The organism is Nonomuraea sp. LP-02 (assembly GCF_036289125.1).
Classification (GTDB): Bacteria; Actinomycetota; Actinomycetes; order Streptosporangiales; family Streptosporangiaceae; genus Nonomuraea; species Nonomuraea bangladeshensis.
Genome location: NZ_JAXCLK010000001.1, coordinates 6,258,102 through 7,159,621, shown reverse-complemented (window position 1 = coordinate 7,159,621; position 901,520 = coordinate 6,258,102). Strand labels below are relative to the sequence as shown.

Annotated in this window: 832 protein-coding genes, 11 tRNA genes, 1 other RNA gene, 8 pseudogenes and 3 riboswitches (2 of these 855 cut by a window edge); of the genes and pseudogenes, 370 read left to right on the top strand and 482 right to left on the bottom strand. The window is 70.8% G+C overall.

All coding sequences use genetic code 11. The annotated features are described in order from the left end of the window. On the bottom strand, positions 1-68 hold the start of the coding sequence (locus tag SMD20_RS33655) for a PspC domain-containing protein (protein WP_329589059.1). Its footprint begins 295 nt before the window's first position; the window shows 68 of its 363 coding nt (coding positions 1-68); it begins with the start codon at positions 66-68; the stop codon falls past the left edge of the window. A 110-nt stretch (positions 69-178) separates the two neighbouring features. On the opposite strand from SMD20_RS33655, the gene SMD20_RS33650 reads away from it, so the two are divergent. The 9 genes and pseudogenes from SMD20_RS33650 (at position 179) to SMD20_RS33610 (ending at position 6,398) form a co-directional block, all read left to right on the top strand. Further along, positions 179-1,333, top strand: coding sequence for an acyl-CoA dehydrogenase family protein (locus tag SMD20_RS33650; RefSeq protein ID WP_329592757.1), 1,155 nt, complete (start codon positions 179-181; stop codon positions 1,331-1,333). A gap of 64 nt (positions 1,334-1,397) precedes the next feature. Next, positions 1,398-1,473 (top strand) — tRNA-Lys (locus SMD20_RS33645). A 607-nt stretch (positions 1,474-2,080) separates the two neighbouring features. Further along, the gene (locus SMD20_RS33640) at positions 2,081-2,284 is read left to right on the top strand and encodes a hypothetical protein (protein WP_329589058.1); all 204 of its coding nucleotides are present in this window, start codon (positions 2,081-2,083) and stop codon (positions 2,282-2,284) included. Between the two features lie 503 nt (positions 2,285-2,787). After that, positions 2,788-3,213: a hypothetical protein gene (locus SMD20_RS33635; RefSeq protein WP_329589056.1), complete on the top strand. Its 426-nt coding sequence runs from the start codon at positions 2,788-2,790 to the stop codon at positions 3,211-3,213. A gap of 226 nt (positions 3,214-3,439) precedes the next feature. Further along, complete coding sequence (locus tag SMD20_RS33630) at positions 3,440-4,390, top strand: saccharopine dehydrogenase (RefSeq protein ID WP_329589055.1); 951 nt, start codon at positions 3,440-3,442, stop codon at positions 4,388-4,390. Positions 4,391-4,415: 25 nt separating this feature from the next. Then, the gene (locus SMD20_RS33625; RefSeq protein WP_329589052.1) at positions 4,416-4,706 is read left to right on the top strand and encodes an antibiotic biosynthesis monooxygenase; all 291 of its coding nucleotides are present in this window, start codon (positions 4,416-4,418) and stop codon (positions 4,704-4,706) included. 290 nt (positions 4,707-4,996) lie between these two features. Beyond that, positions 4,997-5,263 (top strand): annotated as a pseudogene (locus tag SMD20_RS33620) (class I SAM-dependent methyltransferase); the annotation flags it as partial. 70 nt (positions 5,264-5,333) lie between these two features. After that, positions 5,334-5,636 carry a hypothetical protein gene (locus SMD20_RS33615; RefSeq protein ID WP_329592859.1) on the top strand — a complete coding sequence of 101 codons (303 nt, stop codon included), beginning with the start codon at positions 5,334-5,336 and terminating at the stop codon, positions 5,634-5,636. Between the two features lie 210 nt (positions 5,637-5,846). After that, positions 5,847-6,398, top strand: a complete 552-nt coding sequence (locus SMD20_RS33610; protein WP_329589050.1) for a TetR/AcrR family transcriptional regulator — start codon at positions 5,847-5,849, stop codon at positions 6,396-6,398. A gap of 104 nt (positions 6,399-6,502) precedes the next feature. Here SMD20_RS33610 and SMD20_RS33605 read toward each other — a convergent pair whose 3' ends face one another. Next, complete coding sequence (locus SMD20_RS33605) at positions 6,503-6,712, bottom strand: CGNR zinc finger domain-containing protein (RefSeq protein WP_329589048.1); 210 nt, start codon at positions 6,710-6,712, stop codon at positions 6,503-6,505. Positions 6,713-6,967: 255 nt separating this feature from the next. On the opposite strand from SMD20_RS33605, the gene SMD20_RS33600 reads away from it, so the two are divergent. Then, positions 6,968-7,951, top strand: coding sequence for a histidine kinase (locus SMD20_RS33600; protein ID WP_329589046.1), 984 nt, complete (start codon positions 6,968-6,970; stop codon positions 7,949-7,951). A gap of 158 nt (positions 7,952-8,109) precedes the next feature. Here SMD20_RS33600 and SMD20_RS33595 read toward each other — a convergent pair whose 3' ends face one another. From SMD20_RS33595 to SMD20_RS33585, 3 genes are all read right to left on the bottom strand, one after another. Further along, positions 8,110-8,511 (bottom strand): hypothetical protein, encoded by a 402-nt coding sequence (locus tag SMD20_RS33595; protein WP_329589044.1) that lies wholly within the window; start codon positions 8,509-8,511, stop codon positions 8,110-8,112. A gap of 158 nt (positions 8,512-8,669) precedes the next feature. Then, the gene (locus tag SMD20_RS33590; protein ID WP_329589042.1) at positions 8,670-9,896 is read right to left on the bottom strand and encodes a GDSL-type esterase/lipase family protein; all 1,227 of its coding nucleotides are present in this window, start codon (positions 9,894-9,896) and stop codon (positions 8,670-8,672) included. A 537-nt stretch (positions 9,897-10,433) separates the two neighbouring features. Further along, complete coding sequence (locus SMD20_RS33585; protein WP_329589040.1) at positions 10,434-10,778, bottom strand: hypothetical protein; 345 nt, start codon at positions 10,776-10,778, stop codon at positions 10,434-10,436. A 365-nt stretch (positions 10,779-11,143) separates the two neighbouring features. Between SMD20_RS33585 and SMD20_RS33580 the strand changes: the two genes are divergently transcribed. After that, positions 11,144-12,286 (top strand): hypothetical protein, encoded by a 1,143-nt coding sequence (locus SMD20_RS33580; RefSeq protein ID WP_329589039.1) that lies wholly within the window; start codon positions 11,144-11,146, stop codon positions 12,284-12,286. 215 nt (positions 12,287-12,501) lie between these two features. Here SMD20_RS33580 and cutA (SMD20_RS33575) read toward each other — a convergent pair whose 3' ends face one another. Next, positions 12,502-12,669 (bottom strand): divalent cation tolerance protein CutA, encoded by a 168-nt coding sequence (gene cutA / locus SMD20_RS33575; protein ID WP_329589038.1) that lies wholly within the window; start codon positions 12,667-12,669, stop codon positions 12,502-12,504. Between the two features lie 64 nt (positions 12,670-12,733). Next, positions 12,734-13,573 carry a S1 RNA-binding domain-containing protein gene (locus SMD20_RS33570; protein ID WP_329589037.1) on the bottom strand — a complete coding sequence of 280 codons (840 nt, stop codon included), beginning with the start codon at positions 13,571-13,573 and terminating at the stop codon, positions 12,734-12,736. 472 nt (positions 13,574-14,045) lie between these two features. Here SMD20_RS33570 and SMD20_RS33565 point away from each other — a divergent pair. Beyond that, positions 14,046-14,185 (top strand): annotated as a pseudogene (locus tag SMD20_RS33565) (IS5/IS1182 family transposase); the annotation flags it as partial. Between the two features lie 37 nt (positions 14,186-14,222). Here the strand turns inward: SMD20_RS33565 and SMD20_RS33560 are convergent. Further along, positions 14,223-14,558 (bottom strand): hydroxyisourate hydrolase, encoded by a 336-nt coding sequence (locus tag SMD20_RS33560; RefSeq protein ID WP_329589035.1) that lies wholly within the window; start codon positions 14,556-14,558, stop codon positions 14,223-14,225. Between the two features lie 294 nt (positions 14,559-14,852). Between SMD20_RS33560 and SMD20_RS33555 the strand changes: the two genes are divergently transcribed. The 3 genes from SMD20_RS33555 (at position 14,853) to SMD20_RS33545 (ending at position 18,974) form a co-directional block, all read left to right on the top strand. Continuing rightward, positions 14,853-15,038: a hypothetical protein gene (locus SMD20_RS33555; RefSeq protein WP_329589033.1), complete on the top strand. Its 186-nt coding sequence runs from the start codon at positions 14,853-14,855 to the stop codon at positions 15,036-15,038. A 352-nt stretch (positions 15,039-15,390) separates the two neighbouring features. Continuing rightward, positions 15,391-18,504, top strand: a complete 3,114-nt coding sequence (locus SMD20_RS33550; RefSeq protein ID WP_329589031.1) for an AfsR/SARP family transcriptional regulator — start codon at positions 15,391-15,393, stop codon at positions 18,502-18,504. A gap of 134 nt (positions 18,505-18,638) precedes the next feature. Next, positions 18,639-18,974, top strand: coding sequence for a hypothetical protein (locus SMD20_RS33545; protein WP_329589030.1), 336 nt, complete (start codon positions 18,639-18,641; stop codon positions 18,972-18,974). Positions 18,975-19,029: 55 nt separating this feature from the next. Here the strand turns inward: SMD20_RS33545 and SMD20_RS33540 are convergent, their stop codons facing one another. Then, a complete protein-coding gene (locus SMD20_RS33540) occupies positions 19,030-19,269 on the bottom strand; it encodes a mersacidin/lichenicidin family type 2 lantibiotic (protein WP_329589028.1) in 240 nt (79 codons plus the stop codon). 352 nt (positions 19,270-19,621) lie between these two features. On the opposite strand from SMD20_RS33540, the gene SMD20_RS33535 reads away from it, so the two are divergent. The 4 genes from SMD20_RS33535 (at position 19,622) to SMD20_RS33520 (ending at position 24,867) form a co-directional block, all read left to right on the top strand. Further along, complete coding sequence (locus SMD20_RS33535) at positions 19,622-20,677, top strand: methyltransferase (RefSeq protein ID WP_329589026.1); 1,056 nt, start codon at positions 19,622-19,624, stop codon at positions 20,675-20,677. Between the two features lie 473 nt (positions 20,678-21,150). Next, positions 21,151-23,031 carry an ABC transporter ATP-binding protein gene (locus SMD20_RS33530; RefSeq protein WP_329589024.1) on the top strand — a complete coding sequence of 627 codons (1,881 nt, stop codon included), beginning with the start codon at positions 21,151-21,153 and terminating at the stop codon, positions 23,029-23,031. Beyond that, a complete protein-coding gene (locus SMD20_RS33525) occupies positions 23,018-23,833 on the top strand; it encodes an AfsR/SARP family transcriptional regulator (protein WP_329589022.1) in 816 nt (271 codons plus the stop codon). Before SMD20_RS33530 ends, SMD20_RS33525 begins: the two co-directional genes overlap by 14 nt. Beyond that, a complete protein-coding gene (locus SMD20_RS33520; RefSeq protein ID WP_329589020.1) occupies positions 23,830-24,867 on the top strand; it encodes an LLM class flavin-dependent oxidoreductase in 1,038 nt (345 codons plus the stop codon). The genes SMD20_RS33525 and SMD20_RS33520 overlap by 4 nt, the downstream gene beginning before the upstream one ends. A 140-nt stretch (positions 24,868-25,007) precedes the next feature. Here the strand turns inward: SMD20_RS33520 and SMD20_RS33515 are convergent, their stop codons facing one another. Next, complete coding sequence (locus SMD20_RS33515) at positions 25,008-25,220, bottom strand: mersacidin/lichenicidin family type 2 lantibiotic (RefSeq protein ID WP_329589018.1); 213 nt, start codon at positions 25,218-25,220, stop codon at positions 25,008-25,010. Positions 25,221-25,285: 65 nt separating this feature from the next. Further along, positions 25,286-28,573: a type 2 lanthipeptide synthetase LanM family protein gene (locus SMD20_RS33510; RefSeq protein WP_329589016.1), complete on the bottom strand. Its 3,288-nt coding sequence runs from the start codon at positions 28,571-28,573 to the stop codon at positions 25,286-25,288. Between the two features lie 281 nt (positions 28,574-28,854). Here SMD20_RS33510 and SMD20_RS33505 point away from each other — a divergent pair, with 281 nt between their 5' ends. From SMD20_RS33505 to SMD20_RS33490, 4 genes are all read left to right on the top strand, one after another. Beyond that, on the top strand, positions 28,855-29,835 hold the full coding sequence (locus SMD20_RS33505) for an ABC transporter ATP-binding protein (RefSeq protein WP_329589014.1): 981 nt from the start codon (positions 28,855-28,857) through the stop codon (positions 29,833-29,835). A gap of 4 nt (positions 29,836-29,839) precedes the next feature. After that, on the top strand, positions 29,840-30,679 hold the full coding sequence (locus SMD20_RS33500) for an ABC transporter permease (RefSeq protein WP_329589012.1): 840 nt from the start codon (positions 29,840-29,842) through the stop codon (positions 30,677-30,679). 107 nt (positions 30,680-30,786) lie between these two features. Continuing rightward, the gene (locus SMD20_RS33495) at positions 30,787-32,943 is read left to right on the top strand and encodes a peptidase domain-containing ABC transporter (protein WP_329589010.1); all 2,157 of its coding nucleotides are present in this window, start codon (positions 30,787-30,789) and stop codon (positions 32,941-32,943) included. Between the two features lie 38 nt (positions 32,944-32,981). After that, the gene (locus tag SMD20_RS33490; RefSeq protein ID WP_329589009.1) at positions 32,982-36,224 is read left to right on the top strand and encodes a type 2 lanthipeptide synthetase LanM family protein; all 3,243 of its coding nucleotides are present in this window, start codon (positions 32,982-32,984) and stop codon (positions 36,222-36,224) included. A 538-nt stretch (positions 36,225-36,762) separates the two neighbouring features. Here the strand turns inward: SMD20_RS33490 and SMD20_RS33485 are convergent. Together SMD20_RS33485 and SMD20_RS33480 are read right to left on the bottom strand one after the other, a co-directional pair. Next, complete coding sequence (locus SMD20_RS33485; RefSeq protein WP_329589007.1) at positions 36,763-38,190, bottom strand: DEAD/DEAH box helicase; 1,428 nt, start codon at positions 38,188-38,190, stop codon at positions 36,763-36,765. A gap of 354 nt (positions 38,191-38,544) precedes the next feature. Continuing rightward, positions 38,545-38,751 (bottom strand): cold-shock protein, encoded by a 207-nt coding sequence (locus tag SMD20_RS33480; protein WP_020545593.1) that lies wholly within the window; start codon positions 38,749-38,751, stop codon positions 38,545-38,547. Between the two features lie 695 nt (positions 38,752-39,446). On the opposite strand from SMD20_RS33480, the gene SMD20_RS33475 reads away from it, so the two are divergent. Beyond that, entirely contained in the window at positions 39,447-39,860 is a 414-nt protein-coding gene (locus tag SMD20_RS33475; RefSeq protein WP_329589002.1) for a VOC family protein, read from the top strand. 33 nt (positions 39,861-39,893) lie between these two features. Further along, entirely contained in the window at positions 39,894-40,268 is a 375-nt protein-coding gene (locus SMD20_RS33470) for an Imm51 family immunity protein (RefSeq protein ID WP_329589000.1), read from the top strand. A gap of 151 nt (positions 40,269-40,419) precedes the next feature. On the opposite strand, the gene SMD20_RS33465 is transcribed toward SMD20_RS33470, so the two are convergent. The 3 genes from SMD20_RS33465 to cutA (SMD20_RS33455) form a co-directional block, all read right to left on the bottom strand. Next, the gene (locus SMD20_RS33465; RefSeq protein ID WP_329588998.1) at positions 40,420-40,794 is read right to left on the bottom strand and encodes a non-reducing end alpha-L-arabinofuranosidase family hydrolase; all 375 of its coding nucleotides are present in this window, start codon (positions 40,792-40,794) and stop codon (positions 40,420-40,422) included. A gap of 70 nt (positions 40,795-40,864) precedes the next feature. Beyond that, positions 40,865-41,824 carry a hypothetical protein gene (locus SMD20_RS33460; RefSeq protein WP_329588996.1) on the bottom strand — a complete coding sequence of 320 codons (960 nt, stop codon included), beginning with the start codon at positions 41,822-41,824 and terminating at the stop codon, positions 40,865-40,867. Positions 41,825-42,311: 487 nt separating this feature from the next. Further along, complete coding sequence (gene cutA, locus SMD20_RS33455) at positions 42,312-42,446, bottom strand: divalent cation tolerance protein CutA (RefSeq protein ID WP_329592755.1); 135 nt, start codon at positions 42,444-42,446, stop codon at positions 42,312-42,314. Positions 42,447-42,651: 205 nt separating this feature from the next. Here cutA (SMD20_RS33455) and SMD20_RS33450 point away from each other — a divergent pair, with 205 nt between their 5' ends. Next, complete coding sequence (locus SMD20_RS33450) at positions 42,652-43,245, top strand: class I SAM-dependent methyltransferase (protein ID WP_329588993.1); 594 nt, start codon at positions 42,652-42,654, stop codon at positions 43,243-43,245. A 1,155-nt stretch (positions 43,246-44,400) separates the two neighbouring features. Here SMD20_RS33450 and SMD20_RS33445 read toward each other — a convergent pair. The 6 genes from SMD20_RS33445 to SMD20_RS33420 all read right to left on the bottom strand — a co-directional run bounded on the left by SMD20_RS33445 (position 44,401) and on the right by SMD20_RS33420 (position 53,927). After that, complete coding sequence (locus SMD20_RS33445; RefSeq protein ID WP_329588991.1) at positions 44,401-45,414, bottom strand: hydroxyacid dehydrogenase; 1,014 nt, start codon at positions 45,412-45,414, stop codon at positions 44,401-44,403. A 164-nt stretch (positions 45,415-45,578) separates the two neighbouring features. After that, positions 45,579-49,007, bottom strand: coding sequence for an alginate lyase family protein (locus tag SMD20_RS33440; protein WP_329588989.1), 3,429 nt, complete (start codon positions 49,005-49,007; stop codon positions 45,579-45,581). A gap of 102 nt (positions 49,008-49,109) precedes the next feature. Then, a complete protein-coding gene (locus tag SMD20_RS33435; protein WP_329588987.1) occupies positions 49,110-50,732 on the bottom strand; it encodes an extracellular solute-binding protein in 1,623 nt (540 codons plus the stop codon). 33 nt (positions 50,733-50,765) lie between these two features. After that, the gene (locus SMD20_RS33430) at positions 50,766-51,737 is read right to left on the bottom strand and encodes a carbohydrate ABC transporter permease (protein ID WP_329588985.1); all 972 of its coding nucleotides are present in this window, start codon (positions 51,735-51,737) and stop codon (positions 50,766-50,768) included. Continuing rightward, complete coding sequence (locus tag SMD20_RS33425; protein ID WP_329588983.1) at positions 51,734-52,645, bottom strand: ABC transporter permease; 912 nt, start codon at positions 52,643-52,645, stop codon at positions 51,734-51,736. The genes SMD20_RS33430 and SMD20_RS33425 overlap by 4 nt, the downstream gene beginning before the upstream one ends. Beyond that, the gene (locus SMD20_RS33420; protein ID WP_329588982.1) at positions 52,638-53,927 is read right to left on the bottom strand and encodes a polysaccharide pyruvyl transferase family protein; all 1,290 of its coding nucleotides are present in this window, start codon (positions 53,925-53,927) and stop codon (positions 52,638-52,640) included. The genes SMD20_RS33425 and SMD20_RS33420 overlap by 8 nt, the downstream gene beginning before the upstream one ends. Before the next feature lie 79 nt (positions 53,928-54,006). Between SMD20_RS33420 and SMD20_RS33415 the strand changes: the two genes are divergently transcribed. Next, positions 54,007-55,011 carry a LacI family DNA-binding transcriptional regulator gene (locus SMD20_RS33415; protein WP_329588979.1) on the top strand — a complete coding sequence of 335 codons (1,005 nt, stop codon included), beginning with the start codon at positions 54,007-54,009 and terminating at the stop codon, positions 55,009-55,011. A gap of 248 nt (positions 55,012-55,259) precedes the next feature. Here SMD20_RS33415 and SMD20_RS33410 read toward each other — a convergent pair whose 3' ends face one another. Together SMD20_RS33410 and SMD20_RS33405 are read right to left on the bottom strand one after the other, a co-directional pair. Next, positions 55,260-56,348 carry a M20 family metallopeptidase gene (locus tag SMD20_RS33410; protein ID WP_329588977.1) on the bottom strand — a complete coding sequence of 363 codons (1,089 nt, stop codon included), beginning with the start codon at positions 56,346-56,348 and terminating at the stop codon, positions 55,260-55,262. 18 nt (positions 56,349-56,366) lie between these two features. After that, positions 56,367-57,383 carry a LacI family DNA-binding transcriptional regulator gene (locus SMD20_RS33405; RefSeq protein WP_329588975.1) on the bottom strand — a complete coding sequence of 339 codons (1,017 nt, stop codon included), beginning with the start codon at positions 57,381-57,383 and terminating at the stop codon, positions 56,367-56,369. Positions 57,384-57,587: 204 nt separating this feature from the next. Between SMD20_RS33405 and SMD20_RS33400 the strand changes: the two genes are divergently transcribed. The 7 genes from SMD20_RS33400 (at position 57,588) to SMD20_RS33370 (ending at position 64,247) form a co-directional block, all read left to right on the top strand. Next, a complete protein-coding gene (locus SMD20_RS33400; RefSeq protein WP_329588974.1) occupies positions 57,588-58,568 on the top strand; it encodes a substrate-binding domain-containing protein in 981 nt (326 codons plus the stop codon). Positions 58,569-58,585: 17 nt separating this feature from the next. Continuing rightward, positions 58,586-59,365 carry an ATP-binding cassette domain-containing protein gene (locus tag SMD20_RS33395; RefSeq protein WP_329588972.1) on the top strand — a complete coding sequence of 260 codons (780 nt, stop codon included), beginning with the start codon at positions 58,586-58,588 and terminating at the stop codon, positions 59,363-59,365. After that, complete coding sequence (locus tag SMD20_RS33390) at positions 59,362-60,375, top strand: ABC transporter permease (protein ID WP_329588970.1); 1,014 nt, start codon at positions 59,362-59,364, stop codon at positions 60,373-60,375. Before SMD20_RS33395 ends, SMD20_RS33390 begins: the two co-directional genes overlap by 4 nt. A gap of 23 nt (positions 60,376-60,398) precedes the next feature. After that, on the top strand, positions 60,399-61,442 hold the full coding sequence (locus tag SMD20_RS33385) for a phosphotriesterase family protein (protein ID WP_329588968.1): 1,044 nt from the start codon (positions 60,399-60,401) through the stop codon (positions 61,440-61,442). Positions 61,443-61,473: 31 nt separating this feature from the next. Next, the gene (locus SMD20_RS33380) at positions 61,474-62,223 is read left to right on the top strand and encodes a glutamine amidotransferase (RefSeq protein WP_329588966.1); all 750 of its coding nucleotides are present in this window, start codon (positions 61,474-61,476) and stop codon (positions 62,221-62,223) included. 1 nt (position 62,224) lies between these two features. Next, the gene (locus SMD20_RS33375; RefSeq protein WP_329588964.1) at positions 62,225-63,166 is read left to right on the top strand and encodes a nucleoside hydrolase; all 942 of its coding nucleotides are present in this window, start codon (positions 62,225-62,227) and stop codon (positions 63,164-63,166) included. 142 nt (positions 63,167-63,308) lie between these two features. Continuing rightward, positions 63,309-64,247, top strand: a complete 939-nt coding sequence (locus SMD20_RS33370) for a ribokinase (RefSeq protein ID WP_329588962.1) — start codon at positions 63,309-63,311, stop codon at positions 64,245-64,247. 227 nt (positions 64,248-64,474) lie between these two features. Here SMD20_RS33370 and SMD20_RS33365 read toward each other — a convergent pair whose 3' ends face one another. Then, positions 64,475-65,179 carry a TetR/AcrR family transcriptional regulator gene (locus SMD20_RS33365; protein WP_329588960.1) on the bottom strand — a complete coding sequence of 235 codons (705 nt, stop codon included), beginning with the start codon at positions 65,177-65,179 and terminating at the stop codon, positions 64,475-64,477. 109 nt (positions 65,180-65,288) lie between these two features. Here SMD20_RS33365 and SMD20_RS33360 point away from each other — a divergent pair, with 109 nt between their 5' ends. Then, on the top strand, positions 65,289-66,023 hold the full coding sequence (locus SMD20_RS33360; protein ID WP_329588958.1) for an SDR family oxidoreductase: 735 nt from the start codon (positions 65,289-65,291) through the stop codon (positions 66,021-66,023). Between the two features lie 54 nt (positions 66,024-66,077). Then, positions 66,078-66,404, top strand: coding sequence for a 4-oxalocrotonate tautomerase family protein (locus SMD20_RS33355; RefSeq protein ID WP_329588956.1), 327 nt, complete (start codon positions 66,078-66,080; stop codon positions 66,402-66,404). A gap of 68 nt (positions 66,405-66,472) precedes the next feature. On the opposite strand, the gene SMD20_RS33350 is transcribed toward SMD20_RS33355, so the two are convergent. Next, positions 66,473-67,075 carry a TetR/AcrR family transcriptional regulator gene (locus SMD20_RS33350; protein ID WP_329588954.1) on the bottom strand — a complete coding sequence of 201 codons (603 nt, stop codon included), beginning with the start codon at positions 67,073-67,075 and terminating at the stop codon, positions 66,473-66,475. A gap of 126 nt (positions 67,076-67,201) precedes the next feature. Here SMD20_RS33350 and SMD20_RS33345 point away from each other — a divergent pair, with 126 nt between their 5' ends. Both SMD20_RS33345 and SMD20_RS33340 read left to right on the top strand, forming a co-directional pair. Next, positions 67,202-67,942 (top strand): SDR family NAD(P)-dependent oxidoreductase, encoded by a 741-nt coding sequence (locus SMD20_RS33345; RefSeq protein ID WP_329588952.1) that lies wholly within the window; start codon positions 67,202-67,204, stop codon positions 67,940-67,942. Between the two features lie 78 nt (positions 67,943-68,020). Next, positions 68,021-68,773: an SDR family oxidoreductase gene (locus SMD20_RS33340; RefSeq protein WP_329588950.1), complete on the top strand. Its 753-nt coding sequence runs from the start codon at positions 68,021-68,023 to the stop codon at positions 68,771-68,773. 207 nt (positions 68,774-68,980) lie between these two features. Here SMD20_RS33340 and SMD20_RS33335 read toward each other — a convergent pair whose 3' ends face one another. After that, on the bottom strand, positions 68,981-69,811 hold the full coding sequence (locus tag SMD20_RS33335; RefSeq protein ID WP_329588948.1) for a hypothetical protein: 831 nt from the start codon (positions 69,809-69,811) through the stop codon (positions 68,981-68,983). 505 nt (positions 69,812-70,316) lie between these two features. After that, on the bottom strand, positions 70,317-71,810 hold the full coding sequence (gene arfA / locus SMD20_RS33330; RefSeq protein ID WP_329588946.1) for an arabinosylfuranosidase ArfA: 1,494 nt from the start codon (positions 71,808-71,810) through the stop codon (positions 70,317-70,319). A gap of 231 nt (positions 71,811-72,041) precedes the next feature. On the opposite strand from arfA, the gene SMD20_RS33325 reads away from it, so the two are divergent. Further along, a complete protein-coding gene (locus SMD20_RS33325) occupies positions 72,042-73,097 on the top strand; it encodes a LacI family DNA-binding transcriptional regulator (protein ID WP_329588944.1) in 1,056 nt (351 codons plus the stop codon). 6 nt (positions 73,098-73,103) lie between these two features. Here SMD20_RS33325 and SMD20_RS33320 read toward each other — a convergent pair whose 3' ends face one another. From SMD20_RS33320 to SMD20_RS33300, 5 genes are read right to left on the bottom strand one after another with little or no spacing between them, the layout of a single operon-like run. Next, positions 73,104-75,128: an RICIN domain-containing protein gene (locus SMD20_RS33320; RefSeq protein ID WP_329588942.1), complete on the bottom strand. Its 2,025-nt coding sequence runs from the start codon at positions 75,126-75,128 to the stop codon at positions 73,104-73,106. Positions 75,129-75,134: 6 nt separating this feature from the next. Next, on the bottom strand, positions 75,135-76,607 hold the full coding sequence (locus SMD20_RS33315) for an alpha-N-arabinofuranosidase (RefSeq protein WP_329588940.1): 1,473 nt from the start codon (positions 76,605-76,607) through the stop codon (positions 75,135-75,137). Between the two features lie 12 nt (positions 76,608-76,619). Then, a complete protein-coding gene (locus SMD20_RS33310) occupies positions 76,620-77,453 on the bottom strand; it encodes a carbohydrate ABC transporter permease (protein WP_329588938.1) in 834 nt (277 codons plus the stop codon). After that, on the bottom strand, positions 77,450-78,367 hold the full coding sequence (locus tag SMD20_RS33305) for a carbohydrate ABC transporter permease (protein ID WP_329588936.1): 918 nt from the start codon (positions 78,365-78,367) through the stop codon (positions 77,450-77,452). Before SMD20_RS33305 ends, SMD20_RS33310 begins: the two co-directional genes overlap by 4 nt. Before the next feature lie 6 nt (positions 78,368-78,373). Further along, positions 78,374-79,750: an ABC transporter substrate-binding protein gene (locus SMD20_RS33300; protein ID WP_329588934.1), complete on the bottom strand. Its 1,377-nt coding sequence runs from the start codon at positions 79,748-79,750 to the stop codon at positions 78,374-78,376. A 436-nt stretch (positions 79,751-80,186) separates the two neighbouring features. Here SMD20_RS33300 and SMD20_RS33295 point away from each other — a divergent pair, with 436 nt between their 5' ends. Continuing rightward, positions 80,187-81,494 (top strand): ferredoxin reductase family protein, encoded by a 1,308-nt coding sequence (locus SMD20_RS33295; protein WP_329588933.1) that lies wholly within the window; start codon positions 80,187-80,189, stop codon positions 81,492-81,494. 147 nt (positions 81,495-81,641) lie between these two features. Further along, on the top strand, positions 81,642-81,959 hold the full coding sequence (locus SMD20_RS33290; RefSeq protein WP_329588930.1) for a hypothetical protein: 318 nt from the start codon (positions 81,642-81,644) through the stop codon (positions 81,957-81,959). An 88-nt stretch (positions 81,960-82,047) separates the two neighbouring features. Here the strand turns inward: SMD20_RS33290 and SMD20_RS33285 are convergent, their stop codons facing one another. Beyond that, positions 82,048-82,407, bottom strand: a complete 360-nt coding sequence (locus SMD20_RS33285) for a copper chaperone PCu(A)C (RefSeq protein ID WP_329588928.1) — start codon at positions 82,405-82,407, stop codon at positions 82,048-82,050. Positions 82,408-83,015: 608 nt separating this feature from the next. Between SMD20_RS33285 and SMD20_RS33280 the strand changes: the two genes are divergently transcribed. After that, on the top strand, positions 83,016-84,113 hold the full coding sequence (locus SMD20_RS33280; protein WP_329588926.1) for a VLRF1 family aeRF1-type release factor: 1,098 nt from the start codon (positions 83,016-83,018) through the stop codon (positions 84,111-84,113). A gap of 76 nt (positions 84,114-84,189) precedes the next feature. Here the strand turns inward: SMD20_RS33280 and SMD20_RS33275 are convergent, their stop codons facing one another. Together SMD20_RS33275 and SMD20_RS33270 are read right to left on the bottom strand one after the other, a co-directional pair. Next, entirely contained in the window at positions 84,190-84,831 is a 642-nt protein-coding gene (locus SMD20_RS33275) for a response regulator transcription factor (protein WP_329588925.1), read from the bottom strand. Further along, positions 84,828-85,925 carry a sensor histidine kinase gene (locus SMD20_RS33270; protein WP_329588923.1) on the bottom strand — a complete coding sequence of 366 codons (1,098 nt, stop codon included), beginning with the start codon at positions 85,923-85,925 and terminating at the stop codon, positions 84,828-84,830. The genes SMD20_RS33275 and SMD20_RS33270 overlap by 4 nt, the downstream gene beginning before the upstream one ends. 114 nt (positions 85,926-86,039) lie before the next feature. Here SMD20_RS33270 and SMD20_RS33265 point away from each other — a divergent pair, with 114 nt between their 5' ends. From SMD20_RS33265 to SMD20_RS33255, 3 genes are read left to right on the top strand one after another with little or no spacing between them, the layout of a single operon-like run. Next, a complete protein-coding gene (locus SMD20_RS33265; RefSeq protein ID WP_329588921.1) occupies positions 86,040-86,729 on the top strand; it encodes an ABC transporter ATP-binding protein in 690 nt (229 codons plus the stop codon). Further along, a complete protein-coding gene (locus SMD20_RS33260) occupies positions 86,726-87,469 on the top strand; it encodes an ABC transporter permease (protein ID WP_329588919.1) in 744 nt (247 codons plus the stop codon). The genes SMD20_RS33265 and SMD20_RS33260 overlap by 4 nt, the downstream gene beginning before the upstream one ends. A gap of 59 nt (positions 87,470-87,528) precedes the next feature. Further along, complete coding sequence (locus tag SMD20_RS33255) at positions 87,529-88,104, top strand: DUF6461 domain-containing protein (protein WP_329588917.1); 576 nt, start codon at positions 87,529-87,531, stop codon at positions 88,102-88,104. A gap of 108 nt (positions 88,105-88,212) precedes the next feature. Here the strand turns inward: SMD20_RS33255 and SMD20_RS33250 are convergent, their stop codons facing one another. From SMD20_RS33250 to SMD20_RS33240, 3 genes are all read right to left on the bottom strand, one after another. Then, positions 88,213-88,743 carry a hypothetical protein gene (locus SMD20_RS33250; protein WP_329588915.1) on the bottom strand — a complete coding sequence of 177 codons (531 nt, stop codon included), beginning with the start codon at positions 88,741-88,743 and terminating at the stop codon, positions 88,213-88,215. A gap of 107 nt (positions 88,744-88,850) precedes the next feature. Then, on the bottom strand, positions 88,851-90,026 hold the full coding sequence (locus tag SMD20_RS33245) for an MFS transporter (RefSeq protein ID WP_329588913.1): 1,176 nt from the start codon (positions 90,024-90,026) through the stop codon (positions 88,851-88,853). 169 nt (positions 90,027-90,195) lie between these two features. Beyond that, complete coding sequence (locus tag SMD20_RS33240) at positions 90,196-92,628, bottom strand: phosphoketolase family protein (protein WP_329588911.1); 2,433 nt, start codon at positions 92,626-92,628, stop codon at positions 90,196-90,198. Between the two features lie 192 nt (positions 92,629-92,820). On the opposite strand from SMD20_RS33240, the gene SMD20_RS33235 reads away from it, so the two are divergent. Then, entirely contained in the window at positions 92,821-93,084 is a 264-nt protein-coding gene (locus SMD20_RS33235) for a hypothetical protein (RefSeq protein ID WP_329588909.1), read from the top strand. On the opposite strand, the gene SMD20_RS33230 is transcribed toward SMD20_RS33235, so the two are convergent. Genes SMD20_RS33230 through SMD20_RS33220 form a run of 3 tightly spaced genes read right to left on the bottom strand, consistent with a single transcriptional unit; the run spans position 93,050 to position 95,695 of the window. Further along, positions 93,050-93,415 carry a metalloregulator ArsR/SmtB family transcription factor gene (locus SMD20_RS33230; protein ID WP_329588907.1) on the bottom strand — a complete coding sequence of 122 codons (366 nt, stop codon included), beginning with the start codon at positions 93,413-93,415 and terminating at the stop codon, positions 93,050-93,052. The genes SMD20_RS33235 and SMD20_RS33230 overlap by 35 nt on opposite strands. Before the next feature lie 51 nt (positions 93,416-93,466). Continuing rightward, positions 93,467-94,564 carry a hypothetical protein gene (locus SMD20_RS33225; protein WP_329588905.1) on the bottom strand — a complete coding sequence of 366 codons (1,098 nt, stop codon included), beginning with the start codon at positions 94,562-94,564 and terminating at the stop codon, positions 93,467-93,469. A 60-nt stretch (positions 94,565-94,624) separates the two neighbouring features. After that, positions 94,625-95,695, bottom strand: coding sequence for a hypothetical protein (locus tag SMD20_RS33220; RefSeq protein WP_329588904.1), 1,071 nt, complete (start codon positions 95,693-95,695; stop codon positions 94,625-94,627). Positions 95,696-96,271: 576 nt separating this feature from the next. Here SMD20_RS33220 and SMD20_RS33215 point away from each other — a divergent pair. Next, positions 96,272-96,751, top strand: coding sequence for a GNAT family N-acetyltransferase (locus SMD20_RS33215; RefSeq protein WP_329588902.1), 480 nt, complete (start codon positions 96,272-96,274; stop codon positions 96,749-96,751). Between the two features lie 75 nt (positions 96,752-96,826). Continuing rightward, positions 96,827-97,507, top strand: coding sequence for a hypothetical protein (locus tag SMD20_RS33210; protein WP_329588901.1), 681 nt, complete (start codon positions 96,827-96,829; stop codon positions 97,505-97,507). 129 nt (positions 97,508-97,636) lie between these two features. Here the strand turns inward: SMD20_RS33210 and SMD20_RS33205 are convergent, their stop codons facing one another. The 6 genes from SMD20_RS33205 to SMD20_RS33180 all read right to left on the bottom strand — a co-directional run bounded on the left by SMD20_RS33205 (position 97,637) and on the right by SMD20_RS33180 (position 102,951). Continuing rightward, positions 97,637-99,772, bottom strand: a complete 2,136-nt coding sequence (locus SMD20_RS33205) for a peptidase domain-containing ABC transporter (protein ID WP_329588899.1) — start codon at positions 99,770-99,772, stop codon at positions 97,637-97,639. After that, positions 99,769-99,957 carry a hypothetical protein gene (locus SMD20_RS33200; protein ID WP_329588897.1) on the bottom strand — a complete coding sequence of 63 codons (189 nt, stop codon included), beginning with the start codon at positions 99,955-99,957 and terminating at the stop codon, positions 99,769-99,771. Before SMD20_RS33200 ends, SMD20_RS33205 begins: the two co-directional genes overlap by 4 nt. Further along, entirely contained in the window at positions 99,954-100,955 is a 1,002-nt protein-coding gene (locus SMD20_RS33195) for a TIGR04500 family putative peptide maturation system protein (protein ID WP_329588895.1), read from the bottom strand. Before SMD20_RS33195 ends, SMD20_RS33200 begins: the two co-directional genes overlap by 4 nt. Then, positions 100,952-101,911, bottom strand: coding sequence for an MvdC/MvdD family ATP grasp protein (locus SMD20_RS33190; protein ID WP_329588893.1), 960 nt, complete (start codon positions 101,909-101,911; stop codon positions 100,952-100,954). Before SMD20_RS33190 ends, SMD20_RS33195 begins: the two co-directional genes overlap by 4 nt. A 50-nt stretch (positions 101,912-101,961) precedes the next feature. Beyond that, entirely contained in the window at positions 101,962-102,117 is a 156-nt protein-coding gene (locus SMD20_RS33185; protein ID WP_329588891.1) for a hypothetical protein, read from the bottom strand. Between the two features lie 138 nt (positions 102,118-102,255). Beyond that, complete coding sequence (locus SMD20_RS33180; protein WP_329588889.1) at positions 102,256-102,951, bottom strand: trimeric intracellular cation channel family protein; 696 nt, start codon at positions 102,949-102,951, stop codon at positions 102,256-102,258. Between the two features lie 200 nt (positions 102,952-103,151). Here SMD20_RS33180 and SMD20_RS33175 point away from each other — a divergent pair. Further along, positions 103,152-104,063, top strand: a pseudogene (locus SMD20_RS33175) (amidohydrolase); the annotation flags it as partial. 107 nt (positions 104,064-104,170) lie between these two features. Then, the gene (locus tag SMD20_RS33170) at positions 104,171-105,295 is read left to right on the top strand and encodes an AI-2E family transporter (protein WP_329588887.1); all 1,125 of its coding nucleotides are present in this window, start codon (positions 104,171-104,173) and stop codon (positions 105,293-105,295) included. 25 nt (positions 105,296-105,320) lie between these two features. On the opposite strand, the gene SMD20_RS33165 is transcribed toward SMD20_RS33170, so the two are convergent. Then, positions 105,321-105,842, bottom strand: a complete 522-nt coding sequence (locus tag SMD20_RS33165; protein ID WP_329588885.1) for a DUF7144 family membrane protein — start codon at positions 105,840-105,842, stop codon at positions 105,321-105,323. Positions 105,843-106,014: 172 nt separating this feature from the next. Further along, complete coding sequence (locus SMD20_RS33160; protein ID WP_329588882.1) at positions 106,015-107,070, bottom strand: PP2C family protein-serine/threonine phosphatase; 1,056 nt, start codon at positions 107,068-107,070, stop codon at positions 106,015-106,017. A gap of 192 nt (positions 107,071-107,262) precedes the next feature. On the opposite strand from SMD20_RS33160, the gene SMD20_RS33155 reads away from it, so the two are divergent. Continuing rightward, complete coding sequence (locus SMD20_RS33155) at positions 107,263-107,406, top strand: hypothetical protein (RefSeq protein ID WP_329588880.1); 144 nt, start codon at positions 107,263-107,265, stop codon at positions 107,404-107,406. 15 nt (positions 107,407-107,421) lie between these two features. Here the strand turns inward: SMD20_RS33155 and SMD20_RS33150 are convergent, their stop codons facing one another. The 5 genes from SMD20_RS33150 to SMD20_RS33130 are packed head-to-tail and all read right to left on the bottom strand — an operon-like array spanning position 107,422 to position 120,610. Next, complete coding sequence (locus SMD20_RS33150) at positions 107,422-109,527, bottom strand: NACHT domain-containing protein (protein WP_329588878.1); 2,106 nt, start codon at positions 109,525-109,527, stop codon at positions 107,422-107,424. A 46-nt stretch (positions 109,528-109,573) separates the two neighbouring features. Further along, entirely contained in the window at positions 109,574-109,834 is a 261-nt protein-coding gene (locus tag SMD20_RS33145) for a hypothetical protein (RefSeq protein WP_329588877.1), read from the bottom strand. Positions 109,835-109,841: 7 nt separating this feature from the next. Continuing rightward, positions 109,842-110,102, bottom strand: a complete 261-nt coding sequence (locus SMD20_RS33140; protein ID WP_329588875.1) for a hypothetical protein — start codon at positions 110,100-110,102, stop codon at positions 109,842-109,844. After that, a complete protein-coding gene (locus SMD20_RS33135; RefSeq protein WP_329588873.1) occupies positions 110,102-117,103 on the bottom strand; it encodes an RHS repeat-associated core domain-containing protein in 7,002 nt (2,333 codons plus the stop codon). Before SMD20_RS33135 ends, SMD20_RS33140 begins: the two co-directional genes overlap by 1 nt. Before the next feature lie 48 nt (positions 117,104-117,151). Then, positions 117,152-120,610: a LamG-like jellyroll fold domain-containing protein gene (locus SMD20_RS33130; RefSeq protein ID WP_329588871.1), complete on the bottom strand. Its 3,459-nt coding sequence runs from the start codon at positions 120,608-120,610 to the stop codon at positions 117,152-117,154. A gap of 146 nt (positions 120,611-120,756) precedes the next feature. Between SMD20_RS33130 and SMD20_RS33125 the strand changes: the two genes are divergently transcribed. Then, entirely contained in the window at positions 120,757-123,540 is a 2,784-nt protein-coding gene (locus tag SMD20_RS33125; protein ID WP_329588868.1) for an AfsR/SARP family transcriptional regulator, read from the top strand. Here SMD20_RS33125 and SMD20_RS33120 read toward each other — a convergent pair. Beyond that, positions 123,524-124,081, bottom strand: coding sequence for a hypothetical protein (locus SMD20_RS33120; protein ID WP_329588866.1), 558 nt, complete (start codon positions 124,079-124,081; stop codon positions 123,524-123,526). The genes SMD20_RS33125 and SMD20_RS33120 overlap by 17 nt on opposite strands. A 109-nt stretch (positions 124,082-124,190) precedes the next feature. Between SMD20_RS33120 and SMD20_RS33115 the strand changes: the two genes are divergently transcribed. Further along, positions 124,191-124,775: a TetR/AcrR family transcriptional regulator gene (locus SMD20_RS33115; RefSeq protein WP_329588864.1), complete on the top strand. Its 585-nt coding sequence runs from the start codon at positions 124,191-124,193 to the stop codon at positions 124,773-124,775. Here SMD20_RS33115 and SMD20_RS33110 read toward each other — a convergent pair. The 6 genes from SMD20_RS33110 to kdpF all read right to left on the bottom strand — a co-directional run bounded on the left by SMD20_RS33110 (position 124,763) and on the right by kdpF (position 132,658). Then, entirely contained in the window at positions 124,763-125,431 is a 669-nt protein-coding gene (locus SMD20_RS33110; protein WP_329588862.1) for a response regulator, read from the bottom strand. The two genes, SMD20_RS33115 and SMD20_RS33110, sit on opposite strands and share 13 nt — an antisense overlap. Next, the gene (locus SMD20_RS33105; RefSeq protein ID WP_442942617.1) at positions 125,428-127,905 is read right to left on the bottom strand and encodes a DUF4118 domain-containing protein; all 2,478 of its coding nucleotides are present in this window, start codon (positions 127,903-127,905) and stop codon (positions 125,428-125,430) included. Before SMD20_RS33105 ends, SMD20_RS33110 begins: the two co-directional genes overlap by 4 nt. 61 nt (positions 127,906-127,966) lie before the next feature. Further along, the gene (locus SMD20_RS33100; protein ID WP_329588858.1) at positions 127,967-128,794 is read right to left on the bottom strand and encodes a potassium-transporting ATPase subunit C; all 828 of its coding nucleotides are present in this window, start codon (positions 128,792-128,794) and stop codon (positions 127,967-127,969) included. Further along, positions 128,795-130,906, bottom strand: a complete 2,112-nt coding sequence (gene kdpB, locus SMD20_RS33095; protein WP_329588856.1) for a potassium-transporting ATPase subunit KdpB — start codon at positions 130,904-130,906, stop codon at positions 128,795-128,797. It lies immediately after the preceding gene. 1 nt (position 130,907) lies between these two features. Continuing rightward, the gene (gene kdpA / locus SMD20_RS33090; RefSeq protein ID WP_329588853.1) at positions 130,908-132,569 is read right to left on the bottom strand and encodes a potassium-transporting ATPase subunit KdpA; all 1,662 of its coding nucleotides are present in this window, start codon (positions 132,567-132,569) and stop codon (positions 130,908-130,910) included. Beyond that, positions 132,569-132,658: a K(+)-transporting ATPase subunit F gene (gene kdpF / locus SMD20_RS33085; protein ID WP_329588851.1), complete on the bottom strand. Its 90-nt coding sequence runs from the start codon at positions 132,656-132,658 to the stop codon at positions 132,569-132,571. The genes kdpA and kdpF overlap by 1 nt, the downstream gene beginning before the upstream one ends. A gap of 288 nt (positions 132,659-132,946) precedes the next feature. On the opposite strand from kdpF, the gene SMD20_RS33080 reads away from it, so the two are divergent. Continuing rightward, positions 132,947-133,594, top strand: coding sequence for a response regulator transcription factor (locus SMD20_RS33080; protein ID WP_329588849.1), 648 nt, complete (start codon positions 132,947-132,949; stop codon positions 133,592-133,594). A gap of 3 nt (positions 133,595-133,597) precedes the next feature. Here SMD20_RS33080 and SMD20_RS33075 read toward each other — a convergent pair whose 3' ends face one another. From SMD20_RS33075 to lgt, 3 genes are all read right to left on the bottom strand, one after another. Continuing rightward, positions 133,598-134,851, bottom strand: a complete 1,254-nt coding sequence (locus tag SMD20_RS33075) for a sensor histidine kinase (RefSeq protein ID WP_329588847.1) — start codon at positions 134,849-134,851, stop codon at positions 133,598-133,600. Between the two features lie 40 nt (positions 134,852-134,891). Beyond that, positions 134,892-135,785, bottom strand: a complete 894-nt coding sequence (locus tag SMD20_RS33070) for a CPBP family intramembrane glutamic endopeptidase (protein ID WP_329588845.1) — start codon at positions 135,783-135,785, stop codon at positions 134,892-134,894. Positions 135,786-135,861: 76 nt separating this feature from the next. Next, on the bottom strand, positions 135,862-136,683 hold the full coding sequence (lgt, locus tag SMD20_RS33065; protein WP_329588843.1) for a prolipoprotein diacylglyceryl transferase: 822 nt from the start codon (positions 136,681-136,683) through the stop codon (positions 135,862-135,864). Positions 136,684-136,795: 112 nt separating this feature from the next. Between lgt and SMD20_RS33060 the strand changes: the two genes are divergently transcribed. The 5 genes from SMD20_RS33060 (at position 136,796) to SMD20_RS33040 (ending at position 141,492) form a co-directional block, all read left to right on the top strand. Further along, a complete protein-coding gene (locus SMD20_RS33060; RefSeq protein WP_329588841.1) occupies positions 136,796-137,923 on the top strand; it encodes a sensor histidine kinase in 1,128 nt (375 codons plus the stop codon). Then, positions 137,920-138,555: a response regulator transcription factor gene (locus SMD20_RS33055; RefSeq protein ID WP_329588839.1), complete on the top strand. Its 636-nt coding sequence runs from the start codon at positions 137,920-137,922 to the stop codon at positions 138,553-138,555. Before SMD20_RS33060 ends, SMD20_RS33055 begins: the two co-directional genes overlap by 4 nt. Before the next feature lie 159 nt (positions 138,556-138,714). After that, positions 138,715-139,560 carry a peptidoglycan-binding domain-containing protein gene (locus SMD20_RS33050; protein WP_329588837.1) on the top strand — a complete coding sequence of 282 codons (846 nt, stop codon included), beginning with the start codon at positions 138,715-138,717 and terminating at the stop codon, positions 139,558-139,560. Positions 139,561-139,613: 53 nt separating this feature from the next. Then, entirely contained in the window at positions 139,614-140,507 is an 894-nt protein-coding gene (locus SMD20_RS33045) for a peptidase inhibitor family I36 protein (protein ID WP_329588835.1), read from the top strand. A 34-nt stretch (positions 140,508-140,541) separates the two neighbouring features. Beyond that, positions 140,542-141,492, top strand: a complete 951-nt coding sequence (locus tag SMD20_RS33040) for a SpoIID/LytB domain-containing protein (protein WP_329588833.1) — start codon at positions 140,542-140,544, stop codon at positions 141,490-141,492. Positions 141,493-141,537: 45 nt separating this feature from the next. Here the strand turns inward: SMD20_RS33040 and SMD20_RS33035 are convergent, their stop codons facing one another. After that, complete coding sequence (locus SMD20_RS33035) at positions 141,538-142,629, bottom strand: NBR1-Ig-like domain-containing protein (RefSeq protein ID WP_329588831.1); 1,092 nt, start codon at positions 142,627-142,629, stop codon at positions 141,538-141,540. Between the two features lie 118 nt (positions 142,630-142,747). Continuing rightward, positions 142,748-143,392, bottom strand: coding sequence for a hypothetical protein (locus tag SMD20_RS33030; protein WP_329588829.1), 645 nt, complete (start codon positions 143,390-143,392; stop codon positions 142,748-142,750). Positions 143,393-143,653: 261 nt separating this feature from the next. On the opposite strand from SMD20_RS33030, the gene SMD20_RS33025 reads away from it, so the two are divergent. From SMD20_RS33025 to SMD20_RS33010, 4 genes are all read left to right on the top strand, one after another. Beyond that, the gene (locus tag SMD20_RS33025; protein ID WP_329588827.1) at positions 143,654-144,517 is read left to right on the top strand and encodes a dioxygenase family protein; all 864 of its coding nucleotides are present in this window, start codon (positions 143,654-143,656) and stop codon (positions 144,515-144,517) included. 324 nt (positions 144,518-144,841) lie between these two features. Continuing rightward, entirely contained in the window at positions 144,842-145,651 is an 810-nt protein-coding gene (locus SMD20_RS33020) for a hypothetical protein (RefSeq protein ID WP_329588825.1), read from the top strand. Positions 145,652-145,670: 19 nt separating this feature from the next. After that, positions 145,671-146,099 carry a WapI family immunity protein gene (locus tag SMD20_RS33015; protein ID WP_329588822.1) on the top strand — a complete coding sequence of 143 codons (429 nt, stop codon included), beginning with the start codon at positions 145,671-145,673 and terminating at the stop codon, positions 146,097-146,099. Positions 146,100-146,132: 33 nt separating this feature from the next. Then, positions 146,133-146,786 carry a helix-turn-helix domain-containing protein gene (locus SMD20_RS33010; RefSeq protein WP_329588820.1) on the top strand — a complete coding sequence of 218 codons (654 nt, stop codon included), beginning with the start codon at positions 146,133-146,135 and terminating at the stop codon, positions 146,784-146,786. Here SMD20_RS33010 and kynU read toward each other — a convergent pair. Together kynU and SMD20_RS33000 are read right to left on the bottom strand one after the other, a co-directional pair. Continuing rightward, entirely contained in the window at positions 146,783-148,036 is a 1,254-nt protein-coding gene (kynU, locus tag SMD20_RS33005; RefSeq protein ID WP_329588819.1) for a kynureninase, read from the bottom strand. The two genes, SMD20_RS33010 and kynU, sit on opposite strands and share 4 nt — an antisense overlap. A 31-nt stretch (positions 148,037-148,067) precedes the next feature. After that, complete coding sequence (locus SMD20_RS33000) at positions 148,068-148,880, bottom strand: tryptophan 2,3-dioxygenase (protein WP_329588817.1); 813 nt, start codon at positions 148,878-148,880, stop codon at positions 148,068-148,070. 145 nt (positions 148,881-149,025) lie between these two features. On the opposite strand from SMD20_RS33000, the gene SMD20_RS32995 reads away from it, so the two are divergent. After that, entirely contained in the window at positions 149,026-149,463 is a 438-nt protein-coding gene (locus SMD20_RS32995) for an Lrp/AsnC family transcriptional regulator (protein WP_329588815.1), read from the top strand. Here the strand turns inward: SMD20_RS32995 and SMD20_RS32990 are convergent. From SMD20_RS32990 to SMD20_RS32930, 13 genes are all read right to left on the bottom strand, one after another. Continuing rightward, positions 149,447-150,574: an alpha/beta hydrolase gene (locus SMD20_RS32990; RefSeq protein ID WP_329588813.1), complete on the bottom strand. Its 1,128-nt coding sequence runs from the start codon at positions 150,572-150,574 to the stop codon at positions 149,447-149,449. The genes SMD20_RS32995 and SMD20_RS32990 overlap by 17 nt on opposite strands. Next, on the bottom strand, positions 150,571-151,590 hold the full coding sequence (locus tag SMD20_RS32985; RefSeq protein ID WP_329588811.1) for an LLM class flavin-dependent oxidoreductase: 1,020 nt from the start codon (positions 151,588-151,590) through the stop codon (positions 150,571-150,573). The genes SMD20_RS32990 and SMD20_RS32985 overlap by 4 nt, the downstream gene beginning before the upstream one ends. After that, positions 151,587-151,919 carry a TIGR04076 family protein gene (locus tag SMD20_RS32980; RefSeq protein WP_329588809.1) on the bottom strand — a complete coding sequence of 111 codons (333 nt, stop codon included), beginning with the start codon at positions 151,917-151,919 and terminating at the stop codon, positions 151,587-151,589. Before SMD20_RS32980 ends, SMD20_RS32985 begins: the two co-directional genes overlap by 4 nt. After that, a complete protein-coding gene (locus tag SMD20_RS32975; protein ID WP_329588807.1) occupies positions 151,916-152,314 on the bottom strand; it encodes a nuclear transport factor 2 family protein in 399 nt (132 codons plus the stop codon). Before SMD20_RS32975 ends, SMD20_RS32980 begins: the two co-directional genes overlap by 4 nt. Then, positions 152,311-153,546: an amidohydrolase family protein gene (locus SMD20_RS32970; RefSeq protein ID WP_329588805.1), complete on the bottom strand. Its 1,236-nt coding sequence runs from the start codon at positions 153,544-153,546 to the stop codon at positions 152,311-152,313. The genes SMD20_RS32975 and SMD20_RS32970 overlap by 4 nt, the downstream gene beginning before the upstream one ends. After that, positions 153,543-155,231, bottom strand: coding sequence for a hydantoinase B/oxoprolinase family protein (locus tag SMD20_RS32965; RefSeq protein WP_329588804.1), 1,689 nt, complete (start codon positions 155,229-155,231; stop codon positions 153,543-153,545). Before SMD20_RS32965 ends, SMD20_RS32970 begins: the two co-directional genes overlap by 4 nt. Further along, positions 155,224-156,921 carry a hydantoinase B/oxoprolinase family protein gene (locus SMD20_RS32960; RefSeq protein ID WP_329588802.1) on the bottom strand — a complete coding sequence of 566 codons (1,698 nt, stop codon included), beginning with the start codon at positions 156,919-156,921 and terminating at the stop codon, positions 155,224-155,226. Before SMD20_RS32960 ends, SMD20_RS32965 begins: the two co-directional genes overlap by 8 nt. After that, a complete protein-coding gene (locus SMD20_RS32955) occupies positions 156,918-158,981 on the bottom strand; it encodes a hydantoinase/oxoprolinase family protein (RefSeq protein WP_329588801.1) in 2,064 nt (687 codons plus the stop codon). Before SMD20_RS32955 ends, SMD20_RS32960 begins: the two co-directional genes overlap by 4 nt. Then, positions 158,978-160,756, bottom strand: coding sequence for an ABC transporter ATP-binding protein (locus SMD20_RS32950; protein ID WP_329588798.1), 1,779 nt, complete (start codon positions 160,754-160,756; stop codon positions 158,978-158,980). Before SMD20_RS32950 ends, SMD20_RS32955 begins: the two co-directional genes overlap by 4 nt. Next, positions 160,753-161,616: an ABC transporter permease gene (locus SMD20_RS32945; RefSeq protein WP_329588796.1), complete on the bottom strand. Its 864-nt coding sequence runs from the start codon at positions 161,614-161,616 to the stop codon at positions 160,753-160,755. The genes SMD20_RS32950 and SMD20_RS32945 overlap by 4 nt, the downstream gene beginning before the upstream one ends. Continuing rightward, on the bottom strand, positions 161,616-162,626 hold the full coding sequence (locus tag SMD20_RS32940) for an ABC transporter permease (RefSeq protein WP_329588794.1): 1,011 nt from the start codon (positions 162,624-162,626) through the stop codon (positions 161,616-161,618). Before SMD20_RS32940 ends, SMD20_RS32945 begins: the two co-directional genes overlap by 1 nt. Before the next feature lie 3 nt (positions 162,627-162,629). Then, positions 162,630-164,297, bottom strand: coding sequence for an ABC transporter substrate-binding protein (locus SMD20_RS32935; RefSeq protein WP_329588793.1), 1,668 nt, complete (start codon positions 164,295-164,297; stop codon positions 162,630-162,632). 180 nt (positions 164,298-164,477) lie between these two features. Next, on the bottom strand, positions 164,478-165,917 hold the full coding sequence (locus SMD20_RS32930) for a phosphatidylinositol-specific phospholipase C domain-containing protein (protein WP_329588790.1): 1,440 nt from the start codon (positions 165,915-165,917) through the stop codon (positions 164,478-164,480). A 198-nt stretch (positions 165,918-166,115) separates the two neighbouring features. Between SMD20_RS32930 and SMD20_RS32925 the strand changes: the two genes are divergently transcribed. Beyond that, positions 166,116-167,984, top strand: coding sequence for an adenylyl cyclase (locus tag SMD20_RS32925; protein ID WP_329588789.1), 1,869 nt, complete (start codon positions 166,116-166,118; stop codon positions 167,982-167,984). A 44-nt stretch (positions 167,985-168,028) separates the two neighbouring features. Here SMD20_RS32925 and SMD20_RS32920 read toward each other — a convergent pair whose 3' ends face one another. Beyond that, positions 168,029-168,202, bottom strand: coding sequence for a hypothetical protein (locus SMD20_RS32920; RefSeq protein WP_329588787.1), 174 nt, complete (start codon positions 168,200-168,202; stop codon positions 168,029-168,031). Positions 168,203-168,254: 52 nt separating this feature from the next. Between SMD20_RS32920 and SMD20_RS32915 the strand changes: the two genes are divergently transcribed. After that, positions 168,255-169,385, top strand: a complete 1,131-nt coding sequence (locus SMD20_RS32915; protein ID WP_329588785.1) for a hypothetical protein — start codon at positions 168,255-168,257, stop codon at positions 169,383-169,385. Between the two features lie 8 nt (positions 169,386-169,393). Here the strand turns inward: SMD20_RS32915 and SMD20_RS32910 are convergent, their stop codons facing one another. The 3 genes from SMD20_RS32910 to SMD20_RS32900 form a co-directional block, all read right to left on the bottom strand. Next, positions 169,394-169,933: a DinB family protein gene (locus tag SMD20_RS32910; protein ID WP_329588783.1), complete on the bottom strand. Its 540-nt coding sequence runs from the start codon at positions 169,931-169,933 to the stop codon at positions 169,394-169,396. Between the two features lie 10 nt (positions 169,934-169,943). After that, entirely contained in the window at positions 169,944-171,188 is a 1,245-nt protein-coding gene (locus SMD20_RS32905) for an alpha/beta hydrolase (protein WP_329588781.1), read from the bottom strand. Between the two features lie 138 nt (positions 171,189-171,326). Then, positions 171,327-172,124 (bottom strand): lytic polysaccharide monooxygenase auxiliary activity family 9 protein, encoded by a 798-nt coding sequence (locus SMD20_RS32900; protein WP_329588779.1) that lies wholly within the window; start codon positions 172,122-172,124, stop codon positions 171,327-171,329. A gap of 119 nt (positions 172,125-172,243) precedes the next feature. Here SMD20_RS32900 and SMD20_RS32895 point away from each other — a divergent pair, with 119 nt between their 5' ends. Next, entirely contained in the window at positions 172,244-173,419 is a 1,176-nt protein-coding gene (locus SMD20_RS32895; protein WP_329588777.1) for a sensor histidine kinase, read from the top strand. Positions 173,420-173,428: 9 nt separating this feature from the next. On the opposite strand, the gene SMD20_RS32890 is transcribed toward SMD20_RS32895, so the two are convergent. Genes SMD20_RS32890 through SMD20_RS32875 form a run of 4 tightly spaced genes read right to left on the bottom strand, consistent with a single transcriptional unit; the run spans position 173,429 to position 176,255 of the window. Beyond that, positions 173,429-174,655, bottom strand: coding sequence for a site-2 protease family protein (locus SMD20_RS32890; RefSeq protein WP_329588775.1), 1,227 nt, complete (start codon positions 174,653-174,655; stop codon positions 173,429-173,431). Between the two features lie 57 nt (positions 174,656-174,712). After that, the gene (locus tag SMD20_RS32885; RefSeq protein WP_329588773.1) at positions 174,713-175,222 is read right to left on the bottom strand and encodes a GNAT family N-acetyltransferase; all 510 of its coding nucleotides are present in this window, start codon (positions 175,220-175,222) and stop codon (positions 174,713-174,715) included. Between the two features lie 14 nt (positions 175,223-175,236). Then, positions 175,237-175,686: a protein-tyrosine phosphatase family protein gene (locus SMD20_RS32880; RefSeq protein WP_329588771.1), complete on the bottom strand. Its 450-nt coding sequence runs from the start codon at positions 175,684-175,686 to the stop codon at positions 175,237-175,239. Continuing rightward, complete coding sequence (locus SMD20_RS32875) at positions 175,686-176,255, bottom strand: CGNR zinc finger domain-containing protein (RefSeq protein WP_329588769.1); 570 nt, start codon at positions 176,253-176,255, stop codon at positions 175,686-175,688. The genes SMD20_RS32880 and SMD20_RS32875 overlap by 1 nt, the downstream gene beginning before the upstream one ends. A 198-nt stretch (positions 176,256-176,453) precedes the next feature. On the opposite strand from SMD20_RS32875, the gene SMD20_RS32870 reads away from it, so the two are divergent. The 3 genes from SMD20_RS32870 to SMD20_RS32860 all read left to right on the top strand — a co-directional run bounded on the left by SMD20_RS32870 (position 176,454) and on the right by SMD20_RS32860 (position 178,986). Then, positions 176,454-176,837, top strand: a complete 384-nt coding sequence (locus tag SMD20_RS32870; protein ID WP_329588768.1) for an STAS domain-containing protein — start codon at positions 176,454-176,456, stop codon at positions 176,835-176,837. A gap of 33 nt (positions 176,838-176,870) precedes the next feature. Next, positions 176,871-177,593 carry a class I SAM-dependent methyltransferase gene (locus SMD20_RS32865; RefSeq protein ID WP_329588767.1) on the top strand — a complete coding sequence of 241 codons (723 nt, stop codon included), beginning with the start codon at positions 176,871-176,873 and terminating at the stop codon, positions 177,591-177,593. A gap of 166 nt (positions 177,594-177,759) precedes the next feature. Next, positions 177,760-178,986 (top strand): S1C family serine protease, encoded by a 1,227-nt coding sequence (locus SMD20_RS32860; protein WP_329588765.1) that lies wholly within the window; start codon positions 177,760-177,762, stop codon positions 178,984-178,986. A gap of 47 nt (positions 178,987-179,033) precedes the next feature. Here the strand turns inward: SMD20_RS32860 and SMD20_RS32855 are convergent, their stop codons facing one another. The 8 genes from SMD20_RS32855 to SMD20_RS32820 all read right to left on the bottom strand — a co-directional run bounded on the left by SMD20_RS32855 (position 179,034) and on the right by SMD20_RS32820 (position 184,763). Continuing rightward, the gene (locus SMD20_RS32855; RefSeq protein WP_329588763.1) at positions 179,034-179,921 is read right to left on the bottom strand and encodes a geranyl diphosphate 2-C-methyltransferase; all 888 of its coding nucleotides are present in this window, start codon (positions 179,919-179,921) and stop codon (positions 179,034-179,036) included. Beyond that, positions 179,918-181,060: a family 2 encapsulin nanocompartment cargo protein terpene cyclase gene (locus tag SMD20_RS32850; protein ID WP_329588761.1), complete on the bottom strand. Its 1,143-nt coding sequence runs from the start codon at positions 181,058-181,060 to the stop codon at positions 179,918-179,920. Before SMD20_RS32850 ends, SMD20_RS32855 begins: the two co-directional genes overlap by 4 nt. A gap of 47 nt (positions 181,061-181,107) precedes the next feature. Beyond that, on the bottom strand, positions 181,108-182,502 hold the full coding sequence (locus SMD20_RS32845) for a family 2B encapsulin nanocompartment shell protein (protein ID WP_329588759.1): 1,395 nt from the start codon (positions 182,500-182,502) through the stop codon (positions 181,108-181,110). 150 nt (positions 182,503-182,652) lie between these two features. Beyond that, entirely contained in the window at positions 182,653-182,955 is a 303-nt protein-coding gene (locus SMD20_RS32840; protein WP_329588757.1) for an EthD family reductase, read from the bottom strand. A gap of 62 nt (positions 182,956-183,017) precedes the next feature. Beyond that, entirely contained in the window at positions 183,018-183,299 is a 282-nt protein-coding gene (locus SMD20_RS32835) for a hypothetical protein (RefSeq protein ID WP_329588756.1), read from the bottom strand. 51 nt (positions 183,300-183,350) lie between these two features. Further along, positions 183,351-183,713, bottom strand: coding sequence for a hypothetical protein (locus tag SMD20_RS32830; protein ID WP_329588755.1), 363 nt, complete (start codon positions 183,711-183,713; stop codon positions 183,351-183,353). Between the two features lie 6 nt (positions 183,714-183,719). Beyond that, positions 183,720-184,286: a hypothetical protein gene (locus SMD20_RS32825; protein ID WP_329588753.1), complete on the bottom strand. Its 567-nt coding sequence runs from the start codon at positions 184,284-184,286 to the stop codon at positions 183,720-183,722. 15 nt (positions 184,287-184,301) lie between these two features. After that, entirely contained in the window at positions 184,302-184,763 is a 462-nt protein-coding gene (locus tag SMD20_RS32820) for an Hsp20/alpha crystallin family protein (RefSeq protein ID WP_329588751.1), read from the bottom strand. A 204-nt stretch (positions 184,764-184,967) separates the two neighbouring features. On the opposite strand from SMD20_RS32820, the gene SMD20_RS32815 reads away from it, so the two are divergent. Next, positions 184,968-186,302, top strand: coding sequence for a hypothetical protein (locus tag SMD20_RS32815; RefSeq protein WP_329588749.1), 1,335 nt, complete (start codon positions 184,968-184,970; stop codon positions 186,300-186,302). Between the two features lie 40 nt (positions 186,303-186,342). On the opposite strand, the gene SMD20_RS32810 is transcribed toward SMD20_RS32815, so the two are convergent. The 3 genes from SMD20_RS32810 to SMD20_RS32800 form a co-directional block, all read right to left on the bottom strand. After that, positions 186,343-187,743 carry a hypothetical protein gene (locus tag SMD20_RS32810; RefSeq protein ID WP_329588747.1) on the bottom strand — a complete coding sequence of 467 codons (1,401 nt, stop codon included), beginning with the start codon at positions 187,741-187,743 and terminating at the stop codon, positions 186,343-186,345. 280 nt (positions 187,744-188,023) lie between these two features. Then, a complete protein-coding gene (locus SMD20_RS32805; protein ID WP_329588745.1) occupies positions 188,024-188,479 on the bottom strand; it encodes a Clp protease N-terminal domain-containing protein in 456 nt (151 codons plus the stop codon). A gap of 10 nt (positions 188,480-188,489) precedes the next feature. Further along, positions 188,490-188,693 carry a helix-turn-helix domain-containing protein gene (locus SMD20_RS32800; RefSeq protein ID WP_170223733.1) on the bottom strand — a complete coding sequence of 68 codons (204 nt, stop codon included), beginning with the start codon at positions 188,691-188,693 and terminating at the stop codon, positions 188,490-188,492. Between the two features lie 52 nt (positions 188,694-188,745). Between SMD20_RS32800 and SMD20_RS32795 the strand changes: the two genes are divergently transcribed. After that, on the top strand, positions 188,746-190,176 hold the full coding sequence (locus tag SMD20_RS32795) for an FAD-dependent monooxygenase (protein ID WP_329588743.1): 1,431 nt from the start codon (positions 188,746-188,748) through the stop codon (positions 190,174-190,176). A gap of 3 nt (positions 190,177-190,179) precedes the next feature. On the opposite strand, the gene SMD20_RS32790 is transcribed toward SMD20_RS32795, so the two are convergent. Beyond that, positions 190,180-191,694, bottom strand: coding sequence for an FAD-dependent monooxygenase (locus tag SMD20_RS32790; protein ID WP_329592749.1), 1,515 nt, complete (start codon positions 191,692-191,694; stop codon positions 190,180-190,182). A gap of 206 nt (positions 191,695-191,900) precedes the next feature. Here SMD20_RS32790 and SMD20_RS32785 point away from each other — a divergent pair, with 206 nt between their 5' ends. Beyond that, positions 191,901-193,100, top strand: a complete 1,200-nt coding sequence (locus SMD20_RS32785) for a cytochrome P450 (protein ID WP_329588741.1) — start codon at positions 191,901-191,903, stop codon at positions 193,098-193,100. A gap of 31 nt (positions 193,101-193,131) precedes the next feature. Continuing rightward, entirely contained in the window at positions 193,132-194,085 is a 954-nt protein-coding gene (locus SMD20_RS32780) for an NAD-dependent epimerase/dehydratase family protein (protein WP_329588739.1), read from the top strand. Between the two features lie 4 nt (positions 194,086-194,089). On the opposite strand, the gene SMD20_RS32775 is transcribed toward SMD20_RS32780, so the two are convergent. From SMD20_RS32775 to SMD20_RS32755, 5 genes are read right to left on the bottom strand one after another with little or no spacing between them, the layout of a single operon-like run. Next, positions 194,090-195,358, bottom strand: a complete 1,269-nt coding sequence (locus SMD20_RS32775) for an ABC transporter substrate-binding protein (RefSeq protein ID WP_329588737.1) — start codon at positions 195,356-195,358, stop codon at positions 194,090-194,092. Between the two features lie 5 nt (positions 195,359-195,363). Next, the gene (locus tag SMD20_RS32770) at positions 195,364-196,368 is read right to left on the bottom strand and encodes a branched-chain amino acid ABC transporter permease (RefSeq protein ID WP_329588735.1); all 1,005 of its coding nucleotides are present in this window, start codon (positions 196,366-196,368) and stop codon (positions 195,364-195,366) included. Further along, the gene (locus tag SMD20_RS32765; RefSeq protein WP_329588733.1) at positions 196,365-197,246 is read right to left on the bottom strand and encodes a branched-chain amino acid ABC transporter permease; all 882 of its coding nucleotides are present in this window, start codon (positions 197,244-197,246) and stop codon (positions 196,365-196,367) included. Before SMD20_RS32765 ends, SMD20_RS32770 begins: the two co-directional genes overlap by 4 nt. A 2-nt stretch (positions 197,247-197,248) precedes the next feature. Further along, the gene (locus SMD20_RS32760) at positions 197,249-198,010 is read right to left on the bottom strand and encodes an ABC transporter ATP-binding protein (RefSeq protein ID WP_329588731.1); all 762 of its coding nucleotides are present in this window, start codon (positions 198,008-198,010) and stop codon (positions 197,249-197,251) included. Continuing rightward, on the bottom strand, positions 198,007-198,765 hold the full coding sequence (locus SMD20_RS32755) for an ABC transporter ATP-binding protein (RefSeq protein WP_329588729.1): 759 nt from the start codon (positions 198,763-198,765) through the stop codon (positions 198,007-198,009). The genes SMD20_RS32760 and SMD20_RS32755 overlap by 4 nt, the downstream gene beginning before the upstream one ends. 179 nt (positions 198,766-198,944) lie before the next feature. On the opposite strand from SMD20_RS32755, the gene SMD20_RS32750 reads away from it, so the two are divergent. The 4 genes from SMD20_RS32750 to SMD20_RS32735 all read left to right on the top strand — a co-directional run bounded on the left by SMD20_RS32750 (position 198,945) and on the right by SMD20_RS32735 (position 202,998). Then, positions 198,945-200,321, top strand: coding sequence for a PucR family transcriptional regulator (locus SMD20_RS32750; RefSeq protein ID WP_329588727.1), 1,377 nt, complete (start codon positions 198,945-198,947; stop codon positions 200,319-200,321). Further along, positions 200,308-201,810, top strand: coding sequence for a long-chain-fatty-acid--CoA ligase (locus SMD20_RS32745; protein ID WP_329588725.1), 1,503 nt, complete (start codon positions 200,308-200,310; stop codon positions 201,808-201,810). The genes SMD20_RS32750 and SMD20_RS32745 overlap by 14 nt, the downstream gene beginning before the upstream one ends. A gap of 41 nt (positions 201,811-201,851) precedes the next feature. Beyond that, entirely contained in the window at positions 201,852-202,493 is a 642-nt protein-coding gene (locus SMD20_RS32740) for a response regulator transcription factor (RefSeq protein WP_329588723.1), read from the top strand. An 85-nt stretch (positions 202,494-202,578) separates the two neighbouring features. Continuing rightward, positions 202,579-202,998 carry a pyridoxamine 5'-phosphate oxidase family protein gene (locus SMD20_RS32735; protein WP_329588722.1) on the top strand — a complete coding sequence of 140 codons (420 nt, stop codon included), beginning with the start codon at positions 202,579-202,581 and terminating at the stop codon, positions 202,996-202,998. On the opposite strand, the gene SMD20_RS32730 is transcribed toward SMD20_RS32735, so the two are convergent. Beyond that, complete coding sequence (locus tag SMD20_RS32730) at positions 202,976-204,664, bottom strand: GAF domain-containing sensor histidine kinase (RefSeq protein ID WP_329588720.1); 1,689 nt, start codon at positions 204,662-204,664, stop codon at positions 202,976-202,978. The two genes, SMD20_RS32735 and SMD20_RS32730, sit on opposite strands and share 23 nt — an antisense overlap. Before the next feature lie 198 nt (positions 204,665-204,862). Between SMD20_RS32730 and SMD20_RS32725 the strand changes: the two genes are divergently transcribed. After that, entirely contained in the window at positions 204,863-206,440 is a 1,578-nt protein-coding gene (locus tag SMD20_RS32725) for a cellulase family glycosylhydrolase (protein WP_329588718.1), read from the top strand. Between the two features lie 14 nt (positions 206,441-206,454). Here the strand turns inward: SMD20_RS32725 and SMD20_RS32720 are convergent, their stop codons facing one another. Further along, on the bottom strand, positions 206,455-208,824 hold the full coding sequence (locus tag SMD20_RS32720; RefSeq protein WP_329588716.1) for a M28 family peptidase: 2,370 nt from the start codon (positions 208,822-208,824) through the stop codon (positions 206,455-206,457). Between the two features lie 118 nt (positions 208,825-208,942). Between SMD20_RS32720 and SMD20_RS32715 the strand changes: the two genes are divergently transcribed. From SMD20_RS32715 to SMD20_RS32705, 3 genes are all read left to right on the top strand, one after another. Beyond that, complete coding sequence (locus SMD20_RS32715; RefSeq protein ID WP_329588714.1) at positions 208,943-212,119, top strand: BTAD domain-containing putative transcriptional regulator; 3,177 nt, start codon at positions 208,943-208,945, stop codon at positions 212,117-212,119. Positions 212,120-212,186: 67 nt separating this feature from the next. Next, the gene (locus tag SMD20_RS32710) at positions 212,187-213,329 is read left to right on the top strand and encodes an FAD-dependent monooxygenase (protein WP_329588712.1); all 1,143 of its coding nucleotides are present in this window, start codon (positions 212,187-212,189) and stop codon (positions 213,327-213,329) included. Positions 213,330-213,362: 33 nt separating this feature from the next. Continuing rightward, a complete protein-coding gene (locus SMD20_RS32705) occupies positions 213,363-213,950 on the top strand; it encodes a hypothetical protein (RefSeq protein WP_329588710.1) in 588 nt (195 codons plus the stop codon). Between the two features lie 19 nt (positions 213,951-213,969). Here SMD20_RS32705 and SMD20_RS32700 read toward each other — a convergent pair whose 3' ends face one another. The 3 genes from SMD20_RS32700 to SMD20_RS32690 all read right to left on the bottom strand — a co-directional run bounded on the left by SMD20_RS32700 (position 213,970) and on the right by SMD20_RS32690 (position 215,955). After that, positions 213,970-214,578 (bottom strand): hypothetical protein, encoded by a 609-nt coding sequence (locus tag SMD20_RS32700; protein WP_329588708.1) that lies wholly within the window; start codon positions 214,576-214,578, stop codon positions 213,970-213,972. Further along, positions 214,571-215,032 carry a hypothetical protein gene (locus tag SMD20_RS32695; RefSeq protein ID WP_329588706.1) on the bottom strand — a complete coding sequence of 154 codons (462 nt, stop codon included), beginning with the start codon at positions 215,030-215,032 and terminating at the stop codon, positions 214,571-214,573. The genes SMD20_RS32700 and SMD20_RS32695 overlap by 8 nt, the downstream gene beginning before the upstream one ends. 104 nt (positions 215,033-215,136) lie before the next feature. Further along, positions 215,137-215,955 carry an SAM-dependent methyltransferase gene (locus SMD20_RS32690; RefSeq protein WP_329588704.1) on the bottom strand — a complete coding sequence of 273 codons (819 nt, stop codon included), beginning with the start codon at positions 215,953-215,955 and terminating at the stop codon, positions 215,137-215,139. Between the two features lie 204 nt (positions 215,956-216,159). On the opposite strand from SMD20_RS32690, the gene SMD20_RS32685 reads away from it, so the two are divergent. Further along, complete coding sequence (locus SMD20_RS32685; RefSeq protein WP_329588702.1) at positions 216,160-216,345, top strand: hypothetical protein; 186 nt, start codon at positions 216,160-216,162, stop codon at positions 216,343-216,345. 8 nt (positions 216,346-216,353) lie between these two features. Here the strand turns inward: SMD20_RS32685 and SMD20_RS32680 are convergent, their stop codons facing one another. Continuing rightward, entirely contained in the window at positions 216,354-217,139 is a 786-nt protein-coding gene (locus SMD20_RS32680) for an N-acetylmuramoyl-L-alanine amidase (RefSeq protein ID WP_329588700.1), read from the bottom strand. 89 nt (positions 217,140-217,228) lie between these two features. Here SMD20_RS32680 and SMD20_RS32675 point away from each other — a divergent pair, with 89 nt between their 5' ends. After that, positions 217,229-218,572 carry a N,N-dimethylformamidase beta subunit family domain-containing protein gene (locus SMD20_RS32675; RefSeq protein WP_329588698.1) on the top strand — a complete coding sequence of 448 codons (1,344 nt, stop codon included), beginning with the start codon at positions 217,229-217,231 and terminating at the stop codon, positions 218,570-218,572. Here SMD20_RS32675 and SMD20_RS32670 read toward each other — a convergent pair. Next, positions 218,556-220,214 carry a carbamoyltransferase family protein gene (locus SMD20_RS32670; protein ID WP_329588696.1) on the bottom strand — a complete coding sequence of 553 codons (1,659 nt, stop codon included), beginning with the start codon at positions 220,212-220,214 and terminating at the stop codon, positions 218,556-218,558. The two genes, SMD20_RS32675 and SMD20_RS32670, sit on opposite strands and share 17 nt — an antisense overlap. 179 nt (positions 220,215-220,393) lie before the next feature. Between SMD20_RS32670 and SMD20_RS32665 the strand changes: the two genes are divergently transcribed. Next, positions 220,394-221,539 carry an alkaline phosphatase PhoX gene (locus SMD20_RS32665; RefSeq protein ID WP_329592747.1) on the top strand — a complete coding sequence of 382 codons (1,146 nt, stop codon included), beginning with the start codon at positions 220,394-220,396 and terminating at the stop codon, positions 221,537-221,539. A 63-nt stretch (positions 221,540-221,602) separates the two neighbouring features. Here the strand turns inward: SMD20_RS32665 and SMD20_RS32660 are convergent, their stop codons facing one another. Next, complete coding sequence (locus SMD20_RS32660; RefSeq protein ID WP_329588694.1) at positions 221,603-222,082, bottom strand: hypothetical protein; 480 nt, start codon at positions 222,080-222,082, stop codon at positions 221,603-221,605. Between the two features lie 153 nt (positions 222,083-222,235). Here SMD20_RS32660 and SMD20_RS32655 point away from each other — a divergent pair, with 153 nt between their 5' ends. The 6 genes from SMD20_RS32655 to SMD20_RS32630 all read left to right on the top strand — a co-directional run bounded on the left by SMD20_RS32655 (position 222,236) and on the right by SMD20_RS32630 (position 232,141). Next, positions 222,236-225,517, top strand: a complete 3,282-nt coding sequence (locus SMD20_RS32655) for an ATP-binding protein (RefSeq protein ID WP_329588693.1) — start codon at positions 222,236-222,238, stop codon at positions 225,515-225,517. 102 nt (positions 225,518-225,619) lie between these two features. Beyond that, positions 225,620-228,148 (top strand): glycoside hydrolase family 9 protein, encoded by a 2,529-nt coding sequence (locus SMD20_RS32650; protein WP_329588691.1) that lies wholly within the window; start codon positions 225,620-225,622, stop codon positions 228,146-228,148. Positions 228,149-228,286: 138 nt separating this feature from the next. Beyond that, complete coding sequence (locus tag SMD20_RS32645) at positions 228,287-228,706, top strand: hypothetical protein (RefSeq protein WP_329588689.1); 420 nt, start codon at positions 228,287-228,289, stop codon at positions 228,704-228,706. A 56-nt stretch (positions 228,707-228,762) separates the two neighbouring features. Next, the gene (locus SMD20_RS32640; RefSeq protein ID WP_329588688.1) at positions 228,763-229,392 is read left to right on the top strand and encodes a TetR/AcrR family transcriptional regulator; all 630 of its coding nucleotides are present in this window, start codon (positions 228,763-228,765) and stop codon (positions 229,390-229,392) included. Then, positions 229,389-230,720 (top strand): MFS transporter, encoded by a 1,332-nt coding sequence (locus SMD20_RS32635; protein ID WP_329588686.1) that lies wholly within the window; start codon positions 229,389-229,391, stop codon positions 230,718-230,720. Before SMD20_RS32640 ends, SMD20_RS32635 begins: the two co-directional genes overlap by 4 nt. Continuing rightward, positions 230,717-232,141, top strand: a complete 1,425-nt coding sequence (locus SMD20_RS32630; RefSeq protein WP_329588684.1) for a pyridoxal phosphate-dependent decarboxylase family protein — start codon at positions 230,717-230,719, stop codon at positions 232,139-232,141. The genes SMD20_RS32635 and SMD20_RS32630 overlap by 4 nt, the downstream gene beginning before the upstream one ends. A gap of 3 nt (positions 232,142-232,144) precedes the next feature. Here SMD20_RS32630 and SMD20_RS32625 read toward each other — a convergent pair whose 3' ends face one another. From SMD20_RS32625 to SMD20_RS32615, 3 genes are read right to left on the bottom strand one after another with little or no spacing between them, the layout of a single operon-like run. Then, positions 232,145-232,813, bottom strand: a complete 669-nt coding sequence (locus tag SMD20_RS32625) for a hypothetical protein (protein WP_329588682.1) — start codon at positions 232,811-232,813, stop codon at positions 232,145-232,147. A gap of 9 nt (positions 232,814-232,822) precedes the next feature. Next, positions 232,823-233,764, bottom strand: a complete 942-nt coding sequence (locus SMD20_RS32620; RefSeq protein WP_329588680.1) for a hypothetical protein — start codon at positions 233,762-233,764, stop codon at positions 232,823-232,825. Continuing rightward, entirely contained in the window at positions 233,755-234,075 is a 321-nt protein-coding gene (locus tag SMD20_RS32615; RefSeq protein ID WP_329588679.1) for a hypothetical protein, read from the bottom strand. Before SMD20_RS32615 ends, SMD20_RS32620 begins: the two co-directional genes overlap by 10 nt. A 143-nt stretch (positions 234,076-234,218) precedes the next feature. On the opposite strand from SMD20_RS32615, the gene SMD20_RS32610 reads away from it, so the two are divergent. Together SMD20_RS32610 and SMD20_RS32605 are read left to right on the top strand one after the other, a co-directional pair. Continuing rightward, positions 234,219-234,605, top strand: coding sequence for a YbaB/EbfC family nucleoid-associated protein (locus tag SMD20_RS32610; protein ID WP_329588677.1), 387 nt, complete (start codon positions 234,219-234,221; stop codon positions 234,603-234,605). A gap of 10 nt (positions 234,606-234,615) precedes the next feature. Continuing rightward, complete coding sequence (locus SMD20_RS32605; RefSeq protein WP_329588675.1) at positions 234,616-234,993, top strand: YbaB/EbfC family nucleoid-associated protein; 378 nt, start codon at positions 234,616-234,618, stop codon at positions 234,991-234,993. Positions 234,994-234,997: 4 nt separating this feature from the next. Here the strand turns inward: SMD20_RS32605 and SMD20_RS32600 are convergent, their stop codons facing one another. Both SMD20_RS32600 and SMD20_RS32595 read right to left on the bottom strand, forming a co-directional pair. Continuing rightward, the gene (locus SMD20_RS32600) at positions 234,998-236,086 is read right to left on the bottom strand and encodes a sensor histidine kinase (protein ID WP_329588673.1); all 1,089 of its coding nucleotides are present in this window, start codon (positions 236,084-236,086) and stop codon (positions 234,998-235,000) included. A gap of 42 nt (positions 236,087-236,128) precedes the next feature. Next, positions 236,129-238,075 carry a family 10 glycosylhydrolase gene (locus SMD20_RS32595; protein ID WP_329588672.1) on the bottom strand — a complete coding sequence of 649 codons (1,947 nt, stop codon included), beginning with the start codon at positions 238,073-238,075 and terminating at the stop codon, positions 236,129-236,131. A 189-nt stretch (positions 238,076-238,264) separates the two neighbouring features. Here SMD20_RS32595 and SMD20_RS32590 point away from each other — a divergent pair, with 189 nt between their 5' ends. Beyond that, positions 238,265-239,794, top strand: coding sequence for a golvesin C-terminal-like domain-containing protein (locus tag SMD20_RS32590; protein ID WP_329588670.1), 1,530 nt, complete (start codon positions 238,265-238,267; stop codon positions 239,792-239,794). 55 nt (positions 239,795-239,849) lie between these two features. Here the strand turns inward: SMD20_RS32590 and SMD20_RS32585 are convergent, their stop codons facing one another. From SMD20_RS32585 to SMD20_RS32575, 3 genes are read right to left on the bottom strand one after another with little or no spacing between them, the layout of a single operon-like run. After that, complete coding sequence (locus SMD20_RS32585; RefSeq protein WP_329588668.1) at positions 239,850-240,062, bottom strand: DUF397 domain-containing protein; 213 nt, start codon at positions 240,060-240,062, stop codon at positions 239,850-239,852. 50 nt (positions 240,063-240,112) lie between these two features. Further along, complete coding sequence (locus SMD20_RS32580; RefSeq protein WP_329588666.1) at positions 240,113-240,337, bottom strand: DUF397 domain-containing protein; 225 nt, start codon at positions 240,335-240,337, stop codon at positions 240,113-240,115. Continuing rightward, complete coding sequence (locus tag SMD20_RS32575) at positions 240,324-241,118, bottom strand: helix-turn-helix domain-containing protein (protein ID WP_329588664.1); 795 nt, start codon at positions 241,116-241,118, stop codon at positions 240,324-240,326. Before SMD20_RS32575 ends, SMD20_RS32580 begins: the two co-directional genes overlap by 14 nt. A 136-nt stretch (positions 241,119-241,254) precedes the next feature. Between SMD20_RS32575 and SMD20_RS32570 the strand changes: the two genes are divergently transcribed. Then, positions 241,255-241,671 (top strand): ATP-binding protein, encoded by a 417-nt coding sequence (locus tag SMD20_RS32570; protein ID WP_329588662.1) that lies wholly within the window; start codon positions 241,255-241,257, stop codon positions 241,669-241,671. 172 nt (positions 241,672-241,843) lie between these two features. Here SMD20_RS32570 and SMD20_RS32565 read toward each other — a convergent pair whose 3' ends face one another. The 6 genes from SMD20_RS32565 to SMD20_RS32540 are packed head-to-tail and all read right to left on the bottom strand — an operon-like array spanning position 241,844 to position 246,923. Next, positions 241,844-242,605, bottom strand: coding sequence for an SDR family NAD(P)-dependent oxidoreductase (locus SMD20_RS32565; protein ID WP_329588659.1), 762 nt, complete (start codon positions 242,603-242,605; stop codon positions 241,844-241,846). Positions 242,606-242,624: 19 nt separating this feature from the next. After that, positions 242,625-243,203: a TetR/AcrR family transcriptional regulator gene (locus SMD20_RS32560; protein WP_329588658.1), complete on the bottom strand. Its 579-nt coding sequence runs from the start codon at positions 243,201-243,203 to the stop codon at positions 242,625-242,627. A 40-nt stretch (positions 243,204-243,243) separates the two neighbouring features. Next, complete coding sequence (locus SMD20_RS32555; RefSeq protein ID WP_329588657.1) at positions 243,244-244,455, bottom strand: hypothetical protein; 1,212 nt, start codon at positions 244,453-244,455, stop codon at positions 243,244-243,246. Next, positions 244,452-244,967, bottom strand: a complete 516-nt coding sequence (locus SMD20_RS32550) for a SigE family RNA polymerase sigma factor (RefSeq protein ID WP_329588655.1) — start codon at positions 244,965-244,967, stop codon at positions 244,452-244,454. The genes SMD20_RS32555 and SMD20_RS32550 overlap by 4 nt, the downstream gene beginning before the upstream one ends. Positions 244,968-245,016: 49 nt before the next feature. After that, positions 245,017-246,096, bottom strand: coding sequence for a glycosyltransferase family 9 protein (locus SMD20_RS32545; protein WP_329588653.1), 1,080 nt, complete (start codon positions 246,094-246,096; stop codon positions 245,017-245,019). After that, positions 246,096-246,923, bottom strand: coding sequence for a glycosyltransferase family 2 protein (locus SMD20_RS32540; RefSeq protein WP_329588651.1), 828 nt, complete (start codon positions 246,921-246,923; stop codon positions 246,096-246,098). Before SMD20_RS32540 ends, SMD20_RS32545 begins: the two co-directional genes overlap by 1 nt. Before the next feature lie 94 nt (positions 246,924-247,017). On the opposite strand from SMD20_RS32540, the gene rfaE2 reads away from it, so the two are divergent. Beyond that, positions 247,018-248,448 (top strand): D-glycero-beta-D-manno-heptose 1-phosphate adenylyltransferase, encoded by a 1,431-nt coding sequence (rfaE2, locus tag SMD20_RS32535; RefSeq protein ID WP_329588650.1) that lies wholly within the window; start codon positions 247,018-247,020, stop codon positions 248,446-248,448. Positions 248,449-248,456: 8 nt separating this feature from the next. On the opposite strand, the gene SMD20_RS32530 is transcribed toward rfaE2, so the two are convergent. Both SMD20_RS32530 and SMD20_RS32525 read right to left on the bottom strand, forming a co-directional pair. Continuing rightward, complete coding sequence (locus SMD20_RS32530; RefSeq protein WP_329588648.1) at positions 248,457-249,287, bottom strand: alpha/beta fold hydrolase; 831 nt, start codon at positions 249,285-249,287, stop codon at positions 248,457-248,459. A gap of 53 nt (positions 249,288-249,340) precedes the next feature. After that, complete coding sequence (locus SMD20_RS32525; protein ID WP_329588646.1) at positions 249,341-250,918, bottom strand: IucA/IucC family protein; 1,578 nt, start codon at positions 250,916-250,918, stop codon at positions 249,341-249,343. Positions 250,919-251,038: 120 nt separating this feature from the next. On the opposite strand from SMD20_RS32525, the gene SMD20_RS32520 reads away from it, so the two are divergent. The 5 genes from SMD20_RS32520 to SMD20_RS32500 all read left to right on the top strand — a co-directional run bounded on the left by SMD20_RS32520 (position 251,039) and on the right by SMD20_RS32500 (position 257,081). After that, positions 251,039-252,607 carry an IucA/IucC family protein gene (locus SMD20_RS32520; RefSeq protein ID WP_329588644.1) on the top strand — a complete coding sequence of 523 codons (1,569 nt, stop codon included), beginning with the start codon at positions 251,039-251,041 and terminating at the stop codon, positions 252,605-252,607. A gap of 103 nt (positions 252,608-252,710) precedes the next feature. Then, positions 252,711-253,460, top strand: a complete 750-nt coding sequence (locus SMD20_RS32515) for an STAS domain-containing protein (RefSeq protein ID WP_329592745.1) — start codon at positions 252,711-252,713, stop codon at positions 253,458-253,460. A gap of 53 nt (positions 253,461-253,513) precedes the next feature. Then, complete coding sequence (locus SMD20_RS32510) at positions 253,514-253,726, top strand: hypothetical protein (protein ID WP_329588643.1); 213 nt, start codon at positions 253,514-253,516, stop codon at positions 253,724-253,726. A gap of 28 nt (positions 253,727-253,754) precedes the next feature. Further along, positions 253,755-255,587: a CheR family methyltransferase gene (locus SMD20_RS32505; protein WP_329588641.1), complete on the top strand. Its 1,833-nt coding sequence runs from the start codon at positions 253,755-253,757 to the stop codon at positions 255,585-255,587. 87 nt (positions 255,588-255,674) lie between these two features. After that, on the top strand, positions 255,675-257,081 hold the full coding sequence (locus tag SMD20_RS32500) for a dihydrolipoyl dehydrogenase family protein (protein ID WP_329588639.1): 1,407 nt from the start codon (positions 255,675-255,677) through the stop codon (positions 257,079-257,081). On the opposite strand, the gene SMD20_RS32495 is transcribed toward SMD20_RS32500, so the two are convergent. From SMD20_RS32495 to SMD20_RS32485, 3 genes are read right to left on the bottom strand one after another with little or no spacing between them, the layout of a single operon-like run. Next, positions 257,038-257,436 (bottom strand): STAS domain-containing protein, encoded by a 399-nt coding sequence (locus tag SMD20_RS32495; protein ID WP_329588637.1) that lies wholly within the window; start codon positions 257,434-257,436, stop codon positions 257,038-257,040. The genes SMD20_RS32500 and SMD20_RS32495 overlap by 44 nt on opposite strands. A 55-nt stretch (positions 257,437-257,491) precedes the next feature. Continuing rightward, positions 257,492-258,514, bottom strand: a complete 1,023-nt coding sequence (locus SMD20_RS32490) for a hypothetical protein (protein ID WP_329588635.1) — start codon at positions 258,512-258,514, stop codon at positions 257,492-257,494. Next, the gene (locus SMD20_RS32485) at positions 258,511-259,719 is read right to left on the bottom strand and encodes a hypothetical protein (RefSeq protein ID WP_329588634.1); all 1,209 of its coding nucleotides are present in this window, start codon (positions 259,717-259,719) and stop codon (positions 258,511-258,513) included. The genes SMD20_RS32490 and SMD20_RS32485 overlap by 4 nt, the downstream gene beginning before the upstream one ends. Positions 259,720-259,977: 258 nt before the next feature. Here SMD20_RS32485 and SMD20_RS32480 point away from each other — a divergent pair, with 258 nt between their 5' ends. The 3 genes from SMD20_RS32480 to SMD20_RS32470 all read left to right on the top strand — a co-directional run bounded on the left by SMD20_RS32480 (position 259,978) and on the right by SMD20_RS32470 (position 264,599). After that, the gene (locus tag SMD20_RS32480) at positions 259,978-262,122 is read left to right on the top strand and encodes a transglycosylase domain-containing protein (RefSeq protein WP_329588632.1); all 2,145 of its coding nucleotides are present in this window, start codon (positions 259,978-259,980) and stop codon (positions 262,120-262,122) included. A 226-nt stretch (positions 262,123-262,348) separates the two neighbouring features. Continuing rightward, entirely contained in the window at positions 262,349-263,320 is a 972-nt protein-coding gene (locus SMD20_RS32475; RefSeq protein ID WP_329588631.1) for a LacI family DNA-binding transcriptional regulator, read from the top strand. Then, positions 263,307-264,599 carry a serine/threonine-protein kinase gene (locus SMD20_RS32470; RefSeq protein WP_329588630.1) on the top strand — a complete coding sequence of 431 codons (1,293 nt, stop codon included), beginning with the start codon at positions 263,307-263,309 and terminating at the stop codon, positions 264,597-264,599. Before SMD20_RS32475 ends, SMD20_RS32470 begins: the two co-directional genes overlap by 14 nt. 103 nt (positions 264,600-264,702) lie before the next feature. Here SMD20_RS32470 and SMD20_RS32465 read toward each other — a convergent pair whose 3' ends face one another. Next, positions 264,703-265,779: a GH12 family glycosyl hydrolase domain-containing protein gene (locus SMD20_RS32465; protein WP_329588629.1), complete on the bottom strand. Its 1,077-nt coding sequence runs from the start codon at positions 265,777-265,779 to the stop codon at positions 264,703-264,705. A 264-nt stretch (positions 265,780-266,043) separates the two neighbouring features. Here SMD20_RS32465 and SMD20_RS32460 point away from each other — a divergent pair, with 264 nt between their 5' ends. Continuing rightward, positions 266,044-267,108 carry a lytic polysaccharide monooxygenase gene (locus SMD20_RS32460; RefSeq protein ID WP_329588628.1) on the top strand — a complete coding sequence of 355 codons (1,065 nt, stop codon included), beginning with the start codon at positions 266,044-266,046 and terminating at the stop codon, positions 267,106-267,108. Beyond that, the gene (locus tag SMD20_RS32455; RefSeq protein ID WP_329588626.1) at positions 267,105-267,638 is read left to right on the top strand and encodes a hypothetical protein; all 534 of its coding nucleotides are present in this window, start codon (positions 267,105-267,107) and stop codon (positions 267,636-267,638) included. The genes SMD20_RS32460 and SMD20_RS32455 overlap by 4 nt, the downstream gene beginning before the upstream one ends. A 134-nt stretch (positions 267,639-267,772) precedes the next feature. On the opposite strand, the gene SMD20_RS32450 is transcribed toward SMD20_RS32455, so the two are convergent. Both SMD20_RS32450 and SMD20_RS32445 read right to left on the bottom strand, forming a co-directional pair. Further along, positions 267,773-270,355 carry a glycoside hydrolase family 9 protein gene (locus tag SMD20_RS32450; protein ID WP_442942616.1) on the bottom strand — a complete coding sequence of 861 codons (2,583 nt, stop codon included), beginning with the start codon at positions 270,353-270,355 and terminating at the stop codon, positions 267,773-267,775. Next, positions 270,298-273,198, bottom strand: a complete 2,901-nt coding sequence (locus SMD20_RS32445; RefSeq protein WP_329588623.1) for a glycoside hydrolase family 48 protein — start codon at positions 273,196-273,198, stop codon at positions 270,298-270,300. Before SMD20_RS32445 ends, SMD20_RS32450 begins: the two co-directional genes overlap by 58 nt. Positions 273,199-273,548: 350 nt before the next feature. On the opposite strand from SMD20_RS32445, the gene SMD20_RS32440 reads away from it, so the two are divergent. Further along, positions 273,549-275,867, top strand: a complete 2,319-nt coding sequence (locus SMD20_RS32440; RefSeq protein ID WP_329588621.1) for a glycoside hydrolase family 6 protein — start codon at positions 273,549-273,551, stop codon at positions 275,865-275,867. Between the two features lie 137 nt (positions 275,868-276,004). Here the strand turns inward: SMD20_RS32440 and SMD20_RS32435 are convergent, their stop codons facing one another. The 5 genes from SMD20_RS32435 to SMD20_RS32415 all read right to left on the bottom strand — a co-directional run bounded on the left by SMD20_RS32435 (position 276,005) and on the right by SMD20_RS32415 (position 280,419). Then, the gene (locus SMD20_RS32435; RefSeq protein WP_329588619.1) at positions 276,005-276,406 is read right to left on the bottom strand and encodes a J-domain-containing protein; all 402 of its coding nucleotides are present in this window, start codon (positions 276,404-276,406) and stop codon (positions 276,005-276,007) included. A gap of 10 nt (positions 276,407-276,416) precedes the next feature. Next, positions 276,417-277,316, bottom strand: a complete 900-nt coding sequence (gene folP / locus SMD20_RS32430) for a dihydropteroate synthase (RefSeq protein WP_329588617.1) — start codon at positions 277,314-277,316, stop codon at positions 276,417-276,419. Between the two features lie 112 nt (positions 277,317-277,428). Next, positions 277,429-277,899, bottom strand: a complete 471-nt coding sequence (locus SMD20_RS32425) for an ATP-binding protein (protein WP_329588615.1) — start codon at positions 277,897-277,899, stop codon at positions 277,429-277,431. 248 nt (positions 277,900-278,147) lie between these two features. Continuing rightward, positions 278,148-279,197, bottom strand: coding sequence for an NAD-dependent epimerase/dehydratase family protein (locus SMD20_RS32420; RefSeq protein ID WP_329588613.1), 1,050 nt, complete (start codon positions 279,195-279,197; stop codon positions 278,148-278,150). 40 nt (positions 279,198-279,237) lie between these two features. Next, the gene (locus tag SMD20_RS32415; RefSeq protein ID WP_329588611.1) at positions 279,238-280,419 is read right to left on the bottom strand and encodes a zinc-dependent alcohol dehydrogenase; all 1,182 of its coding nucleotides are present in this window, start codon (positions 280,417-280,419) and stop codon (positions 279,238-279,240) included. Positions 280,420-280,573: 154 nt separating this feature from the next. Between SMD20_RS32415 and SMD20_RS32410 the strand changes: the two genes are divergently transcribed. From SMD20_RS32410 to SMD20_RS32390, 5 genes are read left to right on the top strand one after another with little or no spacing between them, the layout of a single operon-like run. Continuing rightward, positions 280,574-281,623 (top strand): polyprenyl synthetase family protein, encoded by a 1,050-nt coding sequence (locus SMD20_RS32410; protein ID WP_329588609.1) that lies wholly within the window; start codon positions 280,574-280,576, stop codon positions 281,621-281,623. 13 nt (positions 281,624-281,636) lie between these two features. Continuing rightward, positions 281,637-282,578, top strand: coding sequence for a 4-hydroxy-3-methylbut-2-enyl diphosphate reductase (locus SMD20_RS32405; protein ID WP_329588606.1), 942 nt, complete (start codon positions 281,637-281,639; stop codon positions 282,576-282,578). Between the two features lie 26 nt (positions 282,579-282,604). Beyond that, complete coding sequence (locus SMD20_RS32400) at positions 282,605-284,014, top strand: family 2B encapsulin nanocompartment shell protein (RefSeq protein ID WP_329588604.1); 1,410 nt, start codon at positions 282,605-282,607, stop codon at positions 284,012-284,014. 38 nt (positions 284,015-284,052) lie between these two features. Next, on the top strand, positions 284,053-285,420 hold the full coding sequence (locus SMD20_RS32395; protein WP_329588602.1) for a family 2B encapsulin nanocompartment shell protein: 1,368 nt from the start codon (positions 284,053-284,055) through the stop codon (positions 285,418-285,420). Between the two features lie 19 nt (positions 285,421-285,439). Continuing rightward, the gene (locus SMD20_RS32390) at positions 285,440-287,671 is read left to right on the top strand and encodes a terpene synthase family protein (RefSeq protein ID WP_329588600.1); all 2,232 of its coding nucleotides are present in this window, start codon (positions 285,440-285,442) and stop codon (positions 287,669-287,671) included. Between the two features lie 9 nt (positions 287,672-287,680). Here the strand turns inward: SMD20_RS32390 and SMD20_RS32385 are convergent, their stop codons facing one another. Further along, complete coding sequence (locus SMD20_RS32385; protein WP_329588597.1) at positions 287,681-288,025, bottom strand: STAS domain-containing protein; 345 nt, start codon at positions 288,023-288,025, stop codon at positions 287,681-287,683. 370 nt (positions 288,026-288,395) lie between these two features. Here SMD20_RS32385 and SMD20_RS32380 point away from each other — a divergent pair, with 370 nt between their 5' ends. After that, entirely contained in the window at positions 288,396-288,926 is a 531-nt protein-coding gene (locus tag SMD20_RS32380) for a C40 family peptidase (protein ID WP_329588595.1), read from the top strand. Between the two features lie 218 nt (positions 288,927-289,144). Here SMD20_RS32380 and SMD20_RS32375 read toward each other — a convergent pair whose 3' ends face one another. Next, positions 289,145-289,447: a hypothetical protein gene (locus tag SMD20_RS32375; protein ID WP_329588593.1), complete on the bottom strand. Its 303-nt coding sequence runs from the start codon at positions 289,445-289,447 to the stop codon at positions 289,145-289,147. A 333-nt stretch (positions 289,448-289,780) separates the two neighbouring features. Between SMD20_RS32375 and SMD20_RS32370 the strand changes: the two genes are divergently transcribed. Beyond that, on the top strand, positions 289,781-290,359 hold the full coding sequence (locus tag SMD20_RS32370; RefSeq protein WP_329588591.1) for an O-methyltransferase: 579 nt from the start codon (positions 289,781-289,783) through the stop codon (positions 290,357-290,359). Between the two features lie 158 nt (positions 290,360-290,517). Next, a complete protein-coding gene (locus SMD20_RS32365; RefSeq protein WP_329588589.1) occupies positions 290,518-291,396 on the top strand; it encodes a helix-turn-helix domain-containing protein in 879 nt (292 codons plus the stop codon). An 11-nt stretch (positions 291,397-291,407) separates the two neighbouring features. On the opposite strand, the gene SMD20_RS32360 is transcribed toward SMD20_RS32365, so the two are convergent. From SMD20_RS32360 to SMD20_RS32350, 3 genes are all read right to left on the bottom strand, one after another. Then, positions 291,408-292,229, bottom strand: coding sequence for an SAM-dependent methyltransferase (locus tag SMD20_RS32360; RefSeq protein WP_329588587.1), 822 nt, complete (start codon positions 292,227-292,229; stop codon positions 291,408-291,410). An 81-nt stretch (positions 292,230-292,310) separates the two neighbouring features. After that, complete coding sequence (locus SMD20_RS32355; protein WP_329588585.1) at positions 292,311-292,760, bottom strand: MarR family winged helix-turn-helix transcriptional regulator; 450 nt, start codon at positions 292,758-292,760, stop codon at positions 292,311-292,313. Then, a complete protein-coding gene (locus SMD20_RS32350; RefSeq protein WP_329588583.1) occupies positions 292,757-293,374 on the bottom strand; it encodes a DJ-1/PfpI family protein in 618 nt (205 codons plus the stop codon). Before SMD20_RS32350 ends, SMD20_RS32355 begins: the two co-directional genes overlap by 4 nt. A gap of 60 nt (positions 293,375-293,434) precedes the next feature. Here SMD20_RS32350 and mads6 point away from each other — a divergent pair, with 60 nt between their 5' ends. Continuing rightward, positions 293,435-294,784 (top strand): methylation-associated defense system protein kinase MAD6, encoded by a 1,350-nt coding sequence (gene mads6, locus SMD20_RS32345; protein ID WP_329588581.1) that lies wholly within the window; start codon positions 293,435-293,437, stop codon positions 294,782-294,784. Positions 294,785-294,787: 3 nt separating this feature from the next. Here mads6 and SMD20_RS32340 read toward each other — a convergent pair whose 3' ends face one another. Then, positions 294,788-295,609, bottom strand: a complete 822-nt coding sequence (locus SMD20_RS32340) for an FKBP-type peptidyl-prolyl cis-trans isomerase (protein ID WP_329588579.1) — start codon at positions 295,607-295,609, stop codon at positions 294,788-294,790. Positions 295,610-295,709: 100 nt separating this feature from the next. Between SMD20_RS32340 and SMD20_RS32335 the strand changes: the two genes are divergently transcribed. Next, a complete protein-coding gene (locus SMD20_RS32335; RefSeq protein ID WP_329588578.1) occupies positions 295,710-296,756 on the top strand; it encodes a DUF2293 domain-containing protein in 1,047 nt (348 codons plus the stop codon). On the opposite strand, the gene SMD20_RS32330 is transcribed toward SMD20_RS32335, so the two are convergent. Beyond that, positions 296,753-298,375, bottom strand: a complete 1,623-nt coding sequence (locus SMD20_RS32330) for an amidohydrolase (protein WP_329588577.1) — start codon at positions 298,373-298,375, stop codon at positions 296,753-296,755. The genes SMD20_RS32335 and SMD20_RS32330 overlap by 4 nt on opposite strands. Before the next feature lie 57 nt (positions 298,376-298,432). Then, positions 298,433-299,698 carry an MFS transporter gene (locus SMD20_RS32325; protein WP_329588576.1) on the bottom strand — a complete coding sequence of 422 codons (1,266 nt, stop codon included), beginning with the start codon at positions 299,696-299,698 and terminating at the stop codon, positions 298,433-298,435. A 124-nt stretch (positions 299,699-299,822) separates the two neighbouring features. Here SMD20_RS32325 and SMD20_RS32320 point away from each other — a divergent pair, with 124 nt between their 5' ends. Continuing rightward, on the top strand, positions 299,823-301,403 hold the full coding sequence (locus tag SMD20_RS32320; RefSeq protein ID WP_329588575.1) for a PucR family transcriptional regulator: 1,581 nt from the start codon (positions 299,823-299,825) through the stop codon (positions 301,401-301,403). A 22-nt stretch (positions 301,404-301,425) separates the two neighbouring features. Continuing rightward, positions 301,426-301,611 (top strand): hypothetical protein, encoded by a 186-nt coding sequence (locus SMD20_RS32315; protein WP_329588574.1) that lies wholly within the window; start codon positions 301,426-301,428, stop codon positions 301,609-301,611. Positions 301,612-301,615: 4 nt separating this feature from the next. On the opposite strand, the gene SMD20_RS32310 is transcribed toward SMD20_RS32315, so the two are convergent. Genes SMD20_RS32310 through SMD20_RS32290 form a run of 5 tightly spaced genes read right to left on the bottom strand, consistent with a single transcriptional unit; the run spans position 301,616 to position 305,736 of the window. After that, complete coding sequence (locus SMD20_RS32310; RefSeq protein ID WP_329588573.1) at positions 301,616-302,587, bottom strand: amidohydrolase family protein; 972 nt, start codon at positions 302,585-302,587, stop codon at positions 301,616-301,618. Between the two features lies 1 nt (position 302,588). Beyond that, positions 302,589-303,104, bottom strand: a complete 516-nt coding sequence (locus SMD20_RS32305; RefSeq protein WP_329588572.1) for a 3-hydroxyanthranilate 3,4-dioxygenase — start codon at positions 303,102-303,104, stop codon at positions 302,589-302,591. After that, positions 303,101-303,523: a RidA family protein gene (locus SMD20_RS32300; RefSeq protein WP_020540786.1), complete on the bottom strand. Its 423-nt coding sequence runs from the start codon at positions 303,521-303,523 to the stop codon at positions 303,101-303,103. The genes SMD20_RS32305 and SMD20_RS32300 overlap by 4 nt, the downstream gene beginning before the upstream one ends. A 13-nt stretch (positions 303,524-303,536) precedes the next feature. Continuing rightward, positions 303,537-304,334, bottom strand: coding sequence for a 2-keto-4-pentenoate hydratase (locus SMD20_RS32295; RefSeq protein WP_329588570.1), 798 nt, complete (start codon positions 304,332-304,334; stop codon positions 303,537-303,539). After that, positions 304,327-305,736: an aldehyde dehydrogenase family protein gene (locus SMD20_RS32290; RefSeq protein WP_329588569.1), complete on the bottom strand. Its 1,410-nt coding sequence runs from the start codon at positions 305,734-305,736 to the stop codon at positions 304,327-304,329. The genes SMD20_RS32295 and SMD20_RS32290 overlap by 8 nt, the downstream gene beginning before the upstream one ends. Before the next feature lie 165 nt (positions 305,737-305,901). On the opposite strand from SMD20_RS32290, the gene SMD20_RS32285 reads away from it, so the two are divergent. The 3 genes from SMD20_RS32285 (at position 305,902) to SMD20_RS32275 (ending at position 307,858) form a co-directional block, all read left to right on the top strand. After that, positions 305,902-306,444 (top strand): VanZ family protein, encoded by a 543-nt coding sequence (locus tag SMD20_RS32285; RefSeq protein WP_329588568.1) that lies wholly within the window; start codon positions 305,902-305,904, stop codon positions 306,442-306,444. 152 nt (positions 306,445-306,596) lie between these two features. After that, entirely contained in the window at positions 306,597-307,349 is a 753-nt protein-coding gene (locus tag SMD20_RS32280; protein WP_329588567.1) for a GntR family transcriptional regulator, read from the top strand. A 113-nt stretch (positions 307,350-307,462) separates the two neighbouring features. Then, positions 307,463-307,858, top strand: a complete 396-nt coding sequence (locus tag SMD20_RS32275) for a hypothetical protein (RefSeq protein ID WP_329588565.1) — start codon at positions 307,463-307,465, stop codon at positions 307,856-307,858. Positions 307,859-307,921: 63 nt separating this feature from the next. Here the strand turns inward: SMD20_RS32275 and SMD20_RS32270 are convergent, their stop codons facing one another. Continuing rightward, positions 307,922-308,992, bottom strand: coding sequence for a hypothetical protein (locus SMD20_RS32270; protein WP_329588563.1), 1,071 nt, complete (start codon positions 308,990-308,992; stop codon positions 307,922-307,924). Between the two features lie 149 nt (positions 308,993-309,141). On the opposite strand from SMD20_RS32270, the gene SMD20_RS32265 reads away from it, so the two are divergent. Then, entirely contained in the window at positions 309,142-309,663 is a 522-nt protein-coding gene (locus tag SMD20_RS32265; protein ID WP_329588562.1) for a gamma carbonic anhydrase family protein, read from the top strand. On the opposite strand, the gene SMD20_RS32260 is transcribed toward SMD20_RS32265, so the two are convergent. Next, positions 309,635-310,537, bottom strand: a complete 903-nt coding sequence (locus SMD20_RS32260; protein ID WP_329588561.1) for a hypothetical protein — start codon at positions 310,535-310,537, stop codon at positions 309,635-309,637. The genes SMD20_RS32265 and SMD20_RS32260 overlap by 29 nt on opposite strands. Positions 310,538-310,590: 53 nt before the next feature. Between SMD20_RS32260 and SMD20_RS32255 the strand changes: the two genes are divergently transcribed. Both SMD20_RS32255 and SMD20_RS32250 read left to right on the top strand, forming a co-directional pair. Next, positions 310,591-311,931, top strand: coding sequence for a hypothetical protein (locus SMD20_RS32255; protein WP_329588560.1), 1,341 nt, complete (start codon positions 310,591-310,593; stop codon positions 311,929-311,931). A 215-nt stretch (positions 311,932-312,146) separates the two neighbouring features. Next, entirely contained in the window at positions 312,147-312,308 is a 162-nt protein-coding gene (locus tag SMD20_RS32250) for a hypothetical protein (RefSeq protein WP_020540796.1), read from the top strand. Between the two features lie 115 nt (positions 312,309-312,423). Here the strand turns inward: SMD20_RS32250 and SMD20_RS32245 are convergent, their stop codons facing one another. The 7 genes from SMD20_RS32245 to SMD20_RS32215 form a co-directional block, all read right to left on the bottom strand. Then, positions 312,424-312,705, bottom strand: coding sequence for a metal-sensitive transcriptional regulator (locus tag SMD20_RS32245; protein WP_329588558.1), 282 nt, complete (start codon positions 312,703-312,705; stop codon positions 312,424-312,426). Between the two features lie 38 nt (positions 312,706-312,743). Beyond that, a complete protein-coding gene (locus tag SMD20_RS32240; protein WP_329588556.1) occupies positions 312,744-313,811 on the bottom strand; it encodes a glycosyltransferase in 1,068 nt (355 codons plus the stop codon). Then, entirely contained in the window at positions 313,808-314,602 is a 795-nt protein-coding gene (locus SMD20_RS32235; protein WP_329588554.1) for a hypothetical protein, read from the bottom strand. The genes SMD20_RS32240 and SMD20_RS32235 overlap by 4 nt, the downstream gene beginning before the upstream one ends. A 148-nt stretch (positions 314,603-314,750) precedes the next feature. Next, positions 314,751-316,856 carry a (Fe-S)-binding protein gene (locus tag SMD20_RS32230; protein WP_329588553.1) on the bottom strand — a complete coding sequence of 702 codons (2,106 nt, stop codon included), beginning with the start codon at positions 316,854-316,856 and terminating at the stop codon, positions 314,751-314,753. Between the two features lie 149 nt (positions 316,857-317,005). Then, positions 317,006-317,584 (bottom strand): TetR/AcrR family transcriptional regulator, encoded by a 579-nt coding sequence (locus SMD20_RS32225; RefSeq protein WP_329588552.1) that lies wholly within the window; start codon positions 317,582-317,584, stop codon positions 317,006-317,008. Positions 317,585-317,627: 43 nt separating this feature from the next. Continuing rightward, positions 317,628-318,398, bottom strand: a complete 771-nt coding sequence (locus SMD20_RS32220) for a class I SAM-dependent methyltransferase (protein WP_329588550.1) — start codon at positions 318,396-318,398, stop codon at positions 317,628-317,630. Next, complete coding sequence (locus tag SMD20_RS32215; protein WP_329588549.1) at positions 318,395-319,204, bottom strand: sugar phosphate isomerase/epimerase family protein; 810 nt, start codon at positions 319,202-319,204, stop codon at positions 318,395-318,397. Before SMD20_RS32215 ends, SMD20_RS32220 begins: the two co-directional genes overlap by 4 nt. A 57-nt stretch (positions 319,205-319,261) precedes the next feature. On the opposite strand from SMD20_RS32215, the gene SMD20_RS32210 reads away from it, so the two are divergent. Beyond that, positions 319,262-319,957: a class I SAM-dependent methyltransferase gene (locus tag SMD20_RS32210; RefSeq protein ID WP_329588548.1), complete on the top strand. Its 696-nt coding sequence runs from the start codon at positions 319,262-319,264 to the stop codon at positions 319,955-319,957. 70 nt (positions 319,958-320,027) lie between these two features. On the opposite strand, the gene SMD20_RS32205 is transcribed toward SMD20_RS32210, so the two are convergent. Continuing rightward, positions 320,028-320,801: a hypothetical protein gene (locus SMD20_RS32205; protein WP_329588546.1), complete on the bottom strand. Its 774-nt coding sequence runs from the start codon at positions 320,799-320,801 to the stop codon at positions 320,028-320,030. Positions 320,802-321,145: 344 nt separating this feature from the next. Between SMD20_RS32205 and SMD20_RS32200 the strand changes: the two genes are divergently transcribed. Genes SMD20_RS32200 through disA form a run of 4 tightly spaced genes read left to right on the top strand, consistent with a single transcriptional unit; the run spans position 321,146 to position 324,384 of the window. After that, a complete protein-coding gene (locus SMD20_RS32200) occupies positions 321,146-321,514 on the top strand; it encodes a MerR family transcriptional regulator (protein ID WP_329588545.1) in 369 nt (122 codons plus the stop codon). Positions 321,515-321,518: 4 nt separating this feature from the next. Beyond that, positions 321,519-321,824, top strand: coding sequence for a thioredoxin (trxA, locus tag SMD20_RS32195; RefSeq protein ID WP_329588544.1), 306 nt, complete (start codon positions 321,519-321,521; stop codon positions 321,822-321,824). Positions 321,825-321,860: 36 nt separating this feature from the next. Continuing rightward, positions 321,861-323,270, top strand: coding sequence for a DNA repair protein RadA (gene radA, locus SMD20_RS32190; protein ID WP_329588542.1), 1,410 nt, complete (start codon positions 321,861-321,863; stop codon positions 323,268-323,270). A gap of 40 nt (positions 323,271-323,310) precedes the next feature. Beyond that, the gene (gene disA / locus SMD20_RS32185; protein WP_329588540.1) at positions 323,311-324,384 is read left to right on the top strand and encodes a DNA integrity scanning diadenylate cyclase DisA; all 1,074 of its coding nucleotides are present in this window, start codon (positions 323,311-323,313) and stop codon (positions 324,382-324,384) included. A gap of 20 nt (positions 324,385-324,404) precedes the next feature. On the opposite strand, the gene SMD20_RS32180 is transcribed toward disA, so the two are convergent. Continuing rightward, positions 324,405-325,088, bottom strand: coding sequence for a hypothetical protein (locus SMD20_RS32180; RefSeq protein WP_329588538.1), 684 nt, complete (start codon positions 325,086-325,088; stop codon positions 324,405-324,407). 196 nt (positions 325,089-325,284) lie between these two features. Here SMD20_RS32180 and SMD20_RS32175 point away from each other — a divergent pair, with 196 nt between their 5' ends. Further along, positions 325,285-326,043 carry an A/G-specific adenine glycosylase gene (locus tag SMD20_RS32175; RefSeq protein WP_442942615.1) on the top strand — a complete coding sequence of 253 codons (759 nt, stop codon included), beginning with the start codon at positions 325,285-325,287 and terminating at the stop codon, positions 326,041-326,043. A gap of 95 nt (positions 326,044-326,138) precedes the next feature. Here the strand turns inward: SMD20_RS32175 and SMD20_RS32170 are convergent, their stop codons facing one another. Continuing rightward, complete coding sequence (locus tag SMD20_RS32170; RefSeq protein WP_329588535.1) at positions 326,139-326,555, bottom strand: cupin domain-containing protein; 417 nt, start codon at positions 326,553-326,555, stop codon at positions 326,139-326,141. Between the two features lie 14 nt (positions 326,556-326,569). Continuing rightward, positions 326,570-326,947, bottom strand: a complete 378-nt coding sequence (locus tag SMD20_RS32165; RefSeq protein ID WP_091081346.1) for a cupin domain-containing protein — start codon at positions 326,945-326,947, stop codon at positions 326,570-326,572. Between the two features lie 64 nt (positions 326,948-327,011). On the opposite strand from SMD20_RS32165, the gene SMD20_RS32160 reads away from it, so the two are divergent. Continuing rightward, on the top strand, positions 327,012-327,482 hold the full coding sequence (locus tag SMD20_RS32160) for a MarR family winged helix-turn-helix transcriptional regulator (RefSeq protein WP_329588533.1): 471 nt from the start codon (positions 327,012-327,014) through the stop codon (positions 327,480-327,482). Between the two features lie 6 nt (positions 327,483-327,488). On the opposite strand, the gene SMD20_RS32155 is transcribed toward SMD20_RS32160, so the two are convergent. The 6 genes from SMD20_RS32155 to SMD20_RS32130 form a co-directional block, all read right to left on the bottom strand. After that, a complete protein-coding gene (locus SMD20_RS32155) occupies positions 327,489-328,427 on the bottom strand; it encodes a sugar phosphate isomerase/epimerase family protein (RefSeq protein ID WP_329588531.1) in 939 nt (312 codons plus the stop codon). Positions 328,428-328,900: 473 nt separating this feature from the next. Then, positions 328,901-331,402 (bottom strand): ATP-dependent Clp protease ATP-binding subunit, encoded by a 2,502-nt coding sequence (locus SMD20_RS32150; RefSeq protein WP_329588530.1) that lies wholly within the window; start codon positions 331,400-331,402, stop codon positions 328,901-328,903. A gap of 913 nt (positions 331,403-332,315) precedes the next feature. Further along, positions 332,316-332,648 carry a histone-like nucleoid-structuring protein Lsr2 gene (locus SMD20_RS32145; protein ID WP_329588529.1) on the bottom strand — a complete coding sequence of 111 codons (333 nt, stop codon included), beginning with the start codon at positions 332,646-332,648 and terminating at the stop codon, positions 332,316-332,318. Positions 332,649-333,159: 511 nt separating this feature from the next. Beyond that, the gene (locus SMD20_RS32140) at positions 333,160-333,648 is read right to left on the bottom strand and encodes an RDD family protein (RefSeq protein ID WP_329588527.1); all 489 of its coding nucleotides are present in this window, start codon (positions 333,646-333,648) and stop codon (positions 333,160-333,162) included. Positions 333,649-333,775: 127 nt separating this feature from the next. Continuing rightward, on the bottom strand, positions 333,776-335,122 hold the full coding sequence (locus tag SMD20_RS32135; protein WP_329588526.1) for an RDD family protein: 1,347 nt from the start codon (positions 335,120-335,122) through the stop codon (positions 333,776-333,778). A gap of 85 nt (positions 335,123-335,207) precedes the next feature. Next, complete coding sequence (locus SMD20_RS32130; protein WP_329588524.1) at positions 335,208-335,777, bottom strand: amino-acid N-acetyltransferase; 570 nt, start codon at positions 335,775-335,777, stop codon at positions 335,208-335,210. Positions 335,778-336,053: 276 nt separating this feature from the next. After that, a riboswitch (cyclic di-AMP (ydaO/yuaA leader) is annotated at positions 336,054-336,204 on the top strand. Between the two features lie 107 nt (positions 336,205-336,311). Between SMD20_RS32130 and SMD20_RS32125 the strand changes: the two genes are divergently transcribed. Beyond that, positions 336,312-337,253, top strand: a complete 942-nt coding sequence (locus SMD20_RS32125; protein ID WP_329588522.1) for a C40 family peptidase — start codon at positions 336,312-336,314, stop codon at positions 337,251-337,253. Positions 337,254-337,290: 37 nt separating this feature from the next. On the opposite strand, the gene SMD20_RS32120 is transcribed toward SMD20_RS32125, so the two are convergent. After that, positions 337,291-337,503 carry a LuxR C-terminal-related transcriptional regulator gene (locus tag SMD20_RS32120; protein WP_329588520.1) on the bottom strand — a complete coding sequence of 71 codons (213 nt, stop codon included), beginning with the start codon at positions 337,501-337,503 and terminating at the stop codon, positions 337,291-337,293. A gap of 469 nt (positions 337,504-337,972) precedes the next feature. Here SMD20_RS32120 and SMD20_RS32115 point away from each other — a divergent pair, with 469 nt between their 5' ends. After that, entirely contained in the window at positions 337,973-338,977 is a 1,005-nt protein-coding gene (locus SMD20_RS32115; RefSeq protein WP_329588518.1) for a cytochrome P450, read from the top strand. A 21-nt stretch (positions 338,978-338,998) separates the two neighbouring features. Here SMD20_RS32115 and lysX read toward each other — a convergent pair whose 3' ends face one another. Further along, positions 338,999-340,480 carry a bifunctional lysylphosphatidylglycerol synthetase/lysine--tRNA ligase LysX gene (gene lysX, locus SMD20_RS32110; protein WP_329588516.1) on the bottom strand — a complete coding sequence of 494 codons (1,482 nt, stop codon included), beginning with the start codon at positions 340,478-340,480 and terminating at the stop codon, positions 338,999-339,001. A 146-nt stretch (positions 340,481-340,626) separates the two neighbouring features. On the opposite strand from lysX, the gene SMD20_RS32105 reads away from it, so the two are divergent. After that, positions 340,627-341,106: a hypothetical protein gene (locus SMD20_RS32105; RefSeq protein WP_329588514.1), complete on the top strand. Its 480-nt coding sequence runs from the start codon at positions 340,627-340,629 to the stop codon at positions 341,104-341,106. A 102-nt stretch (positions 341,107-341,208) separates the two neighbouring features. Here SMD20_RS32105 and SMD20_RS32100 read toward each other — a convergent pair whose 3' ends face one another. The 5 genes from SMD20_RS32100 to SMD20_RS32080 form a co-directional block, all read right to left on the bottom strand. Then, on the bottom strand, positions 341,209-341,991 hold the full coding sequence (locus tag SMD20_RS32100) for a type III pantothenate kinase (RefSeq protein WP_329588513.1): 783 nt from the start codon (positions 341,989-341,991) through the stop codon (positions 341,209-341,211). Positions 341,992-341,994: 3 nt separating this feature from the next. Then, on the bottom strand, positions 341,995-344,523 hold the full coding sequence (locus SMD20_RS32095; protein ID WP_329588511.1) for an L-aspartate oxidase: 2,529 nt from the start codon (positions 344,521-344,523) through the stop codon (positions 341,995-341,997). A 79-nt stretch (positions 344,524-344,602) separates the two neighbouring features. Further along, entirely contained in the window at positions 344,603-345,439 is an 837-nt protein-coding gene (gene panC, locus SMD20_RS32090; protein ID WP_329588510.1) for a pantoate--beta-alanine ligase, read from the bottom strand. Between the two features lie 55 nt (positions 345,440-345,494). After that, positions 345,495-346,385 (bottom strand): Rossmann-like and DUF2520 domain-containing protein, encoded by an 891-nt coding sequence (locus SMD20_RS32085; protein ID WP_329588509.1) that lies wholly within the window; start codon positions 346,383-346,385, stop codon positions 345,495-345,497. 312 nt (positions 346,386-346,697) lie between these two features. Next, positions 346,698-346,925: a chaplin gene (locus tag SMD20_RS32080; RefSeq protein WP_329588507.1), complete on the bottom strand. Its 228-nt coding sequence runs from the start codon at positions 346,923-346,925 to the stop codon at positions 346,698-346,700. 200 nt (positions 346,926-347,125) lie between these two features. Between SMD20_RS32080 and SMD20_RS32075 the strand changes: the two genes are divergently transcribed. Then, a complete protein-coding gene (locus tag SMD20_RS32075; RefSeq protein WP_329588505.1) occupies positions 347,126-348,088 on the top strand; it encodes an SAM-dependent methyltransferase in 963 nt (320 codons plus the stop codon). Between the two features lie 6 nt (positions 348,089-348,094). Here SMD20_RS32075 and SMD20_RS32070 read toward each other — a convergent pair whose 3' ends face one another. Both SMD20_RS32070 and SMD20_RS32065 read right to left on the bottom strand, forming a co-directional pair. Then, a complete protein-coding gene (locus SMD20_RS32070) occupies positions 348,095-349,291 on the bottom strand; it encodes a cytochrome P450 (RefSeq protein WP_329588503.1) in 1,197 nt (398 codons plus the stop codon). Then, complete coding sequence (locus tag SMD20_RS32065) at positions 349,291-350,058, bottom strand: TerC family protein (RefSeq protein WP_329588501.1); 768 nt, start codon at positions 350,056-350,058, stop codon at positions 349,291-349,293. The genes SMD20_RS32070 and SMD20_RS32065 overlap by 1 nt, the downstream gene beginning before the upstream one ends. A gap of 113 nt (positions 350,059-350,171) precedes the next feature. Next, positions 350,172-350,287: riboswitch (SAM riboswitch) on the top strand. Between the two features lie 43 nt (positions 350,288-350,330). Here SMD20_RS32065 and SMD20_RS32060 point away from each other — a divergent pair. Next, entirely contained in the window at positions 350,331-351,620 is a 1,290-nt protein-coding gene (locus tag SMD20_RS32060; RefSeq protein ID WP_442942535.1) for an aminotransferase class V-fold PLP-dependent enzyme, read from the top strand. A 21-nt stretch (positions 351,621-351,641) separates the two neighbouring features. On the opposite strand, the gene SMD20_RS32055 is transcribed toward SMD20_RS32060, so the two are convergent. Next, complete coding sequence (locus SMD20_RS32055; RefSeq protein ID WP_329588500.1) at positions 351,642-352,367, bottom strand: DoxX family protein; 726 nt, start codon at positions 352,365-352,367, stop codon at positions 351,642-351,644. Between the two features lie 148 nt (positions 352,368-352,515). Between SMD20_RS32055 and SMD20_RS32050 the strand changes: the two genes are divergently transcribed. Then, positions 352,516-353,661 (top strand): NADH-quinone oxidoreductase subunit D, encoded by a 1,146-nt coding sequence (locus tag SMD20_RS32050; protein ID WP_329588499.1) that lies wholly within the window; start codon positions 352,516-352,518, stop codon positions 353,659-353,661. A 24-nt stretch (positions 353,662-353,685) separates the two neighbouring features. Here SMD20_RS32050 and SMD20_RS32045 read toward each other — a convergent pair whose 3' ends face one another. From SMD20_RS32045 to dacB, 11 genes are all read right to left on the bottom strand, one after another. Beyond that, positions 353,686-354,144, bottom strand: coding sequence for a DUF3180 domain-containing protein (locus SMD20_RS32045; RefSeq protein WP_329588498.1), 459 nt, complete (start codon positions 354,142-354,144; stop codon positions 353,686-353,688). Beyond that, entirely contained in the window at positions 354,141-354,644 is a 504-nt protein-coding gene (gene folK, locus SMD20_RS32040; protein ID WP_329588496.1) for a 2-amino-4-hydroxy-6-hydroxymethyldihydropteridine diphosphokinase, read from the bottom strand. Before folK ends, SMD20_RS32045 begins: the two co-directional genes overlap by 4 nt. Next, the gene (folB, locus tag SMD20_RS32035) at positions 354,641-355,006 is read right to left on the bottom strand and encodes a dihydroneopterin aldolase (RefSeq protein ID WP_329588494.1); all 366 of its coding nucleotides are present in this window, start codon (positions 355,004-355,006) and stop codon (positions 354,641-354,643) included. Before folB ends, folK begins: the two co-directional genes overlap by 4 nt. Further along, positions 354,996-355,442, bottom strand: coding sequence for a nuclear transport factor 2 family protein (locus SMD20_RS32030; protein ID WP_020540842.1), 447 nt, complete (start codon positions 355,440-355,442; stop codon positions 354,996-354,998). The genes folB and SMD20_RS32030 overlap by 11 nt, the downstream gene beginning before the upstream one ends. After that, positions 355,439-356,296 carry a dihydropteroate synthase gene (gene folP / locus SMD20_RS32025; RefSeq protein WP_442942534.1) on the bottom strand — a complete coding sequence of 286 codons (858 nt, stop codon included), beginning with the start codon at positions 356,294-356,296 and terminating at the stop codon, positions 355,439-355,441. Before folP (SMD20_RS32025) ends, SMD20_RS32030 begins: the two co-directional genes overlap by 4 nt. Positions 356,297-356,363: 67 nt before the next feature. Further along, the gene (gene folE, locus SMD20_RS32020; protein WP_051112430.1) at positions 356,364-356,969 is read right to left on the bottom strand and encodes a GTP cyclohydrolase I FolE; all 606 of its coding nucleotides are present in this window, start codon (positions 356,967-356,969) and stop codon (positions 356,364-356,366) included. Further along, positions 356,966-358,966 (bottom strand): ATP-dependent zinc metalloprotease FtsH, encoded by a 2,001-nt coding sequence (gene ftsH / locus SMD20_RS32015; protein WP_329588491.1) that lies wholly within the window; start codon positions 358,964-358,966, stop codon positions 356,966-356,968. The genes folE and ftsH overlap by 4 nt, the downstream gene beginning before the upstream one ends. A gap of 249 nt (positions 358,967-359,215) precedes the next feature. Then, the gene (hpt, locus tag SMD20_RS32010) at positions 359,216-359,767 is read right to left on the bottom strand and encodes a hypoxanthine phosphoribosyltransferase (protein ID WP_329588489.1); all 552 of its coding nucleotides are present in this window, start codon (positions 359,765-359,767) and stop codon (positions 359,216-359,218) included. Between the two features lie 10 nt (positions 359,768-359,777). Continuing rightward, positions 359,778-360,779: a tRNA lysidine(34) synthetase TilS gene (gene tilS, locus SMD20_RS32005; protein WP_329588487.1), complete on the bottom strand. Its 1,002-nt coding sequence runs from the start codon at positions 360,777-360,779 to the stop codon at positions 359,778-359,780. Positions 360,780-360,805: 26 nt separating this feature from the next. After that, positions 360,806-361,882: a zinc-dependent metalloprotease gene (locus SMD20_RS32000; protein ID WP_329588484.1), complete on the bottom strand. Its 1,077-nt coding sequence runs from the start codon at positions 361,880-361,882 to the stop codon at positions 360,806-360,808. A 24-nt stretch (positions 361,883-361,906) separates the two neighbouring features. Continuing rightward, the gene (gene dacB / locus SMD20_RS31995) at positions 361,907-363,334 is read right to left on the bottom strand and encodes a D-alanyl-D-alanine carboxypeptidase/D-alanyl-D-alanine endopeptidase (RefSeq protein ID WP_329588482.1); all 1,428 of its coding nucleotides are present in this window, start codon (positions 363,332-363,334) and stop codon (positions 361,907-361,909) included. A gap of 80 nt (positions 363,335-363,414) precedes the next feature. Here dacB and SMD20_RS31990 point away from each other — a divergent pair, with 80 nt between their 5' ends. Next, entirely contained in the window at positions 363,415-363,909 is a 495-nt protein-coding gene (locus SMD20_RS31990) for an inorganic diphosphatase (RefSeq protein ID WP_091081296.1), read from the top strand. Positions 363,910-363,953: 44 nt separating this feature from the next. On the opposite strand, the gene SMD20_RS31985 is transcribed toward SMD20_RS31990, so the two are convergent. The 6 genes from SMD20_RS31985 to SMD20_RS31960 all read right to left on the bottom strand — a co-directional run bounded on the left by SMD20_RS31985 (position 363,954) and on the right by SMD20_RS31960 (position 371,372). Next, a complete protein-coding gene (locus SMD20_RS31985) occupies positions 363,954-365,063 on the bottom strand; it encodes a C40 family peptidase (RefSeq protein ID WP_329588479.1) in 1,110 nt (369 codons plus the stop codon). An 83-nt stretch (positions 365,064-365,146) separates the two neighbouring features. Then, on the bottom strand, positions 365,147-366,724 hold the full coding sequence (locus tag SMD20_RS31980) for a hypothetical protein (RefSeq protein ID WP_329588477.1): 1,578 nt from the start codon (positions 366,722-366,724) through the stop codon (positions 365,147-365,149). Between the two features lie 104 nt (positions 366,725-366,828). Continuing rightward, complete coding sequence (locus tag SMD20_RS31975; RefSeq protein ID WP_329588476.1) at positions 366,829-367,548, bottom strand: hypothetical protein; 720 nt, start codon at positions 367,546-367,548, stop codon at positions 366,829-366,831. Positions 367,549-367,705: 157 nt separating this feature from the next. Next, the gene (locus tag SMD20_RS31970) at positions 367,706-369,316 is read right to left on the bottom strand and encodes an ABC-F family ATP-binding cassette domain-containing protein (RefSeq protein WP_329588475.1); all 1,611 of its coding nucleotides are present in this window, start codon (positions 369,314-369,316) and stop codon (positions 367,706-367,708) included. Between the two features lie 44 nt (positions 369,317-369,360). After that, positions 369,361-370,296: a phage baseplate protein gene (locus SMD20_RS31965; protein ID WP_329588474.1), complete on the bottom strand. Its 936-nt coding sequence runs from the start codon at positions 370,294-370,296 to the stop codon at positions 369,361-369,363. A gap of 71 nt (positions 370,297-370,367) precedes the next feature. Then, positions 370,368-371,372, bottom strand: a complete 1,005-nt coding sequence (locus tag SMD20_RS31960; protein ID WP_329588472.1) for a hypothetical protein — start codon at positions 371,370-371,372, stop codon at positions 370,368-370,370. A 160-nt stretch (positions 371,373-371,532) separates the two neighbouring features. Here SMD20_RS31960 and SMD20_RS31955 point away from each other — a divergent pair, with 160 nt between their 5' ends. From SMD20_RS31955 to SMD20_RS31935, 5 genes are all read left to right on the top strand, one after another. Further along, entirely contained in the window at positions 371,533-372,648 is a 1,116-nt protein-coding gene (locus tag SMD20_RS31955; RefSeq protein WP_329588470.1) for a DUF4185 domain-containing protein, read from the top strand. 109 nt (positions 372,649-372,757) lie between these two features. Further along, complete coding sequence (locus tag SMD20_RS31950) at positions 372,758-373,774, top strand: DUF4432 family protein (RefSeq protein ID WP_329588468.1); 1,017 nt, start codon at positions 372,758-372,760, stop codon at positions 373,772-373,774. After that, on the top strand, positions 373,771-374,541 hold the full coding sequence (locus SMD20_RS31945) for an SDR family NAD(P)-dependent oxidoreductase (RefSeq protein ID WP_329588466.1): 771 nt from the start codon (positions 373,771-373,773) through the stop codon (positions 374,539-374,541). The genes SMD20_RS31950 and SMD20_RS31945 overlap by 4 nt, the downstream gene beginning before the upstream one ends. Before the next feature lie 106 nt (positions 374,542-374,647). Then, the gene (locus SMD20_RS31940) at positions 374,648-375,070 is read left to right on the top strand and encodes a peptidase inhibitor family I36 protein (RefSeq protein WP_329588464.1); all 423 of its coding nucleotides are present in this window, start codon (positions 374,648-374,650) and stop codon (positions 375,068-375,070) included. Between the two features lie 68 nt (positions 375,071-375,138). Then, positions 375,139-375,957, top strand: coding sequence for a hypothetical protein (locus SMD20_RS31935; RefSeq protein WP_329588462.1), 819 nt, complete (start codon positions 375,139-375,141; stop codon positions 375,955-375,957). Here SMD20_RS31935 and SMD20_RS31930 read toward each other — a convergent pair. The 8 genes from SMD20_RS31930 to SMD20_RS31895 form a co-directional block, all read right to left on the bottom strand. After that, positions 375,916-377,352, bottom strand: a complete 1,437-nt coding sequence (locus SMD20_RS31930) for a S10 family peptidase (RefSeq protein WP_329588460.1) — start codon at positions 377,350-377,352, stop codon at positions 375,916-375,918. The two genes, SMD20_RS31935 and SMD20_RS31930, sit on opposite strands and share 42 nt — an antisense overlap. A 9-nt stretch (positions 377,353-377,361) precedes the next feature. After that, the gene (locus tag SMD20_RS31925) at positions 377,362-378,585 is read right to left on the bottom strand and encodes an enolase C-terminal domain-like protein (protein ID WP_329588458.1); all 1,224 of its coding nucleotides are present in this window, start codon (positions 378,583-378,585) and stop codon (positions 377,362-377,364) included. Continuing rightward, positions 378,582-381,488, bottom strand: coding sequence for a hypothetical protein (locus SMD20_RS31920; RefSeq protein ID WP_329588456.1), 2,907 nt, complete (start codon positions 381,486-381,488; stop codon positions 378,582-378,584). Before SMD20_RS31920 ends, SMD20_RS31925 begins: the two co-directional genes overlap by 4 nt. Further along, the gene (locus SMD20_RS31915; RefSeq protein WP_329588454.1) at positions 381,485-382,297 is read right to left on the bottom strand and encodes a carbohydrate ABC transporter permease; all 813 of its coding nucleotides are present in this window, start codon (positions 382,295-382,297) and stop codon (positions 381,485-381,487) included. The genes SMD20_RS31920 and SMD20_RS31915 overlap by 4 nt, the downstream gene beginning before the upstream one ends. Further along, positions 382,294-383,136, bottom strand: coding sequence for a carbohydrate ABC transporter permease (locus SMD20_RS31910; protein WP_329588451.1), 843 nt, complete (start codon positions 383,134-383,136; stop codon positions 382,294-382,296). The genes SMD20_RS31915 and SMD20_RS31910 overlap by 4 nt, the downstream gene beginning before the upstream one ends. Continuing rightward, positions 383,133-384,383: an ABC transporter substrate-binding protein gene (locus SMD20_RS31905; protein WP_329588449.1), complete on the bottom strand. Its 1,251-nt coding sequence runs from the start codon at positions 384,381-384,383 to the stop codon at positions 383,133-383,135. The genes SMD20_RS31910 and SMD20_RS31905 overlap by 4 nt, the downstream gene beginning before the upstream one ends. Before the next feature lie 29 nt (positions 384,384-384,412). Further along, positions 384,413-385,129, bottom strand: coding sequence for a FadR/GntR family transcriptional regulator (locus tag SMD20_RS31900; RefSeq protein ID WP_329588447.1), 717 nt, complete (start codon positions 385,127-385,129; stop codon positions 384,413-384,415). Positions 385,130-385,212: 83 nt separating this feature from the next. Next, a complete protein-coding gene (locus SMD20_RS31895; protein ID WP_329588445.1) occupies positions 385,213-385,782 on the bottom strand; it encodes a DUF305 domain-containing protein in 570 nt (189 codons plus the stop codon). A gap of 111 nt (positions 385,783-385,893) precedes the next feature. Between SMD20_RS31895 and SMD20_RS31890 the strand changes: the two genes are divergently transcribed. Continuing rightward, the gene (locus SMD20_RS31890) at positions 385,894-386,784 is read left to right on the top strand and encodes an LLM class flavin-dependent oxidoreductase (protein WP_329588443.1); all 891 of its coding nucleotides are present in this window, start codon (positions 385,894-385,896) and stop codon (positions 386,782-386,784) included. On the opposite strand, the gene SMD20_RS31885 is transcribed toward SMD20_RS31890, so the two are convergent. From SMD20_RS31885 to SMD20_RS31875, 3 genes are all read right to left on the bottom strand, one after another. After that, complete coding sequence (locus SMD20_RS31885) at positions 386,781-387,140, bottom strand: hypothetical protein (RefSeq protein WP_329588441.1); 360 nt, start codon at positions 387,138-387,140, stop codon at positions 386,781-386,783. The two genes, SMD20_RS31890 and SMD20_RS31885, sit on opposite strands and share 4 nt — an antisense overlap. An 86-nt stretch (positions 387,141-387,226) precedes the next feature. Continuing rightward, entirely contained in the window at positions 387,227-387,664 is a 438-nt protein-coding gene (locus SMD20_RS31880) for a VOC family protein (RefSeq protein WP_329588439.1), read from the bottom strand. Continuing rightward, on the bottom strand, positions 387,654-388,247 hold the full coding sequence (locus tag SMD20_RS31875) for a DinB family protein (RefSeq protein ID WP_329588437.1): 594 nt from the start codon (positions 388,245-388,247) through the stop codon (positions 387,654-387,656). The genes SMD20_RS31880 and SMD20_RS31875 overlap by 11 nt, the downstream gene beginning before the upstream one ends. A 63-nt stretch (positions 388,248-388,310) precedes the next feature. On the opposite strand from SMD20_RS31875, the gene SMD20_RS31870 reads away from it, so the two are divergent. Next, positions 388,311-389,327: a helix-turn-helix transcriptional regulator gene (locus tag SMD20_RS31870; protein WP_329588435.1), complete on the top strand. Its 1,017-nt coding sequence runs from the start codon at positions 388,311-388,313 to the stop codon at positions 389,325-389,327. Positions 389,328-389,437: 110 nt separating this feature from the next. Here SMD20_RS31870 and SMD20_RS31865 read toward each other — a convergent pair whose 3' ends face one another. Continuing rightward, a complete protein-coding gene (locus tag SMD20_RS31865) occupies positions 389,438-389,884 on the bottom strand; it encodes a PepSY domain-containing protein (RefSeq protein ID WP_329588433.1) in 447 nt (148 codons plus the stop codon). Between the two features lie 223 nt (positions 389,885-390,107). Here SMD20_RS31865 and SMD20_RS31860 point away from each other — a divergent pair, with 223 nt between their 5' ends. Then, entirely contained in the window at positions 390,108-390,809 is a 702-nt protein-coding gene (locus SMD20_RS31860; protein WP_329588430.1) for a hypothetical protein, read from the top strand. Positions 390,810-390,811: 2 nt separating this feature from the next. Beyond that, entirely contained in the window at positions 390,812-392,368 is a 1,557-nt protein-coding gene (locus tag SMD20_RS31855; RefSeq protein WP_329588428.1) for a tetratricopeptide repeat protein, read from the top strand. A gap of 308 nt (positions 392,369-392,676) precedes the next feature. On the opposite strand, the gene SMD20_RS31850 is transcribed toward SMD20_RS31855, so the two are convergent. Then, positions 392,677-393,144, bottom strand: a complete 468-nt coding sequence (locus tag SMD20_RS31850; protein WP_329588426.1) for a hypothetical protein — start codon at positions 393,142-393,144, stop codon at positions 392,677-392,679. Positions 393,145-393,394: 250 nt separating this feature from the next. Between SMD20_RS31850 and SMD20_RS31845 the strand changes: the two genes are divergently transcribed. Further along, positions 393,395-395,458, top strand: a complete 2,064-nt coding sequence (locus tag SMD20_RS31845) for a hypothetical protein (RefSeq protein WP_329592857.1) — start codon at positions 393,395-393,397, stop codon at positions 395,456-395,458. A gap of 51 nt (positions 395,459-395,509) precedes the next feature. Here the strand turns inward: SMD20_RS31845 and SMD20_RS31840 are convergent. Next, positions 395,510-395,689 (bottom strand): annotated as a pseudogene (locus SMD20_RS31840) (DoxX family protein); the annotation flags it as partial. 229 nt (positions 395,690-395,918) lie between these two features. On the opposite strand from SMD20_RS31840, the gene SMD20_RS31835 reads away from it, so the two are divergent. After that, entirely contained in the window at positions 395,919-398,696 is a 2,778-nt protein-coding gene (locus tag SMD20_RS31835) for an ATP-binding protein (RefSeq protein WP_329588425.1), read from the top strand. A gap of 53 nt (positions 398,697-398,749) precedes the next feature. Here the strand turns inward: SMD20_RS31835 and SMD20_RS31830 are convergent, their stop codons facing one another. Next, positions 398,750-399,463, bottom strand: a complete 714-nt coding sequence (locus tag SMD20_RS31830; protein WP_329588423.1) for a TetR/AcrR family transcriptional regulator — start codon at positions 399,461-399,463, stop codon at positions 398,750-398,752. Between the two features lie 102 nt (positions 399,464-399,565). Here SMD20_RS31830 and SMD20_RS31825 point away from each other — a divergent pair, with 102 nt between their 5' ends. From SMD20_RS31825 to SMD20_RS31815, 3 genes are read left to right on the top strand one after another with little or no spacing between them, the layout of a single operon-like run. Further along, a complete protein-coding gene (locus SMD20_RS31825; protein WP_329588421.1) occupies positions 399,566-400,504 on the top strand; it encodes an NADP-dependent oxidoreductase in 939 nt (312 codons plus the stop codon). 42 nt (positions 400,505-400,546) lie between these two features. Next, positions 400,547-401,227, top strand: coding sequence for an SDR family NAD(P)-dependent oxidoreductase (locus tag SMD20_RS31820; RefSeq protein ID WP_329588419.1), 681 nt, complete (start codon positions 400,547-400,549; stop codon positions 401,225-401,227). A 48-nt stretch (positions 401,228-401,275) separates the two neighbouring features. Beyond that, positions 401,276-401,647, top strand: a complete 372-nt coding sequence (locus tag SMD20_RS31815) for a DoxX family protein (protein ID WP_329588417.1) — start codon at positions 401,276-401,278, stop codon at positions 401,645-401,647. Between the two features lie 102 nt (positions 401,648-401,749). Here SMD20_RS31815 and SMD20_RS31810 read toward each other — a convergent pair. From SMD20_RS31810 to topA, 10 genes are all read right to left on the bottom strand, one after another. After that, positions 401,750-401,823: transfer RNA gene (locus SMD20_RS31810), tRNA-Thr, on the bottom strand. An 88-nt stretch (positions 401,824-401,911) separates the two neighbouring features. Beyond that, positions 401,912-402,751 carry a PSP1 domain-containing protein gene (locus SMD20_RS31805; protein WP_442942532.1) on the bottom strand — a complete coding sequence of 280 codons (840 nt, stop codon included), beginning with the start codon at positions 402,749-402,751 and terminating at the stop codon, positions 401,912-401,914. Between the two features lie 93 nt (positions 402,752-402,844). After that, complete coding sequence (locus SMD20_RS31800) at positions 402,845-403,897, bottom strand: permease-like cell division protein FtsX (protein ID WP_329588415.1); 1,053 nt, start codon at positions 403,895-403,897, stop codon at positions 402,845-402,847. Then, positions 403,894-404,421, bottom strand: a complete 528-nt coding sequence (locus tag SMD20_RS31795) for a sigma-70 family RNA polymerase sigma factor (protein WP_329588413.1) — start codon at positions 404,419-404,421, stop codon at positions 403,894-403,896. The genes SMD20_RS31800 and SMD20_RS31795 overlap by 4 nt, the downstream gene beginning before the upstream one ends. 41 nt (positions 404,422-404,462) lie before the next feature. Then, positions 404,463-405,365 (bottom strand): permease-like cell division protein FtsX, encoded by a 903-nt coding sequence (locus SMD20_RS31790; protein WP_329588411.1) that lies wholly within the window; start codon positions 405,363-405,365, stop codon positions 404,463-404,465. A 32-nt stretch (positions 405,366-405,397) separates the two neighbouring features. Then, complete coding sequence (locus SMD20_RS31785) at positions 405,398-406,567, bottom strand: DNA polymerase III subunit delta' (protein ID WP_329588409.1); 1,170 nt, start codon at positions 406,565-406,567, stop codon at positions 405,398-405,400. Between the two features lie 9 nt (positions 406,568-406,576). Next, on the bottom strand, positions 406,577-408,613 hold the full coding sequence (gene tmk / locus SMD20_RS31780) for a dTMP kinase (RefSeq protein WP_329588407.1): 2,037 nt from the start codon (positions 408,611-408,613) through the stop codon (positions 406,577-406,579). 138 nt (positions 408,614-408,751) lie between these two features. After that, complete coding sequence (locus SMD20_RS31775; RefSeq protein WP_329592738.1) at positions 408,752-409,309, bottom strand: helix-turn-helix transcriptional regulator; 558 nt, start codon at positions 409,307-409,309, stop codon at positions 408,752-408,754. Between the two features lie 73 nt (positions 409,310-409,382). Further along, positions 409,383-410,627, bottom strand: coding sequence for a metallophosphoesterase (locus SMD20_RS31770; RefSeq protein ID WP_329588405.1), 1,245 nt, complete (start codon positions 410,625-410,627; stop codon positions 409,383-409,385). A 14-nt stretch (positions 410,628-410,641) separates the two neighbouring features. After that, the gene (topA, locus tag SMD20_RS31765) at positions 410,642-413,407 is read right to left on the bottom strand and encodes a type I DNA topoisomerase (RefSeq protein ID WP_329588404.1); all 2,766 of its coding nucleotides are present in this window, start codon (positions 413,405-413,407) and stop codon (positions 410,642-410,644) included. A 189-nt stretch (positions 413,408-413,596) separates the two neighbouring features. Between topA and SMD20_RS31760 the strand changes: the two genes are divergently transcribed. Beyond that, entirely contained in the window at positions 413,597-413,782 is a 186-nt protein-coding gene (locus SMD20_RS31760) for a DUF5703 family protein (RefSeq protein WP_020540893.1), read from the top strand. A 155-nt stretch (positions 413,783-413,937) separates the two neighbouring features. Here the strand turns inward: SMD20_RS31760 and SMD20_RS31755 are convergent, their stop codons facing one another. Both SMD20_RS31755 and SMD20_RS31750 read right to left on the bottom strand, forming a co-directional pair. Then, positions 413,938-416,280, bottom strand: a complete 2,343-nt coding sequence (locus SMD20_RS31755) for a chaplin family protein (RefSeq protein ID WP_329588400.1) — start codon at positions 416,278-416,280, stop codon at positions 413,938-413,940. Positions 416,281-416,518: 238 nt separating this feature from the next. Beyond that, the gene (locus tag SMD20_RS31750; protein ID WP_329588398.1) at positions 416,519-417,037 is read right to left on the bottom strand and encodes a hypothetical protein; all 519 of its coding nucleotides are present in this window, start codon (positions 417,035-417,037) and stop codon (positions 416,519-416,521) included. Between the two features lie 452 nt (positions 417,038-417,489). Between SMD20_RS31750 and SMD20_RS31745 the strand changes: the two genes are divergently transcribed. Continuing rightward, positions 417,490-417,575 (top strand) — tRNA-Leu (locus SMD20_RS31745). On the opposite strand, the gene SMD20_RS31740 is transcribed toward SMD20_RS31745, so the two are convergent. The 5 genes from SMD20_RS31740 to SMD20_RS31720 all read right to left on the bottom strand — a co-directional run bounded on the left by SMD20_RS31740 (position 417,557) and on the right by SMD20_RS31720 (position 421,925). Further along, on the bottom strand, positions 417,557-419,215 hold the full coding sequence (locus tag SMD20_RS31740; protein WP_329588396.1) for a recombinase family protein: 1,659 nt from the start codon (positions 419,213-419,215) through the stop codon (positions 417,557-417,559). The genes SMD20_RS31745 and SMD20_RS31740 overlap by 19 nt on opposite strands. Next, positions 419,212-419,364 carry a hypothetical protein gene (locus tag SMD20_RS31735; RefSeq protein ID WP_329588395.1) on the bottom strand — a complete coding sequence of 51 codons (153 nt, stop codon included), beginning with the start codon at positions 419,362-419,364 and terminating at the stop codon, positions 419,212-419,214. The genes SMD20_RS31740 and SMD20_RS31735 overlap by 4 nt, the downstream gene beginning before the upstream one ends. 241 nt (positions 419,365-419,605) lie before the next feature. Continuing rightward, positions 419,606-420,460 carry a TRM11 family SAM-dependent methyltransferase gene (locus SMD20_RS31730; protein WP_329588393.1) on the bottom strand — a complete coding sequence of 285 codons (855 nt, stop codon included), beginning with the start codon at positions 420,458-420,460 and terminating at the stop codon, positions 419,606-419,608. After that, the gene (locus SMD20_RS31725; RefSeq protein ID WP_329588392.1) at positions 420,457-421,326 is read right to left on the bottom strand and encodes a DNA methyltransferase; all 870 of its coding nucleotides are present in this window, start codon (positions 421,324-421,326) and stop codon (positions 420,457-420,459) included. Before SMD20_RS31725 ends, SMD20_RS31730 begins: the two co-directional genes overlap by 4 nt. Before the next feature lie 80 nt (positions 421,327-421,406). Further along, positions 421,407-421,925 (bottom strand): hypothetical protein, encoded by a 519-nt coding sequence (locus SMD20_RS31720; protein WP_329588390.1) that lies wholly within the window; start codon positions 421,923-421,925, stop codon positions 421,407-421,409. A 216-nt stretch (positions 421,926-422,141) separates the two neighbouring features. Here SMD20_RS31720 and SMD20_RS31715 point away from each other — a divergent pair, with 216 nt between their 5' ends. The 10 genes from SMD20_RS31715 (at position 422,142) to SMD20_RS31670 (ending at position 436,794) form a co-directional block, all read left to right on the top strand. Next, positions 422,142-424,811, top strand: coding sequence for a DUF6185 family protein (locus SMD20_RS31715; protein WP_329592737.1), 2,670 nt, complete (start codon positions 422,142-422,144; stop codon positions 424,809-424,811). Positions 424,812-425,145: 334 nt separating this feature from the next. Further along, positions 425,146-425,928, top strand: a complete 783-nt coding sequence (locus SMD20_RS31710) for a hypothetical protein (RefSeq protein WP_329588388.1) — start codon at positions 425,146-425,148, stop codon at positions 425,926-425,928. A gap of 326 nt (positions 425,929-426,254) precedes the next feature. After that, positions 426,255-426,503 carry a pilin gene (locus SMD20_RS31705; RefSeq protein WP_329588386.1) on the top strand — a complete coding sequence of 83 codons (249 nt, stop codon included), beginning with the start codon at positions 426,255-426,257 and terminating at the stop codon, positions 426,501-426,503. 1 nt (position 426,504) lies between these two features. Then, positions 426,505-428,094 carry a hypothetical protein gene (locus SMD20_RS31700; RefSeq protein WP_329588385.1) on the top strand — a complete coding sequence of 530 codons (1,590 nt, stop codon included), beginning with the start codon at positions 426,505-426,507 and terminating at the stop codon, positions 428,092-428,094. Beyond that, positions 428,078-429,055, top strand: a complete 978-nt coding sequence (locus SMD20_RS31695; RefSeq protein ID WP_329588383.1) for a PrgI family mobile element protein — start codon at positions 428,078-428,080, stop codon at positions 429,053-429,055. Before SMD20_RS31700 ends, SMD20_RS31695 begins: the two co-directional genes overlap by 17 nt. Beyond that, positions 429,052-430,773 (top strand): VirB4 family type IV secretion system protein, encoded by a 1,722-nt coding sequence (locus SMD20_RS31690; RefSeq protein WP_329588381.1) that lies wholly within the window; start codon positions 429,052-429,054, stop codon positions 430,771-430,773. Before SMD20_RS31695 ends, SMD20_RS31690 begins: the two co-directional genes overlap by 4 nt. Positions 430,774-431,459: 686 nt before the next feature. Continuing rightward, the gene (locus SMD20_RS31685; protein ID WP_329588379.1) at positions 431,460-433,124 is read left to right on the top strand and encodes a type IV secretory system conjugative DNA transfer family protein; all 1,665 of its coding nucleotides are present in this window, start codon (positions 431,460-431,462) and stop codon (positions 433,122-433,124) included. Further along, positions 433,121-434,038, top strand: coding sequence for a replication-relaxation family protein (locus SMD20_RS31680; RefSeq protein ID WP_329588376.1), 918 nt, complete (start codon positions 433,121-433,123; stop codon positions 434,036-434,038). The genes SMD20_RS31685 and SMD20_RS31680 overlap by 4 nt, the downstream gene beginning before the upstream one ends. Further along, positions 434,038-434,982, top strand: coding sequence for a C40 family peptidase (locus SMD20_RS31675; RefSeq protein WP_329588374.1), 945 nt, complete (start codon positions 434,038-434,040; stop codon positions 434,980-434,982). The genes SMD20_RS31680 and SMD20_RS31675 overlap by 1 nt, the downstream gene beginning before the upstream one ends. Positions 434,983-435,267: 285 nt before the next feature. Next, positions 435,268-436,794, top strand: coding sequence for an FtsX-like permease family protein (locus SMD20_RS31670; RefSeq protein ID WP_329588372.1), 1,527 nt, complete (start codon positions 435,268-435,270; stop codon positions 436,792-436,794). 49 nt (positions 436,795-436,843) lie between these two features. On the opposite strand, the gene SMD20_RS31665 is transcribed toward SMD20_RS31670, so the two are convergent. The 3 genes from SMD20_RS31665 to SMD20_RS31655 form a co-directional block, all read right to left on the bottom strand. Beyond that, complete coding sequence (locus SMD20_RS31665; RefSeq protein ID WP_329588370.1) at positions 436,844-437,182, bottom strand: hypothetical protein; 339 nt, start codon at positions 437,180-437,182, stop codon at positions 436,844-436,846. A gap of 37 nt (positions 437,183-437,219) precedes the next feature. Beyond that, complete coding sequence (locus tag SMD20_RS31660; protein ID WP_329588368.1) at positions 437,220-438,170, bottom strand: hypothetical protein; 951 nt, start codon at positions 438,168-438,170, stop codon at positions 437,220-437,222. 902 nt (positions 438,171-439,072) lie between these two features. Next, on the bottom strand, positions 439,073-440,029 hold the full coding sequence (locus SMD20_RS31655) for an AfsR/SARP family transcriptional regulator (protein WP_329588366.1): 957 nt from the start codon (positions 440,027-440,029) through the stop codon (positions 439,073-439,075). A gap of 321 nt (positions 440,030-440,350) precedes the next feature. Between SMD20_RS31655 and SMD20_RS31650 the strand changes: the two genes are divergently transcribed. Beyond that, the gene (locus SMD20_RS31650; protein WP_329588364.1) at positions 440,351-441,349 is read left to right on the top strand and encodes a helix-turn-helix transcriptional regulator; all 999 of its coding nucleotides are present in this window, start codon (positions 440,351-440,353) and stop codon (positions 441,347-441,349) included. A 16-nt stretch (positions 441,350-441,365) separates the two neighbouring features. Then, on the top strand, positions 441,366-443,198 hold the full coding sequence (locus SMD20_RS31645; RefSeq protein ID WP_329588363.1) for a S9 family peptidase: 1,833 nt from the start codon (positions 441,366-441,368) through the stop codon (positions 443,196-443,198). 65 nt (positions 443,199-443,263) lie between these two features. Here SMD20_RS31645 and SMD20_RS31640 read toward each other — a convergent pair whose 3' ends face one another. The 9 genes from SMD20_RS31640 to SMD20_RS31600 all read right to left on the bottom strand — a co-directional run bounded on the left by SMD20_RS31640 (position 443,264) and on the right by SMD20_RS31600 (position 452,549). Further along, the gene (locus SMD20_RS31640; protein WP_329588360.1) at positions 443,264-443,533 is read right to left on the bottom strand and encodes a hypothetical protein; all 270 of its coding nucleotides are present in this window, start codon (positions 443,531-443,533) and stop codon (positions 443,264-443,266) included. 77 nt (positions 443,534-443,610) lie between these two features. Beyond that, positions 443,611-444,096, bottom strand: coding sequence for an ATP-binding protein (locus tag SMD20_RS31635; protein ID WP_329588358.1), 486 nt, complete (start codon positions 444,094-444,096; stop codon positions 443,611-443,613). 89 nt (positions 444,097-444,185) lie between these two features. After that, complete coding sequence (locus tag SMD20_RS31630; protein WP_329588356.1) at positions 444,186-445,349, bottom strand: hypothetical protein; 1,164 nt, start codon at positions 445,347-445,349, stop codon at positions 444,186-444,188. 2 nt (positions 445,350-445,351) lie between these two features. Then, positions 445,352-446,314 carry a thiopeptide-type bacteriocin biosynthesis protein gene (locus SMD20_RS31625; RefSeq protein ID WP_329588354.1) on the bottom strand — a complete coding sequence of 321 codons (963 nt, stop codon included), beginning with the start codon at positions 446,312-446,314 and terminating at the stop codon, positions 445,352-445,354. Beyond that, a complete protein-coding gene (locus SMD20_RS31620; protein ID WP_329588352.1) occupies positions 446,296-447,453 on the bottom strand; it encodes a lanthionine synthetase C family protein in 1,158 nt (385 codons plus the stop codon). The genes SMD20_RS31625 and SMD20_RS31620 overlap by 19 nt, the downstream gene beginning before the upstream one ends. Beyond that, positions 447,450-450,515: a lantibiotic dehydratase gene (locus tag SMD20_RS31615; protein ID WP_329588350.1), complete on the bottom strand. Its 3,066-nt coding sequence runs from the start codon at positions 450,513-450,515 to the stop codon at positions 447,450-447,452. Before SMD20_RS31615 ends, SMD20_RS31620 begins: the two co-directional genes overlap by 4 nt. 81 nt (positions 450,516-450,596) lie before the next feature. Further along, positions 450,597-450,794 carry an FxLD family lanthipeptide gene (locus SMD20_RS31610; protein WP_329588348.1) on the bottom strand — a complete coding sequence of 66 codons (198 nt, stop codon included), beginning with the start codon at positions 450,792-450,794 and terminating at the stop codon, positions 450,597-450,599. A 62-nt stretch (positions 450,795-450,856) separates the two neighbouring features. Beyond that, positions 450,857-452,089 carry a methyltransferase, FxLD system gene (gene fxlM, locus SMD20_RS31605; protein ID WP_329588346.1) on the bottom strand — a complete coding sequence of 411 codons (1,233 nt, stop codon included), beginning with the start codon at positions 452,087-452,089 and terminating at the stop codon, positions 450,857-450,859. Positions 452,090-452,219: 130 nt separating this feature from the next. Further along, entirely contained in the window at positions 452,220-452,549 is a 330-nt protein-coding gene (locus tag SMD20_RS31600) for a hypothetical protein (RefSeq protein WP_329588344.1), read from the bottom strand. A gap of 296 nt (positions 452,550-452,845) precedes the next feature. On the opposite strand from SMD20_RS31600, the gene SMD20_RS31595 reads away from it, so the two are divergent. Together SMD20_RS31595 and SMD20_RS31590 are read left to right on the top strand one after the other, a co-directional pair. Next, positions 452,846-454,030 (top strand): helix-turn-helix transcriptional regulator, encoded by a 1,185-nt coding sequence (locus SMD20_RS31595; RefSeq protein WP_329588342.1) that lies wholly within the window; start codon positions 452,846-452,848, stop codon positions 454,028-454,030. Positions 454,031-454,047: 17 nt separating this feature from the next. After that, positions 454,048-454,509 carry a GNAT family N-acetyltransferase gene (locus SMD20_RS31590; protein ID WP_329588340.1) on the top strand — a complete coding sequence of 154 codons (462 nt, stop codon included), beginning with the start codon at positions 454,048-454,050 and terminating at the stop codon, positions 454,507-454,509. Between the two features lie 81 nt (positions 454,510-454,590). On the opposite strand, the gene SMD20_RS31585 is transcribed toward SMD20_RS31590, so the two are convergent. The 6 genes from SMD20_RS31585 to SMD20_RS31560 all read right to left on the bottom strand — a co-directional run bounded on the left by SMD20_RS31585 (position 454,591) and on the right by SMD20_RS31560 (position 473,523). Continuing rightward, positions 454,591-456,744, bottom strand: a complete 2,154-nt coding sequence (locus tag SMD20_RS31585) for a UvrD-helicase domain-containing protein (protein ID WP_329588338.1) — start codon at positions 456,742-456,744, stop codon at positions 454,591-454,593. Further along, positions 456,741-463,205 (bottom strand): DEAD/DEAH box helicase, encoded by a 6,465-nt coding sequence (locus SMD20_RS31580; protein ID WP_329588336.1) that lies wholly within the window; start codon positions 463,203-463,205, stop codon positions 456,741-456,743. Before SMD20_RS31580 ends, SMD20_RS31585 begins: the two co-directional genes overlap by 4 nt. Further along, a complete protein-coding gene (locus tag SMD20_RS31575; RefSeq protein ID WP_329588334.1) occupies positions 463,202-468,373 on the bottom strand; it encodes a class I SAM-dependent DNA methyltransferase in 5,172 nt (1,723 codons plus the stop codon). The genes SMD20_RS31580 and SMD20_RS31575 overlap by 4 nt, the downstream gene beginning before the upstream one ends. Further along, the gene (locus SMD20_RS31570; RefSeq protein ID WP_329588332.1) at positions 468,370-471,243 is read right to left on the bottom strand and encodes a DEAD/DEAH box helicase; all 2,874 of its coding nucleotides are present in this window, start codon (positions 471,241-471,243) and stop codon (positions 468,370-468,372) included. The genes SMD20_RS31575 and SMD20_RS31570 overlap by 4 nt, the downstream gene beginning before the upstream one ends. 8 nt (positions 471,244-471,251) lie before the next feature. Beyond that, entirely contained in the window at positions 471,252-472,271 is a 1,020-nt protein-coding gene (locus tag SMD20_RS31565) for a serine/threonine-protein kinase (protein ID WP_329588330.1), read from the bottom strand. A gap of 865 nt (positions 472,272-473,136) precedes the next feature. Then, the gene (locus tag SMD20_RS31560; RefSeq protein WP_329588328.1) at positions 473,137-473,523 is read right to left on the bottom strand and encodes a hypothetical protein; all 387 of its coding nucleotides are present in this window, start codon (positions 473,521-473,523) and stop codon (positions 473,137-473,139) included. A gap of 799 nt (positions 473,524-474,322) precedes the next feature. On the opposite strand from SMD20_RS31560, the pseudogene SMD20_RS31550 reads away from it, so the two are divergent. The 4 genes and pseudogenes from SMD20_RS31550 to SMD20_RS31540 form a co-directional block, all read left to right on the top strand. Beyond that, positions 474,323-475,461: pseudogene (locus tag SMD20_RS31550) on the top strand (IS256 family transposase); the annotation flags it as partial. Between the two features lie 248 nt (positions 475,462-475,709). Continuing rightward, a complete protein-coding gene (locus SMD20_RS48445; RefSeq protein WP_442942614.1) occupies positions 475,710-476,474 on the top strand; it encodes a dual OB domain-containing protein in 765 nt (254 codons plus the stop codon). Then, the gene (locus SMD20_RS48440; protein ID WP_442942529.1) at positions 476,471-477,076 is read left to right on the top strand and encodes a DUF488 domain-containing protein; all 606 of its coding nucleotides are present in this window, start codon (positions 476,471-476,473) and stop codon (positions 477,074-477,076) included. Before SMD20_RS48445 ends, SMD20_RS48440 begins: the two co-directional genes overlap by 4 nt. Positions 477,077-477,080: 4 nt before the next feature. Beyond that, entirely contained in the window at positions 477,081-477,518 is a 438-nt protein-coding gene (locus tag SMD20_RS31540) for a DUF488 domain-containing protein (protein ID WP_329588324.1), read from the top strand. An 817-nt stretch (positions 477,519-478,335) separates the two neighbouring features. On the opposite strand, the gene SMD20_RS31535 is transcribed toward SMD20_RS31540, so the two are convergent. The 5 genes from SMD20_RS31535 to SMD20_RS31515 form a co-directional block, all read right to left on the bottom strand. Next, positions 478,336-479,043 (bottom strand): recombinase family protein, encoded by a 708-nt coding sequence (locus tag SMD20_RS31535; protein WP_329588322.1) that lies wholly within the window; start codon positions 479,041-479,043, stop codon positions 478,336-478,338. Positions 479,044-479,111: 68 nt separating this feature from the next. Next, positions 479,112-480,110: an IS3 family transposase gene (locus SMD20_RS31530; RefSeq protein WP_329588321.1), complete on the bottom strand. Its 999-nt coding sequence runs from the start codon at positions 480,108-480,110 to the stop codon at positions 479,112-479,114. Continuing rightward, on the bottom strand, positions 480,107-480,523 hold the full coding sequence (locus SMD20_RS31525; protein WP_329588319.1) for a transposase: 417 nt from the start codon (positions 480,521-480,523) through the stop codon (positions 480,107-480,109). Before SMD20_RS31525 ends, SMD20_RS31530 begins: the two co-directional genes overlap by 4 nt. A 240-nt stretch (positions 480,524-480,763) precedes the next feature. Continuing rightward, positions 480,764-482,728, bottom strand: coding sequence for an ATP-dependent helicase (locus tag SMD20_RS31520; RefSeq protein ID WP_329588318.1), 1,965 nt, complete (start codon positions 482,726-482,728; stop codon positions 480,764-480,766). After that, positions 482,725-484,671 (bottom strand): ATP-dependent nuclease, encoded by a 1,947-nt coding sequence (locus SMD20_RS31515; protein WP_329588316.1) that lies wholly within the window; start codon positions 484,669-484,671, stop codon positions 482,725-482,727. Before SMD20_RS31515 ends, SMD20_RS31520 begins: the two co-directional genes overlap by 4 nt. Before the next feature lie 300 nt (positions 484,672-484,971). Here SMD20_RS31515 and SMD20_RS31510 point away from each other — a divergent pair, with 300 nt between their 5' ends. Continuing rightward, positions 484,972-487,281 carry a 2OG-Fe(II) oxygenase gene (locus SMD20_RS31510; protein ID WP_329592732.1) on the top strand — a complete coding sequence of 770 codons (2,310 nt, stop codon included), beginning with the start codon at positions 484,972-484,974 and terminating at the stop codon, positions 487,279-487,281. A 435-nt stretch (positions 487,282-487,716) separates the two neighbouring features. Here SMD20_RS31510 and SMD20_RS31505 read toward each other — a convergent pair whose 3' ends face one another. From SMD20_RS31505 to SMD20_RS31450, 12 genes are all read right to left on the bottom strand, one after another. Next, positions 487,717-489,276 carry an acyl-CoA synthetase gene (locus SMD20_RS31505; protein ID WP_329588314.1) on the bottom strand — a complete coding sequence of 520 codons (1,560 nt, stop codon included), beginning with the start codon at positions 489,274-489,276 and terminating at the stop codon, positions 487,717-487,719. Positions 489,277-489,353: 77 nt separating this feature from the next. After that, positions 489,354-489,812, bottom strand: coding sequence for a MaoC family dehydratase (locus SMD20_RS31500; protein ID WP_329588312.1), 459 nt, complete (start codon positions 489,810-489,812; stop codon positions 489,354-489,356). Beyond that, entirely contained in the window at positions 489,809-490,699 is an 891-nt protein-coding gene (locus SMD20_RS31495; protein ID WP_442942613.1) for an amidohydrolase family protein, read from the bottom strand. Before SMD20_RS31495 ends, SMD20_RS31500 begins: the two co-directional genes overlap by 4 nt. Positions 490,700-490,718: 19 nt before the next feature. Further along, entirely contained in the window at positions 490,719-491,633 is a 915-nt protein-coding gene (locus tag SMD20_RS31490) for an SDR family oxidoreductase (protein ID WP_329588308.1), read from the bottom strand. Positions 491,634-491,759: 126 nt separating this feature from the next. After that, positions 491,760-493,007 (bottom strand): 2-hydroxyacyl-CoA dehydratase family protein, encoded by a 1,248-nt coding sequence (locus SMD20_RS31485; protein ID WP_329588306.1) that lies wholly within the window; start codon positions 493,005-493,007, stop codon positions 491,760-491,762. Then, positions 492,995-494,092, bottom strand: a complete 1,098-nt coding sequence (locus SMD20_RS31480) for a 2-hydroxyacyl-CoA dehydratase family protein (protein ID WP_329588305.1) — start codon at positions 494,090-494,092, stop codon at positions 492,995-492,997. Before SMD20_RS31480 ends, SMD20_RS31485 begins: the two co-directional genes overlap by 13 nt. Before the next feature lies 1 nt (position 494,093). Beyond that, positions 494,094-495,332, bottom strand: coding sequence for a CaiB/BaiF CoA transferase family protein (locus SMD20_RS31475; protein ID WP_329588304.1), 1,239 nt, complete (start codon positions 495,330-495,332; stop codon positions 494,094-494,096). Then, complete coding sequence (locus tag SMD20_RS31470; protein ID WP_329588303.1) at positions 495,325-496,446, bottom strand: CapA family protein; 1,122 nt, start codon at positions 496,444-496,446, stop codon at positions 495,325-495,327. The genes SMD20_RS31475 and SMD20_RS31470 overlap by 8 nt, the downstream gene beginning before the upstream one ends. Beyond that, on the bottom strand, positions 496,443-497,261 hold the full coding sequence (locus tag SMD20_RS31465) for an amino acid ABC transporter ATP-binding protein (RefSeq protein ID WP_329588300.1): 819 nt from the start codon (positions 497,259-497,261) through the stop codon (positions 496,443-496,445). The genes SMD20_RS31470 and SMD20_RS31465 overlap by 4 nt, the downstream gene beginning before the upstream one ends. After that, positions 497,258-498,103, bottom strand: coding sequence for an amino acid ABC transporter permease (locus SMD20_RS31460; RefSeq protein ID WP_329588299.1), 846 nt, complete (start codon positions 498,101-498,103; stop codon positions 497,258-497,260). Before SMD20_RS31460 ends, SMD20_RS31465 begins: the two co-directional genes overlap by 4 nt. Then, positions 498,100-498,993: a transporter substrate-binding domain-containing protein gene (locus tag SMD20_RS31455; protein ID WP_329588297.1), complete on the bottom strand. Its 894-nt coding sequence runs from the start codon at positions 498,991-498,993 to the stop codon at positions 498,100-498,102. The genes SMD20_RS31460 and SMD20_RS31455 overlap by 4 nt, the downstream gene beginning before the upstream one ends. 152 nt (positions 498,994-499,145) lie before the next feature. After that, positions 499,146-500,069, bottom strand: coding sequence for a PaaX family transcriptional regulator (locus tag SMD20_RS31450; protein ID WP_329588295.1), 924 nt, complete (start codon positions 500,067-500,069; stop codon positions 499,146-499,148). Between the two features lie 446 nt (positions 500,070-500,515). Between SMD20_RS31450 and SMD20_RS31445 the strand changes: the two genes are divergently transcribed. From SMD20_RS31445 to SMD20_RS31435, 3 genes are all read left to right on the top strand, one after another. Beyond that, on the top strand, positions 500,516-501,415 hold the full coding sequence (locus tag SMD20_RS31445) for a poly(ethylene terephthalate) hydrolase family protein (protein ID WP_329588293.1): 900 nt from the start codon (positions 500,516-500,518) through the stop codon (positions 501,413-501,415). Then, complete coding sequence (locus tag SMD20_RS31440) at positions 501,412-502,794, top strand: alpha/beta hydrolase family protein (protein ID WP_329588292.1); 1,383 nt, start codon at positions 501,412-501,414, stop codon at positions 502,792-502,794. The genes SMD20_RS31445 and SMD20_RS31440 overlap by 4 nt, the downstream gene beginning before the upstream one ends. Before the next feature lie 103 nt (positions 502,795-502,897). Beyond that, positions 502,898-503,851 carry an alpha/beta hydrolase gene (locus SMD20_RS31435; RefSeq protein WP_329588291.1) on the top strand — a complete coding sequence of 318 codons (954 nt, stop codon included), beginning with the start codon at positions 502,898-502,900 and terminating at the stop codon, positions 503,849-503,851. Here SMD20_RS31435 and SMD20_RS31430 read toward each other — a convergent pair. Next, complete coding sequence (locus SMD20_RS31430; RefSeq protein ID WP_329588289.1) at positions 503,846-504,319, bottom strand: MarR family winged helix-turn-helix transcriptional regulator; 474 nt, start codon at positions 504,317-504,319, stop codon at positions 503,846-503,848. The two genes, SMD20_RS31435 and SMD20_RS31430, sit on opposite strands and share 6 nt — an antisense overlap. Positions 504,320-504,566: 247 nt before the next feature. Here SMD20_RS31430 and SMD20_RS31425 point away from each other — a divergent pair, with 247 nt between their 5' ends. The 5 genes from SMD20_RS31425 (at position 504,567) to hypF (ending at position 510,652) form a co-directional block, all read left to right on the top strand. Then, the gene (locus SMD20_RS31425; RefSeq protein WP_329588288.1) at positions 504,567-506,420 is read left to right on the top strand and encodes an extracellular catalytic domain type 1 short-chain-length polyhydroxyalkanoate depolymerase; all 1,854 of its coding nucleotides are present in this window, start codon (positions 504,567-504,569) and stop codon (positions 506,418-506,420) included. Positions 506,421-506,561: 141 nt separating this feature from the next. Further along, on the top strand, positions 506,562-506,954 hold the full coding sequence (locus SMD20_RS31420) for a PadR family transcriptional regulator (protein WP_329588286.1): 393 nt from the start codon (positions 506,562-506,564) through the stop codon (positions 506,952-506,954). Then, entirely contained in the window at positions 506,933-507,517 is a 585-nt protein-coding gene (locus tag SMD20_RS31415; protein WP_329588284.1) for a D-sedoheptulose-7-phosphate isomerase, read from the top strand. Before SMD20_RS31420 ends, SMD20_RS31415 begins: the two co-directional genes overlap by 22 nt. Then, positions 507,514-508,374, top strand: coding sequence for an SIS domain-containing protein (locus SMD20_RS31410; protein ID WP_329588282.1), 861 nt, complete (start codon positions 507,514-507,516; stop codon positions 508,372-508,374). The genes SMD20_RS31415 and SMD20_RS31410 overlap by 4 nt, the downstream gene beginning before the upstream one ends. Position 508,375: 1 nt before the next feature. Next, positions 508,376-510,652, top strand: coding sequence for a carbamoyltransferase HypF (hypF, locus tag SMD20_RS31405; protein ID WP_329588280.1), 2,277 nt, complete (start codon positions 508,376-508,378; stop codon positions 510,650-510,652). A 14-nt stretch (positions 510,653-510,666) separates the two neighbouring features. Here hypF and hypE read toward each other — a convergent pair whose 3' ends face one another. From hypE to SMD20_RS31350, 12 genes are read right to left on the bottom strand one after another with little or no spacing between them, the layout of a single operon-like run. After that, the gene (gene hypE, locus SMD20_RS31400) at positions 510,667-511,797 is read right to left on the bottom strand and encodes a hydrogenase expression/formation protein HypE (protein ID WP_329588278.1); all 1,131 of its coding nucleotides are present in this window, start codon (positions 511,795-511,797) and stop codon (positions 510,667-510,669) included. Next, positions 511,794-512,933, bottom strand: coding sequence for a hydrogenase formation protein HypD (hypD, locus tag SMD20_RS31395; protein ID WP_329588276.1), 1,140 nt, complete (start codon positions 512,931-512,933; stop codon positions 511,794-511,796). The genes hypE and hypD overlap by 4 nt, the downstream gene beginning before the upstream one ends. A gap of 11 nt (positions 512,934-512,944) precedes the next feature. Continuing rightward, positions 512,945-513,217 carry a HypC/HybG/HupF family hydrogenase formation chaperone gene (locus tag SMD20_RS31390; protein WP_091081148.1) on the bottom strand — a complete coding sequence of 91 codons (273 nt, stop codon included), beginning with the start codon at positions 513,215-513,217 and terminating at the stop codon, positions 512,945-512,947. Positions 513,218-513,234: 17 nt separating this feature from the next. Next, on the bottom strand, positions 513,235-513,345 hold the full coding sequence (locus SMD20_RS48435) for a DUF6893 family small protein (RefSeq protein WP_442942528.1): 111 nt from the start codon (positions 513,343-513,345) through the stop codon (positions 513,235-513,237). 23 nt (positions 513,346-513,368) lie between these two features. Further along, positions 513,369-513,578, bottom strand: coding sequence for a hypothetical protein (locus tag SMD20_RS31385; protein ID WP_329588272.1), 210 nt, complete (start codon positions 513,576-513,578; stop codon positions 513,369-513,371). Positions 513,579-513,591: 13 nt separating this feature from the next. Beyond that, the gene (locus SMD20_RS31380; protein ID WP_329588270.1) at positions 513,592-514,176 is read right to left on the bottom strand and encodes a DUF5947 family protein; all 585 of its coding nucleotides are present in this window, start codon (positions 514,174-514,176) and stop codon (positions 513,592-513,594) included. Then, positions 514,173-514,523 (bottom strand): hypothetical protein, encoded by a 351-nt coding sequence (locus tag SMD20_RS31375; RefSeq protein ID WP_329588268.1) that lies wholly within the window; start codon positions 514,521-514,523, stop codon positions 514,173-514,175. The genes SMD20_RS31380 and SMD20_RS31375 overlap by 4 nt, the downstream gene beginning before the upstream one ends. A 7-nt stretch (positions 514,524-514,530) precedes the next feature. Next, entirely contained in the window at positions 514,531-516,324 is a 1,794-nt protein-coding gene (locus SMD20_RS31370) for a nickel-dependent hydrogenase large subunit (protein ID WP_329588267.1), read from the bottom strand. A 36-nt stretch (positions 516,325-516,360) separates the two neighbouring features. Next, positions 516,361-517,419: a hydrogenase expression protein HypE gene (locus SMD20_RS31365; RefSeq protein ID WP_329588265.1), complete on the bottom strand. Its 1,059-nt coding sequence runs from the start codon at positions 517,417-517,419 to the stop codon at positions 516,361-516,363. Beyond that, complete coding sequence (locus SMD20_RS31360) at positions 517,416-517,787, bottom strand: hydrogenase maturation nickel metallochaperone HypA (RefSeq protein WP_329588263.1); 372 nt, start codon at positions 517,785-517,787, stop codon at positions 517,416-517,418. The genes SMD20_RS31365 and SMD20_RS31360 overlap by 4 nt, the downstream gene beginning before the upstream one ends. After that, on the bottom strand, positions 517,780-518,283 hold the full coding sequence (locus tag SMD20_RS31355; RefSeq protein WP_329588261.1) for a hydrogenase maturation protease: 504 nt from the start codon (positions 518,281-518,283) through the stop codon (positions 517,780-517,782). Before SMD20_RS31355 ends, SMD20_RS31360 begins: the two co-directional genes overlap by 8 nt. Beyond that, a complete protein-coding gene (locus tag SMD20_RS31350; protein WP_329588259.1) occupies positions 518,280-519,683 on the bottom strand; it encodes a hypothetical protein in 1,404 nt (467 codons plus the stop codon). Before SMD20_RS31350 ends, SMD20_RS31355 begins: the two co-directional genes overlap by 4 nt. 286 nt (positions 519,684-519,969) lie before the next feature. On the opposite strand from SMD20_RS31350, the gene SMD20_RS31345 reads away from it, so the two are divergent. Together SMD20_RS31345 and SMD20_RS31340 are read left to right on the top strand one after the other, a co-directional pair. After that, positions 519,970-520,407, top strand: coding sequence for a DoxX family protein (locus SMD20_RS31345; RefSeq protein WP_329588257.1), 438 nt, complete (start codon positions 519,970-519,972; stop codon positions 520,405-520,407). Positions 520,408-520,963: 556 nt separating this feature from the next. After that, positions 520,964-521,491 (top strand): RICIN domain-containing protein, encoded by a 528-nt coding sequence (locus tag SMD20_RS31340; protein ID WP_329588255.1) that lies wholly within the window; start codon positions 520,964-520,966, stop codon positions 521,489-521,491. Positions 521,492-522,031: 540 nt separating this feature from the next. Here the strand turns inward: SMD20_RS31340 and SMD20_RS31335 are convergent. The 3 genes from SMD20_RS31335 to SMD20_RS31325 form a co-directional block, all read right to left on the bottom strand. Beyond that, the gene (locus tag SMD20_RS31335) at positions 522,032-522,592 is read right to left on the bottom strand and encodes a hypothetical protein (protein ID WP_329588253.1); all 561 of its coding nucleotides are present in this window, start codon (positions 522,590-522,592) and stop codon (positions 522,032-522,034) included. Further along, on the bottom strand, positions 522,589-523,140 hold the full coding sequence (locus SMD20_RS31330; protein WP_329588251.1) for an RNA polymerase sigma factor: 552 nt from the start codon (positions 523,138-523,140) through the stop codon (positions 522,589-522,591). The genes SMD20_RS31335 and SMD20_RS31330 overlap by 4 nt, the downstream gene beginning before the upstream one ends. A 166-nt stretch (positions 523,141-523,306) precedes the next feature. Beyond that, positions 523,307-523,675, bottom strand: a complete 369-nt coding sequence (locus SMD20_RS31325; protein ID WP_329588249.1) for an Imm8 family immunity protein — start codon at positions 523,673-523,675, stop codon at positions 523,307-523,309. Between the two features lie 100 nt (positions 523,676-523,775). On the opposite strand from SMD20_RS31325, the gene SMD20_RS31320 reads away from it, so the two are divergent. Next, complete coding sequence (locus SMD20_RS31320) at positions 523,776-524,285, top strand: hypothetical protein (protein ID WP_329588247.1); 510 nt, start codon at positions 523,776-523,778, stop codon at positions 524,283-524,285. 73 nt (positions 524,286-524,358) lie between these two features. Here the strand turns inward: SMD20_RS31320 and SMD20_RS31315 are convergent. After that, positions 524,359-524,448 (bottom strand) — tRNA-Ser (locus SMD20_RS31315). A gap of 175 nt (positions 524,449-524,623) precedes the next feature. After that, a complete protein-coding gene (locus SMD20_RS31310) occupies positions 524,624-525,187 on the bottom strand; it encodes a YceI family protein (protein WP_329588246.1) in 564 nt (187 codons plus the stop codon). Positions 525,188-525,290: 103 nt separating this feature from the next. Here SMD20_RS31310 and SMD20_RS31305 point away from each other — a divergent pair, with 103 nt between their 5' ends. Continuing rightward, the gene (locus tag SMD20_RS31305) at positions 525,291-525,803 is read left to right on the top strand and encodes a MarR family winged helix-turn-helix transcriptional regulator (RefSeq protein WP_329588245.1); all 513 of its coding nucleotides are present in this window, start codon (positions 525,291-525,293) and stop codon (positions 525,801-525,803) included. A gap of 22 nt (positions 525,804-525,825) precedes the next feature. Here SMD20_RS31305 and SMD20_RS31300 read toward each other — a convergent pair whose 3' ends face one another. Further along, the gene (locus SMD20_RS31300) at positions 525,826-526,329 is read right to left on the bottom strand and encodes a SigE family RNA polymerase sigma factor (protein WP_329588244.1); all 504 of its coding nucleotides are present in this window, start codon (positions 526,327-526,329) and stop codon (positions 525,826-525,828) included. Positions 526,330-526,545: 216 nt separating this feature from the next. On the opposite strand from SMD20_RS31300, the gene SMD20_RS31295 reads away from it, so the two are divergent. After that, a complete protein-coding gene (locus tag SMD20_RS31295; RefSeq protein ID WP_329588242.1) occupies positions 526,546-527,529 on the top strand; it encodes a hypothetical protein in 984 nt (327 codons plus the stop codon). Positions 527,530-527,534: 5 nt separating this feature from the next. Then, on the top strand, positions 527,535-528,329 hold the full coding sequence (locus tag SMD20_RS31290) for a MauE/DoxX family redox-associated membrane protein (RefSeq protein WP_329588240.1): 795 nt from the start codon (positions 527,535-527,537) through the stop codon (positions 528,327-528,329). Positions 528,330-528,436: 107 nt separating this feature from the next. On the opposite strand, the gene SMD20_RS31285 is transcribed toward SMD20_RS31290, so the two are convergent. Next, complete coding sequence (locus tag SMD20_RS31285) at positions 528,437-529,618, bottom strand: ATP-binding protein (protein ID WP_091081101.1); 1,182 nt, start codon at positions 529,616-529,618, stop codon at positions 528,437-528,439. 275 nt (positions 529,619-529,893) lie between these two features. Between SMD20_RS31285 and SMD20_RS31280 the strand changes: the two genes are divergently transcribed. The 3 genes from SMD20_RS31280 (at position 529,894) to SMD20_RS31270 (ending at position 532,117) form a co-directional block, all read left to right on the top strand. Continuing rightward, complete coding sequence (locus SMD20_RS31280) at positions 529,894-530,352, top strand: MaoC family dehydratase (protein WP_242374063.1); 459 nt, start codon at positions 529,894-529,896, stop codon at positions 530,350-530,352. A gap of 62 nt (positions 530,353-530,414) precedes the next feature. Beyond that, positions 530,415-530,882: a SigE family RNA polymerase sigma factor gene (locus SMD20_RS31275; RefSeq protein WP_329588235.1), complete on the top strand. Its 468-nt coding sequence runs from the start codon at positions 530,415-530,417 to the stop codon at positions 530,880-530,882. Beyond that, entirely contained in the window at positions 530,879-532,117 is a 1,239-nt protein-coding gene (locus SMD20_RS31270; RefSeq protein WP_329588233.1) for a hypothetical protein, read from the top strand. Before SMD20_RS31275 ends, SMD20_RS31270 begins: the two co-directional genes overlap by 4 nt. Here SMD20_RS31270 and SMD20_RS31265 read toward each other — a convergent pair. Genes SMD20_RS31265 through SMD20_RS31240 form a run of 6 tightly spaced genes read right to left on the bottom strand, consistent with a single transcriptional unit; the run spans position 532,107 to position 536,874 of the window. Continuing rightward, positions 532,107-532,358, bottom strand: coding sequence for a hypothetical protein (locus SMD20_RS31265; protein ID WP_329588231.1), 252 nt, complete (start codon positions 532,356-532,358; stop codon positions 532,107-532,109). The genes SMD20_RS31270 and SMD20_RS31265 overlap by 11 nt on opposite strands. Then, positions 532,355-533,875, bottom strand: a complete 1,521-nt coding sequence (locus SMD20_RS31260) for a radical SAM protein (protein ID WP_329588229.1) — start codon at positions 533,873-533,875, stop codon at positions 532,355-532,357. Before SMD20_RS31260 ends, SMD20_RS31265 begins: the two co-directional genes overlap by 4 nt. Then, the gene (locus SMD20_RS31255) at positions 533,872-534,606 is read right to left on the bottom strand and encodes a prolipoprotein diacylglyceryl transferase (protein ID WP_329588227.1); all 735 of its coding nucleotides are present in this window, start codon (positions 534,604-534,606) and stop codon (positions 533,872-533,874) included. Before SMD20_RS31255 ends, SMD20_RS31260 begins: the two co-directional genes overlap by 4 nt. A 10-nt stretch (positions 534,607-534,616) precedes the next feature. Then, positions 534,617-534,979 (bottom strand): hypothetical protein, encoded by a 363-nt coding sequence (locus tag SMD20_RS31250; protein WP_329588225.1) that lies wholly within the window; start codon positions 534,977-534,979, stop codon positions 534,617-534,619. A gap of 18 nt (positions 534,980-534,997) precedes the next feature. Then, complete coding sequence (locus SMD20_RS31245) at positions 534,998-535,636, bottom strand: response regulator transcription factor (RefSeq protein WP_329588224.1); 639 nt, start codon at positions 535,634-535,636, stop codon at positions 534,998-535,000. Further along, positions 535,633-536,874: a sensor histidine kinase gene (locus SMD20_RS31240; protein WP_329588222.1), complete on the bottom strand. Its 1,242-nt coding sequence runs from the start codon at positions 536,872-536,874 to the stop codon at positions 535,633-535,635. The genes SMD20_RS31245 and SMD20_RS31240 overlap by 4 nt, the downstream gene beginning before the upstream one ends. A 145-nt stretch (positions 536,875-537,019) precedes the next feature. On the opposite strand from SMD20_RS31240, the gene SMD20_RS31235 reads away from it, so the two are divergent. Beyond that, positions 537,020-537,092: transfer RNA gene (locus SMD20_RS31235), tRNA-Arg, on the top strand. Between the two features lie 104 nt (positions 537,093-537,196). Here the strand turns inward: SMD20_RS31235 and SMD20_RS31230 are convergent. Further along, positions 537,197-538,099 carry an RDD family protein gene (locus tag SMD20_RS31230; RefSeq protein WP_329588220.1) on the bottom strand — a complete coding sequence of 301 codons (903 nt, stop codon included), beginning with the start codon at positions 538,097-538,099 and terminating at the stop codon, positions 537,197-537,199. A gap of 154 nt (positions 538,100-538,253) precedes the next feature. Between SMD20_RS31230 and SMD20_RS31225 the strand changes: the two genes are divergently transcribed. Next, on the top strand, positions 538,254-538,526 hold the full coding sequence (locus tag SMD20_RS31225) for a hypothetical protein (protein WP_329588218.1): 273 nt from the start codon (positions 538,254-538,256) through the stop codon (positions 538,524-538,526). A 59-nt stretch (positions 538,527-538,585) separates the two neighbouring features. On the opposite strand, the gene SMD20_RS31220 is transcribed toward SMD20_RS31225, so the two are convergent. Together SMD20_RS31220 and SMD20_RS31215 are read right to left on the bottom strand one after the other, a co-directional pair. After that, positions 538,586-538,948 (bottom strand): DoxX family protein, encoded by a 363-nt coding sequence (locus tag SMD20_RS31220; protein ID WP_329588217.1) that lies wholly within the window; start codon positions 538,946-538,948, stop codon positions 538,586-538,588. Further along, positions 538,945-539,421 carry a cupin domain-containing protein gene (locus SMD20_RS31215; RefSeq protein ID WP_329588214.1) on the bottom strand — a complete coding sequence of 159 codons (477 nt, stop codon included), beginning with the start codon at positions 539,419-539,421 and terminating at the stop codon, positions 538,945-538,947. The genes SMD20_RS31220 and SMD20_RS31215 overlap by 4 nt, the downstream gene beginning before the upstream one ends. Before the next feature lie 80 nt (positions 539,422-539,501). Between SMD20_RS31215 and SMD20_RS31210 the strand changes: the two genes are divergently transcribed. From SMD20_RS31210 to SMD20_RS31170, 9 genes are all read left to right on the top strand, one after another. Then, complete coding sequence (locus tag SMD20_RS31210) at positions 539,502-540,386, top strand: LysR family transcriptional regulator (protein WP_329588212.1); 885 nt, start codon at positions 539,502-539,504, stop codon at positions 540,384-540,386. A gap of 182 nt (positions 540,387-540,568) precedes the next feature. Next, positions 540,569-540,862 (top strand): hypothetical protein, encoded by a 294-nt coding sequence (locus SMD20_RS31205; protein WP_329588210.1) that lies wholly within the window; start codon positions 540,569-540,571, stop codon positions 540,860-540,862. Positions 540,863-541,204: 342 nt separating this feature from the next. Further along, entirely contained in the window at positions 541,205-541,612 is a 408-nt protein-coding gene (locus SMD20_RS31200; RefSeq protein WP_329588208.1) for a hypothetical protein, read from the top strand. A gap of 641 nt (positions 541,613-542,253) precedes the next feature. Next, positions 542,254-543,555 carry a hypothetical protein gene (locus tag SMD20_RS31195; protein ID WP_329588207.1) on the top strand — a complete coding sequence of 434 codons (1,302 nt, stop codon included), beginning with the start codon at positions 542,254-542,256 and terminating at the stop codon, positions 543,553-543,555. 55 nt (positions 543,556-543,610) lie between these two features. Beyond that, positions 543,611-544,804, top strand: a complete 1,194-nt coding sequence (locus SMD20_RS31190) for an AAA family ATPase (protein WP_329588205.1) — start codon at positions 543,611-543,613, stop codon at positions 544,802-544,804. Next, complete coding sequence (locus tag SMD20_RS31185) at positions 544,801-546,039, top strand: vWA domain-containing protein (protein ID WP_329588203.1); 1,239 nt, start codon at positions 544,801-544,803, stop codon at positions 546,037-546,039. The genes SMD20_RS31190 and SMD20_RS31185 overlap by 4 nt, the downstream gene beginning before the upstream one ends. Before the next feature lie 89 nt (positions 546,040-546,128). After that, entirely contained in the window at positions 546,129-546,488 is a 360-nt protein-coding gene (locus SMD20_RS31180; RefSeq protein ID WP_329588201.1) for a hypothetical protein, read from the top strand. Between the two features lie 70 nt (positions 546,489-546,558). Further along, entirely contained in the window at positions 546,559-547,311 is a 753-nt protein-coding gene (locus SMD20_RS31175; protein WP_329588199.1) for a PAS domain S-box protein, read from the top strand. Next, positions 547,311-547,775, top strand: coding sequence for a hypothetical protein (locus SMD20_RS31170; RefSeq protein ID WP_329588198.1), 465 nt, complete (start codon positions 547,311-547,313; stop codon positions 547,773-547,775). The genes SMD20_RS31175 and SMD20_RS31170 overlap by 1 nt, the downstream gene beginning before the upstream one ends. Positions 547,776-547,784: 9 nt before the next feature. Here the strand turns inward: SMD20_RS31170 and SMD20_RS31165 are convergent, their stop codons facing one another. The 3 genes from SMD20_RS31165 to SMD20_RS31155 all read right to left on the bottom strand — a co-directional run bounded on the left by SMD20_RS31165 (position 547,785) and on the right by SMD20_RS31155 (position 550,927). Then, positions 547,785-548,765 carry an LLM class flavin-dependent oxidoreductase gene (locus tag SMD20_RS31165; RefSeq protein WP_329588196.1) on the bottom strand — a complete coding sequence of 327 codons (981 nt, stop codon included), beginning with the start codon at positions 548,763-548,765 and terminating at the stop codon, positions 547,785-547,787. A 107-nt stretch (positions 548,766-548,872) separates the two neighbouring features. Continuing rightward, positions 548,873-550,210: a glycoside hydrolase family 6 protein gene (locus SMD20_RS31160; protein WP_329588195.1), complete on the bottom strand. Its 1,338-nt coding sequence runs from the start codon at positions 550,208-550,210 to the stop codon at positions 548,873-548,875. 138 nt (positions 550,211-550,348) lie between these two features. After that, positions 550,349-550,927, bottom strand: coding sequence for a TetR/AcrR family transcriptional regulator (locus SMD20_RS31155; RefSeq protein WP_329588193.1), 579 nt, complete (start codon positions 550,925-550,927; stop codon positions 550,349-550,351). Positions 550,928-551,069: 142 nt separating this feature from the next. Between SMD20_RS31155 and SMD20_RS31150 the strand changes: the two genes are divergently transcribed. The 6 genes from SMD20_RS31150 to SMD20_RS31125 are packed head-to-tail and all read left to right on the top strand — an operon-like array spanning position 551,070 to position 555,653. Continuing rightward, the gene (locus SMD20_RS31150; protein WP_329588191.1) at positions 551,070-552,845 is read left to right on the top strand and encodes an MDR family MFS transporter; all 1,776 of its coding nucleotides are present in this window, start codon (positions 551,070-551,072) and stop codon (positions 552,843-552,845) included. Further along, entirely contained in the window at positions 552,842-553,270 is a 429-nt protein-coding gene (locus SMD20_RS31145) for a hypothetical protein (RefSeq protein WP_329588189.1), read from the top strand. The genes SMD20_RS31150 and SMD20_RS31145 overlap by 4 nt, the downstream gene beginning before the upstream one ends. Then, positions 553,267-553,503 (top strand): hypothetical protein, encoded by a 237-nt coding sequence (locus tag SMD20_RS31140; protein ID WP_329588187.1) that lies wholly within the window; start codon positions 553,267-553,269, stop codon positions 553,501-553,503. Before SMD20_RS31145 ends, SMD20_RS31140 begins: the two co-directional genes overlap by 4 nt. Positions 553,504-553,515: 12 nt before the next feature. Further along, the gene (locus SMD20_RS31135; protein WP_329588185.1) at positions 553,516-553,992 is read left to right on the top strand and encodes a universal stress protein; all 477 of its coding nucleotides are present in this window, start codon (positions 553,516-553,518) and stop codon (positions 553,990-553,992) included. A gap of 29 nt (positions 553,993-554,021) precedes the next feature. Beyond that, entirely contained in the window at positions 554,022-554,756 is a 735-nt protein-coding gene (locus SMD20_RS31130; RefSeq protein ID WP_329588183.1) for a M15 family metallopeptidase, read from the top strand. Between the two features lie 12 nt (positions 554,757-554,768). Beyond that, positions 554,769-555,653: an NUDIX hydrolase gene (locus tag SMD20_RS31125; protein ID WP_329588181.1), complete on the top strand. Its 885-nt coding sequence runs from the start codon at positions 554,769-554,771 to the stop codon at positions 555,651-555,653. Here SMD20_RS31125 and SMD20_RS31120 read toward each other — a convergent pair. Then, positions 555,603-555,947: an STAS domain-containing protein gene (locus tag SMD20_RS31120; protein WP_329592730.1), complete on the bottom strand. Its 345-nt coding sequence runs from the start codon at positions 555,945-555,947 to the stop codon at positions 555,603-555,605. The genes SMD20_RS31125 and SMD20_RS31120 overlap by 51 nt on opposite strands. A gap of 27 nt (positions 555,948-555,974) precedes the next feature. Between SMD20_RS31120 and SMD20_RS31115 the strand changes: the two genes are divergently transcribed. Continuing rightward, a tRNA-Ser gene (locus SMD20_RS31115) sits at positions 555,975-556,061 on the top strand. A 1-nt stretch (position 556,062) separates the two neighbouring features. Here the strand turns inward: SMD20_RS31115 and SMD20_RS31110 are convergent. Further along, positions 556,063-558,195, bottom strand: a complete 2,133-nt coding sequence (locus SMD20_RS31110) for a MinD/ParA family ATP-binding protein (RefSeq protein WP_329588178.1) — start codon at positions 558,193-558,195, stop codon at positions 556,063-556,065. 114 nt (positions 558,196-558,309) lie between these two features. On the opposite strand from SMD20_RS31110, the gene SMD20_RS31105 reads away from it, so the two are divergent. Further along, complete coding sequence (locus SMD20_RS31105) at positions 558,310-559,266, top strand: NAD(P)H-quinone oxidoreductase (protein WP_329588177.1); 957 nt, start codon at positions 558,310-558,312, stop codon at positions 559,264-559,266. Between the two features lie 5 nt (positions 559,267-559,271). Further along, on the top strand, positions 559,272-559,793 hold the full coding sequence (locus SMD20_RS31100; protein WP_329588175.1) for a bacterial proteasome activator family protein: 522 nt from the start codon (positions 559,272-559,274) through the stop codon (positions 559,791-559,793). Positions 559,794-559,818: 25 nt separating this feature from the next. On the opposite strand, the gene SMD20_RS31095 is transcribed toward SMD20_RS31100, so the two are convergent. Continuing rightward, a complete protein-coding gene (locus SMD20_RS31095; RefSeq protein ID WP_329588173.1) occupies positions 559,819-560,577 on the bottom strand; it encodes a Cof-type HAD-IIB family hydrolase in 759 nt (252 codons plus the stop codon). Between the two features lie 249 nt (positions 560,578-560,826). Between SMD20_RS31095 and SMD20_RS31090 the strand changes: the two genes are divergently transcribed. Both SMD20_RS31090 and SMD20_RS31085 read left to right on the top strand, forming a co-directional pair. Further along, complete coding sequence (locus tag SMD20_RS31090; protein WP_091081014.1) at positions 560,827-561,030, top strand: cold-shock protein; 204 nt, start codon at positions 560,827-560,829, stop codon at positions 561,028-561,030. Between the two features lie 151 nt (positions 561,031-561,181). Further along, on the top strand, positions 561,182-562,513 hold the full coding sequence (locus SMD20_RS31085) for a hypothetical protein (protein WP_329588171.1): 1,332 nt from the start codon (positions 561,182-561,184) through the stop codon (positions 562,511-562,513). An 18-nt stretch (positions 562,514-562,531) separates the two neighbouring features. Here SMD20_RS31085 and serS read toward each other — a convergent pair whose 3' ends face one another. The 4 genes from serS to SMD20_RS31065 form a co-directional block, all read right to left on the bottom strand. Then, positions 562,532-563,797 (bottom strand): serine--tRNA ligase, encoded by a 1,266-nt coding sequence (gene serS, locus SMD20_RS31080; RefSeq protein WP_329588170.1) that lies wholly within the window; start codon positions 563,795-563,797, stop codon positions 562,532-562,534. 64 nt (positions 563,798-563,861) lie between these two features. Continuing rightward, a complete protein-coding gene (gene pheA, locus SMD20_RS31075; RefSeq protein WP_329588168.1) occupies positions 563,862-564,785 on the bottom strand; it encodes a prephenate dehydratase in 924 nt (307 codons plus the stop codon). 71 nt (positions 564,786-564,856) lie between these two features. Next, entirely contained in the window at positions 564,857-565,276 is a 420-nt protein-coding gene (locus tag SMD20_RS31070) for a DUF4446 family protein (RefSeq protein ID WP_329588166.1), read from the bottom strand. A 22-nt stretch (positions 565,277-565,298) separates the two neighbouring features. Then, positions 565,299-566,504, bottom strand: coding sequence for a glycosyltransferase 87 family protein (locus SMD20_RS31065; protein WP_329588164.1), 1,206 nt, complete (start codon positions 566,502-566,504; stop codon positions 565,299-565,301). A gap of 59 nt (positions 566,505-566,563) precedes the next feature. Between SMD20_RS31065 and SMD20_RS31060 the strand changes: the two genes are divergently transcribed. Then, positions 566,564-569,176, top strand: a complete 2,613-nt coding sequence (locus tag SMD20_RS31060; protein WP_329588162.1) for a hypothetical protein — start codon at positions 566,564-566,566, stop codon at positions 569,174-569,176. A 268-nt stretch (positions 569,177-569,444) separates the two neighbouring features. On the opposite strand, the pseudogene mptB reads toward SMD20_RS31060, so the two are convergent. The 3 genes and pseudogenes from mptB to SMD20_RS31045 form a co-directional block, all read right to left on the bottom strand. After that, positions 569,445-570,536, bottom strand: a pseudogene (gene mptB / locus SMD20_RS31055) (polyprenol phosphomannose-dependent alpha 1,6 mannosyltransferase MptB); the annotation flags it as partial. Positions 570,537-570,725: 189 nt separating this feature from the next. Then, a complete protein-coding gene (locus SMD20_RS31050) occupies positions 570,726-571,487 on the bottom strand; it encodes a glycosyltransferase (protein WP_329588160.1) in 762 nt (253 codons plus the stop codon). Then, on the bottom strand, positions 571,484-571,831 hold the full coding sequence (locus tag SMD20_RS31045; RefSeq protein ID WP_091081001.1) for an STAS domain-containing protein: 348 nt from the start codon (positions 571,829-571,831) through the stop codon (positions 571,484-571,486). The genes SMD20_RS31050 and SMD20_RS31045 overlap by 4 nt, the downstream gene beginning before the upstream one ends. Before the next feature lie 187 nt (positions 571,832-572,018). Between SMD20_RS31045 and SMD20_RS31040 the strand changes: the two genes are divergently transcribed. Beyond that, the gene (locus SMD20_RS31040; protein WP_329588158.1) at positions 572,019-572,597 is read left to right on the top strand and encodes a hypothetical protein; all 579 of its coding nucleotides are present in this window, start codon (positions 572,019-572,021) and stop codon (positions 572,595-572,597) included. On the opposite strand, the gene SMD20_RS31035 is transcribed toward SMD20_RS31040, so the two are convergent. Both SMD20_RS31035 and SMD20_RS31030 read right to left on the bottom strand, forming a co-directional pair. Further along, positions 572,548-573,672, bottom strand: coding sequence for a sensor histidine kinase (locus tag SMD20_RS31035; RefSeq protein WP_329588157.1), 1,125 nt, complete (start codon positions 573,670-573,672; stop codon positions 572,548-572,550). The genes SMD20_RS31040 and SMD20_RS31035 overlap by 50 nt on opposite strands. Beyond that, positions 573,672-574,364 carry a response regulator transcription factor gene (locus SMD20_RS31030; RefSeq protein WP_329588155.1) on the bottom strand — a complete coding sequence of 231 codons (693 nt, stop codon included), beginning with the start codon at positions 574,362-574,364 and terminating at the stop codon, positions 573,672-573,674. The genes SMD20_RS31035 and SMD20_RS31030 overlap by 1 nt, the downstream gene beginning before the upstream one ends. A gap of 94 nt (positions 574,365-574,458) precedes the next feature. Between SMD20_RS31030 and SMD20_RS31025 the strand changes: the two genes are divergently transcribed. The 3 genes from SMD20_RS31025 to SMD20_RS31015 all read left to right on the top strand — a co-directional run bounded on the left by SMD20_RS31025 (position 574,459) and on the right by SMD20_RS31015 (position 575,570). Then, complete coding sequence (locus SMD20_RS31025) at positions 574,459-574,632, top strand: hypothetical protein (protein WP_329588153.1); 174 nt, start codon at positions 574,459-574,461, stop codon at positions 574,630-574,632. Continuing rightward, a complete protein-coding gene (locus SMD20_RS31020) occupies positions 574,629-574,829 on the top strand; it encodes a DUF6412 domain-containing protein (protein ID WP_329588151.1) in 201 nt (66 codons plus the stop codon). Before SMD20_RS31025 ends, SMD20_RS31020 begins: the two co-directional genes overlap by 4 nt. An 87-nt stretch (positions 574,830-574,916) precedes the next feature. Continuing rightward, on the top strand, positions 574,917-575,570 hold the full coding sequence (locus tag SMD20_RS31015) for a YidC/Oxa1 family membrane protein insertase (RefSeq protein ID WP_329588149.1): 654 nt from the start codon (positions 574,917-574,919) through the stop codon (positions 575,568-575,570). A 16-nt stretch (positions 575,571-575,586) separates the two neighbouring features. Here the strand turns inward: SMD20_RS31015 and SMD20_RS31010 are convergent, their stop codons facing one another. Both SMD20_RS31010 and SMD20_RS31005 read right to left on the bottom strand, forming a co-directional pair. Next, a complete protein-coding gene (locus tag SMD20_RS31010) occupies positions 575,587-576,021 on the bottom strand; it encodes an ATP-binding protein (RefSeq protein WP_329588147.1) in 435 nt (144 codons plus the stop codon). A 142-nt stretch (positions 576,022-576,163) separates the two neighbouring features. Further along, complete coding sequence (locus tag SMD20_RS31005) at positions 576,164-578,032, bottom strand: PAS domain-containing sensor histidine kinase (protein WP_329588145.1); 1,869 nt, start codon at positions 578,030-578,032, stop codon at positions 576,164-576,166. An 85-nt stretch (positions 578,033-578,117) separates the two neighbouring features. On the opposite strand from SMD20_RS31005, the gene SMD20_RS31000 reads away from it, so the two are divergent. Beyond that, positions 578,118-578,687, top strand: a complete 570-nt coding sequence (locus tag SMD20_RS31000) for a methylated-DNA--[protein]-cysteine S-methyltransferase (protein WP_329588143.1) — start codon at positions 578,118-578,120, stop codon at positions 578,685-578,687. Here SMD20_RS31000 and SMD20_RS30995 read toward each other — a convergent pair. From SMD20_RS30995 to SMD20_RS30985, 3 genes are all read right to left on the bottom strand, one after another. After that, positions 578,653-579,996, bottom strand: coding sequence for a purine-cytosine permease family protein (locus tag SMD20_RS30995; protein ID WP_329588141.1), 1,344 nt, complete (start codon positions 579,994-579,996; stop codon positions 578,653-578,655). The two genes, SMD20_RS31000 and SMD20_RS30995, sit on opposite strands and share 35 nt — an antisense overlap. Then, a riboswitch (TPP riboswitch) is annotated at positions 579,987-580,102 on the bottom strand. Its footprint overlaps the gene before it by 10 nt. 64 nt (positions 580,103-580,166) lie before the next feature. Further along, positions 580,167-580,490 carry a rhodanese-like domain-containing protein gene (locus SMD20_RS30990; RefSeq protein WP_329588139.1) on the bottom strand — a complete coding sequence of 108 codons (324 nt, stop codon included), beginning with the start codon at positions 580,488-580,490 and terminating at the stop codon, positions 580,167-580,169. Between the two features lie 26 nt (positions 580,491-580,516). Further along, positions 580,517-581,395 (bottom strand): Fpg/Nei family DNA glycosylase, encoded by an 879-nt coding sequence (locus SMD20_RS30985; protein WP_329588137.1) that lies wholly within the window; start codon positions 581,393-581,395, stop codon positions 580,517-580,519. A gap of 70 nt (positions 581,396-581,465) precedes the next feature. Here SMD20_RS30985 and SMD20_RS30980 point away from each other — a divergent pair, with 70 nt between their 5' ends. After that, positions 581,466-582,116 (top strand): GOLPH3/VPS74 family protein, encoded by a 651-nt coding sequence (locus tag SMD20_RS30980; protein WP_329588135.1) that lies wholly within the window; start codon positions 581,466-581,468, stop codon positions 582,114-582,116. A gap of 20 nt (positions 582,117-582,136) precedes the next feature. Here SMD20_RS30980 and SMD20_RS30975 read toward each other — a convergent pair whose 3' ends face one another. After that, entirely contained in the window at positions 582,137-583,441 is a 1,305-nt protein-coding gene (locus tag SMD20_RS30975) for an LCP family protein (RefSeq protein ID WP_329588133.1), read from the bottom strand. 293 nt (positions 583,442-583,734) lie between these two features. Here SMD20_RS30975 and SMD20_RS30970 point away from each other — a divergent pair, with 293 nt between their 5' ends. Both SMD20_RS30970 and SMD20_RS30965 read left to right on the top strand, forming a co-directional pair. Further along, positions 583,735-585,120, top strand: a complete 1,386-nt coding sequence (locus SMD20_RS30970) for a hemolysin family protein (RefSeq protein WP_329588130.1) — start codon at positions 583,735-583,737, stop codon at positions 585,118-585,120. Next, positions 585,117-586,142: a hemolysin family protein gene (locus tag SMD20_RS30965; RefSeq protein WP_329588128.1), complete on the top strand. Its 1,026-nt coding sequence runs from the start codon at positions 585,117-585,119 to the stop codon at positions 586,140-586,142. The genes SMD20_RS30970 and SMD20_RS30965 overlap by 4 nt, the downstream gene beginning before the upstream one ends. A 230-nt stretch (positions 586,143-586,372) precedes the next feature. On the opposite strand, the gene SMD20_RS30960 is transcribed toward SMD20_RS30965, so the two are convergent. After that, a tRNA-Leu gene (locus tag SMD20_RS30960) sits at positions 586,373-586,455 on the bottom strand. 199 nt (positions 586,456-586,654) lie between these two features. On the opposite strand from SMD20_RS30960, the gene SMD20_RS30955 reads away from it, so the two are divergent. The 7 genes from SMD20_RS30955 to pknB all read left to right on the top strand — a co-directional run bounded on the left by SMD20_RS30955 (position 586,655) and on the right by pknB (position 595,358). Continuing rightward, positions 586,655-587,395, top strand: coding sequence for an FhaA domain-containing protein (locus SMD20_RS30955; protein WP_091081864.1), 741 nt, complete (start codon positions 586,655-586,657; stop codon positions 587,393-587,395). A gap of 17 nt (positions 587,396-587,412) precedes the next feature. Continuing rightward, on the top strand, positions 587,413-587,883 hold the full coding sequence (locus SMD20_RS30950) for an FHA domain-containing protein FhaB/FipA (protein ID WP_329588124.1): 471 nt from the start codon (positions 587,413-587,415) through the stop codon (positions 587,881-587,883). Then, the gene (locus SMD20_RS30945; RefSeq protein ID WP_329588121.1) at positions 587,880-589,175 is read left to right on the top strand and encodes a Stp1/IreP family PP2C-type Ser/Thr phosphatase; all 1,296 of its coding nucleotides are present in this window, start codon (positions 587,880-587,882) and stop codon (positions 589,173-589,175) included. Before SMD20_RS30950 ends, SMD20_RS30945 begins: the two co-directional genes overlap by 4 nt. Then, positions 589,176-590,558, top strand: a complete 1,383-nt coding sequence (locus SMD20_RS30940; protein WP_329588119.1) for an FtsW/RodA/SpoVE family cell cycle protein — start codon at positions 589,176-589,178, stop codon at positions 590,556-590,558. After that, positions 590,555-592,015 carry a peptidoglycan D,D-transpeptidase FtsI family protein gene (locus SMD20_RS30935; protein ID WP_329588117.1) on the top strand — a complete coding sequence of 487 codons (1,461 nt, stop codon included), beginning with the start codon at positions 590,555-590,557 and terminating at the stop codon, positions 592,013-592,015. Before SMD20_RS30940 ends, SMD20_RS30935 begins: the two co-directional genes overlap by 4 nt. Before the next feature lie 21 nt (positions 592,016-592,036). Next, complete coding sequence (locus SMD20_RS30930) at positions 592,037-593,410, top strand: serine/threonine-protein kinase (protein WP_329588114.1); 1,374 nt, start codon at positions 592,037-592,039, stop codon at positions 593,408-593,410. 82 nt (positions 593,411-593,492) lie between these two features. Continuing rightward, complete coding sequence (pknB, locus tag SMD20_RS30925) at positions 593,493-595,358, top strand: Stk1 family PASTA domain-containing Ser/Thr kinase (RefSeq protein ID WP_329588112.1); 1,866 nt, start codon at positions 593,493-593,495, stop codon at positions 595,356-595,358. A 144-nt stretch (positions 595,359-595,502) separates the two neighbouring features. On the opposite strand, the gene SMD20_RS30920 is transcribed toward pknB, so the two are convergent. From SMD20_RS30920 to SMD20_RS30910, 3 genes are read right to left on the bottom strand one after another with little or no spacing between them, the layout of a single operon-like run. Next, the gene (locus tag SMD20_RS30920) at positions 595,503-596,075 is read right to left on the bottom strand and encodes an anthranilate synthase component II (RefSeq protein WP_329588111.1); all 573 of its coding nucleotides are present in this window, start codon (positions 596,073-596,075) and stop codon (positions 595,503-595,505) included. Then, positions 596,072-596,230 (bottom strand): hypothetical protein, encoded by a 159-nt coding sequence (locus tag SMD20_RS30915; protein ID WP_329588109.1) that lies wholly within the window; start codon positions 596,228-596,230, stop codon positions 596,072-596,074. The genes SMD20_RS30920 and SMD20_RS30915 overlap by 4 nt, the downstream gene beginning before the upstream one ends. Before the next feature lie 7 nt (positions 596,231-596,237). Continuing rightward, positions 596,238-596,861: a class E sortase gene (locus tag SMD20_RS30910; RefSeq protein ID WP_329588107.1), complete on the bottom strand. Its 624-nt coding sequence runs from the start codon at positions 596,859-596,861 to the stop codon at positions 596,238-596,240. A 144-nt stretch (positions 596,862-597,005) separates the two neighbouring features. Here SMD20_RS30910 and SMD20_RS30905 point away from each other — a divergent pair, with 144 nt between their 5' ends. Further along, entirely contained in the window at positions 597,006-597,251 is a 246-nt protein-coding gene (locus SMD20_RS30905; RefSeq protein ID WP_329588105.1) for a cell division protein CrgA, read from the top strand. A gap of 51 nt (positions 597,252-597,302) precedes the next feature. Here SMD20_RS30905 and SMD20_RS30900 read toward each other — a convergent pair whose 3' ends face one another. Then, entirely contained in the window at positions 597,303-598,178 is an 876-nt protein-coding gene (locus SMD20_RS30900) for a rhomboid family intramembrane serine protease (protein WP_329588103.1), read from the bottom strand. Between the two features lie 62 nt (positions 598,179-598,240). Then, a complete protein-coding gene (locus tag SMD20_RS30895; protein ID WP_329588101.1) occupies positions 598,241-598,777 on the bottom strand; it encodes a peptidylprolyl isomerase in 537 nt (178 codons plus the stop codon). A 157-nt stretch (positions 598,778-598,934) separates the two neighbouring features. On the opposite strand from SMD20_RS30895, the gene SMD20_RS30890 reads away from it, so the two are divergent. Beyond that, a complete protein-coding gene (locus tag SMD20_RS30890; protein WP_329588099.1) occupies positions 598,935-599,435 on the top strand; it encodes a hypothetical protein in 501 nt (166 codons plus the stop codon). Between the two features lie 98 nt (positions 599,436-599,533). Then, positions 599,534-600,613, top strand: a complete 1,080-nt coding sequence (locus SMD20_RS30885; RefSeq protein WP_329588097.1) for a hypothetical protein — start codon at positions 599,534-599,536, stop codon at positions 600,611-600,613. A 101-nt stretch (positions 600,614-600,714) separates the two neighbouring features. On the opposite strand, the gene SMD20_RS30880 is transcribed toward SMD20_RS30885, so the two are convergent. Then, positions 600,715-601,281 (bottom strand): DUF6461 domain-containing protein, encoded by a 567-nt coding sequence (locus SMD20_RS30880; protein ID WP_329588095.1) that lies wholly within the window; start codon positions 601,279-601,281, stop codon positions 600,715-600,717. 175 nt (positions 601,282-601,456) lie between these two features. Between SMD20_RS30880 and SMD20_RS30875 the strand changes: the two genes are divergently transcribed. Further along, positions 601,457-601,567: an RICIN domain-containing protein gene (locus tag SMD20_RS30875; RefSeq protein ID WP_329588093.1), complete on the top strand. Its 111-nt coding sequence runs from the start codon at positions 601,457-601,459 to the stop codon at positions 601,565-601,567. 121 nt (positions 601,568-601,688) lie between these two features. Here SMD20_RS30875 and SMD20_RS30870 read toward each other — a convergent pair whose 3' ends face one another. Then, a complete protein-coding gene (locus tag SMD20_RS30870; RefSeq protein ID WP_329588090.1) occupies positions 601,689-602,579 on the bottom strand; it encodes a LysR family transcriptional regulator in 891 nt (296 codons plus the stop codon). Positions 602,580-602,873: 294 nt separating this feature from the next. Here SMD20_RS30870 and SMD20_RS30865 point away from each other — a divergent pair, with 294 nt between their 5' ends. From SMD20_RS30865 to SMD20_RS30855, 3 genes are all read left to right on the top strand, one after another. Beyond that, positions 602,874-603,737, top strand: a complete 864-nt coding sequence (locus SMD20_RS30865; RefSeq protein WP_329588088.1) for an SDR family NAD(P)-dependent oxidoreductase — start codon at positions 602,874-602,876, stop codon at positions 603,735-603,737. A 683-nt stretch (positions 603,738-604,420) separates the two neighbouring features. After that, positions 604,421-604,633, top strand: a complete 213-nt coding sequence (locus SMD20_RS30860; RefSeq protein WP_329588087.1) for a DUF397 domain-containing protein — start codon at positions 604,421-604,423, stop codon at positions 604,631-604,633. Positions 604,634-604,718: 85 nt separating this feature from the next. Further along, complete coding sequence (locus tag SMD20_RS30855) at positions 604,719-605,108, top strand: hypothetical protein (RefSeq protein ID WP_329588085.1); 390 nt, start codon at positions 604,719-604,721, stop codon at positions 605,106-605,108. A gap of 9 nt (positions 605,109-605,117) precedes the next feature. On the opposite strand, the gene SMD20_RS30850 is transcribed toward SMD20_RS30855, so the two are convergent. The 6 genes from SMD20_RS30850 to SMD20_RS30825 form a co-directional block, all read right to left on the bottom strand. Continuing rightward, positions 605,118-606,059, bottom strand: a complete 942-nt coding sequence (locus tag SMD20_RS30850; RefSeq protein ID WP_329588083.1) for a GNAT family N-acetyltransferase — start codon at positions 606,057-606,059, stop codon at positions 605,118-605,120. An 11-nt stretch (positions 606,060-606,070) separates the two neighbouring features. Further along, the gene (locus SMD20_RS30845; RefSeq protein ID WP_329588081.1) at positions 606,071-606,406 is read right to left on the bottom strand and encodes a hypothetical protein; all 336 of its coding nucleotides are present in this window, start codon (positions 606,404-606,406) and stop codon (positions 606,071-606,073) included. Continuing rightward, positions 606,403-606,795 carry an SgcJ/EcaC family oxidoreductase gene (locus SMD20_RS30840; protein WP_329588079.1) on the bottom strand — a complete coding sequence of 131 codons (393 nt, stop codon included), beginning with the start codon at positions 606,793-606,795 and terminating at the stop codon, positions 606,403-606,405. The genes SMD20_RS30845 and SMD20_RS30840 overlap by 4 nt, the downstream gene beginning before the upstream one ends. 116 nt (positions 606,796-606,911) lie before the next feature. Beyond that, positions 606,912-607,478, bottom strand: coding sequence for a PadR family transcriptional regulator (locus tag SMD20_RS30835; RefSeq protein WP_329588077.1), 567 nt, complete (start codon positions 607,476-607,478; stop codon positions 606,912-606,914). A 71-nt stretch (positions 607,479-607,549) separates the two neighbouring features. Further along, positions 607,550-608,335 carry an MBL fold metallo-hydrolase gene (locus SMD20_RS30830; RefSeq protein ID WP_329588075.1) on the bottom strand — a complete coding sequence of 262 codons (786 nt, stop codon included), beginning with the start codon at positions 608,333-608,335 and terminating at the stop codon, positions 607,550-607,552. 28 nt (positions 608,336-608,363) lie between these two features. After that, a complete protein-coding gene (locus SMD20_RS30825; protein ID WP_329588074.1) occupies positions 608,364-610,151 on the bottom strand; it encodes a flavin-containing monooxygenase in 1,788 nt (595 codons plus the stop codon). A gap of 153 nt (positions 610,152-610,304) precedes the next feature. Between SMD20_RS30825 and SMD20_RS30820 the strand changes: the two genes are divergently transcribed. Continuing rightward, positions 610,305-611,639, top strand: coding sequence for a hypothetical protein (locus SMD20_RS30820; protein WP_329588072.1), 1,335 nt, complete (start codon positions 610,305-610,307; stop codon positions 611,637-611,639). On the opposite strand, the gene SMD20_RS30815 is transcribed toward SMD20_RS30820, so the two are convergent. Then, the gene (locus SMD20_RS30815; RefSeq protein ID WP_329588070.1) at positions 611,623-612,225 is read right to left on the bottom strand and encodes a cadmium resistance transporter; all 603 of its coding nucleotides are present in this window, start codon (positions 612,223-612,225) and stop codon (positions 611,623-611,625) included. The two genes, SMD20_RS30820 and SMD20_RS30815, sit on opposite strands and share 17 nt — an antisense overlap. Positions 612,226-612,284: 59 nt before the next feature. On the opposite strand from SMD20_RS30815, the gene SMD20_RS30810 reads away from it, so the two are divergent. Together SMD20_RS30810 and SMD20_RS30805 are read left to right on the top strand one after the other, a co-directional pair. Then, on the top strand, positions 612,285-613,001 hold the full coding sequence (locus SMD20_RS30810; protein ID WP_329588068.1) for a hypothetical protein: 717 nt from the start codon (positions 612,285-612,287) through the stop codon (positions 612,999-613,001). Positions 613,002-613,099: 98 nt separating this feature from the next. Further along, entirely contained in the window at positions 613,100-613,618 is a 519-nt protein-coding gene (locus tag SMD20_RS30805; RefSeq protein WP_329588066.1) for a universal stress protein, read from the top strand. On the opposite strand, the gene pdxR is transcribed toward SMD20_RS30805, so the two are convergent. Further along, positions 613,574-614,980 (bottom strand): MocR-like pyridoxine biosynthesis transcription factor PdxR, encoded by a 1,407-nt coding sequence (gene pdxR, locus SMD20_RS30800; RefSeq protein ID WP_329588064.1) that lies wholly within the window; start codon positions 614,978-614,980, stop codon positions 613,574-613,576. The two genes, SMD20_RS30805 and pdxR, sit on opposite strands and share 45 nt — an antisense overlap. A 67-nt stretch (positions 614,981-615,047) precedes the next feature. Here pdxR and SMD20_RS30795 point away from each other — a divergent pair, with 67 nt between their 5' ends. Beyond that, complete coding sequence (locus SMD20_RS30795) at positions 615,048-615,497, top strand: carboxymuconolactone decarboxylase family protein (protein ID WP_329588062.1); 450 nt, start codon at positions 615,048-615,050, stop codon at positions 615,495-615,497. Then, on the top strand, positions 615,494-616,711 hold the full coding sequence (locus SMD20_RS30790; RefSeq protein ID WP_329588060.1) for an MFS transporter: 1,218 nt from the start codon (positions 615,494-615,496) through the stop codon (positions 616,709-616,711). The genes SMD20_RS30795 and SMD20_RS30790 overlap by 4 nt, the downstream gene beginning before the upstream one ends. A gap of 19 nt (positions 616,712-616,730) precedes the next feature. Here SMD20_RS30790 and SMD20_RS30785 read toward each other — a convergent pair whose 3' ends face one another. Genes SMD20_RS30785 through SMD20_RS30775 form a run of 3 tightly spaced genes read right to left on the bottom strand, consistent with a single transcriptional unit; the run spans position 616,731 to position 620,125 of the window. Beyond that, positions 616,731-618,938 carry a heavy metal translocating P-type ATPase gene (locus tag SMD20_RS30785; protein ID WP_329588058.1) on the bottom strand — a complete coding sequence of 736 codons (2,208 nt, stop codon included), beginning with the start codon at positions 618,936-618,938 and terminating at the stop codon, positions 616,731-616,733. Positions 618,939-618,971: 33 nt separating this feature from the next. Continuing rightward, complete coding sequence (locus SMD20_RS30780; protein WP_329588056.1) at positions 618,972-619,913, bottom strand: hypothetical protein; 942 nt, start codon at positions 619,911-619,913, stop codon at positions 618,972-618,974. Then, on the bottom strand, positions 619,910-620,125 hold the full coding sequence (locus tag SMD20_RS30775) for a heavy-metal-associated domain-containing protein (RefSeq protein WP_329588053.1): 216 nt from the start codon (positions 620,123-620,125) through the stop codon (positions 619,910-619,912). The genes SMD20_RS30780 and SMD20_RS30775 overlap by 4 nt, the downstream gene beginning before the upstream one ends. Positions 620,126-620,607: 482 nt before the next feature. Here SMD20_RS30775 and SMD20_RS30770 point away from each other — a divergent pair, with 482 nt between their 5' ends. From SMD20_RS30770 to SMD20_RS30760, 3 genes are all read left to right on the top strand, one after another. Beyond that, positions 620,608-620,727: a DLW-39 family protein gene (locus SMD20_RS30770; protein ID WP_020542320.1), complete on the top strand. Its 120-nt coding sequence runs from the start codon at positions 620,608-620,610 to the stop codon at positions 620,725-620,727. A gap of 15 nt (positions 620,728-620,742) precedes the next feature. Next, positions 620,743-621,471: an HAD-IA family hydrolase gene (locus tag SMD20_RS30765; RefSeq protein ID WP_329588051.1), complete on the top strand. Its 729-nt coding sequence runs from the start codon at positions 620,743-620,745 to the stop codon at positions 621,469-621,471. Positions 621,472-621,488: 17 nt separating this feature from the next. After that, positions 621,489-621,561 (top strand) — tRNA-Ala (locus tag SMD20_RS30760). Positions 621,562-621,851: 290 nt separating this feature from the next. Here SMD20_RS30760 and SMD20_RS30755 read toward each other — a convergent pair. From SMD20_RS30755 to SMD20_RS30745, 3 genes are all read right to left on the bottom strand, one after another. Then, the gene (locus SMD20_RS30755; RefSeq protein WP_329588047.1) at positions 621,852-622,754 is read right to left on the bottom strand and encodes a hypothetical protein; all 903 of its coding nucleotides are present in this window, start codon (positions 622,752-622,754) and stop codon (positions 621,852-621,854) included. Positions 622,755-622,987: 233 nt separating this feature from the next. Next, a complete protein-coding gene (locus SMD20_RS30750; RefSeq protein ID WP_329588045.1) occupies positions 622,988-623,932 on the bottom strand; it encodes an ADP-ribosylglycohydrolase family protein in 945 nt (314 codons plus the stop codon). Between the two features lie 381 nt (positions 623,933-624,313). Beyond that, complete coding sequence (locus tag SMD20_RS30745; protein WP_329588042.1) at positions 624,314-624,760, bottom strand: NUDIX domain-containing protein; 447 nt, start codon at positions 624,758-624,760, stop codon at positions 624,314-624,316. Between the two features lie 297 nt (positions 624,761-625,057). On the opposite strand from SMD20_RS30745, the gene SMD20_RS30740 reads away from it, so the two are divergent. Further along, positions 625,058-625,363, top strand: coding sequence for a hypothetical protein (locus SMD20_RS30740; RefSeq protein WP_329588041.1), 306 nt, complete (start codon positions 625,058-625,060; stop codon positions 625,361-625,363). A 135-nt stretch (positions 625,364-625,498) separates the two neighbouring features. Here SMD20_RS30740 and SMD20_RS30735 read toward each other — a convergent pair whose 3' ends face one another. After that, on the bottom strand, positions 625,499-625,933 hold the full coding sequence (locus tag SMD20_RS30735) for a MarR family winged helix-turn-helix transcriptional regulator (protein ID WP_329588039.1): 435 nt from the start codon (positions 625,931-625,933) through the stop codon (positions 625,499-625,501). Positions 625,934-625,954: 21 nt separating this feature from the next. Here SMD20_RS30735 and SMD20_RS30730 point away from each other — a divergent pair, with 21 nt between their 5' ends. After that, the gene (locus SMD20_RS30730) at positions 625,955-626,122 is read left to right on the top strand and encodes a hypothetical protein (RefSeq protein WP_329588037.1); all 168 of its coding nucleotides are present in this window, start codon (positions 625,955-625,957) and stop codon (positions 626,120-626,122) included. Positions 626,123-626,126: 4 nt separating this feature from the next. Here the strand turns inward: SMD20_RS30730 and SMD20_RS30725 are convergent, their stop codons facing one another. The 6 genes from SMD20_RS30725 to SMD20_RS30700 form a co-directional block, all read right to left on the bottom strand. Further along, a complete protein-coding gene (locus SMD20_RS30725; RefSeq protein WP_329588034.1) occupies positions 626,127-626,627 on the bottom strand; it encodes an HIT family protein in 501 nt (166 codons plus the stop codon). A 120-nt stretch (positions 626,628-626,747) separates the two neighbouring features. Further along, a complete protein-coding gene (locus tag SMD20_RS30720; protein ID WP_329588032.1) occupies positions 626,748-627,176 on the bottom strand; it encodes a hypothetical protein in 429 nt (142 codons plus the stop codon). A 130-nt stretch (positions 627,177-627,306) separates the two neighbouring features. After that, positions 627,307-628,473 (bottom strand): hypothetical protein, encoded by a 1,167-nt coding sequence (locus SMD20_RS30715; RefSeq protein WP_329588030.1) that lies wholly within the window; start codon positions 628,471-628,473, stop codon positions 627,307-627,309. Then, the gene (locus SMD20_RS30710; RefSeq protein ID WP_329588029.1) at positions 628,470-629,054 is read right to left on the bottom strand and encodes a DUF6879 family protein; all 585 of its coding nucleotides are present in this window, start codon (positions 629,052-629,054) and stop codon (positions 628,470-628,472) included. Before SMD20_RS30710 ends, SMD20_RS30715 begins: the two co-directional genes overlap by 4 nt. Positions 629,055-629,104: 50 nt before the next feature. Continuing rightward, positions 629,105-629,227: a hypothetical protein gene (locus tag SMD20_RS30705; protein ID WP_329588027.1), complete on the bottom strand. Its 123-nt coding sequence runs from the start codon at positions 629,225-629,227 to the stop codon at positions 629,105-629,107. A 63-nt stretch (positions 629,228-629,290) separates the two neighbouring features. Then, positions 629,291-630,352, bottom strand: a complete 1,062-nt coding sequence (locus tag SMD20_RS30700; RefSeq protein ID WP_329588025.1) for a HesA/MoeB/ThiF family protein — start codon at positions 630,350-630,352, stop codon at positions 629,291-629,293. A 288-nt stretch (positions 630,353-630,640) separates the two neighbouring features. Here SMD20_RS30700 and SMD20_RS30695 point away from each other — a divergent pair, with 288 nt between their 5' ends. Together SMD20_RS30695 and SMD20_RS30690 are read left to right on the top strand one after the other, a co-directional pair. Next, a complete protein-coding gene (locus tag SMD20_RS30695) occupies positions 630,641-632,140 on the top strand; it encodes an Ig-like domain-containing protein (protein WP_329588024.1) in 1,500 nt (499 codons plus the stop codon). A 208-nt stretch (positions 632,141-632,348) separates the two neighbouring features. After that, positions 632,349-633,782: a DUF7507 domain-containing protein gene (locus SMD20_RS30690; protein WP_329588023.1), complete on the top strand. Its 1,434-nt coding sequence runs from the start codon at positions 632,349-632,351 to the stop codon at positions 633,780-633,782. A 57-nt stretch (positions 633,783-633,839) separates the two neighbouring features. Here the strand turns inward: SMD20_RS30690 and SMD20_RS30685 are convergent, their stop codons facing one another. Further along, the gene (locus tag SMD20_RS30685; protein ID WP_329588021.1) at positions 633,840-634,382 is read right to left on the bottom strand and encodes a helix-turn-helix domain-containing protein; all 543 of its coding nucleotides are present in this window, start codon (positions 634,380-634,382) and stop codon (positions 633,840-633,842) included. A 110-nt stretch (positions 634,383-634,492) separates the two neighbouring features. Here SMD20_RS30685 and SMD20_RS30680 point away from each other — a divergent pair, with 110 nt between their 5' ends. Beyond that, positions 634,493-635,710, top strand: a complete 1,218-nt coding sequence (locus SMD20_RS30680) for a benzoate/H(+) symporter BenE family transporter (RefSeq protein ID WP_329588019.1) — start codon at positions 634,493-634,495, stop codon at positions 635,708-635,710. A gap of 379 nt (positions 635,711-636,089) precedes the next feature. On the opposite strand, the gene SMD20_RS30675 is transcribed toward SMD20_RS30680, so the two are convergent. Beyond that, positions 636,090-636,779, bottom strand: coding sequence for a hypothetical protein (locus SMD20_RS30675; RefSeq protein WP_329588017.1), 690 nt, complete (start codon positions 636,777-636,779; stop codon positions 636,090-636,092). Positions 636,780-636,872: 93 nt separating this feature from the next. On the opposite strand from SMD20_RS30675, the gene SMD20_RS30670 reads away from it, so the two are divergent. Continuing rightward, a complete protein-coding gene (locus tag SMD20_RS30670) occupies positions 636,873-637,718 on the top strand; it encodes a DUF3626 domain-containing protein (RefSeq protein ID WP_329588015.1) in 846 nt (281 codons plus the stop codon). Positions 637,719-637,731: 13 nt separating this feature from the next. On the opposite strand, the gene SMD20_RS30665 is transcribed toward SMD20_RS30670, so the two are convergent. Further along, positions 637,732-638,265 (bottom strand): SMI1/KNR4 family protein, encoded by a 534-nt coding sequence (locus tag SMD20_RS30665; protein WP_329588013.1) that lies wholly within the window; start codon positions 638,263-638,265, stop codon positions 637,732-637,734. A gap of 303 nt (positions 638,266-638,568) precedes the next feature. Beyond that, entirely contained in the window at positions 638,569-639,036 is a 468-nt protein-coding gene (locus tag SMD20_RS30660) for a DUF1772 domain-containing protein (RefSeq protein WP_329588011.1), read from the bottom strand. Between the two features lie 82 nt (positions 639,037-639,118). Here SMD20_RS30660 and SMD20_RS30655 point away from each other — a divergent pair, with 82 nt between their 5' ends. Further along, positions 639,119-639,778: a TetR/AcrR family transcriptional regulator gene (locus SMD20_RS30655; RefSeq protein WP_329588010.1), complete on the top strand. Its 660-nt coding sequence runs from the start codon at positions 639,119-639,121 to the stop codon at positions 639,776-639,778. A 197-nt stretch (positions 639,779-639,975) separates the two neighbouring features. Here the strand turns inward: SMD20_RS30655 and SMD20_RS30650 are convergent, their stop codons facing one another. The 4 genes from SMD20_RS30650 to SMD20_RS30635 all read right to left on the bottom strand — a co-directional run bounded on the left by SMD20_RS30650 (position 639,976) and on the right by SMD20_RS30635 (position 642,022). Continuing rightward, a complete protein-coding gene (locus tag SMD20_RS30650) occupies positions 639,976-640,182 on the bottom strand; it encodes a hypothetical protein (RefSeq protein WP_329588008.1) in 207 nt (68 codons plus the stop codon). 69 nt (positions 640,183-640,251) lie between these two features. Beyond that, positions 640,252-640,662, bottom strand: coding sequence for a type II toxin-antitoxin system VapC family toxin (locus SMD20_RS30645; RefSeq protein WP_329588006.1), 411 nt, complete (start codon positions 640,660-640,662; stop codon positions 640,252-640,254). Next, on the bottom strand, positions 640,659-640,979 hold the full coding sequence (locus tag SMD20_RS30640) for a type II toxin-antitoxin system Phd/YefM family antitoxin (protein WP_329588005.1): 321 nt from the start codon (positions 640,977-640,979) through the stop codon (positions 640,659-640,661). Before SMD20_RS30640 ends, SMD20_RS30645 begins: the two co-directional genes overlap by 4 nt. A 32-nt stretch (positions 640,980-641,011) precedes the next feature. Continuing rightward, positions 641,012-642,022, bottom strand: coding sequence for a GlxA family transcriptional regulator (locus SMD20_RS30635; RefSeq protein ID WP_329588003.1), 1,011 nt, complete (start codon positions 642,020-642,022; stop codon positions 641,012-641,014). A 52-nt stretch (positions 642,023-642,074) separates the two neighbouring features. Between SMD20_RS30635 and SMD20_RS30630 the strand changes: the two genes are divergently transcribed. Continuing rightward, the gene (locus tag SMD20_RS30630; RefSeq protein ID WP_329588001.1) at positions 642,075-642,470 is read left to right on the top strand and encodes a cupin domain-containing protein; all 396 of its coding nucleotides are present in this window, start codon (positions 642,075-642,077) and stop codon (positions 642,468-642,470) included. Here SMD20_RS30630 and SMD20_RS30625 read toward each other — a convergent pair. The 3 genes from SMD20_RS30625 to SMD20_RS30615 form a co-directional block, all read right to left on the bottom strand. After that, on the bottom strand, positions 642,467-642,805 hold the full coding sequence (locus SMD20_RS30625) for a VOC family protein (RefSeq protein ID WP_329588000.1): 339 nt from the start codon (positions 642,803-642,805) through the stop codon (positions 642,467-642,469). The genes SMD20_RS30630 and SMD20_RS30625 overlap by 4 nt on opposite strands. Before the next feature lie 148 nt (positions 642,806-642,953). Continuing rightward, positions 642,954-643,238, bottom strand: coding sequence for a hypothetical protein (locus SMD20_RS30620; RefSeq protein WP_329587998.1), 285 nt, complete (start codon positions 643,236-643,238; stop codon positions 642,954-642,956). 60 nt (positions 643,239-643,298) lie between these two features. Further along, a complete protein-coding gene (locus SMD20_RS30615; protein WP_329587996.1) occupies positions 643,299-646,181 on the bottom strand; it encodes an AfsR/SARP family transcriptional regulator in 2,883 nt (960 codons plus the stop codon). A gap of 249 nt (positions 646,182-646,430) precedes the next feature. Between SMD20_RS30615 and SMD20_RS30610 the strand changes: the two genes are divergently transcribed. Beyond that, entirely contained in the window at positions 646,431-647,519 is a 1,089-nt protein-coding gene (locus SMD20_RS30610) for a ThiF family adenylyltransferase (protein ID WP_329587994.1), read from the top strand. Positions 647,520-647,524: 5 nt separating this feature from the next. Continuing rightward, complete coding sequence (locus SMD20_RS30605; RefSeq protein ID WP_329587992.1) at positions 647,525-648,718, top strand: hypothetical protein; 1,194 nt, start codon at positions 647,525-647,527, stop codon at positions 648,716-648,718. Here SMD20_RS30605 and SMD20_RS30600 read toward each other — a convergent pair. After that, entirely contained in the window at positions 648,715-649,605 is an 891-nt protein-coding gene (locus SMD20_RS30600) for an NAD(P)-dependent oxidoreductase (RefSeq protein WP_329587991.1), read from the bottom strand. The two genes, SMD20_RS30605 and SMD20_RS30600, sit on opposite strands and share 4 nt — an antisense overlap. 48 nt (positions 649,606-649,653) lie before the next feature. Here SMD20_RS30600 and SMD20_RS30595 point away from each other — a divergent pair, with 48 nt between their 5' ends. Continuing rightward, complete coding sequence (locus SMD20_RS30595) at positions 649,654-650,004, top strand: winged helix-turn-helix transcriptional regulator (protein ID WP_329587989.1); 351 nt, start codon at positions 649,654-649,656, stop codon at positions 650,002-650,004. Positions 650,005-650,110: 106 nt separating this feature from the next. Here the strand turns inward: SMD20_RS30595 and SMD20_RS30590 are convergent, their stop codons facing one another. The 4 genes from SMD20_RS30590 to SMD20_RS30575 all read right to left on the bottom strand — a co-directional run bounded on the left by SMD20_RS30590 (position 650,111) and on the right by SMD20_RS30575 (position 654,086). Then, complete coding sequence (locus SMD20_RS30590) at positions 650,111-650,446, bottom strand: hypothetical protein (RefSeq protein ID WP_329587987.1); 336 nt, start codon at positions 650,444-650,446, stop codon at positions 650,111-650,113. Positions 650,447-650,452: 6 nt separating this feature from the next. After that, positions 650,453-651,211, bottom strand: coding sequence for a class I SAM-dependent methyltransferase (locus SMD20_RS30585; protein WP_329587985.1), 759 nt, complete (start codon positions 651,209-651,211; stop codon positions 650,453-650,455). Between the two features lie 62 nt (positions 651,212-651,273). Next, complete coding sequence (locus tag SMD20_RS30580; RefSeq protein WP_329587983.1) at positions 651,274-652,878, bottom strand: N-acyl-D-amino-acid deacylase family protein; 1,605 nt, start codon at positions 652,876-652,878, stop codon at positions 651,274-651,276. Positions 652,879-653,021: 143 nt separating this feature from the next. Next, positions 653,022-654,086, bottom strand: a complete 1,065-nt coding sequence (locus tag SMD20_RS30575; protein WP_329587981.1) for a TetR/AcrR family transcriptional regulator — start codon at positions 654,084-654,086, stop codon at positions 653,022-653,024. 110 nt (positions 654,087-654,196) lie between these two features. On the opposite strand from SMD20_RS30575, the gene SMD20_RS30570 reads away from it, so the two are divergent. The 4 genes from SMD20_RS30570 to SMD20_RS30550 are packed head-to-tail and all read left to right on the top strand — an operon-like array spanning position 654,197 to position 659,570. Further along, on the top strand, positions 654,197-655,633 hold the full coding sequence (locus SMD20_RS30570; RefSeq protein ID WP_329587979.1) for an MmgE/PrpD family protein: 1,437 nt from the start codon (positions 654,197-654,199) through the stop codon (positions 655,631-655,633). Continuing rightward, positions 655,633-656,595, top strand: a complete 963-nt coding sequence (locus tag SMD20_RS30565) for an ABC transporter substrate-binding protein (protein ID WP_329587977.1) — start codon at positions 655,633-655,635, stop codon at positions 656,593-656,595. The genes SMD20_RS30570 and SMD20_RS30565 overlap by 1 nt, the downstream gene beginning before the upstream one ends. A 24-nt stretch (positions 656,596-656,619) precedes the next feature. Further along, on the top strand, positions 656,620-658,374 hold the full coding sequence (locus SMD20_RS48430) for an amino acid ABC transporter permease/ATP-binding protein (RefSeq protein WP_442942526.1): 1,755 nt from the start codon (positions 656,620-656,622) through the stop codon (positions 658,372-658,374). A 38-nt stretch (positions 658,375-658,412) separates the two neighbouring features. Further along, complete coding sequence (locus tag SMD20_RS30550; protein ID WP_329587975.1) at positions 658,413-659,570, top strand: NAD(P)/FAD-dependent oxidoreductase; 1,158 nt, start codon at positions 658,413-658,415, stop codon at positions 659,568-659,570. Positions 659,571-659,578: 8 nt separating this feature from the next. Here SMD20_RS30550 and SMD20_RS30545 read toward each other — a convergent pair whose 3' ends face one another. Together SMD20_RS30545 and SMD20_RS30540 are read right to left on the bottom strand one after the other, a co-directional pair. Beyond that, positions 659,579-660,796, bottom strand: coding sequence for an MATE family efflux transporter (locus tag SMD20_RS30545; RefSeq protein ID WP_329587973.1), 1,218 nt, complete (start codon positions 660,794-660,796; stop codon positions 659,579-659,581). Positions 660,797-660,897: 101 nt separating this feature from the next. After that, the gene (locus SMD20_RS30540; RefSeq protein WP_329587971.1) at positions 660,898-662,955 is read right to left on the bottom strand and encodes a P-loop NTPase fold protein; all 2,058 of its coding nucleotides are present in this window, start codon (positions 662,953-662,955) and stop codon (positions 660,898-660,900) included. 248 nt (positions 662,956-663,203) lie between these two features. Here SMD20_RS30540 and SMD20_RS30535 point away from each other — a divergent pair, with 248 nt between their 5' ends. Further along, positions 663,204-665,156, top strand: coding sequence for a tetratricopeptide repeat protein (locus tag SMD20_RS30535; RefSeq protein WP_329587969.1), 1,953 nt, complete (start codon positions 663,204-663,206; stop codon positions 665,154-665,156). A 40-nt stretch (positions 665,157-665,196) separates the two neighbouring features. Here SMD20_RS30535 and fxsA read toward each other — a convergent pair whose 3' ends face one another. Further along, on the bottom strand, positions 665,197-665,376 hold the full coding sequence (fxsA, locus tag SMD20_RS30530) for an FxSxx-COOH cyclophane-containing RiPP peptide (protein WP_329587967.1): 180 nt from the start codon (positions 665,374-665,376) through the stop codon (positions 665,197-665,199). 194 nt (positions 665,377-665,570) lie between these two features. Here fxsA and fxsT point away from each other — a divergent pair, with 194 nt between their 5' ends. Next, positions 665,571-668,117 carry an FxSxx-COOH system tetratricopeptide repeat protein gene (fxsT, locus tag SMD20_RS30525; protein ID WP_329587965.1) on the top strand — a complete coding sequence of 849 codons (2,547 nt, stop codon included), beginning with the start codon at positions 665,571-665,573 and terminating at the stop codon, positions 668,115-668,117. A gap of 64 nt (positions 668,118-668,181) precedes the next feature. Here fxsT and SMD20_RS30520 read toward each other — a convergent pair whose 3' ends face one another. Together SMD20_RS30520 and SMD20_RS30515 are read right to left on the bottom strand one after the other, a co-directional pair. Beyond that, on the bottom strand, positions 668,182-669,513 hold the full coding sequence (locus tag SMD20_RS30520; protein ID WP_329587962.1) for an HEXXH motif domain-containing protein: 1,332 nt from the start codon (positions 669,511-669,513) through the stop codon (positions 668,182-668,184). Then, positions 669,510-670,793, bottom strand: a complete 1,284-nt coding sequence (locus SMD20_RS30515; protein WP_329587958.1) for an FxsB family cyclophane-forming radical SAM/SPASM peptide maturase — start codon at positions 670,791-670,793, stop codon at positions 669,510-669,512. Before SMD20_RS30515 ends, SMD20_RS30520 begins: the two co-directional genes overlap by 4 nt. 179 nt (positions 670,794-670,972) lie before the next feature. On the opposite strand from SMD20_RS30515, the gene SMD20_RS30510 reads away from it, so the two are divergent. From SMD20_RS30510 to SMD20_RS30495, 4 genes are read left to right on the top strand one after another with little or no spacing between them, the layout of a single operon-like run. Continuing rightward, complete coding sequence (locus SMD20_RS30510) at positions 670,973-673,396, top strand: nitrate- and nitrite sensing domain-containing protein (RefSeq protein ID WP_329587955.1); 2,424 nt, start codon at positions 670,973-670,975, stop codon at positions 673,394-673,396. Continuing rightward, positions 673,393-673,827, top strand: coding sequence for a roadblock/LC7 domain-containing protein (locus SMD20_RS30505; protein ID WP_442942525.1), 435 nt, complete (start codon positions 673,393-673,395; stop codon positions 673,825-673,827). The genes SMD20_RS30510 and SMD20_RS30505 overlap by 4 nt, the downstream gene beginning before the upstream one ends. After that, positions 673,824-674,222: a DUF742 domain-containing protein gene (locus SMD20_RS30500; RefSeq protein WP_329587952.1), complete on the top strand. Its 399-nt coding sequence runs from the start codon at positions 673,824-673,826 to the stop codon at positions 674,220-674,222. The genes SMD20_RS30505 and SMD20_RS30500 overlap by 4 nt, the downstream gene beginning before the upstream one ends. Beyond that, the gene (locus SMD20_RS30495) at positions 674,203-674,799 is read left to right on the top strand and encodes a GTP-binding protein (protein WP_329587951.1); all 597 of its coding nucleotides are present in this window, start codon (positions 674,203-674,205) and stop codon (positions 674,797-674,799) included. Before SMD20_RS30500 ends, SMD20_RS30495 begins: the two co-directional genes overlap by 20 nt. A gap of 9 nt (positions 674,800-674,808) precedes the next feature. Here SMD20_RS30495 and SMD20_RS30490 read toward each other — a convergent pair whose 3' ends face one another. Beyond that, a complete protein-coding gene (locus tag SMD20_RS30490) occupies positions 674,809-676,146 on the bottom strand; it encodes an aminotransferase class I/II-fold pyridoxal phosphate-dependent enzyme (RefSeq protein ID WP_329587948.1) in 1,338 nt (445 codons plus the stop codon). A 25-nt stretch (positions 676,147-676,171) separates the two neighbouring features. Here SMD20_RS30490 and SMD20_RS30485 point away from each other — a divergent pair, with 25 nt between their 5' ends. Then, positions 676,172-676,810, top strand: coding sequence for an FMN-binding negative transcriptional regulator (locus SMD20_RS30485; protein ID WP_329587945.1), 639 nt, complete (start codon positions 676,172-676,174; stop codon positions 676,808-676,810). A 246-nt stretch (positions 676,811-677,056) separates the two neighbouring features. On the opposite strand, the gene SMD20_RS30480 is transcribed toward SMD20_RS30485, so the two are convergent. Continuing rightward, on the bottom strand, positions 677,057-677,620 hold the full coding sequence (locus tag SMD20_RS30480; RefSeq protein ID WP_329587942.1) for a hypothetical protein: 564 nt from the start codon (positions 677,618-677,620) through the stop codon (positions 677,057-677,059). Positions 677,621-677,920: 300 nt separating this feature from the next. Here SMD20_RS30480 and rpoB point away from each other — a divergent pair, with 300 nt between their 5' ends. Further along, entirely contained in the window at positions 677,921-681,388 is a 3,468-nt protein-coding gene (gene rpoB, locus SMD20_RS30475; protein WP_329587939.1) for a DNA-directed RNA polymerase subunit beta, read from the top strand. A gap of 6 nt (positions 681,389-681,394) precedes the next feature. Here the strand turns inward: rpoB and SMD20_RS30470 are convergent, their stop codons facing one another. Beyond that, entirely contained in the window at positions 681,395-681,802 is a 408-nt protein-coding gene (locus SMD20_RS30470; protein ID WP_329587936.1) for a winged helix-turn-helix transcriptional regulator, read from the bottom strand. An 81-nt stretch (positions 681,803-681,883) separates the two neighbouring features. On the opposite strand from SMD20_RS30470, the gene SMD20_RS30465 reads away from it, so the two are divergent. Further along, complete coding sequence (locus tag SMD20_RS30465; protein WP_329587934.1) at positions 681,884-682,774, top strand: NAD(P)H-binding protein; 891 nt, start codon at positions 681,884-681,886, stop codon at positions 682,772-682,774. A 106-nt stretch (positions 682,775-682,880) separates the two neighbouring features. Here the strand turns inward: SMD20_RS30465 and SMD20_RS30460 are convergent, their stop codons facing one another. The 11 genes from SMD20_RS30460 to dnaA form a co-directional block, all read right to left on the bottom strand. Beyond that, positions 682,881-684,011, bottom strand: a complete 1,131-nt coding sequence (locus SMD20_RS30460) for a WD40 repeat domain-containing protein (protein ID WP_329587931.1) — start codon at positions 684,009-684,011, stop codon at positions 682,881-682,883. Positions 684,012-684,119: 108 nt separating this feature from the next. After that, positions 684,120-685,394, bottom strand: a complete 1,275-nt coding sequence (locus SMD20_RS30455; protein WP_329587928.1) for an alpha/beta fold hydrolase — start codon at positions 685,392-685,394, stop codon at positions 684,120-684,122. Positions 685,395-685,613: 219 nt separating this feature from the next. Continuing rightward, a tRNA-Ile gene (locus SMD20_RS30450) sits at positions 685,614-685,687 on the bottom strand. Positions 685,688-685,837: 150 nt separating this feature from the next. Then, positions 685,838-686,533 carry a DUF3566 domain-containing protein gene (locus SMD20_RS30445; protein WP_329587925.1) on the bottom strand — a complete coding sequence of 232 codons (696 nt, stop codon included), beginning with the start codon at positions 686,531-686,533 and terminating at the stop codon, positions 685,838-685,840. 3 nt (positions 686,534-686,536) lie between these two features. Further along, a complete protein-coding gene (gene gyrA / locus SMD20_RS30440) occupies positions 686,537-689,035 on the bottom strand; it encodes a DNA gyrase subunit A (RefSeq protein WP_329587922.1) in 2,499 nt (832 codons plus the stop codon). Positions 689,036-689,047: 12 nt separating this feature from the next. Further along, complete coding sequence (gyrB, locus tag SMD20_RS30435) at positions 689,048-690,973, bottom strand: DNA topoisomerase (ATP-hydrolyzing) subunit B (RefSeq protein WP_442942612.1); 1,926 nt, start codon at positions 690,971-690,973, stop codon at positions 689,048-689,050. 325 nt (positions 690,974-691,298) lie between these two features. Further along, complete coding sequence (locus tag SMD20_RS30430; RefSeq protein ID WP_329587917.1) at positions 691,299-691,808, bottom strand: DUF721 domain-containing protein; 510 nt, start codon at positions 691,806-691,808, stop codon at positions 691,299-691,301. After that, positions 691,798-693,042 (bottom strand): DNA replication/repair protein RecF, encoded by a 1,245-nt coding sequence (gene recF / locus SMD20_RS30425; RefSeq protein WP_329587914.1) that lies wholly within the window; start codon positions 693,040-693,042, stop codon positions 691,798-691,800. Before recF ends, SMD20_RS30430 begins: the two co-directional genes overlap by 11 nt. Positions 693,043-693,177: 135 nt before the next feature. Further along, positions 693,178-694,122, bottom strand: coding sequence for a phosphogluconate dehydrogenase (NAD(+)-dependent, decarboxylating) (gnd, locus tag SMD20_RS30420; RefSeq protein WP_329587912.1), 945 nt, complete (start codon positions 694,120-694,122; stop codon positions 693,178-693,180). Positions 694,123-694,172: 50 nt separating this feature from the next. Next, positions 694,173-695,312 carry a DNA polymerase III subunit beta gene (gene dnaN / locus SMD20_RS30415; RefSeq protein ID WP_329587909.1) on the bottom strand — a complete coding sequence of 380 codons (1,140 nt, stop codon included), beginning with the start codon at positions 695,310-695,312 and terminating at the stop codon, positions 694,173-694,175. Positions 695,313-695,848: 536 nt separating this feature from the next. Continuing rightward, on the bottom strand, positions 695,849-697,441 hold the full coding sequence (dnaA, locus tag SMD20_RS30410) for a chromosomal replication initiator protein DnaA (RefSeq protein ID WP_329587907.1): 1,593 nt from the start codon (positions 697,439-697,441) through the stop codon (positions 695,849-695,851). A gap of 456 nt (positions 697,442-697,897) precedes the next feature. On the opposite strand from dnaA, the gene rpmH reads away from it, so the two are divergent. The 8 genes from rpmH to SMD20_RS30370 all read left to right on the top strand — a co-directional run bounded on the left by rpmH (position 697,898) and on the right by SMD20_RS30370 (position 704,216). Further along, positions 697,898-698,035, top strand: a complete 138-nt coding sequence (gene rpmH / locus SMD20_RS30405; RefSeq protein WP_020547366.1) for a 50S ribosomal protein L34 — start codon at positions 697,898-697,900, stop codon at positions 698,033-698,035. A 62-nt stretch (positions 698,036-698,097) separates the two neighbouring features. Beyond that, positions 698,098-698,460, top strand: a complete 363-nt coding sequence (gene rnpA / locus SMD20_RS30400; RefSeq protein ID WP_091088344.1) for a ribonuclease P protein component — start codon at positions 698,098-698,100, stop codon at positions 698,458-698,460. Then, on the top strand, positions 698,457-698,735 hold the full coding sequence (gene yidD, locus SMD20_RS30395) for a membrane protein insertion efficiency factor YidD (RefSeq protein ID WP_084685948.1): 279 nt from the start codon (positions 698,457-698,459) through the stop codon (positions 698,733-698,735). The genes rnpA and yidD overlap by 4 nt, the downstream gene beginning before the upstream one ends. Before the next feature lie 4 nt (positions 698,736-698,739). Then, positions 698,740-699,663, top strand: a complete 924-nt coding sequence (yidC, locus tag SMD20_RS30390; protein ID WP_329587899.1) for a membrane protein insertase YidC — start codon at positions 698,740-698,742, stop codon at positions 699,661-699,663. A gap of 20 nt (positions 699,664-699,683) precedes the next feature. Further along, a complete protein-coding gene (locus SMD20_RS30385; protein ID WP_329592724.1) occupies positions 699,684-700,172 on the top strand; it encodes a Jag family protein in 489 nt (162 codons plus the stop codon). A 286-nt stretch (positions 700,173-700,458) separates the two neighbouring features. After that, complete coding sequence (rsmG, locus tag SMD20_RS30380) at positions 700,459-701,130, top strand: 16S rRNA (guanine(527)-N(7))-methyltransferase RsmG (RefSeq protein WP_329587896.1); 672 nt, start codon at positions 700,459-700,461, stop codon at positions 701,128-701,130. Between the two features lie 137 nt (positions 701,131-701,267). Then, on the top strand, positions 701,268-702,203 hold the full coding sequence (locus SMD20_RS30375; protein WP_329587893.1) for a ParA family protein: 936 nt from the start codon (positions 701,268-701,270) through the stop codon (positions 702,201-702,203). Between the two features lie 1,032 nt (positions 702,204-703,235). After that, the gene (locus tag SMD20_RS30370) at positions 703,236-704,216 is read left to right on the top strand and encodes a ParB/RepB/Spo0J family partition protein (RefSeq protein WP_329587891.1); all 981 of its coding nucleotides are present in this window, start codon (positions 703,236-703,238) and stop codon (positions 704,214-704,216) included. Positions 704,217-704,380: 164 nt separating this feature from the next. Here SMD20_RS30370 and SMD20_RS30365 read toward each other — a convergent pair whose 3' ends face one another. The 4 genes from SMD20_RS30365 to SMD20_RS30350 all read right to left on the bottom strand — a co-directional run bounded on the left by SMD20_RS30365 (position 704,381) and on the right by SMD20_RS30350 (position 709,348). Beyond that, positions 704,381-705,250 carry a DUF4573 domain-containing protein gene (locus SMD20_RS30365; RefSeq protein ID WP_329587888.1) on the bottom strand — a complete coding sequence of 290 codons (870 nt, stop codon included), beginning with the start codon at positions 705,248-705,250 and terminating at the stop codon, positions 704,381-704,383. A gap of 593 nt (positions 705,251-705,843) precedes the next feature. Then, on the bottom strand, positions 705,844-706,896 hold the full coding sequence (locus SMD20_RS30360; RefSeq protein WP_329587886.1) for a threonine aldolase family protein: 1,053 nt from the start codon (positions 706,894-706,896) through the stop codon (positions 705,844-705,846). 21 nt (positions 706,897-706,917) lie between these two features. Continuing rightward, positions 706,918-707,874, bottom strand: coding sequence for a D-alanine--D-alanine ligase family protein (locus SMD20_RS30355; protein ID WP_329587883.1), 957 nt, complete (start codon positions 707,872-707,874; stop codon positions 706,918-706,920). Between the two features lie 124 nt (positions 707,875-707,998). Then, positions 707,999-709,348, bottom strand: coding sequence for an aminotransferase-like domain-containing protein (locus SMD20_RS30350; protein WP_442942522.1), 1,350 nt, complete (start codon positions 709,346-709,348; stop codon positions 707,999-708,001). 224 nt (positions 709,349-709,572) lie between these two features. Here SMD20_RS30350 and SMD20_RS30345 point away from each other — a divergent pair, with 224 nt between their 5' ends. After that, positions 709,573-710,121: a GNAT family N-acetyltransferase gene (locus tag SMD20_RS30345; protein ID WP_442942521.1), complete on the top strand. Its 549-nt coding sequence runs from the start codon at positions 709,573-709,575 to the stop codon at positions 710,119-710,121. Positions 710,122-710,296: 175 nt separating this feature from the next. On the opposite strand, the gene trxA (SMD20_RS30340) is transcribed toward SMD20_RS30345, so the two are convergent. From trxA (SMD20_RS30340) to SMD20_RS30305, 8 genes are all read right to left on the bottom strand, one after another. Further along, a complete protein-coding gene (gene trxA, locus SMD20_RS30340) occupies positions 710,297-710,611 on the bottom strand; it encodes a thioredoxin (protein ID WP_020543069.1) in 315 nt (104 codons plus the stop codon). A 10-nt stretch (positions 710,612-710,621) separates the two neighbouring features. Beyond that, complete coding sequence (trxB, locus tag SMD20_RS30335; protein ID WP_329587878.1) at positions 710,622-711,554, bottom strand: thioredoxin-disulfide reductase; 933 nt, start codon at positions 711,552-711,554, stop codon at positions 710,622-710,624. 214 nt (positions 711,555-711,768) lie between these two features. Further along, entirely contained in the window at positions 711,769-712,686 is a 918-nt protein-coding gene (locus SMD20_RS30330; protein WP_329587875.1) for an anti-sigma factor family protein, read from the bottom strand. Beyond that, positions 712,676-713,311: an RNA polymerase sigma factor SigM gene (sigM, locus tag SMD20_RS30325; RefSeq protein WP_091088316.1), complete on the bottom strand. Its 636-nt coding sequence runs from the start codon at positions 713,309-713,311 to the stop codon at positions 712,676-712,678. The genes SMD20_RS30330 and sigM overlap by 11 nt, the downstream gene beginning before the upstream one ends. Before the next feature lie 15 nt (positions 713,312-713,326). Further along, a complete protein-coding gene (locus SMD20_RS30320; RefSeq protein ID WP_329587869.1) occupies positions 713,327-714,832 on the bottom strand; it encodes a protein kinase family protein in 1,506 nt (501 codons plus the stop codon). Positions 714,833-714,978: 146 nt separating this feature from the next. Continuing rightward, positions 714,979-716,586: a murein biosynthesis integral membrane protein MurJ gene (gene murJ, locus SMD20_RS30315; protein WP_329587866.1), complete on the bottom strand. Its 1,608-nt coding sequence runs from the start codon at positions 716,584-716,586 to the stop codon at positions 714,979-714,981. A 6-nt stretch (positions 716,587-716,592) separates the two neighbouring features. Next, positions 716,593-718,698, bottom strand: coding sequence for a DUF6049 family protein (locus tag SMD20_RS30310; RefSeq protein ID WP_329587863.1), 2,106 nt, complete (start codon positions 718,696-718,698; stop codon positions 716,593-716,595). 50 nt (positions 718,699-718,748) lie between these two features. Then, positions 718,749-719,273 carry an aminoacyl-tRNA deacylase gene (locus tag SMD20_RS30305; protein WP_329587860.1) on the bottom strand — a complete coding sequence of 175 codons (525 nt, stop codon included), beginning with the start codon at positions 719,271-719,273 and terminating at the stop codon, positions 718,749-718,751. A 151-nt stretch (positions 719,274-719,424) separates the two neighbouring features. Between SMD20_RS30305 and SMD20_RS30300 the strand changes: the two genes are divergently transcribed. Then, positions 719,425-720,840, top strand: coding sequence for a CCA tRNA nucleotidyltransferase (locus SMD20_RS30300; protein WP_329592720.1), 1,416 nt, complete (start codon positions 719,425-719,427; stop codon positions 720,838-720,840). On the opposite strand, the gene SMD20_RS30295 is transcribed toward SMD20_RS30300, so the two are convergent. Next, the gene (locus SMD20_RS30295; protein ID WP_329587857.1) at positions 720,820-722,106 is read right to left on the bottom strand and encodes an MFS transporter; all 1,287 of its coding nucleotides are present in this window, start codon (positions 722,104-722,106) and stop codon (positions 720,820-720,822) included. The two genes, SMD20_RS30300 and SMD20_RS30295, sit on opposite strands and share 21 nt — an antisense overlap. Before the next feature lie 107 nt (positions 722,107-722,213). Here SMD20_RS30295 and idi point away from each other — a divergent pair, with 107 nt between their 5' ends. Beyond that, a complete protein-coding gene (gene idi / locus SMD20_RS30290) occupies positions 722,214-722,798 on the top strand; it encodes an isopentenyl-diphosphate Delta-isomerase (RefSeq protein WP_329587855.1) in 585 nt (194 codons plus the stop codon). 77 nt (positions 722,799-722,875) lie between these two features. On the opposite strand, the gene SMD20_RS30285 is transcribed toward idi, so the two are convergent. Then, positions 722,876-723,955: an inositol-3-phosphate synthase gene (locus SMD20_RS30285; protein WP_329587852.1), complete on the bottom strand. Its 1,080-nt coding sequence runs from the start codon at positions 723,953-723,955 to the stop codon at positions 722,876-722,878. Between the two features lie 13 nt (positions 723,956-723,968). Next, positions 723,969-724,553 carry a PadR family transcriptional regulator gene (locus SMD20_RS30280; RefSeq protein WP_091088297.1) on the bottom strand — a complete coding sequence of 195 codons (585 nt, stop codon included), beginning with the start codon at positions 724,551-724,553 and terminating at the stop codon, positions 723,969-723,971. Between the two features lie 134 nt (positions 724,554-724,687). On the opposite strand from SMD20_RS30280, the gene SMD20_RS30275 reads away from it, so the two are divergent. From SMD20_RS30275 to SMD20_RS30260, 4 genes are all read left to right on the top strand, one after another. Continuing rightward, positions 724,688-725,074, top strand: coding sequence for a DUF5318 family protein (locus tag SMD20_RS30275; RefSeq protein ID WP_329587847.1), 387 nt, complete (start codon positions 724,688-724,690; stop codon positions 725,072-725,074). A 237-nt stretch (positions 725,075-725,311) separates the two neighbouring features. After that, positions 725,312-727,894 (top strand): transglycosylase domain-containing protein, encoded by a 2,583-nt coding sequence (locus SMD20_RS30270; RefSeq protein ID WP_329587844.1) that lies wholly within the window; start codon positions 725,312-725,314, stop codon positions 727,892-727,894. Continuing rightward, the gene (locus SMD20_RS30265; protein WP_329587842.1) at positions 727,891-729,213 is read left to right on the top strand and encodes a glycosyltransferase family 87 protein; all 1,323 of its coding nucleotides are present in this window, start codon (positions 727,891-727,893) and stop codon (positions 729,211-729,213) included. Before SMD20_RS30270 ends, SMD20_RS30265 begins: the two co-directional genes overlap by 4 nt. Further along, positions 729,210-730,274 carry a mannosyltransferase family protein gene (locus tag SMD20_RS30260; protein WP_329587839.1) on the top strand — a complete coding sequence of 355 codons (1,065 nt, stop codon included), beginning with the start codon at positions 729,210-729,212 and terminating at the stop codon, positions 730,272-730,274. The genes SMD20_RS30265 and SMD20_RS30260 overlap by 4 nt, the downstream gene beginning before the upstream one ends. A gap of 63 nt (positions 730,275-730,337) precedes the next feature. Here SMD20_RS30260 and SMD20_RS30255 read toward each other — a convergent pair whose 3' ends face one another. Beyond that, positions 730,338-731,081 (bottom strand): deoxyribonuclease IV, encoded by a 744-nt coding sequence (locus tag SMD20_RS30255; RefSeq protein ID WP_329587836.1) that lies wholly within the window; start codon positions 731,079-731,081, stop codon positions 730,338-730,340. A gap of 74 nt (positions 731,082-731,155) precedes the next feature. Between SMD20_RS30255 and SMD20_RS30250 the strand changes: the two genes are divergently transcribed. Then, complete coding sequence (locus SMD20_RS30250; RefSeq protein WP_329587833.1) at positions 731,156-731,332, top strand: hypothetical protein; 177 nt, start codon at positions 731,156-731,158, stop codon at positions 731,330-731,332. A gap of 69 nt (positions 731,333-731,401) precedes the next feature. On the opposite strand, the gene SMD20_RS30245 is transcribed toward SMD20_RS30250, so the two are convergent. After that, entirely contained in the window at positions 731,402-731,713 is a 312-nt protein-coding gene (locus SMD20_RS30245) for a hypothetical protein (RefSeq protein ID WP_329587829.1), read from the bottom strand. A gap of 191 nt (positions 731,714-731,904) precedes the next feature. On the opposite strand from SMD20_RS30245, the gene rpsF reads away from it, so the two are divergent. The 7 genes from rpsF to SMD20_RS30210 all read left to right on the top strand — a co-directional run bounded on the left by rpsF (position 731,905) and on the right by SMD20_RS30210 (position 736,169). Beyond that, positions 731,905-732,195 (top strand): 30S ribosomal protein S6, encoded by a 291-nt coding sequence (gene rpsF, locus SMD20_RS30240; RefSeq protein WP_055504125.1) that lies wholly within the window; start codon positions 731,905-731,907, stop codon positions 732,193-732,195. A 79-nt stretch (positions 732,196-732,274) separates the two neighbouring features. Further along, positions 732,275-732,832 (top strand): single-stranded DNA-binding protein, encoded by a 558-nt coding sequence (locus tag SMD20_RS30235; RefSeq protein WP_329587825.1) that lies wholly within the window; start codon positions 732,275-732,277, stop codon positions 732,830-732,832. Positions 732,833-732,895: 63 nt separating this feature from the next. Then, on the top strand, positions 732,896-733,132 hold the full coding sequence (gene rpsR, locus SMD20_RS30230) for a 30S ribosomal protein S18 (protein WP_020543048.1): 237 nt from the start codon (positions 732,896-732,898) through the stop codon (positions 733,130-733,132). Positions 733,133-733,147: 15 nt separating this feature from the next. Continuing rightward, positions 733,148-733,594: a 50S ribosomal protein L9 gene (gene rplI / locus SMD20_RS30225; RefSeq protein ID WP_329587821.1), complete on the top strand. Its 447-nt coding sequence runs from the start codon at positions 733,148-733,150 to the stop codon at positions 733,592-733,594. A gap of 102 nt (positions 733,595-733,696) precedes the next feature. Next, positions 733,697-734,563, top strand: a complete 867-nt coding sequence (locus SMD20_RS30220) for an ABC transporter substrate-binding protein (RefSeq protein ID WP_329587819.1) — start codon at positions 733,697-733,699, stop codon at positions 734,561-734,563. Next, positions 734,560-735,429, top strand: a complete 870-nt coding sequence (locus tag SMD20_RS30215; protein ID WP_329587816.1) for an amino acid ABC transporter permease — start codon at positions 734,560-734,562, stop codon at positions 735,427-735,429. Before SMD20_RS30220 ends, SMD20_RS30215 begins: the two co-directional genes overlap by 4 nt. After that, entirely contained in the window at positions 735,426-736,169 is a 744-nt protein-coding gene (locus SMD20_RS30210; protein ID WP_329587814.1) for an amino acid ABC transporter ATP-binding protein, read from the top strand. The genes SMD20_RS30215 and SMD20_RS30210 overlap by 4 nt, the downstream gene beginning before the upstream one ends. Here the strand turns inward: SMD20_RS30210 and SMD20_RS30205 are convergent. Together SMD20_RS30205 and SMD20_RS30200 are read right to left on the bottom strand one after the other, a co-directional pair. Beyond that, positions 736,166-737,641 carry an APC family permease gene (locus SMD20_RS30205; RefSeq protein ID WP_329587811.1) on the bottom strand — a complete coding sequence of 492 codons (1,476 nt, stop codon included), beginning with the start codon at positions 737,639-737,641 and terminating at the stop codon, positions 736,166-736,168. The genes SMD20_RS30210 and SMD20_RS30205 overlap by 4 nt on opposite strands. Positions 737,642-737,708: 67 nt before the next feature. Beyond that, a complete protein-coding gene (locus SMD20_RS30200; protein ID WP_329587808.1) occupies positions 737,709-739,010 on the bottom strand; it encodes an MATE family efflux transporter in 1,302 nt (433 codons plus the stop codon). Between the two features lie 286 nt (positions 739,011-739,296). Between SMD20_RS30200 and dnaB the strand changes: the two genes are divergently transcribed. Together dnaB and SMD20_RS30190 are read left to right on the top strand one after the other, a co-directional pair. Then, complete coding sequence (gene dnaB / locus SMD20_RS30195; RefSeq protein WP_442942519.1) at positions 739,297-742,869, top strand: replicative DNA helicase; 3,573 nt, start codon at positions 739,297-739,299, stop codon at positions 742,867-742,869. 88 nt (positions 742,870-742,957) lie between these two features. Continuing rightward, positions 742,958-743,413: a universal stress protein gene (locus SMD20_RS30190; RefSeq protein ID WP_329587803.1), complete on the top strand. Its 456-nt coding sequence runs from the start codon at positions 742,958-742,960 to the stop codon at positions 743,411-743,413. Here SMD20_RS30190 and soxR read toward each other — a convergent pair. The 3 genes from soxR to SMD20_RS30175 are packed head-to-tail and all read right to left on the bottom strand — an operon-like array spanning position 743,410 to position 745,590. Continuing rightward, positions 743,410-743,907, bottom strand: coding sequence for a redox-sensitive transcriptional activator SoxR (gene soxR, locus SMD20_RS30185; protein WP_329587800.1), 498 nt, complete (start codon positions 743,905-743,907; stop codon positions 743,410-743,412). The two genes, SMD20_RS30190 and soxR, sit on opposite strands and share 4 nt — an antisense overlap. Before the next feature lie 49 nt (positions 743,908-743,956). Beyond that, a complete protein-coding gene (locus SMD20_RS30180) occupies positions 743,957-744,688 on the bottom strand; it encodes an ABC transporter permease (protein ID WP_329587797.1) in 732 nt (243 codons plus the stop codon). After that, positions 744,685-745,590, bottom strand: a complete 906-nt coding sequence (locus SMD20_RS30175) for an ABC transporter ATP-binding protein (RefSeq protein ID WP_329587794.1) — start codon at positions 745,588-745,590, stop codon at positions 744,685-744,687. The genes SMD20_RS30180 and SMD20_RS30175 overlap by 4 nt, the downstream gene beginning before the upstream one ends. A gap of 109 nt (positions 745,591-745,699) precedes the next feature. On the opposite strand from SMD20_RS30175, the gene SMD20_RS30170 reads away from it, so the two are divergent. The 3 genes from SMD20_RS30170 (at position 745,700) to dnaN (SMD20_RS30160) (ending at position 748,967) form a co-directional block, all read left to right on the top strand. Next, the gene (locus SMD20_RS30170; RefSeq protein ID WP_329587791.1) at positions 745,700-747,130 is read left to right on the top strand and encodes a sensor histidine kinase; all 1,431 of its coding nucleotides are present in this window, start codon (positions 745,700-745,702) and stop codon (positions 747,128-747,130) included. Continuing rightward, complete coding sequence (locus SMD20_RS30165; RefSeq protein ID WP_329587788.1) at positions 747,127-747,777, top strand: response regulator transcription factor; 651 nt, start codon at positions 747,127-747,129, stop codon at positions 747,775-747,777. Before SMD20_RS30170 ends, SMD20_RS30165 begins: the two co-directional genes overlap by 4 nt. Before the next feature lie 92 nt (positions 747,778-747,869). After that, positions 747,870-748,967, top strand: a complete 1,098-nt coding sequence (dnaN, locus tag SMD20_RS30160; protein WP_329587785.1) for a DNA polymerase III subunit beta — start codon at positions 747,870-747,872, stop codon at positions 748,965-748,967. Positions 748,968-748,979: 12 nt separating this feature from the next. Here dnaN (SMD20_RS30160) and SMD20_RS30155 read toward each other — a convergent pair whose 3' ends face one another. The 7 genes from SMD20_RS30155 to upp form a co-directional block, all read right to left on the bottom strand. Further along, positions 748,980-749,474 (bottom strand): MarR family winged helix-turn-helix transcriptional regulator, encoded by a 495-nt coding sequence (locus tag SMD20_RS30155; protein WP_329587782.1) that lies wholly within the window; start codon positions 749,472-749,474, stop codon positions 748,980-748,982. A 20-nt stretch (positions 749,475-749,494) separates the two neighbouring features. Then, positions 749,495-750,178 carry a FadR/GntR family transcriptional regulator gene (locus SMD20_RS30150; protein ID WP_329587779.1) on the bottom strand — a complete coding sequence of 228 codons (684 nt, stop codon included), beginning with the start codon at positions 750,176-750,178 and terminating at the stop codon, positions 749,495-749,497. Positions 750,179-750,280: 102 nt separating this feature from the next. After that, a complete protein-coding gene (locus tag SMD20_RS30145) occupies positions 750,281-751,624 on the bottom strand; it encodes a helix-turn-helix transcriptional regulator (RefSeq protein WP_329587776.1) in 1,344 nt (447 codons plus the stop codon). Between the two features lie 96 nt (positions 751,625-751,720). Next, positions 751,721-752,254 (bottom strand): PH domain-containing protein, encoded by a 534-nt coding sequence (locus SMD20_RS30140; RefSeq protein WP_091088235.1) that lies wholly within the window; start codon positions 752,252-752,254, stop codon positions 751,721-751,723. Then, a complete protein-coding gene (locus tag SMD20_RS30135) occupies positions 752,251-752,409 on the bottom strand; it encodes a hypothetical protein (RefSeq protein WP_177240954.1) in 159 nt (52 codons plus the stop codon). The genes SMD20_RS30140 and SMD20_RS30135 overlap by 4 nt, the downstream gene beginning before the upstream one ends. Before the next feature lie 99 nt (positions 752,410-752,508). After that, entirely contained in the window at positions 752,509-752,733 is a 225-nt protein-coding gene (locus tag SMD20_RS30130) for a hypothetical protein (RefSeq protein WP_091088233.1), read from the bottom strand. 179 nt (positions 752,734-752,912) lie between these two features. After that, on the bottom strand, positions 752,913-753,551 hold the full coding sequence (gene upp, locus SMD20_RS30125) for a uracil phosphoribosyltransferase (RefSeq protein ID WP_329587769.1): 639 nt from the start codon (positions 753,549-753,551) through the stop codon (positions 752,913-752,915). Between the two features lie 147 nt (positions 753,552-753,698). On the opposite strand from upp, the gene SMD20_RS30120 reads away from it, so the two are divergent. The 4 genes from SMD20_RS30120 to SMD20_RS30105 all read left to right on the top strand — a co-directional run bounded on the left by SMD20_RS30120 (position 753,699) and on the right by SMD20_RS30105 (position 755,289). Beyond that, entirely contained in the window at positions 753,699-754,214 is a 516-nt protein-coding gene (locus SMD20_RS30120; protein WP_020543023.1) for a tRNA adenosine deaminase-associated protein, read from the top strand. Positions 754,215-754,233: 19 nt separating this feature from the next. Further along, complete coding sequence (locus SMD20_RS30115; RefSeq protein ID WP_329587765.1) at positions 754,234-754,710, top strand: tRNA adenosine deaminase-associated protein; 477 nt, start codon at positions 754,234-754,236, stop codon at positions 754,708-754,710. A gap of 44 nt (positions 754,711-754,754) precedes the next feature. Further along, the gene (gene tadA, locus SMD20_RS30110; protein ID WP_329592718.1) at positions 754,755-755,192 is read left to right on the top strand and encodes a tRNA adenosine(34) deaminase TadA; all 438 of its coding nucleotides are present in this window, start codon (positions 754,755-754,757) and stop codon (positions 755,190-755,192) included. Positions 755,193-755,202: 10 nt separating this feature from the next. Continuing rightward, positions 755,203-755,289, top strand: a tRNA-Ser gene (locus SMD20_RS30105). Between the two features lie 56 nt (positions 755,290-755,345). On the opposite strand, the gene SMD20_RS30100 is transcribed toward SMD20_RS30105, so the two are convergent. From SMD20_RS30100 to SMD20_RS30085, 4 genes are all read right to left on the bottom strand, one after another. Beyond that, positions 755,346-756,098 carry a DUF4352 domain-containing protein gene (locus SMD20_RS30100; RefSeq protein WP_329587763.1) on the bottom strand — a complete coding sequence of 251 codons (753 nt, stop codon included), beginning with the start codon at positions 756,096-756,098 and terminating at the stop codon, positions 755,346-755,348. A 116-nt stretch (positions 756,099-756,214) separates the two neighbouring features. Beyond that, positions 756,215-756,511 carry a type II toxin-antitoxin system VapB family antitoxin gene (locus SMD20_RS30095; protein WP_329587759.1) on the bottom strand — a complete coding sequence of 99 codons (297 nt, stop codon included), beginning with the start codon at positions 756,509-756,511 and terminating at the stop codon, positions 756,215-756,217. Positions 756,512-756,559: 48 nt separating this feature from the next. Then, positions 756,560-757,411 (bottom strand): KPN_02809 family neutral zinc metallopeptidase, encoded by an 852-nt coding sequence (ypfJ, locus tag SMD20_RS30090; RefSeq protein WP_329587756.1) that lies wholly within the window; start codon positions 757,409-757,411, stop codon positions 756,560-756,562. 85 nt (positions 757,412-757,496) lie between these two features. Then, positions 757,497-757,889 (bottom strand): hypothetical protein, encoded by a 393-nt coding sequence (locus SMD20_RS30085; protein ID WP_329587754.1) that lies wholly within the window; start codon positions 757,887-757,889, stop codon positions 757,497-757,499. Between the two features lie 200 nt (positions 757,890-758,089). Between SMD20_RS30085 and SMD20_RS30080 the strand changes: the two genes are divergently transcribed. Both SMD20_RS30080 and SMD20_RS30075 read left to right on the top strand, forming a co-directional pair. After that, the gene (locus SMD20_RS30080) at positions 758,090-759,319 is read left to right on the top strand and encodes a serine hydrolase domain-containing protein (RefSeq protein ID WP_329587751.1); all 1,230 of its coding nucleotides are present in this window, start codon (positions 758,090-758,092) and stop codon (positions 759,317-759,319) included. 42 nt (positions 759,320-759,361) lie between these two features. Further along, entirely contained in the window at positions 759,362-759,796 is a 435-nt protein-coding gene (locus SMD20_RS30075; RefSeq protein WP_329587749.1) for a hypothetical protein, read from the top strand. Here the strand turns inward: SMD20_RS30075 and SMD20_RS30070 are convergent. The 4 genes and pseudogenes from SMD20_RS30070 to SMD20_RS30060 form a co-directional block, all read right to left on the bottom strand. Further along, positions 759,774-760,253 (bottom strand): GNAT family N-acetyltransferase, encoded by a 480-nt coding sequence (locus SMD20_RS30070; RefSeq protein ID WP_329587746.1) that lies wholly within the window; start codon positions 760,251-760,253, stop codon positions 759,774-759,776. The genes SMD20_RS30075 and SMD20_RS30070 overlap by 23 nt on opposite strands. A 69-nt stretch (positions 760,254-760,322) precedes the next feature. Continuing rightward, positions 760,323-760,445: a hypothetical protein gene (locus tag SMD20_RS30065; protein ID WP_329587743.1), complete on the bottom strand. Its 123-nt coding sequence runs from the start codon at positions 760,443-760,445 to the stop codon at positions 760,323-760,325. A gap of 28 nt (positions 760,446-760,473) precedes the next feature. Continuing rightward, a pseudogene (locus SMD20_RS48425) lies at positions 760,474-760,791 on the bottom strand (NUDIX domain-containing protein); the annotation flags it as partial. After that, positions 760,683-761,747 carry a threonine aldolase family protein gene (locus tag SMD20_RS30060; protein ID WP_329587740.1) on the bottom strand — a complete coding sequence of 355 codons (1,065 nt, stop codon included), beginning with the start codon at positions 761,745-761,747 and terminating at the stop codon, positions 760,683-760,685. The gene SMD20_RS30060 and the pseudogene SMD20_RS48425, both read right to left, overlap by 109 nt. A gap of 134 nt (positions 761,748-761,881) precedes the next feature. On the opposite strand from SMD20_RS30060, the gene SMD20_RS30055 reads away from it, so the two are divergent. After that, complete coding sequence (locus SMD20_RS30055) at positions 761,882-762,856, top strand: NADPH:quinone oxidoreductase family protein (protein WP_329587736.1); 975 nt, start codon at positions 761,882-761,884, stop codon at positions 762,854-762,856. Positions 762,857-762,865: 9 nt separating this feature from the next. Here the strand turns inward: SMD20_RS30055 and SMD20_RS30050 are convergent, their stop codons facing one another. Further along, positions 762,866-763,651: an ArsR/SmtB family transcription factor gene (locus tag SMD20_RS30050; RefSeq protein ID WP_329587734.1), complete on the bottom strand. Its 786-nt coding sequence runs from the start codon at positions 763,649-763,651 to the stop codon at positions 762,866-762,868. 195 nt (positions 763,652-763,846) lie between these two features. On the opposite strand from SMD20_RS30050, the gene SMD20_RS30045 reads away from it, so the two are divergent. Further along, positions 763,847-764,113, top strand: coding sequence for a hypothetical protein (locus SMD20_RS30045; RefSeq protein WP_329587732.1), 267 nt, complete (start codon positions 763,847-763,849; stop codon positions 764,111-764,113). A 14-nt stretch (positions 764,114-764,127) separates the two neighbouring features. On the opposite strand, the gene SMD20_RS30040 is transcribed toward SMD20_RS30045, so the two are convergent. Beyond that, positions 764,128-764,763, bottom strand: a complete 636-nt coding sequence (locus tag SMD20_RS30040) for a DUF6461 domain-containing protein (protein WP_329587730.1) — start codon at positions 764,761-764,763, stop codon at positions 764,128-764,130. Positions 764,764-764,925: 162 nt separating this feature from the next. Next, a tRNA-Ser gene (locus SMD20_RS30035) sits at positions 764,926-765,010 on the bottom strand. A 119-nt stretch (positions 765,011-765,129) separates the two neighbouring features. Here SMD20_RS30035 and ffs point away from each other — a divergent pair. Then, an RNA gene (gene ffs / locus SMD20_RS30030) (signal recognition particle sRNA small type) lies at positions 765,130-765,225 on the top strand. 31 nt (positions 765,226-765,256) lie between these two features. After that, complete coding sequence (locus SMD20_RS30025; RefSeq protein WP_329587729.1) at positions 765,257-767,599, top strand: DNA polymerase III subunit gamma and tau; 2,343 nt, start codon at positions 765,257-765,259, stop codon at positions 767,597-767,599. 113 nt (positions 767,600-767,712) lie between these two features. Here SMD20_RS30025 and SMD20_RS30020 read toward each other — a convergent pair whose 3' ends face one another. Then, positions 767,713-769,224: a helix-turn-helix domain-containing protein gene (locus tag SMD20_RS30020; RefSeq protein ID WP_329587727.1), complete on the bottom strand. Its 1,512-nt coding sequence runs from the start codon at positions 769,222-769,224 to the stop codon at positions 767,713-767,715. A 351-nt stretch (positions 769,225-769,575) separates the two neighbouring features. On the opposite strand from SMD20_RS30020, the gene SMD20_RS30015 reads away from it, so the two are divergent. From SMD20_RS30015 to SMD20_RS29995, 5 genes are all read left to right on the top strand, one after another. Further along, on the top strand, positions 769,576-769,926 hold the full coding sequence (locus SMD20_RS30015; RefSeq protein WP_020543009.1) for a YbaB/EbfC family nucleoid-associated protein: 351 nt from the start codon (positions 769,576-769,578) through the stop codon (positions 769,924-769,926). Between the two features lie 2 nt (positions 769,927-769,928). Beyond that, a complete protein-coding gene (gene recR / locus SMD20_RS30010; RefSeq protein ID WP_091088194.1) occupies positions 769,929-770,528 on the top strand; it encodes a recombination mediator RecR in 600 nt (199 codons plus the stop codon). After that, entirely contained in the window at positions 770,521-771,075 is a 555-nt protein-coding gene (locus tag SMD20_RS30005; protein WP_329587718.1) for a DUF5063 domain-containing protein, read from the top strand. Before recR ends, SMD20_RS30005 begins: the two co-directional genes overlap by 8 nt. Before the next feature lie 108 nt (positions 771,076-771,183). Next, positions 771,184-772,458 carry an aspartate kinase gene (locus SMD20_RS30000; protein WP_329587715.1) on the top strand — a complete coding sequence of 425 codons (1,275 nt, stop codon included), beginning with the start codon at positions 771,184-771,186 and terminating at the stop codon, positions 772,456-772,458. Next, positions 772,455-773,513, top strand: coding sequence for an aspartate-semialdehyde dehydrogenase (locus tag SMD20_RS29995; protein WP_329587714.1), 1,059 nt, complete (start codon positions 772,455-772,457; stop codon positions 773,511-773,513). Before SMD20_RS30000 ends, SMD20_RS29995 begins: the two co-directional genes overlap by 4 nt. Positions 773,514-773,595: 82 nt before the next feature. On the opposite strand, the gene SMD20_RS29990 is transcribed toward SMD20_RS29995, so the two are convergent. Further along, the gene (locus SMD20_RS29990; protein ID WP_329587712.1) at positions 773,596-774,633 is read right to left on the bottom strand and encodes a hypothetical protein; all 1,038 of its coding nucleotides are present in this window, start codon (positions 774,631-774,633) and stop codon (positions 773,596-773,598) included. 157 nt (positions 774,634-774,790) lie between these two features. On the opposite strand from SMD20_RS29990, the gene SMD20_RS29985 reads away from it, so the two are divergent. The 4 genes from SMD20_RS29985 to SMD20_RS29970 all read left to right on the top strand — a co-directional run bounded on the left by SMD20_RS29985 (position 774,791) and on the right by SMD20_RS29970 (position 778,343). Then, the gene (locus SMD20_RS29985) at positions 774,791-775,459 is read left to right on the top strand and encodes a TetR/AcrR family transcriptional regulator (RefSeq protein WP_329587709.1); all 669 of its coding nucleotides are present in this window, start codon (positions 774,791-774,793) and stop codon (positions 775,457-775,459) included. Between the two features lie 79 nt (positions 775,460-775,538). Then, positions 775,539-776,516, top strand: coding sequence for an LLM class F420-dependent oxidoreductase (locus SMD20_RS29980; RefSeq protein WP_329587706.1), 978 nt, complete (start codon positions 775,539-775,541; stop codon positions 776,514-776,516). Further along, complete coding sequence (locus tag SMD20_RS29975) at positions 776,509-777,927, top strand: amidase (protein ID WP_329587704.1); 1,419 nt, start codon at positions 776,509-776,511, stop codon at positions 777,925-777,927. Before SMD20_RS29980 ends, SMD20_RS29975 begins: the two co-directional genes overlap by 8 nt. Before the next feature lie 65 nt (positions 777,928-777,992). Continuing rightward, positions 777,993-778,343, top strand: coding sequence for a YkvA family protein (locus SMD20_RS29970; RefSeq protein WP_329587701.1), 351 nt, complete (start codon positions 777,993-777,995; stop codon positions 778,341-778,343). Here SMD20_RS29970 and SMD20_RS29965 read toward each other — a convergent pair. The 4 genes from SMD20_RS29965 to SMD20_RS29950 all read right to left on the bottom strand — a co-directional run bounded on the left by SMD20_RS29965 (position 778,340) and on the right by SMD20_RS29950 (position 781,783). Further along, on the bottom strand, positions 778,340-779,536 hold the full coding sequence (locus tag SMD20_RS29965; protein WP_329587698.1) for an amidohydrolase family protein: 1,197 nt from the start codon (positions 779,534-779,536) through the stop codon (positions 778,340-778,342). The genes SMD20_RS29970 and SMD20_RS29965 overlap by 4 nt on opposite strands. Before the next feature lie 176 nt (positions 779,537-779,712). Then, complete coding sequence (locus tag SMD20_RS29960; protein WP_329587695.1) at positions 779,713-780,450, bottom strand: tyrosine-protein phosphatase; 738 nt, start codon at positions 780,448-780,450, stop codon at positions 779,713-779,715. A 9-nt stretch (positions 780,451-780,459) separates the two neighbouring features. Beyond that, the gene (locus SMD20_RS29955) at positions 780,460-781,263 is read right to left on the bottom strand and encodes an SURF1 family cytochrome oxidase biogenesis protein (RefSeq protein ID WP_329587693.1); all 804 of its coding nucleotides are present in this window, start codon (positions 781,261-781,263) and stop codon (positions 780,460-780,462) included. 52 nt (positions 781,264-781,315) lie between these two features. Continuing rightward, positions 781,316-781,783 (bottom strand): winged helix-turn-helix transcriptional regulator, encoded by a 468-nt coding sequence (locus SMD20_RS29950; protein WP_329587689.1) that lies wholly within the window; start codon positions 781,781-781,783, stop codon positions 781,316-781,318. A gap of 59 nt (positions 781,784-781,842) precedes the next feature. Between SMD20_RS29950 and SMD20_RS29945 the strand changes: the two genes are divergently transcribed. The 3 genes from SMD20_RS29945 (at position 781,843) to SMD20_RS29935 (ending at position 783,979) form a co-directional block, all read left to right on the top strand. Continuing rightward, positions 781,843-782,358 carry a GNAT family N-acetyltransferase gene (locus SMD20_RS29945; protein WP_329587686.1) on the top strand — a complete coding sequence of 172 codons (516 nt, stop codon included), beginning with the start codon at positions 781,843-781,845 and terminating at the stop codon, positions 782,356-782,358. Further along, on the top strand, positions 782,355-782,951 hold the full coding sequence (locus SMD20_RS29940; RefSeq protein ID WP_329587683.1) for a TetR/AcrR family transcriptional regulator: 597 nt from the start codon (positions 782,355-782,357) through the stop codon (positions 782,949-782,951). Before SMD20_RS29945 ends, SMD20_RS29940 begins: the two co-directional genes overlap by 4 nt. 68 nt (positions 782,952-783,019) lie before the next feature. Next, positions 783,020-783,979 carry a 2-hydroxyacid dehydrogenase gene (locus tag SMD20_RS29935; RefSeq protein ID WP_329587680.1) on the top strand — a complete coding sequence of 320 codons (960 nt, stop codon included), beginning with the start codon at positions 783,020-783,022 and terminating at the stop codon, positions 783,977-783,979. Positions 783,980-783,985: 6 nt separating this feature from the next. On the opposite strand, the gene SMD20_RS29930 is transcribed toward SMD20_RS29935, so the two are convergent. After that, a complete protein-coding gene (locus tag SMD20_RS29930; RefSeq protein WP_329587677.1) occupies positions 783,986-784,288 on the bottom strand; it encodes a hypothetical protein in 303 nt (100 codons plus the stop codon). A gap of 151 nt (positions 784,289-784,439) precedes the next feature. Between SMD20_RS29930 and SMD20_RS29925 the strand changes: the two genes are divergently transcribed. Beyond that, positions 784,440-785,846: a class I SAM-dependent methyltransferase gene (locus SMD20_RS29925; protein WP_329587674.1), complete on the top strand. Its 1,407-nt coding sequence runs from the start codon at positions 784,440-784,442 to the stop codon at positions 785,844-785,846. A gap of 277 nt (positions 785,847-786,123) precedes the next feature. Here SMD20_RS29925 and SMD20_RS29920 read toward each other — a convergent pair whose 3' ends face one another. From SMD20_RS29920 to SMD20_RS29910, 3 genes are all read right to left on the bottom strand, one after another. Further along, a complete protein-coding gene (locus tag SMD20_RS29920; protein WP_329587672.1) occupies positions 786,124-789,147 on the bottom strand; it encodes an AfsR/SARP family transcriptional regulator in 3,024 nt (1,007 codons plus the stop codon). A 158-nt stretch (positions 789,148-789,305) separates the two neighbouring features. Continuing rightward, positions 789,306-789,950, bottom strand: coding sequence for a GNAT family N-acetyltransferase (locus SMD20_RS29915; RefSeq protein ID WP_329587668.1), 645 nt, complete (start codon positions 789,948-789,950; stop codon positions 789,306-789,308). Positions 789,951-790,131: 181 nt separating this feature from the next. Continuing rightward, positions 790,132-791,367, bottom strand: a complete 1,236-nt coding sequence (locus SMD20_RS29910) for a pyridoxal phosphate-dependent aminotransferase (RefSeq protein WP_329587665.1) — start codon at positions 791,365-791,367, stop codon at positions 790,132-790,134. A gap of 79 nt (positions 791,368-791,446) precedes the next feature. Here SMD20_RS29910 and SMD20_RS29905 point away from each other — a divergent pair, with 79 nt between their 5' ends. The 3 genes from SMD20_RS29905 to SMD20_RS29895 are packed head-to-tail and all read left to right on the top strand — an operon-like array spanning position 791,447 to position 794,228. Further along, positions 791,447-792,448 (top strand): LysR family transcriptional regulator, encoded by a 1,002-nt coding sequence (locus SMD20_RS29905; RefSeq protein ID WP_329587663.1) that lies wholly within the window; start codon positions 791,447-791,449, stop codon positions 792,446-792,448. 18 nt (positions 792,449-792,466) lie between these two features. Continuing rightward, positions 792,467-793,138, top strand: a complete 672-nt coding sequence (locus tag SMD20_RS29900) for a ribonuclease HII (RefSeq protein WP_329587660.1) — start codon at positions 792,467-792,469, stop codon at positions 793,136-793,138. A gap of 43 nt (positions 793,139-793,181) precedes the next feature. Then, positions 793,182-794,228 (top strand): LLM class flavin-dependent oxidoreductase, encoded by a 1,047-nt coding sequence (locus SMD20_RS29895; protein WP_329587658.1) that lies wholly within the window; start codon positions 793,182-793,184, stop codon positions 794,226-794,228. Here the strand turns inward: SMD20_RS29895 and SMD20_RS29890 are convergent. From SMD20_RS29890 to SMD20_RS29860, 7 genes are all read right to left on the bottom strand, one after another. Continuing rightward, positions 794,197-794,583, bottom strand: coding sequence for an SCO5389 family protein (locus tag SMD20_RS29890; protein ID WP_329587656.1), 387 nt, complete (start codon positions 794,581-794,583; stop codon positions 794,197-794,199). The genes SMD20_RS29895 and SMD20_RS29890 overlap by 32 nt on opposite strands. 90 nt (positions 794,584-794,673) lie before the next feature. Further along, complete coding sequence (locus tag SMD20_RS29885) at positions 794,674-795,603, bottom strand: ATP-binding protein (RefSeq protein WP_329587653.1); 930 nt, start codon at positions 795,601-795,603, stop codon at positions 794,674-794,676. Between the two features lie 94 nt (positions 795,604-795,697). Continuing rightward, a complete protein-coding gene (locus SMD20_RS29880) occupies positions 795,698-796,084 on the bottom strand; it encodes an RrF2 family transcriptional regulator (RefSeq protein WP_329587651.1) in 387 nt (128 codons plus the stop codon). Continuing rightward, positions 796,084-796,941, bottom strand: a complete 858-nt coding sequence (locus tag SMD20_RS29875) for an ABC transporter permease (RefSeq protein WP_329587649.1) — start codon at positions 796,939-796,941, stop codon at positions 796,084-796,086. The genes SMD20_RS29880 and SMD20_RS29875 overlap by 1 nt, the downstream gene beginning before the upstream one ends. Then, positions 796,931-797,728, bottom strand: a complete 798-nt coding sequence (locus tag SMD20_RS29870; RefSeq protein WP_329587647.1) for an ABC transporter ATP-binding protein — start codon at positions 797,726-797,728, stop codon at positions 796,931-796,933. The genes SMD20_RS29875 and SMD20_RS29870 overlap by 11 nt, the downstream gene beginning before the upstream one ends. 6 nt (positions 797,729-797,734) lie before the next feature. Then, positions 797,735-798,787 carry an ABC transporter substrate-binding protein gene (locus SMD20_RS29865; protein WP_329587644.1) on the bottom strand — a complete coding sequence of 351 codons (1,053 nt, stop codon included), beginning with the start codon at positions 798,785-798,787 and terminating at the stop codon, positions 797,735-797,737. Between the two features lie 86 nt (positions 798,788-798,873). Next, positions 798,874-800,238, bottom strand: coding sequence for an LCP family glycopolymer transferase (locus SMD20_RS29860; protein WP_329587642.1), 1,365 nt, complete (start codon positions 800,236-800,238; stop codon positions 798,874-798,876). A 100-nt stretch (positions 800,239-800,338) separates the two neighbouring features. Between SMD20_RS29860 and SMD20_RS29855 the strand changes: the two genes are divergently transcribed. The 4 genes from SMD20_RS29855 to SMD20_RS29840 all read left to right on the top strand — a co-directional run bounded on the left by SMD20_RS29855 (position 800,339) and on the right by SMD20_RS29840 (position 804,085). Continuing rightward, on the top strand, positions 800,339-801,064 hold the full coding sequence (locus SMD20_RS29855; RefSeq protein WP_329587639.1) for a class I SAM-dependent methyltransferase: 726 nt from the start codon (positions 800,339-800,341) through the stop codon (positions 801,062-801,064). 31 nt (positions 801,065-801,095) lie between these two features. Next, on the top strand, positions 801,096-802,532 hold the full coding sequence (locus tag SMD20_RS29850; protein ID WP_329587636.1) for an MFS transporter: 1,437 nt from the start codon (positions 801,096-801,098) through the stop codon (positions 802,530-802,532). Positions 802,533-802,560: 28 nt separating this feature from the next. Further along, on the top strand, positions 802,561-803,067 hold the full coding sequence (locus tag SMD20_RS29845) for a flavoprotein (protein ID WP_329587633.1): 507 nt from the start codon (positions 802,561-802,563) through the stop codon (positions 803,065-803,067). Positions 803,068-803,140: 73 nt separating this feature from the next. After that, positions 803,141-804,085 carry a serine hydrolase domain-containing protein gene (locus SMD20_RS29840; protein ID WP_329592716.1) on the top strand — a complete coding sequence of 315 codons (945 nt, stop codon included), beginning with the start codon at positions 803,141-803,143 and terminating at the stop codon, positions 804,083-804,085. A 155-nt stretch (positions 804,086-804,240) separates the two neighbouring features. Here the strand turns inward: SMD20_RS29840 and SMD20_RS29835 are convergent, their stop codons facing one another. Beyond that, entirely contained in the window at positions 804,241-805,116 is an 876-nt protein-coding gene (locus SMD20_RS29835) for a LysR family transcriptional regulator (RefSeq protein WP_329587630.1), read from the bottom strand. Between the two features lie 72 nt (positions 805,117-805,188). Between SMD20_RS29835 and SMD20_RS29830 the strand changes: the two genes are divergently transcribed. Beyond that, complete coding sequence (locus SMD20_RS29830) at positions 805,189-806,043, top strand: dihydrodipicolinate synthase family protein (RefSeq protein ID WP_329587628.1); 855 nt, start codon at positions 805,189-805,191, stop codon at positions 806,041-806,043. Here the strand turns inward: SMD20_RS29830 and SMD20_RS29825 are convergent. The 3 genes from SMD20_RS29825 to SMD20_RS29815 are packed head-to-tail and all read right to left on the bottom strand — an operon-like array spanning position 806,038 to position 813,352. Next, positions 806,038-810,855, bottom strand: a complete 4,818-nt coding sequence (locus SMD20_RS29825; RefSeq protein ID WP_329587626.1) for a DNA repair ATPase — start codon at positions 810,853-810,855, stop codon at positions 806,038-806,040. The genes SMD20_RS29830 and SMD20_RS29825 overlap by 6 nt on opposite strands. Then, positions 810,852-812,858: a flotillin family protein gene (locus SMD20_RS29820; protein WP_329587623.1), complete on the bottom strand. Its 2,007-nt coding sequence runs from the start codon at positions 812,856-812,858 to the stop codon at positions 810,852-810,854. The genes SMD20_RS29825 and SMD20_RS29820 overlap by 4 nt, the downstream gene beginning before the upstream one ends. Then, positions 812,858-813,352: a hypothetical protein gene (locus SMD20_RS29815; RefSeq protein WP_329587620.1), complete on the bottom strand. Its 495-nt coding sequence runs from the start codon at positions 813,350-813,352 to the stop codon at positions 812,858-812,860. The genes SMD20_RS29820 and SMD20_RS29815 overlap by 1 nt, the downstream gene beginning before the upstream one ends. 216 nt (positions 813,353-813,568) lie before the next feature. Between SMD20_RS29815 and SMD20_RS29810 the strand changes: the two genes are divergently transcribed. Then, a complete protein-coding gene (locus SMD20_RS29810) occupies positions 813,569-814,480 on the top strand; it encodes an NADP-dependent oxidoreductase (RefSeq protein ID WP_329592714.1) in 912 nt (303 codons plus the stop codon). Here the strand turns inward: SMD20_RS29810 and SMD20_RS29805 are convergent. Next, positions 814,477-815,391: an aminoglycoside phosphotransferase family protein gene (locus tag SMD20_RS29805; RefSeq protein WP_329587618.1), complete on the bottom strand. Its 915-nt coding sequence runs from the start codon at positions 815,389-815,391 to the stop codon at positions 814,477-814,479. The two genes, SMD20_RS29810 and SMD20_RS29805, sit on opposite strands and share 4 nt — an antisense overlap. After that, positions 815,388-815,972 (bottom strand): TetR/AcrR family transcriptional regulator, encoded by a 585-nt coding sequence (locus tag SMD20_RS29800; protein WP_329587615.1) that lies wholly within the window; start codon positions 815,970-815,972, stop codon positions 815,388-815,390. The genes SMD20_RS29805 and SMD20_RS29800 overlap by 4 nt, the downstream gene beginning before the upstream one ends. A gap of 84 nt (positions 815,973-816,056) precedes the next feature. Between SMD20_RS29800 and SMD20_RS29795 the strand changes: the two genes are divergently transcribed. Continuing rightward, the gene (locus SMD20_RS29795; protein WP_329587613.1) at positions 816,057-817,022 is read left to right on the top strand and encodes an NADP-dependent oxidoreductase; all 966 of its coding nucleotides are present in this window, start codon (positions 816,057-816,059) and stop codon (positions 817,020-817,022) included. Positions 817,023-817,031: 9 nt separating this feature from the next. On the opposite strand, the gene SMD20_RS29790 is transcribed toward SMD20_RS29795, so the two are convergent. Together SMD20_RS29790 and SMD20_RS29785 are read right to left on the bottom strand one after the other, a co-directional pair. Beyond that, the gene (locus SMD20_RS29790; protein WP_329587611.1) at positions 817,032-817,910 is read right to left on the bottom strand and encodes a 1,4-dihydroxy-2-naphthoyl-CoA synthase; all 879 of its coding nucleotides are present in this window, start codon (positions 817,908-817,910) and stop codon (positions 817,032-817,034) included. Between the two features lie 54 nt (positions 817,911-817,964). Further along, a complete protein-coding gene (locus tag SMD20_RS29785; protein WP_020542962.1) occupies positions 817,965-818,297 on the bottom strand; it encodes an ArsR/SmtB family transcription factor in 333 nt (110 codons plus the stop codon). 87 nt (positions 818,298-818,384) lie between these two features. Here SMD20_RS29785 and SMD20_RS29780 point away from each other — a divergent pair, with 87 nt between their 5' ends. Further along, a complete protein-coding gene (locus SMD20_RS29780; RefSeq protein WP_329587607.1) occupies positions 818,385-818,555 on the top strand; it encodes a DUF3073 domain-containing protein in 171 nt (56 codons plus the stop codon). Between the two features lie 118 nt (positions 818,556-818,673). Here SMD20_RS29780 and SMD20_RS29775 read toward each other — a convergent pair whose 3' ends face one another. The 8 genes from SMD20_RS29775 to SMD20_RS29740 all read right to left on the bottom strand — a co-directional run bounded on the left by SMD20_RS29775 (position 818,674) and on the right by SMD20_RS29740 (position 827,293). After that, the gene (locus SMD20_RS29775) at positions 818,674-819,561 is read right to left on the bottom strand and encodes an alpha/beta fold hydrolase (protein ID WP_329587604.1); all 888 of its coding nucleotides are present in this window, start codon (positions 819,559-819,561) and stop codon (positions 818,674-818,676) included. Between the two features lie 16 nt (positions 819,562-819,577). Next, positions 819,578-822,238, bottom strand: coding sequence for a helix-turn-helix transcriptional regulator (locus tag SMD20_RS29770; RefSeq protein ID WP_329587602.1), 2,661 nt, complete (start codon positions 822,236-822,238; stop codon positions 819,578-819,580). Between the two features lie 31 nt (positions 822,239-822,269). Next, a complete protein-coding gene (locus tag SMD20_RS29765) occupies positions 822,270-823,676 on the bottom strand; it encodes an LCP family protein (RefSeq protein WP_329587598.1) in 1,407 nt (468 codons plus the stop codon). Positions 823,677-823,847: 171 nt separating this feature from the next. Further along, positions 823,848-824,114, bottom strand: coding sequence for a DUF6510 family protein (locus SMD20_RS29760; RefSeq protein ID WP_329587597.1), 267 nt, complete (start codon positions 824,112-824,114; stop codon positions 823,848-823,850). Between the two features lies 1 nt (position 824,115). Then, complete coding sequence (locus SMD20_RS29755; protein WP_329587595.1) at positions 824,116-824,844, bottom strand: ferredoxin reductase; 729 nt, start codon at positions 824,842-824,844, stop codon at positions 824,116-824,118. 1 nt (position 824,845) lies between these two features. Then, positions 824,846-825,442 (bottom strand): sulfite oxidase-like oxidoreductase, encoded by a 597-nt coding sequence (locus SMD20_RS29750; protein ID WP_329587593.1) that lies wholly within the window; start codon positions 825,440-825,442, stop codon positions 824,846-824,848. A 13-nt stretch (positions 825,443-825,455) separates the two neighbouring features. Next, on the bottom strand, positions 825,456-826,133 hold the full coding sequence (locus tag SMD20_RS29745) for a response regulator transcription factor (protein WP_329587591.1): 678 nt from the start codon (positions 826,131-826,133) through the stop codon (positions 825,456-825,458). After that, positions 826,130-827,293: a sensor histidine kinase gene (locus SMD20_RS29740; RefSeq protein ID WP_329587588.1), complete on the bottom strand. Its 1,164-nt coding sequence runs from the start codon at positions 827,291-827,293 to the stop codon at positions 826,130-826,132. The genes SMD20_RS29745 and SMD20_RS29740 overlap by 4 nt, the downstream gene beginning before the upstream one ends. Positions 827,294-827,458: 165 nt before the next feature. Between SMD20_RS29740 and SMD20_RS29735 the strand changes: the two genes are divergently transcribed. Further along, entirely contained in the window at positions 827,459-828,496 is a 1,038-nt protein-coding gene (locus SMD20_RS29735; protein ID WP_329587587.1) for a carboxymuconolactone decarboxylase family protein, read from the top strand. Next, on the top strand, positions 828,493-828,927 hold the full coding sequence (locus tag SMD20_RS29730) for a hypothetical protein (RefSeq protein ID WP_329587584.1): 435 nt from the start codon (positions 828,493-828,495) through the stop codon (positions 828,925-828,927). The genes SMD20_RS29735 and SMD20_RS29730 overlap by 4 nt, the downstream gene beginning before the upstream one ends. Here the strand turns inward: SMD20_RS29730 and SMD20_RS29725 are convergent. Next, positions 828,843-829,322, bottom strand: a complete 480-nt coding sequence (locus SMD20_RS29725; RefSeq protein ID WP_329587581.1) for an MSMEG_6728 family protein — start codon at positions 829,320-829,322, stop codon at positions 828,843-828,845. The genes SMD20_RS29730 and SMD20_RS29725 overlap by 85 nt on opposite strands. Positions 829,323-829,396: 74 nt before the next feature. Between SMD20_RS29725 and SMD20_RS29720 the strand changes: the two genes are divergently transcribed. From SMD20_RS29720 to SMD20_RS29705, 4 genes are all read left to right on the top strand, one after another. Continuing rightward, positions 829,397-831,676 (top strand): xanthine dehydrogenase family protein molybdopterin-binding subunit, encoded by a 2,280-nt coding sequence (locus tag SMD20_RS29720; RefSeq protein WP_329587578.1) that lies wholly within the window; start codon positions 829,397-829,399, stop codon positions 831,674-831,676. A gap of 121 nt (positions 831,677-831,797) precedes the next feature. Further along, positions 831,798-832,268 carry an ATP-binding protein gene (locus SMD20_RS29715; RefSeq protein WP_329587576.1) on the top strand — a complete coding sequence of 157 codons (471 nt, stop codon included), beginning with the start codon at positions 831,798-831,800 and terminating at the stop codon, positions 832,266-832,268. Positions 832,269-832,360: 92 nt separating this feature from the next. Further along, positions 832,361-833,704, top strand: a complete 1,344-nt coding sequence (locus tag SMD20_RS29710; RefSeq protein ID WP_329587574.1) for a hypothetical protein — start codon at positions 832,361-832,363, stop codon at positions 833,702-833,704. Positions 833,705-833,753: 49 nt separating this feature from the next. Continuing rightward, positions 833,754-835,952, top strand: a complete 2,199-nt coding sequence (locus tag SMD20_RS29705) for a polysaccharide lyase 8 family protein (RefSeq protein WP_329587572.1) — start codon at positions 833,754-833,756, stop codon at positions 835,950-835,952. On the opposite strand, the gene SMD20_RS29700 is transcribed toward SMD20_RS29705, so the two are convergent. From SMD20_RS29700 to SMD20_RS29690, 3 genes are read right to left on the bottom strand one after another with little or no spacing between them, the layout of a single operon-like run. Further along, complete coding sequence (locus tag SMD20_RS29700) at positions 835,933-836,331, bottom strand: VOC family protein (protein WP_329587569.1); 399 nt, start codon at positions 836,329-836,331, stop codon at positions 835,933-835,935. The two genes, SMD20_RS29705 and SMD20_RS29700, sit on opposite strands and share 20 nt — an antisense overlap. Before the next feature lie 53 nt (positions 836,332-836,384). Then, the gene (locus SMD20_RS29695) at positions 836,385-837,170 is read right to left on the bottom strand and encodes a helix-turn-helix domain-containing protein (RefSeq protein ID WP_329587567.1); all 786 of its coding nucleotides are present in this window, start codon (positions 837,168-837,170) and stop codon (positions 836,385-836,387) included. A gap of 43 nt (positions 837,171-837,213) precedes the next feature. After that, positions 837,214-838,389, bottom strand: coding sequence for a cytochrome P450 (locus tag SMD20_RS29690; RefSeq protein ID WP_329587564.1), 1,176 nt, complete (start codon positions 838,387-838,389; stop codon positions 837,214-837,216). A 112-nt stretch (positions 838,390-838,501) separates the two neighbouring features. On the opposite strand from SMD20_RS29690, the gene SMD20_RS29685 reads away from it, so the two are divergent. Continuing rightward, entirely contained in the window at positions 838,502-838,711 is a 210-nt protein-coding gene (locus SMD20_RS29685; protein WP_329587561.1) for a hypothetical protein, read from the top strand. Here SMD20_RS29685 and SMD20_RS29680 read toward each other — a convergent pair. After that, complete coding sequence (locus tag SMD20_RS29680; protein ID WP_329587559.1) at positions 838,660-839,478, bottom strand: patatin-like phospholipase family protein; 819 nt, start codon at positions 839,476-839,478, stop codon at positions 838,660-838,662. The two genes, SMD20_RS29685 and SMD20_RS29680, sit on opposite strands and share 52 nt — an antisense overlap. A gap of 108 nt (positions 839,479-839,586) precedes the next feature. On the opposite strand from SMD20_RS29680, the gene SMD20_RS29675 reads away from it, so the two are divergent. Continuing rightward, a complete protein-coding gene (locus SMD20_RS29675) occupies positions 839,587-840,051 on the top strand; it encodes a VOC family protein (protein ID WP_329587556.1) in 465 nt (154 codons plus the stop codon). Between the two features lie 15 nt (positions 840,052-840,066). On the opposite strand, the gene eno is transcribed toward SMD20_RS29675, so the two are convergent. Continuing rightward, complete coding sequence (eno, locus tag SMD20_RS29670; RefSeq protein WP_329587553.1) at positions 840,067-841,341, bottom strand: phosphopyruvate hydratase; 1,275 nt, start codon at positions 841,339-841,341, stop codon at positions 840,067-840,069. 179 nt (positions 841,342-841,520) lie between these two features. Between eno and SMD20_RS29665 the strand changes: the two genes are divergently transcribed. After that, positions 841,521-842,864: an FAD-binding oxidoreductase gene (locus tag SMD20_RS29665; RefSeq protein WP_329587550.1), complete on the top strand. Its 1,344-nt coding sequence runs from the start codon at positions 841,521-841,523 to the stop codon at positions 842,862-842,864. Positions 842,865-843,048: 184 nt separating this feature from the next. On the opposite strand, the gene SMD20_RS29655 is transcribed toward SMD20_RS29665, so the two are convergent. Beyond that, the gene (locus SMD20_RS29655) at positions 843,049-843,876 is read right to left on the bottom strand and encodes a WbqC family protein (protein ID WP_329587548.1); all 828 of its coding nucleotides are present in this window, start codon (positions 843,874-843,876) and stop codon (positions 843,049-843,051) included. Continuing rightward, complete coding sequence (locus tag SMD20_RS29650) at positions 843,818-845,602, bottom strand: YdcF family protein (protein ID WP_329587545.1); 1,785 nt, start codon at positions 845,600-845,602, stop codon at positions 843,818-843,820. Before SMD20_RS29650 ends, SMD20_RS29655 begins: the two co-directional genes overlap by 59 nt. Before the next feature lie 435 nt (positions 845,603-846,037). On the opposite strand from SMD20_RS29650, the gene SMD20_RS29645 reads away from it, so the two are divergent. Then, complete coding sequence (locus SMD20_RS29645) at positions 846,038-846,514, top strand: glycine-rich domain-containing protein (RefSeq protein ID WP_329587542.1); 477 nt, start codon at positions 846,038-846,040, stop codon at positions 846,512-846,514. Between the two features lie 32 nt (positions 846,515-846,546). After that, complete coding sequence (locus tag SMD20_RS29640) at positions 846,547-847,428, top strand: hypothetical protein (protein ID WP_329587540.1); 882 nt, start codon at positions 846,547-846,549, stop codon at positions 847,426-847,428. Positions 847,429-847,459: 31 nt separating this feature from the next. Here the strand turns inward: SMD20_RS29640 and SMD20_RS29635 are convergent, their stop codons facing one another. Both SMD20_RS29635 and SMD20_RS48420 read right to left on the bottom strand, forming a co-directional pair. Next, positions 847,460-848,551 carry an IS630 family transposase gene (locus tag SMD20_RS29635; protein ID WP_329587538.1) on the bottom strand — a complete coding sequence of 364 codons (1,092 nt, stop codon included), beginning with the start codon at positions 848,549-848,551 and terminating at the stop codon, positions 847,460-847,462. A gap of 43 nt (positions 848,552-848,594) precedes the next feature. Further along, positions 848,595-849,071 (bottom strand): GNAT family N-acetyltransferase, encoded by a 477-nt coding sequence (locus SMD20_RS48420; protein ID WP_352356362.1) that lies wholly within the window; start codon positions 849,069-849,071, stop codon positions 848,595-848,597. A 160-nt stretch (positions 849,072-849,231) separates the two neighbouring features. On the opposite strand from SMD20_RS48420, the gene SMD20_RS29630 reads away from it, so the two are divergent. Beyond that, positions 849,232-849,969, top strand: coding sequence for an IS5 family transposase (locus tag SMD20_RS29630; RefSeq protein WP_329587535.1), 738 nt, complete (start codon positions 849,232-849,234; stop codon positions 849,967-849,969). Between the two features lie 42 nt (positions 849,970-850,011). Here SMD20_RS29630 and SMD20_RS29625 read toward each other — a convergent pair. Both SMD20_RS29625 and SMD20_RS29620 read right to left on the bottom strand, forming a co-directional pair. Continuing rightward, positions 850,012-850,185, bottom strand: a pseudogene (locus tag SMD20_RS29625) (response regulator transcription factor); the annotation flags it as partial. A gap of 83 nt (positions 850,186-850,268) precedes the next feature. After that, positions 850,269-851,045, bottom strand: a complete 777-nt coding sequence (locus SMD20_RS29620) for a hypothetical protein (protein WP_329587532.1) — start codon at positions 851,043-851,045, stop codon at positions 850,269-850,271. A gap of 112 nt (positions 851,046-851,157) precedes the next feature. Between SMD20_RS29620 and SMD20_RS29615 the strand changes: the two genes are divergently transcribed. The 3 genes from SMD20_RS29615 to SMD20_RS29605 are packed head-to-tail and all read left to right on the top strand — an operon-like array spanning position 851,158 to position 851,881. Continuing rightward, entirely contained in the window at positions 851,158-851,373 is a 216-nt protein-coding gene (locus SMD20_RS29615) for a hypothetical protein (RefSeq protein WP_329587528.1), read from the top strand. Continuing rightward, positions 851,370-851,633, top strand: a complete 264-nt coding sequence (locus SMD20_RS29610) for a hypothetical protein (RefSeq protein WP_329587526.1) — start codon at positions 851,370-851,372, stop codon at positions 851,631-851,633. The genes SMD20_RS29615 and SMD20_RS29610 overlap by 4 nt, the downstream gene beginning before the upstream one ends. Before the next feature lie 47 nt (positions 851,634-851,680). Further along, positions 851,681-851,881, top strand: coding sequence for a hypothetical protein (locus SMD20_RS29605; RefSeq protein WP_329587524.1), 201 nt, complete (start codon positions 851,681-851,683; stop codon positions 851,879-851,881). Positions 851,882-851,893: 12 nt separating this feature from the next. Here SMD20_RS29605 and SMD20_RS29600 read toward each other — a convergent pair whose 3' ends face one another. The 3 genes from SMD20_RS29600 to SMD20_RS29590 are packed head-to-tail and all read right to left on the bottom strand — an operon-like array spanning position 851,894 to position 854,342. Continuing rightward, the gene (locus tag SMD20_RS29600; protein ID WP_329587522.1) at positions 851,894-852,562 is read right to left on the bottom strand and encodes a response regulator transcription factor; all 669 of its coding nucleotides are present in this window, start codon (positions 852,560-852,562) and stop codon (positions 851,894-851,896) included. Then, a complete protein-coding gene (locus SMD20_RS29595) occupies positions 852,559-853,731 on the bottom strand; it encodes a sensor histidine kinase (protein WP_329587520.1) in 1,173 nt (390 codons plus the stop codon). The genes SMD20_RS29600 and SMD20_RS29595 overlap by 4 nt, the downstream gene beginning before the upstream one ends. 23 nt (positions 853,732-853,754) lie before the next feature. After that, positions 853,755-854,342: a hypothetical protein gene (locus SMD20_RS29590; RefSeq protein WP_329587517.1), complete on the bottom strand. Its 588-nt coding sequence runs from the start codon at positions 854,340-854,342 to the stop codon at positions 853,755-853,757. Positions 854,343-854,529: 187 nt separating this feature from the next. Here SMD20_RS29590 and SMD20_RS29585 point away from each other — a divergent pair, with 187 nt between their 5' ends. Both SMD20_RS29585 and SMD20_RS29580 read left to right on the top strand, forming a co-directional pair. Next, the gene (locus SMD20_RS29585) at positions 854,530-855,780 is read left to right on the top strand and encodes a sensor histidine kinase (protein WP_329587515.1); all 1,251 of its coding nucleotides are present in this window, start codon (positions 854,530-854,532) and stop codon (positions 855,778-855,780) included. Further along, the gene (locus tag SMD20_RS29580; protein WP_329587512.1) at positions 855,777-857,765 is read left to right on the top strand and encodes a sensor histidine kinase; all 1,989 of its coding nucleotides are present in this window, start codon (positions 855,777-855,779) and stop codon (positions 857,763-857,765) included. Before SMD20_RS29585 ends, SMD20_RS29580 begins: the two co-directional genes overlap by 4 nt. Here SMD20_RS29580 and SMD20_RS29575 read toward each other — a convergent pair. Further along, complete coding sequence (locus SMD20_RS29575; protein WP_329587510.1) at positions 857,760-858,644, bottom strand: sulfotransferase family protein; 885 nt, start codon at positions 858,642-858,644, stop codon at positions 857,760-857,762. The two genes, SMD20_RS29580 and SMD20_RS29575, sit on opposite strands and share 6 nt — an antisense overlap. A gap of 211 nt (positions 858,645-858,855) precedes the next feature. On the opposite strand from SMD20_RS29575, the gene SMD20_RS29570 reads away from it, so the two are divergent. Next, the gene (locus tag SMD20_RS29570) at positions 858,856-859,716 is read left to right on the top strand and encodes a universal stress protein (RefSeq protein WP_329587507.1); all 861 of its coding nucleotides are present in this window, start codon (positions 858,856-858,858) and stop codon (positions 859,714-859,716) included. A 162-nt stretch (positions 859,717-859,878) separates the two neighbouring features. Then, positions 859,879-860,295 (top strand): DoxX family protein, encoded by a 417-nt coding sequence (locus SMD20_RS29565; RefSeq protein WP_329587504.1) that lies wholly within the window; start codon positions 859,879-859,881, stop codon positions 860,293-860,295. A gap of 48 nt (positions 860,296-860,343) precedes the next feature. On the opposite strand, the gene SMD20_RS29560 is transcribed toward SMD20_RS29565, so the two are convergent. Further along, complete coding sequence (locus SMD20_RS29560) at positions 860,344-861,219, bottom strand: LysR family transcriptional regulator (RefSeq protein ID WP_329587501.1); 876 nt, start codon at positions 861,217-861,219, stop codon at positions 860,344-860,346. Between the two features lie 118 nt (positions 861,220-861,337). Here SMD20_RS29560 and SMD20_RS29555 point away from each other — a divergent pair, with 118 nt between their 5' ends. The 8 genes from SMD20_RS29555 to SMD20_RS29520 all read left to right on the top strand — a co-directional run bounded on the left by SMD20_RS29555 (position 861,338) and on the right by SMD20_RS29520 (position 871,928). After that, positions 861,338-862,909, top strand: coding sequence for an amidohydrolase (locus SMD20_RS29555; RefSeq protein ID WP_329587498.1), 1,572 nt, complete (start codon positions 861,338-861,340; stop codon positions 862,907-862,909). 15 nt (positions 862,910-862,924) lie between these two features. Continuing rightward, positions 862,925-863,884, top strand: coding sequence for an ABC transporter substrate-binding protein (locus SMD20_RS29550; RefSeq protein ID WP_329587497.1), 960 nt, complete (start codon positions 862,925-862,927; stop codon positions 863,882-863,884). A gap of 2 nt (positions 863,885-863,886) precedes the next feature. Then, the gene (locus SMD20_RS29545; RefSeq protein WP_329587495.1) at positions 863,887-864,792 is read left to right on the top strand and encodes an amino acid ABC transporter permease; all 906 of its coding nucleotides are present in this window, start codon (positions 863,887-863,889) and stop codon (positions 864,790-864,792) included. Between the two features lie 29 nt (positions 864,793-864,821). After that, on the top strand, positions 864,822-865,571 hold the full coding sequence (locus tag SMD20_RS29540) for an amino acid ABC transporter ATP-binding protein (protein ID WP_329592712.1): 750 nt from the start codon (positions 864,822-864,824) through the stop codon (positions 865,569-865,571). A gap of 147 nt (positions 865,572-865,718) precedes the next feature. Then, positions 865,719-866,639: an alpha/beta fold hydrolase gene (locus SMD20_RS29535; protein ID WP_329587492.1), complete on the top strand. Its 921-nt coding sequence runs from the start codon at positions 865,719-865,721 to the stop codon at positions 866,637-866,639. Between the two features lie 54 nt (positions 866,640-866,693). Further along, positions 866,694-867,155 (top strand): DUF3592 domain-containing protein, encoded by a 462-nt coding sequence (locus tag SMD20_RS29530; protein ID WP_329587490.1) that lies wholly within the window; start codon positions 866,694-866,696, stop codon positions 867,153-867,155. Between the two features lie 100 nt (positions 867,156-867,255). Further along, positions 867,256-867,603, top strand: a complete 348-nt coding sequence (locus SMD20_RS29525; RefSeq protein ID WP_329587487.1) for a CU044_2847 family protein — start codon at positions 867,256-867,258, stop codon at positions 867,601-867,603. Further along, positions 867,570-871,928, top strand: coding sequence for an nSTAND1 domain-containing NTPase (locus tag SMD20_RS29520; RefSeq protein ID WP_329587484.1), 4,359 nt, complete (start codon positions 867,570-867,572; stop codon positions 871,926-871,928). Before SMD20_RS29525 ends, SMD20_RS29520 begins: the two co-directional genes overlap by 34 nt. Positions 871,929-871,953: 25 nt before the next feature. Here SMD20_RS29520 and SMD20_RS29515 read toward each other — a convergent pair whose 3' ends face one another. Then, positions 871,954-873,135, bottom strand: a complete 1,182-nt coding sequence (locus SMD20_RS29515; protein WP_329587482.1) for a hypothetical protein — start codon at positions 873,133-873,135, stop codon at positions 871,954-871,956. 195 nt (positions 873,136-873,330) lie between these two features. Here SMD20_RS29515 and SMD20_RS29510 point away from each other — a divergent pair, with 195 nt between their 5' ends. The 8 genes from SMD20_RS29510 to SMD20_RS29475 all read left to right on the top strand — a co-directional run bounded on the left by SMD20_RS29510 (position 873,331) and on the right by SMD20_RS29475 (position 887,221). Further along, the gene (locus SMD20_RS29510) at positions 873,331-875,856 is read left to right on the top strand and encodes an ATP-binding protein (RefSeq protein ID WP_329587481.1); all 2,526 of its coding nucleotides are present in this window, start codon (positions 873,331-873,333) and stop codon (positions 875,854-875,856) included. A gap of 115 nt (positions 875,857-875,971) precedes the next feature. Beyond that, positions 875,972-877,348: a VCBS repeat domain-containing M23 family metallopeptidase gene (locus SMD20_RS29505; RefSeq protein ID WP_329587478.1), complete on the top strand. Its 1,377-nt coding sequence runs from the start codon at positions 875,972-875,974 to the stop codon at positions 877,346-877,348. Between the two features lie 60 nt (positions 877,349-877,408). Further along, the gene (locus tag SMD20_RS29500; protein ID WP_329587477.1) at positions 877,409-878,785 is read left to right on the top strand and encodes an FG-GAP repeat domain-containing protein; all 1,377 of its coding nucleotides are present in this window, start codon (positions 877,409-877,411) and stop codon (positions 878,783-878,785) included. A 39-nt stretch (positions 878,786-878,824) separates the two neighbouring features. Further along, positions 878,825-879,922: an enolase C-terminal domain-like protein gene (locus SMD20_RS29495; protein ID WP_329587475.1), complete on the top strand. Its 1,098-nt coding sequence runs from the start codon at positions 878,825-878,827 to the stop codon at positions 879,920-879,922. A 19-nt stretch (positions 879,923-879,941) separates the two neighbouring features. Then, the gene (locus tag SMD20_RS29490; RefSeq protein ID WP_329587472.1) at positions 879,942-881,708 is read left to right on the top strand and encodes a glycoside hydrolase family 15 protein; all 1,767 of its coding nucleotides are present in this window, start codon (positions 879,942-879,944) and stop codon (positions 881,706-881,708) included. A 58-nt stretch (positions 881,709-881,766) separates the two neighbouring features. Then, entirely contained in the window at positions 881,767-883,533 is a 1,767-nt protein-coding gene (locus tag SMD20_RS29485) for a thiamine pyrophosphate-dependent enzyme (protein WP_329587469.1), read from the top strand. Between the two features lie 5 nt (positions 883,534-883,538). Further along, a complete protein-coding gene (locus SMD20_RS29480; RefSeq protein WP_329587467.1) occupies positions 883,539-886,487 on the top strand; it encodes an FAD-binding and (Fe-S)-binding domain-containing protein in 2,949 nt (982 codons plus the stop codon). Beyond that, positions 886,484-887,221, top strand: a complete 738-nt coding sequence (locus SMD20_RS29475) for an SDR family NAD(P)-dependent oxidoreductase (protein ID WP_329587464.1) — start codon at positions 886,484-886,486, stop codon at positions 887,219-887,221. Before SMD20_RS29480 ends, SMD20_RS29475 begins: the two co-directional genes overlap by 4 nt. Positions 887,222-887,228: 7 nt before the next feature. Here SMD20_RS29475 and hpnH read toward each other — a convergent pair whose 3' ends face one another. The 7 genes from hpnH to SMD20_RS29440 form a co-directional block, all read right to left on the bottom strand. Next, positions 887,229-888,233: an adenosyl-hopene transferase HpnH gene (gene hpnH, locus SMD20_RS29470; RefSeq protein WP_329587462.1), complete on the bottom strand. Its 1,005-nt coding sequence runs from the start codon at positions 888,231-888,233 to the stop codon at positions 887,229-887,231. After that, positions 888,230-888,868: a phosphorylase family protein gene (locus SMD20_RS29465; RefSeq protein WP_329587459.1), complete on the bottom strand. Its 639-nt coding sequence runs from the start codon at positions 888,866-888,868 to the stop codon at positions 888,230-888,232. Before SMD20_RS29465 ends, hpnH begins: the two co-directional genes overlap by 4 nt. Continuing rightward, positions 888,865-890,745 carry a squalene--hopene cyclase gene (gene shc / locus SMD20_RS29460; RefSeq protein WP_329587456.1) on the bottom strand — a complete coding sequence of 627 codons (1,881 nt, stop codon included), beginning with the start codon at positions 890,743-890,745 and terminating at the stop codon, positions 888,865-888,867. Before shc ends, SMD20_RS29465 begins: the two co-directional genes overlap by 4 nt. A 1-nt stretch (position 890,746) precedes the next feature. Continuing rightward, positions 890,747-891,889 (bottom strand): polyprenyl synthetase family protein, encoded by a 1,143-nt coding sequence (locus tag SMD20_RS29455; protein ID WP_329587454.1) that lies wholly within the window; start codon positions 891,887-891,889, stop codon positions 890,747-890,749. Next, positions 891,886-893,217, bottom strand: coding sequence for a hydroxysqualene dehydroxylase HpnE (gene hpnE / locus SMD20_RS29450; protein ID WP_329587451.1), 1,332 nt, complete (start codon positions 893,215-893,217; stop codon positions 891,886-891,888). Before hpnE ends, SMD20_RS29455 begins: the two co-directional genes overlap by 4 nt. Before the next feature lie 10 nt (positions 893,218-893,227). Further along, complete coding sequence (gene hpnC / locus SMD20_RS29445) at positions 893,228-894,106, bottom strand: squalene synthase HpnC (RefSeq protein ID WP_329587448.1); 879 nt, start codon at positions 894,104-894,106, stop codon at positions 893,228-893,230. A gap of 157 nt (positions 894,107-894,263) precedes the next feature. Beyond that, positions 894,264-894,986 (bottom strand): polysaccharide deacetylase family protein, encoded by a 723-nt coding sequence (locus SMD20_RS29440; RefSeq protein WP_329587446.1) that lies wholly within the window; start codon positions 894,984-894,986, stop codon positions 894,264-894,266. Between the two features lie 42 nt (positions 894,987-895,028). Here SMD20_RS29440 and SMD20_RS29435 point away from each other — a divergent pair, with 42 nt between their 5' ends. Then, positions 895,029-896,186, top strand: coding sequence for an MGDG synthase family glycosyltransferase (locus tag SMD20_RS29435; protein WP_329587443.1), 1,158 nt, complete (start codon positions 895,029-895,031; stop codon positions 896,184-896,186). Here the strand turns inward: SMD20_RS29435 and SMD20_RS29430 are convergent. Together SMD20_RS29430 and SMD20_RS29425 are read right to left on the bottom strand one after the other, a co-directional pair. Continuing rightward, positions 896,082-896,942 (bottom strand): DMT family transporter, encoded by an 861-nt coding sequence (locus SMD20_RS29430; protein WP_329587441.1) that lies wholly within the window; start codon positions 896,940-896,942, stop codon positions 896,082-896,084. The two genes, SMD20_RS29435 and SMD20_RS29430, sit on opposite strands and share 105 nt — an antisense overlap. Next, the gene (locus SMD20_RS29425; RefSeq protein ID WP_329587438.1) at positions 896,939-897,841 is read right to left on the bottom strand and encodes a phytoene/squalene synthase family protein; all 903 of its coding nucleotides are present in this window, start codon (positions 897,839-897,841) and stop codon (positions 896,939-896,941) included. The genes SMD20_RS29430 and SMD20_RS29425 overlap by 4 nt, the downstream gene beginning before the upstream one ends. 331 nt (positions 897,842-898,172) lie before the next feature. Between SMD20_RS29425 and SMD20_RS29420 the strand changes: the two genes are divergently transcribed. The 4 genes from SMD20_RS29420 to SMD20_RS29405 all read left to right on the top strand — a co-directional run. Next, complete coding sequence (locus tag SMD20_RS29420) at positions 898,173-898,832, top strand: DUF998 domain-containing protein (RefSeq protein ID WP_329587436.1); 660 nt, start codon at positions 898,173-898,175, stop codon at positions 898,830-898,832. Between the two features lie 41 nt (positions 898,833-898,873). Then, entirely contained in the window at positions 898,874-899,248 is a 375-nt protein-coding gene (locus SMD20_RS29415; RefSeq protein WP_329587433.1) for a YciI family protein, read from the top strand. A 56-nt stretch (positions 899,249-899,304) separates the two neighbouring features. Continuing rightward, the gene (locus tag SMD20_RS29410; RefSeq protein ID WP_329587430.1) at positions 899,305-900,567 is read left to right on the top strand and encodes an RNA polymerase sigma factor; all 1,263 of its coding nucleotides are present in this window, start codon (positions 899,305-899,307) and stop codon (positions 900,565-900,567) included. Positions 900,568-900,807: 240 nt separating this feature from the next. Then, positions 900,808-901,520, top strand: partial view of an arabinofuranosidase catalytic domain-containing protein gene (locus SMD20_RS29405; RefSeq protein WP_329587427.1) — the 5' end (the start) only. 784 nt of this gene lie beyond the right edge of the window; only the first 713 of its 1,497 coding nucleotides appear in the window; the start codon lies at positions 900,808-900,810; its stop codon lies beyond the right edge, outside the window.

Sequence of the window (901,520 nt, the reverse complement as noted above, 5' to 3'; positions counted from 1 at the left end):
TGGGTCTGGTTCTGGGTCTGGGTCTGGTCCTGGGGCGATTCGCTGCCGTACCCGTGGTATTCGCTCATGTCTCAAGACTGCCCGTGGGGGTGGTGTTAGCACATCAGGTTTGTCCCTGGTAGAACCCTGGTAGCCCCCTATGCCCGTATGAGACCCACCGATGGAAGGGACGACCGCCATGGACGACCTGCTCCGACTCGACGAGCGGCTCGACGCCGACCAGCGGCTCATCCGCGACACGGTCAGGTCGTTCGTCGCCGACCGGGTGCTGCCGCACGTGGGCGACTGGTTCGAGGAGGCCACCTTCCCCGCGCGCGAGCTCGCGCCGGAGCTCGGCGCGCTCGGGCTGCTCGGCATGCACCTGCAGGGCTACGGCTGCGCCGGCACCGACGCCGTCTCCTACGGCGTGGCCTGCCGGGAGCTGGAGGCGGGCGACTCGGGGCTGCGTTCGTTCGTGTCCGTCCAGGGATCGCTGGCGATGTTCCCCATCTGGCGGTACGGCTCCGACGAGCAGAAAGAGGAGTGGCTGCCCCGGATGTCCGCCGGTGAGGCGATCGGCTGCTTCGGGCTCACCGAGCCGGACCACGGGTCCGATCCGGCCAACATGCGGACGTACGCGAAGAAGGACGGCTCGGACTGGATACTCAACGGCTCCAAGATGTGGATCACCAACGGGTCCATCGCCGACGTCGCGGTCGTCTGGGCGCAGACGGACGAGGGCGTACGCGGATTCGTCGTCCCGACCTCCACGCCCGGCTTCTCCGCCCCTGAGATCCACAGGAAGATGTCCCTGAGGGCGTCCGTCACCTCGTCCCTGTACTTCGACGACGTGCGCCTGCCCGCCTCCGCCGCCCTGCCGGGCGTCACCGGGCTCAAGGGGCCGCTGTCGTGCCTGTCCGAGGCCCGCTTCGGCATCCTGTGGGGCGTCGTCGGCGCCGCCCGCGCCTGCCTGGAGTCCGCCGTCGAGTACGCCAAGACGCGCGTCCAGTTCGACAAGCCGATCGGGGCGTTCCAGCTCACCCAGGAGAAACTCGCCTGGATGTACGTCGGCCTCGCCCAGGCCCAGCTCACCGCCCTCCACCTCGGCGAACTCAAGGACGCCGGCGCCCTGCAGCCCCGGCAGATCAGCTTCGGCAAGCTGGCGAACGTACGGGCCGCCCTCGACATCGCCCGCCAGGCCCGCTCGATCCTGGGCGGCAACGGGATCACGCTGGAGTACCCTGTGATCAGGCACATGAACAACCTGGAGAGTGTGCTGACGTACGAGGGTACGCAGGAGATCCACACGCTGGTGCTGGGTGAGGCGCTCACCGGCCTGGCCGCCTACCGGTGACGGTTTGACCGGTGCTGTGGGCGTCGCGCGCGGGGCGGTAGTCTCTGTACCCTTGCTGTTGCTAGGGGCGTTAGCTCAATTGGCAGAGCTGCGGACTTTTAATCCGTAGGTTCCGGGTTCGAGCCCCGGGCGCCCTACCACAATGACCTGGGCGGACTCCCGATCTCCATGATTTGGAAGCCCGCCCAGTCGCATTTCCAGTTGCAGTCAGCCCCAGAGAGCCCGGTCCATGCGGGCGAGTGGCCGAGGATCTTCTGAACGACGCTGATGTCCACGCCTTGCCCTATGAGGGGGCAAGGCTCGTGCTTGTTGCAGTCTCGTCAAGCTGCGACCACCTTGTGTGACCCCGAAGGCGCTCACAGCCATCTCATCTTGTATGGCCTGTCGCATGCACCTGGGGAGGTCTCATGCCCGAGTATCGGTTCAACTCGCCTCCTGGCTGGCCGGTTCCGCCTCGCGGATGGAAGCCGCCGCAGGGGTGGGTAGCCGGATCCGTCCTGGCCACCGGCTCCCGCCGGCTGGGAGTTCTGGGTCCCCTAAGAGATGCCGACGGGAGTTCCAAGCACACCGCAGCTCCCCGAACGTAAGGGAGGTGGCCTGTTCGGCCGCCGTACCCCCGGCCCTCCGCCCGCCGGCCCCGCCGTACAGACCGAACCCTCAGAACGGGTTGCCGCGCCACCGCCCATGGCTCACGCTCAACCGGAAAACGGTTTGCCGGAGTAGTGGTCCCATCTCAAGGATCACCGCATGAGCAATGAACTGGCCGGATTAGACGACCTCGTCATCCAGGGACAAACGATCAGAGGCATCAAGCTCATCAAGGACACCTTTGACTGCACTCTTCACGAAGCCCTCGACTTCTACGTAGACCGGTATCGCAAGCTGCGCCAGACGCGTCCCGACGACTTCACCGAGAGTCACGAGGAGTACTGGGAGGGCTTCTACTCCTAATCAACCCAGGCCTCCGGCGGGGGCGCTCCGAATCCGGGATGATCGCCATACGGTGAGCCAGGACCGTAGGTGGCTGGCGTGGAAGCCCTCCCCCTCGTCCAGAGCCCGAAGTGGACACGAGTCGGGAGGGGCGGGGCAAGCTGAGTGACCTCTGCGGGTTCCCCTCACGGGCACCGATATCGGGGTCGAGCATCGCGCGCGGCCGTGCCTGAAGAGGACCTGGAGGGCGCCGAGGCGTAAGCGCTATTGTTGTGAACGCATGTTCATGATACTGTCGTGGACAGTTGTTCACGATGGCGTGAACGCTTCAAGCAACCGCCTCAATGCCTAGGCGGGCCATGCGGATCCGCAACAGCCGACGCACCTCGTCGCGGCATGCCCTCGCGTCCTAAGTGATCTGCCAGGCCCACCGGCCGAGGATGCCGCGTCCAGCACCCGATTCCGTTGGAGGCCACATGACTACTGATCGCAAAAGCCCCACCGTCTCTACGTCCAGGACGAACGTGCAGGTGCTGGCGTGGTGCAGCGCCAACGCGCTGATCACCACCGTTCATCACGTGTACGGCGCCGTCATCTACGGCACCCCTGGCCGTTATCACGCCGTCCTCGCCGCCGCGCTGCTGCTGGCTCTGGACGTGGCCGCATACGCTTGGGCCCGGCGCCCGGCCGGTGATGATGCTGTCGCCCGGGTGGCTTGGTGGATCCACTGGTCGGTGTCGCTGGTCGGTTTCGTTCTTTCGTTCGGGCTCTTCGAGGGCCTGTACACCCACGTGCTCTCCCCGCTCCTCCAAGGGGGCTACGTGACGCCTGGGCAGCCGTTCGACCTGTTCTTCCAGGCCACCGGTGTGCTGCACGTCCTCCCCGCCGCCGTGACGGCGCTGCTGCTCGTGCGCCTGTTGCGCGAACGTGGCCAGGCGGTGACCTCGTGAGCAACAGCACCAGAGCATGGCGGCATGCGCACCGGATCGCGGGCAGGCCGTTGATCGGCAGCGCCCAGCCCGCCCGCCACGACGGGCGCCGCCTGCGCGCAGCGGAATTTGACCAGTGGCGGGAGTACCGCCGCGCTGCGGGCGCTGTCCACGACGGGAGGCGTCAAGGCCACGTCGGGAGCCTGTGGTCCCGGACCTTTCACGAACGAGTCAGGACGAGACCCGCATGAAGGTCATAGTCCTGGGCGGCTACGGTGCCATCGGCTCCCAAGCGGTCGCTTATCTCCGGGAGATGGCTGCGCACGTCCTGGCCGCAGGACGTGATCCAAAGCGCGCCGATCTGCTGATTGACGCCGGTCATCCTCACGGCCTCGATCGCGTGTTGAAGGACGTGGACGTGGTGCTCAACTGCGCCGGCACAGAAGATGCCGCCCTGGCGGACCAGGTCACCCGCCACGGCGCGGCTTTCGTGGACATCACGGCGAGCGCGGAATACACATCCGCCGTCGAACGCCTCAAGCCGTCCGCCCCCATCCTGCTCAGCGTGGGCTTGGCCCCAGGTTTGACCAACCTGCTCGCCGCCGCTGTCCAGCACGAAGCGCCGGCCCAGCCCATCGACATCGCTTTGTTGCTCGGCGCCGGTGAGCGCTACGGCAAGGCTTCCACCGCCTGGGCGTACCAGTTGCTCGGTCAGGACTTCGCCGATCCGGCGACGGGCGAAAGGATCCGCAACTACAGCCGTCCCCGGCGCTTCCACCTGCCCGGGTACGGGGTACGCCGTCTGCTTCGGGTCGACTACAGCGACCAGCACGTCCTCCACCGCGACCTCGGCGTGCCCGTCCGTACGTACTTCGGGCTCACGTCCCGTCTGGCGACCGCCGCCCTGGCCGCCCTGACGCGTCTTCCCGCGGCCGCTCACGCGACGCCTTCCTGGCACCTCCCAGGCGATCAACGATGGTTGGCCCTGGCGCGCAGCGCCGACGGCCGCACCCATACGCTCGGCGGCCGGATCCAGGCGCATGCCACCGCCGCGATAGCGGCCATCGCCGCTCTGAAGGCCGCCCACCTACCGCGCGGGGTCCACCACCTCCACCACGTACTGGATCTATCGGACCTCGCAGCTCTGCCGATCAGGCTCCATCCCTGGTACCCGCCAACCCCCGAGCCCAACCACTGAAGCCCACTCGAGAACAGGTACGGTCATGCCTCTTATCACGGTCACCCGGTTCCAGATCGATCCCGCCGACGCCGAACAGCTGCGGGCCCGGCACGCCGCCCTCGTCGCCGCGACCAGAGCCGCAGTGCCAGGGCTGGAGGAGGCGTGGCTGGGCAGAGTCGACGATGAGCACTGGGCCGGCATCTGGCGCTGGGACTCGGCCGCCAGCCTGGCGACGGCCCGGCAGGCAGTGGCCGGCAGCCCTGAAGCCGCCGCCGCCTTCGCGCTGACCCGGGAGGCCGGCGCAGAAGACTTCGAGATCCTCGACGAGCACTGACGATCCGCAGCCGACGCCGACCGTCTCACCTCAGAAGACCCCATAGTCCCAATGGGACGCGGCAGGCGACAGCGGCCACCCAGAGCATCCGGTGACGCTGCGGGAAGCGCGGAAGGGAATCCAGCAGGTCTGCAAGTCCGCGGGCGCGTGAATCGGGCGTCACCGAGAACGGCTCGCTGAGGGTACCGCCTTCGCGGTGGAGAAGCTTTCGCTCTCATCGAACCCGATCCTCGCCCCCAGATCGCGAACAGCAATTCACAACCCCAGGTTCACAAGGAGTCATCACTGCCATGGACGTCGTCAACCACGATCGATTCCAGGCCTGGAACGGCGCCGAGGGCGCCGCGCGGGCCAAATCCCGGAAGCAGGGCGAGAATCGGGGCTTCACGGAGACCTGCCAGCGGCTGATCGCCATCGCCGGCATCGGCCCGGAGGACCGGGTGCTCGACATAGGGTGCGGAACAGGCGAGACCACCCTGCTGGCCGCGCGGCAGGCCACCGCCGGGGGCGCCGTCGGCGTGGACCTGTCGGCGCCGATGCCGCGTCAGGCCCGCCGCGCCGCCGCGGCGGGCGGGCGGGCGCCTGGCCGCCGTGTGCCCGCAGCAACCCGAGGAGTGCGAGTGGTACGTGATCCCCGTCGCGGCCCTGCTCGGCATCCCGCCGGCGCCTCGGGAGGTGGTCGCCCGGTATCCAGGGGATCGCCCTGCCACGTTCTCCCTGTCGGATCCCGCTCGTCTGCGCGACGTCCTGGTCAGGGCCGGCTTCGCGGACGCGTCGGTCGAACCGGCACGGGTGCCGCAGGACTTCGGCCGAACGGCGGACGAGGCCGCCGAGGCCCTTCTCGCCAGCGGTCCCGCTCGTTACCTCGTCGAGCAGGACGAGTTGCTCTCCCGGGGGGGGAGGCGCGGGCCAGGCTGGAGGCCGCGCTGAAGCCGTACGAGAGCTCTGCGGGCGTGCTGCTGCCGGGTGCCCAGTGGCTGGTCACCGCGCACGCGCCGGGCTCGCTTGGGAAACGCCGCCAGCTATCATGAACAACTGTTCATGGTAGGCTTCGGGGTCACGATGCAGTCGCAACACTGTGGAGGGGTCATAGCACCGGCCCGACGTGGAGCCGCCGCGACGGCGGCGCTGCACGCTTCGATGATCGACCACGCCGCCCGGCTCGTCCGTCGTGACGGGGCCGACGCGCTTACCATGCGGGCGCTGGCCCAGGAGGCGGGATGTTCCCTCGGCATGCTGTACAAGATCTTCGACAGCCGGGAAGCGCTCGTTCTCGCGGTCGTGGACCGGCAGTTCCGGGACCTCACGGCAAGCCTGGAGGAGATCGTGGCGCGGGCCGGCACGGGCACCGTGGCGGAAAACCTGGGACGGTTCGCCGAGGTGCTGCTTGGCCCGGCCGCCGAAGTGATCAAGCTGGCCGCCGGGGTGCCCGTACAGGAACGGGGCTTCCACGACTCGGCCATGGGCAGCGGGTTCGTCGACGCCCTGCCGACCACCGTCACCCGCTACATCGCCGCCGAGAAGCGCCTGGACAGGATCGGGGCTCGGGTGGACGAGCACGCGATCGGGTTCCTGGTGACCGGAGCGGTGCACAACCTGCTCGTCTCCGGCGAGGCGTATCCCCGGCCGTCGCTGTCCGAGGTGCGGGAGTTGCTGGGCGCGCTCGCCGAGCTCCTGGTGGACGGGTCCTGAGCCCGGCGAGGCCATGGCCCATCCCGCGGGACCCGCAGGGGCTTTCCGAGCAGACCGGCCATCAGATCGGCCATAGATCGGCCATAGATCGGCCATGGCCGGACTCAGGCATGTCGGCGGCTTCGGTAGGCGGCGGTCTTGGCGCGTGCCGTGCACGCGCTACTGCAGTAGCGCCGCGATCCGTTGCGGGTGAGGTCGATATAGACGGCGTCACACCGGTGAGCTTCGCCTTGCCCGAACCGGTCCGGACCGTAGCCGTCCACGATCAGGGCCAGCGCGGTGGCGAACTCGCCTCCCAAGGTCAAGCTGAGCACGCCGGTGCTCAGTCTCGCGCTGCTCCTGGCCGCGCTCGTGGCCGGCCTCGCCTATCGCCCTACGACTCGCCCTACGACGGCCGCTTCGACGCCACCTGACGACCACGACGACCCGGATCGTGCCCGGGCGAACCGGTCTGCATGACGACGTCAAGTGCTCCCGCGCCCACGTGCTCGATGTCGGTGCCGGGACGGTGCTAGTAAGTCTCGCCGTTCATGACACGCGTCCATCCAGAGATTTGAAATGTAGGTCCCGTGCATACCGTAATCCGTACCAGTCACCTTCCAGAGGCGGACCGATTCGAGTACTGGACCGAATCGGTCTCCCGGGTTCTCATGCCGGTGAACCTGTACACCCGCGATCCCGCGAGGTTCCGGGGCTCCATGCATCTGCTCGACCTCGGTCCTGTGCAGATCAGCCGCATGACTTGTTCATCCGTCCACACGCGAAGAACGGACAAGCACATCCGCCGGTCGGATCCGGAGGTAATCCTGAACCTGACCCGTCTGAGGCGGGGGTGGCAGTTCGCCGGGGAGTGCCTGCTTCCCGTTGCGGTGGCCGTTCCGCTGGTGGCCGACCTGTTCTGTGCGCCCGGTTGGGACGCTCTCGACCTCGCCGCCGTCATGGTCGGGTCGCTCGCGCTCGTGGCCTGGCGCCGGGCTCCCCTGGTGCCGCTACTCGTCACCACCGCCTGCATGCTGGTGCACGTGCTCCACGCCCCAGCCGGCCTGTCGGCCGCTCTCCCGGTTCTGGTGTCAGTGTTCGCCGCGGCACGGGCCGGACATCAGCTGCTCGCCGCGCTGGCCGGCGTCGTCTTCCTCGGCGCCGGCCCGGCGATGAGCCCGGCCGCCGTCTCCAGCCACCCCGGCCACGAGTTCGTCGAAAGCACGGGCCTGCTGCTCGGCTGGTTCATCGCCGCCGGGCTGATCGGCGTGGTGATTCGGCTCCGGCAACCGTGCCTGCGGAAGGCGGAACAAGACTCGATCGACGCCGAGCGCGCACGCGAGGAGGGCGCCAGGTGGCGGGCGGATCACGAGCGGCTGCGTATCGCCCGGGAACTGCACCACTCTCTTACCCAGAACATTTCGGTCATCAAGGTCCAGGCTGGGGTGGCGGTCCATCTGGCCCGCAAGCGTGGCGAAGAGGTCCCGGCGGCCCTCCTGGCCATTCAGGAGGCCAGCGGTGACGCCATGCGCGAACTGGGCGCCACCCAGCACGTACTGCACGACCCTCGTTGAAAGGCGGAGGCAAGCCCGTACGGCCGGCGCGGCCGTACGAAGCCGTCGACGCCCATCCTCGACATACCCTGGCGACGTGCCCGTCCCGCCCGAGACGACCGTCACCGGGTCCGCCGTCGGACGGTGCCGCACACAGCAGGAATGCCCTCCGTGCCGTCCTATGACTGGTCCGACCGGGAGCTCGTCGCCTCATGGCGACGCCAGGACGCGGCCTGTGGCAGAGCGGCGACCGTTCCGGCGAGCCTGTACACGGCGATCGCGACCGGCGGGCCGAGCAGGTCAGCCAGCGGGCCGGTGAACAGTACACCGATCCCCTGAGCCGCGACGAGTGCCGCGCCGGCGAAACCGACCCCTTGGCCGCGCCGCTCCGGCGGCACGGCCCGCACGAACGCCGCGTTGGCGATCATCTGGTACGCGGACAGAACGCCGGCGAGTGCCCAGGCGATCGCGGTGACGGCCACCCCCGGCGCGAACGCGCTCACCACCAACGGCAGACAAGCCGGCGCTGCCAGCGTCGCCAGCCTGGCCGTTCCCGCCGACAGCCGGTTGACCAGGTACATTCCCAGCAGGCTGCCCGCAGGGATGGAACACAGCAGCACCCCCTGTGGCCGCCCCCGGCAAGGCACACGTCCCCTGGGACGGAAGCGCGTGCAACGCCGGCCGTCGGGCGAGTTCGCTGAGGGTGCCGTCGAGGACTATGTGCAGGCTGTGGAATGGATCAGGTTTGACTCCTGGGCGTGCCCGCGTCGCAGGGCTGGGTGCCGGGATCGCGGTAGAGGGACAGCAGGCAGCGGCCAAGCGCCTGCTGGCCGAACGCGTTGGGGTGCATGGCCTCCTGCTGGTGTCCTTGGCTGATCCCCGCGCCGGCGGTGCCGTACCGTACCCACTCCATCGTGTCGCCCAGTTCGGCGGCGTCGTCCAGCGGACCGGCCTGGCGTGTGCCCTGCTCGCACAACGCGTGGCCCTCCACGGCGCCCAGCATGCTCAAGAACTCCACACCGGTCGCGGTGGCGACGCGGCGCAGCATGGCGTCGATCGCCGGTGCCAGGGTGTCGTGCATCAGGTCGAAGTCGGCGTCCCACAGCGGGCAACCGCCCACGAGCGTGCGCGTGGCGGTCTTGCCGCCACCGCCCTCGCCGTAGCGCACCCGGGCCGAGGAGGGCACCGGAGAGGGATAGGACTGAAGGATCAGCCGGTAGTCGGCAGAACGGGCCGACGCCTGGCTCATCACCTGGCGGATCTTCTGCACCGCCAAGGTCACCTGTTGCTCCACCGCCGGCAGCGCGGCGACAAACCGATCGCCCTCGCCGGTGGAGTCGCAGGAGCGCTTGTCGCCCGCCATGTACAGCGCGGCGCAGCGGCGCAGCATCCCGGACAGGTTCAGGTCGTTGCCGCCGATCGACAGCACGACCACCTCGACCTGCTGGGTGGCGGCAACCTGCGCAAGCAGTTCGGCTTGGGAGGCGGTGTTCTCCTTGAACGCCTCGTTGATGACGTGCCGGGTCTCCGCCCCTGAACAGGCCAGGTTGACCGGGGTGAGCCCGGCCCGGCTCAGCCCGGTGATCTCGGCCGCATCGGAACGGTGACACCCGGTGCCCTCTCCCTGCACGGCCGTGCCGTCATACACCCGCTGGGGGTCGTAGTGGCAGATCAAACGCCTGCGATAAGCGGCCCGGTCGGTTCCGCCGCGGGTGCAGCCCGCAGCGGCGGACACCGTGCTGTTACCCCACCACCGGCCTGCCTCTCCGGAGATGAAGCTGTCTCCCAAGGACACCGCCACCTGCTCGGTTGCCTGGGCCTGGGCGGGTGCGGGAACGGCCAGGGCCGTGGCGCTGAGCGCCAGGATCGCCAGAACCCGACCGGCATGCCCGGCACGGCGCAAGTGACGGGGGCGGTGGGGGACGGCGGGAACGCTGCGGAGATGCTGCGGGAGGGTAGCGCTCACTGCTGTTCCTTTCACGGCGCGCGGGAGACGCCTTTTGAGTCGGCCTTCGGGGTGTGGAAGAACGGGAACGTACGCCTGACCTCGGTGTTCGGGGCTGCTGGAGATCCACTGGCTTTCTTGTCAGATGAGTGGTGTGTTGCGAAGGCGTCCAGTCCTGCCGGGCTGTCTGTGGTCCGGGTCGGGGCCTTCGGCGATGGCGATGTCGCCCCTCAGCGCGTGGAAGCACACAAACACGCGCTTAAGCCCGTTTCCCCAGCTCACGAGGGATGCATGAGACGAGGCCGCCCGGGGAGCAGGTGGACTACGGCGGCGGGCAAGTATTGTTCAGCTCCGCCTGCTCTGCCGTCATGTGCGATGTCCTTTCTGGTGGGCGCCTGCGAAGTGTCTCCGAGCCGATCCTTGTCCGGTCACGAAGATCCACAGCGGCAAGGCGCCCCTGGATTGCCTCCTGGCCGCCCGGTCGAGAGCTCTCGCGCGGCGGATGCGACGATCGGTGCCCTGCTGCCGGCCGCAGGGCACCGCGCCCGGATCCGCGCTTCAGGAGAAGACGACGGAGCGCACCAGCAGGCGATCGGAAGCACCCGCACCTGGGCGCAGGCTGTAGAAGACATCCCCCGTACAGCCGGCCTCCAGGAAGACCGTGGCGGTTGCGTCGGTCAGGTTCTTCGGCGCGTAGGCGGCCGACGTGCCGTCAGAGCCGGCTCCCTGAATGTCGATGCATCTCCTGCTCGGGGGGTCGTTGATGAAGCCGACGGCGTCGTACCCGTCGGCGGTCTGGTAGGAGTAACGGAACTGGCCTGTGGCGGCCGATGCGGGGCCGGGAACGGCCAGAACCAGCATGAGGGCGCCGCCGGCGGCAGCCAGGGCAGAGTGCCGACGCATGGATCTTCCTTTCGCGAGGACGACGAAAACACGCTCTGTGTTTATGAAGTCACAGTGAGTGTTTGTTGTCGAGTCCGCAAGGGCTTGCCGGGACACATCCAGGCGTAGTCACCGGCAGCGGCGCTCGGCACGAACGAGCAGCGAGCCGCCCAGCTATGTGTGGAGTGCCAGCCACGCTGACTTGGTCGCCTTCGCGAAGACCTCTGCCGCACGAGCTTCCGCCGTACGACCATGTGCGCGCAGACCTGTAGCGTGATCGTCCCAGTTCACCTTCCGCGGGAGGCCGGGCAGCCGTGTGAAACGAGAACGGGCGATCGGGCAGGGTGGCAGGAGGACAGCAGGAGCGGCAGGACGGAGACGAGCGCGTGGCCGGTTGGAGCGCGATGGCGGGGATGCATGACTTCGTCGTGCCCGACGAGGTGGCCGCGCGCGCGTTGGCCGAGCAGCTCGCGGAGTACGGGTTCTCCTGCGTTTTCGCACGTCCGCACCCCCATGGCGGCTGGCTGGTGATGGCGCTCGACGAGGGTCCCTACCCGGTCGACACCGTGGGTCACCGGCAGTTCGATGCGGTGAACCGGGAAGCCGCGGCGATCGCGCGGACGTACGGCGGCCGGCCCCGTAGCGGCAGCCGGTTCGACATCAGCCGGATAGCCGAGCATCGCAGCTGGACCGCCCCGATCGAGGCGAGGGGGACAAAGGCGCGACCGCCGGTCCCGGAGGTCACCATCGCCCCGGCACCACCTCTGGAACCACTGGCGCTCGCACCGGACTTCGCCACCCCGGGGATTGTGGAGCTGACCGGTCTCGACGACGTGTCATGGGGCGATTTGGAGCACGCGCACGGGCCCGCCGACGACATCCCCGGCCTGCTGCGCGAGCTGGCGGACGGCACGGAGGAGTGGGACGAGGTCCTCGACGAGCTGTTCGGCGACGACCTGCTGCACCAGGGCGACTGCTACGAGGCCACAGCCCCCGCGCTGCCGTTCCTCACCCAGCTGATCGTCGCCGACGTGGTGCCGGCCCGGCAGCGCCGGGACCTCTACGTGTGGCTGATGATGGCTGGTGGCCGCCGCAACGACAACCTGGTCGCGTTCGCCGATCTCGCGCTGGACGAAGGGGAGCCGCTTCAGCCGGGTGCGTGGACCGAGGAGGTGTACCGGACCGTCGGCGATCAGGTTCCGGTGCTGCTGGAACGGTGGGAAGCCGAGCCGCCGGGGATCCGATTCGTACTCGCCGTCCTTGCCGCGCAGCATCCCGGGCACGGCGTGAGGGTCGCCGACCGGATCGCTGCGTTGGCGGCCGGGCTCGACGGGACGCAGCAGGGTGCGTACCTGCGGCTCGCCGTGGAACTTGTGCAGGGCCGCGACGCGGATGCGCTGGCCCTCGCCTCCGAGATCATCGATTGGGCGGACCGCCTGGAGCCGAAGTGGCTGGAGGCTCAGGGCGTGCCCGACGGCATCAAGGCGGCGCACGTGCTGGCCGAAGGCGCGCTCTACACGATCACATAGCTGCACCATGCGGCCGCCGGACCACGAGCCTGATCACCAGCTCGTGCGGCTCGGCATTGTCTGAGGTCGAGCTTCGGCAGGTCTCGCGCATGATCGTCACTGAGGTGCTGATCTCTTTGAAACCGTCGGCACGGCTACGTTCCAGCAACTCGCCGGAGCGGAAAAGGCACTGAGCGGCAAGCGAGACCCCTCAGCCCGGGAACCCCTGGCTGCCATCAGCTCGGCGCATCGGAGCCTGAATCAGTCTCCTGCGTAATCCACGCCAGGTAGTCGGCGCTTCCTTCCAGCACCGGTACAGCGATGATCTCCGGCACGTCGTAGGAGTGCACCTCCCGCACGCCCGCGGCCATCTCGTCGAAGAGGTCAGCGGTGGTCTTGAGCACCTCACGGGTGAAGTCGGCGCGCTCGCATCGGTCCCGGAGCGTGCTGCCGCCCGTCCAGATGCCATCAAGGCGACAGCGGATAAGAGCCAGCCTTCTTGCGGGAGAGGAGCAATCGGCGGGCGTCGCGATCCAGGCTGATGATGGTCACCTTGACGCGCTCGCCGACCTGAACGACCTGTTCGGGAGTCTCGACAGGCACGGAGACGAGCTCATCCAAGGGCACCAGGCCCTCGATGCCTTCTACGACTCTGACGAAGACTCCGAACGGGACGAGCTTGGTTACGGTTCCGCAGAACTCTTGTCCCTCGCGAGCCGCGTCGGCGAACTCCTGGAAAGGATCAGGCTGAAGTGCGCGAAGGGAGAGCCTGGCTTCGCCCTGGCTGGTATCGAAGCCGAGAACGGAACAGGTGACCCTCTGCCCTACCTCGACGACCTCAGAGACCTCATCGAAATGTCGCCAGGACAAGTCGGGGATCGAGATGAAACCTACTCCTGGATAGACGGGATGCGGCGGCCCATCATCCAGCGCCACGAACACACCGAACCGCTGCACGTCTGCCACTTCGCCGCTGAGTACCTCGCCAGGGCGGAGTCCTTTCAGGAATGCCCAGAGTTCGGGATTCTCGGTCGCGGCCAGCGACAGGCCGATCCGTTCCTCTTCCTCATCGACATCGATCACTTCGGCGGTGACGCACCGGCCGACCTGTATGACCTCATCCCATGGGTGACCCCAGGAGGCGTGCAAAGGCCCGATGTCCGCCGATGCCAGACCCAGCTGCCCGTCAAGCCTCACCGCGGCCCCGTGAGGAGGTCCGACCTGCGTGATCGTCCCCGAGACGATGTCGCCGACCCGAACCGCCCTCAAGACCTCCACTATGTCTTGATCGTTCGTCGGTCTGTCCACACTGCCCACTTTGTCATAACCACGGTGATGTCACCCGCTGCAAGTACCGGGCCATCAGCGGGCCATCAACAGGGGTGACGAGGGGTCAACCACCGTCACTCAAGACCGGTCCGTTGCCCAGCTCAGCGCCTTATCATGCCGTGATCGATGCAGTTCCCAAGCTGACAGCGCCGCTTCCGCCTCCTGCACCATCAGCCCGGGAGCACGGAGTTCGCTAAGGTAGCAATCTTCGGATGACGCAAGTTTCCGGAGTCTTTGAAAGCGAACGTTCGTGACGAACCCTGACCAGACGTCCGCGCAACTCCGTCTCGACGCCGCCGACTGGAAGCCCTCCTCGTCGAAGAAGAACTGGGGGGCCCGAAGAATCCCGTCTCACCCCGAAGCGCGGGCTTCGCCCGCATTTGATCGACGGCCGGACGGCCGTCTGGCCAGCCGCTTCACCCTGCAGTACCCCGAAAGCACCTTCGGCCGGCTGATGCTCCACCGCCGCCTCACCCGCGACTACGAAGCACGCCCCGACCACTCCGAAGCCATGATCCACATCGCCATGATCGACCTCATGGCTCGCCGCCTCTTACCGGCGAGAACACCCCCACATGGCGCGGCACCTGAACCTGGACCAGACAGGATCAACGCCCACAAACGCCCACTAACCGTCTACGCCGAAACAGGTGGAGTACGAATACGGCGCGATGGCCACCTGAATTTGGCAGTCGATCTCGCCGATGGCGCGGAAGATCACGGTGATGTCGGGATAGGCGGCCTGCAGCCCGAGAGCGACGAAATAACGGTCGCTGTCGAACACGATGCGATAGAGCCCGCGGTGGAATTCGCCGCACTCCCAATCCAGCAGGTGCCCGGAGCTGTCGGCCTCGACGGTGGTGACGACGCGCCATCCCTCGCGCGTCTCCAGATCGAGCCGGGCGGCGATACCGGCGGCGCCCCGACCATACACCATGTCTCGTGCCTGCGCCGTGATCCTCATCTTCCCGATACCCTTTCGTCACAGCCCATGGCGCAGGAATTCATCTCCGCGCTTGAGAAATGCTGTACGGCACCAATGCCGCCGACCGGATCGTAGTGTTCCAGCCCGCGTTATCGGCACGGCTTCGTCCCGCTATCGGCCCCCAGGGATAGCCGGTGATTGCGGTCGGGAAGCATTCTGATAACGCGCGGATGGCGGCTCTTCCTACGGTGAGAGCACGCCGGAAAGCCGCTCCAACAAACGGGGCGCGACTCGACCGGCATCGGCTATCTCGACCGGATGGAAGGGCTCATCATGAGGAACAACACCGCCGACCACCCCGCCCGCGGCTTTCTCACCCGCTTCTTCGTGCGCGCCATGCTCGTCCTCGGCGCCACCACCGCGGGCACGGCCATCGCGTTCGGAGGTGTTCCGGCGATCGCCGACGAGGTGCCCATTCCCGTCATGATCAGCCAGCCCGGCAACACCCCCTGGGACTAACCCGGCTCCGCCACTTCGAACAGCGGAACATTGTGAGCCACCACTCCGTTCCCCAGTGGGCGCCGGCGCGGGCCTCGCCCGCCGGGGAACGAATCGCCCTGTAGGCGAAATCTATGCAATTAGGGTGGATTTCAATCCCTCAAAACCGTTATTCTCTACAAAGCTACGCGAACCGGGTCAGCGGCTTCGCGCATTGCGTCATCCATGGCAGGACTCCATGTTGGGCTCGGGCGCTCGCGCCGGAGCCCTTCAAGCGTTCCTGGAGTCCTCGGATGTTGAGCGGCAACCGGCACGGGCTCTGCGTGTTGAGGGCTCAACTTGGGGAGGCCGCTCGTCAGTGAGGGAGTGACGGGTGGAGTTTCGAGTTCTTGGGCCACTGGAGGTCGCCGTCTCCGACGACCGGCTGGATCTGGGAGGAAGCAGACAACAGACGCTACTCGCCGTCCTGGTGCTCGAGCCCAACCGCGTGGTGACGATGGGGCGCCTGATCGAAGCGATCTACGACGACAACCCGCCGACCACCTCACGCTCCCAGGTGCAGATCTGCATCTCCTCCCTGCGCCGTCTCTTCTCCCGGCACGGCGCGCCGGCCCTGATCGCCACCCATTCGCACGGTTACATGCTCCAGGCCGACGACGACTACATCGATTTCCAGCGCTTCATCCGGCTGACCGGCCAGGCCCGGCAATCCCGCGAGGCGGGCCGGCCCGAGGAGGCGGTACGACACCTCCGCCAGGCCCTGGCGTTGTGGCGGGGCACCGCGCTTGAGGGCATTGACAGCCGGCTCGTGCAAATGGCCGCCAGCCGGCTGCACGAGACCCGTATCGCGGTCAACGAGGAGCGCCTCCAGCTGGAACTGGACCTCGGCAACCATCACGAGCTGGTCCCCGAGCTGACCGAGCTGGTGAAGACCTATCCCCTCCGGGAGCGAATACGCGGGCAGCTCATGCTGGCCCTCTACCGGTCGGGACGGCAGGCCGAGGCACTGCAGGCGTACCGGGACGCCCGGCGCACGGCGATCGAGGAGCTCGGCATCGAGCCGAACGAGCAGCTCCAGCGGCTCGAGCACGGCATCCTCACCTCCGACGAGAAGCTGGCCGCGCCCGCCCCGCCCAAGAGCACCGTCACGATCAGGCAGGACGCCGCGGTCGAGGCGGAGCTCGACCCGGACCGCTCCATCCACGCTCTCCAGGTTGCGGTGCCGCGGATGCTCCCCACCGACATCGGGGATTTCACCGGCAGGGACCAGCAGGTGGAGGACATCCGCCAGTACCTGATCCAAGCCGCCGAGGACCCGGCCCGCTTCGCGGTGCCGATCGTGACGATCTCCGGCAAGGCGGGCGTGGGCAAGAGCACGATCGCCGTGCACGTCTCGCACAGCCTGAGCGAGCGTTTCCCCGGAGGGCAGCTCTACGCCAACCTGCACGGCGCCGCCGCCCGGCCGCTCTCCGCAGGGCACGTGCTCGAGCGTTTCATCCGGGCGATGGGCGTGCCCGCGAGCATCATCCCCAAGAGCCTCGATGAGCGTGCCGAGATGTACCGGGCCCTGCTGGCCGACCGCAAGGTGCTGGTCGTGCTGGACGACGCCCAGAGCGAGAGCCAGCTCCTGCCGCTGCTGCCGGGCGAGCCGACCAGCGCGGTCGTGGTCACCGGACGGCAACGGCTGGCGGGGCTGGCCGGTGCGCTGCACATCGAGGTGGAGGTGTTCGAGATGCGCCAGTCTATCGACCTGCTCTCGCGCATCGCCGGCGACGACCGGGTAAGGGCCGAGCAGCAGTCCTCGGCCAAGCTGGCCCGTCTGTGCGGGCACCTGCCGTTCGCCCTGCGCATCGCGGGGGCGCGGTTGTCGGCCCGGCCGCACTGGAGCATCGAGCAGCTCGCGGGGCGGCTAGAGGACGAGACCCGCCGGCTGGACGAGCTCAAGCACGGCGGGATGGAGATCCGGGCCAGTATCCTCCTGACCTACGAGAGCATCAGCGAGGAGGCCAGGAGGCTGTTCCGGCTGCTGGCGATCCTCGACTTCGCCACGATCTCGCCCTGGGTGGGCGCCGCGCTGCTGGGCCGGCCGGTGTCCGAACCGCAGGACCTGCTCGACGACCTCGCCGACGCCCAGCTCATCGAGGCCACCGGCCTCGGGCGGCAGGGCGGCTACCGGTTCCACGACCTGATCAAGGTGTTCGCCCGCGAACAGCTCGCCACGGTGGAGTCTCCAGCCGAGCGCAAGGCCGCCCTGGCACGGGTGTTGGGCGCGCTGCTGTACCTGGCCGAGGCGGCCCACCGAAAGGAGTACGGCGGCGACTACGCGCAGATTCACAGCCGGGCGGCCCGCTGGCCGCTGCCCGACGACCTGGTCGGCCAGCTCGTCCAGGACCCGCTGCAGTGGTACGAGCAGGAGCGGATGACCCTGGTCAGCGGCATCCGCCAGGCGGCTCAGGCCGGGTTCGCCGAGCTGGCATGGGATCTGGCCATCAGCACGGTCACGCTGTTCGAGTCGCGGGTGTACTTCGAGGACTGGCGCGACACCCACGAGATCGCCCTGGCCGCCGCGAAGCTGGCGGGCGACGTGCGCGGCCAGGCCGCCATGCTCTACTCGCTCGGCTCGCTCCACCTGGCCGAGCAGCGTTTCTCCGAGGCCCGCACCCATTTCGACGCCGCGCTCACCCTGTTCCAGGAGACCGGCGAGAGCCAGGGCATCGGCCTGGTCATCCGCAACCTCGCCCTGCTCGACCGGATGATCGGGCGTTACGAGGAGGCGGCCGCCCTCTACGAGGAGGCGCTGCACATCTTCCAGCGGACCGGTGACCACGCGGCCGCCGCGCACGTCATCAACAGCCTCGCGCAGCTTCGCCTGGACTCCGACGACGTCGACGGCTCCAAGGAATTGCTGACCAGGGCGCTGCGGCTGAGCAGGGAAAGCGGCAGCCGCCGGGTGGAGGCGCAGGTGCTGCACCGCATGGGGCACACGCATCTGCACGCCGGAGAGCCGGCGGAGGCGGTGCAGGTCTTCGAGCAGGCCCGGCAGATCGTCCGTAGGACCGGCGACCGCGCCGGGGAGGCCTATGCCCTGCATGGGCTGGGCCTGGCCCACCTGTGCATCGACGACCACCACGCCGCCGAGACCGCTCTGAAGGAGGCGCTGGAGCTCACAGGAGTCGTCGGCCACCGCCTGGCCGAGGCCCGGATCAGGCTGGCCATGGGCGAGGTGGCCCTGTCCCGGCGCCGGCCGCAGGAGGCCGTGCCGCACCTGCGCGACGCGCTCACCCTGTTCAAGGTCATCAAAGCCCCGATGTACACGGTCAACGCGCTGATCCTGCTCAGCGACGCGCACATGGCGGTGGGCCACCCGGAGACGGCCCGGCAGGTGCTGCTCGAGGCGCGCACGCTGTGCGAAGCGCTCGACTCGCCCCCGGCCAAACAACTTTCGGTGACCTTCTCGGAACGACTGCTGGAGCACGGCATATCCTGAAGCCAACAAACACGGACAGTACACACAATGATCGGCGGACACCCCCACGCCATCGAAGCGGCCTCCCCCGTGCCCACCACCGGGTACGCTGCCGGCCCTCACCGGAGCAGCTGTCGAGGTGGGCCGCCGCGCAGTTGCTGGAGGCCGAGTGCAACGCCGACGGACGGCAGCGCGGCGACATCGTGCTGATCACCGACGGCGAGTGTGGCGTGAGCGAGGAATGGATGCGCGCCTGTAACCAGGCCAAGCACACGCTGGACTTCCGGGTCTTCGGCGTGGCCATCGCCCCCTCCCCTGGCCCCGTCTTGGAGGCGCTGTCGGACAACGTGCGCGCCATCACCGACCTGGCCGACTTCGGCGCTGCCCGCTCACGTGGTCTCCAACACCCCGTGCCCGAAGGAGACCTGCCACGCGTTCTCCCCACACAGCAAAGGGGTGCCCCGCCACCAGGCGGGACACCCCTCGTGTGACACCACGGAACGCAACCGCGGGGCACTTCACCTGCCGTGGGACGCGGCCAGATGATCAGCAGCAGCCGACCGACCAGGAACCGCAGGAGCCGTTGCAGTACGTCGCCGCCACGGTGTTGCAGATGGCGGCGGTGACGGCCACGCTGCAGGGGATGGTGGTACCGCCGTTGATGCCGTCCAGCTCGTCGTCGGGGATGACGACGCCGCCCGCGGGGTGCGTGGGCAGGGAATTGCGCTGCTTCTCGGAGAGGGAAGCCCGGTACAGAGGGTTCTTCCACGCCTTGGCGATGTTCACATCGTTTCCCTTCATTGTTGCGGGTGTTTTACAGCAGATTGCGCCTTGACTGAGGAGAACGCTATTCGCCGCCAATTGCCCTCACGTGGAATGACGATGAAATTTCCATGGAGAAGTGATGGGCCGGAACCGTTCCATGTTCGCCGCACCGATGCCGGCACTCTGGCCGTCAGGGCCGGCAGGTGTCGCCACCCATTCTGAACAGGGATATTGCGGCTCTGTGCCCGTCCGCATCGGTGCTGTCGATGATGGCGGAACGCTCGGATAAAGGCGATCAAACAGCCTTGCCTACCATTCGCGAATCAGCCACAATGCAGTCTGATCGCACTGGGAACCACGAAAGGAGGAGCGAATGACGTCCAATGGCGAAAATCGATCCGAGTCGATGGCGGCTCTGTTCGCCCTGGCCGATCTCGTATCGCCGATGGCTCTTCGGGTGGCCGCGAGTCTGCGCATTTTCGATCGCGTCGCCGACGGTATGGACACCATCGACGCGCTGGTTACCGCGACCGGCGCCGATCCCCGAGGGATCGCGGCGTTGACGGGCCATCTCGTGGATCGCGAGCTTCTCACCTCAGAGGACGGCGATCGCTTCGGCCTGACACCGCTGGGTGCGGCACTGCGCGACTCGGCGGGGCCGGCGCGCGCCGCGCTCGACCTGGACGGCCCGGTCGGACGGTACGACCTGGCGGTGTTCGGCCTGCTGGACACCGTACGATCGGGCGAACCGGCTTTCGAGAAACTTCATGGCACGACCTACTGGCAGTCGATCTCGGCCGCTCCCGCGTCGGCCGCCGCGCTGGGAGAGCTCCAGTCGCCCGTCCCGCTGTTCGATGCCGAGCTGCTCCTGGGGAAGGTCGACTGGAGCCAGGCGCGGCGGATCATCGACCTCGGTGGCTCCAACGGCGCGTTACTGGTCGCCATTCTCGAGCGTCACCCTCATCTCACCGGCGCGATCCTGGATCTGCCCGGCCTGGCCGAGAACGCGAAACGAGCCGTGCGGGAGTCGAGCGTCCGCGAGCGCGCCACCGTGATTCCCGGCGACTTCTTCGCCGGGGTTCCTTCGGGCTTCGACCACTACCTGCTCAGCGCCGTACTGGCCGATTTCGACGATGAGCGTGCCGTCACGCTGCTGCGGAACGTCGCGGCGGCTGAGCCGGCAGCGCGGATCGTGGTCAGCGAGGTGTCGATGTGGGTTCCCGGCGCCCCGAGAGACTTCCGGCTGGACCTGCTGATGATGTGCGGGGCGGCCGGATTCGAGCGAGACGTCGACGAGGTCATCGCACTCGCGCTGCGGGCGGGACTCACGCCCGCCGCCACGCCCGTCCAGTTCGGCCAGCGCTTCGTCGTCGAGTTCGTCGCCGGAAGCGCCGAAAGCGCCGGAAGCGTCGTACCCGCCGCCCGCTGACGGCGGGCTGGTGCGGCGAACCGCCGGCCGCCTCGCGCACCCGCCGTCGCGGCCCGGAGCGGCCGAGGGCGACGTCATGACAGGTGACCTCGGGCTCGCGGGAGCGTGCCCGAGGTCTTCGCGCATCTTCGTGCCGCCGATGCGGCCACCCGCCAGGAGAACACGGCTGCTGCCGTAGCGATGCCCCCCCATCAACGCAAGACGGTGCGGGGGCTTTCGTGCGTCCACGCCACGCGGATAGCAGGAGGAAAGCAGACCGATAGAGCTCCCATGGACTCTGACAACGGACGAGCGGCGAAACGAGCGAGACGACATTCAAGAGCCAGCCCACTGATGCCTGGTACGCGGGCCAGGCTCGCCAGCACACGCCGGCACCCTTCGAGCCTCCTATCGGGCACCCGGAAGAAAGGCGCAGATCTTGAATGAACGACAACGCCAACACGGTTCCCTCACTGTCAGGCAGGTGATTGTCGATGACGCAAACACATGAATCGTTACTCGAGGCCTCGCCGGAGGAGTCCGGGAAAGCGGGTCTCCCGGCGCTGGGCGCCCTTCCTTATCTGCGGGCCCACCTCGGCGTTCTTTCCGTCGCCGCGCTGCTCTCCCTGCTCGCCACAGGTCTGTCCCTGTCCCAGCCGCTGCTGGTCTCCGAGATCATCGACGCGATCTCCGCATCGGAACCGCTGATGTTCGCCGCCGTCGCGCTGATCGGTGTCCTCCTGGCCGGCTCGCTGGTGTCCGGCGTCCGGGATTTCCTGTTGCAGCGCGCGGGCGAGGGGCTGGTCCGCAGGCTGCGGGACGTGCTCGTCGACCGGTTGATGCGCCTGCCGATCGTCGAGTACGACCGGCGCAGGGCGGGGGACCTGCTGTCCCGCGTCAGTTCGGACACCACCCTGCTGCGTGCGCTGGTCACCTCCGGCGCCTTCGATCTCGTCGCCGGGGGCCTCATGGTGATGGGTTCCGTGGTGGCCATGGTGATCGTCGATCCCGTCCTGTTCGGCGCCACCTGCGCGGGCCTGCTGGGAGGGCTCGTGTCCTCCTTCCTCGCGGCCCGGCGGATGCGCCCGCTGTCGGAGCAGGCGCAGGCGCGGGTCGGCGAGGTGACCGCGGCAGTGGAGCGCGCGCTGTCCGCCGTGCGGACGATCCGCGCCGCGGGCTCCGAGGCCCGGGAGACCTCCGTGATCGCCGCCTACAACGGGCGCGCCTGCGAGGCGGGGGTCAAGCTGGCCGGCTGGCGGGCCCTGGTCTCGCCCCTGGTCTCGCTCGGGACCCAGGGCGCGTTCCTGCTGGTGCTCACGGTGGGAGGCGTGCGCGTCTCCTCCGGCGCGATCTCGGTCGGTGAGCTGATCTCGTTCGTGCTCTACCTGTCCTTGCTGGTCAATCCTCTGCTCCAGGCGATCGGCGCGTACACCCAGATCATGTCCGGGCTTGGCGCGTGGAACCGGGTCCGCGAGATCCTGCGGATCCGGCCCGAGGGCGCGGATGCGGCGGCGCGGGGGGAGGCTGTGGATCCGGACGTCCCGGACTCCGGCGTTGAGCTCGAGTTCGACAATGTCGACTTCGACTACGGAGAGGGGCCGGTACTGCGCGGGGTGAGTTTCACGGTGGAGTCCGGAACCAGGACGGCGCTCGTCGGGCCCTCGGGAGCGGGCAAGTCCACCGTCCTCGCTCTCATGGAGCGCTTCTACGAGCCGGTTTCCGGTGTGATCCGCGTCGGTGCGACCGACACCGCAGACCTCACCCACGCTCAGGTGCGGCGCAGGCTCGCCTACGTCGAGCAGGAGGCGCCGGTCCTGTCCGGGACCATCAGGGAGAACCTCCTCCTCGCCGCTCCCGACGCCTCCGATGACAGACTCCTCGAAGTGCTGCAGGAGGTGAACCTGACGGAGATCCTCAGCCGGTCCTCCCTCGGCCTGGACGCCGAGGTGGGAGATGGTGGCGTGCGTCTGTCGGGGGGCCAGCGCCAGCGGCTCGCCATCGCCCGAGCACTGCTCACCGACGCCTCGGTGCTGCTCCTGGACGAGCCTACGAGCCAGCTGGACTCGATCAACGAGGAGGCGCTGCGCGAGGCCATCTCCGCCGCGGCGCGCAGTCGCACCCTCGTCATCGTCGCGCACCGCCTCTCGACGGTGATAGACGCGGACCAGATCCTCCTCATGGAGGAGGGGCGCGTGATCGGGCGCGGGACCCACGACGAGCTGGTCGCGTCCAACGGCAGGTACCGGGACCTCGTCAGCGGGCAGCTCCTGGGCGGGTTGATACCCGATCGCCTGGAAGCGGCCGGCTGGGAAGGCGCGGAGCAGCGGGAACTGATCGCGTCACAGAAGGACGGTGCTCTCCATGCGGGCGAATGAGAAGGTCTATTTCTCGCTTCTCGGTCCGTTCCGGGTGTGGGTATACGGCCAGGAGCTCGTCCTCGGCCCCATCCGGCAGCAGGCGGTCCTGCTCTCCCTGGTGCGCAGCCACAACCAGGTCGTATCGGTCTCGCGTCTGTTGCGGGACGTGTGGGGAGAGGCGCCGCCGCGCAGCGGTCACCGCACCATCCCGCCCTACATCTACCGCTTGCGCAAGCTCGTACCGGAAGGACGGAAGTGCTGGGAGGGGCTGCCCATCGAGCGCAGCAGGGAAGGCTACGTGTTGCGCGCCGCCCCGGAACAACTCGATTGCACGGAGTTCGACCGGCTGGTGCGGGACGGGCAGGCGGCCCAGCGGAAGGGCGACCTCGAAACGGCCTACTCCCTGGTCAGCCAGGCGTTGAACATGTGGGGCGAGGAGCCTCTCGTGGGGCTGGCCGGCCCCTTGGCGCAGTCGACCCGGATGCGCCTCGTGGAGCAGCGCCTGATGGTGATCGAGCAGCGCATCCAGCTCGCCTTCCTCATGGGCCGCCACCGGCTCGTGATCCCCGAGCTTCTCCAGCACGTCGAGATGGATCCCCTCTACGAGCCCATGAGCCGGCTGCTGATGGTCGCCTTGTACACGTGCGACCGCCACGCGGAGGCGCTCAACGTCTTCCACGAAACGAGAAAACGGCTGGTCGAGGAGACCGGCATGGAACCGGGCAGGAAACTGCAGCGGACCTACGAGGCCATCCTCCGTGCGGACCTGAACCCTCCCGACGACATTCAGGGACTCGTGGCGCAGGGGAGGGTGGGATGAGCGCGGGCCGGAACGGTCTCGGGCTCATCTGCCCGGCGGGGGTGGAGTCGGCGGGGCAGGCGCTCGCCTTCGGCCGCTGCGCCGACCGCCTGGGCCTGGGCCGCTTGTGGCTGGGGCAGTACTTCACGCTGGATCCTCATCAGGTCCATGTGCACCTGGCGGCGTCCGGGGTGCGGACGTCTCGGGGGACGTCGGTGACCCTGACCCCGCTGCGCCATCCCCTGGAGGCCGCGCTCCAGGCCCGCGGGGCGGCGGTGCTGACCGGGCGGCCCTTCGTCGCCGGGTTCGGCCCCGGTACGCCCGACTTCGTCGCGTCGATGCTCGGGCGGCCCTATCCCAGCCCTCTGGACGCGATGCGCCGGTACCTGACGGCGGTACGCGGGCTGCTCGACGGTGAGGCGGTGCGCTGGGGGGAGCACGACCAGGGGGCGGTCGCCCTGCCCGAGCTGGAGCACCCCGCCGTCGAGGTGGGCGCCGGCGTGCTCCGGCCGGGGATGGCCAGGGTGGCCGGCGAGGTGGCCGACTGCGTCATCACCTGGATGACGCCCCCCGACTACCTCCGCGACATCATCGTCCCCGCTCTGGAGGAGGGGGCGGCCAAGGCGGGGCGCCCCGGCCGGCCACGGGTGATCACGGTGGTTCACGTGGCCACGAGGCGGGAGGGCCGCAATCCGCACGCCCTGGCCTTCCACGCGGCGCGGGCGCACCTCTCCCAGCCGAACTACGCCGCGATGCTCAGGTCCGCGGGACTCCCCATCGACCCGGCCGACCCCGTCTCCGGAGCCCGGGCCCTGGTGAACTTCGACGTCTTCGTCTCGGGAACGCCCGCGGACGTCGCCGGCGAGCTGGGGCGCTACCGGGAGGCGGGTGTGGACGAGGTCGTGCTCAACCCCTGCGGTGTGCTGCTGGCCGAAGGGGCGGAGGCGGCGCTGCGCGATGTGGAGGAGATCGTCGCGGCGTTCGCACCCCGGCGGGAGGCCGACCGCGCGGGGGCGGGTCTGAGCCGCGGGTTGCCGGCGGACGTCCCTCCGTGAGGCTGATGGCGCGGGTGCCCGGGAAACCCCCGGGCACCCGACGGGAGGGCGCACCCTTGCGGGTACACCCTCCCGGAGTCAAGGCGCACGATGCACGGGTGCCGACACCGATCGGTGCGGTGAGGGCCCTGCGGCCGGGGTCAGCAGTACCAGACGCAGGCCCCGCTGACGGGGTCCATGGTGACGGAGTCGCAGCAGCCGAACGACCACAGGGTCTCGCTCTCGATGCCGCCGGACTGCATCAACATGTCGTCGGGCAGTTCGATGATGCCGGACGGGTGCAGCGGCGCGTCGGTGAGCGTCGCACGGTAGTTCGGGTCCTTCCAGGCGCGGATGATGTTGGTGTTCGTCATTTCCTCTACTTCCTTTCATGGGTGACAGCGGGACGGGAGCCCGTCCCACATGGTGGGGCCCGGGGTCAGCCGGCCGGCCGGTGCTCGGCCGCCGTCGGCGGGGCGAGCGTGAGCACGGATGGCACGAGGTCGGGTTCGACCAGCCGCAGGAGGCCGTGGCAGATGCCCGCGAGCCCGGTCATGAGGCCCGGCGTCTCCACGGCGCCGGGTGAGCCGCACTTCCATCCGCGCCCGGCCGCTTCGCCGAGCAGGCCCGAGGCGAGGTCGAGGACCTGTTCTCGCAGTTCGGCGCGGTCGAGGACGGAGGCGGCGGTGCTGAGAAAGTCGAGATTGCCGAGGGAGCCATGGCAGAGGGAGTCGTCGCGCACCAGTTTCTGGCCCAGGGTGGTCCGCACCGCGATCTCCAGCTCGTCGCGTGCGGTCTCCTCGAACAGGTGCGCGCGCAGCGCCGTCGCCCGGGCGAGCCCCACTCCGGGGGCTCCGTGGCACCAGGCGGTCATGTACGGCAGCTCCCCACGCTGGGTCACGGCCTGCGGCTGCTGTTGTTCGCGCAGGTCGGGCCAGTTGCCGACGGCGGGCGAGAAGAGGCTGCGCTCGTAGGCCATGGCCTGCTCCGCCGCGCGGGCATAGGCCGCGACCCCGGTGATCGAGTAGAGGCGGATCAGGGCGTGGGCCACTCCGCCGGCGCCGTGCGAGAAGCCGGCCAGCGGGGTGCTGCCGAACCGGGGCGTGAACCAGGCGAGACCCCGCTCCATCGGCGTGGCATGCTTGAGCAGATGGTCGCCGCAGTCGAGGGCGTACCTCAGGACGTTCTCGTCCTTCGTCCGCTCGTACAGCCCGAGAAGCACGCAAAGGAGGCCAGCGGTTCCGCTGAGGATGTCATAGCGGGTGTCGGCGCCGATACCGCGGGCCAGGATCCCCGCCGTCTCCAGGGCCCGGTCGGTCAGCGATGGATCGTCCCACAGCGCCCCGAGATGGGTGAGCGTGTAGACCGCGCCGGGACCGCTGTGGAAGGCGCCGAGGTTCTCCTGCAGCGTCGAACCGTGACCGTGGTGGTCGTGGCCGGTTTCCCCGGTGAGGTGACGCAGGACGTGCTCCACCACGCGCCGCGCCAGCGCGGTATGGCCTGGTTCTCCGGTCACGGCTCCCAGGTATCCCAGGGCGAGGGCGATGCCCCACTGGCCGAAGTACAAGTCGTTCCCGGCGGGGCCGAGTGCCCAGGACCGCTGGTTGACGAGGTTGAGGCTGACCCAGTCCACCGCGTCCTGCGTCCTCAGGGAGAGTTCCGCCAGCCGGTCACCGACGGCAACGGCGGCGGAGAGCAGCTCCTGCCTGGTGGCGGGGCGCCCGGCCGGGCTCAGCCGCCTGTGCGGCGAGGTCGGCTCAGGTTCGGCGGACAGGGCCGTGAACGAGGCGCGGATGAACCAGACCTGGCGGGCCAGATCGTCCTCGCCCATCGCGCGGACGCGGTCGTGCACGGAGGCCATCACCGGGCGGTCCAGGAGATCGCGGAAGATGATGCCGTCCGAGTCCCAGACGTGCCTGGTGGAAGGGGACATGGTGAACAGGGGGATGTCGTCGCGCGTCAGGTCGCGGTGCTCGGCGGAGCACACCGCGGCACGAACGGAGTTGCGCTGTCTCGGGGTCCACAGGTGGTCGAAGAGCCGGTCGCGGTCCAGAGCGTCGCGCAGCACGTCCGGGTGGTAGCTCTCGACCAGGCTCAGGGCGTAGGTCGCCGTGGGTCGCAGGATGAGGCGGACCCTGTCGTTCTTGAACCGCTCGATCGGTCCTCCCGGCGCCAGGAGCTCCTCCCGCGCCGCGGCGAGGAGCCGGTAGGCCGCAGTGAACCCTTCGATGACCTCCTCCATGTGGGCGGCGGCGTCCACCTCCGCGCCGCGGAGTGTGGGCCGGTTCGCGCCGACGTCGATGATGGTCTGCCGGCCCCGCTCCAGGCGCATCTCGTCGGAACCCTGCCGCACCCAGTACGGCACGGCGTACGGGGTCCGCTGGCCCATGGGCCCGCCCAGCCCGCTGGTCTCGGTCCCGGCGTCCTCGTCGTCACCGGCGAAGTACTTGCGCCGAGGGAGGAGGCCGGTCTCCATGACCGATTCACCGATCGCCGTGTTCGCCGGCGCGGCCCCCTGGGTGCCGATCGTCCAGTGGTTGGGGTGGAAGAGCGTCTCCAGATCCACCAGAACCGGATGGGGCCCGGCGGCGATGATGTTCTCGAAGTGGACGTCCACCGCGTGCAGAACGTGGAGCAGGCACAGGAGCGTGCCCTGGCGCCGGTAGAAGTCCCGTACTTCGTCCGCCGACTCACAAGGCCGGCTCTCGACGAACTCCATCCACCCGTGGTCGCCCGCGTCCACCATGCTCAGCGTCCGGAGGCCGGGCACCTCATCGTGCCGGCCGACCCACTCCAGCAGGTGCTGGAAGTTGGCGTCCACGGACAGGGACCGGGGTTTGTAGACGAGCCGGAATCCGGAGTCGAAACGCAGCAGGCTGACGCTGCGCCCGCCTCCGTGCCGGTCGCCCAGCCCTGGCAGGACCTCGGTCAGAGCGGAGGTGCCCGCCGGCACCGGCATGCGCCGGCGGATGTCGGCCCAGTCCTGGACCAGGTCCGTCAGCAGGGACAGGCTGTGCCCGGCCCACTGGTCCACCCGCTCGGTGATGAGGCGGGCGAGCACCGGATACTCGGTCAGCAGGCGGCACGCGCGTTCGAGATCACCGAGGGATCGGGCGAACTCCTCGAAACGGGCTTGCGCGGTCTCGGCGGTGAGCGTCCCCTCCAGTCGGGCGACGTTCAGCTCGAGTACGGCGGTGCGCCCGACGAGCTGGTTCAGCTCCCTGTACAGCGGGATCTTCAGGCTCTTCTCGACGGATTCCGCGTCGATCCCGAGCGGGAACTCCGCGGCCAGGTTCGCAATCTCCCGCCGGAGGCGCGCGGCGCCCCGCTCCACAAGGGGGTGGACCAGCGCGAGGAAGCCTTCCGCCGGGCCGTCCCAGGAGGAGTGCGGAGCGTACGCCGCGTCCAGCTCCACCTGCCAGGCCGGTGCCCGTCCGATCCTGGCGGCCAGTTCCCGCGGGCTCTCCTCGAGGAGCCCGGGCAGGTCGTCGGCGGTCAGGCCGAGCGCGTCCAGGCGCTCGTCGAGCAACTCCCTGTCGTCATTGAAGGGCGGCTGGGCGCACCACTTCTTGTACGCGATCAGCGCGCGCTCGGACAGTCCGTCCGTGCCGGCCGAAGACCTCGCCGCGGGGGTCGCGCGGGCCCTCTCCCGGAGAGTCAGGGCGGACCACCAGCCGGTCTCCCCAGGAGAGGGCTCGGACCGGGCTTCCAGCTCCTGATGGCTCATGTTCGACCTGACCTTCCTTCGCCGCACATCGTCCGGTTCACCGGCGGGCGATGAACACTTGCCGGAACCGTAGGCCGGTGCGTTGGAATCCCCGTCATTGCCCGAATGGAATTTCGATGGAATCGGTCGTTAAGGCGGCGACAGGGCCGCGAATTCCATTCTTCGCGGACTCCCGATGCCGAGAGGTAGTACGTCAGCAGCGGCTTGGGTATGATCGAGATGTCGCTTTATGATTACATCTGTATTCCTCGGGTCACGATTTATCCTGGAGGTATGGCTAGGTGGACGAATTCAAATCCAATGCTATTGAGGTAGCGAACCTCGTCTGTCTGTACGGAGCTTTTCAAGCAGTTTCCGGTCTTTCTTTCCAGGTGCGGGCCGGCGAACTGTTCTCCCTGCTCGGCACCAACGGGGCGGGCAAGACCACGACCATCGAGACCCTCGAAGGGTTCATCCGGCCCGCCCGCGGAACCGTCTCGGTGCTCGGCGTCGATCCCTACGGCCGCCCCCCGCGCCTGCGCGCGCAGACCAACGCCGTACTCCAGCACAGCGGCACCTTCCCCGAACTCAAGGTCGGCGAGACCTTGAACCTGGCCCGCGGTCTGTGCGCCCGCCCGCGGGACCGGGACGAGGTGCTGAAGAAGGTCGGCCTGTCCCACCGCACGGACGTGCAGGTACGTGCCCTGTCCGGCGGCGAGAAACGGCGGCTGGACCTGGCGCTGGCCCTGGTGACCCGGCCCCGGGTGCTGTTCCTGGACGAGCCGACCACGGGCATGGACGCCGAGGGCAGGCAGCACGTGTGGCAGGTGCTCTCCGACGTCAGGAAGGAGGGCACGACCATCCTGCTCACCACCCACTACCTGGAGGAGGCCGAGCGGCTCTCCGACCGTCTGGCGATCATGCACGCCGGCCGGACCCGGGTCGAGGGGACCGTGGAAGAGGTCCTGTCCCAATGGGGCGACCACATCGAGTTCATCCTGCCCGAAGGCGTCGAGCCGGCCGCGCTCCCCCAGGTGAAGGGCACCTCATGGGAGGTCACCCGGTACCGGGGGGACACCAGGGTGGTCTACACGGTCCGTGGCGGCGGGGACGAGGGAGAGATCGCCGCACCGCGCCGGGAATGGGCCCACGTGGTGTGCGGGCAACTGATGAACTGGGCGGAGGAGAGGGACGCGCGTCTGCTGAACCTTCGTGTGCGCAGCGCGTCCCTGGAGGACGTGTTCCTGGAGATCGCGAACGAAGGGCAGAGCAGTGGCCGGTGAGCGCGTGTCCGCCGTCAAAGAGCGGGACGACCGTGAGCAGAAGTGGTGGAAGCAGGTCCTGCATCTGTCCAGGGCCGAGTTCACCCAGCTCAGGCGGGCCCGGATCACCCTGTTCTACTTAACCGGCCTGCCCGTCATCCTGTTCTTCATGTCCATCAGCTCCCAGGGTATTTACACGAATTCGGGTGCGCACGTGGACCCCGGGGCGGCGAGCCTGTTCACCATGATGCCCGTCCTCGCGGCGGCCATCGGACTCATGCACGTCTCCGCCGTCTTCACGGTCCGCCGTGAACAGCACATCCTCAAGCGCCTGCGCGTCGCCGGGGGCCGCGTCTCCACCATGATCACGGCCGTCTGCGCCCCCACGCTGGCGTTCGTCCTCGTGGTGACGGCCGCCCTGTGCACCTTCGGGATCGTGGCGGCCGGTCAGTTCCCGGCCGCACCGGTGCTGCTCCTGTGCGCGGTCGTCCTGTCGGCGGTGTCCATGTCCCTGTTCGGGATCTGGATCAGCCGCTTTGCGCGGACGGCCGAGACGGTTCAGGTGATCAGCCTCATTCCCCTGATCCTCCTGATCCTCGGGAGCGGAGCCTCGGTGCCGCTGGAGTACATGTCGGACCGGTGGTCCCAGCTGGTCTGGTTCAGCCCTCTCGCGCCTCTCGTGGACCTGTTCCGCTCCGCCTACTTCGGAGCCGACTTCTTCGGCGGCCGGATCACGGGGGTGGCCCCGCTGGAGCGCGCGGAACTCTGGACGTCCGCCCTGCCTGCCCTGGGCGTGTCCCTGGCCTGGGTGGGTGTCTTCATCTACCTGATCCGGTCCGTCCCCTGGACGGCACACCGGACGTGACGTCCAGGTCTGCCATCGGCAGTCCACCTTCGTGCCATTCCATGCCTATGACCCCTGCGTAAGGTCCGGAGGTGTCCACCCGGGCACCTGACGGAATGAGGCAGGACATGGCACCACGGACGAGGCCGGCGAGGGTGCGGACCGTACGGCAGGCCGGCATGGCGGAATGCGGTGCCGCCTGCCTGGCTATGGTCCTGACCGCGCACGGCAGGCACACGTCGCTCACCGAGTGCCGTGAGCTCCTGGGCGTCGGGCGGGACGGCTCGAACCTGCGGGCCATCGGCGTTGCCGCACGCGGACTGGGGATGCGCGTGCGGGGCCTGCGGGTGAAGGTGGAGCACCTCCGCGAGGTGGCGCTGCCCGCCGTCGGGCACTGGGGCGACGCCCATTACATGGTGATCGAGCAGGTGACCCGCGACCGGGTGCACGTGGTCGATCCGGGTGCCGGGCGCCGGCGCCTCACCTGGGAGGAAGCCGACCGCGGGCTGTCCGGCGTCGTCCTGGAGATGGTGCCGGGCCCCGGGTTCCGGACCCGCAGACCCCACGTGGGCGACCGGCTCCGGGTCATCCGCACCGCCTTGACCGGCGGCACTCTTTCCCTGGCCGTAGCCGTCCTGCTCACCCTCCTCCTGCACGGCGCGCTCGTCGGCGTGGTGCTGGCGGTGAGCGCCTTCGTCCGGCAGCGCGTGGCCAGTGCGGCGGATCCGGCCCTCGCGCTCCAGGCCGCGGCGTGGGCGATCGTCGCCCTGCTCTGCGCCCTCGCCCGCCGGCGCGGCCTGACCTTGATGACGCTGAGGATGCAGTCACGGCTGTCGGAGCGGCTGTTCGAGCACCTCCTGCACCTGCCCTTCCGCTACTTCGAAGCCAATTCCGCCGCGGAGCTCTCGGGTCGCGTGTCGGCTGGGGTGGCGCTGCGGCAGATCCTGGCGCACCCCTTGCCGGCCCTGGTCCTGGACGGCGCGATCGCCTCCTGCTACCTGGTGGCGCTCACCGTCGCCGCACCGGCCTTCGCCGCCCCCGTCCTGGTGGCGGTCTCGCTCGGCGCGGTCCTGCTGGCGTACGCCGCCCGGCCGGTCCGCGAGGCGTCACAGTGGGCGACGGCGGGACAGGCGGAAACCTACTCCGCCATTCTGCACGCCTTCCGGGGGATCGAGACCGTCAAGGGCATGGGGCGGGAGAGGGACCTGCTGAACGCGCTGACCGCCCCCGTGACCAGGCAGGAGTCGAGCGCCCGCCGCCATCTTCTCCTTGAGACGCATGTCGATGCCTGCGTGGGGTTCCTGCGGGCGGGCGGCCTCGCGGCCCTCGCCCTTGTCGTCCTGGAGGCGGTGATCGCTCCAGGAGGGAACCCGGAGACGGCGGTCCTGTTCGGGGCCGCGGCCCTGTTCTCGCTGGAGACGGCCGCGCGGATCGCCGCCCAGGCGCGCAAGCTTCCCGTGGCCTCTCACTACCTCGGCCAGGCCGAGGCCGTGCTCCGTGAACCCACCGAGCGGCCGTCCGGGTCGCTCGCGGCGGTCACTCCCGTAGCGGGGGGCGCGCAGCTGCAAGGGGTCTCCTTCCGCTACTCGGACAACAGCGACTGGAGCCTGCGCGACGTCGACCTCCGTCTCCGCCCGGGGAGCAAGATCGGCCTCGTCGGCGCCACGGGCTCGGGAAAGAGCACCCTCGCCAAATTGATCCTCGGCCTGCACGCGCCGACGGTGGGCAGCGTCCTCATCGACGGCCATCGCCTGGACTCCGTCGACCCGGCCGTGTTCCGCGGCGGGTTCGGCTTCGTCCCGCAGGAGCCGAGGCTCTTCACCGGCACCGTGCGCAGCAACATCGCCATGGGGCGTCCCGGTGTCCCTCAGGACGAGATCGAGCGCGCCGCCCGCCGCGCCCAGCTCCACGACGAGATCGCCGCCATGCCCCTCGGATACGACACCCCGCTGTCGGAGGAGGGCGCGTGGTTCTCCGGCGGCCAGCTGCAGCGGCTGACGATCGCCCGGGCGCTGCTGGGCGAGCCGCCCCTGGTCGTCCTCGACGAGGCCACCAGCCATCTCGACACCATGACCGAGGCGCGGCTGGACCGGGCACTCGCGGAGATGCAGTGCACCCGCGTGGTCATCGCCCACCGCATGAGCGCGGTGCGGGACGCGGACCTCATCGTCGTCCTCGACCGAGGCCGTGTCGTCGAGCACGGGACCCATGAGGAACTGATGGCGCTCGGCGGAACCTACCGCGCGCTCACGGGGGCGGCTCCGATGACCACCACCACGATCTGACGCAAATCCCTTTCGCAACACCGAGCGGAGAAAAGCCTGTGACTGACTTCGTGTTCGACGCGACCCACCCCCAGTGGTTCCTGGCTCACTCCCTGGCCGACAGGCTGAGGGCGGAAGAAGGCCCTCAGGAGACGGACCTGTCGATCGGCAGGGCCCGCCTGGACCTCTGGCGCCAGGAGAGGCTGAGTTTCCTGCGCGACGAGGGACACCTCGCCGACTACATCGAGCGCAAGGGCACCGACAGGGCGGGCCTGGTGGCCGTCCTGGGTGAGACGGCGGAGGGCGTGCGCCGGCGACTGCCCACCGTCCCCGGCTACGTGGAGTACCTCCGGGACGCCCTGGAGCGACCGGTCGATCCGGAGCAGAAGGACAACGCGGGCCTTCGATTCAGTTCGGTGCTCAGGCCGCTGTTCCACAAGGCCGCCGCGGAGCTGCGCGCCGCGATCACGGCACTGGACCCGGCGGACTCCGGGATCGACACCGGCCCGCTGGCCGACCGCCTGGCGGAACCGCCGCTGGAAACCCTGGACATGCTGGCCGGCCGCGCGGTGGCGCTGGAGATCAACATCGCCCGCCTCGAGGGCCGCCTGAAGCGCGACACTCCCCACGAGCGCTATCACGAGTTCATGGAATCCCTGTCGGCCCCCCGGAACCTGGCCGCCTTCCTAGCGGACTACCCGGTCCTCGCCGATGACGTCGTCTTCCTGCTCCGCAACTGGACCCGGGCCAGGCTGGAGCTGGCCGAACGCCTGATAAGCGATCTCCCCGCGCTGCGGGAGAAGCTCGGCTCCGCCGAAGAGACGGGCCAGCCGGCCGAGATCAGCCTCGGTGCGGGCGATCTGCACGCGGGAGGCCGCTCGGTCGCCCGGCTGACCTTCGAAGGGGGGCAGCACGTCGTGTACAAGCCCCGGTCGCTGGGCACGGAACGGCATTTCCAGGACGTCCTGCGCTGGTTCAACGACCGGGGGTTGGAGCCGGCCCTGCGCACGCTGTGGGTGCTGGACAGAGGCGAGTACGGCTGGGTGGAGTTCGTCCCCACGCAAAAGTGCGCGGACGACGCCGCGCTCGGCCGCTTCTACACCAGGCTGGGAGCCTTCCTGCTGGTCCTGCACACGCTCGGGGCCTCGGACATGCACTTCGAGAACATCATCGCGTCGGGGGAGCACCCGGTGATGGTCGATCTGGAAGCGCTCTTCCACGTGCTGGTCAAGGACGCCCCCCTGGATCTCGGAGGCCGTTCCCAGGGCGCGGCCGAGCTCATGCAGTCCTCCGTGCTCGGTGTCGGCCTGCTGCCCTCTCCGAGCTTCAGGGTGGAGGACGACGAGATCGTGTGGAACGACTTCGGCGGGGTCACCGACATCGCGACCCAGCTGACGTCGAGAAAGGTGATGGGCTGGGATCGCGGCGGCACCGACGAGATCAGCCTGACCAGGGTCCGGATCCCGCAGGGCGAGGCCCAGAACATGCCGCAGGTGGGCGACAAGAAGGCCAACGCGTACGAGTACCGCGATGACATCCTGACCGGCTACCGGACCGCGTACCGGATCCTCCAGGACCACCGCGCCGACTTCCTGCGCCAGGACGGGCCGCTGGCCGCCTTCGCCGACGACGAGATCCGGATGATCCTGCGGCCGACCCAGCTCTACTACACGCTGCTGACCGAGAGCTGGCACCCGGACTACCAGCAGGACGCCCTGGACAGGGACAACTTCCTCGACGCGCTGTGGTCCGGATACCCGGACCTGCCCCAGCGAGACGCGGTGATCGCCTCGGAAGTGACGCAGATCAGAGCGGGCGACATCCCCATCTTCCACTCCAGGCCGGGCACGCGGGACCTGTACGCCCACGGACGCCTGCTCGTCGCCGGCATGTTCGACCGCAGCGGCCTCGACCGTTCCCGCGAGCGGATCGAGGGCATGTCCCACGCCCACCGCGAGCAGCAGAGCTGGTTCATCGACGCGGCACTCGCCGCGCACGCCATGAGCGGATCCCACGGCTCCTCGGCCGGGCAGGACCACGCCCACGCCCTTCCCCCCGCCACCGGGCCCGCCGCCGGGGACGTGCTGCTGGCCGAGGCCGCCGGCGTCGGCGACCGCCTCGTGAGCACCGCGATCCAGCAGGGCGAGCGCATCGCGTGGCTGGGGCTGAACCTGGTCGATGAGCAGGTGTGGCAGGTGAACCCGGCCCAGATCGGCCTCTTCGACGGCTTGAGCGGGATCGCCCTCTTCCTCGGGTACCTCGGGCACGTCACCGGTGACGACGGTTACCGCGACGTGGCGGCGAAGGCGGCGGCGATGATCGTCGACGAGCTCGACGACCTCGGCAAGTCCGCCGACATGCACGTGACCATGAGCGGCATCGGCGCCTACGGCGCTCTCGGCGGATCGGTCTACGCTCTCAGCCACCTGGGGCACCTGTGGAACGACGGCCTCCTGCTGGAGCGGGCCGCCTCCGTCGTCCCGTACCTGGCCGAGCGCGTGGATGACGACCTGGCGCTGGATGTCATCGGCGGGTGCGCGGGCGGGATCCTGGCCCTGCTCTCCCTGCACGCGGTCGCGCCCGGTTCCGGGGCGCTGGCCATCGCCGAGAAGATGGGGCGCCGGCTGGCGGAGCGCGCCGTGGAATGCGGGGGCGGCACTGGATGGGTGAGCTCCGTCAGCGCGGAGCCGCTGGCCGGGTTCTCCCACGGAGCCTCGGGCATCGCGGTGGCCCTGGCCCGGCTCGATCGGGCCAGGGGGACCGACGAGTACCGTTCCCTGGTGCTGTCGGCTCTCCGGTTCGAGTCGGGGCTTTTCGACGACGGCGCCGGCAACTGGGCGGACCTGCGTGACGACACCGCCCAGGGCGACTTCATGGTGGCTTGGTGCCACGGGGCCACCGGGGTGGGCCTGGCCCGCGAGGACCTGCGCGGCTACTGCGCCGACGAGATCCTGCGGGAGGACATCGAGCGCGCGGCCCGCGCCGTCGAGGCGACCTGGAACGGCGTGGGAACCGGCCGCGGCGTCGGCAACCACAGCATCTGCCACGGCGACCTGGGGAACCTGGAACTCCTGTTCCGGGCGGCCAGGACGGAACAGGAGCGGGAACACGTGCGGGCCCTCATGGCCGAGGTGCTCGTCGCCAAGGAGCACCTGGGCTGGCGGTGCGGGGTGCCTCTGGGCGTGGAGACCCCCGGGCTGATGCCAGGGCTCGCCGGGATCGGCCATGCGCTCGTCAGGTCCGCCGCCCCCGACCTCGTGCCCTCGGTCCTCCTCCTGGAGCCTCCGCGGACCTCCAGGTGACCCCACGGGGGAAGTAGCCGGCGGTGAAGAACCGCTCCGGGCCGGTCCCGTCGCCGACAGGGCCGACCCGGCTCCCTTGGGTTTCCGGCAAATTCGTCCGGCCGCAAGCCATGAGCGCCCCGGCGTCCGGCGGGTACGTCGACGAGCACCATGGACGTCACGCATGCTCGGTTGGGCCGTGTTTCATAAGATCACGGCGTGATGGGGGGCCGGCGTAGCGGTGGCGAGGCGGCACGACCTCACTGACGCGCAGTGGGCGGCGCTGGAGCCGCACCTTCCTGCGCGGTCGGGCAGAGGCAACAGGTCCTGGCCCTGCTCCACCAAGACCCCAGCCGCCCCTGACCAGCCCGGGACATCGCCCGCCACCTCCGCGATGTCACCCTCGACACCATGTACCGGCAACTGTCTCGCTGGGCCGGCAGCCAACTCATCCGCAAGATCGGGCCGGGTATCTGCACCGCCCGGCCGACCTCTTCAGCACTCTTGCCAACAGCCCAAAGCCTTGACTACCTGGCCTTGGGCGAGCCCCCATCCGCTGCTACCGGAATCGTCTGCCGTTCCGTCCCGACCGTCGGCTGGCAACCGGTGCGGTGATGGTCACGGGGATGCCTGAGGGAGCCTGGGCGCCCGTGATACGCCTCAGCTCGGCCTCGCCCGAACGGACCTCGCTGGTCTGCGGGACGATACCGGCGTCGGCCATCAAGCGGGTCATGTCACGGCGCTGATTGGGCAGCACCAGGGTGACGACGCTGCCGGACTCGCCGGCGCGGGCGGTGCGGCCGCCGCGGTGCAGGTAGTCCTTGTGGTCGCTCGGCGGGTCGACGTTGACGACGAGGTCCAGGTTGTCGACGTGGATGCCGCGGGCCGCGACGTTGGTCGCCACCAGCGCCGTGACATGGCCGCTCTTGAACTGGGCGAGGGTGCGGGTGCGCTGGGGCTGGGACTTGCCTCCGTGCAGCGCGGCGGCGCGCACTCCGCTGTTCAGCAGCTGTTCGGTGAGCCGGTCCACAGCGTGCTTGGTGTCCAGGAACATGATCACCCGACCGTCGCGAGCAGCGATCTCCACAGTGGTGGCCTGCTTGTCGGCACCCTGGATGTGCAGCACGTGGTGCTCCATCGTGGTGACCGCGCCCGCCGAGGGGTCGACCGAATGGACCACCGGGTCGCTCAGATAGCGGCGGACCAGCAGATCGACGTTGCGGTCCAAAGTGGCGGAGAACAGCATCCGCTGGCCATCTGGGCGCACCTGGTCGAGCAGGTGGGTGATCTGCGGCATGAAGCCCATGTCGGCCATCTGGTCGGCCTCATCCAGCACGGTGATGCCGACCTGGTCCAGGCGGCAGTCGCCGCGCTCGATGAGATCCCTGAGCCGTCCCGGGGTCGCGATGACGACCTCGGCAGCGTTGCGCAGCGCATGGGCCTGACGGCTGATCGACATGCCGCCGACGACCGTGGCCAGCCGCAGCTTCAGTGCTTGGGCGTACGGCGTGAGCGCATCGGTGACCTGCTGGGCCAGTTCCCTGGTGGGGACGAGGATCAGGGCAAGCGGTCGCCGCGATTGTGCCCGCTGTCCGGAGGTGCGGACGAGCAGGGCCAGGCCGAAGGCGAGTGTCTTGCCCGACCCGGTGCGCCCCCGCCCCATGACGTCCCGGCCGGCCAGGGAGTTCGGCAGCGTGGCCGCCTGGATCGGGAACGGTTCGTTCAAGCCCAGGCCGGTGAGCACCTTCAGCAGTGCGGGCGGCATGCTCAGCTCCGCGAACGTCGCGGCTGCCGGCAGGGCCGGGGTTACGGTGACCGGCAGCGCGAACTCTCTCTGGAGCGCGGCGGGACGCCGCCCGTTGCCGGACCGGCTGGAGGCGCCTGAACGGCCCTGAGCCGGAGAGCTGAATCGGCCGCCCCTGCTTCGGGCGGAGCCGCCCGTACGGGGCGAAGAGTTGCGATCGTGCGCGCGAGTTGCGTGGTTCATGCAGAACCTTCCTCGATGCGGCACGTGTCAGGCGATCCTCGGCGCGATGAGCGACACAAGAACGGCTGGCACGAGCCGAAGAAAGACGAGTCGAACCGGCGGAAACAGCCTGGGCTCGTACGTCGAAATGGTCGGCTTTCGCCGGGAAGAACGCGGCTGTGATGCCGCGCCGTAGAACTGGAGCGGGCCTATGCCCGAACCGGAGCCATCGGTGGTGCATCCGGTGTGCGGCGGAAGAACAGACACGCTGTGCTTCTCGGGTTGTGAGGTCATCACGGCACGATGGATGCCACAAAAGCAACGCGCCGGGGACCGCGCCCTGCGGCGCGGGCCCCGGCTACGTGGTGCGCAGTCTCAGGCGGGAACGATGTTCTCGGCCTGCGGGCCCTTCTGGCCCTGCGTGACGTCGAAGGCCACCTTCTGGCCCTCGCGCAGCTCGCGGTAGCCGCCGTTGGCGACGATGTTGGAGTAGTGCGCAAAGACGTCGGCGCCGCCGCCGTCCTGCTCGATGAAGCCGAAGCCCTTTTCCGCGTTGAACCACTTCACGGTGCCAGAAGCCATGTTGATCTCCTTCGATGGGTGCAAAGCCGAAATCCGCATCGAACGGATTCCGCGTCGCCGCGATAGGACCACACACCCGGAGATGACCGGAGAACAAAAAATGCACCTGAGGCTACATACCGTCAGGTGCACACAAGTCTTTATGGGTACCACAACTGCAACTGACCCCAACCTAGCACATGTGCCGTCGTGCTGCGCATCCCCCCGCCAACGCCGACATCATCCGCGCGCCATTGCTGCCTTGACCTGCAAATCCCAGGTTCAACTGCGCTGTTGCCCGCACCGCGCCACCCCGATCGGCCAGGCAATCTCCTCGTCCTGCAGCTCATCAAAGAGGCCGCCATTCAGGCTGAGAAAGGCTTACGGTTCCGGGCCCCGCAGGTGTCCCGGCCGGCGCGGCCTTCCTGACGACCGAACAGACCAGCAGGTCGGCGAGGTACTCGGCAGCAGCGGGCCGCTCGCCGGTCGAGGATCGGCTAAGCGCGTAGCGCCTGCACCTGCGTTACCGGGCGGCACCGGCCAGGACGGACGAACCTTCCAGCCGGCGCCGGTGGCTGAGCGGCACCCGCCGGGCGGCACCGGTGGGCCGCCGATACCCGGCTGACACCGGTCACGAATCGAGAAGCGCCGGGCCCGGAACCCCTCGTAGCGTGGGCTTCATGAGCACGACCTCTGAAGCACAAGGGAGCCAAGGCATGAAAGCGCACGTCAGCTCGATTCTCCTCGCTGTCCGTGACATGGACAGGGCCAAGCGGTTCTACACCGAAGGGCTCGGCTGGAAGATCAAGAACGACTTCGGCGTCTCGGTGTTCTTCGAGTCGGACGGAGCCTCACCCGTCGGCTTCTACGGCCGTGACGGCCTGGCCGACATGGTAGGAACGAGCCGGGACGGCAGCGGCTTCGGCGGGCTTGTCCTCACCTACGTCGTCCGGAGCGAGGCGCGGGTCGACGAGATCATGGCAGAGGCCGAGAAGGCCGGTGCCACGATCCTCAAGCCTGCCGGCGCGCTGCCGTGGGGCGGGTACGGCGGCACCTTCGCCGACCCGGACGGCTACATCTGGAGCCTCGGTCACAGCGCCCAGGGACAGGACCAGCCGTACGCCGAGTGACTCCGGCGGCGGCCCCAGCGGGCCTGGAGCCCCTTGCGGCGGGGGATCGACCAGTGGCAGCATGCGCCGGTGCATCCATTGAGGCTGATCGAGCCGACCCCGGGAGAGTACTCACTGTTGCTGGAGGCGGGAACCACGCGGGTCGACGACGTGATCGAAGATCTCGGCCATGAGCCGAACGGATACTTCTGGGAGGGCGTCGCGAAGGTGCTCGTCGGCACCGAGGCTCCCGCCCTGGAAGGCCGATTCTCGTACGATCCCGAAGGCGACATGTTCTGCGCGTACGGAAAGGACCGCGGCGCGCTGGAGGAACTCGGCATCCTGATGGCGACCATCGCGACGGATGCCGACCGCGTGCGGCGGCTCGTGGCGGCCGCCGAGGCGAACGGTTTCGAGCTCGACGACTGACTCGCCTGCCGCTGAAAGCCGCTGAAAGGCAGGCGCTCTGAGCTGCGGAAAACTGAGGCCGGCTCGCCGCGAAGCCGAGCCGGCCCGTTTCGGATCCGTCCGGTCCCGGCGTTGAGACGTCAGGACGTACGGGCGGGACCTGTGTCACGCCTTAGCGCTGCAGGGTCGGCAGGCCCGGGCGGTAGGGCAGGAGACCGTAGTCGCCGCCGGAGCTGGGGCTGCGGCCCTGGTAGAGGAGCTGCAGGTTGCAGGGGTCGACAGTCTTGGTCTGGTCGGGGTTGTTGCGGACCAGGTCACCGTGGCTGATGTCGTTGATCCAGGTGGCGCCGCTGTTGGCCTTGCCGGCGAACGGGTTGCTCTCGGTCGCGGCGTTCGGCGTCCACGAGCCGTCCAGGCGCAGCGACTTGCCTGTCTTACCGCTTGTCGCCGTCTGGCCCGCGACTACGAACGAGACCCGAAGGTCTCCGAGGCCGTCATCCGCTGGGTCGCACGACAGATCATCATGCCGCGGCGGCGTAGACCTCACGCCCCAAGACTCAAGGCCCGTGATCACCACGGAGGATTTTCGGCACCCACAGGCTGGGCGGATGCCGTGGTTACGAGGCCGGTGCGCAGGCCCGGCGTACGGCGGGCAGATGGGTGGTCAGGGTCTGCGCGTAGGCGATGAGCACGGCCGGAATCTCGTCGCCGATCTTCATCCAGGCGATTCCCTGGGCTTCAGTCTGTGCGGCTTGCTGTTCCTGACCGGCGCCATCCATCTCGATGGCGGCCTCCATCAGCAGGTGGCTGTGGATCGAGGCGGCCAACGCTAGGTCTACCGCGTGAGTGGCCTGAAGGATCGCCGTCGCGCTGGGTTCGGGCACGCTCGCGGTGGCCATCGCCTGGGCCGTGAAACACCAGGACGGAAGGAGCGGTGTGTTGTGGCTCAGCCAGGCCTCACCCCACATACGGCGCCGCCGTGCCTCTGGCCAGTCACCGTCGTGCAGGACCACCTCACCGTTGTCGAGATGGCGAGGCTCCAGCCCCAGCCGCTGGGCGAACTCCTGCCCGCCCACAGCAGGAATCCCGGGGTGCCTGTCCATGTCCATGAACAGGGCCAGTTCGGCCAGCTGGCGCTCTGATTCGGGCACCACGGCGATGCCGTCCAGCGCACCGGCAGGTATCTCCTGGCGCGGGCTCACAGCCGCGACTCTGGCCAGCGTCAATGGGGTGCCAGTCAGGGTGGTCATCACGGCGCAGGCTGCGACATCGGACCACCAGGCGGCGAACTCCAGCATCGTCCTTGCCAGTTGCTGCTCGACCTCTTCGGTCAGCAACCGGCGGACTCCGCACAGCGACAGACTCGGATCCAGGGCAATCATGACGGGATCGCGCCGGCGCTCCAGTCGCTCGAACTCTTCGGCCAGATCCCTGTCCGTCCGCAGGGCCTGGGCGTGCTGGGCGGCCACTGCGTCGGTGGCCTGGCCGATACGGCTCAGCACCTCGTCGATGACCGCCGGGCTCAGAACGTGATCGGGCGGGGCACAGATGACGGCGGTGTCGGTGTAGGGGTCCACGACTGCCTCCTAGGTGGCGTCCATGATGACACCGGCCCGTCTCGAGCGCACAGCAATCACCGCGATCGCCACCGGCGGCGCTTACTCGCGAGGTCGGGGCTACGGTGGGACATCACGACGTCCGCCCTGGATTCCTTGCCCGACATGCCGGCAAACCGACCGTCACATCACCCGATCATCCGTCTGATCAACTTGAGCCTCAGCCCAGCGGACTACCCCTCAGTCGTAAGCTCGAGCGCCGACAGCAACAATTGGTTGTCGGTCGGAGATAGCGCGGTGGCGTTGATCTGGCAGTGGCTCGGGGACGTCAGTTGGCAAATCGAATGTGAATTAGGAACGGTCAAAGGATACTATCCGCCCCGCGGTTGCTCGTTGGATGCTCATCAGCACCTGATACGACATGGCATCGGGCGGCATTCTTGGATATTTTCGATAGCGGCGCGGGCCAGCATCGTATCTGTCGACTTTTAGTTCGTAGGTTCCGGGGTCAGCGGTACGTCGATGTGATCGGCCCGACCACCTGAGCACAAGCAGCCAACCGCCGCTCCCCCACGACCCGGCAGATCCTGCCGGCCTCGCCTCGATCACCAGCGGTTACATGAACCTCGATGTAGTCGGCCACGCCTCGCGCGGCGCGCCGCGCGGGGCATCGCCGTAGCGCCACCGCGCCGTACCTGCCGAACTCGCCGACCGAGCGCCGCGCCGCCGCATAAGGCAGCGTCACCGCCGGTCCGCGCAGAGGAACTCACGCCAGAACCCGGGACACCATCCACCGTCTCAGCTGGAAATCAATGGCGACGGATTTGTGGCCGCGCCATGATGTCCCGATGCACAAGGCGACCGCTTACCACGACGCACTCGGCGATCACTTCGCCAAACATGCAGAGACGAGCCCCTACAACGCCTACACCGACAGACCCGCAATGCTTGAACTCGCGGGCGATGTTGCCGGGGCCAGAATCCTGGATGTCGGCTGTGGGGCAGGCCACTATGCGGCTGAACTCTCGGCCCGCGGTGCTCAGGTGGTCGGAATCGAGGGCAGCGCCACATTGTTGCGCCACGCACGAGCACGCGTGAACGGCCAGGCAGAACTGCTTCTCCATGATCTCGAAGAGCCGCTTGATTTCGCCGCTGACACATCGTTCGACGGGGTGGTCTGCGCCCTCGTGTACGAGCACGTCAGGAACCGTGCGCAACTGCTGGGTGAACTGCGCCGCGTCCTGCTACCAGGTGGATGGCTCCTGGTATCGACCACCCATCCCACAGCCGACTGGCGTCACTTCGGAGGTTCGTACTTCAGCCACGACTGGAGAGACCTGCCCCTGGGAGACACCAAGCTCTCGATCCACTACCAGCGCCTGCCATTGGAGACCTTCCTGGGCAAGAGCTACTGGCCGCAGGGTTCGTGCTGGAGCAGCTGATCGAACCGCGCCCCACGGACGGCCTACGGGAGATCGACGAAGCCGCCTACAACAAGCTTCACCAAGCCCCATCCTTCCTCGCGGTAAAGCTGAAGTGTCCTTGATCCCAATCTGAAAACTCCATCGCACCTCACAGGAACAAAGACCCCGGCGGGGCACTTCGGCTCTGGGGCATCGCAATGACCGAGTGCTCTGGCCGGGGTTGCCACGCCGCCGCACAGACGCAGCCCTTACGATCGCCACGGCGTGCCGGCCACCGTAGGTGCTTGAGGGCGATCGACGATCCAGAGTTCGTTCCTCACCCTGGCTGCAGGGTGACGAACTATGGGCAGGAGGCGCTACGTCGCCAGAGGCGTTCCCGGCGGCTATCGGATCTGGGACAACAAGACGCGTCGCTGGTGGGGCGACCTCTACGAGTTATGTCCTGACGATCTACTGGACGAGCTGAACGGCGCGCGTGACTACGACAGCATTACAGCGCTCCTCAAGCGGTACAGAGCGATGAGACGATAGGCACGGGTTTCTGGGACGCCGCCGCCGATGACCTGTCCAAGTGCGTTCAGGATGGACCGCGCGGGCCCTCAGACCTCCATTGAACTGTCTGGAACCGTGATCGGCCGAGCCTTGATCCGTAGGTTCCGGGTTCGAGCCCTGGGCGCCCTACCAGCTTCCCACCTAGGAAAACTCCGTCACGGAGATCGCCTGCGGGCGACGCGTGACAGCACAAGATGACAGCGCGGAGCTTCTGCGGAACCTTGCGAGGATACGCGGAAGCGGGCGGAACCAGCGGTTCTTCTGGTCGCAGTCGACCCGTACGGCCTTCCGATCCGCCGGCAGGATCTCCGGCTCCTGGCCGTCGCGCGGGAGCACGAACTCCGCCGGCTGCACATCCGGCAGAAGAACAGCCGCCCCCACCGCTCGCTAGCCCACCGCGCCACCCCCGGCGTACGTCACGACCGCATCGACCAAGCCGGGGTCGTCACCCTCCGCCTGGCCGGACGCCTGCACCACATCGGCATCGGCCGAACCTACACCCGAACCTGCGTCAGGCTCCTCATCGAAGACCTCGACGTCCGCATGATCAACGCCGTCACCGGCGCACTCCTCCGCGAGCTGGCCATCGACCCCACCCCCGGAGGCAGCGATGGCATACGGTCATGCGCGAAGTGCCGCATCGGCGGCGCGGACCTCATGCAGCAGTGGCCGGCCCGCGACGAAGCGACCGACCTCGTCGACCACCAGCCGACCGACGCGTCGCCGCTCGAGTCCGATACTGCCGGCGATGTGCGGGGTGAGCACCACGTTGGGCAGCGAATAGAGGGGCGAGCTCGGCTCGGGTGGCTCGGGATGGGTCACGTCGAGGATCGCGAACACATCCTGGCGCCGGCGGAGGACCCGGATCAGCGCGGGCTCGTCGAGCACCGCACCGCGTGCGGTGTTGATGATCGTGGCACCCTCGCGCATCGAGGCGAGCAGCTCCTCGGTGATCAGTCCCCAGGTCTCTGGCAGAGACGGCGTGTGCACAGAAATCACGTCGGCGCGGCGAAACAGCTCCTCGATTCCCACGAGCTCGACACCGAGAACGGCCGCGCTCGCGGCATCTATGTACGGGTCGACGGCAAGCACTTGAACGTCGAGTGTGGACAGTCGTTGGGCCACCAGGCGGCCGATCAGGCCGAGTGACAGTATGCCGACCGTCGAGCCGAACGCGCCTGGCGCCGCCGGCTCGGACGGGAACCGGGCGAGCCGGCGTACCGCGCGTTCGGAGCGGTGGGCGTGCTTGAGCGCCAGCGTCACCTGCGCGAACGTGAACTCGGCGACTGGGACCGCATTGGCGGCGGCGGCCGACACGATCCGGATGCCGGCCGTCCAGAACTCGTCGGTGACGATCGGCCGCACCGATCCACCGCCGTAGAAGACCGCACGGAGCCTGGTCGCGTGGGAAAGCAGAGTGCGGTCGAGGCGGGGGCCGCCCCAACCGGTGATGAGCAGCTCGACGTCGGCCAGTAGCGCCGGTCGCCTGCTGAGCTGCTCGGCCGTCGCGTCCGGGCCGGCCCAGCGGACCAGGCGGTCCAGGCGGGCGCGTTCATCCGGTCCGTATACGTGATCGGCCAGGTCGCACGGCATGACCAGCAGGGCCGACGGACGGTGCGTCGCGTCGGTGACCACCGGTGATGAGGCTCCGGATGGTGGGAACAACGCACAGCTCCTTCGTGATCGGGCTGAGTGGGCAAGGCCTTGCCGTGCCGGCGATGGGGTTGGTGGGCCGCCCATACGGCCGCCCGTACAGCCGCCCATGCATGCGGCAGCCCACCAACCCTCATGCTTTGCCGCTATGCGCCAGTACCGTCGTTGTGGTTCAGGCGGTGGCCGGCGCCAGGAGCAATCGGCCGGAGGCGCTCCCGCCCGCAGGACTGTGCGACAGTGACGTTCTCGAACGAACTCGCCGTAGATGCGTAAAGCCCGACGCCGCCGCTGCGGACCACGGTGTCGCGACCCTTCAGGACCTGAACGCCGTTCAACGTCACGGTGATGCGGTCGCCCTGAATCGCCGCTCCCAGTCGCACGGGACCTGTCAACGGGTTGCTGATGGATGCCGTGGCCACTGTGACGGGACCCGACGCGTGAGCCTCGCGGATGATGCTCGCGTACTGGGTTCCGTTGCTCGTCTTGCCGACGTGGATCCGATACCCGTACGCGTCCGTGGTGTCTCGCAGCGAGATTCCTGCGTTACCGACGGATCCGTCGATCGTGACCGTGGTCTCCACGACATGGTCGCACGCCTCGGAGAAGCGCGTCGGCAGTGTCGAGTCGGCCAGTACGTGCGCCCGGCCACCGGCAGGCGGCGTGAGGTGCAACTTGCCCGAGGCGACGGACACGGACCCTGTCATTCCTCGCCAATTGGCCTGATCGAGCCCTTCCCTGATCACGATGTTGTCGAAGGTCGCGGCCCGCCGATGCGTGAAGGCGGCGGCACCACCCGTCGGCAGCTGTCCGTCGTCCGCGGAGATCGAGGTGTCGCCGACCTTGGCGCTCAGATGCCTCCCGATCGCGGATACGACCAGCTTGTGCGGCGCGTTGGCGCCGCTCGGCAGTGCGGTCTCCGCGAGAACCGTGGTCGTCGAGTCGTAGATCTTCACGAGCTTCAGCGTCGCTCCCGACGTGGAGTTGAGCACTTCGGCCCGGTAGTAGTTGCGGGAATCGTGGTAGCGGAACGCGAGACCGGTACGGGCGGTCGTCTGGCCGCGTGCCCCGGGAACGATGTCCGCGGCCATGACCACGTCATCGGGTACGTTCTGCAGCGCCGCGAACGACACCATGTCCGCGGTCGAGGTCTGTGCCAGCTGCGTGTCCGGCTGTGCGCCGGTGAGCGCCCAGGTGCCCTGCACCGGCGTCCAGCCGCCGAAGGATCCGTTGAAGTCATGGACGGTGCGGTCCAGGCCGGCATCGTCGAACTCGTCGTTGAGCACGGGTGTCGGGGCGAAGTGTTCCTCGAGTGACACCGTGATGAGGTTGCCCGCGCGGGTGAACGCGATCGGGGTGTCGTTCACCTTCACCGCGTTCGCGTTCGGCGCGTTGATGGAGAGCGTGCCGGTGAACGGGTCCCCGAGCGAGATCCGGGCGGTCGCGCCGCGCAGTTCCACACTGACATCGGACACCGGTGCGGATGCGCTGATGACGGTGTTGCCTTGGTCGATCAGCGACGACCCTCTGGTCAGCGCGTACCTGGTGAGCCCGCCGCCGGAAGCACGCTCGAGGTAGGCGGTCTCGGCGTTGGTGGTGGCGGCCCCGAACGTCCTCGACGAGGGAGTCGCCTCGCGCGAAAGGTAGAAGAGTCCGGTCGCGTCCGGCAGGGCGATCTCCATCGCGGTCGCCACGGAGTGACTCACCCCGGGCATGGCGATGCGCTTCGCCGTCACCGAGGGCGCCGGGCCGGCCTCGCCGGGAACCACGAGCGTGTCCAGTCCCGTCGGCCCGGTGGAGGACCAGTCGTACGACAGGTAGTCGACGTTGGTGAGTACCTGCTCGCCGACGCGTACGGCGCCGTTCTTGTGGACCCTGGGGGTTACCGCGGCGCCGGCCGTCGCCACCGGGATGAGCCGCACGCCGGCAACGGGCGCGGCTCCCGGCACGGTGTCGAACCCGACCGTGGCGACCTTCGTCGTGGGATTGACGGTCACCGGATCACCGGGGAAGTGCCAGAGCTGCCGGTAGTCGTGCGCGGCGGTGTCACCGGTGAGGTCGTCGGAGACCACCCAGAAGCCGGGCTTGACGAAGTAGACCGCGCGATCGTGCGCTACCGGCCGGTAGCCCATCGCCGCACCGCGGTAGATGTCGAGGCCCGCGTTCGAGCGCCACAGCGACGTCGTGCGGGGGACGCCGGCGGTCTGCGGGACTCCGTCGACCTCGATGGTGTTGTGCGCCTCGGTTTCACGGCGCATCCAGTTGTTCGTCTGAGTCGCGCTGTAGTCCCCCACCCCGGAGTCGACGATCAGCGGACGCCCGTACGCCGCCATCACCAGGCTGAGGTCGTCCGGATGCCGATGCGAGGCGGTGTAACTGGAATTCTGGTTGTTGATCAGCATGTACCGGGCATCGGCGTCCCACCCGGAACGCTGCACCGCGAAGCTGATCGGAAACACCGTGGACGACAGCGTCGGGGCGGTCCCTTCCGTTCGGCCGGAGGCGACCCAGGTGAAATCGGGCCAGGAGTTGCGTACGCCGCTCCTGCGAATGGCCGACGTACCCGCGTCGTCGTTCGGCGTGTCGCCGATCGCCGCGGGTTCGAGATTCGGCTGACGGGTCGCGAACAGCGAATCCGCGATCCAGTCCGCCGCCTGGACGAGCGAATCAGGAACGGTTCGCCCGTTGGCATTCGCCACTGCTATGACGGAGTTGAGCATGTCCGCCACGTATGCCTGATAGTTGAACGCCGGCTCGCGGTACACACCGTCGCCCTTCAAGTACGCGCGCAGGAACCGCTCGGCCGAGCGCACCGCGAACCACTCCCAGCTGGACGATGACGAGAACTCGGGCAGGAACACGGCTGCCGCGTGGACGGAGCGGGCCATCGACACGTACCAGTTGTTTCCGACATGTATCTGCATCACGCCGGCGAGGAAGTCCGTCGTGGCGTGCACGCCGGACAGGTACGCCACGAGATCGCTCGGGTCGAGGCCAGGATCGGTCCGGAACACGGAGAACGCGCTGACCAGCTGGGCGAGCCGCTTGGCCGCCGACAGGTTGCGGCCCTGCGGCCAGCTCTGATTGTCGGCGAAGAAGTCCAGCGAGATGTCCATCCACGCCGCCGCGTACGCCGCACGCTTCGCCGGGTCACTCTCGGACACGTAGGCGAATGTCAGTTTGGGCATGAACGTGAAGTCGCTCATCAGAGTCTGCGCGCCGCCCGGGGTGGTCTGCGTCCCACCCCAAAGGTCCTGCCAGTCGATGTCGATCCGCTGCTCGGCGCTGTTGTAGAAGGTGCGGGTCTCGGCGCCGAACCGGAAGATCCCCGCCGCGAGCTCGTCGGGGCCCGAGTCGCCACCGCCCAGGCCCTCGGCCGGAGCCGGGTAATGGACGTCGGCGCGGCCCGCGTAGTAGGCCTTGAGCTCGCTCGCGGCGCCCGCCTCATCACCGGCGGCCAGCTCAGCCGCCACCGGGCCGAGCCCCGGGCGCGTCAGGTCGAGCAGCTTACCGAGGTCCGAGATGTCGGCGACGGCGGCACTGCCCGGCGACAGAACCGCCGCCACCAGAGCCAGCACGACCGCCGCACGGGCCCGGCCACGCGTGTACCAACGTAACGTGCTCCGTCTCACCACTGCCTTCTTCCTGAGCCCGTGAGAGTGTCAGCTGAGTCCGGCGCGTCAACCACCCGCCTGCTCCTCGTACTCGGCCTTGATCTTGTCGCCCACCCGGTCCATGAACTTCTTGATGGCCGGCTGCCACGCCGAGACGGGCTTGTTCCCCAGCTGGATCTCCAGCAGCACCGCGTCCAGTTGCTGCTGCTCGCTGGCAGCCTTGCTGGCGGCGGTCTCCGAGTACAGCCCGAGGGTCGGGTCCGCGACGGCGAGCGGGACCCCGGCGACCTGGTGGTCGTGCTGGTCCTGTACGGCCTGTCGGTTGCCCGGCTCGTAGATGACGGGCGATGCTTCGGCGAGGTACCGCACCGGCAGGAACACCTGGCTGCGCCCGCCCTCGGTGAGGGTCGGGTCGGAGCCGTCGCGGGTGAACGTCTGGCCCTCGACGCCGTACCGGAGGGCCAGGTACTCGCTGCTGCCGAAGGGTGAGCACAACCAGTCGAGGACCTTGAGGATCTGCCTGATCCGGTCAGCGTTGTCGGTCCTGGTCATAGCGGTGAAGCTGGACAGGGTCGGGCCGGGCGTGCGTACCCGCGTCCCGGTGCCGTCGCGGGTGGGCGAGAGCATGCCGGTCAGGCGGAAGCCGGGCACGTCTTTCGCCTGGCCGTAGAACTTGCCCCACCCGGCGTACCCGCCGACGGTGAACGCGGTCGTGCCGGCCAGCATCCACGCGTTGCGCTTCGTGTTGGGCGCGCCCGCGTGGTCGGGATGTATCACCCCCGACTTCACCAGCTCGACGGTGTCCGCGAGGGCCTGCGTGAACTGCGGTGTCGTCCCGGAGTGGGTGAAGACGCCGCCTTCGGCCTGCCAGACGCCGGTGCCGCCGGGCCAGTTGCCGGTGATCCCGTTCATCTCAAGGATCGTGGTGAACGGGATCTGTCCGAACGCCCACCGACCGGCCCGCTCGTCGGTCAGCGCGGCCGCCATCTCCTTGAACTCGGCCCACGAATCGGGCTGGAGGCTGAGTCCTGCCTTGGCCAGCAGGTCGGCCCGGGTGTACAGCACGGTGCCGATCCGTGCCCGCGGCACGGGGATACCCCAGATCCGCTGGTCGTAGACGGTGCTGCGCCAGGCATCGGTGGGCAGGGCGGCCAGGTTCGGGTAGGCGAGGACCGCGTCCCCGGACAGGTACTCGGTGAGGTCGGTGAATGTCGCCTTCAGCATGGCGGGCATCTGCTGGACAACGCCCTGGATGGCCACCATGTCGGGCAGATCGCCACCGGCGATGGTCGTGGCGACCTTGCTCTTGTAGTCGGTCGAGGGGACGTACGTGATCTTCAGTTCGGTGCCGAGTTGCCTGTTGAGGTTCTGCCAGTAGGGGTTCGAGCCGAGCGCGGGGGCGATCGGGTCGTAGGTGTACGTCAGTGCCGTGACGGCTTCGCCCTTCACCGGTTGTGATGCGGCGCTGGAGGAGGCCGGGTAGGTGAAGTATCCCGGCGACACCCCGGCCGGCTCGGCGGCCAGGTCGGGCGTGGCCGCGGTGACGGGTTTGTAGGTGGGCAGCTTGACCGACCCGGTCGAGCTGTTCGGCGAACTCGGGCTGCCGTCACCGCAGGCCCCGAGGAGCGGGGCCAGCCCCGCTGCCGCGCCGAGTGCCAGGACGTCGCGGCGGCTGAAGGTGGGTGCCATGACGTCTCCTTTCCGCATTGCGTGGACGACCGGTCAGCCCTTGACGGCGCCGACCATGAGTCCCTTGGCGAAGTGCTTTTGGAGGAAGGGGTAGATGAACAGGATGGGCAGGACGGAGATGACGAGAATCGCCATCTGGACGGAGATTTGTGGTGGCAGGTTCTCCAGGTTCGAGCTGAGCTGGTCGGACCCGATCGGGGTGTTGTTGACGACGTAGGTGCGCAGCACCAGTTGCAGCGGCCACTTCTCCGACGACTGGAGGTACAACATCGCGGAGAAGAAGGCGTTCCAGTACGCCACCGCGTAGAACAGCCCGATCACGGAGACGACCGCCTTCGACAGTGGCAGGACGATCCGCAGCAGGATGCGCATCTCCCCGGCACCGTCCATGTGGGCGCTCTCCCGCAGCTCGCCGGGGATTTCCTGGAAGAAGGCGCGCATGACGATGACGTTGAACGCGTTGACCAGCACCGGCAGGATCAATGCCAGGTAGCTGTCCAGCAGGCCGAGCTGTTTGACCGTCAGGTACATCGGGATGATGCCCGGGTTGAACAGCAGGGTGAACACCGTCATCAGCAGGATCGGCTTTTGCAGCAACGAACCCGGCCGCGACAGCGCGTACGCCAGAGCGATCGTGGCGACGAGGCTGAGTGCCGTGCCGACCACGGTGATGCCGGCGCTCACCAGCAGCGCACGGGTGACGATTCCGCCGGACAGGACGGCCCGGTAGGAGTCCAGCGTCGGTTCGTTCGTCCACAGCACGAAGCCGCCGGCCCTGTTGACCTCCTCCGGGGAGGCGATGCTGGTCATGAGCACCGCCCAGAACGGCACCAGGACCGCCAGGCAGCCCAGGCCGAGCACGAGTCCCCGCGCACCGACCCCCAGCTTGCTGGGCTCGCCCATCCAGACCGGACGCTTGCTGCGGCCCGAGCGTGGCCGCCGCGGCGCTGTGCCCGCGGCGGGGCGCGCCACGGACACCGCGGTCGGCACAGATCGGCTCGTCACTTGGCGTACACCCCCTGCTCGCCCAGGGCGTGGGCCAACCGGTTGGCGCCGAGCACGAGCGCGACACCGACCATGCCTTTGATCAGCCCCACCGCGGCCGCGGTGCCCCAGTCGCCGCCGACGATCCCGTGGTTGTAGACGTAGGTGTCGAGCACTTCGCCGGCACCGGCACCGACCTGTGCCTGCTGCAGGATGATCTGCTCGAACCCGACGGACAGCGAGTCACCGAGCCGCAGAATCAGCAGCAGGACGATCACCGGGCGGATGGCGGGCAGGGTCACGTGCCACAGGCGGCGAACCGCCGAGGCGCCGTCCACCACCGCGGCCTCCATCTGCGCCGGATCCACTCGGGACAGTGCGGCGAGGAAGATGATCGTCGACCAGCCAGTGTCCTTCCAGATCACCTGCGATGTGATCATGAGTTTGAACAACTCGGGTACGCCGACGATGTGGAACGTGGACAGGTCGGCCGAGCGCAGCCAGGCGTTGAGCATCCCACCGTTGCCGAACATCTGCTGGAACAGGGCGACCACGATGACCCAGGACAGGAAGTGCGGCATGTAGAGGATCGACTGGGCGAGGCGTTTGAGCCGTTCGCTGATGGTCGCGTTCAGGATCAACGCGAGGCAGATCGGCAGCGGGAACACGAAGACCACCTGGATCAGCGTGATGATCAGCGTGTTGACGAGTGCGTTGAGGAACACCGGGTCGCCGGTGAGCACCGGCTCGAAGTTGTCCAGCCCGACGTACGGGCTGTGCCAGATTCCGAGGAACGGCTGGAAGTCCTGGAACGCGATGAGGTTCCCGCCGAGCGGCAGATAGTGGAACAGCAGCAGCACCGTGACCCCGGGAAGCGCCAGCAGCAGCAGGACCCGGTCGCGCCGCCAGCGGTCGCGCAGGCTACGCATCGCCGGTCTCCACCGGTGCGGGCAGGCCGATGGGCCGGCCCGCGACGCAGGCTCGCACCGCCGCCCGCAGCCGGTCGTCGGCATTGGCCGCGACCCTCCTGCTCCGGGCGACCGCGGGCGCCGGGTCGGTGGCGATGTCGGTGACCGCCGCGACGATCGTCGCCGCGGCACGATGGTCGAGCTCGATCACCAGGTCTGGGGCGCCGAGGTCGGCGAACATCTGAGACTTCGTGGTCTCGGTCGGCTGCCGAAGGTAGACGGTCGGGGTCGCATGTCGTGCGGCCAGGATCGGCGAATGACACTCCATGCTGACCACCAGCGACGAGACGGCGTAGACCCCGGTCGCCTCCTCCAGCGGCCAGTACCGGTCCAGGAGTCGGACCTGGTCGAGCGTCTGTGGACTGAGCAGGCCGGGAAGCTGCTCGTGAGCGAGCTCGACGGCATAGCTCATCTCGGGCACCACGACGGCCGGCAGGCCGGTGACGCGTACCCAGGTCTCGATCGCCGCCGCCAGCACCGCCAGGTCGTGCGTCACGGTGGCCCGGTTGACCGCGTCGCGCCGCATCTGCTCGCGGGTCGGTTCCGTGCCGTAGATCTTCGCGTAGGGGGCGTAGCGCAGCCGCGGAACGAAGCAGGCGAACCGACCGGGCTGCAGGCCGAGATTCTCCAGCAGGCGAGCGGCGGCGACGGCGTCAGTGTGGTCGAACGCGAACGTGCCATCCGGCCCGAAGGCGAGGTCGGGCCCCGTTATCTTCTGGCCGCGCAGGGTGGCCAGGGTCAGCGTTTCGCGGCAGTACACGAAGTCGGCGCTGTCGAAACGGTCTTTGACGTCGTCCTCAAGATAGGACGGTGGGAGCAGATCGACCATCTGTGCCAGCTCCGGCAGCGTCGCCATGGTCGGTGGGCACAGCGGATCCACGGTGATCCCGAAGTACCCGTACGGGCGGCCCACGTGCTCGCGCCACCAATCGATCTCGGTGCTCTGGAAGGCGTCGGCGCCCGATCCGTGCATCAGGACGTCCGCGCCGTCGATGGCGGCGGCCAACTCCGGGGTGCTCGGCCCGTCCCCGCCGAGAGTGCCGTCGACGACGCGCAGCTCGGGAAACGTGTGCCGCAGCATGGATCGTTCGCGCTCCTCCAGCCGCACCGGCCAGAGGATGACCTCGACCTCGGGGGCGAACCGCTGAAACGCCCGCACCACGCCAGGGGAGTGAGCCACGTCGCCGATGTTCACCGTCGCCCAGGAGGACCGCAGGAGGACGGTGCGACGTGTCGATGTCATATGTACTCCTTGTTGACGTAACGTTAAATCAAAATAGGGATGGTGAGACGTTACGTCAAGAACGGAGTAGGCTTCCTACATGGCAACGCAACGTGACGTCGCACGGGCGGCTGGGGTGTCACTCGCCGTGGTGTCGGCGGTGGTCAACGGCACGAGCCACACCCGGATGAGGGAATCCACCCGCACCCGGGTGCTCCGGGCGATGCAGGAATTGGGTTACCAGCCGAACCAAACGGCGCGCTCGCTGCGGCTCAACCAAACCGACATGATCGCGATGATCCTCAACAAGATCGACAACCCGGTCTACGGACCGCTGCGGTACGGGGTCTACGAGGCGGCTGCGGAGCACGGCGCGACGGTCCTGCTGGGCGATGCCGAGACGATGCGCTCCGGCAGCCAGTTCCTGACCCGGCTGCTCAGCCAGGGCACGGTCGACGGCATTCTGATCCGCGGCGAAGGGCTGCTGGACGACGACGTGATGGCCGAGCTCAGGTCCCACCCCAAGCCGATCCTCATCCTGGAACATGCACAGGACCATCCCTGGATCGACATAGACGATCGCCGCGCAGGCGAGATCGCCACCCGATTCCTGGTCAACCTCCACCACCGCCACATCGTCTTCGTCGGGGGTTCTGGATACATCTCCCAGCAGCGCTACCTGGGCTACCAGCAGGCGATGGACGCCGCCGGGCTGACACCGGCCCCACACCTGGCCACCGGGTTCGGTGAGCAGGCCGGCGCCGACGGGCTCCGGCAGGCCATGCAGGCGCCAACCGCGCCAACCGCCATCGTCGTCAACAACATCATGAGCGCGGTCGGGGTCCTGGCCGCCGCACACGACCTCGGCATCACCATCCCCGACCAGCTGTCGGTGGTCGGCATCCACGACGTCGACCTGATGCAACACCTGCGCCCGGCCGTCACCGCGGTCCGGATGCCCATGTACCAACTCGGCCGGGCCGGCGTCGAGGCGCTGTACGACCTGATCGCGGGGCGGCCGAGCGCAGGCGGTGTCATCACCGACCCCGAACCCGAACTGGTGATCCGTGACTCAGCGACTGCTCTGACCCGGATCCGCGATTAGCGTTCGCATGATCGCCCGCGGCTGAGGTGCCCAGCAGTTCCGGACAGTCGGCTACATAAGCCGACGGAAGCCTGTTTCGCCGACGAAGCAGGCCAGTCGGCGAGGCGCCCCAAGACCCTCGCAGCATGGACCGGCATCGCGACGCGGTGCTGTGGAAGGTCGAGGGCCTGGGCGATGAGGCGACCAGCCGGTGAGCCTGCAGCACCGTCGGCAGCCGCCCGGCCGGTCGCCGGAGAGTCGTCACACGATCAGGCGAACCGCGCAAGGGCGGCGGTGTAGATCTCGACGGCTTCCTCGATGCGGTGGACCGTGCAGTACTCGTCGGTGACGTGCGCCTGCTCGGGCTCACCCGGGCCGCACACGACCGTCGGCACCCCGCCACAGGTGGCGGTGAGGATCGAGGCGTCGGTGAAGTAGCTGGCGGCCGGGTGGTCGCCGGGCGCACCCGCTCCCGCCTCGACCAGGGCCCGGACGAAGGGATCGTCCGGGTCCGTCCAGATCGCGGGCAGGTCCACGAGCACGCCGAGGGTCGCCTCGCCGCCGAGCGCGGCCTGCAACCGCTCGCGAAGTCGTCCGTGGTCCTGACCGGCGACGGTGCGGAGGTCGATGGTCACGGCGGCCAGGTCGGGCACGGAGTTCACGTTGATCCCGCCGCGCACGGTTCCCACGTTCACCGTGGACGGACCGAGCCAGGGGTGTTCCGGCACCCCGGGGTCGAACTTCTCGATGACGCCGATCAGGCGGGCGAGTTTGTAGATCGCGTTGTCACCCAGGTGCGGCATCGAGCCGTGCGCCGTCGTGCCTCGCGTGGTCGCCTCCAGCCAGAGCGCGCCCTTGTGCCCGAGCAGCACCCGGTTGGCTGTCGGCTCGGCAACGAGCAGGGCACGCGACCTGCCCACCAGACCCTCGGCCACCATGCCGGCCGCACCCTCGCAGCCGGTCTCCTCGCCCACGGTGAAGACCAGCTCCAGGGCGACCTTCGGCCCGGTGCGGCGCACGTGCCGCTCGGCGGCTATCACCAGCGCGGCGACGCCGGCCTTCATATCGCTCGAACCGCGCCCGTACAGGCGATCGCCGTCGATCTCCGCGCCGTGCGGCGCGTGCCGCCACGCCTGCCCGCCCAGCGGCACCGTGTCGAGGTGCCCGGTCAGCGTCACCGGCTCGCCCGTCCCCCAGCGGGCGACCAGTCCGGTGCGGCCGGGCGCGTGCTCGTGCGTACGCACCGCGAAACCGGCCTCCGACAGCCGTTTCGCGAGCGGGCCGGCCACCGCGGCCTCGCCCCCGCCCACCGAGTCGATCCTGATCAGCTCGCGCGTCAGCTCAACCGCCTCGTTCACGCGGCCTCCTTTCGTCTGTTACTCCGCGACGCCGGCCGTCACCGGCCGGCTGGTCTGCCGTACGACGAGCCTGGGAGCGATGGCGATGCGCTGTGCGGGCCTGGGGTCGCCCGCCTTGACCTGGCCGAGCAGACGTACGGCCTCCGCCGCCATCTCCTCCACCGGCTGGCGCACGGTGCTGAGCGGCGGGTCGCACATCGTCGCGTGTCCCACGTCGTCGAACCCCACCACGGCCACGTCCTCGGGGACGCGCACCCCGCCGAGCCGCAGCGACCGCACCAGGCCCACGGCGATCTCGTCGTTCGCGCAGACGACCGCGTCCGGCAGCCGGCCGGTGTCGAGCAGCCTTCGCCCGGCCTCGACGCCCCATTCGAGGGTGAACTCACCCAGCAGCGCCGGCAGGACCTCCACGCCGGCCCGCGCCGCGGTACGTTCGAACCCGCTGAGCCGCAAGCGGGCGGAGGAGCTCACCAGCCGGCTGCCCGCGAAGGACACCGAGCGGGCCCCGCCCGCGATCACGTGCTCGGCCGCCAGGGTGACCCCGGCCTCGTCGTCCACGCCCACCCAGTCGGCCCCGCCGCCCTCGATGTAGCGGTCGACCTGCACCAGCGGCACCCGGCGGGCCGCGTCCAGGACCGCGGGGACGCTGGCCTCGATGTCGCACGGGCTGATGATCAGTCCGTCCACGCGCCGGGCCAGCAGGGTCTCCAGCCTCCGGGCCTCGACCTGCGGACTGTACTGGGACGCGCACAGCAGCAGGTCGGTGCCGGAGTTCTGCAGCTCGCGCTCCACGGCCTCGACGATCGTGGTGAAGAACGGGTTGCCGATGCCCGGGACGACCATGCCGATGGTGCCGGTGGTCTGGTCGCGCAGCGCCTTGGCGATCGCGTTCGGCTGGTAACCGAGTTCGGCGACGGCGCGCGCCACCCGCTCGGCGACCTCGGGCGTGACCCTGCGCCGCCCCGAGAGGGCGCGGGAGGCCGAGGCCACGGAGACGCCGGCCGCTCGCGCCACGTCGTGAATCGTCACGCCCATTGTGTAATCGATTTCCCTTGATCTTTGCCAACAATCGACCTTGCCGAGCGTGTTGCGGCCAGGATCACAGGTAACGATAGAGGTTCTGTGAGGAAAACGCACCCTTGACGTGCCTTTTTTAGGCGCACTAGCATGCCCGAAAACCGGGTAATCGATTACCCAATCGATCTCACTCCTTCTCGCCCCCCGAAAGGCTCAACTCTCATGGCGCGATCCACGAGGCTCATCCGCCTGACAGCGGCGACGACGATCCTGGCCACCGGGCTGCTGTCGGCGGCCTGTGGCGGTACAGACGACTCCGGCTCTTCCGGGGACTCCGGCGGGGACCGGCCGCGGGTCGGGCTCGTCCAGATCAACCAGCAGGCGATCTTCTTCAACGAGATGAACGCCGGCGCCCAGCAGGCGGCGAAGGAGGCGAACGTCGATCTCACGATCTTCAACGCCAACGACGACGCGGCCAAGCAGAACGAGGCCATCGACAACTTCGTCCAGCAGCAGTTCGACGCGGTCATCGTGGTCGCCATCGACGTCGAGGGCATCAAGCCCGCCGTGAAGATCGCCAAGGACGCCGGGCTGAAGGTCGTCGCCGTGGACGCGATCGTCGACTCGCCCGCTGTGGACACCCAGGTGGGCGTGGACAACGCCGCGGCGGCCCAGCAGGCGGGCGACTTCGTCAACAAGTGGGCACAGGCGCAGGGCCTGACCGCACCGAAGATCGGCGTAGTGGGCGCGCTGAACTCCTTCATCCAGAACATCCGCAAGGACGACTTCAACAAGACCGTCGAGGGCGCCGGCGCCAAGATCGTGCAGACCGTCGACGGGCAGAACAAGCAGGAGTCCGCGATGACGGCCGCGGAGAACCTGCTCACCTCCCGCTCCGACATGAACATCGTGTACGCCACGGGCGAGCCGGCCCTGCTCGGCACGGTCGCCGCGGTGAAGTCGCAGAACGCGGCCGACCGGGTCAAGGTCTTCGGCTGGGACCTGACCAAGGAGGCCATCAACGGCATCGACGAGGGGTTCGTCGCCGGGGTGGTCCAGCAGGACCCGAAGACCGAGGGCTACGAGGCCGTCAAGGAGGCCAAGGCCCTGGTCGGCGGCGCCCAGGCGAAGAAGAAGATCGACGTGCCCGTGACGATCGTGACCAAGGACAACGTCGACCCGTACCGCGCCACCTTCAAGTGAGCGGCGAAGGAACTCATATGACGGACCAAGAGCCGGGTCGCGTTGATCGAGTGGTCATGCGCGACATCCGCAAGCGCTACGGAATGGTCGACGCGCTGCGCGGCGTGACGCTGCGCGTCGGCCCTGGAGAGGTGGTGGGGCTCGTCGGCGACAACGCGGCCGGCAAGTCCACCCTCATGAAGGTGCTGGCCGGCGCCGTCGTGCCGGACTCCGGCGAGATCGTCTTCGACGGCCGGCCGGTCGCCTTCGCCAGCCCGAAAGACGCCCGCGAGCTGGGCATCGAGATGGTCTACCAGGACCTCGCGCTCTGCGACGACATCGACGTGGCCGGGAACCTGTTCCTCGGCAGGGAGCCGCGCAAGGCCGGCGGGATGATGCTCGACATCCGCAAGATGCACGCGGACGCCCGGCGCCACCTGGACGCCCTGAACATCCGGATCCCGCTGACCGACATCCCCGTCGGCGGGCTGTCCGGCGGTCAGCGGCAGGCGGTCGCCATCGCCCGGGCGGTGACCTTCGGGCCCAAGTTGCTCATCCTCGACGAGCCGACGGCGGCGCTCGCCGTCGCCGAGGTCGAGACCGTCCTCGAACTGATCAAGACCGTCTCGGCCCAGGGTGTCTCGGTGATCCTCATCACGCACCGCCTGCAGGACCTCTTCCGGGTCTGCGACCGGCTGTGCGTCATGTACGAGGGCACGCTCAGGGCCGACCTGGACGCCCGGAACACCAGCCTCGAACGGCTCGTGTCCGAGATCGTCGCCCACGACGAGGGAGAGAAGGAGGGGAGCCGACCGTGACCGCCACCGGGACCGGAACCAGCCAGCGGGTCGTCACCACCAGGTCGGCCCGGGCCAACGCCCACATAGGCCGGCACGCGCAGACGATCGCGATCGCGGTCGTGCTGGTGGCCCTACTGATCTTCTTCGCGTTCTCCGCCGACCGGTTCGCGACGACGGGCAACCTGCTCAACCTGTTGCGGCAGATCGCCCCCACGCTGATCGTCGCGACCGCGATGACGTTCGTGATCAGCACCGCCGGCATCGACCTGTCGGTCGGCTCCACGGTCGCGCTGTCCGGGTCGCTGCTCGCGATCGTGCTGCAACACGGGTGGGACCCCACCCTCGCCCTGATCGCGATCGTCGCGCTCGGCGCGCTGATCGGGTTCGTGAACGGGTGGTTCTCCTCCTACCAGAACATCCCGCCGTTCATCGTCACACTCGCGATGTTGTCGATCATGCGGGGTACGGCGCTGCGCGCCACCGAGGGATACTCGACCCCCATCAACGGAGACCTCTGGATCGTCCAGATCGGCCAGGGCCGCATCGCCGGGGTGCCCGTCCCGGCCATCCTCGCCGTGGTCGTCGCGCTCGTCGGCTGGCTCGTCTTGACCCGGACGCCGTTCGGCCGCTACGTCATCGGCCTCGGCTCCAACGGCGAGTCGCTGCGCCGCACCGGCGTGAACACGCGGAAGGTCGGGCTGACGGTCTACGTGCTGACCGGCGTGGCGGCGGCGGTCGCGGGCGTGCTGATCGCCACCCGCCTCAGCTCCGGCTCGTCCAACGCCGGGTCCGGCTTCGAGCTGGAGGTCATCACGGCCGTCGTGCTCGGCGGCACCAGCCTCTTCGGCGGCCGGGCGAGCATGCTCGGCACGATCCTCGGCGCGCTCACGCTCGGCGTGATCGCCAACGGCCTGGTGCTGCTGCACGTCTCGCCGTTCTACGTGCAGATCGTCCAGGGCGGCATCCTGCTGCTGGCCATCTTCGCCAACAGCAAGGTGTGGGCGAAGTTCGGAGCGATCCGAAAATGACGTCCTCAGCCCGGACTCCGGCCGTGACGACCGTGCTCGGCCCGGTGTCCCCCGACGACCTCGGGATCACGCTCTGCCACGAGCACCTGCGCAACGACGGCGCTCGCGCCTGGCACCCCGCGCCCGAGGGCGACGCCGAGGGCGAGCTGATCGCCCGCGAGCCCGTACGGACGGAGTTCCTCGGCAGGCTTCGCCACGACCCGTACCTCTCCCGCGACAACGTGTCGCTGGACGACACGGGGACCGCGATCGAGGAGGTACGCAGGTTCGCCGGGCGCGGCGGGCGCACGCTGCTCGAGGTGACCCCCGAGGGGATCGGGCGGGCGCCCGCCGAGCTGGTCGCGATCGCCCGCGCCACCGGGCTGAACATCGTCATGGGCTGCGGTTTCTACCTGGAGAAGACCCATCCCGCCCGGGTCCGCTCGATGACCGAGGCGGACGTCGCCGAGGAGATCGAGCGCGACCTGACCGAAGGCGTCGGCGGGGGCGTGGACGGCGTCCGCGCGGGTGTGATCGGCGAGATCGGCGTCTCGCCGGACTTCACCGCCGAGGAGGAGAAGGTGCTGCGCGGCGCGGCCCGGGCGCAGGCCCGAACCGGCGTGCCGCTCTCGGTCCACCTCCCCGGCTGGGTGCGGCACGGCCACCGCGTGCTCGACGTCATAGCCGAGGAGGGCGGCCTGCTCGCCGGCACCGTGCTCTCGCACCTCAACCCCAGCGGGGCGGACCGCGACTACCAGGTGTCCCTCGCCCTGCGCGGCGCCTACCTCGGCTACGACATGTGCGGCATGGACTACCTCTATCCGGGCGAGGGCCAGTCCCCGTGCGACGAGGAGAACGCCGCCGCGGTGGCCTGGCTGGTCCGCGCCGGGCTCGGGCACCGGGTCCTGCTCTCCCAGGACGTGTTCATGAAGACCATGCTCGTCCGCTACGGCGGCACCGGCTACGCCCACATCCTCACCCACTTCGTCCCGCGCCTGCACCGGCACGGGCTGACCGCCGACGACACCACCCGGCTGCTCGCGGGCAACCCGCGCGAGCTCTTCCTCGCCGCCGCGCGCGGCCACTGATCACACACAGAGAGAGAAGGAGACGATTTTCATGACCCGCGTGCTGGTCGCCGGTGAATCATGGGTGAGCGTGTCGACCCACTACAAGGGCTTCGACGCGTTCACCTCGACCACCTACCACACCGGAATCGATCCGCTGCGGGACGTCCTGGTCGCCGACGGCATCGAGGTCGACCACCTGCCCGCGCACGACGTGCCCGCGTTGTTCCCCGGCACGCCCGAGGCGCTGGCCGCCTACGACGTGGTCGTGCTCTCCGACATCGGGGCCAACAGCATCCTGCTGCACCCGGCCACCTGGCTGTCCAGCGAGAAGACCGTCAACCGGATCGACCTGCTGGCCGACTGGGTGGAGCAGGGCGGCGGCCTCGCCATGGCCGGCGGCTACCTGAGCTTCCAGGGCTTCGAGGCCAAGGCGGCCTTCGCCGGCACGGCGGTCGAACGGGTGCTCCCCGCCCGGATCTCCCGCTACGACGACCGCGTCGAGACCCCGCAGGGCGTGCCCGGCCTGCTCGCCGACGACGCCCACCCCATCGTGGCCGGACTCCCCGCCCAGTGGCCCGACCTGCTCGGTTACAACCGGTTCGCGCTGCCCGGGGACGCGACGCTGCTTGCGACCGTCGGCGGCGACCCCCTGCTCGCCGTACGGCAGGCCGGGGCCGGGCGCACGCTCGCCTGGGCCTCCGACATCGCGCCGCACTGGTGCCCGGACGAGTTCGTCTCCTGGGACGGCTACCGCACCCTGTTCACGCGGGCGGTCCGCTGGCTCGCGAAGGAGATCTGACATGCCGATCCCGGTGATCCTCGACTGCGACCCCGGGCACGACGACGCCATGGCCATCCTGCTCGCTGTGGCCCACCCGGCGATCGACCTGCGCGCGGTCGCGACGGTCGCGGGGAACCAGACGGTGGAGAAGACCGCGCTCAACGCCCGGCGGATGCTGAGCCTGGCCGGCGTCACCGGCGTTCCGGTCGCCGCCGGCTGCGACCGCCCCCTCGCGGCGCCGCTGGAGATCGGCGACTACGTGCACGGGGAGAGCGGCCTGGACGGCCCGGCGTTCGGGGAGCCGGGCGTCCCGCTCGACCCCCGCCACGGCGTGGACCTCATCCACGACACGCTGGCGGCCGCCGCAGAGCCGGTGACCGTGGTGGCCATCGGCCCGCTGACGAACATCGCCACGCTGCTCCGCCGTCACCCCGAGGACCGCGAGCGGATCAGGGAAGTCGTGATCATGGGTGGCTCCACGGATCGCGGCAACCACACGCCGTACGCGGAGTTCAACGTGTACGCCGATCCGGAGGCGGCGGCGGAGGTGCTCGGCAGCGGCGTGCCGACGACGTGGGTCGGGCTCAACGTCAGCCACCAGGCGCTGGTGACCGCCGACGTGCTCGCCAGGATCGAGGCGCTCGGCACCCCGCTCGCCCGCGTCTGCGTGGAACTGCTCACGTTCTTCGGGTCCACCTACCACGAGACGTGGGGATTCCCGGCGCCGCCGCTGCACGACCCGATCACGGTGGCGTACCTGATCGACCCCACGGTCCTGACGTACGAGCGGGTGGGCCTGCGGATCGAACTGGACGGCCCGCACACCCGGGGAGCGACCGTGGCCGACCTCCACCGGCGGATGGACTGGGAGCCCAACGCGAACGTCGGGATCGGGCTGGACCGCGACCGGTTCTGGGATCTCATGATCGGCGCGATCGAGGCGCTCGGTCGGGCCTCCTGAGGGCCGGAGAGCCGGCCACCCGGCGGGGGCGCTCGGCCGGACGGGACCGGTGGCACGTGCCTGTCGCTCACCGCTCGCAGCCGCCCCCGCGGCGCCCGAACGCCGCGACTCAGCATTGACAGCTCGAAACAGGAGAAACGTCATGGAACCGCACGGTGTCGTCGTCGTCGGGAGCATCTCCGCGGATGTCACCGCCTTCGCTCGCCGCCTCCCGCGCCGGGGAGAGACCGTCCTCGGCGACGACGTCGCCGTGGTCCTCGGCGGGAAGGGCGCGAACCAGGCGGTCGCCGCCGCCCGTGCGGGAGCGCCCACCTGGCTGGTCGGGTGCGTCGGCACGGACCCGTTCGGCGAGATCGTCTCGTCGGCGCTGCGCTCCCACGGCGTGGCGTTGTCGGAGGTCCGCTCCGTCGGCAACCGTACGGGCGTCGCGCACATCAGGGTGGACGCGTCGGGTGAGAACGACATCGTCATGACCCCTCTCGCCAACGCGGACCTCAGTGCCGAGATGGTGGACGAGAGCATCCGGGCCGTACGCGGCAAGGCGAGCGTGCTTCTCCTCCAGCTCGAAATCCCTGCGGAGATCGCCTGTCACGCGGCCGAGACGGGTGCGCGGGCCGGCCTGACCGTGGTGCTCGATCCCGCGCCCGCGCGGCCGCTGCCCGACCGCGTCTGGCCGCACGTCGCCATCGTCACCCCCAACGAGAGCGAGGCCGGGGCGCTGACCGGCGTGGAAGTCGTCGACGTCGAGTCGGCCGAGCGGGCCGCCGCCTGGTTCCTCGATCGCGGCGTGCGGCACGCGCTCATCACGCTCGGATCAGCGGGCGCCGTGTCGGTCACCACGGAACGCACCCGGCACTTCCCCGCCTACGCGGTCGCTCCCGTGGACACCACCGCCGCGGGCGACGCCTTCACCGGCTTCCTGGGTGCGGCCCTCGCGGCGGGCCTCGACACCGCCACTGCCGTCCGCCGGGGAATGGCCGCAGGAGCCCTGGCGACCACGCTGCCCGGCGCCAGCCCCTCACTGCCCGACCGGAAGTCGGTGGACGAGCTGCTCGCCGTGGCTGAGGCAGCCGCTCGCTGAGGCACGCCGACACCGGTGGGGCGAGTGTTGCCTGCACCCCAGCTGCCGGCCGTTCTTGCGCTCGACCGGGACGAGCACCTCAGTCCAGACCGGCCGAGCGCCGAGTTGTCCCGTGCCTTGACATTCACCGGAAGATGCCGCAGCGCCACGCAGCCCATCCCACGAAGGCCGCAGCGTCCCCCGGGCCGTGGATGCGCGCGGCCGGGGAGGGCTGGGCCGGGTGGCCGTCAGCTTCGGGTGGGGTGCGTGATGCGTTCGAGCCATCGCCGCAGAAGGGCGGCCTCGACCGGTTCCAGGGCCTCCGTCCCGGTGAGATCGAGCTGCGCGTGCAGGCGCAGCGCCGCGGTGTGCAGCGGGTCGGCGTCGTTCGCGGCGGCCGGTTCAGCCAGTACGTGTGAGAACACGGCGTCCCGCATGCGGTGGGACAGCGCGGGGTCGCCGGACGGGGCGGGCCTGGCGATGTGGTCGAGGGCGGTCCCGACGTTCGCCGACAGGATGAGCCGGGCGGCGGTGTGCGGCTCGACCTTGAGCGCGCCCACCGCCGCGCACCGCGTGAGAGCCGCCACCAGCAGGTCCATCACGCGCTCTCGAGCCGTCGAGCGCGACCACGGCCTCGGGGTGAACATCAGCTGGTAGAGGGCCGGGTTCGCCTGCGCGAAGGCCATGTGGCCGTCCCAGCCGGCGTGCAGGTCGGCCACCGGGTCGCCGGTCTGCTCCTGGGCGGCCTTGAGCGCGGCGTAGCGCTCGTAGCCGTGGTCGGCGACGGCGTCCAGCAGGCCGCGCTTGTCGCCGAACAGCCGGTAGAGCACGGGCTGGCTCACGCCGACGGCCTCGCAGACCGCCCGGGTGGCGACCTCGTGGTCGGAGGACGACGCGAGCTGCCGCTCCGCCGCCTCGATCATCGCCGCGCGAAGCGAGTCGTCCTCTGGCATGCAATCAATGATAGCGGCAAAAGCTAGCGAGGTTACGGAGCTGTGCTACCGTCAGAACGTAACGCCGATATGGCGTATTCATATCGACGATAAGCTCAAGGGGTCTTCCATGAATGATCAGCGTGTGGCCGTCGTCAGCGGCGGCTCCCGTGGAATAGGCAAGGCGATCGCGGTGGCGCTGGGGGCACGGGGCTACGCGGTCGCGGTGGGTTTCCACGGATCGGACTTCGCCGCGGCCCAGGTGGTCGAGGAGATCACGGCATCCGGCGGCCGGGCGATCGCGGTCCAGGCCGACGTGGCCGACGAGGACGCCGTCGCGCAGATGTTCGACGTGGCGGACAAATCCTTCGGCGGGATCGACGTGGTCGTCAATTCGGCGGGGCGGCTGTCGCTGTCCCCGATCGCGGACCTCGACCTCGACGAGCTGGACGCCCTGCACCGCACCAACATCCGCGGCACCTTCGTCATGGCCAGGGAGGCCGCACGCCGCGTACGCGCCGGGGGCGCGATCGTCAACCTGTCCACCTCCGTGGTCGGCCTGCAGTTTCCCGGCTACGGCGCGTACGCCGCCAGCAAAGGCGCCGTCGAGGCGATGACACTGGTGCTCGCCCGAGAGCTGCGCGGACGGGACATCACGGTCAACGCCGTCGCGCCCGGCCCGACCGCCACCGACCTGTTCCTCGACGGCAAGGACGAGGCGACGATCGAACGGCTCGCCAAGCAGCCACCGCTGGAGCGCCTCGGCACCCCGCAGGACATCGCCGAGGTCGTCGCCTTCCTGGCAAGCCCGGCCGGGCACTGGATCAACGGCCAGGTCGTGCGCGCCAACGGCGGAATCATCTGACGACCGCCGTGCGAGCGGTCGGCTCACGGGCGGGGCTCTGGCACGGGGCACGCCGTGGCCGGCCGCCGCGTCGCCGACCGCATCCGCACCGAGTTCTACCGACGTGCAGGCATCGAGGACCTGCTGTCCTCGACCGCCTCGCTCTGCATCACCACTACAGGAAAGGTCATCACCATGCCATTCGCCAACCTCAAGGTGCCCGCCGACACCCTGACCCCCGAGTCCAAGAAGAAGCTCATCGACGCCGTCACCGACGCCTACGCCACGGTCTACGGAGAACGGGCCCGCGCCACCACCCTGGTCCTCCTGGAGGAGGTCCCGGACGGCGGCTGGGGCGTGGGCGGCAACGTCCTGACCGCCGAGATGCTCGGCCGTAGCTGACCCGTCCGGCGGTAGGGCCGCACCCGCCGGACCTACCGCCGGGCCTCGCCCGCCCGTTCTCTCACCTGTCAAGAAGCGCGGAGGGCGTCGATCAGGGCGTCGACGGCGGCGAGTGCGGCGGAGGCGTCAAGTTCTGCGCGGGAGACCAGGGAAAGGCCCTGGACGGTGAACAGCAGGAGCTGGGCTTGGGCCTCCGGGGTGGCGGCCCGGGTGACTTCGCCGTCGGCCTGCGCGCGCCGCAGGGCGTCGGCGACGATCCGGGTGAAGCGGGCGTGCGACCGGGCCACGATCTCGCGGGCCTCGTCATCCTGCGGCACCAGTTCGGCGGTGGTGTTGCCGATCATGCACCCTTGCGGAACGCCGACGTCGGAGGCGTACTCCTGCGCCCGGGCCGGAGTGGCGAGCACCTCGCGCAGCGCCGGCAGCACCGGCCCGGACTCCAGCGCCGCGACCAGCTCGCGCTCATAGGTGTCCCAGTACAACTGGACCGCCGCCAGGTAGAACTGCCGCTTGTCGCCGAAGGCGCCGTACAGGCTGCCCCGCTCCAGGGCCAGCGCGTCGACGAGGTCCTGGACGGAGGTCTCTCCGTAGCCCCGGGACCAGAACAGCAGAAGAGCGCGCTGCAGGGCCTGGTCCTTGTCGAATGCGCGGGGGCGTCCTGTTCGTGCCATACCCCCAGGGTACGACTTTTTGACCGCTTGCATGAAATACCGTACGGTGACGACTGAGCGACTTATTGAACGATCGCATGGAAGTCGGCTCGCGTGAACGCGCGAACCGACGAGAGGCAGGACCCCATGGACTTCAACGGAAAGACGGCACTGATCACCGGATCGGGCGCCATCGGCGGGCTCGGGCACGCGACAGCAAGGATCCTCGCCGCCGGCGGGGCCAACGTGATCATCACCGGCACCGACCCGGACCGCGGCGCCCAGGTCGTGGACGACGTACGGGCCGACGCCGCCGGGACCGTGCGCTTCATCCCCGCCGACCTGGCCGACCCGCAGGCCGTGCGGCGGCTGGCCGAGGACGCCGGGACGGTGGACATCCTCGTCAACAACGCGGGCGTCGTTCCGTTCAGCGCGACCGCCGACCAGGACCTCGACGCCTACGACGCCGCCTTCTCGGTCAACGTGCGCGCGCCGTTCATCCTGGTCGCCCGGCTCGCGCCGCAGATGGCCGCCGGCGGGGGCGGCAGCATCGTCAACGTCAGCTCCACCGCGGCCGCCCTGGGCATGCCGGCGATGGCGGTCTACGGCGCCACCAAGGCGGCGCTCGAGTCGTTGACCCGTACCTGGGCGGCCGAGTTCGCCGCCTCCAACGTGCGCGTCAACGCCGTGGCGCCTGGCCCGATGACCACCTCCAAGGTGGTGGCCGCCATGGGACCGGACCTCGGCGGCATGGGACTGACGACCGCGCTGAAGCGCACCGCCGACCCGGCCGAGGTCGCCCAGGTCATCGCCTTCATCGCCAGTGACCACGCCAGCTACGTCACCGGCGCCGTCGTGGCCGCCGACGGCGGCCGCACCGCCGTCTGACCCGCGCGCTCCGGTCCCTGTGCACGACCACCGTTACCAGAACCACGCGCTCGGGCGCGAGTGAGGAGATTGAGGTCAATGCGTCGCCTTGAGGGCAAGTACGCCCTGATCACGGGAGGGACGAGCGGCATCGGGTTCGCGACCGCCCGCGAGTTTCTCGCCGAGGGAGCGGCCGTCGCGATCACCGGCCGCTCCCCCAAACGTCTGGAGGAGGCCGCCCGGCGGCTGGACGGCGGCCGGGTGTTGCCCGTGCTGTCCGATGCCGGCGACGTGCCCGGCCAGGCGGCGCTCGCGGCGCGGCTGCGGCAGGAGTGGCCGCGGCTCGACATCGTGATGAGCAACGCCGCCGACATCACCCACCTACCGATCGAGCAATGGACCGAGGAGGCGTTCGACCGGCTCGTCGCCACCAATCTCAAGGGGCCGTTCTTCCTGATCAAGGCCCTGCTGCCGCTGTTGTCCCGGCAGGCGTCCGTCATCCTCGTCGGCTCCGTCTCCGCCTTCATCGGGCACGAGAACGCGGCGGTCTACGGCGCGGCCAAGGCGGGCCTGCTGTCCCTGTCGCGCGGGCTGACCTACGAGCTGAAGGAGCGGGGCGTCCGGGTCAACGGGCTGAGCCCGGGGCCGACCCTCACGGACACGTTCGCCGCACTCGGCCCCGAGCGGCAGGCCGCCCTGTATGACGAACTGCGGCGGACCGTGCCGCTGCATCGCATAGGCACCGCCGCCGAGCTGGCGAAGGCGGCCGTCTACCTGGCCTCTGACGAGTCCGCCTACACCGCCGGCACCGTCCTGCGCGTCGATGGCGGCATAGGAGAGCTCGCCTACTGACCTCGATTCCTGACCGGCGCCATCCATCTCGATGGCGGCCTCCATCAGCAGGTGGCTGTGGATCGAGGCGGCCAACGCTAGGTCTACCGCGTGAGTGGCCTGAAGGATCGCCGTCGCGCTGGGTTCGGCCGCCTGGCGGCAACGGCGCACGGATGTCGATGTGCGGGCGCTGAGCGCTCTCTTCCAGGTGTTCGGGAGTGGCCGGGGTCAGGGACAGGTGGCCAGCACGATGGAGATGACGGTGCAGCTTGCGCCGGCGCTGTCGTTGCCCGGGGTGGTGTCGGCGGGGGTGGAGGCGGTGCGGGTGGCGGTGACGGTGACGTCGCCGAGGCTGAGGATGTTCAGCGGCAGGTTGAAGGTGGAGCTCGCGCTGGATCCGGTGGCGATGGCACCGTAGGTGCAGGTGACCGAGCCCGGAGTGCTGCTGCAGCCCGCCGGCAGGCCGGTGGCGGTCTTGCCGGCCGGCAGGGTCGCGGTGAGGGTGACCGAGGTGGTGGCGGCGGGCCCGTTGTTGGTGATGGTGGCGGTGTAGCGCAGGTAGGGCACCAGGATGCCCAGATGAGGCTGGGCGGTCAGGCCGACGGCCAGGTCGGTGCCCGGCGGGTCGATGGTGGTGGATTGCGAGCCGTAGTAGTCGACGCAGCAGTTGGCCAGCCGGGCGGTGGCGGTGACGGTGCCGGCGGCGGAGGGCGTCACGGTCAGGGTGATCGTTCCGGGGGTGTTGATGACCGGTGAGGCGGTGCACGGTACGTAGGTGGCGGTGGCCACCGTACAGCTCAGGGCGGGGTTGGAGGTGGTGACGGCGGTGACGGAGGCGGCGGCGCCGGACAGGGTGATGGCGCCGTCCCACAGCTGGAAGCCGTCGTAGGCGACGGTGTAGGTGTAGCTGGTGCCGGCGGTGACCGGATCGGCCGAGTCGCTCACCGTGACCGAGGCGGCGTACGCGGGCCCGGCCAGGGTCTGAAGACCGGTCACCGCCAGGAGCACGGCGGCCGCCAGCACCGCTAAGCACCGGCGAGTGGAGGTGATCGCGTTCATGATGGTGTCCTCCTTGTCGAGGTCCAGCAGGTCCGCACGGCCGCCTGGAGAGCAGGCGGGGGCCGTACGGCTGCGTAGGTGTGATCCCAACCCCGGACATCGGCCAGGTGTTTCACCGCGGCACCGGAAGATGATCAGCGTGAACACGTGGCGAGCGCAACGAGAGTGGTTCTCCTTCGCAGCCGACCAGCACCGAAGCGGAGAGGGGTCGAGGTGCCGCCGAACGCCTTAGTGTCCGCCCGTCCATGGGCCCTGGCAACCACCCTCGAACAGGTTCTAAGTTGCGGCGGCGTCCACTTCCGGACAGCGGCTGCGACACCAATCCGGCTGCCAGGTCGATGTGCTCGGCCTGCAGCAGACGGGTGAGCCCGGCTCCGGTGTATCCGGCCGGCGTTGCGGGGAACTGCTCGGTGCCCAGCACCCGGCCGACCGGGTCGGCCGGGGGCAGGGCGGCACGCACCAGCCGGGCAACCCTGACGGGAAGCGCTCATCTCCATCGTCGCTGTCAGGCCAGCTGGATCACGTTCCAGGAGACCGGGGGCAGCAGGACGGTGAGGGGGTCGTGCTGGATGTCGGGGTTGAGGCGGGGGGCGATCCGGTCGGGGGCGTCGGCGGTGTTGCGAGCGTAGACGTCCGGATCGGTGAGCGTGGTGCACTGGACGATGCGGGCGCCGCCGAGTGCGCGGGCGTCGATCCGCAGGGACAGCGGGGCGTCGGTGGCGCGGTTGATCGCGAACAGGGTGGTGGCCTCGCCCTCGGTGTGGGTTGCGACGGCGTGCAGGAGGGGGACGTCGCCGTAGTCGGCGGTCTCGTAGGTCGGAGAGACGGGCTCGATGCGCAGGACGTCGCCTGCGGCCAGTCGTGAGGTTTGGGCGAAGGGGTGGAAGGTGGTCTGGCGCCAGGCGGGGCCGCCGGGTTCGGTCATGATCGGGGCGATGACGTTGACGAGCTGGGCCAGGCTGGCGGCGGTGACGCGGTCGCTGTGGCGTAGCAGGGTGATGAGCAGGCCGCCGAAGGCGACGGCGTCGGCCAGGTGGTAGTGGTCTTCCAGCAGGCGGGGGGCGGTCGGCCAGTCTCGCGGCGGGGTGGCGTTCTGGTGGCGGGACAGGTACCAGATGTTCCATTCGTCGAAGGAGATGTTGATCTTCTTGCGGGATTTGAGTGTGGCGCCGATGTGGTCGGCGGTGGCGGTCACGGAGGAGATGAAGTACTCCATGTCGGTGGCGCAGGCCAGGAAGCCGGCCAGGTCGCCGTCCTTTTCCTCGTAGTAGGCGTGGCAGGAGATGTAGTCGACCAGGTCGTAGGTCTCCTGCAGGACGGTGGCCTCCCAGCTGCCGAAGGTGGGCATGGCGGAGCTGGAGCTGCCGCAGGCGATGAGTTCCAGGCCGGGGTCCAGGGCGCGCATGGCGCGGGCGGTCTCGGCGGCCAGCCGGCCGTATTCGCGGGCGGTCTTGTGGCCGGTCTGCCAGGGACCGTCCATCTCGTTGCCCAGGCACCACATGCGGATGTCGTAGGGCTGCTTGGCACCGTTGGCGACGCGCCGGTCGGACAGGGTGGTGCCGGAGGGGTGGTTGCAGTATTCCAGCAGGTCCAAGGCGGCTTCGATGCCGCGGGTGCCGAGGTTGACGGCCATCATGGGCTCGACTTCGGCCTTGGTGCACCAGCGCAGGAATTCGTCCACGCCGACCTCGTTGGTCTCCGTGCTGTGCCAGGCCAGGTCCAGGCGGCGGGGGCGCTGTTCGCGCGGGCCGATGCCGTCTTCCCAGCGGTAGCCGGAGACGAAGTTCCCGCCTGGGTAGCGCACGGTGGAGATGCCCAGCTCGCGGGCCAGGTGTAGCACGTCGCGGCGGAAGCCGTCCTCGTCGGCGGTGGGGTGGCCGGGCTCGTAGATGCCGGTGTAGACGCACCGGCCCAGGTGCTCGACGAACGTGCCGAAGGTGCGCCTGCTGACCGGAGCGACCTTGAAGGCGGGATCGATCGTGAGGTGTGCCGTGTGCACGGGTGAACTCCAAGTATTCGGGGTGCTGGTCCGACAATTGTTAACGTTGCCATTTGAGCGGTCAAGCCTGTAATCGGGGATTCAGTGGTTCTTTGGCGGTGGCGTTGTCGCTACATAGCAGATTTAGCGACAAGACGTACGCATGGGAGGCGACCTGGTGCTGGTCAGGAGAAGGCTTCGGCGCGCTGATATCGTTCTCAGTGACGGTCGGTCACGGGGAAGAGGGGTCAGGTGGCAGGTGTCCGGCGGGGCGGGCGTCCCGCGGTGATCGGTGATGTCGCGCGGCTGGCGGGGGTGTCCCCGCAGACGGTCTCGCGCGTACTCAACGAACGCCCCAACGTACGCGAGGAGACGCGCAGCCGGGTGCTGGAGGCGATCCGGCAGCTCGACTACCGGCCCAACCTGATGGCCCGCGGGTTGGTCCGCAGGCAGGCGCACACGATCGGCGTGATCAGCTTCGACTCGGTGCTGTTCGGCCCGGCCTCCACGTTGCTGGGCATCGGCCGGGCGGCCCGCGCCGCGGGTTACGGGGTCACGATCGCCACCCCGGAAAGCTTCGACCGCGGCAGCATCGTCGAGGCGATGGCCGATCTGACCAGCCATACGGTGGCAGGGGTGATCACCGTGTTCGCCTCGCAGACCGCGGCCACCAGCGCGCTGCTCAGCCTGCCCAAGGGGCTGCCCGCCGTCGCGGTCGAGGCCGCGCCCGACGACTCGGTGCCGACCGTACGCATCGACCAGGCCGAAGGCGTGCGCATGGCGGTCGAGCACCTGCTGCGGCTGGGGCATTCGACGGTGTGGCACGTCTCCGGGCCGCGCGAGCGCATGGACGCCCAGACGCGCATCGAGGCGTGGCGGGCGACGCTGGAGCGGGCGGGCCATCCGGCGCCCCAGGTCGTGCCGGGAGACTGGAGTGCGGAGTCCGGCTATCAGGCGGGACTGGAGCTGGCCGAGGGCCAGGGCGTGACGGCGGTGTTCGCCGCCAACGACCACATGGCGCTCGGGCTGCTGCGGGCCTTCAACGAACGCGGGATCAGGGTGCCGGAGGACGTGAGCGTCGTAGGGTTCGACGACATTCCCGAGGCGGGATACCTGATCCCGCCGCTGACCACGGTCAGGCCGGATCACGAGGAGGTGGGCCGGCGCTCGGTGGAGACGCTGCTGCGGCTGATCGACGGGCAGGACGATGACGCGGGCGACAGCCAGGATGCGGCCGTGGCGGACGTGGCGGTGCCGTTCGTGGTCCCGACGCTGGTACGGCGCGCGAGCACCGCACCAGCGCCGTGACGACGGCTACTGGATGCCCTCCTTGACGAGCCTCCACTGCTGGCAGGCGCAGCCGGTGTCGCCCCACTGGTCGGCGACGGCGCCGTCGGCCGCGGAGTTCTGGTAGATCTCCAGGAGCTTGCCGCTGTTGGCGTTCGGCACCTTGGAGTAGCCGGAGTCGGTCGGGTTGAGCTGCCAGGTCTGGGTGGCATGGCCGGTGGGTCCCCGCTGGACGGCCTGGGTGCCGTCAGCGGTCGAGGCCGAGGGGATCTCCAGCAGCTTGCCGCTGTTCTTGTTGGTGAAGGTGTAGGGGCCGCTCCCGGCGACGCGCCAGATCTGGGTGGGATGGTCGGTGTCGCCCCACTGCCCGGCGCCCGCGCCGTCGGCGGTCAGCGCCGAAAGGATCTCCAGGTACTTGCCGCTGCTCCGGTTCACCAGCTTGAACTCCCCGCCCACGGCCACGCCCGGCCGATAGACGTCGATCGCGTCCAGTTCGGCGTACGTGCCGCTGTAGGTGAACCTGATCGTGTTCGCGCCCGCGTTCAGCGACCTGCTGAACTGCACCCAGCGGAACCGCCCCCAGTCCACGGTCGGCGGATAGGAGAGGGTGAAGGCGCTGCCGCCGTTGACGCTGACCGCGTGGCCGCTGGTCGCGCCGGTGCCGTTGTCGTAGCGGACGTTGATCGTGTACGTCCCCGCGGCGGGCACCTTGACGTCGAACTGCACGTAGCTGTCGGAGTAGTTGATGTTGCCGACCTTCGACCCGTTGGAGGCGTCGGCGTGGGTGACGAGCGAGGTGTTGTTACGGGTGGCGCGTTCGGCCTCGTAATGGTCGGCGTTGAGCGGGATGGTCCCGACGCGGATGTCGTTGTAGTGGGTCGTGGTGTTCTCGACGTTGGTCGCCTGGTACAGGGTCAGGCCGTCGGGGCTGGTGTCGAAGCCCTGCGCGAAGCCCGAGAAGAAGCCGCCCTGGGTGTCGGAGGCGTCGTAGGTGACCGCGTACGGCAGCCGCTCCCAAGGCCCCTGGCCGAGGTTGTGGTTGACGAAGAAGTCCTGGCCGCCGTTGATGTTCCCGGCGCTGTCCAGGCCCCACTTGGAGGAGACGACGACCATGCCGTTCGGGCCTCCGGCGGGCACCCAGCGTACGAACGGCGAGGAGCCCATGCCCCGCCCGTCGGCCAGCTTGATGGGGGTGCCGAGGCCGCTCGGCCAGGTCAGTCCGTCGTCGGAGATCTTGAAGTAGTTGACGGCGGTGTTGAGGCTCTGGCTGGGCCGGTTCACGACCTCGTAGGCGGCCAGGTACTTGCCGTTCGGGAGCCTGGTGACGGTGATCATGCCGGGGCGGTCGCTGCTGTTGCCGACGGCGGCCACGTTGGTGACGGGCCCCCAGGTCGCGCCGCCGTCGGTGGAGCGGCGGTAGACGACGGCCTGCAGGATGCCCGCCGACTTCTGGCGTTCGTCGGAGTAGTAGCAGACGAGGTTGCCGGAGGGGTCGAGGTTGAGCGAGGGCTCCCAGACGGTGCTGGTGGTGGAGGTGGGGCTCGGGTCGTAGACGGCGGGGCCGCCGGTGTCCACGGTGCTGTGGTAGGTCCAGGTGGCGCCCTTGTTCGTGCTCTTGTACAGAACGATCCTGCTGCTGGAACGGTCGGCGGGCATGATCATGCCGGCGAGGACGACGGTGCCGGCGGCCAGGGAGCCGACCTGGCGCGGCAGCTCGTACAGGAAGGGCTGGGAGGTCAGGGTGAGCGAGGGGAAGGTCTGGCTGGGCACCACGTCCGACAGGTGCGTCCAGGTGGCGCCGCCGTCGGTGCTGCGGTAGATCGGGTAGACCTGCACGCCGTTCACGTAGACGAGCTGGTCGTAGGTGACGAGCAGGGTACCGTCGCTCTTCAGAGAGATGATCTTCGCGTACGTGGTGCCCGCCGGGTCGAAGGAGCTTCCTGCGGGCGGTGAGTAGACCAGGGAACCGTTGCCGGTCGTCACCGCCTGGGCCGGGACGGCGGGGAGCAGCAGGGCGAGTAAGAGGAGGGCGAGCAGGGGTAAGCGCCTCATGGGGGGTCAGTCCTTTCGACGGCTCTTGAGGGCAGTCCAGGATTCGGCGGGCAGGTGCAGGACGATCCCGCCGTCGTCGTCGTTGACGTGCTGGGTGAAGGGGAGGGGCAGGCCGCTGCTGCCCGCGGCGAGCGTCCAGGCGTCCTGGACGGCCAGCGTGCCGGGCCCGATGTGGCGCAACCGCACCCGCGCGGGCACGTCGCCGCGGTTGGTGATGAACAGGGCGAGTTCGCCGGAATTCTCGTCGTACGTGGCGGCGGCGGCCACGGCGGGCACGTCGCCGTGGCGCACGGTCGCGATCTCTGGGGCGGACACCCGGGTGTGCAGGCTCACCCCGCGGGCGAGCTGGGCGGTGAGCGCGGCCGGGTAGAAGATCGTCTGCCTGCGGGCCGCGCCCCCGGGCTCGGTCAGGATCGGCGCGCTCACGTTGACCAGCAGCGACAGGCAGCCGATGCGGACGCGGTCGGAGTGGTTGAGCAGCGCCACCAGCAGGTCGCCGGTCACGACGGCGTCCAGCGGGGTGTAGACGTGCTCGGTGATCGGCGCCGCCACGTCCGGTTCGCGGGCGGTCAGGTCCACGTAGGGGTCGCGGGTCCACACGTTCCACTCGTCGCAGGACAGGTTGATGCGCTTCCTGCTGCCCAGCCGGGCGCCGACCGCGTCGGCCGTGGCCACGACGTCGCCGATGAACGCCTCCAGCGCCGCGCCCGAGCCCAGGTACCCGGCCCGCTCACCGTCGTTGAGGTAGTAGGCGTGCAGGGACAGATAGTCGGCCACGTCGTAGGCCTGCTCCAGGACCTCGGCCTCCCAGTAGCCGAACGTCGGCATCTCCCGGTTGCTGCTCCCGCAGACCACCAGCTCGATTCCGGGATCGACGAGTTTCATGGCCTTTCCGGCCTCGCGGGCGAGCGCGCCGTACCGGGTGGCGCTGGTGTGGCCGATCTGCCACGGGCCGTCCATCTCGTTGCCGAGGCACCACAGCGGCACCCCGTACGGCTCGGCCCTGCCGTTGGCACGGCGCAGGTCGGACCAGCGGGTACCGACCGGCCTGTTGCAGTATTCGACCAGGTCGGCGGCCTCCTGGATGCCGCGCGTGCCCAGGTTCACCGCCATCATCGGGCTCAGCCCGGTACGCGCGGCCCAGCCCAGGAACTCGTCGGTGCCGACCTCGTTCGGCTCGATCCCGCGCCAGGCGGGCTCGAACGTCCGCGGCCGCGAGGCCACCGGGCCGATGCCGTCCTCCCAGCGGTAGCCGGAGACGAAGTTGCCGCCGGGGTAGCGCACCAGCGTGACGCCGAGCTCGCGTACCAGGTCGGCGACGTCGGTTCGGAAGCCGTGCTCGTCGGCCTTGGGATGGCCTGGCTCGTAGATGCCGGTGTAGACGCATCGGCCCATGTGCTCGACGAACGACCCGAACAGGCGGCGGTCCAGAGGCCCGCGATGAAAGGAGGTGCTGAGCGTGATGTCAGCGGTGAGCAAGACGACTCCTGTCTATTTGCTGCTGCCGGCCAGCAGGCCCTTGATGAAATGGCGCTGGACCAGCAGGAAGACGACGACGGTGGGGACGGTGGCGATCGTGCAGGCGGCCATGAGCTGGCCCCACAGCTCGAAGCCGCTGGCGGTCTGGGCGCCGGTGACGTTCGTGGCGAGGTTGGCCAGCAGCACCGAGACGGTCTGCCTGCTCTCGTCGTTGACCGCCACGATCGGCCAGACGAGGTCGTTGTAGATGTTGAAGAAGGTCAGCACGGCCAGCGCCGCGAGCCCGGGCCGGATCACCGGCACCACCACCGACCAGAACGTCCGCAGCACCTTCGCGCCGTCGATGGCAGCGGCGTCCAGCAGCTCGTCCGGCACCTGGCTGATCACCTGACGCATGTAGAAGACGCTGAAGGCGTCCACCGCGCCCGGCAGCACCAGAGCCTGGTAGGTGTTGATCCACCCGAGCTGCTTCATCTCCAGCAGCAGCGGGATGACCAGCGACAGCACGGGCAGCATCAGCGTCAGCAGCACCAGCCCGAACAGCGCCTCCTTGAAGCGGAAGCTGTACTTGGCGAAGCCGTACCCGGCCAGCGGGCACAGGATCATCGTCAGCGCGCTCTTGGCCGCCACGACCAGGGCCGTGTTGCCCAGCGCCTGGCCGATCGGCACCACCTCGAACATGGCCGTGAAGTTGTCCAGGGTGAACGGCCCCGCGCCCAGCGGATCGTTCAGGATGCTCGCCCCCGGCTTGAACGCCGAGACGACCATCCACCAGATCGGATAGAGGAAGACCACGACGGCCGCCGCCAGCAGCAGGTACCCGCCGCCGCGGCGCGCGAGCCTCACTTCGACTCCCTGAACAGGCGCACCGCCGCGACCGACAGCGCCAGCACCATGACGACCAGCAGGAACGTGTTGGCCGCCCCGGTGCCGAGGTCGGAGGCCCCGATGTGCTGGAACAGGTACAGCCCGCTGGTGGTGCTGCTGTTGTACGGCCCTCCGTCCGTCATCACGTACGGCTCCAGGAACATCTGAGAGATGCCCAGCGTCGAGATGACCACGAAGAACGCGATGGCGTGACGCATCAGCGGCACGGTGATCCTCCAGAAGGTGGTCAGCGGCCCGGCCCCGTCCAGCGCGGTGGCCTCGTAGACCTCGCCGGGGATGCCCTGGATGGCGGCCAGCATGACGATCAGCGCGAACCCGCTGGACTTCCAGAGCACCAGCAGCGCGATCGTCACCTTGGACCACTCCGTCGAGGTCAGCCACTCGACCGGCGGCAGCCCGGCCAGCCCGAGCAGGTGGTTGACCACGCCGTAGTCCCGGTCGAAGATCAGGATGAACGCCTGGGCCATGGCCGCGAGCGGGGTCACGTACGGGATGATCACCGCCGTGCGCAGCAGCCCCTTGAAACGGAGCCCGGCCCGTGACAGCGCTCCCGCCGCGGCGATCGCGCCGATGGTCTGCAGCGGCACGATCAGCAGCCAGATGAGTGCCGTATTGCCCAACGCCGCCCAGAAGTCGGCGTTCGTCAGCAGGTAGGAGTAGTTGCCGAGGCCCGCCCACCGGAACGTCGCGCCGCCGTGCCAGTCCAGGAAGCTGAGCTGGAAGGCGTAGTAGAGCGGGTAGGCGGTGAAGGCCGCGAAGAACACCAGGAATGGGGAGACCAGCAGCAGGCCCCGCCATCCCGTACGCGGCCCGCGCCGGGTCCGGTGGGTGCGGACGGCGGATGCCCGCCGCTCGGCCGTCAGTGTGGACACGGCCGCTCAGTTCCTGTCGATCAGGTTCTTCTTGATGTCGGCCGTGGACTGCGCGATCACGTCGTCCACCGACATCTTGCCGTCCATCAGGCGCTGGATGTTGGCGCCCAGGTATTTGGCGGCCTGGCCGTACCAGGTGGGGGCGGTGTAGCCGGGCGGGATGTCCAGCGCCGCCTTGGTGCTGATCGCCCAGTTGTCCACGCCGCCGAGCTGCGGCAGCCTGTCCACCAGGGGCTTGGCCGGGTCGAGCGCCGACTTCACCGAGGGGACCACCGTGTTGAGCCCGGTCGGGTAGACCGCGTTCTTGGAGAACACCGTCCGGTAGCCCTCGGGCCGGTAGACGGCGAACTCGTAGAACAGCCAGGCCAGCTCGGGGTTCTTGGCCTTGTCGGGGATGACGAAGGAGCTGCCGCCCATCAGCCCGCTGTGCGCGCCACCGGCCGACCAGGCGGGCAGGTTGGTCACGCGCCACTTGCCGGTCGTCTTCTTCAGCCCCGACTGCGGGATGAAGATGAACCATTGCGCCCATGGGACCAGCGAGATGACGCCCTCGTCGAGCATGGTGATCTGGGCGGTGCTCGCGAACTTCTGCCGCGCTCCCAGCCCTTCGTCCACGACCGTCTTGATCCAGGTCAGCGCGCGGCGCGAGGCCTCGCCGTCCAGCGTCAGGTTGCCGGAGGAGTCCACCAGGCCGTGTCCCTGCTGCTGGTTCAGGAACATCGTGTACCACATCATGCCCAGCGTGTTGTCCTGCTCCAGCGGGATCGGCCGGGCCTTGGGATTCTTGTCCTTGATCGTACGGGCGGCGGCCAGCAGCTCGTCGTAGCCGGTCAGCGAGGCGGGATCGACGCCGGCTGCGGTCAGTATCTCCTCGTTGTAGTAGAGCAGGCCCGGGTCGGTGTCCCAGGGGACGCCGACCAGCCGGTTGTCGTGGGTGAGCACGTCGAGCTTGAACTGCACCGTGTCGGAGCGGTACTTGCTCATCAGCGCGGTCAGGTCGTACAGGTGGTCGGCGTGCTGGCCGAGCTGGTCGTCCTCCCAGAACGAGCCGTCCGGCAGGCCCGTGCCGCTGACCAGGGCCGGGGGGAGCTTGGTGGCGATGTCCACGCCTTTGAGGTTGACCTTGACGTCCGGGTACTCCTTGTTGAAGGCCGGGACCACCGTACGGAAGACCTTCAGCAGGTCGTCGTCGCGCATCCACAGGGTGACCTCGCCGCGGGCCTTCCCGGCCGACGGGCCGGCCGAGGATCCGAGTGCGGCGGGTTTGTCCGACTCCACGGGCACGCCGCAAGCGGCCAGCGTGCCGGCCGCGGCCAGCCCTCCCAGCCCGCGCAGGACGTCACGGCGCGATGTTAGCGCTACCAGTTGAGACGAGCGGACCATGATCTCTCCTTGGGTCCGGGAAGGTGCCGACGATACGAGGGCGGCCGGTCGCTCCGATTGTTAACGATGCCATTCTGGCGCGTCAAGCATGTGTTTCCATGGAAGAACATCGATTGTTATCGTTGCCATCCACGGCACGGCTTCGGCGCGCGGGCACGGTCCTGGGCAAGCGACGTTGACGCACTGACGCCGGCCTGGATCGTGGGAAGGCTGACGCCCTCGACGGATCGGCCGGGCACATGGCCGATGCGCGCCGTCGTTTCGGTGAGGTGCGGGCGGGTACGCACCGTGACATTGCAGCTCATCGCGGGGGTGTGAGCGGTGTCGACAACAAGACGGTGTTTCATGTGGTCCGCGGAGCGGAACCGGGGTGATGGCCCGTGTCGGCGGCTCCGCTGAACGCTGCGTACGGGCCAGGACCGCGTCGGGGTCCGGCATGAGAGCCACTGCACAGGGCATCGTGTGGATCGGCGTGTTCCTGGGAGTCTGCGTGGCGCCGCTGGCGTTCGCCTTGATAGGTGGGAGCCGGCCGGGGCAGGGCTTCTGGACAGACTTCTCCGTCGCCCTCGGGTTCGTCGGCCTGGCCCTGATGGGGGTCGAGTTCGCTCTCGTCGCGCGGATCCGTACCCTGGCGGAACCGTTCGGCACCGATGCCGTGATCCAATTCCACCGGCAGATCGGTTACGTCGGACTGGCGTTCGTCTTGACGCACATGGCGCTGTCGGGTCCCGGCGTGATCGCCGCCTCCTCCCTGACCGAGCTGCCATGGCGAGCCCGCTTCGCCGTGCTGTCGGTGCTGGCGCTGCTGATCCTCATGGTGACCTCGGTGCTGCGACAACGGCTGCGGTTGGCCTACGAGGTATGGCAGGTCCTGCACGCGGTCATGGCGACGATCGCGGTCACAGCCGCGCTCATTCACGTGCTGCTGGTCAACCACTACATCGACAGCCTGTGGAAACAGGTGCTGTGGACGATCATGTCGGCGGCGTTCGTGGGGCTCCTGCTCTGGATACGGATCCTGCGGCCCCTGTGGCTGAGACGACGTCCATGGGTGATCGAACGGGTGATCCCCGAGCGTGGCCGCACCACGGTTCTCGTGCTACGCCCGCACGGGCACGACGGACTGCGTTTCCAGCCCGGCCAATTCGCCTGGATCACGGTCGGCAGGTCGCCGTTCTCGGTCACCTCGCATCCCTTCTCGTTCTCCTCCAGCGCCGAGACGAACGGCACGGTCGCCGTCGCCATCAAGGCGCTGGGAGACTTCACCTCCAGCGTCAGCACCGTGCAGCCCGGCACCAACGTCTACGTCGACGGCCCGCACGGGGTGTTCTCGATCGACCAGTACGAGGGCGCCGGCTTCTGCCTCATCGCCGGCGGGATCGGCATCGTACCCGCACTGAGCATGTTGCGGACGCTCGCCGACCGCGGCGATGTGCGGCCGGTCGTGTTGTTGTCCGCACACCGTGACTGGGACAGCATCCCGTTCCGCGAGGAGATCGACGAGCTCGCCGGCCGGCTGAACGTCCGGGTCGTGCACGTGCTCGAACAACCGCCGCCCGGCTGGACGGGCGAGAGCGGCTACATCGACGCGGGCACGCTCCGCCGGCATCTACCGTCGGTCAATCCGCGTTTCCAGTTCTTCATCTGCGGCCCCAACCCGATGCTCGACGCCATGGAGGCCGCGACCCTGGCCATCGGCGTGCCCGCCGACCGCATCCACACCGAGCGCTTCGCATGGGTCTGAGCCGCCTGATCCGGAGGAAACCGTGCGCCACCTCTACATGACCCGGATGACGGTCGTCTCTGCGCTGCTTCTGGTCCTTGCCTGCCTGGCCTTCGCAGCCATCCAGAACTGACCGGCCTCCGCGCCGACCGAGTCAAGGAGCACCGCATGGGAGAACCGCCGAACCTGCAGATCGAAATCCTGGACCGGCCGGCCGTCGAGGACCTGATCGGGAAGATGCGGAACGTCGCCGACCAGCCCGGCGCGGCCGACCGGGTCAGTCGGTGGCGTGCCGAGCACGGCACCGAGCATGCCACGCCGATGGCCCGATCGTTCGTCGTCGTCGGTCCGACCCTGATGTTCCTGCACCCGTGTCCGGACGGCGTCGTCCTTCCGTTCGCGGCATACCCCGACGGAACGGTGAAGGTCTACACCGACCCCGAACATGCCGGCTTGAGCTTCTACCGGGACGACGAGACCTCGTAACGGCTGTATTCTCCGGTCGCTTTCCGATGCGCCGCCGGCGCTGCACAAGGCCGGACGGCGGACGCGGGCCTCGATGACGGGCGCCGGCTCAGCTGGGGCTGGCGGTGGGGGTGGATGACCCGGCTCCGCGTGACAGCGGCAGGACCGGGATGCGCAAGGTGATCGTGCCGGTGGACAAGCGGAAGGTGACGTCGATCGGGGTGGCGCCGAGCGGGCGGTGGATGTCGAGGAGTTCCAGGTGCGGACGGTTCTGTCCTTCTTGCAGTGAGAGAGTGGTACGGGCAGGGATCGTCACGTTGACGGCCTGCTGGGGAGCGCCCGGGCTCGCGCGGTAGACGACGCGTTCGGCGTGCACGGTGCTGACACCGTCGAGTTTCTGGGGTGTGTCGCTGTCGTTGACCAGGGTCAGGTAAAGGCCCAGGTCGTCACCGGCTTTCTGCTCGTCCATGGGCGGAGCCAGGATGTGGACGTGTACCAGTCGCATCGGGCCGACCTGCCCGTCTACCAGGCCCTCCCTGTTCCGGGTGGATTGAGGGAGCGGTGACTGGCGCTGGCCGGGGTTGCAGGCCGGGAGCAGCGGCAGCAGACAGGCCGCCACCAGGAAGGTGAGCGTTGCTCGCCATCCCTTGGCCGGCATGTTCCTGGGTGATGTCCTCATATCGCGCTTTCCCTGTGATGTGCGGCTGTTCTGGTCAGCTCGTTCGCCGCGCCGAGTGCCGTCGTGGGACGGGCACGGCGCCGCACAGGACGAACCGTGAGCCGCGGAGGCCGGTTCGGTGGGCCGCACTTGGGGCCGCTGTCGCGAACGCCGCCTGCAGAGGGTTGACCGCAAGCACGATGTACCCACATCCAGGGGGATGTCTCACTGCGCTGCTGCCCGGTACGCCGCGCCATGTGCGACCTGCCCCTTTCCGGGGTCGGGGGCGGCCGACCGGCTGCCGTCGGCGGTCGGCCGGCCTCGCCCAGGGCGGGACGATGGGCAGCCTCGGTAAAATGGGAGAGCCCCCAACGCTGGGGCCCGCGCAACGGGCTCCTGCCTACGGAGGTGAGCGAGGCATGGTGTTCGACCAGGCAGATCTACGCGAGCTGGCGGCCTTCGGCGACGAGGTCGGTGTGCTGTCGCTCTACACCACGATGGAGCCGGGCACGCAGGCCGGGCGGACCCGGCTGCGCAACGAGATCGCCGCGCTGCGCCAGGAGCTGGCCGCGGGCCCCGACCAGGAGCGGGCCAGGCTCGTGGGCCTCCGCCTCGACCTGCTGGAGCCGCGGATCACCGAGCTGCTCGACCCGGCCGGTCCCGGTATCGGGCGTGCCCTGTTCGCCCAGGTGGCCGGTGACGAGGTGCGTACCGAGTGGGTTCAGCTCCCCGTGGGGGACCTCGCCGTCCTCAAGGAGCACGCCTACCTGCTGCCGCTCGTCACCGCCGTGCAGGCCGACAAGCCCGCCGGGGTGGCCAGGGTGGGGCGTGACGGCGTGCGGCTGTTCGACAGCCGGTACGGCCTGGCCGAGGAACTGAAGCCGGTCATCTTCAACAAGGCGACCGCGGAATGGTCCAGAGGGGGGTCGCCGACGCTGCCCGGGCTCTCCCGGGGCGGCATCCACCCCGACCGTTTCGACCAGCGCCTCGAGGAGCACCTGACCAAGTTCCTGCGCGATTCGGCCCCGCACGTGGCCGGGCAGGCCCGGCGGCTGGGCTGGGAGACGCTGCTGCTGGTGGGCGACCCCCGCGACACCTCTGTGCTGGCCGAGGCGCTGCCTGCCGGACCGGAGATCGTCGAGGTGGACGCCGTGCTCGATCACGCCCTGTCGCCGTCGGAGGTGCTGGAGTTCGTCCGCCCCACTCTCGACGAGGTGCGGGCCAGGAATGACACCGCCTTGGCCGTACGCGCCCGGGACCTGGCCCTGTCGGGCGGCAACGGCGCGGTCCGCCTCGACGACATCCTCTCCCTGCTGCGGCAGGGCCGAGTCGAGCACCTGCTGCTCGACGAGGCGGGCCGGTGGAACGCCGAGCTCATGGGCGTCACACCCGAGGAGCTGAAGGAGGAGATGATCGAGCTCACCTTCGAGTACGGAGGCGACGTCACGATGCTGGAGACCGGAGCGGCGGAGGAGCTCGCCGAGGCGGGCGGAGTGGCTGCGATGCTGCGCTGGTGAGGCCACCCATGCACCAGGAACAGCGCGGTTGTCGGCCGGAGCACCTGCAGGAGACATCTCACCGACGATGCCGAGCTCACTCTCCCAGGCCGTGACGGTAGGCGTAGGTGACGGCCTGGGCGCGGTCTCGCAGGCCCGCCTTGGCGAACAGGTTGTTGATGTGGGTCTTGACGGTGCCCGCCGAGATGAACAGCTCACCGGCGATCTCCGCGTTCGACCTGCCCGCCGCGATCAGCCGGAGCACCTCGCCCTCGCGCGCGGTCAGGCCGTCGGGGAGGTCGGTGGATCGGTGGGGCCGCCGGGCGACCTCCTCGGCCAGCCGCCGCTGCACCTCGGGATCGAAGTGCGCCTGACCGGCGGACACGGTGGCGATGGCCTTGGCGAGGGTCTCGGGGTCGGTGTCCTTGGTCAGGTAGCCGCGGGCGCCGGCGCGCAGGGCCGCGAACACCGATTCGTCGTCGGAGTACGTCGTCAGCACCACCACCTGGATGCCGGGATGGGAGGCGCGGATCCTGCGGGTCGCCTCGACCCCGTCCATCCTGGGCATCCGCAGGTCCATCAGGACCACGTCGGGGAGCTCCGCGGCGGCCAGCCGTACCGCCTGCTCGCCGTCGGCCGCGGTGCCCGCGACCTCCACGCCGGGCAGCAGACCGAGCAGCAGCACCAGGCCTTCCCTGACCACGGTCTGGTCGTCGGCCACCAGCACCCGTACGGTCACGACGCCGCCTCCGCGGGCAGCCGCAGCAGGACGCGGAAGCCCTCGCCCTCGGGGCCGGTGGTGAGTGACCCGCCGAGCAGTTCGGCGCGTTCCCTCATGCCGACCAGGCCGTAACCTCCGCCGTCCGGCGCCGGCGGCGCCGCGCCGCCGTCGTCGCGGACCTCCAGCTCGCACCAGCCGCGGACATTGCGCAAGGTGACCGTGACCGCCGCGCCGGGCGCGTGTCTGCGTACGTTGGTCAGCGCCTCCTGCGCCGTACGGGCCACCGCCAGGCGGGCGCCGGCGGGCAGGGCGGAGACGTCGCCGTTGACCTCCACCTCGCACAGCGCGCCGCCGGCCGAACGGTGCTCCACAGTGAGGCGCTCCAGGAGCTCCAGCAGCCGTATGTCCTGGCCGCGCAGCGCGTCCACGGCCCGTTTGGTCTCCTCCAGGCCGCTGCGGGCCAGCCGTACGGCACGGTTGACCCGATCCAGCGCGGTGGGCACGTCGCCGCGCTCCAGCAACAGCCGTGCCCCCTCCAGGTGGACGATCTGCGCGGACTGGGCGTGGGCCAGGATGTCGTGGATCTCCCTGGCCAGGTGGGCGCGCTCGGCCTGGGCGGACTCGCGGGCCCGCGACTCGGCCAGCTCCCTGGTCAGCGTGAGCTGGCGCAGCAGGAAGGCCAGGATCACGCTGTAGCAGAGGCCCATCGTGTTCCCGAACGTCTCCGCGACCGGCAGACGGAGCAGAAGGGACACCAGGGCGGTCCCGCCGATGTCAGCGGCCACGAACGCCGCCGCCCACCTCAGCAGCAGCCGGTACGGCGCGGCGAAGACGACCACGTACAGCACCGCGAGGCCGCTGTAGGGGGACACGGCGTGCATCGCCAGGCCGCCGGCGAGGGCCGGCAGCAGCAGCCGGCCGGCGCCGGGGAACACCGCACCGCGCACGCCCGCGGCGAAGGTCATCGCGGAGAGCAGCAGCACCCCGGCGCCGGCCGCCCAGCCGAGCCTCGCCCATGCGTCCACCACGGCGTACACCGACCCGAACAGCAGGTACGACACCACCAAGGCGCGGAACACCACGCGGACGAGGGGACGACGCAGGAAGGACACACCGGCAACCGTAACCACCGCCCGCGGACGGGACCATCCACCCCACGGTGGAGATCGTCATATCCACCCACGCGGCCATGAATCTCCCGCCCGGCACCGACCATGCTGCGTCCTATGACAGCGATCACCGTCACCGACCTGAGCAAGTCGTTCGGCGCGGTCCGCGCGGTCGACAAGGTGTCGTTCACCGTCGAACCGGGCGCGGTCACCGCCTTCCTCGGACCCAACGGCGCGGGGAAGACGACCACCCTGCGCATGATCCTCGGGCTGGTCGCCCCCACCTCGGGCACGGCGTTGATCGGGGACACGCCGTACGACCGGCTGGCCAACCCGATCACCAAGGTCGGCGCGGTGCTGGAAGCGACCGCCTTCCACCCCGGCCTGTCCGCCCGCGCTCACCTGGAGGTGCTGCGCACGGCCGCCGACCTGGCCCCGGCCCGCGTGGACCTGGTCCTGGAACAGGTCGATCTGACCCATGCGGCCGATCGCAGGATCGGCGGCTTCTCCCTCGGCATGCGCCAGCGCCTGGCGATCGCCGGCGCGCTGCTCGGCGACCCGGAGGTTCTCATCCTCGACGAACCCACCAACGGGCTGGACCCCCAGGGGATCTCATGGCTGCGTGGGTTCCTGCGCGCCCACGCGCACGAAGGGCGGGCCGTCCTGGTGTCCACGCACGTGCTGGCCGAGATCGAGCGCATCGCCAACCGTGCTCTGATCATCTCGGCCGGCCGGCTGGTACGGCAGGCGGACCTCACCCCCGACTCCACAGACCTGGAACACCTCTACCTGGAGGCGACCCGATGATCCACAGCCCGCTGGTCCGTGCCGAGCTGGTCAAGGCGCGCGCAGGCCGTACCGGCCCGGTCCTCGCTGTGATCGCGCCCGTCACCTGCGTCCTGTGGGCAGCGCTGCAGGCCCTGGTCTTCGACGGCCTCACCGAACTGCCCGCGGCTTCGCGGGTGGAGAACGTCTACGCCATGGCCCAGCAGGCATACGTGTTCACGCTGATCCTCGGGGTGCTCGCGATGACCGGCGAATACCGGCATCAGACCATCACCTGGACCTTCCTCGTCACTCCGGTCAGAAGCCGCGTGGTGACCGCCAAGCTGGTGGCCTGGGGGCTCGTCGGGCTGGCCATCGCGTGCGTGTCGGCCCTGGCCACGCTGGCGTCAGGGGCGGCGCTGCTCGCCGTGCGCGGGCTGCCGATGCTGACCCCCGGCGTCCCGCTCGTCCTGCTCGGCGCGGTGCTGAGCACGACAGCGTACGCGCTGCTGGGCGTGGGGCTCGGCGCGCTCATCCGCAACCAGGTGGTGGCGCTGGCCGTGGCTCTGCTGTGGTTCATGTACGGGGACTACCTGCTCACATCGGTGGCGCCCGACGTCGGGCGCTGGCTGCCCACGGGCGCGGCCCGCGCGCTGAGCGGCATGCACCTGCAGGCCGGAGCGCTCCTGCCGGCCTGGGCCGGGGGACTGCTGTTCGCCGCCTACGTCGCCGCGGCCGTCCTCGCGGCCCGGCTGGTGACTCTGCGCCGCGACGTCACCTGAGCTTGTCGGACTCCCCTGGAAAGATCGCCTCGTTCGTCCATCTTCTTGAGAGGCGCACGATGGTCATGGTCAAGGCGACCGCAGCCACTTATGAGTGGCTCCACCAGGAGTTCACGGACGACGTGGGCGACACCTGGCTCTGTGTCTGCTTCGTACAGGACGTGCCTCCTGACGAGGCTCTGCGACGGATCGACGTGGTCCCGGGCAGCCCTCTGGGAGGGGAGGGGTTCGGCGTCGCGGCGTACCGCGCCAAAGGCGGAACAGTCCTGGTCGAGTACGGGTGGGGCGCCATCGTTCACGACAGTGCCGGGCTCCTCTCCGAGGGCTCGGCGGCCGCCGCGGTCTGTGCGACGATCAAGGGGGCCGACTTCGCCTTTCACCAGAACGGCGACTTGATCACGACCTTCAGCCTCTACAGCTATCGCTATCGGGAGGGCGCCGAGCCCGATCGTCTTGAAGCTGACGTCACCGACCTCGGGCTGCACGTCGGCGGAGGCGAACCGGGGTTCGTCGACGATCCCACCGCCGCGGCACTGGCCCTCGCGGAGCGAGCCACCGGCGTCCGCTTCTCCCCTGCGGCCTACGCGCGCACCGCGCTGGTCGGCTCGACGGAACATCTCCATCCCTACGTGTAGGGAGGCGAGCGCCGCCCAACCGGCGGCCTCCAGCCCGGCCCGCGAACCGTCCCTGATGAACGAGAACCCGCCCGCCCAGGGGGCAGGGCGGGCGGGTGACCGGGGCGGCTACTGGAGCCACGGCGTGCGGCGGACGACGGGCAGGTTGCCGAGTCCGAGCGTGGTTCCGGCGCCGGCGAGGGCCAGGCCGATGATGACGATCGCGTAGATGATGTGCTCGTCCATGAAGGGGTTGGTGGTCAGGGGCAGCTCGGCCGCCCACATCAGCAGCAGCATCGCCGTGCCCGCGCCCGCCGCGATGCGGGTGCCGATCCCGAGCACGAGCGCCAGGCCGACGCCGGCCAGGCCGGCCATGAACAGCCAGTCCACCCAGACCTGTCCGGCCAGGGCCGAGAAGAAGCCACCCAGGGCGTTCTCGCCGGTGCCCTTGAGGAAGCCGGTCGTCGGGCTGCCGCCGTTGATCCAGGCCTTGGCGGCCGGGGTGGCGAAGCCCCAGCCGAAGGTCTTGTCGAGGAAGGCCCAGAGGAAGACCCAGCCGATCGAGATCCGGGCGGCGGCCCAGACGTAGTCGGCCGGGGTCCTGCGCTCCGCCGTGTCCACGCCGGCGTACCTCACAGGCTTGTCGATGGTGGTGGCCATGGCGGGCCTCCCTTTCGTCGCCTCGTGTCGTCCTTGTCGCACCTCCATCACATCGGTTTCGGCCGCCGGCGCTCAGTGCCGTACGGCCCGACGCCGAAGGACCTTGGTCATCCGGGTTTGGTGAGTGACCAGACGGACACCGCCATGAGCAGTGCGGTCAGGCCGCCGCAGATCATGACGGTGGAGACCGAGAAGGCGTCGACGACGCGGCCGCCGAGGAAGGCGCCGAGGGCGAAGGTCGCCTGGAAGGAGGAGGTGAAGACGACCGTGGCGGCTTCGGGCGCGTGCGGGGCGGCGCTGATGAATGATGCCTGCGAGCAGACGGGCACGCCTCCGTAGGCCAGGCCCCACACCATGAGGAGCACCACGGCTCCGATGGTCGTGCCGCCGGCCGAGGGCAGCAGCAGGGTGGTGGCCGCGATCAGGCAGCCGGAGGTCGCGAAAGCGGCTCGCAGGCGTGTGGCGGTGGCCTTGCCGGCCAGGAAGTTGCCGGCGATTCCGGCGATGCCGTACGCCAGCAGGACGGCGCTGACGGCTGCGGGAGGCAGGCCGGTGACGTCCTGGAGGAAGGGCGTGACGTAGGTGTAGGTGCCGAAGTGGGCCAGGACGATGAGGAAGGTCGCCATCAGGGCGATGGCGGCACCTCGGGTGCGCAGCAGGTCGAGCAGGACGCGGGGGCTGGTGACCTGGTGGGCGGGCAGTGGCGGCAGCAGTACCAGCAGGGCGGCCAGGACGAGGAGGGCCAGCACGGCCAGGACCAGGAAGGCGGTTCGCCAGCCGGCGAGGTCGCCGATGAACGTTCCGGCCGGTACGCCGAGCACGGAGCCCAGTGGCACGGCGGAGAAGATCACAGCGGTGGCGGTGCCGACGGCGTGCGGCGGCATGAGGCGGCCGGCCAGCCCGGCCCCGATCGACCAGAAGCCGCCGATGGTGAGGCCGACGAGCACCCTGGAGATCAGCATGACCCAGTAGGAGGTCGCCACCGCTGCCAGCACGTCGGCCACGGCGAGCACCGCCATGAGGACGCACAGCATCACGCGGCGGTCCAGGCGCGCGGTGGTCAGCGTGACGGCGGGCGCGGCGACCGCGGCGACGATGCCGGGCAGTGTCATCGTCAGCCCTGTGGTGCCGTCGGAGATGCCGAAGTCGGCGCCGATGGCGGTCAGCAGGCCGATGGGCAGGATCTCGCTGGTGACGATGGCGAAGATGCCCAGCATGAGCGAGGTGACCGCGAGCCAGCCGACGAGGGGCGTGCGGGGCCGGGCGAGCGTGGTGGTGGACATGGTTCCCGTTCAGACAGGTGCGCGTGGAGGCACCCAGCCAAGCAGCCATGGCGGAGCGAGCACTGGCACGTTTCGGACGCAACCGTCGCCGCGCGACCTGCCCGGGGCTGATGCGGATGAGCGCGGCCCCCGCCGGTGACCACCGGCGGGGGCCGTTCGCTCGGTCCGGTCAGCCCTGCTGCGCCCAGTCGGCCGGCGACCAGTCGCGGACCTCGGGCATGTCTTCGAGGTGATCGACGACGTACGCCTGGTGTTCGGCGAGTTTGCGCTCGCACCAGGCCATCAGGTCACTGGCGCCGCGCGGCAGCCGCCTGGCGTTGTTGATGGCGTCCATGACCAGGTGGTAGCGGGAGGCGCGGTTGCGTACGGTCATGTCGAAGGGTGTGGTGGTGGTGCCCTCCTCGATGAAGCCGCGCACCCTGAACCGGTCGGCGTCCGGGCGGCCGTGCACGAGCTGGTGGATGGCGCCGGGGTAGCCGTGGAAGGCGAACACGACATCGACGGTGTCGGTGAACAGCTCGGTGAACAGGGTGCCGCTCATGCCGTGCGGGTGGTCCTTGGGCCGCATCAGCGTCATCAGGTCCACGACGTTGACCACGCGGACCTTGAAGCCGGGCAGCCGCTCCTTGAGTATCTGCGCCGCCGCGACCGTCTCCATGGTCACCACGTCGCCGGCGCAGGCCAGCACGATGTCGGGGTCGCTGGTGCCGTCGTCGGTGCCGGCCCAGTCCCAGATGCCGGCGCCGCGGGCGCAGTGCTCGACGGCCTGGTCGATGCTGAGCCACTGCAGTTGCGGCTGCTTGTCGATGACGATGAGGTTGATGTACGACCGCGAACGCAGGCAGTGGTCGGCCACCGACAGCAGGCAGTTCGCGTCCGGCGGCAGGTAGACGCGGGCGACGTCGCCGCGCTGGGTCAGCACGACCTGGATCAGCCCGGGTCCCTGGTGGGAGAAGCCGTTGTGGTCGTTGCGCCAGGCGGTCGAGGTGAGCAGCACGTTGAGGCTGGGCACCTTGGCCCGCCAGGGCAGCCGGCTCGCTTCCTGCAGCCACTTGCCGTGCTGCACTGTCTGGGAGGCGCTGACCATCGCGAACGCCTCGTAGGTGGCGAACATGCCGTGCCGGCCGGTCAGCGTGTAACCCTCCAGCCAGCCGTGGCAGTTGTGCTCCGACAGCACCTCCATGACCCGGCCGTCGCGGCTGATCGCCACGTCGTCGGCGGTGACGCGTTCGGCGAAGGCGCGGTCGGAGACCTCGAACACGGCGCCGAGCCGGTTGCTGTTGGTCTCGTCCGGGCAGAACAGCCGGAAGTTGTCGGGGTTGTCGCGGTAGACGTCGCGCAGCAGCTCGCCGAGCCTGCGGGTCGACTCGGCGCGCGTGCGCGCCGGTTGGGGCACCTCGACGGCGTAGTCGCGGAAGTCGGGCAGGGCCAGATCCCGCGTGAGCAGGCCGCCGTTGGCGTGTGGACTGGCGCTCATCCGCAGGTCGCCCTCGGGCGCGAGGCCGCGTACCAGCTCGGTGGGCGCGCCGGTGGCGTCGAACAGCTCCTCCGGCCGGTACGAGCGCAGCCAGCCCTCCAGGATCGCCAGGTGCTCCGGATTGTCGCGCACCCCGGACAGCGGCACCTGGTGCGAGCGCCACGTCCCCGCCATCCGCACGCCGTCGACCTGCTCCGGCCCGGTCCACCCCTTGGGCGAGCGCAGCACGATCAGCGGCCACCGGGGGCGGCTCCCGTCCCACCCGCCGGTACGGGCCAGGTGCTGGATGGCGCGGATCTTGCTCCAGGCCTCGGCCAGCGTGGCCGCGAAGCGGTGGTGCATGCCCGGCAGGTCCGAGCCCTCCACCTCCAGCACCTCGTAGCCGTGGCCCTCCAGCAGCCGGCGCACCTCGGCCGGGTCCTTGCGGGACAGGACCGTCGGGCCGGCGATCTTGGCGCCGTTGAGGTGCAGGATCGGCAGTACGGCGCCGTCGCGCTCGGGGTTGAGGAACGACACGCCCTTCCACGACCCCTCCAGCGGCCCGGTCTCGGCCTCGCCGTCGCCCACCACCGCGACCGCCAGCAGGTCGGGGTTGTCCATGACGGCGCCGAAGGCGTGCACCAGCACGTACCCCAGCTCGCCGCCCTCGTGGATGGAGCCCGGGGTGGTCACCGAGACGTGGCTGGGGATGCCGCCCGGGCTGGAGAACTGCCGGAACAGCCGCAGCATCCCAGCCTCGTCCTGGCTGACGTGCGGGTAGATCTCGCTGTAGGTGCCCTCCAGGTATCCGGCGGCCACCAGTGCGGGGCCGCCGTGCCCGGGCCCGGCGAGATAGATCGCCTGCTGTCCGGTGTGCCGGATGAGCCGGGAGACATGGGCGTAGATCAACGACAGTCCCGGGCTGGTGCCCCAGTGGCCCAGCAACCGCGGCTTGATGTGCTGCGGGGCCAGCGGCTCGCGCAGCAGCGGATTGCCCTGGAGATAGATCTGGCCGATCGTGAGGTAATTGCCGGCTCGCCACCAGGCGTCCAGCTGTTCGACCTCCTTGTCCTCCGGAGAAGCCAGTCTCCGCAGCGTTTCCTCATCGACGGCCTTGCGGATCTGCTCATCCGAAACTGCGGTCATGAGCACGTTCCCTTCTCGGCGTGGTTGCGGTGGTGCCCAACCCGGGGTCGTACGCGATCACCGCACTATGGGACCTCAGCCGGAGGGTCTGCGGACAGGGCCGGAAGTCCCGGCGGACCGGGGCCAAGGGCCACCCACGCCTATGAGAGCATCTGAGCGGGCCCTGTCACCGCGAGGGCCGAGGAGCCCGGTGTGTTACTCGCCATGATCATTTGGTGTGCGATCCCTGTCGTCATCCTGGCGGCATCGCTCTTCGTGTCGTCCCGTGACCAGCGGCGCAAGGTTGTCTACCTGTCGGCCGCTCTCGCCACCATGATCATGGTGCTCGTGATCGGCTGGACCTTCTGTCGGGAGGACTGGGGGATCTGGGCTTTCTTCGTTCTCCCGGCCGCGCTCGTCACGGGACTACGGCTGATCGTCGCTACCGTCGTGCCTCCTGAGGACGCCGGCCGGTGACCGTGAGGGGGGTGAACAGGGCGCCGAGCCTGTTCACCGCCTCCGGGACGATGCGGTAGTAGACCCAGGTGCCGCGCCGCTCGCCGTCGATCAGGCCCGCCGTACGCAGGACCTTGAGGTGGTGGGAGATGGTCGGGGCGGTCAGGTCGAAGGCGCCGGTCAGGTCGCAGACGCACGCCTCGCCGCCGGCGTGGGAGCCGATCATCGACAGCAGGCGCAGCCGTACCGGGTCGGCGACCGCCTTGAGCATGACGGCGAGCTCGGCGGCGGTGTCCTCGGCCAGCGGTTCGCGGGCGATCGGCGCGCAGCACTCGCCGGTCGGGACGGTCATGACAACCCCTTCTGATTCGAAGCCTGTCGAAATCATACGCGGACAGGCCGCCTACCACGCGATCTGGAAGGTCTGCCGCCCTTCCAGGGGCGGCGGCAACCGATGGGCCTGTCCGTCCGAGAGGTCGAGCCGCTCCGTCCCCCAGGTGGCCGCCACCAGGAGGTGGGAGCTGGAGCTGTCGAGGGCCAGGGCCGCTATGTGCTGGTTGGGGGCGTCGTGGGAGAACACCTCCTGGACGAGTGAGCCGTCGGCGGCGCTGATCTGGATGACGGCGTGGCGGTCCTGGTCGCTCGTCGCCAGGAAGAGCGCCTTCCCGTCGTGGCTGTAGGCGATGGGGGTGCTTGCTGGTGACCGTTCGAGGCGCCGGAGCAGGCGCGCGTCGTCCAGGTCGTCCCCGTGGTGACGCGTGTCGAGAACGAGGACCTCTGCACCGGGCAGGCACAGGCGGCCGGGCTCCGGCTCGCAGGGGACGACGGCGGAGATGGCGAGCGTGTCGCCCTCGCCGTCCCAGGCGAGCGAGCGGATCTGCAGGGGACGGTTGTCCCGCTCGGCCGCCCACGTGGTGACCCGGCGGGTGGCGGTGTCGAGCACGGTCAGCGCGCGGGCCGGGCCGCCGCAGCCGTCGGGCAGGTAGGCAAGGCGTGCGCCGTCTCTCGTCACGGCGGTCACCGACGCGTGTTCCCCCTCTCCCAGGACCGGCACGAACGGCTCGAAGGTCTGCCGGGTGCCGTCGGCGGAGACGTTCATCCTGATGACGGACGTCGCGCACGAGCCGCCGCCGGAAGACGGGCTCGGCTGCGGGGTCGGCTGGGGGGCGAACGGTGTACGGAGCGGCTGAGGGTCGGCGGTGGTCGGCGTCGGGGAGGAGGTCACCGCCTTCTCCGTACGCAGCGACAGGTAGAAAGTGCCGTCCTCTCCGGGATTGATCCCCTCAACGGTGCCCGGGGACGTGGCGGGCGAGCCGAGTCGCCGTCCCGACGCGGCGGCGTACACGCCGAGGAAGCGCATCTCGGGCGAGTTGACCACGTAGTACGTCGGCGGCGCCTGCGGGGTGCCGGACGAGCCGCAGGAGACCGGGACCAGCGCCGCGGCGATGAGGAGGCGGAGCGCCCAGGCGCCGCGCCGGTAGGCGGGATGCCGTTTCGCCATCACAGACTCCCCTCAACGGTGGTGGCGGCGCATCGTCAGCGCCGCCACCGCCTGAGCGCGTCAGCCTGTAATCACCGTAAGTCCGGGGAAATCGAGCTGCGCGGTGCCGAAGTCCTGGAAGACCAGCCAGTCGTTCCACAACTCCCAGTAGTGTCCCGTCACCGTGCCCATGGCCCGGACTCTGCTCCAGTCGCTGGCGTCGAGTTCGAAGACCGGGCCGCCGCTGTCACCGGGCAGGGCGCCGTCCTCTCTGGACGACTGGGCCGAGATGAGGTCGCTCCAGCACTCCGAAGAACCGTAGATGTCGCGCCCGCAGACCGACGTCAGCTTCCCGTCCACGCGATATTCGCAGACGGCGCCGCTGGTGGCGCCCGACATGCACAGCCACTGACCGCCGTAGGTCCAGCCCCAGCCGATCACCGGCTTGGAGAAGTCGTTGACCCCCGGCGTGCCGTCCCATATCCGGCCCCCTGCGGTCGTCCCGATCAGGAGCAGGTCGTGGGCCGCGCGTTCTCCGCCGGCGGGGACGACGCCGATGTGCTGGCCGAAGGGATCCTCGAAGCTGTCACCCGGTGCGCCGCAATGGCCCGCCGTGAGCAGATAGGTGTTCGACCCCTGCCTGACGCCGAAACCCGCGGTGCAGTTGTAGGCACGGCCCGTATTGCCGCAGGAGGACCCGCCGAACTTCGTGTTGCGGATGGCCGCTCCGCCCCACCAGGCAGCGGTGTCGTCGCAGCGGCTGGTGGTCTCCAAGGGCTCCCGCTCGACGACCTGCACGGGAACGCCCACGTCGGGCAGCGACTTGAGCGCCCGCTCGGTGGTCTGCGGCTCGACGGCGGCCTGCAGTCCACTGCCGTCGAAGGGCATCTTGACGGCGTGCACCTTGCCGCCGTTCGGGACTCCGGATGCCGCCCACAACTTGGCGGAGGCCTTCTCCAGCTCGCCGGCGGAGAAAGCCGCCTGAGCGATCCTGACCTTGGCGCGAGGCCGCACCTGCCGTACCGCTTCCCGGACCTGCCGGGTCGGCGCGCCCTTCCACCAGAGGATCACCTCACCGTCACCGAGCTGGATCCCGGCGAAGCCGCCTTTCTCCGTCACGTCGATCTGGTTGCGAAGCTCGTCGGCGGCCATCGCCAAGGAGCGTTGCGTGAGATTCCGCTGCATTTCCGGGGTCACGTAGCTCGGTGGTCCTGGAGGCGGTTCGGAAACAGGCTTCGGCGGAGCCTCCGACGGGGCGGGAGTGTCCTGCTGAATCGCTCCGATCGCCGGCACGGGCGCGGCGATACTCGCGAATGTGCAGGCCGCTGCGACAATGGTGAGGATCGATAACCGGCTACGCCGATTTCTGTGCAGCACGGGACCACCTCTCATGAGTGGGGGGTGCGGGATCAGCCGAACCGATGATGCGCCGCCGAATAAGCGCTGTCAATATTTCCCATATCCTCGTACGGCCAGGTGGAGCGGGTGAACGGATGCGTCAATACAACACCGAGTAAGAGCGGTCAAGGGCCGCCATTCGTCTCGGCGCCACTCGTAAGAAGCTCGTAAGAACCTGATATGGCGTAGCACCGGACAGTTTGCACACGGCATTTGCTGACGAATTGAGACTTCACGATCCGCACATAAGGGCGGACGCTTTCATTCTCTGTTATCAGGGTCAGCCGTAAGGGTTGTAGTGCACAAGACCGTTACGCCAGTCTGATCCACATGAAACCTCCTACTGACGTACGGCAGGCGTCGGAAGACGACATCGCCGAACTCGTCCGGCTGCGGGCGTTGCTGTTCGAAGACCTCGGCGGCGACTTCTTCAACCCCTCATCGGCAGGCGACGACTGGCGGGACAATCTCGCCGCGGTGCTCAAGGAGAAGCTGGTACGGGACGACGCGCAGATCCTGGTCGTGGACGGGGACAACGGCCTCGCCGCCTGCGGCATCGGCACCGTCGAGCAGTGGTTTCCCGGCCCGCACTCACGCAACGGCCGAATCGGGCACGTCATCGGCGTGGTCACCGATCCGGCGTACCGGCGGCGCGGCCACAGCCGCGCGATCATGCGGGGCCTGCTCGACTGGTTCAGGGAACGCGAGGCCGTCCGGGTGGACCTGTACGCCTCCCGCGAGGGCGAGCCGCTCTACCGGGAGCTCGGCTTCTTCGACCATCCCGACCCCGCACTGTGCTGGCGCCCGTGACGAATGCCCGGCGCGAGCAACTTGGGCGGCACCCTTTCCTCATGGGGCTGGCGCAATGCTTCTACTGTGGTCGGCGTGACGACGAAACGATCTTTACTTCTGGCCGCCCTCCTGAGCGGGTCGGTGCTGGTGCCCGGCCCTGCGGCAGCTCAGGACGTGTCCGCGCAGCGACCCCCGAACTCGCTCAAGGCCGCGCTCCTCGCACCGAGTGACCTCGGAGAAGAAGAGTTCGCCCGGCGCGGATATCGAACCCGAGGGCTTCTGAACCCCGCATTCACCCACACGAAGTCCTGCGCCGCAGCCGTCAAAAGCATCGCCCCGGTCTATCGGACCAAGGTCTCGGCAGGACTGAAGCACAAGGACAGATGGGAGGGGATCAGCGAGTACATCGTGAGCGGCACCTCCCGTGAGCTCTCCGCTCTGGAACGCGCGGCCAAGGACGTGATCCGCCACTGCAGCAAGACAACGATCAAGACCAGCGCTTCCAGGGAGATCATTCGCACGCTGTCGATCGGCCGGCTTGGTGACGGCGCTTATGGGGTCAGGTTCCGCAGTGGGCTCGTGAACAGCAAGCTGGAATCGGATGCCACCATGTCAGGGATGATGGTCGCGATCGACATCGTGATCATCCGGGTCAGGAACGTCATGATCGCGCTGGAGCACGATGGCAACGTCGACCAGTTCGACCCCGAGCTGACCAGGACCGCAGCCCGGCTTGCCGTGGCGCGGCTCCGGGAGACCGCGCAAGGCGGCTAGCCGTCGTCAGTGATGGATCAGGCCGCCGGCCGGGACCGGATCGACATGGCCGGTCGCCGGGAGGGTCTGCGCCAACGCGAGGCCGACGTCGGCCAGCGATGAGCGGCGGAGGCTTCGCGGGTCCGGCGGTCACAGCCACGGACGGGCCAGGTCGGACAGGGCCGCGTACCGGCCGCCGAAGCGCATCAGCTCGTCGTGGGTGCCCTGTTCGGCCACCTGACCGGCGTCGATGACGAGGATCTGGTCGGCGTCGCGTACGGTGCTCAGCCGGTGGGCGATCACGACGCGGGTCAGCGGCAGGCCGGCGAGGTTGCGTTCGATGGCCGCCTCGGCCACGGTGTCCAGGTGGCTGGTGGCCTCGTCGAGCAGCAGGATGCGCGGCTCAGGAAGCAGGGCCCGCGCGAGGGCGATGCGCTGCCGCTGGCCGCCGGACAGGCCGCCGCCCTCGGTGAGCATCGTCTCGTACCCCATGGGCATGGCCATGATGTCGTCGTGGACGTGTGCCAGCGTGGTGGCGGCCACGATCCGCTCCAGCGGGGCGCCGGGGACGGTCAGGGCGATGTTCTCCCTGATGGTGCCGGTGAACAGGTGCGGGTCCTGGGTGACCACGCCGAACCGGCCGCGCAGCCACACCGGGTCCAGGTCGCGCGCGGGCGTACCGTCGTAGCGGATCTCGCCCTCGACCGGCTCGTACAGGCCGAGCAGGATCCGCCCCAGGGTGCTCTTGCCCGAGCCCGAGCTGCCCACGAGCGCGACCTTCTGTCCTGGGGCGATCCGCAGCGTGACGTTCCTGAGCGTCCAGGGCGAACGGGGGTCGAAGCGGAACCCGACGCCGTTCAGCGTCACCTCCCCGCGCAGCGGTGGCCGCGCCCCGCCGGTGCGTTCGGGCTCGGCCTCGATGATGTCGGCGAGCCGTTCGACGTGCGCTCCGGCCTCCTGGAGCTCCTGGAGGCTGGTCAGCAGCGAGGTCAGCGGGGTGAGCGCGGAGACGGCGAGCGCGTTGAGCGCGAGCATCGTTCCCAGGCTCAGCCCGCCGTCGAGCACCCGGACCGTGCCCACGAGCAGCAGCAGCGCGGGCGCGAGGATCCTGATGGCGGACAGGACCGAGTCCAGGAGCCCGCGGGTCAGGCCCAGGCGCAGGTCGGCGTTCATCTGGGAGGTGAACATCTCCGACCACCGCTCGACGGCACGCCGTTCCGAGCTGGACGCCTTGATCGACTCGATGCCCTGGATGGACTCGATGAGCCGGCCCTGGGTCGTGGCGGCGGCGGTCAGGCCGCGCCCGGTCAGGTCGGCGATCCGTCTCCGGGTGAGGAGCAGCAGGACGACCTGGACGGCCGCCATCGCGGCCAGGCACCCGCCGAGCAGGGGGTCGCGGACCAGCACGAGGATCATGAGCACCACGGCCAGCGGGCCGTCGAGGAGCGCCGACAGCACCTGGCCGGACAGCATGGCTCGCAGGCTGGCCGCGCTCTGGGTGCTCATGACCAGGTCGCTCGCCCCGCGCAGCGTGAAGTACCCGTAGGGCAGCGAGAACAGCCGGCCGACGACCCCGCCGGTGAACTCCGTGTCGGCCCGTGCCCGCAGCATGAGCAGCACGGCCGTACGCAGGTAGTTGAGTATCCCCTGGATCAGCACCACGATCGGCAGGCCGACGATGAGGACGTGCAGCAGATACCGGTCGCCGCCGGGCAGCACCTCGTCGACGACGAGCCCCGACAGCAGGGGCAGCACGAGCGCGGCCACCTGCAGGAGCAGTGAGGCGAGCAGCGCCTGGACGAGCAGGCCGCGGTGGCGGATGAGCAGGGCGCGCAGGAGGTTCGCGCGCCACGGGCGCCGTTCGGGCCCCTGGGCGTTGAAGTCCGGGCCCGGTTCGAAGGCCAGGACGACCCCGGTGAACCCGAGGTCGAACTCCTCCGCGGTGAGTCGGCGCCGCCCGGAGGCCGGGTCGACGACCTCGACGACGTCCGGGCGCCAGCGCTCGACGACCAGGAAGTGGTTGAACTCCCAGTGCACGACGAACGGCCCCGGCACCGAGCCGAGCCGTTCGGGCGCGATCGAGAACGCCTTGGCGTTCAGGCCGTACGACTTGGCGGCCTCGACGATCGCGAACGCGGTCAGCCCGTCCCTGGACACCTGGACGTCCGTGGCGACCTCGCGCACGCTCGCCCGGCGCCCGTGGTGCCCGAGCACCATCGCCAGGCACGCCGCGCCGCAGTCGGCCATCGTGTTCTGCCTCAGCACGGGCACCCTGACCCGCCTCATCGCGGATCACCGAGCACGGGAAGGACGCCGAGCAGCACCACGATCGCGAGCGCGAGCGCGAGCAGGCCCACGTAGGTCCACAGCCAGACCAGGAGCGTCCTGGAGACGCGGTAGGGGCGCTCGACGTTCCGCCGGACGCCCTGATGGTGGTGAACCGCCTTCTCCCGGTACGGAAGCGGCTTCACCCGCCGGCCGTCCGTTCCGCGATCCCCCAGAACCACTCGATCTTGGCCGCGTTCCTGCGTTCGTCGATCCATTCGCTGAAGATGCGGCGTTCGACGAGGCCGCGTACGGTCGCGTCGAGCACGGCCGGCTCCACCGCGAGGACCTTGACCAGCAGGTGCCCGCCCTCCACGGGGAACGGCCCGGCGATCGTCCCCGGAGGGGTCGCGAAGATCCGCTCCGCCGGCTCCGCGTCGAGGTCGCCCCGGCGGAGGGTGGCGAACACCTCACCAGGACGGGCGCTGCCGTCGGCGAAGGCCCGCTCGACCGTGTCGAGGAACCCGGCCGGGTCGGGCACGGCGGCCGGCTCGGCGACGAACACCGCCCGCGCGACGCGGGCGACGTCGAGCTGCGCGCCGTGTTCGGCGAACCAGTCCTCCACCCGTCCGGCGGCCACCCGCGAGCGGAGCGCGGCGACGGCGGCCTCAAGGGCGACCAGCTCTTCCAGCTCCTGGTGGGAGATGCGGTTGCGCTCCATCCAGGCCCGGGTCGCCTCCCCGGTCAGCAGGCCGCGGGCGCGGCGGAAGGCGTCCATCGCCTCCTGGAGGGCGGCGTCGCTCAGCGGTTCGCGCGTCTCCTCCAGTTCCTCGCGTACGAGGCTGTCGGCGATGAGCCGGTCGGCCAGCGCGGACTCGTCCCAGATGAAGTCCAGGCAGGCGATCGCCCTGGCCACCGGCGTCTCGATGCCGTTGACCCGGAGCAGCAGGTGCTCGCCCGCGCGGTGCACGCCGCGCAGCGGCCACGGCAGGGCCCGCTCGGGACACCAGGACAGCGAGATCGTCGCTCCGTCGCCGTCCTTCATGAGCAGGGCGTGGTGCAGCGACCCGTCGAACTCCTCGCGCTGGGCGACCAGCCGCGTCCGGACCCGCGGGTACGCCGCGCGGAACCCCTCCAGGCCGCGCTCGGGCTCACCCGAGCTGAGCAGGCCGACCGCGTCGGCGAGCATCGGCCCGTACGTCATCGCTTCACTCCGCTCTTGAGCAGTTCGCCGATCGCCGCGCTGATCGGCAGTCCGGTCGCGTCCTCGATCCACAGGAACTGGCCGTTCGGGTTGATCTCCAGGAAGACGTGGCGGCCGTCCGGCGTGAGGATCAGGTCGATCGCGCCGTAACACAACCCGAGCCGCTCCACCAGCTCCAGGCAGCGCCGGGAGACTTCGTCCGGCAGGTCGTGCGCCAGGATGGGGGTGGCGCCGGGGTCGTAGTGCCGCCAGTCGTAGCGGGTGTGGTTGCTGACCTGCGAGTGGATCTCGGCCGCGAACAGCTCGCCGCCCACCACGGTCACCCGCACCTCGACCCGCTTGGGAACGTACGCCTGGACGATGACCGGGCACAGGCGCAGGGCGTCGGCATGACCGAGGTCCGCCGGAGTCACGGGCGCCGCGAACCGCCCGAACCGCTCACCGTCCGCCTCCAGCTGATTGCCGTGCACCGGCTTGGTGATCACTCGGCCTTCGTGCTGGACGTAGAAGTCGAGAAAGCGCTCGGGATCGTTCGTGATCAGCGTCGTGGGCAGTTCGAAGCCCAGCTGCCTGGCCACTTCGAGCTGGTACGCCTTGCGCCCCGCACGGTCGATGACCGGCCGCGAGGCGGGGACCTTCAGGCAGCCCAGGCCGTCCCACAGGCTCTCGACCAGGACGCGGCACTCCTCCTCGACGTGCTCGCGGGCGACGGTCGAAGGATGGGCCACCGGATTCCCCGGGCGGCGGTACCAGATCGCGGTCAGCTCGTCGAGGACGAGACGGCGTCCGCCGTGGCCGAGGGTCCGGACGGTCGAGCCGTCTCCCGGATGGCCGATCTCCAAGGTGGCGGCGGCGGGGAACCACGCGGGGTCGAAGACGGTGACGTCCGCCCCGCTGAGCGTCCCCACGACGCGCTCGGCGTGCTCGTCTCCGTCGCAGGTCAGTACGAGGATCATCAAGATGGTTCCGGTCGGGGGCGCGACCAGGGCCGCGCCCCCGCGGCTGACTAGTTGCTGTCGCCGGAGGTGTGCGTGTGGCCACCGCAGATCACGATGACCTGGCTCTTGGCGCCGCCGCTCACCTGGAGCAGCTGGCCCTCGTCGAGCTCAGCGCCCAGGGCCGCGATGTTGTCAAGGCTGGTACGCGTCTTCCCCGTGCTCATTCATCATCCTTTTGTCCGCATGGGGAGCCGAATGCCCCCCATCGCATGGAGCACGTTAGGGAGACGGCAGGCGGGGCGTCGTCCGTCGTGTGGGTGATCAACCGTCATCCTGGCGGCGGAGCACCAAGTGAAGTGCGCTCAGTCGTCGTCCCGGCGGCGGTCGCGGCGGCGGAGGGGTGGGGGGTGGACGGCCTTGCCGAGGACGTCGCGGGCCTCCCAGTCGACGCCGCCGGGCAGCTCCCACCCCCGCCGGTAGGCGACCATCCGCAGTACGGTGCCCACGACGACGGCCAAGGGGGTGCCCACCGCGACGGGCACGCCGAACGCCGAGCAGATCACCTCCAGGGTGGCGACCAGGGCCGCGACCGACGCGTACAGGCCGTTGCCGCCGAAGACGACCGGGACGCGCTGCACCAGCAGGTCGCGCGTGGCGCCGCCGCCGACCGCGGTGATGGTGCCCAGCAGGATCGCCGGGAGCCAGGCGAGCCCGGCGGCCAGCGTCCGCTGTGCTCCCGCGACCGCCCACACGCTCAGCGCGACCGCGTCGAGGACGTAGAAGAGCCGGGTCCATTCCCGTTCGGTGAACTTCAGCAGGAACGCCACCCCCGCGCCGGCCAGCGCGATCGGGATGTAGAGGGGGTTGGTGAGGGCGAGCGGCGGCCCGTGCTGGAGCAGCACGTCGCGGATCAGCCCGCCGCCCAGGCCGGACACGACGCCGATCACGACGTACCCGAACAGGTCGAGCTCCCTGCGGCGGGCCACCGAGCCGCCCAGCAGGCTGTTGATGAACACCCCGACCAGGTCCAGCACCGTCGTGATCGTCTCGACCCGCACAGGCAGGAGCCTAGGGACGCCCCCGCGGGAACCGGCGGCGGTCCGCCCCCGGATGACGGAACGTTTGCGCCCGTCTGGACTACTCCAGACGGATATCAGGAAAACATCCGCGGGTGAGGCTGAGGGGAGCGAGCGATGTCCGCCGACACCGTGCTGGCCGGGCTTGACGCCATCCGGCCCGACCTTGACACGACACGCACGTCACCGCCCTGCTGGGCGCGGCCCGGCTGATGGCGCAGGCCAGGGAGGCGTGGAAGGGCACGTACGTCGCGCTGTTCCAGCCGGCGGAGGAGCCCGGCGACGGCGCCCGCGGCATGATCGACGACGGGCTGACCGGCCGGGTCCCGAAGCCTGACGTGTGCCTGGCCCAGCACGTGCTGCCCTATCCGGCGGGCCAGGTGCTCACCCGGCCGGGGCCGGCGCTGTCGGCCGCCGACAATTACCGGATCACCGTGTACGGCCGCTCGGCCCACGGCTCGGCTCCCGACCGGGGCATCGACCCGGTGGTGATGGCCTCGATGCTCGTGGTGCGGCTGCAGACGATCGTCTCCCGTGAGGTCGGCCCGCTCACCCCGGTCGTGCTCACGGTGGGCAGCATCCACTCGGGCGCGAACCCCAACAACATCCCGGAGACCGCCGAGATCCAGCTCAACGTGCGCACCTACGAGGAGGACGTGCGGCAGCGCGTCAGGGACGCGATCGTCAGGATCGCCCGCGCCGAGTGCGCCGCCTCGGGCGCTCCCCGCGAGCCCGACGTCGAGCATTTCGGCGCCTTCCCCGCCACGGTCAACGACGAGGACACGACGCGGAAGGTCGCGGCGGCCTTCTCCGCCTTCTTCGGCGACCGGGCGAAGGTGCTCGATCTCCAGACGGCCAGCGAGGACTTCAGCGAGATCCCGAAGGCGTTCGGCGTGCCGTTCACGTACTGGGGGTTCGGCGGCACGGACCCCGAGCTGTACGCGCGGGCGGCCGAGAAGGGCACGATCGACACGGACGTCCCCGCCAACCACAACGACGCCTTCGCGCCGGTCATCCAGCCCACCCTGGACACCGGAGTGCGGGCGGCCGTGGTCTCGGCGCTGGCCTACCTGGGCATCCCGAGCCGGTGCTGATGCTCCCTTTCTCGGCTCTGCCAGTCCCAACGTTCGGCCAAGCTTCTCCACCGGGCCAGGCGGTGAAGGCCCAGCTCAAGCGGCCCCAGCTTGTACGTTGATGACCGATGGAACCGAGACCCACGGTGCAGGTGCTGCTCGCGCCCGCGAACATCTGGCGTGCCGGGCTCGTCCTGGCGGCCGTCGTCGCCGCGGCGTTCTTCGTCCGCTTCGTGCTCGTCGACGCGGGATCGCTGATCGCCATGCTGGTGATGGCGTGGTTCCTGTCGCTCGCCATGGAGCCCGCCGTGCGCCGCCTGTCCAGGCGGGTGCGCCGCGGCACGGCCACGCTGCTGGTGATGACGCTGTTCATCGTCGCCTTGGTGATCTTCTTCCTGCTGTTCGGCAGCCTGCTCGTCCGGCAGGTCGCGGTGCTGCTGAAAGCCCTGCCCGACGTCATCACCGGCGTCGTCGACCAGGTCAACGCCCGCTTCGGCACGCGCTACGACATCTCCGCCATCCTCGACTCGCTCAACCTGACCCCGCAGCAGGCGGCCTCGTACGCGCAGGGCGCGCTCAACGGCGTCCTCGGCCTGGTGGGGACGGTGGCGGGGACGGTGTTCAACCTGTTCACCCTGCTGCTGCTGACGTTCTACCTCTCGGCCGACGGGCCGGCGCTGCGCCGGTGGATCGCGCAGTTGCTGCCCGGCCGGGTCCAGCAGGTCTTCATCAACGTCTGGGACGTCTCCACGGTCAAGACCGGCGGGTACGTCTCCTCCCGGCTCGTCCTCGCCACGATCAACGGCGTCGCCTCGGCCCTGGTGTTCCTGGCGCTCGGCATGCCGTCCTGGCTCGCGCTCGGAGCGTGGACCGGCCTGGTCGCCCAGCTCGTGCCCACCATCGGCACCTACATCTCCATCGCCCTGCCGGTGGTCGTGGGGCTGGTGTCGCCCCGTCCCTGGATCGGCCTGGCGGCACTGGGCTGGGGCGTGCTGTACCAGCAGGTGGAGAACCTGACGCTGGAGCCGAAGATCAGCTCGCGGGCCGTGGACATCCATCCCGGGGTGTCCTTCGCGGCCGTGATCCTGGGGGCGTCGCTGTTCGGCGCGATGGGCGCGCTGCTGGCCATCCCCGTGGTGGCCATGCTGCACTCGCTGGTGGACACGTTCGTCACCCGTCAGGAGCTGCAGGAGTTCGCGGCCACCCGGGTGCCCCCGCCGGCCGGCGGAAGGAAGCCGCCGCCACCGAAGTGACGCCGGCCTCCTCCACGAACGCCGCCTACATGCCGGTTCTGGTGATCGACTTCATCTCCTTGCCGTACACCGCCAGCGCGTAGATGACGAGGACGTCGAAGGCGATGATGATGGCCGACCAGATCGGGTAGGCGGGCAGCCAGGCGAAGTTCACGAACGCCTGGACGGCGGCGAGAGTGATCCCGACCACCCGTCCCCAGGTCTTGCCCGACATGACGGCGAGGCCCGCGAGCGCGACGATCACCCCTATGGCCAGGTGGAACCAGCCCCAGGCCGTGAAGTTGACCGGGACCGCCAGGTTGTTGGGGGTGATGAGGTAGAAGCCCCTGTGCAGGATCCCCACCAGACCCATCAGCGCCTGGAAGGCGCCCAGGATGATCATGCTGATGCCGGCGAACATCACCCATCCGAGCCAGCCGCTGGGCCGGGGCTCCCGCATCATGGGGGCCGTCTCCGTCCGGTCCGCCTGACGTGGCTGGGGCACCGCCTCCGAGATGTGCTCCCGGGGCGTCTGCTGCTGGGTGCGTCCGTAACGTGGTTCTTCCATGATCGGCTCCCTCCGCGCGGCGGAGTTTCCGTTCAGCGGTCCGAGCAGCTTCAGGCGCGTGCTCGCGGCCGCTCCTTACCCTGCTTCTCTACCCAGGACTTCCTCCCTCTTCTTCGCAAATAGCTACAAAAGTGGGCAAATTCCCGTGGAGTCCTGTGCCTGTTCGCGGCGCTCACCGCCACGGTTCGGGGGCGGCGGGCAGGGGCAGGCGGCGGATCGCGATCATGGCGGCGTCGTCGCCGAGCCGCCCGCCGGTATAGGCGATGAGATCGTCGCATATTCGCTTCAGCAACCCGTCGGGGAATTCCTCCGCCCAGGCGGCGATCCGGTCGGCCAGCGGGTAGAACACGCCCGAAGAGTCGCGCGCCTCGGTGACGCCGTCGGTGTAGAGCAGCAGCAGGTCGCCCTCCTCGAAGCGGAACGAGCAGACGCTGTATCCCTCGTCGCCGAGATTCCCCAGGCCCAGCGGCGGCGCCGGATGCTCGCACTCCAGCGGCGTGACCTTGCCTTCGTGCACCAGCAGCGGCGGCGGGTGGCCGCAGTTCACCATGGTGAGCACCGGCTCGTCGTCCGGTATGTCCAGGGCGACCGCGGTCACGAAGCTCTCGTCGTCCGCCGGCCACGCCCCGGCGGACTCGTACGGGTTGAACCCCGCGCTGTCCTCCAGGTCGGCGGCGAGCTCCGGCAGGGACAGGCCCCGGCGCGCGGCCTCGCGGAAGGCGCCGACGAGCGCGGCGGCGTCGGAGATGGCGGGCAGGCCCTTGCCCCGGGCGTCGCCGATGATCAGGCGGGTGGCGCCCGTGGTGCGTACGGCCGCGTACAGGTCGCCGCCGATCCGGGCCTCGGCCGCGGCGGCCAGGTAGACGGAGGCCAGCCGGAGCGAGCCGAGCGACTCGGGCAGCGGGCGCAGCAGTGCCCGCTGCGCGGCCTCGGCCACCGAGCGCACCTGCACCAGGACCCGCCGCTCGCGGTCCCGTACGAGGCAGAACAGCACCACGCACGCCGAGACCAGGATCATGGCGATGAGCTCCGCCCGCTCGTCCGCGCTGCCCATCAGATGGTGATGGAAGCCGATGACCACCTCGGCCGCGACGGCGAGCAGCCCGATCAGGCCCGTGAACCACGCTCCGGCGAAGGAGGCCGTGATCGCGGGGGCCGCCACCAGCAGGGCGCCGAGGCGGACGGTGCTGGGGGTCAACAGGTCGGCAGCCGTGATTATCACGATCATCGCCAGCGGAATCACCGCCAGTGCGTGGTCGCGCAGTGATGGTTGCCCCCACGGATGCGGGTTTCCCCGAAATCCCACGCTTTCTGTCTACCCGCTGCGATCCGGCGGTCGAAAGACGCATGGGCAGCTCTTGGGGAAGGCTTTCATCTCCCCTCGGTAACGGGAGGCTGGACGGATGACAGCCGCACGGCGTTGGCGCGGCTCGCGGTCCACGAGGTGGCCGAGGCCGGGGCGCTGAGCGTGGTCACCGCGCTCGACGACCCCGCGCTCCGCGGACTCGGGTTCCGGCCGGCGGACGGTGGCGGTCTCGCCCTCGACCCCAGAAGCCGCGCCTGACGTGGACCTCGTCCCCTACCTGTCGTCGCGCAGTACGGGATGCGCGGCCAGATGGTCCTGAAGCTCACGGTGACGGAACTGGTAGGCGATCCCGGAGATCCGCAGCAGCCCCGCGTCATAACACCGGTGCAGGAAGCGTCCCAGCCGCCACGGCAGCCGGCCCCGCGTCGCCAGGAGAAGCCCCAGGTAGCGGCGCGACAGCACCGGACCCCAGGACGCCACGACGGACATCCCGAACACCGTGCCCGCCGCGACCGCCGTCGCGGCCGGAAGCCCGTCCAGCAGCTCCGCGAACCAGATGCCCAGGATGAACCCGAGCCCCGGACCGAAGGTGAGGGCGGCCACGAGTGTCCGGACGGCATCGTTCCTGACGATCGTCCGCACCTCGACGCCCCTGCGAGGACCGGCGGGGCCGTCCTCCCCGCTCCTCCCGCTCGCCATCCCGGCTCCGAGCAGGAGGCCGAACATGATCAGCACCCACAGCGGAAGCTCGGTGCCGAACTTCAGAGCGAGCGCCACTCCCGCCAGCGAGCCGCCCGCCGCCGCGAGCCCGCCCTCCACCACGGCGATCCTGCGATCGCGTACGCCGCGGACCCCGCGGAAGCCGACCTCGTCCGCCGGGGACCACACCTCCCGCCAGGCGTCGAAAGGCTCCTTCAGCAGGCTCAGAGCCATGGTGCCCGGCGGAAGGAGCAGCCCCAGGGCCATCACCGTCCGGCCCGACACCTGGCCGTCCACGACCTCGAACTGCGAGATCACCAGGACGAAGGCGGCGACGACGACGGCGACCCCGGGAAGACAGGTGGCCAGGGCCACCAGCGCGCCGATGGCCCGCGGGCGGTTGCCCGCCAGCGGCCACAGCTCGTGCAGGACGAGATCGGTGCTGGACAGCACGCGTCCGTGGAACGGCGGCCGGCTCTCGTTGCGGCGCAGATGACCGGCGAGGACGGCCAGCCAGGCGTGGGTCTGCTCGGCGGTCGGCCCCTTTCCCGCCGGATCGGCCGCGGCCAGGCGGGCGGGGATGAACAGGCCGAGGAGATGCTCCCGTACGGACGGCTCGTCGCTGAACTCCGTGAGGTCCTGCGGGGAGCGCACGTAGCGTCCGGTGAGCGGGTCGCGTTCCTCGTAGACGGTGACCGCCAGGGTCAGCCGCCACGGGGTGGCGAGCGCGTCGGCCAGGACGTCGCCGTCGCGGGTGAGCGCGTCCAGGAGCGGCCGCCAGCGGTCCGGGTCCTCCTGGTCGGTGACGGCCTGGATGAACCGCCACGCCTTGTCGCCGGTCACCTCCTTGACGGTGACGCGGGCGGCTCCTCGAGGGGCGGCCCGGTCGGCGACCAGGGCGTCGTACTGGTCCGTGCGGCAGGTCACCACCAGGCTGCAGCGCTCCAGCCCGTGCTCGTAGTCCTCCAGCGCGCGCAGCGCGCGGGCGGCCCGCGAGCCGTAGCCCGGCTCGTCGGTCTCGTCCATCTCGTCCAGCCCGTCGATGACGGGCAGGATCTTCTCCGCCTCCACGAGCGTGCGCGCGGTCACCGGCTTCAGGCCGAACGTCGTGGTCAGGTGCCGGGCCAGCAGGTCCTTCACCGGCAGGTCGGGATCCAGGCTCGTCGCGGAGATCCGTACCGGGACGGGGTCGTCGGGCTGCCTGCCGCCGAGCAGTTCCAGGATCAGCTCGATCGCGAGGACGGTCTTGCCCGACCCCGCCACTCCGGAGATCACGAGCCGCCGTGGCGCCGGCAGGCCGCGGAAGTAGTCGGCCACGTGTCCCAGGTTTCCGTTCGGCGGGGCGGAGACCGGGCTGCCGGTGGGGTGGAGGGAGAAGTCGACGTCGATGACGGCGTCCTTGCCCTTGCGGCCGAGCAACTGTGCCCGCTGTGCCTTCTCCTCGGCCAGCACGCGCCCGGCCAGCAGGATCGTCGCCGCCTGGAGGTCGGTGTCGGCCAGCCGCTGCGCCCGCCACCAGGAGATCGCACTGACAGCCGTTCCCACCAGCGCGAACACGGCGCTGACCGGGTCGACGTCGCCGGGATGCAGCAGCCACAGTCGCAACGCGGCGGCGACCAGCAGGACCGCCCCGGTCGTCACGCCCGCCCATAACCACCAGGTCTTCGTACGCCGGTTCACGCTCGGCAGCCGGAAGGTCGCGTCGTCCGCAGGACGAAGGTCGAGGTCAGAGGTACAGATCCAGCCAAGCCCAGTCTCCAGGAGTTTCACGCAGTGCCCGCAACGCGCCCTCAAGGCATTGCAGGAATGTCTCACACCCTGCTGTTCGTATACCGCCGTCCGGAGCGGCAGGACCCGAAACGAGGGCGGTCCACGGCCCCTTGCCCTCACTCAGGCGGCGATGCTCGATCTGGACCACCAAAGTGATGCCCTGGGCGCCGAGATCCAGGAAGAGCGTCTCGATCTCGTCAGCGGTCAGGTTCAGCATCCAGCACTCACTCCGAGTAGAGTTCGAGCCATTCCCAGGTGCCGGGCAACGCCCGCAAGGCGTCGATCACGACCTTGAGGCACTCCTCAAGGTCTCTGCAGTCCCATCGGACCACGCCCGAGCCCTTCAGCCGCGGACCGGACAGCAGCACCGTCCACGGCCGGCCGCCTTTCCGCAGCCTCTCATCATCGATCTTCACCATCATCGAGAACCCGGCGGCGCCCACCTCCTGCATGAACTCGCCGAGGTCGGTATCGCGCAGATCCATCAGAATCCTCGCAACATAGACGCGATCGTCTCGACGTCCATCGAGGTGCCGTCCTCCAGGCTGACCTTCTTGATGACCCGCCAGAGATCGTCCGACGAAGGCCCGTAGGCGATGTTGTTGCGGTCCATCAGCTCGGTGACGACCCAGTGTGCGGTTCGCTTGTTCCCGTTGTCAAACATGTGGTCACCGGCGATGTTCCGGATCAGCGACGCGGCTTTGTTGTAGAAACCGCTGTACCTGTTGGCGTTGATGAACGCGTTCTCCGGGTCGGCCGGCGCGTCCGGACGGAGGTGCGTGCCGCCGAACGACCGGTTCGCGGCGAACACCTCCTCCGTCGAGACCGGGTTCTTGATCCCGAGCGGGCAGCCGGCGTTGTGCACGAGAACCGGGGTGTCGCCCGCCATGACGTAGAACGTGTGAACGCCGGCGACGGTCAGGTCGTAGACCGCCGGGTGGTCCTGCCGCGCGGCCGACCCGATGACCTCGACGACCGCGCCCTCGGGGGTGCGGAGATGGTGAGCGCCGGTCAGGCGGTCCGCCCGGACCCACGCGTGGTCGCGGACGTCCCAGAAGAGGTGATGGCCGGTGGCGAGGATGACGCCGGTGTCGCTGCCCTTCTTCCCGTCCGTGTCCACGGTGACCTGGACGAGGTTGAGGTAGGCGACGCCCGAGAAGGCGGCGAGGACGGGCTTCGGCGCGGTCCTGCCGGTCAGCGGGTCGGTGGCCAGGACCTTGTCGCCGGGCCTGATCTGCTCGATCGCCTTGGTGGTGCCGTCCGCCAGCTTGACCGTGGTGCCCGCGGCGAAGCTGTTGCAGCCGGCTCTGGCCCCGGACGTGGCTCGCGCCTTGCCCGCGGCCCTGCCCGTCGCCCTGCCGGCCGCGGCTCTGCCCGCCGCGGCGCCGGCGGACTCGCCGCCTCCGGCGGCCGCGCCGCCGCCGCGGCCCAGGGCGCTTCTGGCCTTGCTGGCCGCCTTGCTCGCGGCTCCGGCGACCACCCTGCCGGTCGCCGTGGTGGCGAGTTTGCCGAGCGCGGCGCCCACTCCCTTGCCGACGGCGCCGCCGACCGCGCCGGAGATGGCGCCGACCGCCGCGGACTTGAACGCGCCCCCGGCGCTCCATTCGTCGCGCGGCGTCGAGACCAGGTAGCCCGCCAGGTTGCCCGCCGCTCCCCCGGCGGCGGCGCAGCCGATGCTTCCGGCGCCCGCCGTGGCCACCTCGCAGCCGGCGGTGACGACGATCGCGACGGAGACGTTGACGATGGTGGCCTTGTGCTCGTGCCAGATCTTCTTCGCCTTGCAGCCGAAGCTCCACCGGCCGCAGTGCGGCGGGTTGCTCGGCGGGGGAGGCGATGAGTAGCCACCCCCACCGCCGCCTCCCCCGCCACCGCCACCGCCGCCGCCCCCACCGCCACCGCCTCCGCCGCGGGAGGGCGGGTTGCACGGGTTCGAGCGGATGATGCCGCACTGGGTGCCGCCGTCGTACATCAGGCCGGTGGGGTCGGAGCCGGTCACCGGGTTGTTGTTCGCGTAGGCGTAGCCGTTCCAGCTCTGCGGGTCGGAGGCGTCGAAGACGGGGTCGACGGAGATGAAGCGGCCGGTCTCGGGGTCGTACTCGCGGGCGCCGAGATGGGTCAGGGCGGTGGCCTCGTCGATGACGCCGCCGACGAAGCCCTTCTGGCCGGGCCAGTACGTGGGCGCGAGGCCGCGTTGCTGCCCGAACGGGGTGAAGCGGCGGCGGCTGGTCGTCTGGGTGGCGGTGTCGTCGACGGAGGAGTCGGCGGTGCCGTGATGGTCGGCGCCGAGCCAGGTCACGCCCTTGCCGGTACGGGCGGCGATGGTCTGCCCGCCGAAGTCGTAGTAGCGGGTCGCGGTCTTGGCGCCGGTCTTGGTGTCGAGCCGGACCTCCATGCCGGCGACGTACAGGGTGGTGGAGGTGGGGTCCCGGCGGATGAGCCGTTCGCCGCCGGCGTCGTAGACGAAGGTGCTGACGCCGGAGGGGTCGGTCGACTTCGCCAGATGGCCCTCGACGTCCCATTCCAGGATGCGGCCTGAGCCGCGTTCGGTGGTGTTGCCCGCCTTGTCGTAGGTGTAGGTGTCGATCTGGCCGTCGCGTGTTCCGCCCGTGTGGGCGACGGAGGTCAGCGTGTGCGGCTGCGGCTTGCCGGCGCCCGCGTAGGTGTAGGTCTTGGTGACGTCGCCCGCCGCCCGGTGGTCGATCTCCTTGGTGCGGTTGCCGACGGCGTCGTAGGCGAAGGACTGCCAGTAGGGCGCGGGCCCACCGACGACGCCCTGCGTGGGCCCGGCGGCGCAGTCGTCGGTGGAGGCCCAGGCGTCGGTGAGGCGTTGCAGCCAGTCCTGGCGGAAGCACTGCACGTCGGGCGTCTGGCCGGACGGCGTGTCGGCGATCTTGGTGATGTTGCCGGACGGGTCGTAGCTGTAGTGGGTGTCGGCCACCGAGATGGGGGCGGTCTCCCGCTCGAACACCGAGCGGCTGAGCCGGTTGGTGCCCTCCTCGTAGAAGTTGGTCTCCTTGACCCGCTTCAGCCCGGTGCTCATCGTCATGCTGAGGACCTGGCCGAGCTTGGAGTAGGTCGTCGAGGTGACGTAGTTGGTCAGGCCCCGCATCGTGGTCGGGTTGCCGAGCTGGTCGTAGTCGTACAGCATCGTCTCGCCGAGCAGGCCGCCGGCGGCGGGCAGCACGGTGCGGTGGACGGTGCCGTCGGGGTTGTAGTCGGTCGTGGTCTTGTACGTGCCGGCCAGCCCACCCTCGGCGGCCGGGATGACGACCTGGGTGCCGGTGGGCCGGTAGGCCTGGTCGAAGCCGGTGACGGCGCTGGCGTAGGCGTCCATGGCGCCGGTGGTGGCGTTCTTGACGTACCGGGTGGAGCCGGTGGGCTGGCCCTTGACGACGGTGCCGTCGGGCAGCTTGTCGAACGTCCACTCGGCGAGCTTGGCGCCGGCGGCGGAGGTCCCCGCGTACGCGGCGGTCTTGCGGCCGAGCGCGTCGTAGGTGAGGAACACGCTGGAGCCACGGGCGTCGGTGACGGTCGTGAGCAGGTCGTTCTTGTCGTCGTAGGCGAGCTTCGCGGTGCCCTTGTCGGGGTCGTCGACCTGGATCATCCGGCCGCGCAGGTCGTAGTGGTAGGCCCAGACGTTGCCCGCGGTGTCGGTGACGGTGGCGGGCTTGCCGGCGCGGGTGTAGGTGTACTTGGTGGCGTCGTAGTCGCCGGTGGGGGCGTCGCCCTTGTACTGGCGGACCTCGACGGTCTCGCCCTGCCCGTTGGTGATCGTGGTGGTGGGGGTGCTCCCCGGCGGCGGGTCGACGCTGATGCGGTCGCCGCCGTACGTGGTGGTGGTGCGCCACTGCTCGGTGCCGCGCCTGCGGAAGATCTGCGCGGTGGGCCATTCCATGCCGTTGTAGAGGGTGACGTTCTGGCCGGGGACGTCGTCGTCGCTGCCCGGGACCCACAGGGTGCTCCCGGGGTCGCCCTCGGTGTAGTAGTCGTCGTTCGACTTGTACGCCAGGCCGCGGGTGTCGTAGAAGGTGTCGTTGATCAGCCGGCCGCCGCCCGGGGCGGGCTGCTGGGTCTGCCGGGCGCGCAGCAGGCCGTCGTAGAGGGCGTAGCCGGTGGTGTAGGTGGCGTTGTCGGCGCGCAGGGTCGAGGTGGAGACGGTGGTGGGGCCGTCGGCGCGGACCTGGTAACCGAACCTCATGTTCGGGGTGGAGGCGTAGCTCCCCTTGGCGTGGCCGGGCAGCCAGACGCCGGTGAGGCGGCCGAGCGGGTCGTAGGCCAGGTCGGCGCGCTTGCCGTTGGCGTCGGTGGTCGCGGTGGCGAGACCCCAGGCGGGCTCGATCTCGGTGGTGGTGACGTGGCCGAGGGCGTTGGTCTCCTGCTTGGCGGTGACCAGGCCGATGGCCGGGGTGTAGGAGGTCTTCGTGGTGGTGCCGTTGGGGTCGGTGACCACCAGCGGGCGGCCGTAGACGTCGAAGGTGGTGGAGCCGGCGGTGACGTACTGCGGGCCGCCGTTCCAGGAGCCGAGCTTCTCGGTCCTCGTGACGTCGCCCTTGGACGGCGGCACGCCGAACGCCTTGCCGTCGTAGTACCTGCGCACGTCGGAGGTCACGTCGGCGGGCCGGTCGGGGGTCGCGGAGCACGCCCTGCTGAGGGTCTCGACGCGGCTGGCGTAGGAGAGCATCCAGCGGGCGGTGTCGCGGGCGTACGTGGTGCTGACGCAGCTGTCGTCGTCGGCGGTGGCCTCGTCGCCGAGGTCGTCGACCTGCGTGGGCAGGCCGTCGGCGTTGTAGTCGGTGTCGGTCGTGGTGTACCGCCAGCCGCCCGACGCGAGCGCGGTGCGCGTGCGCTCCTTGTCGGCGCGCACCATGTGCGCGCTGGTCGTGGCCCAGGAGCGGACGCGCTGGGCGGTCCTCTTGGTCCAGTAGCCGGTGATCGTGCCGGTCAGGGCGGGGCCGGACGGGCCGTCGTAGTGGATCTCCTCGCGGACGCGGCCCTGCAGGGGGTCGGCGTCGGTCACGGCGGCGCCGGTGGAGTCGGTGACCTTGACGTCCCGTTTGCCGCCGCCGGACAGCTCGTCGCCGTCCATGCCGCGGAAGTAGGTGAACTCGGCCTTGGACCGCTGCTCCCCCGCGGCGCCGCGCAGCACGCGGACCTTGCCGTAGCCGCGCCACTCCGACCAGGTCTTGTACTTCTCCTTGGTCAGCCCGTCGTCGTCGTCGTGGTGCCAGGCGCCGCCGCCGAGGTACTCGTAGGTCTCCAGCACGTCGGGGGCGCCGCCGGTGCGGTCGATCTGCTGGATCTGGGTGACGACGTACTTGTGGAACCAGTCGCGCTTGGGCGAGGTGGCGCCTTCCGGGGACCAGTACTGCGGGTAGCAGCGGCGGGTGTTGGCGTCGGGCTCCGGGGTGTTGCCGGCGGTGCAGTCCTCGTCCGAGTACGTGATGGACAGGGCGCCGCCGGTCTCGTTGTCGATCGCCGAGATCCGCCACTTGGTCAGCGGCGGCCGTCCCTCCAGGGCGTCGACCCGGTTGGGCCGCTGCACGCCGGCGAACCTCACCGGCGGCAGCGACGCGGTCCCGCCGACCTTGCCGGTGTGCTGGATCCCGGCCAGCCACAGCGCCGCCGCCGTGCCGTCGCCGGGCGCGCGCATCTGCTGGTCGAGCGTCCAGGTGTCGACGTTCTTGTACGCGCTGCCGGACAACGTCTGGGTCGTGACGGACACCAGCCGCTTGCGGGTCCAGAACGTGGGCGAGTACCGGTCGAGGCATTTGTCGCCGGAGTCGCAGTTCTGGTCGTAGGGGACATCGGGCCAGTACTTGGCGTTGTCCTTGGTGAACTTGCCTTCGGCGCAGTCGAACGCCGAGGTGGGGATGCAGCGTTCCTTGACGTCGAAGACGACCCGCGCCGGGGCCGAGCTGGTGAAGATCGCGTCCGAGCGCTGGCCGTAGTCGATGCGCTTGAGGTAGCCGCCGCGGTCGTAGCGGGTGGGCGTGCCGTTGGGGACGCCGTCGGTCAGGGTGGTGACGTCGCGGCGGTAGTAGTTGGACTCCTTGCCGTACCAGAAGGTGCTGACGGTGCCGTGCGGGTCGACGACGTAGTCGAGGTTCCACCGCCACGCCTGCTGACACCAGGAGTCGGAGAAGGAGCTCTTGTGACAGGGCTCGCCGTCGTCGTCGCCGAACACCGGGACGGTCCACGTGGACTGCGTCTCGGCCTGGCCGTCGCCCCAGCCGGGCAGGTGGTTGCGGCCGAAGTAGTACTGGGTGCCGTCGGGGGTGGTGACGCGCCAGTGCTCGCCGTCGAGGTCCCCGTTGTCCGCGCCCGACAGCTTCTCGATCTTGGAGCCGTCGTCGTCCTTCGGCTGCCAGGTGCCGGTCGCGTCGTCCAGGATCAGCTCGGTGGCCTGGCCGTTCAGCGACAGGGTGGCGTTGTGGTTGCCCCAGCACTGGTCGTTGCGCTTGGGGGTCACGCCGTCGTCGGCGCACGCCTTGTAGCGGCGCTCGATGAAGCCGGGCCAGTAGTCGAAGCCCTCGCCGATCCAGGACGCCTGGTTGTTGGTGGCCACCGTGCGGCCGTCGATGCTGCCCGAGGAGTAGACGAAGCCGACGTTGGGGGTGGGCCCGCCCGGGGTCGGGGGCAGCCGGAGCGGATAGGACCAGGAGAACGCGCCGCTCTGGTTGCTGACGCTCCAGGTCGCCGACGGTGACAACGAGGTGGCCTCGTACGTGCCGGCCGCGCCCGACGGGGCCGCCTCGGCCGCCAGCGTGGTCGTCGCGGCCCCGGCGAGGTCGACGTCGGCGGCCAGGCGGCCGGTCCTGACGTCGTTGCGGGTGGGGAGCGGCGTCCTGGTCTGGCAGCGGGGCAGGTCGGGCGTGGTGGCCGCGCAGGCGGGCAGCCGGACCAGGCGCAGGCGGGAGGCCCAGTCGCCGCCGTAGGCGTAGCGGAAGCCCGAGTAGTCGACCTCGACCGTGGTGCGGGCCTCGCCCGGCGGCGGGGTCTGCGGGGTGAGCTGGATGCCGAGTCCGGCGATGTGGGACCGGCCGGCGGTGGCCGCGTCCAGCGTCCGGACCTGGACGGCGGGCACGGGCCGTGCGGTGGCGGCCAGGGACTCGCCCCCTGTGCCCACTGCCTGGCTCAGCCAGACCGGCAGGTCCCCGGCCCGCGCCGGCCGCACGCCGCCGGGCTGTCCCCCAGCGGCGGCAGCCTGGCCGGGGGCGGCGGCGGGGCCAGGCGGCCGGACCACCGCCGTGCCCGTGCTGGGCCAGGTCACCGTGGGTGGGCTCTTGAGGTCGTACGCGGCGCCGGGATCCTTCAGGGGCCCGCGTGCCCCGACGGCGTGGCCGGGCACCGGACGCTGTTCCTGGACCTGCTGCCAGGCCGGATCGCCGCCGGTGGCCTGGGCGGCGACCGGCGCGGTCAACGTCGCCGGCAGCGCGACGGCCAGGACGGTGGCGAGCAGGATCCAGCCTCGCTGTGAACCGGGCACGGCTTTCCTCCGGAGGGGGGCGTCGGTGAGCGTGAGGGAGGCGCGGGTCTAGCCGTCGAGTGGCAGGTTCATCGCGATGTTGACGACCTGGTGGTCGGTCAGGGTGCCGGTGTAGCCGCGGACGTCGTCGATGTCGCCCGCGAAGTGGTCCACGGCGGCGCTGTTGTACTTCGCGCGGCCGAGCTGCAGCGCGCCACCGGCCCAGCCACCCGTGACCGGGCGCTGGTCGTTGAGCTGGCCGTTGACGTAGAGGCGGATCCGCTTGGCCTGCTCGTCGTACACGCCGGCCAGGTGGGTCCAGGTGTTGAGCGCCGAGCAGTCGACGCGCTCGGCCGAGGTGGCGTGCGTCAGGGTGCCGCTCGTGGCGCTGGGGCTGGTCGAGAACGACCAGTGCGGCACGGCGACGCCGTTCTCGGCGATGAGCCGGTAGCCGAGGTAGAAGGAGCTGTAGGTGCCTCCGTCCTGGGCGAGGACGGTCATGGCGCGGCTCGGCAGCACGCAGGTGTCGTCGCCGGACAGCCGCACCCACGCCGTCACGGCGTAGCTGTGGTCGGTGCGCAGCGGCGCCGACGGGGTGGCCGCGTAGCCGGTGGTGCCGTTGAGGCTGAGCGCGCCGCCGCCGTCGAAGCCGTCGCCGGTCCAGCCGGCGCCGCCGGCGAGGGCCGCCGGCCAGCGGCTGTCGGTGGTGTTGACCGCGGTGGCGCCCGTGCCCTCCTCGAACTTCCACCAGCCGCGCTGGATGGGCGGCTGCTTGGCCATGGCGGCGATCTCGTTGCCGAGCGCGGGATCGGTGACGGTTTCCGGGTGGTCGGACAGCTCCCGCTTCCAGATCTTCACCTCGTCGATGTCGCCGGCGAAGTTCTCGATGTACGTGCCGTGCCACTGCACCCGCCCGAGCTGCAGCGGGCCGGTCGCGTCCCACGGCTTGTACGGGTAGGCGCCCGTCGTCGCCTGGAGGATGCCGTTGACGTAGAGGCGTAGCTGCCGCTCGGGCGCGTCCCACACCCCCGTCAGGTGCGTCCAGATCCCCGTCGTCGGCTCGGCGTCGCTGATCGCGCGGACGACGGTCATGTCGTCCACGTCCGCGTCGAACTTGTTGAAGATCCACCGTTTGTAGCCGGAGGAGTAGTAGAGCTGGAATCCGGAGCCGCGCACGGCGTTCTGGCTGACCACGGTCGAGTTCTTGCTCTTGTCGTTCAGCAGCACCCAGGCCGAGACGCTCATGCTCCGGTCGGTGTGCACCACGGGGCCCGACGTGCTGCCGTAGCCGGTGCCGCCGTCCAGGCGCAGGGCTCCGGCCACGCGGCCGCCGCCCCAGGTGGCGCCGCCGCCGAGCGTCGCCGGGTGGGTCGTCGCCCCGGAGTCGGCGGCCGTGGTCCCGGCCGTCTCGTCCAGCCGCCAGTGTCCTTCGGGGCCGAACCCGTCGTTGACGTAGAAGCTGTAGACGGCGGGCGTCGTGCCGACGTTGCCCGCCCGGTCGACGGGGAAGACGATCAGGGCGTTCAGCCAGCTGTGGCGCGGGGCGATGCGCACGTTGACGGAGGTCTGCCCGGCGGGGATCGCGATCTGGGTGGCGGCGGTGGCCTCCGCCTTGTCGTCGAGCGCCCAGCGGAAGGCGGTCACGTCGCTCTCGCCGTCGCCGGGGGCCAGCGTGAAGCTGCCCGCCCAGCCCACGCTGCCCTGCCAGGCGTCCGGCGTGTCGGCCGGGTAGTCGAGCGAGGTCACCTTCGGCAGGGTGGTCGGGTCGACGGTGTCCACGGTGAACTCGCACCACTTGCTCCAGGCGCTGGAGTCGGTGCCGTCGAAGGCCCTGACCTTGTAGGCGTAGTTGTGGCCGGTGACCAGGCCGGCCAGCTTCACCGAGTGGTCGGTGGCCGAGGTGGTGTACTTGTAGGCGGTCCTGCCGCCGCCGGGCATGGTCGAGGTGATGTCGTCCCACGCGGCGGTGGCGGTGTTCCAGTGGTGCAGGACGAACTCCGCCCGCACACCGTCGTTGGCCTTGTCCGGGTCGTAGATCTTGGCCTTGAGCTGGAGCGGGTTCGCGGCGTCGCCGGCGTTGACGGCCGGGCGGGCGGCACCGGTGGCGCAGGGCGAGGCCGGGTAGGTGCCGATGCCCGACGGGGCCGCGGGCGGGGTGTTGTAGTCGATGACGAGCTTGGGCGAGCTGCTGAAGCCCTTCCAGCCCCACACGCTGCCGCCGGTGTCGTTGTAGTCCTTCAGCCCGAACGTGGTGTTCGACCAGCCGCTCTTGGCCGCCTTGACGACCGCCTTGGTCACGTCGAACTCGATGCCCTTGTCCGGGCAGGAGGAGCTGTAGCCGGCGTCGGAGGACACGCTGTCCTGCCACTCCGACCAGGGCGGCTGGTGGCTCCAGGTCGTCGAGGTCGAGATGCCGCCGGTGAGCCAGAGCTGCACGGCCTGCGGGTCGGACGTGCAGCCCCAGGACTTGATCTGCGTGATGCGGAAGGTCGCCCGCAGGACGTGCTTGCCGTTGACGTTGTCGGAGTCCATGCGGAAGAACGAGCGTTTGACGCCGCCGCCGTAGGCGCCGGCCTCGGGCATGTGGCTGGAGTTCCAGTACTTCTGGGCGGGATAGGCCTTGTCCACATACGTCCAGGCCAGCTTCGACCCCGACCACTGCGGGTCGAGGTACACCGGATAGACGGTGTCGGGGGCGGTCAGCAACGTCCTGTCCGGCGTGATCGCGAGCCGGTCCCTGGCGACGTCCACGCCCATGACGGCCTGCCTGCCCTCGCGTCGCGGCCCCGCCTCCAGCGTGGCGGGGGCGGCCGTCGTGCCCGAGGAGTCCCACATGCGCGGCGCCGGGGCGTGGAACAGCTCGGCCCCCGACTCGGTGACGGCGCTCAGGCCGCCGGTCTCCGTCCTGCGTACCGACAGCCCCTTCGCGCGCATGCCGAAGGCGAGCTCGTTCAGCGCGGGGTTGGCGGCGGCCTCCCTGGTCCGCACCACCAGCACCTCGGAGAAGCCGAGCACCGACGCGGTCACCTTGAGGTCCACGCCCGGCAGCACCTCGCCGTAGGTCGCGGTGTCCCCGTCGAGCACCGGCTTCGGCATGCTGCCCGGCCAGGTCATCGCGACCGAGCGGCCGCCCTGGCCGATGGCGGCCAGCGGGCCCGTCCCGCCGCCGGAGAAGGTCAGCTCCAGCGGGGTCGCCACGGTCCGTACGCTCCCGTCGGCGGCGAAGGTCAGGGTCGGGTCCACGTCGGCCCAGCCGCCGTCCCGCCGTACCCGCTCGGGCAGCGCCGAGGTCTCGGAGGTGAACGTGCCGTCGGGGTTGGCGAACACCTGGCGGGTCTCCGTACGCAGCGGCCCCACCTCGACCCGCTTCTGGATGTGACGGGCCCGGTCCAGCGCCTCTGGTTCCGTCCGCGCGGGCACGTCCTCCTCCGCCGCCGCGTGGGCGGAGGCGGTGTGCGCCGTGGTCAGGCAGCCGGCCAGCAGCGTCAGGACGACGGCCAGGAGACCTTGGGGGGTGCGGCGGCGCATGAAGCCTCCAAGAAGCGTGCGTGACGGCCTACACGGCCGCGGACATGGTGCACCTCCGAACGTTGATGATGGATGGAAAGAACCTTGAATCACCTAGTCAAGGCCGATATACAAGATCGGGCGGCAATGCCCAGGATTGGAGCCGCATGGCCGTCGAGTTCCGGCTGTTAGGCAGCATCGAGGCGTACGTGGACGGCCGTCCGGTCGACGTCGGGCCGGCCCGCCAGCGCAGTCTGCTGGCCGCCCTGCTGGTCGAGCCCGACCAGCCCGTCTCGGCCGACCAGATGGTGGAGCGCGTGTGGGGGGACCGCGCCCCGCACCAGGCCAAAGGGACGCTGCGCACCTATCTCAGCCGGCTGCGGGCCGCCCTCGCCGGCGAGGTGGAGATCGCCCGTCGCGCCGGCGGCTACGTGCTGGCCCTCGACCCGGAGAAGGTGGACCTGCACCGCTTCCACCGCTTGGTCGCCAGGGCCCGCTCCACCCCGGAGGGCCCGGCGGCCATCGACCTGTTCGACCAGGCCCTCGCGCTGTGGCGGGGAGAGCCCTTCGCCGAACTGGACACCCCCTGGATCCGTGCCGTCCGCACGGAGGTGGAGAACGAGCGGATCAGGACCGAGCTGGACCGCACTGATCTGCTGCTACGCCACGGCCGGCATCACGAGCTGCTGGCCGCGCTGTCCACGCAGGCGGCCGAGCGGCCGCTGGACGAGCGCCTGGCCGGACAGCTCATGCTCGCTCTCTACCGCAACGGCCGCCAGGCCGACGCCCTCGACCGCTACCAGAACCTCCGCATCCGCCTGGCCGAGGAGCTGGGCGCGGACCCCAGCCCACCGCTGCGACGGCTGCACCAGCAGATCCTGACCGCCGATCCGGCGCTGGCCCCGCCGGCGATCGAGCTCAAGGCCGCGTCGGCGCCGGTCCCCCGGCAGCTCCCGGCGCCGCCGAAGCTGTTCACCGGCCGGGCCGAGGAGTTGCGCGTCCTCACCGCCGCGTCGCGGGACCCCGGAGACACCATGGGGATCTCCGCGATCGCGGGGACCGGCGGGATCGGCAAGACCTGGCTCGCCCTGCACTGGGCGCATCAGCAGGCCGATCGGTTCCCCGACGGGCAGTTGTACGTCAACCTCCGCGGCTTCGCCCCCGGCACGCAACCGGTGTCCCCGGCCGTGGCGGTCCGCGGCTTCCTCGACGCGCTCGGCGTCGCCGCCGCCGCGATCCCGGCCGATCCCGACGCGCAGGCCGCGCTGTACCGCAGCCTCGTCGCGGGGAAGCGGATGCTCGTCGTCCTGGACAACGCGGCCACCAGCAGCCAGGTGATCCCGCTGCTGCCCGGCGACTCCACCTGCACCGTGCTGATCACCAGCCGCAACAAGCTGACCACTCTCGTGGCCAGCCACGGCGCTCGCCTGATCCTGCTGGACGTGCTGAGCCAGGACGAGGCACGCGACCTGCTCGTCCGGCACCTCGGCGCCGACCGGCTCACCGCCGAACCTGAAGCGGTGGAGGACCTGCTGCGCGTCTGCGGCAACCTGCCGCTGGCGCTGGGCATCGTCGCCGCCCGGGTCGCCGCCCATCCCGGCCTGCCGCTGTCGGTCCTCGCCGAGGAGCTCGCCGATCATTCCTCGTGGCTGGACGCGCTGGACACCGGCGAGGCGGACCTGAGCGTGCGGGCGGTGTTCTCCTGGTCGTACGACGCCCTCGACCCCGACGCGGCCGCTCTGCTCGCCCTGCTCGGCCTGGCTCCCGGACCGGACATCAGCCTCGCGGCCGCCGCGTCCCTGGCCGCGCTGCCCCTCGGCCGGGCCGGCACGATCCTGCGCAAACTGGATGCCGCGCACCTGATCCAGCAGCATCTGCCGGGCCGCTACCGGATGCACGACCTCATCCGCGCGTTCGCCGCGGAGCGCGCCCGCGCCGGCATGGCCGAAGACGCCCGCGCCGCCGCCCTGCGCCGGTTGGTCGACTTCTACCTCCACACCGCCAAGGCCGGCGATCGGCTGCTGCAGCGGCATCGGGAACGCATCGACTTCGACGAACCGGCCGCCGGATGCCGTCCTGAGCCGTTGCCCGACCTGGCCTCGGCCCTGTCGTGGTTCGAGGCGGAGCACGCCTGCCTGCTCGCCGCCCACCGGCTCGCCGACGACCAGCGATGGTACGCCTCGGTGTGGCGGCTGGCCTGGACGCTGCGCACCTTCCACCGGCGGGGCGGACGCCTGCACGAGGACCTCGCCCTCTGGCAGGTGAGCCTCGCCGCCGCCGAACGGCTGGGTGACGTCGCCGCCCGGACCCAGGCCCACCGGTTCCTCGGCAACAACCTGTGCGAGCTTGGCCGGCACGACGAGTCCCGCCACCACCTGGAGCTCGCCCTGGCGCTCGCCGAGGAGACCGCGGACACCATGGCGGAAGCCCACATCCGCATAGGTCTCGGATGGGCGGAGAAGGGGCGGGGCGCCGACCGGCGAGCGGTGGACCACCTCACCCGCGCCGCGCGGCTGTACCGGGCTCTCGGCAACCCGGTGTGGGAGGCGGACGCGCTCGCCACCATCGGCTGGTTCCACGCCGAGTCCGGCAGGCACGACGAGGCGGTCACGAAGTGCGAGACGGCGCTCGGCATCTACCGCGAGCACGACGACCCCGAGGGCGAGGCCGACATGCTGAGCAGTCTCGGTTACGTCGCCCACAACAGCGGCCGGCACATCGAGGCGCTCACCCACTACGAGCAGGCCCGCGTCCTGTTCCAGAGTCTTGGCTACTCCTACAGCGAAGCAGACACCCTGGACAGGATCGGCCATGCCCAGGCGGCGCTCGGCCGCCCTGACCAGGCCCGCCTCACCTGGCGTCAGGCCCTCGGCCTCTACCTGGCTCAGCAGCGCGGCGCGGATGCCGAGCGCGTCCGGGGACAGCTCGCCGCGCTCAACGTCCACGGGTGACCCGGCCGAGGCGCAGCGCCGAGGCCAGGAAGAACAGGCCGCCGAGCGTGGCGTAGCCGGCGAGGCTGACCAGCGACGCGCTTTGCTGGGCGGCCTGCAGGACGAACGAGGTCCCGGCGACCGTCGAGATGGCGCCACTGATGATCATCGGCCAGTGGCCGCCGCCGAGGTGACGGCGGATCACGCCGACGGCGAGCTGGATGAGGCCGGACACGACGGCCCAGGCGCCCCACACGCGCAGCACGGCCGGGACGCCGGACCCTGCGGCGAAGGCCAGGCCGATGGCGGTGGCCCAGCTGACCGCGATGTTCGCGTACAGGCTCAGTGCCGAGCCCGTCGCCTTCGACGAGCGGGCGTCGACGATGGCCGCGACCCCGTCGAACAGGGGGTAGAGCACCAGCAGGGCGACGCTGACCGGCCCGAGGCCCGACGCGGTCACGGCCAGCAGGCCGGCCCAGACGAGCGCGAAACCGAAACGGACGAAGTACAGCCGCCGCAGGGAGGCGGCGACGGTGGAGGTGGAGGCGGTGACGGTGCTCACGGGGTTCCCTTCCCAGAAGAGATAGAACGTTCGGTCTCGTTGTCGCAAGAGTGGCAGCGTGCCGTCGGACCTGTCAAGACCGAACGTTCTATCTGCTAGGCTCCCTGCAATGGTGCAGAACACGTCAGAAGCGCGATCACGGCTGCTCGGGACCGCCACCCGGCTCTTCTACGCGGAAGGGCTGCACACCGTCGGGATCGACCGGATCGTCGCGGAGGCGAAGGTGACCCGCGCGACGCTGTACCGGCACTTCCCCAGCAAGGACGAGCTCGTCGTCGCCTACCTGCGCGGAGCCGACCAGGCCATCCACGACCGGGTCGGCGAAGCGCTCGGCAGCGGCCGGCCGGCGGCCGACATCCTGCGGGCCATCGCCGGGTCGATAGCCGAGGACATCAGGACGCCCGGTTTCCGCGGCTGCGCCTTCCTCAACGCCGTGGCCGAATATCCGGACCCCGAGCATCCCGTGCACCGAGCCGTGCTCGCGCACCGCCAGTGGTTCCTGAGCACCGTCACCGACCTGCTCGCGCGGGCCGGGGAGACGCCGCCCGAGCCCGCGGGCCGGCACGTCGTCATGCTGCGCGACGGCGCGATGGCGGCGGGCTGCCTCACCGACCCGGTGGCGGTCGGCGAGACGTTCCTGCACGGCGTCGAGCTGGTCCTCCAGCGGGCCGGAGGGCCTGTTCACGGCGCGTAGCGGTAGCCCATGCCCGGTTCGGTGATCAGGTGCTGGGGGTGGGCGGGGTCGGGTTCGAGTTTCCTGCGGAGCTGGGCCATGTACTGGCGCAGGTAGTGGGTCTCCTTGACGTGCTTGCTGCCCCACACCTCGGCGAGCAGGTAGCGCTGGGGGATCAGCTTGCCGGGGTTGCGCAGCAGGATCTCCAGGATGTGCCACTCGGTGGGGGTGAGCCTGATCCCGCCGGAGACGGTCTTGCCGACCAGGTCCACGGTGCGGTCGCCGAGGCGGATGGGCGCCGGCTCGGCCTCCTGCACGCTGGTACGGCGGGAGACGGCGCGGATGCGGGCCAGCAGCTCCTCGATCCCGAAGGGTTTCGTCACGTAGTCGTCGGCGCCGGCGTCCAGTGCGCCTACCTTGTCCTGGTTCCCGGCCCGGCCGGACAGGACGACGATGGGGACGCTGGTCCAGCCGCGCAGGCCGTGGATGACGTCCACGCCGTCGATGTCGGGCAGCCCGAGGTCGAGGACGATGAGGTCGGGACGCCATTCGGCGGCCTGGCGCAGCGCGGAGGAGCCGTCGGCGGCGACCGCGACCTCGTAGTGCCGGGCGGCCAGGTTGATGCGGAGCGCCCGCAGGATCTGCGGCTCGTCGTCCACGACCAGGATCTTGGTCATGGCGCCGCCGCCCCGGGGTGGACCGGCATGCTGACGATCATCGTGAGACCTCCTCCTGGCGTCTCCTCGGGGATGAGCGTGCCGCCCATGGCCTCGGTGAGCCCGCGCGAGAGCGCGAGGCCGAGACCGACGCCGGCGCCGTTGTCGCGGTCGCCGAGCCGCTGGAACGGCAGGAACACCCGCTCGTGGTCCTGGGGCGGGATGCCGGGGCCCCGGTCGACGACCCTGATCTCGACCTGGTCGCCGTGCCGGCCGGCGGTGATCAGCACCTTGTGGCCGGGCGGGCTGTAGCGGACGGCGTTGGCGATGAGGTTGGAGAGGACGCGCTCCAGCAGGGCCGGGTCGGCGACGATGTCGGGCAGCTCGACGGGCACGTCGTTCACGACGCGCTCGCACAGCGGGCCGAGGTCGTCCACGGCCCGGGGCACGACCTCCTCCAGGGCGACGGGCAGGAGCGAGAGGCCGAGGACGCCGGCCTGCAGACGGCTCATGTCGAGCAGGTTCTCCACGAGCCGGTCGAGCCGGACCAGGGACTCGTCTGCGGTGGCGAGCAGTTCGTCGCGGTCCTCGTCCGTCCATTCCACCTCGTCGCCGCGCAGGCTCTCGACAGCCGCCTTGGCGGCCGAGAGCGGGGTGCGGAGGTCGTGGCTGACGGCGGCGAGCAGCGCGGTGCGCATCTTGTCGGCCTCGGCCAGCGGCCTGGCCAGCTCGGCCTCCTCCTCCAGGCGTTCCTGGCGCAGCGCGACGGCCGCCTCGGCGGCGAACGCCTCCAGCACCCGCCGGTCGCCGGCGTTGAGCAGCTGGCCGCGGGCGGCGAGCATCAGCTCGTCGCTGATCACGACGTCGGTGTCCGCGGCGGCGGGCGCGGTGCAGGGCTCGTTCCCCGAGGTGGCGATGATGCGCCAGGCACGGGGATCGGCCTGGTCGTCGGGGGTGGGGTCGCCGATGCGTTCGAGCAGGGTGACCGAGTCGAGCCCGAACGTCTCGCGCAGCCGTCCCAGCAGGGAGGGCAGCGCGGCGTCGCCGCGCAGCACGTGCCCGGCCAGCGTGGACAGCACCTCGGCCTCCGCGGCGGCGCGGGCGGCCTGCCGGGTACGCCGGGCCGCCACGTCGACGATCGTGCTGACCGCGGCCGCGACCAGCACGAACACGATCAGCGCCAGCAGATTCTCGGGGTGGGCGATCGTGATGAACCCGACGGGCGGGGTGAAGAACCAGTTGAGCAGCAGCGACCCGCCGACGGCGGCGGCGATGGCCGGCCACATGCCGCCGATGAGGGCGACGCCGACGACCAGGAGCAGGAACAGCAGGATCTCGCTCGGCAGTTGCAGCACGTCACGGAAGGGGGCGAGCGTCGCGGTCAGCGCCGGCAGGCCGACCATCGCGACGGCCCAGCCGGCCAGCCGCCGTTCGCGGGTCAGGGCGGCGCGGGCGCGTTCCGGCCGCCTGCGGCCCTTCTTGGCCTCCTCGTGGGTGACGAGGTGGACGTCGATCGAGCCGGACAGGCTGGCGGTCTCCACGCCGACGCCGCGCGAGAGGATCTGCGCGAAGCGGCCCCGGCGGGAGGCGCCGAGGACGAGCTGGGTCGCGTTGACGCCACGGGCGAAGTCGAGCAGCGCCCGCGGCACGTCGCCGCCGACGACCTGGTGGTAGGTGCCGCCCATGCTCTCCACGAGAGAGCGCTGGCGGACCAGGTGGGCGGGGTCGGCGCCGGCCAGCCCGTCGGCGCTGGCCACGTGGACGGCCAGCAGGTCGGCGCCCTTGGTGCGGGCCGCGATGCGCGCCGCCCTCCTCACCAGCGTGTCGCCCTCGGGGCCGCCGGTCAGGGCGACCACCACCCGTTCCCTGGTCTCCCACGTGTCGGCGATGCCGTGGTCGGCGCGGTAGCGGTCGAGCTGGTCGTCGACCTTGCCGGCGACCCAGAGCAGGGCCAGCTCGCGCAGCGCGGTGAGGTTGCCGACCCGGAAGTAGTTCGACATGGCCGCGCTGACCTTCTCCGGGGCGTACACGTTGCCGTGCGCCATGCGCCTGCGCAGCGCCTCCGGGGACATGTCGACCAGCTCGATCTGGTCGGCCCTGCGGACGACCTCGTCGGGCACGGTCTCGCGCTGCGGGACCCCCGTGATCTCCTGGACGACGTCGTTGAGCGACTCCAGGTGCTGGATGTTGACCGTGGAGATGACGTCGATGCCGGCGTCCAGGATCTCGTCGATGTCCTGCCAGCGCTTGACGTTCCCCGAGCCCGGCGCGTTGGTGTGCGCCAGCTCGTCGATCAGCGCCACCTTCGGCCGGCGCGCGATGACCGCCCGCACGTCCAGCTCGGTGAAGGTGGCCCCGCGATAGGAGACGGTCCTGCGCGGGACGATCTCCATGCCCTCCAGCAGGACGGCCGTACGGGGCCGGCCGTGCGTCTCGACCAGGCCCACGACCACGTCACGGCCGCGTTCGAGCGCGCGCCGGCCCTCGCTGAGCATCGCGTACGTCTTGCCCACCCCGGGGGCCGCCCCGAGGTAGACCCGTAGCCGTCCTCGCACGTCAGCCCTCGTCGAGGGCGAGGTTGAGTTCGAGCACGTTGACGGCGGGTTCGCCCATGAAGCCCAGTATGCGCCCCGTGGTGTGCTCCTCGATCAGCGCCCTCACCCGGTCCAGGGGCAGGCCGCGCTCCTTCGCCACGCGCGGGGCCTGGAGCGCGGCGTAGGCCGGCGAGATGTGCGGGTCCAGGCCGGAGCCGCTCGCCGTGACCGCGTCGGCGGGGACGGCGGGGGACGCGGGGGCGTTCCCGCGGACGGGCACGGTGCGGCCGGCCGCGTAGTCCTCCCCCGGCCTGGCGCACTCGACCGGTACGCCCTGCCAGGTGGCGACGAAGGGGGTGGCGGGGCAGGGCTGGTTGACGCTGACGACGCGGCCGGGGAAGACCTTGAGCACCGCGCCGGCCCCGTCGGGCGTGCAGTAAGGGCGGGCGCCGCTGACGCCCTCCAGCTCGCCGGCCGCCTTGGAGCGGGCGCACACCTGTGTGAGCAGCGATCGCCTGCCCTTCTGGCCGTCGGCGGGCAGGACGTCCACGACGTCCTCGGGGCCGAGGTTGCTCGCCGAGGTGGACGTGGGGTCGTAGCCGTCGCCGGCGGCCGACGGGCGGGACTGGAAGTACTTCCTGACCGGCCGGCCGGCGGCGTCGGTGAAGGACTGGCCGATGAGCGAGCTGCCTCTGTCCCTGATGAGGGAGCCGTTCGCGTTGTCGTGGAACAGCACCTGGGCGAGGCCGGTGGTGACCAGCGGATAGATCAGGCCGAGCAGGACGGTGAGTACGGCGACGGCACGGAGCGCGGCGAGGTGCCGGCGCAGCGGGCTCGGAAGGCGTTTCATCTAGGACATCCCCGGGAGGAACTGGACCAGCAGGTCGATGATCTTGATGCCGATGAAGGGCGCGACGACGCCGCCGAGGCCGTAGACGTACAGGTTGCGGGACAGCAGCTTGGACGCGCTGGACGGCCGGTAGCGCACGCCGCGCAGGGCGAGCGGGATCAGCGCGACGATGACCAGCGCGTTGAAGATCACCGCGGCCAGGATGGCGGACTGGGGGCTGCTCAGACGCATGACGTTCAGCGCGTCCAGACCTGGATAGACGGCCGCGAACACGGCCGGGATGATCGCGAAGTACTTCGCGATGTCGTTGGCGATGGAGAACGTGGTCAGCGCGCCGCGCGTGATGAGGAGCTGCTTGCCGATCTCGACGATCTCGATGAGCTTGGTCGGGTTGGAGTCGAGGTCGACCATGTTGCCGGCCTCCTTGGCGGCGGAGGTGCCGGTGTTCATGGCCACGCCGACGTCCGACTGGGCGAGGGCCGGGGCGTCGTTGGTGCCGTCGCCGGTCATGGCGACCAGGCGGCCGCCCTCCTGCTCCCGCCTGATCAGGGCGAGCTTGTCCTCGGGGGTGGCCTCGGCCAGGAAGTCGTCCACGCCGGCCTCGTCGGCGATGGCCTTGGCGGTCAGCGGGTTGTCGCCGGTGATCATGACGGTTCTGATGCCCATCCTGCGCATCTCGTCGAACCGCTCGCGCATGCCCGCCTTGACCACGTCCTTCAGGTGGATGACGCCGAGGACGCGGCCTTTCTCGGCGACGACCAGCGGCGTGCCGCCGGAGGCGGAGATGCCGTCCACCAGGTGGCCGGCCTCGTCGGTGGGGTGGCCGCCGGCGTCGCGCACCCACTTCATCACCGCCGTGGCGGCGCCCTTGCGGACCTCGCGCCCGTCCAGGTTCACCCCGGACATGCGGGTCTGCGCGGTGAACGGCACCCACTCGGCGTGTGCCAGCTCGCCCGCCTGACGCTCGCGGAGGCCGAAGCGGTCCTTGGCGAACACGACGATGGAGCGGCCCTCGGGGGTGTCGTCGGCCAGGCTGGACAACTGCGCGGCCTCGGCCAGCTCGGCCGCGCTGACGCCCCGGACCGGGACGAACTCGGCGGCCTGCCGGTTGCCCAGGGTGATGGTGCCGGTCTTGTCCAGCAGCAGCGTCGAGACGTCGCCCGCGGCCTCCACCGCGCGGCCCGACATGGCGAGGACGTTGCGCTGGACCAGGCGGTCCATGCCGGCGATGCCGATGGCCGACAGCAGCGCGCCGATCGTGGTCGGGATGAGGCAGACCAGCAGCGAGACCAGCACCACGCCGGTGACGCCGTTCGCGTCGAGGGCGGGCGAGTCGGCGACGCCGGGGTTGACGAGCTTGGAGTAGATGGCCAGCGGCTGCATGGTCACGGTGGCGGCCAGGAAGATGATCGTCAGGGCGGCCAGCAGGATGTTGAGCGCGATCTCGTTCGGCGTCTTCTGCCGGTTCGCGCCCTCCACCAGGGCGATCATCCGGTCCACGAAGCTCTCGCCCGGCTTCTGGGTGATCCTGACGATGATCCGGTCGGACAGCACCTTCGTGCCACCCGTGACCCCCGAGCGGTCGCCGCCGGACTCGCGGATGACGGGGGCGGACTCGCCGGTGATGGCCGACTCGTCCACGCTGGCGATGCCGTCCACGACGTCGCCGTCCCCGGGGATGGTCTCCCCCGCCTCGACGATCACGTGGTCGCCCTGCCGCAGCTCGGGGGCGCGGATGACGTCCCAGCGCGTGGGGTCGGCCGGGTCCGCCAGCCGGCGGGCCTGGGTGTCCGTCTTGGCCTTGCGCAGCGTGGCCGCCTGGGCCTTGCCGCGGCCCTCCGCCATCGCCTCGGCCAGGTTGGCGAACAGGACGGTCAGCCACAGCCAGGCCACGAGCGCCCAGGCGAAGAACGACGGGTCGAGCACGGCGAGAACGGTGGTGAAGGCCGCGCCGACCTCCACGACGAACATCACCGGGTTGCGCCACAGCTCGACGGGGTTGAGCTTCCTCAGCGCGCCGGGCAGCGAGCGGACCAGTTGCTCCGGGTCGAACAGGCCGCCGGGCCGGCCGTCCCGCTTCGGCGCCGGTTTCTCCAGCACGGGGGTTGACATGTCAGGACAGTCCTTCTGCGATCGGTCCGAGCGCCAGGGCGGGGAGGAAGGTGAGGGCGACCAGGATGATCGTCACGCCGACGACCATGCCGACGAACTGCGGCCGGTACGTCGGGAGCGTGCCGGCGCCCTCGGGGACGGGTGACTGCGCGGCCAGCGAGCCGGCCAGGGCCAGCACCAGGATGATCGGCAGGAACCGGCCGAAGGCCATGCACAGGCCGAGCGCCACGTCGTACCAGGGGGTGTTGACGGTGAGGCCGGCGAAGGCGGAGCCGTTGTTGTTGGAGGCGCTGGTGAAGGCGTACAGGACCTCGGACAGGCCGTGCGGGCCGGTGTTCAGCATGCTCGCGCGCCGCTCGGCCGAGCTCATCGCGCACGCGGTGCCGACCAGCACCAGGATCGGGGTGACCAGGAAGTACAGCGAGGCGAGCTTGATCTCGCGGGCGCGGATCTTCTTGCCCAGGTACTCGGGGGTGCGGCCGACCATCAGCCCGGCCACGAACACCGTGATGACGGCGAGGACGAGCATGCCGTACAGGCCCGAGCCGACCCCGCCGGGGGCGACCTCGCCCAGCATCATGTTGACCATCGTCATCATGCCGCCGAACGGGGTGTAGGAGTCGTGGAAGGAGTTCACCGCTCCCGTGCTCGTGAGCGTCGTCGCCGCGCCGAACGTGGCCGAGTTCGAGACGCCGAAGCGGACCTCCTTGCCCTCCATGGCCGCGCCCGCCGCGTGCGGCACGGTGGCGTCGCCGGACAGCTCGAACACGTTGGTGAGCACGACGCTGGCCAGCGCCAGGAGGCCCATGACGGCGAGGATCGCGTAGCCCTGGCGGACCTGGCCGACCAGCCGGCCGAAGGTACGGGTGAGCGAGAACGGGATCACCAGGATGAGGAAGATCTCCAGCCAGTTCGTCCAGGCGGCGGCGTTCTCGAAGGGGTGGGCGGAGTTGACGTTGTAGAAGCCGCCGCCGTTCGTGCCCAGCTCCTTGATCACCTCCTGGGAGGCGACCGGGCCGCCCGTGATCGACTGGACGCCGCCGGTGAGCGTGGTCACCTCGCGCAGGCCGGAGAAATTCTGCACCAGCCCGCCGGCGACCAGGACCAGCGCGCCTGCGAACGCGATCGGCAGCAGGATGCGGAGCGTGCCGCGGACCAGGTCCACCCAGAAGTTGCCGATGGTGTCGGACCGGCGGCGGGCGAACCCGCGGACCAGGGCGACCGCCACCGCCATGCCGACGGACGCCGAGACGAAGTTCTGCACCGCGAGGGCGGCCATCTGGGTCAGGTGGCCCATGGTGGACTCGCCGGAGTACGACTGCCAGTTGGTGTTGGTGACGAAGCTGACCGCGGTGTTCCAGGCGATGTGGTCGGTGACCGGTTCCATGCCCAGGCTCAGCGGCAGCCGGTCCTGGAGGCGCTGGATGCCGTACACGACCAGGACCGACACCGCCGAGAACGCCAGCAGGGCGCGCGCGTACACGCCCCAGCTCTGCTCGGCGTCCGGGCGGACGCCGAGCAGCCGGTAGATCACCCGTTCGAGCCGGGTGTCCTTGGTGCTCGAGTAGACGCGGGCCATGTAGTCCCCCAACGGGACGTGCACCAGGGCCAGCGCGATGATCAGGGAGGCGACGAAGACCATCCCTGCCACGGTCGTGCTCATCAAAAGCGCTCCGGGAACAGCAGTGCGGCGACCATGAAGATCACCAGGGCCACGGCGATCACGAGACCGGCGGCGTTGACGGCGCTCACAGCCGCTCCACCGCCTTCACGACGACCCCGAGGACCGCGAAGATCGCGATCGTCAGGACCACGAAGATGACGTCTGCCATCCCACTCCTCAGCTCAAAGAGGTCCGGAGGGACCCATCACCAGCAAACGATGAGGATTGGGAGGTTTGGTGGTTCTTGACGCATTTCATACGGCCACAGCCCAAATATTGACGACCTTCCTACGCGCCGGGCCTGCCGTGCCGCACTCCGCTCTGGCCTAGGGTCTGAGGGCGAGGACTGTGACAGCGGGCCTGGAGGTGAAGCCGCCTTGCGGATCGTGATCGCCGAGGACGACCCCCTGCTGCGCGAGGGCCTGGCGCTGCTGCTGCGCGCCGAGGCGCTGGACGTGGTGGCCACCGCCCCGGACGCGGCCGGCTTCCTCGACGCCGTGGCCGCGCACGAGCCGGACGTCGCCATCGTGGACGTCCGCATGCCGCCCACCCACACCGACGAGGGCATCAGGGCGGCCGTCGAGGCCAGGCGGCGCCGGCCCGGCCTCGCCGTGCTCGTCCTGTCGGCGTACGTCGAGCAGGCGTTCGCCACCGACCTGCTCGCCCACGGCAGCGCCCGCCTCGGCTACCTGCTCAAGGAGCGGGTCGGGCGGGTCCAGGAGTTCCTGACCGCGCTGCACCGGGTGGCGGACGGCGGCACCGCCATCGACCCCGAGGTGGTCGCGCAGCTCCTGACCCGCAACCGGCCCGGCAACCCGCTCGACCGGCTCAGCCCGCGCGAGCGCGACGTGCTGGCCCTGATGGCCGAAGGGCTCGGCAACTCCGCCATCGCCGAGCGGCTCGTCGTCACCGGCGGGGCCGTGCACAAGCACATCAGGAGCATCTTCGCCAAGCTCGACCTGCAGCCCGCCGACGGCACCGACCGCCGGGTGGCCGCCGTGCTGCGCTACCTGGAGAGCACCTGACCCTCACGTCCCGGCAGGCAGGGTCACGTCGAGGGTCGTCGGCCCGCCGGCCGGACTGCTCAGCGTGAACGTCCCGTCGTGCGCCTCGACCCGGCCGCGGATGCCGGCGAGCCCGGAGCCGCGCTCGTCCGCCCCGCCCCGGCCGTCGTCCGTGACCTGGAGGAGCAGCCGGTCGCCGAGGCGGCGTACGCGGACGACGGCCCGCTCGGCCTCGCTGTGCTTGGCGATGTTGGTGAGCGCCTCGGCCACCACGAAGTAGGCGGTGGCCTCGACGGAGGCGGCGGCCCTGACGGACGGTTCGGCGTCGATCCGGCAGGGCACCGGGCAGGCCGCGGCCAGACCGGCGAGCGCGTCGGCGAGGCTCTTGTGGGTCAGGACGGGCGGCAGGATGGTGCGTACCACGCCGCGCAGCTCGCCGAGCGCCTGCTCCGCGGCGCTCTGCGCCCGTTCGAGCGACTCCCTGGCGGTGGCCGGATCGCGCTCCAGCGCCCGGAGCGCCGCCCCGAGCAGCACGTTGACGGCGACGAGCCGGTTCTGCGTGCCGTCGTGCAGCGAACGTTCGATCCTGCGCAGCTCGGCGGCGTGCGCGTCGAGCACGGCGGCGCGGGTCGCGGTGAGCTGCGCCACCCGCAGGTGCAGGTCGACGTCGGCGCCGGGCCGCAGGAGGCGACGCCCGGACCAGGCCTGCAGCCGGGCCATCCAGGGTGCGACGACGACGGTCAGCGCGATCTCGACCGGGGCCAGCGCGGCGACGGCGAACGCGCCCGCCGCGTCCCTGACCTCCCACATCCCGTACGCCGCGGTCGCGGCCTCCTCAGGAGGCAGCAGCCACCACCACAACGCGAAGGTCGCGTCCTGCACCGCGTGCAGCGGGAGGGTGAGGGCGGCCATGCCCAGGAGCAGCCCGGCGGAGCCGTGCACGACCGCCCAGGCCAGCTCCCGCCGCACCGTCGCGTCGGCGAGCGCCGCGAGCGGCCCGGCCGGCGGCGGGGACGCGGCGACGAGCTCCACCGGGCCCCAGCGCGAGAGCCTGGCCCGCTCCCTGTCGGCCACCGCGCGCAACCCGCGCAGCGCGGCCGGCACCAGCGGCACCCCCACGCCGACGAGACAGGCCAGGCCGGTGAGGACGGCCGTCAGGAGCGCCACCAGCGCCAGGACCGCCGTGCCCATCCCGGCGACGAGGTGTTCGAGGGCGTCCAGCGCGGCACGGCCCCGGGCGACCAGGTCCACGCGCCGCGGGGCCCGGTTGGTCGTCATGAGTAAGTACCTCCCCGGCCCGCCACAGGCTATCGCCGGCTCATCGGGCCGTCACGGCTTCCGTTCCCGCCGCGGCCGGAACGGGCTCCGCGGGCGGACGGTAACCCAGACGGCCGCGGGTGGCGATGAGCACCACGACGGCCCCCGTGGTGCCCGCGAGGAGGGTGACCCGGGACGCCAGCTCGGGGGTGGCGAGCGTCGGGAACACCTCCGCGAAGGCGACCGACATGAAGTTGTTGACGCTGACGTGCAGCAGCATGATCAGCGGCAGGCTCTGCCCGGTCCGGTTGAAGACCCAGGTGACGACCACGTTGAAGGTGCAGCAGAAGGCCACGAACTCGGCGATCCGCTGCAGGCTGACGTCCGGGTACCCGCCCCACTCCGACAGGAACAGCGGCAGGTGCCAGAGCCCCCACAGCGGGCCGAGGATGATCGTGGAGCCCAGCGCGCCGAACCTGCGCTGCATCCGCGCCAGCGCGAAGTCACGCCAGCCGGGCTCCTCCGCCAGCCCGGTGGTGACCATCTGGAGCAGCAGACTGGGGACGTAGGCCGCCAGCACGGCGGCGGGAGGAGCGGTGAACTGCCCGTCGGTCATCGCGAGGCAGGTGACGATGATGGCGGCGGGGACGCCGATGGCGGTCACCAGATACCAGACCCAGCTCACCCGCCACTTGGTCATCCGCCCGACCCACCGGCGGACGCCCTCCTTGCCCTCCGCGATCCTGGTCACGAGGTAGGCGGAGAAGATCGGGCCGAGATAGGCGCCGGGCAGCATGCCGAGCAACTGCGGGGTGCCGAGCAGGGCGGGGAACTCGAAGTCCAGGACTCCGGTGCCGTTCCGCGACAGGATGTACGGCAACCAGGCGACCCAGCTCAACAGGTTGGCCAGGATGAAGAAGCTGAGCAGCGGGTGACGGCGGACGAAGACTGCCATGTCGGTGTTTCCCTTGGGGAGCGCTTGATGGACAGTCATCAGCACACCAGCGACGCCCCCTTCCGGTCGTTCCCCTCTACGCCCCAACGGAGGTACAGCCAGGGGTACCGGCCCGTGGTCCGCGGGTGACGATCAGGTACGTGAGGGCCGCGCCGAGGGTCAGCAGCGCGGTCCAGACGTTGAGGCGCAAGCCGAGGACGAGAGGGGCGGGGTCCACGCGCAGCCACTCGATCCAGGCGCGTCCGGTGGCGTAGGCCGCGCCGTACAACGCGAAGGTCCGGCCGCGGTCCAGGTGGAAGCGGCGTTCGGCCCAGAGGACGAGCCCGGCCACCCCCAGGTCCCACAGCGACTCGTAGAGGAAGGCCGGATGGTACGTCGCCGTGGACTCCATGCCGGTCGGCCGGTGGGCGGGGTCGATCTCCAGCGCCCACGGCAGGTCGGTCGGCCTGCCGTACAGCTCCTGGTTGAACCAGTTGCCCCAGCGCGCGATGGCCTGCCCGAGCGCGATGCCGGGCGCGACGGCGTCGGCGAAGTCGCGCAGCGGGATGCCGCGCCGGCGGCAGGCCAGCCACGCGCCGAGCGCGCCCCCGGCGACGGCGCCCCAGATGCTGATCCCGCCCTCCCAGATCGCGAAGGCGCGCAGGGGTTCGCCGCCGGGGCCGAAGTACTGCCGCCAGTCGGTGGCCACGTGGTAGAGACGCGCCCCGACCAGGCCGAACGGCACGGCCCAGGTGGCGATGTCCACGACGGTGTCAGGCTCGCCGCCGCGGGCGGCCCAGCGGCGGCGGGTGACCCAGACGCCGACGACGATGGCGAGCACCATGAGCAGCGAGTACGCGCGGACGGGCAGCGGCCCGAGATGCCAGACGCCCTGGGACGGGCTAGGGATGGCTGTCACACCGCCGAGTCTCGTTCCGCGGCGGCCGGGCGCGCATCGAGCGGGACGCCGATTCCCGGGTCAGTCGACTGGTTGATGCCGGACCGGCGGACGGCTGGTTATCGTCGATGCCGTGGAGTCCTGGGAGCGGTCCCGGCGCCGGTGGCAGCACGCCTTCTTCGGGTCGTGGCTGGTGCTGACCTCGGCCGGCCCGCTGATGGAGGTGGGCGAGGCCCTGCCGGTGGCGCTCGTGGCCGGGCTGGCCGCCTGGTACGCGGTGTGGTTCGTGCTGCGCACGCCTCCGGCCGGCGAGGTGCCCCTGCCGTACGTGGCCGGCGGCGGGCTGCTCTGGCTGGGGCTGTTCGCGATCGACCGGTCGTTCCTGGTGGTCTGCCTGTGCGTGCTGGTGCCGTACTGCATGGACGCCGTGCGGATCGGGCTGGTCGCGGTGCTGTCGTGCGCCGGCGGCTGGTTGTGGCACAGCTACCACCACGGCGGGTCGATCAGCTGGACCGAGCTCGCCATCACCGTGCTGATCGCGGTCAGCGCGGCCACCTCGGTGGGCTACTTCTCCTCCGTGGCCCGGCAGAGCGCCGAGCGCAAGGAGCTGATCGACCAGTTGCAGGCCGCCCAGGAGGCGCGGGCGGCGGCCGAACGGCAGGCGGGCGTGGCCGCCGAGCGGCAGCGGCTGGCGCGCGACATCCACGACAGCCTGACCCAGGGGTTCGCCAGCGTGGTGATGCTGCTGGAGGCGGCGCAGGAGCGCTCGCCCGGCGACCGGCACCTGGCGCAGGCGTTGCGTACGGCGAGGGAGAACCTCACGGAGAGCCGCCGCGTGGTGCGGGCGCTGCGGCCGGGTGAGCTCGACGACGGCGGCCTGCCGGAGGCGCTGCGGCGGCTGTCGGGCCGGCTGTCCGACGAGACCGGCATCGACGCGCACGCCGTGATCACCGGTACGCTGCGGCCCCTGGACGGGCAGGTCCAGGTGGAGCTGCTGCGGGTGGCGCAGGAAGCGGTCGCCAACGCGCGCCGCCACGCGCGCGCCGAGCGGGTCACGCTGACCCTGTCGTACATGGACGACCTGGTCGTGCTGGACGTCCACGACGACGGCGACGGCTTCGATCCTGGGCGGGCCGCCGCCGGTCACGGTCTGCTGATCATGTCGGAACGGATGGCGCAGCTCGGCGGCACGCTCCTCGTGGAGAGCGCGTCCGGGGAGGGCACGACGGTCGTGGCCAGCCTCCCCGTGGGGGCGCGATGAGCGCGATCCGCGTGCTGATCGCCGACGATCATCCGGTGGTCCGTGACGGCATCCGGGCGATGCTCGGGACGCAGGACGACCTGGAGGTGGTCGGCGAGGCGGTCTCGGGCGCGGACGCGGTGCGCCTGGCGCGCGCGCTGCGGCCGGACGTCACGCTGATGGACCTGCAGATGCCCGAGCTCGACGGCGCGACGGCGATCAGCCGGATCCGCGCGGACGACCCCGGCGCCAGGGTGATCGTGCTGACCACGTACGACACCGACGGCGACATCTCCCGCGCCATCGACGCAGGAGCGATCGGCTACCTGCTCAAGGACAGCCACCGCGAGCAGCTGTTCGCCGCGATCAGGGCGGCGGCCCAGGGCGAGAGCGCCCTGTCGCCGTCGATAGCGACCCGGGTGTTGTCGTGGGCCCGCGCCGACGCGCCAGGCGCGCTCAGCGGCCGGGAGATCGAGGTCCTGGGCGCGGTCGCCCAGGGGATGAGCAACAAGGCCATCGCCGCCCACCTGTGCATCAGCGAGGCCACCGTCAAGACCCACCTGCTGCACGTCTTCGCCAAGCTCGGCGTGGACGACCGCACCGCCGCCGTGACCGTGGCGGCCACCCGGGGGATCATCCGCCTCGGCGGCTGACGCCACCCGGCCGCCTGTCAGGCGACGTGTAATTCCGCAGGCAGGAGCACGTCGAACAGGCTGACAACACGGATCTCCTACCGGACACGCGGGCGAGCCGCCACCTTGGGTTCCGCCACACCGGAATCGCCCCCCGGCCCCGCGAACCAGGAGAACCCGATGAAGCTGTCCTCATGCGCCGCCCTGCTCGCGGCGGCCGTCCTGATCGCCCCGCTGAGTGGGGTGACCGGGGCGGCGGCGGCGCAGAAGGCCGACGCTGAGGCCCTTCCCGCCGTGAACATGGAAGCCGCCGTCAAGGCGGCCCAGATCGACCCGCGGCGGCCCGACAACACGCTGACCCCGGGCGCCAAGGCCGGCGTGCTCCTCGTCGAGCAGGCGCTGCGTGACCTCCGCCTTCTCGACGCGAAGTGGGTGGACGGCTACTTCGGCACCACGACGGTCGCCGCCTACGCGAACTACCAGAAGTCGCTCGGCCTCAGCGGTCTCGACGCCAACGGCCTGCCGGGCAAGACGTCGCTCACCAAGCTCGGCGCCGGCCGTTTCACGGTCACCCGCGTCATCACCCCGGGCGCTCGGGTGTCCGTCGGCGGTTCCGTGCTCAACGCCCGTACGCGGGACATGCTGGCGGAGGCCAGGCGGCTGCTCGGCCGGGACTTCGCGCTGGACCAGGGGTCGTACAACCCCGGGGGCGACCCCACGTCCGTCGGCACCCATGACGGCGGCGGCGTCGTCGACGTCTCCGTGGAGGGGATGAACGCCGCCACCCGCACCGCCGTCGTCCGGGCGCTGCGTCTCGTCGGCTTCGCCGCCTGGCTGCGCAGCCCTCAGCAGGGCGACTGGCCCTGGCACATCCACGCCGTCGCCATCAGCGACCCGGATCTGTCCAGCCAGGCCCAGCACCAGGTCGGTGACTACTACCTCGGTCTGAACGGGCTCGCCAACCGGGGTCCGGACGACGGCCCGCGCACGACCATCCGCACCTGGGAGGAGTACCGGCGGCGCTGACCCCGTACTTCCATCCCGATCCCGATCCCATGCAGCACAGACAGGAGAACAGCATGAGCAAGCTCACCAGGATCCTCACCGCCACGACCGCCGCGATGGCGCTCGGCGGAGCGGTGCTCGGCACCGCGGCCCCCGCCTCGGCCGCGAACCGCGACGGGGTCTGCGACACCGGCGAGTTCTGCTACTACTTCAACAGCAATCAGCAGGGATCGGTCTCCGACTTCACCGGATCGATCCCGGACTACAGCACCACCCAGCCCACCTGCTACGACTTCAAGGGCACCGGCGCGGGCAAGGGCACCTGCATCAAGAACTCCGCCGCCTCCGTCTGGAACCGGAGCGGCAAGACCGTCCGCGTGTACTTCAACACCGGCTACGCCGGCAGCTACCAGGACTTCGCCGCCGGCGCGAAGGCCAACCTGAACGCCACGCTGAAGAACCAGAACGCCTCGCACCAGTTCAGCCCGTCGTCGTCGGGGAGCGGCGGCGCCATGTCGTACTCGCTGTACTCGGCGACCGGCCGGATCACCTGCGGCTTCGACGGCTACACCTCCACCTCCGGCCGGCACGAGGGCATCGACATCGCCCGCGGCATCGGCTCCAACGTGCACGCCCTGGTGGCGGGCCAGGTCATCAACGTCGTACGCGGCGCCACCGGCAGGGCGAACCTCTCCACGATCGCCATCTACAACTCCTCGCTGAACAAGACGGTGATCTACCTGCACTCCGCCCCGGTGTCCTCGCTGAGGGTGGGCCAGCAGGTCAGCCGCGGCCAGGTGATCGCCACCGAGTCGTGGCGCGGCGTGTCGAGCAGCTCGTCCGCGCACACCCACGTCGAGATGCGCCTCGGGCGGCAGACGCGCGCCGCCAAGAGCGTCGGCGACCCGCACCTCGACAACCCGAACCCCACCTCGTTCTGGAACTCCCAGGGCTACAGCATCCGATAACGCTCCCCGGCCGCGACCAGAAGAGGAAGACAACGTGTCCGTACGAACGGTCCGCCTGCTCCCACGGCTCGCCGCGGCGACGGCCGCGATGGCGGTCGGCGGGGCGGTCCTCACCACCGCCGCCTCCCCCGCCGCCGCCGCGAGCCGCGACGGTGTCTGCGACACCGGCGAGTTCTGCTACTACTTCAACAGCAACCACCAGGGGTCGGTCTCCGACTTCACCGGATCCATCCCGGACTACAGCACCACCCAGCCCACCTGCTACGACTTCAAGGGGGCCGGAGCAGGCAAGGGCACCTGCATCAAGAACTCCGCCGCCTCCGCCTGGAACCGCAGCGGCAAGACGGTCCGCGTCTACTTCAACACCGGCTACGCCGGCAGCTACCAGGACTTGGCCCCCGGCGCGAAAGCCAACCTGAACGCCACGCTGAAGAACCAGAACGCCTCGCACCAGTTCCTGAGCTCCACGTCGCCGACCGGGTGCAAGACCGACGGCACGGACACCAAGCTGCCCACGACGATCCTCGTGTACCGCAAGTCCCTGGATCGCGTGGAGCGGGTGGACTTCAAGACCTACGTCAAGAACGTCCTGCCCAACGAGTGGGTGTCGAGCTGGCCGGCCGAGTCGCTCAGGGCCGGGGCGCTCGCCGTGAAGAACTTCGGCTGGTACTGGGCGCTGCACTCCAACCGCAAGACGCCGAGCGGTGAGTGCTTCGACGTCTACGACCACACGTCCAGCCAGGTGTACAAGCCCGGCTCGGCCAAGGCGGCGACGAGCGCCGCGGTGGACGCGACCTGGGGCACCCGGCTGACCCGGAGCGGGAAGATCTTCCGGGCGCAGTACTGCTCCACGACGACGGCGTGCGGCAACTGGGTCGACGGCGACTGGATGTCGCAGTACGGCTCCCGCGACAAGGCCAACGCGGGCTGGAGCCACTCCAGGATCCTCCAGCACTACTACACGGGGATCACGCTCGGCTCCTGAGCCGCCGTCCCCCTGGTTCCCCGTCGCGTGCAGCGTGGCGGGGAACTAGCGTGCGTCGACGATGATCTGGAAGTTGATCGGCCGGCTTCCCGGGAACAGGATCGCCCCCGAGGCGTCCACCATCTTGAACCGCACGTAACACAGGCCCGGCTTCCTGGGCGTGGTGACGACGGTCTCGACGTCTACCGTCGCGCCGGGCGGCGTGTCCTTGATCGGCACGTCCGAGATGGTCTGGCACTGGTCGGCCTGCTGCGCGAAGTCGAGGCGGCGCAGCGAATAACCCGTCCACGGCACGGTCCCGGAGTTCTTGAGCCGCCACACCTTGGTCACGGTCTTGCCGGCGTCGACGCGCGCGCAGTCGGGAAGCGTGACGTCCTCGACGAACTGGGCCGCGTCGCCCGGGTGCAGGGGCGGGGCCCAGGGCGGGTTGGTCGAGCGTACCGGGCAGTCGGCCGGGGACAGCGCGGCGGCCGACTGCCCCGGCCCGGTCGGGGCAGGGCCGGGGTGGTCGGTCGCGGCGCCGTTGTTGAGCACGGTCACGACGACGGCCACCGCCCCGGCGACGACGACCACTGCCGCCGCCAAGGCGGCAACGCGGGCGGGCCGGGATCGCCCCTTGCCGGCCGGCGGCGCGGGAGGGGGCGGTGGGACGTCGTCCGGGGACGGGGACGGGGACGGGGACGCGGGAGGCGGCGGGGCGGCGTCCGCGGATGGGGGCGCCTGCGACGCGAGGGCGAGCCGCTGAGCACCGGGGCCGGCCGCGGCCACGAGCCCGTCGGACGGCTGCTCCGCTCCGTCGGACGGCTGCTCCGCCGAGATGTCGGACGGCCGCTCCAGCGGCATGTCGGCGCGCGGCGCGGGCTCCCCGGCGCTCGCCGATCTGACCACCCGGTTCGCCTGCTCCCAACGGTCGCGGTAGGCGGCCGGATCGGCGTCGCACGCCTTGACGAACTCGACGGTGGTCTCCCAGCTAGGGAGCCGATTGCCTTTCGTGGCCTCGTGGAGCGTGGTGTGGGAAATCGCCCCTGACCGTCCGGACATCTCCCGGTAAGGCGGGTTGCCGACAGCGTTGCGCAATTCTCGCAAGATCGCCGCGAAGCCCTCGATCGCCTCCGCCCGTGCACGCCTGTCGTCCACCGTGCGAAGGTAACAGCACCCACGGTCCGCCCTCAACCCGAACCGGTATCAGCACGAACGCCGGCCGGCGCTATTCACGAACCGCGGATGCTCGTCGGTTTTGTTACGAAATCCCGCCTCACTTGTCGCGGAAGTTCGCCACTTTCTGTTTGAAGGCTACGGCCCGCTCCCCTTTCAACACCCCGAAGCTGCCGCCTTTCAGCGGCGCGTCCTCAGGGGTGCGGAAACCCATCTTGGTGAAGCTGTCCGCGGACTGGTCGGTCGCGGCGGTCAGGTCCACCACCCCGCTGTACGTGAGCGCGACATCCACCATCTGCCAGCCGACCCCTTGGAACGGGTTCGGCGCGGCGGCCTCGTTGACCGCCGGGCGGATGATGTTCCACGGCGCGACGGACGCCTGGTCGATTCTGAGCGAATCCACGAGTTTGCTCACCACGGCGATGCCCTGAATCCTGCCGTCATGCTTCGTGACCAGGGAAAGGAGCTTCCCCGCGGGCACGAGATACGACTTCGTCAGCATCTCCTTGATCTCCGTCAGTTCGTCCTTGCAGTTCTGGTAGACGGGATTGTCGGCGCTGGGGTGAGACTTGTGATACTGCAGCATCTCGGTGACGGCCGCGGCCAGCTCTTTCCGTATGGCCGGAGAATCACCGACGAATTCGGTGCAGCCCGCCGGGATGCTTTTGAACGGTTTTAAACCGCCCGGCCCGCCCTCTGGTTGCATGCTCATGAAAACCCCCTCCATCGGCACGAAGGCACTCATCGTACGACTCAGCCCGCATTTGTCCATGGCGGGCAGGTCAGGGCGACGGCGATGATCAGGGGCCGGACGACCTCTTCGACCGACTTGTACGACATGTCAGGGGTGGCGCTGTACCAGCGTTCGCCGGTCCGGCGTGGGAAAGTAGCGCCACCAGTAGTCGTCGCAGTGCCGGTCCGGTTTGGAGAAGTACGCCCCGCACCCGCGACTGACCGAGGCCGGCGCGGGCCGCTCACGACGTACGAGATTGATCGGAGGACCACGATGATCACGACCCCTGACCCGGCGGTCGAGCAGGCGGCGGACGAGCTCACGCGGAGCGTGCTGGCGAGCTTCGACGGCGCGCCGGAGCGGCTGCGTACGCTCGCCCGGGGCCTCGTCTCCCACCTGCACGCCTTCGTACGCGAGAACGACGTCACCGACGAGGAGTGGCGTCACGCGATCGGCTTCCTCACCCGGGCCGGGCACATCACCAGCGACGTCCGTCAGGAGTTCATCCTGCTCTCGGACGTCCTCGGCGTGAGCAGCCTGGTCGACATCCTCGGCAACGCCCGTGCCGAAGGGGCCACGCCGTCGGCCGTGCTCGGCCCCTTCTACGTCGAGGGCCCGCCGGAGCTGCCGCAGGGCGCCGACATTTCCGGCGGCCTCGACGGCGAGCGGGTCCTGGCGGACGTCACGGTCACCGACACCGCCGGGGTCCCCGTCGCCGACGCCGTGGTGGACGTGTGGCAGGCGAACAAGGACGGCTACTACGACGTCCAGCTCCCGGACCAGGAAGGGCCGGTGCTGCGGGGGCGGCTGCGCACCGACGCCGGCGGGCGGCTGAGGTTCTGGACGATCCTGCCGGCGCCGTACCCGATCCCCGACGACGGGCCGGTGGGCGAGCTGCTGGCCGCCGCCGGACGCCACTCGATGCGCGCCCCGCACCTGCATTTCATGATCGCGGCCCCCGGGCGGCGCACGCTGGTCACCCAGCTCTTCGTCGAGGGCGGCGACTTTCTCGACTCCGACGCCGTGTTCGGCGTGAAGGAGCCCATCATCGTGCCCTTCGCCGAGCAGGACGGACCCGCGCCCGACGGGCGGCCGGGGCCGTGGCGGCGGGTGGAGTTCACCTTCCGCCTGGCCTGACGGCCTCGGCCGTGCTCCGGAGCCTGCTGCCGATGGCGTGTGGGGTCAGCCCCTCGTCGAGAAGCGCCAGGACCGCCATTTCACGGGGAGTTATTCCGTATTTGGGGGAATCGCCGGTTTTCGGGAGGTTCATGGCGACTTTCTGGTGGTCGGGGGCCACTTCATAACCGCAGTGCGGGGCAACGGGCCGCCGTTCCGCAGGCCGAACAGGAATGGCGAAGGAAAGGCACTACTAACTTCTTCGTATATCGGATCCGGCCCCTTTCATGCGACACTGTGGTCCGCCTTTCAACGGGCACGGATTCCGGCGTACGGAGGTCGTGGGTGGACACCACGGAGAGGCTGGCGCACCCTTCGGGAGATCAGGACGGCGAGTCCGGGCGCGGCGCCGTCCGCCGGGCCACCGCGCTGGCGGGGCTCGGGTCGGTCGCCGACGTGGCGGCGGTCGCGCAACTGCTCACCACCGAGTCCCGGCAGGGGGTGATGGTCGCCGGCCTGCTGTCGGTGCTCACCGGGACGCTGGGGCTGATCCAGCTCTACGGGCGGCCCGTACGCGTGCGGGCCCTGGTCATGGTCGCGCTGATCGCCGTGGGCTCCGGGCTGGTGGGCGCGATGGCGCAGCGCTACTACGCCGACGCGACCGCCGATCCTCCTCCGCAGGCCGCGGGCGTCGCCGCGGACCCGGCCACCACGCCGCCCCGGCCCACGCCAACGCCGACTCCCTCCGCCTCCCCCTCTTCCTCGCCCTCCGCCGGGGGGAAGATCCGCGAGGCGGAGGCGACGCTGCGCGACCAGGACTACCTCGACGTCGAGTCCGGCCGCATCGGCACGGTCGTGCCCGGCGTGAGCGACCTCTGGTACGTCAGCCCCTACCGCTCGCTGTGGACGGCCGGCGGCGGCGAATACCCGATCACGCCCGTCGACGCCCGCCCGGACGCCGACGCCTGCGCGCAGGCCCTGGCCGCCCGGGACTACGACCAGGTGGAGCTGGGCAGGATGAGGCCCGGCGCCTGGGCCTGCGCCCGTACCGCCGAAGGCAACCTGGTCGGCATCAGGTTCCCCGTCATCCCCGCGAACAGCGACGCGCCGCTCACGATCTCCTACGTCGTCTGGCACGCGACCACGGCCGAGTGACCCCGCCTACGATGTCCCCGTGGACATCGTGATCGGCCGCAGCCGGGAGTCCGACCACCTGCTGATCCCGGTCCTCGGCCGCTCGTTCCCCGGCAGCGTCGACCCCTGGGACGCGAGCTGGCTGCGCACCCCCATCCACGTGCGCGCCGGCGGCTTCACCGCCGACCTCGACGCGCGGCTCCGCGTGCACGAGCTGCGCGGCTTCCGTACGGAGCTGGAGCGCGTGCACGAGCGGGTCGGAGGGAAGGCCGTCCTGTCCTCCCTTGAGCACTGGGTCGAGCTTTCCGTCGCTTGCCGCCCAACGGGGTCCTTGGCGGTGTCCGGGACGGTGCGCGACGATCCCTCGTTCGGGAACGCCCTCACGTTCGAGATCGACGGCCTGGACCAGACGGACCTGCCGCCGCTCGTCGCGGCGCTTGTAGCCGTCGAGGAACGGTTCCCGCTGTGAGTTTGGCCGGGGGACGTTGCGTGAAATATGTTCATGCTGCTGAACAACCCCCCGACTGACATGGAGGTCCCGGTGGCGGCGTCGGAGGACCGGCGCGCGGACGAGCCCCGGCAGGAGCTCGTGGGCGCGCGGATGCGCGAGTTCCGCAAGGAGCGCGGGATGACGCTCCGCGACCTGGCGTCCAGGTCGGGACTGTCGATCGGGTTCCTCTCCCAGGTGGAGCGCGGGATCTCGACGATCGGGCTGGTGGCGCTGAACAGCGTCGCGGCGGCGCTCGAACGGGGCGTATCGGAGTTCTTCGACGACTCCCCCGGCCGTCAGCCGGGGCGCGACGCCGACCGGCTGCCGACCCATTTCACGCTCACCCGGGCGGAGACGGCGGCCACCGAGTACGTGTCCGGCGCGCAGACGTACCGGATGTTGTCCGCGCGCGGCCCGAGCCTGGTGCTGGAGCCGCTGCTGGTGCACATCGCGCCGGGCGGGCGGCGGGAGCCCGCGTACGGGCACGCCGGCGAGGAGTTCGCGTACGTGCTGAGCGGCGAGCTGCTGTACGAGGTGGACGGGGTGGAGCACCGGCTCTACCCCGGCGACAGCGTGCATCTGCGCTCGACGGTGCCGCACAGCATGTACAACGACACCGACCAGGTGACCACCGTGGTGTCGGTGGTCACCCCGCGGCTCTTCTAGACCGACTCGGCGGCGAGGGCCCGGGCGGCCCGCCAGCAGTCGTGGTACGTCGAGTACAACGGCACCGGGGCGAAGCGGATCACGTCCGGGTTGCGCACGTCGGCGAGCACCCCGTGCCGGGCGTGCAGCCGTCCGGCCAGCCCGGCCGCGTCGCCGGCGGCCACCCGCACCGAGAGCTGGGCGCCGCGCCGCGCCGGGTCGGACGGCGTGATCAGCTCGATCGGGCCGCCGTTCATCGGGGCGAGCAGCGACTCCAGGTAGCCGGTGAGCCGGCGGCTGCGGGCGGCGAGCTCGGCCATCCCGGCCTTGGCGTGCACGGCGAGCGCGGCGCGCAGCGCGGCCAGGCCGAGGATGGGCGGCGTGGAGACCTGCCAGGCGTCGGCGGCGGGCACGTGGTCGCGGTCGGGGCGCATCTCGAAGCGGACCCGCTCGTCGGTGCCCCACCAGCCGGTCAGCCGCGGCAGTGCGGGGTCCGCGCCGCCGGTCAGGTGGCGGGCGTGCACGAAGCAGGCGCCTGGCGCTCCGGGACCGCCGTTGAGGTACTTGTAGGTGCACCAGACCGCGAAGTCGGCGTTCCAGTCGTGCAGGGAGAGGGGGACGTTCCCCGCGGCGTGCGCGAGGTCCCAGCCGGCCACGGCTCCCGCCTCGTGCGCGGCGGCGGTGATGCCGGGGATGTCCAGCAGCTCGCCCGTGAGGTAGTTGATCCCGCCGAGCAGGACCAGGGCGACCTTGCCGCCTTCAGCCGCCAGGTACGCGGGGACGTCGGCGGCGGGCAGCCGGACGACCGTGCGCGCCGGGTCCAGTCCGTGCCAGGCGGCCTGCCCGGCGACCGCGTAGGAGTCGGACGGGAAGGCGGTGTCCTCGATGACGATCCGGACGCGCTCTCCCGCCGGGCGGTAGAACGTGGCCATCAGCAGGTGCAGGTTGACCGTGAGGGCGTTCATGACCACGGTCTCCTCGGGACGCGCGCCCACCAGGGCGGCCATGTCCTCGCGGAGCAGCGCCGGGTAGGTCACCCACGGCCGTTCGGCGGCGAACCACGCCTCGACGGCCTGGCCGGACCACTCGGCCAGCTCGGCCTGGACGGCCGCGGCGGCGTCCTTCGGCTGGAGGCCCAGGGAGTTGCCGGCGAAGTAGGCGGTCTCCGGGTAGGGGCCGCCGGCCGGGGCCGGCGGGATCAGGAACTCCGCGCGGCGGCCGGGGTCGGCGGCGTCGGCGGCCAGGGCGTCCTGCTCGGGGTGGGTGTTCACGGGTTCTCCATCAGGCCAGGGTGTCGGCACGTCAGACCAGGGTGCGGGCCGACCAGAGCTCGGGGAAGATCTCGCGGCGCAGCGACCGCTCCAGCCAGCTCGCGCCGCTCGACCCGCCCGTGCCCATCTTCGCGCCCATCGCGCGCCGGACCACCACCAGGTGGCGGGTCCGCCACGCCATGAAGTTCTCGGCGAGGTCGGTCAGCGCCTCGCCCAGCTCCCAGAGCTCGTCGCCGGGGCCCTCCTCGGCGTACACGCGGGACCACGCCTTCTCCACCCGGGGATCGGGCTCGTACGGCTGCGCCGGGTCGCGCGTGAGCACGGCCTCGGGGACGTCGTGCCCGCGGCAGGCCAGGGCGGACAGGGCGGCGTCGTACAGGCTGGGCGCGCGCAGGGCCGCCAGCAGCTCGCCGTGGGCCTCGGGGTCGCCGCGGTGGACCTGGACGAGGGACGGGTTCTTGTCCCCCAGCAGGAACTCCACCTCGCGGTAGAGCGCCGACTGGAATCCCGAGCCCTCGCCGAGCGCCGGCCGGAAGGCGTTGAACTGGCGCGGCGTGAGCCGGTTCAGCGGCCGCCAGGCCGCGTTCACCACGTCCAGGTACGCCGCGGCGCGCCCGATCACGGCGGTCGCGGGGGCCAGCTCGGGCCCGCCGAGCAGCTCGGTCGCCAGGCGCAGCTCGGTGCGCACCAGGCCGAAGTACAGCTCCATGACCTGCGTGGTGACCAGGAAGGCGGGCTCTTCCGGCTCGGCGGTGCGCGGGCCGGGCAGCTCGCGCAGGACGGCGGTGCCGATGTACTCGTCGTAAGGGGTGGCGTTCGCGAAGCGCAGTCTCGGGGCTTCCATCACTCCTCCTCGTTCACCTCAATGTTCACTCAGGACGAACTATGCTGAAATAGCCGAACGAAGGTGATGAGGCAGGATGGGTTTACGTTCGAAAGGCGATCTCCGGTTTGCCTTTCGCCGCTGCCGAGAGTGACGGGTGGGTGCCATGGACGTGATGGACTGGGCGATCCTCGGCGAGCTGCAGGCCGACGCCCGGCTCTCCTACAGCGAGCTGTCGCGGCGGGTGCACCTGTCCGCCCCGGCCGTGGCCGAGCGCGTACGGCGGCTGGAGGAGACCGGGGTGATCTCGGGCTACCACGCCCACGTGGACCTCGGCCGGGCCGGCCGCACGGTGCGGGCGCTGATCCGGATGGACTGCTACGGAGCCCGCTGCGTGCTGCGCCATGAGGAGGTGCTGGCCCAGCCCGAGATCGTCCAGGTGTACCGGGTCACCGGGGACACCTGCTGCCTCCTCGTGGTCGCGCTCGACTCGATGGCGCACTTCGAGCGGCTGATCGACGGGCTGTCCCACTACGGGCGGCCGTCGAGCACGATGGTGCTGTCCAGCCCCGTGGCGTGGCGGCCGGTCACCCCGCTGGCCTGAGCGCCTCCTCGACGCAGGCGGCGGTCTCCGCCCAGATGGGGGCGGCCGGGTCGATCACCGAGAAGTGGTCGCCCGGGGCCTCCAGGTAGGTGACCGGGTCGCCGGTCGCGGCGCGGGCGTAGCGGCGGTTGAAGTCCACGAGGTCCGGGTCGTCGCCTGCGCCCTGGACGACGAGCTGCGGGCCGCCCAGCGGGAGCCGGGCGAGCGGGCTGGAGGCCGCGTACACCTCGGGGATCTCGGCGGACCCGCCGCCGAGCGCCAGGGCCGTCGCGCCGCCGCTCAGGTCGCGGCGGTCGCACTCCACCAGGTCCACCAGGCCGGCCAGGGAGACGGCGAGCGCCGGGCCCCGCCCGGCCGCCCACAGGTCGGCGGCCAGGCGCAGCACGAGCTGGCCGCCCGCCGAATGGCCGATCACCGCGACGCGGTCCTGGTCGATGTCCGCGCCGAGGGTCTGGAGTGCGGCGTACGCGGCGGCGACGTCCGACACGGTGGCGTCCCAGCCGTGCCGGTCCGGGCGGCGGTACTCCACGTTCCAGGCGGCGAACCCGCGCGCGGCCAGGTCGGCGGCGAGCGCGTCCATGAGGTCGGCGGCCCAGCGCGTCCGGTAGAAGCCGCCGTGCAGCAGCATCGCGACCGGCGCGGGCCGCGCGTCCGGCAGGAGCAACTCGGCGTACTGGTCGGGGTGGGGGCCGTAGGTGACGCGGCGCGGGCGGTGCGTCACCCGATGCGCCGCGGCCCTGATGGCCCAGGTGAGACCGTTGACGCCGCGGCCGTACAGGTGGAGGGCGCCGCCGGCCGGGTGCGGGCCGGTCCTCGCCAGGTCCAGCCAGACCAGCCGCTCGCGGTACGGCCGCGACGGCTCCATCAGGGCGCGCACCTCGGGATCGGCGCCGGGCAGGGCGACGACGGCGTGCTTCGGACCGGCCCCGGCGGCGTCCAGCGCGGTCGCGAAGGACGCGACGTCCGGGGGCTCGACCAGCCGCCCGGCGACCCCGAGCGCGGCGAACTCGCGCCCCGCCAGCTCCGCCAGCAGCTCACGATCCGCCGCGAGCCCGGCCGCGACGAGCACGGTCACGGCGGCCGGCGGGCGATCGGACGTCGGGTCGGTCATGGTGCCGCCTTTCTCAGCATCGGCGCGACCTCCGTGGCGATGAGCAGGACCCCCTCATCGTCGGTGAGCCCGTGCGGGGTGCCGAACTCGACCCGCCGCACCCCCGCGTCGATCAGCCGCCGCGCCTGCGCCGCCACCTGCTCGGGGGTGCCGGAGAACGCGAACAGGTCCAGCAGGTCGTCCGGGATCAGCCGGCCCGCCGCGTCGTCCCGCCCGGCCGCGACCTCGGCCTTGACCCGCGCGAGCAGGTCGGCGGGCACCTCGGCCGTGGGGTCCAGCTCGGCCACGACCGCCAGGTACATGGCGACCTCCCTGCGGGCCTTCGCGCGGGCGGCGACGCCGTCGGCGGCGACGACGGTGACCGCGCCGAGCACGATCCCGACGTCGTCCACGGACCGCCCCGCCTCCTCGGCCCCCGGGCGCAGCCGCTCGCGCACGACCGGCACCATCGCCGGATTGGCGCTCCCGCCGACCTTGATCTCGTCGGCGACCCGCCCGGCGAGCGCCGCGCCGCGCGGCCCCCAGGCGCCGATGAGCAGCGGCGGCCGGGCCCGCCGCACGGGATAGCGCAGGGCCGTGCCTGGCGCGAGACTGAACAGCTCGCCCGCGAAGCCGGACGTGTCGCCCGCGAGCAGCCGCCGCACGACCTCGGCGCACTCGGCCAGCGCGGTGAGCGGGCGCGGCTGCGCGATCCCGACCTCGCCCAGCCACGTCCCCCGGGCCAGCCCCAGGTACGCCCGCCCGTCGGAGGCGAGGTCGAGCGCGGCGAGCTGGCCGGCTATCTCGTACGGCGCCATCGAGTACGGGTTGAGGCAGGCCGGCCCGAGCCGCACCCGCGAGGTGGCGGCGGCGATCTCCAGCAGCGGGAAGATCGGCGGCTGGTACATCAGGTCGCCGAACACCGACACCACGTCGATGCCGTTCTCCTCGGCGAGCCGCCCGAGCCGGGCGTAGTCCCCGGCCTGCTTGTCGCTCTGCAGGCCGATGCCGATCTCGAAGTCCCCGGGCCCGCTCATGTCAGGTCCGCCGAGTTCATCGGACGGCGCCGGACCCGCTCGACCCGCATCGTCAGCCGCTCCTCCGGGTCCGGGCAGCAGAACAGGGTGTCCCGCTCCAGCCAGTCGCCCGCCCCGAGGTCGCGCTGCTTGGCCGCGAGGAACGGCAGGACGCTGGCGAGCGCCCACACGCAGAAGTGCCGGCCCTCCGGCAGCCGCAGGTGGGCGCTGTTCTCCAGCTCGAAGTAGTCGCCGACGGCCATGCCGCAGACCGAGCGGCCCTCGATGGCGTCGACGGTGACCCGCAGGTCGTACAGCTCCATGTCCGGCTCGGGACCCGTGCCGGTCACGGCTCCCCCACCAGCTCGGCGTGGTGGTGGGCGATCAGCCAGCGGCCCCGCGTGTGCCGGAGCACGTCGGTGACCCTGGTGTGCTGGGCGGGCGCGCCGTGCGGCTCGGCGACCAGGACGTACCTGGCCACGCCGACCTCGCCCCAGACGTCGATGCGCTTGTCGCGGGCGGTGAGCGTGTCCATGACCGGGCGGCGGCCGGCGCCGTCGCGGGCGTCGCGGTAGGCGTCCAGCTCGGCGCGGGTGCGCAGCGGGCCGGGGAGGTGGGTCTCCCAGGTGGTCACGTCGGGGTGCAGATGGGAGTCGAAGCGGGCGCGGTCGCCGGCGACGAACGCGGCGTACATGTCGTCGATCGCGGCGGCGATGGCCGCGGCGGCGCCCTGGACCAGGGTCATGCTGCTTTCCTTTCCGAGCGGACGACCTGGCCGCCCTTCATCACCCAGCGGACGCCCCGGTACGCCGACGCCGACGCCAGCGGGTCCTCGTCCATCGCGACGAGGTCGGCGTAGCGGCCGGGCTCGACGGTGCCGATGTCCGCCTCGGCGCGCAGCCAGCGGGCGGGGCCGAGGGTGGCCGCGTACAGGGCGCGGGCGGGGCCGATGACCTCGGCCATGTGCTCCAGCTCGCGTGCGGTCGCGTTGGTGCCCTCGAACCCCCAGAACGGCGGCATGTCGCTGCCGAGCAGCACCTCCACCCCGGCGGCGACGGCGGTGGCGAAGCTCTCCAGATGCTCGGGCCCGGCGTTGAGCGAGCGGCACTGCATCCACTCCGGCACGCCCAGCTCGTCGAAGAACTCCTTGCAGCGGGTGACGAGCAGGGTGGGCACCAGCGCGGTGCCGCGCTCGGCCATCTGGGCGGCGACCTCGGGGGTGAGCTGGTAGCCGTGCTCCACGCAGTCGAGGCCGAGCGCCACGGCCTGGGCGATCACGGCGGCGGGCCCGGCGTGGGCGGTGACCTTGCGGCCCCAGGCGTGCGCGGTCTCGATGACCGCGGCCATCTCGTCGGCGAAGAGCTGGGGCGTGTCGATGGACTCGTGCCGCCCGGCGATGCCGCCGGAGATCATGACCTTGATGAGGTCGGCCCCGGCCTTGATCTGGGAGCGCACGCCGCGCCGCAGGCCGTCGGCGCCGTCGCACTCCAGGGTGTCGGTGCCCTCGTGGCCGTGCCCGCCGGTGCAGACGAGCGCCCGCCCTGCGGTGAAGATGCGGGGGCCGGGCACCCGGCCGGCCTCGATGGCGCGGCGCAGCGCGAAGTCGGCGTGGTCCTTCTCGGCCACGCAGCGCACGGTGGTGACGCCGCAGTCGAGGGTGCGGCGGGCGCCGTCGGCCATGTAGAGGGCCAGCTCGTGCGGGTTCATGTCCTTGACCTGGTCGCCGGCGGTGCCGGGGAGGGACAGGGACAGGTGGGTGTGCATGTTGACCAGGCCGGGGGTGACGTACGCGCCGCCGAGGTCGAGGTGGACGACCTCGCCGGGCACGGCGCCGGCGGCGGCGAGGACGTCCTCGCGGCGGCCCACGTCCACGATGCGCTCGCCCCGGACGAGGATTCCGGCGTCGGGTACGGGGCTCGCGCCCGTGGCCGCCCGGCCGTCGGCCACGGTGCAGCCGGTGATGACGACCGTGTTCATTGCGCTCCTTCCAGCAAGCCGTAGATGTCGCGGGCGGCCTCGGGCGAGACGTAGCCCTCGGCGACGTCGCGGCGCACCGCCTCGGGGTCGCGTTCGCGCGGGTCGCCGTGCCCGCCGCCTCCGGCCGTCAGCAGCGTCACCCGGTCGCCGGGCTCGACCTTGACCCGCTTGGTGCTGACCCTGGCCTCCCGGTCCGTGCCGGGGAAGACGATCACCTGGTTCGGGTCCGGCTCCAGACCGCCGTCCAGCGCCCAGGGCCGCGACCGGGTCTTCTTGATCACCGACAGGAACTCGCCCGGCGTGGTGAAACGGATGTCCCGCCGCAAGCCGACGCCGCCCCGGTGACGGCCCGCGCCGCCCGAGTCCGTACGCAGCTCCAGCCGCTCGAAGAACATCCCCGTCCACGCCTCCAGCACCTCGACGGGCGTGTTGCGGGCCTGCGTCTGGGCCGGGTGGTTGGCCGGTCCGATGCCGTCGTGGGCGGGCGTGCCGCCCCAGCCCACGGCGTCGTTGTTGCTGACGGCGAAGAGCCGCCCGGTGTCCGGGTGCGTGCCGACCATCATGAAGCCGGGCACGTCGCCGCCGGACGAGGCGGGCAGCCGGTCCGGCATGCCCTGCGCCAGCGCCTTGTAGATCAGCTCCAGCGCGACCGTGCCCGTCCACTGCGTGAACGTGGCCGCTGGATAGACCGCGTGGAACAGCGTGCCGGGCTCGGCGCGCACCTCCAGCGGCGCGAAGTGGCCCGCGTTGGTCTGCTCCCAGGGGGTGGTGATCGCCTTGAACGCGATGCGGCAGGTGGCGATGGTGGCGCCGAGCGGCAGGTTGACCGGCCCGCGCGTCATCCCGGAGGAGCCGGCGAAGTCGACGGTGAACCGCCCGTCGGCGACCGTGACGGTCACCCGCATCCTCACCGGCTCGTCGGTGACGCCGTCGTCGTCCAGCCAGTCCTCGGCGGTCCAGGTGCCCTGGGGCAGCGCGGCCACAGCGTCGGCGGCCGAGCGGGCGGCGGCCTCGACGGCCCGGTCCACGGCGGCCTCGACGAGAGGGGTGCCGTAGCGGGCGTGCAACTCGGCGAGGCGGCGCTCGCCGGTGCGCAGGGCGGCGACCTGGGCGTGCAGGTCGCCGATGACCAGGTCCGGCATGCGGGAGTTGAACCGGATCAGCTCGTGGATGTCGCGGACGGGCTCGCCACGGGAGAACACCTTCGTCCCAGGAAAGATCAGCCCTTCCTGGTGCATGTCCGTCGAGTCCAGGACGTAGCCGGGGTCCTTGGCCCCCAGGTCCATCCAGTGGGCCCGTACGCACACGAAGCCCAGCAACCCCGACTCCCCGTGCACCGGGGCGAACAGCGTGGCGTCGTAGGAATGGGCCGCGTTCCAGTACGGGTAGTTCAGCAGCACCACGTCGCCGGGGTGCAGGTTGTCGCGGCCCACGTACTCCACGCCCTTGCGGATGGAGTGGTCGTTGGCGCCGAGGAACCGGCTCAGCCCGGTGGCCTCGGCGATCAGCCGCAGCTCGGTGTCGTAGACCGAGATGCCGTAGTCGCGCACCTCGTAGATGACGGGGTTGAAGGCGGTGCGTTCCAGCGTGGCCCGCATCTCCTCGGCGACCGCGACCAGGTGGCAGCGCACGACCTCGGCGGTCGCGCCGTCCAGCCCGTGGTCAGGCAGCGTGAGATCAGGCATCGTCCACGCCGTAGATGTCGCGGGCGGCCTCCGGTGAGACGTAGCCCTCGGCGACGTCATGGCGCACCGCCTCGGGGTCGCGCCCGCGCGGGTCGCCGTGCCCGCCGCCGCCCGCCGTCAGCAGCGTCACCCGGTCGCCGGGCTCGACCTTCACCCGCTTGGTGCTGACCCGGGCCTCCCGGTCCGTGCCGGGGAAGACGATCACCTGGTTCGGGTCCGGCTCCAGACCGCCGTCCAGCGCCCAGGGCCGCGACCGGGTCTTCTTGATGACCGACAGGAACTCACCCGGCGTCGTGAACCGGATGTCCCGCCGCAACCCGACGCCGCCCCGGTGACGGCCCGCGCCGCCCGAGTCCGTACGCAGCTCCAGCCGCTCGAAGAACATCCCCGTCCGCGCCTCCAGCACCTCGATCGGGGTGCTCCGCCCGGCGCTGCCGGAGACGTGGGTGGCCGCGTTCATGCCGTCGTGCTCCGGCGTGGCGCCCCAGCCGACCAGGTCGTTGTTGCTGACCGCGAAGAGCTGGCCGGTGTCCGGGTGCGTGCCGACCATCATGAAACCGGGCACGTCGCCGCCGGACGAGGCGGGCAGCCGCTCCGGCATGCCCTGCGCCAGCGCCTTCAGGATGAGCTCCACCGCCACGATGCCGGTCCACAGCGTGAACGTGGGCTGCGGGTAGACGGCGTGGAACAGCGTGCCGGGCTCGGCCAGCACCTCCAGCGGGACCGTCGTGCCGTGGTTGGACGGCTCGTCGGGCGAGGTCAGCGACTTGAGTATGACCTTGCAGAGGGCGACGGTGGCGCCGAAGGGCATGTTGATCGGGCCGGGCGTGGCCTGCGCGGAGCCGGCGAAATCGACGGTGAACCGGTCGTCCGCGACCGTGACGGTGACCCGCATCTTCACCGGGTCCTCGGTGATGCCGTCGTCGTCCACCCAGTCCTCGGCGGTCCAGGTGCCGTGCGGCAGCGCGGCGAGCGCGGCGCGGGTGCGGGCCTCGCCGTCCTCGATCATGCGCTGCACGGCGGCGTCCACGGTGGGCCGGCCGAACTTGTCGATGATCTCCAGCAGCCGGCGTTCGCCGGTGCGGAGGGCGGCGACCTGGGCGTGCAGGTCGCCGATGACCAGGTCCGGCATGCGGGAGTTGAAGCGGATCAGCTCGTGGATGTCGCGGACGGGCTCGCCACGGGAGAACACCTTCGTCCCAGGAAAGATCAGCCCTTCCTGGTGCATGTCCGTCGAGTCCAGAACGTAGCCGGGGTCCTTGGCTCCCAGGTCCATCCAGTGGGCCCGTACGCACAGGAAGCCGACCAGCGTCCCGTCGGCCGCCTCGTCCGCCGGGTCCGGCTGGAACACCGGCGCGAACAGCGTCGCGTCGTAGGCGTGGGCCGCGTTCCAGTACGGGTAGTTCAGCAGCACCACATCGCCGCGGTGCAGGTTCTCCCTGCCCACGTACTCGACGCCCTTGGCGAGGGAGAAGTCGTTCGCGCCGAGGAAGAACGTCAGCCCGGTCGCCTCGGCGATCAGGCGCAGGTCGGCGTCGTACATCGACAGGCCGAAGTCGTGCACCTCGTAGATGACCGGGTTGAACGAGGTGCGGATCAGGGTGGCGCGCATCTCCTCGGCCGCCGCCAGCAGGTAGCTGCGCACCACCTCGGCCGTCGCACCGTCCAGCCGCACGTTCGCCTCGCTCATGAGCGCACCTCCGGGGTGAGGGTGACCAGCAGGTGGCCGAAGGGGTTCACCTGGACGCGCTGCCCGGAGTGCACGACCGTGGTGGAGGTGCCCTCGTCGATCAGGGCGGGGCCGTCCAGGGTGTCGCCGGGCTCCAGCTTGGCCCGGTCGTACACGGCGAAGGCCGTCACCTCGCGGGCGCCGAAGTCGAAGGCGTCGCGCGAGCCGATGCGGGCCCGCGCCGGGTCGCCGTCGCCCGGCTCGTACGCGGGCAGCTCCGGCTTGTCGATGCGGCCGATGCCGCGCACCCGCAGGTTGAGGATCTGCAGCCGGTTGTCCATGACGTGCCCGTACCGGGCGTGGTGCAGCTCCTCGAACGCCGCCCGCACCGCGTCCGGCCGCAGGTCACGGCCGACGGGGACGGTCAGCGAGTGCTCCTGGCCGAGGTAGCGCACCTCCATGGCGCGTTCGAGCACGGCCTGCCCGGCGGGGATCGCCTGCGCGGCCAGCGAGGCCGCCGCGGCCGACCCCGCCTCGGCGAACACCGCCTCCAGCGCGTCGAGGTCGGCGTCGTCCAGCGTCGTCATGACCGTACGCGACACGTCGTCCACGATGTCGGCCGTCAGCATGCCCCACGCGGAGAACCCCGACGGCGCGAACGGGACGATCACCTCGGGAATGCCCATCTCGCGGGCGAGCAGCGGAGCCAGCAGCGGCCCCGCGCCGCCGAACGCCAGCAGCGAGAACACCCGCGGGTCGTGCCCCCGCTCCACGGTGATCTGCCGCACCGCGCCGACCGTCTTGGCCAGCAGCACGTCGAAGACGCCCGCCGCGGCCGCCTCGACGCCGAGGCCGAGCGGCTCGGCGATCTGCTCGCGCAGCGCGTCCCTGGCCGCCTCGTCGTGCAGGCGCATGTCGCCGCCGAGGAACCGGTCGGGGTCCACGTAGCCGAGGGCGACGGCGGCGTCGGTGACCGTCGGCCGGTCGCCGCCCCGGCCGTAGCAGACCGGGCCGGGGACGGCGCCCGCGCTCTGCGGGCCGACCTTGAGCAGGCCCCGGTCCAGGTAGGCGATCGAGCCGCCGCCCGCGCCGATGGTGCGAATGTCGTAGGCGGGGATGAGCAGCGGGAACTGCTCCAGCTTGGCCTCGTACGCCGCCACGGCCTGGCCCCGCTCGATCACGCAGGTGTCCAGCGAGGTGCCGCCGATGTCGAAGGTCAGCAGGTTGTCCCTGCCGAGCGCGGCGGCCACGTACGCGGCCCCGGCGATCCCCCCGGCCGGGCCGGACAGCACGGTGTGCATGGGCGAGGTCTTCGCCACCGCCGAGGTCATCGACCCGCCGCCGGAGCGCATGATGAGGAACCGGCCGGCGAAGCCGTCGTCGGCGAGGCCGGACTCCAGGCGGTCCACGTAGCGCTCGAAGATGGGGCGGATGTAGGCGTCGAGCACGGTGGTGCTGGTGCGCTCGTACTCGCGGTACTCCCGCACGATGTCCGTGGACACCGACACGGTGACCTCCGGGTACGCCTCCCGTACCAGCTCGGCCGCGCGCCGCTCGTGCTCCGGGTTGAGGTAGGAGTGCAGGAAGCACACGGCGATCGTGCGCACCCCCTGCTCCTCCACGAGGATCCTGGCCGCCTCCCGCACGTCGTCGGGGTCCAGCTCCTCCACCACGCGGCCCTTGTAGTCGAGCCGTCCGCGCACGCCGATCGTGGCGGCGCGGCGGACCAGGCTCTCGGGGCGCTGGTACTGGAAGTCGTACATGTGGTCGGCGGGCACGTTGCCGCGTCCCAGCAGGAAGATGTCGCGGAAGCCCGCGTTGGCGATGATGCCGGTGGGCTCGCCGCGCCGCTCCAGCACCGCGTTCAGCCCGAGCGTGGTGCCGTGGATGAACAGCTCCACCTCCGCCGGGTCGGTGCCGAGCAGGCCGACGGCGGCGAGCACCCCTTCCCAGGGGCGGGCGGGCGTCGTCGGGGACTTGCGGAAGCGGACCGCGTGGGTGCGCGTGTCCAGCTCCATGGCGTCGACGAACGTTCCGCCGATGTCGACGGCCAGCCTGATCGCGGGCATGGGATGCGTCACCTCTCTGGTCCTTCTCGATCCGGCGGGTCCGGGAGCTCGTGGGCGCGGCGGCAGGCGACGCTGACCGGGCCGAGGGCCCGCAGCTCCTGCTCCTCGGCGCGGCAGGCGTCCTCCGCGTACGGGCAGCGCGGCGCGAGCGCGCAGCCCGCGCCGGGGACGGCCTCCTCGGGGTCCTTGGTCAGGCTCACGCCGGCGCCGTCCGCCCGCCCGGCGAGGGTGGGGGCGGCGGCGAGCAGCGCCTTCGTGTACGGATGCCGGGGCCGCGCGAAGACCTCCTCGACCGGCCCTTCCTCGACGATCCGCCCGAGGTAGAGCACCACGACCCGGTCGCAGACCCCGCGCACGGTGGCGAGGTCGTGCGAGATGAACACCGAGCCGCGGCCCCGCTCGGCCGTCACCTCGCCGATCACCTTGAGGATCTGCGCCTGCACGGTCACGTCGAGGGCGGAGGTGGGCTCGTCGAAGACGACGAGGTCGGGCTCGCCGGCCAGCGCCCGCGCGATGCCGACGCGCTGCGCCTGGCCGCCGGACAGCTCGTGCGGGCGCCGGGTCGCGTACGTGCCGTCGAGGCCCATGCGCTCCAGCGCCGCCGTGACCCGGCGGGCCCGTTCGGGCGCCTTGACCCCGGCGGCGCGCAGCGGCTCGGCCACCGCGTCGGCGACGGTGCGGCGCGGGCTGAGCGAGCCGATCGGGTCCTGGAAGACGAGCTGGGCCCGCCGCCGCAGGTCGCGCAGCTCCCGGCCGCGCAGGCGGGACGGCTCGCGCCCGGACAGGGTGACCGTGCCGCGCGACGGGGCGATCAGGCCGAGCATGAGGCGGGCCAGGGTGCTCTTGCCGCTGCCGCTCTCGCCGACGACGCCGACCGTCTCCCCGGCGCGCACGCTCAGGCTGACGCCGCGCAGCGCGTGGTGGCCGCCGGAGCCGAAGCGGCTGCCGTACACGACGTGGGCGTCCTCGATCCGCACCACCTCGTCGCCAGGGGTGGCGGCAGTGCGGGCGACCGGTCTGGTGACGTCGGGGACGGCGGCCAGCAGCGCGCGGGTGTAGGGGTCGGCGGGGGCGGCCAGGACGTCGGCGGCCGGGCCGTGCTCGACGACCTCGCCCGCGTTCAGCACCACCAGCCGGTCGCAGACGCGGGCGATGGAGGCGAGGTCGTGGGAGATCAGCAGCACGCCTCTGCCCTCCTCGTCGGCCGCCTCGCGGAAGCGCCGCAGGATCTCGCGGGTGAGGGTGACGTCGAGGCCGGTCGTGGGCTCGTCGGCGATGAGCAGGCCGGGGGCGCAGCCGGTGGCGAGGGAGATCATGACGCGCTGGGCCTGGCCGCCGGACAGCTCGTGCGGGTAGTGGTCGAAGCGCCGGGCCGCCGACCGGATGCCGACGCTCTCGAACAGGGCGACCGCCGCCGTACGGGCCTCGGCGGCGGCCACGCCCTGGTGCGTGGTCAGGCGGTCGGTGAGCTGGCGGCCGATGGAACGGGTCGGGCTGAGCGCGCCGCGCGGGTTCTGGAAGCAGATCGCCGCCCCGCCGCCCCGGTGCGCCGCGAGCGCGGCGGCGTCCATCGTCAGCACGTCCGCGCCGTCGAACCGGACCTCGCCGGTGGCGCGGGCCGCGCCCGGCAGGAGGCCGACGATCGAGCGGGCGATCATGCTCTTGCCGCCGCCGCTCTCCCCCACGAGGCCGACGACCTCGCCGCGGCCGACCGTGAGGTCCACGCCCTTGAGCGCCTGGACGTCGCCGATGGTGACCCGCAGGCCCCTGATGTCGAGCAGGCTCACCGTACGACCCCCGCCCGCTCCTGCAGCCCCTCGCCGAGCAGGCTGAACCCGAGCACGCTGACCAGCAGGAACAGGCCGGGTGGCACCGAGGTCCACCAGCGTCCCGCGACCACGTCCGACGTGCCGAGACTGATCATGGCTCCCCACTCGGCGGCCGGCACGGTGACGCCGAGGCCGAGGAAGGACAGCCCGGCGAGGGTCAGCATGGCCCAGCCGCAGTTCAGCGGCGCGATGACGCGGACCGGGGTGAGGCTGTTGGGCAGCACGTGCCGCCACAGGGTGCCGAACCCGGACGCGCCCGCGGTCCGCGACGCCTCCACGAACGGCAGCTCGCGCACCGTGCGCACCTCGGCCCGTACCAGCCGGGCGTAGGCGGGGGCGTTGACCAGGGCGACCACCAGGATCAGGTTGCCCGCGCCGCCGCCGAGCAGGGCCGCGACCGCGAGCGCCAGGATGAACGCGGGGAACGCCTGGAAGACGTCCAGGACGCGCATGAGCACGTCGTCCACCCGCCCGCCGCGGTAGCCGGCGAGCAGCCCGAGCGCGGTGCCGAGCATCACGGCGAGGGCCACGGAGGCGATCGCCACGCCCAGGTCGAGGCGGCCCGCGTACAGCACCCGGCTGAGGATGTCCATGCCGTTGACGTCCGTGCCCAGCGGGTGCGCCCCGCCGGGCGGCGCCAGCGAGGCCGCCGGGTCGATCTCCTCGGGGCCCCAGCGGACCAGCAGCGGGCCGATCAGCACGGCCAGCGCGACCAGGCCGAGAAGCGCCGATCCCGCCCTGATCAGCGTGGTCGCGAAGCGGCGGTCCGCGGCGGCGCGCGGCGGGCCGGCGTCGGCCGCGGTGGTCAGGTCGGCCATCAGATCCTCACTCTCGGATCGAGCACGGCGTGCACCACGTCGGCGATCAGGAAGATCAGCGTGTAGCAGAGCGCGATCACCACGACGGACGCCTGCACCACCGGGTAGTCCCGGTACAGCAGGCCGCGCAGCGCCCACTGCCCGAAGCCCTGCCAGGAGAAGACGTACTCGACCAGCACCGTCGAGCCGATCGCGAAGCCGAACACGAGCGCCGCGAGCGCGGGCAGCCGCACCAGCGCGGCCCGGGTGAGGTAGCCGCGCAGCAGCGTCCGCGCGGACAGGCCGTGCGCGGCCGCCGCCTGGTACGCCTCCGACCCCAGCACCTCCAGCGCCGAGGCCCGCACGCTGCGCAGCAGCGGCGCGACGATGACGACGACCATGGTCAGCACCGGCAGCACGAGGTGCCCGGCGGCCGAGGCGAACGCCGGGCCGTTGCCGGTGAGCGCCGCGTCCAGCAGGTCCGCCCCGGTGATCAGGGTCAGGTCGGTGTCCGGATCGACCCGGCCGCTCGGCGCGGGCACCCAGCCGAGAACGCTGTACGCCAGCAGGATCAGCACCAGGCCGAGCCAGAACTCCGGCAGCGAGTTGCCCACCAGGGCGAGCACCCGCAGCGTGTGGTCACCGGCCCGGCCGGCCCGCCGCGCCGACCAGATGCCGAGCGCGGTGGCGAGCAGCGTGGCGATCACCACGGCGAGCACGACGAGCTCCATCGTCGGCCCGACGCGGACCGCCATCTCGCCCGCCACGGACGCGCCGCTCTGGATGGAGGTGCCGAGGTCGCCGCTGAACAGGCCGCCCACGTAGTCGAGGAACTGCCGCCACAGGGGCTGGTCCAGCCCGTAGCGGGCGCGGGCCGCCGCCGCGTCGGCCTCGGTCGCGTTGGGGCCGAGAATGGTGCGGATCGGATCGCCCGGCAGCACGCGGACCAGCACGAACGTCACCACGATGACGCCGAGCAGCACGGGCACCGCCTGGAGCAGGCGCCGGGCGGTGAACCGGGCGATCCGCACGGGTCAGACCCCGCTCAGGTAGCGCAGGCGGGCCAGGCCGTCCATGGGCTGCACCCAGCCGGCGACCTTCTCCCTCACCGGGAGGGTGAAGTTCGGCTGGCAGATGATCGCCCAGGGCACGTCCTCGGCGAGGATCTCCTGCACCCGGGCCCACAGCTTGAGCCGGTCGGCGTCCTCGACCGTGGTGTGCGACTTCTCGAAGATCTCCTCGATCTCGTCGTTGACGTAGTTGGAGTAGTTGAGGCTGGCGCCCTTGGTGAAGCTGGTGCCGAGCATGTACTCGACGTCGTTGACCCAGAGCTGCCCGGCCGTGAGCTGCAGCGGGATGTTCTTCTTGCCCCGGCGCTCGCCGAGCGTGGCCGGGTCCAGCGGGACGAGCTTGAGCTCGATGCCGGCCTTCCTCGCCTCGCTCTGCACGAGCACCGCGATCTGCTGCTGCTCGCCGTTGTCGGCCTCGAAGACCAGCTCGGAGCTGATCGCCGGCTTGCCGGCCTCGGCCAGCAGGGACTTGGCCTTGTCCAGGTCGTAGGCGTAGGGGTAGCCGGTCTCGGCGTAGCCCGGCATGTCCAGCGGCACCAGGCTCTTCGCCGGGCGGGCGTCGCCGCCGTAGACGTTGGCGATGATCTGCTCGTACGGCACCGCGCAGGCCAGCGCCCGGCGGACCTTGACGTCGTCGAAGGGCGCGGAGGTGACCGACATCTGGATGGCGACCTGGTTGTTGCTCGGCGCCGAGATGACCTTGATGCCCTGGGCGTTCTTGAGGTCGGCGATGTCGCGCCGGCTCATGCCGAGGGCGAGGTCCACGTCGCCGGCCTGGAGCTGCAGGCGCTGGTTGGCGGCGGCGGGGACCACGGTGAGGCGGATCGTGCTCAGCTTGGCCGGGTCGGGGCCGGGGTAGCCGGTGTTCGCGGCGAGCTCGATCTCCTGGCCCTGGACGGCCTTGGCGACGTTGAAGTAGCCGCCTGTGGGCGGGTTCTTGGCGAACCACTCCTTGGCCCAGGGGTCGGCGTCGGTGGCGTGCTTCTTGGCCTCGGCGGAGTCGAAGACGTAGAGGGAGATGGCCTGGATCTGGCGGGTGAGCGCGCTCGGGAACGCCTGGTGGAACTCCACGGTGTAGTCGTCCACCACCTTGACCTGGTCGGCCTTGGTGAGCCCGATCAGCCGGTAGACGCCGGCGACGTTGGCCTGGGCGGCGAACGCGCGGTCCTTCGACCACTTGACGTCGGCGGCGGTCATCTCGTTGCCGCTGGCGAACTTCACGCCCTTGCGCAGCTTGAGCGTCCAGACCTTGTTGTCGGCGTCCGGCTCGAACGACTCGGCGAAGGTGGGGGCGATGTTCTCGCTGTCGAGGATCTGCGAGCCGCCGACGTCCTTGACGCCGTAGTCGATCAGGTACGGGAAGACGTTCTTGTAGAGCATCAACGCGGTGAGGTCGAAGCCCACGAAGTCCTGGTCCCAGCTGCTGATGTAGCTGCTCACCGCGATGCGGAGCGTTCCACCGCCGGACCCTGTGTCCGACGCCGTGCCCGACGGCCGGGCCTCGCCGCCCGCCTTGGTCCCGGCGGCGCAGCCGGCCGCGAACAGCAGCGCCACGCTGCCCCCGAGGCGCAGCGCCGACCTGCGCGACAGCGGCGAAGACGTGGCGGCGTCCAGGCGCGGGAATCCGGCCATGTGTCCTCCTGGGGGACGGAAGGGACGGCATGTTCAGTCAGGCGTTCCGTTCATGAACGCATCACGAAACCGGTTCACCGGCTAAAGCCCTGCTGGTTGCCTGCTGTTCTACCGCTAAGCGGGCATAAAGGACAAGGCTGTTCAGATAATTTCACCCAGGTGAAACATGCCGAACCCTGTTCAGCGAACGGCCCCCGCCTGCGTGAGCAGGTTCCGGTACCACGTGTCGTACGGGCGGTTCGTCGCCGGGTAATTGGCGAGCGGGTCGGTCGCCCGGGACGCCGAGTCGAAGTCCCAGCCACGGGCCAGCCGCCCCGCCTGACGGGCGGAGACGATGAACGACGACTGCGTGGCGGGGGCGGCGTAGTAGAGCGCGTCCTGCTGGAGCTCGGCGCTGTCGCCCTGCTGGAACTCGGTGAAGGCGACCTGCGGGTAGCGGACGCGCGCGCCGGCCCGGCGGTCGGTGTCCACGCGCAGGGTCGTGGCAGGGGTCGGGCCGTCGGCGCCGGTCCAGACGCGCACCCGGGACGTGCCGCTGACCGCGGTGGTCTTGTCGGGGCGGGCGTCGGAGGTCTTCGCGTTGCCGGTCCAGGCGACCGTGCGCGCGGCGGCGTCGAGGGCGCCGGTCCAGGTCCAGTTCTGGCTGTTGCTCTGGCTGCGGTGGATCTCCTGCAGCCGGGTGCCCGCGGCGTCGGTGAAGCGGACGGTGGGCAGGACGCCGTTGTCGTACTGGTGGCTCGCCGACCAGGTGATCTCGCCGTCGGCGGCGAGGCGGCCGACGCGGTACCACAGCGTGGTCGCGCTCTGGGACTGGTGGACCTCGACCAGGTCGCCGGCGTCGTTGAGCGCCACGGCCGGGGTCACGCCGCTGTCGTAGCGGCCGTGGCGCAGCCAGGTCACCGTGCCGTCGGGGCCGTACGTGCCGCTCCAGTACCACAGGTCGCCCGACCCCGAGTCGTGCACCTCGACGACCTGGCCGCGGGCGTTCATGGCGACGGCGGGGCTCGTGCCGGCGTCGCGCTTGTAGAGCGTGCGTGTCCGGCCGTTGCCGGACAGCAGCACGAGCACGCGGCCACGTAAGGCGTCCACCGTCGGCGTGGCGGCCGGGTGGTCCGACGCGCGCAGCAGCCGGTCGCCGAAGACGGCGGTGAGCTCCTGGTTGAGCGCGGCGAGGTTGCCCGCGGCATAGGAGGTGTTGTCGGTCAGGTCGTCCTTGATGTCGAGGGCGACGGTGATGGGCGCGGCGGTGGGGTGGGCCGCCGACCAGGCGTTGATCGTGGTGAGCCAGTCGCGCAGGAGGTTCGAGGCGGGATTGCCCGTGTGGTCCACGGCGTCGCCCGGGGAGTCGTGGCCGATCGCGTAGTCGCGGGCGCTCGCGTAGCCGTTGTCGTGGATGTCCAGCTCGATGAAGCGCACGCCCTCGTCGAGCTGGCGGACGATCGAGCCCCTGGCGCCGTCGAGGTCGCCCGAGTAGCTGTTGTGCGTGGCGCCGAAGACCGCCGAAGTCAGAGGCAGGTCCGCGGCGCTGTTGACGGTCGCACCGGCCGGAGCGGCGGTCACCAGGGCGGACACGAGCACGGCCGCGGCGAGCGCGGGGAGTGCGGCTCTCGGCTGGGGCATCGGCTGATCCTCGCGATCTCGGGGTGCCTCCAGACAACACGATCTTGAGGTCGCCGCCAACCCCTGTTTTCCGGGCCCTCACGGCCCCTACGTGCCCTTGTGAACAGGCCGGGCGGCACGGTACAAACAACCCGAGAGAGCGCTCTCTCGCAGCCCTCTCTCACAGCGGCCGGCCCGCCCGTCGAAAGGACTTCACCCATGACCATCCAGCAACCTGACGGGCGCCGGCGTACCGGCCGGGCGATGGCGTTGGCCGTCGTGCTGGCCACCGCCGTCATGACGGCCGGGGCCACCGGCCTGCCCGCGAGCGCGTCACCGCACGGAGGCGGCGCTCCCGACCTCGGCCCCAACGTCACCGTCTTCGACCCGGGCATGCCGGTCGCCGACATCCAGGCCACCCTCGACGCGGCGCACGCCGCCCAGGTCGACGCCGAAATGGGCACCGCCAGGCACGCCTACCTGTTCAAACCGGGCACGTACGGCACCGCCGAGCACCCCCTCCAGATCAAGGTCGGCTACTACACCGAGATCGCCGGCCTCGGCGCCTCCCCCACGGACGTCGTCATCAACGGCAAGGTCGAGGTCTACAACCGCTGCCTCGCCGACGGCGGCACCGCCAACTGCCTCGCCCTCGTCAACTTCTGGCGCACCCTCTCCAACCTGTCCATCAACATCAACGCCGCGGGCCAGGACGGCTGCCGCTCCTCGGCGAACTTCTGGGCCGTCTCCCAGGCGGTCTCCCTGCGCCGGCTCGACGTCACCGGCGGCACCCTGTCGCTCATGGACTACTGCACCGCCGGCCCCCAGTACGCCAGCGGCGGCTTCATCGCCGACTCCCGGCTGCCGGCCGTCACGAACGGCTCGCAGCAGCAGTGGCTGACCCGTGACAGCGAGATCGCCGGCTGGTCCAACGCGGTCTGGAACCAGGTCTTCTCCGGCGTCGTCGGCGCGCCCGCGGAGTCGGCGTTCCCCGACCCGCCGTACACGACGCTCGACACCACCCCGGTCAGCAGGGAGAAGCCGTTCCTGTACACGGACGCGCGCGGCCGCTACCAGGTGCGCGTCCCGGCCGCCCGCAGGGACACCCGCGGCGTCTCCTGGGCCGGCGGCCTGACGCCCGGCCGGACGATCCCGATCGGCGACTTCTTCGTGGCCCGGCCGTCGGACCCGGTGCAGGTCATCAACAGCCAGCTCGCCCGTGGCAAGCACCTGCTGCTCACGCCCGGCGTGTACGACATCCCGCGCTCCATCGAGGTCAAGCGCCCGGACACCGTCGTGCTCGGGCTCGGGCACGCCACGCTCACCGCCGTGGGCGGCTCGACCCCCATCGACGTCGCCGACGTCCCCGGCGTGATCGTGGCCGGCGTGACCATCGACGCGGGCGAGCGGAAGTCGCCCGTCCTGCTGCGGGTCGGCAAGCGGAACGGCCGGGGCCACAGCTCGCCAGGCAACCCGACGACGCTGTCCGACGTGTACTTCCGGGTCGGCGGCCCGCACGTCGGCAGCACGGACGTCGCCCTGGAGGTCAACAGCGACGACGTGCTGATCGACCACACGTGGGTGTGGCGCGCCGACCACGGCGTGGAGGGCCTGACCGACACCCAGCGCTGGAACACGAACCTCGGCCGCACCGGCGCGGTCGTCAACGGCGACCGGGTGACCGCGACGGGCCTGTTCGTCGAGCACTTCCAGCAGTACAACACGGTCTGGAACGGCGAGGCGGGCACCACGATCCTCTACCAGAACGAGCTGCCGTACGACCCGCCCACCCAGGCCGACTGGATGAACGGGAAGGTCAAGGGCTGGGCCGGCTACAAGGTCGGCGACCGGGTGCGGACCCACCGCCTGTACGGGGCCGGCGTCTACGTCTTCAACCAGAACAACCCCGACATCCACACCGAGAACGGCTTCGAAGTGCCGCGCACCCCCGGCGTCCGGTTGCACCACATCATGACCGTCAACCTCAGCGCCGGCACGATCGACCACGTCGTCAACGGCGTGGGCGAGGCGGCCGACACCACGAGGACGGGCTCGCCGGTCTACGTCACGGACTATCCGGCTCCCTGACCTCTGGTAAAAACCCTCGCAAAACGCGGACGCCGCCCGGCCGCTCAGCCGCCGGGCGGCATTCGTCGTAGCAAAATATCCACCCCGCTGAGCACCGCAAATACCAATTTATCGGTTTTTAAGCCGCCGCCAGGAATGCGCGCCTCGTGAAAATATCCTCCGCACCGACCGGAGTCCTCATTAGCATTCTGCACGTGGCCGCCCACCACCGCGCCCACGCTCACTGAGCACGGCTCTCGCCCGCTCAGACCCCCCGTCGAAGGAGTCTCTGTGACTCGGTACGCCATCGACCGCGCCCGCGGCGCGCTCATCGCTCAATGGAGCACCGGCATCGGCGAGACCGCCACCACCGTGGCCGACCTACCCTCCGCACTCCCCCACCACGAGCTGCTGCGCCTGTCCGCGGGGCTCACCCAGCTCTCCCTGGCCTTCTGGCGCTGCTACACCCATCCCGCCAGCATCGCCGACCACTACGGGCCCGGCAGCCTCGGCCGACAGCGGCAGCAGGAGCGCGAGGCCTTCGGAACAGTCCACGACTTCATCGTCTCCGCCGACCGGACCGCCTGGGCGCAGATCGGCACCAGGGTCCAGGAGGCCGCCCACACGGTCGGCCGCACCCTGGCCTTCCTCGGCCGGCCCGACCTGACCGCCCGGATCGCCGACGAGGTCGACGTCGAGCTCGACGCCGTCGAGCGGGCCGAGCTGGGCGACCTGTCGCAGCGGGCCGGGCAGGCCGTCGCCCTCAGCCGCGAGGACGCCTCGCCGCTGCAGGTGGCCCAGGCCGACCGGCTGCTGCGCCGGCACCCGTTCGGCTGCGACGCGCTGTTCACCCGGCTCGACCCCACCGCGGCCGCCGTCGCCGCCGCCCACTGGCTGTACGCCGCGGTCGCCGCCACCTCCCGGCTCACGCGCGCCCATCCGGCGCAGATCGTGGCCGCCGCCGACCAGCCGTTCAAGCCGCTCGCGTTCGAGAGCCTGACCGAGGTCGTCAGCGGGCTCGGGGCGGGCGTGCGCCCGCGTCCGGTGGTCATGACCCTGATACGCAACGCCCTGCACGTCGGCGAGGGGCATCTGCTCGGCATCATCGAGGCCCGCCACCGCATCAACGCGGCCGAGCGTCTCATCGGCGAGGTCCACGCCGAGCATCCCGAGCTCGCCGTCGGCGCCGACACCGTGCACCTGCCCCTGACCCCGCTCGACCCCGGCCGTCCCGCCCCCGACCTGCTGGAGAACCTGCTGCACGGCATCCAGAGCTGCTGGCGCTTCTACGAGCGGCACGTACGCACCCACCAGCCGGGCGGCGGCCTGAGCGTGGAGGGCCCGCGCCGGCAGAAGCTGCGCCGCGCCTTCATCGTCGCGGTCCGGCAGGAGGCCGACGCCCGGCACGACCAGTTGCTCTGACCGACCCGTCACTCGCCGGTGAGGCCGTCCACGGACTCGCGGATGAGGTCGGCGTGGCCGTTGTGCCGGGCGTACTCCTCGATCATGTGGCAGAGGATCCAGCGGAGTGACGGGGTCGTGCCGTCGGACCAGCCCCGCTTGGCCAGGCGGTCGAGGCCGCCGTCGGCCAGGGCCTTCTCGGTCAGCTCGCGGGAGCGGGCCACGAAGTCCTGCCACATCGCGTGCAGCTGCTCAGGGGAGTCTGCGGCGGCCGAGTTCCAGTCCCAGTCGCGGTCGGCCGCCCAGTCCACGGTGTCCCACGGCGGGTGCGGCTCGTTGCCGTGGAGGGAGCGGTTGAACCAGTGGTCCTCCACGTACGACATGTGCTTGAGCAGCCCGCCGATGGTCATCGACGAGACGCCGACGGTGGCCCGCAGGCCGGCCTCGTCCAGGCCCGAGCACTTCCAGTTGAAGGTGGCCCGCTGGTAGTCGAGGTAGCCCAGGAGGGTGGCGGTCTCGCCGGCGGCGATGGGGGGCTCAGGACGGCCCTGTTCGTCGATCACGGTCATTCCAGGGAGTCTAGAAGGACCTCCAGCGGGCCGTGAGATGGCGCAGCCCGTCGCGGAGCGCCGGCCGCCAGCACGGCGTGTCGTGGCCGCCGGGAAACTCCCGCACCGTCAGCTCGTCCACGTGCGGCCGGGCCGCGCGGGCGAAGCGCTCGACGGCGCCGAGCAGGGTCAGCCGGCGGTCGCCGACGTCGGCCTCCAGGGTGCCGTAGCTCATCCACAGGCGGACCGGCCAGCGGTGGCGGCGCTCGCGGGCCAGGCGGGCCAGCAGGTCGAGCCCGGCCGGACGGCCGGCGCGCCCGCGCGGCTCCCACCAGAGCGAGCCGGACATCACCAGCGCCGCGCCGAACAGGTCGGGTCGCTGATGCGCCAGGCGGGCGGCGGCCAGCCCGCCGAGCCCGGCCCCCGCCACGATCACCCGTGCCGGGTCGGCCGCGGCGTGGTGCCGGGCCCGCAGCCAGGGCACGATCTCGGACACGAGCGCCGCGACGAAGCCGGGGTCGCCGGACAGCTCCTCGACCCGCCGCCGCCTGGACAGGTTGTGGACGTAGGCGACGAGGAAGGCGGGCATCCGGCCCCGCGCGATGGCCTCGTCCAGCTCGCCGGCCAGCCAGGCGAACGCCTCGCCGTCGAAGACCACCACCAGCGGCAGGTCACGGAGCTCGCCGCGGAAGGGCGGGCGGTAGACCGTGACCGGGCGGGCCAGCGGGCCGGCCCCCGGGCGCTCGGTCACCAGGCGGCCGAGGCGAACGGGGCGGTGCCGCCAGTCCTGGCCCGGCGCGCCGGGCAGGGCCAGCGGCGTGACCCAGTCGCTGACCGTCGCGGGGATCGGCGCCTTCTGCCCGCCGAGCAGGCCGAGCACGTTCGGCACGCGGCGCGGGGCGGCCGGGTCGGGGAAGGATCGCGACAGCAGGGTCTCGATCAGCTCGTCGCGGGCGGCGGCCGAGGCGGCCAGCCGGGCCCGGCGGACCGGGCCGAGCCTGGCGAGCGGATCACGCTCGACGTAGCAGTAGGTGAGCGTGCTGTCGGACGGGAAACGGGCGCCGTAGGCCCACACCTGGCGGCCCCGGCCGTCCGCGCCGAGGCGGCGCATCCGCTGCGGAAGCGCCTGACGGACGCCCTGGATCCAGAGCGACAGCGGGGCCCGGCCCCCGGTGGTCACGAACGTCACTTCGGTCTGCCCGTCGGACTCCGCCAGCACCGGCCCGCCCGCCGCCAGGAGCGCGTCCAGGTCGGCGGGCGCGGGGCGGGCGGGCAACGCGGCGAGGACGGAGGTGGTGGCCGGACCGTAGAGGGCGTGCTGCGCGCGGCTGATGGTCGCCTCCCAACGTCGTACGACTAAGGCAAGCCTAAGTTAATACAGCGTGAGGCGAGCGCAATCCGGGTAGCCCCTCGGTCACCTGCGGCGGCCGGCCCGGAGGCCCACGAAGGCGGCCGCTCCCACCCCGGCGGTCAGCAGGACGCCCACGCCGAGCTGCCACGGGACGCCGACCGGCGCGGCCGGGCCCTGGGCCGGCGGCTGGAGGGCGGGAGCGTTGCCCTTGCGGGCGGCGGCGGTGAAGACCACGTCGGAGCAGGAGTAGTAGGTGTCCGGCGTGTCGGAGTTCTGCCAGATCGTGTAGATCAGGTGGCGTCCGGTCCTGCCGGTGGGGAGCCGGCCCTTGAAGGCGTACGAACCGTCGGCGAGCTTCGGGTCGGTGACCGTGAGGAACGGCTCGCGTTCCAGGGACGACCAGCGCAGCGGCTTGGCCGGGTCGTAGCCGGGCTTGGTGACGTACAGGCGGAAGGTGCCCTTGTGCGGGATCGTGCCCCGGTAGCGGAAGGTGAAGCCGGCGCCGGGGCGCAGCTTGGTGGCGGGCCAGTCCTTGCGGGCGAGGTCCAGCCCACGGAAGCCCGGCAGGCCGCCGCTGCACAGCCTGCCGTCCGGGATGACCCGGCGGTCCCTGCCCGCCACGTTCGCCACCCTGAGGTTGTCCCATTCGGCGGGCAGGGCCGAGCCCGCGACCTTGGCGGCGGCCCGGCAGGCCGCGTACGTGTCCGTCCCGCCGCAGGCGGCGGCCCTGCTGAGCGGGCTCTCCAGCGCGCCGTGCGCGTCCGCGGGGCCGGCGATCATAATTATCGACAGCAGCAGCCCGCCGGCCGCGCTCGTGATCCGGTGCCGCAACGTCCCGACCTCCCCGCTCGGCGTTCTCACCCCGAGGTACGGAAGGCGGGCGGCGGCGGTTCAGCGGACAGGAATCACCCCGGAGGGGGACCCGGCGTGCGGCGCTGGGCTGATGACCGCCCCTCCCTCCGCTCCCTAGGCTCCGCTTCATGGCCGACGCTTCCCGTGACCCCCGCACGACGACGTGGCCGGAGCCGATCGACTGGCTGCCGGCTGCGCTGATCGGCCTGCTCGCGCTCGCCGAGGAGCTGCGGGCCGCCGGCGGGGCGGTCCCCGCGCTCTGGGCGGCCGGGGCGGTGCCGGCCGCGGCCCTGGTGCTGGCGCGGCGGCGCCGGCCGGTCACGGTGATGGGGGTGTTCACCGGGGTCAGCCTGGCGGCGTACCTGCTGGCCGGCCGGCCGCCGGCGGCCTGGCAGTGGCACGCCGCGCTGCTGCTGCTGTTCACCGTGCTCAGCCAGGCCCCGGCGGGCGGCGCGCGGGGCCTCGCCGGGATCGGGATGAGCGCGCTGTTCCTGTCGGCGCAGGTGCTCGCCGAGCCGGCGGCGGTCGGGGAGCACCTGGTCGCGGGCGCACTGGCCCTCGTCGCCGGGCTCGCGGGCGCGACGGTCCGCCGCCGGCGCTCCCCCGGCGAGCCGCCGGCCGCTCCTGAGTCCCCCGACGTCGTGGCGGTGGCGCGGGAGCGCGCCAGGATCGCCCGCGAGCTGTACGACCTCGTCGCCCACAACGTCAGCGTCATGGTGCTCCAGGCTGGCGGCGTACGGCTGCTCCTGCCCCAGGAGCTACGGCAGCAGCGCGAGGCGCTGGCCCTGATCGAGGAGACCGGGCGCGGCGCGGTGGAGGAGCTGCACCGCACGCTGGACCTGCTGCGCACGGACCCCGACACCGGCGAGACGGCCCCCCAGCCCACCCTCGACCGGCTGGCCGAGCTGGTCGCGCACCTCCGCTCGGCGGGCCTGGACGTGGCGCTGCGCATCGACGGCACGCCCCGGCCCCTGCCCGCGGGCCTCGACCTGTCCGCCTACCGCATCGCCCAGGACGCGCTCGCGAACGTGCTCAAGCACCCCGGCCCGACACAGGCCCTGGTCCGGATCACGCACGGCGAGGCCGAGCTGCGCCTGGAGATCACCGGCGAGTGGCCGCGCGACGGCCGGCCCGGCCCAGTGCCGCCGCAGGGCGGCGACGGGCTGACCGGCATCAGGGAGCGGGTGGCGCTCTTCCGCGGCGCCATGGACGCGGGACTCCGCGAGGACGGCGGCTACCGGATCCACGCGGTGCTGCCGCTCCCGTCCTCCGCCGTGCCGGCACTCGGCGCGAGACGGCCCTGACCGGCGGCGTCAGACCTCGGTGCGGCGGTGCTCGCGTTCCCCGGGCTTGGGCTCGGGCTCGGGCCGGCGCGGGGGCGGGACGGCGAGGTCGGCGCCGCGCGGGTGCGGGTAGGGGTCGTGGTGGTGCAGGCCGGCGGTCTGGATCGTCCGGCTGATGTCGCTCGGCGTGATCAGGCCGAGAAGCTGCCCGGACGGGCCGAGCACCACGGCCCGGCCGTCGGCGCCGCCGTTCATCCGCGGCAGCAGGCCGAGCAGCGGCTCGTCGGGGACCGCCTTCGGCACCTGGTCGGCCGGGCAGGCGATGTCGGCGAGCCGGGTGGTCTCCCGCGCCTCCGGCCGCACCTGGCGCAGCCGGTTGAGCGTCACCAGCCCGAGGAAGCTCCCGTCGGCCGCCACCAGCGGGTACGTCGACAGCCGCCGGCTCATCACCAGCCGGTCGATGAGCCCGGCGACGGTCTCGTCCGGCGAGGCGGTGACGGGCCGGGCCGACATGACCTCGCCGACTGTCACCCCGTGCAGCGTCGCGCCGAGCTGGGCCTGCTGCTCCTCGGCGCTCGCCGCGTTCACCAGGAACAGGCCGATGAGGACGAGCCACAGCCCCTGGAAGCCCCGCCCCGAGACGACCTGGAGGAAGCCGAGCGCGATGAGCACGTAGCCGAAGACGCGGCCGGCGCGGGCGGCGGCGACGGCGGCGCGTACCCGGTCGCCCCAGCGGGACCAGAGCGCGGCCCGCAGCACCCGCCCGCCGTCCAGCGGCGCGGCCGGGACCAGGTTGAAGACGGCGAGGAGCACGTTGACCGCAGCCAGGTAGCCGAACATGCCGGCCACCAGCGGCACGCCGCCGCTCACCAGCGCCAGCGCCGCGAACACCACCGCGCACACGAAGCTGGTCACCGGCCCCACGACCGCGATCCGCAGGTCGGCGCCCGGAGTGCGGGGCTCGCTGCGCAGCTCGGCCACCCCGCCGAGCAGCCACAGCGTGATCCGCGGCACCTCGATGCCGTTCCGCTGGGCGACCAGGGCGTGCGCCAGCTCGTGGGCGAGCAGCGAGGCCAGGAAGAGGACGGCGGTGCCCGCGCCGGCCAGCACGTACGCCACCACGGAGTGCCCGGGGAAGGCGAGCGGGAACTGCCCGAACGCCAGCCCGGCCACCAGGATCACCACGATCACCACCACGCTGATGTTGAGCCCGACCTCGACCCCGCCGATGCGGCCCAACCGGAACGACGAACGCATCTGTCTGCTCCATCCGCTCGGATGAGGTCCGGCTACCCGCCAGCCACCGAAGAAACCTCAGGTCAGCGGGCGTTCCATCAGCGTCGTGTCCACCCAGCGGCCGAGCTTGAAGCCGACCTCGGTCAGCCGGCCCGCCTCGGTGAAGCCGTGCCTGCGGTGCAGGGCGATCGAGCGGTCGTCGCCCGCGTCGGCGATGACGGCGATCATCCGGCGCAGCCCGGCCGTCATCGCGCCGTCGATCAGCGCGGCCAGCAGCGCGTTGCCGAGGCCGCGGCCGACGTGGCCGGGAGCCAGGTAGATGCTGTCCTCCACGGTGTGCCGGTAGGCGGGCTTGGGCCGCCAGGGCCCCGCGTAGGCGTAGCCGGCGACCTCGCCGCCGACGTCGGCGACGAGGAAGGGGAAGCCGCGGGCGGTCAGGTCGGCGAGCCTCGCCTGCCAGTCCGCCACCGTGGGCGGGGTCTCCTCGAAGGTGATGACGGTGTTGGCGACGTAGTGGGCGTTGATCGCGGTCACGGCCGCCAGGTCGGCGGGGACGGCCGCGCGGATGACGGCGTCGGAGTGCGTCACGGGCGATGCCTTTCTTAAGATCGCTCGGCATCATAGGGGAAGCGGGCGATCCACCGGCGCTGCCAGGGGGTTTCCACCGCGCGGGGGTGGTGGTGCTCGCGGGTCCAGGCGAGCGCGGCGGCCGGGTCGAGGCCGGACAGCACCGCCAGGCAGGCGAGCACGGTGCCGGTGCGCCCGACGCCGCCTCCGCAGGCCACCTCGACCGCCTGGCCCGCCCGCGCCCGCTCGCGCAGCTCCCCGATGCGGCGTACGGCGAGGTCCCGGTCGCGCGGCAGCAGGAAGTCGGGCCAGTCGATCCACTCGTGCGGCCAGGTCAGCGCGGCGTCGTGGCGGCGGCGGAGCCGGTCGGAGCCGAGGTAGAGCCCGAAGTCGGGCCGCGGGCCCGGCGGCAGCGGGTGGCGCAGGCCGCGGCCCCGTACGTGAAGGCCGTCCGGCAGCCGGATCGCCCCTTCCAGGGCCGTCATCAGGTCGCGCTCCGCAGGCGGGCGCGGTGGCCGGCGACGTTGACCCGGTTGCCGCACCGGTCGGGCATGCAGTACGCCCGCCGCCCCGCCCTGCTGACGTCCACGAACACGCCACGGCAGCCGGGCGCGGCGCACGGGCGGAAGCGGGAGTGGCCGAGCGTGCGCACCGCGCCGAGCAGGCCGATGCCGATCACGGCGGCCAGTTCGGCGGCCAGCGGCGCGCCCGGCGCGGTGGGCACGTGCCACTGCCAGGCTCCGGCGTCGTCGCGCCGCAGGACCGGGGAGCATCCCGCGCGCCCGGCCAGCACCATGGCCCCGGCCACGGCCTGCTCCTCGGTCTCGGTCTCGATGACGCCGCGGGTCTCGCGGCGCAGCAGGTGCACCTCGTAGAGCGCGGCGTCGTCCGGCGGCGGTGCGTCGAGGACGAGGCCGTGCCTGGCCAGAAGGCCCGCCAGCGCGGCCGGGCGGGGCAGCGCGTCCCCGGCCGCGCCCCGCACCGTCGGCGACGTGCTGACCAGGTCGTTCGCCACCGCCACTCCGGTGGCGTAGCCGGCGATCGGTATGTCCACGTGCGCCCTCCTCGGTAACCGTTGCAGGAGGATTATAAGCCTTACACGAGCGTACGCCGCACCCCTCCGGCAGGGTAAGAATTCGACAGCCGCATCTTCTAAGACGGGCGGCACCCGGCTATCGTGCGGTAAAGGCGAACCACGCCTTGTCCATGTTCTCTGAGAATTCGCACTCGAATTCCGATCGGTGGGCATTGCATGCTGGATCTCACGTTCGCCGTGCAGAAACTGCCGGGCGTGTGCGTGATCTCCGTCGCGGGCGAGATCGACTCCGCCACGGCTCGCGCGTTCGACCTCTACATCCAGCGCAACCGGCGCGCTCCTGGCGAACACGTGGTCGTCGACCTCAGCGAGGTCACCTTCCTCGCCAGCGCGGGGCTGCGGGTGCTGCTCAACACCCACGCCTTCGCCCGTCAGCACGGCGGCGTGCTGCATCTGGCCGCCCCGCATCCCAAGATCGCCGGGCTCATGGAGCTGACCCAGGCGAACACCGTTCTGCACGTGCACGAAACGGTGGAGCAGGCCGTGATCGCCGCTCTCCAGCAGGCCAACGCCCAGGAGAAAACCCTCACCGAAGCCTGAACGGCCCCGTGACTGATGGGTCAGAATGGCCGGATGTCTGAATCCTACGACTATGACCCGATCGCCGAGGGGTACGCGGCCGAGAACGAGAAGAGCCTCGTGAACGCGTACTACGAGCGGCCCGCGATGCTGGAGCTCGCCGGGGACGTGGCCGGGCGGCGCATCCTCGACGCCGGCTGCGGCGCGGGCCCTCTGTTCGCCGCGCTGCGCGATCGAGGCGCCGTCGTGACCGGCGTCGACGCGAGCGCCGGGATGCTGGAACTGGCCCGGCGGCGGCTGGGCGCCGAGGCGGACCTGCGGGTCGTCGACCTGGCCGGCCCGCTGCCCTTCCCCGACGACACGTTCGACGACGTGGTCGCGTCCCTGGTGCTGCACTACCTGGAGGACTGGGGGCCGACACTGGCCGAGATCCGACGCGTGCTGAAGCCCGGCGGCCGGCTGCTCGTCTCGGTCGACCATCCCTTCGTCATCACACTCATGCAGCAGGCGGCCGGGGAGAAGCCCAAGTACTTCGAGACCCGTAACCGGACCGAAGAATGGGTCATGGGCGGGCAGACCACCACGCTGAGCTTCTGGGACCGGCCGCTGCACGCGATGACCGAAGCCTTCACCGCGGCGGGCTTCCGCATCACCGTCATCAGCGAGCCTCCGTTCGTGCCGGAAGCCCGCGACCTGTTTCCCGAGGAGTTCCGCGAGATGGAGCCCACCCGCACGAGGTTCCTGAGCTTCCTCTTCTTCGTCCTCGAAGCCGGCTGACAGGTGCCTCTGCCGGAAATTTCAACAATTTTCCGGCCCCTTCCCCTACGCCCGGCCAGCGGCGATAAGGCCGGCATCAGGGCGGGACAAGCGGCCCGATCTTTCCCTTAACCAGCTCTTACCGGGCATTGATCAGTCTTGTGTCATCGGGACGCTAGGAGATGACATGGACGCGAACGACCCCCGCGAGCAGGCCGCCGGTGGCTGGACCCAGTTCGGTGACACGCCGCCCACGGTGGGCGGGTTCCCCAGGAAGGAGCCTGTGGGCCCGGCGCTGCCGCCGCCGCCTCCGCCGTCGTCGTGGAAGCCGATGTTCGCGCTGAGCCGCAAGGCCGTCGCGGGGCTCGCGCTGGCGGCCGTGACCGCGCTCGGGGCATCGGCGCTCGGCGGCGGGGCGGTGGGGGCGTACCTGGCCGGGGCGGACCGCCCGGCCGCCGTCGCCACGGCGAGCGCGGCGAGCCCGGTCTTCCGCACCGTGGCCGACCAGCTCACGGTGGCCGAGGTGGCGGCGAAGGTGCAGCCGTCGGTGGTGATGATCCAGGGCCAGTCGGCAGAGGGCTCCGGCGTGGTGCTGTCGGAGGACGGCCTGATCCTCACCAACAACCATGTGGTGGACGGGCAGGGCGGCGCGCTGACCGTCAAGTTCAACGACGGCAGGACGGCCAAGGCCAAGGTGGTCGGCACCGACCCGGCGACGGACCTCGCGGTCATCCGGGCCGAGGGCGTGTCGGGCCTGGCCAAGGCCACGCTCGGGGACAGCGACCAGCTCAAGGTGGGCGACGACGTGCTGGCCCTCGGCAGCCCGCTCGGCCTGGACGGCACGGTGACCGCCGGCATCGTCAGCGCACTCGACCGTACGGTCACCGCCGGGGACGGCGGCGGCGGGCAGCAGTTCCCCTGGGGGCAGCAACAGCAGCAGAGCAAGACGACCACGCTCGGCGGCATGATCCAGACCGACGCCGCGATCAACCCGGGCAACTCCGGCGGCGCCCTGGTCAACGCGGCCGGCGAGCTGATCGGCATCAACAGCGCGGTGTCCGCGCAAGGCGTCAACCTCGGCTTCGCCATCCCGGTGAACACCGCCAAGAAGGTGTCCGAGCAGCTCATCAGCAAGGGCAAGGTGAGCCACGCCTTCCTCGGCGTGAGCGTCACCGACGCGACCGGCGACGTGCCCGGCGCGCTGATCCGCCAGGTGACCGAGGGCAGCCCGGCGGCCAAGGCCGGGCTCAAGCAGGGCGACCTCATCACGAAGATCGGCAACACGCCGGTGGACGGCGGCGACACGGTCGTGGGGCAGGTCCGCGGGTTCACGGTGGGGCAGCAGGTGCGGATCACGTACCTGCGTGACGGCAAGGAGAACGTCGTCACCGCCACGATGCAGGAGCAGAAATAAGGGGGGCCGGGCCGCCCCGCGGGGCGGCCCGGCCGGTGGGGGAAGGCTCAGACGCGGTCGGCGGCGATCAGCAGGTACTGGAAGCTGCCGTTCTGGTAGGCGTCCAGGAACGCCTGCTCGATGCCGGTCGCCAGGTGGCTCTGGGCCCGCAGCTCCCAGTAGGGGATGGTGGCCGCCGTCATGTCGATGACGCTGCACGGCACGAGCCGGTTGGCCACCAGCTCCTTGAAGTAGGTGCTGCGGGAGTGGATGTCGCAGATGTAGTGGGCGTTGATCTGGCTGATGGCCCGGGACGGCAGGCCGTAGGCGTCGTTGTAGCAGCCGGTGATGCAGACGTAGCGGCCGCCGCGGCGCAGCAGCCGGGCGTGCTCGGCGAACAGCAGCGAGAGCTCGACGTACATGGTGCTCTCGTTGTTCCAGATCGCGGAGTACGCGCCGGTCTCGAAGCCGGTGTCGAGCATGTTGCGGAAGTGGAAGCGCACCTGGTCGGCGACGCCGCGCTGCCGGGCCTGCTCGTTGGCGAAGGACACCTGTTCCTCGGAGATCGACACGCCGTCGACCTGGCAGCCGTGGCGCAGGTTGGCGAGGAAGCTGGAGCCGCCCCGGCCCGAGCCCGCGTCCATGACGCGGTCGCCGGGGCCCAGCGCGCCGAGGTGGCCGACCAGGGTCTCGGCCTGCTGGGTCTCCAGCCGGTGCAGCTCGGCCACGAGGCGCTGCTCGCGGGTCTCCTCGGGACCCTCCAGCACCGACCAGTCGACGTGGCCGATGCCGTAGTGGTGGTGATAGAGGCCGTCGACCTCGCCCAGCCGGAGATTGACGGGGTTGCGCTCGGCGTTCCAGTAGTCGGCGACGGATCGCTGGTACTGGCTGCCGAGCACGGAGTTGTGCGCGTTCGTGGTGGTCACGCGGGCGAAGTCCTTTCTGATGACGGTCATGACTGGTAGCGGGCGGTGCTGCCGTGCCATTCGAGGCATCCGGCCATCCACGCCTGCGCGCCGCGCAGGAACCGCTTGAGCTCCGGCGACGGCACGCCGGCCAGCGCCTGCCGGCCGGCCTCGAATGCTCGGACGAAGTCGTTGTGCAGGTGTACGGCCCGCTCGGTCGCCTCCTCGACCGAGCAGCCCTCCTCGGCGGCGATGAGCAGGATCACGTTGCTGTCGGGCAGTTCGTCGGCCGCCTCCCTGGCCACCGAGTGCAGGTCGTTGACCAGCACGCTGGCGGTGCCCGCCTGCATGAGCGCGGTGTGGAAGCGGCGGTCGTAGAACAGGTCGGCGGGCAGGTGGTAGCCCCCGACGACGTCGATGAGCGTCATCGAGGTGTAGAAGCTGTCGTGCTGGCGGGCGGCGAGGTAGCGCCAGACCGGCGGCGGCGTCTTCAGGTAGCGCCAGGCGGCGTAGGCGCACCAGCTCACGTACATCTGGAACGTGATGCCGCACACCCGCATCACCTGTGAGGGCAGGGCGTGCCTGCTCAGGTGGGAGGTGGCCGAGCGGAGCGAGACCAGCACGGGGTCGGCCGTGATCGTCTCCTCGAGCCGGCGGGTGTAGTCGCCGGCCGGCGGCGGCGGGTCCATGGCGGACATCACCAGCGCCAGGCGGGGCGGCAGCTCGGTCGGGGTGGCGCCGAGGTCGCTCTCGTCGGCGTAGTAGTCGTCGGCCGCCCACCAGGCGGTGTTCATCTGGGCGGCGACCAGCAGCAGGTCGGGGTCGTCGGTGTCGGGGTGGGTCAGCATGGCGAGCCGGCCGAAGCCGGTGCGGGCGAACTCCTCCAGCCGCCCCTCATGCAGGCCCACCCGCTCGGCCCAGGCGAGCAGCCGCCGGTCGACCTCCGCGCCGAGGCCGTCGTCGACGCGGACGGTCTCGGGGACCAGCAGCGGCGGGTAGGAGCCGTCGCCCCAGGGCCGCTCGCGGTAGGGCAGCGGGGCCAGGCTGACGTGCGGGGACAGCGGCGCGGGGCCGGACTCGTGCCCGTCGCCCTCCTCCCGTAGGGGGGCGGGGAGGGGGGCGGCGGCGCGCAGGCTGAGCGCGGACGTTCCGAGGCCGGTGGGCAGGACCGGGAGCCGGTCGGCGGGCATGACGCTCCTCGCGGACGACGAAACCAGGGGGAAGAGGGAGGTGAGGGTCAGGAGCGCGGCGCGGCGACGGAGGCGTTCTCCAGGATCCCGATCGCGTCGGGCACCAGGATCGCGGCCGAGTAGTAGGCGCTGACCAGATAGGACATGATCGCCTTCTCGTCGATGCCCATGAAGCGCACATTGAGGCCGGGCTCGCGCTCCTCCGGCAGGCCGGTCTGGTGGAGGCCCACCACGCCCTGGTCGTCCTCGCCCACCCGCATGGCGATGATCGAGGTGGTCTGCTGCGCGCTGACGGGGATCTTGCCGCAGGGGAAGATCGGGATGCCCCGCCAGGCCGGGATCTCGTGCCCGTTGACCTCGGCGCTGCCCGGCACCAGGCCCCGTTTGTTGCATTCGCGGAAGAAGGCGGCGATCGCCTTGGGGTGGGCCAGCAGCAGGCGGGTCTTGCGGCGCATGCTGATGAGGTCGTCCAGGTCGTCGGGCGTCGGCGGGCCTGACCAGGTGGACAGGCGCTGGTCGTAGCCGGCGTTGTGGAGCAAGCCGAAGTCGGGGTTGTTGAGCAGCTCCCACTCCTGGCGCTCGCGGATCTCGTGGACCGTGAGCCTGAGCTGCTCCTCAAGCTGGTTCATCGGGTGGTTGTAGAGGTCGGCCACGCGGGTGTGGACGCGGAGGACGGTCTGCGACACGCTCAGTTCGTACTCGCGGGGGTGGAGTTCGTAGTCGACGAACGTGCCGCCGATGACCGGCTCGCCGACGTGGCCGGCGGCGATCTCGACCGCCGCCTCGCCGCGCCTGTTGACGGGCCTGCGGGTGCTGTCGAGGTAGCGGTCGAGGTGGGCGCGCAGGCCGGGGGCGCGGGCGAGGACGCGCTGGAAGGCGGCCCACGGCGAGACCAGGATCGTGCCGGCGGTGGCCGCCCTGACCGTGCACGACCAGCGGGGGTCGTCCTGGCCGAGCGCCTCGTCGCCGAACTGGTCGCCGTCGGTGATGACGCCGAGGGCCTCGGTGGTGCCGTATTTGCCGATGGCCTGCTTCTCCAGGCGGCCGTGGGCGACGATGTAGGTCTCGGTGACCGGGGTCCCGGCCGCCACGATCACCTCACCGGGCGCGACCTCGCGCGGCGTGAACGTGGCGGCGAGGGCGGCCAGCACGTCGAGGTCGTCGTAGCCGCGCAGCGCCCGCAGCTCGGCCAGCGTCTCGGGGATGACGCGGACGTCGCCGACGCCCTCCCGCACCACGCTCACCCGCCCGCGCCCCACGCGGTGGGTGAGGCGGCGGTTGACCCGGTAGGTGCCGCCGCGCACGTCGACCCAGGGCAGCATGCGCAGCAGCCACCGGGAGGTGATCGCCTGCATCTGGGGGCGGGTCTTGGTGGTCGTGGCCAGGGTGCGCGCGGCCCTGGTGTCCAGGCTCATCCGCTGTTCGGTGGGGTCCGTGGGCATCGTCCCTCGCAATCGCCGACTCCTCGTCACCGAACGTATTCACATGAACACGCTGGGCAGAGTAGCTCGGCGGACAGGTGATGCTTACCCCGGCTCTTTTTCTCCCGAGGCGTCAGGGCGGCCGCGCGGGGCCGCCCTGACCCGCGCTGCTCAGACGATCGTCCCCGCGGGCCCCATCAGCATCTCGACGCCGGCGCCGGCGAAGTTCGCCAGGTCGGCCGCCGTCGCCCGGCCCTCCTCGCTGGCCATCGCCGCGTTGAACGCGGCCTCGTCGTCGAAGGTCAGGACCGCGACGAGATGGTAGGGCGGCCGGTCCCCGGCGGGCCGCAGCGCCGTGTAGGACCGCAGCCCCGGCAGCCGCGCGGCGAGCGGGGCGTGCGTGCCGTCGTAGTGCTTGTCGAAGTCCTCGGCGCTCTCGGGGTGGTTGTAGAGCACGATGAGCTGGAATGCCATGATCCGCCTCCCTGGTCGTGAGTGCTTCGATCAAACCCCGGCAGGGGACGCGGCACCAGACGTCAGGCGCCCAGATCGCGGACGATGTTGTCCAGCCGGTGCGCCAGGTTGTCGAGCAGCTGGTCGCTCAGCTTCTCGCCCCTGGGCACCCTGGCCAGCAGCTCGTCCCGGCGGGCGATCACCAGCCCCCGGTGCGCCTCGTCCACCTCGGCGTCGGGCAGCACCACGCACTCGCCGCGTACGTAGACCAGCGTCGCGTCGTCCCGGTCGGACTCCAGCAGCGCGCGGACGCACTCCCGGTCGATGAGCTGGGTGCCCACGGCGCCCCTGCGCTCGTTCTTCATGGTCAGGTCTCCTTCTCGCTCGCTCCGGCAGGGCACATGCCCTGCCCGTACTCATCCGAACGTGGGCGGACCGCCGTCCGAGCGCGCCCTGCGCACGCCGAACGCCACCAGGTACACCGCCGCCGCCAGCGCCACCACGGCCGGCACGATCGCCAGCGCCGGGTTGCCGGCCAGCAGCGCCCACACGGCCAGCACCACCCCGGCCAGCAGGACCAGGGCGACGGCGAGCAGCCGGACACCGAGCGCGCTCCTCGGCGGCGGCTTCTCCTCCGGGTCGCCGTGGCCGCCGCCGGAGACGTCTGGCACGCCGGTGTCGCTCACCTTCCCGGTCGCCGACACGGCCTCGGGGGGTGGCGGCTCGCGCAGCACGGGCGCGAAGAACTCGTCGTCGGGGTCGCCTGCGGGTCTGTTCATGGGGGTTCACCTCGGGTTCTGTTCCAGGGCGTGCAGGAAGGGCGCGACGACCGCGTTCAGCTCGGTCACCAGCGCCTCCAGCGACGCCTGGGCGTCGTCCAGATTGGGCAGGCCCGCGGCGCGGGCGTGGGTGGGGGTGGGCAGCCGGTCGGGCGAGAGCGGCGTCCGCAGCTCCAGCGTGGTCAGCGCGGTCGGCCGCTCGTACGGCGGCGCCGCGTACCCGTCCCCGCCGCCGTCCGGGCGGTGCCAGGTGTGCCAGCCGGCCGGCAGCGGCACCGGCGGGGGCACGGCGAGCTCGACCACGGCCAGCGGGCCGCGCGCCTCCTCGGGGCGGTGACAGGCCGCGTCGAGCACGCGCGGATGGCAGCGTACGTAGGGCAGGTCCGTCACCGGGCGCATGGCGGCCTCCCACGCGCCCAGCGCGAAGCGCAGCGGGTCCAGGGTGACGCCGGCCGCGCCCGGCTCCCCCTCGGCCGCCGCGAACAACTGCCGCCACCTGCGCAGCTGCTCCCCGTAGCGGGTCTGCGCGCCCTCGTGGGCCGCGTCGATCCAGAACGCCTGGGTCCCGGCCATGACCGCCTCGCCCGGTCAGCCCTTGATCGCGATGCGGCGCGAGCGGCCCTGCTCGGTCTTGGGCACGCGTACGGTCAGCACGCCGTCGCCGAGCTCGCAGCCGATCTTGTCGAGGTCGGCGTCGGACGGCAGGATCGTGCGGTAGACGAACGCGCCGGTGCGCCGCTTCAGCCTGGGCCCCCGCTCCTCCTCGGAGATCTCGCCCGAGACGCGCAGCTCGTTGCCCTCGACCTCGACGTTGATCTCGTCCCGCCGCAGTCCGGGGAGCTCCGCGCGCACCAGGTACGCCTCCGCCGTCTCCTCGGTCTCGGCGACCGGCCGCCAGGCGGCGGTGTCGCCCTCGGCGCCCTGCTCGAACAGCCGGCCCATCTGGTCCCAGAGCTGCTGGAACTCGGTGAAGGGGTCCCACGAGCGGGCCGGCCAGCTCGGGTCGGCCCACTGCGCCGGTGCTCTGTGCCGCCTGGCGGGTAGTGCCATCGCTTTCACCTCCGTAACGGCAGGAACCTCATCGTCCCTGCTCAAGTGGCTCATCGCGTCCCTACCCGGCGTTCATCGGCAAACTCGGCGAAGCGCCGTTTCCTGACACTCCGGTGAACCGCGCTTGGGCGGGCGCACGCGCGCCGCCACCACCCCCTCACCTGCTTCGATTACTGTGAGTGATCACGTAAGGAGGGGATCACCATGGCACAGGAACCGAGGATCGACGTCGAGAGCAAGACCAGAGCCGTCGAGAGCAGCCTGGCCCCGGAGCAGATCGAGCGCATCGCGAGCGCGCTCGGCGACCGGGGGGTCTGGTTCGCCACCCCGCCGGTGCGCGAGGGCGACGCGGCCGAGCCCGACCTCGTGTGGGAGCTCGTGGCGGACAAGCCGCACCGCGGCCACGTGGCGACCGGCCGGGCCCACGTCCACCTGGCGGAGGGGCGCACCGCTCCGGTCCGGCCGCTGATCTTCGCCGACGGCTTCAACTACGGCCCGAGCGACCTGGCGAGCATGTGGCGGCACTTCAACGCGCCGTACGAGCCGGGCGTCCCCGGGCTGCTCGACCAACTCCTGGAGATGGGGCTCGACGTCATCCTGCTGGGCTTCGACCAGCGGCAGGCGTACGTGCAGGCGAACGCGGCCGTCGCGGTGACCTGCCTGCGGCGCGTGCTGGAGACGCGGCGGGGCGACACGCCGCTGATCGTGGGCGGCGTCGGCGCCGGCGGCATGATCACCAGGTACGCGCTGGCCCGCATGGAGAGCGAGGGCGTGGACCACCAGACCGACAAGTACTTCTCGTGGGACACCCCGCACCTCGGCGCGTGGATCCCGCTGGTGCTGCAGCAGCTCGCCTACCTGCACGAGACGATCCAGCCGCGCCCGGACGGGGCCGGGCAGGCCGAGCTGATCCGCAGCCCGGCGGCGCAGCAGCTCCTGTGGGGCTGGCTCCCCGGCACGGGCTACTCGGGCCGGGTCACCGACTCCAGCCCGCTGCGCAAGGAACTGCTGGAGGACATGCGCCGGATCGGCTGGTTCCCGATGCGGCCGTACAAGCTGGGCCTGGCCAACGGCAGCGGCGACGGGCGCGGGCCGGACCTGCGTCCCGGCACGCCGGTGCTGGACCTCGGCGAGGGGCCGCTGCGGCTGGTGGCGAGGATCCAGCCGGACCAGGGCGAGCTGCGCAACGTCGGCGCGATCGGCTTCGGCGAGCCGGTGTGGACGAGCGCGACCTCGTACGTGGCGGCGTTCGACGGGGCGCCCGGCGGCACCCTGGACGCCTTCGGCGGGGTCGCGGACGCGATGAGGCTGCCGATCGAGGACCGCTTCCGCGGCACCTGCTTCGTGCCGTCGGTGAGCGCGATCGCGCTGGCGCGGGACCCGCTGACGTGGCCGTCGGAGCTCTACACCGACCTGCGGCAGCTCCAGAAGGACGAGACGTTCCTCGACGCGTACTGCTGCGACAGCCGCAACACCCCGCACGGCGCGGTGTCGCGGACGCTGGCGGAGTGGTTCGTGGACCAGCTCGCTGGCTGGTGAGAAGGGACGAGGGGCGCCGGTGCGGCGCCCCTCCGGCGTGTCAGCGGCTGCCGCGGTGCAGCACCACGAGCTGGTCGCGGGTGGCGTTCTTGTCGCGGAAGGCGAGGGCGGCCGGAGCCTCGGCGCTGAAGTGGCCGGGCAGCGGCTCGTCGGCGCTCCAGCTCGCGCCGTCGAAGGAGGCCCACCAGAGGCTCTGGTCGGCCGCGCCGCGGTGCACGACGTAGAGGCGGTCCTTGTAGACGGTGAGGGCCGGGCCCTCGGCCGAGAAGTGGTCGGGCAGCCGCTCGTCGCGGCTCCAGGAGGAGCCGTCCCAGCGGGTCCACCAGAGCGACGTGTCCTCACCGGCGCCGCGGTGCACGCAGTGGAGGTGGCCGCGGAAGACGGCCAGCGCCGGGTTGGAGCGGCTGGCGTGGTCAGGGAAGCGGTTGTCCTGGCTCCACCTGCTGCCGTCCCAGACGGTCCACCAGAGGCTGTCGTCGTGCGCGCCGCGGTGCACGCACCACAGCTTGCCGTCGTAGGCCGCGAGGGCCGGGCTGCTCACGGTGAAGTGGTCGGGCAGCTTGGTGTCCTCGCTCCACCTGGAGCCGTCCCAGCGGGCCCACCACAGGGCGGTGTCCTGGCCGGCGCCGCGGTGCACGCAGTAGAGCTGATCGTCGTACACGGCGAGCGCCGGGGCCTTCGCGCTGAAGTGCTTGGGGAAGCGCTGGTCCTCGCTCCAGCCCTGCTCGGCGTCGTAGACGGCCCACCACAGGGCGGCGTCGCCGTCGCTGCCGCGGTGGGCGACGTAGAGGCGGTCGCGGTACTCGGCGAGGGCCGCGCCGGTGGCGGTGAAGTGGTCGACGAAGCGCTGGTCCTCGCTCCAGCCCTCGCCGGGCTCGTGGACCGTCCACCACAGGCGGGCGTCACCGGCCGGCACGGCGCCCACACGGGCCGGGACGAGCGAGGCGGGCGCGGTCCACGGCGAGACCAGGCGGGCGCCGTACGGGCGGGCGACCGAGCCGATCCAGCGCGCCTTGTTCCTGGCCGACCACTCGACGAGCGGCGTCAGCCAGCCGCCGAGCACCGCGCCCGCGGTCTCCCCGATCAGGGACGCCAGCTCGGCGGCGCGGGCGGCGGCCACCTCGTTGAGCTGGATCTCGAAGCCCCACCAGCGGGCCACGGGCCACACCTCGGCGCCGGTGGCGCGCAGCTCGCCCTGGAGGTGGCGTACGCGGTCCTGGTCCCGGGGGTCCAGCTCGGCGATGCGGCGCTCGCTCTCGTGCCTCGCCGCCAGCCACGCGATCTCGGCGGCGGCGCGGTCGGCGAGGTCGTCGTCCCGCAGCAGCTCGGTCTCGACCGCGAGGTCCACCGCGGCGGCGGCGAACGGGTCGTCCTGCGCCTGGAACAGCGTCGCCTCGTCGTCGAAGTCGAGTTGTGAGGTATCGGCCCTGTTCTCGTCCATATCCAGCCCCCTGGGATGTGTGATGCGTACACGCACGAACCAGACACATAGTAACTGTACGTGTTCACCCCATTACGGATGGGTGGCAGCGGAAAGGCCCGGCGGGAAGACGTGTGCCGCGTCCCCGCCGGGCCCTTCCTGTCCCTTTAAAGCGCTGTCGATGCCACAGGAGCCACCCAGTGCTCCTCCCGCTCTTCCCCCGGAACGGCTTTCCAGTCGTGGCCGTTCAAGGGGCCGCCCCATCTGCTCTTGATCGAGCCTTTCACCGTGACCCTCGCGGTCAGGTGAGCCGGGCGCGCGCGGCCGCTCGGTCGATGCCGAGCCTGCCGATGAGCTGCGCGACCGGGTCCGGCCGCTCGCGGTCGAGCAGGGCGAGCGCCATGATCCTCGGCGCCTCGCTCCTGGTGCGCATCGTCGTGCCCTTGGCCACCCGGTCGATCACGGCGCGCGCGTTGGAGGTGAGCGAGCCGCCCCCGAGCGGCGGGTGCTTGCGCGGCCTCGCCGGCAGGTCCTCGCCGACGTCCACGCCGAGCATCCGCAGCGCCTCGCGGTCGAGGTCGCCGAGGGCCGCGCGGGCCCTGGTCACGTCCGCGCCCAGCGCCCGCGCGACGGGCTCGTGGTGGAGCAGGCCGAGCAGCAGGTGCTCGGTGCCCATGCGCCGGTCGCCGCGCTCTCTCGCCTCCTGGACCGCCGCCTTCACGATCACCCCGAAGGCGCTCTTCTCCCAGCCGAACATCCCGGATGCCTCACTTCCCGTATTTGGCGTGCACCGACTGCCGTGACATGCCGAGCGCGTCGCCGATCTGCTCCCAGGTCCAGCCCTGCTCCCTGGCCAGCGCCACCGACACCGCCTCGACCTGCTCGGCCAGCCGGTGCAGCGCGCCGACCGCCCGCAGGCCCATGGCCGGGTCGTTCGATCTGATGCGCTCGGACAACTCTGTGACGTCCACGCTTGTCAGGCTAGATTGACAGCTCCGAATTTGTCAATCTAGCCTGACAGACATGGAGAACGTGCTGATCGTGGGAGCGGGACCCGTGGGGCTCATGCTCGCGTGCGAGCTGAGCCTGGCCGGCGTCCGCCCGATCGTGCTGGACAGGCATCCGGAGATCGGCGACCTGCCCAAGGCCAACGGCCTGGTGGGGCAGATCGTCGAGACCCTGGACCACCGCGGCCTGCTGGAGCGCTTCAGCGCCGGCAGCCCCTACTCGGGCCCCGCGCCCGGCTTCCCGTTCGCGTCCGTGCCGCTGCGCTTCGAGGGGGTGCCGGGCATCCCCCTGCGCGTCCTGGTCATCCAGCAGCCACGCCTCGAACGGCTGCTCGACGAACGGGCACGGGAGCTCGGAGCCGACATCAGGCGCGGATGCGAGGTGCTCGCGCTCGCGCAGGACGAGGAAGGGGTGACCCTTACCACCGGCCAGGGCGAGTTACGCGCCCGGTACGCCGTCGGCTGCGACGGCGGCCACAGCCTCGTACGCGCGGCCGCCGGCATCGGCTTCCCCGGCGACACCGACACGGAGCGGCTGATCATCGGCCACTTCAGGACCGACGCCCGCGAGGCCGGCGTGGAGCCCGGCTGGACCCGCAGCCCCCACGGCCGCGTCCTGCTGAACTCGCTCCGGCCAGGGGTGCTCGTCGCCGGGATCCGCGAGCGGGGCGCGCCGCTCCAGGGTCCCGTGACCCTGGAGATGTTCCAGGCGGCCCTGCGCCGCCACCTCGGCCGCGAGCTGCCGCTCGGCGAGCCGATCTGGCTGTCGTCCACCGTCGCGCAGGCCCGGCTGGCGGAGCGCTACCGGGCGGGCCGGGTGTTCCTGGCGGGCGACGCCGCGCACCTGTTCCCCGCGGGCGGCTCCGCCTTGAACGCAGGCATGACGGACGCGGTCAACCTGGGCTGGAAGCTGGCCGCCGTGCTGCGCGGGCGGGTTCCCGAGGAGCTGCTGGACACGTACGAGGCCGAACGGCGTCCGGCCGGGGCGCGTACGCTCACGCAGGCCCGCGCTCAGGCGGCCGTCGACCGGGTGGACGGCGAGGACGGCGCCGCGCTGCGCGAGCTGCTCGGCGAGGTGTTCGCCTTCGAGGAGCCGGTCCGCCACCTGGCCGGGCTGCTGTACGACTCCGGGGTGCGCTACGACCCCGGAGCCGCGGACGCGCACCCGACCGTCGGCAGGCTGGTGCCGGACCTGGAGCTGGCGGACGGGCGGCGGGTGGCCGAGCTGCTGCGGAGCGGCCGTCCGGTGCTGCTCGACCTCGGCGGCGGCACGGACGGCCTGCCGGCGGACGACGACTGGATCGAGGTCGTCCACGCCGCCGCCGAGCGGCCGCCCGCCGACACGCTGCTGATCCGGCCCGACGGCTACGTGGCGTGGACGGGCGCCGCCGGGCTGGCCGGGGCGGCCGGGAGGTGGTTCGGGGCGGTCACCAGGAGTCGCGCCTGACGGTCAGCTCATGGCCAGCGCGCGGCGGAGGACACCTTCCGGGGTGTCGCCGCGCCAGGCCACGTGCTGGTCGGGGCGGACCAGGGTCAGGGGTTCGCCGGGGAGCGGCACGAGCTCCAGGGGGACGCCGAGGTCGCGGGCCTCCTCCTCCAGGGTCTTGACGCCGGGCGCGGCCGGGTCGCCGAGGAGGGTGAAGCCGCGGCCGAGCCGGTCGTAGAGGGAGACGCCGGGGGCGAGCCAGCGGTGCGGGAGGCGTTCGCCGGCGCCGTCGGCGACGATCGGCGAGCCCGTGTAGACGTAGCCGAGCACCAGGTCCAGGCTGTGGAACTCACTGTGCTTGGTGCGCAGCACGGCCTCGGCCACCGCCGGGCGCACCTTCTCGAACTCGGCCTCGTCGCCCATCAGCGCCGGGTCGGCCAGCTCGGGGGCGAGGGTGGCCATGTTCGCGGCGGCGGCCTCGATGGTGTCGGCGGCGATCGGGCGGCGTTCGGCCTCGTACGTGCCCAGCAGCGCGGCCGGCGCCCAGCCGTTGAGCACGGCGGCGAGCTTCCAGCCGATGTTGACCGCGTCGCCGATGCCGGTGTTGAAGCCGTGGCCGCCGTAGGGCGGGTTCTGGTGGGCGGCGTCACCGGCCAGGAACACGCGGGCGCTCGCGTAGCGGTCGGCCAGCAGCATGCGGGCGGTCCACGGGTCGGTCGCGAGGATCTCGACCTCCAGGTCGTCGTCCCCGGCCAGGTTGCGGACGAGCCGCACCGGGTCGGCGTCCTCGGCCCGTACGCCCTGGGCGATGCACCACCAGGTGTCCTTCAGGTCGAGGCGGCCGGTCAGGCCGGGCTGGGCGGGGTTGAGCACCCAGTAGTGGACGGCGGGGCCGTGCGGGACCCGCTCGGCGAGGCCGGGGGCGCGGAAGACGATGTTGAAGTTGGGCCGGGCGTCCTGGCGGCCCTCGTAGCGGGCGCCGATGGCGGCCCTGGTGACGCTGCGCGGGCCGTCGCAGCCGACCACGTACGCGGCCCTGACCTCGCGTTCCTCGCCCTCGCCCGACACGATCCGCACGGTGACCCCGTCGTCGTCCTCGGTCAGCCCGGCCACCTGCCAGCCGGTGAGCAGCGCGTCCCCTGCCGCCTCCCGCAGGATCTCCTCGACCAGCGGCTGGGGCGCCTGCTGCCCCGGCTCGGCGGCGAGGTCGGAGCCGACCAGGTCGAGGCCGAAGCAGCCGCCGATCCTGGCGATCTCGCGGCCGAGCAGGCTGTTGACGAACACCGCCTGGTCCGACCAGGACACCGCGAGCGGCGCGCGGGCGCGTAACGTCTCGGCGAGGCCCCAGCGGCGCAGCAGCTCCATCGTCCGGGCGGAGGTGGTCTTGGCGCGGGGGCGCAGCCACGACACCGTCTCCCGCGGCTCGACCACCAGGCTCCGCACGCCGTGGTGCGCCAGCTCCACGGCGGTCGCCAGGCCGACGGGCCCGCCTCCGGCGACCAGCACGGGCACCTGCTCGGGCACGCCCGCCTTCTCCATCTCCACCGTCCCCAATCGTCCTCGGAAGTTACGGGCATGCTCCTGGCGTCCCGTCGCCACCGTCAAGGCGCCAGCGGGGGCCCCGGGTCGCGGAAAGGTGATCAAGCGCGGTACGAACCCATAACTGATTGAAGATCACACTAGAGGCACCCCTCCCGCATTGTTACGGTTTACGCCACACCAACGACGATCATTCAGGGGTACGCATGTCCGAGTCCTCGGTGATGCCGCTGCACATGCGGCGCGCGCAGTTCGACCCCGCGCCGGACCTCGCCGCGGCGCGCGAGGAGTCGGGCGTCACCCGGATCAAGACCGCGTTCGGCGCCGACGCCTGGCTCGTGAGCCGGCACGCCTACGTCCGCGAGGTGCTGGGCGACGCCGAGCGGTTCCCGATCGCCAAGCAGACCATCGCGCGGCTGCCCGGAGCCCCCGAGATGACCCCCGAGCAGCTCGCCAAGATCAACGCGGGCAACCTGCTCGGCCAGGACCCGCCGGAGCACACCCGGCTGCGGCGCATGCTGACCCCCGAGTTCACGCTCCGGCGCATGCGGCGCATGGAGCCCCGGGTCAAGGCCATCATCGACGAGCACCTGGACGCCATGGAGGCCGCCGGGGCAGGCGTCGACCTGGTGCCGGCGTTCGCGCTGCCGATCCCGTCGCTGGTGATCTGCGAGCTGCTCGGCGTGCCGTACGAGGAACGCGCCGGGTTCCAGGAGCGCACCAGCCGGATGCTCGACGTCACGGTGCCCGCCGAGGAGCGGGTGGCGCTGCAGTTCCAGTCGCGGGCGTACATGGAGGACCTGGTCGGCCGCATCCAGGCCGACCCCGGCGAGGACCTGCTCGGCATGCTGGTACGCGAGCACGGCGATGACCTCACCAAGGACGAGCTGATCGGCATCGGCAGCCTGCTGCTGTTCGCCGGGCACGAGACGACCTCCAACATGCTCTCGCTCGGCACGCTGGCGCTGCTCCGCCACCCGGAACAGCTCGACCTGCTGCGCAAGGAGCCCGAGCGGATCGAGGCGACGGTGGAGGAGCTGCTGCGCTGGCTCAGCATCGTGCACTCCGGCACCACCAAGGTCGCCGCCACGGAGACCCGGCTCGGCGACACCGTCATCGCGGCCGGCGACCTGGTGATCTGCTCGCTGCCCACGGCCAACAGGGACTCCGGGCTGGTGCCGGACGCCGACCGGTTCGACCTGACGCGCGGCGATCACGGCCACCTCGCGTTCGGGCACGGCATCCACCACTGCCTGGGGGCGCCGCTCGCCAGGATGGAGCTGAAGATGGCCTTCCCCGCGCTGTTCCAGCGCTTCCCGGGGCTGCGGGTGGCCGACGGCGCCGAGCCGCAGTTCCGCTCGTTCAGCGTGGTGTACGGGCTGTCCTCACTCAAGGTCGCCTGGTAGCGCCTGCTCGCCTCCGGGTTACGCTGCGTCCATGCGTGTAGTCGTGATCGGCGCGAGTGGCCACATCGGCACCTATCTCATCCCCAGGCTGGTGGACGCCGGCCACGACGTCGTGGCGGTGAGCAGGGGCAAGCGGGAGCCCTACACCCCGCACGGCGCCTGGCGGCGGGTCACCGCCGTCTCGGCGGACCGGGAGGCGGAGGACGCGGACGGCACGTTCGGGCGGCGGATCGCCGACATGGAAGGCGACGCGGTCATCGACCTCATCTGCTTCGAGGAGACGAGCGCCCGCCACCTGGCCGAGGCGCTGACCGGGCGGGTCCGGCACTTCCTGCACTGCGGGACGATCTGGACGCACGGCCCGAGCGCGCGGGTGCCGACGACCGAGGACCGGCCGAAGCGGCCGCTCGGCGAGTACGGCAAGCGCAAGGCCGCGATCGAGGCGTACCTGCTGGAGCGGGCGCACCGCGACGGGTTCCCGGCGACGATCGTCCATCCCGGCCACATCACCGGTCCTGGATGGGTGCCGGTCAACCCGGCGGGCAACGTCAACCCGGCCGTCTTCCAGACCCTCGCCGACGGGGAGGAGCTGGCGCTGCCGAACTTCGGCATGGAGACCGTGCAGCACGTGCACGCCGACGACGTGGCCAGGCTGTTCATGGACGCGCTGGCCACGCCTTCGGCGTCGGTCGGCGAGAGCTTCCACTCGGTGGCGGCGGGCGCGCTCACGCTGCGCGGCTACGCCGAGGCGGTGGCCGGGTGGTTCGGGCGGGAGGCGCGGCTGACGTACCTGCCGTGGGAGCGGTGGCGGGCCACGGTGTCCGAGGAGGACGCGGCGGTCACCTACGACCACATCATGTACAGCCCGCACTGCAGCATGGCGAAGGCGGAGCGGCTGCTCGGCCACCGGCCCCGCCACGAGGCGCTGGAGGCGATCGAGGAGGCCGTCGGCTGGCTGGTGCGCGCCGGCACCGTCACCGTCTGAGGCGTCAGCCGGTCAGCGGCCCGAACTCCTTGCGCGTGTCGATGACCTGCCCGAACAGCTCCCACCGCTGTCCCTTGAACGTCATCAGCTGCATCGACTCGATCGGGAACGCGTCCCCCTGGCCGGTGCTGAGCGTCACGCCGGGCAGCAGCATGTCGATCGGGACGTTCCGCAGGTCGCGCACCGAGTCCCGCAGCCCTTCCCTGGTCGGGCACTTGGCCGCGTCCATCGCCTTGTGGAAGCTGTTGGCGACGGCCCAGCCGAAGGTCAGGTACGGGATGTTCGGGTCGGCTCCGGGCGCGTACTGCTTGACCTTCTGCTTGTAGAGCGTCATCTCCGCATCGGTCGCCCAGGTCGGGTCGTTCGGGTCCTTGTAGTACGAGCTGGACACGACGCCCTGCACATTGTCGAAGCCGACCGGCTTGAGCACGGTGATCGAGGCGGCGACGTTGTTGATGATGTGCAGCGGGTTCCAGCCGGTGTTCTTGACGTCGGCGGCCAGCGCCTGCGAGCCGAACTTCGGCGTGGTGATGTCGAGGAAGACGTCGGCCTTCGAGCCGGCGAGGTTGCGCATCTGGGGGTCGATGCTGGGGTCGGTGACCTCGTAGCTCTGCTCGGCGACGATCGTGAGCCGGGTGCCCTCGATGGCCTTCTTGAAGCCGCCCAGCAGGTCCTTGCCGAAGTCGTCGTTCTGGTAGAGCACGGCGATCTTGGCGGACGGCTTCTCGGCCTTCAGGTACTGCGCGTAGACGCGGGCCTCGGAGACGTAGTTCGGCTGCCAGCCGATGGTCCACGGGTGCGCGCCGTCGGTGCCCCACTTGGACGCACCGGTCGCGACGAAGATCTGCGGCACCTTGCGCTGGTTGGTGTAGTCCCAGGTGGCGGTGGTGGAGGGGGTGCCGAGCGTCTGGAACAGGGCGAAGACCTGGTCCTGCTCCACCAGCCTGCGGGCCTCCTCGACGGCCTTCGGCGGCTGGTAGCCGTCGTCGCGCACGATGAACTCGACCGTGCGCCCGCCGATGCCGCCCTTCTCGGCGTTGACGTAGTCGAAGTACGCCTTGATGCCCTTGGGGATGTCCCCGTAGGCGGAGGCCGGGCCGGACAGCGGGTAGATGCCGCCCAGCTTGATGCTCTTGTCGGTGATGCCGGTCGTCTGCTGGCCCTGGCACTGGCCGGACGCGGCCGTCCCGGCGTCGCCGCCGCTCTCGCGCCCCCCGCAGGCGCCGACGGCGACCAGGAGCAGCGCCGCGCAGCCGATCGCAGATACACGCATCCCTCTTACTCCTTCCGGGGGATTTTCCTGATCAGGCGGCCGGCCAGCCCGGCGAGGCCCGTGGGAGCCACGTACATCACCGCGATGATCAGCAGGCCGAAGATGACGCCGGGCGCGGCCTCGTTGAGGTCCTGCGCGATGCTGGGGACGAACATCACGAACAGCGCGCCGAGCACCGGCCCGGCCGTCGAGCCGAGCCCGCCGACGACCAGGCCGGCGAGCAGGGTGATCGACAGGTTGACGGTGAACGAGTCCGGCGAGACGAACCCGATCACCCACGTGTAGACGCAGCCGGCCACGCCGGCGAACATCGCGCTCCACGCGAAGGCCAGCGTCTTGTACGCCGACAGCCGCACCCCCATGACCTCGGCCGCGCCCTCGTCGTCGCGCAGCGCGTGCAGCGCCCGCCCCACCCGCGACCGCAGCAGGCTGCCCACCAGCGCGAACGAGACCACGGCGACCGCGAGGGCGAGGAAGTACAGCCACTGGTCCTCGGCGAGCCCGCTCCAGGCCGGCGGGCTCGGCTTGGGCAGCGTCAGCCCCATCGAGCCGCCGGTGACGTGCTCGAACCGCTTGAGCAGCGGCACCAGGAAGATCGCGATGGCCAGCGTGACGAGCGCCAGGTAGAGCCCGCGCAGCCGGACGGCGGGCACCCCGAACGCCAGCCCCAGCAGGAACGCCACGACCGCCGCGGCCGGCAGCGTCAGCGGGTACGGCAGGCCGGGCCCGTGCGTCAGGACCGCCGCCGTGTACGCGCCCACGGCGAAGAACGCCCCGTGCCCGAGCGAGATCTGCCCGGCGTGCCCGACGAGCAGGTTCAGCCCGAGCAGCGCGACCGCGTACACCAGGACCATCGTGAGCTGGAAGACGTGGAAGGGGACGAGCTGGAACGGCGCGTAGAGCGCGGCGGCCAGCAGCGCGACCGCCGCCGCCCTGCGCCGCACGGCAGGGGTCCATCGGGGGCGGCGCGCGGGGCGGGTGTCCACGCCGGCGTCCTCGACCTGGGTCATGCGCGTTCCACCACCGCTCGGCCGAACAGCCCGCGTGGCCGTACCAGCAGCACGCCGAGGATGATCGCCAGGGGCACCCCGATCTTGAGGTCGGAGCCGACGGCGGGCACGTACGCGCCGGCCAGCGTCTCCGCCACGCCGACGATCACGCCGCCGGCGACCGCGCCGGCCGGGCTGTCGAACCCGCCGAGCGTGGCCGCCGCGAACGCGTAGATGAGGACGCCGCCCATCATGTTGGGCTCCAGGAACAACAGCGGCGCGACCAGCACGCCGGACACCGCGCCGACCGTCGCGGCGAGCCCCCAGCCGAGCGCGAGCGTGCGGCCCACGCGGATGCCGACCAGGCGGGCCGAGTCGGGGTTCGCGGCCACGGCCCGCATGCCGAGCCCGATCTTGGTGTGCTGGAAGAGCAGGTACAGCAGGCCCATGACCAGCGCCACGACGCCGAGCACGCCCAGCGTCGAGAAGCCGACGCTCACCCCGCCGACCTCCAGGGCGCCGCGCGGGAACGGGTTCGGGAAGTCCTTGATGAGGAACGTCCAGATCCAGCCGGCGGCGGCGTTGACGAAGATGAACAGCCCGACGGTGACGATCACCAGGGTCAGCTCGGGCGCGCCCTCGACCGGCCTGATCACGATCCGCTCGATGAGCATCCCGCCCGCGAACGACACCGCCAGCGTGAGCGCCAGCGCCGCCCAGAACGGCAGCCCCGCCGCCATGGACTGCCAGGCGACATAGGCGGAGAACATGGCCAGCTCGCCCTGGGCGAAGTTGACGATCCCGGTGAACTGGTAGATCAGCACCAGGGCGAGCGCCAGGCTGGCGTAGACCGCGCCCGCCCCGAGCCCTTCCACAACCTGCTGCAGGAACCCGGCCACGGCTACACCCGGTATCCGAGGTAGGACTGTGCGACCTGCTCGTCCGCCCTGATCTGCTCGGCCGTGCCGGACAGCACGATGCGCCCGGTCTCCAGGACGTGCGCCTGCCGCGCGACGCCGAGCGCGAGGTGGGCGTTCTGCTCCACGACGACCACGGTGGTCCGCTCCTCTCGGTTGACGGCCTGGACGATGCGGAACAGCTCCCGGGTGACCAGCGGCGCGAGGCCCAGCGACGGCTCGTCGAGCAGGAGCACCTTGGGCCGCAGCATGAGCGCCCTGCCGAGCGCGAGCATCTGCTGCTCGCCGCCACTGAGGCTGCCCGCGACCTGCCCGAGCCGGTCGCGCAGCGGTGGGAACCAGGAACAGACGCGGTCGAGGTCGTCCTCCACCGCGCGTCCACCGCGTCCACCGCGTCCACCGCGCCCGCCGCGCCCGCCGCGCCCGCCGCGCCGGACGAACGCGCCGAGCCGCAGGTTCTCCTCGACCGTCAGCGGCATGAACGTGCCGCGTCCCTCGGGCACGTGCGCCACGCCCAGCCGGGCCACCGCGTCGGGCGGACGGCCGGTCAGCGCGGTCCCGCCGAGCCGGATCACGCCGCGCGCCCTGACCATGCCCGACAGGGCGCGCAGCAGCGTGGTCTTGCCCGCGCCGTTCGGGCCGAGGATCGCGCAGATCTCGCCCTCGGCCACGCTCAGGTCCACGCCGTGCAGCACGCGGGCCTCGCCGTAGCCGGCGACCAGGCCCTCCACCACCAGGAAGCTCATACGGCCGTCCCCAGGTACGCCTCGATGACGCCGGGATCGCGCTGCACCTCGGCCGGCGACCCCTCGGCGATCTTGCGGCCGAAGTCCAGGCAGACGATGCGGCGGCAGACGCCCATGACGAAGCCCATGTGGTGCTCGACCACGACCACGGTGAGGTCGTAGGCGTCCTTGAGCTCGCGGAGGGTGCCGGCGAACTCGGCCACCTCGGCCGCGTTCAGCCCGTTGACCGGCTCGTCGAGGAGCAGCAGCCGGGGGCGGGCGACCAGCGCGCGGGCCAGCTCGACCCGCTTGAGCGTGCCGAACGGCAGCCCGCTCGCGGGATGATCGGCCACCCCGGTCAGGCCGAGCCGGTCGAGGACGGCGTCGGCGTCGTCGCGCAGCTCGCGCTCCTCGCGCCGCACGCCGGGCAGCCGGAGCCCGGCCGTCAGGAAACCGGCGCGGCCCCGATGGTGCGCGCCGGCCAGCACGTTGTCGCGGACGGACATGCGCGGGAACAGGCCGAGGTTCTGGAAGGTCCTGGCGATGCCGAGCCGTACGATCGCGTGCGGGGCCACCGCCCGCAGGTCCGTCCCCTCGTAGGCGATGACGCCGGACTCGGCCTCGTAGCGGCGGGTCAGGCAGTTGAACAGCGTGGTCTTGCCGGCGCCGTTGGGCCCGATGAGCCCCACCATCTCGCCGCGCGCCACCGCGAAGCTCACGCCGTGCAGCGCGGTGATGCCGCCGAAGCGGACGGTGAGATCGCGCACCTCCAGCATCCGGCCTCCTGGAGAACATTGTTCTGACGCGTGGGCTCAGCGTAGGATCCGCTCGTCAGGGGCCGCATTGGGCACGGTGACCCAAGATGTCCGCGGCATGTTGTCCGCGGAGCACAGCGACGGTCTCATCCCGGTCACGACCCGTTGACCGCCCGGCCACGGGCATGGATCATCCCGGCATGTCCGGTCGTTTCCGCACAGAAACGCTCACTGGCACCGAGGCCGTCCGCGCGCAGCGCGCGCGGATCCTCGCCGAGCTGCTGGACAACGCCCAGGACCTGGCCGACGCCGGGGCGGCGGCGATCCGGGCCGAGGTGCCCACGTACGCGGCGCAGGGCGGCGACTTCCACGCCGACGTACGCGACCAGGTACTCAGGCACTACCGCGCCAAGCTCGCGGTGCTGCTGGAGGAGCGGCCCGTGACGGCGGCGGACATCGCCTTCGTCCGGCGGGCGGCGATGCGCCGCGCCCGCGCCGGGGTGCCCCTCGCCGACTACATCAACGCCTACCGGATCGGCCAGCGCGTCTTCTGGGAGTCGCTGGTCGAGCGGGCCGGCCCGACGCCCGCCGGGCGGGAGGCGGCGCTGTCGCTGGCGGTCGCCCAGATGCGCTACTGCGACTTCGCGAGCACGCAGGCCGCGTACGCCTACATGGAGTTCCAGCAGTACGCCGCCGCCGAGTCCGTACGGGAGAGCCGCGGCCTGCTGGAGACGCTGCTGGCCGGCGGCACGCCCACGCGCGGCAGGGAGCTGGCCGCCGCGCAGGCGCACGGCCTCGCGCCGGACGCCCGCACGCCGCTGCTCGTCGTGGTCGCGATGCTGGTCGAGGCCCCCGCCCCGGAGGCCGCCGGGCTCAACAGGGACGCCGAGGCCAGGCACGCGGCCTGCGCCGCCCTCGCGAGGACCGGCGGCAACGGGGCCCGCACGCTGTCGGTCGTGCGCCAGTCGGAGATCGTGGCGGTGCCCGTGCTCGGGCCGGGCGCGGAGGCCGGGGAGCTGTGCGACCGGCTGCAGGCCGTGGTCAGGAGCCTCGCCGGCGAGGGCATCAGGCTCGCCCTGGGGATCAGCACGCCGGTCGCCGGGCCGGCGCAGATCCCGCAGGCGTACCAGGAGGCGAGGGCGGTGCTGGACTTCGTGCCCGAGGAGGGCGGGGTCGCGGCGCTGCCCAGGATCACCCCGTTCCAGTACCTGGCGCTGCGGGCCGACGACACCGCCCGCCACCTGGTGGACCCGCGCATCACGGCGCTGCTGGAGGAGGACCGGGCGCGCGGCGGCGTGCTGACCGCGACGATCCGGGCGTTCGCCGCCGCCGACCTCAACCTGCGCACCGCCGCCGAACGCCTCCAGATCCACCCCAACACCGCGCAGTACCGGATGCGCCGCATCCAGCAGCGGACCGGGCGCAGCCTGCGCTCGATCAACGACCTCGTCGAGCTGCTCGTCGCGATCGCGTTGCAGGACGCGGTCCCCACCAATGACGGCCGGGAAAGACTGGCCGCCGTGACCGATGAGGGGCGGCGGCGAGCCGGCGTACGGTCCTCCCATGAACCTCGCTGACCGGCTCCACCACGCCGCCGTGCGGCTCGGCGGCCGAGCGGTTCTCACGCTGGACGGGGCGGCGCTGACCTACGGCGCACTGGATGAGCTGAGCGCCCGCCTGGCCGGGCTGCTGCGCCGTCGCGGGATCGGCCGCGGCGACCGGGTCGCCGTCATGCTGCCGAACGTGCCGGAGTTCGGCGTCGTCTACTACGGGGTGCTGCGGGCCGGCGCCGTGGTGGTCCCGCTGGACCCGCTGCTGAAGCGCCGCGAGATCGCCGCCTACCTGGGCGACTGCGGCGCGCGGCTGCTGCTCGCCTGGCACGCCTACGCCGAGACCGCCGAGGCGGGGACGGCGGGCACCGCGGCCGACTGCTTCTTCGTGGTGCCCGGCGAGCTGCCGCGGCTGCTGCGGGCCGTGCCCCCCGAGCGCGAGCCGGCCCGCACCCGCGCCGACGACACCGCCGTGCTCCACTACACCTCCGGCACCACCGGCCGGCCCAAGGGCGTCGAGCTCACCCACGCCAACCTGGCCGGCAACGCCGAGGCCGTGGCCCGCATGCACGCGCTCGGCGTGGACGACGTGGTGCTCGGCGCGCTGCCGCTCTACCACACCTACGGCCAGACCTGCTCGCTCAACGCCACCGTGCACGCGGGCGCGCGGCTGACGCTGCTGCCCCGCTTCGAGGCGGGCCGGGCGCTGGAGGTGATCCGGCGCGACGGGGTGACGGTGTTCCAGGGCGTGCCGACCATGTTCATCGCGCTGCTCGACCATCCCGGCGTGTCCGACCTGTCGATGCTGCGGGTGTGCACCTCGGGCGGGGCGGCGCTGCCGCTCGACGTGCTGCGCGCGTACGAGGCCCGCGTCGGCTGCCGCATCGTCGAGGGCTACGGGCTGAGCGAGACCTCGCCCGTCGCCGCCGCGAACCGGGGCGGGCCCGGCCGCCGCCCCGGCTCGATCGGCCGCCCGATCAGGGACGTGGAGATGAGGGTGGTCGGCGAGGACGGCCGCGAGCTGCCCCGAGGCGAGATCGGCGAGATCGTGGTACGCGGCCCCAACGTCATGAAGGGCTACTGGAACGACCCCGCGGCCACCGCCGAGGCGCTGCGCGACGGCTGGTTCCACACCGGCGACCTCGGCCGGGTGGACGACGACGGCTTCTTCTTCCTGGTGGGCCGCCGCCGCGACATCATCATCCGCGGCGGCTACACCGTCTACCCGCGCGAGGTCGAGGAGGTGCTGTACGAACACCCGGCGGTGCGGCAGGCGGCCGTGCTCGGCATGCCGCACCCGGAGCTGGGCGAGGAGGTCGCGGCCGTGGTCGCGGTACGGGCGCCGGTGAGCGAGGAGGAGCTGCGCGGGTTCGTACGCGAGCGGGTGGCGGCGTACAAGTATCCCCGGCACATCACGTTCGTGGCCGAGCTGCCGACCAGCCCCACCGGCAAGATACTCAAGCGGGAGCTGGGGCAGCTCACGGCGGTGACCCCTGGCTCGCGATCCGGGACCTAGGTCCCTACCTGACAGGGCCGGTCGGCGGCTAGCGTGGAGGCATGATTCACGTGTTCCTTGTCGACGATCACGAAGTCGTGCGCAGGGGCGTGGCGGCCCTGCTCGACTCCGAGGACGACATCGAGGTCATCGGCGAGGCCGGCACCGCCGAGTCCGCGATCGCGCGCATCCCCGCGCTCAAGCCGGACGTCGCGGTGCTCGACGTCCGGCTGCCCGACGGCAACGGCGTCGACGTGTGCCGCGAGGTGCGCTCGCGGGTGCCGGGGCTCGCGTGCCTGATGCTGACGTCGTTCGCCGACGACGACGCGTTGTTCGACGCCGTGATGGCCGGCGCCTCCGGCTACGTGCTCAAGCAGATCCACGGCTCCGACCTGGTGGGTGCGGTGCGCACGGTCGCCTCCGGGCAGTCGCTGCTCGACCCGCAGACCACGGCGTCCATGCTGCAGCGGCTGCGCGAGCAGGCGGCCAGGAAGGATCCGCTCGCGGCGCTGTCGGAGCAGGAGCGGCACATCCTCGACCTCATCGGCGAGGGGCTGACCAACCGGCAGATCGGCGAGCGGCTGTTCCTGGCCGAGAAGACGGTCAAGAACTACGTCTCCAACCTGCTGTCCAAGCTCAACATGCAGCGGCGCACCCAGGCCGCCGCCCTGGCCGCCCGCCTGCGCACCGAACGCCGCCCGTAAGCTCCTCCGGTCCTGGCGGAACGGCGGACATGAAGGGACTTTCGTCCCTAAGTGCCCGCCCGGTCCGGCGGCGATGCTGGCGGGTATGCGACTCGATTCGTCCGGACTCCAGGTGCTCACCGACGAGGAGTGCCTGCGCCTGCTCGCCTCGACGCCCATCGGGCGGATCGTCTTCACCGACCGGGCGCTGCCCGCGGTGCAGCCGGTCGCGTTCTGCCTCGACGGCGACGGCATCGTCATCCGCACCGGCGCCGGCTCCAAGCTGGCGGCGGCCACGCGGCGGGCGGTGGTCGCGTTCGAGGTGGACGACTATGACCCCGTGCTGCGTACGGGCTGGTCGGTGAGCGTCGTCGGGCACGCCGACGCGGTCACCGACCCCGCCGAGACCGCCCGGCTGGCCGAGCTGCCGCTCGACCCGTGGCTGCCGGGCCGCCTCGACCACTACATCCGGGTCAGCCTGGAGCAGATCAGCGGACGCCGGATCACAGCGGGACACTCCACCTGATCGCGGTGCCGCCCTGCTCCCCCGGCCCTGCCGTGAACGAGCCCCCGAGCCGCGTCGCGCGCTCCTCCAGGTTGCGCAGGCCGCTGCGCCGGCCGCCGGACGGCAGGCCCACTCCGTTGTCGCGGACCGACAGCGCGAGCAGGTCGCCCGTCACCTCCACCGCCACGTCGGCCCTGGTCGCCTTGGCGTGACGGACCACGTTGGACAGCGTCTCGCGCAGGACGGCGAGCAACTGCTCGGCGAGGTCGTCGGAGATCCTGGCGTCGAGCTGGCCCTCCATGCGCAGCCCCGGCATGAAGCCGAGGTGGCCACGCGCGCCCTCCACCAGCTCCACGATCTGGCCGCGCAGGCTCGGGGCCGCGCTTTCCCTGACGTTCTGGAGGGCGAAGATGGTCGAACGGATCTGCCGGATGGTCTGGTCCAGCTCGTCGATCGCGTGCTGGAGACGGCCGGACGCCTCGGGGTGCTCGACCAGCCGGACCGTGCTCATCAGCGTCATGGCCGTGGCGAACAGCCGCTGGATGACCACGTCGTGCAGGTCCTTCGCGATGCGGTCGCGGTCTTCGAGCAGGCTCAGCCGCTCGGCGTCGCGGCGGGTGTCGGCCAGCTCCAGCGCGATCGCCGCTTGCCCGCCGAACGCCTCCAGCGCCCGCATGTCGCCCGCGGTGAACGGCATGCGGCCGACGCACTTGGCGAGGGCCAGCACGCCGCGTACCGAGTCGCCGGCGCCGAGCGGCAGCAGCAGCTCCGGGCCGTAGCCGAGCTCGCGCAGGCGGGAGTCGGCGTCGAGCGGGTCGGGCGAGTGGAGCGCCCGGCCTTCGCGGAAGACCTCGCCGGCCGCCGTCGTGTCGAGCGCGTAGGACATCTCGGTCAGCTCGCCCTCGGCCGTGCCCTCGGCGAACTCGACCAGCAGCCGCTCGCCCGCCGGATCGGGCAGCAGGATCCGGGCCAGGTCGGCGTCGGTCATCTGCCGGGCCCTCGCCGCCACCATGGTCAGCACCTCGCGGGTGCCGCCGCCGGACAGCAGCCGGGTGGTCACCTCGGTGGACGCCTCCAGCCACGCCTCGCGGCGGCGCGACTCCTCGTAGAGCCGGGCGTTCTCGACGGCGACGCCGGCGGCCGTGGCCAGCGCGATCACGATGGCCTCGTCCTCCTCGTCGAACTCGCCGCCGCCGCGCTTCTCCGTCAGGTAGAGGTTGCCGAACACCTCGTCACGGACCCGGATGGGCACGCCGAGGAAGGTGCCCATCGGCGGGTGGCCGGGCGGGAAGCCGTAGGACTCGGGGTGGTCGGAGATCCGGCCCAGCCGCAGCGGCCGGGCGTCCTTGATCAGCAGGCCGAGCAGGCCCAGCCCGTGGGGCCAGTGCTCGATGGCCGCGATCTCCTCGTCGCTCAGCCCCACCGGGATGAACTGCACGAGGGTCTGTTCCTGCCCGACCACGCCGAGCGCGCCGAAGCTGGCGTCCACCAGCTTGGTCGCGGTCTCCACGATGGTGCGCAGCACGGTCTCCAGATCGAGGTCGCTGCCCACCGACACGACCGCCTCCAGCAGGGCGTGCACGCGGTCGCGGGTGGCAAGCACGGCGTTGAGCCGCACTTGGAGCTCCGACAGCAGCTCGTCCAGCCGCATGTTCGGCATCAGGGGGCGATGCTCGTCATCCACCATGCGTTCAGTGTCGCACCATGAGGAGCCGGTCAACATCGCAGGTAGGGATGATCACGCCGACCGGCGGCGGCGCCACCGAAGTGAAAGTTTCACGCATTCGCGCAGGTCAAGGCCAGGGTCGCGGGCCTGCGCATTGACGGTCGGCGAGGACGGTGGCGAGCATGACGGCCGCGTTCCCCTCCTCGAAAGGGCACCCCCATGCACTTGTCCAAGGTGGCGGCGTCCGCCCTGGCCGCGCTCGTGGCGGGCGCGGCGGTGACGGTCGCGCTGACCACGGCCGCTCCCGCCGGAGCAGCCGCCGGCACAGGCACCGGCTACCTCCGTACCAGCGGCAACAAGATCGTCGACAGTACGGGCGCGACCGTGCGCCTGACCGGGATCAACTGGTTCGGCATGGAGACCGACAACAAGACCTTCCACGGCCTGTGGTCGAGCAATCCGTGGAAGAGCCAGATCGACCTGATGGCCCGGCTCGGCTACAACACGCTGCGGGTGCCGTACTCCAACGACGCGCTGAAGCCCGGCGCCGCGGCCACCGGCGTCAACGACTACGTCAACCCTGACCTGGTCGGCCTGTCGCCGATGCAGATCCTGGACAAGGTCGTCGACTACGCGGGCAGCAAGGGCATGCGGATCATCCTCGACCGCCACCGCCCGACCTCGGCCGGCCAGTCACCCCTCTGGTACGTCCCCGCCACCCCGGAGACCACCTGGATCAACGACTGGAAGGCCCTCGCCCAGCACTACGCGGGCAACCCCACGGTCATCGGGGCCGACCTGCACAACGAGCCGCACGCGCAGGGCACCAACCCGAACGCCACCGGCGCCTGCTGGGGCTGCGGCGACCAGTCCCGCGACTGGCGGCTCGCCGCCGAGCGCGCGGGGAACGCCGTCCTGTCCGTCAACCCCAACTGGCTGATCTTCGTCGAGGGCGTCAGCTGCCCGAGCGGCGGCGAGCCCAACATCTGGGACGGCGACCCGAGCAACGACGAGGACTGCGGCTGGTGGGGCGGCAACCTGTCCAAGGCCGGCCAGTTCCCGGTGCGGCTGAACGTGGCCAACCGCCTGGTCTACTCCCCCCACGAGTACGCCACCTCGGTCTACCACCAGAGCTGGTTCGACGACCCCGCCTACCCGGCGAACATGCCCGCCATCTGGGACAAGTACTGGGGCTACCTCTACAAGCAGAACATCGCCCCGATCATGCTGGGCGAGTTCGGCACCACGCTGGCCTCGAACGTCGACAAGATCTGGCTCCAGGAGCTCATGAAGTACCTGGGCACCGGGGTCAACGGGATGTCGTTCACGTACTGGTCGTGGAACCCGAACTCCGGTGACACCGGCGGCATCGTCAACGATGACTGGACCACCATCAACCAGGCCAAGCAGGACATCCTGCAGCCGTACCTGATCCCGCCGGTCGGCGGCCCCACGAGCACGCCGTCGAGCACGCCGTCGAGCACGCCGACCGTGGTGCCGCCCGGCCAGTGCACCGTCGCCTACCGGCAGGTGAACTCCTGGCAGGGCGGCTTCCAGGGCGAGGTCACCGTCAAGAACACCGGCTCCTCGCCCATCACCGGCTGGAGCGCCACCTGGACGTACCCGTCGGGCGTCACGCTGGTCAACGGCTGGAACGCGGTCGTCACCCAGTCCGGCACGACGTGGACGGCTAAGGGGCCCGACTACGCCCGTACGCTCGCGCCCGGCGCGTCCGTGGTGGTCGGCTTCACCGCCAACGGCCCGGCGGGCACCCCGCAGAACGCCGCCTGCTCCTGACCCCCTAGCGCCGGTCAGACGGCGTAGGTGCGGGTGATCGCGATCAGCTCGCCGTCCTCGCGGGTGGCCGCCACCAGCTCCGGTGGCCTGGGCACGAAGCCGGGCACGGCGGCCAGGCCGTCCGTCTCGGCGATCGCGGTGATCCGCACCTTGTCGGCGCCCTGGACGCGGAGGGTGATCCGGGCTCCCGCGTCCGGCAGGCCACGGAAGCGGACCTCACCCGGCCAGGTGTTCGCCCGCGCGCCGGCGACGCGGACGGTCACCGGAGCGGCCCCTGCGGTGACCGCCGTCGCCTCGGTGATCGGGCGCTCGATCCTGAGCGTGAGCGAACGAGCTGCCCGGCCCGCGCTCACGCGCAGCTCGACCCGGTCGCCGTCGCGGCGCAGCACGGTCAGGCGGGGCCCGGCGGCCCCGTTCAGCGTGGGGGCGGGGCCGGTCCACAGCGTGGTGCCGCGCGCGTAGCCGGGGGGCAGCGCCGTGGTGTCGCGGGCGGTGACGTACCGCCTGGTCCAGGCGGGCGGCTCCGGGTCGGCGCTGACCCAGCGCGCGGCGCCGGTGCCGGCGTCCATGACGTACGCCAGGTGGGTGCGGCCGGGGTTGCGGGCGTCGAACCGGTCACCGGCCAGACCGGCGGCGACCAGCACGGGAACGAGCAAGGCGACGAGCGCGGGAACGAGCGCGGCCATCGGCGCCACACCCAGCCCCCGGCCACGGGCACCCGCGTCGGGCAGGTCCAGTCCCTGGGCACGGGTACGGGCGCGCGGTCCGGGCAGGCACAGCTCGGCGGCGGGCAGGAGCAGGAGTCCGAGGAGCGCCGTCACCAGCGCGGCCGCGCCGCCGAGCGCCAGCCCCATCCCGTCGAAGACGACCCGGGCCAGCCCGGACAGCAGCATCGCGCCCGGCACCGCGCCGAGCGTCAGCGCCGCCGCCGCGGCGAGCGGCCGGCCCGCCGCAAGCGCCACGAGGCCGCCGACGGCGCAGCACAGCGCGGGCAGCGCGAACACGAACGACGCCCCCGGCGCGACGGCGGCGCACAGCACGCCGAGCGCCGCCGGCCAGGCGAGCCCGCCGACCGCGAGCGCGGCCGGGCCGAGCCGCCGCCGCAGGAGCAGGTACCAGCCGAGCACCGCGAGCGCGGTCTGCGCCACCACGGCCGCGCGGAAGGCGTCCGGCCGGTGCAGCAGCCCGCCCATCCCGTCGTACGCGGGCCGCCAGGCCACCAGCAGCTCCCACAGCCCCTGCGCCAGCAGCACGGACACCACGAGCGGCACCAGCCCCGACACCGCCGCCACGACCAGTCGCGGCACGCTGAGCAGCCGTCTGCGCCGGGCCACGACCGCGAGCCCCGCGACCGCCGCGGCGGCGAGCCCGGCGAGCGGCCACACCAGCGCGTCCGGATAGGTGATCAGGACGCCGAAGAGGCGGAAGTAGGTGGCGTCGTGGTCGGTGCGCAGCGCGGGCAGGTCGGCCGCGCCGAGCGCGCGGGTCAGCGCCAGCATGGTGGAGCCGTGGTGCTGCAGGCTGCCCGGGTTCAGGTTGGCGAGGGAGTCGCCGGCCGTGTGGTAGTGCGAGGAGCGCTGGATGTAGGCGAAGTTCAGCCCTTGGAAGCCGGCCGCCGTGAGCGGGGTGAAGTCGGTGTTGTTGGGCAGCAGCCGGTACAACGCCGCCATCGTGGAGTCGCCGCGCGGGCGCGGCGCGGCGGCCGCGTACGCCTCCACCAGCCCGGCGCTGCCCGGCGAGGTCTCGAACATCAGCGACGGCCCGGAGACGCCTCTCGCCTCCCAGTTCAGCAGCACGCCCCCGGCCCGGCCGAGCGGGTGCTCCCTGACGAACGCCTCGGCGCCGAGCACGCCGTCCTCCTCGCCGTCGGTCATGAGCAGCACGAGGTCGTTGCGGAGCGGCGCGTCGCCGAGCGCCCGTACGGTCTCCAGCATGGCGGCCACGGCGGCGGCGTCGTCGGAGACCCCGGGGCCCATCGCCGCCGAGTCGTAGTGGGCGGCGATCACGACCGTGCCCGTCGGGTCGTCGCCGTGCCGGGTGGCGACGATGTTGCGCACCAGCCCGAACGAGGCGAGCCCGGCGGAGGTGTTCGCGCCCACGGCCCGCTGCACCTCGACGTCCAGCCCGGCCGCGCGCAACTGGGCGACCAGGTAGTTCCTGGCCCGCTCGGCCGCCGCGCCGCCGATGGGACGCGGCTCGGTGGCGAAGCGCTCCAGGTGGGTACGGGCCCGCGCGGCGCTGAACTCGCCGGACGGTGCGGAGGCGGGCAGTGGCTGCATCGTGCTGTCCGTCATCGCGGCCAGCAGGACGGCGCACGCCAGCACCAGTGCCGCGCCGAGGCCCGCCACGGCCCGGCGCGGGACGTCGATCAACTTTCCGATCATGTCCGGGGACGCTACGGACTGGGCCCCTGCCGCCGGAATGATGCGGATACCCGGATCGACCTGTGGTTTTCCACAGTCTCGCGGGACGGCGGTCCCCTCGGACCGCCGGCGTCCCGGCATGGGCGACAATCAGGACGTGCAGTTCGGCATCCTGGGCCCGCTCGCGGTCCGCGACGCGGCCGGCCGGGAGCTCGCCGTCGGCGGCCCGCGCCCGCGTGCCCTGCTCGCCCTGCTGCTCCTCGACGCCGGTCGCACGGTGAGCGTCGAACGCCTCATCGACGGCCAGTACGGCGACGACCCGCCCGCCGGCGCCGCCAACGCCGTCCAGGCCCAGGTCTCCCGCCTGCGAAGGGCCCTGCCCGGCCATCTGATCGAGTTCCACGGCGCCGGCTACCGGCTGGCCGTCGAGCGGGAGGACGTCGACGCCCACCGCTTCGAACGCCTCGCCCGGGAGGGGCGGCGGCTGCTCGCCCACGGGCTGTCCGCGCAGGCGGCGGCGGTCCTCGGGGACGCCCTGGAGCTGTGGCGGGGCCCGGCGCTCGCCGACGTCTCCGACGCGCCGTTCGCCGCCGCGCAGGCGCGCAGGCTGGAGGAGCTGCGCCTGTCGGCGCGTGAGGACCTGCTGGCCGCCGAGCTGGCGCTGCCCGAGGCCAGCCCGGAGGGGGCGCTGCGGGAACTGGTGGCCGCCCACCCGCTGCGCGAACGGGCGCGCGGGCTGCTCATGCGCGCCCTGCACGCCGCCGGACGGCAGGCCGAGGCGCTGGCCGTGTACGACGAGACGCGGCGGCTGCTCGCCGACGAGCTCGGCGCGGACCCGTCGGCCGAGCTGGCCGCCCTGCACCTGGAGATCCTGCGCGGCGGCGCCACCACCGCAGCAGCGGTGGCGCGGACCCGGCCGCCGACGCCGTTCACCAGCTTCGTGGGGCGCGAGGAGGAGTTGTCCAGGATCCGCTCCCTGGCGGAGGCCAGGCTGGTGACGATCGTCGGGCCCGGCGGCACCGGCAAGACCCGCCTCGCCGTCGAGGCCACCACGGACGCGCGGCGGGAGGTCTGCTTCGTGGACCTCTCCCTCGTGGACCTGTCCCTCTTGGACGGCGATCCCGATCCCGCGCCCGGCGGGCAGGTGGCAGCGGCCGTGCTCGGGGCGCTCGGGCTGCGCGAGCCGGCGCTGCGCGCCCCGGAGGCCGGAGGGGCGGGCGACGCCGCCGAGCGCGTGGTGGCCGCGTTGTCCGAGCAGGAGCTGACCCTCGTCCTGGACAACTGCGAGCACGTCGTCGCCGGGGCCGCCGCGCTGGCCCGCCGGCTGCTCACCTCCTGCCCCCGCCTGACCGTGCTCGCCACCAGCAGGGAGCCGCTGAACATCACCGGCGAGCACCTCGTCCCGCTCGCCCCGCTGCCCGATCCGCTCGCCGTCCGGCTGTTCGCCGACCGGGCCGCGGCCGTCCGCCAGGGCTTCGCGCTCGGCCCTGACAACCTCGACGCGGTACGCGGGATCTGCGCCGCGCTCGACGGCCTGCCGCTGGCGATCGAGCTGGCCGCGGCCCGGACGCGTACGTTCGGCGTCGCCGAGATCGCCGCCCGCCTGGCCGAGCACGGCCGCTTCGCGCTCCTGTCGCGCGGCGACCGCACCGCCGCCGCCCGCCACCGGACGCTGCACGCGGTCGTCGAGTGGAGCTGGAGCCTGCTCGCCGAGGAGGAGCAGGAGCTGGCCAGGCGGTTCGCGGTGTTCGCGGGCGGCGCGCGGCTGGAGGCGGTCGAGGCCGTCTGTGGCGCGGACGCCGCCGAACCGCTGGCCGGCCTGGTGGACAAGTCGTTCGTGGAGACCGACGGCGAGCGCTACCACATGCTGGAGACGATCCGGCTGTTCTGCGCCGACCGGCTGGCCGAGGCGGGCGAGGAGGAACGGCTGCGCCGCGCCCACTCCGCCTGGTTCCTGGAGCTGGCCCGGCGCGCCGACGACCACCTCTACCGGGCCGAACAGCTCGACTGGCTGGCCCGGCTGTCGGCCGACGACGCGAACCTGCGGGCGGCGCTGCGCTGGAGCGTGGAGCACGACCCGGCGACGGCGGCGCGGCTGGTGGCGGCGCTGGCCATGTACTGGTGGCTGAGCGGGCGGCGCGGCCAGGCCATCGCGCCCGCGGCCCGCCTGCTCGACACGCTGGGTGCCGATCCGCCCGCCGAGCTGGCCGAGGAGTACGTGCTCACCGTGCTGCACGCCGTGCCCGACGCCGGATCGCCGCACTGGGAACGGGCGCGGGCCGCCGCCGGGTCGCTCGGGCGGCCGATGCGCTGCCGGTTGGGGCCCGCTCTGTGGGGCATGGTCGCCGGGCCGCCGGACGACGACGAGCACCGGCCGCCGCTCCTCTCCGCCGACCCGTGGAGCCGGGCGCTGGGCCGGCTGAGCCAGGCGCTCGTCCTGGTGCTGCGGGGCAGGATCGGGGCGGCCGAGCGGGAGATGGAGAGCGTGCTGACCGACTTCGGCGCGGTGGGCGAGCGCTGGGGGAAGGCGCAGGCCCTCGACTGGCTGGCGCTGATCACGAGCTGGCGCGGCGACCGGGTGCGGGCCATGCGCCTCTGGCAGGACGCGGTGGGGCTGCTGGAGGAGCTCGGCGCGGCGGAGGAGCTGGTGGACGTCCTCTGCCGGCGCGCCGAGGCCCGCTGCCGCGCGGACGACCTGGGGGGCGCGCGCGCCGACTGCGAACGCGCGGCGGAGCTGGCCCGCCGTACGGGCCGGCCCGGTCTGATGGCCACGATCCACCTGGTTCTCGCCGAGATCACCCGCATCGAGCACACCCACCTCCCGCCGACGGAGGACGGGATGGCATGGGTCGATGAGGTGGCCGAACGGCTGGACGCCGCGCTGGAGATCGTGCAGGGGAGCTGGGCCTTCACCGCGTCCGGGATCAGGTCGCAGGTCCTGACGGCGCTCGGGCGGCTAGCGGAGGCGCGGGGGGACGCGGCGGAGGCGGCGCGCAGGCACGGCGAGGCGCTGGCCGCCGCGCTCGGCTCCCCGATGACCGCCGACCTCGCCGCCGTCGCCGAGGGCCTGGCCGGCCACGCCCTGCTCCCCACCCCGGAGACCACGGCCGAGGACGCCGCACGGGCGGGGATGTTGCTCGGGGTGGGGGCGGCGCTCCGGGGGATCGCCGTCGCGGGCGACCTCGACGTGGCCGCCACCGCCGCCCGTGCCACCGCCGTCCTCGGGCCGGACGGCTTCGCGGCCGCGTACGCCAAGGGTGCCGCCATGGGACACGCCGAAGCCCTGGAAACTCTGACCGGCCCGCGCCCGAACTGACAGGGAGGCGTGGGGCTGTCAGCCGATGGTCGCCGGGCTGTCAGCGCAGGTCGCGAAGCTGCTGGACATGAAGAACCTCAACATTCTCATCTCCGGCGCCAGCATCGCCGGCCCCGCCCTCGCCCACTGGCTGATCAGGTACGGCTGCTCCGTCACCGTCGTCGAGAAGGCCCCGGCGCTGCGCCCCGGCGGCCAGGCCGTGGACTTCAAGGGCGAGACCCACCGCACGGTCCTGTCGAGGATGGGCATCCTGGACGACGTACGCAAGCTCCAGACCGGCGGCACCGACCAGCTTCTCATCGACGCCGAGGGCCGCACGCTCGCGGTCATGCCCGGCGAGTTCACCGGCGGCGAGCTGGAGATCAAGCGCGGCGACCTGGCCAGACTCCTCTACGAGCGCACCGCGCCCGCCTGCGAGTACGTCTTCGGCGACTCGATCACCTCGCTGACCGAGACCCCGGACGGCGTGCACGTGACCTTCGAGCGCGCCGCGCCCCGCACGTTCGACCTGGTGGTGGGCGCGGACGGCATCCACTCCAACGTCCGCCGCCTCGCCTTCGGCCCGGAGCCCGACTACGTGCGCTTCCTCGGCCACTACTACGCGCTGGTCGACCTGGACCAGGACTTCGGCCCGGTCGGGCGGATGTACAACGAGCCGGGCAGGATGGCGGCCGTCGGCGGGCCGAAGGCGCCGGCGTTCTTCGTCTTCGCCTCCGAGCCGCTCGACTACGACCGTTACGACGCCGAGCAGCAGAAGGACATCCTGGCGCGGGCGTACGCGGGCATGGGCTGGCGGGTGCCGGAGGTGCTGGCGGCGGTGCGGCGCTCGCCGAGCGTGTACCTGGACTCGATCAGCCAGGTCCGGATCGACCGGTACAGCAGGGGCCGGGTGGTGTTGCTGGGTGACGCGGCGTACGGCAACACGCTCGGTGGCTTCGGCACCGGCCTGGCCGTCGTGGGCGCGTACGTGCTGGCGGGCGAGCTGGCGGCGGCGGGCGGCGACCACCGTGCGGCGTTCGACGCGTACGAGCGCGTCTTCCGCCCGTACGCCAAGATCTCCCAGAACGGCAACGCCGGCCCCTTCCTCGCACCCGGGAGCCCTTCGCGGATCCGGATGCGGAACTGGATGTTCAAGTACCGCTTCCTCCTCGATGTGATGCTGAAGCTGACCGACAAGTTCGCGACCGACATCGAGCTCAAGACGTACTGAACTTTTGTGATCAGCAGGACATCGAACCCGGGCATGAACAGATACCGGCACCTCGCGGCCCTGTCCGCCACCGTGTCCGCCGCCGTGCTCACCGTGACCGTGATCGCCGCCCCCTCCGCCGGGGCGGCCGCCCGTCCCTCCTGCCCGACGCCGTCGAAGGCGGAAGTCAAGCGCGCGAACAGCTCGGACGTCGACCGGCCGGCCAGGAAGGCCACCGCGATCAAGGGCGTCCGCGTCGAGGCCCTGCCGCGCGGCTTCGCGTACGGGCAGGTCAACGTGAGCCGCCACGACGGCCTCACCGAGTACGGCTACCAGTGGTCCGACGACCGCGACGACGTGGACCTCAAGCACCGCTCGCTGTGGGTGCGCGTGGTCTGCAAGCCCGGCCTGCGCGGGCTGAACGCGCTGAAGAAGGCCCCGCTCCGGCTCGGCACGTTCTCGGGGGACGTGCGGACCGCGAAGATCGGCGGCCGTAAGGTGCTCACCATGAAGGGCGACGGCGCGCTCGGCCACGGCACCTATGTCGGCTGGGTGGAGCGCGAGGGCGTCGCCGTCACCGTCATGGCCTCCGAGCCGCTCGTCCCCCAGCTCAGCAGGATCGTCGCGGGGATCAGGCTTTGACCCGGCCCGCCCGTGGCCGTTACGTCACCACCGGCAACGGGACGGTGTAGAGAGCCCTCTTCTCGTCCAACCATTCGCTGTCGATGAACCGGCCGCTCATACGCCCCGCGAGGAAGAGATAGATCTCCAGGCAGACCCGTCCGTGGTGCTCGGGTTCGGAGACCCAGGACCCGGAGTGGACGGCCGCCGGCATCTCCGGTCGGCCGACTTCCTGGAGGTAGGGCTCGAGCATGCTCCCGGGGTCGACGATGACCTCTCCGTACCAGCGTTGGGTCGCCCACCCGGTGGTGACGCCGTCGCCGTGGAGGAGGTCGTGGACTTGGGCGTCCACGGTGCGGATCTGGAGGAAGCGCAGGCCCGCTTCTTCCAGGCCGATGGTCACCGGGGGTGGGCCGCTGATGGTGAGGGCGTGAGTCCAGCCGTCGGAGTGGGCGCCGGCCCAGATGCGTTCGGTGAAGGCCATCGGCCGGTAGTGAGCCATGGCGGTGCTGAGGTCACAGTCCTGGCGGGAAGTGAGGTCCGCGCCGAGCAGGGCGGCCACGCCGTCGGCGTCGCCCGACTCGACCCAGGTGCCGGTGAAGCCGCGGCCCAGGCCGGCGCCGCGCAGGAGCTCCCACTGATCATGCACGGGGCCACGCCCCGTCCGGAATGCGGCAGAGCAGCCCTGGCGTGGTGAACCAGGTGTCGTCGATGAAGGCGCCGCTCGTGTACGCCAGCGCGGCGAGGTAGAAGTTCATCTCCCGGGCGAGGTCGGAGGAACCTATGAGATCTGCTCCTTCTTGCCTGGGGCGGTCCCAGTGATCCGCGGAGATGTCCTCCTCCCACTCGTTCCCGTTGAAATAGACGGGTTCGCCCACTTCGCCCGCGTAGTAGGACAGGTGGTAGGACCGGCCGCCCGGCCGCGAAAGCGAGTCGAGGGCCGGCCACGGGAACAGTCCGGACACGGTGAACATCGTGACCCAGCCGGGGCTCTGCTCGCCCACCCATACCACGATCTCTTCCACGAAGGGCTGATACCAGCGCCGCGCTTGGTTCAGGTCACAGGCGAGTGTCTCCTCCTCCGCCCGCAGCTCGGTGACCACTGCGCGGTGGTCGGGCGTCTCGACCCACGAACACTCGAAGGTGTCCGCCAGACCTCGCTCCGCTAAATACGACCATTGGTCGAGCTTGTTGCGACTTGTCACGGTCAGGCTTTGACGCGCCCCACCCCGGCCGCGAAGAGCAGGCGGGGAACGCCGTCGATGAGCGGGACCTCCTGGTCGTCCGGACCGAGACGCCACTCGTGGACCGGCACCAGCCCCGGCCCGATGAGCTCGAACCCCTCGAACAGCGACAGCACCTCCTCACGGGTGCGGAACCCGGCCTGGGCCGAGGTGCCGTCGGTGGACGCGCGCAGCCGGCCGACGGCCTGAGCGTCGCTCTCCGCCAGCGCGTGGGAGAGCACCAGGTGGCTGCCCGGCGCCATGCGGTCCCTGAAGGCGGCCACGATGCCCGCGGGGTCCTCCTCGTCCATGACGTAGTGCAGCACGCCCACCATCAGCACGCACACCGGACGGTCGAAGTCGATCAGCTCGGTGACCTGCGGACTGTCGAGGATGTCGGCCGGCCTGCGCAGGTCGGCCTGGAGGGCGGCGAGGCCGGGCGCGTCGGCCAGCAGCACCTGGGCGTGCAGGCCCACCACGGGGTCGTTGTCGACGTAGACCACCCGGCAGGAGGGATGCACCTGGCGCACGGCCTCGTGGATGCTGGGCGAGGTGGGGATGCCGGTGCCCAGGTCGAGGAACTGCCGGATGCCCTGCTCGGCGAGGTGGCGGACGGCCTCGATCTGGAAGTGGCGGCTGGCCCGCGCGACGAGCCGGGTGTCGGGGGCGACCGCCAGCAGCTTTTCGGCGACCTCGCGATCGACGGCGAGGTTGTCCTTGCCGCCCAGGAGATAGTCGTACACGCGGGCCGAACTGGGCACCGTCGGGTCGACACCGGGCGGAATGCGTTCTAAGTCGGTCACGGGACGGCCGTCTCCTTAGCCACGCGGCAACGTGAGCGCCATCCTACTCAACGGACATGACTTTCTTCCGTCCGAAGCCCGAGTCAGGAAGTCCGGGGAGAAATTGGTCCGGATGGCCGATGCGGTGATGGCGTTCGCCTGTGCATCCTGGGGGGAGAAGGGTCCGGCGGGGGCCGGTCCCTCTCGGAGAGGAGTCACGAGGGCATGGACTACGCGGCAGGCCGCCCCACCGTGATCTTGGACAACGGAGTCGTCGGCCGGGTCATGCTGGCCCACCCCTCACGGCGCGACCTCGTGCTCGTGCTCGGCATGAACGGAACCCTGCTCAGCGTGCAACTCGACGACATCGCCTGCGTGGTGGGCGGCGAACCGCTCTGCCACGAGGTCTGACACGGCGATCACGTCAGGAAGTCGCGCAGGCCGGTGGCGAGTGAGGTCGCCATGCGCTGCCGGAAGGCTGGGCTGGACATCTTGCGGGCGTCGCCCGGGTTGCGCATGTTGCCGCACTCGATGAAGACCGCCGGCCGGGTCGACAGGTTGAGGCCGCCGAGGTCCGTACGGGTCTGGAGGCCGTCCTTGGCGACGTAGTTCGCGTAGGGGATGCCGGTGCCGGCGCGGTAGGCGTCGCGTACGGCGTGGCCGAGCCGCCGCGACGGCTCGATCACCTCCTCGTTGTGGCCGGGCAGCAGGCCCGGCATGATCACGTGGAAGCCGTGCCCCTGGGGCGCGGCCCCGTCGCCGTGGATGGACAGCACCGCGTCCGCCCGCGCCTCGTTGCCGATGGCCGCCCGTTCGGTGACGCACGGGCCGACGCCCTTGTCGTTCGGCCGGGTGAGGACGACCTTGGCGCCCATGCGTTCGAGCATCGGCTTGAGCCGGCCGGCGAGGTCCCAGGTGAAGGCGTGCTCGGGGTAGCCGGCGTCGGTCTCGGTGCCGGTCGTGTTGCACGGTTTGGTGCCGTTGATCACGTCGACCGGGCGGTTGATCTGCGCCGGATGGGAGGCGTTGCCGCCGTTGTGCCCGGGGTCGAGGACGACCGTCTTGCCCCGCAGCGGGGCCGCCGAGGGTGTGGGGGCCGGCGAGGCGGGCTGCGCCGCCTCGGGCGCGGCGGCGGGCGCGGCCGGGCCGCCGCACGCGGTGGAGAGCGCGGCCGACAGCGTGAGTGTCACCAGGTACGCGCGCATGCGGCCGACGCTACCGGCCTCGGCACGGCAAACCCAATACATACGCTGACCTGCTATTTCGTGTCGTACGACCGGGTAGCCCCAGCCATGTGATCAGGGGATACGTCGAGCAGCCGAGCCCTCGCGCGGGCGGGACGCTGACCTTGCGTACGGCGACGGACGCGCCGCGTTTCCGGGTGGAGTTCCACCGGTGCGGTGACGGGCTGACGCTGTCGGCGAAGTCGCCGTGGCTGCCCGGCGCGGACGCGCCGCCGCACCTGCCCGCGCACGACTGGGGCCGCGACGGGACCGGCCCCCGTGGCGAGCCGCTGCCGGCCTGGCCCGGCCACGAGCTGCCGGCACCGGCCGAGCCCGGGGTGTACGTGGCGGTGCTGGTCGAGGGCGACGACGACGGCGACCGCACCGACCCGGACCGTACGACGCCCGACGGGCGGGAGGCGAGGGCGCTCTTCGTGGTGCGCCCGGCGGCCCCGTCCGCCCGGATCCTCTACAAGCTGCCGCTGTTCACCTATCACGCCTACAACGTCTCCGGCGGCTGGTGCCTGTACGACCACGGGGACATGCCCGGCGATCCGCCGCCGGGGGTGTCGCTGCACCGGCCGGGCGGCGGCACCGGCGCCACCCCCTACGACGTGACGAACTTCGACCCGTACGACCCGACGCCGCGCCAGACGTTCGTCCACTGGGACGGCCGTTTCGTGGCCTGGCTGGCCCGGCGCGGCTATCAGGTGGACTACTGCACGGACCTCGACCTGCACCGGGACGGCGAGGAGCTGCTGAGGCCGTACCGGCTGCTGGTGAGCGCGGGGCACGACGAGTACTGGAGCGACGCCATGCGCGCCGCCGTGTCCCGGCACGTGGCGGCCGGGCGGAACGTGGCCTTCTTCGGCGGCAACACCTGCTGGTGGCGGATCGCCTTCCGCGACGCGGTCACCTTCGAGCGGACCGGCTTCTGGCACGAGCACGGCCCGCCGGAGAACGAGCTGACCGGCGTCAGCTTCCGCAACGGCGGCGAACGCGACCGCGACGAGCATCCCGAGCCGGTCGGCTTCCGCGTCCAGCACGCCGATCACTGGGTGTACGCGGGCACGGGGCTGCGCGACGGCGACGTGTTCGGGCTGGCGGAGTGCCTGGTGGGCTACGAGTGCGACGGGGCCGCGTTCGACCGGGCCGCCGGGCCGCCCTACGTGCCCACCGGGGCGGACGGCACCCCGGCCGGGTTCACCATCCTGGCGGTGGGCGACTGCGCGGCGGCCGGCTGGGGGTTCGGCAACGGGGCCGCCACCATGGGCCTTCATACGGCGAACGGCACCGTGTTCACCGGCGCGACCACCGACTGGCCGCGCGGGCTCGACGGCTCGGCGGCGGTCGCGCGCATCACCGCGAACGTGCTCGACCGCCTCGGCGAGCCGCCGCTCAGCCCGTCTTCCTGATCAGGTACGGCGGCATCACCAGCGCGTGCATGCCGGTGGTGCGCAGCGTGTCGATCGAGTGCTCGGGCGTCTCGGTGAGCGGCCGGCCGGGGCCGTTCAGCGAGGTGTTGATCAGCACGGGCATGCCGGTCCGCGCGTACCAGCGGGTGAGCAGCGCGTACAGGAACGGCGTGCGCTCGGGCTCCACCGTCTGCAGCCGGGCGGTGCCGTCCACGTGCGTGACCCCGGGCAGCAGCTCGCGGAACTCGGGGCGGACGTCGGCGGCGTACTGCATGAACGGGGCGGGCCGGTCCACGTCGAAGAAGCGCTGGGCGTGCTCGGCGAGCACCAGCGGGGCCAGCGGGCGGAACCACTCGCGGCCCTTGACCTCGTAGTTGATGTAGTCCTGGATGTCGGGTCTGCGCGGGTCGCCGATGATGCTGCGGTTGCCGAGCGCGCGCGGCCCGGACTCGCTGCGGCCCTGGTGCAGGCCCACGACCCGGCCATCCTCCAGCAGCGCCACCATCGCGGCGATCAGGTCCTCCGGCTGCTCGGCCACCAGGCCGTCGGGGAGGCTGCCGACGGCCGCGGTGATCTCGCTCTCGTCGGGGTCGGGGCCGAGGAAGTCGTCACGCCAGCGCCACCGGCCGCGTACGCCGAGCACGGCCTCCAGCCCGTAGAGCGCGCAGCCGATCGCGGTGCCGCCGTCGTGCGGGCTCGGCGGGACGAAGAGCTCGCGGAACGGCCCCCGCCTGATGAGCAGGCCGTTGGCCGAGCAGTTGAGCGCCGTGCCGCCGGCGAAGGCCAGCCGGTCCAGGCCGGTCCTGGCGTGCAGCCACTCCGCGAGGGCGGCCAGGGCGTTCTCGAAGGCGCGCTGGCCGGCGGCGGCCAGGTTCGCCGAGCGGCGAAACGGCTCGCCGCCCGGCTCGTAGATGAAGTCCTCGCGCCGGGCGAACAGCTCGGTCCACGCGGGCGGGATCAGCACCTCGTGCCCGCGCACGTCGAGGCCGGGCAGGCCGAGCGCGTCCGGGTCGCCGTACGGGGCCAGGCCCATGACCTTGCCCTCGTTGCCCTCGCCCTCGGGCCAGAGCGCCTTGGTGAGGAGGGCGTAGAAGCAGCCGAGCCCGGCCGGGTCGGCCCAGTCGCCGTGCCAGAGCTGCTTGGCCAGGCATTCGACGCCGTCGCGGGTGCACCGGTAGAAGGAGGCCACCTCCAGCAGGTCGCCGGAGGCGCCGGGCGGCGGCGTGAACGGCTCGGTGAAGTGCCGGACCGGGCTGCCCTGGTTGTCCACGACCAGGCCGGCCGCCTCCTCGAACGGCGACGGGTGGAAGGCGCTGTAGAGATGGCTCAGGTGGTGCGAGACCTGGACGATCCTGGCGCCCTCCTTGAGGCTCAGGCTCTCGCGCAGCTCCTCGTGGTAGTCCTCCAGGTTCTCGATCTCGGCGTCGGAGGAGTATCCCTCGACCACGAGGTCCACGGGCTCCTTGAGCAGCGGCATCGCGGGCAGGTAGCGGTCGGGCAGGTCGCCGAGCCGGCCCCAGTGGTGCTTGCGCCGGGTGATGCGCTCCTTCTGCAGGCTGTACATGCCCGCGTCGCCGACCGCGACGGCGATGGACCCGTCCTGGGTGCGGTTGATCCCGACGACGATGGGAAAATCGGCCATCTCCGGTGCCTCCTGGGTGTGATCACGGCACCCGTACCCGAGGCCAGGACAAGTGGATCTCTCAAGGGCGTAAGAGACCCGTCAGCGTCAGAACTGGGCCTACGCACGGGACGACCCGGCGTCTACTGTCGGGGCGGTACGCAGCCCCGAGTGGATCCCGAGTGGATGGAGCGAGGATGATGCAACGCCGCACCTTCTTACGTACCCTCTCGACCGGCCTCGGCGCCGTGGCCTTCTCCGGCGCGGTGTGGCACGACGCCGCCGCCTCGGTGGCCGCCGTCTCGGCGGGCCCGAGCCCGTACGGGCCCCTCGGCGCGCCCGACGCGAACGGCATGGCGCTGCCCGCCGGGTTCACCGGCCGGATCGTGGCGAGGACCGGCCGCGTCGTCGGCGGGACGCTCTGGCACCCGGCGCCCGACGGCGGCGCCTGCTTCCCCGACGGCACCGGCTGGATCTACGTGTCCAACTCCGAGGTGCCGCTGGTCGGCGGCGCCTCGGCCATCAAGTTCCGCGCCGACGGCTCGATCGACCGGGCCTACCGCATCCTCAGCGGCACCACGCTCAACTGCGCGGGCGGCGCGACCCCCTGGAACACCTGGCTGTCGTGCGAGGAGGTCTTCCGCGGCCGGGTGTACGAGACCGACCCGTACGGCGTCCGCTCCGCCCAGCCGCGCCCCGCCATGGGCCGCTTCAAGCACGAGGCCGCCGCCTGCGACCCCGACCACCGGGTCGTCTATCTCACCGAGGACGAGTCCGACGGCTGCTTCTACCGCTTCACCCCCACCACCTGGGGCGACCTGTCCAGCGGCCGGCTCGACGTGCTCTGCGGCGCGGGCGGCGACGCCGTCGAGTGGCGTCCGGTGCCGGACCCCGGGCCCGCCGTGCTGGAGACCCAGACCAGGCACCAGGTCTCCGCCGCCCGCCACTTCAGCGGCGGCGAGGGCTGCCACTACGCGGGCGGGATCTGCTACTTCACGGCCAAGGGCGACAGGAAGGTGTGGGCGTACGACGTGGCCCGCTCGACCGTCACGGCCGTCTACGACGGCGGCGGGACGCTCGACGGCGTCGACAACATCACCGGCCGGCCCTCCGGCGACCTCTACGTGGCCGAGGACGGCGGCAACATGGAGATCAACATCATCACCCCGGACGGCGTCGTGGCGCCGATCATGCGGCTCGACGGGCAGGCCAAGTCGGAGATCACCGGGCCCGCGTTCTCGCCCGACGGCACCCGGCTCTACTTCTCCTCCCAGCGCGGCACCAGCGGCGAGACGGCGGGGACGGGCGGCATCACGTACGAGGTGAGCGGCCCCTTCCGGCGCTGACGGCACACGCGGGAAGGCCCCGCCGGGGGATCGGGGCGGGGCCTTCGTCGCGCGGGGGGCCGGCTACAGGCCGGTCAGCTTGAGCCTGACCCTGTAGGAGTACTCGGTCGGGTCCTCCCCCGTGATGAACGTCGTCTCGATGTAGGTCTCGTCCGTGGCGAGGGGCGCGCACCTGCTGCCGTGGGCGACCGCCGAGCCGAGGCTGTCGCCCTCCCCGACGGCCGGCGGGGTGACCTCGCGCAGGTCGAAGCTGACGGTCCCGCTGCTGGAGAGCAGCGTGGTCGGGTTGCCGAAGTCGGCGGGGTCGCCGTCACCGCCGCTGCGCATGGCGAAGTACTTGTCGCCGAAGCGCGGGAACATGTTGCCGTCGACGCGGAAGCGGAGCTCGTCCTGGCCGTCCCGTTCTGCCACGTTGTAGGCGTCGATGTCATACAGCGTCACGCTGCACGACCCCGCCGCGTGGGCCGGGCCCGTGGCCACCAGCACGGGCGCGGCCATGCCGCCGGCCAGGGCGAGCGCGGCGATCAGTTTGTGAGAGCGCATGCTGCCTTCTCCTTCGTCTCTCCGGGTTGATGGCACCAGAGTGGGGAGGCGATCGTGAGCCGACCGTGAGCGCCCAGGTCAGTAACCCAGAACACCGATTTTCTGCGACTTTCAGCACAGCTCGGACAGCCCGCCGCGCCTTACCGTGCGGCCATGGGGAAGTCGCTGACCCTGCTGCTGCTCGGCACCCCCGAGCTGGCCGTCGGAGGGACACCCGTCGGCATCCGCTCCGCCAAGAGCCGGGCCCTGCTCTGCTACCTCGCCGCCGTGCCCGGTCCCCGTCCGCGCGCCGAGCTGGCCGGGCTGCTCTGGGGCGAGCGGCCCGACGCCAACGCCAGGGGCAGCCTGCGGCTGGCGCTCTCCGAGCTGCGCCGCGAGGTGGGCGGCTGGCTCGACATCCACCGCGACCAGGTGCGTTTCCTGGCCGAGGACGCCTGCTTCGTCGACCACCGGCAGCTCAGCAGAGAGCCGACCGTGGAGGGCGCGCTGCGGCTGTGGCGCGGCGAGTTCCTGGACGGCGTCTCCTTCTGCGACGCGCCCGCCTTCTCCTGCTGGCTGGAGGCCGAGCGGCGGCGGGTGCGGCTGCTGCTGCGCGAGGCGCTGCTCCGGGCCGGGGACCACGCGTCCGAGCAGGTGACCCGGCTGGCGCGGCTGGTCGCCGAGCTGGACCCGTACGACGAGGAGGCGCACCGGCTGCTCATCGCCCGCCTGGCCGGCGACGGCAACCGGGCGGCGGCGCTGGCCTGCTACGAAGGGCTGCGCCGGCGGCTGCGGGAGGAGCTGGGCGTCGAGCCCGCCCCCGAGACGATCGCCCTGCGCCGCCGGCTCGCCGCCCCGCCCCCGCGACCGCGCGGCGGCGGGCCGCCCGTCCCCGGCACCGAGCTGATCGGGCGCGAGGCCGACGTCAGGCGGGTGCGGGCGCTGCTCTCCCGCGAACGCCTGGTCACCCTCCTCGGGCCGGGCGGCATCGGCAAGACCCGCCTCGCCCTCGCCGTGCCCACCCCGCCGGAGGAGGTGGTGTTCGTCTCCTTCGTGGGGGTCCGGGGGGAGGCGGCCGTGACGACGCTGGCCCGGCGGCTCGGCGTGGACCTCTCGGCGCCCCGGCCCGCCGCCGAGCTGGTGCTCGCCGCCCTGGCCGGCCGCCGGGCCCTGCTCGTGCTGGACAACCTCGAACACCTTCCTGCCTTCGACGCGTTCATCGCCCGCGTCCTGCGGCACGCCCCCGGGGTACGGGTGCTGGCCACCACCAGGCGCCGCCTCGCCGTCCCCGGACAGTGCGCGGTCCCCGTCGGGGAGCTGCCCGCCCACGCCGCCGAGGAGCTGTTCGCGGCGCGCGCGCTGCGGGCGCAGCCGGGATTCGACGCCGTCGCCGAGGCCGCGCACGTGGCCGCCATCTGCGCCGCGACCGGCGGCCTGCCGCTGGCCATCGAGCTGGCCGCCGGCCTGCTGCGGGCCGTGCCGTGCGCGGACCTCGCCCGGCGCCTCGGCGCGGACCCCGGCCTGCTCGCCGCCGCCGGGCCCGCCGTACGGCTCCGCCACGCCGGGATGCGGGCCGTGTTCGACACCTCGTGGGCGCTGCTGGACGAGGCGGGGCGGGAGGCGCTGGCGGCGCTGTCGGTGTTCGGCGGCGGGTGCACGCTGGACGCGGCGCTGGAGGTGGCGAGCACCACACCCGAGGTGCTGGTGCGCCTGATCGACCACAGCATGATCCAGCTCACCCCCACAGGCCGGTACGCCGTCCACCCCCTCATCCAGCAGCTCGCCGGCGCGCGGCTCTCCCCCGAACGCCGCCGGGAGGCGCGGGAACGCCATGCCGGGCACTTCGCCCGCCTGCTCGACCGCCACGCCACGGCCCTCCGGGACGGCGCGGACCCGGAGGGGGTCCGCGCGCTCGCCCCCGAGCTGGACAACCTGCGCCTGGCCTGGCAGGCGTCGCGCGGCCCCCGGTTCCTGGACCACTACTGGACGTTGTGCCTGCGGCTGCGCCTGTACGAGGAGTCGGCCGCCGTCGTCCACGACCAGCTGGCCGGGACGCCGGGAGCGGCGACGTCCTCGCGGGCGCGCTGGTTGTGGATGGCGGCGCTCAGCGAGCATCAGCTCGCGCGGGAGCGGGAGGCGATCCGGCTGGCCAGGGCGGCGCTCGACACCCTGGGCGAGCCCTTGCCGACCTCCCCTGTCCCCGTCGCCGCCGCCTTGGGGGCCGCCGCGCTCCGCCAGGCCGTCCACGCCCTCGCCGGGCGCGAGACCGTCGGGTGCGAGACTCCCCGGTGTACGGACGAGCGGGACGGCGCGGGGGCGGAGGCCGCGCAGGCGCTGACGTTGCTGGCCAGGTTCGCCTTCTTCCAGCAGGACCTGCCCACCATGCTGGTCGCGTCCATGCGCCAGCTCAACGCCGCCGTACGCGCGCCCGACACCGCGCTCCGGGCGGAGGCGTACGCGAACTTCGCCACCATCGCCCGCATCGCCCGCCTCGGCGGGCTGGCCGACCGCTACGGCGCGCTGGCCGATCGCGCCCTGTCCGCGCTCCGCCATCCCACCGAGGCCGCGAGCCGTGCCCGCCTGGCCCGGGGCCTCGATCAGCTCCACGCCGGAGCCTTCGAGGCGGCCCGCCGCTCCTTCACCGAGGGCCGCGACCGCACGCTCGACCCCCGTACGGCGGAGAACTGCTCGGGCCTGCTCGCCGAGACCGCCCTGTGGCGGGGCGACTTCGCCGCGGCGGCCGAGCTGTACGCGGCCACGGAGGAGCTGGCGGTCCGCCGGGTCGGCGGGGACGACATCGGCCGCCACTGGTGCCTGACCGGCCGGGCGGAGACCCTGCTCCGCCTCGGCGGCGTGCCGCCCGGGGAGATCGCCGCGCTGCTGACGGCCGCGCGCGCCTCGGCCGCACGGCGGCGTACGCATGGGGAGGCGTTCGGCCTGCGGGACAGCGGTCCCGCCCGCGCCATGCAGCGCCTGCGCCTGATCACCGCCGCCGCCCGCCTCGGCCTGCGCCCGGCGCGCGAGACGCTGGAGGAGGCGCTGGCCCTGGCGGCGCGCCTGCCCGCCGCCCAGCCCGGCATGCTCGAATGCTGGACCGGCCTCGCCGAACTGCTCTGGACGACCACCCTCGCGGGCCCGGCCGTCGCTCGCGAGGACGGCATGGAGGCGCGTGCGGACCGGGCCATCGAACACGCGGACCCGGCCACCGCCCGCGCGGCCCGGGCCGTCGCTCGTGGGCTGCATCGGCGGCTGGCCGGTTACCTGGCGCGCAATCCTGGTGCGGCGGCGCGGGTGGGCTGGGCGGACGCGCTCGTGCTCGCCGTCGCCGGCCGCGACCGGGCGGCCAGGCGCGCGGCCGATCGGGCGGTGGCGGCGGCGGACCGGCTGGCCGTCGCCTACGACCGCCGCCGCGCCACCGAGGTGGCCGAGCTGGTCCGTCCGGACGTCCGGGCGTGAAAGTTTCACTCTTCTGAATCATGGATGGTGCGGCCCCGTTGACGCGGCCCCACCGGCCCATCAGGATTGGGAGCGCTCCCAACTCCCCCCTAAAGGACCTCCATGCCCCGATGCCGGGCCGCCTTACTGGCCCTCCTCACCATGGTCGCCCTGTCCCCCGCGACGTCCGCCCGCGCCGCCGACGAGGGACCCGAGCAGATCGTGAACGGCACCTTCGACTCCGGCACCGCCCCCTGGTGGAGCACCGGCAACGTGACACCCGTCGTCCAGGACGGCCGCCTGTGCGCCGACATCCCCGGCGGCACGGCCAACCCGTGGGACGTCATCATCGGCCAGAACGACCTCCCCCTGGTCGAGGGCGAGACCTACGCCTTCGGGTTCTTCGCCACCGCCACCCCCGCCAAGGTCGGCCGCGCCCTGATCCAGCTCCCCGTGGACCCGTGGACGCAGTATCTGTCGGCCGCCCCCGAGATGAGCGTCTCGGGCAACGACTACTCCTACACCTTCACCGCCCCCGTGTCGCTGCCGAACGCGCAGGTCGCGTTCCAGCTGGGCGGCAGCGCCGAGCCCTGGAGGTTCTGCATGGACGACGTGTCGCTCAAGGGCGGCGCGGAACCCGAGGTCTACGAGCCGGACACCGGCCCCCGCGTCCGCGTGAACATGCTCGGCTACCTGCCCTCGGGCCCCAAGAAGGCCACCGTGGTCACCGCCGCCACGGCCGCGCTGGACTGGGAGCTCAAGAACGCCGCCAACGAGACCGTCGCCAAGGGCAGGACCACCCCCAGGGGTGTGGACGCCAGCTCCGGCCAGAACGTCCACACGCTCGACTTCGGCTCCTACCGCAAGGCCGGTGAGGGCTACACGATCACCGCCGACGGCGAGACGAGCCGCCCGTTCGACATCGCCGCCGACCTCTACGACCAGCTCCCGACCGACGCGCTGAAGTTCTACTACACCCAGCGCAGCGGCATCGAGATCCTGGGCAGCCTGCGCCCCGGCTACGCCCGCCCGGCCGGCCACCTCGGCGTCGCGCCCAACCAGGGCGACGTGAGCGTCCCCTGCCAGCCGGGCGTCTGCGACTACTCGCTCGACGTCAGGGGCGGCTGGTACGACGCCGGCGACCACGGCAAGTACGTCGTCAACGGCGGCATCTCCGTCCACCAGCTCATGTCCGCCTACGAGCGCGACCGGGCGGCCTTCAAGGACGGCCAGCTCGCGATCCCGGAGAGCGGCAACGGCCGCCCCGACATCCTGGACGAGGCCCGCTGGGAGCAGGAGTTCCTGCTGAGCATGCAGGTCCCGGACGGCAAGCCGCTGGCCGGCATGGCCCACCACAAGATCCACGACCGGGCCTGGACCGGGCTGCCGCTGCTGCCGCACCTCGACCCGCAGCCGCGCGAGCTGCACCCGCCGTCCACGGCGGCGACGCTGAACCTGGCCGCGACGGCGGCGCAGGCGGCCCGGCTGTTCGCGCCGTACGACGCCGCCTTCGCGGCCCGGAACCTGACGGCGGCCCGCAAGGCGTGGGCGGCGGCCAAGGCCGAGCCCGCCAGGTACGCCGACCCGGCCGACGGCACCGGCGGCGGCGCCTACAACGACGCCGACGTCAGCGACGAGTTCTACTGGGCGGCGGCGGAGCTCTACATCACGACCGGCGAGAAGGAGTTCAGGGACTTCGTCCTGGCCTCGCCGCACCACACCGGCGACATCTGGCGCGATCGCGGCTTCGACTGGGGCAACACGGCCCAGCTCGGCCGCCTCGACCTGGCGACGGTGCCCAACGCGCTGCCCGACCGGGCGCGGGTGCGGAAGTCGGTGGTCCTGGGGGCCGAGAAGTATCTGGCGATCCAGCGGGCGCACCCGTACGGGCTGCCCTACAACCCGCCGGACTACGACTGGGGCTCCAACAACCTGGTGCTGAACAACCTGGTCGTCGTGGCCACCGCCTATGACCTGACCGGCGAGGAGAAGTACCGCGGCGCCGTCCGCGAGGGCATGGACTACATCCTGGGCCGCAACGCGCTCAACCAGTCGTACGTGACCGGCTACGGCGAGGTCGCCTCGAAGAACCAGCACAGCCGCTGGTACGCCCATCAGCTCGACCCCGCCCTGCCCAACCCGCCGCGCGGCACCCTGGCCGGCGGCCCGAACTCCGCCATCCAGGACCCCGTCGCCCAGCGCCTGCTCCAGGGCTGCAAGCCGCAGTTCTGCTACATCGACCACATCGAGTCGTGGTCGACGAACGAGCTGACCATCAACTGGAACTCCCCGCTGGCCTGGGTCTCGGCGTTCCTGGCCGACAGGGGCGAGCGCGTGGACTGCCGGGTCTCCTACACGGCGCACGGCTCGTGGCCGAGCGGGTTCACCACGCAGGTCGTGATCGAGAACACCGGCAGGCAAGCGGTGGACGGCTGGACCCTGCGCTGGTCGTTCCCGGCCGGTCAGCAGGCAGGGAACGCCTGGGGCGCGACGTTGTCGCAGTCGGGCGCGGTGGTGACGGCCAAGGCGCTGGACTGGAACAGCCAGATCAAGCCCGGACAGCGGGTGACGTTCGGGTTCAACGGCACGAACCCCTCCGGCCCGAACCCGGCGCCCGAGGTGTTCCACCTCAACGGGGCGCGCTGCCGATAGATCGTGGCGGTTCCCCTGGGCGTTGCGGACGCTCCGTTGAACGGACTGATCCAGGCCCAGGGGAACCTGTCAGCTTCTCGGCCGTGAACGACCGAGCTTGCGGTGAACCCGATCGGCCCGCCGGCACGTCATAGGGGCATGAGGATCTGGCGCATCGCGCTCACGCCGTTGCTGGTGCCGGCTCTGGTCGCCGTACCGGCCGTTCCTGTGGCCGCCGCGGTCCAGCGGAAGGTGCTGGTGGACTACCGGAGGCAGGGTGGGTTCGCGGGTTTCGACGACCATGTGATCGTCTACCGTGACGGCTGTGTCCGGCTGAGCCGCCGTACCGGGCCGACCGTGGACAAGTGCCTCACGGGCAAGGAGCAGCGCAGGCTCCGTACGGCGCTGGGCGGCCTGCGCGTCGGCCGTTCGGAGCCGGCCCCGAAGGGCGCGGACTTCCTCAAGTACACCCTCGTCCACAAGGGGCACCGCGCGAGCCGCTACACGCTCCCGAAGAGCTGGCAGCCGGTGGTGAAGCAGCTCGACGCGGCCATGACGAAGTACTGGGCGCCGGACTGAGCCCGGCCTCCATCAAGTGATTGACCGGCGGGGCGTGGTGGAACTATGTTCGGCGCATGACACCAGCGGACGGCGGTCAGGTCGCCCTGATCGTCAAGGTCGCCACGCAGCTCTTCGCGGCCCTCGGCTACGACGGCACCTCCACCCGCCAGATCGCCGAGGCCGCCGGACTCAACATCGCCACCGTCAACTACCACGTCGGCGGCAAGCGCGAGCTCTACCTCGCGGTCATGGAACGCGCCCACCTGGCCGAACGGACCGCACTGGAGCAGGCGCTGGCCCGGCTCAGCGGCACCGACCCGGTCGTCGCGATCCACCGGCTCATGGACGACTACCTCGACTTCTGCGTCGACCACCCCGAGATCCCCGCGCTGTGGATGCACCGCTGGCTCTCCGACGCCAGCGACATCACCGAACTGGAACGCGAGTACGTCCAGCCGCTGATCGAGAACGTCGGCGCGGCGCTGCTCCCGGCCCGCGAGGCGGGGGTCATCGACGCCGGCGTGGACCTCGAATACACGATCTGGTCCGCGATCTGGTCCATCCACGGCTTCGCCAAGGGCGGCGTGCTGGACGCCGAAGGACGCCGCCGCGGCGCGGGCGACCGGGCGGCGCTGCGGCGCTTCCGCGCCCACCTGCACCAGAGCCTGCACCGCACGCTCGGCCTCCCCGGCGACGCGCCATGACCCTTCCCGGAGGCGTCGTCGAGCGCCCGCTCGGCCGCGGCCGGCTGCTCGGCTACGGCGTCGGCTCGATCGGCACCGGCGTCTTCTCCGCCGTCCCCGGCCTGCTGCTGCTCTACTACCTGACCGACATGCTGGGCGTCCCCGCCGCGGTGGCGGGCGTCGTGCTCGTCGCGCCCAAGATCTGGGACGTGCTGCTCAACCCGCTCGTCGGCGCGGCCAGCGACCGCGAGGCCGTACGCACCGGCCGCCGCACCCGGCTGCTCGCGATCGGCGCGGCGGCTCTGCCGGTGACGTTCGCGCTCATGTTCGCCGTGCCCGGCGGCGTGCCGGGCGCGCTCTGGTCAGGGGTCGCGTTCCTGCTGGCGGCGACCGCGTTCGCCTGCTTCCAGGTGCCGTACGTGGCCCTGCCCGCCGAGATGGCGGGCACCCAGAGCGCGCGGACCCGCATCATGTCCTGGCGGGTGGTGTGCCTGACCGTCGGCATCCTCGTCGCGGGCGGCCTGGCCCCGGCCGTGGTGGACCTGGCGGGAGGCGGCCGGGCCGGGTACGCGGTCATGGGCGTCGTCATCGGCGCGCTCATGGCGGCGGCGCTGGTCGCCGCGACGCTGGGCACCCGCTGGGTGCCGTCGCGGCCGGGGCCGCGCCCGCTCGGGCCGGTGGCCGCCTTCCGGCTGGCGCGCGGCAACCGGCCGTTCTTCGTGCTGCTGGCCGCGTTCGTGACGCAGGCGCTGGCGGTGGCGGTGATGCTGGCCGGGGCGCCGTACGTGGCCTCGTACCGGCTGGGCGACTACGGCCTGACGTCGGTGATGTTCGTCTGCCTGGTCGGGCCCAGCATGCTCGCGGTGCCCGGATGGGCGTGGCTGGCCCGGCGGCACGGCGCGGTGCGCTGCTACCTCGCCGCCTCGATCGGGTTCTGCGCGGTCGCGGTCGCGCTGATCCCCGCGGTCGCCGGGGGCGGCCTGGCCGCCACGCTGGCGCTGACCGCGCTGGCCGGCGTCTGCTACGCGGCCCTGCAACTGCTGCCGCTGTCGCTGCTGCCGGACACCGTGCACGCCGACGCCGCCCGCACCGGGCAGGCGCAGGCGGGCGCGTTCACCGGGCTGTGGACGGCGGGCGAGACCGCGGGGCTGGCGCTCGGCCCGGGGCTGTTCGCACTGGTGCTGACGGTCTCGGGGTTCGTCTCGGCGCCCACCGGATCGCCCGTCGCGCAGGAGCCCGGGGCCCTGACCGGCCTGCTGCTCGGGTTCACCGCGCTGCCCGCCCTGCTCATGTTGATCAGTCTGCCGTTCGTGGCCTGGTACGGCCGCCTCGCGAAGGAGCCCGCGTGAACCTCCCCCCGACCGGACGCGCCACCGCCGACCTGCTGGCCGAGATCGCCCGGCTGAAGGCGGACGACCTGCCGGTGCGCGGCGGCCAGGTGACCGCCTACGTGTACGACACCGGCCGGGCCGAGGTCAACGACGCGGCGGCGCGGGCCTACTTCGAGATGCTGGAGGTCAACTGCCTGGACCCGACCGCCTTCCCCAGCATCGTCGAGATGGAGCGCCAGGTCGTCGGCGCGGTCGCGGACGAGCTGGGCGGCGGCCACGGCGTCTTCACCAGCGGCGGCACCGAGTCGATCATGCTGGCGGTGAAGGCGGCGCGCGACCACGCCGGGCGGGAGCGGCCCAACCTGGTGGTGCCCGTCACCGCCCACCCCGCCTTCCACAAGGCCGCCCACTACCTCGGCGTCGAGGTGATCGCCGTACCGGTGGACCTGGAGACCTACCGGGTGCGGCCCGCGGACGTCGCCGCCGCCATGACCGAGGACACGGTCCTCGACGTCGTCTCCGCGCCGTCCTATCCGCAGGGCGTCATCGACCCGGTCGAGGAGGTGGCCGCCGTCGCCGCGGCGGCCGGGGTGCCGTGCCACGTGGACGCGTGCGTCGGCGGCTGGCTGCTGCCGTGGCTGCGCGCGGCCGGCGCCGAGATCCCGCCGTTCGACCTGTCGGTGCCGGGCGTCACGTCCCTCTCCTGCGACCTGCACAAGTTCGGCTACGCGCCCAAGGGCGCCTCGGTGGTGCTGTTCGCCGATCCGGCGATGCGGCGCAGGGCGTACTTCGCCTCGGCGGCCTGGCCCGGCTACACGATCATCAACGCGACCGTCCAGAGCTCCCGGTCGGCCGGGCCGCTCGGCGGCGCGTGGGCCACCCTCCAGGCGCTCGGCCGTGAGGGGTACGTCGAGCTGGGCCGCGCCACCCTGGAGGCGGCCAGGCGGCTGCGCGAGGGCATCGCGGAGATCCCCGGGCTGCGTCCGCTGGGCGAGCCGGAGTCGTCGCTCGTGGCCTTCGCCGGCGACGGGGTGGACGTGTTCGTGCTGGCCGACGAGGCCCGCGCACGGGGCTGGTTCCTGCAACCGCAGCTCTCGTACGCGGGCATCCCGGCCAACCTGCACATCACCGTCACCGGCGTGACGCTGGCCGGGGTGGACGCCATGCTCAAGGTGATCGCCGAGTCGGCCGCCGCCGCCCGCGAGCGCGGCCCCGTCGAGCTGCCGGACGGGCTGGTCGAGCTGGTGGCCGGGCTGGACCTGGACGCGCTCGACGACGCCTCCTTCGCCGAGCTGGCCGCCTCGGTCGGCGCGGACCTGCGGCCGGGCGCCGGCCAGCCCGAGATGGCCGTGGTCAACACCGTGCTGGACGCCCTGCCCGCGAGCAGCCGCGAGGCCGTGCTGGTGCGCTTCCTGTCGGTCCTCTACGGCACGGGCTGACCGTCACTGGAGGTCGTCGAGCTGCTCCAGGGCGAACGAGCGGATCTCCTCGTCCTCGGCGGTGGCCGCGTGCGCGAGGAGGTTGGTGTCCTCCTCGTCGGACAGCCGGGCGGCGGCCGCCGCGGCGAACATCCGGGCCGTACGGTCGCCGCCCTCCAGCCGGGCGACGACCTCGCGCGGGTCGACCTCCTCGGTGTCGAGGCGTACCAGCCACTCGGTCAGCTCCTTGAGCTCGGCGTCCTCCAGGGCCTCCGCCCCGGCCGCGAGCTGCTCGGTCTCGGCCGCGGCCAGGAAGGAGATGACCTTCCAGCGCACTGCGTCGTCGCCGTCGCGGACCAGGGCGAGCGCCCGGGCGGCGAGCGGGCCGTCGGTGTCCCCCGCGTTCAGCACGGCCTCGACCGCGAAGAAGCGCACCTGGCGGAGCGGGCTGGCGAGCAGGGCGGGCAGCTCGTCGGCCAGCGGCGCGGCGAGCTCGCCCAGCTCCGACAGCAGCCAGGCGGCCGTGCGCACGACCTTCTCCTCGTCGCTGCGCAGCAGCCGGCGCAGGTTGTCCACCGGGTAGCCGGCGAACACCTCCTCCAGCAGGTCGTTGGCCGCCGGGCCGAGGACGTCGTCGTCGTTCGCATGGGCGAGGACGCGTGCGATCAGGTCGTCACCTGTCTGTGTCTGCATGCGCTATCCCTACTTTCCGAAGAGCCGTCTCAGAGCGGATTTTTCCCGGCTCAGCCGCTCCTCGTGACCGGCTTCCCAGCCCAGGCGCTGCTGCTCGGCCTCCCGCTTCTGGATGCTCTTCTTCAGGTCGTCCTCCAGCTTCTTCTTCTCCGCGTCGCTCATGCCCCTGGTGCTCTGCGGGATCGCACCATGGAACTTACCGGTCTCGTCCCGGCTGCCGCGCTGGCGGCCTCCGCCGCCGCCACGGCCGCCGCCGCTGTTGCCCCGGTTGTTCCTGCGGCCCATCTGCGCGATGCCGTCCCGTACGGACCGGGGCCCGGACGGGTTGCGCAGGCCGGCGGGACGTAGGGGGACGACCCCGCGCGGGCCGCCGGCGAGTGCCGGCGAGCCCATTGGCCCGCGCGGGAGCTTCATGGTGTCGAGAACGCGGCGCATCGGCTCGGTGACCTTGCGCCGCATCAGCGGGGCGAGGACCTTGCCGGTGCCCTCGGCGCCCTGGCGCAGGATTCCGCCGACCGCCTTGCGCCCGGCGAGCACGCGGGCCGTCGCGTACGTCGCGCCGACCGCTCCGCCGAAGGCCAGCAGCTTGGCCACGTCCACGGCGGCGAACACGGCCTGCGTGCCCGCCGCGACCTTCACCGCCGACACCACGGACGCGCCGCCGTCGATCACCCGGGGCATCGACCGCAGGGCGGCGTCGGCCTGGGCGAGGTGGCCGTTCTGCCCGCCGTTCTGGTCCCAGAAGGACTGCAGGTGGGTGGCGGACTCGCCCTTGTGGACCTGCCCCACGCTCTGCACGCCCGCGTCGACCTGGGCCGCCGCGGGCAGTGCGGTGGTGTGGGCGGTGCGCACGGCCACGCTCTCCCGCCCCATGTCGTCCTCGTCGATGTTGGGCCAGGGGCCGAGCATGGCCATCATCGAGGCCGCCGCCGGCGGCAGGATCACACCCATGTGCTCTCCACGTCCCCGGTGACCGCGGTGTTGGCCGTCTCGGCGTCGCGGCTGTTCCTGGCGGTGTCGTGCAGGCCGTCGCCGGTCCTGACGAGCATCGCGTGCAGGCCGCCCAGCGCGGCCATCGAGGTCTCGCGGCACTCGGCGTAGAAGCTGGTGAACACGGAGAACAGACCGTCGTCCCCCCAGGACGACACGCCGTCGCCTCGCGCGTGCATCGGGGTCAGCACGGCGCCGTAGTCCTCGCCGTGGGCCCTGACACGCGCGGCCTCCCGTTCCACCGCGCCGAAGGCGATCTCAACATCTGTCATGGCGAATGACGATATAAGCCCTCTTGTCACTTTGGACGACACTTTGCAGTCATGATCTTGTGATCTGGCGGACATCGACCGGATCACATCCGTCTAGACTGTGCCTTCGTTGTTCCGCTGTCCATCACGTCGGAGGAGGTCACATGCCGTCTCCCGCGCCCGAGGACGACGCCCGCTACCTGGCCGACTACTACGAACGGGCCCGGCAGGTCATGCGCGACCTCCAGGCCGCCCGTACCGCGATCGGGCAGGTCGAGGGCCGCGCCCAGAGCAAGGACGGGCTGGTGGAGGCCGTCGCCACCGGCCACGGCGAGCTCACCGGCCTGCGCCTCGACCCCCGAGCCCTGCGGCTCGGCGAGGCGGCGCTGAGCCGGGAGGTGACGGCGGTGCTGCGCGCGGCCCAGGACGACGCCGAGCGCAGGGCCAAGGAGATCGCCGACAAGGTCGCCGGGGCCGCGACCCTGCCCGAGCCGCTGGACGAGACCTTCGTCCAGGAGCGGGTGGAGCAGGTGGCCCGCGACCTGCTCTGAGGAGGCCACAGTGTTCGAGCACAGGTACGACCCCGCCGACATCAAGGAGCGCGACCTCGACGAGGCCGGCCGCGCGGGCGAGCGGATGCTGGCCTGGCTGGAGAGCGCCCAGGAGGACCTGGAACGGATCGTCGGCGCGGGCAGGTCGCGCTCGGGGCAGGTCGAGGCGCGGGTCGACGCGAACGGCCGGGTGCTCAAGGTCTCCTACGGCCCCCGCGCGACCCGGCTGCCGAGCCGCGACCTGGCCGAGGAGACGCTGGCCGCCGTGCGCGAGGCGTGCGCCGACGCCCAGCGCCAGACCCACGACCTCATGCGCGAGGCGCTGCCCGGCTACGACCCCGCCGAGGCCGAGGCCCGTTTGGAGGCCATGCTCGGCGAGTGGAGGTGAGTGGTCAGTTCGTCGGGAGGGTGGCGGTGACCAGGAAGCCGCCGTCCTCCACCGGCCCCGCCTTGAGCGTGCCGCCCGCCAGCTCCACCCACTGGCTCACCTCGCTCAGCCCCTCGCCGCCGAGTCCGGGCGGCGCGAACGCCTCCTCCGGCCGGGTGTTACGCACGCTGACCCGCACCACGCCCGGCAGGTAGCGCACCTCCACACGGGCGTCCGTGCCCGGCGCGTGCTCGCGCACGTTGGCCAGCGCCTCCTGCACCACCCGGTACGCCGTCCGCCCCACCTCCCCCGGCACGGGCACCGGCACGCCGCTCACCACCAGCTCCACGGGAACGCCGCGAAAGGCCGACTCCGACACCAGCGACCGCAGATCGGGCAGCGGCAACCCCAGGTCGAAGCCCTCCCCGGTGCCGCGCCGCAGCAGCAGGCTCATATGTCGCAGCTCGTCCAGCGCCGCGCGGCCGGTCGCCCGCAGCTCCTCGGCGGCGGCCCTGGCGCGCTCGTCGGCCGCCTGATCGGCCAGGGCGCCGGCCCGCAGGACCATGCGGCTGACCCGGTGGGTGACCACGTCGTGCATCTCGCCGGCCAGCCGCTCGCGCTCGACGCGCTCGGCCCGTTCCTCCAGCGCGCGCCGCAGCCGGGCGCCGGCCTCGGCGTACAGGCCGTACAGGACCGCGAGGGCCAGCACGACCTCGGTGCGCAGGACGAGGAAGGCCGCGCCCGGCCACTCGGCGGGCAGCAGCACGGCGAGGGCGAGGGCGAGCACGGGCAGCCACCGCCGGGTCGCGCGGTGCCGCTCGGCGGCGAAGGCCATGGCCGCGTACACCGCGAACGGGCCCGCCGGCGGCCACACCGGCAGGTGGGCCAGCGGCGGCACCGCGGCCGGGGCCAGCGCGCAGAGCACCGGCAGCGCGGCCGCGGTGGCCGCGCTGATCCAGGCGACGGTCAGCGGGGCGCGCCGCATCCACAGCAGCGGCACCGTGGCGGCGAGGAGGAGCGGCAGGAACGGCCCTCTCGGGTAGGCCGCCAGCGTCAAGCCCGCCGCGACGAGGACCGCGACCGCATCGGCGAGCCGCGGGCGGGCACCGTCCACCGGCTCATCGTACGAGCACGGACGGCACCTGCCCAGCGTCACTCACACCTTGGTGATGCGGACGGCGTCGGCGATCACGTACCCGGTGGCCGAGGTCCAGCGGCTCACGCCGACCACGTTGTACGTGCCCGCGTTCAACGTGTACGTCCCCAGCACCCGCCAGGCCCCGCCGCCCGACCGCTGGTCGACGCTGACCGTCTGGTTGCCTCCGGAGGCGGCCACGATGAACGGCGTGGCGCTGTTGTAGCCGGCGTTCGCCGGATACCACACCTCCACGCGGTAGCTGCCCGCGCTGGGGATGGTCGCGGCGTACCAGGCGGGGTCGCTGGCCGCGACGGGGTCGGCGAAGCGGTAGTCGGCGCCGTAGAGCTGGGTGGAGTAGGCGGAGGTGCCCCAATTGGCGCTCGCGGTGAAGCCGGCGGCGGCGTTGTCCAGGATCACGCTGAACGTGCCACCCGAGGAGCCGGCGGTCCGGCCCGCGCTGGGCGCGCTCTCCTGGTGCGTACGGGTGAGCGCGGTCACGTAGTAGGTGTTCGTGCCGCTCGCCGTGGTGTCGGTGAACGTCTTGGCCCTGGTCGTGCCGACGAGGTTGCGGGCGTCGGCGAAGAAGCACGGGTCGGCGGCGGACGGGGTGCCGGCGACGCGGTAGACCGCGTACGCGGTGCCGGAGCCGGTCCAGGTGAGCTGGACGCCGCCGCTGCCCTGGGTGGCCGCGGTGATGACCGGCGCGGCCGGAGCGGCGGCGGTGCCCCGGGCGGGCAGCAGCGCGGGCCTGGTGTAGTGGGCGTTGACCAGGCGGGTGATCGCGCCGATCCGGTCGGCCTTGACGTCCTTGGCGCTGAAGTAGATGTCGCCGACGATCTCGGGGTGCTGCCTGTTGTCGTGGAGATGGTCGCTCAGCTCCGCCGGGTCCTGCCAGGCGGCGTCCTGGCCGGAGGCGCCGGCGCGGTAGGCGGCCTGGCCGACGACGAGCTGCACGCCGGTGCCCTTGACGACGTCGGACCACCAGGCGGTAAGCACCTCGTAGGCGGCCGTGGAGAAGCCGAGGTGCCAGTAGATCTGCGGGGAGATGTAGTCCACCCAGCCCTGCTTGACCCAGGTGCGGCTGTCGGCGTAGATCGCGTCGTAGGACTGGAGGCCCGAGGTGCGCGAGCCGAGCGGGTCGGTGCCGGAGTTGCGCCAGATCCCGAACGGGCTGATGCCGAAGGAGACGTGCGGCTTGGCGGCGTGGATGCGCTGGTCGAGCTCGCGGATCAGGAGGTTGACGTTCTCCCGCCGCCAGTCGGCGACGTTGCCGAACGAGCCGCCGTACTGGGCGTAGGTGGCCGAGTCGGGGATCGACTCGCCGCTCACCGGATAGGGGTAGAAGTAGTCGTCGAGGTGCACGCCGTCCACGTCGTACTTCGAGACCGCGTCCATGATGGCGTCCTCGATGAAGGCGCGGACCGCCGGGATGCCCGGGTTGTAGTAGAGCTTGCCGCCGTAGGCGAACCGCCAGGAGGGGTTCTTCCGCGCGGGGTGCGTGGAGACCAGCTTGGTGGGGTCGTCGTGGTTGGCGATCCGGTACGGGTTGAACCAGGCGTGGAACTCCAGGTTCCGGGCGTGGGCCTCGCTGACCATGAACGCCAGCGGGTCGTAGCCGGGGTTGCCGCCCTGGGTGCCGGTCAGCCATTGCGACCACGGCTCGTACGACGAGGGCCAGAACGCGTCGGCGGTCGGCCTGATCTGCACGACGACGGCGTTCATGCGCTTGGCCACGGCCAGGTCCAGCCAGGCGCGGAACTCGGCCTGCTGGGCGGAGGCGGTGAGTCCGGTGCGGCTGGGCCAGTCGATGTTCGCGACGGACGAGATCCACATGGCCCTGAGCTGGCGCTTCGGGGTGGCCGGATCGATCTGGCAGGCGGCCGCGACGGCGGCGGGGACGGGCACGACGAGGGTGACGAGTGCGGCGGTGAGCGCCGCCAGGAGGGTACGCAGGAGCGCGGTCACGAAGGGAAGTTTCAGCGCAACAACCGGAAAGCGCAATAGTCTTCACGCTTTTGCGGGGGCCCAACTTCGGACATCCAGTCAACGAAGGTGAAAAGTTTCACCGAACTGGCGAGTAATGTCAATTATCGACATTAGTCACGTAGTTGCCGTAGCGTGCGAGCCGTCACCCTTGTGAACGAGGAGCCCCCCATGGAACTCGCCCGCACGCGATTAACAGCCCTCGCCACCTCCTTCCTCGCCGTCCTCGTCCTCGTCGCCACGGGCCGCCCCGCCCTGGCCGCGCCCACGGCCGCGGACGGCACCCTCACCGCCGCCTTCGCCAAGGCGGCCGCCGCGTACGACGTGCCCCGCGACCTGCTGGTCGCCCTCGGCTACGCCGAGACCCACCTCGACGGCCACGACGGCAAGCCCAGCGCCAGCGGCGGCTACGGCGTCATGCACCTGGTCAGCAACCCCACCAACCACTCCCTGGAGAAGGCCGCCGAGCTCACCGGCCGCTCCGCCGACGAACTGCGCGCCGACGACGCCGCCAACGTGCTCGGCGGCGCCGCCGTCCTCCGCTCCCACGCCGACGCCCTCGGCCTCGACGAAACGGCCAGGAAGGACGCCGGACGCTGGTACCAGGCCGTCGCCAAGTACGGCAACGCCACCTCGCCCGAGCTCGCCCGCCTCTACGCCGACGCCGTCTACGAGAGCCTCGGCCTCGGCATCAACATCCGCGGCGTCCAGGTCAAGCCCCAGGAGGTCACCGCCGACCGCGGCGAGTACGCCAAGGCCCGCGACCTCAACGCCAAGGCCGACGCCGGCGTCCTGAGCACCGACTACGGCCCCGCCGCCTGGGTCGCCGCCAGCTCCAGCAACTACACCGCCTCCAGCCGCCCGTCGAGCTACGCCATCGACCGCGTGATCATCCACGTCACGCAGGGCTCGTACGCCGGCACCATCTCCTGGTTCCAGAACTCCTCCGCCCAGGTCTCGGCCCACTACGTGGTCAAGTCCTCCAACGGCGCCATCACCCAGATGGTGCGCGAGAAGGACATCGCCTGGCACGCCGGCAACTGGACCTACAACACCCGGTCGATCGGCATCGAGCACGAGGGCTACGTCAACGACGCCTCGTGGTTCACCGACGCGATGTACCGGGCGTCCGCGGCCCTCACCAAGAACATCTGCGACAAGTACGGCATCCCCAAGGACCGCAGCCACATCATCGGCCACAACCAGGTGCCCGGCGCCACCCACACCGACCCGGGCTCCAACTGGAACTGGACCACGTACATGAACTACGTGACCGGTGGCGGCACCCCCTCGTGGACCACCACGATCGACAACGCCACCTCCGGCCAGTTCACCGCCAGCGCCAACTGGGGCACCTCCACGTACTCCAGCCAGCGCTACGGCTCCGACTACCGCTTCGCCGACCCGGTCTCCGCCAGCGACCCGGCGTGGTACTCGGCCGCCATCCCCAGCGCGGGCACCTACCGCGTCGAGGTCTGGTATCCGGCCGACGCGGGCTACAACAGCTCGGCGCCGTACATCGTGGCGGCGTCAGGCGGCAACCAGACCGTCTACGTCGACCAACGCAGCGGCGGCGGCTCCTGGAAGAGCATCGGCACGTTCTCGCTGAACGCGGGGACGTACAACGTGGTCGGAATCAGCCGGTGGACCGCCGGCACCGGCTACGTCATCGCCGACGCCGTCCGCATCAGCCGCGTCTGACCCCTCCACACCACGGCCCGTGCCCACCACCGCAGCGGTGGGCGCGGGCCTTCCGTCAGAAGTCGAACTCCCCAAGCTTCGCGCCCCCGACGAACGCCCGGAACACCTCACCCCGTAGGACCAAGGGCGCGACGCCAGGCTGATCGGAATCACGAATCGCGTAACGGCCACCACTCAGCTTGGCGACGTAGAGACAGTCACCGCCATCCGGACCGGAGAGCGAAGACTTTGTCCACCGCACGCTTTCCAGCTCGTCACCAACGCGCATACCTTGCCGTCCTCTTCTCCATAACCGACGAGGGAGACAGCAGGCCGCTGTCAGAAGTCGAACTCTCCGAGCTTCGCGCCACCCACGAACGCCCGAAACACTCCACCGCGAAGAATCAGCGGCGCGACCTCAGGCTGCTCGGAGTCACGAATCGCATAACGGTCGCCGCTCAGTCTGGCTGCGTAGAGACAGTCACCGCCGCTGGATCCGGAGAGCGTGGACTTGACCCACCGAGCTGCTTCCAGCTCGGCACGTAGATCATCACTGATCTTCATACTTCGCCACCGCCTCATGTATCAGTCGCTGGCTCATCGATATGGGAAGTGCCCATTTGTGAATCGCCTCATACCTGATGCTGACCCGCCGCACCATGTCCTCATGAGCGCTCACGGAGCCCGAGGCGGCGTCTTCAAGTGAGATGTGATCAGGCATGTCCTTGCCCTGGGCAATGGCGAAGCCTCCGAGCAGCCCCGCTGTGGCGCCCATCTCCAGCGGCACGATCTGAATCGAGACGAAAGGCCGCGCGAACATCTTCAACAGATGCTCCAATTGCTCCCGCATCACTTCCTTTCCACCCACCGGGCGAAGGAGCGCGCACTCATCGATTAGCGCCCAGTACAAGGGCGGATCCACGCGCTGAAACACGGACTGCCGCCGGAGCCGCGTCTCCACGGCATCGTCCACCCACTGCTCGGTAACTCCCGGCTCCGTCGTCAGGAGCGCTCGGGCGTAGCGAGCCGTCTGAAGGAGCCCGGGGATCACCAGCGGTTGCCAGGTGCGGATGGTGTGAGCCTTCTCCTCTGCCTTCGGCCATTCGCTGAACCACCTCGGCGTGGACATGACCGTCGTGTTCGGCAGAAGCCCGTACAGCTCGCCGTTCAACCCCAGCGCCGCCTCAGCCGCCAGGGTGAACCCCTTGCTCGGCCGCCGCTTGCCGCGTTCGATCAGGCCGACCAGGCTCTCGCTGCATGAAAGCAGCTCCCCCAGCGCCGCCTGCGACAGCCCTGCCGCTTCGCGCGCTTTCCGCAGGATCTCGCCATAGCCCTGTGCCGGCATGCCACGCCCTTTCAGGGGGACCCGGACAAGCCTCAGGAGGTCTGTCCGGCAACGGACGGTGACTGATCGATCACAAAATAGCAGGGCGCCGTCACTCTGAGGAGTGTTCTCGCACTCGCAAAGTCGGAGCCACACTATGGGCAACTCAGAGGTCGTCCTATGGCGCAGCACGACGCTGCGCCGCGACGCCAGAACGTCATGGCAGGCGCGTCAGGCCACCGGACTATGGATCGCCGACAATGATCCGGCGGTCCGGTCCGACGCGCTCCAGATCGTCGCCGAGCTGGTGGCCAACGTCCTCCAGCACGTCCCGAACGGCCGGGGCCGCGACTGGGTCGGCCTCCGTCTCGGTTTCGGCGACGGCTTCGTCCGCCTGGAGGTGATCGACCCGGGCACCCCGTCCCCTGTGCCGTGCTTCGTCCCCCGCCAGGCCGGACCCTTGGCGGAGTCGGGTCGCGGCCTCGGCATCGTGGCCTGCCTCAGCCTCCGGCGGGGGACGCGCCTCCTCGCGGGCGGACGTCGCGTGGTCTGGGCCGACGTAGCGGCAGGATGACGAAGCCCCGGACCTTTCCCGGCTGGGAGATCATCGACGGCGCGGGAGGCGGCTACATCGCCATCCGCCTTGTCCTGGTGCCGTCCACCAGCGGGCTTTCCAATGTGCGGTGCGGCGCGACTTTGGCCGAGCTGCACCGGCATTTGGAGGAGGAGACGCGCCGACGCGCCCGTCAGGCGGTGGCGCCGCCGTCCACGACGTGGTCCTGGCCGACGACGTAGCTCGACTCCGGCGAGGTCAGCCAGAGCACCGCCGCCGCGATCTCCTCGGGTGCCGCGACCCGGCCGATGGGGAGGGCGTCGCGCATGCGCTCGTCCCGCTGCTCGGTGGTCTCGCCCGGACGGGTCGACATCGGCGAGTCGATCGGCCCGGGGCTGATCGCGTTGATCCGGACGCCGTCGGCGATGTGGTCGCGGGCGGCGGTGCGGGTCAGGTGGCTCACGGCGGCCTTCGACGCGGCGTACGCGCCCGCCCCCGGCAGCCGCCAGTGCGCGCCCAGGTTGGAGGCGACGTTGACGATCGTCCCGCCGCCGTGGGAGCGCATGTGGGCCACCTCGTGCTTCATCGACAGGAACACGCCCTTGAGGTTGACCGCCAGCACCTCGTCGAAGACGTCCTCGTCGTAGTCGGCCACGGGCGCGAGCGCGCCGAAGATGCCGGCCGCGTTGCAGGCCACGTCGAGCCCGCCGTGGCGGGTGACGGCGGCGGCGACCATGGCGGCGGCGTCGGCCGAGCGGGAGACGTCGGCGGCGAACGCGCTCGCCCGGCCGCCGCCCGTCTCGATCTCCTTGACCAGGGCGGACAGCCGTCCGGCGTCGCGGCCGGCGACCAGTACGGCGGCCCCCTCCCGCGCGTACGCCCGCGCCACCGCCCCGCCCACGACACCCGTCGCGCCGGTGACGAGCGCGACCTTCCCCGCGAAACGCTCACTCATGATTCTTGACCAATCGTTCTCAAATTTGGACGGCCGTCATGGCCTCTTCGACGGCGGCACGAAGGCGGCGGGGGTCGGGATCGGCGCGGCCGAGCACCCGTACACCCTGGAGCAGCACGAGCAGGAACCTGGCCAGCGCGTACGGGTCCTTGTGCTCGGGGATCTCCCCCTGGGCCCGCGCCCGCACCAGCGCCGCCGCGATGGCCGTCTCCAGCCCCGCCCAGCTCTCCACCACCCGCCGCGACACGACCGGGTCCCGCGAGCCGAACTCGACCGCCGTGTTGACCACCATGCACCCCCGCCGCAGCTCGTCGGCCAGGCACTCGGCCACGTAGCCGTCGAGGAAGGCGCGCAGCGCGGGCAGCACGGGCCCCGGCTGCGACAGCGGCCCCACCACGTCCCTCCGCGCGAGATAGAGCTCCAGCGCCTTCAGATAGAGCTCGCGCTTGCCGCCGAAGGTGCCGTAGAGACTGGCCCGCGCGACGCCGAGCCGTTCCACGAGGTCGGCCATCGAGGTGCCCTCGTAACCGCGCTCCCAGAACAGCTCCAGCGCCTTGTCCAGCGCGACCTCTGGATCGAACTCCTTGCTCCGTGCCACGCGAGTCACGCTAACACTATCGAGAACGATCGGTCAAAAATCAGCGCGGCGTCAGGACCCAGCGCCAGGCGCCCCCCTTGTTGGAGTTTCGGTACGCGGCGAGCTGGGTCATCCGCGATCCGTCCACGCTCACCAGCACCAGGCCGTTGTCGAACTCGTCCCCGCAGGAGCCCGCGCAGCCCAGGGCGAGCACGTTGTCGTCGTCCGCCCAGGCGTGCAGCTGCAGGACGTTCTGGCGGCCGACGATCTCACCCGTCGCGCTGTCGGTGATCTCGGTGGGCAGGCCGTCGGGCCCGAGCACGCGGCGGCCGTCGGGCGAGAGCGCCGACTCCGCCGAGTAGCCGACGTAGCGCTGGCCCTCCGGGGCGTCCCGCGGCTCGCCGTCGAGGGTGTACCAGACGCGATCGGGCACGGTGTCCGTGGGCGCCCAGAGCGCCGTGCCGTCCAGGCTCCAGCCGAGGTCCTGGCGGCCGTTCATGTTGGAAGGGACGTCGTCGCTCGTCCGGGCGGGGAGCGCGTGGTAGGCGGCCTCACCGGTCGCGACGTCGAGAACGAAGTAGCCGGTGCGCGGGCTGTCGCGCAGGGTCATGCTCCCGGGCTCGGGGCCGCGCTCCAGCGCGTCGGGATGGCTGGAGTACGCGGTGGCGAGCACCTTCGTGCCGTCGGGCGACCAGGTGACCGAGGCCACCGGGTGCTCCAGCTCGAACCACTTGAGTATCTGCCGGGTGTTCAGGTCGAGTATGCCCAGCCGCCGGGCGGGCAGCTCGCGCTCCAGCACGGCCGCGACCTGGAGCCCGGGGGCCACGTCCAGCCACCCCCAGGAGGTCCGCTCGTAGCCGCCGCTGCGGGGGTCGTACAGGGACCAGGTGCGCACGACGTGCCGCAGCCTCCCCTCGACCGGGACCTCCTTCTGCGTGTAGTACGCCGACATCGCCAGGCGTCCCGCGGCGACCAGCCGGGTGGGCGGGCTGTGCTCGACGTCGGCGCGCACGTCGGCCGGGGCGGGCGAGGGCCGGGCCGGGAGCGTGATCCCGTCGGCCGGGCGCACGCTGACCGCCGGGCCGGGACGGTCCCCCACCGTCCCCGCCACGAACGTGACGCCCGCGATCAACGCCGCCACCAGCCCCGCCGCCAGGACGGCCACCCCTGCCGGCCGACGGACGCGCCTCCGTAGCGCCCGATCAGCCAGGTCGTGCGGAACGCGGGCCTCCCCGGCCCACTCCTGCATCGTGTCGCGCAGCAACCGGGTCACCGGGCCACCTCCAGCTCTCGTGCCAGCTCCGGGGCGATCTCGCGCAGCCGCGCCAAGGACCGGTGCGCGGTGCTCCTGACCGTGCCGACCGAGCAGCCCAGCGTCCGCGCGACCTCCTGCTCGGGCAGGTCCTCGAAGTAACGCAGCACCACCACCGCGCGCTGGCGGGCGGTGAGCCGGGCGAGCGCCGCGCGCAGCATCATGCGCAGCTCGCTCTGGTGGTTGAGGTCCCGGCCCGCGGTCTCCGGCAGCTCTGCCCGGATCACCTCGCCGCGCCGCGCGCTCGTCCGCCACCAGCTCACCTGCTGGCGGTACATGGTCTGCCGTACGTACGCCTCAGGGGCGGCCACCCGCCGCCACTTCGCGGCCAGCTTGGCCAGCGCGCTCTGCACCAGGTCCTCCGCCGCGTGCTGATCGCCGCCGGCGAGCAGGAACCCCAGCCGCATGAGCGCGGGGGAACGCGCGGCGACGAACTCGCGGAAACGCTGCTCGTCCGCGGCGTCCACGATCACCTCCGAAAGGTTCGACGTCACCCTCTCAGACGCCGCGTGGACCCCTCCGCTATGCGTCCGGCCCGCCGGTTTCCGCCAGCAGGTCCCCGGCCTGCTCCAGTACGTCGTCCACCGGCACGTCGCGCACCCACGACACGTCGTGCGGGCAGCGCTCGCCCCGCGGGTCCACGCCGTCCACGCCGCACACCGGGCAGCCGGTGGTCCACGAGATCAGCGGCCGGTGCCGGGTGCGGGAGAGCGGGCCGTAGGTGACGAGGTTGACGCACCAGTAGACGGCGACGGTGGGCGTGCCGACCGCCGCGGCCAGGTGCCGGGGGCCGGTGTCGTTGCCGATCACGAGGTCGCAGCGCTCGTACAGCGCGGCCAGCGCGCCGAGGCCGAGCGTGCCCGCGGCGGCGACGGCGGGCCGGCGCATCGCGGCCACGACCCCCTCCACCAGGTCCCGCTCGGCGGCCGACCCGGTGACCACGACCGGCCGGCCCAGCCGGTCGGCGACCGCGGCGAAGCGCTCCACGGGCCAGCGCCGGCGCGGGTCGCTCGCGCCCGGGTGCACCGCGACCAGGCCGGGCGGCGGCTCGCCGAACGCGGCGGCCAGCTCCTCCCGGTCGCTGCCGGTGACCGCCACCCGCGGCTCCAGCCCGCCCGCCCGGCCGCCGACCAGCGCGGCCACCTCCAGGAAGCGCAGGCTCTCGTGGTGGTGGTCGACGTACGGCACCCAGCGGTCCAGCTCGTCGGCGTCCGGCGTACGCAGCCCCGCCGTCACCCGCGCGCCGAGCCGCCGGACGAACGGGTTGGAGTACCGGCCGCCGCCGTGGATCTGTACGGCCAGGTCGAAGGCCCGTTCACGCAGCCCCTCACACAGCCCGCCGGGGACCGGATGCCCGCCCTCGCCGGTGGACACGCCGGTGATCGGCGGTAGCGCGATCACCTCGTCCACCGGCCCCGGCCGCCCCTCCAGGAAAGCGGCGTGCCACGGCAGGCCGAGCAGCGTCAGCTTCGCGTCCGGATAGGCCGCTTCGAGCGCGTCCAGCGCGGGCACGGACAGCAGGAAGTCGCCGATCGCGTTGGCCCGCAGCACGGCGATCCGCTCGACGCCGGGGACCAGCCCACCGGGGGCAGGCGCGCCCATCACGCCTCCAGCACGTGGTCGTAGCACTCGGCCCGCCGGTCCACGACGGTGGTCGGCAGCTCCAGGTGGTAGGCGCGGCTGGGCAGCAGCCCGGCGCCGCCGTGGCGTTCCATGACGCGGAGCTGGGCGACGACGTCCTCGCCGGCGTGGGCGGGCGGCACCGAACGCCAGAAGCCGAACCCGCCGCACTCCACCAGCCGCTCCCGGTCGTAGAGCACGCAGCCGCCGATCCAGGCCACCTTGTACGCCCGCCACCCCCGGTCCGCGCCCACCTTGGCGGCCAGGTGCAGCGGGTTGGCCGCGTTGTGCAGGGTGTGCCGCCGCCAGGCGGGCTGGTCCCTCCGCACCCGCTCGGGCCGCACGGGTCCGATCCACTCCTCGTACGGCGTCAGCTCGTGCGGCCGCACGTCCTCCCGGTACGACAGCCCGTGCAGCGCGTACCCGACGAACCCGCACCGCAGCTCGGCCAGCGCGCCGGTCAGCGTGGCGAGGGCGTCCGGCTCCAGCCACACGTCGTCGTCCAGGTAGAGCGCGAACCTGCGCCGGGCCTGGTCCAGCAGGAACTGCCGCTGCTCGGCCAGGCCCTTCGGGGGCACGTTCCGCAGCGGCTCGACCGGCGAGCCCCGATGCTCCAGGATGCGTACGGCCGCCGCCACCAGCGGATCCTCGGCCGCGGGCCGCGCCGACTGGTCGGAGACGACGACGCGGAAGCCGCCCGCGGTCTGGGCGGCGAGCCCGGCGAGCGTGACCGCCAGCGCGCCCGGACGGTCCTTCGTCGGGACGAGCACATCGAGTTGTGAGCCCACGTCGAGTTCTGAGCCGTGCACAGGAGCCCGGCTACCCCGGCGAAACCCCTCGATAACCTGCGGCAACACCCGGCACCCGGGGTTTGGGGAGCCCTTCTGCTGGTACTCGCCTGTCATGGGCACCACCAACGGAAAGATCATCAACGCAGTGGTCGTCGGTGACGTCATGCTCGACTCCTGGCTGCACGGCTCGGCCAAGCGGCTCGCGCAGGAAGCTCCGGTGCCCGTGATGAGCTTGGAGAGCACCGAGAACGCCCCGGGCGGCGCCGCCAACACCGCCGCCAACCTGGTCGCGCTCGGCGCACGCGTACGCCTGATCGGCGTGGCCGGCCACGACGAGCCCGGCGAGGAGCTGCGGCAGGCGCTGCGCCTGCTCGGCGTCGAGACGGACCTGCTGACCGTGCCGGGGCGGCGTACCTCGCACAAGCGGCGGCTGGTCACCGAGGGCCAGCTCATCGCCCGCTTCGACGACGAGGACCAGGACCCGCTCCCCGAGGAGGCGGAACGCGAGCTGCTGCGTCGCGTCGCGGCCGTCGCGCCGGCCGCCGACGTGGTCGTGGCCTGCGACTACGGGGGCGGCGTGTTCACCCCGGCGGTACGCGGGGCGCTCGCCGGGCTGCCCCTGCTCGTCGTGGACGCGCACGCGGTCGCCCCCTGGCGGGAGTGCCGGCCGAACGCCGTGCTGCCCAACTACGCCGAGGTCGTCCGGCTGCTCGCCGAGGAGGACGGCGAGCCGGACCGGCTCGGCTTCCTGATGGCCCGCAGCGACCGGGTGCTGGAGCTGACCGGCGCGGACATGGTGGTGACCACGCTCGACGGCGAGGGCACGCTGCTGCACCGGGCGGGCATGCCGCCGTACCGGACGTACGCGCACCCCGCGCCGCAGCACATGGCGACCGGCGCGGGCGACACGTACACGGCGGCCTTCGCGCTCTGGCTGGCCGGCGGGGCCACCCCGGAGGAGGCCGCGCAGGCGGGCCAGGCGGCGGCCGCCGTCGTCGTACGCCGTCCGGGCACCGCCGTGTGCACCCGCCACGACCTGCTGCGGGCGCTGCGCCGCCGCGAGGGCGCGGTGCAGACCCCGGAACGCCTGGCCGAGCTGCTCGACGAGCACCGGCGCGGGGGCGAGAAGGTGGTGTTCACGAACGGCTGCTTCGACGTGCTGCACCGCGGCCACGTCACCTACCTGGAGCAGGCGGCGCAGCTCGGCGACGTGCTGGTGGTGGCGGTCAACAGCGACGCCGGCGTGGCCCGGCTGAAGGGCGCGGGCCGGCCGGTCAACTCGTGCGAGGACCGCATGTCGGTGCTGGCCGCGCTGCACGGCGTGGACTACGTGGTCGAGTTCGACGAGGACACGCCTGAGCGGCTGATCAGGATGATCCGCCCGGAGCTGTACGTGAAGGGCGGCGACTACACGCCGGAGATGCTGCCGGAGACGCCGCTCGTCCGCGCCCTGGGCGGCGAGGTGCGGGTGCTCGACTACCTGCCCGACCGCTCCACCACCGCGATCATCGGCCGCATGCGGTCACTGCCGGAGAACGCCTGACGGCGCGGCTACCGCAGGACCCGCTCCAGCCATGGCCGCAGGACGGGCAGGGCGTTCTCGGCCCGCATCGCCCCCATGTGGTCGAGCCCGTCCAGCACGGCGACCTCCCAGCCGCGCGCCTCCAGCTCGCCCCGGTGCCGGGTCAGCGGCCCGGCGAGGTCCACCCGGGTCCCGCCCCACTCCTCGGCGTAGTCGATCGCGTCGGCCGAGCCGGCGAAGCACAGGCGCGGGCAGGTCAGCCGGACGGCCTTGTCGTCGAAGTCCTGGAGCGCCTCGTACAGCGTGACGAACTGCCTGGCCTGCGCCTCGCTCGGCACGTTCTGGACCGACCCCCAGTCGCCCGGCTCCACCGGCCCGGTGGCGGGCGGAGGCGGGTTGAGCGCCTTCTCGTACGTGGCCGTGGTGACCTTCAGCATCTCGGCGTACGGGCCCTCGTAGGGCGGATAGCCGCCCATCGCCAGCGCGGCCAGCCGGTCGGTGCGGAGGGCGAGCTGCAGCCCGGAGAGCGCGAGCCACGAGTAGCCGTAGTACGCGAACCGCCCGGCCCCCACCGCGTCGGCCACGGCGAGCAGGTCGGCGGACACGTTGTCCGGGGTGAGGGTGTCCGGCTTGGGTACGGCCATGAGGTGGCCGGTGTAGTCGAAGGCCGCGACGCGGAAGGCGTCGCTCAGCCCGTCGATGAGCGAGCGGCCGAGCGCCGGGTCCGCGCCCCATTTGCGCATCTCCTCGGCCTGCTCGCCCTCGATCGGGCGCGGGTCCACGGGAAGCAGCACGACCGGCCCTGAGCCGTGCACCTCCACCTCGATGGTGCTGCCGTCGTGCAGGATCGCCTCGGCCATGCCACTCACCCTCATCTCATTACGCCGTAAACCATTGCCTGCCGAACAATAGCTTAGGGCGTAAAGAGTCTCAACGGATTAGGGATCGGGACGCAGCGCATGGCCTCGCCCTCGGCGTCCGTCCAGCGCAGCAGCAGGTTCGCCTTCGCCGGGACGTAGGAGGCCGACAGCAGCGCCCGCAGTTCCCCGGGATCGCCGTGCTCCCGCCCGGCGTCCTTGAACACCGACCGCGCCCGCGCCCACAGCTCGTCACGCAGCGCGGGATGGCGCTCGGTCACCGCGCCGGCGATCTCCAGCAGGTTGTTGGTCAGCAGGCAGTAGACCAGCCGTTCCCAGCCGTAGGCCCGGCTCACCGAGGCCGCGCCCGGCAGGTCCGGCCGCCGCTCGGCGAGGACCCGCACGCCCTCGTGGTCGCGGAAGATCGCCTGCGCGGGCAGGCCCCGCGCGTCCACGCCGACCAGCACGTTCTGCAGGTGGCACTCGAACACGACGCCGTGCCGCAGGTAGGCGTGCAGGACCGGCGGCACCAGGTGCTCCAGATAGCGCTCCCACCACAGCAGGGCCGTGTCCTCGTCGAGGCCGTCCAGCGGGCTGCCGGGGAAGCCCTCGCTGATCCCGGCCGCCTGCACGGCGGTCAGGCCGGGCCGCAGGTGCGCGCCCAGCCCGTCCCGTACGATCACCGCCAGCGCCTCGCCGCCGTCGCCGCCGAGGTCCGCGCTCCGGTAGCCGCGATCGCGCAGCACGGCGGGCCTCGGCACGTGCCCGGCCAGCCCGTCGAAGGCCCCGTTCACCAGCTCGGCGACCTCCCGCAGCCGCCGCAGGTCGCGGGACCAGAGGCGGCGTACGTCGTTGGTGATCCGCACGTCGAGGCTGAACTTGCAGAACAGGTCCGTCTCCGGCAGGTACACCGTGCGGACCGAGGAGGTGGCCACCGCCGCTTCCGACGTGACGCCGAGGTGGCGCAGCCGCCCGCCGCGCAGCCCGCCCAGCAGCTCCACCTGCCAGGGGTGGGCGGGCAGCGGCACCAGGCCGTCCGCACCGGCGGCCGGGGCGAGCGCGTCCAGCGCGGCCGGGTCGCCGTCCTCGACGAGGAGCTCGGCGGGCACGCCGAGCAGCGGCAGCGCGAAGCTCGCGCGGACCTCGGGCGAGTACCGCAGCCACTCCTCCGGGCCCGCGCCGCCCCGGGCCTTGGGCGCCGGGTGGTAGCGGTGGCCGGCCAGGAGCGCCTGCTCCGAACGCAGGTACAGGTCGGCGGGCGGCTCCGTGGCCCGCCGCGCGGCCAGCAGCGCGGCGGCGACGTCACGACTGTGGCGGATCTCGGCGGGCAGGACGTCGTTGACGGTTCCCGTACGGGCGCGCAGCTCGCTGGCGGCGAGCTCGACGAGGTCGTCCAGCGGCAGCGGACGCCACCCGTCCGCGGCGCGCAGCTCGGGATCGGCGGGGAAACGTCCGCCGCTCACGCGCAGGACGTGGCCGGTCGCGGGCAGCACGTACGTGCCGGCGTCGGGACCCGGGTGGGCGACCTCCCGGACCAGGCAGTTGAGCAGTGCCGTCACCGCGAGTGCGGTGGCGTGCGTCCAGGCTGCTCGCTCCGGCCCGGCGGGCGGGAGGAGGCCGTCTGTGGATGCCATGCGACCTTCTCCTACCGTTTGTACCCATCAGCGCACACAGGCTAGCCAAACAGGATGTACGTGGAAATCGGGGGGATTATGGGGCGAGGAGAGAGCGAATTCGCGGCGGAGCTCGCCACTGTGCGCCCAGCCCTGTCGGCCGCCTACGCCGGGGCGCTGCCCGGCGCCCGCGCCGCCGTCCTGGGCCGCCTGTGGCGCAGCCTGCTGCACGAACCGCTCCCCGGCATCGCCACCTCCCCGGGCCACACCGCCCAGCACGACCACACCCCCCAACACGGCCAAGCCCCAGCAGAGGCCGAGGTGGTGCTGGCCGACGGGCGGCGGCTGCGCGGGCCGGAGCGGCGGCCCCATGACCTCGGCGAGGTGCCCGTCCTGTGGCTGGACGGGACGCCGTACCGGGAGCCGGCCGCGCTCCTCGCCGCGCTCGAACTCCCCGGCAGCGCACGGCTCACCGCCGACCTGGCCAACAGCGTCGCCTCCCTGGCCCTGTCCCGCGCGAACGCCCGCCCGGACCGCCCCCGCGTCCCGGAGGACCACGAGCAGGACGTCGTGGACGGTCACCCCTACCACCCGTGCTGCCGCAACCGCCCCGGCGTGTCGGTCGCCGAGCAGCTCGCCTACATGCCCGAGCACCGGCCCGTCGTCGCCCTCGACCTGGTCGCCGTCCCCGCCGCCGACTGCCTGGTCTCCGGCCCCTGGCCGGACGCGCTGACCGACGGCGACGGGCTGCTGCTGCCCGTGCATCCCTGGCAGAGCGAGCACGTGCTGCCCGACCTCGGCGTGCGGCCGTACCGTAAGGGGGCGATCCCGGCCCGGCCGCTGATGTCCGTGCGCACGCTCGCCCCGCTGGACGGCGGCCCGCATCTCAAGACGGCGTTCAGCACCCGGATGACCTCGTCCGTCCGCGACATCTCCCCCGGCTCGATCCGCGACTGCGTCCCGCTGTCCGACCTCCTCACGGAGCTGTCCCGCCGCGCCGGAGGCCCGCGCATGATCGGCTACCTGGCCGGGGCGGCAGCGACCGTAAAGGGCGAGTTCAGCGCCGACCTGGCGGTCATGCTGCGCGAGCCCACCCGGGCCTTCGCCGGGAGCGCCGACGTGCTGCCGGTCGCCGCCGTGACCTCCGGCGCGGTGATCCCCGGCGCTATGGACGACCCGGCCGCCTGGCTGGCCGCCTTCGCCCGGCTCGCGCTGCCCGCCGCCCTGCGGCTGCTGGCCGCGGGCGCGGCGCTGGAGGCCCACGGCCAGAACCTCCTGGTCGTGCTGGACGGGCGGGGCCGGCCCGCCCGGCTGGCCTACCGCGACCTCGCCGACGTCCGGCTCAGCCCGGCCAGGCTGGCCAGGCACGGCGTCGAGGTGCGGCCGGTCGCCGCGCGGCTGCTGCACGACGATCCCGCCGTCCTGCACGCCAAGCTGTACGGCTCGCTGGTCGGCACGACGTTCGGCGGCCTGGTGGCCGGCTTCTCCGGCGGCGACCGCGACGTGGAGGCGGGGCTGTGGCGGATCGTGCGCGACGCCGCGTGTGAGGCGTTCGACGGGCTGCCGTGCGATCCGGACGTACGGGCCGACCGGGAGGCGCTGTTCGCCCCGTACCTCATGGTGAAGGCCCATCTGCTGGCGCAGTTCGACGGCACGCCACCAGGGGACAGCTGGATCAAACTGCCTAATCCACTCTTCGTATCGCTATGACTGCGAATCGTCTGGCCCTCGGCGTCGGGAGGGAGCACTATGACGGAGGACCGCGATGTGTGCCGCCGCGTTCGCGAGGCGGGGGGAGGAGGGCCGTCCGGTGATGCAACTGTCTGTGCGGCTCGTGCCCGTCGGAGAGACGACCCTGGTGGTCGCCCTCACGGGAGAGCTGGATGCGACGACCAGGCCCGTCCTGGCCGCGTTCCTGGACCCGCTGCCGCAGTCCAGGGTCGAACACGTCGTGATCGCCGCCGCCGATCTCTGGTTCTGCGACCTCGACGGGCTGCAGCAGCTCGCGCTCACGCACCGCGCCATGCGGAGGAAAGGCGGCGGCCTCCTCGTGGCGGAGGCCAGGCCCTCGCTGCTCCGGCTCATCTCGCTCATGAACGAGCAGACGGAGCCGATCCCGGTCTATCCGAGCATGCCGGAGGCCCTGGCGCAGACCGACGTGGACGTCTACGAGGTGTCGGGGCCGCCCACGCCGATCCCCCGCCACATGCCGCTTCTCCGGAACGTCCGCACCAGCCCGCTGGGCGAGGACCCGCGCGACCGCCCGCGCCCGCCGAAAGAGGCGCCGCCCACGCTGTCCCTGGTGATGAGCCGCTCGCGCGGCCTGCGCGAGCAGACCCTCCGCCAGCGCTCGACGCTGACCCGGCAGCTCCTGCGGACCGCGCAGTCCCGCACCCTGCTGCTGTCGGCCCGCGAGCGCTGCGTCGCCAGCCTGGAGGTGCTGCGCACGAGCCGCGTCAACATCCAGTCCGCGATCGACGGCCGGGCCGCGCCCCCTGTGCCCCACGCGCATGACGGCGACGTTTCCGGACAGGAGAGGAGGCATGTGGACGACAGGAGGTGACCTCGTCGCCGCCGGCGCCGGCGGAGCAGGACGCCCGTCGAAGGGGGGACCAGGTGCGCGACGACGAGTTGGCCAGGGAGATCGATCAGCTCCTGCGGGACGGCCGGGCGAACGCGCAGCCGGACGCGATGGAACGCGCCCTGTGGGTGGCCGTCCGGCGACTGGAGGAGCGAGTACGGACACTGGAGCGCATAACCGGCACGGCTGAGGAGCCCACACTGCGATCCGGTATCGGCCGGGGCGACGAATCCGCGATGACCGACTGAGCGGAGCCGCCCGGCGTAGGCTGGCGCGGTGACTCCTGAGGATGAGCGCGAGCTCGACGATCTCCTCCTCCTGCTGAAGGAGACCCGCGGCTTCGACTTCACCGGCTACAAGCGGGGCACCCTCGTCCGTCGCATCGCCCGCCGGCTGGAGGCGCTGAAGCTGGCCGCCTACGGCGAATACCGGGACTACCTGGAGCTGCACTCCGAGGAGTACACCCGGCTGTTCGACAGCCTCCTGATCAACGTCACGAGCTTCTTCAGGGACGCCGCCGCCTGGCAACGGCTGCGCGAGAGCGTGCTCCCCGCCCTGATGGAGCACGATCAGCCCATCCGCGTGTGGAGCGCCGGCTGCGCCACCGGCGAGGAGGCGTACACCATCGCCATGGTGCTGGCCGAGGAGCTCGGCGTCGACGCCTTCCGCGAGCGCGTCAAGATCTACGGCACCGACCTCGACGAGAAGGCGCTGCACCTGGCCCGCACCGGGGTCTACTCCGAGCGGGCGCTCGGCGAGGTGCCGCTCGACCTGCGCGAGACCTACTTCGAGCCGGTCGAGAGCGGGTTCACCTTCCGCCGCGACCTGCGTCGCCAGCTCATCTTCGGCCGCAACGACCTGACCCGCGACGCGCCCATCTCGCGCGTCGACCTGCTGCTCGTCCGCAACACGCTGATGTACTTCAACACGGAGATGCAGGTCAACGTCGTCCGGCGCTTCCACTTCGCGCTGGCCGACACCGGCTTCCTGTTCCTGGGCAAGGCCGAGATGCTGCTCAACCACAGCGACACGTTCGAGCCCGTGGACCTGCGGATGCGGCTGTTCAGGAAGCTCAGGCCGACCGGCCACAGCACCCGGGCGACCTGGTCGGCGGTCGGCAGCGCCTCCGACCTCGCCGCGCGGCTGCCCGCCCTGGCGTCGGTCGCCCTCGCCTCGGGGCCGGTGGCGCAGCTCGTGCTCGACCTGCCGGGCGACCTGGCGCTGGCCAACTCCAGGGCCGAGGCGCTGTTCAACCTCGGCCCGCGCGACGTCGGCCGGCCGTTCCAGGACCTGGAGGTGTCCTACCGGCCGGTCGAACTGCGCTCGGTCATCGAGCAGGCCCGCCACGAGCTGCGTACGGTCGAGCTGCGGGAGGTGAGCTGGCGGCGGCCCGGCCAGCCGGAGGACAGCGTCTTCGACATCTCCGTGGTGCCGCTCCTCGCCTCGGGGAACCTGGCGGGCATCAGCATCCACTTCAACGACGTCACCCGTTACCGCAGGCTGCGCGACGAGCTGGAGGAGGCCAACCGCCAGCTCGAACAGGCCTACGAGGAGCTCCAGTCGCTCAACGAGGAGCTGGAGACCACCAACGAGGAGCTCCAGTCCACCAACGAGGAGCTGGAGACCACCAACGAGGAGCTCCAGTCCACGAACGAGGAGCTGGAGACGATGAACGAGGAGCTCCAGTCCACCAACGACGAGCTGCAGCAGATCAACGACGCCCTCGCCGCCCGCACCATCGAGCTGGACGAGGTCAACCGGTTCGTCTCGTCGGTGGTGCGCAGCCTCGGCGACGCGGTGGTGGTGCTGGACGACCAGCTCAGGGTGATCGTCTGGAGCCCCGGGGCGGAGGAGCTGTGGGGGGTGCGGACCGGCGAGGCCGTGGGCGCGACCCTCTCGGCGCTCGACATCGGCCTGCCGCTCGACGTGCTCGCCCCCCGGCTGCGGGCGGCGCTCCGCGCGGGCCCGCGCGAGGAGGGCCTGGTGCTCGACGCGGTCAACCGCAGGGGCCGGCCGGCGGCGCTCTCGGTGCAGGTGTCCCGCCTGCGGGCCGAGGACGACGACACGCGCGGGCTCATCCTGGTGATGAACGTGCTGGGCGCCGGCTGACGCCCGCCCGCGTGCGTGCCACGTCCACCTCTGCGCCCTTCGCATGAAAGAGTGCGATGCAGGGACGAAACGCATGGGGAGGCTGGGGTGCCCGACGAGTACGACGTCATCGTGATTGGCGCAGGTCCTGCCGGTGAGAACGTCGCGGACCGGGCGGTGCGCGGCGGCCTGACCGCCGCGATCGTCGAGGAGCGGCTGGCCGGCGGCGAGTGCGCCTACTGGGCCTGCGTGCCGAGCAAGGCGCTGCTGCGGCCGGTGGACCTGGCCGGCGAGGTGAGCCGGGTGCCCGGCATGTCGCTCGGCGAGATCGACGTGGCCGCCGTGCTGGCCCGGCGCGACGAGGCCGTCTCGCGCTACGACGACGGCGGGCAGGTGCGGTGGATCGAGGGCGTGCCGGCCGAGTTCGTGCGCGGCCGGGGACGGCTCGACGGGCCGAAGCGGGTCCGGGTCACGCTGTCCGACGGCGGCGAGCGGGTGCTGACCGCCCGCCAGGCCGTGGTGCTCGCCACCGGCAGCACGGCGGCGGTGCCGCCGGTGCCCGGCCTGGCCGAGGCCCGGCCGTGGACCAGCCACGAGGTGACGGCGGCCACCGCCGTCCCCGAGCGGCTGGTCGTGATCGGCGGCGGCGTCGTGGCCTGCGAGATGGCGCAGGCGATGCACGGGCTCGGCGCCCGCCAGACGACGGTGCTCGTCCGGGGCGGCGGGCTGCTCGGCCGGATGGAGCCGTTCGCGGGCGAGATGGTGGCCGAGTCGTTCGCCGCGGCCGGCATCGACGTGCGCACCCACACGGACGTGGTCCGGGTGGAACGGCCCGAGCCCGGCGGGAAGGTCACCGTGCACCTGTCCGACGGGCCGCCGCTGGAGGCCGACGAGCTGCTGGTCGCCACCGGCCGCGAGCCCGCCACCGGCGACCTCGGGCTCGCCTCGGTGGGCCTGGCCGACGGCGCGTACGTCGAGGTGGACGACAGCATGCGCGCCACCGGCGTGGCCGAGGGCTGGCTCTACGCCGTGGGCGACGTCAACGGCCGGGCGCTGCTCACCCACATGGGCAAGTACCAGGCCCGGGTGTGCGGCGACGTGATCGCGGCGCGGGCCCGCGGCGACGAGCTGTGCGAGATGCGCGACCTCGCCGACCACTACGGCGCCCCGCAGGTGGTCTTCACCGACCCGCAGGTCTGCGCGGTCGGCCGTACGGAGGAGGCGGCGAAGAAGGCGGGCTTCCACGCGCGCGCCGTCGACTACGACCTCGGCTCCGTGACCGGGGCCTACCTGCTGGGCGAAGGCTACCGCGGCAGGGCCAGGGCCGTCGTGGACGAGGACAGGAGGGTGCTGCTCGGGGTGACGTTCGTCGGGCCGGGGGTCGGCGAGCTGCTGCACGCGGCCACGATCGCGGTCACCGCCGAGGTGCCGATCGACCGGCTCTGGCACGCCGTGCCGTCGTTCCCGACGGTCAGCGAGGTGTGGTTGCGCCTGCTGGAGGCGTACGGGCTCTAGAAAGCTCCGCGAGGATCTCCGCGACGCTGTCGCGGAGATCGACGTGCGCGAGCAGGTCCGTCTGCCGCAGCACGTCCAGCAGGTGGCCGGACGGCCGGACCAGGATGATCCGGCCGTCGCCGTGCTCCTCCTCCATGCGCTGCATCGCCATCGCCAGCACGCCGATCACCGAGGAGTCGTAGAAGTCGAGCTCGGCGAGGTCGAAGACGAGGACCGGGCCGTCGGACCAGTCCCATACGTCGTTGACGCGGGCGCTGAACCTGACCCGCCCGGCGTGGTCGAGCCGGCCGCCGGCGCGCAGGACCGTGCAGTGCGGATGGCGCGTCGTGTCGATGCGCAGGCCGTTGCTGGTCACCTGTTCCTCCTGCCCCCGGAGCGACGTTTTCACAGGTGATCGCTGTTTTGCCTGTTCAACCCAGCTCGGACGGCCGCGTCCCGCTGACGGTGCCGTACTCCAGCGTGGGGACCACGCCGGGGACGGGCGTGAGGACCACCAGCAGCGGCGAGCCGGCCGGGCACGGCACCTCCAGCTCGGTCAGGTTGCCCTGGGCGCGCTGCTCGGGCACGCCGAGGTCGCCGTCCCTGATGCTGAGCACCTGCTCCACGTGCGGGGCGGCGGCCCGGACGAGCTTCCTGGTGGCGTGCCGCAGCCAGCGCAGCTCGCTGTTGATCCGCCGCCAGGTGGCGGGGATGACGGCGGCGGGCTCCGCCTTGGTGCCGAGCCGGAAGGTGAGGTAGCCGCTGGAGCCGAACGTGTGCGGCAACGCCGGGTTGACCAGGAACAGGTTCGAGCGGAGCTGCCGGGTGCCCTGCCGGCTGAGGTTGACCAGCCCGCCGGCGCTGATCAGCGAGTACACCTCGCAGCGGCAGCCGTCGAGCTGGTCGGTGTCGAAGTCGGCGGCCGGCGGCTCCTCGAACACGATCTTGTCGAGGCGCAGCCCGGCCACGCCGTCGGGGATGATCCGGTCGCCGACGAGCTCGCGCACCTCGGGGCTGACGCCGTCGCCTTCCATGATGTCGAGCGCCTCGACGCAGATCAGCCCGTCATCGGGGATCTCGTCGGCGGACAGGTCGAAGGCGACCTGGGCGTGCGAGCGGCGGCCGCGCAGCAGCACGCACTGGCGCAGCCGGCCCTGCGAGCGGATCTGGACCAGCCGGGGCAGCGCGGCCGCCGCCTCGGTGACGCCGGTGTGCCAGCCGCTCACCGAGTGCTCGTCCACCGACAGGGACATGCGCACCCGCAGCGCGCGGCCCTGTGCGGCGATCTTGAAGCCGGCCAGTCCCGAGGTCTCGAACCGGCCGATGATCTGCGAGCCACGATGCAGCCGGTCGGTCACCTGGAGGGCGGCGATCTGGCCGCTGCGCAGGTGCGCGGGCGGGATCGCGGGCAGGATCACCTGGTCGAGGTCGGTGCCGGACCCAACGCTGTTCATCGGATGCTCCTCGCGGGGGTGAGAGTGGCGGACAGCCCTGCCGGATGACGGAAGTCGAAGCGGGTGAGCAGGGGTTCACGCCGCTCCCACATGCGGTGCACCGCGCCGAAGAGGGGGTCGCCGTCGCGCTCGACGTAGCGGAGGTTGACCGCCAGCACGCGCGGGTAGTCCGCGCCGTGCGCCCAGTGCGGCAGGAGCTGGGTGGGCACGTCCGCGCCGCAGCGGCGCATCCACAACCACAGCCGGGCGCGCTCGCGCTGCTCGGGGCCGAGGATGGTCTCGCCCTTGGCGTGCGTCGCGACCGCCTCCTCCAGCAGCCGCACCTGGTCCGACGCCGTACGAGCCAGGTGGGTGGCGCCGCAGTGAGCGCCCTCCGAGAAGCCTGACTGGATGACGGGGATGCCGAAGGCGGGCAGGTCGCTGTCCTCGAAGCTGACGGCGACGTCGGTGAGGCTCCACAGGATGTTCGTCGACAGCTCGCCCAGGCCGGAGCGCACGCGGCGGTGATCGGGCGCGATCGGGTCGACGAACAGCCAGTTGGCGGACTCCTCGGAGGCGGCGAACCGCGCGGTGGTCTCGAACAGCTCGGTGTCCCTGCCGGGCGCGTGCGCGGCGACCGTGATCGTGGGCAGGCCGGGGTCGAGGCCCAGGCGGGCGCAGCCGTAGGCGCGGAGCTGGCGGCGCTCGGTGTCCGTACGGACCTGGTAGCCGGTCTTGGCCTGCCAGGCCACCCGCTCGGCGCTGTGCCTGATCACCTCGCGGTTCGGCCAGACGTACTGTTCGAAGAAGGCCGCCACGCGGCCGGGCAGCTCGTCCTCGAACGATCTCGGCCCGTCGTCGGGGAACAGCGCGTACGCCTGGAGCGTGCCGGTGCCGTGCACGTGCACGACGGGGATGTCCCTGGGCAGGTCGCGATCCACCCGCCCGGTCACCAGCGCGACCGGCGGCGTCTCGGGCTGGAGGTCGGCCGTCGCGCCGAACACCTCGGCGAGCTGCCGGGACTCCGGGTCGCCGTGGACGACCAGCCGCGCCGCGGCGGCGCCGCACACGGCCTTGGCGACCATGAGTGTCCGCACCACGGCCCTGATGTCCTGGTCGAACACCTCCGCCACGACGCATCGCTCGCCACCGGGGTTGTCTCCCCAGTAGGTACGGGCCGCGCGGAGCAACCGATCGAAATGCCCGCCATCTCCGACACGATGCATGAGACCTCCAACGGGGCAGGTAGATATGCCCTGGTAGAGGGTGCCAGAGGGCCGTACGTCCGCCCCCGAGCCGCGACGACGTTTTGCCGACGCCTGACGGGAACCAGAAGGAACCGTGCCGTGCCGCGCGATGTGCCGGAAGTCACGGAAACGAGAGCGAACCAACCGGCTGTCGCCGGGGTCCAACGTTTTTACATGGAGCACGCCATGCCCGGGTTTAGGATGCACCCTATTGCCACGAAGGGGAGGAATTTCCGCATGGGTTCCCGCTTGTCAGGTATCGCGCGTCTCACCGCGGCGGCGGTGGCGGCCGGCGTGGTGACCGCGGCCATCGCACTGCCCGCGGTAGGTGGCACGGGAGCCATGTTCGTCGGCGCCTCGGAGGATCTGGGCATCAAACCCGAGGAGCTCAAGGAGCCCCCGCTGGCGGAGCAGACCACCGTGCTCGACGCCGACGGCAACGAGATCGCCTGGTTCTACGAGCAGTACCGCAAGACGGTCTCGCTCGACCAGGTGGCCGAGGTGATGAAGAAGGCCATCATCTCCATCGAGGACTACCGCTTCTACGAGCACGGCGCCATCGACATCGAGGGCACCATGCGCGCCCTGGCCAAGAACCTCGCCTCCGGCGGCATCGCCCAGGGCGGCTCGTCGATCACCCAGCAGTACGTCAAGCAGGTGCTGCTCAACTCGGCGACCAGCGAGAAGGAGAAGAACGCCGCGCTGGAGGCCAGCTACGCCCGCAAGCTCAAGGAGCTGCGCTACGCGATGGCCGTCGAGGCGAAGTACACCAAGGACGAGATCCTGGAGAAGTACCTCAACATCGCCTACTTCGGCGCCGGCGCGTACGGCGTGGAGGCGGCGGCCCAGCGCTTCTTCGGCGTCAGCGCCTCCAAGCTCACCCTGTCACAGGCCGCCACCCTGGCCGGCGCGGTGCAGGACCCCAACGCCACTGACCCCAACCTGGGCAAGAAGCAGCGCGCGAAGTTGCTCGACCGGCGCAACGTGGTGCTCAACCGGATGGCGGAGCTGAAGAAGATCACGCAGGAGGAGGCCGACGCGGCCAAGTCCAGAAAGCTCGGCTACAAGGGCACCCCGATCCCCGGCGGCTGCGGCACCAGCAAATACCCGTACTTCTGCATGTACGTGCGCAACGAGATCCTCAGCAACTCCGACTTCGGCAAGACGGCCAAGGCCCGCGAGCAGTTCCTCAACCGCGGCGGCCTGACGATCAAGACCACGATCGACCCGAAGATGCAGAAGGCGGCCGAGCAGGCCATCAAGAAGCACGTCTTCGCCAGCGACAACCCGGTGGCCTCCGAGGCGCTGGTCCAGCCGGGCACGGGCGCGATCAAGGCGATGGCGGCCAGCCGCGCGTACGGCACCAACAAGCGCAAGAAGGAAATGTCGTACAACGTGGTCGCCGACGCGGTGCACGGCGGCGGCGTCGGCTTCCAGGCCGGCTCGACGTTCAAGACCTTCACGCTGCTGACCGCGCTCGACCAGGGCATGAAGATCAACGACGGGTTCACGGTCGGCAGCGGCTACCGTGCCCCCTACTACTCGACGTTCAAGAACTGCAAGGGCGAGAACATCGCCGACCCGAGCCACACCGTCACCAACGACGAGGGCGGCGGCGGCTTCAAGTCGCTGGCGACCGGCACCTGGGGCTCGGTCAACACCTTCTTCATGATGCTGGAGCAGAAGGTGGGGCTCTGCAGCGTCGTGAAGACCGCCAAGAGCCTCGGCATCAAGCGCTCCGACGGCCTGCCCCTGCAGGAATTCTCCACGTTCACGCTCGGCATCAACGAGATGGACCCGGTGACCGTGGCCAACGCCTACGCGGCGATCGGCGCGCGCGGCAAGTACTGCGCGCCCATGGCGATCAGCTCGATCAAGGACCGCAACGGCAAGGTCACGACGTACAAGCCGAAGTGCAAGCAGGCGATCGACCCCGAGGTGACCGACGCGGCGGCGAACATCCTGTCGGGCGTCTTCACCAAGGGCACGATGCGCGGCGTCGGCGGCATCGGCCGTCCGGCGGCGGGCAAGACGGGCACCACCGACTCGCAGGCCACCGCCTGGTTCGCCGGGTTCACGCCGGACCTCGCGGGCGCGGTCAGCATCGGTGACCCGCGGGGCGCGGTCAACCACAAGCTCAACAACATCACGATCGGCGGCCGTTACTACGGCTCGGTCTTCGGGGCCTCCATCCCCGGCCCGATCTGGAAGGACACCATGATCGCGGCGCTGAAGGGCGTCCCGCCGACGGACTTCACCCCGGTCAACAGCTCCAGGTTCGGCGGGTGCGGGTCGAGCTGCCAGCCGCGTCAGCCGGTCGAGCCCGAGCAGGGCGACGACGGCGACGGCTTCGACGTCCGCTTCGGCGGCGAGGACGGCTGATCGATAAGGATTCTTTTCAAAAAGGTCGGATACGACAAAACGGACATGGAAATATGCCGGTGATCAACCCTCGGAACAAAAACTCCGAGGGTTACCACCGCCGCTAGCTCCGCAAATTCCGGATGCGTCCGCACAACGGGACGCACTCTCAGCAAAGGCCCTATTAACAACGGCGAAACGTTGGTAACGTTGGGAGCGCTCCCAGGATCTTTCCGCGAGGTGCTCCATGACCGAGCAGCCCACACTGGCACAGGTGGCCGCCGCTGCCGGGGTTTCCCCCGCGACCGCCTCAAGAGTCCTCACGGGCTCGGTGCGGGTCAGTACCTCGACCCGCCGCCAAGTCTACGACGCCGTCTCCCGGATGGGTTACGTCCGCCATCGGGCGCCCAGGGGGGCGGCAGCGAAAACCACCGCCGACGGCGTCACCGCCGTGATCTGTGACCACCTTCCCCGACTGTTCTCCGAACCCTACTACGCCAGGCTCCTGTCCGCCGCCGGCGCGGTGATCGCCGAGCACGGCACCCACCTCATGGTGACCACCGTCACCCCCACCTCCTCGATCCTTCCCGCGCTGTCCGGCGCGGTGCTCATCATCGGGGCGCGCGAACGGCATCCCCTTGCCATCAAACTGTCCACCTCGGGCATTCCGGTCCGTAACATCGGCCGTCCGCCCCACGATCTCAAACTGCCGTACGCCGACGTCGACAACCTCGACGGCGGACGGCAGGCGGCCGAGCACTTCCTCCTCACCGGCCGCCGCAACGTCGCCGCGATCGGCGGCCCACCATCGCTGCCGGCCGCCCGCGACCGGCTCGAAGGGCTCGTCCGCACCCTCCAGGCGGCCGGCGCCCCCGACGTGCCGGTGGCCTACGGCGACTTCACCGCCGCCTCGGGCACCCATGCCATGCAGTGGTTGTTACGCCATGCCCCAGGGCTGGACGCCGTGTTCGTCGCCTCCGACCTCATGGCCGCGGGCGCGATCCAGGCGCTGCGCAGGGCCGGGCGCAAGGTGCCGGCCGACGTCGCGGTCATCGGGTTCGACGACGCGCCGGTGGCCAAGCACACCATGCCCGCGCTGACCACCATCCGCCAGCCCGTCGAGGAACTGGCCACGGTGGCCACCCGGCTGCTCCTCACGGGGGCGGCGGGAGTGGACCCCGTCCTGCCCACGGAACTGGTCGTCCGTGAGTCGGCTTGAGCCAGGGGACGTTCTGGCCCGGCGGTATCTGCTGCTGGATCCGCTGGCCAGAGGCGGCATGTCGATCATCTGGCGTGCCTTCGACCAGTCACTGCACCGGATGATCGCGGTCAAGGTGCTCACCGCCTCCTTGCACACCGACCAGGGTGAGCGGGTGAGCGTGCGCAGCGAGGCCCGTGCCGCCGCCAGGTTCCTCCACCCCGACACCATCGAGATCTACGACTACGGGGAGACCGTGACCCCGCACGGCTCCCTGGCGGCCTACGTCGTGATGCCGCTGCTCGACGGCACGCCGCTGGCCGACCGCATCGAGCAGGGGCCCCTGCCGTGGACCGAGGCGGCGGCCATCGCGCTCCGCCTCGCGCGCGTCCTCATGGCCGGGCACGCGCGCGGCCTGGTCCACCGGGACGTCACCGCCGAGAACGTGCTGCTCACCGGCGACGGGCCGAAGCTGCTCGACTTCGGCATCGCGGCATGGGCCGGCGACCCTGAGGACGACCGCGGCACCCCGCCGTACGTCGCCCCCGAACGCCTGCTCGGCGCGCCCACCCACCCCGCCGTGGACGTCTACGCCCTGGGTGTGCTGCTGCACACCATGCTCACGGGGAGCACGCCGTACCCGGAGACCACGTGGGAGGAGATCGAGGCGGCCCGCCGCACGTCTCCCCCGCCGCGCGTCCCCGGGGTGCCGCACGCCGTGGCCTCGCTCTGCCAGCGTTGCCTCGCGCACCGGCCGGAGGAGCGGCCCACGGCGGCGGAGATCGTCGCCGGGCTCAACTCCGCGCTGGGCTCGGCCACCCTGAGCCGGCACGTACGCCGGGGCGTGACCGTGGTGGGATCGGCCGCGGTCGCGCTCTCGGCGCTGCTGTGGTTCCAGCAGACCGGGATCCAGCGGGCCGCCGTCCAGCAACCGTCCGCCACGCCGCCGCCGCAGCAACAGCAGCAGGAGCGGGTGGTCGCCGAGCCGACGGCCGGCGCCACCGCCCGCTACATGGAGAGCAGTCCCGCCACGTCCGTCACGGTGGAGCAGGCGGTCACCCAGTTCCAGAGCGCGCTGGAGGCCCGTACGCCGTGCGGCGCGACCGACGCCGACGTCGTCCTCGACCTCAAGCAGGTGCTCCAGTCCACGGTGGTGCCGCGCGGGCCGTACGGGACCACGACGCAGAACCTGCGGCAGAAGCTCTCCGACCGGCTGCGGGAGGGCCGGCTCGCGCCGGCCTGCCTGAGCGAGCTGCAGGCCCGGCTCGACGACATCGAGCAGGCGATGGAAAGGGACTGACCAGCGCTTGGCGGATTGATTTTGGCGGAGGGGTACGGCAGCACCAGCCGTACCCCTCCTCCGCGCGGCCCGTGCCCCTCGCTCAAGCACGCCCGCGCGGATCTCACGCGCAGGTGTAACCGCTCGGCACCTGCGAGTTGCCGCCCGGCCTGGTCGCCTGGAAGCCGAAGCTGGTCGAGGCGTTCGGCGCGAGGGTCCCGTTGCCGCTCGCGTTCCTGGCCGTGACCGTGGAGCCGCTGACGCTGAGGGTCGCGTTCCACGAGCCGGTGATCGTGTGGCCGGCGGGGAGCGTGAACGTCACCGCCCAGCCGTTCTTCGTCGCCGAGCCGGTGTTGGTCACCGTGACGGGCTGGATGACGTAGCCGCCCTGCCACTGGGACTGCGTGGTGGCGACGGCCGTGCAGCCGCCGCCGCTCGAGCCGCCCGAGCCGAAGGAGAAGGAGTTGACCGCGAGACCGGCGCCGCCGACCCAGGGCTCGAAGCCGGCCTGGACGCTGGTGAGGTACCACGAGCGCTGGGCGTAGCCGCGGCCGATGGCGTCGCTCAGGAACGTGTCGATCGTGAAGTCGATCGAGGCGGTGGGCGAGGTGCGCACGTACGAGATCACGTTCCAGCCGATGTTGCCGTACCAGACCTGCCAGGTGCCGCCGGCCAGGTTGACGGTGCCGATCGGGGAGCCGACCGGCTGGATCGAGCCCATGTGGTTGAGCCAGACCATGATCTCGGCGCCGGTGTTCTGGCCGTCGGTGCGCGGGGTGGGGTCGAACCAGATGTCGTAGGCGGCGTCCCACACGCCGCCGCTCGGGTAGGTCATGCTCACGGCGGTGCGCAGCGAGCCGAACGACGGCGAGCTCGCCTGCATCGGCAGGTTGCTGCCGGTGCTGCAGGTGGCGTAGTGGCAGCCCGCGTAGACGGCCGGGTAGGAGGCCGGGGCGCCGTTCGTGGGCTTGTTGTGCGCGGCCTGGGTGACGGTGAAGCCGCCGTTCTGGTTGACGTCGATGCACTGGGCGGTGTCGGCGCCCCACACGTTGTTCATGACGACGTAGCGGCCGTTCTGGACGGTGGTGGAGGCGTACTTGCCGCACAGCACCGGGGCGGCCTGGGCGGGCGCGGCGATCAGGCAGCCGGCGAGCAGCGCCAGTATCGCCCCGATGAGCAGATGGGTGTGCGCGTACCTCATGACATGTGGCTCCCGCTTCTCGGAGAACAGGATATGTGGGAGCGCTCCCAACAGGGAGGCTTCCCGGCGTTCCGTGAAGCGGCAAGAGCGCGCATGTAATTACCACCTGCCGCTATGCGGCTACCAGGGGAAACCCTGACCATGATCGGCTGAAAGTTTCACGGCACGTTGTCGGAACGGCCCGGCGCGTGGTTCACTGGCGCTGGCCGGGCGGGCTGGGTCGTGGGGCAGTTTCCTCTGTCGTCAGCGCAAGGGAAAGCCCAGATGAAAGCAGTGAAGCGGACGGCGATCGCCGCCGTCCTGGTTCTGATCACCACGATCCTGATCGCACCCAACCCCGCACAGGCGCACGGCGTCATGATGGTGCCGGGCGGCCGCACCTTCCTGTGCTGGCAGGACGGCCTGCGGGAGAACGGCCAGATCCTCCCCTACAACCCCGCCTGCGCGGCCGCCGTCGCCCAGAGCGGCAGCACGCCCCTCTACAACTGGTTCGCGGTGCTGCGCTCCGACGGCGCCGGCCGCACCTCCGGGTTCATCCCCGACGGCCAGCTCTGCAGCGGGGGCACCGGTGGGCCGTACGACTTCTCGGCCTACAACGCGGTCCGCTCCGACTGGCCGGTGACCCATCTGACCTCGGGCGCGACCATCCAGATGCGGCACAGCAACTGGGCCAAGCACCCCGGCTCGTTCAACTACTACATCACCAAGAACGGCTGGAACCCGAACGGGCCGCTGAAGTGGTCGGACCTGGAGCCGTTCGGCAGCGTCACCAACCCGCCGGACACCGGCCCGGCCGGCGCGCTCAACTACTACTACTGGAACAGCCAGCTCCCGTCCGGCAAGACCGGCCGGCACATCATCTACACGCACTGGATCCGCTCGGACAGCAACGAGAACTTCTACAGCTGCTCCGACGTCGTCTTCGACGGCGGCAACGGCGAGGTCACCGGCGTCGGCCCGGGCGGCAGCACGCCCGGCCCCTCCGTCACGCCGACGGTGACGTCCACGCCGACGCCGAACGGCGCCTGCACGGCGACGTGGAAGGCCACCGACACCGGCTGGGCCGGCCACTTCCAGGGTGAGGTGACGGTGAAGAACACCAGCACCTCCAGCCTGAACGGCTGGACGGTCTCCTGGACCTACGGCGGCGGCCAAGGCTTCGACGGCTCGCCGTGGAACGGCGTGCTGAGCGGTCAGCCGCCGAACGTGAAGGTCAAGAACGCCACTTACAACGGCCAGCTCGGCCCCAACGCCACCACCACGTTCGGGTTCAACGCCACCGGCTCGATCCCGAACCCCGCCCCGACCCTGACCTGCACCAGCCCGTGATCAAAACCCGTCGCGGGCTCATCGCGGCGATCATCACCCTGGCCGGGCTGAGCCTGGCCGGGGTGATGTTCTTCGCCGGCAGGCAGCCGTCGTCGCAGCTCGATCGAGAGCTCTCCGCGCAGGTCACCAAGATCCTTGAGGAGTCCTCGCCGGACGAGCACCACGCCCACGGCCACGGCACCCTCGACACGCGCGTCATCTGCGCGGTGGAGCCGTTCGGCGTCGAACCGCCGGGCGCGAAGTCGCTGGTCGAGGTCACCTGGGTCTACGCCCGTCACCTGTGCGCGGTGACCGGCGAGGGCACGGACTGGGCGCAGTCCGTACGCGCCTCCGGCCCGATCGCCGTCAAGATCAGCATCCCGCCGCAGGTGCGGGTGCCCGCGCCGGGACCCGGCTACCGGGACCACGTCCTCCGGCTGATCCCCGAGCGCTACCACGCGCAGGCCCTGAAGGAGGAGTTCGCCGACGAGTCGTTCATCGACCTCGCCCGCGAGCGCTTCGCGCAGGAGGTCAACCGCAGGCAGGGCTGAACCCCCAACGACAAACGGACGCGGCCGACTGGAGGAATCGACCGCGTCCGTCCCATCCGGGCGGGGATGGTTCATCGGGCAGGGTTATGAAGTTGTGGCCTCACCTCCTCATACGCAGCGGACGGCCTGAATGTTCAGCCGGTGCCCGGAGTGCAGGTCACCGGGTCGGGGACGCTCGCCGCGCCGCTCGCGAGGAAGCCGAACGTGGTGCTCGCGCCGGCGGCGAGGGCGCCGTTGTAGCTCTCGTTCCGTACCGTCACGGCGGAGCCGGACTGCGTGAGCCTGCCGCCCCAGATCTGGGTGATGGCGTTCTGTGAGGTCCAGGAGGCCGTCCAGCCGGTGATGGCCGCGGTGCCCGCGTTCTTCACGGTCACCTCGCCCTGGAAGCCGCCGCCCCACGAGTTCGTCACCTTGAACGTGGCCTGGCAGCCGCCCGGGGGCGGCGTCGTCACGTTCGTGGTGGTGAACGTCACCGCGTCCGAGGGCGGCGAGGTGTTGCCGGCCGCGTCCCTGGCCACGACGGTGGCCGAGTAGGACGTGGAAGGGGTGAGCCCCGTCAGGTCGAAGGAGGCGGTCGGGGACGTGCCTGCCTTGGTGGACCCCAGGTAGACGTCGTAACCCGACACGCCCACGTTGTCCGTGGAGGCCGTCCAGGTCAGCCTGGCGGTGGAGCCCGTGATCCCGGATGCCGCGGGCCTGCCCGGCTTGCTGGGCGGGGTGTCGTCCTCTTCCTCCGGACCCGGGGGCTCACCCCAGATCTTGGTGGCGCCGCTGTAGAGGGTGATGTTCGGGGTGCGGACCGGCGTCGCGCCCGGCGTGGTGGGGATGTTCCGGTACGACCAGTCGTTGGCCGGATCCCACGTGCCCGCGCTGCTGATCCTGAACTGCACCTCCCTGCGGTGCTGCGACTGCCCGGCCGGGGCGATGACCTGCCCGGAGCAGTCGATGTTCACGTAGTGCACGCCGCCGCCCAGCGAGCCGAGGGTGGGCGCCTTGCACTGCGTGTAGGCCGACGACACGCTGATCTGCGAGAGGGTCGTCGAGCCGTCGAGCGTGAAGTAGTAGCGGAACGAACCGTCCGACAGGACCCGGGCGGGCCAGGCCGACTGGTTGCGGACGATGGCCTTGATCTCCGTGAAGTTCGTGCCGGAGGCGTTCACGCCCGCCTCGACGAAGATCTCGGGACCGTCCGGCGTCTCCGCGGGCGGGAAGTTCGCCGCGGGGGTGCCCCCGTACTCCTTGTGGAGCCGGGCCAGCGCGCCGGTGAAGGCGGCGTTGTAGTCGGTGGCGACCTCGTTCATGACGTAGTCGTCGCGTTTGTCGGTGTAGGCGTCGTTCGGGTCGGGCGGGCCGCCGACGAGCGCCCCGTACAGGGTGTGGCGGGTCTGCTCGGGGTTCGTGATCTGGTCGGTCCACGAGCCGTGCGCCGTGCGGTGGTGCGGGTTCTTCGGCGGGTTGGCGCCGAACCCGATCAGGTACGAGGAGTTGCGCGGGTTGTCGCCGAGCGCGTAGTTGATCTGCCGGACCGCGAAGTCGTGGTAGCGGGCCTTGCGCGTGGCGTCGCCGATCGAGTCGCTGTGCACCAGCGCCGCGAACGCGGTGTTGGCCGCGTACCTGAGCGAGCCCCAGCGGTCGAGCACGGCCTGCCCGCCCGGCGAGTACGCCACCTTCGACCCGTTGACCCCGACCGTCCACCAGTCGAGCCAGCGGTTGGCGTCGTCCAGGTAGCGCTGCTTGCCGGTGAGCTTGTTGAGCAGCACGTACGCCCCGTACGACTTGTCGTCCCAGGCCAGCGTCCACTTGTACGACTTCGTGGTGCTCTGCGGCTCGTTGGACAGGTTGTCGTAGCCGGCCTCGGCCTTGGCCAGGTAGGAGGCGTCGTTCGTGGCCCGGTAGAGCCAGATCGCGCCCCACACCAGCTCGTCGTTGTAGCCGCTCCAGGAGTTGTAGTAGCCCTGGGCGTCGGTGATGCAGTCGCTGTACTTCCTCCGCACCGTGTCGGCGAAGGTGTAGAGCTGCTTGGCGTGCGTCAGCAGCGTGTCGGCGTAGGCCGCGTTCGTCGGCCTGAAGACCATCGAGGAGGCCGCCATCGCCGCCGCCGTCTCGCCGGCCAGGTCCGACCCGCCGCACGAGGCGTCGATCTTGTACGCCGGCCGCGCCATCTGCATCGCCTCGGCCGGACCCCACCAGGCGTGGTCCGTGCCGCCGTTGCCGACCTGCCCGTACAGCACGTTCGCCGACGGGTGGGCCTTGATGAAGTAGTCGTTGACGAACTTGAGGTTGTTCAGCAGGTGGGTGAGCTGGCCGGAGGAGCTGTAGGCGTCGCGGTACTCGACCGCGCCCCAGGCCAGCATGGTGGCGCTGTACGCCATCGGGAGCCCGAACTTCACGTGGTCGCCGGCGTCGTACCAGCCGCCCGTCAGGTCCAGGCCGACGTCCTTGCCGTCGTTGAGACCCGAGTCGCCGCGCCAGGAGACGCGGTTCCAGGAGGGCAGGTCGCCCGACTGCTGGGCCTCGTAGAACCACAGGGACTTCTGCAGCGCCTCGCCGTAGTTGAAGGCGGGCGCCGCGTGGGCGGCGGGGGCCGCCGGCCCTACCCCTGTGACCAGGGGCAGGACCAGCGACGCCGCAGCGATCAGCGCTGCTTTCCTTGCGGATCTCACGGGAAGAGCCGCCCGTACTCGGCCAGGGCGACGGCGACGTCCACCTGCGCCCAGAACCGGTGGTAGTTGAACACCGGCGCGGGGCCGGTGCCCTTGAGGAAGGCGTCCACCTTCGGCCAGTCCGGGTCGTTCTTGTAGAACGAGCGGATGGAGATGAAGGTCGAGCTGGAGTTGATGGTGTCGCCGTTCGGCATCTTGCCGCTCCAGCCGGCCGGGACGTACACCGGGTCGTCGATCCGGTTGTAGTCCGTCTTGGTCTCCGGCACCGACACGCCCTTGGCGTCCCGGTTCTTCCAGACGCCGTCGAGCAGGGCCTTGGCGGTGTTCTTGGCCGCGGTGTGGTTGGCCCGCGCCGCGTAGTACATCAGCACCTTGGCGTACGAGCCGGCGACGCCCACGTCCGTCGTGTGGTCCACGACGGTGACGTGCAGGTTGGGGTTGGCCGGCGGGACGTCGTTCGGCGAGCTGAAGTCGCCGGCCGGCTGGCCGGTCCAGCGCAGCGTCGAGGGGATCTGGTAGGTCCCGTCGGCGTTGATCGTGGTGTTGGCCAGCGCCCAGGTCACCCACTTGTCGAGGATGGTCTTGGCGTTGGCGTTGCCGGTCTGGTTGTACAGCTCGGCCACCCGCTCCATCGTCCACGCCTGGAAGCCGAACCACTGGTTCGACGGCGGGTCGTGGTAGACGGGCTGCCAGTCGTAGGTCATGCCGAAGAACTTCGGCAGGCCGCTCGGCGGGCTGGCGTAGTGGCCCTCCCAGCTGTTGGTCGCGCCGCCGGCGATGGCGCCCTCGTCGGACTGGAGCCACTTGTAGAACTGGAGCTGCCGGTTCAGGCTGGTGCTCCAGTCGGAGGCGCCGGTCGAGCTCTTGGGCTTGAGCTCGGCCACGTTGGCGAGCGCCCAGGCCGCGAACGGGTTCTGGTAGCCGGAGTGGTTGTGGCTGGAGCCGATGCGCCAGGCCCATCCGGCGCTGGAGTCGGTCGCGCCGCCCCACGCGTAGTACCAGGACAGCAGGTACGCCGAGGCGTCCTTGCCGGTCCCGGCCGCGCACGACGGGCTCGTGCAGCCCGGCTTCTTGAAGTACTTGTCGTACATCGCGTAGCGCAGGTAGTCGCCCATCTTGGCGGCCTTGGCCACGCTGGCCGAGACGTCGGCGGTCTTGCCCTGCGCCTTGGCCCAGGTCAGCGCCCAGTAGGCGACCTGGACGGCGCGGGCGTCGGCGTCGGGGGCGTTGGTGTACTTCCACTGCTTGGCGTAGGAGCTGTCCTTGATGAACAGGTCCAGGTAGCCGTTGGTGCCGCCGTGCTTGAAGGTGTCGCAGGACGGCTGCGGGATCGTCTCGAAGACCGACTCCTCCGGGCCGCGCTGGTAGGTGTTGATGTAGGCGGGCTTGGTGGTGCCGTCGCCGCAGCGGCCGAAGCCGTAGGTGTTGTCGACGTCGAGCAGCCAGTGCATGCCGTAGATGTCGCGGGTGCCGTACGCGGTCTGCAGCTCACTGGCCAGCGGGTCGGTGCCGACGGACACGCTGGAGTCGATCTGCGACGGGTAGCTGCTGATCGAGTTGTACTCGGCCGCGTACGTCGCCGGCTTGGACGCGTTGTAGAAGGAGTTCGTCGGCTGGTCGGCGGTGGCCGGGATGATGTACTTCTCCATCGACGCCCAGGCGGCGTTGAACTTCGACCAGTCGCCGGTCACCTGGCCGTAGGTCGCCTCCAGCCACAGGTAGTAGCTGTAGGCCTCGGACGTGGTCTCGTGCCCGTGGTCCGGCGCCTCGACCATGAACGTCTCGACCGAGTGGTACGGCACGCCCTCAGGCGAGAAGTAGCCGTTGGCCGGGTCGTGCAGCTCGTTGTAGAGCTCGACGAAGCGCTGCACGTAGGTGTTGTCGCCGCCGACGTCGTCGTCCGCCTCGCTGACGGTCACGTCGACCGGCGTGTAGCCGCTGGCGCTGACCCGGATCACGGCCGAGCCGCTGGTCGTGTCGGAGTCCTGCGCGGCCGCCAGGGTGACGTTCTGCGCGGTGTTCCAGTTCGACGGCGTGAAGGTGAGGCTCGCGCCGCCGGAGACCGTGATGTCGGCGTCGCCGCTGGCGCGGGCCACGCTGACGGTCACGTTGGAGGAGGGCGCCTGCGACAGCTTGACGCCGAAGGTCGCGGTGCCGCCCTCGGGCACCGACAGCGTGGTCGGGCTGACGACCAGGGCCGGGCCGGTGTTCTGCGAGACCGTGATGCCGACCGGCGAGGACGTCGTGACCGCGCCGCCGTTGTCGGTGGCGCGGGCGGTGATCGAGTAGCTGCCGGCCGCCACGTTCGTCCAGTTGTAGCTGTACGGGGAGGTGGTGTCGGTGCCGAGCAGCGTGCTGCCCTGGTAGAAGTCGACCTTGGAGACCGTGCCGTCGGCGTCGGCGGCGGTGGCCGCGATCGGCACGGTGGCGGGCGCGGTGAAGGTCTGCCCGGCCGTGGGCGAGGTCAGCGAGACCGTGGGCGGGGTGTTGTTGCCGACGCCGCCGCAGGTGACGCCGTTCACGCTGAACGACGTCGGGTTGGGGTTGCTGCCGGTCCAGGTCCCGTTGAAGCCGATGCTGGTGGAGGCACCGGTGCCGAGGCTGCCGTTGTAGGGCATGTTGGTGCCGGTGACGCGGGTGCCGCTCTGGCTCCAGTTGGCGCCCCAGCCGCTGGGCGTGTACTTCTGCCCGGTGGTCGGGTAGTCGAAGGCGAGCGTCCAGGAGGTGATGGGGTCACCGGTGTTCTTCAGCGTGATGTTCGCGGTGAAGCCACCCTGGCCGGGGCTGCTCGTCCACGAGTTGGCCGCGTACGTCACGTCGCACGAGACCGCGGCCTGGGCGGGGGCGGCCGCCACGGCCGTGGTCGCGCCGGCCACGAGGACGAGGGTCGTGGCCACGGCGAGCCGCCTCGATAAGCGCGTCAGAAGGGGCGGAGGTCTGAATTTCACGGGGTCTCCAGGGAGTAGGGGTGTGGGAGCGCTCCCAATCGGGATTGTGGGTGTGCTTCGGCGTATGTCAACGAAATGCCCGCCCGGTAACCCCTCTGTTTCCTCTCACCTGCCTGCCCTAGATGAAAGTTTCATCATCGTTAGAGGGCATTCACGGAGCATGCGGGCCCCCCGGCGGCGGCGCGCGGACGTCCCTCTGTACAGCGTTGCGACGGCGGCTCACGATGGGAGCGCTCCCAGCCACCTAGCACTGGAGATGATCGCTCGTGAGACTCCCACGCGGCCTCCGTAGATGGGCCGTGACCGTGACCGCCGCGAGTGTCGCGGCCCTAGGACTCGTCGTCGGCCAGGGCACGGCCGCCAACGCCGCGGTCGCCTGCGACGTGACCTACTCTGCCAACTCGTGGACGAGCAGCCCTGGTCAGGGCGGTTTCACCGCGAACATCACGTTGAAGAACACCGGTGACCCGATCTCGTCGTGGTCGCTGGCCTTCGACTACCCGACCACCGGGCAGAAGTACACGCCCAGTGGCTGGGGCGCCAACTGGAGCCAGAGCGGCACCCGCGTCACCGGCACGAACATGCCCTACAACGGCAGCCTCGCGACCGGCGCCTCGGTCTCCGTCGGCTTCAACGGCACCTGGACCGGCACCAACCCCAACCCGACGTCGTTCAGCGTCAACGGCGTGACCTGCGGCGGCACCCAGCCGGTGACGCCCACCGTGGTGCTGTCGGCCAGCTCGATCGCCGTCAACGAGGGCTCGACGGCCTCGTTCACCGCGCGCCTCTCCTCCGCGCCCAGCTCGAACGTCACCGTCACCACCGCCCGTACCAGCGGTGACACCGACCTGACCGTCAGCTCGGGCGCCTCGCTCACCTTCACCCCGAGCAACTGGAACACCCCGCAGACGATCACCCTGGCCGCCGCCCAGGACGCCGACACCATCGCGGGCACCGCGAGCTTCAGCGTCGGCGGCAGCGGCGTCACCGGCGCCACGCTCACCGCGACCGAGGTGGACGACGACGCCACGGTGGAGCAGTCCATCATCGTGACGCCGACCTCGGTGACCGTGCCCGAGGGCTCGACCGGCACGTTCACCGTGCGCCTGGCCGCCCAGCCCTCCTCCAGCGTGACCGTCACCACGACGGCGGGCAGCGGCGACACCGACCTGACCGTCAGCTCGGGCGCCTCGCTCACCTTCACCACGTCGAACTGGAACACCGCGCAGACGGTCACCCTGGCCGCCGCGCAGGACTCCGACACGGCCAACGGCAGCCGCACGTTCACCGTCGCCTCCACCGGCCTGACCTCGCGTACGGTCACCGCCACCGAGGCCGACGACGACGGCGGCCCCACCCCCACCCACGTGGAGAACCCGTACGCCGGCGCCACCGGCTACGTGAACCCCAACTGGAGCGCCAAGGCCGCGGCCGAGCCCGGCGGCACGGCGGTCGCGAACACCTCCACCGCCGTGTGGATGGACCGCATCGCCGCCATCGCCGGCTCCAGCAGCGCCATGGGCCTGCGCGCCCACCTGAACGAAGCCGTCCGGCAGGACGGCCTCAACGGCTCCCTGCCGCTGACCATCCAGGTCGTCATCTACGACCTGCCCAACCGCGACTGCTCGGCCCTGGCCTCCAACGGCGAGCTGCGCATCTCCCAGGACGGCTTCAACCGCTACAAGACGGAGTACATCGACCCGATCGCGGCCATCCTCCGCGACCCCGCCTACGCGAACCTGCGCATCGTCACCATCATCGAGCCCGACTCGCTGCCGAACCTCGTCACCAACCTCAACAACTTCGCGGACTGCCGCGAGGCCAACGGCCCCGGCGGCTACCGTGACGGCGTCCGGTACGCGCTCAACCAGCTCCACGCCATCCCCAACGTCTACACCTACATCGACGCCGCCCACCACGCGTGGCTCGGCTGGGACTCGAACTTCGGGCCCGCCGTCAACCTCTTCTACGAGACCGTCGCCGGCACCACCGCCGGCGTGGACAGCGTGGACGGCTTCATCGTCAACACCGCCAACTACTCGGCCACGACCGAGCCGTACTTCACCATCAACTCCACCCCGGGCGGCACCACGGTCCGCCAGTCCAAGTGGGTGGACTGGAACTACTACGTGGACGAGCAGTCCTTCGCCCTCGCCCTGCGCACCGCCCTGATCGCCAAGGGCTTCCGCTCCGGGCTCGGCATGCTGATCGACACCTCGCGCAACGGCTGGGGCGGCAGCGCCCGCCCGTCCGGGCCGAGCACCTCGACCAACGTGGACGAGTTCGTGAACGGCTCGCGCATCGACCGCCGCATCCACGCCGGCAACTGGTGCAACCAGGCCGGCGCCGGCCTGGGCGCCCGCCCGACCGCCGCCCCCGTCGCCGGCCTCGACGCCTACGTCTGGATCAAGCCTCCGGGCGAGTCCGACGGCGCCAGCCGGGACATCCCGAACGACGAGGGCAAGAAGTTCGACCGGATGTGCGACCCCACGTACACCGGCAACAGCCTCAACGGCAACAACATGTCCGGCGCCAAGGCGGACGCGCCGCTCTCCGGCCAGTGGTTCTCGGCGCAGTTCCGCGAGCTGCTGGCGAACGCCTACCCGCCGGTCAACTGAGATCACCTGAACCCGGCCGGCCGGGACCCCGCCTGACCCGGGGCTCCGGCCGGCCAGAGGGACCCGCCTGACCCGGGCCCCTCAGCCAACCGGACCGGGGTCCGGGCCTTCGCGCCCGGGCCCCGGTCCCATGGGGATCACCCCTGGGCGCGCCGCCACTCCGAGATCTCCTCGTCCACGTCGAACGGCATCAGGTTGAGCGGCGGCCCCGACAGCCCCGTCCTGATCGCCTCGCGGATCCGCTCGTTGATCGCCTCCAGGACGCGCCGCACCTCGGCCTCGGTCCGCGCCCCGCGCGCCTCCCGCAGCGCCTCCTCCGCGTCCCTGCGCAGCACCAGCGTGGGCGGCAGCGGCATGGCGAGCCCTTCGCTCTCCACCTTCTGCTTGATCCACCACATGTCGTCCTGCGGCTTGTCCAGCCCCGGCAGCGGCTTGCCCGCGCCCGGCAGGTCGTCGAACTCCCCGCGTTCCTCCGCCTCGCGGATCTGCCGGTCGATCCAGCTCTCGAAGGGCATCCCGATCGGCTTGCGGTCGCTCACGCGCGCTCCTTCACGCCAGATTGTGGCTGGGCGCGAGGGGGGCACGCCAGCCGAGGACGGCTTCGGTCATGCGTACGGCGGCGACGGTCGCGGGCACGTCGTGCACCCGCAGGATCCGCGCCCCCTTGAGTACGGCGACGACGTTGGCGGCGATGGTGCCCTCGGTCCGCCGGCCCTGCGGCCGGTCGAGCGTCTCGCCGATGAAGTCCTTGTTGGACAGCGCGACCAGCGTCGGGTAGCCGATCGCGGTGATCTCCTCCAGGCGGCGGGTCAGCTCCAGCGAGTGGAAGGTGTTCTTGTTGAGGTCGTGGCCGGGATCGATGATGATCTTGTCGGGCGCGATGCCGGCCTCCAGCGCGTACGCCACCCGCTCCCGCAGAAAGCCCGCGACCTCCGCCACGACGTCGTCGTAGCTGGGCCGGAAGACGCGCCGGCCGGGGCCGCCCAGGCTGTGGGTGACCACGACGCCGGCCCCGGTGGCGGCGGCCACCTCGGCGAGGCCGGGCTCGCGCAGCCCGTTGGTGTCGTTGATGACGTCGGCGCCGGCCTCGATCGCCGCCCGCGCGACCTCGGGGCGGTGGGTGTCGACCGAGATGACCGCGTCGGTGACGGCCCGGACCTCGGCGATGACGGGGGCGACCCGGTCGATCTCCTCGGCGGCGCCGATCCCGGCCTGCGCGGCGCTGAAGGCGAAACCGCCGATGTCGACCCAGTCGGCCCCGTCGTCGACCGCCTGCCTGGCCGCCGCGACGGCGCTGTCCAGCGCGTAGGTGCTGCCCTGGTCGTGGAAGGAGTTGGGGGTGCGGTTGACGATCGCCATCACGGCGACCTGGCGCGCGAAGTCGAACTCCCGCCGGCCGATGCGCCGGGCCGGGGCGATGATCGCGGGGGAAGGCTGCTCGCGGCTCACTCTTCCGACCCTACCTGCCGCTGAGCGGGCACCGCCGGGCGGCGGGCCCCTGGGGACGGCGCTGGGGACGGCGCTGGGGACGGCGCTGGGGACGGCGCTGGGGACGGCGGGCTCAGGCGGTGAAGCGGCCGGGCGGATGGGCCTGGCCCGCGACCCGGATGCGTCGCATGTGCCCCCGCGTGCCGTGTCCGGCGGGCTTCGGCAGCCGCATGGTGATGCGGACCGTCGTGCCGAAGGGGCCGGTGCTGAAGTCCACCATGTCGCACAGGCGGCGGATCAGGTAGATCCCGCGGCCGTCATAGCTCATGTCGGACGGCCGGTGGTCGCCGGCCACGTAGCCGTCGGGGATGCCCTCGCCCCGGTCGGTGGTCTCGGAGCGGATGACGCCGTCCACGGTCCACAGCTTGAAGTGCCCGTGCCCGCCCGCGTGTTCGACGGCGTTGACCACGCTCTCGTGCACGGCGAGGACGAAGTCCTCCAGGCGGGGACCGATCAGCCCGCAGTGCTCGGCCTTCTCGGCCACCGTACGGCGGAGCCTGGTCACGTCCTGGAGAGTGAAGGGCTGGGTCAGAAGGGTGCGCATGGCATGCTCCTCCGACCTGGCCTGGACGCGCCGGCGCCCGGGCGGGGGAGGCGCGCCGCCTCCACCGCACTGGCTCAGATCGGGAAGATCGAGGCGAAGGACCTGGCGGAAACCGGTCCGGGAAAAAGGGTCCATGGCGTTCCTCCGTGTCAGTAGTGACACCCGGGGCCGCGCCTCAGGACCTCGCGTTCCCCCCTCCTCTTCCCTGAAGGAGGGGGATTACACTCCGCGCTCGGGGCGGATCGGCGTCACGGGCGTGCGCCCATGCCGGAGGCGAGCTCCTTGACGCGGCCGGCCGGGCCGCCGTCGGGGGCGAGCGGCGCGGTGTCCATGCCGGCGCCGTCGTGCAGTCCTTCGAACAGCTCACGCATGGCGTCCAGCGACGAGTGCCGCGGCCGCCAGCCCAGCACCTCGCGCGCGCGGTCGGTGTCCATGATCGGCAGCCGCATGGCGAGGTCGAGCAGCCCCGGCGAGGCGGGCACCAGCCTGAGCCGCCAGGCCGCCGCGACGGCCGCCTTGGCGAGCCCACGCGGCACCGGCACCGTACGGGTGCCGAGCAGCTCGGCGAGGTCGCCGGGGGTGAGCACGGGTTCCGCGGCGATGTTGAACGCGCCCCTGACCTCGCGCACGACCGCGAGCCGGTAGGCCTCGGCCGCGTCCTCGGCGTGCAGCACCTGCAGCCGCAGCCCGGGGATGTCCGGCACGAACGGGATGCGCCCCGCCGCGATCAGCCGCCGCGGCACCAGCGGCCCGGCGAACAGCCTGCGCTGCTCCGAGGCCGCCGCCCGCTGGAAGATGAAGCCGGGCCGCATCCGCACCACGCGGATGCTCGGGTGGTCGTGCTCGAAGACGTCGAGCACCCGCTCGACGTAGGCCTTCTCCCGCCCGTACGCGGCTCCCGGCCACCCGTGCGTGGGCCAGCTCTCGTCCACCCGCCGGTCCTTGGGCCCCGGCGAGTACGCGCCCACGGACGAGGCGTGCACCAGCGCCTGCACCCCGGCCTCCGCGGCGGCGCGGAAGACCCGCATGCTGCCGAGCACGTTGGCCCGCCAGGTGGTCGCCGGGTCCCTGGTCGGCTGGAACAGCCACGCCAGGTGGACCACGGCGTCCGCGCCGTCGAAGATCCGGGTCAGGTCGGCGGAGGTCACGTCGGCCTGCCGCCATTCCGTGCGGTCGACGCGCCAGCCGGGAAGCCGCCGCGCGACCCCGACGATCGAGGTCACGCGCTCGTCGGTGCTCAGCGCGCGTACCACGCTGGTGCCGACGTTCCCGGTTGCTCCCACCACGACGACTCTCATGGAGGCACCGCTGCCCGCTGTCCGCCCGGTGAAACGCCCATCAGGGCCGTAGGAGCACCTTGATGGCCCCGTCAGCCTTCTTCTGGAACATTTCGTACGCCTTTGCCGCGTCTTCCAGCGGCATCTTGTGGGTGGCGAGATCCATGACGCCGAGCGGGTCGGCGTCGTCGGTCACCAGCGGCATCAGCGGGCTGATCCACCGGCGGACGTGCGCCTGCCCCATGCGCAGGGTGATGCCCTTGTCGAACATGCGGAGCATGGGCAGCGGGTCGGTCATGCCGCCGTACACGCCGATGACGGAGATCACGCCGCCGCGGCGCACGCCGTCGATGGCCTGGTTGAGCGCGGCCAGGCGGTCCACGCCGGCGTTGGTCATGAGCGGGGCCGCGAGGGCGTCGGGCAGCAGGCCGGTGAGGGTCTGCGCGATCTTGGCGGCGGGCGAGCCGTGGGCCTCCATGCCGACGGCGTCGATCACCGAGTCGGTGCCGCGGCCGGCCGTGCGGGCGCGGATCTCCTCGGGCACGGCGGTCACCTCGCTCGCGTCGATGACCTCGATCCCGTGGCGGGCGGCCAGCTCCAGCCGGGCGGCGACGCCGTCGACGCCGATCACCCGGTGGCCGAGGTGCCGCGCGATGCGGGCGCACATCTGGCCGATGGGTCCGAGCCCGAGCACGGTCACGCTGCCGCCCTCGGGGATCTCCGCGAACGCGACCGCCTGCCACGCCGTGGGCAGCACGTCGGACAGGTAGACGAACCGCTCGTCCGGCGGGCCGTCCGGCACCCGGATCGGGCCGAACTGGGCCTCGGGCACCCGCAGGTACTCGGCCTGCCCGCCGGGGACCTGGCCGTAGAGGCGGGTGTAGCCGAACAGGGCGGCGCCGGTGCCCTGCTCGCGCACCTGGGTGGTCTCGCACTGGGCGTACAGCTCCATGCCGCACATGTGGCAGTGGCCGCAGGAGATGTTGAACGGGATGACGACGCGGTCGCCCGGCTTGAGGTGGGTGATCTCCGGGCCGACCTCCTCGACGACGCCCATGGCCTCGTGGCCCAGGATGTCGCCCTCGGCCATGAACGGGCCGAGCACCTCGTACAGGTGCAGATCGGAGCCGCAGATGCCGGTGCTGGTCACCCTGATGACCGCGTCGTTCGGCTCTTTGATCACCGGGTCGGGCACGTCCTCGACCCGCACGTCCCGCTTACCGTGCCACGTGACTGCTCTCATGCCCAGCGCATACCCCTACAAAAGCCACTAAACGGACGGCCGGCTCCCGTTACTGGTGAGACGGAAGAAGTCATGGGCAGCCCCAGACTCTTTACACGCTCAGTGTTGGGTGAGTAACTATTGGTGATATCCGATCGATCGAAGGAGCGCGCGCATGCCATTGGGCTTCACTGAGCCTTGCCTCGGCTCGCGCATCGACCACCACCTGAGCGCGTTCCTGGAGACCTGGCGGGCGCCGCTGTCCGATCCCGACGTCGCGGTCGCGTACGACGTGCTGCGCGAGTTCGTGCTCGGCGGCGGCAAGCGCATCCGGCCGCAGCTGTGCTACTGGGGGTGGCGCGGCGCGGGCGGCGACGACTGCGACGAGATCATCACGGCCGCCGCCGCGCTGGAGCTGTGCCACGCGGGCCTGCTCATCCACGACGACATCATGGACGGCAGCGAGCTGCGCCGGGGCCGCGCCACCGTGCACAAGAGCCTGGAGCGGCTGCACGCCGGGCCGGGCGCGGAGGTCTTCGGCCAGGCGGGCGGCATCCTGCTCGGCACACTGAGCCTGGCCTGGTCCGACGCCATGCTGTCGTCCTGCGGGATCCAGCCGCACCGGCTGCGCGCCGCGCACCACCTCTTCGACGCCATGCGCACCGAGGTGATCAGCGGCCAGTACCTCGACATGCTCGCGCAACTGCGGGCCGGGGCGAGCGTCGACGAGGCGCTGACGGTCATCCGCTACAAGACGGCCAAATACACCGTGGAGCGGCCGCTGCAGATCGGCGGCGCGCTCGCCGGCGCCGACGCGGAGCTGCTGGCGTCCTACTCCCGGTTCGGGGTGCCGCTGGGCGAGGCGTTCCAGCTCCGCGACGACGTCCTCGGCACCTTCGGCTCGGCCGCCGAGACCGGCAAGTCGGCGCTCGACGACCTGCGCGAGGGCAAGCACACCGTGCTCATCGCGCAGGCCCTGCGCCGCGCCTCGGCCGCCCAGCGCGAGCACCTGCGGCGCTGGCACGGCGATCCCGGGCTGAGCGAGGAGCGCGCCGCCGAGCTGCGCCAGATCCTGCGCGACACCGGAGCGGTCGCCGCGGTCGAGGACATGATCGCGAGCCGGGTGCGTGAGGCGGTCGCGGCACTGGCCGAGGCCGAGATCAAGCCGGACGCGGCCGCCGCGCTCACCGTGCTCGCCGACCGGCTCGCACACCGCACCAGCTAGAAGGGTTCTCCCGATGGGACGCGTACTTCTCGCGGCCCCGCGTGGCTACTGCGCGGGCGTCGATCGCGCGATCGTGACGGTGGAGCGGGCGCTGGAGCGCTTCGGGCCGCCCGTCCACGTCCGCAAACAGATCGTCCACAACACCTCCGTGGTCGGCGAGCTGACCCGGCGCGGCGCGGTCTTCGTCGACGAGCTCGACGAGGTCCCCGACGGCGCGCTGGTGATCTTCAGCGCCCACGGGGTGTCGCCGGAGGTCAAGGCCGAGGCCGAGCGGCGCGGGCTGCGCACCATCGACGCCACCTGCCCGCTGGTCACCAAGGTCCACAAGGAGGCGGTCAGGCTCGCCGCCGACGGCCACGAGATCGTGCTCATCGGCCACGCCGAGCACGAGGAGGTCGAGGGCACCGTCGGCGAGGCCCCCGGCCACATCCACGTCGTCGACCCGGCCCGCCCCGAGGAGGTGAGCGCCACCGGCGACGGCCCGATGAGCTGGCTGTCGCAGACCACCCTGTCGGTCGACGAGACCATGCGCGCGGTCAGCGCGTTGCGCGAGCGCTTCCCGCACCTCGCCGACCCGCCCAGCGACGACATCTGCTACGCGAGCCAGAACCGCCAGGAGGCGGTGACCAGGATCGCGCCCGAGTGCGAGCTGGTCCTCGTCGTCGGCTCCGCCAACTCCTCCAACTCCCAGCGCCTGGTCGAGGTCGCGCTGGAGGCGGGGGCGCGGGCGGCCCACCTGGTGGACCACGCCGCCGAGGCCGACGAGCGGTGGCTGCGCGACGTCAAGACGGTCGGCGTCACCTCCGGCGCCTCGGCGCCGGAGCGGCTGGTCCACGGCCTGCTCGACTGGCTCGCGGCCCGCGGCTTCGCCGACGTCACTCAGGTGACCCTCACCGAGGAGACCCTGACCTTCTCTCTTCCCCCCGAACTACGACCGACCCGCAATCCCGGCTAATCCAGCACGGAACAGGCAGGTAAGAGATGACAGAAACCACCCAGTCCGCCGCCCCCGAGAACGGCAACGGCCAGCTCAGCCTGAGCACCGAAGCCGCGAGGCAGCTCTCCACCACCACCAAGACGCCGCCGCAGATGCAGGAGATCACCTCACGGTGGCTGCTGCGGCTGCTGCCTTGGGTGCAGTGCTCGGGCGGCGTTTTCCGGGTGAACCGGCGGCTGACCTACACCCTCGGGGACGGCCGCATCACCTTCAGCACCACCGGCTCGGAGGTTCGCGTCATCCCCGCGGAGCTGACCGAGCTGCCCGTGCTGCGCGGCTTCGACGACATGGAGGTGCTGGAGGCGCTGGCCGGCCGCTTCACCCAGCGGGAGGTGGAGGCCGGCGAGCAGATCGTCGCCGAGGGCGCCGAAGGTGACCGGCTCGTCCTCATCGCGCACGGCCGGGTGGGCAAGGTGGCCCGCGGCGCGTACGGCGACGATCAGGACCTCGGCGTGCTGGCCGACGGCGACCACTTCGGCGAGCAGGCGCTCACCGACGGCGCCCCGTTCGCCTTCAGCGCGCGGGCCAAGACCGCCACCACCCTGCTGACGCTGTCGCGGCAGGACTTCGAGCAGATCGCCGAGCAGTCGCCCGCGCTGCGCGCCCACCTGGAGAGCCTGGCCAGCAGCGGCGCCCACGCCCAGAACGACTACGGCGAGGCCGCCATCGACATGTCCTCGGGCCACACCGGCGAGGCCACGCTGCCCGGCACGTTCGTCGACTACGAGCTGAGCCCCCGCGAGTACGAACTGAGCGTCGCCCAGACCATCCTGCGCGTCCACAGCCGCGTCTCCGACCTGTACAACCAGCCGATGAGCCAGCTCGACCAGCAGCTCCGCCTCACGATCGAGGCGCTGCGCGAGCGCCAGGAGCACGAGCTGATCAACAACAGGGAGTTCGGGCTGCTCCACAACGCCGACTTCAGCCAGCGCATCCGCACCCGTTCGGGCCCGCCGACCCCCGACGACCTCGACGACCTGCTCGCCACCGTATGGAAGGAGCCGGCGTTCTTCCTGGCCCATCCGCAGGCCATCGCCGCCTTCGGCAGGGAGTGCAGCAAGCGCGGCGTCTACCCGCAGGCCAGCGAGGTCAACGGCCACCGGGTGCCGGCCTGGCGAGGTGTGCCGATCTTCCCCTGCAACAAGATCCCGGTCTCGGGCAGCCGTACGACGTCGTTCCTGCTCATGCGGACCGGCCAGGAGAACCAGGGCGTGGTGGGCCTGCACCAGACCGGCATCCCTGACGAGTACCAACCGAGCCTGTCGGTGCGCTTCATGAACATCAACGAGAAGGCGGTGGTGTCCTACCTGGTCAGCGCCTACTACTCGTGCGCGGTGCTGGTGCCCGACGCGCTGGGCGTCCTGGAGGACGTCGAGCTCGGCAGGAACGACTAGCCCGGACCTGATCCGTGGGGATTGGTGGTGTTTCACACGTGACGGAGTCGGACCAGAGGCTCAGCCTCGACACCCAGGCGGCGCGCAGGCTCGCCACGACGACCAAGACGCCTCCGCAGGCGCGGGAGATCACCCCGCGCTGGCTGCTGCGGATGTTGCCGTGGGTCGACGTGGCGGCCGGCACCTACCGGGTGAACCGGCGGCTCACCTACCCGGTCGGGGGCGGCCGGGTGAGCTTCTACCGCACCGGGGCCCGGCTCCAGGTGATCCCACCGAGCCTGACGGAGCTGCCCCTGCTGCACGGAATGGCCGGCGGCGAGGAGCTGGAGCTGCTCGCCCGGTCGTTCCGGCAGCGGGAGTACGGCGCGGGCGACACGATCGCCCGCGCCGGCCGCCCGGCGGACGAGATCCTGCTGATCGCGCACGGCAAGGTCACCCAGCTCCAGGCCGGCGACCACGGCGGCCGGCTGGTGCGCGGCGCCCTCGCCGACGGCGACCACGCCGGCGGCGGCCTGCCGGGCGCGACGTGGGATTTCACGCTGGAGACCAGCACCCCGTGCACGGTGCTGGCCCTGCCGCGCGAGGAGCTGGACGCCCTGGCCGCCCGCTCGCCGGCGCTGCTCGCCCAGATCGAGCGGCACCGCGACCGGCTGGCCAGGCCGCAGAACAAACACGGCGAGGCGGCCGTCGCCCTCGCCGCCGGACACCGGGGCGAGCACCCGCTGCCCGGCACCTTCGTCGACTACGACCCGGGGCCGCGCGAATATGCGATGAGCCTGTCGCAGACCGTGCTGCGCGTCCACACCCGCGTCGCCGACCTCTACGGCGAGCCGATGGACCAGACCGAGCAGCAGCTCCGCCTCACGATCGAGGCGCTGCGCGAGTCCCAGGAGCACGAGCTGCTCAACAACCGCGAGTTCGGGCTGCTGCACAACGTCGACCCCCGGCAGCGGCTCTACACCCGGTCGGGACCTCCCGGCCCCGACGACCTCGACGAGCTGCTGTGCCGCAGGAAGAAGTCCCGTTTCTTCCTCGCCCACCCGCGGGCGATCGCCGCCTTCCACCGGCAGTGCAGCGCCCGCGGCGTCTACCCCGACAGCGTCGAGCTGCACGGGACGCGGCTGACCGCCTGGCGGGGCGTGCCCATCCTGCCCTGCGACAAGATCCCGGTCACCCGGCGGGGCACCAGCACCATCCTCGTCCTGCGCACCGGCGAGGACGACCAGGGCGTGGTCGGGCTGCGTCCCGCCGCCGTCCCCGACCAGCGCGAGCCGGGGCTGAGCGTCCGCTCCACCGGCATCGACGCGCGGGGCATCGCCTCCTACCTGGTCAGCGCCTACTACTCGGGCGCGGTCCTGGTGCCGGACGCGCTCGGCGCGCTGGAGCACGTCGAGGTGGCCGGCTGAACGCTTTGAAGGAGCTTCGATGAGCCAACCGTTCGAACTGCCGGACTTCTACGTCCCGTACCCGGCCCGGCTCAACCCCCATCTGGAGGCGGCGCACACGCACTCCAAGCAGTGGGCGCGCGACATGGGCATGCTGGAGGGCTCGGGGGTGTGGCAGGAGGCCGATCTCGACGCCCACGGCTACCCGTTGATGTGCGCCTACACCCATCCCGACTGCGACGCCGACGAGCTGTGCCTGATCACCGACTGGTACGTGTGGGTGTTCTTCTTCGACGACCATTTCCTGGAGGTGTTCAAACGCTCCGGCGACCTGGAGGGCAGCCGGGGCTACCTGGCCCGGCTGGGCGCGTTCATGCCGATGGGCGGCGACCTGTCCATGCCGGAGCCGGCCAACCCGGTGGAGGCCGGGCTGGCCGACCTGTGGGTGCGCACCGTGCCCGGCATGTCGCAGGACTGGCGCGAACGCTTCGCCGAGAGCACCCGCAACCTGCTGAACGAGTCGCTGTGGGAACTGGCCAACATCAACAAGGGCCGGATCTCCAACCCCGTCGAGTACATCGAGATGCGCCGCAAGGTCGGCGGCGCCCCCTGGTCGGCGGGGCTGGTGGAGCACGCCGTGGGGGCCGAGGTGCCGGCCCGGCTGGCCGCGACCCGGCCGATGCGGGTGCTCAAGGACACCTTCTCCGACGCCGTCCACCTGCGTAACGACCTGTTCTCGTACGAGCGGGAGGTCCGCGACGAGGGCGAGCTGAGCAACGGCGTGCTGGTGCTGGAGACCTTCCTCGGCTGCACCACGCAGGAGGCCGCGAACGCGGTCAACGACCTGCTGACCTCGCGGCTGCAGCAGTTCGAGCACACGGCGGTGACGGAGCTCGGGCCGCTGTTCGCCGAGCACGGCATCGACCCGGTGTCGGCGGCCGGGGTGCTGGCCTACGTCAAGGGGCTGCAGGACTGGCAGTCCGGCGGGCACGAGTGGCACCTGCGCTCCAGCCGCTACATGAACAAGCGGGCCGGGGCGAGCAAACCGCTCGGCATGTCGTCGGTGATCGACCTGCTGGGCGCCAAGCGGGTCAGGAACTTCACGCGGGTGCCGTACGAGCGGGTGGGGCCGAGCGTGATCCCCGACGATCTCTACGTGCCGTTCCCGCTGCGGCTCTCGCCGCACCTCGACGACGCCCGTCGGCACATCGTCGAGTGGTGCGCGGCGATGGGCATCCTGGAGGCCCAGCCGGGGGTGGCCGGCTCGGCGGTGTGGGACGAGCGGAAGCTGGTCGACTACGACCTGGCGCTGTGCGCCGCCGGGCTGCATCCCGACGCCACCCCCGAGGAACTGGACCTCGCCTCGTACTGGCTGGCCTGGGGGACGTACGGTGACGACTACTTCCCCGCCGTCTTCGGCCGCACCGGCAACCTAGCCGCCGCCAAGATCACGGTCGACCGGTTCTCGGCCTGCATGCCGCTCGACGGCTCGCCGGCGCCGCCGCCCGCGAACGCGCTGGAGCGCGGCCTCGCCGACGTCTGGGCCCGTACGGCCGGCCCCATGCCGGTCGGTCATCGCCGCAGGCTGCGCGAGGCGGTGGAGAAGATGTGCCAGGGGTGGCTGTGGGAGCTGGCGGGCGAGATCGCGCATCGCGTGCCCGACCCGGTCGACTATCTGGAGATGCGCCGGCTGACCTTCGGCTCCGACCTGACCATGAACCTCTGCCGGCTGCGCCACGACCAGGGCGTCCCGGACGAGGTGTACGCCAGCGGCCCGATGCGGGCGCTGGAGAACGCCGTGATGGACGCGGGCTGCCTGCTCAACGACATCTTCTCCTACCAGAAGGAGATCGAGTTCGAGGGCGAGGTGCACAACTGCGTGCTCGTCGTCCAGAGCTTCTTCGACTGCGGCTATCCGGCCGCGCTGCGCATCGTCACCGACCTGCTGGCCTCGCGGGTCAAGCAGTTCGAGCACATCGTGGCGAACGAGCTGCCGATCGTCTGCGCCGACTTCGGCCTCGACGCCGAGGCGCGCGCGACCGTCGACGGCTTCGTGGCCGAGCTGCGCGACTGGCTCGCCGCCATACTCAACTGGCACCGGGGCTGCTTCCGCTACGACGAGGAGAGCCTGCGCCGGCACCACCGGCCGCCGCGTTTCACGCTCGGCGGCCCCACGGGGCTCGGCACCGCGGCGGCGGTCGCCTTCGCCGCGCTGCCCGGCCCGGTGCTGTCCGGCCCGATGATGTCCGGCCCGGTGATGTCCGGCAGGTGAGAAAGCTCCTCAGATGGGCAGTCGATGGGCTCGGGACTCGTGGTGCCAGCCCATCAGCCGCAACAGCCGGAGCTGGTACGACGTCAGGTTGCACAGCCTGATCCAGCGCCGCTCCGGCGGCAACCCGGGCAGGGCCAGCACGCGCAGCCCCGAGACGTCGATGAAGGTCAGCCCGCCGGGGTCGACGACGACCTGCCGCCCCCGGCTGCAGCCCGTCAGGGCGACGGCCAGGGCCCAGCTGTTGGAGGCGTCGACCTGGCCGATCAGCGTGACGACGGGCCCCTCGGCCGCCGCGCGCACCGTGGCCTTGAGCTGCTCGTCCTGGTAGAGCAGCCGCTCTTCGAGACGGTTCACGCTCCTCACACCCCCTACACGCACGCTCCCCGGGGGTTTGTGGCCGGGCGCCAAGTCGGCGCCGTCAGCCAGAACCAAGGCTACACGAAGTATGTTTCACTATGTAATCTTCGCGAGAATATGACCGAATTAGCGCGGAATCCTGAAGAGGTGCCCCCGGCGGCCTTTTCGTACGTGATCCGGTGATACGGGAAGGCCGTGCGGGCCGGAGCTAGATGCCCCTTCTGCCCGTTTTGCCGTGGATCTTCCCCACCCCGAAATTTTGCGACTCGTCCGTTTATGTCGGAAGACTTGCCGCGAATTTCGGCGGTATAGAAGCCACACGGCAGACAACGCTCACAAACGGGCCATGCGGGGATGGTGAACACACGTGACCGGGAAAGGATCGGCGGCGCGATTGCTCGCGTGCGGGCTGGCGTGCGTACTGGCGTCCGCTCTTCAGGCGGACGCGGCACTGGCCGCGCGGAAGACGCACTCGGCCGCCGCCGGAAACATCGCGCTGCGCGCGGCGATGGAGATGATCGGCGTCCCCTACTCGTGGGGCGGCGGCGGGGTGAACGGGCCCGGCTACGGCATCGGGAAAGGCGCCGGCACGAAGGGCTTCGACTGCTCGGGGCTCACCGAGTACGCCTACGGGCGGGCGGGAGCGGCCATCGGGACCACCTCGCAGGAGCAGTGGCGCTCGGGGATGCGGGTGCCGAAGGAGCTGATCGAGCCCGGCGACCTGGTGTTCTTCGACAACGACCACGACAGTCCGGGGCCGGAGCACGTGGGGATCGCGGTGGACGCCACGACGATGGTGCACGCGCCGTACACGGGGGCGTTCGTGCGGACGGACCCGCTCGACCGGCCCGACTTCCTGGGGGCGGTACGGCCGGGGGTCGGCCGCACGGATGTGTGATCACGAAAACAAGCAGTGCGGCCCCCGGCCGGCCCCTCGCGAAAGGGCCGGCCCGGGACCGCACAGCACGCCCGTACGGATGCGGCGGCCGACCGGGCTCTTCGTGGTCTCGCGAATCACCACGCCGAGCCCCGGTCGCTCACCTGGGCATCAGGAAGGCGACTGGCCAGGCGGCTCCGCGCACGGGAGCCGCGATCGACCTTCCTGCTCGCGCCGTCCTAGCTGATGTAGGTGCCGGCGTTGCTGAGGTTGACGCCCCTGTTGCCGTCGCCGACCTCGGGCTGGTTGTTGTTCAGCAGGTCGAGGTCGATCTCGTCCGCGAGCTGGATGATGTTGACGTCGAGGTTGTTGAGCGAGTGGTTGGCCACGTCGTTCAGGACGTCGTCGATGATCTGCCACTGGCTCAGGACAGCCTGGCCGCTGTTGTTCGGGCGGGGGTCGACGTTGGCGGTGGCAGCAGAGGCCGAGAAGCCGAAAGCGACGGCCGCGATCGCTGCACCCGCGAGGATACGACGGATCATGATTGTTTCCTCCATGGATCGGCGCGGAATTCCCGACGCCATAGTCGTTTGTGCAGGGCTGTGAGGTGCCGGGAATAACAATCGCGGCAGGTCGCTGGTTCCGCAACTCGGATTGCCATTCCTATGGTCAAGCGGACGCCTCGGTTTCTTGGCATGAGGTTTTGATCCGCATCGACGAGGTACTACATATATTTCGCTCGCCCGAGCCGCCGAAAGGCAGGCGTTTTAGCCGGGGGCGAGAAATGCGCGATCCCCTATCACCTCGGGATGAGGAATGATCACCCCAAACTTGGGGTGCCGCCCGCGCGTGCGCCGGTGGGATAGTAATGAGTCATGAATCCTGAAACGCCAGAACTCGTCCGGGCGGCGGCGGAGCGAGCACGTGCCACTGGGTTCGCCTACTCCTGCGACCCGGACGTCGGCCGCCTGCTCGCCGTGCTGGCCGCGGCGGTGCCGGAGCGCGGGCGGGTGCTGGAGCTCGGCACGGGCACGGGCGTGGGCACCGCCTGGCTGGTGAGCGGGCTGCTGCCGCGGCGGGACGTGACGGTGACGAGCATCGAGCTGGATCCGGAGCGGGCCGCGCTGGCTGCGTCCGGCGACTGGCCCGGCTTCGTGGACTTCCGTACGGGTGACGCGCTGAAGCTGCTGCCCAGGCTCGCCGCCTTCGACCTGATCTTCGCCGACGCGGCGGCCGGCAAGCAGGTGGGGCTGGAGCTGACCATCGCGGCGCTCTGCCCGCGCGGGGTGCTGGTGGTGGACGACATGACGCCGGCGCCCGGCTCGACCTGGGACGCGGAGTTCGCGGCCAGGCAGGAGGCGGTGCGGCGCACTCTGCTCGGCCACGAGCGGCTGGCCGCCGTCGAGCTGGGCGGTCACGGCTCGGGGGTCATCCTCGCCACGGCCAGAAATTAGGCAAATCCGCAGTAAATGCACAAATAGCCGACGCTTTTCGTTCAGCGGGAAATACAGTACACGGGGCGGAAGCCGTGGCAGGATTGGCCACGGGCCGGGACCGTGGCGAGATGCCGATTTGAGGAGCATAGATGCGGGGTGCTCACAATATGGGCGACATGACCGAAATACCGGATCGTGATTCCCTGCAATCCGGGCCGAGCGCGCTGCGCCTGCTCATCGGCGCTCACCTGCGCCGCCTCCGCGAGGCGGCCGACGTCACCCGCGAGGCGGCCGCCTACGCCATCCGCGGCTCGCAGTCGAAGATCAGCCGCCTGGAGGCCGGTCGCACCAGCTTCAAGCCGCGCGACGTGACCGACCTGCTCGCCCTCTACGGCGTACGCGACCGGGCCGAGCGCGACAGCCTGCTCGCCCTGGTCGCGCAGGCCAACGCGCCGAGCTGGTGGCACGAATACCGCGACGTCGTCCCCGACTGGTTCGAGCCCTACCTCGGGCTGGAGCAGGACGCCGCGCTCATCCGCACCTACGGCGTCCAGCTCGTCCCCGCCCTGCTGCAGACCGAGGACTACGCCCGCGAGGTCATCACCCGCAACCACGAGGGCGAGCCCGCCGCGCGGATCGCGCGCCTGCTCACGGTGCGCCTGCTCCGTCGCCGCGCCCTCGACGCGCCCACCCCGCGCAAGCTCTGGGCGGTGCTCGACGAAGGCGCGCTGCGCCGCCTGGTGGGCGACGAGGAGATCATGCGGGCCCAGCTCGAACACCTCGCCCGCATGGCCGAGCTGCCCAACGTCACGCTGCAGGTGTTCCCGTTCGCCAGCGGCTCCGCGCTCGGCGGGGTCGGCCCGGTCACCCTCCTGCGCTTCGCCCAGGAGGAGCTGCCCGACGTGGTCTACCTCGAACACCTCACCGGCGCCCAATACCTCAACAAGGAGAGCGAGGTGCGCCACTACCGCCACCTGCTCAACGAGCTGGGCGTGCACGCCCCGCCCCCGGCCGAGACCCCGGCGATCCTGCACGGGATGATCCAGCGCCTCTGACGTGAGCGCGGTCAGGGCTTGCGTGCGACCCCGCACAGCGCGTCCACCTCGGCGAGCGAGGCCATGGGGTCGGGGTCGGGCCGCCAGCGCGTGATCGACACCACACCCGGCTCGACCAGCTCCAGCCCGTCGAAGAAGCGGGCGAACTCCGCGCGGCTCCGCAGATGGTACGGCGCCCCCGGCCCCTCGTTGTGCTCCTCCTGGGCCCGGTCGAGCGCCTCGCCGGTGACCACGTTGACGCCGTCCCACATGGCGAGGTAGCTGCCGGACGGCAGGGCCTCCATCAGCCGCCCGACGATCGAGTAGGCCCCGTCCTCCTCGCTCACGTAGCCCGCGATGCCCATGAGCATGAGCGCGACCGGCTCCGTGAGGTCGAGGGTGCCCGCCGCGGCGGCGACGATCTTCTCGGGCTCGCGCAGGTCGGCGTCCACGTAGTCGGTCGCGCCCTCGGGGCTGCCGACCAGGAGGGCGCGGGCGTGGGCGAGCACCAGGGGGTCGTTGTCGACGTAGACCACCCGGCAGGCCGGGTCGGCGCGCTGGGCGACCTCGTGCGTGTTGTCCACGGTCGGCAGGCCGGTGCCGACGTCGAGGAACTGCCGCACCCCCGCCTCCTCTACCAGGTGCCGCACGATGCGGGCGAGCAGGTGCCGGGACAGGCGCGCGATCTCGACGATGTCGGGGAAGGCGGCGCTGAACTGGTCGCCGGCCTCCCGGTCCACGTCGTAGTGATCCTTGCCGCCGAGCCAGTAGTTCCACATGCGGGCGGCGTGCGGGACGCTGGTGTCGATGCGGGGCGAGACGGCCTCTCCGGCGGCGTACGGTTCTCCGGTCATGGAGCTGCTCCAGTGATGTCGGATCCGCGGGATCTTCAACCTAGCGTCCCGACTGTCCGCCTTCCAGGCCCTGGAGCGGTTTCATCGATCTTGGTCGCCGAGCCGGTCGAGGGCGGCGGACAGGAGGCGTACGGCCTCCAGGCACCGCTCGGCCTCCTCCGGGCCCAGCTCCGCGACGAGCCGGTCGGAGAACTCCCCGTGCCCCGGGTTGATCTTGGCGATGGCCTCCCGCCCGGCCGTCGTTGGCTGGAGCAGCTTGGCCCTGCGATGCGCGGGGTTGGGCCGGTATTCGGCGAGGCCCCGCTCCACCAGCAGGTCGGCGATGCGCTGCACGCCCTGCCTGGTCATCCCCATCTCGCGGGCGATCCCGGAGACCGGCAGCGGCTCGCGGAGCACCGCGCCGAGCACCTGCCACCAGGCCGCCGTCATGCCCGCGGGCCGGGCCAGCCCCTCCGCGACGTGGAGGAACTGGCCGTTGAGGCGGAAGGTGCCGAGCGCCAGCCCGGACACCAGCCGCGCGTTCTCTCTCATGCGGTCATCAGCACCTCGTACGCGCTCGGGTCGCTCCGCGAGAACAGCCGGAACCAGGCGTCCAGGATATCGGGGCGGTAGGCGTCGAGCCGGCGGAAGATCTCCCTGGCGAAGGCCACCGGCTCCGTGGGCCCGGCCGTGATGAGATCGCCGTCGAGCACGGCGTCGTGGTCGAGGTAACGCTTCGCGCCCGCGTAGCCCTGCTGGGCCTCCAGGTATTGGACGGCGCCGCTGGTGTGGTCGCGGTCGTCGAGCAGGCCCTCCCTGGCGAGCCCGGCCGTGGCGCCGCAGATGGCCGCGACCGGCACGCCGGCCGCCAGGAACTCTCCTGCCTTGCGGGCGAAGGGGACAAGCTGGTCGCCCGCGTCCCAGAGCGCGGCGCCGGGCAGGATCAGCAGCGCGCTGTCCTCCGGGGAGAGCCGGTCGAGCGTGAGGTCGGGGACGATCCGGGCGCCGCCCATGGTGACGACGGGGTCGGCGGTGAGGCCGACGGTGACGATCTCGTAGCCGCCGGGTTCGCGCTGGTAGACGCCGCTGCGCAGGTGCGCGGTGGCGTGACCGGTCTCCCAGTCGGCGAGCGTGTCGTAGACGGCGTGGTGCACGGTGGGCTTCATGACAACATTCTGTCATTTAGACAACATGTTGTCAATCACAGTCCGTGCGAGGATAGGCCCATGGCAGAGATCGTCGGCGGTGGACGTCCGGTCAACGACGCCGAACGGCGCGTCATCGCATATCTGCGCGACCACGCGCCCGCCGACTGGCTGCTGCTGCACAACATCGAGGTCCCGCGCGGCAACGACGTCTTCGAGGTCGACCTGCTCGTGCTGACCGGCCACTCGCTCGTGGTCGTCGACGTCAAGGGCACGCGGGGACGCATCGAGGTGTCCGGCACGCGCTGGTTCCCGCCCCGGCGGGAGGCGTTCGGCTCGCCGGTGGCCAAGCTGCGGGGCACCGCCAAGGCGCTGAAGGGCCTGCTGGTGTCCAGGTCCACCCAGCTCGAACGGGTCTACGTCGACAGCCTGGTCGTGCTCAGCTCCCCCGACGCCGAGCTGATCGACCCGGCCGGGCGCGACGCCGTCAACGTCACGACCGTGCCCGAGCTGGTGGCCACGCTGAGCGACGTCTCGCGGGTGCGGCGCGGCTGCAGCCCGCACGTACGGCCCTACATGACCGCCGTGCTCGACGCGCTCAACCAGACCGTACGCCGCAGCACCGCGCCGCCCCGCTTCGGCAACTGGGAGGTCGAGGAGCAGCTCGGCGGCGACGCCAAGGTCACCGAATACCGCGCGTTCAACGCCACGCTGCCGGGCAGCGAGACCGTGCTGCTGCGGGTCTACCAGGCCGACCCGCTCGCCGACCACGAGTCGCGGGCGGCCGAGCGGCAGCGCATCGCCAACGCCTACCAGAGCCTGGCCCGCATCCCGCCGCACCCGTGCGTGGTGCGCTCGCGCGACTTCTTCGCCATCGACGACGAGAGCCGGTTCGTGCTGGTCCTCGACGACGTGCACGGCAGGTCGCTGCACCTGTCGCCGCCACGGGGCGCGCGCATGAGCGTGCTCCAGGACCTGCTGAGCGGGCTCGCGCACGCCCACGCCAACGGCGTCGTGCACCGCGCGCTCACCCCGGCCAGCGTGCTGGTCACCGACGACGGCCACGCCGTGCTCACCGGCTTCGACTACGCCAAGCTCGGCCCGCGCAACTACACCGTCGCCCACGAGCTGGGCAACGTGCTCGACGCCCACTACGTCGCTCCCGAGTGCCAGGAGCGGCCCGACCGGATGACCACGGCCTCCGACGTCTACTCCGCCGGGGTGATCGCCCACCAGCTCCTCACCGGCGAGCTGCCCACCAGCGCCGACGCCGACGGCCCCGACGTGCCGGAGGTGGTGCGCCGGATGCTCGACCACTCCCCCGCCAAGCGGCCGTCCGCGGCCGAGGCGCTGCAGGCCCTGACCGCGCCGCCGCCCCAGCGTTCCCGCTTCGGCCGCCTGGTCCGCCGCCTGGTCTCCCGCCCGTCCTAGTGGTCAGCTCGGCAGGGTGATGGTGTCCAGGACGTCGATGACGTAGATCCTGGGCTCGTCCCCCGCCACCGGGACGGCGAGCCGGCAGCCGACGCGGCGGCCGGGCAGCGCGTCCAGCCAGGCCGGGGGCGCCGCGCCCGGCTTCAGGGTGAAGGCGCTCGGCCCGCCCCGCCGGTACGACGAGTCCACGAGCGCCCGCGACGGCCAGGCGGCCGCGACGTACTGGACGATCACCTTCGACCCCGCCAGGATCTCCCGGCCGGAGCCGTCGATGAGGACGCGGGGCGGGTCGGCGGGCGTCAGGTCGGCCGGCACGACCGGCAGGGTCCGCCCCACCAGCCGCGCGTCCGGCGGATAGCCGCCCAGGATGTCGAAGACGACGACGAGCGTGTCCGAGGGCGACACCCCCGCCCACGGCAGGCCGGGCCCGAGCGCGTCGGAGGCCGGCCCGACCAGCATGACCCGGCTGCCCGCCGGATGGCCGATGAGCGAGCGCCGCCAGACCTCCGGCACCTGCCGGCCGTCGAAGACGACGGTGGCGGGCTGGTTGCCGTCGAAGGTGCTCAGGTACGGCCGGTTGCCGGCCCAGCGGCGGATGTCGACGTCGGCGAGCACGACGTCCCCCGGCAGGGTGCGCCGCCCGCTGCCCGTCGACAGCACGGTGACGCGGGGCGCGCGGCCGGGCTTGCCGGCGGGGATGGAGACGACCGGCCTGCTGCCGAAGCCGCCGCTGACGACGGGCTGCGTGCCCTCCCCGGCCCCCGTGTGCGAGGCGGAGCCGCAGGAGGTGGCGAGCATCAGCACGGCGGGCCAGAACAGGCGCACGGTCTTCCTCCAAAGATCCGAGAGGTTCTTCGCCGTGGAGCGCACAAGGAAAGCCCGGGCTTCGTCCATCTCCCGACAAAGGCGCGGGACACTGGGACCCGTGAGCAAGCCCAGCCTGGCGCGGAGGGTCGCGGACGCGGCCGAGATCGCGCTGACCACCCGCAAGTACGTGACGTTCATCGACGTGGTCACCGGGCTCCGCTGGCTGCACTCGCGGCACGTGGACCAATGGCGGCAGGGCCGGGCGCCCACGCTGGCCGGCCTGGCGGCCGTGGACGAGGACCGCCTGGTGGCGACGGCCGCGCTGCTGAAGGACTGGGCGCTGGCCAAGGGACTCAAGCCGGTCGACACCCCTTACGTGGCCGGCACCCGCGACCACCGCGAGCTGCGTTTCACCGCCGGCCACCCGCAGGAGCCGTTCCGCGTCCACTGGATCTCGCCCGAGCTGAGCGAGGCGCGGGTGCGCCGGCTCACCGAGCGGCAGAGCAAGGCGCCCGACCTGGTGGCGGTGGCGCCGCTGGAATCCTGGACGTGCGCGGCCTGCGGCGACACCGGCCCTTACCTGATCATGGAGGACGACCGTCCCCACTGCCTGACCTGCGCCGACCTCGACCACCTGGTGTTCCTGCCGTCGGGGAACGCGGCGCTGAGCCGCCGGGCCAAGCAGGAGAGCCGCCTCGCCGCCGTGGTCGTGCGCTACAACCGGCGGCGCAAGGTCTACCAGCGCGCCGGCCTGCTGGTCGAGCAGGCCGCGCTGGAGGCGGCCGAGGAGCGGTGCCTGGCCGACGAGGAGGCGCGCGAGCGCCGCCGCGAACGCGACCGGGTCCGCCGGGCCGAACAGGACGTGGAGTTCCAGGCCAGGATGGCGGCCGAGATCGCCCGGCTGTTCCCCGGCTGCCCCGAGCAGCGGGCCCGGGACATCGCCGAGCACGCCGGCCAGCGCGGCAGCGGCCGGGTCGGCCGGACGGCGGCGGCCAGGGCGCTCGACGAGAACGCGATCACCCTGGCCGTGATCGCGTCCATCCGCCATCTGGACACCGACTACGACGAGCTGCTGATGTCCGGGGTGCCGCGCATGACCGCCCGCGAGCGGATCAAGGACCGCATCGAGGGCAAGCTCGCGGAGTTCCGCGGCCTCACGCCTTAACGCGAGGCGGACGAGCTGCGGTAGGCGACGCGGCCGTCCAGCATGGTCAGCCACGCGTCCACGCCGGAGAGCTGGTCGGTGGCGAGTGCGGTCACGTCCGCGTCCAGCACCACCACGTCGGCCAGCTTGCCGGGCGTGAGCGAGCCGATCCGGTCCTCCATGCGCAGCGCGTACGCGGCGTCGATGGTGTGGGCGCGCAGCGCCTCCTCCAGCGTGACCGCCTGCTCGGCGCCGATCGGCCCGTCCTCGCGGGTGCGCCGGCGCACCGCGTTGGAGACCGTCTCCATGGGCCGCAGCGAGGAGACGAACGAGTCGCTGGACAGCACCGGCCGCAGCCCGGCGTCGATCTCCTCGCGCATCGGCTGGAGCCGGTGCGCCCGCCGCTCGCCGAGCCTGCGTACGAAGTCGGTGCCGCTGTCGTACAGGAAGTTCGGCTGGTTGACCGGGATCACCCCGAGCGCCGCGAACTCCCTCACCTGGGCCGGCGTCGGGTGGCCGCAGTGCTCGATCCGGGGGCGGGCGTCGTCGCCCGAGACCGCCACCGCCGCCTTGATCGCCTCCAGCGAGTAGCCCATCGCGCGGTCGCCCTGGGTGTGGATGCCGACCTGCCAGCCCGCGACGGCGGCCCGGCGCACCAGCTCCGTGAGCTCGTCGGGGTGGTGGTAGAGCGAGCCGGTGAGGTCGTCGCCGTACGGCTCGTCGAACATGGCGGTGCCGCCGAGCAGCGTCCCGTCGCAGTAGAACTTCATCGCGCCGAAGCGCAGCCGGTCGTCGCCGAACGGCCCGGCGAGGCCCACCTCCGTCAGCTCGTCCAGGAGGTGGGACAGCGGCATGACGACCGTACGGACCGGCAGCGTGCCCGCCGCGTGCGCCGCCCGGTAGACCCGCAGCTCGCGCCGCGAAACCTGCGGGTCGCAGACCGTCGTCACCCCGGCCCGCAGGTACGTCTCCCGCGCCCCCTCCAGCCAGCCGAGAAGCTGCTCGCCCGGCAGGTCCACGTGAAAGTTCGGGCCGTGGCAGCCGATGTCGACGGCCACGGGCAGCAGCAGTTCCATGGCGGAGTCCAGCACCATGCCGGTGAGCCGGCCGCCCTCGTCGCGCAGGAACGAGCCGCCCGCCGGGTCGGCCACGTCGTCGCCGATGCCGCGCCAGGCGAGCGCCGCCGAGTTGACCACCGCCTGGTGCCCCGACACGTGGTAGACGATCACCGGGTGCTCGGTGGTGGCCTCGTCCAGTTGCGCACGGGTGGGCCGGCCACCGGGGTACTTGGCGTCGTCCATGCCGTACGCGCGGATCCACTGCCCGGCGGGCGTGCGCGCCGCCTCGGCGGCGATGGCCGCGACCAGGTCGGCCGCGCTGCCCACCGCCGGGTAGCGCGCGTCCACCGCCACCAGGGTCTCGGCCGTGGACAGCAGGTGGTTGTGCGGGTCGATGAAGCCCGGCAGCACGCTGCGCCCGCCCGCCTGCACGACCTCGGCGCCCGGCCCTGCGGCGGCCAGCACGTCAGCCTCGCGGCCCACGGCCAGGATCCGCCCGTCGCGGACGGCGACGGCCTCGGCGGAGGGGTTCGCGGGGTCCATGGTGAGGACCTTCGCGCCGGTGATGACGGTGGTGGACACTAGGTCTCCTTGTCGGTGAGGACTTGCTTGTACGGGCGGGCGGGCGGGCGGGCGCGGTCAGACGGTCGCCGGCACGCGGTCGCGGTGGCGGGGCGCCACGGCGAGGCAGACGACGCTGAGCGCGCACATGCCGACGAGCAGCGCCACGGCCGGCCACGCGGCGCCGCCGGCCCCGGCCACCAGCGCCGTGGCGACCAGCGGCGACAGACCGCCGAAGATCGCTCCGGCGCCCTGGTAGGCGAGCGAGATGCCGGTGTAGCGCACCTGCGGCGGGAACATCTCGGACAGGATGGCCGCCATGGGGCCGTACGTGCCCGAGGTGGCCAGCCGCATGAGGCCGAGCAGCCCGAAGATCAGGAACGTGCTGTGCGAGCCGAGCACCGCGAACTGCGGCACGGCGAGCACCGCGGTGGCGACCAGGAACCAGATGGCGACCTTGCGCGAGCCGAACTTGTCGCCCATGTAGGCGATGCCGAGCGTGGCCACCAGCTCGACGAACGCGGCGAAGCTCAGGCCGTTGAGAATGAGCTGCTCGGACTCGCCGACCGAGGGCCCGGTCGCGTACGCCAGCAGGAACGTCGTGAGGATGTAGTAACCGCCGATCGCGACCGGCAGCGTGCCGATGCCGAGCAGCACCGAGCGCCAGGACGTGCGGAAGACGGCCTTGATCGGCATCGCGCTCTTCTCGGTCTGCGCGAAGACCGGGGACTCCTCCACGCGGAGCCTGATCATCAGGCCGACCAGCACCAGCACGGCCGAGACGACGAACGGCACCCGCCAGCCCCACGACATCAGCGCGTCCTCGCCGAACAGCGTGATCAGGCTGAAGGCGCCGGTCGCGAGCAGCGCTCCGGCGGGGTTGCCGAGCTGGGCGAACCCGCCGTAGAAGGTCTTGCGGCCCTCGGGGGCGTGCTCGACCGCCATCAGCACGGCACCACCCCACTCGCCGCCGACCGCGAGGCCCTGGATGAAGCGCAGCAGCACCAGCAGCGCGGGGGCGAGCGCGCCGATCGACGCGTACGTCGGCAGCACGCCGACCGCGAACGTCGCCGCGCCCATCATCAGCAGCGTGACCACCAGCGCCGACTTGCGCCCCACCCGGTCACCGAAGTGGCCGAACACGATGCCGCCGAGCGGCCGGGCGAAGAAGCCGACCGCGTAGGTCGCGAAGGACGCCATGAGCGCTACGGCCGGACTGCTCGCGTTGGGGAAGAACAGATCGTCGAAGATCAGTGCGGCGGCGGTCGCGTAGACGTAGAAGTCGTACCACTCAATGGTGGTCCCGATGAAAGCGGCTCCGGCCGCCCGGGTGGCACGGTTCAAGGGATCCTCCGGGGTGTCTGGGGGCTGCGATGACGATAAGCGCAGGTCAGCCGGATGGGGTTGAGCCAAAACGCACTCCGGAGGGTGCGTTAGAGTGCGGTATGCACCACACGGAGAAGCGCTCATGTCGCTGACGGTCGCCCGGACGATGGCGCTTCCCGGGATGCGCATGCGGCTGCTGGCCGGACGTACCGGCACCTGGCGGGCCGTGCGATGGGCGCACGTGTCGGAGCTGGCCGACCCGGTGCCGTGGCTGTCCGGCGGCGAGTTCGTCATGACGATCGGGCTGGGGCTGCCCGCCGAGCCGGAGGGCCGCCGGGCCTACGTCGAACGGCTCGCCGCGGCCGGCTGCGCCGCGCTCGCCTTCGCCCTGCACGAGCATGTGGACGAGGTGCCGCGCGACCTCCTCGACGCCGCCGACGCCTGCGGACTGCCCGTCCTGGAGGTGCTGACCTCGTTCATCGCGGTGACCGAGGCGGTCGCGCGCTGGCACGCCGACGAGCGCGTACGCGGCGAGCGCCGGGTCGTCGCGGCGCAGGAGGCCATCGCGCGGGCGGCGCTCGCGCACGGCACCGCCGGCATCCTCCGCACCCTGGCCGAGCACGCCGCGGGCGAGGCCCTGCTGCTCGGGCCGCACGGCGAGCACAAGCACGCGGTGCCCGCGCGGGAGCGGCCCTGGCACGCCCGCGCCGCCGAGGCCGCGGCGGCGAGCGGCGGCGGGCGCAGCGCCGGGGTGCTGGACGACGGCATCGAGGCCGTCCAGGTGCACAGCCTCGGCTTCTCCGGGCCGGCCACCGGCTGGCTCGCGGTACGCACCGCGTCACCGCTCGACTGGCACGTCCGGATGCTCACCAGCCATGCCGCCTGCCTGCTCGCCATCGAGCTGCTCGGGCTGCGGGTCGGGCGGTCCAGGATGCACGCCCAGCGGGGCGCGCTGCTGGCCGCCGTGCTCGACGGGCGGCTGCCCGCGGCGCGGCTCGGCGAGCTGTGCTCAGTGGCGGCGGCGCCGTACGAGGTGGTGGTGGTCAGGCCGGGCGTGAGCCTGGAGGCGGCGGTCGAGGCGCTGGAGGAGGTGGCCGAGGCCGGCGACGAGGAGACGGCCCTGGTCTGCGTGCGACCGGAAGGCACGGTGTTCGTGCTGCCGGAGCACACCGGCATGCCCGGCGAGCAGGCGGGCGGGCGGCTCGGTGTCCGCCTGTGTGCGCGGCTCGGGGTGGCGGGGGGTGGGTGCCGGGCGGGCGGGCTGGAGGAGGTGCCGGCCGCCGTGCGGCACGCGGCCGCGCTGGTCGCGCGCGGCGGCGGCGACGGCTACGCGCATGTGGACGACCTGGAGCCGCAGGCGCTGCTGCGGGACGCGTTCGTGCCCGAGGCGGCCCGCCGCTTCTCCACCGCCGTGCTGCGCCCGCTGCGTGAGTACGAGGCCAGGCACGGCGGCGACCTTGTGGGCACGCTCCGCGCGTACCTGGAGGCGGGCGACAACGCGGAGACCGCCGCGCGCCGCCTCGGTGTGCACCGCAACACGCTGCGGCGCCGGCTGGCCGCCGCCGAGCGGGTCTCCGGCGGCCCGCTCACCGACCCCGGCCACCGGCTGCGCCTGTGGCTGGCCCTGTCGCTGCCGGACCTCGTCCCGCCCGGCTCGTCCCGCGCCGCGCTGGGTCTGGACAGAGCCGCCCGTGACGCCGATGCTGAAGGTCGGCACCCCTGATTCGCTCGGTTGGGAGCGTCCCATGACCATCCGCACCTGGCTCCGCTGCGCCGCCGCCTGCGCCGCGGCACTCGCGCTGAGCACCGTCCCCGCCGCGCCCGCCGGGGCGGACGACGGATGCGCGGGCACCGCCGCCACCGTCGTCCGCACCCCGCAGGTGGGCCTGGTGCTCGCCGACGGCGATACGGGCTACAAGCGCCCGGTGTGATCGGTCAGGCGCCCAGGAACACCTCGGCGTTGCCGCCGAGCAGCTTGGCCCGCGCGGTCTCGGACAGGAACCCGGCCCGCCGGATCACCCCGCCCGCCGGCGACTCGCCGAGCGGGTAGGGGAAGTCGCTGCCGAGCAGCACGTGGTCCTCGCCGAAGGTGTCGACGAGCAGGCGTAGCGCCCGCTCGTCGAAGACCGCGGAGTCGACACCGAACCTGCCGAGGTAGTGCGACGGCGGATGCTCCGAGACGCCGACCACGCCGGGGCGGCGATGCCAGGCGTTCTCGAAGCGGCCGAGCCAGAAGGCGAAGGAGCCGCCGCCGTGCGCGAAGCAGATCCGCAGGCTCTCGGGCACCTGGTCGAACACGCCGCCGAGGATCATGGCGAGGATCGACAGGTGGGTCTCGGCGGGCATCCCGACGAGCCACTGGGCCATCCAGCGCTCGACGCGCGGCCCGGCCGGCAGATCCCACGGGTGCACGAAGACGGGCGCGCCGCGCTCGGCGCAGTGCCGCAGGAACGCGACCACGCCGGGGTCGTCGAGATCCCGGTCGCCGACGTGGTTGCCGATCTCGACGCCGCGGTGGCCGTTCGCCAGGCAGCGGTCGAGCTCGGCGCAGGCCAGCTCGGGATCCTGCAACGGCACCTGACAGAACGGGATCAACCGCTCGTGCGCACAGATCTCCAGCGCCAGGTCGTTGAAGATCTTGGCGATCCGCACGCCCTCCTCGGCCGGCAGGTCGTAGCCGAAGAAGACCGGGGTGGGCGAGACCACCTGCCGGTCCACGCCGTCGGCGTCCATCCTGGCCAGCCGGACCTCCGGGTCCCAGCAGTCGTCCTGGATCCGGCGGAACTCGCGCTCCCCCACGAGGATGGTCGCCTCGCGCTCGGAGTCGACGCGCAGCCGGGGCGCCCCGGGCCGGCCCAGGTCGGGCCAGCCCTTGGGCACGTGGTGCGTGTGGACGTCAACGATCACTTCAGCCCTTGCCAGGGTGCAGGGCGCCGCAGCGGCCGCAGGTGCGGGCCTTCTCGTCGGCGTAGAACGCCTCGAAGACCGGGGGCAGGTCCTTGACGATGTCGCGTACCTGCAGCTCGACGTCGTGCACCAGGCCGCCGCACTCCGCGCAGTACCACTGGAAGCGCTCCAGCGTGCCCTCCGGCCGGATCCGCTCGATCACCAGCCCGACCGAGCCCTCCTCCGGCCGCTGCGGCGAGTGCGGCATCCCGCCGGGCAGCAGCCACATCTGGCCCTCACGGACGTGCACGGTCTCGGGGCCGTTCTCGGTGACCACGTTGACGTGCATGTTGCCCCGCACCTGGTAGAACAGCTCCTCGTACGGGTCCACGTGGAAGTCGGTGCGCGCGTTGGGCCCGCCCACCACCATCACGATGAAGTCCTCGGCCTCCTCGAAGACCAGCTTGTTGGCCACCGGTGGCTTGAGCAGGTGGGCGTGCTCGTCGATCCACTTCGTGAAGTCAACGGGGGGAATCAAGATCGCTCCTGGGGGTGGTAGGCGACGGCTTGCATCTCGATGAGCAGGTGCGGGTGCGGAAGCTGGTGCACCGCCACCGTGGTCCGCGTCGGGCCCTCCTCGTCGAAGAACTCGGCGTAGACCTCGTTGTATCCCTTGAAGTCGTTCATGTTCACCAGATAGGTGGTGATCTGGACGAGGTCGGCGAGGGAGCCGCCGGCGGCCTTGAGTATGTCGCCGATGTTCTCGATGACCGCCCGGGTCTGGGCGCGGATGTCCAGGTTCGTCGCCCCGTACTTGTCCACTTCCACGCCCACGAACGTGTCGTCGTGGCGGCGGCAGCTCGTGCCCGAGACGTACAGGAAGTCGCCGGCCCGCTTGACGTGCGGGAACCGGCCGCGCGGCGTGGCCTTGCCGGGCACGCGGATGCCCTTGGCCATCACGTGGTCGTCCTCACTGCGTGAACACCGCCCGCACCGATCCGAGCCCCTCGACGTGGGCCTCCAGCACGTCGCCGGGCCCCACCGGCACGACGGGGCCGAGCGTGCCGGTCAGCACGACCTCGCCGGCCCGCAGCGGGCGCTCGGTGCGGCCGAGCCGGTCGGCCAGCCAGACGGCGGCGTTGATCGGGTGGCCGAGGCAGGCGGCGCCCGTCCCGGCGGAGACCTGCTCGCCGTTCCTGGTCATCGTCATGGCGGCGGCGCGCAGGTCGAGCCCGCGCAGCGGGACCGGGGTGTTGCCGAGCACGTACACGCCGGAGGAGGCGTTGTCGGCCACGGTGTCGAACAGCCCGATGTCCCAGCCGGCCACGCGGGAGTCGGCGATCTCGATGGCGACCAGCGCGAAGTCCACCGCCCTCAGCACCTCGGCGGCCGTGAACGGGCCGCCCGCAAGGTCCGCGCCGAGCACCAGCGCGATCTCGGCCTCGGCGCGCGGCTGCAGCAGCCGGTCGTACGGGATGGGCAGCCCGTCGAGGTAGGCCGCGTCGGCGAAGAGCGGGGCGCAGGTCGGATGGTCGATGCCGAGCTGCCGCTGGACGTCGAGGTTGGTGACGCCGACCTTGCGGCCGGCCGGCCGCCGCCCCTCGGCCAGCGCCGTCTCCGTGGCGAGGTCCTGGACGGCGTAGGCGTCGGCGAGCGTGCCGATCAGGTCACGGACCGGCGCGCACGGTTTGCCGGTGCGCGCCGCCTCGGCCAGCCGGTCGGCGGCCTGCGCACGCGCGTCCACCGCCTGCGACCATTCGTCATGCATCGGGTTGCTCCATCTTGATGGTGATCGTGGTGGGTTCGGAGTAGAAGTCCAGCGACTGGGTGCCGCCCTCCCTGCCGATGCCCGACAGGCGCAGCCCGCCGAAGGGCGTGCGCAAATCGCGCAGGTACCAGGTGTTGACCCAGACCAGCCCGGCCTCCAGACGCTGCGCCACGCGGTGTGCGCGGTCGAGGCCGCCGGTCCAGATCGCCGCGGCGAGGCCGTACTCGCTGTTGTTGGCCAGGTCGATCGCCTCGGACTCGGTGTCGAAGTGGGCCACGTGACACACCGGGCCGAAGATCTCCTCCCTGTTGAAGCGGGACCACTCGGACAAGCCTGTCACCACGGTGGGATCCACGAAATAGCCCGAGTCGCGCTTGTCCCCGAAGGACGGCGTGCCGCCTCCTGCGAGCACCTTGGCTCCCTCCGAGCGGGCCAAGGCGTACGAGGACAGGACCTTCTCGCGGTGCTCGGCCGAGATCATCGGCTGCGGCACGACCTCCTGGGCGCGGGCGGCCAACCGGGTGCAGAACTCCTCGAAGATCGGGCGCTGGACGTACAGGCGCTCGGTGCACAGGCAGACCTGGCCGCCGTTGGTGAAGACGGACCTGACGCAGCCCTCGACCGCGCGATCCAGGTCGCAGTCCTCGAAGACCAGGGCGGCGTTCTTGCCGCCCAGCTCGAACGAGACCGGCTTGACCCGGTCGGCCACCGCCTTCATGATCGCCGAGCCGGTCCTGGTCGAGCCGGTGAACGTCACGGCGTCCACCCAGGGGTGCTCGACCAGGAGCTGCCCGGCGGCGCCGTGGCCGTAGATGATGTTGACCACGCCCGGCGGTAACCCGGCGGCGGCGCAGATCTCGGCGAACACGGCGGCCGAGCCCGGCGTGTGCTCCGACGGCTTGACCACGACGGTGTTGCCGGCCACCAGGGCGGGGGCCAGCTTCCACGTCATGAGCAGGAACGGCAGGTTCCACGGGACGATCACCGCGACCACGCCGAGCGGCCGGCGCACGGTGTAGGAGAGCACGCCCGACAGGTGGAAGGCCTCGTCGGGGCGGTGGGAGGCGATCTCGGCGAAGGCGCGGAAGTTCGCGATGCCGCGCGGGATGTCGAGGGTGCGGGTCTGGTCGAGCGGCTTGCCGGTGTCGGCGATCTCGGCGGCCACGAGGTCGTCGAAGCGCTCCTCGATGCCCTCGGCGAGGCGTCGCAGCCACCCCGCCCGCTCGGCCACCGGCAGCGCGGCCCAGTCGCGGGCGGCCTCCCGCGCGGCGCGCACCGCCCGGTCCACCACCTCCGGGTCGGCCTCGCCGACCTGTCTGATCACCGCGCCGGTCATCGGATCGTGGACCGGGAAGGCCGTGCCCGCGGCCACCGGCTCCCCGCCGATGAAGTGGGTCAGCACTGCGGTCTCCTCCTTCCGGGGGACGACATCCGGGGGACGACATCCGGGGGACGACGGGCCCCTCGATCGCCATCGTCTCCCCCGACCAGGCAGGAGAGGACGCGGAGAAGACCTGTCCGAATGGACATCTTCCGGTACCCCTTGATCGCTGTCCATCATGAGCGGATGGCGCAGACGTGGGAATTGTGGGGATCCGTCATTATTGCTGGTACGTTTGCGCTGTTCCTGACCCCGCTCGCGGTCGTGCTCCTCTTCCGCCGCCGCGCCCGCGCCGGCCGCCCGGCGCCGCTGCGCACCGCGATCGCCGATGTGGGCATCGTGGTCGGCACGGCCCCGTGGATCTGGATGATCCTGACCCCCGCGAACGGTCCCGGCGGAGTCGGGCTGATCCCGTTCGCGGACCTGGCCGACCTCGCCTCGGCCCCGTGGCAGACGGTGTTCGTGCAGGTCGGGGGCAATCTCCTGGTGTTCGCCGCGCTGGGCGCGCTGCTGCCGGTACGGAGTGCGGCGATGGCTTCGACGGGCCGGGTTGCGGCGGTCGCGGCGGCCTTTTCGGTCCTGGTCGAGGTGCTGCAACTCGTGCTGGAACTCGGACGTTTCTCGTCCGTTGACGACGTCCTGCTCAACACGGCGGGCGCGGTGGTCTCCGCGTCGGTTACTCGCCGCTGGTGGGCCGGGCGAATACCGGCCGGGACAGGTGCCCGGTAACGGTCCGCTTAAACACGGCGTAGTTCACCACACGGGCACGATCAGCTCAAAAACAGCTCGCGACCAACCCTTGTATCTGTGCGATCGTGGACAAGACGGGGCAAGTTCTCTGGAGACGCCACAACCTGGTTGGTGACAGAGGGTGATCAAAGTTGTCTGAATCCCCGGTACCCCACGAGCCCCCTATCTATCGCCGCATCGCCGACGGTCTCCGCGCCCGGATCCTGGCCGGCGAGCTGCGTGACGGGGACCGACTGCCGGGCGAGAACGCACTGATGGCCGACTACGCAATCGCGCGAGCCACCGCCAGGCAGGCGCTTGCCGTACTGATCAACGAAGGGCTGGCGGTGCCCAGACGAGGTTCGGGGGTTTACGTGCGGCTGTTCAAACCCATCCGGCGGCACGGCTCACGCCGGCTGTCACGCGAGCAGTGGGGTCAGGGCCGGGCCATCTGGGACGCGGACACCCGGGGCCGGCCGTTCACCGTCGATCACCTGGAGGTGGCTCTGGAGCGCGCGGCCGAGCACGTGGCGGGCATACTCGACAGCGCCGAGGTGTGGGTACGCCGCCGCCGCTACTCGGTCGACGCCAGGCCCGTGCAGCTCGCGGCCTCCTACTTCCCCGCGCACCTGGTCCAGGACAGCGCGATCACCCTCACCGACACCGGCCCTGGCGGCGTCTACGCCCGGCTGGGCGACCTCGGCGCGGCCCCCGCCCACTTCACCGAGGAGGTCCGCGCCCGCATGCCGCGACCGCGCGAGAGCGCGCTGCTCGACCTGCCCGGCGGCACTCCCGTCATCGTCATCGCGCGCACGGCGTACACGTCGGGCGGGCTTCCCGTCGAGGTCAACGAGATGGTGCTGGACTCGGCGGCATACGTACTCCAGTACGACTTCGACGCCTAGTTCAACCCGATCTGTCAAGCGTTAGGTTGACCTGCCCTTGAATTCTCTAGAGAAGTCATTCATCGTCTAAGGAGATGGAAACCTCACCTGGGGCCCCCGGAAGGCGGGCAGCGATGTCCTTTGACCGGCATCTCGCCGAGATCGCCCGGGAGTATCCCCAATGGACCATCTGGCGGAGCGACGCGGGCCGCTGGTGGGCCACGAGGCACCATCCGCTGAGCGCCGAACAGCGCGACGCCGGATGCGCGATGACCATCGACGCGGACGACCCGGAGGGCCTGCGGGACCACCTCCGGGACCAGGAACGACGGGCCGGCGAGCCACAGGACTGGGGAGCCGGCCCCGCACCACCCCGGCGTCGGCGGCGGCAGCAGCCCGCCGCGGGCGCACACGAGCAGCCCGGTGCCGGGTCCAGCGTCTCGGCGGCCCCGGCACCGGGCCACCAGAACGGCGGGGCCACGAGCGCGGAAGCCTCCGACCCAATCGGGGGCGGAGGCTTCCGCTCCTGACGCTACTCATTCAGGAGCCTCGAGAGACGCTTCGGAGGCGCGCGTCGACTTCAGAAGCGCGCGTTACTTCGGGGGCACGCGGACGACGGTGACCTCCGTGTCGTCGGAGACCGGCCGCTCCTCGGCGCCGGCCTCCCGCGGCCGCTCCTCCTCGTCGTCGTCCTCGACGATCACCCGCACGTCGTCCTGCGGGTGGGGCTGCTGCCGCTCCTGGGGCTGGAGCTCGGGCTCGGACTCGGGCTGGGCCGCGATCTGCGGCTGCTGCCGCGGGGGCGCGATGGCCTCAGGCACCAGCGGCCCGGCGCCCGCCTCGGTGCGCATGAGGTCGCCGAGCACCGAGCCGATCTCGTTGAGCCGCCGCACCACCTCGGTGTGCGTGTTGGTGAGGTAGTCCACCCGCCGGCCCGCCTGCTCGTCCAGCGCCGCCGTACGCCGGCGCGCGGTCTCCAGCATCGCCTCGCCCTCGGCCCGCGCGCTCATGACGATCTGCTCCGCCTGGGCGGCGGCGTCCTTCATGAGCTGCTCGGACTCGGCCTGGGCCGTGGTCAGCAGGCGCTCCGCCTCGCTCCGCGCCCCGCGCACGGTCTCCTCCGCCTCGGCGCGGGCCGAGGTGAGCTGCTCGTCGGCGTCGGCGCTCGCCTGGGACAGCATGCGCTCGGCGGCCTGCGTGGCCTCGTTCACCCGGCGCTCCGCCTCCGCCTGCGCGGAGGTGAGGATGTTGTCGGCGGTCTCGCGGGAGGTCGTCAGCAGCCGCTCGGCCTCGGCTTGCGACGTCTCACGCAGGTGGGCGGCCGCGGCCTGCGACGTCTCACGCAGGTGGGCGGCCTCGGCCTCCGCCTCCGCCCTCTTGGCCTCGGCCTCCTCCTCGCCGAGCTTGAGTATCTGGGCGAGCCGCGGGCTCAGGTCCTCGTAGCTCTGTGGCGTCTCGACCATGCGCCGCCGGGCCTCCGCCAGCTCGATGCGGCCCTGCTCGGCCTGGTCGATGGCCCGCGCCAGCCGCTCCTCCAGATCGCGGATCTGGTTGCGGGTGCGGAGCATGTAGTCGTGGACCTGGCGGCGGTTGTAGCCGCGCATGACGACCTCGAAGGTGTCCTCTTGCATCAGGTCGGGGAAGCTGTCGTGCTGGTTCATCATGGAGGTTACCTAAGGGTGGATTGCGTGAGGCGGGGAGAACTGCGAGTTGTGAGGGTCTGACGGCGAGTCGTCAAGAAACGACTTTCCTGCCATCTGCCCACGTCCGCAACCGGAACGCCATACCCGGACCGGCAATTACGATGTGTCGAATGTACATAGCAGCGCTGGATGCCGGGGCCGTCCCCGACATCCATCCCGAGGCGTTCGTCGCCCCCGGCGCGACCGTGGTCGGCCGGGTCAGCGTCGGCCGGGCGTCGAGCATCTGGTACGGCTCCGTTCTGCGGGGCGACGACGAGCGGATCGAGATCGGCGAGGAGTGCAACGTACAGGACCTGTGCTGCCTCCACTCCGACCCCGGTGAGCCCGCCGTCCTGGAGGATCGGGTGAGCCTCGGCCACAAGGCGATGGTCCACGGCGCCCACGTCGAGTCCGGCGCGCTGATCGGCATCGGCGCGATCGTGCTCGGCGGCGCCCGCGTCGGTGCGGGCACGCTGGTGGCCGCGGGAGCGCTGGTGGGCCCCGGCAAGAAGATCCCGTCGGGCGTGCTGGTGGCCGGGGTGCCCGGCCGGATCGTACGCGAGCTCACCGACGACGACCGGGCCTCCTTCGCCCGCACCCCGGACAACTACATCGCCAAGGCACTCAGGCACCGGCAGGCGTCAAGGCTTTGACGAGCACGTCGGCCGGCACCGACTGGTCGTTCAGCGGGTCGGCGTAGTCCGGCAGCTCGGGCCGGAGGAACCGGACGAAGTCGACGGTCAGCTTTAAGTCGGGCAGGCCCCTGATCAGCCGGGCGTTGGCCTTCGCCGGGTCCTGCTTTACGGCGCCGTAGCTGTCCCAGTCGGTGTAGGCGGTGATGCCCCACTGGAGGGCGTCGGGGAGGTTGGAGGCCCAGCGCTGCCCCACCTTCCACGTGCCGCCCTCCTCCTTGTACAGCGCCACGAAGGCGCGCCCAGCGCGGGCGAGGACGAGGTCGACCCAGCCGGCCTTGACCGGGATCTCCTTCGGCTTGGAGCTGCCGTTCTCGGTCCACTTGACCTCGACCTGGCCGCTCTTCTCGCCGGTGCCGGTGGTGATGGAGACCCAGTTGGGGGTGGCGTACGAGCCCGGCTGGCGGGCCATGAGCCCGCCGAGCGAGAACTTCCGCTTGGGCTTGCCGCCGTTCTTGCCCTCGACCTTGACCCGCGCGTGCATGACGATGTCGCCGGCGAGGTCCTGGTAGAGGAAGGGGCCGCGGAAGCCGTCGAACCAGGCCGAGGTCCTCGGCTCCAGGTAGAGCATGCCCTTCGCGGTCTTGTTCACGTCCAGCTTGGCGATCCGGTCGACGTCCTTCTCGGTGTCGCTCAGCTTCGTCCACATGGCGAGGTCGGTCGCCTTCGCGAACTCGGTCGAGGCCTCGCCCACCTCTCCGCCGGGCGCGGGAGGGGTGGCCCGCTCGAGCGTCAGCATGCCGGGCCCGGTGACCGTGGGGTCGGCCGAGGTCGTCGTGCCGCATCCGGCGAGCACGCTCGCGACCGCTAACGTCCCTGCTACCTTCGCCCTCATAGGCCACATTCTGCCGTGTCTCGCCGTCGGGTGATCCACGACCGGCAAGTACGATGACGCCCGTGCCACCCTGGGATGCGTTCACCGCCACCGAGGCGGCGGTCCGCGCGATGGTCGCCGACCCGCGCTGGCCTGAGCTCCCGGTGCCCGATCGCGCGCACGTCCTGGCCGCGAGGGTCCTCGTCACCCGCGACGGCGACCGGTGGTTGTTCGGCGCGCACGCCCGCTGGCACCTGCACGACCCGGCCTCCGGCCGCTGGCACCTCGCGCCCCCGCCGCGGGGCGAGCGGGCCCGCGAGGTCCGGCACGCCGCCGCCGAGCTGCCGCCGGACGTGGTGCCGTCCGGACCCGACTTCCACGCCGAGCCCGGCTCCACGATGGCCTTCATCGGCCCCGACGTCTCCGCCGACCTCACCGAGCGGCTGCGCGTGCTCGTACGGGCCTGCGGGCGCAAGTCCGAGCTCGACTACCCGCTGACGGCCTTCGACGACATCTTCGCCAGGGACGTGCCGAGCACGGTCGCGGCCGTGTGGGGCACGATCATGTGGTGCTCGTACGCGCCGGCCTTCGACGGCAACGAGCGGCTGCTCACCGTCTTCGGCGAATACCTCCGCCGGCCGCTCCCCGGCGACGAGTGGGTGCGCTGGCTGCCCGCGCCGCCGCTGCTGGACCTCGTCACGATGGTCGTGGAGCGGGCGGAGGCCGGGCGGGCCAGGGAGTCGCGCCGCCTGGCCGCCGTGATGGCCGACACCGCGCAGATCCTGATGTCCGACACCCGGTTCCGGCCGCGGGCGCTCGCGCTGCTCACCATGGTCGAGCCCGCGCTGCGCGACCCCGGGCTGGACGACGGCCTGGCGGGCGCGGAGGAGGTGCGTCTGGCGTGGCTGGAGCGTACTCCGGCGCGGCTGGGCCGGGCGCTGCTGCCGGAGACCGACGTCGCGGCGCATTTCCGGCACGCGGTCTACGACCTGGCCGAGGCGCTGGCGTTCACGCCCGATCCGGCGCGGGCCACGGCGGGGTTCCTGGCCGACCTGGCCGACTCGCGGCGGCGGCTGCCCGCGCTGCTCGACCATCGGCTGCGGACGGCGTACGAGGAGTTGGAGCGGGCGGGGATGACGGAGACCTCGGTCGCCGAGACGACCGCGCCCGAGGGGTTCCCCGCCGGCCCGCGAGGCGGGGTGTCGACCGTGCCCGCGCCGGTGCTGGAGGTGGCGCCGCCCGACCGGACGAGCGCGGCGGGGGTGCTGGGGGCCGCGTACGCGACGGGGCGGGCCTGGGAGCGCCTGACCGGCGCCAAGGTGCCGGAGCGGGGCCTCGCGGGGCAGTCGGCGCTCGTGAGCAAGCTGGTGCACGAACGCGATGATCATCACGTGAGCGACACTGATCACATCTAAACCACTAATCCCGCTATTTCCCTCTTACCTCGCCTGTATCGTTCTAACACCCGAAGGCTCAGTAAATTCGCTGAATTGTGATCTCCGATTCGGGAAATGACCCCACTGGGGCCCCGGGGCGCCGAAAGGAATGACTCCGATGGGCCATGTCGCCCGAAGGGGGTCCCCCCGTAACCTCGGAGAGGGTGTGGGCTGCGGAAGGAAAGGACGACGCGGTGGGGCACGACGACCTGGACTCTCGGGTCCACGACCGTGTCGCGTTGGACGAGATTGCGCTCTACGCCGAGGTGCTCACGGCCGTGGCTGTCAGCGAGCGGCGGCTGACCTTGGACGAACTCGACGACGCGCTCGGATTGCGGACTTCGGCGAGCCGCTGAAGAAGCATCACGACGATTACCGAGCCCCGGGGACCTAGTTCCCGGGGTTTCGCATAACTAGTCACTTGCGCGGGCCGCCTCCTACGAAAGGAGGATGCCGGCCCCCACAAGATCCTTAAGACCGGACGAGGCGCGCGATGGCCGCCGAGGCCTCCTTCACCTTCGCCTCGGCCTCCGGGCCTCCGGTGTTGATCGCGTCGGCCACGCAGTGGGAGATGTGCTCCTCCAGCAGGCCCAGCGCCACCGCCTGGAGGGCGCGCGTGGCGGCGGAGACCTGGGTGAGGATGTCGATGCAGTAGGCGTCGTCCTCGACCATGCGCTGCAGGCCCCTGATCTGGCCCTCGACTCGCCGGAGCCGCGTCAGATAGGCCTGCTTGTCTCCGCTGTACCCATGCATGGTTCTACGGTACCCGGAACCCGTATGGGGAGCGGGGATCAGCGGAGATCCGCGATCAGCTTCTCCCACTGACCGGCGACCTCGGCCGCCGCGTGCCGGGTCGCGGTGTCGAGAGCGCCGGCCGCGAGCGAGCGCCGCCTGCGCTCGTCGTCGATCAGGGCCAGCAGCGCCGCCGCGAACATCTCCTCGTCGGCGCCGGACTCCGGCACCAGCACCCCGTTGTAGCCCGTGGCCACGAACTCGGCCGGGGCCCGCGCCCCCTCGTACGCCACCACCGGCACCCCGCAGCCCATGGCCTCCAGCACGGTCATGGCCTGGTCGTCGCCGCGCGAGGGGTTGGCCACGATCGACGCCTTGGCGAACTCGCCCGCGAGGTCGGGGGTGGTGCCCATGAAGTAGACGTGGTTGTGCAGGTCGAGCTCCTGCGCCAGGGCGCGCAGCCGGCGCTCCTCCGGGCCGCCGCCGTACAGTCGGAGCTGCCAGTCGGGGCGCTTGTCGGCCACGACCGCGAACGCCCGGATCAGCCGGTCGTAGCCCTTGACCGCCACCCAGCGGCCTCCGGCCGCGACGATCCTGTTGTCCATCCGTGAGCGCGGCCAGGGGCCGGCCGGCAGCGCGTCCTGCACGAAGCGCACGGCGGGCCCGTCGCCGAGCAGCCTGCCCCACTCCTCCTGGCCGGCCTCCGTGGCCGCCACGACGGCGTTGAGGCGCGGGTAGAACCGTCTGACGGGCGCCGGCACGGCGGGCCTGGCCCACTCCCTGGCGAGCTTCAGCACCTCGCGCGGCGCGTGCCTGGCCGCCTGGACGCCGAGCCCCGGCCTGGTCGTGACGAGCACGTCGCACCTGAGCCCGCGCAGCACCCGCCAGAGCGCGACCTCGGTGCGCACCTGGCCGCGCGGCAGCAGGTGCCGCACCCCCGGCCGGGCGTCCACGACGCTGCGCATGACGACGCGCGGGCCGACGGGGAAGAACGGCTTCTCCTTCTGCCGCCGTACGCTGATCAGCTCGACCTCGTGCCGCTCCGCCAGGGCGTTGGCCAGGTTGAGCGTCGCGCGTACATCACCCCGCATGCCGTAGGCGGACGGCAGGAGCAGGGCGATCCTCATGCGCCCACCTCGATGCGCAACTCGTCGTCGGCGGTGTAGCAGGGCCGTACGGGCACGCCGTCCACCTCGGCCGCCGGGTAGTGGAGCCGGCGGCGCTTGCCGTCGACGTCGTCGAGGCGCGAGGCGAGCCGCAGCGGCGCCGGCACCCCCGCGACCTGGAGCGCGGGCTCCCACGTGCCCGCGCCGTCGGGGTCGGCGGCCAGCACGTCCACGAGCGAGACGGCCGCGTGGAAGCGCACGCCCTGGACGTACGCCGTGGCCGACACCCGGGCGCCGGCCTGCCGCCGGTCGAGGGTGAGCGTGGCCTCGTGGCGGGAGTCGTCGTCCTCCAGCCCGGTGTAGGTGAGCAGCCCCATGACCTCGAAGCGGCCTTCCCTGAACCACACCCTGCGCACCTCGGCCCCGGGCTCGGCGTCGGTGATCTTCAGGGCCAGGTAGCCGTTGCGGGTCCGGTAGGAGCGGTAGGCGAGGGTGCGCCGGCACAGGGCGTACGCGTCGAGGTGGTCGAGCGAGAAGCCCGGGTCCACGCTCTGCAGCCGGCTGCGCCGGCCGTCGTGGCGCAGGAAGGCGTCCCAGCGGCCGGCCGTGAGGTCGAGCGGCGCCAGCGAGACCGCCAGCGTGGCCTCGCGCGCCCGCGCCCCCGGCGTGCCGAGGCGGACCTCACGCTCCACCCCCGTGGTGCGGTGCCGCAGGACGAGCTCGGTGCCTTCGCGGAGTGGTTCGTCGATGGCCAGTCGCAGGGAGAGCACGTCGGCCAGGGTCACCTCGGCGTCGGTGACGACGACGCCCATCGCGAGCCCCCTCCCCGTCGAATAGACCCATGCGACGTTGAGGTTACCGTGATTTTCCCGTTATGTGGATGGCAGATTTCTTGTCGTCACCCTTGTCGACACACGAAACTCCTCCACACGGGGTGTGGAGGAGCTCCGTTTCGCGTCCTCAGGAAGCGCCCTTGACCGATTTGATCAGGAGCTGGGCGACGTCCACGACTTCCAGCGACTCCTTGGCCTCGCCGCTGTTCTTCTTCTCGTTGATCGCGTCACCGAGCATCACCATGCAGAACGGGCACGCGGTGGAGACGGTGTCGGGGTTGGTGGTCAGCGCCTCGTCCACGCGCTCGGTGTTGATGCGCTTGCCGATGCGCTCCTCCATCCACATGCGCGCGCCGCCCGCGCCGCAGCAGAAGCCGCGGTCCTTGTGCCGGTGCATCTCCTGCGTCTGCACGCCGGGCACCTTGGCCATGATGTCGCGGGGCTGGGAGTAGACCTTGTTGTGCCGGCCGAGGAAGCACGGGTCGTGGTAGGTGATCTTCTCCTCGATCGGCGTGACCGGGGTGAGCAGGCCCTCGTCCACCAGCTTGGCCAGGAGCTGGGTGTGGTGCACGACCTCGTACGTGCCGCCGAGCTGTGGGTACTCGTTGGCGAGGGTGTTGAAGCAGTGCGGGCAGGTCGCGACGATCTTCTTGACGCCGGCCTCGTTCAGCGTCTCGATGTTCTGCTGGGCGAGCATGTTGAACAGGTATTCCATGCCGAGGCGGCGGGCCGGGTCGCCGGAGCAGGCCTCCATCGGGCCGAGCACCGCGAACTTCACGCCGGCGATGTGCAGCAGCTCCGCGACCGCCTTGGTGGTGCGCTTGGCGCGGTCCTCCAGCGCGCCCGCGCAGCCGACCCAGAACAGGTATTCGGTGCCCTCGGGCATCTTGTCCTCGACGATCTCGACCTCGAAGTCGAGCTCCTCGATCCAGTCGGCCCGCTTCATCTCGGACATCCCCCACGGGTTGCCCTTGTTCTCCAGGTTCTTGACCATCACTCCCGCCTCGGACGGGAACGACGACTCCACCATCACCTGGTAGCGGCGCATGTCGAGGATGTGGTCGATGTGCTCGATGTCCACCGGGCACTGCTCGACGCAGGCGCCGCAGTTGGTGCACGACCACAGCACGTCGGGGTGGATCACGCCGTCCTCGCCGACCAGCGGCTTGTCCAGCAGCGCCAGCACGTCGGTGTCCTTGTGCTCGACGCCGTTCGCGGCCGCCAGCAGGTAGGGGGCCACCTGGAAGGCGTGGTCACGCTGGTCGAGGATGAGCATCTTGGGCGACAGCGGCTTGTCGGTGTTCCAGGCCGGGCACTGCGACTGGCAGCGGCCGCACTCGGTGCAGGAGTAGAAGTCGAGGAAGCCCTTCCACGTGGTGTCGGCGATCTTGCCCCGGCCGAGCCGCTCGGGGTCGAGGTCCTCGTCCTCGAAGTCGACCGGCTTGCCGTCCACCCGCATCTCCGGCGCGGCGCCGAGCCCGTCGGGGCGGCGCGAGAACAGCACGTTGAGCGGCGCGGTGAAGATGTGCAGGTGCTTGGAGTTCACCACGATGACCAGGAACACCAGCATGAAGCCGATGTGCAGGAGCAGCGCGATCTCCTCCAGCAGCCCGCTCGCCGGGAGCACCTCGCCCAGCGCCAGCGACGCGAACGCGCCGGAGGAGTAGGGGAGGTTGCCGTTGGCGGCGGCGGCGCCGCGGGCCAGGAACAGCGTCCAGATGATGTTGAAGATCATGAACAGGACGAGCCAGGCGCCGCCCAGGTGCGAGCCGGAGAAGCGGGACTTGCGGCCCAGCGTCTTCGGCGAGTTCTTCAGCCGGATGATCGCGAAGGCGGCCAGGCCGAGGAGACAGGCGACGGCGATGAAGTCCTGCAGGAACCCGAGGACCGCCCACTGCCCGATGAGCGGGATGTGGAAGTTCGGGCGGCCGGTGATCGCCCCCTGGATGATGGCGCCGTACGCCTCGATGTAGACGGTCAGCAGGATGAAGAACGCCCACATGACGAAGAAATGGGCCACGCCGGAGGGCGTCCACTTCAGCAGCTTCTTCTGACCGAAGACCTCGACCAGCTGCGCCTTCAGCTCCTCGCCCGCGTTCGCCTTGGCGTACTCGACGCGTTCGGGCGCGGGCGGCCCCACAGTGGCGAGCTTGTACAGGAACTGAACCCGGCGGCCGGCGACGGCCACCGCCAGGACGGTCATGACGAGCCCGATGATGGCTACCCAGAGCACGGGGTCCTCCCACAGACGACGTTGGCTGTCGCTGGCTGTCAAGCGTACGTGCAGCCGTTATACAGACCTCACCCCGGATCCTACCGGCCGGTAACATACCTGGGGTACGCGACATACCCTAAGGTGGCAGGCCCCTCCAGAACAATGCTCTAGCCTGTGAAGTACCTCTGGAGCGTCGGGGCGAGCAGCGCCACCAACTCCTCCGGGTCCGCGCTCGCCATCGGCTCCAGCTTGAGCACGTACCGGGCCATCACCACGCCGAACATCTGCGCGAAGGCGGCCTCGATCCGCAGGTGCGGCACCCCGAGCCCGTCGGCCACCCTGAACAGCAGCGCGTTCGTGATGAACTCGCGGAACATCGCCTGCGCCTGCTCGTTCGTCATCGCCGAGCGGAGCAGCGCCACCAACGGCTCGCGGGTCTCCGGCGCGGCCGTCACCCGGAGGAGCAGGCGCACCAGCCGCTCCCCCACCTCCTCGCGCGGCCCCTCCAGCAGCTCGGGCAGGACCGCCTCCGGGGTCAGCGGCAGGCGCATGGCCGCCGCGAAGATGCCCTCTTTCGTGGCGAAATAGTGATGAACGAGCGCCGGGTCGACGCTCGCCTCCCTGGCGATGCCGCGCACGGTGGCCTTGTCGAACCCCTTCTCCGCGAACACCCGCCGGGCCGCCGTCAGGATCTCCCCGCGCGTGTCCGCCGACCCGGGCCGCCGACCGGGGCCCCTTTTGCTCATGGCCTCGCTCCGCGAGGCAGGCTCGGTCGCCATACGCCGCCCGTCACCGGCCCACTGCCAGGTAGACGCGCATCGGCACCGAGAGCATGCCCTCGGGGAACTCCCGGCGCAGCTCCGTACGCTGCCGTTCCACGAGCGCGTCGGCCGCCTCCGCGGGCAGCGCCGCCATGTACGAGTGGGAGCGCAGGTCGAGCAGGAAGTCCTCGATGCCGACCAGGCGGGTCCACGGGAGCCACCGCTCGGCGATCACCTCGAAGGCCGCGGCGATCGGCGGCACCGCCCACTCCTCCACCGCCGGCCCCCAGTAGGCGGGCACCTCCTCGGCCAGCCGGGCCTCGTACGCGGCCAGCCACTCGGCCTGGGCCGCGTGGTGCAGGTTCCAGCAGCCCACGATCGCCCCGTGGGGCCGCAGCACCCGCCGGGCCTCGGCGATGGAGGCCGCGGGGTCGAGCCAGTGCCACGACTGCCCGTACGTCACGAGGTCGGCCACCCCGTCGGCCACCGGCAGCACGTTGCCGTCGCCCTGCACGGCGGCGACCAGCGGCGGCTCGCCGTCGGCGCGCGAGCGCAGCCGGGCCAGCATCACCGCGGCAGGGTCCACGGCGACCACGTGGGAGCCGCGCGCCCGCAGCGCCCGTGTGAGGATGCCGGTGCCCGCCCCGACGTCGACCGTGGTCGCGCCGTCGAGGTCCACGCCCGTGAGCTCGCACACCGCGCGGAACATCTCGTCGGGATAGCTGGGCCGCCCGGCCTCGTAGGCGTCGGCCACGCGGTCGAAGACCCCGCCCAGCTCCCGCATCGGACCGATGTTCATGTGGTGGCCGCCAGATGGAGCCGGGCGAAGGCCAGCCCCTCCGCCAGGTCGTCGATGCGCTCGGTGCGGCTGGCCGCCTTGCGGGTGTTGATCTCCAGCACGACCAGGCCGGAGTAGCCGGTGTTGGCCAGGCGCTCCAGGACCTGGGCGCACGGCTGGTTGCCCCGGCCCGGCACCAGGTGCTCGTCCTTGTTGGTCACGCCGATGCCGTCGGCGAGGTGCAGGTGGGCGAGCCGGTCGCCGAGCTTGGTCGTCATCTCCATCGCGTCGGAGCCCGACACGGCCGTGTGCGACAGGTCGAGCGTGACCTGCGGGAAGTCGTAGTCGATCGGGTTCCAGTCGGGCGCGTACGGCACCACGTCACTCCCCCTGGCCCGCAGCGGGAACATGTTCTCGACCGCGAACGTGACATTCGTCTCGTCGCGCATCCTCGCGAGCCCGGCCTCGAACTCGCGGGCGTAGTCGCGCTGCCAGCGGAACGGCGGATGGACCACGACCGCGGAGGCGCCGAGCCGCTCGGCCGCCTTCTGGGCCTTGAGCAGCTTGGCCCACGGGTCGCGCCCCCACACCCGCTGCGTGACCAGCAGGCAAGGGGCGTGAATCGCCAGCACGGGCACCTGATAGTGATCGGAGAGCCGCTCGATCACGTCGATGTCCTGGCTCACGGGATCGGCCCCGACCATGATCTCCACGCCGTCGTAGCCCAGGCGCGCGGCCAGCTCGAACGCGTCAGGAGTGCGTTCCGGATATACCGAGGCGGTGGACAATGCGATCTTCGCATTGGGCACGCGGATGACATCAGCCACGTTGCCAGCCTAAGCCGGAGAAGCCGATAAGGCGCGCGACGCCCTAGCGTTGTGGGCATGCCACGCATTGCGAGGGGGGCGATTCCCAGCCCGAACATCTGGAACACTCCGCAGGTCTACGAGTTGGAGAACCGCGCCGTCGATCCCGATCGGGCCGCCGACGCGGCGATGCGCGCGGTGCGCTCCTGGGACGGCGCCACCGTGCTGGACATTGGTTGCGGCACCGGCTACCACCTGCCCGGCCTGGCCGCGGTCGCCGCCCGCGTGATCGGCGTGGAGCCGCACGGCGACCTCGCCGCGCTGGCCCGCCGCCGCTGCGCGCTCGCCAACGTGGACGTGCACGCCGCCGTGGCCCAGGACCTGCCGCTGCCGGACGCGAGCGTGGACGTGGCCATGGCGCGGTGGGCGTACTTCTTCGGGCCGGGCTGCGAGCCGGGGCTGCGTGAGCTGTCCCGGGTGCTGCGGCGCGGCGGCACCGCGTTCGTCATCGATCTGGACGCCACCCGCGGCGCGTTCGGCCGGTGGTTCTCGCGGACGGTGCCGGCGTACTCGGCCCGCGAGGTCGAGGCGTTCTGGGACCGCCACGGCTGGCAGCGCCGCCCGCTCGACCTGCGCATGGCCTTCGAGCGCCGGGCCGACCTGGAGGCGGTGCTGCGCATCGAGTTCGCGCCCCAGGTGGCCGAGCAGGCCATCACCGAGACCCCGGGCCTGGAGCTCGCCTACCCGAACGTGCTCCGCTGGCGCCACTACTGAGCGGGTGGAGCCTCCGACGGGACGAGTCGTCCCCACGGAGGCTCCACCCGGCCGCTCGTCGCGGGACGGGCTAGTTCCGGCACGCGGTGGCGGGAGTGACGGGATGGGGTGAACAGTTGGTCGGGGTGTTGCCCAGCACGATCGCGGCCGTCAGCCTCACGGCGCTGGCGCCGTTCTCGTTGTCGATGCCGCCGGGCGGGGTGGTCGCCTTGTTGTTGTTGACCAGGCTGCGGGTGACGGTCGCGGTGCCGGGAGCGAGATTCGCGATGCCTCCTCCGACCGTGCCGGCCTCATTGCGGGTGATGATGCTCTGAGCCACCGCGAGGGTTCCGTCGTTCGCTATTCCGCCACCTTTCTCCCCGGCCCGGTTGCCGCTGATGACGGTGTCGGTGAAAGTCATTATCCCGTTGTTGCCCGCACCGCCGCCGTTCCTGGTCGCGGAATTGCCTTGAATAATGCTGTTCGACACATTGACGACGGTTCCGCCAAGGGCGCCGATGCCGCCGGAGAAGGTGGCCGTGTTTTTCTGGATGAGCACCGCGTCGAGGTTCGTGGTCCCGCGGTTGACCGCGATGGCTCCGCCGAGTCCGCCCGGAGAGATCGTCGCGTCGCCCTCTCTGAGCCTGACGCGGTCGAGGGTGAAGTTGGCGTTGACGGTGAACAGGCGGAACTTCGCCGTGGCGCTCCGCTGGATCGTGCTGTTGCGCCCGTGGATGGTGAGGGGTCTGTTGATCGTCAGGCCGGTCGTGTTGATCGGGTTGAAGGTGCTGTTGTTCAGCACGTAGGTGCAGCCGGGCGTCAGATTGAGCGTGGCGCCGGACGCGGCGTTGCTGATCGCGTTCACCAGGGCGCTCCCGGAGCACGGCACGGTCGCCAGCGCGTTTGCCGCCGGCATTCCGGCCGTGAGCGCCGCGGCCGCGAGAATGGCGCCCCCGGCAGCCCGGTGGATCCTGTTTGCACGCATTTAATTGTTCCCCCGAATCGTACTGATCGCGAAATGCGCAGTAGTGAGCGTGAACGGTCATCCCCGGGGACGATCACCCTTACACGTATGACTTATCGGGCATGAAACCAAAAGCGGGTCATATATGACAAGGAGCTATTCAAGCCTTTACGAAATCAGGAACGAGTACGGCCGCCGCGGGCCTACTTCCCTTGACGCCGGTGTCAACGTTTACCGTGGAGGGCATGCGCATCGGAGAGCTGGCGGAACGCACCGGGGCGAGCACCCGCTCGCTCCGGTACTACGAGCAGCACGGCCTGCTCCAGGCCCGTCGCGACCCCAACGGCTACCGGCAGTACACCGAGGAGGACGTGAGGCTCGTCACCGAGATCCGCGCCCTGCTCGCGGTCGGGTTCTCCCTGGAGGACACCCGGCCGTTCGTCGACTGCCTGCGCAGAGGGCACAGCACGGGAGGCTCGTGCGCCGAGTCCGTCGAGGTCTACCAGCGCAAGCTCGACGAGATCGACGCCGAGATCCGGGTCCTGCTCGGCCGCCGCGCCGAGGTCGCCGCCCAGCTCGCCGAGTCGTGCCCAGGATGTTTCGTGAGGGGATGAAGACATGATCACGTTGACCACCGAGAACTTCGAGGAGCAGGTGCTCAAGAGCGACCGGCCGGTGCTGGTCGACTTCTGGGCCGAATGGTGCGGGCCGTGCCGGATGGTGGCGCCCGTACTGGAGCAGATCGAGGCCGAGCGCGGCCTCACCATCGGCAAGCTCAACACTGACGAGAACCCCGAGATCATGGCCAAGTACGGCGTCATGGGCCTCCCGACGCTGCTGCTGTTCGAGAACGGCGAGCCGGTCAAGCGGGTCATCGGCGCCAAGCCCAAGCGCCTCCTGGAGTCCGACCTGGGCCTGATCTAGCCCGGACTGTCGTAGCTCGGCGCTAGCCTGCTCGGCATGGCGAAGACGTCTGCCCCGAAGCCCGGTTACCGCTGTGCCGAGTGCGGATGGCGCACCACCAAGTGGGTCGGCCGGTGCGGCGAGTGCCAGGCATGGGGCACGGTCGACGCGGAGGGCGGCCGGGCCGGCGTCACCATCGTCCAGGGCGGCGCCACCACCGGGCCCGCCCTGCCGATCGCCCAGGTCAAGGCCGAGGTCGCCACGGCACGCAGCACCGGGGTGAGCGAGCTCGACCGGGTGCTCGGCGGCGGCCTGGTCCCCGGCGCGGTCGTGCTGCTGGCCGGCGAGCCCGGCATCGGCAAGTCAACGCTGCTGCTGGAGGCCGCCGCCCGCATCGCCGAGCGCGAGACCGTCCTCTACGTCACCGGCGAGGAGTCCGCCGCCCAGGTGCGGCTGCGCGCCGACCGCATCGACGCCATCCGGCCCCAGCTCTACCTCGCCGCGGAGACCGAGCTGTCGGCGCTGGTCACCCACGTCGAGAAGGTCCAGCCCACGCTGCTCGTCGTCGACTCGGTGCAGACGATCGGCTCCGCGCAGGCCACCGGCGTGCCCGGCGGCGTCACCCAGGTCCGCGAGGTCGCGGCCAACCTCGTACGCCTGGCCAAGGAGCGCAACATGGCCACCGTCCTCGTCGGCCACGTCACCAAGGAAGGCTCCATCGCCGGCCCCCGCACCCTGGAGCACCTGGTCGACGTCGTGCTCAACTTCGAGGGCGACCGCTACTCCCGGCTCCGCATGGTCCGCGCGATCAAGAACAGGTTCGGCCCCACCGACGAGGTCGGCTGCTTCGACCTGCACGAGCGCGGCATCGAGGGCATCACCGACCCCAGCGGCCTGTTCGTCTCCCGGCGCAGCGAGCCGGTGCCGGGCACCTGCGTCACCGTCACCGTCGAGGGCACCCGGCCGCTGCCCGCCGAGGTGCAGGCCCTGGTGGCGCGCACCGAGGCGCAGCAGCCCCGGCGCACCTCCTCCGGCCTCGACACCTACCGCGTGCAGATGATCCTCGCCGTCCTGGAGCGGCGGCTCAACGCCCGGCTCGGCGGCTGCGACGTCTTCACCGCCACCGTCGGCGGCATCAAGCTGGCCGACCCCGCGGTCGACCTGTCGGTCATGCTCGCGGTGGCGAGCGCCGCCGGCGACAAGCCGCTGCCCGCCGGGCTGGTGGCGCTCGGCGAGGTCGGCCTGGCCGGCGAGCTGCGGCCGGTAAAGGACGTCCGCAGGCGGCTCACGGAGGCCGCCCGGCTCGGCTTCAAGCGGGCGCTCGTCCCCGCCGGTTCGCTGGAGGACGGCACCCGCAGGCACAACGGCCAGCGCGCGCTCGTGCCCGTCGGGCCCGTGGCGTTCGCCCCCGGGTTCGAGGTCGTCCAGGCGGAGAACGTCTGGGACGCACTCACACACGTCACATAGCGCCGCTAAGCTGGGCGTGACCGATCGACACGGGGGTCAGGTGGATAGGAGTCTGGACGACCGCCGGCGCGAAGCTCTGGCGGCGGTGGCGCCGGGCACGCCCCTGCGCGACGGCCTGGAGCGCATCCTGCGCGGGTCCACCGGCGGGCTGATCGTTCTCGGCTACAACGACGACGTCGAGATGGTCTGCAGCGGCGGGTTCACCCTCGACGTCGACTTCTCGGCGACCCGGCTGCGCGAGCTCGCCAAGATGGACGGTGCCATCGTGATCAGCGGCGACGACAAGATCGTACGCGCCGCCGTGCACCTCGTGCCCGACCCGTCCATCCCCACCGACGAGTCCGGCACCCGCCACCGCACCGCCCAGCGCGTCGCCCGGCAGACCGGCCTGCCCATCATCGCGATCAGCAAGTCGATGCGCATCATCGCCCTCTACCTCGACGGCATCCGCTACGTCCTGGAGGAGTCCGCGGCCATCCTGTCCAAGGCCAACCAGGCCCTGGCCACGCTCGAACGCTACAAGCACCGCCTCGACGAGGTCTCCGGCACGCTGTCGGCCCTGGAGATCGAGGACCTCGTCACCGTCCGCGACGTCGCCGCCGTCGCGCAGCGGCTGGAGATGGTGCGGCGCATCTCCGACGAGATCAAGGGCTACGTCGTCGAGCTCGGCACCGACGGGCGGCTGCTGTCCCTGCAGCTCGACGAGCTGGTGGCCGGGGTCGACTCCGAGCGGGAGCTGGTCGTGCGCGACTACCTTCCCGCGCCCTCGGGCCGGCGCCACAAACGGCTGCCCGAGGCCATGCACGACCTCGACCAGCTCTCCGGGGCCGACCTGCTCGACCTGTCCGCGGTCGCCCACGTCCTGGGGCACGGGGCCGACAAGCTCGACAGCCCGGTCAGCCCGCGCGGCTTCCGGCTGCTCGCCAAGGTCCCCCGCCTGCCCGCCACCGTCGTCGACCGGCTGGTCAACCACTTCGGCGGGCTGCAGAAGCTGCTCGCGGCCAGCATCGACGACCTGCAGGCCGTGGGCGGGGTCGGCGAGTCGCGTGCGCGCAGCGTCCGCGAGGGCCTCTCCCGCCTCGCCGAGTCCTCGATCCTCGAACGCTACGTCTGAACGACGACCGGCGGGCGGGGTCACCGGAGGTGGAAGACGCCCTTGGGGCTGCGGAGTTTGCCGAAGCGGGCCATGGCGACGTACGTGCCGGGCAGCGCGGCCGGCGGCGTGGAGCGGCAGTCGGCGCTGGAGCGCTTCCTGTCCCAGTTCAGCGACCGCACGTACGGCACCCCGCGCTGCAGCTCGGCGACGTCCTCGCCGGCCCCGCTCACGCAGTCGGCCGTCGACCAGATGCGGTCCTGGCCGGACATGATGCGGATCTCCATGTCCCGAGGGCCGACGTCGGCCCTGCACATCACGGGCCCCGTGTTGACGAGCGTGACGATGAAGGACGGCCGGGAGCCGCCCGCGTAGATCTGGTCCTTGCCGCCCTGCAGGCTCAGCACGAGGTCCTCCTCGGCGCAGGGCGCGCCCGCCCGCCTGACCCGGCTGGGCGACGGGCTCGGCCGTCGGGCGCTGGGCGTGGGCGTGGGGGTGGCGGTGCCCATGGCGAGCGTACGCAGCCCCGCCAGCAGCGGATCGACCGCCGGCGAGACGCTGGGCGAGACCTTGACCTCCGAGGAGCTCTGCTCCGGCCCGCCCTTGCTCCCGCTGGAGCACGCCCAGGCCACCACGGCCACCACGACGAGCACCGCTACCAGCACGCTCATCCGGCGCCGCCAGTAAACGTCACCGCCGTCGCCACGCATCGTCTCCGGATCCATGAGACCCAGCATGGTAACCAGAAGGTCACTTAGGGTGACGACACGCCGAGGTCATTCCCATCGGCATACCCTTGTCGGCGTGGTTGAGCCTCATCTTCTGCACAACGCTGTCCTCAGTTGGTACGAAGACAACGCAAGAGACCTCCCCTGGCGGGCCGCCGACGCAACGCCCTGGGGGGTGCTGGTCAGCGAGATCATGCTGCAGCAGACCCCGGTCGTCCGCGTCCTGCCCGTCTGGCACGAGTGGATGGAACGCTGGCCGACCCCCAAGGATCTCGCGGCCGAGCAGCCTGGCGAGGCGGTCCGGCACTGGGGAAGGCTCGGCTACCCGCGGCGGGCGCTGCGCCTGCACGCCTGCGCACGGGCGATCACCGACGAGCACGGCGGCGAGGTGCCCGCCGATCACGCGACGCTGCTGGCCCTGCCGGGCATCGGCGAGTACACCGCCGCCGCGGTCGCCAGCTTCGCCTACGGCGGACGGCACGCGGTGCTGGACACCAATGTCCGGAGGGTGTTCGCCAGGGCCGTACGCGCCGAGGAGTACCCTCCTACGGCCACGTCAGCGGCCGAGCGGCGGCTCGCCGAGGCCCTGCTGCCCGAGCTGGGCGCGGCCCGCTGGGGCGTGGCGGTGATGGAGCTGGGCGCCCTGGTGTGCTCGGCCCGCGCGCCGCGCTGCGCCGACTGCCCCATCGCGGACGTGTGCGCCTGGCGGCTGGCGGGCAAGCCGCCGCACGCCGGCCCCGCGCGCAAGGGCCAGACCTACGCCGGCACCGACCGCCAGTGCCGGGGGCGGCTGCTGGCGGTGCTGCGCGAGGCCCACGGTCCGGTGCCGAAGGCGGCGCTCGACGTGGTGTGGGACGACGCGGTCCAGCGCGAACGCGCCCTGGACGGCCTCATCGCCGACGGCCTGGCCGAAGCCCTCGACGACGACACCTACCGCCTCCCCCACGCCTGACCCACCCGCCGCACCCGACCCGAACCCCCCCCGGACCCGCCCCGGAGCCCTCGCGCTCCGGGGCCGCTGGGCGCCCGGCGGCGGTTTGCCGGGGGTCAGCTGACCCAGGGCGGGACCAGGCGTTCGGAGCCCTTCGGAGCCAGGTCGCAGGCGTCAGGGGCGGACGTACCGTCCGGGTTGTAGACCTTCGTCCCGGCCGGCGCGGTCACGATCGACACGAACCCCCGCGCCGGATCGGCGAACATCCGCCGGCTCACGTCCGCGGGCAGCACCATCGTGTCCCCCGCCGCGACCTCGTGGCGCTCCTCGCCCAGCTCCACCACCGCGGCTCCGTCGAGCCACGTCCACAGCACCTCGGCGTCGAAGGCGTGCACCGGCCCCTCCATGCCGGGACGGGCGTCCACCCGCCACACGGCCTGCTCAGCCTGCCCCTGCGTCGGGGAGGCGAGCGTGGTCATCACGCCGTTGGGCGTCTCGGTACGCCGGCATTCGGCGTTCGGCACGACAGACATGCGCGTCCTCCCTTTCACGCGATCCACGGCGGGGTGCCGAGGTCGGCCCCGTCGGCGGACATGGCACGGGCGCCGGCCCGGGCGGTGACGACGGCGGTGTAGCCGGCGTCCGGGCCGGCGGTGACGCGGCGCGGCGTGCGCGCCGGCATGACGACGGTGTCGCCCGCCGCCACGGCGAAGCTCTCCTCGCCGAGCTCGACGGTCGCCGTACCGTCGAGCCAGCTCCACACCTGCTCGACGTCGAAGTCGTGCAGCGGCCCTGCCACGCCGGGCTTGGCCTCCACACGCCAGAGCGACCGCCCGGCCGCTCCCTGGGTGGGCGAGGCGAAGGTCGTCATGACCCCGCCGGGTGTCTCGGTACGCCGCGCGTCGGCGGCACGAATGACGGTCATGTGGGAAACCCCTTAGGATAGGAAACCACGTTGTCCATCAACATAGTCAATCAGGTTGTCTATTGTGTCAAGCGACGCCCCTGGATTCGAGTTGCCGCTGCGCCTGCTGCTGGCGTTCCGGGCGCTCATCGACGAGCTGCACGCCGAGCTGTCCCGGCAGGGACATCCCCACATCAGACCCATGTACGGATTCGTCATGCAGGCCATCGGCCCCGACGGCACGACGGCCGTCGAGCTGGGCCGCGCGCTGGGCGTCTCCAAGCAGGCGGCCGGCAAGACCGTCGAGTCGCTGGAGCGCGTCGGCTACGTGGAGCGCGCCACCGATCCCGGCGACAGCCGGCGCAAGATCGTACGGCTGACGCCGTACGGGATGGACGCGCTCCACCGCTCGGCCCGCATCTTCGACGACCTCCGCGCCCGCTGGGCCGCCGAGCTGGGCGTCGAGCGGCTGCGGGCGCTGGAGGCCGACCTGCGCAAGGTCACCCCGGCCAATCCGTGGCGGCTGGACACGCCCGCCTGGTTCACCTCCCTCTGAGGGAGGTCAGGCGGCCAGCTGGAGGCCCAGGCCGGTCAGGTTGCTGCGGGCCCAGTCCAGCTCCTCGGCCAGCAGCGACACCAGCGCCCCCGGCCCCTTGGCGCGTCCCGGCACGGCCAGGTTGTGCGTCTCGACCTCGATGTGGGCGCTGCCGCTGACCGCGCCCGACAGCATGGCCGTCAGCGTGTCGTGCAGCACCTCGCCGGTGCTGGACGTCCGGCCGGTGTGGTTGTGCACGTGGCCGAGCTTGACGACCGGCGCACCGGCCGCGGCCAGGTTCTTGAGCGCCGCGCCCGGCTCCTCGTCCCCGGAGGCGAGGTGGCAGGCGTCCAGGCACACACCGAGGTGCTCGGAGTCGATGCCGCCGACCCGCTCCAGCGCCTGCTCGGTGGTCTCCAGCACGCAGCCGGGCCACGGCTCGAAGCCGACGCGGATCGTCTTGCCCGTGACGCTGTGGATGCCGCGCAGCTCGCGGGCCAGGCGCTCCAGGCGGCGGGTGGCGATGTTGTGCAGGTCGGCCGGCCAGTCGCGCCGCCAGCCGATCGGTATGGTCGAGATGCTGCCGAAACGTACGTCCTCGGGCAGCAGGAACGCGAGGATGCGGGCCAGCGCCATCGTGTAGCGGTAGCGCTCGGGCTTGGCCCAGTCGGGGCCCGGGACCTCCTGGTTGCGGCCGCCGGTGCCGTTGAGGCTCACGACCTCCAGGCCGCGCTCCTCCAGGGAGCGGCGCAGCCGTACGAGCTCGATGCGGTCGGCGGTGAGGTGGTCGGCGACGCTCGGCGACAGCCACAGGCCGATGCCCATCCGCTCGACGCCGAGCCGCTTGCGCACCGGCACGGCGTAGCGAGTGAGATGGGCGATCAGGTTCTCCAGGTCTTCAGCGGGATGGACGCCTGCGTTGTAGGCGAGGTGAACGAGCGTTCCGTCATCGTGACGCAGGCGCATCGGTTTCCTCCACGGCTTGCTTATGTGTGTCCGTCGCCCGCCTCGGACGTGCCGGACCTCGTCGAGCATGACTGCTCGCGGGTCCCGCCGGCGTCCGCCCAGAGTTGATTTCCGACTACTCCCCGGGGAGCAGGCCCCCACGTTAGGGACGCGCTCTTGCGGCTCACTTGGATGAGACTTGGCTCTACTCTACGCAGTGTAGTACTACCAACGGTGGCGGGATACCCGGTCATCCAACAATTACGCAACGACGTGGTGACCACGGGCGAGCCGCCGCCTGGAAGGGGCGCTGACCGGCCCCAGGAGCCACGGAGAGCGCTCCCCGCCCGGGGCGGCGACGAACTTCTCACGTCCGTGACCTGTGACGCCACACGATGCCACAGAGCGCCGCACCCCGGAGACGCGAAAAGCTCCCGTGTGACGAAGCACACGGGAGCTCTTCGGTCACGTCCGGCGCCGGAGCGCCGGAGGTGTCAGTGCTGAATCGGAGCCGCGATGGCCGCCGCCGAGTCGGGCACCTTCGAGGACGTCTCGCCCCGGAAGATGAACTTGGCCTCGTCGCCCTCGCCCTCGATCGTCACCTTCACGACCTGCCCCGGACGGAGCTCGCCGTAGAGGATCTTCTCCGAGAGGGAGTCCTCCAGCTCGCGCTGGATGGTCCGGCGCAGCGGCCGGGCGCCCATCACCGGGTCGTAGCCGCGGTCGGCCAGCAGCTGCTTGGCCTCCTGCGAGACCTCGAGCCCCATGTCGCGGTCCTTCAGCCTCGCGTCGACCTGGGCGAGCATCAGATCCACGATCTGGATGATCTCGACCGGCGTGAGCTGGTGGAAGACCACGATGTCGTCGACACGGTTGAGGAACTCCGGCCGGAAGTGCTGCTTGAGCTCCTCCTGGACCTTCGCCTTCATCCGCTCGTAGTTGGACTCGGTGTCGTTGGACTTCGCGAACCCGACCCCGATGCCCTTGGAGATGTCACGGGTGCCGAGGTTGGTGGTCATGATGATGACCGTGTTCTTGAAGTCGACCACGCGACCCTGGGCGTCGGTCAGGCGACCGTCCTCCAGGATCTGCAGCAGCGAGTTGAAGATGTCGGGGTGGGCCTTCTCGATCTCGTCGAACAGGACCACGGAGAACGGCTTGCGCCGCACCTTCTCGGTGAGCTGGCCGCCCTCCTCGTAGCCGACGTAGCCGGGAGGCGAGCCGAACAGCCGGGAGACGGTGTGCTTCTCCATGAACTCCGACATGTCCAGGCTGATCAGCGCGTCCTCGTCACCGAAGAGGAACTCCGCCAGAGCCTTGGACAGCTCGGTCTTGCCGACGCCGGAGGGGCCGGCGAAGATGAACGAGCCGCCGGGACGGCGCGGGTCCTTCAGCCCGGCGCGGGTGCGCCGGATGGACCGCGACAGGCCCTTGATGGCGTCGTCCTGGCCGATGATCCGCTTGTGGAGCTCGTCCTCCATGCGGAGCAGGCGCTGCGACTCCTCCTCGGTCAGCTTGAAGACCGGGATGCCGGTGGCGGTCGCCAGGACCTCGGCGATGAGCTCCTGGGTGACCTCGGCCACGACGTCCATGTCGCCGGCCTTCCACTCCTTCTCCCTGCGCTCGCGCTTGAGCTGGAGCTGCTTCTCCTGGTCGCGGAGAGCGGCGGCCTTCTCGAAGTCCTGCGCGTCGATCGCGGACTCCTTGTCGCGGCGCACGTTGGCGATCTTCTCGTCGTACTCGCGCAGGTCCGGCGGAGCGGTCATCCGGCGGATGCGCATCCGGGAGCCGGCCTCGTCGATGAGGTCGATCGCCTTGTCGGGCAGGTAGCGGTCGCTGATGTAGCGGTCGGCCAGCTGCGCCGCGGCCACCAGCGCGTCGTCCGTGATGGACACGCGGTGGTGCGCCTCGTAACGGTCACGCAGACCCTTGAGGATCTCGATCGTGTGGCTGAGCGAGGGCTCGGCCACCTGGATCGGCTGGAAGCGACGCTCGAGCGCGGCGTCCTTCTCAAGGTATTTGCGGTATTCGTCGAGCGTGGTCGCGCCGATCGTCTGCAGCTCGCCGCGGGCCAGCATCGGCTTGAGGATGCTGGCGGCGTCGATCGCGCCCTCCGCGGCGCCCGCACCCACGAGCGTGTGCAGCTCGTCGATGAACAGGATGATGTCGCCGCGCGTGCGGATCTCCTTGAGCACCTTCTTCAGGCGCTCTTCGAAGTCGCCGCGGTAACGGGAGCCGGCGACCAGGGCGCCGAGGTCAAGCGTGTAGAGCTGCTTGTCCTTCAGCGTCTCGGGCACCTCGCCCCTGACGATCTTCTGCGACAGGCCCTCGACGACGGCGGTCTTGCCGACGCCGGGCTCGCCGATGAGAACGGGGTTGTTCTTGGTCCTCCGGGAGAGGACCTGCATGACCCGCTCGATCTCCTTCTCACGGCCGATGACCGGATCCAGCTTGCCCTCGCGGGCCGCCTGGGTCAGGTTGCGGCCGAACTGGTCGAGCACCAGGGACGTGGACGGGGCCGACTCCTGGGGGCCGCCCGCGGCCGCCGGCTCCTTGCCCTGGTAACCGTGCAGCAACTGGATCACCTGCTGCCGGACACGGTTGAGATCAGCTCCAAGCTTGACCAGCACCTGGGCCGCCACACCCTCACCCTCGCGGATGAGCCCGAGCAGGATGTGCTCGGTGCCGATGTAGTTGTGGCCCAGCTGCAGAGCCTCACGGAGCGACAGCTCGAGGACCTTCTTGGCCCGCGGGGTGAAGGGAATGTGCCCCGACGGAGCCGACTGGCCCTGGCCGATGATCTCCTCGACCTGCTGACGCACACCCTCAAGGCTGATGCCCAGGCTCTCCAGAGCCTTGGCGGCAACGCCCTCACCTTCGTGGATCAAACCAAGAAGAATGTGCTCAGTGCCGATGTAGTTGTGGTTGAGCATCCTGGCCTCTTCTTGGGCCAAGACGACAACACGCCTCGCTCGGTCGGTGAACCTCTCGAACATCTCGTCGCTCCTCACAGAGCGGTCAGTCAGGGCCGGTAAATCCGGTCCCGTCCTCCCGCATGCTAGCCCTGGCTCGGCGAACCGTGCCCACTCGCCTCTGACACGCTCTATAGCAGAGACGTTCCCCGAGAGCAGGGCGTTCACCCTCTATCCAACTACTGTTCGGGGGTCACGTGTTCCCGATACGCCGCAAGCGAACGATGTTTAGGCCGCTACGGGGAGACGACACCGAATTGCCGCCGCGGCGTATGCAGATCGACACGGATCGGCCGCCGGACGCCCGGGTGATGCGGCCCGGCGAAGGGGTCGCGCCCGCCGCATCGCCGATGATGCCGCGTCCGTTTCTCACGCGTAATCATCCTATGTCGTGTGGCGGGGATGGCCAAGCGCGGTCACAACGCCCTGAGCATGCCCGGTGCCTACCGCTCCCGTCGCTAATGCTCATCCGGTCAGCCGGGTTACCGGCCTCATCACGCGGGCGCGCGGGGACCGGGCATTGTGCGCACCCGCCCCGCCAAGCCGGTTTTGCCCCGCCTCTCGCAGACGCTTCCCAGCTTTTACTCAGGAACACGACGAGGAACGCGACGAGAAGACGACGGGGAACACGGAGGGGAACATGACGGGGAACGCGGTGGAGGAGCCCGCGTGCATGCCCGGAGGAACGGGCCGCGGGGGCCTCTCGGCTTTGGAGCAGGCCGGGGACGACGCTTCACATATGCGGGCGCGGCCGGCGAATCGACGGCCGACACCAGCCGCGACAGCCGATCAAAACGCCCGCATATGTGGGCGCATCAGTAGATCGTCCTCTGGGGCGTTCCACCATTCGAGACGCCCCTGAATACGATCATGCGCTTATGGCGGCCGCCGGGGTCCAAGGCGAACGGCATAAGCGCACGGTCGAGCGACGACTCTTTCAGTGAGCCGCCTCGTACTGCTCGACGACGGTGGAGGCGATACGGCCGCGCTCGCTGACCGGCAGGCCGCGGGACTTGGCCCACTGCCGGATCTCCGAGCTCTTCTCCCGGGTCATCGCACGGTTGCCGCCGCGGGTGCGACGACGCGTGGTGGTGGCGCCCGCCCGGCGCGCGTGCTGCACGAAAGGCGAGAGCGCGTCCCTCAGCTTCTTGGCGTTAAGGTCGCTGAGGTCAATCTCATAGGAGGAGCCGTCAATAGCGAAGCTGACCGTCTCATTGGCCTCGCCCCCATCGAGGTCATCGATGAGAATCTCCTGGATGTGCTTGGCCATCTACGCAATCCTTTCGCGGGCATTGTTTCATTCGCCTGCCCAAACATATACCCGAAAAGGCGCGGAGACAATTCAGCACAGCGGGGATTCGGCTGACTGGCCGATCAGTTCTGCTTCTCGGCCGGCTGCTGAGCCTTAGGCCGCCGCCCGGCGCCCTCGTGGCGGACCAACTTCACCACGCCAAAGATGAAGGCTCCGCCGACCACGGCCGGGGGGATGAGCGCTGACAATACATCTGTTAGGGCTTCCATTCGTCCTCGCCTCCACGGCTGACGGGGTTTGGGGGGCGCTATATGCGCCCGGGGCCGCTGCCCGGAGGAGCGTGACCCCAGTGCAGCGTACGGCGACAACCGCCCGCAACTGACCATAGCGGCACACACATGCACTGCGAGTCTCAGGGGCGCCGACATCCGGCAACCCGGACGCCCCATAGCCTAATGGCAGTCTCTCCAGACTCCTTACCGGATCAAGCGGAAATTTTGCGAAAGGCATCCGCCCAGGTGTGGAAGGCTCAGCGAAGATCTTTTACCACACGCGTTCCGGCCAGCCGGTCGTGCGGGCCGCGCTCCAGCGGCTTGTCCATCAGGATCAGCAGCCCCACCGCGAACAGCAGCATTCCGGCCAGGAGATTGACCACCGGAATGCCGATCAGCATGAGCGCACCCGGATAGACCAGGGCCCGTTTCAGGGCCGCCCTGGACGTCAGCGCCTCGGGAGACAGGCGAATCCGCATGATCGCCTTGCCGAACGTCCGGCCCCCGTGGGAATGGGCCCACCAGTCGTAGGCGGTATAACCGGCTCCGGCGACCAGCGCGGCGCCCACGCCGGGCAACCTGCCGTCCAACAGCCCCAACAACCCGACAGTCCGGAAGACGCCCCAGAGCGCGATGAACAGAATGTAATAGAAGACCCCGAAGACGAGCGCTTCAATCAGCCGGGCGCCGAGGCGTTCCCACCATTCCGCCGGCAGCGTGTCCGCTCGCGGCGCGGTCCCGGTCATAACCTCCACCTCGCGTCGTCGGCGGCCCCGAATGGGGGAGTGCGGATGTCACCATTCTGGTACGGCCCGGCGGGCAAAACATAGGGGCCGGCGGTAAGCCGGCCCCCAGGTTCGCGTCCCGCGCGGACTACTTGATCTTGACGACCACCGTACGCGCGAACTTGTCGGCGAACGTCTGCTGCAACGGCTTGTCCCAGAGCTGGGAGGCGCCGTTGAGTGCAACGCCCGCGTAGGCGAACACCCAGCCGAGCAGCGGGATGGCGTTGAGCACCCACCAGCCCCACGTGCCGCCGGCCCGCTTGAGCGCGGCGTCGTTCGGCAGGCCCTTGGGGGGCATGGGCTGGCCGACGAGGACGACCTTGATGCCCATCACCATCTTGCCGACGGTCTGGCCGCTCATCTTCAGGAGGAAGAAGTCGTAGGCCACCCAGAGGGCCGCCGCGATCAGCGCCGACAGGATGCTGACGACGAACGACGAGGCGATGCCACTGCTGCTGCCGTCGAGCGAGCTGTAGCTCGCCACGAAGAAGATGCCGAGGATCAGGCCCACGATGAAGTTGATGACGAACAGGATGACGCCGTCGATCAGCCTGGCCACCAGGCGCTGCCACCACTCGGCGAGCGGGGCGGGCGCGCCGGGCGGCTGGACGCCGACCGGCTGGCCGTAACCGGGCTGGCCGTAGCCCTGCTGCTGCCCGTAGCCCTGCTGGCCGTAACCCTGCTGACCGTACTGCTGGTCGCCGTACTGCTGGCCGTACTGCTGCTGCTGGCCGTAGCCCGGCTGGGACTGGCCCTGCTGCCCGTAGCCCTGCTGGCCGTAGTCGGGCTGCGACTGCGGCTGCTGGCCGTACTGAGGCTGCTGGCCGTAACCCTGGCCGTACTCGGGCTGGGACTGCGGCTGCTGACCGTAGCCCTGGCCGTAGTCGGGCTGCGACTGCGGCTGCTGGCCGTACTGAGGCTGCTGGCCGTAGCCGGGCTGGGTGCCGTACTGGCCCGAGGAGGGCTGCTGGCCGTAGCCGGGCTGCGACTGCGGCTGCTGACCGTACTGCGGCTGCTGGCCGTAGCCCGGCTGGGACTGGCCCTGCTGGCCGTAGCCCTGGCCGTAGTCGGGCTGGGACTGCGGCTGCTGGCCGTATTGGGGCTGCTGGCCGTAGCCCTGCTGCTGGCCGTACTGCGGCTGCTGGCCGTAGCCCTGCTGGCCGCCGTACTGGGGCTGCTGACCGTAGCCCTGCTGACCGTAGTCCGGCTGGGACTGCGGCTGCTGGCCGTATTGAGGCTGCTGGCCGTAGCCCTGCTGCTGCTGGTTGTAGGGGGACTGTCCGAAGGCGTCGTCCGCCCGGTAGCCGACCACGGTGGCGTCGGGGTCGGGCTCGCCGGGGTGACGGCCCTGGTGCTGCTGGCCGTAGGGGGGATTGCCAGGCGCGGAGTTCTCGCCGGATTCGTCTTGCGGATACGGCGGCTGTCCGGTGCTCACCGTGTCACCTCGCTTCGCGTGCGCATGTGGCACGTGTCAGGGCACATGCCTGTGCTGCCCAACGTATCGACATAGGTATCAACAATCACCTTTCCAATTGGTCAAGGTCCGCGTCACCCGATGTCAGATGGAGCAGCATGCGGGTGTTGCCCAGGGTGTTCGGCTTGACGTGCTCCAGGTCGAGGAACTCGGCCACACCCTCGTCGTACGAGGCCAGAAGTTCGGCGTAGACCTCCGGTGAGACCGGGGTCCCCTGGATAGGCCGGAACCCGTGCCTGGCGAAGAATTCGATCTCGAAAGTGAGACAGAACACCCGCCGCAGACCCAGATCCTTCGCCTGCTGTATGAGCGCCTCCACGATCCGGTGACCGATGCCCAAGCCCCGGACTTCCGGATCGACGGCGACCGTGCGGACCTCGGCGAGATCCTCCCACAGGACGTGCAGGGCGCCACAGCCGGCGACCCGCCCGCCGAGATCGGCTACCCAGAACTCCTGTACGTCCTCGTACAGCGTCACCGTGGTCTTCTCCAGGAGCCGGGGACCCGCGCCCGCGTAGGTGTCGACCAGGCGCCTGATGCCGCGGACGTCGGGCGTGCGGGCACGCCGGACCACCACCGCGGTCTCGGGCGCTGTCAGCTCGGCCACCTGCTCCATGGCTCTCCAGAGTACAGATGTCATTACGGCTCGGACCTAACTCCCTCAACCGCCCCGTACCCGGGGTCCCGCACGGCTGTCCAGGCGCAGGTCCGACGTTCGCCGACGCCGAGCAAAACCAAGGGCAAAAAGGACATAAAGTCTCTTCTGTACGCTTGATCACGAGATCACCTTGTGACCCTTCGGTTGTGAAACCTCAACAGATCAAGCAGTTCTGGTTGAGCAGGAACCGGGAGTGCATTAGTGTCCAGCGACGACGTTCCCCGCGTGTCGCACGCGGGAGACACGCCCAATTCCCGCAAGGGAAGCCGGGGACCCGCCGATGGCGCCCGCCGCACGCCATCACAGGGGTGAATCCGAAACGTTCGGTAGGGCTCCTCCGGCCCGAACCCGTCAGCTAACCCGGTAGGCGTCGAGGAAGGGAGCCGGTTGGTGAAGCGCACGCGCACGCGTGGGGACGAGAGGACGGCGGGCGGGAACGCCCCCCATCGGGAACGGTTCCGGCGACCGTTCCGCCTCGGAGCGGCGGTCCTGATGGCCGCCGCGTTACTGGCGGCCCCCATCGCCCCGGCGTCCGCGGAGCCCAAGCCCTCGCTCAAGGAGCTGTCGGAGCGGGTCGAGAAGCTGCACGTCGAGATCGAGACGCTCACGGAGCAGTACAACGGCCAGCGGGAGAAGTACAAAACCGCCAAGAAGGCCGCCGACGCCGCCCAGAAGACTTTGACCGACAGCCAGGCCGATCTCGCCGCCAAGCGCGCGAAGGCCGTCATGCTCGCTCAGAACGCCTACATCACCGGCGGGCTCAACCGCTCGCTCGCCTTCATGCAGTCCGACGATCCCGAGAAGTTCCTCGACCGGGCCGCGACCACGCACGCGCTGGAGACGCAGCAGAGCGAAGAGGTCAACCAGCTGCTCAAGGCCATGGACGCGGCCACCCGCGCCGAGGCCGGCGCCAAGACCCGCATGGAGGAGTTGCGCGGGATCGTGGCCGACCTCGACGCCAAGCGCGACAAGATCACCGCCCTCGTGGCCAAGACGGAGAGCAGCCTCTTCCGTCGCGCCCTCGGCGAGGCCGGGCAGCCCGGCACCCGCGCCGTACGCGTCAACCTGCCGATCCCCGGCACCGGCAAGGCCGCCGCGGCCGCCAGGTGGGCGCTCACGCAGCAGCTCAAGCCGTACGTGTGGGGCGCCGGAGGCCCCAGCTCCTACGACTGCTCCGGTCTGGTCATGGCCGCCTTCCGGCGCGTCGGCATCTCGCTGCCGCACTACACCGGCGACCAGTGGACCGCGGGCCGGCACATCTCACGCGAGGAGATGCGCCCAGGCGACCTGGTCTTCTTCTACAACGACCTGCACCACGTCGGCATCTACATCGGCGGGGGCATGATGGTGCACGCCCCGCGCACCGGCGACGTCGTACGAGTGGCCGCGCTCGGCAACCGGCCCTTCGCGGGCGCGGTGCGCATCGCAGACTGAGCCGGCATGACCCGGTTGATCCCTGCAGAGCGTCCCGTCAGATGAGATGGCGGCGTGCCGCCCAGGCCACGGCCTCGATGGCCGTGGCCACGCCGATGCGATCGCAGATGCCGCGCAGTCTTCGGCGCACCGTGCGTCCGCTGATGTCCAGACGTCTCCCCACTCGATCCACAGTGACGCCCTTGGCCAGCTCGCCGAGTAAAGCCAGATCCGCGTGGCTCAGCTCAACGCCTTCAGTGAGCACGTCCATCGGGAGCCCTCCCCCCCAACAGCAGAATTTGGACCTCACAACGGGCCAAAGCCGCTCGTCTCGCAGAAGGTAAACGCATCTCTGAAAGGTCGTCAAGCGTGATAAATCCCGCCCTTGACGAGCGCTATTGACATGATCGCGCATATGTGACCTACTCGCCATATGCCGACCGGACGCTGGATGCGCGATGACCGATCTCGTTGATCAGTCCGGGGGCTCCCCTCCACCCCCCTCGGGTCCGGCGGACGTTCTGGGTTTTGATCCCGCGGACCCCGGCTTTCTGGTTGATCCCTATGCGCGCTACCACGCGCTGCGCGAGCACGGGCCGATCTTCCGCACGCCCGCCGGGCTGTTCGTCCTGACCGATCACGAACTGTGCGGGGCCATGCTCCGCGACCCCCGTTTCGGTCACGGCCCCAATCCCATCAATCGCGTCAATCCAGGTCAGCCCGTCGAGTCATTTCTGCGTATGGATCCGCCCGATCACACCCGGTTACGTGGTCTGGTCAGCAGGGCCTTCACGCCCCGCATGGTCGAACGGCTGCGCCCGCGCGTCGAGGCCGTCACCGCCGGGCTGATCGCGGCGCTGCCCGAGGAGGGCGACCTGGTTTCCGGCTTCGCGTACCCGCTGCCGGTCATGGTGATCTGCGAGATGCTGGGGGTGCCGCCGGAAGATCACGAACGCTTCCAGGGCTGGAGCGAGACGGCCGCCCGCAGCCTTGACCCGATGCTTACAGCGGAGCTGATATCGGAAAGCGGGCGGTCCGGAAGAGAGTTTCGCGACTACTTCCGCGACCTCCTGGAGCTCCGGCGCCGGCAGCCCGGCGACGACCTGCTGAGCGCGCTCACCCGGGTCGAGGAGCTGACCGAGGGCGAGCTGCTGGCCACCTGCGTGCTGCTGCTCGTGGCCGGGCACGAGACGACCGTCAACCTCATCGCCAACGGGGTGCTCGCCCTGGTCCGCAACGGCCTGCTGCGGCACGCCGCCGAGCGGCCGCGGCAGGTCGTCGAGGAGGTGCTGCGCTACGACCCGCCGGTCCAGCTCACCGGACGGGTGGCGCTCCGCGACGCCGAGCTCGGCGGGACGCCGGTGCCCGCGGGCACGGCCGTGGTCGCGCTGATCGGCGCGGCCAATCGCGACCCCGCGGTCTTCCCCGACCCCGACCGTTTCGACCCCGACCGTTTCGACCACGGCCGCTCCGATCCCGGCCGCTCCGATCCCGGCCGCTCCGATCCTGGCCGCTCCGGCCCCGGCAGCTCGGACGGCGGCCGCGAGCCGGGGCGGCACCTCGCCTTCGGGCTCGGCATCCACTTCTGTCTCGGGGCGACGCTGGCCAGGATGGAGGGCGAGATCGCGCTCTCCGCGCTGGCCGCCGCGGCGCCACGGATGGAACTGCTCGATCCGGCGCCGCCGTACCGGCCGAATCTGGTGCTGCGGGGGCTCGCGAAGCTCCCTGTGCGGCTCAACCGCTGACGAGCAGCCGAGCCGCGATCGTCAGTGGGTGGGCTTGACCAGCGGGAACAGGATGGTCTCGCGGATGTTCTTGCCGGTGAACGCCATGATCATCCGGTCGATGCCCGCGCCCATGCCACCCGTCGGCGGCATGCCGTATTCGAGGGCCGCCAGGAAGTCCTCGTCGAGCTGCATCGCCTCGGGGTCGCCGCCGGCGGCGAGCAGCGACTGCTCCACCAGCCGGTGCCGCTGGTCGATCGGGTCGTTGAGCTCGGAGTAGGCCGTGCCCAGCTCCGTGCCGAAGCCGATGAGGTCCCACTTCTCGGTGAGCAGCGGGTTGTCGCGGTGGAGGCGGGCCAGCGGCGAGGTCTCCAGCGGATAGTCCATGACGAACGTCGGCTGCACCAGCGTGTGCTCCACCAGCGCCTCGAACAGCTCCTGCACGAGCTTGCCCGACCCCCACTTCGGGTCCCAGTGGACCTCGCGCCGGTCGGCGATCTTGCGCAGCTCCTCCAGCGTGGTGGAGGTGGTGATCTCCTCGCCGACGGCCTCGGAAACAAGGCCGTAGAGCGTCACCCGGGGCCACTCGGCCAGCCCGAGATCGACCTCGACGCCGTCGTGCACGACGACCGTGGTGTCCAGGGCGGCCACGACGGCCTTCTGGTACATCCGCTGCGTCAGGTCGGCCATGTCGTGGTAGTCGAGGTAGGTGCCGTACGCCTCGATCATGGTGAACTCGGGGTTGTGCGTCGAGTCGGCGCCCTCGTTGCGGAAGTTGCGGTTGATCTCGAAGACCTTCTCGACACCGCCGACCACGAGCCGCTTGAGATAGAGCTCGATCGCGATGCGCAGATAGAGCTCCATGTCGTAGGCGTTGATGTGGGTGCGGAAGGGCCGGGCCGCCGCGCCGCCGTGGATCGGCTGCAACATCGGCGTCTCGACCTCGAGGTAGCCCTCCTCGTGCCAGAAGTCGCGCACCGCGCGCACGGTGGCGCTGCGGACGCGGGCCATCTTCCTGGCCTCGTCGTTGACGATGAGATCGACGTAGCGCTGGCGTACGCGCGCCTCGGGGTCGGTGAGACCGACGTGCTTCTCCGGCAGCGGCCGCAGGCACTTGGCGGTGATCTGCCAGTCGTCGGCGAGCACGGACAGCTCGCCGCGCCGCGAGGTGATGACCTCACCGGTGATGCCGACGTGGTCGCCGAGGTCGACGTCGCGCTTCCAGCGGGCCAGCGACTCCTCGCCGACCCGGTCAAGGGAGATCATGACCTGCAGGTCGGCCTCGCCGTCGCGGAGGGTGGCGAAGCAGAGCTTCCCGCCGACGCGGCTGAGCATGACGCGACCGGCCACCGAGACGCTCTCGCCGGTGGCGGTGTCGGGCTCCAGGCCCTGGTATTTCTCCCTGACCTCGGCGTTGGTCGCCGTACGGGGGAAATTGACCGGGTAAGGATCGACGCCCTCACTGCGAAGGCGGTCGAGCTTCTCCCTCCGGATCCGCATCTGCTCGGGAAGTTCTTCGCTCACAGCACTAAAGCGTAGGGGATATGGCGAACTGCAAGGGCTCGTCGGTCCGTTGCAGGGTGCCTGCAAGAGGGCTCTTTTATCAATGACTCACGAGCTCAGGGGGAGGCCGGCAAGGAGCCGGCCCAGGGGAGCTCCAGGAGAGAGAAATGTTCAAGAAGCTCGCGATCGGCACCCTCGCCGCCGCCGCCACCACCGCAGTCGCCCTGTCGATGCCCGCCGCCGCCTTCGCCGCCTCACCCCAGGCCGACGACTTCTCCTCGCACTGGGGCCCGGTCTACGCCAAGCACTTCCAGGCCAAGGCCGAGGGCAACGTCGAGGTCAACTGGGACGACGACGGTGAGTCGAACGAGGTCCACGTGCGCGGCAAGCTCTGGGACCGCGACAACCGCAGCTACGACGAGGGCGGCAAGTGCGCGTACGTGCGCTTCCAGGCCGAGGACTTCGACGGCGACTGGTCGCCGGTCTTCTGGCGGAAGTACTGCGGCTACCCCAGCTTCCAGCGCTTCCACTTCGAGGAGAACGACGTCCAGACCCTGCGCGTGCAGGTCTGCCAGATCGGCCTGAACAGCAAGTTCCCGACCAAGTGCGGTCGCTGGGACTACATCTACACCAACGAGAGCGAGTAGTGACGCCGGAGCTCGCAGCCGAGCACACTGGCGCCCCAGCAGCCGAGCACCCGAAGACCGCGGGCGGCCCCCTACCCGAGCGGGGGGCCGCCCGCTCCTGTGTCAGCCCGCGTTGCGGTGGTAGATCAGGCGCAGGCCGATGAGCGTGAGCCACGGCTCGTGCACGTCGATCGAGCGGGACTCGCCGACCACCAGCCCGGCGTGCCCGCCGGTGGCGACGACCGTGACCTCGTCGGGGTCGTCGGCCAGTTCGGCCGTCATGCGCTCGACGATGCCGTCCACCTGGCCGGCGAAGCCGTAGATGATGCCGGCCTGCAGCGCCTCGACGGTGTTCTTGGCGATCACCGAGCGGGGTCTGACCAGCTCCACCTTGTGCAGTTGCGCGCCGGCGGAGGCGAGGGCGTCCACCGAGATCTCGATGCCGGGCGCGGTGACCGCCCCGATGTACTCGCCCTTGGCCGAGACGGCGTCGAAGGACGTGGCGGTGCCGAAGTCGACGATCACGCAGGGGCCGCCGTACTGGTCGATGGCGGCGAGGGCGTTGACGATGCGGTCGCTGCCGACCTCCTTGGGGTTGTCCATGCGGACCGGCACGCCGGTGCGGATGCCCGGCTCCACGATCACCGCCGTGACGTCGCCGTAGTAGCGGCGGCACATCTCCCGCATCTCGTTGAGCACGCTCGGGACCGTCGAGCAGATGGCGATGCCGTCGACGTCGGCGCCCTTGAGCAGCGGCGACTGGGCCAGCAGCCCTTGCAGGACGACCGCGATCTCGTCGGCGGTGCGGCGGGCGTCCGTGGCCAGCCGCCAGTGCTCGATGACGTCCTCGCCCTCGAAGAGCCCGAGCACCGTGTGCGTGTTGCCGACGTCGATCGTGAGCAGCATCAATTACCCCCGTAGATCCAGTGCGATGTCCAGGGCCGGCGCCGAGTGCGTCAGCGCTCCTACCGCCAGGTAGTCAACGCCAGTTTCGGCCACAGCACGGGCCGATTCCAAGGTCAATCCCCCGCTCGCTTCAAGGGCAACCCTGTTTTTCGCCTGCTTTTTCACGAGTTGTACGGCACGCTCGGTGTCCTCCACCGTGAAGTTGTCCAGCAGCACCTCACGCGCGCCCTCGTCGAGCACCGGCTGGAGCTGGTCGAGCCGGTCGATCTCCACCTCGATCGGCAGGTCGGGGTGGCGCTCGCGGACCGCGCGGAACGCCTCGGCCACGCCGCCGGCCGCCACCACGTGGTTGTCCTTGATCAGCGCGGCGTCCGACAGCGACATGCGGTGGTTGACGCCGCCGCCGCAGCGTACGGCGTACTTCTCCAGCGCGCGCAGGCCGGGCAGCGTCTTGCGGCTGTCGCGGACGCGGGCCCCGGTGCCCTCGATCGCCTCGACCCACCTGCCGGTGAGCGTCGCCACCCCGGACAGGTGCGTGAGCAGGTTGAGCGCCGTGCGCTCGGCGGTCAGCAGGGCGCGCGTGGGCCCCTCGACGGTGAGCAGCACGTCGCCCGCCCGGACCCGCTCGCCGTCCTTGGCCCGGCGCTCGGTCCGGTCCGCCCCCAGCCGGACGAACACCGCCTCCGCCACCGCCAGTCCCGCCACGACGCCGTCCTTGCGCGCCACCACGTCGCCCGACGAACGCTGCTCGCCGGGGATGGTGGCGAGGCTCGTCACGTCACCGGCCTCCCACAGGTCCTCCTCAAGCGCGCGGGCGATGAGCGCGTCCACCTCGGCCGGGTCGAGCCCGGCGGCCGACAGCTCCTGCGCCAGACGGGCCGGCATCGTGTCCTCGTGCGGCGTGTACGTCATGCGAAGGCCCTCCTCCGTCAGGGTCACGTCAAGGTGGCCCAGCCATTCGTTGTCGTCGCGCGTCTCATGATCCTCGCGCCAGTGTGAGCCACGGGTCTCCAGCCGGGCCGCCGCCGCGCCGGTGAGCACGGTGGCGACGGTGAGCAGGTTCGCCGCCTCCCACGACTCGGTGCGCGGCGGCACCGCGACCGGCGTCCAGCGGGCGTCGAGCAGCGCCTTGGCGGTGGCGCGCAGCGACTCGCGGCTGCGCAGCACGCTCGCGCCCCTGCTCATGTGGGCCTGGATCCGGGCCCTGACGCGCGGGTCCACCAGCCCGGACTCCACCTCGGCCGGCACCGGGTCGCCGGGGGCCGGGCGGGCGGCGTGCACGTCCTCGGCGATGCGCTCGGCGAAGACCAGGCCCTCCAGCAGCGAGTTGGAGGCCAGCCGGTTGGCGCCGTGCACGCCGGTGCAGGCGACCTCGCCGCAGGCGTAGAGGCCGTCGATCGAGGTACGGCCGCGCAGATCGGTCCGTACGCCGCCGCTGGCGTAGTGGGCGGCCGGGGCCACGGGGATCGGCTGGGTCGCCGGGTCGATGCCGTGCTCACGGCAGACCGCGTAGATGGTGGGGAACCGGGTCTCCCACTTGCGCCGGCCGAAGTGGCGGCCGTCGAGATAGACGTGGTCGCGGCCGGTCGCGCGCATCGTCCGCATGATCCCCTTGGCCACGACGTCGCGCGGGGCCAGGTCGGCCAGCTCGTGCGCGTCGGCCATGAAGCGGTTGCCCTCGTGGTCGGTGAGGTACGCGCCCTCGCCCCGCACCGCCTCCGAGATCAGCGGCTGCTGGCCGGTCGAGTCCGCGCCGAGCCAGAGCACGGTGGGATGGAACTGCACGAACTCCAGGTCGCGCACCACCGCCCCGGCCCGCAGCGCCAGCGCGACGCCGTCACCGGTGGAGACCACGGGGTTGGTGGTGGCCGCGTACACCTGGCCCATGCCGCCGGTGGCGAGCACGACGGCCCGCGCCAGCACCGCGCCGACGCCGTCGCGCGCGCCCTCGCCCATCACGTGGAGGGTGACGCCCCTGGCCCGGCCGTGGGCGTCCTTGAGCAGGTCGAGCACCAGGGCGTGCTCGATGACCTCGATGGAGGGGCGGGCGCGTACCGCCTCGATGAGCGCCCGCTGCACCTCCGCGCCGGTCGCGTCGCCGCCCGCGTGCACGATGCGGCTGCGGCGGTGGCCGCCCTCGCGGGTGAGCTGGAGTTCGCCGTCCGGGGTGCGGTCGAAGCGGGCGCCCCGCTCGATCAGCCGGCGCAGCGCGCCGGGGCCCTCGGTGACCAGCGTCCGCACCGCCCGTACGTCGCACAGGCCGACGCCGGCGATGAGCGTGTCGTTCAGGTGCTCCTCGGGCGTGTCGCGCGGGTCGAGCACGGCGGCGATGCCGCCCTGCGCCCAGCGCGTCGAGCCCGACGACAGCACGTCCTTGGTGACGACCAGGACCTTGGCCTCGGGCTCCAGCTCCGTGTAGCGCAGGGCCACGGTCAGGCCCGCGATGCCGGAGCCCACGACGACCAGGTCGGCCTCGGCGCTCCAGCCGGGCGCGGGAGCGGTCAGCCGCAGGGGAATCGCCGGTGCGCTCATTGGGCTCTCCTCCACTCGGGCGATTTCGTCAACATGACGATAACGCCTCCACGGAGGTCTGCATGCCCGGTGGTCCCCCTTAGTCGGGATTCACGTTCAGGACGACGTTGTCGATCAGCCGGGTGGCCCCGACCCTGGCCGCGACGGCGAGCACGGCCTCGCCCGCGTGCTCCTCTCCCACCTCGGTGAACGTCGCGGGATCGACCAGCACCACATAGTCCACGTCGAGCCGGGGGCCGGCGGCGGCCAGCACCTCGCGGGCGGCCTCGCGGATCGCGCCGGGCCGCCGCTCGGCCTCGCCCGCGCGCAGGGCCCGGGAGAGCGCCAGCGCCACCTGCCGGTCGTCCTCGGACAGGTAGCGGTTGCGGCTGGACAGGGCCAGGCCGTCATGCTCGCGTACGGTGGGCGCGCCGACGATCTCGACCGGCACGTCCAGGTCGGCGACCATGCGGCGGATCAGGGCGAGCTGCTGGGCGTCCTTCTGGCCGAAGACCGCCACGCTCGGCTGGACGAGGTTGAACAGCTTGAGCACCACCGTCAGCACCCCGTCGAAGTGCCCGGGGCGGGACTCGCCCTCCACGATCTCGCCCATCCGGCCGGCCAGGAGGCTCACCTGACGGTCGGGGCGGTACATGTCCTCGGCGTTCGGGTGGAAGACCACGTCCACACCCTCGGCCCGGCACACTTCCAGGTCCGCCTCGAACGTACGGGGATAGCGGGAGAAATCCTCGTTCGGCCCGAACTGCAGCGGGTTGACGAAGACGCTGACCACGACCTGGTCGGCCCGCGACCGGGCGAGCCGCATGAGCGAGCGGTGGCCCTCGTGCAGCGCGCCCATGGTCGGCACCAGCGCCACCTCGCCACCGCCACGCGCCTTGACCAGGTCTTCCCTGTTCCTGGCGACGATCAAGTCCATCGGGCGGCCCCTCGCGTTCATGGCCTCCGCATCGCGGCGGCGCTTCCTCGCACGGTCAGGTCCATATATTGCCGCCCAGCGCGTCGAGCAGCCGCTCCGCCTCCTCCGGTTTGAGCAGCCCGGCGGCGAGCGCACGGTCGGCCGTGAGCCTGGCCAGCGCGATGTAGGCGTCGGCCGCCTCGGGGGCGGCCAGGATCAGCGCGTCGACGTGCTTGCGCACGGTGCCGGCGTCGCCGCGTACGACCGGGCCGGTGAGACCGGCGATGCCGAGCCGCAGGACGTTGTCGAGCGCGGCGCCGAGCAGCGGGCCCAGCATCCGGCCCGGATGCTCGACGCCGATGCGCCCGAGCAGGTCGCCGGACTCGGCGATGAGGGTGACCATGTGGTTGGCGGCTCCGGCCAGGGCCGCGTGATAGAGCGCCCGGTCGGAGTCGGCGATCCAGACCGGCTCGCCGCCCATCTCGATCACCAGGGCCTCGGCGATCGGGCGCAGCGCGTCGGGGGCGGTGACGCCGTAGGAGATGCCCGTGAGCTTGTTGAGGTCGTCGTCGCGCCCGGTGAACGTCATCACGGGATGCAGCGCGAGCGGCAGCGCGCCGCGCTTGGCGGCCGGGTCGAGCACCGACAGCCCGTACGCGCCGCTGGTGTGCACGACCAGCTTGCCCTGCAGGTCGGCGCCGGTGGCGGCCAGGCCGCCCACGAGGTCGGGCAGCGCGTCGTCGGGCACGGTCAGCAGGATGAGCTGGGCCGCGTTCACCACCTCGTCGGGCCGGGACGGCCTCACGCCGAGCCGCTCGGCGGCCCAGCGCTGGGAGTTGTCGGACAAGCCGCTGGCGGCGACGACGCGGTGGCCGGCCTGCCGCAACGCGGCCCCGAGGGCCGAGCCGACCTTGCCTGCCCCGAGCACGCCCACGCTCAGCCGCGCCGGGCGATCCCCTGCCTCCATGACGTCTCACCCCTGTCGACCGGATGGCACTGCCGCCCAGCGTAACGGCCTCTCGGTCCGGGGAATGTGACTGGTGCTTTGCTGCAGGTTGAGTTATTGGCAAAAAGGACAAGGGCATACAAATGGTGCACCCCCTGTCGGAAGAGATGAGGAGAGGGGTTCACCGCATAGCAGCGGGCGCCGAGTCCTCACTGGACCCGACGCCCGCGGGGTGTGACCTCTTGGAGGTGCGCCTGGCCGGCGCGACCGCCGACTGCCCGGCCGGGAGTCCGAGCCCGGACCGGACCGCGCCGGTCCGGGCTCCCCGCTTCGTCAGCGGCTCGTCTGGTGGGAGTAGGCCCCGCCCTTGCAGCCGGCGATGCCGAGGCCGATGACCGCGACGGTGTTGCCGCAGACGTTGATCGGCGCGCTGATCGGGATGCGGATCTGGTTGCCACCCAGGATGCTGCCGTTGCCGCTGGTGATGTCGGCATGGGCGGCGGGCGCGCCCAGCGCGAGGGCCGCGGCGGCACCGACCAGGACCAGGGTCTTCTTCAGCATGTGAGCTCCTTCTCGATTAGCGCGGCACTGGGGCCGCGGACGTTGGCTTGTGCCGGGATCGGCTGCCGCAGTCGCCACCTGGGGGTTGGCGCAACGCGACCGACCGGCGACAGAACGTAAACAATAGCGCAAGCGGACGACAATGAGTAGTCACATGATGACCAAGCGTGCCGTCAGCCGGACGTGAGATAGTCCATGACATGTGGCTGACCTGGCGCGCGGCGACCCAGCGAGCGCTGTACGGCGAGGCGGGCTTCTACCTCCGCGAGCGCCCCTCGGGCCACTTCCGCACGTCCGTCAGCGCCTCGGCGGCGTTCGCCGAGGCGGTGCTCGCGCTGCTCCGCGAGGTGGACGCCGAGCTGGGCAAGCCCGACGCGCTCGACCTGGTGGACATCGGCGCCGGCGAGGGCACCCTGGTCACCCGCGTGCTGGCCGCCGCCGAGCCCGGCCTGGGCGAGCGGCTGCGGGTCACGGCGGTCGACCTGTCGTCCCGGCCGGATGGCCTGCCCGAGCGGATCGAGTGGCGCGGCGGGCTGCCCGACTCCATCCACGGCCTCGCCATCGCCAACGAATGGCTCGACAACGTGCCGGTGGACGTCGTCGAGCAGACCTCCGGCGGGCCGCGGCTGGTCATGGTGGACGTCCACACGGGCGAGGAGCGGATCGGCGGCCCCCTGCGGCCGGCCGACCGGGAGTGGCTGGAACGGTGGTGGCCGCTGCCCCGGGTGGGGGCGCGGGCCGAGATCGGCCGGCCGCGCGACGAGGCGTGGGCGGCCGTCGTCACCCGCCTCACCAGGGGCCGGGCGATCGCCGTCGATTATGCACACCCTGTGGACAACCGTCCTCCTTGCGGCACGCTGACCGGCTACCGGGATGGGGCGGTCGTCAGCCCCATACCCGACGGCACCTGCGACATCACGGCGCATGTGGCGCTCGACGCCTGCGCCGAGGCGGGCCGCCGGGCGGGCGCGATATCCACAACCTTGTCCACACAGCGCGCGGCGCTGCGCTCCCTGGGGCTGACCGGCGCCCGGCCGCCGGTCGAGCTGGCCCACCGGGATCCGCGCGGCTACCTGCGGGCGCTGGCCCGGGCGTCGGAGGAGGGCGAGCTCATCGATCCGGCCGGGCTCGGCGGCTTCGGCTGGCTCGACCAGCGCCGCTGACGGCGCTCAGGCGGGGGTTGCGGTGAGGTGCAAAGCCTCCAGGCCGCGGATGACGTAGCCGGGCTTCCACGAGGGCTCCTCGCGCAGCTCCAGGCTCGCCGTACGGTCCAGCAGCGCCCCGAACGACTCCATCAGCTCGATGCGGGCCAGCGGCGCCCCCAGGCAGAAGTGGATGCCGGCGCCGAAGGAGATGTGCGGGTTGTCGGCCCGGCCCACGTCCAGCCGATCCGGGTCCTCGAACACGGCGGGGTCCCGGTTGGCCGAGCCGAACAGCAGCGCCACCTCGGCCCCGCGCGGGATCTCCACCCCGTGGACCTCGATGTCCTCCAGCACCCACCGCTCGAACATTTGCAGCGGAGTGTCCCAGCGCAGCAGCTCCTCGACGGCGGTGGGCAGCAGCGAACGGTCGGCGCGCAGCCGGGCCAGTTCCTCGGGGTTCCTGAACAGCGACCACCAGCCGTTGCCGGTGACGTTCACCGTGGCCTCGTGGCCGGCGTTGAGCAGCAGCACGCAGGTGCCGATCAGCTCGTCCTCGGTCAGCTCGGGGATCTGGGCGAGCGCGCTGATCAGGTCGTCGCCGGGGGCAGCGCGGCGGGCGCGGGCCAGGTCCCTGAGGTAGGCGGCGAACTCCGTGGCCGCGCGGACGGCGGTGTGCTGCGCCTCGACGGCCGGGTTGAGCTCGTACATGCCGCAGATGTCGGCCGACCAGGGGCGGAGCAGGTGGCGGTCGGACTCGGGGATGCCGAGCATCTCCGCGATCACCGTGACCGGCAGCGGCTCGGCGACCTCGGCCAGCAGGTCGCCCCCGCCCTTCTCCACGAACGCGTCCGCGAGCCCGCCCGCGATGGCCCGCACGCGCGGCCGCAGGGACTCGACCATGCGCGGCGTGAACGCCTTCGACACCAGCCGGCGCAGCCTCGTGTGCACCGGCGGCTCGACGTCCAGCATGCCCGCCCTGATCACCCGCCAGAACGGCTCCTGGAACTCCGGCTCCTGCGGCCTGCCGAACTCCTCGTGCGTGGCCACGTGCAGGTACGACCGGCCCAGGCGGCGGTCCCTGAGCAGGGCGTTGACGTCCACGTGGCGGGAGACGAGCCACTGGTTGGTGGGCTCGTAGAAGCAGACGGGCCGCTCGCGCCGCAGCTCGTCATAGACCGGGTACGGATGGGCGACGAAATCCGGATTCCAGGGGTCAAAGCGCACTACTGCATCTTAGAAGCCTCCCCCTCGTGCTCGGCAGCCTCCACCTGCCGCCGCCTGGCGTTCTTGCTGCGCACCCGGATGTTCAGCAGCTCCACGACCACCGAGAACGCCATCGCGAAGTAGATGTAGCCCTTCGGGATGTGCTGGTCCAGCCCTTCGGCCACGAGCACCACGCCGATCAGCACCAGGAACGCCAGCGCCAGCATCTTGACGCTCGGGTGCTGGTCCACGAAGCGGCTGATCGGCCCCGAGGCGAACAACATCACCAGCACCGCCACCACGACCGCCGCGATCATCACGCCGAGCTCGTCCACCATGCCGACCGCGGTGATGACCGAGTCCAGCGAGAAGACCACGTCCAGGATCATGATCTGCACGATCACCGACGTGAACGAGACGGCGGCGGCGTTCTTGCCGTCCTTGCCCGCCGGGCCGTCCATGGTGTGGCCGATCTCGGTGACGCTCTTGCCGAGCAGGAAGAGTCCTCCCAGCAGCAGGATGAGGTCGCGTCCCGAGATCTCATGCCCGAGCACCGTGAACAGCGGCTCGGTGAGCTGCACCACCCACGACAGGCCGAGCAGCAGGAGCAGCCGGCTGACCAGGGCCGCGGCCAGGCCGAGCACCCGGGCCCTGTCGCGCTGCTCGGGCGGCAGCTTCCCCGCCAGGATGGAGATGAAGATGATGTTGTCGATCCCCAGGACGATCTCCAGGGTGACAAGAGTGAAGAAGCCGATCCAGATTTGGGGATCGGCGACCCAGTCCAACATCTGCATACCTCCGTGACACGCGGCCGAGAACTTTCCGGGCACAACGCATTACCTGCCGCATAAGTTCACGGGCTTGCGTCCGACCGCGTGGTGTCGGTTATAGTGCGGGCGTAGGTCATGAGCGCCAGCGACAAGCCCCGGCTAGCTGGCCGGCAACCCTCGCGTCCGCGGCGGGGTGCCCCGGGTGAAGACCTGGTCCGTCACGAGGTGTGGCGGGCAAGCGCGGGCTCCGAGGCCGTTTCCTGGGGTCCGATGACCCGAGGAGCAGTGCTGTGCCCACACTGACGATCTTCAACGACGCCGCCGCCGCCACCGTGGCCCCCGCCGCCGCGCCGGAGAGCGCCCGGCCCATCCCCGCCGTGGTCGGGGCCGACCTGGAGGTGCCGGTCAAGGGCGGCCGGCTCGTCCGGTACGCCAACCTCGACTACGCCGCCAGCGCGCCCTGTCTGGAGCCGGTCAGCGCCGCCGTCACCGCCGCGCTCCCGGCCTACTCCAGCGTCCACCGCGGCGCCGGCTACGCCTCCCAGCTCACCACCGCCAGGTACGAGCAGGCCCGGCACACCGTACGGGCGTTCGTCGGCGCCCGCCCCTCCGACGCCGTGATCTTCACCCGCAACACCACCGACGCCACCAACCTGCTGGCCCGCTGCCTGCCCGACGGCACCACCGTCGTGGTCTTCGACACCGAGCACCACGCCTCGCTCCTGCCCTGGGACGACGCCGTCCGGCTGGCCCCGCCCGCCTTCCCCGGCGAGGCCGTACGCGCCGCCGACGAGGCGCTGGCCGCCATCGACGGGCCCAAGCTGCTCGTCGTCACCGCCGCCTCCAACGTCACCGGCGAGCTGTGGCCGATCGCCGCGCTGGCGCACATCGCGCACCGCCACGGGGCGCGCATCCTGGTGGACGCCGCGCAGTTCGTGCCGCACCGGCGGCTCAACCTGACCGCGCTGGACCTCGACTACGTGGCCTTCTCCGGGCACAAGCTGTACGCGCCGTTCGGTGCGGGAGCGCTGGTGGGCCGTGGGGACTGGCTGGCCGGCGGTGAGCCGTACCTGAAGGGCGGGGGCGCGGTGCGCGCGGTGGGCGAGGCCCCCGAGTGGCACGAGGACCCCGAGCCGCGCCACGAGGCCGGCACCCCCAACGTGCTCGGCGCGATCGCGCTCGCCGCGGCCTGCGACGCGCTCAGCGCCACCGGCTGGACCGCGCTGGTACGCGAGGAGGAGCGGCTGCTCGCGCGGCTGCGCGCCGGCCTGGCGGCCATCGACGGCGTACGCGAGCTGGCCCTGTGGGGTGACGACCACCCGCGCGTGGGCATCGTGTCGTTCACCGTGGACGGGCACACGGCGCGGGAGGTGGCCGAGGCGCTCTCCGGCGAGTACGGCATCGGGGTGCGCGACGGCAAGTTCTGCGCCCACCCGTTCGTCCGGCACCTGCTGGGCACGGCCGACGGCGGGTGCGAGGACGACACCGCCTCGGCCGTGCGGGCCTCCATCGGCATCGGGACCACGCAGGAGCACGTGGACCGGCTCATCGAGGCTCTGCGCGACATCGTGTCCCGCTGACCGGCGGCAGGGGTTCCCTGGTCAGCGGTTCGGCGGCTTGCGGTGCTCCGGCTGGTCCTCGGAGACCAGGGCGTCGATGTCGCGCATGTCCTCGTCGTCGAGCCCTCCCGCATGGGTGCGCGGCGCGGACGGTTGCCGAGGGACCTCTCGCCGCTCGCCGGGCATTCCCGGCTCGGCGGGCATTCCCGGCTCCGCGGGCGTCATCGGTCCGGCGGCGCCCGCCGGGTAGGCGTCCTCCGCGCCTCCGTGTCTGACGCTGACGTTGGACGGGCCCGGACCCATGGCCGGGCCGCGCCGGCGCTCGATCAGCTCGTCCTCGGCGACCCGCTGCCGCGCGCGGCGGTGGAAGATCGCGCCGAACAGCCCGTCCAGCCCGATCCGGCCGCCACCGAGCGCCAGGAACAGCAGGCACAGCGCCCCGAGCGCGCCCGCCAGCTCCCATCCGCCCTCGCCCACCAGGACTCCCCTGTGGCCGTGCACGAAGACGATCGCGCCGATCATGTCGATCAGCAGCAGCAACGCCACCGGCCGCACCAGCAGCCCCAGAATGAGGAAGACGCCGCCGACGGTCTCGACCACGGTGGCGAAGCCGGCGGCCGCGCCGGGCAACGGAATCCCCATCCCGCTGAACATCCCCGTCGTCGCGCCGAGACCGCCCTGCCACTTCTGCACGCCGTGCGCCACGAAGATCACACCGGTGACCACCCGGGCGATCAGGGCCGCCACATCGAACACAACTCTCTTCATGGTGCTTCTCCCCCCGTCTCCCGTCTTCTCCCCACGACCACACCAAGTCCCCACAGGTGACGCGAATCCGTACCGATCCTTGACCAATGCCCGCCCACGACCGTCCCCCGCGCTGGATCACCTCCAAGGACGGTGGGAGCATGGCCGTATGACGGAACGTGTGGTCGGGATAGGCGCGGGCGCGAAGGAGCTGGCCACCGAGGACATGATCCTCAACATCGGCCCCCAGCATCCCTCGACGCACGGCGTTCTCCGCCTCCGGCTCACGCTCGACGGCGAGCGCATCGCCACCGCCGAGCCGATCATCGGCTACATGCACCGAGGCGCGGAGAAGCTGTTCGAGGTACGCGACTACCGCCAGATCATCATGCTGGCCAACCGGCACGACTGGCTGGCCGGGTTCGCCAACGAGCTGGGCGTGGTGCTCGCCGCCGAACGCCTCCTCGGCATGGAGCCGCCGGTGCGGGCCGTGTGGGCGCGCACCCTGCTGGCCGAGCTCAACCGGGTGCTGAGCCACCTCATGTTCCTCGGCTCCTACCCGCTGGAGCTGGGCGCGATGACGCCCATCTTCTACTCCTTCAACGAGCGCGAGCGCATCCAGGCCGTCATGGAGGAGATCTCCGGCGGACGCATGCACTACATGTTCAACCGGGTCGGCGGCCTCAAGGAGGACCTGCCGCTGGGCTGGCTGGACCGGGTGTCCGAGGCCGTCGCCGAGACCCGCCGCCGGGTGCCCGTCATCGAGGACCTCATTCTGCACAACGACATCTTCGTCGCCCGCACCAAGGGCGTCGGCGTGCTGAGCCGCGAGCAGGTCATGCAGTACGGCGTCAGCGGCCCCATCGCCCGCGCCTCCGGCGTCGACCTCGACCTGCGCCGCGACGACCCCTACCTCGCCTATCCCGAGCTGCCCGTCAAGGTCGTCACCCGCGACGCCGGCGACTGCCGGGCCCGCTTCGAGGTGCTGTTCGAGCAGGTCAAGGTCTCGCTCGACCTGGCCGACAGGTGCGTCGAACGGCTGCGCTCGCTGCCACCCGGGCCGATCAACCAGCGGCTGCCGAAGGTGCTGAAGGTGCCCGAGGGGCACACGTACGCGTGGACCGAGAACCCGCTCGGCATCAACGGCTACTACCTGGTCTCCAAGGGCGACAAGACGCCGTGGCGGCTCAAGCTGCGCTCGGCCTCCTACAACAACGTCCAGGTGCTCCGCGAGATGCTGCCCGGGCACCTGGTGGCCGACATGGTCGCCATCCTCGGCTCGATGTTCTTCGTCGTGGGGGACATCGACAAATAGCACTTAAAGCCGCGATGCCCGGCGCTACTTCGGCTTCTGGTCCTCCGGGTCCTTCGGCACCCGGCAGGCGTGCTCCAAATAGAGCGCCGCGACCACCAGCACCACGCACGCCGCGAACGACCCCGTGGCGATGAAGAACTCCGAGCGCGGCGTCTCGCGGTCGAGGATCCCCACCGTGTGCAGCGCGAAACCGGCGAAACCGCCGCCGAAGGCCGCCCCCGCGTACGCCGACGCCTTGGCCAGCGCCGCCAGCCGGGCCACGGCCAGCGGCTCCACCGGCTTGGTGCCCGGCTTGCGGGCGATCCTGGCCTTGGTGATCCAGCCGCTGTAGCCTTCGCCGATCGCCAGCAGCAGCAGCGTCGGGATCGCCGTCCACGGCAGGAGCCACGCGATGTCGCCGTAGAACCGGTGCAGCAGCGCCCAGGTGAGCAGCGCGAGAACGACGAGGATGCCGACCAGGTGGCCGGGATGCGTGGGCCTCAATCGGGCCTCTGCAAGGTCAGGTCGGGCCGCGGCCGCACGCCCTCCCGGTCGAGCCCGGCCAGCAGGTCGACCACCCGGCCGCGGCCGGGCACGACGGCCGCCGGGTCGGCCTCCAGCCAGGGCACCAGCACGAACGCCCGCTCGTGCGCCCTCGGGTGCGGCAGCGTCAGGTCGGGGTCGTCGCAGACGGTCTCGCCCACGACGATGAGATCGACGTCGAGGGTGCGCGGCCCCCAGCGCTCGGCGCGCACCCGCCCGAAGGCGTTCTCGACGCTGAGCGCCCGCTCCAGCAGCGTGCGCGGCTCCAGCGTGGTCTCGGCGACCACGATCGCGTTGAGATAGGGGTCCTGCCCCTCGGGGCCGCCCACCGGATCGGTCTCGTAGACCGGGGACGCCTTGACGAATTTCAGGCCCGGCGCGTCGAACAGGGCGTCGATCGCTCCCTGGAGGATCTGGAAGCGGTTGCCCAGGTTGCTGCCGAGCGCGATGACGGTCTTCATACGCGGCTCCGCTCGATCGTCACGACCACGTCGTCGAAAGGCAGCGGGATCGGCGCCGCCGGCTTGTGCACGCTCACCTCGACCTTGGCCACCGGCTCGTACGCCAGGCAGACCTCGGCGAGGCGCTGCGCCAGCGTCTCGATGAGCTGCACCGGCTCGCCCGACACCACCCGCGTCAGCTCCTCGGCCAGCTCGCCGTAGTGGACGGTCGCCGTGAGGTCGTCGCCGGCCGCGGCCGGCGCGGTGTCGAGGAACAGCGTGGCGTCGATCACGAACTCCTGGCCCAGCTCGCGCTCGGCCGGGAGCACGCCGTGCCGCCCGCGGGCCCGCAGGCCCTTGAGCGCGATGCGATCAAGGCTCAAGCTCGCCGTCCTCCTCCTCGTCGTCGTCGCCCTGGAGCACCGGCGAGCCGTGGTGCATCCACAGCCGCCAGCCCTGCGAGGTGCGGAGGTAGACGTTGCTCGCGACCACCTTGCCCGCGGCGAAGCTCGCCTCCCCCTCGTCGCCGGCGGTGAGGATGTTCTCGACGCAGGTGAGCACCGCCACGTCGCCCAGCACGGTGGTGTTGACGTCGGTCAGCACGAACTGGATGTAGGTCGTGTTGGCCATGATCAGTGCCCACGAACGCAGCACCTCGGACCGCCCGGTCAGCAGCGCCCACCCGGGGTGCACGCAGCTCACCTGGTCGTCGGCGGTGTCCTCGGCCCAGATCTCGGTCATCTTGTCGAGGTCGCCGCCCTCGATCGCGGTGTAGAACTCCTGGTTGACCGTCTCGATGGCGGCCGTGTCGACGCTCATGTGCCTGCTCCCGCTCGTGTCCATGCGGCGGCCACGCGCACCGCGTCGGCGTTGGGGCCGACCTCGTGCACGCGTACGCACCAAGCGCCCGCCTGAGCCGCCAGGGCGGTCACGGCCAGGGTGGCGTCGTCGCTCCGGCTGAACGGCCGGGGTGTGCCGTCGGGGGCGGCCAGCAGCCGCCCCAGGAACCTCTTGCGCGACGCCCCGATGAGCAGCGGGAAGCCCAGCTCGGCCAGCTGGGGGATGCCCGCCAGCACCGCCCAGTTGTGCTCGGCGTTCTTGGCGAAGCCGAGACCGGGGTCGAGCACGATCTGCTGCTCCGACACGCCCTCGGCCAGCACCAGGCTCACTCGCTTGCTCAGCTCCTCGCGCACCTCGCCGACCACGTCGTGGTAGACGGCCCGGGTGTGCATGTCGTGGCTGTGGCCGCGCCAGTGCATCACGACGTAGGAGACGCCGGTCGCGGCCACCACGCGCGGCATCTCGGGGTCGGCGAGCCCGCCGCTGACGTCGTTGACCAGCTGCGCGCCCGCCTCGACCGCGGCCCGCGCCACCTCGGCGCGCATGGTGTCGACGCTGACGGCCACGCCCTCGGCGGCCAGCGCCCTGATCACGGGGACGACCCGCGCCAGCTCCTCCTCCAGCGACACCCGGGCGGCGCCGGGACGGGTGGACTCGCCGCCCACGTCGACGAGGTCGGCCCCCTCATCGACCAGCTCGAAGCCGTGCCTGATCGCGGCCGCCTCGTCGAACCAGCGGCCGCCGTCGGAGAAGGAGTCGGGGGTCACGTTGACCACGCCCATGACGAGACACCGCTCCGCCCCTCCCGGCACGCTGATGGGCATGCTAGTCATGGGCCAAGCCTAGGCGTTCCACCACACCTGCTGACATCGCGGGTCCCCGGTTGTGGATAAGGATGGCTCACCTGCCGAGGATGAGCGCCATCGCCTCGGACCGGGTCTTGTCGCTGGTGCGGAAGTCGCCGCGGACCGCCGAGGTCACGGTCTTCGCGCCCGGTTTGCGTACGCCGCGCATGGTCATGCACAGGTGCTCGCACTCGACCACCACGATCACGCCGCGCGGCTCCAGCACGCGCATCAGCGCGTCGGCGATCTGGGACGTCATGCGCTCCTGCACCTGCGGGCGGCGGGCGAAGACGTCCACCAGCCGGGCCAGCTTGGACAGGCCCGTCACCTGGCCCCGCTGGTTGGGGATGTAGCCGACGTGGGCCAGGCCGTGGAACGGGACCAGATGGTGCTCGCAGGTCGAGTAGACCTCGATGTCCCTGACGAGCACCATCTCGTCGTGATCGACGTCGAACACCTTGTTGAGCACGTCTTCGGGCGTCTGGCCGAGGCCGGAGAACTGCTCGGCCATGGCCCTCGCCACGCGGGCGGGCGTCTCGACCAGGCCGTCGCGGTCGGGGTCCTCGCCGATGGCGGCGAGGATCTCGCGGACGGCCTTCTCGATGCGGGCGAGATCGACGTCGTGCTGTGTCACAAAGTGCTCCGGTGGTGCTTGCTTCAGACGCCGTCGCCGCCGGCCGGCAGCGCGTCCTGACGGCCCGAGGACAGCGAGCCGTTGGCCGACTGCTTCTCCTTCGGGGTCAGGATGGGCGGCCGGTCCGAGGGCAGGCGCTTGCCGTATCCCGCGTAGGACGGACGGTGCTCCTTGACGACCACCGGCGCGAAGATCTGCAGGACCTGCTCGCGGGAGAGCGTCTCCTTCTCCATGAGCTCAAGCACCAGGTTGTCGAGGACGTCACGGTATTCGACCAGGATGTCCCACGCCTGGTCGTGCGCCGTCTCGATCATCCGGCGGACCTCTTCGTCGATCGTGGAGGCGATCTTCTCGGAGTAGTCGCGCTCGTGGCCCATCTCGCGGCCGAGGAACACCTCGGCCTGGCCGGTGCCGAACTTGCGGGCGCCGAGCTGCTCGCTCATGCCGTATTCGGTCACCATGCGGCGGGCGACCGCCGTGGCCTTCTCGATGTCGTTGGAGGCGCCGGTGGTGGGCTCGTGGAAGACGAGCTCCTCCGCCGCGCGGCCGCCGAGCAGCATCGCGAGCTGGTCCATCATCTCGGACCTGGTGGCGAGGAACTTGTCCTCCATCGGCAGCGTCATCGTGTAGCCGAGCGCGCGGCCGCGGGACAGGATCGTGATCTTGTGCACCGGGTCGGAGTTGGGCAGCGCGTGCGCCACCAGCGCGTGACCGCCCTCGTGGTAGGCGATCATCTTCTTTTCCTTGTCGGACATGACCCGCGACTTGCGCTCGGGCCCTGCCATGACACGGTCGATCGACTCCTCGAGGAGCTCCATCGTGATCAGCTTCTGGTCGGCCCGCGCGGTGAGCAGGGCGGCCTCGTTGATCACGTTGGCCAGGTCGGCGCCGGTGAACCCGGGGGTGCGGCGGGCGATGGTGTCGAGGTCGACGTCGGGCGCGAACGGCTTGCCCCGGCCGTGGACCTTGAGGATGCCCTTGCGGCCCTCCAGGTCGGGACGGTCGACGGTGACCTGCCGGTCGAAGCGGCCAGGACGCAGCAGCGCCGGGTCGAGGATGTCGGGCCGGTTGGTCGCGGCGATGAGGATCACGCCGCCCTTGACGTCGAAGCCGTCCATCTCGACGAGCAGCTGGTTGAGCGTCTGCTCGCGCTCGTCGTGACCGCCGCCGAGGCCGGCGCCGCGGTGGCGGCCGACCGCGTCGATCTCGTCGATGAAGATGATCGCCGGGGCGTTGGCCTTCGCCTGCTCGAACAGGTCGCGCACACGGGAGGCGCCGACGCCGACGAACATCTCGACGAAGTCGGAGCCGGAGATCGAGTAGAACGGCACGCCCGCCTCGCCCGCGACCGCGCGGGCCAGCAGGGTCTTGCCGGTGCCGGGCGGGCCGTAGAGCAGCACGCCCTTGGGGATCTTGGCGCCGATCGCCTGGAACTTGGCCGGGGCCTGCAGGAACTCCTTGATCTCCTGGAGCTCCTCGATGGCCTCGTCGGCACCCGCGACGTCGGCGAACGTGGTCTTGGGAGTGTCCTTGCTGATGAGCTTGGCCTTCGACTTGCCGAAGTTCATCACCCGGGAGCCGCCGCCCTGCATCTGGTTCAGCATGAACAGGAAGATCAGCACGATGATGACGATCGGCAGGAAGCTCATCAGGATGCTGACCAGGAGGTTTTCCTGGGGCACCTCAGTGGTGAAGCTGTCCGTCTTCTTGGCGTCGACCTGCGCCTGGAGCTCGTCGGTCAGCTTGCTGCCGTAACCCGTGACCCAGTAGGCCTGGACGAGCTTGGTCGGCTGGTCGCCCTTGCGCACCGTGACGGGGTTCTTCAGCGTCACCTCGATGCGGTTGTCCTTGTCGACGACCTTGGCGTTGCTGACATTGCCGGCGCGAATCTGCTGGAGCACCAGGGACGTGTCGGCCTGCTTGAAGTTTCCGCCGCCACTCCACAGTTGGGTGACGAGCAGGAGCAGCACGACGATGCCCAGGATCCACAGCAGTGGCCCACGTGTAAATCGCTTGAGATCCATCCGATGCGGAACCCCTTGCGGGCCCGTCCCTTCCTGACCATGGCCTGGAACCCCGGGCATGCCCGGGGCCGCGGCATCCGGCACCGCGACTTCTGACTACCCGAAGGGGACTCAAGGTCACCCTTCCGGAGTCTGAAGGTACACCGGCAGAGCGGGCGGAGGGACCGCCCGCTGCACCGGCCTTGCCCTATCAACGTACGTCACGTTGCGCGATGTTCCCGGCCGTGGCAAGAGAGAATGCTTGACGTTCTATCGGTAAACGTGGGGAGCGAGAGTGCCGATGAACGGCAGGTTGCGGTAACGCTCGGCGTAGTCCAGCCCATAACCGATGACGAACTCGCTGGGAATGTCGAAGCCGACGTATTTGACGTCGATGGGCACCTTCACGGCGTCGGGTTTGCGCAGCGCGGTGCAGATCTCCAGCGAGGCGGGATTGCGCGACTTCAGGTTTTCCAGCAGCCAGTGCAGCGTCAGGCCGGAGTCGATGATGTCCTCGACGATCAGCACATGGCGGTTCAAGATGTCGGTGTCCAGGTCTTTCAGCACGCGGACCACCCCGGACGACTTGGTGCCCGCGCCGTAGGACGACACCGCCATCCAGTCCATCTGCACGGGCACGTGCAAGGCCCTGGCCAGGTCGGCCATCACCATGACGGCGCCCTTGAGCACGCCCACGAGCAGAACGTCCTTGCCCGCGTAATCGTCGTCGATGCGCCCGGCCAGCTCTTTGATCCTGGCCTGGAGATCGTCCTCGGAGATGAGCACTTTTTCCAGGTCATTGCCCATGTCGGCAGCGTCCACCTGTGGTTCCTTACGCGTGGGGACTCTTGGCGAGTATCAGGGTGCCATACCGCCGAGCGGCGCTCAGACCCCCGGGCAGGTCGGCGGGCTTCTGCCCGTGCCAGCGGGTGACCAGCCGGTCCACGGCCAGTACGTGCGTCGCGGAGAGCGCCCCGGACGGCGCTCCTGCGGCGATGGCCGCCCGGCGCAGCACCCGCCGCCTGACGGCGTCCGGCAGCCGCTCCAGCTCCGCCACGGAGAGGGTGACAGAACCGGCGATATCGCTTAGAGCGCAATCCCGGTAGGCCGAGCCGGCCCATGCGTCGAGCGCGTCGGCGTCCTCGCGGGCCATCCTCGCGGTACGCGCGAGCGCGTCCGCCACCCCCGGCCCGAGCTCCTCCTCCAGCACGGGCAGCACCCGGCGGCGGACGCGGACCCGCGTGTAGCGGAGGTCGTCGTTGTGGGGGTCGTCCCAGGGGTGGAGCCCGAGCGCCCGGCAGGCGGCCACGGTGGTGGCCCTGGGCAGGTCGAGGAAGGGGCGGCGGTAGTGGCCGGCCCGCGCCGCCATCCCGGACAGCGAGCGTGGCCCGCTCCCCCTGGCCAGCCCGAGCAGCACGGTCTCGGCCTGGTCGTCCCTGGTGTGGCCGAGCAGCACGGCCGCGGCGCCGTGCCGGTCGGCGGCCGCGGCGAGCGCGGCGTAACGGGCCTCCCTGGCCGCGGCCTCGGGACCGCCCGCCGTGCCCACCGTGACGGTGAGCACCTCCACGGGGTCGAGCCCCAGCCGCTCGCCCTGGGCGGCGACCGCCCGCGCCCGCTCGCCCGACCCCTCCTGGAGCTGGTGGTCGACGGTGAGCAGCCCGCCGCGCAGCCCGGTCCGCGGGGCGATGAACGCCAGCGCGGCGGCCAGCGCGGTGGAGTCGGCCCCGCCGCTGCACGCCGCCAGCACCAGAGCCTCGCGCGGCAGGTCGGCGAGCGCCTCCCGCACGGCTCTGCGGACGTCGGCTACGGCTGGATGTGGGCCCACGACCGTCATTGTCGCGGGTCCGGGCCGCCGCGGGGTCAGGCGGGCAGGGCCGGGGTGTCGATCACCCGGTTGATCCACCGGCCGGGGTCGGCGATCTCCTGGGTGGTGGGCAGGGTTTCCGCGCTGGTCCAGATCTTGTTGAAGCCGTCCATGCCGACGCGGCCGACGACCGTGCGCACGAAGGCCGAGCCCTCGGCGTACTGCTTCATCTTGACCTCGATGCCGAGCAGCCGGCGGACGGTGCGGTCGAGGCGGGAGCCGCCCTCGCGGCGATGGGCGAACTTGCCGCGGATCTCGGCCACCGACGGCACCACGGACGGGCCGACGGCGTCCATCACGAAGTCGCCGTGCCCCTCCACGAGGGTCATCACGGCGGTGAGGCGGTCGAGAATGGCCTTCTGCGCGGGCGACTGGATGACGTCGATGAGGTTGCCCTCGCCGCCCCGCACCACGTCGGCGACCGTGTCGGCGGCGCCGCGCAGGCGTTCGAGCAGGGTGGGCAGGTCGAGGTCGGAGGCCAGCAGGAACTCGGTCATCTGCGAGCGGACGTATTCGCGCAGCCAGGGCACGCCGGTGAACTGCACGCGGTGGGTCTCCTCGTGCAGGCACACCCACAGCCGGAAGTCGTGCGGGTCGACGCCCATCTCGCGCTCGGCGTGGACGATGTTGGGCGCGACGAGCGTCAGCCGCCCGGCCGGCTCCTGACCGGTCGGGTCGGGCGGCAGGAACAGCTCGTACTGGCCGAGCACGCGCGAGGCGAGGAAGGCCAGCACCGCGCCGACCTCGACGCCGGTGATCCGCGAGCCCACGGCGGTGACGATGGCGGGCGGCGGGTTGGGGCTGTTGCCCACACGCTGGGTCAGTGGTTCGAGCACCACGCGGAAGCCCTCGACGTTGGCCCTGATCCAGCCGGGCCGGTCCACGATGGTCGCCGGCTGCGGCGCGGTCTCCGTGTGGATCTTCGTGAACTCGCGTACGTGGCCCTCTGCCTCACGCGACAGGGTGCGGAGCTCGGTGACGGCCTGCCTGGCCTCCTCCCGGCTCACTTGAGGACCGGGGCGCACGAGGCGCGTGCCGGTCGTGACGGCCAGATCCCAGTCGATCACCTGCATACCGTCCACCGTACGTGCTTCCGGTCAAGACCGCGCGACGATGGCCGCGAGCCGGTCGAGCACGGGCTCGGCGTTGACCGGCACCTGGTCGGCCAGGAAGGCGAAGGTGACCAGCCGTCCGTCCTTGGTCGTGGCCAGCCCGGCCAGGGTGTTGACGTTGTTGAGCGTGCCGGTCTTGGCGCGTACGAGGCCCACCTGGCCGCGGCTGTCGCGGCCGGTGAAGCGGCGGCCGTTGCCGAGGGTGCCGGAGAACCCCGCGATCGGCATGCCGGAGGCGACCGCGTGCAGGCCGGGCGAGGCCGGCGAGCCCGCCATGGCCACCAGCTTGGCGAGGGCGGCGGCGCTGATGCGGTTGCGGGTGGACAGGCCGCTGGCGTCGGAGAGCGCGACGCCCTGGGCGGCGCCGAGCCGCTGGAGCACCGCGATGATCGCCTTCGTCCCGCCGTCGAACGACGCCGGCTGCCCCTCCTTGATCGCCACGTGCCGGGCGAGGGCCTCGGCCAGGTCGTTGTCGCTGTGGGTCAGGGTGTGCTCGACCAGCGCGTAGACGGGCGCCGAGTCGACCCGGCCCAGCTCGGCGGCCCCGGCGGGGGCCTTGCCCGGCCGGACCGACTTGGCCACCGTGATGCCCTGCCTGCGCAGCAGCCGGGCGAAGGCCGCGGCGGCGTGGGCGGGCGGGTCGGACACGCGCGGGGTGTTGGAGCGCGGGTTCTGGCGGCCCTCGTCGATGGCGAGCGCGTGGACGGGGGCCACGTTGCCCTCGGGGATGTAGCCGGGCTTCCAGCCGGGTGCCGTGGCGGGGCCGGTGTAGAGCGACGTGTCGTAGGTGAGGGTGACCTTCTTCACGTTGCGGGCCTTGAGCGCGGCGGCCGTACGGCCGGCCAGGGTGGCGAGGCTCGCCTGCTTCGGGTAGCCGCCCTGCCGGGCCGACGGGCCGGCCAGCAGCGGGTCGCCGCCGCCGACGAGCACCACCGCGTCAGGACCCGCGCCCTGCACCACGCGGGTGGACAGCAGGGCGTCGGGGCCCAGCGAGGCGAGCGCCGCGACGCAGGTGACGATCTTGGTGGTGGAGGCGGGGGTGATCGGGGTGTCGGCGTCGGCCGCGAAGACCCGCTCGCCGGTGGCCGCGTCGAGGACCACGGCGCCCACCCGTTTTCCGAGCGCTTCGTCACCCAGCGCGTCGGTGAGCTGTCGCGTCAAAGTACCCTTGGTCGGGAGAGGTCCGCCTCCTGACTTCACCGAAAGCTGGGCCAGCACCGGCCCCGAGGTGACCACGGGGGCGGGAGGAGGAGACCCTTCCGGCGGGGACGCCGTCGGCTCGGCCGGTGACGTCTGCCTCGTCAGCGCGCCCAGGCTGAAGTCGGTGGTCATCGCGTACACGCCGGTGACGACCGTCAGCACCTGGAGCACGGCGAGAGTGGCCAGCATCACCAACCGGTCGTGCCGCGCCACGTCTGCCCTCTCTCCTGTGTTCGCCTAGAGACATTAACGCCCGACCGGGGGTGCCCGGGGGCTTGAGCGGAGGAACCGCGGTGGAGTTCGACGTTGTCGTTGAGATTCCCAAGGGGCAACGGAACAAGTACGAAGTGGACCACGAAACCGGGAAGATCAGGCTCGACCGGCTCCTGTTCACCTCCACGCAGTACCCCGCCGACTACGGCTTCATCGAGAACACCCTCGGCGAGGACGGCGACCCGCTGGACGCCCTGGTGCTGCTCCAGGAGCCGACGTTCCCCGGCTGCTACATCACGTGCCGGGCGGTGGGCATGTTCCGGATGACCGACGAGAAGGGCGGCGACGACAAGGTCCTGTGCGTGCCGTCCACCGACCCGCGGATGCACCACATCCAGGACATCCATCACGTGTCGGAGTTCGACCGGCTGGAGATCCAGCACTTCTTCGAGGTCTACAAGGACCTGGAGCCCGGCAAGTCCGTCGAGGGCGCCAACTGGGTGGGCCGCGCCGAGGCCGAGGCCGAGATCGAGCGCTCCTTCCAGCGGCTCAAGGAGTCCGGCGGGCATCACTGACGTGCTCACAGGGCGCACTCACAGGACGCACTCATAGGGCGCACTCATAGGGGCCTGGTGGCGCCCACCAGGTCCCCCCGCCGGATGGAGGCCACCCGCACCACGTCGCCGGTCTGCGGGGCGTGCACCATCAGGCCGCGGCCCACATAGATCCCGACATGGTGGATCGTGCTCGGGTCGCTCGTGACGTGCGCGAAGAACAGCAGGTCGCCGCGGCGTAGCTGGTCGAGCGGGACGTGCGGGCCGGCCGTCCACTGGGTGCCCGTCCAGTGGTCGAGCCCGACGCCCGCCCGCTCCCACGCGCGCATGGTCAGGCCCGAGCAGTCGAAGGCCGCCGGGCCGTCGGCCGCCCACACGTACGGCTTGCCGAGCTGGGTGAGCGCCCAGTCGGCCGCCACGTCGCCCAACGCCGAGCCGCCGGTCATCAGCCCGGCGGCGGAGGCGGCCACGGCTCGCCGCCTGGCCAGCAGGTCGGCCCGGGTGCGGGCGGCGTCCACCCGGCGTTGCAGGTGGTGCTCGCGGACCTGCAGCGCCCTCGTCTCGCGGCGCTGGCTCGCCACCGCCGCCCTGGCGGCCTCCTTCGCCTCACGGGCGCGTTCGGCCATGACCTGCTGCTCCGCCTGTGCCTCAGCCGCCTGCGTCCGCAGGATCGCGGCCACCTGCTGGGCGTCGCGGAGCTTCGCGAGTATCGCCGCCCGCTCACCGCTGAGGTGGCCGAGCACGCCCGCGCGGTGCAGCGCGCCCTCGTCGTCGCCGTGATCGGTGAGCAGGCCCAGGATCGGGCCCAGCGTGCCGAGTCCGCCGTACGCCTCGGCGGCGAGCAACGCGACCGGCTGCCTGGCCCGTTCGACCTCGGCGTCGGCGGCGGCCAGGCGGGCCTGGGTCTGGCGGGCCTTCTCCTCGGCGGCGCGCAGGCGTACCAGCTGGCCGTTGTACGCCTCGACCAGCCGCTCCACGTGGGCGGCCAGGGTGGCGAGCCGGGACTGCGCCGTGGCCAGCCTGGCGCTGGTGGTGGCGAGGGCGCGGGAGCGTTCGCGTACGGTCTGGCGGGCCTTGCGGAGGTCGTGCGTGCCGGGGCGCGGCTCGGGGTGGGCGGCCGGGCACAGGGCTACCAGGAGGCAGCCCGCCAGCAGCGTTGCCCGGATCGTGCGCATAGGTCCCCCCAGAAACAGATGGTGACTCTATGCACACGATTCCCACCCGTTTCGCTCACGTAACGTGACGACGACGTCCAGGGTCACGGAGTGGAGGTCGGCGACTCCTCGGCGGTGGCCGTCGTGGTCGGCGGGGTCGGCGGCTCAGGCGGTGTCGCGGGCGGTGCGGTGGTCGGCGAAGTGGTCGGCTCCTCGGCCGGAGGCGGAGTCGGGGTGGAAGGCGCGGTGGCCGTCCAGGTCGGCGTCGGCGGGAGGCAGTGCGGACGGAAGCGGCCCTTGCAGGGGCCGCCGGGCCGGCCGTGATGCGAGGGCGTGGCCGAGCTTCCCGGGACCGGGCCGTGAGAGTTTCCGGGGTCGCGGGGGTTGCGCGGATTGTTCGGATTGCCGGGATCGACCGGGCTGTGGGGCTCGGCGGCAGGGTCGCCGGGCCGGGAGCCGGGCGGGCCGGATTTCGGTTCCGCCGGGTCGCCGTCGGCAGGGGGACGGCGGGTCGGCGCGGAGCGCGTGACGACGGCGGCCGGCTCGGCCGCCGGCGGGATGCCCGTGGCGTTCGCGACGGGCTCCACGGTCACGGAAACGTCCTCGGGGCGCTCCTGCCAGGGCAGTCGTACGGCGGGCGGTTCGCCCGCGGGCGGGAACGCGGCCGTCGCCACGTCCGACACGACGCCGTCGCGGCCGAGCCCCTGGAGGATGACCGCTATTGCCACCACGGCCCCGACCGCCGCCAGGAGGCACGCCAGCGCCCTCGGCCACCGCCGAGCCGCCTTCTTCCGAGGAAGGGGAAACCCGGCGACGCCCAGGCCGGAGGTGCGGCGGGCGACGTAGCGGCGGTAGGGCGCGAGCTCGGGATCGGCGAAGCAGCTCAGCACCCGCAGCCGCAGCGCGTCGGGCAGCTCCGGCTTCGGGAGCAGCTCGAAGACCTTGGCCGCGGCGACCTGCCGGCCCCGGCGCGGGGCGCAGATCGCGCACTCCGACAGGTGCCGGACCAGCCGCTCGCGCCTCTCCGTGGTCAGCCGGCCGGAGAAGCCCCTCAGTATGGCGGCCCGGCGCGGGCAGTCGCCCGGGTCCTGCCCGGCCAGGAGTTCGACGGTGATGGCGTCGCGCAGGTGGCGGAGCGCGGCCTCGCGCGCGGGCTCCACCTGGCGGGAAGGGATGCCGAGCACCAGGGCCAGCTCGGCGTCCGGCAGCTCGTGCTGGATGGTCAGCTCCAGCAGCTCGCGGTCGGCGGGCGGCAGGCTGTGCACGGCGTCCCACGCCATGATCCGCAGCCGCGCGTCCCCTGGCCCGTCCGGCAGCTCGTCCAACGCCCACTCGGGGTCCGGCGAACCGGCTGGGGTTCGCGGGTCGGAGCTGGGCGGGTCGGAGTCGGGCGGGTCCGAGGAGGGCGGGGCGGGGATGCGGGAGCCGGCGGTGCGGCGGCGGAGGCATTCGGCGCGGGCCAGGGCGTACAGCCAGGACCGCAGCCGAGCGGGCTCCGCCAGGACGTCGGCGTGCGCCTCGGCGGCGATGAGCGCGTCGCGGAGCGCCACCTGGGCGGCGTCCGCGTCGCGGAGGAGGGACCGGCAGTAGCGGTAGACGCCCTCCGCGTACGCGTCGTAGAGCACGGCTGGGGCTCCGGGATCGCGGGCGCGAAGGGCTTCCACCAGGTTGCGGTCGTTCATATGACCGAAGGTAATGGATTGGTAACTAATAGTTCTACCGTTTCCGCGCCGATGGCATCGCTTGTCGCTCTACCACCAAGAATTACATGCCGATTTTTCGGTATCTATTGCTGAGTATCCGCAATGATTTGGGTGCGCCGATCCTCCGCGAACGGTTCGGTCGTCGGCTTCACCGTGTGCACCGGCACCGCCCCGGCCAACGCCAGGTCCTCGAAGGGCCGCCCGGTGGAGCCCCACGTACGTGCCGTGATGTCGGTCCTGGCCACCTCGGTGCCGCTCGGCAGCCCCGAGACGGTCAGGATGAAGCGGGGCGGGCTGCCGGCTTTCACGTCGTCCACGAACGTGCTGCCGCCGCCGAGCAATTTGCCCGCCTTGTCGCGCAGCAGCGCGTTCACCACCAGGCTTCCGGCCACCAGCTGGTACGGATTCCCCACATATCCCGTAATAAGGTAAGAGCCGTCTTTCTGGCGCATTGTCTGCGCCCGGGTGACGGGAAACCGCTGGAACGCGGACGGGACCCGCGCCGCCTGCCGCCACTGCGCGGGACGGTACTGGATCGACACCTTGGCCGGCCGCTCGGCGGCGGTCGCCTGGCCGGTGAACTCCAGCGTCCCGCCCGGCGGCACGGCGTCCAGCGGCTGGTCCAGCCGGACGACCTCCGCGCCCTTGGCGTCCTGGCCGACGATCGTGGCCACCACGTGCTCGCCGAAGTGCCACGGGTTGGCGTTGCTGAGCACGCCGGCCCAGCTGACGGCGTACCCGTCCGCCGACTTGGCGATGGTCGAGACCTGTTCCTTGAGCGCGAGAGGCTTGAGCTCCTGCACGGGCTGCTTCTCGCTGGAGCACCCCGCGAGGCAGATCGCCCCGAGTGCGAGAAGGCTGACGGTTCGGCTGCGTGGGATCACTTTGCCGTGATAACCCGCGCGTGGGCACGGCCGACGGTGACACGCGCCAGCCGTACCAAGTCTTTAACGCGGGTCTTTAACGCGGGCGGGCGACTCTGGTCTCGTCCCAGACCGGCTGCGGCGACTCGTAGACGTTGCCGTCGGAGCCGAAGACGAGGTAGCGGTCGAAGTCGGCGGCGAACCAGCGGTCGTGGGTGACCGCCAGCACCGTGCCGTCGAAGGCGTCGAGCCCCGCCTGCAGCGCCTCGGCGCTGGCCAGGTCGAGGTTGTCGGTCGGCTCGTCGAGCAGCAGCAGCGTCGCCCCGGACAGCTCCAGCAGCAGGATCTGCAGCCGCGCCTGCTGGCCGCCGGACAGCGTCTCGAAACGCTGCTCGGCGACCCGGCCGGCCAGCTCGTAGCGGGCGAGGGCCTTCATGGCCTCGTTCTTGAGCCGGGCGTGCTCGGTCATGACGATCTCGACCGGGGTGCGGCCTCTCAGGTCGGGCCGGGCATGGGTCTGGGCGAAGTGGCCGGGCACCACGCGGGCGCCCAGCCGGGCCACGCCCTCGTGCGCGACCGGCTCGCCGGCCACCAGGCGCAGGAAGTGGGACTTGCCCGAGCCGTTGGAGCCGAGCACCGCGACCCGCTCGCCGTACCAGACCTCCAGGTCGAACGGGCGCATGAGCCCGGTCAGCTCCAGCCGCTCGCAGATCACCGCGCGCTTGCCGGTGCGCCCGCCGCGCAGCCGCATCCGGATGTTCTGCTCGGCGGGGGCCACCTCGGGCGGGCCCGCCTCCTCGAACCTGCGCAGCCGGGTCTGGGCGGCGTGGTAGGCGGGGGCCATGCCGTCGTTGTACCTGGCCTTGTTCTTCAACATGTTGACCAGGGCCTTGAGCTTGGCGTGCTCCTCGTCCCAGCGCCGGCGCAGCTCGTCCAGGCGCTCGTTGCGGGCCTTGCGCGCCTCGGCGTACGTCGCGAAGCCGCCGCCGTGGATCCACACCCCGCCGGACTCGACGGTGACGATCCGGTCGGCGGCGTTGGCGAGGAGCTGGCGGTCGTGGCTGACCAGCAGCACCGTCTTCGGCGTCTCCTTGAGCTGCTGCTCCAGCCACTCCTTGCCGGGCACGTCGAGGTAGTTGTCGGGCTCGTCGAGCAGCAGGGTCTGGTCGGGGCCGCGCAGCAGCGCCTCCAGCACGAGCCGCTTCTGCTCGCCGCCGGACAGCGTGGCCACGTCCCGGTATTTCACCCGCTCGTACGGCACCCCGAGCGCCGCCACCGTGCAGGTGTCCCAGAGCACCTCGATGTCGTAGCCGCCCGCGTCGGTGTAGTCGGCGATGGCCTGCGCGTAACGCATCTGCGTCTTCTCGTCGTCGCGCTCCATCATCGCCAGCTCGGCCGCGTCGAGCCGCTCGGCGGCCTGCCGCACGGCCGGCGGCGCGACCCCGAGCAGCAGCTCGCGCACCCCGCTGCCGTCGCGCACGCTGCCGATGAACTGGCGCATCACGCCGAGACCGCCGGAGCTCGCGACCGAGCCGTCGATCGGCTGGAGGTCGCCGGCGATCAGGCGCAGCAGCGTCGTCTTGCCCGCGCCGTTGGGCCCGACGAGTGCCGCCTTGACGCCTTCGCCGATGCGGAAGGAGACGTCGTTGAGCAGAGGGCGCCCGTCGGGCAGCACGTATGTCAGATGTCCTACTTCGACGTGGCCCACCCGCGCAGGCTATCCGGGCGCTTCCGCCCGTCGCATCCGAATTTTCAGACGAGCGCGCTCTTGTAGAAGATGCTCGCCTTGCGCGCCCCCGCCGCCCCGGAGGCGAGGCCCAGGCACAGCCGGGGAGCGCCCGAGACGATCTGGATCGCCATGCCCTCGGGCTCGCGGTAGTCGAGCGACTTGCCCGCCTGGGTGAGCGAGCGCTGCACCTGCTCCCCGGTACGCAGGTCGACGCAGGTGATGTAGGTGTTGCCGGGCGCGGGATTCGAGGCGCTGTAGGCGGTGCCGTCCAGCAGGTAGAGGTGGTCGCCGTAGGCGGCGTAGCCCTGGAAGACGCCGAGCCCGGACGGCTGCGCGACGTCGTACAGCTTGTCCTTGCCGCCCGCCTTGACGGCCGACAGCGCGTAGACCGCGTACCGCATCCGGCCGTCGAGCAGGTAGCGCATGACCAGGCGGCCGGTCGAGGGGTCGATCGCGCAGGTGGTGTTGGTCGCGCCGGGGATCAGCGTGTACGTGGTCACGCCGGAGGAGGACGGCGTCAGCGTGCGCCCGTCGGCGAAGGAGAAGCGGGCCAGCCGCCTGCCCCACATGGCGCCCGAGCTGTCGGGCGCGGCGTCGGTCTCCGTCCAGAGCACGCCCGGCGACTCGACGCCGATCTGCACCCCGTGGCCGAAGCCCTTGAGGTACATGTGGCCGAGCACCGTGCCGGACAGGCTGAGTTTCGTCAGGCAGAGGTCGCCGGCCGCGGCGGAGGCCGCGCCGTTCTTGAGCTGGACGGCGTAGATGTGCCCCTTCGGGTTGTCGAAGGCGAACGACTGCAGCACGGTCTCGTCGTACAGGGCCTTCTTCCAGATGAGCTGGGTGGCGGGCGCGGCCAGGTCGAAGCGGCCGGCGGCGGCCGAGGCGCGCGAAGTGCCCGCGGCGACGGTGGCGGCGAGTCCCGCGCCGATCGTGAGCAGACCGCGGCGGCTTAACGGCATGTGACCTCCACTCGGGGTGTTTCGTGGAGTCAACACCCTAGTGGGCGAAGATCAGAGGGCGCCTCGCCGCGCTAGCGGCCGCTGCCCGAGGTGATGCCGCTGTAGGAACCGATCACCTGGACCTGGCCGGGTCCGGCGGTCTTCGGCGGGATGTGGGCGGCGACCTGGATCAGCTCGGTGAACTTCATGAAGGTGTAGTACTTGCCGGGCAGGAACCCGCTGTTCTTCTGCTGGACGTAGTTGCGCTGCGGCCCCTGCCGTACGTCGTAGCGCCGGGTCCGTTCGACGGTGGTGAAGGCGAGCGCACCGCCGTCGGCCGTACGCACGGCGTAGGAGGGATGCGCGCCGGCCGGGCGGGCGCTCTCGGTGAGCTCGGCGTACGGGTCCATCTTGATGCGGGTGCTCGCGGCGCCGGTGGTGAGCCGGTCGGCGGCGAAGCGGCTCTTGGACGCCGTCGTGCCCTTGCCGACCAGGTGGGCGGCGTAGCTCTTGGCGAAAGCGGCGGGCGACATCAGCAGCCCGGCGCCATCGGCCTGGGCCACCTCCACGGCCGCTCCCGACGCGTCCGTCGCGATCTCGGGGAGTTCGTCCACGGCCTGGTCGCTGAAGACGTCGGGGGCGTACATCTGCAGCCACGACTCTCCGTCGCGGGCGAACAGCAGGTACGTCGGCACCTTGGCGGTCTCGCTCTTGCCCTTCCAGTACGCCGTGGTCACGAACCAGTTCCCACCCTTGACCGCCGACACCGTGGGGGTGGGCTGGGTGTAGCCGAACGGCTGGTAGTCACGGTCGCCGAGCTTGCGCTCGGAGACGTAGGCCGCCTTGTCGATGGCGAGGCTGGAGCCGCCCTCGTAGCCCGCCAGCAGTTCGGCGCTCATGGCCTGGTTGGCGGCGTTGTTGCGCTTGACGTAGTCCGCCAGGAACGAGGTGATCCCCTCCGGCGTGCCGGGCCCGGCCGAGGCTGCCGGGGTGCTGGTGGGCGATGCGGCCGGGGCCTGCTCCTTCGGTCCGAACCCCGGCAGGACTGAGCACCCCGCCATCGCCCAGAACCCCACCAACCACAACAATCGCGGCATCGAGTCAACCTCACCAACTTTTCCTGTCAAAGCGCACAAAGTTAGCAGCTACTCGATCAGGCACTCGGGTCGGCGCGTTCGCGGAGAAGCCAGGGGACCCTGGACAGCAAGTGATCTAATGACTAGAACTGTAGGGAACCTCACCCCCCTAGGAACCACCATGACGCGATTCCGTCCCGCCCTCGCACCCCTGGCCATCGCGTTGCTCGGGTTCACGGCGGTGCCGCTCCCGGCCGCCGCGGCCCCCGCCTGCACCCCCGCCGTGGTCGCCGGCGCGACCACGGACGCCCGGCTGACCGGCCTGTTCACCGCGTACGGCAACGACAACAGCCGCCTGGACGACTGGACCGGCGCCGACGGCACCTACTCGCTCCGCCTGCCGAGCGGCAAGGAACTGTGGATCTTCTCCGACACCTTCCTCGGCCAGGTCAACGCGGACGGCTCGCGCCCGCCGGTGGTCGAGGAGGGCGGCACGACCGTCTTCCTCAACAACTCCTTCGCCGTCGAGCGCGACGGCCGCCTGTCCACCATCCACGACGGCACCGCCGCCAAGCCGACGGCTGTGATGCCGCCGCGCGACGAGAACCACTGGTACTGGGCCGGCGACGCGACGCTGGCGGGCGGCATCGTCGAGGCCACGTACCAGGAGTACGAGCGCTTCGGCACCGGCGCGTGGGACTGGCGCTGGCACCGCAACGTGGTCGCCAGGTTCGCCCCGGGACGGCTGGAGCGGCCGATCAGCGTGCACGACCTGCCCTCGGGGCACGGCGTCGCCTGGGCCTCCGCCACGCTCAAGGACGGCGGCTACACCTACGTGTACGGGGTCGAGGACCTGGGCTCGCCGAAGTACATGCACCTGGCGCGGGTGCGGGGGCAGAGCCTGCTGGGGACGTGGGAGTTCCTGACGGCGGACGGCACCTGGTCGCGGAACGAGACCGACTCGGCGCGGATCATGAGCGGGGTGGCGAACGAGTACAGCGTCACCAAGGTCGGATCCTCATATGTCCTGATCACGCATGACACGTCCGAGCCGCTGAGCCCCAACATCGTGGCCTACACCTCGTGCTCCCCCTCCGGGCCGTTCACCGGCAGGCAGCACGTCTACACGACGCCCGAGACCGGCGGGAACATCTTCACCTACAACGCCCACGCCCATCCCGACGTCGCCGGGGACGGGCTCGTGGTGTCGTACAACGTCAACAGCTTCGTCAACACCGACCACTACCGCGACGTCACCATCTACCGCCCCCGCTTCCTGGACGTGACCTTCGAGTGACGCGAGAGAGCGCCGCCGCCTGGACTGAGGAGCGCCGGGAGCGAAGCGACCAGAGCGACGAGGGAAGGCGGCGGATCCCAGCGATCGAGCCGCCTCACGGAGTGAGGCCATGAGCATGCGCAACTGGGGGGCTCGGCTGCGGGAAGTCGTGCTCGACGGTATGCGGGCGGTCGTGCTGGAGAACGAGCGGTTGCGGGTGACCGTCGTTCCCGACAAGGGCGGGGACGTGGTGGAGTTCCTGCACAAGCCCACCGACACCGACTTCGTCTGGCTCTCGCCGCAGGGCCTGCGCAGCCCGCGCGACCACCTCCAGGGCGCGGCCGACGACGTCGCAGCGTTCGTGGACCACTACGAGGGCGGTTGGCAGGAGGTCTTCCCGAACGGCGGCGCGCCCAGCGAGTACCAGGGCGCGCGGCTGGCCCAGCACGGGGAGGTCGCGGGGCTGCCGTGGTCGTACGAGATCGTCGCCGACCGCGAGGACGAGGTCGCGGTCCGGCTCGCGGTGCGGACGCGGCGGCTGCCGTACCGGCTGGAGAAGGTGCTCCAGCTGCGGGCGGGCACGGCCGCGCTGGAGGTCGAGGGGGCGGCCACGAACGACTCCCCGGTCCCGCTGCACGCCATGTGGGGTCAGCACATCGTGTACGGCCGGCCGTTCCTGCGCCCGGGGGCCAGGATCAGGCTGCCGGAGGGCGTGCGGGTGGTCCCGCACGCGAGCGCGATCGGCCCCGGCGGGCGGCGGGTGCGCGCGGGCGGGCCGTGGGAGTGGCCGCTGGTCCCCGCCGACGCGGGCGGCGTGACGGATCTGAGCGTGGTGCAGGAGCCGGGGTCGCCGAGCGACATCGTGTACCTGACGGGCTTCGGCGACACGGGCTGGTACGAAATTTCCGAAAATATCGGCATGCGGGTGGAGTGGGATGCCACGCTCCTCCCCTACCTGTGGATGTGGCAGGAGCTGGGCGCGTCCACCGGCTACCCCTGGTGGGGACGGGCGTACACGGTGGGGCTCGAACCGTTCTCCAGCCTGCCGACCGACGGCCTCGCCGCCGCGGTGGCCAACGGGACGGCCCTCGCCCTCGGCCCTCACGAGACGAAGAGGTTGTGGATGCGCGCGGAGGTGCTGGAATGAGCGAGTTCGGCGGCAAGGTGGCGCTGGTCACGGGCGGTTCGACGGGGATCGGGCGGGCGGTGGTCGACCGGCTGGCCGCCGGAGGCGCGTCCGTGGTGTTCTGCGGCGTGGACCAGGACGCCGAGTGCGACGGCGAGCGGGTCGTCGGCCGGATCGCCGACGTGCGGCGCGCCGACCAGATGCGCGACCTGGTGGAGCTGGCGGTGTCCAGGTTCGGCGGGCTCGACGTCGTGGTGACCTGCGCGGGCGTGCAGCGCTACGGCACCGTCGAGGACACCCCCGAGGAGGTCTGGGACGAGGTGCTGGACATCAACCTCAAGGGCGTCTACCTCACATGCAAGGCCGCCGTCCCCCGGCTCAGGGAGCGCGGCGGCGGCTCGATCGTGCTCATGTCGTCGGTGCAGGCGTTCTCCTCGCAGGCCCAGGTGGCGGCCTACACCGCGAGCAAGGCCGCGATCAACGGCCTGACCAGGGCCATGGCGCTCGACCACGCGGCCGACGGCATCCGGGTCAACGTGGTGTGCCCGGGGTCGGTGGACACGCCGATGCTGCGCTGGGCGGCCGACCTGTGGCGGGGCGAGCTGTCGCAGGAGGAGCAGGTCCGGCAGTGGGGGCGGGCGCATCCGCTGGGCCGGGTGGGGCGGGCGGAGGAGGTGGCGGAGCTGGTCGCCTTCCTCGCCGGGCCGCGCTCGTCGTTCATCACCGGGGCCGAGCACCGCGTGGACGGCGGCCTGCTGGCGCAGAACCCGGCCGCGCTCCCCGAATAGGCGTTTTTCCTTTCCTGAATGGCAAGAATTGCGTCAACGCCGAGAACTCACAGGTCACTCCCGCGATTGGGTGGTCGCGACAACCCACCCGACAGAGGAGAGACCTGTGAGGCTCACCAGAAAGGCCGCCGGCTTCGTCGCGGCGGCCGCCGCCCTGTTCACCGTGGCCGCCCCGGCCGCGAGCGCGCTGGCCAGCCCCCGTTCGACCTGCTACGGCGGCCGCGTCTGTCTGTACGCGGGCTTCGACTACAACCGCGGGCAGACCGACCACTGGCGCGACTTCGTCGCCGACGACGCGAACTTCGCCGACAACAACTGGCTGAACTGGGACTTCAGCAATTCCTGGCAGAGCATCGACAACGACACCAGTTCGGTGCGCAACCGCGTCGGTTGCAGCGCCACCCTCTGGCAGCACCCGGGTTACACCGGCGCGCACAGCACCTTCACCCACAACTCGAACGACGGGTTCCTCGAGAACAACGCCATCGGCAACAACCGCGCCAGCTCGCTCGACATCTGGTGCCGCTGACCGTGAACGCAGGCGCCGGTTTCCGGAACTGGCCGCCGGGAACCGGCTGTCGCGCTCTTCTCGCGGGCATGTCGCTGCTGGCCGTGACCGCCTGCGGGACGGAGGAACCGGCCGCGCCGCCGAGCACCACCATGCCGCTGGCGCTGCCCTTCGACGCGTACAAGACCACCCCAGAGCAGCGGGCCACGCTGGGCAACGCGCACAACCTCCTGGTGGCGCGGTGCATGCGCGAGCAGGGCGTCACCGTCGAGCCGCCCGCCGAGGACGCGGCGCTCATCGCCGCGCTCGACCCCGGCAACTCCCGCCGCTACGGCGTCACCGACACCGCGGCGGCCGGCCGCTACGGCTACCACCTCGCCCGCCCGCCGTCCCCCGACACGACCGCCACCTGGGCCGAGCTGCCCGCCGCCACGCAGAGCCACCTGTACGGCGCCGGCGGGCGGCGGGGCTGCCTGGACCGGGCCTCGCTCGTCCTGGAGCGCGGCGCGCGGAAGGCGGACTGGCCGTGGCTCTCCCGCCAGGACGCGCTCACGCTGGAGCGCTCCGCCAAGGCTCCCGAGGTGGTCGCGGCGGCCGGCCGCTGGCGGGCGTGCATGAGCCGCGCCGGCCACGACTACCCGTCGCCCGAGGCGGCCATCACCGACAGCCGCTGGAACCTCGACGAGCGGGCCGTCACCGAGGACGAGAAGCGGACCGCGGTCGCCGACACGCGGTGCAAGCAGTCCTCGGGCCTGGTCGCCGCCTGGCACGCGGCCGACACGGCGCTGCAGCGGGCGCTCGTCCGCGACCACGCCGCCCGCTTCGCCGCGCTCCGCGCCGATCTGGCGTACCGGCTGCGGCGGGCGTCAGCCGTTCTCGCCGCGCACGAACGCGGCCAGGTCGGCTGACTGGCGCAGCCTGCTGGGCTCGTGGACGTACATCATGTGCCCGGCCTCGTAGTAGGCGAACTCGACGTTGCCCGCCAGCTCGGGCGGCACCGGCAGGTGCGCGAAGCTGTGCTCGGCGGCGAAGTACGGCGTCGCGCCGTCGTGGTAGCCGCAGGCCACGTGCACCCGTAGGTGCGGGTTGGCCCGCATGGCCGCCGCCAGCTTGTCGACGACCTGCACGTGCGCGCCCTCGAACTCCTTGTACGACCACGGGTGCACCCGCGAGGTGAGCAGCTCGTACGGCAGGTCGTTCGCGTAGTCCAGCTCGGTCCGCAGGTAGTGGTTGAGCGCGGCGCTGTACGGGCCCATGATCGCGTTCATGCTGGGGTCGGCCGTGAAGTGCTCGCGCCCGGCGTCGGGGTCCCAGCCGACGAAGCGGCCGTCGAGCCGCCCGACGACCTGGCGGCGCGAGCGCAGCAGCTCGGTGAAGAACCTGATGTGCTCGACGCGCAGGTCCACCCGGTCGACGTAGTCCTCGCTCAGCCCGGTCAGCGCGGCGATCCTGGCGACGGCGGCGGCGCGCTCCTCGGGGGTGAGGCGGGCGCCGCGGGCCAGCGCCCACGGGTAGTCGCGGGCGGCGTACTCCTCGGCCTCGCGCAGCACGTCGGCGAGCGGCCGGTCGCCGTGCAGCCCGTGGTAGTGGGCGATGGCGGCGTAGGTCGGCAGGTAGAGGGCGTAGGCGAGGTCGTTGCCCTGGTTGAAGTCGCCGGTGATGAAGTCGAGCACCGAGGAGATCAGCATGACGCCGTTGAGGTACATGCCGTAGCGCGACTGCAGGTGGTCGGCGAGGCCGGCCGCCCTGACGGTGCCGTACGACTCGCCGGCCAGGAACTTCGGCGACATCCAGCGCCCGTTCCTGGTGGTCCAGAGCCGGATGATCTCGCCGACGGACTCCAGGTCGCCGGTGAAGCCGTGGTACGGCTCCGCCTTCTCCCCTTCGGCGGCCCGCGAGTAGCCGGTGGAGACCGGGTCGATGAAGACGAGGTCGCTGACCGTGAGCAGGGTCTCCTCGTTGTCCGCCAGCCCGTACGGGGGCGGCAGCAGCGCTCCCGCGTCGCCCATCACCACCCGGCGCGGCCCCAGCACGCCGAGGTGCAGCCACACGCTGGACGAGCCGGGCCCGCCGTTGAAGGCGAAGGTGACGGGCCGGCTCGCGGGGTCGGCGCCGTCCAGCGTGTACGCCGTCACGAACACCTCGGCCTTGGGCCGGAGCCCGTCGAACCTGCCTTCGGTGAACACCTCCTCGCGCAGCACCATCGTGCCGGTCACGGCGGTGTAGGTCTGGCCGGAGGGGAGGGAGTGGGAGGTGGTCACCAGGTTGTCAGCGGGAGGGGCAGGCTGTGATGTTTCCGACATAGCGCCCCATTATGGAGTGGCGATGTCGGGGTCCGCGAAACGCTCGTTCGGGACGGTGGCGTACCAGCCGGGCCGGCCGGGATCGCGGTCGTACGGATAGCCGCCGAGCTCCCGGTACAGCTCGGCGTAGCGCTCCACCCGCTCGCGGTCCAGCTCCACCCCGAGCCCCGGCCCTGTCGGCACCGCGATGGCCCCGCCCGCGTAGGCGAGCTTGCCGCCCTCGATGACGTCGTCGCGGAGCTGGTGGTAGTGGGCGTCGGCGGAGTAGGTGAGGTTGGGCAGCACCGCGCCGAGGTGCAGCATGGTCGCGAGCTGGATGCCCAGCTCACCCGACGAGTGCACGGCCACGCCGAGCTGGAACGTCTCGCACACCCCCGCCGCCTTCACGCACGGCCGCACCCCGCCCCAGAACGTGGTGTCCAGCAGCACGACGTCGGCGGCCCTGCGCAGCACGTTGGAGGCGAGCTGCTCGAAGTTGACGACGACGGTGTTGGTCGCGAGCGGCACCCGCACCTGCTCGCGCACCGCGCGCAGCCCCTCCAGGCCCCAGACCGGGTCCTCCAGGTAGTCGTTGTTCAGCCCTTCGATGGCCTTGCCGAAGCGCAGCCCCTCGGCGACCGACAGCACGGCGTTGGGGTCGTACCTGAGCCGGTCGCCGGGGAACGCCTCGGCGAGCGCCCGGTAGCACTCCAGCTCGTAGTCCGGCGGGAAGACGCCGCCCTTCAGCTTGTGGACGGTGAAGCCGTGCTCCTCCTTCAGCCGCCGGGTGTGCTCCACGAGCTGGTCAGGGGTGCGGACCTCGGCGTACCCGTCGTCCGCGTAGCGGAAGAACAGGTAGGACGCGAACGGCACCTCCTCGCGCACCCGCCCGCCGAGCAGGTCGCACACCGCCACCCCGAGGTGCCGCCCGATGAGGTCGAGGCAGGCGAACTCGATCGCGGCGAGGAGCTGGGTGCGGTTGTTGTAGAGCGAGGCCGTCGGGTTGGCGATCTTGAACCGCAGGGCTTCGAGCTGGAAGGGGTCGTGTCCCTTCAGATAAGGCAGCAGCGCGCGGAAGGCCGACTCCGCGCTCTCGCCGCCGCCGCCCATCTCGCCCAGGCCGACGAGCCCGTTGTCGGCCTCGACCTCGACGATCGTACGGACGAAGCGCCCCCAGTGCGCGCCGTTGCTGTGCCGCAGCGGCGCCTCCAGCGGCACGGCCACCGTGGTGGCCCGGACGTCGACGATCTTCACAGCCGCGTTCCCTCCGCGACGGCGACCCCGCAGGCGGGCAGCCGTACCGTTGTGGTCTCGTTCCCCAGGCTCACCGTCGCCTCGACCGGCTCGGCGGCCAGCGACTGGAGCCTGACCCCGTTCTGCCCGATCGAGGTGATGAGCACGTCGGGATGGTCCACCGAGGCGTACGTCGTCGTGGCCGGCGCGGCGTCGGTGACCAGCGCGCCGACGAACGGCTCGGTGAGCCCGGCCGCCGCCGCCGCGCCCAGCCGGCGGGCGGGGGCGCCCGCCTCGGAGGCGACCGCGTACCGGAACGTGGTCTCGCCCTGCTGCTGCGCGGGGAAGTTGGTGTCCCAGATGTTGTTGAGCGCCCAGGAGTAGACCGTGCCGTCCTCCTGGTCGAGCGTGGGCGGGAACGGCGCGTACGGCATGTGGATGGTCCCGAGCTGCACCAGCGGAGCCTCCAGCGTGACCCAGGCGACGGTCAGCTCGGGGTCCTCGAAGGCGATCCAGTGCCTGATGGGCAGCATGTACGCCGCCGAACCCGGCACCCGCGGCACGTCAGGCCCGCCGACCCCGCCGGTCAGCTCCCACGCCGAGGGCGGCCCCGCGGCGAACGGGAAGGCCAGGAACACCGCCTCCTTGGCCGGGGTGCCCTGCTTGGCGAGCTGGTAGGTCAGGTCGAGCCGGGGCACGCCGTAGTGCAGCTCGATCGTGGTGCGGATCCAGTCGACGCCCTTGCCGCGCAGCTCGACCACCAGCCTCTCGCCGACCGCCGTGCGCCGGCACTCGGTGACCGTGGCGTGCCGGCCGATCGCCCGGTCGCCGAGCAGCGTGCGGTCGTGCGCGCCGACGTGGCCGGACAGGTGGTTGACGTGGGGGGCGGTGGCGTACTGGTCGTAGACGTACTGGCCGAAGCCGGCCGCGGCGTCGCCGTTGACCAGCTCGCGCCCGGCCCGCTTGTCGAAGACCGAGCTGAGGTGACCCTCGCGCACGTCGTAGGCCACCCGGTAGAACTCGTTCTCGATGACCGCGTCGCCGGACGGCTCGGCGGGCTCGGGTGGCTGCGCCTCCGCCCTCACCACGTCGAGCCGGACGTGCCCGAAGCCCGGCACGTCACGGACGACCGCGTGCACGTGCCGCCCGATCGGCCGGGTCGGCCAGTCGTCGGGGTCCACGAACTCCTCGTGGTGCGGCACCGTCTCCCCGGTCCGCGCGTCCACCAGCGCGATCGGCACGTCCACCGGCACCACGTCGCGCGGCAGGAACGCGCGCACGACGTCGGTCCGGGCGCGGGTGCCCGGGTTGAACACCGCGAACGCGGGCCGCCCCTCCCCCTCGGCCAGCGCGGCGGCGAAGCGGCGCACGGCCGCGTGCAGCAGGTCCGCCGCGTCGTCCTGGGCCTGGTAGGCGCCGGAGGACTTGCGCGTCCACTGCAGGCCGCCGGAGTCGCCGGCCTCCTCGGCGTCCTCCCACGGGTTGGCCGCGCCCCACGTGTGCTCGTTGAACAGGGCGACCCCGTCGTAGGCGGCGTCCACCTGCGCGGTGACGTCCACGCCGGCCAGCGTGTGCAGCGTCTCGGCCACCCGCAGCGCCGACTGCGCCCGGCGTACGTAGCCGAGCGGGCGGGCGCCCGAGCCGAGCCCGTCGGCCCACCAGTCGGTCCAGTCGCCCTCGTGCACCGCCAGCCGGTCCAGGTGGTGCTCCTCGACGTGCGCGAAGAAGTCGCTGTTGACCGCCGAGCGCAGGCGCGGCCAGGCCCACTGCTCGTTCCAGCGGCGGGCGATCGAGGCGGGCACGATCGACGGGCCCGCGTTGTCGGCGTGCGCGCCCTGCACCCGCAGGTGCAGCACGTCCAGCTCGTACGGCTCCCGAGGCGCGTCCGGCCCCTGCCAGCCGAACGTCCCCGGCCCGTACGGGTAACCGCGCGTGGCCAGCGCCGCCAGGTAGCGCGGCAGCAGGTCGTCGGCCAGCTCGTAGGAGTCGGTCAGCCCGACCGTGTTGCCCTCCATGTACGCCATCCCGTGCGGCGTGTCCGTGAACCACACGAGGATCTCGTTCCCGCTCGGCGCCCGCCAGCGGAACGGCCGGGTGAGCTTGTCGCCGCCGTGCAGGTAGGGCACCGACCGCCCGGCCCAGTTGTGCGCCGCCGCGAGGTAGCGGACGCCGGCCGCGCTGAGCGCGTCCACCAGCCCGACGACCGCGCCCGGCACGTCGGTGTGCATGGCGGAGGTGACCGGCAGCCCCGACTCCTTCGCGAAGCGGAGCTGCCGGTGCAGCTCCTCCGTCGAGCACGCCTCGGTGTGGAGCTGGAACGGCAGCGCCGTCACCTCGATCACGCCCTCCCGCGCGAAGCGGCGGAAGGACTCCACCGCCTCGGCGGGGCGCGCGGCCAGCCACTTCTGCGCCGGCCACGACGACTCGACCGTCCACCGGAACTTCGCGTCGTCCGGCCAGGACGCGGTCTCCTCCGCCAGCCGCACCGCCGCGTCGAGGTAGTCGAGGTGGTGGCGGAGCACCGTGCCCTGCGGGTCGGTGTAGCCGATGTCGAGATGCGAGTGGTGCACGACGAACACGCTCCACTTGCGCTGCGGCGTCACCGTGACGCGCGCGGTGCCGACCACGCCGCTCTCGTCGCGGCACTCCAGCGTCAGCGCGCGCGGCGCGTCCACCTCGGGCACCAGCAGCGTCACGTCGGTGCCCGTCGCGCTGTCCACGCCCACCAGCACGTGCGTCAGCGGCACGGTGCTCGACACCCTGACCGCCTGACGGCCGTCGTGGGTGAACAGCGGCACCACCGCCACCCGCACCTCCAGCCCGCGCTCGCTGATCACGGGCGTCGAGGTGTCGTCCCGCAGCGCCTGCCTGATCCCGTCGTAGTCGGGGCTCCCGAGGCTCCGCTGGAGCAACCGGCTGGTCATTGCACACTCCCTAGGGAAAGGCCTCGGGCGAAGAGGCGCTGGGTGGCGAGGAACAGCACGACCGTCGGCAGCGAGACCACCAGCCCCGCCGCGAGGCCGACCGGCACCGGGGTGCCGGCGTAGACGTCGGTCATGAGCCCCGCGATGGCGGTCATGACCGGCCGTACGTCCGCGGTCTGGCTGAGGGTCAGGCCGAAGACGAGGTCGTTCCAGATGAAGGTGAACTCCAGGATGAACACGGCGGTCAGCGCGCTGGCCGACATCGGCAGGTAGATCCGCCAGAAGATGCGCCAGGTGGACGCGCCGTCCATGCGGGCCGCCTCGAAGATGGAGAAGGCGACACCCTGGTAGAAGTTGCGCAGCACGAACGCGCCGAGCGGCACGTTGATCGCGGTGTAGACGAGGATGAGGCCGAGGCGGGTGTCGTACAGACCGGCGTCGCTGTAGCTGACGAACAGCGGCACCAGCAGCATCTGGGACGGGAACACGGTGCCGCCGAAGATCAGCAGGAACCACCAGAAGCCGTGCCGCAGCCGCAGCACCACGATCGTGTACCCGGCCAGTGCCCCGATCAGCACGCCCAGCAGCGGCGAGACCACGGCGTAGAGCGCGGTGCTGGCCAGGCTGCCGCCGAGGTCGGCGCCCTCGACGGCCCGCGCCACGTTGTCGAGCAGCGCGAAGTCGCCGGCGGGCGCCCACGCCCGCGCCGGGTCGTACGACTCCGCCGGCCGCGCGGCGTTGACCAGCAGCAGGTAAGTGGGCCCGAGCCAGACCAGCCCGAGCACGATGAGCACGGCCCTGCGGATCATCGCACCTGCCTCTTCAGGTAGAGGTAGGACGCGAGGCCGGTCACCACCGTGAGCAGCACCGCCACGGCCGAGCCGTAGCCGTACTGGCTGGCCACGAACGTCTCCTTGTACATCGTCACCGCCAGCGTCTCGGAGTTGCGTCCCGGCCCGCCCTGCGTGAGCACCCACACGATGTCGAACGTCTTCAGGCTCGCCACCAGCGCGAGGCCCACCACGACCGCCGTCAGCGGGCGCATCAGCGGCCAGATCACGTGCCGGAACAGCCGCCACCCCGACGCGCCGTCCAGCCGGGCCGCCTCGATCGGCTCCTTCGGGATGGACTGCAGGCCGACGACGAACAGCAACGTGTTCACGCCGAGCTGCTGCCAGGTCCAGACCAGCAGCATGGCGAGGGTGTTCTGCGGCGCCTCCTGGAGGAACGCGGTGTCCACGCCGAGCAGCAGGTTCGCGATCCCGTCATGGGACAGGACCGGGCTCCACACCATGGCGAGACCCGCGCCGCTCAGCGCGTACGGCAACATGAACGGCACGCGGTACCAGACGCCGCCCTTGAGGTCGTACGACAGGACCGCCACCAGCAGGCCGAGCCCGACCGGCAGCACCATCGTGCCGGCCACCCAGATCAGCGTGTTGCGGACCGAGGTGAGCAGGGCCGGGTCGCCCAGCAGCTTGACGAAGTTGTCCAGGCCGGCCCATGCCGGGGGCTCCAGCCCGTCGTACCGGGTGAGGCTCAGGTAGGCGGTCCACACGAACGGCGCGTAGAGCAGCACCGCGACCAGGATGGCCGCGGGCGCCACATACCCGTGCCGGAACCTCCCGAGCACCGGTGAACGGGTCACTGATGCGTGCTCCAGTACTCGTCGGCGGCCTTCTGGATGGTCTCCAGGACCTCCTTGTAGCTGTCCGGCTCGGTGACGAACTTGCCGAACCCGTCCAGCGCGGCCGTCAGCACCGGCGGCGGCGTCGCCTCGAAGTAGCGGTTGACCAGGCGGTACTTGCCGCTGCCCGCGTCCTTGGTGACCGTGCCGAGCGCCTCGTCCTGGATGACGACCTTGGGGTTGGCGCTCACGTCGCCGCGGCTGGTGGCCCACTTCTCCTGCGCCTCGGCGCTGGTCCACCACTTGAGGTACTTCATGCTCGCCTCGGGGTCGGCGGCCTTGGTCAGCGAGCAGAGCGGCCCGCTCTCGAAGATCATCGACGTCTTGGGGAGAGCCGCGTTGACGTTGGGGATGACGAAGAAGCCGTAGTCGGTCCCGGCCTTCATGTCCCGCTGGGTCATGCTGGTGTTGAACCAGGTGCCGAACGACACCATCGCCGTCTTGCCGTTCTTCAGCACGTCACCGGGGTCGGTCTTGTCGCCCGGGTTGATGAAGTAGCCGGCGTCGATCATCGACTTCCAGCGCTCCATCACCTGGACCACGCCGGGGTCGGTGTACTTCGCCTGGCCGGTGGACAGGCGGTCGTACAGGTCGGGGTCGGTGCCGGCCATGAGCTGCTCGAACCAGACGAACGAGAACAGCACGCTCGTGTGGTAGAACGCCTTCACGCCGTTCTGCTTGAGGGTGTCGGCGACCTTGATCAGCTCGTCCCAGGTCTGCGGCGGGGCGAGGTCGTACGTGTCGAAGACCTTCTTGTTGTAGAACATCCCCCAGTAGGCGACGTTCATCGGCACGCAATACTGCTTGCCGCCGACCGTGTAGTAGGGCGCGAGGTCCTGCGACAGGTCGCCCGCCTTGATCGCCTCCTGCCAGACGGCCGTGGTGTCGGCCACCTGCTTCTGCTTGACGATCTCCTCCAGCATCCCCCCGGTCTGCCAGGTGAACAGGTCGGGCTTGACGTTCGTACGGAACGACGCCTTGATGAACGCCTGGTACTGCGCCGAGTCCGTGTATCCCGTCGGCTTCATGCCCAGACCGATCCGCTGCTTCGACAGGGCGCCCATCTCGTCGAAGAACTTCGTCCACGCGCCCTTGTCGTTGTAGAGCGTCAGCTCGGTCTTCTTCTCCTGCGTGTCGGCTCCGTTGCCGCCGCACGCGGCGAGGACGAGCGCCGCCACGCCCAGCGTGGCCAAACGTGACCGGAACATGGGCCGGCCTCCTTGGTTCTTTCGTGTTTCTATCGGGGGGATGCGTCTCCCGGAGGAGACTGGAGCCGACGCTCGACGACCGTCTTCACGTCGGCCAGGTGAGCCCGCATGCGGGCCTCGGCCGCCGCCGCGTCACGCGCTTCGATGGCCTCCAGGATCGCCAGGTGCTCGTCGTAGTCGCGCCGCCGGTCGTCGAAGATCTGCAGGATCTCGCGCTGCTCGGGGCCGTGGACGGTGAGCAGCGAGTCGACCACCTCGTGCAGGACGCCGTTGCCCGCCGTACGGGCGGTGGCCCGGTGGAAGGCCATGTTGGCGTCGTGCAGCTCGGCGTCCTCGCCGCGCAGGTGCCGCCCCGCCTCGTCGAGCACCCGCCGGAAGGCGGCCAGCTCCTCGTCGCCGGCCCGCTCGGCGGCCAGGGCGGCCAGCGGGGGCTCGATGACGAGGCGGGCCTCCAGCAGCTCAAGCAGCCGGGCGGCGCGGATCTCGCGCATGTTGGGGTTGGGCAGGACCAGGCGCTCGATGTCGGCGCCGACGTAGATGCCGGAGCCGTGGCGCAACTCGATCGCGCCGGTCGCCTCCAGCCTGCGGAGCGCCTCGCGCAGCGTCGGCGTGGTGACGGCGAAGCGCTGCGACAGCTCCCTCGTGGACGGCAGCCGGTCGCCCGGCCGGTGCCCGCCCGTACGGATGAGCTCCAGCATGCGCTCGGTCAGAGCGTCGGACAGTGTCGGCCGCGTCACCTCGGACATATCAAGTGATCTAATCACTTCTCGCGGGCGGCGTCTATGAGGAGTTTGCTGTTTCCTCGTTTTTTAGCCTTTGACCAGCTTTTTCAGCCTTTGGCCAGCTTTCCGCCTTTGACCACCGTTGTCGTCAGCTGGGTCACCATCTTGGCCATCAGGTCCACCTGGCCGCGCCGCGAGCTCTCCACCTGCCCGGCCCACGCCTTGGCCTGCGGGTTGATCCCGCTCGCGGCCTCCTCCTGCGCCATCCTGGCCGCGTCGCCCTGGTGTGCGATCAGCAGGTTGAGCAGGTCCCGCTCGAAGTCCTTCGACTTCCTCAGCGCCCGGATCCGTTTCACATCGGTCTCCGGCATGCCGCCGTGGTGGTCGTGCGCCCCCTCGCCGGCCTGCAACGGCTGCTCCCAGTCGTGCAGCCAGCGCAGCATCATCTCGACCTCGTCCTGCTGGGTCGTCTCGATGGCCGCGGTGAGCGTTCTGACCTCGGGCGACCTGGCGCGCTCGGCCCCCAGTCGCGCGATCTCGATGCCCTGGCGGTGGTGCTGGACCATCATCTGGACGAACATCACGTCGTCGGCGTTCAGCGGGGGCTCGGCGGGCGGGGCGCCGCAACCGGCGACGGCCAGCACGATCCCGAGGACGACGACCGGAATCCCGCGCACACTCGTCACCCCTCTTCTTACAGGAAACTTTCCTAAGAGTTGACGATTTCTCGCGCGAGCGCAAGCACTCCCTTGACCTCAACTTGGCTTGAGCTTGCAAGGTGGGTCCCCATGGAACCCTTCACGATCGGCGTCATCCTGCCCGGCATCCCGGTGCAGCGCCGCGACGGCCTCGACCTGCCCGCCGCCGCCCGGCACGCCGAGCAGGCCGGCTTGGACGGCGTCTGGCACGGCGACCACCTCGCCGTCGGCGCCCCCACCCTGGACGCGCCCGTCGCCCTCGCCACCGCCGCGGCCGCCACCAGTCGCGTCGCCATCGGCACCAGCGTGCTCGTCCCCGCTCTCCGCCCCCTCGCCTGGGCCGCCAAGCAGCTCGCGACCCTCCAGCACGTCTCCGGCGGCCGCCTCGTCCTCGGCGTCGGATCCGGCGGCGGGCCGGCGCAGTGGGCCGCGGCCGGGGTTCCGTACGCCGAGCGCGGCGCCCGTACCGACACGGCCCTCACGCTGCTCCCGAGCCTCCTGTCCGGCGAGCGGACGCCGCTGCCCGACGGCTCGGCCGCCGAGCTGTCCCTGTCCGTGCCGATGCCTCCGGTGTGGGTGGGGAACGCCTCCCCCGCCGCCCTGCGCCGGGCCGCCCGCTTCGGCGACGGCTGGTTCCCGTCCCTGATCTCCCCACGCGCGGTGGCCGACGGGCGCGCGCGGCTGAACGACCTGGCCGCCGGGCACGGCCGCCCGGCGCCGGTCATCGCCATCGGCTGCAGCGCGGCCCTGGGGCCCGGCGCGCCTTCCCGGGCCGAACTGGCCGCGGGGATCGCCTCCGCCTACGACCGGCCCGTGGCCGACGTCATGGACATCCCGCTCACCGGCACCCCGGAGCAGGCGGCGGAGAGGCTGGCCACGTACCGGGAGGCCGGGGCGAGCCACGCGGTCATCGGGGTGGCGGGCGACGACTGGCGGGCCCAGGTGGACCTTCTGGCGCGGACCCGCGCCCTGCTGCTCTAGGGTCGTAGCCACCGAAGGGCCGCGTCGAGGCAGTCCTCCGGGCTGGTGTTGAAGGCGATGGCCGTGTCCGGCGCGTGCTCCCGTACCAGGTTGATCATGCGCTCGAAGATCTCCAGCGCCGGCTCGTGCCCGCGGATGCCGCCGCCGATCACCACGCACTCGTGGCCGCCCCGGCTCAGCGCCTCCACCAGCGCCCCCTCGGGGTCCGCGGCGAGGTCGACCAGACAATAGTCGGCCTCGACGCCCCGCTCGGCGAACCGGGCGCGGCCGCGGTCGATGGCCGCCAGCACCGGCTCAGGGTCCCAGTCCTTCAACGTGGCCGGATCGAGCCCGACCACCAGCACCCGTGCCGCCATCCGCCTCGCCCTCTCAACGGCTCTTGGTCACCAGCACATCAGCATGGCACTCCAGCTCCGGCGAGCACCAGCACGCGGACCGAGAGTCAGTCGAGGCAGAACTCGTTTCCCTCCGGGTCGGCCATGATGATGTGCCCGCCGGCCATCGGAGGGGCCGGCTCGTGCCGCTCCAGCCGCGTCGCGCCATGCCCCACCAGCCGCTCCGCCTCCGCCTCCAGCGCCGCCATGCGTGCCTCGCCCTCAAGCCCCGGCGCGGCCCGTACGTCGAGGTGCAGCCGGTTCTTGACCTGCTTGCCCTCCGGCACCCGCTGGAAGAACAGCCGAGGCCCCGCCCCCTCCGGGTCGAGCAGCGCGGAGGCGTCGTTGCGCCGCTCGGGCGGCACCCCCATCGCCTCCAGCGCCTCCTCCCAGGACGCGAAGCCGGGCGGAGGATCCTGCAGCCGATAGCCGAGCACCTCTGCCCAGAACGCCGACAGCTTCGCCGGATCCGCGCAGTCAAACGTGATCTGCACCTCAAGCGCCATGGTCGCTCTTCTCCTTCTGTCCGGTCGTGTGCAGGTAGAGGTCACGGAGCAGGCACACCTCGGAGAGGTGGTGGATCAGCTCCCTGTTGATGTGCAGCACCAGCGCCGCCATGGGGTGGGCGCCCCACTCGCCCTCCGCCTCCCCGCAGGGACGGGCGAGGCCGGCCTCACCGAGCGCCTCGACGCCGGCCGCCCACCTCGCGTACTCCTCGTCGAGTTGCGCCAGCGCCTCGGCGGCGGTGGCGGCGTACTCGTAGGCGTGGTAGTCGGTGGCCGCGCGGCCGAAGTGCGCGGCGTTGCGCATCGCGAGCACGCCGACGATCACGTGCCCGAGCCGCCAGGCGATCGTGGTGAACGGCGGCGGCTCGGGCGCAGGGAACGCGAAGTCGATCGTCACCGCCCCCGTCCCGCCCTGGATCGGCGCGGACCCGGTGCCCCGGGGCCGCACGTTCCAGGAGCCGGGCACGGGCTCCCAGAAGTACTCCTCGTCGCTGAGCCCGTCGAGCCGCGGCCGTAGCTGCTGGGTCCAGTGCCACGCGAACTGATCCCGCACCAGCGGGTTCCAGATGATTTCCTCGCTCACGAGACCCACTCTCGCCCCCCTCCCGGACAGCTACGGTCCGCGATCCGTGAAACCCTGACGTACGTGACCGTCGAGGGAACCACCGAACGCGTGCTCCGCCTGCTGGCTCTGCTCCAGCGCCGCCCGTCCTGGACCGCCACCGAGCTGGCCGCCGAACTGCGCGTCACCGACCGGTCGATCCGCCGCGACGTCGAGCGCCTGCGCGCCCTCGGCTACCCCGTGCACGCCACGGCAGGCGTCGGCGGCGGCTACCAGCTCGGCGCGGGCACCCGGCTGCCGCCGCTGCTCCTCGACGACGAGGAGGCGATCGCGACCGCGGTGTCCCTGCGCCTGGCGTCCGGAGGCACGGTCGCCGGCGCGGGCGAGGCGGCCCTGCGCGCCCTCGCCAAGCTCGACCAGGTGATGCCGCCCCGGCTGCGCGCCGAGGTCCGGGCCGTGCACGGGGCCATGGACACCCTGCTCGGCCCCGGGATCGAGATCGACCCCGAGCTGCTGGTGACCCTCGCCCGCGCCTGCCGCGACGCGGTCCGCGTCCGCTTCCACTACACCGCCCACAACCCGGCCCGCGAGGGCGAGGCCCGCGACGACCGGCCGCCGCGTGAACGCACGGTCGAGCCGGTACGCCTGGTCGCCACCGCCCGCCGCTGGTACCTCATGGCCTGGGACATCGACCGCGACGACTGGCGCACCTTCCGCCTCGACCGCATGCGCGACGTCACCGCCACGACCTGGCGTTTCCGCCCCCGGGACCACCCCGACCCGGTCGCCTACGTCCAGCGCTCCGTGACCGAGTCCCCCTACCGCCACCACGCCCGCGTACGCCTGCACGCCCACCCCGACCAGGTTCGCGCCCTGATCCCTCCGCAGGTGGGCCGCGTCGAGGCCGACCCCGAGGGCGACGGCTGGTGCCTGCTCACGGCGGGGGGCGACGACCTGGACTGGCTCGCCGTACGCATCGCCGCCCTCGGCTTCGAGACCCAGATCCTCGCCCCTCCTGGACTCCGCCAGGCCGCCGCCCGCCTCGCCCGCAACCTGACCGCCATGTCCACCCACCCAGCCGCCGCCCCCGATCCTCCTTGACCGCACGCGTGGCGACCGAACGCCGTACGCCCGGCTGACGCTGCCGCCGACGAGTACGCCGACGGCTGCGTGGTCACCACCCCCACGCAGACCATCGAGTTCGGCTACCTCTAGCCGTTCCTCGTCACGGCGCCGGTCCTGGCGTCGACCTTGACCCCGTGCCAGGCGCCCTCCGAGGTGAGGACGTCGGCATCCCAGACGAGGGCGTTGTCGCCGTACCGGTCCAGGCTCATGTGGGTGATCCGGCCTTCCGGCACCGCGGAGTACACCTTCGCCGCCGCGTCCTCGAAGGTGAGCCGGGGGTCCCTGTTGATGCCCATCACCCTGGCCTTCTCGCCCTCGCCGGTGTCCTTGACCCTGGCTCCTGAGACCTTCCCCGAATCGTCCACTTCCAGCAGCCGCTCGGTACCGTCGGGACCGGCGAGCTGCACCTCCCAGAGCCGGCCGCCGTTGTTCGACTGGACCGAGAGGACCTTGGAGCCCTTGACGGCGTCCATGGCCGCGGTACTCGCCCGCTCGCCCGCCGCCGTACCGTCCGGCGGCTCCGATGGCGCCATGAGACCGGCCATGGCGCGGGGCCCGGGCTGGGTGGGGACGCTCCCGCAGCCCGCAGCCGCGACCAGGGCCGAGCCCACGAAAATGGTGTTGATGATGACCTTTGTCCGTCTTCCACCATCCATACCGGCCAGGCTGCCCGCGACCCGACAAAGGCACGCCCAGAACTCGGGCAATACGACCCCGCCCGGCGGCCCGTGGTCGTGACCGGCCTGTACACGACGAATGATCGGTGCAATTCTGACGGGCGTGCTGGCGCTATCGATAGCCACGCTCGTCGAGTCCGCGGCGACTGAGGAGCGTCGACAGACAGGAAAGATAGAAAACCTGGAAAAACTGCTACAGCCCGAAGGGCTGGCAGCCCTGGAGAAGGTGGCCACCTTCTACGCCTTTCTTGCTTTCCACCCCGGTGTCGATCAGGTAATCAAGGAGTACGTGCTCTCAGGGTCGCTCTCGGCCGACAGCGGACCGGATGTCCTGGTGATGTTCTGCCTCGACGAGACCGCCGACACCCCCACGCCGTTGGACGACTCCTCCTTCGGGTCCTGGCTGACGCTGGAGACGACCGCCCCTCCCGCGTACACGCTGGTGCGGCATCTCTTCGGCGCCTCGCCCGTGCCGCCGCTGCCCGGCATCGCATTCTTCGAGGGCATCGGGCACGACGACGAAGTGGTGTACGTCCACCTCGTCGACGACCACGAACCGGAGGCGGTACGGGCCAAACTTCGGAAGGTCCTCTCGATCGCCGCCCAGGTCGCGAGCCGGTCACCAGGGCCTGGCAGGCAGGCGGTGCTCGCCGCCGGCCTGCTGAACGAGCGCATTCCCTACACCCGCTCGGGGCGTACGAGCCTGCGGGAGTGGCTGATCCACGGCCGTCGGTTCCTGTCCGAACGCGGCTGGGACCTCGTCAGCCTGCTGGGGCTCTGACGATGCCCGCTGAGCCCGCCGAGCCGCTGCTCACCTGCGAACGGCCCGAGCAGGCCGGGCCCATCCTGGCGATCGCCGAAGCACTGCTCGACCAGCGCTCCCTGGCCGGCCGCTGCGCGGCGGACCACGGCGCAAACGGCCGGGACACCGACCGCGCGAGACAACTGATAGCCACCTACCTGGAGCGCGCCGACCCCGTGGTCGGCTACCTCACGGTCGTCCTGGAACGGGAGGCCGGGCTCAGGTTCTCCGGGCGCCGCAGTTTCCCCTACCGCTTCCACCTGGCGACGCGGCCGCCGGGCGTGCCACTGGCGGGCGACGTGGCCCTCGACCCGGCACCGCCCGTCGGCGCCGTCCTGTACGCGACCATGAGGCGCTGGCAGCTCATCATCGAGCGCGACGATAACGATCATGACGAGTTCGTGGGCATCCTGCACCCGGCGCTCCTGGTCGGCCACCGGCACGGCCTGGCGACCGGGCTGCGTCACATCGTCGGCCTGATCGACACCGGCCAGATCCTCGACGTGTCCGCCGCGGCCTCCGCGGCGGCGACCCTGCTGCGGGCCGCCGCCGTCACCAGGGACGACGCCGAACTGTTCGACGAGATCCTCGGCGACCCCCCGGAAGAGGGCATCGGTCTGATCACCTATGGCACCGACCTGTTCGACGAACGGTTCCAGCAACCCGTCCCACGTTCCTCCTCCCGGGTCACCCCCTTACTGGAAGGGCTGCTGTCCGACGCCTGGCGGCGCGTCGCCGTGGTCCGGGCCGCCTCCGACGCGGGCGAGTGGTGGTGCGCGCTCACCGGCTTGACCGCGTACCTGAGGTTCGTGACGTCCGTCTTCTGGTGGACTCTCGCCTCGCCGTCCCAGGCGGTGGAGGCAGCCCTGGACCAGTTGGATGAGCTGGCCGCCGACCTGTTCGCGATCACGGTGGCGATAGAGCTGGACTCGATGGAAGGCGTGATCGACTACGAGACCGGCGTCATCGAGGCCATCACGCGCCGGACGGGTGACCGGGCCGCCGCCGAGAGACGCTTCCGCCGCGAACGCCTGCTCGTCCCCCCGAAACTGCTCGACGCACCTCTGGACGCGGCGTGGCGGATCCCGGACACGCGGCCGGCGAACCTCTTCGCGTACCTGACGGGCGAGTCCGACCCAGCTCTCCTCCGCTCGCCGTTCGGCCGGACGAGCGGCGAGGGCCGCCTGGAGAGCATGCGCAGACCGGACCTGGAGAAACGTACGGCGGAGGTCCGCCGCACGCTGGAGACGGCGGACGCCATGGACCACGGTCGAGCTCCCGAGGCCGCGCCGCTGCTCCGTGGCCTGCTCCACGATTACCCCTGGTGCGCCCCTGCGTACCGGATGCTCGCCCAATCAGCGCGCCGCTCAGGCAACCAGGACGAGGCCGTGACCCTCCTGGTGAAGGCTCTGACACTGCGTCCCGACCGGCACCGCGCCTGGGCGGAACTCGGCGATCTCCTGGGCGAGATGGGACACGAGTGGCCATCTGGGGTGGCCAAGCGCGTGGCCCACCACCTGGACAGAAGCCGGCCCTGATCCCCCAACCTGGAAATCAGTCGGAAGTACGGCGGGAAACAACGGCAACAGCCCCTTCGGTCGATGCCGGCACCGTCACCGATTACGACATGCTGCTCCAGCAACTACGCGTGAACCTCGGCGGCGGTCTGAAGGGGATCCGCCCACTGGAGCAAGTACGTCACAGCATTCTCGACCTGCACCTGCGCAGCAAGCCCCAACCCCTGCTGAACAAGCCCTCCCGCCGCTACCTCGAGGCCCATTCTGCTCACCCCGGCCAAGAACCTCCGATATCTCTCGGCCGCAAAACTCTGCCAAAGCTGGAGCCCTTACCGCGTTAGCTTCACCGCGAACACCGGGAACGAGTACTCGACTTGCTCATCCGGGCCGGCAGCCTCCTCAGCGGAGACTTCTCGCAGATCAGCCCACGGCACCACACCCGGCTGTACATCAGCAGCCATCAGGGCAAGCACAGGTGCGGGATCGTCCACAGAGCGGAACCGCCCCCCGAACGGCAGGTCATCCGGCTCGACAGAAGCCACCGAACACCGCAACTGGCCAGCCTGCTCGTCATACCAGGCATAAAACGTCACCGGCCCGGCAGCATCGACGAACCGTGCGCCGAGCCGCTCCCCAACCGTGACAAGAGCCCGCTCAACGGGCCGTACGTCGAAGCCCTCAGGGGAGAAGCCGAACGCCACCATATTGCCCCGAGCCTCCGCGTTCACATCCCCTCGGTTGAGAATCAGCTCCTCGTCCGCGAAGGACAACACGAACTGCGCGAGACCGTCCGACACTCACTATCTCCGCTCACCGACACGTTCTCAGAACGAGAGCGACTATCCCACGGGTCAAACCACCGGAGCCATCCATCAATCGCACGGCAGGCGCATCCCTCGCATCGCCCCCGAAAGAGTGCCTGCTTGCAACGGGAGCCAGTCACGGCGTAGACGGTCAGCCGCTCTGCTGAATGTGAACCGTCGCCTACCTGTAACCCTCTTCCAGCTGAGAGCGATCGAACAGAGGACGGGTGCTGGAGGGGATCACGTGCGGGTTGAAGACCTGTCCGAGGCCGAACGGCGAGTGTGGGAGGCGTTTCCTCTCGGGGAGGAAGTGGACTTCACGGTCGGGAAGTGGGACGAGGATGACCCAGCCGGCGGGGCGGCTTGGGGGCCAGAACGGACTATCCGCGCCCGGGTGATCGCCGCGCTGCTTATGAGGGATGAGCCGCCTCAGTCGCATCGGACTCCCGCTATTCGGATCAAAGGCGCGCGGATCACCGAGCGAGTTGAACTCGCGTATTCTACCGTCCGTCATTCAGCGCGGTTCTTGTCCTGCCATTTCGAACGGGATCCCAGCCTGTACTGGACGCGTTGCCCCCAGATGAGTTTCAACGGCTCTCACATGCCGGGACTGTCGGCTTCCAATGCTCAGATCGACGGCCATCTCCGGTTGGAGGGCTGTTTCTTCACGGGGTTGGTGGAGCTGCGTGGGACGCAACTGGCAGGAGCTCTCACCCTGAGTAACGCGACGACCTCCGTCACCGGTCTAGCCATCGACTGCGACAGGCTCCAGGCTGGCCGTGGCATCGCAGCGGTCGAGCTCAACACCGTCGGCCAGGTGCGGTTCTCCAACGTAAAGGTCAGCGGCACTGTGGTCATCAACCATGCACGGCTAACCGCTGAAGGTAAGGCGTTGAACCTGGACGGGATGGTCGCCGACGGAGCCGTTCTTTGTAAGCGGATGATGGTCGCGGGAATGATCAGCTCGCGTAACACCCATGTGACAGGGCCATACACCTTCAAGGGCACCACGATCGAGCGTCCCGGGAAGATGGCCTTCCACGGCTCCCGGATCACGGCTGAGGGCGGGCTCTACTTCGGCGGAGGCTTCAGAGCGGTCGGCACAATACGCCTGGCCAACTCGCGTATCGACCGGGAACTCAACCTCGACGGGGCCCGGCTGTATTGTCCCGGCGGTGACGCACTGCAGGCGGAAGAGCTACAGGTTGAAGGCACAGTATCCGCGCACGGCCTCACCGTGGAAGGAAGAGCGGAGCTTACTCAGGCGCGTATCGCGGGCTCTTTGAATCTGGACGGCGCCAACCTCCACGCCACGCGCACGTCTGGTGCTGGGGACGCACCCTCTACCGCATTGGACGGCGACGGGATGAGCATCGGTGGTGGGTTGTCATGCGCCGATGGCTTCCGAGCCGAAGGGGCTGTGCGTTTGGCCGACGCGCGAATTGGTACGTTCGCCGACTTCACCGGCGCACGTCTACGCAACCCGGGCGGGCAGGCACTTGATGCGGCAGGGGCCAACATCAGCCGTGGCCTGCAGTGCGGCGGTTTCATCGCCGACGGGGAGCTTACGCTGATCGGCGCCAGCATCGGTCGGCATCTGTACCTCAACGACGCAACGCTTCGCGCTCCCGGCGGTCGGGCGCTCGCGGCATGGCAACTCGATGTACGCGAGCTGTACCTGCGTCCCAAAGAGAAACCTGAAGGCATCATCGATCTCCGACACGCTCGAATCGGCGTGCTTCGTGACGCCAAGGAGACATGGTCACCGCGTCGGCAGGACGGCCTTGCCTACGAGGCGCTGGATCCAATATTGCCAGCTGCCGAGCGATTGGCCTGGCTGACCGACGACGGCGATGGATATGTCCCGCAACCATATGAGCAACTCGCCGCGACCTATCGGCGCCTGGGGCAGGATGCGGACGCTCGGACGATCCTGCTGGTCAAGCAGCGGAAGCGCCGCGCGACGCTCCCACCGTACGCGCGGGCTTGGGGCCTGTTGCAGGACGTCACGGTCGGCTACGGCTACCGCCCAGCCCGGGCCGCCCTTTGGCTCTTGGCGTTGCTCATCGTCGGAGCGGTCGTTTTCACTCTGGACACTCCGCCCCGTGCTCAGCCTGGACAAGGGCCAGCGTTCAATGCTGTCATTTACTCCCTGGATTTGCTGTTCCCACTGATCGATTTCGGGCAGGAGAAGGCATTCCAGCCGATCGCCGCAGGTCAGTGGGCCGCCTACAGCCTGATCATGGCGGGCTGGATCCTCGCTACCACCATCGCCACCGGCATCAGCAGAGCTCTTTCTCGCCAATGAGTGAAATCTCGGAACTGACGACAGGATCAGGCCGACGCCGCCGAGCACCTCACAAACCCCGATGAAGACGATCAGAGGTTGCGGCACTGCAACGTACCAGGCCACAGCCCAGGGCGCTGCCGCGTACAAAGCGCCGTCATACAACAGCACTTTTCCGAAACCGCTGCCAGCGAAGAAGAAGCCGAACAACGCTTGTAGTGACCAGGATGCGCCGTTGAGCGTGAATCTCATTCCGCGCCTCGTAGGTGCCGCTCAATGTTCTCGACGCCGAGCAGTTCGGCGCTGACATGCCCGTTCATGTCTTGGCCTTGGCCAGATCGTCGTGGGTCACATCGACCCGCTGATCGCGTGTGCTCAGCTTTTCGCCCGGCTTGGCCGCTGCGCACCCGTGGTGACCACGAATCGTCCGCACGGATGGGCCGCGGAGGGACTGCGGCAAACTGGGGCGGTGGTGACAGGAGTGGAGATTTCGCCTCGGGAAGCCGAGGTGCTGGAACTGGTCGGGGCCCATCTCAGCAATGCCGAGATCGCGGCACGACTGTGCATCTCGGTGCGTACCGTGGAGAGCCATGTTTCCTCGCTGCTGCGCAAGCTGGAGGTGCCGGATCGGCGGGCGCTCGCCCGGCGGGCGCCCACGCCGGGCGGTGCCGGTCCGGCACCGGTTCTGCCGACCCCGCTGACCTCGTTCGTCGGCCGGGTGAGCGAGCGGGCCGAGCTCACCGAGATGGCCAAGGGGCACCGGCAGGTGACCGCGGTCGGTCCCGGCGGGGTGGGCAAGACCCGGTTGGCGTTGGCGGTGGCCGCGGAGGTGAGCGGTGAGTACGCCGACGGAGTGTGGTTCGTCGACCTGGTCCCGGTCACCGATCCGGGCCTGATCGCGACCGCGGTCGCGGGAGCGCTCGGCCTCGGTGAGCAGCCCGGCCGCGACATGACCGAGTCCGTGCTCGCCGCGCTGGCCGACCGTCATGCGCTGTTGGTGCTGGACAACTGCGAGCACCTGGCGGACGGGGTGACGCTGTTTCTCGAGCGGCTGCTGGCGACGTGCCCGCGGGTGACGGTGCTGGCGACCAGCCGGGCCCGGCTGCTGGTGCCGTTCGAACGGGTCTATCCGGTTCCGCCGCTGTCGCTGGCCGTCGATGGTGAGTCGGACGCGGTCGCGTTGTTCATGGACCGGGCGGCGGCGGTCGGCTGGCCGCTGGATCCGCCGTTGCGCGACCAGGTTGCCGCGATCTGTGAGCGACTGGACGGAATGGCCCTGGCGATCGAGCTGGCCGCCGCCCGCTATCCCATGCTCGGGTTCGACGGCATCACCACCGCCCTGTCCCACCCTCTGCGGATGCTCACCGGCGGCTCCCGTGCCGATGACCGTCACCGCTCGGTAAGGGCGGCGCTGGACTGGAGCCACGCCTTGCTGGAGCCTGCCGACCGGGCGCTGCTGCGCCGGGTGTCAGTGTTCGTGGCGCCCTTCACCGCCACGGCGGCGGCGCAGGTGACCGGGGACGAGGACGAGGAGGGTCTGGTCGCTGACGGCCTGGCCAGGCTCGCCGAACAGAGTCTGCTGACGGTGACGACGTCCCTCGGCAGGACCGAGTACCGGGCGCTGGAGACCATCCGCCAGTACGGAATGGAGCGACTGTCCGAGGCCGGTGAGCTGATCGACGCTCGATCCCGGCACCTTCGCTGGTGCCTGGCGCAGGCGGCCGGCTTGGCAGTGGTGGGCCATGACTGGCGGGCCCGGTTCGACCTGGTGGCCGACGACCTCCGCGCCGCCCTCGCGTGGGCGGCCAGTCGTCCGGAGCAGCGCGTTGACGCGTTCGAACTCGCCCGGTGCCTGGCGGAGCTGACCTTCACCCGTCACCTGACGGGCGAGTCCCAGCGGCGCTATGAGCAGGCCGCCGCACTCGCGACCGACCCGGCCGCCTCCGCGTCGATGCTCCGGCAGGCCGCGGCCGTAGCCGGGTGCCGGACAGCCGGTGATGACATGTACCGCCTGCGCCTCGCGGCCGCCGACGCCGCCCGCGCGTCCGGCGCCACTCCCGCCGCCGACCTGGGGACCGCCGCCACCATCGCGTTCCGGTTCTCGACCACGTTCGTACGGCGCCCGTCTCAGCAGGAGACGCTCCAGCTGATCACCGAGGCGCGGGAGCAGGCCGGCGACGATCCGGCCGCGCAGGCGGCGGTCGCACTGGCCGAGGCCGCGGTGCTCACCGACGCGTTCGGCGCCGTCCAGGGCCCGCCCGGCAACGCCGTACCGGAGACGCGTGAACGCGCCGAACACGCGGTCGAACTCGCCCGCCGGACCGGCGACCCGCTCGCCGAGTCGGCCGCACTCGACGCGCTCACCGGCGCTCAAAGCTGGGCCGGCGACCCGTTCGCCGCCGCGGCCACGGCCCGGCGCCGGATCATGCTCCTGTCGTCCCTGCCGATCTCTCCGGCCGGCACCCACGAGCTGATCGACGCGCTCGGTATTGTCGCCGAGGCCAGCCTCGGGGCGGGAGATGTGCAAGGTGCCCGCCGATGGGCACGGCAACTGGCCGACCATCCATCGCTGACGGAGGTAGGTCATCGCGCCACGTGCCGGCTGCTGATGGTTGCCGCGCTGGCGGGCGACGTCGACGAGATGCTCACCGGCAGCGTACGGTTCCTCGATGCGTGGCAGCGGGCAGGCAGCCCCGCCCGGTCCATCCTCGCCCCGGCGGCGGCCGGTGTGGCGATGATCCACGGCCTGCGCGACGACCATGACGCCAGACGCGCATGGCAGGAGATCCTGGGCAGGCTCGGCACCTCACCGGAGCATACTTACGGCTACGGGGCGGTCTTCGACGCGATGCTCCTGCTGCACCACGGGCAGGCATCGGAGGCGCTGGAGCGGATGGCCCCCGAGCCCCGGCAGAGGTGGAAGTGGATCACCTGGATCTGGCACCACTGGTATGTCGCGCTGCGCAGCGAGACCGCCGTGCTCGCCGAAAGCCGCAACGCCCGCGCCATCGTGGTCGAGGCCCGCACCGTCGTGGCCGGCAACCCGGTCGCCGCTGCCATCGTGGAACGGGCCGGAGCCCTGCTCGACGGCGACCAGGAGGCGCTGCTCGCCACGACGGACGCGTTCGAGGCCGCCGGCTGCCGCTACCAGTTCGCGCGGACCCTCGTGCTCGCCGGCGGCGTCCACGCCGAGCGCGGCGCCACCGCCCTCGCCGCTCTCGGTTTCGCCCCGATGAGACCAGCCGGCCGAAGACGGTGACCTCGTTACGCACCGGGCGGTCGCCCGATCACCTGGCCTGGCGAGACGAAGGATCAGCTCACCGGGCGTCCCACGTCGCCGGCAGAAGTTGAGCGGTTGAGCCGGATCATGGCGCGGTACAGGGCGGTGGGTGTGGGTGGCGGTTCCAGTGGGGGCAACTCGGTGCCGGGCGTGGAGTAGGCACGCAGCATGTGGCCGACCAAGCGGCGCCAGGCGTTCGGAGCGGCATCGGCGGTGGCGGCGACCACACCGGCGTTGGCCATCAGCAGGATGATCATGTCCTGGTCCGCGAAATCCTCGCGAAGGTGACCGGTGGCTTTGGCTCGGGCGATGAGTTCGAGAAAGCCGTGGTATGCCTCGGCGCGGCGCTTCTCCAGCGCTTTGGCGGTAGGGAACGACATGGTCAACACTGTGGCGAAGCCGCGGTCGGCTGCCTGCATGGCGCACACCGCCTGGATGTAGGCGGCGAAGCCGTGCCACGGGTCGGGGTCGGCCAGCGCGACGGCGACAGCACCGGCATAGGCGTCCATGCGGTCGGTGAACACTGCGGTGATGAGATCGTCACGGGTGGGGAAGCGACGCGAGAGGGTTGCCTTGCCGACACCTGCTTCGCGGGCCACGGATGCCATGGAGACATCGAGCCCTTCGGCGGCGTAGAGGCGACGGGCAGCGCACAGGATGCGATCGCGATTGCGTTCGGCGTCGGCGCGCAGCCCCTGATCAGACTGCTGTTCGGCGGAGTTCTCCGGGTCTGCGGCGGATCTCATGCTTCCCCACTGTACCTAAGTGGAACAACCTACCCAATTCGCTTGTTACGCTGAAGGCCGGAAAACGGGAAGCCCGTTCCACTTTTATGAGAGGCAGATCCCATGCGTGCCGTGACCCTGGACTCCGTACCCGCCACCCCCGCCGTGAGCGAGATCGACGCTCCCCGACCGGAAGCCGGAGAGGTGCTGGTGAAGGTGGCCGTCTCCTCGATCAACGGATTCGACCTCGCCACCAGCGCCGGCTACCTGCAAGGGATGATGGAGCACCAGTTCCCTCTGGTGGTCGGCAAGGACTTCGCCGGCACCGTCGAGGCGCTGGGCGAGGGGGCGGAGGGCTTCGCGATCGGTCAACCGGTCTTCGGCGTGGTCATGAAGCCGGTCCTAGGCACCGGGTCGCTGGCCGAGTACGTCACCGTACCCGCCGCTTACGGCATCGCCCCGATCCCCGACGGCCTGGCCGTCAACGACGCGGGTGCGCTCGGCCTGGCCGGTACGGCGGCGCTGGCCGCCCTTGACGCCGCTGCTGTCGGCGCAGGCGAGACCGTGCTGATCTCAGGCGCCACAGGAGGGGTGGGGGCCCTGGCCGTACAACTGGCAGCCGCGCGCGGCGCCCGCGTGATCGCCACCGCCCGCCCCGGCGCGGAAGCCGACTTCGTCACCGGCCTGACCGGCACTTCGGCGCATCTGATCGACTACAGCGGCGATGTGAACGCTCAGGTTCGCACCCTGGCTCCGGAGGGCGTGGACGCGGTGCTGCACCTGGCGGGTGATGGCGTCGCGCTGGCCGGGCTGCTGCGGCAGGGTGGCCGGATCGCCTCCACCGTCGGCCTGACCCCCGATGCCGTCGAGCGCACCGACGTCACCGTTCACCCGATCATGGCAGACCCGACCGCACAGACCCTGTCCGCGCTGGCTGACCACGCCGCCTCGGGTGCGCTGCGGGTGCCGGTCACCGCCACCTACCCGCTCGAGCAGGCACCGGAGGCGTTCGCCGCCTTCAGCGCGGGAGCGCTCGGCAAGCTCGCCGTCACCTGCTCTTGATCCCTGGCTCCGCCGTCACCTCACAACGAAAGAGACCCCCTCGTGCCCACCATCGCCGTCGTCGGCGCCGACCCCGGCATGGGCCTGGCCATCGCCCGCACCTTCGGCAGCCGCGGCTTCGACGTCGCCCTGATCTCCCGGTCCAAGGACAAACTCCACACCCTGGCCGACCAGCTCGGCCACGAGGGCATCACCGCCGAGGCGTTCCCCGCCGACGTGCTCGACCGGCCATCGCTGATCGCTGCCCTCGAAGCGGTCAAGGATCGCTTCGGCAGCATCGACGTACTGGAGTACTCCCCCGCCCCACACACACCGGTGCCCGGCCTGACCATGGTCGCTCCGTCGGAGGCAACGCCGGAAAACCTGCAACCGCAGATCGAGTACGCCTTCTACGGCGCCGTGACCGCCGCTCGCACGGTGCTGCCCGCGATGCGCGAGGCCGGGAAGGGCACGCTGCTGTTCACCACCGGCGGCGGCTCGGTGGACCCGATCCCGATGCTCGGCAACGTCAACGCCCCCGGCGCAGCCCTGCGCAACTGGGTCGTCAACCTCAACAAGGAACTGACCGGCAGTGGCGTGTACGCCGCCCACGTGGCGATCAACGTCTGGATCGGTGACGGCGGTCCTGCCGGGATTCCCAGCGCCACACCCGAGCAGATCGCCCCCGTCTACTGGGATCTGCACGAGCGCCAGGACCATGCCGAAGTCGTCTACAACGGCTGACCTGGCTCCATCACCCCCCACCCGCAAGAAGATCAAGGAAATGCCCTGATGAACACTGCCCTCTGGATCGTGCAAGCTCTCCTGGCCGCCATGTTCGGCATGGCCGGACTCATGAAGTCCACACAGCCCAAGGACAAGCTCCAGCCCAAGCTGCCGTGGGTGGAAGACTTCTCTCCCGCCACGATCCGCGTGATCGGCATCGCCGAACTCGCCGCCGCTCTTGGGCTGATCCTGCCTGCCCTCACCGGCATCGCTCCGATCCTCACCCCCCTGGCCGCCACCGGCCTGGTCGTGGTGATGATCCTCGCCGCGTTCACCCATGCTCGGCGCAAGGAACCCACGGCCATCGTCTTCAACCTGGTCCTGCTCGCCTTGGCCGCCTTCGTCGCCTGGGGCCGCTTCGGTCCTTACAGCTTCTGACACCGCTCCGCCGCGAGGCGGCCAGTGGGGGTACCAGAGGCGGCTGCTGTACGGAGATCGAAAAGGCCCTCCCGGATCATCCGAGAGGGCCTTTCAGCTGGGAGCCGCCTTGGGGATTCGAACCCCAGACCCCTTCATTACGAGTGAAGTGCTCTGGCCGACTGAGCTAAGGCGGCGGGTGCCATGCAGCGTGGAAAGTCTACAGGAGCCCGGACACTCCTCGCTCCCCCACAACCGCGCGCCTCGGGACAGAACGCGCGTCCGCTACGAGGACGCGGGCCCGTCCCCGTACATCGCGTCGTGCTGCTTGCGCGGCGAGCAGACGCTGGCCTTCGAGCAGGAGCACCGCCGCCCCCCGTCCGCCAACCGAACCACCACGGAGTCGGACGGCACGTTGTGGCCCACCACCGTGCCGGCGCCCTCCGGAGTTTCCACGTTCGTCCCGACGCGTGGCGCTGAGGCGCGGAACTCCTGGTAGAGCGGGTGCTCGTACTTGAGGCAGCACATCAGGCGGCCGCAGGCGCCGGCGATGCGGAGCGGGTTGACCGGGAGGTCCTGGTCCTTCGCCATGCGGACGGAGACCGGCTCGAAGTCCTTCAGGAAGGTGGCGCAGCACAGGTCGCGGCCGCAGGGGCCGATGCCGCCCTGGAGGCGGGCCTCGTCCCTGGGGCCGATCTGGCGGAGCTCGACCCGGGCGCGCAGGTTGCGGGCCAGATCGCGGACCAGCGCGCGGAAGTCCACGCGGTGCGGGGCCGAGAAGTAGACGGTGTAGATGTTGTCCTGGTCGAGGTAGTCGATGCCGACCACCTTCATCGGCAGGGTGTGCCGCTTGATCAGGCGCTTCGACACGCTTCTCGCCTCGGCCCTGCGGCGCTTGTTGGTCTCGTCGCGGGTCAGGTGCTCCTCGCCGGCCAGGCCGGCGCAGACCGGCAGGCCGTCGATGTCCTCGCTGGTGTATTGGGGCGCCCAGACGCACTCCGCCACCTCGGGGCCCGAATCGGTAGGTACGAGCACCTTGTCGCCCACCTTGGGGCTGTGCCCGCCGGGGTCGAGGTAGTAGAGCCTCCCGTAGCGGGTGAAGCTCACGGCCATGATCATTCCCATGGGCTCGCGCTCGCCTCCTGACGCCTAGGTCGTTCCGGCCTTCCTGCCCACACTACGTGGGCAGGTGCGCCGAAAGTCAGGGGGCGGGAGTGATCAACTGCCGGGCGAGCACACCTTGTCCTCCGGCGGGCGCACCCCGTAACGGCTGAGGGCGAGCATGCTGTCCTGCTGGCAGGGGACGTAGAAGACGCTGGCCACGCCGGGCTGGCGTCTCAGCGTGGCGACCGGTGTGGCCCAGTCACTCCCCTGCTTCAGGAGCACTCTGAACGATTCCGGCATGTCCGACACCTTGGTGGCGTTCAGCAGAGCCTTGTTCGAGGCGAACTCGCGCCTGAAGTTGTCGTACGCCGCCTGTTGGTCCTCGAACGTGTGCGACTGCACCTCGGGCATGCCGTCGATCAGCCTCGTGAGGGCGTTCTTCTGGGCGCTCGTCGCCGCCTTGCCCTCCTTGACGACCATGGACTCGTCCGGCTTGCGCTCCGCGCCGCAGGACGGCAGCGACGACCCCTTGCCGCACAGGAACACGTTGACCCGCATCTCCGAACGCGACTCCAGCGCCGCCTCGGTGGCGGTGTTGTCGGCGACCCCTCCGATCCCGGGCAGCGCGCGGAGGGATTTCTCCACCTCGCGGCGGTCCGCCCCCTTCTTGACTGTCAGCCGGATCGACACCGGCAGATCGGCTACCTTGACCGCGTCCAGCATTGGCCGGTTGAGGGCGAAATCGACCCGGAAGTCGTCGTAGGCGTGCTGCTGATCCACGGTGTACGCCGCCTCGACCTGCGGCAGCCCTCGCACCGCCCGCTCGGCCGCGGACACCTCCTGGGCGGTGGCGTCGCGCCCTCCGCACCGAGGCTCCTTGACCACGAGAGCGCTGGTCGAGCACATGATGACGGTCATGTCGGCCTTGCCGGGCTCGATCCGCGCCGGTTCGGCGACCGCGATCTGGTCGTCTCCCGGTCCCAGGGTCAGCCCCACGGCCGTGGCCGCGACGCCGGCCGTCACGGCAGCGCCCACCACCAGCAGCCGGGCATCCATCCACGTACGCCGCCGGGCGGGCGCGGGCAGGGGCCGGAGCGTGTCGGGATCGATGCTCGCGCCCGCCTCCGCCAGGGCCGCGCGCAGTCGCTCTTCCACCGGGCTGTTCATGCGTCCTCCCCGAGTGCCCTGGCGAGGGCGGCCAGCCCCCGCGCGATCGTGGACCTCACCGTGCTCGCGCCGACCCCCATGGTCTCGGCGATCTCCTGGTCGGCGAGGTCGAAGTAGTAGCGCAGGGTCAGCGCCTCGCGCTGCCTGCGGGGGAGCTCGCGCAGGGCGAGCAGCACCTCGCGGCGCTCCTCACCCAGCAGCGCGGCGCTCTCCGCCGACCAGACCGGCGGCTCGTACGGTAACGCCCGCCGGAACACGGTCGCCCGCCGCCGCAGCACCGACCGGCACCCGTTGAGCACCGCCGACCGGACGTACGCCAGCGCCTTGTCGGCGTCGCGCAGCCGCCCCCGGCCGGCGTGGGTGCGGGTGAACGCCTCCTGGACGACGTCCTCGGCGGTCGCCCGGTCGCCCACCATGATGAGGGCCAGCCGGACGAGGCCCACGTGGTGCTCGGCGAAGATCGACGCCACGTCGACCCGCTGCCGCGCCAGGGCCTCTTGTTGGGTGAGTAGTTCGACTTCCACGTATCAGAGACGCCCGGCGAGCCCGTCTGCTGCTCGGGCGGTCAGCCCGTTCCGGACGCGCAGGCGTCGCGAGAACTGTCCCGAGCGAAAGAGGCGTAGGTCATGAGGCCGTACTCCCCCACCAGTTTGGCGACCGTCTCGAAGCATCTGGCGTTGGACGTCCAACTGACCCCCGACATCCGCGCCATCCGGTTGGTCACGGTGTTCCAGTCAGCGTCGGGCCGCAGAGTCAACCGGTACGACTCCGGCATGTCCGTCACCCTGGTGGCGGAAAGCAGGGCGTCGTTGTCGGCGAAGTCGTCCTTGAAGTTCTCGTACGCTGTGCGCTGATCCTCGAACACGTACGACAGGACCGCGGGATCCTTCGCGAGCGCCGCCCCGACCGCCGCCCGCTCCCGGGCCGTCGCCGCCTTCTTGTTCGCCTTGCCCCGGCCCTTGACGCACGGTTTCAGGGCCGAGCCCGCGGCACACAGGGAGACGCTCCCGTCCCAGTCGCTCGTCCAGGACAAGTGGTCCCGCTGCCCCTCGGCCGCGTCGCTGACCCAGGCCACGCCGGGCCTGGCGCTGACGGTCCGGACCAAGCCTTCCCTATCGGCGCCTTCCTTCACACGCAGGACGAAAGCGTCGGGAAGGTCCTTCTCCATGGTCCGCCGCAGCAGAGGGCGGTTACCGGCGAAGTCGCGCCGGAAGCTCGCGTACATGCCGGCCTGGTCGACGAAGCGCACCTCCTCCACCTCCGGCAGACCCTCCAGAAGCTTGCGAACCGCCCGCTTCTGCGCGCCCGTGGCCGTGCGCTTGCCGCAGCCGAGCAAAGACGGGGAGGAGCACATGAAGACGCGGATCTCCCACTCGGCGTCGCCGACGGCGGAGGCCGGTGAGCTCACCGCGACAACCGCCGATGCCACCAGAGCGACACCCAGCACCCCTCGTAACACCGCACGCATGAGCTTTGAGCCCTCCACAAGGATGTACGCGATCAGCGCAGCGCCAGCATCATCGCCTCGACCGCGATCTGCGGGTTGACGTTCGCCGCCAGCCGCTCACGGCATTGCATGATCGCATCGATCCGGCGCAATGTCTCCTCGGGCGTGGACTTCTTCGCGAGCTGGTCGAGATCGAAGCGCAGGTCGTCGTTGGCCAGCTCGACGCCCGCTCCGAACTGCACGGCGAGCACGTCGCGGTAGAACGACACCAGCTCCAGCAGCGCGGCGTCCAGCGAGTCGCGCTTGATCCGGGTCGCCCGCGACTTCTGCCGGTCCTCCAGCTCCTTCAGCGCGCCGGCGCCGCCCCGCACCAGGCCGCGGTTGAGCCCCTTGCCCGTGGAGCCCTCGCCGTAGATCCTGCGCAGCTCGGTGGTCTCGTTGTCGTTGAGCGCGGCCGTCGCGGCGGCGGCCTCCTCCTCGGCGGTCTTCACCAGGCGCTCGGCCGCCGAGACGCACTCCCCCACCCCCGTGAGCGAGCGTGGGATGCCCAGCACGGCCTCACGGCGCTGCCGGGTGGCGTCGTCCAGCGCGAGCGCCCGCGCCCGGCTGATGTGCCCCTGAGCGGCGCGGGCGGCGAACGCGGCCGTCTCCCACGGCACCCCGTCGCGGGCGGCGAGCACCCGGGCGACCGCCTCCGTGCCGGGCGTCGTGAGCGTGACCAGGCGGCAGCGGGACCGGATGGTGATCATCAGGTCGTCGGGGGCCGGCGAGCAGAGCAGCCACACCGTACGGGGCGGCGGCTCCTCGATGGCCTTGAGCAGCGCGTTCGCGGCCGACTCCGTGGCCCGGTCGGCGTCCTCGAACAGGATGACCCGCCACCGGCCCTGCGTCGGCGCCCCGGCCGCGCGCAGGATGAGCTCGCGGGTCTGCTTGACGCTGTAGGACAGCCCTTCGGGGCGTACGGCCTCCAGGTCGGGATGGGAGCCGATGAGCACCTGGTGGCACTGGTCGCAGTGGCCGCAGCCGGCGTCGGGGCAGAGCAGCGCGGCGGCGAAGGCGCGGGCGGCGTCCTCGCGGCCGGCGCCGGGCGGGCCGGTGAACAGCCAGGCGTGCGTCATGCCCGCGCCGCGCCCGCCCGCGACGACCTCCCCGGCCGCCGCCGCGGCGCGCGACAGCACCGCGACGGCCTGGTCCTGGCCTACGAGGTCATCGAAGACGGTCACGAGGCAAGGTTAGTCGCGGATGGCGGGCATCGTGCCGGTGATGTCCTCGGACTCCCGGGGCACCGGGTCGGGCAGGAGCTCGTGGATGCGGTCCTGGATCTGACGGGTGATCTCGTCCATCGGCTGCGTGCCGTCGACCACGAGGTAGCGCTCGGGCGCGGCGGCGGCCAGCGCGCGGAACTCCTTGCGCACCCGCTCGTGGAACTCCAGCGGCTCGGCCTCGATGCGGTCGACCGCGCCGCCCAGCCGGGTCAGCCCCACCTCGGGCGGGGTGTCGATGAGCACGGTCAGGTGCGGCACCAGGCCGCCGGTGGCCCAGGCGTTGATCTTGGAGACGTCGTCGGGCGCGAGCGCGCGGCCCGCTCCCTGGTAGGCCAGCGACGAGTCGACGTAGCGATCGGTGATCACCAGCGAGCCCCGGTGCAGCGCCGGGCGGATCACCTTCTCCACGTGCTCGGCCCGGTCGGCGGCGTAGAGCAGCGCCTCCGCCCGTGCCGACAGCCCCTTCTCGGCCGCGTCGAGCAGGATGGCGCGCAGCCGCATGCCGACCTTGGTGGAGCCGGGCTCGCGCGTCTGCACGACGTCGTAGCCCTGGTCGCGCAGCCAGATCGCGATCGTACGGGACTGCGTGGTCTTGCCCGAGCCCTCGCCGCCTTCGAAGGCCACGAAGAGCCCCGGCACGTGCTCGGACCCCTCGGACGGGAACCGGTCGCCCCGCACGGCGGCGATGAGGTCGGCCGCCAGCGGGACGCCCTTGCGGTCGTCCATGTGGCGCAGCGCGAGCAGGCCGACGGTCATGGCGAGCGCGCCGCCGATCACCAGCACGAGGTTGGTGCCGTCGAAGCGGTAGGCGATCGCGCCGAACGCCAGGTTGTACTCGCCGAACAGTGCCGCGAGCGGGCTCGCCACGGCCACCACGAGCAGCAGCGTCACCCGCGCCGTGGACTGCAGGAACGAGAACGTCCTGCCGCGCAGCCCGTCCTCGACCTCCAGCCCGATGAGCGTGTAGCCGATGATCCAGGCGATGCCCGCGCACCCGCCGAGCAGCACGGTCAGCATGACCACGATGACGAGGTTGTGCACCAGCGCGATCGCCACCAGCACCAGCCCGGCGACCGTGATGGCGAGCCCGAACAGCCGCCGCCGCGACAGCTCGCGCAGCAGCCGCAGCCCGAAGAACATGCCGAGCGCCATGCCGAAGAAGACCGCCGCGAACACCACGCCGTAGGCCGCGTCGCCGCCGCCGAGCGTGCCGACGTAGATCTTGGCCACGCCCACCACGGCCCCGCCGGCGGCGAACGCCCCCAGCATGCCGATGATCAGCCCGCGGACCAGCCGGTCGCGGCCGACGAAGCGCCAGCCCTCGACGATCTGCTTGAGGATGGAGGGCGTGGAGACCCCGCTGTCGCGCTTGGGGATGTCGCGCAGCGTGAAGATCAGGGCCGCCGACACCAGGTAGGCGCCGGCGTTGACGAGCAGCGCGAGGTAGGGCCCGGTCAGGGCGGGCGCGAGCCCGGCGATCAGGTCGCCCGCCACCGACAGCGCCGCGAACAGCATGGCCGCGACCGGCGCGGTGCCGTAGGTGACCAGCAGGTTGAGCCGGTTGGCCGCCTCCAGCTCCGCCTTCGGCACCAGGTTGGGCACGGTGGCGTCCTTGGCCGGCACCCAGAAGAGGTTGACGCACTCGACGAGGACGGCCGCGATGATGATCCACTGGTAGCTGCCGACCAGCGGGATCGACAGCACCACAGCGAAGCGGGCGAGGTCGGCCGCGACCATGGTCAGCCGCCGGTCGAACCGGTCGGCGAACACGCCCGCCAGCGGCCCGAGCAGCACGGCCGGCAGCATCTTGGCGACGAAGACGCCGCCGACGGCCAGCGACTGCACGCGGTAGTCGGAGCCGCGGGTGAGGTTGGCGGCCAGGGCGGTCAGCGCGAGGATGTTGAGCCAGTCACCCAGACTGCACACCGACATGGCCGTCCAGAGCCGTCGGAACGGCACGTTGGCCAGCACGTGAGCGCGGGGGCGTCGGCCAGGGGCAGTCATCTTCTCAGCGTATCCAGGTGTGAGCCAGGGGCGGGTGGACAAGCAACGGGCCGGCCGCACCCGGGGGCTTGCCGAGAGTATTACGCCCGCGCACCGGCGCGCAGGTCACCCATCGCGAACAGGTCTGCGACAACGACGTCACTGGACGACTCCGGCCCCATGTCGAGCTTCTTCCACCACTGGCAACCACTCCGCGTGGATATCGGGTGGTAGATCCAATTCGTTCCACAGCTCGGCCAGCAGCACGCCGTCGACGTGGTCACGCACCTCCTGCGCGGTGCCCTCGCGCAGCAGCAGCGCGTATGCCGCCCGCCGCTCCCCCCGGTCGGCCAGGTCGTAGTCGCGCCCCCGCAGCCGGGCCACGCCGAGCGCCGCCGCGACCGGCAGCCGCCCCAGCCTGCTGGGCACGTGGAAGCTGCGCCCGTCGCCCGTCTCCCGCGCGGCGAACTCCACCTTCGGCTCCAGCACCAGCCGGAACCCCGCCGCGTCGAGGATGCGGCCCGCGGTCTCTAGCGTCGGCGACTTCCTGCCGTGCTCGTAGGCCGACAACGTGGTCCTGGACGTGCCGCTCAGGCCGGCCAGCGCCGACTGGTTCATGCTCGCCGCCTGCCTGGCCTGCCGGAACAGCAGCCCGCCGCGCTCGGCCCAGGCCGCGACACCGGCGGCCAGCGCCGCCTCCATCGCCGAGGACACCATGCTCACCTCGCTTCTTGTATCCGGACGGATACTACGGCATGATGGCCTCTCGTGACCACTCGATTACCTTACGTCAGGAGCGAAGCTCCAGGATCGTGATCTCCGGCGGCGCGCCGACGCGCACCGGCGGCCCCCAGAAGCCCGCGCCCCTGGTCGTGTAGACCTGCACCCCGTCCACCGTGGCCAGGCCCGACACCACCGGCTGCTGCAGGCCCACCACCAGGTTGAACGGCATGATCTGCCCGCCGTGCGTGTGCCCGGACAACTGCAGGTCCACGCCGTGCCTGGCGGCCTCGGAGACCTGCACGGGCTGATGGGCCAGCAGCACGGTCGACCTGCCTGAGGTCCGGCCGCCGAGGGCCTTGGCGAAGTCGGGGCCGTCGCCCTGCGCGGCGCCGCCGAGGTCGTTGACCCCCGCGAGGTCGAGCACCGCCCCCTGGTGAGCGATCTCCACCCGCTCGTTGCGCAGCGGGCGCACGCCCAGCTCGCCGAGCTCGTCCAGCCACTCGATGTAGCCGCCGGGGGAGAAATACTCGTGGTTGCCAGTCACGAAATAGGCCCCGTACCTCGACTCCAGGTCCTTCAGCGGACGGGCCAGCGGGCCGAGCCGGGCGACCGAGCCGTCCACCAGGTCGCCGACGATCGCGACGACGTCGGCCTCCAGCCCGTTGATCATGCGGACGATGCGCTCGGTGTGGGACCGGCCGGTGAGCGGCCCGAGGTGGATGTCGCTCACCACGGCGAAGCGCAGCCCGCTCAGCCGCGGGTCCAGCTTCGGCAGCGTGACCCGCACCGGCTCGATGACGGGGTCGCCGAGGGCGCTCGACACGCCGTACCCCACCGTCGCCACCGCGCCCACCCCGGCGACGGCGGCGGTGGCCCGCCCCAGGAACAGGCGCCTGCTCAAGGCGGCGGGCGGCGCCTCCCCAGGGTCAGGGGCCACGTCGGGGAGCCCGGCCGCCACGTCGTCCGGCACCGGCGTGCCCGCGAGCACCGCGACCGGCTCAGGCACCGGCGCGCGCCGCCGCTCGGCCCGGCGCAGCCACACCGCCGCCACCGCCCGCGGGATCTCCAGCACCGCGAGGAACACGAACAGATAGAACAGCAGGGCCAGCCACAGATAGCCCGGCCAGGCCAGCCAGGTCCCGAAGTCCGCCCGCGTCCCGACGAACGTCGCCACGACCAGCAGCATCAGCGCCACGACACCCCAGGTCAGCGCCTTGCGCAGCCGCCCGGGAGCCGTTGTCGAACGCACCAGCCGGTGCCACAGGTAATAGTGCGCCAGCAGGATCAGACCGACGAAGACCAGGACAATCACATAGGTGATGCTACTTACGATTTGGAGGCCGACTTCTTCGCCGCCGCCGGCGCCTTCTTCGCCGCCGCGGCCTTCGTAGTAGTCGACTTCGTGGTCGCAGTCTTCGTGGTCGCAGTCTTCGTCGTCGAGGTCTTCTTCGCCGGCGCCTTCCGCGTGGTCTTCTTCGGCGCGGGCGCCCGCTCACGCCGCTCGGCCAGCAGCTCCGCGGCCCGCTCGATCGTGATGTCCTCGACCGTGTCGCCCTTGCGCAGGGAGGCGTTGGTCTCGCCGTCGGTCACGTACGGCCCGAACCGCCCCTCCTTGACCACCACCGGCTTCTTCGAGGCGGGGTCGTCGCCCAGCTCGCGCAGCGGCGCCGCCGCCGCGGCCCGCCGCCCGCGCTGCTTGGGCTGCGCGAACAGCTCCTTGGCCTGGTCGATCGTGACGGTGAGCAGGTCTTCCTCGGCCGTGAGCGAACGCGAGTCGGCGCCCTTCTTCAGGTAGGGCCCGAACTTGCCGTTGTGCGCCACGACCTCCTCGCCCTCCAGCTCGCCGACCACCCGGGGGATGGACAGCAGCCTGAGCGCGTCGTCGAGCGTGATGGTGTCCAGCGACATGGTCTTGAACAGCGAGCTCGTCCGCGGCTTCGGGGCGTCGGCCTTCTTCGTACGCCTCTTCGGCGCCTCGTCCTCGGCCGGCTCGGGCAGGACCTCGGTCACATAAGGCCCGTAGCGCCCGTCCTTGGCCACGATGACGTGCCCGGTCACCGGGTCGCGTCCCAGCTCGCGGTCGCCCGTGGGCCGCGAGAACAGCTCCTCGGCCTTCTCTGCGGTCAGCTCGTCGGGCGTCATGTCCTCGGGGACGTTGACCCGCGCGCCGTCCCGGTCGAGGTAGGGGCCGTAGCGGCCGACCCGCAGCACGATGTCCGTGCCCTTGATCGGGAAGGAGCTGATCTCCTTGGCGTCGATCTCGCCGAGGTCGGAGACCATCTCCTTCAGTCCCTCGTCGCCGTCGGCCCCGTAGTAGAAGCGCTGCAGCTCCGGCACCCGCTCGGCCCGGTCGTTGGCGATGTCGTCGAGGACCTTCTCCATCTCGGCGGTGAAGTCGTAGTCGACGAGGTTGCCGAAATGCTGCTCCAGCAGGTTGACCACGGCGAACGCCAGGAACGACGGCACCAGCGCCGTCCCCTTCTTGAACACGTAACCGCGGTCGAGGATGGTGCCGATGATCGACGCGTACGTCGACGGCCGCCCGATCTCGCGGTCCTCCAACTCCTTGACCAGCGACGCCTCGGTGTAGCGGGCCGGCGGCTTGGTCGAGTGGCCGGCCACGTCGAGCCTGCTGACGCTGACCGCGTCGCCCTCGGCCAGGTTGGGCAGGCGCTTCTCGGCGTCGTCGCGGTCGCTCGACGGGTCGTCGTGGCCCTCGACGTACGCCTTGAGGAAGCCGTAGAAGGTGATCGTCCGGCCGGAGGCGCTGAACTCGACGTCCTCGCCGCTCGACGACCTGCCGCCCACCTTGACGCTGATCGACTCGCCGACCGCGTCCTTCATCTGCGACGAGACCGTACGCTGCCAGATCAGCTCGTACAGGCGGAACATGTCGCCAACCAGCCCGGTCTCGCCGGGCGTGCGGAACTCCTCGCCCGACGGGCGGATGGCCTCGTGGGCCTCCTGCGCGTTCTTGACCTTGCTGCTGTAGACGCGCGGCTTGTCCGGGACGTACTGGGCCCCGTACAGGCGGATGGCCTGCGCGCGTGCCGCCGCGACCGCCGTCTCCGACAGCGTGATGCTGTCGGTACGCATGTAGGTGATGAAGCCGTTCTCGTAGAGCCGCTGCGCCACCTGCATGGTGTACTTGGCGGAGAAGCCCAGCTTCCTGCTGGCCTCCTGCTGCAGCGTGGTGGTCCGGAACGGCGCGTACGGCTTGCGGGTGTACGGCTTGCGCTCGACGGACCTGACCGCGAACGACGACCCGCGCAGCCGCCCGGCCAGCTCGCCCGCGGCCTGCTCCGACAGGTGCAGCACGTCGGCCGTCTTGAGCTGCCCGGTGCTGGCGAAGTCGCGGCCCTGCGCCACCCGCCGGCCGTCAACGCCGGTCAGCGTGGCGGTGAAGTCACGCGGCCGCTCCTCGGCCTTGCCGGTGTCGAACAGCGCCTGCAGGTCCCAGTAGTGGGCGGAGGTGAACGCCATGCGCTCGCGCTCGCGCTCGACCACCAGCCGCGTCGCGACCGACTGCACCCGGCCGGCGGACAGCCGGGGCTTGACCTTCTTCCACAGCACGGGGCTGACCTCGTAGCCGTAGAGCCGGTCGAGGATGCGGCGGGTCTCCTGGGCGTCGACGAGGCGCAGGTTGAGGTCGCGGGGGTTGGAGACGGCGTCGCGGATGGCCTGCGGGGTGATCTCGTGGAAGACCATGCGGTGCACGGGGACCTTGGGCTTCAGCACCTCGCGCAGGTGCCAGGCGATGGCCTCGCCCTCGCGGTCCTCGTCAGTGGCGAGGTAGAGCTCGTCGGCGTCCTTCAGAAGCTGACGTAGCTTGTTGACCTGCGCCTTTTTGTCAGGATTGACTACGTAGAGAGGCTCGAAGTCGTGCTCGACGTTCACCCCCAGCCGCGCCCACGGCGCGCCTTTGAACTTCTCGGGGATGTCATCGGCCTTCTCCGGCAGATCGCGGATGTGCCCGATGCTGGACTCGACCATGTAGCCGGCACCGAGGTATTCCTTGATCGTCTTCGCCTTGGCGGGCGACTCGACGATCACCAGGCGTGTTCCGCCGGTGCTGCCGTTGTTGGCTGGCACGCTGCTTCCTACCTCACTGTTCGCTTGCAAATCCCCCTGCCGGGAGTCGGCACAGACTGAAAGGTAACCCGACTCGCGGAAATTTCCTTCCCCCGGGCTACCCACTAGCTTCCGGGTCCACCCGCAAGCACGCAGAATAAGGCCCATCGAGCGGCATGGCGCCCTGACTCACCCTGGAGACTAATCGTTGTGCTCGACTACTCCTACATGGATATCTTCATTCCGCGCGACCTCACTCGCGAAGCAGCACGTCAGCTGCTGACCGAACACGCAGAGTACGGTCAGTGGGAGCTCGCGCGCGTCCGCGTCCACCCCGACGGCAGCCGCCACGTACGGCTCCGCCGCAAGATCATCCGAGTACGCAGCACGCTCTGACCACGCCCGCCCGAACGCGGGCATGGCTTTGCCCGCTCCGGGCCGCGCCCCCGGAACGGGCAAAGCGTCTTCTGCCATTCGCTCACGGATCGTGAGCGAGGGCCATCCTGCCGAAGATCCCTGCGAATGCGTTACTTACGGCCTGACTCGATTCCTTACTTGCGGCCGAACCGGAACCGACGAGCCGTGGCGAACATCGTCGCCGAGGCAGCGAACATGGCGCCGAGCGCCAGGGCCAGCAGCGAGCTGGAGTTCATCCCGGTGACGCCGGCGGGCTGCGCGGCGCTCATCAGTCCGATGTCGCCGACCGGCAGGCCACGGGTGACGGAGCCCACAGCGCCGCCGATCGGGGTGGAGCCGACCAGGTCGGTCGCGGGGCTCAGCGGCGAGGACGGGCGGGCCGGGCTGGTCGCGACACGGCCGCTGCCGGGAACGCCGGCGGCGCCACGGCCACGACGGTCCCCGTTGCCCGACATCACGGACTTGGCCGGCTTGCCAGACTTGGCAGGGGTGACCGCGACCGGCATGGCCGGGGTCTGCGCCTCGGCGGGCAGGCCGGGCAGCTCGGGGAGCTGCGGCAGGCCGAACGTACGGGAGGCGTCGTCGACCACCGGGAGCGAGGCGGCGACGTCGGCGCCCTTCTGGACCTCGCCCGCGAGAGCGGAGACGCCGCCACCGGTCGCGAGGTCCTGCACCGGCTTGGTGACGCTCTGACCGGAGGCCAGGCCCTCGACCTGACCCGAGGCGAGCTCCTGCACCGGCTGCGCCACGCTCAGCCCGTCGACCGCGCCGCCCTGCGCCTTCTGCGCGCTGGGCACGGCCTGCGAGCCCGGACCGGCCAGGCCGCCCGCGCCGCCGGCGGCCCCCTGAAGGGCACCCAGAGCCGGGATGCCCTGCAGCCCGCCCAGCCCGCTCAGCGCGGGAACGCCCTGCAGACCGTCCAGTAGCGGCAGACCGCCCGTGCCACCTGGGACCGAAGCCCCCTGGACCCCCGGCAGCGCGCCGTTGGCCGTCCTGAACTTGTCGGTGGCCCGCCCGAACCGGTCGAAGCTCCCGGCCATCCGGTACGGCGCACGACCGACCTGGGCGCCGCCGAGGCAGCCGGCCGCGGCGTCGCCCAGCACGGCGACGGCGTTGCCGCAGACGTTGACCGGAGCCGCGATCGGCGCCACGACCTGGTTGCCGGCCAGCACACCGGCCCGGCCGGAGGTGCGGTTGCCGCCCGCGCCCTGCTGCTGCGGAACGACGCTCGCGCCGCCCTTGCACGCCGCCGCCGCCGCGCCGAGCAGCGCGGCCGCGTTGCCGCAGACGTTGACCGGAGCCGCGATCGGCGCGACCACCTGGTTGCCCGACCCGACGCCCGCCTGCCCGGACGTACGGTTGCCGCCCGCGCCACGACCGCCCTTGTGGACCGTCGCCCCGCCCTTGCAGGCGGCGAACGCGTGCCCGACCACCGCCACCGCGTTGCCGCAGACGTTGACCGGCGCGGCGATGGGCGCCACGACCTGGTTGCCGGCCAGCACACCGGCCCGCCCGGAGGTACGGTTGCCGCCCGCGCCGCTGCCGCCCCCGCGGACCGTCGTCCCGCCGACGCAGCCCGCGGCCGCGTTGCCGACGGCGTTGCCGCAGGCGTCGATCGGCGCGGTGATCGGCGCGATCACCTGGTTGCCACTGCCGACGCCGAACCGCCCGTCGGTGTCGTTGCCGGACGAACCGGGTGCGGGCACGTGACCGGAGGTCTGGTAGGCCGAGCCCCCACCCCCGCCGCCGCCGTTGTGCACCGAGGAGCCGCCCCGGCAGCCGGCGAACGCCCGGCCGACCGCGGCGACCGCGTTGCCGCAGACGTTGATCGGAACGGTGATCGGCGCGACGACCTGGTTGCCGCCGAGAACGGAGGCGTTGCCGGAGGTACGGTTGCCGCCCGCGCCGCGGCCGTTGTTGTGCACCTCGGCCCCGCCCTTGCAGCCCGCCGTGGCGGCGCCGAAGATCGCGATCGCGTTGCCGCAGACGTTGAGCGGGGCGGAGATGGGCGCGTTGATCTGGTTGCCGCCGAGCACGGAGGCGTTGCCGGAGGTGCGGTTGCCGCCCGCGCCGCCACGGCCCTGCGTACGGGCGGTCGCGCCGCCCTTGCAGCCGGCGTCGGACACGCCGATCAGCGAGACCGCGTTGCCGCAGGCGTTGATCGGGGCGGTGATCGGCACGTTGATCTGGTTGCCGCCGCCCACCGAGGCGTTGCCGGAAGTGCGGTTGGGGATGCCGTTCCCGCGGCCGGTGACGGCGGTCGCGCCGCCCTGCGAGGCCGCCTCGGCGGCGCCGATCGCCGCGACCGAGTTGCCGCTGATGTCGATCGGCAGGGTGATGGGCAGGTCGACCTGGTTGCCGCCGAGCACGGAGGCGTCGCCGGAGGTGTCGGCGACCGCGGTGCCGCTGCCGGCGAACGACATGACCGCCACGGCCAGAAGGGCGGCAGGGGTCGTTGCCTTGGCCCACGTACGCATGATGAATGCTCCTAGTGGTTCTGGGGGGATACCTGAACGGATCGCGGGCGTCCCGAGGCCGTGGCGACGAAGGTCACGCACAGCGGGACCTCGGGATTCGCGAATCGGGAGAACTGACGTGTCACCCGCCAGCGGAGGGGATCAGACCACGCTCCGCCGTGACGTACCGGTCATCGGTGTCGGACAGGACCGGCCGGGCGCAATCGCGCCTCTGAGTCGGCCGGGGTCCGGGCGGGGATCAGTCAGGGGAGAAGGAAGGGTCGTCCGCCGCTGTGCGGACGACGGGGGGCAGCACGTACGCGATGGGAACGCGCCGCGCCTGCGGCCGCGGGTCGAGAGGCGACCGCGCGACATCCCCGGCAACGGGCCCGTAAGGGCCGCTGCCACCGCCGTTGGGCACCAAGCCGTTGGTGCCGTCGAGGATCGAACCGGCGGTGGACGGTGAGGGCAGACCAGGATCCTGCTGGCTGTTGAGCCCGGCCACGGTGCGCCCGGCCATGGCCTCGGCGTTGTCGGACGCCGTGAAGCCGCCGGAGCCCACGAGGGCGGGGAACTGGGTGGAGCCGGCCTCGGCCTCCGCCACGGCGGAGGTCCCTGTCGCCGCCTTCGCCCCTGTCGCCGCGGCGGAGTCCGCGGCAGCCGGAGCGGCGGTGAGCATGCCGAACAGAACAGCGAGCAGCCAGCCGGCGGCCACCAGGCCGCCGATCGAGGCCGCTCGCACGACGAGCCGACGGGCACCGGCCGCGAACCGCGCCATCCGGTGATTCCGGTCGACGTTCGCGTTCTGTCCCGGGGAGGCTGACATGCGCGCACGGCACGCAGCGAGGGACATCTCCCTCGACCGCTCTGCCGCCGTGCCTGCCACAAGACCTCCCGAACTCCAGAACCGGCCCCACTTGGATCGTGAGGCCGGTCGTGGACTCACCCCTCAACGATCCGTAACCGTAGCAGCACGCAAAGTCGCCGCAAGCACTTTTCCCAGGGAACCCAGGAATTGGCCAAGCCCCTCGCGGACGTACTGCGACCAACCCCCCGATTCCCGCCGCCCCTGCGTCACGAGACCCCCATCAGGAGTTCCAGCCCACCCCATCCGGAGCCCCATCCGGAGGGTCTCGAAAGGCTGGCCCGATACTTGGTATGACGCACCCCTCAGAGTTTGCTAACCTTACGGAGCCGACGCGGGATGACGGTCCCACGTGCAGGCACCAAGTCCGGGTGGCGGAATAGGCAGACGCGCTAGCTTGAGGTGCTAGTGCCCAGTGATGGGCATGGGGGTTCAAGTCCCCCCTCGGACACACACCGATCGCACATGTGGGGGTTCCGGAGCAATCCGGGCCTCCACATACTGCTTTTCTGGGTAGTACGTGAGCTTCAGCCCGAGCTGCGTGTAGAGGCCGGCCTTGTCGTCTGCGTCAGCCTCCCCGACGAGCCGCACCAGGTCGCCGACCTCCTCGATCATCGATCTGATCTCCGTGACGGTGATGCGCTGCGCGGCCGGAACCGCCTTCAGCTCCCCCTCCAGTCGAGCACGCTCGCTCTTGGTCTCGTTGATCCACGAGGAGATCTCGATCGGGTCACCTCCCGCGTCGAGCGCGGAACGGTACTGATTGAGCTTTCGGTCACACTTCGCCAGCCGCTTACGCAGATCGATCAACACGGCCTCGTTCGGATCAATCGCCTGCTCGGCCATCGCCGCGATCACGTGTTCCAGCCTGTCCGGCCCGAACGCGGTGCCCAGCCAGCCATCCACCTCATCCAGGATCTCCGCCTCCCGCAGGTATACGACCTTCGGATGGTCCAGCTGGTTGGTGATGGCGTACTGAGCTGGGAAGCGGCACCGATAGTACGCCTGCCGGTTGTTCCAGCTGCCCTGCATCCGACGCTCGCAGTACCCGCAGAAGAGCACTCCGCGGAAGGCGTACGGCCGACGAGTCGGATGCGGACGGTGGCTGAACTGGCCGCGCGCCCGCTTGGCAAGGATCTCCTGGACGCGCTGGTACACCTCGACGCTCACGATCGCGTCATGCACGGGGTGCTCCGACCAGATCCACTGATCCTTGGCGTTCCAGCGCTGCTTGGTCGTCGTCCCCAGAGCGACGTTCTCGACGTCCAACAGGACTTCGTCCTTGCGCTGCTTGTTCCACACCTGGTGGCCGGTGTAGCGCGGGTTGGTGAGGATCACCCGGACGGCGTACTTCGACCAGGCCCGCTGGTCCCTGTGCTTGTTCCTGTCCGGGTCGCTGGCCGACGGCGACAAGACGCCCTGCAGCGTCAGGTCCTCGGCGATGTCCAGATAGCCGCGCCCTTTGAGGAACTCGCTGTAAATCCACCGCACCACCCGCGAGGTGACCGGATCAGCCGCCAGCCGCCGCAGTCTCCGGCCGTCAGCGGCCTTGCCGGGGTTCGGGTGCGGACCGGCGTCCTGGAGCGTGTACCCGTACGGCGGACGCCCGCCCAAGAACCTGCCCTCTGTGGCCGTGATTGCCGCCATCGCCGCCCGTACCCGGATCTTGATCCGGTTCCGCTCGCCCTTCGACAACCCGCCGAAGACACCCATGATCATGTCGTGGGCCTCGTTCGCCGGATCGATCGGCCCACCGACCTCGGGCACCCACAGCGGTACCCCGAAGTGCTCGAACAATGGGAACGTCAGGCTGTACTGGTTGCCGTAGAAGGCCCGCTGCGGCTCCCCGATCACCACCGCATCGAAGCCCCGCCGCGGATCCTTCAACTCCTCGATCAGCGCCGCAGCGTACGGCCGGAGCTGCCAGGGAATCGAACGGGACTTGTCGACGTCGAAGAACTCGGCGGCGATCTCCCCTCCCCGGCTTTCGATCAACGCCCGCGCCCGATGCAACTGCCAAGCCCGGGACGCCTCCGGGTCCTGGTTGTCCTCCGTCGACACCCGGCCGTAGAAGCCGAACCTGATCGTCACTTCTCCTGCCCCTTCCTCGCGGCCTGCGACTGCTTCGCGCGGGCGGCGGCTTTGAGCAGGATCCGCAGCAACACCCTGGCAGCACCGGGGGTGAGCTTCAGCTCCTCCCCCGGTGCCACCACACGCAGCCGGCCACCTGCGCCGCTCACACCCCACCCCGGCTCGGAACGAGTCCCCGCGCCCACCACCGACCGGGTCGGGCCCTACGGGCCCGCCCGCCCCCGGCAGCGCTACATGACCGCTCGCCTCGACGACCGATGTCAATCACCGCCTGGACACGGCTCCCCACCCGTCCAGTGCTCCGTCCAGCGACTGACGGCTGCACACGGCCTGTGGACAATGAACACGTGCATCGCTCGCACCCGACCGTGCTGCCGGAGAACGCGGCCCTCAATCCTGGTCCCCCTCCTTGCGCAGAACGAGAAGATCCTCATGGGCCGCGGCGCACACCGGCTGTCCCTTCTCCCGGCCCCTCCAGGTCTCCAACATCTGGAAGAACGACGCCCGATTCACCAGCCCCCCGTCACGCAGCCCGCACAGCAACGCCACCAGGCGATGCGTGAGCATCAGGCCAGCCGCCTCCGCGGCCTCGATCACCTGGCCAGGAATGTCAACGAGCCGCCCGTTGACACGGATCGGTCGGACCGTGATCGCGACCACTCCACCGGGCCGCAGCAGTTCCCTACATTCGGCCAGGATCTGCCCGAACCCCTCCATCAGCTGGGGCAGCCTCTGGTGGGCGAGATTGCCCTTGTCGGTGGAGTACCGGTGGTTCGACTTCTCCACCGGCCCGCCACCTTCGCGACTTCCGCACCGGACATGACCGTGCGTCCGCTCTCCGTAGGGCGGAGACGTCAGCACCAACGCGGCCATAACGCGTAGGTCTGCGAACACCGTCGAGATGTTCCGTGCGTCTCCACAGCTCACCCTGGCGAAGCCTGTTGCGCCCTGAGAGCGAGCATGCTGAACGTTCGCAGCCGTAAGGCCCGCGAAGTCCGCCTCGTACTCCATCCCCGCGGCGTGCCGCCCTAGATGCACCGCCTCCACCAAGGTGGTCCCGATCCCGCACATCGGATCCACCACCAGGTCCCCCGGCTCAGTGAACGCGGAGATGACCCGGGAGGCGATCGACGGGAGCATCTTGCCCGGATGCCTCATCGACTCCGCGACGTACCGACCCTGGCGCTGAACACGCGACTGCAACTGCCCCGTGGCCAGCACCGACGGCACCACACTCTCGCTCACCGAGCACCCCCGCCAGAGCGAGCGAACAGGCACACGTCGGCATGCACCGATACCACCGGCGGCAACTCCGCCGACTGGGCACGGCGAAGCTGCGCCAACTCCGCCGGGCTAGGCTGAACGACGAGCGCATCGCCTTCGATTGGAACTCGCAACGCGATGACGTGCTGAAGATAGGTCAACCCGGCCCGTGCCGCGCGCTGGATGATCCTCGGTGCCTGGTCCACCAGTCTGCCGTGCTCATACCGAGCGGTTGTGATCATCGCCAAGTAGCCATCCGGCGCTAGAACGTGCCGCGCATCCTCCAAGAACCGGTCCAACTGCGTCACCTCGACCGTCGACTGCTCCACTCGGCATGTGGGACAGAAGCGCTCCGCCGAACCGGCCGACCGTCCGAACTCCGGGTACGGAGGAAGAGCCGCGATCAGCAACTCAACCCGGCCTTCGAGGCCGAGCAGCGCTTCCCGAAGCGCATGCGGCCCATGCGGACGCAACCTCACCGCAGCCCGCTGATCCGCCGCGAGATCCTGCCGCAGTCGGCCGACGAGATGCTGCGCGACCGGCAGACGCGGAACACACCCGACGCCCAACCGCCCCATATCCGCCGCCGCGACGAGAACCGTCTCACTCGTCGTGAAGACATCCGCGACGACCCCGCCCGGTCGGGTGCAGGCACCGATCAAATGCCGCGCCAACTCCCGCCCCACAGCCTGGCGATGTCGCTCGCATACCTGCTCGGCAACGCGCAGCCGGTCCTTCGCCTTGGGCTCTCTGGACGCGGTGTCGGAACAGAGCCACACCGAGAGCGGCACCAACCGCCTCTCGGCCCTCCGCGACCTCATCGACCGCGGTCCGTCATTCTTGCTCATCTACGATGACCCGTGGCGGCCACCCGTTCCCATGCACTGAAACACCAGCTGATTGGCGCTGATTGGAAACCGCGGGGTCGTCAGGGCACTGCTCCAAGCCCGGTCCCATCATCCTTCTGTGCGGCTCTCTGCTTGTCGTGGAGCCGCCTGCGCACCTCGCTCCCGAGCCATGTGCTTATTGATTGAGGTTCGATACGCTCGGCGGCCATAGCCCGCGCGTACCCACGGCGGAGAGGGTCGCCAGGCGGCGGCACGGTGCTGTACCAGCTGTATTCAGTACCAGGCACATCCCAGACCAAGATCCGCCACTCGGTGTCACCTTCGTCCTCAAACAGGTAGTAATCCACCGCTCCTGGAGCGGTGGCGACGAGCTGATCCAAGTAGGCCTCGAAAATTGCGCAGCCGAAGCTGAGCGGGCTTCCTGACGCGTCGTCCTCTACACCGCTTCCCGCCACCGCATCGTCGGCGGCTTCGTGGTCGAGGACCCAAGCCCAGCTTCTGTCGAAGCTGTCCCTTGTCTGGATCACGAAAGCGTACTGGTTGCCGGCGGGGTCCATCCTCCGAGTGTGGCCGTAGGCGAGCACTACGGCGACAGCCACCAAAGCAATCCTGGTGCCCTAGGTACAACACCCTGGCGCCGAGGTAGGGCTGCGTTGGGCGACAGGAGCGGACGGATTCCGATCACCTCTGGAGCTGCGACGTACCGCTGGGTTTGCGGCCTCGCGCTCCCTTGGAGCCGTCGATTCCAGCGAGAAGTGACCCATGGCCATCCGACTCAGCTCCATCTGGCAGAAGCGCCCACCCTCACTTACGCGATGGAGTGTGTAGGTTCGCACACCTTGGAGATCACCCGTCGGTGGGTGACCAGAGTCTTAAGATCAACCGCTGTCGCCCGTCGAGAGGGGAACCACAGCGTGGAAATGCCAAGTCAGCCAGACGCAGTCGCCGCCACGCGTATGTCTACAGAGCGTTCTCTGCGGCGTCGCGTGTGGGGATTTGTCCTGCGGCAATTAATCGTTGCGCTCGCGGTAACGCCCCTCGTTCTGCTGTCGTTAGATCTTCGGCCGCCGATTCCGGCATGGGTTCGGTCGGACGACGCCACGCGGCGGATTGCGATCCTACTGGCCTCGGCGGTGCTTCTAACGCACGGCCTGTGGGCCTGGATCGGGCGAAGGACCCTGCACTCAAGCCCACGCCGTACCCGGGTGTTCCGCCCTGCAGGAACGACTCTCTTGGCCGTACTGTTCGCGGTACTCATCATCGTCCCCACCGCGTTGGTCTTGGGCCGGATCAGTTCAACTGGCGCTCCGCCCCAGGAGGCGTGCGAGCCGATACCAGCCCCAGGAGCACGTGCTTCGGTGAAGCTCACGCTTCGAGCGGAACGTCAAGACATGCCGGACTTCGTCAGCATGGTGAAGCTGGAATTGCCCCATTCATGGGCCCTGACAGGCGCACTGCTCGGGCATCGGCACACCGCGAGCTTCCAGCAGGCCATCCACTGCCTGCTACCGAGGGAGGCAAATCCCGTCTCGGCGAGGGACGTTACGGTGACGGCCGGCAATGGGCAGGTCCAGGTGACCGAGACCGTCAAGGCTGACGTCTCCGATGCAGTCAGGGGTCACATCGGTCCCTGGTCCGTGATGCCTAACGGCAGCACTTGGCGTCTTAACCTCGAGATGTCTCAGGGCCCAGGCGTTGGCCAGCAGCAGGACGTCGAGGTGATCCTCCCGGCCGGGTGGCGAGGAGAAAGCACCCCGCCTCCAGCCCAGGCCGACGCATGGCGCGCCGCCTGGAAGCTGGACGCATGGGGGCACATGGACATCACGGTGCATCCGGATGGGCGAGCGCGTCTGGTGGCACAGTCCGGCAAGCCGCCGTACACACTCATCGACTGGGTCTCCTATCAGCTCTGCGGTATCGCCGTCCTGGCATGGGGATACATCGCAATCCCCCGACGCCAAGAACGGCGAAGAACATGTGTGCCGACACCTGAGCCAGTCGACCAAAGCAGAGTGAGGTCCTACCTCGACCTCGCCCTGCTACTCACGCTGCTCATCGTGGTCGACAGCTTGACCAGCGAGTTAAGGCTCCTCCAGTCGATGAATGCGGGCTCGAAATACTGGCTCAGCGAGATCTTGACCTACACAGTATTCACAGCCCTGGTAGCGGTGACGGGACGGCTCTCGCCCACGGTCGTCTCAGTGTTGTGCTCTATCACAGTGACCTGTGTCATCGTGCTTCACGATCAGCCGGAATCTGAATCACTTACGGTGAAAACGGTGCCGTTGCTCGCCCTAATGGTGATTAGCACGTGGATGGCGGTCACAGGACTGGCCAGCGCCCTACTCACCGCCACTCGGGCACCGAGGTGGCGCGGTCGCCCCGCTGTTTCGGTGATTTTCATCGGCACAGCGCTTTCCGTCGTGGTCCTCTGCTGGTACGCCGCAATCCGGATCATGAACCTGTACGACAACTCCAGCGTGGCGAACTTCGAGGCCGCGTGGACGACACTCAGCGGCCCTATCACCTGGTTCCCCTGGGAGTTGGCGAACGCGCTCGACGATGTCCTGTGGGTCCTGCCGATCATCGCGCTGGCCGCCGTGCTACGCAAGCGAGCGGCTCTGGCCGAGCCCGACCTCGACGCGTCTGACCGTCGCGCCGTGATCTGGATCTTCTGCGTCTCAACCCTGGCATGGGAAATCTACGTTGCAGGCTTGTGGCTCCCGCTGAGCGTCCTCGTGGCAGCACCCGTCCTGTCCATCACCTTGCGGGAGGCGCGGAGATGGGTGGTACTGCGCCGACCGCAGCCCGAGCATGCGACGGTGGTGCGAGCCGGCCGTCAAGCTCTCATGGACCTACAGAAGACGACATCTGGTCGATACGAAAACGTCCGGGCCTACGGTCCGTACGCCGACGCGGGACGTAACGCGATCTTCGGAGGACGGGTCGCACTGATGCTTGGCCTGTTACCGTCCGGTTGGTTCACTTGGCTGGATATTTCTTCCCAGCGAGGAGACCTCGATGACGGCTGGGCACTCGCCGTCATTACGATCACGGGCTCGATCCTTGGCGAGTTGGTCCTGTGGTTCGTCGTGGGTTTTGTTCTCGGACTTCTTTGGCGCGAACTGCCGGGGCGAATCAGCCCTTGGAAGGCGCTGCCTCTCGTACTCGCCTATGGAGCGGGGGTCCTTGCCCAGGTCCTGCCAGACTGGGCTCTCGGGCAAGGACCATCATGGTGGGCACTACAGCGCTCGCTATTCGTGTGGGCGATTCTCACGATCGTCGGCTTCGCCATCGAGCTCAGGACTTGGCGCCAGATCAGTCCCGCTCCGCGCCTCGCAGTGTTCTACGGGTACCAGGGCCGGTTCCCATGGATACGCGCGTTGGCGCCCCAGATCCTTGCCACTGTCTTCCTCGCGTACGCCGTTCTGCGCCCTGAACAGGGCTTCATCCAGCTCGAACTCGGCCAGCTCGTCCGACGGTGACCTCAAGCACGCCGGCCTTCGGAGCCCTGTCGCCGTACAGGAGCCTGAGGGTTGGGATCAAGTAGTACCGACAGCGCACAAGCCGACGGCTTGGTGAATGCTTTGACAGCTCGTTGTCGGCAGCCCTGAGCAGCAGGGTCGGCTGGTCTTTGCAGGCTTGACGCGAATCTTGCGCACGGCTTCGGGGCCTCTGCATCCTCCCTGGTCAGAAGGGCGATGGGCACGGCTGGGCGGCTTCGTGGTGTCCACACGTCTGCCCTCAACACTCTGGAACTTCCCCAACTGGTGGCCGAGACCTGGACCGACCGATCCGGCGGCCTCAGCGGGAGACACCATGGCCAGCAATCTCCAAGGCAACAGCACGACCTCGACCAGCTTCAACGAGAACGCCCTGAACGCAGCCGACAAGGCGTTCAAGCTTCTGACTACCGGCCCGGAGCCGCTCTCAGTAGACGGCTGCCTCATCGGGCATGGGGTGCCTCAACGCTCTATCGAGCTGGGCGAACTGAAGGCGCTGCTACTCGCACCAGGGGCCGAAGATGAACTGAAGGACGCCGTGTGGGCGCATCTGGTGCGGCGTTCACGGTGCGACGGTCCGGCGTGGGTGATCGGGTGTGTAGGGGTGGCGATGCCGGGGCTGAAGAACCTCGCATCGCGGACGTCGCGCGGCTGCCCCGCGCACGTGGTCGACGACATCGTCTCGGAGATGGTGACGTACTTCGTCGCGCAGCTTCGTCGGATCGACCTCGACCGGCCGAACATCCTGCCACGGCTGCTGCTGTGGGCGAAGAAGGGCGCGCTTCGGGTCCGAGCGCGGGAGCTTGCCTCCATCGAGATCTGCGCTGACCTACCCGAGCCCGTGGCGTTGGACACCGAGCCGTTCATGGTGCTCGCCGAGGCCGTCCGGTGCCGGGTCATCACCTCGGATGAGGCGAAGCTGATCAATGCGACGCGCTTGGAGGGGCAGGCGTTGCGGGCGTACGCGGGGCGGCTCGGGATGCCGGCGGATCGGCTGTACAAGCGGCGGCGGGCGGCCGAGGCGCGGCTGGCGCGGGCGATCGAGGAGGGTCAAGTCTCGGTCAGCTGTGACGGGCCGGCCTCCAATCTCGCCTGCTGAATCGGTGGTTCATCCATGTCAGCTGTGATCACGGCTCGGGGCGGAGTTCTGGGGGGCGGTTGCCCGTTCCCATCGAGCCCATCGTCCCTCGTCCTTTAAAGGAGGACACCCATCCCGGTCCGTTCCGGGCTTGTGATCACGGCTGGCGGCCCAGCTCAGGACCTCACGTCTCGGGGAGCCATGTCATGAAGCCGTTTCGGCCTTGTCCGTTGTTCGTTGTTCGGGTTCCAGCAGGCACGAGCTGGGTCCGGCGTGGTGTCGCTTCAGCGCTCTGGACCGCCGGTTGCATGGTCGCCGCGCTGACCGTGCCAGGGGTCGCCGAGGCGATGACCAAGTTGGCATCCGCCTCGCTCGACCAGGTCATCACCAACCTGCGGAACGTGGTGATCGGGCTGCTGGTGGGCCTGGCCACGCTGTTCTTCACCATCGGCGGGGTCCGTTACATCCTGGCCGGCGGTGACCCCGGGGAGGTCGAGGCCGCCAAGAAGACGCTGCGGTACGGGGCGCTCGGGTTCGGGGTGGCGATGCTCGCTCCGGTCCTGGTGGAGCTTCTTCAGCGGATCGTGGGGGCCTGAGGTGGCGGCCCTGGCTCGCCTCCGAGTCTTCGGGCTGTTCGCTCTGCTGGCTGTCTGTGTGGCGGCGCTCGTCTCGGCGATGCTCAGCGGGCCGGCGGTTGCCGCGCCTTCGACACCCGTACCGACTCCGACGCCTTCCGCCACGCCCAGCCCGACCCCGTCGCCTTCAGCCGTGACGCCGCCGGCGTCGGACTGCGGCTTCATCGACGTGGCGTGCAAGACCCGGCAGGCGGTGGACGAATGGTTCACGCATCTCGTGGAATCGGCGACCAAGCCGGTGTTCGAGATGCTCGGATCGACCGTGCTGGCGACGCCGGAGCTGGACTCCCCCGAGATGGCGCGGGCCAAGCAGTTGTGGGGGCTGTCGCGGACGGTCGCGAACACGTGCTTCGTGCTGCTGGTGACCGTCGCGGGCGTGATGCTCATGGTCGGGCAGGCGATGCCCGGTGGGATCTCGGCGCGGGAGTTGCTGCCGCGGCTCGTGTGGGCGTTTCTGGCCGCGAACCTGAGCCTGATCGCGATCAAGTACGGGATCACTCTGGCGAACGGGCTGAGTCAGGCGTTCCTGGCTGACGGTGCTGACCGGATCGATCCGGAGTTGGTGTTCGACGCGATCAAGAAGGCGGTCCTCGCGGGGATCGTCCTCAAGGGCGTGTTCTTCGCGATCGTGGCGCTCGTGGTGGTCGTCCTGGCGGTCGGTGTGCTGTTCACCTACATCGTCCGGATCGCGCTCACCATGGTCGTGATCGTGGCGGCTCCCCTTGCGTTGATCCTGCACGCGCTGCCGGTCACCGAGGGGATCGCCCGGCTTTGGTGGCGGGCCTTCGCCGGGCTGCTGGCGATCCAGGCGTGCCAGTCGCTCGTGCTCGTCACGGCGCTGCAGCTGCTGTTCTCCGCCAATCCGGCCGACGACGACTCGTTCTGGATCCCGAGCACGGCGGACATGACCGACCTGCTCATGGCCATATGCCTGCTGTTCGTCCTGCTCAAGATCCCTGGATGGGTCGCGCGGACCATCTGGCAGGCGGGCAAGCCTCGCGCTCTCTCACGGCTGGTGAAGTCCCTGGTTGTCTATCGCGGGCTGAACATGCTGCTCGGTAAGGGCACCGGTGCCGCCCGCGCGGCGCGTCGTCCAAAGCCGCCGAATCCGCCCACCCCGCCGAGCAGAGGCGGCGGCGGCGGGCCCAGTGGCCCTCCTGCTGGAGGTCCGGGCGGTGGTCCCGGCAGGCGGGGGCCGAACGCGGGCAGGCCGTGTTCGGGGGCGCCGCGTCACCCCCGTCGTCCGCCTGGGGCCGCCGCCAGCGGCCGTCCGGGCGATCGGAACGTGCGGGTTGATCGTTCGTCCCCTGATGAACGTCCTGAGCGCCCCCACAGGCCGGATAGCGGCACGCGGAACCCCATGCCCAAGCCTCCTCCGCAGCCGGCACCGCATCGCCGACCCATCGTCCGCCGTGACCGGCCATCGAACGGTGCCGTGCCGTCCGCACCACGGCCACCCCGTCGGCCGGCGCAGCGTCTGTCCCAGGTCACCTTGCGGCTTCAAACGCCTCGTCTACCCAGAAGGACGGTACGTCGTGCGCCAAGCAAGTAAGGAACGGCTGGTCGCGAAGATCCCAGCCGATGTGGAGATGCCGGACAAGCTCTTCGCGAATCTGACAGTCCGGCAAGCCGCGATCCTGGCCGGCACCGGGGTGCTGGCGGCCTGGGTGTACCTCATGGCCGGCGACCGGTTGCCCGTCCCGGCCCTCGTCGCGATCCTCCTGCCGATGATCGCCTGCGGGTCCGCGCTGGCACTCGGCAGGCGGGACGGGCTCAGCCTCGACCGGCTCGTCCTCCACGCCTTCGCCTACCTGCGGCGGGACCGCAGGCTCGTCACGACCGAGGAAGGAGTCCTCCCGCCGCCGGCCTGGTGTCGCGTGCGGGGCCGACTGCCGGGTGCGTTGCGGCTCCCTGTCCGAGCGATTCGCGAGGACGGCGTCATGGAGCTGGCCGAAGGCGGGACCGTGGCCGTCGTCCGAACCGGGACCGTGGCGTTCGGGCTGCGGACGGGCGAGGAGCAGGCGGCGTTGGTCGGGGTGTTCGCCGGGTGGCTGAACTCGCTGGACGCTCCCGTGCAGATCCTTCTGCAGGCGCGTCCGGTCGACCTGTCCGATCTCGCCGACGTGATCGAGGGTTCGGCAGGGCGTCTGGCTGATCCAGCGCTTGAGCAGGCGGCCCGTCGGCATGCCGAGTTCCTCAGCGAGCTGAGCGCCACCCGGGACCTGCTGACGCGGGATGTTCTTGTTGTCGTTCGTCACCAGGACGCCGAGCAGCCGCCCGGATGGATGCGGAGGTCCCGGCGTACGGCTCGGCGGGACAGCTCGGCGGCGATCGTGATGCGTCGCGCTGAGGAGACCGTGCGTTCTCTGCTCGGTCTCGGGGTTCACGCCTCCGTTGTGGGTGCCGAGGAGGCTCGCGATCTGCTCGTACGGTCGCTGTCGCCTCGTCGTCCTGACCCGGTCGGGGTCGCCCGTCCTGATGAACCGATCACGCTTGGAGAGGGAACTCGATGAGGTTCACCCGTCCTGCTGGCGACAGCGAGGAGCTGGCCCGTACCGCCGCCGCCTTGCCCGGCCCATCATCGTTGAGGATCAACGCCCGCTCGGTCGAGTTCCCGGACGGGGTGTGCGCGTCGTTCGCGATCGCGGGGTACCCGCGAGAGGTCGGCGCGGGCTGGCTCGAACCGCTGACCGGCTATCCGGGGCACCTCGATGTGTCGCTGCACATCGAGCCGGTGCCGCCGCTGATCGCCGCCCAGCGTCTTCGCCGTCAGCTCGCCCGCCTGGAGTCCGCCTCCGCGGGCGCCCGGATGCCGGACTTCGCGGCCGAGGCCGCGGCCGACGACGCCGCGGAGCTGGCCGCCTCCCTCGCCCGAGGGCACGGACGCCTGTTCCGTGTCGGCCTCTATCTCACCGTTCATGCCGCGGATGCCGATGAGCTGGAGGCGGAGGTTCAGCACGTCAAGGCGCTGGCGGCGTCGCTGCTGCTCGACGCGCATCCGGCGACGTTCCGGGCAATGCAGGGGTGGACGGCCACGCTTCCGCTCGCTACGGACACGCTGAAGACCCGCCGGACCTTTGACACCTCGGCGCTCGCGGCGGCGTTCCCGTTCGCCTCGCCGGATTTGCGGCCACGGCTTGGCGAGACGCCGGTGTTGCTCGGGCTGAACGTCTACTCCTCTGGCGTCGTGCTGTGGGACCGGTTCGCCCACCACAACTACAACTCCGTGACGATCGCCAGGTCGGGGGCGGGCAAGTCGTACTTCACCAAGCTGGAGGTGCTGCGGCTGCTGTTCCACCAGGTCGAGGTGTGTGTCGTCGATCCCGAGGACGAGTATCGCCGCCTGTCGGACGCCGTCGGAGGAACCGTTCTCGGTCTTGGCACGCCAGGCGTGTGCTTCAACCCGTTCGATTTGCCCGCCTCCGCGGAAGACGACGCGCTCGACCGGCGCGCGATGTTCTTCCAGACCCTGGTCGCGACCATGCTCGGCGAACCGCTCACCGCCGCGACGAAGGCCGTACTGGACAAGGCGGTGATCGCCACGTACGCGGCCCAGGGCATCACCTCCGACCAGCGCACGTGGAAGCGTCCTGCGCCGCTGCTCGCCGATCTGGTGACGATGCTGGAGGCCGCTGACGGGTCGGAGGCGTCCGAGCTGGCCGGGCGGCTCGCCCCGTACGTGTCCGGTTCCTACCGGAGCTTGTTCGCCGGTCCGACCACCACTCGGCCGGACGGCCACCTGATCGTGTTCTCGCTGCGGGACCTGCCCGAGGAGACGCGGCCGGTCGGGATGCTCCTGGCGCTCGACGCGATCTGGCGGCGCGTGTCCAACCCCGCCGACCGGCGTCGCCGCCTGGTCGTGGTCGACGAGGCGTGGACGCTCATGCGCGAGAACGAGGGCGCGAGGTTCCTCTACCGGCTCGCCAAATCCGCCCGCAAGCACTGGGCCGGCCTCGCCGTCGTCACCCAGGACGCCGCCGATCTGCTCGGCTCCAACCTCGGCAAGGCTGTCGTGTCCAACGCCAGTACGCAGGTACTGCTGCGGCAGGCTCCGCAGGCCATCGACGAGATCGCCGAAGCCTTCGACCTCACTGAAGGGGAACGGCTCTTTCTGCTGTCGGCCGGCCAGGGTGAGGGTCTGGTCTGCGGAGGCGCCGGAGATCGTGCTGCTTTCGTCGCTGTCGCCAGTGCGTCGGAGCATGCGCTCGCCACAACGGATCCGGCCGAATGATCCCGGGCCTTTCTGATCCAGCGCTCTGGGGAGCCGTGGTTGGAGGTGCCGTCGGTCTCAGCACCGCCGAAGCCGTCCTCTGGCGGTGGCGCAACGCGCGCTTCGCGCGTAACGCTCGGCTGGTCGAGATCGCGGTCCCGCCGCAGGTCGAGCCCGGTAGCGCGGCTGCCTGGTGGTCGCAGGTGATGGGGCTGACCGCGCCGCGCTGGAAGCGTCTTCTGTTCGGCCAGCCTCATCTGGCTTGGGAGTACGTGGCCGATGCCGCCGGTGTTCGGGTGCAGTTGTGGGTGCCGGGGCTCGTACCGCCTGGGCTGGTGGAGAAGGCGATCCGGTCGGCTTGGCCGGGCGCGGCCGTGACCACTCGCCCGGCCGGTCCGCCTACGCCGCGCGGTGCCACAGCTTCCCGAGGGCGGATGGTTCTGGCTCGGCCTGACCACTACCCACTTCTGACTGCGCACCGCAATGATCCGCTGCGCGCGCTCCTCGGCGCGCTTTCGGGGTTGCGGCAAGGTGAGCATGCCGCCGTCCAGGTCCTGGTCCGCCCGGTGACGGGGCGGCGGCTGTCAGCCGCTCACCGCGCCGCTTCAGGGTTGCGGAACGGGAGGTCCAGCAGCTTCCGGGCTGATCTGTTCGACGTCGTAACTCCCGGCGGTCTGGGCCGCGATCGGCCCGGTGAGCTGTCGCGGTTGTTCCCCGAGCGTGCCGAGGAGATCCGGGCCGTCCTCGCTAAGGCGAACCAGCCGCGCTTCGCCGTTCAGATCTCGTACGCCGTCACGAGTGATCGGCCTGACGCCCGCGAACGGCTCCGTGGCCGCGCCCACGAGATCGCCGCCACCTTCGCGCTTTACTCCTCCGGCCACCAGTACTTGCGCCGCCTGCGCGGCCTCGACTTCCCCGGTCGCATGTCGAACCGCCGTATGAACTCCGGCTACCTGCTGGCCGTCGACGAGTTGGCCGCGCTCGCCCACCTGCCCTACGACCAGGCCGCACCGGGCATCGCCCGAGCCGGAGCTCGGCCCGTCCCGCCCGCGCCCGACGTCCCCACGTATGGCCAGGATGTCCGGGTCCTGGGTGACGCTGAGACCGGGCATCTGCGCCCTGTGGGGGTCACCGTGGCGTCGGCCCGCCAGCACCTGCACGTCCTTGGCCAGACCGGTGTCGGCAAGTCCACTTTCCTGGCCAACCTCATCCTCTCCGACGCCCACGCCGGCCGAGGCGTCCTCGTCATCGATCCCAAAGGCGACCTGATCGACGATGTACTCGACCGCCTGCCCGAACGCGCCATCAAACGGACAGTCCTCTTCGACCCCGCCGAACCCGGTAATCCGCCCTGCTTCAACGTCCTCGCCGGAACGGACCCGGCGTTCGCCGTCGACTCGATCGTCACTATCTTCCACCGCTGTTTCGCCTCGTCCTGGGGCCCGCGGCTGGACGACCTCATGCGCTCGGCCTGCCTCACCCTCGTACGGACCCAGCGCAACCGCGCGACCCTCGCCGACGTACCCAAGCTCCTCACGGACACCCCGTTCCGGGCCCGGATCGTCGGCAAGCTCGACGATGAGCTGCTGCGCGGCTTCTGGTCCGCGTACGACGAGCTGTCACCCGCCGCCCGCGCCTCGGTGATCAGCCCTGTCATGAACAAGCTCCGCGCCGTCCTCCTGCGCCCGTTCGTCCGCGACGCCCTGTCGGGCGGGGCCTCGACGTTCGATCTGGCCCGCACCTTGGACACCGGCGGCCTGGTCCTCGCCCGACTACCCAAAGGCGTCCTCGGCGAGGATGCCTCGCGCCTCTTCGGCTCGCTCCTGCTGGCTCACACCTGGCAGGCCATCACTCCCCGGGTCCGCCTGCCCGAGCACGACCGCCGAGATGCCGCCGCCTACATCGACGAGGCCCAGAACTTCCTCAACATGCCCATCTCCGTCAGCGACCTCCTGGCCGAGGCCCGCGCGTACCGGTTCTCGCTCACGCTCGCCCACCAGCACCTGTCCCAGCTCCCAAGAGACCTCCGCGAAGCCGTCTCCGCCGACGCGCGCAACAAGGTCTACTTCACCGCCTCGCCGGAAGACGCCCACGACCTCGCCCGCCACGTCGGCCCCGTACTCACCGCACACGACCTGTCCCATCTGGGCGCGTACCAGGCGGCCGGACGGATCATGACCGGCGCGGGAGGCCCATCACCGGCGTTCACTTTCCGCACCCGTCCTCTCCCCGATCCCATCCCTGGCCGACAGGCAGCCGTCCGGGCCGCCTCCCGTGCGGCGTTCGCCCGTCCCGAGACCGCCACCGCGAGCAAGCCGAAGCTCCGCATCCCGACCGACCCACGCCGAACCCACGAGGAGGGCACTCCATGACCCGGCCGAACTCACCCCGCCGCCTGCTTCCTTCCCGGCACCCGCGCGCCCGCGCCGGCCAGGCCCTCGTCGCCGGCCTCGCCGAACGCCTCACGCCGCGAGACGCCGAGATCCTCGACGCCGTATGGGAACACCGCGTCCTCACCACCGACCAGCTCACCGCCATCTTCTTCCCCAGCGTCCACCGCGCCCGCCATCGCCTCCTGGACCTCTACGAACTACGCGCCCTGGACCGCTTCCGACCTTGGGCCCCTACCGGGAGCCGCCCCTGGCACTGGATCCTCGGCACCACCGGAGCCCATCACCTGGCCGCCCAGCGCGGCATCACTCCCGCTGAGCTCCGCTACCGCCCCGATTCGGCCGGCGCGATCGCCTTCTCCTCCCGGCTGATGCACCAGGCAGGCGTGAACGAGTTCTTCGCCCAGCTCCACGCCACGGCCCGCCGCAGAGCTGACGGATCCGAAGTCGCCGAATGGTGGCCCGAACGCCGGTGCACCGCCCTGTGGGGCGACCTCGCCCGGCCGGACGCCTTCGGCCGCTGGAGCGAGCCCTCCTCGACCGGCCAGCCGGACACCATCGACTTCTTCCTGGAACACGACACCGGCACCGAACCGCTGTCCCGCGTCCTGGCCAAACTCGACGGGTACGCCGCCCTGGCCGAAGCAACCGGCATCAGCACGCCCGTGCTCTTGTGGCTCCCGAGCCCCACCCGCGAAGCCAACTTCTGCAAGTTCCTGGTGGCCCCCGACGTGCCCGTGGCCACGGCCGTCCACACACCCGCGACGGCCCCTGACGGACCCGCCGGGCCCGTATGGCTACCAGCCGGATCCACCGGCCCCCGCCGCCGCCTGATCGCCCTACGGGACGCGTGGGGTCCCACGGACGCCACCGGCCCCAACCACGTCCCCGCGTAATGCCGATCGTCACGGCCACTGCGATCGGGGCGCTCGCCCTGATCGCCGTCCTTCTCAGCGTCATCGCTACCGTGCTACCTGGTTACGACGCTCCGAGCGTTTCCTGCGGTACGTCCGCGCCCACCGATATCCCGCCCCACTACTTCGAGCTCTACCAGCAGGCCGCCGCCCGCCACGGCATCCCTTGGACCGTCCTGGCTGCGGTCGGCAAGGCCGAATCCGACCACGGCCGAGGCATCGGGCCCGGCGTCACCACCGGCACCAACCTCGCCGGAGCAGCTGGACCCATGCAGTTCATGCCGGCCACCTGGCAGTCCTTCGGTATGGACGGCAACGCGGACGGTACCGAAGACATCTACGACCCCGCCGACGCCATCCCCGCCGCAGCCAGCTACCTCCGCGTCAGCGGCGCACCGACCCGCCTCGACCAGGCTCTCCTGCACTACAACCACGATCCCGCCTACGTCGCCAGGGTCCTACGCATCGCTGACTCCTACGCCACAGCCTGCCCGCCCCTCCTCGTCAGCGGGTCGGAACGCGGCTCGACTGCGGTGGCGGCGGCGTCCCGTTGGCTCGGCACTCCCTACTCCTACGGAGGGGGCGGCCTCGATGGCCCCACCACAGGGATGGGACTGGGGGCGAAGGTGACGGGCTTCGACTGCTCTGGCCTTGTCCGTTACGCCTGGCACCAAGCCGGAATTGCCCTTCCTCGTACCGCCGAGGAGCAGTGGCAGGCCATCCCCCATGTCCCGCCCGGCCGCCAGGCACCCGGCGATCTCGTGTTCTTCCAGGGCTCAGGCGGAGGCCCCGGCCGTCCGGGACATGTCGGCCTCGTCCTTGACTCGGATCGCATGATCGAGGCTCCTCGCACCGGCCTACGCGTCCGCATCAGCCACTACACCGCCCGCCATGACCTCATCGGCTACGCCCGTCCAAGCGGCTGAATCAAGGCCGCGCCGCTCGCCACCTGCGGATGCTGCACATCGTGGCATCCCAAGCACTTGCACCGACATGGCCTTTTCGAGGTACGACTCACTCCTGGCCCGTAGTGCTGAGGCGCGCACGATGCCATGAACGGAATCGCTCATGAGGGATTTCGGTTAGCGGGAACTGCCATTGTCTGCCATGCCCGGGCGGGCCACGTGCGCGGGGACCCAGGCCGGTCGCAAGACCCGCACCTGCGTGACGGGCACATGTACGCCACCGTGGCGGCTCACTACTATTCCGCCATGTCTTTCGATCTTGTTTTCTACGCGCTCGGGTTCCTGATCGTCGCCGTGCTCGTGGGCCTTCCCCTCATGACCGCGGTGGGCGCCATTCCTGCCGCATTGCTCTCCGCCCCGCCCAACCGCCACGAATTCGTGAGCCGAAGAGTCGTCGTCCTGGGACTCTTCACGTCATTCGCGGGCGTCTGGTTGATGGGGCTCGGCGCGTGGTCGGCGCGGGAGGATTCACGGTACGGCGCCTTCGAATTTTTCGGGTTTCTGCTGATCATCCTCGTCGGCGCGGGTCTGCTGGCCGCCGGGCTCGGCCCCTTGCCTTCGTGGCTGCTGGAGGTCCTCGGTCCGTTCGCAGAACGACTGCCGCCGCCTCTTCGCCTGGCGGTCCGTGATCTGGCCCGCCGCCGGGCCTCTGCGGTGCTCGCGATCACGCTGGCGATGATAGCGACGGCCTTCGGCCTCGCGCTGACGGTCATCGCGGTCGGTGAAACGGCGCAGAGCAGGGCCGAGTACCTTCCCCGCGGAAGGCCGGGCAGCTTATTGGTCCAGTCAAGCTCTATGTTCACAAGGTCTTTCTCCGCCGCGGACGCGGCCGCCGTACGAGCGACGATGGAGCGGGAACTGCCCGGCGTGCCGATCGCCCAGAGCGAGACCGTCGCGGACTCATTGTGGTACTTCCGCGCTGAGGCGGACGACGTCGAGATACCGGAGGAGGCCGTCTACTGGGATCAGGCCATCGGTGATGAGAAACTGCTGCGCTACCTCACGGGCGATCAGTCGACGCCGTACGACGAGGGCACGGCCGTGGTGATCACATCGGCCAGCGTGAAAGTCGACTCGGTGACCCTCGCCTATGAAATCGACAAGGACGATGAAACCACGGCGAGCAAGACCGTCCGAGCGATCGCCGCCAGGACCTCCGACCCTCACATGGAAACGATCTTCGTCCCCTCGAAAATCGTCCGAGATCTCGGCTATCAGCTCCAGCCCAGCGAGCTGATCATCGACCCCACCCTTCACCGGGTCACAGCCCAGGAGCAACAGCGCCTCGACGATCGACTGGACGACGCGATTGCGGAGACCCACGTCGAACGGGGCTTCGAGGCTTCCATCGGGTGGCTGCCCGTCGCTGTGGCAGCGTTCCTTGCCGCTCTCGTGTGCGCGCTGACGTCCGGCTTCGGCCAGGACGCGAACTCACGCCAGGCACGTGTCATGACACGGGCCGGTGGATCGGCCTCGGCCTTCCGGTGGTTCTGCGCCTGCCGCGCCGGCATAAGCGCTCTGTGCGGAACAGTCCTCGGCGCCGTTATCGGGTGCCCCGCCGGGATGCTCCTGCTGTGGCCCCTGACGATGCGTACCACATGGGAGGAACCAGCACGGGTGCCATTCGAGACGCCCTGGCCGGCGATCACAGCCATCGTGATCGGTATTCCCCTCCTCGCCGCAGCTCTCGGCGCGCTCTTCGCCCGCGAGCATCCGCATGTCTCCGCGCCCCGACGTCTCGACCCCGACCGCAGTAGCTCGGCTCAACCATGAGGCGGGTGGGGCGGCCATGGCCACCCCACCCGCCCTCGTGCACCGTGTATCAGATGTCGCCGCCTCGTAGGCGACAGGTGCGCTCGTCGGCCGGGTCCAGGAGGATCGCGGGCAGCTTCTCCATTCCCAGGTCGAGGGCGCGGTGTATGCGGTGCCAGCCGTCGATCACCAGGCGGTTGCCGGGAGGCAGCGCGCACGGGAGCGGGACGACCAGGATGGGTTTGGTCAGGTCGACCGTCGCGGCGTGCTTGGGGTCGATGCGGATGAGGTCCTTGACGCCGGTCAACGTCCGGATAGCAGCCGGGCGTACTGGGTGGCGTCGGGCCAGGCAGGTGGCCAGGTCTACATCCCATGCCCACCCCAGGAGGGTGAACATCTCATCGGACATGGTTTCTCCTCTCGTGCCAGGGACGTTGGGGCCCTGGCTAGGCGTTTTGAGGCTTGGCCGCGCGGAAGCGGTTGGGGCGCTCGCTGACGAGCTCGGCCTCGCCGTTACGGGCGAGGGTGTCCAGAGCGTTGGCGACCGCCCCGGAGGAACGGCCGAGCACCTTCGCGATCTCGTTAGCGGTGAACGTCAGGTCGGGGTACTTCGTCAGGTGAGCGACGACGTCCGGGCGCAGGGGCCGGGGTGCGTTACGGTCCCCATCCCGCGAGGAACCCCACCCGGTGGTGGCCTTGGGCTGGGTAGTGCGGGTGGCCTTTCGTACGTCTGCCGTACCGCCGTAGATGGCCTCCAGGCCGGTGCTGAACGCCGTGTCGTCATCAGACAGCAGGGCTGCGTACGTGGTGGTCACGGCATTGAGCAGGTCGGTCAGGGCGCGGCGCATGTCTTCGATCGTGCGGGCCTTAGCCAAAGTCTCGGCGGCCTGCTGGCGGCGGGCTTCCTCCTCGGCCTGGGCACGGGCCAGCTCGACCTCGGCCGCCGCGCGACGGTCGGCCTCCTGTTCGAGGATGCGCATGGCGTCTGTGAGAGACATTGTGGGTGCCGGGGCGTCCTCAGTGGTGGCGTCGGAGGCTTCCGGAGCCGTCGGAGGCTCGTTGCTCTCGTCTGCTGTTACGGCGGCGTCAGCGGTCGTGTCTGGAGGGACGTCGCCATCCTGATCACGCGCATCGTCGGCGAGGATCGGAGACCACGTGTCCGGCAGGGCGCGGCCTTCCTCGGAACGCCCGCCGGGGGTGCGGATGGCGCGGCCTGCCTCGGCGAACGCCGTTAGTGCCTTGGTCGCGGTCGGCCGCGAGACACCGGCCGCCTCGGCGATCATCGTGACGGATGCGGCCGGGGCGGCGGTCAGCGCCTCCCACACCTTGGCCGCCGTGCCTTCGGGTCGAAATTCGGCCGTGGTGTCGGCCTTCTCGGCCACCGTGTTCGTCGTCATTTCTTTTCTCCTTGACCTGGGATGCGACCCCGGAATTACCCTGGGGCCAATTCGTTCGTACATGACGACTATTTCTCGACCCCGAATGCGAAGCAAGCCGATCCGGCCGTGCGCAGGTAAAAATAAATGACTCGCGACCGTCTGGCCAGGCAACGAATCACCGCCGATTCTCATACCTCAATCGGTTAGGGCCTTGCAGCTCAACGGGCAACGCAAAGAGCCGAACAGGAATAGTTGGACTTACGAGTTGTTGAGCGGAGCCATAGGGTATTCATTGATGGGTCAGAACAATCAAGGTTCGCTTCATGGCGAGTATTCGACTCGTAAGGCGAGTCGGGGGAGCCACCGGTAGCCCGTGCGGCCCCATCCACCTGCGCACGCTCGCCGGTGCGGGGTACCTGTCAAGGCGGCGGCCCGAACGGTAGGGCGATCGGCACACCGACCGGCGGCCCGAGCGACAGAGCGCAAAGTTCGCGCAACGAGGGCTTCCCGCCTCCGAAAGCCGGGCTCCTCACGGTGGGCTTGCCCATAGTCTGAGGGGGTGGGACCAACCGGATAGCAGCCGGTTGGTCCCACTTCTCGTGAAGACCGGCGTGGCCTGGTGCACGCCAGGTCAGGTGGCCACGCCGCAGGGCGGCCTCGCAGTCGCGTACTGCGGCATGCACGCCACTGCGAGGCGTTCTTCGCCCCCGGATGCCTGTGCGCCTCACTGGCACCGGCAGTGAGGCGCACCAGAGCCACCGAAATTACTTACCTCGGCGACCCTTCCGGTTCAACCTGTAATAAACGCATGGGCGCACCCCCTTTCAATTGTGCGTGCGCGTACGCACGGGTTATATGAGGACCCACCTCAGCGCCTGTCGTCAAGTCATCGACAAGAGCCATTCCGACGGCTCAGCTGCTCACACGAAGCCAGTAACACCGCGATAGAGCTGCTCTGTTTGCGGAGATGGTTTTCTACCTCGGGCACGCAGCCGTTCGCGAAGTTCGTCATAGCAGTAGTGAATGGCTTGGAGCCTGCCGAGGCGGGCATAAACCTCCATTCGCCTGCGGTACAGATGTTCGGCGACGCCGTCGAGTTCAGTGGCGCGTTCGAGGTAAGCAATCTCGGCTTCGGGCTGCTCCTCCAGATCGGCGAGCTGGGCGAGGGCTTGGACGACGGCACGGTTCAGAGCGTCCGCCGCGTTCCGCGCCCAGCCATGCGGTACGCCGGGGAGGTAAGGGCCGGGGTAAAAGTCCGCAGCGGCGATCAGCGCCGCGGCCTTCTCCGGGCCCTTGGCCCGAGCCGCGGCGGTGAGGAGGTCGCGTATCTGCCAGACGTCGCAGGTGTAGAGGTCAGGGTTGATCCGGTATCCGGTGCTGCCCATGAACTGGATGACGATCCGCCCGTAGTTGCCGGGCATCCCGAGCGCCTCGCACATCTTGGCCCGCGTCGCCTTGAGCAGGCCGGCGAACCGGTCATGCGGGGCCTCGGCCTCTGGCCAGAGCTTGTCGCTGGCCGCGCTCTTAGTCAGCAGAGAGGAGCGGTGCTCAGCGAGCAGGCCGAGGAAGGCCCAGGTGTCGGTTCCCCAACCGCCCGCCGTACGGTTTCGCCCCTCGATGACGCACTGGCCCACAAGGCGGATCAGGCCACGCCGGTCAGCTGCCGGGTTGTGCAGGACGGCCGTTGACCTGGTGGACGTGGTGGCCGGTTCCGACGCGGGAGCTTCAGCGAGAGAAAGCACCGTCGGGGCACCATGTGGGCCTACGAGCGCGGGAACCGCCCCCTTCTCGGGACGGACGTCGGTGGGTTGGTGTGCCGTACGGCTGCGCGAACCGAACGGGCCGAACATCACCAGGAGCCCGGCCAGGCTCCGCATTGCCCACGATCGTCTGGCCAGTGCCCTCGCCGTCGTTCTAACGAACTGCCGCCGCATGCTGCCTCCCTTGCCGCTCTTGAGCGTTCGCACTGATCAGATCGCGCACGGCATCGGATTAGAGAGCCTGAAACTCTTCACGGCGTCTACTGACCAGGGGCAGGGCGTCCAGGATCACGGAAACGCCTCGCACAGCGGGGGTACGGGCCCCGAAACCCGGTGGTGAAAACCCACCATCGCGCGGAACCACTCACCCTCGACACGGCCCGCAAAGGACCATCACCGTGAGCATCGAAGCCACTACCCTCTGTCCGGGGGGTGTAAGTGGACGGGCAGAATCAGATCAACGCACAGCGCCTGCTGGCGGGCGTTGTGCCGGACGAGATCTTCGCGTCGTACTCGAAGCTGCTCGCGGAGGACGGCTGCCCGGAGAGCGACGCCGCTTCCCTGCTGGGAAGCGCCGAGCAGGTGGCAGAGCTGACCGCCCGCGGAATGGCGCATCTGCGGCCGGACGGTCCGCTGTTGCCGCCGCGTCTCGTTCCCGCGCCGCCCGAGCTCGCGCTGCAGGGCGTTCTGTCGGAGCTCTCGCGCCGTCTCGTCAACGATCAGGAGCGGCTGCTGGCCGGGCACAAGCGGCTGAGCGACTTCCATCAGACCGCGGCGTCGTCTTCGAGCTCTGGGATGGAAAGGCTCGTACAGATCGTCACCGATCGGGACGAGATCAGCCGCCTGTCGTACGCGCTCATCAATGCCGCTCGGCACGACTGGCTCACTCTGGACAACTACGTCCTGGAGGCGCCCGTCGAGGACACCACGGGGTACGCGCCGCTGCCGGTGTTCGAGGGCCAGGTGCAGTGCCGCGCCATCTACGAGATCCGCTGCGCCGAGCATCCGATCGGTGCGAAGACGATCGAGGCCGCGGTGGCCGCCGGTGAGCAGGCGCGGCTGCTGCCCCGCATCGGGATGAAGATGAAGCTCGCGGACGAGGCGGTCGCACTCCTTCCGCTCACGCCCACGGGAATGGGCGGGGCGTTGCTCGTACGCTCGCCGGTCATCGTCGGCGCCCTGCGGGAGTATTTCGAGCTGCTGTGGGAGAAGGCGATCCCGTTCGGCAGTACGAAGGCCGCCGGGCCGCTCACGCCGGCACAGGCGCAGGTGCTGCAACTGCTCACCCAGGGACTGTCCGACGAGGCGATCGCCCGGCGGATGGACATCAGCGTCAACACCATGCGCAGACACTGGACCGCCATCCGCGATGAGCTGGGTGTGGAGACCCGCTTCGCCGCAGGAGCCGCAGCGGTACGCCGCGGCTGGATCGACTGACTCGAGAGGCTGTCACATGCTCGGATACCTGGACTTCGTACCTCAGCAGCGATTCCAGCGCACCCTTGCGCTGTCCCCTGATGGCCGATTGGTCGCCTACTCCAGCCATGCCTCCGGCCACTACGACCTTTGGGTCGTCTCCGCAGCCGGCGGCGAACCGCGCCGGGTGACGGGTTTCGACAACCGGACGGTACGGCAGTTCGCCTGGACACCCTCCGGCAGCCAGCTCGTCTTCACCGCTGATGAGAACGGGGACGAGCAGTTCCGCATCTACATGGTCGCTCTGCAGGGCGGTGAACCGAGCGAGGTCAGCTCAGGGCCGGACTGCCAACGTATCTTGGCCGAGTCGCCCTTCGACCCCACCGGTCGTTTCCTGGCCTACACCGCCAACGACCGCGATCCCGCAGCCCAGGACCTCATCGTCCATGACCTGACGACCGGCGAGCTCCGCCGCTTCACGCCGCCCGAAGGGGTCGCGTTCGAGGCCGTCAGCCTCTCCCCCGACGCCCGCTGGCTGCTGTCGACCGGCTTCCGTTCCAACACCGACATCGCTGTCTACCTCACCGATCTGGACGACCCGGACGCCAAGCCCGTCTGCGTGACGTCCGCCCTCGGCGAGGGTGTCTTCGAACCCGGTGCTTGGGCTCCGGACTCCAGCGGCTTCCACCTGCTCACCGACCATTGGAGCGAGTTCACCGCCGCCGCCTTCTACGATCTCGATGCCAAGTCCCTGCACGCGATCGCCGACCCGAACTGGGATGTCGAAACTCTCGACGTCGCGGCAGGCGTACGCATCTGGTCCGTAAACGAGGGTGGCTGCTCTCGCCTGCACGCCGAACGCAACGGCTCCCCGCTTCCGCTTCCTGAGATCCCACCTGGCGTCATCTCGGCGCTGTCCCTGGCGCCGGACGCCTCCTTCGCGGTCCTCCTGATCGACTCGGCAGCGCGGCCGGCCGAACTCGCGGTCCTGGACCTGGCCCACAACGACTTCCGCTACCTCACCGACACGCGCCCCGCGGCCCTGCGCGTCATCAGCCCGATCGTCCCCGAACTGATCACCTACCCGGCCCGCGGCAGGCGCGACGTCCACGCCCTGCTCTACCGGCCGGACGGCCCAGGACCGCACCCCGTCCTGCTGTCCGTCCATGGTGGCCCGGAAGCCCAGGAACGCCCCATCTACGCCCGCTCGGGCCTCTACCAGCACCTTCTCCACCAGGGGATCGCCATCCTGGCGCCCAACGCCGCCGGCTCAACCGGGTACGGCACCGCCCACCAGAAGCTCATCTACCGCGACTGGGGCGGCATCGACCTCGACGACCTGGACCACGGCATCCGGTACCTGCAAACTCTCGACTGGGCCGACACCAGCCGCCTCGCCGTCATGGGGGCGTCCTACGGCGGATTCGCCGCCCTGTCCTGCCTGGCCCGCCTGCCCTACTCGTGGGCCGCGGGCGTCTCCATCTGCGGACCCAGCAACCTCGTCACCCTCGCCAAGGCGTCACCCCCCACCTGGAAGACCTTCGTCGCAACCGTCCTCGGAGACCCTGACACCTGCGCCGAACAGCTCCTTGAGCGCAGCCCCGTCACACACGCCGACGGCATCACCGCTCCCCTGTTCGTCATCCAGGGCGCCCACGACCCGCGCGTCCCCCAGGCCGAGTCCGACCAGATCGTCACCCGCCTGCGCGAACGCGGCGTCGAAGTCCGCTACGACATCTATCCCGACGAGGGCCACGGCTTCACCAACCGCGCCAACGAGCTCAAGGCGTACGAGGCCATCAGCGCTTTCCTCTATGCCCACCTCATCGCCATCGATGCCGACAGTCCCGAAGCGCTCAGCGTGGGGTGACAACCTAGTGAGACAGGTGCCCGTCCGAGAACCGGACGGGCACCATCAATCACGCGATCCCGTTTTCAGACGCCACCGTCCGCACCGTCGTTGAGTCTCAACCTGCTGGCTGCGGGCAGGAGCAGGGACAGCGGGCCGAGGTGGTACTCAACCCGCATCTCGCGGACGTTCTCTTCGATGCCTTCAAGTACGCAGTCGAGGCTGAGGTTGAAGTCGCCGATCTCGTCGCTGCTCGCGTAGACGAAGGCCACGTCGCACATCAGCGCGAACAGCTGCGCGCGTACGTCGCCGTCGTACCACGGGTAGAGCCTGTTCAGGACGGTCCCGAAGTCCATGGTGCCCAAAGTTCGCCCTTCATCGTGTTGGATCTCTCGGTACGACGAGGTCGGCCTGATAGCAGCAGGCCGACCTCTCATCCCGCTCCGGCTCCCGTTCGCTCGACGTTCTTGGCTTCCAGGTTGAGGTGGACCCAGACCGTGTGCCCGGTCGCCGGGGTCCCGATTTGGGAGAGCTTCACGACGAGATCCCTGACGATCGCGAGCCCGAACCCGCCTACCGTCAGCTTCCCGTCAGTCGGTCGACGGTCGAACAGCGGTACGCCTGCTCCCCCGAGGTCGCACACCCCGAGGTAGGCCGGGCCGTTCTCCGGGAGGTGGACTTCTACCCCGAAACAGCCTCCCGCGAGGCCGGACCTGGTGTGCAGCAGGGCGTTCGTCGAGAGCTCGGAAACGATGAGTGCCGCATCGTCCTCGCGGCCCGTTCCATCGAACAGCGCCTCAACCACGCGCCGCACACGAGCCACCTGATCGTGTTCACCTGGGAACACAGCTCGCCAATCCATGCGGTCGGACGAGCGCATCCATTCCCATCGTTTCGGTGTGTACGGTATTTCGATCATTCGCGGCGTTCCTCCTGTCGTCGGTGGCCGTCGCACCCGGGCGGACACGACCGGCCCCATGAGCGCTCGACTTCGCGTGAAGGGTCAAGTCATCCAGTACGTGCGGGACCGCTCAGGAAACCGTGCGGTGCTTCTGGACGAGCGACACGACGGCTGGCCGTGGCGGACAGAGAGCTGGCCAGCACTTCTTTGGCGAGTTTGACCGAGGCGGTGATCGAGTCGAGCAGCGGCGCGGGGAGGGATCCGCTGCCGAGGCCAGCCGAGGCCACCAGCTCGGACAGCCCTCGGCGGTGGTTGCCGGCCAGGTCCATGACAGTGTGGTGGCCCAGTACGTCGCGCGCGGCGTACCCGTCCCGCGAGGCGAGAGCCTCCGTCGCGGCCTTAGCCAGCACGCGGTCCCCCGTAGCCGCATCGAGGGCGCCGGCCAGGGTGGCCACGGTCAGCCCGAACCGGGCCCGGAAGACGGCGTAGCCCGGCCTTGGCTCGCTGCCGAGGAACTGCTGCACCATCGCCCGGATGTCCCGGTTGACCGACGCGCCCGAGCACATCACGGTCAGGCAGGCTCCGACCTGCCGCTCCCAGGATTCGGTCAGCTCACACTCCTCCAGGACGTTTCGGGCGGCATGGGGTGCACCGTGCAGGCAGTGCGCGATGATTTCGGCCTGCCGTCCTTCCATCAGGTGGACCCCGATGCCGTTGTGGACCTTGGCATGCGTGACTGCCTCGTCCCAGCGACCGGCCATGGCCAGTGCGCGGATGCCGTCAGCGAGAATCTGCAGCCACACCCATTCGCGAAGCTTGTGGTGCTCTTGTCGCGTCCCAGCGAGGCCGGCAGTGGGCAGGGTCTGCCCCTCCACCACAAGGTCGGTGTGTGCGGTCACCGCCTGATGGACCGCGTCGAGAAGCCGCAGTGCCTGGTCGCCGTTCTCGGCGCGGATCCGTAGCCTCGCCAGGTTGAGGACGGGTTCGAGCATGTACCTCGCGTGCAGCACGGTCAGCGGCGCACCGGTCTGTCGGTAAGTGTTGATGTGCTGCCAGCACAGATCACGGGCGAGCTCGCCCAGGCCGCAATCGCTGGCGACCAAGGCCGCCTTGTTCAGGGCATGGGCCGCCTGGTGCAGGCCGTTCTCGCCTTGTTGCCCGGCGATGTCAGCGACCTCACTTACCCGCTCATGGAGCGAGGGGCAGGCCGGGCGGGGACGGCCGACGAGGGGGAACCGGCGGACGGCGGCGTGCAGTGTCGTGATGTCCATGCTCAGCTCCGAGGCAAGAATGCGGTCTTCGCCGCGCGGGCGAGGACTCCCTGGGTCGTGGCAGGCAGCCCGAACCGGTTCCAATGGAAGATCAGTACGTGGGTGAGCACGGCGCGCAGTCCGCGATCGAGGCGCCCCCGCGCCGCTGCGTCACCGAGCCGGCGACCGGCCACTCCATACGCGGCGAGCCAGGGTTCGGCGAACGCCATGGTGTCGGCGAGCAATTCACGGTCGGCCTGTTGAGGCGCCTGCAGAAGAATGCGTACTTTCGGGGCCAGCGCCTCCATGGCCGCGAAGTGGCCGGCGGGCGGCGCCGGACGGATCTCGGCGACCCGGCTGAAGACGTCACCGCGCTCGAACGAGTCCAGTCCTGCCTCTCTGAACAGAACATTGATCAGCAGGAGCGACAGTTCACGGCGGCCCAAGCCGGGCGCTTCTTGGCGGGCGTAGTTCAGCACGCCTCGGCTATCGGCGCAGAACAGTTCGTGCACGATGTCGACCCCGACCGGCCCGCCGAAGGCGAAGGCCTCGGGCTCGTAGACGGTGGGCCACCAACGAGCGACCGCGCGCGCCTCGGCAAGGTCGCGGAACGTCCTATCCACAGCGGCGTGATCCGCTGTGCGTAGCCTCAACCGCCAGCCAGGCGGCTTGTACAGGAACCACCAGCCCTGCACGACACCCTGCGATTGAAGAAGGTCCAGTCGGGGCCCAAGCTGTGTCGCAGCGACCATCTCGCTCGTGCTTCCGTGCCCGAACTCGATCGCGAGCTGGTACCACTCGCCATCTGCCTGCTGCTCCAGGGCGGCGAGCCCGGCCGCCTGGTACATCCTGACGGCGTCGGCCAGCTCCACGGCCGACATGCCCATCCCCACCGCCGTGTCCTCCAGGTCCGAGCCCGAGAGCACAGCGAGGACGGCAGCGGCGATCTTCGCCGGTGAGGCAGCGGTCAGGTGATCAGCAGACATGAGTCCCATCCCGAACGTGGAGGCGTGTGCGTCGCTGCCATGGCCAGTCGGACTCCGGCCTCTCCAGTCAGCAAACCGGCGCCGGCGCCGCAGCTCGATGCGGCCTGCTCGATGAGGAGGGAGGCCAGTTCGGGAAGGCGCGCTGCGATTTCTCCGCTGAGCGCGTCCTGGGATGCCCGGTAGGCAGTCTGATACACCCCCGCCAGGCCGTGGCAGAGGCCCACGTCACTCAGCTGGCGAAGTTGTCCTGCGTTCAGGCACGCTGCCAGGTCCTTCTCCACCGCCCGGTGTCGTGCTCGATCGCCAAGGGCGATGGCCGCGAGCTGGAGGGCGCGCGTGATCCCCGGTGCGCCGTAACACCATGAAGGACGGCCTGGGCCAGGCTGGGTGACCTGCCCGCACCGTAGGTCCTCCCGGGTTAGCCACTGAGGCCACCAGGGACCGTCCGCCGAAATCTGCCGCCACCGGCTGAACCACGACAGCAAGAAGCCGATAGCCTCACGCTGCCCGCGTACGACGCAGCCGTGGCGAGCGGCCAGGGAGAGCACGGCGAGGAGCCCTGCGGCACCATGAGCCATCCCCAGGTTGGCGTGCCCATCGGGAGTGGGCAGGATCGGATCAGGGTCGTGTGGCACCCACCATCCGGGCAGCTCCATCCCGTCCTCGACGCGGCTATGTGTCAACCGGACCAAGTGCTGCAAGACGCGGGCCAGGACGTCGCTCTCCGGCATCCGGCGCAGCAGCAGCGCCGCGATCCCGATGAGCCCGGAGAAGAGGTCGTACTCCTGGAACGTCGCCGGCTCGCCCCGGTCCATGCGCGCTGTGGCAGCCGCCAAGCGAAGGCAAGCGATCCTGAGCACGAACCCGTCCAGCCTGGCCGCTGTCGAGCGGTAACGACGTTTCCCGTCCCCACTCGCGGCGTGCAGAACGAAAGCGAGGGCTGGTGCGCCGTAGTACAGACCGGCGTGTTCGGCGGCGACGATCCTTCCGGATGTGGCCTGCCGGAGGTGGGCGTGGACGTTCTGCCAATCCTCGGTCCCGGACAGGGCTCGCTCGATGTGCAGCAGCGCTACTCCGGCGGCTCCTCTCGACAGCGATTGGGCGATCATCTCATCAGCGTTCAACGTCTCCGAGCTCACAGGGCACCTGCCAGAGCCAGACGGCGTAGCGCGACCGCACGCGCCAGGCGCCCCGTCACCTGCTCGAATGCCGGATCGACGCCGAGAGCTCGTACGTGATGCTCGTGCAGCAGGGCGCGCAGCACCGTGACCGGGTCGCGTTGTTCGGCCAGGATGTGGTGGTACGTACGGAGAGCTTCCTCGCGTGCATGCCACGCGGCGACGACGCGGTCGCCTCCCTGCAGGGCTCGGACGGAGCCGCAGTCGCCACAGTGGAGTGCGTGATCACGCAAGGTACGGTCCAGAGGACCTGTCGCGCGTTCCAGGCACTGGACCAACGACCGGTACCCGGAGGGGGCGTCGGGAGCGAATACCGCCGCCAAGTGGGCCATCGACGCGGCGGCAAGCGCCTGGCCAGGCAGGCCGGAAGCATCCGCTGCCGTGATCTGCGCGATCGCGGCCATGGTGTCCGCGGCGAAGACCTGTTCGGCGGCCTGCAGCGCCTCGCCTTCCCCGTACCGGCCGGGCTGCTCGTAGTAGGTGGCCAGGGTGAGCTGCCCGAGCAGGCCACGTGCTTCGAGCCGTTCGGCGAACTCGGCCAGCCGCCTAGCGACCTTTCCATGCTGGCGGCGATCGGCCAGGCGTACGAAGACCGCGAGGTGCTGGTCGGCGTCAAGGCGGATCATGTCGCGGTGACGGCTCACCCACCACCGGGCGACAAGGCCGCCGAGCGCCTCCTCGACGAAGCCGGGCAGGTGTCGCGCCAGGATGTCGTCGAACCGTGCGGGATTGCCGATCAGGTGGGCGCGGACCACTTCGGGGGTGCCCGGCCGGTAGACCGCTCCAGGGGGCGTGGTTACGGGGAGTACGGGGAGTACGGGCGAGGGCGGCGTGATCGCGGTCATGGGAATCAGCAGTTCGGCCGGACGCCCGATCCAGCCCTGCGCCTCAAGCGGAGCGTCCTCATGCAGCTCGATCCGTTCTGCCCGCTCCAGCCGCGCGCGGAGCACGACGCGGTCCATCTGACGATCGAGATCGAGCGGAAGGCGCAGCTCACCGTGGCACAGCACCACGCGCGCCGGTACGCGCCACCGTGCACGCCACGCGTGAAGTTCCCCCTCCCAGCGAGCGCCTGATCCTGTGGCTGGCAGGTCGGCGGTGGAGAGGATCCAGCGGGCGGCGCACAGGACGGTGCGCCGGTAACGGATGCGCGGGATGTACGGCAGGGTACGGGCGGCGCCCAGGGCGAACGGCGAGAAGACCGCGCTGCGGGCTTCGGCGACCTCGGCGAGGAACCGCGCCAGCGGCGGGCTCTGTACGACGGTGTCCAGCGCGTGCGGGATCTGGGTCATCACGCCTCGGCCAGTGGATCGCTGCACCAGGTACAGCTGTGCGGCGTCGGCGGTGACCCCCAGGTCGTCGAGGTCGATCGTTCCGCGTTCGGCATGCTCGCCCAGGTGGACGGTGTCGTGGAGGAGTGGTGGAACGCGTACGACGTTCTCGTTGTGCGGCCGGCGGGGCGGGAAAGACAGTTGAACTGTCACCACGTCGTTCCCGGCGTGCTGGTAACCGGCGGCGAGGCGGGCTCGGTCGTCGTCATCGAGCAGGTAGGCGAAGCGCCCGGCCATGCTGGTGTGAGCGCGCGGCGCGGCCGTGATCCACAGCTCGAACTCGCCACGGTCAATCATTTCGGTGGACCCCGCGTGCAAAGCCACGCCCAGCTCGACGCGTCGCGGCGGTACGACAGTGACGTGGTCCCCCACGGTCAACGCCTCAAGGTGCGCGTCCGTGAGCGTGATCTCCTTGCATCGGGAAAGAGTGCTTTCCTGAATGAGTCGGAGAAGCACGGCGTCTCGCTCGGTGAGCGTGCGCCAGGCGGGCCTTGCACGAGGTGCGCCCAGGTAGCCGGCGGGATAGCCGAGGCCGGAGTCGTCCACCAGCTCTCGTACGGGCACGAGGGCACCGCGGCCGTACCGGGCGAGAAACCGGGCGTGGTAGTCCATCCACGTTGTCCGTCCGAAGGGCTCGGTGCACAGGCGCAGCAGGACAGTGGCGGCGAGCTCCGCCTCTTTCAGCACGATGTCGGGGACGGCAATAGTCGCATCGAGCCGCACATCAGTGGCCAGTCCGGCGCCTGGGGCGAGGGCGCTCATCCGCGTACAGGCCGCGGTGCGAACGGTGGCGGCCTCGACCGGATCTGTGATGCCGGTGTGGCGGGTCAGCAGCTCGTGTATGTTCTCGAGCGCGTGTAGCAGCTCCGAGATGTCCGGCAGATCGTGGCAGCCCGCGACGCGCAGCGCTTCGATCAGGTGCCGCAGGGGATCAACCGCGGTCATCGGTGGGCGCAGGCTGGTGATCAGCATGCGCTGGTAGACCAAGGTGTGCAGCAGGGAGAGGATCCTTTCCGCCGGGGTGGCGGCGAAGTGCGCGGTCAGTTCACGGGCGAGTTCGTCGAACCGGATGGGTTGGGCGGCGGCTGCGAGGGCGAGCCGTACAGGCCGGGTCAAACGCACGGACACCTCACGAAGGGGCCCGGGGGTGCGCGCACCGATCTCTGCGCGTGCCGCCACGATAAAGCGACCGTCGCGGACGATGCCGGCGCTGTCGGCGGCCACTTTCAGGCGAGGTCGCAGGCCAGGATGTCGTTCGGTCTGATCAATAAGGCTTGTGAGCCATTCGGCGTCGACCCGGGAATGGACACGATGTCGCGTTCCGAATTTGGCCTTCGCAGGTCCAACAGCGGCCGTGGCCACTCCGGCGAACAGCCCGAAGGGGGTGGCACGTCGCTGCCAGCGCAGCAGATACGAAACGGTAGAGAGGACGGCTCGTCGAAGATCGGCGGCAGCGGCGTCCTCGCAGACGAGCAAATGATCGATGCGACTCACCAGGACCGGACTGGCCATCTTCAGGGCCTCGCGTACGTCGCCGTGTCCCCAGACCCTCGCCAGCCAGGTCCTGCCCTCGTACTCGATTGCTGTCTCGTCGGACAGGTCGAGGTTCGTCGGCAGTTCGAGGTCGCCTGGATCAGTGCTCGCGCGCACCATCACCAGGCCCGTGTGTTCGTACCGCGGGAGGACGGTCACCGTGATTCCTTCTGTGCTGGCTACGGGCTGCGCCGCCGGCGCCCTCTGAGAAGTCCGGGCGCCGGCGGCGATGGGGTGGGATCAGGAGGGGTCGTTCGAGCTGGTGCTGCACGCGCTGGTGCTACAGGTGCTGCCGCAGCCGTCGCTGGTGTCGCACATCATGACGACGAGCGACGTCGTCGCCTCCACGACGCGCATGTCCAGCTCGAACTCGTCTTCACCCACCACTTCCGTGGGGTCCAGGGCCTCGGTGGGGTCGAGAGCCAGCAAGGGTGACATGGGATGGGTGCTCCTTCTATTTGCGGTTGGGTGGGGTGGACAGCCTGGCCCTGAGCGGTGGCTCAGTCTCTGGGCCAGGAGATCGTGACGAGACCGTGGGTCTTGCGAAGGACCGCCACGTTCTCGGCGACATGGGCGGGGGCGCTGCCGGTCGGCCAGTAGGCGAACGTCGGGTCCGACCGATTCCGGGCGTGCGCGTCCCACGCCCGGATCTGGTCGACCAGGGCGGCTGCGGGCTCCTCGCCGTGCGGGCCGTAGGCGCGGGCTCCGAACTCGACTCCCTCACCCTGCGGCAGGGGCCGCACCGACAGGTAGGCGAAGGAGTCGCCGCGCACCGCGGCGTACGGGAACCAGGTCTTGCGCTCCCGGGCGAGCTCGGTCCCCTCGTCGGCGGCCATTCTGCAGAAGCCAGGCAGGAAGCTCGCGAGCCAAAGGTGCAGATCGGCGAAGGACACTCCGTGCCCAATCGTGACGCCGGACCACGCCTCGCTACGTCTGCCGGCGAGGACACCATTCAACAAGCTCGGGTCGTCAGGCGCTCCATCGTCGAACCGAAGCGTGACGACGCGCCCCTGCGCATCTGGCAGCCGAAACTCCCGGTCGGCATGCTCCCCGGCACCCTGCATCGGAACGAACCCGCATACCACCGCAGAGGTGCTGGCCAGATGGTCACCCTCGCGGCCGAAGGCGATGGAGCGGCTGACGCCGTTCATCCGTAGCGGCAGTACGAGCGTCCCGTCCGCCGCCAGCTGGCGCAGCCAGGCCGGAGAGACGTCCCACGCGCCGACGGTCACGATGATGGCCTGGAACGGCCCATGCCCTGGAATCTCGTTCTCTGCGTCAGCCGTGATCACTTCGACGCGATCGGCGTACCCCTCGGCTGTCAGGAGCGCGGCCGCGCGATCGGTCACCTCCGGATCGATGTCCACGCTGACCACCTGGCCGTCGGCTCCGACGACTTCGGCCAGCAAGGCCGCGTTGTAGCCGCCGGAGCCGATCTCCAGCACGCTCATGCCCGACCTCAGCTCGGCCTGCTCGATCATCGCCACCTGGATGTAGGCCGCGCTCACCGAGGAGATGGCGATGCCGTGTGCGTCCCTTTTGGTCACCACGGCGTTGTCGGCGGCGTAAGTCATCTCCAGCGGCGTACTGGCCGGAACGAACGCGTGCCGCGACACCGTACGGAACGCCGCCTCCACCTGCGCGGACCTGATGTGCCCTGCCGCGACGAGTTCGTCCGCGAGTCTGTTTCTGAGCTCAGCGGCCCTGGCCTGTTCGCTGCTGTCGTCTGTCATGAATGACTCCTTCTCGAGCTTCGTGAGTGGTCAGGGGAGGCGGCTGCCGCAGCCTCGCGCAGGCGTGGCTCACGCTGGACGGGCCGATCTTCGGTGTCTACGAGCCACACCGAACAACGCGGACCGGCGCTCATATCGGGTGTCCCAAGGGCTCGTCGTGCTTTCGCACCTGCCCCCGGCCCTGGTGTTCGGCGTGATGCTGCTTCAGCAAGGCGACGTACGCGGTAACGGCCACGATGTAGCGGCCGCGAGCGATTTCCTCGTACTCGCCCGGCACCTCAGCAGGTCGCAACACGAAGTACTGCCCGCCGAGGGACGCCAGTTCGAAGGCACCGCAACATGCCGTGTGCCTGACCCGGACGACGTCACCACCAGGCGGCACATGCGGCACCCAGGCAAAATCTGCCGCCACTGACACCGCAGAACGTGACCGACCACTGACATCAGTCATGACGCCCATGCCTCGCTTCGCGCCGCGCGGATGGGAACACTTATGCCGCGAAAAGCACAAAGCGTCGACCGACGACCATCCATACTGTCCAGCGGGAAGAATTCGCCTAAGCCTCCCGCACGCGACATCCGATGCCCGTCGTCGGCCGGCACGAATCGCCAGTTACCGCATTCCGCGAGTGCAAACACGTGTCCATTCGATCGGCCATTTCCTCACACGGGAAGCCGAGAGACTATGAAACGAATGGATGTCCCCTCGTTTCCCCCCTTGCGAGGTCCCTGGTCATGGCCCCTAGGATCCAGCCGATGCCGAACCGATTGCGCGAAGAGCGCGAAGCCCACGGGTGGAGCCAGAGTGACCTGGCCCGTGAATTGATCAGGGCGGCGGCCAAGGATGAGCACAAGCCGACACGACTGCCGTCGATCGAAAGCCTCAAGAAGAATATATACGGATGGGAAGCGGGAAAACATGACGCAAGCCCGTTTTATCGCAGACTGTGCGCTCTCGTGCTCAATATGTCCGAGTGCGAGCTCTTCGGGGGCTCCGGGTACGAGACCCTACGCCACCGCCTCGACGACGTACTGGCAGCGGGCACGATGAGCAACGCGACGCTGGACGACTGGGAGCGCGCAGTCCAGCTCTACGGGCAAGCAGCTCACACCAGGCCGGCCAATCTCCTCGTTCACGACCTGGCGGCGGACCTCACCGACCTGCACCAGGCCCTCGCGGAACACAGGTCGGCCTCTACGAAGCGCCGGCTCACCCGGGCAGCGGCGCACATGGCCGGACTCATGTGCCTCACGCATATCAAGCTCGACGACCGCCCCGCGTTCCGACGCTGGGCTCGTACGGCGCGCCTGGCGGCGCAGGAGGCCGAGGACCCATGGACCTACTCATGGGTCCTCGCTCAGGAGGCATACGGCCACTTCTACGCCACCGATTACCTGGAGGCCATCGACGTGGCCAGAGGCGCCCAGTCACTCGTGAACACGTCCGTGGGCGCGGTCCTCGCAGCCGCCCTGGAGGCCCGAGCGCACGCCGCACTCGGCCCCACACGCGCCGCCGAGGCTGGAGCGGCACTTGCGCGAGCGGAAGACCTCCTCACCTCGCTACGCTCCGACGAAATCAACGATTCCGCCTTCGGCTACAACGAGGCCCAGCTCTACTTCCACCGAGGCAACGCCTACACCTACCTCGGCAACACCAGAGCGGCCTGGCAGGCGCAGCAGCGCGCTCTCGAGCTGTACTCCGAGACGGACTACCTTGATCGGGCCCTCATCGGACTGGATAGAACCCTGTGCCTGGCGCGTGACGGTGACAGCGCTGGTGCTCTGGAGTACGCGGCAGCTACGCTCGTCCCGCTCACGAAGGACCAACGCCAGGGCATCATCAGCTTGCGCGGCCGGGAAGTCCTCGAGGTCATCCCGCAAAGGCAGAAGGCACTACCAGCCGTGCGGCAGCTTCGTGAGCTCTTGTCGCCGAGCGACTGAGGAGGAGTCAAGCTAACGTGACGATCAAGGTAGCGCCAGCGACCCCGGACCACATCAACGCCCTCGTGAAACTGTTGGAAGAGATGGACCGCTACTACGGGGCGACTGAGCTGGACTCGGTGGAGGTTCGTACCCGACAGGTCCGGCAGGCCCTCTTCACCGACCCTCGCGCTGGTTTCGCGTTACTCGCTTGGCGAGACGACGAGCTTGTAGGTGTCGCGTCCTACTCGTTCCTGTGGCCAGCCGTGGGGCTGACACGGTCGCTTTATCTGAAAGAGCTCTATGTAACAGAGTCAGCACAGCGCCAAGGGGTTGGGACGGCGCTCATGAACGCTCTCCTCACTTTGGCGGCGGAGCACGAGTGCAGCCGAGTCGAGTGGACCACCGATCGAGATAACGCTAAGGCGCAGCAGTTCTACGAAGGGCTTGGCCAGAGCGAACTACCGACCAAATTGTTCTATCGTGTCGTCACGCCATAAACCATCGCACAACCGGCCCGAGGATGGTCCGTACGGCTATTATGCGGCCCCGCCGTGGTCCTTCAGCGGCCAGCGCTGGTTTCATGGCAGGAACCTGCTCTTTCGCCCGTGCCAGGAGATAACCAAGGCGTCGCGAGCCCGGGTGGCGGCGACGAACAGCAAGGACCTGGCGCGCTGTAGTTCGCGCCGGTAGCGCAGTGGGTCGTTGGCCTCATACTGGGCTGCCCGCTGGGAGGGCACTAGTCCGTCGGATACACCAGCGATGATCATCCGCTGGTATTCCAACCCTTTGAACCGGTGCATGGTCCCGACATGGACCGCGTCGTGAAGCTTGGGCCCATCAGGTCCGATCGCCGCAGCTAGGATGCCTGCCTTACCGAGGCGTTGCTCGACATCGGCCACCATCGTCCGTTCTGGGACACAAATTGCGATCGACGAAAACGGCACGTCGTTCCACTGACGGACTTGGTCGACCAGCCCGTCCAGTTCGGAGTCCCAGGTGGCGGCCCGCCGAAGCTCGGGGTTCAACCCGTGCAGCACAGATCGGTATCCATGCAGGTCTTCCCGGCCATCGTCGAGGTCGTCCCATTCCTCCTGGCCCAGCAGGGCGATCGCAGCATGCAGGATCTCGGCGGTTACCCTATAGCTGAGCGTCAGTTTCGACGAGCGTCCGCGGATGTTGATGCCGAGGGTGCCCAGAGATACGTAGTTGCCGTAGATGCGCTGGTGGGTGTCGCCCGCGATGAACAGATCGTTTCTGCCTTCGGGCACCATCGCCCTCAGCATCTTCCAGTGAGCCGCGCTGAGGTCCTGCGCCTCGTCGACGACGATGTGCCGGTAGCGCGGGCGATGCCAGATGCCGGACTCCCGCTGCAGCTTGATCGAGCTGACCTGATCGGCTTCGTAGGAGGCGTTCCTGGCGGCACGCTCGGTCTCCAGGCGGGCGGCCCGCTCGGCGACCTGCCGATAGGTCCACACATCCTTATCGTCGAGCCGCTTGACGTAGCGTTCGACCAGTTGCCAGATGGCGGCGCGGGCTTCCCTGCTGATGGTCCGTCCCCGGCCGGCGCGGCGGGCCCGGAAGTAGTCGGACCGGGAGACGATGGCCTGCCCGAGGATCACGTGGGACCACTCGGCGTGCATGAACTCAGCGTCCCAGCGGGTCTCGCCCACCTCGGTGAGCAGGTCCTGCCATTCCTGCAGCGCTTTGGTGTCGTCGATCCAGCGCCGTCGCCCACCCGGTTCGGCTTCGGCGACGATCTGGGTGGCCAGTTTGTCGATGTTGACAATCTCAACGCGTTGGACAACTTCGGGTCCGGCCAGTTCCAGCAGGCGCTGCCGCAGATCCGCCGCCAGGTTCTTGTTGAAAGTGGTGAGCAGGACGTCTTTGCGGTCGCCGGGGCCGAGCCGTTCGACCAGGTGCCGGACGCGGTGGAGAGCGACGATGGTCTTGCCGGTGCCGGGGCCTCCGCTGACCCGGGCGGGACCGCTGTAATCCCGGTCCACGACCTTGCGCTGGGCGGGGTGCAGGAAAACCCTCCACCGTTCGAAGTCGCCCTCCAGGACCTCCTGGAGTTCGGTGTCGCTGGTGGTGACCTGGGTGGCGGGACGGGTCAGGGCGGTCTGGTAGTCGTCGGCGTCGATCGGCTCTTCGACAGAGACCGGTGTGGTGACCTGGCTAAGGACCTCTTCAAAGCTCCTGCCCTCGTGCAGTGCCCGCAGGACCTCCCCGGTGAGCTGCGGGGCGCGTTCGACCAGGCTGCTGAGTTCGTCCTCGGTAGAGATCTTCGCGATCAGGTCGAGCAGCGGCTCAGCCACGCCCAGCCGCAGGAGTTGCTGCGGGGTGAAGGCCGCGAACAAGCCGGTGGGAGCCTCGCCGATCCGCTGTTCGATCTCACCCAGGTCGGCGAATTCGATGCCGCCGGTGACCGGGTTGATTTGGTGGGCAAAGCGATCGAGATTCTCGCCGAGGTCTCGGTGGAGCTTGACCGCCACCAGGATGTAGTCGGTTTCCCCCGCGTGGAGAAGTATTGCACCGTAGTCATCGTTGACCTGCGCGGTGAGCAGTCGTGGGCGGCCGGCGAGCGCGGTGAGCTGGAGTTCCGGGTCAGCCGGGTTCCGGCGGAACCTGTGCTGAAAGTCGTAGATCGCCCCTCGGATGATCCGGGGTAGTTTACGGATCTCCTGATCAGTCTTGTCGAGCAGTCGCAGTGTGGCTTCGCCCTGCACGGTCACCGTCCTCCGATCCGGTCCGCCAGCTCCTGCGGAGTCCAGCCCTGTACGTCGCGTACGTCCCATCCAGCGTCCGCGTATGCCGCGTTCCGCTTGCGCGCCTCATCGTCGTCTCCGGCGAGCACAACGCCAACCTTCACGCCCGGCCAGGCGATTTCGGCCTGCCACGCCTGATCACCCAGTTCGAATCCGACATCATCGACGGTAGGAGCGGGCACCCCGAGATCCGCGAGGAGACGCACGAACTCAGCCAGGCCAGGCTCCTCCGGATCGAGCAGGTCGTAGACCTTCTCCCACCCTGTGTCGCTCTCCTTGGGTGCGGCAGGCGCGGCCTCGGGTTTCCGTTGCGCGGGCACGGTTCGAGTGCCGGACGTGCTCTCCTGGGTGCCGTCGTCATCCTGGAGGTCCTCGTCCAGTGGCAGCAGGCTCAGCGCAGACAGGAGGCCCGCGCCGCCCGCCGCCGCGAGCAGGGAGGGATCGAATGCGTCCAGTCCCGAGAGCGTGAGCTGGCCGCCGTCCCCGGCGCCCGCGTCAAGGAACTGCAGGATGTTGCCCCAATACAGCCAGGCAGCCCAGCGTTTCTTGTGCGCTGCCTCATCCGCGACGATCGTCGCCCTGGTGTCGTCGATGAGCGCGAACGCCGTCCAGGCGTATCCGGATCGCTGGTCGACCACCACCGCGACGAGGCAGCCATCGCTGTCCGAGGCCCTCATGATGGCCAGCTTGCCGGGGAGAGAAGCAGGCAGCGGCTCACCACGCAGCGCGGCGGTCAGCCGTTCAGGGACGCCATCGGGCCCGCTGACCGATGGCGCCTGGGCCAGGCGCAGGAGGCCGGCTGTCACGGCTTCGGCACGTCTGAGCCACAGCTCCATGTCCGGGTTGCCGAGGAACGCCAGCAACGTATCGATGGGGTTGGTCCACATGGTGCGGACCAATTCGTCGGGGTCGCGTCCGGGGCTGAACTGCTGGTAGGTCTGCCGCGCGGCGGTCCGGGCGTTCCCTTGGTAGGGGGCTCGGATCGGTTCGCCCGCCGGGACGGGTCCGAAGCCGCGCCGTTCCCATTCGTCGATGTCATCCCACGTCAGCTGGAAGACGACGCGCCCGTGTGCGCGCAGCATGGCCCGCTTTGCGGCGTCACCCGCGAGGCGGTTCTTGTCCGGTGCGGCGTGGTAGCTGTAACCGTCGAGGTAGACCGCGACTTCCAAAGGAGCGTCGTCGAGGCGGCGGAACAGCACATCGGGGCGGGTTTCTCTGATGGTGTTCTGCAAAATCATCTGCCAGTGCACGATCGCCCCGTCTGGGCCCTCGATGCGCAGGTCGGCGACCCGTTTGCGGTTGATGTGGCCGGCACGAGCGAGCGTGCCGGGAGTGTCTGCCTGGCGGGCCCACGCTTCCAGGCCGCCCCGGAAACGGGCCTCCAGCTCGCTCTCCACCTGGTCCCACAACGAGATCGCGTCAGTGGTGGCGACGGGTTTGGTCTTCCAGCCCTCCAGTAGATCCTTGAGCATGGTGAACGCCTCGGCCCTGCTGACCTTGTCGTACTTGCTGCCGGGCACGTGCGAGAGCAGGCACCTGTGACAGGCTGCCTTGTTCGGGTCGGTGGCGCAGACACAGGTGGCGACGATGTCGAACGCCGCCGTCAGCACCTGGTGAAACTCCTCATGCTGAGACAGGCGATGCAGGTAGCCGGTGCCGCGCGGCAGAGTGTCGTGCAGGACGAGGAAACGTCGCTGTCGTCCGGTGTCCGGGTCGGGCATGGTCGCCGTGACGATGGCGAGATGAGAAGGGTCGCCGCCGTAGCACGCTGCGACGCCTGCCATCAGCGCGGCTTCGAATGAGGCCATCCGCTCCTCGATCAGCAGAGTGGCGACGGGCAGCAGGATGCGCAGCGCCTCGGTCTCCAGTTCGTGGGCAAGGATCAGCTTGACATGCTCGACGTGTTCCGAAGCCCGCCGGTGGGGGCACCATTGCCGGTGGTGCTTGCGAGAGGGGTCGGCGAACGAGGAGGCTATCGGCCCTACGGTGGTGACCATGGCCGGAGGCCCGTCCCAGGTCGTGCCGCCGCAGGCCGGGCAGGTGTAGAAGGGGTTGAGCCGGACGTCCTCCCCCGCGAACCTGCCGGTGGCGGGCCGGTCGTGGCGGGTGGTGCCCAGATTGAACCGGCGGATGATCGCCTTGCGGGTGAAGTCGACGCCGAAGGTCGTCTTGGCGTGACGCCAGGAGCCGTGCTCGATGTGGGCGGGTTCGATGTCGACCGCGACTGCCTGTTCGTAATAGCGGCGCTGCCGATCGTCGTGGTCGTCGCGGATCTGCGCGTCGTCCCTGCGGTCGTAGGAGGTGACGCGGGTCGGGCGGAGCACGCCATACAGGCATTCGCGGTCGCCGATCGCCCTGTTGCCGCAGCGTGGGCACGGGCTGGTGTCCTCGGCCGCCAGCGTGGTGCGCACGTAGCCGCAGTCAGGGCAGACCCGCCAGTGTTGCCAGGTGGGCCTAGCGGGGGTTCCTATGTCTAGGCCGGTGACCTGGTGCTGGTAGCCCTGCATGTAGAAGGAATTGCCGGGGGCGAGTTCGGTGAGCGCGAGCCGGGCCGGACGCGGGTATTCACGCACCTCGCTGTGATAACGGGCGGCGGCGTTCGGAGATTCGTCCTCCCACGTGAGGGTGGCCTCCAGGCTGGTCGTTGAGTCGATCAGCGAGTAGTTGGGCAACAGCCCGAGCTCGACGAGGGCGCTTTGGGCATTCTCTCTGCCGATCTCGCTGATGCGTTTGGCGATGCCGCGGCCTTCAGCTCGCAGCGCACGTTTCTGAGCCCGCTGGATGGGGTCGGACTCCACGAGGGGTTCGATGGCCGTGTCGATGGCCGCGAGCCGGTCGCGGAGATCAGCGAGTCGCTCGTCCCAGGTCAGCGCTGCTTCCTTGATGTCCTGGGCGATCCTTCTGATGGCGAACTCGCGGAGCTCCGCGGCGGCGGCGCTCTCGGCGACGGTCGCGTCGAACAGGCCGAGGAATTCCGCCACGAGTGTGGACCCGTCTCGCAGGGCGGCCGCCGAGAACGCTTCCAGCCAGCCGGTGTCGCCGAACAGGGCGGAGGCGCGCCGGGGTAGCGGTGCCGCGCCGGGGAGACGTCCGCGGGCGCACAGGTCGACCAGGTGGGCGACGTATTGCCGGCGGAGGATCTCCACCGCCTTGAGGTAGCTGCCCGGCGGGATGATCTCGCCCGCGATCATGTCGCGGGGTTCGCCGAGGAAGTACAGGTCGCGGGGTGCGCGGCCGACCAGGGTGACCAGGAATGCGTTGCCGGTGCGGCGGCCTGCCCGGCCGACCCGCTGCACGTAGTTGGCGGGGCCGGGCGGGAGGGAGGCGAGGACGACGGCGGACAGGTCGCCGATGTCGATACCCAGCTCCAGGGTGGGGGTGCAGGCCAGCACGTTGGGGTCGTTGTAGCGGTCGCCGTCGCGGAAGCGCTGCTCGACCTGTTCGCGTTGCTTGCGGCTGAGTGCCCCGGTGTGCTCGGCTGTGACGACGCGGAAGGCGCCTTCGCGGCCGAGGTAGAGCTGCCGGTAGTAGTCGCGCCGGTAGTCGGTGTCGGCCCGCTGGGTGAGACTGCCGGTGCAGCGATAGCGGGGGCAGGGGTGGCCGTGCCAGTCGTCGATGAGGTCGGGGTGGACGGTCTGCTCCCAGGCGCAGGTGTCGCAAGCGACACCTGCCTGGTCGGCCTGCGCATTGTCCAGCAGCCGAACCTGGATGTGGCCGGGCTGTAGGCCGTAGACGCGGGTGGAGCCATCGTCTGCGGTGCGGGCCGACACAACGCCTTCGGCGGCCAGCACGGGCAGGATCCGGGCCAGGTAATCACCCGCCGCGCCCCTGCCCAGGCCGAGGCAGCGCGCCGTCCAGTCCTGATACCAGCCCTGGTCGGCGTCGATACGGTCGAACTCGGAGCCGGTCTTCTTGCGGTCGAGCAGGAACGTAGGGGCTGACAGGCCGCGGGGGAAGGCAGGCATACCCTCTGGGCGCTTCCCCCAGATCGCCGTGTAGCGTTTGGTCCCTGCCACGCCGATCCACCGGTCCAGCCAAACGTGCTTGATCGCGCCGCGAGTGCGGAGCCGTTCTAGCAGCCCCCGGAGATAGGCCAGATAGCGGTCATCGGCGGCGAGCTCGATAACCCCCTGCACCTCTAGGTGCTTGTCGCGGGCGAGCGCGGTGAGTCTCTCGGGATCGGGCAGCACGACATCGGCGGCGGCAGTGTGGGTGAGTTCGAGGGTACGGCCCTGCCGTGAGCGCAGTCCCATCTCCATGACGGCGGCGAACGCCAGGCGTTCCCCGATGAGGTCCCACGACGCTGCGGAGCCACTGGTCTCGCCGGACAGGATGGCATCGATCTCGTCGCGGTCGTGCAGGTCGGGCGGGACCACCGACGGAAGCACCTCGTGCTCACTGGCCGCCGCGATCAGGTCGGCGACCAGGTCGTTGAGCCGTGTCGGCACCTCGGCGTCGAGTCGTGAGGCGAGCAGACGGCGCAGCGAGAAGGCGTAGGAGCGGTTGGCGACGAATCCCGCGCGGTGGGCCGCGTCCTGGACGGAGTCGTTGAACAGCAGGGTCTTGCGCTGGTTCCGGTCGAGCTGGTTGCCGGCAAACAGCTGGGTGATGGTCACCGAGGCGAGCGACGCCAAGCCCGCGCCGAGGAAGCGGATGCCCTGGTCCATGTTGCAGGCTGGGCAGCGGTCGGCTTCGGCGGCGCGGTTGGCCTCAGCCTCAGTGCGCAGGTCGGCCAGGACGAAGACGTTGTCGCCTTCGCCGTAGGTGTCCTTCGCGGGATCGAGGGGGCGTACCCGGTCGCCGGTGAACACCATCACACCTGCCGTCCTGCCCTCCACCTCGCTTCGGGTGGCCACCAGCAGCGGACGGACGCGTTTCTTCTCCGATCCCACGGCGGCCTGGTAGATCTTGTCCGGGCTGATGATCAGTTCGGCAGGGTCCCTTTCAGGAGAGAACGCAGCCCACCCTGAGCGGCCGCAGTGGCGGCAGTAGACCGATGGCAGGAGGTTCTTGCCGAGCACGTTGAACGTCGAGTCGGTGTCCAGGACGGGCAACTCGCCCACCCACGCGAACGCCGGGCGGTGGTCGACCAAGCGCAACAGTCGCGATACGGCGCGCACCCAGATGTGCGTCTCAATGTGCAGGAGTGACCGCTGGGGGTCATCGGGGTTCTTCGCCGCCGACAGCAGCGCGATGAAACGGGCCAAAGCGGTCGCGGCCTGGGCAGGGGACTTCCGGATGGCCTGACCCCAGTTGTATGCGCCTCGGCGCGGCAAGAGTTCGAGCATCTCCTCCAGCGTCGCCGGGCCGCCGCTGAGCAGGTCGAGCACCGCCTGGGTGAGAATGTGCGTCTTGAGGATCCTGCCCAGTTCCTGCGAGCTGAGGCCATTCCTGCCGGTGACGGCAGCGGCGATCTCATCCATCGCGCCGGGGTCACGCAGCGGGTCGCCGAGCAACGCCAGGTCCTGCGGGTCGGGCAGGGGAAGCGTCACATCGATCTCTCCGATGAACTCCTCGGCGGTAAGGCGGTCCTCGCCGATCACGGCGTCCTCGCGGAACGGCGTGCCGAAGACCTGCTCGGCGGCTTGGCGAATGAGGCCGTTACCGCTGCTCTCGCCCAGTGTCGCAGAGGTGGCGACCGGGCAGATGTCGCCGAGAGGTTTCCCCGTCCGCGAGTGCCCGGTGGCCGCGGCGAGGCGACGCAGCAGCATGGCCACGTCGGTGCCCTGCGCGCCGTCGTAGGTGTGGAACTCGTCGACCACCACGTACGCCAGGTCGGCGTCCCTCCACAGCGAAAGGTCATCGACTCGCTGGAGGAGCAGGTCGAGCATCTTGTAGTTGGTGATGAGGATGTCGGGCGGGTTGCGGCGAATCTCGTCGCGCCTGGTCATGACGTGCTTGTAGCCGACCTCCGGGGTGTCGCCGATGTAGAGGGCGGCCGTGACGTCCTGCAGGTCGGACTGGCCGAGGTAGTCGTTGAGCCGATGGGCCTGGTCGGTGGCCAGGGCGTTCATGGGGTAGAGCAGCACGGCCTTCACGCCGTACTGCTCCCGGCGCTTCTCCCTGCGGCAGTGATCGAGGATCGGAACGAGGAACGACTCGGTCTTGCCGGAGCCGGTGCCGGTCGTGATCAGTGTCGGATCGGCGGCCTTGCGAAGCGTGCTGAGCCGGCGGAATGCTTTCGCCTGGTGCCGGTACGGGGTCCACTCCCCCGGTGGCTTCCACTCCAGGCAATCGTCCCAGCCGGGCTCAGCGGTTTGAAAGGGGGTGCGGATCCGCAGGTACGGCCCGCGGAAGATGCCTTGCTCGGGGTGGTTGAGGAACCGCTCCAGGGCCTCTCTGACCGGTTTCTCGGCGAGGGCGAAGGTCGTGGTGAGATATTGGGTCAGGTTCCGCTGGAGCTCGTCAGCGGCGAGCGTCGGCTTCACACCTCACCGTCCCTTTCCTGTGCGGCTTGCGCCTGGCGGAGCCACTCGGAGAAGACGGCGTGGGCTTGCCGGTATTCGGCTTCCCGGTCGGCCTTATAGAAGGGCGCGGTGTAACCGTCCGGCACCGGGCCGTTGATCTCGGGATCTAGGTGAGCCGTCAGCTGCTCGTAATGCTCCTTGCGCTGGATCTGGCCGATAGTGCGATGGTTCGCCGCGAGCTTCCAGCCCTCGGCGTCAAAATAGAGCCCTTCCTCGAAACGGTTCATCACCGGGAAGCGGGCCCGGTACATGGCAATGAGGGCGTCCACATCGATGCCCATCCAGACCGCGACCAGGGCGTCCAGTTCGACAAGTGCCGCTCGGCGGGAGCGCTCACTGCGCAGCGGTGTCGTGTAGTCCCACACGGGGCCGACCTCACCGAGGGCGGGCAGTCCGTCCCAGGCGCAGGCCCAGGTCTCGTCCTGCCATGCATCCTCGTAGAGCTCCTCCCAAAGGTCGCTGTAGGCCGTGGTGAGGCAGTTCAGGCGAAGGGTGCGTAGCAACAAGGCGTCAGCAAGCCGATGATCGACAGCAGGGACGGGCAGAAGACGCGCTGATGAGACGTCAAGGTTTCCTGTCCCGTTGGTCCGGAGGAAGTAATCGAGCGGAATGGAGGACCAGAAACCCGCGGTAAGCGAGGTCTGCCGCCTATCGCGGACCACGGCACTCCTGATCCCGTCAATGTGCGAGGGTCCCGGAGGCAGGAGAGCCACGTAAAGACTGCGTTCCGTGTCAGGAGCGATCATCTTACGCCACGCCATCCGATAGAACTCTGTGTAGCGCCGCTGAGAACGGCGGATCAGATGAGCCCTAACCTCTTGATCGCTAACAGCGCCCTCTTCCTTATTCTTCGCCTCGGCGACAGCCGTGCGAGCCGCTGCCAGCTCGGCGGGGTCGTGACTCAACCGCTCCAGGAGTTGGAAATCGGTCCAGAGATCCTGGGCACTTTCGTACGTCTGGCGATCGGGAACCCTCCGATACTCGGTCTCGGGGACTTCATTGGGATCCAGCGTCATCAGGTTTAGCCCGAGCACGTCGTTGCTGCCCGCCGTTGGCGATTTGAACAGTGGTGTCGCCAGCCCGAGCTGCACTCCCTTGAGGATCACCTCGGCCCAGTCGCCGGGGCTGGAGAGGTCATAGGTGATGAGTCCAGCGTCCTTGGCCCCGCTTTCGTGGTATCCCGACGAGACCTGAGATTCGAACTGTCCCAGCCGGATGGGGTAGTCGGCCAATCCCTGGATCGCGGCGGCTTCCGCCGTGCTCACCGGCGAAAGTAGCCGAGTCTGCTCGACCGCGAGGTCCGTCTCTCCAGTCAGACGCTGCCACTGGGCGAGAACGTCATGGTCCACTCGGACAATTCTGGAACGATGGGGGCGTTCATCCAATGCACCCCTGTAGCGGACGCCGGGCGGGTCGCCGGCCCCATCATGCGCGGCGGACCCGCGCAACGCTTCGACGGAGAAGAGCCACGACAGATGGTCGAAGCCGATCTCTCCTGCGGCTCCATAGATATGTACTCCGAAATGCGTGGACTCTCCAACCGGCTCAGGGAAAAACCGATGGCCTGGATTGACGAAGTCACCGTGCACGAGCAGACGCCGGTACGCCGCCTCTCGAAGGGCCGCCTCTCGCTCACCAGTGAAGTGGGTGTCGGGATGAATGAGCCCGATTATACCCGCCGGTGCGGCATTGGCCCAGGTCCGGCTCATGAAAGCCCGATAGAGATCGGGCTGGGTACCGACGATCAGTGGAAAGGTCTGGATCGACTTGAAAAAGGTCACTGTCCCGCTGATCTGTGCTCGCTCACGAAGAAAAGCCCCGCGAACAGCGACCGACTCAAGCGCAACGCCCCGGCGCGCGGACTTCTCCGCGACTGATGCCTTCTCGGCAAGCTTGAACCAGGGTTCGAACTCGGCTAGCACACCCAGCTCGTCCCACTGCGGGCGAACCCACGGGGGGTTGCCGACCTGAAGATCAAAACCTCCGGCGTTCGCGATCTGCGCGAACTGGAGCTCCCAGTGGAAGAACCCCTGTTCCTTCGCGATCACCTCGACGGTATGCAGCCATGGGAATCTCTCGGCGATCTTGCCTGGGGACTCCATTCTCATCCAGCCAACGACGTCGTCCTCGTGGTGCTCCATCTCGTCGAGCGTCGTGAACGTCGTCGCGAAGCCCTGCTGGGCTCCCGTCTCGCCGTAGTCAATGTCCACCCGGCCGAGCACCGCCTCGGCGAAGTCCAGCCAGTCGTCAAGGTCGGCGAGCGGGATAACCGGCCGAAGCGGTTCAAGGGCCGTGCGCTTGCGAGCAGGCTTCGGACGGCTCGTCTTGGTTTCCTTGATCTCCTGGGCGAGCCCGTCCAGGCCGAGTTGCTCGTCCCTCACTGGAAACAGCGGCTCCTGGGCTTGGACCCAGAACCCGATCGACTCCTCGGTCTCCGGAAGTCGCACGTCAACGGACGTGGGAAGGCTCTCAGCCGCAGCAGGGATCGCGGGCACCAGCCGTACATAGACGTCGTCGGAACCGTCGAGCAGCCCGACACGGTCCAGTGGCCAGAACCACAGAGCGCACCAGGCGTCCATGACTGTCTTCAGCCGCCAGTACGGAGTGCCGGGTGCGACCAGATCGCCGTAGACCTTCTCCTTGGTCACCGCGTCGGCGGGTTGCTCGATCCAGTCCGCGCCCCAGACGTCGATCTTGCGACTGATCTCCCGCTCGGAGATGCTCAAGCGTTGGACGACCAGGCCCCACAGGTATTCGGCCCGCCCGGACAGCGCCTGGAGCCGCTGCAACTGTGTGAGCTTCTGCCCCTGCCTCCGCTTTTCGGATACCTTGCCCCGGATCTTCTTCCCCCAGGCAGCGAGCTGCTTGGCCTGGTCGGGAGCAAGTTCCTTCGCCTCCTTCGCCCCCGCGACGGCTCCCCATCCCTCGGCGGGCAGCAGGAAGTGATGGACCTTTCCCTCCGGCCGCTCCCCCGCGGAGAACGGCAGATCCTCAGGGGCGGTCTTGAGCCACTCCCCTGTGGTCAGCGCCGCCGGGCCGTACAGGCGGCGCCCTGCGCCGATGAGCGAGTTACCCCGCCGCAGGTGCAGCCCAAACCAGGGTGCCTGGAGGCCGGGGTACATGACGTTGAGCCAGAGGGAGACCTCGGCCAGCTCGATCGCGGTCTCGTTGAGGTCGACGCCGTAGGAGTTGTGCAGGGCGATGTACGCCTTGGCCTTCTGCCACTCCTCCTCGTACCGTTCCGGGTCGATCACGACGCCCAGTTCGCGCTGGCGCCGCTTCAGGTACTCGGTGGCCACCTGGTTGATCGCCTCGTTGAGGAAGGCGCCCGAGCCGAGGGCGGGCTCGCAGATCTTCCAGCCGAGAATCTCCTGGGCCGTGGTGGTCGCGCCGTCCTGATCCAGGCGATGCTTGAGGGCTAGCTCGACCGTGACTTGGGTCAGCGACTCGGGGGTGTAGTAGGAGGCGCTGGTCTGCCGGTCCCGGCCGGCGAGGCGGTAGACGAACGCGCCCTTCGCGTGGTGCTTGAGCCCGCCGGTGTCGGGGTTGTAGACCTTGACGTCGTCGGGGTAGTCGTCGATCTTCGACGCCGGGATGGTCCAGGTGCCGCCCTGGTCGTCGCCTTTCTTCGCGACCTCGTAAAGCTCCTCGGTGGAAATGAACCCGGTGTAGGACATCAGGCCCTCGTACACCGCGCCGAGCTGGTTGATGCCGAGTTGGGCGTAGGAGATGAAGCCGCCGCGCTCGTTCTTCTTGCCCTTGGTCAGCATGAGGTTGCGCAGGACCTGGTAGAGGACTTCGTTACGCAGCCGGGTGTCTATCCTCGGCGCGTCTTCGTACTTGCTGTAGCCAGGGACCAGGATCGCGTCCCGGCCGATCAGCTTGGTCTTCGACGGCTCGAACAGGTCGGAGCGCAGCGGCTCAAAGCGCAACCCTTCCCCTTCGGAGGTCTCCTCGACGGTTTCGGCCCGCTGCCGGTGACCCTTGTTGACCATGCGGAAGAGCAGGTCCAGCGACTCGTACAGATGGAAGGACTGCTTGGCCTCCTCCCCCACTAGGTCACGCACCACAAGATCGCCCAGCCGGGCCAGGCTGTAGCCCTTGCCGTAGTCCTCGTCGTCGGTGGGGAGAATGCCCAGCTCCGGCCGAGCCTCGGCGTAGAGAAGGAACAAGATCCGGTAGAGGTAGCGCAGCGCCTCGCGGCCCAGTTCCTTGGCCAGGGCTCCGGGTTCCATGATGTCCTCGGGCTGGACCGGGACCATGCCGTTCTCGGAGGGCCGCTTCGCCTGGCGAATCCGGTTAAGCACCTCATTGGCGATCAGCTCGACGGAACTCTGAATGCCTCTGCGTAGTTCCTTGTCCACGCCGACCGCGTGCTGGCGGGAGTTGGACAACAGCTCGGTGAGCCGGTCGGAGCCCCCCTCCTCCGGAGGCAGCAGCGAGTCCGCGCCGAAGAGCGCCGCGATGAGATCCAGCTCCGCCTGGTTGTTCCGGCTCAGCGCCACGTCTAGGTTGACGGCCAGGTAACGGCCGTCACCCCAGGTCGCCCGGTCGGCAAGGATGATCACTCCCCCGGCAAGGATGATCACGTAGCGTAGCCCGATGTCGCTGTTGAGCAGCCACGAGGCGAGCTTCGTCGCGGCGGTGATCCATTCGCGGTTATCGAGCTGGACGGGGGCGAGGAGTTCGCCGGCGATGGCAGCCTCCGCGGTGGAGGCCCAGCCGCATTCGATGGCGGCAAGTTGTCGGTCGGCGTGGGCGACGTGGACGGTGTGCTCCCGGTTCCCCCGTTCGACCGTCAGCTCGCGGGGCTGCGCCTGGTAGCCGAGCGCGCGGAGGATGTCGCCGTGCAGTTCGTTCAGCTCTTTGCGCCACTCGGCCACGTCATCCGGGTTGAGGGGTTCTCCTTCGCGGCGCCGTACGTCGAACTCCGAGAAGAATGGCCGGTCGGCGAAGTAGGGCTTGCTCAGAGCGCGCAGCCCCCTGCGCGGAGTGGTACGGCCGGCCTTCTCCTCCTCGGCCCACCGAGCGAGCAGGCCGCCCTTCTTCTTCAGATCCTTGGGCAGAATCTCAGCCAGGTAGTGGGCCGAGAAGTAGTCGCCGCGGTTGACGATCGAGTCGAAGCTCACTGGTGCCCGCCCTGGGAAATCAGTACGGCGAGGATCCGCAGCAGCGGCTCACCCGTGGTCTGCATGGAATCGAGGAGACGTCGCTGCTCGTCGGCGGTACGGCGGGCGCGATCTGCCTGGGCTTTGGTTCGCGCTCCGTCCAAGGTGAACTGCTCCCAGTCGGTGAGCCGTTCGCGGTAGAGCTCCAGCGGACGGACGACCTCCGCGTCGTAGTGTGTGCGCCGCTTCTCCAGATGAACACGCGCGATATCCACGGCGGGCTTCACCAGTTCCTGCAGCGGGGCGAGGTCCACTGGACGATCTGGATTGATCATCCGCGGTCCGACTCCGGCGCGCCTCAGAACCTCGACCATGTCAGCGTCCTGGACGGCGGAGCCCGTAACGGCCATCCACTCGACGACCGTGGGCTGGCCCAGCTTGTTGGAGTAGATGCCCTGGATGAGGAAGGTCGGCTCGGTGACGTCGGCCATCATGACAGGGGCCTTCTGGCGGCCGAGTTGGACCAGGACCTTGTCGGTGAGCCAGTCGACCAGGGGGTGGAGGTCGGACAGGTAGGCGATGTCCGGCCACATGGTCTTGCTGTTGCGGGCCTCTTCGAGCTTGCGTTCCGCAAGGCCGCGGTGGAAAGTGACCTTCATCCGTTCCTTGATGTTATGCGTTCGCAGGTAGGAGGCAGGCAGCGCAGACAGCCGATGGATCAGGTCCTTCGGGGGTGTGAAAGCGAGCATCTCGCCGTCGTCTTCGAGGTCCCCGAGCAGCTTCAGCTCCTTGATGGCCTCCTTGACGAACTCCTCGGTGCTGTCGAACAGCTTCGGTGCCGTGGCGAGCAGCGGATCGGGGTTGGCGGGCTTGTCGCCCACACCCGCGAGCAGCCCGGCCAGGAAGTCACCTGCAGGGTGTGCCTCAATCGACTCCTCGACTGTCTTGCCCGCGAGCAGGTCCTGAATGAGTCGCCGTTCCTCGCGCTCGGCCCGGTACTCGCCGGTGACCGCCTCGGCCGTGCCCAGGCTGTGATGCGCGGACTCTTCCTTGGCGAGCAGTTTCTCCGCGACCAGGCGGTCATCCTTCGCCTCCCGGGGATCCTCCACTCTGGACGTCAAGATCAGTGCCTTGAACTGGGGGTTGTGCTTCTGGCGGTAGCGGTCGATACGGCCGTTGCGCTGCTCGATGCGGATAAGGCTCCACGGCACGTCGTAGTGGATGAGGTGATGGCACTGCTTGTGGAGGTTGACGCCCTCGGAGGCGACGTCGCCGGTGAGCAGCACACGGACTTTGCTGTCGGCCAGAGAGAAACGTTCGACGATCTCCTGCTGCTGGATGTCGGAGAATCCGCCGTGCATGATCTCGATGGCACCTGGCTCAGTCAGGCCGAGCCTCTCGGGTAGTACCCGCTTGAGCCATTCCAGGGTGGGGACGCTCTCGGAGAAGACTACGACTCGGGTGGGGCTGCCGGGGGCTACGCCGATGTCTGCGAGCTGCCTGATCAGCGCGGTCAACTTGGCTGAGTCGTCGTCGGTCATTTCGAGGACCAGCCGGCTGAGACTCAGCAGCGCATCACGCTCCGGGCTGTGCGCGACCGGCGGTTCGTTGACCAGTTTGCCGAGCTCCACCAGGGGGTTCTGATCCCGCTTTACGCGAAGTGCGGCCTTGTCTTTGGCCGCCTTTTTGTCCTCCGCCTCGATCGATCGCACTCGGTTGACGACCGTCGCGGCGAGAGCCACGTGGGAGGAGAGGAATGACTTGAGCAGGGTGTAGGGAAAGAGCCGGTGCTTTTGATCGACGACGGGACCGCCTTCGCGCTGATCTCCGGCCAGCCAAACCTCGCGAAACTCTTCGAAGATGCGTTCCTCGATGGGGCTCGCCGCACATCTGACAGGGATCGACGGACCACGCTCAGGCCACCTGCTGCCCATCCGGTCGCGAACCTCGGGGCTGATCTTGGTACGCCGGATGTAGAGATGTGCGATGTCCTCTGCCGAGTAACGCTCGTCGTTGGCGATGGCCGACGGGTCGAGCATACGGATCAACTCGGCGAAGGAATTGCTGTCGCCGTTGTGCGGGGTGGCGCTGGCCAGCAGAAGGGCGTCGGTCCGCCGGGACAGCAGCCTTGCCAGCCTGTTGCGCGCAGTGGTCTCGCCCATCAGGTTGTGTGACTCGTCGATGACGACCGCGTCCCAGTGCAACTTCTCCAGGTGCTGGCCGTACTTGCCCTCGTTCTTTAGGGTGTCGACGGAGATGATGACCCGTTTGTAGTAGGTGAACGGATTTCGGCCCGCGGGAATCTCACGCTGGATCCGTTCGACGCCGATCGAGTCGAGACGGACCAGCGGGATGGAGAAGCGGGTCCACAGTTCGTGCTGAAACTGCTCCAAAACCTGCTGCGGGGTGACGACCAGGATGCGTTCGCCCCGTCCTCGCCTGATCAGTTCGGCGAGGATGAGACCGATCTCCAGGGTCTTGCCCAGTCCGACGACGTCGGCGAGCAGGATACGCGGACGCAGTCCCCTCAGCGCCAGTTCCGCCGGACGCAGCTGGTAGGGCAACGAGTCCAGGAGGAACCTGTCGGACAGAGCCAGCCCCTTCTCGGTCTGCGGGAGAGGAGTCCTGCGCAGAACCGCCTCCAGGAACAACCGGCCGGCCGCGAAGTGGTCCGTCCTGTCCTGCTCCAGTATGGCGTCCTCGGGACGCATCAGTTCGATGTCTTCGATGTCGGTGAAGAAGACGCCGTCCTCGTCGCGGACAAACTCCGACGATCCGATGGCCGTGACCTTGAACCCCTGGGTGTAGGTCAGGGGCGCGCAGGTGCGGACGATCCACTCCGCGTCCCGGACGAGGACCCGGGCGCCGGGCGGGTACGGGGTCTCGGACACTGATCTCCTTACAAACGGGAATTGCAGGCGTAGGTATCGCGCAGTCGCTCCGCAAGCAGGGCGACGACAGAGCCTGGGAGGACCACCTCGCTGAGATTACGTCGCTTCGTCAGAGGCGGATCGACCTCGGGAGGATCGGTGTCGCGCACGATGTATGTTGCGGCAGCCAACTGGCGGACCGCAACCGCAAGAGTGATCCCTCCAGTAGTCGCCAGGTCGCTCAGCCATGCTCTGGCCTGCGGAATATTGGGACGTGTCGCCGGATCGTAGGCGAGCATTGCGGCGATGATCGGCTCGAAGCCATCCGGCAAGCCGCTCAGGTCGGGAGCGACGTCTGGGTTCGTCAGGTCAATGAGCATCTTGTCCCTGTTCGGGCGACCGTCGTAGGGATAGTGCTTGGTCATGGCGAACAGAAGTGTCGCCCCCAGAGCGTGTACGTCCGCAGCCGCAGTGACCTGCGTGGGCGTTGTGACCTGTTCCGGTGCCATGCAGACTGGGGTGCCGAGCATCGACGTATCAGTCGTGAGATCAGTAGGACCTTCAGCAAAGGCGACCAGACCCAGATCGATGACCTTGGGGCCATCAACACTCATCAGGATGTTCGCCGGCTTGAGGTCGCGGTGAATGAGACCCGCCAGGTGAAGGGCAGCGAGGGCGTCGGCAAGCACGACTCCCAGGGCAGCAGCGTCCACCGAGCCGAGCGTCTGCTGGGAGTCGACAAATTCGCGCAGGTTCAAGCCGCGAACGTAGTCCACCGCAAGCCACGGCTTGTCGGCGTCGTCCTCTGAGGCGTCCACCAGAGCCGCGACATAGGGGCTCTGGACTGTTCTTAACGCGTCGATCTCCCGGGCGAACCGCTCACGCACCTCGGCCTTGTCGAAGAACTCCTCCCGGATGACCTTCAAAGCCACCGGCTCAGAGTCCGGCGTTACTCCGTAGAACACCTGTCCCATGCCCCCGCTGCCGAGCCGACCGTGCAGCACGACGTCTCCGACTTGTCGAGGGTCGGAGGACTTCAGTGGATCCATGCTTACCGCCTCACCAGCAACGCCAAGCTCGATCCTTGCCTAAGAACATCAGGGAGATCGTGCGTCGCATTCTAACGGACATGTTGATGATCAGCCGACACGATAATATCTATTGCGAATAGAGCTCACAGGAAACTAGGGCACAACAGCTCAGCCAGGAAGAGAACTCACGATTGCCTGTCCTACGGCGCCTCGCATGGGCTTACCCTGCGAACATAAGCCGAGCCTCTGCGAGGACCCTGACTACCAACAGAGTCCCGCACGGAAGAACAAACCATCCCAAGCAACAGCACCATCCCAGAGGAGGCATCTGATGCTCCGCCACCTACTGGCGCCACTGATCATCGCCATCACTGCACTCGTCTTCCGGGAACCGCGCGCACGCCGACAAGACCTACACGGAGAAGGCCACCAGGTTGCCCCTACACGAATCACCAAAATCCCAGCCGGCTGGTACTCACTCTCCATGGAGAGACCGACTTCATAGTGACCGCCGTACATTCGGCCAGGAAGAGGGAGACCTGCTGGTTAACAGATCGACCTACCCGAGGGCACCGTGCTCTACAACGACGACAAGACCAACAGACATCGCCCCGCTGGAGGTCAAGTCGACGACGCTTGGGATACCGTCTTCAAGCCGGTCAATGTCGGCCGCCGCTGGCGTACAGCCACCACCGCGAAACGGCGACTAGGTTCTCAGCCCTTGCTCGCTCACGTCCTTAACACTTCCCATAAGAATGGTGGCAGCCACTCTAACGATTGCCGTCTTGTTTCTCAGTACATTCGCGCACAAATCGGCCCGACCCTTACTGAATCTACGCTGCCCCGCAGCGCCAGCCTCCTTAATCTTTATGATTGAAGTTATTTACGAGCGACTGAGAGTAAGCCGAAGCTCTTTGAGGCTGCGGCCGTCCAAAACTCGCCGCCATGCCGCCCACCCATCGGCCTCCTGGCCAGACAGTGCCTTACAAGCAGGCGAGGGCTTCACGAATACCTCACCGCTTTCGATACGCAGGCGCCCGTCGGCCAGCACCGTCGCGTTATGGACTTTGCCGAGACGGGGCCTACGCCAAATAAGCTGCTCGTCGGGTTGCAGCAGCCCGGCCTCGATCAACGGCTTGAGGGCGCCCTGCTCCGTACCCGGTGCCCCCAAAAGGAGCCGCCGTAGGACATCGTTGGGCTCTTCCACCCACGCCTGGGCTCTGCTCTGGAGGTAGGCGTAAACATCCTCGTCTACAAGAATCTCACGCATGATTATCTCACGTCCTTTTGCTTCCCCAAGTTCCTTTCGCACCTTCGACGCCTTCGACTCCTTCGATGCTCAGACTAGACCGTAACCAACTCTTTTGCAACCAAGTTCAGACAGAGCGAGCACAATGAGATCAACTACACGGACAAATTGGACATTAGGACAGCCAACGACCTCACAATGAGTATGCGCAAGCAGCTCACCTGCATAAACGAGCGCTGGAGCTATGTAGACAGGAGCTGTCAAGAGTAAGCCGGCGGATGCAGCAGCTGATCTGCGTGCGCGCCCCCAACTAGGAAACACCCAGCGGGCAGCCAGCCTGCTGGACGGCTGCCAGTAGGAGTGAGGGCGAGACGGCGCGGTGTTGTGCGCCGCGGGGAGCAACGGGCCCTCCGGCTTGTCATCGGCCCGTCATCGCGTCTGAACTATCGGAACTTGATCGGAGCAGATAGGGCGACTGCAGGCGGAATCACCGAGCTGGGCCATCTCTATTTGCTGAGTCGGTTTCAAACGCTGCATGGTGCACCCCACGCGGCCCGGAACGTCCTGGAGGAGTGCGAGCTGACCGAACCCTGGGAGCGGCAGGTCGGAGCCTGCCTGACGGTGATGTGCTCGGGCGCGTCGGTCAGCCGGGACATTCTGGCGATGGTGCAGCAGTTCCTCGGTAGTGAGCCAAGGCCGGGCTACGCCGTTTTCCGGGCCCGGTTCGGGCTGACCGTGGCCACCCTGGCCGGCGCCCTCGATGCGGCTACGGGGGACCGCGTGCCGGCAACGCCACCTTCGCCTACGACGAACGCAATCGCCTCACCACCGGCGACGGCACCGACTACACCTACACCCCCGCGGCACCCTGGCCACCAGCACCAAGAACGGCGCCACCATCGCCCGCCCGAAGCTGCGCGGCACCAACGAGAGGTTCGCCTCCCGCCTGTTCGGCACCGGTGTCACCCGCACCCACGCGGTGGAGGCTCTGGTCATCGCCTCCTTCGTGCGCGGCCTCTCGACGCGTGACGTCGAAGGAGCGCTGGCCGACGCTCGGCCCGGAGGCCGCGCTGTCCAAGTCGACGGTCTCGACCATCTGCCAGGCCATCGTCGCCGAGTACGACGCCTGGTGCCGGCGCGACCTCGCCGCGGTGGAGCTGGACTACCTGTTCCTGGACGCCTCTCACTTCAAGATGCACGACGGGCAGCGGGCCGAGCCTGGCCGCCTGGGGAATCACCACCGCCGGTAGGCCGGTCTTCGTCGGCCTGGCCGCCGCCGGATCCGAATCCACCGACGCCTGGCACGACTTCCTGACCGGCCTGATCGCCCGCGGTCTGCACCCGCCGCTGCTGATCGTCTCCGACGGCGCGCCCGGCCTGATCAGCGCCGCCGAACAGGCATGTCCGCGCTCGCTGCGCCAGCGGTGTCTCGTGCATCGCGCCCGCAACGTACTGGCCAAGGTCAGCGCCGGCGACCAGGCCGAGGTGAAGGCCGCCTACTGGCAGATCTTCGACCTCAGCGATCTCGGCGAGAACGTCAAGCCCGGCCAGCACCTGGTGGACTGGGTGCAGCGGCGCATCGACGCCTTCGCCGAGTCCTGGACCGGCCGCTACCCGGCAGCGGTCAAGTGCCTACTCACCGACCGCCAGAGCCTGACCACCTACCTGCGCTTCCCGATCGAGCACCACAAGCGCGTGCGGCACTCCAACTTCATCGAGCGCACCTTCGGCGAGACCCGCCGCCGCGTCAAGGTCATCGGCCGCTTCCCCGGCGAAACCAGCTGCGTCTCACTCATGTGGGCCGTACTCGATCGCGCCTCACGCGGCTGGCGCGGCTTCACCATGACCAGCAACGGCCTGCGCATCCTGCACGACCTCCGCCGGGCCCTGCTCCGCCCGCCCGCTCAGCTCCACCCGACCGACGATCCGGCCTTGGCACCCGTCACCGAGGCCGCCTAAGATCCATCCACGGCACCTACCTCGTCGAGCTATTTACACCGCTCCGAGAACGCGACCGAGAGCGGGTAAGTTCGGCCCAGTTCCCCAAACGTTGCCGAGATCGACGGGTACGTCGCTCACCTAAATCAATACGAGCAGGAGAAGCCGCCCACGGAGGAGGGCACACGGTGCCATGCGCGGGCCACATAGGAGGCTCCCTTGGTCCGCACAAGGATCTCGGTGTCCGGACGGAAGTTGACCGCTGTTCCATGTCGGCGCTCTGCGTTACCGTTTTGACGGGTTCGACGCATCGAATTTGGAGGATGCTCGTGACAACGAACAAGACGCTCGTGTGTCTGGCGAACTCCCGTAAGCACGCGGGGCGATGCGTCGCGGGGATCGTTGAGGGTAGCCAGACAGGGTGGATACGCCCCGTCAGTGCTCGCCCAACCGGCGAAGTCTCCCAGGGTGAGCGGCAACTTGAGGACGGTTCAGACCCGCGTGTCCTCGACGTCATATCCGTGCCGCTACTCCAGCCTCAGCCACACAACTACCAGAGCGAGAATTGGCTCCTCGATCCCGATCAGCGCTGGAGGAAAGTTGGCCGAGCCGGATGGGACGATCTACTCACACTCGAGCAGCATCACGGGCCTTTATGGATCAACGGATATAGCTCGTACCACGGGAGCAACGACCGCGTGCCAACTCAGCAAGCGGACATGCTAGGGGATTCGCTGAAGCTTATCCGGGTCAGCCGCGTGAGGCTGCAGGTGCACGCCCCTGGTATAGCGTTCGGCGATTCGACGCGGCGGGTTGTTAGGGCACATTTCCGGCATGCAGGCTCTCAATATATACTCTCAGTGACCGACCCGGATTATGAGCAAACATACCTCGCCAAGCGAGACGGCATCTATGAAATAGGTGAAACATTCATCACAGTGAGCCTCGGCGAACCGCATACCGATGAATATACTTACAAGTTAGTCGCAGCCATTATGGAGCGAGCGAAGATCGGGATAGGCAGCAAGAAGTGACACCCAGCACCCTACTCACAATCGGCCACTCCACACATAGCCTCTCGCATTTCTTGAACCTACTAGGAAAGCACGAAATCACGGCTGTCGCGGATGTGCGCTCGATACCAATCAGTCGGTTCAACCCCCAGTTCAACCGAGAAATCGCGAAGCGCGCTTTGCACAACGTCGGCATAAAGTATGTATTCCTTGGCAGAGAACTTGGAGCGCGTACGAACGACGCTACCTGCTACGTCGACGGACGGGTACAGTACCGGCGACTCGCCCAGACTTCCGAATTCGCCAACGGCATCAAACGCCTCTTGAAGGGTGCACGAACCGAGCGAATCACCATCATGTGCACTGAGCAAGAACCACTAGACTGCCATCGCACAATCCTTATCGCGCGAGTGCTTACAGAGCACGGGATCGCTATCAATCACATCCATGGAGACGGGCATGCCGAGAGCCACACCTCGGCGATGCAGCGTCTCATGGCCAAATTCGGCCTAGACCAGGATGACATACTTTACACGTCAACCGAACGCCTAGAACAGGCGCTGAGTCGCCAGGAGCGCCAGATCGCATACTTCAACGAAGACTTTGCAGCAATGGGACACTAAGAAGATGAAGATCTATACGATTGGTTTCACGAGGAAAACCGCTGAGCAGTTTTTCGGGCTGTTGCATGAAGCCGGAGTGAGAACGCTCGTTGATGTACGCTTGAACAACGTCTCACAACTGGCAGGTTTCGCCAAGCGCGATGACCTGAAATACTTCCTCAAGGAGATCTGTGGCGTTGCTTACGCTCACCGACTCGATCTGGCGCCGACGCAACCCATGCTCGACGACTACAAGAAGCATGGCACTAGCTGGACTGCTTACGAGGACCGTTTCTTGGAACTCATGCAGCATCGTCACATCGAGGATACAATCCCACAGAATCTGATCAATAATGCGGTCTTGCTCTGTAGCGAAGACAAGGCGCAGCACTGTCACCGTCGTCTAGTCGCGGAGTATCTCGCGCAGCGCTGGAACAACGTCACGATTGAACATCTGGGCTGAAGCGCGCTTCAGCGTGACTTCCTGCCGTGGCTCGTAGGTACCGTGCTGATGTACCGGTTCTATGCTCTCGGAAGCGGGCGGGTAAGAGATGTTGCGGGCCTGTCCCAGGAGTTCGCACTCGCCGGCCTTGACGCCAACTCCAACGCTCACCTCGTCGACTCCGAGCGGCACCCGCATGTGTCAACGTAACCTTCACAAGCGAGCCACAGCCCGAGCTCGCTGACATCGATGCAGCGCTCAATACCGCGCCCCACCTACCCAAACAAGCCGCCGCCCTACGGCCGTTTCCGCACTTACCGTTGCCATTGGCGACACTCCGCTCCTGGTGCGAGCCGACGGTGGCACCTGGACTATCATCGGGGCCCGCTAACAAGTTCCTGGCTTCTCCCGAGCCGGTGTGAACCGATTCTTCGCACCTGGCGCCAAGCCCGGTGGCAGCCGATCGCCGCAAAGGAGGAGGGGAGCCCGTACAACTGGACGTGTGAGATGCGGGCGGACGTGAATAGCCCGGCTGATCGCCCAACCGGGCCCGGGTGTAGTACGTCAGGCCACAGGAATGTGGTGCATAGGGATGGAGATAACGCTGGGGCATGTGCGTCCAGTGTGACTCAGCCTCGGACCAGGATTACCCCAAGAAGAGCCTGCCCTGAGGGGCGGGCTCTTCTGCATTGAGTTCAGTTACGACACGGGTCGCCGCGTGGCAGACGATCACCAGGCCATTGGCTCGTAATGCAGAGACGATCTCTGCCGGCCCCTCTCGTCCTCCCCCACCCGCATGCGCTAATAGTTCTGCCAGCAGCCCGGCCAGCAGCCGGTCCTAACGCATGTACAGAAACTTCGGGCCGGACGCCTCGCGAGGTCTGGCGCTGGTGTAGCCGTGACGGCACCGATAGCCGGGACGTCCGTTCGCCCAATGCGAATCCAGACGACGCCCGCAGAACCCGCACTTCAGTAGGCCCGCGAGCAGATAGACGCGGGGACCGCCGTCCTGGGTGGGTCGAGCAGCCCGGACCGCCTGCGCGGCGACGAAGTCGTCGTCGCTGACCAGTGCCGGATGGCTCCGCTTCGTCGAGATCGCCCACTCTTGGGACGCGTTCCAGCCGCGCGCCGCTGGATCGGTGACGCTGCTGTTCCGACGGTTCCAGACCTGGTGACCGGTATAGCGCGGATTGCTGAGGATCGCGGCGACGGTTCGTAGCGTCCAAGCATGCCCGGATCGGTGCGGGTTGCGCTCGCGATCCACGTCCGAGGGGCACGGTACGCCGCGTTCGTTCAGCATCCGGGCGATCCGCGCCACGCTGACACCCGCCAGCCGCTGCGCGAACATCCACCGTACGTGCGGTGCCGTGGCCGGGTCGGGGTCAAGCCGGTGCAGACGGCGCCCCCAATGGGCGTGCGCCCGGTTCGGATGCGGACCCGCGTCGACCAAGCGATAGCCGTACGGCGGCCGTCCACCGAGAAACCGTCCCTGATCGGCAGCCTGGCTCCGCATCGCGGCCAGCACGCGGTAGCGGGCCCGCAGCACCTCCCGCTGTGATTGCCCGCCCGGAAGGTGTCAAGTCAAATGCGACAGGGAGTTGGCTGGTCTGATCGCTAGGCGGCCTCTTCCGGCTGGTTGATGTAGGCGACCTGCGGAATCTTGGGGAGCCGGGGCGTGCGGGTTAACCGGTGGGGGTTGGCCGAGCGGAAGCGTTCGATGGTTTCGGCCCGCTTGTCCTGGATGGCGTGGGCGGTGCCCATGTGCACGGTGAACGGGGTGTGCAGCCCGACGCCCGCGTGGTAGTGCTCGTGGTTGTAGTAGTCAAAAAACCGCTGGCAGAAGGCTCGGGCGTCGGCCAGGGAGGCGAACCGTCCGGGGAAGACCGGGCAGTATTTGAGGGTCTTGAACGCCGCCTCGGAGTAGGGGTTGTCGTTGCTCACCTTCGGCCGGGAGTGTGATTTGACGATGTCGAGGGTGGACAGCAGATCGGTGACTGCGCGGGAGGTCATCGAGGTGCCGTTGTCGGAGTGGATGACCGCGGGCGCGATGCCGCCGTTGGCGCGGATCGCGTTCTGCATGAAGGTGGCGGCCAGTTCGCCGGACTCGCGCGGGTGGACCTCCCAGTGCACGACGTACCGCGAGAAAATGTCGATCATGACGTAGAGGTCGTAGTACTGCCGGTCGGCGGGGCCGTGCAGCTTGGTGATGTCCCAGGAGAAGATTTCGTTGGGGGCGCGGGCCAGCAGATGGGGCTTCTTGCGGGACTCGTGGCGGGCCTGGGCACGGCGCTCGCGGACCTGGTCACGCTCACGCAGGAGCCGGTACATGGTGGAGACCGATGCCAGGTAGGCGCCGGAGTCCAGCAGCGCGGCCCAGACCTGGCGGGGCGCCTTGTCGACGAACCGGGTGCTGTTGAGCACGCCGATCAGCTCCTCGCGTTCGGCCTCGGTCAGCTTGTTGGGCGGTGCGGGACGCGGCATCGCCTCGCGCTCGGCCGGTGCGGCCAGGCCGCGGTAGTAGGAGCCGCGCGGAACCCCGGCCAGTGTGCAGGAGCGGTTGATCGGCAGCACGGTGGCGAGCAGGCCGAGCGTCTCGCGCCGGCAGATGGTCACGAGCGCTCGTTGTCCGCGCTCTCGGAGATCATTTCCAAGAGCGCGAAACCTTTTCCCATGATGTCCAGCGCTGCCTCGGTCTGGGCGAGCTTCTTCTCGGCCTTGGCCTTGTCCCGGGCCAGTGCCGCGTTCTCTTTGCGCAGCCGCTCCAGTTCCAGCTGTTCAGGTGTCTTGCGGGCACGTGGCCCGGTGGTCGGGCTCGCGGGAGTCAGTTCGCCGTTGTCACGCTGGCGTCGCCACAGGTCGATGCTGGTGCTGTAGAGGCCTTCCCGGCGCAGCACCCGGCCCTTTTCACCCTCGGGGGCGGCCTCGTACTCCGCGACGATCCGCAGCTTGTACTCGGTGGAGAAGTGCCGCCGCTTGGGCCGGTCGCCTCGAGGGCTGTCTCCGTGTTGAAGATCGTGGCTGGTCATGGTCACTGCGCGTCGTACCCGTTCTCGCCCTGCTCATGTCAGTTAAGGAACTTAGTCCCTGTTTGTCTCACTTGAGCTTGGCACAGAGGGCAGTCCTGGCCCCTTCATCTACGCCGTCCACACCGACCGACTCGAGCGCCTGTATCCCCCACATCACTGCTGCCCGCACCTGCTTCCGGATCGCAACCAGGATGACAGGGAGTACATGAGTTCACCGGATCCGACCGTTCCATGGGGCGGTCAGGTTCCAGGCCAAGCCTGCTCACTGACTACGCGTTCTCTGATACCTGCCTGGGTGAGCAGGTCGTACAGGTCGGCGATCCCGCCTGCGCGGGCTGACGGGGAGGTCGTGGTGAAGACCAGGCGTTGCGCCGCGCGGGACAGCCCGACGAAGAAGGCCGACGTGGAATCCCGAACGTTTTTCGCGTGCGCCCACCATTGGTCGTCATCGAGGCCTAGGAAAAAAACGGTGTGGTATTCAAGGCCCTTGCTGCGGTGGATAGTCAGGAGGCCGACGGCATCCGCGGCTTCGTACTCCTCAAGAACGGTTGACCAGTCGAGCGTTGGAGTAGGGACGGTGACCTGCTGGAGCCGGGCGTGAACGCTGTCGAGGATGTCCCGGAGGCTCTCGCCGCGGCTGTGGCGGCGGAGTGCGTCGTATCCGATAGCCGCCACCACCTGCTTCAGGGCGTCGGCCAAGAGCTCCGGGGCCGGTTGATGCTCGCGGAGCCAGGCACGTAGCGCCACGATGATGGCGGTAAGTTCGTCGCTGAGGATGCGGGCAGCCCCCTCGTCACCGCCGGTTCCGCGGATGCGCCCGATCGCGGCCGTCACGTCCATCCAGACCTGCGGGAGCCCAACCGGTGTCGCAGCCAGACGTAGCATCCCGATGACGAGGTGCGCGACCTCGTTTTTCAGCAGGTCCTGCAGTTTCATCCTTCCGACACTGGCGTCGTCATTGCGCAAGCGGATCGCGTGATGGGCGAGCGCGGGTTGAAAGTGGGGATCGATGTCAGCGACCTTCTGCCGCGCGACGAGCGCGAAGTCCGACGCTCTGCGGTCGGAAGCAGCAATGTCGTTGGCTATCCATCCGGCGATTGTCTGTGCCTCACTCTGCCGATCGTTGAAGATCCACAGCCCGATGGGTTCATCAGCAGGTGGGTGCTGGGCTTTGGAGACCGCCCGTGGTGCTGACGGATCCAGCCGGCGGGCGACGGTGTGGTGGAAGCCCACCAGATGATCTGATGAACGGTAGTTCCAGGTGAGCTCATGCGCTTCGGGGGCGAAGTCCGCAGCGAAGGCTGCGAAAGCGTTGGGTAGCGCACCGGCGAAGCCCATGATGCGCTGCTTGTGGTCCCCCACGATGGTGACAACTGGCTTGTCCACGTGCCCAGCCCGGGCCTGGCGAGGGAAGCTTCCGGGATCGGCACCGGGAACGGCGAACAGCGTGCGAAGAAAAGAAAGTTGTGCCGCTGTGGTGTCCTGGAACTCGTCGACGAAAACGAACGGATAGGTCAGGCGGAGCGCCCGCCGCAGCCGGGGGGTCGCCCGCACCAAGAGCTCCCCCAGGCGGTTGATCATGATGAAGTCGAGTAGCGGCTGGTTGTTAGGCACGTAGTGCCGGTTCCACCACTCAAGGGCAGCGAAGGCGACGGGATCATCCAGCGGATCCTCCGGACGGACGAGAGGCAGATCCCATCCGCCCACTACGTGAGGAAGGAATGTCTCGGCATCGAATGACTGGATCTCCGAACGCAGCGTCCAAGGCGCTTCCCGCAACAGCCGGTTCAGGAACGACCTGATCTCCCCGCGAGAGGGGTGCCGGATCGTGTACTCGCCAGGCATGGCCCAGCTGTCCGGCAGAGCGAGTCTGAATCGGTCAACGAGACCTTTCGTGAAGGCGTCGAAGGTCATGGAGTCGAACCGCCAGGCGTGTTCGGGAATCCGCGAACGCACGCGGCTGCCGAGGTTCGCCGCGGCGTCGCGTTTGAAGGAAATCGCGAGAATGCGCTGAGGAGGCGGGCATGTTCCGGTTTGAAGGAGGTATGCGGCCCGCTGCGCGAGCAACTCGGTCTTCCCCGCGCCGGGGCCGGCGGTGACCGAGCACGAGCCTGTCGACCGGAGTGCCTGCCAAGCTGCCGGTTCCAGATTGTCGATCCCGACCGGACGCCAAGCATTGGCGTCCTTCACCAGGCGACCGGTCACAGCGAAAGCCTCCGCTGAATGAAGCCAACCAACTCGTTGAGAACCTCTGGACCGTTTTTCAACTCGTCATCGGTCAACCGGGTGAGTGCGCTTAAGTGAGTGCCGGGCTTCGACCGGGACAAGAACAAGTATCTGTACCAGCGCAGTTCTTCGTCGCGTTCGGCTTTCTGCTCTTGATCCCCGGGATACCAGTAAGCGGTCGGGGGGTGGCCGGCTCCCAGCACGCTCTCGCGCGCATCAGAGGAGTGGGGGCCGCGCTCACTGTCGGTGAGGACCAAGTAGGCATCCGGGAAGGCCCGGACCATACAGTGATCAAGATCGAGAGGGCTGCTGAAGAACACGCCGAAGGACCGAAGGTGCGCGGCGATTCTCTCGGCCTGGTCAAAGGAAATATCAGCGGTGACATCAGCAAGCTTCTCGTATCCGCCCAGACCAGCGAACACATCTACGTCTTGGGCAAGCAGCTGGGCGCAGGCGTCACGCAGCCGCCCACCCCCTCCATCAGCACGGCCGTAGTCAAGGTCCAGGAGCGTGGCATGGGGAATACCGAGGTCGTTGAGGAGTTTCCAGAAGTGGTTGGTATGGCGCCCGCCGAGCGGGACCATCGCCACGAAGGAGGGATCAAGAGCAATGCCCCGCGCTTCGGCCACACGAGGGATGACGATCTGCTCCGAATCCCCCTCTCCGAGGAGGACGAACCGGGCGAAGTAGAGCTCGGGATGTGCTCTGACCGCTTCGCGCACGTATTTGCCGGCTTCGGTGTCCTCCTCCGGAAGGGTGATGGGGCGGACCAACGCGGTGCCAGAAGCTGCATCCAGCCGGAAGTAGCGGATCTTTTCTGGCTCGATGCGGGCCAGCGCACCAGCGGAGTGACTGGCGATGATCGCCTGGACGCGAGGGCCCGCGCTGAGTTCTTTCAGCTGGCCGGCTATGCGCGACAGGTAGAACGGCGACAGGCTGTTCTCCGGCTCCTCCACGATCACAACCGTCAGGGTGGGCAGCTGGACGTTGCCCAGGTCGAACACTTCCGCGTGGGATCCGTCTGCCAGGCCGCCCTCGATATCGAGCGCGGCCGCAGTGAGCGCCAAGTGAAGCAGGGAACGCTGGCCGTCACTCAGCAGGTCGGCTGATCGGGGCTTGCCGGTGTGCGTCGGCTCGAACACCAGCTCCGTGTCACGCAGCAGTTGTGCCAGATCACCTTCCAGCGGGCGGAGGCGAGGTATGGCATGGGTGTCGGCGTCGTGGAGTTCCTTCCATCTACGTGCCAGCGTCGCCTCCACGACACTGGCGCTCGGCTCGCCATGGAAGCGGCCCGCGATCATCGCAGCATTCTGGGCGATGAGGTCGCGGATGTCAGGCGACCAACGCGCGGCACGCCATATCCGGCTGCGCAGGAACGCGGCCAGCTGGCGAGCACCGTCACGCGACGCTGGAACGTAGATCACCTGAATGCGGGACCGCTCGGCCGGCGGCAGCGGGTGGGCGAGGACGGGATCGTAGTCCTCGTCGAGGGTCAGGACGACCTCTCGCGTTTCGGTGACCGAGCCGTCCAGGGTGCCGTCGGCTTCCCACGTCGCTTTCAGGGTGATGCGACACTTGAACGAACCGTCGGCGGTGGAGGCCATCCGGTGGAAGAACTCAGGAACGGTGACGCGGCCCAGGTCGTTGTTCTCATCCAGTTCAGGGAAAGCGAGCACCGCCTCGATGGTGAGGCTTCGATTGCCGGGCGGAGAGGTTTCTCCTGCCGGCACATGAAAATCGTCGACGCGAACCGTCCGATCACCGGTGCTGACGCCGAAGAGCCGGACCAGTGCTTGACAAGCTGCGGTCTTTCCAGACCCGTTGCCGCCGATGAGCGCGGTGAATCCGGCATCAATGCCGATCTCTGTCTTGTTTGGGCCGAAACACTGAAAGTTCTGCAGAGTGATGCTTTCGATATACAAGCTGACCTACCACTCATGTGGTGCAAATCGACATTGTCCCCGGAGCGACGTCAAGTGCCGAGCCATGTGAAATAAGGCTACTCGCGAGGAAGGCGGCAAAGCACAGGATGTTGTCGAATAGTTACAGCGTGCTACACGGGAGGCTGGTCGGGGAACACTCCTGGCAAGGATGGCCAGATGTCCGCCGACACCATCGCCAAGTTCGTGTCACGCTAAGTGAAGCTGGCGCATAAGGTTTGGAGCGCGTCCACACGCAGTAGTTCTGTTCCCCCGGCGGAATGGGGAGGTTCCGTGTCCGGCATGGCTCGTGAACGGCTGGCCGAGTTGCTCGCCGCGTCTGCGGAGCCCGCTGCGTACAGCGCCTTGCGAAAGCTTCCCAAAACCGATCTCTCGGTGACGGTCGATGGACTCGGCCCACTGCGGTTTCCCCTCGCCGATGAGCAGGCGGTCCAGCTGCGCGAGCTCGGCCGCCGGGCACGGTTCGGGCGGGGCGAGCAGACCCTGATAGACCCAGAGGTGCGCGACACCTGGGAGATCCCCAAGGAGCTGGTACGCGTCCAGTGGACGGAAGCGTTCACGACCGTCCTCGACGGGATGCGCGCGGAACTGGGACTGCCACCGCACTGCCGGCTCATGCCCGAGCTGCACTCCATGCTCCTGTACGAGACCGGGCAGTTCTTCGTCCCGCACCAGGACTCCGAGAAGGACGACGCCATGGTCGCGACCTTGGTGGTGTCGCTGCCGTCCGCGCACACCGGCGGCGAGCTCGTCATCGAGCATCAGGGCCGGACCAAGAAGTACCGGGGGCTGAAGACCGCGGTCTCACTGGTGGCCTTCTACTCCGATTGCCGGCACCAGGTTCTTCCCGTCAAAACGGGCAACCGTGTCACCCTCACCTACAACCTGCTCCTGACAGGAGACAGCCAGGCCGCGGCGGCCGAGAATCCACTGGTCAGCGAGCTCGCGGCCGGCCTTCTCACGCACTTCGCCATCCCGGTCGTCCTGCCCTACACCTCCCGCCGAGGGGAACCGCCGACGCGGCTGGCGTATCTCCTCGACCACGAGTACACCGCCCGCGGGCTGAGCTGGTCCCGGCTGAAGGGATCGGACGCCGCGCGGGGCGCCCTGCTGCGGGCCGCGGCCGAGCGGGCGGGCTGTGAGATCACTCTGGCCCTCGCGGAGATCCAGGAGACCTGGGACGCCTACGACCCTGACGAGGACGAGGACGCGTGGTACGGCCACCACGAGGACGAGGATCCCGACGACTACGAGGCCCCGGTCAGCGCGGACGACAAGCAGTACGTCCTCCAGGACCTGATCGAGACCTCCACCACCCTCGCCCACTGGATCAGCCCGGAAACGGGGCGACTGGAGGACATCTCGCTGGACCTCAGCGACGCCGAAGTGGCCTCGACGACCCCGACGGCCGACATAACGCCCCACTCCTCGGAGTACGAGGGCTACATGGGCAACTACGGCAACACCCTGGACCGCTGGTACCGGCGGGCGGCGCTGGTCATCTGGCCCCGGAGCCAGGGCTTCGCCAGCCGGGCCGAGGCGTCTCCAGGGTGGGCGCTGGACGAACTCGCCACGACGGCCCGTGCCGGGAAAATCGCGGAAGCTCGCGAGGCGGCGCGGTCGCTGGAGTCCTTCTGGCACGCCGCCGGCCGTTACCCCGGCCAGACCGAACTGATCGGCAAGGCGCTGGAAGCCGCCAGGGAGCTGGATGACGCGCAGGTCGCCGCCATGCTGCTGCGGCCCTTCGCACTGGAGCGGCTGGTCCCTCCTCATGGTCCGGCATTCGCGGCCCTGGCCACGCACTACGGCGACATCTGGATGGACGGCCTGCTGCGCCACTGGACAGAGGGCTGGCGACCCGGCTCCTACGGTCTCGCTCAGGCACCGTTGGAGTGGTTCGAAGATCTCCCACAGCTGTGTGCCGCGCTCTCGGCGGAGGGGAACGCGTCCACCGCAGCCACCCGCCGCATCGTCGAACTGTCATGGACGATGTTCGCGGGTCAGGTCGCTCCAGCACTCGACGGGCCGCTCACCTCCCGGCGGGAAGCATGGCTGACCGCCTTGGGGGCGCCATGCTCCGGGATCATCGCAGCTGCGGCCGGGCTGGGATCAACGGACGTTCTGGAGAACGCCCACAAGCTCGCGCGAACGCCCGGTGATCGGGCGCACGCCCTGGCGATGGCGACGCTGCGTGCCGCCGGGACGCGCCAAGGGGGCTTCGACGAGTTGGCCCTCTACTGTGCCGATCGAATCCGCGCATTACTGGCGCAGCCACAACGCGCGCCGGGCGACTGGTCGATCGAACTGCCCACCGGATGCGCGTGCGAGCTGTGCGAGAAGCTCGGCACGTTCCTCCGAGACCCTGAGCGACGCGCTCTCGACTGGCCGCTCGCGAAGGACAGGCGCAGGCATGTCCACGCCAGGATCGATGAGGGTGAGCTGCCGGTCCATCACGAGACCAGGCGGCAGGGCCGCCCGTACACCCTGGTACTGACCAAGACCGAAGCCCTTTTCGAACGTGAGCGTCTCGCCCGCGAGCGCCACCAAGCGGATCTGGCCTGGCTCACCGATGAGTGGAAGGTTTCCACCTGAACCGTCACGGACATCGTCAGGCCACGTGAATGTGGTGCACGGGAATAGGGATTGCGGCAGGCCATGTGCGTCCGGTGGCGCTCGCCCCTCGGACACACACCGCACGCACATGTGGGGGCTCCGGTCGAATCCGGGCCTCCACATTTTGCTTTCCGGGTAGTGCGTGAGCCCCCGATCAAGTGCGGCCGCCCCCGCCCCATCGTCCCTCGCCCGGACCTGGCCGGCTACGGCTACTGCCGCTCACACTCCCGCTGCTTCCGGTGATCTGCGCACCCGCCGGTCCACCGAGCCTGCTAGCACGACCGGGACCTGCTCAACTCGATCCGCCAACTGATCGAGCCCATGAATGACACCTTCAAGGGCCAGCCCGACCTGAAACCGCACGGCGGCCCTAACCGACCTCGAGCACCCGGTACGCCGGGAGCCAGGCGGACGTCACCGGTCAGCCGGCGAAGAAGCGGAGGAGTCGGCGCCCGGCAAGGGAAGGCGTCGCAGTCGCGGTTTTTGGATCTTTCCCGAACCCGTCTTCGGCAAGTCGTCCGCGATGTCGAAATAGGCCGGAATCTTGTACTTGGCCAAGCGAAGGCGCAGGAATTCGCGCAGCTCATCGGTGGTGACACTCGCTCCGGGGCGTAGGACCACGAACGCGCGGCCGACCTCGCCCCATCTGGCGTCGGGTACGCCGAGCACCGCGACCTCGGCGATGGCCGGATGCTCGAAGATCACTGCCTCAACCTCGGCCGGATAGACGTTCTCCCCGCCCGATATGTACATGTCCTTGACCCGGTCGATGACGTACAGGTGATCCTCCTCGTCCCGAACGCCGATGTCGCCGGAGCGGAACCAGCCGCCATCGGAGAACGCGGCGGCGGTCGCCTCCGGGTCGCGCCAGTAGCCGGGGGTCACGTTCGGCCCCTGGATGAGCACCTCACCTGGCTCTCCCTCGGCCGCGTCCGTGCCGTCGGGCCGCACGACCCGCACGTCGGCGAAGAACACCGGCACCCCTGCCGACCCCACCTTGCGCACGCTCTGACTGGCCTCGAGGAACGTGGCGCCGGGCGCGGTCTCGGTGAGCCCGTATCCCTGGCAGAACACCAAGCCCCGTTCCTGGTACGTGCGGATCAGCGCGGCGGGGATCGCCGCTCCCCCGGCCATGAGGTGGCGCAGCGACGACAAGTCCGCGCCGGCCCACCTGGGCGACCGGGCGAACGCGGCGAACATCGTGGTGACCCCGAACATCCAGGTGACGCTGTACTTCTCCATGAGGTCGTAACACTCGTCCACGTCCCACGACGGCGTGATCACCGAGCAGCCGCCCTTGAGGAAGGTCGGCAGCAAGGTCTGGTTCAGGGCGGCGACGTGGAACAGCGGTGCGCTGATCAGCGTCACCTCGTCGCTCGTGACGTCGACGCCGAGCAGGAGGTTGAAGCAGTTCCAGACGAGGTTGCCGTGCGTCAGCATCGCGCCCTTGGGCCGCCCGGTCGTGCCTGAGGTGTAGAGGATGAGCGCGGTGTCGTCCAGCTTCACGGGCGTGTCGATCGGGGTGGGATCGCCCTCCGCCAGCCAGGTGTCGTAATGCCGCTCCCCCGGCCGCGGAGCGTCGAGGGCCACGACCTCTCGAAGGGCGGTCGCGGTGTCCGGCAGGGCTTGCACCACCTCGACGCACTCGGGCGCGTAGATCAGCACCTCCGCGCCCGAGTGGTCCAGCATGTAACCGATCTCGGGCGCGGCCAGGCGGAAGTTCAGCGGCACGAAGATCGCCCCGAGCAGATGCGAGGCGAACATCGTCTCGACGAAGGCGACGTGATTGCGGCCGAGGTAGGCGACCCGGTCGCCGGCCCGCACCCCCGCCGCGCGCAATCGCGACGCCAGCCGTGTCGTCCGTTCGTGAACCTCGGCGTAGGTGACAGGCCGGTCCGCGAAGATGAAGGCGGTCCGATCAGGTGTCATCTGGGCCCGGCGGGCGGGCCACCCTCCCAGTCCGGCGTTGCGCATGGGTGTTGGACCTCCTGTGAGCTGAGGGATCAGAGGAGCCGTCCAGCCGAGGCGCCGCCTCCGGACGGGATCACAGGTCAGGCGTAGTGCCGGTAGATCGCCCGGGCCACGCAGGCCGGCTTGGCCGCACCCTCGACCTCGACGGTGAAGTCGACCGTCATCTGCACGCCGTCGCCGGGAACGTCCTCGACCGAGGCGACCGTACCGGCAAGGCGGATCCTGGCGCCCACCCTGACCGGGCTGGGGAAGCGGACCTTGTCCAGGCCGTAGTTGACGCTCATCTTGACGTCCCGGATCTCCAGCAGCTCGTTGAACAGCGGGATGATCAGGGACAAGGTCAGGTAGCCGTGGGCGATCGTGCCGCCGAACGGTCCGTCCTTCGCCCGGTCAGGGTCGACGTGGATCCACTGGTGGTCGCCGGTGGCCTCGGCGAAGACGTTCACCCGCTCCTGGGTGATCTCCAGCCAGCCGCTGTGGCCGAGATCCCTGCCGGCCAGCGCCCTGATCTCGTCCAGCCCGCTCACCGTCGTGGTCATCTGTCTGCCGTCCTCTCTGCTCCGCCGAGCCCGAGCAGGCGTACGGCGTTGTCCTTCAAGATTTTCGGGCGGACTTCGGGCTTGATGTCCAGCTTGTCGAAGTCAGCCAGCCAGCGGTCCGGGGTGATCACCGGATAGTCGGACCCGAAGAGCACCTTGTCCTTCAGCAGCGTGTTGGCGTACCGCACCAACTGCGGCGGGAAGTACTTCGGCGACCACCCCGACAGGTCGATGTAGACGTACGGCTTGTGCGTGGCGACCGCCAACGCCTCGTCCTGCCACGGGAACGACGGGTGGGCCAGGATGATCCGCAGCTCGGGGAAGTCCACGGCCACGTCGTCCACCAGCATGGGGTTCCCGTACTTGAGCCGGATCCCGCCCCCGCCGGGAACACCCGCGCCGATGCCCGTCTGCCCGGTGTGGAACAGCGCGATCGCGCCGAGTTCCTGAATCGCCTCATAGAGGGGATAGGCGATGCGGTCGTCGGGCGCGAAACCCTGGATGCTCGGGTGGAACTTGAACCCGCGCACGCCGTACTCCTCCACCAGCCGCCGCGCCTCGCGGACCCCGGCCTTGCCCTTCCAGGGGTCCACACTGGCGAACGGGATCAGCACGTCGGCATGCTCGGCGCAGCTCTCCGCGACTTCCTCGTTGGAAATGCGCGGGTGCCCGGTGGCGTGCTCGGCGTCCACGGTGAACACCACCGCCGCCATCTTCCGCTCCCGGTAATAGGCGGCCATCTCCGCGATGGTCGGCTGCCGGTGCCCGTGCGCCTTGAAGTAGTCCGCAGAGGCCCCGAACAGCTCCGGGCTCAGCGACCCGTGCCCGTCCTTCGAGATCTCGGCGTGGGTGTGCACGTCGATCGCGGCCAGCTCGTCGACGTTCATCTCAGGCGTCCCAAGCATCTCAGGCTCCCTCGGGCGCCTTCGGCGCGGGAATGCCGTACGTCTCGGGCTCGGCGCCGACACCCGCCTCCCATGAGGCGGCGATGGTCTCGGCCGTCCAGCCGCCGTCGGCGAACGCCACTGCCTTCTCCTTCGGATGCGCCCACAGTGCCAGGCGGTCCCCGCCGACGCCGATCGCCTGGCCGGTCACGCCCGCGGAGGCGTCGGAGGCGAGGAAGACGACGAGCCCTGCCACGTCCTCGACCGTGCCCAGTCCCTCGTCCTTGCGCAGCCAGTCCGGGAACGGCTTCCCGGTGCGCTCGGCCTCCTCGATGACCGGCGCGAACACGGGGATGGTCTTGGTCATCTCGGTCGCGGCCACCGGGACGACCGCGTTCACCGTGACGTTCGCCCTGGCCAGCTCCATCGCCCAGGTGCGGGCCATCGCCACGATGCCGGCCTTGGCCGCCGCGTAGTTCGTCTGGCCGAAGTTCCCCCGCTGCCCGGCCGGCGAGGAGATCAGGATCAACCGGCCGCCCGTCCCTTGCTCGCGCATCCGCGCCGCCGCCGCCCGCGCGCAGGTGAACGTACCGCGCAGATGAACGTCGATGACGGCGTCGAAGTCCTCGTCCGACATCTTCCACAACACCCGGTCGCGCAGAATGCCGGCGTTGGTGACCATCACATCCAGCCGGCCGAACTCCTTGACCGCGGTGGCGACCAGCCGTTCGGCCACTTCCGCGGAGCCGACCGGGGCGACGACGTCCACGGCCTTGCCTCCGTCACTGGTGATGGCCTCGACCACCTGCGCGGCCGCTCCGGCGTCCACGTCGTTGACGACCACCGCCGCCCCGGCCGTGGCCAGCGCCTCGGCGTACGCGCGGCCGAGCCCACGGCCCGCACCTGTGACGACGGCGACCTTGCCGGAAAGATCCATGGGATTCCCCCTGAGTTGTACGGCGACTGTCTGGAATGTATGACGCTTCCAAGACGATCGTCAAATGTTTGCCTAGTGTCTTCGAGCGGCCACCTCAGGACGGGCGCCGCCGCGCCGGCATCGAGGTCAGGCGAGGACGACGTTCTCCAGCCACTGACCGACGCGCTCGACCACCTCGTCACCGAAGGTGCGGGCGTCGACGTTGTCGGCGTGGATCTCGATCACCGGGAACCCGGCCGCCTCCAGTGCCCTGGCCGTGAAGTAGCTCCCGCGGGGATCGTCGGAGACCAGGTGGACCACGCCGTCGATGCCATGCAGGCGGGCCTCCTTCACGTACCATTCGCTCGACCACGGCGGGGTGTAGAGCTGGTCGCCGAAGGCGGCGAAGCGCGCCGCCAGCGCTCTCATCGGGTCGTCGCCGTAGCGGATGTACCCGTCGGCGGCGATCGCCAGGTACATCGACCAGACGAACACCGCGCCGTACTCGTCCTGGAAGCGCTGGTAGAAGCCCATGTCGTACCAGAGGCCGCGGCCGATCCACATCAGCCGGGCCCGCTCGTCCGGGCACGCGGCCTGACCCGACTCGACCCGGTCGCGCACCTCCTCGTAGAAACGCTTGGCGATGTCCCTGGCCCACTCTGTGCCACGGTGCCACTGCGGGAGCATGACGCTGGGGATGCTGTCGACGACGCCGAGCGGGGCGGGCCGGGTGCGGGCGATGAGGTCGCGCGTCTTCCGGTTCCACTCCTCCTGCTCGTCGACCAGGGCCATCACCTCGCGGAAGCGCGACTCGCTGAACCGCCTGCCGGTGGTGGTCTCCAGGAACCTGACGAGGTTCTCCAGCTCCGCGGTGAGCAGGTCCAACCTGGCCGGGCCGATGGCCTGCTCCCAGCGGTGCGGCATGAGCTCCCACCAGTTGACGGGGACCTCGTTCTCGGCGGCGCTTTCCAACGGGTAGAAGGTCACCCCCGGCTCGTGTCCCCAGATGTCGAAGACCTTGCGGGTGATGTCGCCCGTGACGTCGCCGACGACGATGTCTGGTCTGGGCAGACCGCCCCACGGACCGGCCTCAGGTTCCGGATCGAAGGCGGAGCCGAGCGTGACCGAGTTGTACTGCTCCGAGTAGTCGGGATACCCGCGCTGCCGCACCAACTCCAGGTAGTGCTGCGAACGCTGCTTGGCGGCCACCAGGGACGCCCACCATTGGCTGACCGCGTACGGAATGTCCATCGTGCGGAAGATCTCGTGCGGGACGTCCGCGTTCAGCAGGGCGAACGGCTCGCCGGCGGCGACCCGCCGGCGCAGGTCGGCGAACCATTCGCGCTGGTGTCTGCCCGCCTCGGCCGCTGTGGCGAGGGATTTCACACTGCGCATGGATGTTCCTTCCGCAGGGCGGTCAGATCGGCACGCCCGTATTCCTGGCGCTCCAGCAGCACGGCGGGGATGTCGAGAGCCGCCCGCTGCGCGGGGAAGTCCCAGGCCGGAGCCTCGTCGGCGATCCTGGAATAGGCGACGAAGAGCTCGGCACGGCAGTGCCGTACGGCTCTCGCCGCGTGGGCGGCGCGCTCGCTCACGGTGGCCCGGTGAGCGGTCGGACCGCTGTAGTGGTAGTGCTCGGCCAGCGCGTCCAGGCCGCCCGAGCCGATGAGCCCCTCCGGGGACGGGCCGCCGAAGCCGTGGTCCTCGCCGACGATCACGTAGCCCTCGGACTCGACGGCCTCGTACACGTGTGGCGTGTCGTGGTCGCTGCCGCTCAGGAAGACGCGCCGCCCGGCGTGCTCCTCGAGCTGCCCCGCCTCGGCCAGCAGCCGTTCCAGCAGCGCGATGTGCTCGGCCACGGGCAGGACCGCGTTGGCCACCGCGAGGAACTGCCGCCCCGTCAGGCGGGCGGGCACCGCCCTGCGCAGCTCGGCGGCGGCGACCAGCAGGCGGCGCCGCTCGTCATGCGCGGCCACCGCCCCGGCGAGGTCGAGGGTGCGGCCGGTCCACGCCTCCAGCCTGGCCGCGAACTCGCCGATCCTGCGACGGTTGTACCGGGCGGTCGTGCGGTGCGGCAGGTGCAGGATGTCCACGAGATACACCTCGGGCAGTCCCGTGCCCGGCTCCACGCGGCGCAGCTCGCGCAGCGCGTAGAACAGCCGCAGGGAGGCCTCGCAGTCATGCGAGATCACGAGGTGGTCCAGGTCGCCGAAGGACCCGGCGAGCAGCCGCGTGAGCACCGAGCGGGCCGTCGGGTCCACCCCGCGGCCCAGGTACCGGTCTCCGCGCGCGGAGCCGGACTCCGGGTCGCCCGTGAGCCGGAGCGCGCGGAGACCCGCGGCGGTCAGCAGTTCGACCGGCATGTCCGCCCCGACGTAGCCGACGACCGGCGTCCGGTCGCCGGTCGGGAGGGTCGAGGAGGCCGGAGGTGCGCCGCGCCGGGCGTACGCCTCCTCCAGCATGGCAAGCGCCATCGGCATGTCAGATCACCCCCTCCTCGGCCAGGGCCTTGAGTTCGTCGTCGGAGTGACCGAGCAGGCCGCCGTAGATCTCGGCGTTGTGCTCGCCGAGGGCGGGCGCCGACCGGTCGAGCCCCGCCTCCGAGTCGGAGAAGCGGATCGGCACGCCGGTCCCGTACAGGTCCGCGGCACGACCGTGGCGCGGATGCTCCAGCGGCACGACCTCCTCCCGCTCCAGCACGAGCGGGTCGCGTACGGCGTCGCCGGGCTCACGCACCTCGGCAGCGGGGACGCCGTGCCGGGTGAGCGCGTCGAGGATCTCGGCGAGCGGGCGGTCCGCCACCCACGAGGCCACCAGCCTGTGCAGCTCGCCTGCGTTGGCCACGCGCGCGTCCCGGGAGGCGTACCGCGGGTCCGCGGCCAGATCGTCGCGGCCCATCGCCGCGAACAGGCCGCGGGCGAAGGCGTCGGTGGGGCCGCACAGCGCGAACCAGCCGTCCGCGGCGGGGAACGTCCCGAACGGCGCCAGCCTGGGCACGGTCGTCCCCGTGCGCATGGGCAGGCCCAGCTTCTCGTAGGCGTCGAACGGCTCGCACGCGACCAGCGAGGTCAGCGCCCCCAGCATGGACACGTCCACGTGCTGGCCCTGGCCGGTCGCGTCGGCCCGCAGGACCGCGGCGAGCGTGCCGATCACCGCGTACAGCGGCGCGACGAGGTCGCCCACCGGCAGCCCGAAGCGGACGGGTGGCTCGCCGGGCGCGCCCGCGGTCATCATCACCCCGCTGAGCGCCTGGATGATGGTGTCCATCGCCTTTCCCGAGCCGGGACCGCCCTGCGCGCCGAAGCCGCTGATCGACGTGCACACGATGCGCGGGTTGATCGCACTCGCCCAGTCGTGGCCGATGCCGAGCCGCGCCATGACGCCGGCGCTGTAATTGTCGATCATGATGTCCGACACCCTGACCAGATCGGCCAGGATGTCACGGGCCTTGGGGTGCTTGAGATTGAGCGTGACGCTCTCCTTGTTGCGGCCCCGGAGGAGCATCGACACGGACATGTCGTCGTCCCCGTGGCGGCCCAGCGTCAGCCCGTCCGCACCGAGATAGGGGGCGTTGTTGCGGGAGGTGTCGCCGCCGGTCAGCGGATTCTCCACCTTGATCACGCGGGCGCCCAGCCCGGCCAGCAGCAGGGTCGCGTACGGTCCGGACAGTGCGGTGGTCAGATCGATCACCGTGCGGCCGGCGAGCGGACGGTCAGCCACGCAGCACCACCTCGTCTCCCTCCCACTGAAACTCCGTCTTCAGACCCGCCTGTCGCGTGATGTGCTCGATGTACGACACGACCCGCCGCCCCTCCGCGTCGTCGCCGAGCGGCACCGGACGGCCCGCGTCGTCGATCCAGCAGGGCACGATGCGGGCCGAGACCAGGCCGTTCCGATCGAACCGGCACACCGCGATCGCCGTGTTCCGGCTCTCCGGATGAAAGGGGTAGTACGGCATGTCCGGGTCGGGCGCGAAGCCGTACAGCTCGACTCTGCGGCGCGCCCACGCGGCCCGTTCACCTTCGTCGCCCGTGGTGGGCGTCAACGCGCGGGTGACGGTCACGAAGTTGCCGAGCCCGTGGTAGACCGGCCGGCCGCGGTACATCTCGACGCCTCGCATGATGTGGGCGTGGTGGGCGAACACGGCGTGCGCGCCGGCGTCGATGGCGGCGTGCGCCACCGGCCGCTCGTACATCGCCAGGACGGCGGGCGTGTGCCCGACGCCTTTGTGCAGCGACACCAGCACGACGTCGGCCTCGGCGGCCAGGGCCGCCACGTCCTCGGCCATCCGCTCCAGAGAGGCGGGGTCGGCGAAGGTGTAGACGGCGGGCGGCCCGCCGGGGCTGGCGTGGTCGAGTTCGTAGTGGGTCAGCACCTTGACGTACGCGCAGCCGGGCTTGCGGCTGGTCGCCCAGGATTCGCGGGGGCCGACGCAGTTGTAGCTGAGCACGCCGATCCGCGACCCGTCGCGCTCCACGACGGCGGGGCGGCGAGCCTGGTCGAGGGTCATGCCGGCACCCGTGGTGGTCAATCCGGCCTCGGTGGCGTACGCGATCGTGTCGGCCACCCCCTGGTCGCCGACGTCGTAGACGTGGTTGCCCGCGAGCGTCACCACGTGGAAGCCGGCATCGGCGACCGCGGAGAGCGCGGCGGGATCGGCGGGCGGGGCGGGGACGTCGGTGCTGACTTGGGCGGTGGACGTGCTGTGGGGCACCTCGATGTGGCCGATCACCACATCGCCCCGGCCCAGCGTCTCCCGGGCCGGGGCGAAGAAGGACGCGGGGTCGGGCTCGTCGACGACGAGGTCGCCGACGGCCATTACCGTGAAGCTCAAGAGGTGGTCTCCTCCTCCAGCAGGCGTTCTGAAGTTCGGGCCGCGCGCCCGGAGAAGCGCGACAAGAAGGCCCCGAGGCGGGGCGAGGCGGGGTTGTCGAAGATCTCCTCGGGCGTGCCGGTCTCGATCACCCGGCCGTTCTCCATGAAGACGCACCGGTCCGCCACCTCGCGGGCGAAGCTCATCTCGTGCGTCACGATGACCATGGTCATGCCGCCGCGGGCCAGGCCGAGCACCACGCTCAGCACCTCGTCCACCAACTCGGGGTCCAGCGCGCTGGTGGGCTCGTCGAACAGCATGATCCGTGGGTTGGTGGCCAGGGCCCGGGCGATGGCGACGCGCTGCTGCTGTCCGCCGGAGAGCATCCGGGGATGGGCGTCCGCCTTGTCGGCGAGACCCACACGCTCCAGCAGCCGCAGCGCCTCCTCACGCGCCTGCTCCGGCTTCCGTCCGTGGACCAGCACCTGCGCCTCGACGACGTTGCGCAGCACATTCCAGTGCGGGAACAGGTTGAACTGCTGGAAGACCATGCCCATGCGGCTGCGCTGGGCGGCCACGCGCCGGTCGGGCAGGGGGCGCAGGTGGCCCCTGTGGAATTCGTAGCCGAGCAGTTCCCCGTCGAGGTACATGGCCCCGCCGTCGATGCTCTCCAACTGGTGGACGCAGCGGGCCAGGGTCGACTTGCCCGACCCGGACGGGCCGATCACGGTGACGACCTCGCCCTCGTGCACGTCCAGGCTCACCCCGTCGAGCGCCACATGGTCGCCGAACTGCTTGCGTACGTCGCGGATGCGCAGGACCGGTGTGCCGCTCACCGCTGCCCCTTTCCGAAGTGCCGCTCCAGGCGCCGCTGGCCGAGCGACAAGGCGGTGACCACCACCAGGTACCAGGCGCAGGCGACGATCAGCAGCGGCACGATCTCGTAGGTCCTGTTGTAGATCACCTGCACCGAGTACAGCAGGTCGGCCATCGCGATCACGCTGACCAGGGAAGTGCCCTTGAGCAGGCTGATGAACTCGCTGCCGGCGGGCGGGACGATCACCCGCATCGCCTGCGGGAGCACGATCTTGACGAAGCTCTGCCTCGCCGTGAACCCCATGGCGCGGGCGGCGTCGCGCTGGCCGCCGTCCACGGCCAGGATGCCGGCCCTGACGATCTCGGCCATGTACGCGGCCTCGTGCAGGGTGAGCCCGATGACGGCCGCGGTCAGCGAGCTGATCACCGAGTTGGTCGGCCACGAGACGAAGGTCGGGCCGAACGGCACGCCCAGCGGGATCCGCGGCAGCAGGTAACCGAGGTTGAACCAGAAGATCAGCTGGAGCAGGGGCGGTATGCTGCGGAAGACCGTGACGTAGGCGCCGCAGGCCCAGACCACCGGCCGGAAGCCGCTCAGCCTGCCCGCCGCGAGAAGCACCCCGAGCACACTGCCCAGCAGCATCACGATGACGGTCAGCAGCAGCGACATGCCCAGGCCGCGCAGGACGTTCGGGTCGAACAGATACTTGCCGACCACCGGCCACTCGAACCGCGGGTTGGTGACGAGGAACCAGGCGAACTGCGCGACGAGCACGAGCAGCACGACCCCGGCGACCCAGCGCAGGGGGCGGATCCGCGGCCGGGCGGCGGCGACGTCCACGGCCTGTGGTGCCACGCTCATTGCGCCGCCGCGGTGTTCATCTTGGGCTCCTGGACCGCCACGTTCTGGAGCCCGTACTTGTCCATGATCTTCTTGTACTCGCCGTTCTTGAAGATCTCCTTGAACGCGTCGAGCATGACGGGGCCGAGACCGCTGGATTTGGGCACGAGCATCGCCAGCTGGTCGACACCGGCGCCCTGCTCCTCGGTCTGCGTGACGTACGTGAAGGCGTCCTTCTCCTTGGAGAGCACGTCGAGCGCGGCGCTCTCGGTCATGCCCGCCGCATCGGCCCTGCCGGACTTGGCGGCGAGGATGGTGCCGTTGGTGTCGGCGAAGCCGATGAAGTCGATCCCCGGCTCACCCTGCTTGGCGCACCATTCGGTCAGGCGCTTGGCCTGGTCCTCCACGATGCTGCCCGCGGTGCCGGCGACGCGCTTGCCGCACAGGTCGTCCGAGCTCTTGATGGCCGAGGATCCGGCCTTGGGGATCAGGTAGGAGGTCCGGGTGACCATCCACACGAGCGCGTCGAACTGCTTCTCCCGCTCGGCGCTGTCCTTGACCGGACCGTTGAAGGCGTCGTACCTGGAGGCGAGCATGCCGGACAGCGCCGCGGGCAGGCCGCTGACGATCGAGATCTCGGTGCGGACCCCCAGCACCTTGCCGAGGGCGTCCTGCAACTCCTTGTCGATGCCCGTGACGGTCTTGCCGTCGTTGGCGACGATCCGATAGGGCGGGTGGGAATCCCCGGCGAATCGGATGACGCCCGCTTCCTTGATGCCCTCAGGCAGGGCGTCGTACAGAGCTGTCGCACCGGCCGGCCGCTGCGTCTCGCCGTCGCCTCCGCCGCAGGCTGCGACGCCGGCGAGAGCCAAAGCCGCCGTACCCGCGAGGATGGTCCTGGGGATTCTCATGGTGATCCTTCCGCGACCAACTAATGCTGCAGTTATTTTTGCGGTCGTGGGGATAAGTGTCACATCTAGAGATGCACACCTGTCAAGAGGTGGCTGTGCGGAGGCGATGACGAGCGGGGCGAGCCGAAACGCCGCCCCACCGCCGGGAGCGATCAGGTGAGCGCGAGGATGGAACTGGTCCGATGGTGGGCGACCAGCTCGGCCAGTTCGGGCTCGAACTCCGCGACGATCTGCTTGACGCGGAACTCGGCGAGCGGGCCCAGGGTGTCGTAGATCTCCACGAAAAGGTCTCTTGCCGCGGCGCGCGGCCAGTCGGCCGGCAACAGCTCCGTCGGCAGGTCGGGGTCGTGGTTGGGGAAGGTCCGCCAGGTGTCCATGATCCCCGTGCGCGCGACCAGCGCCTCGGACGCGCCGACCGCGCCCCTGCGGACACGTTCCAGAAGAGGCGCGTACTGGGCCACGAAGCCCTCATAGGTGCGCCGAAGCTCATCGAAGTCCCACGCCTCCTGCGGGGCGCGCATGCCCGCGAGGTCAAGGGCCTCGGCGCGGAAGATCGTCGCCATGGGGATCTCCAGCTCGGCCAGCACGGCCGCCGCGCTGTCGGCGTTCGCGGTCGGCGAGACCCACAGCCCGTCGTAGAGCGGGGCGAAGCCGAGCCAGCGCAGCCTGGCGCGCAGCGCGTGGCGCAGGTCGCGCTGCTCCTCGGAGATGGAGAAGGCCGCCATCACCCATCGTCCGTCCCACGCGCCCTGTTCCAGGCCGAAGGACATGATCCGCTGCCGCCCTTCCAGCAGCACCGCAGCGGCCCGATCCGTCAGGCGGTAGTAGGTGCGCCGGCCGATCTTGGACGACTCCAGCAGATCCCGCCTGGTCAGGCGACTGAGCGCGGCCCGGGCCGCCACGGCGGAGACACCGAACTCCTCGGTCAGCCGCACCAGCGCCGCGGACGGCAACTGCTCGGGCCGGCTGATCCAGTAGTCCCCGAGAAGCGTCGTGATCAGGTGCTGCGGGGGTGCGCCCACCTGGAAGCGCGGGAAATCGACGCCCTCCGCCTCAGAGCTCTCTCGATCGTTCACATCAGGAGTATATTGACAACGCCTGATCGTGCGCTCGTTATCTGAATGTCACGCTTTGGTCCACTGCCGGGGTCACCGCCAACCGGCCAGGTCACCGCAGGTCATGAGCTCTCGTGTGATGGCGAGTCCCGGGCGGCTCCAGGGCGGACGCCGCCGGGCCCCCCGAGCGAGTCGTAGATCTGCCCGCATCGTCCCTCGCCGGGCAGCCGATCACGCGACTGCCGGCGGCTGTGGACCGTCGCTCCGCCAAGTCGTCCGGGCGGCGAAGAGAGGGATTGACATCAATGACAGAAAGCTGAACGATCGTCTTCATTGACGGTGGGCATGCGCCTCACGGCGGCTGCCAGGCGCCCCGCCGGCCATTCGCGGACCTCTTCGGGCCTCGAGCCAACACCCCCTGCCCGTCCATCCACCGTGGAGGCAACGCAACCATGTTTGCCCGCTCCATGACCGCGCGGATCCTGCTGGCGGCGACCGCGGGGGCAGTCGTCCTCGCCGGCTCCGGCGCCGCGGCGTCGTCCGCCCGGAATCCGTCGCCGAAGACCCCCTCTGCCGGCGCCTCGACGCGGGCCGTGCTGCCCACGGTGCGTGAGGCCGCTGAGGGACTGCCGGGGCACACCGTTTACCGCCCGGCGAATCTCAAGGCACTGCCCAAGAACAGCCTGCCCGTGATCGTCTACGGCAACGGCGCCTGCGCGACGAGCAACCTCGAAGGGATCACCTTCCTCACCGGCCTGGCCTCCCAGGGATACATCGTCGTGGCCAACGGCGGAGTGGACGAGTTCGCCGTCCCCAACACCCCCGAGAACACGATCGCGCACCCCGAGGCCCTCCTCGCGGCCGCCCACTGGGCCACCGGGTCGAAGCAGTCCGGCAAGCAGTTCGACGGGCGGGTGGACACGACGCGGGTCGGCGTGCTCGGCCACAGCTGCGGCGGCGTCGAGGCCCTCGCCGCCGGGACCGATCCCATGATCGACGCCGTCGCCGGATTCAACACCGGGTACTTCAAGGAGCCGGCCTTCGGCGGCTACGGGCGCGACCGGCTCGCCGATCTGCACACTCCGACGCTGCTGGTGAACGGCGGTCCGGACGATGTCGCCCACCAGAACAGCATCGACAACTACGCCCTGCTCGACGTTCCCGCCGCCCTGGTCAGCGACACCGCGGCCGGCCACACCGGCTTGATCGCCGGTCTCGAGGCCACCAAGGGCTGGCAGGTGGCCGCGGACTGGTTCGACTACATCCTGCGCGGGGACCGGGCCGCCGGGGCGCGCTTCGTCGGCCCCGACTGCGGACTGTGCACCGAGGACGGGTGGAAGGTCGAGTCGAAGGGGCTGTCGCTGTGATCCGCCGCAGAACGATCGCGTGCCTGGCCTTCGCGCTGGCGGCCGTCGCCGGTAGCGGGACCGCCGCCTCCGCCACGCCCCCCGGCGGCACGCCGTGCCTGCCGGACTCCCCCGCCCGCCCCACCTGCGTCAGCGGCACCCTCGATGACGGCACGCCCTACGAGTTCGTCGTCCCGGCCCGCTGGAACGGCGCCGTAGTGGTCGCCCTCGACTTCGCCGGCTCGGGCCGGAACGAGCCCCTGACCGCGCGGTTGCTGGCCGACGGCGTGGCCCGCGGCGGGACGAGCCGGGCGATCACCGGCTGGGACATCCGGTCCGCCATCGACAACCAGGCAGAGGCGCTGGCCCGCTTCGAGGACGCCTACGGCCCGGCACGGTACGCGATCGACTCCGGGACCTCGATGGGCGGTTTCGTCGCCGCCGGCGTCGCCCAGGTCCACCCCGGCACCTTCGACGCCGCTGTCCCCATGTGCGGCGGCCTCGGCGGATCCGTCGGCCAGTGGAATCAGAAGCTCGATACGGTCTTCGTCCTCGAGCGCCTGGTCGCGCCGGGGCTGCCGGTCGTCGACATCCCGGAGGACGTCGACTCGGCCCGGAAGGCATGGATCGACGCCCTGGCCGCGGCTCAGCAGACTCCCGAGGGGCGGGCCCGGATCGCGCTGGCCGCCGCTGTCGGCCAGTTGCCGGCCTGGGGACGCAACCCCGGCGGGTCCACGCCGCCGCCTCCGGACAGAGGGGACGCCGACGCGTTGCAGCAGGGCGCCTACCTGGCGCTCGCCGGCGGGCCCCTGCCCTACGTGGGGCAGGCCATGAGCAGCCGGCGCCAGATCATGGACGTGGTCGGCGGGAACCCGTCCTGGAACACCGGCGTGGATTACGAGAAGCAACTGAGCCTCGCCGATCCCGTCCTCCGGCGTGCCGTCCGCGACCTGTACAAGGCGGCAGGTCTGGACCTCGCGGCCGACCTGAGGAACCTGGCCGCGGCGCCCCGCATCGCGGCGGACCCGGACGCCGTCAAGCGCTTCTCGCGCGGCATCGTCCTGAACGGTGACCTGCGCATCCCTGTGCTGACCGTGTCCGGCATCGGTGACCAGATCTCCACCGTCGCCCAGCAGCAGTCGTACGAGGAGAACGTGCGCCGGGCCGGAGCGGGCTCCCTGCTCCGCCAGACGTACACCGAGACCGTCGGCCACTGCGACTTCTCGCCGGAGGAACAGGAGGCGGCGCTGCTGACGATGCTCGACCGGCTGCGGAGCGGTCACTGGCCCGCGACGTCCGCCCCGGCGATGAATGCCCGTGCGGCGGCCCTGACGGCCGACCCCGCCCCCCGCTATGTCCCGTTCACCCCGCCCCGGTTCAACCGCCCCTATCCCGGCTGAGCCGCACGGCTACGCCGACTTTCGCCCAGCAGCCCTTACATCCCCTGATGAGGGGGATGTAGGGGGTTGGCCAGGTCTGCTGGACGCGATTGACTCACGCGACATGAGCCGTGCTTACGATCCGGACCTGCTGCCGTACGTCGAAACCATCCCGAGCGTGGAGCTGAGCGAGTTCATCAAGCGGGACACGCCGCCGTTCGACCCCGCCACCGTGGATCCGGCCGTCCTCGAGAAGATGGCGAAGCTCCTGCCGCAGTACACACCGGAGCGGCCGGTGGCGGTCGAGGACAGGGTGATCCCTGGCGACGTGCGGGTCCGGCTCTACAGGCCCGAGAGCGACGCTCCCCTCCCTGCGTTGATCTACCTGCACGGCGGCGGGTTCGTCTCGGGCGAGCTGGACTTCTTCCAGGTCAGGAACCTGCGCTTCGCGGACCGGATCCCGGCGGTGGTGATCGCCGTCGACTACAGGCTCGCCCCCGAGCACCCCTTTCCCGCGGCACTCGAGGACTGCATGGCCACGCTGGAGTGGGTGCATGAATCCGCGGGCGAGCTGGGCGTCGATCCGGGCAGGATCGCCGCGGGCGGCGACAGCGCGGGCGGCAACCTTTCGACCGCGCTGGCGATGCTCACCCGGGACAGGGGTGGGCCGCCGCTGTGCTTCCAGCTGCTCGACGTGCCCGTCACCGACGACCGGCTGGAGACGCCGTCCATGCGGGACTTCGTCGACACGCCCATGTGGAACAGGGGCGACGCGATCTTGAGCTGGCAGTACTACCTGCCCGACGAGGACGGGCCGGTCTCGCCGTACGCGGCGCCCGCCCGCGCGGAGGACCTGTCCGGCCTGCCTCCCGCGTACGTGTCGGTCTGTGAGTTCGATCCCCTTCGCGACGAGGGCATCGCCTACGCGCAGCGCCTGGTGCAGGCGGGGATCCACACCGAGTTGCACCTGTATCCGGGTGCGTTCCACGGCGCGGCCGTCATCGCGGACACGGCGCTCACCAGGCGGATGAACGAGGACATGATCGAGGCATTACGGCGAGCCCTGCACTCCCTATGAGCCGCGTGCGTCCGGGTGGAGGGCTCGGGCGCACAGCGTGAGTGCTTCCGCGAGTGTCGTGCGGTCCGGGTCGTCGATCTCGGCGAGCATGACGGCTTCGATGCTGTCGAGGGAGCGGTCGCATCGCCGGAGGGTGCTCAGTCCTTTCGGGGTGAGGCGGGTGCGCAAAGCGCGGCCACCATTGGGGTGCGGGTCGCGACGGATCAGGCCGCGTTGTTCGAGATCGCGGATGACCAGGTTCATCGCCTGCGGCGTGACGAAGGCGATGCGGGCCAGGTCGGCCGAGGACGGGGGGTCGCGCAGGCGCAGCTCGCTGAGCGCCATGTACGCGGTGGTCGTCAGGCCGTGCCGGGCGAGCGCTTCGTCCAGGCAGGCGCGGATGCGGCGTTCGAGCCGGAACACCAGGTAGCTGACACGGGGCGGCGGTGCGTCCGGCGCAGCGGCCGCGGGGGCACCCGGATCGGTCACCAGGAGACGATATCGCGCTCCCTCGGAACGGGCCTCGATGTAAGTTTCGCACCGCCATATCAAGGACCTTGATAGCAAGTTACTTGATAACCAGGGAAAACGGCTCTCTGCCAGGTCAACCGGCGGGCATGCGCACCAGGCGGGCGTTGACGGTGGATCGCGGCCCTTTTATTTTCCAGCGACCGACGTCGATACGCGCCGGACCGATCCGCGGCGCGCGCCGCGGATATGGAGAGGAGGAGGGCGAATGAGACGATTGACCACGGCGCTGGCTGGTGCCTGCGCCGCGGCGCTCTTTGCCGTCATGACCGTGGCACTCGGATCGCCGGCCGTCGCCGCCGCCCTGGTGGAGGTGACCGGCTTCGGCAACAACCCGGGCAACATGCGCATGCACGTCTATGTGCCGGACACGCGCCCCGCCTCGCCGGCGATCGTGGTGGCGATGCATGGCTGCGGCGGCTCCGGTCCCGGCTTCTACCAGGGCAGTGAGTTCGCCTCGCTGGCGGATCGATACGGCTTCATCGTCATCTACCCGACCGCCACCCAGTCGGCGGGGTTCGGCAACTGCTTCGACACCTGGTCGGACGCGGCCAAGCGGCGCGGCGGCGGCAGCGATCCGGTCTCGATCGTCTCGATGATCGACTATGTCGAGCGGACCTATCGGGGAGACCCGAACCGGGTCTACGCCACGGGAAGCTCGTCCGGCGGCATGATGACCCAGCACATGCTCGCCGTGTACCCGGACCTGTTCAAGGCAGGGGCCTCCTTCATGGGTGTGCCCTTCAACTGCTTCGCCGGCGCCTCCGACTACCCGCCGGGAAGCAGCAGGTGCACCGGCGGAAGCATGGACCGGACACCTCAGCAGTGGGGCGATGCGGTCCGTCAGGCGTACCCGGGATATTCCGGCCCCCGCCCGCGCATGCAGTTGTGGCACGGCACCAGCGACACCCTCGTGCCCTACTCGCTGCTGCGGGAGTCGACCGAGCAGTGGACCAATGTGTTCGGGCTGAGCCAGACCCCGACCAGCACCGACACCCCGCAGGCAGGCTGGAACCGCAGCCGGTACGCCGATCCGTCCGGCACCGTGCAGGTGGAGGCGTACAGCATCCAGGGCGCCGGGCACGCTCTTCCGCAGAGCGGCATGGCCCGCTACGCCGTCGAGTTCTTCGGCTTGACCACCAGCGGGACCGACACCACGCCGCCGACCACGCCGGGCACGCCGGTCGCGTCCAACGTGACCGCCACCAGTGCCACGCTGACCTGGACCGCCTCCACCGACCAGGGCGGCTCCGGCTTGGCCGGCTACAACGTCTACCGGGAGCAGGGCGCCACCGACCCGCAGCTCGGCCAGTCCGCCACCACCTCGATCACCCTGACCGGGCTGAGCGCCAACACCCAGTACCAGGTGTACGTACGGGCGCGTGACGGCGCGGGCAACCTGTCGGGCAACTCCGCGCCGGTCACCTTCACCACGGCCGCCACCGGAGGCGACACCACGCCGCCGACCGCCCCGGCCGGGCTCACCGCCTCGGGCACCACCACAACCGGCACCAGCCTGACCTGGACGGCCTCCACCGACGACACCGGCGTGACCGGTTACGAGATCCTGCGCGCTCCCGGCGCGACGGGCGGCACGTTCGCCCAGGTCGGCACCTCGGCCACGACCTCGTTCACCGACACGGGCCTGTCCGCGGGCACCACCTACCGCTACCAGGTCCGGGCGCGCGATGCCGCGGGCAACGTCTCACCGGTCTCCGGCACCGTCCAGATCACCACTCAGGGCGGTACGACCGGCGCCTGCTCGGCCACCCCGACCGTGCAGTCCCAGTGGGGAAACGGATACGTGATCCAGCCGCTGACCATCACCAACACCAGCACCTCGACGATCACCAGCTGGACCGTCACCTTCACCCTGCCGGCCGGGCACACCCTGACGGGCTCGTGGAACGCCACCGTCACCACCAGCGGCCAGACAGTCACGGTCAGAAGCGTCAGCCACAACGGCACGCTCGCGCCGGGAGCCGGCACCACCAGCTTCGGCTTCCAGGCGAGCAGGCCCAACGGCGACACCGCCCTGCCGTCCGGCTACACCTGCGCCTGACCGGTTGAGGACCGTCCGGGAGATTCTTGGCTTGGCTACGGCGAAGACTCGTGCAACTCCCGGACGCGCCGCCCGCCCCCGTGGCGCGCGGCGACCTACTGTCCTCACGACCGGCCATCACAGCACCGGAGGAGGGGACCCATGTCGGGCAGTGACGTGCGCGGCCTGCTCCCTCCCTTCCTGTTGCTGCTCATCTGCGAGCAGCCCGGCCACGGGTACGACCTGATCGAGCGGCTGGCGCGACTGGGGGCGGCCGACGCGGAGCCCGGCCAGGTCTACCGCGCCCTCCGTTCGCTCGAACGCGCGGGCCACCTGGCCTCCGCCTGGGTCGCCTCCGAGGCCGGGCCGGCGCGCAGGCGCTACGAGCTGACCACCGGGGGCATGGCCGAGCTGCAGGCATGGATGCGCCGGTTGATCGAGGTCCGGCAGTTGCTGGAGACCTGCCTGGCCAGATGGACGCGGATCAGCCAGGAAGCGACGGGGCGGGAGGAGACCGGGTGGGAGGAGGTGTCATGGGCGAGGATCCGGCGATGAGCGCGGTGTCCGCCGCGTTCGAGCGACGGGTGGGGCCGGCGACCGCCCTCGGGGAGGACGCCGAGCGGATCGTCCGCGCCTGCCAGGAGATGGCGGAGCGGTTCCGTGGGGGCGGCAAGCTGCTGGTGTTCGGCACCGGCGGGTCGGTGGCCGACGCGCAGCACGTGGCCGTCGAGTTCGCGCACCCGGTCGTCGTGGGCAAGCCGGCGCTCCCGGCCATCTCGCTGACCACGGACATGGCCGTGGCCACGGGGATCGCCCGTACCCAGGGCCTGGACGGGATCTTCGCCGCCCAGCTGCGGCTGCTGGCCGCACCGGGCGACATCGCGCTCGGGGTGTCGGCCGACGGCGACTGCGCCGGCGTGCGCAACGGCCTGGCGGCGGCGCGGGCGCTGGGGCTGCTCACGGTGGCGCTCACCGGAGGGCGGGGGGCGCCCGAGGCGGACCACGTGCTGGCCGTCCGTTCCGCCGACCCGCTGGTCGTCAAGGAGGTGCACATGACGATCTACCACGTGCTGTGGGAGCTCGTGCACGTCTTCCACGAGCTGGAGGCGGTCCGATGACGGAGCCGTGCCACGACGAGGTCTGCGTCACGTGTTCCGACACGGCGGTGCCGATGCGCGTCCTGCGGCTGCTCGAGGACGGGCTGGCCCTGGTGGAGACGGAGTCGGGGCCGGAGGAGGTCAGCGTGGCGCTGGTGGACGTCCGGCCCGGCGACGTCGTCCTGGTGCACGCCAAGGAGGCCATCGCGATCGGCCTCCGTGGGGGTGAGAGCGGGATCGAGGCCCTCTACCCGTTCCTCGCGCCGGCGCCGGCCGACCGGGAAGCCGTCGTCGCCGACCTGTGCGCGTCCACCCGGAGGAAGGCCGACGAGATCGTCGCGCTGCGCCGGTCGCTGGTCGCCCTGCACGCCGAACGTCTGATGGCGTGCGCGCGGGCGATGGCGGCGGCGTTCGACGCGGGGGGCCGGCTGTTCGCCTTCGGCAACGGCGGGAGCAGCACGGACGCCCAGGCCGTCGCGCAGTTGTTCGCCGCACCGCCGGAGCCGGCGCGCGCGGTCGCGGCGGTGCCGCTCGCCCAGGACGTCGCGCTGCTCACGGCGCTGTCGAACGACGTCGGGTACGAGCTGGTGTTCGCCAGGCAGCTGGCCGCGCTCGGCCGTCGCGGTGACGTGGCCGTGGGGCTGTCCACCAGCGGGGGCTCGGCCAACGTGCTCAACGCCATGGCGGCGGCGTCCAGGCGCGGCATGCTCACCGTCGGGCTGGTCGGCTACGACGGCGGGCCGATGGCGCAGGAGGATCGGGTGGCGCATCTGTTCGTGGTGCCGTCGGCGTCCGTGCACCGCATCCAGGAGGCGCAGATCACCCTCTGCCACGTGCTGTGGGAGCTGACCCAGCGGGTGCTGACCGGCGAGACGTGACGTGTCGGGTACGGGGGCGCGCCGGATCCGGGTGCGGGTCGAGGGGCTGGTGCAGGGGGTGGGGTTCCGGCCGTTCGTGTGCGGGCTGGCCGGGGCGCACGGGGTGTCGGGGTTCGTCGGCAACGATCCCAGCGGGGTGTTCATCGAGGCGGAGGGCGAGCCGTCGGTGCTGGACGCGTTCACGGCCGGCCTGACCGGGCAGGCGCCGCCGCTCGCCCTGGTCGAGCGCGTCTCGGTGGAGCCGGCGGAGCCCGTGGGCGGCTCCGGGTTCCGGATCGTGCCCAGCCGGCACGGCGAGCTGCCGGGTGGCGCGCTGGTGTCGCCGGACGCGGGGACGTGCGCCGCCTGTCTGCGCGAGCTGCGTGACCCGGGCGACCGCCGGCACCGCTATCCGTTCGCCAACTGCACCGACTGCGGGCCACGGTTCACCATCGTCACCGGCGTGCCGTACGACCGGTGCGCCACGACGATGGCGGACTTCGAGATGTGCGCCGCCTGCGCGCGGGAGTACGGCGACCCAGGCGACCGGCGCTTCCACGCCCAGCCTGTCTGCTGCCCGGCGTGCGGGCCGGCGCTGCGCGCCCTCGGCGCGGACGGCCGGCCGGCGGCCGGGGATCCGGTCGAGGTGGCGGCCCGGTGGCTGGAGGCGGGCCGGGTCGTGGCGATCAAGGGGCTGGGCGGCTACCACCTCGCCGTCCTGGCCGCCGACGGACCCGCCGTGGCCCTGCTCCGGGCCCGCAAGCGGCGCGAGAGCCGGCCGTTCGCCGTGCTGGCGCCGGACGCGGCGGCGGCCGGGACGCTGGTCCACCTGGATCCGGCGGCCGAACGACTGCTCACCGGCACGCCCCACCCGATCGTGCTGGCCCCGCGCCGCCGCGACGCCCCGGTGGCCGACGCCGTGGCGCCCGGGGCCCGCGATCTCGGGGTGATGCTGCCGTACACGCCGCTGCACCACCTGCTCGCCGAGCGGCTGGCCGCGCCGTACGTGCTGACCAGCGGCAACCTCACCGACGAGCCCATCGCCTACCGCGACGAGGAGGCGCTGCGGCGGCTGGCGGGCGTCGCCGACGGGTTCCTCGTGCACGACAGGCGGATCGAGGCGCCCGCCGACGACTCGCTGGTACGGGTCTTCCGCGGCCGCGAGCTGGTCGTACGCCGATCGAGAGGGTACGCGCCGGCCCCCGTCGGCATGCCGTGGCGGTTCCCCCGGCCGGTGCTCGCCTGCGGCGCCCAGCTCAAGAACACCTTCTGCGTGGCCAGGGGCAACCAGGCGTTCCTGTCGCAGCACATCGGCGACCTGGAGAGCTACGAGACCCTGCGCTCCTTCGCCGAGGGCGTCGAGCACTTCTGCCGGATCTTCGGCGTCCGCCCGGCCGTGGTCGCCCACGACCTGCACCCGGAGTACCTGTCGACCGCGTACGCGCGCGACCGCGAGGGCGTGGACCTGATCGCCGTCCAGCACCATCACGCGCACATCGCCTCCTGCCTGGCCGAGCACGGTCACGGCGGGCCCGTCATCGGGGTGGCGTTCGACGGGCTCGGCCTAGGCGCGGACGGCACGTTGTGGGGCGGGGAGCTGCTCGTCGCCGACCTGGTCTCCTTCACGCGGGCCGGGCACCTGGAGGCGGTGCCGATGCCGGGCGGCGCGGCGGCGGTGCGGCAGCCGTGGCGGATGGCGGCGGCCTGGCTGGACCGGATCCACGGCGACGCGCTGCCCGGCCTGGCGGTGGCCGAGCGGCATCGGGAGCAGTGGCCGGCGGTCGTCCGGATGGCGCGGGCCGGGCTGAACTCCCCGCTCACGTCCAGCGCCGGGCGGCTGTTCGACGCGGTCGCGGCGATCGCCGGCGTCCGCGACGTGATCGGCTACGAGGGGCAGGCGGCGGCCGAGCTGGAGGCCCGGGTGGATCCCGGCGAGCGGGGTGCGTACCCGGCCCGGCTGATCGAGGGCGAGCCCCTGGTCATCGCCGCGGGCGACCTGGTCGGGGCCGCGGCCGAGGACGTCGCGGCCGGGGTGGACGCGGGACGGATCGCCGCGCGGTTCCACCGTGGGCTGGCCGCGGCGGTGGTCCGCGCGGTCCGGGTGCTGGGCGAAGGGACCGGCCTGCGTACGGTGGCGCTGTCCGGCGGCGTCTTCCAGAACACGGTCCTGCTGGAGGCCGTGGCGTCCGGCCTGGAACGGGAGCGGTTCCAGGTGCTGGTCCACTCCCGGGTGCCGCCGGGCGACGGCGGCATCGCGCTCGGGCAGGCGGTCGTCGCCGCGGCGAACGACCGCCTCTAGCCGGCCCGTACGAGTCAGCAGATGCGCGGCAGCGGGTCCCCGACCAGCAGGTCCACGATCCTGGTGCCGCCGAAGGCGGTGTTGAGCAGCACCATCCCCGCAGGCCCGGCCTCGATCGAGCCCACCACCGCCGCGCCCTCGCCCACCGGATGTTCGCGCAGCGCCGCCACCGCGGCCTCGGCGTGGTCACCGTCGACCACGGCCACGAACCTGCCCTCGCACGCCACGTACAGCGGGTCCAGGCCGAGCAGCTCGCAGGCCCCGCTCACGATCGGGCGCACCGGGACCGCGCGCTCGTCCACCGTCACGGCCACCCCCGCGCCGCGGGCCACCTCGTTCAGCACGGTCGCGACCCCGCCCCTGGTGGCGTCGCGCATCATCCGCACCGGTACGGCGTCGAGCAGCGCGGCGACGGCGTCGTGCAGGGGCGCGGTGTCGGAGGCCAGGTCCGCCTCGATGTCCAGGTCGCCCCGGGCGATCATGACGGTGATGCCGTGCTCGCCGATCGGCCCCGACACGATCACCGCGTCCCCGGGCCGCACCTGCGACTCCCCCAGCGTGACCGGCCGTTCCAGCGCCCCGATGCCGGCCGTGGTCACGTAGCAGCCGTCGGCCTTGCCGCGCTGGACCACCTTGGTGTCGCCGGTCACCACCCGCACGCCGGCCCGCTCGGCCGCGGCCGCCATCGAGGCGGCGATCCTGCGCAGGTCGGCGATCGGGAACCCCTCCTCCAGGACGAACGCCGCCGACAGGTGCATCGGCCTGGCCCCGCAGACCGCCAGGTCGTTGACGGTCCCGTTGACCGCGAGGTCGCCGATGTCGCCGCCGGGGAAGAACAGCGGCGAGACCACGTACGCGTCGGTCGTGAAGACCAGCCGGCCGGTGCCGAGGTCGAGCGTGGCGCCGTCGTCGAGCGGCTGGAGCGCCGGGTTGCGGAAGGCGTCCACGAAGACGGCCTCGATCAGCGTGCGCGACGCCTTGCCGCCCGCGCCGTGCGCCAGCGTCACCCGCTCCTCGGTGATCTTCGGCTTACGGCGGCGGGCGCGTTCGATCCGCTCCAGCACCTGCTCCTCGCGGGACGCCGGCTCATGGCCGACCGCCTCAGCGAGCGCCCGTTCCGCCCATTCCGCTGTCCGATCGTTCATGGTCGCCGTCCCAGGGCCACCGGCACGGGCTCGCGACGCCGGGTGAAGCGGCCGAAGTTGTAGTAGGCGGCGCAGGCGCCCTCCGAGGACACCATGCAGGTGCCGATGGGCGTCTCGGGCGTGCAGGCGGTGCCGAAGACCTTGCACTCCCACGGCTTCAGCACGCCTTTCAGCACCTCGCCGCACTGGCACGCCTTCGGGTCGGCCACCCGCACCCCCGGTACGGGGAAGCGCGTCTCGGCGTCGTACGCCGCGTACGCCTCCCGCATCCGCAGCGCGGAGTGCGCGATGAAGCCCAGCCCGCGCCACTCGAAGTGCGGCCGGAGCTCCATCACCTGCGAGATCGCCGTCAGCGCCCGGTGGTTGCCGTCCCACGGCACCACCCGCGTGTACTGGTTCTCGACCTCGGCCCGGCCCTCGGCGAGCTGCCGCAGCAGCATGTAGACCGACTGCAGGACGTCCAGCGGCTCGAACCCGGCGCACACCAGCGGCTTGCGGTAGTCACGGGCGATGAAGGAGTACGGCCGGCAGCCGATGACGGTGGAGACGTGGCCCGGCCCGATGAAGCCGTCCAGCCGCAGGTCGGGCGAGTCCAGGATGGCCTTGATCGCCGGGATGATCGTCACGTGGTTGCAGAAGACGGCGAAGTTCCCGATGCCTTCGGCGGCGGCGCGCAGCACGGTCATCGCCGTGGACGGTGCGGTGGTCTCGAACCCGATCGCCATGAAGACGACCGTGCGGTCCGGGTTCTGCCGGGCGATCTTGAGCGCGTCCAGCGGCGAGTACACCATGCGGATGTCCGCGCCCGCGGCCTTGGCGTCGAAGAACGAGCCCTGGCCGCCGGGGACCCGCATCATGTCGCCGAAGGACGTCATGATCACGCCCGGCTCGCGGGCGATGGCGACGGCGTCGTCCACCCGCCCCATCGGGATGACGCAGACCGGGCAGCCGGGGCCGTGCACCAGCGACACCGACTCGGGCAGGTAGTCCTCCAGCCCGTGCTTGTAGATGGTGTGCGTGTGGCCGCCGCACACCTCCATGAACGTGTAGCGCCGTCCGGGCTCGCACAGGTCCCGGATCCGCGCCGCCAGCTTCCTGGCCTCGCCCGCGTCGCGGTACTCATCGACGAACCGCACTGTCCCGCCTCTCAGGTGATGTCGGATTCCGCGAGCGCTTCGAGCTCGTCGGTGTACGCCTGTCCGAGACCGCGCAGGAGCTCGAGCGTGGCCGCCGCCTCCCGCTCGTCGATCTTGGACATGGCGAAGCCGACGTGCACGAGCACCCAGTCACCGGGACGGATGCCGTCCTGGTTGACCAGCCCGACGTTGATGGCCCGCCGGACGCCCGCGACCTCGACCTTGGCGAGTTCGGGCTGTCCGGGGATGAGTTCGACGATCTCGCCGGGAATGCCCAGGCACATCGGCCGCCTCGCTCCTCTCACATTCTGCTCATGGTGATGTAGCGCCTCAGGGCGGGCAGCTCCCGCCAGATCATCGTGATGACCGCGGCCCCTGCGACCAGGGCCAGCAACTTGCCTGGATGCCGCATGTCGACCTCCACCTCCTCTCGGTCTAGCTGGGAGAGAGGTTCGGCATGATCGGCAGGATCGGGTTCTCCTTGTCGGGGCGCACGCCCGTGGAGCGCCGCGCGTCGGCGGTGTCGTCCCCGTGGTGGCCTGCCTGATGGCGGTACGCGCCCTTCGCGTTGCCCTGCCGCACGCCTTTGACGTGCGAGGGCGTGTCGGGCTTCACGTCGGGCTTGCCTACGCGGATCCGTGCCATGTCGTCCTCCTCCTCATGTGTCGAGCGCGGCGAAGAAGGCCGCGATCTGCTCCCAGACCCGCGCACCGCCGGACATGCCCGTCCACTCCTGGCGCACCAGGGCGACGAGCCGATGACAGTCGTCGATCGGTACGAGCCAGCGCTCGTCCATGCCGCGCACGATCGCGACCAGGAACGCCTCCACCGCCGGCCGCATCGACTCCAGCTCCTCGTACCGGCCGGCGAGCCGTTCCCACGCGGCGGCGTCCACCTCCCAACGGGTGGCGCCCACCGGGCTCGGGTAGCAGGCCACGATCGTGCCGTCGGACCGGCGGACGAAGAACGCCAGGCCCACCGGCACGCCCAGCTCGGACGGCGACGGCCCGGTGAGGCGGAGCCGCCGGTGAGGCACCAGCCGGAACCGGCCCGGCCCGGTCTCCCCCGGCTCGAACAGCAGCGCGCAGGCGCGGCAGGCGCACAGCACCAGGTCCTTGCGCTCCTCCAGCAGGTGGGCGTGCTCGGCGGGCAGCGGCTCGCCGCACAGCTCGCACGGCTCGGCGGCCGGCCGCCGCCCGGCGACCGGCCGGCCGATCACCCGGCCGAACGCGCTCGCGGTCATGGGGCCGCCCGGGAGGTGGCGGGCCGCCGCGAGAGCGTGTCGAGCGGGATGAACGCCGATCCCGGCTCGCTCGCCGGCGCCTCGCCGGTGGACACCCCGTGCAGCACGAACAGGTGCGCCAGCAGGACGTCGTCCGCCAGCGCCGCGCCGAGCTCGGGAGAGGCGGCGGTGACGCGCTCCATGACGCGGGCGAACGCCTCCCCGTACACCTCGGCGAGCGTGGCGACCGCGTCGAGCGCCCGCTCCGCCGTGGGCCCCGAGGTCGTCTCCAGCCCGCTCAGCAGCTCCTCCAGCAGTTCCAGGCGCCCGGCGACGGTGCGCTCGTCCAGCCTCTGCCGGCCAGTCACGTGCCGGTCAGTCATGACCGCCGCCGAACATGGGCGAGTGCAGCTTGCGCAGCGTGCGGCCCTTGCCGAGGTACATGTGGACGCCGCAGGGCAGGCACGGGTCGAAGCTGCGGACCGCGCGCATGATGTCGACGCCCTTGAAGTTCTCCGGGCCGTTCTCCTCGAAGATCGGCATGTCCTGCACGGCGTCCTCGTACGGCCCCGGGGTGCCGTAGCGGTCGCGCGGGCTGCCGTTCCACGGGGTGGGCGGGTACGGGTGATAGTTGGCGATCTTGCCCTTCTCGATCACCAGATGGTGCGACAGCACGCCGCGCACCGCCTCGTGGAAGCCGACGCCGATCGCCTGGTCCGGCACGTCGAAGTCCTGGAACACCTTGGTGTCGCCGCCGCGTACGCGCTCCAGCGCCCGCTCGACGAAATACACCGCCATGGCGGCGGCGTACGCCACGAAGTACACCCGGGCCCGGTTGCGCTCGATGGCGTTGGACCACTGCGGGATCCGCCACTCCAGCGTCATCTCCGGCAGGGCGGGCCCCTTGGGCAGGTTGATCTGCACGCTCGAACCCGTCGACTTCACGTACGGCGTGTCCACGAGGCCGGCCAGCGCGGTGGTGTAGAGGCGCGCGAACGGGCCGCCGCCGGTGTCCAGGGCCAGGTGGTCGCCGGTGCGCGGATCGAGCCAGCGCGGGCTCATCACCCAGCTGTAGTTGCCGTCGAAGTCCCGTTTCTGCGGGGCGGGCAGCGTGGTCTGGTTCCACGGGTGGCGCATGTCCACCGGGTTGCCGATCGGGTCGTGGGTGACGAACGGCTTCTCGTTCACCCAGTCCTCGTAGTAGGAGCTGCCCAGCAGGATGCGGATGCCGAGGTTGATGTCGATCAGGTTGTTCGTGATGAGCTCGCCGTCGACGACGATGCCGGGGGTGACGTACATCGCCTTGCCCCACTCGTTCATCGTCTGGTAGCGGTAGTCGACCACCTCGGGGTCCTGGAACGCCCCCCAGCAGCCCAGCAGCACCCTGCGCCGGCCGACCTCCTCGTAGCCGGGCAGAGCCTGGTAGAAGAAGTCGAAGACGTCGTCGTTGAGCGCGACGGCCTTCTTGACGAAGTCGACGATGTTGATCAGCCGCGACAGGTAGTCGGTGAAGACCGTCGGCGACGGCATCGTGCCGACGCCGCCGGGATAGATCGTCGACGGGTGCACGTGCCTGCCCTCCATCAGGCAGAACATCTCGCGGGTGACGCGACTGATGGTCAGCGCTTCCTTGTAGACGTCGCCCTCGAACGGGTTGAACGCCTGCATGATGTCGGCGATCGTGCGCTTGCCGTGGATGGCGGCGTTCGGCGCCTCGGTGGTCGTGGCCCGGCGCAGGACGCTCGGGTTGGTGCCCTTGACCATCGCCTCGCAGAAGTCGACGAACACCATGTTGTCCTGGAAGAGCGTGTGGTCGAACATGTACTCGGCGGCCTCGCCGAGATTCATGATCCACTCGGCGAGCTTCGGGGTCTTGATCCCGTACGCCATGTTCTGTGCGTAGACCGAGCACGTCGTGTGGTTGTCTCCGCAGATGCCGCAGATGCGGCTGGTGATGAACCCGGCGTCGCGCGGGTCCTTGCCCTTCATGAACACCGAGTAGCCGCGGAACAGCGAGGACGTGCTGTGGCACTCCACCACGCGCTGGTTCTCGAAGTCGATCTTGGTGTAGATGCCGAGGTTGCCGATGATCCTGGTGATCGGATCCCAGGACATCTCGACGAGCTGCCCCGGCTTGGGCGTGACTCTCTCCTGCTGTTCGATGGCCATCCGCAGTGCTCTTCTCTCTCGTGCGCGCCGACGGGTCTACGGGCGCCAGCGCGGGTCGTAGCCGCTGGTCAGCGCCTCACGGTTGTGCCGCCACCGCGGTTCCTTGTTGGCGGTGTGGTTGGTGATGCCGCGCATCCGGCGGATGAACGCGCCGTACGGCTTGATCAACGCCGAGGACAGGTGGCCGCCGGGCGGCATGTCCATGAAGGGCATGAACTTGTCCGGGAACCCCGGCATGGTGCAGGCGATGCAGATGCCGCCCACGTTCGGGCAGCCGCCTATCCCGTGCATCCACCCGCGCTTGGGCACGTTGCAGTTCACCACCGGGCCCCAGCAGCCCACCTTCACCTGGCACTTCGGGGAGTTGTAGTCGAGGGCGAAGTCGCCCTGCTCGTAGTACGAGCCCCGGTCGCAGCCCTCGTGGACCGTCTTGCCGAACAGCCACTGGGGCCGCAGCATCTCGTCCAGCGGAGGCGGCGGCGCGCTGCCGGCCGCATGGTAGAGCACCCAGGTCAGGGTCTCCATGAAGTTGTCCGGCTGGACCGGGCAGCCGGGCACGTTCACGATCGGCAGCCCGCCGGCCGACCGGAAGTCCCAGCCGAGGTAGTCGGCCAGGCCCATGCAGCCGGTCGGGTTGCCGGCCATCGCGTGGATGCCGCCGTAGGTGGCGCAGGTGCCGATGGCGACGACCGCCCACGCCTGCGGTGCGAGCCGGTCGATCCAGGTGTTCAGGGTCAGCGGCTGGCCGCTGTGCGGGTCGTTGCCGAACGACGTCCAGTAGCCGTCACCGTTGATGTTCTCGTTGGGCACCGAACCCTCGATGACGAGGATGAACGGCTCCAGCTCGCCGCGGGCGGCGGCACGGAACGGAGCCAGGTAGTCCTCGCCGCCGAGACTGGGCGACAGCACCTTGTTGTGCAGGTGGACCTTGGGCAGGCCGGGAATCGTGCCGTTGACCACGTCCTCGATCGCGGGCTGGGTCGCCGCGGTGATCGAGACGGTGTCGCCGTCGCAGCTCATGCCCTCGGATATCCACAGGATGTGCATCTCGTCGTAGCCGGCGGCCTGGCCGCCCTGCTGCTGCGTCTGCGTCATGTGCGCACCTCGCTCGCATGAACGTCCGACTGATAGGTGATCGACTCGACGACGACACCGGTGTCGCCCGCGATCTCGACGTCGACGCCGCCGCAGCGCGGGCAGGCGACGAGCGCGAGCGCGTCGGCCGCGGGCGTCCGCGCGCCGCAGTCGCGGCAGCTCACCGCGGGCGGCTCGGTGACCAGCTCGATCCGCGCGTGCTCGGCCGGGGTCCCGGCCGCGGCCACGCGGAAACCCTGCTCGACGACCGCCGGATCGGGCCGGTGCCCGGCGAAGGCGGCGCGGACGCGTACCGCGGCCACCTGCCGTCCCTCCGCCCGGCGCAGGACCGCCTGGACGATCTCGTCGCACATTCCCGTCTCATGCATCCGCGCGCTCCCTGTCGGATTGTCGGTACGTCTCGTCACGGGCCAGCGCCGTCACCGCGGCGACCGCGCCTTCGACGGCGGCGGCGACCGGCTCCGACAGGCCCATGACCTCGTCGATGATCTGGGGCCGGCAGCCGACCAGCAGCACCCTGGGCACCCTGCCGCCGAGCTTGCCGAGCAGGTCGAGGACGGCCTGCGGATGCATGCCGTGCCCGTTGACGGGCGGCAGGGCGTCCTCCGGCGTCGGCCCGTCGTCGATCTCCAGCACGGCCACGGTGCCCGGCGGGCCGTCGATCTCGACCGCGTCCACCATGATCAGCGTGTCGTACGCGCCGCCGAGCAGTTCGTAGGCCAGGTGGACGCCGCGGATGCCGTAGTCGGCCACCACCACCGACCCGGGCAGGGCCGAGGCGTCCATCCGCCGGACCACCTCGACGCCGAAGCCGTCGTCGCCCATGAACACGTTGCCGATCCCGGCCACCAGCACCCGTTTCATACGTGCTCCCCGTCCAGCGGCCCGTCCAGCGGCCCGTCCAGCGGCTCGGTCTCCTCTGGCGCGAAGTACCGGTACCGGCCGTACCACTGGTTCAGCTCGGCCGCCGGGTCGTCCTCCAGCGTCACGGCGAGGTGGCGGGCGCCGTCGACGTCCAGCAGCACCGCCTCCACCAGAGCCGTCCTGCCGTCCAGGAACATGTCCTGCGGGTCGGAGCCGCGCAGCCTGGGCCGCAGCCGTACCCGGCTGCCCTTGCGCACCAGCGTCCCGGCCACCTCGACGGCGTCCGTCGCCGGCGAGACGTCGGCGTCCGCCTCGGGATGCCACCAGGGCACCGGACCGGCCGGTCCCGGATCCCGGTTGGTGCCGTGCAGCCGGGCCAGGTCCTCCGGAGTCATCGCCTCGACCCGGTCGAGGATGGCGGCGGCGCGCGGATCGGTGGCCCGCGCCTCGCGCTTCTCGGCGTCGGTGAGAGTCAGCGTGCGCAGCGACAGGATCTCGTCGATCTCCGCCGCGTCGTGCAGGTCGCCGGGGCTCTCCGGCGCGATCCGCGGGTTGTCGTAGAGCAGGATCGGCGACGACAGGACCACCTGGTCGCCGCTCAGCACCGGGTACGTGTGCGCGTTGACGCATTCGCCGGCCGCGTACCGCGCCCAGTCCGGGGGTTCGAGCAGCGAGACGAACCGGCCGCCGGGCACGGTGAGCAGGGTGTGACAGGCGATGAGGGCGTGCTGGAGCGCCTCTTCCCTGGGCATCTCCGGGGACGACGGCTCCTGGCCGGCGTTCTCGGTCCGTACGCGGAGCCTGAACAGCGCCTCCCCCGCCCGCAGGGGTGCCGCCGCCGTCGTGTCGCACGACGTCAGCGACAACGTCACCTGCGCGGTGAGCGGCCACTCACGCCACCGCGTCCGCCCGGCCGAGCCGGGCAGCGGGATGACCGTCTCGCCGCCAGGAACCCGCAGGTCGAGCCGCTTCTCACCGGACACCAGCTCCGCCACGGACGCCCGTACGTCGAGCTCGCGCGGAACCGCCTCGTCGAAGCTCAGTGCCTCGCCCACCTGGTCCGCCTCGCGGTGTCCGCCGTCCGGCAGCCGCTCCTCGGGCGTACGGCGGCGCACCTGCAGGAAGCGGAGCCGGCCCCGCACGACGGCATCGGCGGGCGCGACGAACAGGCACTCGGTCTGCTGCCACCACGACTCGGCGGACCCCGCCACGCCGCCGCCCTCCAGCCCGTGCGCCCTGGCCCACGGCTCCGGCAGCAGCACGCCGAACTGCCACCTGACCTGGTTCTTCGGTGAGGAACGGCGATAGGGGTACAGCAGGTAGCCCTCGTACAGGACGGCGTCCGCCACCGCCAGCGCAGCCCGAAAACCGGGCGCGGCGTCGATGCCGTTCGCGTCCACGGCGGGTGGCCCCTTCCTGTCCCTGGTCGTACGTGACTCTTCCGGTATAGCCACGCCGTCTCGGGACAAGTAGGTGGATCGCGCCCCTAGGTGCCGTTCTCACTTAGCGGTTCTTGGTGATCCATCCGAGCAGGAATCGGGGCTTCCGCGACGAAAGCCCGCTCCACCCCAACATGATTTGCCCACCACCTTGCCTCTCACGGGATCGATCAGGAATGGAGAAGCACGGACCGGCGAACTCGCCATAGCTTGACGTGGAGATCAAGCCGACAAGGAGCCGATGGAAATGGCGAACATGCGCAAGATCACTTACTGGCTCTCCACTCTCGGAGTCGCATCAGGACTGGTCGGCTCTGGTGTCCAGCAACTGCTGAGAACGGAAGGCGAAGGGGCGTTGGCGCCGCCCTATGCATGGGGCATCGTGCAGCTGGGATACCCCGTCTACATCCTGACACTACTGGGGGTGTGGAAACTCCTGGGCGCGGCAGCGATCCTCCTGCCCCGATATCCACTGCTCAAGGAATGGGCCTATGCGGGCCTCTTCTTCCTCTTCACGGGAGGGATGTTCTCGCATGTCGCCTCGGGCCACGTCTGGTATGAATCGCTCCCGGCACTCATTCTCCTGGCGCTCTCGATCGTGTCATGGCATTTCCGGCCGGCAGACAGAAGACTGCTCCCGCGAAAGGCGGATCTTGAACCCTCTGCAGCTTCACGGCGCGCCTGACGACGCTCTCGGGCCCCGGGCGTGCCAGATGGTGGACGGCACCGGAGGCCGTCTCGAGGAGCCTAGGCGGCTTTCCTTCATCTCCGAGCTGGGCCTCGGTGAATTCGCGGAGGTCGAGCGCCGGCTGTCATCGTCGCGTTGCTGCTGCCGCCGGTGAAGCCGGACCCCGGCCGGGCAGCGAAGCCTTCACACATCAGGGGTCGGCCCAGTGGGTGGCATCCATGCTGATCGTGCTGGGATGGGTGTTCGCCACAGCCCTCATCGCAGGCGTAACCCGTGTCCTGACTCGTGACCACCCCGCGGCTCGACCTCGATGCCTCGGTGAGCCAGGAGCCGGTCCAGGCTGCCCACAGAGATCAAGAAGGCCCTGAGAGTCTCGGCCAGTCCGCACCAGCAGGTCGGATCTCGGCCCTTCGCGGCCGTTCGGCCTTGCCCAACGTCCCCGGCCACTCGTGGTGGAGCCACTCGCGACATTGCATACGGAGAGTGTTTGATAAATAACTATCTGTCGCAGCATGATGTTGGGGTTCCGACCAAACTCTTCCGGGAGGCAACCATGCTTGCTCGCCGTCTGCTGACAGTCGCCGTCACCTCCGCCGCAGTGAGTGCGGCCGCCACCCTGCCCGCCACGGCCTCCGCTCACCAGCGCGCCAGCCACACCGCCCTGGCCGGGCCCGCGATGTGCGTCGACACCACCAACAGCCGTGGCAACGGCACCCAGTTCCACCTGTGGCAGTGCATGGACCACACCAACCAGAGGTTCGTCATCGAGGACGGCCTCATCAAGGTGCAGGACACCATCGGTAAGAGCCAGGAGATGTGTCTGGACGCCTCCAACAACCGCGCCAATGGCACCCGGGTGTACCAGTGGCAGTGTGTGAGTAACGCCAACCAGCTCTGGGTCGTCCAGAGGGGCCTGATCATCCTCAAGTCCACCCTCAACTCGGGCAACCGCATCTGCCTGGACGTCACCAACAACCGCACCAATGGCGCGCAGGTATATCTGTGGCAGTGTGTCCCCAACAACAACCAGCTATTCGTGATCGACGACGGCCAGATCAAGGTCAAGGACACCCTGTCCTGATCTCTGGCCACATCCGGCGCTTTCCCATATGTCGCGGGGGATCGGCGGCAGACAGGACAACAACCCTTTCCCCGGCGGGCCGGTGCTGCGGTAACGAGGTCCCGGATCGTCCATCGCCCCCAACTCCGCGAGAAGGCCGGCCGCGGTATGCCGATCGTCGTGCTGTATCTGTGCGGCGGCCTCGTCCTTCTGCGCACAAGGGCAAAGGATCGCTCACGCTCCAGCGCCCTCCGGCGCTTCTGGCCCTGCTACGTGCCCACAGGAAGTTCCGAGCCGCGGAACAGTCAAGGGCTGGGGACAGGTGGACCGATGGGGCTCTGGGGTTCACCCTGTGGCCGCAGAGATCAGAAAGGCCCTCTCCCCGTACTCGGGAAGAGGGCCTGCGCTCTCGATGGTGTCGTGGGATTCAGGCCGGCAGACAAAAGGCTGCTCCCGGTGAAGATGACCACGTGATCGAGACGAGCAGGAGACGGGCGAGACCGACCCGTCGGGGGCACACCGACCACCCCGACGCGTGGACCGGCCTCGCACACCCACCGATCAGCCGAGCTGCGTCGAGTCGTGCTCCGGGACGCACGGCTTGACGCGGCCCTCGATCACCTCCGCCTTGAGCTGCGACTTGACCGGCCCCTTCGGGTTCTCGGTGAACTCCAGCACCACCGTCTGCCCCTTCCCCACATAGCGGGGATCGATCACGAAACCCTTCGGCCCCGGCCTGGCGACCTTGTAGTGCGCGGACGCGCGCCACTCCTCCGGAGTGTCGTACTCACCGCCGACGAGTGCGCCCCGGTCGCCCTGACACTTCGTGTAGGGCTTGAGGTACGTGACGTCAGCGGTCACGCCCAGATCCTTGAGGTCCTCCTCCAACTGGTCGGCGTCCCTGAACTCCTTGAGCTCCACGGTGATGGTGCCGTTGGCGTTCTTGCTCACCGCGTACGCCGGCTCAGGCCCGGTGAGCAGCGGCACCGCCACCGCCGCCACGGCTGCCAGCCCGGCCACCACCGCCCCCGCGAGCAGGCGGCGGCCGACGCGGCGGCTGCGTTCGTTCCGCGCGGCCATCTCGGTCTTGAGGTCCATCAGCAACTGCTCCTCGAATCTCATCGTGGGATTCCTTCCATGACGAAGGGCAGGTCGCGGAGCGTCTTGCGGGCGCGGTGCAGCCGCACCATGGCGGTCCCCGGCCGGATTCCCAGCGCCACCGCCGCCTCTGACGGCGTGAGCTGCTCCAGAACCACCAGCTCCAGGACAGCGCGCTCCCCGTCGGGTAATCCGGCCATGGCCTCGAAGGCCGCCCTGGCGGGCTGCTCCGCGTCAATCTGCTCTTCCAGCCGGGCCACGTCGTCACCGTCGAGCGGACGCCGCCCGCTCACCCGATGGGTGAGCTGGGACTCCCGCAACGCCCGCCGCCGCTCGGCCGACAGCGTGTTGCGCGCGACCCCGTACAGCCACGCGATCTCGCTGCCTTTGCCCGGACGGTACGTGTGCGCCGAGTCGAACACCGCGAGGAACACGTCGGCCGCCAGATCGGCGACCATGTGCGGGTCGTCGACCCGGCGCGACAGGAAACGCGTGACCGCGTCGATGTGCCGCCGGTAGAAGGCTTCGAACGCCACGGGGTCGGTGGCGAGCTTCCCCCGTCTGAGACGCACCGGCCTTGCTCCCTTCGTCGATCTACACCCGTACTTGGTGAGAACCGACCGAAGCCTTACAAGCCCCGCTGACCACCCGGGTCCGGGCGGCCGGCGTGACGTCCACAGAGACCCTCGGATCTCAGCCGTTCCGATCGCCTCCACCTGGACCGACGCCCTTGACCGGTCAACCGTCGTAGTCTTCGAACTCCCACTCTCCGATCCGGCCGATCTTCTCGGTGAGTTCGCTCCAGGTCGGAGCCTCCAGCACTGCTATTCGGTCGCTCAGCCACTTCGCCACCTCAGCGGGACGCAACTCGGGCACGAAGAGCCAATGGCGGCCGATGAGAATGGGATGCCGTCGCAGCTGATCGGCGAGGGCCGACGGGGTGCAGACGGTGAGCTGGAACCGCTCCTCGCCCGGCTCTCCCTGCGGGCCGACGTACATCTCCAGCAGCTCGCAGGCATGGGCAGGATCGTCGATGCTTCGTCCGAGTTCGAGATCCGGCCATCGGAAGGCAGCCACTTGTGCTCTCATCGCCCGATGATCGCGCAACAGGGTGAAGCTATGAGCGGGTGCCGGCACCCTCCGTCGGCGCCGCAGCTTGCTCGTAAGGGTTTGGCTTCCCAACGTCGACTCCTGACATGATCGCCAGGTGTTCGACTTCGGGATCAGTGGATACAGCCCTGCATGGTTGAGCGGGACTTCCATGGTCGCCACCACTCATGGTGGGAGACTCGCCATGCTGGAAGGGCGGAGGCTGACCCGAGCCCTGCTGGTGTGGGACCTCGACGAGGATGTCTGGTTCTCCGACGGCCTGGTCCTGCTGGACTTCGAGGGCGAGCAGGTCGAGATCGTCCACCACAAATTCGATGAGATCTCGATCACGTGGAACACGGTCGATCCGGCTCAGCCACTGGATTGGGCGGGGACAGGATTGCGGCTGGCATGGCGAGAGGGCGTGCCTGACGAACTGGCGAGCTTGCAGGGGCAGAGACTGCAGGCCGTGGAGCTCCTCGAGTGGAAGGGTGACGACATGGCGCACGGGATGGTCGCTGTCGGATTCCTCTTCCCTCACGACCGTCTGACGATCTACAACGCTCTCGATGAGAACGGCATGGAGTTCGAAGAACCCGATCATCGGTACACGCGCCAGAGGCTGTGACGGCCCTCCACTGCTGTCCACAGAGATCGAAAAAGGCCCTCTCCCCGTGCTCGGGAAGAGGGCCTCTCGTCTGCGGAGGATCGGGGATTTGAACCCCGGATGGGCGTTAAACCCAAACCGCATTAGCAGTGCGGCGCCATAGACCTGACTAGGCGAATCCTCCTGGTAGCCGGTGCGGCTCAGCACAGAGTACCGGCCTTCTGGCGAGGCGGCAAAGCGAATTCGTGCCCGCCTTCACCAAGAGTTATCAACAGCCTGTGGGTAACTGGCTGTGGATGAAGCCCGCCCAGAGCGTGGGCGGGCTTCGAGGCTGTGGATAACCCTACGCGATCGCGGGATCAAGCGGCCGGGTTGGCCTCGCCCTCGATCTCGATCTTGACCTTCTTGCCGACCAGGACGCCGCCCGTCTCCAGAGCCTGGTTCCAGGTCAGGCCGAACTCCTCGCGGTCGAACTCGGTGGTGATCGAGAAGCCCCACACCGCCGCACCCCAGGGGTTGGTGCCGGCGCCGCCGTACTCGACGGTGAGCTCGACCTGCTTGGTGACGTCGCGGATGGTCAGGTCGCCGACGACGGTGAACTCGTCGCCCGAGTGGCCGACCACGCGGGTGCTCCTGAAGGTGATCTCCGGGAACTTGTCGACGGCGAGGAAGTCGTCGCTGCGGAGGTGACCGTCGCGGTCGGGAATGCCGGTGTCGATGCTCTCAGTCTTGATGGTGAGCTCGGCGGAGGACTCGAGCGGGTTCTCGGCGATGGTGACCGAGCCGTTGAAGGTGCCGAAATGTCCTCGGACCTTGCTGACCATCATGTGCTTCACGACGAAGCCGATGCGCGTGTGGGCGACGTCGAGGTTGTACGTGCCGGCGGCGGGAATGGTCAGGCTCTCCCAGGTACGGGTGCTCATGGGGTTCTCCTCGTGACGGTCGCGGTGCGGATGTCTGCTGCAACAACTTTCTACACGAGGAATATTCCGCACGTCAACTATCGTCGTCTATGATATGAGCGTGATGAACTACCACGATTCCCGGCTCACGGCCCTGGGCCTGCTGACCGAGGTGCACGCCGGCATCATGGCGCGGCTGCACCCCGCGCTGGCGCGCGCCCGCCTGTCGGAGATCGATTTCGAGACCGTCATCCGCCTGGCACGTTCCCCCGAGCAGCGGCTGCGGATGAGCGATCTCGCCGCACAGACCGGGCTGTCGACCAGCGGGGTGACCCGCGTCGTCGACCGGCTCGAACGGGAAGGGCTGGTGACGCGGCAGGCCTGTCCCAGCGACCGGCGTGCCTCCTACGCGGTCCTGACGCCGGCCGGGCGGGACCGGCTGGAGTCGGTGCTGCCCGAGCACCTCCAGGACATCGACAGGACGTTCACCAGGCTGCTGCCGGACGAGGAGCTCGAGACCTTCCTGACCAGTTTGAGGAAGATCAGGGACGTGGTACGCCCGTGCGCGACCGCCGGCGCCGACCTCACCATGGACGCCGCCGGATGCGACGAGGCCGCCGTCCCGGCCACGCCCTGAGCCCAGCTCGGCGCGGCCGCGCCTATGATCCCGACAGCCCCAGGGCGGAGCGGAGCTTGCTCATCGCCCGCGACACCGTGCTCTTCACGGTCCCCACACTGATCCCCAACGTCTGGGCGATCTCCGGCTCCGTCATGTCCTCGTAGTACCGCAGCACGATCGCCGCCCGCATCCGCTCGGGCAGCTCCCTCAGCGCCTGCTCCAGCCGCTCGTGAACCTCTCCGCTCGGCGCCCCCTCGGCCGCGGCCACCACTTCGGGAAGTTCGTCCCCCGACGGGTACTCCTCCAGCTTGCGCCGCCGCCACTGGGAGATGTTGATGTTGACCATGGCCCGCCGCACGTACCCGTCCAGCGCCCGGCGGTCCTCGATGCGCCCCCACGCCTGGTACGTCTTGGTGAGCGCGTTCTGCAGCAGGTCCTCGGCGTCCAGGGGGTGCCCGGTGAGCTGGTTCGCGGCGCGCAGCAGGGCGGGACCGCGGGTCGTGACGTACTCGCGGAACTCCTCTTCCCAGTCCGTGGTCTGCATCGTGGCCAGAATCGCAGCCGGATGCCCTTTTCGGGCTGAACTGCAATTCAGGTTTCGGTCCGCCGACGACAAAAGTCCGTCCAGGTCGGTGGCGATCCTTCCACCGCCGGATGTCAGGGCACTTCCTCAAGGATGCGTATTTTGCTCCCCTGTGTGCCGCAGGGCGTGATCCACTCGCGAGTCGTGTGACCCTAGTAGGCGAGCGAGGGAGGGCGGATGGGGTATCCGATCATCGAGCGCCGCCGCGTGCTCGCCGCGGCCGCGCTCGGCCGCGAGCCCGGCGTCCCGGGCCCCGACAGTTCGAACGGAACCAGCGAGTCCAGCGGCCCCGCCGAAGCCGGAGGCGGGCCGTTGCGGGCGGTGGCCGGCGAGATCCTCGACATCAGCCCGCATCTGATCATCATCGAGACCCCGGAGGGCGCCGAGGAACGCCTAGTGATCGCCCCCTGGGCGACGGCCTGGCACGGCGCCGACGTCGCCCCCGCCGCCCTGCCCATCGGGTCGATGGTCATGATGCGCACCCTGCGCGAGGGCCGCGTCGTCGAGCGCATCTGGGCCGACACGACCCGCATCACCGGAACGATCCAGTCCATCGACGGACGAAAGGACCTGACGGTCGAGCTGGACTGCGGGCCGCACCGCGGGCACCGCACGATCGTCATCCCCTACCGGGCGTCGGGACGGCTCCAGGTGCGGCATCCGAAGTTCGAGCCCGGCTACCTGTTCGACGCGATCGGACTGCGCCAGGAGGGCGCGAGCCAGGCGCTGCTGCCGGCGACCTCGCAGCCGCCCTACCCGGCCCGCGCCGTGCCGCCCCCGCCCCCCGCGTACGCCGGCGTGCAGCAGCGCATCGCCGGCACCGCGACCTGGTCGGACACCTTCGACGAGGAGGAACGCGGCGCCGCCTACCCGATGCTGGAGCGCTCCGACACCGGCTGCGCGGACGCCGGGGTGTCCTGCGCGGGACTGCCGTACCTCGCGCTCGGCTCGCTCCTGCAGATCAGGAACGTCTGCTCGGGCCGCTCGGCCAACGTCCCCGTGGTGGCCTGCGGATGCCTGGCGGGGCGGTTCTGCGACCGCTGCGTCGAGTGCGACACCTCGCCGCGGGGGCGGATCGCGGAGCTCTCGCCGTACTCCTATGTGGAGCTGGGCGGCGATTTGGTGAAAGGCTGCTTCAACGCTCAGATCGGATTGGGGTGAGCCGCGTGCTGGAATCACAGCTGCCGATCCTCGTCGTGCTGCTCGGCCTGGGCACGGCGGCCAAGATCGTCACGGTACGCTCCGGCGGCGAGCCCGGCGCGCTGTCCCGGCTCGGCCCGGCCGTGCTGATGCCCGGCCGGCTGCAGGCGCCCGCGCTGCTGATGTGCGCGGTCGTCGAGGCGGTGCTGGCGGCCGGGCTGGCGCTCTCCACGCATCCGTTCTTCCGGTGGGGCACGGTCGCGTTCTTCGCGATGTCCACGTACGTGCTGCTGGAGCTGCGCAGGCGGCGGCCCGACGCGGGATGCGGCTGCTTCGGCGAGGTGAGCTCGGCCCCGGTCGGGCTGCGTTCGATCGCCAGGACGGTGGTGCTGACCGGGATGGCCGTCGTGTCGGTGTGGGCGCCGGTGAGCGGCTGGACGGCGGCCACCGGCCTGTCGTGGCTGACGGCGGCCGGGGTGCTGGTGCTCGCCGCGCTGTCGCCGGAGATCGAGGAGCTGCTCGACCGGGTGCGCTACCGCGCCCCCTGCGAGCAGCGCCCCGGCCCCGCCGAGTCGGTCACCCTCGCCCGGCTGCGGGCGAGCGGCTCCTGGCGGGCGCACCGGCACGAGCTGACCTCGGCCGAGCCGTACGACAGCTGGCGCGAGCTGTGCTGGCGTTTCTTCGCCTTCCGCAACCAGGAGCAGGACGACGTGGTGTTCGCCGTCTATCTCAGCGGGCGGCGCCCGGCGGTGCGGATGGCGGTGGTCAGCGGCGAGGGCAGCGACTCGTCTCTGCCGGAATATAGCCCTGTATCGGCTTGAGACTAGACAGCCGTAGAGAGCCCTCGACGCGCATGCGGATATGACTCTATTGGGCTATCTAGCTTCCCCTCTAGACAGCCCAATAGAGGACTAGGAGCGTGCCCGGCTCACACCGGCTGGGCGCGCAGGAATCTGCCGAAATGCGGCACCGTGAACGCGATCAGCCCGCGTTCGGCGCTGTAGATCAGCCCTTTCTTGATCAGGCTGTCGCGGGCGGGCGACAGGCTGGACGGCTTGCGGCCGAGGGCCTCGGCGACCTCGGCGGTGGCGACCGGCTCGTCGCCGATCTGCGCCATGGCGTGCATGTAGTCGCGCTCGGCCGGGGTGGCGCGCTCGTAGCGGCTGCCGAAGAAGCCGACCGCGAGCTCCTCCTCTGCCTCGGGCGCGGAGACCTTGACGTCGTCGAGCGTGATCGGGGTGCGCGGCGCGAGGTCCCAGGCGACCTTGCCGTACGCCTGGACGAAGTAGGGATAGCCGTCGGCGGCCTCGTAGAGGGCGTCGAGGGCCTCGCGGGTGAACTCCACCTCCTCCTCGCGGGCGGGCAGGATCAGCGCGAGGTCGGCCGCCTCCCGGTCGAGCTTGTCGATGCGCGCGTAGCGGAAGAGGCGTTCGGAATAGCTCTTGCTGGCCGACAGCACGCTCGGCAGGTGGGGCAGCCCCGCGCCGACGACGATGAGCGGGCCGCCCGACTGCGACAGCTCGTGGCAGGCGGCGCAGAGCGCCGAGACGTCGGACGCCGGGACGTCCTGCATCTCGTCGATGAACAGCGCGATGCCGACCGCGAGGTCGGTCGCCACGCTCGCGGCGTCGACGAACAGCTCGGTGAGGTCGATCTCCAGGTCGCCCGAATCGGCGCGCCCGCGGCTGGCGGGCACCTCGATGCCGGGCGACCAGTGCGAGGTGCCCTTGGCCGCGGCCGGGTCGCGCATCGCGAACGCCTTGAGCACCCCGAGGAACTCCTCGATGCGCTCGGGCGCGCGGTGGCGCGGCGCGAGCTCACGGATGGCCATGTGCAGGGCGGCCGCCACGGGCCGCCGGATCGACTGGTCGGGCCGGGCCTCGATCTTGCCCGTGCCCCACAGCCGCTGCATGGCCATGGACTTGAACGTGTTGAGCAGCACGGTCTTGCCGACGCCGCGCAGCCCGGTGACGACCATGCTGCGCTCGGGACGGCCGCGGGCGACGCGTTCGAGCACCACCTCGAACTGCTGCAGCTCTCGGTCACGGCCGGCGAGCTCCGGGGGACGCTGTCCCGCGCCGGGAGCGTAGGGGTTTCGCACAGGGTCCACGCTCTCGGACTTTATTGCCGGATATAGCGGCCGTCTTAGATTTGGGAAGAAAGTGCTACGGCGTGTCCGGGCGCGGGGTGGCGCGAGCACCGCCATCGGACACACCCCCTCTCACCAGGCCGAACCCTTGTTCGATTGCTGCCTCTAAGACTGTAGCGCGGACTCGAACACCTATGCGATGGTTTTCGGGTAAAGATCTTCGCAACGGTCGCGGCGCCGCGCGGACTCCCGGCCGACTTGGCAGCCGCAGCGGCCGGGGAATAGCGTTTCGCGTCATGCGGACCTTCGCGAACGTTCAGGAGCTCAAGGCGGCCGTCGGCGAGACCTTCGGTCCCACCGAGTGGCGCACCGTCACCCAGGATCAGGTCAACACCTTCGCCGACGCCACCGACGACCACCAGTGGATCCACGTCGACGTGGAACGGGCCAAGGAGGGGCCGTTCGGCGGCACCATCGCGCACGGCTACCTGACGCTGTCGCTGCTGCCGTCGTTCATGTTCTCGCTGGTCAAGGTCGAGGGCATCGCCATGGGCGTCAACTACGGACTCAACAAGGTCCGCTTCCCGCGGCCGGTGCCGGTGGGCGCGCGCATCCGGGCCGTCGGCGAGCTCACCGACGTCAAGGGCACCCCGGCCGGCTACCTGTCCAACCTGAAGATGACGATCGAGATCGAGGGCGAGAAGCGCCCCGCCTGCGTCGCCGAGACCCTCTCGCTGTACGTCCCCGCCGAGTAGGGGCGCCTAAGCGGCGACGTTTCACGTGCAACAGTAAAGCCCCTCCGTCGCTCCCTGGGTTCGTGGAAGATTTCGACGAGTTCGTCCGGGCCCGGGGCGACGCCCTCCTCCGGTACGGCTACGTGCTGTCCGGCAACTCCGAGGACGCGGCCGACCTCGTACAGGAGGCTCTGGCCCGCCTCGGCGACGCCTGGACCCGCGTGCGCAACAAACACGACCCCGAGGGGTACGTGCGCACGACGATGGTCCGGCTGCACATCAGGTCCTGGCGCAGGCGGCGCAGGGAGAGCCTGGTCGCCACCGTTCCCGACCACGGCGCCCACGACCGTTACGGCGACGCCGACCTGTGGGCCGAACTCCAGCGACTCCCCCGCCGGCAGCGGGCCGTGCTCGTGCTGCGCTACTACGAGGACCTGTCCGACCAGGAGATCGCCGACATCCTCGGCGTCTCCCGCGGCACCGTACGCAGCCAGGCCGCCCGCGCCCTGGACAAGCTCCGGATCAAGCGAGTGCTGCAGGAGGCACGATGAGAGGCGAACAGGACCTGATCCGCACCCTGCGCACCGCCGCCGACCAGGTCGAGCAGGTGGATCTCGCGCGGGGTGTGGCCGCCCGGCGGCACGCCCGCCGGATCCGGCAGCGGGTGCGGATGGCGCTCGCGGCGGCCGCGGCGGTGGCGATCGCGGGCGGCACCACGGCGGCCCTGTCCGTCGCGTCCGGCTCCGAGCGACGCGCCGAGGAGCAGTGGACGCAGGTCGAGGAGCGGTGGCCGCAGGTGGAGAAGCGCTGGCCGCAGGCCGTGGCCAAGGTGTCGGCCAGGACCGCAGGCGGGGCGCGGATCCTGCCGCTGACCGGGCTGAGCCCGGCGGAGGTGCTGCTGCTCGTGGCCGCGCCGGCGAAGGGGAAGCCGTCCCGGCTGGACGTGTACGACCTGACCCGCCGTACGACGAGGACGCTCGCCCAGGTCCCGGCCATCAAGGGCAAGGAGGGACCGGACGGCGTGACGGCAGGCCCAGGACACATCGCCTGGTATGCCACGACCGGCGGCACCACGACCTTCTGGGCCGTGCCGCGCACCGGCGGGACGGCCACCCGGGTGGCCACGACCTCCGGCGAGGTGGCGGTGCTCGGGGTCATGGACGACTCCCTCGTCTGGTCTTCCTGGAAGGGCGGCGTCCACCGGGTGCCGCTGACCGGGGGGACTCCGTCACGGCTGCCCGGCAGCGATGGGCTCAGGCTGACCTCCTGGCCGTGGGCGGCGCGCCTCGGCAAGGGCGTGTTCGACAACCAGGACCGGGCCGTCGACCTGGAGACCGGCCGTTCCTTCGACGTACGGGCGCCGAAGGGGACGCGGTTCCTGCGGTGCGGGCCGCGCTGGTGCGCCGGGGAACTGAACGGCCGGCTGCTGGTCCAGCGCGTGGACGGGACCGGCCGCAGGAAGCTGCCCGAGCTGCGCCTGTACTCGCCCCGCCAGCCCTACGCCGACCGCTACGTGCTCGCCGCCCCGGCGACGCCGCGGCGGACCGGAGAAGGGCCGCTCGCCGTCCTCCACGACCTGGAGACCGGCACGACGATCGGGCTCGGCGAGCAGCGGCCCGGCACGCTGGGCACGCCGATCGCGGTGTCGAAGAGTTCGTCCGCGACCATCCTCCATTGGGACGAGGACGCGCAGCCTCCCGAGACGTGCGCCAAGAAGACGTGCGCGCCGATGACCCTCGGCCGGAAGGAGTGGACGGTGCTCAACCTGCTGGCACTCACACGATGATCGCCACCACCGCGACGGCGGCCAGCAGCCCCAGGTAGGCCAGCACCAGCCGGGTGTCCCGGAGCAGGCACTTGCTCCGGGTCAGCCCGGCCCGCCGCGCCTTCCAGTAACCGGCGAACCCCAGCGCCGCGAACCCCAGCACCGCCCACGGCCCGAGCAGCCACGCCAGCAGCGCGACGGTGGCGTACACGCACAGCCGCAGCGGATCGTACGGCGCCCTGCCCTCCGGCTGCGCGCTCATCGGGCCACCAGCGACAGGCGCTGCCGGGAGAGCTGCGGCCACGCCTGGACGGCGCAGAACGGCGCACACTGGTCGCGTTCGCCCTCGCGGGTGCCGACGTGCACGCAGCACTGCGTGAGGCGTTCCTCGATCATCGTGGAGACGTCCATGAACGGCTTGACCGTGATCCGCACCACCCGCTCGGCCAGCATGCGGCGCAGTTTCCTGCGCCGCCCCGGCAGTGCCGAGGAGGCGAGCGTGAGCAGGGTGGAGATGCCGAGGTCGCAGTTCTCGCAGATGTTCCGCCACAGGTCGCCGACCTGCGGATGCGACAACGACGACTGCTCCGACAGCAGGCCGAGCAGCGACTCCTGTACGGCGAGACGCAGCTCGCGCGGGATCTCGCTGTCGGCGATGCGGTTGGAGACCAGGCCGAGGTTCGCCTTGAGCCGGTCGTGGCCGATGAGCGCCGTCAGCGAGCGCCACTGGCCGGCGTCGTCGCGCAGCAGGTAGCCGACCGAGCAGCAGTGCGGGTGCGAGCAGGGCAGGGCGGTGAGGTCGCGCCAGGTCACCAGGCCGTCCGTCTGCGGGCCGAGGCGCTTGAGCACGCCCGTGTGGGTGAGCCGGTCCATCGGGTCGATGGCGCCCGACCTGCCCGAGCCGAACTGGGGCTGCAGGGAGACGCCGCCGACGTACGGGGTGTCGAGCGCGAGGCGTACGACGTCGCCGATCTCGCCGTCGTTGACCCCGAGGGCGGCCGTCATGACGAGCGTGGTGAAGATCTCCCGCTCGGACAGGCGGGCCAGCGCCTGGGCCTTCAGCTGACGCAGGTCGCCGCCGCGGTGGTGCTTGGACGCCTCGGCCGAGACGCCGTCGTACTGGAGGTAGACCTCCACCCGTTCCCGGTGCTCGGTGAGCAGGTCGAGGAGGGAGTCGTCCCTGGCGACGAGCACGCCGTTGGTGTTGACGAGGATGCGGGTGATCGGGCGCGCGGTCAGCTCGGCGAGCAGCGTCTTCAGCTCGGGGTGGAGGGTGGGCTCGCCGCCGCTCAGCATGAGCACGTCGAGCTTGCCGTTCTCGCGGGCGAGCCGCTGGTCCACGTTGGCGAGCACGTCGGGGACGGGGACGACGCCGGACAGGTCGGGCGAGCTGTCGGCGAAGCAGGTGGGGCAGCGCAGGTTGCAGGTCTCGGCGATGTCCTCCAGGAGGATGCAGGTGTGCTGGGTCTGCATCTCGGGGAGGCCGTCGAGGTACGCGAGCGGGATCGGCGCGAAGTTGCCCTGGACGTCCGGGACGTGCTGCTTGGTGGGAGCGGTCCATTCCTCCAGGTACGCGAGGATCTCCGGGTCCTCGTCGTACAGGGTGCGGATGAAGCCGTGCTCGCGGCAGCCGCGCTCCAGCCACACCTTGCCGTCGCGCTCGGCGAGGTAGCCGCTCAGCCGTTCGATCCGATCCAGGTCACGGCCGTGGCAGTGCGGGCAGAAGGCGTTGACGTACCTGAGGATGCGGTCGCCCCGGAGGCTCATCCCTGCGCTCATGACGTGACCTTTCGAGAGATGAGGGGATCGTAGTAGCCGCGCCGGTAGCCGATCGTCACCCGGACCGCGAGCAGCGGCAGGCCGGCCGCCAGGAAGCATTGAGGTCCGGTCAGGCCGAGCCACAACGTCTCGTTCGCCCGGGTGAACTCCACCAGGAAGCGGAAGGCGGCGTACCCGGCGAGGTAGAGGGTGAACAGCTCCCCCGGCCGCGTCAGCCGCCCGCGCGCCCACATGAGCGCGGCGAACGCGGCGAGCTGGAAGACGATCTCGTACAGGAACGACGGGTGCATGGCCGCGCCGGTCAGGCAGCCCGGGCACTCGGGGGTCGTCGGCGGGGCGTGCACGCCCCACGGCAGGCTCGTGGGGCGGCCGGGGGCCTCGGTGAGATGGCAGCCGATGCGGCCGATGGCCATGCCGAGCGCGACGGCCGGGGCGAACAGGTCGCCGGTGCGCTCGCGGTAGCCGCTGATCCTCTTGGCGACGAGGACGCCGACGTAAGCGCCGGTGAGGCCGCCGAGGATGCTGCGGGAGCCGTACAGCCAGAGGTCCTTGAGGTCGAGGGTCTCCAGCCAGCCCGCGAGCCGCATGCCGATCGCGCCGCCGACGAGGGCGCCGGTGACGGCGATGAGGGAGTGCTCGTTCAGTGCGCCTCTGCGGCGGGCCTCCCGTACGAACACGACGGACGCCGCCAGCACGCCGAGGCCGACGAAGATCTCATGGTAGGGAGGCATCGGCGGGTCGTCAGGTGTACATGCTGGGGTTGAGCCCGGTGCAGTAACCCGCGGACACGATCGACATCAGGGCCCACCCCATCATCAGCCCGAGCCCCAACCCGATTGACCACGACTTGCGCAGCAGCAGGAACGTCACCCCGAGCCCGAGCCCCAGCAACGCCAGGAACCCGGCACCCACCGCGATCGCCGCCGTGTGCGCCACGCTGATGGCCACGAGGCCCACGAAGAAGTTGATGACGACGAAGCCGAAGAGCCCCGCGAACGCCAGCCCGACGATCACCCCGGTGTTCCGCGGCTCCGGCCCCTGCCCGTGCGGCGGGGGCGGCGGGAACGGCGGTGGGGGTGGTGGTGGGGGCGGAGGCATGTTCACCCCGCTCACATTACGGTCCTAAGTGCTCTCTGAGTAGTAAATGGCCGCCTGGACGCGGCTCTTCAGGCCGAGCTTGTTCAGCAGGCGGCTGACGTGCGTCTTCGTCGTCGCCTCGGCCATGTCCAGCTCCCTGGCGATCTCGGCGTTCGACAGGCCGCGGGCGACGCAGGCCAGGACCTCGCGCTCGCGGGGCGTCAGGCCCTCGGGCGCCCGCTCCCTCAGCCGGGGTCCGCGGCTCCTTTCCGCGAAGGCGGAGATCAGCTTGCGGGTGACGGACGGGGAGATGAGGCCGTCGCCGCGGGCGACCACGCGTACCGCCTCGACCAGGGACTCGGCGTCGGTGTCCTTCAGCAGGAACCCGGCCGCGCCCGCGCGGAGGGCGCCGAAGACGTACTCGTCGAGGTCGAACGTCGTCAGGATCAGCACGTCGCTCACCCCCGCCAGCTCGCGGGTGGCCGAGATGCCGTCGAGACGCGGCATGCGGACGTCCATGAGGACGACGTCCGGCCGCAGCTCGCGGGCCATGTCCACGGCCCGCTCCCCGTCGCCGGCCTCGCCGACCACTTCGATGTCCTGGACGCCGTCGAGGATCAGCACGATCCCGGCGCGGACGGCGGCGTGGTCGTCGGCGACCAGGACGCGTACCGGCGGGGTCATGAGCCGGCTCCTCTCGGGAACATCAGGCCGACGACCTGCGACGACAGCCCGCTCATGCCTTCCGCGGCTGCCGGGCTGCGCTCCTCCGTCGGCAGCACCGCCACCACCTCCCATCCCCGTTGCGATGAGCCGGCCGTGGACGGACCGGCCTCGAAGGACCCGCCCACCAGCGCGGCCCGCTCCCGCATCCCCACCAGCCCGGCCCCGGCCCCGGGCAGCGCCCGCCGCTCGCCGCCGACCGCGTTCCACACCCGCAGGACCACCCGGTCCACCTCGTACGAGACCACCACCTCGACCGGCGACTCGCCGTGCTTGAGCGCGTTGGTGAGCGCCTCCTGCACGATCCGGTAGCCCGCGAGGTCGACGGCCGCGGGCAGTTCCCGTACCGTCCCCTCGACCCGCCACGAGCCCGTCATGCCCGCCGCCACAACCCGCTCCACCAGCACCTCCACCTCGGCCAGCCGCAGCCGCACAGCCTCGCTCCCCGGCCGCTCCCCTTCCTCAGGGAGGGCGTCCTCCTCCCTGAGCAGCCCGATGATGCTCCGCATCTCCGCCAGCCCTTCCACGCTGTTCTCCCGTACGGACTCCATGATCTTCCGTACCGTCCCCGCATCGAGATCCGTCCGCGACAGCGCGGCCGTGGACTGAATGGCGATGGCGCTGAAATGGTTGGCGATCAGGTCGTGCAGCTCGCGCGCCATCCGCGTCCGCTCCGCGGCGATGGCCGCCCGCCGGTCGAGCTCCGCCAGCCGCGCCACCTGCTCGGCCCGTACGCGCTCGACCGCCGCCCTATCCCGCTGCTCGCGGATCAGGAGGGCGCTCAGCACGGGCGTCACCAGCACCAGCGCCGCCTGCACCCCGATGACCGCCGGCAGCCGCCAATCCGCCGCCCAGAACCCCGCCCCGGCCCCGGCCCCGATCGCCAGCACCGCCGTCACCATCAGCAGCCCGCGCGCCAGCCGGGCCGACCCGTACAGCGCGGCCGCGTACAGGTTGTCGGTGAACACCAGCACCGTCCCCAGCGACGGCCCCACCACCGCGTCCAGCCCGACCGCCACCACCCCGAGCCCCAGGGAGACGACCGGGGCCCGCCGCCGTACCAGCACCCCCGCACACGCGATGGCCAACGGCACCACCAGCACCCACTCGGGCACCCCGCGCTCCAGCCGCGCCCCGCCCGCGATGAGCAACACCCCCACCCCGAACGCCAGCCCGGCCCCCCAAACCGTCCGCCTCACCCCTCCATCCCACCACCCCACCGTCATCCCGAGATCATCCCCCCTCGTGCGGCCGTGACCTGCGTGAACCTGGACGGCCAACACGAGATCGCGTTTTATGGTTCGAGGCACTCTCCGAAACCCGCTATGCTTGCTTACGCAGCGAGCGGCCGTAGCTCAATGGATAGAGCATCTGACTACGGATCAGAAGGTTAGGGGTTCGAGTCCTCTCGGCCGCGCACAGCAGCAAGGCCCGCTACCAGGGTTCCTGGGAGCGGGCCTTCGTGTTTGTCCGGGCAGGCGAGCGTGCGGTAGCGGCGTGCGCGGGTTCGTCTGGCGGCAGCTACAGCAGGTCGCGTACGACCCGGGTGCCGGCGAGGCGGTCGTGCAGGGTGCGAGCGGCCGGGTCGACCACCGACCACAGAACGTCCACCAGGAGCAGGACCAGCCCGTACTGTGGCACGCAGACGAGGACGGGGAAGCCGAGCGCGCGGATCGCGGCCCTGCGCCAGCCCGGCCAGTGGCCGGTGTCGGCGGAGACGACGCGGATGCGCATGAGCCGCTTGCCGAATGTCCGTCCTGTCAACGCGTAGAAGAACGCGGGCACGGCGACGAACAGCGATGCCGGCGCGTTGACTCCGAGCCAGTTCAGGAGGCCGTAATCCAGGCTGCTAAGCCCGCCCTCGAAGAGGCTCAGGAAAGCGACGAAGACCCAGTAATCGAAGATGAACGCCACCGCCCGGCGTCCGGTCGGCCCGCTCGGCCAGGTGTCCCTCGCGGTCCGGGTGGCCAGCAGCGCCAGCAACGCCGAGAGCAGGAGGGCCGACTCCGCAGGCCCGTAGGCGCGCGCCACGGTCGCGAACCATTCGCCGCTCAGCACGGGGATCATCGAGCAGCCGTCCTCGGCCACGTACGAGGGGGCGGCCGGTCTGACCATCGCGAGAAGGACGAGCAGGCCGGCTACCCGCCGGCCGGCGACAGCCTCGTTCCCGGTGACGGCCGACATCAGGAACCCCGTGAGGACGAGGAGCGAGGGCACACCCCATACGACGGCCAGGTCCGCGATCCCGTAGGCGTCTCCCAGGAGCGCTGACGCCAGTCGAGTGGAGTCGAAACCGCCCTCGAACCACCTTCCGCAGTCGAGGGCGGCATAGGAGGACCCGTACTCGACCTGCCAGGCGCTCCAGGTCGAGTACGCGGCAGGGGCCAGGGCGGACGCCCAAGCCAGGCGGGCTAATCGCGACACAATGATCTCCGGTTTTCGCAGCACCCTCGCGGTATGGCAGCCCTTCATATCACTGGTCTTGACGATTGCTCGTGGCCGGTGATCACTTGAAGGTGTTCTCCTTCCCGGATGTGAGGAGTCACCCACGATAAAGGTCCGCCGATTACATTCCGCTGTGCTCACCGTGGCGCTGGGCGCCGGTGTCCTGGCCGGTGCCGCACCCGCCTTGGCCGCCGCCCAGAGCGGCACGGCCACGGTCGGGTCGGCCGGGGGCTGGCCGACCCGGGACTGGTACCTGCAGGGCCCCTACCCGACCCTGGCCGACTGCGACGTCGCCTTCCAGGACGCTGCGCAGAACGGTCAATACACGGCGGTCCTCTACTGTCACTGGTTCCGCGGTGGTGGCCCTTATCTGCCGGGCTTCTACTACGAGGTGTACATCCCCTGATCAGGAGGCGCGCTGGGCAGCGATCAGCTCGTCAGCTCTTGTCGTCGTCCTCCACCTGTTCACAGCCATGTCGTCGCCAGCCAGACAGTGAGGGCCGCGGCGAGGAGAAGGGTGATGTTGAGGGCGATCTGGCGGTCGCCGCGGCGCAGGTGCAGGGCGGTCGCGCCGATCTGGAGGATCACGAAGCCGATGGCCGCGGCCAGGGCCAGCCAGGAGGCGATACGGGTCAGCGGCGGGAGGATCAGCCCGAGCGCGCCGAGTACCTCGATCACGCCGATGGCCCTGACGGCCGGCATCGGCGTGTCGTCCACCCAGGCCATCATCGGGCGGAGCCGTTCGCGGCTCCGGACCACCTTCACCCCGCCCGCGTAGAGGTAGAAGAGGGCGAGCAGGCCGGCGACGATCCAGTACGCGACGTTCACGGCGTCCGTCCAGGAGTGGCAGGCTCGGTGGCGTAGCGGCGCATCGCCTCGATGTTGGCCTGCGGAGTTAGCGTCTGGCCACCGGCGATCATGTTCTCCAGGTCGCGGAAGTACTGCACGTAGAGATCGGGCGTGAACGTGCTGAGCATGACGGCCGGTTCGTCGGTCACGTTGGCGAAGGTGTGCGGGGCTCCAGGCGGGACCATCACGAGCGTTCCCGCCGTCGCGTCGTAGTCCTGGTCGCCGACCGTGAACCGCACCGCGCCGGAGATGATGTAGAAGCCCTCGTCGTGCTGGGCGTGCCGGTGCTGCGGCGGTCCGGGCGTGTGCGGCGCGAGGACGGATTCGGCGATTCCGAGGCGGTGCCCGGTGTTGCTGCCGTCTTCGAGGACGCGCAGTCGCGTGGTGCCCAGGACGATCGTCTCGCCGTCGCCCGGGCCGACCACCGATACGGTCGTTGGCTGATCGGTCATGTCTCGATCCCACCGCCGGCGCACTGCGACTGTCCAAGATCTGTTCTGTGCCGCCGATACCGTACGGGTATCGTCGCACCATGGAGCTACGCACGCTGCGCTATTTCGTGGCGGTCGCCGACGAACTCCACTTCGGCCGGGCCGCCGCCCGGCTGCACATGAGTCAACCGCCGCTCAGCCGGGCGATCAAGCAGTTGGAGAACGAGGTCGGCGCCGCGCTGTTCGACCGCTCGCCCTCCGGCGTCTCGCTCACCCCGGTCGGGGCCGTGCTGCTGGACGAGGCGCGGGCCCTGCTCGACCAGGCCGACCGGTTGCGCGTACGCGTGGCCTCGGCGGCCGGCACCGCGGTCATCACAGTGGGCTTCCTAGGGGACACCGCCGACCCGAGTGCGGCCCGGCTGGCCGACGCCTACCGTCGCAAGCACCCGCAGGTCGAGGTCCGCATCCGCGAGACCGACCTGACCGATCCCACCTGCGGCCTGCACGCTGGGCTGGTCGACGTGGCCCTGACGCGCGGGCCGTTCGACGAGACCGGTCTGACCGTACGGGAGTTGCGCGCCGATCCGGTGGGCGCGCTGGTGCGCGCGGACGATCCACTGGCCGGGCGGGACAGCGTGCAGCTGGCCGAGCTGGCCGACCGCCGCTGGTTCCTGTTCCCGGAGGGTACGGACCCCGTCTGGCAGTCGTACTGGAACGGAGGGGCACCTCGGGAGGGCCCGGTGGTGCGTGCCGTCCAGGAGTGCAGGCAAGCCGTTCTCTGGAACGGCACGGTCGGCATGACTCTCCTGAACCACCCGCAGGCGGACGGCCTCGCCGTGGTGCCGCTGATCGACATGCCGCCGAGCCGGGCGGTGGTGGCGTGGAACGAGGGCGACACGAATCCGCTGATCCGCTCGTTCGTCCGGCTCGCGGTCGCCGCCTATCGGGAGGAAGCGTCCCCTGGCCGCGCAGCCGCATCACCTTGATCATCGTTGGGTGCGACGATCGGATTCGGAGTTCGCAAAAGGCAGATTTGGTCACGGCTTTTGACGATTGCTCGCTCTGACCAGTGGCGGAAAATGCTGCCTTGACTAAGGTCTTGACGATTGTTCGTGGCCGGTGATCACTTGAAGGTGTTCTCCTTCCCGAATGTGAGGAGTCACCCACCATGCAGATCCGCCGATTACGTTCCGCTGTGCTCGCCGTGGCGCTGGGCGCCAGTGTCCTGATCGGTGCCGCGCCCGCCTTCGCAGGCACCCAGACCAGCACGGCCGTGGCCACCGCGGGCTGGCCGACGCCGGACTGGTACCTGCAAGGCCCCTACCCGACCCTGGCCGACTGCGACGTCGCCTTTGAGGACGCCGCGCAGAACGGTCAATACACCGCGCTCGTCGGCTGTCACTGGTTCCGCGGAGGTGGCGTTTGGCGGGCGGGTTACTACTACGAGGTTTACATTCCCTGAGGAGAGGCGCCGACGCCGATGAGCGAGGCCCGCTCCCAGAGGTCCTTGGAGCGGGCCTCGCGTCGGCGGAAGAATGGTCGAGTGGCGGGCTTTGCCGATCGGCCGGCAGGCTTTCCGTGTGAACAATGACGGCTTACTTGGACGCCTTTTCAGCGCCGGCGGTGCCCTGGTCGTGAACGTCGGCCTGCTGCCGGCGTCGAGGGCCGCCGTCCTCTGGGTACGCCACCGTTGCAGGCCGTGGCGCTCGCGGTTGTGGCGGTGCTCGCTGTGACTTGGGAACCGTACGTTCCGCTGCATTGACGGGCATCGCCAGAAGGTTGCCCTGTCCAGCAGAATGGCGCTGTGGCGAATTCCGTCGAGGCACCCCCGATGTCGGTCACTCTCAAGGCGGCTCGCATCCTCATCACGATCCAGGTGGCATTCGGCCTGGTGGGCGCCGGGCTCTTCCTGGCTCTTTTCTTCTCCAGCTTCCTCTGGCAGTACCTGCCCGGACTCGCCTATGTCGCGGGAAGCACGGCCCTTCTCGGATGGCTGCTCAGCCGGTGGAACAGTCGGCGGGTCTACCTGCGCTGGTCGTTCGTCGCCATGCAGGTGGTGCCGGTCGGCGCCGATGTCGTGGACATGATTCTCTATTCCACCGTCGACTGGCGGTCGGTGGTCGTCGGAAACAGTCTCGGCTGGGCGGTGGTCGTTCTGCTCTTGTTGCCCTCGGCCGGGCGGTGGTTCGATAAGCCCCGTGAGCTTCGGTAATTACGCCCGTAGGGTGCGTGATCCTGCTCTGCCTTTTCGGTGGCGGGTGTCGGCTTTGCGCTCCTGCGTGCAGTTGTACAGGCCGCTCGGATTTCAGGCGACCCTGAGCTATTTGGAGGCCAAGGCGGGCCGGTTCCAGCGGGAGGAGCCAGCGCTGTTGCGGGCGTTGGCGCTGGTCGAGGCCAGTCGGGCGGCTCGGCAGGTCGCGGTGCGGGCTTATGCGGCGAGGCGGCGGGAGGCCAAGAAGCGTGGTCGGCGGGTGCCGGGGGCAGGGGAAATTGATCCGAATGTTCAGGCGCATTTCTACTGGTACGGAGCTCCGCGGGAAGCCGCTCTTTTCGCGTTGTGGTTCTGGCGGGAGCGTCGTTCACCTGAGTTGACGTCGGCGGAGCTCGTTGAATGCGTTGAGGAATGCCTTCGGACGACGGCCGGGCAACGTGATTCTCTCGTCGTCCGGGTCAGGGAGGTCGAGTCGCGGCTCCAGTCGTGGGAGCTGTTGCCGGTCGTCCGGCACGTCGAGGTCGCTCTGGGATTGTGGACGGATTCTGGCTTGATCGGGACGGGGGTCGTGGCTATATCCTGATCGGGATGAACCTCTCTTTCAGCAGATTGGGGGTCCCGTTCGCGCAAGGTGAGTGCTGATGCGCTCCATGATCGCGGACGAGGAGTCTCGCCTTCTTCTCTGGCTGCGCGTGCGCGAGTTCGCCGTGCCGCCCACCATGATCGAACGTGCGACCGCCCGCCGTGCCGTCGGCGACTGGGCGGGGGCGTGCGCCGCGGCGCGCGTGGACGTCGATCTCGACCTGCGTTCCGTGGCCCGCGCCCATGGGCATGAGGTCGCGGCACGCGTACGGGATGATCTCCGGCAGCTGGCTCCTGAGCTGCTGCGCTGGCACCTGCCGCGGGTCGCGCCCGACGGTCTGCTGCGGCCGGGGCTGACCGTCCCGCTCGCGAGGTACGCGCCCGGGTTGCGGCTCGTGGCGCGTACGCCGCCGGTCCGGGCGGCGGCGGGGCAGCGGTTCGGCCTGGAGCTGTGGGACGCGGACCGGCCCGTGGCGCGCGGGCATCCGCATCCGCGGCCCCATCGGTGTTTCCGGCTCGACCTGCATCGTCACCTGTGGGACGTACGCAGGGTGGATGAGCTGCGGACACGGTCGGGCGGCGGGCGACCCGTCCCTGGGCTGCCGAGCGGGTGCGCCGCGGATCGGTGGCCGGACGAGGCGCGGCTGCTGCTGCGGGCGGACGGACAGGACGGGCAGGGCGAACAGGGCGAGCAGGACAGGCAGGGCGGTGACGCGGTCGTCGTACGGCTCGGCGGGCGGCGGCGGCTGTTGCTGGATGTCTCGGCGCCGGAGCCCCGAATCACGACAGGCGGCGGTGCCGGGCTGCCGATGTTGCCGGACGCGGCGACGTGGGTGCTGCCTGACCTGGCGCTGCTGCGGGCGGGGCTGATCGAGGCCGATCGGCTGCATCCGCTCGTCGCAAAAGCACTCGTACCCGGACACGCGGGTGCGAAGCGGAGCGGTGCCGCAGAAGGCGGCATGCAGCTGGTCCAGTGCCGTGACGCCCTGCACCGGGTCGGGCTCGTGGACGGCGTGCTCGTTCCGCTGGATCACTCGGCCGACGAGGTACGCCGCGAGGAGCTGCTGGCGGCGCTGGGCGGCCCCCCGCTGCCCTGCCTGGCGGCGATCGAGCTGGCGCACCGCGATCCGAGCTCGCTCGACGACGTACGGGGACGGCTGGACCACGGGGACGTCGCCGGGGCGCTGGCCGTCGTCGAGCGGCTGCTCGGGCCGGGTGCGTCGCTGCCCGACGGCCCACTGCGGGACGAGCTGGAGCGGGCGGCCCGGCGACGGGTGACTCGTGGGCTGTTCCGGGCGGAGCTGGACGAGCTCGGGCCCGCCCCTGCGAGGCCCGCCCGTTCCCCCCGGCGTACGCGCTGATTCCTGGGCCGCCGCGGCCCGCACAACGAGACTTTCGAAGGTGATCCCCTTGTCCATGGACGTCGCTGCCGACCTGCTCGCCCTCCTCCACGACACCGCCACGGAACCCCGCGCCGACCCGCAGCTGGAGGCGCTGGCCCTGACCGTCGCGGCCGACCTGCCAGTCCTGCTCTGGGGAGAGCCGGGCATCGGCAAGACCGCCGCCCTGACGCAGCTCGCCGAGTCCCTCGACCTGCCGCTGACGACGGTGATCGCCAGCGTGCACGAGCCGTCCGACTTCTCCGGCCTGCCGGTGGTGGGGGACGATCCCGCCACGCAGGGCGTCCCGATGGCCCCGCCGGACTGGGCGGTCCACCTCGCGCGGGAGGGGCGGGGGCTACTCTTCCTGGACGAGTTGTCCACCGCGCCGCCGGCGGTGCAGGCCGCGCTGCTGCGGCTCGTGCTGGAACGGCGGGTCGGCGCCCTGCGGCTGCCCCCCGGCGTACGGATCGTGGCGGCGGCCAACCCGCGCTCGTCGGCCGCCGACGGCTGGGAGCTCAGCCCGCCGCTCGCCAACCGGTTCGTGCACCTGCAGTGGGCCCACGATCACGACGTCGTGGTACGCGGCCTCGGCGGCACCTGGCCGCGGGCGTCGCTGCCGCGGCTCGACCCGGCGCGGAAGCAGGAGGCGGTGGCGTTCGCCAGGCGGGCGGTGTGCGGGCTGCTGGCCGCCCGTCCCGCCCTCGTGCACCAGCTCCCGCAGAACGAGGCCCGCCGCGGCGGCCCCTGGCCCTCGCCCAGGAGCTGGGACATGGCGCTGCGCCTGGTCGCCTTCGCCACGGCGGCGGGCACGTCGCGCGAGGTGCTGTCCATGCTGGTCAGGGGCACTGTCGGGGACGGCCCTGGGCTGGAGCTGCTGGCCTCGATGGACCGGATGGACCTGCCGGATCCCGAGACGCTGCTGGCGGACCCCGCGGGGGCGGAGCTGCCGGAGCGCGGTGACCTGCGGCAGGCCGTGCTCGACGGCGTGGTGGAGGCGGTGCGGAGACGTCCGGACAAGCCGCGGTGGGACGCGGCGTGGGCGGTTCTGGGCCGGGCGCTGGAGAGCGGGCCGCCGGACCTGGTGGTGGTTCCGGCGTCCACGCTCGCCGCGTTGCGGCGGGCGGACTGGGACGTCCCCGCGTCGATCGACAGGCTCGCCGGCGTGGTGTCCCTGGGCAGGCAGGCCGATCTGGCCGCGGCCAGGGTGGCGGCGAGGCAGGGCGGATGACGGACACGTCGGAGAAGGTGCCGGAGAAGGTGTTCGCCGCCCGGCTGTACGCCGCCCGCGCCCGCCCCTATCTGGCGACGGCGCTGTACGCGCTGCACGTGGTCGAGTCGCGGCGGGTGCCGACGATGGCCGTGGACCGGCACTGGCGCTGCTACGTCTCGCCGGCGTTCGTCGCCGCGACCCCGGTCGAGGAACTGGCGGGGGTCTGGGTCCACGAGGTCTCCCACCTGCTGCGCGACCACCACGGGCGCGGCGACCGGGTCGCGGCCGAGCGGGGGCTCACCGGGCCGGGCGAGCGGCTGCGCATGAACATCGCCGCCGACCTGGAGATCAACGACGACGTGTACGGCGACGGGCTGGCCTGCCCGGACGGCGCCGCCAAGCCTGCTGACCTGGGGCTTCCCGAGGGCGAGCTCATGGAGGACTACCTGCGCATGTTCCGGCTGGGGCCGTACACGCAGGATCTGGCCTGGCTGGACTGCGGCAGCGGTGCCGACGGGCTGGACCGGGTCTGGGACCTCGGGCCGGACGGCGCGGACGGGCTCAGCGAGCAGGAACGGGACGCCGTGCGCTTCCGGGTGGCCCAGGGCATCGCCGGCCGCCCGGGGAGCGTGCCGAAGGGGTGGCGGCGGTGGGCCGAAGAGGCGTTCCATCCGCCCCAGCCGTGGCGGGAGCTGCTCGGGGCGGCGATCCGCGCGGCCGCCTCCGGCCCGGGGGCGGGCGAGGACTACACCTACGGCCGGCCGGCGCGGCGCTCGGCCGCGCTGCCCGGCGTCGTCCTGCCGAGTCTGCGGCGCCGGCCGCCGCGGGTCGCCGTGGTCGTGGACACGTCGGGGTCGGTCAGTGACGCCGAGCTGGGCAGCGCGCTGCTGGAGGTCGCGGCGATCGTCCGCGCGGTGGGCGGGCGGCGCGACCTGGTCAGCGTGGTGTCGTGCGACGCGGCGGCCGGGGTGGTGCAGCCGCTGTGCCGGGCCGAGGGGATCGCGCTGGTGGGCGGCGGCGGGACGGATCTGCGCCGGGGGTTCGCGCGGGCGCTCAGGACGGAGCCGCGGCCGGACGTCGTGGTGGTCCTCACCGACGGGCAGACCCCGTGGCCGGAGGCGCGGCCGATGTGCCGGACGGTGGTGGGGCTGTTCCCCCGGGAGCGGCGGGCGTCGTGGCGCGAGGACGACCCCGGCTACGTGCCGGACCGGCCGCCCGCCTGGGCGCGCGTGGTGGAGATCGACACAGCGTGAGTTGATGGTCACGCAGGTGACATACTCGGGACGTGCCCGCCTGTATCCCTCGCGAGGATGCCCGTTGTCTCGGCGGCGCCTTGCCCACGATGGTGCTCAGGTCGGCCGAGCCCGTCGTCCAGCTTCCCCGGTTCCGGCTGGCCGGCAACGGCAGGCCCGCGACGTGTTCCGGCTGTGTGCTCACGCCCGGCGTGACCTTCTCCCTGGTCGAGGGGCCGGGGAGGTTCCGGCTCATGGTGGAGGGGATCACGCACCACGACGAGGCCGACGGGCGCTTCGCCTGGCTCGGCCACGTGGAGCGGGCCGGCGGGGCGGTGATCGCGGTGGTGGGCTCCTGGGACGCCGCGTACGACTGGGCGGGGCTCGCGGCGGGCGGCCGGGCCAGGGGCGGTTATGTGCCGATAGTCCGGAGGGCCGGCTGGGAGGCTCGCGAGTTAAGGACAACCTAGAAGGAAATTGGATAGCCGAAAGGTAAATCATGCCATCCCATTGCTAACTATCTGGATTAGTATCACCACTGTGCGTGACGACCTGGCGGCGCGACTGGTGCGCAGAATCGGGCGGCGCGGGGCGTCGCTGGTCTTCGTCGGGCTGCTCAGCCTGGTGATCGGCGCCTCGCTGGTGTTCGCCGAGCCCGAGCAGCGCACCTTGCCCGCCTTCACGATCCTGGCCGGGCTCGCCCCGCTGTCCGTCTGGGCCGCCGCCTGGTTCGCGGTCGGCGTGTTGTGCCTGGTGCAGACGTTCATGCGGTCCGACAGGGTCGCCTTCGCCGCGGCCACCGCCCTGCTCCTGATGTACGGCCTGATCTTCCTGTCCTCGACCTTCACCGGGCAGAACCCGCGCGGCTGGGCGACGGGGGCGGTCTGGCTGGCGTTCGGCGGCTGGATCGCGCTGATCGCCACCTGGCCGGAGGCGGCGCACCTGCCCCGGGTGCCGGTGTCCGGCGGGGCCGCCGTCGTCGTCGCCGACTCCGCCGGCACGATCCTGTCGTGGAACCCGCAGGCCAAGAGGATGTTCGGCTGGAGCACGGACGAGGCCGTCGGCCGCCCGCTGACGGCGCTCATGCCCGACCGCTACCGCGTGCGGCACGACGAAGGGCTGGCCCGGGTCCGCGCCAAGGGCAGGTCCGACCTTTCCGGCGAGGTCATCCCGCTGATGGGGCTGCGCCGCGACGGCACCGAGTTCCCGATCTCGCTGACGGTCAACGCCTGGCACACCGACGACGGCATCACCTACACCGGCGTGATTCGGGCCTTGGGGAGGAGGCCGTAGTGTCCGGGATCGCTGACCTGCTCATCCAGATCGCCATCGCGGTGGTCCCCCTCGGGGTGGCCTACCTCGCGTTCAAGTCGGCGACGGACGCCAACAGGAAGACCCAGCAGACCGCGCTGATGCAGGCCGAACGGCAGGCGGAGCTGGAGCGTTCCAAGGTGGACGCGGAGGCGTTCACCCGCGCGAAGATCATCTACGAGGACGCGCTGAGCCAGATGGAGCGGCAGATGGAGCGCGTGCAGAGCCAGGCGACGCAGCTCGGCACCGACCTGCTCGCCGAGCAGAGCAGCTCCACCGCGATGCGCAACCACATCCGCCGCCTCCAGGCGCAGATCCGCGCCCTGGAGCGCACGGTGGTCGCGCTGCGCACGCAGCTCGTCACGGCCGGGCTGACGCCCGCGCCGGTCTCGGAGGCCACCGGCCCTTACGCGGTCAACCTCCAGCGACCGCGCCCGGAGGACTGAGCAAGGGCGTCAGAGGTCGTACGCCTGCGCCAGCAGCTCGGCCGAACGCAGCCACAGCTTCCGGTCGGGGGCGGAGAAGGCGACGATCAGCTCGTCGGCGCGCGCGTGTTCGGCGAAGCGGTCCACATACTCCTTGACCTCGGCCTGGTCGCCGACCGCCGAGTACTTCATCATCTGCAGGAGCTGCTGCCCGGCGGGCGATTCGAGGATCATGTCCGCCTCCTCCGGGGTGAACGTACGGCCCCGCCCGAGGAACCTGCTCACCCGCAGCCGCTTGGCCTCCAGGAACTGCTCGCGCGCCTCCTCGCCGGTGTCGGCGGCGATGACGTTGAGCGCGGCGATCACGTACGGCCGGTCGAGCTGCGCGGACGGCTTGAACTCGGTGCGGTAGACGGTGACCGCCTCCTCCAGCGCCGCAGGGGCGAAGTGTGAGGCGAAGGCGTACGGCAGCCCGAGCATGGCGGCGAGCTGCGCGCCGAACAGGGAGGAGCCGAGGATGTACAGCGGCACGTTCGTGCCCTTGCCCGGGGTGGCGTGGACGCCGGGGATGCGGGTCTCGCCGGTCAGGTAGCCCTGGAGCTCCAGCACGTCCTGCGGGAACGTGTCGGCGGCCGACGGGGTGCGGCGCAGGGCCCGCATGGTGTTCTGGTCGCTGCCGGGGGCGCGGCCGAGGCCGAGGTCGATGCGGCCCGGGTGCAGGGTCTCCAGGGTGCCGAACTGCTCGGCGATCGTCAGCGGCGAGTGGTTCGGGAGCATGACGCCGCCCGCTCCGAGCCGGATCGTCCGGGTGTGGGCGGCGATGTGAGCGATGAGCACGCTGGTCGCCGAGGAGGCGATGCTGTCCATGTTGTGGTGCTCGGCGTACCAGACGCGGCGGTAGCCCAGCTCCTCCGCGCGCTGCGCCAGGGCGACGCTGGCGGCGAAGCTGTCCGCGGCCGTCTCGCCGTCGCCGATGTGCGCCAGATCAAGGATGGACAGCGGCAAAGCCATGAGTACGCGCCTTTCGTCGATGATCTGGCTTTTTGCAACAGCGACGAGGGCGCGGATATTTCAGCCGCCCGCCGGACCCCGGAGCGCGGGGCCCGGCGGGCCGACGGTCAGGACGCGGTGCAGGTCACCTGCGACGGGGTGGTGTTCTGGCCGCTGGAGTTGACCAGGAAGCCGAACGTGGTCCCGGCGCCGGCGGACAGGTTGCCGTTCCAGGACAGGTTGGTGACGGTGACGGCGCTGGAGCCGGAGAGGTTGCCGTTCCAGAGCTGGGTGATGGTCTGGCCGCTCGGCAGCGTGAAGCCCACCCGCCAGCCGGAGATCGGCGACGAGCCGGTGTTCTTGACGGCGACCTCGCCCTGGTAGCCGCCCTGCCACTGGCTGGCGATCCGGTACGTGGCCGTGCAGCCGGAGGGGCCGCTGGTGGGGGTGACGGTCGGGGTGACGGTGGGAGTCACCGTGGGGGTGACGGTCGGGGTCGGCCCGTCCGTGGGCGGCGGGGCCGCGATGGCCAGGTCGTACGCCCGCTGCGGCACGAACTGCCCGGCCGCCGCGATGCACCCGTCCGCCTCGCCGGGCGGCTTGACCCAGAGGAAGGCGTCGATCGCGGAGTCGCCGGTGTTCGTGGTGCTCCAGGTGCCGGTGGCGCGGCCGCCCGGGTCGCACCACTCGCTGCCGGACGGTCCGTTGCCGTTGCGGCTGGTGTCGATGACGGCCTTGAGCCGGGAGACGCCGGTCGCGGAGATCACGTTCTTCGCGTACGACACCAGGCCGGGCGAGGAGCGGTAGTTGGAGGTGTTGACGGCGATGCCGTCGGCGCTGTTGGCCACGTCGGCCCCGTTGAGCCGCGAGGCGGCCTCGGAGGCCGACAGCCAGGCGTCGTGGCCGATGTCGAAGTAGACCTTGGCCTGGCCGCGCAGCTTCTTGCCCGCGTACGCCATGGACGCCTTGACCTGGGCCTGCTCGGAGGCGTTCATGCAGTTGGTCATGATGGCCAGGGCGTCGGGCTCCAGGATGACGGTGGCCGGGCGGCCGGCCAGGCCGAGCGCGATCTGGTCGATCCAGGCCCGGTAGGAGGAGTGGTCGGGGGCGCCGCCGGCGCTCGCGCCACCGCAGTCGCGGTTGGGCATGGCGTACACGACCATGATGGGGACCTTGCCGGCCGAGGCGGCGGCGCCGACGTAGGCGTCGACCTGGGAGCGCACGGTGGACGGGTTGTAGCTGGCGAACCAGCGGCCCTGCGGCACGGCGGCGATGCGGTCCCTGATGACGGGGGTGCGGCTGTCGCCCGGGTTGGCGGCCACCCATTTGGCGGCGTTGGTCTGGGGGTCGACGTAGAAAGCGGAGTCGGCGGCCTGGGCGGTGGACGAGGACATGACGACCGCCCCGGCCGCGGCCATGGCGGCCGCCGTGAGGAACGCCGCCAGCACGGGCCTTCTGCGAGACATGCAATCACTCCGTTGGTTGTGTGGGAGCGCTCCCACCGGCACCACGGATGGTAGGTAGCCGTTCACGCCGCTTCAAAGACCTCCGACCGCTCGCGGGCACGTCGCCGCAGGCCAGAGCGGGCGCGAGAGGTGAAACTTTCACTCCTCCAGGCAGGCGCGGAAGACCTCGGTGAGCCGGTCCACGTCGCGATCTGTGGGGACCGCGGGGCCGAGGCGGCGGCGCGTGGCGCCGACGCCGAGGACGACGGCGGTGGCCATGCGGGCCCGCGCCAGCGCGTCGGGGCCGCCGCCGAGCCGGGCCTGCAGCGGCTGGAGCACGGCGGTGATCAGGCGTTCGCGGCCCACGTCCACGATCTCGGGATGGCGGGCCGAGCGTTCGAGCGCGCGCAGGATCGGGCTGTCCGGGGGGCGGCGCATGCGCTCGGCGGCGTACTCGGCCAGCCGGCGCGGCAGCTCCGCGCGCCCGCCTTCGAGCAGCCAGTCGATGGTGGGCTCGCCCTCCAGGACCGCGGCGAACAGCCCGGCCTTGGAGCCGAAGTAGCGGCCGACCAGCGCGATGTTCGCGTCGGCCGCGGCGGCGATCATACGGACGGTGACCTGCTCGTATCCCTGCTCGCCGAACAGCGTGCGCGCCGCCTGCAGGATGCGCTCGCGCGTGGCCTCGCGCCCGCGCGGCCTGCTCTCGGTCGCCTGGCTCTCGGTCACCTGGGCCTCCATGTTCCGCACTCTACTCACGTGAGGGTGTGCTGACCCCCGCTTGCCGCGCGGCTAGTAAACATGCGTATACTCGCGTCGGGTAAAAACGGTATGAAGGGGATGTGGTGTCTTGGTAGCCCAAGCGCACGCCGCAGCTCCCCCCGTGAAGCGGACCTACACCCACCGCGAGATCCTCGAGGTCATGTCCGGGCTGATGCTCGCGATGCTCACGTCGATGATCTCGACCTCGGTGGTGGGCACGGCTCTGCCGACGATCGTGGGGGAGCTCGGCGGTCAGGACCAGTACTCATGGGTGGCCAGCGCCACCATGCTGACGATGACGGTCTCCACGCCGCTGTGGGGCAAGCTGTCCGACCTGTTCGGGCGCAAGCTGCTCTTCCAGACGGCGCTGGGACTGTTCGTGTCGGCGTCCTTGGTGGCGGGCCTCTCGCAGGACATGGGACAGCTCATCGCGGCCCGTGCCGTGCAGGGCCTGGGCGTGGGTGGTCTGTCGGCGCTCTCCCAGGTGATCCTCGGGGACATCGTCTCGCCCCGCGAGCGTGGCCGGTACTCCGGCTACATGGGAGCGGTCTTCGGCATCTCGACGGTCGCCGGACCGCTGCTCGGCGGGTTCATCGTGGACGCCGACTGGCTCGGCTGGCGCTGGTGCTTCTACGTCGTGGTGCCGTTCGCGGCGGTGGCGTTCATCGTCATCCAGAAGGTGCTGCGGCTGCCGCCGGTCAAGCGCAACACCTCCATCGACATCTGGGGCGCGACCACCATCACGGCCAGCGCGAGCGCGCTCATGCTGCTGCTCACGCTCGGCGGCAACGAGTTCAAGTGGAACTCGTTCTGGACGTACTTCCTGGCCGCGACGGCCCTGCTCATGCTGGCGCTGTCGGTGCTGTCCGAGCGCACGGCCAAGAACCCGATCCTGCCGCCTCGGCTGTTCCGTAACCCGACGTTCGTGCTGACCAGCCTCGCCTCGCTCTTCGTCGGCATGGCGATGTTCGGCGCGATGATCTACCTGCCGCAGTACCTGCAGATCGTCAAGGGCATGAGCCCGACGAACTCCGGTCTGATGACGCTGCCCATGGTCGTGGCGCTGTTCCTGTCCGGCGTCATCTCCGGCAAGATCGTCACCAACACCGGCAAGTGGAAGATCTTCCCCGTCGCCGGCCTGCTCATCGTGGCCATCGGGCTGTTCATGCTGTCGCGGCTGCACGTCGACTCCAGCGAATGGCTCATCGGCTTCGACGTGGCCGTGCTCGGCGTCGGACTGGGCCTTTCCATGCAGATGCTCATCCTCGCCGCGCAGAACGGCTCCGAGCTGCGGGACATGGCCTCGACCACGTCCGGCGTGTCGTTCTTCCGCTCGCTGGGCGGCGCCGTCGGCGTGGCCGCGTTCGGCGCCATCCTGACAGGCCGGCTCAAGGACGAGATGGCCACGCTGATCGCGGAGGCCGGCATCAAGGTACGCGGCGGCGGGGACGTCAAGCTCGGCAGCCCGGACGCCATCCAGGCGCTGCCCGGGCCGCTCAAGAACATCGTGCTGGAGGCGTTCACCCGCGGCCTGGAGACCGTGTTCATCGTGGGCGTGCCCATCGCGCTGCTCGGCTTCATCGCCACGCTCTTCCTCAAGGAGCTGCCGCTGCGCGGCTCCACCACGCCGCCCGCCGAGCCGCAACCGCTCAGCAAGGACGACCTCGTCCTCGCCGGGCTGCTGCTGGAGCTCGTGGCCCAGCGGGTCGAGCGGGCCAACGGCGAGCCGTCCGCGCTGCTCACCGCGGTCGCCAGGATGGCGCCCGAGGACGCCAGGTCCGAGCGCGAGCGCGCCAGATCGGTGGCGCAGACGGTGCTGCGCCCGACCTCGCGCGCCCTGCTCGCGCAGGCCACGCCGGCACAGAAAGACCTCGTCACAGGAGGAATCCCCCAATGATTCGCAAGTTCGTGGGCGCCGTCGCCTCCACCCTGGCCGTGCTGGCCGGGCTGTGGCTGATGATCGCCCCCTGGGCCCTCGGCAGTCAGCCGGAGAACCGTGACTGGACCGACATCACCACCTCCGAGTTCTGGACCGGTCTCGGCGTGGCCGTCGTGGGGCTCGCCGGCGCGATCAGCTTCGCCCTCGCCATCTACGAGGACCTGGTCGTCCGCGGCGCCGTCGTCGTGAAGCCGCGCCGGGTCGAGCCCGAGCCCGAGATCGTGCCGGCCGCGCCGCCGCAGGCGTCCTCGGCCGAGCTGGCGACCCTGCTCGCCCCGCTCGTCGAGGCCCTTCGCGAGGACCTGAACCGGACCGACCGCGCCGGCGGCGAGCACCGGCAGAACGGCAGGACCACCCTGGTCGGAACGGAGGAGAACCGATGAAGGCGAAGCTGGGCGTAGGCGCCCTGGTCGTGCTGTTCCTGGGCGGCCTGTGGCTGGTCGCGGCCCCGTTCGCGGTCGGCTACCAGCCGAGGGGCGCCGAGTACGCCGACGCGACCGTCAACGACCTCTGGGTCGGCGGCGGCCTCATCGGGATCGCGTTCGTCGCCCTCGTCGTCTACGCCGCCGACGCCCTGCGCGAGCTCGCGCGCCGCGGCAAGCACGCCGAGAGCTGACGCGAGAGCGCCGTGTCCGGCGGTGACGTCGACCCCCGCTGGGAGCCGCTGGCAGGCCGGCTCCCCGACGGGGCGTTCGAGATCGGCAAGGACGGCGCCGGCCTGCTGGTGGTGGGGTTCGACGGGTCCGGGCCGAGTCGCAACGCGCTCGCGTACGCGGCCGGGCTGGCCCGCAGGGACAACGCCTCGCTGCTCGTCGTCTTCGTCGAGTCGCTGAACAGCGCGTCCCTGTGGTTCTTCGCCGGCTCGCCCATCATCCCCGACTCGGCGGCCGACCTCACGGAGGACCTCAAGGACGAGCTGAGGGGCAGCGGCGTGCCGTGGCGGTTCGTCAGCGTCCGGGGCGACGCGGCCCGCGAGCTGGAGACGCTGGCCAGCTCCTACATGGCCGACGCCATCGTGGTGGGGCGCTCGCGGCGCTCCCTGTTCGGGTCGGTGGCGGGCGCGCTGGCGAAACGGGCTCGCCGTACTGTGCTGATAGTCCCCTGACCTGGCAAGACGTCGCATATGGTGGCTAGATGAAGCGTGCTGTCGCCATGGCGTTCGTGGCCCTCACGACCGTGTCGTGCGGCGCGACGCCGCCCGTCGCATCGTCCGCTCCCTCACCGGAGCCGCCTGCGAGCTCAACATCGGCTCCGGCGTCGCCGACGGCGACGCCCACAGCCTCGCCGAGCGCCACCGCGCCGCCCGCGTTCGCGGCGAAGGTGACCGCCGTCGCGCGCGACCGCCTGCCCTACTCCTGGCGGCCCGGCTGCCCGGTCAGCTACCGGGATCTGCGGCTGGTGACGCTGTCGTACTGGGGGTTCGACGACAAGCCGCACACCGGCGAGCTCGTGGTGCACAAGAGCGTCACCGACGACATCGTGACGGTCTTCAGGAAGCTGTACGGGTGGCGCTGGCCCATCAGGCAGATGAAGCTCGTGGACGCCTTCAAGGCCGACGACTTCGCCTCGATCGAGGCCGACAACACCTCGGCCTTCAACTGCCGGCGGGCGACCGGGTCCAGCAACTGGTCGAACCACGCCTACGGCAAGGCGATCGACGTCAACCCCCGCGAAAACCCATATGTCACCGCAAGTGGCAGCACGGCGCACAAAAACGCCGAAAAGTTTACCGAGCGCCCGATGAAGGGCAAAGGTGTGATCAATCCCGGCGACAAGGTCGTGAAGGCGTTCGCGCAGGTCGGCTGGGAGTGGGGCGGCTACTGGTCCGGCACCAAGGACCTCCAGCACTTCTCGAAGGGCGGAGGCTGACACAATCACGCCATGGCGGCTAAGGACGGCGACGGCTGGATCGAGTGCGCGCAGGGCCATCGGCACTGGGGGCTGCACGGAGCGTCGGGGCTCCTGCTCGTGCACCACGACCCCGTCGGCACTCCGTACGTCCTCATGCAGAAACGGGTCTGGTGGAGCCACCACGGCGGCACCTGGGGGCTGCCGGGCGGCGCCCGCGACAGCCACGAGGACGCCGTCGCCTCGGCGCTGCGTGAGGCCCGCGAGGAGGCCGCGCTCGGCCCCGACGAGCTGCGGGTGCAGGGCGTCTACCTCGACGACCACGGCGGGTGGGCGTTCGAGACGGTGATCGCCGAGACCGCCGAGCTGCTGGACGCCGCCCCCGCCAACCAGGAGAGCACCGAGCTGCGCTGGGTCGCCCTGCCCGAGATCGCCGCGCGCGAGCTGCATCCGGGCTTCGCCGCCACGTGGGGCACCATCCAGGGGATGCTCCAGCCGGAGACGATCGTCCTCGACGTCGCCAACATCGTCGGCGCGCGGGCCGAGCACGGCTGGTGGCGCGACCGGGCCGGGGCCGCCGCGCGGCTGCTGGAGGACGTCGCCGGGCTCGGGCTGCGGCATCCGGTGCTGGCGCAGTGGTTCCCGAGGGTCGTCGCGATCGTCGAAGGGGCGGCCAAGGACGTGCCCGGCCTGCCCGGCGTCCACGTGGTGCCCGCCACGGGCAGCGGCGACGACACGATCGTCGAGGTCGTACGCCAGGCCCGGCCCTGGGAGCGGGTGCTCGTCGTCACCGCCGACCGGGAGCTGCGGCAGCGGGTGGGCGAGCTGGGCGCGGAGTGCGTGGGCCCGAGCTGGCTGCTGTCGCAGCTAGGCCGGCACCACACCGTCGAAGACGGCCTTGAGCCCGGTCACCTCTAACACCCGCTCCAGCACCCCGTGCACGCCAACCAGGGTCAGCGAGCCGGCATGGGCCGCGACCCGGCGCTGATGCTCGACCAGCGCCCACAGGCCGCTCGAATCGCAGAAGTCGAGCAGGCTCGCGTCGACGACGACGTCCACCCTGCCCTCGGCGAAGAGCGCGGTCAGGCTCTCCTTCAACAACGGCGCGGTGAGCTTGTCGAGCTCGCCGATCACGTGGACGCGCGCGCGGGGGCCGCCGCGCTCCACCTCGACGTCGAGATCCGCCACCTCCTGAACGTACACCGGCGTCATCACAGCCGCTATCGTGGTTTCCGCACAGGAGGGTTCGCATAGTGGACGAGTGCAGCCGCCTTGAAAGCGGCCAGGTCAGCGATGGCCTCGTGGGTTCGAATCCCACACCCTCCGCTCACTCCCTCAGGGTGGCGAAGCCGTCGCCCACGTGCGCGGCGAGCTTCAGGTAGGCCTCCCGCGTGCTGTCCTGGAGCCGGTCCAGGTCGATCTCCGCGCCCTCCTCCAGGTGCGGGTCGTACGGCACCTGCACCACGGCCCGGCACCGGGCCGCGAAGTGGGCCTCCAGCTTCTGGATGTCCACCGCCGACTTCGAACGCGGCCGGACACTGCACAGCACCACCGTCGCGTTCTTCACCAGATCGCCGTAGTGGTGGGCCTCCAGCCAGTCGAGCGTGGCCGAGGCCGCCCGCGCGCCGTCGACCGACGGGGAGCTGACCAGCACGATCTGGTCGGCCAGCCCGAGCACGCCGCCCATCGCCGAGTGGAGCAGGCCGGTGCCGCAGTCGGTGATGCAGATCGAGTAGAAGTTCTCCAGCACCTGCGAGACGGCCTGGTAGTCGGCGCCGCTGAACGCCTCCGACACCGACGGGTCGCGGTCCGAGGCCAGCACCTCCAGCCGGGACGGCGCCTGCGAGGTGAACGCCCTGATGTCGACGTAGCGCTTGACCTGGTCGCGCTCGTTGAGCAGGTCGCGCACGGTGGCCGAGGTCTCCAGCACCAGCTTGTCGGACAGCGTGCCCCGGTCGGGGTTGGCGTCGACGGCGATGACGCGGTCGCCGCGCACCTGGGCCAGCGTGGCGCCGAGTCCGACGGTGGTCGTGGTCTTGCCCACGCCGCCCTTCAGGCTCAGCACGGCCACCCGGTGGTGGCCGGTGGTGACCGGGGTGCGGGCGCGGTTCATCAGCTCGCGGCGGCGGCGGACCTCCGGCGGCTCGCCCGGCTTGATCCAGCCGCCGGACGCCTTGTAGACGAGGCGGCGCCAGCCCTTGGACGGGGCGTTGCGCCGGCCGCGGAGCAGGGTCTCGGGGTCGAGACTGTCGGCGGTCGGGCGGCCGGTGACCGGCGGGCGGGGCGGGGAGGTGAACACGGGGACGGGGGCCGGGCGGCGGCGGACGACGGGCGGGATGTCACGTTCCGCCGGGCGCCACTCCTGCTGCTCGGTCCACTGGGGGCGGTCCTGCCGCTGAAGCGGCTCGCTCCCAGCGGGCTCGCTCGCCGGGCGCTCGCCGCCGGACGGCTCCGCGCCGGAGGGCTTCGAGCGGGACGGCTCGGGTCCGAAGGGGCCGGACCCGAGCGGGTCGGGGCGGGCCGGCTCGGGAAGGGGCAGCTCCTGCTCGAAGGCCGCGGGCTCGTGGGGCCGCTCCGTGCGGTGCCCGGCGGTCTCGGCCGTGTTCGTCTGCGGGGCGGGGTTCGTCTGCGGGGCGGGCTCGTCCTTGGGGAGGCCGGCGACGGGACCCGCGGGCCGGTCGCCGGGCGTGCCCTCACCAGGGGACCCGGCGCGGGACTCAGAACGTGGGTCGGCGCCGCTCAGCTCGGTGCTGAACGCGGCGTGAGGCTCCGGTTGGGGTCCTGAGTCGGGTTGGCCCCATTTCGGGGGCTCGTTCCTGGGCTGGGTGGCGGCCCAGGGCTCCGGCTGCTCCTCCTGCGCGGGCTCCTCGGCCCGCGCGGGCTCCTCGAACGCCCCCCGCCGCCATCCGCCCGGCTCCGACGGCCGCGACCAGTCGGCCGGCGGCCAGGTCTCGTCCGCGCGCCGCTCCTCGGGACGGTCCTCGGGCGCGTCCTGGCGTCCTTCCTCGGGCCTGTCCGCCGCGGGCGGCTCGGGGGACGGCTTGAACGTCAGCCCGTACGCGTCGGTGTCCTCGGGCCGCGGCAGCGGCTTGAGCGGCGCGTGGAACGGATCGTCCACGGCGGGAGCGGGCGGCTGGTCCCGGTTGATCTCCCGCAGTGCCTCGCGGGTGATGTCCGTGGTGGCCGCGTCGCCAAGCCATCCGGCATCGGCGTCGGCGGCAGCGGCGGGCTCGGCGTCGGCGGCCACGACGGAGTCGGCGGCCGCGCGGAACAGCGTCGGCGCCGGGGTGTCGGGCTGCGCGGGAACCAGCGACCACGGGTCCTTGGGGTACGGCGAGACCGGCTCGTCGGCAGCCGCGGCCGAGGCGCCGACGGTGACCGGGGTCTCGTCGCTCTCCTTGATCGCGTCAAGCCAGGCCAGCTGTTCCTCGAGAGATTCCTCTCGATCGTGTCTTGCCACCGTGTTCCCCCTCGGGTGGGTCTAAAGGGGCAGCAAATACCTTGCAGGTTAACGCGCTGGCAACCGGTCCAGCCCACCAACCCACAACTTCTTTGCCCGGCTACCGTGGATCGCATGCGAGCCATTGAGATCACCCGGCCCGGCGGGCCGGAGGTGCTGGAGTGGCGCGAGGTGCCCGACCCCGAGGTCGGACGGGGGGACGTCCTCATCGACGTCACCGCCTCGGCGCTCAATCGTGCCGACGTCCTGCAGCGGAGCGGCCACTACGACCCGCCGCCGGGGGCGCCGCCGTACCCGGGGCTGGAGGTCTCGGGCGTGGTCGCCGAAGTCGGCGCGGACGTCGAGCAGTTCAAGCCCGGCGACGAGGTGTGCGCGCTGCTCGGCGGCGGCGGTTACGCCGAACGCGTAGCGGTGCCGTGGCAGCAGGTCATGCCGGCGCCCGAGGGCGTGCCGCTCAAGGAGGCCGCCGGGCTGCCGGAGGTCGCCTGCACGGTCTGGTCCAACGTCTTCATGCTGGCCCGGCTGCGCAGGGGCGAGACGCTGCTGGTGCACGGCGGGGCCAGCGGCATCGGCACGTTCGCCGTACAGCTCGCCAAGGCGCTCGGCTCGCGCGTGGTCGCCACCGTCGGCAGCGCGGAGAAGGCCGAGCGGGTGCGCGCGCTCGGCGCGGACGAGGTCGTCAACTACCGCGAGGAGGACTTCGCCGAGAAGGTCCAGGCCGACGTCATCCTCGACATCATGGGGGCGAAATACCTCGCGGGGAACCTCAAGGTCCTGCGCACCGGCGGCCGGCTGGTGATCATCGCGCTCCAGGGCGGCAGCAAGGCCGAGATCAACCTCGGCGCCCTCATGGCCAAGCGCGCCTCCGTGCACGGCACCACGCTCCGCGCCCGGCCGGTGGACGAGAAGGGCGCGATCGTCCGCAGCGTCGTCGAGAACGTGTGGCCGCTGGTCACGGGGGGTGCGGTGCGCCCGGTCGTGTACGCCGAAGTCCCCATGTCCGATGCTGCCGAAGCGCACCGTATGTTGGATTCCGGGGAGCACGTCGGCAAGATCCTGCTAGTACGGTGAGTGTTATGAACGCTGAGGACAACAACACCCCTCACATCGTGGTGGTCGGCCCCGATTTCCAGGGAAGTCAGGGCGATAGCAGCGAAGAGGACCGTTCGGTCACCCAGCTGGTCGAGCAGCCGGCGAAGGTGATGCGCATCGGCAGCATGATCCGCCAGCTTCTGGAGGAGGTGCGCGCGGCTCCTCTCGACGAGGCCAGCCGCAAGCGGCTGAAGGACATCCACGCCTCCTCGATCAAGGAGCTGGAGGACGGCCTGGCGCCGGAGCTGGTGGAGGAGCTCGAGCGGCTGTCGCTGCCGTTCACGGACGACACCGGCGCCCCGCCGAGCGAGGCCGAGCTGCGCATCGCGCACGCCCAGCTGGTCGGCTGGCTCGAAGGGCTGTTCCACGGCATCCAGACCACGCTGTTCGCGCAGCAGATGGCGGCCCGTGCGCAGCTTGAGCAGATGCGCAGGGCGCTGCCCGGCGTGCCGCAGCCGTTGGACGAGTCCGGGCGTCCCCACGGGGGTTCCGGGCCCTACCTGTAAGCCGTCTCCCGCCCCCGCCCGAGGGTCAGAACAGCTTCTCCAGCACCTGCGCGACGCCGTCCTCGTCGTTGGTCGCGGTCACGTGGTCGACCGCCGCCAGCACGTCGGGATGCGCGTTCGCGACGGCGTACGACGTGCCTGCCCAGCCCAGCATGGGCAGGTCGTTCGGCATGTCACCGAACGCCACCACCTCGCCCGCCGCGATGCCCTGCTCCTCGGCGAACGCCGCCAGCGCCGTGGCCTTGGTCACACCTTGGGCGCTCATCTCGATCAGCCCCCGCCGGCTGGAGTGGGTGGCCGTCACCAGGTGGCCGACCAGGTCGTGCACGACGGCGTGCAGTTCGTCCGCGTCCATGTGGGGGTGCAGGGCGAGCAGCTTGGCGCAGGGGCGGGCGGTCATGGAGGCGGCTGCCCGCGCCTCGACCGCCCGGCGGTCCAGGAAATCGGACTCATGCGCAAAACCGGCTTCATACTCGACCGAAAATACGAGATCGGACACGTTCGCTCTTAGCTGAGCGACGACTTCCTCAAGGACCTCCGCCTCGATGAGGTGGGATTCCACTATCCGCTCGGTATGCAGGTCGTAGATCAGGGCCCCATTCGCACAGATCGCGAGCCCGTGGTGACGTACCGCACCCGCCACACCCCCCATCCACCGGGGCGGCCGGCCGGTCACGAACACGAGCATGGCACCGGAGTCCTCGACGCGGGCGAAGGCCGCGACGGTCCGGGGAGACACGGTTCCGTCCCGGCGAAGGGCGGTTCCGTCCAGGTCGGTGGCCACAAGGCGGGGTGTCGGGTCGCTGCGCATAACAGGTTCCAGTTTGCCCGGTGAGGCCGCCTGACAGAAATCTTCGATCGGACGGAACACCGACGCGCCAGAATGGTGTTAGATGTGATGGCGTTGTATTAGCTGATCCCGTAGTGAAAACCAGCATGACATTGTCTGAGCCACCCCGGGTGCTTGCTGTACGACACACCGGGACCCACGAGGTGTGGGTCCCATAGATTCACATCCTGAGGGAGAGCTTTTATGGCTCAGGGAACCGTCAAGTGGTTCAACGCTGAGAAGGGCTTCGGCTTCATCGCCCCGGACGGCGGTGCGCCGGACGTGTTCGTGCACTTCTCCGAGATCGTCGGCAGTGGCTACCGCAGCCTCGAAGACGGCCAGCGGGTCGAGTTCGAGATCACGCAGGGCCAGAAGGGGCCGCAGGCCTCGCAGGTCCGCGCCATCTGACCTGTTAGTTAGCAAGTAAAAGCCGGGGTTCGCGTCCAGCGGACCCCGGCTTTCGCATGTGTCGGGTTGGTCACGAGTGGGCCGCCCGCCGAACGCGCGGGCTCCGGCGGGCGTCGATCTCTACATGAGGTACGCGTGGTTATGTCATCCCGTGACCGTTGCCGGGGTGATCGTGCTCCTGGTCAACGACCACCTGCTCAAGCAGGCCTGGCCCGGGTTCGTGACGGGCAAGCTCAGCGACGTGGCCGGCCTGCTCGTGGCGCCCCCGCTGCTGGCACTCCTCTTCCTGCGCCGGGCCGACCTGGCCGCCACACTGGCCACGGGAGTGCTCTTCGCGCTCGTGAAAACGACGGAGACGGGCGCTGAGGCCGCCTCCCATGTCTGGACCCTCGTGGCCGGGCCTTCGCGCGTCCTCGCCGATCCCACGGACCTGCTGGCCCTGCCGGCGCTCGCGCTCACCTGGTGGATACGCAACCGCAGCCTCGCCGCCCCGTCCTCGCCCCGCGCGCGCGTCCTGCTGACCGCGCCGCTGGCCCTGCTCGCGGTCGCCGCCAGCGGCGCCGCCCCCCAGGCCACGTCCGAGGCCGCCTCCGTCGAGGTACGCGGCGAGCGCATCATCGTCCACACCCACGACTCGGCCGCGTGGACCTCGGAGGACAGGGGCGATACCTGGGTCTACGAGAGCACGTCCGACCGGCCGCGCAAGCGGCCGACGACGGCCATGTGCGTGCCCTACAAGGCCACCCGCTGCTACCGCGTCACCCCCGGCCGGCTGGGGGTCGAGCAGTCCGACGACGGCGGCGACACCTGGCGCCCGTCATGGTCGCCGCCCCGCGACGACCTCGACCGCCTCGCCCGGCAGTACGACGACGACCTCCCCCGCTCCGGCGGCCTCGCCGTGCAGGGCTGGCGCGGCGGGCACGTGGTGGTCGTCGCCAACGGCGGCGAGGGCATCCTGCTCCGCGACGAGACCGGCTCCTGGCGGCGGCTCGGCCACCCCGGCGAGCCGGAGCGCGCCCCGGACACCTACCCCGAGGCGGTCACGGCGGCCTTCCTGGCCGGCTGCGTGCTGTTCGGGGCCGCGGGAGCCGGGCTGGGCCGCTATCACCGCGCTTACCTGGCCGTGACGACGGCGGCCTGCCTGAGCTTCCTGGGCGTCGCGGCCTCCTCGGTCTCGCCCGCCCTGGGCGGGCACGTGGGGCTGCTCGCGTTCCTCGCGCTCGCCACGATCCCGGCGGCCTTCATCGTGGGCACCATTCTGCTGATCGCGGGACGGGCGCGCCCGCTGCCCATAGCCGTGGGCGTCCTCAGCGCGCCGTTCGTCTACCTGGCCGCCTACCTGCCCTTCGAGGGCTGGGCCGACGGGACCTTCGGGTCGTACTGGGCCGCGGTCGCGGTGTCCGCGCTGCTGACCTCGCTGGTGCTGGCCGTGGACCTGTTGCTCGTCAGGAAGGACGCCGCGAAGACGCCCGCGGACCTGTGAGCCCGCGGGCGCCGGACGCTACGGCTTGGCCGGCGTGAGGACGTCGAGCCCCACGTACGGGCGCAGCGCCTGGGGCACCACCACCGAGCCGTCGGCCTGCTGGTGGTTCTCCAGGATCGCCACGATCCACCGGGTGGTGGCGAGCGTGCCGTTGAGCGTGGCCAGGTGGCGCGGCTTGCCGTCCTTGTCGCGGAAGCGGGCGGCGAGCCTGCGCGCCTGGAACTCCGTGCAGTTGGAGGTCGAGGTCAGCTCGCGGTAGCGGCCCTGGCTCGGGATCCACGCCTCGCAGTCGAACTTGCGCGCGGCCGACATGCCGAGGTCGCCCGCCGCCGTGTCGATCACGCGGTAGGGCACCTCGATCTTGGCCAGCATCTCCTTCTCCCAGGCGAGCAGGCGCAGGTGCTCCTCGTGGGCCTCCTCCGGCCGCACGTACGAGAACATCTCCACCTTGTCGAACTGGTGGACGCGGATGATGCCGCGGGTGTCCTTGCCGTAGGAGCCGGCCTCGCGCCGGAAGCACGACGACCAGCCCGCGTAGCGCAGCGGCAGCGCGCCCGCGTCGACGATCTCCTGGGCGTGGTAGCCGGCCAGCGAGACCTCCGACGTGCCGACGAGGTAGAGGTCGTCCTCGGGCAGCCGGTAGATCTCCTTGTCGTGCGCGACGTGGAAGCCGGTGCCCTGCATGGTCTCCGGCTTGACGAGCACCGGCGTGATCATCGGCGTGAAGCCGGCCTCGATCGCCTGCTGCATCGCCATGTTGAGCAGCCCGAGCTGCAGCCGCGCGCCGAGGCCCTTGAGGAAGAAGAACCGCGAGCCGGACACCTTGGCGCCCCGCTCCATGTCGATGGCGTCGAGCGCCTCGCCCAGCTCCAGGTGGTCCTTCGGCTCGAAGTCGAACTCGCGCGGCCGCCCCACCGTCTCCAGGACCACGTAGTCGTCCTCGCCGCCGGCGGGCGCGCCCTCCTCGACGATGTTGGGCACCGCCTGCACCAGGTCGTCGAGCTCGGCGCCGAGCTTCTCCGCCTCCGACTCGGCCGCCTTGACCTGGCTCGCGAGGTCCTTGGCGCGCTGCAGCAGCGCGGCCTTCTCCTCGCCCTGCGCCTTGGAGACCGACTTGCCCATGCTCTTCTGCTCGGCGCGCAGGGACTCGAACGAGGTCAGCGCGGCGCGGCGGCGCTCGTCCAGGTCGAGCAGCGTGTCGACGACGGAGTCGTCCTCGCCGCGGGCACGCTGCGAAGCCCGTAGCCGGTCGGGATCCTCACGAAGGGTACGCAGGTCAATCACAAGGAAAGGCTACCGGCGCCGGACGCCGCCCCGCCCCCGGATTACCGCCTGCCGGGGATCTCCGTCAGACCTGACCGGCGCGGATGCGGGCCAGCCACTCGCCCGCCTCGCCGAACTCCTCGTCCGAGGTGCCCCGCTTGATCTGCGGCGCCATGCCGTCGGCCCGCGGATAGCTGCCGAGGAAGCGCACCTCGCCGCAGATGCGGTGCAGCCCGGCGACGGCCTCGCCGACCCGCGCGTCGCCGATGTGCCCCTCGAAGTCGAAGTGGAAGAAGTAGCGCCCGATGCCGTCTCCGGTCGGCCGCGACTCGATGCGCGTGAGGTTGACGCCGCGCACCGAGAACTCGGTCAGCATCTCCAGCAGCGCGCCCGGATGGTCGTCGGCCAGGAAGACCACCAGCGTCGTACGGTCGGAGCCGGTCGGCTCGGGCAGCGGCCCGCCGGGACGGTTGACCTTGACGAACCTGGTCACCGTGTCGGACCGGTCGCCGATGCCGCCGGCCAGCTCGGTCAGCCCGTAGTACTCGCCCGCGATGCGGGGGGCGATCGCGGCGTCGTACGGCGACCCGGGCAGCGAGACCTCCTGCGCCGCGGCGGCCGTCGAGGGCGCGGCCACCACGACCGCGTCGGGCAGCTCGCGCGCGATGTAGCCCCGGCACTGCGTGATCGCCGCAGGGTGCGTGTAGAGGCGCTTGATGTGCGGGATCTCCGTGCCGGGCCTGGCCAGCAGCGAGAACCGCACCGGCAGCAGCAGCTCGGCCGTGATCAGCAGCGGCTCGCCCCAGGCGAACTCGTCGAGGGTCGTGGTGATGGCGCCCTCGATGGAGTTCTCCAGCGGGACCACGGCTCCGTCGGCCTCGCCGGCGCGGGCCGCGTTGAGCGCCGCGCTCACGTTGGCGCAGGGCAGCCGCTCGGCCGTGGGGTCGAGGAGGCTCAGGGCCTCTTCGGTGAACGTACCCTCGGGCCCGAGGTAGGCGAGTCTCGGCATGCGTCCAGAGTAACCGCAGGTCGCCAGGGCCCGCGCCCGTTTCGCCCCTGATCGGCCCTTGATCCGTCAGGTCAGAGCGGGCCCGCCGAGCGGCACGGCACCAGCGGCCCGAGCCCCAGCCGGGCGGCCCGCACCGCCTCCGCCTCCTCGGGCGACAGCGGCTGCTCGCCCTTGCCGCCCACCACAGGCCGCACGTACGTGCGCGTCTCGCTCTGCCCGTTGATCGAGGTCAGCACGATCCCGTCGCCCAGCCCGTTGATCATCGCCACCGAGAACGACAGCCGCCCGCGCATCTCGGACAGCGCGTCGTAGCGGCAGACCGCGACGTCCCTGATCGCCTTGAGATCGCCCATGCCCTCGCTGCTCTGCCTGGCCAGCAGCCGCTGGCAGTCCTCCACGGCGGCCCTGGCCTGCCGCAGCGACAGCCGGCCGATCAGCACGCCGCTGACCCCGGCGACGACGCCCACGATCACCCATACGGTAACGAGCACGTGACCGAGGGTAACGGCTCAGTCAAGCAAGCTCGCGCCGTTTCGGCAACCACGACACCAGCAACCACACCAGGACCAGCGCCCCCAGCCCGAACCCGTTCTGAACGATCTTCCCCAGCACCAGGCTCACCCCCGGGATGCCGGCCGCGATCAGCGCCACCCCCCACCACGGGACCGGCACCACGTAGTACAGCCACGCCCCACCGGCCACCCGCAGCCGTACGGGGTCGCGCCCGTCGCCCACGATCGCCCCGAGCACCACGACGATCCAGGCCAGGTGGTGGATCCAGGCGACCGGCGAGAGCAGCACGGCCATCAGCCCGACCAGCGCCACGGCGGCGAGCGGGTCACCCGCCCGGTACGCGTCCCGTGCCCCACGGAAGCCGAACCAGGCGACCACGGCGACCAGCACCAGCCAGATCGCCGACTCCACCGTGTCGTTCATGTAGAGGCGGATCAGCATGCCGCGCATCGACTGGTTCGTGGTGGCCGCGTTCGCGCCGAGCCGCTCGGGGTCGAGCAGCGCCGAGAACCAGAAGTCGGCCGCGTCCTCCGGGATCACGGCGAACGGCAGCAGCGAGAGCACCGCCGTCACGAACGCCGCCATCCAGAACGTCCGCCACTGCCGGGTGACCAGGAGATAGATCAGGAACACGCCCGGCGTCAGCTTGACCGCCGTCGCCAGCCCGATCAGGAAGCCGCGCGGCCACCAGGGGCGCTTGGCCAGGCAGTCCGCGACGCAGAGGGCGACCAGCAGGATGTCCACCTGCCCGAAACGCACCTGGTCGCGGATCGGCATCAGGTACGCGCAGGCCACCATGAGCAGCCCGAACACCCACGGCGCGTACCGCCGGACCGCCTCCCCCGTCAGCACCTGCCGGAACGAGAACCAGACGGTCACGGCCAGCGTCACGTAGATCCCGGCCGTCCACACCCACTGGGCCGTCTCCCACGACATCACGGCCAGCCCGACCGCCAGCATGGCCGCCACCGGCGGGTACGTGAACGGCAGCAACTGCGGCGCGGGCGTGTGGGCGGCGTACACCGGTCGCCCTTCGAGCAGCATCTGCCCGCCGGTCCGGTAGACGTCCAGGTCGACCAGGCGCTGGTCGTCAGGGTTCGTGAGCCACGTGTGCACGAGCGGCGCGACGGCCGCCGCGACGGCCAGCGCCACGATCGCCCACGCCCACCACTGCCGCCGGTTCACCCGCACCTCGCCTCTTGTCACGGTGTGGCACGTTACCGTGGCTCTTGTTGTACGAGGGGCAATCACTGGGGGTTCCATCCATGGCGTACGAGAGCGCATCCGGCCTGCCAGGAGGTCGGCCCGGCTCCCGCACCCGCCTTGTGCACGGCGTCGCCGTCGTCCTCCTCGCCGCCCTCCTCACCCTCCTGACCCTCACCCCGGCCACCGCCCAGAACCGGCCGAGCGGCCGGGTGGCGCTGATCGGCGTGCCCGGTCTCCAGTGGAGCGACCTCGACGCGACCCGGACCCCCGCCCTCTGGAAACTCGTGGGCCAGGGCTCCTCGGCCTCGCTCTCCACCAGGGCCGTACCGCCGCCGGACCGCGGCATCACCTGCCCCGTCGCCGGCTGGCTGACCGTCTCCGCGGGCCAGCGCGCGGGCACCGACGGCAAGGGCTGCCCCGCCGCCACTCAACCGTCCGCTCGCGGCGACGGCTCCGCCACCGTGCCCGGCTGGCAGGCCATGACCGCCTACCAGTCCGACACCGGGTACGACGCCCGGATCGGCACGCTCGGCCGGCTGGTGACGGACGGCGGGGGCAAGGTCGCCGCCATCGGTCCGGGCGCGGCCATCGCCGGTGCCGACAAGTCCGGAAATATCGCCAAATACGCCCCAACCCCTGACGCCCTGGGCGACCCCTCCCCGTACAACCTCATCGTCTTCGACGTCCCCACCCTCGCCGACGCCTGGTCCCGCCAGCCCCTCGACGAGTACGGCGTCCCCGCGGGGATGCCCACCGCCACCCGCCAGGCCGCCGTCGCCGAGGCCGACCGCCAGGTCGCCACCCTGCTCGACCGGCTCCCGCCCGGCACCACGATCCTGGTCGCCGGCCTCTCCGACGTGAGCCCGAACGCCCACCTCCACGTCGCCGTGGCCGCCGGCCCGTCCCCGGCCGGGGAGCCGTACCCGCGCGGCCACCTCACCGCCACCTCCACCCGCCAGGACGCCCTGGTCACCATCACCGACCTCACCGCGACCGTCATCCAGCTCCTGGGCCTGCCACAGCCGCGCGAAGTGGTCGGCCGCCCCTGGCAAGCGGGCGCTCCCGCGTCCGGCAGCACGGCGGACACGGTGTCCGGCCTCGCCGACGCCGACCTCGCCAGCCAGGTGCTCAGGAACGTCCGCGGCCCGTTCTTCACCGTCCTGGTCACCCTCCAGCTCCTCTTCTACGCCTGCGCCGCCCTCGCCCTACGCCGCCGCCGCTCCACCACCCCAGCCGGACGCGACGCCGTGACCTCGCCGGAAGGCGGCACGCCCGGAGGCGACACCGCCGTCCCACCCGGGAACGGCGCCGCCCCCCTGACCGGAGACAGCACCGCCACCCTGCCCGGAGACAGCACCGCTCCCATCGCCGGAGACAGCACCGCTCCCCTCGCCGGTGGCGGCACCGCCGCCTCGGCCGGAGGCGATGCCACCGCCCCGCCTGGGGGTGAGCCGGCGCCAAGCGCCACGACGCCACCGACCGTCGACGACCTCGCCACTGGCGCTGACGCTGACGCTGACGACAGCCGCAGCGGCAGCAGTGGCGGCGGCAGCAGCGCTGTTAACGACATCGGCGGCGGGGATGCGAGCGCGTCCAAGCTGCTCCGCGCCGTCCAGATCGTCGCCGTGCTGAGCGGCGCGATCGCCGTCTCCACCTTCCTGGCGCAGCTCGTGCCCTGGTGGACCCTCCCCGTGCCGATGGTCTCGGTCGTCGTGACGATCCTGGGCATCGCCGCGCTCATCACCGCCGCCGCGTTCGCGGGCCCCTGGCGGGCGCACGTGCTCGGCCCGCTGACCGTCGTCGCGGCGCTGACGTCCCTGGCCCTGATCATCGACGTCATGACCGGTTCGAAGCTCCAGGTCAACGCCGTCACCGGGTACGAGCCCGTCACCGGCGGCCGCTTCTACGGCTTCAGCAACATCGCCTTCGCCGTCTACGCCACCGGCACCATCCTGGGCCTGGCCGGGATCGCGCAGTGGCTGCTGGGCAGAGGCGTCTCCAGGCTCGTCGTGGTCGGGGCCTGCGCGCTCTACGGGATGTTCGCGGTGTTCGCGGACGGGTGGCCGTCCTGGGGAGCGGACTTCGGCGGGGTGCCGGCGTTCGTGATCGGGCTGGCCGTCTTCCTGATCCTCCTTTCCGGCAGGCGGGTGTCGCTGCTCAGGCTGCTGCTGGTCGGCGTCGCGGGGGTGGCGATCGTCGGGGTGTTGTCGGTGGTCGACTGGTTGCGTCCCGAGGCGCAGCGGACGCATCTGGGGACGTTCGTGCAGCAGGTCATCGACGGCCAGGCGTGGACCGTCGTCGGCCGCAAGTTCAGCGCCATGATCGGCGTCACGGTGGGGAACTGGTCACTGACCCTCCTCACGCTGGTCGCGCTCGCGTTCCTCTTCCTGGTGCTGGCCCGGCCCTCGCGATACGGGGCCGCGGCGCTCGGACAGGTCTACGCCCTCGCCCCGACGCTCCGCGCCGGCCTGTTCGGTGCGTTGACGTGCGCGTTCGTCGGGTTCCTGATGAACGATTCGGGCATCGCCATCCCCGCCATGGCGCTCACGGTCGCGGTGCCGCTGACGCTGGCGGCGTGTGTGCGCGCCCTGCAGCTCGCCAGGCCCACACCGCCAGGGCGAACGTCAGAGCGAGCAGCACCCAAGCCGTCTGAGGCCGGACCACGCCGCTGAGCCAGGCGAGGTCCGCCGGCTGCCCGTCGACGCGGGCGGGCAGGTAGGCGAGCGACAGGGCCAGCAGGTGCACGACGAGGAACGCGTCCACCGCGGACCCCGCCACGAGCGCCAGCATCCCGAAGGCCAGCCCGTGGTACCAGGGCAGCACGTACGGCGAGGCGAACACGTACGCCACCGCCAGCCCGGCCGCCACAACCGGCGCGCCGAGCCCGGCCGCCCCGGCGGCCCGGCCGGTGCCCCAGGTCCATCCGGTGCGGGCGGCCCATCGGAACAGCAACCAGGCCAGCAGCGCGAGCAGCAGGAGCGAGCCGACCTGGATCTCGCCCCGGTAGGCCGTCCCCGTGCCGATGACCGACTGCAGCCACCCCTGAACCAGCTTCCAGACCGTGGCGTGCGAGATCGCCTTGCTGGTGCGCGTCACCGGCGCGATCGCGTCCGTGCCCGCCACGGCGTATCCGGCGACCACCACCGCCAGGGCGCATCCCGCCATGACGGCCAGGCGGCCGGGACGGCGGCGCAGCTCCCAGGCCGGGCCCAGAGCGACGAGACCCGCGTTGGCCTTGATCGCCACACCCAGGCCGAGCAGGACGCCCCCGCCCACCGGACGGCCTCTCGCGAGGAGGGCGGCGACCATGCAGGCCACGGCCAGGGTGTCCACGTGCATGCCGGCGACCAGGTGGTAGAGGAGGAGCGGGTTGGCCGCCCACAGCAGCGCGGCGCGGCGGCGGGCGGCCTCGTCGTGCCTGGTGAAGCGGTCGATGAGCAGGGCGGTCACGATGAAGGCGGCGGCGTTGACCAGCGCCAGAACGAAGATCGTCAACCGGAGCGAGTCGCCGCCGACCCAGCTCGCGAACGCCTGCACCGCCGTCGCGACCGGCCCGTACACGCTGGGCTCCTCGCGCCACGGCCGCTCGACCGCGTCGGCGATCACGTCACCGGGAAGGTCGGCGGCTCCGTGCGTGTACGGGTTGAGCCCCAGCGTGAGCATGCGACCGTACGCGGCGTAGTTGAGATGGTCGCCGGAGCCCGAGGGGGGCAGGAAGGCGAGGATCGCGGCGGCGAGGCAACCGAGCAGCACCAGCAGCCGCCCGTCCGGCAACCGCACGCCCCCGAGGCGGGCAGCGGCCGCAGAGGCCGCCGAGGCAGGCTTGGCGAGGGCGAGCAACGTGGTCAGCAGGCCGAGGCCGCCGAGGATGATCGCCGCCGCCCCGAGGGCGACCGTCAGGTGCGGATCGGGATGGACGTCCAGGGAGTAAGGCGGCTGCCAGGCGGGCCCGCCCAGCGCGGGGACCATGGCCGACGGGCCGAGCAGGCCGATGGCGGCCGTCAGCAGGACGGAGGCGCCGATCGCCCACATGCCCGCCAACGCGAGCCGCCCGCGTGCGTTGTTGTGCCGCGTCTCCGAAGTCACCCGCGTATTCCAGCACACGCGCGGACGGCCTCCGCCCGGATGGCGGGCACCTGTGGATAACCGGCCGGGCACCCGGGCGGAAGTGCCGCAGGTGCCCGGTGACCGCGCCGCAGGCTCGGCCTGTCCTGGAGGTGGTCAGCGGTTGGGGTGAAGTTTGTTCAGGTTTTGGACGACCACCGGGTCGCGGGTGGCCAGCGCCCGTGCCACGTCCCGCAGCTGGGTCGCCCGATGGAGCTGCGCCCGCCAGTCCGTGCCCGTGGCCCGGTGGGCCATCTCGACCTCGACCTGCTCCACCCGGTATCCCTTGCGCACCAGGTCGATGGTCAGGGCGGTCTCCACGCCGAACCCGTGCGCCAGCGGCCGTGCGGCCTCGAAGGCGGCCCGGGTCAGGCAGCGCTGGCCGTTGAGCGGCTGGGCGAGCTCCAGGCCGGTCGCGCGGCGGATGCCCTCCCTGGACAGGCGGACGACTAACCCGTGGCCCCCCAGCTTCACCCTGGCGGCGAAGACGGCGATGGTCATGTCGGCCACGCCCGCGCGTACGGGCTCGACGAGCGGCGCCGCCGCGGCGGCGGTTTCGCCGAGGTCGGCGTCCAGGAACAGCAGGTGGCGCGGTGCGGCGTCGTCCCCGTCCAGGAGGCGTACGGCCTCGGCCCCGCTCTCCATCGCGGCCGCCTTGCCCCGGTTGCGGCTGTGCCGCACCACGCGGGCGCCGGCGGCGCGCGCCGCCTTGCCGGTCAGGTCGCGCGAGCCGTCGTCGACGACCACCACGAGGTCCACTCCGGGCAGCGCCGAGGCGGCCTTGACGGTGGTCGCGATGCGTTCGGCCTCGTTCACCGCCGGAATGACGACCGCGGTGTCACCGCTCACCGCTCGTGAACCCGGTGCGGCTGCCGTCATGATCCCTCGGATATGAGGAACTCCTGCGGAACCTCTTCGTGCACCGTGAACACCGAGTCGAGCCCGGTGACCTGCAGGATCTTGCGCACGGCGGGGCGGGGCGAGGCCACCTCCAGCGTGCCCCCCTGCTCCTTCATCCGCTTGAGCGCCGAGAGCAGCACGTTCATCCCCGTGGAGTCGCAGAAATCCACGGCGGACATGTCGATGACCACCCGGCTCGGCCCTTCCTGCAGCAGCCGAGTGAACTCGGACTGCAGGTGAGGCGCCGTATAGAGGTCGATTTCCCCGGTGACCGCGACAAGCGCGAACCCGGCATGTGATCGAGTCGAGACCTTGAGCTCCACATGGGCAGGCTAGCGGCGCGGAGGCTTCCGGTCACGTTGTCACGCCGATAGGGCGAGCACAGGTTTTTGTCCTCCGTTTGGGCTCCATAGGCACGGAGAGTACGCGAAGCTTGACAGCGTGACACCTGAACACCCGCCGCGGCACCGAGAAGGAGGGACCAGGGCACGGCTGACGGGCCCCACGTCGATGAAGACCGAGAAACCCGAAGATCCTCAGCGCGAAGGGCTCCGCGATCGGCTGGAGTCCATCCTTCTCCGTACGGAGAAGGCCAACTCATGGCATGACGAAGCAGCGCGGCTGCGTGGCCTGCTCAACCACGAGGGCTACGTCCCGATCCGTACGCGGCTGGTCCGCGAAGACCTGGAGTTCCTGGCGGGGGCGCGTGCCGACCTGCTCAGGTTCTCCGAGCTGGGGCTCAGGCTGCTCGACCTGCACCAGCCCCGTGACGCGGGTGGCATCACCAGCGACGCGGCGCATCCGATCCTGCGGTGCCGGAGCTGCATGTGGCGGTGGCCGTGTCCGACATTTCGGGCGATGGTGGAGTCGTTCGGCTCCCAATGGGACACCACGGGCACCCAGGAAGACCAGGACACCGCGACCGATCACCCGTCCACGCCCGACGGTCCGGCCCACCCCGCCGCGGAGCTCCGCATCGGGGAGGAGACGGTCCGGAGCACGCCCAGCACAGAGACCACCCTCAGCACAGAGACCACCCTCAGCACAGGGGCAGCCGGATCTCGAACCGGCAGCCCGGCCCGTCGTTGACCACCCCGATCACCCCGTCATGCGCCTCCACGATGCCCTGGGCGATGGCCAGCCCGAGCCCGGCCCCTCCGTCGGCGGTCGGCGTACGCGCGCTCTCCCCCCGGAAGGCCACCTCGAACACGCGAGGCAGGTCCTCCTCCGGGATGCCACCGCAGCAGTCGGCGACCGACAGGCACGCCATGCCGTCGTCCACGGCGGCCCGCAGCACCACGGCCCGGTCCGACGGGGTGTGCCTGATGGCGTTGACCACGAGGTTGCCGAGGGCGCGCCCCAGCGCGCCCGCGTCGGCCTCGACGGGCACGGCGGCGTCCGCCGCCTCGGCGGTCAGCAGCACGCCCTTCGCGCGGGCGAGCGGTTCGACGCCCGCGACCGTGTCGGCGACGAGGTCGGCCAGCCCGACCCTCGCCCGCGAGAGCCGCAGCGCCCCCGCGTGGATGCGCGACAGCTCGAACAGGTCGTCCACCATGGCCGACAGCCGCTCCACCTCCAGCTTGATCTGCCCGTGGTAGCGGGCGACCGTCGCGGGGTCGGAGACCACGCCGTCCTCCAGCGCCTCGGCCATGGCCCGCATGCCCGCGAGCGGCGTACGCAGGTCGTGGCTGACCCACGCGACCAGCTCGCGCCTGGCGCCCTCCAGGGCCCGCTCGCGGGCGTACGCCTCCTCCAGGGTGTTCGCGATCTCCTGCAGCTCGGCGGGCAGCCCCTGGGGCGCCTGGAACGGCGGCTCACGTACGGCGTCCACGAGCCGGCGGCTCTCCCGTACGACCCGCTTGGACAGCACGAACGCCACCCCCAGCCCGACCAGCCCGCCGACGGCCACCACGCTCAGCACGAAGTCCTTGACCGGCCCCTCGATGATCATCTTGGCGATGATCGCCACGACGCCGGCCAGCGTGGCCGCCACGGCCACCACCACGACCACGGCCAGCATCACGCCGATCGAACGCGTGCGCAGCCGTCCCATCGCCCAGATCCCGCCGAGCGCCACCAGCAGCCCGAGCCCGGCCGCCACGGCCACGACCGTCGGCAGCTCCCCGACCGCCACGGCGGCCGGCGGGACACCGTGCGGCGTCATCAGCCCTCCATCGGCTCGTAGCGGTAGCCGACGCCCCACACGGTGACGATCCTGCGCGGCGCGGTCGGATCCGGCTCGATCTTCTCCCGCAGCCGCCGCACGTGCACGGTCACCGTGGACGAGTCGCCGAACGACCAGCCCCACACCTGGTTGAGCAGCGCCGACCGGCTGAACGCCTGGCGGGGGTTGCGCATGAGGTAGGCCAGCAGGTCGAACTCGCGGGCGGTCAGCATGACCTCGTCGCCGCGCAGGCGTACCTCGTGGGCGCCCACGTCCACCGTCAGGTCGTCGTCGCGCAGCACCCCGGTGCCGCCGGTCACGGACGCGCCCCGCGCCCGCCGCAGCACCGACTGCACCCGCAGGGCCAGCTCGCGCGGGCTGAACGGCTTGACCACGTAGTCGTCGGCCCCCGTCTCCAGGCCGACCACCCGGTCGATCTCCTCGCCCAGCGCGGTCAGCATGATCACCGGCACCGGCCAGCGCTCCCTGAGCCTGCGGCACACCTGGAGCCCGTCGAGCCTCGGCAGCATGAGGTCGAGCACCATGAGGTCGGGCGGATGCGCGAGGGCCCGGCGCAGCGCCTCGGCACCGTCGCCCACGCACTCGACCTCGTGCCCGTCACGCTCCAGATAGCGGGCGACCACCTCGGAAACGGTCGGATCATCCTCGACCACCAGGATGCGCGTGTTCACCACTTCACGGTACGGCTCACGCCCCCGGAACCGCCGCCCACGTCATCACTCCGTAAGCCTCGCGGCCCCTGCCCGGAGGACGTACGGTGGGCTCATGAGTAGAGTCGTGATGATCGTCATAGGGGCCCTGCTGGGCCTGTTCGTGGTGTTCAACTTCCTGCTGCCGCTGCTGGCGGGCCTGTTCAAGCTGGCCTTGATCGTCGGTCTGATCGCTCTGGTCCTGTTCGTCGTGGTCACCGTGATGAGCAAGTCCTCCCGTTCGCAGTGACCCAGTTCCTCTTCGACCCGTGGCTGGCCGGGATCACCCTGGTGGCGATCCTGCTGCTGGTCGCGTGGGCGGCCACGTTGCTGCCCGTCCTCGGCGGGGAGTCCCCTGGCTTTCCGCTGACCTACGCGCGCCGCACCGCCTTCCAGCGTCAGCGCGACCCTGACGCCGCCGGGCGGTCCCGCTCGCGCGCTCCTTAGGCACGCCCCGCTTCCCCAGGCAAGCGGGGCTCGCCGCCGGGTGAGCCCCATCCCGATCGTCCCCATGGATGGAAGGCTCGCTTTCTCATGATCGATTCTCTTGTCACGTTCGTCGTCGGCACGGCCGGGGGCGACGCCGCGCTCGCGATCGTGCTGTTCACGCTCGCCGTACGGCTCCTGCTGCTGCCGCTCAACGTGCGCCAGGCCCGTACGGCGAGGATCCGCGAACGCCTCGCCCCCAAGCTCCAGGCGCTGAAGAAGCGCCACGCGCGCCACCCCGAACGGCTGGCCGAGGAGACGAGGGCGCTGTACGCCGCCGAGGGCAGCTCGCCGTTCGCCGGGTTCCTCCCGATGCTGGGGCAGTTGCCGTTCCTGTGGCTGATGTACCGCGTGGCCACGCATCCGACGGCGCTGGCGGGGCACACGTTGTTCGGGGCGCCGCTGGGTCAGCAGGTGGCGGGCCTGGTGGCGAATTACGGTCTGTTCAGTGTGCCCGTTTCGGTCTTCGCACTGGTCATCCTGCTGGTCGCGGCGGTGGCGTGGCTGTCCGTGAGGAACATCAGGATCGGGGACGACCAGCCGGAGCTGGTCAGGAGGATGGCGAGGCTGGCGCCGTACGGGTCGGTGGTGGCCGTCCTGGTGCTGCCGCTCGCGGCCGGGCTCTACCTGCTGGTGTCGAACGCGTGGGCGACCGCGGAGCGGGCCGTGCTCTACCGGCGCCCCGCCGGCGCGAGCGCCTGACGCGCCCCAGGGCCGGCTAACCGGCCTCCTTCAACGCCGCGACCTGCCCGTTCATCGAAGCAGCCTGAGGAGCGGGCAGGATCGCCCACACCGTCGTGGTGTCGCCGTCGTGGCGCACCCCCCAGCTCTCCGCGACGTACTCCACGATGCCGAGCCCCCGCCCCCCGAGCGAGGACAGGGTCGGCCGGGCCGCCCGTGGCTCCGTCGCCGCGCCTCCGTCACTCACCGCGACCTCGATGTGCCCGTCGCTGCGCAACCAGGCGACTCTCACCATGCCGGACGGCAGCGGGTGCGCGTGCCGCAGCGCGTTGCTCAACAGCTCGCTCACGACGAGCACGGCGTCGTCGATCGCCGTGGCGAAGACCCCGCTGTCCTGCAGGTCCGTGCTCAGACGCTGGCGGGCGACGGCGACGCTGGACGGCGCGTACGGCAGCAGCACCACGCTTGACACACCCACCTCCCCGTTCCCTGTGCCCCCCGCGGGAACACTCCCCGGTACGACCGAAATGCCCCGTTACTCGATCCCAGAAACCGCATCTCGATCACAGCTTGTACACATTGGAAGATAGATCAGCTCAACCGTGACCACCTCGTTACCGCATCGGTGTGTCGGATCCGATAGTGCCGGCGCCCTTCAGCACCAGCCGCATCCTGGTGCCCCCGCCGGGCCTCGGATGTGCGCTCACGTCTCCTCCTTGTGCCCTCGCCAGACTGCGGACGATGTAGAGCCCGAGCCCTACTCCACCAAACCGTCTCCGGTCCCCGCTGTCCACCTGGACGAACCGCTCGAAGACCCGTTCCCGGTCAGGAGCGGCGATACCGACGCCCTCGTCGTCCACCACGACGACCACGTCGTCGTCCTCCGGCCACGCCTCCACGCGGATCAGCCCGCCCTTGGGCGAGTACTTGAACGCGTTCTCCAGGAGCTGCCCGAGCACGATGTCCGTGGCGAGCGCGTCGCCGAGCACATAAGGCAGCCCGTCGCCGATCGCGACCTCCACCCGGTGCCGGTCCGACAGCACGGGCAGCCCCAGCGTGGCCGCGTGGATGCGCTCGGCCAGGTCGAACTCCTCGATGCGCACCTTGAGCTCGTCCGCCCCGGCCCGCGCGCCGAGCAGCAGGTGGTCCATGAGCTGGCCGAGCGACCTGGCCCGCTCGGCGATGGTGTGCACGGCCGCGCGCCGCTCCGAGTCGCCGAGCTTGTCCCAGCGGGCGTCGAGGGTCGAGGCGAAGCCCCGCACGATCGTGATCGGCGTGCGCAGCTCATGGCTGGTCGTGGCGAGGAACAGGTCCTTCGCCTCCTCCAGCTCCTTGGCCCTCGTCACGTCGCGGAAGTCGACCACGACCTCGCCGGTCTCCTCGATCCGCGCGCCCACCACGTCCAGCCACCGCCCGGTCTCCAGCTGGAAGGTGAGCTTCTCGCCCGGCTCGGGCAGCGGGAACGGCGGCGGACCGCCGAGCACGGCCTCCTCGGGGATCGCGGTGATCTCGGCGGCGGCCGGGTTCCAGCGCACCACCCGCCCGGCCTCGTCCAGCACGGCGATGCCGTCGGCGCTGGCGTCGAAGACGGCCCGCTCGTGGGCCCGCTGCCGCACCGCCTCCTGGTAGGCGACGGCGTTGCCGACCGCGATGCCCGCGTGCCCGGCCAGCAGCTCCAGCAGCTCCAGCTCCAGATGGCCGGGGGTGCTCCTGGCGAACAGCGCGTAGAGCGCGCCGTAGGGCCGGCCGCCGACCGCGGCCAGGCCGAGCGCGATCGTGTGCAGGCCGTTCAGCCGCGCCCACACGAGGTCGTCGAGCCCGCTCGACTCCAGCAGCACGGTCTTGCCCGTGCGTAAGAGCCGGTCCACGAGGCTCGTCCGCAGGTCCGTGGTGGTGCCGCGGAGCCCGTCAGGCAGCTCGTACGTGCTCACCAGCCGCAACCGCTCCCCCTCGATGAGCACGAACCCGCCCGCGTCGGCCCCGGTCAGCTCGGTCAGGCTGGCCGAGATGCGGTCGAGCACGGCCGACAGCTCCAGGTCGGAGTTGATGTCGCCGACCACATCGGTCAGCCGGCGCACCAGCCTGGCCCGGCGCGCCATGCGGGTCTTCGCGACCTGGTCGGCCCGCGCCAGGTGGTGGACGCAGACGTAGCCGGCGACGGCGCTGCCGAGCCGCAGCGCGCTGATGTCCACCCGCACGTCGAGGAGGTCGCCGGCGCTGTCGAGCCGCTTGGTGCGCACCGACACCTGGCCGCCGGTCCGTACGCGCTCCAGCGCCGCGTTGTGCTCGGCGGTCAGCTCCGCCGGGACGATCGGCGCCCGGCGGCCCAGCATCTCCGCGGCCGTCCAGCCGAACAGCCGCTCGGCCGCCTCGTTCCAGACCAGCACGGTCTGGTCCCTGTCGACCGCGACGACGGCGTTGGGCGAGCTGTCGAGCACCGCGCGGGCGATCTCATCGTCACTGCCGGCCCATTCGTCCCCCACTCCTCCATAGTGCACGTGGCGCGGTGGGTGCGTCGGGCGATCCGTCCGATACGCTGCGGTCACGACAATTCCGGGAGGGCGAGGCATGACGAGCGGCGAACTGGACGCCCTGCTGCGCGTGACCTCCAGCACCTACCGGGGAGATTCGCCGGACATCGCGTTCGGCACCTACGACGGCGCCGTGGGCCGCATGGTGCTGGCGGTGACCGCCAAGGGCGCCGTGGCCTGCTCCTTCGAGCCGGAGAACGACGTCTTCGAGCTGATCAGCCGCAACGTGGGCCGCTTCATCGGCCCCGACCCGCGCCGCCTCGACCCGCTGCGCAGAGAGCTGGACGCCTACTTCTCGGGGCGGCTGCGGGCCTTCGCCACGCCGGTCGACCTGGCGCTCGCCACGCCGTTCTCGCGCACGGTGCTGCAGAAGACGATGGCGGTCCCCTACGGCACGACCACGACGCTGGAGCACATCGGCGAGAGCATCGGCCGGCCGCGCGCGCTGCGGGCGATCGGCAACGCGCTCGCCTCCAACCCCCTCTGCGTGATCGTCCCCTGCCACCGGGTGGTCCGCGAGGACGGCGCGCTCGGCGACTACGCGGGAGGCGTCGCCGCCAAGCAGCACCTGCTCAACGTCGAACGGCGCGTCTCGACCGGCCCGTGAGCGCCCCGGCGAGCAGCGTCACCAGCGCCGCCACCAGGGCAGCGCCGAGCGCGCCGTTCATCCACGGCTGGCGGGTGAAGCCGATCGCGTCGCGAAGCCCCGCCCAGATCCCGTCCCAGGCGGCGACGGTGGGCGTCGAGGTGGTCAGCCAGTAGGCGACGAACCCGAGCGCCCACGGCACCAGCATGCTCCAGCGCGAGGGGGCGTCCTCGGCGGTGTTCCAGTGGTCGGCGCGGGCGAAGACGAAGTAGTCCACGGCCAGCACGGCGAACATCGGCACGAAGACCGCCCCGATCACGCCGAGGAACGCGCCGTAGGAGGTCACGTCCACGACCAGGGCGATCGCGACGGTCAGCACGCCGATCGCGACCGAGAACACCCGCCGGTCCACGCGCGGCATGAGGTTCTGCAGGGACATCGTGGTCGAGTAGACGTTCGCGAACGACTGGTCGGTCTCGCGCAGCACCAGGATGCCGAAGAACAGCGCGCCGAGCGGCGCCGCCACGAACGGCGCGAAGACCGCCGTGCTGTCGGCGGTGACGGCGGCGGAGCCGGCGATGGCGACCGCGTACACGCCCAGCCCCAGGCAGGCGACCTGGGCCAGCGTGTAGCCGCCGACGACGCCGGTGAACGCGGCGCGGCTGGAGCGGGAGTGCCGGGCGAAGTCGGCGGCCATCGGCACCCAGGAGACCGACAGGGCGATCACGTAGTCGACGGCGGCGGGGAACGCGGTCCACGAGCCGCCGGCGTACGAGGGGGCCTCGTTCAGGAAGAACCAGGTGAACCAGAGCATCGAGATGATCACGCCGACCGTGACGTAGCGGCGCAGCAGCCGGATCGAGCCGAGCGGCCAGATCGTCAGCGCGGTCGTGAGCACCCCGGCGGCGATCACCCACACCTGGTAGGGCACCCCGCCGAAGATCGCGGTGGCGGCCTTGGCGATCACCCACAGCTCGAACGCCCCCCAGCCCAGCATCTGGACGATGTTGAGCACCGTGGGGACGTAGGAGATCTTCGCCCCGAACAGCCCGCGCAGCAGCACCATGGCGGGCTGCCCCGTCTGCGTGCCGGGGACGGCCGACAGACCGACCATGGCGGTGCCGATGAGGCTGCCGACCAGGGCCGCGACGAGCGCGCCCGCCAGGCTGAGCGGGGCGTTGCCGAGCGGGTCGAGCAGGAACAGCGCCCCGGAGAAGCCGAGGAGGCTGACGCCGAGGTTGGCCCAGAGGGCGCCCTGGTCGAGGACGCCGAGCGTCTTCGGCGGAGCGCCGTCGAGGGTCAGGGGGACTTCGTCGGCGACATGCGCCATCGCACACTCCCTACGCCGGCATTACCCGGACAGGTTCAGGCGGTCGGCAGCGGCTGGATGGCTGCCCTCTCAGCCCGGCGAACCCCGAGCTCCCGCGACGATCTGTAGTTTTCGCCCTCATGATGCCTCAATGGCGCTAGAAGCGCCATATGAGGCTCTGGTTCGGCCGATCAGGCCACGAACGGGTCCTGACCGGTCTCGCTCACCATGGGCCGGCGCGCGGCCTCCCACGACTGCATGCCGCCGCCGACGTTGACGGCGTCGCGCCCGAGCTGGCTGAGCCAGGCGGCGACCTGCAACGACCGGCCGCCGACCCGGCAGACGACGTAGACGGTGCGGTCGGCGGGGATCTCCTCGACCCGGCCCTGGATCTGGGTCATGGGGATGTGCACGGCGTCCGGCGCGTGGCCCGCGAGCCATTCGTCCTGCTCACGCACGTCGAGCAGGTAGGCGTCCGCGGGGACGGCGCTGGCCTCGGTCTCAGGAACGGTCATGCTTCCATTGTCCCGCCCACGGGGAGTCACTTGAGCAGCTTGGACATCCGCCGGTCGGCGAGTGGCTTGCCGCCGGTCTGGCAGGTCGGGCAGTACTGCAGCGAGGAGTCGGCGAACGACACCTCGCGGATCGTGTCGCCGCACACGTCGCAGGGCTGCCCCGCCCGGTTGTGCACGCGAAGGCCCGACTTCTTCTCCGCCTTGAGGTCCTTGGCCGCCAGGCCGTGGGCCCGTTCGACGGCGTCGGCGAGCGTGGTGACGATGGCCTCGTGCAGGTCGGCGACCTGCGCGTCGGTCAGCGTCGCGGCGATCTTGAACGGGGACATCCGCGCCGCGTGCAGCACCTCGTCGGAGTAGGCGTTGCCGATGCCGGCGATGATCCGCTGGTCGCGGAGCAGGCCCTTGATCTGCGTACGGTTGCCGCCCACGATGCGCTTCAGCGCGTCCACGGTGAAGGCCGGGTCGAGGGGGTCGGGGCCGAGGGCGGCGACGCCGGGCACCTCGTCCGGATTTTTCGTGACATAGATGGCGAGCCGCTTCTGCGTCCCCGCCTCCGTCAGCTCGAACCCCGGCGCCAGCCCCTCGTCGTCGGGCGCGAAGCGCACCCGCGCCGCGAGCGGGCCCTTGCCCGGCCGCACCGGCTTGGCCCCCGACATGTCGTCGCGCCAGCGCAGCCATCCGGCCCGCGCCAGGTGGACGACCAGGTGCAGGCCGTCACAGTCGAGGTCGAGGAACTTGCCGTGCCTCGCCACCCCGGTGACGGTCAGCCCGCCGAGCGCCGTGACCGGCGGATCGAACGTCTTGAGCGCCTGGATGCCGACCACGTCGACGGCCATGATGGACCGACCCACCGCCCGTTCGCGCAGGAAGTGGGCCAGAGACTCCACTTCGGGAAGTTCCGGCATGCCCCCAGAGTACGGTGCTCACCGGACCATCCACAGCCTGTGGAAAGCGCCGGGCGATTAGTGTCGGGGCATGAAGGTGACGATCGCCGAAGAACTCCTCCTGCTCGCGTACAGCGAGGGCGAGGGCAAGCAGCTCATCAGCACCGTGCAGCTCGACCCCGCGCTGGCCGGCGCGCTCCTCGCTGAGCTCGCCGTCGAGGGCCGCGTCGAGCTGACGGACGACAAGCTCGTGCTCACCGGCTCCGCACCCCTCGGTGACGAGGAGCTGGACGCCGTGCTGAGCCGCGTCGCCGGCGAACACAAGGAGCGCAAGCCCGCCTGGTGGGTGCAGCGCCTGCAGTCGCACAAACTACGCGCACGCCTGCTGACCAGGCTCGCCCAGTCCGGGGTGCTGACCGAGCAGCGGGGCAAGGTGCTCGGGATCTTCCCCGTCACGCGCTGGCCGGAGGCCGATCCCAGCGTGGAGGCCGACGTCAGGGAGCGGGTGGCGAGCGTGCTCGGCGGCGCGGAGCCCGACCCGCGCACCGCCGTCCTGATCGCGATCATGCATGCGGCCAAGCTCGACCGCAAGGCGTTCCCCGGGGCGAGCAAGGAACGGGTGAAGGAGCTCGCCGAGGGCGCCTGGGCGGGCGACGCGGTGGCCAAGACGATCGCCGCCATCAACGCCGCCACCATCACCGCGATCACCGCCGCCACGGTCGTCGCCACCAGCGGCGGCTGAGCGACCGGAGGGCCGGCGGCTCAGTTGGCGTCGATCACGTCCTTCGGCACCGGCCGGTCCTCCTTGAGCGCGTCGAACAGGGCCACCGCCTTGGTGCGGTCCCACTTGATCGCCGTGCCGCCGCTCGCCACGCTCTCCTCACCGCCGAAGGGCACCACGGTCGTCACCGGGCTGTCGCCCATGGACAGCCCGAGCGACAACATGTCGAACACACCCGTGTCGGTGTCGACCTCGACGGCGTCGGTGGCGCTCATGGCCAGCGGGATCGAGGTGAACGGGTTGATCAGCACGCCGGGGCTCGCCGCCTTCTTCACGACCGCGCCGAGGAACTGCCGCTGCCGCTTGGTCCGCTCGAAGTCGGGCAGCGCGCCGCCCTTCCTGGTGCGTACGTAGCCGAGAGCCTGGGAGCCGTTGAGCACCTGCGGGCCCTTCTTCAGCTTGAGCCCGGCCTTGGGGTCGTCGACGGCGGCCCGTACGTTGATCTCGACCCCGCCGACCGCGTCCACGATGTCCACGAACCCGGCGAACCCGATTTCCATGTAGTTGTCGATGTGCAGGCCGGTGACCGTCTCCACGGTGCGGACGAGCAGCTTGGGCCCGCCGAAGGCGTAGGCGGAGTTGAGCTTGTCGCGGCCCCTGCCGGGGATCGTGACGGCGGAGTCGCGCGGCAGGCTGACCAGCGTGGGCTTGTCGCCGCTGTCGGGGATGTGCAGCAGCATCATCGAGTCCGTACGCTGCCCGACGGCCCGCCCGGTCGCCAGCTTCTTGCGCTGGGCGGCCGAGAGGCCCTTGCGGCTGTCGGAGCCGACCAGCAGCCAGTTCGTGCCGGGGGTGTCGTCCGGGCGGCCCTCGTAGTCGTCGAGCACGCCCTCGATGCCGCTCAGCCGCGAGTCGATCCAGAAGAGCAGGCCGACGCCCGTCACCAGCAGCGCCACCAGGGCCGCCGCGATGATCTTGACGATGAGCCGGCCGGACGGCCGCCTGCGCGGCCCCCGGGGCGTCCCGCCGCGGCCCTGCTCCGGCGGTTCGCCGCTCCCGCCCGACGACGAGCGCAGCGGCCGGACCGGGCCACCGCCGCCGGAACGTTCCCGGCCGTAGACGCGCCCGCGCCCCTGCGCCGGCGCGCCGTCGTTCGCGGCGCGGGGGGACGACGTCTCGGCCGGCGGGACGGTGGGAAGCTTGTGGGTGGGCGCGTTCGCCCCTCTCAAGGGCGGCGTCTGGTGGGCGGGAGCGCCGCCCGAGCGGAGGCCGTCGTCCGGCCTCGGCGGCAGCGGGCGCCCGTCGCCCGGCGAGCGCATGGCTCGCGTCCGGTCGTCCTCAGACACTTCGCCCTCTTCCCCTTCGGTATGTCATAGACGGTACGTCGATCCCCCCGACTGTGCGGAGTGCCGCCAAGGTTGCTCCACGGAAAAGTACCGGGAACCAAAAGATCGTAAGCGGCGCGGACACTCCCGAATGACCCTTGTGACGGGTGTGACCGAAGCAGCGGCGGAAACATAGACGCCGCCTGCGTCGTTAGTTAAGGGACGACCTCTATCGAAGGGATGATCGTGTCCGCTCCGGACCCGTGGAGTCCATGCCCGTGCCGGTGCACGGGTTCCTCTGAGGGCTCACTGCGGTGAGCGCCTATCTCGGGCTACTGGCCCTGTTCCTCCTCACCGCTGCGACCGGATTCTTCGTCGCCCAGGAGTTCGCCTACGTCGCCGCCGACCGGGGTGTCCTGCGCGAGCAGGCCGCCGCCGGTGACGCCGCCGCCGACAAGGCGCTCAAAGTCACCTCACGCCTGTCGTTCATGCTCTCCGGCGCCCAGCTCGGCATCACGGTCACCGCGTTGCTGGTCGGCTTCCTGGCCGAGCCGGCGATCTCCGTGATCGTCCGGCCCTGGCTGGAGGGTACGGGGATGTCCGACACCATGATCTCCGGCGTGTCCGTCGCCGCCGGTGTGCTGGTGGCGACGGTGGTGCAGATGGTCCTCGGCGAGCTGGCGCCCAAGAACCTGGGCATCGCCAGGCCCGAGCCGGTGGCCAAGTTCCTGGCCCGGCCGACGCTGGCGTACCTGACGGTGGTCGGCCCGGTGGTGCGGCTGTTCGACTCGGCCGCCACGGGCCTGCTGCGCCTGGTCGGCATCGAGCCCGTCGAGGAGGTGGAGCACGGGGCGACCCCCGAGGAGCTGTCGCGCATCATCGAGGAGTCGACCCGCGCGGGCGAGCTGCCCCCGCGGCTGTCGGACCTGCTGGAGCGGGCGCTGGAGTTCGGCGACCGCACCGCTGAGGAGGCCATGGTGCCGCGCCCCCGCGTGGTCGTGCTGCGCGAGTCGCAGCCCATCTCCGACCTCCTCGGCGTCATGCGCGAGCGCGGCCACTCCCGCTACCCCGTGCTCGCCGAGGACGGCGACGTGCTGGGCGTGACGGGCGTCCGCGAGCTGCTGGCCTCCGGCCTGGAGGAAGGGCGCGTCGGCGCGGTGACCCGTCCCGCGCTGCTGGTGCCCGACAGCCTGCCGCTCCCGCTCGTGCTCGACCGGATGCGCGGCGCCAAGGACGACATCGTCTGCGTCATCGACGAGTACGGCGGCCTGGCCGGCGTCATCACCGTCGAGGACCTCGCCGAGGAGCTGGTGGGCGAGCTGCTGGACGAGAACGACCCGGAGCCGCTCGGCGCCGTGCAGCTCCCCGGCGGTGTCTGGGAGGTGCCGGGACGGCTGCGCCTGGACGAGGTCGAGCGCGCCACGGGCCTCAGCCTGCCCGAGAGCGACGACTACGACACGCTCGCCGGTCTGGTCCTGGCCCGCCTGGGCCGCCTGCCCGACCCGGGCGACGTGGTGTCCGTGCCGGTCACCGCGGACACGGACGATCCCTTCGAGGAGGACGAGGGCGGCCGTACGGCCCGCCTGACGGTGATGTCGCTCAACAGACGAGTGCCTGAGTGGGTCCGCGTGTCCCCTGAGGAGCAGCCTGCGGAGCAGGCTTCTGAGCAGCGGGGCGAGTGGGCGGAGGCGGCCCGATGACGCTGCTGCTGCTGAGTCTCGCCCTGCTCGCGTTCAACGCCCTGTTCGTGGCGGCGGAGTTCGCCTTCGTCTCGGCCCGCCGCCACCGGCTGGAGGAGATGGCCACGGGCGGCAACCGCCTGATCCGCGTCGCCGCCAAGTCGGCGGTCGGCGGCGGGCGGCAGCTCTCCCTCATGCTGGCCGGCGCGCAGCTCGGCATCACCCTGTGCACCCTGGGCCTCGGCCAGGTCACCGAGCCGGCCCTGGAGCACACGATGGAGCCGCTGTTCGCCGCTCTGGGCGTCCCCGAGGGCCTGCGCCTGCCGATCTCGCTCACCATCGCCCTGGCGCTGGTGACGTTCCTGCACATGGTGGTCGGCGAGATGGCGCCGAAGTCGTGGGCGCTGACCCACCCCGAGCGGGCGGCGCTGCTCCTGACGCTGCCGTTCCGCGCGTTCACCAGCGTGATGAGCCCGCTCCTTCGCTCGCTCAACGCCCTGACGAACGCCATACTGCGCCTCTTCGGCGTCCAGCCGAGGAACGAGCTGGCGACCACCCGCACCCCTCGCCAGCTCGCCATGCTGGTGGGCGAGTCGGGCCGCATGGGCCTGCTCGACCGCGAGGAGCACGACCTGCTCACCCGGGCGCTCCGCCTCCAGGCGGAGGGCATCGAGCGGCTGATGGTCCCCATCGAGCGCGCCGTGAAGGTGGGCGTGAAGGCCACCGGACGGGAGATCAGGAAGGCGGCCGCCGGCAGCGGGCACCTGAGGCTGCTCGTGGAGGGCCCGTCGGGCGTCGAGGGTGCCCTGCACGCCAGGGACGCCCTCCTGCGGCCCGAGGCCACCGCGGAGTCGCTGAAACACCCCCTGCCGAGGCTGGCGTGCGTCACGCAGGTCCCGGAGGCCGTGACGGCCCTTCAGGACGCGCGGGCGCACCTGGCCCTGGTGACGAACGCCGCGGGCGCCGTCATCGGCATGGTGAGCCTGACCGACCTCCTGGGCGAGCTCCTGGACACCAGGGCGGCAGGGGCCACGGCGGGCTGAGCTAGGGGCGCCTCGTGCCGGCCGGTCACCGCGCCGGCACGAGAAAGCCCTTTTTGTGAGCTAAATCACGCAAGCCACCCGAAAGTGATCTGCAAGCGGAGGCATCTACCGTCCTCCTTGCGGAGCGCGGCCGTGCGCACCAGGGCCCGACAAAGAAAAAGCCCCGGCTCTTGCGAACCGGGGCTGCTTTCGTCAGTGTGGATCTGCCGATTTCATCGGTGGACCCGAGGTGGGCGAGGAGGGATTTGAACCCTCACGTCCTTTCGGACACACGGACCTGAACCGTGCGCGTCTGCCGTTCCGCCACCCGCCCTTGTGGGTGCGGAAAGAACATTAGCACGGAACAGCCAGTGGTACTGAACCCGGATACGATCGCATAAGACACGGGAGCGGAGGAGCTGGGCGCGACAGCCGACGGGCGCCGAGAACGCCGCCACGTGGAACAAGCGGAAACCGGGCGCCGAGCGCGCCGGGTGGCCGCGATCATATGCACGGAGGAAGGGAGGTACCCGGTGGGAGTCCTTCAGCGCTTCGAGCGAAGGCTCGAGGGCTTGGTTGAGGGAGCCTTTGCGCGGGCGTTCAAATCCGATCTCCAGCCGGTCGAGGTCGCCAGCGCGGTTCAGCGTGAGATGGACGAGCGCGCGGCGATCGTGGCCCAGGGTCGGACGCTCGTGCCCAACGACTTCGTGGTGGAGCTGTCCACGACCGACAGCGAACGGCTTGAGGTCTACGCCGACAGCATCAGCCACGAGCTCGCGAACCTCGCCAGGGAGTACGCCAAGGAGCAGGGCTACTCCTTCGTAGGACCGGTCCGGGTGCGTTTCGAGACCGCCGGCGATCTGGCTGTGGGCCTGTTCCGCATCCGGTCGGGGGTCATCCGCGGCGCGACGGTCGAGCAGGACGAGATCCGCCAGCCGGCGAGCGACCTGCCTCCGTCCCGGCCGAACGCTTTCAACGGGCGGCCCAGGCTGCTCGTGTCCACTCAGGACGACCCGCAGGGCGACCGCTCCTACGAGCTCACCACTCCGGTGACCTTGCTCGGCAGGGGCACCGACTGCGATCTTCGTCTCGTCGATCCAGGCGTCTCCCGGCACCACGCCGAGCTGCGCGTCGAGGGCCAGACAGTGGCTCTCGTGGATCTCGGATCGACGAACGGAACCTTCGTCAACGGCCAGCCGGTACGCAGGATCGAGCTCCAGAACGGCACGCGAGTGACGCTGGGTCGCACGACTCTGGTTTTCCGGCGCGATTAGAGGTAAACAGACGGTCCATGTCCGAGCTCACGCTGCTGCTGATCCGGCTAGCCTTCCTGGCGGTGCTGTGGTTCTTCGTCATTGCCGCAGTCGGCGTGATCCGGACTGACTTGTTCGGTTCACGCACGGCTCCCGCGGGCCCACGCAAAGCGCCACGGACCGCGAAGGCACCGGCGAAGCCCAAGAGCAAGAAGGGCGAGCCACGCCAGCTCATCGTCACCGGTGGCCCGCTGCAAGGCACCACCATCGACCTCACGGAGACGCCCATCACCATTGGCCGGGCGAACGACGCCACGCTGGTAGTCAGCGACGATTACGCATCCAGCCGGCACGCCCGGCTCTTCCCCCAGGACGGCCAGTGGATCGTGGAAGACCTCGGATCCACCAACGGCACGTACCTCGACCGTTCAAAAGTCACCCGCCCGACCCCGGTGCCGCTCGGTGTTCCGATCCGCGTCGGCAAGACAGTCATTGAATTGCGCAAATGACCATCGCACTCCGCTACGCCGCCCGCTCGGACGTCGGCCTCCTCCGCGAAGGTAACGAGGACTCGGCGTACGCCAGCGGCCGCCTGCTCGCCGTCGCCGACGGCATGGGCGGGCACGCACACGGCGAGGTGGCGAGCTCAGTCGCCATCGCCGCCATGGCCTCTCTCGAAGAGGCCCCCCAGGGGGGTGACCTGCTCAACGCCATTGAGGCAGCGGTACGCGATGCCAACCGCAGGCTGCACGAGATGGTGGGGCGGGATCCCAGCCTCAAGGGCATGGGCACGACGCTCACGGCGATGCTGTGGAGCGGCACCCAAGTGGCCCTCGTCCACGTGGGAGACTCGCGCGCCTACTTGCTGAGACGCGGCGAGCTCTACCAGATCACTCACGACCACACCCTGGTCCAGCAGCTCGTCGACGACGGGCGCATCACGCCGGAAGAGGCCGCCACGCACCCGCAGCGCTCGATCCTGCTGCGCGCGCTCGACGGCAGCGGCGAGGTCGATCCCGACCTCACGCTGCGGGAGGCGCAGGTGGGCGACCGCTACCTGCTGTGCTCCGACGGGTTGTCAGGGGTGGTGAGCGCGGAGACGCTGCACGCCACGCTCACCAACATCGACGACCCCGAAGAGGTCGTCCGCCAGCTCATCGATCTGGCCAACCGCGGTGGCGGGCCGGACAACATCACCTGCGTGCTGGCCGACGTCCTGGAGACCACCGATGGGCAGCCGGTGCCCGCCGAGGCCGCCATCGTCGGCGCGGCGGGGATGACCCGGCTGCGGGGCGCCCCCCAGGACACCCAGCCGGGGCGAGCCGACGCGGTGACCGCGCCCCAGCCGGTCCTCATTGACGACGACTTCGGGGAGCCGGTCGCCCAGCGGCCGGCCGTCCGGCGTCGCCGCCGGATGTGGCCCGTGCTGGTCACCGTGCTCGGCGTGGGCGGCGTGGCCGTCGGCGTCGGCGGCTACTTCGGATACCAGTGGACCCAGGACCAGTTCTTCGTCGGCGCTAGGGGCGACGAAGTGGTCGTTTATCAGGGGGTTCAGAAGGAGGTGGGTCCCTTCCAGCTCTTCAGCGTCAAACGGCCGACCGGGCGGCAGCTCTCCCAGCTGTCCGAGGCCGATCAGGCGCTGGTCAAGAGCGGCATACCGGTGACCAACGCCGACGCGGGCGTGGAGAAGATCAACAGCTTGAAGTTCTCCACGAGCCAGGCCGACGACGGCTCGACGACGGCGTCCCCGTCCCCCACGCCGTCGGCGTCCGCGACCAAGACCAAGACGAAACCGCAATAGATGAGCGAAGTCGCAGCTTCCCCCGTCCCTATGCCGGCCAAGCGCCGGGTGGCCCAGCTGGTCATGCTGGCGCTCGCGGTCCTGATCGTCATGGGCGCCTACGCCAACGTGGGCCTCGCCGTGGACGGCCGGGTGCCCGCGGGCATGCTGGCCTACGGTCTCGGCCTGGGCGGCATCATGCTGGTCGCCTACCTCGTGCTGGCCAAGTTCGCCCCTTGGGCCGACCCGCTGATCCTGCCGCTGGTCACGTTGATCAACGGCCTCGGCCTGGTGATGATCTACCGGCTGGAGTCGGCCAAGATGCCCGGCGCGTCGGCCGCCAACCAGATCATGTGGACCGGCCTCGGCGTCGTGATGTTCGCCGCCACCCTCGTCGTGCTGCGCGACCACCGCATGCTGCAGCGCCTCACCTACACCGCGGGCGCGATCGGGCTGGTGCTGCTCGCCATCCCCGCGCTGCTGCCCGGCTCGCTGAGCGAGGTCCAGGGCGCCAAGATCTGGATCCGCATCGGCGGCTTCTCGATCCAGCCGGGCGAGTTCGCCAAGCTGGCGCTGGTGGTCTTCTTCGCCGGCTACCTCGTGGCCAAGCGCGACGTGCTGGCGCTGGCCGGCCGCAGGCTGCTCTTCATCGACCTGCCCCGGGCCCGCGACCTCGGCCCCGTCCTCGCGACGTGGGGGCTGAGCCTGCTCGTGCTGGTCTTCGAGAAGGACCTCGGCACCTCGCTGCTGCTGTTCGGCACGTTCATCGCGATGATCTACATCGCCACCCAGCGCACCTCGTGGGTGCTGATCGGCGTGCTGCTGTTCGTCGGCGGCGCCTATCTCGCCGGGCTCGTGTTCTCGCACGTCGGCGACCGGTTCGAGATCTGGCTCAACCCGGGCAGCTCCGAGTTCTACGACCGCGAGATCGGCGGCAGCTACCAGATCATGCAGGGGCTGTTCGGCTTCGGCGCGGGCGGCATCCTCGGCACCGGGCTCGGCCAGGGGCATCCCGAGCTGATCCCGCTGTCGTTCTCCGACTTCATCTTCGCCGCCACCGGCGAGGAGCTGGGCCTGACCGGCCTCATGGCGCTGCTCATGCTCTACGCGCTGCTGGTCGAGCGAGGGCTGCGCACCTCGCTGGCGGCCCGCGACCCCTTCAGCAAGCTGCTCTCGGGCGGACTCGCGTTCCTGCTGGCGTGGCAGGTGTTCATCATCGTCGGCGGCGTGACCAACCTCATCCCGCTGACCGGCCTGGTCACCCCGTTCATGTCCCAGGGCGGCTCCGCCCTGCTCGCTAACTGGATCCTTATCGCGCTCCTGGTAAGAACGTCGGATGCCGCGAGACGCCCCCCACCCCAGGCGATCCAGAACGAAGGATTGACACAGGTGTTCCAGCGATGAACGGCACACTGAAGCGCGTGTCCGTGGCCTGCCTGGCCATGTTCGCGCTCCTGATGATCAACGTGAACTTCCTGCAGGCGGTGCGGGCCGAGGAGCTGCGCGCCGACGCGCGCAACGTCCGCAACTTCTACGAGCGCTACTCCATCGAGCGCGGGCGGATCATCGCCGGCGGCAAGGTGATCGCGCAGTCCGTGGAGACCGACAGCAAGCGGTTCAGGTTCATCAGGCAATACCCCGACGCCAAGCTGTACGCGCACGTCACCGGCTTCTTCTCGCCGGAGAGCGCGAGCGCGATCGAGGCCAGCGAGAACAAACTGCTCGACGGCTCCAGCGCCGACCTGCTGCTGCGCCGCAGCATCGACCTGTTCACCGGCGAGCCGACCAAGGGCGCCAACGTCGAGGTCACGATCAATCCCAAGGCCCAGAAGGCGGCCTACGACGCGCTGCGCCAGAGCGGCAAGCGGGGCGCGGTCATCGCGATCGAGCCCAAGACGGGCGCGATCCTCGCCATGGTGTCGCTGCCGACCTACGACCCCACCGAGCTGTCGGGCACCGACAAGGGCAAGGTGTTCTCCCGCTACGACGAGCTGGCCAAGGCCAAGGACCAGCCGCTGCTCAACAGGACGATCGGGCAGACCTACCCGCCGGGGTCGACGTTCAAGGTCGTGACGATGGCGGCCTACCTGGAGGACGACTCCTCGCGCGGGCCCGACACGACCGTGGACGCGCCGCAGAACCTCCCGCTGCCCAACACGAACATCAACCTGCCCAACTACGGAGGCGCGGCCTGCGGCTCCGGCTCGGTCACGCTCACGTACGCGCTGGAGAGGTCCTGCAACACGCCGTTCGGCAAGATGGGCATGGAGCTGGGCTACGACAAGATGAACGAGCAGACCGAGAAGTTCGGCATGGGCACCCAGATCGGCGTGCCGATGTCGGTGGCGCAGAGCGACTTCGGCAAGGAGGAGGACAAGGCGGCGCTCGCCATGGCCTCCATCGGCCAGCGCAGCAACCGCATGACCCCGCTGCAGATGGCCATGATCGCGGCCGGCATCGCCAACAACGGCACGGTCATGAAGCCCTACCTCGTCAACAAGATCACCGACGCCAAGGGCGACACGATCGACGAGGCCGACCCCGACGAGCTGACGGACGCGGTCAGCGAGGACACCGCGAGCAAGCTGCGGCAGATGATGGTCAGCGTCGTCCAGAACGGCACGGCCAACCTCGCGCAGGTTCCGGGCGTCCAAGTAGCGGGAAAGACGGGCACCGCGGAGACGGCCGACGGCCAGCCGCCGCACGCCTGGTTCATCTCCTTCGCGCCCGCCGACGACCCGAAGATCGCGCTCGCGGTCATCGTCGAGTCCGGCGCGGCCAACGTCGGCGCGGAGGCGACCGGCGGCCACACGGCCGCCCCGATCGCGAAGGCCGTGCTGGAGGCGGTGCTCACCAAGTGACCGACGGTAACCTGCTGGACCATGCGGCTCCGTAACCGCTACCTCCTGGTCTCCCGCATCGCCATGGGCGGTATGGGAGAAGTGTGGCGTGCCCGGGACGAGCTCCTGGGCCGCGAGGTGGCCGTCAAGATCCTCCGTAGTCACATCCATGTCGACCCGGCCTTCCGCGAACGTTTCAGGAACGAGGCCAGGATCACCGCGTCCCTGGCCGACCCCGGGATCGCCCAGGTCTTCGACTACGGCGAGCAGAGCGATCTGGCCTACCTCGTGATGGAGCTGGTCCACGGGGAGCCGCTGTCGGCCATTCTGGCGCGCAACGGCGCCATCGGGGCCGAGGTGACCCTCGACGTGGTGCACCAGACCGCCAGGGCGCTGCACACGGCGCACACGGCGGGCGTCATCCACCGCGACGTCAAGCCGGGCAACCTGCTCGTCACGCCCGAGGGCGTGATCAAGGTCACCGACTTCGGCATCGCGCGGGCCCTGGAGGCGGCGCCGGTGACGCAGACCGGCACCGTGCTGGGCACCGCCCAATACGTCAGCCCCGAGCAGGCGCAGGGCTTCCCGCTCACCCCGGCGACCGACCTCTACTCGCTCGGCGTGGTGGCCTACGAGTGCCTGGCGGGGCGCACCCCGTTCCTGGGTGACAATCATGTGGCCATCGCGCTGCAGCATCTCAACGAGGCGCCCAGGCCGCTCGGCGTGGACGTGCCCGCGCCGGTGCGCGAGCTGGTGATGAGGCTCCTGGCCAAGGATCCCGGGCTGCGGCCGGGGACGGCGATGGAGGTGGCCGACCGGGCGTACGTGCTGCGCGAGTCGCTGGCGGCCGCCGCCGAGCGGCCCGCCGAGCTGAGCATGCTCACCGACCCCGGCGGCTTCCGCGTACGCGAGCCGTCGCCGGAGGACGAGCAGGAGACCGACCTGGTCACCCACACCGCGCCCGACGAGCACGCCACCGGTCAGGCGCCGGCGAGGCGGCGCCGCCGGGGCGCCCGCACGCTGGCCGTGGTCGCCACGGCCGGCTGCGTCGCCGCGGTGGGGCTCAGCGCCATGACCCTCGCCGCCCGGACTCCCGGCACCACCGCCACGCCCGGCACCGCGGAGCCGACGCCCCCGGTGCCCTCGCCCGCGCAGGTGCGGCCGGGCAGGACCAAACCGCGGACCCACCGGCCCCCGGTGGTTCCGGTCAGGTCGTCGCGGCCTACACCCTCGCGGTCGGCTACGGTAAGCAAGTCGGCTACTCCCACAAGAAAGCCGACACCCAAACCGACCCCGACGACGCGAACCCCGACGCCTACCCCCACAACCCCGAAGCCCACCACAACCCTGACAACTCCGACACCGCCCGCTTCGCCGGATCAGGGTGCGACAAACACGCCCGAGGAGGAGACGTGACGCGCCAGGGGGTCGATGATGGACACCGGCGGCCCCCGAGCAGGCCGGTACCCAAGATGAACGGTAAGGGACAGTGCAGGAAATGACTCAGCCTCGGCTACTCGGAGGTCGTTACGAGCTCGACGGTGTCGTCGGGCGCGGCGGCATGGCTGAGGTGTATCGCGCCCGAGACATCCGGCTGGACCGCATAGTCGCGATCAAGACCCTCCGCTCCGACCTGGCGCGCGACCACACCTTCCAGGCCCGCTTCCGCCGCGAGGCGCAGTCGGCGGCCTCACTCAACCACCCCGCCGTCGTCGCGGTCTACGACACCGGTGAGGACGTCACCGACGGCGCGCCGGTCCCGTACATCGTGATGGAATACGTCGACGGCCGCACGCTGCGCGACCTGCTGCGCCAGGACCGCCGGCTGCTGCCGGAGCGCGCGGTCGAGCTGGTCGACGGCATCCTGCGGGCGCTCGACTACAGCCACCGCGGCGGCATCGTGCACCGCGACATCAAGCCGGCCAACGTGATGATCACCCGTGCGGGCGACGTCAAGGTGATGGACTTCGGCATCGCCCGCGCGATGGCCGACTCGGCCGCCACGATGACGCAGACCGCCCAGGTGATCGGCACGGCCCAATACCTCTCGCCGGAGCAGGCGCGGGGCGAGCGGGTCGACGCGCGCAGCGACATCTACTCCACCGGCTGTCTGCTCTACGAGCTGCTGACGGGCCAGCCGCCGTTCACCGGCGACTCGCCGGTCGCCATCGCCTACCAGCACGTCCGCGAGGATCCGATCCCGCCGTCGCAGATCGACCCCGAGATCCCGGCCTGGGCCGACGCGATCGTGCTCAAGGCCATGGCCAAGGACCCCGCCCAGCGCTACCAGAGCGCGGGCGAGATGCGCACCGACATCCAGCGGGCGATGTCCGGCATGCCGACCGACGCCCAGACGATGGCGATGAACGCCGGCGGCTACGGCCAGGGCACGCGCATGATGACGGCCACGCACGCGGCGACCGGCCCGGCCACGCAGCGCACCAACGCCGTCCCGCCCTACGAGTACGGCGACGGCGAGGGCGGCGGCCGTGGCGGGCGGCGCCGGGCTTCCGGAGGCGGCGGCAACGGGCTCAAGACCGCTCTGTGGATCATCATCCCGCTGCTGATCATCGGCGCGTTCGTGACGGTCGGCTACATGGTCTTCGGCAACGGCGGTGGCGGCGCCACCTCCGACACCCAGGTCACGATTCCCTCGCTCGCCTCGCAGGAGCGGGCGTACGCGGAGGAGCAGCTCAAGGCGCTTGAGCTCAAGGTCGAGGTCGTCCAGGAGAACAGCTCCGAGATCGACAAGGGCAGCGTGATCCGGACCGACCCGCCGGAGGACACCAAGGTCGAGAAGGGTTCGGCGGTCAAGCTCTTCGTCTCCAAGGGCCCGGCCAAGAAGAAGGTGCCGGACGGCCTCATCGGCCTGTCCCAGGAGGACGCGATGGCCGCCCTGGAGAAGGAGGGCCTGCGCGGCACGGTCAAGACCAAGGTCTCCAGCAAGAAGCAGGGCACGGTCGTCGACACCAGGCCCAAGGCCGGCGAGGAGATCGAGGAGGGCGGCACCGTCACCCTCTACGTGCCCAAGGAGCTGGGCGAGGTGCCGAGCGTCATCGGGCTCACCCAGGAGGACGCCTCCGCGCAGATCAAGCAGGCCGGCTTCCGGGTGAAGGTCGTCCCGCAGCCGAGCGACCAGCCGCAGGGCACGGTCATCCAGCAGAACCCCGGCGAGGGGGCCAAGCTGGCGCCGAACACGACGATCACGATCGTGGTGTCCACCGGGCCGCAGCAGGAGCAGCCGACGCAGCAGCCGAGCGACGACTTCCCCGAGCAGCCCAGTGACGAGCCGACCAGCGACAACCCGATCGACGAACCGCCGACGAACGACAACCCGATCGACGACGAGCCCGACGGGTTCTAGCGACGGGTCCTGACGCGCCGAGGGCCGCCTCTCCCTTCCGGGAGGGGCGGCCCTCGGTTTTCTCCGAACGTGAAAGAACGCCCCCGCCGCTCGGGGGCAACGGCGGGGACGTTCACTGGTAAGTCGGTGGCAGCGCGACATTTGTTACATGGTTCGCCGAAGCCAATTTTCCAGCAGCTTGTAGCCGTGCTCCGACAGGACCGACTCGGGATGGAACTGGACGCCCTCGACCGGCGCCCGGCGGTGCCGCAGGCCCATGACCACGCCGTCGGCGGTGCGCGCGGTCACCTCCAGCGCCTCGGGCACCGTGCCGGGCAGCACGGCGAGCGAGTGGTAGCGGGTCATCCTGACCGGCGAGGGCAGCGTCTCGAACACGCCCTCGCCGTCGTGCAGGATGTCGCTCGTCCGGCCGTGGAACAGCTCGGGCGCGCGGGTGACGGTCGCTCCGAAGGCGACGGCGATGGCCTGGTGGCCGAGGCAGACGCCGAGCAGCGGCTGCCGCCGCGCGACCGCCCGGCGGACGAGCGGGACGCTCACGCCGGCCGCTTCGGGGGTGCCGGGGCCGGGGCTGACCAGCACGCCGTCGAAGCCGTCCGCGTCGGCCTCGCGCACCTCGTCGCGCGGGCGCACGTCGCACTCGGCCCCGAGGACGCGCAGATACTGCACGATCGTGTGGACGAAGCTGTCGTGGTTGTCCACCACCAGCACACGACTCATTCCTTGACCGTCACCTCGTCGAGCGTCACCAGCGGATCCAGTAGCGGAAAGACCACAAACCACAGTACGGCCGCCACGGCGGTGACCAGCACGACGGCGGTCAGGATCCGGCGGGGCAGAGGGCCGGGCAGCTTGCGCCAGAGCCAGGCGTACATCTGGGGCTCATTCCTTCCTGAGCTGCGTCTCCTTGAGCACGCCGTACACGATGAGGCGCTGGGCGGCGGAGAACTCCGGGTGACAGGTGGACAGCGTGATGTAGGCGCGGATGGGGCGGATGTCGGGCTTGCCGGGCACGGGGGCGAGCACGTCCACCTCGTCGGGCTCCACGACGTCCTGGGAGGTGACGCGGTAGGTGTAGCGGGCCTCGCGGGCGTCCACCACGATCTCGTCGCCGCGTTCCAGCTCGTCGAGCCGGTTGAACGGGGCCGCGAACGTGGTCCGGTGGCCGGAGACCACGAAGTTGCCGACCTGGCCGGGCAGGGCGCTGCCCGGGTAGTGGCCCGGCCCCTTCCTGAGCTGGTCGGCGCCGACGCCTTCGACGATCGCGTACCGGTAGCCGGGGCCGAGCCTCGGGATGCCGAGCAGGGCCACGGCCCGGCCGAGGTCGATCCGGTCGAGGCGGCCGCGCTCGCCGGCCGCCCTCGCCGCCTCCAGCTCGCGCTGGAGCAGCAGTTGCTGGCTCTGGGTGTAGGCGCCGGTGCCCCAGAGCAGGTAGGCGCAGAACAACATGAGGATGAGGCCCGCGGTGATGCTCGTCTCCCCCAGGGCCCGGAGCGCAGCCCGCACCCGATCAGGGTAAGCGGGGGAGTCACGGCGGCCGGGGATCGCCAGGACGTGCGCGTGGCGACTATCCTGGGCCCGTCTCGATTAGGCTAACCGAAGAGCCTGCGGACGATCCGGATGCCCCAGGCCCTCAGCAGGAGTTACCCAGTGCCCAAGTCCAAGGCTCGTAAGAAGGCGGTCTACACGCCGCCGCAGAGGTCGCAGCAGGTCAAGGTCAGCCCGCGGTGGCTGGCGCCGACGATGGTCATCGCGTGGATCATCGGCATCCTCTGGATCGCGGTCTACTACGTCGCGCCCAGCACGCCCTTCATCGGCGAGCTCCAGAACTGGAACCTGCTGATCGGGTTCGTGTTCATCATCTTCGGTGTGGTTCTTTCCACCCGCTGGCGTTAGTTCTTTCCACAGTTTTTTCCACACCCTGTGGGCGCCGTCACGCGGCGGCCCTCACCCGACCCCTGCGGCGGCCAGGATGGCCGACACGCGCACCAGCACCAGGGCGATCAGCACGATCAGCACGCCCGCGACGGTCGCCGCCTGCCACAGGGTCCGGTTCCTGCTGGGGGCATAGGCGATGGCCGCCGCCAGCAGCGAGCCGGTGATGAGTCCGCCGACGTGCCCGGTCCAGCTGATGCCCGACACCACGAAGGTGATCGCCAGGTTGATCACGATCAGCACGGCGATGCCGCGTACGTCCATGTTGAGCCGGCGGCCGACCACGAAGACCGCGCCGAACAGGCCGAAGATGGCGCCGGAGGCGCCGACCGTCGGCTGGGTGAGCGGGTCGAGCCAGAGGCCGAGCACGCTGCCGCCGAGCGCGCTGATCAGGTAGATCGCGAGATAGCGGGCGTGGCCGAAGGAGCGCTCCAGGTAGGGGCCGACGACGTAGAGCGCCCAGGAGTTGAACAGGATGTGCATGACGCCGCCGTGCACGAACGCGGCGGTGATCAGCCGGTGGTACTGCTCGCCGAGCGCGACCCCGGCGGGCCACATCGCGAGCTCGCTGGTGACGCGGTCGCCGGTGAGATACTGCGCGCCGAAGATCAGCAGGTTGATGACCAGGATCGCGTACGTGACGATCGGCGTGCGTACGACGTTGCCGCCGAAGGTGGAGCGGGCCTGACGGATGCCGCGGTTGCCCTCGGCCACGCATTCGGGGCACTGGAAGCCGACCGCCGCGTCACGCATGCAGTCGGGGCAGATCGGGCGCTCACAACGCTGGCAGCGGACCCAGGTTTCCTTGTCAGGATGCCGGTAGCACGTGGGGATGGCCTCGGCCGGCTGCTCCGGCTGAGGGGGCGGGCTGGGCGGCTGGCTGGTCATGACCGAAAGCCTATGGCCTGTTACGGCTTGCCGCGCTTCGCCCGCCCCTCAGGAACGAGGGCTCAGCCCTGCACGCGGTCGATGGTGACCGACTCCAGGATGACGTCCTCGATGGGCCGGTCGCGTGCGTCGGTGCGGGTCTTGGCGATGGCGTCGACGACGTCCTGACCCTCGATGACCTCGCCGAAGATGGTGTGCTTGCCGTTGAGGTGCGGCGTCGGGACGACCGTGACGAAGAACTGCGAGCCGTTGGTGCCCTTGCCGAAGCGGATGCCCGCGTTGGCCATGGCCAGCAGGTAGGGCCGGTTGAACCAGAGCTCGGGGTGGATCTCGTCGTCGAACTCGTAGCCGGGGCCGCCGATGCCCTGACCCAGCGGGTCGCCGCCCTGGATCATGAAGCCCGGGATGACCCGGTGGAAGATGGTGCCGTCGTAGTAGCGGCCGGTGCTCTTCTCGCCGGTGCCCGGGTGCGTCCATTCGCGGGCGCCTTCGGCCAGCTCCACGAAGTTGCGCACCGTCTTCGGCGCCCTGTTGGGAAAGAGTTCGACCTTGATGAGGCCGCGGTTGGTCTGCAGGTTAGCGATCAGCTTCTCAGCCACGAGACAGCTGCCCCCCTTAATGGACAGGGTTGGTTGGTGATCTTGTGTGAACTGTGGCCTTAGGGCCGCTGTGACCATCCTCCCACGGACCGCAATGAATGGACCGCCTCCCCCAGGGAAGGTCAGGCTCGGGATCCCAACGACAGGGGAGGTTGTCGTGTCCCTGACACTGAGAAAGCGCCGCGTGGCCATAGAGGTACCCGCCACGTGGATGGGTCGCGTGAAGACCCGGGCCGTACACACCGGCCAACGAATGTCGCCGATGGCCGACCAGGCCAGAATGGCCGCCACGCACCGTATCGAGGACGCCCGCTCGTGGGCGGCACCGCGGCTGGAGTCCGCGGCGCACGGCATCGAGGACCAGGTCGCCCCGTACGTCAGCTCCATGCTGACCGCGGCGGCCAGGAAGATCGAGCCGACTCGGACGCGGTCGCGCAAGTGGCCGATGCTCGTTCTGATGACCGGACTCGCGGTTGGGGCCATGGGCTACATGGCCTACCGCCGCAATGCCCAGCAGTGGACCGAGCACATGAAGGACTCCGCCTCCGATGCCACACGGTGGGTCAGTGAGAAGGCGGACCGCACCGCCGATTCCGCGAACCGGATGGCGAGCGGCGTGTCGGACCGGGCGGACGAGACGTCTCGCAAGATGTCCTGATTCGGCGACCAGGGTAGGCGCCTCCGTGCTCCGGCACGGGGGCGCTTCTCCTTGTCCGGGGGTTTGACCGCTTACCAAGCGCTTGCTACAAACCGGACATGACCCTGTCACCCCTCGACGACTATCCCGTCCACCAGGCGGCCCAGGTCATGCGGCACGTGACCACCTCCGACCGCAACTTCTACGACCGCTACTACTTCAACTGCCATGCCGGCACCGACGAGCTCATGCTCATCGTCGGTCTCGGCCAGTACCCCAACCTGGGCGTCACCGACGCCTTCGCCCTGGCCCGCCGGGGGGACCTGCACCGGGTGGTGCGGGCCTCGCGCGAGCTCGGCGCGGACCGGATGGACACCGGGGTCGGCCCGTTCCGGGTCGAGGTCGTCGAAGGGCTGAAGCGGCTGCGCGTGATCCTGGAGCCGAACGCGTACGGGCTGTCCTTCGACCTGAGCTGGGAGGGCACGATCCCGGCCACCCTGGAGCCCCGGCACTTCCTGCGGTGGCAGGAACGGGTGATGTTCGACTCCGTCCGGCTCGCCCAGACCGGCCGCTGGACGGGGCACGTACGGATCGGCGACGAGGAGATCCCGGTCACGCCGGATCGCTGGCAGGGCACCAGGGACCGCTCCTGGGGCATCCGCCCGGTCGGCGAGGCCGAGCCGCCCGGCATCCAGTCCAGGAACGCCGGCACCTTCTACTGGCTGTACGCCCCCATGAGCTTCGGCGACCACGCGATCCTGTGCATCGTCCAGGAGGACGAGCGGGGCCGCCGGCTGCTGGAGGAGGCCGTCCGGGTGTGGGCGGACGGGCGCGAGGAGGAGTACCTGGGGCGCCCCGACTACCGGCCCGTGTACGCGCCGGGCACCCGGGACGTCGTCGAGGCCGTCATCACCTTCACCCCGCCCGCGGGCAAGCCCTTCGACGTGCGCTGCACCCCCGTCCTGCCGGTCCACCTGATGGCCGGCACCGGCTACGGCCTCGAACCGGACTGGCGGCACGGGATGTACCAGGGGCCGGAGCCGGTGGTGCAGGGGGTGACGTACCGGCTGCCGGAGGACGCGAACCGCATGTGGGGGCTCGTGGACGCGGTCGGGCGTTTCGAGTACGACGGGCTGGTCGGACACGGCCTGTTCGAGTACTGGGCCCTGGGCCCCCACCCGTCGTTCGACCAGGGCTGACCCTCTTCAGGTGGGCGGGCTTCCGGATCACAGAGATCGGGGAGTCCGCCCAGGCGGAGACTATTCCGTATATGCTCCGGATCTTCGTATGAAGCGGGTTGTCACCGATAGCGGTCCATGTAACCGGTGGTCCCGGTCAGAGCGGGATCGGCGTAGTGAGCGGGAGACAGGTGAACGCCCGTGGCGCGTTCGGCAAGGGCGAGAGCGCTGGCGACGGGATGTTCGGGGAACTCGGGTCGCTCGTCGTCGAGGTTCATGCCGAGCTCCTGAAGGTCGCTCCGGAGTCGGTCGGGGTCGGAGTCTTCCCGGAAACGGTAGGAGAACAGGCTGAACGTGGTGATCAGTTGATCCTTCACGTAGTAGATGAAGTCCTCGCCTTTGAGGGTCACACGTACTGCGGCTGCGGCGGTGCCTTCCGACAGCAGATGGGCGTTGCCGTAGACGATTCCTTCCCCGCAGCGTTCGAGCAGGACGGTTCCGCCGTGAGCCGCGTAGGCGGTGACGCCGGATCCTGCCTCATCCAGAGGACCTGGAGTGATGCCGATCCGCTGCATGGCGTCTTCGGGGTGCAGTCCGTGCACGAAGCCGGCGTGGAGCCACGGTTCCCCGAGGCCGTCAGTGAACTCGTCATAGAGCCATTCGTAGGTCGTCACTGTCGCGCCGCTCATCCCTGTGCCTTCCGCGGGAACCCTATTGCGGTGATCATGGCAAAGGGGGCCGACAACTTCGCCAGCAGTCCACAGCTCGGGAACCCTTTCAAGATCATGCCTTCGGACCAGGAAAAACGCTGACCTGGTGGCGTGTCCCGGTCGCCCTGTTCAATCAGGGCGGCGGATCCGGCAGGTGCCTCGACGTGTCCTGGACGTGGCCGGCAACGCCACGGCCAACGGCACCAGGCTCCAGATCTGGACCTGCACCGGCGCGCCCAACCAGCGGTGGACCCGGCTGACGTGACGGTCTCCGGTCGCTGAGGCCGTCCTGGAGAGACGGGCAGGTCCTTCGGTGTGTCCAAGCGTGCAGACGCCGAAGGACGGCCATCTACGCGCGGACTTGCGGTGGCCGAAGACGGCCACGGTCAGGTACGGTCGGCCAGCCCGCGCACGACAGCACCGAACGCGGCCACCGGTTGATCGGTCCTGCTGAGCGGCCAGCACAGGGCGATGCGCAGCGGCGCGATGTCGTGGACGGGTCGCCAGGCCAGGTCCGGCCGGCCATAGTGCCGGCCTATCGACTCGGGACCGATGCACACCGCCGATCCGGAGGCGACGTGTTCGAGCATCTCTTCGACGTTGTCGTTCTCCGGACCCCAGATCGGCTCGCGTCCGTCGGGACGTGGGTTCACCGCCCACCAGTCGACCCAGTGTTTCGGAGCCCGGCGGGTCCACACCAGTGGTTCATCAGAGAGGTCCAGGATCGAGATCGTCTCGCAGCCGGCCAGGCGGTGTCCGGCGGCCATGCCGACCATGCGCTGCTCGATGGCGACGATCTCGGTGTGCAGTCCGGTTGTGTCGGCTGGGAGCCATACAAAAGCGACGTCGACGAGCCCATCATGCAGCGCGGCGATCTCACCGCCCCATTCGAAGCGTTTTGGCTGGACGGAGAAGTCAGGGTGCAGTCGACGGAACTCGGCATAGGCCTGGGTGGCCAGCGACCCGGCGCCTGAGGCCTCGAACCCGACCCGCAGAACGCGCGCCGTGACGGCGGCAACGAGCCGCGCGGTGCGCTGGGCGGTCTGCCAATCGGCGATCAATTGCCGGGCGAGCGGGAGAAATGCCTCTCCGGCGGTGGTGAGCAATACCTGCCGGCTGGTTCGCTCGAAGAGCGGCGTGCGCAGGTCCTCCTCCAAGCGTCGGATTCTGCGGCTGAGGACCGGCTGGGAGACAAAGAGCCGTTCGGAGGCTCGCGTGAAGTTGAGCTGTTCGGCGAGCTCGATGAAGTACCGCAGGGCACGCGTGTCCACATCCATGCACCGGCCTCCTACACCGATCCTCAAAGATCTATGCATTTACCGTATAGAAAGAGGTCTTGGACGTGGCCCGGCAAAACGGGTTTTCTAGCTCTCGCGGGATGACGAAGCCAGGCGCCCGTCATGCCAGAGGTTTCGCTGAAGCGGCTCCCGGCGTCGCGCCGAACGCCCGCCGATCTCACGAACTCGGTTCCTCGCTCTAGAGCCCACCCATACCGGAGGACGACTATGTCACTTGATCCACATGCCGAAAGCCACCAACTCTCGCGTTCCTCGCCGCGACGTGATGTCCTGATGGCGGCGGCCGCCGGCCTCGCAGCGGCTGCCGCGCTTCCGGCCGGCGAAGCTGTCGCGGCCGCGCACCCGGCGTCGGCCGGAGCCGGGCGCCCGCGCGGCACGGGCCGGTTCGCGGGGAAGACCGTGCTCGTCACCGGAGCGACCTCGGGCATCGGCAAAGCCACCGCCTACGCCTTCGCCAAGGAGGGCGCCCAGGTGATGTTCTGTGGCCGGCGTGCCGAGTTGGGGCGGCGTAACGAACGCGAGATCCGCGACTCCGGCGGGGAGGCGAGCTTCCATCGTGCCGACGTTCGCGAGGAATCCGACGTCGTGGCGCTGATCAATGAGTGCGTGCGCCGCTACGGCCGAATCGACATCGCCGTCAACAACGCGGGCATCGAGACGCCCCGGGCCGCACCGTTGCACCAGCAACCGGTACAGGACTTTGACGATGTCTGGCGCACCAATACCCGAGGCGTCTTCCTGTCGATGAAGTACGAACTGACGCGGATGCTGCGCCAGCGTCGCGGCGTCATCATCAACACGGCCTCGATCTCCGCTGAAGTCGGGTTCGCCACCATCGCGCCGTACAACGCCAGCAAGCACGCCGTCGCCTCGCTCACCAAGGTCGCCGCACTGGAGTACGCGGACAAGGGCATCCGCATCAACGCCCTGGCGCCGGGAGCGGTGGACACTCCGATGCTGCGACGCGCTGCCGAGGCGTTCGGGATGACCTACAAGGAGATCGCACAGGGCTACCCGATCAAACGGATCGTGCACCCCGACGAGATCGCCCGCGTGATCATGTTCCTCGCCTCGGACGAGGCGTCCGCCGTGGTCGGAACCGACGTCGACGCCTCGGGCGGCTACCTCACCGGCTGACAAGGTACCGGGATCGCACGCAGCGACGGGCTTGCCCTGGTGTCGTTCCCCGGAGGCGAGTGAGGCGCTGGGTGAAGCCGCCGGCGTGCTCGTCGCGGAGGGCCAGGGCGCGCAGGTCGCGGAGGAGATCGACTTCAGCAAAGTCTCGAAGCTGGAGAACAACAAGCAGCCCCCCACTGAGACCGACGTCCGGGAATGGTGCCGGATCTGTGGCGCCGAAGCACAGACCACGGATCTCGTGGCCAGTCTCCGGAACGTCAACGCCTTCTACACGGAGTGGCGACGTGCTCGGCCTGGAGTGGCGGCGGTACGACTCCCGAGGCGCACGATCCCGCGTCATGGAGCACTTCTCAGGCGGCAACGTCGAGTTCGAACTGTGCGGCGAAGGCGGGCAATGGGGTCATCCGGCGCACGGAGCGGGACGATAGGAACGTCACCGTGATGGAGACGGCCCGAGCTGCCCACGTGACGTCCTCGATCTCTGGAAGCTGCTGATCATAGGGTCGCCGACCCAACAGCGACCTCGCTCAAGGTGACCAGATATGGCAACGGTCACGTTGGAGTAGCCACCACAGGAGGACATCGCTACCAAGCCGAGCGATCCACAAGCCTTCTTGTAGCCACACGACTACTATCTGCTATCTAGGCGAGGAGATACGACCAGTAGACAAGAGAGGTAAGCCGTGGATCTGTACGAGCACTCGCTCAACCAGCCGGTTTTCCGCCGTCTGTGCGGAGGCAACCAGGACGAGGAGGAGATGGAGTCCTGTGTCGAGATCGACCCGATCCCAGGCGCTCCGGACGCGTTCGCCCTGCGTGACGGGAAGAACCCGGATGCGGGGACTCTCCGCTTCACCGGTGCCGAACTTCGCGCGGCCGCCGTGACCACCATCTAGCGAGACCCCAGGACGGGCGGGCGGCCCCTGCCTGATCACAGCAAGCAGGGGCTGCCCGCCTCAAGGTTACGGGAGCTGTCTGAGCATGCACTGGCACGCCTACCAGTGGACCGGCAACGGCGCTGACCGGGGCAACGAGTCCGGGAGACGGCCCGGCTCGCCCGACTTCCCCACCTCGCCGCTGCCGCCCATGCGCACCGGTGACTGGCTGGCCAAGCCCGCCTCGCGCATGGCCGACGCCTTTCATGAGGTCGAGGACGCGGCCGGCTGGCTGGCCCGCGAGTACGGCAAGGTACGCGCGTCCCTCATCCGGCCGGAGCGCATCCCTCTGGAGGAACGCCTGGTCTACGCCAGGGACGCGCTGCCTCGGGGCGTGGACGTGCAGTGGGGCGAGTGGCTGATGGGCGGCAGGTTCGTGAGCCTGGGGCTGATCTGCTGCCCCAACCGGCACGTGTCGCATCCCTGCCCCTCATGAGCAGCCGGCTCACACCGCGCAGGAGTACGTCGTGCTGCGGTGGGCGATGGAGAAGCCGGCGCGTTCGTACACGGCGACCGCGCCCGTCGGGTTGGCGGCGTCCACGCCGAGGCCGGCCGCGTCGTAGCCCTGGGCGGTGAAGGCGGCGAGGGCGTGGGCGAGCAGTGCGCCGGCCACGCCCTTGCCGCGCCATTCGCGCAGGGTGCCGACGATCTGGATCCAGGCGACGCGCTCGCCGGTCGGCGTCTCGCGGTGGTGGGTCATGAGCACGCCGACGGCCCGCCCGTCCGCCAGGGCCACGAACGACGAGCCCGGCAGGAAGTTGGGCGGGCCGGTGATGGCGGCCCGCCAGCTCTCCGGGGTGTGCGGCACGCTGCCCCAGTGGTCGCGGAAGGACTCGTTGCGTACGGCGCGGGCGCCTTCGTCCAGGTCCGGCGACCAGGGGGCGAGGGACACGCCGGCCGGCGGCCGGACGGCGGGCAGGTCGCCGGGCAGGTCGCGAGCCATTCGGGCGAAGGTGCGTACCGGGACGAACCCGGCGGCCTCCGCGAGCACCACCGCCCCGGGGTCGGTGGCGTCCGCGGTGAGGTGGACCTCCGCGGGAACGCCGGGGAAGGCCCGCGCGCTCAGCACCGGGGCGGCGCGCAGGCTCCAGTCCACGATCCGCCGGCCGAGGCCGCGGCGGCGGTGGTCCGGATGCACACCGCCCCAGAGCCGCATGGCGTGCGTCTCCGGGGCGGACTGCATGACGGGCAGCTGGCCGAAGGCGACCAGGCGGTCGCCCTCCCAGGCCGCGAGGGTGCCTTCGGCCAGGTCGAGCAGCGGGCTGGAGAGGTGGCCGGCCACCTCGTCCACGCCGTGGACCACGCCGACGCGGTCCACGGCCTCCATCGCGGCCAGCAGTTCGGCCAGCGGCCGGGCGTCCGCCAGGGTCAAAGGCTCCCATTTCATGAAAAGAGAGCCTAGGTCAGGCGGGCGGAGCCCCCCGACTGGCGGGCGATCGCGGCCAGGCCGTCCCCGAACGCGCGGCGCGTACGCGCCCCGAACCCGATGAACAGCCGGTTGGCGAGGGCCACCGCCCAGAACGGGCCGGCCACGCAGTAGACGCGGTGGTCCACGCGCGTGCCCTCGGGATGGGCGGTCACCGTCCACTCGCCGCGGTACCACCAGCCGCCCTGGTGGACCAGGACGTGCTCGCCGGCCTCCTCGGCGGGAACCTGCCGCCTGAGCAGCGGCCACACCCGCTCGACGGGCGCGGTCACCACCCCGGCGACCTCTGTGACGAGCCGGCGGCTCACGGCTTGACCACGCGCGAGTTGTGGAAGGAGGCGAAGCGCCAGCCCTCGGGGGTGCGCAGCGCCGTGAAGGTGACGGTCGAGGTCCGGCTCGGGTCAGGGACGCCGTTCACGGACGACGACCCGCCCGTCACGACCACGGCGACGTCGTCGGTGATGTGCCTGATGCTCGGCTCGACGTCGCTCTCGTCGAGCTTGATCGCGGTCCGGAACAGCCCCCGGTGCGTCTCCTCGATGGCCTCGCGGCCCTTGAGGTGCAGGCCGAAGAAGGTGACGTAGTCGGCGTCCGCGGTGAACAGCTCCGCGTAGCCGGCGGAGTCGCCGGCGTTCCAGGTCTCGGTCAGGCGGGCGAGCAGGCGGTTGATCTCGATGGTGGATTCGGTGGTGGACATGACGCGGTTCCTCTCGGTCGCGGCGCCTATCCTGGGCTTTGCGAGTCCGGACAGGGCAGGCGCCTTGGTCGGATGCCGGCCGCCGTGGTGTTGGCGCACCTCGGCGGCCGTTTTTCTCAGGTGGGCGGGCTCCAGTCGAGCTCGCCCCTGTCCAGCCGGTCGAGCAGGTCGCCGAGCCAGGCCAGCTCGGCCCGGTGCAGCGCCTGCTCGTACTCCAGCTCCAGCGCGAGCACGGCGGGCAGGCCGTTTTCCGCCATGGCCCGCCGGTGGGCGTCCATCCCGGCGAGGACGCCCTCGATCGTCGCGGCGCGGGCGCGCAGCGCCCGCTGGGCCTCGGGCAGCGGGAGGCAGCCCATGAGCGAGACCGCGGCGACGAACGCGCGCCGGTCGGGGTCGGGCCGCTCCAGGAGCAGGCGCAGCCGGGCGGCCAGTTCCTCCCGGCCCTCGTCGGTGATCTCGTAGACCGTGCGCTCCGGCCTGCGGCCCTCGCGGTCGGTCTTCGCGGGCACGATGAGCTCGTCCCTGGCCAGCCGCTCGACCGCGTGGTAGAGGCTGCGCGGCAGGCCGGTGATGTAGTCCTTGTGCCAGTCGACGATGAGCCGGTGCAGCTCGTACGGGTGAGCGGCGCGCAACGTGAGCAGGGCCAGGACGGTGAGCCCGACCAGATCGTGGCGGCGCGCCATGATGCTCCTTTCCATAGTGCAATTTGCACTATAGGCAGACACGGCACCGTACGTCGAGTGTCCGGCGGCGATCAGGCGTCGAGCTGCAGGAAGGCGCGGTCGATCGCCTGCCTGCTGGTCTCCTCCGGGTAAGGGAAGCGGCCGATGAGGTCACGCAGACCTTCCGTGTGCGCCCGCCTGGCCAGGTCGGCCACCAGCGCCAGCTCGGCCTGCTGCCCCGACGCGTACGCGCGGTCCACCACCGCGCCGTGCCCCGGCACGACGACCGGCTCGGGCATCTCCCTCAGCATCGCGGCCAGCGTCACCGGCCAGTCCAGCGGGTACGAGTCCCCGAACGCGGGCGGCGCCCCCTCCTCCACCAGGTCACCCGCGAACACCACCCCCGCGTCGGGCACCTGCACCACGACGTCGTTGCTGCTGTGCCCGAGCCCGAAGTGCCGCAGATGCACCATGCGCCCGCCGATGTCGAGGCTCGCGGCACTGGTGAAGGTGCAGTCCGGCGCGACGACGGTCACCTCCTCCACCTCCGGGTGCCGTTCCAGGAGGGCGGCGCGTTGCTGCTCGCCGTACGTCTCGATCTCCTCGGCGCAGCGGGTGTGACCCCAGATCTCGGCGGGGCGGAAGAGCGCGTTGCCGAAGTAGTGGTCGAAGTGGGAGTGGCTGTTGACGACCGTCCAGGGGCCGTGGGTGATCGTCCTGATCGCCGCGATCAGGTCGGCCGCCTCGCGGTGCGAGGCCCGCGTGTCGAGCACCAGACAGTGCCCGTCGTCGCCCACGACCAGACCGGTGTTCATGTCGTAGGAACGGTGCCGGCGGACGTAGACCCGGTCGCCGATCTCCTGCCACTTCTCGTCCATGGCACCGAACCCTACTTTTCACCTCCACCTATGGCATACGGGTGAACCGGAGCCCTTCGAAGGACCCGGAGGACCGCCACTGGTCGATGTAGGCGAAGAACGCCGCCGCGCCCCCGGGATAGCCGCCGTTCAACCGCCCGCGTACGCCCAGGTCCCGGCCCTCGTTGTTGTAGTAGCCGGGCGTGCAGTCGGGTGAGCCGAGCAGCGGGCCGTTGCCGGACAGCAGCAGGTCCACCCAGCCGTTCTCGGCCTCCTCGGTGACCTCGACCTCGGTGTGGCCGTGCGCCAGGGCGTGCGCGACGACGGTGGCGACCGTGCGGCCGGCCTCGGTGAGGTTGTGGGGGATGTTGGAGAGCAGGTTCGCGCCCTGGGTGTGGCCGATGAGGAAGGCGTTGGGGAAGCCGTGCACGTGGACGCCGTGCAGCGAGCGCATGCCGTCCGCCCAGTGCTCCGACAGCCGGCGGCCGTCGCGGCCGATCAGGTCGTAGCCGGCGCGGCGGGTGTAATCGGTGCCGACCTCGAAGCCGGAGGCGTAGATGACGCAGTCGACCTCGTACTCGCGGCCGGCGACGACGACGCCCTTCTCGGTGATGCGCTCGACGCCCTTGCCGTCGGTGTCCACGAGGTGGACGCCGGGCAGGTTGAACGCCTGGAGGTACTCGTCGTGGAAGCAGGGGCGCTTGCAGAGCTGGCGGTACCAGGCCTTGAGCCCGCGCGCGGTCTCCGGGTCGCTTACGACGGCGTCCACGCGGGCGCGGATCTCCTCCATCTTCTCGAAGTCGGAGTCCTCGAAGGCGGCCAGCAGCGTCTGCGGGGTGATCTCGGGCAGCTCGGCGACCCTGGCCCTGACCCGGCGGGCGAGGTCGGTCCAGCCGTCCATCACCAGGTCCTCGTCGGCCTGGGCGCCGGTCTGCATGGCGGTGAAGTTCTCCAGCCAGCGCCGCTGCCAGCCGGGCGTGGCGATGCCGGCGAACCACTCGGGGTCGGTGGGGCGGTTGCCGCGTACGTCCACGCTGGACGGGGTGCGCTGGAAGACGTACAGCTCGGCGGCGGACCTCGCCAGGTGGGGGACGCACTGGACAGCGGTCGCGCCGGTGCCGATGATCGCCACGCGCTTGTCTGCCAGCCGGTCCATGGGGGCGCCGGCCGGGTCGCCGCCGGTGTAGGCGTAGTCCCAGCGGCTGGTGTGGAAGGCGTGGCCGCGGAAGTCCGCCATCCCGGGGATGCCGGGGAGCTTCGGCACGTGCAGCGGCCCGATGCCCATGACGACGAACTGCGCCGTGAAGGCGTCGCCGCGGTTGGTGCGCACCAGCCACCGGCCGCCGAGCCATTCCAGGCCGGTGACCTCGGTGTGGAACAGGGCGTCGTCGTAGAGGCCGAAGTGCTTGCCGATGCGGCGGCAGTGCTCCAGGATCTCGGGCGCGTGCGCGTACTTCTCCGACGGCATGTGGCCGGTCTCCTCCAGGAGCGGCATGTAGACGTACGACGCCGTGTCGCACTGCGCTCCCGGGTAGCGGTTCCAGTACCAGGTGCCGCCGAAGTCGCCGGCCTTGTCGAGGACGCGTACGTCCTGGACGCCGGCCTCCTTGAGCCTCGCCCCGGTGAGCAGCCCGGCGAAGCCGCCGCCGATGACCGCGACCGTGACGTGGTCGGTCTTGGGGGCGCGGTCGGTCCGGGGGGTGTACGGGTCGTCCAGGTAGTCGGCGGGCAGGCGGAGGTACTGATCGTTGCCGTCCGGGCGGAGTCGCTTGTCCCGCTCCTCACGGTATTTGCGGCGCAGGGCCTCTTTGTCGATGCTGCCGATCGCGGCTGTCATGCGTCCTCCGGTGGATTGTCCGAGGCGATTCCAGAATCACATTCGGCCCCGGTCGCCGACAAGGCCCCGCGCTGGACGGCCGTCGGGCGAGTTGATGGCCGCTATGGTGATTAATCCGTACGTAAGGAAGCTGCCCGAGGAAGCTGCACCGCCTTGGCTCATCGCGCGCTGGTCATCGCCCTCCTGCCCGCCATCGGGCTGCGCGTGCTCGCCGTGCTCGGGTTCCCGCCCGCGCTGCTGTTCTACGGCGACTCGTTCGCGTTCCTGCGCGAGGAGCTGACGCCGGGCACCGCCCGGCCGTCCGGCTACTCCCTGCTGCTCGCGCTGCTGCGCCCGGCCCACAGCCTGACGCTCGTGACGGTCCTGCAGCACCTGCTGGGACTGGCGCTCGCGATCGGCGTGTACGCCCTGCTCAGGCGGCGCGGCCTGCCGGGCTGGGGCGCGACGCTGCTGGTCACCCCGCTGCTGTACGACGAGTTCCTGATCCTCCTGGAACACATGATCATGGCGGACGCGGTCTTCGTCGCGCTCGTCACGGCGGCCGTCGCGCTCGTGGTCTGGCGCGTCACCCCTGCCACGGCGGCGACCGCCGGGCTGCTGCTCGGCCTGGCCGGCATCACCAGGACGGTCGGCCTGCCGCTGCTGCTGCTCACGGCCGCGTACCTGCTGGTCCGCCGGTACGGCTGGCGCCCCCTCGTGGCGCTGGTCGTGGCAGGGGCGATCCCGCTCGGCGCGTACGCGACCTGGACCAAGGCCGAGAAGGGCAAGTTCGCGCTCACCGAGGCGGACGGCAACTTCCTCTGGTCGAGGACCATGAGCTTCGCCGACTGCGCGGTGATCGACCCGCCGGAGCGCCTCGCCGTGCTCTGCCCGAACATGCCCGTCGAGCAGCGCCCCTACCCGCCCCACTGGCTGTGGGAGGACTTCTCGCCGCTGCTCAAGGTGCCGGGCACGGCCAACCGCAACCAGCTCGCCGGGGAGTTCGCCCGGCAGGCCATCCTCGCCCAGCCGGTCGACTACCTCGCCGCCGTGGCGACCGACCTCCGGCAGCTGCTGCGCTGGGAGCGCACGGCCGTGGACGAGAAGACGCCGTACAAGCTGCCCGCCGCCGAACGGCCCATCAGCGAGTCCGTACGCGGCATCGCGGAGTCGTACGAGGCCGGGCCGGCCGCCACGCGCGTCGTCGAGCCGTACGCCGGCTGGCTGCGGGCCTACCAGCGCTTCGGGTACGTGCCGTTCCCGCTGCTGATGGTCGCGCTGGTGGCCGCGTTCGGGCTCATGGTGTGGCGGCGGCGCTGGGACGCGCTGCTCCCCGCGCTGATCGCGCTCGCGCTCGTCGTCTCGCCGCCGTTCCTCGCCGCCTTCGACGTCCGGTACGTGGTGCCGGCGATCCCGCTGATCTTCCTGGCCCTCGGCCTCACCCTGGCCGGACGTACCCCGGAGCCTGCCGCCGAGCAGGAGTCCAGGGTGCTCAGCCGAGCAGGATGACCAGGCCGACGGCGATCAGCACGAGGGGGAGCAGCACGTGCCCCCAGCGGCTCAGCGCGCGGGCGACGAACGGCCGGGTGGCGAGGAGCCGGCCCACCAGGCACCAGACGGCGACCAGCACGAGGAAGACGGCCGCGTACCCGGCGATGCCGGCCGGGCCCGAGGTGGCGAAGACCGGGACGTAGACGCCCACGTTGTCGCCGCCGTTGGCGAACGTGACGGCGGCGACCGCGAGCGCGCCGGGGCCGCCCGGACGTTCTCCGGGTTCCTCCTCGTCCCCGCCGTTCCGCTCGCGCCAGGCCCGCCAGGCCGCGCGGACGCCGAGGGCCAGGGGCAGCAGGCCCAGGTACGGCAGGACCGGCTCGGGCAGCAGCGTGGCCCCGAGCGCGGCGGCGACGGACACCGCGAGGATCGCGGCGAAGCCGAGGTACTGGCCGAGGACGATGCGCGCCGCGCCGCCCCGGTGCCCGGCGGCCTGGGCGAAGAACAGCGCGAGCAGCACGAGGTCGTCGATGTTCGTGACGGCGAACAGCCCGGCGGCCTGCGCGACGACGCTGTCTCCCAGGATGGTGATGATGGCCGCCATGGGCACCATGATCCCGAACGTCCTGGGTGGGTCGCCACGGCATTGACATAATGCCGCCAATGCCGAAATTTCAGGCTCTGTCGGAGTATGCGGCGGCGATCGCTCCGATCATCGACGCGGCGCACGTCAACGTGCACGCCACGGCCCTCCGCGCCGCCACCGAGCTGGCCGAGACCTCGGGCGTCACCCCCGGCCTCCTGCTCGACCTGCGCTTCGTGCTCCCCCTCCGCCCGCTGACCCGAGCCGGGCTCGCCGCGATCCACCGCTACCACGACCCGGCGGCCCTGGAGGAAACCGTCAGGGAGCACCTGCGCGAAGGCACGCTGGCCGACGGGGACGACGGCCTGCGGCTGACCGCCCGCGGCCTCGCGTACGTCCACCGCCTGTACGACGTCCACGCCGCCGCCACCGCCCGCGCCTGGGCAGGCCGCGACCTGCCAGCCCTGGCCGAGCTGGCGGGCCGCGTCCTGGAGCACGCCGAGCGCCTGCCCGGCGGGGCTCTGGAGCTGGTGGCGCCCCCGTACGAGCCGGGCGGCGCCTCCCCCGGCGTGCTGCTGTTCAACCGCCTGGCCGCGCTCCGCTACCACCGCGCCGACGCCCACGCCGCGGCCTGGGAGGCGGCGGGCCTGTCCGCGGCCGAGATCGTCGGCCTGCGGGACGGCCCGGTGCGCGCGGAGGTCGAGGCGGCGACGAACCTCCGGGCGGGCAGACCGTACGGCACGCTGTCCGCCGCCGAGCGCGACACCCTCCACGACGGCCTGCTCACGCTCATCTGATCCGCCTCCCGACCGGCGACTCCGAAGTTCGCAAAGTCCCACCTCCCGGTAACCGGCCGAGTGGCGCACTATGGTCGTACTTCTCATCAGGAGGCACCGTGGAACAGGAACTGCCCGGCGGTGCGAGGCTGATCGTGGGAGTGGACGAATCCCCGGCCTCGCGCTGGGCGCTGGCCTGGGCCATCGGGGCGGCCAGGCTGCACCGGATGGCCCTGGTCGCCGTGCACGTCAGCCGCGCGCCCGTCCATCCCTTCCCCGAGGCGCTGCCCGTGCAGCACGCGGTGCGGGCGGGCGAGGAGGCCCGCTGCGCCGAGGTGATCACGGCGGCGTTCGAGGACGTGGCGGGCGGGGTGCCCGACGACCTCACGACGGCCGCGATCGGCCGGGTCGGCGATCCCGGCTACCATCTCGTCGATCTCGCCGGCGAAGGCGACCTGCTGGTGCTCGGCCGGGGGAGACGCGGGCTGTTCAGCCGCATCTTCCTGCCCTCCACCAGCATGTACTGCGCCCGGCACGCGCGTACGACGGTGGTGATCGTGCAGCAGCCGGCCGCGCCGGACGACCCCGAGCTGTCAGGTGACCGAGGCCGGCGGTCCTGGGGCCGCCGGCATCCGTAGCGAGCGGCGCAGCAGGCGCAGGCCCTCCGGGACCAGCTCCCTGGTGATCCCGCCGTAGCCGAGCACCAGCCCGGGTTGCGGGACGCCCTCCGCGCAGTACGCCTCCAGCCGCTCCACCGCGAGCCCCGGCACCGGCTCGAAGGACACGCCGGGCGCGAGGCGGGCGCACAGATGCAGCCCCGCGCTGGAGGGCACCGGCCGCAGCCGCTCGTCGGCGGCCAGCGCCTCGGCGATGGGCGCGTGGCGGGCGGCGTACTCGCGGGTCGCCTTCCTGATGTGCCGGGCCAGCAGCCCCTCGTCGATGAAGCGGGCGAGTGCCGCCTGCGCCGGCAGCTCCCCGTGCCAGTCGGAGAGCTGCTTCGCGGTGCGCAGCGCGGGCGCGAGCGAGGCGGGCGCGACGAGGAAGCCGAGCCGCAGCATGGGGAGCAGCGTCTTCGAGAACGAGCCGACGTAGATGACCCGGCCCGCCCGGTCGAGGCTCTGGAGGGGCGCGAGGGGGCGCTCGCCGAAGCGGAACTCGCTGTCGTAGTCGTCCTCGATCACCACCGCGCGGCGGCGCTCGGCCCAGGCGAGCAGCGCGGCGCGGCGGGCCGGCGACATGGGCGTGCCCAGCGGGAACTGGTGGGACGGCGTCACGTACACCACGCGGGCCGCGCCGGGGATGGCCGCGACGTCGATGCCCTCGGCGTCCACCGGCACGGTCGCGACGCGCGCGCCGAGCGAGCGGAACAGCAGGCGGGCCGGCCAGTAGCCGGGCTCCTCGACGGCCACGCAGGCGCCGGGCTCGATCAGCACCCGGCCGATGAGGTCGAGGGCCTGCTGGGCGCCGTTCGTGATGAGCACGTCGCCGGGGCCGGCGTGGACCGAGCGGCTGAGGCCGATGTGCCGGGAGATCGCCTCGCGCAGCGCCGGGTGCCCGGCCGGATCCGCGTAACCGCCCGTGCCGGCGCGCAGCTCGCGGGCCACCAGGCGGCGCCAGGTCTGCATGGGGAACAGGCGGGGGTCGGGCATGCCGACGCGGAAGTCGTAGCGGGCGGGCGGGACCAGCGGGGGCGGGCTGAGGTCCGCCCAGGGCGCGCGCGGGCGGATGACGCCCTTCGGCGCGGCCCGGCCGCGTACCGGCGCGGCCGAGACGAACGTGCCCGCCCCCGCCCGGCCCACGAGGAAGCCGTCGGCCACCAGGCGGTCGTAGGCGAGCGCGACCGTGTTCCTGGAGATGTCCAGCCTGCGGGCCAGCTCGCGCGTCGGGGGCAGGCGCTCGCCCGAGCGCAGCCGGCCGTCGAGGATGGCGTCCATGAGCTGCCGGTACACCTGAGCGGCCAGATTGCCGCGGCCCTCGTGAAGGGTGATGTGCACGTCCATCTTGGCCCAATCAATTGGCTGGAAATTGGAGCTTATCCTGGGACAAGGCGGACGCGAGGATGAGGTCATGACCGAACGCATGAACCTCGGATCCCTCGCCCGCGAGGCCTACCGCGGCATGGCCGCCCTGGACCGCTTCGTCGCCGCGAGCCCGCTCCCCTCGTCCCTCGTCCATCTCGTCAACCTGCGGGCCAGCCAGATCAACGGCTGCGTCTACTGCGTGGACATGCACAGCGCCGACGCCAAGAAGGAAGGAGAGAGCGACGCGCGGCTGCACGCCGTCGCCGTGTGGAGGGAGGCGCCGTTCTTCACCGAGCGGGAACGGGCCGCGCTCGCCTTCGCCGAGGCCGCCACGCGACTGTCCACCGACGACGTCACCGACGCGGTCTGGAACGAAGCCGCCGCGCACTTCAGCGAGGCGGAGCTGGCCGCGCTCGTGGTCGCGGTGGCGGCAATCAACGCCTGGAACCGGATGGGCGTCTCCACCCGCATGACTCCGGAGTCGTACCAGCCATGACCGCCCTCACTCTCGCCGCCCCCGCCGGCCGTCGGGGCTCCGGGCGGCGGGTGCTCGCCCAGGCGCAGTTCGCGAACTCCGTCGGCGACGGGGCCTACCTCGTCGCCTCCGCCTTCTACTTCGCCAAGGTCGTGGGCCTGCCTCCGGCCCAGATCGGCATCGGCCTGACGGCGGGCTGGGCGGTCGGCATGGTGGCCGGGGTCCCGCTCGGGCACCTCGCCGACCGGCGCGGCCCGCGCGGCGTCGCCGTGGCGCTGGCGGTCGCGACCGCCGTCGCGGTGGCCTCGTTCGCGCTGGTCCGCTCGTTCGTGCCGTTCCTGCTGGTCACCTGCCTGTACGGCATCGCGCAGACCGGCCTGTCGGCCGCCCGCCAGGCCCTGCTCGCCGGCCTGGTGCCGCCCGCCGAGCGGACCGCGGCCCGCGCGATGCTCCAGGCCACGCTGAACGGCGGGCTCGCGGCGGGGGCCGGGCTCGGCGGGATCGCGTTGTGGCTGGACACGCCCGCCGCGTACACGGCGCTCTTCGCCCTCGACGCGGCCGGCTTCCTCGTGGCCGCGGCCCTCCTGCTGCGGCTCCCCGCGCTCCGCCCGGCGGGCGGCGCCTCCCCCTCCGGCCGGCTGACCGTGCTGCGGGACCGGCCGTACGCGCTGGTCACGCTGATCAACGCGGTGCTGCTGTTCTACATGCCGCTGCTCAGCGTCATCGTGCCGCTGTGGATCGCCGGGCGCACGTCCGCGCCGTCGTGGGTGGTGGCCGCGCTGCTCCTGGTGAACACCGGCAGCGTGCTGGCCTTCCAGGTGCGGGTCGCCCGCCGGGTGCGGACCCTGCGGGAGGCGTCCGCGTCGGTGCGCCGGGCCGGGCTGATGATGCTGGCGGCCTGCGCGGTGTTCGCGCTCAGCGCGTACGGGTGGCCGTACCTGCTGCTGGGCGCCGCGCTGCTGGTGTGGGGCGAGATGCTGCTGGCCGCCGGCGCCTGGGAGATCAGCTTCGGCCTCGCCCCCGACGACCGCCAGGGGCAGTATCAGGGCTTCTTCGGCACCGGCACCGCCGTCGCCCGCATGCTCGGCCCGGTCGCGCTCACCACGCTCGTCCTCGGCGGCGGGACGCTTGGCTGGCTCGCCCTCGGCGCGATGTTCGCGGCGGCCGGCGCCGCGATGACGCCGGCCGTCCGCTGGGCCCGCCGCTCGGCCTCCCGCTCAGCGGAACGCGCGTAGCTTCGACGCCCGCCCCCGCTCAGCGGAACGCGCGTAGCCGCAGGCTGTTGCTGACCACGAACACGCTGGAGAACGCCATGGCCGCCCCCGCGATCATCGGACTGAGCAGCCCGGCCGCCGCCAGCGGCAGCGCCGCCACGTTGTACGCGAACGCCCAGAACAGGTTGCCCTTGATGACGGCCAGCGTCCGGCGCGAGAGCCGGATCGCGTCCGGCGCCACCCGCAGGTCGCCGCGCACCAGCGTCAGGTCGGCGGCCGCGATGGCGGCGTCGGTGCCGGTGCCCATCGCCAGCCCCAGATCGGCCTGGGCCAGCGCGGCGGCGTCGTTGACCCCGTCGCCCACCATGGCCACGACCCTGCCCTCGCCCTGGAGCCGCTTGACGACGTCCACCTTCTCGGCGGGCAGCACCTCGGCGATCACCTCGTCGACGCCCACCTCGGCGGCGACCGTACGGGCCACGGCCTCGTTGTCGCCGGTCAGCAGCACCGGGGTGAGCCCCAGCGCCCTGAGCTGCGCGACCGCCTCCTTGCTGGTGGGCTTGACGACGTCCGCCACGACCAGCAGCGCCCGCGCCTTGCCATCCCAGCCGACCGCGACGACCGTACGGCCCTTGGCCTGCTCCTCCTCCAGCTCGGCCGCGAGGTCCGTGGGCAGGTGCTGTGACCACTCGGCGAGCAGCCTGGGGCGTCCGACCAGCACCGCGTGCCCGTCCACGATGCCCTGGACGCCGAGCCCCTCGACGTTCGCGAAGTCCTCGACCTTGGCCTGCGAGGCGGCCTCGCGGGCGACGGCCTGGGCGATCGGGTGCTCGGAGGCGTTCTCCAGCGCCCCGGCCAGCCGCAGCACCTCCTCGCGGGTCTCCCCCTCGGCCAGGTGCACGGCGGCCAGCGTCATGCGGCCCTCGGTGACCGTGCCGGTCTTGTCCAGGACGACGGTGTCCACCTTGCGCGTGGACTCCAGCACCTCGGGACCCTTGATGAGGATGCCGAGCTGCGCGCCCCGACCGGTGCCGACCAGCAGCGCCGTCGGCGTGGCCAGGCCCAGCGCGCACGGGCAGGCGATGATGAGGACCGCCACCGCGGCCGTGAACGCCGCCCCCGCCCCGTTGCCGGTGCCGAGCCAGTAGCCCAGCGTGGCGACCGCCAGCGCGATCACCACCGGCACGAACACGCCCGAGATCCGGTCCGCCAGCCGCTGCACCTGCGCCTTGCCGGTCTGCGCCTCCTCCACCAGCCGCGCCATCTGCGCGAGCTGGGTGTCGGCCCCGACCCTGGTGGCCCGGACGATGAGCCGACCGCCCGCGTTGACGGTCGCGCCGGTCACGCCGTCACCCGGCTTGACCTCGACCGGCACCGACTCGCCGGTCAGCATCGAGGCGTCCACCGCCGAGGTGCCCTCCTCGACCACGCCGTCCGTGGCGATCTTCTCCCCCGGCCGCACCACGAACCGGTCGCCGGCCTGGAGCCGTTCGACCGGCACCCGAGTGCCGTCCGCCAGCTCCACGTCCTTCGCGCCCAGCTCCATCAGCGCCCGCAGCGCCGCGCCCGACCGCCGCTTGGAGCGGGACTCGAAGTAGCGCCCGGCCAGGATGAACGCGGTCACCCCCGCCGCCGCCTCCAGGTAGATGTTGCCGGAGCCGTCGGTGCGCTCGATCGTGAACTCGAACGGGTGCGTCATCCCCGGCGTGCCCGCCGAGCCGAAGAACAGCGCCCAGAGCGACCAGCCGAGCGCCGCCAGCGTGCCCATGGAGATCAGCGTGTCCATGGTGGCCGCGCCGTGGCGCAGGTTGGCCCAGGCCGCCTTGTGGAACGGCCAGCCCGCGTACACCACGACCGGCGCCGCCAGCGTCAGCGACAGCCACTGCCAGTTCGGGAACTGGAGCGGCGGGATCATCGCCATCGCCACCACCGGGACGCTGAGCACGATCGCGGTGATCAGCCTGCGGCGCAGCTCGTCCGGCGGCTCCGCCTTCTTCTCCTCTTCCTCCTCGGCGGTGGGAGGGGCGGGGAGGGCGGCGGTGTAGCCCGCCTTCTCGACCTCCTCGACCAGCGCCCGCGGATCGAGGCCCTCCGGGAAGGTGACCTTCGCCTTCTCGGTCGCGTAGTTGACCGTCGCGGTCACGCCGTCGAGCTTGTTGAGCTTGCGCTCGATCCGGTTCGCGCAGGACGCGCAGGTCATGCCGCCGATCGTGAGCTCGACAGCCTTTCCCTCGGTCATGGAGGACATGTCACCTCTCCCTTCTTCGTCGCGTCCGTGCCGCTAGTGGCCGTGGTCGTGGGTGGCCGAGGGCGCGTGCCCGTCGGCGAGGGTGGCGGGGACGGTGAAACTCGCCGTCCGCACCTGGTCGTCATGCTGGAAGTCGAGGAACAGCCGGTAGTTGCCGACGCTCGGCACCTCGGCGTAGAACGTGATCTCCGGCCCGGCCTGCTCGCTCTCCTCCGGGTGCACGTGCAGGTAGGCGAGGTCGCCCGCGCGCAGCGCGACCAGATGTCCGTAGGCGCCCAGGTATGGCTGGAGGTCCGTCACCGGCTTGCCGTTCTTGCTGACCGTGAGAGTGAGCTTGCTCGACTGGCCCGGCACCAGGTTCCCGGCAAGGTTCACAGTGTAGTCACCGACCGTCGACGTACGGCTGACGTGCGGCAACGGCTCGGGCCGATAGTCGCCCGCGGCCTGGAGGTCCGCGCCTAGTGTCAGCTTCCCGCCGCCTTCTGATACGAAGTCGGCGAAGGCGCGGTAGGCGCCGGGGGCGGGCAGCGTCAGGCGGGTCTTCCAGGTGCCGTCCGGGGCCATCTCGGGGTGGACGTGCTGGAAGCTGGTGAGGTCGCGGGAGACGACGATGAAGTGCATCTTCTTGTCGTGCTCGACCTTGTAGGCGGTCACCGGGCGCTGGTCGGGGCCGGTGACGCGGAACGCCAGGTCCATGGGGCGGCCGGTGACCGGGGTGGTGAGCAGGGAGAGGGTGTAGCCGTTCTGGGACACCTGGAGCCCCCCAGGGGTATCAGCCTTGGTGGTGGTGGTTTGATGGGCGCCGTCTGCGCCGTTGTGCCCGCCCGTTTCCGCATGATCCGCCACTGCCGGGGACGCGGACTTCCCCTCGGTGGGGGCGTCGCCGGCGCCCGTGGCCCGGCCCACGCCCAGGGCCCCGCCGAACACGACGGCCAGCCCCAGGACGTAGGCGCCCAGCTTGCCGGCCGCGTTCATGACCGGCCCGCCAGTTCGTACCCGGCTTCTTCCACGGCGGCGGCAATCCTCGCCTGGTCAACGGGCTCGTCACTGCTCACCGTGAGCAGGCCGCTCTCCAGCTCGACCTCGACGGAGGTGACGCCGGCGACCTCGCCGACCTCCTCCTTCACCGAGCTGACGCAGTGGCCGCAGGTCATGCCCTTGACGGTGTAGGTGGCGGTAGTGGTCATCACGGTCTCCTCAACATGCTCAAATACGTCCTCTTCGAGTCTAACACCGTACCCCCCTAGGGTATTTAGGTGCCCCATCTCTCCCCATGACGTACGGACAGAGGCGGTCCAGCGGCGGGCCGTTCGCTCACAGCGTCCCGTCCAGCCACCACGAACCTAACATACCCCTCCGGGGTATGTTCAAGCCCCCGAATCCGGACACGCGGCCCGGTCGGCACGTGAGAACCGTCACCCCTGGATATGGTGGGCTCTTGAACACGCGAAGACTCGCCGAGCACTCGCTCGCTTGAAAAGTTGCCTGAGCAGTTGCTTTGGCACCTGCCCGTATCCCTATCCATCCCCCAATCCGCACATTTCACCGCTCAATCCGCACATCTGGTCCGCGCACAACACGAGGACCGCAGCCATCCCTTGCTAGGCTGCATGTCAACCGTTGGGTCTCACCCCGGCAGGTGAGGCCGTCGAAGAAGTGGGGTCACACCGTGAAGAAGCTGCTCGTTCTTGCGCTGATCGCCCTCGGGGGGCTGCTGATCTGGCGCAAGGTGCAGGCCGACCGCGCCGAGCTCGATCTCTGGACCGAGGCGACCGGCAGCGAGAACTAACCGACCGGCGAGGCGATGAGTGACATCGTCCCCATCAAGCTGGTGTGCCTGGACCTTGCAGGCACCACGGTCGGTGACATCGCCATGGTCGAACGCGCTTTCGCCGAGGCGATCGCGACACAGGGCATAGTGCCCGGGACCGGAGCGTACGCGCGAGCCATGGTTCACGTGCACCGGTCCCGGGGCTGCCCCAAGATCGACGTCTTCCGCGGCATCTTCCCCGGCAACGAGGCCCAGGCCCAGGCGGCGAACCTCACCTTCGAGCGCTCCTACGAGGGCACCCTGGAGCGGGCAGGTCTCGAACCCATGCCCGGCGTACTCGAAGTCCTCGACAAGCTCCGCGGCAACGACGTCAAGCTCGCCCTGATCACCGGCTTCAGCCGCACCACGCTGAGCCGCGTCCTCGGCATCCTCGGCTGGCACGACCGCATCGACCTGGCCATCTCCCCGGAAGACGCGGGAGGCCGCGGCCGCCCCTGGCCCGACATGGTCCTCCACGCCGTCCTCCGCCTCGGCGTGGCCGACGTACGCAACGTGGCCGTGATCGGCGACTCGGAGAGCGACATGCTCTGCGGCCGCCGCGCCGGCGCCTCCGTCGTGGCCGGCCTCATGACCGGAGTCCACAGCCGCGAACGCCTCCTCAAGGGCGGCGCGACCCACATCCTGGACTCCATCGTCGACTTCCCCGACCTGATCCTGAGCGACACCCTCGGCGCGACGCAGGTGGCATCCTCGGCCCGGTAAGCTATCTTCGTCTCGAAGGGGCCTTAGCTCAGTTGGCAGAGCGCCTGCTTTGCAAGCAGGAAGTCAGGAGTTCGAATCTCCTAGGCTCCACTCCAGGTAGAAGGCCACTTCCCATGATCGGGAGGTGGCCTTTTCGATCTTGTACAGCTGCCGCGCCGCTTCCGGTGTCCGGGCCTGGCGGCCCTGCGCTCCGGGTCGGCTTGCCACCGGATACGCGGGTTGCTGTGGTCTGCTGTACAGCAGGGAAGTACAGCAACGCCGCCTCACGCAGCCTGCTCGTCCCGTACGGCTTCACACGGTTGAGCAGCAGCGCCGGCTCTCGACCACGGCCCTCCGCTTCACTCGTAATGAAGGGGTCTCCACCGTTCCCCGGTCTACCTCTATAGCGGGTGGGGCTCATCAAGCTCGGTTGCTGGTGGTCGATCCCGGAAAGTGGTCGCGATGACGAGCGCCGCTGCGACCAGGAGGTGCCATCGGATCATCTTGGTCGCGTACGCGAGGTATTCGCCGCCCCCGACGACGAGAACCGTCACGAACCCCTCGACGGCGGCGAGGATGAGGAGCGCACCGATCCCCCATGCGACCCGGTGCTGCGTCCGGCCCGCCATGACACCGCCGGCCGCCGCGGCCAAGGCGATGAGCACGATCAGCACACCGTCCACGTCGGCCTTGCAGGCCCACGCCCCGGGACGCTTCCACAGCAGTTCCGTCGGCGGTGTGGAGGCGAACCAGCCGAAGGAGGTGGACTCACCGGTCGGAAGAGAGAGTCGGCCGACCGTCCACGCAGCCGCCATGATGGCCGCCGCCCAGAGCACGATGCCCTTCCGCACCGGAGGTGGAGGCAGGGGCGAACGTGCCGCCACGAGCAGCGTGACGATGGCCACGGTGTAGCAGACGATCGACAGCCAGGGCTCATCGACGGGAAGGGGCCGGTCGATGAGGGGGCGGGTATCGAACGGGAGGGAGATCACGAACAGCCTGAACCCGAGGACAGCGCAGACCGCCGCGCTTCCGAGGAGCGTGGTCCGGCGCGGGGCGCACAGCAGGAGACCGGCCAGGACCACCGGCAGCAGGAGTTCGCCCCACGACAGCAGCTGCCACCACGGGCTCGTCGTCATGAGGACGGGTGCGACGGGGTCAGCTCCCCAGCAGATCCCGATGTTCAGCTCTGCCGCGCTGACCCTGGAGGTCTTCAGGATGACCGGCCCGGAGGCGGCCAGGACCGCCCCGATGCGGAGTGCCTTTGCAGGGAGGCGCGTCTCCGCAGGAGATGACTGCGTCACGACGGCCTCTCCGTTCCCCCGCTTGCTGGTAGATCGACTCGGGCGACAGTAGCGGACGAAGGTCATGATCTAGCAAGGGCGATGACAGCAGCACCGACAGCAACGTCCCACACACAGACTCACTTCGACTACCGTCCACCACCCTCTGACCACGGCCTCCACTACCCGACCAGGGCGAATGGTCCGCCTGAGGAGCGGAAGGTCGTTGCGCTCTGGCAGTCAGGGCTCCGTTGTCAGTCTGAATTCGGACGCTCTACGAGGTCACGAGCGAGGTCGGTCAGGTGGGTCAGATGCAGGGTTCGGCCGCCGCTTCCGGGTAGCGGAACGTGTAAGGGGTCGGTCCAACTGGTTGGAATCGCTGCCGGTCCGTACACGGCCCCGGCCAGTCCGCCGGTGACCGCGGCGACGGTGTCGGTGTCGCCGCCCAGGTCGATCGCTGCGCGGATGGCGTCCTCATAGCTGCGGGTGGTGCGCAGTGCCCATACGGCCGAGCCGAGACAGGGCCAGACGGCACCGTTGAATTCGGTGGCCTGGTCGGGATGCCAGCTGGGGGCGAGGATGGCGGCGTAGCGTTGACGATGGTCGGGGTGGACAGCGGTAAGGGTCTGGGAGAGCTGGTCCAAGGGGTCCGCGCCGTCCAGGGCGACACGTATCAGGTCGTGAAAGATCGCGGTGCCTTCCCATGCCGCCGGGTCGCCGTGAGTGAGGGCGGCGATCTGCCGAGCGGCGTCCATGGTGGCCTGCCGTCCGTCGCGGGCGAAGTACACCGCCGATGGGGTGGCGCGCATCAGCGCGCCGTTACCCGCAGCTCGATGGCTGCTCCGGTAATGGGCGGCGGCGGCCTGATCCCAGGGCAGGCCGCGGGTCAGTACGTCTTCGGTCTGCAGTCCGATGTCTTTGGGCTCATCGGCCGCCCATCGCTGGAAGCGGGCGAAGATATCCGGCAGGTCCAAACCGCCACGTTCCAGCAACGACTCGGCTACATGAACGGCCATCTGCGTATCGTCGGTGGCCTCGCCGGCGTCCCAGCCGCCGCCTCCACTCATCTCGCCGCCGGCACCCGGTACCGGAAACCGGGAGAAGAATGCGCCCGCCGGGCCGAACTCGAAGGGAGCACCCAGCGCATCGCCCACAGCCGAGCCGACGACCGCGCCAACGGCACGCTGCACAAGATTCATACCAGCAGGTTACTTAGCTTGGCAGCGCCGACCGTCTGATGCTGAGCGGCGGGCTGACCGAACCAATCGCAGGAGACGGCGAACGTTGGACCATGACAGGCAGATCGCCGATGCAGGGCGCTGCGTACAGCAGCGGAATACAGCAACGTCTCCGCACACGATCACATGTCGTCGACCCGCATCTACCGCTTGACCAGGCTCGCGAACCCTCAACGAGGTGACCGGCTCCCGTTTGCAAGCAGGAAGTCAGGAGTTCGAATCTCCTAGGCTCCACCTCGAAAAACGCCGCTTCCCCGGTGATGGGAAGCGGCGTTCATGCCATCTACGTGCCATTAGCCTGCGCCTTGCTCGTCAGTTGGATGGCGTGTGCGGCCAGGTGGATCAGCGACGAGCTGTCCGGGCATCTCGATGAGATCGATCGAGTACGGCGGTGAGCATCGCGAGATACGACTCATGGGCGAGACGCAGGCCGTCGAGGTCGGACGCCTCGAACCACGCCACAGCGTCGTGCTCGTCCGGCGCGGCGTTGGCGGGTGTTCCGGTCCACCTGTCGACCAGCCAGATCTGCATGTCGAACGTCGCGGTCCGGATCTCGTGCATCGGCGGGCCGGCCGGCTCCGATGCCGTGATTCCCAACTCCTCCCGAAGCTCGCGGACAAGGCTCTCTTTCGGATCCTCCCCCTCCTCAACATGACCGCCCGGTAAGTCCCACACGTCGGGATACCAGCGGCGTCCGGCGCTTCGATGACACAGCAGCACCCGATCGCCGTCGCGAAGAACGGCCGTCACGATCCGGACCGGACCGGAGTCGTCAGCGGAGATCGTCATCGGCACATTCTGCCCCACGATCTGCCGCCGACAAGGCGGCTCCGTACCCGCGTTCCGCGTAATTCAGTAATTTCAGATGTCTCGGCGAGTTCAACCTGCAGGTCAGAGCATTGGGGCTGCCTCAATGGGGCTCGAGATTACCTGAGAACCGAATTCCTGAGCGCCTCTGGCTATACGCTCCAGCATGAAGACTACGGTCGCCAGATTCTTGTGGCCAAGTGGTGAATATCGCTTATATATCCACCTGCGCTGAATCTGTGTTGATCGATCACATGCCCGCCCCTCGTGAGGAGAAGCATGCAGAAAGTCACTTGGCTCCACCGGCTGGGCCTCGTCTCAGCCGTGGTGGCGGCCGGCCTGGCATCCACGACCGTGGCCGCGCACGCCGACGGCTATGACACTCCCCGCAGCGCCACTGCTCTGGGGGCGGGCAACACGTACGCGGCCGGATTTGCGGCGGCCGAACAGCGGGCCCGGCAGGCCGTACTCGCGGTCGGCCACGACTGCACCCCTGGGACCTACTACACGCGCACGGTCTATTCCTCTCCGGGTGGCGGCACATGGGTCTTCGAGTCCACCCACAACGCAATGTGCGTTGACTGATCAAGTTTCAGCAGATCGGCAAACCGTCAGCTGAAAAGCCACTTCCTCAGAACGGGAAGTGGCTTTTTGATTGCGTACGGCAGCGAAAGTGACGCGTGATCGGCTGTCTCCGGACGGTTGGCGCTCGGGCCGGCCCTATCCGCGAGCGCTCTCGATGTGGCGGAAGACCCGGGTCAGCAAGGTGTGGAGCTGGGCGCGCTCGGCTGCGTCCAGAGGCGCCAGCACTTCGTCCTCGACCGCCGAGACGTCGGCGGCCAGGTCGGCGAGGGCGTCGGATCCCTCCGGAGTGAGCTTGACGTGGATGCGGCGGCGATCTCGCGGGTCGCGGGTCCGTTCGACGTGGCCGGCGGAGACCAGTTCGTCCAGCACCTTGGTCACGTCGCTGGGGTCGATCGCCAGTGTGGCGGCGAGTTCCCGCGGTGAGCGCGGCCCGCCGTCGGCCAGGGCGTCCAGGATCGCCATGTGCCACATCCGCACTCCACGCAGGGCGAGCCGGGAGGCGACACGGCCGCGTGCGGCCTTGCCGGTCTTGGACAGCAGATAGGGGGTCAGCGCCGCCAGGCGGGGCACTCCGCAACGCAGGACGTGGTGATGTTCGTCAGCCGGGTGGCGGACGTGGACGCCGGTTACCGGTTCTGCCTGCGCCAGGGAGGCCGGGCCGTGGCGCCGCCGGCGGACCGGCCGGAGTGGGCCCCCGGCCTTCGTACGGCGCACCTGCGTGATCCGGAGGGCAATCTCCTGGAGTTGCAGGCGTACTGACGAGCTATGCGTCCAAGGCGTTCCGTATCGCGGCGGCCAGGGCGGCGGCCTCCTCGGGCGTGTGCTCGACGATCCCGTTTTCCGCCATGAGAGCGTGGTACTGCTGCTGTTCGTACGGCACACCAGGCGGCAGAGCCGCGATGTGCCAGTGCAGGTGGGCGTTTCCCTGCTGGCTGCCCAAGGACAACAGGTACGTTCGCTCGCAGGGCACGCTCGCCTCCAGAGCCAGAGCGACTCGGCGCACAACCCGCATCACCGCGACGAACTGGTCCTCAGTAAGGTCTCGGACGACGTGTTCGATGTGGGCTTTGGGTGCCACGAGGACATAGCCCGGCAGCGAGGCGAAGCGGGCAAGAAACGCGATGTGCTCGCCGTCGTCGTAGACGATCTCCTCCGGCTGGCCGGGATCTCTGCTGACGATCGCGCAGATGAAGCACGGTCCCGTCCGGGAACGGCGGCTGTAGCTTTCCACGTCGAACGGCACACGCTTGATCGAATCAGTCATCACTGCCCTTCCTGGGTGGAGCTCTCAGCCCCTTGGGAGGATTCACTCCAGGTCAAAGGCCACATCACCGTAAGCGGGATGTGGCCTTTGCGATCTGCGCAGCAGCGGGTCCGTTCCGAGTCAGGCCGGGATCTGCTTCTCGTGCCAGGTGTAGTAGAGGTAGATGCTGTCGGGCCCGGTCAGCGTGCCGTAGACCTGCCAGAAGCTGTTGGGGGCAAGCGAGTAGCGGAAGATCTTGTCCCCGGGCCGGTCGTCCACGAACGAGCTCTGTACGCCGTTGTTCCAGCTCCGTACCTCGATCGTGAAGGTCGAGGTGTCCGGGATGTCGAGGCAGATCTCGTACGTGTACGCGTTCGGGCCGCCGATGTTGTAGCTGCGGCCGTCGATCGCGGGCCTCTCGACGTTGGTGGGGACGTAGCTGTTCAGGACCCGGGTGTATCCGCCTGCTGCGCAGTCGACGGCGGAGGTGGATGCGGATGCGGGACTGGTGCCGGTGAGCGTGGCGCCGAGGACGCCGGTGGCGACGAGAACGGAGATGGTGCGCTTCATGCCTCTCCTATCCGTGCGGTGACGCTCCAACCCAGTAGTTGAAGGCTGAACTGATTCTGGCGTGGATCACTACACCTGAACAAGACCGGGCAAGAATTCATGCATTTTCGAGTCAAGCTGGGGCGTTCGGTTACCCGCGCGCCGCCGCCGCTGTCGCTCGTCTGATCCGTGGCCCGTGCCTGCGCCACCACACACGGGCCCAGAGCACCTCCGGAACGATGACGAGCACCAGCACCACGACCGCCTCGGCCATCGCCCAGGGCTCCACCGCCGCCAGCAGGTCCCGGACCGAGTGGGCGATCAAGGTGATCACCAGAGGCAGCGTCACCAGCGCCGCGAACGCGAGGCAGGCGAGGGTGCCGGCGCTCTGGAGCATCGCGTAGAGACGCACGCTGAACCGTTCGCGTGGCGGCAGCGAGGCCAGCGTGTGCCGCCTGCCCCGCAGGAGGCCGCGCACGTAGGCGGCGCCGTTCCCGTACAGGTTCCGGCAGCCGGTGACATCCTGCAGCAAGAAGTACAGGTCGGTACGCATGAACACCAGGAGCTGATTGGCCAGGCGGAGTGCCTGGATGAGGATGATCCAGGAGGTGAGCGGGTTCGGCCCCATGATGTACGCCCAGGTCAGGGCCATGCCACAGATCGTCAGGTCGGCGACTATGCCCGACAGGTAGACGGTCACGCGGATGCGGGTCGGCGCCGGCCAGATCCCCGAGACATCGGTCTGGGCCACCAGGAACTGCAGGCGCGTGCCGAGGCTCATCCGCGCGGGCACTCCGGCGGCCCGGGCGGTGACCAGATGAGCCAGCTCGTGGAGTCCCGTCGTCAGCCACGCGAGCGCCGCCCAGGTCACCAGTACGGCGGCGCCGTGGCCGGTCCAGAGGGCCGCCTCCCATCCCGGGAAGAGCGCGGGGCGTAGGGCCAGGCAGGCGATTCCTGCCCCGATCGGGACCGACAGAGCCAGGTGCAGCGCGGGATGCAGCGTCCAGCGCACGTGCCGGGGCTGGAGCCAGGGGAAGGTCGGTCGCAGTGGCGGCGGGCTCGGTACGGGACGTCCCTCGACCTCGGCCACCAGACCCGCGTCCGACAGGTCGGCGACGAAGTCGTCCACGTCGAGGTCGGCGCCGGTCTCCTCCCGCAGGCGGACACGGACCTGCTCGATGCCCATCCCCTGCTGGAGCAGGCGGATGGCCAGCAGCCCTTCCTCGGGTACGGCCACGAAGTCACCCGAGTCCACCCGCCCGACGATCCACTCGTCGCCGTCACGGCGGACACCGAGACGGTGGAAGGCGACCGTCAAGCCACCCTCATCCTGGCGCAGTACGTACGCAGGTCCTCGCCCTCGTCGAAGAGACCTGCCAGGACCGGTAGGCAAGGCCCGACGACGTCAGGGTCGGTGATCCTGCGTGCGCCGGTGTGCCTCCCGGTCTCGTCGTAGCGCACCTCGTACAGCAGGGCCGGGTTGAACAGGACCAGCTCCGGCACGGGGCCCTCGGCCTCGTACGGGTGCACCGCCGAGACGGGCACGACTCTGCTGTTCTCGCCCTCCTCGGCGCGCATGGAGAGCAACGCGAGCTCCCAGCGGACGTACGGGGAGAACGGCTCCTCGACCACGCGGATCCGGCGGAAGTCCATCCGGTCGGGATTGTCGGCACGAAAACCGGGACGCATCTGTTCCGCCAGCTCCATCGCCCGGTTCCAGTCCCCGTCGAGCATCGCCAGGTAGCTGGGCAGATCCCCCTCGTCGAAATGCTGGGCGCGTTCGAGTTTCCACAGGACCCCGCCGGCGCGGTCGAACTCCCTGGCGAAGTCGGCTCCGTACTCGGCCGCGTTCATCGCCTTGGCGGGCGCGTTCCGTAAGCGGCTCAGAACGTCACTCATCACGCCTCCTGAGATGCAGGTGCGGGCAGGTCGCCCTGCCCGCACGTCGATCAGTTGGAGTTGCCGTGGCTGGGGGTCGACGCGGTGGGCTCGATCTTTTCCAGCCTGCGAACGATGATTTTCTTAGCCGGTTTCCGCTCCTGCTGTGGTTCCGGGGAGGGGGTGCTGCTCATGACACTCCTTACCGATCGGGTCGGGAACGGTAAGGGCGAGAGTATGATCCCTTCGGCTGCCCATCAAGAACAGATCTCGCATCGGGGTCGCGATGGATGGCGGGCGTACACATGCCCGTCCGGGTCCAGCAGCGTCACCCCGTGGAAGTAGCCCGGCGGTGTGGCCATGGTCCCGGTCACGAGCGCCAGGACATCGTGCGCGACCAGGTGCCCGGACAACCCCGCGGACGCGCCGGTCACGCCGGGCCAGGCATAGTCGGCGCCGGGCTGTGGCGGTATGCCGGCTCGTACGCATGCGAAACACGGTCCCCCGGGGCCGAAGACGCCCACGCTGACGAGGGGACCGTTGTACCCGCCGCTCACCCACGGGATCCCCGCCTTCCAGCACGCGCGATTGGCCCAGGTCTGGATGCCGGACGGCTCGCGCGGCCGGTCGGCGCACAGCGCCAGGACGTCGAAGCCGCCGACCAGGCTCGCCAGTCGCTCAGGGCTGTCCACCGTCGACTGCTCCACGGTGATCTCGACACCGGAGTTGACCTGGCGCAGCCGCTCCAGCGCCACTTCGGTCTTGGGCCGGCCGATGTCCGCTTCGGTGTAGAGCAGCTGCCGGTTGAGGTTCGACAGCTCGACGACGTCGGGATCCACCAGGTGCAGCCGGCCCACTCCCGCGGCGGCCAGCGACCAGGCCGCGTGACTGCCGGTCCCGCCCAGGCCGAGCACCAGCACGCGAGCATCCTTGATCCGCAGCTGCGGTTCCCATCCGTGGTCGCGCGGGGTGAGATCCACCCAGCGGAAGTAGTCCCTGCTCCGGCTGTAGCGTTCCCGTTCCTGCTCGGTCAGCTCCTGGCACGCGCCGGGCGCGGCCTCCTCCACGTGGCCGGAGGACAGGAGGGTCGCGACGACGTCTTCGGCGTCCTCGGCAGTCAGGTCGGGGAAGCCGGAGCGGAGTCCTGCGGCGATCTCCGCGGGGGATCGGGTGCCGTTCATGAGCATCAGTGCGGCCCACGCCAAGCCGTCGACATCCGTGATCTCCGACGCGATCCCGTGCAGGGCACCGCCGAGACGGATGGTGCCGTCGCTGAGCCGGTACGGAGCGTGCTCCGGTTTGACGCGGGGAAGGCGCATTCACCGATGGTCGGCAGCGGCGCGTCGCAGCGTCAATATCTGGAGCCCGTCCTTCAGTGAGTGCAGAATTCGGCGGTCAGGAGCCGGTTGATGGCCTGGTCGGCGGCGGCTGCGGAAGCGGCGGCGAAGCGGGGGGGAAGGCCGAGAGGTGGCCGTACGGCCGTTACCGAACGGATAGGGGGCGAGGGCCCCCTTAATGTCTGCGCTTGAGATGGCGCGGTGGGACCTCTTGCATTCTCGGCGATGACTACGGATAGTTACTGATTAACTACCTACAGTGAGGACACCATGACCCCCACATCGCGTCCCCGACACCGCCGCGCCTTCCGGGCCAAGGCCATGGCGACGGCAACCCTCACCGGCGCCCTCCTGTTCCCCCTGCTCGCCGCACCCCCCACCACCTCACCGGCGCAGGCCGACACCCGCACCGCCGCCTCCACCTCGCCGCGCAAGGCCCTCCATCGGGCCGCCGGCCCCTGCGTCCAGCACGGCCAGGCCAACTACCCCGTCGAGTACTACTGGAAGAACGTGGTCGGCTGGCGGCTGGGCAACGGGACCATCTCGGTCATCACCTCACCCAGTCTGTGGGGCGGGCGGATCGCGCCGGGCAGCACGTTCACCCTCACGCTGAGGCACCAGACGGCGAAGTGGCCGCTGGTCGTCAGCTCCTACGCCACCACCTGGGACGTGTCCTCCCTGGTGGCCAACGCCACCGTCGTCGGGCCGGTGCAGAACGGCTCCCTCAGCGGCAACACCCTGACCGTCCGGTCACCGGGCGGCAAGACCGACCCCGGGCCGACGGTCATCACCTTCCGCGTCAACCCCGGCACCGTCGGGCGCAGCATGACCATCCGGCCGAGCGGCATCAGCAGCGTCATCGCGCTCCCGGGCCAGCTCGGCAACAACACCGCCGCCCCGCCCATCCAGATCGTCAGCGGGAATTCGATCTCGCCCACCAACGCCGCCGACGACACCGCCTCCACCACCCAGGACACGCCCGTCACCGTGCCCGTCCTGGCCAACGACACCGGGGCGGCGCCGACGATCAGCGCCGTCACCCAGCCCGCCCACGGCAAGGTGACCATCTCCGGCGACAAGGTGATCTACACCCCGGACAAGGACCGCGCAGGCACCGACACCTTCACCTACACCATCGAGACCGCCTGCGGCACCAGCACCGCGACGGTCACCGTCACCGTCGAATGCACCCGCAAGCCCATCAACCTGGCCAATGGCAGCTTCGAGACCCCGCCGGTGACCGACTACCAGATCCTGCCCGACGCCTCCACCAATCCCGCCATCGGCTGGCACACCACCGCCGGCGACCACAAGCTGGAGTTCTGGCGTACCGGCTTCCAAGGCGTCCCGGCCGCGGACGGCCAGCAGTTCGCCGAGCTGAACGCCAACGAGGTCTCCACGCTCTACCAGGACGTTCCCACCGTCCCGGGCACGGTGATGACCTGGTCGCTCTACCACCGCGGCCGCCTGGGCACCGACGTGATGCGGGTGCTCATCGGCTCCCCGACCGCCACCACCCCCCAGAACCCGAACGGGGCCTCCTCCCCTGACATCTCCGACGGCAACACCGCCTGGGGCCACTACACCGGCACGTACGTCGTCCCCGCCGGACAGACCGTCACCCGCTTCGCCTTCGAATCGGTATCGGCCGCAGGCGGAAGGCCGACCTTCGGCAACTTCCTCGACGGCGTCGTCTTCCAGACCCCGCCCTGCCTGCCCATGACCAGCAAGGCCGCATCCAGGAAAGCCGCCAAAGCGCACCGTCCGTAAGGCCCCCAGCCCAGACCGTCCTCGACTCTGCCCGCCTACCACGCGAGGCCATTCGCTCGTGCACGCCAACAAGCCATCCCGGTCCGCCCGCCTTTGGTCCGCTCTGCGCCCCCGCACCCGCAGCGGCCCACCACGCAGGCCCGAGATGGCCCCCACGAACGCCGGCGACCCCGGCCGGCTCCCCGCCACCTCCACGGAAGGACACCTCATGGCCGTTACTCAAAACCCCCCGCCCGGCGGATGCGGACAACGCATCGCCCTGGTCAACGGCAGCTTCGAAGCACCCGTCGTCACCGACTTCGAGATCCGGCCCGACGCCTCGCACAACGACCCCCGCGCGGTGCCCGGCTGGCGCACCACCGCCTCCGACGGCCAGATCGAACTCTGGCGCACCGGCTTCCTGAACGTGCCCTCCGATGACGGCCGGCAGTTCGCCGAGCTCAACGCCAACATGGTCTCCACCCTGTACCAGGACCTGCCCACCACACCCGGCACCAAGCTGTACTGGAAACTGTCACACCGCGGCCGCCTGGGCAGCGACACCATGGCGCTGCAGATCGGCCCCCCGAACGCCCCGGTGGAACAGGCGCGGATGACCGACGGCAACACCGCCTGGGGCCACTACACCGGCGAGTACGTCGTCCCGCCCGGCCAGACGATCACCCGGTTCGCCTTCAAGTCCATCTCGGCCGCCGGAGGCAACCCGGCGGTCGGCAACTTCCTCGACGGCATCATCTTCGGCACCGCGCCCTGCGTCGTGCTCACCAAGACCGCCATCCCCGAGGGCGAGGTCGAGGTCGGCGACGTCATCACCTACCGGGTGAACGCCAAGAACGAGGGCGGCGCCCCGGCCGACAACCTCCTCCTGACCGACGACATCCCCGCCGGCACCAGCTACGTCCCCGGATCCCTGCGCGTCATCGACGGCCCGAACAGCGGCGGCAAGAGCGACGCGGCCGACGACGACCAGGCGTACTTCGACGCCGAGACCGGCCGGGTCGTCTTCCATCTGGGCGAGGGCGCCACCGCCCAGCAGGGCGGCCGACTGGCCCCGACCACGGACGCGCCCGGCGGAACCACGGTGGAGTTCCGCGTCCGCGTCGAACGCGCCGGCGCCGGCCGCGAGATCGAGAACCAGGCCCGAGCCACCTACGACAACACCCTCGGCAACACGCCGGACCACCTCACCTCCACCTCCAACGCCACCGCCACGCCCGTGAAGCGCGTCGTCGAGCTCGCCGTCGTCAAGGCCACCGACCGTACCAAGGCCGCCGTCGGTGAGGCGGTCACGTACCACGTGGCCGTCACCAACGACGGGCCCAACGACGCCACCGGCGTCACGGTGTTCGACCAGCTCCCCGAGGGGCTGACCTTCATCTCCGCCACGTCCACCGCCGGCAGCTACGACCCGGCCATCGGTCTGTGGGACGTCGGCGCGATGGATGTCGGCACCACCCACACCCTCACCTTGCTGGCCAAGGTCACCCAGCCCGGCCCGCTCACCAACGCCGCCACCGCCACCGCCAACGAGACCGACGGCCCCGTCACCGACGAAGTCGTCGTCTGTGCCCGCCCACCGGCTCCCTGCCCGCCCCACGGCGGCGGTGGGTGCGGTTGCGGTGGAGGTTGCGGCGGCTGCTGAGCCGTCGTCCGCCGAGCCGGCCCGCCCGTCCGGCCGGCTCGGCGGACGCCGTATGGCTCAGTCCCGCCGGGGGGAGCGAATCAGCAGGGTGGCCAGCGCTTCGTCCGGGCCGACAGTGCTGTAGATGTGCGGGACGTCGGCCTGCCAGGAGATGTGCTCGCCCGGCGCGGCCACCAGAGGGGCGTCGGCCGGGCCGGCGCGCAGCACACCCGCGTAGACCGTGACGTGTTCCGTCACGCCGGGGGCGTGGGGTGGCGAGTGCTGCACGATGCCGGGGCGGACGCGCATGCGCAGCAGCTCGAACGTCGCGGTCGGCTCCTCGAAGACCTCCAGCAGCGCGGCCGTCACGGCGGCGCCGGGCACGTGGACGGCCTCCGCGGGCGGTGCGCCGGGCTCCAGGACCAGGGCCGTCAACGGCACACCCAGGGCTCCTGCCACCGCGTAGAGCGTCTCCAACGTCGGGTTGCGGGTGCCCAGTTCCAGGCCGGACAGAGTGGCCTTGCCGATGCCGGCGCTGCGGGCCAGCGCTGACAGGGAGATGCCGCGGGCCTCCCGCAATCGCCGCAACCGGCTCCCGACATCCGTCTCACGGCCTTCCACCCGGCAATCCTTGCATTCCGCTGCCGGGCTTGTCCCGCGGTGGCCACCTGGCTATGGTTCGTTCCGTAAACGGAACGGTCGTCGGGACTCGGGCGGATCGAGGGGTGGGCATGCGGCTGCAGGCCGTCATGGCGGGGCTGGTCAGCGCGGTGGTCGGCTATGCCAGTTCGTTCACCGTCGTGCTCGCCGGGCTGCGTGCCGTCGGGGCGACGCCGGGGCAGGCCGCTTCCGGGCTGCTCGCCCTCTGCTGCGGCGTCGGGGCGGCGGCGATCTTCCTCGGGCTGCGCTACCGCATGCCGATCAGCATCGCCTGGTCAACCCCTGGCGCGGCGCTGCTGGTGGCGACCGGTCCCGTGCCCGGCGGCTTCCCGGCCGCGGTCGGCGCGTTCATCGTCTGCGCCGCGCTCATCGTCCTGGCCGGCCTTTCGCCCTGGCCGGCCCGGGCGATCGCCGCCATCCCGCGTCCGATCGCCGGCGCCATGCTGGCGGGCGTCATCCTCAGCCTGTGCACCGCGCCGGTCCGTGCCGTCGTCGACATCCCGCTGCTGGCCGTGCCCGTCGTCCTGACCTGGGCGGTGTTGCAGCGGTACCTGCGGCAGTGGGCCGTTCCCGGCGCGCTCGTGGTCGCGGTCATCGCCATCGCGGTGCACGGGACCGGCGACGGCCTGGCCGGGGCCGCGCTGCGGCCCGCGGTCGAGCTGACCACCCCGACGCTGAACCCGTCCGTGGTGGTCAGCATCGCCATCCCGCTGTTTCTCGTCACCATGGCCGCGCAGAACGTCCCCGGCATGGCCGTCATGGCGACGTACGGGTACGCGCCGCCCTTGCGCCCGGTCCTCGTCACGACCGGCCTGGCGAGCGCGGCGGCGGCGCCGTTCGGCGGTCACGCCGTCAACCTGGCCGCGATCACCGCGGCGCTGACCGCCGGCCCGGACACCCACCCTGCCCCCGGCCGCCGATGGATCGCGACGGTGGCCCTCGGCGCCGGACAGCTGGCGCTCGGCCTCGGCGCCGGCCTGGCCATGGCTCTGGTGCTGCTGTCCCCACCCGTGCTGGTCACCGCGGTGGCCGGCCTCGCCTTGCTGTCGGCGCTCGGCTCGTCGCTGGCCCAGGCGGTGACCGAACCGGAGGGGCGGGAGGCCGCGGTGGTCACTTTCGTGGTCACCGCGTCGGGGATGACGATCCTGAGCATCGGCGCGGCGTTCTGGGGCCTGGTCGCGGGCGGCCTGACCGCACTCCTGCTGCACCGGCGACCACCGTCGGAACAGCAACCGCCATCCGAAACCGCGGCAGAACGTACCGCCATGCCGGCCGATCAGCCTTCGTAGTGGTCCACGATCATGTTGTGGGTGGCGATGCTCCGTTCACTGGCGGTCGGCCTGCTCAGTGGTGTGATCGCGGTGCCGCTCCTGTGGCTGCAACGTGGTGAAGGCTTCGAGCACGCGCGCCTCGCAGCCCTGATGGCGCTGGACGTGGGCCAGTTCGTCGGTGCCTCCGTCGGACTGGTGGTCGGCTTCGTGCTTGCCGCCACGGGCCGGTGGGGCCGTCGCCCTGGTTACGTCCTGGGTACGATCAGCGCCGCGTTCGGGGTGCTCGTCGCCACTCAGGCCTGGCCCACGATGAGCTGGGTCGACGGACGCCCCTCCGGTCTTGGCGATCCGGACGGCGAGTGGTTCATGGCGTTTCTGGCCCTCACCTCCGGCGTGTTCACGACCCTCGTGGGTCTCTCGATCGTCTTGTTGCGATGGTCCGGTTACGACCCGCGAACGGCTCCGGTACGTCGTCAGAGAGGTCCACGTAGGCGATCGGGCCGCCGGCCGTGGAGGTGAGTCGCTTACCGAGAAGGAGCTCGGCGATCCGCAGGTCGTCGAGCGTACCGACCGTGATCATGTTGATGGGCGTGCTGAGGTCGCTGATGTAGCCGGCGAGTCTCGCGTCGAAGCGGTGACGGGTCCGGCCGTTTTCTGTCACTTTGGTGTCCCAGCCGCTGAGCCCCGTCAGTACCGCGACGACGAAGCCGCCGAGCGTCACCGGGAGAATGCCGGCCTGGGCGATCTTCTCCGGTCTGCCCACCCACCATCCGCGCAGCGCCTCCAGCAGGTCTTCAGGTGCCATGTCAGCGTGAAAGCCGATGAAGGGGCGATCTTCATTCGGGACGGGCTTGGCCGCGTCGACGCGCAACACCGCCATCGTGGCGGTGCCCGTTGTCGTCGGCAGGAGGTGATCCAGCGCTACGGCGGAACGAGCCTGGATTCGTTGCGCCACGTCCGTAGAGATGACGGGCTTGTCGTCGTGTTGACCGGCCTCAGGAAGCAGACCAGCCGCCGCGATCCTCCGGAGAGCGTCGTAGGAAAGGTCGAAGCGGACGGCGGCTTGCCGCAGGGTGATGAGGCTCATGGGCTTCGAAGTTGATCAGGTGGACGGATGAGTTGTCCAGAGGGGGTGGTATTCGGGATGCGACGGCAGATCGTGCTCAGGCAGACTGCGCGGATGAGCGCGGACGCGTCCACATCGCCGCAGGAGCGAGCCCTCCGCCATGTCGAGGCCCTGTCGTCAGGGGACCCGCTCGAACCCCGGTTGCGTGTGACACTCAACTTCCACCCCGACCGCCTGGTCGGCGACCGGGAGATCCTGCTCAGGCTGGCCGACGACGGCGTCTATCTGTCGCAGTTCGTCACCGGAACGAGCAATGGAGGACTCACCGCTCACCCCGGCGGCGACCGGTGGCGTTGGGAGAGCACGATCTTCGGCGGCGCGTACGACCATGCGCCTGCGAAGGAGCGCCCCGTCTACGGCGCCCTGAACTTCCGGCGCAGGTCCGTCGGCGCCGCGCCACGGTTCGGATCCGCCCACTTCAGGCTGACGGCCGAGACTCTTCGCCGGACCACCTTCTGCTACCCGGACAGCTTCTCCGAGCCTTCGGCGTTCGGCGTCGCGTCCCGTATGGCGCTGATCGCGCTGGCCGAGGCCGACGACCCGGACCTCCTGGACGACTACATCGAGGCCCAGGTGCACGGGCCGGTCAGGCTCGACCGGGACGTGGAGGCCCTGATCCTCGATCCCAGCCATCGCGGCACGGCCGTGGAGGCCGCGGCTCGCCGGCTTCCGTGCCCGGTGGAATGGCATCCCGGATTCCGCCTCACGGTCGAGCATCTGCGGCGCCACCCTGACTACCGGGGACAGGAGTACGTGGCGCTCGGCGCGGAGATCGCGGTCGACGGCCTGCTCGATCCGCGGATCATCGGTGACGCCGCCCGCTCCGGGCGCTACGACGTGCAGGCACTGAAGAAGGTCTGGCACTGCGTGGCGCGCTTCGGCTCGCCGCTGCGCCGGTGACCACGGCGCGCTGTCACAGGTCCTTCATGAGGTCCCAGAACGATCTGCAACGCTTGGCGCCGGCCATCCAAGCCGCGAGAAGCCACGCCTCCCACTCACCATCAGAGGTCACGACGTGAGGGTTGAGGAGAAGGTCTCCATCCCACTGGCCGACCAGAAGGGCGTCAGGCAGGTATTCGAGTCTGACGGCGTGCTGGTTCTGCTCCTTTCCGTAGACGAAGTAGAGGTCGTCAGGCACGCTCGGGAGCTGTTCACAGCCAGGCGATGTCCAGGCGGTGATCGTCGAGGGCCAGAGGTCGCGGAGCCAGCCGACTTCCGCGACCGGCGCCAGAGAGTACTCCTCGACGCCCCAGCCGTCGGAGAACAGGAGGAATTGCCGATAGCTCGGCGGCAGGCTCACGCCCAACCGCTCTTCGAGTCGGCTCACTTCCAGCTCGCCGGCCGGGGGATGGAGACCGGTGCCGGGCGGCAATGGCGGAAGGCCGGGGCTTTCGTCCGCCGGCTTGTCGGCCAACCAGATATCAGACCATGCGTACACGGTGCTCATGACGGGCGACGCTATCCGCCACGACTGACGATCCGCGTGACCAGAGGTGTGGGGTGGCGGACACGGCGCGGCGATCTCGCGATGGACCGCGTCGCCTCCCGTGCGGTACAGCCCGCGTACGTCAGGGTCGGCGACGGCCCTGGCCAGGAACGCGTGCCCGGCGCCTGCTTTCCCGTGGCGTCGTCGAGCTGTGGCCGGACGCCTCCCACGCCATCAACGGCGAGTTCCCCGAACGCGTCAACGCCCGGGTCCTCGCCTTTGTCGACGAGATCGACCGCACCGGCCACACACCGTGATCATCGTTCAGGTGCGGTCGAAGGTCTGGACGGTGATCAGGCAGGCGAACGCCGCGAGTGCGAGCGCGGTCCGTACGAGGTGCAGGTTCAGCCACCGCCGGCGGCTCTCCTCCCAGTCGGCGGGCAGGAGGTCGGGATCCCAGGCGTCCACCAGCCGGTTGAGGGGCTCCAGGCCCGTCAGGGTGAGGGCCACGGTGAGGATCACCATGATCAGGGCGGCCGCGGCGAGGCCGAAGGCGAACCATCCGCGGCGCCACGACAGGGCGGCCACGACGATCAGCGCCGCGATGCCTGCGAGCAGCAGCGGCGGCATGGCGCGGCCGTAGTCGACGTTGAGCGCCTGCCAGTAGCGGACGTACGCGGGTCCCGGCAGGCGGGCCACGGACGGGGCGAGCACGAGGAAGACGACGCCGCCCGCGTACAGACCGATGAGCAGCAGCGCGGCCATCCTGGACGCCGTCAGCACCAAAGACACCGGCACCTCCAGATTTGACTAGAAGAAGACATTTTCATTAGATGAGCATCTAGTCAATATGCTTCTGGAATCATGACTGGCGATGACTGAGCAGAAGAAGCGTCGCCCCTACTCCAGCGCCCTGCGGCAGGAGCAGGCCGAGGCCACGCGGCAGAGGATCGCGGGCGCGGCGCGGGAACTGATGATCAGGAAGGGCTACGCGGACACGACCATGGCCGAGGTCGCCCGCGAGGCGGGGGTGGCGCTCCAGACGCTGTACACGTCCTCCCCGGGCGGCAAGCCCGCCCTGGCCAAGCTCGTCTACGACATCACGCTGGCGGGCGACGCCCGGCCCCTGCCGCAGAGCGACCGCCCCGAGGTGCAGGCGATCATCGACGAACCCGATCCCGCACGCAAGCTGGCCCGGTACGCCGCCATGGCCACCGGGATCCTCCGGCGCATCCAGCCCGTGCACCGCGTCCTGCGCGCGGCCGCCGCCGCCTCCCCGGCCGACGCGGGGCTCCAGGAGGTCCTGGCCGACATCGAACGCGAGCGGCTGAAGGGCAGCCACGGACCGGCCCACCACCTGCACGCGCTCGGGGAGCTGCGGCCGGGTCTCACTCCGGCCAGGGCGGCCGAGCAGATCTACGTCCTCACCTCGACGGAGAACTTCGAGAAGCTGACCGAGGTCTGCGGGTGGACCGAGGCCGAGTACGAGGAATGGCTCGCCTCGATCCTCGCGGCCACCCTCCTCCAGGGTTGACGATCACATCCAGGACTCGACAGGAGCGCGGTCCACAGCTGTGACGAACGCCGTTACCAAGGCCGGCAATTCACCGGAGCCAGATCGACCAGATCACCACCAACGAGATCGCCCGAGAACCAGCTCACCAGGACTTCCGTCATGGTCAAACGAATGACGCGGTGATCATCTGAATGGCGAGGCCAGACGGCCACCGGTCATCGATCTGACTCGCCCTCGGTCAGCCAGCCCAGCCACTCGCCGTCGATGGAGGCTCCCCACGGCAGGAAGCCACCCGGCTCCGGCCAGGCGGCGAACGTGCCCAGCTCGTCGAACAGCTCATCCCAACCGTCTAAGGAGAACTTCGGATCCGGCGGCGGTGGCACCAGTGCGATAAGCCGCTCCCACGCACCTAGGCCAGTCACCCGCCGACTGTAGCGAGACGACCTGACAAACTCGCCTCCGGCGGAAGCGCTGCATGAGAGCAGCCGGGCCTATTGCGGACGGGTCACCGGGACCACGGTAAGCAGGTGATCAAGACCTTTGAAGTCCTTGGGATTGCAGGTGTACAGAGGGAGCCGGTTTGCGATCGCCACACAGGCGATCATCAGATCCGCGGTGCGGGGGCGTGGTTTGCGTCCTGAGGCGATGACGGCCGTCCACAGCTGACCGTACTCGCGAGCTGCGATGTCGTCGAAGGGGAGCGGGTCGAATTCGGCTTCGGCGGTCTGGAGGATCTTCATACGCTGGGCGAGTTCCTGTGGCCCTGTCGCCGTCAGGACGCCGACCGAGAGCTCCGCAGTGGTGATGGCACTGATCATCATCTCATCGGGGAGCTCATCGGGATCTATGCCAGCGCGCAGGATGAGGATATTGGTGTCGAGCAGCCCCAGAGGGTGGGTCATCCCTCGTCCTCGGCGAATTCACGTCTGCCGTACGCGCGATCGTATGGGTCGTAGAGATCGTCATTGACGTGAAGGTCCATGTCCGCGCGATATTTGCGGTCGTCCAATCGTGGCATGCCGCGTGACACGGCGGCGAACTCAGCGCGTGACACGGCCCGGCGCCGACGGCGGAGAGGGACCAGATCGCCGATGTGGTGACCATTACGGGTGACGGCGTACCGCTCCCCACGTTCCAGGCCGTCCATGATCTCCGCCGACCGATTACGCAGGTCGCGTTGAGAGATCTCGTGCGAGTGGTCGGGCTCGGGAGTGCTCACATCCCAAGTCTACGGCCTCGTGCCATTCGGTGCTACCGGGTAGCACTGATGCTGCCGGCCCCTGGGCCGAAGCGGTGGCGGTATTGCAAAGGGGTGAGGCCGATTCTGCGGCGCATCAGCGCGCGCAGGTTCGCGGCGGTGCCCAGGCCGCTGTGCCGGGCGACCGTCTCGAAGCGGGACTCGCCCCGTTCGATGAGCCGGCAGGCCAGGGCGAGGCGTTCCCCCGTCAGCCACGCCAGCGGGGTGGTGCCCAGTTGCGCCTGGAATCGGCGATGCAGGGTGGCCGCGCTGACCGAGGCGCGCGTGGCGAGGTCGGACACCGTGAGCGGGGCGTCCAGGTGCTCCTGGGCCCAGGCGAGTACGGGCGCCAGGGACTCGTCAGGCACGTCGGGCACCGGCCGCTCCACGAACTGGCGTTGCCCGCCGTCGCGGTGGGCGGCGAAGACCAGCCGCCGGCTCACCGAGTTGGCGACCTCCGCGCCGTGGTCGCGGCGGACGATGTGCAGGCCGAGGTCGAGCGCGGCCGCGCTCCCTGCGGCGGTGAGGATGTCGCCGTCGTCCACGAACAGCACGTCCGTCTCCAGCCGGACGGAAGGGAAGCGGGCCCGGAAGGAGTCCGCCCACTGCCAGTGGGCGGTGGCCCGGCGCCCGTCGAGCACCCCGGCCTCGGCCAGGGTGAAGGCGCCGCTGCAGAAGCCGACCAGGCGGGCGCCGCGCGCGTGCGCCCGGCGGATGGCGTCGAGCACGGCGGTTCTTCTGGGCACCTCGACGTCGGGACGGTTCGGGACGATCAGCGTGTCCGCCGCGTCGGCCGCTTCCAGGCCGGCGACGCCCGTGAGGGTGAAGAACCCGTCCCGCATCAGGGTGCGCGGCTCGGGGGAGCACAGGCGGAAGTCGTACAGGTCGCGGCCGAGCTCGGGCCGGCGCAGGCCGAAGACCTCGGTCGCGCAGCCCAGCTCGAAGGGGTTGGAGTTCTCGTCCACGATCACGACGACCCGGTGCGCGCCCGGGGCCCGGGCGATGTGCGAGGATTCTTGCGCCATGTGCTATTCCTAGCACTCACGCCGCCCAGGTCCGGTGGGCCAGGATGCACTCGTGAACCTCGAACCCATCGCCCTCAGCCAGGCCCTGGCCTCCTTCGACGCCCTGTGGAGTCCTCGTATCGTCACGCGGGTCAACGACTACGACGTACGCGTCGCCAAGGTCGAGGGCGAGCACGTCTGGCACGTCCACGACGACACCGACGAGTTCTTCCTGGTGCTCGACGGGGAGCTGAACATCGCGCTGCGTGAGCCCGGCGGGGAGCGTACGGTCCGGCTCCCCACGGGCTCGGCGTTCACCGTCCCGCGCGGCACGGAGCACAGGCCGTCCGCGCCCGCCGGGGCCGCGATTCTCATGTTCGAGCCCACCGGGACGTCGTCGGTCGGCGACCGCCACGCCGAGATTCCCGGCCACGTCGACGCGACGACGGGGCACCCGCTCGGTTCCTAGGGGAACTGCGCGAGCGACATGCTGTTGCCGTCCGGGTCAAGGATCTCGACATGGCGCACCCCGTTGGGGTAGGTCTCCACCGGTTCGTGCTCGATGCCGTGCGCGGCCAGGCGGGCCAGGATGTCGTCGAGGTCGGTCACGCCGAACGTGATCATGGTGCCGCCCACGCGGGCCGCCCGGACGGGCCGGTCGTCGATGACGAGCCAGGCGTTCTCACCGGTCTGCCACAGGTATTCCTCGCCGATGATCTCGTCCGCCGGCCGGCCGAAGAAGGCTTCGTACCACTTCAGCGAGATTGTCCGGTCACGTACGCACACCACGCTGTGCAGGTCCACGGGACCACTCCTCATGAGTTCGGTCGTCTCACAAGGAAGACCACGCCCGCCTCCGGGACTCATCGGAGGGAGTCGACGAACGCCTCGGCCTCCGCCGCGTCACCTTGCGCCGTGCTGCCCACCTGCTGATCCCGTGGGGTACCGACGCTCAGAAGCGCACGCTGCAGGTCACCTTCGTGCCGGTGCTGAACCACGTGACCGGTATGTAGTAGACGTAGAAGTGGTGGGTCCGCGTGCCGTGGCCTCCCTTGCTGATGGTCGAGGTGTACTGGTACTCCCATTCGTACGTTCCGTTGCCCTGGCTCTCGGGGACGCACCGGGGCGGCGGGATGGCGGCGGGCGGGATCGGGCTGGCGGCGGCGGGGCCGGCTGGTGCGGCCAGGGTGAGGCCGGCCGCGGCCAGCGTCGAGACCAGCAGTGCGATCTTCTTCATGCGTTCAAGGCTCGCGGACCGAAGGTGCCGGGGCCAGGACACGGGCAGGGCATTGACCGGTTATCGGAGTGCGGCGCGGGAGCGGGCGATCTGGTCGCGGGTGCGGGCGGACCAGATGTGTTCGTTGAGCGGGTCGAGCCGGTCGAGGCAGGTGGTGAAGTGGGCCAGCGCCACCTGTTCGTCGCCCCGCCACCGGCTGATCTGGCCCAGCGTGTACGAGATCAGCGCCTGCCCCCGCGTGTCCCCCACGTTCACGAACATCTGGGCGCACTGGGCGAGCATGCCGATGGCGGTGTCGTGGCGGCCCAGCGCGGCTTCGGCCTGGGCCAGCCGGTGCAGCGACAGCCGTTCGCCGGTCTCCCATCGCAGCTCGCGGCAGAGGCCCAGGCTGGTCCGGTAGTGGCCGATCGCCTCCTCGACGCGGCCCGTCTCGTAGCAGGCGATGCCGAGGACGCGTAGGAAACGGGCCCGATGGAGGGCGCTGTGGCCGTCGAGGTGGGCGAGGGCCAGGCGGCAGGTCGCCCCGGCGGCGTCGTGCCGGCCCAGGAAGCACTGGATCCCGGCGATCTCGGTCCACGCGCTCAGCAGTCCGTGCCCGTCGCCCAGTGCCTGGAACCGCTCGGCGGCCAGCGTGGCGGCGGCGAGCGCGGAGCCCAGGTCCTGCTCCAGGGTGGCGGCGACCCCGAGCAGCGCGTACGCCGCGCCATGCTGGTCCCCTGCCCGCGAGCTGCGGCCGAGCAGGCAGCGGAACTCGTCCGCGACCGTGCCGGCGCGCCGGCGATCGACCTCGGCGTCGGCGCTCACCAGCCGCAGGCGCGTCTCGGTGACGGTGTCCCCCGCCGCCCCGGCGGCGTCGGCGACCGTGCCCAGCATCCGTACGGCGTCGTCGTGGAAGCCGCGCACGACGAGGAACGGCGCCAGCGCGTACGCGAGACCGGCCGCCTCCCCTACCAACCCGGCGCGGGCGGCGGCCTCCGCCACGGCGACGAGCACGCCGCGCTCGGCCGCCAGCCAGGAGCCGCCCTCCGGGCAGGGCGGCGTCCGGGGCGGTAGATCCGGCGGCGGCGGGGCGAAGGCGAGGGGCAGCTCGGCGGCGGCGCCGGCGGCGCGGGCGCGGGCCTCGGCGGCGACCCGGCGCAGCGCGGCCGTCCGGCGTTCGCCGCTCTCCTCGGCGCGGAACAGCTCGCCGGCGAAGCCGCGCAGCAGGTCGTGCATACGGTAGCGGGGCTGGGCCGCGGCGTCGGCCGCACCGGCGGTGATCAGCCCGGCGACGGCCAGCTCCTCCAGGGAGCCGTCCACGTCGTACGCGCTCGCCCCCGCCAGCGCCGCCACCGTCCAGGCCGCCACGCCGTCGGCGGCCACCGAACCGAGCAGCCGGAACGCGCGCCGCGCGGGCGGCGACAGCGTCGCGTAGCTCGCCTCGAACGTGGCGCGGACGTCCAGGTGGCCCGCGCGCAGCTCGTTCAGCGCCGAAGCGTCAGCGAGCCGGCGGGCCAGCTCGGCCAGGGGCCAGGCCGGGCGGGTGGCGAGGCGCGCCCCGGCGATGCGCAGGGCGAGCGGCAGCCGCCCGCAGGCGTCGAGTATCGCCTCCGCCGCCTCCGGGTCGCTCGCCACCCGGTCCGCCCCGGCCACGCCCGCGAGCAGGGCGCGGGCACCGGCGCGGGTGGGCACGTCCAGCGCGTACGTGACCGCGCCCGGCAGCGCGGGCAGCGGCCCTCGGGAGGTGAGGAGGACGGCCGATCGCGGCGTGCCCGGGATCAGCGGCTGCACCTGGGCCTCGCCGGCCGCGTCGTCCAGCAGCACGAGCACCGCGCGGTCGGCGATCATGGCCCGGTACGTCGCCGCCCGCTCCTCGGTGGAGGCGGGCACGCCCGCGGAGTGCACGCCGAGCGCCCGCAACAGCTCCGCGAGCAGGTCGGACGGGTCGCGGGGCGAGGCCGATGCGCCGTGCAGCCGGACGAAGAGCTGGCCGTCGGGGTACCGGTCCCTGACCAGGTGCGCGACGTGCACCGCCAGCGTGGTCTTCCCGACACCGGGCGGCCCCGACACCGTCACGATGGCCGGCGCCCTGCCGCCCGTCGCGTCCCGGGCGTCCGGGGCGTCCAGGGCGGCGACCAGGTCCCCGGTTTCGCGCTCGCGCCCGGCCAGGTCGGCGATGTCGGCGGGAAGCAGGCAGATCCCCGTCCACGCCGGCTCCCGTACCGGCTCCAGCTCGGGAGCGGGGACGGGACCGTCGTCGAGAACCGCCGCGTGCAGCTCGCGTAACTCCTGGCCGGGCTCCAGCGCCAGCTCGGCGACGAGGACCGAGCGGGCCCGCCGGTACGCCTCCAGCGCCTCGGCACGCCGGCCCGCCCGGTGCAGCGCCAGCATGAGCCGGTGCCACAGGCGTTCGTTGAGCGGCGCGGCCTCCACCAGCGCGGTCAGCTCGCCGACGAGCTCGTCGTACAGGCCGAGCCGCAGGCGTACGTCGATCCAGCCGAGCCGGGCGCTCTCCCGGCGTTCCTCCAGCTCGGCGATGCGCGCCTGCACCGTCGCGGCCAGCGTCACGTCCTCGGCGGGCCGGCCGCGCCACAGCGCCAGCGCCCGCGCGAACAGCCGGTTCGCCGTGGCGGGCTCCCCGCGCGCCGCCTCCAGCCTGGCCTCGCGTACGGCCTCCTCGAAGGCGAGCGCGTCGAGCCGGTCGGGGCCGAGGCACAGGCGGTAGCCGTGCGGCACGGTCTCGACCTCGATCGCCGCGCGGCGCAGCGCGGTGAGGTACGTCTGCAGGTTCGGCAGCGCGGACCTGGGCGGGTCGTCCCACACCGAGGTGATCAGCCGGTCCCTGGTCAGGACGGTGTTGGGGTGGAGCAGGAAGACACTGAGCACCGCGCGCGCCTTGGCGGCCAGCCGGACGGGCCGCCGCGCGTCGGTGACCTGGACCGGCCCGAGGATCGCGAAGTCCACCTGCGTCTCCCGGCACGATCAGCGGTTCTGTCGTTCTATGGCGACCTTATGCGGTTTCTGTGGGCCGATGGAGGAGGTTGATCGGGAAACGACGGAAGGAGGTGAACGCGGTGAAGATCGAGGTTCGCAAGGTCGAGGCCGTCAAGGCGACCCAGTTCATGACCTGAGGCACCGCCTTTCAGCAGGTCGGGAGGCGGTGCGGCCGCCTCCCGACCAGTCCCCGGCCCGACGAACGATGCGGACAGCGCGATGCAGGTGATGTTGAAGGAGTGCGCCTGGGAACCCCTGGGCGACGAGCTGGTGGTGGTCCACGACCCGCGCGAGGCGTACACGCTGGCCGATCCCGGCGGCCGGATCGCGGCGCTCCTCGACGAGCTGGCGCGCGGGCCGGCCACGGCGGAGGAGTTGAGCACACGGCTGGCCGCGCGGGGCGTCGCCATCACGGGGGACGACGTCCGCGCGGGGCTCGCCGGGCTCGACACGCTCGGCCTGGTCGAGGACGCCGCGGAGAGATTCCTGGGCGACTCGGACGCCAACGAGCGGCATTTCTCCAATCTGACGTTCTTCGGGGCCTTCGCCCGGCTGGGCACGTCGCGGGCGGAGTTCGTCCGGCGGCTGCGCGACTCGCACGTCCTCGTGCTCGGCGCGGGCGGCGGCGGCTCGGCCCTGGTGCAGTGCCTGGCCGGGCTCGGCGTCGGCGCGCTCACGCTGGTGGATCGCGACGACATCGCGCCGCGCAACTTCGCCCGCCAGTTCCTCTACCGGCACGCCGACGTCGGCCGGTCGAAGGTGGAGCGCGCCGCCGAATGGGTACGCGAGTTCGACCCCGGCATCGAGGTACGCGCCGTGGACCGCTGGATCTCCGGCCCGGACGACCTCAAGGACCTGACCGAGGACGTCCACGTGATCGCGGGCGGCCTCGACGGCGCGCCCGACGCGAACCTGTGGGTGAACGAGGCGGCGCTGCGCGCGGGTGTCCCGCTGGTCGCCGGCGGGATGACCCGTACCCAGCTCATCTACTTCTCCGTGAACCCGGGCAGGAGCGCCTGCCTGCTCTGTGACCAGTCCGACCTGCCGCCACCCGACGGGCGTACGACCGCGGCGGTCGCGCAGCGGCTCAGCCGCGGGCTGCGGCTCGCCAACGGCCTCACCGGGCCGATGGCGATGCAGGTCGGGTCGCTGGTCGCGTACGAGGTCATGCGCTACCTGACCGGCGTCGAGCCGCCGCGCGCGGCCGGGGCCCGGGTCGTGCTCGACCTGCTGGACGGGCTCGTCCCCGTGTGGCAGCCGTTCCCCCTCGACCCGGCCTGCCCGGCGTGCGCGCTGGCCCGGCGGTGACGCCCATGACCGGCGGGGTCCGGCTGCGCCCGCTCACCGTGATCGCGGAGGGGGGCGAGGCCCTGGTCGGCGACCCCGCCACCGGCACCTTCGTGGCCATGCCCGCCGTGGGCGGCGTGCTGGTCTCGGCGCTGTTGCGCGGCGCGAGCGAGGAGGAGGCCGCCGCCGAGGCCGAGGCGTTCGCCGGTAAGCCCGTTGATCTGCCGTCGTTCGTGGCGACCCTCGCCGAACTGGGCTTCCTCGACGACCGGCCGGACGCGGAACGCCAGGTCGTGCGCACCGCGCCGATCCAGACGCGGCGCTGGTTCGCGGGGGTGAGCGAGCGGGTGGCCCGCCCGTTCTTCGGGCGGGCGGCCTGGGCCTGCTATGTCGCCCTCGCCGTGTTCTGCCTGGCCGTCTTCGTCACCTCGCCGTCGTTGTTCCCGAGCCCGGGACGGGACGCGTTCCTGCTCGACGACGTCGGGCTGAGCGTGCTGCTGCTCATGCCGTTCGTCCTGGTCTCGACCGCTCTGCACGAGGGCGGGCACTGGCTGGCCGCCCGCGCGATCGGCGTCCGGTCCAGGTTCGGGGTGGACCGGCGGATGATGCTGCTGGTCCTGGAGACCGACCTCTCCCAGCTCTGGACGGTGCCGCGGCGCCTCCGTTACGGGCCGCTGCTCGGCGGGATGGCGGTGGACGTGGTCGTGCTCAGCCTGCTGCTGGCCGCCCGGCTGCTGATCAGGCAAGGGGTGTGGTCGCCGGCTCCCGAGGTGGACGCGACGCTCGCGGTGTGGGTGTTCGTGAAGCTGGCGGGGCTGCTGTGGCAGTGCATGGTGTTCCTGCGTACCGACCTGTACGCGGTGCTGGTCAACGCGCTCGGCTGCCGTGACCTGTGGCGGGTCAAGACCCTGCTGCTGCGGCGGGCGTTCGGCCGGCTCACCCCGGCCCAGGCGGCGGAGCTGGTCGCGGCCGGCCCCACCGACATCAGGGCCGGGCGGTGGTTCCGTTGGGTGTGGTTGGCCGGGTTCGCCGGGGTGCTGGGCTGGTTCGTCGTCTTCGTGCTCCCGGTCGTGGCCGCCGCGCTGGCGTGGACGGCCGACCGGCTCGTGCTGGGGCCGTTCGAGCCGCGCTTCTGGTACGCGCTGCTGTGCGCCGTCCTGCTGCTCGGGCCGTACGCGCTGGCCCTTTTCCTGGCGGTACGGGAGCGCGTGCGGCGTTAGGCGCTCGGGTTGAGCAGCTCCGTGACGCGGAGGAACCCGTCGTCGCCGTGGCCCCGCCCGATGACGCGGCGGGCCAGCCCTTCGGCCGCGCGCATCACGCTCGCGTCGATGCCGTGGGCCTCGGAGGTGTGGACGATGTGGGCCATGGACGACACCGCCGAGGTGATCGGGTTCCCCTCGCCGGAGTACGTGCCGTTGTCCACGTCCGCCGCGCCCTCCTCGAAGAGCGGCGGGAGGATCGCGCCGATCCCCTGGGCGAACGGCGCCAGCTCCCGCGCGCTGATCCCCTCGGCCCTGGCCACGGCCAGGGCGTGGGCGTACCCGGCCATCGCTGTCCAGAAGATGTCGAGCAGGGCGATGTCGTACGCGGCCGCCCTGCCGACGTCCGCGCCGAGGTGGGTGTGGGTGCCGCCCAGGGCGTCCAGCGTCGGCCGGTGCGCGTGATAGAGCTCCTCGGGACCGCTGTGCAGGAACACGCCGGCCGGGGTGCCGATGGTCGGGGTCGGCGTCATGATGGCGCCGTCCAGGTAGCCGATGCCGTGCTCGCCCGCCCAGGCCGCGGTGTCCCTGGCCCGGTCGGGGGTGTCGGCGGTCAGGTTCACGAGCGTGCGTCCCTTGAGCGCGCCCGCCACTTCGTCGCGCCGTACGACGGCGTCCACCGCGTCGTAGTTGACGACGCAGATCACGGTCAACGGGCTCGCGCCGGACGCCTCCTCGGGCGAGCGGGCACTGGCCGCGCCCCGCTCGACCAGCTCATGCTCCTTGCCCGGCGTACGGTTCCATACGGTCGTCCGCACGCCGGCGGCCAGGAAGGCCCTCGCCAGCGCCCGGCCCATCGGACCCAGACCGAGCACGGTGACGGCAGACTGTTCAGTGTTCGAGGTCATGCCTCAGCTCCTCAAAATGGGCAATGAACGACGAAAAAGGGGACGACGATGACGCGCAGCCGCGCCCGGGACCCGAACGTCTGCGGGGTGACCGCCGCGATCGCCGTGATCGACGGCAAGTGGAAGACGGTGCTGCTCTGGCTGCTGGAATCCGGTCCGCACCGCCCCGGCGAGCTACGCCGGCGGCTGCCGGGGCTCACGGAGAAGGTGCTGACTCAGACGCTGCGGGAGATGGAGGCCGACGGACTGGTCCACCGGGAGGTGCACGACGTGCGGCCGCTGAAGACCGTCTACTCCCTGACCCCGTTCGGCCGCGAGCTCTCCGAAGCCCTGGCGCCGCTCTCCGACTGGGGCCACCGCCGTCTGGAGAAGCTGGCTGAGTCGCGACCAGCCTCGTGAACCACCGCCGAACCCCCGCTTCACCTGGTTGTACGGACCCCTCCGGCCCGCACGACCAAGCTTCGCCCCGTACGGGCCCGGCCGACAAGTACCCACAAAAAGGTGGCTATCGGGCGTCCAGTTCTTCCGCGAGGGCCCGCCAGTGGGTGTGCGCCCGGGCGCGGACCACCCGCAGAAGGGCCACGTCCCCGGAGAGAACCCGGTAGGCCAGCACCGCCCCGGGCGACAGGTCGGTGACGTGCCGCCACGGCGGGCGCAGACGCCTGCGGGCCGGCTGGGGGCCCGTGAGCTGCGCTCGCGCCTTCAGCAGCGCGGCCTCCCGCCGGGCCAGAACCTTGGCGCCCTCCGCGTCGGGCACTCCGTCCTCGATGAGCCGGCGGTAGTCGTCCCGTACGTCACACGCGAGGTCGTCCGAGAACAGGGCAGGACCCCAGGCAGCCACCCCGTGTCATTCCCGCTCAAGGGTGAGCAGCGGCTCGGCGAACACGGGGGCCGGGGCGTCGGGGTCCTCGGCGACGGCCCGTTCCAGGTTGCGGAGGCCGATCTCCTGCTCGTCGGGGGTGAGGTGGGCGAAGAACGACAGGGTGCGCAGGCGGAGCCGGTCGAGCATGTCGCTACGGGTGCCGGCCGAGGGTTCGGTGACCGTGGTGAAATCGGTGACGCGCCAGCCGGTCGCGGTGAACATGGCGATGACCTCGTGCAACGGCTGGAAGATCGCGGTCTCGACCTCGTGGGCCCGGGGAAAGTGGTCCAGCCACCACGGCCGGGGGTGGTGGTCCCTGAAGTTGGCGCGCAGCAGGAGCCGCCCGCCGGGGCGGAGCACTCTGGCGAGCTCGTGGACGGCCTGCGGCTTGTCCGCCACGTGGTGCCAGGACAGGAACATGAGGGCGTAGTCGGCACTCGCGGCCGGCACCGGCAGGCTCTCGGCGCGGCCTTCCAGGTAGCGGACGCCGGGCTGCGCCGACTGGGCCTCGGCCACCTCCCGCATGCGGACCGACGGCTCGACGCCGGTGACCGGGCCGAACGCGTTCGCCAGCGCCGGCGTGAAACGACCGGTCCCCGAGCCGACGTCCAGGCCGGTCAGGGGACGGCGGCCGGGCAGGACCGCCGCGAAGGCGTCGATCCAGACCTTGAGCTGCCGCTCGGAGAGCGCCCGGCCTCGGGCGTAGTTCTGGTGCTGCTCCTTGTCGTAGTCGACCCGTCTCATCGCGACTCCGATGTTCGCTCGATATATCGATCCGATACATCGTGACGATATGCCGCGCGATCTCATCCCGCAAGGCCGCGGCGGAGCACCTTCCCGGGACGCGCGCCGGACGCGGCGGCGTCGAGGCGGAAGCCATCGCCGGCCGCCCGCCTGTCGACCACGACCACCCCGTTGACCAGCACGAAGTCGATGCCGGTCGGCGCCGCCGGGGCGTCGAACGTCGCCCGTTCCCCCACGCTCGCCTCGTCGAACACCACCACGTCCGCCCACGCGCCGGCCCGCAGCACGCCGCGGTCGGTCAGCCCCATCAGCGAGGCCGGCAGCGAGGTCATCTTCATGACCGCCGTCTCCAGCGGCAGCGCCCCCTTCTCCCGTACGTACTCGCCCAGCACCTTCGGGAAGGCCCCGTAGCTGCGCGGATGGCACGGGGCCAGCCACGGCTGGTTGAACCCGTCGGTGCAGACCGCCAGGTACGGCAAGGACAGGTAGCGCCGGACGGCGTCGTCGCTCGTGCTCAGGTCGGTCCCCATGACGGCGTCGGAGCGCTCGTCGGGCAGCATCTCCAGGATGAGCTCGGCCTCCGCGTCCGGGGTCGGGGTGAGGCCGCGCGCGGTCAGGATGCCGGCCAGCGTCGTCCCCTTCCATCGGCGTCCGTCGCCGTCGGTCCAGTCGAACACCACCACCAGGTCGCCGTCGCCGCCGTGGTAGCGGGTGATCCGGTCGACGATGCCTTCCTTGATCCGCCGCCGGCGGAGGGGGTCGGGCAGGTAGGTGTCGAGCAGGGTCGTCCGGCCGGCCGCCAGGTGCTCGCCGGGGATGAAGATGGAGGGGTTCCAGCCGAAGAACGTGTACGGGTACTGGTCACCGGCCACGTCGATGCCGTCGGCGCGGGCCGCCTCGATCGCGCCGATCACCGCGTCCGTCTTCCACCAGTTGCACGCGCCGTCGGTCTTGAGGTGGGAGAGCTGGACGCGGGCGCCGGAGTCGCGGCCGATCCTGATGCCCTCCTCGACGGCGGCGAGCAGGTGGTCGCCCTCGCTGCGCATGTGGCTGGCGTAGAAGCCGCCGTGCTCGGCGACGACGGTGGCGCACGCGATCAGCTCCGCCGTACGGGAGGACAGGCCGGGGATGTACTCGAGCCCGGTCGACATGCCGAACGCGCCGTCCGCCATCGCCTTGCCGAGCACGTCCCGCATGGCCCCGATCTGCTCGCCGGAGAGCTCTTCGGCCCCTGCGGGGACGCCGCAGGCGTCGCGTACGTACCCGTGTCCGGCGAGCGTGCCGAAATTGACCGCGGGAGGGGTCTGGTCCAGGCGGCCGAGAAGCTCGCCCGGCGCCATTTCCGCCATTCCGCAATTACCGGCGAGGACCGTGGTGATGCCCTGCATGAGGTAATTCTTGAACAGCAGGTGCCCGGGGTCCCTGAACAGGTCGAGATCGGTGTGCGTGTGAATGTCGACGAAGCCGGGGCACGCAACCCGCCCGCCCGCCTCGATGACATCGGTGCCGGGCCCGATGAGCGCGGCCACCTCGGCATGGTCCCCGACCTGGCTGATCCTGCCTCCGCTGATCGCCAGCGCGGCCGCCCGCGGCCGCGCCGGGTCCATGGTGAGCACGGTGGCGTCGAGCACGACGACGTCCGCCGGGTCTGGGCGTGAATCAGGCATGCGATTTTCCGTTCCAAAGGTGTCCGAGTGATAATTGCAGGATTCTCGGCACGGCGGCGAAGCGCTGTCAAGAAAAGCAATGCGCCGGGCGCGCAAGTCGTAATAAGCGACGGGAGAATGACTGTCGAGCCAAGTACGCAGGCTCAGCGCGACGGCAGCAGGTCGGCGGGCACGCCGAGTTGTTCGGCCGTGAAGCGGGCGAGCAGGCCCCGCGCCGTCTCGGCGGACATGTCGCTGTAGCCGAGGGTGTTGCGCACGGCCAGGCTCTCGGCGATGGCGACGTACCGCTCGCACACCTCGGTGAGCGGCGCGACCGGCGTGAACGTGCCGTCCGCGACGCCCGCGGCGAACACCCCCATCACCGCGTCCGCCCACCGCCGCGACATGCGTACGCACTCGTCGAGGAAGGCCGGGTGCCGTCTGACCCGCGCCCACATCTCCAGCCACAGCAGGTACTCCTCGAAGGTGCCCTGGTCGCCGGGGATGCTGAGTTCGAGCAGGTGGCGCAGTTGGCCGATGGCGCTGACGTTCTCGTCGAGCAGGCGTTGCAGGGTGACGTGCAACTGGTCGCCGGCCCAGCGGAAGGCGGCCAGCAGCGCCTCGTCCTTGCTCCTGAAGTAATAGTGGATGCTGGCGTTCGACACCCCCGCCTCGCGGGCGATGTCGGCGATGCGGGTCGCCTCGATGCCGTGCTGGGCCATGAGCCGGCAGGCGGCGACGCGGATGCGGTCCTCGGGGGAGCCGGGGTCGGGGGTCAGGCCGGGCCTGGTGACGGCCTGCTCTTTCCAGCGACCGGCCAGCCTTCGCAGCAGGCCGGCGTCGTCGCCGCCGGCCTGGAGCACCTCGTCGATCCGCCGGGTCATCCGCCAGGCGCGCCGGTAGTCGACGCCCAGCGCCCCGGCGACCCGGTTCGGGCGCGCCTTGCCGGGTGAGTCCAGCACCAGCACGACGGCGTCGAGCCAGGCGGCGAGCGGCACGGGGGAGCCGGCGAACGGCGTGGTCGAGGCCGGGTAGACGTGCGCGCCGCAACTGTCGCACGCGTACGCCCGCCGCCGCGAGACCCGGTGGAACGAACGGTCAGCCGCGCACCGGCGGCAGTAGGGCGTCTGCCCTTCGGGGGCGTGGACGGCGCTCCAGAGCAGCGCCAGCGCGGCCTCCTCCCGCTCGGCGGCCACCGTGTCCGTACTTGCTTCTAAAGGTATTTTCACACTTCCGGCTCTCTGTAAATACAAGGCAGAACGTTCCTTGACAAGCCATCGCGGCGAATGGAATTGTTTCCGGCACCAAAGATATACCTGCAGAAACATGGGAGAAACAAATGGCGGCGCCGTTTCGTGACGATCTCCGGAGCGCGCCCACGGCCTGGACGGGCGGCGATTCACCGGCGGCGGCCTTCATCACCGGGCTCACCTGGGAGCGGTTACCGCGCGAGGTGATCGACCGGGCCGTGATGTGCCTGATCGACACGCTCGCGGCCGTGCTCGCCGGCCGGGCGTCGAAGTCCGCGCTCGTGGCCGACGACCTCGCCCGCGCCTGGTGGCCCGCCGGCTCGGCGACCTCGATCGTCAGCGGCGGCCCGCTGGCCACCGGCGGCGCAGCCTTCGCCAACGCGGTCGCGGCCAACGCCGTCGACATCGACGACTGCGGCATCTACACCTGGGGCCATCCCGGGGCTCAGGTCGTCCCGACCGCGCTCGCCCTGGCCGAGGAGCTGCGTCTCAGCGGGCGCGAGCTGATCACCGCGATCGTCGCCGGCTACGAGATCGCCTTCCGTGCCGGCCGCTGCGTCAACCACGAGCAGAGCGCCGTCCACTCGGCCGACCGCACCTACCGGGCCTGCGGCTCGTGGGGCGCGGTGGCCTGCGCCGCCATCGCCTGCCACGTCCACGGGCTGGACGAGACCACGACGCGGCACGCGCTGGGCATCGCCGAGTACGACTCCCCCGACCTGCCGATGATGCGCGCCATCGACACCCCCGGCATGGTCAAGCACGGCGTCGGCTTCGGCGCGCTCACCGGACTGCTGGCGGCCGACCTCGCCCGGCGCGGCTTCACGGGGATCGAGCCCAGCCTCGACCTCCCACGTTTCCGCCCGTACGTGGACGACCTGGGCAGCGACTACTACCTGCCCCACGGCATCACCTGGAAGCGGTACTCCAGCTGCGCCTGGACCCACCCCGCCCTGCTCGCCGTCGAGAAGCTGCGCACCGAGCACCCCCTGCCGCCCGCGGACATCGCCCGCGTCGTCATCGAGACCTACCCCGACGCCGCCCGGCTCGGCACCCGGCTGCCGGAGACCACCGAGGAGGCCCAGTTCAACCTGGCCTGGCCGGTCGCGGCGCTGCTGGCCGACGGCCGAGTCGGCCCGGACCAGATGGCCGACTCCCGCCTCGGCGCGCCCGAGATCGTCGAGCTGTGCCGGCGGATCGAGGTGGCGGTGACCGACGACCTCACCCGCCGCTACTACCTCTCGGAGGTCAACGACCCGGAGGGCAGCGACTCCGCCGTGGTCACCGTCACGCTGACCGACGGCACCGTGCTGTCGTCGGGCCGGGTCGACCACATCCTCTACCCCGAGCCCAGCTGGACCTTGGACGAGATGCGGGACAAGTTCACCTGGCTGGCCTCCGGCCGGGTGGCGCCCGAGTCGGTTCCCCGGCTGCTGGAAGCCCTGGAGGGCGTGGAATCCGCCGACGACAGCTCCGTCCTCGTACGGGACCTGGCGTCGTCCCTGACACCGGTTGGAGCCAACTGATGAGAGCACTTCGCCCGCGCGGCCGGTCGACGTTCCTGAGCGTGGTGGCGATGGTCGTCGCGCTCGGCGGCTGCGCCCTGGCCGCCGAGCCGCCCGCCCCCGAGGTCGGCGGCAAGGAGAGCGCCGCCCCCGCCTCCGCCGTCGCGACGCCCGCGGCCGACCCCGCCCTGCACGACCTGCTGCCCGAGCGGATCAAGTCGGCCGGCGTCATCCGGGTGGCCAGCAACATCCCTTATCCGCCCTGGGAGATGTACACGACGGCGGGCGGCCAGCAGCCCACCGGCATCGACTACGACCTCTCCCAGGCCCTCGGCGCCAAGCTCGGCGTGAAGGCGTCCTTCGACCAGACGGCCTTCGACAGCATGATCCCCGCCGTCCTGGCCGGCAAGGCCGACATCGTCATGGCGGGCATCTTCGACACCCCGAAGCGGCGCGAGTCGCTGAGCTTCGTCGACTACGCCAAGGACGGCTACTCCCTGCTGGTCGTCAAGGGCAACCCCCAAGGTCTGAAGGACGTCGCCGACCTGTCGGGCAAGACCGTCGCGGTGCAGAGCTCCACCTCCGAGGAGGCCGCGATGAGCAAGCTGAGCAAGCGGTTCGAGTCGGAGGGCAAGCCGGGCGTCACGGTCCTGTCGTTCCCCGGCGACAGCGAGGCGTTCCTGGCGATCAAGAGCGGCAAGGCGATGGCCCGCGTGCAGGCCACCTCGGCGGCCGCGTACGCCGCCAAGACCTTCGAGGACGGCAACGCGTTCGAGCTGGTCGAGGCGCCCTCTATCACCGCGGAGTTCGGCGGCGGCATGGAGGGCATCGGCGTCCCCAAGGCGGACACCGAGCTCAGGACGGCGCTGCAGAAGGCGCTGCAGGCGCTGATGGACGACGGGACCTACCTGAAGATCCTCTCCAAGTACGGCGTCGAGAACATCGCGCTGCCCAAGGCGGAGATCGACCAGGGGACCGACTAGGCACCCGCGAGAAGGAGAAGTGTTGTGACCTCCTTGGCATCCGCCGACGCCACCTCGGCCCCCGCCGGGCAGCGTCCGCCTCCCGTCGCCGTGGTGCCGGTCCGCCGGTACGGCCGCTGGGCGGCGGCGGCACTGGTGGCGTACGTCCTGTTCGCCCTCGGCTGGTCGTTGTGGCACAACCCCAACCTCGACCTCGCCTCGATCCGGCAATACCTGTTCGCGCCCTCGATCCTGTACGGCCTCGCCGTCACGATCGAGCTGACCCTCGTGGCCATGGTGATCGGCGTCGCCGGCGGCGTGCTGCTCGCGGTGATGCGGCTGTCGGACAATCCGGTGCTGTCCGGCGTCGCGCAGGGTTACATCTGGTTCTTCCGCGGCATTCCCCTGCTGGTCCAGGTCATCTTCTGGGGCTTCCTGGGCGCGCTCTACCCCAACCTCTTCCTCGGGATCCCGCTCACCGGCATCGTGTTCGGCTCGGTGCCGACGAGCTCGGTCATCGGCGCGGCCACCGCGGCGGTGCTGGCGCTGGCCACGAACGAGGCGGCGTACTGCGCCGAGCTGGTCCGCGCGGCGATCATCTCGGTGGACGGCGGGCAGCGCGAGGCGGCCATGTCGCTCGGCATGTCCTCGGGGCGCAGGATGCGTTTCGTCATCCTGCCGCAGGCCATGCGGGTGCTGATCCCGACGCTCGGCAACGAGGCCATCTCGATGCTGAAGATGACCGCGCTGGTCTCGGTCATCTCCGGACGGGACCTGATGACCAGCGTGCAGCAGATCTACCAGCAGAACTTCAAGATCATCCCACTGCTGGTGGTGGCCTCGCTGTGGTACCTGCTGCTGACCTCGGTCCTGAGCGTCGGCCAGCACTACGTCGAGCGCTACTTCGGCCGCGGGTTCGGCGTGAAGCCCTCGGCCGCCGCCGAACGGCGGGCCCGGCGGCGCGCGGCCGCCCGCGCCAAGGCCGAGCCCTCGCCCGCGCTCGTTCCCGACGCCCCGCAGGAGACCGTGGACGACGCCGAGCCCATCATCAAGGTGGAGCAGGCGTGGAAGTGGTTCGGCTCCACCGACGTGCTGCGGGGCGTGGACCTCACCGTCCGCCCCAGGCGGACGCTCGTCCTGCTCGGCCCGTCGGGCAGCGGCAAGTCCACCCTGCTGCGCTGCGTCAACGCCCTGGAACGCCTGGACTCCGGCCTGGTCGAGGTGGAGGGCCGGCGGGTCGGGCTGCGCGAGGCCGGCGGCCGGCTGCACGAGCTGACCGAGGCCGAGCTGTGCCGGCAGCGGGTCCGTATCGGCATGGTGTTCCAGCGTTTCAACCTGTTCCCGCACATGACCGCGCTGGAGAACGTCACGCTCGGTCCCCGGCGCGTGCTGGGCCTGTCCCGCGCGCAGGCCGAGGCGGAGGCCGAGCGGCTGCTGACCCGGGTCGGCCTGCGCGACAAGCTCGACTCCTACCCGTCGCAGCTGTCCGGCGGGCAGCAGCAGCGGGTGGCGATCGCGCGTGCCCTGGCGATGAAGCCGCACGTCATGCTGTTCGACGAGCCGACCTCGGCCCTCGATCCCGAGCTGGTGGGCGAGGTGCTCGACGTCATGAAGGACCTGGCCGGGCAGGGCATGACCATGATCGTGGCCACCCACGAGATCGGGTTCGCCAAGGAGGTCGCCGACACCGTCGCCATGCTCGACGGGGGCGTCGTCATCGAGTCGGGCCCGCCCGGGGAATGCCTGGTGGCACCGAAGGAGGAGCGCACCAAGGCGTTCCTGTCGAAGGTCCTCGCGTGACCCCCCGCCCCTCATCACGTTTTCCGGAGGTCTGAGCAGTGCCCGAGATCATCGTCGTCGGCGCCGGCGTCATGGGCGCGTCCACCGCGTTCCACCTGGCTGAACGCGGCGCGCGTGCGGTCACCGTCGTCGACGCGCGGCACGCCGGGGAGGGCATGAGCAGCCGCTCGTCGGCCCTCGTCCGGATGCATTACACCTTCGAGCAGGAGGTACGTCTCGCGGTCGACAGCCTCGCCTTCTTCCGCGAGTGGCCGGAGCGGGTCGGGCGGCCTCCCGTGCTGCGCGAGTGCGGGTTCGTCCGGGTCGTCCAGCCCGGCGAGGCCGACCTGCTGCGCAAGAACGTCGAGATGCAGCGGGCCTGCGGGGCCGAGGCCGAGGTGATCACCGCGGCCGACGTGCTGGAGCTGGAGCCGCGCTGGCGGGTGGACGACGTGGTCGCGGCCGCGTACGAGCCGCGCGCAGGCTACGGCGACGGCGCGGTCGTGGCGGGCGATTTCCTGTCCCGCGCGCGGGAGCTGGGCGTCGCCTACCGGCCCAACACCCCCGTACGCTCGCTGCTCACCGACGCCGGCGGCCGGGTGCGCGGGGTGCGTACCGACACGGGCGACCTCATGGCCGACCTGGTCGTCCTGGCCGCCGGCGTCTGGACCCGCCCGCTGCTCCTGGCCTTGGGCGTGGACCTGCCCATCGAGTCCGAGTACCACGAGGTGACGGTCCTGCGGGACGGGCCCGGCGGGCCGGCGTCGAGGATCGCCTGCATCGACTCGGGGACCCGTACGTACTTCCGGCCGGAGGGCGGCGGCCTGCTGCTCGGCGACTTCATCGGGCCGCGCGACGGGATCGACCCCGACGACTTCCCGCAGACGCCGGGCGAGGAGAGCGTGGTGGAGCTGGTCGGGCGGGCCGCGCGCCGCGTTCCCGCCCTCGCCGAATCGGGCATCAGCCGCGGCGTGACCGGCGTGTACGACATGTCGCCCGACGCCCGGCCGATGCTGGGCGCGGTGGCCGGGATCGAGGGACTGATCGTGGCGGCCGGCTTCTCCGGCATGGGCTTCAAGATCTGCCCGGCGGTCGGCCGGGCCCTCGCCGAGCTGGCCCTGGGAGAGCCGCAGACCGTGGACGTCTCCGCCTTCACCCCCGACCGGTTCGCCCAGGGGCGGCCGATCGCACCCCCCTACGGGTACGACGACGACTGACGGGCCGGTCAACCGGTGGCGACGCGGGCGCTGTGCCTGACGAACCCGGCGACCTGCATCACGCCGATGAGCGCCGCGCTCGCGAGCATCGCGCACCACAACCCCGCCAGCCCGCCGGCCTCGGTGGCCGGGGTCATGGTGAGGGCGAGCAGGCCGTACCCGGTGCCGGCCGAGGCCAGTTGCCAGGTCGAGCGCCTGAGCCCGACCAGCCCGTACGCCACCACGATCCCGCAGTTGCCCACCAGGGAGAAGGCCACCAGCAGCGGCACCAGGCCACCGGCGAGGCCGAGCACGGCGGCGTCCGGCGTGAACGCGCCGAGCACCGCCCCGCCGGAGAGCAGCAGCACGAGCCCACCCACGAGCACCCCGGCCGCCGCGATCGTGACGGCCGCCCCGCTGACCCGGCGGGTCTCCCGAGGTGAGGCCGCCCTGGCGATCTCCGGCGTCGCGGCCTGCGCCGCCGCGAAGGCCGCGAGCCCCAGGAACCCGTCCAGCGCGATGAGGATCGCGTGCGCCGCCGCCCCTTCGACCCCGGTCCGGGCGGCGGTGTACGCCACCCCGCCCATGACCGTGAACTTGATCACCAGCGTGGCGGACATGGGAATGCCCACCCTGGCCATCCGTACGATCCGCCGCGCTCGCGGCCGCCCCGGCCACGGCGACGAGCCCGTCAGCCGCGACAGCACCCCGTTCGAGACGGCGACCGCGACGCCGGTGGACGCCAGCAGCGCGACGCCGACGCCCTGAACCCCCACCCTCGGCACGAGGACGAGCGACAGGGCGACCTGCGTGCCCGTGCCCGCCAGGCCGGACCAGAGCACCAGCCGGCTGCGTCCGAGCGCGACCAGCACCCCGTTGGCGCCGCTGCCCGCCGCGAACAGCAGCACGTGGAGCGCCAGGAGCAGCGGCAGCAGGCCGAGCTCCCCCACCGCCTCCTCCGGCGCCCCGCCCGCCCGCGCGATGGACGGCACCGCGAGCATGACCCCTGCGCCCGCCGTGCCGAGCCCGAGCGCGAGCCACCGCGCGTCCTTCAGGACGGCGACCGCCTCGGCTGGACGGTCGCGGTGGACGGCGACGAACGGCGCCGCCCCGCGCAGCCCACCGGCGACCGCCGCCGTGACCGGGTTCAGCACCGCGCCGGCCAGCGTGAACGCCGCCAGTTGGGCGGTCGCCTGGTGCCCGAGCAGCGACGTGCCGACGAGTTGCGCGACGACCCCGGCGCTCATGGACCCGAACAGGGGAACGGCCGCACTGAGGATCGTTCGATGAAGGGAAGGCATGAAAAGCAAAATCCCGGGCGGCCTCACCGCTCGGGACAATGATCATTCTACACCCGGTCGCAGGCTTCCACAGCTCGCTTCAGCCGGCGTTCGATCTCCCGCGGGTGGCGTCCGAGCGAGGACCGGACTTCCGCCAGGGCGATGACGGCCTGGCCCATCGCCTCGCTCTGCCAGGCCGCGGGCGGGCGGGCGACGGAGAACAGCCGCTCACAGAGGCCGGCGATCCGCGCGTACGGAGCCAGGGTGGCCGCCGGCTGGGCCTCCGGCGCCACCGGTCCCGCGTCCGGGGGGAACGCGCTCGCCTCGACGAGGTCGTGCAGGGGCGCGGACTCGTCCTCCAGCGACTCCTGGAACGCCAGCACCTGGTCCAGCAGGTCCTTGCCCCGGTCATCGGCGCTGTCGTCGCCGCGCAGCTTCTCGACGGTCGCGTCCACGACCTCGCACAGATCCTTGCGCAGCACCCGCCCGGACAACAGGGCGACCGTGGCCTCCTCGCCGTCCCTGAGCTCGCGCTTGAGGTCCACGCACGCGCGGGCGGTCCGGATGAGGTCACGGGCGTGGCCACCGGACCAGGCGTGACAGAACAGCACGAACACGTTGGAGAATTCCCGCGCCCGCCGGGACAGCAGCGTCTGCGACTCCTTCATGGAGAGCGGGCCGACGCCGATGATGGTGTCGAACGCCGAGTCGAACACGTCCCTCACCGGCACCCCCCGCGCGGCGAAGTTGTGCATGGCGTCCGTGGAGACCGAGAGGACGAAGTGCGCCTTGGCGACGTGGAACAGGTCCTTGAGCCCGTTGATCGCGTCGACGGCCTCGGCCGGGTTCGCCAGCTTGTCCAGCTCGTCGACGCAGATGACCACGGGCTTGTCGCTGAGCGCGAGCAGCTGGTCGATGAACTGCCGCAGCGCCTGGACCGACTCGGCGTGGGTGATCTCCCGCTCGGTCCTGGAGAGCTTGCCACCGCCGTCGAAGCCGCTGCCGCCGACCTTGAGCGCGGCGCTCGCGCTCCTCTCGATCGTCGTGGACCAGCGCAGGAACTCCAGTTGCTGCAGGCAGAGCTCACGGACGGTCCGGGGCGGGACCGTCAGTCTCGTCCGGCTCTGGAAGAGGACCCAGCCCCGGCTGAGCATGAACCCGATGATCAGCGCGCCCAGGACGACCGCGGCGATGCCCGTCCAGCCGAGGTCGAGCGCGTCCGGCACGGGACGGTTCTTGTCGTAGATCCATAACGTGATCATGAAGAACAGCACCACGGACGCGAGCAGCGTCCGCAGCACCGCGCGGAGCGTCGGCGCCACCATGCGGTGGCGGATGAGCGCCGCCTCGCCGGGTTTGAGCCCGACCTGTGCCAGCTCGTTGTGGATGAGGCGGGTGAACTCCACGGCGGAGTACTGCACCGGCGCGCTGACCAGGGCGACATGGCAGTCCAGATCCTTGTCCAGCCGCAGCTGCCGCATCAGGGTCGTCTTGCCGGAGCCGCGCGCGCCCGCCAGGCCGATGGCGGAGGACTCGTGCTCGCCGATGAAGGTGCGCAGCCGTTCGTAGGTGCGGGACGGGATGGTGTCCTGAAGGTGGAGCTCCACCAGCGCGGGAGCCTCGGACGTGCGCAGCGTGCCGCCCCAGCGCACCTCGTCGTCCTCCAGCTCGCTGATGAGGAGGCGGATCAGGGCGCGCAGCGGCGCCACCAGCGCCGTCCGCAGCTCGCGGGCGGCGTTCACGCCGCGCCGCCGGATCGCGGCCCAGCGCGCGGCGAGGGCGATCATCCCGAGCACGGCCAGGCCGGACGCGAACGTGACGTTGGCCGTCCGCGTCTGGAAGGGCGTCCCGTCGCTCCACAGAGCGGCCCCGAGGATGAGAAAGGAGGCCGCAGGAAAGGCGAGAGCGGCGACGATCCAGAGGCGGCGCAGCGCGCGGCGGGCCTCGCCGACCACCGCGATCTCTTCGCTCAGCAGCGCGGAGAGCTGGCCGGATCGCTGCCGTACGTGGTCGAGTATCGCGCGGTGCCGGTCGTGGTCGTACGTCAGCTCGGCGTCGTTCTCCAGCATCTGACGGGCGGCCTGCTCCAGCTCCTCGGGGGACAGCCGATCGACCTTTTTCCGCATTCAGGTCACCATAGATGCAGTCGTGAGTCAGGGGGGGTAAAAAGGCGTTTCATACGCCCGCGATTGTCTCCGCCAAGGACTTCTGACGCTAGACATAGCATGATAGAAGACTTTCTTGGATGATTGCGGCATTACCCAGCCGGATTTCATGCCAAGCCGCCGTCAAGCAGAACACACATTCGCGTGCGGCGGCAGCGGATACGGGAGATCATGATTCGACAGGAATCGGCGTCGGCGGGAGTCTCTTCGTGACCGCGTACGAAGATGGGCCCTGGGTCGGTCTCCGGCCTTTCCGCAGGCCGGACGAGGCCCGCTTCTTCGGACGTGACGCCGAGAAACGCGAGCTGGCCGAGCTCTGGAAGAAGCATCGGCTGACCCTGCTGGTCGGCGACTCGGGTGTCGGCAAGACCTCCCTGCTGCACGCCGGAGCGGCTCCGTACGCGGCCGCGAGCGGAGCGCGGGTGGTGCCCGTCGGCGACCTGGACTACCGCAGATCCCTGCCGGCTCCGGTGGTCACGGCCCGAGGCCGCCCGCTCTTCGCGCTCCTGTCCTCCTGGCAGCCCGAGGAGGAGGACCCCGCCCGCAGCGTCGGGCTGACGATCCACGAGTTCTTCCAGCGGGAGACCAGGAGGGCGGGGCGCGGCACGCCGATCCTGGTGGCCGTCGACGGCGCCGATCGGATCCTGCGCCGTCCGGCCGCCGCGCGGCCGGATCATCGTCGCGTGCGCGCGGAGCTGGAGACGGCTCTGCGGGCGTTCCCCGACGTCCGTCTGCTGCTCGCCATCCGGCCGGACTCCATCCAGGAGGCGGGCGACCTCGGCGTGGCGCTCGGCCTGACCCCCGCGCGGTACGACCTGCCGCCTCTCGACCGGCCATCCGCGATCGACGCGCTCACCCGTCCGCTGCTCGGCACCCGCCTGCAGTTCGACCAGCAGGTGCCGGAGCGGCTGGTCGACGCCCTGGCGGTCGAGCACGGCACGACGGGCGGGCGCGTGGAGCCCGTCCTGCTGCAGGCGCTGTGCGCCCAGCTCTGGGCGGGCCTGCGCGACGGCGGCGGGCTGTCCGTCGTCGCGGAGAAGGTGCTCGACGACGTGGACGCGGCGCTGGCCGACTACTGCACCCGCACCCTGTTCACGCTGACCACCGACCACAACCTGCCGACCTGCGAGATCGGCGGCTGGATGCGGCGCACCTTCACCCGGTCGCCCGACGAGAGGTCCCCGCACGAAGCCGTGCCGGCGCCGCGGAGCGCCCGCCCCAAGGAGATCACGGACACCGTCGTCCGCGCGGTGGAGGACCGGCATCTGCTGAAGTACTGCCGGCTCACCGGCGACGACGGCCTCCAGCTCCAGCATCCGCGGCTGGCGCGGGCACTCCAGCGGCTCGGCGAGGCGCCGGGGCCGCAGCGGGAGCCCACCGCGGACGACCTGCTGCGCGAGTGCGAGCAGGCGATGTCCGCCGGCAACCTGCGACTCGCCGAGAAGTACGCGCGGGCGACGCTGGCAAAGGATCGGCGGGCCCACCACGAGGCGCACACCGCCGCCCGCATCATCCTGGGCGACATCGCCTACCTGCTCGGCGACCACGCCGCGGCGTGCGAGGCATATGAGACGGCGCTGCAGGACAAGGTGATGACGGACCGCAGGTCGCCCGCCGTCATGCACCTGTACGCCGCGATCGCCCGCCTGCACCTGCTCCAGGGGGACGCGGACCGCGCGCTCGGCGCCGCGCGTTCCGGTCTGCTGAACCAGGCGGCGGAGTCCATCGCCAGGCTGGAGGTGGCGCAGGCTCACTGGCGGGCGAACCGCCACAAAGCGGCGGTGAAAGAGCTGAACGGGCTGCTGGAACGGGATCCGAAGCATTGCGAGGCCCTGCGCATCCGCGGCGAGATCCATGCGGACTGGGGCAACTCACAGCTGGCCGTGGCCGACCTGAGCAGCGTCGCCACCGCCGCGCCGCCCTCGGCCCGCGCGGCGTACATCATGGCGGCCAACGTCCCGGTGACGCGGAGCGAGATCGAGGAGCTTCGCGAGGAGGGGCGGACGCACGGCCTGGTCCTGATGTTCCTCGCCCAGGCGGCGGACCGGCGCGGCGACCGGGACCTCGCGGCGGAGCTGGCCGAAGAGGCGCTCCAGGCGACGAATCCCCGCCTGTTCCGCCATCACCAGAAACCGATGGGGAAGATTGCTCGCAGGCAGTGACTAAAGGGCGATTTCTGCCCGAATGGGATGTTAAGGCCCGCTACTGATAGTCGATGGAGTTGCTGAATCCGGCGACGACTTCGGTGTCCCGCGGGTCCGGCGACATCAGGCTCCGCAGCGCGTAGGCAAAGGCCGAACTGTCGAGCTCATCGAGGTCGCGAAGGGACAGATCGGAGCAATCAGGCAGCTGACCTGCCAGGTCGTCTTGCTGCTGCTCCATGAGCGACTCCCAGCTCGATACATCATGGTGCCGTGTCTGGGCCAGCATACAAGCTGAGCGTCCACGCCTGATACAGGGGCTCGTTCAAAGGCCAGCACTAAAAGGTCATGGCCGGGCCCGATGGAACCATTTACGATAGCGAAATCTTGCCCCAACGTTGGCATTGAAAATCCGCGATCCGGAGGTGTCCCCTTATGACCGGTACGCACCAGAATGAAGTACGACGGTCAGGCACCCCCGAGGTATGGGGCAAGGTTCCACCGAGGAACAAGAACTTCACCGGCCGGGAAGAGCTCCTGGAGAAACTGCGCGCCGGGATGACCGCCGGCACCAGCGGTCAGGTCACGGTCGTGCTCCCCCAAGTGCTCCCCCACGCCCTGCACGGTCTCGGCGGCGTCGGCAAGACGCAGATGGCGGTCGAGTACGCCTACCGCTACGGCAACGAGTACGACCTCGTCTGGTGGATCTCCGCCGACCAGCGCGTGCTCATCCGCTCGTCGCTGGCGGCCCTGGCACCCCACCTCGAACTGCCGTCGGCGGCGGCGGTCGGGGTCGAGGACGCCGCCAACGCGGCGCTGGACGCGCTGCGGCGCGGCCGGCCGTACGACCGCTGGCTGCTCATCTTCGACAACGCCGACGAGCCGGAGGAGATCAGGGACGTCATCCCCGACGGGCCCGGCCACGTCCTGATCACCTCGCGCAACCACCGGTGGGAGGACGTCGTCGAGGCCGTGCCCGTCGACGTCTTCAGCCGCAAGGAGAGCATCGACTTCCTCACCAAGCGGGTGCGCCGCGCCCTCGCCCCCGAGGACGCCGACCGGCTCGCCGAGCAGTTGGGAGACCTTCCCCTGGCGCTGGAGCAGGCCGGCGCGCTCCAGGCGGAGACGGGCATGCCCGTCGACGAGTACATCGAGCTGCTCAACGAGCACACCGGGCAGCTCCTCAGCGAGGGCAAGCCGACCGAATACCCGATCTCGATGACGGCGGCATGGAACCTGTCGGTGAGCCGGCTGAGCGAGCGCCGGCCGGAGGCCATCGACCTGCTGCGCTGCTGCGCCTTCTTCGGCCCCGAGCCGATCCCGCGCGACGTGTTCAGCCAGCGGGTCAGCGGCCTGAGCCCGCGCATGAGCGAACTGCTCGCCAACCCGATCAAGCTGAGCCGGTCGGTGGGCGAGCTCGGCCGCTTCGCCCTCGCGCGCATCGACCCGGGCAGCCGGACCATCCAGGTGCACCGGCTGATCCAGGCCCTGGTCCGCGACGAGCTCGAACCGGAGGAGAGGGACGAACATCTCGCGGACGTCCACCGCCTGCTGACCGGCCTGCAACTGGGCAACCCGGAAGAGTCGGTCAACTGGGGGAAATACGGCGGCATCCTGGGACACGTCGTCCCCTCCCGGGTCCAGGAGAGCCGCGACGTCAAGGTCCGCGACTTCGCACTCGACCTGGCCCGCTACCTGTACATGTCGGGCGACGGCTTCGCCCACCAGTTCGTCAACCTCTTCATCGACCAGTGGGAACGCGACTCCGGCCCCGACGACCCCCACGTGCTCAAGGCCTACCGCGAGCTGGGCAACATCCTGCGCCAGCTCGGCAAGTACAACGAGGTCTACGAGCTCAACCAGCGCACCTTCGCCAAGATGCGGCAGGTGGGCACGCCGGAGGACGAGCTGCTCAACCTGGTCAGCGGCATCGGCGCCGACCTGCGCGCGCGAGGCGACTTCAGCGCGGCCCTGGAGCACGACGAGGACTCCGTACGCCGCCACGAGGCCGCCTTCGGCCCCGACGACCCGCGGACCCTGCGCGCCAAGAACAACCTGGCCCTGGACCACAGCCTCACCGGCAGCTTCCAGCAGGCGCGCGAGCTGCACGAGGTCGCCTTCATCGGGCTGCAGGACGCGCAGGCGGGCGCGGCGACCGTCCTCATCCACTGGAACTCCCTCGCCCGCGCGGTCCGGCTCACCGGCGACTACGCCGAGGCGAGCGACCTCGGCGAGGAGGCCCTCGCCTACGGCCTCGAATACCTCGGCGGCGAGCACCCCGCCTACCTCTGGACCGCGAAGGACCTCTCCATCGCCTGGCGGCGGCTCGGCGAGCTCGACCGGGCGCTGGAGATGTGCGCCGACGTGCACGGCCGCTACGTGCGAAGGTACGGCCTCGACCACCCCGACACGCTGGCCGCCGCGATGTCCCTCGCCAACGTCCAGCGCAACAACGGCCAGGAGCAGGAAGGGCTGGAGCTGGCGGCCGACACCGTCGCGCGCTACCCCCGGGTGTACGGCACCAACCACCCGTACGTCCTCGCCTGCACCGGCAACCTGGCGCTGCTCCACCGCACCTGCCAGGACCCGGAGCGGGCCCGCGCGGTCAACGAGGAGACCCTGAACGACATCGAGCGGTACCTCGGCCGCGACCACCACTACTACCTGACCGTGGCGACCAACCTGGCGAGCGACCTGGCCGAGCTCGGCCACGTCGAGGCGGCCGTCGAGCGCGGCCACGACACCTACCGCCGGCTGAGGGAGCTGGTCGGCCCGAGCCATCCGGTCGCCCTCGCCTGCGCCGCCAACCTCTCCGCCGACCTCAAGCGCCTCGGCACGCCGGAGGCCGTCGAGGAGGCGGAGCGGCTGCGGGAGGACACCCGCGAGATGTACGCGCACCGCCTCGGCCTCGAACACCCCGACGCCGTCGCCTTCCTCGAAGGACGGCACCTGGACCTCGACTTCGACCCGCCGCCGATCTGATCGGAACGACGCCCGGGGCTCGGCTTCGACCTGCCGCCGATCCGGCCCCGGCGAGGGCCTGGGCCTACGGCGCGGTCGGGACCGGAACCTGCCCGGCCGGCGGCTCGCCATTGCGCGCGCGCCAGCCGGCCAGGTGCCGGCCGGCCGAGCCCCGGGCCCGGAGCGTCGCCTCGGCCGGGACGTCCCCGGCGCCCATCGCGGCCATCGCGTCCGCCATCCCGGCGGCGAACACCTCGCCCTCGGGCGTGAGCCGCCCGCTCGCCCGCAGCGTGCGGATCACCGCGTCGGTGCCTTCGCGCCACCGTACGAACTCCGTGTGGGCCCGCAGCAGCAGCTCGTCCGGATGCGGCTCGCAGCGTTCGACCTCCCAGAACGCGGCGATGGCCATGTGCGCGTAGGCGCCCTGGAGCAGGCCGCCCAGCGGGCGCGGGTCCTCCCGCCACGGCGCGTAGTAGCGGCTGCCGTCGTCCGGCCGGGTCAGCGGGATCAGGTCGAGCAGCCCGCTCAGCTTCGCGTGCTGGGACTCGTGGGCGAGGGTCACGGCGAACGAGTGCGGATCGGGCGGCGTGGAGAGGCCGATGTTGCCGAAGGCCAGTTTGGAGGTCGCGCTGGCGGTGCCGTCCGCCGGGCCGATCAGCGGGGTGAGCGCCTTGACCACGGCGTCGGTCTCCTCGGCGACCAGCGGGTGCCGCTCGACGAGGATCTCCCATGCCGGTTGGAGCGTCGTGGCCCACCGGTGCAGGTCCGCCTGGCTCAGCCGCTCCTCCAGGCGTCGCGCCCCCGGCATCCGGCCGGGATCGACGTCGTCCACGACGAACTCGACCGCCATCCCGTGATGCTCGGCCCGGATCCGGCGCAGCCCCTCCCACGAGGGGCCCTCGCCGACGCGTACGGTGACGCCGCCCGCGCTGATCTCCGCCTCGCCGTCCGCGGTCCGTACGACGGCGGTCCGCGCGTCGCCGGGCACCACGGCCCGCCCCAGCGACGGGAGCACCACCGCGCCGTCCAGCACGGGCACCTCGACCGTCACCGCGCGGCCGGCCTTGATCGCCGCCACCGCCGCCAGGGACGCCATGGCCGCCGGATCCTGCCAGGCGGCCGGCGGCGCCTCGCCCGCGAGGGCCTGGAGCGTGCGCAGCCCCCAGGAGCCGACGGTCGGGTAGCGGAGCACCGCCCTGACCACCTCGGGTGCGTCCTCCTGGAGGTCGGCGAGCAGGTCGTAGGCACGCCGGACCCGCTCGACGTCCTCGGTGGCGAGGTCGCGGACCCCGCGCAGGAGCAGCAGGCGTTTGCCGTCCTGCGCCGCCCACAGGCGGCCGACGGCGTCGCGGCCGCCCCCGCCCGAGGCGAACTCGGCGAACACCTTCTTGGGCAGCAGATGCGGGGTCAGCCTCATGACGTGGAGTGGCCTCTCTGCGGATCGGTGAGCTGCGCGGGCGCCTGGCGGCGCCGGCGGCGCTCGCGTACGGCGGCGAGGTCGTCGCTCACGGCGTGCTGGACGTGCTTGATGAGCCGGAAGAGGTCGCGGCAGTAGACGCTGGGATTGGCGAACCCGGTGCCAGGACGGTAGCGGTGGGGGTAGAGCCCGGCGCCGCACACCCGCCTGATCTCGCACGCCTGGCACTCCGGCGCCAGCGCGCGCTCGCCGATCTGCCTGGCGGCGATCGGCGGCAGCATGAGCGCCGTGTCGAAGGCGCCGGCGTCGCCGACGTGCAGCGGCGTGCGGGTGGCTCCGTCGTAGGCCGACTTGAGGCTGTCGACCTGCTCGATGCCGCCGTCGGTCTCGATCACGACGACGGCGACCGCGGAGAGCCCCACGGTCTCGCTGCGCGAGGGGCGGCCGAGCAGCAGCCGGATGATCTCGTCGAACAGCCGCAGCCGGGTCTCCCGCTCCGGCGCGCGGTACCAGCGGTCGAAGACGGCGACGAGCCAGTCGCCGTAGGGGGTGTCCTCGCTGTCCGGCCGGCGGCCCGGCGGCGGGGTCTCCCAGGTGCCGTGCGGCAGCAGAAGGTCCACGGCCGGCGGCCCGTACGCCAGCAGCGCCTCGTACGTGCCCACCGGATCGTTGTCCAGGTCGACGGTGCACAGCAGCCCGCTGAACAGGTGCCGGTAGGCGGGGGAGACGAGCCTGCTCAGCCCGGCGTCGACCCGGTCGAAGCTGCCCTGTCCGGCCGGTCCGCGGCGGTGGCGGTCGTTGGCCTCGCGGTCGCCGTCGAGGCTGACCGCGATGAGCACGCCGAGCTCGTCGAACAGCTCCAGGAAGGCGGAGTCGAGCAGCACGCCGTTGGTCTGCACCTGGACGTTCACCGTCACGCCCGGATCGACCGCGGCGCGGACGGCGTTGACCGCGTAGCGGAGGTGGTCGACGCCGGCGAGCAGGGGTTCGCCGCCGTGCAGGATCACCTCGACCTGGGACAGGCGGTTCATCCTGGCGTGCTCGGCGATGCGGGCCGCGGCCGCGTCGATCGTGGCCTGCGACATGCGCCGGGGTTGGCGGCGCCAGCCCTGGTCGGCCATCTCGTACATGTAGCAGTAGGTGCAGGCGAGGTTGCACCGGCTGTGGATCTTGAGGACGAACTGCTGGAAGGGCGTCGGGCGCCAGCCGCTCTCCAGCAGAGCGCCGATGTCCAGCCCCGAGGGCCATTCCGGCCGCGCCTCTTCGGACTGCGAACTCACGCCCACCCTTTCCCTGGGGAGCTTCGAGCACCTGCGGAACGCCGCGATCCTAGCGCTCACGGGCAGGCGTCGCGGCCCTTACACGCAGGCCGCCGAGCCCTTGACTGCAGGGCTTTTCGCCACACCTGTCACATAGCTACGATCGAGCACCAATCCGAAGTGTGAGGAGAGTCCGGCACGTGGCTGAATTAGGCAGGGGCGGGCGAGACGCGGCCGAGACGGCAGGCGACGGCAACGGCTCGGACGGCGCTCGTTCGCGGCGGCTGGCCGGCGCGCGCCGGCTCCCTCTGCGTACGGTGCTGCTCATCATCGTGTTCGTGCCGAGCCTGACCTTCACTCCGCTGCTGGCCTCGGGCATGTACCAGCTCTCGTCCCAGTGGCGGGCGGAGCGGGCCCAGCTCGACCTCGCGACCGAGACCGCCGGCAAGCCCGCGGCGGCGCTGTTCCTCGACCTGCAGAAGGAGCGCAGGCTCACCGCCGAGGTGCAGGCCGCCTCCACGCCCGGCATCCGCGACCAGCTCGTCAAGCAGCGGGCGGCGACCGACGAGTCCGTACGCGCCTTCCGCTCACTCATCGGCCAGGACTTCGCCAACGGGCAGGAGGGGCTGCCCGAGGCCGTCGCCGCCACCGGCCGCGTGCTCGGCTCCCTCGGCGTGGAGCGGCGGGCGGTGGACGCCGGCACGTCCACGGCGAGGAAGGCGTTCGACTACTACAGCGGCCTCCTGGAGGCGGACCTCGGCGTGCTCACCGCGCTGAGCCACACCGACGAGGGCCAGGTGAACAGCCGATCGCAGATCATGATCGACCTGTTCTGGGTCCTGGACACGATCGGCCGCGAGGACGCCGTGCTGGCCGGCGCCTGGAAGACGGGCCGGCTGACCAAGGACGAGTACGCCGTCGTCACCGACGCCATCGGCACCCGTACGCATCTCCTGGAGTCCAGGATCATGCCCGCGCTGACCGGCGACGAGCTGCGGGACCGCGCGCTGATGACGAGCCAGGCGTGGAACGCCATGGTGGCCCAGGAGTCGCGCCTGGCCAACGGCGGCGACGCGAGCGGCCAGGTGACGGTGCGCGGCGACGCGGCCGCCTGGCGTACGTCGGTCGACGCCGTCACCGCCCAGGTGCTGGACCTCCTCAACCTCCGGCTGGAGACCGTCCGCGAGCTCGGCTACGGCCACGCCGGCATGCTGTTCGTGGTCTTCGTCAGCATCAGCAGCGTCAGCCTGCTCGCGCTGGGCCTGGTCATCTTCACGAGCTGGCGGCTCACCTCCGTCCTCCGGCGGCGCATCCTCCGCCTCCGTGAGGAGGCCCAGGAGCTCCAGGAGCGCCTGCCCGAGGTGGTCGCCCGGCTGGAGCGCGGCGAGGACGTCGACGTGGACGCCGAGGTCCACCTGGTCGAGCCCACCCCCGACGAGCTCGGCGAGCTGGGGGAGGCGCTCAACCTGGCCAGCCGCAGCGCGGTCCTGACCGCCGTCAAGCAGGCCGAGCAGCACCGCGGCTTCCAGCGCATGCTGCAGCGGATCGCCCGGCGTACGCAGATCCTCATCGGCCTCCAGCTCAAGAAGCTCGACGAGCTGGAGCGCAAGCACGAGGACCCGGAGATCCTGGAGGGCCTGTTCGACCTGGACCACCTCACCGCCCGGCTGCGCCGCTACGAGGAGAACCTGGTGATCCTCGGCGGCGGGCAGCCGCAGCGCCGCTGGCGCCGGCCGGTGCAGTTGCTCGACGTGCTGCGGGCCGCGCAGGGCGAGGTGCAGGACTACCGGCGGATCACGATCGACGTCGAGGGCGAGCCCTGGGTGGCCGAGCGCGCGGTCGGGCCGCTGGTCCACGTCCTCGCCGAGCTGATGGAGAACGCCACCGCCTTCTCCAAGCCGCTGACGCCCGTCGAGGTACGGGCCTCGCCGGTCAGCCGCGGCGTCGCGGTCGAGATCGAGGACCGCGGCCTCGGCATGGAGCCCGAGCAGTACGCCGCCGCCAACGCCCTGATGAAGTCGCCGCCGCAGCTTGACGTGATGACGCACGCCGACGACGTACGCCTCGGCCTGTACGTCGTCGCCCGGCTCTCCGCGAGCCTCGGCCTGCAGGTGGAGCTGCGGCCGTCGGCGTTCGGCGGCGCCCGGGTCATCGTGCTGGTGCCGGAGACGCTGGTGGTGGAGCGCCCCAGGGAGAGCGCCGCGCCCGCCGAGGAGCCCCGCCCGGCGTCGACCGGCCCCCGGCCCCGTCCCCAGGACGAGGCCGCGCGGGAGAACCCGGCCTCGGGGAACGGCCTGCCGAGCCGTACCAGGGGGCGGGCACTGGCGAACGTGGCCGCCTCACCCGTTCCCCCACCGCCCGACTCGGACTCGGGCCGTCGTCCGCTGCCCCAGCGCGTACGCCAGGCCAATCTGGCCGAAGAACTCAGGAACCCGGCCACCCCGGATCCGGACGAACCGGACGATCAGCAGCATTGGGCCTGGGGCGACCGGCCCAGCCGCTCCGGCGCCGCGATCGGCGCCTTCCAGAGGCAGTCCCGCCTGCGCCGCGGCGACGACGACACCTCACCGCACCGGCCGAACGGATCCCCCGAGCCCGGCTCCCCTACGACGGAAGATCGATGATGACGCAGCGAACCACCGCCACCAACGCCGACCTGGACTGGCTGCTGGACGGCCTGGTCGAACGAGTCGCGGGCACCCGGCACGCCATCGTGCTGTCCGACGACGGCCTGGTGATCAGCCGCTCCCGGTCCATCCAGCGGGCGGACGCCGAGCGCCTCGCCGCCATCGCCACCGGCCAGCAGAGCCTCGCCCGTGGCGTCGGGCAGCTCTTCAGCGGCGGTCCTGTGCACCAGGTCATCATCGAGATGGCCGAGCTGTGGCTGTTCATCACGGCGGCTGGGCGCGGCACGCACCTCGCCGTGGTCGCCTCCCAGGAGGTCGACGCCGAGCTGATGAGCGTCGCCATGCACACCCTGATCCAGCAGGTCGGGCAGAAGCTCGGCACCGACGCCCGCGCTCCGGAGGCCCGCGACATCGGGGGACACGGATGAAACACTGGACGGAGGGTTTCGACGACGACGACGCCGACGAAACCCTCGTCCGTCCCTACACGATCACCGGCGGGCGTACCACTCCCGAACGGGACGACCTCGCGCTGATCACCCTCGTGACGACGGTGTCGGACACCTTCCCCGAGCCAGGCCGCGGCCCGCGCCGGCTCCAGCCGGAGCACCGTCGGATCGCCGTCCTGTGCCGCCGGCCGATGGCGGTGGCCGAGGTGGCCGCCGCGCTCGACCTGCCGGTGTCCGTCACCAAGATCCTTATTGGCGACCTGATCGAGACCGGGCAACTGCGCGCCCGGCCTCCCATGGCCTTCGCGCACGCGAACGGCCTTCCCGACATGGAAATCCTCAAGGCGGTGAGGGATGGGTTACGCGAACTCTGACCACGGGGACACCGCTCCCCTGGCGGTGAAGATCCTCGTCGCCGGCGGTTTCGGGGTCGGCAAGACGACCCTGGTCGGCGCGGTGAGCGAGGTCGCGCCCCTGCGTACGGAGGAGTACCTGACCCACGCCAGCGTCGGCGTCGACGACCTGGAGGGGCTCAACGGCAAGACGAGCACCACCGTCGCGCTGGACTTCGGCCGCATCACGATCAACCGCGAGCTGGTCCTCTACCTGTTCGGCACGCCCGGCCAGGAGCGGTTCTGGTTCATGTGGAACGACCTCGTCAACGGGGCGATGGGCGCGGTCGTCCTGGTGGACACCCGGCGGCTGGACGTGAGCTTCGCCTCGATCGACTTCTTCGAGAGCCGCCACATCCCGTTCGTCGTGGGCGTGAACTGCTTCCACGGGGTCAGGGACCGCGCGCCGGAGGAGATCCGCAAGGCGCTCGACCTCGATCCGCAGGTGCCGCTCGTGCTGTGCGACGCCCGTGACCGGCGGGCGAGCCGGGACGTGCTGGTCGCGCTCGTGGACCACCTGATGGCGGCGCACTCGCGGCCGGCGACGCCGGGCTCGTAGCCGTACCGGCTAGCCGTACCGGCCGCGTGAGGGGGCCTCGACGGCGGCGGCGAGGTCGGCGGCGAGCGGACCGAGGTCGGCCGGGCTCAGCGTGGAGACGGTGACGCGGATCGCGGGCGGCGTACGCACCCGGTTGCGCGCCCCCGGCGCGGCGGCCCAGCCCCGGGCCAGCAGGCGGGTGATCGCGGCGGACTCGTCCGCGACGGGCACCCACACGTTGAGCCCGGTCCGGCCGTGCGCCCGCACGCCCCGCCCGGCCAGCGCCGTCACCAAGCCGTCCCGCCGCTCCCGGTACGACGCCGCCACGGCCGCCGTGTCCACCGCCCCCGTACGCCAGAGGTGCGCCACCGCCCGCTGCAACAGGTGGCTCACCCAGCCGACGGCCAGCCGCTGCCGCCCGCGCAGCCGGTCCAGCGTGGCCCGGTCGCCGGTGACCGGAGCCAGCCGCAGGTCCGGGCCGAACGCCTTGGCCGTCGAACGCACCAGCACCCATCGGGAGGTGGCCCCGGCCAGCGGGTGCAGGGGCACGTCCACGAAGCCGTCGCCGTGGTCGTCCTCGACGAGCAGCACGTTCGGGTGCGCGGCCAGCAGCTCGCGCAGCGCGGCGGCGCGGGCGGCGGTGACGGCGGCGCCGGTCGGGTTCTGGGCGCGGGCGGTGACCACGACGGCCCGTACGCCGGCCCGCAGCGCCCGGTCGAGGTCGTCGGGGAGCGGTCCTTCGTCGTCCACCCGTACCGGCACCGGCCGCAGGCCCAGCACCGCGACCAGGTCGAGCAGGGACGACCAGCCCGGGTCCTCGACGGCGACCGGGTCGCCGGGGCGCAGGGCGGTGGCGAGGACCCGTTCGACGGCGTCGAGGGTGCCCGAGGTGATCGCCAGGTCGCCAGGCGGCACGCCGTCGCGGCGCAGGCGGGCGGCGGCCAGGGCCAGCAGGTCCGCGTCGTCGTGCGTGCCGTACATCGCGGGCCGCTCCTCGTGGGCGCGGGCGGCGGCGGCGAGCGCGTCGTGGAGGGGCGGCAGCAGGGCCGCGTCGGGATTGCCCTGGGACAGGTCGCTTACGCCCGGCGGCACCTCGATGCGGATGTCCTCGCGGGCGGTGCTGGCCGGACGCGGCCGGACGCGGGTGCCGCGCCGCCCGGCGGTCTCGACCACGCCGCGCTCGCGCAGCAGCCGGTAGGCGGCCGCCGCCGTGCTGGGGCTGACCTGGGCCTGCCGCGCCAGCTCGCGGATCGGGGGGAGCGGCGCGCCCGGCGACAGCCGCCCGTCGGAGACGGCGGTCTCGACCCCGGCGGCCAGCTCACTGGCCGTCTCGCCGACGATCCGATATTTTTCTAGCACAAAAGACATTATGTACTAATACAAAGGAGTTTGGGTGCTCATTCATCCTTGGGACGCGGCTCTTGACGCGGACGAGTGGCGGTCCTGGCTGCGTACGCGTGACTTCGGCCTGCTGGCCGCGAACGGCGTGCAGGGCGGGCCGCCCGTGGTGGTGCCGACCCACTTCCTGCTGGGCACCGGCGAGTCGGGCGCAGGGGAGGAGATCGTGCTGCACCTGGCCCGGCCCAACCCGATCTGGACGGCGCTGGAGGCCAACCCGACCGTCGTGATGAGCGTGCACGACGACTACGCCTTCATCCCGTCCACCTGGCGCGCGGACTCCCCCGGCACCGGCGTACCGACCAGCTACTACGCCTCGGTGCAGCTCACCTGCACGGCCCGGATCGTGGACGACAAGGAGGGCAAGGCCGACATCCTGCGCCGCCAGCTCGCCCACCACGAGCCGGACGGCGGGTACGGCGTGGTCGCCGCCGACGAGGGGCCGTACCGGAAGATGTTGTCGGCGATCCGGGGGCTGCGGCTTGAGGTGATGGGCGTCCGGGCCAAGTTCAAGTACGACAGCCACAAGCCGGTCGAGCTCCGCGAGCGCGTCGCCGCCGGGCTGGCCGAGCGCGACCTGCCGGGCGACGCGGGCGCGCGGGCACACCAGCTCAGGAGGATGGGAGCGCAGTAGCTTTCCCACACGCTGTGGATAACTCGCCCTTCCTGTGGATAACCACTCCCCGTAACGCCGCATCCCCAGCCAACCCCTCACCCCGGCCCACCGCACCCAAAACCGGCTCCGCACGCACGTCCTCCCAGTACAGACCGGACGCGCAGATATCCACAGGATGATCGGCCGGCTGCGCCGAACCCCTTTCCCCGCCGCCCTTTCCGGGCAATCTCGTCCGTGCACAGCCTGTGGACGACGGAGACTTGCCTACTCCACCCACCACCACCCGTCACCCAGATCACGGACCGGCCGCCCCATGCCTCCCTCCGCCGTCGGCACGAGCCGCCCGGCGCCCGGTGACGGCCCGAGGTACGCGATTCCCGCCCCGCTCTCCCCCCGCCACTCGTCCACGAGAACCGGCAGATAAAGCCCGCGATCCAGCACCCGGACCTCCCCACCGACCGACACGTACGCCATCCACCGGGGTGCCTCGACCGGCCGGCCGCCCCGGAAGTCGGCGGCCAGCTCCCCGAACGCGTCCCGCCCTGCCCACACGACGCCGTCGACGAACACGGCCCGCCAGTCCACCACCCACACCCCTGCCCCCACCACGGCCGCGACGACCAGCACCACCGCCGCCCGCGCGTACGCTCGCGCGGACAGGCGCAGCAGGACCGCGATGAAGGTCCACAAGCCGCCCCACACCCATCCGAACGCCACGACGAGCAGCGCCCCGAACCACCCCATCTCCCTGTGGAGGGGGATCTGCAGCCAGTTCGCCGCGACCAGGAACATCCATCCCAGCACGGCCATGAGAACGGACATCCGCACGACCGGATCGTCCCAGCCTCACTTTCCGCCGCACCACCGCCTGAGCAGGACTTTCACCGTCTTCGCACCGAACCCGCACATCTGAATTCTCGATTTGAAGGTTGACAAGCGAACCCCCATCCGTCATCCTGAAGATGCGACCGGGAAGATGGGTCTGCGTTAGCGTGGACAAAACTAGACGGAGCGAGTACGCTCATGCTTCCACGCTCCCCTTGTGACGCCTCGTGCTGCCCGCTCGCATCCCGAGGTCGTCTGGCGTGCGTGTAGTCAGTCCGCCGCGAGCCCTCGGAAGGACATCTGTTGGCAGCCTCGCGCAACGCCTCCGCCGTACCCGCTGGTCCCCGTCGCGTGTCTTTCGCGCGTATCCAGGAGCCGCTCGAAGTTCCTGACCTTCTGGCCCTGCAGACCGAGTCTTTCGACTGGCTGCTCGGCAACGACAAGTGGAAGGCCCGGGTAGAGGCGGCTCGCCAGGCCGGGCGCAGGGACGTCCCGACCCAGTCGGGCCTCGAAGAGATCTTCGAAGAGATCAGTCCGATCGAGGACTTCTCGGGGACCATGTCCTTGTCGTTCCGCGATCACCGGTTCGAGCCGCCGAAGTACTCCGTAGACGAGTGCAAAGACAAGGACATGACCTACTCCGCCCCGATGTTCGTCACGGCGGAGTTCATCAATAACACCACTGGTGAGATCAAGAGCCAGACGGTGTTCATGGGTGATTTCCCGCTCATGACGCCGAAGGGCACGTTCATCATCAACGGCACCGAGCGTGTCGTGGTCTCGCAGCTGGTCCGTTCGCCCGGTGTGTATTTCGAGCGCACTGTGGACAAGACCTCCGACAAGGACCTGTACGGGTGCAAGGTGATCCCGTCGCGGGGGGCCTGGCTGGAGTTCGAGATCGACAAGCGTGACAGCGTCGGTGTGCGTATCGACCGGAAGCGCAAGCAGGCCGTGACGGTGCTGCTGAAGGCGCTGGGCTGGACGACCGACCAGATTCTGGAGCGGTTCGGCCAGTACGAGTCGATGCGGGCGACGCTGGAGAAGGATCACACGGCGGGTCAGGACGACGCGCTGCTGGACATCTACCGCAAGCTGCGGCCGGGTGAGCCGCCGACCAAGGAGTCGGCGCAGACGCTGCTGGAGAATCTGTACTTCAACGCCAAGCGGTACGACCTGGCGAAGGTGGGCCGCTACAAGATCAACAAGAAGCTCGGGGTCGACTCGGAGATCACGCAGGGCACCCTGACCGAAGAGGACATCGTCGCCACGATCGAGTACATCGTCCGGCTGCACGCCGGCGAGGAGTCGATGCCGGGCGCCAACGGTGAGGTGATCGTCGAGGTCGACGACATCGACCACCTCGGCAACCGGCGGATCCGGAACGTGGGGGAGCTGGTCCAGAACCAGGTGCGCCTGGGTCTGACCCGCATGGAGCGGGTGGTGCGCGAGCGGATGACGACCCAGGACGTCGAGGCGATCACGCCGCAGACCCTGATCAACATCCGGCCGGTCGTGGCGTCGATGAAGGAGTTCTTCGGCACCTCGCAGCTGTCGCAGTTCATGGACCAGACCAATCCCCTGACCGGGCTGACGCACCGCCGGCGCCTGTCGGCCGTGGGACCGGGCGGCCTGTCCAAGGAACGGGCGGGCGTGGAGATGCGTGACGTGCATCCGTCCCACTACGGCCGGATGTGCCCGATCGAGACCCCCGAGGGCCCGAGCATCGGCCTCATCGGCTACCTCGCCTGTTTCGCTCGGCTCAACGCCTTCGGCTTCATCGAGACGCCCTACCGCAAAGTCGTCGACGGCAAGGTGACCGAGCAGATCGACTACCTGACCGCCGATGAGGAGGACAGATACATCATCGCCCAGGCGAACTCCCCTCTCACGGCCGACGGCGGCTTCGCCGAGCCGCGGGTGATGGTCCGCACGAAGGGCGGCGAGGCCGAGTACGTCCGCGGCCACGACGTGCACTACATGGACGTCTCACCGCGCCAGATGGTGTCGGTGGCGACGGCGATGATCCCGTTCCTGGAGCACGACGACGCCAACCGCGCGCTGATGGGCGCGAACATGATGCGCCAGTCCGTCCCCCTGCTGCGGAGCGAGGCGCCGTTCGTCGGCACCGGCATGGAGTACCGCGCCGCCACGGACACGGGTGACCTGGTGCTCGCCGCGAAGGCCGGGGTGGTCGAGGAGGTCTGCGCCGACTACGTCACGGTCAGGAACGACGACGGCACCAGTACGACGTACCGGCTGGCGACGTTCAGGCACTCCAACCAGGGCACGAGCATCAACCAGAAGCCGATCGTGGACGAGGGCCAGCGGGTGGAGGCCCGCCAGGTCATCGCGGACGGTCCCTCCACGGACGGCGGTGAGCTGGCGCTGGGCAAGAACCTCCTGGTGGCGTTCATGCCGTGGGAGGGCTACAACTACGAGGACGCCATCGTGCTGTCCCAGCGCCTGGTGCAGGACGACGTGCTGTCGTCGATCCACATCGAGGAGCACGAGGTCGACGCCCGCGACACCAAGCTGGGCCCCGAGGAGATCACCCGCGACATCCCCAACGTCTCCGAGGAGGTGCTGGCCGACCTCGACGACCGTGGCATCGTCCGCATCGGCGCGGACGTGAGGACCGGCGACATCCTGGTCGGCAAGGTCACCCCGAAGGGCGAGACCGAGCTGACCCCTGAGGAGCGGCTGCTGCGCGCGATCTTCGGCGAGAAGGTCCGCGAGGTCCGTGACACCTCGCTGAAGGTGCCGCACGGCGAGTCCGGCAAGGTCATCGGCGTCCGGGTGTTCTCCCGCGAGGAGGGCGACGAGCTTCCTCCGGGCGTCAACGAGCTGGTCCGCGTCTATGTCGCGCAGAAGCGCAAGATCACCGACGGCGACAAGCTGGCCGGCCGCCACGGCAACAAGGGCGTCATCTCGAAGATCCTGCCCGTGGAGGACATGCCGTTCCTGGAGGACGGTACCCCGGTCGACATCATCCTCAACCCGCTGGGCGTGCCCGGCCGGATGAACGTCGGGCAGGTGCTGGAGACACACCTGGGCTGGATCGCCGCCCAGGGGTGGGACATCTCCGGCGTCGAGGAGGCGTGGGCCGAGCACCTGCGCGACAAAGGCTTCGGCCAGGTCGAGCCGGGCACCAGGGTGGCCACCCCCGTCTTCGACGGCGCGCACGAGGAGGAGATCGTCGGCCTCCTCGCCAACGCCGTGCCCAACCGCGACGGCGAACGCCTGGTGGGGCGGAGCGGCAAGGCCATGCTCTTCGACGGCCGCAGCGGCGAACCGTTCCCCTATCCCATCGCCGTCGGCTACATGTACATACTCAAGCTGAACCACCTGGTCGACGACAAGATCCACGCCCGCTCGACCGGCCCGTACTCGATGATCACCCAGCAGCCGCTCGGCGGTAAGGCCCAGTTCGGCGGCCAGCGCTTCGGCGAGATGGAGGTGTGGGCGCTAGAGGCGTACGGCGCGGCCCACGCGCTCCAGGAGCAGCTCACGATCAAGTCCGACGACGTGGTCGGCCGGGTGAAGGTCTACGAGGCCATCGTCAAGGGCGAGAACGTCCCCGAGCCCGGCATCCCGGAGTCCTTCAAGGTCCTCATCAAGGAGATGCAGTCGCTGTGCCTCAACGTCGAGGTGCTCTCCAGCGACGGCATGTCCATCGAGATGCGCGACACCGACGAGGACGTCTTCCGCGCCGCGGAGGAGCTCGGCATCGACCTGTCCCGGCGCGAGCCGAGCAGCGTGGAGGAGGTCTGAGCCGCGCTACGGGTGCTGCTGGTCCCAGCGGGTACGGGCGGCGGCGACGGCGTCCTTGTGCTCGCGGGACCAGTCGGCGAGGGCGGACACCATGCCCGCCAGGCTCCTGCCCATGTCCGTGAGCCGGTAGTCGGTCTGCGGCGGGACGGTCGGATAGAGCGTACGTTCGACCAGCCCGTCGCGGCACAGCCGTTTCGTGGTCAGCGTGAGCATCCGCTGCGAGATGCCGGGGATCGCGCGTTCCAGCTCACGGAAGCGGCGCGTTCCCTTGGCCAGCTCGACCAGCGCCAGCACGGTCCATCGATCCCCGAGCCGGTCGAGCACGTCGCGGATCCCGCAGTCGTCATCACCACACGGCCCGGCCGGGGCTGAGCCGTTGACCTGCGGGATTACCGCCGTGTTCGTCACTGACACGAAAGTGCCTCCTTACGGTGCCGCGGCCGGGCGCGGATGATCGGTCACGTTCTGATCCAGATCAACATCGGGGAGCACCGAATGATTCTCGTGACCGGCATCTCCGGCGGGCTCGGCGGACTGATCCACCGCGGCCTGTCCGCCCTGGACGGCCTTGAGGTGGCGGGCGGCACCCGCTCCGGCGACGGCGTGGCCGCCCGCCGGATCGACTTCGACGACCCGGCCTCGCTCGCTGCCGGCTTCCAGGGCGTGGACGTCCTCGTGTTCGTCTCGGCCGGGTACGCCGAGGACGACGTGGTGCTCGCCCGCCACGGCGCCGTGGTGGACGCGGCCGAGGCCGCGGGCGTCCGGCATGTCGTCTACACCAGCCTCGCGCGGTCGGGCGAGGCGCTGACGATCGCGCTGCCGCACCGCTGGACCGAGGCGCGCCTCGCCGCGGCCTCGTTCGAGGTGACGATCCTGCGCAACGGCCTCTACGCCGAGGTCGCGGCCGGGCCGGCCATGCTGGGCGCCGCAACGGCCGCCGAGACCGGCGTGTTCGCCGCCGCGCTCGGCGCCGGGCGGATGACGGCGGTGGCGCGGGAGGACCTGGCCGACGTCGCCGTCCGGGTGGCGGCGGAGATCCGGCACGACCTCGCCGAAGGCCGCCGCAGCCGGCACGCGGGCCGGACGTACGAGCTGGAGGGCGTCGAGGCGGTCGGCGGCGACGACCTCGCCGAGGCACTGACCGGCGTGCTGGACCGGCCGGTCCGCTACCGGCCGATCCCGCTGTCGGCCGCCCGCGAGGCCCTGACCGGCCTCGGCCTGGAGCCCTACCAGGTCACGCACACGCTCTCGACCTTCTCCAACGTCATCGCCGGCAACCTTCAGGCCCGGGGGAGCGACCTGCCCGCCCTCCTGCCCACCGAGCCCCGCCCCGTACGCGACCAGATCCTCCGGGCCCTCGTGGCAACCGCCGGCAGCGGCGCCTGAACGACCCGCTCACGAGCCGCGGCAGCTCTTCCCGGCCTGCTGAACGCACCCTTCGGGCAGCAGGGGACCCTCGTCGGTCCAGCCATGCTTCCTGACCACTCGTCGCTCAGCCGGTGGAGCTTCGAGCGCCCAGGCTCCAGATCCGGATCGTCCTGTCCCCGCCTCCGGAGATGACGACAGGGGTTCCGTCGCTGCGCCACCCGGTCGCCAAGGCGCCGATCGGACGGGTGTGCCCGGCGAGGGGTTCGCCGACGCGCTCCCCGGTGTCCAGGTCCCACATCAGCAGGTTGCCGTCGTCATCGCCGGAGACGATGACGGGGGAGCCGTCACCCCGCCGCCCGACCACCACCTCGACGTCGCCACGACTCGGGGCGGCGATGGACGCGCCGATCGGCTTGCCGGTGTCCAGGTTCCAGATCCGGATCCAACTCGGTGGCGTGCCGCCGTCCTCGTCGGGAAAGGGCGGAATGTCGCCGGAGACGGCCACCGGAGTGCCGTCGCTGCGCTTACCCACGGCGAGCCCTTCCACCAGGCAGATGCCACAGCGGCTGAGAGATCCGCTGAGAGGTTTGCCGGTGTTCATGCTCCAGATGCGCGCCCTGCCGTTGGTCGCGCCCGTGACGAACACCGGGGTGCCGTCGCTGCGCTTGCCGGTGACCAACTGGGTGACCGTGAGGCCAAAGGGATTGACGGATGGTTTGCCGATGAGCTTCCCCGTGTCCAGGTTCCAGATCTCGACATCCCGGGTCAGGGCGTCGCCACTGGAGACGATTACTGGGGTGCCGTCAGCGCGCTTCCCCGTCGTCACCGCATGAACCGAACCCTTGTGCGCTTTGAGCGGCTTGCCGAGCGGCTTTCCGGTGTTGAGGTTCCAGATCCGGATGTCGTCGGCGGCGCCGGAGACGATGACCGGAGTCCCGTCGCTGCGCCTGCCGATGGCGACATCGTAAATCTCGCCCTTGTGCCCCCTGAGGGGCTTCCCGAGAGCCTTGCCGGTGTCCAGGTTCCAGATCCGCACGGTCCTGTCGAGTCCGGCGGAGACGATGACCGGGGTGCCGTCGCTGCGCCTGCCCACGGCCACCGCCTCGACTGTGCCCGTGTGACCTTTTAGCGGCTTGCCGAGCTGCTCGGAGGCGAGGCGGGAATCGGGGGTCGCCCTGGCTGCCGACGGACCCAACGGCCCGATGATCAGCAGAGCTCCCGTCGCGACGGCCAGCGCCTTCACCTTCACCGGCACGGTCCGCCCATATCCACTCCATCACCCGGAAGCCGGCCCAATGTGATCTTCGATTGCCGACACCCTAGCCTCATGCACAGGCAACGTAAAAGGCCGCCACGCCACGGGTCACGGGGGACCCTCGTAGCCGGACGGCGGTGTGCTCGCCGTGTAGGGCGCGATGGGCAGGGGCCGGTCGGTGAGGAACGCGCTGATGGCGGTCATGACCACGGCACGGCCACCGTGGTAGACGTTGTGCCCGGCCCCGGTCACGTAGATCAGCTGGGAGTTCGGCAGCAGGTCCCGGTAGCCGGCCGCGGAACGCCAGGACAGGTAGTCACAGGAGCCTTTGACGATGAGACCCGGTGTGGTGAGGCCGGCCAGCGCGGCACGCGGGTCGCTCGGGCGCGGGGCGGTCGCCGACTGCGGGTACTGCATGGCATAGAAGCCGGTGCCCTGCTCCGGGCGGTCGGGGATCTCGGCGCCGCGGCAGTGCAGCGCGGGCCTGGTGAGGCCGACGACCGTGTCGTTGCGCGTGTCGGCCTCGGCGTCGGGCAGGAAGGCGTGGGCCGCCGCCGGGTTGACCTGGAGCAGCAGGTAGCTCAGCAGTGGACGGGGTGCGAGCAGCTGAGCGTACAGCCTCGCCTTCTGGGCCACGGCGAGCCGGGCGCTGACGAGGTTGCCGCTGGTGTCGGCCGGATCCAGCGCCTCGGGAGAGGTCAGCACCAGTTGGGCCACCCGGCCGGGGTGGGCGGCGAGGTAGCGGGCGGCGATCTGGCCGCCGTAGGAGTGGCCGATGAGCACGACCTTGTCCAGCCCCAGCCGCTCCCGCAGGCCCTCCAGGTCGGCCACGGCGCGCTCACGGGTGTGACCGCGTGGATCGCTCAGCCGGGCCGAGCTTCCGGTGCCGAGCTGCTCGTAGAGGTAGACGTCGAAACCCTGGCCGGTGAGGGAGGCGAACGAGCGCGCGTTCTCCTGCAGTTCGGGCACGCCCGGGCCGCCGTGCACCACGATGACCGGCGTACGGCGCGGCGCGGCGCGTGCGGCGAGCTTGACCACGGTGAGCCGCGATCCGGTGGCGAGCTGCACCGGGAACGCTCCCGGTACGGCGACGGCCGCGGCCGGGGCCTGCGGGCGCGGCACCACGGCCGCGGCCCCGAACACCGCACCCGGCAGCAGCACGCCCACCGCGAACATCGTCCGCCGTGCCGCACGCCGACGGGCGCGTGGCGTACGTCTGGCGGCGACCAGCGCCACACCGGCGTAACCGGCGGCGGCGAACACGCCCATACCGGCCGCCATGAACAGCGCGGGCGCGGCGGCCATCCGCGCGACAGCCAGCAGCACGACCAGACCGCATGCCGAAGCCGCCACCGTCACGACGGCGACTGCCAGGCCCGTCACCAGCCGCGAACGTCTCGCCCCGGCCCCCCGCACCGTCTCCCGACTCACAGGGCTAGTCAACGGAGCCCGCGCTCTCCCCGCCTCGGGGGATCACCTGAATCTTCCCCTACCAGCCCCTGAGCCGTCGGCCACCGCTCCGGCGGGCACGAATGACCGACAAACGACTAAGAGGCCAGATCCTCAATCTTGGGATCTAGCCTCTTGGCTGGTGAAACACTGTGGGGCTACCAGGACTTGAACCTGGGACCTCTTCCTTATCAGGGAAGCGCTCTAACCGACTGAGCTATAGCCCCGCTGCACACCGAACCGTATCGCATCCATGGTGTGGAGGCGAACCGGTTGCGCGGACGAGGAAAAGCTTACCGCGTCCGGGGAGCTGCTCGCGCCGTCACCGGCCCCGGCAGGCCCGGGAGGGACGGCGCGAGCGGCCTTCCGCGTACGCGTTATTCGGCCTCGCTGAAGGTCACCTCGACGCCCCCGACGAGGTCGGAGGAGATGTTGTAGATGACCGCGCCCAGCGTGGACAGTGCGGTGATCAGCACGACGTTGACCGCGCCGATCAGGGCCGTGTAGCCGAGGATGCGCACCGGCTCGAACCACGAGGCGATGTCGATCGGGATCGAGCTCTGGCCCTGCTCACCCTGGCCGAGCTGGTTGACCAGGTCCACGATGCTGTCGAACACGCCGAGAGCCTGCAGCACGCCGTAGAGCACGGCCACGGCCACGAACAGCACCACGAAGCACACCAGCGACACCACGAAGCTGAACTTCATGGCCGACCACGGTTCGATGCGCCGCAGGACCAGGTGGGCCTTGCGGGGCAGCCGGCCGCCGCCGCCGGAGTTGGAGGAGTTCTTCTTGTTCTTGCCACCCGCCAGCTCCACCTGCGGCGGAGCCTCGGTGGCCAGCGACGGGCGGGCGCGCATGCCGTCGTTGCGGTTGCCGTCGACCGGCGCGCCGGGCGCCTGGGAGCGCTGCTGTGGTTCGTCCTTGGTCGGGACGGGCTTGCCCTGCGCGGGCGAAGTGCTGTCCTGACCGTCGTCGACCGGGTTGAAAATCTCGGTTTCTCCGGGCTTTTTCGGCTGCTGTCCGTTACCCGAAGCCGCCTGGGTCCTGGCGGGGCCACCCTGGGCGCTCATGGACTACTCTCCTCCCCCGTCTTCATCACTGTCCTCCGAAGCCTCCATGGACTCCGCGTTCCGGGCGAGGGCAACCACGCTGTCGCCTTCGGCGAGATTCATCAATCGAACTCCCATGGTCTGACGGCCGGACTGCTTGATCTCGCCGGCACTCGTCCGGATCACACCGCCGGCGGACGTGATCGCGAAGACCTCGTCCTCAGGGTTGACCATGACGGCTCCAACCAGCTTGCCACGGGAACTCACGATCTTCGCCGTCAGCACCCCCCTACCGCCACGGCCTTGAACTGGATACTGCTCCACTGGCGTCCGCTTTGCGTACCCTGCCTTCGTGGCGATAAGCACGTCTTGACCGTCGGCCATGCGATTCATGGCGAGAAGTTCGTCGCCTTCGAGGAACCTCATGCCGATCACGCCGCTGGTGGCCCGCCCCATGGGGCGGAGCGCCTCGTCGGAGGCCGTGAACCTGATGGCCTGTGCCCCCTTGGACACCAGCAGCAGGTCGTCGTTCTCGGAGACCAGACGGGCTCCGATGACCTCGTCGTCCTCCCGCAGGTTGATCGCGATCAGACCGCCGGACCTGGGGGAGTCGTACTCCGACAGGCGGGTCTTCTTGACCAGGCCGCTGCGGGTGGCCAGGACGAGGTAGGGCGCGACGTCGTAGTCGCGCAGGTCGAGAACCTCCATGACTGTTTCGTCGGGCTGCATGGCCAAAAGGTTCGCAAGATGCATGCCCCGGGCGTCACGCGCGCCCTCGGGCAGCTCGTACGCCTTGACCCGGTAGACCCGGCCCTTGTTCGTGAAGAACAGCAGCCAGTGGTGGGTGGTGGTGACGAAGAAGTGGTCGACGATGTCGTCCTGGCGCAGCTGAGCGCCGCGAACGCCCTTGCCGCCCCGCTTCTGGGCGCGGTAGGAGTCGGTCTTGGTGCGCTTGGCGTAGCCGCCGCGGGTGATGGTGACGACGATCTCGTCCTCGGCGATGAGGTCCTCGATCGACATGTCGCCGTCGTAGGCGATGATCTCGGTCTTCCGCTCGTCGCCGTAGCGGCCGACGACCTCGGCGAGCTCCTCGTTGATGATCTCCCGCTGGCGGGCCTCGCTGGCGAGGATCGCGTTGTACTCGGCGATCTGCGTCATGAGGGAGTCGTACTCGTCCTGGATGGCCTGGCGCTCCAGGGCCGCGAGCTTGCGCAGCTGCATGTCGAGGATGGCCTGCGCCTGGACCTCGTCGATCTCCAGCAGCGACATGAGGCCCTGCTGGGCGTGCGCCGCGGAGTCCGAGGCCCGGATGAGGGCGATGACGTCGTCGAGGCGCTCCAGGGCCTTCAGCAGGCCGCGCAGGATGTGGGCGCGCTCCTCGGCCTTGCGCAGGAGGTAGCGGGTGCGCCGGACGATGACCTCGATCTGGTGGGCCACGTAGTGCCGGATGAACTGGTCGAGGCGCAGCGTGCGCGGCACGCCGTCGACCAGGGCCAGCATGTTGGCGCCGAAGGTGTCCTGGAGCTGGGTGTGCTTGTAGAGGTTGTTGAGCACGACCTTGGCGACCGCGTCCCGTTTGAGGACGATCACCAGGCGCTGGCCGACCCGGGAGGAGCTCTCGTCGCGTACGTCGGCGATGCCGGTGAGCTTGCCCTCGCGGACCAGCTCGGCGATCTTCAGCGCGAGGTTGTCGGGGTTGACCTGGTAGGGCAGCTCGGTGACGACCAGCGCCTGCCGCCCCTTCTCCTCCTCGACCTCGACCACGGCCCGCATGGTGATCGAGCCGCGGCCGGTGCGGTAGGCGTCCTCGATGCCCCGCCGGCCGACGATGAGCGCCTTGGTGGGGAAGTCGGGGCCCTTGACCAGCCTGATCGACGCTTCGAGCAGCTCGTCGTCGGTGGCATCGGGGTTCTCCAGCGCCCACTTGACCGCCGCGGCGACCTCGCGCAGGTTGTGCGGCGGGATGTTGGTGGCCATGCCGACCGCGATGCCGCCCGAGCCGTTGACCAGGAGCTGCGGGAAGCGCGACGGGAGGACGTCGGGCTCCTGCGACTTGCCGTCGTAGTTGGGACGGAAGTCGACGGTGTCCTTGTCGATGTCGCGCAGCATCTCCATGGCGATGGGCGCGAGCTTGCACTCGGTGTAGCGCATCGCCGCGGCCGGGTCGTTGCCCGGCGAGCCGAAGTTGCCCTGGCCGTCGACCAGCGGGTAGCGCAGCGACCACGACTGGGCGAGGCGGACCAGCGCGTCGTAGATGGAGGTGTCGCCGTGGGGGTGGTAGGTGCCCATCACGTCACCGACGACGCGGGCGCACTTGAAGTAGCCGCGGTCGGGGCGGTAGCCCCCGTCGTACATCGCGTACAGCACCCGCCGGTGAACGGGCTTGAGGCCGTCGCGTACGTCCGGCAGCGCTCTGGACACGATGACCGACATCGCGTAGTCCATGTAGCTGCGCTGCATCTCGGACTGGATGTCCACCGGTTCGATGCGGTCAGCCGGGGGAGTGGTGTTCACGTCCGTCACAGGTGAAATTCCTTAAACGTCGAGGAAGCGCACGTCACGGGCGTTACGGATGATGAAGTCGCGCCGCGCCTCCACGTCCTCGCCCATGAGCACGCTGAACAGGTCGTCGGCCTGCGCCGCGTCGTCGAGCGTGACCAGCCGCAGCAACCGGGTCGCCGGGTTCATCGTGGTCTCCCAGAGCTGGCCGGCGTTCATCTCGCCGAGGCCCTTGAAGCGCTGCACGTTGTCGCGGGGCCGGGGGTCGGGCTTGCCGTTGGCGATGCCCTCGGCGATGACCGCGTCCCGCTCGGGGTCGGAGTAGGCGTAGGAGGCGTCCTCGCCCTTCCGGTCCCACTTGATCTTGTACAGCGGCGGGCAGGACAGGTAGACGTGTCCGGCCTCGATCAGCGGCCGCATGAACCTGAACAGCAGCGTCAGCAGCAGCGTGTTGATGTGCTGGCCGTCGACGTCGGCGTCGGCCATCAGGATGACCTTGTGGTAGCGCAGCTTGCCGATGTCGAACTCGTCGTGCACGCCGGTGCCGAGCGCGGTGATGAGCGCCTGCACCTCGTTGTTCTTCAGGACCTTGTCGATCCGCGCCTTCTCGACGTTGAGGATCTTGCCGCGGATGGGCAGGATCGCCTGGAAACGCGAGTCGCGGCCGCCCTTGGCCGAGCCGCCGGCCGAGTCGCCCTCGACGATGAACAGCTCGCACTTCTCCGGGTCGTTCCACTGGCAGTCGGCCAGCTTGCCCGGCAGGCCGCTGCCGGACTCCAGGAGCGACTTGCGCCGGGTCAGGTCGCGGGCCTGGCGGGCGGCGATGCGCGCGCGTGAGGCCTGCAGCGACTTGCTGATGATGTCCTTGGCCTCGCCGGGGTTGCGCTCCAGCCAGTCGCGCAGGTGGTCGTTGCACGCCTTCTGGACGAACGACTTCGCCTCGGTGTTGCCCAGCTTGGTCTTGGTCTGGCCCTCGAACTGCGGGTCGGACAACTTGACCGAGATGATCGCGGTCAGGCCCTCGCGGACGTCCTCGCCCGAGAGGTTGTCGTCCTTGCCCTCCTTGAGGAACTTCTGCTCGCGCGCGTAGCGGTTGACGATGGACGTCAGCGCCGCGCGGAAGCCCTCCTCGTGGGTGCCGCCCTCAGCCGTGTTGATCATGTTGGCGAACGTGTAGACCGACTCCGAGTAGGAGTTGTTCCACTGCATCGCGATCTCGACCGCGATGCCGTCGCCCTCCTCCTCGAAGGCGATGATCGACGCGTGCGCCGGCTCCTTCTTGGCGTTGAGGTGCTTGACGAAGTCGGACAGGCCGCCCTCGTAGTGGTAGGTGACGGTGTGCGGTTCGTCGCCGTTGACGTGATCGGGCCGCTCGTCGGTGAACGTGATGACGAGGCCCTTGTTGAGGAACGCCGTCTCCTGGAAGCGCCGCGAGAGCGTCTCGTAGTTCCAGGTGGTGGTCTCGAAGACGTCGGGGTCGGGCCAGAACGTGATCGTGGTGCCGGTCTCGTCGGTGCCCTCGCCCTTGGCCAGCGGCGCGACGGGCTTGGAGTGCTCGAAACGCTGGCGCCAGTAGTGGCCGTTCTGCTTGATCTCGACGTCCATGGCGGTCGACAGCGCGTTGACGACGGCCGAGCCGACGCCGTGCAGGCCGCCGGAGACGGCGTAGGCCTGGCTGTCGAACTTGCCGCCGGCGTGCAGCGTGGTCAGCACGACCTCGACCGCGGAGCGCTTCTCCACAGGGTGGATGCCCGTGGGGATGCCGCGGCCGTCGTCGACCACCCGGACGCCGTTGTCGGCGAGCAGCGTGATCTCGATGCGGTTGGCGTAACCGGCCAGGGCCTCGTCCACCGAGTTGTCCACGATCTCGTAGACAAGGTGGTGCAGGCCGCGCTCGCCGGTCGAGCCGATATACATACCCGGGCGCTTGCGAACCGCCTCAAGCCCTTCGAGTACGGTGATTGAGCTAGCGTCGTAGGACAACTGCGAAATCCTCCTGCCGCGGACACGCGGCGGGGGAGGCGCTCGTGTTGCGAAGCTGCCCCTGCCGTGCCCGTCACCGTCGTGAGTGCCCCGATGCGCGGTCACCCAGGGGAGTCGGCTTGCTGCCGGGGTGACACGCAAGCGGACGTGTCCGGAATCCTTTTTCATTCTACCGCTTCCGGAGCCCTGTGGTGGCAATGAACGCGCCTGTGGTCGCCTCTAGCTCGTTTTGCCCCCGGCCCAGCATCCCCCCTCCGGAAAGGGGGCTTATCGCGTCTGGGGGCTTTCTGATCGCCCCCGGCGCCTAACCGTAGGTGTCACCCGGACCTCGGCTTCCGGTCACCCGCAAACCCCCTGATGGACGCGGCGCGTTCTGCGGCCCTCTGACCTTGACCTTCGTGACCGTGCCCTCGCCGAGCTCCTCGTTGAGCCTGCGTACGAGGGTGCGCGCGAGCAGCCGCACCTGCGTCGCCCAGGCCGTCGAGTCGGCCAGGATCAGCACCTCGCCGTCCTCGAACGAGTCGGGCTTGGTGTGGGCGGCGAGGTCGGGGCCCACGATCTCGGGCCAGCGCCCGAACACGCCGCCGACGGCCGCGGAACGCTCCCAGCCGCGGTCGGCCAGCAGGTCGGCTATCGCCCGTCCGAAAAGCTGGGGGTCGCCGGCCTCCCTGCGCGGGCCGGCCCCACGCCGCCGGGGCTCGCGGCGGGGGAGCTGGCCGCGCTTGGCGGCGTCGGCCTTGGCCTGGGCGAGCTTCTCCCTGGCCATGGCGACCCCTCTGGCCGTACGGGCGGTCGGGTTGTCCTCATCTGACACGGGTCACGCTCCCCTCCACCACGTCGAACCTGGCGCCCGCGAGCTCCTTAGGCACGTCGTCGGGCACGGCGGCGGTGATCAGCACCTGCTCGGCGGGCGCCACCATCTCGGCCAGCCGGCGCCGGCGCTGGCTGTCGAGCTCGGCGAAGACGTCGTCGAGGATCAGCACGGGATCGCCGCCGTCGGCCCGCAGCAGGTCGTAGGCGGCCAGCCGCAGCGCCAGCGCGAACGACCACGACTCCCCGTGGCTGGCGTAGCCGCGGGCGGGCAGCTCGCCGAGGCCGAGGACCAGGTCGTCGCGGTGGGGGCCGACGAGCGTGACGCCCCGCTCCAGCTCCGACTGGCGCACCTCCAATAGCCGCTCCCGCAGACGCTCTTCAAGGGTTTTCCCCAAGTCTGTGGATAACGTCTGTGTATCGAAAGATCCCCGCTCACCGGGGACTTCGCCCCCCTGACCCCCCTCGTCGTCGTCCCCACCTGTGGACAACGTGCTGCGATAGGCCAGCGTCGCGGGGGCGCTCGACGGGGCCAGCGCCGCGTAGGAGCCGGCGACCAGGGGACGCAGCGCCTCGATCAGCTCCAGCCGCGCCTTCAGCAGCTCGGCCCCGTGCCGGGCGAGGTGGGCGTCCCACACCTCCAGCGTGCTCAGGGGGTCGCCCGCGCCCGCGGCGGCGAACGCGGTGTCGCTCTCCTGCCTGCGGGCGCCACGGCTGCCCCTGCGGGCCTGCGCGGCCGTGCGCAGCAGGGCGCCGCGCTGCTTCAGCACCCGGTCATAGTCGGCGCGCACGCCGGCGAATCTGGGCGCCCTGGCCACCAGCAGGTCGTCGAGGAAGCGGCGGCGCTCGGACGGGTCGCCCTTGGACAGCGCGAGGTCCTCGGGGGCGAACAGCACCGTGCGCAGCAGGCCCACGACGTCGCGGGCCCGTGAGACGGGCGAGCGGTTGAGCCGCGCGCGGTTGGCCCGGCCCGGGTTGATCTCCAGCTCGATCAGCGCCCGCCGGTCGTCCCTGTGGACGGCGCAGCGCACGATCGCCCTGGCGGCCCCCTGGCGGACGAGGGGCGCGTCGGTCGCCACCCGGTGGCTGGAGTGCGTCGCGACGTAGCCGAGGGCCTCGACCAGGTTGGTCTTGCCCTGGCCGTTGGGCCCCACGAAGGCCGTGACGCCCGGCTCCAGGCCGAACTCCACGGAGACGTAGGACCGGAAGTCGGTCAGCGAGAGGTGGGCGACGTGCACCTCAAAGAGGTTAGTCGGCCTCGCGCGCCGCTGGGTTCATCGGCGTGCGGTCTGTGGAAAACCTCCCGCCGCCGGGCGGTCGCCTGTGGAAGCGCGGCCTTCGCTCGCCGAGGCGCGGCCTCCGGAGGCGCGCCTTCAGCGGTCGGTCTCCTTGGGCGGGTTGACGTCCGCGCCCGGCGCGTCGGCGCCCTTGGCGGTGCTGCCCTCGGTCGCGGTGATCGCGTGGCCGCCGAACTGGTTGCGCAGCGCGGCCACGACCTTCATCGCGGGGGAGTCGTCCTGGCGTGAGGCGAACCTGGCGTAGAGGGCGGCGGTGATGACCGGCAGCGGCACCGCGTGGTCGACGGCGGCCTGGACGGTCCAGCGGCCCTCGCCGGAGTCCTGCGCGTAGCCGCGGAGCTGGTCGAGGCGCTCGTCGTCGTCGAGGGCCCGGACCAGCAGGTCGAGCAGCCAGGAGCGGATGACGGTGCCGGTGCGCCAGCTCGAGAAGGAGCCACGTACGTCCTTGACGACGTCGGAGGCCTCCAGCAGCTCCCAGCCCTCGGCGAAGGCCTGCATCATGCCGTATTCGATGCCGTTGTGGACCATCTTCGCGAAGTGGCCGGCTCCGACGTCGCCCGCGTGGACGAAGCCGTCCTCGCCCTCGGGCTTGAGCGTCTCGAAGATCGGCATCAGCCGGTCGACGTGCTCCTTGTCGCCGCCGCACATGAGCGCGTAGCCGTTCTCGAGGCCCCACACACCGCCGCTCACGCCGCAGTCGACGAAGCCGATGCCCTTCTTGGCCAGCTCGGCGGCGTGCTTCTGGTCGTCCACATAGTGGGAGTTGCCGCCGTCGACGACGATGTCGCCCTCGTCGAGGAGCTCGCCCAGATCGTCCACGGTGGACTGGGTGGGCTTGCCCGCCGGCACCATGACCCAGACGACGCGTGGCGCCTCCAGGCGCTCGACGAGGCCCTTCAGGCTCTCGACGTCGCTGACCGAGGGATCGCGGTCGTAGCCGATGACGTCGTGACCTCCGCGGCGCAGGCGCTCGGCCATGTTGCCGCCCATCTTGCCCAGTCCCACCATGCCGATCTGCATGACTTTTTCCCTACCCCCTCGTCAGGCTTTCATCATCCCCGATGGCAGGATCAGCCTGACAGGCGGATGGGCATGATCAGGTATCGGTAGTCCGTGGTGGCACCGTCCTCCACAGGTTTGCCACCGGTGAGGATAGCGGGCTTCGTGGACGTGGTCATCTGGAGCCTGGCGATGTCGGAGTCGATCGCGCCGAGACCCTCCAGCAGGAACTGGTGGTTGAAGGCGATGTTCATCTCCTCGCCCTCGTAGTCCACAGGCAGGGCCTCGACGGCCTGGGCCTCGTCGCCGCTGCCGGCCTCCAGCACGACCTCGCCGCTGCGGAACGCCAGCCGTACCGGGGTGTTGCGCTCGGCGACGAGCGCCACGCGCTTGACCGCCTCGACGAACGGGCCTGTGGACAGGTCGGCGCGCGCGGAGAACTCGGTGGGGAGCAGCGAGCGGTACTTCGGGAACTCGGGGTCGAGCAGGCGCGTGGTGGTGCGGCGGCCGGCGCTGGAGAAGCCGATCATGCCCTCGCCGGTGCCGCCCGCGGAGCTGAGCGCGATCTCGACCTCGGCGCCGGTGCTGCCGAGCGCCTTGGCCGTGTCGGCGAGCGTCTTGCCGGGGATCATCGCGATGGCGGAGAAGTCGGGCTGGCCCGGCTGCCACTTCAGCTCGCGTACGGCGAGCCGGTAGCGGTCGGTGGCGGCGAGGGTCACCGTGTCGCCGTCGATCTCCATGCGGACGCCGGTGAGCATCGGCAGGGTGTCGTCACGGCCGGCGGCGACGGCCACCTGGGAGACGGCAGAGGCGAACACGTCGCTGCCGACCCGGCCCGCGGCCGGCGGCATGGCCGGCAGGGACGGGTAGTCCTCCACAGGCATGGTGAGGAGGGTGAACCGCGCGCTGCCACAGGTGACGACCGCCTTGGCGCCGTCGACCACGAAGTCCACAGGCTGTGCGGGAAGGGCGCGGGTGATCTCGGCGAGCAGCTTGCCCGAGACCAGGACGACACCGGCCTCGCCGGTGTGCAGCTCCAGCGTCACCTGGGCGGAGACCTCGTAGTCGAAGCCGGAGAGCTTCAGCTGCTGGTCGTCGGTGACCTCCAGGCGCATGCCCGCGAGGACGGGCACCGACGGGCGCGCCGGGAGGCTGCGTGCCGTCCAGGCCACCGCCTCGGCGAGTACGTCTCGCTCGATCCGGAACATCACGGTGATCGGCCTCCTGGGTCTGTCGTTGATTCGAGGATCCACTCTCCCGCACTCGCGCTCCGGGAGAAGCCCAACTATGGGTCTTTGAGTTTCTTAGTAAGAGATAGAAGAGGTCATCACACTAGGGGCTGTGGAAACTGTGGACAACCAGCCTTCGCCCTGGTCAGCGGCCCTGAATTCATCCACCGAGGCTGTGTGTGACGCCTGGGGGTAACTGGGGTCGCCTGGGGACGGCGAATCTTCGCCCACAGGCCGTCCCCAGATCATGGTCGCTTCATCCACGGGAAACCCGGGGTTATCCACGATGTTTCCACAGGTTATCCACGGGGTAGAAGAGGCCCTTCTGGAGCCCCAGATCGGTTGTGCACACGCTGTCCACACGTTATCCACGGACCGTCCCCAGGTTTCCCCCAGATGTCCCCAGGTTTGTCCCCAACCCTTGTGGGCGGATTTTTCGCGGCATTGCCGGGCACCGAGCGGCCTCGAATCGACGTTTCCGCTGCTCCACAGTGTTTTCCACAGGCTGTGCATAACACTCAGGACCCGCGCTGTGTCTGCTTGATGCGTATTGTCAGCTCGTTGACCTGGTTGTACATCGACTTGCGCTCCGCGATCAGCGAGCGGATCTTCCGCTCGGCGTGCATCACCGTGGTGTGGTCGCGACCGCCGAACTGCTGGCCGATCTTCGGCAGCGACAGCTCCGTCAGCTCCCGTGCGAGATACATGGCGATCTGCCGGGCGTTGACGAGCGCCCGGCTGCGCGAGGTGCCGCACAGGTCGTCGATGCTGATGCCGAAGTAGTTGGCGGTCTCGCTCATGATCGCCGCGATGGTGATCTCGGTGTCGGACTCCGAGGTGATGAGGTCCTTCAGTACCACCTCGGCGAGCTGCAGGTCGACGCCCTGCCGGTTGAGGCTGGCGAACGCGGTGACCCTGATCAGCGCGCCCTCCAGCTCCCGGATGTTGGTGGAGATGCGGCTGGCGATGTACTCCAGCACCTCGGGCGGCGCGGCCAGGCCCTCCTGGATGGCCTTCTTCCTGAGGATGGCGATGCGCGTCTCCAGCTCAGGCGGCTGGACGTCGGTGATCAGGCCCCACTCGAAGCGGTTGCGCAGCCGGTCCTCCAGCGTGATCAGCTGCTTCGGCGCGCGGTCGCTGGAGATGACGATCTGCTTGTTGGCGTTGTGGAGGGTGTTGAAGGTGTGGAAGAACTCCTCCTGCGTCTGCTCCTTGCCCTCCAGGAACTGGATGTCGTCGACGAGCAGGATGTCGATCGCCCGGTAGCGGCCGCGGAAGCCGTCGGCCTTGTGGTCGCGGATGCTGTTGATGAAGTCGTTGGTGAACTCCTCGGAGCTCACGTAGCGCACCCGGGCGCCGTCGTAGAGGCTCTGCGCGTAATGCCCGATCGCGTGCAGCAGGTGGGTCTTCCCCAGCCCCGAGTCTCCGTAGATGAACAGCGGGTTGTACGCCTTCGCCGGCGATTCCGCGACGGCCACGGCGGCCGCGTGCGCGAACCGGTTGCTGGCGCCGATGACGAAAGTCTCGAATGTGTACTTCTGGTTGAGCCGGGCCGGTTCGCTGGGTTTGCTGCTCTTTGCTTCCCACCGATTCGGCGCCGGCTCCGGCGTTTTCTCCACAGGCGGGGTGCCGGCCGGTGAGTACGGCTGCGCCTGTTCAAAAGCGAAGCCCTGCTGTGGATATTCGGTGGACGAACGCTCCGGCTCGGGCTGGGGAGAATAGAACTGCGGAGGCTCGGAAGCCTGCTGGGCCTGCGGTTGGAGGTGTTGTGTAAAACGCGGCTGGTTCTCCACACCTTGGGGATAACTCGAAGCCACAGGCTGTTGATGAGCGTCGACGACGGGCTGCTCGGGGGCCGTCGTGTCGATCATCACCGCCAGCCGCATCGTCCGGCCGAGCTCCTGGGACAGGGCGTGCGCGACGAGCGGGCGCAGTTTGCCCTCGATGAGGTCCTTGAGGAAGTCGTTGGGGACGCCGAGCACGATCGTGTCGTTGGCCAGGGCGATCGGGCGCACCATCGACAGCCACGTTCGCTGCTGGATCGGCACGTTCTCGTTGAGGAAGTTGCCCAGGGCCCTCGCCCATACCGTGCCGAGGTCGACACTGCTCACAGTGCGGTTCCCCCTCCTCCCTCTCGCGGCCTCCGCGGTCGTTCATCCACATGCCGGCGGTCGCTGACGATCTTCGGCCGCCTTTGTCCACAGCCCGGGAGGCGAGCGTCACGCTCAGTTCCTCCACAGGATCTCCACATGTTGTGCACAGTGGCGCTGCTGTGTTACCGCCGCTCCAGAAGGGCCGACAGTAACTCTGTGCACAGCTGTGTTCAAGGCGTTGTCCACAGCCTAGTGGCACCTGGGTGCACATACTGTGGACGCGTGCGGCCTGGGGAAAACTCGCCTGTGGATTGGTGGACAACCCGCCCGGTTTGACCTGGGAGGGCCTTGGCCCGTAACGTACGACGGTCGGCTTGTCACGCGACGGCTATTTCGCGTGCCCTCGCTTTTCTGGCAGGCCATCCTGTGTGTGTACCGCGCCCGCCGGGCGCACCAATGACCTGGAGCCCACCCGTGAGCAAGCGTACTTTCCAGCCGAACAACCGTCGCCGCGCGAAGACCCACGGCTTCCGGCTGCGGATGCGCACCCGGGCCGGCCGCGCCATCCTGGCCTCCCGCCGCCGCAAGGGCCGCGAGAAGCTGTCGGCCTGACCGTCCCACGCCTGATAGTCGGCCCGCCGGTGAATCTCGCCGGCGGGCGATAGGCATATACGGTGCTGTCCCGGCAATCCCGCATGCGGCGCGGGGAGGATTTCGAGGCGGCCGTGCGGCGAGGCAAGCGCGCGGGTCGCCCCACTTTGGTGGTGCATTTTCGCGTTTCCGGGGAAGAGCCACCCCTGGTGGGTTTCGTGGTGAGCAAGGCCGTGGGCGGCGCTGTCACCCGGAACAAGGTCAAACGGCGGCTCCGACACCTGATGCGGGAGCGTCTTGACCGGCTGCCGGGAGGTAGCCTGCTTGTGGTACGCGCCAATCCACCGGCCGCGTCCGCGCGATTCGAGCACCTGGCCGCCGAGCTCGATGCCGCGCTGGATCGTTTGCTCAGGCGGCGCGATGCCTCGACGGGTGGACAGAGATGACGGAGCAGGTGCACGAGGTGCCGAGCGTCGCGGCTCGGGTGCTGATCGTCCCGATCCGGTTCTATCGGGCGTTCATCAGCCCGCTGCTCGGCCCACGCTGCCGTTTCTATCCGTCGTGCAGTGCCTACGGCCTCGAGGCGATCGCCACGCATGGTGCGTTGCGTGGCATCTGGCTGACTGTCCGGCGCATCGGGCGGTGCCACCCATTCCATCCCGGAGGTATAGACCCGGTGCCCCCACGCCCGGTCCGGTCTCACGAAACGCAAGGGAGATAGCTCGGTGGAGCTGTCCTGGCTCAATTGGCTGTACACAGCCGTCGCCCAAGTCATCACCTGGATCCACAGTGCTTACAGCACGTTCCTCGACCCGAACAGCGGTTTGACGTGGGCGCTCACCATCATCACGCTGACGATCTTCATGAGGATCCTGATCTTCCCTCTGTTCCTCAAGCAGATGCGGTCGTCGCGGAAGATGCAGGAGCTGGCGCCGAAGGTCCAGGAGCTCCGCAAGCGTTACAAGAACGACAAGCAGCGCATGAACCAGGAGGTCATGGCGCTGTACCAGGGGGCCGGGGCCAACCCGCTCGGCGGCTGTCTCCCCGTCGTCGCCCAGTTCCCGATCTTCATCTCGATGTTCACCGTGCTCCGGGCGATCGCGGCGGACGAGGCGAAGTTCGGCATGACGCAGGAACTGGTCGACAGCGCCAAGCACGCGCTCATCCTGGGCGCCCCGCTGCCCGCGACGTTCTTCGAGGCGCCCACGGCGATGGAGAAGGTCGTCATCGGCTTCTTCGTCGCGATCAGCTCGCTGACCACGTTCCTCACCGTCCGGCAGAGCGTGACCCGCTCCATGGCCCAGATGCCGGACAACCCCATGGCGCAGCAGCAGAAGATCCTGATGTACATCTCGCCGCTGTTCGCCTTCTTCAGCCTGAACTTCCCCCTCGGCCTGATCCTCTACTGGGTCACCACCAACCTGTGGACGCTCGGCCAGCAGCACTGGTTCTACAGCCGGCACCCGATGCCGCAGTTCGACGCCAAGGGCAACGCGATCCCCGTGGAGCCGAAGCAGGGCCTGATCGCCAAGATCCGCAAGACGACTCCGGAGGAGCAGGCCCCTCCGCCCCCGCCGGAGCCTAAGATCATCAGGCAGCAGCCGAGCCGCCAGCCTCGCAGCAAGCGCACCGGCAGCAAGAAGTCGTGACCACGAAGGAGAGGCCGGCCATGACCGAGGCCGAGCAGAAGAATGCTCCTGATCTCGCCGCCCTGGAGCAGGAGGGCGAGATCGCTGCCGACTACGTCGAGGGGCTTCTCGACATCGCCGACATCGACGGCGACATCGACATGGACGTCGAGGGCGACCGTGCGCTCGTCTCCGTCGTCGGGCTCAAGGGCAATGAGCTGGTGGGCCCCGGGGGAGAGGTCCTGGAGGCGCTGCAGGAGCTGACCCGCCTGGCCGTGCACCGCCAGACCGGCGAGCGCTCGCGGCTGATGCTCGACGTCGGCGGCTACCGGGAGCGCCGGCGCGCCGAGCTGACCAAGCTCGGCACCGAGGTCGCCAACCAGGTCAAGGAGCGCGGCGAGCCCAAGTCGCTGCAGCCGATGACCCCGTTCGAGCGCAAGATCGTCCACGACGCGGTGGCCGCCGCCGGGCTCAGCAGCGAGTCCGAGGGCGAGGAGCCCAACCGCTACGTGGTGGTCCTGCCCGCCTGATTCTCCGCTTCGTCGCGGCCGTCTGCCCCGCCCCCTGGCGAGCGGCAGGCGGCCGTTCTCTTTATCCTGGTACGTACCTCGGCCGCCTTAATGCGGTGATACAAGCACGTACGTCCCTATGCTGCCGGTCCGTCCGCCACCGCCGACGGCGTGCTCGAAGGTCACCCTCAGGGCGGCCCGCTAGTCTTCCCTTGTGATCGCCCGATTAGCCTGGGGACGTGGAAGCTCCCCGCGGGGACGGTCACGCCCGGCCACGACACCAGCACCGAGAAAGGGCCTCCAACCAGTGAGCGATGAGCTGCCGGCGCCGCCGGACATAGCGCGGGACGTCTTCGCCGGGGAGGCTTGGGATCGCGCCAACGCGTTCGCCGAGCTGCTGGCGGGGCCCGGCGTGGTCCGCGGGCTGCTGGGGCCGCGGGAGGTGCCGCGGATCTGGGACCGCCATCTGCTCAACTGCGCGGTCGTCGCCGAGGCCGTGCCCGCCGATGTCGAGCTGGTCGACATCGGCTCCGGCGCCGGGCTGCCGGGGCTCGTGCTGGCGATCGTCCGACCGGACATCCGGGTCACGCTGCTGGAGCCGCTGCTGCGCCGTACCGTGTTCCTGGAGGAGTGCGTCGCGACGCTCAAGCTCGGCAACGTCGAGGTGCTGCGCGGCCGGGCGGAGGAGCTGGCCGGCAAGCGGGTCTTCGACGTCGCCAGCGCCCGTGCGGTCGCGCCGCTCGACCGGCTGCTGACGTGGGCGATGCCGCTGCTGCGCGAGGGCGGCGAGCTCATCGCCATGAAGGGGGAGCGGGCGGCCGGTGAGCTGGCCGAGGCCGAAGCCCAATTGCGCGCCAGTGGAGCCCGAACGGCCGAGCTTGTGACCGTCGGGCGCGGTAAGGTCGAGCCGCCTGCAACACTGGTTCGGGTGGTTGCGGGTCGCGCGCCGGAGCGAGCCGGGCGGCGACGGAGGAGGTGACGGTTGTGCCAGTCGCGTCAAGCGGTCTCGGATGGCCGGACCGTCGTCCACCTTCGAGTCCCACCGGGGTTGGCTGGCCCGAAATGGGCGTGTCGCGACAGCAAATTCCCGGCACCGGCACACCATCGGTTGAAAGGATGGCCATCGTGACCCAGACCCCCCTGAACCCCGGTGATTCGCCGTTGGTACGAGAGGCGCTCAGCTCAGTGGTTTCACGTGAAACATCCGCAACCCCGACGGCAGCTCAGGCTGGAGACGGGCCCGGCGCGGGCGACGCCGGCTGGCCCCGCCCGGCGAAGACGCGGGTGATCGCGGTGGCCAACCAGAAGGGCGGCGTCGGCAAGACCACCACGTCGGTGAACATCGCGGCCGCGCTCTCGATGCACGGCCAGCGGGTGCTCGTGGTGGACCTGGACCCGCAGGGCAACGCCTCCACCGCCCTTGCCACCGAGCACCGTGGTGATGTGCCGGACGTCTATCAGGTGCTGGTGGACGACCTGCCCATGGCGGACATCGTCAAGCAGGTGCCCGAGATGCCCAACCTCTACTGCGCACCCGCCACCATCGACCTCGCCGGGGCCGAGATCGAGCTGGTGTCGCTGGTCGCGCGGGAGGCGCGGCTGCGGCGGGCGCTGGCGGCGTACGACGACATCGAGCTGGACTACATCATCATCGACTGCCCGCCGTCGCTCGGCCTGCTCACCGTCAACGCGCTGGTGGCCGCGGAAGAGGTCATGATCCCCATCCAGTGCGAGTACTACGCGCTGGAGGGGCTCGGCCAGCTCCTCCGGAACGTCGACCTCATCAAGGCCCACCTGAACCCGACGCTGCGGCTGTCCACGATCGTCCTGACGATGTACGACGGGCGGACGCGCCTCGCGTCGCAGGTGGCGGAGGAGGTGCGGTCCCACTTCGGGGAGACGGTGCTGAACACGGTGATCCCGCGGAGCGTGCGGCTGTCGGAGGCGCCCAGCTATGGGCAGTCGGTGATGACGTACGATCCGGGGTCGAGTGGGGCGATGGCTTACATGGACGCGGCTCGGGAGATCGCCTACCGCGCCACGGTCGCCTGAGGGCCCTGCCCCCTGCTTTTGAGCTGGTTCGGGGTAGGTGTGCGTCGGGCCGCCTGTTCCCGGGGTGGGTCGGCGTCCTGTGGTTGGGCGCGGCATGGGTTGGCGACAGGTGGTCGGGCAGCGCTGGCGGCTGGGCTCGACGCCACTGGGCTCGACACGGCTGGCGGGGCACGGTTGAGCTTGGCGGCTTCGGAACCTCTGCTCGGCAGCAGCTGTTGCTCGGTCGGTGTTCGACGCCGGTTCAGTCGAAGCGGCGTGCGCTCGGAGGAGTCAGCGCCGTGCGGGCGCAGGTCTCAGGTCGCTGATGCTGGTCGGGCATGCCGGTGACGCGCTGGGGGTGTGAGAGGGCCATCTCACGGAAGCGCTGATGCCTCCTGCGCGGCAACGGCGGCGGGGATGGTGGCGATGATGGCTGCCTGCGGCACCGGGCGCGGTGCTTCACTGGTGGGTGCGGGTGGGGTCGTGATGCCCAGCCTTGGTCGCGGCGTGCATCGCCTATCGTCGTCTACGGGTCTGCCTGGTGTCGGGGCGGTGGCAGCGGCGAAGTGGATCCGCCTGCCGACTGATGGGCGCGGGCTTTGATGGTCGCGGCGTAAACGAGCGGCAAGAGCCACGAGCGCGGCAAGAGCCACGAGCGCGGCAAGAGCCACGAGCGCGGCAAGAGCCACGAGCAGGGCACGGCACGCGGCTGCGATGGCGGCTGTGAGCTACGGAGTTGACGAGTGCGGCAGTGCGATTCTGGTGGCGGCGTCCTGCAGGCGTTCCTCTGCAAGGGCGGCCCTTGATCTGGGTGCTGTTGATCGAGGGGATCCGCTCATCCTGGAGCGACCGACTTCGCGCCGATCACTCTTCTCCGTTCCTTCGTAGGCGCACGGTGGGGGAGCGGCGCGGGGACGGGCAGGGTTGGGCGAGTTTGTGGGTGTGTTGGGGCAAATCCGCCGGACGGTGTGTGGCGAGGAGGCACTCGGCGACGCTCGCAACGGTAACCTCTCCTGAGGTGACCGGAATCGGTTGGGTGGATGAGGAGACGCAGTGAGTCAGCAGCGGCGGGGATTGGGCAAGGGGCTCGGGGCGCTCATCCCGACCGGTCCCATTGTTGACGGCCCCGGGATGGCGACGGCGACCGCCCCGGCCAATGGCAACGGCACGCCCACGGCGGGCGAGGCCGGCCCCAAGCCGATCGCTGGAGCGTACTTCAAGGAGATCGCGCTCGAGGCGATTGTCCCCAACCCGCGTCAGCCGCGTGACATCTTCGACCAGGAGAAGCTGGAGGACCTGGCCGCGTCCATCCGTGAAGTGGGGCTGCTGCAGCCGATCGTGGTCCGGCCGGTCGGTGGCGGTCAGTACGAGCTCATCATGGGGGAGCGACGCTGGCGGGCATGTCAGAAGGTGGGGCTCGATCCGGTGCCCGCGATCGTCCGCAACACGCAGGACACAGACCTTCTCCGTGATGCCCTCATCGAGAACCTGCAACGGGAGCAGCTGAACGCGCTCGAAGAGGCGGCGGCGTACCAACAACTGCTTGACGACTTCCAGGCGACGCACGAGCAGCTGGCCGCGAAGGTGGGTCGCTCGCGCTCGCACATCACCAACACCCTTCGGCTCTTGAACCTGCCGCCGGAAGTCCAGCCCAAGATCGCCGCCGGTCTCATCAGCGCCGGGCATGCCCGCGCGTTGCTCGGGCTCAGCTCGGCCGAGGAGCAGATCACCCTGGCCAAGCGGATCATTGCGGAGCTCCTGTCGGTGCGGGCGGTGGAGGAGATCGTCGCCATGGGGAGCGCCAAGGCGGCGAAGGGGCCGACGCGGGAGCGTCCGGTCGCCAAGCCCACCGCCCCCGGTCTCACCCACCTCGCCGACCGGCTCTCCGATCACTTCGAGACGAAGGTGAAGGTGGACCTCGGCCGGAGGAAGGGACGGATCGTGGTCGAGTTTGCGACGATCGACGATCTGGAGCGGATCATCGGGACGATGGCTCCGGAGGCGGTCCGGGCGATGCGCGAGGCGGAGGAGTAAGGACGCCGCCACTTATATCTGTCGCTGTTTCACGTGAAACAGCGCGGCCGTCAGCCCCGGCTACCGATGCGTTCGGAAGCCGGGGCTGACGGCTTTTCCGGATGAGCCGCGGGTGGGGCTGACGATTGTCGGGTTGGGTTGAGGGTGGGAGGGAGGGGCTGGTTTCACGTGAAACAGCGACGGCTGCCTTCCGAGTAGTAGCTTTTCGGCGCGGACGGCGCGGACGGCGCGGACGGCGCGGACGGCGCGGACGGCGCGGACGGCGCGGACGGCGCGGACGGCGCGGACGGCGCGGACGGCGCGGACGGCGCGGACGGCGCGGACGGCGCGGACGGCGCGGACGGCGCGGACGGCGCGGACGGCGCGGACGGCGCGGACGGCGCGGACGGCGCGGACGGCGCGGACGGCGCGGACGGCGCGGACGGCGCGGACGGCGCGGACGGCGCGGACGGCGCGGACGGCGCGGACGGCGCGGACGCGCGGACGGCGCGGACGGCGCGGACGGCGCGGACGGCGCGGACGGCGCGGACGGCGCGGACGGCGCGGACGGCGCGGACGGCGCGGACGGCGCGGACGGCGCGGACGGCGCGGACGGCGCGGACGGCGCGGACGGCGCGGACGGCGCGGACGGCGCGGACGGCGCGGACGGCGCGGACGGCGCGGACGGCGCGGACGGCGCGGACGGCGCGGACGGCGCGGACGGCGCGGACGGCGCGGACGGCGCGGACGGCGCGGACGGCGCGGACGGCGCGGACGGCGCGGACGGCGCGGACGGCGCGGACGGCGCGGACGGCGCGGACGGCGCGGACGGCGCGGACGGCGCGGACGGCGCGGACGGCGCGGACGGCGCGGACGGCGCGGACGGCGCGGACGGCGCGGACGGCGCGGACGGCGCGGACGGCGCGGACGGCGCGGACGGCGCGGACGGCGCGGACGGCGCGGACGGCGCGGACGGCGCGGACGGCGCGGACGGCGCGGACGGCGCGGACGGCGCGGACGGCGCGCGGTGTGTTGTGCGGCGGTCCGCGCGGCACAGGCGGTCTGCGCGACGCCTCCAAGGCAGGTTGGCCCGCGCGACACAGGGCGAGTCGCAAGCGGGAACGGCGCTGGCCACTTGTGACACGACGGTCGTCAGCCCCGGCTCTCGATGCGTTCGGGAACTAGGGCGACGGCTTCTCGGGGGAGGGAAGGGCTGGTTTCACGTGAAACAGAGGCGGCTGCCTTCCGAGTAGCAGTCTTTCGGCATGGGCGGCGGCGCAGGGCGGGGGGCGGTGTGTGAGGCGCAAGGCTGCGCTCGGGGCGCAGGGGCGACAGGAGGGCAGGGGGGGCGGTACAGGGCGGTTCGCGAGACAGGGCGAGTCGCAGCGGGAAAAGGGCTGGCTACTTGTGGCACGACGGTCGTCAGCCGCGGCTCTCGATGCGTTCGGGAACTGGGGCTGACGGCTGTCGGGGGAGGGAGGGGCTGGTTTCACGTGAAACAGAGGTGGCTGGCTCCCAAGCTCGTGAATCTTCGGAGTCGCGTGGGACAGGACGGCTGACGCGGCACGAAGCGGGGCGCGCGAGTGAAGGGTGGCTGGTTTCACGTGAAACATGGGCGGGAGTTCGCGGGGAACCAGCCGGGTGTGGTTCAGAGGGTGCTGGCGGCCTTATGGAGGTCGGCGAGGAAGTCGTCGACGTGTTCCGGGGTGGTGTCGAAGGCGGTCATCCAGCGGACGATGCCGGTCGGCTCGTCCCAGTAGTGGAAGAGGTAGCGGGCCCGGAGGGTTTCCGCGACGGCGTGTGGAAGCTGGGCGAAGACGGCGTTGGACTCGACGGGGTAGGCGAGGGACGTTCCGGGGACGTCCGCGAGACCGGCGGCCAGGCGGGTGGCCATCTGGTTGGCGTGGTGGGCGTTGCGGTGCCAGAGGTCGTCCGAGAGCAGGGCGGTGAGCTGGGCGGAGATGAAGCGCATCTTGGAGGCGAGCTGAAGGGACTGCCGCCGGAGGAAGGGCACGGCGTCGGCGAGGGACGGGTCGAGGACGACCACGGCCTCGGCGGCGAGCGCGCCGTTCTTGGTGCCGCCGAAGCTGAAGACGTCCACGCCGACGTCGGCGGTGATGGCCTTCAGGTCGCAGCCGAGATGGGCGGCGGCGTTCGCCAGCCGGGCGCCGTCCATGTGGAGGCGTAGGCCGGCGGCGTGCGCCGTCTCGGCGAGGGCGGCGATCTCGTTGGGGGAGTAGCACGTGCCGAGCTCCGTCACCTGCGAGATGGAGACGACCGCCGGCTGCGACTCGTGCGGATTGCCGAGGCCGTGCAGGCGGGACTCGATGTCGGCCGGGCGGAGCTTGCCGTGCGAGGTGGGGACCGTCATCAGCTTCACGCCGAGCAGGCGTTCGGCGGCGCCGCTCTCGTGGGTCGCGATGTGCGCGCTGTCGGCGCAGACGACGGCGTCGTAGCGGCGGGGGAGGGTGAGGGCCAGGCCCACCATGTTCGCGCCCGCGCCGTTGAGCACCGCGAAGCCCTCCGCCGTCGGGCCGAACACCTCCTTGACCCTCTCCGCGAAGGCGGCGGTCCAGGTGTCGTCGCCGTAGGCGGGGGCGTCTCCCTGGTTCGCCGCCGCCATGGCTTCGAGGATGTCCGGGTGGACGCCCGCGTGGTTGTCGCTGGCAAAGCTCTTGGGGTACATCGGATCGATCAGCACACCGTAAGGCTACGACCCGGGTCAGGCGCGGGCGCGGGCGGCGGCGTTCTGGAGGAGGGCGCGGCAGAGGTCGCCGAGGTCCTGGCCGGCCGCCTCGGCGGCCATCGGGAGCAGCGAGGTCTCCGTCATCCCCGGCGCCACGTTGACCTCCAGGAAGTGCGGGACGTCGTCGGCGTCCACGATGAGGTCCGTACGGGAGATGTCCCGCAGGCCGAGCGCGGTGTGGGCGGTGACGGCGGTCTCGGCGCACGCGGCCGCGGCGGCGGGGGACAGGCGGGCCGGGGCGAAGAACTCGGTGTGTCCGGCGGTGTAGCGGGCCGCGTAGTCGTAGACGCCCTTGTCGGGGACGATCTCGACGGCGGGAAGGGCGACCGGGCCGTTGCCGACGTCCACGACCGAGACGGCGACCTCCACGCCGTCGACGTAGCGCTCGATGAGGGCGGTGTCGCCGTAGGCGAAGCAGCCGACCATCGCGGCGGGCAGTTCCTCGGCGGTGCGGACGATGGAGGCGCCCAACGCGGAGCCGCCCCGCGCCGGCTTGACGAACAGGGGCAGGCCGAGCCGCTCGATGATCCGGCCGAGCACGACCGTGGCGCCGAGATCGTGGAAGGTCTCCTTTGGCAGCGTGACCGACTCCGGTGTGCGCAGGCCGACGGAGCGGACGACTGCCTTGGCGGTGGGCTTGTCGTAGGCCACCCGGCAGGCGTCGGGGTCGGCGCCCACGTAGGGGACGTCGAGGAGTTCGAGCACGGAGCGGATGGCGCCGTCCTCGCCGGCGCCGCCGTGCAGGGTGACGAACACCGCGTCCGGCGGATCGGCGAGGACCGAGGGCACGAGGGAGGCGTCGGTGTCGCGGGTCTCGACGTCGACGCCCGAGGTGCGCAGCACCTCGCTGACCCGGCGGCCCGAGCGCAGGGACACCTCCCGCTCGTAGGAGAGGCCTCCGGCCAGCACCAGCACGTGGCCCAACTCGCTCATCACTTCTCCTCTGCTGACAGAACGCTGTCCGAGCGTACCGGCGTGAGGGGCGAATGGTGTACGTGAGGCGGCCGGGCGGAGCCCCATACGGCCCGGCGCGGGTGGCCGGGCCGGACGGGAGGGGTCAGGCGAGGTCGGGGCCGGGCGTGTCGACGCCGCTGTGCTCGCGTACGGAGCCGGTGCCGAACGTGTCGCGCAGCTGCATCTCCTGCTCGATCACCCCGGCGAGCCGGCGTACGCCTTCGCGGATCCGGTCGGGCTCCGGGTAGCAGTAGGACAGGCGCATGTGCCGCGCCCCGCTGCCGTCGGAGAAGAAGCCGGTGCCGGGGACGAACGCCACGCGCTCGGCCACGGCCCGCGGCAGGATGGCCTTCGAGTCGAGCCCTTCGGGAAGGGTGGCCCAGACGAAGAAGCCGCCGCCCGGCCGGGTCCAGGTGACCTCGGGCGGCATCAGCGACTCCAGGGCGTCGAGGAGCGCGTCGCGGCGTTCGCGGTAGAGCTCGCGGAACGTCTTGATCTGCTCCCGCCACGGCTGCGTGGCGAGGTATTGGCCGACCGCGAGCTGCGTGAACGACGAGTGCGACAGCACCGCCGACTCCATGGCGAGCACGAGCTTGTCGCGGATCGCGTGCGGGGCGAGCGCCCAGCCGACCCGGAAGCCCGGGGCCAGCGTCTTGGAGAACGAGCCCAGGTAGACGACCCCGTCGGCGTTGTCGGCCCGCAGCGCGGGCATGGGCTCGCCGTCGAAGCCGAGCAGCCCGTACGGGTTGTCCTCGATGATCAGCACCCCGGCCCGCTGGCAGATGTCGAGCACCTGCTGGCGGCGGGCGATGTTGAGGGTGACGCCGGCCGGGTTCTGGAAGTTGGGGATCGTGTAGAGGAACTTGATGGGCGCGCCGGCGGTCTCCAGCGCGTAGATGGTCTGGGCCAGGGACTCGGGCACGATGCCCTGATCGTCCATGGCGATATGGACCACCTTGGCCTGATAGGCGGAGAACGTGCCCAGCGCCCCCACGTACGAGGGGCCCTCGGCGAGCACCACGTCGCCCGGGTCGATGAAGATGCGGGTGATCAGGTCGAGTGCCTGCTGCGAACCCACGGTGACGACCACGTCGTCCGCCGCGGCCTGGATCCCCTCAAGGCGCATGACGTCGCAGATCTGCTCGCGCAGATGCGGGTCGCCCTGGCCGGAGCCGTACTGGAGCGCGACCGGGCCGCGCCGGGTGACGAGCTCGGAGACGAGCTCGCCGACCATGTCGAGGGGAAGGGCGGTGACGTACGGCATGCCGCCCGCGAGCGAGACCACCTCGGGCCTCGACGCGACGGCGAAAAGAGCTCGGATCTCGGAGGCGACCATCCCGGTAGCTCGCGCGGCGTACCGATCGACGTAGGCGTCGATGCGCGACCCTTGGGTCGGCGCTGGTGTCTGACCGTGATCAAGCTCTTCCGTCACGGCCCACCTCCTAGGTGTCATATCGGGCGGAAATACCAGATTACGCCAGCCGGACATGTCGTACGTGACGGGGCTACGCCGTCGTGGTGTCCGCTGACGTTCTCTTCACTGAGCTACGATGCCACCTGTGGACGCGGTTTTCGCGCGCTTTTCCGGGTCAACGATAGGGGCGGTAGTTGTCGCGCCGGCTGGTCAACATAACCCTGGACAATCTTGAAGATCTACCGCGGCGGTGCCGGCGGTGCGTGTTCTGGGAGCTCGACCCGATGAGCGGGGAGCGCGCGGTGGACTCCGGGGATCCGGGGCTGGAGAAGGAGGCCTGGCTCTCCGCCACGCTGCTGGAATGGGGGAGCTGCGGCAAGATCGCGTACGTCGACGGCGTGCCTGCCGGGTTCGTGCTCTACAGCCCGCCGCTCTACACGCCGCGATCGGTGGCGTTCCCCACCTCGCCGGTGAGCGCGGACGCGGTGCTGCTGATGACGGCGCACATCATTCCGGAGTTCTCCGGCGGTGGGCTGGGGCGGATGCTCATCCAGGGGATGGCCAAGGATCTGACGCGGCGCGGGGTGAAAGCCATCGAGGCGTTCGGGGATCTCAAGTGGGAAGAACCTAGTTGCGTGGTTCCTGCCGAGTATCTGCTTTCTGTGGGATTTAAGACTGTTCGTCCGCATTTGCGTTTTCCGCGGTTGCGGCTCGAACTGAAGAACGCGGTGTCGTGGCGGGAGGACGTCGAGGTCGCGCTGGAGCGGCTGCTCGGGTCCATGAGCCCCGAACGGGCCCTGCGCCCCGTGTGACGGCCCGCCGCGCGGCGGGGGACCCACGGGAGGTCCCGAGGGAGCACGGGCCTGCTGGGGCCCGTCCAGAGGCGCAGAGGGAAGCAGGAGAGCCCCCCGCGTAGTCGCGGGAGGCTCTTTCGCTGGGCGAAGCGCGCCACTAGAGGCGATCGTCCGGACCGCCGGAGGATGCGGCCTAGATGACGCCGTCGAGCTCGCGCAGCAGCATGGCCTTCGGCTTGGCGCCGATGATCTGCTTGACGACCTCACCACCCTTGTAGACGTTCATCGTCGGGATCTGGAGCACACCGTACTGGCGCGGAACCTCGGGGTTCTCGTCGATGTTGAGCTTGACGATCTCCAGCTTGTCGCCGTGCTCCTTGGCGATCTCCTCAAGGATGGGCGAGACCTGACGGCACGGGCCGCACCATTCCGCCCAGAAGTCGACGAGCACGGGCTTGTCGCTGTTGAGGACCTCGGCTTCGAACGTGGCGTCGGTGACTGCCTTCACGGTGCGCTCCTTACTTGTCGTTGTCGGCGAGCCAGCGCTCGGAGTCGAGCGAGGCCGCACAGCCGGTGCCGGCCGCGGTGATGGCCTGGCGGTAGGTGTGGTCGACGACGTCACCCGCGGCGAACACGCCGGGGATGTTGGTCGCCGTGCTGGGGGAGGCGACCTTGATGTAGCCGTTCTCGTCCAGGTCGATCTGGCCCTTGACCAGGTCGGTGCGCGGGTCGTGGCCGATCGCGAGGAACAGCGCGTCGGTGGCCAGCTCGCACTCCTCGCCGGTCTTGACGTTGCGCAGCTTCACGGCCTCCACCTTGGTGTCGCCGAGCACGTCGACGACCTCGGAGTCCCAGACGAAACGGATCTTGTCATTGCCGAGCGCGCGGTCCTGCATGATCTTGCTGGCCCGCAGCTCGTCGCGCCGGTGGACCACGGTGACCATGCGCCCGAACCGGGTGAGGAACGTGGCCTCCTCCATCGCCGTGTCGCCGCCGCCGACGACCACGATGTCCTTGTTGCGGAAGAAGAACCCGTCACAGGTGGCGCACCAGGACACGCCGTGGCCGGACAGGCGCTTCTCGTTCTCGAGGCCGAGCTCGCGGTAGCCGGAGCCCATCGCCAGGATGACGGACTTGGCGTAGTAGGTGTCGGTGTGTGTCTTGACGACCTTGGGCTCGGCCGTCAGGTCCACCTCGACCACGTCGTCCGCGACCAGTTCGGCGCCGAAGCGCTCGGCCTGCTTGCGCAGGTTGTCCATGAGGTCGGGCCCCATGATGCCGTCGGGGAACCCGGGGAAGTTCTCCACGTCGGTGGTGTTCATGAGCGCGCCGCCGGCGGTGACGGAGCCCTCGAAGACCAGGGGCTTGAGCTCGGCGCGCGCGGAGTAGACGGCCGCGGTGTAGCCTGCTGGCCCGGATCCAATGATGATCACGTTACGAACGTCGCTCAACGCTCCACGCCTTCCTCGTCTGCAGTTGCACCGGCGTCAACAGATCCTAGGCTGCCCTGATTCCCCTCCCTACCCGCCACCCTGCCGCGGGCTCCACGAATCGCGCGCCGACCTGCGGGGGGACTTCGTTGCGCGTACTTTTCCACAGGCTGTGCACAGGACAAAAAGGAAGAGCCCGCCGAAGCGGGCTCTTCACGACGCACACGTACGAGAACTACCAGCGCCCGAGGGCCGCCTTACGCAGGTTCTTGCAGTTGAACGGGTCGACGATGTCGATGCGGATCTTCTTGGCCGCCCGGTCCTTCCAGGAGACGACGACGAGCGCCTCCTGCCCGTTGTACTGCCCCTGGTCGGCCGCGAAGGTCTCCAGACCGTTGCGCTCGCCCACCTTGCCGACGCACTTGGCCGCCTGGTTGGCGGCGGCGTTGTCGCTGCCCAGCGGCTGCTGCGCCTGCGCGAAACCGAAGAACTGCTCCATCGGCTGGCGGAGGGCGTAGTCGCTGTAGTTGTAGCCGCTGTCGGTCAGTTTGTACGCCGACGCCGCCAGCGGGCTCTTCGCCACGTCGGTGGACGGCAGCGCGACCGGCGCGGAGCCGCCCGGCGAGCCGCCGGAGGCGAGCAGGTTGGTCGAGACCACCGCCGTGCCGACCACGGCCGCGGCCGCTGCGGCGGCCACCGCGGGCAGCGCCCACCGGCGCCTCCTGGCCGAGCGTGTCCTGGCGGGGACGATGGTGCCGTCGTCGGAGACCACCCCGAGGCGTACCGGCTCCGGGACGTCCGCCGTGGAGCCGTTGACCGAGCCCACGGGCTCGGGGACCGCCATCGGCCGCTCCCAGGGGGCGTCCCGCATGAGCTCGTCCCAGTCCGGTGGCTCCGCGAGACCGACGCCGCCGCGCCCGGTCTCGGCCTCGGCCGCCAGGGCCTTGTCGATGCGCAGTGCGACGCCCATCGGCATGGCCGGTGTGGGGGTCGCCGCGAGCACCTCGCGAACCGCCGCCAGGTCGGCCAGCAGCTCCCCGCAGGGGTCGCAGACCGCGAGATGTTCGCGGACCTGGCGTGCCTCGGCAGCGTCCAGGAGACCCTCGGCCAGCTCGGCGAGAGTTTCCAGTTCGTAGTGCGTATCACCCGTCACGAAGTTCTGCTCCCTTCGCGGATGAGACGCGGTTGAGGTCTGATCGGTTCCGCAGATGCGAAAGAATTGGGGCAAGTTTCGCGCGCCCACGGGCGCACCGGCTCTTCACGGTGCCGCTCGGCACCTCCAGCACCTGAGCTGCGTCTTCGACCGAATAGCCCATCATGTCGACGAGCACAAGGGCCGCGCGCTGGTCGGCGGGCAGCAGTTTCAGAGCGGCCGAAACCTCCATGGAGACCTCGCGCTCCAGGGTCTGGTCCGGCAGCGGCGTCTCGCGCTCGGCGGCCTCGATGAGCTCGTCGTCGGCCACCGGCCGGACGGACTTGCGCCGCATGCGGTCGAGACAGGCGTTGACCACGATGCGGTGCAGCCAGGTGGTGACGGCGGCCTCGCCGCGGAACGTGGCGGCCTTGCGATAGGCGGAGACGAAGGCGTCCTGCACGGCGTCGGCGGCCTCGTCCGGGTCACCGAGCGTGCGCAGGGCGACCGCCCACATGCGGTCGCGGTGCCGTTTGACGATCTCGCTGAAGGCGTGAGGATCCCCGTTGATGTGCGCGGTCAGCAGGTCGGCGTCCGTGACCGCGGGCCGATCCGCTGCTGAAGGTGTCTCGGGTGGGGAGTTCACAAGAGAGTTTCCTGATTATGCCGATCCGGGAGAGTGCACCACTACTTCATAGATGGTGCCATGAAACTTGCCTGCATCTGCCGGAACACGGGTAAACCAGATCAAAACGTACTGCCCGGTTGCGGGTTGATCGGGCTTCAACGTGGTCTTGCCCGAGGCGTCCTTCGCCGTCGCGACCGTCTTCAGCGAGCCGAGCTCGGGCGAGTCGCCCACCTTCAGCTCCACGCTCGCGCCCGAGTTGCCCAGCGTCGCCACCACGTCACTGACCTGCACGGACTTGCCCATGTCGAGCAGCAGGCCGACGCCCTTCTTGAGGTTGCCGAGCTCGGGGCTGCTGTAGCCCTCGGTCTCCCAGTACGTGCTCGGCTTGCCGTCGATCGCCAGCCCGGCCTTGTCCGACTTCTCGTCGCCGTCGCCGAGCGGGTCGAAGCCCTTGGCCTTGGCCGGCTTGACCGTCTGCACCGGCGTCGAGGAGGAGCTGGTGGCGCTCGGCGTGGTCGGCTGGGCCTCGGGCTCGGTGCCGCTGCCGAGGCTGCGGCCGATCGTCCACGCTCCCACGCCGACCGCGGCGATGACCAGCAGCACCACGATCGTCATGAGCACCCGGTTGAGCGCGCTGCCGCCGCCCTGCGGCCGCCGCGGCGCGGGAGGCAGCGGCGCGACCGTGGTCTGGTTGCGGCGGCCGACGTCGAGGCCCTCGGTGTGCGAGGCGGAGGCCACCGCGGGCGTGCTCGGGTAGGGGATCGGGATCGGCATCGGGCGGGCCACGCCGGCCAGCGCCTCGGTGATCTCCGCCGGGCTGGACAGCGCGCCCTGGCCCTTGCGCGACTCGGGCAGGCAGGCCCGCACCGTGACGGTGTCGAGGTAGCCGGGCACGCCGGCGGTGACCTGGCGCGGCGTGCAGAAGTGGCCGTCCATCATGGGGGCGGCGGGCAGGCCGCCCTCCTCCTCGTCGCCCGGCCAGTGGCCGGTCAGGCCCGCGTACAGCAGCCGGCCGAGGCCCTCGGCGTCGTCGAGCGCCGGCTGGTCGGTGGTCAGGCCGTACATCGCGGCGTCGACGGCCACGCCGAGCACCTTGACGGTGTTGCCGGTCGTCCACACCAGGTGGGCCGGGCGCAGGCACAGGTGGTAGAGGCGGGCCTCGTGGGCGTGCGCCAGGGCCTCGGCGGCCTCGGCCACCAGCCCGGCCGCCCGCTCGGGGTCCAGCGGCCCGTTGGCCAGCAGGTCGGTCAGCGACTCGCCGGTGACCCACTCGCTGACGACGTAGGCGTGCTTGTCGTCCTCGGCGGCGTCGAAGACCTGCGTCAGGCGCGGGTCGGTGAGCCGGCTCGCCGCGCGGGCGGCCGTCACGACCTCGTGCACGCGCGGGAAGTCGGGCGCGAACGTGTGCACGGCCACCGGCCGCGCGAGGATCTCGTCGATGGCCTTCCACAGCGTCGCGCCGTCGGACTCGCTGACGCGGTCCTCGAGCCGGAAGCGCTCGGCGAGACGGGTGCCGGGGGCGACGGCCGACGTGCTCACAGGCTCACTCCGCTAGGCCGATCGGACATGGTTGGACTCGCCCGCGTGGTGGTGTCCCACGAAGGCACGCTATGCCGGGTGGATCCGCCCACGCCCCTCCTGCTTCCATTCGCGCGTGTCGGGCTCCATCGTAGTGCCGAGTTTCTTTACCGACCTACCCGTCGCGCGACCATCCCAACGATCGAGTTGACCTCCGGTATGCGCATTCTGTGAGCCACACCGAGGTAGAGCACCAGACCGAGCCCGCCGCCGACCGCCAGGACGATGAGCGAACTGACGAAACGCAGCCCGCCGAACGCCTCCGTGACCCCCCAGACGGCGGCCAGGGCCAGCACGGCGGTGGGCAGCGAGGCGAGGTACATCCGGGTCATCGCCATGCCGACCGTCCACCCGTCGAGGCCGCCCACCCGGCGGCTGGCCAGCATCCAGGCGAGCAGCGCGCCCAGCCCGTACGCGATCGCGTACGCCAGCGCCAGCCCCATGACCGCGTACTCGGGCGGCAGCAGCAGGTAGAACACCACCATCAGCCCCGCGTTGACCGCGGTCGTCCCGGCTCCGACGTAGACCGGCGTCCGCGTGTCGCCGAAGCTGTAGAAGACCCGCAGCAGGAGCTGGAAGACCGCGAACGGCACCAGCGCCAGCCCGTACACCTGCAGCACGTTGCCGATGTAGACGGCGTCGGACGCGCTGTTGGCGCCGTGGCCGTAGATGGGCACGGTGATCGCCGGCCCCAGCACCATGAGCAGCAGCGACACCGGCACCATCAGCGCGCAGATGAGCCGCACGCTGGAGCCGAACTCCTCGCGCACGTCGGCGAGCCTGCCCTCGCCGACGGCCCGGCTCATGCGCGGCAGCATGGCCGTGATGACCGAGACGCCGACGACGCCGTACGGGAGCTGGAAGAGCTGGAAGGCCAGCGTGTAGGGGCTGATGCCGTGGCCGGGCACCTGGTCGCCCGCCGAGGACGACAGGTTGGTGGTCAGCAGGAAGCCGAGCTGGGTGACGATGACGTAGCCGATCGTCCAGACGCCGGCCTTGCCCATCTCGCCCAGGCGGGCGTTGCGCAGGTCGAAGCGGGGCAGGAAGGAGAACCCGGCCCGGCGCAGCGCGATGATCAGCACCACCGCCTGGGCCACGATGCCGGCCGTGGTGCCGAGCCCGAGCAGCGCCAGGTCGGCGGTGGTGACCGCGTCGATGTTGTCGCGCGCCTGGCTGACCAGCGCGTACGTGACGAACACGCAGATCACGACCAGGTTGTTGATCACCGGCGCCCACATCGGCGCCCCGAACCGGTCACGCGTGTTGAGTATCGCGCCCGCGACCGCGCCGATGCCGAAGAAGGCGAGCTGCGGCAGGATGAACCGGGCCAGCATGACGCCGACCTCGTACTTCGGGCTGCCCGGCGCCCAGTCGGTGTAGAGGTCGATGAGCAGCGGCGCGGCCAGCACGGCCAGCACCGCGACGACGGTCAGCGCCATCGTCGCGACGGTCAGCAGCCGCTGCTCGTAGGCCCGGCCGCCGTCGGGGTCCTGCTGCTGCGCCCGCACGATCATCGGCACCACGACGCTGCTGAGCACGCCCAGCAGCAGCAGGTCGAGGATGCTGTACGGGATCGCGTACGCGGCGTTGTAGGAGTCGCCCAGTGCCGCCGTGCCGATGGCGTAGGCGAGCACCATGGTGCGTACGAACCCGGTGACCCGGGACACCATCGTCCCGGCCGCCATCAAGGCGCTGGCCCGCAGCATGCGGCTCATTCGGTCTCACTCTCCCGATTTCCTGGCGGACGCCGCGCGCCTGCGCTCCGCCCTGCGCCGTACCACCCGCGTGACCACGGCCGCCAGCATGACGGTGAGCCCCGCGCCCACGATCACCGAGGCGATGCCGGTGTAGCCGGTGGTGCGGATGGTGAGGCGTTGCGGCTTGCCGTAGGCCTTGCCGTCGGCGGTCCTGAGCTGGACGGTCACCGTGGCGTCGCCGCTGGTGCCCGGCGTGGCGTTCATCGGCACCTGGACCGTGCCGCTCTGCCCGGCGCCGATGGACAGCGGTTCGTCCTGCTGGAAGGTGACCTGCAGCAGTTTCTGGTCGTCGGATCGCACGTCGACGTAGAGCCTGATCTCGGCGCCGCTGGAGTTCTTGACGCTGATGGGGACGAAGCCGTTGTTGCCCGCCAGGGTGCGCGGCCGGTCGGGCCCCGCGCCGGTGATCTGGACGCGGTCCACGCGCTCGGTCACGGCCTTGCTCACCGCGTTGGTCACCGAACGGCCCATGCGGGTGCTGTTGCGCCAGGCCGAGGAGGCGGTGCGCAGCACGGCGGCGTCGAACGTGGACTGCGTACGTGTGGCCGCGATCAGGGCGGTGAGCTGGGCCCGCTCCGCGGTCTCCTTCACCGGCGCCAGGTATTTGCCGCTCAGCTCCTCGCGGCGGTTCTGGTCGGTGTAGGTCAGGCCGGCGCGCGGGACGGACGACTTGCCCGGTTTGATCGTCTCCAGCGAGGTGAGCTGCAGCCAGGGCAGCTGCTTCGCGGTCTTGAGCAGGCCGGTGACGAGCGCGGGGTTGGGGTCCCAGCGCCGCGACGGGGCGACGACCAGCGACCTCGGCAGGGTCTGGCCCGGCTCGGCGGCGATCATCGCGGTCTCGGCGATGAACCGCTGCGTGCTGAGCAGCAGGGACGTGCTGGTCTCCGGCTCGAACAGGCGGCTCAGCCCGGGGTCGGCGACCAGCGCGGTCACCGGGCCCCCGACCGAGTCGAGGGTCGTGGCGGCGTCGGGCGTGACCGTGAGCTGCTGCGCCGGCGGCAGGTTGGCGGCGTCGAGCAGGACCGTGTCGACCTTGTCGTCGCTGACCGAGAGCAGGTCGAGCGCGTCGGGGTCGAGCAGGCCCCCGGCCGGCCAGTTGATCGTCGTCTTGACGTCGCGGCCGAGCAGTTCCTTGGCCTTCTTGCCGCCGAGCGCGATCGCCCTGTTGGGCTGGTCGTCGAGGCCCTGGTGGGCGAGCGCGGTGAGGTCGGGGTCGGCGTACGGGACCGCGACGACGGGGGCGGCGGCGAGGGCGGTGCGCAGCTCCTGCAGCCACTGTCCGGCCGCGGGGTTGGCGGGCCGGCTCTGCTCGCCGTCCTTGGTCTTGACCTTGTAGCCCTTGACCATGGTGTTGAGGTCGTCGAGCAGCGAGGGGTCGACGAACCACGTCACGTTGCTGGGCGCGGACTGGGCGATGCGGAGCAGGTCGGCGAGGCGGCCCTTGCCGGCGATGGCCTGGCTCAGCTTGTCGTCGACGAACACGGGGTCGTCGGTGGCCCGGTGAGGGTGGTCGATGACCGGCAGGGCGACGGCGAGCCTGGTGCGCGGCAGCTTCTGCGGGGTCGGCGGCGCGTACGTGAGGAAGGTGCGCTCGGCCTGGAGCGGCACGCGGTATTGGGCCACGTCGACGGCGATCTTGTAGACGCCGAACTCGCGCAGGCCGAGCTGCACCGGCGTGGCCTGGATCTCCCAGCGGACGGTGCCGCCGGCGGCGAGCGGCTGCAGGTCCATGTAGGAGTTACGGGTGGAGACGTTGACCGGCAGCGTCGCGGTGGACTGGTCGCTCATGTAGGCGTCCATGGCGGCCCGGTCGGGCAGTTTCTGGGCGTCGTAGCGCAGGCGCACCTGGAGTCCGGCCATGTCGGCGCCGGTGTCGTTGCGTACCGTGCCGCTGATCTTGATGATGTCGGTCGGGGAGCGCGGCACCGCGGGCGTGATGGCGGTGATGGCGACGGAGAGGGTCTGCCTGCTGGTCTGAACGCTCGTGGCAGCCGTGCTCGGCGCCGCCGCCAGGGTGGGGGCGAGCAACGCGGCGGACAGCACGGCGAGCAGCGCGGTCTTACGGATCACGCGGCTGCCCGGGCTGGAGTACGACGACGCACGCCCGCAATGGTACGGGCTCAGTGCCGCCGCGTGACCGCCGCACGTGATCCTCTTGGCCCCGCCAGGCGGAGGTCGACCATCTTGCCTGGCAGGAGAGTCAGCAGGTCGAGCGCACGAATGCGGAGCGCCGTGTGACGCTCGCCGGTGGCGGTGAAGATCGGCCCCGTGCCGGCGCTCAACCGGTCGTCGACGAGCAGCGTCAGGGACTTCGGCAGCAGCAGCGGGCAGACCAGGCCGTGCGCGTAGTCGGTGGCGGAGTTGACGACGTGGGCCGGCGCCGGGCGCACCCGGCGCGCGCCGAGCAGGTCGCCCACGGCTCCGGGCCGCGGGCCGGCGGACACCGGGGAGGCGACCGCCACGACGGCCTCGCCGCCGACCCTGGTGGCCACCTCGAACACCGTGACCATCAGGCATCGTCCGGGGGCCGCGGAGAGCGCCCCCGGAAGCTCTTCCGCGCGAGCCAAGGGGCGCGGAAGGCGTACGATCTCATGATGGACCTGGTGGGCGAGGAGCCAGCGGTGGATCGCGAGGGCGTCCTTCATGTAGACCTCCTAGCCTCGTTGCCATGGCCCCCGACGGTCCCTTGACCGACGGTAACCCGGACCTCATGTGGCTCGGGGGATATGTTCCGGATGACGAAGGACCGACCCGGTTGTGGTGGATGCAACTTTGACCGAAGGCCAGCGGCGGGCGATGACCGACCTGTTCCGCAAGATCGCCCCGGTGGCCGACGAGCTCGGCCGCCTGTTCGCCGCGCAAGGGCACGAGCTGGCCCTGGTGGGCGGCCCGGTGCGCGACCTCCTGCTCGGCCGGGTCGGCAACGACCTCGACCTCACGACCGACGCGCGCCCCGAGCGGGTGCTGGAGCTCGTCCGTGACTGGGCCGACTCGGTGTGGACGATCGGCATCGACTTCGGCACCGTCGGCCTGCGCAAGGGCAGTTGGCTGATCGAGATCACCACCTACCGCAGCGAGTCGTACGACCCGAAGTCGCGCAAGCCCGAGGTCATGTACGGCGAGACGCTGCAGGCCGACCTGGAGCGGCGCGACTTCGCGGTCAACGCGATGGCCGTGCGCCTGCCCGGGCACGAGTTCGTCGACCCCTACGGCGGGCTCGACGACCTGGCCGCGAAGGTGATGCGCACCCCCGGCCCGCCCGAGCGCTCGTTCGGCGACGACCCGCTGCGGATGCTGCGCGCGGCCAGGTTCGCCTCGCAGCTCGGCTTCGCCGTCGATCCCGCCGCGCTGGCAGCGATGACCGCGATGGCCGAGCGGATCGAGATCGTCTCCGCCGAGCGCATCCGCGACGAGCTGGACAAGCTGATCTGCGGCGCCAACCCCCGCGAGGGGCTGCGGCTGCTGGTCGAGACCGGCCTCGCCGCCCACGTGCTGCCCGAGCTGCCGAGGCTCCGCCTGGAGATCGACGAGCACCACCGGCACAAGGACGTCTACGAGCACACGCTGACCGTGCTCGACCAGGCCATCGCCCAGGAGGAGGACGGCAAGGCCGACCGCATCCTGCGCTGGGCGGCGATCATGCACGACATCGGCAAGCCCAAGACGCGCCGGCACGAGCCGGGCGGCCGGGTGTCGTTCCACCACCACGAGGTGGTCGGCGCGCAGCTCACCAAGAAGCGCATGAGCGAGCTGAAGTTCCCCAAGGATGTCGTGGCCGACGTCTCCCGGCTGGTCGAGCTGCACCTGCGCTTCCACGGCTACGGCAGCGGCGAGTGGACCGACAGCGCGGTGCGCCGCTACGTCCGCGACGCCGGTCACCTGCTCTCCCGGCTGCACAAGCTGACCAGGGCCGACTGCACCACGCGCAACAAGCGCAAGGCGGCCGCGCTCTCGCGCACCTACGACCACCTGGAGGAGCGCATCGAGCGGCTGGCCGAGGAGGAGGAGCTGGCCAAGATCCGGCCCGAGCTCGACGGCAACGAGATCCAGCGGGTGCTGGGCGTCGGGCCGGGGCCGGTCGTGGGCAAGGCCTACAAGTTCCTGCTCGACCTCAGGCTCGACAAGGGCGTGATCGGCAAGGAGGCCGCGACCGAGGCGCTCCTGGAGTGGTCGAGGTCGGCCGACAGTGGGTCAGGCCAGCTCCGCCCGTGAGCGCGCGGCGATCGCCCGGTAGGCGAGCGCCGCGAGCGGATAGCCCACCGCCATGATCGCCACCGCGAGGTACGACTTGCCGTCGGCCGGCAGGATGGCCGCCGACAGGGCCGCGGCGAGCACGTACATCCCGTTGAAGAGCATGTCGTAGATGGAGAACGCGCGGCCTCGATAGATGTCCTCGACGTCGCGCTGCACGGTGGTGTCGGCGCAGATCTTCACGCTCTGCCCGGCCACCCCCAGCACGAACCCGGCGGCGGCGAGGCCCCACTCCTGGAACGGCAGCACCAGCACCGCGGTGAGCACGCCGGCCGCGGTCAGCGCGATCGGCACCCAGCGCTCGATGGTGAACCGCTCGGTCGCGTAGGGGGTGATGAGCACCGCCACGAAGTAGCCGACGCCGGAGGTGGCCACGACCAGGCCGATGCCTTTGAGCGCGGCGTCGGGGTCGCCGTCGGTGAAGTAGTAGCGGTAGAGGATGATGCCGAGGGCGGTCGCGATGCCGTAGAAGAAACGGTGGGCGGCCATCGCGCCCATGGTGCCGGCCGCGATCCGGTGGCCGATCAGGTGCCGCGCGCCGTCGGCCAGGCCGACCACGACGTTGCTGAGCGCCTCGCGGGCCTGCGGCCGGTCGGGGTCGGGCCAGGGGCCGAGCAGCATGCGGTCCATGCGGCGGGCGATCAGCGAGCTCAGCGCGAACACCACGCCGGAGACGACCAGCAGCACCGCCACGCCGGTGTCGTCGCCGCCGACCAGCGCGCGCAGCAGGAAGCCGACGCCCACGCCGACGAACGTGACCACCGTGCCCGAGGTCGGCACGACGGCGTTGGCCGAGAGCAGCCGCTCGGTCGGCACGACGTGGGGGAGCGAGGCGCCGAGCGCGGCCAGGAAGAACCGGTTGACCGCGAGCACGGCCAGCGCCGCCGCGTAGAAGGCGGGGTCGGGCGCGTCGGCGGCGACCAGCCAGGCCGCCACCAGCAGCAGCGCGCCGCGCGCCACGGGCGCGAGCACCAGGACCTGCCGCCGCGGCCACCGGTCGATGAACACGCCGACGAACGGCCCGAGCAGGCTGTAGGGCAGCAGCAGCACCGCGAGCCCCGCCGCCACCTGCAACGCGGTGGTCTTGCTCTCGGGGCTGAAGAAGGCGAACCCGGTCACCGCGAACTGGAAGATCCCGTCGGAGAACTGGGAGACCAGCCGCGTGCCGAACAGATGCCTGAAGTCTCTGCCCCGGAGGACCACGCGGAGATCGGCGACGAAGGACACGCCGTCAGCCTAGCCAAGCCCGCGCCGGTCCCGACGCCCGAGAGGCGGGAGCAGCAGGCCGATCCCGATGTTTCTCGTGACGGCCGTCATTGCGTACGCTTCGAAGCGTGACGACCGAGGAACACGTTGTGCTGGTAGACCGTGACGGACGCGCGCTCGGCACCGCGCCCAAGACGTCGGTGCACGGCCCGGAGACGCCTCTTCACCTGGCGTTCTCCAGTTATGTCTTCGACGGCGAAGGCCGGGTGCTGCTCACCAGGCGGGCCGACCACAAGGTCACCTGGCCGGGGGTGTGGACCAACAGCTGCTGCGGCCACCCGCTGCCGGGCGAGGCGCTCGGCCGGGCGGTGGTGCGGCGGCTGGCGTACGAGCTGGGGCTGCGCTCCGAGGGCGCCGACCTGATGCTGCCCGGCTTCTCCTACCGCGCCGTCATGGCCAACGGCATCGTCGAGCACGAGCTCTGCCCGGTCTACCGGGTGGTCGTCGAGGGGCCGGCGGAGCCCAACCCGGAGGAGGTGGGGGAGACGATGTGGATGCCGTGGAAGGAGTTCGCCGAGGGGGCCCAGAACGGCCTGCTGGCGCTCTCGCCGTGGTGCCGCGAGCAGGTGCCGCTGCTCGCCGAGCTCGGCTGCGACCCGCTGACCTGGGAGCCCGCCTCCCCCGCCGAGCTGCCGCCGGCCGCCCGGGTCTGAGCACGCGAACGGGCCTGAGCACGCGAACGGCGCCGCACCCCACCAGGAGCGCGGCGCCGTTGTCCGAGGTCAGTGGGTCAGCGCTCGACCTCGCCCCGGATGAACTTCTCGACGTACTCGCGGGCCTCGTCGTCCGAGAACTGCTTCGGCGGCGACTTCATGAAGTAGGAGGAAGCCGACAGGATCGGCCCGCCGACGCCGCGGTCGAGGGCGATCTTGGCGGCGCGCACGGCGTCGATGATGATGCCGGCCGAGTTCGGCGAGTCCCAGACCTCCAGCTTGTACTCCAGGTTGAGCGGCGTGTCGCCGAAGGAGCGCCCCTCCAGCCGCACGTACGCCCACTTGCGGTCGTCCAGCCACGGCACGTGGTCCGACGGCCCGATGTGCACGTCGGCCTTGCCCATCTCGTGCGGGATCTGCGAGGTGACCGACTGCGTCTTGGAGATCTTCTTCGACTGGAGGCGCTTGCGCTCCAGCATGTTCATGAAGTCCATGTTGCCGCCGAAGTTGAGCTGGTAGGTGCGCAGCAGCTCCACCCCGCGGTCCTCGAACAGCTTGGCCAGCACGCGGTGCGTGATGGTGGCGCCGACCTGCGACTTGATGTCGTCGCCGACGATCGGCACGCCCGCCTCGGTGAACTTCGCGGCCCACTCGGGGTCGGAGGCGATGAAGACCGGCAGCGCGTTGACGAAGGCGACCTTGGCGTCGATCGCGCACTGCGCGTAGAAGCGGTCGGCGTCCTCCGAGCCCACCGGCAGGTAGGACACCAGGACGTCGACCTGGTTGTCGCGGAGCACCTGGACCACGTCGACCGGAGCCTCGTCGGACTCCTCGATGATCTCCCGGTAGAACTCGCCGAGGCCGTCGAAGGTGTGACCGCGCTGGACCGTCACCCCCAGGGGCGGCACGTCACAGATCTTGATCGTGTTGTTCTCGCTGGCGACGATCGCCTCGGAGAGGTCGCGACCGACCTTCTTGGCGTCCACGTCGAACGCCGCGACGAACTCGACGTCGCCGACGTGGTAGTCGCCGAACTTCACGTGCATCAGGCCAGGGACCCGTGTGTCCGGGTCGGCGTCCTTGTAATAGTGAACGCCCTGGACCAGCGACGACGCGCAGTTGCCGACACCGACAATGGCCACGCGGACCGAACCCATCGCACTCGCTCCCTTACTCATCAGTTGACGTGGTATCCCTCTCGGGCCCTTCTGAGGCCCGACGCTCCGTTGCGATCAGCTCGTTGAGCCAGCGCACCTCGCGCTCGACCGACTCGAGCCCATGACGCTGCAGTTCGAGCGTGTAACTGTCGAGACGCTCCCTGGTGCGTGCCAGCGCCGTCCGCACCGCGTCGAGCCGCTCCTCAAGCCGGCTACGGCGGCCTTCGAGAATGCGCAGCCGCACCTCGGCCTCGGTGTGCCGGAAGAACGCGAAGTGCACACCGAAACTCTCGTCCTCCCATGCGGAGGGCCCGGCCTGCGTCAGCAGCTCCTGCAGCCGTTCCTTGCCCTCGGCGGTCAGCCTGTAAACGATCTTTGAACGGCCGCCGACGATCGCGGTGGGAGCGGGCTGCTCCTCCGTGATGAGGCCGCGCGCCAGGAGCGATCGCAGACAGGGATACAGAGAGCCATAGGAGAACGCGCGAAACATGCCCAGCAGCGCATTGAGGCGTTTGCGCAGCTCATAGCCATGGAGAGGCGTCTCGTGCAGCGACCCGAGCACGGCCAGTTCCAAGACCCTGCCCTGTCCGCCGGCCATGGGAACCGCCCTCCTCTCGCGTCGATGTATCGAGTCGATACATCCCCAGGATACGTCGCTCCGCTATATCGCGGCAATCTATGGATTTCTCAAGGCGTTGGGATGATCCGCTGAAACGCCGTAGTCTGGCGCTCATGTGGTCACAGCGAAGGGTGGTGGATTACGGCCTCGCGAAAAGGGCGGTCGTCCGCTCCCTGCGTTCCGGGCGCACTGCGCGCGGTGACGTCTGTGACGCACAGCCGTACCTCCTTCGCGCGGCACGCCACTTCGGCGAGCCGACCGAACGTCTCTGCCCGGTGTGCGAGAGGGAGAACGTCACCCACGTGACCTATGTCTATGGCGATTCGCTCGGCTCACATGCCGGACAGGCAAAGGTCGCTTCGGAGCTCGCAGCCATGGCACATGATTACGATGAGTTCCGGGTGTACGTCGTCGAGGTCTGTCAGGGTTGTTCCTGGAACCACCTGACGGTTTCGTACGTCCTCGGGAACGGACCGCCTGAGCCCGCAGGCCAGGCGTGACGACACCACCGAGGGCGCCGAGGAACCTCACGCCCAACCGCCGCTTTTGTTCCGACGACAGTGCGAGGACGTGTGAGTAACAGCATGAATGAGGGATCGGCTCGCCCGGGGAGGCGCCGTCGCTCCACTTCATCCCGTTCTGTGCCCCAAGGTTCTCCACCTCAAACCGGCGAATCTTCCTGGAACCAGCCGCAGCCGCCGCGTCGTCCTGAAGCCGCGTACGAGCAGACGGGCGCGATGGCCGCCCAGCAGTACGACCAGCAGCCTTACGGCGCGCAGCCTCACGAGCCGCAGCAGCCCCGGCGTGAGCCCATGCCGCCGCGGCGCGAGGGCTTCCCCCCGGGTGCCCCCGGCGAAGGCTTCCCCCCGGGCGCCCCCGGCCATGGCGGCCAGCCGCAGCAGCGTCCCGGGCGCCGCGCCAGGCAGGAGCGTGCCGACACCCGCGCGGCCGGCAATCAGGAAACCATGGTGGCCGAGGGCCCGCGCCGCTCGCGCAGGCGCGCCCAGGGCGGCCCGCCCGAGCCTCCCGGCCCGCCCGGCCCGCCCGGCGAGAAGGACGGCGGCGGCCGCGGCGGCTGGCGCCGGTTCCTGCCGAGCTGGAAGCTCCTCGTGGCCGGCTTCGTCGTCATCGCGGCCGGCCTGTTCGGCATGATCATGGTCGCCTACGCCAACACCGAGGTGCCCACCGGCACCCAGGCCGACGCGATCGCCCAGCAGAGCACGATCTACTACGCCGACGGCAAGCGGGAGATCGCCAGCCTGGGCACGAAGCGTGAGATCGTGCAGCTGTCCCAGATGTCCCCGGTCCTGCGCGACGCGGTGATCGCCATCGAGAACCCCGAGTTCTACGAGGACTCGGGCATCTCGATCTCCGGCATCTTCCGCTCCGTCTACATGACCGCGACCGGCCAGCAGATCCAGGGCGCCTCGACCATCACCCAGCAGATGGCCCGCAACTACTACGACGGCCTGAGCCGCGAGGTGTCGGTCAAGCGCAAGGTCAACGAGATCTTCATCGCGGTCAAGCTCAACCAGACGCTGGCCAAGGACGAGATCCTCCAGCGCTACCTCAACACGGTCCCCTTCGGCCGGGCCTACGGCGCGGAGGCCGCCGCGAAGGCGTACTTCAACACCACCGCCGCGAAGCTGACCCCCTCGCAGGCCGCCTACCTCGCCGCCCGCATCCAGCAGCCGGCCTGGACGCCCGAGGCGGACGGCCTGAAGAACCGCTTCAAGACCGTCGTCGATTACATGGCGAAGCAGTGGCCGGACAAGTACGGCACCCTCCCGCAGACCGCGAAGTTCCCCAAGGCGGTCAAGCTGGACACCCGCAACGAGATGGGCGGCCTCAAGGGCTACATGGTCCGGGTGGTGCTGAAGGAGCTGGAGGCCCGCGGTCTCAGCGAGGACGAGGTCAGGAGCGGCGGCTTCCGCATCGTCACCACCTTCGACCGTAAGCTCATGCTGGCCGCCAAGGAGGCGGTGACCAGCACCATGGCGTCGATGAGCAAGGAGTACCACGCCGGTCTCGCCGCGGTGGACCCGAGGAACGGCCGGGTCATCGCCTTCTACGGCGGCACCGACTACGTCACCGACCCCTGGAACGAGCCCTTCGACTCGAAGAAGCAGGCCGCCTCGGCGTTCAAGCCGTACGTGCTGGCCGCCTGGCTCCAGGCGGGTTACTCGCTCAAGAGCTACGTGCCCGGCAACGCGACGGTGCCGGAGAAACTGCCCGGCCAGCAGGCCGGCGGCATCAAGAACAGCCACAACGTCGGCGTCGCGGTCGACGTCGTCAAGGCCACCGCGCAGTCGGTCAACACCGCGTTCGTGTCCATGGCGTACAAGCTGCCCGGTCAGCTCGACGAGGTGCGCAGCCTCGTCGAGGCGGCCGGCTTCGACCCCAAGGACATGAAGAAGGACATCGAGGAGCACCACTACCAGTTCGCCATCGGCAGCGCCCCGGTCACCCCGGTCGAGCAGGCCGCCGGCTACTCGATCTTCGCCAACGGCGGCAAGTACACCCGCTGGCACGTGATCAAGGAGGTCAAGCAGGGCAACAAGGTGGTCTACGGCGAGCAGCGGGTGTCGAAGAACGTCATCGACGCCGGCGTGGCCGCCGACTCCACCGTGGCCATGCAGGAGGTGCTGCGCAGCGGCACCGCGGCCGGCAAGGGCCTCGGCAACCGCCCGGCCGCCGGCAAGACCGGCACCAACAACGACGAGAACGGCGCCTGGTTCGTCGGCTACACCCCGCAGATCTCCACCGCGGTCGGGTTCTACCGCGAGGAGTGCCGGACCAAGACCGGCAAGGTCGTCCCGCCGCTGCACTCCAACTGCCCGATCACGCCCAGGGGCAAGGAGAGCAAGAAGTACGGCCCCGACAACCCCTACACCAGGCCGTACGAGGTCTCGCTCGGCTTCGAGGGCGCCGGCCCGCCCACCATCGCCTGGCAGAAGTTCATGCTGGCCGCGCACGAGGGCAAGCCGATCGAGCAGTTCCCGCAGAAGTCCGACGTGGGCCTGCCGGAGAACATCGTGCCGAGCCCGACGCCCACGCCGACGCCGACGAAGACCGACGACCCGTTCGACGGCGACGACCCCTTCGGCGGCAACGAGGACAACGGCAACGGCAACCAGGACTGTCTGGTCCAGCCCTGTGACGAGCAGGGCCCCGGCGATGACGACAACTTCGGCATCAACGACGACGGCGGCCCCGACCAGGGCAACGGCAACCCCAACCAGGGCAACGGCAACAACGACGGGTTCGGCGGGTTCGGCGGCGCGTTCGCCCCGCCTCCCTCGGGACGAGAGGGCTGGTGACCAGCATCGAGGCACGCGTCCCGCTGGTGGCGCGTGCCATCCCCTTCCTGCCCCTGGGGCTGATCGCGGCCCTGGGCGCGAGCCTCGCGTACGTCGTGCGCCTGCCCTGCCGCACCGGCGGCTGGAACGACCAGGTCACGACGTACACGAACTTCTGCTACACCGACATCTACCCGCTGTTCTTCGACCGCAGCCTGTCCACCCAGAACCCCTACTTCGCCGAGGTGCCGTTCGACAAGCAGGTCGAATACCCGGTGGTGCTGGGCGAGGTCATGCAGGTGATCAGCTGGGTCGTCCGGTGGGTGGAGGACGACGTGGTCGGGCAGGCGGTCAAGTTCTACGACCTGACCGTGGTGCTGCTCGGCGCCTGCCTGGTGATCGGCGTGCTGCTGATGGCCGCGGTGGCCGGGCCGACCCGCCGCTGGGACGCGCTCTGGTACGCGATCTCGCCGGCGGTGGTGCTGGCCGCGTACATCAACTGGGACCTCGTCGCGGGCGCGCTGTCGATGGGCATGCTGCTGGCCTGGGCCAGGCAGCGGCAGGTGCTCGCCGGGGTGCTGCTGGGGCTGGCGATCGCCACGAAGTTCTATCCGCTGATGTTCGCCGGGGCGTTGTTCCTGCTCACCTTGCGTACCGCGAAGTGGCGGCCGTTCCTGGTCACGATGGGTTCGGCGGCGGGCGCGTGGCTCGTGGTCAACCTGCCCTTCATGCTGCTGGCGTGGGAGGGCTGGCGCCGGTTCTACGTCTTCTCCGCCGAGCGCGGGGTCGACTGGGGCTCGCCGTGGCTGTTCTTCCAGACCAAGGGCTGGCACATCCTCGGCGAGAACGACGTGAGCACACTCGGCATGGTGTCGCTGGCGCTCATGTGCGCGGGCATCGCGGTGCTCGCGGTGGCCGCGCCGCGCCGGCCGCGGCTCGCGCAGCTCTGCTTCCTGGCGCTGGCCGCGTTCATGATGACGAACAAGGTGTGGTCGCCGCAGTTCGTGCTGTGGCTGGTGCCGTTCGCGGTGCTGGCCCGGCCCAACTGGAAGCCGCTGGCGCTGTGGCAGCTCGCCGAGCTGTGGTATTTCGCCGCGATCTGGCTCTATCTGCTCTCGCAGCCGCCGCTCGACCGGGACGATCTGGGCATCGGCGATGACACCTACTTCACGGCGGTCTGGGGGCGGATCATCACCATCGCGATCATGATGGCGTTCGTGGTGCGCGACATCCTGCGCCCGGACAAGGACGTGGTCCGGCAGGAGGACCTCGACGACCAGACGGGCGGGGTCTTCGACGGCGCGCCCGACCGGTTCACGCTGGCCACCGTCCTGCGATGATCACTCGTTCCGCCGCACGGGACGCGCTGCTGCTCTGGTTCGGCTCGCGGGCCGGGCTGCTGGTGGCGACGTTGCTCGGCGCGACGTTCGCCGGCTACGCCGACCAGTGGCGCAAGTGGGACGCCGGGCTGTTCATCACCATCGCCCAATACGGCTACGACGGCGAGCCAGGCCGTCCCCCCGACGCCGGGCTGCCCGCGTTCTTCCCCGGCCTGCCGGCCGTGCTGCGGGTGGTGCACCTCGTGGTGCCCGACTGGGAGACGGCCGGGCTGCTGATCTCGCTGGTGGCGGGCGCGGTCGCGATGGTGGCGCTGGCCCGGCTGGCCGAGCTGGAGGGCGCCGACGGGTGGATGGCGGTGGCGGCGCTGCTGACCTTCCCGCTGGCGGTGTTCCTGTCGGCGGGCTACAGCGAGGCGTTGTTCCTGGCCTTCGCGATCCCGGCGTGGCTGGCCGCCAGGCAGGGCCGCTGGGCGGCGGCGGCGCTGCTCGCGGCGGGGGCGTCCGGCGTGCGGATCACCGGGTTGTTCCTGGCCGTGGCGCTGGTCGTGGAGTTCGTGGTGCGGCGGGAGTCGCCGCGCCGGGCGGGATGGCTGGTGGTGCCGTTCCTGCCGCTGGCGGCGTACTCGTTCTTCCACTACTCCCGCTCGGGCGACTGGCTGGCGTGGAAGCACGCGCAGGAGGCCGGGTGGGGCCGGGAGTTCGTCTGGCCGTGGGAGGCGTGGCAGGCGACGTGGGGTACGGCCATGGGCGGCGACGAGAACGCGGTGGCCTTCCGCATGGAGATCGCCGGCGCCGTGGTGGCGGTCGCCGTGCTGGTGTGGCTGCTCGCGCTGCGCCGGTGGAGCGAGCTGGTCTACACGGGGGCGCAGGCGGGGGCGCTGATGACGTCGGCGTACTACCTGTCGATCCCGCGTTCGCTGCTGCTGTGGTTCCCGCTGTGGGTGCTCGTGGCGAAGGTGGCGACCCGGCGGCGATGGGTGATCGCGTTGTACGTGATGGTGTGCGGGCCGCTCATGCTGCTGAACACGATGCGTTTTCTCAGCAGCGCGTGGGCGGGCTGAGATCTCTACCCGTTCTTCCGTCTCGGTAATCCAGGGAAGTTATCCACAGCCTGTGTGTAAAGATCACAGGTTCTTCCGCAGGAACGCGATGTCGTCCGCCTGGCCGTCGCCCGGCGTCTCCACCACGATCGGCGCGCCGGCCGCGCGGCAGACCGCCAGGATCAGCTCGGGGTCGATCCTGCCCTGACCGAGGTTGGCGTGCCGGTCGGCGCCGGAGCCGAACTCGTCGCGTGAGTCGTTGCAGTGGACGAGGTCGATCCGGCCGGTGATGGCCTTGACCCGCTCGACCAGGTCGACCAGTTCCTCGCCGCCCGCGTGCGCGTGGCAGGTGTCGAGGCAGAAGCCGACGTCGAAGCCGTCGAGGGCGTCCCAGAGCCGGCCGATGCGCTCCAGCGTACGGGCCATGGCGTTGCCGCCGCCCGCGGTGTTCTCGATCAGCACGGGGATCGGGCACTCCATGCGCTCGAACACCTTGCGCCAGTTGTCGAAGCCGGTCTGCGGGTCGTCGCTCTTGTTGACGTGCCCGCCGTGCACGACCAGGCCCTTCGCGCCCAGCCCGGCGGCCGCCTTGAGATGCTGCTCCAGCAGCTTGCGGCTGGGGATCCTGATGCGGTTGTTGGTGGTCGCCACGTTGATCAGGTAGGGGGCGTGGATGTAGACGTCCACGCCTTCGACCGGCTTGGCGGGCAGCACCGGCTTGGCGTAGCCCTGTGGATCGCCGAGGAAGAACTGGACCACCTCCGCGCCGATCTCCCCTGCGCGGGCGGCCGGGTCGTCCTGATCGACATGAGCTCCGATGCGCACCATGTCACCGAGCTTATCCGTTTGGTGCAGGCGCAAGAGGGCAGTCGCCAAGGGCCCCCTACGCGAGGAGAATCGATATGTCGAGGTGGCGCTTACGTGCGCTGATCGTCTTGGTCTACGTGATCATCGGCATCTACGTGGCATGGGTCTACGACTACATCACGCCCGGTCTGCTCAGGGACGTCGCCGAGGCGTTGCTGGCGGTCTTCCTCTGGTTCCTGGTGCTGCTGGGGATCGACCTGCACATCGGTTGAGCGACATAGCACGAGCGACACAGACAACGGCCCCGGTCGGACCGGGGCCGTCGCCTTGCGAAGTGATCCTTAGGGGAGGAACCCGCCGTGGGCGATGCCGAGCGCGGCCCCCACGAACGAGCCGACCAGTCCGACGATGTTGACCGAGCGCTGCGGCGTGGTCACCGAGACGTACTGGGAGAACATGCCGACGGCGAAGCCGAGCGAGCCCGCCCAGGACGAGACGACGTGCGCGGCCGGCCAGAAGGTAGAGATGAAGGCCACGAGACCCAGGACCAGCGTGGCGACGGACAGGATGTTCTCGGTGGGGTGCGAGACCCCGTCACTGTTGAGCGTGAGCCTGAACCGCTCCCCTTGGGAGGGCTGAAGCACATGTGGCACTGCCACCACCCCCTTGTCTGCTAGGTGCCTTCCCACGTACTGATGGCTGGTAACCTGGGACACGCTGCGTTGTGATGGGTGATCCATCACCCCGGCGACGCCGAAATGGGCGTTCCCGGTTCATGCGTCAGCATCCTCCTGTCACGGCAGAGTGTCGTGACCGCAAAAGTCCAGAGGAGGTCGGAGTCCGCATGCGTCGTTACGAAGTAATGGTCATCCTGGACCCTTCACTCGACGAGCGCACTGTCGCGCCGTCCCTTGACCAGTTCCTCACCGTGGTCCGCAACGACGGCGGCACCGTGGAGAAGGTCGACGTCTGGGGCCGCCGCCGGCTCGCCTACGACATCAACAAGAAGTCGGAAGGCATCTACGCCGTCATCGACCTGTCCGCGGAGCCCGCGACGGTCAAGGAGCTCGACCGGCAGATGAACCTCAACGAGGGCATCCTGCGCACGAAGGTGCTCCGCCCCGACGTGCACTGACTGCCGACTTTTTGTCGGGAGGCAGCCGTAGTCTGAGCCGTAACCCAAGAAGAGGCGTGCAGGAAGGCGAGCGCAAGCCATGGCAGCAGGCGACACCGTAATCACCATCGTCGGCAACCTCGTCGACGACCCCGAGCTGCGCTTCACCCCGACGGGGCAAGCGGTGGCTCGTTTCCGCGTCGCGTCCACTCCGCGGTTCATGGACCGCCAGACCAACGAGTGGAAGGACGGCGAAAGCCTCTTTCTGACCTGCAACGTGTGGCGGCAGGCGGCGGAGAACGCCGCCGAGAGCCTGCAGCGCGGCATGCGGGTCATCGTGCAGGGGCGGCTCAAGCAGCGGTCCTACGAGACCAAGGAAGGCGAGAAGCGCACGGTCTACGAGGTCGAGGTCGACGAGGTCGGCCCGTCTCTGCGCAACGCCACCGCCAAGGTCAACCGCACCTCCCGTCAGGGCGGCGGCGGTGGCGGCTTCGGCGGCGGCCCGGCCGACGACCCGTGGGCCTCCGCGACCCCGGCCGCGCCGCAGGGCGGCGGCGGCTTCGGTGGTGGCGGTGGCGGTGGCGGCTACGGCGGCGGCCAGCAGAGCGGCGGCGGCTTCGGCGGCGGCAACGACTTCAGCGACGAGCCTCCCTTCTAATCCCTGTCCATCAGTCCGAGACCATTCCCGCCCGAAAGGCGGGGCTCTGAGAGGAGCACCACGATGGCCAAGCCGGCACTGCGCAAGCCCAAGAAGAAGGTTTGCCTGTTCTGCCACGACAAGATCTCCTACGTCGACTACAAGGACACGGCCCTGCTGCGGAAGTTCATCTCCGACCGTGGCAAGATCCGTGCGCGCCGGGTGACGGGCAACTGCACCCAGCACCAGCGCGATGTCGCGACCGCGATCAAGAACGCCCGTGAGGTGGCTCTGCTGCCCTACACGAGCACCGCGCGCTAAGGAGGTTCTGTCGACATGAAGCTCATCCTCACCAACGAGGTCTCCGGCCTCGGTGCCCCTGGCGACGTCGTCGAGGTCAAGGACGGCTACGGCCGTAACTACCTCATTCCCCGCGGCTACGCCATGCGCTGGACGCGCGGCGCCGAGAAGCAGATCGAGACCATCCGCAAGGCTCGCGACGCCCGCGAGATCCGTGACCTCGGCACCGCCAAGGAGGTCGCCGGCCAGCTCGGCGCCCTCAAGGTGCGCCTGGCCACCCGCGCGGGTGACTCCGGCCGCCTGTTCGGCTCAGTCACCACGGGCGACGTCGCCGACGCCGTCAAGGCCGCCGGCGGGCCCCTGCTCGACCGCCGCCGCATCGAGATCGTCAACCCGATCAAGAGCGTCGGCTCGCACCGCATCACCGTGAAGCTGCACCCCGAGGTGTCGGCTTCGCTGGACGTCGAGGTCGTCGCCGGCTGAGCCCGGCCCCGACGGAAGCCCCTCACCCTGCGGTGGGGGGCTTTTGCCTGCTCACGTACAATTCCTTTCGTTCCCCGGTACGTTCCCCCTGGAGGCTTGGCCATGGCCCGTCCCCTCATGCTGCTCGCGCTGGCCGTGGCGCTCGTCGGTTGCGCACCCGTGGACGAGCAGGCGAGCACCGCCTCCTCGGCCCCGGCCGCGCCCAGCGCCTCCACGGCGTGCACGAAGGAGCAGCTCACCCTGGTCAAGGCGGGCAAGCTGACGATCGGCACCGACAAGCCCGCCTACGAGCCGTGGTTCAAGGACGACGACCCGAGCAACGGCCAGGGCTTCGAGAGCGCGGTGGCCTTCGCCGTCGCCGGCGAGCTGGGCTTCGACCGCAGCGAGATCGAGTGGGCCACGGTCAAGTTCGACTCGGCGTTCGCGCCGGGCAAGAAGACCTTCGACTTCGACATCAACCAGGTGTCGATCACCCCCAAGCGGGCCGAGGTCGTCGACTTCAGCAACGGCTACTACACCGTCAAGCAGGCCGTGGTGGCGCTCAAGGGCGGCAAGTACGCCACCGCCAAGACCCTCGCCGAGCTGCAGGACGCCAAGATCGGCGTGCAGGTGGGCACGACCTCCTTCGACGCGGTCAAGAGCGTGATCAAGCCGTCCGCCGACCCCAACGTCTACAACGAGCAGGTCGACGCCATCAACGCGCTGAAGAACAAGCAGGTGGACGCGCTCGTCGTGGACCTGCCGACGGCCTTCTACGTGACGGCCGCGCAGGTCGAGAACTCCCAGATCGTCGGCCAGTTCAGCTCGACCGGCGGCACGCCGGAGGAGTTCGGCCTGGTCATGGAGAAGGGCAGCGCGCTCAAGCCGTGCGTGGACAAGGCCGTGGACGCGCTGAAGTCCAAGGGTGAGCTGGCCAAGATCGAGCAGGAGTGGCTGGGCTCGGCGGTGGGCGCGCCCGAGCTCTCATGAGCGACCGGATCAACCCCGTAGGGGGCCCGGGCGACTGGGTCATGAGCGAGCGGCAGCGCGAGCGGGAACGGCTCCGCCGGTCCCACGGGCGCCGCTCGGCCTCGATCGCGACGGTCTCGACGGTCGTGTTCCTCGTCCTCGTGGTGTGGGGGATCACGAGCTCGCCCGGCTGGCCCCGGGTGGCGGCGACCTTCTTCGACGGCGAGGAGTTCGTCCATTCGCTGCCCGACGTGCTGACCGGGTTCCTGCTCAACATCAAGATCTTCCTCATCACCGAGGTGCTGGTCCTCGTCATCGGCCTGCTCGTGGCGCTGGCCAGGGGGATCAGAACGCCGGTGTTCTTCCCGATCAGGGCGCTCGCCACGCTCTACACCGACGTCTTCCGCGGCGTGCCGACGATCCTGGTGATCTACCTGATCGGGTTCGGGCTGCCGGCGCTGCAGTTGCAGGGCATTCCCTCGGACCTGGTGACGCTGGGGATCATCGCGCTGACGCTGTCGTACGGCGCGTACGTCGCCGAGGTCTTCCGCTCCGGCATCGAGTCGATCCATCCGAGCCAGGTGGCCGCGGCGCGCTCGCTCGGGCTGAGCCACGCCAAGACCATGCGCTTCGTGGTGCTGCCGCAGGCCACCCGCCGGGTGGTGGTGCCGCTGCTCAACGACTTCGTCTCGCTGCAGAAGGACAGCGCGCTGGTGGCTGTCATCGGGCCGCTGGAGGCGCTCAGGCAGGCGCAGATCCACGTCGCGCACTCGTTCAAGTACTCGCCCTACCTGGTGGCGGCGCTGCTGTTCCTGCTGCTGACCATTCCGCTGGCCCGGTTCACCGACCACCTGGCCGCGCGGGCCAGGAGGAGGCGCGGCGCATGAGCCTGCTGAGCATCGACGGGGTGTGGAAGCACTTCCACGGGCAGAGCGTCCTGCGGGGCGTCGACCTGGAGGTCGACGCGCACGAGGTGGTGAGCCTCATCGGCGCGTCGGGGTCGGGGAAGTCGACGCTGCTGCGCTGCGTCAACCTCCTGGAGACGGTGGACGACGGCGCGATCCTGCTCGACGGCCAGGACATCACCGACCCGCGGATCGACGTGGACGACGTACGCAAGCGGATCGGCATCGTCTTCCAGTCGTTCAACCTGTTCCCGCACATGACCGTGCTGGACAACATCACCCTCGCCCCCCGCCAGGTGCACCGCGTGGCCAAGGCGCAGGCGGAGGAGCAGGCGCACGAGCTGCTGGTGCGGTTCGGGCTGGAGGGCAAGGCGCGGGCCTACCCCGACCAGCTCTCCGGCGGGCAGCAGCAGCGGGTGGCGATCATCCGCGCGCTCGCCACCCAGCCCCGGCTGATGCTGCTCGACGAGGTCACCTCGGCGCTCGATCCCCAGCTCGTGGTGGAGGTGCTGACGATCATCAGGGAGCTGAAGGAATCCGGCATGACGATGGTCCTCACCACGCACGAGATGGGCTTCTGCCGCGACATCTCCGACACGGTGTGCTTCCTCGACGGCGGCGTACTGGTCGAGAAGGGGCCGCCCGAGCAGATCTTCGACGCGCCGGAGCACCCGAGGACCAAGGAGTTCCTGCGCAGCGTGGTGCGCTCGGGCCGCTTCTAGCGGCGGTGCCGCCCGCCGCCGCGCACGGGCAGCGGCGCGGCCGGGCGGGCGAGCACGCTGTGCCGGCGGCCGTAGGCGAGATAGACCGCCAGCCCGAACGCCATCCACAGCGCGAACCACACCCAGGTCAGCAGCCGCAGGTTCACCATGAGCCAGAACGTGGCCACCAGCGACAGCGCGGGCACCACCGGCGACAGCGGCACCCGGAACCCGCGCTCCAGGTGCGGCATGCGCCGCCGCATCACGATCACCCCGGCCGCCACGAAGCCGAAGGCGAACAGCGTCCCCAGCACGACGAGCTCCTGCAGCGTGAGCACCGGCACGAACTCCGCCAGCACGATCGCGACGCCCCCGATCACCAGCGTCACCCGCGAGGGCGTGTGGTAGCGGCGGCTGACCGCCGCGAGGCCGCGCGGGATGAGCCCGTCGCGGGCCATCGAGAACAGCACCCGCGTCTGCCCCACCATCAGCACCAGGATCACCGTGGTCAGCCCGAGCAGCGCCCCCACGTCGATGACGTGCGCCATCCAGCCCTCGCCCGCCGCACGGAACGCGCTGGCCAGCGGCGCGTCCACGGAGATCTTCGTGTACGACACCATGCCCACCATGACCACGGCCACCACCACGTACACGACGGTGGCCACCACCAGGCTGCGGATCATGCCCTTCGGGACCGCCCGCGGCGCGTTCACGGTCTCCTCGGCCGCCGTCGCCACCACGTCGAAGCCGATGTAGGCGAAGGCGATGGCCGAGGCCGCCGAGAAGATGCCGAACCAGCCGAACGCGTGGCTCTCGCCCACCACGATCTCCAGCACGGTCGCGGGCGCGGTCGTGAGCGTCTTCGGCGGGACGTGGAAGTCGCCGAAGTTGCGGGCGTCCACGTGCGGCAGGCCCACGACGATGACCGCGCCGATGGCCAGCAGCTTGGCCGCCACCATGACCCACAGCGCGCGCAGCCCGACCCGGGCACTGAGCGCCACCACGCCGGTGAGCAGCACCAGGATCGCCAGCACGAGCAGGTCGGCGACCCGGCCGGGGGCGGGCAGCCGGACGCCGGCGTTCGCCAGCGCGCCGACCGCGATCTCGCCCCACGCGCGGGCCACGACGGCGGCGGCGAGCTGCAGCTCCAGGATCAGCGCCCAGCCGATGATCCAGGCCCAGACCTCGCCGAAGATGACGTAGGTGAAGGTGTAGGCGCTGCCCGAGGCCGGGATCGTGGACGACAGCTCGGCGTAGCACAGGCAGGCCAGCAGGCACGCGATGCCCGCGATCATGAAGGAGAGGATCACGCCGGGCCCCGCCGCGGTCGCGGCCTGCCGCCCGGCAACGGAGAAGATGCCGGCGCCGATCATGACGCCGAGGCCGAGCACGACGAGGTCGGCCGGCCGGTAGACCTCTGCCAGACTGTGCCGGGCGCCGGTGCGTAACCCGGTGGCCGCGGAGGGCGGCAGTCGTCGCAAGATACTGGACAAGGAACACCCCGCTCAGGGAACGCTCCGACTCTGTCTCACCACTTGGACAACAGCAAGCACGGGACGATTACGCCCCGGTTACCAGCCAGGCGGTGCCCGCCGCCCGCCTGGTGAGGGTGACGAGCCGGGCGATCATCCACACCCCGAGCGCGCACCACAGGGCGACCACGCCGAGCCCGGAGGCGAGGAAGGCGGCCGGCAGGTACGCCAGCGTCGTCCACACCCCCGCCCACGCCAGATAGCGCTGGTCGCCCGCGCCGATGAGCACCCCGTCCAGCACGAACACGATCCCGCACACCGGCTGGAACAGCGCCACCGGCCACAGCAGTGCCAGCAGCAGCCCGGTCACCTGCGGGTCGGCGTCGAACAGCCCCGGCACCAGCGGGCGCGCGAGCAGCACCAGCAGGCCGAGCACCACGCCGGACCAGAGGCCCCACTGGACCATGCGCCTGGTGGCCGCCCTGGTGGCGGCCACGTCCCCGGCGCCGAGCGAGCGGCCGGTGATGGCCTGGCCCGCGATGGCGATGGCGTCCAGGGCGAAGGCGAGCAGCGTCCACACCTGGGTGGCGATGGCGTACGCGGCCAGCTCCGCCTGGCCCATCCTGGTGGCGATCACCGTGGCCGCGACCAGCACGACGCGCAGGCACACGGTGCGTACGAGGAGGGCGAGCCCGGCCGTGCCCGCCTGCCCGATGCCCGTTAGGCTCGGGACGAGCGAGGTGCCGAGCCGCCGCGCGCCCCTCGCCACCACGACCAGGTAGACGGCCGCGCCGAGCGTCTGGGCCAGCACCGTGCCCCAAGCGGACCCGGCGATGCCCCAGCCGAGCCCCAGCACGAACCAGGCGTTCAGCGCCGCGTTGAGCGCGAAGGAGCCGATGGCCACGGCCAGGGGCGTGACCGTGTCCTGGAGCCCGCGCAACACGCCGGTGCCGGCCAGCACGACCAGCATCCCGGGCGCGCCGAACAGGCTGATCCGCAGGTACGTCACCGCCTCCGCGGACTGGCCGGGATCCGCGCCGAACAGGCTCACCAAGGCCGGGGCCAGCGGCCAGACGACCGCGATCAGCGCCACGCCGATGGCGAGGGCCAGCCAGACGCCGTCCACGCCGCTGCGCATCGCCTGGTCGTGCCGGCCCGCCCCGGTCTGGCGGGCGACGGAGGCCGTGGTGCCGTAGGCGAGGAAGACGCACAGGTTCATGAGCGTCCCGAGAACGGCTCCCGCCACGCCCAGCGCGCCCACCGCCGTGGTGCCGAGGCCGTGGCCCACGATGGCGTAGTCGGCGAGCAGGAAGAGCGGCTCGGCCACCAGCGCGCCGAACGCCGGGATCGCCAGCCGGAGAATCTCCCTGTCTCGGGACGTAATGGGCATTCCACCATTATGCCCATTACACGACATGCAGCGCCAACTTTCTTTCCTCCACAGCCGGTGGACAACGTTTCCGCAGGTCGGAGGCTTGCCGACGGAAATCCCCAGAAGTTATCCCCAGGCGTCATCCACAGGCATTTCACATGTTGGGGGCCGTCGTACACAGCTTGACCACAGGGTTGTCCACAGGCCACGTTGGCGTCCGGGCCTCAGGTCCGGGAAACTGTCAGACCGGTCGACTACAAGTGGGGGTGGTGCGACCGCCTGCAAGGCTGTTCGAGGGGGCGCGGTGAGCATTGACGAAGAGATCCCGGCGGGGCCCGGTTTCGAGCGCACGCCGCCGCACAACATCGAGGCGGAGCAATCGGTCCTCGGCGGCATGCTGCTGTCCAAGGACGCCATCGCCGACGTGGTCGAGATCATCCGCGCCGACGACTTCTACCGCCCCGCCCACCAGATGGTCTACGAGGTCATCACCGACCTCTACGGCCGCGGCGAGCCCGCCGACGCCGTCACCGTCTTCGACGAGCTGCAGAAGCGCGGCGAGATGGCCCGCGTGGGCGGCGCCGCCTACCTCCACACGCTGACGGCCGTCGTCCCCACGGCCGCCAACGCCGGCTACTACGCCAAGATCGTCCGCGAGCAGGCCATCCTCCGCCGCCTCATCGAGGCCGGCACCCGCATCGTCTCCTACGGCTACGGCGGCCAAAATGAAGAGGTCGACGACCTCGTCGACCGCGCCCAGGCCGAGATCTACAAGGTCACCGAGCGCCGCACCTCCGAGGACTACGCCCCCCTGGCCGACATCATGCCCGGCGCCCTCGACGAGCTGGAGGCCATCGGCAGCCGCGGCGGCCAGATGGTCGGCGTGCCGACCGGCTTCCAGGACCTCGACCAGCTCACCAACGGCCTCCACCCCGGCCAGATGATCGTCGTCGCCGCCCGACCCGCGATCGGCAAGGCTCTCGCCCTCGACACCCCCCTGCCCACGCCGACGGGCTGGACCACCATGGGCGAGGTGCAGCCGGGCGACTACCTGGTCGGCGCTGACGGCAAACCCACCCGCGTCGTCGCGGCCACCGACGTCATGCACGGCCGGCCCTGCTACGAGGTGGAGTTCAGCGACGGCACGGTGATCGTCGCTGATGCTCAGCATCAGTGGCTCACCGACACGCGCGCGTCCCGCAAGTCGGCTCAGGCTGCGGCGGCCGGCTACAACCGGCACAAGAATCAGCGGACGTTCGCGCAGGTGCGCACGACGGAGGAGATCGCCGCCACGCTGCGGTGCGACACCGCCGAAAAGCGGCTCAATCACACGGTCGTCAACGCCCGGCCGCTGCAACTACCCGACCAGGACCTGCTGATCCCGCCATACGCGCTGGGCGTCTGGCTGGGTGACGGCAACTCCGGGAGCGCGCGGTTCACCACCGCAGATCCGGAGATCGCCGACCATGTGGCCGCCGAAGGGCTCCGGGTGGAGCACCGTGGCGAACTGCTGTACGCGATGCTGCTGCCCGAGCCCGAGCCGATCGCGGAGCGGCAGTGCATCGTGTGCGACAAGCCGTTCACGCCCCAAACCTCGCAGGTGCGCACCTGCGGCAGGGTATGCGGCTGCAAATCGAGAGGCTCCGTCCACGGGCCGTCTCAGCCGCCCCGGTGTCCTGACTGCGGCGGCCCGTCCAGCGGGATGCGCCTTTGCCAGGGCTGCCACGACGACCACGGCACCATGGGGGCGCGGCTCAGGAAGCTGGGCGTGCTGAACAACAAGCACATCCCGGGCGAGTACTTGCGCGCGTCCGAAGAACAGCGCAGGGCGCTCCTGGCCGGTCTCCTGGACACCGATGGCTACGTCAACACCTCCGGGACGGTGCAGTTCGCCGTCACCAACCGGCGCCTGGCAGAGGACGCCTGGGAGCTGATCCTGAGCCTCGGCTACAAAGCGAACTGCACGTCCAAGCGGGTGGCGGGGCGCAGCGAGACCAGCTCGACCAGCTATACGATCACGTTCACCCCGTCCGACAAGGTCTTCCGGCTGGAGCGGAAGAACGCCCGCGTCAGGACCAACGCCCACCCGAAGGCGACCTACCGGAACATCGTGGACGCCCGGCCGGTGCCTTCGGTGCCGGTGCGGTGCGTCGAGGTGGACAACGCCGATCACATGTACCTGGCGGGCCGGACATGGATCCCCACCCACAACTCCACACTTGGTCTGGATTTCGCCCGGTCTGCGGCGATCAAGAATGGCATGACCACCGTCATCTTCTCGCTGGAGATGTCGCGCAACGAGATCACCATGCGACTGCTGTCCGCCGAGGCCCGGGTCGCGCTGCACGCCATGCGCTCCGGCATGATGGGCGACGACGACTGGACCCGGCTGGCCCGGCGGATGAGCGAGGTGGCCGAGGCGCCGCTGTTCATCGACGACTCGCCCAACATGTCGATGATGGAGATCCGGGCCAAGTGCCGCCGGCTCAAACAGCGCAACGATCTCAGGTTCGTGGTCATCGACTACCTCCAGCTGATGAGCTCGCCGAAGAAGACCGAGAGCCGCCAGAACGAGGTGTCGGAGATCTCGCGTGCCATCAAGCTGCTGGCCAAGGAGCTGGAGGTGCCGGTCATCGCGATCTCCCAGCTCAACCGTGGTCCCGAGCAGCGCACCGACAAGCGCCCCCAGGTGAGCGACCTCCGCGAGTCGGGCTGCCTCACCGCCGGCACCCGTGTCCTGCGCGCCGACACGGGCGCGGAGGCGACGCTGGGCGAGCTGCTGGAGTCCGGCGCGCGCGACGTCCCGGTGTGGTCCCTGGACGAGAACCTGCGGCTCGTTCCGCGAACGATGACGCACGTGTTCCCCAGCGGCACGAAAGAGGTCTTCCGGCTGCGCCTCAGCTCCGGCAGGGAGATCGAGGCGACGGCCAATCACCCCTTCATGACGTTCGACGGGTGGCGCCCGCTGGGCGAGCTCGCCCCCGGAGCCCGCGTCGCCGCGCCGCGGCACGTCTCCGCGCCCCGCGACCTCCAGGAATGGCCGGACGACCAGGTGGTTCTGCACGCACATCTGACGAGGGAAGGCAGGGCCGTCCCCGAGGAGGTCTTCTCCCTCCCCAAGCGGCAGATCGCGCTGTTCCTGCGCCACCTGTGGGCGAGCGACGGTGATGTCCAGTGGGACGACGAGCTGGGCGAGGCGCGGCTCTCCTGCACCTCCGCGAGCCGCCGCCTGGTCGACGACGTCGCGCGGCTGCTGCTGAGGTTCAACGTGATGACGCGGATCGAAGAGGTCAGGCAGGCACATCGGCTGCGGGTCACCGGAGCCGACAACCAGCTCCGGTTCCTCGACGAGATCGGCGTGCCGGGCGAGCGGTTCGAGCAGCAGGCCGGGCGCTGCGCCGCCGCCCTCAGGCAGCTCGCGGGCGACACCGACGCCGGCACCGTTCCGAGCGAGGTGTGGGACCGCGTCGGCGACTCGCTGGCGGTGCGGGCCGCCGCGAAGGGCGCTCCGGGTCCTGAGCGGCTGCGCCGGATCTCCACGATCCTCGATGACGCCGACCTTGAGCTGCTGGCCACGAACGACGTGTTCTGGGACGAGGTCGCCTCGGTCGAGAGCCTCGGCGAGCAGCCGGTGTACGACGCCACCGTCCTCGGCACCCACAACTTCGTGGCCAACGGGATCAGCGTCCACAACTCCATCGAGCAGGACGCGGACATGGTCATCCTGCTGCACCGGGAGGACGCCTACGAGCGGGAGTCGCCGCGGGCGGGCGAGGCCGACCTGATCGTGGCCAAGCACCGAAACGGTCCCACGGCGACGGTCACGGTGGCGTTCCAGGGCCACTACAGCCGGTTCGTGGACATGGCCCAGCACTGAGGGCTGTGACGAAGCAGACAGGCCGGGGCGGAATGGAGCTGATCATCCCGGTGCTGCAGCGGATGACCGAAGTGAAGGGAAGTCCGCCATGACCATCCTCGTCGCCTACGACGGCTCGGCCGACGCGCGCGCCGCGATCGAGTTCGCCGCCAAGCACCTCGCCGCCGAGCCCGTCGTCGTCCTGACGGTGTGGGAGCCGCTGCTCGTGCAGTTGCGGAAATATCCGCTCGCCGCCGGTGTGCTCACGTCCGAGGCCGAGGACGAGGCGCGGGCTCAGGCGGAGGCGAGCGCCAGGGAGGGCGCCGAGCTGGCCGTCGCGTCGGGCCTCGCCGAGGTGAGCCACCGGGCCGTGGCCGACAACGAGTCCGTGTGGAAGACGATCGTGGACGTGGCCGACGAGCTCGACGCCTCGCTCATCGTCACGGGCTCGCGGGGTCTGGCCGGGGTGCGTTCGGTGCTGCTCGGCAGCGTCTCCAACCACGTGCTGCACCACGCGCAGCGGCCCACGCTCATCGTTCCTCCCGCCCAGAGGGCCGCGGGCTAGGACCCGGCCGCGCCGCAGCAGGCTTCGGGCGGCGGGCACAGCCGGGTGTCGATGCGCCGGGCTCCCGGCCCCTCGTCGCCGAGCCGGTCGTGCGGGTTGGCGACGGGGCAGAGGTCGAGCGACAGGCAGCCGCAGCCGATGCAGTCGGTGAGGTCGTCGCGCAGCCGCTGGAGCTGCAGGATGCGGTCGTCGAGCTCGCCGCGCCAGGCGGCCGAGAGCCGGGCCCAGTCGGCGCGGGTGGGGGTGCGCTCGCCGGGCAGCTCGTCGAGCGCGTCCTTGATGGTCTTGAGCGGGATGCCGATGCGCTGCGCCAGCCGGATGAAGGCCACCCTGCGCAGGCTGTCACGGCTGTAGCGGCGCTGGTTGCCGGCCGTGCGGCGGCTCGCGATGAGGCCCTTGGCCTCGTAGAAGTGCAGGGCCGAGACGGCGACGCCGCTGCGCTCGGCCAGCTGCCCGACCGTGAGCTCCTTGGTGTTCCAGGCGACCTTGGTCATACCGGGAGCTTAGTTGAGGTTTGCCGAGAAGTGGCGCGCCCGTGACCTGTCACTCCCACCGGAACAGCCGTACGGCGAGCCCGCCGAAGATCACCAGCCCGGCGGCCATCACGATCAGGTGCAGCGGCTGCGGCGCGTGGCCCGCCCAGGTGTCCTTGAGCGCCTGGGCGAACGGCCCGGCCACGGAGTAGTCGCTCACGGTGCGGAGGGCGTCCGGCATGGCCTGGCGGGGGATCCACATGCCCGCGACGAACATCAGCGGGAACATGACCAGCGACCCGATCCCCGGCGCCGCCTTGCCGTTGGGCGCGAGGGCGGCGATGACCAGCCCCATCGACATGAGCGCCGCCGTGCCGAGCAGGAACACCAGCACGAAGCCCGGCCACTGCCCGGGAGGCGCGGCGTCGAAGACCAGCATGGTCCCGACGACGAGGATGGCCGTGGCCACGACCGCGACGGCCAGGTTGATGACGAGCTGCACGGCTAGCATCCGCGCGGGGCTGACCGGCGTGGTGGACATCCGCCGCAGCACGCCCTGCTCACGGTACGTGGTGAGCACCGCGGGAAGGACGCTGCACACCAGCGTGAGCAGCGAGAGCAGGACCATGAGGCTCGGCCACTGGGCGTCGACGTACCGCTCGCCGGTGTCGGTCACCTCGCCCATGCCGGGGATGGTGAGCCCCAGCACGACCAGGAGGGCGACCGGCAGCGCGATGGTGAAGGCCAGTGACGGCCAGTCGCGCAGGTAGAGCTTGGCCTCCACGAGGAGCATCTTCTTCATGACAGCTTCCTTCCGGTGAGCGCGAGGAACGCGTCGTCCAGCGTGGCCTGCTCGATGCGCAGGTCCCCGGGCACGATCTCCTGCCGGGCCAGGGCGAGGGTGACGGTGGCGGCGAGGTTGCCGGCGCCGCTGACGGCGATCTGGTCGCCGTTCCGCTCGACGGCGCGCACCCCGGGGAGGGCGAGCAGCACGTCGTCCGTGACCGGCGCGGAGGGCCGGAAGCGCACCCGTTGCTCCCCGCCGACCTGCTCGATCAGCCCGGCGGGCGTGTCGGTGGCGACGACCTTGCCGGCGTCGATGAGCGCCAGCCGGTCGCAGAGCCGTTCGGCCTCCTCCATGAAGTGGGTGACCAGCACGATCGTCACCCCGGACGCGCGGATCTGCTCGACGAGCTCCCAGGTGTCGCGGCGGGCCTGCGGGTCGAGGCCGGTGGTCAGCTCGTCGAGCACGGCCACGCGCGGCCGGCCGACCAGCGCCAGCGCCACGGACAGCCGCTGGCGCTGCCCCCCGGAGAGCTTCTTGAACGTCGCGTGCCGCTTGTGTCCGAGCCCCACCCGTTCCAGCAGCTCGTTCCAGTCGGCCGGGTCGGGATAGAAGGAGGCGTAGAGGTCCAGGGCCTCCCACACCTTGATCTTCTCCGGCAGGTTGGCGCTCTGGAGCTGCATGCCGAGCACTTCGCGCAGTTCGGCGCGGTCGCGGCGGGGGTCGAGCCCGGCCACCCGTACGGTGCCGCCGTCCGGCGCCCGCAGGCCCGCCACGCACTCGACCGTCGTGGTCTTGCCGGCGCCGTTGGGCCCGAGGATGCCGAAGATCTCACCCTCGGCGACCTCGAACGACACGTCGTCGACCGCCAGGTGTTTGGGGTACTGCTTGCGCAGGTTCCTGACCTCGATGATTTTCATGGCTACGACGGTAGGAACGCCGCCTCCGCCGGGGAATGCGGCTGGATGCCGGGCAAGGGTGTACCTAGGTGCAGTGACCCGGAGGTCATGGCTTGGGCACACTGGGAGCATGCTGAGGAGGTACGGCCGGGTCGCGACGCTGCTCGCGCTGCTCGTCGTCCAGGTGCCGCTGATCGCCGTGTCCCTCGTGATGCTGGTGCTGTCGGTGGCGTTGGGGATGGTGTTCCTGTTCCCGCCGCAGGTCCGCATGGTGCGCGGGGTGGCCGAGCTCAACCGGCGGCTCATGCGGCGCTGGACCGGCCTGGCCATCGAGCCCCCCTACCTGCCGAAGCCGCCGCCCCCGGTGCCGCAGGCGGACGGCTTCTACCGCTACGACCGCACCCTCTACAAAACCCCGCGCATCCCCGCCTGGAACGACCGCTGGAAGTGGCTGATCACCGACCCGGCCACCTGGCGCGACGACCTCTGGCTGGTGCTTGACCCGCTGATGAAGCTGACGCTGGCGCCGGTGTTCCTGCTGCTCCCGTCCCAGGGCCTGCGCCTGTACGCGCTCTGGAGCGACCTGCTGCTCGGCGCGACCGCCAACAGCCGCCTGGCCAACCAGGTCACCCACCTCAAGCGCACCCGCAACCTGGCCACCGACTCCCAGGCCGCAGAGATGCGCAGGATCGAGCGTGACCTGCACGACGGCACGCAGGCGCGGCTGGTCGCCATCGGCATGACGCTCGGCGCGGTCGAGCAGCTCGTGGACCGGGATCCGTCGGCGGCCAAGGCGCTGCTCGCCAAGGCCCGCGAGGCGTCCTCGGAGACGCTGACCGAGCTGCGCCGGGTCATCCGCGGCATCCACCCGCCGGTGCTGGCCGAGCGCGGGCTCGGCGACGCCGTACGCGCCCTCGCCATCGACAGCCCCATGCAGGTCTCCGTGGACGTGGACCTGCCGCACCGCCCGGACGCGCCGGTGGAGGCCGCGGCCTACTTCGCGGTCAGCGAGCTGCTGTCCAACGCCGCCCGGCACGGCGACGCCCGTACGGCGGCCGTGGACATCAGCTCCAGGGAGGCCGACCTGCGCATCACGGTCACCGACGACGGCATGGGCGGCGCCGACCCGGCCAAGGGCAGCGGCCTGGCCGGCATCGAGCGGCGGCTGGCCGCCTTCGACGGGGTGCTCGCGCTGAACAGCCCGCCGGGCGGCCCCACCACGGTCACGATGCACCTGCCCAAGGTGCTGCCCCAGCACTGGGCGACGGACCTGCCCAAGCTGCCCCGCCGTAAGATGATCATCGTCGGGTTGCTGTGGGCGACCGCCTGGTGCCCGACCTTCCCGCAGGGCTTCGTGGCGGCCATCTTCAAGCTCATCCACTTCGACGAGAAGACCTGGTTCCTCGCCCTCCACCTCCCGGAGCCCTGGCAGTGGCCGACCATCGTCGCGATGATCGCGCTCGGGCTCACCATGCACATCATGGCGATCCGCATCCCCGCCGTGCACAACCGGGAGCGCTGGATGATCGAAGCCACCCCGACCAAACCCTGGTGCTCATGAACGTGCTCATCGCCGAAGACCTCTACCTGCTCAGGGACGGCCTGGTGCACCTGCTCCAGGCGCACGGCTTCACCGTCGTGGGAGCGGTGGACAGCGGCCCCGAGCTGCTCAAGGGGCTGCTGGAGCTGCGGCCGGACGTCTCGATCGTGGACGTGCGCCTGCCGCCCACGTTCACCGACGAGGGCCTGCAGGCCGCGCTGGCGGCCAGGAAGTCGGTGCCCGGCCTGCCGATCCTGGTGCTGTCGCAGCACGTCGAGCAACTGTACGCGCGCGAGCTGCTGGCCGACGGCTCCGGCGGCATCGGCTACCTGCTGAAGGACCGCGTCTTCAACGCCGATCAGTTCGTCGACGCCGTACGCCGGGTCGCCGAGGGCGGCACCGCGATGGACCCGGAGGTCATCGCCAAGCTGCTGGCCAGCAACGCCAGGCACGAGCCGCTGGCCGCGCTCACGCCGCGCGAGCGGGAGGTGCTGGAGGCCATGGCGGAGGGCCGCTCCAACGCGGCGATCTCCCAGCGGCTCTACCTGAGCGAGAGCGCCGTCGCCAAGCACACCGCCAACATCTTCGCCAAGCTCGGCCTCGCCCCCTCGGACGACGACAACCGCCGGGTGCTGGCCGTCCTCGCCTACCTCCAGAGCCGCACCTGACTCTCCCGCATCGCCGGTGCCGTCGGCGGGCGCGGGGTTGTCGGTGGCCTCGGCTATTTTCGTAGAGGCACGGCGACGAAGGGGTGTTACAGGTGAAAATCCGGGTTAACCGCGATGTTCTGGCAGAAGCGGTGGCGTGGGCTGCCCGAGTCCTGCCCAGCCGCCCTGTGGTGCCCGTCCTGTCCGGGCTGCTGCTGGAGGCCGGCGAGGAGCTGACGCTGTCGGCGTTCGACTACGACGTCTCCGCGCGGGCCGCGATCGACGCCGACGTGGCCGAGGGGGGCAACGTGCTCATCCCGGGCCGGCTGCTCGCCGAGATCAGCCGCAGCCTGCCCGCCGACGACGTCGAGATCGTCACCGAGGGGCCCGAGGCGGTGCTCACCTGTGGCAGCGCCGAGTTCGGGCTGGTCACCATGCCGGTCGAGGACTTCCCGACCCTGCCTGCGATGCCGCCGGTCGTCGGCGCGGTGGGCGGCGGCGTGTTCGCCTCGGCCGTCGGCCAGGTCGCGCCCGCGGCGAGCCGCGACGACACCCTGCCGATGCTCACCGGCATCAGGGTCGACATCGACGGTGAGTCGGTCGCGATGGCGGCCACCGACCGCTACCGCATCGCCGCCCGCGACTTCACCTGGCGCCCGGCCACGCCCGACGTGTCCGTCTCGGCGATGGTGCCGGCCCGGGTGCTGGTCGAGGTGGCCAAGTCGCTGCGCGGCGGCGAGGTCGCGGTGGCCATGGGCGACGGGGTGGCCGGGTTCGAGAGCGTCGGACGCAGCACGACCGTGCGGCTGCTCGACGAGCAGTTCATCGACTACCGTTCCCGGCTGACCAGCGACTGGTCGATCCGGGCCGACGTGCCGGTGGGCCCGTTCGTCAACGCGATCAAGCGCGTGGCGCTGGTGGCCGAGCGCAACACCGCGATCCGGCTGTCGTTCACGCAGGGGCAGGTGCTCATCCAGGCGGGCGGCGGCGACGTCGGCCGCGGCACCGAGGTGGTGCCGTGCGAGCTGCGCGGCGACGACATCCAGATCGCCTTCCAGTCGCAGTTCCTGCTCGACGGGCTGGTGGGCATCGAGGGCGAGCTGGCCCGCATCAACCTGGAGTCGCCCACCCGGCCCGCGCTCATCCAGGACGTCCCCGGCGACGCGCAGCCGGCCTTCCGCTACCTCGTCATGTCCCTGCGGCAGAGCTGAGCCCTGCGGGGCTTACAGGTCTGGCCGGGCGGGGCTGAGCCGGGCGGCTCGCGAGGCCGGCTGGGACGTCTGGCGCTCGGCGACGAGCTTGAAGACCCGCTTGAACTCCGCGTACGCCTGCTCGCCCACGGCCCGCGCGTGCCCCGCCTCCATCTCGGCGAGCACGGCGTCCGACCTGGCGAGGAAGTCGCACCCCTTCTCGGTGGGCACGATCAGCTTGGCGCGGCGGTCGGCCGGGTCGGGCCGCCGCTCCACGTAGCCGAGCTCGACCAGCTCGTCCACCAGGGTGCCGATCACCTGCTTGTGCTGTCCCGACTGTGCGGCCAGCTCGGTGGCCCGGCTGCCCTCCTCGTCGAGGTAGGCGAGCACCGCCCCGTGGCGCGGCCGGAGCCGCGGATGCCCCTGCTCGCCCAGCTTGGCGAACAGCTCACGCTGCAGGGCGAACAGCGTCCGGCTGGACAGGATGCCGAGGTCGGGCTGCTCGCGTTGACGCCGGCTCCTGCGCACCGCACACGCCTCCGGGGCCGTCAGGAGTCGGCGGACTCGGTGAGGGCGATGAGGATGTGCTCCATGCAGGCGTGACCGGCCCGCTCGGCCGCCGTCGCGTCGCCGGCGGCGATGGCGCGGGCGATCGCGTCGTGCGGGATGTAGCTCTTGTTCAGCGACGTGCCGGCCGCCGTGATGCTGGCCCGCAGCGCCGCGGAGAAGTCCTCGTACAGGTCGATGAGGACGAGGTTGTGGGTGGCGTGCGCGACCGCCATGTGGAAGGCGAGGTCGGCCTCGACGAAGTACTCGGGGTCGTCGAGGTCCCACGCGCGCTCCCGCTCGGCCAGGGCGGCCTCGATGCGGGCGATGTCGTCGTCGGTGCGGCGGGTGGCGGCGAGCCGCGCGGACTCGACCTCCAGCGCGCGCCGCACCTCCAGGATCTCCAGTTGCTCGGCCTGCCTGAGCCGGCGCAGCATGGCGCCGGACAGCTCGCTGGTGGCCCGGACGTAGGTGCCGTCGCCCTGACGGCACTCCAGCAGCCCGGCGTGCGTGAGCGCGCGCACGGCCTCCCGAACGGTGTTGCGCCCGACCCCGAGCTGCTCGGCGAGCACGGTCTCGGTCGGGATCTTGCCGTTCATCGGCCACGACCCTGAGGTGATCTGCTCCTTGAGCTGATCGATCACCTGGTCGACGAGCGAAGCCCGCTGCGCCGTACGCAGACTCACAGTCCGCCTCCTCCGGGAAAACCAGTCATCCCATGAGTCAATGACTGGTAGACCCTAATTATTCCAGACTCAGAACGCCAAATCTGGAGCTCCCGGAGGAATTCAGCGGGATACGACCGTGTCGGCTGCCACCTCCGCCATCGCCGAACGCACTCCGGCGGCTTCGAGCGCCTTACGATACGCGGCGGTCTGCTGTGCGACGGACCCCACCCGGCCGTGCAGGTCGCCCAGCTCCCGCCAGCACCGCGCGGCCTGCCGGTCGGTGCCGAACGCCGGCCGGTCGAGCGCGCTCAGCAGCCGGTGCGCGGTGGCGAGCTCGGCCTCGGCGTTGCCGCCCAGCTCCAGCGCCACGGTGGCGAGCACCAGGCGGGCCTCGGCGGCCGCCGTGCCGTGCTCCTCGCCCGCCAGGCCCAGCGCCTGACCGGCCAGCTCAGCCGCGTGCGCCGGGTCACCCGAACGCAGCCGCACCCGGGCGTGCACGACCAGGCTCTCGGCGTATGAGGCGGTGGCCGACGGGAAGGCGGCGAAGACCGCGGACGCGCTCGACACCAGCCGCTCGGACTCCTCCAGCGGGGCCGTGATCATCCTGGCCCAGTGCATGGCGGCCCGGGCGAGCTGCAGCGCCAGCCGCGTCTCGCGACCGGCCATGATCGCGTCGTCGGCCAGGCGTACCGCGAGGGCGGAGTCCTCGCCCGCCGAGGCGGCCGTGCTCGCCTCCCACAGCGACCGGATCTCGCCGGAACGGTCCACAACCGGGGAAAAACCGGTCATGTCCAGGACCTTCTTGACGTAGGCCAGCTCGGGGGAGTCGCTCTCGTTCTCGCCGCGCGCCTCGACCAGCGCCGCCGCCAGATCGACCGCGATCTCACCCTCGGTCACGTTGAGCCGCTCTGCCTGCTCCAGCGCGTGCGCGGCCAGGTCGCGGGCGCGCAGCCGGTCGCCGGCCCGCTGGTAGCAGCGGCTCAGCGCGATGGTCAGCGGCAGGTCCGCCAGTCGTTCGGGGTGGGCAGCGGCCTCCCTGCGCAGCCGCTCGAACGCCTCGACCGCCTGGCCCAGCCGGCCCTGCGCCTCCAGCGCCCGCGCCCGCCCGAACCGGGCCTGCGCCGTCAACATGGCGTTCTCCTCGTCGGCCGCCTTCACGATCTCGGTGAAGCGGTCGGCGGCGACGGCGGGATCGCCGTGCTGGAGCTCAAGCTCGGCGTGCCGCAACCCGAGCTCGGTGTCGATGCGCTGCCGAGGCTCGATCCCGTGAAGGAGGAACTCGGTGGTGCATCCGAGCCGCTCGGCCAGCAGCCGGGCGACTACAGGAGTCGGCGTGCGCTTGCCCGACTCGATGAGCGAGACATAACTGTCAGACAGGTCGGGTCCGGCCAGCTGGGCCTGCGACATCCGCCTGTTCAGCCGCAATCCACGGACGCGGTCACCGATGGTTCCCTGACTCGGCATCTCATCTCTCAGGGCGGGGAAGGGTCAACAACACGCAATGATTGCATGAAGTAGCCGAATCTGGTATCCCCGCGTGAAGAATTTGCCGCGCGGAGATTAATCGTCGCTGTCGTCCTTGCTGGGGAAAAGCATCTGGCAGACCTCAAGGTAGAGGGTCTCCGGATACGGAATGTACTCGACCGTTGACAGAGCCTGGTCCTGACCTGCGGACTCCAGGATGAACTCGCCGTAACCGAGCATGCGCCCGAGCAGCGAGCGCTGGAAGCTCATGTCCGTGACCTTGCCCAGGGGCATCATCGCGACCTTACGGGTGATGAGCCCCGTGGTGAGCAACATTCGCTTGGAGGTCACCACGAAGTAGTCGACCGACCACTCCGCGACCTTCCACACGAAACGGATCAGCAGCAGGAGCCACAGCCACCACACGACGACGAGCGCCGTGCCACCCGCCGAGGTGCCGCCGAAGAACTTGCTGAGCAAGGCGGCGACGACCAGGCCGCCGAAGACCTCGGCGACCGGGCGGAGCAGGATGGCGGGGTGGCGCCGCACCATGAGGACCTGCTGTTCCTGTGGGAGGAGGTAACGGTTGACCGACGCCGGGGCGGAGTCCCCGTGGGTCACCAGTCTCATGAGAGGTTGTTCACAAACTGTGCCAGTGAGTCGGCTGCGTTGAACACCGTGTCGAACGCCCCCTTCACCGCGTCAGCGGCATCAGCTGGTCGGGCCAACAGGTAGTAAGCGACAAAACCGATGCCGCTGTATGTGAGGACTTTTTTGACCTGCACCGTCGTCGCCTCCGAGCCACTTACCCACTCCCGCCGTATACATTACCCACCCGGGTGCCCGGGTAAAGGTGAGTTGGCGGGTTAGTTTTGATCTTGGTTTCAACCGCGCTCGCTGGCCACCAGAGCCAGCACGTGAAGGTGCTTGCGCGCGATGCGCTCGACGAGGCTGGGATGGGCGTAGCCGGTGACCTCCAGCGCACCGTAGTGCGCCGCCTCGACACAGCGCGTGACCGTGGTCGATGAGTGGACGCCCGCGAACTCGTCGCGCAGCACCGCCTCGACCTCGGCGTACGGCATCGGATCGGCCTCGGTGTGCTCGTTCACGAGGACACCTCGCCGGCCGGCATGTCGCTCATCATGCTCCCCCACGCGCATGCGGAAGTTGCCTTCGCGTCTGTTCGTACCCACCTAACCACAGTATGTAACGAAGTGGCGACCGAGCGTGACGAAAACCGGCGCCGCGCGTGAGGCGCGGGACCGGTCCAAAGAAGTGGCGGGCGGGATCAGACGACGCCGTAGAGGCGGTCGCCCGCGTCGCCGAGGCCGGGGACGATGTAGCCGTTCTCGTTGAGCCGCTCGTCGAGGGCCGCGGTCACGAGGCGGATGGGCTTGCCGGAGTTGGCGAACACCTTGTCCATGTAGGCGAGGCCCTCGGGGGCGGCCAGCAGGCAGATGGCGGTGACGTCTACGGCGCCCCGGTCGAAGAGGAACTGCACGGCCGCCGCCAGCGTGCCGCCGGTGGCGAGCATCGGGTCGACCACGAAGCACTGCCGGCCGGACAGGTCGTCGGGCAGGCGCGTGGCGTACGTCTCCGCCTGGAGGGTGGACTCGTTGCGGATCATCCCCAGGAAACCGACCTCGGCCGTGGGCAGCAGCCGGGTCATGCCGTCGAGCATGCCGAGCCCGGCCCGCAGGATCGGCACGACCAGGGGGTAGGGCTTGGCCAGCCGTACGCCGTGCGCGGTGGCGACCGGGGTCTGGACGGTGACGTCGGTGATCCGCACGTCGCGCGTGGCCTCGTAGGCCAGCAGGGTCACCAGCTCGTCGGCGAGCCTGCGGAAAGTCGGCGAGTCGGTGCCGGCATCACGCAGCGCGGTGAGCTTGTGGGCCACGAGCGGATGGTCGACGACGAGGGTTTCCATGGAGCACAACGGTATCCCCTGGGAGACATCGCGGCACCTCGCGGTTTTGGTTTTGATCACAATTTGGTCGGAGAGGCACACGGCGGGTGCCCGGTTCTGGAACGATTGGGTGCTGGTGATATCTGTCGTGTCAGAAATCGGGTGGGGATGGCGATGACGGACGAAGATGCGCTCGACTTCGCCATCGTGGTCTATCGCGAGGACGAACGGTGGCACGCCGAGCTGCTGCCCGTCGCTCTCACCTCCGACCTGCACGGCCTGATCCAGGTGCTCAAGCAGCAGCCGAGCGAGAGCGGCACGATCGCGCTGGTCGCCGTGGGCGACGAGTTCTTCGTGGCGCTGCGGGGCCTCGGCGATCGGGTGGACGTCTTCCTGTCCGACATCGCCGCCTCCTGGGACTTCCCGCTGGCCCGTCAGGTGCTCGAATACCTGGACGTGCCCGTCCCCGACGAGGAGGAGCTCGACGAGATCCTCCAGGACGAGGAGACCGTGCTCCCCGCCGGAGATCTGTCGATCTTCGCCGATCTCGGGTTGGACGAGATGGAGCTGGGCATCCTCTCCGGCGACATCGACCTGTTGCCCGAAGACGTGCTGTCCAGCATCGCCGCGCGGCTCGGCTTCTCCGAGCCGTTCGAGCGTGCCATCGAATCGGTCTTCGGCTGACCCCCCCTGGAGCGCGGACATGGCGGCCAACACCTTCTCTGCGGCCTTTGTGCGAACCCCCGACGGCTGGAGCGGTGCCGAGGTCGATCTGAGCGAAGCTGAGATCGTCGACGACTTCGGCGACGCCGTGACGGAGACCCTGGGGCTGACCGGCGACGAGCTCGCCCTCCTGTGCGTCGAGGTCGAGGACGAATGGTTCGCCCTCGTGCGCTACCGCGGCGACGACGAGCCCCGTGTCTTCCTGTCCGACGTGCACGCCATCGTCTCCGACCGCCTGGGCGAGCTGTTCGCCGAGTTCGCCGGCGTGGTGCCCGACAAGGAGGGCAACAGCCTCGGCGTGCGCCCGGCGGGCGACTTCGAGCTGCTGAGCGACCTCGGCGTGAGCTCGGAGGAGCTGCTGGAGCTCAGCATGGAGGAGGGCCTGCTGCCGGCCGACATCCTGTCGGTGATCGCCGAGCGGCTGTCGTTCGCCGACGAGCTCGACCGGCTGCGCTGAGCCGCGCCGTCCCGAGGTCCTGCCGGGTGACGTACGAGGAGGCCATGCGCCTGGCCCTGGCCGAGGCGGCCGCGGCCGCCGCCAGGGACGAGATCCCCGTGGGGGCGGTCGTCCTCGACGAGCGCGGCGAGCCGCTGGCCGCGGCCGGCAACGACCGCGAGTCGACCGCCGATCCCACCGCGCACGCCGAGGTCCTCGCGCTGCGCCGGGCCGCCGCGGCGCGCGGGGAGTGGCGGCTCACCGGGTGCACGCTCGTGGTGACCCTGGAGCCGTGCACGATGTGCGCGGGAGCCGCCGTGCTGGCCCGGGTCGAGCGCGTGGTGTACGGGGCCGTGGACGAGAAGGGCGGGGCCGTGGGCTCGCTCTGGGACGTCGTACGCGACCGCAGGCTCAACCACCGCCCCGAGGTCGTCATGGGGGTTCTGGCGGAGGAGTGCTCCGGCGTACTAAAGCGGTTCTTTGCCACTCGCAGAATCCGGTAAGCTCGTTCGCGGTGGTGTCGCCTAGTGGCCGAGGGCGCACGCCTCGAAAGCGTGTGATGGGGCAACTCATCCGTGGGTTCAAATCCCACCACCACCGCTCCTCGACGAAGGGCCTCCGGATGACCGGGGGCCCTTCGGCGTTCCCCGGCCCCGCTAGCCGAGCCGCCACTCGCCCTTCTGGGTGGCGAGGCCGCCGTCCAGCGCGAACCTGAACGTCGCCGGCGTGGCCGTCTCCGGGATCTCGAACACGAGCGCGCCCCTCCTGCTCTCGCCCGCGCCGATCGTGACCGACCCGGCGCCGTCGAACGGCTGCGCCTCCCGTACCCGCGCGGTCGGGTTCGCCCGGTACTCCTGGCCCGCGCCGTCCACGAGCAGCGCGCCGACGCCGAGGGTGTCGCTGTAGGCGGACTGGCCCTGGTTGGCCAGCGCGAGCTGGACGGCCACGAAGCGGTTGCCCGTGGCCGGCTTGAACAGCTCGTCCGCCGGGGTGGCGGGGGAGACGAGCTGCTCGACGGTGACGGCGACGCTCACCCCCGGGTCGGTGCCGGTGAGGGTGAGCGGTTGACCGAGCGCGGCGGCGGCGGACTGCTGGTCGCCAGGCACGGGCTCGGCCGACGGCGACGGCGACGGCGTCTGGCTCGGGTCCTGGTCGAACAGGACGTCCGGCGCGTCGTCGCCGGTCTCCGCCTCCGTCGCGTGCCGGGCGGCTACGCTCGCCTCGCCGGCGGTGAGCACGAAGTAGACCGACCCGGCGCCGCTCAGCAGCAGCAGCGGCAGCCCGATGGCGAGCAGCAGGATCAGCGCGAAATTGCCGCGGTCGGGCGGTAAGGGCTCCGGCGGATGCCCGTATCCGTGGCCGTACCCGTACCCATATCCGTAGGGCGGCGGTGGCGGCGGATAGGACACGGCGCTCCCTCAAATGATGTTGAAAGGCTCTGCTTCGACGTCCGATACTCCCTCATGGTTGGCATAACAAAAGAGAGCCGCGTTTCGCGACTCCCTTTTTCGCGGCCATTGCCCGCTCAGCCGGGCAGTTCGAGAACCCGCGCGTGCAGGATGGAGCGCTGATGCAGGGCCGCGCGCAGGGCGCGGTGCAGACCGTCCTCCAGATAGAGCTCGCCCTGCCACTGGACCACGTGCGGGAAAAGGTCCCCGTAGAAAGTGGAGTCGGCGGCGAGCAGTGAGTGCAGGTCCAGCATGGCCTTCGTGGTGATCAACGAGTCGAGCCTGACCTGCCGTGGAGGGATCTGCGCCCACTCGCGGTTCGTCAGACCGTGGTCGGGATAAGGGCGTCCGTCGCCGACTTGCTTGAAGATCACCCTGCTGATTTTAGGACGAAATCGGATTCCTCGCGCTGAGTGGCGGGATCAGCCCAGCTTGGACTGCGCGCAGTCGGCGGGCCCGCCGTTCTGGTAACCGCGCTGGAAGGCCGCGACGCGCTGCTCCGAGGAGCCGTGCGTGAACGATTCAGGATCGACCCTGCCCTGCGAACGCTGCTGAATTCTGTCGTCGCCCACGGCGGCCGCGGCGTCGATCGCCTCGGCGATGTCGGCGTCCGTGAACGGCTTCTCGTAGAAGCCGGTCTCGACCGCGTTGCGCGCCCAGACGCCGGCGTAGCAGTCGGCCTGCAGCTCGACGGGGACCGAGCTGTTGCCGTTGGAGAGCTGGCCGCTCAGGTTCTGGACGTGGTGGCCGTACTCGTGGGCGATCACGTACGCCTGCGCGAACGGCCCGCCCTTGGCGCCGAACTGGCTGTGGAGCTGGTCGAAGAAGCTGAGGTCGAGGTAGACGCGCCGGTCGTTCGGGCAGTAGAAGGGGCCGACGGCCGAGTCCGCGGCGCCGCAGCCGGTGTTGACGCTCTGGGTGAACAGCACGGTCCTGGCCTGGCTGTAGTCGCCGCCCAGCTCGCCCTTCCAGTAGCTCTGGATGCTGTTGACGACGCCGACGACCCGGCAGCGTTCGTTCTGGTCGGCGTCCTTGCCCGTCTTGCACTGCTCGGACAGGTCGGCCGCGGGTCGGCCCTGGGAGGGCTGGCTCTCGCCGCCGCCTCCGCCGACGTTGTTGAGCACGAACACCAGCACCAGCACGATGAGGCTGACGATGCCGCCGCCGCCGATGACCATCCCGCCGGGGAAGCCGCCCGCGGAGAAGCCGCCTCCGCCCCTGCCCGCGTCCTCCACCTGGGAGGCGTCGAGGTCAACCTGGTCCTTGAAGTCCATCGCCAACAGTCCTTCCGGGGGTGCCCGACGGAGACACACTTCCCAGAAGAAGACGTTAGATGCAAGCGGGCGAGGAGGCCCGCGGCTAGCGGTCGAACCAGGCCGCCGACTGGCGGGTGAACAGCAGCCACACCACCGCCGCGGCCAGCGCCATGTTCAGCAGCGTGCCGACGCTGACCTCGCCGAGCAGCGACCAGAGCCCGTTGAGCACCAGCAGCGACTCGACGACCAGCCCGGCCACGCGCACCCAGCGGCGCCGCGAGGTCATCCGGGAGGCGGCGAACCCGATCAGCAGGATCGCGCCGACCGGAACGGCGAACAGCAGCAGCGCCGCCCCGGCCGCGTTCGCCTCCATCCCGCCCACCAGCGTGAGCAGCAGGAGCAGCCCGACCGTGCCCAGCCCCGCCTGCACCCACATGCAGATCCGCGCGAGGGACACCGGCTGCGGGATCGCCTCGACCCGGTACGACTCGGCCATACGCGTTCATCCTCCGGGAGGGGGGTGGGCCGGACGTCTCGATCGTAGGTCGCCCGGTCGTCGCCACGATGGCGAGGCGACGAAGACGGCATAACGCCTGGGAAGCGGCGTCAGCGGCCGTGTCAGTCCGGCGACGGCCCCGTGTCAGCGCGCTCGCCGATGGTTGGTCTCACGCGAACGACGCATACGAGGAGACCACGATGGAACACGGAAATGGCGGCTTCTCCGCGGCGGGACTGCGCAGGCTGCGCGGCGTGCTGGAGCGGCATGTCGAGTCCGGGAAGATCCCCGGCCTGGTGGCCCTGGTCGGCCGGGGCGAGGAGACGCACGTCGAGGCGATCGGGACGATGCGCCACGAGGGCGGCGCGCCCATGCGCAGGGACACGATCTTCCGGATGGCGTCCACGAGCAAGCCGGTGGCGATGGCGGCGGCGATGATCCTGGTGGACGAGTGCCGGCTGCGGCTGGACGACCTGGTGCAGGAGTGGCTGCCCGAGCTGGCCGACCGGCGGGTGCTGCGGAGGCCGGACGGGCCGCTGGACGACACCGTGCCGGCGCGGCGGCCGATCACCGTACGGGATCTGCTGACGTCCACGTTCGGGCTCGGCATGGACATGACGTTGCTGGGCGCGCCGATCCTGGGCGCGATCTTCGAACGGGGGCTCACGCCCGACCTGCCGGAGCCGATGCCCGGGCCGGACGAGTGGATGCGCCGCCTGGGCGAGCTTCCGCTGGCGTACCAGCCGGGTGAGCGCTGGCAGTACCAGATCAGCCACGACGTGCTCAGCGTGCTCGTCGCGCGGGTCACGGGCGGATCGTTCGAGGCGTTCCTGCGCGAGCGGGTCTTCGAGCCGCTGGGGATGAAGGACACCGGCTTCCACGTGCCCGCCGACCAGATCGACCGGCTGCCGGTCCTGTACGCCCCCGACCCGGTCACGGGGGAGTTCCAGGTGTGGGACGAGGCCGAAGGCGGACGGTGGAGCCGGCCTCCGGCGTTCCAGGGCAGCGGCGGCGGCCTGGTCTCCACCGCCGACGACTATCACGCCTACTTCCGGATGCTGCTGAACGGCGGCACCCACGACGGCAGGCGCATCCTGTCCAGGCCCGCCGTCGAGCTGATGACCACCAACCGCCTCACGCCCGAGCAGAACGCCGCCCGCAACGCCCTGGCCACCGAGAACGTCCACGTGTCCTTCGGGCAGGGGCAGCACGGCGGCTGGGGCATGGGGATGGCGGTGCGCACCTACCGCGGCGACTACGCGCCCGTCGGCCAGTTCGGCTGGGACGGCGGAAGCGGCACCTCCACCTACGCCGACCCGGCCAACGGGCTCACCGGCATCCTGCTCACCCAGGTCGGCATGTCCGTCCCGAACTCGGCACGGCTGATCCACGACTTCTGGACCACGCTCTACCAGGCGATCGAAGACTGACCCCGCGCTCGCGCTCGCGCTCGCAAGAAGGAGAACATCACCATGTCCGTGACCCTCACCGACCAGGACAAGCTCACCCTGCGCACGGCCGCGTACGGCGCCGTCACGCTGATGGCCGCGGCCGACGCCGCCGGCCGGCCCCACAAGGCCGCCACCGGCGGCTCCATCGCCCTCCACTCGGCGACCGGCCTGGTCGGGCACGTGCTCGCCGAGAAGTCCCGGGACGTCGACTTGAAGGGCAGGTCCGTGGCCGCGCTCGCCGACCACGTGCTGCCCGCGCTGACGGCGGCCATGAGCCTGCTCAGGCGGCAGGACCCGACGGAGGCCGACAACTTCCGCGGGACCGTCCTCGTCGCGGTCGAGACGGCCGCCCGTGCTCAGCGGGGGGAGCCCAGCCCCGCGACGGCCGAGATGGCCCGCAAGATCACCGCCGCGCTCGACGCCGCCCCGGGCGTCAGTGGCACCACTTCACCATGATCAGGCACGGGTTGCCCGGCCACAGGTCGTCGGTCTCCTCCAGCGGGAGGAAGCCGACGGCCCGGTAGAAGGCCCTGGTCTTCGCATAACCGGGGTCCGGATGCCGCGCGCCGAGGGTCTTGACCTGGAGCATCCGGCAGCCGCCCGGCCTGATCTCCGCGATGACCGCGTCGACCAGCGCCCGGCCGATGCCCCGCCGATGCCAGGAGGGGGAGACCGCCAGCAGGTGGATCTCGGCCGCCTCGGGGAAGTGCCGCTCGTGCAGCAGCACGCCGACGGCCTCCGCGCCCGCGTAGGCGACGAGGCCGGGGAGGCGTTTCGCCGCCTCGACGTACCCGGCGTTCGCCTCCGGCATCCCGAACCACGACGGCAACTGATCGAGGAGCCTCGCGGTGACATCCACCAGCTCGGCGGAGCCTGTGACGCGAGCTGTCCGGTACGCGGCCGCATCCTCCACGTGAGGATCGTGACACCGCGGCCCCTGCCGGCGCACCTCATTTCCGCCCGCCCGGCCACCTCCGGAAGGTCACCTCGGCTCCGCGGGGCGGGTGAGGCAGTCGACGGCGGGCTCGCGCACGTGGGCGGCCCCGTTCGCGGACAGGCGGACCACCGCCTCGGGGACGGCCCCGACCCATTCCGCCTCCAGCACGTCGCCGTCCGGATCCTCGCAGCGGATCTCCCCATGGTGTTTCGTCGGGGTTGCGGAGCTGCACGACGCTCAGGAGGCGGAACGGCGGGCCCGCCCTCAGCCCGGTCTCCTCGCGGAGCTCACGGGCGACCGCCTCGTCCGCGAACTCCCCGGTCTCCACATGCCGCCGGGCAGGTCCCAGACAGACCTCGGCGTCCCTGTGGACCACCGCGGTGACGGCGAGCACGGACAGCGCCTTCACGGGCGCCGCTTGGCGGCGCGGGCCAGCAGGTCGTGGATGAGGGCGACCACCTCGTCCGGGGTGAACTCCATGGCGTTCTCGCCGACGGTGACCTCGAACGCGCATCGGCCCGGCTCGGACGCCGAGCGTACCCGGCCCCAGAGCTGGATGCCGTGCTCGGCGAGGATCTCCTGGCCGGCCTGCTCGACGGCGCGCCGGTCGGCGGGCAGGTGGACGTGGAACAGCGGGGTCTGCGGCGGGTCGGGGTGGGCGCGGGCGGCGCCGTCGGCGTTGATGGCGGCCGCGACGGCGATGGCGTGCTCGCGGTACGCGGGCATCCGGTCGGCCAGGGTGTCGAGGTGGACCAGCGCCGCGAGCGCGAGCGGCCACGCGTCGCCGATGCCGCCGCCGAGCCGCTGCCGCCACACCGCCGCCACGTCCACAGTGGCCGCGTCGGAGGCGAGCACTGCGCCGCGTACGCCTTGCAGGCTCTTGTAGAGGGAGACGTAGACGGTGTCGAACAGGGCGGCGATCTCGTCGAACGGCCGCCGGTAATAGCTCTGGGCCTCCCAGAGACGGGCGCCGTCCAGGTGTGTGGCGGCGCCGGCGGCACGGACGAGCGCGGTCTGCTCGCACAGGTCGTCCCACTCGGGCAGCAACCCGCCGAGGTCGCGCTGCGGCAGCTCCCACACGACCGCCGCCGGCGGCTCGCCGACCGCTGCCGCCAGGTCCTTCGCGGTCATCAGCTCGTACGGGTCGCCGGCCCGGCGCAACGTCAGGCCGTGGACGGCGTTGTAGCCCTGCTCCTCCCACACGTCCAGGTGCGTCTGGGGGTGGGCGGCGAACGTACGACGGCCGCGCCGGTCGGCGTGCACGCGCAACGCGGTCTGCTGGGCCATCGTGCCGCTGGGGAAGAACAGCGCGCTCTCCTTGCCGAGCAGTCCGGCCAGCCGCCGTTCCAGCACCGCGACGGGGCCTTCCGGGCCGTCGGCCGGGGTGTCGTCGTCCACCAGGGCCAGCATGCGCTCCAGCATCACGCGGGGCCGGCGCCGGGTCGGCGCGTGCAGGAACAGCGACCGCATGGGACTCTCCCTCTGTTATTGCGAATGATGTGCAACAAGCAGCATAGAGAGCCATGGGGGCCGGGCGCGGCCGCGCGTCGGTGCGTTAGCTTGCCATCCACGCGGCGACATCGACAGAGAGGCGGGAGCCGGCCATGCGCGCTCTCCTGTGCACCGACACCAGTGACCTGACGAGCCTGGCCGTGCAGGAGGTGCCCGACCCGTCACCGGGTCCTGGCCAGGTGCTCGTGGAGGTGGAGGCGGCGTCGGTGGACTTCGTCGACACGCTCATCGCGACGGGCGTCTACCAGATTCCGGTGCCGGTGCCGTACGTGCCCGGCAACAACGTGGCCGGCGTCGTGGCGGCCGTGGGGCCGGGCTGCTCCCGGTTCGCGGTGGGCGACCGCGTCCACGGGATGGCGTTCATCGGGGCGTTCGCCGAACGCGTCTGCGTGTCCGAGGCCCAGTTGCGGCCCACGCCGGGCGGGCTGTCCCCGGACCTGGCGTGCCTGACGGGGAGCACGTACCGCACGGCGTACGACGCGCTGGTGTCCACCGCGCGGATCGAGCCGGGCGAGGACCTGGTGATCCTCGGCGCCTCCGGCGCGGTAGGGTCCGCGGCCATCGGGATCGGCAGGACCCTGGGCGCCCGGGTGATCGCCTGCGCGGCCGGCGCCGCGAAGCTGGAGTTCTGCCGGGGCCTGGGCGCCGACGAGCTGGTCGACTACAGCGGCGGCGATCTCAAGCTCGCGCTGAAGGAGCTGTGCCCCAAGGGGGCCGGGGTCGTGCTGGACATGGTCGGGGGCCCGTTCTCCGAGCCGGCGTTGCGCGCGACCGGCTACGGCGGCCGGTTCGTCGTCGTCGGGTTCGCCACGGGCGAGATCGCGCGCGTCCCGCTCAACCTCGTCCTGCTGAAGGGCTCGATCGTGACGGGTTACGAGATCGGCGACTTCGAGCGCCACCACCCCGACGAGGCGGAGGCCAACCGCCGGGCCCTGGAGTCCCTGCTCACCGACGGCCGGCTCAAGCCGCCCATCACCGGCCGCTACCGCCTCGACCAGGCGGCCGAGGCGATGAGGACCGTCGCGGGACGCGCGAAGCTCGGCCTGACGGTCCTGGACCTGACCTGAACGAGGTGATCAGCTGGGCAGAGGGGCGCCGGTCTCGAGGAGGGTCTTGAGGCCGGAGATCACCTCGGGCCACCCCACGCTGACCATCTGCGCCGCGGTGCTGCCGGGGTCGAAGCCGTCGTGGACGACGGTCAGCTTGACCTTCTCGCCGACCGGCTCGATCTCGAACGTGACCTTTGACCGTCGCTCACCGGCCAGCGTGCCGAGGAACTCCTCGTCCCACCCGAACCGCCGCGCGAGCTCCGGCGTGAAGGTGTGCCAGGTGTACGACAGCCGCCGGTAGGGCTCGGACTCCAGGACGACCTGCTCGGGATCGCTGATCACCACCCCGTGGTTGTCCCAGGTCATCTCGGACCCGGGCGCCCAGTCGGTCTTGAACGTCGTCTCCCAGTAGCGCTGGGTGAAGGCGGGGTCGGTCAGCGCCTGCCACAGTCGTTCGGGCGTGGTGCCGATGTAGGTCGTGTACACGAACTCGGGCTTGTCCATCGGGGTCTCCTCCAGAACTCTCTTCAGATCAGCCAGGGCGTCGACCCGGGCCTGGTCGTAACGGCTGATCCAGCGTTCGGCGATCTCGCTGATGGGCGCGGCGTTGAGATAGTGCAGCTTCTCCCGGCCCCGCCACACGGTGGTCACCAGGTTGGCCGCCTCCAGCACCGCCAGGTGCTTGCTCACCGACTGCCGCGCCATGTCCAGCCCGGCGCACAGCTCACGCAGGGTCTGCCCGTTACGGGCGTTGAGACTGTCGAGCAGCCGCCGGCGACTGGCGTCGGCCAGCGCCTTGAATACCTCGTCCATCACGCCACTCCAGATAACGCAGCCGTTCGGCTGCCTTTTCACTTTAGGCAGCCTTCCGGCTGCATGTCAATGCGCGCTGAGAGAGCAGGATGAGAAGAAGAACGGAGCCGGAAGACAGCAAGGGGCCTACTTGATCCGGGCTTGCCGTGACCCGCCGAAGACAAGGTTGTCGCAACGACCCAGCACACTTTCTCCGTGACCAGAGATCGGCCCGGACGTATCAGCCCCGGCGACATCTACGAAGACTGCTCTTTCCACCCCGTACTCTGCACCTTCAACGATGGCGATCGGATCGAGGGGATTTCCCTGATCGACGCCTCCATGCCACGCGCCTGCTCCCTCGCCTTTTGCGGAGTGATCAAACTATCCATCGACGACGTCGTCGCGGCGCGCACCGACTGGCCTGCCTACCTCGATCGACGCAAGGCCGAGTTCGAGCAGGAATCCGGCTCAGAAGCTTGACGAAGCTCCTGGTGCTACAGCGGTTCCGCGCCGAGGAACCACAGGTTCCGCAGGTCCGTGGAGAGCGACAGGCCGGTGATGCTGCTCGCCAAGGCGAACGATCTTTCGATCGGGTGGTCGATCCCCGGTCCATCGAGGTCGTGGTCGGGATCCAGCTCGACCTCGTGCATCTTCATGACGAAGCGGTCTGGATCACTGCCCGATCGCTCTTCTGGGTACATCGGGTCGAACGAGACGACCAGCGTGCCGTCGACGATGTAGGCGAAGGTGTCGCTGGCGTATTCGTGGCAGCAGACCGACACGACCTCGGTTCCTTGTGAGACCCGGGCGTAGATCGTGTCGACGACGGCCATCAGCCATCCCCCGGGTTCGACGACCACGGTCCAGTCGCCGACTCGGGCGGCTCCGATGTAACCGGCCGCGTCGGCCCTCATGCTCTCCCCCGAGCGAAGGTCCACCTCGCCGAATGTCACCCCTTCTTCCAAGGTCTCCTCGTCCACGCCGAACCGGCGGAGGACTTCCTCCGGGGAGAGATCACGGACGAAGGACACGCAGTAGATCTCACCTAAAGTCTCGTGGCCGGGAAAGCAGGGGAGTTCTTCGGGTGCCTCTGCCATGGTCGATCCTTCCCTTGAGCGCGTGAGCGGCATGATCGCAGCAATCGCCGACAGAACGGCGCGGTAGCAGGGCCTGCTCTGGGAAGCGGGTGAGGAGGGGGACGAGCTCTTCGAAGAAGCCAACCGAGGCTGGAAACGACGAAGGGGCCGACTGGGTAGGGTCGGCCCCTTCGCGTTTACTGCCTCAACCAGGCGCGGAGGATGGGGGATTTGAACCCCCGATAGGTTGCCCTATACACGCTTTCCAAGCGTGCGCCCTCGGCCACTAGGCGAATCCTCCGCCGACGAGCTTACCGGACTTCCAGCGGTGTCTGGACCACCTTTTGCGCGTGGGTTGCCGAAGGCTCGCGCGAGGGCCGGAGGTGGAGCGAGCACTGCCGGGTCCGGCTAGACTGTCCTACGGACCCCTCGCGCGGCGTCATCCTGTGAACCTCCCCAGGGCCGGAAGGCAGCAAGGATAAGCGGGCTCTGGCGGGTGTGCGGGGGGTCTCTTTCGTTAGAGCCCCCTCGCAGGCGGGATGGTCGCATGAGCCTTGCGCTTTATCGCAAGTACCGGCCCGGGACCTTCGCGGAGGTCAAGGGTCAGGAACACGTCACCGACCCGCTGCGGCAGGCACTTCGCACCGGCCGCGTCAACCACGCCTACCTGTTCAGCGGCCCGCGCGGCTGCGGCAAGACCTCCAGCGCCCGCATCCTGGCGCGTTCGCTCAACTGCGAGCAGGGCCCGACCCCCGACCCGTGCGGCGTCTGCGAGTCCTGCGTCGCCCTCGCCCCCACCGGCCCCGGCCACCTCGACGTCATCGAGATCGACGCCGCCTCCCACGGCGGCGTGGACGACGCGCGTGACCTGCGTGAGCGGGCGTTCTTCGCCCCCGTCTCCGCGCGGTTCAAGATCTACATCATCGACGAGGCGCACATGGTGACCCGTGAGGGGTTCAACGCGCTGCTCAAGCTCGTCGAGGAGCCTCCGCCGCACCTGAAGTTCATCTTCGCGACGACCGAGCCTGAGAAGGTCATCGGCACGATCAAGTCGCGTACGCACCACTACCCGTTCCGGCTCATGCCGCCCGCGACGCTGCGCGGGCTGCTGGAGGAGATCCTCGTCTCCGAGAGCGTCCCGTTCGAGCCGGCCGCGCTGCCGCTCGTCGTACGGGCCGGGGCCGGGTCCGCGCGTGACTCGCTGTCCATCCTCGACCAGCTCCTCGCCGGGGCCGAGGAGGACGGCATCACCTACGCCAAGGCCGTCTCGCTGCTCGGCTACACCGACGGCGACCTGCTCGACGAGGTCGTCAACGCGTTCGCCGAGCGTGACGGCGGCAAGGTGTTCCAGGCGGTCAACCGGGTCATCGAGGGCGGCCACGACCCGCGCCGCTTCGCCGCCGACCTGCTCGAACGCTTCCGCGACCTGGTGATCCTGGCGAACGTCCCCGAGGCGGCCACCAGCGGCCTGCTCGACCGGCCGGCGGACGAGCTGGAGCGGCTCGTGCAGCAGGCCGCGTCCATGGGGCCCGCCGAGCTGACCCGGGCCGCCGAGGTGTTCAACGCCGGGCTGACCGAGATGCGCGGGGCCACGTCGCCGCGGCTGCTGCTGGAGCTGATGTGCGCCCGGGTGCTGCTGCCGGGGGCGGCGCAGGGGGAGGCGGCGCTGCTGGCCCGCCTCGAACGCCTTGAGCGCGGCGGCACCGTCGCCGCCATGGCCGCCCGCGCCACCACCGCACCCAGTGCCCCGCCCATCGCCGCCCCCAGCGCTTCGCCCGCCGTCCCAGCCGGTGGGGTCGTGATTCCGCGGCCAGGGGCGGCTTCGGCGCGCCTCGCCGCCTCAGGTGGTGGCTCCGATGCTCCGGCCCCGAGCGTGCCGCAGGCCGACGCCTCCCCGGACCCGGCCGGTGGGGCCTCGACACACGCGGGTGACCAGCCGTCCGCCCCCGTCGCGGCGGATGACTGGCCAGAGCCGGCCCGTCCCGGCGCACCGGCCGCTCCGGCGGCTCCGGCCGCGTCCGCTGCACCCGTTCAGCCTGTGCCCGCGGGAGGTGGGCAGGCAGGGGCCGGGGTGGCGGTCATGCAGCAGCAGTGGCCCGCCGTGCTGGCGGCGCTCAAGCAGCGCAGCATCGTGGTCTGGGCCAACGTGAGCACCAACGCCCAGGTGGCGGGCGTCGAAGGCAACGTGGTCACCCTGGGGTTCAGCCAGGTCGGCGCGATGAAGAACTTCACGGGCGGTGGCAAGGACGCCGTCGTGGCCAGTGCGCTGAGCGACGTGCTCGGCGGGACCTGGCGGGTGGAGGCGGTCGTGGGCAACGGGCCGCCGCCGTCGTCGTCCGGACGCGGTGGCGGGCGTCCGCCCGCGCAGCCTGCGTACAGCCCGCCGCCCGCGCCCAACGTCCAGAGCCCTCCTCCTGCCACGCAGGGCGGGCCGGGGCACCAGGGCCGCACGTCCTCGCACGCCGGCTCCCAGGACGACCAGGGGGCTCAGGACCCCGGGCAGCCTCCGGCGGCGGCCGTCGCGGTCATCGCTCCCGCGCGTCCCACCACGGACGAGTCCTGGCCCGACGCCCCGGACGACCCCGGCCCGAGCCTGCCGCCGTCGCCGGACCCGACGCGTACGGTGCCGGTCGGCGCCACGCCGAGCGCCGGTCTGGCCGCCGCCCGTTCGGCCGCCAAGGCGGCCGCCCAGGCCGGTCCCCGATCGTCGGGAGGCCGGGGCGGAGCGGCCGCCTGGCCGGACGTCGTCCCTGGACGCGCCAAGGGGCCGGACGCGGACGAGGTCGATCCGCTCAACGACGCGGACGCCGACGTGGACGCGGTCTCGGGCATGGCGCTCCTGGAACGCGAGCTGGGCGCCCGCGTGATCGGCGAGATCGACCACGCCTGAAGGCCCAGCGCCCCTCAATTGGCCACACCTGACGGCCCCGCGCCCCCTCCATTGACCACGTCTGAAGGCCCAGCGTCCCCTCTGTCGATCACATCTGACGGGCCCGCGTCCTCTCAAGGCAGGAGGCGGGTGCGGGCGGCGGCGGCGCGGGCGTCGGTGGGGTGGAGCGCGGCGAGGCGTTCGAGGATCTCGTAGTCGTCGCGGCCGTTGCACGTCTGCGCGTACGCCCACAGGTGCTCGGGCGAGCCGTGACGGAGGAGGCAGGCGCGGACCTGGGCCTCGAGCTCGTCCCGTTCGCGGCGGATCTCGGGCGACTCGGAGCGCGGCAGGAGCGGCCCCTTGTAGGCGCGGGCCAGCGCCGCGGCGTCCCTGGTGGCGAGGCTGCGGCGCAGGACGAGGAAGTCGGCCTCCACCGGGCAGGCCAGCCGGTAGGGCTTGGCGGAGATGGCCTTGCCGAGCTGCGCCCGCAGCCGGTGGATCTCGGCCCGGATCGTCACCGGGTTGCCCGCGTCGCCGTACACGTGGAACGACAGTTGCTCGGCCGTCAGCCCGTGGGGGTGGAGGGCGAGGAGGGCCAGGATCTCGGCGTGGCGGAGCGACAGGGTGCGGTCGTGGTCGCCGAACGTGATGGACGGCACGCCCTCGCCGAGGAACGACAGGGTGAGCGTGGCCGGCGCGGCGGCCGGGACGGTGCGGAGGAGGTAGCCGTCGGAGAACGGCTCCAGCATGGCCACGCTGCCGTCGCGCAGGATCATGCGCTGCCCGGACGGCCTCGCGCGCTCGCCGCCGGAGGCGGGCAACCGGAGCAGGCCGCGCCCGCCCCCGGGGAGGCGGTCCGAGGGCGGCGCGGTGTCGTCCCAGAGGGGCACGCGCTCGCCGAGCCGCCCGCCGGGGTCGCCGGAGATGACCCGGCCGGTGGGGGAGAGCAGGACGCCCGGCCGCACCCGCAGCGACTCGTAGCGCCGCCGCAGCCGCTCGTCGCGCTCGTGCATGCGCAGCGCGAGCTGGCTCTCGGCGAGCTTGGCGGCCGCCCCGACGAGGGCGACCGTGGCCGGATGGAGCGAGCGGGAGACGCCGCTGACGTCGACGCAGCCGATGATCCGGCCGGAGTCGGGGTCGGTGATCGGGGCCCCGCTGCACGACCACACGCGCAGCACGCGCATCAGGTGCTCCTCCGCGTAGACGTGTACGGGACGGCCGGCGGCGAGGGTGGTGCCGATGCCGTTGGTGCCGACCGCGGACTCGACCCACTCGTGCCCGTCGGACAGCCCGACCCGGTCGGCGCGGCGCAGGACCGTGGCGCCGCCGTCGCGCCACAGCACCCGGCCCTGCCCGTCGCTGATGATCATGATGTGACCGGTCTCGCCGATCAGGCCGGAGAGGGTGGTGGCGAGCAGCGGCAGCAGGGGGTGCAGCGGGTGGGCGCGGCGGATGTCGTCGAGCCGGGCGGGATCGCAGACGAGGGGCGCGCCGCCGGCCTCGAGATCGACCCCGGCGGCCAGGGAGCGGCGCCAGGAGTCCTGGATGAGGTCGCGGGGCGGGTGAGGCCAGGCCCGGCCGGTGGCCGCGGCTTCGTGGGCCCCGCGGAGAAGGCGGGAGTAAGCGTCGAGGGGGGCGTAACTCATCGGTCACTCCAAGTAGTCACATAGAGCATCCGCCCTGCGGCCGGGCCGCGCAACCCGATCGGGGATCGCGGAGGGTGCCCGAACGAGCGCAACGTGTGTGCAACGTTGGTTCGCCTAGCGTTCTGGCCCGACGCGTCGGCGTGGTGCGGCCGCTCCGCCGGCGTGATGGCCGGGTCTCGGACACTGGAGGGGGGCCGGGATCCGGCCAATAAACACCGCCGACAAACACCACGGTCATGGCCCGCGAGGGCGCCGGTGGCGAAACATGGGGCGTCCCGCAGTGCATGTCGCCGCCCAAACACCGTAGGCTCGTGGCAGTCACGAACGCGGAGCCACGAGGAGCGCACGACGGTGAACCCAGGGGATGTCAACCTGCAGCAGCTGCTGGAGCAGGCCCAGCTCATGCAGCAGCAGCTCGTGAGCGCCCAGCAGGAGCTCAACGACGCGCAGATCGAGGGCTCATCCGGCGGTGGCCTGGTGACGGCCGTCGTCAACGGATCGGGCGAGCTGCTGGAGCTGAAGATCGACCCGAGCGTGATCGACGCCGCCGACCCGCAGGACACGGCCGACACGATCGCCGACCTGGTGATCGCGGCGGTCCGCGACGCCGTGCGCGCGGCGGCCGACCTGCAGCAGGAGAAGCTCGGCCCGCTGGCGCAGGGGCTGGGTGGCGGCGGCCTCGGACAGTTGCCAGGGTTCTAGGCATGTACGAAGGGGTCGTCCAAAACCTGATCGACGAGCTGGGCCTGCTGCCCGGCGTCGGTCCCAAGAGCGCGCAGCGGATCGCGTTCCACCTGCTCGCGGCCGATCCAGCCGACGTCAAGCGGCTGGCGCACGCGCTGCTGGAGGTCAAGGAGAAGACCCGCTTCTGCCGGGTGTGCGGCAACGTGGCCTCCGAGGAGGAGTGCCGCATCTGCCGCGACGCGCGGCGCGACACGCACGTGATCTGCGTGGTCGAGGAGCCGAAGGACGTCGTGGCGATCGAGAAGACGCGCGAGTTCCGCGGCACCTACCACGTGCTCGGCGGCGCGATCAGCCCGATCGATGGCATCGGCCCCGACGACCTGCGCATCCGCGAGCTCATGACCCGCCTGGCCGACGGCCGGGTGACCGAGCTCATCCTCGCCACAGACCCCAATCTCGAGGGTGAGGCGACGGCGACCTACCTCGCCCGTCTGGTCAAGCCGATGGGCATCAAAGTGACACGACTGGCCAGCGGGCTGCCCGTCGGCGGCGATCTGGAGTACGCCGACGAGGTGACCTTGGGCCGCGCGTTCGAAGGACGGAGGCTGCTGGATGTCTGACGAGTGGAGCACGCTCGCCGAGGAGATCTCCAGGCACGCACAGGATTACGTGGACGGGCTGACGAGAGTCGCCGGCGGCGAGGGCGGCGACGCCATCTGGTCGCTGCTGCTGGTCGAGGTCGCTCAGGTGAGCCTCGCGGGCGCCAAGCTCGGCGCCAACCGCGACGTCATCCTCTCCGGCAACTACGAGCCGCCGATGAGCGAGGACCCCGACATCGACGGCGTGCGCACGGCGCTGGCCGAGCGGCTCGGGCCGGTCGACGACTACGCGGAGGTGTTCGACCCGTACAAGGACACGGGCGTCACCCCCTACCGGCTGTCCGACGACCTGACCGCGGTCGCCGCCGACCTCATTCACGGCCTGCGGCACTTCCGCGCCGGGCGGCCGCACGAGGCGCTGTGGTGGTGGCAGTACTCCTACTTCAACACCTGGGGCAACCACGCGGGCGCCGCGATGCGGGCGCTGCAGGCGCTGGCCGCGCACTCGCGCCTCGACGTGGCGGAGGAGTCCACCCTCGACGCCGCGGGAGAAGCGACCACGGTCTGAAAGCCCTGCAGCACAGGGGCATATCGGTCCACATAGTGGTATGACGCAGCAAGAACATGAGACGACCCAAGTAGACTGGCAGCTCAAAGTCCGAACCGGGAGACTCTCGTGGCGCTCGTTGTGCAAAAGTACGGTGGTTCGTCCGTCGCCGACGCGTCCTGCATCAAGCGGGTCGCGCAGCGGATCGTCGCGACGAAAAAAGCCGGCAACGACGTGGTCGTGATCGTCTCCGCGATGGGTGACACGACGGACGAGCTGCTCGACCTGGCCGAGCAGGTGTCGCCGCTGCCTCCGGGCCGCGAGCTCGACATGCTGCTGACCTCGGGCGAGCGCATCTCGATGGCCCTGCTGGCGATGGCGATCGCCAACCTCGGCCACGAGGCCCGCTCGTTCACCGGCTCGCAGGCCGGTGTGATCACCGACTCCACGCACGGCAAGGCGCGCATCATCGACGTGACGCCCGGCCGCATACAGGAGGCGATCGCCCAGGGCCACATCGCGATCGTGGCCGGTTTCCAGGGCGTGTCGCAGGACACCAAGGACATCACCACGCTGGGCCGCGGCGGCTCGGACACCACGGCGGTGGCGCTCGCGGCGGCGCTCGACGCCGACGTGTGCGAGATCTACACCGACGTGGACGGCATCTTCACCGCAGACCCGCGCATCGTGCCCCCGGCCCGCCAGATCCCCCGCATCTCGTACGACGAGATGATGGAGATGGCCGCCTGCGGCGCGAAGATCCTGCACCTGCGGTGCGTCGAGTACGCCCGCCGCTTCGACCTGCCGATCCACGTCCGGAGCTCGTTCAGCACCAGGGAAGGGACGTGGGTCGTCTCCGACCCTTACACCGAAGGAACCGAGATGGAGCAGCCGATCATCTCCGGCGTCGCGCACGACCGGAGCGAGGCCAAGATCACTGTTGTCGGGGTGCCCGACAAGGTCGGTGAGGCTGCCTTCATCTTCAAAACGCTGGCCGACGCCGAGATCAACATCGACATGATCGTGCAGAACGTCTCGGCCGCGGCCACGGGCCGCACGGACATCTCGTTCACGCTGCCCACCGCCGACGCCCAGACGGCGTTGAGCGCGCTGAAGAAGATCCAGGCGCGCATCGGGTTCGAGTCGCTGCTCTTCGACGACCAGATCGGGAAGGTGTCGCTGATCGGCGCGGGCATGCGCTCGCACCCGGGCGTCACGGCGACGTTCTTCGCGGCCATCGCGGACGCGGGGGTCAACATCGAGATGATCTCGACGTCCGAGATCCGCATCTCAGTGGTCGTCGAGCAGGACGGCGTCGACGCGGCCGTGGCGGCCGCGCACCGCGCCTTCGATCTCGACGCCGACCAGGTCGAAGCAACGGTGTACGGAGGTACTGGACGATGAGCAGGCCCAATCTCGCGCTGATCGGCGCCACCGGTGCCGTGGGCACCGTCATGCGCGACATCGTGTCGACCCGCGAGGACATCTGGGGCGAGATCCGCCTCGTGGCCTCCCCGCGCTCGGCCGGCAAGGTGCTCCAGGTGCGCGGCGAGGACGTCGTGGTGCAGGCGCTCGCGCCCGAGGTGTTCGACGGCATCGACATCGCCATCTTCGACGTGCCCGACGAGGTGTCAGCCGTGTGGGTGCCGATCGCGGCCGAGCGCGGCGCGATCGCCATCGACAAGTCCGGCACGTTCCGGATGGACCCCGACGTGCCGCTGGTGGTGCCCGAGGTCAACCCGCTCGACGCCCGTCAGCGCCCGCGCAACATCATCTCCACGCCCAACTGCACCACGCTGTCGATGATGGCGGCGATGGGCGCGCTGCACGCCGAGTACACCCTGACCGAGCTGGTCGTGGCCTCCTACCAGGCGGTCTCGGGCGCGGGCGTGGCCGGCTCGGCCCGCCTGTACGACGAGGTCGAGGCGCTGGCCGGCGACCGCTCGATCGGCCAGGCGGCCGGCGACGTGCGCAAGGCGCTGGCCAACAAGCTGCCCGACGAGTCGCCGTTCCCGGCGCCGATCGCGTTCAACGTGGTGCCGTGGGCCGGCTCGCTGAAGGACGACGGCTGGGCCTCCGAGGAGCTCAAGCTCCGCAACGAGTCCCGCAAGATCCTCGGCATCCCCGACCTCAAGGTCTCGGCGACCTGCGTCCGGGTGCCGGTGATCACCACGCACTCGCTGGCCGTGCACGCGCGCTTCGAGCGCCCGATCACGGTCGCCGACGCGCACCGCGTGCTGGAGGCGGCGCCGACCGTGGTCCTCATGGACGACCCGGCCAACGGCGTCTACCCGACGCCGCTCGACGTGGTGGGCAACGACCCGACCTACGTCGGCCGCGTCCGTCAGGCGATCGACTTCCCCAACACGCTCGACCTGTTCGTGTGCGGTGACAACCTGCGCAAGGGCGCCGCGCTCAACGCGGCGGAGATCGCCGAGCTGGTGGCGGGCGAGCTGTAGTCCGGGCACTTCAAGGGTGGACGTCGCACGATCGGTGCGGCGTCCACTTGCGTTCGCGTCCACTTCGGGTTCCGTGCGCCTGTCACCGGAACAGGATGTCCCAGTGGTCGCTCTCGTCGGCGAACGTCGTGCCCGAGGCCGAGCGGTAGAGCCGGGCGCCGTCGCCGCGCACTCCTGATCTCTGGTGGTTCTTCGTGATGTACTGGTCGATGCAGGAGTTGTGGCCGATGTCGAGCTTGTAGCCGTTGCCGTGGCTGTAGCGGCCGGGCGCGTGGCCGTCCTCCGTGCCGCCGGTCACCAGGATGGGGCAGTGGCTCTCCTGCTTGAGCTGGATGATCCGGGCGACCGTGCCGGTGCGCACCCGGTCCAGCGAGGTGCAGTGGCGGTGGTGCTTGCTCGTGCAGTTGCCGGTCGACTTGGTACGCAGCCCGGCGACCTTGAGCCAGCCGTCCGCCGTGGCGTGCGACATGGGGATCGCCGCCTGGCGGGGCAGCACGCGCGTGAGGTCCACGCGGGCCTGCTTGTCGAGCACCTTGGCGCGGCTGTGGACGACGGGCCGGCGGGCCTTCGGCATGCGTACGACGGCGGTGCGGACGGGGTCGCGCAGGGCCTCGGCCAGCGAACGGCCGGCCTGCTCCGGCGGGCCCGTCTGAGTCTCCGCCTCTGTGCCCGCCGAGTGCTCGCGGTTCTCGCCGGTCAGCCACGCGGGCCCGCCGGCGGTCTGCGGGAAGCCGGCGTCGCTCCGCGGGACGCGGACCTCGCTGAGCGGTGCCCACCCGTCTCCGTGCGGGGCCCACACGTCGCCCTGCGGGAGGCGGGCGTCGCCGTGCGGTGGCCCGCCACGGCCGTCGTGTCCCTCCAGGTGCTGCTGGAGAAGCGCGAGGCGGTCGAGGGCCGCGCGGTCCGTCCGGGACTCCAGCGCATCCGCGATCGCTCTCAGGAAGGCGGGCTGCTCCGGCTGCGGTGTCCCGTAGCGGGTTTCTGTGTCGGTCGTGCCGTCCGCGGCCGGCGTCCCTCCGGGGCGGGACGCGGCGGCGGCGGCCGAAGCGGATGCGATTATGGTGATCTCAATGCCGAGGAGCGCGACCACGGTGAGTCGTGCTGTTCCACGTATCCACATGTCGATGCCTTTTTCGCGGAAATAGCCCTTCCGCCACAAACGACAATCCCACCATTCACCTGAGATAACTCCCGCCGCGGATGCAACTTTGCCTTGTGGCGGTGATCACCGTGCGGCTCCATGACTGAACCGCGTTTCACGACGTACAGTGACGAACGTGTCCGAAGCCCGAAACCGAGGATCGGAGAGCACCCGAGAGGTCATCGTCGAGACGGCCTTGCGACTGTTCCGGGAGCGCGGCTTCGACAGGACCACGATGCGCGCCATCGCCGCCGAGGCCGGGGTGTCCGTAGGCAACGCCTACTACTACTTCGACAGCAAAGAGGCGTTGATCCAGGCGTATTACGACCGCGCCCAGGCCGAGCACGAGGCGGCCTGCGCGGAGTTCCTGGCGACCGAGAGATCGTTCGCGGCCAGGCTCAGCGGGGTGCTGCGCGAGTGGGTCCGCGTTTCCGAGCCGTACCACGAGTTCGCCGTGAAGTTCTTCAAGCACGCGGCCGAGCCGACCAACCCGCTGAGCCCGTTCAGCAAGCAGTCGTCGCCGGCGCGTGAGGCGTCGATCGCGCTCTACCGCGAGGTCGTCGAGGGGTCGGCCGACCGGATGAACGCCGAGCTGCGAGAGGAGCTGCCCGAGCTGCTGTGGCTGCTGTCCATGGGGATGGTGCTGTTCTGGGTGCACGACACCTCGCCGGGGTGCGCGCGGACGTACCGGCTGATCGAGGTGACGGTGCCGCTGGTGGACCGGCTGGTGGGGTTGTCGCATCTGCCGGGCTTGCGGGGCATCACGCAGGACTTCATCGCGGCCGTGCACGAGCTGCGGGCCTAGCGGGCTTAGGGGGCCTAGGGGGACATACCAAACGGTTGGTATGGTCGCCTCGTCGGAACATCATTCTGGAGGCGCGCCGATGACGCAGAACTGGGGCATGACCATCCCCTTCTACGACCGCTCGCTCGCGAGGTCCCGGGAGCTGATCGCCGAGCTGCCCGGACTGGGCTACACGGACGCGTGGTCGGCCGAGGTCAGCGGCGTGGACGGGTTCACACCGCTCGCACTCGCCGCCGAGTGGGCGCCCGGGGTCCGGCTGGGCAGCGCCATCGTCCCCGTCTCCACGCGCGGCCCGGGGCTGCTGGCCATGTCCGCGGCCACGGTCGCCGATCTCGCGCCCGGCCGGTTCGTGCTCGGCATCGGCGCCTCCTCCCCGGCGATCGTCGAGCGCTGGAACGCCGGCACGTTCACCAAGCCGTACGCCCGCACCCGCGACACCCTGCGCTTCCTCAAGAAGGCCCTGGCGGGGGAGAAGGTCACGGAGGCGTACGAGACGTTCGAGATCAAGGGCTTCAAGCTGGAGCGGGCGCCGAAGACCCCGCCGAAGATCGTGCTGGCCGCGCTGCGCCCCCGCATGCTGCGCCTGGCGGCCGAGGAGGCCGACGGCGCGATCACCAACTGGCTCTCGCCCGCCGACGTGCGCAAGGTGCGCGCCGAGATCGGGCCGGACACCGAGCTCATCGCCCGCCTGTTCGTGTGCGTGAGCGAGGACACCGACAAGGTCCGCGAGCTGGCCCGCTGGATGCTGGCGAGCTATCTGACCGTCCCCGTGTACGCCGCCTTCCACGACTGGCTCGGCCGCGGCGAGCTCCTGCGCCCCATGCACGAGGCGTGGGCGGCCGGCGACCGCCAGGCGGCGCTCAAGGCCATCCCCGACGAGGTGGTGGACGACCTCATCGTGCACGGCGACGCCGCCACCTGCCGGGCCCGGATCCGCGAGTACGTCGCGGGCGGCCTCGACACCCCGATCCTCGCCCCCATCCCCGGCGGCGAGATCCCCATCGAGCAGGCCGTACGCGACCTGTCGCCCAAGGCGGGGGAGGCGGACCGTGCATGAGGCGCTGAGGCTGGACGCGGTCGGGCAGGCCGCGGCGATCAGGAACGGCGACCTGTCGCCCCGCGAGCTGGCCGAGGCCGCCATCGCCGCGATCGAGGCCCGCGACGGCGAGCTCAACGCCGTCGTCTTCCCCCGGTTCGAGCGGGCGCTGGCCGAGCTGGACCGCCTGCCGCGCGATGCGCCCTTCGCCGGGGTGCCGATCCTGCTGAAGGACCTGGGCTGGCGGCAGGCGGGCGAGCCGTACGCGGCGGGCTCGGCGGTCCGCGACGGCGTCGAGGGCGCGGCGGACGGCTACGGCGTGACGCGGCTGCGCGAGGCCGGGTTCGTCATCCTGGGGCGGACGAACACGCCGGAGTTCGGCAGCACGATCACCACCGAGCCGGCGGCGTTCGGGCCGACCCGCAACCCGTACGATCCGGCGTACTCGGCGGGCGGCTCCAGCGGCGGCTCCGCCGCGGCCGTGGCGGCCGGCGTGGTGGCGCTGGCCACGGCGAGCGACGGCGGCGGCTCCATCCGCATCCCCGCGTCCCTGTGCGGCCTCGTGGGGCTCAAACCGTCGCGGGGGCGGGTCAGCCTTGGCCCGGCGCTCGGCGAGGGCTGGAGCGGCTTCTCGTGCCCCGGCTTCGTCACCAGGACCGTACGCGACACCGCCGCGGCGCTCGACGTGGTCGCCGGGCTCCATCCGGGCGACCCGTACGACGCGCCCGCGCTGCCCGGCCCGCTGGCCGCCGAGGCCGGGCGCGACCCCGGCCGGCTGCGCGTCGGCTACCTCACCGCCCACCCCAGGGCCGGCGTCCCGGAGGCGCCCGAGCCGGCGGAGGCGGTCGCCGCGGCGGCGGCCCTGCTGGAGTCGCTGGGCCACGACGTCACGCCCGGCGGCCCGGAAGCGCTCGCCGACCCGGACTTCCCTGTCCACTTCGGCGCGATCGTGGCCGAGAACCTGGCCGCCACCGTCGACGGGCTCGGCGAGCTGCGCGGCAAGCCGGTCGCGATGGAGGAGCTGGAGCCGCGCAACGCCGCCATGGTGGCCGCCGCGCGCAGCCGTACCGCCGCGCAGCACCTCCGGGCCACCCAATGGACGGACGCCTTCCGCCGCCGCATGGCCGCCTGGTGGAGCGCCGGGCACGACCTGCTGCTGATGCCGTCGCTCGGGGTCGCGCCGTTCCCGCTCGGCTGGATCCCGTCCGACGACCTCACCCTCGCGCTCGGCCGTACGGCGCACGCGGTGGCGTTCACCTCGCCGATCAACGCGACCGGCCAGCCGGCGATCTCCCTGCCGCTGCACCGGACGGCCGCCGGGCTGCCGGTCGGCGTGCAGCTCGTCGCGGCGTACGGGCGGGAGGATCTGCTGGTCCGGGTGGCGGCCCAGATCGAGCGGGTCCGGCCCTTCGCGCACGACGCCATGGGCTGATCGTCAGGAACCTCTCACCCCGGCGTCGCGTTATATCGTGAAAAGCCGGGGGTAGGGGGTTGGACATGATGGCTAAGGCAGCACGGGCAGCGGCGGCGTGGCGCACGTACCGCGAGGTGACCAAGCCTGGATCGCCCGCTCTGATGACCAGGGTGCGCGCCATCCCGCGCATGGTGCGCGCGGTGATGCGCGGAGAGTACGGCGGCATGGGCAGGGGCCGGCTCGGCCTCATCGCCCTCGGCGTCGTCTACATCATCTCGCCGATCGACGTCATCCCCGACTTCCTCACCCTGATCGGCGTCGCCGACGACTTCGGCGTGTTCCTGTGGCTGGCGACCGCGCTCCTCGGCGAGAGCGGCCGCTACGTCGAGCACGAGCGCCGGATCATCCTGGGCCAGGTGGAAGGGGAGGCTTAGATCTCCTCCATGCGCAACCAGGCCCGCGACGGCAGCGGGTGCCCGAACAGGCGGGCCGCGTTGCCGTACGCCACCCGGGCGATGTCCGCGGGCGGCAGCGGGCCGAGGTTGCGCGACACGGCCTTCTGCGTGTCGGGCCAGGTCGAGTCGGAGTGCGGATAGCCGCTCTCCTGCAGCACGTGGTCGAGCCCGACCGCGAGCCGCACCCCCGACAGCGCGTGGTCGTCGCGCGTGCCGAAGAAGAAGTTGCGGCGCAGCACCTCGCTCGGCTTGAGCCCGCCGTCCCAGGACGCCTCGCCCGCCACCGGGTGGTCGAGCGCGTAGTCGGCGCGCTCGGCCAGCAGCGGCAGCCAGCCCACGCCGCCCTCGACGATGAGGATGCGCAGCGCGGGGAACCGCAGCGGCAGCCCCGACCACAGCCAGTCGGCGCAGGCGAACATGGCGGTGGTCGGCATCAGCGTGGTGATGGCCTCGATGGGCGTGTCGGGAGAGGGCACGGGCGACCACGAGGAGTCGCTGGTGTGCAGGCACACGACGGTGCCGGTCTCCTCGCAGGCGGCGAAGAACGGGTCCCAGTGGCCGGTGTGGATGGACGGCAGCCGCATCCGGTTGGGGAACTCGGGGAAGACCACGGCCTTGAAGCCGCGCGCGGCGTTGGCCCTGATCTCCTTGGCGGCCACGTCGGGATCGGGCAGCCACGGCAGTTGCAGGCCGATGACCCGCTCGGGATAGGTGCCCGCCCACACGTCGATGTGCCAGTCGTTCCATGCGCGGACCAGCGCGAGGCCGAGCTCCTGGTCGCGGGTCCTGGCGAACGGCATGCCGGCCTGCTGGGCGAGCATGCCGGGGAAGCACAGCGCGGCCCAGATGCCGGCCACGTCCATGTCCTGGACGCGGGCCTCGATGTCGTGGCAGCCGGGGCGCATGTTCTCGAAGCGGACCGGGTCGAGCGTCCACTGCTCGCGGGGCAGGCCGGCGCCGACGTCGATGCCGGCGCACGGGTAGGTGGCGCCTCCGTAGCGCCAGACCTGGTGACCCGCCTCCGTCTCCACGACCTTGGGCGCGACGTCGGCGTATTTCTCCGGCAGCCGGTCTTCGAAGAGGTCGGGCGGCTCGATCAGGTGATCGTCGGCTGAGATGATCACATAGTCGCGCCGCCGGGGTTCGGGGTCGGGGAGCAGCGGCGTAGTCACGCAGGTAACCGTACGACGACGGGATAACGTCGAACAAGCTGCGACGTATCCGTTGGGTATCCGAAGCCGAGGCCCGGGATCGCCGGGGAGGGGGATCGCCGGACGATCCCGGGCGTTCGGGTCCGCCTGTTCCGGCGAGGATGCTGCTCGCGCGGACCCTGCCGCGCCCCCTACCCTTACGGGCGGCGTTCAGTCAGCAGGTGCCGGCGCAACTCCTCGGTCGCGGCGGTGGAGAGGCCCACGACCTGCGAGACGTACCGTTCGGGCGAGCCGTGCCTGGCGGTCAGATCGGTCAGGAAGAAGCGCATCGCCTCGGCCGGGGCCAGCCCGAAGCCCGGCCAGAGCGCCGCGTCGGGGTGCCGCCGCCGCCAGTCGGCGATGAAGCGCTCGGTGGCCAGGCCGGTGAGCGCGTAGTCCGCCACGATGTCGTCCTCGCTCACCCCCGCGAGCGAGAGCACCAGCGCGGCCACCACGCCGGTGCGGTCCTTGCCGGCCGCGCAGTGGATCACCACGGGCGCGTTGCCGGCGTCGGCGATCGTCTCCAGCGCCGTGCGCAGGTTGGCCACGCCGTCCTCGGTGACCTCCAGGTAGCGGTCGGCGAGGTAGCGGGCCACGCCGAGCGCCTCGTCGTAGGCGTTGACGTCCCAGCGGCGGCCCTCGATGGGCAGGTTGTGGTAGCGCTGCCCCTCGCTCTCGGGGACCCGCCCCATCCTCTCGACCTCGAACGGGTGGCGCAGGTCGATGACCGTACGCACGCGCAGCGCGCGGAAGGCGGCCAGGTCGTCCCGGTCGAGCCAGCCGAGCGAGTCGGCACGGTAGAGCCGCTGCCACCGGATGGCGCGGCCGTCGGCGGTGGGGTATCCACCCATGTCGCGGAAGTTGCAGAGGTTGGCGAACTCGATGTGCCGGATCACCCCATCACCTTACGTCGAGGGTGTCCGCGCCTCCTCGGGCACGACGGGTGTGCCGGGCCGCTGCCCCTCACGTTGTTCGGCCAGTTCGCGGCGCAGGAGCAGGACCCAGCCGCCGATCGCCACGCCGATGAACAGCCACCACTGGAAGGCGTAGGCCAGGTTGAGCCCGCCGCCGGCGCCCACGTCGGGCGCGGGGACCGGCTCAGGCGCCGGCTCTCCGGCCGGCTCCTGGGAGACGAGCTCGACGTACCCGTCCAGCAGCCGGTACGGGACCTGCCGCCCGATCGATCCCGCGTCGATCAGCAGCACCTGCCCCGCCGGCAGGCCGGAGACCTCGCGGATGCCGGACGACTTCTCGGTCTCGCTCTGCCGTAGCCGTCCGGTGACAGTTACCTGCCCGGTGGGCGGCGGCGGCACGGTCGGCGGGGTGTCGGCGGTCGCGCCGGCCGGGACCCAGCCCCGGTTGACCAGCACGCCCGTGCCGTCGGCGGTGACGAGCGGGGTCAGGACGTAGAAGCCGGGGCGGCCGTCCTGGGGGCGGCGGCGTACGACGAGGGCGTGCGCGGGGTCGTAGGAGCCGGCCACGCTCACCTGGCGGAACCGGTCGGCGGCCTCGACCCGCCCGCCGGGCGCGGCCAGCCGCTCCAGCGGCACCGGGGGCGCCTCGATGTTGGCGGTGACCCGCTCGCTGTTGGCCGACCGCTCCTCGAAGCGCCCGTACTGCCACCGCCCGAGGAAGACGAAGGCGGGGATGGCGAGCAGCACCACCAGGGTGAGCCCGAGCCATCGGGGCGTCAGCAGGATCCGGTACACGCTCTCCAGGGTAGGCAGACCTGCCGGTGCCCTCGTACGCGCCTCGCCCTGATCAGGCGCTCCTGAGCCGGGCGCCGGCGCCCGGCTGCGGGGTGACCTCGCGCGGCCCGGACACTTCATGGCCGTCCGCGCAGCGGAAGTGCAGCTCGATGGGCGCGCCGCAGTCGCGGTGGGTGAGCAGCACGGGCGGGCCGTCGTCGTCCGCCAGGTAGCGGTCTCCCCAGTGCATGAGCGCGACCAGCAGCGGATAGAGGTCGCGGCCCTTGTCGGTGAGGCGGTATTCGTCGCGCTGCCGCTGGCCGGGCTCGCGGTAGGGCTCCTTGCGCAGCAGCCCCTCCTCGACCAGGCGGGCCAGGCGGGCGCTGAGGACCTGGCGGGGGGCGCCGGTGACGGCCTGCATGTCGGCGAAGCGCCGCACGCCGCTGAACGCCTCACGCAGCACCAGGAAGGTCCATTTCTCCCCGACGATGTCCAGGGTGCGCTCGATCGAGCAGTTGTCCACCCGGAAGGGAACGTTCATTTTTTCATTATATCTGAGTTCGATTGACAGACTCAGGTCTGACCGGGCAGGCTGAGTCCATGTTAGGAACTCAGATCCGCCCGGCCGGGCCCGACGACGAGGAACGGGTCCGCCGCTTCCTGTGCGGGCTGTCGCTGCACACGCAGACGCTGCGGTTCTTCACCGGCCAGGCCTCGCCGGCGGCGAGCCTCGTCCGCGCCCTGGTCGCGGTGAACGAGCGGCGCGACGTGCTCGTGGCCACCACACCGGACGGCGAGATCGTCGGGCACGCGATGAGCTACCAGGGCGGCGTCGCCGACGTCGAGATCGCGGTCGTCGTCACCGACGACTGGCAGGGCCTCGGGCTCGGTCCCTGCCTGGTCCGTACGCTCCTGCTCAGGGCCTTCTTCCGGGGCGCGCGGACCGTCGCCATGGACGTCATGGGGGAGAACCGGCGGGCGCTGCGGCTGATCCGCCGGGTGTGGCCGGACGCCCGGATGACGGTCTGCTCCGGGGCGGTCGAGGTGACCGCTATGATCGATCCGGCGGCCCTATTTGCGGAACAAGGTTCTGTTGCCACACCATTGACAGTGTGAAGAGTGTCAAGAACGGACGCGACGGCCGGACCCGCATCATCGAGGGCGCCCTCCGCCGCTTCAGCCAGGACGGGGTGTCGGCCACGACGCTGGCCAGCCTCCGCGAGGAGAGCGGCGTCAGCGTCGGCAGCTTCTACCACCACTTCGCCAGCAAAGAGCACGTCTTCGGCGTCCTCTACGCCGAGATCCTCGATGCCTACCAGGAAGCCTTCCTCGCCAAGCTCACCGAGCACGAGGACGCGCGCGCCGGCATCGAGGCCGTCGTCGCCTTCCACATGCGCTGGGCCGGCGAGCATCCTGAGCGGGCCCGGCTGCTCATCAGCGAGCGGCCGCCGCGCAAGCAGGAGCCGGGCGGGGCGGAGGTCGCCGAGGCCAGGCGGGCGTTCTTCCGCAAGGTGTCCGACTGGTGGCGGCCGCACATGAAGAACGGCCTGCTCCAGCCGGTGCACCCCACGATGTGCTACGTCCTCTGGCTGGGCCCGTCGCAGGAGATGTGCCGGCTGTGGTTCGCGGGGGCGCACACGCCGACCGAGGAGGAGATCAAGGGGCTGGGCGAGGCGGCCTGGCACAGCCTCCGCCAGCCCGCCGGGTGACTCCCGTGTAAGCCGCCTGTGCGGGGAGCGATGATTTGAGCACGGTTCGTGGTGTTATCGTGCTGCTTGTGAGACGACCTCGGGCTCTGGTACTGCCCGTCTTGCCGGAGAGCGCGCTCGCCCGCCTGGCCGAGGTGGCCGAGCTGACCGAGGCTCCCGCGCGCCCGGACCTCGGCTTCACCGACGAGCGGCTGGCCGATCTGGTCGTGGAGACCGGCGCCACCGTGCTCGTCACCGACGGGGACCAGGTCGGCGCCTCGGTCCTCGACCTCGACCTCGACGTCGTGGCCGTCATGGGCCCGCCCACGAGCGTCGACCTCGACCTCGCCGCCGAACGCGGGGTCCCCGTCCTGCACGCCGGTGACCGCGACGCCGACGCGGTGGCCGAGCTGACGCTGGCGCTGATGTTCGCGGTCAGCAGGCACATCGTCACCGCCGACAGCGAGGTGCGCAGGGGCCGCGCCTATCGCGGCAAGGTGCCGCCCGCCCAGCGCCACCGCGGGCGCCGGCTCACCGGCCGCACGCTCGGCATCGTCGGCCTCGGCCGGGTCGGCGAGGCCATGCGCTGGCGGTGCGAGGGGCTCGGCATGCGGGTGATCGCCTGCGACCCCGGCGTCGCCGAGGCCACCCACACGTTCGCCGCGCTGCTCGCCGAGTCCGACGTGATCTCGCTCCACCTGCCGCTGACCGCCGAGACGCGCGGCATGTTCGGCTACGCCGAGTTCGGCGCCATGCGGCCCGGCGCGATCTATCTCAACACCTCGCGCGGCGCGCTCCACGATCTGACGGCCCTGGTCGAGGCGCTGCGCCGGGGGCAGGTGGGCGGCGCCGGGCTCGACCACTTCGAGGGGGAGTGGCTGGATCCGTCCCATCCGCTGATCGAGCTGCCGAACGTGGTGCTGACGCCCCGGCTCGGCGAGGCCACCGGGGAGACGCGCGAGGAGCTGGCCGAGGCGCTGGTCGCCGACATCGAACGGGTGCTGCGCGGCGACGCGCGGCCGGTCATGCCGATCGCCCGGCCGGCCTGACCTTTTTCAGGCGGGCTGGCGCAGCCGGGTGTGGACACGCCAGCTGGACCGCTCCAAGGAGATGTCCAGCCGCAGCTCGCCCCGCTGCCGGCGCAGCCCCGGCACGCGTACCCGGTCGTGCACGTCGAACCGACCCCGGTGCGGATAGCCGAAGCCGAGCTCACCCGGCAGCACCCGCAGGTCGTCGCGGTTGCCGCAGTGGGGGCACGTCCAGGACACCAGGTCGAGGCCGCGGTTGTAGTCGGAGCAGGCCTTGAAGTACTCGTCGGGCCCGAAGCGTGACTCGCAGGCCAAACAGGGGATCAGCATGAGACCCACTCCTAAGAGTCGTTCCTTGCCTCCATAGAGATACCCCGTCGCGCTTATCCCTGGCTTGCAGTTCACTTGGGTACTTGTGTAACAGTATGGGCACTGTCGGTGGCAGATCATGTGCGTGCGTCCACGGTGAAAGGATGAGCGGGTGGAACGACTGCGCCAACTCCTCCTCCGAACCGACTACACGATCGACGGCGTACGCGAACGGCTCGGCAGCATGGCCGCCTCGGCCCTGGCCCGCGAGGAGCTGGTGCCCGCCCTTCGGGTGACCGCCGGCGGCGACCCCCTGGCGACGCTGATCAGGCTGTGGTGGCTCGGGGTGCCCGTCCCCGCCGCGGCGCTCGGCCCGGAGGTCCTGGACTCGGGCCTGGTCGAGGAGGCCGGCGGCGGCGAGGTGCGGGCGACGGTCCACCTGCAGCCCTGGGAGACCGGCGGCTACCTCGTCTCCGACCGTAAGGTACGGCCGGGCGACCCGCCGCTGCGGCCCGACCACGTCGTGGGGGCCGGCGGGGCCTCGGCCAACCTGGCCCAGCTCGTCGCCCGCCGCCCGGTGGGCAGCGCGCTCGACCTCGGCACCGGCTGCGGCGTCCAGGTGCTGCACCTGGCCGGGCGGGCCGAGCGCGTGGTCGCCACCGACCTCAACCCGCGCGCCCTGGAGCTGGCCCGGCTGAGCTGGGCGCTGTCCGGCGTCGAGGGCGTGGAGGCGCGGGAGGGCTCTTTGTACGACCCGGTCGAGGGCGAGCGGTTCGACCTGGTCGTGAGCAATCCGCCGTTCGTCATCGCGCCCGGCGGCGAGGGCAAGCTGACCTACCGCGAGTCGGGCGAGGCCGGCGACGCCTTCTGCCGCGAGCTCGTCCGCCGCACGCCCGCCTACCTCAACCCCGGCGGCCAGGCCCACTTCCTTGCCAACTGGCTGCACGTCGAGGGCGAGGACTGGCACGAGCGGGTGGGCGGCTGGCTGCGCGAGACCGGCTGCGACGGCTGGGTGGTGCAGCGCGACGTCCAGGACCCGGCCGAGTACGTCGAGCTGTGGCTGCGCGACGCCGCCCGGCAGGGCACCCCCCGCTACACCGAGCTCTACGACCGCTGGCTGTCCTGGTTCGACGAGCACAAGGTCGAAGGCATCGGCTTCGGCTGGATCACCATGCGCGCGTCCGGCACCCTCGACCCGGTCGTCCGCGTCGAGCACCTCGACCACCAGGTGGTGCTCCCGGTCGGCGACTACGTCGACGACGTGCTCGACTCGATCGCCGCCGCCCACCGGGCCGGCGACCTCGGCACGGCCCGGCTGCGCACCGCCGCCGGCCTGCTCGACGAGCGCGTCGGCCTGCCCGGCGCGGAGGACCCGATCCGCATCGTGCTGCGCCAGACGCAGGGGCTGCGCCGCAGCAGGGAGGTCGGCACGGTGGAGGCCGCGCTGGCCGGGGTGTGCGACGGCGAGCTGGCCCTCGGCCCGCTGCTCAACGTGATCGCCGAGCTGGTCGGGGAGGGCGAGATGCCGGACGCCGACGCGATCCGGCCGCTCATCGCGGAGGGCTATTTCCTGCTTTGATCCGGCGTTGATCGGATGTCAACTCCACCGGTGAAGACTGTGACCTACGACACGGGCCTGGGGGGTTCGAGGGCCGTGTCAGGTCCGGCCGGTCGTTCGGCAGTGAGGCGGCTGGCCGTCGCGTGGAGCATCCGGATGACCGGGCCCCCTAGCGAAGCGCGGCGGTGAGGATGACCGGCCGGGCTGCTCATCAGCCCATCACGAGCGCCGATCGTGAATGCCGAGGACAGCCTTGATCAACCATGTGTGGATGACACGTCTGGACGACGAGCTGTACTCAGGTCTCGACGACGGCGCCGTGGGGCACGCCGTCCAGCAGGACCTTGAGATCGCCGGCCTCGGGGGCCCCGAGCCGGGAGAAGACGTCGTACGCCTGCCGCAGGCAGGCGAGGCTCCTGGAGAGGTCGCCGAGCCCGCGCAGGGCCTTGCCGAGCACGGTCAGCGACAGCGCCTCGCCGTAGGGGTGGCCGATGTCGCGGGAGACGACGAGGGCCTGCTCGGCGTGGCGGACGGCCTCCGGATAACGTTCGGCGGCGATGAACGTCTCCGCCAGGCGTGAGCACACCCGCTGCTCCCAGACCCGCTGCTTGCTGGCCCGGAAGAAGGCCAGGCACTCGGCGTGGTGGTGGACGGCCTCGGTGAGGCGGCCCACGCGCGACAGCACGATGCCGAGGTGGTAGCGGGCGCGGGCGGTGCCGGCGCCGCTGCCCATCTCGGTGAAGATGGCGAGGCCCTTCTCGGCCGCCGCGATGGCGTCGTCGGGCCGGCCGAGGCCCAGGTGGTCGCGGGCGGAGTAGCTGAGCACCAGCGCCTCGCCGGCGGGCACGCCGTTCTCGCGATACCAGGTCATGGCCTCGTCGAACAGCGCCAGCGCCTCGGCGTGCCTGCGCTGCCTGCCGACGACCACGGCCAGGGCGTTGAGCACCTCGCCGGTGACGACCTTCTCGGCGCGCTCGGCCGACAGCTCGCGTACCCGCCTGAACTGCTCCTCGGCCTCGCGCAGCCGGTTGGCGGCGAACAGCACCCGGCCGAGCACGTAGCGGGAGCGCAGCTCGCTGCCGGGGTCGCCGATCCGCAGCGCGGCGGCCAGCACGGCCCGGGTGCCCTGGTCGAACTCGCGGGTGTGGGTGCCGGACTCCAGCAGCGGCTCCATCGCCACCAGCAGGTCTCCGGCGGGCAGCAACTGCTCGCCGGAGCCGGCGGAGGCGGCGGCCTGGCCGATGGCGGCGAACAGCGAGTCGCCCTCGGCGATCAGCCACGCCACGGCCTCGTCGACCGTGGTGAACGTACGGCCGGTGCCGACCACCACCAGGTTGTCGGCGATCGCGCTGCCCTCGTAGGCCAGCCGGTGCGCCGACTGGGCGGAGGCGAGGTAGAAGCCGAGCAGCCGGCCGAGCGCGAGGGCGAGCGCCTCGGGCCGCTCGGCGTTGTTCAGCTCGCGGCGGGCGAACAGCCTGAGCAGGTCGTGGTAGCGGTAGCGGCCGGGGCCGGGGGCCTCCAGGAGGCTGGCGTCCACCAGCGACTCCAGCAGCGCCTCGGTCTCGTACGCGGGCAGCGCCAGCACCGCCGCCGCGGCCTCCGAGGAGATGTCGGGCCCGCTCGGCAGCGACAGCAGCCGGAACGCGCGGGCCTGCTCGGGCGCGAGCTGGCCGTAGCCGAGCGCGAAGGTGGCCTCCACGGCCAGATTGCCGACGCGCATCTCGTCGAGGCGGCGCTGCTCGTCGGCCAGGCGGGGCACCAGCGAGGCGACCGTCCAGGACGGACGGGCGGCCAGGCGGGCGGCCACGATGCGCACCGCGAGCGGCAGGAACCCGCAGGCGGCGACGACGTCCATGGCCGCGCCGTGCTCGGCGGCCACACGCTCGGGCCCGGCGACGGCGGCGAACAGCGACAGGGCCTCGTCGGGCTCCATCACGTCGAGGTCCACGAGCCGGGCGGCGGGCAGGTCGGCCAGCTTGACCCGGCTGGTCACGATCGCGGCGCAGCCGGGGGAGCCGGGCAGCAGGGGGCTGACCTGCTCGGCGTCGCGGGCGTTGTCGAGCAGCACCAGGACGCGCCGCTCGGCGAGGAGCGAGCGGTAGAGCGCCGAGCGCTCGGCGAGGCCGTCGGGGATGACGTCGGGCGGGATGCCGAGCGCACGCAGGAAGCCGCCGAGCGCCGACTCGGGCGCCGTGGCGCCGTCGCCGTAGCCGCGCAGGTCGGCGTAGAGCTGGCCGTCGGGGAAGACCTCCTCGACCTGGTGGGCGACGTGGACGGCGAGCGTGGTCTTGCCGACGCCGCCGATGCCGGAGATCGCCACCAGGGGCAGGCCCTCGGCGGAGGCGGTGGACAGCAGCGAGCGCAGCCGGGCGGCCTGCTCCTTGCGGCCGGTGAAGTCGGTGACCGCGGCGGGGAGCTGGGCGGGCCTCGGCAGCTCGGGGGCCGCGGGCGGCTCCTCCTCTGCGGGCTGCTGAGGCTCCTCGGCCGACGCGTCGGCGGGCTCGGCGGTGGGCTCCTCTGCGGGGGCCGGAGGCGGGGCGAGCGTGGGGTCGGCGGTCAGGATGCGCTGGTGGAGCGCGGCCAGTTCAGGGCCGGGCTCGATGCCCAGCTCGTCGATCAGCGCCTCGCGGGTCTCGGTGAAGACATTGAGCGCGTCGCCCTGCCGGCCGCACCGGTAGAGGGCCAGCATGAGCTGGGCGCGCAGCCGTTCGCGCAGCGGGTGGTCGGCGGTGAGCGCGATCAGCTCGGAGACGACCGCGGCGTGGTCGCCGAGCTCCAGGTCGACGTCCATGAGGGTCTCGACGACGCTGAGGCGGCGCTCGGCCAGGCGGTCGCGCTGGTGCTCGGCGTACGGGCCGACGGTGCCGGCCAGCGGCTCGCCCTCGAACAGGGCGAGCGCGGCGCGCAGGCGGTCGGCGGCCTCGCGCGGCCGGCCGGCCCTGCGCGCGGTCTCGGCCTCGGCGATGCGGCGCTCGAAGCGGGTCAGGTCGAGGGCGTCGTCGGGCAGCCGCAGCGCGTAGCCGCGGCCGATGGAGGTCAGCAGCTCGGGGCGGGAGCGGGCGACCCGGTCGGGTTCGAGCACGGTGCGGAGCCTGGAGACGTAGGTGCGCAGCGCGCCGAGGGCCCGCGGCGGCGCGTCCTCGCCCCATACGGCGTCGATCATCTCGTTGGGCGAGACCGCGCGGCCCTCGCGCAGCAGCAGCATCCCGAGGATGGACCGCTGGAGTGGGGTGCCCAGGTCGAGCTCCAGGCCGTCCCGCCACGCGCGGACAGGACCGAGCACGGCGAACCACAGGCTGCCTTCACCGCTCTGACCAGCCATGCCGTCTGTCTCCCAGCCAATGGAACGTTTTGTTACCAAATGATAGATCGAGGGGCGATCGTCACCTAGATGGAGTACGCCTTCATGCAGAGCGACGGCGAGGCCGAAAAATACAGGCCCCGCCCATTTGTGTGGGCGGGGCCGAGGTGAACGGTGACTCAGGCTGCCTCGAACAGTCCCATCCGGCTGAGCAGGCGCTCGCGGACGAGCGGCCATTCGGAGTTCAGGATCGAGTAGAACGCGGTATCTCGGACCGTGTTGTCGGCGCCTCGGCTGTCCGCTCGCCGCACACCGTCGAAGTGTGCGCCGAGGGCCTCGATGGCGGCCCGGGATTTGGTGTTGCGTACGTCTGCTTTGAGAGTGATGCGGTGGACGTCCCAGGTCTCGAAGGCGTGCGAGAGCATGAGGAACTTGCTCTCCCGGTTGACACCCGTGCCCTGGGCGCTCGCGCCCAGCCAGGTGTAACCGATGTCCGCCACGGACGGGATGTCGCCCACCGCGCCGCGCGTACCCGGAGGCCAGGGCATGGGGCCCTGCCAATACTCCAGGTGCATGAGACGGGTGGCACCGACCACGCGGTCGGTGTTCAGCCACCGGATGGCGAAGGGCAGCGTGCGGCCCTCCGCCTGCTCAGCCATGGCGGCCTCCACATAGGAGACCATCTCGTCCCGGCCGTCCGGGACCCGAGTGAAGGCGTACGTGGCACGGTCTTCACTCGCCGCGGCGACGAGGTCATCGACCACCGCGAGGCTGAGAGGCTCCAGGCGCACGAGGCGCCCGGACAAGGTGACAAGAGCGGGCATGTGCACATGATGAAGGGTGCACGGGGTGTGTGTGACCATGCCGCCAGGAAGATCTTTCCCGGGTTTCCGCGAGTAGGCCGTTTTCGCAGGTCAGAGGCCCCTTTTGGGGGACGTTCAACCGGCTCTTGGGCAGAAATTCGCCTAACCGTGACATGGCGGCGAGCCGTCGGTCCGGCCCGGTTCACGCACGGCCGAGCGCGAGGCTCGCGAGGCCGCGGGAAAGATGGTCGAGACTGTCCGCGATCCAGGGCAGCCGGAGCGGGTCGTCGCTGGTCAGAGCGCTCATGCGCTGCTCGGGCGAGGCGCCGTAGAGCAGGCTGACGGCCACCCGTACGCGGGCCGCGGCCGGGTCGTCGCCGAAGGCGTGTCCCGGCAGCACGCCGATGCCGTGCTCCTCCAGCAGCAGCTTGGTGAGCTCGGCCGAGCCGCCCGCCCCGAGGTGGCCGAGATCGGGGTAGAGGTAGAAGCCGCCCTGCGGCTCCGGCACCCGCGCGCCGACGGCCGCGAAGCGCGCGTGCACCGCCCGCGCGAGCGTGCCGTGCAGCCGCCGGCTGAGTGCCACCCGCTCCACCAGCTCCTCCGGCTCGCCGAAGGCGTAGGCCGCGGCCTCCTGCACGGGAGCGGCCGGCGCCGACCAGATCTCGCTGGCCACCGCCAGCAGCTTGCCGCGCAACGCGTGCGCGCCGGCGGGGAGCCGGACCACCCCGATCCGCCAGCCGCCGAGCGCGAGGCTCTTGCTCAGCCCCGTGGTGATCACCGTGCGCTCGGGCGCGAGGTCGGCGGGCGACGTGTACGGCAGGGCGGGATCGTGCACCAGGTCGCGGTAGATCTCGTCCGAGATGATCGTCAGGTCGAGCTCCCTCGCCACCTCCACGAGGCGGGCGATGCTCTCCGGCGAGGCCAGCCGGCCGGTCGGGTTGTCCGGCAGCGTGACCAGCACGGAGCTGACGGTCCGGCCCGAGGCGCGGGCGGCGCGCACCTCGGCGGCCACGCGCTCGGGGTCGGGCACGCCGCCCTCTCCCGGCGGCGCCGGCACCAGGACCGGACGGGACCCGACGAGGTCGGCCTGCGCGGCGTAGCTGACCCAGCTCGGCATGGGCAGCACGATGTCGCCGCCGATCGCGAGCAGCAGGCCGTACAGCAGGGACTTGCTGCCCGGTCCGCAGACGACCAGCTCGGGGTCGGTGGGGAGCCCGCGCCGGTCCCAGTAGCCCGCCGCCGACTCCCGCAGCCCGGCCGCGCCGGCGACCGGCCCGTAGCCGTTGTGCTCGGAGGCGGCGGCCAGCCGGTCGCGCAGCGCCGGGTGGACGGGCAGCCCGGCCTCGCCGAAGGCCAGGTGGAGCACGCGTTCCCCGGCGCGCCGTCTTCGTTCGATGTCCTCGTTGGCCGCCAGGGTGGCGGACAGGGTAACCGTCATGGCTGTCACGTTCCCAGCGTGATTGGATGAAGGCATCACCACAAGCGAGGCTTTTCGTGGGTAGGCGTAAGGAAGTCTGATGCTCGAATTGCGGCGGTTGGTCCTGATTTGCGAGTTCGCTCGCCGGGGCAGCATCGCGGCCGCCGCCGCGGCGCTCGGCTACAGCCCCTCCGCCGTCTCGCAGCAGCTCCAGGCGCTCGAACGCGAGGCCGGCACCGCGCTCATCGACCGCACCGCGCGCAGCGCCGAGCTCACCGACGCCGGCCGCCGGCTGGTCATCCACGCCGAGCGCATCCTGTCCATGGTCGAGGAGGCCGAGTCCGACCTGTCGGCGCACGCCGGCACCCCGTCCGGGCGGGTCGTGGTGACCGCGTTCCCCACGGCGGCGGTGGCCTTCGCGCCCGCGCTGGCCCGCTCGCTGCGCCGGCACACCGGCCTGACCCTGCGGCTCGGCCAGGCCCGCTCCGGGCGCGGCATGCGCGAGGTGCGCTCCGGCGAGGTGGACATCGCGCTCGTCGACGACTGGTACGGCCGGGTCCACGACAGCGACAGCCTGCGCGTCTTCCCGCTGCTGCGCGACCCGCTGGTCCTGGTGGTGCCGCGCAAGCACCGCCTGGCCGACCCTGACGTGCCGCTCGACCTGCGGGAGCTGCGCGACGAGCCGTGGATGGCGACGCCCGACGGCGAGCCGTCGCGCCTGGCGGTGGACCGGCTGCTGGTGGACGTGGGCGGCATCCGGCCGACGCCGTGGGAGTTCGAGGGGCTGACCACCATCCTGTCGCTGGTCGCCAAGGGCATCGGCATCGCCGCCGTGCCGGCGCTCGCGCTCGCGGGCGGCGTGCGCGGGCTCGCCGTACGGCCGATCCCCGGCAACCCCGTCGGCCGCGACGTGCACGCCGTGGCCCGGGGCTCCAGCGTGCACCGGCCGTCGGTGTCGGTGACGCTGCGGGCGATCCACGTGGCCGCCCGCTACATCGCGGCCGACCTGGAGCCGGTGCGGGCGGCCGAACGGCCGAAGCGCGGCGACGCCCCGGCCGGCGGCTTCCTCGACAGCCATCTCGGCAGCCCGCTCGGGGAATGAGCGGTAGCGTCTGCTGCCATGGCGCCGACGTACGACATCGAGCAGCTCCTGCTCGCCCAGCCCAGCGTCCGCACGGTCGCGGGCGTGGACGAGGTGGGCCGGGGCGCGTGGGCGGGCCCGGTCACCGTCTGCGCGGTCGTCCCCGACCTGTCCGAGCCCCCGGCGGGGCTGACCGACTCCAAGCAGCTCACCCCCGCCAGGCGCGGGCCGCTGGCCGCCGAGCTGGCCGCCTGGGCGGCCGGGGTCGGCTACGGCGAGGCCACGCACGAGGAGATCGACACGCTCGGCATGACCGAGGCGTTGCGCCGGGCCGCCCGCCGCGCCCTGGAGGCGCTGCCGGTCCGCCCCGACGCGGTGATCCTCGACGGCAAGCACGACTACATCGGCGCCCCGTGGCCGGTGCGGCTGGAGGTCAGGGGCGACGCGGCCAGCGTGTCGGTGGCGGCGGCGTCGGTGCTGGCCAAGGTGCGGCGCGACGCCCACATGGCGACGCTCGGCTGCGACGACTACGGCTTCGCCGACAACGCCGGCTACCCCTCGCCGCTCCACCAGGAGGCCCTGGCCCGCCTCGGCCCCACCGCACACCACCGGCTGTCCTGGTCCTACCTGGACGACCTGCCGCGCTGGCGGCACCTCAAGCGGCATCGCGACCCGCTGGCCGGCGAGGGTCAGGCCGCGCTCTTCGGCTGAAAGCGGCTGGGCCGGCCCCGGCCGATCGGTCATCATCGGGGGCGTGCGCACAGGGATCTTCATCGTCGCCGCGCAGTTCCCCGGCCGGGAGGCCGGTCGGGTGCTGACCGACGCGGTCGAGCTGGTCGTGGCGGCCGAGGAGGCGGGCTTCGACGACGCCTGGGTGGCCGAGCACCACTTCATGTCGTACGGCGTCTGCCCGTCGGCGACCACGTTGATGGCCGTCGCCGCGGGCCGTACCACGCGGATCGGGCTCGGCACGGCGGTGAGCGTGCTGTCCACGCAGCACCCGGTGGCGCTGGCCGAGCAGGCCGCGATGCTGCACCACCTGTCCGGCGGGCGCTTCACGCTGGGCGTGGGCCGTGGCGGTCCGTGGGTGGACCTGGAGGTGTTCGGCACGGGGCTGGAGCGCTACGAGCGCGGCTTCGCCGAGTCGCTGGACCTGCTGCTCGCCGCGCTCTCGGCCGAGCGGGTGGCCGCCGACGGGGAGTTCTTCCGCTTCCGCGAGGTGCGTACGGTGCCGCGCGCGCCTCTTCGCCCGCTGGTCGCCTGCACGTCGCCGGCGAGCGTGGCGCTGGCCGCCGCGCGCGGCCTGCCGATGCTGCTCGGCCTGCACGTGGGCGACGAGGAGAAGGCCGCCGCGGTCGCCGCGTACGAGGAGCAGGCCCCCGGGGTCGCCGTCCGGCACGTGGCGGCGGCCGTCGGGCACGTGGCCGACTCCACCGCGCGGGCGGTGCGCGAGCTCAAGGAGTCGATGCCCCGCTGGCTCGGCCCAGGACTGGCGGGCTATCGGCCGGTGGACGGCCGGCCGCGCCCGTCACGGGACGTCGACGCGTACGTGGACCTGCTCACCCGCATCCACCCGGTGGGCTCGCCCGAGCACTGCGCAGAGTCGATCCTGCGCACCGCGGACCGCACCGGGATCGACCACGTCATCCTGCTGGTGGAGGGCATCGGCGAGCACCGGCGGACGCTGGAGAACGTGCGGAGGTTCGGGGCAGAAGTGCTGCCGCTGCTGCGCGGCGAGCCGGGCGGACCCGGCTCGCCGCCCGGCGGCCTCAGCAGTCCACCAGCTCCGGCATCTGGTTGAGAATCTGCGCCCTCGGGGTGACGAACTCGGCCAGGGCCCCCGTGGCCGCGGGGTCGAAGACGGCGACCCGGTGGCAGTTCTGGAAGGCCAGCCGCACCCCGAAGTGACGCTCGAGCGCGCCGCGCATGGAGTCGCTCGCCAGGCAGCGCAGGAGCTGGCCGCGGGCCTCCTCGGACGGCGGCGGCACCTGGTTGTCGGCGAAGTCGGCGCCGCTGTGCTCACGCTGCTTGACCAGCTCGCTGATCAGCGACCAGGCGTAGGGCAGGGAGTCGCGGACGCACGCGACGAAGGCGGCGTCGTCGATCTCACCGGTCCTGGCCTGGTCGAGCAGGTCGTTCGGAACGGTCAGCGACATGCTGATTTCTCCTCTCGAATGGGTCATCAATGACGCTAGGTTGAAAAATGGTGACTCTCCAGATGCCTGGCGGGCACAGGTTCATGGTCGTCACGGGCCATAGACGAAGTCGGGATCGACCTGATCGGCGAGGTCGCGCCCGAGCCGCTCGTCGGCCCACGCCCGCGCGTTGCGCAGGTGGAACTCGACCGCCTGGCGGCCGAAGCGCGCCCAGTCCTTCTCGCGCTCGTCCACGCTCTTGCGCAGCAGGCTGAGCGCGTCGGCGTTGACCGGCTCCAGATCGTCGAGGGCGAAGTGGCGGCCCTGCTCCATCGCGCGGACGGCGGGGGAGTGCTCCATCCAGCCGAGCAGGTCGTCGCCCGCGTGGGCGCGCAGGAACTCGACGTCCTCGGGGCCGTGGACCTTGTTGCCGACGACCGCCACGGCCACGTCGTACGCGGCGGCGTGCTCCAGGTATTGGCGGTAGACGCTCACGCCCTGACGGGTGGGCTCGGCGACGAGGAAGGTCAGGTCGAAGCGGGTGAACAGGCCCGAGGCGAAGGAGTCGGCGCCGGCGGTCATGTCGACGACGACGTATTCGCCGGGGCCGTCGACCAGGTGGTTGAGCAGCAGCTCCACCGCGCCGATCTTGGAGTGGTAGCAGGCCACGCCGAGGTCGTCGGCGTTGAACGCGCCGGCCGCGAGCAGCCGGACGCCGTCGGGGGTGGTCAGCCCGTAGGGGTCGGCGGCGAGGTCGTCGAAGCTCAGCAGGCGGGAGCCGCGGCCCGGCGGAGTGGTCTTGATCATCTCGGCGGCCGACGGGATGCGCGGGTTGTCGCCGCGCAGGCGCTCCTTGATCTCGGTGAGGTGCTCGCCGAGGGGCTCGGGCTGCCGGTCGAGGCCGAGGACGAGGGCCAGGTGCTGGTTGATGTCGGCGTCGATGGCGACCACCGGCGCGCCCTGATGGGCGAGGTGCCTGGCGAACAGCGCCGACATCGTCGTCTTGCCGCTGCCGCCCTTGCCGACGAAGGCCACTCTCACGGGGACTCCAGGTGAGGATGAAAATCGTTGTCATTCCGTCGGCAGCATCATGCCACACCTGAACCCTGGAAACGTGAATTTGCCGGAAGGCGCGTCAGCGCCCGGCCACGATCTGCGCGAAGGTGGTCTCGGCGAGCAGCCGCTCCTCGTGCTCGCGCAGCGCCGCCCACACGGCGGCCAGCGGCCCGGCCGCCCCGGGATAACCTCCGTGCCCCTGGAACTCCGGCCGCCCCTCGATCACCACGATGACGTCGGCCAGCGTGATCTCCTCCGCCGGCCGGGCCAGCCAGTAGCCGCCCTCGGGGCCGCGCATGCTGTGGATGAGCCCGGCCCGGCGGAGCTGGAGCAGGATGTTGTCGAGGAAGCGGCGGGGGATCTGTTGTGCCGTGGCGATGCGCTCGGCCGGCACCGGCCCGGGAGGCGCGGCGGCCAGCTCGCTGACCGCCCGCAGCGCGTAGTCGGTTCTCGCGGAGAGCCGCATCACCTTTGGTCGAGGCCCCAGCGGCGGCGCAGCGCCCCGTCGGCCGCCTCGAAGAGCAGGTCGATGACGATGCCGATGGACAGGATGACGATCATCGTGCCGATCAGGCCGGGCGAGTCGGACACCTCGCGGGCGTAGGCGAGCTGCTCGCCCAGCGAGGACTGGTAAGCGATGATCACCATCAGCTCGCCCGCCATCAGCGAGCGCCAGGCGAAGGCCCACCCCTGCTTCAGCCCCGCGAGGAACGACGGCAGCGACGCGGGCAGGATGACGTGCCGGTAGAGGCTGAGCCGCCGGAACCCGAGCACGTGCCCGGCCCGCAGCAGCAGCGGCGGCGTGTAGTCCACGCCGGTGATCAGCCCGTTGGCGATGGAGGGGGCCGCCCCCAGGATCACCACGAACGTGATCGCGCTCTCCGTCAGCCCGAACAGCAGGATCGCGAACGGGAACCAGGCGATCGACGGCATCGTCTGCAGCCCGGTGATGAGCGCGCCGAACGCCGCCCGCAGCACCTTCACCCGCGACACCGCCGCCCCGATCACCAGGCCGACCAGCACCGCCAGCGCGAACCCGGTGAACGCCCGCCGCATGGTGGTGGCGACGGCCCGGTAGAAGTCGGCCTCGCCGAAGCGCTCCCACATGGCTTGGAAGGTCTCGACCGGCCCGGCGAAGACGTACTCGGGCCAGCGCCCGCTCATGACGACGAGCTGCCAGGCCACCAGCACCAGCGCGACGGCGGTGAGCATCGGCCAGGTACGCGCCCACAGCCGGGAGGCGAGCCCCGCCCGCCGCTCGCCGCCCAGCTCCAGCGCGTCGAGCCCGGCGATCCGCCGGGCGTGCTGCGTGTCAACGGCCATGCCGGGCGACCTCTTCCTTCAGCCGGTCGGTGATCTCCGCGGCTAGGGTGGCGACCTCGGCGGAGTCGGTGCGGCGGGGCCGTTCCAGCTCGACGGGGAACTCCTCCGCCACCCGGCCGGGCCGGCTGCTCAGCAGCACGACCCGGTCACCGAGCCGGACGGCCTCGCGGACGTTGTGGGTGACGAACAGCACCGACAGCGACCGCTCCCGCCAGATCCGCTCCAGCTCGTCGTGGAGCAGGTCGCGGGTCATGGCGTCGAGCGCGCCGAACGGCTCGTCCATGAGCAGCACGGCCGAGCCCTCCGCGGAGGACGAGGACTGCGCGAGCGCGCGGGCGAGCGCCACGCGCTGGCGCATGCCGCCCGACAGCTCGTGCGGGCGCTTGCGGCCGAAGCCGCCGAGGTGCACCAGCTCCAGGAACTCCGCGGCCCTGGCCTTGCGCTCGGCCTTTCCCACGCCGTCGGCGCGGAAGGCCAGCTCGACGTTCGCCGCGACGGTCAGCCACGGGAACAGCGCCGGGTCCTGGAACATCATGGCGACCTTGTGGCCGTTCGTGGAGATCTGCCCGGCGCTCGGCAGATCGAGCCCGGCGACCAGCGACAGCAGCGTGCTCTTGCCGCAGCCGGAGGCGCCGAGGATGCAGACGAACTCGCCGGGCCGTACGTCGAGGGACACCTGGTCGAGCGCGAGCAGGGCGTTCTTGCCGTGGCCGTAGGTCTTGGAGACGGACTCCAGGCGGACGGCCGCGTCCGTGCCGGGGCCGGCGCCGAGCTGGGTGGTGCTCATGTCACCTCACTTGTCCGCGACGGCCTGCTGGCCGGACGCCGCCAGGATCTCGTTGAGCGGGCCCAGGTCGTAGATGCCGTTGAGGTCCACCGGTTCGAGCAGCCCGACCTCCTCGGCGTGCTTGGCGCTGAGGGTGAGCGAGGAGGCGATCGGGTCGTTGGTGAAGGTGATGTTCTTGAAGGCGCTCTTCAGCACCTCGGGCTTGAGCGGCTTCTGGGTGAGCTTCTCGATGGCGGCGTTGGCGGTCTGGGCCGCGGCGTCGGGGTCGTCGGCGATGAGCTTGTTGGCCTCGACGTGCGCCTGGAGCAGCTTCTTGACCAGGTCGGGGTGCTGCTTGGCCCACTCCTGCCTGACGATCAGGTGGGTGATCACGAACTCCTTGTTCGGCCAGAGGTCGCGCTCGTCCAGCAGGATCTTGCCGCCGCTCTCCAGGACCAGGCGGCTGGCGAACGGCTCGGGCACCCAGGCGCCGTCGATGTCGCCGGTGGCGAAGGTCTGGAGGGTCTGGGAGTTCTCCTGCGGCACGATGTGGACCTCGCCGCCGCCCTTGGTGTCGGTCTTGATCCCCTTGCTGGTGAGCCAGTAGCGCAGCGCCACGTCCTGGGTGTTGCCGAGCTGCGGGGTGGCGATCTTCTTGCCCTTGAGGTCCTCGACGCTGTCGATGCCCGGCTTGACGACCAGGAAGACGCCGCCGGACGCGGCGCCCGCGATGATCTTGATGGCCTGGCCCTTGGACTTCTGCCAGGCGTTGATGGCCGGGTTCGGGCCGATGTAGGTGGCGTCGATCGCGCCGGAGAACAGCGCCTCGATCGCGGCGGGGCCGGCGTTGAACGTGCTGGTCTTGACCGGGACGCCCAGGTCCTTGGCGTAGAGGCCCTTCTCGACGCCCACCAGCGCGGTGGCGTGGGTGATGTTCGGGAAGAAGCCGAGGCGCACCTCGGTGGCGGCGGCCCCGCTGCTGCCGCTGTCGCCGGCGCCCGCGGTGTCGCTCCCGCACGCGGCCGTTCCCCCGGCGAGTGCGATCAGTGCCAGTGCGGCCAGCACCCTGCGAGCGTTCATGCCCAGCCCTCTATTCCTACTTAATAAGTCGGCTATGCGAGTATCAAAGGGCATAGTTCCCTATACGTCAAGTAGGAATAAGGGGACTACTGGCAGGCGGCGTCGAGGCTGACCGCGTCGTCGGGGCTGTGCCGGGGCGTGGAAGCCTGGTCCGACCTGGGCCAACGCGGCTCGTCCAGGGCCTCGGACACCTTGTGGCGGATGAGCGACCAGTCCGGATAGACCGTGCTGATGAGCGGCGGGACGAAGTTGAGGCTGTGGATCTTGTGGTTCTTGACCTTCTCGGACAGCTCGATGACGGCCGGCAGCAGGTCCTGCGGCAGGTCGGTGGAGATCGCCCGCTTGGTGGCCGCCGCCAGGCGCTCGAAGCTGTTGAGCACGGTCAGCGGGTCGGCCTGCTTGGCCACGGCGTTGAGCAGGCACTTCTGGCGGCCCATGCGGACGTAGTCGTCGCTGTCGGTGCGCGAGCGGCCGAACCACAGGGCCTGCTGGCCGGTCAGCCTGCGGGTGCCGGCGGGCAGCAGGCCCTCGCGGTAGCGGCCGTACACGATGGGCTCCTTGACCGTGACCTCGACGCCGCCCATGGCGTCGATGATCTCGGCGAAGCCCGCCATGTCCACCATCGCGTAGTAGGGCACCTGGAGGCCGAGGATGCCGCCGACGGTCTCCTTGATCAGGGCCGGGCCGCGCCGGCCGCGCCCGACGCCGGGGACCATCTCGGGGTGGTCCTCGGCGTACTGGAAGATCTCGTTGAGCAGGCCGGGCGTCTCGGGGTCCGTGCCGGTGAAGCCGTAGGGAAAGCGGTCGCGCGCCGGGCCCCTGGGGAGCGGCACCCGCTGGAGGTTGCGCGGCAGGCCGAGCAGCGTGGTCGCGCCGGTCCGCGTGTCCACGCTGGCCACGGTCATGCTGTCGGTACGCACCCCGGGCCGCCCTGGGGCGGCGTCCGCGCCGAGCAGCAGGAAGTTGACCCGCTGGGCGCCGTTCCACGGGTCCTGCGACATGACCGGGGAGCTGCCGGCAGCCGGGAACAGGGTGTCCACGACGTCGCGCGAGACGTGGGCGAGGCGGGCGGCGTAGACGGCCGGCGCGAGCACGAGCGCGCAGAGGGCGATGGTCAGCGACGTGGTGAGCACGCGGCCGACGAGATCCGCGCGCGGCGGGCGGACCAGGACGAACGACCAGACGATCACGAGCGTCCAGGCCACCGCGAGCACCACCAGCCCGACGGTGAGCCCGGTCAGCCAGCGTGGCTGGACGGCCAGCGAGAGCAGCCGCGTGCTGAAGCCGGTGAAGACGACGAGGATCGCGGCCAGCGTGAGAACGTGCGCCGCCATGAGCGCGAACCCGGTCCTGCGCCGCTCGGCGGCCAGGTGCGCGACGCCCCACAACATGGCCGAGGCCAGCGTCAACGCGATGCTGGCGCCGAGGCCGAATCCCCGCTGTTTATCCATCCCGGCCACCCTAGGAAGGGGATGTGCGTGATTGCCGGTGCGAAAGGGAAGAGTCCCGTCAAGTCATCGTCAAATCCCCATCTTGCGATATAACGTGAGTGTGAGCAAGCGACACGGCAGCTATGGCTTCGACGCGCCGTGGGCCCTGACCGGGTTGCTCCTCGGAGCGATCGTGCTGGTGGCTCTCGCGGCGGTCTCGTACGCCCTCGACATCCTCCTCGCGGGGCTCGCCTTCCTCCTCGGCGGGCTCTACACGCTGGCCAGCGCGGCCAGCTACCTCTACACCACCCGGCGCGGCAAGTTCGCGGTCTGGGCCGAGGAACTGCGCCGCCTGAAGGGCGACGAGCGCCTGCTCGACCTCGGCTGCGGTCGCGGCGCGGTGCTGCTCATGGCCGCCCAGCGGCTGCCCGGAGGCCGGGCCACCGGCGTCGACCTGTGGCGCTCGGCGGACCAGTCGGGCAACGCCGAGGCGCGCACCCGCGCCAACGCCGAGGCGGAAGGCGTCTCCGACCGCGTCGACCTGGTCACCGGCGACCTGCGCGACCTGCCCTTCGGCGACGCGGCGTTCGACGTGGTCGTCTCCAGCCAGGCGCTGCACAACATCCCGGACGCCGAGGGGCGGGCGCGGGCGGTGCGGGAGGCGTACCGGGTGCTGCGGCCCGGCGGGCTGCTGCTGCTCGCCGACTTCCAGCACACGCCCGCGTACGAGGAGACCCTGCGTGACCTCGGCGTCGTGGACGTGCGCCGCCGCGACGCCGGGTGGCGGTTCTGGTACGGCGGACCGTGGTTCGGCACCGGCATTGTGGAGGCCAGGAAGCCCGTCTAGAACGTTGTTTCGCGGGTAACGAGATGCCCTTATGAGCGACGTGGAGGTCGGCACCGTCACCACCAAGGTGCCCGCCAGACTGGACCGGCTCCCATGGTCCCGCTGGCACTGGATGATCGTCATAGGGCTGGGCACCGTCTGGATCCTCGACGGGCTCGAAGTCACCATCGTCGGAAACCTGTCCGCGCAGCTCGCGAAGCCGGGCAGCGGCCTCGACATCACGCAGGCCCAGGTCGCGGGCACGGCCGCCGCGCTCTACGTCGCGGGGGCCTGCTCGGGAGCGCTGTTCTTCGGCTGGCTGACCGACAGGTTCGGCCGCAAGAAGCTGTTCCTCATCACGCTGCTGGTCTACCTGGCGGCGACGCTGATGACGGCGTTCTCGTTCAGCGCGTGGTGGTTCTTCCTGTGGCGGTTCATGACGGGTTTCGGCATCGGCGGTGAGTACGCGGCCATCAACTCGGCCATCGACGAGCTGATCCCGAGCAAGCACCGGGGCCGCATCGACATCATCATCAACGGCAGCTACTGGCTCGGCGCGGCGGGCGGCGCCCTGCTGACCGTGCCGCTGCTCAACGACCTGCCGGTCAACATCGGCTGGCGGGTGGCGTTCGGCCTCGGCGTGGTGCTCGGCCTCGCCATCCTCCTGGTACGCCGGCACGTCCCGGAGAGCCCGCGCTGGCTGTTCATCCACGGTCGCGGCCAGGAGGCGGAGGAGATCGTCGACGACGTCGAGCGGCAGATCGGCGGCGACCTGCCGGAGCCCTCCCGGTCGATGACCATCCACCAGCGCAAGTCGATCGGCTTCGTCCGGATCGCGCACACGATGGTCGCGCTCTATCCCAAGCGCACCGTGCTCGGCCTGTCGCTCTTCATCGGCCAGGCGTTCCTCTACAACGCGATCACCTTCGGGTACGCGCAGATCCTGTCCACCTTCTACGGCATCGAGACGCACACCGGCTACTACTTCGCGGTCATCGCGGTCGGCAACTTCCTCGGCCCGCTGCTGCTCGGCCACCTCTTCGACTCCGTCGGGCGGGTGCCGATGATCTCGGCCACCTACATCGGCTCCGGAGTGCTGCTGCTCGGCACCGCCTGGCTGTTCAACCAGGGCGCGCTGAGCGCGGTGACGCTGACCGCGTGCTGGTGCGTGGTGCTGTTCGTGGCCTCGGCGGGGGCCAGCTCGGCCTATCTGACCGTGAGCGAGATCTTCCCGATGGAGACCAGGGCCATGGCCATCGCGTTCTTCTTCGCGATCGGCACCGCGGCGGGCGGCATCGCGGGCCCGCTGGTCTTCTCCTCGCTCGTGGCGAGCGGCGTGCCGGGCGACACGGCGCTCGCGTTCGTCATCGGCGCGCTGGTGATGATCGCCGGCGGCCTGGTGGAGGTGTTCCTCGGGGTCAAGGCCGAACGCAAGGGGCTGGAGGACATCGCGGCCCCGCTCTCGGCCGCCGGGACCCAGTCCACCTGACCGCTGGGGGGCGTGCGATGCTGGCGAGGTGATCGGGTCGCCGGGCAAGGTGCTGTACGTCGTGGTGTGCGCCGCCCAGGCGGCCGGCGACGTCGCCCGGCTCGTCGCCGGCGCGCAGGAGCTCGGCTGGACCGTGCAGGTCGTCGCCACGCCGGCGGCGCTCGACTTCATCGACGTCCCGGACCTGGAGGCGCGCACCGGGCAGCCGGTACGCAGCCGCTACCGCAAGCCGTCGGAGCCGAAGCCGCCGCGGGCGGACGCCATGGTCGTGGCGCCGGCGACGTACAACACGGTCAACAAGCTCGCGCTCGGGGTGGCGGACACGTACGCGCTGGGTGTGCTGGCCGAGGCGCCGGGGCTCGGCATCCCCGTCGTCGTGCTGCCCTTCGTCAACGCCGCCCTCGCCTCCCGGCTGCCGTTCCGCCGCGCGGTCGCGGACCTGCGCGCGGACGGCGTCCGCGTCCTCCCCCCACCGGACGACGCCGACCCCGACCCCTGGCAGGCCGCCCTGACCGAACTCGGCCCCCCGGGCTGACTCCACATCGGCGGGCGCTTTTTAGTAAGAAGAGGTCTGACTTTGTCGTGGAGTGGAGGAGGAACCGGTGGGGATGGACGAGCGGGTCGAGGCGGTGTTGCGGGACGGGCGGGCGCCCGGGTTCCACGGGCTGGTGGTGATGCGCGGCGGGGAGGTCGTCCTGGAGCGGTACGGCGCCGGGCCGGACCATCGGCTGGGTGAGCCGCTCGGGCACGTCACGTTCGACCGGGACACCCTGCACGACCTGCGGTCGGTCAGCAAGAGCGTGGTGGCCCTGCTGTACGGCATCGCGCTCGGCGACGGGCTCGTGCCGGAGCCGGGAGCGGGGCTCATGGCGCAGTTCCCCGAGTACCGGGATCTGGCGGAGGATCCCGGCAAGGCGCATCTGACGATCGAGCACGTGCTGACCATGACGCTCGGCCTCGACTGGAACGAGGACGCCCCCTACACCAGCCCCGCCAACAGCGAGATCGCCATGGAGCTGGCCCCCGACCGCTACCGGTACGTGCTGGAGCGGCCGGTCGTCGAGGAGGCGGGCAAGCGGTGGCGCTACTGCGGCGGCGCGAGCGCCCTGCTCGGCGGGATCATCGCCAGGGGGACGGGGCGGCCGATCGAGGAGTACGCCGCCGAGGCGCTGTTCGGGCCGCTCGGCATCACGGACTTCGCGTGGACGAAGGGCGGCGACGGGGTCGCCTCGGCCGCCGCCGGGCTGCGGCTGCGGCCGGTGGACCTGGCCGCCGTGGGGCAGCTCGTGCTCGACGGCGGGCGGGGGATCGTCCCCGAGGGCTGGCTGCGGGAGGCGCTGCGGGCGCGGGTGCCGATCGACGGGTCCTTCACCTACGGCTACCAGTGGTACGTGGTCGAGGAGGAGCGTCGCCGCCTTCAGGGCATCGGGAACGGCGGGCAGCTCCTCGTGGTGGTGCCGGAGGAGGAGCTGGTGGTGGCGGTGACCGCCGGCGACTACGACCAGGACTCGTCGGGCTCCCACGCGATCGTCGCCGCCGTCCTCGACCTCTGACGGCCCCGCCCGACTCGCCCTCGCCCGGTTCGGCCCTGCCCGACTCGCCCCTGCTCGACGCGGCTCTGGCCCGACGGCGCCTCACCCGACCCGGCCCCGCCTGACCCGGCCTCACCCCACCAGCCCTCACCCGCCCCCGCTCGACCCTGGGTGGGTCAGGGGGTCGGGGGGAGGGCGGGGGTGGCGGTGTGGAAGGCGGTGATGGCGGCGCGGATCGCCGGGTGGTCGTCGTGGCCGCGGCGGAAGGCGGCGAGCGTGCGGCGGCTCAGCGGCAGGCGGGTGAGCGTGACGCCGGCCGGGGGTGCGGCGGCGGCCAGGTGCGGGACGAGCGCCACCCCCTGCCCGGCCGCCACGAAGGCGAGCACCGCGTCGAAGTCGTCCACATGGTGCCGCACCCGCGGCTCGAACCCGGCCGCCTGGCAGGCCCGCACCGCCATGGCGTGGCAGAGCGTCCCCGGCTTGCCGGTGATCCATGCCTCCTCGCGCGTCGCGGCCAGCGACGGATGGTTCGTCAGGTACATGGGCTCGGCGAACAGCGGCTCGGCGCCCACGGAGCCGTCGGTGACGGGCGGGACGAAGTCGTACTCGTGGACGAGCGCCACGTCCAGCTCGCCCGCCCCCAGCGCGGCCGAGACGTCGGCGGGGTCGATCTCGGCCACCATCGGCTCCAGCCCGGGATGCTCGGCGGCGAGCGCCGCCAGCGCGGCCGGCAGCAGCACGCGGACGGCGGTCGGGAACGCGCCGATCCGCAGCGGTCCTGACGGGCCGCCGCGTACGGCGGCGAGCGCGGCCGAGGCGCGGTCGAGCTGTTCGAGCACGGCCTGCGCGTGCTCGACGAGCAGGCGGCCGGCCGGGGTGAGGCTGACCCGGCGGCCCGTACGTTCGAGCAGCGGCACGCCGGCCTCCCGTTCGAGCGCGCTGAGCTGCTGCGAGACGGCCGACGGCGTGAAGGTGACCGCCTCGGCGACCGCGGCGATGGTGCCGCGCCTGGCCAGCTCGCGGAGGAGGTGCAGCTTGCGGGGATCGAGCATCAGTCCAGCTTACGCTCCACGTCACGAATCCGAACTGGACCTTAAGTGCGGGCACAGGCCAGGCTCGGAGGCATGTTGAGAGGAATCCACGTACCGCTGGTCACCCCGTTCACGCCGGAGGGCGAGGTGGCCGCCGACGCCGTCGAGAAGCTCGCCTGCCAGGTCCTGGACGACGGCGCGGCCGGGCTGGTCGCGCTCGGCACCACCGGCGAGGCCGCCGCGCTCGACCCGGAGGAGCGGGCCCTGGTGATCGAGACCTGCGCCCGCGTCTGCGAGGGGCGCGGAGCGCTGCTCACGGTGGGGGTGGGCGGGAGCGACACCCGCACGACGGCCCGCGCGCTGCGCGCCCTGCCGGAGGGGGCCGGGGCGGCGCTGGTGACCGTCCCGTCGTTCCTGCGGCCCGGCGAGCGCGGCGTCGAGGCGCACTTCACGGCGCTGGCGGAGGAGACGCCGGTGCCGCTGGTGATCTACCACATCCCCTACCGGACCGCTCAGGAGGTCGGGGCGGCGACGCTGCGCTGGCTGGGGGAGCACCCGATGGTCGCCGGCGTCAAGTACGCGACCGGCGGCCTCGACGCGGACGCGCTCGACCTGCTCGGCGACCCGCTCGACGGGTTCGAGGTGCTGTGCGGCGAGGACCTGTACGTCTCGCCGATGCTGGCGCTGGGGGCCGCGGGCGGCATCCTCGCCTCGGCCCACCTGCGCACGCGCGAGTTCGCCGACCTGGCGGACGCCTGGCGGGCGGGCGACGTGCCCCGCGCCCGCGCGCTCGGGCACCGGCTGGCCGCCCTGTCGGCCGCGCTGTTCGCCGAGCCCAATCCGACGGTGCTGAAGGGCGTCCTGCACGCCCGGGGTCTCATCCCGACCCCGGACGTACGGCTGCCGCTGCTGCCCGCGAGCCCCGAATCGGTGGCCGCGGCCCTATAGACGACCGGCCTCCCTGATGGCGGTCCCGACCTCGCCCACCCGGTCGGCCAGCAGGCCGATCGCGCCCACCGTACGGGTGGCCGGGTCGTCCTCCGCGCCGCCGAGCGCCTTCGCCTTGAGGTAGGCGCGCTTGATCTCCGCCCACCTCCCGGCCTGCGCCGGGGTGAGCCTGCCGCGCAGCTCGGCCAGCTTGAGCAGGTTCGCCTCGGCGTCGGAGGTGAGCGTCTGCGCCTCGCCCACGTAGTGGTCGTCGATCACCGCCTCCAGCTCGTCCTCGTTCATGGCGGGGACGATCCGTTCGGCCAGCTTGTTCATGTTCCGGTAGGAGCCCTGCAGCCGGTACGGCGGCTCGGTGCGGGCCGCGTCCGACTGGGCCGCCGAGGCGATGTACGCCCGGTTGTTGGCCAGCACGACCTCCTGCACCCGTGTCAGCTTGGCGAGGACGGCGAGGATCTGCTCCAGCTCCGGCTTGGTGTACGGGTGCCCGAGCTGGTCGGGGCGGACCGCCGGATCGCCCTTCGCCAGCCGGATCAGCAGCTCCACGTCGGCGTGGTCGCGGCCGGCGAGCGGGGCCAGCACCGGGTTGCTGGTGAGCGCGTTGTCGACGTAGCTGAGCGCGAACAGCTCGTCCCTGCCGGACAGCACGTCGCCCAGGTTCCAGACGTCGGCCCGGTTGGCCAGCATGTCCGGGATGCGGAAGCGGCGGCCCGACTCGGTGTACGGGTTGCCCGCCATGCAGACCGCGAACCGCTTGCCGCGCAGGTCGTAGGTGCGGGTGCGGCCGTTCCACACGCCCTCGATGCGGCGCTGGGCGTCGCAGAGCGAGATGAACTTCTGCAGCAGCTCCGGCGAGGTGTGCTGGATGTCGTCCAGGTAGAGCAGCGTGTTGTTGCCCGTCTCCAGCGCGAAGGAGATCTTCTCGACCTCCTGCCTGGCGGTGGCGTCGGGGGCCTCGGCCGGGTCGAGCGAGGTGACCCGGTGGCCGAGCGCGGGGCCGTTCACCTTGACGAAGACCAGGCCGAGCCGGCTGGCCACGTACTCCATGAGCGTGGTCTTGCCGTAGCCGGGCGGGGAGATGAGCAGGAGCAGCCCCATCTGGTCGGTGCGTTTGCCCGCGCCCGCCGCGCCGAGCTGCTTGGCCAGGTTGTCGCCGATCAGCGGCAGGTAGACCTCGTCGAGCAGGCGGTTGCGGACGAACGCGCTCATCACCTTCGGCCGGTACTCGTCCAGGCGCAGCCGGGCCCGCTCGGCCTCGACCAGCTCGGTGCGGCGGCGCTGGTACGCCCGGTAGGCCGGCACCCGCTCCGCACGGAAGCGGCGGGTGCGCGGCAGGAACTCCTCCAGCCGGACCTCCAGCGCCCGGTCCTTGACGCGGGGATGGGAACCGAGCAGGCCAGTCACCGTGGCGGTGGTGGCGGCGCTGGAGTCGTGGCGGGGCAGGTCGCCGCAGAGCAGCACGGCGACGGCCTCGGCGGTCTCCGGGCCCTGGTGGTAGGCGGTCAGCCAGGCATGGGCGAGCTGCACCCGCTCGGGGAGCGGCACCGCCTTCAGGTCCTCCTCGAACTCCCGCGTCCGGTCCGGGCCGAGGCCGGCGCGGAACCCGTCGAGGACGTCGCGGGCCGCCTTGCTGGTCACGAACCCGTCCGGGCCGCTCCCCAGCTCCTCGACCAGGTACTCACCGGCCGCCCCCGCGTCTTCCGCCGCACCCGTACGCAGCTCCGCCACGAAGGCGGCGATCAGCTCGCCGAGCTCGCCGGCCAGGGCGTCCAGCGCGGGCGTGGGACCGAACAGGTTGCGGGCACGGGTCAGCGACACGGCCCGGGTGGCGAATGTTTTACGTGAAACATCATCGGTCCCGAACGCCCAGAAGAGCTGGGCCAGCGCCCGCGCCTCCGGTGGATGGCGGAGCAGCCCCGCGCCCTCGCGCAGCCGGACCAGCACGTCCAGGATGGCGGCCGCGTCGTGGTCGTGGACGCCGCGCTCGTAGCCCTCGTCGTAGCGGGACTCGGCGGCTTGCCGTACGAGGTCGGCGAGCGGCGCCCCGGGGGCGACGGTGGGCAGGAGCGAGGCGGCCAGGTGCTCGGCGCGGTAGACGTCGGCGGTCTCCGAGACGAGGAGCTGGTCCCAGAACGGCCGGGTGTCGGCGAAGGAGGCGGGCGTGGGGGAGCGGTAGTCGGTGCCGGTGATGGCGAAGTGCATGGTGCCGTCGTGCGGGACCAGCGTCAGGTCGATCGGCTGGGTGTTGACCGCGAAGCGGTGGTGGCCGAGCCGCAGCACCTCGCCGCCGTCGGAGAACAGCTCCAGGCGGTCCCGCAGGGCCCGTCCCGCCTCCTGCTGGGCGGCCTTGACCCGCCCGTCCAGCTCCTCGGCCCGTACGGCGTCGCCCAGCGACCGCAGCTCCCCGGCCGCCGCGCGCACCTTGGCCACCATGGGGTCGGTGGCGAAGTAGGTGTTGACCTCGTCCGGGGACGTCAGCGTCCCGAGCCGCCGGGTGATCGCCCCCAGCACCCGCTCGGCGGAGGCGAACAGCCGGTCGGCCCGCCGCGCCAGCTCGTCGAGCTGCGCCTGCTTGCGCGCCGAGAACGCCTCGTAGACGTCGTCCCGCTTGGCGGCGAGCTGCGCGGCGAAGTCGTCGAACTCGCCGAACCGCGACTCCAGGCCCTCCAGCCGCAGCATGAGCCGGCCGAGCTGCTCGTCGCACGCGGCGGGCGTGCCGGCCACCGCCAGCGCCCCCGTCACGGCCTGGCCGAGCAGCGCGAACTCGGCGGCGAACGCGGCCCGCCCCTCGGTCCCCAGCAGCTCGCGCCGCCGCCCGTCGAGGAGGGCCCGCGCCCGGTTCACGCCGCCCAGGACCTCGGCGATGCGCGCCAGCACGGACGTGCGCACGGTCGCGTCGGCGATCTCCAGCGAGCCGACGACCTCGGTCACCACCTCCAGCCCCTCGCCCTGCTCGGCCAGCCGCTCGGCGACGGGCGCGGCCTCGGCGACCGTCGCGATGGCGGCGGCCTCGGCGGCGAGCCGCTCGACGGCGGCGTGGTAGGAGGTGAACGCGTCCGTGCCGGACAGGAAGTCCACCGCCCGCCGCCCGGTCGCGGCCAGCTCCTCGGCCACGGACTCCGACAGGGCGTCCAGCGCGGCCAGGTCGATGTAGCGGACCTCGCGCAGCGTCACCAGGTGGCCCTGCGCCCTGCGCAGCGCGGCGAGCGTGCTCACCCAGGCGTCGGCGCTCCCGGGGGTGTCGGCGCGGGCCTGCCTGACCAGGTGGGTGGTCTCCTCCGTGGCCTGGTCGAGGGTGTCGCCGGCCTGGCGGGTGAGCTGCTCGACGTTCTCGTACTCGTCGAGCACCTGCTCGGCGGTGGCCCGTACGTCGGCGAGCGGCCCGTGCAGGCCGTGCTCGCCGAGCCAGTGGTAGGAGTCGAAGGCCCGCGCGCAGGCGGCGATCAGCCCCTCGAACGTCCCGGCCGACGGCGCCATCTCCTCGACCATCCTGGCCACGGACAGGCAGTCGGAGATGCCGCGTACCAGCTCGGCGTTGCCGATGCGCTCCAGCGGATGGTCACCGGCGGGCTGGGCGGCGGCGTAGGTGTCGGAGACGTACGGCGTCTGCCACACCTGCATCGGGTGGACCCGGGTCGGCTCCTCGGAGGTGGCGCGGAAGACCACCATCGTGCCGTCGTCGAAGAGCGAGTACCCGTGACAGACGATGGGCGTGGCCACCTCCTTCCTGATCACGTTGTACGGCAGCAGCAGCGAGCGCCCGTCCTCCCGCGCGTGGAAGACGTACAGCACGTCCTCGCCGTTCGGCGCCCGGACCACCCGCTCGAACTCCAGGTCGCGCACGTCCGTGTCGAACGTCCTGCTGACCCCGGTCGCCAGGTAGTAGCCGCCGGGGAAGATCAGCCCCTGGTCCTCGGGCAGGCGCCGGCACGCCTGGCCGATGCCGTCCAGCCGGTCGACGGCCTTCGTGCGGGTGTTGAAGACCAGGTGCCGCCACTCGGTCTCCTTGTACGGCCGGATCCGCATGAGGATGAGCGGGCCCACGCGGGCGTACTCGACGTCGGCGTCGGCGAGGCTCTGCAGCGGCTCGCTGACCGGCTCGCTGTAGATGCCCGCGCCGGTCTCGGTGTTGTCCTCGATCTTGATCGTGAGGTCGCCGCCCACGGTCTCGACGAACACCTCGCCCTGGATCGAGATGTGCGGGTGCCGGCCCAGGACGTGGTCGTCGCGGGTGGTCGGCGTCCACTCGAAGTCGTGCGACGGCGGGAAGACGTGGTCGCGCTCGCCCCGGCTGTCCAGGTACGTCGGCACGCCGGCGGCGTCCACGGCCCAGCGCAGCACCCGCAGGTCGGCCGGACCGGTCCGGAACACCGCCAGCAGCTTGCCGTCCACCCGGCGGAGCTGCTGGAGCCGGGTCTCCTTGTAGTAGCGGTAGAGCTCGGCGAAGTCCTTGGCGAACGCCGGGTCGGCCAGCGCGTCCAGCCGGTCCGCCGCGAAGCCGAAGCGGTCGCCGTCGCGGGTGAAGCGGTGCACGGCGAACACGTCGGCCACGCTCGTCTCGGGCTTCAGCCCGATGAAGACGTTGTAGCCGAACAACATCACGCCGCCGACGGAGACGATGTCCCTGGGGACGCAGTTGTTCTCCGTACGGATGCGCTCGGTGCCGAGCAGGCGCAGCTCCGCGCCGCCGAACACCTTCAGCCGCTCCCCGTTGAGCGCCCCGGCGGCCGTCGCCAGGGCCTTGGCCTGGGCCTGGAGGCGGTTCCGCAGAACCTCGTACGTCCCCGCCTCCAGCCCCGTCCCCGTCACGCTCACTTGGCCCCGGCCAGCGCGTTCACCGGGGAGTCCGCCACGCCGAGGCGGCGCGCGGTGTCCAGCAGCTCGCCCATGGCGCCGGCCTGCGGGCCGCCGTCCTGGATGAGCTTCATGAGCAGCGCGGAGACGGTGACGTTCTTCAGGTCCTCGGTACGGATCCCGCCGACGACCCGCGCGAGGTCGGCGGCGATGCTGGCCTGCCCGTTGACGTACGGCGCCGCGAGCGCCGTGGCGACCTGCGAGTGCTCCACGAACCCGTCCACGGCCTTGCCCGCCGTGATCGAGCCGACGACCTTCTCGAAGAACGTCGACTCGCCGCCCACGATGTCGATGCTGGCGTTGGCGAGCCCGGCGGCCAGCACCTCGGCCTGCGACTCGGCCACGGCGCGGGAGACGTCGATGTGCTTGAGGCGGATCTCCTTCTCGGCCTCCAGCCGCAGGCGGTACTCCTCGTGCGCCCGGCTGGCCTCGTCCAGCGCGGCCAGCGCGGCGGCCTTCTCGGTGAGGCCCTCGGCCTCGGACTTCAGCTTCTCGCCCACGGCGGCGGCCTCGGCGGTCAGCCTCTCGCGCAGCGCGACGGCCTCGGCGCGGCCGACCTTCTCGATGGCCGCGGCGTCGCGCTCCTTGACCTGCACCTGGGCCAGCCCGCTCGCCGCGGCCTCGGCCTGCACGCCCTCGGCGAGCCGGATCTTGGCCCGCGCCTCCAGCTCGGCGGCCTGCTGACGGGACTCGGCCAGCACCAGCTCCTCGCGGGCCCTGAACTTCGCGGCGGCCTCGGCCGCCTCGGCGGCCTTGATGTCCTTGACCAGGTTCTCCTGGGCCTCGGCCTCGGCGGCGATGACGACCTGCTGGCGGGTGCGCTCGGCCTCCTCGACCACGCGCAGCCGCTTGATGGCCTCCTCCTGCTCGGCCACGGTCTTGTCGACGGCGACACGCTCGCGGATGACCTCGGCGATGACCCGCTTCTCGGACTCGACCTCCTTGTCCTTGGCGATGCGCGACAGCTCGGTCTCCCGCTCGCGGGCGATGACCTCCAGGACGCGGTCCTTCTCGATGCGCTCGCTCTCGATGGCGATGACCCGCTCGCGGTTCTTCTCGGCGACGGCGACCTCGCGGGCGAGGTTCTCGCGCTGGACGCCGATCGACTCGTCCGCCTTGATGTTGGCGCTGGAGGCGCGCAGCCGCTCCTCGGCCTGGACGCGGGCGATCTCCGCCTCCTCGCGGGCCTTGACGGTCTCGATCTCGCGCCGCTGCTTCAGCTCGGCGTCGGCCTGGCGGCGCTGGAGTTCGAGTATGGCCTCGCGGGCGTCGACGTTCTGGCGGGTGATCTCCTTCTCCTCCTGGCGCTGGAACTCGTTCGTGCGGACGTGCTCGATGGCCGTCAGCTCGGTGATCTTCCTGATGCCCTGCGCGTCGAGGATGTTGTTCTTGTCGAGCTGGAGCATGGAGGTCTGCTCCAGGTAGTCGATGGCGGCGTCCTCCAGGCTGTAGCCGTTGAGGTCGGTGCCGATGAGCCGGACGATCTCGTCACGGAACTCGTCCCGCTTGGTGTAGAGGTCGACGAAGTCGAGGTGCTTGCCGGCGGTCTTCAGCGCCTCCGAGAACTTCGCGTTGAACAGCGCCTGCAGCGTGGCCTCGTCGCTGGCGCGGGCGGTGCCGATGGCCTGGGCGACCTTGATGACGTCCTCGGCGGTCTTGTTCACCCGGACGAAGAAGGTGATCCTGATGTCCGCCCTGATGTTGTCCCGGCAGATCAGGCCCTCGCGGCCGGTCCGCTCGATCTCGATGGTCTTGACCGAGATGTCCATGATCTCGGCCTTGTGGACGACGGGCAGCACGACCGCGCCCGTGAACGTCACGTCCACCTTGTTGACCTTCGAGACGATGAGCGCCTTGCCCTGTTCGACCTTACGGAAAAGCCGGCCGATGATGACGATCAGGCCGATCGCAACAACCAGGACAACCGCTAGGAATACCCCGAACCCTGTCGAGATGACGTCCATCAAAGCTCACTTTCATGAGGCATGACCCAGAAGAATTCGCCGTCTTTGTCGTAGTCGAAGATGAGCCCCCGGTCGCCGCGGGACAGGCGGTCGGCGCCGGTCGTACGGACCTGCACCAGCGCGGTCGAGCCGTCGGCCGCGGTGACCTCGGCCTGGCCGAAGTCAGGGGTCGCCGAGCCGGTGCGGATGACGCACGGCCGGCCGACGAAGTCGCCGCGCGAGTGCCGGTCCCCGTCAGGGACCAGCCGGCGCAGCGGCTTGAGCAGGCCGCGGGTGACGAGCCAGGCGAGGCCGGCGGCGGCGAAGGGAACGGCGATCAGCGGGCCGCCGCTCACGACCTGGCTGCCGATCAGGCACAGCAGCCAGGCGAGCGCGATCAGCAGCGAGAGCGTGACGCCGGCCGGGGCTCCCCCGAGGCCCAGCCAGACGGCGTCGCCGTCGTCCAGCTCCAGAACGCCGGTGACGACGATCAGCCAATAACCGACGACCACCACGAGAAGGAAGCTGAAAACGACAGTCGGAAAACTCAACACCGCGCTGAAGAACTCGCCCATCTTGCCCCGTTGTGTCCATCCCCGTATCGATCTCTTGACGGACTATATCTATATAAAGAGCGAGTAAAGACGAAAGTTCCCGAAATGGAATGCGAAGTCCGACGAACTTGATCTCAACCTAGGTTGAGGTAGCACGCTGGTCCCATGAGCGAGTCGATGAGGGCCGCGGCGTTCGCCACGCCGGGCGGCCCCGAGGTGCTGAAGGTGATGGAGTTGCCGGCCCCGCAGGCGGGGCCCGGCCAGGTGCGGGTGCGGGTGCGGGCGGCCGGGGTGCAGCCCTTCGACGCCGCGGTACGGGGCGGCTGGCTGCCGCCCTACCTGGGCGAGGTGAGCTTCCCCCGCATTCCGGGCAACGAGTTCGCCGGGGTGGTGGACCAGGTCGGGGAGGGCGTGCGCGGCGTGGCCGCCGGGGACGAGGTGCTGGGCTTCTCCCGTCTGTTCGCCTACGCCGAGTACATCGTGGTGCCCGCGACGGACGTGGCGCCGAAGCCGCCCGGCGTGCCGTGGGAGGTGGCCGGCGGGCTGACCTCGGGCGTGCAGACCGCCGAGCTGGCCCTCGACGAGCTCGGGCTGAAGGAGGGGGAGACGCTGCTCGTGCACGGCGCGGCCGGATCCGTCGGCACGGCCGCGGTGCAGATCGCCCGCATGCGCGGCGCGCGGGTGATCGGCACCGCCCGTGAGGTCAACCACGACCACCTGCGCGAGCTGGGCGCCGAGCCGGTCGCGTACGGCGAGGGGCTGGCCGGCCGGGTGCGGGCGCTCGCGCCCGGCGGCGTGGACGCCGCCCTCGACGGCGCCGGGGGCCACGCGTTGGAGGTCTCACTGGAGCTGGTCGCCGACCCCGGCCGCATCGTCACGCTGGTCGAGCACGGGCGGGCCGCCGGGCTGGGGGTGCGGACGGTGCGGGGTGAGCGCACGGCCGAGCGGCTGGGGCGCTACGCGACGCTGTACGCCGAGGGGCGCTTCGCCTTTCCGGTGCGGCGGACGTACGCGCTCGCGGAGGCGGCGGACGCCCACCGCGAGATCGAGACCGGACACGGCCGGGGCAAGATCGTGCTGACGCTCTAGAGCCGGGGGCGGAGCGCGGCGGCGAGCACGAAGTGCGTCTCGTCGAGGTGGTCCGCCCCGCCCTCGACGTCCCACAGGGCGTTCTGCAGCACCCGGCCCAGCGTCCAGCGGGCCGCGCGGCCGGGGTCGAGGCCGAGCCCGGCGGTCATCAGGTCGAAGCGGCGCAGCACCGCCCGCCCCACGTCGCCGGTCGCCACCAGGTCGTCCCACCGGTTGTGCAGCGCGGGCAGCAGGTCGAAGCCGGGGTCGCCGGCCAGCGGCTTGGGATCGATGGCCAGCCACGGCTCGCGGTCGGCCGCCAGCACGTTGTCGTAGTGCAGGTCCCAGTGCAGCAGCCGGTCGCCGGGCTCGGCCACGACCTCGGCGAGCGCGCCGGCGCAGTGGCGCAGCAGGCGGCGGTCCGGCTCGCGTGGCAGCCCGGTCAGCGCCTGGTCCACGTCGTCCAGCAGGTCCTGGGCGATGTCCGCCAGGCGGCGCAGGCCGGACGGGGCGGGACGGCCGGTCAGTCGGGCGAGGAGAGCGGTGAGGATCTCCAGCGCCGCCAGGTCGTCAGGCAGCGCCGACAGCGAGCGCTCGGCGTGCAGGCGCTCCAGCAGCAGGGTGCCGGTGGCGGGGTCGGCGGCGAGCAGGCGGACCGCGCCGTCGCCGTCCCAGGCGCGCAGGCCGACGGCCTCGGTGGCGTTCTCGTCGTTGACCGGCTGCAGCTTGAGCGCGGCCCGCGTGCCGTCCGCGCGGATCACCGGCAGCACCAGGGACACCACGCCGTGGCCGGGCTCGCCGTCCGGCCGCAGCTCCCACTCCTCCAGGTAGCGCTCGGCCAGCGCGGGCAGCCCGGCCGACCAGGCGCGGCCGGCCTCGCCGTCCCACTTGACGTGTGAGGCGGTCAGCGCCTCCGGGACCACGATCCTCATGGGCGACCGTCCGCCGGGCGCAGGCCGTCGAGGACGAGCCCGAGGAGGTGGTCGCGCCGGCCGGACAGCGACGGGGCCTGCTCGGCGATCCAGCCGACGGCGTTGACCAGCGCGAACAGGTCGATCCCCGTCACGTCGGAGCGGACCAGCCCCGCCTGCTGGGCGTTGCTCAGCAGCCGGCCCGCGGTCTGCCGCATGGCGAGGCAGGAGGCGTGCAGCGAGGAGTTCTCGTCCTCCAGCGTGGTCATCACCGAGCTCGTCAGGCCCCGGTAGACGGTGGTGAAGGCGGCGTACTCGGCCAGCCATTCGGTCAGGGCGTCCGCCGGCGCGTGCGTGGTCTCCAAGGCGGCGGCCGTGGCGGCGAGCCGGTCGAAGCGCTCGCCGAGCAGCGTCTCCAGCAGCTCGTCCCTGGTGGGGAAGTGGCGGTAGAGGGTGCCGAGGCCGATGCCGGCGCGGCGGGCGATGTCGCGGAGCGAGGCCTGGGTGCCCTGCTCGGCGACGACGGCGTGGGCCACCTCCAGGATGCGCGCGTGGTTGCGGCGCGCGTCCAGGCGGGGAGCGCGGGTCTGCTTCTCCGTCACGTGATCCGTTCCCATTGTATTCGGAGCACTGCTCCGGTTATATTGCGGAGCAGTGCTCCACATCGTACCGAAAAGGACGTGACCATGCCGGAGAAGACGATGACCGCCGTCCGCGTGCACCAGGTCGGCGGGCCCGAGGTGCTGGTGCCCGAGGAGGTCCCGGTCCCCGAGCCGGGGCCCGGCGACGTGCTCGTCCGCGTCCACGCCGCCGGACTCAACCCGCCCGACTGGTACGCCAGATCGGGCTACGCGATCATCCCCGAGGACCTGCGGCCGAAGCGGACCCTGCCCTTGACCCCGGGCACGGACGTGTCGGGCGTGGTCGCCGCGCTCGGCCCCGGCGTCACCGAGTGGCAGGTCGGGGACGAGGTGTTCGGCCTGCTGCGCTTCCCCGAGGGCGGCGGCCGGGCCTACGCCGAGTACACCACCGCGCCCGCCTCCCACCTGGCCCGCAAACCGGCCGCGCTGGACCACGTCGAGGCGGCGGGCGTGCCGATGGCCGGGCTCACCGCCTACCAGTTCCTCTTCGACCTCGTCCGGCTCGAACCGGGCAGGACCGTGCTGGTCAACGGCGCGGCCGGCGGCGTCGGCCACTTCCTCGTGCAGCTCGCGAAGACGAAGGACGCCCGGGTGATCGGCGTCGCCTCGGGACGCCACGAACGTTTCCTGCGCGACCTCGGCGTGGACGAGTTCGTCGACTACACCGTGACCGCCGCCGAGGACGTCGTACGCGACGTCGACCACCTCTTCGACACCGTCGGCGGCCCGCACGGGCACCGGTTCCTCACGGTGGTCAAACCAGGCGGCACCATCAGCCCGATCTTCCTCGGCGAGTATCACCGCGACCGCGCCGCCGAGCTGGGCATCACCTTCACGTTCGGGCAGGTGCACTCCGACGGCGCGCAAATGGCGGAGCTGGCCCGCCTGGCCGACGCCGGCCGGCTGCGGGTCGGCGTCGACAGCGTCTTCCCGCTCGCCGACGCCGCCAAGGCCCACGAGCGGGCGGAACGCGGCCACATCCAGGGCAAGATCGTCCTGCGGGTGGCCTGACGGCCCGCCCTAGAAGTGCCAGGGGAAGGGCGACCAGTCGGGCTCGCGCTTCTCCAGGAACGAGTCGCGGCCCTCGGCCGCCTCGTCCGTCATGTAGGCGAGCCGCGTCGCCTCGCCCGCGAACACCTGCTGCCCGACGAGCCCGTCGTCGATCAGGTTGAAGGCGAACTTGAGCATCCGCTGCGCGGTCGGCGACTTGCCGTTGATCTTGCGGGCCCACTCCAGCGCCGTGCTCTCCAGCTCGGCGTGCGGCACCACGGCGTTGACCATGCCCATGCGGTGGGCGTCCTCGGCGGTGTAGGTGTCGCCGAGGAAGAAGATCTCCCGCGCGAACTTCTGCCCGACCTGCCGGGCGAGGTAGGCCGAGCCGAAGCCGCCGTCGAAGCTGGCGACGTCGGCGTCGGTCTGCTTGAAGCGGGCGTGCTCGGCGCTGGCCAGCGTGAGGTCGGACACGACGTGGAGGCTGTGGCCGCCGCCCGCGGCCCAGCCGGGCACCACGCAGATCACGACCTTCGGCATGAAGCGGATGAGCCGCTGCACCTCCAGGATGTGCAGGCGGCCGGTCGAGGCCGAGCCGTCGGCGTACTGGTAGCCGTCCTTGCCCCGGATGCGCTGGTCGCCGCCCGAGCAGAAGGCCCAGCCGCCGTCCTTGGGCGAGGGGCCGTTGCCGGTGAGCAGCACGCAGCCGACGTCGGTCGTCTGCCGGGCGTGGTCGAGCGCCCGGTAGAGCTCGTCCACGGTCTGCGGGCGGAAGGCGTTGCGCACCTCGGGGCGGTTGAAGGCGATGCGCACCGTGCCCTGGTCGACCGCCCGGTGGTAGGTGATGTCGGTGAAGTCGAATCCCTCGACCGCCTGCCACGCCTTGGGATCGAACAGCTCGGAGACCATGGCAGGAGCCTACTTGATCTGGCCTCCGCCCACTCGGCCCACTCCCGCGGCCCGCTAGGTGACCTCGGCTCTCAGTTCGGCGAGCAGTTCGCCCTGGTCGGCGAGCATGTCGGTGAGGATACGGCGGGCGGCGCCGAGCAAATCCGCCAGCTCGGGCGTGGCCAGCGTGTAGACCACCGTGCTGCCCTCGCGGATGGCGCTCACGATCCCCGCTCTGCGCAGGACCGCGAGCTGCTGGGAAAGGCTCGACGGCTCGATGTCGATCTGGGCCAGCAGGTCCCTGACGGGTAGGGGCCCTTCCTGAAGAAGCTCCAACACTCTGATGCGAGCGGGGTGGCCGAGCGTACGGAAGAAGTCGGCCTTGGCCTGATAGACCTCCACGTGCATACTGCCCAGACTAATCCAGTGCAGTTGCATAATTCTTCAAGTCGTAACGTCGTTGGATAGTATGACGCCGGGGACTAGGGAGTAGCCATGGGTCGAGGAAGAGCCAAGGCGAAGCAGACGAAGGTCGCTCGCCAGCTGAAGTACGCCAACCACAACATCGACTACGACCGGCTTCGCGAGGAGCTGGGTGCCGACACGCGGCGCGAGGAGCTTTACCCCTCCACGGTGCCGGAGCAGGAGTCCGAGCGCGGGCGATGACCCGCCCGGCCCGGCAGGGCGGGCCGGTGCCCGCCGCGCCGGAGCCGGGCGGCGTGTGTCCCGCGACACGCCCGGGCGCGCGTTTCGCGACACGCCCGGGCGTCACGTCGGCGGCGGGTCATGGCGCGGTGTGGCGGATGATCGCGGCGGCCAGCTCCGCGTGGACCGGGGGCGGCATCATGTGCCCCATCCCTTCGATCATCAGCAGCTCCGCGCCCGGGATCTGCTCGGCGATGAGCGCTCCGTGTCCGGGCTTGGCGGGCTCGTGCGTGCCCTCGATCACCAGCGTCGGCGCCTGCACCCGCCCGAGCACGCCCTCCGGCTCGAAGTCCGGGCAGGCCGCGTGCGCCAGGCGGTGGTTGACCACCGACGACAGGTCACGGGCCCGCTCCAGCACCCGCTCCTGGAGCCGGCGCTCGGCGTCCTCGTCGAACGGCAGCGCGGTGCCGTGCAGCACCCGGGCCTCGTCGATCATCTGCTGCACCTGCTCGCGCCGGTCGGCGGGCGGCGGCGCGGTGATCAGCTCGGTGTAGTAAGCCACGAACTCCGGCCGGGGCGGCGGCAGGCTCCCCTCCGGCTGCGGCTGCCCGGTGAGCGCCCGCAGGATGGTCTCGCCCTCGTGCCCGCCCAGCGGCGAGGAGCCGATCACGGTGAGGGTGCGCACCCGTTCCGGCCGCTCCACGGCGATGAACTGGCCGAGCAGGCCGCCCGCCGAGTGGCAGACTAGATGCGCGGACTCCAGCCCGTACGCGTCCATCACCCGCAGCACGTCGTCCTTGATGTCGTGCCAGGTGTACGGCTGCTCGGCGAAGTCGAAGGTGGCCGAGCGGCCGGTGTCGCGGTGGTCGTACCTGATGACCCGGCGGCCCGCGGCGACCAGCCGCCCGACGAGCTCGTCCGGCCACAGGACGCCCTGCGACATCGACCCCATCACCAGCAGGATCGGCGGGTGCGCCGGGTCGCCGAACTCCTCGGTCCACAGGTTGACGCCGTCGGTTTCGATCATGTTCGTTGTCATGTGCTCAAGCTTGCCCGGCGCGGGCGCGCACGCCTTCAGTAGGACTACTGGCCTTCACCAGTAGCCGGGCCAGTTCGGTACGGCTCGTGACGCCCAGCTTCGGATAGATCTTGTACAGGTGGTACTCGACCGTGCGCGGGCTCAGGAACAGCCGGGCCGCGACCTCCTTGCTGGAGGAGCCCTCCGCGACCAGCCGCGCGATGCGCAGCTCCTGCGGCGTCAGCACGGTCTCCGGGTCATCGGCCGCGGGCCGGCCCGCCGCCTCGCCCGCCGCGCGCAGCTCGCCGCGGGCCCGCTCCGCCCAGGGGGCCGCGCCCAGCCGCTCGAAGGTCTCCAGCGCCGCCCGCAGATGGTTCCTCGCCTGGCCGGGCCGCTGGGCGCGGCGCAGCCGCTCGCCGTACAGCAGCGCGGTGCGCGCCCGCTCCATCGGCTCGCCGTGGCGGCGCAGGGCCTCCTCGAACAGCTCGGCGTCCGCGCCGGGGGCGGCGAGCAGGGCGCGGCAGCGGGCCAGCAGCGCCCGCGCCTCGTCGGTGACGGCGTGCGCGACCCACTGCTCGTACGCGGCCAGCGCCTCCGCCGCCGCCTCGTGCTCGCCCGCCGCCAGGGCGGCCTCCACCCGGTCCGGGGTGGAGCGCCAGGTCACCGTGGGATGCCCGGCCCCGGGGCCGGCCGTCGCGAGCGCCGCGAATCTGGCGTGCGCGGCCGCGTACCGGCCGAGGCCGAGGTCCAGGAGCGCCAGCGCGTATCCCGCCACGCCCGCGCGCAGCCCGATCCGGTGCGGGACGGCGATGGCCAGCGCCTCCTCCGCCAGCTCGCGGCAGCGCTCCTCCTCGCCGCGCAGCGCGGCCACGACGGCCAGGTTGGCGAGGTGGGCGGCCACGGAGTTGGTGTAACCGGCCTCGCGGGCGAGCTGCAGGCCCTCCTCGGCGACGGCGGCGCTCTCGGCGAGGCGGCCCTTGAAGCGCTCGCCCGTGGCGACGAACTCCAGCACGACCGGGAGCTGCCCCACCATCCCCGACACGCGGGCCACGCGCCCGGCCCGCTCGACCAGCTCGGCGGAGACGTCGGCCTCCCCGAGATAGCTCGCCGCCGCCGACGCCCACAGCAGCTCCGCCGCCAGGGTCAGCTCGTCCGTACGGGCCAGCGCCCCGCGCAGCAGCTCGCCGCCGCTGCCGTCCTCCAGCATGGCGCCGATGCCGGCCACCACGTCGCGGAGGAAGCCGGGCGGGTGCGCCCGCGCTCGGCGGCCCAGCTCCACGATGGCCGCGACGTCGCCCACGTAACTGGCGGCCTCGGAGGCGTCGGCCAGCATCTCGATGCCGCCGCCCGCGGCCAGGATCCTGACGGCCTCGGAGGCGTCGCCGCTGTTCAGCTCGAACCGGCCGCGAAGCTGCGCGATCTCCTCCAGCAGCCCGCCCTCCCCGTGCTCGGCGAGTTCGCGGGCCTCGGCGAGGTGGCTCTGGGCCTGGCCGGGGCGGCCGGCGAGCCAGGCGGCGGTGGCGGCGTCCTTGAGCCGTTCCGCCCTGCGCAGGGGGTCGGGGGTGAGCTCGGCGGCGCGGGCGAGCGCGGTGGCCGCGTCCCCGTGGCCGCCGCGCGTGCGGGCCCGTCCGGCGGCGGCGGTCAGCTCGGCGGCGACCGCCTCGTCCGGGCCCAGGGCGGCGGCGGCCAGGTGCAGGGCCCGCCGGTCGCCCGTCACCAGACGGGCCAGGGTGAGGTGCGCGGCCCGTACCTCGGCGGACGTGGCGGCGGCGTGCGCGGCCGAGCGGACGAGCGGATGCCGGAACCTGACCATCCCGTCGGCCACGGTCACGAGCCCGGCGGCCTCCACCTCGTGCAGCGACTCCCCGGCGGCCCGTACGACGAGGGCGAGCTCCGCCTCCAGCGACGCGACCAGCAGGAACCGCCGGGCGTCCGGCGACAGCCTGGCCACCTGCTCGCCGAACAGCTGCGCGCCCCCCGGCAGCGGATCCGGCAGGGGGGCCTGCCCGGCGAGCTGCGCCGGCGACAGCGCGGCCACGCCCTCGCGCAGCACGAGCGGGTTGCCCCCGGTCAGGGCCGTCAGCCGCCGTACGACGTCCGGCGCGACGGGCCCGCCGGAGGCGAGCAGTGCGGCGCAGCTCTCCTCGTCGAGGCCGCCGACCCGCAGCTCGGGCACGCCCTTGAGCAGCGCGTCCCCGCGTACGGAGAACAGCACGGCAACGCGCTCGGTGCGCAGCCGCCGGGCCGCGAACAGCAGGGCGTCGGCCGAGGCCCGGTCCACCCACTGGACGTCGTCCACCAGGCACAGCAGCCCGCTCGGAGCCGCCGCCTCGGCCAGCAGCGACAGCACTCCCGCCCCCACCAGGAACCGGTCGGAGTGGGGGGTGTCCGTGAGGCCGAGAGCCGCGGAGAGCGCGTCGCGCTGCGGGCCCGGCAGCGCGTCCAGCAGGCCGGTCACCGGGCGCAGGAGCTGGTGCAGGGCGGCGAAGGCGAGGTCGGACTCCGGCTCGATCCCGTCGGCGCGCAGCACCCGCATCCCGCCCGCGAGGGAGGCGGCCAGGTCGAGGAGGGCGGACTTGCCCACGCCGGCCACCCCGCGCAGCGCCAGAGCGCCGCCCTCACCGTCACGGGCCGAGTCGAGCAGGACCGTGACGGCAGTGGTCTCCGCGGCTCTCCCATAAAGCACAAAAAGGACTTTATCCGGCGCGGGACGGTCGTCAGGTGGCGCAGGAGTCGTGGGTGGCGTCGAAGCCCTTGATCGCCTCGCTGTCGTCGGGACGCAGCTCCTTCAGGCCCTTCCAGTCGTCGCCGATCACCAGCACCAGCTGGTTGGTCCGGGCCGCGGGCAGCTTGCGCAGCGACGCGCCGAGCAGGTCGCCGGTGAGGGTCGGGACGCGGGTCTCGCCGTTGGGGCCGTAGAGCACGGTGGTCTTCGCGTACGGCTTGCGCGCGGTGTCGCCGATCTTCGTGACGTGGTAGCCGCGCTGTTCGAGGAAGGCGGCGACCTGGGTGCCGAGCCCGCCGCGCCAGGTGCCGTTGCGCAGCTCGACCTGGATCTTGGAGCGGCCCACCTTGGCCTGGCCGCCCTTGACGCCCTCGACGCTCTGGTCCTTGGCGACGATCTGGAACAGCCGGTTGGCCTGCGGCTGTGTCCACTCCACCCGGCCCGGCTGGGTGAGCGAGTAGTGCCACGGGGTGGTGATGAACCGGATCTTGCCCGCGTTGAGCCCCTGGAGGCTGGTGGCGAGGTCCTTCATCACGCCCGTGGTCAGGTCGCGGTCGGTGGTGACCGCCTTGGTGGCCGCGTCGAGCAGGCCGAACAGCTTCGCGGGATCGGTCAGCGTCTCGCCGCTCATCACCTGCTTGACCATCGAGGCGATGAACATCTGCTGCCGCTGGATGCGCCCGATGTCGGAGCCGTCGCCGAAGCTGTAGCGGGCGCGTACGTAGCCGAGCGCCTGCTCGCCGTTGAGCATCTGCCGGCCGGCGGACAGGTGCAGCAGCGCCTTCTTGTCGTCCACGCGCTGCGGCAGGCAGACCTCGACGCCGCCGAGGGCGTTGACGATGCCCTTGAAGCCGGTGAAGTCGACCTTCACGAAGTGGTCGATGCGGATGTGGGTGAGGTGCTCGATCGTCTTCCACGTGCAGCCGATGCCGCCGGAGTTGAACGACTCGTTGATCATGCCGACGTGCGCCCGCTGGCCCGGGAACGCGCCCGTGGCCCGGCAGGCGGGAAGCTGCACGAGCGAGTCGCGCGGGAAACTGACGACCATCGCGTTGTCGCGCTTGGACGACACGTGCATCAGCATGATCGTGTCGGTGCGCTCGCCCGCGATCGAGTGGCCGTATTTGGCGTTCTTGCCGTCGCGCTGGTCGGAGCCGACCACCAGGACGTTCATCGCGGTGCCGGCGACCTTCGGCGGGCGGGTCGCGCCGAGGTCGTCGGGCGTGACGTCCTCGTGCTTGATGTTGCCGTTGAGCTTGGCGAGGACGCCGACCGCGACGCCCACCACCAGCAGGACGACGGCCACCGAGATCGCCAGCACCCACCGCAGCCAGCGGCGGCGCCGGCGCGGCTGCGCGCCCGGCTCTGAGGCCGGCGCGTCGACAAGCCCGCTGCTCACGTGACTCCCCAAGGGACGGGGCCGAAGGGCGGGCCGCCCCTGGCCAAGAGCCTCGCCGTACAGTTCTCGGCCGTGGATCGAGCCCGAGTGTATCCAGTCAGCGGGGCCCGCGGGCCCGGACCCGGACGTCCGGGCGGAGACGACCCGATATGTTCATCCGCCCGCCATGCCTCACTCGGGCAGGGGCACCCGGAGGGACACCACGCCGCGCAGGTCGAGCCAGGCCGCGCCGGGGCCGCGGACGAGCCGCATCAGCACCTCCTCGCAGCCGGGGCAGCGGGCCACCATGCCGGGATCGGGGCCGTAGACGCGCATCTCGCCGACCGGGCCGGTGCGCCCGCAGTGGACGCAGCGGCCGGTCGCGGCGGTGAGGTCCACGGCGAAGAGCTCGCCGAGCGGGCCCGCCAGGGCGTTGCCGTCCAGGTATTCAGCGGTCATGTCACCCTCCGGTCGGGCCGAATCGTTCGGTACGGATGCGCTCAGGCGCGTGCCCGAGCGTCAGCAGCAGGTCGGCGGCGGCCTCCACGAACCCGGTCGGCCCGCACACGTAGCAGTCGGCCTCGAACCCGGCCGGCCAGCCGCCCTCCGCCAGGTCGCCCAGCGTGACGCGCCCGGCCGGGCGGGACGCGCCGTCGGGCGCGGCCCGGGTGTAGAGGTAGGCGACGTCCAGGCCGGGATCGGGCCGGCGCAGCTCCTCGGCGTAGTAGCGGCTCTCCGGGTCGCGCAGCGAGTAGACCAGGCGGAACGGCGCCCGGCTGCCCGTCCGGCGGCGCTCCCTGATCATCGCCATCAGCGGGACGATCCCGGACCCGCCGCCGACCAGCAGCACCGGAGCCTTGTCCGCCGGCCGCCAGACGAACCAGCCGCCCACCGGCCCCCGGATCTCGACCTGGTCGCCGGGCTCCATCACCTCGGTCAGGTACGGCGACACCTCGCCGTCCGGCACGGTCTCCACCGTCAGCGCCACCAGCTCGCCGTCCGGCGGCGCGGCCAGCGAGTAGCTGCGCTGCGCCGTGTAGCCGTCGTCGGCCGTCAGCCGCACGTCCACGTGCTGGCCCGCCAGGTGGCCGGGCCAGCCGGGCACCTCGAACACGAGCGTGCGCGCGGTGGCCGTCTCCACCCTGACCTCGCGCAGGCGGGCGGCCCGCCAGGGCAGGCGGCCGCGCACCTCAGTCGCCCTCGTAACGCTGCTCGCGCCACGGGTCGCCGTAGTTGTGGTAGCCCGCGGTCTCCCAGAAGCCCGGATGGTCGTCGTCGAGCAGGTGGATGCCGCGTACCCACTTGGCCGATTTCCACAGGTAGAGGTGCGGGACGAGCAGCCGGGCCGGGCCGCCGTGCTGGGGCGCCAGCTCCTCGCCGTCGAAGCGGTGCGCGATCCACGCCTTGCCGTCGAGCAGGTCCTCCACCGGCAGGTTCGTGGTGTAGCCGCCGTAGGAGTGGATCAGTGCGTAGTCGGCGGCGCTCTCGACGTCCTCGAAGAGCACGTCCAGGGAGACGCCCCGCCACCTGGTCTCCAGCTTCGACCACTTGGTCACGCAGTGCAGGTCGACGGTCGGCGTCTCCTGGGGCAGCGCCATCAGCTCGTCCCAGGACCACCGGTGCGTGCGCCCCGACTCCGTGTCGATGGTGAACTCCCAACGCTCCCGCGGCACCCGCGGCGTCGGCCCGGCGGACAGCACGGGGAAGTCCTCGACGAGGTACTGGCCGGGAGGCAGCCGGTCGTCGTCCCTGCGCCTCCCACGGAAGCCGCGCGAAACAATGCCCACGAACCGCTCCTCCCTAGTGATCGACGTCCATTTCACCACGTCGGGGGGCCACCAGCCCGGATTCATAGGCGAACACCACGAGTTGCGCCCGGTCGCGGGCGCGCAGCTTGGTCATCGCCCGGCTGACGTGCGTCTTCGCGGTGGTCGGGCTGATCACCATGTGGGCGGCGATCTCGTCGTTGGACAGGCCGCGCGCGACCAGCGCGGTGACCTCGCGTTCGCGGTTGGTCAGCACGCCCAGGGCCTCGGGGGACGGGCCCGGGCGGCGGGCGACGTACTCGCCGATCAGGCGGCGGGTGATCGCGGGGGACAGCAGGGCGTCGCCGCGGGCCGCCACGCGCACGCCCTGGAGCAGGTCGGCGGGCTCGGTGTCCTTCACCAGGAAGCCGCCGGCGCCGGCGCGCAGGGCGTTGACGACGTACTCGTCGAGGCCGTAGTTGGTGAGGATCACGACGTGCGTGCCGGACAGGCGGTCGTCGGCGGCGATCCGGCGGGTGGCCTCGATGCCGTCCATGACCGGCATCTGGATGTCGACCAGGGCCACGTCGGGGCGGTGCTCCAGGGCCAGCGCGACGGCCTGCTCGCCGTTCGCCGCCTCGGCGACCACCTCCAGGTCGTCCTCGGCCTCCAGCAGGGCGCGGAAACCGCCGCGGATGAGCGCCTGGTCGTCGGCGAGCAGCACGCGGATCACGCCGGCCCCCGCAGCGGCAGCGCGGCGTGGACGGTGAAGCCGCCCTCGGGGCGGGGCTCGGTGCGCAGCCGGCCGCCGAGCGCCGACACGCGCTCGCGCATGCCGCGCAGGCCGGTGCCGGGGACGGGAGGCTCGCCGGCCGACGCCCTGCCGTCGTCGTCCACCTGGACGACCAGCTCGGCGTCCGCGTACTCGACGCGCACCCGCGCCGCCCCCGCTCCGGCGTGGCGGCAGACGTTGGTGAGCGCCTCCTGGACGATCCGGTACGCGGCCCGGTCCACCTCGGGCGGCAGCGCGCGCCGCGCTCCCGCGACGGTCACGGTGGTCGGCAGGCCGATCGAGCGGGCCCGCCGTACCAGGTCGTCGAGCCGGTCCAGCCCGCTCGGCGCGCCCTCCTCCGGGGTGGGGGCGGGGTCGCGCAGGACCTCCAGGGTGGCGCGCAGCTCGCGCATGGCGTCACCGCTCGCCTCCTGGATCGCCAGCAGCGCCGCGGGCACCTCCTCGCCCCGCTTGCGTGCCAGGTGTACGGCCACTCCGGCCTGCACCTTGATGACCGAGATGCTGTGGGTGAGCGAGTCGTGCAGCTCCCTGGCGATGCGCAGCCGCTCCTCGCCCGCCCGCCGCCTGGCCACCTCCTCGCGGGTGCGCTCGGCCTCGGCGGCCCGCTGCTCGGCCTGCTCCAGGTACGCCTGCCGGTGCCGCGTCACCGTGGCCGCCACCCCTGCCGCCACGAACCAGCCGAGCAGCAGCGTCGTGGCCTGCAGGATCTCCTTGGCGCTCCGGTCGGTGACGGTGGCGAAGTCCGTCGCGAGGCTCGTGCCCAGGAAGGCGGCGGCGGCGAGCGCGGGGAGCAGCCGGTGCCCGTACCTGACCGCGCCGAACACCGAGATCATCACGGGGAACGCGGCCGGCGGTCCCGGCTGGGCGTGCACGGCGTAGATGATCATGGCGGCCGTGCTCCCGGCCAGCGCCGGCAGGGGAGCCCGCCGCCAGGCCGCGAGCGCGAGTGAGCCGGCGAGGACGGCCCCGAGGTCGATCGCGAGGCCGGCCGGGTCCGGGTGCGGCGTGCCGACGAGCACGTTGACCGCCAGCGTGACGGCGACGACCCCGGCGAGCAGCGCGTCCTGGGCGGACGGCCCCAATCGCTCCAGATACCTCACCTCTGCAGGTTAGGGTCTTTCCCGGCGATGATCCTCCGCAGGAGGGCGTATTCTCCGGCTACTTCCGGCGTAGTACGCGGCGGGCATCCCGGTTCGGCGGCGTACGGGGAGAAGCATCCGGCGGCACGACGACGGCGGGCCCGTCGGGGCCGCACGATGTCCGGCATGGACGACACGACCAGAAGCAGGGGCCAGTTCCGCTACGTGACCCCGGTGCCGCCCGACGCCGCGACCGGCCGGGTCGCCGACGTCTACCGGCAGCTCGCCGACGACTTCGGCATGGCGCGCATGGCGGTCTTCCTGACCCTGTCGCCCGCGCCCGAGGTGCTGGCGGCCACCTGGGCGCTGCTGCGCGAGACGCTGCTCGCGGGGGACGTCTCGCGCACCGGCAAGGAGGTCGTGGCGTTGGGGGTGTCGCTGGCCAACCGGTGCCCGTTCTGCGTGGCGGCGCACACGACGCTGCTGCACGCGACCGGCGACCACCGGCTCGCCGAGACCGTCGCCGCAGGGGGCGTCCCCGACGATCCCGCGCACGCGCGACTGCTGGCCTGGGCCAAGGACCGGGGCCCGGCGCCGTTCCCCGCCGAGCACGCCCCCGAGTACGTCGGGACCGCGCTGACCTTCCACTTCGTCAACCGGATCGCCTCGGCGCTGCTCACCGAGAGCCTGCTGCCCGGCAACCTGCAGAAGTCACGGCTGGTGCGGAGCGTGGGCGGGCGGGCGATGTCGCGGACGGTGCGCAGGCGGCTGACCAGTGGGGCCGCCCTGCCGCTCATCGCCGATCTGGGCGGGCGCCCCCAGCCCGGCTGGGCGGCGCGCACGCCGGCGGGCGTGGCCTACGCGGCGCTGCGCACGGTGGCGGGCGACGGGGGCGACCTCCTCAGCACCGAGGCCAGGGCCGCCGTCGCCGGGGCGGTCGCCGCCTGGGACGGCGAGCACCCGCCGATGGGCGGCGCCCGGCTGGACGGCCCGCTCGCCGGTCTCCCGCCCGCCGACCGGCCCGCGGCCCGGCTGGCCCTGCTCACGGCCCAGGCGCCGTACCGCGTGACGGACGCCGACGTGGCCGCCTGGCGCGGCTCCTCCGGGGGCGGGGATGCCGCGCTGGTGCGGCTCGTCGCCTATGGGGCGATCCTCGCGACCGAGCGGGCAGAAAGCATGATCACCGCGGGCCTCCGGGCTCCCGCCGCGGAAGGACGATCATGAGCACCCCCCACTGGAGCCTGCGGGCGCTCAGGGTCGTCGTGCCGCTGCATGTCGTGGCGCTGCTGTTCCAGGCGGTCACGGCGGGCCTGCTGCTGTCCGAGCCCGGCGGTCGCACCGTGCACCTGGCGTCGGCGATGGTCCTGGCCGTCGTCGGCGTCCTGCACCTCGCGGCCGCCATCCTGGTCTGGCGGAACGGCGGGCCGGTGGCGTACGTCGCGCCCGCGGCCCTGCTGATGGTGGCGACCGTCGCGGTGTCGATCCTCGGCATGCGGCACGTGAACACGCTTCACGTGCCGCTCGGGGTGATGATGTTCGGCACAGGCGTGCTCCAGCTCACCCGTGTGGGCTACGCGTGGGGCGGGAGGCGGTCGGAGCGGGGCCAGACGTACTCCAGGTCGTCCGGCTCCTCGTCGCCGAACTTCGGCCGGTAGTAGGCGGGGTCCTTGCGCAGCAGGGCCGAACGGTGGCTGCGGTGCAGGGCCTCGTCGCCGAGCCAGGGCGGCAGCTCGCCGGCCGTGGCGAGCTCGGGCTGGCGGCGTATCTCCGGGGTGCCGCGGAGCTGGGCCAGCTCGGTGGTCATGGTGGCGGCGCAGGTGTCGGCGCGGCCCAGGGCGCACCAGGTGTCGCAGACCTCCAGGCCGTAGCGGATGAGGGCCTCCTCGTACCCGGCCCACATCTTGACGACAGGGTGGTGCCGCCAGCCGTAGCCGGGGACGGTGAGGGCGCGCAGGATCTGCAGGGTCTCCACCCGCTGCTTGCCGAGCCGCAGCGGGTCGAGCACCCCCGCGGTCGCCACAAAATCCGGATAAGGCAGGAACGTCTGCATCAGCCACCCCCTCTGACCTGCTCCTACCCGTGCATCGTATGGACCGTTCGCCGGAGCGCGCTCACAATCGGCCCATGGGAGACGGATATGTCGGCGCCAGGACGCCGCGACGGGAAGACGCCCGGCTGCTGACCGGACGGGCCAGGTACGTCGGCAACGTCCGGTTGCCCGGCCAGGCGTACGCGCACGTGATCCGCAGCCCCATCGCGCACGGGCGGCTGCTCGGCTGCGACGTCAAGGGAGCCTGGGCGGCCGAGGGCGTGCTCGACGTGATCACCCCGGCGGACGCCGCGGGCCTCCGCCTGCCCTGCGTCAACCTCTCCCCGGGCCAGCGCCTCACCGGCTACCCGGTGCTGGACGAGACCATCAGGTACGCGGGCCAGCCCCTCGCCCTCGTCGTCGCCCGTACCCCGGAGGCCGCCAGGGACGCCGCCGACCTCGTCGACCTGGAGCTCGGCGAGCTGCCCGCGGTGGTCGGCGTGGAGCGGGCGCTGGCAGGGGACGCCCCGCTGCTCCACCCCGACCTCGGCACGAACGTCGTCACCGAGTTCCTGCTCGGCGACGACGACTGCGCGGCCGTGATCGAGGGGGCGCCGCACGTGGTGGAGATGACGTTCCGGATGGGACGGGTCTCGCCGCACCCCATCGAGCCGCGCGGCGTCGTGGCCGACTGGTCCGGCGACGAGCTGACCGTGCACATCTCCACGCAGGCGCCGCACCACGTGCGCGAGCACCTGGCCGAGGCGCTCGGCCTCTCGCACGACCGGGTACGGGTGATCGCCGGCGACACCGGCGGCGGCTTCGGCGCCAAGGAGCACGTCTATCCGGACGAGACGCTGATCTGCCTGGCCGCGACGCGCCTCGGCCGCCCGGTGGCCTGGACGGAGGCCGCGGGCGACCGGCTGCTGGCCACGCTGCCCGCGCGGGCCGCCGTGCACCGGGGGCGGCTGGCGCTGGACCACGACGGGCGGTTCCTGGCCCTGGAGGCGGACGTGCTCGCCGACCTCGGCGCCCACCCGTCGAACGCGGGCGCCTCGACGGCGGCGGTGACCGCCACGTTGCTGCCCGGTCCGTACCGGTTCGAGCGCGTCGGCGTCCGCGTCCGGGCCGTGATGACCACCACGACCCCCACCGGCTCCTACCGCGGCTTCGGCCAGCCGGAGGGCGCCCTGACGAGGGAGCGGCTGATCGACGAGGCCGCCCGCAGGCTGGGCGTCGACCCGGTCGAGCTGCGGCTGCGCAACATGCTGGGGCCCGACGAGCTGCCGTGCACGACCCGCGTCCATCAGCGCTACGACTCGGGCGACTATCCGCGCGCCCTGCGGACGCTGCGCGACCTGGTCGAGCCGGTGGTCAAGGACGACGGGCGGCGGCGCGGCATCGGCTGGTCCTGCCACGTCGAGAGCACCGGCATGGGCCCGTCCGACGACCTCAAGGCCATCGGGATCCTGGCCGGCGGCTACGAGACGGCGGTGCTGCGGATGGAGCAGGACGCCTCGGTGGTCGTCACCTCGGGCGTGGTCGGCATGGGCCAGGGCATCGAGACCGCGCTGGCGCAGCTCGCCGCCGACCGGGTGGGGGTGCCGCTGGAGCGGGTGCGGGTGGTGCTGGGGGACACGGCGGCGACGCCGTACTCGTCGGTGGGGTCGATCGCCAGCCGGGCGCTGACGCTCGGCGGCGGCGCGCTGGTGCGGGCGGCGGTGCGGCTGCGGGACAAGCTGCTGGCCATCGCCGCGCACCGGCTGGAGGCCGCGCCGGAGGACCTGGAGCTGGCCGGCGACGCCGTACGGGTCAAGGGCGACCCGCAGGCGTCGGTGCCGCTGCGCGAGCTGGCCACGTCCGCCTGGCGGGGCTGGGACCTGCCGGAGGGCATGCCGCCCGGCTTGGAGGAGCGGGTCAGCTACGACCCGCCCGGCTACACCTTCGCCTACGGCGCGCACGCGGCGGCCGTCGCCGTGGACCCGGAGACGGGCGCGGTCGAGGTCGAGCGCTACTGGGTGGTCAACGACGCGGGCGTGCTGGTGAACCCCGCCGTGGTGGAGGGCCAGATCCACGGCGGCGTCGCCCAGGGGCTCGGGCAGGCGCTGACCGAGGACATCGGCTACACCGAGGAGGGCCAGCCGATCATCGACTACCTGCTGCCGACCACCCGGGAGGTTCCGGACATCCAGGTCGTCCTGCTGGAGACGCCCTCGCCGATCACGCCGGGCGGCATGAAGGGGGTGGGCGAGGCGGGCACGATCGGCCCGCCGGCCGCCGTCGCCAACGCGGTCGCCGCCGCCCTTCCCGAGGTCGCCGACCGGGTCACGGACGTGCCGCTGACCCCGGCGGCGGTGTGGTCGCTGCTGCGCTGAGGTTCCGTTATCCGGAAGTTCACGATTTCTCACCGGAAACATCGACCCGGACGGCCGTCTCGTGCGTACACGTTTCGACAGCCGCTTCAGTTCACCCGTGAACCCCCGGAAGCGAGACGTTATGACGACCACCCTGCGATCGCCCCGCCGGCGCGGGACGCGGTACGTGTGGCCGCTGCGGGAGGATGCCCGGACGGCCGGTCACGCGCGCACGCTCATCCGCCGGCACCTGTCGGCCCTCGGCCTGCATCCCGACCTCGTCCACGACGCCGTGCTCATGGTGAGCGAGCTGGTGACCAACGCCCTCATGTACGGCGAGGCGCCGTACGAGCTGCTGCTGCACGTGGACGCCAAGGACATCATGTGCGTGGTCGTGGACGGCGGCCCCGCCCCGCCCGAGCCCGGGCCGCCCGATCTGGAGGCCGAGCACGGGCGCGGCCTGCGCATCGTGGCCCGGCTCTCCGACGGCTTCTACGGCTGCCACCCCCAGCGCTACGCCACGCACCCGGAGCTGGTGGGCAAGGGCACCTGGTTCGCCCTGCCCCGCCAGGCGCCGACGTGCGCCGTCGTGCCGATCCGTTCTGGGACATAGCTTATTAAGTCAGGATTTCCCGGCTACAGTGTCAGCCGCGAGCCGAGGATGATCTTCGTCGAGGGACGGGCCCCGGCCGCCCTGGAGGCCGTATGTCTGTCTGGATCCCGCGTACCGGCGCCGCGGTCGCCGTCCTCGCGCTCGCCGCAGCCCTCACCACCTCACCGGCCTCGGCGTTCGCGACGCGGACCTACTACGTGGACGCCGTCAACGGCAGCGACGCGGCGGCCGGCACCTCGCCCGCCACCGCCTGGAAGACGCTCACCAAGGCGTCCGGCGCGGCCCTCGCCCCCGGAGACCGGCTGCTGCTCGCCCGCGGCAGCACCTGGCAGGGGCAGCAGCTCGCCATCACCCGCTCCGGCACCTCCGCCGCGCCGATCGTCGTGGACGCCTACGGCTCCGCCGCCGCCCGACCCGTGATCGCTGGGCACGCCGAGGCGTGCGTGAGCCTCGCCGGCACCCACATCGAGCTCTACAACCTGCAGGTCGGGATCGCGCGGGACGGGGCGCGCTGCACGTGGGCCGGGGTGAAGGTGTCCGGTGACGACAACGTGGTCGAGCGCAACCTCATCACCGGCGCCGCCGCCGGCGTCTACATCGAGCAGGGCGTGCGCTACACGGCCGTGACGGCCAACGACTTCGTGGACAACGACCACATGAGCACGCTCACCCCGAAGGACGTGAACGACAACGACGACTCGGGCGCGTTCGCGATCCTCGTCCAGGGCGACGACTCCAACATCGGCTGGAACGAGATCCGCGGCTCCTCCGCCTTCAGCTACGACTACGGCACGGACGGCGCCGCCGTCGAGATCTTCCTCGGCTCGCGCAACCGGATCCACCACAACATCGCCGTGGACAACGAGACCTTCACCGAGCTCGGCACCAGCAGGGACGTCAACCCCGACGGCAGCCCGTCCGACCCCGACGGCACCTCGGGCAACGTCTTCGAGTACAACGTGATCACCGGGCCGGAGACCCAGGCCGCGCTCGTGACGAGGGGGCCGCAGGAGCCCGGCGAGGATCCCGACCCCAACGGCCCCGTCCTCGGCACCGTCTTCCGCAACAACAGCGTCCGCCTCACCCACGCCGACTCCCAGGGCGTGATCTGCGACGCCGCCTGCACGAACGCGCACCTGTCCATGTCCCAGAACATCGTCCAGGCCGTGGTCAAGACCGCCTACGGCCCCGGCGTCACCGACAGCCACCACAACGTGTTCTTCGGCGCCCGCCAGCACCAGATGGGCGGCACCGCCAACGTCACGGCGGACCCGCTGTTCGACCTGACCGACGCCGCGCAGCCGCTCAGGCTCCGCGCCGGAAGCCCGGCCATCGACCTCGGCGTGACACGGTTCAGCGACCAGGACATCACCGGACGCGCCATCGACGGCAGCGACGGCCCCGTGGACGCCGGAGCCCACGAGTACGACAAGTAGGCCCAGCCCGTCTGCCCGCGCGCCCTGCCGCCCGCCCATAATCGGAAGGGTGCGGCGGCGGGCGTTCCTGCGGGCCGGCGGGGTGGCGGCGGCCGGGGTGGCCGGGGCGCTGACGCCGGCCGGGGTCGCGCGCACGCCCGACGACTGCTTCGTCCGCTTACGCCGCCGCTGGCGCGAGCTCGCCGTGGGCTCCCGCTACGACCCGGCGGCCGAACCCTTCCGGGCTGAGCTGGCCGCCCTGGGCCGGGCCGCCGGCCGCCACCGGGACACGATGGCGCCCGGTTCCGGCCGGCTCTGGCCGGACCAGCCGTTCCCCTCCTTCGTCGCGACGCCGCGCCGCCTGCGGACGATGGCGCGGGCGTACGCGCTGCCCGGCACCGGCCTGACCGGCGACCCCGCGCTCGCCGAGGCGGTGGCCGCCGGGATCGACCACTACCGGCGGCACGTGTACGCGGCCGGCGCCTACCCGGCGGGCAACTGGTGGCACTGGCAGATCGGCGTCCCGAAGGCGCTGCTCGACGCGTCCGCGCTGGTGGAGCCGCAGCTCGGCGAGGAGCGCCGGCGCGCGCTGGCCGGGGCCGTGGACCACTTCGTCCCTCAGCACCGCCTCGGCTCCTACGGCGGCACCAGCACCGCCGCCAACCGCGTGGACCTGTGCCTGGTGATGCTGCTGCGGGCGATGCTCGACGCCGACCACGGCAGGGCGGACCTCGCGGTCGCCGCGCTGGCGCCGGTGTTCCGTTACGTCGGCGAGGGCGACGGCTTCTACCGGGACGGCTCGTTCATCCAGCACGAGTACGTCCCCTACCAGGGCTCCTACGGGGTGACGCTGCTGTCGGGCACGGCCGTGATCTTCGCGCTGCTGCGCGGCTCGCCGTGGGAGGTCACGCATCCGGCGGCCTTCGAGGTGGTGGAGCGCTCGTTCGCGCCGTTCGTGCACGACGGGGCGTTCATGGACCTCGTACGCGGGCGCGACATCGGCCGCCGCCCCTTCGGCGACCACGAGCGGGGCCACGCGCTCGCCGACGCGATCCTGCTGCTCGGCGAGGTGGCCCCGGCCGCGTACCGGGTCCGCTGGCAGGCGCTGGTGAAGGGCTGGGCGGCGCGGAGCGGTCACCGGCCCGTGCTGGAGCCCGCCGCGCACGCCCGCCTGGCGGCGGTCGAGGCCGATCCGGCGGTGCCCGCCGCGCCCGAGCCGGTCGGGCACCGGCTGCTGCCGATGAGCGCGCGGGCGGTACACCGGCGGCCCGGCTGGTGCGCGGCGCTCAGCATGTCCTCCCACCGCATCGGGCACTACGAGCACGGCAACGGCGAGAACCTGCGCGGCTGGCACACCGGCTCCGGGATGCTCTACTGGTGGGCGGACGGCCACGGCGAGCACTACTCCGACGCCTTCTGGCCCACCGTCGACCCCTACCGCCTGCCCGGCACGACCGTCTCGGCCAGGCGGCTGCCGGACGGCGCGGGCGACGCGTGGGGCGACACCCGTACGCCGTGGCGGTGGGTCGGCGGGGCCACGGACGGCACGTACGCGGCCGTCGGCCAGCACCTGAGCGGGCTGGAGAGCACGCTGGAGGCGTTCGCGTCGTGGTTCTTCCTCGACGACGCCGTGGTCTGCCTCGGCGCGGGCATCACCGCCGAGGACGGCGCGCGGGTCGAGACGATCGTCGACAACCGCAGGACCGCCGCGCGGCTCACCGTGGGGGAGGGCTGGGCGCACCTGGAGGGCCACGGCGGCTACCTGGTGCCCGGCGGGCGGCTGCGCACGCTGCGGGAACGTCGCGCGGGCGGCGGGGTCGCCCGTGACTACGTCACGCTCTGGCTCGACCACGGCGTCGACCCGCGTTCGGCCGGCTACCACTACGTCCTGCTGCCCGGCGCGACTCTGGAGGAGACGCGGGCCCGCGCGGCCGATCCCGGCCGGCTGCGGGTGCTCGCCAACTCCACCTGCGCGCAGGCCGTACGCGTGCCCGCCCTCGGCCTCACGGCGGCGAACTTCTGGCTCGCCGGATCGGCCGGCGGCCTGACCGCCTCCGCCCCGTGCGCGGTCCTGGCCCGCGAGCATGACGACGGCACGGCCACGCTGACGGTGTCCGATCCCCGGCGCGACCTGGAGGAGCTGGCGGTCACCTGGGACCGGTCGATCGCCGGCCTGCTCGCCGGGGACGCCCTCCTGACCGGCTCCACCCTGTCCTTCCAGGATCTCGCCGCCCGTGAGGGCGCCTCGGTCACCGTACGTCTGGCTTGAGCTCCCCGGTGATGATCCACAGGTGGCCGAACGGGTCACGGACGCGGCCCGAGCGCTTGCCGTAGGGCCGGTTCTCGATCGGCACGACCACCTCGGCGCCGTGGGCGGTCATGCGTTCGCCGACCGCATCGGGATCGCCGACCTCGACCTCCAGGAGGACCGCCGACCCGCCGAGATCATCGGGCGACAGCCACCCCCACGACGCGACGGCCGGCGAGACCCGGAAGGACGCCCCGCCGACGCGGTGATCGATGACACTGGGCCGGCCGTCGTCGCCCGGAGGGGCGCTGAACACCTGCTCAGCGCCCAGGGCGACCTGGTAGAACGCCGACGCGAGGTCGGGGTCGGGCACGACGAGACGGGGAAAAAGAGACGTCATGCGCCCATCGTCGGGCCGGGCGGAGGCACCGGTCTTGAAGATTTGGGCACGCCCTACGCGGTGAGTCCTTCGGCGCGTAGCCACTCGGTGGGCGTACACCCGGCCATGACCCGCCATTCCCTGGTGAAGTGCGCCTGGTCGGCGAACCCGGACGTGGCGGCCACCGCCGCCAGGCTGACCGCCCCGGCACGGGCCGCGGCCACGAGCCCGCCACGCGCGGTCTCGAACCGGAGGAGCCGCTGGTACTCCTTCGGCGTCACCCCCAGCTCCCTCCGGACCGTACCGCTCAGGTGACGCCGGGAGCGCCCGAGCACCCGGGCCGCCTCCTGCACCCGACCGGCCCCGGACAGCGCCGCCAGCGTGGCCCGCAGCTCCTCGCCCCCGGTGCGCCCCCGCCGCCGGGTCCGCCCGGCGAGCAGGGCGCTCTCGACGACGGCACGGCGTTCCGGCCAGGACCGGCACGCCGCCAGCCGCTCCGGCAGCTGCGCCATCGCCGGGGCCACGTCGGCGAGATCGGCGACCTGCCCCGCCAGCGCCGACGCCGGAACCCCCAGCAGCGGGCCGGCACCCGCCGGGCTGAGCGTCAGCCACACGCCGCGCGTGCCGCCCACCTGCCGCAGCTCGGCCGCGTCCAGGTGAAGACCGGCGACAACGGCCCGGAACCGCTCACGCGAGCCGGGCCGCCCCGGCCACCCGATCTCCAGCGAGTCCGCCTCGGGGATGGTGATCGAGATGGTGGACGAGGGCAGCCCCCGATGCACGCCGTCCGCGCCGAGCTCATAGGGGCTCAGCGTCACCACGAACGGCGCCAGAGCCGCGGACCTCTGTACGTCGGTCACCCCTTCACACTACGGCGACCTGCCCGAGCGGGTCGCCGGGCGATCAGCGGGCTTTGACGCTGGTGGGCAGGCCGGACAGGCCGTGAATGTTCGGGTGGTGCACCCGGACCGGAGCGCCCACCTGATAATCCTCGTGCACGGCGGCGACCAGTTCCTCCAGCACGATCCGGGTCTCCAGCCGGGCCAGGCTCGCCCCGAGGCAGAAGTGCGGCCCAGTGCCGAACGCGAGCGTGCGGGAGCGGTCCCGGTCAAGGTCGAACACGTCCGGGTCGGGGAAGACCGCGGGGTCGCGGTTGGCCGCGGCGTAGATCAGCAGCATGCGGGCTCCGGCCGGCACCACCGTGCCGTGCAGCTCGACATCGCGGGTGACGAGCCGGGCGGCCATCTGCCCGGAGGAGTCGTGACGCAGCGTCTCCTCCACCCAGTCTCCGATCCGCGCGGGGCTGAGGAAGACAACGCGCCGCTGGTCGGGGTGACGGGCCGCCTGGAGCCACGCGTTGCCCAGGATCTTCGTGGTGGACTCGTTCCCGGCGATGCCGAGCAGGAGCAGCACCGCGCCGATGTCGGCGTCGGACAGCCCGACGGCGTCGATCTCGGCGGCGATGAGCGCGGACACCAGGTCGTCGCCGGGCCGAGCGCGACGGTCGGCGATGAGCTGCTGGTAGTAGCCGACGAGATTGAGCGTGGCGGTGGCCGAAGCCCGCGTGATGGCGCCGGAGCCCTCTTCACGGAGCAGGCTCTCGTTCGACCAGCGGAGGATCTGCGCGCGGTCGGCCGCCGGTACGCCCACCAGCTCGCTGATGACGTCCGCGGGGATGTCCTGCACGAGGTGAATGAAGTCGAAGTCGCCGCCCGCGTCGAGCACGGCGCGCAGCCGTTCCCGCGTGATCCGCCGGACGAACGGCTCCAGCTCGGCGACGCGCCGCGGTGTGAAACCGCGCGAGATCAGCGCGCGGAAATGGCTGTGCTCGGGCGGGTCCATGGCGATGAACGACTGGCGTTTCGCCATCTCCGGTGACCATAACTCCAGGCTGACTCCGTGGCTGTTGCTGTAGGTGGCGGGGTCCCGGCCGGCGGCGTGTACGTCGGCGTGCCGGGTCAGGGCCCAGAAGTCGAGCTCTGAGTTGCGGTAGAGCGGCGCCTCCTTCCGCAGCCGGGCGTACGTCGGGTAAGGATCATCGTGCATGGCGTAGTCGTACGGGCTGTAGATGACGCTCACGTGACCTCGATCGAGTAGGAGCACAGGCCGATGACGGGTGCTGTCGCTCCAGCTTCGCAACCGTGCCCGAGCCGGGCAACGGCCCCGGCCCCCCGGGGTCCGCGAGCCCGGCGTGGCGGTCGATCAGGCGTGGTTCGTCGGCGTCATCCCGGATGATGTCGAGGTCCGGGATGAACTGGTCGCGGGGTACGGCGCGGACGGCGTCGACGATGGCCGGGCCTATGTGGCCGTGCTCACGTGGATCGAGCGCGGCAATGGCGCGGGTGGTGGTCACCCCCAGAAGGACGCCACCCTGGCCGCTGCGGCCTTGCCCTGGGCGTAGCCGGCCTCGGCGCTCGGGGTGCGGGACGCGGGGGAGAGGGGGTCGGTCCCGAACGCGGCCAGCGACGCCTCGTCGGGCTCGATCACCTCGACCGCGCCGCCGAGCCCGCTCCACGACGGCTCGCCCAGCTCGGCCATCGGCGCGATCACCAGCACCGGGTCGAAGCCCGCCGCGAGGTCGGCGTTGGTGGACGAGCGCACCCCGCCGTCCGTGTACGCCGCCCCGCCGATCCGTACGCACGGCCACACGCCGGGCACCGCGCAGCTGGCCGCCACCGCGTCGACCAGCTCCACCCCCGACTCGGGCGTGAACAGGCGCGGCTCGCCGGTGTGCGCGTCGACCGCCGTGATCACCAGGTCGCGGGCCGGCCAGGTGTGCACCGGCAGCCGGGCCTCGATGACCGCCCGACGCTCGGCCTCGGCCACCGTCGAGGCCGACAGGGCCAGCTCGCCGACCTTGCGCCGCTGCTCGGCCGGGTCGGGCGAGCTGCCGTACGCGGCCTGCAACCGGGTCCACAGCTCCGGCATGTCGACGCCGCTCGTCAGCTCCGGCGTCTGCAGGGCGGGGTCGGCCTGCCGGGCCAGCAGGTCGGCGAGCGGTAGGCCGGAGGTGACCTGGGCGGCCACCGTGGCGCCCGCCGAGGTGCCGACGATCCGGTCGGCGGCGGTCACGTCGACGCCCGCGTCGGCCAGCGCGGCCAGCAGGCCGGTCAGCCACGCGATCCCGGCTACCCCGCCGCCGCCCAGCACCAATGCTCTTCTGTTCATGTGCGAACTCCCCGCGAAAAAAATGTCGGCCGCCGTGTCGATCCGGCCGGAGCCCGTTCGACGCATTGCTGACGAAACGCCATACAGGCTAGTGAAAGGGTCTCGACGATGACACAGAAGATCACGACGTACCTGTGGTTCGACAACCAGGCCGAGGAGGCCGCCGCCTTCTACACCTCGTTGTTCGCCGGCTCGCGGATCGTGCGGGTGCAGCGCAACGGCGACGCCGACACCGTGATGCTGGTCGAGTTCGAGCTGGCCGGGCAGCGCTTCCTCGCGCTGAACGGCGGCCCGCACTTCACCTTCAACGAGGCGGTCTCGCTGTACGTGGACTGCGAGACGCAGGAGGAGGTGGACGAGCTGTGGGCGAGGCTCACCGCGGACGGCGGCGAGGAGTCGCAGTGCGGCTGGCTCAAGGACCGGTGGGGCCTGTCCTGGCAGATCGTGCCGAGCCGGCTGCCCGAGCTGATCTCCGACCCCGACCCCGGCCGGGCCGGGCGCGCCATGAAGGCGATGCTCGGCATGCGCAAGATCGACATCCGGGCGTTGGAGGAGGCCGCCGCGGCGGGCTGACGAAGGGAGGGCGTCTCACCGCTCGGCCAGCCCGTACGGCAGGTCGGGCCGCTGCGCGGCGATGTGCATCAGCCGGTTGTACTTGATGACGCGCTCGCCGCGCGCCGGCGCGCCCCCCTTGAACTGCCCGCAGCCGGTGGCCACGGCCAGCTCGGCGGCGAAGTCGTCCACGGTCTCGCCGGAGCGGTGGGAGACCATGCGCGCGTAACCGTGCTTGCGGCACAGGTCCATGGCCTGGAGCGTCTCGGTGACGGTGCCGGCCTGGTTGACCTTGATGAGCGCCGCGTTGGCGATGTTGCCGGCGATGCCCTGCTCGATGACGGCGGGGTTGGTGCAGAACACGTCGTCGCCGACGAGCTGGAGCCGCTCGCCGAGCCGTTCGGTGAGCCGCCGCCAGCCGTCGGCGTCGTCCTCGGCCATGCCGTCCTCGATGCTCCAGATGGGGAAGTCGGCGGCGAGGTCCGCGTACAGCTCGATCAGTTCGGGGCCGGACAGCCGCTCGCCGGCCACCTCGTAGGCGCCGTCGGGGCGGCGGAACCGGGTGGCGGCCGGGTCCAGCGCGATGGCGACCTGGTCGCGGGCGGCGGTGTAGCCGGCGTCGTCGATGGCCTTCATCAGCGCCGACAGCACCTCGCGGGGGCGGGTGAAGTCGGGCGCGAAGCCGCCGTCGTCGCCCTGCCCGGTGGGCCGGCCGGCGGCGGCCAGGTACGCGCGCAGCACGGCGTAGATCTCGACCCCGGCCCGTACGGCCTCGGCCATCGACGGCGCGCCGATCGGGGCGATCATGAACTCCTGGAAGTCGAGCTGGTTCGAGGCGAGCATGCCGCCGCTCACCATGTTGAAGTGCGGCACCGGCATCCTGGGCCGCACCGTGGACGGGGACAGGAACTCCCACAACTGCTGTCCGTGCGCCGCCGCGACGGCCCGCGCGACGGCCATCGACACGCCCACGGTGGCGTTGCCGCCGAGCCGGCTCTTGTCCGGCGTGCCGTCCAGCTCGATGAGGGCCTGGTCGACGTCGGCGAGCGAGTACCACGGCCGGCCCTTCAACCGGTGGAAGATGGTGCCGGTGATGCGTGCCGCGGCTCGCGTCACGCCGGCGCCGGCGTACCTGCCGCTGTCGCCGTCACGCAGCTCGACGGCCTCGCGGGCGCCGGTGGAGGCGCCGGAGGGAACGCCGGCCCACCCGGTCGCGCCGCCGGCCAGGGTGAGGGTGACCGACAGGGTGGGGCGACCGCGGGAGTCCAGGATCTGCATGGCGCCCAGGTCGATGATGTGGAACGCGCACACGGTTCCTCCAGATTCGGTGCGTCACCGTCCCTACGACGGTGTCATGGTCGTCGGCACGTACATAGGGCAGATCAACCTGACTCTCTTGGACAAGTCCGGCACAAGTCACATCCAACCCATCGTTTAGCGCTGTGGTCCACCCTTGGCGATCGACAACACCGCCACGACAGGGGGATCACATGACCATCGACGACAGGGCGCTGCGCGGGCTGACGCTCTCCGCCGGCGACGACGGCTTCGAGCAGGCGGCGCTGCCGTGGAACCGCGCGGTGCCGCAGCGGGTATCCGTCGTGGTGGAGGCCGAGGGCGCCGCCGACGTGGCCGCCGTCGTACGCCAGGCCGCCGCGTCCGGGCTCCGCGTCACCACGCAGCCGAGCGGCCACGGCGCCACCAGCGGCCTCGACGGCGAGGTCCTGATCCGCACGTCCCGGATGCGGACCGTGGAGATCCGCCCCGACGAGCGCGTGGCGCGGGTCGAGGCGGGGACCTCGTGGGGCGAGCTGCTGGCCGCCGCCGCCAAGCACGACCTCACCGGTCCCGCGGGCAGCTCGCCCGTGGTCAGCGTGACCGGCTACACCCTGGGCGGCGGCCTCAGCTGGTACGGCCGCGCCCGCGGACTGGCCGCCAACGCCGTGCGCGCGCTGGAGATCGTGGACGCCGAGGGCGCCACGTCCCGCGTCACCGCCGACTCCGACCCCGAGCTGTTCTGGGCGCTGCGCGGCGGCGGCGGCGACTTCGCCGTGGTGACCGCGCTGGAGCTGGAGCTGTTCCCCGCGTCCCGCCTGTACGGCGGCCGCCTGCTGTGGCCCGCCGCCCGCGCCGCCGAGGTCATGGCCGCCTTCCGCGAGATCACCGCGAACGCGCCCGAGAAGCTGAGCCTGTGGTTCACCCTCGCGCAGTTCCCGCCCTTCCCCGAGGTGCCCGAGCCGCTGCGCGGCCTCGCCGCCGTCATGGTCGACCTCACCTTCCTCGGCGACGCCGCCGCCGGCCGCGAGCTGGTACGCCCGCTGGAGTCGGTGCCCGGCGCGCTGCTGGACACGCGCGGCGAGCTGCCCGTCAGCGAGCTGGGCGCCATCTGCGCCGAGCCGACCGAGCCCATGCCCGTCCTGTCGCGCGGCGAGCTGCTGACCGACCTCGGCGACGACGCCGTGACGGCCCTGCTGGGGGCGACGGCCGAGAGCGTCGCGCCGCTGGCCACGGTCCAGGTCCGCCACCTCGGCGGCGCGCTGGCCCGGCCCCAGGCGGACGGGGGCGCCTGCGGGCACCTGGCGGAGCCGTACCTGCTGAGCATGATCGCCCCTGCGCCGGTGCCCGAGCTGGCGGCGGCGGGGACGGCCAGGATGGGCGCGATCGCCGGGGCGATGGCGGCGCACACCACCGGGTTCAAGCCGTTCACGTTCCTCGGCGACGGCGAGTCGGCCGCGGCGGCCTTCCCGGCCGCCACGCTGGAGCGGCTGCGCGCGATCAAGCGCGCCCGCGACCCGCACGGCGTGTTCCGCTCCAACTTCCCGGTCCTCGGCTGAGCCTCCGGCCGGGTCGCCGTCGCCCGGCGACCCGGCCGTTCTTTGGGTCAAACACACAACGTCCCCAGCACATGCGCGCGAGCGGCGGTCAGATCGTGGACCGAGCCCGGCTCGACATCGGCGATCCACCGGGGAAGCCCGCTGGGAGCCGAGAGCGCTCGGAGGTCGCCAGCGGATGCCTGACTCAGAGCGCACTTGGCTCGCTAGCGGCCCCGCTGGACCTCGTGGGCTCACCCGCCAGCACCCGCGCCTTCAGCGTCTCGAACTCCTGCCGCAGCGCATGCGGGCCGGCAAGCATCAGGGCGTGTATGGCGCTCATCTCGCGAGCCGATTCCCAAATGCCCGACGCTGGGGTTCGGAACGGGAGGATTTCGATCGAGTGAACCTGGAACGCGGGCGGCTCCAGGTACCGCATGCCTCCGGTCCCGCACAGGTACGTCGTCGCGCCGGTCAGCCACGCGAGGTCGGCGAGCCGCTGTGACCGCCCGCCCCGTGCAAACAGATCGCTGCTGTGGAGAATCCGCCCCGGCCACTTGACCTGTTCCAGCAGCAGGCGCGTGGACAACTCGGTCACGTCCACCAGCCGGTCGGTGCTCTCGAACCGGGCAAGGAGAGATTCGAGCCGCTGCCTGAACGGCGGCCAGTGGATACTGCGCCGGTAGTGGTCGGCGAGGAGTTGCGCGATGCGACGCCGACAGCGCGCGGGGTCGGCCAGACGAGCTCCCCGGATGGACGTCGAGCGGCCGTGCGGCAGGTGGGTCGCTATGGAGAGCCACTGCGCCTGTCCCGAGCCGTCGAGTGAGCCGAGGCGCGTGCGGTGCTGGTAGTCGCGCCGGGTGAACTGGACGTCGTCCAGGACGATCCAGTAGTCGGCGGCGTACAGCTTGGCCAAGGTCGAGAGCCGAGGGAAGAGGTTCGGCTGGTGGATCGCGCACACCTCGCCGTACGGCAGGTCAGGACGACAGAAGTCTGCTGTCGAATCCGGCGCGGAGAAGAGCCTGATAGGCGTCATGAACCTCTCCTGGTACGGGCTGCTCGATGGCGTAGCCGAGCTTTGGGTACTCGATCACGCGCTGGAGGTCGCCCACGAGCATGTCGACGACCAGCTTTGGATCACCGATCGAGCTGACGTAGTCGTCCAACTCCAGCGGCTCGGAGGCGCACACCACCTCGACCTCCGGCCATACCTTCCGGGCGGTGGCGTAGGCGCGGCGCTCCATGTACGGCTTGGAGATCAGCAATACCGACGCAGGTTCGACTCCGGAGTCCGCGAGGACCTGCCGCGACAGGCTGATGTTCTGCCCGGTGTTGGTCGCGTTCGGCTCCAGCAAAATCGCTTCGTCGGGCATACCGAGTTCCACGGCGTGCTCGCGGTAGTGGACGGCTTCGCCGCGCGGGAACCGGGCTGCGGTGGTGGGGCTGGTGGCGCCGGTGAAGACGAGCAGGGGGAACCATCCGGCGCGGTACAGCCCGACGGCCGCACGCGCGACGCCGAGATCATGGCTACCCAGGCCGATGGCCACATCGCACCGGCGCAGGTCGTGGTGCATCTGGTGGTAGTCCCAGGCGGTGCGGGCGTGCCGCCATTGCTCGTCGGTGATGACCTGCTGCTTGACGCTCACTCGGCTGCTCCCTGGTCGCCGTGGGAGGGGAGGACGGACGTTCCCCTGGTGGGTTCGCTGGATGCCTTCGATGCTGCGCAGTTGGTGCGCGAGCCCGTGCTGTGCCGCCTCTCGCGCGGCACGGTCGAGGATCACCAGCCCATCATTCACGGTGTCCCGGTCAGAAAGCAGGATGTGCCCGTAGGCCGTCTCCAGCCGTACCCGTTGCATGGGGGCATCGGTGACGGCGGTGGCCCGAGCGAGGTCGATCAGGCGTAGGGCCTCCGCCAGGTCCCCCGCGCCGCGGTGAGCCAGGGCGAGTTTCTGGTGCGCGACCGACCAGTCCTCGGGTTCGCCGATGTCCTCGAACTCCCGGATGGCGGTCGTCATCAGCCGGGCGGCGTAGTCGTTCTTACCGTTCTTGCTCAGGGCGGTCCCGACCCACAAGCGGGCGCGTGCCCGGTCGCGCGGCGAGAGCCGGTCGTCGACGGCCAGCACCTCGTACTCCTGGGCGGCTTCGTTCAGTTGGCCCGACATCTCGGCGACGACCGCGAGCGACAGATCGAGCTGGGCGACGCGGCGCGGGATGTCGAGCTGAGTGTAGATAGAGCGAGCGTTGAGGTAGGAGCGGCGCGCGGAAAGCGGGCCGGTCACCGCGCCCTGGTCGCGCTGCAGGTCGCCGACCAAAGTCGTGGATCGTGCGAACAGGTAGAGACCGTTGTCGTCCAGGGCATGCGGGTCGTAGCGGGCCAGCCATCGGTTCAGCAGGTCTGCGGCGTAATTGAAGCTCTGGCGGCCGAGAGCGACCACGGCCCGGTCGAGGTCGTCCGTCCACGTCTCGTACTCCCATGCTCGTGGTCCTACGCGGGTGACCCTGAGCCCCTGTTCCGTGCCCTGACCGAGTTCCAGCAGCAAGGTCTCGAACCGCAGGTGGGTCGCCGAGTTCGCGCGAGCGAGCGCGGTGTCCAGGATCGCCTGAGTATCCGGCCGCGGCCTTGTGGAGGAGCCGAAGTGGTCCCACTTCGCCACGGTCCGGGGTGCTACGCCGAGGTGTTGGGCGAAGGCACGCACGCTCATTCGCAGCGCAAGCCGCAGCGCACGGGCTTCCAGGCCAGTCCACTCATGCACGGTCGTCACGACGCTGCTCCCTTCCACGGCCATGGAAGCACGGAGAGGTACCGAGAGCCCACGGAAGTGCAACAGAAGTGCCACAGCGGACCGTATCCAGGCAGGTCAGCGCTGGTCATGCTCGAAGAGCAGGTCATCAGCCCCAGCAAGGCAAGGCGGCTACCTTGTGGTCACTCACCGAGCAGCACGAAGTGGACGGCCCGATCGTCTACGACCACCTACGGCTGCACCACTCGGCGGACGGCCCGGTGTCGTCTTCCCCGCCGTACCGCACGCCTGGCGCAGGTCGGGCACCTCGTCGCCGCCCAGCCCGACCCTTGCTACCACTCATGCCCGTCCTGCGCCACCCACAAGTTCCGCGTCCCCGCCTCAGCGAAAGGACGGTAAAGCCCGACCAACACCGCACCGCAGGGCAGAACCACACCCGATGGGAGAACCAAGCACATGAGCATCTTGACGACGGACGGCACGCATCCCGCCGACGTCCTCGCCGCCGACCTGATCGACGATGACCTGTTCGACCAGCTCACGGCCCGCGTCGCACACCAGCACAACCAGCCGGCCGAGTACGCCGGCCGCATCATCGAGCAGACGCTCCTGTTCCTGTACGCCTGCGCCCGCAACCCCGGGGTCGGCCTCACCCCGTCGCCCGAGGTTGACCTCGGATGGCACACGTTCATCCTCGACACGCACAACTACGCCGACTGGTGCCAGCGCGTCGCCGGCCGATTCCTCCACCACAATCCGGAAGAGCCCGGCAACGACAAGGCGGCGTTCACGGCGAGGCTGGGCGACAGCATCAACGCCATGCGCGACCTCGGTCTGACCGTAGACCCAGCGCTGTGGCTGACCGCAGGAGAATGCAGCCAGTGCTACCAGGGCTGCGCCGACGACCCGAGCCCCGAAGGGATTACCGCATGAACGCCCGCGCACCCCGTACGGCATGGGAGGAATTGCCCGACTCGATCATCAACGCCGTCGAAGCGCAGTTCGGCACGGTCCTCAAGGCCGAGACGATGACCGGCGGCATCATGCCGGGCGTGGTCGCACGCCTCGACATCGAGCGCGGAGACCGCGAGCACGTGTTCCTCAAGGCCATCGATCGCACCCACGAGGCCGCGCGCTTGCACCTGCGGGAGCGGTGGGCAGGCGAGAACCTCCCCAAGGACACCCCCGCCCCGCGCATGCTCTGGGCCGACACCCTGGGCGGATGGCACGCGGCGGTGTGGGAGTACGTCGGCGACAACACCCGCCATGCCGACCTGTCGCCCGCATCACCGGACCTGGCTCCGGTGCTCGACACGATGGCACTGCTCGGCGCGATCCTCACACCGTGCCCGAACGGTGCGATGCCGGTGTCCGACAATGTCAAAGTGCTGGTCACCAAGGGGCGGGCTCTGCTCGACGGACCGATCGGTGAGCTACCCGATCGGGAGCTGTTCGAGGAGGCGTTCGAGGGCCTCGACCCGGCGCACCTGCGCGGTGACACGCTCCTGCACTATGACCTCAGCGCGAGCAACCTTCTCGTCGCCGGTCAGCGCGTCAAGGTCGTGGACTGGTCATTCGCAGCGCGTGGCGCGGCCTGGCTGGACGCCGCCCTGTTCGCGCCCCGACTCGTCGAGGCCGGCCACGCGCCGGGCAAGGTCGATGCTCTGCTGACCACGCTCACGCCATGGAAGAGCGCGCCCCGGCCGGCCGTGGCCGGGATCGCCGCGGCGTGGACGCTGTTCCGCGAGTACAAGGCCCGTTACGGCCCGAAGGAGATCCGCGACGCTCGCGCCCGAGCGGCTGAGGCGGGCCGCGCCTGGCTGGCCCATCAGCGGGCAAAGGGCTGACTGGGTGCCCGTCGGGTGCATGTATGTGCTCCTAGTGTCCTGAGTCGGGAATTCTGTTCAGACATCCGGCGAGGCGTTCGAGGATCTCGTCGGCGGTCTTGGTCCAGACGTAGGGCCGCGGCTCGGTGTTCCAGGTCGAGATCCAGTCGCAGATGTCCTTCTCCAGGGCCTGGACGGACTTGTGCACGCCGCGACGGATCTGCTTGTTCGTCAGCTCGGCGAACCACCGCTCCACGAGGTTGAGCCAGGACGACCCGGTCGGGGTGAAGTGCAGATGGAACCGCGGGTGGGCGACCAGCCAGGTGCGGATCGCGGGCGTCTTGTGCGTGGCGTAGTTGTCGAGCACGAGGTGGATGTCCAGGTCCGCGGGGGTCTGCTTGTCCAAGGTGATCAGGAACTTCTTGAACTCCTCGGCGCGGTGACGGCGGTGCAGGGACCCGATGACCTTGCCGGATGCGATCTCCAGGGCGGCGAACAGGGTCGTGGTGCCGGCCCTGACGTAGTCGTGGGTCACGCGCTGCGGGATTCCGGGCATCATCGGCAGCACGGGCTGGGAGCGGTCCAACGCCTGGATCTGCGACTTCTCGTCCACGCAGAACACCAGCGCCCGCTCGGGCGGATCCAGGTAGAGCCCGACGACGTCGTGGACCTTGTCCACGAAGTACGGGTCGGTGGACAGCTTGAACTCCTCGACCCGGTGGGGTTGCAGGCCGAACGCCCGCCAGACCCGCGAGACCGTCGACTGCGACATGCCGATCTCCTTGGCCATCGACCGGGTCGACCAGTGCGTCGCGTTCTTCGGTGTGCTCTCCAAGGTCTTGGTCACCAGTGCCGCGACCTGCTCGTCGGTCACCGATCGGGGCCCGCCCGAGCGTGGCATGTCACCCAGGCCCGCGATCCGATGCTCGACGAACCGGGCCCGCCACCGCCCGACCGCGTGAGGCGTCGACCCGAGCCGCTGCGCGACGTCCTTGTTCGTCGCGCCCGTCGCGCACTCCAGGATGATCCGGCATCGCAACGCCCACGACTGCGGCGTCGACCTGCGCCGCACCCAACCCTCCAGCGCCGCCCGCTCGTCCTCGGACAACACCAGCTCGGCCTTCGGCCGCCCCGTACTCGCCATGACACCAGCATAGAGTTATGAACAGAATTCCTGACTCAGGATGCTAGAGGCGGCGACGCATTTCTACGTTGGGGACGACGACCCCACGGACCGTGTTGTCCGGGCGATGGGCGACCACAGTGAATCCGAGGCGTTCGAACGCAGGCTGAGCACTCCGACTGGCCAAGGTCCGCAGTTCGGTGAGCCCACGGGCACGCGCCTCGCGCATGATGGCAGTGAGCAGGGCGCGTGCAACACCCCTGCCCCCTGATCGTGGATGAACGAACAGCATGTCAACCAAGCCGTCCGGCAGCAGGTCCGTGAACCCCACGACAGTGTCATCAACTTCTGCCACCAGGGTCGACGCTTCTTGCCGCCGCCTGTCCCAATCGCTCAGGTCGGTGCGAGCGGGGCCAGCCCATGCGTCCACCTGGCGCGGTCCGTAAACCAACGAGGCCGTTTGGCGAATCGCGGCTTGGAAGACATCGAAGGTCGCTGTGGCGTCATCTGGGCCTCGGTATGCGCGAATATCACACGTCATGAACCCAGCCTACATATATGGACAGAACTCCTGACTCAGGACACTAGGGCGTGTTTCAGAAGTGAGTTGAGTGGCGGTTGCGGGGCGCCGTAGATCGACAAAAGATGAGGTCTCCGGTAGATGAGTCAACGACCAAGAAGACCATCTGCACGGAGACCTCGTGGACACCTTACCGGTGGCGGGGCGGGCTGATCTGACCGATGCTCAGTGGGCGGTGCTGGAGCCGTTGCTGCCCGTCGGCCGGAAGCCGGGGCGCCCGCCGATCTGGACGAAACGGCAGCTCATCGATGGGATCCGATGGCGGGTTCGAGTGGGGGCGCCGTGGCGGGACGTGCCGGGGCGGTACGGATGCTGGCAGACGATCTACGGGTTGTTCCGGCGCTGGCAGCGTGCCGGCATCTGGCGGCGGATCCTGACCGCCTTGCAGGCTCAGGCCGACGCGGCCGGACTGATCACGTGGGATGTGAGTGTCGACTCCACCGTCTGCCGTGCCCATCAGCACGCCGCCGGGGCGCGGAAAAGGGGGATCTGCAGGTTGAGCCGCCGGGCGGTGTGCAGGAAGAGCCGGCGCTTGGGCGGTGGCCGACCCCGTACCCGGCCGGACCGGGTGCTGGCCGATAAGGCCTACAGCTCGCGCGGCAACCGCCGTTACCTGCGCAGGCGCGGCATCAAGGCCACCATCCCGATCAAGCTCGACAAAGCCGCCGCCCGGCGCAGGAGGGGGTCTCAGGGCGGCCGGCCGCCGGCGTTCGACCCCGAGTCGTACAAGCTGCGCCACGCGGTGGAATGCGGCATCAACCGAGTCAAGAGCTACCGAGCGGTGGCCACCCGATTCGACAAGCTTGCCGTGCGCTACGAAGCCACCGTCCACATCGCCGTGATCGACACCTGGCTGTGAACCCAACCACTTCTGAAACACGCCCTAGTAGCGCGGAGGCCCTCAGCCGGGGTCGCCGGGGACGGTGAGGCCGGTTTCGTACGCGGCGATCACCGCCTGCACCCGGTCGCGCAGGCCGGGCTTGGTGAGCACGTTGCTGACGTGCGTCTTCACCGTGTGCTCGCTGACCACCATGGCCTGCGCGATCTCCGCGTTGGACAGGCCGCGTGCGATCAGCACTGATACCCGCCCCTACCTGGGATCATGGCCCCAGAACGATCCCGTGAAGTTCAGGGTGGTCCGGGCCGATCGTCACCCGGTCAGTCACCCGGAGTCGGGCCTGTGGGCTGGGGCTGCTGCCACACGTCGCGGCCGTTGCTCCACAGCTCGGAGGCATGATAGGCGAACCGGTCGAACAGCCCGTCGTCCTGGTACCGCCGCAGATGCAGCATCGGCGAGTCATGCCCGACGAGCCTGGCCAGGTGGGGCGTGACGAGCATTTCCGCGTCGAACCGGAACACGCTCATGGCGATGTGCTCGTCACCATGACGGGCCTCGACTCCGGGGACGTCGCGTAGCTGCTCGATCTCCGACAGCGTGATCCGGATGCGGGTGGAGACGGTCAGCGGGACATTCTCCACCTCCTCACGGCGGCGGGTGACGTCGCTCTCCGGGTCGCCGACGAGGAACCGGATCTTGCAACCCTGCTGTGCCTTCCGCTTGAGGACCTTGGCCAGGTTCGGGTGTTCCAGCCACAGGAAGTAGTTCGTGTAACCGGCGAACACGATCTCGTTTCGTGCCGAGTGGATGAGATTGCGCCAGATTGATTTCGGGCATGCGGAGCGATACGGATAAACTGTCAAGACTTCCTTGTCCGGCCCGGTTTTCACCGTATTGCGAATTGCGTCTGGCCATAGCACTGCTGTCTCAGCTCCTAGCGCCTCTGCGGCGGCCCATTGGTGTCGCATGTGCGGAATACGCGTTTCGTCCTGCAACCAGCGTTCCACCGTCTTGACGTCCACACCACATCGGTCGGCCAAGTTCTGGTTCGTGACCTGGGCGTTCAGCATCGCGGTACGCAGGGGGACGTTGGCCACGGTACACCTCGAAGTGGAGGACGTCAGGGACGTTTGGAGCGTAACTCCGTCACGTCCTGGACGTCTTGATAACGCGGTGGGTTCGTCACGCCCGGGTAAGCACGCTGTTCCCATGTCCACACCGGTAATTCTCGAAGACCTCCGGTCGGCTTTTCCTGGTTGGTGCATTTGGCGCAGTTCTGCCGGCCGTCTCTGGGCAACGCGCAACGGCCGGCACCTGTCCCAGCGAGAGGTGGATCATGGCCTCTATCAGACGATCGATGCGGACGACGTCACCCGACTCGCCGAGCAGTTGAAGGAACAGCGCGCAGCGGAGCAGGCGCTGTGAACGCCCCTTCATCTCGATCAGAGACAGAGGCTGCTGCCCTGGCCGATGCCCTCGCCGCTCAGGGCATCCCCGCCGACGTGCACGACGGCTACGGCCTGGCGCTGGTGTCCGTGTGGGCCGGATTGGTCGTGTGGTGCCACGGCGGGCGATATTGGTGGCGATCGGCGTGGGACGCGAGACGGCAGCGAGTCATCTACGCCTGGCACCCCTCCAGCGACCCCGCTCAGGCCGCCTACCGCGTCGCACTGCGCTACGCCTAATTGCGAGAGTCTCACACGCTCTTCACGCCGGTCGCCGGGGCGCCGCCGTGCCCTTGACCTTGGAGCAGTTGATCAGAAAATACCCGGCGTGGCGCATTCAGGACCTGGCCGGCGGCTGGGTGGCCATGCGCAAGACCTTGGTTCCGTGTGCAGGCGGGTTGTCCAACGTCCGGTGCGGGGAGACATTGGACGATCTGGCTACGAACCTGCAGGCCGAGACCAGGCTGCGCAAGCGTGAGACCGAGTAGCGCGGAACCCTCTCAGTCCGGGTCGCCCGGGACGGTGAGGCCGGTTTCGTAGGCGGCGATCACCGCCTGCACCCGGTCGCGCAGGCCGAGCTTGGTCAGGACGTTGCTGACGTGCGTCTTCACGGTGTGCTCGCTGACCACCATGGCCTGTGCGATCTCCGCGTTGGACAGGCCGCGCGCGATCAGCCGCAGCGTCTCCCGTTCGCGGGTGGTCAGCGCCGCCAGCCGTTCGGGCGACACCTGCCCGGCCGGGCGGGCGGCCCTGCTGGTGAACTCGGCGATCAGCTTCGTGGTGATCGCAGGGGCGAGCAGGGACTGTCCGGCGGCGACCACCCGTACGGCGTGGACGAGGTCGTCGCGGCGTACGTCCTTCAGCAGGAAACCGCTCGCGCCTGCGCGCAGCGCGTCGTAGACGTAGTCGTCGAGGTCGAACGTGGTCAGCATGATCACCCGGCAGGAGCCGTCCGCGCAGACCCGCCGGGCGGCCTCGATGCCGTCCATGACCGGCATCCGGATGTCGAGCAGCAGCACGTCCGGCCGGTGCTCCCGCACCGCCGCGACGGCCTGCGCGCCGTCGCCCGCCTCGGCGACGACCTCGATGTCCGGCTGGGCGTCGAGGATCATGCCGAACCCGGCGCGTACCAGCTCCTGGTCGTCGGCAACGACCACGCGCACGCTCACGCCGCCCTCCCCGGAACCGAAAGCGGCAGGCGGACGCGGACCCGGAACCCGGCGCCGCCGGGGAGCGGCCCGGCCTCGGCGCCGCCGCCGCAGGCCGCCGCGCGCTCGCGGATGCCGATCAGGCCGTTGCCGCCGGAGGGGAACGCCGGTCCCCGGCCGCGGCCGTCGTCGGTGACGTCGATCATCAGTGCGTCGTCCCGCCAGGTGAGGGTGAGGCCGGCGCGGGTCGCGCCGGCGTGCTTGACGATGTTGGTGAGAGCTTCCTGCACGATCCGGTACGCCGCCACCTCGGCGTCCGGCGGCAGCGGCCTCGGCTCGCCGTCCGCGGTGTGGACGACCTCGATCCCGGCCGCCCTGACCTGCTCGGCGAGGGCGGGCAGCCCGTCGATCGTGGGTTGCGGCTCGCGCGGCCCCTCCTCCTCCTTCAGCACCTGGAGCAGGCGGCGGAGCTGGCCCATCGCGTCGCGTCCCGCGGCGGAGATGGCGTCGAAGGCGGCCACCGCGCGGGCCGGGTCCGCGGCGACCGCGACGGGGCCGGCCTCGGCCTGCACCACCATGAGGCTGACGGCGTGGGCGAGGATGTCGTGCATGTCGCGGGCGATTCTGGCCCGCTCGCGTTCGGCGGCCCGTTCGGCGGCGACCTGCCGTTCGCGGGTGAGCTGGGCGGCGCGTTCCTCCAGCGCCGCCGCGTGGGCGCGGGAGGCGGCCGCCGCCCGGCCGATGGCGTAGGCGGTGACGAACAGCACCACGCCGCGGATCGCGGTGTCGGACGAGCCGACGAGCAGCAGCCCGCCTCCGCACGAGAGGGCGAACAGCGTGATCCTGACCCGTCGGGTGCAGGTCGCGGCCACCGTGTAGAGGGCGACCAGGGCGCCGTACCAGACGGGCTGGGCGGCCACGCCGTCCACGAGGTCGTAGCAGGCGATCGCCAGGAGCGCGGCCACCAGGGCGACGGCCGGGGCGCGCCGCCGCCAGATCAGCGGCAGCGAGGCGAGCGTGACGACGACGTACCCCCACCAGTGCCAGGGTCCGCCGGCGGGGTTGTCGCGGCTGACGTACGGCCAGAGCTGCGCGACCCAGATCAGCGCGGCCAGGGCGGCGTCCACCCAGATCGGGGGCAGCGTGTTCGCCCACCGGCGGAGCGGGACGAGGAACCGTACGTCGGACACGGCATCCCATCCTGCCGCCCGTGTCATGCGTACGCGGCGGCGGGTCGCACGGGAGCGGCGGCGGAGGAGCGGGCCAGCGGGACGAACGACACGAGCAGGCAGAGCGCGCCGAGCGGGATGAGGTCCTTGTCCACGAACGGCAGCGCGAGGTCGGCCAGCACCAGCACGGGCGTCCACAGCTTGATCCGGCGCTGCACGGCGAGCTGGGTGACCAGGGCGAGCTGGCCGATGTAGAAGAGGAACGGCAGGACGTCGTAGACCGCGAGCGACACGCCGGGCACGGACTGCACCTGGTCGAACAGCACGCTCATGGCGGCGTGGTCGGCCGCCATGAACCCGACGACGAGGTCGATCCCGAACTGCCCGACCAGTGCGGCGACGCCGATGGTGCCGGCGGTCGCGGTGGCGGTCGCCAGCGCGCCGCCTCCCGCCATCCGCCGCAAGCGCCAGTAGATCGGGACGAACAGCAGCAGGGCCGCGATGAAGGCGAGGTGTCCGGTGGTCCAGGCGAGGCCGGGGCCCCGTTCGCCGTCGAGCCCGTCGAGGATGCGGATCACGCCGTAGGCGAAGACGAGCAGGGGAGCGGCGATGAATGCGGTGCGGAGGTTCATGACGCTCATCGTGCTCGGCGGAGGGGGTCCGGGACATCGCCGGTGGGAGCGATCCTGCCGCTCACTCCTGAGGGCGAGCCGCCCCGATTTTGGCGGGCCGCAACCGCTACGCAAGGCGCCACCACAATCATGGGGCCATGCGTGCCGGAGACGCGGTGAATCATGCGATTTATGATGTGCGCGACACATGACCATCAAGCTCATGCTGCTGAGAGTGGCGGGACCGCTGCTCGTGCGGGTGGCGGTTCTCTCCGGCATGCGGCGGAGCCGCCTCGCGCTCGTCCTGCTGAACCGCGCGCTGGTCTACCTGACGCTCACCGCCGTCGTCGGCGCGGTCTACTTCGGCATCATCGCGCTCGGCCGGCCGCTCACCTCCTCGGCCGGGCTGGTGGCGGCGCTGGTCGCGGGCGCGCTGTTCCATCCGGTGCGGGTGGGGCTGCAGGGGGCGGCGGACCGGCTGTTCGGGATCGAGCGGGATCCGTACCGGCTGGCCGACCGGGTCAACCGGCGGGTGCAGGAGGCTCCGGGGCCGGCCGAGGCGCTGGCCTCCGCCGTCGCCGCGACCCGCAGGGCGTTACGCGCCCCCGGCGTCGCGGTCGAGGTGGTGCTGCCCGGCGGGCGCTCCCGCATGGTCGCCGACGGTGAGGTGGGCGCGAGCCCGACGGTGCTGCGGCTGGAGTGGCAGGGCACCTCGATGGGCTGGCTCCTCGTGGCAGGCGAGCCCGCCGACCCCGCCCTGCTGGACATGCTGGCCCGCCAGCTCGCCGAGGTCGCCCACGCCGTACGACTCAGCGCCGACCTGCGGCGCTCCCGCGAGCGCATGCTCCTCACCCGCGAGGAGGAGCGGCACAAGCTCCGCCGCGACCTCTACGACGGCCTCGGCCCCACCCTCACCGAGCTGGCGCTGAGCGCGGACGAGGCGCGGATCAGCCTGGCCGGCGGCCCCGAGGCCGTCGATCCGCTGCTGACCAGGATGCGCCGGCGCATGACCGAGGCCATCGTGGAGGTGCGCGAGCTGGTGTACGGCCTGCGCCCGCCCGCCCTCGACGGCGCCGACCTCGGCGAGCTGGGCCTGGAGGGCGCGCTCCGCACGCTGGCCGACAGCCCCGGGCCGCGCGTGGACGTCGCGGTGTCCGGCCCGCTCGGCGACCTGCCCGCCGCCGTGGAGGTGGCCGCGTACCGGATCGCGCACGAGGCGGTGGCCGGGGTGCGCAGGCACGCCCGCGCCACCACCGCGCTGATCCGGGTGGAGCGGCGGCCGGGCGGGCTCTGCCTGTCGGTGGCCGACGACGGCATCGGCCTGCCCGAGCAGCGCCGCGACGGCGCCGCCCGGCTGCGGCACCGCGCCGAGGAGCTGGGCGGCACGTACGAGCACGACACCCGCCCCGGCGGCGGCACCGAGGTCGTGGTGGAACTTCCGGTCAAGGAGCCCGCATGACAACCGCCAACGGAAGCACACCGGCCACGCGCCGGGCGCTGCTCGTCGTCGTGTGGACCCTGGCGGTGGCCGCGCCCGTCGCCACGATCGTCACCAGTGTCCTCGCCGCGCAGCTCGCCGACTGGAACGAGCTCGACGGCGGCCCCGACCCGGTCGGGCTGCTGTTCCCCGCGGCCGGGGCCTTCCTGGTCACGCACCGGCCGCGGCTGCTGTTCCCGTGGCTGCTCTGGGGCACGGGCGTGCTCTGGGCGGTCTACCTGCTGCTGTTCGCCCTGACCGCCTGGACTTACACCTACGCGCCCGGCCCGCTGACGTCGTACCTCGCCTGGCCGTCCCTCTGGCTGTGGCTCCTGGTGGTGCCGACGTTCTCCGGGATCATGCCGCTGCTCTTCCCCGACGGCCGGCTGCCCTCGAAGCGGTGGCGGCCGGTGCTCTACGGCCATCTCGTCCTCATGGTCGGTCACTCGCTGCTGCTCGGGCTGAGCCCCGACCCCGAGTTCGAGCTGGGGCTGCCCGTCGAGAACCCGTTCGGGGTGCCGGCGCTGGGCCGGATCCCCGAGGTCGTCGAGGAGTGGATCGGGCTCCCCATGATCCTGCTCAGCCTGCTGAGCGTCGCCTCGCTGGGCTTCAGGTACCGGGCGGCCACGCCCGAGGTGCGCCGGCAGATCGCCTGGTACCTCTGGGCGATGGTGATCTTCATGGGCTACTGGGTGGGCAGCCAGGGGTCGGAGGATCCGGTCGTGATCGGCCTGCGCATCTTCCTGACGGCCGGCATCCCCATCGCCGTCGTGGCCTCGGCGCTGCGCCACCAGCTCTACGGCATCCGCCTCATCCTCGACCGCACCCTCGTGTACGGCACGCTCGCCGTCGTCGCTGGCCTCACGTACTCGGGGCTCATCTGGGCGGCCGACAGTGTCGCCGGCGACTACGGGGCGGTCGCCGGGCTGGCCGCCGCCCTCGCCACGGCCGCGGTCTTCCACCCCGTACGGCTGCGCCTGCAACGCTCGGTGGACCGGCTCTTCAACGTCGAACGCGATCCGTACCGGGCGGCCGACCTGCTCAGCCGCGCCGTGCAGCGGGCCGGCGACCCGGCCGCCGCGCTGGCCGAGGCGCTGTCGATCGTGCGCACCACGCTCGGCGCGCGGGGCGCGGGCGTACGGGTGGCAGGGGAACCAGCGGTGTCGTTCGCGGACGGCGAGCTGGGCGCCCGGCCGCGCGAGATCGAGCTGGTCTGGCAGGGTGAGCACGCCGGCCGCCTGCTGCTCGCCGGTGGCCGGCAGAGCCGGCAGCAGCTCCGCGTCATGGCCAAGCACCTGGCCGAGCTGGCGCACGCGGTACGCCTCAGCACCGACCTGCACGACTCGCGCGAGCGCATCACCGCCACCCGCGACGAGGAGCGCCGCCGCCTCGGCCGCGAGCTGCACGACGGCCTCGGCCCCAGCCTGACCAGCGTCACCATGACCCTGGACGAGGCCCGCCGCCGCCTGGAACGCGATCCCGACTCGGTGGACGAGCTGCTGGTCCGGTTCAGGGAGGAGATGACGGCCACGCTGGGCTCGGTCCGCGAGCTGGTGGACGGCCTGCGCCCGCCCGCGCTGGAGGAGCTCGGCCTGCCCGGGGCGCTGCGCAAGTTCGCCCGCGCCACCCCGGGACCCCGGGTGCGGATCCGCACGCCGGGCGAGCCCCTGGACGACCTGCCGGCCGGGGTCGAGACGGCCGCGTACCGGATCGTCCAGGAGGCGCTCACCAACGCCCGCCGGCACGCCCGCGCGAGCCGGATCGTGGTCACGCTGGACCGCGGCGACGGCGTCCTGCTGGTGACGGTCGCCGACGACGGCGTGGGCCTGCCCGAGGAGCCGTCGCCGGGGGTCGGGCTGACCTCGATGCGCGAGCGGGCCGCCGAGATCGGCGGCACCTGCGCCATCACCTCATGCCCGGAGGGCGGCACCACCGTCACGGCGACCCTGCCGCTCACGCACTCATGAATAGCCCCACGCCGCGGCGTACCCGGCGAGCCTGGGGGACAGGCCGTCCGCTCCGGTGAAGGTGCGGGCGGCCTGGACGCGGCCGGACTTGATGTTGTCGCTGCGGTCGCCCAGGTTCGGCACGAACTGCTCCTGGTTGTGCTCGCCGTACGCGAGCATGGCCGGCTCCCACTCCACGCCCAGGTACGCGCAGACCTCCCGGGTGACCCGCTCCGGCTCCGCGGTCAGGTCCTCGTACCGCACGGTCAGGCCGCCGAGGGTGCGGCGGGCCTGCTCCAGGGGCTTGAAGTACTTGCACGCGGTGGCTTCGAGCGCCTCCCTGGACGCGGTGTTCTCCTTGCGGTTCTCCAGCGACGAGACCACGCCCATCGGATGGCGCACCAGGAACAGGAACCTGGCGTGCGGCCAGGCGTACTTCAGCCGCTCCCAGACGAAGACGTTGCCCGGCGTCTTGTCGACCACGACGTCCTTGCCGCTCCGCAGCAGCTCCAGGTGCAGGATGCGGTCCCAGATCACGTGCTCCAGCTCCACCTGGTCGAGCCCGAGCTCCAGCATGGCGGCCTCGGAGAAGCCGGGGGCGAGCCGTACGCCGACGGTGCGCAGGTGCAGCTCGTGCGGGGCGCGGACGCGGGGGTGGGCGTTGAGCAGCATGCGCAGCAGCGTGGAGCCGGAGCGCACCGGGGCGATCAGGAAGACGGGGGAGCGCACCAGGCGCGGCATGATCGGAACGGCGTAGTCGACGACCTGCGTCCGCTTCGGCGGGCGCCGGACCTGCGGCCCGGTGGCGCCCGGCGCGGTGCCGGTGAGCTGCCGTGGGGGGCGTAGCGCCTCGCGCAGGAGTCGTGCCCGTCGTTTGAAACCCTTGTTGACTACTCCCATGCGCGCTGTGCTCAGCCCTTCACCCCCGTGTCCCCTTCCGACAAAAGTCGTGGCAGGAGCCACAACGGCATCTTGCCCCACTTCTGGATAAACCTCGCATAAAACCGAACTGGCGCACGGACCAAGGGCGGCCACGGAATGGGCAAGCTTTTCGGGAGGCGGCCACCGTGTCCTCGCCTGATCCCGCCGCCGTCCGCGCACAGTGGGAACCGTGGAACAGTCATTGGGCGTGCTCGTCGGCTACGACGGCTCCGACCACTCCATGCAGGCCCTGGACTGGGCGATGGACGAGGCCGAGCTGCGGAGGCTTCCCCTGACCGTCTGCCACGCCTGGCAGTGGCCGTACGGCGAGGGCGACCCGGGGGGCCGCGACTCGCTCCGGCGCGCCGCCGAGCACGTGCTGTGGCACGGCGCCGACTGCGCGCGGACCGGCGCCGGCGGCCTGGACGTGCGGGGCGACCTGTACGAGGGCTCGCCGACCGAACGCCTTGAGGAGCTGTCGGCGCAGGCCGAGCTGCTCGTGCTCGGCTCGCGCGGGCTGCGCGGGATGGCGCGGGCGGTCATCGGCTCCGTGGCGAGCCACGCGGCGGCCCACGCGCGCTGCCCGGTCATCGTCGTACGCGGCAGGGGCGCGTTGCCGCGCACCCCGAACCCGGGCCCGATCGTGGCCGGCGTGACCGACGACGGCAAGGCCGACGCCGTGCTCGCATTCGCCTGCGAGGAGGCGGCCGTCCGGCGCCTGCCGCTGCTCGTCGTGCACGCCTGGCACCAGCCCCCGGTGGCGTGGGCGGGGATGACGTACCCGGCGCTCGACCCGATGGCCCTCCAGGAGGCGTCGGCGGACTGGCTCGCCGCCACGGTCATGCCCTGGCGGAGCCGGCATCCCGGCCTCACCGTCGAGCTCCGCGTCACGAACGCGCGGGCGGCGGAGACGGTCGCCGCCGTCGCCGAGGCGACCCTGGTGGTGGTCGGCAGCCCGCACGGGCGGTTCGGCTCCGTGGCCTCGGGCCTGCTGCGGCAGTCGCCCTGCCCGGTGGCGATCGTACGGTCCCGTCCCACGGCGGGCGGTTGAAATTTTCACCATCCCGAAATGTTTGTCGGAATGGCGTCAAACCAAGTGAGCGCCCTTCTTCCGCTTTTCTCGGCCGATCTTCCTGACTGACCAGAGTTGACATGGTGAAGCACCGTTCTTGACCCTTCTGGAAGCGCTCCCATTTCGTGAAAGGACGCCTTCATGGAATCACTGTTCAAACAGCAGCAGGATCTTTTCCTGGCCCTCTATCGGATCGTGCTGGGGCTGCTGTTCGCCTGCCACGGCGCGGCCACCCTCTTCGGCGTCCTCGGCGGCCCGCAGGGCGGCCCGGCACCGGCCTTCGCGGAATGGCCGGGCTGGTGGGCCGCCGCCATCGAGCTCGTCGCCGGCACCATGGTCCTGCTCGGCGTGGCCACGCGGGCCGCGGCCGTCATCTGCTCGGGCACCATGGCCTACGCCTACTTCGTCGTGCACCAGCCGCAGGCGTTGTTCCCCATCGAGAACGGCGGCGAGAAGGCCGCCCTTTTCTGCTGGGGTTTCCTGCTCATCGCCGCGCTCGGGCCGGGCCGGTGGGCGCTTTCCACGCTGCGGACTCCCCAGGAATCACTCGCCAGGTAAGGCCGCCGAAACCGCCCGCCTCAGAACGCCCGCCTCAGAGCGCCCGCCTCAGAACGCCAGCTTGTCCAGCAGCGTCTGCAGGCGGGCGCTCTCGCGTTCGGGGCGGACCAGCGTGAAAATGCTGCGGCTGATGTTCAGCCAGGGCAGATCGACCACGACGACGTCCGGGCTGTGGTCGCGCAGCGCGAGGTCCGGGATGAGGGCCGCGCCGAGCCCCGCCCCGATCAGCGAGAGGGTGACCTTGAAGTCGTCGGAGTGGCAGACCACGCGCGGATGCAGCTTCCAGTGGCCGAGCAGGGCCTCGAAGAGCGTCGCGTCGCTGCTGCCCGGATGGTGCATGATCCACGGCAGGTCCACGAGCTGCTCGGCCCGGTGCGGTGACAGGTCGGGCCAGGCCCGTGGCAGGACGAGCCGGTAGCGGTCCTCGGCGACCCACCGCCTCGACAGCGTGGACGGCCAGGACAGGCCCGAGTTGCCCACCTGGTAGACGATCGCCGCGTCCATCTCGCCGCCCGCGCCCAGCCGCGCGATGAGCTGCGAGGGCTCGGCCACCGACAGCCGGATCCCGGACCGCTCCTCCGGCTCCAGGTCCCGCAGCACGCTCGACAGCAGGTCACAGATGCTGGGGAAGACGCCCAGGCGGACCTGCGGCTCGCTGTTCCTGTGCACCTCCCTGACCGTCGCCACCATGCGCTCGATGTCGGCGAGCAGGGTCTCCGCCTGCCTGGCCAGCACCTCGGCGGCGCTGGTCGGCAGCACGCTGTGGGCGAAGCGCTCGAACAGCCGCACCCCGGTCTCCCGCTCCAGCGAGGCCATCTGCTGGGAGACGGCGGAGGAGGTGTAGCCGAGCCGGTTGGCCGCCGCGGCGAAGGATCCCAACCGTACGACCTCACGCAGCGTGCGGAGATGTTCGGGCTTCAGCATAAGCATCCCTTGCTCTGAGCGGTGCTAAATGTCGTGTTTATAGCGCTTCCGACCTTGTTTTCGCCACCCCTACAGTCAGTCGGACCACTCCCTCGAACCTTCTGGAAGATCCAAGAGCATGCGCGTATTTCGCAACGCCTCCATCCGCACCGGCGGCACGGGAGACACCGGCCGGCCCGTCGCCCAGGCCATGGCCGTGGACGGGGAGCTGATCGTCGCCGTGGGCTCCGAGGCCGAGGTGCGCGAGGCGGCGGGCCCGGGAGCCGAGCTGGTGGACCTCGACGGCGCGGCCGTCCTGCCCGGCCTGTACGACGCCCACATCCACACCGCCCAGTACGCCCAGAGCCTCGGCGGCGTCGACCTCCGCGACGTGCGCTCCCTGGACGAGGCCCTCGCCACGGTGGCCGAGCACGCGGCGAAGCTGCGGCCGGGCGGATGGCTGTTCGGCGGCCGGTGGAACAGCAACATCTGGAACCCGCCCGTCCAGCCCGACCGCTACGCCCTCGACTCGGTCTGCCCCGACCTGCCCGTGGCGCTGCCCAATGTCGACGGCCACACCGTCTGGGCCAACTCCGCCGCCCTGCGGATGGCCGGGATCGACGCCACCACCCCCGACCCGGTCGGCGGCGAGATCGTCAGGTACGCCGACGGCGAGCCCACCGGCATCCTGCGCGAGTCGGCGTCGTACCCGCTGCGCGCCCTCATGGTCACCGGCGACCTGCGCGACCGGCTGCGCGCCGGCCAGGAGGAGCTGCTCGCGTTCGGCCTGACCAGCGTGCACGACATCGACGGCGAGGACTGCCGCGCCGCCTACCTGGAGCTGCGCGAGGCCGGCGAGCTGAAGATCCGCGTGCACAAGGCGATCCCCACGGTCCACCTGGAGGCGGCCATCGCCGAGGGCCGGCGCACCGGCCAGGGCGACGACTGGTTCCGCACCGGGCCGGTCAAGGTGTTCAGCGACGGCGCGCTCGGCTCGCACACCTGCCACATGCACCAGGCTTTCGCCGACGAGCACGACAACACCGGCATCGCGGTCACTCCGTACGAAGACCTCGTCCGGATCTTCAGCACCGCGGCGGCGGCCGGGATCGCGGTCGCCACCCACGCCATCGGCGACCGCGCCAACCGGCTGGTCCTCGACGCGTACGAGGAGATCGGGCCCACCCCCGGCCTGAGGCACCGCATCGAGCACGCCCAGCACCTGCGCCCCGAGGACCTGACCAGGATGGCCAGGCTCGGCGTCGTCGCCTCGATGCAGCCGGTGCACTGCACCACGGACATCGCGCTGGTCGACGCGCTGCTCGCCGGGCACGACCTGGCCTCGTACGCCTGGCGCGGCATGCTCAACGCCGGGGTCGCGCTGGCCTTCGGCTCGGACGCGCCGGTGGAGAGCCCCGACCCGTGGGCCGCGCTGCACGCCGCCGTCACCCGTACCCGCGCGGACGGCACCCCGGCCGGCGGCTGGCAGCCCGAGCAGCGGCTGAGCATGGCGGAGGCGATCACCGCGCACACGCTCGGCGCCGCGTACGCGGCCGGTGAGAGCGACCGCAAGGGCGTCCTGGCCCCCGGCATGCTCGCCGACTTCATCGCCGTGGACACCGACCCCTACCTGGAAGCGCCGGAGGCCGTGCTCCGCACCCAGGTCCTCACCACCGTCGTCGGCGGCGAAGTCCGCTGGCAGCGCCTCTGAGAAGGAGCCCCCCTCGTGAAGATCCGTACCATCACCGTCCTGGCCGCCGGCGCGTTGCTGGCCGCCACCACGGCCTGTGGCGCCCAGTCCCTGGACGGAGGCTCGACCGGGACCGAGCCCGCGGGCGCCGCGCCCGCGGTGACGCTGGACCAGGCGCCCGCCGAGGAGAAGGCCGCCGACGTCATCAACGCCATCACGCCGGACGAGAGCCTGGCCGCCAAGGTGCCCGCGAAGCTCAAGTCCGACGGGCTGAAGGTGGTCAGCTCGATCGGCTACCCGCCCATGGAGCTGTACGCGAGCGACGGCAAGACGGCGATCGGCTTCGACCCGGCGCTGGCCAGGGCCATCGCGAGGAAGCTCGGCGTCAAGGTGACGATCATCGACGAGGAGTTCAACTCCCAGATCCCCGGCGTGCTGACCGGCCGCTACGACTTCGTCATCTCCTCCATGACCGACTCGCCGGAGCGGCAGAAGCAGGTCACGTTCGTCGACTACGTGCAGGCCGGCGCCGGCATGATCGTCAAGAAGGGCAACCCGGCCGGGATCAACGGCCCGGCCGACCTGTGCGGCAAGACGGTCTCCGTGGTCGACAACGGCTCGTCGATGGAGCTGGCCGAGCAGTACTCCGCCGACTGCGACAAGTCCGGCAAGAAGCCGGTGAACCTGCTGAAGTTCCCCGGCGACCAGGAGGCCATGCTCCAGGTCACCGGCGGCCGGGCGCAGGCGACCATCACCGACTACGTGGTGGCGGCGTACAAGCTGGACGACCCCAAGCTGGACATCGAGGCGCTCGCCCTGGAGGGCACCGAGAGCCCGTGGGGCATCGGCATGAAGCCGGACAACCAGCAGCTCATCGACTCCGTGAAGGGCGCGCTCGACTCCCTGATCGCGAGCGGCGAGTACGGCAAGCTGCTGGCCGCGTGGAACCTGGACAAGCTGGCCGTCCAGTCCGCGGTGATCAACGGCGGTAAGTGAGCATGCGCACGGAACCCTTCACCGGGCCTTCCGGAGAGCGCATCCCGGTCGTCAGGACGCGGCACTGGGGCCGGCTCGCGGCCGCGGCCGTCGCGATCGCGATCGCCGGCTGGCTGGTCTACGTGATGGTGGTGAACCCGCGCCTGCACTGGGACAAGGTCGCCGAATACCTGTTCAACGACCGCATCCTGGACGGCATCTGGGTCACCATCGAGATCTCGGTGCTGGCGACCGTGCTCGGGCTGGTGCTGGGCGTGGGGATGGCGATCCTGCGGCTGTCGCACAACCCGGTGCTGAGCGGGCTCGCCACGCTCTACATCTGGTTCTTCCGCGGCACGCCGGTGCTGGTGCAGCTCATCTTCTGGTACAACCTGGCGTTCCTGTTCCCCGAGCTGGTGCTCAAGATCCCGTTCACCATGATCGGCGTCAAGTGGGACACGAACGAGGTGATGACCGGCTTCACCGCGGCCATGCTGGGGCTCGGGCTGAACCTGGCGGCGTACTTCGCCGAGACCGTGCGCGCCGGCATCCAGGCCGTGGACAAGGGCCAGACCGAGGCGGCGTACGCGCTCGGCATGACCCCGGCCAAGCGCATGCGGGTGATCGTGCTGCCGCAGGCGCTGCGCATCATCATCCCGCCGACCGGCAACGAGTTCATCTCCATGCTGAAGACGACCTCGCTGGTCTACGTGGTCGCCGGGCACGACCTGATGACGAACGCCAGCCAGATCTACAAGGCCAACAACCTGATCATGGAGCTGCTGATCGTGGCCAGCCTGTGGTACATGCTCATGACCGCCATCGCGACCTTCCTGCAGAGCAGGCTGGAGCGACGCTTCGGCGCCGACGCCGTACGGCTGGTCCGCGGCGGGCGGAGCGTCCGGCTCCTGTCCAAGGCGGCGGCGTGACCCCGGTCGTGCACGCCACGGGCGTGCGCATGAGCTACGGCGACACGCAGGTGCTCAACGGCGTGGACTTCGCCGTCGCGCCCGGCGAGGTGAGCTGCGTCATCGGGCCGTCGGGGTCGGGCAAGTCGACCTTCCTGCGCTGCGTCAACGGGCTGGAGCCGGTGCTCGGCGGCAGTCTGCGGGTGCTCGGCGAGGAGGTCGGCTACCGCCTCCACGAGGGCCGCTACCGGCCGTGGACGCCCAAGGAGTTCGCCGCCTTCCGCCGCAGGATCGGCATGGTGTTCCAGCGCTTCAATCTGTTCGCCCACCAGAGCGCGCTGGAGAACGTGGCCTGCGCGCCCGTACACGTCCTCGGCCTGCCCGCCGAGCGGGCGCGGAAGTCGGCGATGGAGCACCTGGAGCGGGTCGGCCTCGCCGAGCACGCCCACAAGCGGCCCCACCAGCTCTCCGGCGGCCAGCAGCAGCGCGTCGCCATCGCGAGGGCGCTGGCGATGAACCCCGAGCTGATGCTGTTCGACGAGCCCACGTCGGCGCTGGACCCCGAGCTGGTGGACGAGGTGCTGGAGGTCATGCGCGGCCTGGCCGCCGACGGCATGACGATGGTCGTGGTCACCCACGAGATCGCCTTCGCCAGGGAGGCCGGCGATCGGCTGATGTTCTTCGCCGACGGCGTCGTGGTCGAGAGCGGCCCGCCCGCCGAACTGGTCGCCAACCCCGGCCACGAACGGACCAGGGCGTTCCTGTCCAGCGTCCTCAGCCAGCGGGAGGAGGCCGGCTGACCGTCGGCGCGGAGCCCGGCTGTCCCCCGTGAGAGCTACCGGCGGATGTCCACCGTGCGGTGACGACCCGGGGGGCGCCCGTTCCCTAACGTTCTCGACGTGACAACAGCGGTTCGAACCGCTTCCCGAGATCACCTGGAGGACGCCATGCTCCGCACGTTCAAGGCAACCGCCGTGGCCGCCCTGTGCTGCACCGTCGTCGGTGTGGGGGTCGCCGGCGCCCCGGCCGCGTCGGCGGCCTCGGCCGCCGAATGGGACCCGTTGGCGAACACCTCCCTGGAGAACTGGGACCCCTTCGCCGCCTCCTCCGGCCCGAAGAAGATCAAGGTCGGCGGCCGGTCGGTGAACGTGTCCTGCTCGGGCCGCTCGGCGAAGGGAGAGCCGGTCGTCGTCCTGCTGGCCGGGATGGGCGACGGGCTGGACAAGCTGGCCCCGCTCCAGAAGACCCTGAGCGGCCGGAACCGGGTCTGCTCCTACGACCGGCTCGGCGCCGGTGCGAGCGACGCCCCCGCCGGGCAGCAGGACTTCGCCGCCGTCGGCAAGACCCTCACCGGGGTGCTCGACCAGGTCGCCGGAGACCGGCCGGTGGTGCTCGCCGGGCACTCGCTCGGCGGCCTGATCGCCGCCAGGTACGCCCCCGCGCACCGCGACCGGGTCAAGGGCCTGGTGCTGCTGGACGCCACGTCGCCGACGATGCTCGCCGACGTCGAGAAGGCCATCCCGGCGTCCGCGAAGGGCGCGGGGGCCGAGCTGCGCGCGCAGAACCTCGCCGTCTTCCAGGGCGCTAACCCGGAGAAGCTGGTCATCGCCGACGGCAAGGTGCGTTCCGCCGGGAACATCCCCGTGGAGGTCGTCAAGCACGGGAAGCAGTACCTCGCGGCCATCCCCCAGTACGGCCCCCGCCTGGAGCGGGCGTGGTCCGCCGGCCAGCGCAAGTGGCTCGCCCTGTCCCACCGCGCCAAGCTGAGCACGGCCACGAAGAGCGAGCACTACATCTACCTCGACCAGCCCGACCTCGCCGTCCGCGCCATCCAGCGCGTCACCGCCGCCGTCCGCCCCCACGCCTGACGGCCCGCCTCTCCGCGGGGCGACGAGGGCCGTGCGAATTGGGAGACTCGTCCCATGCACAACGGACGGCCCCTCACCCTCATCGGCGCGATCTTCGCGCTGGTCGGACTGGTTCTGCTCGGCGTCACCATCGCGCTGGCCGCCTCCACGGCGAGCTTCCTGTCCTCGGCCCAACGGACGGAGGGAACCGTGACAGGGCTGACCCCGCGGACCACCACGTCACGGGACTCCGACGGCTACACGCGCCGCAGCACCACGTGGTACCCGACCGTGGAGTTCACCGCCGGCGGCAGGCGGTACTCGTTCCAGAGCTCCACCGGCAACAACCCGCTGGCCTACACGGAGGGCGAAGGCGTGCCCGTCGCCTACGACCCTGACAACCCGTCCGACGCGCGGATCTCCACGTTCTGGTCGGCGTTCCTGGCCCCGGTGATCACCGGCGGGCTGGGCGTGCTGTTCGCCTCGATCGGCACGATCGTGTTGGTCCTGGGACGGCGGAGCGCCAAGAAGCGCTGATCCCTGCCGAATCGGCAGATTGCCCGGCCGGACGTGCCGGATCTGTTCTATCGTGTCGCCATCCGGGAGCCGATCACTGCCCGTGACGGAGGGGACATCGATGAGTGATCGTTCTGTGCGCACGGTGGAAGTTCCGGTGGACGACGGCGAGTTCGTCCGGGTCCAGATTCGCGAAGTGGACGAAAGCCTCGTACGCGTGGGCAGAGCCGCCAACACCGTCGTCCGGGCGGAACGCTCGCTCGGGCGCATGCTGGAGACCGTCCGCCCTGTCGCGGAGAGCTTCGTCACGCGCTTCCACGGGCTCGCCCACGCGCCGGACGAGATGGTGCTGGAGTTCGGGGTCTCGCTCTCGGCCGAGGCGGATGTCGTCATCGCGAGCACGGCGACCGAGGCCAACTTCTCGGTGAGCCTGACGTGGAGACGAGGCGAGCGGCCCGGCGAGGACTGATCCGGCAGGGGGACCCGGTGGCGGAGACCAGGCGGACGTGGTCCGGCAACCCGTACGAAGCGATGGCCGCGGCGGTCGTCCAGGTCAGGGGGCCGCGCGGCACGGCGGGGGGCGCGGGCTTTCTCATCACCGCCGACCTCGTGCTGACCTGCGCCCATGTGGTGTCGGACGCACTGGAGCGGCCCCGCGAGGAGCCCGTGGCCGAGGGGACGGCGGTCACGGTGGAGTTCGCGCTGTCCGAACCCCCGATCGACGGTGGCGGGCGCCCGGAGTGGCCTGCCCTGGTCGAGCACTGGGTGCCGATCAGGGCCCCCGAGCGCACCGGCGACCTCGCCGTCCTGCGACTGCCGGAGCCGGTCGCCGGCGTCCGCCCGCTCCCCATGGCCGATCCAGGACGGGTGCGGGGCGGCGACGTGCTCGCGGTGGGATTCCCCCGGCACGCGCCGGGCGGCACCTGGTTCGCGGGCAGGCTCAGCGGCCCGACCGGTGAGGGCTGGCTGGAGCTGTCGAGAGCCGACGGGCAGGCCGTGTACGTCACACCCGGCTTCAGCGGCGCCCCCGTCTGGCACGACGGGCTGAACGCGGTGATCGGCCTGCTGGTGGCCGCGCAGCCGGTCGGCGACGTGCAGCGGGCGTACGCGATGCACACCAGGACCATCGTGCGCGAGATCCCCGTACTCGGCCCCGTGCTCCGCCCGCCCTCGCCCTTCCGCGGCCTGGAGCCGTACGAGGAGAGCGACGCCGGCGTCTTCTTCGGTCGGGAGGAGGACGTCGAGGCCGTCGTCACGGCCCTTTCCGCCGCCCGCACCGTCACCGTCTACGGCCCCTCGGGCTGCGGCAAGTCCTCGCTGGCCCGCGCCGGGGTGGTGCCGAGGATCCGCGCGGACGGGGACGAGGCGTTCGTGTTCAACGCCGGCGGCATCTCCTCCGTGCGCTTCGCGCTGGCGACCTCCCTGTACGAGGCCGTCCGGTCCGGCCGGTACGGCCCCGCCCGCGTGGACAGCGCCAGTGTGATCGACGAGTGGCTCACCGGCCGGGGGCTCGCGGACACCCTTCACGGAATCCGCGGCGGCGCCCCCGGCGGCACGGTCGTCGTCCTCGACCAGGCCGAGGCGCTGCTCAACCGCACCCCGGCCGAGCTCGACGAGCTCACCGCCCTGCTGTTCCCGCCGGGCGGTCCGATCGACGGCGTGCGCGTCCTGGTCATGCTGCGCTCCGACCTGGTGGACGCCGTCCTGCGGCACCCCCGGCTGGGCCCCGCGCTGCTCGGCGGCACGACGATGCCGCTCGCTCCCATGTCCGCCGGTCAGCTCGAAGAGGTGATCACCAGACCCGTCGAGCGGCTGCCGGCCGTGGCGTACGAGCAGGGGCTGGTCCGGCGCATCCTGGACGACGCCGGCGGCGAGCCCGGCGTCCTCCCGCTGCTGAACTTCGTCCTGCGCCAGCTATGGGACCAGCAGGACGGCGGCTACCTACGGTACGCGGCCTACGAGCGGATGCGGGGTGTGTCGGGCGCGCTGGAGGACCACGCCGAGCGTGCCTGGCGGGACGTGATCGCCGGTGACCCGGACAAGGAGGAGGCGGCGCGGCGGCTGCTGACCAAACTGGTGCGGATGTCGCCCGGCAGTCAGATCCTGCTGCGCCGCAGGCTCACCAGGGGCGAGGTGGACGACCGGCAGTGGGAGCTCGCGCAGGCGTTCGCCGGGCGGCGGCTGCTGGTGCTGCGCGGCGGCGAGGGCGAGGGGGAGAGCGCGGAGCTCGCGCACGAGTCGCTGATCACCGCGTGGCCGGCGCTGCGCGAGCAGGTGGAGACGGACAGGAAGTTCCTGGCCGGGCAGGCGGAGCTGGCCCACGAGTTGCGGCGCTGGCAGCACGGCGGGCGGTCGCCGGCGCGGCTGCCGGCCGCGGAGTCCTTGCTGGCCGGCCACTGGCTGGGCGAGCGCGAGGACGACCTGACCGGGGAGCAACGGGAGTTCCTGGCCCAGGCCCGGGAGCGGAGCCGGACGCTGCGGCGGCGCAGGCGCACGGGGCGGGCAGTGCTGGCTCTGGTGGCCGCGACGATCGTGGTCCTCGCCACCTCGCTCGTCAACCAACTGGGTGTCAGTGCCAAGCAGGCGGACGACAACAAGTCACAGATGTTGGCCGGCTTCACGAAGGAGATGGTCGAGGACGATCCGGGGCTGGCGGCCCTGGCGGCCGTCGCGGCGTACGACCTTTCGCCCACGCAGGAGGCCAGGAACGCGCTGCTCCAGCGCTACGACCAGTTCAAGGCCGCCGCCTGGACGCTGACGGGCTTCCAGGGGCCGATACTGAACGCCACGATGAGCACCGACGCCACGGTGACCCTGGCCTCGACAGAGCGCGGCCGCGCGGTCCTGTCGGTCCGCCAGGTCGGCGGCCGGGCGCTGCGCAAGCATCTCGCCGTTTCCGGCAACCCGACCTTCCCGCTGGTCAGCAGGGACGGGCGGCGTATCGCGTACGTGCCGGACGGGAGCGACGAGATGATCTGGCACGACGTCCGCCACACCGCGTCCGACATCATCGTGGGCCCCGCGCACCCGCTGCCCGGCGCGGCCCTGCGGGAGTTCACCCTGGGCGGGCGGAGCGGCAGCTACAACATCGTCGCCTTCTCGCCGAGCGCCGAGCGGATCGCCACGGTGACCTCCGACGGGCGGCTGCGCGTGTGGGACCTCGCCACCCAGCGGCTCCAGGGCCTGCCGGGACGTTTTCCCGGTCTGCTCCAGGTGTGGTTCGGCGCGGACGAGAGCACGCTCGTGGGCGCGCCGAAGGACGAGGCGCGCCCTCTGGTGTCGCTCGATCTGCGCACCGGCACCGTACGGGAACTGGAGGACCGCCGCGACGTGCCGGCGGACGGCGCACTGGAGGCCGAGGTGTCAGCCGACGGGAACGTCCTCGTGGCGTGCCGGAAGCCCTCCGAGGGGGGAACGGCCGTCTACCGGGCGATCAGGGTGTCCGACGGCCGGGAGCTGACCCGCTACACACCTCCGGGAAGCCTGAACTGGTGCCGGCACCCCGCCGTCGACCGGACGGGGGAGAACGTCGCGCTCCACGAGGGCGCCGGCAAGTGGACGCTCCTCGACACCAGGCGGGGGACGCCGCCGCGACGACTCCTCGGCCCTGACCTCCCCGCTTATACGGGCAAGCTCGGTCCGCTCCTGGACGCCGCCGCCCATCCGGTGGTGGTGCACCGCGCGGAGGCCGGCGTGACGGGCTGGCGGCTGGTCACCGACTCCGGGCTCGGGTCGTTCAGTCCGCCGGTGCTGATCGACCGGGGGCGCGCGATGCTGGTCCGCATCGGGAAGGACAGCGGGGAGGCCGCGGACCGGCTGGCCGTCATGGAGACAGAAGGCGAGGGGAGAACGCTCGCCGAGACCCTCATCCCGCCCGCCCCCAGCGACCCGGACCTGATCCTGGCGGTCAACCACGCCCAGACCCTGGCGGCCGACGTGGCCGAGGTGGACGACCACAACAGGATCACGGTCTACGGCCTGCCGGGCCTGCGCGCGGTGACCCAGGTCACGACCCGCCCACCCCCGCTGCTCAAGGACGGGAGCAGGGACCGGGTGCGCTTCTTCTTCCTCAGGAACGAGCGCGGGGACGACGACCTGGTGACGGTCTCCGGCACCGTGATCGAGCACTGGAGCGCTCGCGACGGCCGCCGGCTCTCCGACCCGCTCGACCTCCGCGACCTGTTCCCCGGCCTCGGGGAGTTCTACGTGCAGCGGCATGGCCGGCCCGGGTACGTGCAGGTCACGGACGTGGCCAGGCACACCCTGCGCGCCGTCGGACTGGCGGAGCGCGCCGAGGACCCGGCCCTGCGGGTCAGCCTGGGCACCCCCATCGTCACGGCGGCGGTCGAGCGCGGCGGCCGTTACGCCATGGTGCTGACTCCCGGCGGCATGATCGAGCTGTGGTCGGTGCGGGACCGCGAGCGGACGCGCAGGATCCTGGGCCCGCTCGGACCCCTGTCTGCCGGCGGATCCCGGCTGGGGATCCTCGAAGAGGACGACTCCGGCAACCCAGGATTTTTCCTGGCTTACGGGCCGTCCGTGCGGTTCATGCGCGTGCTCGACACCGACGCCGTAGAGATGACCACCTACACCTTCGCCGCCAAGCAGGAGTTCTTCGCCTCGACCGACGACGGCAGGACGCTGCTGAGGCGCGACAACCAGGTCATGAGTCTGATCCGGCTCGATCCCGAGCTGTGGAAATCCCACCTGTGCGCCGTCATCGGCCGCGACCTCAGCGAGGACGAGCGCCGCGGCCTACCCGCGGGCCTGCCGGACGTCATCTGCCCGCTCTGACGAGCGGCGGCGGCCCACCTACCGGTCACGCCGGGGCGGTCGTCTGGTCGACGGTGTTGCTGGTGTGGAGCAGCGTTCCGCCTGCCTCGGCGTCCCACCACTTGAGCCGGGCCCGGTACGCCGTGTTCGGCAGGAGCCCCCCTCTCGTGCACGTGACCGTCTCGGGATTGCCGGTGACGTGGCGGCGCGGTCCCTCGGAGAAATGGCCGCCGGTCGCGGGAGTCCACGACGCGCACGACACCCACCCGCTCTTCTGGGCGGGATCGACCAGGGTCGTCCACTGGATGGAGGTCGAGGTCGGCGCCGCCGGCCCGGCGGACGTGGTCAGCACCGGAGTGCCGGCGAACAGCGTGCCGGTCACCGCCTCGCGCCACGACCGCACGCTCGCGTCGTCGCCGCCCAGGGCGTACTCCGGCCAGCCGTACGCGTCGAAGTACGTGACGAAGCGCGCGTCGGCCGTGTTCCGCATCCATTTGGCGATGTCCCGGAGCATCGCTGGACGATTGGCGTGGTCCCGCACTCCGAGCTCCGCGACGGCGTACGGCTTGCCCTGCGACCGGGCGACCTCCAGGCCGGGACGGCTCGCGTTGTGGGCGGCCATGGTCTCGGACTTCGCCTCGTTGAAGCCGTACACGTCCCAGGCCATGACGTCGACGTACGGGGAGCCGGGGTAGTAGTCCTGCCAGCGCCGGCCGCTGCTCGGGCTGAGCGTCCAGTCCATCAGGATCGTGGTGGCGGACAGCCGGGCGTTGCCGGCCTCGTCGGCGAGGCCGTCGATCCGTCTCCACGCCGCTTTGTAGTCTTCCGCGGTGAACACGCCGTCCTGGATCTCGTCCTCGGGTTCGTGGTAGAAGCACCAGAAGATGTCCCGGTCGCGCGGCGCGCTCGCGAACCACGAACGCAGCTGCGCGTCGTGCTTGCCCGCCAGCACGTCCTTCGGCGGGTACTTGAACGACACGATGGTCGCCCGGCCCGGAGTGTTGAGCTTCGCGTCGGTCCACGCCCCCGGGGCGCCGGGATAGAAGACCCGCAGCGCCGGGGGAGTGCCGTACGCGGCGTCGGTGGCCGCCAGCGCCGCCGCGAACGTCTGCCCCGGCGACTGATGGACGGAAGCGCCGAAGAGCGTGGGTGTGTCCGCGTGGGCCGGCGCCTGCAGGCCGCACAGCACGACCCCGGCGGCGACCGCCGCCACGATGCTTCCCTTCACAGGGACTCTCCTTCCGTTCGGCCGGACGCCCAGCCCGGCCGGGCGGTCCTCAGCAAAGCCGACCTCCGATCTCCGCACCATGACGTTCACCCCGACGTTGGAGCGGACATTGAGCCGGACGTTGATCACGACATATGGTGTGGACCCTCACAGACGCCAACACGGGAGGCGCAAGACGTGGGGGATGCGTTCGGTGTGCTGCTTCGATCCCACCGGCTCCGCCGCCGGCTCACCCAAGAAGCGCTCGCCGAGCGTGCGGGCATCAGCTCCCGCTCGGTCGCCGAACTCGAACGGGGCCGCGGCCGCAGCCCGCGCCCTCGTTCGCTGGAGCAACTGGCGACGGCGCTGGACCTCGACGGCGAGGAGCGGGAGGAGTTCATCGCGGCCGGTCACACGCTGTTCTGGGCGAGCCGCACCGGTCGGACGGACCGCAACCCCGCGGGCGAGAGCGTCCCCGACGCCGGCTCGACGTGCCGGCAACTCCCCGCGGACGCCCCCGACTTCGTCGGCCGCGACGACGAGCTCGCCCTCCTGGCCTCGGTGCTCGACCCGGGCAACCACAACGCGAGGCTGGCGGTGCTCTCCGGGCCGCCCGGCGTCGGCAAGACGGCCCTGGCCGTGCACGCGGGCCATCGGTTCGCGTCGTGGTTCCCCGACGGGCAGCTCTACGCGGCGCTGCGCGGTGCCACCGCCGACCCCGTCGACCCCGCCGAGGTGCTCGCCCAGTGGCTGCGGGCGCTCGGCGTGGACGGCTCGGCCCTGCCCGTGGGCGTGGACGCGCGCGCCGCGCTGTTCCGGGACAGGCTGGCCGTGCAGCGGGTGCTCCTCGTCGTCGACGACGCCGGCGGATACCGCCAGGTGGAGCAGCTCCTGCCGGCCAAGGGCGTCGCGGTGGTGGTCACCAGCCGATTACCCCTGACCGGCCTGCCCGGCGTGACCTCCATCGACCTGCGGCCGCTGTCCGGTCCGACGGCCGTCCGGCTGCTCTCCCAGGTGGCCGGCGAAGAACGGGTACGGGCGGAGCCCGCGGCGGCCGTCGAGCTGGTCGCGGCCTGCGGCGGACTGCCCCTGGCCGTACGGATCGCCGGGGCGCGGCTGGCCGCCCGCCCGCACTGGAGCGTCGAGGCGCTCAACGAGCGGCTGGCCGACGAACGCAGACGACTCAACGAGCTGCGCCACGGCGACCTGGCCGTACGTCCGGGGCTGCACCTCGCCCACGAAGGGCTCACCCCCACGGCCGCCCGAGCGTTCGCGCTGCTCGGCGAGCTGGGGGTGCCGTCCTTCCCCGAATGGGCGGTGGCCGCCCTGCTGGGCGTCGATCCCGCCGCGGGAACCGCCGTACTCGAAGAGCTGCTCGACGCGCGCCTGCTGGAGGCGCTCGGCTCCGACCGGGCCGGCCAGCCGCGATACCGCTTCCACGACATCACCCGGCTGTACGCGCGCGAGCGGCGCGAAGCCACGATCCCCCAATCCGAGTGGACCGCCGCGCTGGCCCGCGCCGCCACCGGCTGGCTGGCCCTGGCCAGACACGCGCAGGACCACCTCGACTGCCTGCGCTTCCACCTCGACGACAGGGGCCATCCGGCGGCCGTCACCGACCAGCGGGCCGCCGCCGCCGTCGCCGAACGGCCCGTCGAGTGGTTCGAGGCCGAACGGGAGGCGCTGGCCGTGCTGGTGTCGGCCTGCGCGGAGGCGGGTCTCGCCGCGACCGCGCGCTGCCTGGCCGGCTGCAGCGCCGACTTCTACGAGCTGCGGGGCTACTACGACGACTGGCGGCGGGCCATGAGCGTGGCGCAGGCCGCCTGCCAGCGCGCCGACGACCGCGCGGGCGAGGCGACGATGCTGCGCGGGCTCGGCAGCTGCCTCATCGAGCTCGACGACCCGAAGGCCGCCATGTCGGCACTGAACTCCGCGCGGGCGCTGGCGGAAGAGATCGGCGACTTGGCCGGCTCCGCCCTCGCCGGCAAGGAGATCGGCTTCATGCTGAGCCTCATCGGCCGGGTCCAGGAGGCGGAGGCCGAGCTGCGTACGGCCGCCGAACGGCTGGGACAGGCCGACCTGCCGCTCGCCAGGGCCCTCGCGCTCACGAGCCTCGGATTCGTGCTGCGCGAACGGGGCGACACGGCCGAAGCGGTCGACGTCATCACCTCCGCGCTCAGCATCGCCCGCTCGTGCGGCGCGCGGTTCACCGAGGCGTACGCCCTGCGGGGCCTCGCCGGCGCCCTGCGGGCCTGCGACCGGCCCCGGCAGGCGCAGGCGGCGGCCCGCGAGGCCGCCGCGCTCTTCGAGCAGGTCGGCGACCTGATCGGCACCGCGCAGAGCCTGCGCGTGCTGGGCGAGGCGCTGGCACACGAGCCGCACCGGCTGGAGGAGGTCCAGCAGGCGCTGACCGCCGCCGCCGCGCTGTTCCGCGAACAGGGACACCGCTGGGGACTGGCGCTCACCGAGCTGAGCCTGGGCGAGATCGAGGCCCGCCAGGGCAACCCCCACGCCACCGCGCGCCTCCGCCGGTCTCTGCAGTACTGGGTCGACGAGCAGGTCCCCGCTCTCCAGGCGCGCACGCTGGTGGCTCTCGCGGACGCCGGCGAGCAGCAGGGCGATCCCGCCACGCGGGAGCTGCTCATGCAGGCGTACCAGATCTACCAGGCGCTGGAAGCGCCCGCCGCGGCCGAGCTCGCGTTCCGGCTCGGCATGCCGGAAGGCGCCGCGCCGACCACCTGAGCGGCCCTCGCGAGGTGACCGGGCGTCAGGCTGAATGTCAGGTCGAACGTCCTGGTCCGCGTCCCTGTCGCGGGATTCGATGAGGGGCGTCCGACCCCCCGCCAGGAGGAACGTCATGTTCAGAAGCACGCCCATGAGGGCGGCGATCACCACCTCGCTCATCGCCGCCTTCGGCCTGGTCGCCGCGGCGACCCCGGCGATGGCCGCCCCCAACCTCCAGCTCCCCTTCCCCTGCGGCCAGCAGTGGCGGCTGGACACCTGGGCGCACGCGCCCGCGCTCGACATGGTGAAGGAACCCGACCAGCAGGGGACCAACGGCGCACTCCTCGTCGCCCCGGCCGCCGGAACGGTGAACCAGTCCTTCTACCACGACAACGCCGGGAACGTGATCCAGATCGACCACGGCGGCGGCTACTTCACCACGTACCTCCACCTGCAGTCCCGCAGCGTCTCGGTCGGCGCGAAGGTGCAGATGGGCTCGTCGATCGGCCGGGTCGGCGCGACCGGTCCGACCAGCAACGGCCACCCCCACCTGCACTTCGAGCTCGGGTACGACGCCGACGGCAACGGGTCGGCGACCTGGGGGTACGCGGGCTCGGAACGGGTCAGGCCGACCTTCAACGGCGTCACCTACGGCTCGGCCAACGGCCAGACCTGGCGCAACGTCACCAGCAACAACTGCGGCCAAGGATCCTCGGCGACCGACTTCAGCGGCGACGGAAAGGCGGACGTGATCGCCCGCAACGCCACGACGAAGGATCTCCATCTGTATCTCGGCAACGGGAGCGGTGGGTTCAAGTCGGGGACGGGTGACGCGATCGGTAACAACTGGGGTGCGTTCGACACGATCTTCTCGCCGGGCGACTTCAACGGCGACGGGAAGGCCGATGTCATCGCCCGTAACTCCACGACGAAGGACCTGCACCTCTACCTCGGGAACGGGAGCGGGGGCTTCAAGTCGGGGACCGGTGATGCGATCGGTAACAACTGGGGTGCGTTCGACGTCATCTTCTCGCCGGGTGACTTCAGTGGTGACGGGAAGGCGGACGTGATCGCCCGCAATGCCACGACGAAGGATCTCCATCTGTATCTCGGCAACGGGAGCGGTGGGTTCAAGTCGGGGACCGGTGACGCGATCGGCAACAACTGGGGTGCCTTCGACACCATCTTCTCGCCGGGTGACTTCAGTGGTGACGGGAAGGCGGACGTGATCGTCCGCAATGCCACGACGAAGGATCTGCACCTCTACCTGGGCAACGGCAGCGGCGGCTTCAAGTCGGGGACCGGTGACGCGATTGGTAACAACTGGGGCGCGTTCGACACGATCTTCTCGCCGGGTGACTTCAGTGGTGACGGGAAGGCGGACGTGATCGTCCGTAACGCCACGACGAAGGACCTGCACCTCTACCTCGGCAACGGCAGCGGCGGCTTCAAGTCGGGGACCGGTGACGCGATCGGCAACAACTGGGGCGCGTTCGACACCATCTTCTGACCCCGAACCCCACTTCGACCAGGGGCCGGCGCGCGTCGCCGGTCCCTTTGGAGGACTCCCATGCGCAAAACTCTCGCCGTGACCGTCATCGCCGCTCTCGGCTTATCCGCCACCGCGTACCCGGCGATGGCGGCCGAGCCCGAACCGGCCGTGAGCATCAATGCCGCCTACCAGCTCGCCGCCTGCGACCCCAACGGCGCCACCTCGACCGACGCGGCTCTGGCCACCCAGCTCAACAGCACACTCAAGGCCAAGATGCGCGGCTACATGTCCGCCTACCGGGTCTCCTGCGCCCGGATGGTGATCAAGGCCGTACGCGACCGCGGCTTGGCCTCCCGAGCCGCGGTGATCGCCATCGCCACGACCATCGTGGAATCCAGCATCCAGAACATCAGCGAGGAGGTCGACCACGACAGCCTCGGCTTGTTCCAGCAGCGCGCCTCCTGGGGAACGAGCACGCAGCGCCTCAACCCGACGTGGGCCACCAACGCCTTCCTCGACAAGATGATCAGGCTCTACCCCGGCGACAGCTGGAAGACGGCTCCCGTCGGCGAGGTGTGTCAGGCGGTCCAGGTGTCCGCCTATCCGGATCGCTACCAGGTCCAGGCCGCCGACGCCCAGATCATCGTGGACGCGCTCTCGAAGCCCGACTTCAGCGGCGACGGTAAGGCCGATGTCATCGCCCGCAACGCCACGACGAAGGACCTGCATCTGTATCTCGGGAACGGGAGCGGTGGGTTCAAGTCGGGGACCGGTGATGCGATCGGTAACAACTGGGGTGCGTTCGACGTCATCTTCTCGCCGGGTGACTTCAGCGGTGACGGTAAGGCCGATGTCATCGCCCGTAACTCCACGACGAAGGATCTGCACCTCTACCTGGGCAACGGCAGCGGGGGCTTCAAGTCGGGGACGGGTGACGCGATCGGCAACAACTGGGGTGCCTTCGACACGATCTTCTCGCCCGGTGACTTCAACGGTGACGGTAAGGCCGATGTCATCGCCCGTAACTCCACGACGAAGGACCTGCATCTGTATCTCGGGAACGGCAGTGGTGGGTTCAAGTCGGGGACGGGCGACGCGATCGGTAACAACTGGGGTGCGTTCGACGTCATCTTCTCGCCGGGTGACTTCAGCGGTGACGGTAAGGCGGACGTGATCGCCCGCAATGCCACGACGAAGGACCTGCACCTCTACCTGGGCAACGGCAGCGGTGGGTTCAAGTCGGGGACGGGTGATGCGATCGGTAACAACTGGGGTGCGTTCGACACGATCTTCTCGCCGGGCGACTTCAGCGGCGACGGGAAGGCCGATGTGATCGTCCGTAACTCCACGACGAAGGATCTGCATCTGTATCTCGGGAACGGCAGCGGTGGGTTCAAGTCGGGGACCGGTGATGCGATCGGCAACAACTGGGGCGCCTTCGACACCATCTTCTGACCTCGTTTGCCGAGGTCGGACGGGGTAGAAGCCCAGCACATGAGCAGGATCGAGCAGGTGACCGCCGCGGCCTACCGGGTGCCGACCGACCGGCCCGAAGGGGACGGGACGCTCGCCTGGGAGGCCACGACGCTGGTCGTCGCCATGGTCCGGGCCGAGGGCATGACGGGGACGGGCTGGACGTACGCGCCCGCCGCCGCGGCCGGGTTCATCGGCGAGGCCCTGGCGAAGGTGGTCGAGGGCAGGGACGCCCTGGCGATCCCGGCGATCTGGGACGCCCTGGTCCGGCAGGTGCGCAACGCCGGGCGGCCCGGCCTGGCCGGGTACGCCGTCTCCGCCCTCGACGTCGCCCTGTGGGATCTGAAGGCGCGGCTGCTGGGGACGTCGCTGGCCGGGTTGTTCGGTCCGGCCCGCGAACGGGTCCCGCTGTACGGGTCGGGCGGCTTCACCACCTACGACGACGACGCGACCGCCGCGCAGCTCACCCACTGGGTCCACGATCTGGGCATCGGCCGCGTCAAGATCAAGATCGGCGAGTCGTCCGGCGCCAGGCCCGCCAGGGACCTGCGCCGGGTCGCGCTCGCCCGGCGGGTCATCGGCGACGACGCCGAGCTGTACGTGGACGCCAACGGCGGCTACACCGCCAAGCAGGCCGTCCGGCAGGCCGAGCGGATGCGTGAGCACGACGTGCGCTGGTTCGAGGAGCCGGTCTCCTCCGACGACCTGGCCGGCCTGCGGCTGGTCAGGCAGCGGATCAGCGCGGACGTGGCCGCGGGCGAGTACGGCGGTGACCCGGCGTACTTCACCCGGATGTGCCAGGCGGAGGCGGTGGACTGCCTCCAGGCGGACGCGACCCGCTGCGGCGGCTACACCGGCTGGTTCGCCGCCTGCGCGATCGCGGCCGGGCACAACCTGGAGGTCTCCGCGCACTGCGCGCCCAACCTGCACCTGCCGGCCGCCGCCGCCACCCCGAACCTGCGGCACATCGAGTGGTTCCACGACCATCAGCGCATCGAGGCCGAGCTGTTCGACGGGGCCGCCGATCCCAGCGGCGGGCTGGCCGCCCCGGTGACCGGGGGGCCGGGTCACGGCCTGACCTTGCGCGCCGACGCCGCTCAGCCGTACCGCACAGCTTGAAGCCGGAGGTGACGGGGAGATGCGGAGGATCGAGGACTACGCCCTCATCGGGGACATGCAGACCGCCGCCCTGGTCGGCAGGGACGGCTCCGTGGACTGGCTGTGCCTGCCGCGCTTCGACTCTCCCGCCTGCTTCGCCGCCCTGCTCGCCGATCCGGGCGCGGGCCGGTGGCTGCTGGCCCCGGCCGGAGCGGGCCCCTGCTCCTCCCGCCGCTACCTGGACGGCACGCTGATCCTGGAGAGCACGTGGGAGCGGGACGGCGGCGCGGTGCGGATCCTGGACTTCATGCCGCCGCGCGGCCAGGCGCCTGACGTGGTCCGCATCGTCGAGGGCGTACGCGGCCGGGTCGAGATGACCATGGAGTTGGCGCTGCGCTTCGACTACGGCCGGGACGAGCCCTGGCTGCGCCACGAGCACGGTCTCCTGGCCGCCGTGGCCGGGCCCGACGCCGCCTGGCTGCGCGCCCCTGTGCCGCTGCGCCAGGACGGGAACGGCCGGCGTACGACGGCGGAGTTCACGGTGGGGCCGGGCGACCGGGTGCCGTTCGTGCTGACCTGGCAGCACTCGTGGCTGCGGCGCCCGCACGCCGTGGACGCGCGGGAGTCCCTGGCCGCGACCGTGCGCATGTGGCGCGACTGGATCGGCCGGTGCGACCACCGGAGCGACGACGACGCCGCCGTACGCGACAGCCTGCTGGTGCTGAAGGCGCTCACGTACGAGCCGACCGGCGGGATCGTCGCCGCCGCGACCACCTCCCTGCCCGAGCAGTTCGGCGGTTCCCGCAACTGGGACTACCGCTACTGCTGGCTGCGCGACGCCACGTTCACCCTGCAGGCGCTCATGTCGGCCGGTTATGACGCGGAGGCCCGCGCCTGGCGGGACTGGCTGCTCCGCGCCGTCGCAGGTCACCCCGCCGACATGCAGATCATGTACACCGTCGAGGGGGCCAGGCGCGTCCCCGAGTGGACCGTGGACTGGCTGCCCGGTTTCGACGGCTCGTCCCCGGTCGTCGTCGGCAACGCCGCCTCCGGCCAGTTCCAGCTCGACGTCTACGGCGAGACCCTCGAATGCCTGCACCTGGCCAGGCGGTCGGGGCTCGCGGTGGAGGAGGAGGCGTGGGACCTGCAGCGGAGCATCATGGACTATCTCGAAGGGGCCTGGCGGCGGCCCGACAACGGGGTGTGGGAGACGCGCGGCCCGCGCCGGCAGTTCACCCACTCCAAGATCCTCACCTGGGTGGCCGCCGACCGGATGGTCCAGGCGGTGGAGACGTACGGGCTGGGCGGGCCGGTGGACCGGTGGCGGGCGCTGCGCGCGGAGGTCCACGACGAGGTGTGCGCGCGCGGCTACGACGCCGACCGCAACACCTTCACCCAGTACTACGGCTCGGCCGGCCTGGACGCCGCGCTGCTGCTCATCCCTCGCCTCGGTTTCCTGCCCGCGGACGACCCGCGTGTGGCGGGGACCGTGGACGCGATCCGCCGCGAGCTGATGGAGGACGGCTTCGTGCTGCGCTACCGGCCCGAGAAGGAGGGCGTGGACGGGCTGCCCGGCCGCGAGGGCACCTTCCTGGCCTGCTCGTTCTGGCTGGCCGACGCGCTGGCGATGCTGGGCCGCCGCCGGGAGGCGCGCGAGCTGTTCGACCGGCTGCTCGGCCTGCGCAACGACGTGGGGCTGCTCTCGGAGGAGTACGACACCACCCGCCACCGGCAGGCCGGCAACTTCCCGCAGGCGTACAGCCACGTGTCCGTCATCAACACCGCCGCCGCCCTCGCCCCGGGCTGACGAACACTTTCCGCATTCGTCAGCATTCCGCTCCAGCAGGCCGGGCAGGACGCCGGGCATGACCCGTATCGTCGCAGAATCGCTCATAGAACGGCTGGTCGCCTGGGGTGTGGACACCGTGTTCGGCCTGCCGGGCGACGGGATCAACGGCATCATGGAGGGCCTTCGCCGCCACCGTGACCGCGTCCGTTTCCTGCTGGTGCACCACGAGGAGGCGGCGGCGTTCATGGCCACCGCGCACGCCAAGGCCACCGGGCAGATCGGGGTGTGCCTGGCCACCTCGGGGCCGGGCGGCATCCACCTGCTCAACGGCCTGTACGACGCCAAGCTGGACCACCAGCCGGTCCTCGCCATCACCGGCATGCAGGAGACGAGCGTGCTCGGCACCGGCTACCAGCAGGAGGTCCACCTGGACCGGCTGTACGAGGACGTCACGGAGTACAACCTCCTCGTCGACAACCCCGCGCAGCTGCCCGGCGTCGTCGACCTCGCGATCAGGGCGGCGTACGCCCGGCGCGGAGTGGCCCACCTGACCATCCCCAACGACGTCCAGGTCGCCCCCGCCCACGAGGACCCGTATCCCGAGGTCGCGCCGGCCCGTCCGCCGGCCACCGCGCCGATCTATCTGAGCGCCCCCGGCGTCCCCCGGCAGGAGGACCTGGAGACGGCGGCGTCGGTGCTGAACGCCGCCACGCGGCCGGCGATCCTGGCCGGCGCCGGCGCCCTGCACGCCCGGCGCGAGGTGCTGGCGGTGGCCGACGTGCTCGGCGCGCCGGTGATCAAGACCCTGCCCGGCAAGGCCGTCATCCCCGACGACTCGCCCTTCGCCGTGGGCGGCATCGGCCTGCTCGGCACCCGGCCGGGCGAGGAGCTCATCGAGGACTGCGACACGCTGTTCATGATCGGCACCAACTTCCCCTACACCAAGCACCTGCCGGAGCCGGGCCAGGCCCGCGTGGTGCAACTGGAGGCCGACCCGATCAGGGCGGGCGTGCGCATGCCGACCGAGGTGCCGATGATCGGCGACGCCAAGCAGGGCCTGGCGGCACTCCTGCCGCTGCTGGAGCGGAACGGCGACCGCGGGCACCTGGCCAAGTACGCCAAGGCGATGGACCGCTGGCGCGCCGACATGGCCGCCCTGCGCACGCCCGACCGCCATCCGATCGCTCCCCAGTACCTGATGGCCTGCGTCGACGAGGCCGCCACCGACGAGGCGATCCTGACCTGCGACTCGGGCACCATCGCCACCTGGGCGGCCCGGCACTGGACCATTCGCGGCGAACGCGGCTTCTACCTGTCGGGCAACCTGGCCACCATGGCGCCCGGCCTGCCGTACGCGGTCGCCATGCAGCACGCCTTCCCCGGCCGGCAGGTGATCGCGTTCGTCGGGGACGGCGGCTTCGCGATGCTGATGGCCGAGTTCCTCACGGCCGCCCAGCACCGGCTGCCGATCAAGGTGATCGTCAACAACAACAACGCGCTGGGCCAGATCCTCTGGGAGCAGATGGTGCTCGGCTATCCCGAGCACGGCGTGCGCTTCGCCGAGCCCGCCGCCGACTTCTCCGCCTGGGCCCGCTCCTGCGGCGGCTACGGCCGCAAGGTGAGCGACCCGCGTGACCTCGCCGAGGCCGTACGGGAGGCGCTCGCGCACGACGGGCCGGCGCTGGTGGACGCCGACGTCAACCCGGACGAGCCGCCGATGCCGGGCAAGGTGACGTACGAGCAGGCGAAGAAGTTCGCCGAGGCGTTCATGAAGGGCCAGCCGCACAAGGCGTCGATCGCGACCACCCTGTTCAAGGACAAGATCTCCCAGATGGGCCGGTGAGGGTGATGACCCGTCCTGCCACGCTTCCCGCTCCCGCTCTCCGTACCGGGCAGCCCTACGTGCGGGTGCGCGACCTGGAGCGGGACCTCGCCGCCAAGGTCGACGGCGAGGTCCGCTTCGACCCCGGCAGCCGGGGCGCCTACTCCACCGACGCCTCCAACTACCGTCAGGTGCCGCTCGGCGTCGTCGTGCCGCGCACCGTGGAGGCCGCGGCGGTCGCGGTGGCGGTCTGCCGCGCGCACCGGGCGCCGATCACCTCGCGCGGCGGCGGGACCAGCCTGGCCGGTCAGACCTGCAACACCGCCGTGATCATCGACTGGTCGAAGTTCTGCCACCGCCTGGTGTCGGTGGACGAGCGGGCGCGTACCTGCGTGGTGGAGCCCGGCATCGTGCTGGACGACCTCAACCGGCGGCTCAAGCCGACCGGCCTGATGTTCGGCCCGCGCCCGTCCACGCACTCCCACTGCACGCTCGGCGGCATGATCGGCAACAACTCGTGCGGATCCACCGCCCAGCTCTACGGCAAGACCGCCGACAACGTCGTCCGGCTGGAGATCCTCACCTACGACGGCACCCGCATGTGGGCAGGCCCCACGAGCGACGAGGAGTACGACCGGATCATCGCGGAGGGGGGCCGCCCGGCCGAGATCCTGCGGCGGCTGCGCGAGATCATGAGCGAGCACGCCGACGAGATCCGCCGCCGCTACCCCGACATCCCGCGCCGGGTCTCCGGCTACAACCTCGACCAGTTGCTGCCCGGCGGGCCGTTCGACCTGGCGCGGGCCCTGGTCGGCTCGGAGGGCACGCTGGTCACCGTGCTCCGCGCCGAGCTGGCGCTGGTGCCCGTACCGGCCGCGCGGAGCCTGGTCGTGCTCGGCTACCACGACATCGCGGCGGCCGGCGACGCCGTGCTGCCGATCGCCGCCCATCAGCCGCTCCAGCTGGAGGGCATCGACGACAAGCTCATCGGCTACGAGACGCGCAAGCACATGCACGGCAAGGCGGTGGCCCGGCTGCCGGAGGGCGGCGCCTGGCTGATGGCCTCGTTCACCGGCGACGACCAGGAGGACGCCGACCGGCGGGCCCGCGAACTCCTGACGGACATCGGCCGCGACGGGCACGCCCCCGACGTGGCGTTCTTCGACGACCCCGAGTCCGAGACGGAGCTCTGGGATCTGCGCGAGGCGGGGCTCGGCGCCACCGCGCGCGGGCCGGGCATGGCCGACACCTGGCCCGGCTGGGAGGACTCGGCCGTCCCTCCGGAACGACTCGGCGACTACCTGCGCGACCTGCGCCGGCTGCTGGACGAGTTCGGCTACGGCGACGCCTCCCTGTACGGCCACTTCGGCCAGGCGTGCGTGCACACCCGCATCCCGTTCGACCTGCTCACCGCCGACGGCGTGGCGGCCTTCCGCGCCTTCCTCGACCGGGCCGCGGATCTGGCCGTCTCCTACGGCGGCTCGCTGTCGGGCGAGCACGGCGACGGCCAGGCGCGGGCCGAGCTGCTGCCCAAGATGTTCGGCGACGCCGTCGTGACCGCCTTCCAGCAGGTCAAGGCGGTGTTCGACCCCGACGACCGGATGAACCCCGGCAAGATCGTCTCGCCCAACGGGATCACCACGGACCTGCGGCTGGGCAGCGCCTGGACGCCCGCAGAGCCCGAGACCGAGTTCGGCTACCCCGACGACCAGGGCAGCTTCCAGCGGGCCGTGATGCGCTGCGTCGGCGTCGGCCAGTGCCGCAGCCACCAGGGCGGCGTCATGTGCCCCTCCTACCGGGCCACCGGCGAGGAGGAGCACTCCACCCGGGGCCGCGCCCGGCTGCTGTTCGAGATGCTGAACGGCCACCGCGACTCCACCGTGACCGACGGCTGGCGCTCCACCGCCGTCCACGACGCCCTCGACCTGTGTCTGGCCTGCAAGGGCTGCAAGCGCGACTGCCCGGTGGAGGTGGACATGGCCACGTACAAGGCCGAGTTCCTCTCCCACCACTACGCGGGCCGGCTCCGGCCCGCCGCCCACTACAGCATGGGCTGGCTGCCGGTGTGGGCGCGGCTGGCCTCGTTCGCGCCCGGCCTGGTCAACGCCGTGACCCACGCGCCCGGCCTGGACCGGCTGGTCAAGCGGCTGGGCGGGCTGGAGCCGGCCCGGCCCCTGCCGTCCTTCGCGGGGATCCGCTTCAGTGACGCCTACCGCCGCAGGGGGCCGCGCGGCAGCGGCGACCTCGGCGAGGTGCTGCTGTGGCCGGACACCTTCACCGACAACCTGGCCCCGCGCATCGCGGCCTCGGCCGTCGTCGTGCTCGAAGCCGCCGGCTACCGGGTGATCGTGCCGCCGCGCACCCTGTGCTGCGGGCTGACCTGGATCTCCACCGGGCAGCTCGGCATCGCCCGCCGCGTGCTGCGCCGGACCCTGGACACGCTCGCGCCCCTGCTCAGGAGCGGCATCCCGATCGTCGGGCTCGAACCGAGCTGCACCGCCGTCTTCCGTGACGACGCCGCCAACCTGCTGCCCGGCGACCAGGACGTCACCCGGCTGGCCGAGCAGACGAAGACGCTCGCCGAGCTGCTCACCGGCACCGACGGCTGGCGGCCGCCGCGCATCGACCGCGCCGCCGTCGCCCAGCCGCACTGCCACCAGCACGCCGTGCTCGGCTACGAGGCCGATCAGCGCCTGCTCCAGCAGGCCGGAGTCAAGCTCAAGACGGTCGGCGGCTGCTGCGGCCTGGCCGGCGACTTCGGCTTCACCGCCGGGCACCTGCGCACCTCGCTCGCCTGCGCCGAGCACGAGCTGCTGCCCGCCGTCCGCGAGAGCGAGCCGGACACGCTCGTCCTGGCCGACGGCTTCAGCTGCCGCACCCAGCTCGAACACAGCGGAACCGCGAACCGCCCGCTCCACCTCGCCGAACTCCTCGCCCAGGCGAGCACCCGGCTCACCTGCGGGCCGACGCGATGAGGCTCGCGGACGCCCACGTGCTGATCACCGGGGCCTCCTCGGGGATCGGCGCCGCCACCGCGCACGCGCTGGCGGGCACCGGCGCCAGGCTGACGCTCGCGGGACGCGACCGCGACCGCCTCGCGGCCGTCGCCGCGGCGACGGGCGGGGACATGGTGGTGTGCGACGTCACGACGCAGGCCGGCGAGCTCGTCGCGCGGGCCGGTCACGTCGACGTCCTGGTCAACAACGCCGGGGTGGGGTGGGCCGGGTCGTTCGTGGAGATGCCCGCCGGCAGCGCCGATCGGCTGCTGGCCGTCAACCTCGCCGCGCCGATCGCGCTGACGCGGCTGCTGCTCCCCGGGATGCTGGCGGCCGGACGCGGGCACATCGTGTTCGTGGCCTCCATCGCGGGAGCGGTGGGCGTGGCGGGGGAGGCGGTCTACTCCGCCACGAAGGCGGGGCTGGTGGTCTTCGCCGAGGGCCTGCGCCATGAGCTGCGCCACGCGCCAGGGGTCGGCGTGTCCGTCCTGCTGCCGGGGGTGGTGAACACGCCCTTCTTCGTCCGGCGCGGCGCACCGTACACCCGTGGCTGGCCGGTGCCGATCCCGCCCGAGCGGGTGGCACGGGCCGTCGTGGCGGCGATCCTGCACGGCCGGCCCGAGTCGTTCGTGCCGGGCTGGCTCAGGCTGCCGGCCCGGCTGCGCGGCGCGGCACCCGGACCGTTCCGGCTGCTCGCGCGGCGCTTCGGCTGACCTTCGCTCAGCCGCTCCTGATGGCCCGGAGCGACTCCTTCAGCGAGCCGAGCGTGGCGAGGACGGCGGTGGGCTCGTAGCCGCAGTGCGCCATGCAGTTGTCGCACCGCGGGTCGCGGCCCCGGCCGTAGGCCGACCAGTCGGTGTCCTCGATCAGCTCGCGGTAGCTCTGGGCGTACCCGTCGGCCATCAGGTAGCACGGCCGCTGCCAGCCGAACAGCGAGTACGACGGGATCGCCCAGGCCGTGCACGGCAGCTCCGTCAGGCCCTCGAGGAAGTCCAGGAACAGCGGCGAGTGGTTGAACCGCCAGCGGCTCCGCCTCCCGCCCTTGAACGCCTCGCGGAACAGCTCGCGCGTCTCCCGCACGCCCATGAACCGATCCTGTACGGGCGCCTTCTCGTACGCGTACGCGGGCGAGATCATCATCTGGTCGACGGCGAGCTCGTCGTTGAGGTAGTCGAGCACCTCGATGACGGTCTGCGGGCTGTCGGAGGAGAAGAACGTCGTGTTCGTCGTCACCCGGAAGCCGCGCCGCTGGCATTCGCGCACGGCGGCGACCGCCTCGTCGAAGACGCCCTCCTTGCACACCGCCGCGTCGTGGCGTTCGCGGACGCCGTCGATGTGCACGGTCCAGGCGAAGTACCGGGAAGGCTCGAACTCGTCGATCTTCTTCGGGATCAGCAGGGCGTTCGTGCACAGGAAGACGTACTTCTTCATGCCGACGAGGCGGCGGACCAGCTCGCCGATCTGCGGGTGCATGAGCGGCTCCCCGCCGGCGATCGAGACCATGGGCGCGCCGCACTCCTCGATGGCCGCGACGGCCTGGTCCACCGGCATGCGCTGTTTCAGCACGTCGGCGGGGTGCTGGATCTTGCCGCAGCCGGCGCATTTGAGGTTGCACGCGAACAACGGCTCCAGCTCGACCAGCAGCGGGAACTTGGTCCGTCCCCGGAGCCGCTGGCCGAGGATGTAGCCGCCGATGCGCAGGCTTTGCCGAAGCGGGATCGTCATGGCAGCGGTTCCTTGGGTAGCGGGACGGACACGGGTTCGGGGGCGATGGCCGGGGGCGGGCCGACGGCCGCCGCCCAGCGCACCAGGACGGGGCCGAGGGTGGCGAGCGTGCGGCGCGCGGCGAGGCCACGGGCCAGCGTCGCCGGCCGCAGCAGCGGCGCCCCCGGCGCGTCGACGATGACCCGTACGGCGGCGAGCGGCCGGTCCACGGCGGCGCGCGCCAGTGGCCCGCTCTCCATGTCCACGGCCCGCACGCCCTGACCGGCGAGGCGGCGGCGTTCGGCCCCCCTGACGAGATGATCGACGGTGAGCAGCGGCCCGGTCCTGGCGGGCAGGCCGGCACGGGCCAGCTCCTCCGCGAGCAGCGCGGCCCAAGGGCAGGGATGCACCCGTCCCCTGAACCGGACCTCGTCCGCCACCAGGACGTCGCCCGGCCGGAGGCCGGCGGCGACGGCGCCGCCGAAGCCCACGACGGCGACCGCCCCCTGCCCGTGCAGGTGCCCGGCCGCGCGAGCGGCCCGGCGCGGGCCGATCCCGGTGGTGACCACCCTGATGTCCGTGAGGCCGGCCGGCAGGCCGCGCCTGATCGCGTGGGCCTCGATGCCGAGCGCGGCACAGATCAGCAGGCCGGTCATCGGACGTCCGGAGGGGTGTCGCGGCTCAGGTAGCGCCCGAGTGCGCTGATCGGGAAGACGAGCCGGTAGAGGTGGTAGTTGATGTAGAAGTCGCCGGGGAAGCCGGTGCCCGTGAAGTAGGGCTCGTCCCAGTTGCCGTCCGGCCGCTGGTGCTCGACGAGCCAGCGCACGCCGTTCTCCACCGCCGGTGAACGTTCGCCGGCGGCCAGCAGGGCCAGCAGCGCCCAGGCGGTCTGCGACGCCGTGGAGGCGCCGCGGCCGATCCAGGCGGGGTCCCGGTAGGAACGCAGGTCCTCTCCCCAGCCGCCGTCGTCGTTCTGGTGCCGTTCCAGCCAGGCGACGGCGCGGCGTACGGAGGAATGGCCCGGGTTGACCCCGGCGGCGACGAGGGCCGGCACCACGGCACCGGTGCCGTAGACGTGGTTGGCGCCCCAGCGGCCGAACCACGAGCCGTCCCGCTCCTGCGCCTTGAGCAGCCAGACCACGGCCCTGCGCAGCTCGGGGGAGCCGGGCCGCTCCTTGGCCAGGGCTTCGACGACGTGCGCGGTGACGTCGGCGGACGGAGGGTCGATCACCGCGCCGAAGTCGCAGAAGGGCAGCTTGGTGCAGAGCACGCGGTCGTTGTCGGCGTCGAACGCCGCGAAGCCGCCGTCGGAGCTCGCCATGCCGGCCATCCACCGGACCCCGCGCTCGATCGCCGGCCGCACGCCGGGGACGTCCAGCCTGCGCAGCGCCAGGACCACCTCGGCGGTGTCGTCGATGTCGGGATAGCCGTCGTTGTCGAACTCGAACGCCCACCCGCCCGGCGGCAGGCCGGGCCTGCGCACGGCCCAGTCGCCCGTCGTGGTGATCTCCTCGCGCAGCAGCCAGGCGGCGGCTCCGGTGACGGCCGGGTGGTCGGCCGGGGTGCCGGCGTCGAGCAGGGCGTTGACCGCCAGCGCGGTGTCCCAGACGGGGGACTGGCACGCCTCCAACCGGCGCCCGCTCTCGTCCCGGATGGTGAACCTGTCGAGTCCCTTGATCGCTCTGGTCATCACCGGATGGTCGAGCCGATAGCCGGCGAGGTGGAGCGCGATCACCGAGTAGACCCACGGGGGCTGGATGCCGCCCCAGGAGCCGTCGGCCTCCTGACGTGCGGTGATCCAGTTGATGGCGCGCGTCAGAGCGGCCCGCCGCAGGATCGGCGAAGGGCGCCGCTCGTAGCGGTGCAGCGCCCTGTCGAGGACGCAGAAGGCCTTCTCCCAGCCTCCGCCCGAGGCCCGGCGCGGCTCCCGTCCGGTCCGCAGCTCGGCCAGGTCGAACGGGAGCCGGCGCACCGGCCGGCACGCGGTCACGACGGTCAGCGGCACGATCGTCTGCCTGGCCCAGCAGGCCCAGTCGTAGATGTTCAGCGGGAACCACGGCGGAAGGAACATCAGCTCGGGTGGCATGACCGGGAGCCGCCGCCACGGCCACTCCCCGAACAGCGCCAGCCAGATGCGGGTGAACACCCGGCTCGCCTCGATGCCGCCCATGTCCAGGATCTGGCCGCGGGCGGCGCGCATGTGCGCCGCGTCGGGCGGGTCGCCGGCGAGCCGCAGCGCGGCGTACGCCTCGACGGTGGTGGACAGGTCGGCGGGTCCCTCGTGGAAGTTGGCCCAGGTGCCGTCGGCGCGCTGCTGCGAGCGGATCCACCGGCCGGCCTCCGCCGTGTCCGGCTCGGTGCGGATGCCGAGGAACTGCCGCAGCAGCAGGTCCTCGGCGTCCATGGTCACGTTGGTCTGCAGCTCGCCCTTCCACCAGCCCTCCGGGGACCGCAGGCCCAGCAGGTGGTCGCAGGCGCTCTGCAGGGCGTGCTCGGCTCCGGTGAGCACGTCCCGGGTCTCAAGAGTCGTCATGTCAGTGGTCCCTGGATGCGATGAATCGGGCGAGGTGCAGGAATTCAGCTCGTACGTCCGCGGGCAGGTCGGCGTCGTCGAGGCACCGGATCGCCGCGTCGAGCCGCCGTTCGGCCTCCGCCTCGGCCCACGCCCGGCCGCCCGCCTCCTCGACCAGGCGGGCGGCCTCGTGCAGGTCGGACTCGGCGAGCGGCGCGGGCCTGGCCAGCAACTCGGCGAGCCGGCGGCCGGCCGCCGTCGGACCGGTGAGCGCGGCGACCACGGGCAGGCTCTTCTTGCGGGTACGCAGATCGGCGAGCACCGGCTTGCCCGTCGCCTCGGTGCTGCCCCAGATGCCGAGAAGGTCGTCGGCGAGCTGGAAGGCCAGGCCCGCCTCGGCCCCGAACGCGGCCAGGGCGCCCGCCAGCGGCGCGGGGCCGCCGGCCGCCGTGACGCCGATCGAGCAGGCGCAGGCGAGCAGCGAGGCGGTCTTGCACCGCGACATCCGCAGGCACTCCTCCCTCGTCACGTCGTCCCGGTCCTGGAACTCCAGATCGAGGGCCTGGCCCGCTACGAGCGAGAGCACGGCGTCGTTGAGCGCGCGGGCCGCCGCCGCACAGCCCTGTTCCAGCAGGAGCTCCCCGGCCAGGGTGAGCAGGGCGTTGCCGCAGAGGAGCGCATGGGGGCGGCCGAAGACGGTCCAGGCGGCCGGTCGGTGCCGGCGTACCGGGTCGTCGTCCATGACGTCGTCGTGCAGGAGCGAGAACGCGTGCACGAGCTCCACCGCCGCGGCGGCGGGCAGGCACCGCTCGACGTCCGCTCCGGCCGCCCGGCCGGACAGCACCGCGAGCGTCGGCCGCAGCGCTTTGCCGCCGCCCGCGTCTGATCGGCCGCCCGTGTCTGATCGGCCGCCCGTGTCTGATCGGCCGCCCGTGTCTGATCGGCCGCCCGTGTCTGATCGGCCGCCCGCGTCCGATCGGCCGCCCGTGTCTGATGGGCCGCCCGTGTCTGATCGGTCCGCGTCCGATCGGTCTTCGCCGTCGGCCCAGCCGAAGTGGTAGCGGGCGACGCGCGCGGAGAGCGGGTCGAGACGGCCGACGGCCTCGCGCAGCACCGGCTCCACGAGCTCGCGGGCGGCCTCGGCGGCCGGCAGGGTCAGGGTCATGGCGTCGTCTCCTGACGTCGCAGGTGCCGCCTGACCAGGCCGGCCGCGTGCAGTCCACTGCGTACGGCCCCTTCCATGGTGTCGGGCCAGCCGGTGTCGGTCCAGGCGCCGGCGAGGTAGAGGCCGGGCCAGTGGGTGGTGCTGCGCGGGCGGACCGCCCCGCTGCCGGGCGCCTGACGGAAGGTCGCGCGCCGTTCTCTGGTGACGAAGAAGTCGGTCAGCCGGGCTCGGCGCGCGGCGGGCAGAACCGATCGCAGCGCGGGGACGAACACCTCGCGCAGGTCCGCGGTCGGCCGGTCGATCCAGGTGTCCGCGACCGACACGGACACCGCGAGGTACTGGCCCCGGCTCAGGCCCGCGACACGGGTCTTGTCGAACACCCACTGCACCGGCGAGTCCGTGACCGCGACGAACGGCGCCGGCATGACCGGCCGGTCGTAGACGGCGTGCACGTTGATGATCGGGCTCGCGTCCAGGGCGTTCCACGTGTCCCGGCCGGGCGCCGCGTCCAGGGGCACCAGCTTGGCGGCCTGCTCGTGGCGGGTGGCGACGATGACCGCCGACGCCCTTATCCTGACGCCGTCCACGACGACGGCCGGTCCCGGCTCGATGGCGCTGACCTTCGCCCCCACCCGTACGTCGCCGCCGCGCCGTACGATGGCCGCCCTGGCGGCGGTGTCGTGCAGCTCGCCCAGGGGGACCAGGGGAATGCCCAGGTCCGCGGCGTCCGGCCGGCCGAGCAGCGCGGTCTTGAACACCTTCACGGCCGGGCCGAGCGCGGCCTCCTCGACCCCCGTGTTCAGCGCCGCCACCGCGAGCAGGTCCCAGAGCGCCTGCCGGGCCGGGGCCCGCTGGCCGTGCGCGGCGAGCCAGCTCCCGAACGTCACCTCGTCGAGGACGGGATCGGCCGGATCGAGCCTGCTCAGGGCGATGGAGCCGCGCAGAGCGCGGACCCGGTCGCCGGGACCGAGCAGGCGGTAGCCCGCGAGCGCGGGGACGAAGTGCAACGGTCCGGGCAGAGGTGCCCGGCGCAGCCGCCCCGACCGGCCCGCCGCGCTCAGCACCCGCACGTCGAACCGGCTCTGCAGATCCACCAGCCCGGTGCCGCCGATCCGTTCGAGCAGTCCGCGGTAGGCCGTGCAGCAGCGGAGGAAGACGTGCTGGCCGTTGTCCACGGTCAGCCCGTCGCGCTGGAAGGAGCAGGCGGCGCCGCCCAGCCTCGGGCGGGCCTCGTACAGCGTCACGCGGCACCCGGCCTCGGTGAGCGCGACGGCCGCGGAGATGCCGGCCAGGCCGCCGCCGATCACCGCCACCGGCTCGGGCCTCATCGCGGCCACCTCATGCCAACGGAAGGCGCTGGAGCGCCGGATCGGACGATCTCGTGGTCATGAGGACCCGCGCCCACGCCGCGAGCAGGCGCGGGCGGCGCGGGCGGACGGCCCGGCCCAGGACGTCGTAGCGGGCGGCGGCCAGCGCGGCCAGGGTCGCGTGACCTCCCGCGACATAGCCCGCCACCGCCGTACGGGCGAAGCCGGCAAGGGAGGCGACGATCGCCTCCCCCTCGCTCAGCAGCTTCGCGGCCCGCGCGGCCTGCACGGCCACCGCCGCGCGTAGCGGCGGCGAGGTGGCCGTCGCCGCGAGATGGCCGGCCGGGCAGCCGGCCCGCCGCAGGTCCTCCTCCGGCAGGTAGACGCGCCCGCGCCGGTAGTCCTCGCCCACGTCCTGGCAGTGCTCGATGATCTGCAGCGCCGAGCAGACGCGGTCCGACAGGGCCAGCCGGGCGTCGCTCACCTCCCCGAACACGTGCAGCACGAGCCGGCCGACCGGGTTCGCCGAGAGCTCGCAGTAGCCGAGCAGGTCGTCGAAGGTCTCGTAGCGGCTGACCGACTGGTCACGCCGGTTGGCCTCGATGAGGCGGTGGAACGGCTCGGCCGGGATCGAGCACTCCCGGACGGTACGGGTGAGCGCGCGGACGGGCCGCAGCCGCGGGGTCTCCCCGTCGTAGAGCCGCGCCAGGTCGGCCTCGAACTCGTCCAGCAGGCGCAGCCGGTCGCCGGGAGGCCCCTCGTCGCCGACGTCGTCCACGGAGCGCGCGAAGCCGTACACGGCCATGAGGTGGTCGCGGTGCCGACGCGGCAGCAGTCGCGAGGCCACCGGGAAGTTCTCCCGGCGCGCCTTTTCCGCGAGCTCCTGTGAATAGCCCTTCCGAGACAGCACGACAGGGAAATTATCCGTCGTCGTGCAGCGCAAACCTGGAGGCGGTCTGTTTCCATTCCGTTGGCTCGGCATTTACTTTTCGGCGGCGCCGGTAAATTGGCGTTTGAATGCATGGGGAAAGGGGACTCGCCTTTATGGAAACCCGCTGCACCGGCATTTAACGGCGGCTCGCCGCCACGCCGTGGTCGCGCAGCGGCCCCACTCTCAGGCCCATGAGCCGGCAGTGCTCCACGAGCGCGGGGAGGGCGTCGAGCGCCGATCGCCAGGAACCAGGAACGGAGGCGTGGTCGGAGTCATGGAGCAGGACGGTCGCCCCGCCGCGCAGCCCGGCCGCCACGGTGGTGAGGACCGAGCGCGGCGTGGCCGCCGCCTCCCAGTCCCGGCCCCAGTCGGTCCACAGCACGGGACGCAGCCCCAGCAGGCGGGCGGAGACCAGCGCCTCCAGGCTGAGCGCCCCGTAGGGCGGGCGGTACCAGGCCGCGCGGACCCCGCAGACCTCCCGCACCAGACGGGCGGCGCGGCCGATCTCGGCCGTCACCCGTCCCGGCGGGGCGATCAGGGCGTTGCCGTGCCGCCAGCCGTGCACGGCCAGCTCGTGGCCCTCGGCCACGATGCGGCGGCCCAGTCCCGGATGGCGTTCGAGCAGCTCGCCGAGGACGAAGAAGGTCGCGTGAGCACCGAGGCGTCCCAGCTCGTCCAGGAAGCGCGGGGTGGAGCCGGGATGGGGACCGTCGTCGAAGGTGAGCGCCACGTGGCCGGGGTCACCGGCGCCGGCGAGCGCGGGCATCCACCGCCGGACCGACGGCAGCCAGGTGGCGGCCGGGGCCGCGTGCAGCAGGGAAAGGCAGGCCAGCCCGAGCGGCAGGGCGATCCGGCTCATCGTCGTGCCGCTCGTCCGCCCGGGGGAGCGGGGCGGCGGCGGGTGCTCATCCTCACCGCGTCGATGGGCAGCGGCCACGACGGGGTCGCCGCCGAGCTGGCCGCGCGGCTCGCGGCCGAGAATGCCGACGCGCGGATCATCGATGTCCTCCTGCTCTTCCCGCTCCGGCTGGGCTCGGCGCTGCGGGATGGGTACCGCTGGATGATCCTGCGCGCCCCCTGGCTCTACGAGCTCATCTACCAGGTCTTCTTCGTCGGCAAACGGGCGCCGGGGACGTCTCCGCTCACGGTGCTCGCGGCCGGCCGCCTGCGCCGGCTCGTCGCGGACTGGCGGCCCGACGAGGTCGTCTCGACGTTCCATCTGGCCGCGCAGCTCACGGGGCGGCTGCGCGAGCGCGGCGGGCTGCCGTGCCCGAGCACGGTGCTGGTCACGGACTTCGCGGTGCACCGGCTGTGGCTGCACCACGGCAACGACCGGTACCTGTGCCCGAATCCCGACATCATTGGATATATAGCTGCATGTACCCGTCGGCCGGTGCTGCGCTGCGCGCCGGTCGTCCGCCCGGTGTTCGGGCAGGCGGTGGCCGACCCCGGGCGAGTGGCCCGCAGCGTCGGCGCGGATCCCGGTGACCGGCTCGTCCTGGTGTCGGGAGGGTCATGGGGAGCCGGGGAGATCATCGCGACCGCGCGCGTTCTGGCGAGGTCGGGGCGGTACACACCGCTCGTGCTGTGCGGGGACAACGCCGCGCTGCGGCGCCGCCTGCGCCTGGCCGGGCTGGGGCCCGCGCTCGGCTGGCGCGACGACGTTCCCGAGCTGATGGCGGCCGCGTACGCCCTGGTCGACAACGGCTCCGGCCTGACCTGCGAGGAGGCGTTCGCCGCCGGGCTGCCGGTCGTCGTCCACCGGCCGATCAGCGGCCACGGGCGCGACGGCGCCCGGGCGATGGCCGCGGCCGGGGTGAGCGCGTGCACCGGCGACGCGGCCGCGCTGCTGGAGGCGCTGGACCTCCTCGACGACGCGCGGGCGCGTAAACGCCAGGCGGACCGCGCCTCCGCCCTGTTCTCCGCGATGCCGGCCGAGGCAGGTCTCGTCTCCTCACCGCAGGGGCGCGTTCTGGGCCTGGATGAGCGGCGAGCGGGCCAGCTGGATGACGCCGTAGGCCATGCTCCCGATGCCGATCGCCTCGAACACGATCCATGAGCCGGAGCGGATGGGCTCCCCGAACAGCAGCCCGCCGTACAGGATGCCGGCGATGGGGTCGCTGATGGTCAGCGCGGGCTGCGCGATCACCAGGGGACCGCTGTGCAGGGCGTGCTGCAGGAGGAACAGACTGCACAGGCCGGCCGCCACCATCGCGTACAGCTGCCAGGACCGCGGCAGCGCGCCCAGGTCCTCCTGGGCGATGGCGGTGACCCTCTTGATGAGCGTCGCGGTGAAGGCGAAGCCGATGCCCGCGGCGACGCCCAGCGCCGCGGGCCGGAGCGCTCCTCTCGCCAGGACCCCCACCGCGACCAGCGCGGCCACGACGGCCGCGGTCACGGCGGTGGCGACGATCCAGCCGAACGCGTCGGGCAGCCACCGCCCCACGTCGGGAGCCGCCGCGATGAGGAAGATCGCGAGCCCGGCCGACAGCGCGCCGATCGCCAGCCAGGTGTGCCTGTCCAGGACGATGCCGAACGCCACCGACAGGATGACCATGGTGAACGGCAGCTCGACCACCATGACCGGCTGGACCAGGGCGACGGCTCCCTGCGACAGCGCGGCGGCCTGGAACAGGAAGCCGCCGATCAGCGCCGTGATCCCCCACAGCCACACCGGCTTCCGTACCAGTGCCAGGATCAGGCCCGTCTGCGCTCCCGGACCCTGCGGCACCGTCAGCGCCGCGCGTCGCTGCAGAACCGACGCGGCGGCGTTGCACAGCGCCGCGAGCACCGCCAGCAGCGCGGCAGTGATCAACGGGACCCGGCGCGTTCGGCCGGCCGGCCTCTTCCGCGCCCGGCGCGGGCGAGGGCGCGCACCGCGACCACCGATTTCTCCTTCGTCGTCAGGGAGAGCCTGGCGGCCACCGCGCGGTGGGGATCAGCCGAGATGCGGTCGAGCAGGCACCGGTAGATGCCGGCCATGGTGGCCGTGCAGGCGGCGCTGCGTGCGTCCAGCAGGGGCAGCAGGCGCATCCCGGCGGCGAACCAGTCGCGTGCCCGGTCGGCCTCGAACCTGACCAGCTCGGCCAGGCGCTCCGGCGGGTCGAGGAACCGGCCGGACGCGTCGACGGCCAGGGTGCAGCCGAACCGCGCGAGGTCCTCCACGGGCAGGTAGATCCGCCCGGCCATGCGGTCCTCGCGCAGGTCGCGCAGGATGTTGGTGATCTGCAGGGCCACGCCGAGCGCGTCCGCGAGCGGCGTGGCCGCCTCGACGTCGTCCGAGCCGAACACGCCCAGCGAGAGCCGCCCGATCGAGCCGGCGACGCACCGGCAGTAGCCGACCAGGTCGTCGAAGCTCGCGTACGTCCTCCCGTGCACGTCGGCGACGCAGCCGTCCACGAGGTCGGCGAACGCGCCGAGCGGGATCGGGTAACGGCGCGCGGCTTCGAACACCGCCACCAGCACGAGGTCGTGCGCCTGGGGGACGGGCGCGCCGAGCGTCTCGCGGACCGCGGACAGACCCGCCAGCCGCTGCCCGGCCGGGCCGTCGCCGTCGGCGATGTCGTCGATCCTGCGGGCGAGCGCGTAGACGGCGCTCAACGCACGCCGCTTGGGGACGGGAAGCAGCCGCAGACCGTACGAGAAGTTGCGGGCCTGACTGCGCATGATCTGCTCGCAGTGCCGGTACGCCTTCTTGGAATGCTCGGACATCATGGCAGCGACGGCCGTTTGCGTATTTTTCCCCATGGCATGAATGAGGGCTGTCCGCTGGGTCGCGGCGATAAACCCGATCATCGTCCGGAAAGGGAGCCACCGGACATCACCGGGCCATTTGTTTGCACCCGATTGAAGAATCACGCCGCCTATTTGTTTCGCCCGGTGAATCGCCGGAGAATTCCACGACGCCCCGGGCCGGGAGGGGCGGGGGCGGTCCCGGAAAAGATCTTGAAAGATCTTGGGGGCGAGTGTCGAAATCGGCCCGCCTCGTTCGCAGCGTAGGCAGACGGTCCGGATGCGCCGGTCCCTCGACAGGAGGTAGACGACCATGACTCTGCAGCTCACCCACGCCCGCCCGATCTCCGCCCAGCGCCTGCTCCTCGGCTGCGGCGTCGTCGCCGGACCGTTCTACGTGACCGTCGCCCTGGCCCAGGCGCTCACCCGTGAGGGTTTCGACCTGGCCCGCCACCCGTGGAGCTTCCTGGCCAACGGAGAGCTCGGCTGGATCCAGACCGCCAACTTCGTCGTCACCGCCCTCGCCACCATCGCCGCCGCCGCCGGCCTGCGCCGCGCCCTGACGCCCGGACGGGGAGCCCGATGGGCGCCGGCCCTGGTCGGTGCGTTCGGCGCGAGCATGATCGGCGCCGCGGTCTTCCCCGCCGACCCCGCGATGGGCTTCCCCGCGGGAACCCCGGAGGGTCCGGGCGCCGTCACCCTGTCCGGAACCCTGCACATGGCCGTCGGCGGCGTCGGGTTCCTGTGCATGACGGCGGCCTGCTACGTCATCGCCTCCCGGCAGGCCCGCCAGGGCCGCGGCGGCTGGGCTCTGTACTCCCGCCTCACTGGCACGCTGTTCCTCGGCTCGTTCGTCGGGATCGCGAGCGGGGCCGGCGCCGCCTGGACCAACCTGATGTTCGTCGCCGGCATCGTGGCGGTCTGGAGCTGGCTGTCGCTGGTCTCGCTGGACCTGTCCCGCGACGCCGCCTGACCACCGGTAACAATCACCCCATAACGAGAAGGAGATTTACGATGCGCTACCTGGTCACGTTCAAGGTCACCGCCCAGCCCGCCGGACCGCCGCCGGCCGACCTCATGGAGGCCATCTTCAAGCTCGGTCAGGAGGCCACCGAGGCCGGGGCCATGCTCGACAACAGCGGCCTGGCCCCCAGCTCCGAGGGGGCGCGGGTCGAGGTGAGCGGGGGCCGGCTGACCGTCACCGACGGGCCGTTCGCCGAGGCCAAGGAGCTGGTCAGCTACGCGCTGTACGAGGTCAGGAGCAAGGAGGAGGCCGTGGAATGGACCACCCGCTTCGTCAAGCTGCACCGTGACCTGTGGCCGGGATGGGAGGGCGAGTCGGACGTCCTGCGGCTGTTCGGGCCCGAGGACTTCGCCCCGCCGGCCTGATCGGCCACTTCACCAGGCCGGGGACATGATCCCCGGCCTGGTGATATTCAGGACATATGACGGTAGCTGCGGCGCATCGGGCGGTGGAGGCGGTGTGGCGGATCGAGTCCGCCCGGGTCATCGCGGCTCTGGCCCGGATGGTCGGCGACATCGGGCTGGCCGAGGAGCTGGCGCAGGACGCGCTGGTGGCCGCGCTCGAAGAGTGGCCGGCCAAGGGCATACCTGACAATCCGGGGGCGTGGCTGACGCTCACCGCCAAGCATCGGGCCATCGACCAGTTCCGCCGCCGCGACACCTACCAGCGCAAGCTGCAGGAAATCGGCCTGGACATGGAGCTCCGCCAGGAGGATGCGCAGGCCGAGCTCGACGACGCCCTCGACGACCACATCGGCGACGACCTGCTCCGCCTGATCTTCACCGCCTGTCATCCCGCGCTCCCCGTCGAGGGCCGGCTGGCGCTCACCCTCCGGCTGCTCGGCAACCTGACCACCGCCGAGATCGCCCGCGCCTTCCTGGTGCCCGAGCCCACCGTCGGGCAGCGCATCTCGCGCGCCAAACGCACCCTCGCCGACAAGAAGATCCCGATCGAGCTGCCGCCGCCCGCCGAGCTGCCGGCCCGGCTGGCCTCCCTCCTGGAGGTCATCTACCTGATCTTCAACGAGGGGTACGCGGCGACCGCCGGCGACGACTGGATCCGCCCGTCGCTGTGCCAGGAGGCCATGCGCCTCGGCCGCGTGCTGGCCGGGCTCATGCCGGCAGAACCCGAGGTCCACGGCCTGCTCGCGCTCATGGAGATCCAGGCCTCGCGGCTCCCGGCCAGGACCGCCCCCGACGGCAGGCCCATCCTCCTGCTCGACCAGGACCGCAGCCGCTGGGACCGGCTGCTGGTCCGCCGTGGCCTGGCGGCGCTGCGCCGCGCCGAGGAGCTGGGCACGCTCGGTCCGTACGGGCTGCAGGCCGCCATCGCCGCGTGCCATGCCCGCGCGCTCACCCCGGAGGCCACCGACTGGGAACGCATGGCCGCCCTCTACCGGCTGCTGGCCCACCTCACGCCCTCACCGATCGTCGAGCTGAACCGGGCGGTCGCGGTCGGCATGGCGTACGGGCCCGAGCGCGGCCTGGAGATCGCCGACGGCCTCCGGGACGAGCGAGCCCTGCGGGGGTACGCGCATCTGCCCGCCGTACGCGGGGACCTGCTGGCCAAGCTCGGGCGGGCCGACGAGGCGAGCGCCGAGTTCCGGCGCGCGGCCGAGCTGACCAGGAACGCCCGCGAGCGCGACCTGTTCCTGGAGCGCGCCGCCGCACTCGACGCCCGCTGAGCTGAGTTGACATGAACCTTCGACGGGTATTGACACTCGCCACATCGGCGATGACACTTTGGGCGAAACACAGCGGAAACCCGGGCAATAGCCCGGTTGTAACAGAAACGCGTGTGGCTACAAATGTTAGCGCTAACGAGCCGACTCCATAACGGCAAATGTTAGCGCTAACAATGCATCCTTTCCTTCACCGGCCACCGCCTGGCACCGCGCTGCCTCGCCGCACATGAAAGGCACACCATGGGTTTCTGGTCTCTGCGCCACTGGCGGCGAACGGCCCTCACCGTCGCCTCCTTCGCGGCGCTCGTCGTCACCGCGCTGGTCGCCGTGCCGCCAGGCACCGCACAGGCGGCCGGGACATTGTCCTGCGACATCTACGCGAACGGCGGCACCCCGTGCGTCGCCGCGCACAGCACCACCCGTGCCCTCTTCGGCTCCTACAACGGGCCGCTCTACCAGGTGCGGCGCTGGTCCGACGGCGCGACGGCCAACATCGGCGTGCTCAGCGCGGGCGGTTACGCGAACGCCGCGACCCAGGACTCCTTCTGCTCGGGCACGTACTGCACGATCGTCCGCGTCTACGACCAGACCTCGCGCCACAACGACCTCACGATCGCTCCGGGCGGCGGCGCCAACCCCACGGCCGACCAGGGCGCGAACGCGGCGGCCCTGCCCGTGACGGCGGGCGGCCACAAGGTCTACGGCATCTACATGTCCGCGGGCAACGGCTACCGCAACAACGCGACGAACGGCGTCGCCACCGGCAGCCAGCCCGAGGGCATGTACATGGTGACCGAGGGCACGCACGTCAACGACCGGTGCTGCTTCGACTACGGCAACGCCGAGACGAACAACATGGACACCGGCAACGGCGACATGGACGCGATCTACTTCGGCACGCTCTGCTGGTTCGCGCCGTGCGCGGGCGGTCCGCGCGTCGCGGCGGACCTGGA

What these genes read in the sequence shown, in the direction of transcription:
- SMD20_RS33650 (WP_329592757.1), top strand. Translation starts at nt 179, where the DNA reads ATGGACGACCTGCTCCGACTCGACGAGCGGCTCGACGCCGACCAGCGG.
- SMD20_RS33640 (WP_329589058.1), top strand. Translation starts at nt 2,081, where the DNA reads ATGAGCAATGAACTGGCCGGATTAGACGACCTCGTCATCCAGGGACAA.
- SMD20_RS33630 (WP_329589055.1), top strand. Translation starts at nt 3,440, where the DNA reads ATGAAGGTCATAGTCCTGGGCGGCTACGGTGCCATCGGCTCCCAAGCG.
- SMD20_RS33625 (WP_329589052.1), top strand. Translation starts at nt 4,416, where the DNA reads ATGCCTCTTATCACGGTCACCCGGTTCCAGATCGATCCCGCCGACGCC.
- SMD20_RS33610 (WP_329589050.1), top strand. Translation starts at nt 5,847, where the DNA reads ATGATCGACCACGCCGCCCGGCTCGTCCGTCGTGACGGGGCCGACGCG.
- SMD20_RS33595 (WP_329589044.1), bottom strand. Translation starts at nt 8,511, where the DNA reads ATGTACCTGGTCAACCGGCTGTCGGCGGGAACGGCCAGGCTGGCGACG.
- SMD20_RS33585 (WP_329589040.1), bottom strand. Translation starts at nt 10,778, where the DNA reads ATGCGTCGGCACTCTGCCCTGGCTGCCGCCGGCGGCGCCCTCATGCTG.
- SMD20_RS33560 (WP_329589035.1), bottom strand. Translation starts at nt 14,558, where the DNA reads ATGAGGATCACGGCGCAGGCACGAGACATGGTGTATGGTCGGGGCGCC.
- SMD20_RS33555 (WP_329589033.1), top strand. Translation starts at nt 14,853, where the DNA reads ATGAGGAACAACACCGCCGACCACCCCGCCCGCGGCTTTCTCACCCGC.
- SMD20_RS33535 (WP_329589026.1), top strand. Translation starts at nt 19,622, where the DNA reads ATGACGTCCAATGGCGAAAATCGATCCGAGTCGATGGCGGCTCTGTTC.
- SMD20_RS33530 (WP_329589024.1), top strand. Translation starts at nt 21,151, where the DNA reads ATGACGCAAACACATGAATCGTTACTCGAGGCCTCGCCGGAGGAGTCC.
- SMD20_RS33525 (WP_329589022.1), top strand. Translation starts at nt 23,018, where the DNA reads ATGCGGGCGAATGAGAAGGTCTATTTCTCGCTTCTCGGTCCGTTCCGG.
- SMD20_RS33520 (WP_329589020.1), top strand. Translation starts at nt 23,830, where the DNA reads ATGAGCGCGGGCCGGAACGGTCTCGGGCTCATCTGCCCGGCGGGGGTG.
- SMD20_RS33515 (WP_329589018.1), bottom strand. Translation starts at nt 25,220, where the DNA reads ATGACGAACACCAACATCATCCGCGCCTGGAAGGACCCGAACTACCGT.
- SMD20_RS33510 (WP_329589016.1), bottom strand. Translation starts at nt 28,573, where the DNA reads ATGAGCCATCAGGAGCTGGAAGCCCGGTCCGAGCCCTCTCCTGGGGAG.
- SMD20_RS33495 (WP_329589010.1), top strand. Translation starts at nt 30,787, where the DNA reads ATGGCACCACGGACGAGGCCGGCGAGGGTGCGGACCGTACGGCAGGCC.
- SMD20_RS33485 (WP_329589007.1), bottom strand. Translation starts at nt 38,190, where the DNA reads ATGAACCACGCAACTCGCGCGCACGATCGCAACTCTTCGCCCCGTACG.
- SMD20_RS33480 (WP_020545593.1), bottom strand. Translation starts at nt 38,751, where the DNA reads ATGGCTTCTGGCACCGTGAAGTGGTTCAACGCGGAAAAGGGCTTCGGC.
- SMD20_RS33475 (WP_329589002.1), top strand. Translation starts at nt 39,447, where the DNA reads ATGAAAGCGCACGTCAGCTCGATTCTCCTCGCTGTCCGTGACATGGAC.
- SMD20_RS33450 (WP_329588993.1), top strand. Translation starts at nt 42,652, where the DNA reads ATGCACAAGGCGACCGCTTACCACGACGCACTCGGCGATCACTTCGCC.
- SMD20_RS33435 (WP_329588987.1), bottom strand. Translation starts at nt 50,732, where the DNA reads ATGGCACCCACCTTCAGCCGCCGCGACGTCCTGGCACTCGGCGCGGCA.
- SMD20_RS33425 (WP_329588983.1), bottom strand. Translation starts at nt 52,645, where the DNA reads ATGCGTAGCCTGCGCGACCGCTGGCGGCGCGACCGGGTCCTGCTGCTG.
- SMD20_RS33420 (WP_329588982.1), bottom strand. Translation starts at nt 53,927, where the DNA reads ATGACATCGACACGTCGCACCGTCCTCCTGCGGTCCTCCTGGGCGACG.
- SMD20_RS33415 (WP_329588979.1), top strand. Translation starts at nt 54,007, where the DNA reads ATGGCAACGCAACGTGACGTCGCACGGGCGGCTGGGGTGTCACTCGCC.
- SMD20_RS33405 (WP_329588975.1), bottom strand. Translation starts at nt 57,383, where the DNA reads ATGGGCGTGACGATTCACGACGTGGCGCGAGCGGCCGGCGTCTCCGTG.
- SMD20_RS33400 (WP_329588974.1), top strand. Translation starts at nt 57,588, where the DNA reads ATGGCGCGATCCACGAGGCTCATCCGCCTGACAGCGGCGACGACGATC.
- SMD20_RS33395 (WP_329588972.1), top strand. Translation starts at nt 58,586, where the DNA reads ATGACGGACCAAGAGCCGGGTCGCGTTGATCGAGTGGTCATGCGCGAC.
- SMD20_RS33380 (WP_329588966.1), top strand. Translation starts at nt 61,474, where the DNA reads ATGACCCGCGTGCTGGTCGCCGGTGAATCATGGGTGAGCGTGTCGACC.
- SMD20_RS33375 (WP_329588964.1), top strand. Translation starts at nt 62,225, where the DNA reads ATGCCGATCCCGGTGATCCTCGACTGCGACCCCGGGCACGACGACGCC.
- SMD20_RS33370 (WP_329588962.1), top strand. Translation starts at nt 63,309, where the DNA reads ATGGAACCGCACGGTGTCGTCGTCGTCGGGAGCATCTCCGCGGATGTC.
- SMD20_RS33365 (WP_329588960.1), bottom strand. Translation starts at nt 65,179, where the DNA reads ATGCCAGAGGACGACTCGCTTCGCGCGGCGATGATCGAGGCGGCGGAG.
- SMD20_RS33360 (WP_329588958.1), top strand. Translation starts at nt 65,289, where the DNA reads ATGAATGATCAGCGTGTGGCCGTCGTCAGCGGCGGCTCCCGTGGAATA.
- SMD20_RS33350 (WP_329588954.1), bottom strand. Translation starts at nt 67,075, where the DNA reads ATGGCACGAACAGGACGCCCCCGCGCATTCGACAAGGACCAGGCCCTG.
- SMD20_RS33345 (WP_329588952.1), top strand. Translation starts at nt 67,202, where the DNA reads ATGGACTTCAACGGAAAGACGGCACTGATCACCGGATCGGGCGCCATC.
- SMD20_RS33340 (WP_329588950.1), top strand. Translation starts at nt 68,021, where the DNA reads ATGCGTCGCCTTGAGGGCAAGTACGCCCTGATCACGGGAGGGACGAGC.
- SMD20_RS33335 (WP_329588948.1), bottom strand. Translation starts at nt 69,811, where the DNA reads ATGAACGCGATCACCTCCACTCGCCGGTGCTTAGCGGTGCTGGCGGCC.
- SMD20_RS33320 (WP_329588942.1), bottom strand. Translation starts at nt 75,128, where the DNA reads ATGAGGCGCTTACCCCTGCTCGCCCTCCTCTTACTCGCCCTGCTGCTC.
- SMD20_RS33300 (WP_329588934.1), bottom strand. Translation starts at nt 79,750, where the DNA reads ATGGTCCGCTCGTCTCAACTGGTAGCGCTAACATCGCGCCGTGACGTC.
- SMD20_RS33295 (WP_329588933.1), top strand. Translation starts at nt 80,187, where the DNA reads ATGAGAGCCACTGCACAGGGCATCGTGTGGATCGGCGTGTTCCTGGGA.
- SMD20_RS33290 (WP_329588930.1), top strand. Translation starts at nt 81,642, where the DNA reads ATGGGAGAACCGCCGAACCTGCAGATCGAAATCCTGGACCGGCCGGCC.
- SMD20_RS33285 (WP_329588928.1), bottom strand. Translation starts at nt 82,407, where the DNA reads ATGGACGAGCAGAAAGCCGGTGACGACCTGGGCCTTTACCTGACCCTG.
- SMD20_RS33280 (WP_329588926.1), top strand. Translation starts at nt 83,016, where the DNA reads ATGGTGTTCGACCAGGCAGATCTACGCGAGCTGGCGGCCTTCGGCGAC.
- SMD20_RS33265 (WP_329588921.1), top strand. Translation starts at nt 86,040, where the DNA reads ATGACAGCGATCACCGTCACCGACCTGAGCAAGTCGTTCGGCGCGGTC.
- SMD20_RS33260 (WP_329588919.1), top strand. Translation starts at nt 86,726, where the DNA reads ATGATCCACAGCCCGCTGGTCCGTGCCGAGCTGGTCAAGGCGCGCGCA.
- SMD20_RS33255 (WP_329588917.1), top strand. Translation starts at nt 87,529, where the DNA reads ATGGTCATGGTCAAGGCGACCGCAGCCACTTATGAGTGGCTCCACCAG.
- SMD20_RS33250 (WP_329588915.1), bottom strand. Translation starts at nt 88,743, where the DNA reads ATGGCCACCACCATCGACAAGCCTGTGAGGTACGCCGGCGTGGACACG.
- SMD20_RS33245 (WP_329588913.1), bottom strand. Translation starts at nt 90,026, where the DNA reads ATGTCCACCACCACGCTCGCCCGGCCCCGCACGCCCCTCGTCGGCTGG.
- SMD20_RS33240 (WP_329588911.1), bottom strand. Translation starts at nt 92,628, where the DNA reads ATGACCGCAGTTTCGGATGAGCAGATCCGCAAGGCCGTCGATGAGGAA.
- SMD20_RS33230 (WP_329588907.1), bottom strand. Translation starts at nt 93,415, where the DNA reads ATGACCGTCCCGACCGGCGAGTGCTGCGCGCCGATCGCCCGCGAACCG.
- SMD20_RS33225 (WP_329588905.1), bottom strand. Translation starts at nt 94,564, where the DNA reads ATGGCGAAACGGCATCCCGCCTACCGGCGCGGCGCCTGGGCGCTCCGC.
- SMD20_RS33220 (WP_329588904.1), bottom strand. Translation starts at nt 95,695, where the DNA reads ATGGCCGCCGACGAGCTTCGCAACCAGATCGACGTGACGGAGAAAGGC.
- SMD20_RS33215 (WP_329588902.1), top strand. Translation starts at nt 96,272, where the DNA reads ATGAAACCTCCTACTGACGTACGGCAGGCGTCGGAAGACGACATCGCC.
- SMD20_RS33205 (WP_329588899.1), bottom strand. Translation starts at nt 99,772, where the DNA reads ATGAGGCGGGTCAGGGTGCCCGTGCTGAGGCAGAACACGATGGCCGAC.
- SMD20_RS33195 (WP_329588895.1), bottom strand. Translation starts at nt 100,955, where the DNA reads ATGACGTACGGGCCGATGCTCGCCGACGCGGTCGGCCTGCTCAGCTCG.
- SMD20_RS33190 (WP_329588893.1), bottom strand. Translation starts at nt 101,911, where the DNA reads ATGATCCTCGTACTGACCTGCGACGGAGACGAGCACGCCGAGCGCGTC.
- SMD20_RS33185 (WP_329588891.1), bottom strand. Translation starts at nt 102,117, where the DNA reads ATGAGCACGGGGAAGACGCGTACCAGCCTTGACAACATCGCGGCCCTG.
- SMD20_RS33170 (WP_329588887.1), top strand. Translation starts at nt 104,171, where the DNA reads ATGGAACCGAGACCCACGGTGCAGGTGCTGCTCGCGCCCGCGAACATC.
- SMD20_RS33165 (WP_329588885.1), bottom strand. Translation starts at nt 105,842, where the DNA reads ATGGAAGAACCACGTTACGGACGCACCCAGCAGCAGACGCCCCGGGAG.
- SMD20_RS33160 (WP_329588882.1), bottom strand. Translation starts at nt 107,070, where the DNA reads ATGATCGTGATAATCACGGCTGCCGACCTGTTGACCCCCAGCACCGTC.
- SMD20_RS33145 (WP_329588877.1), bottom strand. Translation starts at nt 109,834, where the DNA reads ATGCTGAACCTGACCGCTGACGAGATCGAGACGCTCTTCCTGGATCTC.
- SMD20_RS33140 (WP_329588875.1), bottom strand. Translation starts at nt 110,102, where the DNA reads ATGGATCTGCGCGATACCGACCTCGGCGAGTTCATGCAGGAGGTGGGC.
- SMD20_RS33130 (WP_329588871.1), bottom strand. Translation starts at nt 120,610, where the DNA reads ATGCGCCGCCGCACCCCCCAAGGTCTCCTGGCCGTCGTCCTGACGCTG.
- SMD20_RS33125 (WP_329588868.1), top strand. Translation starts at nt 120,757, where the DNA reads ATGGCCGTCGAGTTCCGGCTGTTAGGCAGCATCGAGGCGTACGTGGAC.
- SMD20_RS33115 (WP_329588864.1), top strand. Translation starts at nt 124,191, where the DNA reads ATGGTGCAGAACACGTCAGAAGCGCGATCACGGCTGCTCGGGACCGCC.
- SMD20_RS33110 (WP_329588862.1), bottom strand. Translation starts at nt 125,431, where the DNA reads ATGACCAAGATCCTGGTCGTGGACGACGAGCCGCAGATCCTGCGGGCG.
- SMD20_RS33105 (WP_442942617.1), bottom strand. Translation starts at nt 127,905, where the DNA reads ATGCTCAGCGAGGGCCGGCGCGCGCTCGAACGCGGCCGTGACGTGGTC.
- SMD20_RS33100 (WP_329588858.1), bottom strand. Translation starts at nt 128,794, where the DNA reads ATGAAACGCCTTCCGAGCCCGCTGCGCCGGCACCTCGCCGCGCTCCGT.
- kdpB (WP_329588856.1), bottom strand. Translation starts at nt 130,906, where the DNA reads ATGTCAACCCCCGTGCTGGAGAAACCGGCGCCGAAGCGGGACGGCCGG.
- kdpA (WP_329588853.1), bottom strand. Translation starts at nt 132,569, where the DNA reads ATGAGCACGACCGTGGCAGGGATGGTCTTCGTCGCCTCCCTGATCATC.
- SMD20_RS33075 (WP_329588847.1), bottom strand. Translation starts at nt 134,851, where the DNA reads ATGACGACCAACCGGGCCCCGCGGCGCGTGGACCTGGTCGCCCGGGGC.
- SMD20_RS33070 (WP_329588845.1), bottom strand. Translation starts at nt 135,785, where the DNA reads ATGGCAGTCTTCGTCCGCCGTCACCCGCTGCTCAGCTTCTTCATCCTG.
- SMD20_RS33055 (WP_329588839.1), top strand. Translation starts at nt 137,920, where the DNA reads ATGAGCGCGATCCGCGTGCTGATCGCCGACGATCATCCGGTGGTCCGT.
- SMD20_RS33050 (WP_329588837.1), top strand. Translation starts at nt 138,715, where the DNA reads ATGAAGCTGTCCTCATGCGCCGCCCTGCTCGCGGCGGCCGTCCTGATC.
- SMD20_RS33045 (WP_329588835.1), top strand. Translation starts at nt 139,614, where the DNA reads ATGAGCAAGCTCACCAGGATCCTCACCGCCACGACCGCCGCGATGGCG.
- SMD20_RS33030 (WP_329588829.1), bottom strand. Translation starts at nt 143,392, where the DNA reads ATGAGTGCCTTCGTGCCGATGGAGGGGGTTTTCATGAGCATGCAACCA.
- SMD20_RS33025 (WP_329588827.1), top strand. Translation starts at nt 143,654, where the DNA reads ATGATCACGACCCCTGACCCGGCGGTCGAGCAGGCGGCGGACGAGCTC.
- SMD20_RS33010 (WP_329588820.1), top strand. Translation starts at nt 146,133, where the DNA reads ATGCTGCTGAACAACCCCCCGACTGACATGGAGGTCCCGGTGGCGGCG.
- SMD20_RS33000 (WP_329588817.1), bottom strand. Translation starts at nt 148,880, where the DNA reads ATGGAAGCCCCGAGACTGCGCTTCGCGAACGCCACCCCTTACGACGAG.
- SMD20_RS32995 (WP_329588815.1), top strand. Translation starts at nt 149,026, where the DNA reads ATGGACGTGATGGACTGGGCGATCCTCGGCGAGCTGCAGGCCGACGCC.
- SMD20_RS32990 (WP_329588813.1), bottom strand. Translation starts at nt 150,574, where the DNA reads ATGACCGACCCGACGTCCGATCGCCCGCCGGCCGCCGTGACCGTGCTC.
- SMD20_RS32985 (WP_329588811.1), bottom strand. Translation starts at nt 151,590, where the DNA reads ATGAGCGGGCCCGGGGACTTCGAGATCGGCATCGGCCTGCAGAGCGAC.
- SMD20_RS32975 (WP_329588807.1), bottom strand. Translation starts at nt 152,314, where the DNA reads ATGACCCTGGTCCAGGGCGCCGCCGCGGCCATCGCCGCCGCGATCGAC.
- SMD20_RS32970 (WP_329588805.1), bottom strand. Translation starts at nt 153,546, where the DNA reads ATGAACACGGTCGTCATCACCGGCTGCACCGTGGCCGACGGCCGGGCG.
- SMD20_RS32965 (WP_329588804.1), bottom strand. Translation starts at nt 155,231, where the DNA reads ATGCCTGATCTCACGCTGCCTGACCACGGGCTGGACGGCGCGACCGCC.
- SMD20_RS32960 (WP_329588802.1), bottom strand. Translation starts at nt 156,921, where the DNA reads ATGAGCGAGGCGAACGTGCGGCTGGACGGTGCGACGGCCGAGGTGGTG.
- SMD20_RS32945 (WP_329588796.1), bottom strand. Translation starts at nt 161,616, where the DNA reads ATGGCCGACCTGACCACCGCGGCCGACGCCGGCCCGCCGCGCGCCGCC.
- SMD20_RS32935 (WP_329588793.1), bottom strand. Translation starts at nt 164,297, where the DNA reads ATGGCCGGATTCCCGCGCCTGGACGCCGCCACGTCTTCGCCGCTGTCG.
- SMD20_RS32930 (WP_329588790.1), bottom strand. Translation starts at nt 165,917, where the DNA reads ATGCCCCAGCCGAGAGCCGCACTCCCCGCGCTCGCCGCGGCCGTGCTC.
- SMD20_RS32925 (WP_329588789.1), top strand. Translation starts at nt 166,116, where the DNA reads ATGACCATCCAGCAACCTGACGGGCGCCGGCGTACCGGCCGGGCGATG.
- SMD20_RS32910 (WP_329588783.1), bottom strand. Translation starts at nt 169,933, where the DNA reads ATGACCGTGATCGACGAACAGGGCCGTCCTGAGCCCCCCATCGCCGCC.
- SMD20_RS32895 (WP_329588777.1), top strand. Translation starts at nt 172,244, where the DNA reads ATGGCCGACGCTTCCCGTGACCCCCGCACGACGACGTGGCCGGAGCCG.
- SMD20_RS32890 (WP_329588775.1), bottom strand. Translation starts at nt 174,655, where the DNA reads ATGCGTTCGTCGTTCCGGTTGGGCCGCATCGGCGGGGTCGAGGTCGGG.
- SMD20_RS32880 (WP_329588771.1), bottom strand. Translation starts at nt 175,686, where the DNA reads ATGACGGCCCTGGAAGGGGCGATCCGGCTGCCGGACGGCCTTCACGTA.
- SMD20_RS32870 (WP_329588768.1), top strand. Translation starts at nt 176,454, where the DNA reads ATGCTGGATCTCACGTTCGCCGTGCAGAAACTGCCGGGCGTGTGCGTG.
- SMD20_RS32865 (WP_329588767.1), top strand. Translation starts at nt 176,871, where the DNA reads ATGTCTGAATCCTACGACTATGACCCGATCGCCGAGGGGTACGCGGCC.
- SMD20_RS32860 (WP_329588765.1), top strand. Translation starts at nt 177,760, where the DNA reads ATGGACGCGAACGACCCCCGCGAGCAGGCCGCCGGTGGCTGGACCCAG.
- SMD20_RS32855 (WP_329588763.1), bottom strand. Translation starts at nt 179,921, where the DNA reads ATGACCGTCATCAGAAAGGACTTCGCCCGCGTGACCACCACGAACGCG.
- SMD20_RS32850 (WP_329588761.1), bottom strand. Translation starts at nt 181,060, where the DNA reads ATGCCCGCCGACCGGCTCCCGGTCCTGCCCACCGGCCTCGGAACGTCC.
- SMD20_RS32845 (WP_329588759.1), bottom strand. Translation starts at nt 182,502, where the DNA reads ATGCCCACGGACCCCACCGAACAGCGGATGAGCCTGGACACCAGGGCC.
- SMD20_RS32840 (WP_329588757.1), bottom strand. Translation starts at nt 182,955, where the DNA reads ATGGCATTCCAGCTCATCGTGCTCTACAACCACCCCGAGAGCGCCGAG.
- SMD20_RS32835 (WP_329588756.1), bottom strand. Translation starts at nt 183,299, where the DNA reads ATGAAGAACGAGCGCAGGGGCGCCGTGGGCACCCAGCTCATCGACCGG.
- SMD20_RS32830 (WP_329588755.1), bottom strand. Translation starts at nt 183,713, where the DNA reads ATGAACAGACCCGCAGGCGACCCCGACGACGAGTTCTTCGCGCCCGTG.
- SMD20_RS32825 (WP_329588753.1), bottom strand. Translation starts at nt 184,286, where the DNA reads ATGGCCGGGACCCAGGCGTTCTGGATCGACGCGGCCCACGAGGGCGCG.
- SMD20_RS32820 (WP_329588751.1), bottom strand. Translation starts at nt 184,763, where the DNA reads ATGGCACTACCCGCCAGGCGGCACAGAGCACCGGCGCAGTGGGCCGAC.
- SMD20_RS32815 (WP_329588749.1), top strand. Translation starts at nt 184,968, where the DNA reads ATGGCACAGGAACCGAGGATCGACGTCGAGAGCAAGACCAGAGCCGTC.
- SMD20_RS32810 (WP_329588747.1), bottom strand. Translation starts at nt 187,743, where the DNA reads ATGGACGAGAACAGGGCCGATACCTCACAACTCGACTTCGACGACGAG.
- SMD20_RS32805 (WP_329588745.1), bottom strand. Translation starts at nt 188,479, where the DNA reads ATGTTCGGCTGGGAGAAGAGCGCCTTCGGGGTGATCGTGAAGGCGGCG.
- SMD20_RS32795 (WP_329588743.1), top strand. Translation starts at nt 188,746, where the DNA reads ATGGAGAACGTGCTGATCGTGGGAGCGGGACCCGTGGGGCTCATGCTC.
- SMD20_RS32790 (WP_329592749.1), bottom strand. Translation starts at nt 191,694, where the DNA reads ATGGAGAAGGCGGGCGTGCCCGAGCAGGTGCCCGTGCTGGTCGCCGGA.
- SMD20_RS32785 (WP_329588741.1), top strand. Translation starts at nt 191,901, where the DNA reads ATGTCCGAGTCCTCGGTGATGCCGCTGCACATGCGGCGCGCGCAGTTC.
- SMD20_RS32780 (WP_329588739.1), top strand. Translation starts at nt 193,132, where the DNA reads ATGCGTGTAGTCGTGATCGGCGCGAGTGGCCACATCGGCACCTATCTC.
- SMD20_RS32775 (WP_329588737.1), bottom strand. Translation starts at nt 195,358, where the DNA reads ATGCGTGTATCTGCGATCGGCTGCGCGGCGCTGCTCCTGGTCGCCGTC.
- SMD20_RS32770 (WP_329588735.1), bottom strand. Translation starts at nt 196,368, where the DNA reads ATGACCCAGGTCGAGGACGCCGGCGTGGACACCCGCCCCGCGCGCCGC.
- SMD20_RS32760 (WP_329588731.1), bottom strand. Translation starts at nt 198,010, where the DNA reads ATGAGCTTCCTGGTGGTGGAGGGCCTGGTCGCCGGCTACGGCGAGGCC.
- SMD20_RS32755 (WP_329588729.1), bottom strand. Translation starts at nt 198,765, where the DNA reads ATGCTGGAGGTGCGCGATCTCACCGTCCGCTTCGGCGGCATCACCGCG.
- SMD20_RS32750 (WP_329588727.1), top strand. Translation starts at nt 198,945, where the DNA reads ATGTCCGGTCGTTTCCGCACAGAAACGCTCACTGGCACCGAGGCCGTC.
- SMD20_RS32745 (WP_329588725.1), top strand. Translation starts at nt 200,308, where the DNA reads ATGAACCTCGCTGACCGGCTCCACCACGCCGCCGTGCGGCTCGGCGGC.
- SMD20_RS32740 (WP_329588723.1), top strand. Translation starts at nt 201,852, where the DNA reads ATGATTCACGTGTTCCTTGTCGACGATCACGAAGTCGTGCGCAGGGGC.
- SMD20_RS32735 (WP_329588722.1), top strand. Translation starts at nt 202,579, where the DNA reads ATGCGACTCGATTCGTCCGGACTCCAGGTGCTCACCGACGAGGAGTGC.
- SMD20_RS32730 (WP_329588720.1), bottom strand. Translation starts at nt 204,664, where the DNA reads ATGGTGGATGACGAGCATCGCCCCCTGATGCCGAACATGCGGCTGGAC.
- SMD20_RS32725 (WP_329588718.1), top strand. Translation starts at nt 204,863, where the DNA reads ATGCACTTGTCCAAGGTGGCGGCGTCCGCCCTGGCCGCGCTCGTGGCG.
- SMD20_RS32720 (WP_329588716.1), bottom strand. Translation starts at nt 208,824, where the DNA reads ATGATCGGAAAGTTGATCGACGTCCCGCGCCGGGCCGTGGCGGGCCTC.
- SMD20_RS32715 (WP_329588714.1), top strand. Translation starts at nt 208,943, where the DNA reads ATGGGCGACAATCAGGACGTGCAGTTCGGCATCCTGGGCCCGCTCGCG.
- SMD20_RS32710 (WP_329588712.1), top strand. Translation starts at nt 212,187, where the DNA reads ATGAAGAACCTCAACATTCTCATCTCCGGCGCCAGCATCGCCGGCCCC.
- SMD20_RS32705 (WP_329588710.1), top strand. Translation starts at nt 213,363, where the DNA reads ATGAACAGATACCGGCACCTCGCGGCCCTGTCCGCCACCGTGTCCGCC.
- SMD20_RS32685 (WP_329588702.1), top strand. Translation starts at nt 216,160, where the DNA reads ATGGACTACGCGGCAGGCCGCCCCACCGTGATCTTGGACAACGGAGTC.
- SMD20_RS32680 (WP_329588700.1), bottom strand. Translation starts at nt 217,139, where the DNA reads ATGCGCGCGTACCTGGTGACACTCACGCTGTCGGCCGCGCTCTCCACC.
- SMD20_RS32670 (WP_329588696.1), bottom strand. Translation starts at nt 220,214, where the DNA reads ATGGCCGATTTTCCCATCGTCGTCGGGATCAACCGCACCCAGGACGGG.
- SMD20_RS32665 (WP_329592747.1), top strand. Translation starts at nt 220,394, where the DNA reads ATGCAACGCCGCACCTTCTTACGTACCCTCTCGACCGGCCTCGGCGCC.
- SMD20_RS32660 (WP_329588694.1), bottom strand. Translation starts at nt 222,082, where the DNA reads ATGCGCTCTCACAAACTGATCGCCGCGCTCGCCCTGGCCGGCGGCATG.
- SMD20_RS32655 (WP_329588693.1), top strand. Translation starts at nt 222,236, where the DNA reads ATGGGGAAGTCGCTGACCCTGCTGCTGCTCGGCACCCCCGAGCTGGCC.
- SMD20_RS32650 (WP_329588691.1), top strand. Translation starts at nt 225,620, where the DNA reads ATGCCCCGATGCCGGGCCGCCTTACTGGCCCTCCTCACCATGGTCGCC.
- SMD20_RS32645 (WP_329588689.1), top strand. Translation starts at nt 228,287, where the DNA reads ATGAGGATCTGGCGCATCGCGCTCACGCCGTTGCTGGTGCCGGCTCTG.
- SMD20_RS32640 (WP_329588688.1), top strand. Translation starts at nt 228,763, where the DNA reads ATGACACCAGCGGACGGCGGTCAGGTCGCCCTGATCGTCAAGGTCGCC.
- SMD20_RS32635 (WP_329588686.1), top strand. Translation starts at nt 229,389, where the DNA reads ATGACCCTTCCCGGAGGCGTCGTCGAGCGCCCGCTCGGCCGCGGCCGG.
- SMD20_RS32625 (WP_329588682.1), bottom strand. Translation starts at nt 232,813, where the DNA reads ATGCAGACACAGACAGGTGACGACCTGATCGCACGCGTCCTCGCCCAT.
- SMD20_RS32620 (WP_329588680.1), bottom strand. Translation starts at nt 233,764, where the DNA reads ATGGGTGTGATCCTGCCGCCGGCGGCGGCCTCGATGATGGCCATGCTC.
- SMD20_RS32615 (WP_329588679.1), bottom strand. Translation starts at nt 234,075, where the DNA reads ATGACAGATGTTGAGATCGCCTTCGGCGCGGTGGAACGGGAGGCCGCG.
- SMD20_RS32610 (WP_329588677.1), top strand. Translation starts at nt 234,219, where the DNA reads ATGCCGTCTCCCGCGCCCGAGGACGACGCCCGCTACCTGGCCGACTAC.
- SMD20_RS32590 (WP_329588670.1), top strand. Translation starts at nt 238,265, where the DNA reads ATGGAACTCGCCCGCACGCGATTAACAGCCCTCGCCACCTCCTTCCTC.
- SMD20_RS32585 (WP_329588668.1), bottom strand. Translation starts at nt 240,062, where the DNA reads ATGCGCGTTGGTGACGAGCTGGAAAGCGTGCGGTGGACAAAGTCTTCG.
- SMD20_RS32580 (WP_329588666.1), bottom strand. Translation starts at nt 240,337, where the DNA reads ATGAAGATCAGTGATGATCTACGTGCCGAGCTGGAAGCAGCTCGGTGG.
- SMD20_RS32575 (WP_329588664.1), bottom strand. Translation starts at nt 241,118, where the DNA reads ATGCCGGCACAGGGCTATGGCGAGATCCTGCGGAAAGCGCGCGAAGCG.
- SMD20_RS32570 (WP_329588662.1), top strand. Translation starts at nt 241,255, where the DNA reads ATGGGCAACTCAGAGGTCGTCCTATGGCGCAGCACGACGCTGCGCCGC.
- SMD20_RS32565 (WP_329588659.1), bottom strand. Translation starts at nt 242,605, where the DNA reads ATGAGTGAGCGTTTCGCGGGGAAGGTCGCGCTCGTCACCGGCGCGACG.
- SMD20_RS32545 (WP_329588653.1), bottom strand. Translation starts at nt 246,096, where the DNA reads ATGGGCGCGCCTGCCCCCGGTGGGCTGGTCCCCGGCGTCGAGCGGATC.
- rfaE2 (WP_329588650.1), top strand. Translation starts at nt 247,018, where the DNA reads ATGGGCACCACCAACGGAAAGATCATCAACGCAGTGGTCGTCGGTGAC.
- SMD20_RS32530 (WP_329588648.1), bottom strand. Translation starts at nt 249,287, where the DNA reads ATGGCCGAGGCGATCCTGCACGACGGCAGCACCATCGAGGTGGAGGTG.
- SMD20_RS32525 (WP_329588646.1), bottom strand. Translation starts at nt 250,918, where the DNA reads ATGGCATCCACAGACGGCCTCCTCCCGCCCGCCGGGCCGGAGCGAGCA.
- SMD20_RS32515 (WP_329592745.1), top strand. Translation starts at nt 252,711, where the DNA reads ATGCAACTGTCTGTGCGGCTCGTGCCCGTCGGAGAGACGACCCTGGTG.
- SMD20_RS32490 (WP_329588635.1), bottom strand. Translation starts at nt 258,514, where the DNA reads ATGAACAGCGTTGGGTCCGGCACCGACCTCGACCAGGTGATCCTGCCC.
- SMD20_RS32485 (WP_329588634.1), bottom strand. Translation starts at nt 259,719, where the DNA reads ATGCATCGTGTCGGAGATGGCGGGCATTTCGATCGGTTGCTCCGCGCG.
- SMD20_RS32480 (WP_329588632.1), top strand. Translation starts at nt 259,978, where the DNA reads ATGGGTTCCCGCTTGTCAGGTATCGCGCGTCTCACCGCGGCGGCGGTG.
- SMD20_RS32475 (WP_329588631.1), top strand. Translation starts at nt 262,349, where the DNA reads ATGACCGAGCAGCCCACACTGGCACAGGTGGCCGCCGCTGCCGGGGTT.
- SMD20_RS32465 (WP_329588629.1), bottom strand. Translation starts at nt 265,779, where the DNA reads ATGAGGTACGCGCACACCCATCTGCTCATCGGGGCGATACTGGCGCTG.
- SMD20_RS32460 (WP_329588628.1), top strand. Translation starts at nt 266,044, where the DNA reads ATGAAAGCAGTGAAGCGGACGGCGATCGCCGCCGTCCTGGTTCTGATC.
- SMD20_RS32425 (WP_329588615.1), bottom strand. Translation starts at nt 277,899, where the DNA reads ATGCGCACCCTTCTGACCCAGCCCTTCACTCTCCAGGACGTGACCAGG.
- SMD20_RS32420 (WP_329588613.1), bottom strand. Translation starts at nt 279,197, where the DNA reads ATGAGAGTCGTCGTGGTGGGAGCAACCGGGAACGTCGGCACCAGCGTG.
- SMD20_RS32415 (WP_329588611.1), bottom strand. Translation starts at nt 280,419, where the DNA reads ATGAGAGCAGTCACGTGGCACGGTAAGCGGGACGTGCGGGTCGAGGAC.
- SMD20_RS32410 (WP_329588609.1), top strand. Translation starts at nt 280,574, where the DNA reads ATGCCATTGGGCTTCACTGAGCCTTGCCTCGGCTCGCGCATCGACCAC.
- SMD20_RS32405 (WP_329588606.1), top strand. Translation starts at nt 281,637, where the DNA reads ATGGGACGCGTACTTCTCGCGGCCCCGCGTGGCTACTGCGCGGGCGTC.
- SMD20_RS32400 (WP_329588604.1), top strand. Translation starts at nt 282,605, where the DNA reads ATGACAGAAACCACCCAGTCCGCCGCCCCCGAGAACGGCAACGGCCAG.
- SMD20_RS32390 (WP_329588600.1), top strand. Translation starts at nt 285,440, where the DNA reads ATGAGCCAACCGTTCGAACTGCCGGACTTCTACGTCCCGTACCCGGCC.
- SMD20_RS32375 (WP_329588593.1), bottom strand. Translation starts at nt 289,447, where the DNA reads ATGATCCGTCGTATCCTCGCGGGTGCAGCGATCGCGGCCGTCGCTTTC.
- SMD20_RS32370 (WP_329588591.1), top strand. Translation starts at nt 289,781, where the DNA reads ATGAATCCTGAAACGCCAGAACTCGTCCGGGCGGCGGCGGAGCGAGCA.
- SMD20_RS32365 (WP_329588589.1), top strand. Translation starts at nt 290,518, where the DNA reads ATGACCGAAATACCGGATCGTGATTCCCTGCAATCCGGGCCGAGCGCG.
- SMD20_RS32360 (WP_329588587.1), bottom strand. Translation starts at nt 292,229, where the DNA reads ATGACCGGAGAACCGTACGCCGCCGGAGAGGCCGTCTCGCCCCGCATC.
- SMD20_RS32355 (WP_329588585.1), bottom strand. Translation starts at nt 292,760, where the DNA reads ATGAGAGAGAACGCGCGGCTGGTGTCCGGGCTGGCGCTCGGCACCTTC.
- SMD20_RS32350 (WP_329588583.1), bottom strand. Translation starts at nt 293,374, where the DNA reads ATGAAGCCCACCGTGCACCACGCCGTCTACGACACGCTCGCCGACTGG.
- mads6 (WP_329588581.1), top strand. Translation starts at nt 293,435, where the DNA reads ATGGCAGAGATCGTCGGCGGTGGACGTCCGGTCAACGACGCCGAACGG.
- SMD20_RS32320 (WP_329588575.1), top strand. Translation starts at nt 299,823, where the DNA reads ATGTCGCTGACGGTCGCCCGGACGATGGCGCTTCCCGGGATGCGCATG.
- SMD20_RS32315 (WP_329588574.1), top strand. Translation starts at nt 301,426, where the DNA reads ATGACCATCCGCACCTGGCTCCGCTGCGCCGCCGCCTGCGCCGCGGCA.
- SMD20_RS32300 (WP_020540786.1), bottom strand. Translation starts at nt 303,523, where the DNA reads ATGGCCAAGGGCATCCGCGTGCCCGGCAAGGCCACGCCGCGCGGCCGG.
- SMD20_RS32295 (WP_329588570.1), bottom strand. Translation starts at nt 304,334, where the DNA reads ATGCATGACGAATGGTCGCAGGCGGTGGACGCGCGTGCGCAGGCCGCC.
- SMD20_RS32285 (WP_329588568.1), top strand. Translation starts at nt 305,902, where the DNA reads ATGGCGCAGACGTGGGAATTGTGGGGATCCGTCATTATTGCTGGTACG.
- SMD20_RS32275 (WP_329588565.1), top strand. Translation starts at nt 307,463, where the DNA reads ATGTCCTTTGACCGGCATCTCGCCGAGATCGCCCGGGAGTATCCCCAA.
- SMD20_RS32270 (WP_329588563.1), bottom strand. Translation starts at nt 308,992, where the DNA reads ATGATGAACCAGCACGACAGCTTCCCCGACCTGATGCAAGAGGACACC.
- SMD20_RS32265 (WP_329588562.1), top strand. Translation starts at nt 309,142, where the DNA reads ATGTACATAGCAGCGCTGGATGCCGGGGCCGTCCCCGACATCCATCCC.
- SMD20_RS32260 (WP_329588561.1), bottom strand. Translation starts at nt 310,537, where the DNA reads ATGAGGGCGAAGGTAGCAGGGACGTTAGCGGTCGCGAGCGTGCTCGCC.
- SMD20_RS32255 (WP_329588560.1), top strand. Translation starts at nt 310,591, where the DNA reads ATGACGCCCGTGCCACCCTGGGATGCGTTCACCGCCACCGAGGCGGCG.
- SMD20_RS32245 (WP_329588558.1), bottom strand. Translation starts at nt 312,705, where the DNA reads ATGCATGGGTACAGCGGAGACAAGCAGGCCTATCTGACGCGGCTCCGG.
- SMD20_RS32240 (WP_329588556.1), bottom strand. Translation starts at nt 313,811, where the DNA reads ATGAGGATCGCCCTGCTCCTGCCGTCCGCCTACGGCATGCGGGGTGAT.
- SMD20_RS32235 (WP_329588554.1), bottom strand. Translation starts at nt 314,602, where the DNA reads ATGGGCGTCGTCGTCACCGACGCCGAGGTGACCCTGGCCGACGTGCTC.
- SMD20_RS32225 (WP_329588552.1), bottom strand. Translation starts at nt 317,584, where the DNA reads ATGAGCAAAAGGGGCCCCGGTCGGCGGCCCGGGTCGGCGGACACGCGC.
- SMD20_RS32220 (WP_329588550.1), bottom strand. Translation starts at nt 318,398, where the DNA reads ATGAACATCGGTCCGATGCGGGAGCTGGGCGGGGTCTTCGACCGCGTG.
- SMD20_RS32210 (WP_329588548.1), top strand. Translation starts at nt 319,262, where the DNA reads ATGCCACGCATTGCGAGGGGGGCGATTCCCAGCCCGAACATCTGGAAC.
- SMD20_RS32200 (WP_329588545.1), top strand. Translation starts at nt 321,146, where the DNA reads ATGCGCATCGGAGAGCTGGCGGAACGCACCGGGGCGAGCACCCGCTCG.
- trxA (WP_329588544.1), top strand. Translation starts at nt 321,519, where the DNA reads ATGATCACGTTGACCACCGAGAACTTCGAGGAGCAGGTGCTCAAGAGC.
- radA (WP_329588542.1), top strand. Translation starts at nt 321,861, where the DNA reads ATGGCGAAGACGTCTGCCCCGAAGCCCGGTTACCGCTGTGCCGAGTGC.
- SMD20_RS32180 (WP_329588538.1), bottom strand. Translation starts at nt 325,088, where the DNA reads ATGGATCCGGAGACGATGCGTGGCGACGGCGGTGACGTTTACTGGCGG.
- SMD20_RS32175 (WP_442942615.1), top strand. Translation starts at nt 325,285, where the DNA reads ATGCTGCAGCAGACCCCGGTCGTCCGCGTCCTGCCCGTCTGGCACGAG.
- SMD20_RS32170 (WP_329588535.1), bottom strand. Translation starts at nt 326,555, where the DNA reads ATGTCTGTCGTGCCGAACGCCGAATGCCGGCGTACCGAGACGCCCAAC.
- SMD20_RS32165 (WP_091081346.1), bottom strand. Translation starts at nt 326,947, where the DNA reads ATGACCGTCATTCGTGCCGCCGACGCGCGGCGTACCGAGACACCCGGC.
- SMD20_RS32155 (WP_329588531.1), bottom strand. Translation starts at nt 328,427, where the DNA reads ATGCGCCTGCGTCACGATGACGGAACGCTCGTTCACCTCGCCTACAAC.
- SMD20_RS32150 (WP_329588530.1), bottom strand. Translation starts at nt 331,402, where the DNA reads ATGTTCGAGAGGTTCACCGACCGAGCGAGGCGTGTTGTCGTCTTGGCC.
- SMD20_RS32145 (WP_329588529.1), bottom strand. Translation starts at nt 332,648, where the DNA reads ATGGCCAAGCACATCCAGGAGATTCTCATCGATGACCTCGATGGGGGC.
- SMD20_RS32140 (WP_329588527.1), bottom strand. Translation starts at nt 333,648, where the DNA reads ATGACCGGGACCGCGCCGCGAGCGGACACGCTGCCGGCGGAATGGTGG.
- SMD20_RS32130 (WP_329588524.1), bottom strand. Translation starts at nt 335,777, where the DNA reads ATGGAGCAGGTGGCCGAGCTGACAGCGCCCGAGACCGCGGTGGTGGTC.
- SMD20_RS32125 (WP_329588522.1), top strand. Translation starts at nt 336,312, where the DNA reads ATGGCCGCCGCGTTACTGGCGGCCCCCATCGCCCCGGCGTCCGCGGAG.
- SMD20_RS32120 (WP_329588520.1), bottom strand. Translation starts at nt 337,503, where the DNA reads ATGGACGTGCTCACTGAAGGCGTTGAGCTGAGCCACGCGGATCTGGCT.
- SMD20_RS32115 (WP_329588518.1), top strand. Translation starts at nt 337,973, where the DNA reads ATGGATCCGCCCGATCACACCCGGTTACGTGGTCTGGTCAGCAGGGCC.
- SMD20_RS32105 (WP_329588514.1), top strand. Translation starts at nt 340,627, where the DNA reads ATGTTCAAGAAGCTCGCGATCGGCACCCTCGCCGCCGCCGCCACCACC.
- SMD20_RS32100 (WP_329588513.1), bottom strand. Translation starts at nt 341,991, where the DNA reads ATGCTGCTCACGATCGACGTCGGCAACACGCACACGGTGCTCGGGCTC.
- SMD20_RS32095 (WP_329588511.1), bottom strand. Translation starts at nt 344,523, where the DNA reads ATGAGCGCACCGGCGATTCCCCTGCGGCTGACCGCTCCCGCGCCCGGC.
- panC (WP_329588510.1), bottom strand. Translation starts at nt 345,439, where the DNA reads ATGGACTTGATCGTCGCCAGGAACAGGGAAGACCTGGTCAAGGCGCGT.
- SMD20_RS32085 (WP_329588509.1), bottom strand. Translation starts at nt 346,385, where the DNA reads ATGGAGGCAGGGGATCGCCCGGCGCGGCTGAGCGTGGGCGTGCTCGGG.
- SMD20_RS32080 (WP_329588507.1), bottom strand. Translation starts at nt 346,925, where the DNA reads ATGCTGAAGAAGACCCTGGTCCTGGTCGGTGCCGCCGCGGCCCTCGCG.
- SMD20_RS32075 (WP_329588505.1), top strand. Translation starts at nt 347,126, where the DNA reads ATGTGGCTGACCTGGCGCGCGGCGACCCAGCGAGCGCTGTACGGCGAG.
- SMD20_RS32065 (WP_329588501.1), bottom strand. Translation starts at nt 350,058, where the DNA reads ATGTTGGACTGGGTCGCCGATCCCCAAATCTGGATCGGCTTCTTCACT.
- SMD20_RS32055 (WP_329588500.1), bottom strand. Translation starts at nt 352,367, where the DNA reads ATGAAGAGAGTTGTGTTCGATGTGGCGGCCCTGATCGCCCGGGTGGTC.
- SMD20_RS32050 (WP_329588499.1), top strand. Translation starts at nt 352,516, where the DNA reads ATGACGGAACGTGTGGTCGGGATAGGCGCGGGCGCGAAGGAGCTGGCC.
- folK (WP_329588496.1), bottom strand. Translation starts at nt 354,644, where the DNA reads ATGAAGACCGTCATCGCGCTCGGCAGCAACCTGGGCAACCGCTTCCAG.
- SMD20_RS32030 (WP_020540842.1), bottom strand. Translation starts at nt 355,442, where the DNA reads ATGAGCGTCGACACGGCCGCCATCGAGACGGTCAACCAGGAGTTCTAC.
- folP (WP_442942534.1), bottom strand. Translation starts at nt 356,296, where the DNA reads ATGACTAGCATGCCCATCAGCGTGCCGGGAGGGGCGGAGCGGTGTCTC.
- ftsH (WP_329588491.1), bottom strand. Translation starts at nt 358,966, where the DNA reads ATGGATCTCAAGCGATTTACACGTGGGCCACTGCTGTGGATCCTGGGC.
- tilS (WP_329588487.1), bottom strand. Translation starts at nt 360,779, where the DNA reads ATGACGGTCGTGGGCCCACATCCAGCCGTAGCCGACGTCCGCAGAGCC.
- SMD20_RS32000 (WP_329588484.1), bottom strand. Translation starts at nt 361,882, where the DNA reads ATGCAGGTGATCGACTGGGATCTGGCCGTCACGACCGGCACGCGCCTC.
- SMD20_RS31985 (WP_329588479.1), bottom strand. Translation starts at nt 365,063, where the DNA reads ATGCGCACGATCCGGGCAACGCTGCTGGCGGGCTGCCTCCTGGTAGCC.
- SMD20_RS31980 (WP_329588477.1), bottom strand. Translation starts at nt 366,724, where the DNA reads ATGAACGACCGCAACCTGGTGGAAGCCCTTCGCGCCCGCGATCCCGGA.
- SMD20_RS31965 (WP_329588474.1), bottom strand. Translation starts at nt 370,296, where the DNA reads ATGCCGTTAAGCCGCCGCGGTCTGCTCACGATCGGCGCGGGACTCGCC.
- SMD20_RS31960 (WP_329588472.1), bottom strand. Translation starts at nt 371,372, where the DNA reads ATGCCGCGATTGTTGTGGTTGGTGGGGTTCTGGGCGATGGCGGGGTGC.
- SMD20_RS31955 (WP_329588470.1), top strand. Translation starts at nt 371,533, where the DNA reads ATGACGCGATTCCGTCCCGCCCTCGCACCCCTGGCCATCGCGTTGCTC.
- SMD20_RS31950 (WP_329588468.1), top strand. Translation starts at nt 372,758, where the DNA reads ATGAGCATGCGCAACTGGGGGGCTCGGCTGCGGGAAGTCGTGCTCGAC.
- SMD20_RS31945 (WP_329588466.1), top strand. Translation starts at nt 373,771, where the DNA reads ATGAGCGAGTTCGGCGGCAAGGTGGCGCTGGTCACGGGCGGTTCGACG.
- SMD20_RS31935 (WP_329588462.1), top strand. Translation starts at nt 375,139, where the DNA reads ATGTCGCTGCTGGCCGTGACCGCCTGCGGGACGGAGGAACCGGCCGCG.
- SMD20_RS31930 (WP_329588460.1), bottom strand. Translation starts at nt 377,352, where the DNA reads ATGTCGGAAACATCACAGCCTGCCCCTCCCGCTGACAACCTGGTGACC.
- SMD20_RS31920 (WP_329588456.1), bottom strand. Translation starts at nt 381,488, where the DNA reads ATGACCAGCCGGTTGCTCCAGCGGAGCCTCGGGAGCCCCGACTACGAC.
- SMD20_RS31915 (WP_329588454.1), bottom strand. Translation starts at nt 382,297, where the DNA reads ATGATCCGCAGGGCCGTGCTCATCGTGCTCGGGCTGGTCTGGCTCGGG.
- SMD20_RS31905 (WP_329588449.1), bottom strand. Translation starts at nt 384,383, where the DNA reads ATGTTCCGGTCACGTTTGGCCACGCTGGGCGTGGCGGCGCTCGTCCTC.
- SMD20_RS31900 (WP_329588447.1), bottom strand. Translation starts at nt 385,129, where the DNA reads ATGTCCGAGGTGACGCGGCCGACACTGTCCGACGCTCTGACCGAGCGC.
- SMD20_RS31890 (WP_329588443.1), top strand. Translation starts at nt 385,894, where the DNA reads ATGGAACCCTTCACGATCGGCGTCATCCTGCCCGGCATCCCGGTGCAG.
- SMD20_RS31885 (WP_329588441.1), bottom strand. Translation starts at nt 387,140, where the DNA reads ATGGCGGCACGGGTGCTGGTGGTCGGGCTCGATCCGGCCACGTTGAAG.
- SMD20_RS31880 (WP_329588439.1), bottom strand. Translation starts at nt 387,664, where the DNA reads ATGGCGCTTGAGGTGCAGATCACGTTTGACTGCGCGGATCCGGCGAAG.
- SMD20_RS31865 (WP_329588433.1), bottom strand. Translation starts at nt 389,884, where the DNA reads ATGGCGCCATCGGAGCCGCCGGACGGTACGGCGGCGGGCGAGCGGGCG.
- SMD20_RS31860 (WP_329588430.1), top strand. Translation starts at nt 390,108, where the DNA reads ATGATCGGTGCAATTCTGACGGGCGTGCTGGCGCTATCGATAGCCACG.
- SMD20_RS31855 (WP_329588428.1), top strand. Translation starts at nt 390,812, where the DNA reads ATGCCCGCTGAGCCCGCCGAGCCGCTGCTCACCTGCGAACGGCCCGAG.
- SMD20_RS31830 (WP_329588423.1), bottom strand. Translation starts at nt 399,463, where the DNA reads ATGAGATCCGCCGCAGACCCGGAGAACTCCGCCGAACAGCAGTCTGAT.
- SMD20_RS31825 (WP_329588421.1), top strand. Translation starts at nt 399,566, where the DNA reads ATGCGTGCCGTGACCCTGGACTCCGTACCCGCCACCCCCGCCGTGAGC.
- SMD20_RS31815 (WP_329588417.1), top strand. Translation starts at nt 401,276, where the DNA reads ATGAACACTGCCCTCTGGATCGTGCAAGCTCTCCTGGCCGCCATGTTC.
- SMD20_RS31805 (WP_442942532.1), bottom strand. Translation starts at nt 402,751, where the DNA reads ATGGGAATGATCATGGCCGTGAGCTTCACCCGCTACGGGAGGCTCTAC.
- SMD20_RS31800 (WP_329588415.1), bottom strand. Translation starts at nt 403,897, where the DNA reads ATGAACAGCCCGGTGGAAGAGCGACTGCGCGCGGCCCTGGCGGAGGCG.
- SMD20_RS31790 (WP_329588411.1), bottom strand. Translation starts at nt 405,365, where the DNA reads ATGCGTGCGGTGTTACGAGGGGTGCTGGGTGTCGCTCTGGTGGCATCG.
- tmk (WP_329588407.1), bottom strand. Translation starts at nt 408,613, where the DNA reads ATGACTGCCCCTGGCCGACGCCCCCGCGCTCACGTGCTGGCCAACGTG.
- SMD20_RS31775 (WP_329592738.1), bottom strand. Translation starts at nt 409,309, where the DNA reads ATGGTGTCCTCGGCGATGGAGGCGGCGCTGGCCGCCGGTGTCGCGGCC.
- SMD20_RS31755 (WP_329588400.1), bottom strand. Translation starts at nt 416,280, where the DNA reads ATGCGTACGTGGGCCAAGGCAACGACCCCTGCCGCCCTTCTGGCCGTG.
- SMD20_RS31750 (WP_329588398.1), bottom strand. Translation starts at nt 417,037, where the DNA reads ATGGCGCGGTTCGCGGCCGGTGCCCGTCGGCTCGTCGTGCGAGCGGCC.
- SMD20_RS31725 (WP_329588392.1), bottom strand. Translation starts at nt 421,326, where the DNA reads ATGAGCAAGAATGACGGACCGCGGTCGATGAGGTCGCGGAGGGCCGAG.
- SMD20_RS31715 (WP_329592737.1), top strand. Translation starts at nt 422,142, where the DNA reads ATGGAGTGTGTAGGTTCGCACACCTTGGAGATCACCCGTCGGTGGGTG.
- SMD20_RS31710 (WP_329588388.1), top strand. Translation starts at nt 425,146, where the DNA reads ATGGCCAGCAATCTCCAAGGCAACAGCACGACCTCGACCAGCTTCAAC.
- SMD20_RS31705 (WP_329588386.1), top strand. Translation starts at nt 426,255, where the DNA reads ATGACCAAGTTGGCATCCGCCTCGCTCGACCAGGTCATCACCAACCTG.
- SMD20_RS31690 (WP_329588381.1), top strand. Translation starts at nt 429,052, where the DNA reads ATGAGGTTCACCCGTCCTGCTGGCGACAGCGAGGAGCTGGCCCGTACC.
- SMD20_RS31680 (WP_329588376.1), top strand. Translation starts at nt 433,121, where the DNA reads ATGACCCGGCCGAACTCACCCCGCCGCCTGCTTCCTTCCCGGCACCCG.
- SMD20_RS31675 (WP_329588374.1), top strand. Translation starts at nt 434,038, where the DNA reads ATGCCGATCGTCACGGCCACTGCGATCGGGGCGCTCGCCCTGATCGCC.
- SMD20_RS31670 (WP_329588372.1), top strand. Translation starts at nt 435,268, where the DNA reads ATGTCTTTCGATCTTGTTTTCTACGCGCTCGGGTTCCTGATCGTCGCC.
- SMD20_RS31665 (WP_329588370.1), bottom strand. Translation starts at nt 437,182, where the DNA reads ATGTCCGATGAGATGTTCACCCTCCTGGGGTGGGCATGGGATGTAGAC.
- SMD20_RS31660 (WP_329588368.1), bottom strand. Translation starts at nt 438,170, where the DNA reads ATGACGACGAACACGGTGGCCGAGAAGGCCGACACCACGGCCGAATTT.
- SMD20_RS31655 (WP_329588366.1), bottom strand. Translation starts at nt 440,029, where the DNA reads ATGCGGAGCCTGGCCGGGCTCCTGGTGATGTTCGGCCCGTTCGGTTCG.
- SMD20_RS31645 (WP_329588363.1), top strand. Translation starts at nt 441,366, where the DNA reads ATGCTCGGATACCTGGACTTCGTACCTCAGCAGCGATTCCAGCGCACC.
- SMD20_RS31640 (WP_329588360.1), bottom strand. Translation starts at nt 443,533, where the DNA reads ATGGACTTCGGGACCGTCCTGAACAGGCTCTACCCGTGGTACGACGGC.
- SMD20_RS31635 (WP_329588358.1), bottom strand. Translation starts at nt 444,096, where the DNA reads ATGATCGAAATACCGTACACACCGAAACGATGGGAATGGATGCGCTCG.
- SMD20_RS31630 (WP_329588356.1), bottom strand. Translation starts at nt 445,349, where the DNA reads ATGGACATCACGACACTGCACGCCGCCGTCCGCCGGTTCCCCCTCGTC.
- SMD20_RS31625 (WP_329588354.1), bottom strand. Translation starts at nt 446,314, where the DNA reads ATGTCTGCTGATCACCTGACCGCTGCCTCACCGGCGAAGATCGCCGCT.
- SMD20_RS31610 (WP_329588348.1), bottom strand. Translation starts at nt 450,794, where the DNA reads ATGTCACCCTTGCTGGCTCTCGACCCCACCGAGGCCCTGGACCCCACG.
- fxlM (WP_329588346.1), bottom strand. Translation starts at nt 452,089, where the DNA reads ATGACAGACGACAGCAGCGAACAGGCCAGGGCCGCTGAGCTCAGAAAC.
- SMD20_RS31600 (WP_329588344.1), bottom strand. Translation starts at nt 452,549, where the DNA reads ATGGGCGTCATGACTGATGTCAGTGGTCGGTCACGTTCTGCGGTGTCA.
- SMD20_RS31595 (WP_329588342.1), top strand. Translation starts at nt 452,846, where the DNA reads ATGCCGAACCGATTGCGCGAAGAGCGCGAAGCCCACGGGTGGAGCCAG.
- SMD20_RS31565 (WP_329588330.1), bottom strand. Translation starts at nt 472,271, where the DNA reads ATGGATCCACTGAAGTCCTCCGACCCTCGACAAGTCGGAGACGTCGTG.
- SMD20_RS31560 (WP_329588328.1), bottom strand. Translation starts at nt 473,523, where the DNA reads ATGCGTGAGATTCTTGTAGACGAGGATGTTTACGCCTACCTCCAGAGC.
- SMD20_RS48445 (WP_442942614.1), top strand. Translation starts at nt 475,710, where the DNA reads ATGTCGGCGCTCTGCGTTACCGTTTTGACGGGTTCGACGCATCGAATT.
- SMD20_RS31540 (WP_329588324.1), top strand. Translation starts at nt 477,081, where the DNA reads ATGAAGATCTATACGATTGGTTTCACGAGGAAAACCGCTGAGCAGTTT.
- SMD20_RS31525 (WP_329588319.1), bottom strand. Translation starts at nt 480,523, where the DNA reads ATGACCAGCCACGATCTTCAACACGGAGACAGCCCTCGAGGCGACCGG.
- SMD20_RS31510 (WP_329592732.1), top strand. Translation starts at nt 484,972, where the DNA reads ATGGCTCGTGAACGGCTGGCCGAGTTGCTCGCCGCGTCTGCGGAGCCC.
- SMD20_RS31505 (WP_329588314.1), bottom strand. Translation starts at nt 489,276, where the DNA reads ATGCGCAACGCCGGACTGGGAGGGTGGCCCGCCCGCCGGGCCCAGATG.
- SMD20_RS31500 (WP_329588312.1), bottom strand. Translation starts at nt 489,812, where the DNA reads ATGACCACGACGGTGAGCGGGCTGGACGAGATCAGGGCGCTGGCCGGC.
- SMD20_RS31495 (WP_442942613.1), bottom strand. Translation starts at nt 490,699, where the DNA reads ATGAACGTCGACGAGCTGGCCGCGATCGACGTGCACACCCACGCCGAG.
- SMD20_RS31490 (WP_329588308.1), bottom strand. Translation starts at nt 491,633, where the DNA reads ATGGATCTTTCCGGCAAGGTCGCCGTCGTCACAGGTGCGGGCCGTGGG.
- SMD20_RS31485 (WP_329588306.1), bottom strand. Translation starts at nt 493,007, where the DNA reads ATGCGCAGTGTGAAATCCCTCGCCACAGCGGCCGAGGCGGGCAGACAC.
- SMD20_RS31480 (WP_329588305.1), bottom strand. Translation starts at nt 494,092, where the DNA reads ATGCCGATGGCGCTTGCCATGCTGGAGGAGGCGTACGCCCGGCGCGGC.
- SMD20_RS31460 (WP_329588299.1), bottom strand. Translation starts at nt 498,103, where the DNA reads ATGAGCGTGGCACCACAGGCCGTGGACGTCGCCGCCGCCCGGCCGCGG.
- SMD20_RS31455 (WP_329588297.1), bottom strand. Translation starts at nt 498,993, where the DNA reads ATGAGAATCCCCAGGACCATCCTCGCGGGTACGGCGGCTTTGGCTCTC.
- SMD20_RS31445 (WP_329588293.1), top strand. Translation starts at nt 500,516, where the DNA reads ATGACCGCGCGGATCCTGCTGGCGGCGACCGCGGGGGCAGTCGTCCTC.
- SMD20_RS31435 (WP_329588291.1), top strand. Translation starts at nt 502,898, where the DNA reads ATGAGCCGTGCTTACGATCCGGACCTGCTGCCGTACGTCGAAACCATC.
- SMD20_RS31425 (WP_329588288.1), top strand. Translation starts at nt 504,567, where the DNA reads ATGAGACGATTGACCACGGCGCTGGCTGGTGCCTGCGCCGCGGCGCTC.
- SMD20_RS31420 (WP_329588286.1), top strand. Translation starts at nt 506,562, where the DNA reads ATGTCGGGCAGTGACGTGCGCGGCCTGCTCCCTCCCTTCCTGTTGCTG.
- SMD20_RS31415 (WP_329588284.1), top strand. Translation starts at nt 506,933, where the DNA reads ATGGGCGAGGATCCGGCGATGAGCGCGGTGTCCGCCGCGTTCGAGCGA.
- SMD20_RS31410 (WP_329588282.1), top strand. Translation starts at nt 507,514, where the DNA reads ATGACGGAGCCGTGCCACGACGAGGTCTGCGTCACGTGTTCCGACACG.
- hypE (WP_329588278.1), bottom strand. Translation starts at nt 511,797, where the DNA reads ATGAACGATCGGACAGCGGAATGGGCGGAACGGGCGCTCGCTGAGGCG.
- SMD20_RS31390 (WP_091081148.1), bottom strand. Translation starts at nt 513,217, where the DNA reads ATGTGCCTGGGCATTCCCGGCGAGATCGTCGAACTCATCCCCGGACAG.
- SMD20_RS48435 (WP_442942528.1), bottom strand. Translation starts at nt 513,345, where the DNA reads ATGCGGCATCCAGGCAAGTTGCTGGCCCTGGTCGCAGGGGCCGCGGTC.
- SMD20_RS31385 (WP_329588272.1), bottom strand. Translation starts at nt 513,578, where the DNA reads ATGGCACGGATCCGCGTAGGCAAGCCCGACGTGAAGCCCGACACGCCC.
- SMD20_RS31380 (WP_329588270.1), bottom strand. Translation starts at nt 514,176, where the DNA reads ATGACCGCGAGCGCGTTCGGCCGGGTGATCGGCCGGCCGGTCGCCGGG.
- SMD20_RS31370 (WP_329588267.1), bottom strand. Translation starts at nt 516,324, where the DNA reads ATGGCCATCGAACAGCAGGAGAGAGTCACGCCCAAGCCGGGGCAGCTC.
- SMD20_RS31365 (WP_329588265.1), bottom strand. Translation starts at nt 517,419, where the DNA reads ATGACGCAGACGCAGCAGCAGGGCGGCCAGGCCGCCGGCTACGACGAG.
- SMD20_RS31360 (WP_329588263.1), bottom strand. Translation starts at nt 517,787, where the DNA reads ATGCATGAGACGGGAATGTGCGACGAGATCGTCCAGGCGGTCCTGCGC.
- SMD20_RS31355 (WP_329588261.1), bottom strand. Translation starts at nt 518,283, where the DNA reads ATGAAACGGGTGCTGGTGGCCGGGATCGGCAACGTGTTCATGGGCGAC.
- SMD20_RS31345 (WP_329588257.1), top strand. Translation starts at nt 519,970, where the DNA reads ATGGCGAACATGCGCAAGATCACTTACTGGCTCTCCACTCTCGGAGTC.
- SMD20_RS31340 (WP_329588255.1), top strand. Translation starts at nt 520,964, where the DNA reads ATGCTTGCTCGCCGTCTGCTGACAGTCGCCGTCACCTCCGCCGCAGTG.
- SMD20_RS31335 (WP_329588253.1), bottom strand. Translation starts at nt 522,592, where the DNA reads ATGAGATTCGAGGAGCAGTTGCTGATGGACCTCAAGACCGAGATGGCC.
- SMD20_RS31310 (WP_329588246.1), bottom strand. Translation starts at nt 525,187, where the DNA reads ATGAGCACCCGTACCTGGGAGAGCCTGACCATTCCCGCCGCCGGCACG.
- SMD20_RS31305 (WP_329588245.1), top strand. Translation starts at nt 525,291, where the DNA reads ATGAACTACCACGATTCCCGGCTCACGGCCCTGGGCCTGCTGACCGAG.
- SMD20_RS31300 (WP_329588244.1), bottom strand. Translation starts at nt 526,329, where the DNA reads ATGCAGACCACGGACTGGGAAGAGGAGTTCCGCGAGTACGTCACGACC.
- SMD20_RS31295 (WP_329588242.1), top strand. Translation starts at nt 526,546, where the DNA reads ATGGGGTATCCGATCATCGAGCGCCGCCGCGTGCTCGCCGCGGCCGCG.
- SMD20_RS31280 (WP_242374063.1), top strand. Translation starts at nt 529,894, where the DNA reads ATGCGGACCTTCGCGAACGTTCAGGAGCTCAAGGCGGCCGTCGGCGAG.
- SMD20_RS31270 (WP_329588233.1), top strand. Translation starts at nt 530,879, where the DNA reads ATGAGAGGCGAACAGGACCTGATCCGCACCCTGCGCACCGCCGCCGAC.
- SMD20_RS31265 (WP_329588231.1), bottom strand. Translation starts at nt 532,358, where the DNA reads ATGAGCGCGCAGCCGGAGGGCAGGGCGCCGTACGATCCGCTGCGGCTG.
- SMD20_RS31260 (WP_329588229.1), bottom strand. Translation starts at nt 533,875, where the DNA reads ATGAGCGCAGGGATGAGCCTCCGGGGCGACCGCATCCTCAGGTACGTC.
- SMD20_RS31255 (WP_329588227.1), bottom strand. Translation starts at nt 534,606, where the DNA reads ATGCCTCCCTACCATGAGATCTTCGTCGGCCTCGGCGTGCTGGCGGCG.
- SMD20_RS31245 (WP_329588224.1), bottom strand. Translation starts at nt 535,636, where the DNA reads ATGACCCCGCCGGTACGCGTCCTGGTCGCCGACGACCACGCCGCCGTC.
- SMD20_RS31215 (WP_329588214.1), bottom strand. Translation starts at nt 539,421, where the DNA reads ATGACCGATCAGCCAACGACCGTATCGGTGGTCGGCCCGGGCGACGGC.
- SMD20_RS31210 (WP_329588212.1), top strand. Translation starts at nt 539,502, where the DNA reads ATGGAGCTACGCACGCTGCGCTATTTCGTGGCGGTCGCCGACGAACTC.
- SMD20_RS31205 (WP_329588210.1), top strand. Translation starts at nt 540,569, where the DNA reads ATGCAGATCCGCCGATTACGTTCCGCTGTGCTCGCCGTGGCGCTGGGC.
- SMD20_RS31195 (WP_329588207.1), top strand. Translation starts at nt 542,254, where the DNA reads ATGCGCTCCATGATCGCGGACGAGGAGTCTCGCCTTCTTCTCTGGCTG.
- SMD20_RS31190 (WP_329588205.1), top strand. Translation starts at nt 543,611, where the DNA reads ATGGACGTCGCTGCCGACCTGCTCGCCCTCCTCCACGACACCGCCACG.
- SMD20_RS31185 (WP_329588203.1), top strand. Translation starts at nt 544,801, where the DNA reads ATGACGGACACGTCGGAGAAGGTGCCGGAGAAGGTGTTCGCCGCCCGG.
- SMD20_RS31180 (WP_329588201.1), top strand. Translation starts at nt 546,129, where the DNA reads ATGGTGCTCAGGTCGGCCGAGCCCGTCGTCCAGCTTCCCCGGTTCCGG.
- SMD20_RS31165 (WP_329588196.1), bottom strand. Translation starts at nt 548,765, where the DNA reads ATGGCTTTGCCGCTGTCCATCCTTGATCTGGCGCACATCGGCGACGGC.
- SMD20_RS31160 (WP_329588195.1), bottom strand. Translation starts at nt 550,210, where the DNA reads ATGTCTCGCAGAAGGCCCGTGCTGGCGGCGTTCCTCACGGCGGCCGCC.
- SMD20_RS31155 (WP_329588193.1), bottom strand. Translation starts at nt 550,927, where the DNA reads ATGGAGGCCCAGGTGACCGAGAGCCAGGCGACCGAGAGCAGGCCGCGC.
- SMD20_RS31145 (WP_329588189.1), top strand. Translation starts at nt 552,842, where the DNA reads ATGATTCGCAAGTTCGTGGGCGCCGTCGCCTCCACCCTGGCCGTGCTG.
- SMD20_RS31140 (WP_329588187.1), top strand. Translation starts at nt 553,267, where the DNA reads ATGAAGGCGAAGCTGGGCGTAGGCGCCCTGGTCGTGCTGTTCCTGGGC.
- SMD20_RS31130 (WP_329588183.1), top strand. Translation starts at nt 554,022, where the DNA reads ATGAAGCGTGCTGTCGCCATGGCGTTCGTGGCCCTCACGACCGTGTCG.
- SMD20_RS31125 (WP_329588181.1), top strand. Translation starts at nt 554,769, where the DNA reads ATGGCGGCTAAGGACGGCGACGGCTGGATCGAGTGCGCGCAGGGCCAT.
- SMD20_RS31120 (WP_329592730.1), bottom strand. Translation starts at nt 555,947, where the DNA reads ATGACGCCGGTGTACGTTCAGGAGGTGGCGGATCTCGACGTCGAGGTG.
- SMD20_RS31105 (WP_329588177.1), top strand. Translation starts at nt 558,310, where the DNA reads ATGCGAGCCATTGAGATCACCCGGCCCGGCGGGCCGGAGGTGCTGGAG.
- SMD20_RS31100 (WP_329588175.1), top strand. Translation starts at nt 559,272, where the DNA reads ATGAACGCTGAGGACAACAACACCCCTCACATCGTGGTGGTCGGCCCC.
- SMD20_RS31090 (WP_091081014.1), top strand. Translation starts at nt 560,827, where the DNA reads ATGGCTCAGGGAACCGTCAAGTGGTTCAACGCTGAGAAGGGCTTCGGC.
- pheA (WP_329588168.1), bottom strand. Translation starts at nt 564,785, where the DNA reads ATGCCGAGACTCGCCTACCTCGGGCCCGAGGGTACGTTCACCGAAGAG.
- SMD20_RS31060 (WP_329588162.1), top strand. Translation starts at nt 566,564, where the DNA reads ATGGCGTACGAGAGCGCATCCGGCCTGCCAGGAGGTCGGCCCGGCTCC.
- SMD20_RS31050 (WP_329588160.1), bottom strand. Translation starts at nt 571,487, where the DNA reads ATGACGGCAGCCGCACCGGGTTCACGAGCGGTGAGCGGTGACACCGCG.
- SMD20_RS31040 (WP_329588158.1), top strand. Translation starts at nt 572,019, where the DNA reads ATGAAGACCGAGAAACCCGAAGATCCTCAGCGCGAAGGGCTCCGCGAT.
- SMD20_RS31035 (WP_329588157.1), bottom strand. Translation starts at nt 573,672, where the DNA reads ATGACGCCGCACGGTGTCCCGCCGGCCGCCGTGGCGGTCGGGGAGCTG.
- SMD20_RS31025 (WP_329588153.1), top strand. Translation starts at nt 574,459, where the DNA reads ATGAGTAGAGTCGTGATGATCGTCATAGGGGCCCTGCTGGGCCTGTTC.
- SMD20_RS31015 (WP_329588149.1), top strand. Translation starts at nt 574,917, where the DNA reads ATGATCGATTCTCTTGTCACGTTCGTCGTCGGCACGGCCGGGGGCGAC.
- SMD20_RS31000 (WP_329588143.1), top strand. Translation starts at nt 578,118, where the DNA reads ATGACGAGCGGCGAACTGGACGCCCTGCTGCGCGTGACCTCCAGCACC.
- SMD20_RS30995 (WP_329588141.1), bottom strand. Translation starts at nt 579,996, where the DNA reads ATGGCGCATGTCGCCGACGAAGTCCCCCTGACCCTCGACGGCGCTCCG.
- SMD20_RS30990 (WP_329588139.1), bottom strand. Translation starts at nt 580,490, where the DNA reads ATGACCGTTCCTGAGACCGAGGCCAGCGCCGTCCCCGCGGACGCCTAC.
- SMD20_RS30985 (WP_329588137.1), bottom strand. Translation starts at nt 581,395, where the DNA reads ATGCCGGAACTTCCCGAAGTGGAGTCTCTGGCCCACTTCCTGCGCGAA.
- SMD20_RS30980 (WP_329588135.1), top strand. Translation starts at nt 581,466, where the DNA reads ATGAAGGTGACGATCGCCGAAGAACTCCTCCTGCTCGCGTACAGCGAG.
- SMD20_RS30965 (WP_329588128.1), top strand. Translation starts at nt 585,117, where the DNA reads ATGACGCTGCTGCTGCTGAGTCTCGCCCTGCTCGCGTTCAACGCCCTG.
- SMD20_RS30950 (WP_329588124.1), top strand. Translation starts at nt 587,413, where the DNA reads ATGTCCGAGCTCACGCTGCTGCTGATCCGGCTAGCCTTCCTGGCGGTG.
- SMD20_RS30945 (WP_329588121.1), top strand. Translation starts at nt 587,880, where the DNA reads ATGACCATCGCACTCCGCTACGCCGCCCGCTCGGACGTCGGCCTCCTC.
- SMD20_RS30940 (WP_329588119.1), top strand. Translation starts at nt 589,176, where the DNA reads ATGAGCGAAGTCGCAGCTTCCCCCGTCCCTATGCCGGCCAAGCGCCGG.
- SMD20_RS30935 (WP_329588117.1), top strand. Translation starts at nt 590,555, where the DNA reads ATGAACGGCACACTGAAGCGCGTGTCCGTGGCCTGCCTGGCCATGTTC.
- SMD20_RS30930 (WP_329588114.1), top strand. Translation starts at nt 592,037, where the DNA reads ATGCGGCTCCGTAACCGCTACCTCCTGGTCTCCCGCATCGCCATGGGC.
- pknB (WP_329588112.1), top strand. Translation starts at nt 593,493, where the DNA reads ATGACTCAGCCTCGGCTACTCGGAGGTCGTTACGAGCTCGACGGTGTC.
- SMD20_RS30920 (WP_329588111.1), bottom strand. Translation starts at nt 596,075, where the DNA reads ATGAGTCGTGTGCTGGTGGTGGACAACCACGACAGCTTCGTCCACACG.
- SMD20_RS30915 (WP_329588109.1), bottom strand. Translation starts at nt 596,230, where the DNA reads ATGTACGCCTGGCTCTGGCGCAAGCTGCCCGGCCCTCTGCCCCGCCGG.
- SMD20_RS30900 (WP_329588103.1), bottom strand. Translation starts at nt 598,178, where the DNA reads ATGACCAGCCAGCCGCCCAGCCCGCCCCCTCAGCCGGAGCAGCCGGCC.
- SMD20_RS30885 (WP_329588097.1), top strand. Translation starts at nt 599,534, where the DNA reads ATGACCCTGTCACCCCTCGACGACTATCCCGTCCACCAGGCGGCCCAG.
- SMD20_RS30880 (WP_329588095.1), bottom strand. Translation starts at nt 601,281, where the DNA reads ATGAGCGGCGCGACAGTGACGACCTACGAATGGCTCTATGACGAGTTC.
- SMD20_RS30870 (WP_329588090.1), bottom strand. Translation starts at nt 602,579, where the DNA reads ATGGATGTGGACACGCGTGCCCTGCGGTACTTCATCGAGCTCGCCGAA.
- SMD20_RS30865 (WP_329588088.1), top strand. Translation starts at nt 602,874, where the DNA reads ATGGCGGCGGCCGCCGGCCTCGCAGCGGCTGCCGCGCTTCCGGCCGGC.
- SMD20_RS30855 (WP_329588085.1), top strand. Translation starts at nt 604,719, where the DNA reads ATGCACTGGCACGCCTACCAGTGGACCGGCAACGGCGCTGACCGGGGC.
- SMD20_RS30850 (WP_329588083.1), bottom strand. Translation starts at nt 606,059, where the DNA reads ATGAAATGGGAGCCTTTGACCCTGGCGGACGCCCGGCCGCTGGCCGAA.
- SMD20_RS30840 (WP_329588079.1), bottom strand. Translation starts at nt 606,795, where the DNA reads ATGTCCACCACCGAATCCACCATCGAGATCAACCGCCTGCTCGCCCGC.
- SMD20_RS30835 (WP_329588077.1), bottom strand. Translation starts at nt 607,478, where the DNA reads ATGGCGCGCCGCCACGATCTGGTCGGGCTCACCGTCCTGGCCCTGCTC.
- SMD20_RS30830 (WP_329588075.1), bottom strand. Translation starts at nt 608,335, where the DNA reads ATGGACGAGAAGTGGCAGGAGATCGGCGACCGGGTCTACGTCCGCCGG.
- SMD20_RS30825 (WP_329588074.1), bottom strand. Translation starts at nt 610,151, where the DNA reads ATGACAGCCGCGATCGGCAGCATCGACAAAGAGGCCCTGCGCCGCAAA.
- SMD20_RS30815 (WP_329588070.1), bottom strand. Translation starts at nt 612,225, where the DNA reads ATGGCGGCCATCATCACCATCCTGGGAGACAGCGTCGTCGCGCAGGCC.
- SMD20_RS30810 (WP_329588068.1), top strand. Translation starts at nt 612,285, where the DNA reads ATGCCGAAATTTCAGGCTCTGTCGGAGTATGCGGCGGCGATCGCTCCG.
- pdxR (WP_329588064.1), bottom strand. Translation starts at nt 614,980, where the DNA reads ATGGACGTGCACATCACCCTTCACGAGGGCCGCGGCAATCTGGCCGCT.
- SMD20_RS30795 (WP_329588062.1), top strand. Translation starts at nt 615,048, where the DNA reads ATGACCGAACGCATGAACCTCGGATCCCTCGCCCGCGAGGCCTACCGC.
- SMD20_RS30790 (WP_329588060.1), top strand. Translation starts at nt 615,494, where the DNA reads ATGACCGCCCTCACTCTCGCCGCCCCCGCCGGCCGTCGGGGCTCCGGG.
- SMD20_RS30785 (WP_329588058.1), bottom strand. Translation starts at nt 618,938, where the DNA reads ATGTCCTCCATGACCGAGGGAAAGGCTGTCGAGCTCACGATCGGCGGC.
- SMD20_RS30780 (WP_329588056.1), bottom strand. Translation starts at nt 619,913, where the DNA reads ATGAACGCGGCCGGCAAGCTGGGCGCCTACGTCCTGGGGCTGGCCGTC.
- SMD20_RS30775 (WP_329588053.1), bottom strand. Translation starts at nt 620,125, where the DNA reads ATGACCACTACCGCCACCTACACCGTCAAGGGCATGACCTGCGGCCAC.
- SMD20_RS30765 (WP_329588051.1), top strand. Translation starts at nt 620,743, where the DNA reads ATGAGTGACATCGTCCCCATCAAGCTGGTGTGCCTGGACCTTGCAGGC.
- SMD20_RS30750 (WP_329588045.1), bottom strand. Translation starts at nt 623,932, where the DNA reads ATGAATCTTGTGCAGCGTGCCGTTGGCGCGGTCGTCGGCTCGGCTGTG.
- SMD20_RS30745 (WP_329588042.1), bottom strand. Translation starts at nt 624,760, where the DNA reads ATGACGATCTCCGCTGACGACTCCGGTCCGGTCCGGATCGTGACGGCC.
- SMD20_RS30740 (WP_329588041.1), top strand. Translation starts at nt 625,058, where the DNA reads ATGCAGAAAGTCACTTGGCTCCACCGGCTGGGCCTCGTCTCAGCCGTG.
- SMD20_RS30730 (WP_329588037.1), top strand. Translation starts at nt 625,955, where the DNA reads ATGTTCGTCAGCCGGGTGGCGGACGTGGACGCCGGTTACCGGTTCTGC.
- SMD20_RS30725 (WP_329588034.1), bottom strand. Translation starts at nt 626,627, where the DNA reads ATGACTGATTCGATCAAGCGTGTGCCGTTCGACGTGGAAAGCTACAGC.
- SMD20_RS30720 (WP_329588032.1), bottom strand. Translation starts at nt 627,176, where the DNA reads ATGAAGCGCACCATCTCCGTTCTCGTCGCCACCGGCGTCCTCGGCGCC.
- SMD20_RS30710 (WP_329588029.1), bottom strand. Translation starts at nt 629,054, where the DNA reads ATGAGTGACGTTCTGAGCCGCTTACGGAACGCGCCCGCCAAGGCGATG.
- SMD20_RS30705 (WP_329588027.1), bottom strand. Translation starts at nt 629,227, where the DNA reads ATGAGCAGCACCCCCTCCCCGGAACCACAGCAGGAGCGGAAACCGGCT.
- SMD20_RS30700 (WP_329588025.1), bottom strand. Translation starts at nt 630,352, where the DNA reads ATGCGCCTTCCCCGCGTCAAACCGGAGCACGCTCCGTACCGGCTCAGC.
- SMD20_RS30695 (WP_329588024.1), top strand. Translation starts at nt 630,641, where the DNA reads ATGACCCCCACATCGCGTCCCCGACACCGCCGCGCCTTCCGGGCCAAG.
- SMD20_RS30690 (WP_329588023.1), top strand. Translation starts at nt 632,349, where the DNA reads ATGGCCGTTACTCAAAACCCCCCGCCCGGCGGATGCGGACAACGCATC.
- SMD20_RS30680 (WP_329588019.1), top strand. Translation starts at nt 634,493, where the DNA reads ATGCGGCTGCAGGCCGTCATGGCGGGGCTGGTCAGCGCGGTGGTCGGC.
- SMD20_RS30675 (WP_329588017.1), bottom strand. Translation starts at nt 636,779, where the DNA reads ATGAGCCTCATCACCCTGCGGCAAGCCGCCGTCCGCTTCGACCTTTCC.
- SMD20_RS30670 (WP_329588015.1), top strand. Translation starts at nt 636,873, where the DNA reads ATGAGCGCGGACGCGTCCACATCGCCGCAGGAGCGAGCCCTCCGCCAT.
- SMD20_RS30665 (WP_329588013.1), bottom strand. Translation starts at nt 638,265, where the DNA reads ATGAGCACCGTGTACGCATGGTCTGATATCTGGTTGGCCGACAAGCCG.
- SMD20_RS30655 (WP_329588010.1), top strand. Translation starts at nt 639,119, where the DNA reads ATGACTGAGCAGAAGAAGCGTCGCCCCTACTCCAGCGCCCTGCGGCAG.
- SMD20_RS30645 (WP_329588006.1), bottom strand. Translation starts at nt 640,662, where the DNA reads ATGACCCACCCTCTGGGGCTGCTCGACACCAATATCCTCATCCTGCGC.
- SMD20_RS30635 (WP_329588003.1), bottom strand. Translation starts at nt 642,022, where the DNA reads ATGGCGCAAGAATCCTCGCACATCGCCCGGGCCCCGGGCGCGCACCGG.
- SMD20_RS30620 (WP_329587998.1), bottom strand. Translation starts at nt 643,238, where the DNA reads ATGAAGAAGATCGCACTGCTGGTCTCGACGCTGGCCGCGGCCGGCCTC.
- SMD20_RS30610 (WP_329587994.1), top strand. Translation starts at nt 646,431, where the DNA reads ATGCAGGTGATGTTGAAGGAGTGCGCCTGGGAACCCCTGGGCGACGAG.
- SMD20_RS30605 (WP_329587992.1), top strand. Translation starts at nt 647,525, where the DNA reads ATGACCGGCGGGGTCCGGCTGCGCCCGCTCACCGTGATCGCGGAGGGG.
- SMD20_RS30600 (WP_329587991.1), bottom strand. Translation starts at nt 649,605, where the DNA reads ATGACCTCGAACACTGAACAGTCTGCCGTCACCGTGCTCGGTCTGGGT.
- SMD20_RS30595 (WP_329587989.1), top strand. Translation starts at nt 649,654, where the DNA reads ATGACGCGCAGCCGCGCCCGGGACCCGAACGTCTGCGGGGTGACCGCC.
- SMD20_RS30585 (WP_329587985.1), bottom strand. Translation starts at nt 651,211, where the DNA reads ATGAGACGGGTCGACTACGACAAGGAGCAGCACCAGAACTACGCCCGA.
- SMD20_RS30580 (WP_329587983.1), bottom strand. Translation starts at nt 652,878, where the DNA reads ATGCCTGATTCACGCCCAGACCCGGCGGACGTCGTCGTGCTCGACGCC.
- SMD20_RS30570 (WP_329587979.1), top strand. Translation starts at nt 654,197, where the DNA reads ATGGCGGCGCCGTTTCGTGACGATCTCCGGAGCGCGCCCACGGCCTGG.
- SMD20_RS30565 (WP_329587977.1), top strand. Translation starts at nt 655,633, where the DNA reads ATGAGAGCACTTCGCCCGCGCGGCCGGTCGACGTTCCTGAGCGTGGTG.
- SMD20_RS30545 (WP_329587973.1), bottom strand. Translation starts at nt 660,796, where the DNA reads ATGAGCGCCGGGGTCGTCGCGCAACTCGTCGGCACGTCGCTGCTCGGG.
- SMD20_RS30540 (WP_329587971.1), bottom strand. Translation starts at nt 662,955, where the DNA reads ATGCGGAAAAAGGTCGATCGGCTGTCCCCCGAGGAGCTGGAGCAGGCC.
- fxsA (WP_329587967.1), bottom strand. Translation starts at nt 665,376, where the DNA reads ATGGAGCAGCAGCAAGACGACCTGGCAGGTCAGCTGCCTGATTGCTCC.
- fxsT (WP_329587965.1), top strand. Translation starts at nt 665,571, where the DNA reads ATGACCGGTACGCACCAGAATGAAGTACGACGGTCAGGCACCCCCGAG.
- SMD20_RS30520 (WP_329587962.1), bottom strand. Translation starts at nt 669,513, where the DNA reads ATGAGGCTGACCCCGCATCTGCTGCCCAAGAAGGTGTTCGCCGAGTTC.
- SMD20_RS30505 (WP_442942525.1), top strand. Translation starts at nt 673,393, where the DNA reads ATGATGACGCAGCGAACCACCGCCACCAACGCCGACCTGGACTGGCTG.
- SMD20_RS30500 (WP_329587952.1), top strand. Translation starts at nt 673,824, where the DNA reads ATGAAACACTGGACGGAGGGTTTCGACGACGACGACGCCGACGAAACC.
- SMD20_RS30495 (WP_329587951.1), top strand. Translation starts at nt 674,203, where the DNA reads ATGGGTTACGCGAACTCTGACCACGGGGACACCGCTCCCCTGGCGGTG.
- SMD20_RS30490 (WP_329587948.1), bottom strand. Translation starts at nt 676,146, where the DNA reads ATGTCTTTTGTGCTAGAAAAATATCGGATCGTCGGCGAGACGGCCAGT.
- SMD20_RS30465 (WP_329587934.1), top strand. Translation starts at nt 681,884, where the DNA reads ATGATTCTCGTGACCGGCATCTCCGGCGGGCTCGGCGGACTGATCCAC.
- SMD20_RS30445 (WP_329587925.1), bottom strand. Translation starts at nt 686,533, where the DNA reads ATGAGCGCCCAGGGTGGCCCCGCCAGGACCCAGGCGGCTTCGGGTAAC.
- gnd (WP_329587912.1), bottom strand. Translation starts at nt 694,122, where the DNA reads ATGCAGATCGGCATGGTGGGACTGGGCAAGATGGGCGGCAACATGGCC.
- yidD (WP_084685948.1), top strand. Translation starts at nt 698,457, where the DNA reads ATGACGGAGCAGGTGCACGAGGTGCCGAGCGTCGCGGCTCGGGTGCTG.
- SMD20_RS30385 (WP_329592724.1), top strand. Translation starts at nt 699,684, where the DNA reads ATGACCGAGGCCGAGCAGAAGAATGCTCCTGATCTCGCCGCCCTGGAG.
- SMD20_RS30375 (WP_329587893.1), top strand. Translation starts at nt 701,268, where the DNA reads ATGGCCATCGTGACCCAGACCCCCCTGAACCCCGGTGATTCGCCGTTG.
- SMD20_RS30355 (WP_329587883.1), bottom strand. Translation starts at nt 707,874, where the DNA reads ATGAGCGAGTTGGGCCACGTGCTGGTGCTGGCCGGAGGCCTCTCCTAC.
- SMD20_RS30350 (WP_442942522.1), bottom strand. Translation starts at nt 709,348, where the DNA reads ATGACACCTAGGAGGTGGGCCGTGACGGAAGAGCTTGATCACGGTCAG.
- murJ (WP_329587866.1), bottom strand. Translation starts at nt 716,586, where the DNA reads ATGAGCCGCATGCTGCGGGCCAGCGCCTTGATGGCGGCCGGGACGATG.
- SMD20_RS30305 (WP_329587860.1), bottom strand. Translation starts at nt 719,273, where the DNA reads ATGAAGGACGCCCTCGCGATCCACCGCTGGCTCCTCGCCCACCAGGTC.
- SMD20_RS30300 (WP_329592720.1), top strand. Translation starts at nt 719,425, where the DNA reads ATGACCGACCTGTTCCGCAAGATCGCCCCGGTGGCCGACGAGCTCGGC.
- SMD20_RS30285 (WP_329587852.1), bottom strand. Translation starts at nt 723,955, where the DNA reads ATGGGTTCGGTCCGCGTGGCCATTGTCGGTGTCGGCAACTGCGCGTCG.
- SMD20_RS30280 (WP_091088297.1), bottom strand. Translation starts at nt 724,553, where the DNA reads ATGGCCGGCGGACAGGGCAGGGTCTTGGAACTGGCCGTGCTCGGGTCG.
- SMD20_RS30275 (WP_329587847.1), top strand. Translation starts at nt 724,688, where the DNA reads ATGTGGTCACAGCGAAGGGTGGTGGATTACGGCCTCGCGAAAAGGGCG.
- SMD20_RS30270 (WP_329587844.1), top strand. Translation starts at nt 725,312, where the DNA reads ATGGCCGCCCAGCAGTACGACCAGCAGCCTTACGGCGCGCAGCCTCAC.
- SMD20_RS30260 (WP_329587839.1), top strand. Translation starts at nt 729,210, where the DNA reads ATGATCACTCGTTCCGCCGCACGGGACGCGCTGCTGCTCTGGTTCGGC.
- SMD20_RS30255 (WP_329587836.1), bottom strand. Translation starts at nt 731,081, where the DNA reads ATGGTGCGCATCGGAGCTCATGTCGATCAGGACGACCCGGCCGCCCGC.
- SMD20_RS30250 (WP_329587833.1), top strand. Translation starts at nt 731,156, where the DNA reads ATGTCGAGGTGGCGCTTACGTGCGCTGATCGTCTTGGTCTACGTGATC.
- rpsF (WP_055504125.1), top strand. Translation starts at nt 731,905, where the DNA reads ATGCGTCGTTACGAAGTAATGGTCATCCTGGACCCTTCACTCGACGAG.
- SMD20_RS30235 (WP_329587825.1), top strand. Translation starts at nt 732,275, where the DNA reads ATGGCAGCAGGCGACACCGTAATCACCATCGTCGGCAACCTCGTCGAC.
- rpsR (WP_020543048.1), top strand. Translation starts at nt 732,896, where the DNA reads ATGGCCAAGCCGGCACTGCGCAAGCCCAAGAAGAAGGTTTGCCTGTTC.
- rplI (WP_329587821.1), top strand. Translation starts at nt 733,148, where the DNA reads ATGAAGCTCATCCTCACCAACGAGGTCTCCGGCCTCGGTGCCCCTGGC.
- SMD20_RS30220 (WP_329587819.1), top strand. Translation starts at nt 733,697, where the DNA reads ATGGCCCGTCCCCTCATGCTGCTCGCGCTGGCCGTGGCGCTCGTCGGT.
- SMD20_RS30215 (WP_329587816.1), top strand. Translation starts at nt 734,560, where the DNA reads ATGAGCGACCGGATCAACCCCGTAGGGGGCCCGGGCGACTGGGTCATG.
- SMD20_RS30210 (WP_329587814.1), top strand. Translation starts at nt 735,426, where the DNA reads ATGAGCCTGCTGAGCATCGACGGGGTGTGGAAGCACTTCCACGGGCAG.
- SMD20_RS30200 (WP_329587808.1), bottom strand. Translation starts at nt 739,010, where the DNA reads ATGCCCATTACGTCCCGAGACAGGGAGATTCTCCGGCTGGCGATCCCG.
- SMD20_RS30190 (WP_329587803.1), top strand. Translation starts at nt 742,958, where the DNA reads ATGACCATCCTCGTCGCCTACGACGGCTCGGCCGACGCGCGCGCCGCG.
- soxR (WP_329587800.1), bottom strand. Translation starts at nt 743,907, where the DNA reads ATGACCAAGGTCGCCTGGAACACCAAGGAGCTCACGGTCGGGCAGCTG.
- SMD20_RS30180 (WP_329587797.1), bottom strand. Translation starts at nt 744,688, where the DNA reads ATGAAGAAGATGCTCCTCGTGGAGGCCAAGCTCTACCTGCGCGACTGG.
- SMD20_RS30175 (WP_329587794.1), bottom strand. Translation starts at nt 745,590, where the DNA reads ATGAAAATCATCGAGGTCAGGAACCTGCGCAAGCAGTACCCCAAACAC.
- SMD20_RS30170 (WP_329587791.1), top strand. Translation starts at nt 745,700, where the DNA reads ATGCTGAGGAGGTACGGCCGGGTCGCGACGCTGCTCGCGCTGCTCGTC.
- SMD20_RS30165 (WP_329587788.1), top strand. Translation starts at nt 747,127, where the DNA reads ATGAACGTGCTCATCGCCGAAGACCTCTACCTGCTCAGGGACGGCCTG.
- SMD20_RS30145 (WP_329587776.1), bottom strand. Translation starts at nt 751,624, where the DNA reads ATGCCGAGTCAGGGAACCATCGGTGACCGCGTCCGTGGATTGCGGCTG.
- SMD20_RS30140 (WP_091088235.1), bottom strand. Translation starts at nt 752,254, where the DNA reads ATGAGACTGGTGACCCACGGGGACTCCGCCCCGGCGTCGGTCAACCGT.
- upp (WP_329587769.1), bottom strand. Translation starts at nt 753,551, where the DNA reads ATGGAAACCCTCGTCGTCGACCATCCGCTCGTGGCCCACAAGCTCACC.
- SMD20_RS30120 (WP_020543023.1), top strand. Translation starts at nt 753,699, where the DNA reads ATGGCGATGACGGACGAAGATGCGCTCGACTTCGCCATCGTGGTCTAT.
- SMD20_RS30115 (WP_329587765.1), top strand. Translation starts at nt 754,234, where the DNA reads ATGGCGGCCAACACCTTCTCTGCGGCCTTTGTGCGAACCCCCGACGGC.
- tadA (WP_329592718.1), top strand. Translation starts at nt 754,755, where the DNA reads ATGCGCCTGGCCCTGGCCGAGGCGGCCGCGGCCGCCGCCAGGGACGAG.
- ypfJ (WP_329587756.1), bottom strand. Translation starts at nt 757,411, where the DNA reads ATGGACTTCAAGGACCAGGTTGACCTCGACGCCTCCCAGGTGGAGGAC.
- SMD20_RS30085 (WP_329587754.1), bottom strand. Translation starts at nt 757,889, where the DNA reads ATGGCCGAGTCGTACCGGGTCGAGGCGATCCCGCAGCCGGTGTCCCTC.
- SMD20_RS30080 (WP_329587751.1), top strand. Translation starts at nt 758,090, where the DNA reads ATGGAACACGGAAATGGCGGCTTCTCCGCGGCGGGACTGCGCAGGCTG.
- SMD20_RS30075 (WP_329587749.1), top strand. Translation starts at nt 759,362, where the DNA reads ATGTCCGTGACCCTCACCGACCAGGACAAGCTCACCCTGCGCACGGCC.
- SMD20_RS30060 (WP_329587740.1), bottom strand. Translation starts at nt 761,747, where the DNA reads ATGCGGTCGCTGTTCCTGCACGCGCCGACCCGGCGCCGGCCCCGCGTG.
- SMD20_RS30055 (WP_329587736.1), top strand. Translation starts at nt 761,882, where the DNA reads ATGCGCGCTCTCCTGTGCACCGACACCAGTGACCTGACGAGCCTGGCC.
- SMD20_RS30050 (WP_329587734.1), bottom strand. Translation starts at nt 763,651, where the DNA reads ATGGACGAGGTATTCAAGGCGCTGGCCGACGCCAGTCGCCGGCGGCTG.
- SMD20_RS30040 (WP_329587730.1), bottom strand. Translation starts at nt 764,763, where the DNA reads ATGCCGCTCACGCGCTCAAGGGAAGGATCGACCATGGCAGAGGCACCC.
- SMD20_RS30025 (WP_329587729.1), top strand. Translation starts at nt 765,257, where the DNA reads ATGAGCCTTGCGCTTTATCGCAAGTACCGGCCCGGGACCTTCGCGGAG.
- SMD20_RS30020 (WP_329587727.1), bottom strand. Translation starts at nt 769,224, where the DNA reads ATGAGTTACGCCCCCCTCGACGCTTACTCCCGCCTTCTCCGCGGGGCC.
- recR (WP_091088194.1), top strand. Translation starts at nt 769,929, where the DNA reads ATGTACGAAGGGGTCGTCCAAAACCTGATCGACGAGCTGGGCCTGCTG.
- SMD20_RS30005 (WP_329587718.1), top strand. Translation starts at nt 770,521, where the DNA reads ATGTCTGACGAGTGGAGCACGCTCGCCGAGGAGATCTCCAGGCACGCA.
- SMD20_RS29995 (WP_329587714.1), top strand. Translation starts at nt 772,455, where the DNA reads ATGAGCAGGCCCAATCTCGCGCTGATCGGCGCCACCGGTGCCGTGGGC.
- SMD20_RS29990 (WP_329587712.1), bottom strand. Translation starts at nt 774,633, where the DNA reads ATGTGGATACGTGGAACAGCACGACTCACCGTGGTCGCGCTCCTCGGC.
- SMD20_RS29980 (WP_329587706.1), top strand. Translation starts at nt 775,539, where the DNA reads ATGACGCAGAACTGGGGCATGACCATCCCCTTCTACGACCGCTCGCTC.
- SMD20_RS29970 (WP_329587701.1), top strand. Translation starts at nt 777,993, where the DNA reads ATGATGGCTAAGGCAGCACGGGCAGCGGCGGCGTGGCGCACGTACCGC.
- SMD20_RS29950 (WP_329587689.1), bottom strand. Translation starts at nt 781,783, where the DNA reads ATGAACGTTCCCTTCCGGGTGGACAACTGCTCGATCGAGCGCACCCTG.
- SMD20_RS29945 (WP_329587686.1), top strand. Translation starts at nt 781,843, where the DNA reads ATGTTAGGAACTCAGATCCGCCCGGCCGGGCCCGACGACGAGGAACGG.
- SMD20_RS29930 (WP_329587677.1), bottom strand. Translation starts at nt 784,288, where the DNA reads ATGCTGATCCCCTGTTTGGCCTGCGAGTCACGCTTCGGGCCCGACGAG.
- SMD20_RS29920 (WP_329587672.1), bottom strand. Translation starts at nt 789,147, where the DNA reads ATGGCTGGTCAGAGCGGTGAAGGCAGCCTGTGGTTCGCCGTGCTCGGT.
- SMD20_RS29915 (WP_329587668.1), bottom strand. Translation starts at nt 789,950, where the DNA reads ATGCCCGCTCTTGTCACCTTGTCCGGGCGCCTCGTGCGCCTGGAGCCT.
- SMD20_RS29910 (WP_329587665.1), bottom strand. Translation starts at nt 791,367, where the DNA reads ATGACGGTTACCCTGTCCGCCACCCTGGCGGCCAACGAGGACATCGAA.
- SMD20_RS29905 (WP_329587663.1), top strand. Translation starts at nt 791,447, where the DNA reads ATGCTCGAATTGCGGCGGTTGGTCCTGATTTGCGAGTTCGCTCGCCGG.
- SMD20_RS29900 (WP_329587660.1), top strand. Translation starts at nt 792,467, where the DNA reads ATGGCGCCGACGTACGACATCGAGCAGCTCCTGCTCGCCCAGCCCAGC.
- SMD20_RS29890 (WP_329587656.1), bottom strand. Translation starts at nt 794,583, where the DNA reads ATGTCGCTGACCGTTCCGAACGACCTGCTCGACCAGGCCAGGACCGGT.
- SMD20_RS29880 (WP_329587651.1), bottom strand. Translation starts at nt 796,084, where the DNA reads ATGCGGCTCTCCGCGAGAACCGACTACGCGCTGCGGGCGGTCAGCGAG.
- SMD20_RS29875 (WP_329587649.1), bottom strand. Translation starts at nt 796,941, where the DNA reads ATGGCCGTTGACACGCAGCACGCCCGGCGGATCGCCGGGCTCGACGCG.
- SMD20_RS29870 (WP_329587647.1), bottom strand. Translation starts at nt 797,728, where the DNA reads ATGAGCACCACCCAGCTCGGCGCCGGCCCCGGCACGGACGCGGCCGTC.
- SMD20_RS29865 (WP_329587644.1), bottom strand. Translation starts at nt 798,787, where the DNA reads ATGAACGCTCGCAGGGTGCTGGCCGCACTGGCACTGATCGCACTCGCC.
- SMD20_RS29860 (WP_329587642.1), bottom strand. Translation starts at nt 800,238, where the DNA reads ATGGATAAACAGCGGGGATTCGGCCTCGGCGCCAGCATCGCGTTGACG.
- SMD20_RS29850 (WP_329587636.1), top strand. Translation starts at nt 801,096, where the DNA reads ATGAGCGACGTGGAGGTCGGCACCGTCACCACCAAGGTGCCCGCCAGA.
- SMD20_RS29840 (WP_329592716.1), top strand. Translation starts at nt 803,141, where the DNA reads ATGGACGAGCGGGTCGAGGCGGTGTTGCGGGACGGGCGGGCGCCCGGG.
- SMD20_RS29835 (WP_329587630.1), bottom strand. Translation starts at nt 805,116, where the DNA reads ATGCTCGATCCCCGCAAGCTGCACCTCCTCCGCGAGCTGGCCAGGCGC.
- SMD20_RS29830 (WP_329587628.1), top strand. Translation starts at nt 805,189, where the DNA reads ATGTTGAGAGGAATCCACGTACCGCTGGTCACCCCGTTCACGCCGGAG.
- SMD20_RS29820 (WP_329587623.1), bottom strand. Translation starts at nt 812,858, where the DNA reads ATGGACGTCATCTCGACAGGGTTCGGGGTATTCCTAGCGGTTGTCCTG.
- SMD20_RS29810 (WP_329592714.1), top strand. Translation starts at nt 813,569, where the DNA reads ATGAGGGCCGCGGCGTTCGCCACGCCGGGCGGCCCCGAGGTGCTGAAG.
- SMD20_RS29805 (WP_329587618.1), bottom strand. Translation starts at nt 815,391, where the DNA reads ATGAGGATCGTGGTCCCGGAGGCGCTGACCGCCTCACACGTCAAGTGG.
- SMD20_RS29795 (WP_329587613.1), top strand. Translation starts at nt 816,057, where the DNA reads ATGCCGGAGAAGACGATGACCGCCGTCCGCGTGCACCAGGTCGGCGGG.
- SMD20_RS29790 (WP_329587611.1), bottom strand. Translation starts at nt 817,910, where the DNA reads ATGGTCTCCGAGCTGTTCGATCCCAAGGCGTGGCAGGCGGTCGAGGGA.
- SMD20_RS29785 (WP_020542962.1), bottom strand. Translation starts at nt 818,297, where the DNA reads ATGCACGTGGAGGTCTATCAGGCCAAGGCCGACTTCTTCCGTACGCTC.
- SMD20_RS29780 (WP_329587607.1), top strand. Translation starts at nt 818,385, where the DNA reads ATGGGTCGAGGAAGAGCCAAGGCGAAGCAGACGAAGGTCGCTCGCCAG.
- SMD20_RS29775 (WP_329587604.1), bottom strand. Translation starts at nt 819,561, where the DNA reads ATGATCGAAACCGACGGCGTCAACCTGTGGACCGAGGAGTTCGGCGAC.
- SMD20_RS29760 (WP_329587597.1), bottom strand. Translation starts at nt 824,114, where the DNA reads ATGACCGCTGAATACCTGGACGGCAACGCCCTGGCGGGCCCGCTCGGC.
- SMD20_RS29735 (WP_329587587.1), top strand. Translation starts at nt 827,459, where the DNA reads ATGGACGACACGACCAGAAGCAGGGGCCAGTTCCGCTACGTGACCCCG.
- SMD20_RS29730 (WP_329587584.1), top strand. Translation starts at nt 828,493, where the DNA reads ATGAGCACCCCCCACTGGAGCCTGCGGGCGCTCAGGGTCGTCGTGCCG.
- SMD20_RS29725 (WP_329587581.1), bottom strand. Translation starts at nt 829,322, where the DNA reads ATGCAGACGTTCCTGCCTTATCCGGATTTTGTGGCGACCGCGGGGGTG.
- SMD20_RS29720 (WP_329587578.1), top strand. Translation starts at nt 829,397, where the DNA reads ATGGGAGACGGATATGTCGGCGCCAGGACGCCGCGACGGGAAGACGCC.
- SMD20_RS29715 (WP_329587576.1), top strand. Translation starts at nt 831,798, where the DNA reads ATGACGACCACCCTGCGATCGCCCCGCCGGCGCGGGACGCGGTACGTG.
- SMD20_RS29710 (WP_329587574.1), top strand. Translation starts at nt 832,361, where the DNA reads ATGTCTGTCTGGATCCCGCGTACCGGCGCCGCGGTCGCCGTCCTCGCG.
- SMD20_RS29700 (WP_329587569.1), bottom strand. Translation starts at nt 836,331, where the DNA reads ATGACGTCTCTTTTTCCCCGTCTCGTCGTGCCCGACCCCGACCTCGCG.
- SMD20_RS29680 (WP_329587559.1), bottom strand. Translation starts at nt 839,478, where the DNA reads ATGAACAGAAGAGCATTGGTGCTGGGCGGCGGCGGGGTAGCCGGGATC.
- SMD20_RS29675 (WP_329587556.1), top strand. Translation starts at nt 839,587, where the DNA reads ATGACACAGAAGATCACGACGTACCTGTGGTTCGACAACCAGGCCGAG.
- SMD20_RS29665 (WP_329587550.1), top strand. Translation starts at nt 841,521, where the DNA reads ATGACCATCGACGACAGGGCGCTGCGCGGGCTGACGCTCTCCGCCGGC.
- SMD20_RS29655 (WP_329587548.1), bottom strand. Translation starts at nt 843,876, where the DNA reads ATGACGCCTATCAGGCTCTTCTCCGCGCCGGATTCGACAGCAGACTTC.
- SMD20_RS29645 (WP_329587542.1), top strand. Translation starts at nt 846,038, where the DNA reads ATGAGCATCTTGACGACGGACGGCACGCATCCCGCCGACGTCCTCGCC.
- SMD20_RS29635 (WP_329587538.1), bottom strand. Translation starts at nt 848,551, where the DNA reads ATGGCGAGTACGGGGCGGCCGAAGGCCGAGCTGGTGTTGTCCGAGGAC.
- SMD20_RS48420 (WP_352356362.1), bottom strand. Translation starts at nt 849,071, where the DNA reads ATGACGTGTGATATTCGCGCATACCGAGGCCCAGATGACGCCACAGCG.
- SMD20_RS29615 (WP_329587528.1), top strand. Translation starts at nt 851,158, where the DNA reads ATGTCCACACCGGTAATTCTCGAAGACCTCCGGTCGGCTTTTCCTGGT.
- SMD20_RS29590 (WP_329587517.1), bottom strand. Translation starts at nt 854,342, where the DNA reads ATGAACCTCCGCACCGCATTCATCGCCGCTCCCCTGCTCGTCTTCGCC.
- SMD20_RS29585 (WP_329587515.1), top strand. Translation starts at nt 854,530, where the DNA reads ATGACCATCAAGCTCATGCTGCTGAGAGTGGCGGGACCGCTGCTCGTG.
- SMD20_RS29580 (WP_329587512.1), top strand. Translation starts at nt 855,777, where the DNA reads ATGACAACCGCCAACGGAAGCACACCGGCCACGCGCCGGGCGCTGCTC.
- SMD20_RS29575 (WP_329587510.1), bottom strand. Translation starts at nt 858,644, where the DNA reads ATGGGAGTAGTCAACAAGGGTTTCAAACGACGGGCACGACTCCTGCGC.
- SMD20_RS29565 (WP_329587504.1), top strand. Translation starts at nt 859,879, where the DNA reads ATGGAATCACTGTTCAAACAGCAGCAGGATCTTTTCCTGGCCCTCTAT.
- SMD20_RS29560 (WP_329587501.1), bottom strand. Translation starts at nt 861,219, where the DNA reads ATGCTGAAGCCCGAACATCTCCGCACGCTGCGTGAGGTCGTACGGTTG.
- SMD20_RS29555 (WP_329587498.1), top strand. Translation starts at nt 861,338, where the DNA reads ATGCGCGTATTTCGCAACGCCTCCATCCGCACCGGCGGCACGGGAGAC.
- SMD20_RS29545 (WP_329587495.1), top strand. Translation starts at nt 863,887, where the DNA reads ATGCGCACGGAACCCTTCACCGGGCCTTCCGGAGAGCGCATCCCGGTC.
- SMD20_RS29540 (WP_329592712.1), top strand. Translation starts at nt 864,822, where the DNA reads ATGAGCTACGGCGACACGCAGGTGCTCAACGGCGTGGACTTCGCCGTC.
- SMD20_RS29535 (WP_329587492.1), top strand. Translation starts at nt 865,719, where the DNA reads ATGCTCCGCACGTTCAAGGCAACCGCCGTGGCCGCCCTGTGCTGCACC.
- SMD20_RS29530 (WP_329587490.1), top strand. Translation starts at nt 866,694, where the DNA reads ATGCACAACGGACGGCCCCTCACCCTCATCGGCGCGATCTTCGCGCTG.
- SMD20_RS29525 (WP_329587487.1), top strand. Translation starts at nt 867,256, where the DNA reads ATGAGTGATCGTTCTGTGCGCACGGTGGAAGTTCCGGTGGACGACGGC.
- SMD20_RS29505 (WP_329587478.1), top strand. Translation starts at nt 875,972, where the DNA reads ATGTTCAGAAGCACGCCCATGAGGGCGGCGATCACCACCTCGCTCATC.
- SMD20_RS29500 (WP_329587477.1), top strand. Translation starts at nt 877,409, where the DNA reads ATGCGCAAAACTCTCGCCGTGACCGTCATCGCCGCTCTCGGCTTATCC.
- SMD20_RS29495 (WP_329587475.1), top strand. Translation starts at nt 878,825, where the DNA reads ATGAGCAGGATCGAGCAGGTGACCGCCGCGGCCTACCGGGTGCCGACC.
- SMD20_RS29490 (WP_329587472.1), top strand. Translation starts at nt 879,942, where the DNA reads ATGCGGAGGATCGAGGACTACGCCCTCATCGGGGACATGCAGACCGCC.
- SMD20_RS29485 (WP_329587469.1), top strand. Translation starts at nt 881,767, where the DNA reads ATGACCCGTATCGTCGCAGAATCGCTCATAGAACGGCTGGTCGCCTGG.
- SMD20_RS29480 (WP_329587467.1), top strand. Translation starts at nt 883,539, where the DNA reads ATGACCCGTCCTGCCACGCTTCCCGCTCCCGCTCTCCGTACCGGGCAG.
- SMD20_RS29475 (WP_329587464.1), top strand. Translation starts at nt 886,484, where the DNA reads ATGAGGCTCGCGGACGCCCACGTGCTGATCACCGGGGCCTCCTCGGGG.
- hpnH (WP_329587462.1), bottom strand. Translation starts at nt 888,233, where the DNA reads ATGACGATCCCGCTTCGGCAAAGCCTGCGCATCGGCGGCTACATCCTC.
- SMD20_RS29465 (WP_329587459.1), bottom strand. Translation starts at nt 888,868, where the DNA reads ATGACCGGCCTGCTGATCTGTGCCGCGCTCGGCATCGAGGCCCACGCG.
- shc (WP_329587456.1), bottom strand. Translation starts at nt 890,745, where the DNA reads ATGACGACTCTTGAGACCCGGGACGTGCTCACCGGAGCCGAGCACGCC.
- SMD20_RS29455 (WP_329587454.1), bottom strand. Translation starts at nt 891,889, where the DNA reads ATGACCCTGACCCTGCCGGCCGCCGAGGCCGCCCGCGAGCTCGTGGAG.
- hpnE (WP_329587451.1), bottom strand. Translation starts at nt 893,217, where the DNA reads ATGAGGCCCGAGCCGGTGGCGGTGATCGGCGGCGGCCTGGCCGGCATC.
- SMD20_RS29440 (WP_329587446.1), bottom strand. Translation starts at nt 894,986, where the DNA reads ATGAGCCGGATCGCCCTGCCGCTCGGGCTGGCCTGCCTTTCCCTGCTG.
- SMD20_RS29425 (WP_329587438.1), bottom strand. Translation starts at nt 897,841, where the DNA reads ATGATGTCCGAGCATTCCAAGAAGGCGTACCGGCACTGCGAGCAGATC.
- SMD20_RS29420 (WP_329587436.1), top strand. Translation starts at nt 898,173, where the DNA reads ATGACTCTGCAGCTCACCCACGCCCGCCCGATCTCCGCCCAGCGCCTG.
- SMD20_RS29415 (WP_329587433.1), top strand. Translation starts at nt 898,874, where the DNA reads ATGCGCTACCTGGTCACGTTCAAGGTCACCGCCCAGCCCGCCGGACCG.
- SMD20_RS29410 (WP_329587430.1), top strand. Translation starts at nt 899,305, where the DNA reads ATGACGGTAGCTGCGGCGCATCGGGCGGTGGAGGCGGTGTGGCGGATC.